Below are 911,685 nucleotides of genomic sequence, written 5' to 3' on the forward strand. Positions count from 1 at the left end.
CGATGCTGGTGGTGGCGCCCGTGGCGGGATGGCTCTCGGACCATGTCTCGCCCTCGATCATGGGGCTGGTCGGAATGGGCATTGCCGTCGCCGGGCTGGTGCTGCTGGCGTTCCTGCCCGCGCAGCCGGGCGCCTTTGCGATCGCCTGGCGGCTGGTCGTCGCGGCTTTCGGGTTCAGCCTGTTCTTCTCGCCCAATGCCCGCATGGTCGTGGGCAACGCCCCGCGCGCGCGGTCGGCAGCGGCAGGCGGATTGCTCGCCACCGGGCGCCTCTTCGGCCAGACGCTGGGCGCGGCGATGATCGGGACGATGTTGTCGCTCGGCGCCGGACAAGGCCCGGCGCCGATGCTCTTGGCCGCTTCGCTGGCGGTGGTGGCGGCCCTTGCGAGCCTGGCCCGCTGGCGCCTGGCCGAGAAGGCCTAGCGCCGCGACTTGACGCCGGCCTGGCTCTTGATGCCGGGCTTGGCCGCGCTGCCGGTAGGTGCGGGCGTGGGCGTTGCCCGTGGAGCCGGCGGGGGCGGGGTGGCGATCATCGGCGCGGGCGCCGCCTGCGGCTGCAGGGTCAGCGTCGGCCGCGGCGCCTTCACGCCGCTACGGGTCAGCCACCAGGCGATGTCGTTGGCGGTGGCCTGCATGCCGGCGAAGTTCAGGTGCCATTGCAGGCCCTGGCTGCCGTCATAGCCTTCCGGCGATCCGATCATCCAGGGCAGCGGATCGCAGGGCGTATGCGCGGAGGAGGACTGGTTCATCTCGACGACGATGGCATTGTAGGCCTGCGCCACGCGGGCCGTGATTTCCGAGAGGCGCTGTCCGGTACGGCGCACCACGGCGGCGTGATCCTCGCTGACCGGTGTGACGGCGCACAGCGATCCTGCCTGGGGCAGGGGCGTGAGGTACTGCACGAAAACGAGCCGCGCGCGCGGAGCGACCGTGCGGATGCGGCGCGCGATCTCCATCATTTGCATCTCGTCGCGCGCGTAGTCGACTTCGGTGGGGACCTTCACGGCGCCGCAGGCGGCCCGCTTGCTGCCCGCCGGCATCTGGCTGGCGCGATAGAGGCAGGTCGCGGTGAACAGATTGCCGATGTAATTGAGGTCGTTGCCGCCGATCGTCACCGTCACCAGCCGTGTCTGCGGGGTGACGGCATTGATCTGCGGGCCGATCTCGCCCCAGGGGCCCAGGACGTTGTTGGTCGTGGCGCCCGAGCAGGTGCGGTCGGTCAGGATCATTCCGAAGCGCTCTGCCAGCAGCGTCGGATAGTTGTTCATGCTCTGGCCGCAGCGTGCCGGAGCGCCGGACTTGGCCGGCGGCAGCATCGGGCCGGCCGCGAAGGAGGAGCCGATCGCCACGTAGCGCTGCCCGACGAGGCTTTCCTCGACGGCTACGCTCTGTTCGGCCTCGGCAGCCCGGGCCTGCGCGGCCGATAGCGCCAGCGTGCCGGAAATCATGACGGCAGCTGACAACGCCGTCGACGTGAAACGTGCCATCACTTGACCCAGTCCAACCCCATCTCTTCGTAGAAATCGCGGGCGTCGGCCCAGTTTTCCTCGACTTTGACGTGGAGGAACAAGTGGACCTTCTGCCCGAGCACTTCGCCCAGTTCCTTGCGCGCCGCCTCGCCGATGGACTTGATCTTCGAGCCGCCCTTGCCCAGCACGATGGCGCGCTGGTTGTCGCGGGTGACGACGATCTGCTGGCGAATCTCCACCGAGCCGTCCTTGCGCTGCTCATAGGCTTCCGGGCGCACCGCGGCGTCGTAGGGCAGTTCCTCGTGAAGCTGCTTGTAGAGCTGCTCGCGGGTGATCTCGCAGGCGAGCAGGCGCTCGCTCGCGTCGGAGACCTGGTCTTCCGGGTAGTGCCAGGGGCCTTCCGGCATGAGCCCGGCGAGATGGGCCTTCAGCTCGGGCACGCCGTCGCCCGAGAGCGCGGAGACGAAGAACACTTCGTCGAACTGGACTTTGCCGGTGAGTTCCTGGGCCAGCACCAGCAGCGGTTCCTTGGCGCCGGCATCGACCTTGTTGATCACCAGGATCTTGCGTTCGGGACGGGTCGCCAGCGCTTCGAGCAGGGGTTCCAGCTCGTGGCGGCGCTTCTTGATCGGGTCTACCACCAGCAGGATGGCGTCGGCCTCCTGCGCGCCTTCCCAGGCCGCAGCGACCATCGCCCGGTCCAGGCGGCGCTTCGGCTCGAAGATGCCGGGGGTATCGGCCAGGATGATCTGCACGTCATCGGCAAGGGCGATGCCCAGCAGGCGCGCGCGGGTGGTCTGGGCCTTGGCCGAAGTGATCGCCACTTTCTGCCCGACCAGCGCGTTGACCAGCGTGGACTTGCCGGCATTTGGCGCACCGATCACGGCGACGAGTCCGCATTTTTGAGTCATTGTCATTCCTTTGGTCAGGCTCGGCGCCTGCGTGCTTTGGGTCTTCGGCGATTTTCGTTTTCGACAGGTCCAGGGCTAAACGCGGGACGTTCCGATTGGTGTCCCGGCTCGCTCCAGTCGGTCCTGCCGAAGGATCAGCCGAATTTTCTCATGAATTCTTCGGCAGCGCGAGTCTCGGCATCCTGCTTGGAATTGGCCGTGGCGCGCGCGGCGCCGACATTGTGGACCGCGACCTCCACCGTGAACTGCGAGGCATGGTCCGGGCCGGAGCGTTCGACCAGCTTGTATTCCGGCATGCGGCGGCGGTTTCCGGCGGCCCATTCCTGCAATGCGGACTTGGGGTGCTTGCGCTTGCCGGCCTTGCCGTGCATCGATTCGGACCACAGCTTGCGCACCATCACGCGCGCCGCTTCGAAGCCGCGCTCGGTGAAGCAGGCGCCGATCAGGGCCTCCATCACGTCGCCCAGGATATTGTCGCTGTCCAGCCCGCCGTCGTCGCGCGCCTGCTTGCCGAGGCGCATGTGCGGGCCGAGGCCGATCTGCCGCGCGACTTGCGCGCAGGTCTGGCGGCTGACGAGCGCGTTGAGGCGCTGCGAAAGGCGGCCTTCCGCTTCCTCGCTGTTTTCGAAAAGCCATTCGGCGACCGAGAGTCCGAGGACCCGGTCGCCGAGGAATTCCAGTCTTTCGTAATTGCGCTTCTCGCCGGTGCTGCCGTGAGTGAGGGCGGCCAGCCAGAGCGTTTCGTCGCCCGGAAGGTTGCCCGTGACTTCGGCGAGGAACTCGCGGTCCTTTGCTTCAAGCACTCAGATCACGCTCCCGATCCGGCTCCAGCGGGCGGCGGTGAACCAGGTCCAGGGCTTGAGCCATTCCGCATCGCCGTCGGTGGAGAACATCATCACCGCGGCCTTGCCCACCAGGTTGTCCTGCGGGACGATGCCGATACCCTGGCCCTCGATCGCCGGGAAGCGGCTGTCGAGCGAATTGTCGCGGTTGTCGCCCATCAGGAACATGTGGCCTTCGGGCACGATGTAGACGCCGGTGTCGTCCTGCGGGGTCTGGCCAAGGTCGAGCACGTTGTAGCTCTTGCCGTTCGGCAGGGTCTCGCGGAACTGCGGGTAGTTGCAGACCGGGCCGCCGGCGGCATCCTTGCCTTCGAACTCGGGGGCGTAGCAATGGGTGTTCGCAGTGACCGGCAGCGCGAAGTCGGGCTGCTTGACGCGCGGAACCGCCTTGCCGTTGATCCAGACCTGTCCGCCCTTCACCTGCACTTCATCGCCCGGAAGGCCGATGACGCGCTTGATGTAGTCGACATCGTTGCCGGGGGGCGCCTTGAAGATCACCACGTCGCCGCGCTCCGGCTGGCCGGCGAAGACACGGCCGGGGATCAGCGGCAGGCTGAAGGGCAGCGAATACTTCGAATAGCCGTAGGACCACTTGGAAGCGAACAGGTAATCCCCGTTAAGCAGCCGGGGCAGCATCGACTCGCTGGGGATGTTGAACGGCGAGATGATGAAGCTGCGCAGCACCACGACGCCGAGCACCAGCCAGAGCAGGAAGGAGAAGAAACCTTCATCCTTCTTGGCATCCTTCTTGGCGTCCTTCACGACCGGCTTGCCGCCGCCGCTTGAGGCAGGCCCCGATGAGGGTAGTTCAGACTTGTCGGATGCGGGGCCGGAAGTCGCGGTTTCGATGTCGCTCATGGCTCGAACCCTTGTTGCGCGCGAGGCCATCCGTCAAGTGACATACCGAGCAGAGACACATCCGTATCGACCAAAAACGTCATGTTCCTGACGTGCGTCCTGCGCAGAGATGGGTACAAGAATGACCTTGGCCTTCTGCCGCCTGCTGGGCATAAGGCTGGCCCCCAACCCGAACAAAGGAACCATGGCATGAGCGAAACGGTATGGAACAAGCTGAAAGGATTGCCCAAACCGACGCTTGCCGAGCTGTTCGACGCCGATCCGGCCCGGCTCGACCTGCTCGCCACTCGCCTGGAGCTGGGTGACGAGACCAGCCCCGGCGCCATGCGGTTCGACTGGTCGAAAACTCACCTCGATGCCGCCCATATCGCCGCTTTCGAGGAACTGGCCGAAGCCACCGACTTCGCCGGGCGCCGTGCGGCGCTGTTTTCGGGCGAAATCGTCAACCCGACCGAGGGGCGCGCTGCCGAGCACACCGCCCAGCGCGGCGTCGGCAGCGACGAGAGCGTGGCACTTGCGCATGAGTTCCACGCCCGCATGGCCGCCATCGTCGAGGCCATTCACCGCGGCGCCATGGGCGAAGTGAAGCACCTGATCCACGTCGGCATCGGCGGCTCGGCCCTCGGCCCGGCGCTGGCGATCGACGCGCTCGCCCGCGACGGCGCCATGGTGGACGTTCAGGTCGTTTCCAACATCGACGGCTGCGCGCTCGAAGCGGCCTTTGCCAAGTGCGACCCGGCAACGACGATGCTGGCCGTGGCGTCCAAGACCTTCACCACCATCGAGACGATGACGAATGCCGAAAGCGTCCTTTCGTGGATGCGCGAGAACGGCGTGGAAGACCCCTATGGACGGGTCGTCGCCCTCACCGCAGCGCCGGAAAAGGCCGTGGAATGGGGCGTGGACGAGACTCGCATCCTGCCGTTCTCGGAAAGCGTCGGCGGCCGCTACTCGCTCTGGTCGTCGATCGGTTTTCCGGTCGCCATGGCGCTGGGCTGGCCGGATTTCGCCGAGTTCCTCGACGGCGCGGCGGCAATGGACATGCACTTCCGCGATACCGACGGTCTCGCCAACCTGCCTCTGCGCGCCGCTTTCGCCGACCAGTACTATACCCGCCTGCGCGGCTGCCAGACCCGCGCCGTCTTTGCCTATGACGAGCGGCTCGCGCTGCTGCCGGACTATCTCCAGCAGCTGGAGATGGAATCGAACGGCAAGAGCGTGAAGTACGACGGCTCGCCGGTCGACGGGCCGACGGCGCCGATCACCTGGGGCGGCGTGGGCACGGACGCGCAGCACGCCGTGTTCCAGCTGCTCCACCAGGGCACCAACCTGGTGCCGGTGGACTTCATCGCCGCGATTGCCCCGGGCGACGATCTCAACCCCGCGCATCACCGCATTCTCCTGTCGAACTGCTTCGCGCAGGGCGCGGCGCTCATGGCCGGCAAGGCGAGCGAGGACTCGGCGCGGGCCTATGCGGGCGACCGTCCTTCGGCGACGATCCTGCTGGACGAAATCTCGCCGGCGACGTTCGGCGCCTTGGTGGCGTTCCACGAACACCGCACTTTCGCCAATGCCGTGCTGATGGAGATCAACCCCTTCGACCAGTTCGGTGTCGAGCTGGGCAAGGAAATCGCCAAGCAGATCGAGAAGGGTGGCACCACGTTCGATCCCTCGACCGAGGCGCTGCTGCAGCTTTCGGGAATCGCCTGAGGTAGGGGGGGCGAGACAAGGCCCCCTGAAATTACGGCTTCATGAGAAACGGGGCAGGCCGCATGGCGACCTGCCCCGTTCTCCATTCCCGGGCCTGTGCGCTTCAGGAACGGTATTCAAGGCCTTCCGACCAATCCGCATGAAGCGGCGTGTGCGCAGGCTGCGGCGAAGCGGCACCTCCGGCCAACTGGCGCAGCAACTGCTTGCCGTCCTCCCAGCTGCCGATCTTCGAATCCGCGTTGATATGGCCGGTATCGCCCGCATCCACGAACTGGCTGCCCCATTGCCGTGCCAGCAGGCGGGCGGTGGGGAAGCCGATCCACGGGTCGTTGCGGCTGGCCACGAGGATCGAGGGGAAGGGCAGTTCGTCGCTCGGCGTCGGCGCGAAGCCGTTGAGCCGGTCGTCGCGCGGGAAGAAGTCCACTTCCGGCGGGGCGACCAGCAAGGCGCCTATCACCGGCGAGGACCAGGCGGGCTGCTCGAATTTCGCCCACCAGGCCGTGAGCAGGCATCCCAGGCTATGCGCCACCAGCACCACCGGCCGACCCGCGCGCTGGACCGAGAGGTTCAGGCGGTTGATCCAGGTATTGCGATGCGGTTTTTCCCATAGGCCAAGGTCGACCATCTGGGCATTGTCCATCTCCTCGGCCCAGCGGCGCTGCCAGTGGCCGGGCCCGCTGCCGTCAAGGCCGGGGATCAGAAGCACGAGAGGCTCCTGCGGGGATGTGGGAAGTTGGTTCGTCTTTGCCATTTCGCTCGTCTCCCGAAACTAGGAGTAGGCCCGCAGTGGGGCTTTTGCCGATGTCCGCTGGCGCAGGCTGTCCTGTAGGTATGCGGAACGTGATGCGACTCCGATAAACTCAACTGTTTTAGTTGACAATATTTTTGCGCTCAACGGAGGTCGTGTTCCGACAAAACGTCCGTTGGCAATCGAAGGCACCATGCCCCATATGCGCCGTGCCCGGACGCAAGCCGGCGCAGCAGGAGCAAGTGCATGTCAGAATTCGACTACGATCTCTTCACCATCGGCGCCGGATCGGGCGGCGTCCGCGCCAGCCGGATCGCAGCGGCGCATGGCGCGCGCGTGGCGGTGGCGGAAGAGTACCGGGTCGGCGGCACTTGCGTCATCCGGGGCTGCGTGCCCAAGAAGATGCTCGTCTACGGCGCCCATTTCGCCGAGGATCTGGAAGATGCCCGCCACTTTGGCTGGGAAATCCCGGCCTGCCACTTCGACTGGGTGAAGCTGCGCGACAACGTGCTGGGCGACGTCGACCGGCTCAACGGGATCTACACCCAGACCCTGGAGAACAACAAGGTCGAGATCTTCCATGAGCGCGCCACGATCACCGGCCCGCACGAGATCACGCTGGCGAGCGGCGCGAAGAAGACTGCGAAAGTCATCCTCATCGCCACCGGCGCGCGGCCCCATGTGCCGTCCTGCCCGGGCCACGAACTGGGCATCACCTCGAACGAGGCGTTCCATCTGGACGCATTGCCGAAGCGCATCCTCATCGCGGGCGCAGGCTATATCGCCAATGAATTTGCCGGCATCTTCCACCAGTTCGGCTCGAAGGTGACCCTGATCAACCGCTCCGACCAGCTTCTGCGCGGTTATGACGAAAGCATGCGCGATCGCCTCCTGCAGATCTCGCTCACCAAGGGCATCGACTTCCGCTTCAATGCCGATTTCAGCGGCATCGAGAAGAATGCCGACGGCTCGCTGACGGTCACGATGACCAATCACGAGCCTCTCGAGGTCGACTGCGTCCTCTTCGCCACCGGCCGCGTGCCGAATGTCGAGGGGCTGGGGCTGGAGAATGTCGGCGTCGCGCTCGATGACAAGAACGCGATCCGGGTCGACGAGCATTCGCGAACCAATGTCGATCACATCTACGCCGTGGGCGATGTCACCAACCGCGTGCAGCTTACCCCGGTGGCGATCCGCGAGGGGCAGGCCTTTGCCGATACCGTATTCGGCAACAAGCCGACCACGCTCGACTATGCCTGCATTCCCTCGGCCGTGTTCAGCCATCCGCCGATCGGCGCCGTGGGCATGACCGAGGCGCAGGCGCGGCAGGAACTCGGATCGGTGGAGATCTACACCAGCGATTTCCGGCCGATGAAGAACGTCATGGCGCACCGCAACGAGCGCTCGCTCTACAAGATGGTCTGCGAAGGCACGACCGGCCGGGTCGTCGGCCTGCACATGATCGGGCCTGACGCACCGGAGATTATCCAGGCCGCCGCGATTGCGGTGAAGGCCGGGCTCACCAAGGCCGATTTCGACGCTACCGTGGCCGTTCACCCGACCATGTCGGAGGAACTGGTGCTCATGAAATAAGGCGGCCGGGCGGGCGGCTTTCCCCGCCACGCGGTCATTGCCGCAATCTGTCGGCCGATCCGCCAAGGCGGAACGAAAGGGCGTCGTCACCGTCGGTTCGGTGGCGGCGCCTTTCGTTTGCGGGGCCGGCCGGGAAAACCCCGCGGCAGCGCGATAACGCGCCGGGACGATCGAACCGCGCCCAAACACATCGGTGGGGCGAAATCCGCGCGAACCTGCCACTTTTGTCATTTAACCGATCACTTAAAACTATTGACCTTCCCCCCTCGACCTGCCTAGCAGGGGCAATAATTCGTGCCGCCAAGGTCACTTGCCAAGGGAACCCGGATGTCAGCCAATATCGCCGAAATGGAGAAGCGCCGCGACGCAGCGAAGCTGGGAGGCGGTGAAAAGCGCATCGCCGCGCAGCATGCCAAGGGCAAGCTGACCGCGCGCGAACGCCTCGACATTCTGCTGGACGAAGGCAGCTTCGAGGAATTCGACCTCTACGTCGAACACGACTGCACCGATTTCGGCATGGAAAGCCAGCGGATCCCGGGCGACGGCGTCGTCACCGGATCGGGCACCATCAACGGCCGCCTCGTCTTCGTGTTCAGCCAGGACTTCACCGTGTTCGGCGGCTCGCTGTCGCACCGTCACGCGCAGAAGATCTGCAAGCTGATGGACAATGCGATGAAGGTCGGCGCGCCGGTGATCGGCCTCAACGATTCCGGCGGCGCGCGCATCCAGGAAGGCGTGGCCTCGCTCGGCGGCTATGCCGAAGTGTTCCAGCGCAACGTACTCGCCTCGGGCGTGGTGCCGCAGCTTTCGCTGATCATGGGACCCTGCGCGGGCGGCGCGGTCTATTCGCCGGCGATGACGGACTTCATCTTCATGGTGAAGGACTCGTCCTACATGTTCGTCACCGGGCCGGACGTGGTGAAGACGGTCACTAACGAAGTGGTCACGCAGGAAGAACTGGGCGGCGCGATTACGCATTCCAGCAAGACGTCCGTGTCCGACCTCGCGCTGGAAAACGATATCGAGGCGCTGCTGGCGGCGCGCGATTTCTTCGACTTCCTGCCGCTCAACAACCGTGAGGAAGTGCCTGAGCGTCCTTGCGCCGATCCCTGGGACCGCGCCGAGGAAAGCCTCGACACCGTCATTCCGCCCTCGGCCAACCAGCCTTACGACATGCATGAGGTGATCCGGAAGACGCTCGACGAGGGTGACTTCTTCGAGGTTCAGCCGCTCCATGCCGGCAACATCATCGTCGGTTTCGGCCGGATCGAGGGCAAGACCGTGGGCGTCGTCGCCAACCAGCCGATGGTGTTGGCGGGCGTGCTGGACATCAACTCGTCCAAGAAAGCGGCGCGTTTCGTGCGGTTCTGTGATGCCTTCAACATCCCGATTATTACTTTCGTGGACGTTCCGGGCTTCCTGCCGGGCACCGACCAGGAGCACAACGGCATCATCAAGCACGGCGCCAAGCTGCTGTTCGCCTATGCCGAGGCGACCGTGCCGAAGATCACCGTGATCACCCGCAAGGCCTATGGCGGCGCCTACGACGTCATGGCCTCCAAGCACCTGCGCGGCGACCTCAACTACGCCTGGCCCACCGCCGAGATCGCGGTGATGGGCGCCAAGGGCGCGGTGGAGATCATCTTCCGCGGCCTCTCGCCCGAGGGCATCGCCGAGAAGACCAAGGAATACGAAGACCGCTTCGCCAACCCCTTCGTGGCGGCGAGCCGGGGCTATATCGACGAGGTGATCTATCCGCACTCGACCCGCAAGCGCATCGCGCTGGGCCTGCGCAAGCTGCGGACCAAGAGCCTCGAAAATCCGTGGAAGAAGCACGACAACATTCCGCTTTGATGGCGCATGAAGATCGCGGGACACCTCCTTTTTGAGAGTTCCGCGATCTCTTCCAGGCCGCGAAAGACGGCATGTGTCAGAAGCAAGATTGGGAAGTCAGGTCATGGAAGACATCTACATCGTCAGCGGCGTGCGCACGGCAGTCGGTGACTTCGGCGGTTCGCTGAAGTCGTTCATGCCGTCCGATCTCGGCGGCAAGGTCGTGACCGAGGCACTGGCCCGCGCGGGCGTTTCGCCGGAGGACGTCGGCCATATCGTCATCGGCCAGGTCATGCCGACGAGCGCCAAGGACGAGATGCTCAGCCGCGTGATCGGTATCAATGCCGGCGTGCCGTTCGAAGTGCCCTCGCTGACGCTCAACCGCCTGTGCGGATCGGGCGTGCAGGCGATCGTCTCGGCCGCGCAGATGATGAAGCTGGGCGAGGCGGGGATCACTGTCGCCGGCGGCGCGGAATCGATGTCGAACGTGCCCTATCACGACCACGGCGTGCGCTGGGGCAAGAAGATGGGCGCGAACACGCAGGAAGACGCGCTGACCGTCGGCCTGTCGGACGCCATCGGCGGCTATCACATGGGCATCACGGCGGAGAACGTGGCGGAGCGCCACTGCGTCACCCGTGAGGATATGGACGCGCTCTCCGCGACCAGCCACCAGCGCGCCGCGCGGGCCATCGCGGAAGGCCGCTTCAAGGACCAGATCCTTCCGATCGAAGTGAAGACCCGCAAGGGCGTGACCGTGTTCGACACCGACGAGCATGTCCGTGCCGACACCACGGCCGAGACGCTGGCGAGCATGAAGCCTGCCTTCAAGAAGGACGGTGCGGTCACGGCCGGCAATGCCTCGGGCATCAATGACGGCGCCGCTGCCGTGGTGTTGGCGACCGCTTCGGAAGTCGAAAAGCGCGGCCTGAAACCGATGGCGAAGATCGTCGCCTGGGGCCATGCCGGTGTCGAGCCTGCCTACATGGGCGAAGGCCCGATCAAGGCGGTTCCGGTGGCCCTGAAGCGCGCCGGGCTTTCGCTGGGTCAGATCGACGTGATCGAGAGCAATGAGGCATTCGCTGCGCAGGCTGCTGCCGTTTCCAAGGTGCTGGGCTTCGATCCGGAAAAGGTGAACCCGAACGGTTCGGGCGTCTCCATCGGTCACCCGGTCGGCGCCACCGGCACGATGCTGGCGATCAAGTGCATGTATGAGCTGAAGCGCACCGGCGGGAAGTACGGCCTCGTTACCATGTGCATCGGCGGCGGGCAGGGCATCGCGCTGGTGCTGGAGAATGTGGCGTGAAGCTCGGCCGTCTCAACCATATCGGCGTCGCCACGCCCGATCTCGACGCCTCGATCGCGTTCTACCGCGACGTGATGGGCGCTACCGATATTACCGAGCCGTTCGTGCTCGAAAGCCAGCAGGTGCGCGTCTGCTTCGTCAATACGCCGGGCGAGGGTGGCACGGCAGGTACGCAGATCGAACTGCTCCAGCCGACTGCCGCGGACTCGGCGGTGGGCAAGTGGCTGGAGAAGAACCCGCTCGGGGGGCAGCACCACATTTGCTACGAAGTGCCGGACATTCACGCCGCCAAGACCTGGTTCGAAGGCCTCGGCAAGCGCGTGCTGGGTGAGCCGCGCGTGGGCGCGCACGGGACGCTGATCTTCTTCGTCCACCCCAGGGACATGGGCGGTCAGCTCACCGAGATCATGGAAACGCCCAAGGGCGCTCATTGAGAAAAGATTGCGGCCCGCCGCAATGAAGCGGGCCGAAAGGGATGCGGACAATGGCAGACATCAATGACTGGAAGGCAGCCGCCGAGAAGGAGGTCAAGGGTAAAGACCTGACCTGGAACACGCCCGAGGGTATTGCGGTGAAGCCGCTCTACACTGCCGAGGACGTGAGCGTCGATCCCGGCCTTCCCGGCTTCGCGCCGTTCACGCGCGGCGTGCGCGCGTCGATGTATGCCGGTCGTCCCTGGACCATCCGCCAGTACGCGGGCTTTTCGACGGCAGAGGAATCGAACGCCTTCTATCGCCGCAACCTCGCGGCGGGGCAGAAGGGCCTCTCGGTCGCCTTCGATCTTGCTACCCATCGCGGCTATGACAGCGACCATCCCCGCGTCGTGGGCGACGTGGGCAAGGCGGGCGTCGCCATCGATTCCGTCGAGGACATGAAGATCCTGTTCGACGGCATTCCGCTCGACAAGATGTCGGTCTCTATGACGATGAACGGCGCGGTCATTCCGATCCTGGCCTTCTTCATCGTTGCCGGCGAAGAGCAGGGCGTCGACCGCAAGCTGCTCGACGGGACTATCCAGAACGACATCCTCAAGGAGTTCATGGTCCGCAACACCTACATCTACCCGCCTGAGCCCAGCATGCGGATCATCTCGGACATCTTCGGCTACACCAGCCGCGAGATGCCGAAGTTCAACTCGATCTCGATTTCCGGCTACCACATGCAGGAAGCCGGCGCGACGCAGGTGCAGGAACTGGCCTTCACCATCGCGGACGGCGCGGAATACGTGAAGTACGGCGTGGCATCGGGCCTCGACATTGACAAGTTCGCAGGGCGCCTGTCGTTCTTCTTCGCCATCGGCATGAACTTCTTCATGGAAGTGGCCAAGCTGCGCGCCGCGCGCGTGCTGTGGCACCGGGTGATGACGGAGCTGGGCGCCAAGGACGAGCGGTCGAAGATGCTGCGCACCCACTGCCAGACTTCGGGCGTGAGCTTGCAGGAGCAGGATCCCTACAACAACGTCATCCGCACCACGATCGAGGCGATGGCCTCGATGCTGGGCGGCACCCAGTCGCTGCATACCAATGCGTTGGATGAAGCGATCGCGCTGCCGACCGACTTCTCGGCCCGCATCGCCCGCAACACGCAGATCATCATCCAGGAGGAGACCGGCATGTGCAATGTCGTCGATCCGTTGGGTGGGTCCTACTACATCGAATCGCTGACGCAGCAGCTGGTCGACCAGGCCTGGGAGATCATCGAACGCGTGCAGGCAGAGGGCGGCATGGCCAAGGCCGTCGCCGCCGGCTGGCCCAAGGCGATGATCGAAACCGCCGCCGCCGCCCGCCAGGCGCGGGTGGACCGGGGCGACGACGTGATCGTCGGCGTCAACAAGTACCGCCTTGCCAGCGAAGACCTGCTGGAAACGCTGGAAGTGGACAACGCCAAGGTCCGCGAAGGCCAGATCGCCCGCATCAACAAGATGAAGGCCGAGCGTGACGAGGCGGCTTGTCAGGCCGCTCTGAAGGCGCTGCGTGACGGCGCGGCAGGCGTGTCCAGCATCGAGAACAACCTCCTCGCGCTCGCCGTCGAGTGCGCCCGTGCTCGCGCCACGCTGGGCGAGATCAGCTCGGCCATGGAAGACAGCTTCCAGCGCTATGGCACCCAGCCGACCCCGGTGAAGGGCGTCTATGCCGCGCCTTACGAGGGCGACAGCCGCTGGCAGCAGGTGCTGGACGGCGTGGCTGCGGTGGAACGCCGCCTCGGACGCAAGCCCAAGGTGCTGGTCGCCAAGATGGGCCAGGACGGCCACGATCGCGGCGCGAACGTGATCGCCTCGGCCTTCGGGGACATGGGCTTCGACGTCGTGTCGGGTCCGCTGTTCCAGACGCCGGAAGAGACCGTCGTGCTGGCGCTGGACAGCGCAGTCGACGTGGTCGGTGCGTCCAGCCTTGCTGCCGGGCACAAGACGCTGATCCCCGAACTGATCCAGAAACTGCGCGAAGCCGGTCGCAGCGACATCAAGGTGATCGCCGGCGGCGTCATCCCGCCGCAGGACTACGAATTCCTGCGTAACGCCGGCGTTCAGGGCATCTACGGCCCCGGAAGCAACGTCGTCGAATGCGCAGCGGACGTGCTGCGCTTGCTCGGCCACAACATGCCGCCGCTCGGTTCTTCGCTGGAAGCGGCGGAATAAGGATGGTCACGCTGGATCGACGCCGCGCTTGCCCCTATGACCGGGGTTTGGCCGCGCGTCATCCCGCGCGCTCTGCCTGAGGAATGACTATGACCGAAACCCTTTCCATCAGCCCCCGTACCGACTGGACCCGTGAGGAAATCGCGGCACTGTTCGACCTGCCGTTCACCGAACTGGTGTTCCGCGCAGCCGAAGTGCACCGTGCCAACCACAAGGCCAACGAAGTGCAGCTTTCCACGCTGCTTTCGATCAAGACCGGCGGCTGCGTGGAAGACTGCGGCTATTGCTCGCAGTCGGTTTCGGCCAACAGCGGCGTCAAGGCGACCAAGCTGATGGAAGTGCAGCAGGTGCTGCAGCGCGCCGCGCAGGCGGCGGACCAGGGCTCGACCCGCTTCTGCATGGGCGCCGCCTGGCGCAACCCCAAGGACCGCGACATGCCCGCCATCATCGAGATGGTGAAGGGCGTGCGCGCGATGGGCATGGAAACCTGCATGACGCTGGGCATGCTGACGCCCGATCAGGCGGACATGCTCTCCGACGCCGGGCTCGACTACTACAACCATAACATCGACACTTCGCCTGAGCGCTATGACCAGGTGATCACCACGCGCACGATGGATGACCGCCTCGACACGCTGTCGAACGTGCGCATGGCGGGCATCAACGTCTGCTCCGGCGGCATCGTCGGCATGGGCGAGACGCGTGCCGACCGCGTGGGCTTCGTCCACACGCTGGCGACCTTGCCGGATCACCCGCAGTCGGTGCCGGTCAACGCGCTGGTGCCGGTGAAGGGCACCGTGCTGGGCGACATGCTGGCCGACACTCCGCTGGCCAAGATCGATGACGTGGAATTCGTGCGCACGGTGGCGGTCGCGCGCATCACCATGCCGCTGTCGATGGTGCGCCTCTCGGCGGGCCGCGAATCGATGTCGGAAATGACGCAGGCGATGTGCTTCATGGCCGGCGCGAACTCGATCTTCACGGGCGACCAGCTGCTCACCGCGCCGAACGCGGGCGACGACAGCGACATGGCGATGTTCGCGCGCCTCGGCATCAAGCCGATGGCCATCGAACTGACCGAGGCGCAAGTCGAAGCCCAGCGCATGCCCAAGGGCTGCGCGAAGCTGGAAGCGGCCGAGTGACCCACGCATGATCCTGCCGATCCTTCTCCTGGCCTCGCAGCCCCCGATCGATTGCGCCAATGCGATGACGCAGACGGACATGAACGTGTGTTCGTATCGCGACTTCCAGTCCGCCGATCGGGTGATGAACGAGGCTTGGGGGAAGGCGGTGACCAAGGCGAAAGCTGCCGACAAGCAGGGACCCGTTGGCAATTTCAATCGGCTGCTCGATGCGCAGCGCAAGTGGCTCGCCTGGCGCGACGCCCAGTGCCTTTCGGAGAATGGCCCGCGTGAGGAGAGCGGCACGATCTGGCCGCTTCAGCAGAACGGCTGCCTCAAGGAATTGACCGAGGCGCGCACGAAACAGCTGCGCGCCTATGGGAGCGCGGGGAACTGATGCCCGGCGCTCTCCGCTTGCAAACCCGTCATGCTGAACGCGCTGCAGCATCCATTTCGCGCCTCGGGCCGATGGCCTGTGCGGCGCGATGGACCCTGAAACAAGTTCAGGGAGACGAACGATGAGTGTGCCGGCGGGGATGGTCATCCTCGCCGCGACGCTCTGAGCGATGGTTTTGGTGATCGACGCCGGCTTCTTCATGCACGGCGGCTGACTTGGGAGTTACGGGGTTGTTCAAGAAAATCCTCATCGCAAACCGGGGCGAGATTGCCTGCCGCGTGATCAAGACCGCGCGCCGCATGGGCATCCAGACCGTCGCTGTCTATTCCGACGCCGATGCCCGCGCGCCTTTCGTGCAGATGGCCGATGAGGCGGTTCACATCGGTCCCGCGCCCGCTGCTCAGTCGTATCTGATTGCCGACAAGATCATCCAGGCCTGCAAGCAGACCGGCGCCGAAGCGGTGCACCCGGGCTACGGCTTCCTCTCCGAGCGCACCTCCTTCGCCGAAGCGCTGGCCGCAGAGGGCATCGAATTCATCGGGCCTCCCGTTGGCGCGATTGCCGCGATGGGCGACAAGATCGAATCCAAGAAGCTGGCCAAGCAGGCCGGCGTCAACGTCGTCCCCGGCTTCGTCGGTGAGATCGAGGACACCGAACACGCCGTGCGGATCTCGAACGAGATCGGCTATCCGGTGATGATGAAGGCCAGCGCCGGTGGCGGCGGCAAGGGCATGCGCCTGGCCTACGACGAAAAGGACGTACGCGAGGGCTTCGAAAGCGTGAAGCGCGAGGGCCTCAATTCCTTCGGCGACGACCGCGTCTTCATCGAGAAGTTCATTCTCAACCCGCGCCACATCGAAATCCAGATCCTCGGCGACAAGCACGGCAACATCCTCTACCTGAACGAGCGCGAATGCTCGATCCAGCGCCGCCACCAGAAGGTGGTTGAGGAAGCGCCGTCGCCCTTCGTGACCCCCGCGATGCGCAAGGCGATGGGTGAGCAGTGCGTCGCGTTGTCGCGCGCGGTGGGCTACTATTCGGCAGGCACCGTCGAACTGATCGTCTCGGGCGCGGATGCGACCGGCGAGAGCTTCTACTTCCTCGAAATGAACACGCGCCTTCAGGTCGAGCACCCGGTTACCGAGGCGATCACCGGCGTCGACCTTGTCGAGCAGATGATCCGCGTTGCCGCGGGCGAGAAGCTGGAGATGACGCAGGCGGACGTGAAGATCGATGGCTGGGCCATCGAGAACCGCGTCTATGCCGAAGATCCTTATCGCGGTTTCCTGCCCTCGACCGGCCGCCTCGTGCGCTATCAGCCGCCGGTGGACGGCTGGGACGACGACGGCGCCGAGAACGGCCGTCGCGGCATCGATGGCGTGCGCGTGGATGACGGCGTCTACGAAGGCGGCGAAGTCTCGATGTTCTACGATCCGATGATCGCCAAGCTCATCACCTGGGGCGAAACGCGTGACGAAGCCGCCGACAAGCAAGTGGCCGCGCTCGACCTGTTCGAGATCGAGGGCCTTGGCCACAACATCGATTTCGTCTCGGCCATCATGCAGCACCCGCGCTTCCGCTCGGGCGAACTGACCACGGGCTTCATCGCCGAGGAATATCCCGAAGGCTTCACCGGCGCGCCCGCGTCGGAGGAACTGAAGGGCAAGCTGGCCGCCGTCGCCGCTTTCGTCGCCACCGCGCGGGCCGACCGGGCGCGCCGGGTCGATGGGCAACTGGCGCCGCATCGCCTGTCGCCGCCTTCGGAATGGACCGTCACCATCGACAAGGCGGCCTACGAAGTCGTCATCGACGACGAGGACGTCACGGTGAACGGCGCCTTTGTCGAGCTGGCGATGGAATACACCCCCGGTGACCGGCTGATCGAAGCCGAGATCGATGGTGAGGCCATCGGCATCCGCGTCGCACCGACGCGCACCGGCCTGAAGATGACCACGCGCGGCTGCATCCACAATGTGCAGATCCTGCCCAGCCGCGTGGCTTCGCTCAGCAAGCACATGATCGAAAAGATCCCGCCGGATCTCTCGAAGTTCCTGATCTGCCCGATGCCGGGCTTGCTCGTCGCGCTTCATGTGGGCGAGGGGGACAAGGTCGAGGCCGGCCAGCCGCTGGCCGTCGTCGAAGCCATGAAGATGGAAAACATCCTGCGCGCCGAGAAGTCGGGCGTAGTGAAGGCGGTCAACGCCAAGGCAGGCGAAAGCCTTGCGGTGGACGCCGTGATCCTCGAAATGGAATAAATGCACCTGGACCACGACCCCGCCGCGCCCGCGGCGGAGCAGATCACCTTCGACGACTTCCTGAAAGTGGACATCCGCGTCGGCACCATCGTCGCCGCGGAAGTCTACGAGGGCGCGCGCAAGCCGAGCCTGAAATTGCGGATCGATTTCGGCCCCGGCGTTGGTGAGAGAAAGAGTGTGGGGCAAGTCGCCGCGCTCTATTCGCCGGAAGAACTGATCGGGCGGCAGGTGGCGGCGGTCGTGAATTTCCCCAAGCGCCAGATCGGCAAGGCCGTGTCGGAGGCGCTGACGCTCGGCTTCGCGGACGAGGAGGGCCGGGTGGTCCTATTCGCACCGGACCAGCCGGTGCCCAACGGTTCGAGGTTGTTCTGATGACGGGGTTTGCTGCGCTTCTGGCGAGCGCGGAGGAGATCGAGGGCGGTTTCGTTTTCGATATCACCGAAGACTGGCTTCAGGGCCGCACCGCTTACGGCGGGCTGACTTCGGCGGTTGCGCTGGCGGCGGCGCAGCGGCTCGATCCCGAGTTGCCGCCGCTGCGTTCCGGCCAGTTCGCGATGATCGCGCCGCTGGCTGGCCGCGTGGAAGCGCGGGCGCGGATCGTGCGCAAGGGGCGCAATGCCACCTGGGTTGCTGCCGAGCTTGCGGACGAGAAGGGCGTGGGTTTCACCGCCAGCTTCGTGTTCATGCGCCAGATCGAGAGCGCGGCGGATATCGCCGGCTATCCGATGCCGGAGGGCGTGAACCCGGTGGCCGATGCCAGGCCGGTGCCGCTGGACGTGGCGCCCGAATTTCTGAAGCGAAACTTCGATGCGCGCTTCGCCTTGCCGAAATCGGCGCTGGGCGAGGCGGATATGTGCTGGTGGGTGCGGCTGAAAGAGCGCGACGGCCTCGATCCGGCGCTGGAAGCGGTGCTGGTCGGCGATGCCTTGCCGACGGCGGTGCTGCCGCTGCTCAATTTCCGCGTGCCGATCAGTTCGATGCACTGGCACATCAATCTGCTGGAACCGGCGCCGGTCACCGAGGACGGCTGGTGGTTGCTGCGCACCACCAGCGCATTTGCGCGGGACGGCGGGGCCAGTGAGCATATTCTCCAGTGGAGCGCTGCGGGCGCGCCGGTGATTGCGGGGATGCAGTCGGTGGCGGTGTTCGGCTGAGTTGCCCAGCCCATTTCGTCACCTGCAAGGAGACGCAGCCCACGAAGCAATCCGGAGCGGCGTAAACCGCCCTGGATCGCTTCGCTAAGTGCGCGATGACGAAAGTCGGGTGGCGATCCCGCCTCGTCAGGCTGGCGCCGGCTCACCTGCCAGGGTCTTGCCCAGCGCGATCTTGAAGGCCGAGAACGCGATCAGGCCGACGGCTGCGGCAGCGACGTGGATCAGCCAGAACGACACGGTGTCCATCGAGGAATACCAGCCGCCCACTTCGCCCACGATCTTGTTGGCGCCGAAGAAGGCCAGATAATAGATGCCGACGACCGTTGCGTTGAGCGCGCGCGGCGCGATCTTGGTGAAGAGCGCGAGGCTTACCGGCATGATGTGCGCGAAGCCGATCGAATTGAACAAGTGGAACATGACCGGCCAGAACAGGCCAATCCGGGCGTCCCCGGCCGCTGCGGCGGCGATGACCAGGCATGACCCGCCGATGATCGAGAAGACCGAGCCGATGATCATCTTGCCCAGTTCGTCGGGCTCGCGGCCGGTGCGATCCGCGTACCACTTCCAGAACGCGGCTACGGCCACCAGCATCGAAAAGCTGAGGGTCGCATCCACGGTGATCATCCAGCTCGTCGGCAGGGTGGTGCCAAAGAAGGTCAGCTGGAACTTGGCGTCCGCCCATACGAGATAGGCGTTGAAGATCTCCTGGTTGGTCATCATCGCGATGGCGAGCACCGGCACCAGCACGGCCAGCGCGCCGAGGCGCGGCCAGTCTCCGCGGGCGAGCCGCGAGCGGGGCGACTTGTCGCCCTTGGCCGCGCGGTTGTCGGCGGGCAGCCAGTGCCCGGCCTTGAGATAGATGACGAGACCCAGCACCATGACGATCCCGGCCGTACCGAAGCCGTAGTGCCAGCCCACTTCCTCGCCCAGCGTGCCCGCGATCAGCGGCGCGACGATCACCGAGACGTTGATGGCGATGTAGAAGATCTGGAACGCCATGGCGCGGCGCAAATCGCCGGGCTTGTAGAGTTCGCCGACCTGGCTGGCGATATTGCCCTTGAACAGGCCGACGCCGACCACCAGCGAGATCAGGGCGAAGAGGAACATGCCCTCGAACGCCATGAGGAAGTGCCCGAGCGACATGACCACGGCGCCCGCGATCAGCGTGGCCTTGCGGCCCAGCCAGCGGTCCGCGACGATGCCGCCCAGGATCGGGGTCAGGTAGACGAGCGAGGTGTAGTCACCGAAGATCGCCGAAGCCAGCGGCTGTCCCTCCAGCCCGGCGTAGTGCCAGCCGCGCAGCCAGGACAGGCCGGCGACTTTGCCGACGTTCTCCGGCAGCAGCAGGTACTTGACCATGTAGAGCACGAGCAGGGTCTGCATCGAATAGTACGAGAAGCGCTCGCATCCCTCGACGAAGGAGAGATAGCCCAGGCCCTTGGGGTGGCCCAGGAATGCGCGGTCGTTGCGCTCGATTTCCTCGGGGAAGTCGAGTTCGGGAGTGGCTTCGGAAAGTGTCATGGCGGTCTGGTGCGGCCCGGTACTTTTGTTATCCAAGCGCGCACCATAGTGGCGCGTCATGGTAATGTCACGTCAGGCAAAGGATTGCGCGGCCCGCGAGGCCCAAGCGCCTCTCTCCAAACGGGAAAAGGCGACAGACCCGATCGACCTGTCGCCTTCCCGTACGCCCCCGGACCTCCCAAAAAAGGGTTACGATCGGCGCCACATTCCCGCGTGGCGGGACAGAATCAGAACGTGCGGAAAGGCGTCGGGTTTCGGCAGTCACCGCGCGCGAGGCACGGGACATCGGAACATTTGCGCGTGAAATCAGTCGGTCGGGCGCGGATATGCGCCGAAGGCCGATCAGTCCGGGCGGGCGAGTTCCTCGTCGAGGAAGGCGGCGACGTCCTCCAGCGACACCTGCTTGTCGAGGTAGGTCTGGCCGATTCCCTTGAGCAGCAGGAAGGGCAGGGTGCCCGCGTCCATCTTCTTGTCATGAAGCATGTGATCGACCAGGCGGGCGCCGTCGCAGTCCAGACCCAGCCGCGCAAGCCCGGCAGGCAAGCCGATCTCCCCGATATGACGGGCGATATGCTCGGCGCTGGCGCGCGGCATGAGTTCGCGGCGCGCGGAATAGCGTGCGGCCAGCACCATGCCGAGCGCCACGCCTTCGCCGTGGAGCAGGCGGTCGGAAAAGCCGGTCTCGGCCTCCAGCGCATGGCCGAACGTGTGGCCGAGATTGAGCAGCGCGCGCTTGCCGGTGGTCTCGAACTCATCCTCGGCAACGATGCGGGCCTTGCTCGCCACGGAATGGGCCACGGCATATTCGCGCAACTGGCTGTCGCCGGCGATCATGGCGGCCGCGTTGGTGTCGCACCAGGCGAAGAAGTCGGCATCGTCGATGAGGCCGTACTTCACCACTTCGGCATAACCGGCCAGGAAGTCGCGCTCGGGCAGCGTTTCCAGCGCGGAGAGGTCGGCCAGGACGAGCGAAGGCTGGTGAAAGGCGCCGACGAGGTTCTTGCCGGCGGGCGTGTTGATCGCGGTCTTGCCGCCCACGCTCGAATCGACCTGGGCCAGCAGCGTGGTCGGCACCTGGATGAACTTGCAGCCACGCTTGAGCACGGCGGCGCAGAAGCCGGTGAGATCGCCGATGACACCGCCGCCCAGTGCGAGGATGTGATCGCCGCGCTCCACTTCCAGCGAGAGCAGCCAGTTCACGGTGGCGGCCAGTTCTTCCCAGGACTTGGTGGCCTCTCCGGCGGGCAGGATGCGCCAGTGCGGCTCATGGCCGTTTTCGCGCAGGCTGGCCTCTACCACGGCGCCCCAGGCGGCGTGGACATTGACGTCGGTGATGATCGGCACGCCGCGCTTGCGCAGGAGGCCGCGGCACTGCGGGACGAGTTCGGCCAGGAGGCCGGCGCCGACGCGCACTTCGTAAGGGCGGCCGGCGATATCGACGGGGATTACAGCCATTGCGAAATTCCCTGCAGGACGTTGTTGATCGTCTGGACGTGCGGCCCGCTGTGACTGAGCACATGGATCGGGGCCTGCGAATAGTGCGGCCGCCGGTCGTCACGCAACCTGCCGAGGATCTCGTGCGGGTCGCCGCCCTTGAGCAGGGGGCGGTTGTCCTTGCGCGCGGTGCGCTCGACCAGGGTTTCCACTTCGCTGTCGAGCCAGACCGTGATGGCCTTGTCCAGAATCAGCTGCCGCGTGATCTCGTTGCAGAAAGCGCCGCCGCCCGTGGCGATCACGCAGCGTCCGACCCTGGAATCCGGCCCGGATTCGATGAGGCGGGAGATCACCCGGCGCTCGCCGTCGCGGAAGTAGGATTCGCCGTAGGTTTCGAAGATTTCCGGGATGGTCATCTGCGCGGAACGCTCGATTTCCTCATCGGCGTCCACGAAAGGACATTCGAGAAGCGTCGCGAGCCGCTTGCCCACGCTGGACTTGCCCACGCCCATCATACCCACCAGCACGATGGGGCGATCGATACGCCGCGCGAGTGCGGCAATTTCCTGCGCGGAAAACCGGGTTTGTTGAACGTCCATTGCTCCATCGCCTATAGTTGCGCTAGGTCGCAGCGCAAGCATCGGTGAAGGAAGGCGAGTGACGATACAAAAACGCAGGCGCAAGTTCTCAGGCGTGGCTGCCGTTTCCATCGTCGCTCCGGTGGCAATCCTGGGGGCGGTCCTGTTGGGCGCCTGGGCATGGTCGGACGGCGGCCGTTCGCCGGTGCGCGATATCGTCGAGCCAATTCCGGTGCCGGAGCTGCCCCGATGAGCCTGGGTGTACGGTCCTGGCATCTGCTGGCCGGCGTTTCGCTGGCGCTGACTTCGGTATGGGCAGTGGCGCAGGATGCGCCCGAATCGCTGCTGCCGAAGATGTTCGACGAACCGCCCGCGCGCGCCACACCCAGCGCCGCGCCTGCTGCGCCGCCGCGGCCGTCCAGCCGCCCGGCGGCAAGCCCTTCGGCTGCCGCACCGGCATCGCCGTCGAGCGCGCCGCGCTCGGTTTCGACCCCGGTGATCCAGGCATTGCCGGTGGAGGATGCGCCGAGCTTCCCCACCAGCGGCTTCGTGACGACCGACGCCAGCGGCAAGAGCACGCTCACGCGCATGCCCACGCTTGAAGAACTGCAGGGCATGTCGCCCGAGGCCTTCGAACAGCTCCTGACCGACAAGCTCGATCTTGACATGCCGGCGGGCGCTCGCCGCTCGATGGAGCAGATCGGTCTGGTCGACGAGAGCGAGGGCGGGATGGCCGCAGCTTCGCTCTCCGCCCAGAACCCCTATCTGGTGCAGACCGCCATCGCCGCCAATCGCGGGGCGCTGGTCTCGCGCTGGGGGCATATCCTGCTGCGCCGCGCGCTCGCCTCGCGGCTCCAGGCGCCGCCGGGCATGAGTCCGCAGCAATTCCTCGGCCTTCGCGTAGGCCTGCTGATTCGGATGGGCGAAACGGATGCCGCCCGCGCGGTCCTGCAGGGGCTGGATATCTCGAACTTCACGCCGGGTATTACCCGCGAGGCTTTCGACATCTACCAGCGCACGGCCGATTTCACCGGCATGTGCCCGGTGCTCTCGATCCAGGGCATGCAGGACGACACTGCCGAATGGAGCGCCGCGCAGTCGATCTGCGATGCCTTCCGGGGCAGTGGCGCCGCCGCGCTCGCCCGGCTGGAGCGGGCCCGCGTCAGCGGCAAGATGCCGCGGATCGATTCGCTGCTCGCGCAGAAGTACGCCGGCGCTGCGGGACGTTCACGCAAGGCCGTGACGATCGAGTGGGACGGCGTCGATACGATGACGCCCTGGCGCTACGGCCTGGCGATCGGCGTCGGCCTCACCCCGCCCGATAGCGCCATGTCCGGCGCCGGGCGGATGTACGACTATGCCACCGCGCTTGCGCCGATGGTCGGCCTGGAGCGCCGGGCCATTGCCGCCGACCGGGCGGCGGCCAGCGGCGTGCTTTCCAATGCCGCGATGGTCGACCTTTATTCGCAGGTCTATGCCGATCCCGAAGTGACCGGCGAATGGCAGAAGCGCGCAGAAAGCCTGCGCGATGCCTATACGCTGGAAGCGCCCGGAGCGCGCCTTTCCGCGATGCAGAACCTCTGGACCGGCACGACCGGGGAGGCTGCCTATGCCCGCCAGGTGCTGACCGCCGCAGCCGCAGCGCGCATCGCGCCGAGCAAGGACATGGAGGACGATGCCGCTGCGCTGATCGCCTCGATGCTCTCGGCAGGTTATGATACTAATGCGCTGGCCTGGTCGCCGATCGTGGCGTCGGGCAGCGAGGGCTGGGGCCTGCTGACGCTCGCTGCGCCGGGCCGTATCCGGGCCGTGGATTCGGGCGCGGTGGATACCTATTACGGGGCCGACGACAGCCAGAACAAGCGCCGCAGCGCTTTCCTTGTCGCCGGACTTGCCGGACTGGGCCGGATCGATGAAGGCGCGGCCTCGCGCTATTCGGGCGACTGGGGCATGCAGCTGGACAGCGCGACCCGTTTCACCGCCGCCATCGACAAGGCGGCCGCGGACGGCGATGCCGCCAGCGTCGCCCTGCTTGTCGGTCTCGGCATGCAGGGCAGCAGTTGGCAGCGGATGACGCCGCGTTACCTCTACCACATCGTCTCTGCGCTTCGCACGGTCGGCCTCGATGCCGAGGCGCGGATGATCGCCGCGGAAGCCGTGGCGCGGGCCTGACCGGGATGGCGGGCGGAAGCCACGCCGAACGGTTCCTGGCGATGCTGGCGGCCGAACGCGGGGCCGCGGCCAACACGCTCGCCGCCTATCGGCGCGATCTTGCGGCCGCCGAGGCGGTGCTGGGCGATCTTGCCGCTGCCGACGGCGATTCGCTGGCCGGGCTGGGAGAGGCCTGGACCGGGCTCGCGGCATCCAGCCTTTCGCGCCGCTGTTCGGCGCTCCGGCAATTCTATGGCTTCCTGGTGGACGAGGGCCTGCGTGCAGACGATCCCTCCGGCTCGCTGCCGCGCCCCCGCACGCGCAGGCCCTTGCCGCGTCTGCTTTCGCATGCGGAAGTGGAGCGGTTCCTGGCCACGGCCGAGGCAGAGGCGGCGGGGGAGCGCTCCGACGCGGTGCGGCTGCTGGCGCTTTTGGAATTGCTCTATGGCTCGGGCCTGCGGGCCACCGAACTCGTTTCGCTGCCGGTCGCCGCGGTGCCGCGCGATGCGCCTTTCCTGCATGTGACGGGGAAGGGCGGGCAGCAGCGCATGGTGCCGGTGAGCGGCCGTGCGCGCATGGTGCTTTCGCGGTGGCTGGCGGTACGACGCGGCACGTCGAAGTTCCTGTTCCCCTCCACCGGGGAAAGCGGCCATCTGACGCGGGTGCGCCTGTTTCAATTGCTGCGGGCGCTGGCGGTGCGCGCGGAGATCGATCCCACGCGCGTGTCACCGCATGTGCTGCGCCATGCCTTCGCGACGCATCTGCTCGAAGGCGGGGCGGACTTGCGCGTTCTGCAGATGCTGCTGGGGCATGCGGATATCGCGACGACCCAGATCTACACGCATGTCGACAGCGCGCGGCTGGTGGCGCTGGTAAACGCGCGCCATCCACTGGCGCGCGGCTGAGCGGAGGGAACCTCGCATTATCCTTCCCGTTGCTTCACGGGAGAAACGCGAAGAATTGCCATCGTCCGAGGGGAAGAAGATGTCTGCATACCAACCGGTTCGGGCGCTCAGGGGCGCTTTCGCCGCTACTTGCGCGGGCGCCGCGCTGCTGGCCCTGGCGCCAAGCACGACAGGCGTTGCCGTCGCCGCCGCGGCCCGTCCGGCCACTGTCAACGCCATCAGCCGTGCCGACAAGGCGGAAGGTGCCAAGGCGCACCCGGATCTCCTCGCCGAATTCGGCGGCGCCGTGACCGGCCCTCAGGCCAGTTATGTCGAGCAGGTCGGCAAGACCATCGCCATCCAGTCCGGCCTTTCGAACGCGCGCGGCGACTTTACCGTCACGTTGCTGAACTCGCCGGTGAACAATGCCTTCGCGATCCCGGGCGGCTATATCTACGTCACCCGGCAGCTCACGGCCCTGATGAACAACGAGGCGGAACTGGCCGGGGTGCTTGGGCATGAGGTCGGTCATGTCGCCGCGCGGCATTCGGCCAAGCGACAGGAAGCCGCCTCGCGTAACCAGTTGCTGGGCGTGCTGGGGTCCTTGCTGTCGGGTGTCCTGCTGGGGGACAGCGCTTTCGGCAGGCTGGGGCAGCAACTGGCCTCCCAGGGATCGCAAATGCTGACGCTGAAATATTCGCGCAGTCAGGAGCTGGAAGCGGACCGGCTTGGCATCACTTACCTCAAGCGGGCGGGCTACGATCCGCGGGCCATGGCGACCGTGCTGGATAGCCTCGCGCGCCAGACGGCCCTGGAGGCGCAACTGCGCGGCACATCGAATCAGGTTCCGCAGTGGGCCTCGACGCACCCGGACCCGGCCTCCCGCGTGCGCGATGCGCAGGCCCAGGCAGGCGCATCGGCGACGGGCATGACCAACCGCGACGAATTTCTCACCCGGATCGATGGTCTGGTCTATGGCGATGATCCCAAGCAGGGAATCATCGACGGCAACCGTTTCACCCATCCCGAACTGCGCCTCGCGTTCCAGGCGCCCGAGGGGTTCTATCTCGTGAACGGAACCCAGGCGGTTTCGATCAACGGCGATTCGGGGAAGGCGCAGTTCTCGGGCGGTCCGATGGGGACGGGGCTGGACGCTTATATCCAGACGGTGTTTTCCAGCCTCACCGAATCAGGACAGGCGCGGATCGTGCCGTCCAGCATCGAGCGTGCGAACGTGAACGGCATTTCGGCAGCCTATGGCGTGGCGCAAGTGCAGGCGTCCAGCGGTCCGGTGGATGTGGCGGTGTTCGCCTACGACTTCGGCGGCGGCAGGGCCTATCACTTCCTGACGATCACGCGCGTCGGCGGCGCGGGCGCGTTCAACGCGATGTTCAAGAGCATGCGCCGGATTTCCGCAAGCGAGGCGGGCCAGGTCAAGCCGCGAAGACTGGGGGTCGTGACTGTAAAGGCTGGCGACACCGTGCAGTCGCTGGCATCGCGCATGGCGTACAGCGATGGGGCCGTGGAGCGGTTTCTGGTGCTCAACGGACTGGGGAGCGGTGCGCGGCTGGCTCCGGGGCAGAGGGTGAAGCTGGTGACGTATTGAGGCGCGGTTTCAGCGATCAATGGCGGACCGTTATGCTGATGGGTCTGGAAACAAGTTTAGGATGAGGTCAGGTTTGACGCCAATTTCGGTATCAGCCTCAAACGGTTGACACATGAAAAAAGGGCGGCAGGTTTCCCCGCCGCCCTCCAACACTTGAATTAGACCAGTTACTTCACGACGTCGCTGCCCTTAGCGTCGTTGCCTGCTTCGATCGCGGTCGACGTCTTGGTGAAGGTCGTGTTGAGCTGCGAGCCCAGGCCCTGCATGGCGGCGATCGCGGCGACGGCGATCAGAGCGGCGATCAGGCCGTATTCGATTGCGGTGGCGCCTTCTTCGTTGCGGCGCAGCTTGGCGAGAAACTTCATGTCATGTCTCCTGAATGAAAGCAGTCTTGTGTACCCGGTCCGCCCCGCCAGGCACTCGCTTCGGCGCTTTGGACAGATTGGGATCTAGGCTGGAAGTGTTGAAAAAAACTTAAACAGAGAAAGTAATTATTGACCGGATGTGGCCGCTGCAGACTTATCACTGACGGATGTCCACAAGGCGATCGTTTCCGATGCAAGGCTGTTGAGCGCGACAAGTATGGCAAGCACGATCATGCCCAGAATCAGGCCATACTCTATTGCGGTGGCGCCATCTTCATCTCGAAGAAGGCGGGCAAGAAATGATGATTCTGTCATGAATACTTGCAATGCCCCCAATCATTGATTGAATTAGCGTCTTAGCGTTAAAGAGTTCCTAAAGGAGGGCGTTTCCCTGGAAAATTTCCTTACACCCTTGCTGGTCGTCGCCGTGGCTCTGCTACGCGCGGACGGGCGCGTGCTGATGCAGCAGCGGCCTCTGGCGACGCAACACGGTGGGCTCTGGGAGTTCCCCGGCGGCAAGGTCGAGGCAGGCGAGACGCCCGAGATGGCTGCCGCGCGAGAGCTCCATGAAGAGCTGGGCGTGGCGCTGGCGCCGGAAGCGCTCATGCCGGTGGGCTTCGCGAGCGGGCCGGGGAGCCTGCCGTCCGGAGACGAGGCTGCCAAGGTCGGGGCCAAGAGCGGAGGCGGCCGTGCCATCGTCATTCTTCTTTATGCGTGCCGTGCCTGGGAGGGCGAGCCGGAGGCCCATGAGGCCGAAGCGCTGGGCTGGTACATGCCCGGCGAGATCCCGGGTCTCGACATGCCGCCGCTCGACTATCCGCTTGCCGCAGCCTTATCCACAATCTTGACGCAGAACGCGATATAGGCGTTGACGGCAAGGCGAAGCGCTCCTATTGGCGCCTCTCCAACGCGCCCGTAGCTCAGCTGGATAGAGCATCAGACTACGAATCTGAGGGTCGGACGTTCGAATCGTTCCGGGCGCACCATTCTCCTTCGGGGGGTATGGTCTTTGGTTGGAGAATGACATTTGCGCCCGTAGCTCAGCTGGATAGAGCATCAGACTACGAATCTGAGGGTCGGACGTTCGAATCGTTCCGGGCGCACCATTCTCTCCTTCGGCAGGGAATGGCACTACATAGGGCAAATTGTGCGCCCGTAGCTCAGCTGGATAGAGCATCAGACTACGAATCTGAGGGTCGGGCGTTCGAATCGCTCCGGGCGCACCACTTGCACCAATGCACTAAAAACCCCGCGGAGCCTGGCTCCAGCGGGGTTTTTCGTATCCACGATTACAGGCGGGCTGAGAGGCCGAAGCAGGCTGAAACGAAAAAGGCCGGAAACGCAGCTGCGCTCCCGGCCTTTCGATCAGATTGCCCTCAGGCGATTACTGGCCGCTGGGGGTCTCGCCCGCGGCGGCAGTGGCCGAGGGAGCCGCCTGGGCATCCGCACCCGGCTGGCCGCCGGCGCTGGCCTGCAGCTGCGAGTTGAACGCCGTGGACGTCATGCCGAGCGTCAGCGACTTGTCCGCGCCGAGCCCGAAGTAGGACTTCTTGAGCTGGGCGACCGAGCCGTTGTTGAGCGCCACGAAGACGTCGTCGCCTTCGACCTTGCTCACGGTGCCGAGAACGACGCCGTCGCTGCTCTTGATCGGCTTGTCGGCCACGAAAGCGGTGGCGAGTTCGGCGCTGCTCTCAGCCTTGGCACCGTTCACGGCGGCTTCGAGATCGGCCTTGTTCATGCCGATGGTCAGGCCCTTTTCGCGCATGGCGAAAGCGGTGCCGGGCAGGCCGGCGCGGGCCGTGCCTGTGTTCACGGTGACGACACCGTTCTGGACCGCTTCCACGGTACCGACTTCGGAGCCATCGGGGGCATAGACCTTGGCACCTACCGTCGGGGCGGCGGTGGCGGCAGCAGCCGTGCCCTGAGCCATGACGGTCACCGGGGACAAGGTCGCGGCGGCGATCGCGGCGGCGATGAGAGATTTCTTCATGGCATACTCCTTCTCGATGCGGGAACCGACCCAACGGTTCCGGCTCGGAGGCTTCCGACGCGCAATCGCTGCGGAAGCGTGAATGGTGGTCCGGAAAATTCACGACCCGGACGATTTGTTCCAACCCGAAAGCTGGAAGCCCGTTCCGCGTGGGTTAGCACTGGGAAGGAACGGACTTTGACGGTGCATGTTGCACACTTGCAACGGAATGGCCGCTGAACGGTGCCGGATCAACCGTCAAAGCGGCTCTTTTTTACGGTGAAGTGGCGGAAATCGGCCATTCGCAGGTTTCAGGGGCGGCGGGGCGTGTCACATGTCGGACAAATGCCCTTCGGAACATCCCTCGATCTCAACCCTTGATCGCGGGCGACGGCTGATCCAGCAAGGTAAGTGATGATACAAAACTCGGCTAACGGGGGAGGCCAGGACCCAGCGGCTTCGCCATCGGTCTGGCGCTACGCCATGGCGAAGCGCGCCTATGTGGTGATCGACGCGGCCGACTATTTCGAACTGATGCGCGGCGTGATGGAAGAAGCACGGCAACGCATCTTCCTGATCGGCTGGGATTTCGACTCGCGTATCCTGCTCGCCTCGGGTCGCCGCTGGTGGCAACGCGGGCGGCGCCAGAAATTTCCCGCGCGGCTCGGTTCCTTTATCATCTGGCTGGTCAAGTCGAACCCCCGACTGGAGATCCTGCTGCTCAAGTGGAACATCTCGCTGGTGAAGTCGCTCTTTCGCGGGACGATGGTCTTCGACCTGATCCGCTGGGCGTTGCAGGCGCGAATCGATTTCAAGTTCGACGGCGCGCATCCGATCGGCTGCAGCCACCATCAGAAAATCGTGGTGGTGGACGATGTCTTCGCGGCGTGCGGTGGTATCGACATGACTTCCGATCGCTGGGACACGCCGGATCATCTGCCCAAGGACCCTCGGCGGCGCCGCCCGACCGGAGGGCTCTACGGCCCCTGGCACGACGTGACGATGGTGATGGAGGGCGAAGTGGCCGCCGTGCTGGGCGAATTGGGGCGCGAGCGCTGGAAGGTTGCGGGCGGTGCGGAGATCGCGCCTTGCGTGCCGCAGGACTTCAGCCCCTGGCCTGACAAGCTCCGCGCCGAATTCGAGAATGTGGAGGTCGGCATTGCCCGGACCCGCGCCGAATATGGCGAGTGCCCCCAGGTCAGCGAGATCGAGGCCCTGTTCGTGGAGCAGATCCGCCGCGCCCGCCGCTTCGTCTATGCCGAAACCCAGTATTTCGCCTCGCGCGCGATAGCCGAGGCGATCTGCGAACGGCTGCTGGAAGACGATCCGCCGGAGTTCCTGATCGTCAATCCGCTGACGGCGGACGGCTGGCTGGAGCAGGTGGCGATGGATACCGCGCGGGTCGAACTGGTGCGGACGCTGGGCGAGGCGGACCATGCCGGTCGCTTCCGCATCTACTATCCGGTCTCCGCGGACGGCACGCCGATCTATGTCCATGCCAAGCTCATGATCATCGATGAAGAAGTGCTGCGGGTGGGTTCGGCCAACATGAACAACCGTTCGATGGGGCTCGATTCCGAATGCGATGTCTTCATAGATGCGGCGCGGCCTGCCAACGCCCATGTCTCGCCGGCGATCGCGGGTTTGCGCCATCGCCTGCTCGCCGAGCATTGCGGCGTGATCGAAGAGACCATCGCCGAGGCGCTGGATCGCCATGGCTCGATGCTGGCGGCGGTCGAAAGCCTTGTGCCCACGGGCAAACATCTGGAACCCTTGCCCTTGAAACATCTCTCCGAAGCTGAAAGAGCGCTGGGTGAAAGTGCTCTGCTCGACCCGGAACGACCCGGAGAGATGTTCGAGCCGATCGAGCGGCGCGGTCTCTTCCGCCGCAAGGGGCAGCTCATGCGGCTGCGCCTCATGGACAGATTGCGAAGGAGTAAGAAGGGATGAGCAGCCTTGACGGTCCCGACGAGGACAACCCGCTGGGCAAGCCGGCCGTCCCCGACCATGTGCAGCAGGCCATCCGCACGCTGATCGAGTGGGCCGGAGACGATCCCGCGCGCGAAGGGCTGATCGATACGCCCAAGCGCGTGGCCCGCGCCTGGAAGGAATATTGCCAGGGCTATGGCGAGGATCCGGCGATCCACCTCAGCCGCGTGTTCGAGGAAGTGGGCGGCTATGACGAAGTGGTGCTGCTGAAGGACATTCCCTTCCAGTCGCACTGCGAACACCACATGGCGCCGATCATCGGCAAGGCGGCGATCGCCTATCTGCCCAAGGACCACGTCGTGGGCATTTCCAAGCTGGCCCGCGTGCTGCACGGTTTCGCGCGCCGCCTCCAGATCCAGGAACGGCTGACCGCCGAAGTGGCGCAGTGCATCTGGGACCATCTCCAGCCGCAGGGCGTGGCGGTGGTGATCGAGGCCAGCCATGCCTGCATGACCGCGCGCGGCGTGCGTACGCCGGGCGTCAGCATGATCACCAGCCGCATGATGGGCACTTTCCTCGACGACGAACGCAGCCGCAAGGAAGTGCTCAGCCTGATGGGCTACTGAGCCGGGCATTTCGGCCACGCAGCGCGCGGCCTTGTCCAGTGCCAACGTTCGGGATAGCCATCCGAACCCGATTATCCCCGCTTCCGCAGCGCAGGGGGCTTGAACAGCCTCTCGCGCTGCGGTGAAGGAAAGCGCGTGCCATGCAGGTGATGGGCATGCGCGGGGCATGAGCCGGGGGACAAGGTGAGCGGACGGATCGAGACGAGCGAAGGACGGCCGGTCGCCGCCGCGGCCCCCACGGCCGAAGCCGGGACGACAGCGCAAGTGTCCTGGGCGCATTGGGCCGCGGCGCTCGTGCCGGCGGCAATGCTCGCCGTGCTGCTGCTCCGCCGGGTCTGGGATGTCGACATTTTCTGGCAGCTCAAGCTGGGCGAGATCATCCTTGCCCATGGCGGCCCGATCTCGCGTGAGCCCTTCGCCGCGCTGCATCTGGGCGAGCCGCTGCCGGCCATCGGCTGGCTGGCGCAGGCCAGCATGGCCTTCGTTCGCGCCATCGGCGGCTGGGACGGGCTGCGGATCTACGATTCGCTATGCTGGCTCGGCGGATTCTGGGCGGTCGCGGCTGCCTGCCGCCTGCGGGGCGCCTCCAGGCTGGCGGTCGCCGCCGCGCTCGTGCTGCCGTTCATCGCTGCTGTCGAGACGGCCAGTATTCGGCCGCAGAGCTACGCCTCGCTCTGTTTCGGTCTGCTCCTGGCGCTGCAGCGCCTCGAATTGCGACCGCTCCCGGCCATCGCGCTGGGCGTGCCCTTGCTCCTGCTCTGGCAGAACCTGCATCCCTCGGTCAGCGTCGGCGCGCTCGCACTGGGCATCCAGACGGTCCTCGGCCTCCTTGCCTGGCTGCGCGACCGCAGCCGTCCCTTGCCGATCGGTCCGGCGATCCTGAGCCTGGCCGCGATCGGCGCGGTCTTCGCCACGCCTGACGGCGTCTCGATCCTGGCGATTTCGGCGAAGAATGCCGAGATGAGCCTTGCGATCGGCGCCAGCGAATGGCGCCCGCTCTGGATCGAGGGCAACCGGACCAACGCCGTGCCGGTCCTGGCCGTGGCCATCGTCGCGTTGTACCTTGTCCTGCGCCAGCAGGAGCGCCGTGAGCCGCGCGAACTGTTGCTGGCGCTGGCCCTCTTCATCCTGACGGCGACCGCTTATCGCTTCGTGCTGTTCTGGGCCCTTGCCCTCGTTCCGGTGATCGCGCGGGCCATGACGCGGGCCGTGACAGGGAGCGAAGAGCGCGCGAACACCCAACGCGCCGCGCCGCGAGGGCTGGCTGCAGCCGCCGTGCTGTTCGTGGCGGCGATCACGCCGATCGCGGCACCGACGCGCTTTGCGCCTACTCTGCCGCTGGGTGCCATCGCGTATCTGAAGACGCTTGACGTACACGGCACCATCTACGCCGATTTCCCCTATGGCGGCCCTGTCATCGACGCGGGCTGGCCGGCCTGGCACGTCGCTTATGACGGTCGCTACTATCGCTACGCGCGCGAGGAGTGGCAGTACAACGGCGGGATCGAGAACGGCTACGTTCCCCTCGTCGACGTGATCGCCAAGTGGCATCCGGCCGCGTTCCTCATCCAGGAGGAGCACAATGCGCCGCTGGCAGGGGAACTCGCCCGCTCGCGGCGCTGGCAGCGGGTCTATCGCGGGCCGGACGGCGTGGTCGTCTATGTCCCCCGCCGCCCGTCGCAGCGCCGCTAGCTCTACTTCGGCGCGTGGGGCTCGCCGCCCGAGAAGGCATCGGCGATCGAGCAGGCGGCCGGGCCGAGAATGACGATGAACAGCGTCGGCAGGATGAACAGGATCAGCGGCACGGTCATGATCGCGGGCAGGCGGGCTGCCTTTTCCTCGGCGCGCATCATCCGTTCGTTGCGGAATTCGGCGGATAGGACGCGCAAGGCCGAAGCCAGCGGCGTGCCGTAGCGCTCGGTCTGGATCATGGTGGTGACGACGCCGCGCATGGCGTCGAGATTGACGCGGTAGGCGAGGTTTTCGAAAGCCTGCCGGCGTTCGGTGAGGAACGACAGTTCGATCGAGGCGAGCGAGAATTCCTCGCCCAGTTCGGGATAGGCGCGGCCGAGTTCGCGGGCGACACGGTCGAACGCGGCGTCGACCGTCAGGCCGGCCTCGGCACAGATCACCAGCAGGTCGAGCGCGTCGGGCAGGCCTTTGCGGATCGCGTCGGTGCGCTTGGTGACCATGTTCTTGATAAAGATATCCGGCCCCTTGTAGCCGGCGATCAGCATCCCCGCGAAGCCCATGAACTTCTTGAAGCTGCTCCATTGCGGAAAGTAGTCGATCCCGTAGATCACCAGAGCAGCGGTGCCGCCCATCAGGATCGGCGCGACGAGGCGGGCGAAGACCACCGCGACTGCCCATTCCTTGTTGCGGATGCCGGCCTGGGCCAGCTTCTGCTCGATGGTGCGAAGCTGGCTGTCCTGCAGCATTTTCAGCTTGCCGAGGAAGGCGCCCATGCGATCGGTGGTCTCGTTCCGGCGCACAACGCTCTGGCGCTTGCGCGGGGCGGTGGCGATCCCGGCCTTGAGCGCTTCGCGGCGCTGGTTGAGCGCCTTGACGCGCTTGGCCATGGGATCGCGCACGGTGACCGCGGCATAGATCGCCAGCAGCACGGCCGCCGCCGCGACGGCCGCGAGCAGCGTGCCGACCATGATGACGTCGAAACCGAGAAGGGTGGGACCGGCAGGTTGGTTTGGCATCGGAACGTCTATCTTTCGCTCAGATCTCGAAACTGACCATCTTGGCCATGATGAAGGCGCCGATGCCCATCCAGACCGCGCCTCCCATGCCCGCCACGATCAGGCGGTCGTCCGTGAAGAACTTGCCGATGTAGCCGGGGTTGATCCACCAGATCATGCCGAAGACGATGAAGGGCAGGGAGCCCACGATATAGGCCGAGGCCTTGGATTCCGAGCTCATGGCGCGGATCTTGAGCTTCATCTGCGAGCGCTTGCGCAGCACGTCGGACAAGTTCGCCAGTGTTTCGGCCAGGTTGCCGCCGGTCTCGCGCTGGATGGCCAGCGTGATGCAGAAGAAGGCGAATTCCGGGATGTCGAGACGGTCGGAAGTGTCCTGGAGGGCATCCTCCATGGTCTTGCCGATCTTGATGCGTTCGGTGACGAGCTTGAACTCCTCGCCCACCGGGCCGGGCACTTCCTTGGCGACGACGCCCAGCGTCTCGGTGACCGGCAGGCCCGAGCGCAGGCCGCGTACCAGCAGTTCGATGGCGTCGGGGAACTTGGCGTTGAATGCGTTGGTGCGCCGCGAGATGAGCTTGTTGAGCACGAAATGCGGAATGCCGGCGCCCATGAACAGCCCGAAGGCCAGCGCCAGGATGAGCGCCTTGGTCTTGAGCAGTACCAGCAGCGTGACGAAGAGGCCGACGCCGCCGGAAACGTAGAGGTACTGGTTCAGCGACCAACTGACGCCCGAGCGGTGCAGGCGCAGGGCCAGGGCGTCGATCCGCGAGCCCGAACCCGCGGTCTTGTGCATTTTCGGGCGGCGCGCGGCCACGGCCTTGCGCATCTGCGCCTCGACGCGGTCGGTCGTGCTCTGCGAATGGCGGTAGCGCACCGACTTCAGCCGGCGCGTCGATTCCTTAGCGGGCGAAGGGCCGGAGAAGGCGACCCAGATAAGCGCCACCGCGCTCGTCAGGCCGATCGCCAGCAGCAGCAACTGCATCATGTTCATGGCTGCTTTTCGCCCCTTTCGCGGCCCCTCAGCGAGGGGCCGTTTCCTTCTTCGCCGCGGCCTTGCCCATGAAGGCCTTGAGGTCGAGCTTGCCGAGCAGCGAAGGCTTGGCGGCAGGGCCGCCTGGTGCCGAGCGGGCCTCTCCGGTCTCTTCGAGGATCAGGCGCGACAGGTCGCGGATTGCGGCACCGGCCCGGTTGGTGCGGTTGGTGTCGGCGAATGTCTGGCCCAGCTTCGCGGCCATCGATGCGGCCTTGAGGTCGTAGGGGATGGCAATCTGCACCGGGGTTTCGATCGAGGCTTCGAAATCGGCCTTGGTGATCTCGGCCAGGCTGGGCTGGATCTTGTTGGCCACCACGAGCACGCGGGCATGCGGGGCATGGGCCTTGAGCCAGGAGAGCATGCGGATCGTATCGCGCGCCGAGGCCAGCGTCAGTTCCACGACCAGCACGACCACGTTCACATTGGCCAGAAGCTGCGGGAAGTTGATCAGCATGTTGCGCGGCAGATCGATGACCGTCATCTCGAAGGCCTGGCGGAATTCTTCCTCAAGCTGCACGAAGGCCGCGCCGTCGGTCATCAGCGGCGTGCCGATGGGGGCTTCGGCCGAGAGGATCGCCAGGTTGTCGTTGGCCCGGATCATCGCGCGTTCGATGAACAGGCCGTCGATGCGGCTGGGGTTCTCGATCGCGTCGGTCAGGCCGCGGCCGGGCTCAAGGTCTAGGCAGAGCGCGCCGGTGCCGAAATGGATGTCGAGATCGAGCAGGGCGGTCGGCAGCTTTTCGTCCGCGCTGAACAGCCAGGCAAGTGACGTCGCCAGGGTGGAGGCACCGACACCGCCGCGCGTGCCGATCACGGCCGTGGAAAGGTGGGACTTGGCCGCGCCGGGCTCATGGCCGCGCGGGGCCGAGAACACGGCCTGCGCCTGCGCCAGCGTATCGCGCACGGTGCCGGGGGAGAGGGGCTTGAGCAGATAGTCCTGAATGCCGCTGGCCAGCAGGTCGCGGTAGAGGCGCACGTCGTTCACCTGGCCCACCGCGATGACGACGGTGCCGGGCTCGCAGACTTCGGCCAGGGCATTGATGTCGTTCAGCGGGTCGCCGCTTTCCGACAGGTCCACCAGGAGGATGTTCGGGCTTGCGGTGATCGACAGCGACTGGACCGCGTTGCGCAGGCCTCCCTTGTTGCACTTCTCCGGCTGCCAGCCCATTTCGAGCGCAATGGGGCGCAGCACGTCGAGCGATGCCTCGTCGCACATATAGGCGGCGAACTGGTCGCGGCCGCCGGGGCCGCCGGATTTCCAGGGTGCGTTCATGGCTCAGTTCGCCTTGCTGGAGGTGGCGGCGACGGTGTTGCCGCCCGTGGGAGTGGCGCTGCGATAAGCCTCGATCGCCTTGGACGCGCTCATGACGGTGGTTTTGCCGGTCGACTGGGCGCCGTGCACCAGGTCTTCGGGGTTGGCGACCATGGCCGCGATATTGGCATTGGTGGCGCAGCCGTAGTTGCTGGTCAGGCCGTTGTTGGGATTGAAGTCGTTATGGGCGGACCAGTCCGGGCAACCCGGCACCGAAGCCTTGGTGCGGGCGATGACGATCCGCGCATTGCCGGCATCGACATAGCCGTCAGTGACCGGCGCGCCCTCGGTGAGGATCAGACCATAGCGTCCGGCCACGGCTTCCACGGCGCTGCGGACGGCGGGATTGCCCGAGGGATCGTCCACGAAGATGCGGTCGCCGTATTTGAGGCCCATGGCCTCGAACCAGCCGGCCAGCCGTCCCTGCTCCCCGGACCCGAGGCCCGAGCCGTCGGTGCGCACGTCCAGCGTGTAGTTGACGCGCTCGATCACGGGCTGATGCACGCTGTTCATCGAACGGTTGGTGGGCATGCCGCCGCAACCGGCAAGGAGGAGGCCGAACGAGAGGACGAGCGAGCCGGCAGCGAGACGGCCGAGGCCGGGACGACGCGCGATCTGGTTGGACATCGGGATCATCTTTCTCAGTTCAGGCTGAAGCCGGGGCGAACGGCGGTATCGGCGGCCGAACGCTTGCCGGACGTGGCGGGTGCGGTGGAGGCATCGCTCGCTCCCGGGGCGGCACCGGCGCCGCTCACGGCTTCCGAGCGCTTGTTGCCGCTGGTGCCGTCGTTTTCCATGTTGCCGAGCAGGCGCTGCAAGTCGTTCGGGGCGTTGAAGCCGTCGGTCGGCAGCGCGATCTGGGAGGCGTCGACCGGATTGACGAGGTAGGGCGTCACCACGATCACCAGTTCGGTCTCGCCGCGCTTGTAGCTGGTGGAGCGGAACAGCGAGCCCAGGATCGGCAGGTCGCCGGCGCCCGGCAGCTTCTGGATGGTATTGGTGGAATTGTTGCTCAGCAGGCCGGCGATCATGAAGCTCTGGCCGGAGCCGAGTTCCACGGTGGTCTCGGTACGCCGCACGGTGAGGGCGGGAACCTCGTAGCCGTTGAAATTGACGGCGCCCTGGCTCGACAGCTCGGAGACTTCCGGGCGGACGCGCATCGAGATGCGGCCATTGGCGAGGACGACCGGCGAATAGCTGAGGCTGACGCCGTATTTCTTGTATTCGATCGACGTGGTGCCGAGCGCCTGGCTGATGGGGATCGGATATTCGCCGCCCGCCAGGAATTCAGCCGTTTCGCCCGAAAGCGCGGTCAGGTTCGGCTGGGCGAGGGTGGTGACGAGGCCGATGGTCTCGCCGGCGTCGAGCGAACCGAGGATGTTCACGCCGAACAGCTTGCCGGCCGCAGCCAGTGTGCTGCCGGCCGTGTTGGTGGTGACGCTGCTGCCGGGAACCGTCGTTCCATCGGGCAGGGTGATGGAGACGTCTCCGCCGACACCCATGGCGCGGCCGGGATGGAATTCGTTGACGGTTCCCTGCCCGATACCGAACTTGAAACCGCCGGTGCCGTCGATGGTGGCCATGTTCACGGCCAGAGACTTGACCAGCGAGCGGCTCACTTCCGCGATGCGGACCTGGAGGTTGACCTGCAGCGGCGTCGCCATGCGCAGGCGGCTGATGACATTGGCATCTTTGCCGACATAGGCCTGGACGAGGCGCTCTGCTTCCGCGGCGTCTTCCGGGGTCTTGACGGTGCCGGTCAGCAGGAAAGTGCTGGAACCCATCGTCGAGACGCCGATCTTCGCTTCCGGCATGGCCAGGCGCAGCATGGCGTCCACGCTGTCGAGGTTCGAACCGACGCGGATGGTGGCAGACCATATCACGGCGCCTGCCGCGTTGCTGGCATAGACCGTGGTGGTGCCGCCGGCCTTGCCGAAGACGTAGAGCTGGCGCGCGGACTTGACCTGCACGTCGGCCACCGCGTCATTGGCAACGAAGACGTCGGCCATGGCGCCGGGCACGTTGATGAGCTGGCCGTTGCCGATCGACAGCGAGAGGTCCTGCGCGGGATGGACGATCGACTGCGCACAGGCGGGCGCGGCGGCCGCGAGCGGCGCCAGCGCGCAGGCCGCGATCAGCAGGGACTTGAGAAGGCGCGGTTGCATCGTGAGACCCTTCGTCGGATGGATGCGCTTTGCGGAGAATGCGTTCTGCGGGCGGGTCATCAGTGGCTGCCGACGGGTTCTTCGGTCGTGTCCTTGCCGCGCGTGACGCGCACGACGGGGCCGGTACGAACGGGCGCTGCGGAAGCGGTCTGGGGTGCGCCGATGACCGGAACGGTGCGGGCCGCCACTTCGGGGCCGGTGGCCGGGCGGCTGGAGCGCTGGAAGCGCGAGACGTCGCCGCCGGTCATATAAGTGGAGGTGCCTTCGATGGGGCGGTTCATGGCATTGCGCATGAGCTGCTCCTCCTGTTCGCGGGTGGCGCCTTCCGGCACCTTGACGTCACCGCTGGCAAGGATCCGCTCGAATTCGCCCTGGTTGTCGGCGATGGCGCGCAGCGAGAGGCTGAGCGTGCCGATTTCCTGCGCCACGGCCACCTTCTCGGCAATGCGCGGCGTCACTTCGAGCGTGACCGTGCTGAAGGCGTGGACCACCGTCTTGCCGTCCACCACTTCGTTGTCCGTGGCCTGGTCGGTGGCGAGCACGCGCAAGTTGCGCAGGATCGTTTCCGATGCGCGCAGGGCCTGACCGCCGTCGTTGCCGGTGACCTGCTGCGTGAGCACGAGGTCAACGTGGTCGCCGGGGAAGACGAAGCCGCCGACGCCGGTCTTGGCGGAGACGGGAATGGTCACTGCGCGCATGCCCGGCCCGAGGGCGGCGGCCAGGAAGCCGCGGTCCCCCGGCGCGACGAGGGCGCCCTGGGTTACTGGCTGTCCGGCGGTGATCTGGAAGCGGACCACGGTGCCGAGCAGCTTCTGCATGTCGGCCTGACCGTCGATGAAGTAGGCATCCTTCACCAGCTCCTTCGGCCAGTCCTGATAGGAGACGGCGTCGGCGGTGATGATCGTGCCCACGGGCAGGGCGCGCTGGGCGACGAGGACCTTGGGCCCGGTCGGCTGGGCAGTCGCCACGGCCTGCGCCTGGGGCGCTGCCGAACCGGCGAACATCGAGCGGGCGCCCATTGCCGTCACCACTGCTATCAGCAGCGCGGCAACCAGCAGCACCAGCTTCTTCCTATCCATGTCTAAGCGACCCCCTGAAAGCCCTGGAGCGGCAGGCGCCGCCCCGAAGGCCGAAATGCGGCGTCAGAAACGCCCTATGCGAAACCCCTGCGCCCGAAGTCACTGCGTTCGTGACTGGGCAAGTGTAAGTAGAATCGCGTAAAATGGTTAAAATCGAGTTCATCGAACGAGCGTGCTGGAAAGCACCTGCTCGCCCATCACCCAGAGCGCCGCCGCCGAGATGGCCACGCCGTAGGGAATGGGCAGGCGCGATTTCTGGCGGCGCATGATGTGGCGGAAGCCGAACAGGAACAGCGCGACCACGGCCAGTGCGATGAGTGCCAGCAGCCATGCCTGGGGAATGGCTGCGTGCACGGCGCCGAGCTGGTCGGGTGAAACCACCGGTCGGTGCATGGCCAGCGCAAGAACCACCGCGCCCGCAGCGAAGACCCAGCCCAGGGCGACGATCCAGCCAAGCGCGTCGCGCACCGCCTCGCCGGGCCGCCGTTCCATGTTGAAGGCGGCCATGGCGATCGAGGCTCCGCCGCCGATCATGGCCATGAGGACGATGACCTGGCCGAAACCGGCAGGCGCGAACCACAGCGCCAGCGCGGTCAGCAGCTTGACGTCGCCGCCGCCCATCTGGCGCAGTGCAAACAGCAGGCATGCGACGACAAAAGTGATCAGGGCCAGGCCAAGCTGCCAGGCCATGTCGGCCCAGCCCAGGCCGATCGACCACCACCAGAACGGCGCGGCTAAGGCGATCGCGAGATTGAGCGTGTTGTCGATCTCCCGGCGCTTGAGATCGGTGAAGGCTGCGACAAGCAGGGCGATTGCCAATGCCAGCAGCAATGCATACGAAAAGGCTCCGCCCGGCATTCGTGAGTTCCCCCTTGGCCCGGGGCACGATCTATCGGACATCGCTTACCAAACAGTAACCACAGTATCGAGGCCGAGCTTAGCCCCATGACTGCAAAATCGTGACCATTCAGGCAACCGAGAGCGAGCCTGTGCCCGGCGAAGGCATGCCGTCCCCCGCCGAGATCGCGCGGCTGGCGGCGAAGGCGCGGCGGGCGATACCCGAAGGCGTCGTCGAGAGCTTCTGGACCGGGCCGAGCGGACCGGAGCCGCTGCGCCGGATCGACTGGCCCGCCCATGCTGCGGGCCTGCCGCAGGCGCGCGGATCGATCCTGTTCCTGCCGGGACGCGGTGACAGCTATGAAAAGTGGCTGGAGACGCTCGAGCAGTGGCATCTGGAAGGCTGGGCCGTCAGCTCGATCGACTGGCGCGGCCAGGCGCTGAGCGGGCGCTTCGGCTTCGACGCCGCGACCGGCCATGTCCCCGACTTCGATGTGTGGATCGAGGATCTCGCCGCTTTCTGGCGCGGCTGGGCGGCGGACAAGCCGGGGCCGCATGTGCTGATCGGTCATTCGATGGGCGGGCATCTTGCCCTTCGCGCCGCGGCGCAAGGCAAAGTCCGGCCCGATAGCCTGGTGCTCTCGGCGCCGATGCTGGGCATTCACCCCGCCTGGCTGCCTGCCGGGCTGCTTCACACGGTGGCGCGCGGGATCGCCGGGCTCGGCGATTCGCGGCGCCCTGCCTGGAAGCACAGCGAGAAACCGGAACTCCTGCCGCAGGCCCGCTCGCATCTGCTCACGCATGACAAGGGCCGCTATTCCGATGAGGACTGGTGGCGCCAGCGCCGGCCCGGCATCGCCATGGGACCGGCAAGCTGGGGCTGGATCGAGCGGGCGCTCGCCTCGATTCGCCTGCTTGAGGCGCGGGGCGTGCTGGAAGCGGTCGACCTGCCGGTGCTGCTGTTGGCCACCCGGTATGACGGGCTGGTCTCCTGGCCGGCGATCCGGCGTGCTTCCCGCCGTCTGCCGCAGGCGGAACTCCTGGCTTTCGGCCACGAGGCGCGCCACGAAATCCTGCGCGAAGCCGATCCGGCACGCGATCGGGCACTCGCGGCCATACGGGACTTCCTGAACCGGACTGCGCGCGTTAGGGGCTGAAACCCTTATGGATGCGAGGTTCGATATCGTCATAGTGGGCGCCGGCATGGCCGGTGCCTCGCTGGCCGCCAGAATGGCGGACCATGCGCGGGTTCTGGTGATCGAGGCCGAGGAGCGCCCCGGCTATCACGCCACCGGCCGTTCGGCCGCGTTCTGGACCGAGAGTTATGGCGGCCCGCGCGTCAAGCCGCTGACGACGGCGTCGGGACCGGAACTGCAGCGGCTGGGCGTGCTGACTCCGCGGGGCGCGCTGACCATCGGCCGAACCGGGCAGGAGCGCGACATTGCCGCTTTCGCCGAGACTTACAGTGCCGTCGGCATCGACGTTTCCATTCTGGAAGCTCCCGAAATCGCCGCGCACATCCCCGATCTCCGTCCCGAATGGACGTGCGGCGTGCTGGAGCCGAGCACTTGCGACATAGACGTCGCCGCGCTCCACCAGCACTACCTGGTCGAAGCGCGCAAGGCGGGCGTCGCCTTGTGGAGCCGCGCCGGGCTCGCTGCCGCCGAACGGGGGCCGCAAGGCTGGTCACTCACCCTTGCCGATGGCCGCCGCCTCGGCTGCGACGTGCTGGTCAACGCTGCGGGCGCCTGGGCGGACACGGTGGCAAGCCGGGCGGGCGCCCGGCCGCTCGGCATCGCGCCTTATAGGCGCACCATTGCCCAGGTGGCGATCGAGCCGGCCGCCCCGGACACGCTGCCACTGGTTCTCGACGTGGCCGGCCAGTTCTATTTCAAGCCCGAAAGCGGCCGCCTCTGGTTGAGCCCGCATGACGAGACGCCCAGTGCGCCCTGCGATGCGGCGCCGGAGGAAATCGACGTGGCGCTCGCGGTGGACAGGTTCGAGCAAGTGATCGATCGCCCGGTTCGCCGCGTCGAGCACCGCTGGGCCGGGCTGCGCTCCTTCGCCCCGGACCGTCTGCCGGTCTACGGTTTCGATCCGGCAGATCCGGCCTTCTTCTGGTTTGCAGGGCAGGGCGGCTTTGGCATCCAGACCGCCCCGGCCGCGGCGGAACTGGGCGCCGGGCTCCTGCTGGGCCGGGCGTGGGGCGAAGTGGATCCCGCTCCCTTCGCGCCAGATCGGTTCGGACGTTAGGGCAGGGCGCCCGCCGCAAGCTTCGTTCCGGCGGGCATCACTCGTTGTTTTCCGCATCGCCGACCCGTGCCGATGCCTTGCGGCCGGGCGCGACGAAGTGCCATGCCAGCAGCACCGGTTCGAGCACGGCCATGCCCACGAAGATGCTGACGAGGCGGTGCACGGCGGGCATGATCTGCGCGTCGGCATAAGAGTCCGGCACCAGCACCACCAGCACGGCGAGCGTGAACTGGAGCCCGAGATAAGTCACGTTCGGCAGGCCGTTTTCGATATGGCGCCCGATGACGATGCCGAGGCAGGTGCCCGCCACGAGCACAGCGGTATTGCCCTGCGCGACCAGCAGGATCGCCAGCGACAGGCCGCCGCCCGCAAGGCAGCCGAGCGTGCGCTGGAACAGGCGGCGCGTCACGGGCACGAAGCCGCTCGCGCCGATGCCGCTGACCGGCACGATCATCACGGCCATGACAGTGACGGCGGCCTGCGCCATCTGCGGCAGCTGGAACACCGCGTGCAGCACCGGCAGCACGGCGATGGCGATACCCGCCTGCGCCGCGTGGCGTGCGGCGTGAGGGTGCCATTTCATCCGGTCCGGCGCGGGCTTGCGTCCCGCGAGCCACTTCCTTCCCGCCAGGGTCGCCGCCGAGAGGCTGACGATCACGCAGGCCAGGGTGCCGGCGATCACTTCCAGCAGGCGGGTCTGCGCGAAATGGATGGTGTCGAGGTCTGGATGCTCCAGCTTGTCGAGCAGGATCATCTCGAAGGTCAGGCCGAACAGCAGCCAGGCATAAGCGCGCCGCGCCGTGATCATGCCGTAGAGGCCCACGGCACCCACCAGCGCCGCGCTGGCCATGGCGAGCGGAAGAGCGTGAGCGGCATAAGGCACGATCGCCAGGGCCAGCAGCGAGCCGATGGCCGTGCCGACGATGCGAAGCACCCCGCGCAGCAAAGTCTCGGCGGTCTCGCTCTTGAGCAGGACGAAGGCGGTGAAGGCTGCCCAGGCGACCATCTGCGCGCCGATCAGGTGAGCGATCAGGATCGCCAGCATGACCGAGGCGACGCAGGCCCATTCGTCGGCCATGCGCGGGCCGGGCGTTACCAGGGCACGGGCTTCCTCGCGAAGGCGTTCGCGAAGGACGGGGAGCGGCGGAAACCGGGGCGGTTCGGAAGCAGGCAGGTCGCGCCTCCCTATTTGCCTGCCGCCACCGCCGCGTCGCTGGCCAGCTTGTCCACGCGCTCGTTCTCGGCATGGCCGGAATGGCCGCGCACCCATTCCCAGTGGACCTTGTGACGTGCAACCGCCTCGATCAGGTCATGCCAGAGATCGGCATTGCGCACCGGCTGCTTGCTGGCATTGATCCAGCCCTTCTTCTTCCAGCCGTGAACCCACTTGGTGATCCCGTCGATCACGTACTTGCTGTCGGTCTGGAGCGTGATCTCGCAAGGCTCGGTAAGGGCGTTGAGGCCCTTGATCACGGCCGTCATTTCCATGCGGTTGTTCGTGGTGTCCGGCTCGCCGCCCGACATCTCCTTCTCGTGGACGCCCATGCGCAGAAGCACGCCCCAGCCGCCCGGCCCCGGATTGCCCTTGCAGGCGCCGTCGGTGAAGATCTGAACCTGTTTCATGCGCCGAAGATGCCAGAATTGGCCGGATCGGCATAGAATTCGAGGCGCCGGGCAAAGGCCATCGGGTCCTTGGGCGTGACGAGCGCGTCTTCCGGCGTGTTCAGCCAGTCATAAGCGCGGGTCGCCAGGAAGCGGATGGCCGCGCCGCGCGCCAGCAGCGGCAGGGCGGTGCGCTCGGCCTCGGAAAGCGGTCGCACGGCTTCGTAACCCTCTATCAGCGCGCGCGAGAGTTCGGCATCGAACTGCGTGCCGTCGTTGCTGAAGCACCAGGCCGAATGGGTGACGGCGACGTCGTAGGCCAGGATGTCGGTGCAGGCGAAGTAGAAGTCGATCAGGCCGGTGACCTGGCTGCCCAGCATCAGCACGTTGTCCGTGAACAGATCGGCATGGATCACGCCGCTGGGCAGGTCCGACGGCCATTTCCCGGCCAGCTCGGCCAGTTCGCGTTCGACCAGGGCGCCGAGCGCGGGGTCGATCGATTCCAGCCCTTCGCGGCCGCAGTCGCCCAGCAGTTGCTGCCAGGCGGGCAGGTCCAGCGCGTTGACGCGGTCATGTCCGAAGTCGGCGGCGGCGAGGTGGATCTGCGCCAGGGCCGAACCGACCGCGCGGACTTGCGCCGCCGTGGGTTCGGAAACCGAAACCCCGGGCAGGAACTCGATCAGCGCCAGCGCCTTGCGGTTTTCGCCTTCGCCAATGAAGCGGTGGCTCGCCCCGTCGCGGTCATGCATGGTGCGCGGCACCGGGCAGTCGCGCGCGGCCAGATGGTCGAGCAGGTCGAGGAAGAAGGGGAGGTCGGCCACATCCGTCCGGCTTTCGTAGACGGTGAGGATGAAGCGGCGCGCGTCTTCGCCCTGCCGGGTCTCGATCAGCCAGTTGCTGTTGGACACGCCTTCCGCGATGCCCTTGGCCGAAATGAGCGTACCGACGCCGAACGTCTCGATGATCGCGGACATCTCTTCCGCGCCGAGTCGGGTATAAACTGCCATGACGAACTGGATTCCTTCAGCGGGCGAGCTGGCGCGGCAGCTTGAACGTGATGGTTTCCTCGGCGGTCACACGCTCTTCGGATTCGACTTCGCGCAGTTCCTTGATGCGCGCGACCACCTCGTTCACCAGTTCCTCGGGTGCCGAGGCACCGGCGGTCAGGCCGAGGGTGTCGATGTCCTGCAGCCATTCCGGCTCGATGTCGGTCGCGCGCTGGATCATCACGCCGCGCGAACCGGCGCGCTCGGCCACTTCGACCAGGCGCATCGAGTTGGAGCTTTTGGGTGAGCCGATCACCAGCACCAGATCGCAGTCCGGGGCGATCTGCTTGACGGCGCCCTGGCGGTTGGACGTGGCGTAGCAGATGTCTTCCTGCTTCGGCGCCACGACTTGCGGGAAGCGCGCCTCGATCGCGGCGATGATCGCCGCGGTATCGTCCACCGACAGCGTGGTCTGCGAAAGATAGGCGAGTTCGCTGCCTTCCGGCACGTCCACCGTGGCCACGTCGCCCACCGTCTCGATCAGGGTCATGTTGCCTTCCGGGACCTGCCCGAAGGTGCCGATCACCTCGGGATGTCCGGCATGGCCGATGAAGAGGATGTGGCGCCCGTCCGCGATCTGGCGCTCCGCCTGGCGGTGCACTTTGCTGACCAGCGGGCATGTGGCGTCCAGCCATTCGAGACCACGCGCCGTGGCCTTGGCCGGCACCGACTTGGGCACGCCGTGGGCGGAGAAGATCACGGGTACGCCGTCCGGCACCTGGTCCACGCTTTCCACGAAGACCGCGCCCTTGGCCTTGAGACTGTCGACCACGAACTTGTTGTGCACGATCTCGTGCCGCACGTAGACCGGGGCGCCGTAGATATCGAGCGCGCGCTCCACGATCTCGATGGCGCGATCGACGCCGGCGCAGAAGCCGCGCGGGGCCGCGATCAGAAGGCGCAGGGGCTTGCCGGCGCGGGACGGGGTGGGAGACGGAAAGGGCGCGTTCATGAATGGGCCTCTAGCGCTTTGCCGCTTGCGCCGCTAGGGCAAGCCGACGTCTTCGAGGAACCTCACGATGAATGCACGCCGCCTGACTGCCACTGTTCTCTGCTCCGCCGCCGCGGTGACCGCGCTGAGCGGCTGCGCCAAGAAGGGAGAGATCGTGGTCGATTCGGGGGTTGGCATCACTGCCGTGCGTTCGGCCTGTCCGGCCGTGGGTATTCCCGACTATACCGGCGACATGACGCTGTTCCGCGCGGCGAACGATCGCACCGCCAACAATATCGACCTCGAAGCGGCGATGACGAATGTGCGGACGAGCTGCAACGACCAGGGCACCGACAAGGTCTTCGCGAAAGTGGAGTTCGACGTTCTTGCGCGCCGCAACGACAAGCAGGGCGCGCGCCAGGTCACGCTGCCGTTCTTCGTCTCGGTGCTTCAGGGCGGCACCGCCGTCGTTTCCAAGCGCGTCGGCCATGTCACGCTGAACTTCGCAGACGGCCAGGATCGCGCGCAGTTCCACGCCAACGGCTCGGCCTATATCGATCGCGCCGCCGCCACGCTGCCGGCCGACATTCGCGAGAAGATCACCCGCAAGCGCAAGGCCGGCGACGCCGATGCCGCCGTCGATCCGCTTTCGGATCCGGCCGTGAAGGCCGCCGTTGCCCGGTCGAGCTTCGAAGTCCTCGTGGGCTTCCAGCTCGACGAGGCGCAGCTCGCCTACAACGCCACGCGTTAAGGGTGTGACGAGGGCGCTCCGGCGCCCTCGCAATCATGGGGACCGGGGGTGATGCGGCAGGAGCCGTGGCTCCTGCCTAAGGGTCAGCGCCAGGCCTGGCCCAACTCGTTTCTGGCGTTTTCGATCGCGGCCTCTGCGCTGCGGGCCATGGCCTTGCGATCCCGGCGTTCCTCGCCCTCCAGGGGTTGGAGGAAGTGCAGCGTCACCCGGACGGGCCGCAGGCGTGCGAGAATGCGCAGGGCGTTGTCGAGGCCGGGTTCGTCGCCCACCCATGCGATTTCTTCCGCTTCGCTGCCGTAATCGAGCCAGACGGGCTGCACGGTCAGGCCCGCGTCTTCGGTGCCGATGGCGGAAAGCAGCGACGATTTGAACGGCAGCAGATCCGTGCCGTTGGAGGTGGTGCCTTCGGGAAAGATCGTCAGCGCGCCGGTTTCCTTCAGCGCCGTGCGAATTTGCTCCACTTGCGCAGCGACGGTGCTGCGGCGATTGCGCGCCACGAAGACAGTATCGTTGAGCGTGCAGAGCCAGCGCAGCGGGCCGAAATCGGCGAGGCCGTCATGGGCGATGAAGGCTGTCCCGCTGGCGCCGGAGAGCGCGGGGATGTCCAGCCAGCTGACATGGTTCGCCAGAAAGAAGCTGCCGGGTGCTGGCCGGCGGCCCCGAACGGTCACGCGCAGGCCGGAGATGGTGCCCACCAGGCGCAGGAAAAACGGCGGCACCGGATTGCGCGCCGTGAAGGGCGATGCCGCATAGTAGGCGGCAACGCAGACCAGCAGCAGCGCCAATAAAGCGAAAAGGCGGATCGCGATCAGGGGCCAGCCCCAGATCGCGATCCGCCTGATCGGTTCGGAAGCCCTGGCCGAAGCCTCTGGCTTCACTTGCGCGCTTCGCCTTCCTCGCGGCCGATCCGCACGCCGAAAAGCTCCATGCGGTGATCGACGAGACGGAAGCCGAGCTTTTCCGCAATCTGGCGCTGCAGCGATTCCAGTTCGGGATCGACGAATTCGATGACCTGGCCGGATTCGACGTCGATCATGTGGTCGTGATGCGCTTCGGGGGCGGCTTCGTAGCGCGCGCGGCCATCGCCGAAGTCATGGCGATCCAGGATGCCGGCTTCTTCGAAAAGGCGCACGGTACGATAGACCGTTGCGATCGAGATGCCCGGATCCAGCGCGGTGGCGCGTTCATGGAGCTTCTCGACGTCGGGATGGTCGGTACTCTCAGACAGCACACGGGCGATGATGCGGCGTTGTTCGGTAATCCGAAGGCCGCGTTCTGCGCAGAGGGCTTCGAGGTCGATAGGTTGATGCACGTTTGACCTGTATCAATGAAAAGGCACGGCAACCTAGATAGGCGGCCGTGCCTTCAATCACAACCGGAGAACGTCGATTACGAAAATCGACGATGCTCGTGACGGTTCTGTTCGCAGCCGATCAGGCGGCGACGGTCTTCGGCTTGCGGCCGCGACGCGCGTTGGGCTTGCGACCCAGGCCGATCTTCTTCGCCAGTTCGCGGCGCTTCTCGGCATAGTTGGGGGCGACCATCGGATAGTCGGCGGGAAGGTTCCAGCGCGCGCGATACTCTTCCGGGGTCATGTTGTAGTGCGTCATGAGGTGACGCTTCAGCATCTTGAGCTTCTTGCCGTCTTCCAGGCAGACGATGTAGTCGGGCTTGACCGAAGCACGCACCGAAACGGCGGGTTCAGGCTTTTCTTCTTCGACCACGGGGGCACCGCCAAGTCCTGCGAGGGCGCCGTAGACATTGGTGATGAGGGCGGGGAGATCCTCTACGCCGACACTGTTGTTGCTGACATGAGCAGCTACGATGTCCGACGTGAGCGTGATCAACGTCTCGTTGGCATCAGCCTGGATGGTTTCCATTATTTTACGACCTCTTTTTTGCGACCATTTTGGAATCGGCGGCCATTTAAGGCCTGCACTTGTCTTCTGAACCATTTTGTTCAGGAATTCAAGGTCTATTAGAAGTCGTCCCTAATTGTGACAGTTGTAACATTAGGTATCGACATCTTTATTCAGAAGGCGGGCAACCAATGTCGCAAGCAAAGGTTAGTGCGTCGATTCTGTCACCACCAGGTGTACGGTAGTACTCCCTGCGTTCGCCGATCTGGTAGAAACCGAAGGCGGAATAGAGCAGTTCCGCAGGGTTTCCTTTTCTCATTTCAAGTAAAAGTCGTTTAGCTCCTCGCGCCGCTGCGGCAAGTCGAAGCGAGTCCAATATGGAGCGTCCAAGTCCTAGACGCCGATATTCGGGGTTCACGGCCAGAAGCAGTAGTTCCTCTTCCTCGTAGCCGGTACGGGAAAGCGAAAAACCCGCCGCCGCTTCGTCTTCCGCGACAGGCGTTCCTTGCGCGGAAATGAGGAAATAGTGGCAATTCCCGAAGGCCAGGGCATCTTCGACCTGGCGCCGGTTCCAGGCTTCACCCCAGGCGGGTTCGAAAGCCTGCGCCATGACGGCCATGATCCTGTCGAGATCGTCGATCATCGGCGCCTCAGTTTCCGGGAGCGGGAAGGCCGCCCGGCAGGCGCGCATCGGGTGCGCGGCCGTACAGAGGGCGGGTGTCGGATGTCAGGGCCGCGGCCGGCAGCAGCGGGAACGCGCGCGCATCGGGCCAGACGGGCAGGGCCGTGCCGCTTCCGCGCGCCGTGACGAGGGCTTCGGCCTGGGTGCCGGCGATCACGGTTTCGATTGCGCTTGCTGCGGCAGCTTCGGGCCGGAGCGACACGAGCGGACGGGCCACGTTGCCGTCGCCCGCGAAGCCTTCGATGAACCATTCCCCGTGCCCGCCGGTCATGGCCACGCCCACGGGGACGTTGCCCGCCTGGTCGCGCGCGATCGCGGCAACCATGGCCAGCGTCGAGTAGCCGGCTATCTCGGAGCCCCATGCGAGGGCGAGCGCGCGCGCCGCAGCCAGGCCCACGCGCACGCCGGTGAAGCTGCCGGGGCCGAGTGCCGCCACGATGCGCGGCGCGCGGCCACGATCGGGAAGGGCGGCGATCATCGGTACGAGGGCTTCGGCGTGGCCGCGGCCCAGCATGCGAAACTCGCCCGCCACCAGCCTGTCGCCATCGAAAAGCGCGACCGAGCAGGCCTCGGTCGCGCTATCGATCACCAGTGTCAGGCCGCCGAAAGGCGCATCTGTCGCTTCCGTCATGTCTGGTCAGTCGTTCCCGGGATCAGGCGGCGCGGACTTCGGTGACTTCGGGGACGTAATGCTTCAGCAGGCTTTCGATGCCGTGCTTGAGCGTCGCACTGGAGGAGGGGCAGCCCGAGCAGGCGCCCTGCATGGCGAGGTAGACCACGCCGTCGCGGTAGCCGCGATAGACGATGTCGCCGCCGTCGTTGGCCACGGCGGGGCGGACGCGGGTTTCGATCAGGTCCTTGATCTGCTCGACGATGTCGGCATCGGCCGGATCGTCACCATAGTCGGCATCCTCTTCGGCCGGAACCGAGAAGCCGCTGGCATCGCCGCCGGAAAACAGCGGGGCTTCCGATACGAAATGGTCGAGCAGGATCGAGACGACCTGCGGCTTGAGGTCGGACCACTCCGCGCCGGGCGCGGCGGTCACCGAAACGAAGCCCTGGCCGAAGAACACGCCGGTCACGTCGCCCAGGTCGAACAGCGCCTGCGCCAGCGGCGAGACTTCCGCGTCTTCGGGCGAAGTGAATTCGCGGGTGCCGGACGCCATGACCTGCCGTCCGGGCAGGAACTTGAGCGTGGCGGGATTGGGCGTGGCTTCGGTTTCGATATACATGATCCACGCGATTTAGGTGCTGCGCGGATAGGGTCAAGTCCACAAGCCGCAATTGACTTTGCGCGGCGCGGGAACAAGGCTGCGATTTGCCTCTTTCTAAGCCGCGACTTCACACGCTTGAATCCCCTGACGACCGGCGCTTCCTAATCACCGGCGCTATTCACTGGCCCTTAATCGAACCGGAACCTATACCCCTCCCGATGACGAAATCTTCGCGCGCCGCCCGCTCGCTCGCTTGCCTGCTCCTGCTGGCTCCCCTCCCGGTTCAGTCCGTTCTGGCGCAAGTGCCGAACGCCCCGGCTCCGGCGGCGGACACGCTGCCCGGAGACAGCAATCCGTGGCTCTATCGCGGCAGCGACATTCCGCGCGATCCCGAATGGCATTTCGGTGAGCTGCCGAACGGCCTCAAATATGCCGTGCGCCGCAACGGTGTGCCGCCGGGGCAGGTTTCGATCCGCATCCGTGTCGATGCCGGTTCGCTCTACGAAACCGATTCGGAGCGCGGCTATGCGCACTTGCTGGAACACATGCTGTTCCGCCAGTCCAAGTACATTCCGGAAGGCACGGCCATTGCCGCCTTCCAGCGCCTGGGCGCGACCTTCGGTAGTGATACCAATGCCGTGACCTCGACCACGCAGACCGTGTTCAAGCTCGACCTGCCCAACGCGACGCCCACTTCGCTGGACGAGACGTTCAAGCTGATGAGCGGCATGGTGACGGCGCCGACGCTGTCGGCCTCCAACCTCAAGTCCGACTTGCCCATCGTGCTGGCCGAAATGCGCGAGCGGGGCGGCGCCGCCAAGCGTGTGCAGGATGCCATGCAGAAGACGCTCTATGCCGGGCAGCCGCTCTCCGTGCGCGAGCCGATCGGTACGGTGGAATCGCTGACTTCGGCAACGCCTACCTCGGTGCGCGCCTTCTATTCGCGCTGGTATCGCCCTGACAACGTGGCGGTGATCGTCGCGGGCGATGCCGATCCGGCCACGCTGGAAAGCTACGTGAAGAAGTGGTTCGCGGACTGGAAGGCCAATGGCAAGCTGAGCCAGGCGCCCAGCTTCGGCGATCCGGTCGCGCCCAAGGATGCCGATCGCAGCAATCCCGTCGGCGAGACGAAAGTGCTGGTCGAGCCCGACCTGCCGCCTTCGCTGATGTATGCCATCTTGCGCCCGTGGCGTCAGGTTACGGACAATATCGTCTATAACCAGGGCCTTATGGTCGATTCCATTGCCCAGGCCGTAATCAACCGCCGTCTCGAATCGAAAGCGCGGGCCGGTGGCAGCTTCCTCTCGGCTTCGGTGAACCAGGACGATGTCTCGCGGTCGGCCGACGCCACTTTCGTGTCGGTGACGCCGCTCGGCGATGACTGGGAGGCGGCCTTGCGCGATGTGCGCGCCGTGATCGCGGATGCCACGACCAAGCCACCCACGCAGGCCGAGATCGACCGCGAAGTGGCCGAACTGGATGTCGCATTCCAGGTTCCGGTCGAGCAGCAGCGCATCCTGCCGGGCTCGAAGCTGGCCGACGACATGGTCAATGCGCTCGACATCCGCGAAACGGTGGCCGCGCCGAACGACGTGCTGCGCATCTTCCGCGAATCGAAGCACTTGTTCACGCCCGCGGACGTGCTCAAGCACACGCAGCAGCTGTTCAACGGAACGGTGACGCGGGCGCTGTTCACGACGCAGAAGGAAGGCGGCGCTACCGACCAGTCGCTCCGCTCCGCCTTGCTCCAGCCCATCAAGCCCGATGCCTCGATCCGCACCGCCGGTAATGAAAAGCCGGTGTCCTTCGAGAAGCTGCCCGCCATCGGCGCGCCTCACAAGGCGACCGCCCAGACCTCGACGGGACTGCTCGATATCGAGCAACTGACTTTCGCCAATGGCGTGAAGGCCCTGCTCTGGCCGGTTCAGGAAGAGCCCGGCCGCGTCACCGTGAAAGTGCGCTTCGGCGGCGGCAAGCGTTCGATCGACCCCAAGGACGCGCCCTATATCGCGCTGGGCGAGTTCGCGCTCGTCGGCTCGGGCCTGGCCACGCTTGGCCAGGAGGATCTCGACCGCATTTCGACCGGGCGCAAGATGGGCTTCGACTTCGAAGTGCAGGACGCCAGCTTCCAGTTCCAGGCGGAAACGCGCCCGCAGGACCTGGCGGACCAGCTCTACCTCTTCGCGGCCAAGCTCGATCTTCCGCGCTGGGATCCGCAGCCGCTGGTCCGCGCCAAGGCCGCGGCGAAGATCCAGTATGCCACTTACTCCACCTCGCCGCAGGGCGTGCTGAACCGCGACCTGGAATTCTACCAGCGCGGCCAGGATCCGCGCTTTGCAACGCCGAAGCCCGAAGCGATCGAGAAGACCACGGCGGCCGGGTTCAAGAAAGTCTGGAGCAAGGCGCTTGCCAGCGGCCCGGTCGAAGTCCAGATCTATGGCGATTTCGACAAGGCTTCCACCATCGCCGCGCTGGAAAAGACTTTCGGCGCGCTCAAGCCGCGCACGCCGGCGCCTTCCACCGCGAACCTGGCGGATGTCACCGTGCCCAAGCCTTCGGACACGCCCATCGTGCTGCAGCACCATGGCGATCCCGACCAGGCGGCGGCGGTTATCTCCTGGCCGACCGGCGGCGGCTCTATGGGCATCCGCGAATCGCGTCAGCTTGAAATCCTGACGCAGCTCTTCACCAACCGCCTGCTCGATGCAGTGCGCGAGAAGCTGGGCGTGGCCTATGCGCCTTACGTCTATTCGCAGTGGCCCGTGGACATGGCGGCCGGCGGTTCGATCACCGCCATGGCGCAGCTCGACCCCAAGTCGACCAAGGTGTTCTTCCAGACCGCGGACGAGATCGCGCAGGATCTCATCAACAATCCGCCGACGGCGCAGGAACTGGCGCTTGTGACCGAGCCGATGCGTCAGCAGGTGACGCGCGCGGCATCCAGCACCTCGTTCTTCATGGGCCAGCTGGAAGGTGCGACGTACGATCCCTCGCGCATCGGCACCGTTCGCACGATCCTCTACGATTATACCGCCACGACGCCGCAGCAGATGCAGGCGCTAGCCGCCCGCTATCTCGGCAAGAACAATTCGTGGCAGCTGGAGGTCATGCCGGAAGGCAAGGCTGTCGGCGCGGTCGCCGTAAAGTAGGATCAGGTCGAACGCGGGGCAGGATTGTTCGCAAGTTACGCGCGCAATCCTGCCTGCGACACCTTGTTTCGCCGCGCCGGGGCGTTGAAGGCGCAATCGATCACCGTGATCGTCTAAACCGGCTTTGCAAAAATTGCCCGGGGAGGCTATGGCCCGCCCCTTGTTTGCGGTTCTTGCCGGTTTGGCCCCATGCATTCGGCGCGGGGAGAGAGGGCGAAGGAACCGCCGGGAGTACGTAACGTGGCTAGCAATTGGACCCCGGAAAGCTGGAAGGCTCAGGAAGCCCGCCATCTTCCGGTATACGGCGATGCGGAGAAGCTGGGCGAGGTTGAGGCCACGCTTGCGAAGTTTCCGCCGCTGGTCTTTGCGGGCGAGGCGCGTGCTCTGAAGGCGGATCTCGCCGAAGTCGCCGCCGGTCGCGGTTTCCTGCTCCAGGGCGGGGACTGCGCGGAAAGCTTCGCCGAATTCAGCGCAGACAATATTCGCGATTCCTTCCGCGTGCTGCTGCAGATGGCGGTCGTGCTGACTTTCGCCAGCAAGCAGCCGGTGGTGAAGCTGGGCCGCATGGCGGGCCAGTTCGCCAAGCCGCGCTCGGCCCAGACCGAGACGATCGGCGGCATGGAACTGCCCAGCTACTTCGGCGACATCATCAACGGCATCGAGTTCGAGCCGGAAACGCGCCGCAACGATCCGGAGCGGATGCTGAAGGCCTATGGCCAGTCCTCGGCCACGCTGAACCTGCTGCGCGCTTTTGCGCATGGCGGTTATGCGAACCTGCGCCAGGTTCACCAGTGGACGATGGAGCACATCAACCGCAGCCCCTGGGGCCAGAAGTTCGAACAGATGGCCGACCGCATCGGCGAGGCGCTGGACTTCATGGCGGCCTGCGGCGTGGACCCGACTTCGGTTCCCCAGCTTCAGGGCACCGAGTTCTACACCAGCCACGAAGCGCTGCTGCTGCCCTATGAGCAGGCGCTGACCCGCCGCGATTCGCTGACCGGCGACTGGTACGACTGTTCGGCCCACATGCTGTGGATCGGCGACCGCACGCGCTTCGAAGGCTCGGCCCATGTCGAATACTTGCGCGGCGTCGGCAATCCGATCGGCATGAAGTGCGGACCCAGCCTCGAGCCCGACGCGCTGCTGCGCATGCTCGATACGCTGAACCCGGCACGCGAGCCGGGCCGCATGACGCTCATCAGCCGTTATGGCTATGACAAGGTCGAGGCCGGCCTGCCCAAGCTGGTGCGCGCGGTAAAGGCCGAAGGTCATCCGGTGGTGTGGTCGTGCGACCCGATGCACGGCAATGTCATCAAGGCCGAAAGCGGCTTCAAGACCCGTCCGTTCGACCGCATCCTGGCCGAAGTGCGCGGCTTCTTCGCCGTCCACCGCGCCGAGGGTACGCATGCCGGCGGTATCCATATCGAGATGACCGGCCAGGACGTGACCGAATGCACCGGCGGCGCCATCGCCATCACTGACGAGGCGCTGAAGGACCGCTATCACACGCACTGCGATCCCCGTCTCAACGGTGCGCAGTCGATCGAACTCGCTTTCGAGATTGCCGACCTGCTCAACCTGGAAGCGACGGAGCGGCAGAAGCAGGCGGCCTGAAACCACTGCTTTCGATAAAATTGCGCGGGCAGGAAAGTCTTGGCTTTCCTGCCCGTTTTCTTGCCGGAAGCCTGAGCGGTGGGACCGAAGCTCAGGTGCAGGGTTGGCAGGCGGCGGATCGGCTTTCCCGCACTTGCGCGCGCAGCGCTTCGATCTGGGCCGCCTGACGACGCATCACCGCGGCGGCCTGAAGCATGGTCGCCTCCGCTGTGGACCATTCCTTCACGGAACCGCCCAGCGCCGCCCACATTTCGAGCGTCTGCGCCAATGCCTTGACTTCGGCTTCGTCCACCGCCCTCATCCCCGGCGCCCAGACGGGCCGCCGTGCAAAATTGATTGTAGCGGGGCGGGACTCTTCCTTCAGCTCCGCAAAATCGATGCGAATTCTACGAAAAGCCGATAGGCTTGGACGAGCGTCGTCCGTCCTGACGGCTCTTGAGCAGCCTGTTTGGAATGCCGGGGGCAACGGATTGGCGGGATGTTTCGGTGGGGAGGGGGCGTCATGAAGAAGTTCGCGTTTCTTGCGCTGGGCGTGGTTTTCGCGGCCGGGACTCCGGCCTTGGCAAAGGGCCCCGCGGCGTCCGAAAGGGCGGCCGAGAAGAAGCCGGGGATGGACCAGGCCGATCCGATCGAATGCCGCAAGTTCCAGGAAATCGGGTCGCGCCTTAAGATCAAGCGGATCTGCATGTCCCGCAGTGAGTGGGCGGCCCAGGCGCGCGAAGACCGGATGAACATAGAGCGTTCGCAAGTGGCACGGGGACTTGGTCCCACCTGAATCCTGCCGCGCAAGTGGGATGCTCTATCCGGTGGAGATCGGTTGAGAACCCGCTTGACCGCTCGAAATGCACGGGCCACCAAACGGGTCCATGACAAAACATTTCCGGATCGCCGCGGGCCTCGCAGTTGCGCCGTTCGCTCTTGCCGCCGCATCGCATCTCTCGGCGGCGCCGCCCACCGATACGATGATGAACGAGCAGGTCGGCTCGTATGACTGGGTGCGCCCGCAGGCGGATTATATCCGCCGCGAAGTGATGATCCCGATGCGCGACGGCAAGAAGCTGTTCACGGTCATCGTCATGCGCAAGGGCACGAAGGACGGGCCGATCCTGCTCAGCCGCACGCCCTACAATGCCGGCGGCATGACCAGCCGCAACCGCAGCCAGAAGATCGAGGAAATCCTTCCGATCATGGACGCGGACTTCGTCAACGATGGTTATATCCGCGTCTATCAGGACGTGCGCGGGCTGGACGGCTCCGAAGGCGACTACGTGATGAACCGGCCGCTGCGCGGGCCGCTCAACAAGACCAAGGTCGACCATGCCACCGACGCCTACGATACCATCGACTGGCTGGTGAAGAACGTGAAGGAGAGCAACGGGAAAGTCGGCATCACCGGCTCGTCCTACCTCGGGTTCACCTCCCTGATGGCGCTGATCGATCCGCATCCGGCGCTCAAGGCTGCCGTGCCCCAGAGCCCGATGGTCGATGGCTGGATGGGCGACGACTGGTTCCATAACGGCGCCTTCCGCATGTTCGGTTTCGACTACGACCTGGTCCAGACCGTCAAGAAGGGCGGGGGCGCGGTGCCCAAGGGCACCGGCGACGAATATCAGGCCTATCTGGAAGCCGGTTCGGCCATGGATTATGCCAAGGCGTACGGCCTGCTGGACCTTCCGGTGGTCCGCAAGGTGCTGGAGCATCCCAGCTACGACGCCTGGTGGCAGGGTCAGGCCGTGGACAAGCTGCTGGGCGCGCGCAAGCTGACGGTGCCGACCATGCTGGTCGTCGGTCAATGGGACCAGGAAGACAGCTACGGCGCCCCGGCCGTCTATCAGGCGCTCAAGGCCAACGGCACGCCCAGCGAGATGGTCAGCCTGGCCATCGGCCCCTGGCGCCATTCCCAGGTCAATTACGAGGCGCGCGAACTGGGCCCGCTCAAGTGGGAAGGCGATACCGGTGCACAGTTCCGCCAGCGCTACATGAAGCCGTTCTTCGACTGCCACCTGAAGACCGATGCCCCGAAGTGCGATACCCCGCCGGTCGTGACTTACGCCACGGGCGAGAACCGCTGGGAAGTATCGCAAAGCTGGCCCGCAGGCAGCTACACGCCGCTCTACCTCGCGGCGAACTACGGCCTTTCGTGGAGCAAGCCGGCGGCGGGCAGCGACAGCTACGTTTCCGACCCGGCCAAGCCCGTGCCGCTGCTGCCGCGCCCCGTCCACATGCAGGGCGAGGAATGGAAGACATGGCTCGTCCACGACCAGCGCTTCGTCGACGGCCGCACCGATGTGCTGAGTTACAGCACCGGCGTGCTGGACAGGCCCGTCCATATCAAGGGCGCACCCAAGGTCGAGCTTCATGCTTCCACCAGCGGGCAGGACAGCGATTACGTGGTCAAGCTGATCGACGTCTATCCGCAGGAGAACTCGGCCAATCCCGCCCTGGCCGGCTATCAACTCGGCATCGGCATCGAGATCTTCCGGGGCCGCTACGTCCACGGTTTCGACAAGCCGCAACCCCTTGAGCCGGGCAAGGGCTACAAGTTCCAGTGGTCGCTGCCCAATGTCGATCACGTGTTCCTGCCGGGACACAAGATCATGGTGCAGGTGCAGTCCAGCCTGTTCCCGCTTTACGACCGCAACCCGCAGTCCTGGGTATCCTCCATCATGGAAGCCAGGCCCAGCGACTATGTGAAGGCGACGGAAACCGTGACGTACGGCGGCGATGCGGCGAGTGCCGTGTGGCTTCCGGTTGCTGGTGACTAAGCAAACGGCCTCGTTCCGGACCCGATCCGGGACGAGGTCACGCGGTCAGCTTTCTCCGAAGAGTTCGCGCTGCGAGGCTTCGATTTCCTCGAAGTAACGCCGACGTGCATGGCGCTCGGTGACGACGCCGACCACCCGGCCGACGCCGTCCACCACCGCCAGTTCGTCGGCCACGGCCACGTCGAAAGCCTTTATCATCGCGCGGATGTCGGTGGTCGGGGAAAGGGTGGTGCCCTTCAGCGAGGCGAGGGAGCCGATCGCGCTGTCCTGCGGCAGTTCGGGATTATAGGCAGAGGACGTGGCGACGATGCCGGCGTAATGTTCGTCCTCGTCCAGCAGGATCGCCTTGCTTGCCGAGCCCAGCGGAACGCGCGCCCGGAAGTCGGCCACGGACAGCGTGGCCGGTGCCGAGATCCAGTCCTTGCGCATGATGCGTCCGGCCGTAAGGCTGAGCATCCAGCCGATGTCCCGCGGGGAGCGGATGATCGAGCCGCGGATGTGCAGGCGCCAGGTCGAGAACGAATAGCCGAACATCTCGCGCGTGAAGGCGCTGGAGACGAGCGAGGCGGTCAGCACCACGCCCATCAGCGCGAAGTCGTGAGTCGTCTCCAGCATGAGCATGGCCAGCGTCATCGGGCCGCCGACGATGGAGACCGCCAGCGCGCTCATGCCGACGAGGGCGGATTGGGTGGGATCGAGTTCGATGCCCAAAGGCAGCAATTGCACGGCGGCGGCGAAGATCAGGCCGACCAGCGACCCCAGGAAGAGCGAGGCGAAGAACAGCCCGCCGCGAAAGCCGAAGCTCAGCGAAATGACCGAAGCGGCGATCTTGAGCGCCAGCACCATGAGCAGGAAATGGATCGCCGGCTGCATGGCGAGGTTGAGGTGCATCGCGCCGTGGCCCGCTGAAAGCGACTGCGGCGAGACCCAGGCCAGCGGCATCAGCAGCAGCCCGCCCACCAGCGGCTTCCAGCGCGCGAAGCGGGTCAGGCGCTGGACGTGCAATTCGGTGAAGGTCACCAGCCGCATGATGAGTATGCCCACGAGGGCACAGACCAGGCCGAGCACGGCGTAGATGAAATAGTCGCCCGTGGTGAGGTCGCGCGCGCTGGACGCGGCGATCAAGTACGGTTCGACGCCGAGTTCGCGGGTGATGAACGCCGCGCCGAGGGCGGCGGCGATGACCGGGGCGATGGCGGAGGGCGTATAGGCGCCGATCACGATCTCGAAGGCGTAGAAGGCACCGGCCAGGGGCGCGCCGAAAGCGGCGCCAACCGCGGCCCCGGCTCCGGCGCCGACCAGCGTGCGCATGTCGGCGCGGCGCAGCTTGAACCATTGGCCCAGCACCGAGGCGACGCCGCCGCCCATCTGGGCATAAGCCGCCTCCAGCCCCACCGAGGCTCCCGCGCCGTTGGAAATGATGGTCTGGGCGGAGATGATGAGATTGTCGATGAAGGGAATCCGCCCGCTGTGCAGCGCGTTGGCTTCGACGACGTCGATCGGTGCGCGCCGGCGTCTGCGAAGCAGATAGGCGATGCCGATCAGGACCAGGCCGCCGAAGGGCAGGGCGAGCAACCGCCAGGGGTGGCGGATTTCACCCAGTGCGCTCAGCCGGTTGCCGTCGATCGCGTAGAACAGCTGTTGCAGCGTATGGGCGAGAAAGCCCTGGAGGTTGGTGAGCCATCCGGCGGCTATTCCTGCCATGACGGCCAGCACGATGAACGCCAGCTCGCTCTCGCGCATGCGCTGCCGCTGGCGGATGACCAGGGCTTTCAGGGCGTTAACGGCGGGACGTCGCATCGATTGTCGATTGGGCCTGCGCATGCGCGGCTGTCAAGGCGGGTATCGGGAGGAGGGGCAAGAAAAGCGAGCGTGCAGAGCGGCGGTCACGGGACCGTCCTGCGGACGGAATCCGTGTCCGCGCCCTCGTTCTTGCGGGCGCGCGGCATGCCGCACCGGCTTGAGCCCGAGTTCTGCGCCTACCTCACTTCGGAGGCATGCGGATGCCGCCGTCGAGGCGGATGCACTGGCCGTTGAAGTACGTGTTGCGCACCAGTTCGAGCACGAAGCTGGCGAACTCGTCGGGATTGCCCAGGCGCTTGGGGAAGGGGACGGCCCGCCCAAGGCCTTCATAGACCGCCTCGTTCATCTCCTTGACGCGCAGCATCGGCGGGGTGGCGAATGTGCCGGGCAGGATGGCGTTGACGCGAATGCCGAGGTCCATCAGGTCGCGCGCCATCGGCAGCACCATGGCATTGACCGCGCCCTTGCCGCCGCCATAGGCGACCTGGCCGATCTGTCCGTCCTGCGAAGCGGCAGAGGAAGTGAAGACGATGCAGCCGCGTTCGCCGTCGGCATTGAGCGGCTCGGCTGTCGCCATGCCCAGCGCGGCGATCGCGGCCACGCGGTAGGACGCGGTGAACACGCCCTCGGCCGTCTTGGCGATCTGTTCGGTGGCCATGCGCTTGAAGCCGCCCGTGGTCTTGTCGAACGAGACGGTCTTGCCGCCGCCGGCCACGACGGCGCAGTGGACGACGACGCGTTCCTGGCCATGGGTGGCGCGGGCGCGGGCGAAGCCTGCCTCAACGCTCTCCTCGTCGAGAATGTTGACCTTGCAGAACACGCCGCCGATCTCGGCCGCGAAAGTTTCGCCTGCCTCCTCGCTGATGTCGAAGATGGCGACTTTCACGCCTGCATCGGCCAGCGCCTTCGCGCTGGCGCGGCCAAGGCCCGATGCACCGCCCGTGACGACGGCGGCCAGCGTGTTGTCGATCTTCATGGCGAAGGTGTCTCCCGCGATTCGTGTTTGGCCATGGGCTAGCGCACTTCCCGCCAGTGCCGCGCGGCCGGAATGCAGCGCGCGGCCAAGTATCGCTCTGGCGCGGTCAACCGCCGGGGAGCACGCGCCGCCCCCTCGCGGCAGGGCGGCGCGCGAAGATCAGGCGCGGGCGATCAGGCCGCGCAGGTCCTGACGGGTGGCTCCTCGCCGATCTGGAATCGCCCGGCCTGGTTGGCAAGCGTCGTCGCGTCCGAGATCAGGGTGCGGGCGGCGGCGGAGGTCTGTTCGACCATGGCCGCGTTCTGCTGCGTCGTGCGGTCCATCATGCCGACCGTGGAAATGACTTCCGAAATAGCCGTGGCCTGGGCATCGTTGGCCCGCGCCATCGTCTCGACAAGGGCGTGGACCCGGCCGACTTCGCCCGCGATGGTCTCCAGCGAACGATCGACGCGCGAGACGGTGGCGACCGCCTGGTCGATCTCGGAACGGGTGGCGGACAGGCCGTCGCGCGCCTTGCGGGCTTCTTCCTCGGCGCGCATGGCCAGGGAACTCACGAGATCGGCGACGACCGCGAAGCCGCGCCCGGCGCTTCCGGCCCGACCGGCCTCCACGGCCGCGTTCATGGCCAGGACGCGCGTCTGGAAGGCGATCTTGTCGACCCCCTCGATCACGGCATCGATGCCGCGTGCGCTTTCGTGCACGACGTGCATCGCCTGCACCGCGTCGCCGGCCACTTCGCGCCCCTGCTCGACGGAATCGAGCGCTTCCCCGGCAATGCCCAGGGTTTCCTGCGCGCCCGATGCCGTGGCCTTCACGCGTTCCTCGACGCGCAGCAGCGTCGCGGCCGTCTCCTCCAGGTTCGCGGCGCTGCTTTCCGTGCGCTGCGCAAGGTCTTCGGAGGCCCGCGCGATGGCGCCGGATTCGCCGTAGATCGCATGGGAGGCCGTCACCACCGACCCGATCGTCTCGCGCAAGTTGGCGAGGCTGCGGTTGTAGGAGGTCTTCAGCGAGAGGAACCCGGCGGGCAGGTCGTCGATGTCGTGGAGAAGATCGCCGCCCGCCAGCCGCGACATGGCGCGATCGAGGGCGGCAATGGCCTGGTTGCGCTCCGCTTCGGCTTCCTCGAAATAGATCGAGATCGACAAGTCCATGTCGAGCATGGCCGCTTTCATCAGCGCGCGGTTGAGCTTGCCCGGGCTGACGCGGCGCGTGAACAGCCGCCAGGGGCTGGCGCTGCGTTCGACGGCGGCCATGATCTCTTCCAGGATCAGCGCATAGCCGCCGATGTACCAGCGCGGTTCGAGGCCGATCTTGGCGTGGACTTTGCCGATCCGGCTGACGGCGGCGTAGTATTCGGCGTCGAACCGGCCGGTGGCGATGCCCAGCCAGTGGCCGACTTGCGCGCCTTTGGCGGCGTTGATGTGCGCATCGCTGCGGAACATGCGCGCCATCTCGGGGGTCGCGCGGACCCGCCGGTAGAAGTGATCGAGCGCTGGCTGGATGCAGGTGCGGAGAAATGGTTGCGCAGCGGTGAGAATACGGCGCTGCGCGGCATCGAATTCGAGGAACTCCAGACGTTCCTCGACGGTCTTGACTGTCAAGTTCAACTCCTGCCCGGCGGATCTTGTCCGGCCGAATGAAATCGTTTTTCCTGACCTATTATAGAACGATGCGGGCGGCTTTCGGCGTGGGAGGGCCGGGATTTTTGCGCTGTTCGGCCGATGCCGGCAGCGGCGAAGATGCCCGGCAGGGACGGGACGGCAGGCGTCAGGCGGGTTCGAAGCCCGCCAGACGCAGCGCGCCGTCAAGGGAATCGCCGAGGGCCGGGCTCAGGCGCTCGACCGTGCGCGAACGCAGCCAGGGCTGCATGCGCGGGGCCAGGCCGCCGACGAGCGTGCAGCGGGTGGCGCCGCGCTCGAAGATCGTCTCGATGAAACGCTCGATATGGCCCGCGGCATGTTCGACGATGGAGCGGGCGATGGCGTCGTCCGCTTCGGCATAGTCCATGACCAGCGGCGCGAAAGTGCCGTAGTCGCGCGGGGTGGCGTGGTCCATCCAGGCGATGGCCTGCGCCGTGTCGTGTTCGAAACGCTCGGTCACGGCCGCGCTCAGCGGGGTCTTGCGGGTGCGCCCGTCGAGCGCGCGCAAGGCGTGGCGCATCGCGCTGAGGCCGAGCGCGGCACCGCTGCCTTCGTCGGAGATCGGGAAACCGTAGCCGCCGATGGTGAAGTCCCGGCCGTCCAGTCGCACTTGCGCGGCGCTGCCGGTGCCGATGATGAGGATCGCGCCGTCCTGCCCGGCATGGGCGCCGAGGTTGGCGATCTGGGCATCGGTGGCATAGCGCACCGCGGCGAAGCCGAAGTCGAGTTCCGCCAGCGCCTCACGCACGCCGGGGCGGGTGATCCCGGCAATGCCCATGCCGGCCTGGATGGTGGCGCGCTCGGCCGTTGTAAGGCCCCCTTCGGCCACGGCCTGGTCGACCGTGTCCTTCAGCGTTTCGTAGAGTGCCTCCATCCCGATGCGCGCATTGGCGGTGCCGGACTTGCCGTGGCCGATCTCCTGGCCCTGCGCGTCGACAAGCCGGGCGCGGCAATTGCTGCCGCCTGCGTCGATGCCGAGGAAATAGGTCATGGATGTTCTCCGGTAGCCCCGATGCCTGGGTGATCTCCCCAGTTGCGGCCACGGGGGGTATGGCCGATTCCGGGGTTGAGCTGGTTGCGCGGGTCGATCTCGCGGTAGAACTGCGCGAGTTCGGGCCGGGCGACATAAAGGTGGCCGACGTTGTGCTCGGCCGGATACTGCGCGCCGCGCGCGTCGAGCAGGGCCCAGAGCGCGTGCTCGAAGGCAAGTGGATCGGTGCCCTTCTTCACGATGTAGTCCTGATGGAATACCTGGCAGAAGAAGTGCCCGTAGTAGAGCGTGTGGACCGTGCGCGCCGCAAGTTCGGCCGGCAGGCGTTCCACCCATTCGCGGGTGTTGCGGGGCAGGGCGACGTCGAGCGCGACGATGTCCTCGACCGTGTCCGGGTGGACGGCGCGGTATCGCACGGCAGCGCCCGCCGCCACGAAGCGGTGGAGGAAGGCCTTGGCGCTTTCCTGCGCCGTGCATTCGAAGTGCCCGCCGTCAGTGCCTGTATCCTCCGCGTCGCCGGGGAAGAGGTCGTGCAGCAGCCTGCGCGCGGCTTCCACCTGGTCGCGCGGCACCTTGAGGATCAGGTGATGCTCGAAGCGCGCGCGATAGTCGCGCATGCGGGCCGGGAGATGGTCGGGGATGAACCGGCTGGACCACTGCATCAGGCGGTCGCTGAGCCCGCTGCCCATTACGCCGTCGAAGCGGGACTTGGCCGCGAACAGCGCCGGGAGCCGGTCGGTGCCGAGGCGCTCGATGGCGAAGAACATGTCCTTGCCGTAGCGATCGGCCACGTCGAAGGCTTCGGCGTGCATATATTCGCCGGCGATCGGCAGCGTGTCGAAATCGCGCAGCATCGTGCGGCGCAGCGCGGTCAGGCGGTCGGCCTCGTTAGTGCCGATGTAGAACGTGGTGGTGTCGTCTTCGCGCGCGAACGTATCGAGGCGCACGGCGAAGACGATCAGCTTGCCCGCGCTTCCCGCCGCCTCGAACAGGCACCGGGGGTCGGCATTGAAGCGGGCCGGCACTTCGCTGTCGATGTCGCGGACATGGTCGGCATAGCTGTGGTCGTGCGCCCACTTGTCGCTGGCGGGATCGATGTCGGCTTCGGTGAACTGTTCGAGGTCCAGCCGGGACAGCATGGTCTCCGGGTCGTCGCCAAGGTCCATGCCGAGATGGTTGAAGAGGCGCAGCGAGCCGTCGCCCTGGACCTGGGCATAAAGCGCGAGCTGGGTATAGGCCGGACCGCGCCGGATCAGCGAGCCGCCCGAGTTGTTGCAGACCCCGCCGACCACCGAGGCGCCAAGGCAGGAAGAGCCGATCACCGAATGGGGTTCGCGCCCGAACGGCCGCAGCGCCTGCTCCAGCTTGTAGAGCGTGGTCCCCGGCAGGCACAGCACTTGTTCTCCGCGGCGGATCACTTTGAGTGCGGAAAGCCGGGTGGTGCTGACGATCACCAGGCCGCCGGGATAGTCTTCGCCATCGGGGGTGGAGCCGCCCGTCAGCCCGGTGTTCGAAGCCTGCATGATGATCGAGACGTCTGCCGCCACGCAGGCCTGCACCGCGCGCCACATCTCCACCAGGCTGCCCGGGCGGACCACCGCGATGGCCGGGCCTTCGCCGGTGCGGTAGCCCTTGCGGAAGCGGGCCGTCTCGCGCGCGGAAGTCAGCACATGGCGCTTGCCCACGGCGGCGCGCAGGGCGGTCAGTAGCGCGATATCCCGGGTCTTGGTGCTTGCTGCCATGGTTGTATCCCCGCTTACTGGGTCTGGACCTCGTCGTCGGTCATCAGGTCCTTGCCGTCCAGCCAGTTCAGGATTTCACGCGCCGCGGGATGATCGATCCCTTCGTAGCGGGCCCGCAGGCGATCTGCGCGCGCGCAGAGGCGCTCGTGGCCCACGTCCTGCAGGGCCGGGATATCCTGCTGCAGCATCTGCGCGAAATCATCGCCGAGCAGGTGCCGCGCCGCTGCGCCGAAGGCCTCGCCATAGGCATAAGTCTCTCCCTGCCGGTAAACCATCGGCAAGGTGATGGCGGGGATGCAGCCGAGGTGCGCCTGGATCGCCGGGTTGATGGCATGGCCGGAGATGTGTCCGGCGATCGCTGCCGGACGGCCGGTGAATGCCCGCAGATGGAGAAAGCGCGACATGCGGGCGCCGTCATTCACGGGCCAGTTGTCCCAGAGGCAGACCTTGCGGCCCAGTTCGCCCGCGACGCGTTCCAGATGGGCCGGGCCGATTTCCTTCGAGCAGACTTCCTCGCCGGTCCAGTAGACCTGCACGGCGGGATCGAGCAGCCGCCCGAGCTTGCCGAGATAGTCCGCCGGGCGATCCGCGAAGACGAGGTCGAGCACGGGATCGTCGGAATAATAGGTGGGGCAGGTGTAGACACGCGCGGCACCGGTGAGCCCGGCGCAGAAGTTGACGACATCCGCCTGGCGCTCGGCAAGTTCGGGCATGTCGCCGCGAAGATCGTCGAACAGCACGGCCAGGTCGTCGATGCCGATGGCGTCGAGTTCGGCCACCCGCCGCGTGAGGTCCGCGCGGGCCTCGTCGTCGAAGGGATGCGTGGAGCCGACCGGGGTGATCGCCATGCCGAAGCGCATGCCCGCGGCGCGGCACTCGGCGGAAAGGCGGGCCAGCGCTTCGGTCCGGGCCATGTCATGCGGCACCCGCCATTCGCGGCGCAGCGCGCGATCGGCCTTGGGGCCATAGTGGTAGAAGCCGTAGCCGGCCTCAGCGAGCGTCTTCACCACATGGCTGCGTTCGGCCTCGTTCCAGATGCGACCGAAGCGGCCCTCGATCAGGCCCAGTTCTGGCTGGCTTCCTTGCGTTGTCATTCGCGGTGGTCCTCGCGTGCGCCGCCGATCCAGGTCGCGCGGACCAGGCGATCATTGTCCAGATGGACGAGGTCCGCCCGCAGCCCCGGCGCGATGGCGCCGGTCTCATGGTCGAGGCGCAGGAAGCGGGCGGGGTTGCCGCTGGCCATGCGCGAGGCGGCGACGATGTCGCAGCCGATCATGTCCATCGCGTTGCGCAGGGCCTGCGCCATGGTCAGCGCGGAGCCGGCCAGGGTGCCGTCAGGCCCGGTGCAGGTGCCGTTCTCCACCTTGATGTCCTGGTCCATGAGCGTGAAGCGGCCCAGCGTCCCGCCCACCGGCGGCATGGCGTCCGTCACCAGCATGATGCCTTCCTCACCCCTGGCCGCAAGGGCCACGCGCATCGAGGCGGGATGGACGTGGAAGCCGTCGGCGATGAGGCCGAAGTGGCTGGCGCGGTCTTCCAGCGCCGCGCCGACCATGCCGGGGTCGCGGCTGAGGAACTGCGTCATCGCATTGAACAGGTGGGTGAAGCCGACCAGCCCCTCGGCAAGCGCGGCGCGGGTCTGGTCGTAGTTCGCGAGGCTATGGCCCGCGCAGACGAGCACGCCCGCTTCGGTCAGGGCGCGCACGGTGCCTGCGGGCGCCAGTTCCGGCGCCAGCGTCACCACGCGGCGGCCCGTCGTCGGTGCCGAAAGCCGGGCGATGACTTCGGTGTCCACCGGCGCAAAGCGGGTCTGGTCGTGGATGCCCTTCTTGGCGACGTTGAGGTGGGGGCCTTCGATATGCACGCCCAGCACGCCCGGAACGCCCTGCGCCATCGCAGCTTCGCCGGCGGCGATGGCAGCTTCCACCACTTGCGGGAAGTCGCTGATGAGCGTGGGCAGGATGCCGGTCGTGCCGTAGCGGCGATGCGCCTGGGCGATGGCGCGAATGCCTTCCATGCAGGGCATGTCGTTGAACAGCACGTCACCGCCGCCGTTCACTTGCGTGTCGATGAAGCCGGGCAGCAGGTAGCCGCCGTCGAGCCGCTCCAGCACGCAGTCGCCGGGCAGGGCGTCGGGTGCCACAAGGCCGACGATGCGCCCGCCGTCGAGGACCAGTGCCTGGTCTTCGACTACGCGGTCGGCAAGGACGATACGCGCACCGATAAGGGCGATCCGGGTCATAGCGTGCGCGTCACCTTGTTGAGGTGCGGAGGATTATCCGGGTTCCGTCCGCGCGCCAGCGAGAGTTCGTTGGCGAGGCCGTAGAAACTCTGGATCTCGGCAATGGCTCCAAGGACCGGATGCACTTCCGTGGCCAGCGGCAGTACCAGCGCGGCGGGAGCGACATCCTCGGGCAGGCCGGCGGCGATGACCCGGGCGCCGCGCGCCGCAAAGTCGTCCAGGCGCTCGCGAAGGCCGGTGCGCGCCACGTCGAGCGGGGCAAGCACCAGCACCGGATCCCCGTCCCCCACCAGCGTCATCGGGCCATGGGCGACTTCGGCGCTGCTGAAGGCCTCGGCATGGAGGCTGGAGGTTTCCTTGAGCTTGAGCGCGGCTTCACCGGCGATCGGCAGTGTCGGGCCGCGCCCCAGCACCAGCATTTCGCTGGCATCCTTGAGCAAGTCCACCGCCGTCGTCCAGTCGGCATTGGCGGCCGTTTCCAGAACCTCGCCCGTGGTCTCGAGAGCCGCGAGCAGCGCTTCGTCCTGGCTCCACTCGGCGACGAGATGGGTAAGCGCGACAAGGGTGCAGACGAAGCTCTTGGTCGCCGCAACACTGGTTTCCGGGCCGGCGTGGACGGGGATCACGATCTGCGCAAGCTCGGCCAGCGGCGATTCGGCATCGTTGACCACGGCGATGACGACCGCGCCCTTGTTGCGGGCGTCCTGCGCCGCAGCCAGCAGGTCGGGACTGCGACCGGACTGCGAGATCGCGATCATCGGCACGTCCAGGAACTGGGCGGACGTGGCGTGATAGAGCGAACCCACCGAAGGGGCGTGGCTCAACGTCGGGATGCGAGCATGGGTTTCCAGCAGGAACTTCGCGAACGCGGCGGCCTGGTCCGAACTGCCGCGCGCCAGAGTCGCGGCGAAGGGCGGGGCAAGCTCGCGGAGCTGGCGACCGGCCTCGCGCACGATATCTGCATTGCGGCGAAGCTGCTCGACGCAGCGCGCGGGCGCCTCGCGCGCTTCGCGGGACATCTGCGTGGTGCTGGCGGGCGCCGCTGCCGGCGCGTTCGGTGTCGCTTGGGTCATGATCTGACAGATACCAGTTTAGCTTTTTGGTACAAGTGGCATTAAAGTGGTTTTATAAATCGCCGCGTTCATGATACCGGTTCGGTTCGGCGAGGGCCGGATGTGGGAGAAGACGATGCTCAGGATCGAGATTGCCGCTTCCGATGGGCAGAGTGAAGTCAATGAGGACTGCGTCGGTCATCACGGTGATGCGGCGTGGGTCATCGATGGCGCGACCGGGATCGGTCCGGCGCTGCTTGACGCACCTAGCGATGCCTCCTGGCTGGCCCGGACCGCCAACGCGGCCCTGACGCAACTGCTTGCCGACAATTGTGAAATTCCCACCATGGCGCTCCTGCGGGAGGTGATGGGGCGCTGCCGGGACGCCCTGGCGCGCGAGCAGGTGCGCGAAGCGGAAGGGCCGCATGAACATCCCTCGGCCGCCTTCGCTATGGTGCGTGTCATTGACGGCGTGGCGGAATTCACGGCGCTGGCGGACTGCCGAATCGTGACGGTCGATGGCGCGGGCGAGGGCGACGGCGAGGGCGACGATGAGGGCGAGGCCCTGCTGTTCGGCAGCTATGCGCTCGACGCTCTCGAAGGCCGTACGGTCGAGGCCATGAAGGCGGTCCTGGCGGCGGAGGGCGACATCGGGTTCGACGCTCTCAAGGCCCGGTTGCTGCCGGGTCTCCGGGCGAACCGTAAGCTGATGAACCGGGAAGGCGGCTACTGGGTGCTCGGCACCGAGCCCGCGGCGGCCGACCACCTTTGGCAATGCCGCATGCCGGTTCGGCCGGGGCAGCGCTTTGCGATCGCCAGTGACGGTTTCCTGCGGCTGAACGAGCTTTTCGCAGTCGCCACGCCTGCCGATCTCCTGTCCATTTCCGATCAGGAAGACTGGTCGCGCTGGCTCGGCCGCCTGCGCGACCTCGAAAAAGCGCCAGGTTCTCTGCACCGTCATCCCCGGGTGAAACCGCATGACGATGCCAGTCTGATTGTCTGTAGTTGGGGGAGTGCACGCTGATGCTGGTCATGGGGTTCATGAGCGGGACGTCGCTCGACGGCGTCGACGTGGCAGTCGTGGAGACCGATGGCGAGCGGATCGAGGGTTTCGGGCCTTCGGCCATGATCGCGTTTTCGGCCGCCGAGCGCGCGGCGTTGGAAAAGGCGACGCGCGATGCGCTGCTCTGGGACGGTTTCGGCGAACAGCCGCTGTCGTTCGGGCTGGCGGGCGAAGTGATCGAAGCGGCGCATCTGCGCGCGGGGCATCATGTGATCGAAAGGCTGGGACGGCTTCCCGACCTCGTCGGCTTCCACGGCCAGACCTTGCTGCACCGCCCGGAACGGAAACTCTCCGTGCAGATCGGCGATCCGCAAGTGATCGCCGACGGGCTGGGTGTTTCGGTGGTGGCGCAGATGCGTCAGGACGATCTCCTGGCCGGCGGGCAGGGCGCTCCCCTGGTACCGGCCTATCACCTTGCTCTGGCGAAGAAAATCGGGCTGCCCCGCCCGCTGACCTTCCTCAATATCGGCGGTGTTGCGAACCTGACATGGATCGGCGCGGACGGTTCTCTGCTCGCCTGCGATACGGGGCCTGGAAATGGTCTTATCGATCAGGTCGTCCAAGCGCATGGGGCGGGTCGCTACGACGATGGCGGACGCATCGCGGCGGCAGGCACGGTGGATGAGGCGGCCCTGGCGGCGCTGCTGTCTCACCCGCATTTCCACGGCGAGGGTCCGAAGTCGCTTGACCGTTACGACTTCCCGCTCGAATGGACCGACGCCTGTTCGCTGGAGGATGCGGCGGCAACGCTGACCGCCTTCACGGCAGAGGCCGTCGCCGTGACGGCCCGCATCCTGCCGCAAGTGCCGGAAATCTGGGTGGTCTGCGGGGGTGGTAGCCACAATCCCACGCTGATGGCGGCTCTCCGTGCGCGGTTGGGCGACTGCCGGACTGCGGACGAAGTCGGCCTGCGGAGCGACTTCGTGGAGGCGGAAGCCATGGCCTTCCTCGCCGCGCGCAGCCTGCGCGGCATGCCGCTGACGTTCCCCGGCACTACCGGGGTGTCGCAGCCGCTGACGGGGGGAACGATCTGGCGGCCGGAAAACACGTTGGCCGAAGTGGTCTGATCGCGGTGAATTATTACATCACCACTTAGATACCACACCTTTACATATCCATGACAGGTATGCATGGTGAATGAGTCCGGAAAGGGCATGCCGTCGAGTCTTCGGGTCGCACCAACACACGACGGAACAGAGTTCAGGGAAGTAGTGAGGAAGTCTAATGGTTAAGTCACAACGACATACCGTGGCCGTGGCGGCGCTTGCCATCGCCCTTTCGCAAGTGCCGGTTGCTGCCTTCGCGCAGTCGGCAGGCAGCGCCGATGCGGGCGAAGCCGCAACCGGCGCCGACATCGTCGTCACCGGCACCCGCATCGCGGTTCCGGGACTGACGTCCAGCAGCCCGGTCGCCTCCACCGGCGAGGAGCAGATCAAGCTCCAGTCGGCGCTGACGGTCGAGGACTTCTCCACCAAGATCCCGCAGCTTTCGGGCGGCGTTCGCCAGGGCTCGCAGGGCAGCGACGCGTTCGGCGCCCAGGTTCTGGAACTGCGCAACTTCGGCCAGAGCCGCTCGCTGGTCCTGATCGACGGTACCCGCGCGACGCCGTTCAGCTTCCGCAACTCGGCCGACGTCAACGCCATTCCCGCCTCGCTGATCAAGCGCGTCGACGTGCTGACCGGCGGCGCCGCCGCGGTCTATGGCGCGGACGCCGTGGCCGGCGTGGTCAACTTCATCCTCAACGATGAGTTCGAAGGCATTCGCGGCACCGCCACCAGCCGTCTGTCCGAGCATGGCGGCGCGCAATACGGCGGTTCGCTGATGGTCGGTACCGGCCTGGGCGACCGCGGCCACATCGTCATCGCGGCCGACTATACCCAGCGCGACCGCATTCGCGCGGGCCAGCGCGACTGGGCGGAAACACCGAACCAGACGATCCCGAGCATCGGCGGCGTCTTCACCGACGTGGCAAGCGGCCGCAAGTTCGGCTTCACCGACAGCGGTGACTTCACCACGAACCCTTCGGCCACCTCGAACATCTCGGATACTTATCCGCTGGTCTCGCCGCTGAAGCGCATCAATGTCGCGGCGCTGTTCAAGTACGAGATCACGCCGCAGGTCGAGATCTACGGCCGCGCGATGTATACCAATTCGCGCACGCAAGAGACCGGCACCCCCGGCGCGACGCCGGCCTCGGTCAACCGCACCGTCTCGATCAGCGAGAGCAATCCCTACCTCACGGACGATATCCGCAACCAGCTGACGTTCGTGAACGGCACCGCGCGCGTGAACGTCTCGCGCTCGCTGGCCGAACTCGGCCTCATCAACTACGAGACCGAGCGCAACACGCTGCAGTTCCAGACCGGCCTGCGCGGCCCGCTGACCAATGCGGTCAAGTGGAACGTCTATGCCCAGTACGGCCGTTCGACCGAGAACACGCTCATCACCGGCGATGGCCTGGTTACCAGCCCGACCGGCGCGAACAACTTCGATTCCATCGTCAACAGCGTGAACATCTTCGGTCCGAACCAGACCGAGCTGGCCGATGCGCTGGGCAGCACGATCAACGGCTTCAACCGCAAGCGCGACCAGTTCGTGACCGCGGCCACCCTGAGCGGCACGCTGGAAGAGCTGTTCTCGCTGCCCGCCGGCCCGATCGGTTTCGCCATCGGCGCCGAGTATCGCCGCGAAACCGCCAGCATCGATCAGGACACCGCGCTCCTTACGGGCAACACCTACCGGCAGGGCGTGCAGGCTGCCTACAGCGGTTCGTTCGACGTCAAGGAACTCTACGGCGAAATCCTGGTGCCGGTCCTGCGCGACCTGCCCCTGATCCGCAAGTTCGACGTGGGCGGTGCCTACCGCCTGTCCGACTACAACATGTTCGGCACGCACGGCACCTGGAAGGTGGAGGGCAACTGGGAAGTCGATCGCAACCTGCGTCTGCGCGGCACTTACCAGCGCGTCCTGCGCACCCCGAACTTCGGCGAGTTCGCGGCCGGCATGTCCTCGCTGCCGTTCAGCAACCTCGTCACGGTCGATCGTCTGAAGCCGCGCTACGGCGGCGATCCGTGCGTGCTCGGCACCGGCGATGCCGCCCAGTGCGCCCGCTTCGGCGCGCCTGCAGTGGGTTCGGCGAACTCGAACGCGGCCAGCTACCTCACCGGCAATTACTATTACGGCGGCAACCCGGACATCAAGCCGGAGACCGGCTATACCACGACGCTCGGCGCCGTGTTCACGCCGACGTTCCTGCCCGGCCTGAACCTGACCGTCGACTGGTACGAGCTTGACCTGCGCGGCGCCGTGGGCGTGATCCAGCCGATCGCGGCGATCACCAGCTGCTATGTCACCAACCCCACGGCCACCAATCCGCTGTGCTCGCTGGTGACCCGCAATGCCGACGGCACGTTCAAGGATGCCTTCGTCAACAACCAGAACCTGGGCCGACTGCTCCAGCGCGGTTTCGACATCTCGGCCAGCTACACGCTGCATCCGGACTTCGTGCCGGGCACGGGCGTGCGCCTGAGCTACCAGGGCAATATCGTCACGTCCTACCTGATCCAGGCGAACTCCACGGTTTCGGCCGTGCAGTGCAAGGGCACTTTCGGCGCCACCTGCTCCAGCGACGGCACCACCCTGGTACAGCCTGACTATCGCCACACGGTCGGCCTCTCGTGGCTGTTCGACAAGGGCGTGATCCAGTTCGACTGGCAGCGCATCGGCAAGGTGAAGTCGAGCACGGTCGGTTCGACCGAGACGATCTCGGCCCAGAACACCTTCGACCTATCGGCCTCCTACGAGTTCACCGACGCGATCACCTTCAGCGCCGGCATCTACAACCTCTTCGACAAGAATCCCCCCTATGTGTCGACGGGCGGTGTCTTCAACACCTTCCCCGACACTTATGACATTCTCGGACGCACGATCGGCTTCTCGCTGACCGCGCACCTCTGAGGATAACCCACCCTGCGCGGCGCCCGGTCAACCTCCTCCTCCTCCGACCGGGCGCCCGCTTTTTTGTCAGGCCCTGAAGACCGATTTCAGGGCCGGGTCCGGAGACGAATTCGATGACGCTGCCTTTCTCGATGGCGGACTGGCTGGTGATCGCCGCCTACCTGCTGCTGCTGGTCGCGGGAGGCTGGATCTTCACGCCGCGCAAGACCGAATCCGCGCATGACTACTTCCTGGCGGGCGGCAGCGTTCCGGCCTGGCTCGCGGCCATCTCGGTGCTGTCCGCCACCCAGTCCGCAGCCACTTTCCTGGGCGGGCCGGATTACGGCTATCACGGCGACCTTACCTATCTCAGCGGCAATATCGGCGGGCTGATCGGCGCGATCTTCGTCGCCCATGTCATGATCCCGCGCTTCTACGCCATCAAGGCGACGACGGCCTATGAGCTGCTGACCTTGCGCTTCAACGAGAAGGCGACGCGCTGGGCAGGGGGCATGTTCCTGGTCGGCCGCGTCTTCGCAGGCGGCGCGCGCGTCTATCTGGCCGCCATCGCGCTGGCCATGGTCATCACCGGCACGGTCGAGGCCCAGGGCATCATGATCGCCGCCGCCGTGCTCATCGTGGCGAGCGTGCTCTTCACGTTCGTGGGCGGCCTCAAGTCGGTGCTCTGGAACGACCTCATCCAGTTCGTGGTCTACCTGGGATCGGCGATCGCGGTGCTCGTCTTCCTGCGCCTCTCGATCCCCGCGTCCACCGGTGAGATCATCCAGGGCCTTTCCCATACGCCCGAAGGCGTGAACAAGCTGAAGTTCTTCGATTTTTCGATGGACCTTTCGCGTCCCTTCTCGATGCTGGCCATCGTGCTCGGCCTGTCGCTGCTCTACATCGCGAATGCCGGCATGGACCAGGACACGACGCAGCGCCTGCTGGCCTGCAAGGACGCCAAGACCGGCGCGCGCAGCCTTTACCTCTCGGTCTTCGCGACGCTGCCGGTGGTGGGCATGTTCATCGTCATCGGCCTGCTGCTTTATGTCTTCTACGACCGGCCCGACCTGATGGGCGGCGCCACGGCGGCTGCCGGCAACCAGTTCGGGGGCGAGAAGATCAGCATCTTCATGCACTACATCCTCACCCAGCTTCCCGGCGGCCTGCGCGGACTGGTGACCGTAGGCATCTGCGCGGCGGCCGTCGCCACCACGAACTCGGCGCTCAACGCCATGTCCTCGGTGCTGGTCCAGGACTTCTACCGCCCCTGGCGCGAGAAGCGCGGCACCGCGCCAGAGCATCACTTCGTTTCGGCGGGGCGCGTGGGCATGGGCGTGATCGGCTTTGCCATGTTCGTCATGGCCGTGGTCTCGTTCTACTGGCAGCGCTACACCGACATGGGGCTGCTGGAATTCGCCCTGCAAGTGATGGTCTTCACGTACGCCGGCCTGTTGGGTGTCTACTTCACCGCGCTGTTCACCGGACGGGGCACCACCGGATCGGTCATCGCCGCGCTTCTCGTCGGCTTCGTCACGATCCTGTTGCTCCAGCCTTCTATCGCCCATGCCATCGGCCTTCCGGCCGCTCTGAGCAGCCTGTCGTTCCCGTTCCAGCTTTGCATCGGCACGGTCATCGCTTTCGCGATCTGCGCCGCGCCGGCCGGATCGGGCAAGACGATGGCCCCTGTTGAACGTTGATCCCCGCAAGGGACAAAGGATACCATGAATACTGAAGCGCTCGACGCCCGATACCTCGATCTCGACCTCTGGCCGACCGAACTGGCCGTGGAGGCCATGCTTGAAGGGCAGATGGCGGCCATCGCCTCGATCCAGTCGCAGACCCGGGCGATTGCCCGCGCGGCCGAAGCGGCGGCGCTGCGGCTGGGCGATAGCGGCCGGCTGGTCTTCGTGGGGGCGGGCACCTCGGGCCGCCTTGCCGTGCAGGACGGCACGGAGCTTTATCCGACGTTCGGCTGGACGATGGACCGCATGGTCTTCCTCATGGCCGGGGGCATTGGCGCCCTGACCGAGGCTTATGAAGGCGCCGAGGACGATGTCGAGGCCGGCCGCGCCGAAGTGCGCGAACGGGGCATCGGCCCCTCGGACGTGGTGATCGGCGTCGCTGCCAGCGGCCGCACGCCCTACACCGTCGCCGCGATCGAGGAAGCCCGCGCCGCGGGTGCGCTCACCATCGGCATCGCCAACAATGCCGGCTCGGTCCTGCTCGACACGTCCGAACATGCCATCCTGGCCGTGACCGGCAGCGAAGTGGTTGCCGGTTCCACCCGCATGAAGGCGGGCACTGCGCAGAAGGCCGTGCTGAACCTGCTGTCGACCGCGATCATGCTCCGCCGCGGCCTGGTCTATCAGGGCCGCATGGTGGCCATGCGCATTTCGAATGCGAAGCTCTTGCAACGGGGGCGGACCATGGTTCAGGATATCGCCGGGGTCGACGCGGAAGTCGCGGCCCGCGCGCTGGAAACGGCAGGAAACGAAATCCGGCTCGGCGTGATCGTCGCGCTGGGCGTTCCTCTCGCAGAGGCGAACACGCTGCTCGAAGACAATGGCGGCAATCTGCGCCAGGTCCTGCAACTGCTGGAAAAGCGAGACTGATCGACGATGCGCGACATTGCCTGGACCCGCAGCGAAGAGGGCACGCCGCTCTATCTGCAGCTTGCCCGCAGCCTGCGCGAGCACATCAGCAGCGGTGCGATCGATCCGGGCAGCGCGCTCCCATCCGAACGGGACCTCAGCGAGATGGCAGGTCTGTCCCGCGTAACCGTGCGCAAGGGTATCGAGCAGCTGATCGAGGAAGGCGTGCTGTTCCGCAAGCAGGGTTCGGGCACTTTCGTGGCCAAGCGGATCGAGGCACCCGGCGCCAGGCTCAGCAGCTTCAGCGACGATACCCGCTCGCGCGGCGAGAACCCCGGCGTGGTGTGGATCAACAAGGCCTATGCGCAGCCGACCGAGGAAGAGGCTGCGGCGCTGGAGATCCCCGCCAACGCTTCCGTCGCCCGGCTGGGCCGCGTCCGCCTGGCCGGCGGCGAGCCGCTGGCGATCGAACATGCCGTGATCCCGGCGCAGTTCATGCCGGACCTGACCGCGCTCGGAGATTCGCTCTACCAGGCGCTCGACATTCACGGATTCCGCCCGACTTCCGGCACGCAGCGCGTCCGCGCCTCACTGGCGACCCCGACCGAGGCCGGCATCCTCTGCGTGAAGCAGAATTCCGAAGTGCTGCGCATAGAGCGCAAGACCCGCATTCCCGACGGCCGGATCGTCGAGTTCACCCGTTCGGTTTACCGCGGCGATCGCTACGAGTTCGTCACGGAACTCAAGGAAATCTGACCGCGAAGACGGGCCGCGTCCACAAGGGGCAGGCCGCTATTTCACGACGACCCTGACGCGCCCGAGGTTCTGGATGCGGGCAAAGGGCGTGTTCTTGTCGCCCTCTCGCTGCGACGTGCCGCGCAATGTGGGGAAATAGGTGCCGGGCCGGGCGAAGGTGTGAGTCGCCGTGACGGTAGCCGAATGGGCTCCGGAGCGGATTTCGGATTCGACAGGGAAAGTGCCCGCGCCGTCGAAATCCCATTGCGCCGCGACGATTGCGCCAGCGCCGGGCGGAACATCGATCTTGCCGACGAAAGTGACCTTCTGGCCCGCCTTGACCTCGGCCCGAAGGCCTCCTGCGACCTTGAGGTCGATGACCGGCTGTACGCCGTGACGATCCGCCGCCCCGGCCGGGACGACGATCTGGCCATCGTCGAAGCGGTAGCTGGTGGAAGCGGGCGGAGCGATACCTTTCTCCACCCAGAGCGCCAGGTCGCGCAGGGCCTGATTGAGCACCGGCACATAAGTGATGGTATGCGTCGGGTCTTCCGGGTCTGAATCGCCGTGGAGCGCATGGTCGGTGTACCAGAGGCGGAAATGATCGTCCGTCGCAGCACCGAAGTGAGCGGTGACGAGGCCGCGATACCAGTCGGCCGACCAGGGGAAAGCCTCGCGGTCCCAGAGGGATTCCACCAGGATCATCTTCCCATCGAAATTGCCTTTCGGCACCGAACCGGCGGTTGCCTGCGTGAAGACAGGCCCCAGCAGCATCGGCCGCTGCGGATAGAGCGGCTTGCCGTCTGCCCCGCGGAACTGGTTCCAGACCTTGAATTCGGGGCCGGGGACCTGATGGCGATGGTAGGTCTGCGCGGCCAGGAAGTTCGAATTGTCGAGACTGACTTCGTCGCCCGCTGCCAGCTTGGCGGCCACGGCGGGATCGACGATGCCCAGCACTGCCACGTCGCCTTCGATGCGGCTGACGGTGAGGCGCGCGCCCTTGGCGGCACCGGACTTGACCATCAGGTCGCCGCCCAGGAACTGAACTCTTGGCGGCGCCTTGGCGAGGCGGACGGCGACCACGTTCTTCGCTTCCTTGCCCTGCAGGGCGGCGAAACTGTCGTCCACATTGCCCTGGACCTTGCCGTCGGTGACGCCGGTGTGGATCTTGAGGCGCGCTGCTTCGGCCGCCGTGATCGGCGCCGAGATCGCCGTTTCATGCTGCAAGCGATAGCCGGCGAAACTCTCGGGATGGTCGAAGCCAAGATATCCGGGCTTCGTCCAGAAGTCGGTGAAATAGCCGGGATCGGCCATCAGCACGCCGCCGTAGAGCGCGGCGAAGCCGTGGATCCCCATCGTCTTCCAGCCGAACCACGATTTCGGCGGGAAGCCCATGCGCGTCACTTCGCGCAAGGCCGAGGCCTGTTCCGCGCTGAGCCCTACATAAGGATCGCCGCTGCCGCCCGGCTCCATGGCGTCGACAATCTGCGGGAACTTGTCCTGAAGCAGGCGCATCGCGTGCATGCGCACCGTGAACGAGTTGGGGATCGCCATGCTCGAACCCAGCACGTAGGGCACCGCGCCATCCCACACGCCGCGCGTGTTTTCCATCGAACCGACCGTTCGGTAGCCGCCGCCGCTGCCGCCATAGGCATAGCCGTAGGGCCGCTTGCCGCCGTACATCTTCACCGCAACCACGCGCGAATACTGCGCGGCTGCGGCATTGGCGCGGTAGGCGCCGATCGTGGGATCGCTCGATCCATATCCGGCGACGGCCGGACCGCCGCCATTGGTCTCGACGAAATAGGCCCCGCTCGCGATTGCGAAGGACAGCTTGTCGTTGGTGGGCGTCGTCGCCCGCTGGGCCAGGTTCTCGTTGTCAGGGGCGGGGGTGAAGTGCTGGAAGAACCGGCCCTGGTACTGATCCTTGGGCGGGAAATAGAACGAGAAGCGCGTGTCCGTGCCCTTGAAGCCGCCATGGACATAGCGATGGCGCACCGGCGCATCGCGCCATTCGTCGATGTCGATATAGGGCTCTGCGAAAGTCGCATCGGGCACGGCGGCAGGCTCCTGTTTGGCCGCTACGCTCTGGGCATTGGCAGCGGAGTGGTCGATCGCCGCCATGGCCATGGCGGCCGTTACAGTGAGCAATCCAGCCAGTTTCAAGCGAGAGGGATTTGCAGAAGGCATTCCTGTGCTCCGTGCTGCCATGATCCGGTGAGGGCGCCTTGCCCGCAGTCCAGCCAGTGTTAGTCTTGCCGAAAAGGTCGTTCGTTCGCGGCCTTGGGTGGCATAACCGAGATGGGCTGTCGCGAGGAAATTTTAGAGATTAAAATAATCGCCCGGGCGGCGCGGTTGCATGCGCATGGCGTTTGGCCGATGACAGCGCGATGCGGCTCACCGATCAGGAATTCAACCGAGTGCTCGTGCTGAAGAAGCTGCGCGCCAGCGAGCCCGTGGCCCGGACGGATCTGGTCGGCCTCACCGGCCTCACCGGCGGAACCATCACGGCCATCACTGCCGATCTGGTCCGGCGCGGGATCGTGATCGAGGAAAAGGTGGCCACCTCGGGCCCGGGCCGCCCGCGCGTGAACCTTCGGATAAACCCGCAAGGACGCTACGTCGTCGGCACCACGCCCACCAACGAGGGCGAACTGCTGACGGAGATCGTCAATCTCAGGGGCGAAAGCCTCGGTTTCGCCAAGGCCGCGCTGACGCGGGACACGACCATCGAAGGTCTCGCACGGCAATTCATCACGGCGCTGGAACAGGCCCTTGCCGAGTGGGACGTTCCCCGGGAAGAGATCTACCGTATCGGCATCGGCATTCCCGGCATCGTCAACAATCGGACGGGCATCGTCGAGCATATCATCTCGCTGGATTCCGGGCCGGTGGACTTCGGCGGCATCGTCGGCGAGGCGCTGGGCGTTGCCACTCTCATCGACAACAGCACCAATCTGCTGGCCCGCGCGGAGCATTGGTACGGCGCCGCTGCCCATGCCGATGATTTCACCCTGATCAACATCGATCTGGGGATCGGCGCCGCCTTGTACCGCGGCGGCCAGCTCGTCACCGGGGTCCACGGCATGGCCGCCGAATTCGGGCATACCAAGGTCGTGCCCGACACGGGCAGAGCCTGCTACTGCGGCGGCATCGGCTGCCTTCAGGCCTATTGCTCCGTGCAATCGATCATGGAGCAGTCCTGCGCGCAACTGGGCCGGCCCTTGCCCGACTTTGACAGGATGAACGCCGCTTTCGACGGCCTGATGGCCGAACAGGCGGCCGGCAGGATCGACATCGGGCCGATACTGGAACAGGCCAGCCACTATCTCGGCGTATCCGTTGCCAATCACATCACGATGCAGGACCCGGAGGCCGTGGTCATTCTCGGCCCGAAGTTCACCATGATCGAGGAACTGCGCAGCATCTTCTTCGATGCCCTGGAGCGAAACACGTTTCCAGCGCTGCGCCGCCGCACGAGGCTCCACTTCAAGCTAGGAGACAAAGGTGCCTACGCGCGCGGTGCAGCCGCCATGGTGCTGGAACAGATCTATCGCTGCTCCTGACGGGGCGCGGGAGGTTGCAACCGGCAATCTGGCCAAAGGGTCTGGCGCGCCTATAGCCCGAACTGTCGCAAAAACCTGAAATGCGGGCACTCGGACGTGCCGTTCCCTGTTCTCGAAACCGTGCCGCGTTTCATGGCGCGGCGCGATTGTCGCCAGAAGAAAAGGGAAAGGGTCTGCAAATGCACGTTTCATACCACACACCCGCGCGGCTGATCCGCTACGACGGCCAGTTGGACAAAGCTGGCTCGCTCGCCGCTGGGCTGGTCAAGGACGGGCCTTTGGGAGAACTCGTGCAGGAGGCAGTTGCGGATCCCGCTCATGAGCTTTGGCGCTATGCGGTCGTGGCCGAGGACGATCCCGACAACGAAGCCGCCGACATCCTGCGGCTCAGTCTGCGTTGGCCCAGTGTCAGCCACTGACCCATTCTCAGCCGCTGACCTAGTCTGAGCGGTTAACACCCACTTTTAATCGAGTGCCGCCAGCTTGCACCATGGCGGCTCTTCCTGCCGGCCCTCGGATTGAACCCTCGCCGTTCGCGCGAAAGTTTTAGGTTGGATCGAGGTAGTGTTGTGCGCGTGCTTCCAGCTGACTGGAAAGCGCTGGGGCTAGCCCAAACGGGCCACGACCGAGGGCAACGATCCGGTCGTCAGGATACCAGGCGGAGCGGCGCAGATGCTGGAAACTGCGTTGACAGGACGATGCGCCGTCAGGTTGGGTAGCGTTGTCTGGCGATCGGCGTGGGGAATGGGAAAGCCGATGCTGATATCGAGCGGCGTGTCCCCGTCGACGGTGACCCGCCACCCGTCGCCGCGCAGGTCCCAGGCGGGATCGAGTTCTTCGGTGACGAACCAGTTGCAGCGAAAACGCATGACGGGCGTTCCGCCGCGGTAGCCGGTCGTCACCATCCGCTGCCCGGCAACCGAGCCCGCTGGAATGGTGCTTTCGTGGAGTTTAACGGGACGTTTGGCGAGCGCCACTTCGCTGGAAACCTCGAAACGCTCGATGTCGATGCCGACCGCCTCGGCCAGCGCGCACAGGGAGTGGTTGAACACTTCGTCCCGCTCGTAGAACGGGCGCCGGGCGAAGGCCTCGGCCGTTTCGCCGAAGCCCATGATTCCGACCAGCATCTCTTCCGAGCAGCCGTCGATGCAGTTGGCAAATTCATCGATGGTAAGAAGGTCCAGACGCCTTGCGAGCGACAGCAGGACGAGAGGCAGGGCTTCGGTGATGAAGCCGGGGCTGCTGCCGGAACTGTGCAGCGTGGCGCCCCCGTTGCGGCATGCCGCTTCGATCCGCGCGCGGATCATGGGCTCCATGCTTCCCGGATGGAAGAACTCCGCCCGTGTGGAAGAGATGTTGATGCCGTTTTCCAGAAGGGCGCTGATGTCATCGTAGTCGGTAAGTTCGGGCATGTAGAGCACGCAGTCCGGCTTGAGCGCCAGCACCGATGTCAGGTCCCGTACCGCCTTGATGCCGGTTGGCGGCATTCCGCATAGCGCGCCGGCATCCTTGCCTTCCTTGGCGGGCGAATAGACCTTGACGCCAACAAGCTCCATCTCGGGGTGCGTGAGCACGGCGCGCATGGCTGCCGCGCCTACCGTGCCGGTGGCCCATTGCACGATGCGCAGCTTTCGAGCTTCCGATGGCTTGGTCATTGTGTTCGCTCCCAGGTGTTTCCAGGTGACGCAGTCCCGGCGGCGGACATCGGCGACTTGCCGATGGTGCGCCGCCGATGTCCCGTTATCCGATGAACATGCCGCCGTTGACGGCAAGGACCTGGCCGGTGACGTAGCTTGCACCGTCCGAGGCGAGGTATTCGCAGGCTGCTGCGATATCGCCGGGGGTACCGGGACGCGGGATGGGAATATGCTGGGAGATGACTTCCAGCGGCGGGAAAGTCCCGGCAGCAATACCGGCCTCGGCCATGGGGGTGGCAACGACCGAGGGCGGGATGGTGTTGACGGTAATGCCTTGCCCGGCAAATTCGCGGGCGAGAGACCGGGTCAACCCGATCACACCGGCCTTGGCGGCGGAATAGTGCGCGCGGTCTCCGGCGCCGGACTGCGCGGCCTGCGACGAGATCGTGATTATCCGGCCCCACCTGGCATCGACCATGTCCGGCAAGGCGGCCTGAACCGTATGGAACACGCCGGTAAGGTTGATGTCGATCATGCGCTGCCAGGTTTCGACGGTCACGTCCTGAAAGGGAATGCCCTGGGAAATACCAGCATTGGCGACCACGATCGCGATCGGGCCGAGTTCTTCGCGAACGGCTGCGTAAGCGGCGTCGATGCTGGCCCGATCGGAAACATCGACCTTGCGCGCGACGATCCTTGCGCCTTGCGCGCGACGATCCTTGCGCCTTGCGCGCGGAGAGCTTCGCTCTCGCGCTTCAGGGCGTCTTCCTGAACGTCGAGGATCGCGACAGGATGGCCCTTGTCCGCGAAAAGCCGTGCGACACCAAGCCCGATACCCGATGCTCCACCCGTGACGACGACGACACGATCGGCAACCATTCGCTCTCTCCCATTTGCGGCGCGCGGCGACTGTTCACCGTGCCTTTTCCTGTCCGGCAGCGATCTTCGACCCTGCCAGTTTATGCGATATTGTGGCGCACAACTTGAAACCTGTCCAGCCTGTAGATAGGCACGCCAGCGCCGCGATTCGATTTCGCGGTGCAGTCGCGACTGGCCTAGGCGGACATCCAGGAGCCGCAATTTCTACGGAAATGACCCAGTCAGGACACGCTCGATGGATAAGGAGAAATGGGGATGCCAGTGCCAGATGTTTCGGACCATTCGATCGATCAACTGATCTCTCTCAAGGGCAGAAGCGCCGTCGTTACCGGTGCGGCCTGGGGTCTGGGAAAAGCCGCGGCGCGGCGGCTTGCAGAGGCGGGAGCTGCCGTTCTCATTGCCGATATCGATGAGGAAGCGGCGGCCGTGACCGCAAGGGAACTGGCCGAGCGGTTCTCTGCGGATGTGACTTCGACCCGTCTCGATGCCGGCGATGCAGCCTCGATTATCGCCACTGCGGACCTGGCGGAGAACCGCTTCGGCAAGCTGGACATCTGGGTCAACAACGCGGGCATACCCTCGTTTTCACCGCTGCTCGATCTGGATGTGGAGGAGTTCGATAACGTCCTAGCGATCAATTTGCGCGGCACCTTCGTCGGCGCCAAGGAGGCTGCAAGACGGATGATCGCAAGGGGGCAGGGCGGCGTGATCGTCAACGTCGCCTCGCTGGCCGGGGTCAGGGGGATTTCCGAAGGGCAGGCTGCCTATTGCAGCTCCAAGCACGGGGTGGTCGGTCTGACCAAGCAACTGGCGATCGAACTGGGCGCGCAAGGCATCCGAGTGCTGGGCGTCGCGCCTGGCTTTTCGCTCACCGAAAAGACCATGTTCATTGCCGACTGGGACGAAGAGACCATCAAGAATTGCCCGATCCCCGGGATCGGCACCAGCCGACTGGGCCGGGTCGGCGTGGCCGACGATATTGCCCGGGCCATCCTGTTCTGCGCATCGGACATGGCGATGTTCATGACCGGCAGCACATTACTGCTCGATGGCGGAATGGCAGCGTAAATCGCGGAGGGTCCCGGGGCATAAACAGCCCCGGGACCCTCTGTAATCGCGGCCTGGGTCAGGCGAGCTCGACAAGGGCGAGACCCTCGGCGGGCAGGTCCAGGACCAGTGTGCCGTCCGCATTCAGACGGTGCGTTTCCACCACCGGACGCGAGACCTGGCGCAAATGCGCGATCTGGGCGCGCGAAGGATAGCGGGGAGACCCCATGGCGCGCCAGGCCGGCATGGGCGATCCCCGTTCCCAATCGACGAACCGGACTTCGGCGGTCCTCCGTCCTTTGAGCCCGTCGAACTGCAACGTCATCCGCTTGGCACCTCCGGTGATCTTGCGTTCCGCGGTCATGCCGGGAATTCCTCCGGGCTGATCCACTTCGGCCAGATTCCACAGGAGCACGGAAGTCCGCCCGGTCCTGTCGCGCGATGCCAAAGCAGGCCCTTGTGCGGCGAGGCGCTGCGTCCCCAGGCGATGGAGCAGCCGGTAGGTATTGAACGAGGGCTTGGCGATGCCGTCGATCATCATGCTCCAGCCCATCGAGCCTTCCTTCAGCATGTAGTCGTCGACGCCGAGTTCCTCGTACATGCCGCTCAGCGTCCATTGTGACATGCCGGCGCAATGCGCCATGCCATTGGCGATCACGTGGGCAATCATGGCAGGGCTGTCCGACGACCATTCGGACAGCCACATCGGCTTGCCGGCGAAGGGACCGGCATCGATCGTGCGGCGGGCGTTGGCAAGGGCTTCGGGAATGACGTCATTGACGCTGCGGCGCGGACCGCCCTTTCCGAAGACGTCGTCCTGATCGTCGCCGGCATAGGCATGCGTGGCGAAGAAATCGACGGGGGCATTGTTCGCTGCGCACCATTGCGCGAAATCCCCGATCCACGCTGTCTTCGAGGTTGCCGGCCCGCCGACCTGGATACGCGGATCGACCGATTTGATCGCAGTCGCCACAGCCTTGTACATTTCGAAATAGCGCTGCTTGTCACCGGTCCAGAAGAAGGAGAGGTTGGGCTCGTTCCACACCTCGAACGGCCAGCTGCGCACGGTTTCCAGCCCGTAGCGCTCTATCATGGCGGTTGTGAATGATGTGATGAAACCGGCGAACTCGGCGTCCGAAGTGGGCGGCGTGATGTTGCCGCCGTAAAAGCCGAACTGGGTTTTCCCTGAGGCGAGCTTGCCCGGCATGAAGCTGAGTTCGACAAAGGGAGATACACCCAAGTCGAGTAGACCGTCGTAAACGCGGTGGACGTTGAGCCAGTTCAGCCCGCCGTTCCTTCGCATCTCAAGAATGCTCTTTCCGAACACGCCGAGTTCGTCGTTGAAGATGCCGTGGAACCGGGCGCGCTTGAAACCGGCCTCTGCCAGCCCGAGGCGCATGTCCTGGCGCCATTCTTCGCGCATCGTGATCGCGGCGCGGTCCGAACCTACGCACTCTTCCCATACGTGAGGCAGGGGGCCGGCAATTGCGCGGGTATCGACCCGGACCGTTTCGCCCGGAATATCGGCAGCTCTCGCTCCGCTTGCCGAAAGCGCGGCCGCTGCCGCGCTCGATGCCAGAAACGTGCGTCGATCAAACATGTCTCTCTCCATGGAAATTGTGGCGGCGTCCGGCGCTCACCGCGTGATCTCGATCCCGGCCAGGGCCGCGTTGCCCGAGACGCTCGAAAAATCGAGGATCAGGCGGCCGTGGAGGACGGTCACAGGAAAGGTGCGAACCAGTTCCTTGAGAGGCGCTCCGGCCTCCTTCAGGAGATTGAGCCCTTCGATGACCGGTTGGCCATTGGCTTTCACGGCAAGAGACTGATCGGGCGAGGAGGTCTTGCGCGGTTCGAACAAGTGCAGGGTCACTGTCCACTGGCCGTTGGGCAGCGGGATGTCGTAGGAAAAGGCGGCGCCATCGCGCCAGTAGTCGAACAGCGCGGGATCGGCAGCGTCCACCTGACGGATGGGGGCCATCGAGCGTCCGCCAAAGCCGACAAGGTTAAGCACGACGGGCTTGCCGCCCGTCACGAAAGTGTCGGAGCCGAATTGCCGCGTGCCAAGATCGAGCCCGGCAAGGCTGCCGGAATTGATGCGCAGGCCGTTGCGCTCGACGTCCGGTCCGTTCCAACGGGCGGTATCGCGCAGCGTCTTGCCGCCTTCCGTGGCCGTCACCACCGCCGTATTGGCGCCGGGCCGAAGGGAGACGTTCTTCCATTCGCATACGAATTCGGCGCAAGGCGCCGTGCCGATCGGTTTGCCATCGATCGCCAGCGTCGCGGATGAGGCGGTCGAATAGGCTTTCACGTCCATGACGGGATAGGCGCGGTCGACATACCGCTTCCCCGCGAGATGCAGGGCAGGGGTATCGCTCCATGCGACCTTGTAAAACCAGAACGCGTCCTTGCGCTCCTTGCGGTCCGCGGTGACCAGCCCCTTGTCGTTGAGGTCTACGGCATCGCCTTCGTCACGCAGGTCGCTGGAGAAGTCGAACATGGCCCAGACCCAGCTGGCAAAGACGAAATCGCGCCTGGCGATGCTGGGCCAGGTCTGCTCGTGAACCCAGGCCTGATATTCCTCGGGATGGGGGCGCCCGACGAAATTGACGAAGCCGTTCCGCACATTGTCACTGTGCTGGCTGATCGCGCCGCCCGCGCCATATTCGCTCAGCGACAAGGGCAGGGCAGGGTGATCCCGGTGGAACTTGTCGAGCGTGTCGCCAAGATCGGTCCGCGCCTGCAGCGGGTTGGGATAATACCAGCCGTAATAGCGGTTGTAGCCGATGAGGTCGGCCGTCCCTGCAAGTTTTTCGCCTGCGGTCTGGACCAGCGTCAGCCCTTCGCAGCAGTCCGCAAATGTCGTCGGGCGGTGCGGGTCTTCCTCCTTGGCGATCGCATTGAGGTGCTGGAGCAACGCCAATGGCTTGGGCGGGCTGCCTTTGACGCCGAAGCCCTTGGCCGAATCCACTTCGTTGCCGACAGACCACATCAGGATCGAGGGATGGTTGTAGTTCTGACGAATCTGCTCGCGCAGTTGCTGTTCGGCATTGGTCCAGAGCGCTTCCGAACCCTGCCCGCCCGAGACGCTGGGCGTGGTGACGTATGGCAGCTCCGCCCACACGACCATTCCCGCCTTGTCCGCCAGATCGGACCACGCATCGGCGTGCTGGTAGTGGGCCTGGCGAATGGTGTTCGCGCCAAGCTCCTCGATCAGGGCCATGTCTTCGGCATGCTGTTCGGGTGTGAGTGCCCAGCCTGAGCCCAGCGCGTCCTGATGACGTGAGACGCCGTGCAGTTTCACATGCCGCTCGTTCAGGAAGAAGCCGGCATCGGCATCGAAGCGGAATGTGCGCAGGCCCAACGGCTGGGACACCCGGTCGAGCCGGGCCTTTCCGTCCGAAAGCGTGGAGGTGACCGAGTAGAGGTAGGGATCGGCCCTGCCGTTCCAGCGATGGGGCCGGGCGATGTTCACATTCGCGCGCTGCTCGCTGGCTCCGGGCGCCAAGGTCACTGGCTGAACTGAGCGGGCGACGATCTTGCCGCGCGCATCGCGGATCTCGGTCGCGAGCGTCAGGTTACGCGGGGCCGCGCCTGCATTGCGCAGCTTCGTGCGGATTTCGACGGTCGCACTTTCCGGGGTGATCTTCGCGGCGTATGCGTAAACGCCTGGCCCGCCGAAATCGAGCGGATCGATCGAGGCCGCTGGAAGCTGGAGCAGCGAAACCTCGCGGTAGATGCCGCCATGCACGAAGAAATCGCCGGACAGGGGGATCACTTCGGATGTCGAACTGCCGGGTTCTACCTTGCTGTTATCGGCACTCACAACCACGAGGTTACGCTGCCCCGGCTTCCAGGCCTCGGTGACGTCGAGGCGGAAGCGGGCGAATGCGCCCTTGTGTGTGCCGACATGCCGGCCGTTCACCCAGACCTCGGCCAGCTTGCCGACCGCGGCAAAGTCCAGATATTGGCGTTCGCCCGATTTCGCCGGCGGGGCGTCGACCCAGAGGCGGTACCAGCCCACGCCTTGCCGGTTGTCGGTTTCGGTGCCGCGCGTCAGCGCATAGGCGCCGATGTGGTTCCAGCTATGCGGGACCGAGACCTGCTCCCAGCCGCGATCGTCGAAGCGGGCATCGGTGACGGAACCAGGCGCGTCCCCGAAATGAAACCGCCAGCCCTGGGACAATGCGATCGCCGGCCTAGCGTCACCCGTTTGTGCGTCACCCGCTTGTGCGTCACCCGCTTGTGCGTCATCCGATTGGGCACTGGCGCGATCGGGCGCCGCGAAAGCAGGCGCGGCGAATGCGGTGGCTGTTATGGCCGCACCCAGCATCATCGTCGTCAGCATTCGTTCGATTTTGCCCACTCGCCGCTCTCCTGCTTGTTTCGGCCGATTTTGTTCTTCGAGATTCACCGTTGCAGCAGCAACTGCACCGGACCGAGCAGCCCCGACGGACGCAGGGGAGCGTCCTTCCGGTATGTCGGAGTTGCGGTCCAGGTCACCTTCGTCACGCCGGCCTCTCCACTCCCAGGCTGAGCGTCGCCGATGAGGCGATTGACCCAAAGGTTGGCAACGCGGATTGAGAGCCGGTTCTTGCCGGCATGCATCTGCGCGCCGATGTCGATGCGATAAGGCTTGTGCCAGGCATAGCCGGCGAATTGGCCGTTCACTTTTACCTCTGCGATCTCGCGCGCCTCGCCGAGGTCGAGCAGTAGTGGCTTGCCTTTCTTCCATCCGCGCGGGGCCACGAATTCCTTCGTGTATGTCGCGATCCCCGAGAAGTAGCGGATCGACGCCTGCGTGTTCTCATTGAGCGGGGACAGTTCGGCAAGCCGGGTCTCAGGCGCCGCGCCGCGATCCTGTTCGAATGCCACGCTCCAGGGACCTGCAAGGAGTGCGGCTTTCGTGAGTTCGACGGGCGCGACCTTGCGGCTGGTCTCGGTGGTGTCCTTGCGGAAAACCACATGCACGGATTCGTCCGAAGCGAGGGACAGGGGAATGGCTGTCACCCCGCCTTGAACCGTAAAGCTGACCGGTTCCGGCTTGCCCGTGTCGGCATGCCACAGTTCCGGTACCTTCCCGGTGACCCGGAAGCGCGCGGTGATCGTTTCGGTGCGATCCTTCTGGTTGGCGACGAAATAGATATCGCCTCCGGGCAGCCGGCGATGGACGAAGGGGAGCGCTGCGCCCTGCGTTCCGCCGTCGAACGCGAAATCCGGCGCGATGCCGGCTTGGGACAAGGCTCCGCCAAGGTCGGCCGCGGCGATCACCCGGCCTCGCCCGATTTCGGTAACAGGGGATCCCGGCCAGAGTTTTTCGAGCAGCGCCTGGTAGCGCGCAGGGTCTGCGGTGAGGCCCGGATCGCTTGTTGGGCGCGGGCCGATCACCGTCGCGCCGGCCTCCACCAGTTCGGCAATCCGGACGAGAACGGCAAGGCTCATCCTGCTGGCAGAACCTCCCAGGTAGAGCACGCGGTACCGGGCGCCTCCCGTGCTCACCAGATCGCCGCCGTCGTTGGAGAGTGCGCCGAGAAGTGCATCGGCGTTCACGAAATCGAATGCGTTGCCGGCAGGAACCTCGGCGACCGGCTTGTCCCCGAACAGGGACGTCAGCGGGGCCTCTTCGCCGTAGAAATAGGCGATGTCTGCGACATTGGTACCTTGCTGAAGCAAGTGGGAATTGCGCGCGATATAGTCCATCCATGGCCGCGCGAGTTCGGCCCAGGCCTCGTTGCGGTTGAAGTCCTGTCCGAAAATGGAGAGGCGCAGGCCAGGTTTTTTGCCCTCCACCGGAACATGGACCGAGGTGTGGATGATGGGGCGATTGATGCCGGTCGCGAATTCGAGATCGATCATCCGCTTGAGGTCGCCTGGGGCATAAGCCCAGGGCGAAAGCATGGATGTCAGCGATTCCGCGGCGACGTATTTGCGGCCATAGACATGCGCGACCGAGGCCGCGCCCTTCATGTCGGCAAGATAGCTCGGCTTGGGGCCGCGGTCGCGCTGGAACGACCACATCGCGGACATCGGCACGTCGGCCCATCTGCGCATCGCCATGTCATCACCGAGCAGAGGGCGATGATCTTCCAGCGCTTCGCCGTAGACGATCAGTTCATGGTCATGCGCTGCCTTGGCTATGGTCCCATAATGCTCGCTGGCAAGAAGGTCGGCCAGGGTTCGCCGAAAATCGTAGAGGAAGCGTTCGCTCTCCTGGCGCGATCCCACGATCGTCCCGGCGAGTGCGGGCATCCACGGGACGGGATCATACCCGCGCAGCCGCTTGAACTGGGCGATCATCTGCGGCGTCCAGTTCGCGGCGCCAACCTCGATGCTGTCGTTGAGGATTGCCCGGATACCTCTGCGCCCCATCAGATCGGGACCGACCGTCTGGCGGTAAGTCGCGAAATAGTGATCCATGTAGCGCCGGACTGCCTCGGCATCGTACTTGTCCACTTCAAGGCCGGTCGCCTCGAACGGAGCCGGATGGTTCATCGTGCCGACAAGCGAGTAACCGAAGCGAATGATGCGCCATCGCCCCGTGGGCGGCGTCCATTCCAGCGTGCCGTCTGGTCTCAGGCGATCGGTCAGGTCGAGGATCCTGCCGGGAGGCACGCCGGCGGAATCGGCGAGGCCTGCGTCGAGTGGGTAATAATCGGGAACGATGTCGAAACCTGCCTTGGCTTCGACGCGATTGACCCGCTCCTGGCCGGACAGTTCGATCTCGGTGATGCGGATCGACGTGCTCGGCTTTCCGCCTGAAAACCCGGCAGCCAGCGCTGACAGATCGACACCGGCAGGCGGCGGGGCGATGTCGGGAAGGCTGCTGACTTCCTGAAAGGAGACGCGGAAGTTCCGGGCAGTCACGGGCGCGAATGCCAGCGTGGTGGGGACACGGGCCAGCGGCACTTCGGTCACGGTGGTCCATTTCCCCGCCGAGACTTCCGCTTCGAGGCTTGCCTTGAGGTTGGCGCCGATGAACTTGCCCGATCCTCCGGGCACGAACAGGGTCATGGCGCGGATTGTCCGGGCAGTCGGATAGCGAACGGCGAGGAGCGTTGGCCCCTTCGCTGCTTTCGCAAGGTCGATCCCGGTCTCGAAATCGCCGTCCGTCAATGTTTTCGCGTCGACAGGCTTCCCTGAACTATCGGCAAATGCCGGAAGGGCTGAGCCCGTGCTTGCCAGTGCCGGCACCGCGAGCACCCTGACGTCGCGGTAGAATGGCGCCGGGACATCGGGCGCTTTCTCGTTGATCGTCGAGTTCGTTCCCGATGCTGCGGCTATTGATTGATACGGTCCGGTCACGGTGGGCGGGGCGGGGAGCGCAAGAGTGACGCGCTTTCCGCCGCCCGTTCCGCCGCCAAGTGTAACCTCGCTCCAGACCAGCTTTTTCATGCCGTCGGCGGGGGAAACCCAAGGTCCGCCGGTTTCCGACCAGCCCGGCGAAGAGGCGATGGCCAGTTCGAGACCCAGGCGATCCGCTTCGCGGGTGGCGGCCTTGAAGGCTTTTTGCCAGGCGGGTGTCATGTAGACCAGGCGCTGATCCACGATTTGCGGACTCTGGAGATTGACGTCGAACGACTGCGCGCCGCCAATCCCCACGCGTTTCATCCAGGCAAGATCCTTGAGGAGTCCTTCCTCGGTGATGTTGCCGTTGATCCAGTGCCACCACACGCGCGGGCGGGCATCCATGGGCGGATCGGAGAAATCCGTTTCGAGTTTATCCGGTGCGCTGGGCGGGACAACTGAACCGTCTTGCGCACATGCCAAGGATGAGCACGCAGAGATCGAAAGCAGCAGCAGCTTCAGCGCTGCCGCTTCGGATCGAAATCGCGTTCTCTTCGCCATAGATGTTTTCGCCTGACGTTCGCAGAAGCAGACATGCTTGCCTGAAGCGCATCTGCTCAACTCTCCCAACATCGCACTTTTGTGCGACAATGTGTCGCGTATAAATTGCGGGTGCAGACTGTCAAGCCGGTCAGACCGATGCGAAGCGCCCGTACTACCGCGTTATTTCATATGACCGGGTTTCGTTATCCAGATGTCCTGGTTGGCCCGGCGCGCGGCCGGAATAACGCTGCGGCGATCAAACTCGTGAAGCGGACCTCGAACGCGATCTCACCGCCAGCCCTGTCCCGGAATCCGGGTTGACGCTCTCCGGCTGCTGGATGTATGCGCCACTGTATCGCATAAAACGAAGCGCCGCTTTTGGGCGTCCACTGTCCGGTCGGGCAGCATCAAGCCGCCGACGGCGGAAGTCTCATCCAAGAGCGCACAACAAGCCAAACCTGGAGAGTGCTGAGAAATGGCATCAATCACCGTCATAGGGGCATCCGGAGAGGAACGAGTTCTCCGCGCAAATCCCGGACAGACCGTCATGGAAGTCATCCGAGACGCCGGCTTCGACGAGCTGCTGGCGCTATGCGGCGGGTGTTGCTCGTGCGCGACCTGCCATGTGCACATCGAAGCCGGCCCCACCGATGCTCTTGCGGCGATGAGTGAGGACGAGAACGACCTCCTGGACTCGTCCAGCCATCGCGGCAGCCAGTCACGTCTTTCCTGTCAGCTCCCGATTACTGACGCTCTCGACGGACTTCGCGTGAAGATCGCCCCTGAAGATTGACCAGACATACAATATTCGCCGGCGAAAAGTGCGGGCACGAAACAGGAGTGGGACACATGACTGAACTGGCAGATCGGGATTACTTCACCGACCACGAAATCCTCGTCGATCCTTACGCATATTTCGAAGCGGTGAGGGGCAAGGGCAGAGTCTATCAGCCCAAGGGCAAGGACTATCTGATGGTCATGGGTTTTGAAGAAACCCTGGAAATCATGCGCAATTCGGAGGATTTTTCGGCGATCATCGGTTTGCAGGGCGCCTCGGCCCCGCTGCCGTTCACGCCGCATGGGCCCGACATCACGGCACAGATCGAGGCGCATCGCGGCGAATTTCACGGTGGCGACTTGCTGGTCAATCTGGACGACAATGCGCATGTGCAGTTGCGCGCGCTCGTCAACCGGCTGTTCACACCCTCGCGGCTCAAGGCGAACGAGGAATTTATCCAGGCCTTCTCGGACGAGCTGGTGCGTGACGCGGTGGCGAATGGCGGCGTCGAACTGGTCAGGACGATCGCGACACCTTTCGTCACGCTGGTGATTGCCGACCTTCTGGGCATCCCGGCCGAGGACCGGCAGAAGTTCATGGACATCATTCAGGATGCGCCGCCTCCCGGCAATCTCGACGGCGAACTTGATCTCGATGCCGAAGATCATCCGTTCATGATCATGGGCGGCTATTTCGCTCAATACGTCGCCGAACGGCGCGCCGACCCGAAGCAGGATATTCTCTCTGAGCTGGCGAATGCCGTCTATCCCGATGGCACGCTTCCCGACGAGTTGGCCATCGTCAAGCTTGGCATGTTCATGTTCGGCGCGGGCCAGGATACGAGCGCGAAGCTTCTCGGCAATGCGATGCGCTACATCGTGGATCAGCCGGGCCTGCAGGACAAGCTGCGTGCCGATCCCAAGCTTGTTCCGGCGCTGATCGAGGAAGTTCTGCGGCTTGAGGGTTCGACCAAGCAGACGGCCCGGCTTGCGCGCCGTGACACGAAGATCGGCGATATTCCGGTACCGGCGGGGACCAAGATCATGCTGTCGATCGCAGCAGCGAACCGCGACCCTGCGCGCTGGGAAGATCCCCAGGCTTTCAAGCTCGATCGGCCGAAAATCCGCGAGCACGTTGCCTTCGGGCGCAGCGCCCATACTTGCGCAGGCGCGCCGCTTGCGCGGGTGGAAGTGCGGATCATTCTGGAGAAATTGCTCCAGTACACTGCCGACATCGATCTCGATGCCGAAGTGCATGGTCCGCGCGGAGCGCGCAAGCTGGACTTCGAGCCGAGTTTCATCATTCGCGGGCTTTCGGAACTTCACCTCAAGCTGACACCGGCGGCGGGGGTCGACCTTTCGCCTGGCGGCTCGCCCATGATCCAGAAGGCGGTACCGGCATCCGACCCGCGGGCGGTGACGCCAGCGCCAGTTTCGGGGCCAGTTTCGGTGCCGGTCGCCGGGTACTCCACCGCCTCAACCCGGTTGGCAACGCTATTGTCCGATCCCGGCGCCAAGGCCGTGCTCGATCAGCACTTTCCCGGGATAACGGCGGACAAGCGGATCGGTATGGCGAAGTCGATGACCCTGCGCGCGATTCAGAAGTTCGCGCCCGGCCAGTTTACCGACGAAGCGCTTGATGCCGTCGATCGGGATCTGGCCCTGCTGCCGGTAGATTGACCCTGCCATAGCGAAGCGGGGCCGGGGGAATCTCACGGGGTTTCCGCCGGCCCGTTTCCAATGGCCCGACGCGCCTACTTCGCCAGAGCGAACGGATGATCCGAATCCAGCAAACGGATTGACCAATGCGATAGTGTGGCGCACAAAAATCAGATTAAAACATCGATAGGGAAGGGGATTCGATGCGTAGGAAAATGGCGCTGACGCTCGTGGGAGCGAGCACGCTGGCTATGGCCGTGCCGGCGATCGCTCGGCAGGACCAAACGGCCGCACCGCCTGACCCCACCGACGCATCAGTGGCAAACGAAATCATCGTTCAAGCCCGTCGCCGTGATGAAAGCCTGCAGGATGTGCCACTGGTGGTGAATGCCGTCACCTCGGAGGCGATTTCCAAGTTGAACATCCGCAATTTCACCGAGATCAGTTCGGTCGTTCCGGGTCTTCAACTGACGCCCAACGCCAACGGCATCGGGACTTCCTCATCACTTCGCGGCGTCAATCACGACGTCAATGTGAGCGCCGAAAACGGCACGATTCAGTATTATCGCAACGATGCGCCGGTACCGTCGAATTTCGTCATGCAGACGATGTACGACGTAGGGCAGATCGAAGTGCTGCGGGGGCCGCAGGGCACGTTGCGCGGCCGGTCGACGCCATCGGGTTCAGTCACCGTAACCACGCGTGCGCCCGACCTGGTCGAAGCGGGTGGCTATCTTGCCGGAACGCTCGGTTCGGCTGGGGCGGCTAATTTCAATGGCGCCCTGAACATTCCTGTCATCTCGGATGTGCTGGGCGTGCGCGTGGCAGGCATTCATAGCAAGGATCGCGGTAACCGCGTGACCAGCCTGAATAGTGAGGAGAAGCCTGGCAGCGAGACCAATGCAATTCGGGCGGCTGTCCGCTTCGAACCGACGCAGTGGCTTCGCCTGGGCTTCCTGTACGAAGCGATGCAGACTGACGGCACGCGCTTTGACCAAGTGCGATCCGTCAGCGGGTACGATCCCGACTATGTGCCGACGACCGGTGCACCCGACTATGGCAATATCGGCTTGAGCGACCGGCTATCCGTTCAGTCCCGCCCGAGTACAACCCAGCAGAAGTTCCAGTTCTACAACTGGAATGCGGAAGTCGACGTACTGGGCCAGCGCCTCATTTACGTCGGCTCGGCTACTTCCCAGAAGTATCACAGCTATGGCGTCCGCGATCTTGCGAACTTCTTCCCGGATCTCGAAATTGCGCAGATTGCGGACACCAAGGGAACGACAAGCAGCCATGAGGTGCGCTTGCAGAACCTCGACCGGGTAGCCGGGCTGTTCGACTACGTCGTCGGATACTTCCACTATCAGGTACCTTCGCAGACCAACCTCCACGATCTCAGTATCACTCAGCTTCGACTGGCCGGCCTCGGTATTCCCATCGCCGCCCCAAGCGTGACCGACACGCCGATCTACATTGCAAAGGGGACGCCAAAGGAAGACTCGTTTTTCGGTAACCTGACATTCCATCTCACCGAATCCACCGAGCTTTCAGGCGGACTGCGGCGGATCCACTTCACGGATAACCGAGACGGCCTGTTCATCAGCTGCACGCCCGACATGTATGCCGCCGGCGGTTGCACGCGCCAGAACGGTACGGAATCGGACGTCAGCGAGAACACCACGATCTACAGCGCAAGCATCAAGCATCGTTTCACGCCGGGGCTCATGGTCTATGCCTCGACCGGCAGCTCGTGGCGCCCACCGGTTGTGGCCATCGGCGACTTCACGCATGCCGAATACACGGCGAACGAAGTCGCGCATATCTCGCTGCCTTCGGAAAGCTCGAAGTCCTACGAGGTCGGCTTGAAATCGGATTGGTTCGACCGCCGGTTGCAGTTCAACCTGACCGCCTATCACCAGGACTACAAGAATTATCCCTATCGAGCGGGCGGTGCCGGTATTGCCTATATCGACATCAACTCGGCGGGCGCCCCGACGATCGGCAACTTCAATTTCGTTAGCGCGGTTCCGATCAAGGTGAACGGGATCGAGGCCGAACTGGCATTCACGCCAACGCCGCGCTGGAATCTTGGTGCAACTCTCAACTTCGCTCGCAGCCGGATCGGCAATGCTCTGCTGGCCTGTACGGATGCGCTCAACAACCAGACCGGCGCTGTTGGCTCTGACGGCATTCCCGATACTGTTACGCCCACCCTGGCGCAAATGCAGCAGGCTTACAGCGGCGAACGTGTGGCGCAGTGCCCGGGCGGCGGTCAGTCGGCAACCTTCCAGCCCGAGTGGTCGGGTGTATTAAGGGCCGAGTATACTTTGCCGGTCGGCAACAAGATGGATGGTTATCTGCGAGGACTGTTCAGTTGGAAGGGCAAATCCAAGACGGATCCGAACAACGCGTTCGACGACGTCAAGGCTTACGGCCTGTTGAACCTGTTCGGCGGTTTGCGATCGCAGGACGGGGCCTGGGAAGTGTCTGTCTACGCCAAGAACATATTCGATACGACGAAGCTCGTCAGTCAGGATGACCGCGCCCAGTTCACCTCCGTCACCGACGTCTTTCTCAGGCCGCCGACCTTCAGCGTATCGGGTATCGGATCGACGATTTACTCCAGCCGCTATGCGGGTGTTTCGGTTACCGCTCCTCGCGAATTCGGGGTGACTTTCCGCGCAGCAATCGGCTCGCGTTAAATGATTTCCGAGCGGAAGGGCTTTGGGTTTCTGGCCCCGGCCCTTTCGACTTCGGATTGTGTCGCTCTGGCTCCGGAGTGACGCCTCCGACTAGAAACGATGCCGGGCAGGAAGGATCCGCGATCGATCTGGCCGCAGATGTACCACCGATCGATGCGATAGCGCGGGTTCTGAGGCTCATCGAGCGATTGCTCACCCCTGGTCTGGCGGATCCGGCTGCACCCCGCGGCGATCGATCTTCGAGATTTGGTCTCTGAAATGCACCGTCACCTTAAGCAACGAGCCTGGGAACCGAGCACCGATCCTGGGAACGATGTATGCCTCAATCGGGCGCCATGATCGAAGTCGAAAGGAGCCTGTAGAGGATCTTGGCGATTTCAGAGACGCTGTAGGCATCTTCCGGTTGGCCAACCCACCAAGCAAGCGTTTCGGCGATAAGCGAGGCAGCGCAGATCGTTCCAAGCTCGGTAGGGAGCCAGGCGTTGATGGGCTGCTCCTCTTTTGCCACGACCATGGATACGCGAAGCCATTCCTCGCGCATGGCACCGCCGGCTCCGCCGTTGAGGAGGATGGCCCAGAGCGCGCGGTGGTCGGCAACGTAGCCGCACAAGGCTTGAAACCCGGCCTCGTAGCTTTCGGCATCGCGGATGGAGAGCGTCAATCGGTTGAGCTGCGCGATCTCGTCTTTCGCGATGGCGCTGAGCAGGGCTTCCTTGGTCTCATGATGGCGAAAGAACGTGGCGTAATGGACCTTGGCTTCAGCGCAGATGTCGCGAACGGTGATCTGATCGAAGGGCTTGCGCTGCAGCAATGCCAGCATGGCTTCCTGCAGCGCCTTGCCCGATCGCACGGCGCGGGCATGCGTGGATCTTGATGATGCCAGCGGCCCGGCTTTATGCGATGCTGTGTCGCTCAACTTGCGATTCGGTTTGCTGTTCTCGGCCATCCTGTCGTGTGTGACGCAAGATCGCTGGTCAAAGCAAGCACTGCCGGCCGACCCTGGCAGCCCTCAAAGGGTCAAAGGGACGTTCGAAGCAGCAAAGTGCAAAATCACTGAAGAGAGGACTGCCAATATGCTTCGTAAATTTCTACTCGCCGCAACGTTTGCGGCTGCCATCACGGCGCCGCTATCGGTCAACGCGGCGGAGCCCGCAGCTGCCTCCGCTCCGGCAGCAGCCCTGTCGACTTCAACGACCTCTTTCGGGACCTTGCTAGACAATCCCACGACCAAGGCCATTGTCACGAAGTATCTCCCGGATCTTGTGAGCAACCCACAAATCGAGATGGCGCGGGGTATGACGCTCAAGCAGATTCAATCGTACTCATCCGACACGGTCACGGATGAAGTTCTCGGAAAGATCGACGCAGAACTCGCGAAGCTGCCCGTGCAAAAGTGACCCAATCAAGCCTCCGGCCACCGCGTGACCGGAGGCTGTCCCAAACGGAATGCTACGAGGGAGATTCATGGGCAGGCTTCGACGGAGGGGCCAGGGCGGTGAGCAATCGATCGGTCAGCATGATCGACACTCCGGCCTTGCCGTCGCGGATCCAAAACCTGCCGGTCCAGTTTGTTGTTTTTGAGAGCCTTGGACCCGTGTTGGTCGAATGGGTCAAACTACTGGCTGGGGCGGCAGGATTCGAACCTGCGAATGCCGGTACCAAAAACCGGTGCCTTACCACTTGGCGACGCCCCAGCAGGGATTGCGCGCTTAGCGGCTAAAGCCGGCGCTGAAAAGCCCTTATCGAGCACTTTTCCCGCGCCGGCTTCATGGGAAAGCGATCAGCCCTTCAGCACGGTGTCGATATCCGCGGGACTGTGGCGTTCGCGGACGAAGCCGTCGCCCTTGCGATTGACGATGCGGCCGCGCTGGACCGCCTCGCGGGCGCCGACTTCCTCGCCCCAGCGCACCAGGTTGGTATAGCTCGGAACGTCCAGGAAGCGCGCCGCATCGCCATAGGCATCGCCTCGCACGAAGCTGCCGAACCAGCCATAAGCGGCGATATCGGCGATGGTGTAGCTATCGCCCGCCAGGTATCGCGTTTCACCGAGACGCTTGTCGGCCACGTCGAACAGGCGCTTGGTTTCCATGGCATAGCGATTGATCGGATATTCGTACTTCTCCGGGGCATAGGCATAGAAGTGCCCGAAGCCGCCGCCGATCAGCGGAGCCGTGGACATCTGCCACATCAGCCAAGACAGACACTCTGCGCGCTCGGGATAAGCGGCCGGCACGAACTTCCCGAACTTTTCCGCGAGGTAGAGCAGGATCGCACCCGATTCGAACACGCGGACCGGCGATGCGTCCGAGCAATCCAGAAGAGCGGGAATCTTCGAGTTCGGATTGACCGACACGAAGCCCGAACCGAACTGGTCGCCTTCGCCGATGTCGATCAGCCAGGCGTCGTACTCCGCCTCGGCCACGCCTGCTGCCAGCAATTCTTCCAGCATGATCGTGACCTTCTGCCCATTGGGAGTACCCAGCGAGTAGAGTTGCAGCGGATGCTCACCGCGTGGCAGGTCCTTCTCATGCGTGGCGCCGGAGATGGGCCGGTTGATGCTGGCCCATTCCCCGCCATTGCCCTTGTCCCAGGTCCAGACGGCGGGCGGCGAGTAGGTAAGGTCGGCCATGAGCAACTCCTTGATGTGTCGGGCGCACATCTAGGAAGCGCCCCAAGGCACGACAAGGTCGCCGGTCAATTCGCTTCGGTAATGGGCAGCAGGCGACATATTCACCGGAAGAGACCTCGACTTTTCGCGAATGTCATTTTAAATCAATTGCCTAGAGTGATATTGCGGCCTTATCCGGTCGCGCCGGGAAGACAGGCAGGAAGCGAATGAGCAAGACGATCGACGCGCCGGCAGCTCCATTGGGCAGGCGTCAGCCCACGCGTCGCCGCAACAAGGGCTTCGAGGAAACCCACGCGCTGCTGATCGATACGGCGATCCGTCTCATGTCGGAAAAGGGCACGGAGGCGCTGTCGCTGTCCGAAGTGGCGCGCGAGGCGGGTGTGAACCGCACGACCGTCTATTATCATTTCGAAAGCCGCGAGGCGCTGCTCACGGCGGTGCGGGCGTGGTCGGCCAACCAGTTGGCCGCGGCTTTCGCGCCTTCGGACACCATGGAAAACCGCACGCGCTTCATCACGCGCTTCGTGATAGAAAAACCGGAAGTGATCGCGCTCTGGACCGAGGAATTCCTGGCGCCCGGGCGGGCGGGGGAACGCTATCCGCATTGGGAGGCGCTTGTCGAAGGCTTGCGCGGCGAGTTCAACGACGATGAGGATCTGGATGCCGAGGCCTTCGCCACGTTCCTGCTGACCTGGGCGATGATCGGACCGCGGGTCTATCGCAACAGCGTGCGGCCCGATCTCTCGCTGGACGAAACGATCGAGCGGCTGACCCGGACCCAGATCGCCATGCTGCGGCGTATCGGGGTGACGCCGGGCCGCTGAGGGCAGGCGAAATCGGCGGGGTGTGGAAGGTGGAGTCCGGAGGCTAACCCCCGGACTCCCGCATTATCGGCCGTCAGATGGCGGCGATCAGGAAACCTTGCGGATCCAGCCGTGAGTATCGGCAGCTTCGCCGCGCTGGATCGACACGAGGCGGTTCTTCAGCTTGGCCGTGAGCTGGCCGGGGCCGCCCGAACCGATGGTGAATTCACCGTCGCGGCCCGAAACCTTGCCGACCGAGGTGACCACGGCTGCCGTACCGCAGGCGAAGGTTTCGATCAGCTTGCCAGAATTGGCATCGTCGCGCCACTGGTCGAGGCTGTACTTGCCTTCCTCGACCTTGAGGCCTTCCTCGCGCGCAAGCTGGAGCAGGCTGTCGCGGGTGATCCCGGGGAGGATCGTGCCGGTAAGGGCCGGGGTAAGCAGCGTGCCGTCCTCGAACACGAAATAGAGGTTCATGCCGCCCAGTTCTTCGATCCACTTGTGCTCGGCGGCGTCGAGGAACACGACCTGGTCATGGCCGCGCGAGATGGCTTCGGCCTGGGGCACCAGGCTGGCGGCGTAGTTGCCGCCGCACTTGGCCGCGCCCGTGCCGCCGGGGGCCGCGCGGGTGTAGTCGGAAACCCAGATCGAGACGGCCGGAGCGCCGGACTTGAAGTAGTTGCCCGCCGGGCTGGCGATCACGATGAACTTGTACTGCTTGGCCGGGCGCACGCCGAGGAAGGCCTCGGTGGCGATCATGAACGGACGCAAATAGAGCGAGGCGCCTTCGCCGGCCGGGATCCACGCGCGGTCGATCTTCACGAGGCGTTCGATCGCCTCGACGAACAGCGCTTCGGGAAGTTCCGGCATCGCGAGTCGCTGGGCCGACTGGTTGAAACGGGCGGCGTTCGCTTCGGGGCGGAACAGCGCGACCGATCCATCGGCCTGGACGTAGGCCTTGAGGCCCTCGAAGATTTCCTGGGCGTAGTGCAGCACAGAAGCGGCCGGATCGAGCGCGATCGGCTGGCGCGGTCCGACGACGGCATCGTGCCAGCCCTGGCCTTCGGTCCACTCCACGGTCACCATGTGGTCGGAGAAGTTCGTGCCGAATCCGGGGTTGGCAAGCACGGCCTCACGTTGCTCCGCGCTGGCGGGCGAAGGGTGGGGCAGGGTGGTGAAAGTCAGGCCGGCATCGGCGAGGGTCGCCATCGAACTAGTCCTCTTGTGTGCGTTTCCGGAGCGCGTTGAACGAAAATTACGCCCAAGGCAACCGAAAAGTAATTTTGATACGCGTGCAAGGCGCTTTACTGCCCGGGGAAAGCGGTAAAGCGCGAAAGTCCGGGTGTCCGATGGACGTCCAGACTTACCGCGTCTCTGCCTTAGCTTCGGGAAACGCTGGAGGGCCAGCGGGAAATTCGCTTTTTGGCATTCAGGCCGGTCGAGCCTGGGCCAGGAGAGCGATACCGAGCTTACGATCCGCGGCGGGACGTTGCTGGCAGTCGTTCGGCAGGCGGGCGTCCAAATGAGAAGGGCCGCCCCGGTTGCCCGGTGCGGCCCTTCGCATGGTCAGCGGCCGGGAAGTGCCGCCAGCGAAAGCCTTTATCGCTTCATCAAGATTTAGCGATAATGCCTCGCGACGGAAATTGCCGACCTCTCTGCTGAACCATGAGACATCGGATCACCTCCTTTCGCGCTGTTAAGCCAGGGTTGCCACCTTGGATCTTGCACCGAGGCAGCTGGACTTCAGTAACTCCCGGGCGCGTTTCCCAGGTCCCGCCGTCCTGTGAAATTTGTGTCCGATTCCGCAGCGCACAACAAGCCTTGCAATCATCTTTTTTGCGGTCATTATCGAGGCTTCGGGCTAGTTTTCCCCAGCCTGGATGCCCTGCTGAAGGGCCGTTTCTGGGGGCTGAAAACTGCGGCCTGCAACCTTCTGAAATCGCCGCAAAACCTCCTCGAATCGCGAGGAATTCCTGCCTCAGTGGTCGGATGATTCCCGGTCACTTGTGCGCACAAGTCTGGTTCCTGCGCGGCAAGCCGCGCGGCCGTCCCGTGCCGAAGGACGCGCTTCGACACGGGACGGCCGAATCCTGCGGTCAGCGGCAGTCTTCGATGACCCTGGAAATTTCCGTCCAGCTTGGAATGTAGAGTGGCTGCATGCCCTGCGCCTGGACCGCGAAACGGCCGCGGCTGAAGGCCATCGAATCGAGCAACCGGTCGCGTGCGGGCAAGTCGACCTGGACCCCGCCGCTGACGGGATGGGCGGCAACGGCGCGAGTCGTGTCGGATGTGGTGATCGAAAGGGAAACGGGGCCGGCCGAAGTGCCGCTGCGGAACAGGGATATGGTGGAGGAGGCGCGATTGCAGCGGATGCCGAAAATGCCGTCGGCAAAGCTGGCTATTCCCGGACTGGTGATGCGCCAGTCGCCCGGCGTTGCGGGAGAATCGCGCCAGTCGGCGGGTGGCGGCGGCGGGGCCGGCGGGGCGGCCGGCGTCGGTGCCGGGCGCGGGGCCTGAACGGGGGGCTTGGCTGCCGGAACGCAAGCTGCGACAAGCACCAGCGCGGTCAGCGAAGCGGCTGTCAGCACCTTGCGGGGCAACTTGCGGGAGAACGAAAGGGCGTCGGTGCGCCGGCGCGGATTTGCCTTCATTCCCCCGGTATGGAATGAGGCGCGGCTCATCTCAAGTGTGCAAAGCCATGACCGACCCGTCCGAACCCCGCCCCGTCGATAAGAAAGCAGGCGCCGCGCCGCGCCAAGCGACTCGTCCAGCGCCCCGCATAGCCAAGTCCCGCGTCGATCAGATGCTGGTGGATCGCGGCCTGGCGGAGAGCCGCACCCGGGCGCAGGCGCTGGTACTGGCTGGGCTGGTCTTTACCGGCGAAACTAAGGTGGCCAAGCCGGGCCAGAGCTTGAAGGCCGACGCCCCGCTGGAAGTGCGCGGGCGCGACCATCCCTGGGTTTCGCGCGGCGGAATCAAGCTGGCGCATGCCATCGAGCATTTCGATCTCGACCCCACCGGCGCGGTCGCCATGGACATCGGCAGTTCGACCGGCGGCTTCACCGACGTGCTGCTGACTCACGGCGCCGAACGCGTGTTTGCCGTGGATTCGGGCACTAACCAGCTCGCCTGGAAGCTGCGTCAGGATCCGCGCGTCACCGTACTGGAGCAGACCAGCGCGCGAATCCTGACGCCCGAGCAGATCGACGCGCCGTGCAATTGGGTGGTCTGCGACGCCAGCTTCATCGGTCTGTCCAAAGTGCTGGAAGTCCCGCTTCGCCTCGCGGCGCGTGAATGCCGTCTGGTCGCCCTTATCAAGCCGCAGTTCGAAGTGGGCCGCGGCGAAGTGGGGAAGGGCGGCGTGGTGCGCGAACCGGCGCTTCATGAGCGGGTCTGCGCCGAAGTCCGCGAATGGCTGGAGGCCGATGACTGGGTGATCCAGGGCATCGTCGAAAGCCCGATCAAGGGGCCGGAAGGCAACGTCGAGTTTCTCGTTTCGGCACTGCGGGGATGATTTTCCCGGCGGCGAGCGATTGCACCGGCGGCAAGCTCGTTACACAACCCGCGCATCTTCGTGGTTTATCCTGATTCGGGAGTTGTTAAGGGAATGAACCTGATTGCCTCGTCCGGCCAGTTGCGCGCCAGCCTGCTGCGCTGGGCGCTCGTGCTCGTTCCTCTGGTCGTGCTGCTGGGCTTCGTTTCCGGCCGCGTGGCGCAGAGCGGGCCGGGCAATCCCTGGTTCGACGCCCTGGTGAAGCCCGGCATCTACCCGCCCCCGATCACGTTCCCGGTCGTCTGGACCGTGCTCTACGTGCTGATGGGCTTGGCCCTTGCGATGATCTGCGCGGCGCGCGGGGCGCATGGGCGGGGACTGGCGGTGGTCGCCTTCGCCGTGCAGTTCGCGCTCAATCTCGCCTGGAGCCCCGTTTTCTTCGGCGCGCACCGAATGACGACCGGCCTGATCGTGATCGGCCTGCTCGACCTGGCCGTCCTGGTGACGATCGTCCTTTTCGCGCGAATCCGGCCCGTCGCGGCGCTGCTGCTCGTGCCTTACCTCGCCTGGATCTGCTTCGCGACTTATCTCAACTACGCCTTCCTCCAGGCCAATCCCGCGCTCGACGGTGCGGAAGGGCCACGCGCAGTCGAGCGTTTCGAGATCTGAACGGTCCGGAAATTCGCCGGAAGCTCTTGCGCGCTTCCGCGCAAAATACCAAATAGGCGCCATGCAAAGCGAAAACCCCTTCGTCGCCGATTTCGTCAAGATGATGAACAGTGCTGCCGGCACGCTCGCAGGCGTCGGCCGCGAAGCCCGCGACAGCGCGCGCGAGCGCTTCAAGGAACTCATGGGCGACATTGACTATGTCACGCGTGAGGAGTTCGAGGCCGTGAAGGAACTCGCCGCCACCGCGCGCGGCGAAGTGGAAACGCTCAAGGCGCGCATCGACGCGCTCGAAGGCAAGTCGGGCCAGTAAAAGGCCTGGGTGACGCCATTCTGGAAACGGGCCTGGAAACAGGCATGAAGCGCGGGGGAATTTCCTCCGCGTTTTGCATGGGGCGTGCGGCGCTTGTGGTGTCCGCACCGCGCTGCCGCTAGCGGCGAGCCATGCAGCTTCGCGCACCCGCCATCGTCTGCGCTGCCCGCCCTCACGGCGAGACGGCGGTCATCGCCCGGATGCTGACGTCCGAGGCCGGGATCGTCGCTGCCTATGTGGCAGGCGGCCGGGGGCGCGAGCTGCGGCCGGTGCTGATCCCCGGCAATGCCGTGGAAGCGGATCTGCGCGCGAAAAGCGATAGCCAGCTTCCCTTCGCCCGCATCGAACTCGTCACCAGCCGAGGGCCCTGGCTCAGCGAGCCGCTTCCCGCCGCCGCGATCTCCTGGGTGACGGCGCTGACCGCCATGGCGCTGCCGGAGCGCCAACCCTACCCCGCGCTCTACGATGCGCTCTGCGCGCTTCTGGAGGCGATCTGCGTGGCGCCCTCGGCCAGGGGCTGGGCGCTGCCGCTGCTTTCCTACGAGGTTCTGCTGCTGCGCGAACTCGGTTACGGCGTACCTGTCGCCCGTCCCCAGGACGACGACTGGGGCGCGATACTCACCACTTTCGACCGCCTCGGCCGTGAGCTTTCGCGCTATCCGCTTGCCGATCGGCGTGGAGACGCTATGGGGGCGCGCGTCCTGCTGCGTGAGCGGCTGGCACGGATTCATGGCTGAGAAGCAAGCGGAGAACGACATGCGCATCGCAGTATTTGCAGGAGACGGGATCGGTCCCGAGGTCACCGAGCAGGCAGTGCGCGTCCTCGAAAAGCTTGAACTTCCGGGTCTTGAGCTTGTCGAAGGCGATGTCGGCGGCGCGGCCTACTACAAGCATGGCCACCCGCTTCCTGCCGAAACGCTGGAGATCGCGCGTTCGGCCAAGGCGATCCTGTTCGGTGCCGTGGGCGATTTCTCCTGCGACCATCTCGAACGCCATCTCCGCCCGGAGCAGGCCATCCTCGGCCTGCGCAAGGAACTCGGCCTCTTCGCGAACTTGCGCCCGGCGCAGGTTTTCGCAGGCCTTGAGGACCTGACCACGCTGCGTCCCGAAGTCGCCAGCAAGATCGACCTGCTGATCGTGCGCGAACTCAACGGCGACGTCTATTTCGGCGAAAAGGGCCTGCGCACGCTGGAAGACGGCCGCCGCCAGGGCTGGGACATGATGTCCTATGCCGAGGACGAAGTGCGCCGCATCGCGCATGTCGGCTTCAAGGCGGCGATGGGCCGCGGCAAGAAGCTCTGCTCGGTCGACAAGGCCAATGTGCTCGAAACCTCGCAGCTCTGGCGCGACGTGGTGATCGAGGTGGCCAAGGAATATCCCGAGGTCGAACTCACCCACATGTACGTCGACAATGCGGCGATGCAGCTGGTGAAGAACCCGGGCCAGTTCGACGTGATCGTCACCGGCAATCTCTTCGGCGACATCCTTTCCGACCAGGCCTCGATGTGCGTGGGCTCGATCGGCCTGCTGGCTTCGGCCAGCCTTGCCGAGGGCACGTACGGCCTCTATGAGCCGATCCACGGTTCGGCGCCGGACATCGCGGGCAAGGGCCTTGCGAATCCGATGGCGACGATCCTTTCGGCGGCGATGCTGCTGCGTCACTCCTTCGGTCTCGAAGCCGAAGCTGCGCGGATCGAGGCTGCCGTCGCCAGGACTCTGGCCGATGGCATCAAGGGCGGCGATCTGGGCGGTACGGCCGGCACGCGAGAAATCGGTGACGCGGTCGTCGAACGGCTGTAAGATCGCCTACCGTTCGGACCAAAAAGGTTTATTCAGGATTACCACCTATTACGGGGCGCATGAACATAACTCGTTCTGATCTCGCAGAGGCGCTCGACGTCGCAGCCAAGCCGCTTGAGCTGGCGATCGTCCTGCCTACCTATAACGAGCGCAAGAACATCGCGACGATGATCGAGCGACTCGATGCCGCGCTGAAGGGCGTGGTGTGGGAGGCCGTCTTCGTTGACGACAACAGCCCGGATGGCACCTCGGACGAGGCGCGCCGCCTGTCGCTGGAGGATCCGCGCGTGCGCTGCATCCAGCGCATCGGCCGCCGCGGCCTTGCCAGCGCGGCGATCGAGGGCATGTGCTCCACCGCCGCGCCGGTGGTTGCCGTGATGGATGCCGACCATCAGCACGATCCTGCGCTGCTGCCGGGCATGCTCAAGGCGGTGACCTCGGGCGAGTACGACCTGGCCTATGCCTCGCGCTTCGCGGAAGGGGCCAGCACCGAAGCCTGGGGCCGTCCCGACCGTGTGAAGGCCTCGGGCCTTGCCAACCGGATCGCCAACAAGGTGACCGGGGTGGAACTGACCGATCCGATGAGCGGGTTCTTCATGCTTCGCACCGAGACCTTGCGCGCCGATGCGCATCGTCTCTCGGGCGTGGGCTTCAAGATCCTTCTCGACATTCTCGCAACTGTCGACCGTCCGCTTCGCGTGAAGGAGTTCCCGCTCCATTTCGCGGCGCGTGCGGAAGGCGAAAGCAAGCTGGACCAGACCGTCGTGTTCGAATTCCTCGTAGGCCTTTACGACAAGTGGCTGGGGCGCATCATCCCCACCCGTTTCGCCCTGTTCGGAACCGTTGGCGCCCTGGGCGTGGTGGTGCAGTTCAGCGCGCTGTGGATCATGCTCCACCTCGTGTTCGCCGAGCGCTTCGTCTACGGCAACTGGTCGGAAAGCGCGACGTTCAACATCGCGAACTCGATCGCGGCGATCGTGGCCATGACGTTCAACTTCGTGCTGAACAACGAACTGACGTACTCGGACAAGCGCCTGCGCGGGTTCGGCCCGCTGATGCGTGGCTGGGCGCAGTTCGCCGTCGCTTGCTCGTTGGGCCTGCTGACCAACGTCGGTTCGGCGGCCGTGCTCAGGACCATTGGCATTCATGACGTGGTGGCGGTCGTCACCGGCATCGTGCTGGCCGCGGTCTGGAACTTCGCGCTGTCCTCGAAGTTCGTCTGGGGCAAGTACTAAGCCAGCTGCGATAACTGGCCCGCCGCCCTGACGGCGGCGGCGAACAGACAAAAGCGCGCGCCGGGGTTCCGGCGCGCGTTTTTCGTTTGCCCTACGTCGGTCGTCATAGGGCGTTCGCCGGATTCACTTTGTGTTCACTCGTGCAATCATGTCCAGCACCGGGGCCGAGCCGGCTTGAGGGACAATGCATGATCTTTCGCGTTTCGATAGACGCCCGCGACCCCTGCCGGGTCGCCGCGGTGCTGGCCGAACTTGTCGGCGGCCGGTCGGTGCGCGGCGGCGCGGGTTGGCGCGTGGAGGCATCGCAGGCGGCGCCGCAGATGCTTGTGGTGCCTTGCGAGGATCCCTGCACGGATGCGGGCCACTGCAGCGTGACCCTGGCGACATCGCTCGACATCGCGGGAGTCTATGCCATCGCCGGGCGCGAAGGCTGGCCGGCCCGCTACCGGCGGCGTGCGGGCGGCCTGGACGTGATCGAGCTGATGCTGGAAGGCGCACGCGCGATCGAGGTCGTCACGCCCGACATGCAGGCGGATCACTTGGGCAAACTGGCCGCGTCTGGCTAGGGGCGGGCGCCCGGCATTCCGTCAACGCCAGTTCGGAAACCACATCCAGACGTTGTAGAATTCCTTGGTCGGCAGCGGGGCGCCAGAGATGATGGGGTAGAAGCCCACGAACATAGCTGCCGAGATCGCCATGGTCGCAGTGGCCAGGTGGCGCCAGCGGTCGCGCCGGTTCCACAGGGCGTCCAGGGCGAAGGCCAGGATGCCCATGAGGAAGGCTCCGGGCAGCAGATAGTGGTAGTAGAACTGGATCGGCTTGCCGTTGACCACCCAGATGCCCAGCGTGCCCGCATAGAGCAGCACCAGCGTCAGGACGTCCCGGCGCCCACGGAACAGCGAGACCCAGGCGCCCCATACGAGCGCGAAGAGTCCGGAGATCATCGAGAAGGGATTGCCCAGCATCACGATGCCGTGCTGGTGGCCGTCGATGTTCTCGAACTGGTACCAGATCGGCCGCCAGTCGACCATCCACTGGTACCAGAGGCTGCGGTAGGGGTGCAGCTTCTTCACGCTGTCTTGCAGCGCGATCATGTGGCGGTGCTGCTCTATGAAGCCCCAGGGCGAGAGCGGACGGCTGCTATAGAACATCGCCGGAAGGTACGTCGCCCAATAGACCGTCAGGGGCAGCAGCCCGAGCCAGAACGCGGCTTCCGCCAGCGAGATGCCCGGGATGGGTCCCGCGCCCTTGCGGCCGACGAATTTCCAGCCGCTCTCCCGCACGCGCAGCGCCAGGAACCACAGCCCGGGCACCATCAGCGCCGGAGCGCTGCTCCACTTGGCCCCGAGCGAAAGCCCAAGCGCAACGCCCGCCGCTGCCAGTCGTCCCCGCGCCGCGCCGCTCGTCGGTGCATGAAGGGCGGCCGCGAACTGCCAGAGGGCGATCATGCACAGCGAGGCCTCGACCATGTCGAGCATGGAGATGCGGCTCTGGACGAACCACATGAAATTGGTGGCCAGCAGCACGGTCGCGGTGATCGTGGCCCGGCGGCGTCCGGACAAGTGCCAGACGAAGCGCGCGAAGGCGAACAGGCCGAACACGCCGAACAGCAGCGGGCCGATGCGCCAGGCGATCGGCCGGTCGCCGATGATCGAGATGAAGCCGGCGATCACTTCCTTGGCGAACATGGGATGCTCGCCATTGGCCGGGATCAGTTCCAGCAGCTTGAGCGCAGCCGGGACGTAGTGGATCTCGTCGAAGTAATAGCGGTTCGGTTCCGCAAGCCGGAACAGGGCGAGGGCCAGGAACAGGCCCGTCACGATCAGGCTCCAGCCGATCGGATCTCTCTCATTGCGCGAAGCGTTCGGCATCGGACCGGCGGAATAAGGGCGAAGTAAGGGGACTGCAAGGCTGACTGAAACTTGCTCCACCGAAGCCGCGGCGCGCCTAAGGTTGCACTGGCCGCTTGCGCTGGCCCTTTGGCGATCCTAGAGGCTTGGCCCATGAAACGCACTACCGGACAGGACCGCTCGAAGACCCGCAACTGGCGCCCGGCCACCCGCGCGATTCGCGGAGGCACCTGGCGCTCGGAAATGGGGGAGACCAGCGAAGCGCTGTTCCTCACTTCCGGCTACAGCTACGACGATGCCGCTACCGTGGCCGCCCGCTTCATGGGCGAAGACGACGGCATGACGTATTCGCGGCTCCAGAACCCGACGGTGCAGATGCTGGAAGAGCGCATCGCTCTGCTGGAGGGGGCGGAAGCCTGCCGTACCCAGGCCTCGGGCATGGCGGCCATGACCACGGCGCTGCTCTGTCAGCTTTCGGCCGGCGACCACATGGTGTCCGCCCGCGCCGCCTTCGGTTCGTGCCGCTGGCTGGGCGATAGCCTGCTGCCGCGCTTCGGTATCGAGGTGACGGTGATCGACGCCACCGACACGGCGGCCTGGGAAGCGGCGATTCGGCCCAATACCAAGGTGTTCTTCTTCGAATCGCCTGCGAACCCGACGATGGATATCGCCGACATCGAAGGCATCTGCGCCATCGCCAAGGCACACGGGATCACCACCGTGGTCGACAACGCCTTCTGCTCGCCGGTCCTGCAGCGGCCGATGGAGTTCGGCGTCGACGTGGTGGCCTATTCGGCGACCAAGCTGATGGACGGGCAGGGGCGCGTCCTGGCCGGCGCCGTCTGCGGCACCGAAGAATTCATCAACGACAAGCTCCTGCCGTTCCAGCGCAACACCGGGCCGAACCTTTCGCCCTTCAACGCCTGGGTCGTGCTGAAGGGCCTGGAGACGCTGGACCTGCGCGCCAAGAAGCAGAGCGAGAACGCCCTCAAGGTCGGCCAGTTCGTCGCCGGGCGCGTGCCGAAGATCCTGCATCCCTGGCTCGACAGCCACCCGCAGCAGGCTCTTGCGCAGAAGCAGATGGATGCCTGCGGGCCGATCTTCAGCTTCGTCCTCGATGGCGGCCGCGAACAGGCGCATACCCTGCTGGACGCGCTCGAACTGATCGACATTTCCAACAATATCGGCGACTCGCGCTCGCTGATGTGTCACCCGGCCTCGACCACGCACCACGGCGTCGGTCCCGAAGGACGCGAGGCCATGGGCGTCACCGAAGGCATGCTGCGCATCAATATCGGGCTGGAGGATGCCGACGACCTGATCGAGGATCTCGACCAGGCGCTGACCAAGGCCGGTCTCTGATTTGTCGTAAAGCGCCGCTGCCCGCCGGGGCGGCGCTTCATCTGGCTGTCCGCCATGTCATCAGCCGAATGCCTCGCGCAAGGTTCGCGCTGCGCAGTTGTCGTTCCGTCAAATCATCGTTAGGCTGGCGGATGTTATGAAGGAATTCTTCCAACATACGGCGATGACCGATGGGGTGACCGTGCGGGTCGCCGTCAACTTCCTGCCCGAGCAGTCGCGCATCGAGGCGGGTAAGTGGTTCTGGGTCTATCACATTCGCATCGAGAACGATTCGGATGAGACGCTCCAGCTCATGACCCGGCACTGGCGCATCACGGACGGTCATGGCGATGTCAGCATGGTCGATGGCGAAGGCGTGGTGGGCGAACAGCCCGTCATCGCGCCGGGCCGCAGCCACGATTACGTCTCCGGTTGTCCTCTGCCAACGCCGCAGGGCTCGATGGAAGGCAACTACACCTTCCTGCGCGACGACGGCACCGAGATAGAGGCGGCGATCCCCTTTTTCCCGCTGGCCGCGCCCGCCACGGCGCGCTGACGGAACGGGCTTTCGGCGGGGCGATGCGCAGCGTCGAAGGCGTTGCGGCAGTTCTTCATTGCCCGTGCGAAAACCAGCGCATAGGGAACTCCCATGAAGCGCACGCACCTGCCCCTCAATGCCCTGCGCGTCTTCGATGCAGCGGCACGCCACCTTTCGTTCACCCGCGCCGCCGACGAGCTGGCCGTGACGCCGGCCGCGGTCGGCCAGCAGATCCGCGCACTCGAAGACCTGCTGGGCGTGGTGCTGTTTCGCCGCACCAGCAAGGGACTGGAACTGACCGACGAAGCCGGCGCAGGGCTTGCCGCGCTGCGCACCGGGTTCCTTCATTTCGAGGATGCCGTGCAGGCCATGCAGGCGGGCCAGTCTAGCCACGTCTATACCATCGCCGCACCGCGCGAATTCTTCGCCGCCTGGCTGGCCCCGCGCCTTGCCGCGTTCCGGGCCGATAATCCGCAGGTCCGCTATGTCATCGTCGACGGCGAACTGACCGATTTCACCGAAGCCAATCTCGACCTGGCGGTGCGCTGGACCGATGGGCCGGGCGAGCTGGAAGGCGCGGCACTGGGCGCGGCGGAATGGGTCGAAGTGGGCCAGGGCGACTGGATCGGCTGGCCGGGCGACCCTGCGCCGGGCACCGAGGACGATCAGGACAATGAGGAGGCCAAGCCGCCGATCGCGGTGAGCGATGCGGGCCAGGCGATTGCCGCCGCGCGATCTGGCCTCGGCCGGGCGCGCGTTCCCGGCTTGCTCGCGCGCGGTCTCATCAGCGAGAACGACCGGGACGTGATCCAGACGACGACCCCGTGCCGCAGGGGCTACTGGTTGGTGGCACCATTGCCGCAGTGGCGTCAGAAGAAGGTCAAGGCCCTGGTCGGTGCCCTGACTGAGCAGGCGCTCACGGGGCAGGCGCTCACGGGTCAGACACCTGCCGATCAGAGCCTGGATCAGGTCCCGGCCGGTCACACTTCGGCAGACTGAGCAGGCGGAAACCGAACGAACCGAATTCGTTCGATTTCAACAAGCACCGCGGCGGGGCGGCCATGTTAGGTTCCAGTCGGATCACACTGGAGACCGCGATGTCCTCTAGCCTTCCTGTGTCTGACGCCGAAGCCGCCTGCTGCAAGACCTCGCGCCGGGAGATGCTGGGAGCCCTGGCCGCTGCCAGCGCAGCCGGTACCCTGAGCCTGGCCGCCGCGCCGCCGGCCATGGCCGCCGCACCTGGGGGAGGCGGCGAGCAAGTCACGCCGGACCAGGCTTTCAAGGAAATCATGGACGGCAATGCCCGCTTCATCGCGGGAGCGCCCACGGCCCACACCAGGGATCTGGCCATCATCAAGGCCCGGGCGGCGGAAGGGCAGTGGCCGATCGTTGGCGTCTTGTCCTGTGCCGATTCGCGCGTGCCAGTGGAAATGGTATTCGACGAGCCGATTGGCCGCCTGTTCGTCACCCGCATCGCCGGCAACATCACCACGCCGGAAATCATCGCCAGCCTCGAATACGGCGTGGCGGTGCTCGGCATCAAGGCCGTGGTGGTCATGGGCCATTCGAACTGCGGGGCGGTGAAAGCTGCCATGGAGAACCCCGAGGTTCCCGGCCAGATCAGCGCGTTGTTCCCGGCGATCCTGCCCGCGCTCTACGTCAGCCAAAGCCAGGATCCCGCCGTCGTCACCCGTCAGAACGCCGTGATCCAGGCTGCAACCCTGATCAATTCCTCGCCCGTGATCGAGGCGAAAGTCCAGTCCGGCGAACTGAAGGTGGTGCCCGCCCTTTACGATGTCGCCACGGGCAAAGTGGAAGTCCTGCCTATTCCTTCGGGCCTTCGCACCAAGACGGCAAAGTGACGTCCGAAAGCCCGCCGTGCCGGATGGTCCGGCACGGCGGGTCCTGGATCAGAACCCGAGGTCTTCGATCGGGCCGTCGAAATTGCCGCCCAGCTTGTGGATGGCCTTGGCGAGCTGCTCCTGCGGCACGCCCTTGAGGTAACCGTCGATGATCCGTTCGTAGTTGCTGATCAGCCCTTCGACTTCGTGCGACAGGCGCATGAACTCGAAGCCGCTGGCATGAAGCCCCTTCTGCTGGATCGGGATGTTCGAATAGTCCTGCCGCGGGATCGGTGGGAAATCGGGGCTGTTATAAGGCAGCACCGTGGGCTCCATCACCGTTTCCATGTCGTCGTCCTCGGAGACATATGTCAGCGACCATATCTCGAAGAAGCAGCTTTCCGGCCCCGTCGGGCGGATCCGATAAGCGGACATCGAGGTGAAGTAAGGCAGCAGGAAGTAGTGGGGGAAGAGGAACTCCACCGCTTTCACCGGATGGGTCTGCGCCACCGTGCAAAGGTCGGGCACCGGCTCTCCACGGGCCTGCAACTGCGCGGAAATCTGGTGCATGACGATGCCAAGCCAGTGGAACATCGCCATGTTCTGGTCTTCCGGCAGGCCTTCCTCGATGCCGATGAGACCGCGCGCAATTTCCACTTCCTTTTCGTGGACCATCCCCGCCATGCCTTCGCTGAGCAGAGCCATGGACTTGACCTGAAGTTCCTGGTTCTCGCGATAGGACAAGTGCGGTTCGGCCATGATCGGCACCGGGCCGCGCGGGCTGCGGTACATCGAATCGTACATCATCGGCGCCGCATGCTGGAGCTGCGGATGCGTCTGCATCACATGGTAGCCTTCCATGAAGGCTTCCATCGCCACCTTCCAGTTCGCCGGCAGCTCCGCTCCGTAGCACCATTCCGCGCGCATCTTGTCCAGGCCGCGGGCTTCCAGATTGGGTGCCAGGGGGCCGAAAGAGTCGCGCACGGAAGGCGCGTCGTCGTCATGGTTGATCCAGACGCAGCCGATGAAAGTCTCCGCACGGCAGGGGACCAGGTTGATGTCGTCCTCCTGAAGCTGCCGCTCCGAGAACATGTGCTTGCCGTAGACCTGTGTGGATTCGCCATCCATGTTCCAGCGCCAGCCGTGGAACGGGCAGACGAAGCCCGACTTCTTGCAATTGCCGTGCGCATGGCCGGTGCCGCCGGCAAAGGGCACGCCGCGGTGGCGGCAGGCGTTGTGGAAGGCTTTCACGCCGCTGGCGGTCCGCACGATGACGACGGATTTGCCGACGTTCTCGTACTCGATCCAGTCGCCGATTTCGGGGATCTGCTCTTCCCGGCAGGCCATCTGCCAGACATGCGGCCAGAGGTGGTCCAGCTCGGCCTGGTAGAATTCGGCATCGTAGTAGCGCTTGACCGGAATCCGTTCCGGATCCTCGATCGGATAGGGGACGGACCGCAGTCCGCCGTCGACAGATTTCAGCACTCCGACACCTCTCGGCTTGTTCTTCATTCGTGTTGAACGAATGTACAACCGTCGGCGGGGCAGGCAATGGCGCGCTCTATCGTGGGCGCGCTATTTGAACGGCGCGGGCAGGCGGCCCCGCGTCGGTCGCTTACCTTCGGGCCGGGTCGAGCGCGGATGCCGCGCGGCGGGGCGGCGCGCTTTCCATGGCCATCAGCGCCGCGATGCGCTTTTCGGTGGCGGGATGGGTAGAGAACAGGTCCGAAACCGAAGTGGGCACGATGTAGAGCTGCGCCGCAGCCGGATTGCGCTCCGAAGCCACGCTGGGAACCGCCTGCGCCGGCCCCGCGATCTTGGCGAGGGCGGATGCGAGCGCGCGCGGGTTGCCGCTGATCTCGGCGCCGGCCTTGTCCGCGCCGAATTCGCGGGTGCGGCTGATCGCCATCTGCACGATCATCGCGGCGAAGGGGGCCATGAACACGGCCGCGATGGCGGCAATGGGATTAGGTCGGTTTTCGCCCCCGCCAAGATGGCCCCCAAAGAACAGGCCGAAGTTGGCGATCATCGAGATGGCGCCGGCAATGGTCGCCACCATCGTCATGATCAGGGTGTCGCGGTTCCTGACATGGCCCAGCTCATGCGCCATGACTGCCGCCACTTCCTCGCGGTCCAGCATGTTCAGAAGGCCGGTCGTCGCCGCGACGGCGGCGTGCTCCGGGTCGCGGCCGGTGGCGAAGGCATTGGGGTTGGAACTTTCGACCAGGTAGACGCGCGGCATGGGAAGGCGCGCGCGGCGGGCGAGTTCGGCCACGAGGGTGTAGAATTCCGGCGCGCTGCGCTCGTCCACCTCTCGGGCATTGTGCATGCGCAGGACGATGCTGTCGGCGTTCCAGAACGTGAACAGGTTCATCCCCGCCGCGACGACCAGCGCGATCATCGCACCGCCGCTGCCGCCGAAGATATAGCCCAGCCCCATGAACAGCGCCGTGAGCGCCGCCAGCAGCATGGCCGTCTTGAAACCGTTCACTTGTCCAAACTCCTTGAAATGTCTGCCTTTGGAATCTGGGTATCACGCGGCGGCTTTCAATATCCGGAACGGCCTTTGCATCGCCCGCGCGAATTGCGGGGCGGGCCGCGCGTTCGGTGTCCTCAAGCGCGTCGATCCCCCCTAGGACCACTGCAAGGGAAGTTTCTGGGAGTTTGCAAGCAATGGCGTTCAAGACCCGCGTCACCGAGATGCTCGGCATCGAACATCCGATCGTGCAAGGCGGCATGCAGGGCGTGGGCCTGGCCGAGCTGGCCAGCGCCGTGTCCAACGCCGGCGGCCTGGGCACGCTCACCGCGCTGACCCAGCCCAGCCCCAAGGCGCTGCGGGAAGAGATCGAGCGCTGTCGCTCGATGACCGACAAGCCGTTCGCCGTGAACATCACGGTGTTTCCGACCCTGCTCCCGCCCGATTACAAGGCCTATGCGCAGGCCGCGATCGACGGCGGGGTCAAGATCGTCGAGACGGCCGGCACTCAGCAGGTGCGCGAGATCTGGGAAATGGTGAAGCCGCACGGCATCACCGTGCTCCACAAGTGCACGGCCGTGCGCCATGCCCTGTCCGCCGAGCGGCACGGCTGCGACATCATCTCGATCGACGGTTTCGAATGCGCCGGCCATCCCGGAGAGGACGACATTCCGGGGCTGATCCTGATTCCTTCGGCGGCCGACAAAGTGAAGATCCCGATGCTGGCCAGCGGCGGCTTTGGTGACGGGCGCGGGCTGGTTGCCGCTCTGGCGCTGGGGGCCGAGGGCATCAACATGGGCACGCGCTTCTGCGCGACACAGGAAGCGCCGATCCATGACAACGTGAAGGCCAAATATATCGAGAACGACGAGCGGGGGACGAACCTGATCTTCCGCAAGTTCAAGAACACGGCCCGCGTCGGCAAGAATGGCGTTTCCGACGAGGTGGTCGATATCTCCGCCCGCCCCGAATCGACCTTCGACGACATCAAGCATCTGGTGGCAGGGGCCGTGGGCCGGGAACTGCTCCAGTCCGGCGATCTCACCAAGGGCATCTTCTGGGCGGGAATGGTGCAGGGGCTCATCCACGACCTGCCGACGTGCAAGGACCTGATCGATAGGATCGTTGCCGAAGCCGAGGAAATCGTGAATGCCCGCCTCGGAAAGATGCTGGCCTGAGCCGGCGCGACGCACGGAGCGATGCCTGACATGACTTACGAGAAAATCCTCTACAGCCTGGAAAACGGCGTGGCGCGGATATCGATGAACGATCCCGCCACGCGCAATGCCGGATCGGCGCAAATGGGCGAGGAGCTTTTCGATGCCGTTTCGCGTGCGGCGTTCGAGGCGCGGGCTGTGCTGCTGACGGGCGAAGGCAAGGCCTTCTGCTCGGGCGCGAACCTGGGCGATGCGCAAGGTATGCTGGATAACCCGCGCCGCGACGTGGGTACTTTGCTGGACCGGCACTTCAACCCCGTCATCATCGCCATGCGCGACATGGAGCAACCGGTCGTCACCGCCGTGCGCGGCGCGGCGGCGGGCGTTGGCGCGGGGCTGGCGATGGCGGGCGACCTCATCCTCTGCGGAACGAGCGGGTTCTTTCTCCAGGCATTCCGTCATGTCGGGCTGGTGCCGGACGGGGGATCGTCCTGGTTGCTGGCCCGCGCGGTCGGCCGGGTGCGCGCCATGGAGATGATGCTGCTGGGAGAGCGGCTCCCTGCGGAGAAGGCGCTGGAATGGGGCCTCGTCAACCGCGTGGTGCCGGACGAAGACCTCGATGAAGCCGCCATGGCGCTGGCCGGGGAACTGGCGCGCGGGCCCTGGTCACTGCGACGGATCAAGCAGGTGGCCTGGGCCGCAACCGATTGCACGCTGGAGCAGGCACTCACCAACGAGCGCCTCGGCCAGCGCGATGCCTCGCGCACCGCAGACTTCGTGGAAGGGGTGACGGCGTTTTCCGAAAAGCGCCAACCGTCTTTCCAGGGGCGCTAGCAGTCTCGAAGGCCGCCGGACCCTGAGGTGGAACCGGCGGCTGAAAGGCGGTGGGGAATCGACAAAGGCGGCCAGGGAAAGGCAGCCCGTGCGGCAGGTCAGATGATCCCGCTGGTCTCCAACTCGGCTATTCGCTGTTCGCTATAGCCCAGTTCAGCGAGCACTTCGGCATTGTGCTCGCCCAGCATCGGCGGGGCGAGGCGGATTGTCGCCGGGCTGGCGGACATCATCGCCAGCGGACTGGCGATAAGGTCCACCGTGCCGCTTTCGGCATGGGCGTGCGGCGTCGTGGCACGCAGGTTCCGGTGCTTGACCTGCTCGTCCTCCCAGACATCGGCCAGCTCGTTGTAGCGGGCCGCCGGGATGCCGACTCCGTCGAGCATGTCCTGCATTTCGGTGACGGTGAAAGCCTTGGCCCAGGTGTTGATGATGTCCATCAGTTCCGCCCGGTTGGTCTTGCCGCGCTTGAGATTGCTGTCGAAGCGCGGATCGGTGAACAGTTCGGGCCGCTCCATCAGCACGGTCAGGCGGCGGTAGTGCTCGTCGGTGCCGGCGGTGAGGTAGATGATGCCGTCCGCGCAGCGCATCAGGTCTGCCGGGCCGCCGCCATTGCCGCCATTGCCCAGGCGGGGCGGAGCCTGCCCGCTGATCAGGTAGTCCTGCATGATGTGGCTGACCATCGCGACCGAACTGTCGAGCAGGGCGATGTCGATGAATTGCCCCTCTCCGGTGCGATTGCGATATTGCAGCGCGCCGAGGATGGCGAGGGCGGTATTGTGCCCGGTCACGAAGTCGACAAGGCTGGGCCCGGTCTTGAGCGGTCCGCTGCCGGGCTGGCCTTCGGGAATGCCGGTGACGGCCATCATGCCGCCGGTTGCCTGGAACAAGCCGTCATATCCCGGCCGCGCGGCCATGGGTCCGGTCTGGCCGAAGCCGGTGACGGAGCAGTAGATCAGGCCGGGGTTGATCTCTCGCAAGGTCTCGTAATCGAGGCCGAAGCGCTTGAGATCGCCGACTTTATAGTTTTCGATCAGCACGTCGGCGGTCTTGACCAACTCGCGCAGGATCGCCTGGCCTTCCGCTTTGGAATGGTTGAGCGTGATCGAGCGCTTGTTGCGGTTGGACACGGTGAAGAAGCTGGAGTGGCGCGTCTCGATCCCGTCCTTGCCGGGCACCCACGAGAAACCGTAGCCCCGGCCATCGTCACCGACGCCCGGGCGCTCGATCTTGATGACGTCGGCGCCAAGGTCGCCCAGGATCTGGGCGCCGATGGGGGCGGCAAAGACGCGGCTCATGTCGATGACGCGGATGCCGGCCAGGGCTGCTTTATCGTTCTGGTTCGTGCTCATGATGGCGCTGACGCTAGACCCTGCCCCGGAACCGGCCAAGACGAGCAGCCCCGCTTATCGCAGCGACGATCAAGCATCGTCATCGCCCGGCCGGGCTTATCCGGCCCGCCGAAAACGCCTAGCCGAAAGCGGAAGACGATGGACGGGAGCATGCGATGAAGACGGCGATCATCACCGGGGCAGGCAGTGGCATCGGGCTGGAGACCGCGAAAATTCTCCACCGCGAGGGCTTTGCCGTGGTCGGCGTCGGGCGAAGCAGGGACAAGCTGGCGACCTTGGAGGCGGAGATCGGCAATCCCGATCACGTCCTGGCGATCAGCGCCGATCTGACCGATCCCGCTGCGCCGAAAGCCGTCGTTGCTGCCGCGCTGGAGCGGTTCGGGCGGATCGATGCCCTGGTCAACAACGCGGGCGTGGGCAGTCCCAAGCCGCTCGACGAGACTGACGACGAAGCGCTCGACGGTTTCCTCGATATCATGCTGGTCGCCCCGTTCCGGCTCTGCCGCGATGTCATGCCGCACCTTTCCGAAGGGGCCAGCGTGGTCAATGTCACCAGTACGTTCGCCCATATCGGCGGAAGGCGCGGGGGCGCCTATTCCGCGGCGAAGGGCGGCCTGAAGTCGCTCACCGAACACATGGCCTGCGAATATGGGCCGCGCGGCATCCGCTCCAACTGCGTGGCGCCGGGCGTGACGATGACCGACATGGTCCGCCACCGTTTCGAGGACGAGACGTTCAAGCGCAGCAATGTGGAGACCACGCCTTATCCGCGGCTCGCCCAGCCCGAGGATATCGCTTCGGTGATCGCGTTTCTCTGCCTGCCGGGGAGCGAGATGATCAACGGCCAGTCGATCGTCGTCGATGGCGGCTGGACGGCGACGAAATATCTCTCGCCGCGCGTCACCCGCACGACATGGGTGGAACCGGACGGACAATAGCGCAGGTGGCGCCGCTCGGCCTTTCGTGCGGGGGCGGTCAGGTTCCGGCTGTGCAGAGCTGGTTGCCGCCGCGCCGTTTCGCCGCATAGAGCGCGGCATCGGCCTGGTGGAACAGCGCCTCCGGATCGACCACGCCTGCGAGGGTGGGCGCGGCCATTCCCGCACTCGCGCCGAGCGGCAGGGAATGGCCCTGCCAGACCACCGGCGACATCAGCGCAGGCAATCGGTGGCGCACGGAGCGTTCCAGCGCGGCGGACGAACTGCTGCGGTCGAGGATCATGGCGAACTCGTCGCCGCCGATCCGGGCGATCAGGCGCGCTTCGGGGAATGTGCGGCGAAGGCGGCGCGCAAAGTCGCTCAGGCAGGCGTCGCCGGCTGCATGGCCCCAGGCGTCGTTGACCGTCTTGAAGCCGTTGAGGTCGAACAGCACAAGCGCGCCGATCTCGCAAAGACCTTCGCCTCCCGCAGGCCGATCGAGAAATTCGGAGTGAAAGCAGGCGCGGTTGGAAAGGCCGGTGAGGGCATCGTTCTCGGCCAGATGGCGCAGGCGTTCCCAGCGCAGGCGCTCTTCGGTTATGTCCTGCTTCATGCCGTAGAGGGTGGTCGCCCGGCCGCGTTCGACGCGCGTGGCAGCGGTTATTCGCATCCAGCGGACTTCGCCGTCACCGCGCAGGATCTGGGCGTCCATGGTGAAGCCCGAACCTTCCTCGATCGCCTTGGCGCGAAGCTGCGCGAGCAAGGCACGCGATTCCTCGGTGTAGAAATCCAGAGTCTCGCGCCGGTCCATCGGCCGGTCGGCCGGCGCGCCGAAGATGTTGAACACCCCTTCGGTCCAGGTCAGGGCCTGCGTCGAGAGGTCGCAGGACCAGGCGCCCATTTCGGTGAGCGCGGCGGCCTGGGCATAGAGCTGTGCCTCCTGGCTCGCGACGGGCGTGGAGGGCCGGGTCTGCGGCTGGACAGGGTCCAACAGGGATGAAACGATCGCGTGCTTCAAGAGAACCGATCCTCGGCGGAAGGCATGTCCCGGACGGGAGCCCGTAACCCGTTTAATCCCTTAGTGTAAAAGCATTGCTAACCATCCCGAGCGGCTCGGCGCCTCCCGTGAGGCGGGACGGAGTCAGACGAGCGGACGGACAAGGGTGAGAGCATGCTCTGCATCGACGCCGCGAACCGATTCGCGCACGACCAGATCGGCCGCGAAAGTATGGCGATCCGTGTCATTGCCGGTCAGCCTGCTTACGGCCTCCCGCGCGATTTCGTCCCAGGGAATGCGCATCGAGGTGAGGGCAGGTGCGGTTCTGGCCGCGATGGGCATGTCCTCGAAGCCGGCGACGGAAAGGTCCTGCGGCACTGCCAGACCGGCTTGCACCGCGGCCTGAAGGACGCCGGCAGCCATTTCGTCAGTGGCGGCGATGATCGCGCTGGGCCGGGGGCTGACGTCGAACAGGAGGTGCGCCGCGGCGCGGCCGGATTCGCACGAGCCGTCTCCCGCCACCACCAGCAGGGGTCCGGTCAGGCGGCGATCCGCGATAGCCTCGAGAAAACCCTGTTCGCGCAGGCGCCCGGATAGCGAGTTGTCGCTGTTCGAAACGAGACCGATCCGGCGGTGTCCTTCGGCCGAGAGCCAGTGGACGAGCTGCGCCATGGCGGTGCGATCGTCGCAGGCAAGACCGGGATGGCCGAGGCGCGCGCAGCCTGCCCCTGCATCGGCACATGCGCGGGCAAGATCCTCCCGAGCCGAGAGCGGAGGAAGGAAGATGGCGCCCTGAGGGCGGCGGCGTTCAAGAAAGGCCTTCAGGCCCGCGAGCGGCTGTTCGCGCAGGAGCCAGGGCGCCATGACCGGGTCATCGTCGCCCAGAACCTCCAGTATCGCCGTTTCCACGATAGCGGCGAGGGCGGGGTCGCTGCCGTCGTGGAACAGCGCGAGCGTGGCCATGGCAGGGTCGGCGGCGTGACCGGGTAGCGGAAACAGGCGGTGGTCGAAGCCCAGCTCCTTCATCGCGGCCAGGATGCGCGCGCGGGTAGCAGGGCCTACGGATGCGCTGCCATTGACGAGGCGGCTGACGGTTTTTCGGGATACGCCGGCAAGGCGGGCGACATCGTCCATGGTAAGGCGCGGCGGCGGCATTTCAACATCATGTCGCCCCGCGCATGCGCTTCCAAGCACAGTCCGATCCGATCCGGAGATGTGCCTGCGACGACCTGTTACAACCGTGTCATTGCAGAAAAGGCGCGAAATCCCTAAGTGAGCCGTGCTTCCGCAGCTGGCGGAACCGCCCACCCCACCGGAGAAAGATGAAGCTCGCCCCGTCGCAACGCCACTATGGAATGGATTGGCTGCGCATCGGCGCGTTCGTTCTGCTGATCTTCTACCATGTCGGTTTTTCGTTCACGCCGTGGGGTTACCAGACGCCCACGCGCGGTGTGGTGAGCTGGGCGGAAATTCCGCTGCTCGGCCTCAGCGCCTGGCGCCTGGCGCTGCTCTTTGCCATTTCCGGCTATGCCAGCGCCGCGCTTCTCAAGAAAGACGGCGACAATCGGGCCTTCCTCAAGAGCCGCATCCTGCGCCTTGGAATCCCTCTGCTTTTCGGCCTGACCGTGGTGGTGCCGCCGCAGCCCTACATGGGGCTGGTCAATAGCGGGTACGACCATGGATATGGTTACTTCCTGCTTTACGATGCCTTCCGGTTCCATAAAGTGGGATACGAAATTCTACCGGCCACGATGCACATGTGGTTCGTGATCTACCTGCTGGCTTACACGCTGGTGCTCTGCGCGGGACTGATGCTCCTGCCCGGAAGCTGGCGCGCGGCACTGCGCCGGGGTGCCGAGCGTCTGCTGTCGGGACCGGCCTTGCTGCCGCTGGGAATCGGACTGATCTTCGCGATCCGCATGCTTCCTTACGGCTGGACCGACATCCATAATTTCCTCCAGGACCGCGGCGCACACCTGCACTATTTCGGCATGTTCCTGTTTGGATTCCTGCTGCGCGGTTCGGACCCCATCCGCGAGGCCATTGCCCGGCAGTGGAAGCTCGCGCTTGCGCTCGGCATCGCCGGCTATGCCTGGGTGATCGGCGACACGCTGCTCTATCCCGGCAATGTGCCGACGCCCGCGGCCTGGCAGGAGCCGTTGTCCTTCGCCAAGTCCGTCCAGTGCTGGGGAACGGTGATCGCGCTCTTCGGTATCGCCGATCGCTTCTGGAACTTCGATAACCGCTGGCGTGCGACTTTGGTGGAGGCGGTCTTCCCGATCTACATCGCCCATCAGACCGTGATGGTTTTCGTCAGCTATGGCATTCGCGACATGGGCCTTGGCGCCCTGGCGGAATTCCTCACGCTCTGTGCGGCAGTGGCCGGGGGTTCCTGGCTGTTCTACCTGATCGGGCGCGAGATAGGGCCACTGCGTCCGCTGATCGGGCTCAAGCGGCAGCGCCGGCGGGGCACGGCCGAAGAGCAGAAGCCTGCGCTCGCTTCGGCAGGCTGACTCCCACCAGCAAACGGTTCCGACCTCTCGCGAGGCCGGAACCGCCAATCAGTCCCGCGTCAGCAGCAGCGCCGCAGCCATCGGACCGCCGCCGGAGGTGGCGACGGCCACTTTCGGGTCGCCGGCGATCTGTCTCTCGCCGCCTTTGCCGCGCAGCTGGGTCACGGCCTCATGCGCGAAACCGAAGCCATGCAGGCGTCCGGCGCCGAGCTGGCCGCCGAACGTGTTCAGCGGTAATTCCCCGTCGCGCGCGATCCGCGTCCCGCCCTCGATGAAGCGGCCGCCTTCGCCCTTTTCGCAGAAGCCCAGTCCTTCGAGCCAGGTGATCGGCAGGAAGGCGAAGCCGTCGTAGAACTGCACCGTGTCGACGTCGGCAGTGGTATAGTCCGTCCGCTTCCAGAGGTCGGCGCCGGTCTCGTAAGCGGCGAACTCCTCCACCTGATCCCAGGAATAGCGATCGACCGAGCCTGACATGGCGGCGATGCGGATCGGCTTGGCGGAGACTTCGTCCAGCGCGTCTTCGGCCGAAACGATCACCACGGTCGAGGCGTCCGAAAACCGGTCGCAATCGTAAAGGCAGAGCGGCGTGGTCACCATGCGCGCGGCCATGTACTTTTCGAGCGTCAGTTCTTCCTTGGTGATCGCGCGCGCGCGCGGGTTCGCCATGGCGTTTCTCGATCCGTTGATGGCGATCTGGCCGAGCTGTTCGCGCGTCAGGCCGTAACGGTGCATGTGCCGCGCCGCATATTGCGCCGTCCAGCAGGCGGCCGAAGTGGCCCAAAAGGGGCTGGTCCACTGGGAACTGCCGCTGACGGTGTCCTGCTTCGCGCCCGCCATGTATTGAGCCGGATCGGCCATGCCGCCCGCTTCGTAGACCGTGCGGAAACAGATAACATGGCGGCACAGACCCTGCTTCACCGCCATGGCCGCCACGCCGATGGCCGAGAGTTGGGCAGGCTGCTCCATCGCACCCATGTGCCATTTCGACTTGATGCCCAGAACCTCGATCAGGTCCTCGCTGGCGATCGGGGAAAAGGCGGTATAGCCGGCCATCTTGCCGGGATACGTGAAGACCCCGTCGATCTGGTCGAGCGTGAGGCCGGCATCGTCGAGCGCCTCGCGCACGGCGTCCACGGTCAGCAGCAGCGGATGGCGCGGCAGGCGCACCCCGACTTCGGATTGTCCGACGCCGGTAATATAGGCTTCCTTGCTGGGCATCAGTCCGCTTTCTCGAAGAGGGGATAGAAGACGCCGTCCTGTTCCTCGAAAACGACGCGGACACGGTCTTCGAAGTCCACGGCTTCCACTGGGCAGCCGACGATATTGGTGGTCAGATAGACCCCCGGCGCCCCGTCCAGCTTCACGCGGGCGATCACGTAGGGCACTTCCAGCCCCTTGGCCCAGGGCTGGTGATTGATCGTGAAACTGTCGATCGTGCCGGTGCCGAGCACGGCCTGCGGGGCAACGTTTTCCGACTGGCAATGGCGGCACAGCAGGCGCGGGGGATGGGTGAATTCTCCGCAGTCCCCGCAATGGACGATGTTGAGCCTGCCTTCGCCGCCGCCGGTCCAGAACGCGGTGTTTTCCTGATCCAGCCGGGGCCGGGGCCTGGGTAAATTCATGTCCGGAGCCTCTCCCTTTTAGGCGCCGAAATTCCGCGCCGCATGGGTCTGCGTCAAGCAGGGGAGGGGATTGATCGCGGGGGCGCGGGCGTTGCGCAAATGTCGCAAACCGTTGAAAATCCGATGTGGAAAAAGTTGATTTGGAGCGGATTTGCGTTGCCGCCAACATATCTCCCAAAAATCGGTAACAAGACTGTCATTGCGGACAAGTACTCGCCCGGCCGGTTTTTCAACCAATAGGGAATGCGACGTGTCCACGAAAGTCATCGCCAAAAAGGCTCTGCATCTGACCTGTGGTCTGGGTGCCATTTGTATTTCCGCCCATGCTTTCGCCCAGGACGCGGCGCCCCCCAGCGAAGGGCTTGGCGATATCGTCGTCACGGCGGAGCGACGCACCGAGAACCTCCAGCAGGTGCCGATCTCGGTGGGCGTTGTCGGCGGTGACCAGCTGCGCAGCTTCCAGGCGGCGGGCGACGATATTCTTGCGCTGTCGGGCCGCGTACCCGGCCTCTACGCGGAAACGACCACGGGCCGCATCTTCCCCCGTTTCTACATCCGCGGTCTCGGCAATATCGACTTCTATCTCGGCGCATCGCAGCCGGTGTCGATCATCCAGGACGATGTCGTGCTGGAGCACGTCGTGCTGAAGTCCAACCCGGTCTACGACATGGACCAGGTGGAAGTTCTGCGCGGTCCGCAAGGTTCGCTGTTCGGCCGCAACACGACGGCCGGCATCATCAAGATCGACACGATCAAGCCCACGACTGACCGCTGGACCGGCCGCGCCAGCGCCAGCTATGGCGAATACAACTCGGTGAACGTGGACGCCGGCGTTGGCGGACCTATCATCCAGGACGTCCTGGCCGTGCGCGTTTCCGGGCTCTACCAGCGCCGTGACGACTGGATCGACAACACCTACAGCGGCCCCAGCGCCGACGGTACCGTCTCGCCCAAGAAGGATGCAATGGGCGGCTTCGAGGAGCGCGACGCCCGCATCCAGTTGCTGCTGGCGCCCACCGGCTCGGGCTTCTCGATGCTGACGAGCTTCCATGCCCGCAAATACGAGGGCACGTCCACGATCTTCCACCGCGCCGCGTTTACCAAGGGTTCGAACGACGTAAGCCAGGAACCGCGCGACAAGATCGCCCTGGACGAGGCGCACGACAATCCGCAGGCCTACGATACCTATGGCGCCTCCAGCCGCATCGCCATGGACTTCGGCCCGGTCACGCTGACCTCCATCAGCGCCTGGGAATCGACGTCGGGCTATAGCCGCGGCGATACCGACGGCGGCGCGGCGGCGGACTATCCGGTGAACGGCGTGGCCAACGGCTATGGCCAGTCGCAGGGCAATGTGCGCGATCTCGACCAGCTGAGCCAGGAACTGCGCTTGTCCAGCAATGGCGACACCCGCTTCAAGTGGCAGGTGGGCGGCATGTGGTTCGACCAGCGCGACATCACCGAGTTCTATCAGCGCGCCTACTTCCTGACGCCGCCGGCCAACAACCCCAACAACTGGGTGCGCCTGCGCAACCAGAACACCAGCTGGGCCGTGTTCGGCCAGGCGAGCTACGAGCTGGCCGAGGGTCTGACGGTCACCGCCGGCGGGCGCTATACCAAGGACACCAAGAAGACGCGCCTGCTCAAGACCGCGGACACGGCGGCCGGCGCGGTGACTTACCGGGGGCGTCGCTACGTGCGTCTCTCGGGCGAGGAGCCGAGCTGGGATGTCAGCGTGAACTACCAGGTCAACCCGGACGTCAACGTCTACGCGCGCGTCGCGCGTGGTTTCCGCGGTCCGACCATCCAGGGCCGTTCGGCGGTGTTCAACTCGGACTTCACCACGGCGGATTCGGAAACGATCCTTTCGGGCGAGGCCGGCATCAAGACCAGCCTGCTGAACAACCGGGTGCGCTTCAATCTTTCGGGCTTTGCCTACCGGGTGAAGGACATCCAGCTGAACGGTAACGACAGCGACGGCAACGGCGTCCTGTTCAATGCCGACAAGGCCGAGGCCTACGGCATGGAAGCGGAACTGGAGGCACGTCCGATCCCCAACCTCTCGCTGACGGCCGGGCTCAGCCTGCTCCACACCGAGATCAAGGACAAGAACGTCTACGCCCAGGTCTGCGCGCTCAACGGCGTCGTCGTCTGCACGGTCGAGGACCCGACGATCACCAATGCGCGCGGCACTTTTGCGCAGATCGACGGCAATCCGCTGCCGAATGCGCCGAAGTACACCGCCAATGTCACCGCGCGCTATGACGTGCCGTTGGGCAATGGCGGCTCGCTGTTCGCGGCCACCGACTGGATGTGGCAGGGCTACACCAACTTTGTGCTCTACAAGACCAAGGAGTTCTACTCGAAGGGCGATTTCGAAGGCGGCCTCAAGATCGGTTACTCGGCCGCAGGCGGCCAGTACGAAATCGCGGCCTTCGCGCGTAACATCACCAATGAGAAGAACCTCAAGGGTGTGATCGAGAACTACATGGCCGCCGTGTTCAACGAACCCCGCGTGATCGGCGCTTCGTTCTCCGGCAAGTTCTGATCGGGACGTTCAGAGCGGTCCAATCGGATCCGGTAAACAGGTGGTGCGGTCGTCAGGCCGCACCACCTGAAGCCATCGGAACTCCTATCGCACCGCGGGCATGATCTCCTCGGCGATCCACTGGGTGTAGTCGCGGTAGGCTTCGATACCGGAGAGCGGAGGGATCGGAACCGAACTCCAGGTCACGCCCAGCCGGGAGAGTTCGCCCAGCCGCGCGATCAGCTCGTCCTTCGACTGGCCGGGCCGGGCGCGGGGATCGTCCAGGACCTTGTGACCCTCGCCCACGCGGGCGGTGGAAATACCGTAGAATACGTCTTCCAGGCAGCCGTTGTAGTCCGGCTGGGAGCGGATGAAATCCAGTCGCTCGGGGATCGTCTCCGGCCTGGTGAGGAAGGGCCACCAGCCCTGCGCATGGCGCGCGGTACGCCGCAATACGGCATCGGCATCGCCGCCGAACCACACCGGGATATGCGGTTTCTGCACCGGCTTGGGTTCGAAGGCCAGATCGCGGAAGGACACGTACTTGCCCTCGAATTCAGGGTTTTCCTGAGTCCAGAGGGTGATGATGGCCTGGATATATTCGTCCGCCATCGCGCCGCGCTCGTGGAACGGAATTCCGAGCAGCGCGAACTCCTCCTCCAGCCAGCCGACTGCAAAAGTAACCGTGACCCTCCCGGAGGAAAGCCAGTCCATGGTCGCGAGCGCCTTGGCCGTCACGATCGGGTGCTGGGCGGGCAGGATGGCGATGCAGGAATTGACCCTCAGCCGCTCGGTCGCGCCGGCGAAGTGGCTCATCGCAGTGAAGGCACTGAAATAGAAAGCGCCGGACAGGGCGACATGATCCCGCGGAATCGCGTGGTGCTCGGGCACGGCGATCATCTCGAACCCCAGTTTTTCCGCCCATTTGGCCAGCGCCGTCTGATCTGCGCCGGTCACGGCCGTCTCCCAGGGCTGCATCGTCGCCTTCAGTTCCAGCATATGCGGCATGGCGAAAGCGAGCTTCATGCGGGGTCTCCTGGTAATCGGACCATGGCGAATGGGGGAAGAGGGAAGGCGGCTAGCCTCTCCCGATGAAGCCTGCGATTTCACGGGCGATCTGCTGCGGCAATTCGAGATTGAGCAAATGGCCGGCGCCGGGATGCTCGATCCGGGTCACGTCCCTGCCGGCGGCTTCGATCAACTCGGCCATCAGGCGGAAATCCTCGATGTCCCGGCTGCCGGTCAGGAGGAGCGTGGGCAGGGCCAGCGCGGAAAGCCGGTCTACATCGGGCATTTCGGGTCTCTGGTCGTCCTGCACCCACTGGCGCCCGTGGAACGCGGCGATCCCCGCGCGCAGCCGCGCGGCGTTCGGGCCGTCGCGGGCCGTGTCGAACAGCGGATGCTGCAACCAGAGTTCGCGCGCCGCTGCCATCTCGCCCCCTCGCGCGGCGCGCCCGATGGCCTTCCAGCGTTCGATCCAGTCGGCGCTCCACGACCAGCCGACCATGAGCGGGCTCACCAGCACCAGTCGGCGCACCCGCTCGGGATGGTTCAGGGCAAAGTTGAGCACGGTGCCGCCGCCCAGCGACAGGCCGCACAGATCGGCCCGTTCCAGTTCGAGCGCATCGAGCACGGCAAGCAGATCGTCCGAGTGCGAAAAGGGCGCTCTGGCTTCGCCATGGGAGTCACCGAAACCGCGCTGGTCGTAGGCGATCAGCGGCAGGTCATCGGGGAGGGCGGCCGTGACGGGCTCCCAGTCGTGCCGGGAGCCGCCGAAGCCATGCACCAGGACGAGCGGCGTGCCCGTGCCGCTGCGTTGACCCCCTGCCAGGGTGGCCTGGCGAGGGATCGTCGTACCGATGTCGATGCTGAAGTCCTGTGTCATGACACGGAAGCTAGCGTCTTCGCCGCTGTCCTGCACTGCTCCAATCGCGCCCCGCCATCCTTATCAGGCGGAACCCATGTAGCGCCCGCCATTGGTGCTGATGGTCTGCCCGGTCATGTAGCTCGCTTCTTCGGAGGCGAGGAACGCAGCCGCCGCGGCAATGTCCGCCACTTGCCCCAGGCGCTTCACTGGCAGGGTCTTGCCGTAAGCCTCGGCATCGATGGGCGCCTGGCGCAGCATGGGTGTGTCGATCGATCCGGGCGGGATCATGTTGGCCGTGATGCCCGTGCCGCCAAGCTCCATGGCAAGGGCCTTGGTCATGCCGAGCAGGCCACCTTTCGAGGAAACGTAGTGGCTTTGCGCAAAGGAGCCGGACTGCGTGGACGAGGAAGTGATGTTGATGATCCGCCCCCACTGGGCTGCCAGCATGTCCGGCACGATCTCCTTGGTGACCAGCCACGGGCCCTTGAGATTGATGCGGATCACCTTGTCGAACTCGTCCTCGCCGATGTCCATGAACGGGGTGAAGGGCGCGATGCCGGCATTGTTGACGAGGATGGTGATCGGACCGAGCTTGCTGCGGGTTTCCTGCGCCGCAGCCTGGATCGCCGCCTTGTCCGCGCAGTCGGCGGTGAGGGCCAGTGCCTTGCCGCCTTCATCCTCGATCATCCGCACGGTTTCCGCCGCACCTTCGGGATTGAGGTCCCATACCGCGATGGCCGCCTTGTCTTCGGCCAGCCGCCGGGCAATGCCGCGTCCGATCCCCGAGCCGCCGCCGGTGACGACGGCGACTTTGCCTTCAAGCGAACGTGTCATGCATTCTCTCCCGCAAGCATCCTGCTGTGCTGAACGGGTGAACAACAGGGGCGGGTCAAGTCAAGCCGAGCGCGCCGAATTCGCCTCGGCGGATTCGGGTGCGTTTACATCCGCTCCGCGAAACCGCCGTAGCGGCCCTTGTGGAACAGCATGGGATCGTCTTCCCGCACGGCTTCCATGCGCAGGACTTCGCCCAGCACGAACCAATGGTCGCCCGCCTCGGTCACCGAATAGAGCCGGCATTCGATGGCGGCGATCGAATCGGCGATGATCGGCAGGTTGTGGTCGGAGACGATGTAGTCCACGCCCACGAACTTCTGGTCGCCCTTGGCGGTGACGGCGCGGCACACGTCGGCCTGGTCGCTGGCCAGGACATTGACGCAGAAGTGCCCGGCCTTCTCGATCAGCGGCCAGGAGGTGCTCTTCCGATCGGGGAAGAAGCCCACCAGCGGCGGATCGAGCGAAACCGAAGTGAAGGAGCCGACCACCATGCCGGTGGGCCGGTCCTCGTCGAGCGCGGTGATCACACAGACGCCGGTGGGATAGCTGCCCAGCACCTTGCGGAATTCGGCCGGATCGATGGTCGTTGTCGTCACTGGGTCGTTCATCCTGTCGGTTGGAGCCTTGGGCAAGTCAGGGCTTCAGTATCCCCTCCATGCGCAGGGCGGTTTCGTCAAGCCACTGGCGAAATGCCACGACCCGCGGCAACTTGCGGATGTCCTGATGCGTGACGAACCAGAAGCTGCGCAGGATGCGCTTTTCCGGCAGCACGGCCACCAGGCGGGGATCGGATTCGGCCATGAAACAGGGCAGCACGCCCAGTCCGGCACCGCTGGCCACCAGGCTTTGCTGCGCGGTGATGCTGGGGGAGCGGATCGCCGCCTTCAGGCCGGGCTGGATTTCGTCGAGATAGCGCAGCTCGGGGGAATAGATGAGGTCCGGGATATAACCGACCAGCGCATGGCCATCCAGCAGGTCAGCCGGCCGCGAGGGCGTACCGTGGGCCGCGAGGTAATCGTGCGTGCCGTAAAGCGCGAGCGTGTAGTCCGACAGCTTGTGTGCCACCAGCGGCCCGGTGCGCGGGCGCGACAGCATGATGGCGACATCCGCCTCGCGCCGGGTGGGACTGAGAAAGCCGCTGGAGGCGACGAGGTCGATGGCGAGCCGCGGATGCGCGGCCTGGAAGCGTGGCAGGTGGCGGGCCAGGAACCAGCACCCGAAGCCCTCGGACGTGCTGATCCGCAAGGTGCCGTAAAGCCCGTCGTTCCCGCCGGCCTGTTCGGCGATGCGTCCGGCGGCGCTGGCCATGGCTTCCACCGAGGACAGCAGCGCTTCTCCCGCCTCGGTCAGTTCCTGGCCGCTGCGGGTCTGTTCGAACAGGGCGGTGCCCAGCGAGGCTTCGAGCCGGCGCAACCGGCGGCCGACCGTCGTGGGATCCACGCCCAGCGTGCGGGCGGCACCCGCGAGCTGTCCCGCCCGGGCGATGGCGAGAAAGGCCTGGTAGTCGCTCCAGTCGATCGAGGGCATCGTCCCAAAAGGTATCGTCAAGGTATCGTCACTGCGGGAAATGGTCCTCGGGGCTGCAAATGTGCAGTTATCGATGGCGTATTTTCAGCTTGCCTGCAAATCGGACCGGGACCACCTAACGTGGAAAGCGCACCGTGAGTGCCGTCGAAGACAATGCGAAAGGATGAGGAATGCGCCTGATTGACCACGTCGTTGTCGGCGGAAGCGGCGGATCGGCCGCCCGCATGGGTGACGTCTTCAACCCCAGCACCGGCCAGGTTCAGGCCCAGGTCCCGCTCGGCGACAAGGCCCTGCTAGACCGTGCCGTGGCCACCGCGCAGGAAGCGCAGGTCAAGTGGGCCGCCACCAACCCGCAGCGCCGCGCCCGCGTGCTGTTCAAGTTCAAGGAACTGATCGAACAGAACATGCAGGCCCTGGCAGAAATGCTGGCCTCCGAGCATGGCAAGGTCGTGGACGACGCCAAGGGCGACATCCAGCGCGGGCTTGAGGTCGTCGAGTTCTGCTGCGGAATCCCGCATATGCTGAAGGGCGAATTTACCCAGGGCGCCGGCCCGGGGATCGACGTCTATTCGATGCGCCAGCCGCTCGGCGTCGGCGCGGGCATCACCCCGTTCAACTTCCCGGCGATGATCCCGATGTGGATGTTCGCTCCGGCCGTCGCGGTGGGCAATACCTTCATCCTCAAGCCCTCCGAGCGCGACCCCTCGGTTCCAAACCGCCTTGCCGAACTGTTCCTTGAAGCCGGCGCGCCCGAGGGCGTTCTGCAGGTGGTCCATGGCGACAAGGAAATGGTCGACGCGATCCTCGATCATCCCGGCATTGCCGCTGTCAGCTTCGTCGGCTCGTCCGACATCGCCCACTATGTCTATGAGCGCGGCGTTGCCGCCGGCAAGCGCGTGCAGGCGATGGGCGGCGCGAAGAACCACGCCATCGTCATGCCCGACGCGGACATGGACCAGGCCGTGAACGACATCATGGGCGCCGCCTATGGTTCGGCGGGCGAACGCTGCATGGCGCTGCCGGTGGCTGTTCCGGTGGGTGACGAAACCGCAGATCTGCTCCGCGAGAAGCTGGTCGCCGCGATCGACAAGCTCAAGGTCGGCGTGTCCAACGATCCCGAAGCGCAGTACGGTCCGGTCGTCACCGCCGTGCACAAGCAGAAGATCGAGAACTGGATCCAGACCGGTGTCGACGAAGGCGCCGAACTGGTGGTGGACGGTCGCGGCTTCTCGCTGCAGGGCTACGAGGAAGGCTTCTTCGTCGGCCCGTCGCTGTTCGACCATGTCACCACCGAGATGAGTGCCTACAAGGAAGAGATCTTCGGTCCCGTCCTCCAGATCGTCCGTGCCAAAACCTTCGAGGAAGCGGTGGAGCTGCCCTCCAGGCACCAGTACGGCAACGGCGTCGCCATCTTCACCCGCAACGGCCACGCCGCGCGTGAATTCGTCCAGCGCGTGCAAGTGGGCATGGTCGGCGTGAACGTGCCGATCCCGGTGCCGGTCAGCTACCACAGCTTCGGCGGCTGGAAGCGCTCTGCGTTCGGCGATCACAACCAGTACGGCATGGAAGGCGTTCGCTTCTGGACCAAGGTGAAGACGGTGACCCAGCGCTGGCCGGATGGCGGTGCGGGCGACAGCGCCTTCATCATCCCGACCATGGCCTGACGATACGCAGGGACCGGAGCGCGGAACAGGGTAGGGGCTGCAGGTGTTTCCTCGGGAATGTCCGCAGATAAAGGAAGGTCGTTCGATGATGAAGATCGGCAATGCACTGGCCCCGGCCCTGACCGTCTCGCTGCTTGCCCTCGGTCTCGCCGCCTGCTCGAAAGAGCCGGCCAAGCCCACGGCCGAGGAAACCGCGACCATGCTTCCGGAGCCGGCGCCCGGTGCCACGGCGCCATCCTCGGGTGCCGGCTCCGCCTCATCGGAGCCGGCTGCGGTGCCTTCGGCGATACCCGCCGCCCTGCAGGGCCGCTGGGGTCTCGTCGATGCCGATTGCACCAGCACCAGGGGTGATGCCAAGGGCCTGCTGACGGTCGATGCCGATACGTTGAAGTTCTACGAATCGGTGGCCAAGCTCGGCACTATCAAGTCTGGCTCCGCGACGGCTCTGGAGGGCGAATTCGCCTTCACCGGCGAAGGGCAGAGCTGGAACCTTGACGTGGCCCTGCGCTCGCCCGACGGCGGCAAGACCCTTGTCCGCAAGGACACCGGACCGGACGCGATGCCCGGTACGCTCACTTATGCAAAGTGCCCCTAGAAGCACCCCACCGCACCTGCCAGGAACAGAACAGAGATGACCGAACAGTTTGGGCTGACCGAGGACCAGCTTGCGATCCAGGAGACCGCACGCAAGTTCACTGCCGACCGCATCACGCCCTATGCTGCCGAGTGGGACGAGAAGCACCACTATCCGGTCGATGTCTGGAAAGCGGCGGGCGAGCTTGGCTTCGGGGCGATCTACGTGTCCGAGGAAAGCGGCGGCATCGGCCTCGGCCGCTTGGACGCGGCGCTCATCATGGAGGCCATGTCCTATGGCTGCCCGGCGACCAGCGCCTATATCTCGATCCACAACATGGTCGCCTGGATGATCGACAGGTTCGGGGACCAGCAGCTCAAGGATCGCTATCTTCCTGACCTCTGCTCCATGGAGAAGATCGGCTCCTATTGCCTGACCGAACCGGGCTCCGGCTCCGACGCGGCCGCGTTGAAGACGACCGCGCGTCTGGTCCAGGATGCCGGGGGCGATCACTACGTTCTCAACGGCACCAAGCAGTTCATTTCCGGCGGCGGCTACAACGATGTCTACGTCGTCATGGCACGTACGGGCGATCACAAGTCGCGCGGGATTTCGTGCTTCGTCGTGGACAAGGACACGCCCGGTGTCTCCTTCGGCGCGCCGGAGAAGAAGCTCGGCTGGAATGCCTCGCCCACTGCGCAGGTGATCTTCGAAGATGCCCGCATCCCGGCCGAAAACCGCGTCGGCGCCGAGGGGGACGGCTTCAAGTTCGCCATGGCCGGTCTCGACGGCGGGCGCCTCAACATCGGTGCCTGTTCGCTGGGCGGCGCGCAGCGCTGCCTCGATGAGGCGGTTCAATATGTGAAGGACCGCAAGCAGTTCGACCAGCCCATCGCCGAATTCCAGAACACCCAGTTCCGGCTTGCCGACATGGCCGCCGAACTGGAGGCAGCCCGCGCGCTGCTCTATCTTGCCGCCGCCAAGGTCACCGCCGGCGCGCCCGACAAGACCCGCTTCGCCGCCATGGCCAAGATGATGGCCAGCGACACCGGCTCCTCGGTCGTCGACCGCGCCCTGCAACTCTTCGGTGGATACGGTTATCTTCGCGACTATCCCATCGAGCGGTTCTGGCGCGACCTTCGCGTCCATCGTATCCTCGAAGGCACCAACGAGGTCATGCGGATGATCATCGGCCGCGACCTGCTCAAGTAAGGGGCACGAGGACATGACTACCGATTCGCTGTCTGGAGATACCCTCCCTGCCGATGCCGTGCCTGCTGGTGGTTTGGACGCCGAGATTCTCACCCGCCGCGATGGCGTGGCCGGGATCATCTCGCTCAACCGGCCCAAGGCGATTCACGCCCTGACTCTGGGCATGAGCGAATCGATGAGCCACGCGCTAGCGGCCTGGGCCGGCGATGCCGAGGCGAAGGCGGTCATGATCGAGCACAGCGAGGGTCGAGGCTTCTGCTCGGGCGGAGACATCAACCTGCTGCGCAGGTCGGCCCTTGAAGACCACGGGATAGAGGGGCGTCGCTTCTTCCGTGCCGAATACCAGCTCAACCACCAGCTCTTCATTTACGACAAGCCGGTCGTCGCATTCATGGACGGCGTGACCATGGGCGGCGGCGTCGGCATTTCGCAGCCCGCGCCCTTCCGGGTGGCGACGGAGCACACCCGTTTCGCCATGCCCGAGACCGGGATCGGCCTTTTCCCCGATGTCGGCGGCGGCTGGTACCTCTCGCGGCTGGACGGCAGGCTCGGCCAGTTCCTGGCGCTGACCGGCGCGCGGCTGGACGGTGCGGAATGCCTCTGGGCGGGCCTTGCGACGCACTACCTGCCCAGCGAGGCGCTTCCTGAAGCCAAGCGGCGCATCGCCGCGGGCCATGAAATCGGCGGTGTGCTCGGCGCGCTTTCCGACAAGGCGCCCGAGCCCAGGATCGCCGCCCACGCCGCGCAGATCCGCAAGCATTTCGCCTTCGACACGCTGGAGCAGGTGCTCGCTTCGCTGGAAAGCGACGACAGCGAATGGGCCGCGCGGGAACTCGCCACGCTGCGCACCAAGAGCCCGCAGGCCTGCAAGGTCGCGCTGCGCCAGCTCGCCACCTCGCTGACGCTCGACAATTTCGCGCAGAACATGGCGATGGAGTACCGCATCGGCAGTCACGTTCTGGTCCTGCCCGACTTCGCGGAAGGGGTGCGCGCCGTGATCGTGGACAAGGACCACGCGCCGAAGTGGAACCCGTCGACGCCCGAAGACGTGACCGAAGATATGCTGGACGCGATTTTCGCGCCGCTCGCCCCCGAAGACGAGTGGAGGCCGATTTGACGTTCCCGACGCCGATCGAACTCTACCACGTCGTCAAGAAATCCTGGTCCGCCGCTTCCATCCCCGATCCATTCGATCCCGATAACCCCGCGCGCAATCAGTGCGCGGTGACGGCGCTGGCCGTGCAGCACTACTTCGGCGGGGACATCTTCAAGACCGCGACCAAGGGCGGCACTCACTTCTACAACCGGGTGGACGGCCGGTTCTGGGATCTGGCTGCGGATCAGTTCGACGAGCCGATCCCTTACGACAACACGCAGACCTCGCGTGACGAGGCACACGAACATGCCAGCCCGGCCCATCTTGCCGCGCTGATCGCCGATATCGAAGCGAATACCTGAAGGGACTTCCGATGAGCTACGAAACGATCCTGGTCGAAACGAGGGGCAACGTCACTCTCATCACGCTCAACCGTCCGCAGGCGCTCAATGCCCTGAATTCGTCGGTGCTGGGCGAACTGATAAAGGCCTTCGCCGTCTTCGAGGCGGACAAGAGCCAGGGCTGCGCCGTCATCACCGGCTCGGGTGAAAAGGCCTTCGCTGCAGGCGCAGACATCAAGGAGATGGTCGAAAAGCCCGGCGCCGAGTTCTATTCGGAAGACTTCTTCGCCGGTTGGACCGCGCAGATCGTCAAGACCACCCGCAAGCCGTGGATCGCTGCGGTCAACGGCTTCGCGCTTGGCGGCGGCTGCGAACTGGCCATGATGGCGGACTTCATCATCGCCTCTGAAAACGCGAAATTCGGCCAGCCGGAGATCAAGCTGGGCGTGGCGCCTGGCATGGGCGGCTCGCAGCGCCTGGCCCGTGCGGTCGGCAAGTCCAAGGCCATGGACATGTGCCTGACCGGCCGCATGATGGATGCCGCTGAGGCCGAGCGTTCGGGATTGGTCAGCCGCGTGGTGCCGCAGGACCAGCTCCTCGGCGAAGCGCTGAAGGCCGCCGAAGCGATTGCCGGGATGCCGCCGCTGGCCGCCATGATGAACAAGGAAATGGTCAACCTCGCTTTCGAGACCACGCTCGACACCGGCCTCATCATGGAGCGCCGCCTGTTCCAGGTGCTCACCGCCACCGAGGACAAGGCCGAGGGCATGGCCGCTTTCGTCGAGAAGCGCCCCGGCGTCTGGAAAGGCCGCTAAGGCCGCCGTGGCGGGTCGGATGTCGTCCCGGCGTGACCGGGGACCGCTGGCCCAGCCGCGCAAGAATGCAGCGAGGCGCTTGGGTGCCCGGCCGATGGTAACGGATGGCCAGCGGTCTCAAACTTGGGAGAGAACGTCATGAAAATCGCCTTCATCGGTCTGGGCAACATGGGCGGCGGCATGGCCGTGAACCTCGTGAAGGCCGGGCATGCCGTGACCGCCTTCGACCTTTCGCCGGAAGCCACCGGCAAGGCGGCGGAGCAGGGCTGTTCGATTTCAGCGACGGTTTCCGAAGCCGTCACGGACGCGGAAGCGGTCGTGACCATGCTCCCCAACGGCGCGATCGTCCGCTCGGTCTACACCGCCGAAGTGTTCGGAAACGCTCCCAAGGGCGCGCTTTTCCTCGATTGTTCGACCATCGACCTCGCCACTGCGCGCGAAGTCGTGGAACTGGCGCAGGCGGCCGGATACGAAATGGTCGATGCGCCGGTCTCGGGAGGGATCGCGGCGGCCAATGGCGGCACTCTCACGTTCATGGTCGGCGGCAGCGAAACAGCCTTCGAGCGCGCCCGCGCCGTGCTGGAACCGATGGCCAAGGCGGTTATCCATGCCGGTGAAACGGGCGCAGGCCAAGTCGCCAAGATGTGCAATAACATGCTGCTGGCGATCCATATGATCGGCACCTGCGAGGCGCTGGCCCTGGCTGAAAAAGCGGGGCTCGATCCCCAGACGTTCTACGAGATCAGCTCCAAGGCCACCGGCTACTGCTGGTCGCTCAACGACTATACGCCGATGCCCGGCGTCGGCGCGACGAGCCCTGCGGACAACGGCTACGCGGGCGGTTTCGCCTCGGCGCTCATGCTCAAGGACCTGCGTCTGGCGATGGCGGGAGCCGAAACCTCCGGCGCCGCCGTGCCGATGGGCGAGCACGCCACCAGGATCTACGAGGCGTTCGTCGAGGCCGGAAACGGCGGCAAGGACTTTGGAGCGATCTTCACCACGCTCTGAATTCCGTCATGCCCAAAGCGGCCCCGGTTTGCACTCTCGCCTTGATCCCATCGCTCGCCGTGACGGAACTTTTCCGGTCATGAGGGCGAGGATCGGGAGGCGAGAAGGGCGGGGCCGCCAATCGGGGCCGGGTTGCTAGGCCCCCTCGCTCCCTTCCGCCCGCTCCAGCAGGAAGCGTGGAACCCGCATTCCCTTGGTTCGGCTGGTCAGGTGATATTGCCGGCAGAGCGGGCAGCGATAGGGCCGCAGAACGACGTCGGCCTTTTGCGCCACGTCCAGCGCCGCCGCCTCGCTGGCGTAGCGCGCCTTGCGTTGACAGACGCCGAACCGCGTTTTCACGATCAGCCCAGCAGCCGCGCGCCCAGCAGCATGAGCAGCTTCACGTCCATGGCGTAGCCTTGCGCGCGCCAGTCTGCGATGGCCTGCTCGATCCCGGCAAGCGGCACGCGGCGGACCACGATGTCTTCGCTATCGACGCCGCCGCCTTCGCCTACTTTCACCAGATCGTGCGCGCGGAACAGCGTGAAGCTTTCGCTGACCATGCCGGGGGAGGAAAAGAACTCGCCCAGATTTTCCATGCGGCCTGCGTGATAGCCGGTTTCTTCTTCCAGCTCGCGGGCAGCAGCTACGCTGGCATCTTCATCGGCGCTCTCGTCGTGATCGCCGACCAGCCCCGCCGGCAATTCAATGCAGCGCTTGCCCAGCGGCACGCGGTATTGGTCCACCAGGATGACATGGTCATGCGGATCGACGGCCAGGATCACCGCGGCGCGGATGCCTCTGGCGCGGCTGACATATTCCCAGCGGCCGCGCTTGCGGGCGGTGATGAACCTGCCCTGCCACATGATCTCATCCGCCGCATCGGCGTCCGGGGGCAGGGGCAGCGTGGAGATATCGGTCATATTTCGATCAGCCTGTCGGGAAGTTCGTTCACGTCGTCATCGGCGCGAGGGAAATGTTCGGAAAGAATCGCGCCGACTTTGCCGACGGCGACGATCATGCCGTCGCAGATCCGCCCATCGCCGACATGGGCCAGCATGGCCGCCATGGCCTGGCCCCAGACCTCGGGATCCACTTTCGCGGCAATGGCGCGGTCGGCCACGATTTCGGCCCGGTGCTCGCGCATGGACAAGTAGATGAGGACGCCGGTTCGCCCCGTCGTCCGCTGCTCCGCGCCGATGCGGAAAGCGCGAACCGCATGGGCATGGACGCGCATGGTCTTGATCTGCGGAGGCACCAGCCAGAACTTGAGCGGCGGCCAGAGCTGCAGCAGCAGCATGGCGCCGAACTTGATCGCAGCCACACCGGCAGCCAGGCCGACGATCATGCGCGGGGTCCATTCGTGCCCCCAGTCGGCCAGCAGCCGCTCGTAGAGGCCCATGTAGAATTCCGGAGCGATTACCAGCGCGGCCAGGGCGAGAAACGCTACGATCGCCGACCATGCAAGGGCCACGTCGGTATAGCCGTCCGAACGGTCTGCCAGGACGGTGACGATTTCGCCGGCGCTGTGCATTTCCGCTTCGCCCACGGCGGCGCTGATCCGCGCATGGTCCTCGTCGGAGAGGTAGATGGGTAATGCCATTGTCTCGTCCCCCTACCAGCTGCCGCTCGCGCCGCCGCCGCCGAAGCTGCCGCCGCCGCCCGAGAAACCTCCGCCACCTCCGAAGCCGCCGCCGCCGCCCCATCCGCCACCGCCGCCCCAGCGATCGTCGTCATCGTCGTTGCCGAAACCGCCGGGCATCCAGATGATCGGGCCGCCGAAGCCGCCCCGGCGCCGACCGCCGCCGCGCGCCTCGTTGACCATTGGCAGCACGACGAAGAAGACGATGATGACGATGATGACGATGAACACGATCGTGCCGATCGGGAATCCGCCGCCGCTATCCTTGCGCGCGGCATCGGCCTCGGCCGCGACTTTCTGCGCTTCCTCGGGCGGCAGCGTCAGTTGCTTGACCAGAGCGTCGGCGCCGGCTTCGATGCCGCCGGGATAATCGTCCTGCTTGAAATGCGGGATGATGTCGTTGTTGATGATGAGGAAGGAAAGGCCGTCGGTAACGATCGGCTCCAGGCCATAGCCGACCTCGATCCGCACCTTGCGCTCATTGGGCGCGACGATCAGCAGCGCGCCGCTGTCCTTGCCCTTCTGTCCGATGCCCCAGGCGCGGCCGAGCTGATAGCCGTAGTCCGAGATCTCGTAGCCCTGAAGGCTGGGAAGGGTGACGACCACCAGCTGGCGGCCCGAATTCTTCTCCAGCGCCTCCAGCTTTTGCGTGAGGCGGGCTTTGACATCGTCCGGGATGACCTTGGCGTCATCGACCACGCGCCCGGTCAGCTTGGGGAAACTGGGCGCGGCGGCCGCCTGCTGGGCAAGCAGCGCGCCGAACGCCAGAAGGATGGCCGCAAGGACGGCCTTCACGCGGATCACGATATCAGATCTTGCCTTCGAGGCTCGGCGCCACGTCCGCGCCCGGCGTTGCGGCCTGGTAAGGCACGAGCGGATCTGCACCGCGCAGCTTGGCGCCGATCATGGTCGGGAACGTGCGGACTTCGGTGTTGTAGTCCTGCACCGCGGCATTGTAGTCGCGCACCGAGATGCGAATGCGGTTTTCCTGACCTTCGATCTGGGTCTGGAGCATCTGGTAGTTCACGATCGACTTGAGATCGGGATACTGCTCGACGCTGACCAGCAGGCGCGACAGGCTCTGGCCGAACTGCGACTGGGCAGCCTGGAACTGCTGCATCTTCGCGGGATCATTCAGATCCTCGGCATTGACCTGCACGCTGGTTGCCTTGGCACGCGCCTCGACCACGCCCGTGAGGATTTCCTTTTCCTGCGTCGCGGCGCCCTTGGCGACGGCGGCAAGGTTCGGCACGAGGTTGGCGCGTTCCTGGAAGGCGGCCTGCACATCGGCCCACTTCGCCTTGGCGGCTTCCTGCTTGGTCGGAACCGAGTTGAAGCCGCAGGCGGCCAGCGACAGAGCCGCCGCAAGGGCAAGCACGGCGCGGCTCTTGCGGGCCAGGTTCGACAGGGTCATGCGTGATCCTCCTGATCGACGGGACCGATCGGCCCCGCCTCGTTCTGAATGGACGGTCTCTTGCTCAGATAGATAGCAGGCGGCGGTTCCCGTTCAAGGACAGTCGCGTCATGCAACTTCTTACCGCAACCGATTGTTAGCTAAACTTCGATGTGGCAGGTCTCCAGGGCCAGCCATGGCCTGCACAGGATCGAGGGGAAACCGACCCATGCTTCAGGAATTCAAGACTTTCATTGCGCGCGGCAACGTGCTCGACCTTGCCGTCGGTGTCATCATCGGCGCCGCATTCGGCAAGATCGTTGCCTCCCTGACTGACGACGTGATCATGCCATTCATCGGCCTCATCACCGGCGGTATCGACTTCAGCAACAAGTTCGTCGTGCTGGGCACCGTCCCGGCAGACTATACCGGCCCGATGACGTACGCCGGGCTCAAAGCGGCAGGCGTGGCCATGTTCGGCTACGGTGCCTTCCTCACGGCGATTATCAACTTCCTGATTCTCGCCTTCGTGATTTTCCTGATCGTGCGGCAGGCCAATCGCCTTCTGCCTAAGAAGGAAGAACCGGCCGCGCCGACCGGCCCGACCGAAGTTCAACTGCTTGCGGAAATCCGCGACGCCTTGAAGAAGGGCTGATCGGGCAGGGAATTTCGCGAAAGAGCGTGTTCCACAGCAATGTTCCACGAAGAGGGGGAGGGGTGAACCCGCCCCCTTTTCATTTTCGTACGGCGCCCTATATGGGGTCTCGCCAGCTTCGGTTGGCTATGATGATAAACTGCGCCGTACAATAGGCACAGCGGACCCGGGGGCGGTACCCGGCGGCTCCACCATCACCCGTCCTGCCTTTCGGCAGGGCAACCCTGTTGTCGCAGGGGTGATGACGGGGCCGAACTAGGATCGACGTGTGTTGAAAAGCGGTGTTTTCATTCGGGCTGAGTAACCCGTTCAAGGCTCAAAACTCACAAGTGCCAACGACAACGAAGCACTCGCTCTCGCCGCGTAATTCTAGGGCCTAACGGCCTGACGTTACAAAGCTAAAGCGCGGTTGGACCCACCGGGCAACAGAAGGGATTCCAGGGGTCCGGGGTGTACCTTGCAACAGAAACACCCCACCTTCATCCATCAAAGAGAATCGCCGCGAAACCGCCTGCTGCGCGGCTTTGGTCGGATGGCTGTTCGAACGACGACAGCGCTTAGGCGGCGTCGATTCTCGCCATGGAATTCTGATCGGTTTCGGATGCGATTTCGGCCTTTTCGGCAGCGCGTTCCTGCGCCTGCTCGAATTTCAGGCAGTCGAGTATTTTCGCACCGGCCATGAAGACGGCGCCCGTGCAGGCCAGGAACAGCAACTTGCCGCCCCATCCCGGAAATCGCGTGAGGTAGACGCTTCCACGCTCCACCGCGCCCAGCGCGAGGGCATAGATGATCATGAACGCTTCCCAGCGGGTCTTGATCACGAACAGGCGGCTGATCTTGCGAAGCATTCCAGTCCTTCCAGTCCTGCCCTGTGCCGATCGGCAGGAACTTCAGCGCATTCGAAGCAACATCCGGGCCAACCCGAGGTTCCCGCGATGGGCGGCGTCGACAGCAATCTTCTATGTAAGTCTTTCCGACGCAAGGTGTAAGCTGATCCGACGTGGTACCACTTTGGGACCGTAACGGAGCTTCCTTGCGAAACCGCGTTCGCGATTGCCAAGGCATTTGCGATGAGGCATAGAATGGCCGATCCTCCCCAGGACAGTCTTGAACAGATGTCACGGTCGCCGCACGCCCGAATGGGTCTGCGTGCAGGGAATGCGAGGAAAAATGACGGACAGAGTTGATCGCTCGGGCCTTCGGGTCGACGCCGCACTGGCGCGTTTCGTGGAGGACCGGGTGCTGCCACCGATCGGGCAGGACGCAGCCGCCTTCTGGCCTGGATTTGCAGCGCTGCTCGCAAACCTGGCACCGCGCAACAAGGCTCTGCTCAAGCAGCGCGACGCTTTGCAGGCGAGCATCGACGCCTGGCATCTCCAGCGCGCGGGAAAGCCCATCGATCAGGCCGAATACCAGGATTTCCTGCGGGAAATCGGCTACCTCGTGCCGGAACCGGACCCGTTTTCCATTGGCACGCGCGGCGTCGATCCCGAAATCGCGACGATGGCCGGACCGCAGCTTGTCGTCCCGGCGCTCAACGCGCGCTTCCTGCTCAATGCTGCCAATGCGCGGTGGGGCAGCCTCTATGACGCGCTCTATGGGACGGACGCACTCGACGCTGCGCAGGCGCAGAGCACGGGCTACGACCCGGTTCGCGGCGCCGCCGTGATCGCGCAGGGCCGCAGTTTCCTCGACAAGGCCCTGCCGCTCTCCGCCGGAAGTTGGAGCGATCTCGACAGTCTCGACGCCTCGCTTGCCGACCCCGGCCAATATGTGGGCGTGACACAGGCGGGACGCCTATACCGCTCGAACGGGCTTGGCATCGAGATTGTCGTCGATCCGGCCAGCCAGGTCGGGCTCGCGGATCGGATGGGCATTGCCGATATCGTGCTGGAAGCGGCACTGACCACGATCGTCGATCTGGAAGATTCCGTCGCCGCAGTGGACGCGGAGGATAAGCTCGCCGCTTACACGAACTGGCTCGGCGTGATTCGCGGCGACCTGACGGAAACGTTCGAGAAGGGCGGCGAAACCCGCACCCGCGAACTCGCCGGAGACCGGACCGTCACCACGCCTTCCGGCGACGTGCTGGCACTGCCGGGGCGCAGCCTGCTGTTCGTCCGCAACGTCGGCCATCTCATGACCAACCCGGCGATCCTGCTGCCCGATGGTTCGGAGATACCGGAAGGGATCATGGATGCCGTCCTGACCAGCGCGATCTCGGCGCAGGACGTCAAGGGTTTGACGCGCTTCGGCAATAGCCGCGAGCGGTCGATCTACATCGTCAAGCCGAAGATGCACGGCCCGGAGGAATGCGCCTTCACCAACGACCTGTTCGATGCCGTCGAGGACTTGCTGGACCTGCCGCGCTACACGGTGAAAGTCGGCGTGATGGATGAGGAACGGCGCACTTCCGCCAATCTGGCGGCCTGCATCGAAGCTGTGAAAGATCGCATCGTCTTCATCAATACCGGCTTCCTCGATCGCACCGGGGACGAGATCCACACCTCGATGCGGGCAGGGCCGATGATCCGCAAGAATGCGATCAAGGGCTCCGAGTGGATTGCGGCTTATGAACGGCGCAATGTCGCCATCGGTCTGCGGCATGGCCTTTCCGGCATTGCCCAGATCGGCAAGGGCATGTGGGCCGCGCCGGACCGGATGCGCGACATGCTGGAGCAGAAGATCGCCCATCCCCGGACGGGCGCGAACACGGCCTGGGTTCCGTCCCCCACGGCTGCCACGCTTCATGCCATGCACTATCACGAGGTCGACGTCTTCGGCTTGCGCGAGGAGATGGCAGGGGCCGCGATCCCGAGCCTTGACCTGCTGCTCCAGGTTCCACTCGCGGACGGAGCCAACTGGTCCGAAGAGGAAGTGCGGGACGAACTGGACAACAATGCCCAGGGTCTGCTCGGCTATGTCGTTCGCTGGATCGACCAGGGCGTGGGCTGCTCTAAGGTTCCCGACCTCGACGATGTCGGGCTGATGGAGGACCGCGCCACGTTGCGCATATCCAGCCAGCACATGGCGAACTGGTTGTTTCACGGCGTCTGCTCGGCCGAGCAAGTGATGGATTCGCTGCGCCGCATGGCGGCCAAGGTCGACGCCCAGAATGCGGGCGACCCGCTCTACGAGCCCATGGCCGGCAACTGGGAAGGCTCATTCGCCTTCCTCGCGGCCTGCGATCTGGTGTTCAAGGGCGTGGAGCAGCCCAACGGCTATACCGAGCCCTTGCTCCATGCCTGGCGCCGTAAAAAGAAGGACGCCGTCCGCCTGCAACTTTTTGCAGAAGTCTGACTCTCGCATTAACTTTAATTTGATCTATCGGCCCCAAAGCACTATTCAAAGGATTGTTCGCTAGGGGGGCCCGGCGTTGAAGAGACATAGAATCGACCGTGCCCACGGGCACGCTATACCCGGCACACCGTCAAGCGGTGTGCCGGATGAAGGTAACACCGCCGCACAGAGCGACCCATCCAGCGTCGTGCATCTCGATGCAGCGCGCGCTGGGCGGGAAGCCGCACGTTCGGCATCCCATGCCAATGGCAACGATGAACCCTTGCCGGTGGCGCTGGCGGTCGAAGCCCTGCGCTTTCCGCGCGATCAGGGCTTGGCCGGGGCGCTGGCGTCCGATGGACGACTGGCAGGTCGCCTCGTTCAGCTGATACTGATGACGCTTGGTGCGGCTGTTGCGATTTGGGTGGTAGCCCAGCTTGTGAAGCCGGGTCTCGGCGCCGCCGAGCCCGAACAGGCGCAGGCGGGTGCGGTTCTCTCCAAAACGGGGAACCCCGGTTCGAGCGACGCCGAACGCTAGATCAGTTCGGCGTCAGTTCCCGCGCTATGCTGACGAATTCCGCCACCGATAACGTCTCGGCACGCCGTTGCGGATCGATACCGAGCCGTTCCAGGGCATCCAGCGCGCCGATCACGCCTTTCAGGCTCTGACGCAGCATCTTGCGGCGCTGGCCGAATGCGGCTTCCGTGACGCGCTCCAGCACCCGCATCGAAACGCCCTCGGGCGCCTCGCCGGGAACGACATGGACGATCGCGGACATCACCTTGGGCGGCGGCGTGAAAGCGCTGCGATGAACTTTCATCGCCAGCTTCGGTTTCGCGCGCCACTGCGCCAGGACCGCCAGGCGCCCATAAGCCGAAGTATCCGGCTCCGCGACGATGCGGCGGGCGACTTCCTCCTGGAACATGAGGGTCAGCGAGGACCACTGAGGCGGCCAGGCCTGACCCGAAAGCCAGCCGATGAACAGCGCGGTGCCGACATTGTAGGGCAAGTTGGCCACCACCGCATAAGGCCCGTCGAACAAGTCGGCGGGCGCGAACTTCGTGGCGTCGCCCTCTATGACCTTCAGTTTGCCCGGGAAGGCCGCTTCCACTTCCGCCAGGGCGGGAAGGCAGCGACGGTCCATTTCGATCGCGGTCACTTCAGCGCCGGCGCGCAGCAGGGCGCGCGTCAGGCCGCCGGGGCCGGGGCCGACTTCCAGGACTTTCCGGCCCTCGAGCCCGCCGGGAATGGCGGCGATCCGATCGAGCAACTGCTCGTCGAACAGGAAATTCTGTCCGAGCGCCTTGGAGGCCGAAAGGCCGTGCTTGGCGATGACCTCGCGCAGGGGAGGCAGTTCGGCAGTCATGCAGTGGTCTCCGGTAGGCGCCTGCGCGCGGCGCATTCCCCGGCCATGCGAAGGGCGGCGATAGTGGCTCCGGCACTGGCCACGGCCTGCCCGGCGATGCCGAAGGCCGTCCCGTGATCGGGTGAGGTTCGTACGATCGGCAGACCCAGCGTGACGTTGACGCCGGCATCGAAGTCCAGCGTCTTGATCGGCACCAGGGCCTGGTCGTGATACATGCAGAGCGCCACGTCGAATTTGCCGCGCTCATGCGCAGCGAACAGGGCGTCGGCGGGGTGCGGGCCGGTTACGACCAGCCCCTCGGCGGCGAGCGCGGCGATGGCGGGGGCAATCGTCTCGATTTCTTCCCGGCCCATGCGGCCGTCTTCCCCGGCGTGGGGATTGAGACCGGTGATGGCGAGGCGGGCCGGCGATAGCCCGAAGTCGCGGCGAAGCGCCTGCGCGACGATGCGGGCCTTGCTCTCGATCAAGGCGCGCGTGACCAGCGCGGGTACTTGCGAAAGGGCGACGTGCACGGTCAGCGGCACGGTGCGCAAGTTCGGGCCGGCCAGCATCATCACGGCATCGCCATGGGCAACGCCGCAGGCATCGGCGAGAAATTCGGTTTGGCCGGGCTGCGAAAAGCCGATTTCCGCAAGTTTCGACTTGGCGATAGGCCCCGTGACGACGGCGCCGGCCTCGCCCGCAAGGGCGAGCTGCGTGGCGCGGGTCAATGAATGGAGGGCGAGGGCCGCGCCGTTTCGATCGGGCTGGCCGAACACGGCGGCCGTATCCTCGTCGCCCAGAACCGGCAATGCGGCACCGAACACGGCGGCGGCTTCATCGGCGCTGGCAATGCGGGCTATGGGCAGTTCGAAGCCCCGGCTCCGCGCGGCCGCCTTGAGCACTTCGGCGCCGCCGACCGCGAAGAACGGCGACAATCCTGCTTCGTGCCGATCCGCCCAGGCCTGGGCAAAAAGCTCCGGTCCGACTCCTGCCGGGTCTCCCAGCGAAACCGCGAGGGGCGGCGCGCCGTTGGTATTGGCCGCCATCGGTGCCGCCCCCTTGTTCGTCAGTTGTATTCGATCACCGCATCGCGGCGAAGGTCGCGCAAGTACATCTGCGCGCGCTTGTTGACGCGGTCGTCTTCCATCTGCGCCATGACCTGCTCGAAGTTCGGGCCGGATTCGACTTGCGGATCGTCGCGGCCGCAGAGCATCAGGATGCGCACGCCCTCGGCAAGCGAGCCGAAGGGCGGCAGGGTCTCGCCGGGCGACAGGGTCAGGATCGAGGACTGGATCGGGCCGGGCAGATCGCGGGCCTTCACCTGGTCGTTGGCAACGACCTGCGCGCCGATGGTGGCGGCAACCTTTTCCACATCGCCGCAGCCTTTGGCCGTCTTGATGGTCTTGGCGAAATTCTCGGCCTTGGCATTGGCCTGCGCTTCGCTGATACCCTTGGGGAATTCCAGCGAGATCTGCTTGAGCGCCAGCACGGCATCGCGCGGATCGGCGGTGAGGACCTGGCGCTTGTCGATCAGGTAGACGATGTCGAAGCCGCCCGGAATCTCGATCGGACCGGCAAGCTGACCCGCCTGCATGTCGCGCACCGCTTCCGAGACTTCGCTCGGAAGCTGGCCGAGGCGCACCCAGCCGAGATCGCCGCCGACCGAAGCGGTCGATGCCTGCGAGTACTGGCGGGCATAGGCCACGAAGCTGCCGCCCTGGCGCAGCTGCTGCATGATCTGGTTGGCGTTGGTTGCCACCTGCTGCTGCGATTCCGGTGTGGCGGCGAGGTAGATCTCGCCCAGACGGTATTCCTCGGTGCCCTTCGACGCCTTGAGGCGGTCGATCACTTCGTTCACTTCGTCGTCGGAGACGTTGATGAACGGTTGCACATTGCGCTGAAGCAGGCGCTGCCACGAAAGTTCGCCGCGGATCTGGCGCTTCAGCGAATCCGGCGAGGAGCCGACGCGCTTGAGATAGGCGTCCATCGCCTGGGTGTTCTGGTTGAAGTTCTGCGAAGCGACGCGGGCGTAGGACTGGTCTACCTCGGCATCGTCCACCGAGACTTCGACAGCCTTGGCTTCCTGGATCTGCAGCGTTTCGTCGATCAGGTTGCGCAGCACCTGAAGGCGCAGGCGCTTCTGTTCTTCCTCGCTGATCTTGCCCTGGTTGGCGGCAAGGATCAGGGCGAGGCGCTGGTCGACGTCGGTACCGGTGATGACCGAGCCGTTTACCACCGCCGTCGCGCGGCGCAGGTTGGGATTGTCGTTACCGAAGATCTTCACATCGTCAGGAATGACGATCTCGCCCTGGGGGGCGGACTGGGCGAAAGCAGCGTGGGCCGAAAGCGTCGCCGCCACGGCGCCGCAGGCAAGAGCCGCGCGCTTGATGAACTTGTTGCGTTGGATTGCTTTCACCTTGACCTGTATCCCGTATTCGACCCGTCCGGCCGATGCCGCTCGATGGAGAATTCGCCGAGGGAGCTTCCCGGCCCTATGTCGGCACGCGGCTTAACCGAAACTGAGCACGTCCGATAGCCGCTTTGGTCCGCGGTGCCAACGCCCGCGCCTGTGCTCCTCAGCCATGACCGATTTTACCAGGCGCCGATGTTCTTGAGCGCGAAGCCCAGCTGGAATGAGTTGCCCTTCCGCGCATCGCCGAAGGTCACGTAGTCCCGCCGCCAGGTGAACGAAATCTGGAGGCAGTCGTCTTCGTAGGCCATGCCCAGGCGCGAGCGCAGGGGCTGGAACCCGTCCGAACCGTAGATCGGATCCTCGTTCTGGTCGGTCAGGTTGACCGAAGCCGACCCGAACACGGACCAGTAATTGGCAAAGGCCACGCGTCCGGCCGCGCGCACTTCCTCGCGATCCTTCAAATCCTCGATGTCCATCGAGATGTCGCGGTTCAGCTTGGTATAGCCGAGTTCGAGGTAGGTCTGGTTGTTGCCCAGAGAGATGTCGAACTCGTTGCGGCGTACCGCCAGCGTGTCCTTGTCGACACGGTAGCGGTGGATGATGTTGAAGAAATTGCGATAGCGCACTTCGGTGCGGCCGACGATGTCCGAGGTCTTGCTGGCAAGGCCGGTGCCGTCGGGCAGGATCGAGGGCTTGTTGCTGAGGCGGATCGACTGGCCGATCGTGGACTTGATGCGCCAGCGGGGGCGCTCGAACATCCAGTCGAAACCGTAGGTGAAGCGCACGCCATCCTCGAACCGATCGTAGCCGGGGAAGCGATTGAGCGCGAAGAGGTTGGAATCTTCCAGTTCGATCGCCCGCGAATCCTCGTTCGGGATCGCGAGGTTCTTGATCCTGGGCGTGGCGACGAGCTGGACGCGAGGGGTCAGCACCTGGCTGCCGCCGAAGACCTGCCCGACCAGCGGCCACTTCACGTCGACCGCCGCCAGCGCGATGCCGCGGCCTTCCCAACCCGATTGGCCGCGATAGAGCGCGGTTGTGGACAGTTCGTTTTCGTCCGAGTGGTAGACGTCGCCGCGCACGAGCCCGGTCAAGGTCACTTCCTGGCCCATGCCCGTCAGCTTGCGCAGCGACCACTGGGTGCTGGCGAAGGCGCGCTGGGTGTCCTGTCCGTCGACGCGGGTGATCCCCAGGGTGTTGACCTGGGTCTCGATCTTGCCGCCCAGCAGCGATTCGTCGAAGCGATGGCGATAGTCGAGCACCGGGAAGGCGACCGGGATCTGCCCCTGGTCGCGGCTAGACTGCAGGGTCTGCGTCGCATAGCCCGAGAACGAGAAGTAGCTGTCCTGGTCGATCCGCTCGACCTCGATCGAGGAGCGCAGGCGGTCGTCGCGCGAAATGTCGTAGCGGCGCACGAATGTGCGGTCGGTGGCGCGGCGGATCGAGGCGGTGATGCTCCAGTTCTCGTCGAGCTGGAACTTGCCGTTGGCAAAGATATAGCCGCGGAAGGCGCGTTCGCGGTTGGGATCCGGATTGCTGCTGTTGATCGGGATGCGATTGCTGGAAGTCGCATAGCCGGTGATCTGGTAGGCGCCGATGTCGGTCAGCGCGCGGTACTGGAACGAGGCCATCGGCGCTGCCTTGGTATAGGCGTGGAGCGAGCCGGTGAGATCGCGGTTTTCCGCAAGTTTCCAGTAATAGGACTGCGCGACTTCGATGCCGTTCGACGGGCTCGACCGCAAGTCGGGCACCAGGAAGCCCGAGACCGCGCCGCCGTTGGTGCTGACGGAAAGGCCCAGCAGCGGAAGCTGGACGAGGCCAAACAGTTCGAGCCGGGCATCGCTGAAGCGGACGCGATTCTGGGTCTCGCTATAGACCACCGTCTTGGCGACCACGCGCCATGTCGGTTTCTTGGGGCAGCCTTCGTCGTTCTCGACGGCGCAGCCGGTATAGGCCGCATGCTGGAGGACGACGTCGCCGTTGGCAATGCGCTCGCCCTTGCTGGCGGCGAGGCGGCCACCCTGGCGCATGACCAGCAGCAGGTTCTCCATCATGCCGGTCTTGAGCTCGTCGGTCAGCTCGACGCTTTCGGTATAGAGCTGGTTGCCGTCCTGATCGACCATGCGAACGTTGCCGTTGCCGATGATCTGGCCGGTCTTGCGGTTCCAGGTGACTTTGTCGGCGCGAACGGACTGCCGGTCCTTGCGCAGCACGACATTGCCTGTCGCCGTCACGAATTCGTCGTTCTGGTCGTATTCGACAGTGTCCGCCTCGAAGGCGATCGGCACGTTGTCGTCCGTCGACGCCGGGGGCGCGGCAGGGGCGCCTTCGATCGGCCCGGTGTCCACGGGGCGCGAAACGTCCTGCGCCCCGGCAAGCGAAGGCGGGCCGAAGGCGGCGATTCCGAGGGCCATGACGCTCAGCGAAACGGGTCGCAAGCGGCGAATGGGGGCTTGCAGCAGGGTCGGCACGGCAGGGAGCATCACTTGCCTATCGCACCGCCTGTGCCTAACTGCAATCCGCTGTTGCGGCGAAGCGCACAACATCGGCGCTCGCCCACGTGATTCAGGAGATCCCATGAATATCCAGTTCCTTGACGCTGCTGCAGCCGCCCCGGCGCGTCTCGTCGCCCGCTTCGTGAATCAGGATTCGATTCCCGCCGACATCGAGCAGGTCCTTGCCGAAGGCGCCAAGGCATCGCGTTTCGCCGGCAAGGCCGGACAGGTGTTCGAAGGCTTCGTAGAGCGTGACGGCAAAGTCGTGCGCGCGGTGCTGGCCGGTATCGGCGCGGCCGATGCGAAAGACCGCAAGGGCGCCGTGGAGCGCGCCGGTGCGGCTGTCGTCGGCAAGTACCTGACCTCGGGCGAGACGGCGCTGACCCTGGACCTGACCGGCGCGGGCCTTTCGGCCGAAGAAGCGGCCGGTGCGCTGCTTGGCGCGGTGCTGCGCGGATGGCGTCTCGACACTTACCGCACCAAGCTGGCCGACGATGCCAAGCCCAGCCTCGTGGACATCGCCGTGATCGGCGCGCCGGAAGGCACCGAGGCGGTCTGGGCGGTCGAGCAGGCGATCGTCGCCGGCGTGTCGTTCACGCGCGAATTGGTGACCGAGCCCGCCAACGTGATCTATCCCGAATCCTTCGTCGCGCGCTGCGAGGCGAAGTATGCAGGCAGCGGCCTCAAGGTCCGCGTGCTCGACGAGAAGGAAATGGCCGACCTCGGCATGGGTTCGCTTCTCGGCGTGGCCCAGGGCTCGGTGCGTCCCGCGCGCCTGCTCGTGCTGGAGTGGCTGGGCGGAACCGCGGGTGAAGCGCCCGTGGCTTTCGTCGGCAAGGGCGTGACGTTCGACACCGGCGGCATCTCGATCAAGCCGGCAGCCGGCATGGAAGACATGAAGTGGGACATGGGCGGCGCCGGTGCGGTGGCCGGCACCATGCTCGCGCTCGCGCTGCGCAAGGCCAAGGCCAATGTGGTCGGCGTCTGCGGCCTTGTGGAAAACATGCCCGACGGCAATGCCCAGCGCCCCGGTGACGTCGTCACCTCGCTCTCGGGCCAGACCATCGAAGTGATCAACACCGACGCCGAGGGCCGCCTGGTTCTCTGCGATGCGCTCACTTGGGTGCAGCGCGAATACAAGCCGGCCAAGGTCGTCGATCTCGCCACGCTGACCGGCGCCATCATCCTGTCGCTGGCGCATGAATATGCGGGCCTTTTCTCGAACAACGACGAACTCGCCGGCCAGCTCAACGCAGCGGGCGACGCTTCGGGTGACCGCCTGTGGCGCATGCCGATGGGCCCGAACTACGACAAGATGATCGACAGCCCGATCGCCGACATCAAGAACGTCGGCCCGCGCTTCGGCGGCTCGATCACGGCGGCGCAGTTCCTGCTGCGCTTCATCGAGAACGACACCCCCTGGGCCCACCTCGACATTGCCGGCACCGTCTGGACCGACAAGCCGGGCGCGACCTGGGACAAGGGCGCTTCGGGCTTCGGCGTCCGCCTGCTCGACCGTTTCGTTCGCGACACCCTCGAAGCGTAAGGCAAAGGCGAAGCGTAAGGCAAAGGCGGGGACACGGCGATGCGCGTGGATTTCTACCAGCTCAGTCGTGACCCCGCAGAAAGCGCGCTTGCGCTGATCGCCGGCAAGGTGGCGGGGAATGGCGAGCGTCTGCTCGTCGTTTCCGCCGACCTCGGCCAGCGCCAGCGGATCTGCCAGGCGCTCTGGTCGGCCGGGCCGGAGAGTTTCCTGGCCAACGGCTTCGCGGGCGACGGCAGCGAGGATCGGCAGCCGATCCTCATTTCCGACGCGCCCGAACCGGCCAATGGCGCCAGGTTCATGGCCATTGCCGATGGCCAGTGGCGGGAAGGGGACGAGGCTTTCGAGCGCACCTTCTTCCTGTTCGACGAATCGACGCTCCAGCACGCGCGCGACACCTGGCGCGCACTGCGCGGCAGAGAAGGCGTCGAGCACTATTACTGGAAGCAGGACGGCGGCCGCTGGGTCCAGGCGGGGTGATCCCGAGCCGATAGGCTCTCGCGCCGAAGTTGATCCGGAACGACCGTAAGTTAATCGCCTGCACCTTGCGATGAAGCCGGTTCCCGGCTAGTGGCGCGCGCAAGAACCATAACCCTTTTCGCCCTACAGTTTGCAAGGAACATCCCATGGCGGTTACCCGCACCTTTTCGATCATCAAGCCCGACGCCACCCGCCGCAACCTGACCGGCGGCGTGACCAAGATGCTCGAGGAAGCCGGCCTGCGCGTCGTCGCCTCCAAGCGCATCCAGATGACGCAGGAACAGGCTGAAGGCTTCTACGCCGTCCACAAGGAACGTCCCTTCTTCAACGACCTCGTCTCGTTCATGATCTCGGGTCCCGTGGTCGTGCAGGCGCTCGAAGGTGAAGACGCCGTGAAGCGCAACCGCGACGTGATGGGCGCCACCAATCCGGCCGACGCTGCCGAGGGCACCATCCGCAAGACCTTCGCCGAATCGATCGAAGCCAACTCGGTCCACGGTTCGGACTCGGACGAGAACGCCGCGATCGAGATCGCCTACTTCTTCAAGCCGGAAGAACTCGTCGGCTGAAGCACGCGCTTCGATTGACATTGAAAAGGCCGCCCCAAAAGGGCGGCCTTTTTGTTTCGGGCTTGCCGAACCGCCAGAAAACCAAGGTTCCCGGTCGCAATCGCACCAGCGGCGGAGGTTTGTGCTTTTCGATTTGGCCTATTCCGCTTCTGCGCTAGATTGCCGCACGGAAGAGGAGAGCAGACATGCAGGGCATGGGCGATACGGGCGAAGTCTGTCCGTTCGAGTTCAATTTCGACGAGAAGACCTTCAAGGTGGGCGACACCGTGAGCTACCGCGTGGGCGGCAGTCTCGAAGGGTTTCCTTTCGTCGGCACGCTGATCGAAGTCCATGACGATTATGTTCTGATCGCGGGGGATCCTCAGGAACCCGAGAAGCGTTACCGGGGCACGCGCGAAAGCCGGCCGCAAGTCGACTATTCCGAAATCTGATGAACCCGAATTCCGAGGGGCCGCCGCTGCCTTGATCTGGCGCAAGACGGGTTCGGACGAGGGAGACTAGGTCAGGAACACGCCTTCATTCGTTTCGAATCAAGAGGAGAGCCGATGTCACAGGTCCATGGTCACAAGCCCCACGATCTTGCCTCCGAGTTTCCGGACGATCTCGAGATCCTGCGCCATCTCAAGGCGACCCGCGGGCACTTTGCCGTGCTTGCCGACCGCTATGACGAAGTGAACGGCGCGATCCAGCGCGTCGAATCGGAGGTCGAGGCCGCGTCGGACATGCGGCTGGAGGAACTCAAGAAGGAGCGCCTCTGTCTGCTCGACCAGCTTGGCCGGATGATCCGCGATGCAGGGGCGGTGGGCGCCTGAGTTCAGGTCGCAGCGGCTCTTGCCGGAGCCTTCGAAGGATCAGAACTGGTCGGCCGCGTCGATCAGGGCGGTCAGTTTCTTCGGTGCGATCGCCCGCCAGGAACGCGCCAGCCATCCGCCGATGGCATCCCAGTCGTTCTGGCCAAGGTCCAGGCGGATGCCGATCCAGCCGTCGCCGAAATAGGCCGGGCGGAAATAGCGGTCTTCGTCCCCCTCGATCAGCATCGCCTGTTCGTCGGGACCGCTGATCTTCACCAACAGCCCCGTGCGCCCGTCGGCGTGGTGATTCGACGTAAAGTAAGCGAACTTCTTGCCCTTGATCACGCCGAAGCAGGGCATGCCATGGCTCTGGATCTCATCGGCTTCGGGCAGGGCCATGGCGCGTTCGCGAATGCGTTCGAGCAGCCATTCCGGGCTCGATTCGCGCACGACCAGAGCGGCCAGGCAACGCGAGTAGAGTTGGTGTTCCGCGATCAGCACACGGGAGGCGAGCGCCTCTGCCGTGTCGCCCGGAACGATCGCGACCGGAATCTGGCCTAGGATCGGGCCTTCGTCCAGCTCGGGAATGACCAGGTGGACGCTGACTCCGCCATGGCTGTCCCCCGCCTCGATGGCGCGCTGGTGGGTGTGGAGGCCGGTGTATTTCGGCAGGAGCGAGGGGTGGATATTGACCATCCGGCCGCTCCACCGGCCCACGAATCCCTCGGTGAGGATGCGCATGTAGCCCGCGAGTGCGACCCATTGGGCGCCGGATTCGCGGATCGCCGCGTCCATCGCTGCGTCATGTTCGTCGCGGCTGAGACCCTTGTGGCTCAGCGCGAAAGTGGCGACGCCCTCGGCCGCTGCCAGGGCGAGGCCGCCCGCATCCGGCCTGTTGCTGGCGACGAGGACGATCTCGTAGGGACAGTCCTCGGCGCGGCTGGCATAGAGCAGGGCGGCCATATTGGTGCCGCTGCCCGATATCAGGACGGCGACCTTTGCCTTCTCAGGCAAGATGGACGGCCTCCCAGTCCTCGCGCGCGGACCAGACTTCGGCGGCGCCCTGCACGGTGCAGCCCTTGTCGCCTTCCTCGATGATGCCGATGACGAAGACGGTTTCGCCGGCGGCTTCCAGTTCGGTCTTGAGCGCGGCGGCTTCCTCGGCCGGCACGGCCAGAACCATGCCGATGCCGCAGTTGAAGGTGCGAGCCATTTCTGCCGGCTCGATATGGCCCTGGGCCTGGAGGAAGGACATCAGGCGCGGCTGCTCCCAGGCACCGGCATCGATGCGGGCATGGAGACCCTTGGGCAGGACGCGCGGGATGTTCTCAAGCAGGCCGCCGCCGGTGATGTGGGCAAGGGCGTTGATGCGGCCCGAGCGAATGAAGGGCAGCAGGCTCTTAACGTAGATGCGCGTAGGCGCGATCAGCGCGTCGATCAGCAGCGTGTCCGAATCGAACAGCGCCGGACGGTCGAGCTTCCAGCCCTTGTCCTCGGCCAGGCGGCGGACCAGCGAGTAACCGTTCGAGTGCACGCCCGAGGAAGCCAGGCCCAGCAGCACGTCGCCATCGGCTACCTTGTCTCCGTTCAGCTGCTCGCCGCGCTCCACGGCGCCGACGCAGAAGCCGGCAAGATCGTAGTCGCCGGCGGCATACATGCCCGGCATTTCCGCGGTCTCGCCGCCGATCAGGGCGCAGCCGGAGATGCGGCAACCGTCGGCAATACCGGCCACGACGCGCTCGGCGACGCCGTTCTCCAGCTTTCCGGTGGCAAAATAGTCGAGGAAGAACAGGGGCTCCGCGCCCTGGACGATAAGGTCGTTCACGCACATGGCGACAAGGTCGATACCGATGTGGTCGTGGCGATCATGATCGATGGCGAGCTTGACCTTGGTGCCCACGCCGTCGTTGGCGGCGACCAGCAGCGGGTCCTTGTAGCCGGCCGCGCGCGGATCGAAGAAACCGCCGAAGCCTCCCAGCTCCGCATCGGCGCCGGGGCGCGCGGTGGATTTCGCGAGCGGGGCGATGGCCTTCACCAGCGCGTTGCCGGCGGCGATGGAGACGCCGGCCTGCTCGTAGGAATAGCTCTTCGGGGTGTTATCGTCGGACATTGCGCGCGCATAGTGCGCAAACGCCCTGCTGTCACGCCCGAGGCGCGAATCCGGGCAACAAATCGGGCGGAAACTTTGTCTCCCGCATTCTTTGACGGCCTTTGTCGGCAGGCTTCCGCCAATTTGCGCATCGCTCGGCAATACAACTGTGCGAGCCTTCGGATTACGACTTGGTTTTCCGGATCGGTTTGGGCAAAAGGCCCATCGGTTTGATGATGGCGATAGCGTTTTCCCATAATATCCGGCGCGTGGCCGGCAAGGGCCTCACCTGGGGCCTGGCCTTGACCCGTTCGTGCGGCTCCGGCGACGGTTCGGTGCGCCGTATGGCCCTCATGGCCGGCGGTGCCGCGATTCTCGCTGCGGGCGCGGTGGGCGGCTATCGACTCGTGGCGCAAGTGGAGGGCGATCGCGGCATCGCTCCGCTCGCCAACTCCGAAGACATCCAGGTCAACGGCATCAAGGTCGACGTTACCGCCAAGACCGGTGCGGATGCGCGCCTGGAAGGCTGGAAGCAGGCCGAGAAGGAAGCCTGGAAGAAGCTCGGCGGACCGGACATGCCGGTCGAATCGATCGACGCCATGGTTTCCTCGGTCGTCATCGGCCAGGAACAGGTCGGCCCGCGGCGCTACATAGCGACGCTGGGCGTCATCTTCAGCAAGGCGCGCGCAGGACAATATGTCGGCGCGGGCGGGGCGACGATCCGTTCGGCGCCGATGCTGGTGCTTCCCGTGCTCTATTCGGGCGGCGTGCAGCAGGTATTCGAGGTGCGCGGCCCCTGGCAGCGTGCCTGGGCCGAATTCCAGGCTTCGCAGAGCCCCATCGATTACGTCCGCCCGGTGGGCGCGGGCGGAGAATCGCTGATCCTCACGGCGGGGCAGGCATCGCGCCGCAGCCGTCTGTGGTGGCGCAATGTTCTCAACCAGTTCGACGCTGCCGATGTGCTGGTGCCCTATGCCCGGCTCGAACGGCAATGGCCCGGTGGTCCGATCCACGGCACCTTCACGGCGCGCTACGGCCCCGACAACACGTTCCTCGGCACGTTCGAACTCGATGCTGCCAGCGAGCAGGAACTTCCGGCCATGCTGGACAAGGCGGTCCAGCGTATGGACGGCCTCTATCGCGATGCGCTTTCCGGGGGCGAGTTGCGACCCGATGCCACGCTGACGACCAGCGGGCAGGTGCTTGACCGCGCCTTCGCCGAACTGCGCCAGAAGCTGATGCCCAAGGGCGGAGACGCCTTCGCGCCGCTGCCTCTTCCGTTGCAGACGGAGGCGCCCGCCGCGGTGCCGTCGCTGGCGCCCACGGCCCCGGTCGAGACCGTTTCGGTACAGTTCGCCTCGCCTGACGCGGCGGCTGTCGATGCGGCGCTCGCGGCGGTTCGCGGTGTGCCGGGCGTGCGCGGCGCAGCCACGGTCAGCCTGGCCGTCGGCGGCACTTCAGTGATGCGCGTGACCGTCGAAGGCGGCGGCGAGCGGCTCGCTTCGGCTCTGCGCGGGCAGGGCTGGAAGGTGACGAGCGGCGGCGGCGCGCTGAGGATCACGCGCTAGGTCCTCCCGGTGATGAAGCAGATCGCACTTCCGCTGTCGGCCGCGAGCGACAGCCCGCCGCGCATTGTCGTCGGCAATGCCAACGCACAGGCGATCGATGCGCTGTTGGAGCCGGGCACCTGGCCGTTTCACAGCGCCATCCTGTCCGGTCCCCCGCGTTCGGGCAAATCGCTGCTGGCGCGCTGGTTCGTCGAATCGGGCCATGGCGACGCCCTCGACGACGCCGACCGCCTGGATGAGGACATCGTCTTCCACAGCTGGAATCGCGCCCAGGAACGCGCGCGGCCTCTGCTGATCATTTCCAGTCGGCGGCGCGGTTCGGGCGAGGATCGCTGGCAGGTGACTTTGCCGGACCTCGGATCGCGGCTCGGCGCGGCGCTGGAACTGGAAATCGGAGCGCCCGATGCGGAAATGCTGGGCGAATTGATCGACGTCCATGCCCAGATGCGCGGGCTGTCTCTGGATCCTTCTGCAACCGACTATCTTGTACCGCGTTGCGAACGTAGCCATGTGGGCGTCGAAAAACTGGTCGCCGCCATCGACCGTCTCAGTCTGGAGCGCAAGCAGCCGCCGACCCTGGCGATCTGGCGTGAAGCGCTTTCCGAGTTGAAGTGGACGATGGACCTCAACGGCGACGAGCCGAAAGCCTCATGACCTCATGGCTTGCTTTGCGGGCCGATTGATGGGAGATTCGCGCGATGCTGGGTAATCTGGTCCGCTATCTGGACTCTGTGGTCGCGCGTGATCCCGCGCCGCGATCGCGTTGGGAAGTCCTGCTCTATCCGGGCGTATGGGCGCTGTTCTTCCACAAGATCGCGCACCGTCTGTTCCGGGCGGACCTGTTTTTCCTGGCCCGCGTGGTGAACCACATTTCGCGGTTCCTGACCGCCATCGACATTCACCCCGGTGCCACGATCGGCCGTAACTTTTTCATCGATCATGGTTTCACCGTGATCGGGGAAACCGCCATCATCGGCGACAATGTGACGATCTACCAGTGCGTGACGCTCGGCGGCTCGAACCCGACGAACGGCAAGGGCGGCAAGCGGCACCCGACCTTGCTGGACAATGTGATCGTCGGCTCCGGCGCACAGATCATCGGTCCGGTCACGGTGGGCAAGCGCGCCCGCGTGGGTGCCAGTGCTGTCGTTACCGAAGACGTGCCGGAAGGTGCGACCATGATCGGCGTCAAGGCGCGCTCCACGCTCGTCAAGGCGGAGACTTACGCCAAGGAATTCATGCCTTATGGCACGCCCTGCAAGGAACCGTGCGAGCCGGTGGGCAGCCAGCGAGTGGACGAACTGGAAGAGCAGGTCGCGGCGCTCCGGGCGCAAGTGGACACGCTGCTGCACCGCCTCGAAGAGGAAAAGCAAGTCGAACCGGCCGTGAAGGGTGTCTGACGGGCGGATGTCTTCCATTACCGGGACCGGAAGCGTCGTCGCTTTTCCGGGACGCATTCCGCTTCAGGTGGGGTTCGACCGACTGGAGCTGCAACGTATTCTCGATCTTTACGGCCGCATGGTCGCTGCCGGGATCTGGCGCGACTACGCCATGGATTTCGGCAAGGAAGCGGCGAATTTTTCCGCCTTCCGCCGCGCTGCGGAAAGGCCTCAGGCCCGGGTCGAAAAGCGGCCGTCCCTGCGCAGCAAGCAGGGCATGTGGACGCTGTTCGGTGAAGCCGGCCAGGTGCTCAAGCGCGGTCATGAGCTGGCCGGCATTCTCAGCCCGCTGGAGCGCAAGCTGCTCAAGATCGTGGAAGACTGAGCCTTCGAACGATCTTGCGCTGCTGAGGGTCAGGCGAAGGCGTGATGCACGCTCATCTCGGAGGCCTGTGCTTTCGTGATGGCATTGGCGATCAGCAGCAGCGTGGCCCCGGCCACGAGATGGAACGCATAGCCTGTCAGATCGAGTACGGTGATGGGGCTGGTGATGTCGCCGATGGTAGTGCTGCCGTTGGCGATCAGATTCCCCAGGACCCAGCAGGACCACCAGGCGATCAGCATCCGCTCGGTCCTGGCAGGCTGGTTTTCTTTGGCGAGATGGCTGGCGTTCCACAGTTCGCGCATGGCCTGGAACGGCTTGAACCAGAACGCGAAGGGAATGAAGTACCAGCCCACCGCCATGTTCGGCTTGAACTCCAGCCCTTCGATCCCGGCGGCCAACAGATTGGCATGGGCGCGGTGGACCCAGAGGCAGACAGCGATCACACTGGCGACGAAGCACAGCGCATAGGCCAGTCCCGAGAAGCCGGCTGCCAGAACGAGCGGATGCTCTCCCTCCTGGTCAAGACCTCGGCCGATGACGGATCCCCACAGGATGAGGGTCGCCGCGGTGCAGGCCAGATAAGCACCGATGACAAAGCGGAGGCCGGTTTCCCGTCTCCGCAGCGAGATCAGTCCTCTTTCAAGCTCGTCTTCCTGCATGGCATCGTCCCCCCGAATATCCAGAGGGGAGGCCGTACAAGAGGCAGTCCAGAGGTCAACCGACTTTCGCGGATTTAATCCTGCGATTTCAGAAGCATCGACAAGGCGTGATGAGCCTGATCCATTCCCGTTTCGAGGATTCGGTCGCCGCGCCGGTCGGCTATGCGGGACCAGGCCTGGGCGAACGACTCCACGGACAGCTGTTCCGATGGCAGCAGAACGCCGTCGTTCATGGTGACGAAGGCGCTCTGGCACACGCCGCCGCCGGCGCCAACGATGGCATCGTTGGGTGCGTCCCTGGAAACGAGGAACAGCGCGGCCGGGACGACGGCTTCCGGCCGGAAGGCGTGATAGGCTTCATCGGGGAAGATATCGGCCGTCATGCGCGTGCCGGCAGTGGGCGCCAGCGAATTGACCCGGATGTCGTATTTCGCGCCTTCCATCCGCAAGGTCCGCGCCAGGCCGAGCACGCCGAGTTTGGCGGCGCCGTAATTCGCCTGGCCGAAATTGCCGCCGAGGCCGCTGGAGCTGGTGGTCATCAACACGCGGCCGTAGTTCTGCTCCCGCATGATCTCCCACACGGCTTTCGTGGCAAAGGCGCTGCCGAGCAGGTTGACCCGCACCACGCGTTCGAAATCCGCCATGTCCATCTTCGCAAACGTGCGGTCGCGCAGGATGCCGGCATTGTTGATGAGGATATGGATGCCGCCCCAGTTTTCGCGGGTACGAGCGGCCAGGGCCTCCATCTGGGCGAAGTCGGAAACGTCGCCGCCATCGGCCATGGCCTCTCCGCCCAGAGCTTTGATCTCATCGACCACGGCAAGGGCGGCCTCGGAATGGCCCGCACCGCCGCGATCGGTGCCGAGATCGTTCACGACCACTTTCGCGCCGCGCCGCGCCAGTTCCAGTGCATAAGCGCGACCGAGTCCGTGACCGGCCCCGGTGACCACGGCGACCTGGCCGGCGAAAGAGATGAATTTCTGCATGGAGAAAGAAATGGCAGGTTGCGCGAGGCGCATCAATCGCGACTTTCGCGGCCAAGTGCGTGATGGCCAAATGCATGGTGGAAGGCGTCTCGGCGCCGCATTCGCAGGGACGACTCTCAAACCTTGCCCCGGCGCGTGTCCGGGGCCATAGGCGCTGTGAAACGAATCTGCGCCGATAAGCGAAAGGCCCTGCGATGAAAGTCCGCGTCCACGTCAGCCTCAAGCCTGGTGTCCTCGACCCGCAGGGCCGGGCGATCCACCACTCGCTCGAAGGCCTGGGCTTCTCCGGCGTCAATGACGTGCGTGCCGGCCGTCTCTTCGAACTGGACGTTGCAGACACGGTCAGCGACGAAGCCATCGACGACATGTGCAAGAAGCTCCTCGCCAACATGGTGATCGAGAACTACCGCATCGAGAAGGTCGCCTGATGGCCTTCCGCTCCGCTGTCGTCACGTTCCCGGGCTCCAACTGCGACCGCGACCTGGCGGTGGCGTTGGAGAAGATTTCGGGGACCGAATGCATCCGCGTCTGGCACGGCGATGCCGAACTGCCGGAAAACCTCGATTTCATCGGCCTGCCCGGCGGTTTCTCCTACGGCGACTACTTGCGCTGCGGCGCGATCGCGTCGCGTTCGCCGGTGATGCAGGCCGTCGTCGCGGCTGCCAATCGCGGCGTGCCGGTGTTCGGCGTCTGCAACGGCTTCCAGGTGTTGACCGAAAGCGGTCTTCTGCCGGGCGCCCTGCTGCGCAATTCGGGCATTCGCTTCGTCTGCCGCGAAGTCTCGCTCAAGGTCGAGAACGCCCAGTCGCTGTTCACTTCGGGATACGAAGCGGGTCAGCACATTCGCGTGCCGGTGGCGCATCACGACGGCAACTACCATGCCGACGAGGAAACGCTGGACCGCCTTGAAGGCGAGGGCCGCGTGGCCTTCCGCTACGCCGAAGACGTCAACGGTTCGGCGCGCCAGATCGCCGGCGTGCTCAATGCGGCCGGCAATGTGCTGGGCATGATGCCGCACCCCGAGCGTGCGATCGAAAGCATCCACGGCGGCACCGACGGCCGCGCGCTGTTCGAAAGCGCCATTCGCGGGATGGTCGGGGCCTGAGGCTTCCGGATCGATGGGCCATGGTTCGCCATGGCCCAAGGTCCCCGCTGATAGGCTCGCTCGGCGTCAGGCTTTCGCTTTGCCGCCGACGCCCTTCAGATATTCTTCCATGCCCCGGATGTAATCGGGGTTGAGCATCAGCGCGCTGTTGGCCATGCGCTCGATGTGGCGCGCGCTGTCGCGGCCGACTTCGGCGCTGAGTTCGATGGCGACCTTGGCGGCGCCCATCTGCTCGGGGTTCTGCCTGGCCAGGTGGCGGCAGAATTCCATGACGTCCGCCTCGAACGTCTCGTCTTCATAGACCTGATGGACCAGCCCCATTGTGAGAGCCATGTCGGCGGGTGCGGGCTTGTTCGCCATGATGAGCCAGCGCGCCCAGTGCGGGCCGCAGATGCGGGTGAGGCGCGAGACACCCCCCGAGGCCGGAAGCACGCCGAACAGGCCTTCCGGGAAGGCATAGGCCGCACTCTTCGCGGCAAGGCGGAAATCGCACGAGAGGCTCATTTCCAGTCCGCCGCCGACGCACATCGCGTGATGTGCGACGACGAAGGGCTTCTCGATATGCTCGATCTCGTCCCAGAGCTGCTGCATGTTGTTGAGATTGAGCCGGTGGTTCTCGCGAATGCCGCGCGCGCTGCCGCCGGTGGAGACGGGCGAGACGATGTTCTGGTTGCCGCCGCGCAAGTCCGCGCCGGAGCTGAAATAGCGCCCGGCCGAGCGGATGAGCATGACTTTCAGCTCGGGCGTTTCGCGAAAGCGCAGCACGGCCTCGGTCAGGAGGTCCATCATCTGCCGGCTGATGGCGTTCAGCTTGTCAGGCCGGTTGAGCGTGGCGATCAGGATGCCGTCCACGTCTTCGGTGAGCAGGTGCGGTGCTTCGTCGGTCATGGTTTCCACCTCCTCAATTACGTGACCGCGGCAGGCCGAGGCCCTTTTCGGCGATCATCGAACGGTGCACCTGGCTGGTGCCGCCGTAAATGGTCGTCCCATGGGCATGGCGATAGGCGAGATTGAGCGCATTGGCCGCGCCCTTCCGCTTGGCCAGCGAATAGGGCGCCGTCAGATCGAGCAGATCGCGCGAGTCGGTGATGAAGAGTTCGGACGAGAACATCTTCGCCATCGGCCCATAGGCGCCGTTGCCCTTGCCGTGGACTTGCGTCCAGTTGGCGCGATAGGCGATCATTTCGGAGGCGATGACATGGGCATAAGTGCGGGCCAGTCGCATCTGGGCCTTGGGCGTATCGATCAGCTTGTCGCCGCCCGCCACCGGGATTTCCTCGCAGAGTTCGACCGCGTTTTCGAGCATCGCGCGCTGCACTTTGGCAAAGCCGCCGCCGTGTTCGAGTTCGAGGCTGGCCGCCATGGTGCGGCCTCCGGCGTTGATCTCTCCCAGGCGCCAGGTGTCCGGGATCCTGACGTTGTCGTAGAACGTGATATTGGTGCGCTCGTCCATGAACGTATGGACGGCCTGGATCGTGACGCCTTCGGCCTTGAGCGGCACGATGAACATCGTCAGCCCCTTGTGCTTGGGCGCATCCGGATCGGTGCGGCAGAGCATCAGCACATAGTCGGTGAGGTTGGCGCCGCTCGTCCACATCTTGGTGCCATCGATCCGCCAGGAGCCGTCCTCAAGCCGGGTGGCCTTGCACTGCGCGGCGAAGACGTCCGAGCCGCATCCCGGTTCCGAGTAGCCGAGCGAGCAGATCGCATCGCCCGCCATGACCTTGGACAGCACGTCGCGCTTCAGGTCCTCGGTGCCGAAGCGGTACATGATGAGCGCCACCATCTGCGCGACATTGGCGACAGGATTGTTCCAGCCCTCTTCCTCGAAAGCCTCGCGCGCGCCGGTCACTGCATAAGGGCTGAGGCCGCGTCCGCCGACATCCTTGGGAAGCTGGAGATAGGCAAGGTTCGCCTCGACCAGCTGCTTGTGGATGACCGGGTTGTGGCCTTCCCATGAGAAGTGAAACTTCTCGCGCTGTTCGTCAGTGACGTTGCTGGCGAAGAAGGCGCGGATTTCCTGCTGGATGGCGCGGGCATCCTCGCCCAGATCGAACTCGACCGGAACGTCGCCCACATCGGGAAGGCTGGCCTTTTCGTGGGCGTAGAGTCGGCGCCCGGCCTCTGCCAGCCAGTCCTCGGGGTCGCCCGCGACCAGCGGCCACGCCTTGGCGCGCAAGTTGTAGAGGTGGACGTCATGCTCGGTGGTGAGGCCGATGCCGCCGAAGGTCTGCACGGCATGGCGCACGGTGCGGCCCGCCGCGCCCGAGGCGTACCACGCAGCCAGTGACACTTGCGCGCCGGCTGCCGCATCGCCGTCGGCGATCGAGCGCATGGCTTTCCAGGCGAGGAACTTGGCGGAATCGATCTCGCAGATCAGGTCCGCCATCGGATGGGACAGCGCCTGGAAAGTGCCGATGAACACCCCGAATGCCTTGCGCTCGCCGGCATATTCCGCCGCCATCGTCAGCGCCGCCCGGCTGAGGCCGGAGAGCGCGAGTGCGATCAGGATCTTCCATTCCTCGAGACCGGCGGCGAAAGTCGCGAGCGCCGGGTCCCCGCTGCCAAGCACGGTTACGGGCAGGGCGGAGAGATCGAGTTCGGCGATAGCGGTGGAGGCCAGAGTCGGCTCCGCTATGCGCGCATCGTCGGGCACCGTGACGAGTACGATCTCGGCACCCTTGCGGGCAACGACCGCGTCGGCAACCAGACCGCCGGCGACCCATTGCTTGGGGAACTGCGCGATATCCTGCATGGCGATGGTGACCACTGCCTCGCCGCCGACCGCGCTTGCGAGCAGGTCTTCCTGGCCGCCCAGCAGGCCCAGCAGGCGCGTCGCTACCAATGCTTCGGCCAGCGGACCGGAGGCGAGCGTGCGGCCCGCCTCTTCCATCAGCAGACCGGCGTCAAACAGGCCGAGGCCCATGCCGTCCGCCTCTTCAGGCACGCGCATCGCAAAGGCGCCGAGTTCGGCAAGGCCCGACCACAATTCGGGATCGAAGCCGCCGGATTCCTGCGCCTTGCGTACGCGCGTGGAACTGGAATGTTCGTCGAGGAAGCGCGCGAAGGTGTCGCGCATCATGCCCTGTTCGTCGGTGAGGTCGAAGTTCATTTCAGGCTTTCCCCGGGGCTTTTGGTTTTCGTGTTTCCTCGTCAACATCATACCTCGTCGCCCCGTTCAATCGCCCGGCCCACGCAATCGCGGGCGCGATAGCTGGAAACGCGCGCTGGCCGCCCGAAGAGGGGAGGCGTAGCTTCCCCGGTCAAGGCGCCGATAAAGATGCGCCCGCCGGCAGCCGATCCGGCCCGGCAACTTTGGGAGTGCCGTCATGCAAATGAACGACATGGTGCTGATCAGCGTCGACGATCATATCAGCGAGCCGCCGGATCTGTTCCAGAATCACCTTTCCGGTGCCGCGCTCGACTCGGCGCCGAAGCTGATCCAGGACGAGAACGGCAAGGACTTGTGGGTCTATCAGGGGATGAAGTTCCCCTCGGTTGGCTTGAACGCGGTGGTCGGCCGGCCCTTCGAGGAATACGGCATGGAGCCGACCTCGCTCGATCAGCTTCGCGCCGGTTGCTATGACGTGCACGAACGGATCAAGGACATGGACGTCAACGGCGTCGCCTCGTCGCTAAACTTCGGTTCGGTGTTCGACTTTGCCGGCGGGCGCCTCCACCGCGTGCCCGATCGCGAACTCGCGAAAGTCCATGTAAGCGCTTATAACGACTGGCATATCGACGAGTGGTGCGGCGCCTATCCGGGACGTTTCATCCCCTGCGCGATCCTTCCGACCTGGGATATGGACGCGACGATCGCCGAGATGAAGCGCGTGTCGGCCAAGGGTTGCCACACCGTCTCGATCAGCGAGAACCCCACCTGTCAGGGCCTGCCGAGCATCCACAACGCCTATTGGGATCCGTTCTACAAGGCGATCAACGATCTCGACATGACGATCTGCATCCACATTGGCGGCGGCAATCCGGCGCCCCATGCCTCGATGGAAACGCCGATCGAGGCGTGGATTTCGACCATGCCGATGTCGATCGCCTATGCCGCGTCGGACTGGCTCCAGCTTGAGGCGCTGCATCACTATCCCGACATGCGCATCGCGCTTTCGGAAGGCTCGATCGGTTGGGTGCCCTACTTCACCGAGCGGGCGGACTTTTCCAACTGGCGGCACAAGGCCTGGACCAACTCGCGCTTCCAGAAGATGAAGCCCAGCGAGATGTTCCGGCGGCACTTCCTGAACTGCTTCATCGACGATGCCTTCGGCCTGCAGAACATCAAGTTCATCGGCGAGGACAACATCGCCTATGAATGCGACTATCCGCACTCCGACACGCTATGGCCGGAAGTGCCCGAAAACCTCTGGCCCTCGATCAACCATCTGACCGACGCGCAGATCGACAAGATCACGCACGGGAATGCCATGCGCTGGTTCCGCTTCGATCCGTTCCAGCACTTCACGCGCGCGGAACTGACGGTCGGCGCTCTGCGCGAGAAGGCGAAGGCGGCGGGCGTGGATACCGGCCCCAAGTCATCTGCAGGTGAGCGTCCGGTGGAGGAGGGCGATACCCGTCCGGTCACCTCGGGCGACATCATGAAGATGTTCATGCGGCATGAGGACACTGACCGCACGGCCCGGATGCAGAAACAGGAGGCCTGATCGCAGGCTCGATCCGGCGTTCCTGCTCGCCTGCAAGCCCTGTGCGAGATTTTGCGCGGGGGCGATATGTGCAGGGACGCCGAGCCTTGGCGTACGAAAAGCGGAATTGATCGAGCCGGTTGATGATAATTTCATCCGCGCCCACAGACCGGTTCGAACCGGCGGGGCGCAGGCCGGGCTCGATCCGGCGTTCATACCCGGGGAGAGGGTCATGACGGAAACCTTGTTTGCGCTCGACGGGCGCAACTACCGCGATTGCCAGCAGGTGTTCAGGGGCGCCCGCGACCAGGAGTACTATAGCGGCGATTTCTGGGTGGAGGATGCGGGCACTGTCGATGTCCGATCGGAGCGCAAGGCCGTGGGGGCCATGTCGATCATTCGGCAGCGCTCGGCCAGCAACCTGTTCTTCCGGCGGTCCCGCCAGCATATCCGCGAAGATGCGACCGATCTTTCGATCCTGTGGTTCGTGCGAAGGGGGGCGCTGTCCTATTCCGACCAGTTCGGCGGCAAGCTGGCGCGGCCGGGAGACTTGTTGGTGACGCGTTCGATGACGCCGTTTCTCATCGAATGCCGCAAGGACGAGGACAGCCACGAGAGCCTCCACGTCACCATGCCCACCCATGTGCTGCGCTCCTCTATCGCGCAGGACCTTGGCGCGGGGCTGCTAGTGGCGGGTGGCCGGCCGGAACTGGCCATGGCCGAGCGGATGCTGGGCGAGGTCTTCGCCGATGAAGGGCGTCTGGGCGAGAGTTCGGCGCGCCTGCTGATGGATACCGCGATCGGCCTGGTCGCCAATGCCATGCGCGCCCTATGTGCCTTGCAACCCTCTCGCCAGTCGATTGCCGACCGCCGTCTGGAGGAAGTCCTGCGCTTCATCGAGGTGCACCTTTCGGACCCGCAGCTTTCCACAGCGATGGTGGCCAGGGGCTGCGGGATTTCGCCGCGGTACCTCTCGTTCCTGCTGCGCCTGCGCGAAACCTCGTTCTCGGAACTGGTCTGGGAGCAGAGGCTGGCAAAGGCGAAGGACTGGCTGGGCAAGAGCGATCCGCGGGACATTTCGATCAGCGAGATCGCCTATGGCGTAGGCTTCAAGAGCCCGGCGCATTTCAGCCGCATGTTCAAGCGCGTGTTCGGATTGAACCCCCGAGAATATCGCGGCGAGGGCGGCGGGGTGGCTGCTTTGCCAGCACCTGCCGCGGCGCGTCCGGTGAACGAGCCATTTGCAGGTCTGCCGCGCGCCAGCCTGCTCCTTCAATAGCCGCGCAAACGCCAGAGCGATCTATGCGCAAGGGACGTCGCTGCGCTTGCACCTCGTCATGTCCGTAGTCGAAGCTGGCGGCATACCGATGCAATCGGATCGACGGGAGAGCACGACAATGCCCAAGTACAAGCTGATCGCCCTCACGACCCCCAAGGCAGGGCGCGAGGAGGACTATCACCACTGGTACGACAGCAATCACCTGCCGGAACTGGTGAACACCTTCGGCATGACCGGTGCCCAGCGTTACGAACTGGTCGCCCGGCTCGTCGGCAACGACAGCAACCCCTACCTCGCGATCTACGACATCGAGACAGACGATCCGATGGCGCTGCTGGGCGCGATCGGCAAGGCCACGGCTGCCGGCCAGCTCACGCAGAGCGACGCGCAGGACATGGGCACTTGCTACACCGCACTGTTCACCGAAAGGGGCGACCGGGTAACCCCCGCCGCCTGACTGCCGCAGCCTCGCGGCACCTGTCCGCGAGGCGTGTCAGCGGCCGCTGAACCGGGGCGGCCGTTTTTCTTTCAGGGCGGCGATCCCTTCGAGATGGTCGGCACTGCGGACGGAGACGCTTTCGTAGGCGATCCCGGCATCCATCAATGCCGCCGCCAGCCGCTTGAGTTCGAGATTGGTCAGGACCTTGGTCGCCCGGATCGCCACCATCGCGCCGGCCAGCAACTTCGCGCAGAAGGCATCCACCCGGGCGTCAAGTTCCTCGGCCGGAACGCAGTGATTGATCAGCCCGATTTCCGCAGCTCTGGCAGCCGTCAGCAGTTCGCCGGTGAGGAGGTACTCCTTCGCTCTCGTCAGGCCGATTCGCTGCGCCCAAATCACCGCGCCGCCATCGCCGGCCACCAGGCCAAGGCCGACATGGGGATCGCCGATCTTCGCGCCTTCGGCAGCGAAAATCACGTCGCAGAGCAGTGCCAGCGTGGCGCCGAGGCCCACGGCATGGCCGTTCATCCGGCAGACGACGGGCTTGTCGATATCCAGCAGGGTCGAGACGATGCGCTTCGCCACGCGGGCCTCATGGTCGAACAAGTGCGGGTTGCGGGCATTATGCTCGATGTGGTCGAGGTCGCCCCCGGCGGAGAAGGCGCGGCCGGCGCCGGTCAGCAGCACGAGGTCGGAGCCCGGATCGCCCTGGGCGAACCACAGCGCTTCTGCCAGATCGTCGTGAAGCTGGAGGTTGACCGCATTCATTGCCTCGGGCCGGTTGAGCGTGATCCGCAGCAGGCGTTCCTCGCGGGCCATGGCGATGGTGGCCAGGTTCGGCAGCGGCGGAATGGCGCTCATGTTCGTCAGGTCTCCCAATGGTTCTTGCTGTCGTCCTGGCGGTGATAGACCGCTCCGCTGGGCGAAGGCAGGGGCAATCCCATTTCGCGATCACCTTTCGCCCCGGCGAAACCTTCGCTCTTGCAAGCCTTTGTCGGCCTCTTCGCCTTGCCAAGGCCGGGCGGTTCCGTTCTACCTCGCTGAACGCCTGAACGGCACCAGCCGCGGGTCATGGAAGAGGAAGCGTAAATGGCGCAGTTCGACGAGAGCTTCGATTGGGTGGTCGTCGGCAGCGGAGCCGGTTCCATGGCCTCGGCGCTGCTGATGAAGCAGGCCGGCAAGTCGGTGCTCATCTTGGAGAAGTCGCCGTGGGTGGGCGGGACGACGGCCAAGTCGGGCGGAGTCATGTGGATCCCCAACAACCGCTTCATGGACCCGGGCGAGGACAGCTTCGAACAGGCCTGCCAATACCTTGACGCGGTCGTTCCCGATGGTGACGACAGCCCCGGGACCAGCCCCGAACGCCGCCGCACTTATGCGCGGGAGGCGCCCCGGATGCTGGACTTCATCGTGTCCCAGGGCGTGGCGATGGAGCGTGGCTCGCGCTTCTGGCCCGACTATTATGACGATCTGCCCGGGGGCATGAAGACCAGCCGCACGGTCACCGCCGTGCCTTTCGACAAGAACGCGCTGGGCAAGTCATGGGCCGGCAAGCTGCGCCAGGGCTTTGCCGAAGCGCCCATCCGTCTCGACGATGGAATGAAGCTGCCTTTCGCCAGGCATTCCTGGGCGATCAAGAAGATCCTCCTCAAGACCGCGGTGAAGATCGTCGCCGGCAAGCTGACCGGCAAGCACTGGGTGACGGCGGGCGCCGCCTTGCAGGGGCGGATGCTCAAGGCCGTGCTGGACCGGCAGGCGGCGGAGATCCGCACCGACAGCCCGGTCACGGAAACGGTGGTCGAGGATGGCCGCGCGCTGGGCGTGGTGACGGTCAAGGACGGCAGGCCCTGGCGCATCGGCGCGCGGCTGGGCGTGTTGATGAATGCCGGCGGCTTCTCGCAGAACCAGGCGATGCGCGACAAGTATATGCCCGGAACGCGCGCCGCGTGGTCGAACGGCATCGAAAGCGACACGGGCGACATGCATGCCGAACTTGAGCGCCAGGGCGCCGTGCTCGCCCAGATGGACCAGATGGTCGGATTCCAGATGTCGGAAGCCCCGGGCTGGGATACGGACTATGTCAAGCCGGGGACCCAGAGCACCACCGGCAAGCCGCATGCCATCCAGGTCGATCAGACGGGCGTTCGCTACATGAACGAGGGCGGCTCCTACGAGGAGTTCTGCGAAAACATGCTGCTGCGCAACCGCACGGTCCCCGCGATCCCGAGTTGGGCGATCATGGATCAGCAGTACATGGACGAATACGCGGTTGCCGGCAAAGGCATGGCGAAGAAGAACATGACCGCCTGGCTGACTTCCGGCTGGATGCGTAGGGCTGACAGCATCGAGGCGCTGGCAGGGCAGATTGCAGTGCCGGAGCACGCCCTCAAGGCCACTGTCGAGCGCTGGAACGGTTTCGTCCGGGGCGGGCGGGACGAGGACTTCCATCGCGGCGACAGGGCATACGACAACTGGCTGGGCGATCCCTTCTTCAAGGACGGTCCCAATGCCTGCATGGGCACCATCGAGCAGGGCCCGTTCTATGCGATCCCGGTGGTTCCCGGCGATGTCGGCACTTACGGCGGCGTCGTCTGCGACAGCGACTCGCGCGTGCTCAGGGCCGACGGCTCGCCTATCGAGGGGCTCTATGCCTGCGGTGTGAGCACGGCTTCGCCGATGGGCCGCGTCTATCCCGGCGCCGGGGCAAGTGTCGGTCCTTCGATGACCTTCGGCTGGATTGCCGCCAGGCATGCGGCAGGCTTGGGCAACCAGGTCTGACAGCGGCGTGGAGTCGGCGGTCAAGCGCCGGTCGAGAGGCATCGCCGGTGCGACGGTTGGTCGATAACGCTGCGGCGGTCTGGCCGCCCCTTGCGCACACTTGCCCTTGCGGTACTGAACTTGAGTTCAGCCCGCAAGGTTCACCTATGGGCGGAGAGGCTGCTCGAGAGAGGACACATGAGCCAGACACTGGAGAACAGGGCATCCCCGGATGCCAAGACGCAGCTCGACATTTACCGCCGGATGATCCGGATCGAGCGCAACGATGACGCCACCCGCACCCAGATCCGTCGCGGCCGCATTACCGCGCCGTACTACTCGGCGCGTGGGCAGGAATGCATTCCCTCAGCCATCTCGGTGCTGCTGAACAACGACGACAAGATCTGCACGATCTATCGCGGCATCCACGACATGGTCGCCAAGGACATGCCGCTCCGCCCGCTCTGGGCAGAAATCTGCGGACGCGTTGACGGCACCTGCAAGGGCAAGGGCGGCCCGATGCACCTCACGCACCCGGAAACCGGCGTGATGGTGACGACGGGCATCGTCGGGTCGTCCATGCCGATCGCCAACGGCTTCGGCTGGGCGGCGCTGCTGGACGGCACCAAGCAGGTTACCGTGGCCTATTTCGGTGACGGCGCCAGCAACATCGGCGCGTTCCACGAAGCGCTGAACCTGGCCTCCGTCTGGAAGCTGCCGGTGATCTTCGTCTGCCAGAACAACGGCTTTGCCGAGCATACCCGTTACGAGAACGGCACTTCGGTCGACCAGATCTCGAAGCGCGCGATCGGCTACGGCATGCCGGGCTACACCGTGGATGGCAACGACCCCGCCGATGTCTACGCCCACGCCCACGCCGCCATCGAGCGCGCGCGTGCGGGAGAGGGACCGACCTTGCTGGAATGCAAGACCTTCCGCTTCATGGGCCACGTCTTCGGCGACGCCGACGGCTACATGACCAAGGAAGAAAAGGCGGCAGCCATCGCCAAGGATCCGCTGCCGATCTATCGCCAGAAGCTGATCGACGACGGCATTGCCACTGCGGCGCAGCTCGACGCGCTGACCGCGAAGATCGAGGCCGAAGTGAACGACGCCATCGAATTCGCGATGGCCTGCGAATACCCGTCCGACGACGAACTGCGCCGCGACGTCTTTGCCGAGGAGATTCCGGCATGAGCACTGAAACTCTCGAAGCCCCCGCCGTGGAAACGGTGAAGATGAACGGCCTTCAGGCGATCAACGCTGCGCTGATGGAGGCGATGGAGGCCGATCCCAAGGTCCTCGTGCTGGGCGAGGACATTGCGGATAACGAAGGCGGCGGCGTCGTTGGCGTTACCCGCGGGCTCTCCACCAAGTTCGGCACGATGCGCGTGCGCTCCACGCCGATCTCGGAACAGGCGATCATCGGCGCGGCCATCGGCGCGGCCATGGGCGGCTACAAGCCCGTTGCCGAGATCATGCTGATGAACTTCACGGCCGTCGCGATGGACATGATCGTGAACCACGCGGCCAAGCTGCGCTTCATGTCGGGCGGTCAGAGCCAGGTGCCGATGGTGATCCGCACGCTGACCGGCGCGGGCAACCAGACTGCCGGCCAGCATGCCGACTTCTATGAGGCATGGTTCTGCCACACTGCCGGCATCAAGGTGGTGATCCCCTGGACCCCGGCGGATTTCAAGGGCCTCTACCTCTCGGCGATCCAGGATCCCGATCCGGTCATCATCGTCGAAAGCGGCAAGACGCTGTTCGTGCCGATGGACGTGCCGGTCAATCAGGGCCCGATCCCGCTGGGCAAGGCGAACGTCGTGGCGCCAGGTTCGGACATCACCATCGTCTCCTATGGCCAGATGATGTTCACCGTCATGCAGGCCTATGAGGAACTGACCAAGGCGGGCGTCTCGGTGGAAGTGATCGATCTGCGCACGATTTCTCCGTGGGACAAGGAAACCGTGCTGGCCTCGGCCGAAAAGACCGGCCGCCTGCTCGTGGTCCACGAAGCGGGCCGCAACTTCGGCCCCGGCGCGGAAATCGCCGCGACCGTGCAGGAAACGCTGTTCGGCAAGCTCAAGGCCCCGGTCGGCCGCCTCGGCGCGCCCTATTGCTCGGTGCCCTTCGCGAAGAAGCTGGAAGACGCCTTCCTCGTGCAGCCGCCCGAGATCATTGCCGAAGCCCAGCGTCTCGTCGCGATGGGCTGAACGGCACCGCCATTCACTCAAACGGAAGGGCCTCCGCAGCGATGCGGGGGTCTTTTTGCGCCATAGGGCGATGGAGCACTTCTGGCCGGGCTAGGCGTGGGGAACTTGCCGGAACCGAGTTGAAGCAGAGATCGCCGGGGATGGCTTCCTCGAAGCAAAGCCGACGTGATTTGAACTGGCTCGACTTAAGCCCCCCTCTGGCCTCGTCATCTCCGTCTTCGCAGGGGCGACGAGATAGTGAGCAGTGCGGGGAGGGGGCGCATGTGCAAGAGCTTGGGAATGAGAACGCAGCAGCGCCCGAAACGCGATACCCTTTTCAAAATTCCGTCAAGCCGCGCCGAGGCGGATCACCACACCATCGCGTCCACCCGCTTTTCCGGGCGAATGTAGATCGACGTAATCCACGGGGAGAGTGCTTTCATCCGGCACTCCAGTTCCTCGATCAGGGTTTCGGCTTCGCCCATCATCAGACTGTCGTCGAAGTCCGCGCTGATGGCGACGAAGATGGCCTGCGGGCTGGTGTGGACCGTGCGGATGTGATTGACCGCGTCGATGCGAGGGTGGCCGTTCAGCACCTCCCGAATTTGCGCGATGAGAACTGGGTCTGCCGCTTCGCCGATCAGCAATTCCTTGGATTCGCGGGCCAGCAGCATTGCCACGCCCGCCAGCACGCAGCCGATCAGGACGGAAGCGACGCCATCGATCCGCGGGTCGGCAAAGTGGATCGAGGCCCAGACGCCGACCGCCGCGATGACGAGGCCGATCAGCGCCGCACTGTCCTCGAACAGCACGATGAAGCCGGGCGGATCCTTGCTGCGGCGGATCGCCTGCCACCAGGTCTGATCGCCGCGCCCGCGATCGAATTCGCGCACGGCGAGGGCCCACGAGGCGCCTTCCATCAGGAACGCGATGCCCAGAACGATGTAATTGAGCGTCGGATCTTCGATCGCGTGCGGTTGCCGGATATGGACGAAGCCTTCGTAGATCGACATGCCCGCGCCGATCGCGAAGATCAGAATGGCGACCACGAAAGCCCAGAAATACAGCTCGCGCCCATAGCCGAACGGGTGCGTCGGGTCCGGCTTTCGGCTGGCGCGTTTCTGGCCGTAGAGCAGCAAGACCTGATTGCCGCTGTCCACCAGCGAGTGGACGCCCTCCGTCAGCATGGAGGACGAACCGCTGATCCCGGCGGCTACGAATTTGGCGATGGCAATGCCCAGATTGGCCGCCAGCGCGCCATAGAGCACGATATTGGCCTTGAAATGCGCAGCTACGCTGCCTGTCTCGCTCATCGTGGGCGGTTCCTCGCAGGACTTCGAAGAGTCCCAACCGTCACCGCCCGTGCGAGGTTGCGCAAGGGCTGTCGATTTAGCCCAGCGCCTGACGTCCCACGCGCTCGTTCCACAGGTCGGCATTGCCGCAGAGTTGCAGGTTCAGCAGCGCGCGCTTGAGGAACAGGTGGCAGGGATGCTCGTCGGTGAGGCCGATGCCGCCGTGGAGTTGCACCATCTCCTCGGTCACGAAGCGGAACGCTTCGGCGGCCAGGACCTTGGCGGCGGCGAGTTCGGTGACGCTGGCTTGCTCGTCGCGCGCGCGCTTCCACAGCAGGGCCTCGGCGACGACGATGCGCGTCTTCATGTCCGCGGCGCGGTGCTTCAGGGCCTGGAACAGCGCGATCGGCCGGTCGAACTGGCGGCGAACCTTCATGTATTCGATGGTCATGTCCAGCGCCGCGCCGGCTGCGCCGATGCAGTCTGCCGCGAGGGCCAGTTGCGCTTCGCCGGAAAGCCGGTCGTGCAGGGCCTTGGCGCCCGCTGCGTCAGTGAGCATCAGCCTGGGCGCATACCCATCCAGCACCACATCGAACAGGCGGCGGCTGGGATCCCAGATCGCGCGCTCCATCAGCGAGACGCCGGGTGCGTCGAGCGGCACCAGCGCGTAGCCACTGGGCAGTTGCGCGACCACGGCGACGGCCATGTCCGCCTCGAACACGCCCGAAATCGTGCCCGAAACAGAACCGTCCGATCCTTCGGTCAGCCTGGCGGAAAGCATCGGCAGCGGCGCATAATCACCGCCGGCCATGCGCTCCAGCCAGTCTGCACGTTCGGCAAAACTTTCGCTCGCGGCGATCGCCTGAAGGCCAAGCTGCGCCGGGATCAGCGGCATGGCGGAGAGTACGCGCCCCATTTCGAGGTGTAGCGCGGTCGAAGCCTCCCGCGTGAAGCCAAGGCCGCCGTCCTCCTCAGGCAGGCGCACCATCAGCCAACCCATCTTGGCGGCCAGTTGCCAGCTTTCATCGCGTGAGGGGGAGAGCTTTTCCGCCGGAAATGCCTTCTGCGCGGCGTCGGTGAGTTCGTTGAGTTCGATCACAGCACCCACCCCTTCGGCTCGCGCGGCATGTCCAGCATGCGTTCGGCGATGATGTTGCGCTGCACTTCCTCGCTGCCGCCGGCGATGGTCCAGGCATAGGAATTCATGAAATCGGCCATCCAGTTGCCGGTGTTGAGATCGCCGAACGTGATCGGCGCCATATATTGCTCGTCCATGCCGCCCAGTCGCAGGCCCAGCGCCGAATAGGCGCGCAGGGCCCGGCTATAGGCGTTCTTGACGATGGAGGCGTCGCCCATGCGCTCGATCCCGTTGATGCGGTTGTCGAGGAACTGGTCGGCAATCGCGCAGACGGCGTCGACTTGCGTGACGAGCGTGCCGAAATCGCGCAGCACCCCGCGATCGTCCTCGTGCCCATGCTCGCGGATCAGTTTCGCCACCCGGCCCAAAGCCCCGCGCATGCGGTAGGACAGCTCCATCAGCGTCAGCCCGCGTTCGGAAGCGAGCGTCGCCTGTGCCACAGCCCAGCCTTTGCCTTCCTCGCCCACGCGTTCGGAAACCGGGATCTCGACGTTATCGAGGAAGATCTCGGCAAATTCCTCGTCGCCCTGGATCTGGTGGATCGGGCGGACGGTGACGCCGGGCGCCTTCATGTCCATCAGCAGGTAGGTGATGCCCGCCTGCTTCACCCCATCGGAAGACGTGCGCGCCAGCAGCAGGCACTTGTCGGCGAACTGTGCCATCGTCGACCAGACTTTCTGGCCGTTGATGACGTAGACGTCGCCTTTCCGTTCGGCCCGCGTCTTGATCGCGGCAAGGTCCGATCCGGCGCCGGGTTCGGAGAAGCCCTGGCACCATGTCTCGCCTTCGAGGATCTTGGGCAGATAGCGTGCCTTCTGCTCGGCATTTCCGCATTCGTGCAGCGTGGCGAAGGCGTGGTAGGTGGACACGAACGAGAGCAACAAGCGGGGGCAATCGGCGCCGGCCAGTTCCTCGTAGATCACTTTCTGCTCGGCCAGGCTGCGGCCGCCGCCGGGATATTCGGCGGGCCAGTGCGGGATCGCATAGCCGGCGCGGACGAGCTTGCCGAACCAGTCGCGCTGGGTGCGGACGAAATCGTCCTGCGTGCGGCTGGCATCGCGCCAGCCGGTGGGCGCTTCGGCTTGGAGGAAGCTGCGGACTTCGCTTCGCAGGGCTTCTAGATCGGCAGTGTCGGTCATCCCCTGTCCTTGCCGCCCGGCCGTGGGGGCGTCCAGACAGGGGCGGGTCGCCGCGGCGATATCGAGGCGTGTCAGTCCCCGTTCGCGCTCTAGACTGCGACTTCGATGCTGTCGCCGATGACGCGCACTTCGTAAGTCTCGATCGGCATGGTGGCAGGCGGATTGATCGGAGCGCCCGTTTCAAGATCGAAGCGCGCGCCGTGGACCGGGCAGGAGATCCAGCCACCCCGCATCCGCCCGCATTCCAGCGTTTCGTAAGCGTGGCTGCACAAGTTGCGCACCGCGAACAGGCGGTCGAGCGTGTTGCACAGCAGGAGGCTGAGCCCGTTCACGTCCACCACCCGCTTCGTGCCGGGCGGCACTTCGTCCAATGTCGCCACGGCCACGAAGGTCTTCTCGGTCATCGTCATCCCGTTTCTCTTTGGGCTCCCGCTGGCGCACACGAACAGGGCAGGGGGCCTGAACAGGAAGCCTTACCGTGAGGCCGCTTTCATGGGCAAGCCGCCGCCGCGATTAAGCGGCCTGACAAGCACAGACTGCGTGCCGGAGCGCTTCCCGTGCGCTGGCGCGCCATGCCCGGGCGGTTTTCGCCGGGGCGTTGGACCCGTGCTTGTGAGCGGGGATGGCGCTCGGTAACGCCAGGGAAAGCAAAAACGAAGGATGCCATGCAGTTCGAATGGACCGAGGAACAGGATTCGTTCCGGCACAAGATTCGGGAGTTCCTGCATGCCAATCTCCCGGATGACTGGGAGAAGTTCTCCGAACATGGCCCTGCTTCGCCCGCGCTGACCGCTTTCGCGCGCGGCTTCTGCGTCAAACTGGCGGAGGCGGGGCTGCTCTTTCCGCATTGGCCGCAGGACATGGGTGGAGAGGGTCTGGGGCCGTGGGAGCAGCAGATCCTTTCCGAGGAAATGTGGATCGCCGGAGAACCGCGCGGCGGCCAGTACATGAACGTCAACTGGATCGGCCCGACGCTGCAGAAGTACGGCACGGCCGAGCAGAAGGCGCGTTACCTCGAACCGATCACGCAGGGGGAATCGCTGTGGTGCCAGGGCTTTTCAGAGCCGGACGCCGGATCGGACCTGGCCTCGCTGCGCACACGCGCGGTGCTGACCGACGGCCATTACGTCATCAACGGCCAGAAGATCTGGACATCTTACGCGGGGCTGGCCGACACCTGCTTCCTGCTCACCCGCACCAGTGACGACCGGAAGAAGGGGATCACGATCGTCCTCGTGCCGATGGACACGCCGGGCATTACCGTGCGGCAGATCCCTTCGCTGATCGGCGAGGGCGACATTCACGAGGTCTTCTTCGACGACGTGACCGTGCCCGAAACCGCCCGCTTCGGTGAGGAAGGGCAGGCCTGGGAGATCGTTGCCTATTCGCTGCGCAACGAACGTCTGGGCATTCCGCGGTTCGTGCTGGCCCGCGCCGCGCTCGACCGGGCCGTGGCCATGCTGCAGGATCGGGGAGACTTCGCCCGCGAGCACGTTCGGATCGAAGCTGCGCGCTGCGCGGCGCTCTGCGAAGGCGCGGGCACGGCCAACTATGCTGTCGTGCAGAAGCGGACGGAGGGACTAACCATCGGCGCGGAGTCCAGTTCCGCCCGATACGCTACCGTCATGGCCGAGCGGGCGGTCTGCGATTTCGTGGTCGAGTTCCTGCCCGAGGCGCTCGCCGGCGGTTCGCCTTATCTCAAGATGCACCATCAGCGCGGGATCGTTGCGGGGATCGCGGCCGGTTCGGCAGAGATCCAGCTCAATATCATTGCCAGCGATGTGCTGGAACTGCCGCGGGAGCCACGCTGATGCAGCTTGCCCTCAATGAAGACCAGAGGCAGGTGCTCGATTTCGTCGAGGCACTGGCTCGGCCTTTCGCATCCGCCCCCTTGCACGATGCCGGACTGGCACTGGAAAGCGCTGAGCTTGATGCAGCGCTGGTGGAGAATGGTTTTCTCGATGTCCTGGCCGTGGAAGAACTCGGTCCGGTGACGGCGGCCCTCGTGGTCGAGAAGCTGGCGCGCCTGCCTTTCGCAGTGGAGGCGGCGTTTTCTGCGCTCGTCCGTCCGCTGATCGATCCCGACTTGCCGCGGCCGATCTGCCTGTTGGAAGAAGGACGGACCTGCACGCCGGTGCGCTTCCTCCGGCCCGGTGCCACCGTGGTCGTTGTCGGCGCGTCCGGCGTGCGCAGCTTCACCGCTCGCGAGGAGCAGATTGCGCCGGCGCAGGAGGATACGCTCTACGCCTATCCGGTCGCGTTCCTTGCCGACATGCCCGAGACGATGACCCTGCATGCCGCCGACCCAGCGGAGATCACGCGCGCATGGCGAGTGGCCATGGCGGCGGAAGCGGCCGGACTGCTGGGAGCCGCCCTGGCCAGCACGGTGACTTATGTGTCCGAGCGCAAGCAGTTCGGCCGTCCGCTGGCGACGTTCCAGGCCATGCGCCACCGGCTTGCGGAAGCGCAAGTTCTCACGAACTGCACCTATTGGCTGGCCATGCGCGCCGCAGCGACGGGCGAGGCCGCAGATGCCGCGATGGCGCTGCTCCACGCGCAGGAGGCGGCGCGTCGGGTCTGCTACGATTACCATCAGTTCCTGGGCGGCATGGGCATGACGCTGGAGCATCCGCTGCATTTGTGGACGTATCGCCTCAAGCTGCTCACTTCGGAACTGGGCGGCCGCGGAGAGCAGGGCCTGGCCGCGGCGGCGGCGCTCTGGGGCGAATAGCCTCGCAGCGATGGGCGAACCGTCGCTGCGATATCGGGCACGGATTGGTGCTCGGTCCATCGCGCCGTGCCATGCCCTATGCGAAGTCTTCTCCTGACAACGAAATCAGGTGGAGGACGCCATGAAGACACAGGATCTCATCGATCTGGACGGGCAAGTCGCGATCGTAACGGGAGCGGGACAGAACGCGGGCCGGGCAACGGCGCTGCAACTGGCGCGTCACAATGCCGGGGGTATCGCCGTCAACGACTTCGTGCCCGAACGGGCGGAAGCCGTGGCCGAGGAAATCCGGGCGTTGGGCGTGCCTGCGCTTGCCGTGCCCTTCGACGTGGGCGACCTCGACGCGATCCGCGCCGCCAGTGCCGCCGTAACCGCGAATCTCGGCCCGGCGACGATCCTGGTCAACAATGCCGGCATGGCCGGTCCCAATGCCACGATCCGGCCCAGCCAGACCTTCTGGGAAGAAGACCCCGCGAACTGGGACCGCTATCTGCGCACCAATCTCTATGGCGTCTACAACTGCTGCTTCGCCTTCATCCCGAACATGGTCGAGGCGAAGCGCGGACGGATCGTGACCATCGTTTCCGATTCCGGCCGCATCGGCGAGCCGAGGTTGGCGGTCTATGCGTCCGCCAAGGCCGGCGCCCAGGGCTTCGTGCGGTCGATCGCCAAGGAACTGGGACGCTACAACGTGACCTGCAACGCGGTTTCGCTCTCGGCGCTGATGCCGGACATGCCCGAGGGGCAGCTCGCCGAAATCATGCAGGGCGACCATGCCAAGACCATGATGTCCCGCTACACGATCCGCCGCTACGGCAAGTCCAGCGACGTTGCCGGCCTGGTGACCTTCCTGTGCTCCGATGCAGCGGAATGGATCACGGGCCAGACTTATCCTCTCAACGGGGGTTACGCGCCGTCCATGTGAAGGTTGCCGGCGATTTCACGGCTCACGCCGTCCTGCCATTGCCGCATGACGAGGTAGCGGCCGTGAAGCGCCCCGCGGTCGCAGACCCCGAAGCCGAGCAGAGTACCCTCGCGGCCTTGCGCCGCGGGGAGCCACTTGACCCGCTCCAGCCCGAGCCGAAGCCCGTCTCGGCTTCTGTCCGGAGCCCGGGCAAGCGCTTCGGCGATCACGCGGCCGAGGTCGTGGCCTCGGGCTACGGCCGGGGCTTGCGTCATATCCATCGCCGTCTCGGCCAGCAGCCGGTTCAGGGTTCGGTTATCGTCGGATACCAGATCGAGATAGAGCCAGCCATCCAGGGCCTGTGAGAAATCGCCGTGATAGCCGCGCAGGTCGGCCGTGTTCATGATCTTCGGTCCGGTCCAGCCCGCCTCTGTCAGGACGGCGGCAGCGGCCGGGGCAGACAATCCGAGGCCCAGATAGACGAACGCTTCGGGGCGGCTCTTGAGCACGGTTTGGGTGAGAACGCCGGCGTCTCCGCCCAGGGGGGAGATGCCTTCCGCTGCGACGATCTCCAGACCCAACACGCGCGCTTCGTCCTGGAGGCACTTGAAATGCCGGGTGCCAATGGCGGAACGGTCGTGGATGACACCAATTCCGGTGGCGCCGATCGCTGCGAGATGGCGGGCGATAAGCAGCGATTCGTCTTCATGGCTGCCGACCTGAAGCTGGAACATCCAGCGCCCGCGGGCGCGTTCGGCGCCGGCCCAGTTGATCGTCGGCACCCGCAGTTGTTCGGCAAGAGGCGTGATGACAAGGGCGTTGTCGCCGATCGCCGGTCCCACGATCATCCCAGCGCCTGCGTCGACCAGTTGGCGATAGGCCGTCTCGACGGCTTCCGAGGTGCCGGAAGGCAGCCCCAGGCCGTAGGCGAAAGCGAAATTGACCGGGAAATCGATCCGGCCGGCGTTTTGCAGCGCCTGAACCTCACGTTCCAGCCATTCCCCGATGTCGCCGGGCCAGGTGCCGGGTCGGCCATGTCGTTGAGTATGCCCACCGTCACGCCTGCCATCTTCAGCTCCAAGTCCCGCGGCTGCTTTCCATTGCGGCAGACAATGGATCAGACGGGAAAAGGCTGCACGATGCTGCGGAGGCGGCCGTCCTAGGCGCGTTTGCCGCGCGCGAAGAGGGATGGGGGGCATAGGGCATAGCTGGGATCCGCCGTGCCCTGTCCCAGCGTGCCGCCGCCCGAGAAAGGACGCCGCAGCTTGAAATCGTAAGTGACGACGCGCTTGGAAAAACGCCATTTGCGGTCCGCGCAGCGCCGATAATTGTCGATGTAGCGAACGGCCATGAAGTCCTCTTCGCTGTCCCCGCCCCGTCCCGGGATGAGATGCCAGGCGAGAGCGTAGACTTCGCCGCTCGCCCGCTCACCCTCCACGGCGATCAGGTGGTTGCAGACGTGGTGGCCGCTGTAGGGCATGTGAGGGAAGGCTCTGGCGATGAAGGCGCAGTAGTCTTCGGCGCTGCCATCGAAGCTGTCTCCATGGGTATCCGTGGCCTCGGGCGCGTAGAGATCGCGCAGCAGCTCGATATCCTGCCGGTCGATGGCGCGCGAATAGAGCAGTACCAGTTCGCGGATCGCCTCCTTGTCGAGCAGGAGCTGAAGGGCCGTCTCATCGATCGCCATGGCATGTTACCTTTCTAGAGCAAGGCGCCGCCGTCGATCGGATAGATCTGCCCGGTGATGAAACTGGCCCGGCCGCTGGCGAGGAAGACGACCATGCCCGCCATTTCTTCCGGCATGGCGAAAGGACGGCCGACCACGGTTCGGCGCAGGCGGAGCGCCTTGTCCTCCTCCGACAGGGCTTCCCCGCCCCGGCTGAACAGTCCGGATTCGGGATGGAAACGGCTGCCACGGCTGAAGGCGGCGGGATCGGAAGCTATCGTGGCATAAGGCGCGATGGCGTTGACGCGGATGCCGTGCCGGCCCACTTCCTTGGCCAGCACGGCCGTGAAGCTGTGAACCGCGCCTTTGGCGGCCGAATAGACCGGCAGCATATAATCCCCGACCAGAGCCGCGGTGGAGCCGACATTGACGATCGCGCCGGCCTTGCGGGCGATCATTCCGGGCAGCACGGCGTGCGTCATGCGCAGGACGGTGCCGAAATTGAGGTCGATGTCCGCCATCCACAGGTCCGGGTCGGAATCGGCGAACAGCCCCTGGTCCACATTCCCGCCGACATTGTTCACGAGCACGTCGACCGGCCCGATCGGCGCGGCGGCAGCGCATACTTTCGATGGGGACGCAGGATCGCGCATGTCCGCCGCGACGAACACCGCGCGCCCGGCGCCGCCGGAAAGGCAAGCCTCCACCAGTCCCGCGCCCGCTTCCTCATCGCGACCCACGAGCACCAGATCAGCGCCTTCCGCCGCGAATTCGAGCGCTATGGCCCGGCCGATGTTGGCCGTGGCGCCGGTTATGACGGCAAGCCTGCCGGAAAGATCGAGATTCATGCCGCCGCTCGCCTTCGTCCCATCGTGGTGGGAAGGGGCTAGGACGGATCCTCAGGCGGGGCAAACCGCCGAGGCGATCAGGTCTCCGGCTCGTTCACGCTGTCAGCCGCGTCGAACTGGCCGCGGCTACCCTTGGTGAGGACGCACCGAATGTCGTTGTCGGCGCCGTCCGCACCGACATGGCGCAAGAAGCCCTTGGAGGTCTGGTGCATCTTCATGCCCTTGAGCGCGCCGCCGGTCATGATGACCTGGTCGCCGGTCATGAGATAGCTGCCACGCACGCCATCGGGCGTCTTGTAGTTCGATCCCGTGACGGCGCGAAAATCGTATTGCGGCAGGCGGATGCCGACAGGGCCGCCGGCCGAGCCGTCCCGCTCGCAGTTGTACTGGCCGACTGCCAGCGTGCCGATCGGCCCGCCGGGCACCGAAGGCGGCGCCGGGCTGGCGGCCAGCGGCACCGATACGAAGCCGGCGGCGAGAAGGAAAGCGACGAAAGGAGCGTTATGAAGGGCGCGCATCATGATGAACCGCTAGCATCCACGCGAAGCAATTGCCACAGCCAGTCTCCTCGGCTAAGGGCGCATGCTTTCCCGTACAGCGGCTCTTTCCCATCTTAAGGTTCATCCCATGAAGATCAGCGGCGTCGACATTCGTCCCGGCAATATCCTCGAATACGAAAAGGGCATCTGGAAAGTTGCCAAGACGCAGCACACCCAGCCGGGCAAGGGCGGCGCCTTCATGCAGGTCGAGATGAAGAACCTGATCGATGGCCGCAAGACCAACGTGCGCTTCCGCAGCGCCGACACGGTCGAAAAGGTCCGTCTCGACACCAAGGACTTCCAGTTCCTCTACGTGGAGGGCGACCAGCTCGTCTTCATGGACATCGAGACCTACGAACAGATCCAGCTTCCCGCCGATCTCCTGGGCGATGCCGCTGCCTTCCTCCAGGACGGCATGCAGGTTCTCCTGGAGCTGTGGGAAGAACGTCCGATCTCGGTTCAGCTTCCCGAACAGGTCGAAGCCAACATCGTCGAGGCCGACGCCGTGGTGAAGGGGCAGACCGCCTCGTCCAGCTACAAGCCTGCCGTGCTCGACAACGGCGTGCGCGTGATGGTGCCGCCGCACATCGAAAGCGGCACGCGCATCGTCGTCGACGTGTACGAGAAGGCCTACGTCAGGAAGGCTGACTGATGCGGACCCTGGCCTCGCTCGTCGCCGCGGCTGCTCTGGTCGCAGGGCTTTCCGCTCCCGCTCAGGCTGCCGCGCCGAAGAAGGCGCCGGCCAAGGCTGCCGCTCCGGCACCGGCTGCCGGAGCGCATGCTCCGTCGCCCGAAGTGGAGAGCGCGATGCTCTACCTGAAGGTGCTGATCAGCGGCCTCCAGTCCGACAAGGTCGAGCCCCCGGTAAAGGGCGCGCTCGTCGGCTGCATCTACAACAATTCGCTGCAGAAGATCAGCGAATCGATGGACAAGGTGATTGCCGAGAATGCCGGCAAGATCCACCGCGACAACCCCAGCGAGCTGCTGAGCGCCATGGTGGCGATCTGCGGCTACAAGCCCACGGCCGCTGCCGGCGCCGCCCCGCAACAACCCGCGCCGCAGGGCCGATAATCATACTGGCCGTCGTGCCGGTACTCGAAGGACAAGGTAAGTTTTATGGCCATCTCCGGTCTCATTCGCGTCATGGAAAAGGCCGCCCGCAAGGCGGGTAGCCGTCTGCGCCGCGACTTCGGCGAAATCGAGCACCTCCAGGTCTCGCGCAAGGGACCGGCGGATTTCGTCTCCAAGGCGGATCAGGCCTCGGAGCGCACCATCTGGGACGAACTGCGCGCAGCGCGTCCCGAATGGGGCTACCTGTTCGAGGAAGCGGGCGAGATCGAAGGCGATCCCGACAAGCCGCGCTTCATCGTCGATCCGCTCGACGGCACGACCAACTTCCTCCACGGCATTCCGCACTTCGCGATTTCCATCGCCGTGCAGGAACCGCGCCTGGACGGGAAGGGCTGGGGTGAAGTCACCGCCGGCCTGATCTACAACCCCGTGACCGACGAGAGCTACTGGGCCGAAAAGGCCCGTGGCGCCTGGCTGCAGGACAAGCGCCTGCGCGTGTCGTCGCGCCGCCATCTCGACGAGAGCGTGATCGCGACCGGCATTCCCTTTGCCGGGCACGGCGACGCGGGAGAATGGACCCGAATCTATCACGCCCTGGCCCCGCAGGTTGCCGGTATCCGCCGGTTCGGTTCGGCGGCGCTCGACCTCGCATGGGTTGCCGCGGGCCGTTACGAAGGTTTCTGGGAAGCCGACCTCAAGCCGTGGGACACGGCGGCAGGCTGTCTGCTCGTTCGCGAGGCCGGCGGCTTCGTCTCCGACTGGAAGGGCCGTTCGCAGCCGTTCCACGACAAGGAAATCCTTGCGGGCAACGACGCATTGCACTCGCGTCTCCACAAGATTCTGGCAAACGCGCTCAAGTGACTTGAGCCGAAGCCAAGGCGCGGCTAAGTCACCCGCGCCGATGCCGGTTCGTCTGACGACTCCTGTTCGAAGACAACCGGCAGCACGTGATCGTGCCCCTGTGGCGGAATGGTAGACGCGAACGACTCAAAATCGTTTGTCGAAAGGCGTGCCCGTTCGAGTCGGGCCAGGGGCACCATGTCAACCTTAATCGGTTGATTTATCCGAGAATGACAGAGTTCCGCCGTTTCTGAAGGCTCCGGTAGTCCATCCGGTAGTACAGAGGCGGCGTTCTGTGGACGTAAGTGTGAAATATCTTCGACCTAACCCGAAGACGGGCATCCTCGAATTTAGGCGCACTTTCCCCGCTCGGCTGATTCGCCACGCCCGGGATGATTCGGGTAAAAAGATTTCCGAGGTGAAGCGGTCCCTCGGTGTGCGCGTGTTCGATGCTGGACGCGACGGCCCGACCTACCGCGATCTTAATGAATTGTACGAGCGGCTGGCATGGAAGGCGGATAAGGTCGCTACCGGCTCATTCGATCCCATCACGAAACCGCTTATTGCCTATTTCGCTGAAAAGGTACGCAGCGAGGGGCTAGAGGACGACGAGGAGGTCCGGTGCCTCCGCGAGACCATCGACGTGAAGGTCCGGCGTGCGAAAGGCCTGCGTGAGACCTGCGTGGCCGACCTCGCTGAATGTCGCCAACTTCGCGCACTTCCAGACATTGAGGGCATCGTTGCAGCTTGGAAGGACGTTGCGCTCGATCTAACGCAAGGTCACGGCCTGCACGTAGACACCGGCTCTGAGGGCTTTGTCCAACTTTGTATGGCCGTCAACGACGCCCAGATCGATGTATGGGCGGGCATCCTGTCGCGGTACGAAGGCGACCTCGTTCCCACTCCTGCCTTGCCGGAGCCCCCTGCGGCCACGGTTCCTCCGAAGGCACGTCCGGGCGACCGAGGGGAAACCTTTGAGGCCATCGCGCTCACACTGATCAACAAGCGCCGCGTAGATTTCCACGAGCCGACGAAAGAGCGGGTCCGTGGCGCCTTACGGTTCCTTGAGGAAGCTGTAGGCAAGCTGACGCCCGTGGAGCTTACGCGGGAGCGGGTCTCCCACTATCTGAACTTGCTGGCCGAGCGCCCCTCGCGCCTGCCCAAGCAGCATTTCCATTGCAACCTCGAAGAACTCGCGGCGCTCTACAAGGACCGGGACGACGTCAAGCGGCTCACTTCGAAGACCATCGAGGCGTACTGCTTGGCCCTGAATGCCCGCTGGAAGGAAGCCCAGAGCGAGGGCAGTATCCCTGAGACACTCGCGAGCCCATTCAGTGGCCGGAAGTTCAGCCGCAAGACTCCTGGGCCGAAGGCGGCGAAGGGTTTCTCGCCGGAGGAACTGACCGCCTACTTTTCCATGCCTGCCTTCAAGGATGGTGAGCGCCCGAAGCGAGGGAAGGGCGAGGCCATCTACTGGATACCGCTGCTCATGCTGTTTACGGGGGCGCGGCCCGAGGAAGTCGCTCAGCTCCTCGTGGCGGACATCTTCCAGCACGAGCAGGACGGGCGCTGGGTGATTCGCTTTACCGACGAAGGCTGGCATCCGGTTAAAGGGCAACAGAGCCTTAAGACCGATGGCCAGGAGAGCGGGCGAAGGACATTCCCGGTCCCTCAATCGCTGATTGATCTCGGGTTGCTCGCGTACCGCAAGAGCCTGCAAGAGGCGGGAGAGGCTGCACTGTTTCCCTTGCTGCGTCGGAAGGGCAAGCGGAGCGGCATCTATGCGAGCTTTGGCGAGTGGATGTGCGAGTACGTCTACCGCCACGGGGTTCTCAAGGCCGGAGCGGGGCGCCAGCCGGTCCGCGAGTTTCGCCACACCTGGACGACTGCGGCGCGGGCGTCGAAGATACCGCGCGAGGCCATGGAGTATATCCAGGGCCATCGGCCTCCGGACGGCGGCAGCTCCCACGAGATTTACGGGGAACGTGATGTCCTCGGTAACTGGATTGATCAGCTTTCCTTCAAGGTGGACCCGCGTCTACTGGTGAGGTGCTGGAGGGTTTGACCCGCCTCGGTTTGAGATATTCCGCAAATGCATCAAAAATAAATCCCGTCTTATCTATTGATAAGCTGACATAAAATGATTCACATGTCCTCCTTAGAAATAGGGGGCTATGATGAGTTTGGATGCAATTGACGTGATGCTTCGGGCAAATGAGGTTCTCCTCAAGTTCATTGGTCCTCGGTGTCGCGCTAATCAGGCTCGGGCATTCCTGCACGTCGCAATCAACGGCCCTTCAACTATCGTTGAGGTTGCAAATGCGACTGACGCAACTCCCGAAGCGGCTCGTCGTATTCTGAATAATCTTGGTGATACTAAAGCCCGAGGAGGCCTTGGTCCTCGGCTGGTCGAAAAATGCCGACTTGAGGAGCGCCCGGGGCTGTTCTTCAAGCTGACGGCCCGTGGTGTCTTTGCGGTTGAGGAATTGGCCGAAGCCTGTCAGGCGCCGGTAGAGGTGGAGGGCCTGTCCTCGGTGGATGACGACGACGCCGATATGCTCGATGAATGGATGTCCAGCCGCGACTTCGTGAGGGGCTGACGGACCCGGTATTCTCAGATGCCCAAGGCTATCACAGGGGAACGCCGCAAGGCCATTGTGGACGCCCTCAAGGCCTGAGACGGCGGCGAGTGCTGGCTGTGCTTCCGCGTGATGCGGAAGGGCAAGGAGAGGCTGGAGCACCTCGTGGCGCAGCCCCTCGGGGGCCCTACGCCTTAGAGAACCTCGTCCGCTGCTGTGGGGCTGCAATCGGCAGCTATCGAACCCGCCCGGTCGCGCCGATCTCCCTTTGTTGCCGTTCACTATTAGGTCAAGACTCTGCAAGTTCTCGCGAATATCGTTCTAAATAATCTTTAGAAACTCTGGCCCCGATCTGGGTCAGCAAGGCTCTCGATATGTGATGCACGGCAGATGCTTCCTGGTCTGCCGTCATCAGTCCATCAAAGTATGTTGCGAACGTCGCGAAAATTACATCTACAGCATCGTTTCGTGCAGAATTTGCTTTTCTTGTGACAGCTCCGCGTTGCGCTAATCGCGTCATATAGACGAGATATGTTAAGGTATGGCGATAAAGAAAATGGTTAGGCCAATGCTTGCCGCGAGGCTGTCTCGGCTGGTCTGGATGCGCGTTGAAAGAATTGATTGTCAATTCCATCACTAGATCGAGAAATTTCATGGACATTGACTCTGTCCACTCGTCATCCCGTCGAATTCGTCGAAGTTCTGATTCGGTGAAGACTGCAGAGAACTCTGCAATAGACAAATGCATGCTGCCTGCTTTGGCGAGCATCGAGTCCATGTGATGGTCTGCCCACTTCCCACGCACCATTAATTGAGCTTGCAGCGCTCGATGGCCCGCCTCTGCTTCGTTTAGAAGTCTGCCAAAGTCTCTGGCCCCTTTCGTTTCGGACCTTGATTGCATTCTGTTGCCCATGCCGGGCGCACGAGGATCAATCAGCGCTGCCTCCCGCGTTCCCTTCAGCACTACTATCTGGTCTGGGAAGTCGCCTAAAACTTCCCAAGAAGATTTGACGGAGACTAAAGTGTTCCCTTTGAAAGCCTCCATTGCCGCATAGTCGGTCAAGACGGCTTTGTTGCGGTAATCGTCCGCTAAAAATTCTCGCAATTCGTCGCTTTGCATGCAGTTGCTATCGATGACGATCCTCATAGTCTTGCTTTAACGTGATCGGTCCTTTGTGGAAAGGCCTCGACTTTATCGGGCGGGACGCTCGGAATGAAGTCCTAGGCAGGTATTCTGGGCGTCAGTGCGTACAATACAGGCGGGAATGCGTGGAGTTTTACACGACGCCCCCTAGACAACCTTCGGGGCAAGAGCAAAAAAGCGGAATGAATCAATCCAATAAAAACGAACTCACCTACGCCACACTCGCGCAGGAGATCAAAGACCGTTTGGAAATGCTGGACGAAGCCTTAGGTCTGGCTGTGAACGGCGAAAATCCGGCGGCTCATTACCATGCCGAATTCGCCTATATACAACTTCGCTTCGTCTGTGAGTTAATCGCGCTCGCGTCACTTTGGGCACATCGAGCGCAAGGTTTGACCAAAAAGCTAGAAGCGGAATGGCACGCGAATGAGATATTTAAATCGTTGGAAACAATCAACGAGCACTGCTTTCCGCATGCCTGCCGACTGACTTTAGACCTCAGAGGTGAGCGGCATGTGAACCCAAATCCTGATTTTCAAATGAAAAGATCCGAATTGGCTGTGATATATGGCAGATGTGGGGATGCTCTCCATCGGGGCGCTTTGAAGCTGCTGCTATCAGGAAAGCCTAAGAAATACGACGCTGGATTCATCCAGAACTCCGCTAATGCTATTAAAAAACTTTTGAATGAGCACTTCGTTATTGTGAAGGACTTGGGCCTCGTCGTCCTTTGTAACATGGGCCCTCCGGGCGTGCCTGTGACCGTTTTCACTGCTGAAGCTGGTGGGCCTGTTTCTATGACAGCACGGAGTTATGGGCAGTGAAAGGGAAGGAAGGCTGATTGCATCGGCATGGTGGGCGTTTGGATGGCCTGGCGGGCTTCGTGCGGGGCCGACGAAAGGGCGCGGACAACGCTGGTTTGCTTTCTAGGATGGCTATCGCGGGTTTGCTATGCATGGTGAGATAACATGCACGAGGCCGTATGACTGAGCTTGATCCCGAAAAACTGCGGCTGTTCTGGTTCTTCGCAATGCCCGGTGTGATCATCCTCTATGTCCGCGCTCAGTTTCTCACCGGTCGCATGCCGTCCGCCGCTGAAGGCTTGATTGCTTATTTAGTGGTTTCGATTGTGTACCACGCCCTTTTGTTTCCCGTTGCAAGCCCCCTTTATGGCGTTGCAGTTACCTCTTTCGGAGGGGGTGTCGGGTGGTTCGCTTACATCCTTGCGGGCCCTGCTGCCGCAGGCGTGATCTCCGGACTTGCCGCGCAGCGAGGCTGGATCCGCAACATCTTGAACAGCCTAAAGTTTAACAAGCTGCCTTTGAGAACCGTTCATTCCATTCCAAGCGCTTGGGATTGGAAGTTCTCTCAATGCACCGATTGCTTTGTCATGGTAGTGCTAAAGGACGCGACGAAATGGGCGGGCTACCTTGGAGAGCAATCCTTTATTTCGTCGGCGCCTGCTGAACGAGATATTTTCCTAGAGAAAGTTTACGAAATTGATCCGGAGAACAATTGGATACCGAGAACTAGCGGGGTCTGGATTGGACACGGAGAGATTCAGTCGATAGAGTTCTGGCCGAACGCGCAGGGAGGTGACGATGCCTAAAGATCGAAATCCGCAGTTTGCTCAAGACGGTTACACGCCCATTCACAACGGTTTCCAGCCGCGCGTGTCGCAAGGTGCCGGAGAACAGGCGGGCCACATCCCGACAAGCGCTCAAGCGAAACCGGGGCCGGGGACTCCGCCGAACCAAGGGTCGGGCGGCAAGAAGTAACCGAACATGCGGACGAAATGATCTGTGCGATCCGCGAGGGCCAAAGATTTCATACACGTATGCTCTGGGGTTCCCTGAGATAACCTAAAGACCCTTTCGGACAATCTTAGGAAGGATCATTGTTGGTTTACCAATCAAGGAATTGACCACAGACATGAAGGCATCCCGCAGTGCCTCTTCGGCGTCGTCCAGCTTGCTTACAGGGACGATCAGGCTGTCGTGAACCGGAAGGCTGGGAATGCCCTCGCGCCGTAAGAGCGCCATTGCCTCCCTTATGATTTCACTTTCGATGAATTGGAGGCCGAGAGCCGTGGGGCACCCGTCGCCCCCGAGCCGCTCCAGGATCGGATGGCACTTCAAGGCTACGTGGTGGACCACCTTGAACGGATGGTCCTCTTGGAGCCGCTTTCCGGCTGCTTTGGCGTATGCCTTGGAAGCTTCAGAACCCCAACGCTTCGCATGCGCTCCATCTTTCCCCAAAGCCTGGGCGATTACGAGCTTCACTGCGTCGCGGCTGGCACCGGGGAGGGCGTAGAGGTCATCCGAAAGCTCTGCCGGTAATTCTTCAGCAAGGACGGCATACAGAATGCGGAGCTGCGAAGCACTCATGTCCACTTCGCCTACCGCCTCTCCTCCGAATTTGACGCGTTTCCGCCGCTGGTCGCCGCTCAGGACTTCATAGGCCTTGCCCATCCCCTCGGCCCTGCGGGAGTAGAAGCGCCCCCCTTTGTTCCATGCGAAATCGGGTTCGCCGCCGTCGTTGAAGATGCGCCGCAGGCCCACGAAGTCCACCCCTGCGACCCCAGCGACTTCCAAGAAGCCGTTATGGGCCTGAAGGTCCTCAATGATCGGCTGGATGGCTGGCGAGGCCATATCGACGTCCATGGACAAGCCTTGCACCTTTCGCCCCTTCACGCGGCCCGCCCGGCCTCGAAGCTCTACGAGGGGGCTTGCAGGCTGGAGCAATGTGCCGGTCTCCTGCAGGGTTTCCGGGAGGTTCCAATGGTCTGCCCATGCCTTCAGGTCCACGCCAGCGCCTTGCGCCTGCTCCAGCGCCAGCTTGGTCAATCGGAAACGCGCTTGATAGCCGCCCTGCTGGACCACGGAGCCTTGTTTGCCGGTGTCCCTGTTATCAAAGCTATGCAGGCGCTGGCGACCTGGGGCGAAGTCCAGAAGGCCCGCAGCGACAAGGGCATCCTTCACCGGCAGGAAAACGTCATAGCCGAAGCCCAATAGTTTCGCGGGGAAGTTCTTCGGGGCCATGCCGTGATAACCAGCGAGACCTTGAGGTGCCAACTGCATTAGGTCGGCCATGAGTGCCCGTAGCGCCCTCCGGCGCCTCTCGACGGTGGAAGGCTTCAACAGCTTTTTCGGATCGGGGAAGGAGAGCGTGTCGAGCAGACCTTCAATGAACCCTATTGCCTCGACAGAGTTCGCATCGCATCGCAACGTCATAGGCGCTGCCTTGGCGTAATCCTCTGTGCTGAATGCGTCCTGCTCGCTCACGCTGCTGCCCCGCGTTCCTTCATGATGTCTGCGGCCCAATAGCGGGCGACGGTGGACTTAGAGAGCCCGAAGTGATCACAGGTGCCCTTGATGCTAGCATTGTTAGCCTTGCGCCACGCGACCACCTCATGGGCATTGGCAGCCTTAGGGCGCCCCAGGCTCTCCTTGCCCCGATGGGTCTTCCCCGTGGCCGCCAGCGCGGCCCTTGCAGCCTCTCGGCCACTCTCGCAGCGCTCCTTGATCCGGTGGCGCTCAATGTCTGCCATCTGGGCCAGCACGGCCACGATCAATTCGCCTACGCCGCGTCCGATGGGTCCAAGGCCCCGGACGTCCAGCGTCACGCCGCGCTCAAGTAGGGTGCGGACCATCGCCTGAACGTCCAGGGCGTCACGGCCCAGGCGGTCCAGAGCATAGACATAGAGCGTATCGCCCTTGCGAGCATACTGCAGAAGCCGAGCAAATCCGGGACGCTCCTCGGCCTTGATGGCACCGCTCACACCCTCGTCTGCAAATTCCTCATCGAACCCGCCCCCGAGGGCTTGCCGCTGGGCCTCAATGCTCTGCCCGTCCGACGACGTGCGATAGTAAGCGATGCGTGACATGTTGCGCCCCTGGGGTGTCATAAGGTATGAAATCAATATGAGACATGTCTCTAAACTCGTCAACATACCTTATGAGACAAACTTAGCGACCGCGCTCAGCTAGTGTCAGAACCTACAAGTTTTGAGTCACTGCGCCGTGAGTAAGGGAGCAACAGCTTGGCACAGCACTGCAAGTCCCGTGAAGATCGCACCGTAGCGGCTCCACCTGCCTTGATGTCTAAGAGTCCCGTGCAGGTCGTAGGTGATGTTGCCGTCAACCATTTCGACTGAGCCGCCGATGTCGCCTCCAGTCTTTGCGACTTGCCTTCGTCGATACGCCATTTCTTTCTCCGGCGAGATGGTCTGTGCAGAGACAAACCACGCAATAGCCGCCGCCAGCGCGAAGATTACAGATACCCACGTCACCACACTCTGCATCGGTTGTCCTTTGTTGTGTCGAAGCGTTTGATAAGTGGTCGAAGCGTTGTTCGATAGGGTGCTCTATGGCCCCTCGCTGGCACCGCACGGTCTCTCCCGAGGTCTCAATCTAACATCGCGTCAGTCCTGATCTATCCCAAACCTGCCACTAATGGCGGCCTAATGTCTGGCAGGCCCGCCCGGCCCATTGCATCGCCAAATCCCCCACGATCTCCAGCGCTCTCCAGTCCCGCACCGGCTTCAGCATCCAGTGACGAACCGCAGAAACCCTAGGGGTTCGGGGAGGGTGGGGGAGTGCGGAGTGGGGGACGGATGGTCACGGGTCCCTCTGGGGCGCTGCGGGCTCCCCCTGGCCTGCTGATCCAATCGCCAATTCGAAACTGGCGCTTCGCTAGGGCGGGTACGCGAGCGGTCAGACCCTAGCTCCCGCCGCAGTTTCCCTGGAGTTTTGCGGGACCCGCAGGACCTTGAAGTCCCTCGCCGGGTCCCATTGGGTCCCTACCCGATTATTTTAGGGTCCACCTGGGCACATCAGGGACCGGTAAGGCGACCCCGGGGTGGTCATTTTGAGGCCGGGAGTCCCGTTTCCTCTAAGGATTCCTATGGGTCCCCTGCGGATCACGAAAACCGAGTAAAATCAATGGTTTCGATTTAGTCCGGATATAAGCCCGCGCCGGATCGCCGTTTTCCCGCCAAGGGGACTTAACGCATCCGCAGGCGGCAGCAGGTTTCCGTCGTGCTCCGGTCCGTCTGATGTCGGTATTCCCCCACCTCATATCCAGCGCGTCTCACAGCTACAGGTGTGCGCCTGGATGTGGCCGCACCGATAGAACGCTCCCCGTCCGTGAATGGCAGATTTCCGCCGTTTGTCGATTAACTACGGGGATATGGGCAAACCTAGGGCCAGCATGTGGCGGGCTCCTGGCTGAATTTACTGCTGACGTTGTGAAGAAGCGTTTGCTCCTCCCCCCACTCTTGCAAGGAAAACTATGTCCATTCGACCGAACGCGGATGCACTCGCCATGTACGCTCGCCTTTTGCGCCGCACGGTGTCTGAAGCGCCGCTCCGTCTTGCCGCTGCCTTCCCGTCCAACCACTCCATCGGCTCGGAAGTCGAACAGGCGGACACCCTTGTCCGGCTGGCCTCTGAAGACCTCGCTGCGGTGGCGACGCTCCCGGGGGCTGCTCAGGCTCTTGAGCGCCTTAGCGTCGTATCTGGCCTCCTGCTCTCGATCTACGACCGCCTAGCAACGGTCCAAGAGGCCCTGATGGGCGGCACCGAGCCTTCCCCAACAGCCTAGCGTCTCGACGGCACCTGCGAGTTCCGCAGGGTCCTACCCAACACATTCGGTCCTGACGGATAGCCACCGTCCCCCGCATGATCCGCGAGCCATCATGGGCCCGCATCATCCCTATCAAAACCGAAGAATGACCAATCAAAATTCGCCAGTCGCAGCCCCTGCGCCTGAAACGCTGCATTTTGGCAGCAAGCCCGTTCGCTTCGTCAAGATTGACGACGTTCCCTATTTCCTTTTGGATGACCTGTGCGCTGCGAGCGCGTGGAAATCCTTTGTTGCCGACTACGTCAACAGCCCGACCTTTCCCAGCTTCGGAAAGGCCGAGGTCCAAATAGCTGACGGCAATGAAATCCGCAGCGCGACTGCGCTTTCCTGTGTAGGCGTATATTACTGGACGGACCTCGCGGACGCCACCCGAGGCCAAAAGATCGCCGCGTGGGCGAAGCGACAGGCACACGAGCAGGCACCGGGAATCCCGAGCGATAACCCGGCTATGTTCTTGACCACCGACCATGCGGGGCGGTTCATGCCGCCAAGGCCCCTGAAGTATTCCGGCTGGAGGGCCGAATGGTTTGCCCTCAAGGACGCCCGTACACCACGCAGGCCGATTGACCCCCGGTATGCAGGTCTGGAGGCGGCAGCGGAAGCGACCCGCCAACGAGCGATCCAAGAGGCAAGCCGCGTCCGCAAACCGATCTTGAGTGTACGAGAAGCCACCTACATGAATGATGGAGGTATCGCGTAATGGCTGGCATCACGTTCGGCGGCCTCTTCGGTCACGACAAACTCTCTGCAGGAGCGTCCGGCAAATACACGGACAACGGCGAGCTTCCCGCCCTCCCAGGGCAGGCTCCGGTCTACCCGCAGACACCGCAGAACTTCCTTCAGGCGCCCCCGCAGGGCGTGCCGTCCCTGGAGGGGACCCCTTACGACGTTTCGGGCATTGCCTCGCAGCCGTTCAACCAGGTCATAGGACTTCCGAAGGCGCCCCCGCCGCGTCGAGGCGCTTTCGACAGTCAGCACTATCGCCAGACGATGCTCCAGATGGCGGCGGGCTTCTTCGGCTCCCAGAACTTCGGCGACGGCATGGCTAATGCAGCCAGGGCTATTGCCGGTGGGAACGAAGCGGCCCGCCAAGCGGAGCGCCCGACCCTCGGCGGCCCTGACGATGCCTTCGAAATCTACACGGACCCTGAGACCGGAGAGCACAGCTATCTGCCTATCCAGGCCGTTCATGACTATAATGCCCGGAAAGCCGGCCTAGTCGCCGATTTGAAGAATCGCCGTCAGCCGCCTAGCCCGAAAGATAGTTTAGACGCGTGGGGCCGCTTGGCCTCAGTTGTGGCGAAATATCCTCCGGAACAGCAGGCTCAGGCTTGGCGGGAAGGTCGCGAGCATCTTGAGGCACTCGGCTTTGAAGGGGTCCCGGACACCTATAGCGCCGCTTATCGTGAATATGGCGCTCCGGTTCCCACGATGGCACGGTCGGACACCGGGGCAGCGAACGCCAATGAAACGGCCCGCCACAACGGGGTCATGGGGGGGCATGATGCGGTCCGCGTGGCCCAGAGCGGCACCCGAGTTGGCCTTGCGGTCAAGGCGGACGGCAGAGCGGCCAAAAAGGCCCTCTCGGCCTCACATCCGAACGTTGATCCCGACGGGTACGAATGGCGCATAGTCAAAGGCCGTTATCAGCGTAGGAAGGTCCGCTGATGCCAGTCTACTCGGTCACAGGACCGGACGGGAATACCTACAAAGTCCGCGCTCCTGAAAACGCCGACCAATCGAAAATCATGGCGTGGGTTCAGGACAAGGTGTCCAAATCCCGCCAAGCCGCCAAGCCCAGCTTCCTCGACAACGCCCATGGCGCCCTGACGTCATTCCTCGACGGAGTGGTCCCAGGCGCCGGGGGTGTTGCGTCCGGCATCGCCAATGCTTGGAACTTCAACGGCTCGCCCATCAAGGACTTCAAGGAAGGCCGCAGGGCAGCCGAGCGCCATCAAGAGCGCTTCAAGCAGGACCACCCCGTTCTCAATGCGGGCGCCACGGGTGCCGGATTTGTGGGCGGCATGTTCGTGCCCGTTACGAAGGTCGGGCTGGCTGCCAGGGGCGCGGAAGTCGCGGCCCAAGGGGCTCGCGGAGCGGAAGTAGCCTCGCAGGCCGCTAAAGTAGGCCTCGGCCGCCGCGCCCTCAATAGCGGCGCTAACGGGGCCCTTTACGGTACTGCGGGAGGCGCCCTCAGCAGCCATGCCGACAGCGCCGGAGGCGTTCTCCAGGACGCGGCACGCGGAGGCCTCACCGGGGCTGCCGTAGCGGGCTCACTGCCTTACGCGGGCCGTCTCGTGTCTCCCTTAGCTGCGCCCATTGCATCCGCAGCGGGCCGCAAGGTCGCACCGGCACTCGCCGCGGCAGGCCGTGCGCTCCCCGGCCGAACCGGCAAGGGGCTTGAGCGTTCCGCCCAGGCACTCAGCCGCCCGGCCGCAGACACGCGGGCCTCTCGCTACATCGGCGGGAAACTGGAGCAGGCCGACATGGACCCCGCGGCCCTCATGACCGAGCTTAACCGCCGTCAGTCCATGGGCGTCCCTGCGGCCCCTGCGGATACCCATGAGCTTCTTCGTGACGCTTATGGCTCCGCAGCACGCCGACCGGGCCCAGCAACGGCTGCGGTCCGCCGCTCGATCGATGCCCGTCAACGGGAGATGTCGGCCCGCGTTTCTGGCCACATCGGCGAGACCTTGGGCCCCGTCACGAACGTGGAGAGGCAGTCAGAAGCTCTTCGACAAGAAGCAGCGGCGGCAGCCCGTCCGCTCTATGACATCAGCGACGCGCAGCCGATACCGCTGGTTCGTGAACTGCGGGAGCTATTTGAAACTCCCTCAGGCCGGGAGGCTATGCAGATTGCCGGACGGGAACTTTTGGACCGACGCGTTCCGTTATCTCAAATGGGACTTGTCCAAGGCAGCGACGGGGCCTTCAGTCTCGGTGATGCTCCAACGATGCCGTTCTACGATCACATGAAATCGGTCCTCGACGAGGGTGTATTCAACGGAGAAAAGTACGGTGTTCCGGTAGAAGCCTCTCGCTTCGGCAAGGGGGCCCGCGAGATTCGGCAGGACCTCCTGCGGATCATGGATGGCGACGGCTCTGGTCCCCGCATCAATGCGCCCGGTCAAGCCTCGGAAGAAATCGCCGGACAGGCCGCAGGGGCGCCCTCCTTGGGTGCGCCCGCACAAGCCGCCTTGCCGGACAGCTCCTCGCTAGGCCTTCCATCGCCGCCTCCGCACGTCGGAAGGGCGCTTGATGCCCCGCCGCAGAATGCCTTGGTTCCTTACGAGGCTCCCGGAGTTCCTGGCGCATACGGTGCCGAGCTTCCTGTGCCTTACGAGGCCCCAGGCGGCCTTGGAGCGCACGGGGCAGAAGTTCCGGCGATCCCGCAGGGAGGGGAAGCTTTCTCTGCACGGCAGCCCTTCGACGAGGGCACGCGTCTCAATCCCGAAGCCGGTCCAAAGGCGCGAAAGCCGCGCCGCTCGCGTCCGGGCTCGGCCATCCCAGACAACGGGCTCAATCCTTACTGGAAGCCCGCCCGTGATGCTTACGCAGGCCCCACGCAGAACCGCAAGGCTCTGGAGCTGGGAGACCAGATGGCGAAAGACAGCGCGACCGATGCGGCAAATCGCATGGAGAACATGACGACCGGCTCCCAGCGGGACTTCTTCCGCCTCGGGCACCGCACGGGCCTCTCGCAGGACGTCAGGGGCCTTGGCGACTACGGAAACGCAGCTCGCCGGGTCGATGGCAATCTCGATGCACGGGACGCTATCTCCTACGTCCACGGCGGCGAAGCGGCGGACAATCTGTTCAACCGCCTCGCAGCCGAGCACGAGGGCTACCAGACCTTCGCGGCTGTTCGTGGAAACTCCATGACCGCAGGCCGTGAGGCCTCCGACGAAATAGCACGGCAGGAGCAGTCCCTCGCCGACACCGGCAGGGGCCTATGGGCCGCCGCACAGGGCAGGGGCATCGACGCCGCCCGCCACTTCGGCTCGGCATTCTCCGGGGAACCGGCGTTGACCAACCGCGTAAACGAGCTGACCGCCGAAGGCCTTGGCAATACCGACCTTGCAGGCGTCCGACAGATGCTCGGCAACGTCCGGCGCACCCGCGTCATGGACCGCGCAGCCGACCAGCGGGCGGACACTGCAAGCGCACAGTTCGCCAAGACTGTAGGGTCCCGCACAGGGGCCGGTGTGGCGACGCAGAACAATGAAGTTCTGCTTGGCTACCGCGAGCGCCCTGACGGCGGCTTTGAGGCGGTTTACGGTCCCATGTGGGCCGAACCCGACGAAGACCTGATCCCCGCCGACCTCTGACAAATAGGCCTCCCCCGCCGTTCCTTCGGGATCAAGGGGAGGCCGTCATGCCTCATAAGAGTATCCCATGCCCACGAAGCCCACCGGCCGCCCTCGCGAGGACTTCCTCGACGAACTGGCGGGTGACCAAAAATAACCGAATGACCCTCAGAGCCCTCGGCCCTGGGGGTTATTTTTTCGAACAGTGCCCGGCTCGTTCTTCGATGATCCGGAAGGTGGCCAAGCTCCGTGCTTCAGCCCAGGTAGCGTTTTTGGCCGCCTCTGTGACGTTCCCTTCCTCATCGGTTTCGACTTGATCGTTGGGGATAGCATCTGCGCACGCGGCAAGAACAGCGACCGCAACGTCTCGGGCCTGATCGTGCGAGGTGGACAATGCCCGACCCCATTTCAGAATGCAGGCCTTTCCGTTCTCGGTAAGGTGGGGGGCTTCAGGACCCTCAAAGGCGGAGCATCGGTCCGGGTCGTATTCGGAGCCGCAGGACGATAAGCTCGCCACGATTGCTATTGAGAGGGCAAATCCCTTCCGATCTCCTGCGATGATTTGCGTTCTTGTTCCTGACATCTGTCTCCCCCCTAAGACACAGAAAAAGCCCCGGAGAATTCCTTGGGGGCGCTTCCGAAGCCTAACCAGACAAAGCGGGGTCTGGAAGGGGCGGGGCGCTCTCGCGGTCCTCTCAGGGGCCTTAACGGCATTTGTACTTTTGCTATCTCCCCAGCAACGCCAGCAAGTCCTCGCGAGTCAGTGTAACCACCTGCCGGGGATGCCCCATCTGTGCCTTGTCGGCCTGGACGATGCACCAGAGGCCATCCCCGATCTTCTCCGCACATCCGTCTTCGAGTTGGACCGTAAATTCATTCGTATCGTTTTCAGCAAGCATTTTGAGCCTCGTTCAATCCCGCAAGCCCCCCTTGGGCTCGGGCACCGGGCGGCACGAATGATCCCTTTTAGCCACTTGTGAGTGGTACAGAGTTTGGGTACATTTGGTCGCGTCGGAGCCCTTCAAAACGTCGGAAAACCGCCATTCGTGGGTGTCGCCTCCCTAGTCGGGCCAGGGGCACCACACGAAAAGCCGCGAACCCAGCCAGGGTCTCGCGGCTTTTTCGTATCCATGGCCGGCGTGCGGGGGGCGCGCACGTCGTGCGCGGCGTCACCGTGACAATCGCTAATGCACGGGACGCCGGCCTTTATCCTCGGGAATGGACGCGATTTAACGGTGAAACACGCATGTTTCGCGCGGCAATTTTTCTACATTGGTAATAACCTTGAAATCCCACTGCCCAGCCGCAGTGGCATGTCTTTCGTCCCTCGGGCCGCGATCGATATCGAGGTCTGCTGGAAGCCTGTTCCGAGTCGAGGAAACGAGGTTCCGGGACACCGGCGGCATTGTATCGCCGGCGCTTCCAGCAGTTCCCGGCCCGGGCGCCGGCCAAAGGCCTGGCGATGAACGGATGACGAGGAAAAGGTGCCGGGCATGAGCAGGCGCCGATAACAGAGTTTTTGGAGAGCCGCTTCGGGTCGCATCAAGAAGCGCGTTTGCCAAATCGCCCCCTCCGGACTACTTTGCGCCGGAGGGGGACGACATGGAACCCAGTGCCGACGAATATCGCGACGCCCTCTCGCGCGTCGTCGCCGCCGCTACTTTCCGGTCTTCGCCGAAGCTGGCGGAACTTCTGTCCTATCTTGTCGAGCAAAAGCTGGCCGGTCATGGCGACCGGCTGAAGGGCTATCCCATCGCGCTCGATGTCTTCGGGCGAGACGAGGATTTCGATGCCTCGTCGGATTCGATCGTCCGCGTGCAGATGACCCGGCTGCGCCGCGCACTGGGCGAGTACTATGCGGGGGAGGGAGCAGGCGATCCCTTCCGTCTCGTCGTCCCCCGCGGGTCTTATGCGCCCATGCTCGAACCGGCCGCGGAACGGGGCCAGGAGGCTCGTCAGGAGCCGTTACCCGACGCGCCGGTTGACACTTCCACCTCGCCGCCAGCGCAGCAGGGGGAGGACATCGTCCGGTCGTCGAGCGCTCTGAATTTGCGCCGTCGTTCCTGGGGGCTGCTGGCGGCTCTGGCCTTGGCCGCCTCGCTCCTGATCATCTACTGGCCCGGCGGGGAGCGCGATGCCGTGCTGGTGCGCGCGGGCGAAATGCCGGACGGGCCGGTGGTCTATGTCGCGCCTTATGCGATCACCGGATCGGATCCCGCCATCGCGCGGGTGCGCGATGGGTTGCAGTTCGACCTGATCAACTATCTCGCCCAATTGCCGAACCTGGCGGTTCTTTCGCTCGACGAACGGACCGCGAAGGGCGAGCGGCAGCTCGGATCAGGAGGCGCATTGGGGACGCAGCCGAGCCGCAAGGGGTTGCGCCCGGCCTTCGTGCTCCAGGGGTCGATAGACGGCGCGGGGTCCACGCTGCGTATCAACTCCAGCCTCGTGCGCATGCCGGGCGGGGTGGTCGTCTGGTCCGGGCGCAGCGCTCCCATCGACTATGACCCTGCCCAGATACTCAAGGTGCAGTCGAAGATCGCGCTCGGCGTCGCCTCGCGCCTCGGCCAGCCTTATGGCGTGATCCACGAGACCATGCGGCAGGATCTGGAAAACCACCGCGATCTCGGCATGGAGCGCTATTTTTGCGAGTTGGAGGCCTACGAGTTCATGCGTTCGCGCCGCGAGGGGCAGCTTGGACGAGTGAAGGAATGCCTGGAGCGGGCCGTCTACGACAAGCCCAATTATTCGGACGCCTGGGCGCTGCTGTCGTGGATGCACCTCTACGAGGCGCAGGCGCACGGCATCGGCGATTCGCCTGAGGCGCTCGAGGCGGCGAAGCGTGCGGTGGCCGCCAATGCCACCAATGCGATAGGTTACGAATATCTGGCGCTCGCGCTCTACCGGCACGGAGAGGACGACGCCGCACGCGAGGCGATCGGAAAGGCGCTGGAGATCAGCCCTAACCATTCCGAAGTCCTGGCCAATGCGGGCCGGGTGCTCGGCGCGCTCGGCGAACACGAGATTGCACCTACCCTGGCGCGCAAGGCGATCCAGCTCAATCCGGGGCATCCACCCTGGTACTGGTCGGGATTGGCGCTGGACGCGCTCTATCGCAATGAGGCGGACGAGGCCCTTCGCTATGCCCGGCTCGGCGCCGCGGATGGTGGGTTGATGTCGCGCTATCTGCTGGCTTCCGCTTACGCGCAGGCGGGCAAGGGCGCCGAGGCGCGCCGGGTGCTGGAAGAAGCGGCGCGGGCCTATCCGGGCGTATCCAAGGACCGGCGGGAGGTCGTTCGCCAACTGCGCATTCCGGACTTCGCTGCCGAGCCGCTGGAGGCGCAGGGCCTGCTGACGCGCTAGGGCGCTGATGCGCGCAGGCCGGGTGAGGATCTCTATTGCCGCAAGCCACGCATCTTCATACTCTTTCCGGCATGAACGCCCTTCGCACCCGCTCCGCACTCGGCCTTGTCGCCCTTGGTCTGATCGCTTCCGCAACGGCGGTACGCGCCGAGCCGGTTCCCGATAGCATCGCGCGCGACCTGCCGGGCCTGATGACGATCTACCGCGATCTGCACGCCAATCCGGAGCTGAGCTACCAGGAAGTGCGCAGTGCCGGCGTGATGGCCAAGGCGGCTCGGGAGGCAGGCTTCACCGTGACCGAGAAAGTCGGCCAGACCGGCGTGGTCGCGGTGCTCCGGAACGGCGAGGGGCCGACCGTGCTGATCCGTGCCGACATGGACGGTCTGCCCGTGGTCGAGCAGACGGGCCTTGCCTTCGCCTCGAAGAAGCGCGGCGTTTCGACGGCCGGGGTCGAGAGCGGCATCATGCATGCCTGCGGGCACGACACGCACATGACTGCCTGGATCGAGACGGCGCGGCTCATGGCGAAGCGCAAGGCGGAGTGGGCCGGAACGCTCGTCATGATCGGCCAGCCGGCCGAGGAAGTGGGCACGGGTGCGGTCAGCATGTTGCAGGATGGGCTCTATAGCCGCTTCCCCAAGCCGGACTACACGCTGGCTTTCCACGATTCGGCCGATCTTCCGGCCGGCCAGGTCGGCGCGGCCGTGGGCTGGGCGCTTGCCAATGTCGATAGCGTGGACATTCTCGTGAAGGGACTGGGCGGCCACGGCGCCTACCCGCAGGCGACCAAGGACCCGATCGTGCTGTCCAGCGCGATCGTCATGAAGCTGCAGACCCTTGTCAGCCGAGAGATGAGCCCGCTGGACCCGGCAGTGGTGACGGTGGGTTCGTTCCACGCGGGCGCCAAGCACAACATCATTTCCGACCAGGCGAAGCTGGAATTGACCGTTCGCAGTTACTCGGACGAGACCCGCGCTCACCTGCTCGAAGGCATCAAGCGCATTGCGCGGGGCGAGGCGATCGCTTCCGGCCTGCCGGACAACCTGATGCCGGAAGTCTCGGTCAAGGATCCCTATACACGCGCCACCTGGAACTCGCCCGAGTTCACGCAGGAGGCCGTCGCCGATCTCAAGACGAGGATGGGTGACGGCAATGTGGTGATCACGCCCTCGGTCATGGGCGGAGAAGATTTCGGCGAATTCCGGCGCGCGGACGAGGACCACATCAAGTCCGTGATCTTTTGGGTGGGCGGCGCCGATCCGCAGAAGATCGCCGCGGCCAAGGCGGGCGGGCCGGCCCTGCCTTCGCTGCACAGCCCGTTCTGGGCGCCTCAGGCCGACAAGGTCATCGCTTCGGGCAGCGAAGCCCTGACGCTGACGGCGCTGCGCCTTATGCCCAAGCGCTGATCGGGTTCGTGCCCGGCGCAATGCGTGTAAGGAGCACCGACAGCGCCGGGCGGAATTCGTGGGCTTTCTCGAAAGAGGGCGGCTTCCGCCCGTTTCACGGCTGTCAGATTCACCGACAGTTTACGCCTTTCGGATAAGTCTGGCCTCATTGCCGGATTCGGCTCGGAAAATGGCGCCCCGCGACGATGATTCGTCTGTTCAAACACTACATCCCGCATGCCGTGGCCCTGCTGTGGCTGGCAGACATGTTCCTGCTGCTGGGGGCGAACGAGCTTTCCTGGCGGCTGCGCGCCGGGCAGATCGGGATGGCGCTGGGCAGTCTCGTCGACCGGATCGGGCTTCACGCCGGCTTCGCGGTCGTCATCTCGCTGTCCATGGTGGCCGTGGGCGTCTACGGCGCGGAGGCCCTGCGTTCCATGCGCTTCGCGGCCGCGCGACTGCTCGTGGCGATTTCGCTGGGCGTGATCGCGCTTTCCTTCGTCGATTTCCTGTTCGCCGCGCAGAACTTCTGGCGCTCCACGCTCGCCTATTCGATGGCGTTCGCCATCGTGCTGCTGACAGCCAATCGCCTCGTTCTGGGCGGATTTCTCGGCACTTCGGCCTTCCGCCGCCGCGTGCTCGTCCTGGGGGCCGGCGATCGCGCACAGCGCCTGCGCGACCTGGCGGAGCGGCCTGAAAGCGGCTTCGTCATCGTCGGCTATGTGGCCATGAGCGATGGCGCGCCGGTGGTGGAGGAAGCCATCTCGCGCGGTGCCATCCACAATCTCACCCGCTTCGTGGACAATCTGGGCGTTACCGAAGTGGTCCTCGCGCTGGAGGAGCGCCGCAACGCGCTGCCGCTGAAGGACCTGCTGCGGATCAAGACCACGGGGGTGCATGTCAACGAGTTCTCCAGCTTCCTCGAACGCGAAACCGGGCGGGTCGATCTGGACACGGTCAATCCGAGCTGGCTGATCTTTTCCGACGGCTTCTCTTCGGGACGGATGATCTCCAGCGTCGCCAAGCGTCTGTTCGACATCGTCGCCAGCGCCGTGGCGCTATGCGTGACGGCGCCGATCATCCTGCTGTTCGCGCTGTTGGTGAAGATCGACAGCCGCGGTCCGGCATTTTACCGCCAGCAGCGGGTGGGTCTGTTCGGTGAGAATTTCGACGTCATCAAACTGCGTTCGATGCGAACCGATGCCGAAGTGGCCGGGGCCCAGTGGGCTTCCAAGGACGACCCGCGCGTTACCCGCGTCGGGCGTTTCATTCGCAAGGTCCGCATCGATGAGCTGCCCCAGGCCTGGACCGTACTCAAGGGCGAGATGAGTTTCGTCGGCCCGCGTCCCGAACGCCCGCAGTTCGTCGCGGAACTCGAGGATGCGCTGCGCTATTATGCGGAGCGGCACATGGTGAAGCCGGGCATCACGGGCTGGGCGCAGATCAACTATCCTTACGGCGCTTCCATAGAGGATTCCCGCCATAAGCTGGAATACGATCTCTATTACGCCAAGAACTACACACCCTTTCTGGACCTGCTGATCATTCTCCAGACGCTGCGCGTGGTCCTGTGGAGCGAAGGCGCGCGATGAGCGCGGCCCGCAGCCTGGATTTCTGGACGACCGCAGGGATCGCATTCGACCTGACCGGCGCCATAGCTGTCGCCAGCCTGGCGCTCTGGCTCTGGCCTCGTCGCGGGCGCCTGGCGGGAGCCGGAGGCGCGGTCGTCGCAGCGCTTTTGGTGACGGCGGGCTGGTGCATCGCGGCGGCCGTGGGCCTCACTGCCGAAGTTCCCATGTTCGCCTCCTTCGCGGAGAGCATCCGCAATCTCGCATGGCTGGTGGCGATCTACCGGCTTTTCGCGGGCGATGGGCGTCATTCCAGCCTTGCGCCGATCCGGCCGGTGATCTTCGCGCTGGCTTTCGTCGAGACGTTGCACCTCAGCATGACGCTGGCCCTGACTTACCTCTCGGTGAAGGGCGGCCTCGCCAATCTGGGGTTCGAGATCGAGGTCATGCTGCGCCTGCTCGTCACCGTGGGCGGGCTGGTGCTGGTACACAACCTCTACGCGGGCGCACCGCGCGAAGTGCGACCGGCCTTGCGCTGGCCCGCAATCGGGCTGGCGGTCCTCTGGTCCTTCGACCTCAACCTCTACACCGTGGCCTATCTCGCGCGAAGCTGGCCGAGCGAGATCGCGGCGCTGCGCGGCATCGCGGCAATCGTGCTGGCGGGCTGCTTTGCCCTGACCGCATCGCGCAACCGCGACGAATTGCGGCTCAAACCCTCGCGCGCGGTCACGTTCCAGACTTTCTCGCTGCTCGTCATCGGCGTCTATCTGGTCGCCATGGTGTCGGTTGCGCAGTGGCTGTCCTATGCGGGCGGCGATTTCGCGCGGCTGATCGAGATGGCTTTCCTCACGTTCGCCAGCGCGATCGCCCTCGTGGTGCTGCCCTCGCGGCGCGTGCGCAGCTGGCTCAAAGTCATTCTCGCCAAGCATTTCTTCCAGCACCGCTACGACTACCGCGAGGAATGGCTGCGCTTCACCCGGACCATCGGCAAGAACGACGACGAGACCCTTCCGCTCAGCGAGCGCGTGGTGCAGTCCCTGGCGGATATCACCTACAGCCCTGCCGGCCTGCTGCTGTGCCCGGACGAGCAGGGCGATCTCATGCTCGCTGCCCGCTGGAACTGGCCCGAAGTGGATGTGCCGGCCCTGGCCTACCCGCTCGCCGCCCTCGGACCGTTCGAGCAGACCTGCTATATCGCCGATCTCGACGAGGTGCGCGCAGGCGTCGTCGCCGAGGGTTTCGAGATCGCGGCCCCCGACTGGCTCATCGCCGAGCGCCGCGCCTGGGCGCTGGTTCCGCTGGTGCATTACGAAAGGCTCGTCGGCATGGTCGTGCTGGCGCGCCCGGCGATGGCGCGCAAGTTTGACTGGGAGGATTTCGATCTGCTGCGGGTGATCGGCCAGCAGCTCGCCAGCTATCTGGCCGAGCACGCCAGCCAGGAAGCCCTGGCGGAATCGAGCCGGTTCGAGGATTTCCACCGCCGCATCGCCTTCGTCATGCACGACATCAAGAACCTGGCCAGCCAGTTCAGCCTGCTCGCGCGCAATGCCGAACTTCATGCCGACAAGCCCGAGTTTCGCGCCGACATGCTTGTCACGCTGCGCAATTCCTCGGACAAGCTCAATGGTCTGCTGGCGCGCCTCTCGCGCTATGGCGCTGGCGGCGTGGACCGGCTGCACGATGTGTGCGCCGCGGATGTCGCCCGCAGCGTGGTCGCCCGCTTCAACGGCCACCGGCAAGTCGTGCTGGGCGAAGTCCAGGACCTTGTCGCCACGGCCAACGCCCATTCGCTCGAACAGGTTCTGGTCCATCTGGTGCAGAATGGACTGGACGCCAGCCGGCCCGAGAGCCCGGTCATCCTGTCCGTCCGCGTGGACGGCCTCAGCGCCCGCTTCGAAGTGGTCGATTCCGGCACCGGAATGTCGGCCGAATTCGTCCGCAACCGGCTGTTCAAGCCCTTCGTTTCCACCAAGACCGGCGGCTTCGGCATCGGCGCCTTCGAGGCGCGCGAGCTGGTGAAGGCGATGAAGGGCCGGCTCGACGTGGAATCGCGGGAAGGGCTGGGATCGCGCTTCATCGTTCGCATACCGCTGGCCGCGGCCACCGACATGTACCTCAACCGCACTGACAAGGACCAGAAGGTAGCCTGAGAATGACCGAGACCCGACCCAAGCTCCTCGTCGTCGAGGACGATGCCGGTCTTCAGGCGCAGCTCAAGTGGGCCTATGAGGATTTCGACGTGGTCGTTGCCGGCGACCGGCCCTCGGCGCTGGCGCTCCTGCGCGCCGAGACGCCCGACGTGGTGACGCTGGACCTCGGCCTGCCGCCAGATCCCGACGGCACGACCGAAGGCTTTGCCGTGCTCGACGAGATCATGGCGCTGAAGCCCGACACCAAGGTGATCGTCGCATCCGGCCATGGCGCCCGCGAATCCGCGCTTCAGGCGATCGCGCGCGGCGCATACGATTTCTACCAGAAGCCGGTCGACATCGACGCCCTTGGCCTGATCGTGCGCCGCGCCCTTCAACTCCACCGGCTCGAGGAGGAAAACCGCCGCCTCGCCTCGCGGGTCGAGAAGGACGAGAAAGTGCTCGGGAGGCTGATCACCGCAGCGCCCGAAATGGTCCGCGTGGGGCGGACCATCGAGCGGGTGGCGAACACCAATGTCTCGGTCATGCTGCTCGGCGCGAGCGGCACGGGCAAGGAACTGCTGGCGCGCGGCCTCCATGAGGCCAGCGGACGTGCCAAGCGCGAATTCGTGGCTATCAACTGCGCTGCGATCCCGGAGAACCTGCTCGAAAGCGAACTGTTCGGCCACGAGAAAGGCGCCTTTACCGGGGCGGTCAAGACCACACCGGGCAAGATCGAGCAGGCGGCCGGCGGGACCTTGTTCCTGGACGAAGTGGGCGACATCCCGCTCCAGTTGCAGGTGAAGCTGCTGCGCTTCCTGCAGGAGCGCGTGATCGAGCGGGTCGGCTCGCGCGAATCGATCCCGGTCGACACGCGCATCGTCTGCGCCACGCATCAGGACCTCGAAGCCATGATCGGGGAAGGGCGCTTCCGAGAGGACCTGTTCTACCGCCTGGCCGAGATCGTGGTGCGCATTCCCGGCCTAGCGGAGCGGCCCGGCGATGCCACGTTGCTCGCCAAGGCTTTCCTCCACCGATACGCCAAGGAAATGAACCCCAGCGTGCGCGGTTTCGCTGCCGATGCGCTGGCGGCGATCGACGCCTGGCACTGGCCGGGCAATGTACGCGAACTGGAGAATCGGGTGAAGCGCGCCGTCATCATGGCGGACGAAAAGCTGGTGGGCGCCGCCGATCTCGACCTGGCCGCTCCCGACGAGCAAGTGATCAACGCGCTCAACCTCAAGACTGCGCGCGAGCAGGCAGACCGCAAGGTCATCCGCCATGCACTCGCGCGCAGCGAAGGCAATATTTCCAGCACGGCCAAGATGCTGGGGATCAGCCGGCCGACGCTTTACGATCTGCTCAAGCAGTACGACCTGCAGAACTGATCGCCGGCGTCAGTGCCGGCCGGGGTCAGGCCGGTTCCGTTCTGGGGGCCGGCTTACTTCGGTTGATAGGTCTGTTCCGGACCGGGGAAGCTGCGTGCGCGCACTTCCTCGGCATATTTCGCGGCAGCCTCGGAAACGAGCCCAGCCATGTCGGCATAGCGCTTCACGAAGCGGGGCACGCGGTCGAACATGCCCAGCATGTCCTCGGCCACCAGGACTTGTCCGTCGCACTGGGCCGAAGCGCCGATGCCGATGACCGGAATGTCGAGGCTATGGGTGAGCGAGATGGCGATCGGCTCGAGAACGCCCTCCACCACGACCGAGAAGGCGCCGGCGTCCGCTACGGCCTTGCCGTCCGTGATGATCTTGGCGTGCTCTTCCTGGCTGCGTCCACGCGCGCCGTAACCGCCCAGTGCGTTGACCGCCTGCGGGGTCAGCCCGATATGCGCCATCACCGGGATGCCGCGCTGCGTGAGGAACGCGATGGTTTCGGCCATGGCGACGCCGCCCTCCAGCTTGACGGCCGCACAGCCGGTTTCGGCCATGATCCTTGCCGCGGAAGCAAAGGCCTGCTGCGGGCTTTCCTCATAGGAGCCGAAGGGCATGTCGACGACGACGAGCGAATGGTAGCTGCCGCGCACGACGGCGGCGCCGTGAGCGATCATCATGTCGAGAGTGACGGGAAGGGTGGAGGGAAGCCCGTAGATCACCTGGGCCAGGGAATCGCCCACCAGCAGCACGTCGCAATGTTCGTCGAGAAGCTGGGCCTGGCGCGCCGTATAGGCGGTGAGCATCACCAGCGGCTCTACGGTCTTGCCTTCCACCTTGCGGCGCTGGATGGCAGGTACGGTCAGGCGCTTCATGGGCGCGGGCGTGGGGTTGGCGCGACTGGTCGCGGTGTCGAGCTGGAAGGTCGTAGACATGGATTCGCTTCTAGCGCCGGTTGGATGATGCGCAAAAGCGCATTTTCGTTGCGGCGCATCGGAACAAGGCGATGGTCATGGCCAGACTGCGGCCAAAGCGGAACAATCTCGGTAAAGCTGGGGAGCCGATAGCGTTAAGGCTTGCCATGCCGCCGCAGCCCGCTAGCGTCGGCGCATATAGAAATTCGGGGGTCGACCGCAATGTTCGGACGCGTAAAGCCGCTCGACGCCATTCTGGCGACAGCGGAAAAGAAATCACTTCACAGGACGCTGGGCGCGTTCCAGCTGACGATGCTTGGCATCGGCGCCGTCATCGGCACGGGCATTTTCGTTCTGACGGCGGAAGCCGCGCAGAAGGCCGGCCCGGGCATGATGTTCTCGTTCGTCATCGCGGGCTTCGTCTGCGGTGTGGCCGCGCTTTGTTACGCCGAGATGGCAGCCATGGTGCCCGTATCCGGCTCCGCCTATACCTATAGCTACGCCGTGATGGGCGAACTGGTCGCCTGGATGGTCGGTTGGGCGCTCATTCTGGAATATGCCATTGCCGCCGGCGCCGTTTCGGTCGGTTGGTCGGGCTATTTCATCGGGTGGCTCAACAGCAGCTTCGGCATGCATATTCCATACGATTTCGTGCGGGGGCCGTTCGACGGCGGCATCATCAACGTGCCAGCGATGCTGATTGCGGCGGCGGTGACGGCGCTGCTCATCAAGGGCACCAAGGAAAGCGCCACGGTCAACGCGGTGCTCGTGGGCATCAAGATCCTGGCGCTTACCCTGTTCGTGGCCTTGACGATCCCGATCATCCGCTCGGGTCACTTCACGCCTTTCGCGCCGCTTGGCTTCACGGGCATTTCCAGCGCCGCAGCCTCGATCTTCTTCGCCTATGTCGGCTTCGACGCCGTCTCGACGGCCGCGGAGGAAACCACCAACCCGCAACGCAACATGCCGATCGGCCTGATCGGCAGCCTCGCGATCTGCACCATCTTCTACATGCTGGTGGCATCGGGCGTGATCGGTACCGTTGGCGCGCAGCCGGTGTTCGGCGCCAATGGCCAGGCGCTTTCGCCGGGAACGCCCGAGCTTTCGCAAGCCTGTGCGGCAATCCATGAAAATGCCGTGGTCTGCTCCAAGGAAGCGCTGGCCTGGACCCTGCGCCAGGTCGGCTATCCCTTCGTGGGCTGGCTGGTGGGCGCCGCCGCGATCATCGCGTTGCCCTCGGTCATCCTGATGATGATGTTCGGCCAGACCCGCATCTTCTTCGTGATGAGCCGCGACGGCCTGCTCCCCGAGTTCTTCTCGAAGGTGCACCCGCGCTTCCACACGCCGCACGTCATCACGCTGCTGACCGGCCTGTTCGTCACGTTGTTTGCAGCCTTCTTCCCGGTCGGCCTGCTGGCAGACGTGTCGAACTCCGGCACGCTCTTCGCCTTCGCAGCAGTTTCGATCGCGGTCATGGTGCTGCGCAAGACCGACGGCGCACGCAAGCGCCCGTTCCGGACCCCGGCCATCATGGTGACGGCGCCGCTGGCCATCATCGGCTGCATCTACCTGTTCTTCAGCCTCTCGGTGCAGACCATCGCGCTGTTCGTCGGTTGGGCCATGCTCGGACTTCTGGTCTATTACGGCTACAGCCGTTCGCGCAGCCATGTCGGACGCGGACTGATCGAAACCCACGAGGTCGACAGCGACGCGCCGCCCCAGCCGGTGCCGCCGGTCTGAGCGGAGGCCGCGGCAACTGAAAAAATGAAAAAGGGGAGCCAGATCGGCTCCCCTTTTTTGTGCGCATCACACAGGTTTTCCGCCCATTCTCCACCGCCGATGCACCGGTTTTACCGGAATTGTCCACAGCACCTCCACGCCGCCCAGTAGGAGGAAATTTACCTGTCGCTGCCAAAATCCCGACAGGCTTATTCAAAAACCGGACACCATCCATGTCGGCCATCAAGGCGTTGATTCCAGGGTTCCTGCTCACCTGGGTCGTTTCTCTCGTCATCGGATCCCAGGGATCGCGCGGCGGCATGCTTGCGATCACTCATACCTTCTACCAGGGCCACGAACTCTACTGGTCCTGGCCGCTCTTCTGCGGTGCAACGGCGCTGGCCTGGGCGCTCTTCGCCCTGATGGACTGAGGCCCGGCCGGAGCAAGCGCCCCTCCCATGCGTTGGGCGAGGGATGTCCTTCCCATTCGACCGTTTCATCGTCGCTGCGCTTCTGGTGGCCTGCCTGCTGCTCGCCGGGCGGGCGTGGCTGCGCGAACATCCCGGCTACGACCCCTGGACGCCCCTGAGCCTGGAGGAACAACCGGGTTGGGCCACCCCGCGAAAACTCTCAGCCCTGCGCGCGGACCGGGGCTTGTGCCGGGCCTTTCTCGATCGCAGTGGTATCGACAAGACGGCCTTGGCGCCCACTGGCAGCGACAGTTGCCGGCGCGACGATCGCAAGGTGCTGGCCGCCCCCGCAGCGGCCGAGATCCGGCTCTCTCCGTCCCGCCCAGAGGCCACTTGCGCCGTCGATGCCGGTCTGGCCTGGTGGCTGCGACACGGCGTCCAGCCGCAGGCGGAGGCGATCTTTGGCAGCAGGGTGGTCAGGATCGAGCAACTCGGCACGTATAACTGCCGCCGCATAGGCAACGGCACCAAGGGCAACTGGAGCGAACACGCCACCGGCAATGCCATCGACATTTCCGGGTTCGTGCTGGCGGATGGCAGGCGGCTGAGTGTGCGCAAGGACTGGAAGGGTCCGGTCGAAGCCGCGGCCTTTCTCCACGCCGTGCGCGATTCGGCCTGCAATGCGTTTTCGACGGTGCTCTCGCCGGACTACAACGCCGCCCACGCGGATCATCTTCATCTCGATCAGGCCAACAGAACCGCTGGCTGGCGCGCATGTCGCTGATATATCGGCAATGTCGGAGAGAAAGGGGAAGTGGGCCCTGGCCCGAAATCTGCTGGTGACCCCTACGGGAATCGAACCCGTGTTTCAGCCGTGAGAGGGCCGCGTCCTAACCGCTAGACGAAGGGGCCATATGGCCAGCATGTGCCGCTGGAAGGCGGATGTAAATGGTGACCCCTACGGGAATCGAACCCGTGTTTCAGCCGTGAAAGGGCCGCGTCCTAACCGCTAGACGAAGGGGCCGTGAAGCCATTTTATCCACCTTGACGCACCAACGAGATGGTGACCCCTACGGGAATCGAACCCGTGTTTCAGCCGTGAAAGGGCCGCGTCCTAACCGCTAGACGAAGGGGCCAATCGGTGTTGCGCCGGAGGCAGGACCGGCCCTCTAGCGGGGGTCCGGAGGGGGGTCAACCCCCTCATCGCGAATAATTTGAACTCTCTATGACAAGCCGGCGAAGCGGCGGCTTTGCGGGGGAAGGGCGTTGCGCAATTCAGCCGACGAAGGCCGCGTCGTCAATGTGCAGTTCGGCCTGCGGACGGCTGCCCCAGTCGTCGATCTTGGCACGTCCCGCCAGCCAGAGGCGGCGCCCTTGTGACGCGTGTAGGAGGGCCTGCCCCATCTCGGTTTCCGCCGAACGGAAGGCCATGGCCTTGAACCGGCCGCCGTCCTGCCCACCGACGATCAGGCGAACGTGGTCGGCGCCGACCGTGTCGGCCTTGATGACGTGCACGGGTCCCACGGCCACTCTCGGCCCCGGCCAGCCCATGCCGAAGGGGCCGGCGCTTTCCAGTTTCTCCACCAGTTCAGGCGTCAATCCACGCGGCGCCAGCGCCAGATCCAGCAACATCGATTGGTTGGCGCTCGCTCGCGACACATCGGCGGCCAGCAGAGCGTCGAGCCACTCGGAGAGCGCCTCGAGCTTGTCGGGGGAGACGGTGAGGCCCGCGGCCATGGCATGGCCTCCGCCCGCCACCAGAAGACCGGCCTGGCGGGCCGCGATGATGGCTGCACCCAGGTCGACGCCGGGAATGGAGCGGCCGGAACCTTTGCCATTTCCGGCCTCGTCGGCATCCATGGCGATGACGAGCGTGGGCTTGCCCGTCTTCTCCTTGATGCGCCCGGCGACGATGCCGATGACGCCCGGATGCCATCCGGCGCCGGAGAGAACCATGACGGCGCGGTTATGCTGGCGCTCGATCTGTGCCTCTGCGGCTTCCTGAACCACTTGCTCGATGCCGCGCCGCTCGTCGTTGAGGCGCGAGAGCTGGGCGGCGATGTCCTGCGCCTCGTCGGGATCGGTGGTCGTCAGCAGGCGTACGCCCAGCGTGGATTCGCCGACGCGGCCGCCGGCATTGATGCGCGGGCCCAGGGCAAAGCCCAGGTCGGAGCACGTCGGCGCCCGGCTCAGGCGGCTTGCGTCGATCAGGGCGGCCATGCCGATGTTGTCGCGCCGGGCCATGACCTTGAGGCCCTGGGCCACGAGGGCGCGGTTAAGCCCGTGGAGGGCTGCCACGTCGGCCACCGTACCGAGCGCCACCAGGTCGAGCAGGGCGAAGAGATCCGGCTCGCTGCGCTTCTCGAAGAAGCCGCGGCGGCGCAAGGTGCGAACCGTGGCCACGGCAAGCAGGAATGCGACTCCAACGGCGGCGAGATGCCCGTGTCCGGCCGCGAGTTCGCTCTCGTCGAGGCGGTTGGGATTGACCAGCGCGGTTGCCCGGGGAAGCTCGGGCGCACACTTGTGGTGATCGACCACGATCACGTCGACGCCGGCCTGGTGCGCCATTTCCAGCGCCTCATGGGCCATGGCGCCGCAATCTACCGTGACGATCAGGCTGGAACCTTCACCGGCAATGCGGACGAGCGCCTCGCCGCTGGGGCCATAGCCTTCGAGCAGGCGATCGGGAATGTAGTAGCGGGCGTCGTGACCCAGCCCGCGAAGCAGGAGAATCAGCAGCGCCGCGCTGGTGGCGCCGTCCACGTCGTAATCGCCGTAGACGGTCATGGTCTCGCCCGTCATCACCGCTTGCGCCAGCCGTTCGGCAGCGGCATCCATGTCGCGGAATTCGGAGGGATCGGGCAGGAAAGAGCGCAGCGAAGGCGACCGATGTCGATCGAGATCCTCGCGCGGGACGCCGCGTGACAGCAGGATCTGGGTGACGATGTCGTCCTCCAGCCCGCCGCCGGAATAGCCGGAAGTGCCCTCGGACAAGTCCATGTTGCCGCCTCGCCAGCGCCAGGCCTTGCCGGTGAGCGAACGATCGATGCCGAGTACGGAAGTAACAGGTCGCGAAGCCATGGCGATCCGACTAGACTATGCGGCGAGCCGGGAAAAGGGCAGCGAGGCGATTGGAAGAGGAGAGGGTTCGATGCTGGCGATAATCTGGCACAGCCGCACCGGCGCGTCGCGGGCGATGGCGGCCGCCGTCGCGCAGGGCGCGGGCGAACAGGGCGTGCTGCTCACCGCGGCTGAGGCCATGCCAGCCATTCTGCTGGGCGCCAGGGGCTACGTTTTCGTCTGTCCGGAAAACCTGGGAAGCATGACGGGGCAGATGAAGGAAATGTTCGACCGCTGCTATTATCCCATGCTCGGCCGGGTCGAAGGCCGCCCTTACGCCACGGCAATATCGGCCGGATCGGACGGAGCCGGCGCGCTCTCGCAAATGGACAGGATCCTGACCGGTTGGAGGCTCAAGCGCGTGGCGGACTCGCTGATCGTCAATCTCGGTGCCCAGACGATGGAGGAGATCCGCGCGGAAAAGACCGTTTCGGAGGTGGACCTCGATGCCTGTCGAAACCTTGGATCCGCATTTGCGGAAGGATTGGACCTCGGTATCTTCTGAAGATGAAACCGTTTTGGTTGCATCAGTCAGTAAACAGACTCGACGTTCGCTCTGAACTGCGCCCTTATCGTTCAAGTTGAAAACGAACGAGCTGAGCATCTTGGAACAGAGCACGACTTGTCTGATCGCGCCGGATGATGGTGTGAACCACGATCCGCACGCGGCCGATCCGGCACCCGGGGACATGGAGTTGGCGCACGCTGCGCCGGGCAACGGTGTCTCGCTCTTTTTCCGAGCCGGGGAGCGTCCGACCGCAGCCGCGATCGCGGCTCTGCTGGATGCCTCGAACGGGGAAATCATGGCCAGGGTCACCCATCGGCCTGCCGATGACGAGGGGTGGCTGGAACTGCTCGCCAGCGGGCTGACTTTCGAGCTGACCGGCCTTGAACCCGCAGACGCTGCGGCCGGCGGCGACACGGTGCAGATCCATGGCTTCGACCGCGCGCCGCTTATGACGGAACTGGAGGCGATTCATCTTCTCCCCGGGCGACATATCGCCGGCGGTGCGGGCTTGCCGCCCGTTATCCGGACCCAGGCCGGACTGGCTGCCAGTCTCGCTCTGAAGCTGCCGGTCGCTGCGGTGGGCTGGCAATCGGCGCAAACCGTGATGGAGCCACGTTATTTCGCACAAATCGTGGTGAATTGGCTTGCGGGCGGTACGTTTCCCGCCCTCGGGCTGACGGCGCTGTTGCGAGGCGAGGATGGCAGCATCGCAACGCGCGGGTTGTCGCGCTTTTCGGGCTGCGAGATGCAATTGGAGGGGGCTGCGGGCGAGCCGCCCTCGGAAACGCTGAAGCTGGCGATCCGGATCGTGGATTACCTCGTTCGCCAAGGCTCGATCACCGAACCGCGCGAGATCGATACGCCGAAAGGGCGGCTGCTTCTGGAGCCTTCCCGGGGGGGACGGCAGCTTTGGGTCTGGCGGCCAGCTTGATTTTCAGCCGCACCCCTGAGACGGCATCTTTCGTTTCGCTCCGTCAACCGGCGGGGCCTGCCCGATCATGACGAAGGGCTGCAACGGCATCACCTCCTCCCGCTGCAACTAGCCCGCAGACCGGGCTTTCAGCCCTTTCTCATGGCGCTCGGCGGCGTGCGGACCTGTTTCGAGGACTTCCGTCGCAACGGACTTTTGCTTCCCTGTTCTGAACTGGCTGGAATGCGACTGGGGCTGCCCCTTCATCGGGGACCTCATCGCCGTTACACACAGCTTGTCTGCGAGCGTCTGGGCCAGATCGAGGCTCGATGGTCGCGCGATCGGACGCGGGAGTCGGATCGCGCGACGGAAGTGGCGCGCTGGCGGATCGAACTGCTGCAACGCGCCTTGCGGCGACTATTGCTCGGGCAATCGACGCTTCGGCCGCTGCTCAATCGCAACGATCCGCTCAGGGCGGAATCCGATTTCCTTGAGCTGGACAGCCTGGTCGAGGCGCTTTGGTCGGGAACCGAACAGGCACTGCAGCCCGCTGCGTTTCCTTCGACCGTTCAGCCCATGCCGGAGCGGCTGCGCAATTCCTCGCCGGCAGCCCGGTACTGCGATTCGAACTCGGCGACCCGCTCCGCTACCGATTCGACGTTGGAGATAGCGCCGATGCCCTGGCCGGACCCCCAGATATCCTTCCAGGCCTTCGCTGCCGTGTTTCTTCCGGAGCCGAAGTCCATCTGGCTCTTGTCGCCTTCCGGCAAGTTGTCCGGATCGAGCCCGGCAGCCTTGATGGATGCGCGAAGGTAGTTGCCGTGGACTCCGGTGAAGAGGCTGGAATAAACGATATCGTCCGCGTTGCCGTCGACGATGGCCTGCTTGTACGCCTCAGCGGCGTTGGCTTCGCGGGTCGCGATGAAGGGCGTGCCGATATAGGCGAAGTCGGCGCCCATCGCCTGGGCCGCGAGAATGGAGCGGCCGCAAGCGATCGCACCGGACAGCGCCAGGGGGCCATCGAACCAGGCGCGGATTTCCTGCATCAGGGCAAAAGGAGACTGCGGGCCGGCATGCCCTCCTGCGCCGGTCGCTACCGCGATCAGCCCGTCCGCGCCCTTTTCTACGGCCTTGCGGGCGAAACGGTTATCGATGACGTCATGCATGACCTTGCCGCCCCAGCCATGGACAGCCGCATTGACCTCCGGAATGGCGCCAAGCGAGGTGATGACCAAAGGCACCTTGTGCCGTTCCAGCACTTTGAGGTCCTCTTCCAGCCGGTTGTTGCTCTTGTGGACGATGAGGTTGACCGCAAAGGGTGCGTCATAACCCTCTGTTTCTTCGCTGATTTGACACAGCCAGTCGTCGAGCTGGCTGGCCGGACGGGCATTGAGCGCCGGAAAGCTGCCGACGATGCCCGAACGAACTTGCGCCACGACCAGTTCGGGCGTCGAAACGATGAACATGGGAGCGGCAATCACGGGAAGGCGCAGGCTGTCGAAGGACGCGGGCAAGGTCATGTTCAGTCCGTTTAAGCGATCGATTAAACCGGCATAGTGCCGCGCCGATGCTCTGTCGAGAGGCGTGTCATGCCGTTCAAGCGCTGCAACGCCGGGAGGATATGAGACCGAGGACTGTGGCTTTTGAACGTAATAGACAGCAGTGTCGATCAGGAAGGCTGCGGAGGCGGCCACCAGGAGAGGGAACCGCTTATGTCTAATCAAGCGTCAGGCCAGGGATCGGATCAGGCCGTGGCAGAATTCGATTGCTCGGACATCGACCAGTATCTCGGCAAAGTGATCGATTCGTCGCCCATCCGCGAGCCCTTGGGAAACAACGACATCCGCCGCTGGGCCCAGGCCATGCATTATCCCAATCTCGTTCATTTCGATCCGGCCTATGCCGCTGAAAGCCGCTACGGAAAGCTGGTCGCGCCGCAAAGCTTTCCTATCGTCATGGACGACGGCCACGGCACGGCACCTTCCTGCGTCGGCTGCATACCGAATTCGCACCTGCTCTTCGGCGGCGATGAGTTCTGGCATTATGGCCCGCGCATCTTCGGCGGCGATGTCGTGACCAATGAACGCATTCCCTTCGATTACGTCGTCAAGAGCACCGGTTTCGGGCCGACCTGCTTCCAGCGCGGAGACAACTTCTACCGCAATCAGAACGGCGAACTGATCGCCAAGCAACGCTCGACCGCCATCCGCTACCTCGCCCATGCCGGCGGCGACACCGTCAACACGGCGGAGTTCGAGGAACCGGAATGGTCGGACGACGAACTGGAGAAGCTCGAAGCTCGCAAGTTCGCATGGATTCAGATGTTGCATGAACTTGGCCACAAGGAGCGCTGGTGGGATGATGTGAAAGTGGGCGACCATCTGCCCGAACGCGTCTTCGGCCCGCATACGGTCGCGAGCTTCACGACCGAATGGCGCTCCTTCCTGTTCACCACTTGGGGGACGCTCGACCGCCGGGAACTCGATCTTGCGGCCTTGGGCTTCACACCGGAGATGGCCGGGCATGAAAACGATCCCCACATGGAGCGGATCAATCCCGAACTGACGGATGGTGCCTATTTCGGCCCGTCGCGTGGGCATCTCTTCCCGAAATATGCGCGCAAGATCGGCATGCCGCGGGCATACGGATATGGCGCCTCGATGGGGGCGTGGGTTACCGACTATCTGGCGGGCTGGGCCGGGGAATGGGGCATGGTGGTGCACTCCACGGCCAATTACCGGGGCCCGGCACTTTCGGGAGATGTGACGATTCAGACCGCCGAAGTGGTCGATACGATGATCGATGACGAGGGACGTCATCTGGTGCAGGTCAAGCACAAGATGACCAATCAGAAGGGCACGCTCATGTGCGCGGGCGTGGCGGAGATTGCCTTGCCGAAGCGGCCCGGCTGATTACGCTTCCGTTTAGCTATGTCACCCGCGGCCCGAAACGATTGTCGCCGCGGGTTCCCGGCCAGGTCAGCAGCGCGAGGTAAGCAAGGCCGAAAGCGGGCAGAATCGCCCAGTCCACCCAGTGGAAGATGCTTTCGGCCATTGCCCTGGCGTTCCATCCGAGACTGCGCTGGAGGGTCTCCAGCAGCAGCAGGCGCAGCGCGCCGATCATGAGGGCCAGTGTCCACCAACCGCTAAGGCCGATATCGTGGAAGCGCCGTACCGCAAGCGCCGGCGCCGGCAGGACGCAGACAAGGACCAGTGCGAGGCCAATCCACGAGGCGACGGGGCCTTCCATGACCCAGGACACGAGGCCGGAAAGGAGCGCCGCGATGAGCGCGGCAGACAGCAGGTAGATCCACACCTCGCTGCGCCGCGAGCGTCCCGTCGGGATAAGGCTCAGCCGAAGCGTTCGCCCGATGGCGTGAAGGGGATGGTCCTTCATCAGGACAACGGCTCTCCGCCGTGACCGTGGCTGGCAAGATCGAGGCCGGCCAGTTCGGCGTCTTCGGACACGCGCATCGGGAAGAGGAGGGAGGCCATGAGGGCAACGATCGCTGTCGCCATTCCCGACCAGAAAATCACGATGGCGAGTGCATATAATTGTGCAATAAGCTGCGTTTTCATGGACATGTCGCCGAAATATCCGATGCCTCCGAGGCTCGGGGAAAGGAATACTCCGAGCAGCAGGGAGCCCAGAATGCCGCACGCCCCGGACACTGCGAAAACATCCAGCGTGTCGTCGACGTTGAGGGCGTCGCGGATCAGGCGGCGCGTCTGAAACCCGGTCAGCGCCCCGAGGACGCCGAAAAGCATGGCGGCGCCAGGTGAGATGTAGCCTGCCGCGGGTGCACTGACGGCCATGCCGGCTATGACGCCTTTACCCAGGCCAATGGCCGTGACCCGGCCGATGGACAGTCGCTCGAGGCCGGCCCAGGTCAGGGCCGCGGCCGCGATGGCGAGGTGGGCCGCGATCATCGCCGCCGCCGCGTCGTCATTGGCGGCAACCGCCCAGCCCCCGCATAGACCGAGAGCGCCGATCCAGACGATCGCGCTGCCGGAGAGCGCGAGCGCCGGGTTTTGCGGTCTGCCCGACTGACCCGGAAAACCCAGCCTGCGCCCCATGAGGAGGGCGACGACGAGTGCAGAGACACCCGCGCTGGTAAAGGTCACGAGACCGCCGGCCCAGTCCAGCACACCCAGATTTCGCGAGAGCCAGCCCCCTCCCCAGATCCAGTGGGCAATCGGGGCCTGCACGACCAGAGTCCAGAGCGCGCTGAAAGTGACTACCCAGCCGAAGCGGGCACGTTCTGCCCAGGCTCCGATCATCAGAGCCGGCCCCAGCGCGGCCACGGCGATCTGGAACAGGGCGAAGGCGCTTTCGGCAGTTCGGGTTCCGCCCCGCAAGTTGCCAAGCTCGATCAGCATCCAGGCATTGCCGCCACCGATCCATCCGCCGGTGATGTCGCCGAAGGCAAGCGTATATCCCACCAGGCCCCAGAGCAACGTCACCACCGCCGAGACCGCGGCGGTCTGGATGAGTACCGAAAGCCCATTGCGCGACCGCACGCTGCTGGAATTGTGGAGGGCAAGGCCGAGCCCGGCGAAAAGCACCAGACAGGCTGCTGCGATCATCCAGGCCGTATCGCCGCTGTTGGCGAAATCGGTACGGCTATCCTGCGCCATGGCGGCCACCGGCATGGCTGCCAGCAGAGCGAGAAAGGGCAAGAGCCCGCGCTTCGTCATCGATTGTCCCCATCGGCGTGCCTGGATCGTCGCGCGCCGGAAATCGGTCTAAAGCAGCAAATTGGCTGCACACAAGGGGTTGTACCTGAGGGATTTCCCGCAAAGCCGACTCGGGCTTGTTCGGATGGGTCTCGATCGTTCGCGAAAGATCGGAGGTATCACCGTCAGGGCAATATTCCGAAAGCCGTGGCTCGGTTGCGCATCGGATGTCCGCGGTATCTTGTAAATCCCCTAAGATTTACCTCGCTAATCATTGAAATAACGACATAAAAACATATCGTCATTTGCCGCTGCAAGCGCCCGAGGGCATTTGTGATCCAAACTCGGGCAACCTGTTTTCGATCCGACAGTTTAAGCCTTCCGCACTTTCCGGCCGTCCACAGGGCTGGGGTAAGAAACCTTGAAGACCTGTGCGGCTAGAGGGTATGAAATGACCATGTTTCCTCGAAAAGTTCGACAGTCGGCTTTGGCCGCTTGTGCAGTCGCTCTCTGCACCCTGGCCGGCGCTGCCCATGCGGCAGATGACGACAAAGTGCCCTATTGGGCCTCGGTGGATACCGATCTCGCGAACTTGCGCGTGGGGCCGGGTGAATCCTACAAGATCGATTGGGTCTATCGCCGTCTCCACTTGCCCGTGAAAGTGCTGCGGCGGGAAGGGCCGTGGAGACTCGTGGAAGACCCTGATGGCGCCAAAGGCTGGATGCGCGATCTCCTGCTCTCCCGCCAGCGTTCCGCGCTGGTGAAAGGCCCTGGGCGCAAGGCTCTGGTCGAAATGCATGCGGCGCCCAGTTCCGCTTCGCCCATGCTCTGGCGCATGGAATCGGGCGTGGTCGGCGTGCTGGGTGACTGCAAGGAGGGATGGTGCCCCTTCGATGTCCAGGGGCACAAGGGTTTCGTGGAGCAGGAGATGCTCTGGGGCGCGGGCGCGCCCTGAGCTGAGGCCGGTAAACAGCTGGGCATAAAAGAAAACCCCCGCCGCAAGGACGGGGGTTTCTTTTATGCTATAAGAACGGTCAGGCCAGTTCGATCGCCACGGCCGTCGCCTCGCCGCCGCCGATGCAGAGCGACGCAACGCCCTTCTTCAGGCCCTTGTCCTTGAGGGCGCTGATGAGCGTGACGATGATGCGGGTTCCCGACGCGCCGATCGGGTGGCCGAGTGCGGTGGCGCCGCCGTGGATGTTGACCTTGTCATGCGGGATGCCCAGGTCGTGCATCGCGAACATGGCCACGCAGGCGAAGGCCTCGTTGACTTCGAACAGGTCGACGTCCGAGAGCTGCCAGCCCACCTTTTCCATCAGCTTGGTGATGGCGCCCACCGGTGCCGTGGTGAACTTCGCAGGCTCCTGTGCATGAGCAGCGACGCCGACGACGGTGGCTACGGGCGTCAGGCCCTTTTCCGCGGCAACGCTGGCGCGGGTCATGACGACTGCGGCTGCACCGTCCGAGATGGAGCTGGAGCTGGCGGCGGTGATCGTACCGTCCTTGGCGAAGGCAGCGCGCAAGGTGCGGATCTTGTCGGGGTTGCCCTTGGGGGGCTGCTCGTCGCTGTCGATCACGATGTCGCCCTTGCGGGTCTTCACGGTGACCGGAACGACTTCGTCCTTGAACGATCCGTTGTTGATCGCCTCCTGCGCGCGGCGCAGCGATTCGATCGAGTAATCGTCCTGGTTCTCACGTGTGAGCTGGTATTCGTCAGCCGTCACCTGGGCGAACGAGCCCATCGATCCGCCTTCGTAGGCATCTTCCAGGCCGTCGAGGAACATGTGGTCGTAAAGCGTGTCGTGGCCGGCGCGGGCACCCGAACGGTGCTTCTTCGAGAGATACGGCGCATTGGTCATCGATTCCATGCCGCCGGCGATCAGCAGGTCGAGCGAACCGGAGGCAAGCGCTTCCGCGCCCATGATGACCGTCTGCATGCCCGAGCCGCAGACCTTGTTCACGGTGGTGGCCTGGACCGACTTCGGCAGGCCGGCCTTCAATGCGGCCTGGCGGGCAGGGGCCTGGCCGAGACCGGCCGGCAGCACGCAGCCCATGTAGATGCGTTCGATGTCCTCACCCGCAACGCCTGCGCGTTCCACCGCAGCCTTGACGGCGGTTGCGCCGAGATCGGTCGCCGAAACTTCGGCGAGAGCGCCCTGGAGGCCACCCATCGGGGTGCGGGCGTAGGAAAGAATGACAATCGGGTCCGAAGCCGAGATCTGGGCCATTATTATGATGCCTTTCACGCGTTGAAAATCAGGTATCCTTGAAGACGACGTAGTGTTGCACTGCACCAATTGCAATTGGCGAGTCCGCTCGAACAAGCACGATCATGCTTCATCCCTGTGGCGGTTCGGGGTCATCCATTGCGCCGATTTTCGCAAGTCCGATGCAGAAACTTGCATGGGTGCCTCCAAGGGGGCCTTTGCCATTGAAATTGGCCAATCTCGCGGCTTCTGCGGGTTTCGCCGTGATGCGGCACGGTAACGAAGCATGTCGCCTCCAGTGCTTGTTGCGAACGACTTGCAACACCGCAGAGTTCAGCCATTTATTCCCTTCGGACACCTTGCAGAGGGGGAGGGGCTGGCCTAAGAGCGCCCGCAACGACCGGGCACTGCTTTTGGCATGAGTCCGGCTGCCGTATCCGGTATGAGGCCAGAACCATTGACTGATCTGTCACAATACCTGCCGATCCTGATCTTTCTCGCGATTGCACTCGCGCTTTCGTCGGTGATCGTGCTGCTGCCGATGGGTGTCGCCCGTCTGACCGGCACCCACAACCCGAGCGCCGACAAGAACAGCGAGTACGAATGCGGCTTCCCCGCTTTCGAAGATCCGCGCAGCCAGTTCGACGTCCGCTTCTATCTCGTGGCGATCCTTTTTATCGTCTTCGACCTTGAAGCCGCTTTCCTGTTCCCCTGGGCCGTCTCGCTGAAGATGACCGGTTGGGCCGGATGGCTGACGATGATGGTGTTCCTCGGCGAACTGGCCATCGGCCTCGCCTACGCATGGAAGAAGGGAGCTCTGGACTGGGAATGAGCACGCTCGTCAATTCCGCCGGTCAGCCTCTCGCTCCGGCCGCTAGCCAGGGTGGCGCGATCACGCCGCCCGATCAGTCCTTTTTCAAGGACCTCAACCAGGAAGTGTCCGACAAGGGCTTCCTCGTCACTTCGACCGAGGAACTCTTCCAGTGGGCCCGCACCGGCTCGCTGTGGTGGATGACGTTCGGCCTCGCCTGCTGCGCGGTCGAGATGATCCACGTCAACATGCCCCGCTACGACATGGAGCGCTTCGGCGCCGCGCCGCGCGCTTCCCCGCGCCAGTCGGACGTGATGATCGTGGCCGGCACGCTGTGCAACAAGATGGCCCCGGCACTCCGCAAGGTCTACGACCAGATGTCGGACCCGAAGTACGTCATCTCGATGGGCTCGTGCGCCAACGGCGGCGGCTACTATCACTATAGCTACAGCGTCGTGCGCGGCTGCGACCGCATCGTTCCGGTCGACATCTACGTGCCGGGCTGCCCTCCGACCGCGGAGGCGCTGCTTTACGGCGTGATGCAGTTGCAGCGCAAGATCCGCCGCGCCGGCACGCTCGAGAGGTAAGGGCACGATGACCGTTCTGCATTCCGCCCCCAAGTTCGCCTCGAACGACGGCGTGATCGAGGCTCTTTCGGTCGCGCTCGGCGACGTGGTCGTCGCTACCAAGGAAGAGCACGGCGAAGTCGTGCTCACCGTTGCACGCGACCAGATCGAGAACGTTCTTCGCCTGCTGCGTGACCATCACGAATACCAGCAGCTGATGGAAATGGCCGGCGTCGACTATCCGTCGCGGGCCGAGCGTTTCGAAGTCGTCTACATGCTGCTTTCGGTGACGAAGAACCATCGCCTCATGGTGAAGGTTTCGGCTGCCGAGAACACGCCGGTGCCGACCGTGACCACGCTGTGGCCCAACGCGGGCTGGCTCGAGCGCGAAGTGTTCGACATGTACGGCGTGATCTTCGCCGGCAACCCGGACCTGCGCCGCATCCTGACCGACTACGGTTTCGAAGGGCACCCGTTCCGCAAGGACTTCCCGCTGACCGGCTATGTCGAGCTGCGCTATTCCGAAGAGGACAAGCGCGTCGTCTATGAGCCCGTCAAGCTGGCCCAGGACTTGCGCCAGTTCGACTTCATGAGCCCCTGGGAAGGCGCGGAATACGTGCTTCCCGGCGACGAGAAGGTCGCTCAGCAGCCGGCTCCGCCGCCCGTGGCCGAACCGAAGACGACCGAGAAGAAGGCCGATACCGGCGCCGGTGACAAGGCGAACGACAAGGCCGCTCAGCCGTCCGGCGACAAGTCCGAAAAGGGAGACGACAAGTGAGCATCCAGCTCGAGCAGTCGCCGACCACCGGCGATGAAGTCATCACCAACTACACGATCAACTTCGGTCCGCAGCACCCTGCGGCCCACGGCGTTCTGCGCATGGTCATGGAACTCGATGGCGAGATCATCGAGCGCATCGACCCGCACGTCGGCCTGCTGCACCGCGGCACCGAGAAGCTGATCGAGCACAAGACCTACCTCCAGGCGCTGCCGTATTTCGACCGCCTGGACTATTGCTCGCCGCTGGCCATGGAACATTCCTATGTCCTGGCGATCGAGAAGATGCTCAACCTCGAAGTGCCGATCCGCGCGCAGTATCTGCGCGTGCTGTTCGCCGAGCTGACCCGCATCTGCAACCACATGCTCAACATCGGCTCGCACGTCATGGACGTGGGTGCGATGACCCCGAACCTGTGGCTGTTCGAAATTCGCGAGGACTGCCTCAACTTCTTCGAACGCGCATCGGGCGCCCGCATGCACTCGGCCTGGTTCCGCCCCGGCGGCGTCCACCAGGACGTGCCGCTCAAGCTGCTGACCGACATCGCCGACTGGCTCGACACGCGCCTGCCGACGCTGTTCGAGGACGCGATGAGCCTCGTGGTCGACAACCGCATCTTCAAGCAGCGCAATGTCGACATCGCGCTGGTGAGCAAGGAAGACGCGCTGGCCTGGGGCTTCTCCGGCCCGATGATCCGCGGCGCGGGCATTCCCTGGGATATCCGCAAGGCGCAGCCTTACGATGTCTATGACCGCATGGACTTCGAGATCCCTGTCGGCACCAACTCGGACTGCTACGACCGCTTCATGGTCCGCGTCGAGGAAGTGCGTCAGTCGGCTCGCATCATGAAGCAGTGCCTGGCAGAGATGCCGGAAGGCCCGATCGCTTCCGATGACCGCAAGGTCGTTCCGCCCAAGCGCGGCGAGATGAAGCAGTCGATGGAATCGCTGATCCATCACTTCAAGCTCTACACCGAAGGCTTCCATGTGCCGGCCGGTGAAGTCTATGTCGCCACGGAAAGTCCGAAGGGTGAATTCGGTGTCTATCTCGTGTCGGACGGCTCCAACAAGCCGTACCGCTGCAAGATCCGCCCCACCGCCTTCTCGCACCTCCAGGCGATGGACTTCATGTCGAAGGGCCACATGCTGCCTGACGCGACCGCCATTCTCGGCGCCATCGACGTGGTGTTCGGGGAGTGCGACCGTTGAGCCGTCTCGCCATCGCAGAGGCCATGATCGCCGCCTACAATGCGCAGGACGCCGATCTCTACGTGACCTACATGACCGACGAAGCCTGCGAAGCGAACTATCGCGGCGCAGTCGTTCGTGAGGGCAGGGAAGGTACGCGCTCGGGTCTCAAGACGGCTTTCGCCAGATGGCCGGAAAACCGGGCCGAGATCGTTTCGCGCGAAGAGACCGACAACTACGTCGTCCTTCGCGAGCACGTCACGCGCGGGCCGGCCACGGACGGTTCCGATCTCGTCGAGCCTTTCGATGTCCTCGCTGTCTACAGCTTCGAGGGCGACAAGTGCTCGCGCGTAGAATTCATCCGGTGAGGGAGCTCGTTCGATGAAGTTCAACACGCTCGAATTGACCCGCATCTGGGCCGCGGTGACCGGCGTTTCGCTGGCGCTGTGGTACTTTGCCGCCGTCTATCTCGACCTCCAGCCTACGGCGCTGCTGCCGATGCTGGTGACCGCGATCGGCGGTTTCGAATTGTTTCTTTTCGGCCAGGACCAGTGGCTGAAGCGCAGGGGTAAGCATGGCTGACCGCTATATCGAACCCGACTCGCCCGAACTTCGGGCCCGTTGGGGCAATTTCATCTGGACCGCCGAGAACGCCGAAAAGGCGAAGGATGTCGTGTCCCGCTATCCCGAAGGGCGCCAGCGCTCGGCGGTGATGCCGTTGCTCGACCTCGCCCAGCGCCAGGTCGGCGCCGAGCTGAACACGCAGGGCTGGCTGCCGATCCCGGTGATGGAATATATCGCCGCCTATCTCGACATGCCGGTCATCCGCGTGGTCGAAGTCGCGTCGTTCTACACCATGTACAACATCGCGCCGATCGGCCGTTTCCACGTCCAGGTTTGCGGCACCACGCCTTGCATGCTGCGCGGGTCGGACGACCTGCTGGAAACCTGCAAGTCGCGCGGGATGAAGAAGGGCCACATTTCGGACGACGGCATGTGGTCGTTCACCGAGGTCGAGTGCATGGGCAACTGCGCCTCGGCACCGATGGTCCAGATCAACGACGACAACTACGAAGACCTGACGTCGGACCGCCTGAACGCGGTTCTCGATGCTCTGGTGCGTGGTGAAACGCCAAAGGCCGGCACCCAGGATCCCGCCCGTCACACGGTGGAACCGGTGGGTGAGCCGACCAATCTGGCCGCGATGACTACGTCCAATCATGACTATCGGAGTGAGTGGTAATGGCTCTCGCCGACAAGGACCGCATCTTCACCAACCTCTACGGCTATCAGCCGTGGAACCTGAAGGAAGCGCAGGCGCGCGGCGCCTGGGACAACACCAAGGCGCTGATCGAACGCGGCCGTGATGCCATCATCGACGAGATGAAGGCTTCGGGCCTGCGCGGTCGCGGCGGTGCGGGCTTCCCGACTGGCATGAAGTGGTCCTTCATGCCCAAGCAGCCGCCGCTCGACCAGGCCGGCAACCCGAAGCCCAGCTTCCTCGTGATCAACGCAGACGAATCCGAACCGGGTTCGTGCAAGGATCGCGAGATCATGCGCCATGATCCGCACCTGCTGTTCGAAGGCGCGCTCGTCGCGGGCTTCGCCATGGGTGCGCGCGCGGCCTACATCTACATTCGCGGCGAATATATCCGCGAAGCAGAGACCCTGTTCGCGGCGCGTGAAGAGGCTTACGCGGCCGGTCTGCTGGGTAAAAACGCCTGCGGTTCGGGCTACGATTACGACGTCTTCGTCCATCGCGGCGCCGGCGCCTACATCTGCGGCGAAGAAACCGCGATGATCGAGAGCCTCGAAGGCAAGAAGGGCCAGCCTCGCCTGAAGCCGCCGTTCCCGGCAGGTGCAGGTCTCTATGGCTGCCCGACCACGGTCAACAACGTCGAATCCATCGCCGTCGCCCCGACCATCCTGCGCCGCGGCGCCGCCTGGTTCTCCAGCTTCGGCCGTGAGAACAACAAGGGCACCAAGCTCTTCCAGATCAGCGGGCACGTGAACCGTCCCTGTGTGGTCGAGGAAGAGATGTCGATCCCGTTCAGCGAGCTGATCGAGCGTCACTGCGGCGGGATTCGCGGCGGCAAGGACAACCTGCTGGCGGTGATCCCCGGCGGTTCGTCGGTTCCCCTGGTTCCGGCGGCCGACATCTGGGACGCGCCGATGGACTTCGACGGCCTGAAGGCGGTCGGCTCGGGCCTCGGCACCGCGGCCGTCATCGTCATGGACAAGTCCACCGACATCGTCCGCGCCATCAGCCGCATCTCGTACTTCTACAAGCACGAGTCCTGCGGCCAGTGCACCCCTTGCCGCGAAGGCACGGGCTGGATGTGGCGCGTGATGGAGCGCCTGCGCACCGGCGATGCGGAAGTCGAAGAAATCGACATGCTGCAGCAGGTGACCAAGCAGGTCGAAGGTCACACCATCTGCGCCCTGGGCGATGCGGCCGCATGGCCGATCCAGGGCCTGATCAAGCACTTCCGTCCGGAGCTTGAGCGCCGGATCGCCGATAACGTCCGCGAGGCTGCCGAGTAATGCCCAAGGTCAAAGTCGATGGCGTCGAGATCGACGTCCCCAACGGCGCAACCGTGCTGCAGGCCTGCGAGCTTGCCGGCAAGGAAATCCCGCGCTTCTGCTATCACGAACGCCTGAGCATCGCCGGCAATTGCCGCATGTGCCTGGTCGAAGTGAAGCCCGGACCGCCCAAGCCCCAGGCTTCGTGCGCGCTTCCGGCCACCGAAGGCCAGGAGATCCGCACGGACTCCGAAATGGTCAAGAAGGCGCGGGAAGGGGTGATGGAGTTCCTCCTCATCAACCACCCGCTCGACTGCCCGATCTGCGATCAGGGCGGCGAGTGCGACCTTCAGGACCAGTCGGTGGCCTACGGTCGCGGGGCTTCGCGCTATGACGAGAACAAGCGCGCGGTCACCGAAAAGTACATGGGCCCGCTCATCAAGACCCAGATGACGCGCTGCATTCACTGCACCCGCTGCGTGCGTTTCTCGGAAGAGATCGCCGGCGTGGACGAGATCGGCGCGCTCTATCGCGGCGAGAACATGCAGATCACGACTTATCTCGAACATGCTGCGAAGCACGAGATGTCGGCCAATGTGATCGACCTCTGCCCGGTCGGTGCGCTCACCTCGCGTCCCTACGCCTTCGAGGCTCGCCCTTGGGAGCTTAAGAAGACGCTGGGCATCGACGTGTCTGACGCCACTGGCGCCAACATCCGTATCGATGCGCGCGGCCGCGAAGTGCTGCGTGTGCTTCCTCGTAACAACGACGACGTCAACGAGGAATGGATCAGCGACAAGGCGCGCTACATGGTCGACGGGCTTACCAAGCGCCGTCTCGACAAGCCGTTCCTGCGCCGTGACGGCAAGCTCGTCGCGGTCAGCTGGAACGAGGCGTTTGCCGCCATCGCCACGCTGAACCCGGGCAACTCGATTGCCGCCGTCGCTGGCGACATGGTCGATTGCGAAACGATGTTCGCCGCCAAGAAGCTGGTCGGCGCGCTCGGTTCGACGCTCATCGAAGGTCGCCAGACCGAGATGGACTACGCGACGGGCAATCTGGCCGCCGTCAATTTCAACTCCACCTTCTCGGGCATCGAGACGGCGGACGCGATCCTGATCGCCGGCAGCAACGTGCGTTGGGAAGCCCCGCTGCTCAACGTTCGCCTGCGAAAGGCGGTGAAGCGCGGCGCCAAGGTGTTCCTGGTCGGTCCCGAGTGGGAAACCACGTTCGGCGGCCAGTTCCTGGGCGAAGACCTCTCGGTTCTCGGCAATCTGCCGCAGAACGTCGTCGATGCCCTGTCGAACGCCAAGCGTCCGGCAGTCATCCTCGGCGGTGCGGCGCTCGGCCGCGGCGGTTTGGAAGCCGGTCTTGCGCTGGCAGGCCAGTTCAACCTCGTTCGCGATCTCGAAGACGGCACCAAGTGGAACGGCTTCAACGTCCTCCACATGGCGGCCTCGCGCATGGGCGGCCTGATGCTCGGCTACGCGCAGAAGGGCGGCATCGCCGACCTCGTCGCCGCCAAGCCCAAGGTCCTGATCGCGCTCGGCGCCGATGAAGTGGACTTCACCCAGTTCGCCGGTTCGATGATCGTCTATATCGGTCACCACGGCGACAAGGGCGCCCACGCGGCCGACGTGATCCTGCCGGCCTCGGCCTACACCGAGAAGGCAGGCACTTACGTCAATACCGAGGGCCGGGTGCAGTGGGCCGACAAGGGCGTGTTCGCGCCGGGCGACGCCCGGGAAGACTGGACCATCCTGCGCGCCCTTGCCGACGCCTTCGGCGTCTCGGTCGGGTTCGACAGCTTCGATCAACTGCGCAACGCAATGATCGCGGAAGTTCCTGCACTTGGCAGCGAGGGTCTTGCTGACTACGGGAGCGTTCTGCCGAACGGTGGCGGTTCCGCTGCCGGCCAGATCGCCTATCCGATCAAGGACTTCTACATGACCAACCCGATCGCCCGCGCGAGCGCGGTCATGCAGCGTTGCTCGGCCGAACTGCTCCACGGTGAAGACCTGGCGGAGGCCGCGGAATGACCGCATTCTTCCAGAATCTCGGGATGAGCTTCGAGTGGGCATGGTTCGTGTCCACCGTCTGCGGCATCCTGCTCATCGCGCTGCCGCTGATGCTGGCCGTCGCCATGATCATCTACGTCGACCGCAAGATCTGGGCCGCCATGGCGCTGCGCCGCGGTCCCAACGTGGTCGGCCCGTTCGGTCTGCTCCAGTCGTTCGCGGACGGTCTGAAGGTCTTCCTTCAGGAAACCATCGTTCCTTCGGCTGCGAACAAGGGCCTGTTCCTGATCGCGCCGATCGTGACCTTCACGCTGGCGCTGCTCTCCTGGGCGGTGATCCCGTTCAACTCGGGCGCGATCCTGGCCAACATCAACATCGGCCTGCTCTACATCCTCGCGATCAGTTCGCTGGGCGTCTACGGTACGATCATGGCGGGCTGGGCTTCGAACTCGAAGTACCCGTTCTTCTCGGCCATGCGCGCTTCGGCGCAGATGATCTCGTATGAAGTCTCGATCGGCTTCATCCTGATCTGCGTCGTTCTCTGGGCGGGCACGTTCAACATGAACGACATCGTCTGGGCGCAGAAGGGCCACGTCTTCGGCATCATCAACGGTTTCGTCGCGAACCCGCTGCTGTTCCCGATGTGGGTGATGTTCCTGATCTCGAGCCTTGCGGAAACGCAGCGCGCACCCTTCGACCTTGCCGAAGCGGAATCGGAACTCGTCGCCGGTTACCAGACCGAATATTCGTCGATGGCTTTCGCTGCCTACTGGCTGGGCGAATATGCCAACGTGCTCCTGATGTGCGCGCTCAACGCGACGCTGTTCTGGGGCGGATGGCTGCCGCCGCTCGACATTCCCGTTCTGTACCTCGTGCCGGGCTTCGTTTGGTTCCTGCTCAAGGTCTTCTTCTTCTTCTTCGTGTTCAGCTGGATCAAGGCCACCGTTCCCCGGTACCGCTATGACCAGTTGATGCGTCTGGGCTGGAAGGTCTTCCTGCCCGTATCGCTGCTGTTCGTCGTAATCGTCAGCGGCTACCTCATGGCTACCGGACACTTCGCATGACCGTCGGACAACTCATAAAGAGCTTCACGCTCTGGGAGTTCGTGAAGGCGCATTGGCTGACCTTGAAGTACTTCTTCAAGCCCAAGGCGACGATCAACTACCCCTTCGAGAAGAACCCGCTTTCGCCCCGCTTCCGCGGCGAGCACGCCCTTCGTCGTTATCCCAACGGCGAGGAACGCTGCATCGCCTGCAAGCTTTGCGAAGCGATCTGCCCGGCGCAGGCGATCACGATCGAGGCCGCACCGCGTGTCGACGGTTCGCGCCGCACCACGCGCTACGACATCGACATGACGAAGTGCATCTACTGCGGTTTCTGCCAGGAAGCCTGCCCGGTCGATGCCATCGTCGAGGGGCCGAACTTCGAATACGCGACCGAAACGCGCGAAGAACTGCTCTACGACAAGGCCAAGCTACTGGCGAACGGGGACAAGTGGGAGCGTGCTATCGCCGCGAACCTTGAAGCCGACGCACCGTACCGATAGGGGGCCGCGGACATGATCCAGACTTTAGCCTTCTACCTCTTCGCAGTACTCACGATCGCTTCGGCGGCCGCGACCATCCTGTCCCGTAACCCGGTGCATTCGGTGCTGTTCCTGATCCTGGCGTTCTTCAACGCCGCCGGGCTCATGATGCTCACCGGCGCCGAGTTCATCGCCATGCTGCTGATCATCGTCTACGTCGGCGCGGTCGCGGTGCTGTTCCTCTTTGTCGTCATGATGCTCGACATTGACTTCGCCGAGCTGCGCGCGGGCTTCGTCAAGAACTTCCCGTTGGGCATGCTGGTAGCCATCGTGCTCCTGGCCGAGATGGTGCTGGGCCTTGGCGCCTACAAGGCTGGCGCGCTGAACCTCGGTACGCCGGATGGCACGGCGGTAACGCCGGCAGGCGCTTCCAATATCGAGGCGATCGGCGGACTGCTCTACAGCCGCTACTTGTTCCTGTTCGAGGCGGCCGGCCTGATCCTGCTCGTCGCGATGGTTGGTGCCATCGTCCTGACTCACCGTCAGCGCGGCGATACGCGCGGCCAGAAGGTCAGCAAGCAGATCGCGCGTCGTCCCGATGAGGCGACCGTCAACGTCAAGCCCGAAGTGGGCAAGGGGGTTTCGCTGTGATCGGCGTCGAACATTACGTGGTCGTGAGCTCGATCCTCTTCGTGCTCGGCGTCCTCGGCATTTTCCTCAACCGCAAGAACGTCATCGTTCTGCTCATGGCGATCGAACTGATCCTGCTTGCGGTCAACATCAACCTCGTCGCGTTCAGCGCAGCCCTGCACGACCTCACGGGTCAAATCTTCGCGATGTTCGTGCTGACGGTCGCTGCCGGCGAGGCCGCAGTGGGGCTCGCAATCCTCGTGATCTATTTCCGCGGCCGCGGCAGCATCGCTGTCGACGACGTCAACCGGATGAAGGGATAAGGCCTTGCACCCGATCCTATTCATCGTCTTCCTGCCGTTACTGGCAGCGATCATCGCCGGGCTGGGCAACAAACAGCTGGGCAATGTTCCCGCAAAGGTCCTGACGACCGGCGCGCTGTTCATTGCCTGCGCGCTCAGCTGGCCGATTTTCATCGGCTTCCTCACCGGTAGCGCCGAAGCCAGCGTCATTCCGGTGCTCAAGTGGGTGCAGTCGGGCGCCATGAGCTGGGACTGGTCGCTGCGCGTGGACTCGCTCACTGCAGTCATGCTCGTGGTCGTCACTTCGGTATCCGCGCTCGTGCACCTCTATTCCTGGGGCTACATGAGCGAGGAGCCGGATCAGCCGCGCTTCTTCGCCTATCTGTCGTTGTTCACGTTCGCCATGCTCATGCTGGTGACCGCGAACAACCTGGTGCAGATGTTCTTCGGTTGGGAAGGCGTCGGCCTGGCGTCGTACCTCCTGATCGGTTTCTGGTTCCGCAAGCCTTCGGCCGGCGCCGCCGCGATCAAGGCCTTCGTGGTCAACCGCGTCGGCGACCTTGGCTTCATGCTCGGCATCTTCGGCTGCTACCTGGTGTTCGGCACCGTTTCGATCCCCGAGATCCTGAACGCCGCGCCCAGCATGGCCGCATCGACGATCGGCTTCCTCGGTTACCGCTTCGACACGATGACGGTGATCTGCATCCTGCTGTTCATCGGTGCGATGGGCAAGTCGGCGCAGCTCGGCCTGCACACCTGGCTTCCGGACGCGATGGAAGGCCCGACCCCCGTGTCGGCGCTCATCCACGCGGCGACGATGGTCACCGCCGGTGTCTTCATGGTCTGCCGCCTGTCGCCGCTGTTCGAAACCAGCGAGACGGCGATGCACTTCATCGCCTTCATCGGTGCCTGCACCTGCTTCTTCGCGGCCACCGTCGGCTGCACGCAGTGGGACATCAAGCGCGTCATCGCCTATTCGACCTGCTCGCAGCTCGGCTACATGTTCTTCGCAACCGGTGTCGGGGCTTATGGCGCGGCCATGTTCCACCTGTTCACGCACGCGTTCTTCAAGGCGCTGCTGTTCCTGGGGGCAGGGTCGGTCATCCACTCGATGCACCACGAACAGGACATGCGTTTCTACGGCGCGCTGCGTAAGCACATTCCGATCACCTTCTGGACGATGACCGCGGGTACGCTGGCCATCACCGGCGTCGGTATCGCGGGCTTCGTGGGCTTCGCAGGCTTCTATTCGAAGGATGCGATCCTCGAGGCGGCCTTCGGTTCGGGCACGGCAGTGGGCGGTTTCGCCTTCTGGATGGGTATCGCAGCCGCGCTCATGACGAGCTTCTATTCGTGGCGCCTGGTCTTCCTGACCTTCTTCGGCAAGCCGCGCTGGATCCAGTCGGAGCACATCCAGCACGCCGTTCACGATGCCCACGGCCATGGTCACGACGATCATGCGCATGACGCGCACGGTCACGGTTCTGCCGCTGAAGAAGATGCGGGCGAAAGCACGGATCACCATGATGCCCATGCCCATGCAGCACCTGCGCTGGGTGTGAGCGGACCGAACTATGACACGCATGGCGACGGTACGGGTGGCTACCATCCGCACGAGAGCCCGCTGGTGATGCTTGTGCCGCTGATCATCCTTGCGATCGGCGCCGTGGCTGCGGGCTTCGTCTTCCAACACGCCTTCGTCTCCGAGGGGACCGGCGAGTTCTGGAAGGGCGCCCTGGTCTTCCACGAGCACCTGATCCACGCCATGCACGGCGTGCCGACCTGGGTGAAGTGGGCACCGTTCACGGTGATGGCGCTGGGCCTGCTGACGGCATGGTACGGCTACATCAAGAACCTCTCGTTTCCCAAGGCAGTCGCCGAACAGCTCGGGCCGGTCTACACCTTCGTGTACCGCAAGTGGATGTTCGACGAGCTTTACAACGCCATCTTCGTCCGTCCGGCTTTCTGGCTCGGCAAGGTGTTCTGGAAGGTCCTGGATATCGGCGTGATCGACAAGTTCGGTCCCGACGGTGCGGCCTGGGTCGTGGCCAGGGGTTCGACTTACGCGCAGAAGGTCCAGTCGGGCTATCTGTACAGCTACGCACTTGTCATGCTGCTGGGCCTCGTTGGCGCCATCAGCTGGGTGATCGCGGGATAAGATGATGAGTGGTTTTCCGATCCTCAGTCTGATGTTGCTGGTGCCGCTCGCGGCGGCACTGGCGTGTCTTTACCTTGATGCCAAATCGGCACGCATGGTGGCGCTTCTCGCCACCCTTGCGAACCTTGCCCTTGGCGTCGTCCTCTGGATGAACTTCGACGTCGGCGGCGCGCAGTGGCAGTTCCAGGAACGGCACGAGCTGTTCTCCGGCTTCTCCTACGCCCTCGGCATCGATGGTATTGCGTTGCTCCTGATCGAGCTTTCCGTCTTCCTCATGCCGATCTGCATCGGTGCGAGCTGGAATTCGATAGAGAAACGCGTGGGCGAATACATGGCGGCCTTCCTGCTCGTCGAAACGCTGATGATCGGCGTGTTCACGGCCCAGGATATCTTCCTGTTCTACATGTTCTTCGAAGCCGGCCTCATCCCGATGTACCTGATCATCGGCATCTGGGGCGGCGCGGATCGCATCTACGCCTCGTACAAGTTCTTCCTCTACACGCTGCTCGGCTCGGTGCTGATGCTCGTGGCGATGTTGTGGATGGTCCACACCGCCGGCACGACGTTCGTCCCGACGTTGATGACTTACGACTTCGATCCGCAAGCCCAGACCTGGCTCTGGCTCGCCTTCTTCGCCAGCTTCGCGGTGAAGATGCCGATGTGGCCGGTCCACACCTGGCTTCCGGCGGCGCACGTTCAGGCGCCGACCGCAGGCTCGGTGATCCTGGCGGGCGTGTTGCTGAAGATGGGTGGCTACGGCTTCATCCGCTTCTCGCTGCCGATGTTCCCTGAAGCCTCGGCCTACTTCGCGCCGCTGGTCTGGGGCCTGTCGATGGCCGCCGTCGTCATCACCTCGCTCATCGCGCTGGTGCAGGACGACATGAAGAAGCTGATCGCCTATTCGTCGGTCGCGCATATGGCGATCGTGACCATCGGTCTCTTCGCCTTCAATCCGCAGGGTCTCGAAGGCTCGATGCTGGTCATGCTCAGCCACGGCCTCGTCTCGGGCGCCTTGTTCCTCTGCGTCGGCATCATCTACGACCGTCTGCACACCCGTGAGATCGCCCGTTACGGCGGCCTTGCCATCAACATGCCGCGTTACGCGCTGTTCTTCCTGCTCTTCACGATGGCCTCGATCGGCCTTCCGGGCACCAGCGGTTTCGTCGGGGAATTCCTGAGCCTTGGCGGTATCTACCAGGTTTCGAGCTGGACGGCGCTGATCTGCACCACCGGTATCATCCTGGGCGCTGCCTACATGCTCTACCTCTATCGCCGTGTCGTCTTTGGCGACCAGAAGAATGCCGATGCCGCCGCCATGGCCGACCTCGACTTGCGTGAATACCTGATGGTGATCCCGCTCGGTCTCGCGGTGCTGTGGATGGGCGTCTACCCCGAGAGCTTCATCGCTCCGATGCGCGCAGACATTGCCGCGCTCGACGCCCGGCTCGCTCGCGCAAAGCCGGAAGGAGACGCCAAGTTGGCCATGGGCAAGGAAAAGCCTGCGCACGAAGAAGCCGCGCATGAGGGGGCACACTGATGGACTGGTCACAGTCGCTGCGCCTGATCGCGCCGGAAGAAACGCTGAGCATCGCAAGCCTCGTCTTGCTCCTGATGGCCGCCTGGGGCGGTGACAAGGCCGCAAAGCTGATCTCCGTTCTCGCCGTGGCGGCGCTCGTCGCCGCCGGTGTCCTCGTTGCTCCCGCGCTTTGCGGCGGTCACATGGGTGCCGACACTTCGGCTTTCTTCGGCCAGTTCCGTGCCGACGCTTTCGCATCTTACGCCAAGATCCTGATCTACCTCTCGGCCGCCGTGTCATTGGTAGTAGCCCCGGCCTACTTCGACCGCTTCAAGGCGATGCGCGCGGAGTATCCGGTGCTGGTCCTGCTCGCCTCGCTGGGCATGGGCATGATGGTTTCGGCCACCGACCTGCTGACCCTCTACATCGGCCTCGAGATGAACTCGCTCGCGGCTTATGTGCTGGCTGCCTTCCTGCGCACCGACGGCCGTTCGGCTGAAGCGGGCCTCAAGTACTTCGTGCTGGGCGCGCTGGCTTCGGGCATCATGCTCTTCGGCATGAGCCTGACCTACGGTTTCGCCGGAACCACCTCGTTCGCCGGTATCAGCGCCTCGATGGCGCAGGGCCTCTCGAACGGTGCGCTGTTCGGCATCGTCTTCGTCTTTGCAGGTCTTGCCTTCAAGATCAGCGCCGTGCCGTTCCACATGTGGACGCCCGACGTCTATGAAGGCGCACCAACCCCGGTGACCACGCTCTTCGCCACGGCCCCCAAGGTCGCCGCGATGGTCCTGACCATGCGCGTTGCCATCGAAGCCTTCGGCGACCAGGCAGCCGCCTGGCAGCAGATCGTGGTCTTCGCAGCGCTTGCCTCGATCGTCGTCGGTGCTCTTGGCGCCATCGGCCAGTCGAACATCAAGCGACTGATGGCCTATTCCTCGATCAACAACGTCGGCTTCATGCTCGTCGGTCTTGCCGTGGCAACCCAGCAGGGCGTTTCGGCCATGCTGTTCTACCTCGCGATCTACGTCGCGATGTCGGTAGGCGGCTTCGTTGTTATCCTGATGCTCAAGGATGCCGACGGCAACCCCGTTGAGGATCTCGGCAAGATGGCCGGTCTGTCGCGCACCCGTCCGGGCCTGGCCCTGGCGCTGGCGATGGTCATGTTCAGCCTCGCCGGTATCCCGCCGATGTTCGGCTTCTGGGGCAAGTTCCTGGTCTTCAAGGCCGCTGTCGACGGTGGCATGATCGCTCTTGCGGCCATCGGCTTCGCGGCTTCCGTCATTGGCGCCTTCTACTATCTGAAGGTCGTCAAGGTCGTCTATTTCGACGAACCGGCCGATGTGGTGAAGGGCGAGAGCGATGTCTGGCACAAGCTGATCCTCGTGCTGGCCTGCATCTTCATCTCGCCGCTGGGCTATCTGGCCAGCAAGTGGCTGGGCGGGCTGGCTGATACGGCCGCAGCGGCCCTGTTCTCCGGCCTTTGATAGAGGTCGTAGAAGAGACGGCATCGACCAACGCGGACCTCGTCCGGCGCCTGGGCGCCGGCGAGGGCCTGGCGGAAGGTTTCTGGCTGCGTGCGGTGCGACAGAGCGCCGGACGCGGCCGCCGCGGCCGGGAATGGTCCTCGCCCGAAGGCAATCTCTACGCCAGCACCGTCGTCGCGCTGAGAGCCGACGACCCCTGGGTTCACACCCTTGCTTTCGTCGCGGCGCTTTCCGTGCACGACCTCATGCTCTCTCAGCTGGGGGCTGGCGCGGATTGCCAGCTCAAGTGGCCGAACGACGTGCTGGTCGGCGGCGCCAAGATCTGCGGCATCCTGCTGGAGCGCAGGGGCGATCATGTGATCGTCGGGATCGGCGTCAACGTCGTCACGGCGCCGGAACTTGCCGACCGCGCGACAACGTCGGTCCGCAAGGCAAACCCTGAAAATCACAGCGCTGCACATACCGTTCTCGGCGATCTGGCGGACCGCTTCGCGGCGCGTCTTGCGCAGTGGCGCATGGAAGGACTGGCCTCGACGCTGGCCGACTGGACTCGTCATGCTCATCCTCCGGGAACGCCGCTGTTGGTGACGCTGGACGAGGAAGGGCTGCTGCCAGGTGCCTTTGCCGGGCTTGACCCGGACGGAGCATTGCGCTTGCGTCTGGCCGACGGGTCCCTACGTGTCGTTCACGCCGGTGACGTTTCGCTCGCCTGAAGGAAATTCCATGCTGCTTGCCATTGATGCCGGCAACACCAATGTCGTCTTCGCGCTGTTCGAGGGACGCACTTTGCGCGGGCGCTGGCGCATTGCCACGGACCCCCGCCGCACGGGTGATGAATATGCGGTATGGCTCATGCAGCTTCTCTCGATCCGCGGCGTAGCGGCGGAAGAGATCAAGAGCATCATCATCTCGACCGTGGTCCCGCGCGCGCTACACAATCTCGAGATACTCTGCCGGCACTATTTCGATGTCGAACCGCTGGTGGCGGGCGTCGGCAAGGCGGACTACGCGATCGACATCGACGTCGATCAGCCCAAGTCGCTCGGTGCCGACCGTGCGGTCAACGCCATTGCCGCGCATGAACGACACGGGGGCGATCTCATCGTCGTCGATTTCGGCACTGCCACCACGTTCGACGTGGTAGACTACAACGGCGCCTACAAGGGCGGCATCATTTCGCCGGGCATCAACCTGTCGCTGGACGCGCTGGTGGGCAATACGGCCAAGCTGCCGCGCATCGCCATTGCCGTACCCACGACGAAGAGCGTGATCGGTCGTAATACCGAGGACCAGATGCTGATCGGCGTGTTCTGGGGCTATGTGGCGATGATGGAGGGCCTGATCGCCCGCATGCGCAACGAGATTGGTCGCCCCGCCAAGGTCATCGCGACCGGCGGGCTGGCCGTACTGTTCGACGAGGCTTCCGATATTTTCGACGCGGTCGATCCCGACCTGACGCTCGAAGGCCTCGCCATTCTTGCCGAAAGGGCATCCAAGAAGTGATTCCAGGTAACGAACTGCTGTTTTGCGCGCTCGGTGGCTCGGGCGAGATTGGCATGAACGTCAATCTCTACGGCTGCCAGGGCAAATGGCTTATGGTCGACCTGGGCATGACCTTCGGCATGAACGAATATCCCGGCGTGGACCTGATTTTCGCGGACCTCGATTTCATCGAGGGGGAGCGCGAAAACCTGCTGGGCATCGTCCTCACTCACGCGCATGAGGATCACATCGGCGCGGTTCCGTATTTTGCCGAGGAACTGAACGTTCCGATCTACGCCACGCCCTTCACCGCGCGCCTGGTGGCGGCGAAGCTGGAGGAAGCCGGCATTCTTGACCGGGTCGAACTGATCGTCATCGATCACCTCGACCAGTTCCAGCTCGGACCATTCGGTATTCGCTACGTGCCGCTTGCGCACTCGATTGCCGAGGGCAACGCCCTGCTGATCGACACCCCGTTCGGCCGCATCTTCCATACCGGCGACTGGAAGCTGGACGACGAGCCCCAGGTGGGCACGCCCGCGACCCAGGCGGAACTGACCGAAATCGGCGAGAACGGTGTGCTGGCGCTCGTCTGTGATTCGACGAACGTCTTCAATCCCGAGGCATCCGGTTCCGAAGGCGAGGTCTATCGCGGCCTGCTGGAGGAAGTGAAGCGGCACCGCGGCCGCCGGGTTCTGGTGACCACCTTTGCTTCGAACGTGGCCCGTCTTCAGACGCTGGGCGAGGTGGCCCGCAAGACCAACCGCAAGCTCTGCGTCGCGGGTCGCTCGCTGGACCGGATCATCGAGACCGGGCAGGCCAGCGGCTATCTCAAGAAACTGCCCGAGCTGGTCGATGTCGAAACCGCGATGGATCTGCCGCGCGGCGAAGTGCTGATCGTCGCAACGGGCGGACAGGGCGAGCCGCGCGCGGCGCTTTCACGGATTTCCGAGGGCAATCACCCGATCAAGCTGGAGAAGGGCGATGTCGTCCTGTTCTCAAGCCGCCAGATTCCTGGAAACGAGATCCCGATCGGACGGATCCAGAACCGGCTCTCGGACGCTGGGATCGTCATCGTCACGGACCGTCAGAGCATGATCCACGTTTCGGGCCATCCCGGGCGGCCCGAACTGGTGGCGCTCTATAGTTGGCTCAAGCCCGAGATCCTGCTCCCGGTCCATGGCGAAATCCGCCACATGCGCGAACAGGCGAGGCTCGGCGTGGAAAGCGGCATTCCGCACGCGGTGTTCCAGAAGAACGGCGATCTCGTGCGCCTGGCGCCCGGTCGTCCGGGCAAGTTCGGCGAGGTCCATTCCGGGCGGCTGATCCTTGATGGCGATATCATCGCGCCCGCCGATGGCGACGCCATGGTCATGCGGCGCCGGATCGCCTTCAACGGTGTGGTTTCGGTTGCCGCGGATCGCCGCGGCAACGTTCAGGTCGCGGCGATCGGGCTCCCGCTCGACGAGGACTACGCCAAGTTCATCGACGAGGCGCAGCGCGATGTCGCCAATGCCCTGGGCAAGGCGAAGAAATCGGACCGCGAAGTTCGGGTCGAGGCGGCCCGCCTGGCCGCCCGCCGCGCGGCTACGCGCTGGTCGGGCAAGAAGCCGCAAGTGCAGGTCATGCTGCTGGAGGATTGAGGCGATGGCGATGCAATGGACTTCGATGGTGGCGATCTACGGCCTGTTCTGGGTCCTGAGCGCCTTTCTCGTCATGCCTTTCGGTCTTCGTACCCCGAACGAAGTGGAAGGTTTTCGCGTCGAAAAGGGCCATGCGGACAGCGCCCCGGTCAATTTCCGGCCGCGCCTGATCGCGAGGCGCGCCACGCTGCTCGCGGTCGTGCTTTTCGGGCTCTACTACGTGAATTATGCCCAGCAGTGGATCACGGTTAGCGATCTCAACTTCTTCGGGAAGCCGCCGGTTCAGGACCTCGGATACTGAGGGTCACAAAAAAGCCCGCCTGATGAAGGCGGGCTTTTTTCATGTCACATTGCCGAGCGATCAGCTGCGCAGACGTTCGATTCCCTGAGCCAGTGCGACATAGAGCTTGCCCATGTCCGACGAGAGCAGGGTGACGCCCAGCGCATTGCCGTCCCGGGTCGAGAGGACCTGTCGCAGGATCGATTCGAAGTCGTGGATGTAGCGGCTGACGTGCTCGCGGAAGGCATCTTCGCGTTCGAACAGCTGCTGGATCGACTTGATTTCCCCGGCATCGAGCAGCGAAACAGCCCGGCGCGTGAAGATCCCGCGATCGCCGCGGAGATAGGAGGCCCAGGCGGTGTCGGAAACATCGCTCGATAGCGCCGAGGCAATGTCGATGGCGTTGGAATTCAGGGACTCGGTGATCAGCGCCACGCGGCGGGCGAAATCGTTGTCGACCTGCTCCTCGGCCTGCTCGCGCGCCTGGGTGACGCGGCTTTCGAGATTGCCGACGAGGTCTTCGACCTTGGAGAGCTGTTCGCGAAGCTGGATGGTCGCTTCGCGGGCGGCGCCGGAAGCGTGGGCCACGGCCTGATCGAGTTGCCCAGTTACTTCCGCGACGCGCGTGCGCATGGAGCGATCGATGGCCTGCGCGCTTTCCGTCCCGAGGTTTTCCGCCACCTGGGCGATGCGCGCGGCGCTGTCGGTCTCGATCGCGCCGACGGAGTCCTCGATCGACTTGCCAAGCGCTGCAAGGGCGGCCTGCAGTTCGGTCTGGGCCCGGCCGGCAGCGGTTTGCGTTGCCGTGTCGATATCGGTGATGGACGTGTGCAGGACGCGCAGCAGGTCGGCGTGTGCGGCGCCGTGCTCCGACAGATCCGAATGCATGGCGGAAAGCTCGTCCGCGAAATCCTTGAGGTTGGTGCCGGACTGCTCGACGCCGCCTGCGAGTTCCTCGCCGCTTCTGGCCGATTGGCGCAGAGCCTCCAGAACGCTGGCAATACCGGCATGAAGGCGGTTGAGGCGCTCCTCGGAGACGACCAGCGCCTCGGGAAGATCGTTATGGGCAAAGCGTGCGCTGCCCTGGATCAGCTCCAGCAGCCGTACGCTCGTCTCGGTGAGCTTTTCGACTTCGCCATCGGTCGCCGAGAGCGTCGCGCGGGCGGCCGTGAGGCGCTCGGTCAATTGCGCCAGGCTGCCGCGCAGACGGGTTTCGAGGGCTTCGCTGCTGCCGACGATGGCGCCGAAACGGGCTTCATATTCGCCAAGTTCGCCGCTTACGGCCACGGCGCGTTCGCTCAGGGCGGAGGCCTGCAGGCGCTGATTTTCAAGACGTTCGGCGATGGCATGGTCGAGATTGCCAAGCATCTGGTCGATGCGCGCGACGGCGTGGCGTTCCTGTTCGGCCTGGCGGGCCTGACGCTCACCGAGTTCGCTCGCAAGCCGTTCGCGGCGGGCAGAAATCTCGCGGTCGAGGTTTTCGGCATCGTTGCCGATCGCCTCCAGGCTGCCACGCAGCGCGGACAGAGCCGTGTCCTGAGCCCGGGTGATGCCGCGCGCCACTTCGCCCTGTTCCTCGTGCAGGTCGTCGAGCGCCTGCCGCCAGGCTTCTGCGGCGCGGCCTTCGCCATCGCGCAAGGCGCGCGAGACGACGTCGCTTTCCTCACGCAAGGCCACGAGCCGGGCGCGAAGCGAAGTGAGGCTTTCTTCCTCATGACGGTCGAGCTGTCCGCGGGTCTGCGCGATTTCTTCCTCGAGCGCTTCGGCCCGGGTTCGAATGGATTCGAGCGCAGCGACTTCGTGGCCGTCAAGCTCGCTGCGGAAGGCCGTCCCGCGTTCGGAAAGCAGGTCGAAGCGCCGGTCCGCCAGGGCAGCGACCTGTTCGCCGCGTGCATGGATTTCGGTCAGCGCTGCTTCCACGGATTCCCGCAGCCGGGCAACCTGCCGTTCGCTGGCGGAGCCGAACTCGTTCAGGCGATTGAAGCCGTTGATCATGTCTTCCAGCTGGACATGGGCAGCGCGGCCGGCGTTGCCGATATTGTTAGTGACGTCCTTGGCCGAACTGGCGATGACGGGGAGCTGATTGCGCAGCTTCTCCATGTTGTCGAGAGCGGCCTGGCTGACCCCGCTGATCGATTCCACGCGCGAGCCGTTCTCGCGGATCAGGCCCTGCAAGCGCTCAGCGTTTGCGGAAAGCCGCTCGGTGGCAATGCGCCCCAGCGATTCCAGATCGCGCGACTGGGCGGCGATGAATTCCCGCGCCAGGCTGAGTTCGCGGTTGACCGTAGTCAGGCGCGTTTCAAGCTGCGCGGACTCGTTCGACAGGGCCCGGGCGACATTGCCGAAACGCCTGCTTTCGCGCGAGCTGTGGCGCAGGACCAACAGCCAGACCATGCCGACCAGCAAGAGCGGCACCGCCCACTGCACGACAAGGGCGGGGACGGTGTCGAGGCTCAGGGTCTCGAAATGCGGGGAGAGGGCGTAGAGAAAGAACGCCGTCCAGCCCAGGGTCGCGGCGCCGGCCAGCGAAGGGGCCAGCCAATCGCGCGAGGGGGCGGCAAGGGCCGGTTCCTCGGTGGCGACCCAAGCGTTGCGCCAGGCATCTTCCGAAATCGCTTCTGCGGGTTCCGGCGGCGAAACGCCCACTGCCAAGGTTTCGTTCATGCGGTCTTCCGAGTTTCCGTCCGCAGTGCGGGCCGAATTGTCTTCGCTGCCATTCGCGCCGAGCGCGACGATCCTGTTTTCCCCAGCCATGGGATCAGGATACCACGCGGGAGGCACCTATAAAGCCCACTTTAACCCTTTGGGCATTAAGCTGGGGAAATGGCTTATGAAGCAGGTGCCCTCGAAGCGACCCTCGCCGCGGCAGCGGGCGGGGATCCCGCGCTTTTCGCGGAGTTGCGCGCGTCCTATCTGGAAAGCGTGGCGCGGCAGGCCGATCTGCTGGCCCGATCCCGTTGCGATGGCAATTGGCACCTTGCGGCCATGCGGCTGAAGGGGTTGGCGGCCAGCTTCCATTCGGCCCAGCTCCTGGCCCTGGCGGAGCAGGCGCTGGACGGCGCTCCCGGCGAACCCGGAGTGATAAGGCGCCTCGATGCCTATCTTGCCGAGTTTTCCGCCAGCTGATGCAAGCGTCGCGCTTGGCACCGGGCTGCCCTTTGCCTAAGTGGCTAAGGGTCGCTGGAGGTTAACACACTGCGTATCGCATTGCTCGCCATGATGGAGCCTGCCGTGGCGGGTCAGTCCCTGCCGCGCGCCTTCCTGCGCGTGGGCGGCGCGACCCTGGCGCAGCATCAGCTCGGGCTCGCTCTTGCGCTCGATTGCCAGCGGGTGATCTGCCTCGCGAAGGGGCCCTCGCCGGAGATGATCGCCCTTCAGCACATGGCAGAGAACGCCGGCCTGCAATTCCATATCGCCACCGGCGCGAGGCCGCTTGCCGGGCTGGTGACGGCGAATGACGAACTGGTCGTGATCGGGGAAGGGCTCTTCGTCGAGGCCGCCGGCGTCGTGCCGTTGCTTGAGGGCAGGGCGCCGGCCGTGCTCGTCCAGCCGGTCGAAGGCGGGCTGGCCGCCGGGTTCGAGCGCATCGACATCAACCGGGCGAGCGCTGGATTGATGCGAATCCCGGGGCATCTGGTGGAAAACCTTCAGGAGCTTCCGGGCGATTGCGATGTGCATTCCGCGCTGACACGGATCGCGCTGCAAGCGGGCGTACCGATGCGCGAAGTTCCCGTGGCCGTGCGCAGCGGCGTCGATTGGCGGCTGATTCGCGATGAAGCCGAAGCTCACGCGGTAGAGCTGGAATGGTTGCGCGGGCGTTTCGCCGATGGCGACAGCGTCTCGCCGGGCCGGGCCGTCGCCCGTTACGGCGTGCTGACGTTCGGATCCTCGCTGCTCCATGCGGGCAATGCCAGCAACATGTTGAGCCTCGGCGTGCTCGTGGCGGTGGCGCTGGCAGGCGGCCTTGCCTGGTTCGGTTTCGTGACGATCGCCTTCCTCTCGCTGGTCGCAGCTGCGTTGCTGGTCGAGGCGAGCCGGCTTCTGCGCTCGGTAGAGCGGCAGGCGCTGGGGCAATTGCCGCCCGCGATCCCGCGCGCCGATGTGCTGCGCTGGCTGGTCGACACGCTTTTCGGGCTGTCGCTGCTGGCCGCCATTCCCCGGCTCGGGGGCGAATCGCTCATTTCGTGGATGTTCCCACCGGCCATGCTGATGATGCTTCTGGCCCTGATTCCCCGGTTCGTGACCGGCAAGGTGGCGTCGCTGGCGACAGACCGTGCCACATTGGGACTTGTGCTGGCTTTTGCCGCAGGATTCGGGCAAGTTGAGCCGTTGGTGGAAGTTCTGGCGATGACGCTCGTTGTGGTCGGCATGGCTCTTCCGCTACGTCGGAAGGACTAACCGGGGCTTAACCAGATACAGGGTATACGGGACGGATGATCGACAACGCTGTTCATCCGGCCGACGACCAGACCGCGGAGGCCTTGCTCCGTGCGGACCTGGCGCGCGGCGATGCCATGGCCGACAGCGTGCTGCCGATACTGCAGTACTTGCTCGCGGCCGAGGACAGTGCGCTTTTCAGCGACGAAATTCTTGCGCGCGTGCGCGGCGTGCTGGCGGATCTGGCGCGCCAGATCGTCGAGCCGCTTCACCTGGGCGGTGCGGATTCCGGCTCGCTTGTCGAAGACATCGAAGACATGGCACGCCTCTTCATGGCGGATCCGCTGCTTTTGTCCCACGTCCACGCCATGGCCCTGGAATGGCAGATGACCGAGCGGTTGCAGACGCGCCTGGCGCTGGATCCTGTCGTTCCCCCGCTCGTCCAGGCAATGCTGGCCTCGGCCGAAGGTGCCACGCACGCCTTGGCCGTGACCTGGCTCGCGTCGCAGGCGCGTTGGTGCCAGGCGCAGCGGCGCATGAGCCTGCCCTTGTCCGAGCTGCCGGGAGATCTGCTCCACCGCCTGATCCTCGCCGTGCGCAGCGCGATGGCGGCGCGGCCCATCATGGGCGAACGCCTCGTGCTGGTGGAAGCCGCTATCCGCCGCAGCTATGACGAAGGTGCCACCCGCCTGGGCCTGGCCTCGCGTTTGCTGACCGGGCTTGGCGGCGCCTTCCATATCGCCCTTTCCGTGAGTCACGCGGGCGCGGCGCTGTTCTTCACGGCGCTTGCGGCGGGCTCCGGCCTGCGGCGTGAGGCGGCGGTGCTCGCAACCCATGAGGCGCAACTGGCCAGGCTGGCGCTGGCCTTGCGGGCAGCCGGACTAAAGGCGGCGGACATCGAAAAGCAGTTCCTTGCCATTCATCCCGAAGCGATGCTGCCCGAGGGCTTCGAGAGGCTGGGCGCAGACGTGGCGGCTTCGATCCTGGCCAGCGGACGGCAGGGCGGCTGATGCTGATGGAAGGTACCATTCTTGCCCGCGCAGTCAGCGACGCGCAGGACAGGCTGCTCGAAGCGGACGAGCCGCTGGCTGGTCTGCAGGAGCGCTGCGGCGGCGAACTGCCCGGCACCATCGCCGTTCCCGAATTGCTCGAGCTGGTCCGCAAGGCCCGGCGTTACGGCTTCCGCCTTGCGCGCGCCGTCACCGCCCATGATGGCGGGGACGTGATCACGGCCTGGGTCGAAGTGGAACCGCAAGGTCTGAACGAAGGATGTCAGATCGTCGTCCGCAACTGGCAGGCCGCTCCCGCGCCCGTCGAGGATGCGGCTTCGGTGGAGCGGCGGCGCACAATGATCGACCGGCACCTTGCCGAGTTGAGCGCCCAGCTCGATGCCGATCAGCGCGTACTCACGGTCCTGTCGGACAGCCCGGAACTGGCCGGGGTCGCGGCGGCGATGGAGGCCGGTTTCGGCGGCCACTGGACCGAGTTCCTGCCGCCAGAGAAAGTGACTCACAAGCAGCCGCTGCACTGGCGCCTGCTCGACGGATCGCGCGTGGTCGTTTCGGGATCGCGCCGGTCGTGGCGGGTTTCGCTCGTTCCGCACATGCGGCCCGGTTTCGATCCGGCGGGCTTCGAGCTTCTGCTGGTGTCGGACACGCCCGGCATTTCGGCCGCGGCCGTTCGCGAACCGATGGAGCCGATGCTTCGCCGCAGCCTCGTCGGACACGATCTGGCGCCGGTGCTGCGTCAGCCGATCTCGCGGATCATCGCCAATGCCGAGACGATCCGCACGCGGCTCGCCGGACCGCTGCCTGACGCCTACGCGGAGTATGCGGGCGAAATCGCCGGCGCGGGCAAGCTGCTTCTGGGATTGCTGGAAGATCTCGCCGATCTCGAAGTGGTCGAGACGGAAGGCTTCAGCACGGCGCCGGATCGGGTGGACCTATCGGAGCTGGCCCGGCAGGCCGCCGGCATCCTGAATGTCCGCGCTCAGGAAAAAGGCATCGTCATAGAGGCGCCGCATGGCTCGGAAGTCCTGCCGGCAGTGGCGGAATATCGCCGCGTCCTGCAGGTTCTGCTGAACCTCATCGGCAATGCCATTCGCTACTCGCCGGAGCGCTCGCACATCTGGATCCGCCTCGAAACGCTGGGCGATCGCGCCCGGATCATCGTGGCGGACCAGGGACCCGGGCTGTCGCAAGAGCAGCAGGGCAAGATCTTCGACAAGTTCGAACGGCTCGGTCGCAGCGGAGACGGTGGTTCCGGCCTCGGCCTCTACATTTCGCGCAGCCTGGCGCGGGCTATGGGCGGCGATTTGCTGGTGGACAGCGCACCGGGGCAGGGCGCGCGCTTCATTCTCGAAGTGCCCGCCGACCTTCCGGGCTGATCAGCGGCGCCTGTTCACAGGCGTCTCCTTCACAGGCGCTCCCTTCACAAGCGGTGATCGTTGGCATCCTTGCCGCGACGCGCCAGCCACAGCAGGATGACGCCCACCGCCGCCATGACCGCGCCGCGCACGGCCCAGGAGCGATCATCCAGCATCATGCTGTCGCTCGGCCACGAGATGATCCCCGTGCCTTGGCCGACCCAGAGCAGGCCCACGACGATGCCGAACAGTCCTATGACAAAGGCAAGAAGCCTGAGGAATGACATTACAATTCCTCCTGTTTTATCTTGTGAGAAGGCCGGGTTTGCGCGGCTATCTTAGGGCGTGAAATGGGAAAGCTCCGGTAACCGCGGTCACGTTCCTGGTGCCCGGCAAGTCGGTGGACCGGCATCGATCCGAGCTTCGGCCGGGGGCGAGCAGGCGTTTGACCCATGCCTTCGGCTTCTACAGCCCCGGTTCGTGGATCTCGAGCCGGGAAAACCCCCGCCAAGCTCAGGAAAAACATGGAATCCGGCCGGAAAGCACTGAGGATCATCTGCTAACGCCCCCGTAGCCAATGCTTTGTTGCTGCCCTGAAAGCTATCGCTTGGCCTCTCTCATATCAAGCACTTGTACATAGCGGGCTTAACCAGGTGCCGCGCCGGCAGGTTGCCTGGGTGCGTGCGCACAAAAAGAAAGGCCCCCGCTTGCGCGAGGGCCCTCCTGTTATCGGTGCATTGCCTTGGTCGCGCTTGCGAGCAACGGGCTCAGCGCTGGCCGATCGGCACGAAATCGCGCTGCGTCGGGCCGGTGTAGAGCTGACGCGGGCGGCCGATCTTCTGGCCGGGATCGGAGATCATTTCGTTCCATTGCGCCACCCAGCCCACGGTGCGGGCGAGGGCGAAGAGCGCCGTGAACATCGTGGTCGGGAAGCCGATGGCCGAGAGAATGATGCCCGAGTAGAAGTCGACGTTCGGGAAGAGCTTCTTCTCGACGAAGTACGGATCGTTGAGCGCGATTTCCTCGAGGCGCAGGGCAGTCTCGAAGAGCGGGTCGGTGACCTTCAGCGCGTCGAACACCTCGCGAACGGTCTTCTGCATGACCGTGGCGCGGGGATCGTAGTTCTTGTAGACGCGGTGACCGAAGCCCATCAGGCGGAACGGATCGTTCTTGTCCTTCGCACGCTCGATGTAGTGCGGGATCTTGTCCGGCGTGCCGATTTCCTTGAGCATGTTGAGCGCGGCTTCGTTGGCGCCGCCATGCGCAGGACCCCAGAGGCAGGCGATACCGGCCGCGATGCATGCGAACGGGTTGGCGCCCGACGAACCGGCAAGGCGCACGGTTGAGGTCGAGGCGTTCTGCTCGTGGTCGGCATGCAGGATGAAGATGCGGTCCATGGCCTTTTCGACGGCCGGAACCACCTCGTATTCTTCCGCCGGCACGCCGAAGGTCATGCGCAGGAAGTTGCCGGTGTAGCTCAGCTTGTTGTCAGGATAGACGAAGGGCTGGCCGACCGAGTACTTGTAGGCCGCTGCCGCAATCGTCGGCATCTTGGCAATCAGGCGGTGCGAGCTGATCTTGCGGTGCTCGGGGTCCGAGATGTCGGTCGAGTCGTGATAGAACGCCGAGAGCGCGCCGACGACGCCGCACATGATCGCCATCGGGTGGGCGTCACGGCGGAAGCCGCGGTAGAAGTTCGCCAGCTGCTCGTGGAGCATGGTGTGGCGCGTGATGGTGTTTTCGAAGGTTGCCAGTTCGTCGGCGCTCGGCAGTTCGCCATTGAGCAGCAAGTAGCTGGTTTCCATGAACGACGAATTTTCAGCCAGCTGGCCGATCGGGTAGCCGCGATGGAGCAGCACGCCTTCGTCGCCGTCGATATAGGTCAGCGCGCTTTCGCAGCTGGCCGTCGACGTGAAGCCGGGATCGTACGTGAACTTGCCCGTCTGGGCGTAGAGCTTGCGGATATCGATGACATCCGGGCCGACACTGCCCTTCAGTACGGGGTAGTCGAATTCCGTGCCACCAGCATTCAGTTTGACCTGATCACCCACCAGTTCTTACTCCTTATATGTGCGACCCGGTCGCGGCGTCCGCCTGCGCGCCAATGCGTGCGAGGCTTTCGTCCCGGCCGAGCAGAACCAATACGTCGAAAATACCCGGAGAGGTCGTTTGACCAGTCAGGGCCGCCCGCAAGGGTTGCGCGAGCTTGCCGAGGCCCAATCCCAGATCCTCGGCCATTGCCTTCAGGTTGGCTTCCAGTGCCTCCAGGAGCCATTCGGGCTCGCTGGAAAGACGCTCGTGAATGGCGGCAAGGCGCCCCCGCGCCTCGTCCGTCAACAGCGCCTGCGCCTTCTCGCTGAACGCGAGCGGACGCTTGGCAAACAGGAAGGCCGCGCCTTCTGCAAGTTCGTTGAGGTCCTTTGCACGGACCTTCAGTACCGGCATCGCCTGCGCAAGCAGGGCAAGGTCGGTGTGTTCGTAGCCGGCCTGGACCAGGCGCGGCAGGACCAGTTCCGCCAGGCGGGCGTCATTCGCCTCACGCAAGTAGTGGCCATTGAGATTCTGCAGCTTCGCGAGATCGAAGCGCGAGGGCGACTTGCCGACGTCGGCCATGTCGAACCACTTCACGGCCTGTTCGCGGCTGATGAATTCTTCATCGCCGTGGCCCCAGCCAAGGCGCAGCAGATAGTTGAACAGCGCTTCCGGCAGGACGCCCATCTCGTCGCGGTAGGCATCGACGCCAAGAGCGCCGTGACGCTTGGAAAGCTTGGCGCCGTCCGAACCGTGGATCAGCGGCACATGGCCGTAGACCGGCACTTCCCAGCCCATGCCGTGAATGATCACGAGCTGGCGGAAGGCGTTGTTGAGGTGGTCGTCACCGCGCAGGACATGGGTAACGCCCATGTCGTTATCGTCCACGACGACGGCCAGCATGTAGGTCGGCGTACCGTCGGAGCGCAGGATGACGAAATCGTCGATTTCCTCGTTCCGAACGGTGACTTCGCCCTGGACCAGATCGGTGATCGTGGTCTCGCCGTCACGCGGCGCCTTGACGCGCACGACGTAGGACTTGTCGGCGGGCCAGGTCGAGGGATCGGCATCGCGCCATTCGCTGTCGATGCGGAACGGGCGGCGTTCTTCCTGCGCCTTCTGGCGGCGTTCGGCGAGTTCCTCGGTCGTGAGGTAGCAGCGATAGGCGTGGCCGTTAGCCAACAGATCGGCGGCCACTTCAGCGTGGCGGTCCGAACGGGCGAACTGGAACACCGCCGGTTCGTCGCCATCGAGGCCGAGCCAGGTCAGTCCGTCGAAGATCGCCTCGATCGCCGGCTCGGTCGAGCGCGCGCGGTCGGTGTCCTCGATGCGAAGCAGATACTTGCCGCCGTGGTGACGGGCGAAAAGCCAGTTGAAGAGAGCGGTACGAGCGCCTCCGATATGGAGATAACCCGTGGGCGAGGGGGCAAAGCGCGTGACGACGGCCTTGCTTGCCGCCGCTCCGCTCGATGCACTGCCGCTTGCCATTCTAATAACCTTCCTGTCCTATGCTCGCCATGGCCAGCCACGCCGCCACGACAGTTGATTTCGAGCGTCCGGTTTTAGCCGGAGGCGCTGCATTGCAGCATCGCCCATGGATCAGCAAGAGCCACTTGTCGAGCGGTTTGGCGGGTGTCGAGTGTTTTCTTTCGAACTGCAGTTTCACCAGAGCGCCGTGGCTGGCCGTGGCCTTTGGAACTGGCGCAATTGCTTGGTTTTTCCTGTCGTCTGCAGCGACATGGGCAGCCCTTTGCGTAGTATGCGTCGCGATTGCATTATTCGCATTGAACTGGCACGTGGGATCGGCTCGGTTTCCTTATATCAGACAGGCGATCCTTTCGCTATCGCTGGTCGTCCTGGCAGGGTGCCTGTCGATCTGGACCCGGTCGGAAATCGTCGGGCAACCGGCCATAGAGCGGACCATGTCGGGCATCTTCACGGCCCGGGTCCTGTCGCTCGAAGAGCAGCCGGCGCTGCAGCGGGATCGGCTGACACTGGCGTTGCGAGAGCCACGAAGCGGGCGGTCCATCAAGGTCAGGGTCAATCTGCCGACCGCGCTGCGGGAACAGCCGCTGAGCACCGGTGCGGTCATTCGGTTCCGGGGCCGGCTTACCCCTCCGGCATCACCCATGTTCCCTGGTGGATACGATTTTGCGCGCGCGGCCTGGTTTTCGGGCCTGTCGGCCACGGGCTCGATTACATCGCCGGTCGAAGTGATATCGCTCGGGCGTGGAGGCGATTGGCTCGCCGACCAGCGTGCCGCGTTGTCCCGTCATATAACGACGCATCTCGCGGGGTCGCCGGGCGGTATCGCGGCAGCGCTGACGACCGGAGACATGGGCGCGATCGGCCAGGGTGATGCCCAGGCCATGCGCGATGCGGGCCTGGCTCACCTTCTGTCGATCAGCGGACTTCACGTGAGTGCGGTGATCGGCTGCGTCTATTTCGTCGTACTGCGCCTTCTGGCCCTTTTCCCGGCACTGGCCCTGAGGGTCCGCCTGCCGATACTGGCCGCAACATGCGGAGCGGCCGCGGGGCTGGGCTACACGCTGTTGAGCGGCTCGCAGGTTCCTACCATGCGGGCTTTCCTGGGCGCTCTGCTCGTTCTCGCTGCCATGGCATGGGGCCGTGAAGCGCTGTCCATGCGCTTGCTGGCGGTGGCGGCTGTCATCGTGCTGGTCATCTGGCCCGAGTCGGTCGTCGGTCCCAGCTTCCAGATGAGCTTCGCGGCGGTGATGGTTTTGGTGGCACTCGGCAATGCAGAGCCGCTGAAGCGCTGGTTGGCACCCCGGGAAGAGGCCTGGCCGTTCAAGGCCATGCGCCACCTCACGATGATCCTGATCACCGGCATTGCGATCGAATTGGCGTTGATGCCCATCGCCCTGTTCCATTTCCATCGTGCCGGCCTCTACGGTTCTGTCGCCAATGTGATCGCGATCCCTTTGACGACGCTGGTCATCATGCCTTTCGTCGCCCTGGCGCTGCTGCTCGATGTGGTTGGGCTTGGAGGTCCGGTGTGGTGGCTGGCGAACCACGCTATCGACGCCCTGCTGGCCATAGCGCGCTTCATTGCCGCGGAACCGGGAGCCGTTCGGGTGATGCCCACGATGAGTGGGTGGCATTTTGCGTTGTTTGTTGCTGGAGGGCTCTGGCTGGGCCTTTGGGACAGTCGCATCCGGCTATGGGGGATTATGCCTATAGCTGCCGGTTTCTTCGGCTTGATGCTCATTCCGGTTCCGGACATCATGGTTTCGGGCGATGGCCGCCATGTGGGCTGGATCGATCCCGAGAGCCATCGGCTCGTGATGCTCCGCGCCGGTTCCGGCGATTACGCCCTGGACAACCTCATGGAAGTTGCCGGGACGCGAGAGGTCCCGATCAATGCGCAGACGGCGCCCGGAACGCGATGCAACGCGGACTTCTGCGCCGTCGAGCTACGTTACGGCGAGGAGGCTCGGCATGTGTTGATCGCGCGGGGGAGGGCCATCGTCCCCGAGATGCAACTGGCCGAGGCGTGCAGGTGGGCCGACGTGGTGATTGCCGAGCGCCGCTTGCCGAGGACCTGCCGACCGAAGTGGCTCAAAGTTGATCGCCAGATGCTGGATCGAACGGGCGGGCTGACTATCGATCTTGCAAGCCGCAGTGTGAGGACCGTGGCCGAGGGGCAAGGAAACCATGGCTGGTGGAAACCCGCTGCGCCGACCATGATCGAACGCAAGGGATGGTATTAGCGACCGCTGGCCTGAGGAGGGCGAACAGGGCGCTCTCCTGAGACGGATCAATGATAGCGGCGCAGCAGGCCTGCCAGCTTGCCCTGGACTTCTACTTCGTCAGGCCCGTAGATCTGCGGTTCGTAAGCGGCGTTCGCGGGATCGAGGCGCACCATGCCATCTTCCCGGCGCAGATACTTGAGCGTTGCTTCCTCACCCCGCACAAGGGCGACGACGATCTCGCCATCCCTGGCCGTGGTGGTCCGCTTTACGAGTGCGAAATCTCCGTCGAGAATGCCGGCATCGACCATCGAGTCGCCTGAGACTTCCAGCGCATAATGATCGCCTGCACCGAGCAGGGCCGCAGGCACCGGCAGCGAGGACTGGCCTTCCAGGGCCTCGATCGGCACGCCCGCGGCGATACGACCATGAAGGGGGATTTCGATCACATCGTTGGCTGGCCTGGCAACCGCCGCCGGACGGGACGGTGCGGCGTTACCGCCACGCGCCGCCGATACCGCAGCCGCGGCCTTGGCCGGCTTGCTTGTGGCGTCTTCGGGCTGGCGGAGCACTTCGAGAGCGCGGGCACGGTTGGGAAGACGGCGGATGAAGCCACGTTCCTCCAGCGCGGAAATCAACCGATGGACGCCCGACTTCGACTTGAGATCGAGCGCTTCCTTCATTTCCTCGAAGCTGGGGGAAATGCCGCTTTCTTCAAGCCGGACCTGGATGAACCGGAGCAATTCGTGCTGCTTGCGCGTCAACATCTGCTTAGCCTCATGTGTTCTGTGGCACTTGGCCTGAATCGCCCGACGAACCGGCCCCGGCCGACTTGATGTCGTTCAGGGAACTTGTCTGCGAACAATGAGGGAACAATTATGCAACGAATAGGGTATCGTCAAGCAATACCGCCATTTTGGAGCAAGAATACCTGAACGGGATCACCGCGGTCAGCGGCGAGGGCATGCGCCGACCGGTCGATCAGGACATTGCTGGCGGCAAGCGAGGACAAGGCGCCGCTATCCTGTAGCGAGAGGGCATAGACCGCCTCACCATCCCAGGATCCCCGCAGGAATTCGCGGCGCGCACCCCCCGTCCTCAAAGGTGCCGAAAGCCGGGTGGCAATCGCGCGGGGCAAGGGCTGCGCGGCGCCCAGAAATGCGCGCAGTACGGGAAGAACGAAGAAATATGCGGTTACCAGGCTGGACACGGGATTGCCGGGAAGCCCGATCACCAGTTGACGACGCCCTGCCGTTTGCCGTGTCGCCACCATGAGCGGTTTGCCCGGTTTGATCGCGACGCGCCAGAAGTCGATTTCCGCGCCCCATTTTTCCAGTGCCGGCCGGAGAAGGTCGTGATCGCCCACTGACGCTCCCCCGCTCGTCACGATCACGTCGGCATCGGCGGCCGCGTCGAAGGCGGCGACCAGAGCGTCCAGATCGTCGGGGATTGGTCCATTTCGATTTGCATCGACGGGGACGCTACGCGCAAGAGCGGTCAGCATGGCGCCGTTGCTGGCGGGTATCTGATGGGCTGCGCAGCATTCGGGATCGCCGGACAATTCATCGCCGCTATCGATCACGGTGAGCCGGGGGCGGCGGCGGACGGCGAGATGCCGGTGGCCCGCCGAAATGGCAAGACCGGCCTGTGCCGGTCCGATCAGTGCCCCGGCGGCCAGCAGCGGCGCTCCATCGGCGAAATCCATGCCGCGGAAGCGGACGTGCTTGTGGCCTGGTGAGGGCGCCTCTCCCGTGAGGGCGAGGTGATCGCCCTCACGGTCGACATCCTCCTGCAGGATCACGGCCCGCGCATTTTCGGGCAACAGGGCGCCGGTGGAGATCCGCACGGCTTGACCCGGATCGACGGCTGCACCGAAAGGCCGCCCTGCCGCGCTTTCACCGATCACCTGCCAGGGTCCGGACAAGCCCCCTTCGCTGACGGCATAACCGTCCATGGCGGAGATATCGGCGGCAGGCTGGACCCGGCGTGCCAGCAACGGAGCCGCGAGATAGCGACCCAGCGCACCGTCGATGTCGACGTGCTCGACGGGCCGCGGCTCGACCAGCGCAAGCAGTCGGGCCTGTGCCTCTTCCAGAGCGATCGGCGGGATCATCGCGGCGATGTCTCGATCTTCCAGTCGCCCGATTTGCCGCCACGCTTTTCGATCAGGCGAATGTCACCGATGACCATGCCCTTGTCGAGCGCCTTGGCCATGTCGTAAATTGTCAGCAGAGCCACGGAAACCGCTGTAATGGCTTCCATTTCCACCCCGGTCTTGCCGCTCAGCGATGCAGTGCCCATTGCCAGAACGGCGCTGTCCTCGAACGTGAAATCCAGGTTCACGGCGTCCAGCGTCAGCGGGTGGCACATCGGGATGAGGTCCGCCGTCTTCTTGGCGGCCATGATCCCCGCGATGCGTGCCGTTCCCAGCACGTCGCCTTTCGGTGCATTGCCGGCGCGGATCGCTTCCAAGGCCGAGGCGCTCATCGTGATCCGCCCGGACGCCACGGCGACCCTGCGGGTCGCGGCCTTGGCACCAACGTCGACCATGCGGGCCGAGCCTTCCGCATCGATGTGAGTAAGGGACTTGCTCAAGTGCGGGCTATCCTCAATCTGCGAAGAGGAGCTGGCGGGTTGCCGCTTGGACATCGGCCTGACGCATCAGGCTCTCGCCAACGAGGAAAGTACGGGCGCCGCAAGCCGACAGCCGTTGCAGATCGGCGTGAGTGTTGATGCCGCTTTCGCTCACGAGCAGGGTGCCGGCGGGTGCCAGCGGGGCGAGGCGTTCTGTAGTCGAAATATCGGTCGCGAACCGCTTGAGATCACGGTTGTTCACGCCAATGAGACGCGACTTGAGGCGGCTCGCCCGCTCCATCTCGTCTTCGTTGTGGACTTCGACCAGGCAGTCCATCCCGCGCTCACGCGCCGCAGCCTCGATTTCAGCCATAAGCACGTCGTCCAGCGCGGCGATGATGATCAGGATCGCGTCGGCGCCGATCGAGCGCGCCTCGGCGACCTGCCAGGGATCGATCATGAAATCCTTGCGGATCACCGGAAGCGAGCAGGCGGCCCGGGCCTCAACGAGGAAATCTTCATGGCCCTGGAAGTAGGGCGCGTCGGTCAGCACCGAGAGGCAGGCCGCACCGCCGCGCTCATAAGCGATGGCATGTTCGGTGGGGCGAAAATCAGGCCGGATCAAACCCTTGGAAGGCGAAGCTTTCTTGATCTCCGCGATCAATGCGAATTCGGTCTCCGCCTTCCGGCGCAGGGCCGCCTCGAAGCCGCGAGGTGCGCTCTGTTCGCGGGACCGGGCGTCCAGGTCATCCAGCGTCGCGAAACCCTTGCGCGTTTGCACTTCGATGCGCTTGGTGTCGCAGATCTCGGTAAGCTTATCGGACATCGGTACCCTCGAAAACACGCAGCGCCTCAAGCCCGAAGCGCGGAAATCCAGCAATTGAGCAGAGCATTGGCCAAGCCCTTGTCGATAGCCTCGGCAGCCTCTTCCACGCCTTCCCGCCAGGTTTCGACCTCACCGGCAACGATGAGGGCGCCCGCGGCATTGAGCAGGACGGCATCGCGATAGGCGCCATGCTCGCCCAGCAGCAGTCGCCGCAGGGCATCGGCATTATGGGCCGCATCGCCGCCGCGTATCGCCCCGACAGGAGAGATGGGCAGCCCTACATCCTCAGGGGAGACGCGGCGCATCGAAAGCTCGCCGTCCTTGATCTCGGCGACTTCGTTGCCGCCGGCGAGGCTGAGTTCGTCCAGCCCCTCGTCGCCGGAAATGACGAAAGAATGCGTGCTGCCCAGGTGCATCAATGCCTCGGCATAGATCGGCACATAGGCTGGGCGCGCAATGCCGACGAGCTGGCGCGTGACGTTTGCAGGGTTTGCCAGCGGCCCCATCAGGTTGAAGATCGTTCGGCGGCCGATGGCTTTGCGGATCGGCATGATCCGCCCCATCGCGGGGTGATGCCGGGCAGCGAAGAGGAAGCAGATGCCGAGGTCGCCGAGCGTTTCCTCAGCCGTTTCCGCGGCGCGATCGAGGTTGAGCCCCAGCGCTTCGAGCGTATCGGCGGCACCGGCCTTGGAACTGGCGGCGCGGTTGCCGTGCTTGGCGACAGGCACGCCGCAGGCGGCGACCACCAGCGATACCGCGGTCGAGACATTGAGCGTGTGATGGCCGTCACCGCCCGTGCCGCAGACGTCGATGGCGTTGGCGGGCGCCGAGATCGGGATCATGCGCGCGCGCATCGCCCGGGCAGCACCGGCGATTTCGCCCGAAGTCTCGCCCCGTTCGGTGAGGGCGATGAGGAAGCGGACGATCGAATCGTCATCGACCTTACCGTCGAGGATCAGCCCGAAAGCGTGCTCGGCTTCGGCTTCCTCGATGGGATGGAGCGGGTCGGGCAACGTCATCTGCAAGGTCACGCCGCGATCCGTGCGGGCAGCCGGGCGTCGATGCCGCAGAGCCTCAGGTAATTGGCCAGCATCGCATGGCCATGCTCGGTGGCGATGCTTTCCGGATGGAACTGCACGCCATGGATGGGCAGATCGGCATGGCGGAAGCCCATGACATGGCCATCGTCCGAGCGGGCGTTGACCTTGAGCGCCTCGGGAATTCCCTCGACGATCAGCGAGTGATAGCGGGTCGCCGTGAAAGGTGAGGGGATGCCTGCGAAAACGCCGGTATCGTCATGATTCACCGGCGAGGTCTTGCCGTGCATCAGCCCGCCGCGAACCACTTTGCCGCCGAAGTACTGGCCGATTGACTGGTGGCCCAGGCAGACGCCGAGCAGGGGCTTTCCGGCATCGGCGGCGGCACCGACGAGGTCGAGGCTGATGCCTGCCTCGTTGGGCGTGCAGGGGCCAGGCGACAGCAGGAAACCCTGAGCGCCGCTGTCGATGGCCTGCGCGGCGGAGAGTGCGTCGTTACGGACGACTTCGACTTCGGCGCCAAGTTCCATCACGTAATGGACGAGGTTCCAGGTGAAGCTGTCGTAGTTGTCGATGACGAGGATCATTTAACGCCTTTCGTCGCTTTCTCGACGACGATCAAGGGGCCGAGCGGAGGTCCGCCGTCCACGCGCCCGTGCTCCGGGTCCCAGAGCGAGGATACGCTGCCGTCGAGAAACAGCGCATTGGGGCAATCGAGTTTGTCGCGGAACAGCCGGGCAAGCTTGCCGAAGGACACCGGCTCGTCCGAAATCACGAAATGCGCGCGGCCTTTACGGTCGACGCCTACGGCATTGCGCAGCTTCCTCGATTCGCCGTCCGCGTCGATCTTAGGGTGAAGCTTGCCGCCGATCACCAGCATCGGTCCCGACTGCGTGCCGAAGTCGGGCCGGTTGGAGACGCTCCTGGCGAAATCGTCCGTGGCCCGGATCGCCCATTGTCCTTTCGCGTCGCCATAAAACACGCCGTTGGGCTGGAGGTGGAAATTGCCCCAGCCCGCGTTGGTGTTGAGCTTGTGGCCCCGCTCGCCCTCTTCGACGTAATAACCGATGGGCTGTCCCTTGTCGTCGAACATGCCGCCGTTCATCGCGAAGGCCACCGCATGCCGGCCGGAGGGACGGCTAGCCGCCAGTTCCGACAGGCTGCGATAGGGCGCAGCGCCCTTGGGGCCGAGCACCATGTGGATCGAATGGCGCGCAGGATCGGCCAGGCAATGCGTGAAGCTTGCGCCTTCGAACGTCGCGCCTTCACAGGACGGAGGCGGTGGGGAAACCTTGCGCTCGGGGGCGGCGTCGGATGAGCAGGCGGCGACGAGGAGCGCGAAGGCGGCAATGCTGCCGGCGCGCGTCACCATCGGCAGGCTGCTGCCCCGGACTTGAGGCCGAAGTTCCGGAGACGCAGGTTCCGAAGCCCCGGGATCGGGAAGGCCTCTATGCCGGTCACTGCCCGAAACCCGGTTCACCGGCGACGCGAACCGCTTCGCGGGCCGCGGCAAAGAGCGCGCCGGACTTGGCCTCGCACTCGCGCTGCTCGTAGGCGGGGACGCTGTCGGCAACGATGCCGGCGCCGGCCTGAACGTGAAGGATGCCGTCCTTCAGCACGCCGGTGCGCAGCACGATGCAGGAATCGACCGAACCGTCCGGGGCGAAATAGCCGACGCCGCCGGCATAGGCGCCGCGCGTTTCCGGCTCCAGCTCGGCGATGACCTCGCAGGCGCGAACCTTGGGCGCCCCGGAAACGGTGCCTGCCGGAAAGCCTGCGAAGACGGCGTCGATGGCATCGTGCCTGGCCGTGTCGAGCTTGCCCACCACGTTCGAGACGATGTGCATGACGTGGCTGTAGCGTTCGATCGTGTAGCTGTCGGTCACTTCGACGGTGCCGGCAGCCGCCACGCGGCCGACGTCGTTGCGGCCGAGGTCGAGCAGCATGAGGTGCTCGGCCCGCTCCTTGGGATCGGCCAGCAGGCTGATTTCGTTGGCCTTGTCTTCCGAGGCCGTCTTGCCGCGCGGACGGGTGCCGGCGATGGGACGGATCGTCACTTCGCCCTCGCGGACGCGGACGAGGATTTCCGGGCTCGAGCCAATCAGCGCGAAGCCGGGCATGTCGAGGAAATAGAGGAAGGGCGACGGGTTCACGCGGCGCAGCGAGCGGTAGAGCGCCAGCGGAGGCAGGGTGAATTCGCAGGTGAAACGCTGCGCCAGCACTACCTGGAAGATGTCGCCCGCCTCGATGTAGTCCTTGGCCTTGAGAACCATGGCTTCGTAGTCGGACGCGGACATGACCGGGGTCTGGACGGGCTCGGGAAGATCGCTCGCGCTGGGCAGGACCGGGGCGGGCGCGGCCAGTTTGCGCAAGGCTTCGTCGATGCGCTCGGCGGCCAGTTCGACCAGGCGCTCCGGCGTGCCGGCTTCCGGCCAGAGCGGGGCGACGCAGAAGAGTTCGTCGCTCAGGCGGTCGAACACCAGTATCAGCGAAGGGCGCACGAACAGCATGTCGGGCAAGGCGAGCGCGCTTTGCGGCGCGCGCGGCAGCTTTTCGACAAGGCCGATGGTCTCGTAGCCGAAATAGCCGACAAGGCAGGCGAGGGCGGGCGGAAGCGCGGCAGGAACGTCGAAGCGGCAGCTTTCGACCAGCGCACGCAGTTCCACCAGCGTCTCGCCGGCCAGCGGCGCGAAAGCCTCGCGGTCGTTCTGCCAGTCGCGGTTGATCTCGCAGCCCTGGCCTTCGGCGCGGAACACCAGATCGGGATCGAGGCCGATCAGGCTGTAGCGCCCGCGCGTCTCGCCGCCTTCGACCGATTCGAGCAGAAAGTCGCCGCGGCCTTCCTCGAAGAGCTTGAGCGCGACGGCGACCGGGGTTTCGGTATCGGCCACGAGCTTGCGCCAGAGCAGTGCCGGCTTGCCCTTGGAGAGCTGCGCCAATGCCGCAAGGCGATCCGATTCGCGTTCCATGACCCCGGTCTTCATCTGATTGGCCTTATTCGGCGCTGGCGGTGCCGGCGAGCTGGTCGCGCACGGCCTTGATGGCCTTGTCGTGCTTGGTCACGCCCACTTCCTTGCGGATCGCCTTGCCGAGCGCGTCGGTATAGGCCTGGCCCATCTGGCCGCCCAGCTCGCGCTGGGTGCCTTCGACGAGCTGGGGCGATTCGACCTTGCCGGGCACGACGTCCTTGAGGACGACGACGAACCAGCCGCGATCCTGTCCGGCCGACTGCACCTTCACGGTGCCCTTGGCCATGTGGAACATCAGCGAGACCGGCGGAGGCACCTGGCGGCCTGAACGCAGCGCTGCAGTCAACGTGGCGCGCGACATCGAGACCTGCTCGACGGGCAACTGCTTGCCTGCAGCGGCAACGGCCTGTTCGACGGTCTTGCCCTGGCGGATCTGCGTCTGGATCTGGAGCGCGGCGGCCTTGGCAGCAGCCCCGCCCTTGTCGAGCGCCCAGGCGGCCTTCACGTCGCCGACGATCTCCTTGTAGGGAGCCGGCGCGGAAGGCGTGATGTCGGTGACGTCGTAGACGATGAAGTTGCGCTCGGCCGCGACCTGGTTGCCGTCCTTGCCAACTTGCGCGGTCTGCGGCTTTTCCTGGTCCATGCCGAAGGCGGTCTTCAGCACCGGCTGCAGCAGGGCAGGCGCGGTCTCACCGGGCTTGCCGTAGATCTGGCCGTTTGCGGTGACCGGTGCCGTCGTCTCGACAGTGGCGCCAAGCGACTTGGCGACTTCGACGAGGCTGGCGCCATTGGCGAATTCGTCCTCGATCTTGGCGAGCAGGTCGGTGAAAGCGGCCTGCTTCTTTTCGGCGCTCAGCTTGGCGGCGATCTCGTCCTTGACGGCGGCGAGGGGGCGCTCAGGCTTCTTCTGTTCGTCCTCGACGCGGATCAGGTGCCAGCCGAGAGCGCTCTTCTGCGGCGCCGTGAGCTTGCCGACAGGGGCTGCAAACACGGCGTCGGCAACGGCCGGCGAGAACTGGCTGGAGAGCTGGTCCTTGCTGAAGAATTCGAGCTTGGCGGCGGAAAGGCTCTTTTCCTGGGCAGCGGCTTCGAGCGTCTTGCCGCCCGCGACTTCGGCGGCGACGGCCTTGGCCGCGGCTTCGGTCGGAACGATCAGCTGGGTGATCTTGCGATTGTCCTGCGCGGCGTAGATCGACTTGTCCGCCTGGTAGCGCTTGGCGATATCCGCGTCCGTGGGAGCGGGGATCGCCTTGACCGCGTCCTCGCCGAAGGTGGCATAGCGGATCACGCGGCGCTCGGGACGGATGAAGGCGTTGGTGTGGCTCTTGTAGAAGGCCTGGAGATCGGCGTCGTTCGGCTCTTTCGCAGGGAAGAACAGCTGCGAGGGAAGGGCGACGACCGAACCGGCGCGGTTCTCGTCGAGCAGGGCCGCATAGCGCTTGGCCGCGAACGTCGACATCGAGGTGCCGAACTGGGCGGGCAGCATGAGCTGCTGCGCGATCAGGCCCTGCGCGATGTCTTCGCGAAGCGACTTTTCCGAAAGACCCTGCTGGCCGAGAAGCTGGCGGAAGGTTGCCTGGTCGAACTTGCCGTCCACGCCCTGGAAGGCGGGAATGCGGGCGATCTCGCTGTCGATCAGGCGGTCACCGGCGACGACGCCGATCTTCTTGCCGAAGAACGCGGTCGCGGTGCGATCGATCAGTTCGTCGAGAACCTGCTCCAGGCCGCCCTGGGCGATGAGGACCTTCATGGTCATCGTCGGATCCTGGGCCTGCACCCGCGAAAGCGCGGACTTGGCGGCAAGGCCCAGTTCGTTCTCCTCGACCTCGTCCTTGCCGACAGTGGCGACGGACTTGCCCGCGGTGATCCCGGTGGAATCGCCCAGGCCGGTCAGGTCGCCGCCGACGAAGGCCAGCGTGATGAGCACCAGCACCGCCAGGGCAATGCCGGCACCGATCTTGGACTTCAGGAGGTTTCGGAAGAGTGAGAGCATGTACCGTGCCGATCAGCGTGTAAATTTGGGTTCAATCGGAGCGCGATGGCCTTGCCACCGCGCGAAACGGGGCAGGCTTTAGGGTGGCTTGTGTCATCCTGCAATGGCGACGTTCGATAAGGCGCTCGCGACTCGGGAAATCGTGGCTTCCATCCGCGGTTGCGACTGAACCGGGAATGCACGGATTTTGACAAGTGAGCCCTCCGTGCACTAGCAGCGCCCCGAAAGCGCGGCTTGTGATTCCCGCTCCCAGCGGGCCTTCCGGGCACTCTGCGCGCTCTGAAATCAAGGTTTCCCAATAACATGGCTGGTCTGCCTTACATCGTCGGTAACTGGAAAATGAACGGCACGCGTGCGATGCTCAATGAGGCGCGCGCGATCGACCGGGCTGCCGCACGCTTTCCGAAGGTGCAGGTGGCGGTCGCGCCGCCGGCGACGTTGCTCTACCGCGTCCGCGATGCCGTCGAACTGATCGGTGTCGGCGGGCAGGATTGCCGCGCGGAAGACAGCGGTGCCTTCACCGGCGATATCTCTGCCCCCATGCTCAAGGATGCAGGCGCGGACTTCACGATCGTCGGCCACTCGGAGCGCCGCACGCTTCACGGTGAGCGCGATGGTGACGTGAAGGCCAAGGCCGAGGCGGCGCTCGCCGCGGGCCTCGCGGTGATTCTCTGCGTGGGCGAAACCGAAGCCCAGCGCGATGCAGGCGATGCCGAATCCGTGGTCGCCGCGCAGATCGAGGGCTCGGCTCCGGCCATTGACGGCCTGCCCGAGAAGCTCTCGCTGGCCTACGAGCCGGTCTGGGCGATCGGCACCGGACGTGTGCCCTCGATCGAGGACGTGGCCGCCATGCACGCGGCAATCCGCGCCAAGCTCGTTGCCATCTACGGTGAGGGCGGGGCGGACGTGCGCATTCTCTACGGCGGCTCGGTAAAGGCGGAGAACGCCGGCGAACTGCTCTCCGTGCCCGACGTGGGCGGAGCGCTGGTCGGCGGTGCCAGCCTGAGCGCCGAGAGCTTCCTGGCGATCGTCGGTGCCGCAGCCTCGCTGGGCAACGACTGACTTTCCGATTTCGGCCGGATCGCGCGCTTTGTGGCGACGGTTCGGCTGATGACTTGCACAGAAGGCCGCGAGCGCCTATCTGCGCGGCTTGAGACGAGGGCACGGCTTCCGCTGGAAGCGTCCCCACAGAAGACTGAGAAAAACGCAAGATGCTGTTCACCTTCCTGACCGTTGTCCAGGCGATTGTCGCGCTCCTGCTCGTCGGGATCATCCTGATGCAGAAGTCGGAAGGCGGCGGTCTCGGTGTCGGCGGCGGTAGCCCTTCGGGCATCATGTCGGCGCGCGGTGCGGCCAACTTCATGACCCGTGCAACCGGCATTCTTGCGGCGATCTTCGTGATCCTTTCGATCGTGCTGGCGGCACTGGCGGTCAACGAGACCACTGGCCGCGACATCGATACTTCGCTTCAGCGCGAGACGGCTCCGGCCGCGCCCGCGCAGCCGGCCGATCCGCTCGCCGGCGCAGCTGCCCCGGCTGCCGCTCCGGCAAACGGCGCCAGCCCTGCTCCTGCCGGGACTGCGCCTGCTGGAACCGCACCGGCCAATGATCCGCTTTCGGGTGCTGCCGGCCAGTAAAACGGTCCGATCAGCAGGGTTCACCCCGGCGCATCATCGTAACAGGAATGCCGTCTGGCTCTGGCAGGCGGCATTTCATTCGTTTTGAACTGTGGATTCAGGCACAGCGCTCTTGCGCTCGTGCCCCCATGCAATTTAAGGGCCGACTCCCATGGCGCGGCATATTTTTATCACCGGCGGCGTGGTCTCCTCGCTCGGCAAAGGTCTCATGGCGGCGAGCCTCGCGGCTCTCTTGCAGGCACGCGGTTATCGCGTCCGCATCCGCAAGTTCGATCCCTATCTGAACGTCGATCCGGGCACGATGAGCCCGTATCAGCACGGCGAAGTCTACGTCACCGACGATGGCGCGGAGACGGACCTCGATCTGGGCCACTACGAACGCTACACCGGCGTTTCGGCGCGCCAGGCCGACAACATCACCTCGGGCCGTATCTACCAGGACATCATCGCCAAGGAGCGCCGCGGCGACTATCTCGGCGCCACCGTCCAGGTGATCCCGCACGTCACCGACGCGATCAAGGACTTCGCGATGACGGAGACCGAGGATCTCGACTTCGTTCTCTGCGAGATCGGCGGCACCGTCGGCGATATCGAGGGCCTGCCCTTCGTCGAGGCGCTGCGCCAGCTGCGCAACGAACTGGGCCGCGAGCAGACCTGCTTCGTCCACGTCACGCTGGTGCCCTATATCGCGGCGGCCGGTGAGCTGAAGACCAAGCCGACGCAGCACTCCGTGCGCGAACTGACCGGCCTCGGCATCCAGCCCGACATCCTGCTGTGCCGCTGCGACCGCGAACTGCCCGAGAGCGAGCGCCGCAAGATCGCGCTGTTCTGCAACGTCCGTCCGCAGGCGGTGATCCCCGCGCTCGACGCGCCGAACATCTACGCGGTACCGCTCCAGTACCACCACGAGGGTCTCGACGCCGAAGTGCTCCATCACTTCGGCATGGCGTCGGAAGCGCCGGATCTGTCGCGCTGGAACGACATCACTGACCGCTTCGAGCACCCCGAGGGTGAAGTGACCATCGGCGTCGTCGGCAAGTACGTCGGTCTGCAGGACGCCTACAAGTCGCTGAACGAAGCGCTCGTTCACGGCGGCATGGCCAACCGCGTGAAGGTCAACGTCAACTGGATCGATGCGGAAATCTTCGAGAAGGAAGATTCGGAGATCGCCGCGGCGCTCGAACCGATGCACGGCATCCTGGTACCGGGCGGCTTCGGCGAGCGCGGCACCGAGGGCAAGATCGCATCGGTGCGCTTCGCCCGCGAGCGCGAAGTTCCTTTCTTCGGCATCTGCCTCGGCATGCAGATGGCCTGCATCGAAGGCGCCCGTTCCGCGGGTGTCGAGAAGGCCAACTCGACCGAGTTCGGACCGACCGAAGATCCCGTCGTCGGCATCATCACTGAGTGGATGGGCAAAGACGGCCTGGAAAAGCGCGCAGAAGGCGGCGACCTTGGCGGCACGATGCGCCTTGGCGCCTACAAGGCCGAGCTTTCGCCCAACAGCCACGTTGCCTCGATCTACAACGCCACCGAGATTTCGGAGCGCCATCGTCACCGTTACGAGGTCAATGCCCAGTATCGCGAGACGCTGGAAGGCGATGGCCTGATCTTCTCCGGCATGTCGCCCGACGGCCTGCTGCCCGAGATCGTCGAGCGGCCGGACCACCCGTTCTTCGTGGGCGTGCAGTTCCATCCGGAATACAAGTCCCGGCCGTTCGAGCCGCATCCGCTGTTCGCAGGCTTCATCGCCGCGGCCTTGCGCCAGGCGCGACTGGTCTGATCTTCGGACAGGGTTGAAATTAAAGAGGCGGTCTCGCAGGAGACCGCCTCTTTTCGTTTGCGCGGGTTCTCGCGCGGAACGGCGGTGGGCCGCTCCTGCCTCCTGCCTCCTGCCTCCTGCCTCCTGCCTCCTGCGTCAGGCGAGCACCGAGAGCAGTACGGTGATCGTGCCGACCGACAGCACGGTGGAAACGAGAATGACCTTGGCCGTCAGCGCGCCTTCGCGGCGATGGAACTCCGCGAGCATGAACGGCCCCGTGCCGGTCGGCAGAGCCGCCAGGAGCACGGCGGCGTCGCGAAGCGGCTTGGTGAGCGGGAACACCCAGAGAGCCAGAACCAGCGTAAGGGCCGGATAGAAGAACAGCTTGAGCGCCACGAGCAGGGCGGTCTTTCCGGTTCCCCCGGCTTCCGTTTCGCGCGGTTCCGCCAGGAACATGCCGAGGCACACGAGCGCGCAGGGGCTGGCGGCCGATCCCAGCAGTTTGAGAAAGGCGTCGAGGGGCGCTGCGACGCCGATGCCGCTGGCCATCACCGCCGCGCCCAGCAGCGGGGCCAGGACCAGGGGATTGCGAAACAGGGCCTGGAGGACGCGCAGGAGGATCGTCAGAGGGCGGCCGCCCGACTGGTTGCCGAACTCGATCAGCACGATGGCGACGGCGAACAGCACGCAGACGGTGTTGATCGTGGCGATCAGGGTCAGCGCCTGCGATCCGGGGCCAAGGGTCGCCAACAGAAGGGGGAAGCCGAGGAAGGCCGTGTTCGAGTAGGAGCCATTCAGGCCGTGGATCGCGGCGTTGCCGATCGGCGCTCCGGTCAGCCGGCTGACGGCCACCGTCGCGGCGAAGAAGAAAAACGTGCTCAGCCCGAAAACGGCAAGGAAGCCCGGCTGCCAGATGTCCGCCACTTGCGCCTTGGCGACAATGTCGAACAGGAGCGCCGGGAGCGCGAGATAGACGACGAAACGGTTCAGTTCGGTCGTCGACTGGGGGCTGAAGATGCCCACCCGCCGCGCCAGCCAGCCCACGAAAGTCAGCGCAAAGATCGGCAGGACGATCAACAGGATAGAGATCATGGAGCGCGGCAGCCTTCAACCCAGCAAAGTCTGCGGCTTAAGTGCTGGGTCGGTGCTGTCCATCGCTCTTTTTCCCAGGAGCGATGCGAGGGTTGCAATCGGCCATCAAAAAGGGCGGCCCGGATATCCCAAGCCGCCCCCATCTGCGAATTATCGAACTGTTCAGGCGGCGGCGGAATCGTCGCCCGCACTGCCGTCCACCACGGTCAGCGTATGGCCGCCGATGGCGATCTTCTTGGGCTTCATCGCTTCCGGCACTTCGCGCAGGAGGTCGATGACCAACAGACCGTCGGCAAGGTCCGCGCCGTCGACGCGAACGTAGTCGGCCAGCTCGAACCGTCGCTCGAAACCGCGCTGGGCGATGCCGACATGCAGCATTTCGCTGTCCGCCGCCTCATCGGGCTTGTGGCCCTTGACGACCAGCAGATTGGCCTGTGCGGTGATATCGATGTCCGCCGGCTTGAAACCCGCGACGGCCAGGGTGATGCGATAGGCATCCGGGCCGCGGCGTTCGATGTTGAAGGGGGGGTACTTGTCGCCCGGGTTCGCGCGGCCCTGGTTTTCGATCATGTCGAACAGGCGGTCGAAGCCGACCATGGTACGGCGATAGGGCGAGAAATCGATACGGTTCATGACAAAAATCCTCCAATGAGCAATCTTCGTTTCGTCGGGGCCCGGACCTTCCGGCGCCCCGTTTTCAAGCCATGCCCTTGGCGGGCCATGACTTGAATTCCTAGATATGGTAGCCGCCCCCTGTTTCAAGGCCCCGTCCGGCGGCCTTCGGAACGTGGGCTTGCCCAGGTGCAGCGGCCCGGTCGCCAAGAGACGAAAAGGAAGAATTCGATGAGCCAGCCGAAGGTGGAAATCTATACCAAGTGGGGCTGCCCCTACTGCGTCATGGCGAAGTCGCTGCTGGACGATAAGGGCGTTCCCTATGAGGAATACGATATTACGATGGGCGGGCCCAAGCGCGACGAAATGCTCGAACGCGTGCCGGGTGCCCGAACCGTTCCGCAAGTGCTGGTGGACGGCAAGCCCTATGGCGGGTTCGACGATATCGACGCCTTAAACCGGGCGGGCAAGCTCGACCCCGTCCTCGGTCTCTGACCGCCATGGGCCGCGCTGCGCTGTTCCAGATGACTTCGGGCATCGATCCCGAGGCCAACGCCGCCGCCATCGTTTCCGCCATTCGCGAGGCGAAGGCGGGGGGTGCGGCGATGCTGTTCACGCCCGAGATGTCCGGCCTGCTCGATCGCAAGCGGGAGAGGGCGGCGGCGAACATCGTCGGCGAGGCCGATGATCTCGTTCTGGCCGCGGCGCGGGAGGCGGCTGCGCGCGAAGGGATCTGGGTTCATCTCGGCTCCCTGGCCGTTCGTCCTGACCGTGATGCGCCGGAACGGCGGTATGCCAATCGCGCTTTCGTGATCGACGACAGCGGCGAAGTCCGCGCGCGGTACGACAAGATCCACATGTTCGACGTGGATCTTGCGACCGGCGAATCCTGGCGCGAATCGAACGCCTATGCGCCCGGTGAGCGGGTAGTGACGGTGGCAACGCCGCTTGGCCGGCTTGGTCTGGCGATCTGCTACGATGTGCGTTTCCCCGCATTGTTCGAAGCGCTTGGCCGCGAACGCTGCGACCTCGTGGCGATTCCTGCGGCTTTCACGGTGCCGACGGGCCGCGCCCACTGGCATCTCATGCAGCGCGCCCGCGCCGTGGAAGCCAGCGCTTTCGTGCTGAGCGCCGCGCAAGTCGGCCATCATGAGGACGGCCGCGAGACTTATGGCCATTCGCTGGCGATCGATCCCTGGGGAGACGTTCTGCTGGACCTTGGCGGTGACGTGGCCGGCCTGGGTTTCGTCGATATCGATCCCGCGCGGATCGCGGAAGTCCGCGGACAGCTGCCGAGCCTTGCCAACCGCCGCGAGATCGCCAAATAGGCCGCATGCCCATCGTCTTTGATCTCGAATGCCGTTCCGCGCACCACCGTTTCGAGGGCTGGTTCAAATCCTCGGAAGATTTTGCGCGCCAGCAGGAGCATGGGCTGGTCGCCTGTCCTCATTGCGGCTCGGCCGAAGTGGGCAAGGCCGTCCAGGCGCCGCACCTTGGCCGGAAGGGCAATCAGCGGGCCGAGCCGGCGCGGGCGCCTGCTTCGACCGCGGCCGTGCCGGCGCCACCTGCGGGCGGAGCCCCGGTGCCTCAGGCGCTGGAATTGCCGCCTCAGGCGGTCGAGGCCCTGCACAAGCTGGCGATCATGCAGGCCGAGGCCTTGAAATCGAGCCGTTTCGTCGGTGACAGCTTCGTCGAGGACGCCCGCGCCATGCATTACGGCGAGCGCGACAGCGAATCGATCCATGGCCGTGCGAGCGTGGAGCAGGCCAAGGAACTCATGGAGGAAGGCATCGCCGTTGCGGCCCTGCCGTTCCCGGTGCTGCCGCCCGAACAGGCCAATTGAATCGCCCCATTCAACAGATTGCCAAGTTCGGCACTGCAAGCTAGGACGCGCTCGAGTGCGCCCGTAGCTCAGCCGGATAGAGCACCAGATTCCTAATCTGGGGGCCATGGGTTCGAATCCCGTCGGGCGCACCAACAAAAAATGCCCGCGTTTATCGCGGGCATTTTTATTTTCGGCTGACGGAATTTCACATCCGAAAGATCAGGCGAACTTTTCCTTGAGGTCGTAGAGCGCCACGGCGGCCTTGGCCGCTTCGCCGCCCTTGTCCTTCTGGCCCGGTTCGGCGCGGACGAGTGCCTGTTCCTCGTTCTCGACGGTCAGGATGCCGTTGCCGATCGGAATGCCGTCCATCGTCAGCGCCATGATCCCGCGTGCGGATTCGCCGGCGACGATTTCGAAGTGATACGTCTCGCCGCGAATGACGACGCCGATCGCGACATAGCCGTCATAGTCGCCGGTGGCATCTGCCAGTGAGATGGCGGCCGGGATTTCCAGCGCACCGGGCACGGTGATGACTTCGGCCTGGTGGCCGGCGGCCTTCAGGGCGGCCTTGGCGCCGGCGATCAGCTTGTCGTTCAGGTGGTCGTAGAAGCGGGCTTCGACGATGAGAAAGCGGGCCATGTCAGTTCGCTCCTTCGGAGGCGGGGATGGGGCGTTCGCCGGCGATGTTCAGGCCGTAGCCTTCCAATGCGACGAGCGAGTGATGGGTATTGGTCAGCAGGATCATGTCGTGGATGCCGAGTTCGGCCAGGATCTGGGCGCCTACTCCATAATCGCGCAGTTCCTCAAGGTCCGGGTTTTCGCCGGCGCGGAACTGATGCTTGATATCCATGACGCGCGAGATCGCCCCGGTCATCTGGCGATTGATGACGACGATCACCCCGGAGCCTTCTTCGGCGATCATTTCCATCGAGCGGTGCAGCAGGGCGCCGCGATCGCTGGAATCCTCGCCCAGCACGTCCACGAACATCGACAGCGTGTGCATCCGCACGAGCGTAGGCTTGGCGGGGTCGATACGCCCCTTGATCAGCGCCATGGTCTCTTCGCCGGTGGCCTTGTTGAAGTAGCTGCGAGCCAGCCACTGGCCGCCGTAGCGGCTTTGGAAGGTGATCTCGTTCTTCTTCTCGACCATGCGGTCGTGCTTGCGACGATAGGCGATGAGATCGCGGATCGTGCCGATCTTCAGGTCATGAATGCGCGCGAAACCGATGAGATCGTCCATGCGCGCCATGGTGCCGTCATCCTTCATGATCTCGCAGATCACGCCCGAAGGATTGAGGCCGGCAAGGCGGGAGATGTCGACTGCGGCCTCGGTGTGGCCGGTGCGGACGAGCACGCCGCCGTCGCGGGCACGCAGCGGGAAGACGTGGCCGGGGGTGACGATATCGGCCTTGGTCTTGGTGCCGTCGATCGCGACTGAAATGGTTCGCGCGCGGTCGCCTGCCGAAATGCCCGTGGTCACGCCTTCGCGCGCTTCGATGGAGATCGTGAATGCCGTCTCGTGACGCGTGCCGTTGTGCTGGCTCATCAGGTCTAGGCCGAGTTCCTCGACGCGCTGGCTGGTGAGCGTCAGGCAGATCAATCCGCGGCCGTGGGTCGCCATGAAGTTGATCGCCTGCGGTGTTGCCATCTGCGCCGGGATCACGAGGTCACCCTCGTTTTCGCGGTCCTCGTCGTCGACCAGGATGAACATGCGGCCATTGCGCGCTTCGTCGATGATTTCCTCGATCGGCACGAGGACCGGACGGTCGTCGTTGGAAAGGAGGAAGCGTTCGAGCTTCGTCAGAGTGTCGGCGGTGGGATTCCAGTCAGGCTCGGTGCAATCACGCAGGGTATTGGCGTGAAGCCCGGCGGCGCGGGCGAGGCCGGCCCTGCTCATGCCGCCCTCGTTCACGAGCCTGCGGACCTGTTCGATCACATTACCAGCCATTGGAAATCCATTCTCACATTTCAATGTGATTTCCATATGAACCGATCACATCGAAATTCAAGACCCTTTGAACACCGGCTTGCGCTTTTCCAGGAACGCTTCGACCGCTTCGATGTGATCGTCCGTCGCGTGGGCAGCGGACTGCATGGCGGCGGCCATTTCCAGCAGTGTCGCCAGATCGCTGCGACGGCCTTCCCACAGCAGGCGCTTGGTCATGCGCACCGCGTGAGGCGGATTGGCGGCGATACGCCGGGCGAGGGCGCGCGCTTCGTCCATGAGGAGATGGTCGGGCACCACTTTGGAGACCAGCCCGCAGGCGAGGGCCTCGGCAGCGTCGATCATGTCGCCAGTGAGCGCCATTTCCGCGGCCTTCGACCATCCGACCACGCGGGGAAGCAGCCAGGAACCACCATCCCCTGCGATCAGGCCGATTTTCACGAAACTTTCGGCAAAGCGCGCGCTCTCCCCGGCGATGCGAAGGTCGCACATACAGGTAAGATCGCAGCCCGCGCCGGCCGCTGCGCCGTTGACGGCAGCGATCACCGGCACTTCCAGCTTGGAAAAGGCGAGGGGCAGGCGCTGAATTCCGCGCTTGTAGTTGAGGCGGGTGCGGATCGGCATGCCGCCGTTGACGTTGCCGCCCGGCTTCATCTCATTGATGTTGCCGCCTGAGGAAAAGCCCTTCCCGGCGCCGGTCAGGATCGCCACCCGGGCGGCCGGATCGCTGTCCAGCCTTTCGAGCGCCGCGAGCAGACCTTCGATCACTTCGGGATCGGAAATGGGATTGCGCATGTCCGGCCGGTTCAGCGTGAGCGTGACGATGCCTTCGCCGTCGATGTCGTACAGTACCGCTTCTTCCATGCGCTCTATCCTTCTCCGTCTGCGCATGCCTTAGCAGGTTGACGCATAGGGAAAAGGGGCCGGACGCCGCGACGTCCCGCCCTTTTTCGGTAATGCCCAAACAGATCCGCGTCAGGCGGGCTGCTTGCTCATCATCCTGGAGATGTCCACCTGACCGGTGACCAGGCCGCCCATGAACCCGCCGTCCACGGGCATGACGATGCCGTTGACGACTCCCGCAAGCTTCGAATTGACCAGCACGAGGGGACCGGCCTGTTCTTCGGGCGTGGTGTAGCGGCCCAGCGGCTCTGCGGCCGCGTCCACCACATCCTTGCCCGAGGTGGCATGGAAGGTCGCCATCATCGGCGTCTGCGTGGGCGAGGGAAGCGAGCAGTTGATGCGGATGCCCTTCTTGATGAGTTGGGCGCCCATGAACTGGGTCCAGACGATCACCGCTTCCTTCGAGAAGGCGTAACCTTCGGCCACCTGGTCGAGATTGGCGTCGCACCAGGCGAGACCCGCATCGAAGCCCTGTGTTGCCAGAAGCTGCATATGCACCGGGATACGGCGGCTCCAGCCGAGGCCGCCGGTCGACGCGATGGAGACGATGGCCCCGCCTTCGCCCATCAGCGGCACGACTTTATCGGTAAGATGGCGGGTGCCGAGGAAATTGACCTTCATCACGTCGAGCGCGGGAAAACCGCCGCCGCCCGGAAGGCCCGCGCAGTTGAACAAGGCGTCGACTTTGCCGCCTACGCCATTCACCGCCGCTTCGATCGTCGCGGGATCGCGTAAGTCGATCTGCGTGAACGAGGCCATGGGAACGGCGCTTTCCTTGAAGTCGAACCCGTGCACTTCGGCGCCGAGATCCACCAGCATCCGTGCCGTCGCTTCGCCCATGCCCGAGAAGCAGCCGCTGACGATCACGCGCTTGCCCTGGTATCCGAGAACGTCTTGCCCTTGAACCTTGGTCATCTCGCTGTCCTTCCTCTCCTGCGGGCCACTGCTGCGGACGGAGTCCGGGTGACGAAGCCTTGCGCTTCTTGCCGCGCGATATCGGGCTGTAGCTAGTCCGAGAAAGGTGCCGTCATCAACTGCCTGAAGGGCTGATCGCCGGCACGATGACGCACCGGCGATGGGGCATGACGGGCGGCCGGAAGGGAAGGTGCCTCGACTAGTCGACCTGGCCGCGAACCTGCTCGGCCTTGCGGCGCTTGTGACGATCGAGTTCGGAGGCAGAAGGGACGCGGTTGTCGATTACGTCTGCCAGAACAGCCCCGCGCTCGCCGGCGGGCAGGGAGGGGCCGGTGGTGGTATCGCAGTAGGTCTGCCGCTCGATCTCGGCATTCACGAGTGCGCCAAGCAAGACGCCGTAAGCGGACAGATAGAGCCACATGAGGAAGACGACGATGGCCGACAGCGAACCGTACGTCGCGTTGTAATCGCTGATATAAGCCACATAGAGCGAGAACCCGAACGAGACGGCGATCCATAGCAGAGTTGCCAGCAGCGAGCCGGGCGCCAGCCAGCGCCACTTCGCCGGGCTGCGATCCGGACCGTAGCGCATGATCAGCGCAAAGCCGCCGCTGCCCAGCGCCACGGCAGCGATCCACGTCAGCCACTTGAACAGGATGGCCGTGGCGTCGCCCAGGAAAACGCTGGTCTGGGTCTGCAACCAGGCAAACACACCGCCCGACAGCACGCCGGTCAAGGCGATGAGCACGGCGGAAACCGTGAGGCCCACGGCCCGCAGCGTCAGCGAGACGGTGCCACGGGTCTCGCGCTCCTCATTGATGATGTTGAGCGCGCTGATCATCCCGTTGGCCGCACGCATGCCGCCGAATATCGCGAAGAAGAGCGCGATCAGCAAGGCAAACCCGGTCACCCCGCGACTGGTGGTGACGATCTGCACGAGCTGCTGCTCCAGCATGCGCGCCACTTCCGGCGGGACCACCTCAACGATGCTCTGCATCTGGGCATGCACCGTCTCCACGTTGCCGAACAGGCCGTAGATCATCACCGTCGCACCGATCAGCGGCGTCAGTGCCAGGAAGCAGTAGAATGCCAGCCCGGCGGAAAGCAGGCCAAGCTCATGGAAGCCGCTCATCACGTAGACGCGCTTGAGGATCTTCCACCAGGCCCTGCCCGGAATCTGCCAGGGGGCGTTTGCGTCGGTTCCGAGCGGTTTCGGCGCGGACTGTGTCGACATCTCGTCCTTGACGGTTGACGTCGATGTTCCTTCGTCAGATTTCATTGCTTACCCACTTGCGGCAGGGAACTTTCGCTGTTGCAATGCGATAGGGTATTCCACGAGGGGGCCTGTTGCCCATTCTCGACAGGGGGTGTTACATCGCGCTGCTCATGCCTTGGCTAATCGATCAAAAGCCGGCTTGTTCCCTTTCGCTGCGCGACGGTGCGGGACTTGCCACGATTTCCGTTCTTCTGGCGCTGTCGGTCGCTCCGGCACGCGCGCAGGACGAGGGGGGGCGCCCATCCGTCCAGACCACGTCGCGTACGGAGGCCCAGTCCTCTGCCGAGAAAGGGGCCTCTGCTGAGACGGCCTCGGTGCCGGACGACGATCAGGTGCAGGCCGGCAAGCTCGTCATCCCGCCTCCGCCGGCCAATGTCGCCTTGCCCGAGGTGAAGCCGGTCATCCCCGACGACGAATTCAACCAGGCGATCCCGAAGCTCGATTCGCAGGACGATCCCGAACTCGACAAGCCGCTTGAATCGATCGAAGCCTTCGAGCGTCGCATGGCCTCCGACCAGACCGATGCCAAGCCGCAGGAAGGCCAGGCCGCGCCTTTGGGTGACCCCGCGCTTTCGGATGGCGATGCCAACGAGGAAATCGGCGATGCTCCGGTCCGCGATGCGGAACTGAACGCACCGCTGCCGCCGATCGACCAGTTCGAAGTGACGCCGGTCCAGTTCGCCGAGAAGAAGGACGACAACAAGGAAGTCGAGGTTGCCTACCAGACCCGGATCGACGGTCTGGACGATGCGGACGGCGATACCGAGACCGACATGCGCAGCGAATTCCGCTCGCATTCGGCGCTCAAGAAGGGCGATGGCAAGGCTGCGAACCTGGCCATGGTCAATGCGCGCCTGACCGAAGACGCCACGCTGATGCAGACGGTGCTCTCCTCCGAGGGCTGGTACTCCCCGATCGTCACCACCCGTGTCGAACGGACGCCGGACGGCACCGACGGTCCGCCGCTGGTCGCCGTGCTCAAAGTGGTGCCCGGCAAGCGCTATTCCTTCTCGGACATCGTCGTGAAGGCTGATCCCACCGTGCCCAGCGACCTCATCGCCAAGAACTTGTCGCTCAAGGTGGGCGAACCGATCGTCGCCGAGCGGGTGCAGGGCGCCGAGGCGCAAGTCGCACTGGCCTTGCCTGAGAACGGCTATGCCTTCGCCAAAGTGGGCGACCGGGACATCCTGCTCGACCAGGATACCGCCGAGGGCGTCTATACCCTGCCGGTGGATGTCGGGCCGCGGGGCCGCTTCGGCGGCTTCACGACGGCCGGAAAGCAGGCTTTCGATGCCGAGCACATTGGCGTGCTCGCCCGCTTCAAGCGCGGCGAACTTTACGACAGCCGCAAGGTGGACGACTTGCGCAAGGCCCTGGTGGCGACGAGCCTGTTCTCGACCGTCTCGGTGGAGCCGCGCAAGACCGGCGACGCCGCGCCTGACGATACCGAATATGTCACGCTCCACGTCCAGCAGACGGCCGGGCCGCCGCGCACGATTGCAGGCTCGGTAGGCTATGCCACGGGCGAGGGCGTCACTGCCCAGGCGACCTGGACTCACCGCAACATGTTCCCCCCGGAAGGCGCGCTGATCGGCAAGGTCATCGCCGGTACGCGGCAGCAGGGCGCCGGCGTCACCTTCCGTCGCTCCAACGCGGGCAAGCGCGACCGGACGTTCGAACTCGTGGCTGAGGCGTTTCATAACGATTACGACGCCTACAGCGCCTACACCGGCCGCATTGCCGCCCGTGTCGCGCGGGATTCGACGCCGATCTGGCAAAAGAAGTATACTTATGCCTTCGGTGTCGAGTTCCTGGCCACGGCGGAAACCGACTACAACCCCGCCACGGGCGACCGCGACCGCAAGCTGTATTATGTGGCGGGCGTCAATGGCCAGATCGGCCTCGATCAGACCGACAGCCTGCTCGATCCGACCAAGGGCTATCGCCTGACCACGCTGATCCAGCCCGAAGCCACCGTTCGCAACGGCTTCGATCCTTACGTTCGCGCGCGTGTCGATGCTTCGGCCTATTATCCGGTGATGGACAGCCTCGTGCTGGCCGGGCGCGTACGCTTCGGCACCATCCAAGGGGCCGGCCTGTTCGACATCGCGCCGTCCCGCCGTCTTTATGCGGGCGGCGGTGGTTCGGTGCGCGGCTATGCCTATCAGGCGCTGGGCGAACAGGCGCCGGACGGCACGGCCGTGGGCGGCCGCAGCCTTAACGAAGGCTCGGTCGAGGCGCGCTATCGCTTCGGCAATTACGGCGTCGTCGCATTCGTGGACGCCGGTCAGGCCTATCGCGAGACGATGCCGCAATTCAACAACTTGCGCTACGGCGTGGGCATCGGCGGCCGCTTCTACACCAATTTCGGTCCGGTGCGTCTCGACGTCGCCACGCCGATCAACCGCCAGCCCGGTGAGTCTCGCTTCAATCTCTATGTTTCGATCGGACAGGCATTCTGATGTCGGACAATGACACCATGATCCCGGCCGACGAACCGGAAAACACGGCAGAGACCGGCACGGCAGAGGCTTCTCCCAGGCCTTCGCTATGGCGGCGGGTGCGAATTCGCGCCCTGAAGACGGTCGTCGGCCTCGTCCTCGGCACGGTCGTGCTGGTCGCGGCCGTCATCTTCGGTATCGACACCGGCCCGGGCCACCGCTTCGTGGCCGAGCAGATCGCCGGACTGCAGTTCGAGAACGGCATGCGGATCAAGGTCGGCCGCATCGAGGGTTCGCTATACCGGCGAATGACTTTGCACGACCTTTCGGTGAGCGACCCGCAAGGCGAGTTCCTGTTCTCGCCGGAAATCGACGTCGATTGGCGGCCCTTCGCCTATCTCAGCAATCACGTCGACGTGCGCAGCGCCACCGCGCAGCGCATGGTTCTGCGCCGGGCGCCGAAATTCAAACCCACCCCGCCAAGCAACGCGCCGCTCTTGCCTGATATCGACATCGACATCGGGCAGCTGCGCATCGACCGGTTCATTGCCGAACCGCCCGTTTCCGGCAATCGCCGCATCGTCACCATCGACGGCAAGGCCCACATTTCCGACGGCCGCGCGCAAGTCACGGCGAAGGGCGGCACGATCGCCATCGAGGGCAAGCAGGGCGGAGACCGCTTCAACCTGATTCTCGACGCGGTACCGGCGAAAAACCGGTTGGCCATCGATGTCGATCTGGATGCGCCGACCGGCGGTGTCATCGCCGCGCTGGGCGGCCTCAAGCAGCCGCTTCGCCTGAAGCTGGGCGGCAAGGGCGACTGGAAAGCCTGGAACGGCAAGCTGGACGCCGATCTCGGCGGCGGCGACTTGGCCAATCTCGACCTCACCGCGCGCGACGGCACCTTCACGATCAAGGGCCCGACCCGCGTGGCCCGGCTCGTAACCGGACCGACCGCCAGCCTGCTGGGACCGATCACCAATCTCGACATAACCGCCGCGCTCGACCAGCGGCGGGCGAAAGTGACGGGGCGCGTCTGGAGCGATGCGTTCACGCTGGCGCCGAACGGCATCGTCGATCTGTCGTCCAACAGTTTCGAAGACCTCAAGCTCGATTTCGCCCTGTTGAAGCCGGCGGCCATCGCGCCCAACCTCAGCGGTGCGGGCCTGACCGCTTCGCTGGCACTGGACGGTGCCTTCACGACGCCCAAGGTCGCCTATCGCATCAATGCCGCGCGCGTGGTGATGAACGACATGGGCCTCGAACGCCTTACCGCCAGCGGTGCGGCACGGGTCGATTCGGACAAGATCCTCATTCCCGTCTCCGCGCGCGTGCAGCGGATCACCGGCCTCGACACCGTGGCGGGCGGGCAGCTTGCCAATGTCAGGCTGGACGGAGACCTCGCCATCGACGGCGCCCGTGTCCTTTCCGACAATATGCGGCTGCGCTCGGATCGCATCGATGCGGGGCTGATCCTCGTCGCGGATGTCAGCAAGGGCTTCTATACCGGCGCGATCGACGGAAAGATCGACAATTACCGGCTCGATAGCGTCGGCATTTTCAACATTCGCACCAATATGGACCTCAAGAGCGAGGGCAGCGGCTTTGCGCTCGATGGCACCGTGCGTGCCCGGTCCACCAAATTGCTGAACGACAGTCTGCAGACGTATCTGGGCGGCAATTTCGCGGCCTCGTCGCGGGTCCACTATGGACCGGACGGCGTCGTGCGCTTCTCCTCGCTGCAGTTGAATGCCCCTGAGTTGAAGGTCAGCGGCGGGCAGGGGAGCTGGTCGCCCAATGGCCGTATTTCCCTCGCAGCGCGCGGCAGTTCCAGTCGCTACGGCGCCATCGGCGTGCGCGTGACCGGCACCATCGCCAACCCCGACGCTCATGTCACGGCCGAGCGGCCGGGCCTCGGCATCGGTCTGGCGAACCTCGATGCCCGCATCACCGGCATTCGCGGCGGCTACCGCTTCGACATGACCGGCGATACTGACTACGGCCCGCTCAAGGCGGACGTATCGCTCGGCATGGGCTCGCAGCTGTCAGTCGACATCAACAGCGCAGATCTTTCAGGTGTCGCCTTCGCCGGCCGGATGGTCCAGACCAAGGCCGGGCCTTTCGCAGGCCAGTTGACCGCGACCGGCAACGGCATCGGCGGCGCCTTGCAGCTCGATGCCGAGGGCAAGTACCAGGCCGTCGATTTCAACTTGCGCGCCAAGGACGCGGTCTTCCCCGGACCGGCAAACCTCACGATCGGTTCGGCCATCGTCGACGGCCGCGCGGTGCTCTACGACAAGCCCAGCGTCGTCGCGGACGCACAATTGGCAGGTACTTCGTTCGGTGCCGTGGACATCGCCGCCGCGCGCGTCCTGGTCGATTACCGCGATGGACGCGGCAAGGCCAAGGGCTTGGTCGAAGGCGTGAGCGGCGTGCCGTTCCGTGTCGCCCTCAATGCCGATCTCACGCCGGAACTCTGGCGTGTGGCCTTGCAGGGGCGTGTGCGCGGGCTCCAGCTCAACACGCAGTCCCCGGCGCGGATCGTTCCCAAGGACGGCGGCTACGAGCTTCTGCCCACCACCATTGCCTTCGGATCGGGTACGGCCAAGATCGCCGGCACTTACGGCGCCGGCATGAAGATCCAGAGCCGGCTCGAAAATGTCGACGTCGCACTCGTGAACGCTTTCGTTCCCGGCTACGGCTTGGGCGGCAAGGCCAGCGGCAGCTTCGATTTCGAGCAGGCCAGTTCCACGGCCTTCCCGCGCGCCGATGCCCGCATGAGCCTGGTGAACTTCACCCGCACCAGTTCCAGCACGGTGAGCCAGCCGGTCGACATCAATTTCGTCGGCAAGCTGCTGCCCGATGGCGGCGAGGCCCGCGCGGTGTTCCGGAAGCAGGGCAGCGTGATCGGCCGCCTGGTCGCCAGCTTGCGCCCGCTGCCTCCGGGCGAGGGCGCCTGGACCACGCGTCTGCTGCAGGCGCCACTGGGCGGCGGCATCCGCTACAACGGACCGGCCGACACGCTGTTTTCCTTCGCGGGGCAGCCGGGGCAGACCCTCACCGGATCGGTCGGGCTGGCGGCGGACTTCTCGTGCCGCGTCTCGGACCCGTGCATCACCGGTCTCGTCAAGGGCAAGGACCTGACCTATGAATATCAGGCCTTCGGCACCCGCCTCACCAACATGACGCTGGACGGTAAATTCAGCGGCAACTCGTTCGAACTGACCTCGCTGAACGCCAATGCCGGCAGCGGCACGGTGAGCGCCAACGGACGCCTCAGCCTCGCTTCGGACGCGGGCTATCCGATGGATCTCAACGTGAAGCTGAACGGCGCGCGGCTAGCCCGCAGCGATTCGCTTTCGGCCAGCGCCACCGGCACTCTCAACCTGACCAAGCGCGCAGGCGAAACGGCACTGCTGACAGGCGACTTGCGCCTGCCGGAAACGCGCTACGAGATCGTCCGCCAGGGCGCGGTCGACGTGCCGCATCTCACCGGCGTGCGCTTCAAGCCTCGCTCCGGACCGACCCGCGTCTCGGGCGACGAGCAGGCGGCGCAGATCAGCAGCGCCTTCTCCTCCGTCAGGCTGGACTTGCGTCTGCGGGCTCCGGAAAAGCTCTATGTCTCGGGAATGGGCCTGGAATCCGAATGGAGCGCCGATTTCCGCCTGAGTGGCACGAGTTCCGCGCCCAGCATGGCCGGTGAGGTCAAACTGGTGCGAGGTACCCTGGGCTTTGCCGGCAAGTCCTTCGAACTGTCCGACGGCCTGATCTCGTTCAACGGCGGCCAGACGATCGATCCCACCGTGGCCATCACGGCCACTGAATCGATCGAGGATGTCGAAGTTACGGTCACCGTCAGCGGCCGGGCCTACAATCCGCAGATCGAGTTCAGCTCGGTTCCGGCGCTGCCGCAGGACGAAGTGCTCTCGCGCATCCTCTTCGGCAGTTCCATCGAGAACCTGTCGGCGATCCAGGCGGTGCAACTGGCATCGTCGCTCAACTCGCTGCGGGCCACCGGCGGCGGCATCAACCCGCTCGGCAAGCTGCGTTCGGCCGCAGGCATCGACCGCCTGCGCATCCTGAGCCCCGATGAGGCCAGTGGGCGCGGTACTGCGCTTGCGGCAGGCCAGTATCTGACGGACGATATCTACGTCGAGCTGATTACCGACGCGCGCGGCTTCACCGCCACCCAGCTCGAGGTCAGCGTGACGAAGTGGCTGTCGGTACTGAGCCAGGCCGGCGGTTCGGGCGTGAACAGCCTCAACATCCGCATCAAGAAGGATTACTGATGCGGCGAGGTGTGATGGCGTTGGCAGGTCTGGCGATGCTCGCCGCCTGCCACAAGGAACCGAGCTTCGAGGAACGCTACGACGCTGCCAGCGAGAAAGTCAGCCAGCGTGCCAAGGAGATCGATGCCCAGATCTCCGCCTCGGCAACGTCGCAGGCCGGCGGTCTTCAGGCAGGCACGCAAGCGTCAGGCAATCCAGAAGCCCGCTAGAAACCACTCGGGAGGCAACCTGCGGTTTACCTGTGGCTGCTAGGGGTCCTCCCTTGGCTGCCAACAGGAGTGACAATGCAGGTAAGGGACGATTGCGGAAGGCTCAATCCGCGCCATCACGTCCTGCTTGAGGCACGTTGCCGCAAGTCCAGCTGGCACGTCTTCGGCGTGGAGTTGGCCGACATCTCAGAAGGCGGCTGCTGCATCGTGGGGAATGACGGCGATTTCGTCGTCACCCAGCGCGTCGCACTGCGCATGGCCAATCTCAAGGCGATCGAGGCGGAAGTGCGCTGGGTGCGCGATGGCCGGGTGGGCCTGGAGTTCCTGGCACCGGTTCGCCGGCAATCCATCGAGGATCTCGCGCGGCTTTACGGCATCCCGGTAACGCGCCGGGCGGCATCGACAACCCAGGCGTGACGACAACACGCCGGTGTGTGACGCTGCTGTAGGGAATATCCGCTACAACCGGGCTATCGCTTTGAAAGGTGGGAGAAGGCGGTGGTGGACGCACTTGGGCTCGAACCAAGGACCCGCTGATTAAGAGTCAGCTGCTCTACCAACTGAGCTATGCGTCCACACGCGTTGCCGCGTAAGGTACGGAAATGGTGGACGCACTTGGGCTCGAACCAAGGACCCGCTGATTAAGAGTCAGCTGCTCTACCAACTGAGCTATGCGTCCACGCGTTTCCGCGTAAGGACAGGAATGGTGGACGCACTTGGGCTCGAACCAAGGACCCGCTGATTAAGAGTCAGCTGCTCTACCAACTGAGCTATGCGTCCACACTGCCCTGACCTGGGCTGCCTTTGCGGGAAGTCTTGGTGGACCTCCCCGGCGGCGGAGAGGCTCCTATAGCGTCTGTTTTGAGGATGGGAAGCGGAAAATTCGACTTATTTTACGAGATTGATCCGGGACGCCGATTCCACCGGTTCACAGCCATCAGCGTGCCGAGGCAGATCATGTTGGTGAGCATCGAGGTGCCGCCATGGCTCATGAAGGGCAGGGGAATCCCCACCACCGGGGCCAGGCCCATGACCATCATCAGGTTGATGGCGACGTAGAAGAAGATCGTCGCCGCCATGCCGGCCGCTAGCAGGCTGGAGAACCGATCGGGCGCGCGCCTGGCGACGCGCAGACCCCACGACAGCACGACTGCAAAGACGAAGAGCACGAAGAGACCGCCGAGCATGCCCCATTCCTCGGCCATCGTCGCGAAGACGAAGTCGGTATGCGATTCGGGCAGGTATTGCAGGTGGCTTTGCGATCCGTTGCCGAATCCCTTGCCGAAGAACCCGCCGGATCCGATCGCGATCTTGGACTGAGTGATGTGATAGCCCGTTCCTAGCGGATCGCTTTCGGGGTCGAGGAACACCAGTACGCGGTTTCGCTGATAGTCGTGCAGCAGGGTGAAGAAGGCGATCGGCGCGGCGATGGCGCCGGTCATGCCCGCGCCGATGAACCAGGACAGTGGCAGGCCGGCCAGGAACATCGTCACCGCGCCGCCGAAGCAGATCGCCAGGGCCGTGCCGAGATCGGGTTGGATCATCACGAAGAGCGCGGGAATGCCGATCAGGACGCCTGCCGGTACGAGACCGCGCCAACTGGCGGTCATGGCATGGGGCAAGGTCTCGTAGAAACGCGCCAGGACGAGGACGATGGCCGGTTTCATCAGTTCGGACGGCTGAAGCGTCATGAACCCCAGGTTGAGCCAGCGCTGGCTACCGCCACCAACGGCGCCGATGGCCTCGACAAGCACGAGCAGCACGACGATTGCGCCGTAGACCGGATAGGCCGCCATGCGGAAGAAATCGCGGCTGAACCGGGAGATGACGATCGCCATGCCCAGGAAGATCACGAATCGCATGACATGGCTGAGCGCGTAAGGTTGCAGGCTGCCGCCCGCCGCCGAATAGAGAACTGCCGCCCCCAGCGACACCAGCCCGGCCAGGGGGATCAGCATGTGCCACGGTTGCCGGGCGATGGCGTCGGGAACGATCGATCGCGTGATCATTGCGGATTCCCTCCGGAATTACCCGGGGCAGGGGTTGGCGAAGGCGTGGCTGCAGGCGCCGGGGCCGCGGGCTGATCGGCCGCATCGGGCTCAGGCGCGGGAGAAGCGGCATCGCGCACGATCGGCTGTGCCGGATCCTGCGGAGCGTCGTCGCCCTGGAGCTTGCGGTTTTCCTCCTCGGCCGAAACGGCGGGAGCACCTACGCCATATTGCGCGGAGTAAGTGCGGTAGCGCGCCTCGAGCCGCTCCTTGGGCGTGCCGCCCCACTTCTTCTCCAGTTCGGTCAGGACATCCATGCCCTTCTGCTTGTCGAAGACGTACGTCAGCACGTCGCGGGCGATGGGATAGGCCGATCCGGAACCGCCGCCGTGCTCCACCACGACCGAACAGGCAAAGCGCGGATTGTCGAACGGCGCGAAGCAGATGAAGTGGCCGTGGTCGCGATGCTTCCAGAGGCCGCCTTTGCCGCTGCCGACGTTGAGGCCGACGACTTGCGCCGTACCGGTCTTGCCGGCGAGCTTGATATCCGGGAACGGCAGGCGTGCGTGAGGCGCGGAGCCCGGGCCATTGGCAACATCGGACATGGCCTGCCGCACATAAGCAAGGTGATCGTCGGGAATGCCGAGCGAGGGCGCGACTTCCTGCTCGTGCCCGTGAACCAGGCGCGGCATGATGATCCTGCCGCTGGCCAGACGGGAAGCCTGGATCACCTGTTGCAGCGGATTGACCAGGAAGTAGCCCTGACCGATCGTGGCATTGACCGTATCGAAGGTCTGCCATTCCTTGCCGTATTTCTTCAGCTTCCAGGCCGGGTTCGGCACCGTGCCGTAGGACTGGCCCGAGACCGGCAGCGGGAAGTCATGGCCAAGGCCGAGCCGGCCGGCCATCGCCGCGATCGGGTCCATGCCGATTCGCTGGGCGAAGTGATAGAAATAGACGTCGCAGCTCTGGTAGATGCCCTTGGCCATGTTGACCTGGCCGTGACCGCGGTGGTTCCAGCAGTGGAACACGCGGTTGCCCACGCGCAGACCGCCGCCGCAGAACACCGATTCGTTAGGGTCCAGCCCGGCTTCCATGAAGGACAGCGCGACCATCGGCTTGACGGTCGAGCCCGGCGGATAGAGCCCGCGCAGCACTTTGTTGCGCAGCGGCACATGGTCGTCGTCCGACAGCATCTTCCATTCGAGACGGCCGATACCATCGGAAAAGCTGTTGGGGTCGAAGCTGGGCATCGAGCACATCGCGAGGATGTCGCCGGTCTGGCAGTCCATCACTACGACGGCCGCCGATTCGGGGCCGATTCGCCGGGAGGCGTAGTCCTGAATGTCGGCGTCGATGGTGAGCTTCAGCGTCTTGCCGGGAACGTCCTCGCGCGTGTCGAGATCGCGCACGATCCGGCCCGAAGCGGTGACTTCGACACGGCGGGCGCCGGGTTTGCCGCGCAAGTCCTTCTCGTAGAACTTCTCGAGCGCGTCCTTGCCCACTTTGTAGCCCGGCGTGATCAGAACCGGGTCACGGTCCTTTTCATACTCTTCCGCCGAGGCGGGGCCGACATAGCCGATCAAGTGCCCAACCGAAGGACCCTGCGGGTAGAACCGCGAGAAACCGCGCTGGGTGACGACGCCCGGAAGGTCGGGCAAACGCACGCTGACAGCCGCGAACGTATCCCAGTCGAGACCGCTGGCGACTTCGACCGGCGCGAATCGCCGGGCGCGTTCCAGCTTGTCCTCCAGGTCCTGCATCGCGATCGGCGTCAGGTTGAGCAGTTTGCCCAGCGTCTGGATCGTGTGCGGCGCGTCCTGAACGCGTTCCGGAATGAGGTCGACACGGAAGTCCGCGCGGTTCGAAGCCAGCGGCGTGCCGTGGCGATCGAGTATCCAGCCGCGGCGAGGCGGTATCAGCGACAGGTTGACGCGGTTACTCTCGGCCTGAAGCTCGTATTTCGCGTTCTGGGCAATCGCCAGATAGCCGAGGCGAGCCGCCAGCAGCACGCCGACGCCGCCCTGGATCGATCCCAGAACGATGCTGCGCCGGTCGAAACTGTTTCGAAGCGTGCCCGCGCTGACGTGGCGTTGCGGAAAGAAGCGCTTGAAGCTGATCTTCATCGCAGGAGCACGATCGGCGCGAGCCGGATCCGATCGAACATGGCAACGACTCGACCGACGAGCGGATAGGAAAGCACAGAGATAACGACCTGCGGCACGATGACACGAATGGGAGACGACGCGCCCGCGATGTTCGCGAAGGCGAGGCAGAGGAATATATAGGCGACGATCAGGCCCATGGCCATGAGCCATTCGGTCACGAAATTGCGCCAGGGAAGGCGCAGTTCCACGATCTCGAGAACGATCGCGGTGACCGACCAGAGCAGAACCGCGCAGCCGAAGGGCTGGCCGGAGAACAGATCGTCGAACAGGCCGAGCGGCAGGCCGGCCCAGATCGGCAGAAGGCCGGGGCGCAATTGCCGCCAGCCGAGGTAGATCAGGAAGCCGAGCGGCGGCATGACCGGCGCCGAGGCGATCAGGAACCAGCCCGGCACCACCGAACCCAGCATGATCGTCAGCCAGGGGAATCCCCTGGCGAGAATCCGCGAAGGCGCATGGTTGATGCGCTGCCGGGAGGTGGAGCGGGAGGCGCTGCGCTGGAACATCAGCGTTTCTTGACCGTACCGTCGTTTGCCGGGGGAGGGGGCGCGGGGGGCGCCCAGCTCTTTTCGACCATCACGTAATCGGTGTCCGAGGGATTGCTCAAGACGCGGGCGATGGCGCCGTCGCGGATCAGGTCGGTCACGATCGCCATGGGCGTGCCGGGGCGGTAAAGGCCGCCCGAGCCCGAGGTTACCAGCACATCGCCCTTCTTGAGCGGGTTGATGCCCAGGTTGATGAGGCGGATGCGCAAGGTGCCGTCGCCGTTGCCTTGCGCGAAGGCCGGTACGCCGTCGGCTGCGCGGCGGACCGGCACGACGCTTTCACTGTCGGTAACCAACAGGACTCGCGCGCTCGACGAGCCGACTTCCAGCACGCGGCCGACGAGGCCCATCTGCGAGCGCACCGGCATGCCGGAGGTCACATTGCGGTCGCGCCCCGCGCCGAGCGTGGCGTAGCGGCGCGAACTGGCGCTGGTGGAGGCCGTGAGCCGGGCATAAGTGACCGCGCCGCCGTCCTGCTCGGACAGCCCCATCAGGTCCTTCAGCCGCTTGTTCTCCGCCATCGCCGCCTTTGCTTCCACAAGGCGCACTTTGGCTTCACCGAGTTCACGCTCGACGCGCGCGTGTTCGCTTCCGGAATGGAAGAATCCGGAGAGGTTGGCCCAGGCATCGCGTCCGAGATCGCGTCCACCGGCGGAGACTTGCGCGGCCGGTTCGGTCGCGTCGTCCGCCAATCCGCGGAGGGTGGAGAAGAATTCCGGATTGACGAGCGAGATCACGACGAGCGCCAGTCCGACCACGGCGCCAAGCACGCCTGCGGTGTAACTGAGGAACGTGGTGTATTGCGCCCGACGCGAATAGCTGGAGCGCCTGTTTACGGGCGGCGCCATGCGCCATGCACTCCTTCGTAGGGGCGGCGCCGTCCTTGGACTGCCGCGCGGCCGTCAATAATGCCGACGACGAGGCCGCCGGGAATCGGACGGAGCGGCGGTGCCATGGGCACCGGCCGCTCCGCGCGAAATTCAGGCGGACATCAGCACGCCGCGATAGACCGGATCTTCCATCGCGCGGCCGGTGCCGAGCGCGACGCAGGAAAGCGGGTCTTCGGCGACGCTGACCGGAAGGCCGGTTTCCTCGCGCAAGTAATCGTCCAGGCCCTGGATCAGGGCGCCGCCGCCGGTGAGCACGATGCCCTGGTCGACGATATCGGCCGCCAGTTCGGGCGCGGTATTCTCAAGCGCTATGCGAACGCCCTCGACGATGGCGCCGATCGGTTCTGCCAGCGCTTCGGCAACGTTCGCCTGGGAGATGGTGATCTCCTTCGGCACGCCGTTCACGAGGTCGCGGCCCTTGATGTGGATCGTTTCGCCGATGCCGTCTGCGGGCATGACGGCGATGCCGTAGTCCTTCTTGATGCGCTCTGCCGTGGCATCTCCAATCAGGAGATTGTGATGGCGACGCACGTAGGAAACGATCGATTCGTCCATCTTGTCACCGCCGACGCGCACCGAAGTGGTGTAGGCGAGGCCGCGCAGCGAGAGCACGGCGACTTCGGTGGTGCCACCGCCGATGTCGACGACCATCGAGCCGACCGGCTCGGTGACGGGCATGTCGGCGCCGATCGCAGCGGCCATCGGTTCGAGGATCAGGTAGACCTGGCTGGCGCCGGCGTTCGAAGCGGCATCGCGAATCGCGCGGCGTTCCACCGAAGTCGAGCCCGAGGGCACGCAGATCACGATTTCCGGGTAGCGGAACAGGTTCTTCTTGCCGTGCACCTTGCGGATGAAGTGCTTGATCATCTCTTCCGCGATCTCGATGTCGGCGATGACGCCGTCGCGAAGCGGGCGGATGGCTTCGATGTTGTCGGGCGTCTTGCCCATCATCATCTTGGCGTCGTCACCGACGGCCTTGACCTTCTTCACGCCGTTGAGCGTCTCGATGGCCACCACCGAGGGCTCGTTCAGCACGATTCCGCGGTCCTGAACGTAGACGAGCGTGTTGGCGGTCCCAAGGTCGATCGCCATGTTCTGTGAGCCGAGTTTGAAGAATCGCGAGAAGGGCGAGGCCATCAGTAATCCGTTGTCTTTCCCGGCGCTTGTCACAGGGAATCCCCATGGAGCGAAGGGCAGGTTGGCATGGAAGGGGACCCCTTAGCCCATCGATTCGCGAAACGCCAAAAATTTGTGTCGATTTCATGGGGGAATCGTCAGAAGCCCGTCTCGAATTCCATGCGGTTCACCGCTAGTGTTTGGATCGCTTCGAGATCGCGGTGCCATGGACGCCCCGCGTCCGGGCCGGCCCGTCGGTGGCCTAGGCTCGTACCTGGATGACGCGAAGCCCAAGGCCTGAGCAAGGCCACTTGCGAAAGAGTGCCCGATGCCCACGATCCGCCGTCTTCCCGAACATCTCGTCAACCGCATAGCGGCCGGCGAAGTGGTGGAAAGGCCCGCGTCCGCGCTGAAGGAGTTGGTGGAGAACGCGATCGACGCCGGCTCCACCCAGATCACCGTGCGCTTGTCCGCCGGCGGCCTGGACCTCATTGAAGTGACTGATGACGGCTGCGGCATGGTGCCGGACCAGATCGCCCTGGCGCTGGAACGCCACGCCACTTCCAAGTTGCCGGACGAGCATATCGAGCTGGTGGCGACGCTGGGCTTTCGGGGAGAGGCGCTGCCGTCGATCGGATCCGTCGCGCGGCTGACCATAGAAAGCCGCCCGCACGAATCGGAAGAGGGCTGGAAGCGCGTCGTCGATCACGGGATCGTGACGGTGGACAGCCCCGCCGCGCTGCCGCCGGGAACGCGGATACGGGTGGAGGATCTCTTCGGCAAAGTCCCGGCCCGGCGCAAGTTCCTGCGTTCGGCGCGCTCGGAATATGCGGCTTGCCAGGATGTGGTGCGCCGTCTGGCCATGGCCCGGCCGGACATCGGCTTCGTCCTGGAGCATGACGGCCGCCGGGCGATTGCCGTGCAGCCGCGCGAAGAGCTGGCTTCTCGCGTGGCCCGGCTCGTGGCACGCGAACTGGCGGACGACGGCGTGCTGATCGATGCTGAGCGCGGGTCGGCACGGCTCACCGGCGTCGCCGGTCTTCCCACTTACAATCGCGGTGTCGCCGATCATCAATACCTGTTCGTCAATGGCCGGCCAGTGAAGGATCGCCTGCTGGTGGGAGCCGTGCGCGGCGCCTATTCCGACATGCTGGCGCGGGATCGCCATGCCGTGCTGGCGCTGTTCCTCGACATTCCGCCAGAGGAAGTGGACGTCAACGTCCATCCCGCCAAGACGGAAGTGCGGTTTCGCGATCCTGCGTTCATCCGCGGTTTTCTGGTCGGCGCCTTGCGTCATGCCCTCGAATCGTCCGGTCAGCGGAGCGCGCAACCGGCCTCCGCGGCGGCCATGGGCATGTGGCAGGTGGAGCCGGTTGCCGCTCCTGCACCTTCGCTCGGTTCGCTGTTTGCCCGGGAGTACGCTCCCTCTTCCTCGTCGTCGCCCGCCCGTTCGGAGTTTCGACCGGCAGCGGACCGGGTTTCCGAAACCGGGGCCGCATGGCGCTCTTACGAGGAGCAGGTCATGGCGCAGCCTTCCGGGCGCGCCGAGCCTGCGTCCGAGGCTGCCGATGAGGCTTTGAAGTATCCGCTCGGCGTGGCCCGCGGCCAGGTCGCGGAGACTTACATCGTGGCGGAGGCGGCCGATGGCCTGGTCATCGTCGATCAGCATGCCGCGCATGAGCGGCTCGTGCTGGAGCGGCTCAAGGCGGCCGGCGCGGAAGATGCGATGTCTCGCTCCCAGGCGCTTCTGCTTCCGGAAGTCGTGGAACTGGGAGAGGCCGCCTGCGATGCGCTGGAAGAGAAGATCGCCGACCTGGCGCAATTCGGCCTCGCGCTCGAACGGTTCGGGCCGGGTGCCATGCTGGTGCGCGCGGTGCCGTCCGTCCTGGGCAAATCCGATGTCCACGCGCTCGTGCGCGACGTGGCCGACGATCTTGCGAAAAACGGAGACGCCCTGCTTCTGGGTGAGAAGCTGGAGCTGGTGCTGGCGACAATGGCCTGCCACGGCTCGGTCCGGGCCGGTCGCTCGCTCTCGGTCGCGGAAATGAATGCCCTGTTGCGGGAAATGGAGCGCACGCCGCGCTCGGGCCAATGCAACCATGGACGCCCGACGTGGGTTAAACTGGCTCATCAGGATATCGAAAAACTGTTCGGGCGAAAATGATGCGAAAACCGATCCTTGCGCTGGCTCCTTTCGTTCTGCTCTCAGCTTGCGGACAGGAAGATCCGCAGCGCGAGGCGGTAGAGAACGCGCACGACGTGGCCATGGTCGAGCGGATGAGCAAGGAGCCGTTCAAGCCGATCATTCCCCATGCCATCACCGAGATCGACATTGCGCGTTATGGGCTGGACAAGCCGGGATGCTCCTTCCGCAAGCCGGGCGAAAAGGACCCGACCTTCATCGCCAATGCCGACGAGGGATTCCTGCGCGTCGCCGGGGACCTCAAGCGCTATGCCGCCAAAGTGGAAAGCGCGCAGTTGCCGGGCAACGCGCGCTCCACTTATGTCGGGCTGGCCAGTTGGGTCGACCTGGTGAGCCTGCCCGACAAGAGCGGCGGCTCGGATACCACCCATTGGCCGGCGAAGCTGATCTTGCACGATGCCCAGGAACGGGTCGCCTTCATGTCGGAAGGCGTGGTTACCTGCCACCGCTGAGGGGAGCTTGGTCTCTGCCCGGCTTCGCCAGAGTGCCGCGGAATGGCGCGTCGTTGCCGTCGCCGTCGGCTGCCGGGGGCAGCTTCAGGAGGTCGCGCAGGAGCGGCGCGATGTCGACATTGTCGAACGGGGCCAACTTGCCCTTCGGCCTGAAGGCCGGTCCGGCGGCGATGAAGAGCGCGGCCATCTCGGGCGCGGCATTGTCATAGCCATGGGTTCCGCCGGTCGACGCCTTCTCCGGCGGCTTGGCTGCGATCTGCCAGCCGATTTCCGCCAGGCAGAAATACGGCGCGATGCGGGGGTTGCTGCCGTAATGGAAGCGCGCCGGGATGTCCTGCTTGCGCCAGCATGACATGTGTTCGTGCGGTTTCAGCAGCGCGGCGGCCAGCCTCTGTTCGTTGCCTTCGGTCGGTGTGATGCCCGCAAACGGGCCGGTATCGCCCAGCTTGTAGAGCGAAGGGTCGGCAACCGCATCGAGGGCGATGGTCCGTTCGCTGGAAATGGCGGCCATGCCGTGATCGGCCACGACGATCAGGTTGGCGGGCTGCCCAAGTTCGCGAAGGCCCGCAAGAAGGAGGCCGATATCGCCGTCGACATCGGCGATGGCCGCGTCGGTCTGGCTGTCGCCGGGTCCGTAGCGATGGCCCGCTGTATCGACCTGGTCGAAGTAGAGGGTCACCAGCTTCGGGCGTTTCGCTGCCGGGCGGCGCAACCAGTCGATCACGGCATCGACGCGCTGGACCGGCGATACCGCGCCGTTGAATTGCTGCCAGTCGCTCGGCCGGGTTCCGCCGCTGATCGTCTTGTGCGGCTCGGTCACCAAAGTGCCGCCCCAGGCGACGTTCGATCCCGGCCAGAACATCGTTGCGGTTCGGATGCCGGACTTCTCGGCCGTCACCCAGATCGGTTCCGCCTCATCCCACCAGTAAGGTTCGTCGCTCGACATCGTGAACTTCTCGCCGGGATGAGCGGGATCCTCGAAGCCGTTGGCGATGATGCCGTTGCGGTCGGGCACTTTTCCGGTGGCGATGGCCCAGTGATTGGGGAAAGTCTTGCTCGGGAACGAGGGGCGCATGGCCGCGCTGATGCCGCTGGCCGCCAGCGCCGAGAGATGCGGTGTAATCCCGCGGTCGAGATAATCGGCCCTGAAACCGTCGATCGAGACGAGGATCACCACCGGCTCACGGACTTCCGCGGCGGGTTTGTCGGCAGGCCAAGTGCTGGCAGGTCGGGTGAGGGCAGGATCGGCGAGAACGGGGCCGGCCAGCAGGGCCAGCGCACCGAACAGGGGGACGAGTCTTTTCATGACGGCGCCACTAGCGCCGGGACCATGACAGGTCGATGTCGGCTCACGCCATCCCAGCCAGCATCCACAACGCCATGGCCACCATGAACAGGTTCTCCGTGAGCGAGACGAAGCCCAGCGGCACAGCACCCGAGCCGCCGACGCAGGCGCACTTCAAGGCACGCTTCTGAATATAGACCGCGTAGAATACCGAGGCGGCGCCGATGCCGCCGATCACGAGGCCGATCGGGATCGAGAGCCAGGGCAGGGCATGCGCCGTCATCAGCGCGCCTGCGGTCCATTCCAGCACGGGATAGGCGTAAGCGTAAGGCACGAAGCGCTTGGCCAGCAGGTCATAACCCAGGAACATCGTCGAAAACTGCTCGACATCCTGAAGCTTGAGCATCGCCAGCAGCATCATCGTCATTGAAACGAACCATTCGGCGCCGCGCATGGTGAAAGGCGTGCCGAACGAAGCCCAACTCGCCGCCAGGGCGAGGCCGAGGCCAGTGGCGAAAACGGCCAGCACGGGGCGGTAGCTCTTCGCTTTCGGATCGTGAACCTTCAGGCCGAAATGGGCGCGCAAATCGGTGTAGCCGCCGATCCGGGCGCCCCCGATGAAGGTCTGCGGCGTGGTGGCAACACCGTGCTGCGCCTTGAAGGCATCGACCTGCTCGCGCGTGGTCAGCCAGTGATCCTCGACCTCATAGCCGAGCTTTTCCAGCAGGTATTTCGATTTGAGACCCCAGGGACAAGTGTGCTTGTCCATGACCATGCGGAAGAGCGCGGCGCTCTTGTCTGACTGGCGGGATGCGGGGCTTTCGAGGGTCTGGTCTTGCGTCATGCCGAGGCTTATACCTTCCGTACCATGGTACGGAGTCAAGCATGGCATTGACGATTTCGGAGCTGGCCCGTTCGAGCGGCGTCGGCGTGGAGACGGTTCGTTTCTACCAGCGCAAGGGCCTGCTCTTCGACCCGCGCCCGGCTGCGACCGGAGGCGCCAGGGGGCAGCGACATTATGGTGAGCTGGATGTGAAGCGTCTGCGCTTCATTCGTTCGGCCAAGGCGGCCGGCTTCATTCTCGACGAGATCGCCGAGCTGATCAGCCTCGACCATACCGGAGACCGGCCGCGCGCGCGGAAAATGGCGGAAGTGCGATTGGCGGAACTGGATCGGGAGATCGCGCAACTGGAAGCCGCGCGGCAGTCGTTGCGGCGATTGGCCCGCGAATGCGCCGGCTCGGACGATGGCCCTTGCCCAATCCTCGAAGCGTTCGAGGAACCGGCGTCTTCCCGGACCTGAACCGGGAGCGAAGGAACTGCCGGCGGTCCCGGATCGAGCCGGTGACCGCCGGTATCTCCGGATCAGACGTTGAACTTGAAGTGCATGACGTCGCCGTCGTGCACCACGTATTCCTTGCCTTCCTGACGCAGCTTGCCGCCTTCCTTGGCGCCGGCTTCACCGTTCAGGGCGACATAGTCGTCGTAAGCGATGGTCTCGGCGCGGATGAAGCCGCGCTGCATGTCCGAGTGGATCTCGCCGGCGGCGTCAGGGGCCTTGGCGCCCTTGTGCACGGTCCAGGCGCGGGCTTCCTTGGGGCCGACGGTGAAGAAGGTCAGCAGGGAAAGCAGTTCGTAGCCGGCGCGGATGATGCGGGCGAGGCCGGTTTCGTGCAGGCCCATCTCCTCGAGGAAGACCATGCGCTCCTCGATATCCATGCCGACCAGCTCCGATTCGATGGCCGCCGAGACGATCACCGCAGTGGCGCCCTCAGCCTTGGCCTTCTCGAAGACGCGGGCGGAGAAGGCATTGCCTTCCGCGGCGGCTTCTTCCTCGACGTTGCAGACATAGAGGACCGGCTTGGCCGTCAGGAGCTGGGCCTGGCGGAACACGCGTTCCTCATCTTCGTCCTTGGGCTGGGTGAGGCGCGCGGGCTTGCCTTCGCGCAGCAGCTCCAGCGCCTGGCCGAGCACCGAGGCGACGATCTTCGATTCCTTGTCGCCCTGGGTAGCTTTCTTCTGAGCGGCGGGGACGCGCTTTTCCAGGCTCTCCAGGTCGGAAAGAAGCAGCTCGGTCTCGACCGTCTCGGCATCGGCAATGGGGTCGACGCGCTCGTCGACGTGCTGGATGTCGTCGTTCTCGAAGCAGCGCAGGACGTGAACGATCGCGTCCACTTCGCGGATGTTGCCGAGGAACTGGTTGCCCAGGCCTTCACCCTTCGAGGCGCCGCGCACGAGCCCGGCGATGTCCACGAAGGACAGCTGCGTCGGGATGATCTTGGCCGAACCAGCGATTTCGGCCAGCTTGTCCAGGCGCGGATCGGGAACGCCGACCTGGCCGACATTGGGCTCGATCGTGCAGAAGGGATAGTTGGCCGCCTGCGCCGCCTGCGTCTCGGTGAGCGCATTGAACAAGGTCGACTTGCCAACATTGGGCAGGCCCACGATTCCGCAACGGAAACCCATGTGTAACTCCGGAAGAAATGTATGGGCCGCGCCTTAGCGCCAGTCTGCGCGCATTACCAGTTGCGCGACGGTTCTTTATGACCGGAGCCGGTGGAGAGGTGGGCTTCACGGAAATTTCAGGGCTTGTTCCTAGACGGGCGGGATGAAATCCATCGTTCGCCTCTCCCTTGTCGCCCTCGTGTCCGCGTCGCTTGCTGCTTGCGGCGGCATTGGAACGGGCAGCGGCGGGGGAGGGCTGGAAAAGGCCCGCGCCGATTTCGCCTCGCAAAGCTACCCTTCGGCCCGCACCGCGCTCTTTGCCATGCTCGAGAAGGAACCTGACAACCTCCAGGTCCTGGCGCTTCTGGGCAGGACGCAGATCGCACTGGGCGATGCCGATGCGGCCGATCGCGTCCTTGCCCGATTGAAGAAGGCTGGCGGGAAGGGCGCGGAACTTCGCCGACTGGAAGCGGGTGTCAGCCTGCTGCGCGGCAAGCCGGCTGCGGCTCTTGCGCTGATTGTAAACGATTTCGACACCGATGCCTGGCGGCTGCGCGCTCAGGCCCAACTGGCGCTGGGCAAACAGACGGACGCCTTGGCATCCTTCGAAAAGGGGATGGCCGCGGGTGACGACCTGCCACTGAGCGTAGCCTATGCGCGGTTCGCGCTGGAAACCGGCGACCTTGCCCGCGCGGGGCAGATCCTGACGCGAATGAACCGCTTTGCGCCGGGCGCCTACAACACGCTCGTTCTCGCCGGCGACATCGCCGCTGCACGCGGCGAGACGGATGGCGCGATAGCCGCCTATGGCAGGGCGACAAGCGCCTATCCCGGCAAAGTCCCGCCCATGCTGGCGCTTGCCAATGCCCTCGACGAAAAAGGCGAGGTCGATGCGGCCATGCGCGTAGTCGAGAAGGCGGCAAAGCTATCTTCCGGCGACCCGGCCCTCGAAGAGATGCGGATCCAGCTTCTGGCTGAGAAGGGCGAATGGAAAACGATCCGCCTGGCTCTGCAGGGGCGAGAGGGGCGCATCGATCCGGCATCGAGCTTGGGGCTGACGTATGGCGAGGCCCTGCTGCGTCTTGGTCACGCCGAGCAGGCCCGCGTGCTGTTCAGCCGGGCCTCGCTGCTGCTGCCGGGCAATCCGTTCGCGCGCATGATGCTCGGAGAAGCGCAACTGGCGAGCGGGGATGCGAAGGGGGCGTGGGAAACGCTGAAGCCCCTGGCTTCCGGCACGCTGGCCCAGCCGGAAATTCTCGTTTCGGCCGAACGCGCGGCCCGCGCGGCCGGTGCTCCCGAGGCGGATGTACTGAAGGCACGGCTCGATCCCGTGCGTCTGAAAGCGACGATGGCGCTGGCCGATAAGGGGCAGGCCGCCCTGTCCGCGCAGGACTGGAAGCTGGCGCTGGCGACCTATCGCGAACTGCTTCAGCGGGGCGACGATCCCGAGGTTCTCAAGCGCATGGCGCTGGCAGCGGCGGGGCTGGGGCAGGGAAGTGACGCCCTGGCTTATGCCGACCGGGCGCGCAGGCTGGTGCCGGACAATCCCGACTATCTTCACGTGGCCGGCCTCGTCCGCCTGGAACTCGGTCGCGACCTGTCCGGTGCCCGGCGCCTGCTGGAGGCTGCGGCCATCGCCGATCCGCGCGATCCCGACATCGCGCGCGATCTTGGAAAAGCGAAGGCCGCCGCCAGCTAGAGCCAGCGGCGGCCTGCCCGGCCGGAAACGGAAGCAACCCGGCCGAGAGGCGCCACCTCCCGCGATGGGCGCGGGAGCGGCGCCTTGGAAGCTACTGTCAGTCGCGCTTCTTGCGGCGGCGGGCATAGGCCAGGCCGAGCAGGCCGAGGCCCATCATGCCGAGCATGCCCGGTTCCGGCACGTCGGTGCTGCCGCCGCCGCTCGAACCACCGGAGGTGCCACCGGAAGTCGTGGTGCCGCCCGAAGTGGTCGTGGTGCCACCCGAGGTGGTCGTGCCGCCGGAAGTGGACGTCGTCCCGCCCGAAGTCGAGGTGGTGCCGCCCGAAGTGGTCGTGGTGCCACCAGAGGTGCTGCTGGACCCGCACTGCTTCTTGCCGGCCGAATGGCCGCAGTTGCAAGTGTGCTTGTGGCCGCCGCTGCCGCCCCAGCCCCAGGTCGCCTGCGCAGGCGACGTGAATGCGATGGTGCTGCCGGCGGTGAGCGCCAGGGCGAGCATGGTCTTGCGGATCATTCGTATTCCCCTTGTTGCCCGAATGGGTTGCCAAGAGGAAAAGCAAGCGTCGTGCCAGATGAGGGTTTCTGCGGAGAACGTTGGTTAACGCATGCCTTGAAGCGTTGCTTGTGTAAGCTAACCCGACGCTAATTGCGGCGAAAGACGGCTAACTTCAGGGTTCAATCCTGCTGGCGCAGAGCGACGTCGTTCATGAACCTGGTATCGTCGCCGGCCGAAAGGCGATCGGCTTCCCCTGCGACGGCGCCCAGCATGTCGGCCAGCGGATCCATGTCGGCCTTGGCGTAATTGCCCAGGACATAGCCGGTCACGCGGTCCTTGTGGCCGGGATGGCCGATACCCAACCGCACGCGGCGGAATTCCGCGCCGAGGTGCTGGTCGATGGAGCGCAGGCCGTTGTGGCCGGCATGGCCGCCGCCTTGTTTCACCTTGACCTTGAAAGGCGCCAGATCCAGCTCGTCGTGAAATACGGTGAGGTCCGCCAGCGCCAGCTTGTAGAAGCGCATGGCTTCGCCCACGGCGCGGCCGCTCTCGTTCATGAAAGTCGCCGGCTTCAGCAGCAGCACTTTCTCGGAGCCGATCCGACCTTCCTGGAGCCAGCCCTGGAATTTCTTCTGGCTCGGACCGAAGTTATGGACTTCGGCAATCGCATCGATCGCCATGAAGCCGACGTTGTGCCGGTTCAGCGAATATTGGGGACCGGGGTTACCGAGGCCGACCCAGAGCTGCATGACGAGAAATCCTGTACTGAAACGCGAAACGGCCCCTCCGCGCGCCGGACGAACCGGGGCTGGAGGGGCCGTTCCCTATCCGAAGATGGCCGGGCCCGAAAGGACCCGGAACCGAATTTACTCGGCTGCGATTACTCGCCTTCAGCTTCTTCCTTGGCCGTGTCGCCTTCGGAGCTCTTGAGAGCCGAAGGGGCAGCGATCGTCGCGATGGTGAAATCGCGGTCGGTGATCGCGTTCTCGACGCCCTTGGGGAGCTTGACGTGGCTGGAGTGGATCGATTCGCCCACGTCGAAGCCGGTCACGTCGATGACGATCTCATGCGGGATCTTCTCGGCGTCGCAGACCAGTTCCAGGTCGTGGCGAACGACGTTCAGCACGCCGCCGCGCTTCAGGCCCGGCGAAGCTTCTTCGTTGGCGAAGACGACCGGCACGTTGACGTGCACGGTCGCGCCCTTGACGACGCGCAGGAAGTCGGCGTGAAGCGGACGATCCGAAACGGGGTGGAAGGCAACGTCCTTGGGCTGCGTCCGGAACTTCTTGCCGCCGACTTCAACTTCGATGATCGAGTTGAAGAAGTGACCGGTTCCAAGCTGGCGGGCCAGCTCCTTTTCCTCGACGTGGATTGCGAGGGGTTCTTCGTTACCACCATAGATAACGGCGGGGACGCGGCCATCGCGACGCAGAGCACGGGAGGCTCCCTTGCCAGCCCGATCACGCGTCTCGGCCGGCAGGTTAAGCGTATCGCTCATGAGGACTTGCCTTTCGAAAACTGGATATATGTCGGATACAGGCCGCGTATCGGCCCGCTCCGTCCCGCCACGCCTCCAGGGATGACCATGACGGGAAGCGGGCGCCCTTAATGCGATTATCGCAGATTTGCAAGCACTGTCGGGGCCGCCGGTGGTCCAATCCCGATCAACCCGGATCGACCGCGTTCCAGCTATTCGACCCGGATGACGCGGTAGCCCTTCGCTGCCAGCATCGCCGGAATGCCCTCCGGCCCGGCCATGTGCGCCGCTCCGACGGCAACGAACGGACGCTTGCCCTCCCGCATGGCAGAGTCGATCTTTCCGGCCCAGTCCCGGTTGCGCCCCACGAAGAGCACCGCGCGCAGTTCCGGGTCGGCGAGCAGGCCCTTGCGTGTTTCGCGTTCGATCGCGGCCATGTCTCCCTGACGCCAGCGCTCGGCAAGATCGCCATCCGCGGCGGCGGCCTCGGTCACGACCGCGCCCAGGAGATCGCGCTGCTCGCGCTCCGGCAGGCTGTCGAACAGGCCGAGTTGCTTTGCCGCACCCTCCAGTTCGACGACGGGCTTGTTTCCTGCCGCCGCGATGACGGCCCGGTCCACGCCATTGCGCGCCTCATCTTCCCTGGCGCCGGCCTGGGCCAGCGTGAGGGCTGCGGCCCAGGTGTCCATCGCCGCGAAATCGCCGTCGGCATAGCCGCCTTTCGCCAGTAAGGCCGATAGGGCAGGGCGCCTGCGTGGATCGATCCGTTGGGACAACGGCGGCTGTTCCTCGTTCTTGGCGAGGCGGGCGAACGTAGCGGCGACTTCCTTTTCGTCGGCGAGATTGGCGACTTCGACCATCACCGAGTCCGAACCTTCCAGAGCGGTCCGAACTTTCGCGGTCTGCCATTGCAGCGGAGACTTGGCACTATGAATGGTTCCGAAGAGCCAGGCGGTCTGGCCGTTCGGTCCCTCGACACGCCAGAGTGCGGGATCGGCGGGCTGGGGTTTCGGTCCGCAGGCAAAGAGCGCCAGGGCCGCCAGCAGGACGATGGTCTTGCGCATCGTCTACTGCACCCGCACTGTGCGAATGCCGTCGCGTGACAGCTGCTCCTGAACACTGCCCGCCCCGGCCAGATGCCCCGCGCCGACGGCCACGAAGACCACGCCCGGCTGAGCGAGCCGACCTTCAAGCCATTTCGCCCAGGCTTGGTTGCGGTCGGTGATGAGCACCTTGCGCATGGTTTCGTCCGATTCGTCGTCATTGAGCAGTTCGGCGAGTTCCTCGGCCCGGCCCCGTCTCCAGGCATTAACCAGCTTGGCCACGTCTTCCTTCAGGGTAGGCAGCTGCTCCAGCACTTCGGAAAGGTAGGCCCTCTGGCTCGCTTCCGGCAAGGCGGCGAAGAGACCGATCTGGTATTCGGCAGTTTCCAGCGGATGCCGTGCCACGCCGCTGGCCTTGGCCATCGCATCGATCTGGTTCTCGACGCCCTTGGCCTGATCGTATCCGGCGGCTTTCAGCGGGATCAGAGAGAGCAGCAGCCCGGCGTACCAAGGCTCGAACTGATCGAATGAATTGACGGCAAGTCCAAGATCGGAGAGACTTTTCTCCAGACTGCCGCGCTGCGTCTCGTCCAGGCTTACGCGCAATGTCCGGCCGTCCCGGCGGATCCCCTTCTCCGCGAAGATCGCCTGCAGGGTCTCTGGCGAATCGGTCATCGTTTCCGTGACGACCTGATCGGCCGACTGGAAAGCGCGCTTCACCGGCCCACGGAACCAGCCCAGTTCTTCGGGGAGAATGTGGATCGTGCCGAACAGGTAGATCGTCGTGTCCCGGTCGGAGATCTTCCAAAGCGCAGGTCTGGCCTCGGCAGCAGGCGCCTCCGAAGCCCTTGCCTTCTCCCGCGCCGTGACCGGCGGCGCGGCCAGGAATATGAACAAGGCGGAGGCCGCCGCGAGCAGGCGGATCTTGCGGGACGATATCATGACGGTTTTCCGAGGGAGTACGAAAGAAACGGGCGCTTGACGGAGGTTCCGTAGCGCGGGGGATAGCCTCGCGGCGCCGGGCGCGGTAGCCATAACTGTTGTTCACGCGCGGCTTGCGCGGTTGATTTGGCCGGTTCGATCCGCCAAAGGCCGCGCAACCAAGAGATTTGACGGGATTTCGATGTCGACCGCTGACAGACAGCCGCTCAGCTTCCAGGACATGATCCTGACGCTCCACAACTTCTGGAGCGCGCAGGGCTGCCTCATCCTCCAGCCCTATGACATGCGCATGGGGGCAGGCACCTTCCATCCGGCCACGACGCTTCGCGCGCTCGGCCCGGAACCGTGGAAGGCGGCCTATGTCCAGCCTTCGCGCCGTCCGACCGATGGCCGCTACGGCGAAAACCCGAACCGGCTCCAGCATTACTATCAGTATCAGGTGATCCTGAAGCCGAACCCGGACAACCTGCAGGAACTCTATCTCGCCAGCCTCGCCGCCATCGGCGTCGATCCGCTCGCGCACGATATCCGCTTCGTCGAGGACGATTGGGAAAGCCCGACCCTGGGCGCCTGGGGCCTGGGCTGGGAAGTCTGGTGCGACGGCATGGAAGTGACGCAGTTCACGTACTTCCAGCAGGTCGGCGGGTTCGACTGCAAGCCGGTCGCGGGCGAGCTGACTTACGGTCTGGAGCGTCTGGCGATGTATATCCAGGGCGTCGACCGCGTCTACGACCTGCGCTTCAACAACGAGGGCGTCAGCTATGGCGACGTGTTCCTCGCCAATGAGCAGCAGATGTCGAAGTACAACTTCGAGATCGCCGATACCGAGGCACTTTTCGCCGGCTTCAAGGCCGCCGAGGCCGAATGCATGCGCTGCATCGAGGCGGAAATTCCGCTTGCCGCCTATGACCAGGCGATCGAGGCCAGCCATCTCTTCAACCTGCTTCAGGCGCGCGGGGTGATCTCCGTCCAGGAGCGGGCCAGCTACATCGGCCGTGTGCGCGATCTTGCCAAGGGATCGTGCGAGGCCTGGATCGGCAAGAACAAGAGCGAATGGGAAGCCAAGTTCCCGGGATGGACCGTATGACCGACTTCCTTCTCGAACTGCGTTCGCAGGAAATTCCTGCCCGCATGCAGGCCGGCGCGCGCGCCGATCTGGAAAAGCTGTTCCGCAAGGAAATGGCCGCTGCCGGCGTTGCCTTGGGCGAAGTCACCGTCTGGTCCACGCCGCGCCGGCTCGCTCTGATCGCACGCGGCCTTCCGCTGGCGACCGAGGCCGTTCACGAGGAAACCAAGGGCCCTGCAACCAGCGCCCCGGAACAGGCGCTCGAAGGCTTCCTGCGCAAGACCGGCCTGACCAGGGACCAGCTCGAAGTGCGCGACCTCAAGGGCAAGGACACCTACTTCGCCGTCGTCGAAAAGCCGGGCCGCGCCGTGGCCGAGGTGCTTGCGGAGGTCGTCCCGGCCATCATCCGCAGCTTCCCCTGGCCCAAGTCGCAGCGCTGGGGCGCCGCGTCGATCTCCACGGAATCGCTCCGCTGGGTGCGTCCGCTCTCCGGGATCGTCGCGATCCTGGGCGAGGACCTTGTCGCCTGCGAAGTGGGCGGCATCGCTTCGGGATATGTGACGCTGGGCCACCGCTTCCATGCCCCCGGAGAAATCACCATCGGCGGCGCGCACGACTATGCCGACAAGCTGCACCTTGCCCATGTGCTCGTGAACCACGAGGAACGGCAGGATATCGTTCGCACCAAGGCGCGTGAGGCCGCCACCGCGGCCGGGCTCGTGCTGGTCGAGGACGAGGGGCTGGTGATCGAGAATGCAGGCCTTACCGAATGGCCGGTGCCGTTGCTCGGCCGGTTCGAAGAGGACTTCCTTGAGGTTCCGCCCGAGACGATCCAGCTGACGGCCCGCGTCAACCAGAAGTATTTCGTCTGCGAAGACACTTCAGGTTGGCTCGCCAACGCCTTCATTTGTACGGCAAATATTGTCGCCAACGATGGCGGGGCGGCTATCGTCGACGGCAATCGCAAGGTGCTGGCGGCGCGTCTCTCGGATGCGCGCTTCTTCTGGCAGCAGGATCGCAAGACCTCGCTCTCGGCCCAGGCTGCAAAGCTTGCCCGCATTACCTTCCACGAAAAGCTGGGCTCCGTTGCCGACAAGGTCGAGCGCGTCGCCAGGCTGGCCGAATGGCTGGCAAGCGAAGGCATAGTGCCGAACTGCGATCCGGCGCTTGCACGTCAGGCTGCGGAACTCTCCAAGGCCGATCTCGTCACCGAGATGGTCGGAGAATTTCCGGAACTTCAAGGGCTTATGGGCGGATATTATGCCCGCGCCGAAGGTCTGCCCGATGCGGTCGCGGATGCCATTCGCGATCACTACAAGCCCGTCGGGCAAGGGGATGAAGTGCCGACGGCGCCCGTCACCGTGGCCGTGGCGCTGGCGGACAAACTCGATACGCTTCGCAGCTTCTTTGCGATCGACGAGAAGCCGACCGGGTCGAAGGATCCGTTCGCGCTGCGCCGTGCCGCTCTGGGCATCATCCGTCTCATCACTGACAATGCCTTGCGTTTCGGGGTCGCCGAGGGTGACCTGCTCGACTTCTTCGCAGACCGCCTCAAGGTTCAGCAGAAGGAAGCCGGCGTTCGTCACGACCTGATCGACGCGGTCTTCGCTCTTGGCGGCGAGGACGACCTCGTTCGCCTGCTCGCCCGGGTACATGCCCTGCAGGGCTTCGTCTCGACCGATGACGGTGCGAACCTGCTGGCGGGCTACAAGCGCGCTGCCAACATCCTCAAGAAGGAAGACTGGCACGGCGTCGAGGGCGAGATCGCGCGCACGGGCGAGGAAGATCCGCTGGCCGGTGTCGAGGATCCCGATCTGGCCGAAGTAATTGCCGCCAAGATGGCGCACCGTCACGCCAGCGAGCAGGCCCCGGCCTATGCGGCCGAGCCTGCCGAGCAGACCCTGATCGATGCCGTTGCCGCGGCGGAAACGGAAGTCTCGCGTGCGGTTTCCTCCGAGGACTTCGCCGCGGCCATGACCGCGCTGGCGTCGCTTCGCGCACCGATCGATGCGTTCTTCGAGGACGTCACCGTCAACGATGCCGACCCGCTGAAGCGCCAGGCCCGCCTGGCCCTGCTGGACCGCTTCCGCGCCGCGGTTCACAAGGTCGCGGATTTCTCTCGCATCGAGGGCTAATCACCAGATCAAGCTGCGGGGAGCGTCAATCGCCCCTGAAAACGAAAAGGCCGGGGCATCCCCCGGCCTTTTTCTTATTTTTTCCAGCCAGATAGAGTGAGAATCTCAAACCGCTCCACGGTCCTGCCATCGTCTCCGGCGGCGGCGAAAGCCTCACGGGCGCGCGCCAGCGCTTCCTTTCCCAAGGGTGGTGGCGCATCGGCCAGGACGCCGCCGATACCCTGGGCACGGATGTCGCCAACGAGCCGCTCCAGGCTGCGGAAACCGACCTGCAAGGAGCGCTGGTCGATCACCGGGTCCGCGAAAAGCGTGCGCTGGAGCAGTTGTCCGCCCGCGCGCACGTCGACCATGGGATGGACCCGAGCGGCCGGACGTTCGCCGTCGGCGGCCAGCATGACATCGCGCAAGGTCGGCAGGCTGCCCGCTGAAAGGAAGCTGGCGATCATCATCCCGCCCGGCGCCAGGGCCTTGCGGATGTGGACCAGGGCGCCCGGCAGGTCGTTGACCGTGTCCAGCGTGCCGAGACTGGCGATGAGGTCGAAACCTTCGAATGGGTAAGGGGCTTCCTCGTCGAAGCCTTCCGCCGGTTCCACTTGCGTCACGGCGACGCCCTGCGCGTTCAGGGCCTCGGCCAGTGCGCCGGTCCAATCGCCGATGACCAGCGCACGGGCGGGCTCGAAGCGCAGGAAGGAAAGGCGCTCGAGGACGTCTTCCACCATGTCTTCGTGAAGGTACTGCGGTGCGTCGTGCTGCTTTTGGAGCGTGAGCGCGCGGCGGCGGGCGGCGAGGCGGCGGGCGGACGAGAAGATGCGGGGGGGAGCTTTGCTGGCCATGGTCGCTCCCCTGCCGCTTTGCGCCGTCCGGTGCAATCGCACTTCGTGCAATTACAGTTCGAGATGGCGGGTTAACGCCTTGTAGCTTGCAGAGCGAAATGCGGCGGCTAGCTTCGCCGCCGATGTCTCTCGTTCGCGCCTTCGATCCGCTTGTCGACCTGATCTTTCCGCCGCGATGTCCGCTGTGCGGAGCAGGGCTGAGCGCGCATGGGGGGCTTTGCGCTTCATGCTGGGGCGAACTGGCGATACCCGGGGAACCCTCTTGCATCGCCTGCTCCCGGCCGTTCGGCGCCGGCATACCCGAAGGCGCGCTTTGTGCGCCTTGCCTGGGCGAGCCCCCGCGGCACGACGGCATCGCCGCGGGGACGCTCTACAACGATGCCTCGCGCAAACTCGTGCTCGCTCTGAAGCACGGCAATCGGATTTCGCACGCCCGGCTGATGGCGAGGCTGGTCAGCGCCAAGCTGGCTTTCGTGGACGAGACATGGCTGATCGTGCCCGTGCCGCTCCATCGCTGGCGGATCTGGCGGCGTGGCTATAACCAGGCCGCCGAGCTGGCCCGCGAGATCGCAAGGATCACCGGGGGCGTCCTTGCCGTCGATCTGCTGGATCGCCGCAAGGCGACGCCTTCGTTGGGCGGACTGGGCAAGGCTGCGCGGCGCAAGGTCCTGTCCGGCGCCATAGCGGCGCGGCCGTCCCGGAGAGCCATGTTGAAGGGCGCGAAAGTAATTCTGGTCGACGACGTGCTGACGAGCGGCGCGACGAGCGAGGCCTGCGTATCCAGCCTCAAGCGGGCCGGAGCGGCAAAAGTCGTAGTCGCCTGCTTTGCACGGGTGCTGGACGAAGCATTGGAGCCTGTGCGCCGATCGCCGAATCCGCCTGAGGTTTGAGATTTCGCCGGACAGGGCGGCAATTACCGGGTCGCCACAAACGAAAACGCCCGGAACTTTGGGCTCCGGGCGTCCTCGTGACGAAACTGTTGAGCCCTGCAAAGCAGTTCGGCGGTCCCCCTGTCGGCCGCCTGGCCCGATCCCTCATTACCTGAAACCAGACCACCCGAAAGTATTCCGGCCTTGTTCCCTGAACCGTGGCGCTTGTATCAGCGACCTGTGGGTCAGCAGCAGCCCCCAGCTGCAGACAGACATTCCTACGAAATCCCGGGGTTGAAAAGAGGCACGGCGAAGCTACGAGGATTTTGGTCAACGGCTGTGGTTATCGTGCAACAACCGCGTCCAATGAATTCAAATCGGAGAAATTTCCGTCATGTCCGAAGCAAGCAAGGCCGAACGCGAACTGGGCACTACTTTCCTGCCGCGATTCGATGCGCAGGGTCTGCTCATCGCCATAGCCGTCGACTCGCAGACGCGGGACATCCTGATGGTGGCCTACATGAACCAGGAAGCGCTCGAAAAGACGCTCGAAACGGGGCTCGCCCATTTCCACTCGCGCTCGCGCGGGACCTTGTGGCTGAAGGGAGAGACCTCGGGCCATTTCCTGCGTGTCGAGGACATCCGAGTGGATTGCGACCAGGATGCGCTGGAACTGCGGGTTCGGCCCGAAGGACCGGCCTGCCATACGGGGGCGCGAAGCTGCTTTTATAGGAAGTTGTCGGGCGATTCTTTGATTCGCGTTTCCGACTAAGCAGTTAGCAATCGATTGAGTAATTACAGTATAGGAAAAGCACCTCTTCCCTTAAGAACATGCACTTATCGGCCGATTTCAAAATTAACCAAAGAATCAGCATGTTCTACAGGTCACCATTGAGCGGACGGAGCGGACGGATCATCGCAATCGGCTCGCAAGACGTCTCTCGCCAATGAACTATCCCGGACGACAGGGTGCAAGGACCGTCTTCGGTCGTGCCCGTCCTACGAGAAAAATCGTTGATTGGCAGGGACTTTGGTCGGTGCTCCGTGCCCCATGCACCGGGTCGTGGCCCTGCCGGCTTCCGGGTCGCCGACTTTCGGAGGCGAACCGGGCGGAGATGGGTGGCCTTGTCAGGCGCCTGGGGCGCATGAATGGAAGGGAAGCATCAATGAAGCATAAAGCGTTGATTGCTGCCATGGTGGTGGGGCTCGTAGCAGCACCAACCGCCGCAATGGCAGATCAGAGGCCGAGCTCGTCCTCCAGCAACTTCCACACCTCGGACTCGTCCAAGAGTTCCAGCAAGAACTCCGGCTGGGGCCGGGGCGACAACTGGGGTCGCGGTAACGATCGCGGCAACGACCGTTGGGGCAAGCCCAGCTGGGGTTCGAACAAGCCCGGTTGGGGTTGGGGTAAGCCTGGTTCCGGTTGGGGCAAGCCCAACTGGGGTTGGGGCAAGCCCGGCTGGGGCTGGGGCCACGACAACGGTCACGGCCACGGACATGACAACGGTCATGGCCATGGTGGCTGGGGCGATGACGATGGCGGCAAGTCGCACGGCTGCTGAGCCGGTGATTTGACCACCGTGGCCGCCCTTCGGGGCGGCCACGGCTTTAAGTAGTTATCCTAGAACTTCGTCGAACAGACTGAGCATCGCGGCCCAGCTCTGACGGTCGGCGCTGGCATCGTAGCCGATGGCGGCCATGCCCCGTTCGTCGCTTCCCGGATCGGTGAAGCCATGGCGAACGCCGGAGTAGGCATGGAAATGCCAGTTCGCTTCGGCACGATCCATCTCATCCCAGAAACCGATGACCTGCTCGCGCGGGACGAGGGGATCGGCGTCTCCGTGGCAGACCAGGATACGCGCCTTGACCGCGCCCGGTTCTGCGGGTGCCGCGGTCGCAAGGGTGCCGTGGAAGCTCACGGCCGCGACCAGGTCCTGTCCGCCGCGCGCCGCTTCCAGAACGGCCTGTCCGCCCATGCAGTACCCGATGCCGAGCATCGGCAGCCCCGCCGTTTCGGGGAGGCTGCGCAGGGCCGTGATGGCAGCGTCGATACGGCCGCGGTAATGTGCATTGTCCGAACGCAGCTTCTCCGCCATCGGGAAGGACGCTTCGAAGCTGGCGACAGGCTCCCCGTAGAAGTCCGAAACCAGGGTGAGGTAGCCGAGGTCCGCGAGCATCTTCGCGCGCCGTTCCATCGCCGCGTTGAAGTTGGCGATCGTCGGGAACAGGACCACGGCCGCGCGAGGCGTGGCTTCGGGACGCGCCAGATGGCCGGTCAGGTTCTGACCGGCGTGGCTGTAGGCAATCGTTTCGAGCATGATTACTCCGGAAGGAAGTCCGGCACCGAGAGATAGCGCTCGCCGGTGTCGTAGTTGAAGCCGAGCACGCGGCTGCCTGCGGGAAGCTCCTTCAGCTTCTGGGCGATGGCGGCCAGCGTCGCGCCCGAGCTGATACCTACCAGCATGCCTTCCTCGGTCGCGCAGCGGCGCGCCCAATCCTTGGCATCGGCCGGGTCTACCTGGAGCGCGCCGTCGATGGACTGGGTATGGAGATTGGCGGGGACGAAGCCGGCGCCGATGCCCTGGATCGGATGGGGGCCGGGCTGGCCGCCGGAAATCACCGGGGAGAGCGTGGGTTCGACAGCATAGGCCTTGAGTGAAGGCCAGCTCTGCTTGAGGGTTTCCGCGCAGCCGGTGAGGTGGCCGCCGGTGCCGACGCCGGTAATCAGCACGTCGATCGGGCTGTCGGCGAAATCGGCCAGGATTTCCTTCGCGGTGGTCGCGACATGGACCGCGACATTGGCCGGATTTTCGAACTGCTGCGGCATCCACGAACCTGGGATCGTGTCGAGCAGCTCCTTGGCGCGCTCGATCGAGCCCTTCATGCCCTTCTCGCGCGGGGTGAGGTCGAAGCTGGCGCCATAGGCCAGCATCAGGCGGCGACGCTCGATCGACATCGATTCGGGCATGACGAGCACGAGTTTGTAGCCCTTGACCGCCGCGACCATGGCCAGGCCGATCCCGGTGTTGCCCGAAGTCGGCTCGATGATGGTGCCGCCCGGCTTCAGCGTGCCATCGGCTTCGGCAGCTTCGACCATGGCGAGCGCGATGCGGTCCTTGATCGAACCGCCGGGGTTCGTGCGCTCTGCCTTTACCCAGACTTCATGGTCCGGGAACAAGCGCGAGAGGCGAATATGCGGCGTATTCCCGATCGTGGCGAGAATGCTGTCGGCCTTCATTGTTCATGCTCCCATCGTGGTGCGAAGGTGCGGGCACGGCGGATCTCGGGAAAGCTCCAGGCCCAGATTGCGGTAATGACTATGGCAGCGCCGCCACCGAAAACAACAGCCCCGGTCGCGCCCAGCAGGGCCGCGGCCACGCCGGACTGCATCTCGCCCAGCTCGTTCGAGGCGGATATGGCGAGGCCGGAAATGGCCGAAACCCTTCCGCGCTTGTCGTCCGGGGTGCGAAGCTGGACCAGGGAACTGCGGATGAAGACCGAAATCATGTCCGCCGCGCCGAGCAGGGCCAGGAAGCCCAGCGACACCGCGAAACTGCGCGAGAGGCCGAAGCCCACGGTCATGGCGCCGTAGGCCGCGACCGAGAGCAGCATCTTCACGCCCACGTTCTTGGCGAGGGGGCGGAACGAGAGCCAGACGGCGACGATAGCGGCACCGGCCGCCGTCGCGGCGCGCATCTGGCCCAGGCCCTCGGGCCCGACGTGGAGGATATCCCGCGCGAATACCGGCATGAGCGCGGTCGCGCCGCCGAGCAGAACGGCGAAGAGGTCCAGCGTGATGCAGCCAAGCAGGAAGCGCTCACGCCAGATGAAATGGAAACCGTCGACGATCTGGCGGACCGGATGATCGCGGCGCGCGTCCTTGGGGACGGGCGGCAGGTTGCGGATGCTGGTGATGCTGAAGGCGGCCACGGCCATGAGCACGGCCGCGATCCAGTAGGGCATCGCGTGATGGCGCGCGAAGAGGAAGCCGAAGGCTGCCGGGCCGATGATGGTTCCGGCCTCGATGGCGATCGAGTTGAAAGCGATGGCGCGCGGGATCAGCGAAGTGGGCACGATGTTCGGCGCGATCGCCGTCATCGACGGGCTCACGAAGACGCGGGCGATGCCGTGGAGCGCGGCGAAAAGATAGAGTACCGGCAGGCTGCGCAGATCGAGTTCGGTGATCAGAGCCAGGCCGATGGCGACCAGGATGTCCACCGACATGGCTATTCCCGCCACTTTGCGCCGGTCGAACCGGTCGGCGATGACGCCGGCTACCGGGGTCAGCAGGAAGATCGGCAGGAACTGCGCGAAGCCAAGCAGGCCGAGCTGGAACGAGGCTTCGGCAATCGACATGCCGTAAACGCTGCGGGCCACGTCATAGAGCTGGTAGCCGATGATGACGACCATGCCCGTGGAGGCGAACACCACGGCGAAGCGGGCTAGCCAGAACTTGCGGTAATCCGCAATGCGCAGCGGGGAGGTGGGCTCTGGCAGCACGGAAGGGCTGGAAGTGTCGATGGTACTCACGGCTTGCTGCATGGCAGCATGTCAAAGCATTGCCAAGACATGCCGCTCATGCGCAGCGATAGCTTATGTTTGGGATCAATAAGTAAACCGCGCGGTGATCCGCACGTCACGCCCGGCGATGGGTACGAAGTCGCGCGTTTCCGAAGCGGCCAGGCGTCCGGTCACGTCCAGAAGGTTGTCCGCCGCGAGGATGAGCGAGAGCGGGCCCTGCTCGCCGAAGGGCCGCCAGGTGGCGCTGGCGTTGACGAGCGTGAACGCGCTCGTGGGGTTTTCATTCTCCGTCACGCGGGTCTGCCTGGCATTCCATTCGACCTCTCCGCGCAAGGTGAAGGCGGCCGAATCGAATTCCACGCCGCCACGGGCGCGCAGGGGCGGGATCCGCGGCACGGGGCCCATGTCGACGAGACGGGCATGGGTATAGTCCACGCCGCCATCGGCCTTGATCGCCTTGTCGCCGCCCCAGCGGGCGAATGTCACGCCGCCCTCGGCCTCGATGCCGCGGAAGCGGGCAGGGGCCTGGAGGTACTGATACACCGGGAAATCCTCGATCACTTCGCCGGTGGGCACGGCGGTGATGAAGTTCGAGAAGTTGGTGCCGAACACCGTGACCGAACCGGCGATATCCCCGCCGTTGTAGCGCACGCCAGCCTCGATGCCGTCGCTCCGCTCCACCGTGAAGTTCGGATTGCCGCGCTCGTAGGACTGGGTGGCATCGTGCAGCCCATCGACGAACAGTTCCTCAGCGGATGGAGCACGCTCGCCGTGCGAATAGTTCACCGAGAGCGTCACGGTATCGATGGGATGCCAGGCGAGGCCGGCCACGCCGGAATACTGGTCGAAATTGCGATGCTGGTCAGCCGGAACCGTGTCGATCCGCGTATTTTCGTAACGCAGTGCGCCTTCGATGTCGAACTGGCCCACTTCGAGACGCTGCAGCGTGAAGAGGGCAAGGCGGTCGGTGTTGTTGTTCGGCAGCAGCTTCTCGTCACCGGCGATGTCGAGTTGGGCCGACGAGTATTGCACGCCGGTCGAACCGCTCCAGATCCCGCGCTTGGCCTGGTCTGCCTGGAGGCGAACTTCGACGGCCTTGTTGTGGAACTGGGTGCCGATGTCGCCACCCTCGATTTCGGCATGCTCATAGTCGCCATAAGCGCCGCGCACTTCCAGCCGCTTGAGGAAACCTTCGAGATTGACGCCGGCGCGCAAGTCCACGCGGGTCTGGCGCAGCGAGATGCTGGTCGCGCTCGGATCGGTGGAGGGGCGCGGCGGGATGCCATAGTCGTTGGCCAGGCGCTGTACCGAAACGCCGATGTCGCCGCCGTCGTCGATGAAGGCGAGGCCGCCACCGAGGGTCCAGCCTTCGGTGCCGCTGTTGGCGATCTTGCCGCGACGATTGGCCTGCTGGGTCAGCGTGGCCGCGCCGGTCAGGTCCCCGGCATCGGACAGGGTGCTTGCCTGCGCCAGGGTCTCCGCGCGCAGTTCGGGCGACAGGACATAGCCGCCGACGTGGAGGTCGTCGCTGTGATAGTAGGATGCATCGAAATGGGCGACGAGGCGGCTTGCCAGCCGGACGTCGGTGGTGATGCCGCCGTTGACCATGTCGGCGGCCGTGCCGAAGGATCCCAGCGCGTCCAGGGTGAAGGCCTTGTCCGGCACCTTGCGCGGAATACGCTTGTCCACGGCATTGACCGCGCCGCCCGAAGGGTCGCTGGCATAGAGCAGGACGCGCGGGCCGTGGAGCACTTCGATGCGCTCGACATTGAGGGTATCGAGCGAGACGGCGTGGTCGGCCGAGACCGAGGAGGCATCGAGCGAACCGATGCCATCGAGCAGGACCTGGACGCGCGGACCGTCGAAGCCGCGCAGGACCGGCCGTGACACACCCGGCGCGAAACCGCTGCTGGACACGCCCGGCAGGCTGGCAAGCATTTCGCCGATCTGCGGCTTGAGGTCGCGGGTCAGCGCTTCGCCTGAGAGAACGACCGGCGCGGCGATGGGATCGGCATTGCCGGAGATCAGGCGACCGGTGACGATGATTTCCGGACCGGCTTCCTGGGGATGGCCATCGCCATCGACAGGTGCGGTCGCTTGCGCCCCGACAGCCTGCGCGGAAGCAGGCATTGCCGCCAATATCGTGGAAAGGGCGCCGGCGGTGACCAGCAGTGCGATTCGGGCGGTTGGGAGCGTCATGGCCAACCGGCTAATTGCGAGGTTATAACATATCAATTCTGAAATGTTGCCCGGCGACGAAACGAGCCATGAATGCGATGAAGCGAATGTTCGGCCGAAAGCAGGCGGTCGGTCTTCCGCCTCAGCGCCGGGGGCGCAAGCGAGGGTTCGGCTGAACGGTGTCCACCAGCTTCAGGAAGTCGTCGATGCGGATGATCCGTTCGAACTGGAAGCCCGCACGTCCTTCATGCGCCCAGATCAGATGAGCCTCGATCCGGCCGATCACCGGCAGGCGCATCACCAGACGTTCCCCGCGCTCGAGCGGAAGGTCGCCCTGGGACATGAAACCCTGGGCCGAGAGATTGACGATGTGCAGATGCAGGTCGCCCAGTTGGCGGTGCTCCGCAATCACCGGGTAATCGACGGGGTGCCGCGCCGCGCGACGTTTGTCGGTTACAGTGAGCTGCGCTCCTGCAGTCATCTCTATTGCCCCTGTTGTGACCGTGAGCAAGGACAGTGCATCAAAATGGCAAAGAAACGGTAAATTCGTTCGCTTTTTGCCAGTCACAGGCGGCAAAATGTGCCGCTCTTGCGTTAAAGCGCCCCGGTTACGGGAACCGGAGCGCTTCAGTTCAATCATGTTAGCAAACGATTACGTAGTTATGCACCCCTGAGAATTGCGTGCTTCTTCTTGCCAAGACTAAGCTTACGCGTTTCACCGGGGCCCACTTCGATCAGGAACGCCGGATCGTCCATCAGCGCATCGTCGATCTTGACGGCGCCTTCTGCGATCTTGCGCTTGGCTTCGCCATTGGAAGCCGTGAAGCCGAGTTCGGTCAGCGCCGCGCCCAGGCGGATGCCTTCGCCGGTTACGGCCAGGGTCGGCAGGTCATCTCCAAGCCCGCCGCCCGCGAAAGTGGTCTTCGCCGTCGCTTCCGCCGCCACTGCGGCATCCTCGCCGCGGCAGAGCCGGGTCACTTCGTTGGCCAGCACGACCTTGGCATCGTTGATCGCCGCGCCTTCGAGGGTTTCAAGGCGCGCGATCTCGTCCAGCGGCAGGTCGGTGAACAGGCGCAGGAACTTGCCGACATCGCGGTCGTCGCAGTTACGCCAGTATTGCCAGAAGTCGTAGGATGGCAGCATGTCCTCGTTCAGCCAGACCGCGCCGGTAGCGGACTTGCCCATCTTCGCGCCGTCGGCCGTGGTGAGCAGGGGCGTGGTGAGGCCGAAGACTTCCTGACCGTCCATGCGGCGGGACAGCTCGATCCCGTTGACGATATTGCCCCACTGGTCGGAGCCGCCCATCTGCAGACGAACGCCTTCGTTCCGGGAAAGATGGCGGAAGTCGTAGCCTTGCAGGATCATGTAGTTGAATTCGAGGAAGGTCATCGGCTGCTCGCGCTCCAGGCGCAGGCGCACCGAGTCGAAGGACAGCATGCGGTTGACCGTGAAATGCGTACCCACTTCCTGAAGCAGCTGGATGTAGCCGAGCTGCCCCAGCCAGTCGTGGTTGTTGACCATGACGGCATCGGTCGGCCCGTCGCCGAACTTCAGCAGGCGCGAGAAGATCGAGAAGATGCCTTCGATATTGGTGGCGATCGTCTCGTCCGAAAGCATCTTGCGGCTCTCGTCGCGGCCGGTGGGATCGCCGATGCGGGTGGTGCCGCCGCCCATGAGCACGATCGGCTTGTGGCCGGTCTGCTGCAGGCGGCGCAGCATCATGATCTGCACGAGGCTGCCGATATGAAGCGACGCCGCCGTGGCGTCGAAGCCGATATATCCAGGCACGACCTGCTTGGCGGCAAGGGCGTCGAGGCCCTCGGCGTCCGTCATCTGGTGGATGTAGCCGCGCTCTTCGAGCGTGCGGAGCAGGGAGGAATTGTAGGTCATGATGGCCCAGTGCTTCTTGGCTTGGATGGATCGGAGCCCGCGCGCCTAGCACGCGCGAGGCGCAAGATGAAGCGGTTGGTCGCCTTGCGGCGCGTTCCGGCCGAATCCGCATTGCCAGCAGGCGCGCGCGCCCTCTAGGCATGCGCGCATGGCCGAACTGACCTGCCACCCGGCACATCCCTCGCTTCTCGTCCGCTCCATCGAAACCCGCGTGATCGGGTTCGACGCCAGCTGGCTGCGTGTCCGCTGGCGCATTCTGGGCGCGGGCAAAGTCGTGGTTCCGCCATTTGCGGGCAAAGGCAGGGCGGACGATCTCTGGCAGACGACCTGCTTCGAACTGTTCCTGCGCCAGCCGGAAAGCCGCGGCTATACCGAGTTCAACCTTTCGCCTTCCGAGCGCTGGAACGCCTACGATTTCTCCGGCCGACGCGAGGGCATGATCGAGCGCCCGCTCCCGCGCGAGCCGGAATGCGCAATGCGCAAGGGTTCGGACATCGCTGTTTTCGACGCGGCCATTCCGGCAGCGGGCCTCCCGCAAGCCCCGCTTCGCTGCGGCTTCACGGCGGTGATCGAAGAGGAGGGGGGCGTGAAAAGCTACTGGTCGCTTACCCACAGCGCCGATGCGCCGGACTTCCACGATCCGGCTTGCTTCACGCTCGAGCTTGCGGCACCCACCGCCTCATGAAATTCGGTATCGATCGCCTCCTGGCAGACCCAGAACTGCGCGCGCCCCTTGAAGGCAAGCGCGTCGCGCTTGTCGCGCATCCCGCCTCCGTCACCGAGGACCTCGTCCATTCGCTTGATGCGCTGATCGCGGCGGGCATCAACGTGACTTGCGCTTTCGGCCCGCAGCACGGACTGAAGGGCGACAAGCAGGACAACATGGTCGAGACGGCCAATGAGCTGGACCCGGTCTACGGCATCCCCGTCTACAGCCTCTACGGCGAAGTGCGCCGCCCCAGCCCGGAGATGATGGCGGGCGCCGATGTCTTCCTGTTCGACCTGCAGGACCTTGGCTGCCGCATCTACACGTTCGTGACCACGCTGCTCTACCTGCTCGAAGCTGCGGCCGAGCAGGGCAAAGCCGTATGGGTGCTGGATCGTCCCAACCCGGCGGGCCGCCCCGTGGAAGGAACGACCCTGCTGCCGGGGCAGGAAAGCTTCGTCGGTGCGGGACCGATGCCGATGCGGCACGGGCTGACCCTGGGCGAGATGGGGCTCTGGTTCGTGCGCCGCTTCGAACTCGACGTGGAATATCGCGTGATCGAGATGAGCGGATGGGAGCCGGACGGCCCCGGGTTCGGATGGCCGGAGAGCCGCATCTGGATCAATCCCAGCCCCAATGCCGCCAACCTCAACATGGCGCGTGCCTATGCGGGCACCGTCATGCTGGAAGGCGCGACGCTTTCGGAAGGACGCGGCACCACCCGGCCGCTGGAAGTGCTGTTCGGAGCGCCCGATATCGACGCCAAAGCCGTCCTGTCAGCGATGCAGCGGATCGCGCCGGAATGGCTGGCCGGCTGCGCGGTTCGGGAATGCTGGTTCGAACCGACGTTCCACAAGCATGCCGGCACGCTGTGCAGCGGGCTGATGATCCATGCCGAGGGCAAGTTCTACGATCATCATGCCTTCCGGCCCTGGCGCCTCCAGGCGCTGGCATTCAAGGCCATTCGCCAGCTCTATCCCGACTATCCGATCTGGCGGGACTTCCCCTACGAATACGAATTCCAGCGCCTTGCCATCGATGTGATCAACGGCGGTCCGGCGCTGCGCGAATGGGTTGACGACCCTGCCGCGCTGCCTGGCGATCTCGACCTGATCGCCGGCCGGGACGAAGCCGCCTGGAAGGCCGAAATCGCCGATCTCCTGCTTTACTGAGCAGGCGCGAGGCGGGCGGGCGCGTCCGAATAAGCGGGCGGCGGGGTCATCCTGCCGTCCAGGCTGACCAGTACCGGGCAGCCCGCCACTCGCTTGTCAACGGCCTGGATCATTTCAGGCCGGATCACATCAGGCCGGATCGAGGCCGACTTTCCTGGCACAGCAGCACGCGGCGGCCGGCGACCTGCTGCCGCGTTGGCTTGCTGGATCGTCCTATTGCAGGCGGCCTGCGCCGCATCGGCGGTCTCAGGAACCTTGGCCGGGCTGGCGGCCCCTGTCATCGCAGCGATCGTCGTGATCAGAACCAGCTTGTGCATAGTCACGAAGTCCTTCGTCCGTGAACCCACCGGCGGTGTCCGCCGCTTCGGCACGATGATCTGCCCAGCGCGGCAGACAGGCAAGCGCTTTCAGCCCTTCTTGCGGGTGAGCTGCTTCATCGCCGCGTCCAGCCCGTCCAGCGTCAGGGGGAACATCGCCCCGCCCATCAGGTCGCGGACCATGCGGGTCGAACTCGAATAGTTCCACTGATGCTCCGGCGCCGGATTGAGCCACACCGTTGCAGGATAAGTCTGCGCGACGCGGCCGAGCCAGACGGCGCCCGCTTCCTCGTTCATGTGCTCCACCGAACCGCCGGGATGGCTGATCTCGTAGGGACTCATCGCGGCGTCGCCGACGAAGATCACCTTGTAGTCGTGGCCGAACTTGTGAAGCAGGTCCCAGGTCGGCGTGCGCTGCGACCAGCGGCGGCGATTATCCTTCCACACCCCTTCGTAGAGGCAGTTGTGGAAATAGAAGAACTCCATGTTCTTGAATTCGGCGCTGGCGGCGCTGAACAGCTCTTCCATCAGTTCGATATAGGGATCCATCGATCCGCCGACGTCCAGGAAGAGCAGGACCTTGACGGCATTGTGCCGCTCGGGCCGCATGCGGATGTCCAGCCAACCCTGCTTCGCGGTGCCGTGGATCGTTTCCTCAAGGTCCAGTTCCTCGGCAGCGCCTTCGCGCGCGAAGCGGCGGAGACGGCGAAGGGCGACCTTGATGTTGCGGGTGCCGAGTTCACGCGTGTTATCGAGATTGGCGAATTCGCGCTTTTCCCAGACCTTTATGGCCCGGCCATGCCTGGCTTCGCCGCCGATGCGGATACCCTCGGGATTGTAGCCCGAATGGCCGAATGGCGAAGTGCCGTTGGTACCGATCCACTTGTTGCCGCCGGAGTGACGTTTTTCCTGTTCCTCCAGACGCTTCTTGAGCGTCTCCATGATCTCGTCCCAGGAACCGAGCGCCTTGATCTGCTCCATCTCCTCGTCGGAAAAGTAGCGCTCGGCCACTTTGCGCAGCCAATCTTCCGGGATGGCGACAGGTGCTTGGCCATAGTCGCTGAGGGCACCTTTGAAGACCCTCTGGAACACCTGGTCGAAGCGGTCGAGCAGGCCTTCGTCCTTCACGAAAGTAGCGCGGCTGAGAAAGTAGAACGCCTCCGGGGTGCGTTCGATGACATCCCTTTCAAGCGCTTCCAGCAGCACGAGGTGCTCTTTGAGCGAGGCCGGAATGCCCGCCGCGCGCAGTTCCTCGATGAAGTTCAGCAGCATGTGCAACGCTCCCGAAGAGGCCGATCGCGCCCGGGGGCTGCCAGGCGGTGGCGCTTACTCACGTGGAGGGGGGTGACGGCGGGGGCGGTTGGCGCGACCAGGTTTCGAGGGTCTCGTCGAAAATGGCCCATTCCGGCGCGTCTTCGGTCCATATCACCGCTTCCGGCCGCAAGCCGTGACCGGCAGCAAGCGCGCCGAGGCGTATGGTCATCAGATGCGGACGCGCCGAGCTTTGCGCGTAAATCTGGGTGCCGCATTTCGGGCAAAAGTGGAACGTGAGTGTATTGCCGCTTGCCGCAGTCCAGACGGAAGATCCGAGTTCTCCATCCAGCGACACGTCCTCCACCTTGAAGATCGCGTTGTTGGTCGGACCGCCTGCCGCAAGCTGCTGGCACTGGCGGCACCAGCACTGGCGCGTGGCGATGGGCTCGCCCGAAACCGTCAGCGAGACGGTATCGCAGGCACAACTGCCGAGATAGGGAGCGCTCATGGCCGGTCAGTTCCCGCGGCGCGCCATGAAGGCGAGCCTTTCGAACAGCATGACGTCCTGTTCGTTCTTCAGCAAGGCCCCATGCAGCGGTGGGATCGCCTTGGTCGCGTCCTGGTTCTGCAATATCTCCAGCGGCATGTCCTCGCTCAACAGGAGCTTGAGCCAGTCGAGCAGCTCGCTGGTGGAGGGCTTCTTCTTGAGGCCGGGCACTTCGCGCAGCTCGTAGAATACTTCCATCGCCTTCTTCACCAGGGTCTTCTGGATCCCGGGGAAATGCACGTCGACGATGGCCTGCATCGTCTCGCGATCGGGGAACTTGATGTAGTGGAAGAAGCAGCGGCGCAGGAAGGCGTCCGGCAGATCCTTCTCGTTGTTCGAGGTGATGACGACGACCGGCCGCTCGGCGGCGGCGACATGCTCGCCGGTTTCATAAACGTCGAACGCCATGCGGTCGAGTTCGGCCAGGAGGTCGTTGGGAAACTCGATGTCGGCCTTGTCGATCTCGTCGATCAGCAGCACGGGCAGGCGAGGCGAAGTGAACGCCTCCCAGAGCTTGCCCTTGCGGATGTAGTTGTTGATATCGTGGACCCGCGCATCGCCCAGCTGCCCGTCGCGCAGGCGGCCGACCGCGTCGTATTCATAGAGGCCCTGGTGCGCCTTGGTGGTGGACTTCACGTTCCAGGTGATCAGCGGCGCATTCATCGAGGCGGCGATCTGCTCGGCCAGCACGGTCTTGCCGGTGCCGGGCTCTCCCTTCACCAGAAGCGGGCGGCGCAACAGGACGGCGGCGTTCACGGCGACTTTGAGATCGTCCGTGGCGACGTAGCTGCTGGTGCCTTCGAAACGCTGCATGTCCTGTCCCTTCGGCGAAATCCCGGGGCAATTCCTTAACCGCCCGGTTAATCTCTAAGTTTTGCGGCGCAACATGGCAAGCACCGAGGCGCCTACCCCCACCGCGCCATGGACTTAGCCGCCGGGGCGTTGCAGACAGGCGCGATGGGGGCTGAATTCCTGAAACGCATGGATTGGTTGAACGCGCCGCGCGTCGGCGCCTATCTGCGACTGTTTGCCGTGATCAACTTGGTCATGATCGTCTGGCTGGTGGCCACTTCGCACAACGGGGTAGATGCCAACGGCTACTTGCTCGGCAGCGATTTCATTAGTTTCTGGACGACCGGGCACATGCTGGTGGCGCATGGCAATCCCTACGACGGCGCGGCCCATATCGCGGCGCAGCGCACCTATTTCTCGGCCGAAGGCGCCTATACCGCATTCTACTATCCCCCGTCGTTCCTGCCGTTCTGCTGGCCGCTCGGCTGGCTTGCCTATTTCCCCGCGCTGGCTCTCTGGGTGGCCGCGACCGGCGCCTTCTACCTTGCTGCCGTCCGTCGCTGGTGGGCCGGAGCCGGGACGGGTCTCCCGCTCTGGCTCCTGTTTGCGGCCTTTCCTGCCGTGCCCATCGTCGTCACTCACGGACAGACGGCCTTTCTCGTGGCAGGACTGCTCGGCCTTGGCGCATGGCTGGTTCCGACCCGGCCGCTGCTGGCCGGTGCGCTGTTCGGTCTGGCGACGATCAAGCCGCAACTCGGGTTGCTGCTGCCTCTTGTCCTGCTGGCGACCGGGCAATGGCGGGTCATCGCCGCGGCCGGCGCGACGGCGATCGCGCTGGCGCTGCTGTCCGCCGGCGCGTTCGGCCCGCATGCCTGGGCGGACTGGGTGGGCGCAAGCGAGAGGGCCCAGACGGCCATGGCCTATGGCCAGATCGGCTATGGCAAGATGATGAGCCCCTTTGCGGCGCTGCGGCTGCTCGGTGCCCCCATGGCGCTGAGCTACATGGTGCAGGGCGCCGTGACGCTGGCTGCAGCGGTGCTCGTGCTCCAGGCGTCCTGGCGCCGGCAGTGGTCTGCGGGACTGGCGGCGCTGATGCTGGCGGGCGCGCCCCTCGCGACGCCCTACGTCCTCGATTACGATATGGTGATCCTGGCGTTCCCCATGCTCTGGCTTGCAGGAGAGGGCCTCCGCCGCGGTTTTCGCGACTGGGAACGCTGCGCCCTGTTCCTGGCCTTCGCCGGCCCGGCACTGGCCCGGCCGCTGGCGCTCAATCTCCATTTTCCGATCATGCCGCTGGTCCTGGCATTCTTCTTCGTCATAATCTGGCGCCGAGCCGCCCTCGCTTACGAGGCGCGCGCGGCTGTCCCGTCCTGAGGAAGGAACTGCCCCTTGCCCGAGCCAAAGCCCCGCATCGGCCGTAATATCGCTTTGCTGATCGACGCCGATAACGCCTCCCCCGCCAACCTCGACGCGGCGCTGACCATCCTGGGCGATCTCGGCACCGTCAATGTCCGGCGGATCTACGGCAACTGGAGTAAGCCCGCGCTAAAGGGTTGGTCGAAACTGGTCCATCGCCATGCGCTGGAACCGCAGCAACAATTCGACCTGACCAAGGGCAAGAATGCCACCGACATGAAAATGACGATCGACGCCATGGACCTGCTCTATGGCGGGCAAGTGGACGGGTTCGGCATCATGTCGAGCGACAGCGACTTCATGCCGCTTTCGATCCGCATCCGCCAGAACGGCACGCCGGTCTATGGCTTTGGTTCTTCCCGCACGCCCGAAGCCTTTCGCGAGGCTTGCACGCGCTTCATCGATCTCGACGCCTTGCCGGACAGCGACGCCGTGGAAACGGCAAACGAAACCGCCAAGCCCGCGATAGACGAAGAACTGGTCAAATTGCTCGGTGAGGCCTGGAAGGCGAGCAAACGAGACGAGCAGGGCTTCGCCAGCCTCTCCGAAGTCGGCCAGCGCGTGGCCAATCGCTCCAGCTTCGATGCCCGCAGCTACGGTTTTTCCCGATTGTCCGAACTGGTGCAGACACTTCCCAACTTCGCCACGGAAAAACGCGAGAGCGGATTGTTCCTCAAGCGCGTGCGGTGAGGGGGATCGTGGATCTTTCTCAAATTGACTTCCTCGTGGCCACGAATTTAGGCTCCGCTTGAGGGCATTTTTGCCTCTCAGGGGGACTATCGATGAAATCGAAGTATTTGGCAGGCTTTTGCCTGCTGATGGGGGCCGCGTGCGCAAGTCATGCACAATCCACACCGTCCACGGACGCCGCGCCTCTCGCAGCGCCGCAGCACGTGGCGATTGCGCTGGCGCCGGTATCGGACAATGTTCTTCGTGCGGGGATGGAAGTGCCGCTGATCACGCGCGAGGAACTGACGACCAAGAAAAAGGCTCTTCGCGTGGGGCAGCGCGTGCAGATGGAAGTGGCCGCGAATATCGAGCGGAACGGCGTTGTCGTGATACCGGCGGGAACCCCTGCCGTCGCCGAGATCACCGAAGTGCGCAACAAGGGCATGTGGGGCAAGTCCGGGTACATCGGTGCCCGGGTTCTTTCGCTCCGGCTCAATGACCGAAACATCAGGCTGTCCGGCACTTTCGACGATAAAGGCGTTACCGGGACCGGGGGCGTGGTCGCTGCTGTCGCCCTCGTGCCGATCGCCGGATTCCTGACCACCGGGACCAGCGCCTTCATCGCCTCGGGATCGGCGGTCAAAGGCTTCCTTGACGAAGACGTCGCTTATGCGACCGTGGCGAAGGTGATCGAGCCGGTTGCGGTTCCCGCTCCTGCCGAACCGGCCCTGTTGGCGGCGACGCCGGTAGCGGCCAAGTAAGTCGCGATGGATCGGACTGATCGGCGCCTCAGGCGTCGATCAGTTCCGGATCGATTTCGCCCGCACGGTTCTGGATGAACATGAAGCGATGTTCGGGATTGCGGCCCATCAGGCGGTCGACCAGGTCCTTCACCGCGGCGCGGCCCTCGTATTCGGGCGGAAGGGTGATGCGGATCAGCGAGCGACTTTCCGGCGCCATGGTGGTTTCACGCAGCTGTCCGGGGTTCATCTCGCCAAGGCCCTTGAACCGGCCGACTTCCACTTTCTTGTTCTTGAAAACGGTCGCTTCCAGTTCGGCGCGGTGGGCATCGTCGCGGGCATAGGCCGAAGTCGAACCGGCAGTGAGGCGGTAAAGCGGCGGCTGCGCGAGGTAGAGGTGGCCGCGCTTCACGATGTCCGGCATCTCCTGGAAGAAGAAGGTCATCAGCAGCGTGGCGATATGTGCGCCGTCCACGTCGGCGTCGGTCATGATGATCACGCGGTCGTAGCGCAAGTTGTCGGCGTTGCAGTCCTTGCGGGTGCCGCAACCGAGCGCGAGGCCGAGATCGGCGATTTCCGAATTGCCGCGGATCTTGTCGGCCGTGGCGGATGCGACGTTGAGGATCTTGCCGCGGATCGGCAGGATCGCCTGGGTCTTGCGATTGCGCGCCTGCTTGGCCGAGCCGCCTGCCGAATCGCCTTCGACGATGAAGAGTTCGGTTTCGCCCGGGCCTTCGCCCGAACAGTCCGTCAACTTGCCGGGCAGGCGCAGCTTACGGGCATTGGTGGCCGTCTTGCGCTTGACCTCGCGCTCCGCCTTGCGGCGCAGGCGATCGTCCATACGCTCCATCACCGCGCCGAGCAGGGCCTTGCCGCGTTCGAGATTGTCGGTGAGGAAATGGTCGAAGTGATCGCGGATCGCCGCTTCCACGAGGCGGGCGGCCTCGGGACTGGTCAGGCGGTCCTTGGTCTGGCTCTGGAACTGTGGGTCGCGGATGAAGACCGAGAGCATGACTTCGCTGCCGGTCACCACGTCGTCCGGCGTGATGTCCTTGGCCTTCTTGGCCTGGCCCACCAGGTCCGCGAAGGCGCGGATGCCCTTGGTCAGCGCGGCGCGCAGACCCTGTTCGTGCGTGCCGCCATCGGGCGTCGGGATGGTGTTGCAGTACCAGGAATAGGAACCGTCGGAATAGAGCGGCCAGGCGATCGCCCATTCGACGCGGCCCTGTTCGGAGCCGTCATCGCCGCGCGGGAAATCCTGCGTGCCCGAGAAGGCCTGCGTGGTCACGCATTCGCGGGTGCCGATCTGCTCGGCCAGGTGATCGGCCAAGCCGCCGGGGAACTGGAACGTCGCTTCTGCCGGAACGTCGTCCGAAGCCAGCGAGGGCGCGCATTTCCAGCGGATTTCCACGCCGGCAAAGAGGTAGGCCTTGGAGCGAACCAGCTTGAACAGGCGCGCCGGCTTGAACTGCTGGTCGCCGAAAATCTCGGTGTCCGGCGTGAAGCTGACGGCGGTGCCGCGGCGATTGGGCGCCGCGCCGACCTTCTGAAGCGGGCCAAGCGTCTGTCCGCGCGAGAACTCCTGCGCGAAAAGCTCCTTGTTACGGGCCACTTCGACGCGCGTGAGGCTGGAAAGGGCGTTGACCACCGAAATGCCCACGCCGTGCAAGCCGCCCGAAGTGGCATAGGCCTTGCCCGAGAACTTGCCGCCCGAGTGCAGGGTGGAAAGAATGACCTCCAGCGCCGATTTGCCGGGGAACTTGGGATGCTCGTCCACCGGGATGCCGCGGCCGTTGTCGGTGATGGTCAGGCTGTTGCCTTCGTCCAGCGTCACCTCGATGCGGTTGGCGTGTCCGGCGACGGCTTCGTCCATCGCATTGTCGAGCACTTCGGCCGCAAGATGGTGCAGCGCGCGCTCATCGGTGCCGCCGATGTACATGCCGGGACGGCGCCGGACAGGTTCCAGCCCCTCCAGCACTTCGATCGCGGAACCATCGTAGGATTCCCCGCCCGAAGACGGGAGCTTGTCGAACAGGTCATCGGACATGAGCGGGACTATAGGGCGCCTAAACCCGCGATCAAGCACGGGTTTAGGCTTATCCGCAAAGAGATGTTCGCTGTCTGATCCTTTCCACCGGAAAGGGGCGGAATTACTTGGCGAAACCGCTGGGCGCGGCGCTGATGACCTTGACGGCGCCGCCTTCGACCGCCCGCACTTCCAATGCGCGTTCGATCAGGCCGGTGCGGCCGAAGCGGAATGGTCCGTCCACACCCAGGAAGCCGCCGGGATCAAGCATTTCGGTCGTCGGGAAGGCCTTGCCCGGCACCCAGTCGCGCGCGACCCGCAGGGTCAGCAGCACGGAATCGTATCCCAGTGTCGCGATGCGGAACGGTGCGGCGCCGAAGCGGCTGCGATAGCTCTTGGCGAACTGCGCGAAGCGGACGTCGGACACGGTGGAGAACCACGCTCCGTTGAGGGCCGGGCTGGTCGCCAGTTCGCGTTCGCCGCCCCAGAGTTCGGTGCCGAGCAGGCGCACGCCGGCGCCGCCACCGGCCGCGCGGTAGGACACGGCGGCCTTGGCCGAAAGGCTGCCGCTGTCGGCGATGAGCAGCGCGCCATAGCCGGTCTTGGCCTTGATCCGTCCCGCCGCAGCGCTGATCGAGGCCGCCGAGCGATCGTAAGTCTCCATGGCGACGACGGAGCCGCCGCCATCGCGCACCGATGCAAGCAGGGAACTGCTCACGCGTTCGCCATAGTCACCCTTGGGAACGAGTGCGGCGAAAGTGGAGATACCTTTGCCGCGGGCATACGTCACGGTGCGGGCGATCGACTGGCCGGGCAGGTTGCCGATGATGAAGACGTCCCTGGTGGCGGCTTTCTCGTCGTTGGAGAACGAGATCAGCGGCACCTTGGCGGGCTTGGCGACAGCCGCGACCGAGGCGATGTCGTCGGAAAGCAGCGGGCCGAGAATCAGCTTGTTGCCGTCGGCAATGGCGCGGCGCGCGGCCTCGCCGGGATTGGTGCCGGTGTCGTAAGTCGTGATGCGCAGGTTCTTGGCGCCCGTGTCGAGCAGCGCCATGTTCGCTGCATTGGCCAGCGACTGGCCGACGCCGGCATTCGGGCCGGTGGTCGGCACCAGCAGGGCAACGCGGTGACGCTCGGTATCGGTGGGAATTTCGCTTTCGGAAGGCGTCGGAGCGGGCGCGGGGGCCGGCGCAGGGGCCTTGGGTACCACGGCACAGCCCGCCAGAGCTGCCATCGCTGCCGCCGCGAAAAGAGTGCGCCGGTTCAGGCGATCATAGAACATTGCTTGCCGCTCCCATAGTGCTTGGGCCATGAGTCCCTGCGATGGAACACATTCTCACCTCAGGCCTCTACATAGTGGCAACCCCGATTGGCAACCTTGGGGACATTACCTTCCGCGCCGTGGAGATTCTCAAGGGCGTGAGCGCGGTTGCCTGCGAGGATACCCGCATCACCGGAAAGCTGCTGCACCACCTGGGCATCAAGCAGAAGATGATCCGCTACGACGACCACGCGGGCGAGGGCGACCGCGAGCGTCTGCTGGCACTGATGGAAAGCGAGCCGGTTGCGCTCGTCAGCGACGCCGGCACGCCGCTGATCTCCGATCCGGGCTATCGGCTCGTCAAGATCGCGCGGGAGCGGGGCATCCCCGTCACCAGCCTGCCGGGGGCCAATGCCGCGGTCATGGCGATGACGCTCTCGGGCTTGCCGAACGACCGTTTCCTCTTCGCCGGATTCCTGCCCAACAAGGCCAAGGCGCGCGAGACGGTGCTGTCCGACCTTGCGAAAGTCCCGGCCACGCTGATCTTCTACGAGACGGCGCCGCGCCTGGACGATGCGCTGGCAGCGATCGGCGCGGTGCTTCCCGGACGCGAAGTGGCGGTGGCGCGCGAACTGACCAAGAAGTTCGAGGAATGCCGCAGCGGCACGCCTGACGAACTCATCGCCCATTATGCGGCCCATCCTCCGAAGGGCGAGATCGTGCTTCTGGTGGCGCCGCCGGGCGACGAGCCGATCGGTGAAGTCGACGTGGACGCGCTGCTGCGTGCGGAGCTGGCCATCGCCAAGCCGTCGCAGGCGGCGGCCAGCGTGTCCAAGGCCACCGGGCTCGACCGCAAGACGCTTTACGCCCGGGCCATGGAACTCAAGTGAGCCAGGGCCGCGGCAAGTCGCGCGCGGAGGCGGAGCGGCAAGGGCGCCGGGGAGAGGCGCTGGCCGCATGGTACTTGCGGATGACGGGCTGGAGCATCCGGGCGAGGCGCGTGAAGACCGCGCGCGGTGAAGTCGATATCGTGGCCCGCCGCGGAGGGACGCTCTGTTTCGTCGAAGTGAAATGGCGCGCGCGGCGTGCCGATCTCGACACTGCCATCGATCATTACCGCCTGCGCCGCGTGGCCGCCGCCGCCGAGTCCGTCGCGCATCGATACCAGAAGCCGGGCGACAGCTTGCGGATCGACGTATTGCTGCTGGCACCGCGCTGCTGGCCGCGCCGCATCGTCAATGCGTGGCAGCCGGGCGCCTGAATTCCGCCGCAGGGTTTCGGTCCGTCGGCAAAGATGCAGGACTGGCTCGAAACCATTCGCACCCGCCGCCGAATTTGATTAAGCCGCCTTTCCGAAAGATACCGCTCGGTACATATCCGCGAGGACCAGACTTTTCATGACCTTACGCATCGCCGTTCAGATGGACCCGCTGGAATCGATCAAGATCGCGGGCGATTCCTCGTTCGCGCTCATGCTCTCGGCGCAGGCGCGCGGGCACGAACTGTTCCATTACGATGTGCGCACGCTGGCTTATGACGCCTCCTCGGGTGCCGCCGGGCGGCTGACCTGCTGGGGCGCGCCGATCACGGTGCAGCGGGTGGAAGGCGCCCATTTCACACGCGGCGAATATCGCCTGATCGACCTCGTCGCCGATATCGACGTGGTGCTGATGCGGCAGGATCCGCCTTTCGACCTCGGCTACATCACCGCCACCCATCTGCTGGAACGGCTTGCCGGGCAGACCCTGGTGGTCAACGACCCCGTCTCGGTCCGCAATGCGCCCGAGAAGGTCTTCGTGCTCGACTATGCGCGCTTCATGCCGCCGACCTTCATTGCGCGCCGCATCGAGGATGTGCGCCTGTTCCAGCAGCGCAATGTCGAGGCGGGCTTCGGCGGTGACCTCGTGATCAAGCCGCTTCACGGCAATGGCGGCAAGGCGGTGTTCCGCGTGCCCGCCGATGGCAGCAATCTGGGCGCGCTGATCGAGATGTTCGAAAATGCCTGGGTCGAGCCGTTCATGGTCCAGCCTTTCCTCCCCGACGTGGCGGAGGGCGACAAGCGGATCGTGCTGGTCGACGGCGAATTCGCGGGCGCCATCAACCGCAAGCCCGGAGCCGGCGAGTTTCGCTCCAACCTTGCGGTGGGCGGATCGGCGGAGGCCGCCGGCCTCACTTCGGCGGAAGAGGAAATCTGCGCAGCGCTGGGCTCGGAACTCAAGGCACGAGGCCTTGTTTTCGTGGGTATCGACGTGATTGGCGGAAAATGGCTGACCGAAATCAATGTGACCTCGCCGACGGGAATCGTTGCCATCGATCGCTTCAACGGTACCGACACCGGGGCAAAGATCTGGGATGCGATCGAGGCCCGCCACGCCGCGATGTAACCCGGATTTCGCGGGTCGTCCGCAATGATGAATGCAGGCGAACATGAATGAATGGGTTATCTCGCTGATCGAAGGAGGGGGGTACTGGGGTATCCTCCTGCTGATGATGCTCGAGAACATCGTGCCGCCGATCCCCTCGGAGCTTATCATGGGCGTCGCGGGGATCGCCATCGCACATGGGCGCATGGATTTCCTGTCCGTGCTCCTGGCCGGCACTGTCGGCTCGACCTTGGGCAACTACGTGCTGTTCCTAGGCGCCGACCGCCTGGGCTACGAGCGCCTGAAACCCTTCATCGAGCGCTGGGGCCGCTGGCTGACCCTGGAATGGCACGAAGTGGAGCGCGCCGGCACCTTCTTCCGCAAGCACGGGCACTGGGTGGTCTTCCTCCTGCGCTTCATGCCGATGTTCCGGACGATGGTATCGGTCCCCGCAGGCCTTGCGCATATGCGGCATGGCACCTTCCTGCTCTATACCGCTGCCGGCGTGGCGATCTGGAACACGTTGCTGATCCTGGCCGGCCGGTGGCTGGGCCAGCGTTTTGCCCAGGCAGAGGCCTGGATCGGTTGGGCTACACTGGTTCTCGCCGCAGGTGGCGCCGTCTGGTACTTGTGGCGGATCCTCTCCTGGAAGCCTTCAGCCGAGCGCCGATCCAAGTAGATCAGAGCTAACTATTAGTCAGTTTTGTACAAGAGCCAGAGTATCGCACCTAGGTGTTATACCGTAGTCTCTGCTCGCAACCATTTGGGAGCAGGGGTTATGTCCAAGCGATTGGCAGCGGAGTTCTTCGGTACATTCTGGCTCGTCTTCGGCGGCTGCGGTTCGGCAGTGCTGGCAGCGGCCTTTCCCGAACTCGGGATCGGCTTCGCGGGCGTAGCTCTGGCATTCGGCCTGACGGTGCTGACCATGGCTTATGCGGTCGGCTCCATTTCCGGCGGGCATTTCAACCCGGCGGTCTCGCTGGGCATGGCCGTTGGCGGCCGGCTCGACTGGAAGGACCTCGTTCCCTACTGGATCGCCCAGGTGCTGGGCGCAATCCTGGCCGCGGCGGCGCTCTATGCCATCGCCTCGGGCAAGGCCGACTGGACTCCGGGAGGCTTCGCCACCAACGGCTACGGTGCACTGTCGCCCGGCGGTTATGCGCTGTCTTCGGCACTGATGATCGAAACGATCCTGACGGCCGGTTTCATCATCGTCATCCTCGGCTCGACCTCGAAGATCGCCCCCGCCGGTTTCGGACCGCTGGCGATCGGCCTGTGCCTGACGCTGATCCATCTCATCTCGATCCCGGTCACCAATACATCGGTCAATCCGGCGCGGTCGACCGGCGTGGCGCTCTTTGCAGAAACGGCCGCCCTCGGGCAGCTGTGGGTGTTCTGGGTGGCGCCGCTGGTCGGCGCGGCGATCGGCGCCCTGATCTGGCGCGGTCTGCTGGCGCCGCATGAGGGCGCGCTCTAAAACGCGCTTCGGCCAGGCAAGCTCCTGACATCCGCGGGGGGCGGGGCTGAACACGCCCCGTCCCCCGCAGCGTTTCAGCCCTGTTCGCGCGGATGGGCGTTACGATAGACGTCCAGCAGCGTCGCGGCATCGACCTTGGTATATATCTGCGTCGAACCCAGGCTTACATGGCCGAGCAGTTCCTGCAGGCTCCTCAGGTCGGCGCCCGCGCCCAGCAAATGCGTGGCGAAGCTGTGGCGCAAGGCGTGCGGCGTGGCGCTGTCCGGCAGCCCGAGCACGATCCGGGCGCGCGCGACCGCCTTCTGCACCATGCCTTGCGACAGGGCTCCGCCTTTGGCGCCCCGAAAGATCGGCTCGTCCGCCTTCATCGGCCAGGGGCATTTGTCGAGATAATCGGCCACGCCCTCGCGCACGATGGGCAGGAGCGGAACCATGCGCTGCTTGCCGCCCTTGCCGGTAACCACCAGAGTCTCGCCCAGCGGCAGCGCGGCTCCGGCGATGGACAGGGCTTCGGCGATGCGCATGCCGGCGCCGTAGAGAAGGAGCAGAACGGCACGATCGCGCGCGCCGATCCACGGCTCGCGGGCATCTTCTTCGACCATGGCGGCCAGGTTGACCGCTTCGTCCGGCGTGACCGGGCGTGGCAGTCCCTTCTTGACCCGCGGTCCGCGAAGGCGCGGCGCGGCGGCGTGAGCAACGCCGGCCTGCTCGCGCGCAAAGGACAGGAAGCTCTTGAGCGCCGAGAGTTCGCGAGCGGCCGAACTGTTGCCGATTCCGTCCTCACGCCGGGCGGCGAGGTGAACGCGCAAGTCGGCCGCCTCAAGACGCGCCAGCGAGGCCCAGTCGCAGGCCCTGGCACCGTCGATCAACCGGGCGGCCGTGGTGATATAGGCGCGTACCGTGTGGGGGCTGCGGCGGCGTCCATTGCCGAGATGGTTGCCCCAGGCTTCGAGCAGGTCCGCTTTGGTCGTGCCCGTTGGCGGGTTCACGGCTCGACGAGGTCCACGGGCACAATCTCACCCAGCAAGCCATCGAGCAGCGGCATGCCGTCCTCGGTGACGTGGAGACGCGTGCCCTCGCGGCGGACCAGGCCCTGCTTCTCGTAGAAAGCGGCCTTGCCGGGATCGCAGAGCTGCGCGGCATCCAGTCCGAATCGGGCCGCAAGCGCATCGAGGTCCACGCCTTCGCGCAGGCGCAGGCCCATGAGCATGGCTTCGCTCGCCTGTTCGCGGCGTCCGAGATCGCGGACTTCGTTGATCCCCTGGGCGTGCAGATCGATGGCTTCGAGCCAGTTTTCGGGCTTGCGGTGGCGCGTCGTAGCCACGCCGCCGCGCCGCCCGTGCGCGCCGGGGCCGATGCCGCAATAGTCCTGATAGCGCCAATAAGTCAGGTTATGGCGGCTTTCCTCGCCGGGCCGGGCATGATTGCTGATTTCGTAGGCCGGCAGTCCCGCCGCGGCCGTCATCTCGCGCGTCAGCGCGAACATGTCGGCACAGGCGTCTTCGTCCAGCGGAGCGAATTCCTGCTGGCGCACCATCGTGGCGAACTTCGTGCCGGGTTCGATGGTGAGCTGGTAGAGCGAGAGGTGGCCCGTGCCGTAAGAGAGGGCGTGGGCGAGTTCTGCCTGCCACTGGTCGAGGCTCTGGCCGGGCCGCGCGTAGATCAGGTCGAAGCTGACGCGCGAGAAGTTCTGCTGCGCCACTTCAAGCGCCTTCAGCCCTTCCTGCGCATCGTGCAGCCGGCCCAGGAACCGCAAGGTCTGGTTGTCGAGCGCCTGGAGCCCCAGCGAGACACGGTTGACCCCCGCCGCCGCAAGAGCCGCATAATTGCCGGCTTCCACCGAGGAGGGATTGCCCTCCAGAGTGATCTCGATCGCTTGCGAAAAGCCCCAGAGCTTCTCGGCCTCGTCCAGCAGTCGCGCGACGAGGGCAGGGGGCATCAACGAAGGCGTGCCGCCGCCGAAGAAGATGGAATCGAGCCGCTCGCCGCCCGCAACCGCGTGTTCGTGGCGCATGTCGGCGAGCAGGCCCGCTTCCCAGCGTTCGATCTCCACCCGCTCGCGGACATGGCTGTTGAAGTCGCAATAGGGGCACTTTGCGAGGCAGAACGGCCAGTGAATATAGAGCGCGCGGGCCATCGTGACAGATTAGCCCGGGAACTGCTCCGCGACCAGCTTGGCGAAAGCATCGGCGCGGTGGCTGATCTCGTGCTTCTTCTCTGGCGCGATCTCGGCGAAAGTCTGGTCGAGGCCGTCAGGCACGAAGCAGGGATCGTAGCCGAAGCCCAGCTTGCCGCGCGGCGGCCAGGTGAAGGTGCCGTTGGAGCGACCTTCGTAAACGGCTTCCGCCCCATCGGGCCAGGCGATCGCGAGCACGCAGGAAAACCAGCAGGAACGGTCGACATCCTGGCCTTGCTCGCAGAGCAGACCCTCGACCTTGCCCATCGCCATGAACCAGTCGCGGCCTTCCCAGGCCTTGCCGGGCTCGCCCTCGAACCACTGCCGCTCGGCCCAATCGGCGGTGTAGACGCCGGGCCTTCCGCCCAGCGCCGTCACCGACATGCCGCTATCGTCCGCCAGTGCGGGAAGCTGCGCTGCCTTGGCGGCCGCGTGGGCCTTGAGCAGCGCGTTCTCCACGAACGTCGTGCCCGTCTCCTCCGGCTCGGGCAGGCCGAGTTCGCCGGCGGAAACGCACTCGATCCCGAACGGCGCGAGCAGGGCGCCGATTTCCCGGAGCTTGCCCGCATTGTGCGTGGCAATCACGAGACGTTCGCCCTGGAGGCGGCGATTGCTCACCGGCCGACGGCCTTGGCCTGGGCGGCGAAGATCCGGTCGCAGCCGATGCGGGCCAGGCGCAGGAGGCGCAGCAGGCCTTCCTCGTCATAAGTCGCGCCTTCGGCGGTTGCCTGGGCCTCGGCGATCATGCCGCCTTCGATCAGCACGAAGTTGGCATCGGCATCGGCCGAGCTGTCTTCGATATAGTCGAGGTCGAGCACCGGCGTACCCTCGCAGATGCCGCAGGAGATCGCGGCGACGCGGGCGTTGATCGGATCTTCCTTGATCTTGCCTTCGGCCATCAGCTTGTCGACGGCCAGGCGCAGCGCGACCCAGGCGCCCGAGATGGAGGCGGTGCGGGTGCCGCCATCGGCCTGGAGCACGTCACAGTCGAGCACGATCTGGCGCTCGCCGAGCTTCTTCATGTCGACCACGGCGCGCAAGCTGCGGCCGATCAGGCGCTGGATTTCCTGGGTGCGGCCCGACTGCTTGCCCTTGGCGGCTTCGCGGCTGCCACGGGTGTGAGTGGCGCGGGGCAGCATCGAGTATTCGGCGGTGACCCAGCCTTCGCCCTTGCCGCGAAGGAACGGCGGAACCTTTTCCTCGACCGAAGCGGTGACGAGCACACGAGTATCACCGAAGGAAATCAACACCGAGCCTTCGGCGTGCTTGGTGAAACCGGTCTGGATGTCGATAGCGCGCATCTCGTCGGGCGTACGGCCGGAAGGTCGCATGGAGGTTCCTTTGGTCTAAAATTGCCTGCGCCCCCTAGAGCATTTTCCGCCCCGGTGGAAACACCTGAGCGCGTGGAAAATGCGACAATCGAGTGTATCCAAGGGAAAAAGCGCGATAGTCGCCCCGACATCGCGCCATGGGACTTGAGGCCTTGGCGGCAATCCCTAAGTTGAGGACGAATGCCGACACCACCCATCCTAGAACTGACCGACCGCGCGCGCGAGATTTTCCGCCTCGTCGTGGAGGGCTATATCGCCACCGGAAGCCCGGTCGGCTCGAAGGTCCTGGCCGGGCCGGGCGGCGTGAAATTGTCCTCGGCATCGATCCGTTCGGTCCTGGCCGACCTCGAATCGCTGGGACTGCTGGCCGCCCCCCACATAAGCGCGGCACGCCTGCCGACCGAGGCCGGGCTGCGCCTGTTCGTGGACGGCATCATGCAAGTGGCGGAACCGACCGCCGAGGAACGGCTCGCCATCGAGAGCCGGATTGCCGCGCCGGGGCCGATCGAGGCCGCGCTGGAGGCGACCAGCGCCTTGCTGTCGAACCTCACGTCGGGCGCCGGCGTAGTCATGGTGCCGCGCCGCGAGCCGCGTCTGATGCACTTGCAGATCGTTCCGCTCGGCCCCGGCCGGGCGCTGGCGGTGCTCGTGGGCGAAGAAGGCGCGGTGGAGAACCGGATCATCGAACTGCCCGCCAGTCTGCCGCCCGGCGCGCTGGAGGAAGCCTCGAACTACATCACCGCCCATCTCGCCGGCCGCACCCTGGGTGAGGCGGCCCGGGCGATGCGGTCCGACATCGCTACCGGCAAGTCGGCGCTCGATACGGCCAGCCGCGACCTCGTGGAGCGCGGCCTTGCCGTGTGGAGCGAGGATGCGACCGCCCGGCCGGTGCTGATCGTGCGCGGGCAGGCCAATCTCCTCGACGAATCGGCGCTTTCCGATCTCGAACGCGTCCGCTCGCTGCTTGATGACCTGGAAAACAAGCAGTCCGTCGCCGAGTTGCTGGAGACGGCGCGCGAGGCGGATTCGACCAGGATATTCATCGGATCGGAAAACCGGCTTTTCGCGCTTTCCGGCTCCTCGGTCATCGCTTCGCCCTATCGGGATCGCGAGGGCAGGGTCGTCGGCGTAGTGGGGGTAATCGGCCCGACTCGGTTGAATTATGCGCGCGTCGTCCCCATGGTGGACTTCACTGCCCAGAGCCTGGGCAAGCTCATCGGATAGTTGGAACCTTACAATAATGACTGACGACAAGACCCAGCCGCCAGAGGGTCAGACTGTAGATCCCGCCATCGCGGAAGAACTGAAGGGCGTGCCCGAAGACATGATCGACAGCGATAAGGACGGCGGTGAAATCGCCAAGCTCCGCGAGGAACTGGAAATCGCCAAGCAGGACGTGCTTTACGCCCGTGCCGAGACCCAGAACGTGCGCCGCCGCCTTGAAAAGGACGTGGCCGACACCCGCGCCTATGCCGCGACCGGCTTTGCCCGCGACATTCTCTCGGTGGCGGACAACCTGTCCCGCGCGCTCTCCTCGATCCCGGGCGAACTGCGCGAGGACGAGAAGCTGAAGGGCATCGTCGCCGGCATCGAAGCGACTGGCCGCGAGATCGAGAAGGTGTTCACCAACCACGGCATCACCCGCATCGCCGCGATGGGCATGCCGCTCGACCCGAACCAGCACCAGGCGATGATCGAGGTTCCCTCGGCCGATGTCGAGCCGGGCACGGTCGTCCAGGAACTCCAGGCCGGTTATATGATCAAGGACCGCCTGCTGCGTCCTGCCATGGTGGCAGTGGCGAAGAAGCCGGACTGATCCGGCTTTCCTGATCCCTGTTACCCGCCGTGCCCGCTGTTGGTCTTCAAGGTTCGTCAAGGCCTTGAGAGACGAACGGGGGCACGGTGTCGTTCGTTTGCAGGGCCTTATGGAACCCCTCCGCATCGGGGCCGTTGATCAGTCAGGCAACTGATTTTCAGCGGAGAGATCCCATGCGAATGCTCATTCTTCCTATCTTGGCCGCCGGCGCCCTGGGCGTGGCTGGCTGTGCAAGCAACTACGGCGGCGAAGGCGCCCTGGCCGGCGGCGCGCTGGGCGCGGGCGTTGGTGCGCTGGCGGGTGACGTCGGCGCCGGTGCCGCCGTCGGCGCTGCTGCCGGTGCGGCTGTCGGCTCGACCCAGAAGAAGCACAATGGCTGCTATCGTTACGATCGCCGCGGCGACCGCTACTGGGACCGCGACTGCTGATCGCGCCGGCCTGACGGGTCTGCTTACACACATTGAGAAAGGGGCGCGAGGAAACTCGCGCCCCTTTCTCAATGTGTTTGGGAGCCTAGCCTGAAATCCGGCCGAACGGCAGGATGCCGTCATAGCTGGCGAGCGGCGGTGCACCTGGAACTCGCCATCCCCGATCGAGCAGGAACGCGTGGCGCACGATCTCGGCCTGCTGCTCGATCCCGTAGCGACCGAGCGTCCAGCCCGGCCGCAAGGCATAATCGTAGCGGCAGAGCGGATGGCGCATGAGCGGAAGATACCAGCGGCCTTTGCGCTGGGTCTGCCAGACATGCGTCATTTCATGGATGAACAACCCCTGGAGCCCGATCGGCGCTCCGGCGAAATCGTCCTGATAAAGCGCGGAGCCGCGGTGGAAATGAAGGTGCCCGCAAGGCGCCATGACGACATTGGCAGGCTGGAAGGGAAACCATTTGCGCCGCCGGATGCGAACGGGTGCGCAGTCCACCGCGTCGCCGAAAACCGATTGGACCAGCGCGATCTCACCCGGTGTCAGCGGGCGCTCGGCCCCCGGCAGGCAGGCAGGGGGCGCGATTTCTTCTGGCAGGGGTTCCCCGGACAAGTGCGTGGTCAGTGGTCCATTCCGGGCATGTCGCTGCCGCCGCCCATATCCCCGCCCATGGTTTCGACCCGAAGCGGCATCGAGAGCTTGTCGCCGTCGGAGAAGGTCAGGGCTAATTCGGCCGTCTCGCTGGCCTTCACCGTCTCGCCGATGTCGAACACCATGACGTGCATGCCGCCCTGCTTGAAATCGACCTGGGCGCCGGGCGCGAGATCGAGCGAATCGACGGCGGCCATGCTGCCGCCCTCCGTCTTGTGCATCTGGGCGCTGCCGGCGCCACCGACATGGACGCCGACGAGCTTCACCGGCACCGAACCGTCATTGCGCACGGTGAAGTAGACCGCGCCGGGGCGGCCGGCCACGACCGGAAGAATGAGGTGGCCGTCGCTGGCGCTGATGCCGGGCTTTGCGGTTGGCCCGGCGTCAAGCGAGGCGCTTTCCTGCGGCGCCGGCGCCTCGCTCTGCTTGCAGGCGGCAAGCGAGACGAGCAGGGCGGAGGCACTGGTAAAGGCAAGCAGGGAAAAGGGCTTCACGGCGGCTGGATCCTCTCGGGCAGGCCCCTGATCGCGAAGAGTTTCGGGGCGCTGAAAATTTCCCCCGCGTAATGCCATCGCGACAGACTTGTTCCAAGCGAAACCACACCTATATGCGGCTCCGACGACTTTGAACGTCATCGAGCTGTGCAAGCCGCCTTGCCTTATGGAGGGAGGCGATCCGCATGGTGTCATCCACTGACGTGAGGAATGGGGATAATGGCAAAAGTAATTGGTATCGACCTCGGCACCACCAACAGCTGCGTCGCCGTGATGGACGGCGGCAAGCCCAAGGTTATCGAGAACTCCGAAGGCGCGCGCACCACGCCCTCGATCGTCGCTTTCACCAAGGATGGTGAACGCCTGATCGGGCAGCCCGCAAAGCGCCAGGCCGTGACCAACGGCGACAACACGATTTTCGCGGTGAAGCGCCTGATCGGCCGCCGCTTCGATGACCCGGTGACCAAGAAGGACACCGAGCTGGTTCCGTACCATATCGTCAAGGGCAAGAACGGCGACGCCTGGGTCCAGGCCGGCGGCGAAGAGTACAGCCCCTCGCAGATCTCGGCCTTCACTCTGCAGAAGATGAAGGAAACCGCCGAATCGTACCTCGGCGAGACCGTGACGCAGGCCGTCATCACCGTGCCCGCCTACTTCAACGACGCGCAGCGCCAGGCGACTAAGGACGCCGGCCAGATCGCCGGTCTTGAAGTGTTGCGCATCATCAACGAACCGACCGCGGCCGCACTGGCCTATGGCCTCGACAAGCAGGACGGCAAGACCATCGCCGTCTACGACCTTGGCGGCGGCACCTTCGACGTTTCGATCCTCGAAATCGGCGACGGCGTGTTCGAAGTGAAGTCGACCAACGGCGACACGTTCCTGGGCGGTGAAGACTTCGACACCAAGCTGGTCGAATGGCTGGCCGACAAGTTCAAGGCCAAGGAAGGCATGGACCTGCGCAGCGACAAGCTCGCTCTGCAGCGTCTGAAGGAAGCGGCCGAGAAGGCGAAGATCGAACTGTCGTCCACCGCGACGACCGAGGTCAACCTGCCCTTCATCACCGCACGCATGGAAGGCGGCGCCACCACTCCGCTGCACCTCGTCGAAACCGTCACCCGCGCCGACCTCGAAAAGATGGTTGCGGACCTGATCCAGCGCACGCTGGAACCCTGCCGCAAGGCGATCGCCGATGCCGGTCTTTCGGCCAAGGATATCGACGACGTCGTGCTCGTGGGCGGCATGACCCGCATGCCCAAGGTGCGCGAAGTCGTGAAGGACTTCTTCGGCAAGGATCCGCACACCGGCGTGAACCCTGACGAAGTGGTCGCCATGGGCGCCGCGATCCAGGCCGGCGTGCTTCAGGGCGATGTCAAGGACGTGCTCCTGCTCGACGTCACCCCGCTGTCGCTGGGTATCGAGACGCTGGGCGGCATCATGACCAAGATGATCGACCGCAACACGACGATCCCGACCAAGAAGAGCCAGGTCTACTCGACCGCCGAGGACAACCAGCAGGCGGTGACCATCCGCGTGTTCCAGGGCGAGCGCGAGATGGCGCAGGACAACAAGATGCTCGGCCAGTTCGACCTGGTCGGCATTCCGGCCGCGCGCCGGGGCGTGCCGCAGATCGAAGTCACGTTCGACATCGACGCCAACGGCATCGTCAACGTCTCCGCCAAGGACAAGGGCACCGGCAAGGAACAGCAGATCCGCATCCAGGCTTCGGGCGGTCTGTCGGACAACGACATCGACCAGATGGTCAAGGATGCCGAGAAGTTCGCCGAAGAGGACAAGAAGCGTCGTGAGGCCGCAGAGGCCAAGAACAACGCCGACAGCCTCGTCCACGCGACCGAGCAGCAGATCGCCGAGCATGGCGACAAGATCGACGCCGGCCTGAAGTCCGAAGTCGAAGCGGCCATTGCCGAGACCAAGACGGCGATCGAAGGCGGCGAACCCGCAGAGATCACCGCCAAGTCGCAGGCGCTGACCGAAGTCGCGATGAAGATGGGCCAGGCCATCTACGAGAAGGAACAGGCCTCGGGCGCTTCGCCGGAAGCCGCTCCGGCCGGTGCCGATGACGATGTCGTCGACGCCGAGTTCTCGGAAGTCGACGAAAACAACAAGGGCTGACGAGTCCTCATGAAAACCGCGATCGCCACCGGTGCACGACGTGCCGGTGGCGACCGGGTCGTACGCGGGGAAGTATAAGACGTGTCAGCGACTGAAATCGATTATTACGAACTGCTGGAAGTAGAGCGCAGCGCCGACGACAAGACCATCAAGTCGTCCTACCGCCGCCTCGCCATGCGGCATCATCCGGACAAGAACCCGGGCTGCGGCGATTCCGAAGCGCGTTTCAAGCAGATCAGCGAGGCTTACGACTGCCTCAAGGACCCCCAGAAGCGGGCGGCCTACGATCGTTACGGCCATGCCGCATTCCAGCAGGGAATGGGCGGCGGCGGTCATCCCGGCGGCGCCGAGTTCGGCGATATCGGGGACATCTTCGAGTCTATTTTCGGCAGCGCCTTCGGTGGAGGCGGTCGTCAGCAGGCGCGTCGCGGTGCCGACTTGCGTTACGACATGGAAGTCAGTCTGGACGAAGCCTTCCACGGCAAGCAGACCGAGATCACCATCGAAGTCTCGCAGGGTTGCGAGCCATGCGGCGGTTCGGGCGCCGAGCCGGGAACCGGCAAGCGCGGCTGCAACATGTGCGGCGGCCATGGCAAGGTCCGGGCGCAGCAGGGCTTCTTCGTGGTGGAACGCACTTGCCCCACCTGCCACGGCCGGGGTGAAGTGATCGAGAAGCCATGCCGCTCCTGCGGCGGCGAGGGCCGGGTCGACAAGCCGCAGACCTTGCAGGTGGACATTCCGCCGGGCGTCGATTCCGGCACCCGCATCCGCCTTTCCGGCAAGGGCGAGGCCGGTCCCTTCGGCGCGCCTCCGGGCGATCTCTATATCTTCCTGCATGTCAAACGGCACCGGGTGTTCGAACGCGACGGCACGACGCTGATCACGCGCGTTCCGATCACGTTCACCACGGCGGCACTGGGCGGCTCGATCGAGATTCCCGGCATGGATGGCGAGGGCCTTTCGGTCGACATTCCGGCGGGCATCCAGTCGGGCAAGCAGCTGCGCAAGCGCGGCGCGGGCATGCCGGTCCTGCAGGGGCGGGGCCGCGGCGATCTCGTCATCGAGATCAGCGTGGAAACGCCGACCAAGCTTTCCGCCCGCCAGAAGGAAATCCTGCGCGAGCTGCAGTCGACCGAAACCGGCGACGAATGCCCGCAGTCCAAAGGCTTCTTCGACCGCATCAAGGAAGCCTGGAACGACCTGACGGAATAGCCCCGTCCGGCCGAATAACCGAACAAGAACGTCGTCCCGGACCTGCTCCGGGGCCACGTTGTTTTTTGGGCCGACGGTTTTGGCCGACGTCTTTTGGCTAAACGTCAGCCGCCTCTCAGCACCTCTTCCCGCACGTTCCGCACCAGAGTGGGATCGGCCGTGAGGCGATCCTTTTCCTCTTCGAGCACGGCCAGGAAAGCCTCCCGCTTGAAGGTCCAGAGTTCGCCTTCCAGCAGGGCATGTTCGCCCTCGGCAGTTGAGGAAATCAGGTCGATCATCCGCTCGGCGCCGTGCAATCGGCCCCAGAGGTAGTCGTTTTCGCGATAGGCGCGGCTGAAGAAGGCACCGAAGTTGAAGAACTCGGTGCCGCGAAGCACCGGACCTTGCCGGATCATGTGGCAATCCTCAGGCGAAATGCGGTCGACGCGAATCGGATCGAACTCCGTCAGGCCCTCGCCGCGCAGCAGCGGCAGGGTCACCGTGTCGTAGAAAGGGAAGCCGAGGTAGGCGAGCAGCACCCGGCGCCGCAGCGCCTGCGGCATCTCGGCCAGGGCTTCCGCCAGGAGGGTATCGACCCGGGCATCGATCGCCACCAGGTCGCGAACCTTTTCGATGTGATCGATCACCGCGCCAGGATCGGTGAACACCGCTGCGGCGAGCGCGGCGAAAGTCTCCCCCATCGCAGCGACCGGCTCGCGGTCGAGATAGAGCGCAAGCGCGGCGTAGATCGCCTCCCTTGCCTTGTCCCGCTCTACTTCCGTGACGCTTTCTTCTTGCTGCCACTCCTGCGTGACGCGCCGTGCCAGCAGGCGAAGCCGCCGAATTCGGAACGCCAGGTCATGCGTGCGGAAAAAGCCGATCATCCCCGGCGAACCGTCGCCTTTCAGGCCCTTGATCCGGTCCAGCCCGACGCTGGCGAAATGATCGTGAAGCCGCAGCGCGATCGGCTCGCTGGAGGAGAGGCCCAGCTCCGGCGCGCCTTCGTAGATGAGCCGGGCCAGCTTGGCGACGATCCCGGAAAACTTGACCTGGACGTATCCGTGATAAGCGAAACCCGCCTGTTCCAGCGCCGCGCGCTGTGCCTTGTCCCGCCAGGCGGAAAGGCGCTTGGGGGTCGGCCGGTCGAGGAAGAAGGTATTGCCGAACAGACGGTCCACCGTCTCCTCGATCTCCGGCCGCAATGCCAGCACGATGGCCCGCAGCGTCGCCACTTCCTGCGAATCGCGCTCTAAAGCCTCCAGGTTGTCGCGGATCGGCTGCTCGCGCGGGATCGAGGACAGTGAGCCGAATATCGTCGAGAAGAAGCCCGGCGCCCGGCGTTCCTGGCGCATCGAGGCGCCGATACGATCCGGCGTGGGGTCGATGTAGACGAAACGGCGATCGACTTCGCGCGTCGCCGGCCGGTCGCGCAGCACGCCCATGGCATCGGCGAAGGGCGCATTGTTGAGCACCGAGCCGTCGATGAGCGCCACGTTGTCGAGGTCTCCGCGCTGGCTGTGCTCGGGCATGACGCGGCGGAAGAACGCCTCGCGCTCCGGCCAGGCGAGCCCTAGTTCCGCAATCACGCCGTCGATTTCCTCGATCTGGAGCGGCGGGAAGGCCCCCGGGAAACTGGCCGTGGCGCGGGCGGCCAGCAGGAGTTCCGGCATGGCGGCAAGGGAAGGGGTGCCGGAGCGCGACTCGAAGCCGATGCTGAGGCGATGCTCGCTTTCCAGCACGAGTTCCGGCGAGTGAAGGCGCAAGGTTTCAAGGTGTCCCTTGAAGTCCGTTGCCGTCACGAAGAGGTTTATCGGATGGCCATGAGGAAGGAGCGGCGGCCCGGCCTCGGTCTCGGCCATCGCCGTGAAGGCTCCGGCCAGCAGGCGCGAGAGACCGACCCCGCTGAAAGGCGGCTCGAACCAGCGCGAGCGGATCAGCCGCGAGAGTTTCTGCCGCACTTCCTCGCGAGTTTCCGGCGCCACGCTGGTCGTCACGGCATTGCCGGGTCGATGCAGCAGGTAGGAGACGAGCGGCCGGGCCCAGAACTTGGTCACCTGGCTGCGCGCCCTTGCTTCCGGATCGAGCAGGACGTCGACGTCGGCGTTTTCCAGCCAAAGCTCGGTCAGCGGCTCCAGCGAGTGTCCCGAATGGATCGCCTGCGAGAGGAATACGCTGTTTATCCCGCCCGCGCTGGCACCGGCGACAATGTCGGTCAGTATGCGCAGCCGCAGGTTGCTGCCGGCCTCCAGTCGCTTGAGCAGCTTGTGATAGACTCCCGCCGTTCCCGGCGGCGGTTCCGCATCGCCCTCCGCCCAGAACGCCTGGCTGGCCTGAAGCGCCTTCCAGAGTTCCTTGGTGACCCCGTGCATGTAAACGGCAAGGCTGATGCCGCCGTAGCAGACCAGCGCGATCCGCAATTCCTTTTGCCGCATTGCTCCATGTTGGCGCTATCGTTCGGGAAAGGCAATTGCGTTCTCATTCCGTTCCCGATAATCGGGCGACATGGCAAAGCCCAAGCGTCGATATGTCTGTCAGGCCTGCGGAGGAGTCTCCTCCCGCTGGCAAGGTCAATGTCCCGATTGCGGGGAGTGGAACACGCTGGCGGAAGATGCGCCGCAGACGGTGTTTTCCTCCAAGCACGATCTCTCGTCCGGGGGGCGGCCGATCCTGTTCACGCCTCTCGATGCGCCAGGCGAATTGCCGAAGCGGCGCGCGAGTGGATTTGCGGAGTTCGACCGTGCGCTGGGCGGAGGACTGGTCCCCGGCTCCGCGATCCTGATGGGCGGCGACCCCGGCATCGGCAAATCGACGCTCCTGCTTCAGGCTTCGGCGCATATCGCCCTGGCCGGCGGCAGCGTGGTCTATGTCAGCGGCGAGGAAGCCGCTGGGCAAGTGCGGCTGCGCGCGGAGCGACTGGGGCTGTCGAAGGCGCCGATCCTGCTGGCCTCCGCCACATCCGTGCGGGACATCCTGACCACGCTTGGCATGATGGACGCGCCGACCCTGCTGGTCATCGATTCGATCCAGACCATGCATTCCGACACGATCGAGGGCGCGCCGGGCACGGTCAGCCAGGTCCGCGGCTGCGCCTTCGAGCTGATCCGCTATGCCAAGGAGAACGATGTCACTCTCGTGCTCGTCGGCCACGTCACCAAGGACGGCACGATCGCCGGTCCGCGCGTATTGGAACATATGGTCGACGTGGTCATGGCGTTCGAAGGCGAACGCAGCCACCAATACCGTATCCTGCGCAGCCTGAAGAACCGCTTCGGGCCGGTGGACGAAATCGGCGTCTTCGCCATGGAGGGGGCAGGATTGGCCGAAGTCGGCAATCCCTCGATGCTGTTCCTGTCCGGCCGTGATCAGGAAATGGCCGGAAGCGCTGTGTTTGCCGCCATGGAGGGGACGCGGCCCGTGCTCGTGGAAATCCAGGCGCTGATCGTCCGGCTCCAGAGCGGGGCAACACCGCGCCGTGCCGTGGTCGGTTGGGATTCGGGCCGCATGGCCATGTTGCTGGCGGTTTTGGAGGCACGCTGCGGGCTCAATTTCTCCAGCGCGGAAGTCTACCTGAACGTCGCGGGCGGCTACCGCCTGGCAGATCCGGCAGCGGACCTTGCCGTGGCCGCCGCGCTGATTTCGGCGCTGGGAGACAGGCCGCTTCCGAAGAATGCGGTCTGGTTCGGGGAAGTCTCGCTCGCAGGGGAGATCCGCCCGGTTTCGCATTCATCGATCCGTCAGCGGGAATCGGCGAAACTCGGCTTTGGGCGCGCGATCGGGCCGGCAGGCGGGGCCAATGCCGAAGGTACGGCAAAGGGCATCGACTTTACCGGCCTGGCCATGTTGCCCAATCTCGTTGACCGTATCCTGACGGATGCCTAGTTCGGGGCCTTATGACCGGTTTCGATATTGCTGTTCTGGTGTTTGTGGGCGTGGGTGCCGCCACCGGATTTCTGAGAGGTTTCGTGCAGGAGATTCTCGCTTTGGGAGCGTGGATCTTCGCCGTGTTCGCCATCCGGGCGCTGCATACGCCGCTGTCGGCCTGGCTGGTTCCTTATAGCGGCGACGGAACGGCCACGCCGGTAATCGCTTTTGCGGTGCTGCTGCTGGTGCCTTTCATCGTCGTAAGGCTGATCGCGAGCTGGGCGGGCAAGCGAAGCCGCGCCTCGGTACTGGGTCCGATCGATCGTGTGCTCGGGTTCGGCTTTGGCGCGGTGAAGGGCGTTATCGTCGTGATCCTGGGCTTCTCCGTCCTGGTGCTGGGCTATGACACGGTCTGGGGCATCGGCGGCCGACCAGCCTGGATGAAGGAAGCGCGGACTTATCCCTTCGTCAACGCCAGCAGCGAGGCACTGGTGAAGATGATTTCCGAGCGCCGCCGGGAGGCGCTGAGGGCCGAGGCGGCGGGAACCTGATGTCGGCAACGGTGCTCTATACCCCTGAAGTCCTGGGCCTGACGATCAGGCTGGCGCATTATCCCTGGAGCGAGGCGCTGCCGCTGCAGGGCGAGGCACGGTCCCAGAGCTGCGGCAGCACGATCGCGCTTGGCCTTTCGCTCGGCGAACGGGGAACCGTGGAGAGCATCGGCATCCGCAGCCAGGCCTGCGCCATCGGCCAGGCCGCCGCGGCTATCTTCGCCGATGCCGTCATCGGTCGCGGTCCCGAAGAAGTCTGCGTGACGGGCGAAACGATGGCGCGCTGGCTATCCGGCGAAGGCCCGATGCCCGAATGGCCCGGTCTGGCGAAGATTGCGGCCGCACGGGACTATCCCGGTCGGCACGGCGCAGTCCTGCTTCCCTGGCGCGCCGCCATTCAGGCATTCTCGAAAGACGACTGACTGGCGGCGGGGCGACCCGCTTTCCGGCATGACGAAGATGCAATCGTTGCAAGACTGCCGGGTACTTTGGCGGTTTTCTTCGCTTCAATTCCGTCTACATGAGGGCGCTAGCAACGCCGTTTCCTTCCGAAACGGCCGTCCGCGCAATGTGGTGAAGATGTTTTCCGAGTTTCCTGCCTCCGCCCTCCGTCTCGCTTTCGACCGTGATGCCTTGCGCTCCAACTGGCTGGCGCTGGACCGCCTGTCCGGATCCGCGCGAGCGGGTGCCGCGGTCAAGGCCAACGGCTATGGCCTTGGCGCAAAGCAGGTGGTGCCGGTGCTGCACGCGGCAGGCTGCCATGACTTCTTCGTCGCGCATTGGGGGGAGGCATGGGACCTGCTCGATTGCGTGAGCCCCTCGGCGCTTTCCGTGCTGCACGGCCCCTTGACGCCGCAGGATGCCGCGTTTGCGCGCGAAAGCGGTATTACGCCGGTGATCAATTCGCTCGCCCAGGCCAGGCGCTGGACCGAGGCGGGCGGCGGCCGCTGCCATCTCATGGTCGATACCGGCATGAACCGTCTCGGCATTCGCATGGAAGAACTGGGTGACGAAGCGATAGCCGCGCTCGATATCGACCTGTTGCTTTCGCACCTGGCCTCGGCCGAGGAAGAGACCGATCTCAACGCCACGCAGTGCGCCCGGTGGCAGGAAGCGCGCCGGCAAGTGCCCCACATTCGCGCCAGTCTGGCCAACAGCGCCGGCATTGCGCTGGGCAGCGACTATCATGGCGACCTGACGCGACCGGGCATCGCGCTCTACGGCGGCACTCCGCGGGCCGGTATGGAGCAGGATTTGCAGCAGGTCGTCCGTCCCGAGGCGGCGATCCTCCAGGTTCGCGACGTGTCTGCCGGAGAGACGATCGGCTACAACGCCACATATACCGCAAGTGCGCCCATGCGGGTCGGCGCCACCGCGCTCGGCTATGCCGACGGCTATCTGCGCTGCTGGTCGGGCAAAGGCCTGTTCCGCGCCAAGGGTCATGAATTGCCGGTGCTCGGCCGTGTCAGCATGGACCTTACCGTCGTCGACCTGACTCACGCGCCGGACGTGGGCGAGGGGGACTGGATCACGGCAGATTACGCGCTTCCGCAAGCCGCGGCGGCATCCGGGCTTTCGCAATATGAATTGCTGACCCTGCTGGGCCGGCGTTTCGGGCGCTGAACGGATCTGCCCCGACAAGGCCCTGGCCTTCCGTCGGCGGCAGAGCACAGTGAAAACCACCCAGGGCAAAATAGGCAAGGCACAGTCCGGTTTTGCTGCGCAGCAATTTGTGTTGCGTTGCGACAAGGGTGGGTGGTAACCTCTTGTCATACTGGCCGGGAATTAGGCAGACTGGGGATTGGCAAATGGCTGAAACGGCGTCTCAGGACGACAACACGGTAATCATAAAAAAATACGCTAACCGTCGTCTCTACAATACGCGCTCGTCGAGCTACATTACGCTCGATCATCTTGCCAAGATGACCCGCGAAGGGGTCGATTACAAAGTGCTCGATGCCAAAAGCGGCACGGACATCACGCATACGATCCTGACGCAGATCATCATGGAAGAAGAATCGAACGGTGAGCAGATGCTCCCGGTCAACTTCCTGCGCGAACTCATCAGTATGTACGGCAATTCGATGCAGTCGCTGGTTCCGCATTATCTCGAAGCGTCGATGGACAATTTCCGGGCCAATCAGTCGAAGCTGCACAAGGCTTTCGAAGACAGCCTGGGCAATAATCCGCTGGCAAAGCTGGCCGAACAGAACATGGCCATGTTCAAGGCTGCCGCCGCGGCCTTCATGCCCGGTGCCGAAAAGCCGGAGCCCAAGGCACCCGCTGCCGAAGACACCGGAGACCTTTCCGCGCTGCGCGATCAGATGGCGGAAATCCAGAAGAGGCTTGACGCGCTGGGCAAATAAGGGTCTGCGCGGGGTGCTTTCGCGGCGCGTCATCGGCGCCGCGGCTTGCCCGGAATGCAACGGATGGTCCGTCGCATCGCTCAGTTCAGGAAGAAGCACCCGTGTCCGCCATTCGTCACGCCCTCTCCACCAAGCGCGAGGACGACTTCGCCCAGTGGTACCAGGAAGTCATTTCCGAAGCCGAAATGGCCGAGGAATCGGGTGTTCGCGGGTGCATGGTCATCAAGCCGTGGGGCTACGGCATCTGGGAGCGCATCCAGCGCCTCATGGATGACCGGATCAAGGCCGCCGGCGTCACCAACTGCTACTTCCCGCTGTTCATTCCGCTTTCGTATTTCGCCAAGGAAGCCGAGCACGTCGAAGGCTTCGCCAAGGAAATGGCGGTCGTCACGCACCATCGCCTTGTCGGCGACGGCAAGGGCGGCCTCGTTCCCGATCCCGAAGCGAAGCTCGAAGAACCGCTGATCGTCCGCCCGACTTCGGAAACGGTGATCGGCGCGGCCATGGCCCGCTGGGTGCAGTCCTGGCGCGACCTGCCGCTCATGGTGAACCAATGGGCCAATGTCGTGCGCTGGGAAATGCGCACTCGCATGTTCCTGCGCACCAGCGAGTTCCTCTGGCAGGAGGGCCACACCGCTCACGCCGACCGCGACGATGCCATGACCGAGACGCTGCGCGCGCTCGAAATGTACCGCGACTTTGCCGAGACCGAGCTGGCCATGCCGGTGATCGCCGGCGAAAAGCCCGAGAATGAACGCTTCCCCGGCGCCGTCGCGACTTACTCGATCGAAGCCATGATGCAGGACGGCAAGGCGCTCCAGGCGGGCACTTCGCACTACCTCGGCACGGGCTTCGCAGAAGCGGCCGGCATCCAATATCAGGACAAGGAAGGCACGCAGCAATACGCCCACACGACCAGCTGGGGCACTTCCACCCGCATGGTCGGCGGCGTCATCATGACGCATGGCGACGATGACGGCCTGCGCGTTCCGCCGATGATCGCGCCGCAGCAGATCGTGATCCTGCCGATGCTGCGCGACAACGACGAGGACGAGGCGCTGCTCGCTTATTGCGAAGACTTGCGCAAATCGCTGGTCACCCAGTTCGCCCTGGGCGAACCGCTGCGCGTCCTGCTCGACAAGCGTCCCGGCAAGGCCACGCAAAAGCGCTGGGCCTGGGTCAAGAAGGGCGTTCCGCTGATCCTCGAGATCGGCGGCCGTGATGCCGCCGGCGGACAAGTCTCGATGCTGCGCCGTGACAAGCTCTGGAACGAGGCTGCGAAGGCAAACTTCGTGGGCATGGCCAAGGATGCGTTCGTTTCACGCGCCGCTGCCGAGGTCGAGGATATCCAGACCGCGCTCTTCGCCGAAGCCAAGACCAAGCTGGACGCGAACATCTCGCGCGCGGACAGCTTCGACGAACTTGCCGCCTTCTTCTCGGAAGAAAAGCGCTACCCGGGCTGGGTGGAAGTCGAATGGTCGCGCCCCACCGGCGAAGCGCTCGAGGCCGTCGTCCAGAAGCTGAAAACGCTGAAGCTCACCATCCGCAACACCCCGCTCGATGCTGCGCCGGTGTCCGGCAATTGTGTGTTCACCGGCGGTCCGGCACTTGAGCGCATCTACGTCGCAAGGTCCTACTGATCTGAAGGGGAAGAGGACGTGTTGGGATCGATCAAGTACAACCTGACGAACCTGATGAACTTCAAGGGCCGGGATGCCCGGCAGACCTTCTGGTTCTACGTTCTCTTCCTCGTCGTGATCCAGTACGCCGTGGGCATGGTGATCGCCATGCCCATGATGGGCGGGATCATGAAGGGCGCCTTCATCGCCGCCCAGCAGGGCGTCTCCGGCGACGACATGAATGCCCGCGTCATGACCCAGATGGCGGGCTACATGCGCACGTCGATGACGGTCTCGACCATCGTGTCGCTCACGGCAGGCCTGCTGCTGATCGCCTCGTTCGCCCGCAGGTTGCACGATTCCGGCAAGCCTGCCTGGATCTCGCTCCTGACATTCCTGCTTTCGGTCACGTCCAAGGCGATAGTCTGGTCCAGAATGGATGAAATCGTCTCCACCATGGAGAAGGTTTCCGCGGACAATCTGGAGACGGCTTTCGCCATGCAGTCGCGGATGGTCACCGCGAGTCTGCTGGGATATCTCGCCATCCTGATCGTGATAATCTTCGGCGTCTGGCCATCCAATCCCGGCCCGAACCGCTACGGCGAGGCACCGGTTCGCTTCTGACCCTCTTGCCAAGCCGGCTATCCGGCGTGACAAGCGCCTGCATGAACAAGATTCTGGTCGCCGCAGCTCTTTCCGCCACGATCCTTTCCAGTCTTCCGGCAAGCGCTTCGGACGAAACTGGGCCCACGGCATCCGTCTCCGAAGCCCGCATGCGCACGGATGTCGCCAAGCTGGTCTCCTTCGGCACCCGTCACACGCTGTCGTCGGACACCGATCCCAGGCGCGGCATCGGCGCAGCGCGCCGCTGGGCTGCGGATGAATTCCGCAAGACGTCGAAAGCCTGCGGCGGCTGCTTCGAAGTGGTCATGCCAGAAGCGATGGTCAGCGGCACGCGCATTCCGGCGCCGGTCAAGATGGTCGATGTGGTCGCCATCCAGCGCGGCACCGAGCGGCCGAACGAAGTGGTGATCGTCGAGGCCCATATCGACAGCCGCGTAACCGATGTGATGGATGCCAAGAGCGATGCTCCAGGCGCCAATGACGACGGTTCCGGCACGGCGCTCGTCCTTGAAGCCGCCCGTGCCCTTTCCAAGCGCAAGTTTGCCGGCACCATCGTCTACGCAGCACTTTCCGGCGAGGAGCAGGGGCTCTACGGCGGCAAGCTTCTGGCGGACTACGCTAAGAAGCAGGGCTGGACGGTCAAGGCCGTGCTCAACAACGACATTGTCGGCGGCACGCATGGCTCCGATGGGCTGGTCGACGACAAGAACGTAAGGCTGTTTTCCGAAGGCCCGCGCGCCGATGCCACGGACAAGACCCGTGCGGACGCCCGGCGCTTCGGCGGCGAAAACGACAGCCCGGGACGCAATGTCTCGCGCTTCATCGCCGAACTGGCGGGCCAAGTGCAGGACGACTTCGCCGTGAGGCAGGTCTGGCGCGCCGATCGCCTGGGCCGCGGCGGAGACCAGTTGCCCTTCCTCGAACAGGGCAATCCGGCCGTTCGCTTCTCGGTGGCCATCGAGGACTACGACCACCAGCACCAGGACCTGCGCACCGAGAACGGCGTGACCTACGGCGATACCATCGACGAGATGGACTTCGCCTATCTCGCCAAAGTGACGCGCCTCAACATTGCCGCGCTGGCAGCGCTTGCCGCCGCGCCGATGCCGCCGGCCCCCAGGGTCGATGCAGCGGTGAAGACCTGGACCGACGTCACCTGGAAGCCGGTTACCGGTGCCGCGGCCTATTCCGTCTGGCGGCGGCGCACCGATGCCCCCTCCTGGGAAGCGCAGCCGCTGGTGGCGCGTACCACGGAGACGAGCGTCAAGCTGGACGGCCTGCGCGGAGACGACTGGATTCTCGGCGTTCGCTCCATCGCGACCGACGGTAGCGTCAGCCCGATCGCGGCAGCCGTACCGGGCGGAGGGTTTACTCCACTTGCCCAATTGCCTTGATCCCTTCCTTGGTTGAATTTTACCGGTGGGATAGAGGGATGGGGGACATCTTTTTGCAGATATCCGGAAGACTGCCGCTCTGCGGGCAAGTGCCATCGCCGCGAGGCTTGCTGGCACGGGGCGAAGTAAATCTTTGTTGTCGGGCAGCGGGTTGGCGTGACAGTCGCCAATCGGGAACAGCACAAGCCCACCAGTTTGGAGAACGGGCGATTTCGGGTAACGGTGGGCACATATGGCACTGACGCAGCATTTCGATTTTCTGCACGTCATTGCGGGCATGCTCGTCGGCGTGCTCGTGGGGCTGACGGGCGTGGGCGGCGGTTCGCTGATGACGCCGCTGCTCGTGCTGCTGTTCGGCGTAAATCCGCAGACGGCAGTCGGCACCGACCTTCTTTTTGCCGCCATGACCAAGATCGCGGGTTCTGCCGTCCACGGCAAGCGCGAGACGGTGGACTGGCGCATCGTGCGCCGCATGGCCTGCGGCAGCGTTCCCGCAGCAATCCTGACGCTCGCGACGCTTTCCTGGTTCGGCAAGGTCGGCAATTCGACCGAGCGCCTCATCATGGTTTCGCTGGCCGTGCTGCTGGGCGTCACGGCGCTTGCGGTCATATGCCGCAAGTGGCTGCTGAGGCTCGCCCATGACATCGATCCGATCCAGCCCCGTTCGCGGGTGCTGACGGGAACCGTGCTGCTGGGCGCCGCCATCGGCGTTGCAGTCTCGATTTCCTCGGTCGGCGCTGGCGCCATCGGCATGACCGTGCTGCTGGTACTCTATCCCAAGCTCCCCGTGGCCCGCATCGTCGGTTCCGACATTGCCCATGCGGTGCCGCTGGCCCTCATCGCCGGCTTCGGCCACTGGATGATCGGCGACGTGGACTTCCCGCTTCTGGGGGTGTTGCTGATCGGCTCGATCCCGGGTGTCGTGATCGGCAGCTACTTGTCTTCCCACGCCTCGGACCGAATTCTCCAGCCCTTGCTGGCCTGCGTTCTGGCCGTTTCTTCCTGGCAGTTGTTCCTCAAGGCCAATGCCGGCGAAAAGCCTCATGCCGTGCCCGTCACCGCGCCGGCCGTGACGATCGCGGGCGAGGCGGCGGCCAAGCAGCCCTGAACCATTCTCGCGTACCGGGCGGCGGCATCGCCCCATCGGCATGCCGCCGCCATTGCAATGAAGGCCATTCCGGCGCATGGCGGAAACCATGCCTCCCAAGAACCGGCCCGAGCCTGGCCTCCCGACGCGCGAGCAAATCCTCGACTTCATCCAGAACTCGGCCGAACCCGTCGGCAAGCGAGAGATCGCACGCACGTTCGGGCTGAAGGGTAACGAAAAGATCCAGCTCAAGGCGCTGCTGAAGGACATGGCCGAGGAAGGCCTGATCGACGGCAAGCGGACCGCGTTTCACCGCATGGGCGGGTTGCCCAAGGTTACCGTGCTGCGCGTCGTGGACGTGAGCGAGGGCGAGCCCATCGCCGTGCCGGACACCTGGGCGCCCGACGATGCCACGCCGCCGCCGCGCATCCGCCTGATCGAGAAGGGCCGTTCGGCGCTCAAGAAGGGCGACCGGGTGCTGGCGCGCACGGAGGAAACGCAGACCGGATGGCGTGCCTATCCGATGAAGAAGCTGATGCTGCGTTCCGAGCAGCTTCTCGGCGTTGTCGAGATCGATGGTGCAGGCAAGCCCTGGCTGGCGCCGGTCGACAAGCGCATCCGTAACTCCTCGCCGATTTCCGACCTGGGCGGTGCGGAAAAGGGCGAACTGGTGCTGGCCGAGCCGATCGGCCGTTCCGCGCGTCCCTCGGTCAAGATCACCGAAGTGCTTGGCGAGCCATTGGCGCCCAAGGCCTTCAGCCTGATCGCCATTCACAAGCACGGCATTCCGAACCATTTCGAGAGCGAGACGATTGCCGAGGCCGAAGCTTCGGCCAAGATGCCGCTCAGCCATGAACAGCGCGAAGACTTGCGGCACCTGCCCATCGTCGCCATCGACCCATCCGACGCGCGCGATCATGACGATGCGATCTGGGCCAAGCCTAACGCGAAGGGCGGTTTCGACGCGCTCGTCGCCATTGCCGACGTGTCCTTCTACGTCCGTCCGGGCGGTGAGATCGACCGCGAGGCACGGCGCCGCGGCAACTCGGTCTATTTCCCCGACCGCGTCGTGCCGATGCTGCCCGAAGTGCTCAGCGCCGATGTCTGCTCGCTGCGCTCGGGCGAGGACCGCGCGGCCATGGCCTGCCATCTCAAGGTGGACGGGCAGGGCAAGGTCACCGAATGGCGCTTTACCCGCGCGCTGGTGCGGATCGACGAAGTCATCGCCTATGAGGAAGCCCAGGCCCGCATCGACGAGGGCAGGGCGGAGCACCATCTCCAGGACCTCTGGGCCTGCTGGAAGCTGTTGGCCGAGGCCCGCCAGGCGCGCGACCCGCTGGAACTCGAACTGCCCGAACGCCGGGTGAAGCTGGACGAGCAGGGCCGCATCACCGAAATCGCCATCCGCGAGCGGCTCGATGCCCACCGCGTTGTCGAAGACTTCATGATCGCCGCCAACGTGGCCGCGGCCAAGGCGCTGGAGGCCAAGGTGGCCCCGGTCGTGTACCGCGTCCATGAGACCCCGAGCCGCGAAAAGCTGACCGCGCTCAAGGACTATCTGGCAACCTTCGGCCGCAATCTCTCGCTGGGGCAGGTCATCACGCCGGGCCTGTTCAACCGCATGCTCAAGGACATCGCGGACGAGAGCGAAAAGGCACTCATCATGGAAGCCGTGCTGCGCAGCCAGACCCAGGCCTATTACGGTCCGCGCAACGAAGGGCACTTCGGCCTCGCGCTCGCTTCCTACGCGCATTTCACCTCGCCGATCCGCCGCTATGCCGACCTTCTCGTGCACCGGGCGCTGGTCGATGCCTATGGGCTGGAGCAGCCCCGACCGCAGGGCGACATCCCGGCCACCTCGGGCCTTTCCGAACGCGACCGTGACGATCTGGGCCGGGTCAGCGATGCCATCAGCCAGGCCGAACGCCGGGCGATGGAAGCCGAGCGCGAAACCATCGACCGCTATGTCGCCGCCTGGCTCTCGGGCCGCGTGGGCCAAGTGTTCGACACGCGCATCACTGGCGTGCGGAAGTTCGGCTTCTTCGCCACGATCATCGGCCTGGGCGGCGACGGCCTCGTGCCGGTCTCGACCCTGGGCGACGAGCGCTTCGGCTATGACGAAAAGGCGCAAGTCCTGGAAGGCGAGAGCAGCGGCACCGCCTATGCCATGGGCCAGATCCTGCGGCTGCGACTGGCGGAAGCCAATCCGCTGACCGGTGCACTCAAGTTCGAACTGGAAGAAGGCGGCGGCCGCATCGAACCGCGCGGCCGGCCGCAGCCCCTGAAGAAGAAGGGCAAGCACTTCGTCTCGCCCCGCGGCCGACCGGGGAATATCCGGCACCAGGGGTGCAAGAAGAAGTAGCGATTCAAGGCTTGTTCGTCCCGGACCCGATCCGGGACGGCGGCCTTCTCAGGCGAACGATAGGCTTCGCGGTATCAGCTCAGGCGCTCGATCGCTTCGGCGTCGAGGGTACCGGGGATTACGAAGACCGGGCAGGGCATCTGCCCCAGTCCGGCGCCGGTGAAGTGCGTGACGAGCGGCCCCGGTCCGCCCTCCTTGGCAGCGCCGAGCACGAGGGCCGAAACCTCTCCGTGCTCTTTCAGGTATTCGCGCACGATCTTGATGTCTTCTCCCATGCGAACGGAGATGACCGGCATCTTAGCGCCTTGTGATAAAAGGTTTCCGGCAGCGGCCGTCACCAGCGTCTCGGCGCGGGCGCGGGCCTCTTCCTCGATGGTGGCCTGGACCCCTCCGAAAGCATTGAACGGCTGGGGTGGAACCACGGCGAGAAGATGCAGCGCGCCATCGGTCTTCGCGGCGCGGCGCGCGGCGAATTGCAAGGCCACCAGCGCCTCTTCCGTTTCGTCCACGATGACCAGGTAGATGCGCATGGGTTTCCTCTCGATGCGGGCTTATCGGGCTATTCAGGTCATGGTGCAAGCCATCACGAATGCGAAAAAAGGATCGTAAAGGCGCTTGTGCGCGCGCGCCAACTTGTCCAAGGAAAGGCGGACCCCGCATACCTCCCCAAGGAAAACAAGGGACACACAAGCTTCCATGCCAATCGACATCAAGATGCCCGCCCTGTCCCCCACTATGGAAGAGGGAAAACTGGCAAAATGGCTGGTTAAGGAAGGCGACACCGTCAGCTCCGGCGATATCATGGCCGAGATCGAGACCGACAAGGCCACGATGGAGTTCGAAGCCGTCGACGAAGGCACGATCGGCAAGATCCTGATTGCCGAAGGTACCGACGGCGTGAAGGTCGGAACCGTGATCGCCATTCTCGCCGGTGAAGGCGAAGACGCCAGCGCCGTTTCGGCTGCACCGGCTGCTGCTTCCGCTCCTGCCAAGGCGCCCACGGAAGCCAAGGCCGAAGCGCCGAAGGCTGCCGCACCTGCGCCTGCCGCCTCCGCTCCTGCGCCTGCCGCTTCGAAGGAAGGCCGTATTGCCGCCTCGCCGCTCGCCAAGCGGATCGCCGCAGACAAGGGCGTCGACCTCGCTGCCGTGAAGGGCTCCGGCCCCAACGGCCGTATCGTGCGCGCCGACGTGGAAGGCGCCAAGTCCGCGCCGGCCAAGCCTGCCGCCGCAGCACCTGCTCCCGCCGCCGGTTCGGCCGAAGCCAAGGCCCCGGCTGTCGAGATGGCGGCGGAAACCCGCGCGCTGCTCGACGACCGCATCCCGCACTCGGTCGAGAAGCTGTCGGGCATGCGCAAGGTCATCGCGCGCCGCCTGACGCAGTCGATGCAGGAAGCGCCGCACATCTACCTCACCGTGGACGTGCGCCTCGACAAGCTCATGGCCCTGCGCGCCGAGATCAACTCCATGCTCGAAAAGCAGGGCGTGAAGGTCTCGGTCAACGACATGTTGATCAAGGCCCTCGGCCGCGCTCTGATCGACGTGCCGGAGTGCAACGTGACCTTCGCCGGTAACGAGCTGATCAAGTATGCGCGCGCCGACGTATCGGTCGCCGTCTCGATCCCGGGCGGTCTGATCACCCCGATCGTTCAGAACGCCAACGGCAAGTCGTTCTCCGAAATCGCCAAGGCGACCAAGGATCTCGGCAAGCGCGCCAAGGAAGGCAAGCTGCAGCCGGGCGAGTATCAGGGCGGCACCGCCTCGATCTCGAACATGGGCATGATGGGCATCAAGCAGTTCACCGCCGTGATCAACCCGCCGCAGGCGACGATCATCGCCGTGGGCGCGGGCGAGAAGCGTCCGTGGGTCATGCCCGACGATTCGCTGGGCGTCGCCACCGTCATGAGCGCAACCGGCAGCTTCGACCACCGCGCGGTGGACGGTGCCGACGGTGCCCGCCTGATGGCCGCATTCCGCGAATACATCGAAACGCCGCTGGGCATGGTCGCCTAAGTGACCGAGACACGACGTGACCCGGTGATCCGGGTCACTGCCATGCCGGCCGACGCCAATGCCTACGGAGACATCTTCGGCGGCTGGCTGATGAGCCAGATGGACATGGGTGCCGGCCTCGTCGCCGCCCGTCGCTCGCGCGGACGCGCGGTGACGGTGGCGATGGACGGGATGCAGTTCCACCTGCCCGTAAAGGTAGGTGACGAAGTCTCGGTCTACGGCGAGATCCAGCGCGTGGGCCGGACTTCGTTGACCATCGCCATCGAAGCCTGGCGCCGGCATCGGCACGAAGAGGAAGAAGTGAAAGTGACGCAGGCCGTGTTCACTTTCGTCGCGGTGAACGAATTCGGTCAACCGCGCGCCATCGATCAGGAGAAGTAAGACAGTGGCTGATACCTACGACGTCATCGTCCTCGGTTCGGGCCCCGGCGGCTATGTCGCGGCCATCCGCGCCGCCCAGCTGGGCCTGAAGACCGCCATCGTCGAGCGCGAGCTGCTCGGCGGCATCTGCCTCAACTGGGGCTGCATCCCGACCAAGGCGCTGCTGCGCTCGGCCGAGGTGTTCCACCAGATGCAGCATGCCAAGAACTACGGCTTGGCCGCGGACAACATCACCGCCGACCTCGCCGCCATCGTCAAGCGTTCGCGCGGCGTTGCAGCCCAGCTCAACGCCGGTGTCACGCACCTGATGAAGAAGAACAAGATCACCGTCCACATGGGTACCGGCAAGCTGGTGGCCAAGGGCAAGCTGGCGGTGACCGACAAGGACGGCAAGACCGCCGAAGTCTCCGCCAAGCACATCATCGTCGCCACCGGGGCGCGTGCCCGCGAACTGCCCTTCGCCAAGGCCGACGGCAAGCGTATCTGGACCTATCGCCACGCGATGACCCCGGCCGAGATGCCGACCAAGCTGCTGGTCATGGGTTCGGGCGCCATCGGCATCGAATTCGCGAGCTTCTACAACGACATGGGCGTTGACGTCACCGTCGTCGAAATGCTCGACCGGATCGTGCCGGTAGAGGACAAGGACGTCTCCGCGTTCCTCGAAAAGGCCCTCACCAAGCAGGGCATGAAGATCCTGACCGGCGCCGGCGTCGAGGCGATCACCGCCAACGACAAGGGCGTGAAGGCCAAGATCAAGGGCAAGGACGGTAAAGTCGCCGAACACGATTTCAGCCACGTCATCTCGGCCGTGGGCATCGTGCCCAACACCGAGGAAATCGGTCTGGAAGCGCTCGGCATCAAGGCCGACCGCGGCTTCATCCAGATCGACGACTATGGCCGCACCAATGCCGCCGGCATCTGGGCCATCGGCGACTGCACGCCCGGACCCTGGCTCGCCCACAAGGCCAGCCATGAAGGCGTGACCGCTGCCGAATCGATCGCCAAGGAACTCGGGAACAAGGACGTGCACCCGCACGGCCTCGACCGGAACAACATCCCGGGTTGCACGTACTGCCACCCGCAGATCGCTTCGGTCGGCATGACCGAAGAGAAGGCCAAGGAAGCAGGCTACACCGTCAAGGCCGGCACGTTCCCGTTCATCGGCAACGGCAAGGCGATCGCGCTGGGCGAGCCGGAAGGTTTCGTGAAGACCGTGTTCGACGCCAAGACCGGCGAACTGCTCGGTGCCCACATGATCGGCGCGGAAGTGACCGAGATGATCCAGGGCTATGTCGTCGGCAAGACGCTGGAGACCACCGAGGCGGAACTCATGCAGACCGTGTTCCCGCATCCGACGATCTCGGAAGCGATGCACGAGTCGGTGCTGGCCGCTTACGGACGCGCCATCCACATCTGAGCCTTCGGCCCGGACGTAAAATTGAAAAGGGCGGGTCCTCGCGGGCCCGCCCTTTTTTGTGCGTGCTTCCAGTTCAAACGCAGGGAGATTCACACTTTCAAACCCATTTTCGTCATTGCGAGCGTAGCGAAGCAATCCAGAGCGGCTTTGCGCGACTCTGGATTGCTTCGCTACGCTCGCAATGACGAAGGGGAGGGGGCGCCACTTCTCTACGCCTCCACTTCTCTACGCCTCCACGTCTTTGCGTGCTCTAAAGAAAAGCGCGGACGCCGCCTTCGCGGGCATCACGAGATTTCAATGCGAGCGGGAACTTGGCGATAAGCCGCAGCGAAAAGCTGCGCCTCCCTCAATCGTAAGACTTCGACAGCAGCACCAGCGTAGGATCGCCAAAAAACGGTTCCGGAAGGAAACCCTTGTCGCGTTCTACTTCGATCGCGGCGCTGTTCTCCCGGCTTTCGATGGCGATCACCCGCTTGCACCCGCGCTTCTCCGCCTGGTTGCCCAGGAAATCGAGCATGGCCCAGCCCACGCCTTTGCCCTTGTGATCGCCGCGGACCGAGATCGCCACTTCGCCGGTATCGCCTTGGTCGTCATAAGCCAGTACGCCCGAAGCCACGATCTGCCCCTGGTCGGAGAAGCCCAGCCACGATTCGGTCTGGTAGTGATCCGCCTTGACGATCGGCGCGATCTGCTGCGGGCTCACCCGGTCCGCGGCCGCGAAGAACCGGAAGCGGCGATCGTCTTCGGTCACCTGCTCGAAGAACTGTGCCAGTGCCTCGGCATCGCTTTCCCGCGCCGGGCGAACGTCGAGGGCGATCCCGGATCGGGTGGGCAGGGTGATGGCGTCATTGAGGGACATGGATCGAGAACTCCGGCTGTATCGGGGCTGGTTCGTGTCGGATTTCTAAGCCTTTCTAGCACGCACGGCCTTGATCGAGATCATCGCGCCGCCCGGTAGACGCGCGAAGGCTAACACAGCGTGCCGCTTATGTCCCGCTGCCGAGACAAGTCGCCGGAAGACAGTGGCGCTCCGGCGAACATCGGTTAATGTGGCGGGGAAACGGCGGCTTCCAGGCCCGCCGGGAACGAAATCTGCCGGAGAGGATACCGGCAAGAGGAGAAGGACATCATGGCCGAGGCCATCTATCCCGTGCCCACCGAGTGGGCCAAGAACGCCCTGATCGACGAGGCGCGCTACCAGGACATGTACGCCCGTTCGCTGGAAGATCCCGAAGGTTTCTGGCGGGAGGAAGCACGGCGGATCGACTGGATCAAGCCGTTCAGCGTGGTCAAGCAGACCAGCTTCCACGAGGCGGACTTCGGCATCTCGTGGTTCACTGACGGTACGCTCAATCTCTCCGCGAACTGCCTCGACCGTCACCTTGCCGAGCGCGGCGACGCCGTGGCTATCCTCTGGGAACCGGACGATCCGAAGAACCCGGAACGCCGCATCACCTACCGTGAACTTCACGGGTCTGTCTGCCGCTTCGCCAACCTGCTGAAGGCCCGCGGAGTCGAGCGCGGAGACCGCGTGACCATCTACCTGCCGATGGTGCCCGAAGCCGCGGTCGCCATGCTGGCCTGTGCGCGGATCGGCGCGATCCATTCCATCGTCTTCGCCGGCTTCTCGCCCGACGCGCTGGGCGGCCGTATCCAGGACTGCGACAGCCGCATCGTCCTCACATCCGACGAGGGGCTGCGCGGCGGCAAGAAGATCGCACTCAAGGCCAATGTCGACGAGGCGCTAAAGGCCTGCCCGGGCGTGGAGACGGTCATTGTCCTCAGCCACACCGGCGCCGACGTGCCGATGGTCGAGGGACGCGACATCGACTGGGCCTCGGCCGTGGCGGAGCAGTCGGCCGATTGCCCCCCCGAGGAGATGAATGCCGAGGATCCGCTGTTCATCCTCTACACGTCCGGTTCCACCGGCAAGCCCAAGGGCGTGCTGCACACGACCGGTGGCTATTCGGTCTGGGCTTCGATGACGCACGAATACGTCTTCGACTATCGACCCGGCCAGATCTACTGGTGCGCGGCGGACATCGGCTGGGTCACCGGCCACTCCTACGTCGTCTACGGGCCGCTGATGAACGGCGCGACCACGGTGATGTTCGAAGGCGTGCCCAATTTTCCCGATCCGAGCCGCTTCTGGCAGGTGGTCGACAAGTTCCAGGTCGAGATCTTCTACGGCGCGCCCACCGCACTGCGGGCTCTGATGCGCGAGGGTGACGACTGGGTGAAGCAAACCTCGCGCCAGAGCCTGAGACTGCTCGGCTCCGTCGGCGAACCGATCAATCCCGAGGCCTGGTCCTGGTATCACGACGTCGTGGGTGAGGGGCGCTGCCCCATCGTCGACACCTGGTGGCAGACGGAAACCGGCGGCGCCATGATCACCCCGCTGCCGGGCGCAACCGCGCTCAAGCCGGGTTCGGCCAGCAAGCCGCTGTTCGGGGTGAAGCCGGTCCTGCTCGACAACGAGGGCGGCGTTCTGGAAGGGGCGGCTGATGGCTGCCTCGTCATCGCCGATAGCTGGCCCGGCCAGATGCGCACCGTCTGGGGCGATCATGAACGCTTCTTCCAGACCTATTTCTCTACGTTCCCCGGCACTTATTTTACCGGCGACGGCTGCCGCCGGGACGAGGACGGCTACTACTGGATCACCGGCCGGATCGACGACGTCATCAACGTATCGGGGCACCGCATGGGCACGGCGGAAGTCGAATCCGCGCTCGTCGCCCATCCGGCCGTGGCCGAAGCCGCGGTCGTCGGCATGCCCCACGAGATCAAGGGGCAGGGCATCTACGCGTTCGTCACGTGCAATGCCGAAATCGAGCCTGACGAGGATCTCCGCCGCGAACTGATCAAATGGGTTCGCCACGAGATCGGTCCGATCGCCACGCCCGACGTGATCCAGTTCGCGCCCGGATTGCCCAAGACCCGTTCCGGCAAGATCATGCGCCGTATCCTGCGCAAGATCGGCGAGAACGATTTCTCGAACCTGGGCGATACCTCGACCCTGGCGGATCCCTCCGTCGTCGACAATCTGATCGCCAACCGCCCGCAACCCGCGACGGCCTGACGGGCAAGTGCTGCTCCTAGGCGCTGTCAGGACCCAACATGCGGCCCTGACAGCGCCGGCAACTGGTCAATCGGCAAGCAAGCGGGGAAATCCTGGCCGCGTCGAAGCGGCACGCAGCATTTGTGTCATGGAAGGTACGTAAGGTTTCCCTCACGTAACTGAGGCGAATCCATGAACGCGACCCTAGCGGCAACCCCGGCCAGTACCCGACCCGATCTCGAGAAAGGACTGGGCGCCGCAGGAAAGATCGGCTTCGGTGCCGCCATCATCGCCGCCATCGGCTATGTCGCCTACAGCGTCTACACGGATGCGGCGGCCGTCGGCGTGGAGCCGACCACTTATCTGCCGTTCGTGTTGCTGTTCATCGCCCTGCTGATCGCCCTCGGCTTCGAGTTCGTGAACGGCTTCCACGATACCGCCAATGCGGTGGCCACGGTGATCTACACCAATGCCATGCCCGCCAATGTCGCGGTGGTATGGTCGGGCTTCTTCAACTTCCTGGGTGTGCTCGTTTCGACGGGCGCCGTGGCCTTCGGCATCGTATCGCTGCTGCCGGTCGAACTGATCCTGCAAGTGGGCTCCAGCGCGGGTTTCGCCATGGTCTTCGCGCTGCTGCTGGCGGCGATCCTGTGGAACCTCGCGACCTGGTGGCTCGGCATTCCCTCTTCCAGTTCGCACACGCTGATCGGCTCGATCATCGGTGTCGGTGTGGCCAATGCCATGATGCACGGCAAGAGCGGAACGGCCGGCGTGGACTGGAGCAAGGCGGCCGAAATCGGCCAGGCGCTGCTGTTCTCGCCGCTGATCGGCTTCGGCGTGGCAGCCCTGCTGTTCCTCGCCATGCGCGTGCTCATCCGCAAGCGCGAACTCTATGAAGAACCCAAGGACGGCCTGCCGCCGCCGCTCTGGATCCGGGCATTGCTGATCTTCACCTGCACGGGCGTCAGCTTCGCGCATGGCTCGAACGACGGCCAGAAGGGCATGGGCCTGATCATGCTGATCCTGATCGGGACGGTTCCCACTGCCTATGCCCTGAACCGCGCGGTGCCGGAACGCTACATGGCGGAGTTCCACTCCCAGTCGATCGCCGCCGAAACCGCCCTGGTCGGCAGCAGCACCGGCAGCGTCGAGGCGCAGGGCGTCAATCCGGCCGAGGCGCGCCGTCAGGTGACAACTTATATCGCCGAAAAGACGTTCACGCCGGCCACGCTTCCCGCACTTTCGGTCCTGGTCCACGACGTGGATGCGCAAGTCGGCCAGTACGGCTCGCTCGCCAAGGTTCCGGCGGCCGCGGTCAGCAACATCCGCAATGACATGTATCTCGCTTCCGAAGCCATCAAGGGGCTGGGCAAGCAGAAGCCCGAGGCGCTTTCGGAAGGCGCGCAGAAGACGCTCGCCACCTACAAGACCTCGCTGGACGCGGGCACCCGCTTCATCCCGACCTGGGTGAAGATTGCCGTCGCCTTTGCGCTGGGCCTGGGAACGATGGTGGGCTGGCGCCGCATCGTCGTCACCGTGGGCGAGAAGATCGGCAAGACGCACCTGACTTACGCGCAGGGCGCGGCCGCCGAACTGGTCGCCATGGGCACCATTCTCGGCGCGGACCACCTCGGCCTGCCGGTCTCCACCACGCACGTCCTGTCATCGGGCGTCGCGGGCACGATGGCGGCGAACCGCTCGGGCTTGCAGATGAGCACGATCCGCAACCTGCTCATGGCCTGGGTTCTCACGCTTCCGGTCTCGATCGTGATGGCCGGCGTTCTCTACATGATCTTTGCGCAGATATTCTGATAGTCTTCCGATCCGTAAAGACGGAGAGACTGCATGGCGAAAGAGGCGCCGGGACTGATCCCGGTGGAACCGGCGCATGGTGGCATGGGGCCCGGCCTGATCTGCGGCATGGATGCCACCCCCGACGGCGCTTTTGCCATTACCGACTGCGAGGTCCCGCCGGAGGGGCGGTTTCGCTGGCTTCACCTCAATCTCGCGCATCAGCGCACGCGGCGTTGGATCGAGCAGTTCGACACCCTGGCGCCGGCCGCCCGCGAGCTGCTCCTTTCCGCTGACACGCACCAGCGCGCCCTGGTCGAGGGCGAAACCGTGGCCTGCGTACTGCATGATTTCGAGCGGGACTTCGACGTGGCAGACACGGCGCGCGTCGGCGGGCTGCGCATGGCGCTGATGCCCGGGCTGATGATTACGGCCCGGCTCCATCCAATCCGCTCGGCAGACATCGTGCGCAATCGCCTGTCGCGCTGGATGGGGGACTTCGGAGAATCCCAGGCGCTTGAAATGCTGGTGGGCGCCATCAGCGAGAACATCGCCGACATCTGCCGCGCGCTCAGCGCCGAAGTGCAGCATGTCGAGGATATGTTTCTCGACGCCCGCGATCCGCCCAAGGCGCGCGACCTCATCGGCATCCGCCGCCGCCTGGCACAGATCCAGCGGATCATCTCGGGCATGCGCGGCGTGTTCCAGCGTCTCGAAAAGGACGAAGACCTTCCCGAGGTGCTGCTACCGACCGTCGAGAAGATCGCCCAGCGCATCCAGTCGCTCGACGGGGATGTGCTCGGCGTCCAGTCGCAGCTTCGCCTGCTGCGCGAGGAACTCGACATCCAGGAATCGCAGCGGACCAACCAGAATCTTTATATTCTCTCGATCATCACCGCGCTGATGCTTCCGGCGACGCTCGTGACCGGGATCTTCGGCATGAACACCGGCGGCCTTCCTTTCGCGAACGGCCCTTATGGCACCATCCACGCCACGCTCATCGCCGGCGGAGCGGCCATCGCCACTTATCTGCTGCTGCGCTGGATGGGTTTCATGCGCCGCTGAGCAGGGCGCCCCCGCCTTGCTTGCCAGGCTTTCCCTTGCGCGAAATTTCATCGTGGCGCCCGTCGCAAACCCTGTTGTGCGAACCGCGGGCCGTGATAGCCTGTCTCGAAATTGCAAGAAAGGGAGAGCTGGATGCCGCTGATCGAACGAGCCGCACAAGCGCTGGCCAAGGCGCAGCATGACGGTGACGAATTCCACCGTCTCACGCCGGATGCACAGGAACAATTGAGAGAGAACGTCCGCACCGTCATTCGGGCGCTTCGCGTCCCCACCCCCGTGATGTGCGAGGCGGGCCACAAGCTGCTGGAACACGAGCGCGGGCACTCGGTAGGGAACAGCGACGCGCATGACGCGTGGCAGGTCATGATCGATGCCGCTATCGGCAGCATGAAACCCGCCGGAAACGGCTAGGCCTCGCGCCAGGCCGCCGATGGCCGATATCGGAAGGGCCGGGTCGTATCTGGCCTGACTGTCCAGATCGGCCGGGCAGGCCTCACGGTTCGGCTGTCGCTGCACCGGGAGAGATAATGGTCCGCGGTGCCTGCGAGGATAGAGCGATGTCATGAGCGAGGCACTATCCGAAGATCCGCCTGCTCATGACGCGCCCGCTTCCATGACAGAACCTGCCGGCGTCAGGACGCGGCAGCTTTGCCTGACGGCCCTGATCGCCGTGCTGGCGATCTGGATGGCGCGTGAATTCCTGACGCCTCTTGCCTGGGCCGCCGTTATCGCCATGGCCGAATGGCCACTTTACCGGCGCGCGCTTCAGCGGTTCCCGAATCACCCTGGGTGGCTTGCGACAGGCTTTGCGGTGGTAACCGCACTGGTCGTCATAGGGCCGCTTTCGCTGGCTGCGGTCACGCTGATGCAGGAAAGCCAAGCGGCGATGCACTGGCTCCAAGAGGTCCAGCAAACCGGCATTCCGATGCCGGCGTGGCTGCCATCGTTGCCGTTGATCGGAAACCGTGCCGCGCTCTACTGGCAGCAGCATATCGGCAATCCCCAGGCTGCAAACGCCTTGCTCGGCTCTTTCAGCGCAAGCTCGATCCTCACCTGGACGCGGTCGATCGGCAGCGAAGTGGCCCGGGAATCCGCGTTGTTCCTGGTCACCTTGTTCGCCCTGGTCTCCCTGCTTTCCCGCGGCATGCTGATCGGCCGGCAGGCCCGCGAGGTGTCGATACGGATGTTCGGCGTTTTCGGGGGCGACTTCCTGGAGCGGATGGTCGGAGCCGTTCGGGCGACCGTCAACGGCACGGTCCTCGTCTCGGTGCTGGAAGGCGGCATCCTGGGGATCGCCTACGCCGTGGCCGGCGTGCCGCAGCCGCTGCTGTTCGGGACTTTCACGATTGCGCTGGCCCTGGTGCCTTTCGGCGCCTGGGCCGCTTTTGGTCTGGCCAGTCTCATATTGATCGGCACCAGCCATGTTCTGGCCGGGTGCCTGCTGTTCGGCTTCGGCGTTACGGTGATGACCGTTGGCGACAACGTCGTGCAACCGGCCGTGATCGGCAGCGCGGTAAAACTGCCATTCCTGCTCGCCATGATCGGCGCTTTCGGTGGACTGGCCGAACTTGGGCTGGTCGGGCTCTTCATCGGCCCCGTCATCATGGCCGCGCTGCTGCTCGTCTGGCGGCAGTGGGTCGAGCCGCGACCGGGCTAGGCGCCGCTGAAGGCCGCCCTGCGCCGCCGGCGAAGCTAGACCGGAGGCGCAGGGCGGCCTTTCAGGCGGGGCTCATCGCCACGTCGAAATCGGCGCAGTAGTCGGCGAAGCGCTCGCGGATTTCTCCAGCGGTGAGGCCGTAGTCGGCCAGATCGTAACTGTGCTTGCCGAAGCGGTCCTTGGGCTTGTCGTCCAGGTAGCGCTGCATGTTTGCGGCCGCTTCGCCGCTCAGTTCCTCGCCGAAATGCGCGTAGAGGCGGCGCATCGTGCCCAGCGGGTCGCGAAGCTGTTCGGTGTAGAGCACGTCATGGATCGCGTTGCGGCCATGGCGTCTGCGGAAATCGTTCTGCCGGGCGATCATGACCACGAACGTCTCCACCATGTCGCGGCCGATCGCCGCGCGGTCCACGCTCTCGCTGAACATGCGCCGCACGTTCCACACCAGGCTGCAGGCGGAGCCCACCACTTCCACCGGGTCCCGGTGCGTCATCACCGGACGGGCGTCTGGATAGACTTCGGTTAGCGCGTCCAGATAGAGCGGATGCCACGGGTTCTTCAGCGTCCAGCGGCCGGGCGCCTGCGATTGGAGAAGTTGCAGCAGGCGCTTCTGGTGGCGGAAGGCGGGCAGGTAGTCCGCCTCATCCAGAAACCAGCGATGATAACTCGGAATGTTATATTGGGAATCAAATACTTGCGATACGAAGCTCGGCGCCATTGAGAACTGGCATTCGCACGGACTGTCGCCATCCTCGTGATGAATCGCCGAAATGTGCGGCATGACTTTCAGCGAATGGTCGATCTGCGCCTGCGCCGCCTCGTAGCGCGGCCCGGCGTGGAACTCCTCCGGCCTCGGCGGCGGGGTCGAGGCGAAGGCCTCCCACCGCAGGAAACAGCGGCGCGCCGGGTCTTCGTTGAGCAGGTTGATCGTCAGGGTCGTCCCGGTGCGGGGCAGGCCGAATACGAACGTGGGCTTTTCAACCGGGGCGTCCAGGATCTCGGGATGGCGGACCAGCCAGTCCTCCACCCGCATGCGATTGGCGAGGTATTCGGTGGCATTGCGGGTGAACACGGCAAGGCCCATGTCGGTCAGGTTCGCCTCGCCCTCGATCGCTTCGGTCAGGATCCGCAGCGGCTCGCGGATTTCGGCGTCGTCCCAAGTGGTGTTCCCCGAGCGCTCGCGCGCGCCGGAGACGATCGTTTCGGCCAGTGTCATCCAAGCTCTCCCATTGCTTCGGGCACCGGTCGCCGGATAGTCGCATCGACCGGACCATGGCGTTTTGCGCCACTTCTCTTGCCGGGAAGTCTGTTGCGGCGCGGCGCCGACGGCAATCGGCCGCTACATCGCGATCTGGCCGCGTTATGGAGATCAGGCCATATTGCGCCGCTCCTGCGGGATGCCTGTGCGTCGAGAAGGTGGCTCGGTCAGCCGGAACATCGAACCGAACCGATGTCCCGGCTTCACTGGCACTTACTTGCCGCGTGCCACGCACTTGCCGCCGTCGGGGCCGACGTTGCCAAGGCAAGTCCGCACGGCAATCGTGGGCTCTGCAATGTCGATCAGGTGATTGCCGTCCGTCCGGCGCTCAAGGTCGAAGCCGTCATAGAGCTTGCCCGAAGCCGTGAAGGTGCGGAACTTCAGGGTGTCGCCTGAAACATCCACGACCTGATAGAGTTCGGTCGCTTCGGCCGTCTTGTCGGGCTGCGTGCGGGCGCGATCGTTCAGGCCGTACATCTTGGCGCCCGTTACCGACACCAGATAGACCGGCCCCTGGATTTTGCCGTCCTTGCGCATGGCTGCGGACGCCTCTCGCCCTGCTTCCGAGGTCAGGCGGCTGTAGCAATGGTCGTGGCCCTGCAGGACGAGGTCGACCTTGCGGCTGTCGAATACCGGCTTCCAGGCCTGCTTGATCTCCGAGGTGTCCTGCGGGCGAGCGCAAGTGAAGACCGGCTGGTGAAACAGCACGACATTCCACTTCGCCTTGCTGGAGGCGAGGGTCTCGTCCAGCCAGCGGGTCTGCTGCGCCATGGTGCCCAGATCGATCGCGGACGTGCCGTCCAGCACGATGAAGCGCACACCCTGATAATCGACGAAGTAGGTCGTGGCCTTCACGCCCGGCGCGCCATTCGCAGGCAGCGCGAACTGCAGGGGCCAATAAGGGCCGAGCTTGCGGCTCTCCGCCCCGTTGGGCAGTGCCACGTCGACATATTCGTGGTTGCCGGTGGCGGGCAACTGGGGAACGATGCTCCAATTGTAGCCGCCGGCCTGATTGAATTCGCCCCACTCATCGTCATGATCGAGATCGTCGCGCTGGGCGGCGAGGTCTCCTGCGTGGAGCACCAGTTCGATCTCGCCATTGGCATGGAATGCCTGACGGATCACCCGGCTGGCGTACGCCAGGATGCCATTCTGGATATCGCCGAGATAGAGGAACCGGAACGGCTTCGCCTCTGCGGAGGCGGTGCGGAACTGCATCCATTCCGTCCAGCCGGCGCTGCCTTTGAGGCGGTAGGCATAGACGGTGTCGGGCGTCAGTTTCTCGAAGCGGAGTTGGTGGTAGAGCGCCGGACCATTGGCGCTGTCCTTGGCCACACCCGGCGTGCCGGTCACAAGAACCGCTTTCTCTTCCAGCGTCGGCCCGTCCACGGCGATAGCGATCTGCGCCTCGCTGGCGGTCTGCGCGACATCGGTGCGCCAGGCCACGGCCATGCCGGTGCTGGGGTCGGCTGCGGGGGTCAACATGATCCGATCGGGCAGATTACGCGAGGCATAGGGCGTGCCTGCCGAGCGCGGAACCGCCTGCTGCGCGGCTGGAGATCCAGAGTGTACCGCCGGAGATTGGGCCATGACGGGCTGTGCGATACAAAGCGCCAGTGCGGTAGCAAGGCAGGGGCGGGGCATGGATGGCATGGTTCGATGGCTCCGGAAATAGCGGCGCGCGGCCCGGCCGTGTGACATCAGGCATGGGGCAGGGCGGCAGCGGGCCGACCTCGGCCCATCTCCAGAGGATCACGGTCCGCTCATGAGGCTGTTTGCCGACGACGCCGGCTCTCACGGGGCTACTTGGCCAAGGAAATGACGGTTGCATGACACTTGCGCCAGTTTCCTGCCATCCTTCTCGGATAACTGGGGGAACGCGCCCGTGAAACCGGCGGCCGGAGATACGCAGCGCAGGCTTCAGATCAGTCTAGGGGCTGAATGTTCCTGAAAACAACGCCGCACGGTCTTTACTTCAAGAGGCCAGTCTATTCCGCGGTGAACGATCAGGAGCGTTGTCGCCCCCGATCGTTCACGACGCTTGGATCAACCTTGTAATTCGAGATGAAATCAGGACATCGGTACATGGTCATGCCCATCCTTATTTCATCCCAATTTTTACTTGATAGCGTCTTCGCCAGCCTGACCCACGGACTGCACATCGCGGCCAGCGCCTTTGACGGTATTGCAGGCAGCCACAGACATCACGACGCTTCCCGCGATAATGGCAATGATTATTTTCTTCATCTTCATGTTTCCGGTTCTCAGGCAGCCTTCGTGGCTGCGAGAAGGATCAAACCTCTAAAATCCCCCGGGTTCCGGTACTTTCGATCGAATGTGAAATTTTGATCGGACAGTACCTTCCGCCGGCTTGAAACAGGGCAATTTCAGCTGACCAGTGCCTGAATGGCCGGCCATTGCTCCTCAACGGCGGCACGGCCCGCCTCGATCGCGCGGCGGATCTTGGCGGGATCGAACTCCAGCGTGTCGGAGAACTCTTCGCGGGGCTCGATTACCCGCACTTGTGCGAAGCGGTATCGGGATATCTGGTTGTCCAACGGAAGCAGCAACCGGGCCGCTTCGTTGGCAGGCGTTCCGCTGGCCTCCAGCGCGGTGAACATCTGGTCACGCGCCGCGAGGATATCGTTGATCAGCGACGTGTTCATGAGGTCGTTCCGGGAGACTTCGGACTGCAGGAGGTTCACGGCGCGCAGCCCGATGTCGATCAGGCCGCCGTATTTCCTTGTCGAAGGGGAACCGCTGGCAGGCGAAGCCCGAATGACGATGACGCCCGTGGGGTTGAGTTCGAGCGCCGCTCCCAGCGGGGTGACGTCTCTTACGCCCCCGTCGACCCATTGTTGTTTGTCGCTGGTCTGGAGCGGATCGAAAAACACCGGCATCGCGCAACTGGCATAGACCCAGTTTTCGATGTTCGGGACGGTCTTGTCGATCGTCCTGAACTCCCCGCTCTGAAGGTTCACCACCCCGAGCCGCAGGTCGACACCCGACGCGGCAAGCTTCGCAGGATCGGCGAACTGCTTGAGAAGGCGCCGGAGAGGTGCCGCGTCGTAGATTGCCTTCTCTCCGAACAGGACCGCGCCCGCCACGCCGCCGCGCTTCCTGAAGATATCCTGATCGCCGCGCAGTCCGAGCCATACGTCGAGCAGCCCCGGAATATCGTCCTGCGCAGCGGCAAGGGCCTGAATTGCGCCGGTGGAGGTGCCCACCACGATGGCAGGTTTAACGCCATGCTTCGTCATCAAGGCATCAAGAACGCCGACCTGAAACGCTCCCTTCGCGCCGCCGCCGCTCAATACTATCGCAAGTCTGGATGGCACCGCGTCTCTCCTGATCCGCGAGGAAGGCCGCCATGATATTATGACTGGCCGCGGGGCGCATCAGGAAAGATGGCTCGTCACCCGGCTGCGACAGCCCTCCAGACTTCCATCGACGCTTCGATATCGAGACCTTTTCCAGTCACGGCCTGAATGCAGACATGGTCCGCACCCGCGGCCCAATGGTCTTCGAGCCGCGCCTTGATCGTGGCCACGTCGCCCCATGCGAACAGGCTGTCCACCAGACGATCGTCCAGCGCATCGATCTCCGCCACGCTGAACCCGAGCCTCTGCCAGCTGTTGCGATAATTGGGGTACTGCACATATTGCGAAAGCGCGCCACGCGCCTTTTCGCGGGCGCTTGCCGGATCCTCGTCCAGAACCACACCTTGTTCAGGCGCCAGAATGCGCCCCGGACCGAGCGCCTCCCGGGCCGACCGGGTATGCTCTGGCGATACGAGATAAGGGTGGCTGCCCGCGGATCGGTCGCGTGCCAGGGCCTGCATCTTTGGACCCAGCGCCGCCAGACAGCGCGCTTCTTCAGGCAGGCCGGCGTCATCCAGACGGTCTAGATAGGAGGACATCACCGTCAGCGGCCGTACGTAAGCCTCACCCACGATATGGGAATGGCTAACGCCGAGCCCGAGAAACACCCGCTCTTTCCGCCCATCCGCCAGCCCGTTCCACCAGGCAGCGATCTCCTCGGGATCGTGCTTCCAGATATTGAGAATGCCGGTGGCTATCGTCGCATGCCGCGTGGCATCGAGCAGCCGTTCGATATCGCCCGTGACATCCCCGCCGATGCCGCCCGGGATCCACAAGGTTCCATAGCCCATTTCGTCGAGTTCCGCCGCCGCGAGGGCGGCCTGGCCAGCGTCGCCGAACCGCAATTCCATGGACCATACGCCGATCCGTCCAAGCGAAGGCATTGGCGCTCTCCCAAGCTGCCGGCGCGGAACACTGCATTGCGCCATTGCCTTCCTCATAAGGGAGATCGCGCTAGGTTCGAGGAGGGTCTTCAACGCCCGAGCGGTATCAGCGTCCCGTTCGGGAACGAGGGATGCCCGCGTCACGCTGGCGCGGCGCCTGATGGGCGGCAGTCTTGGGGGGGGATGGCGGACAGGGTGGGATTCGAACCCACGGTGAGCTTGCACCCACGGCGGTTTTCAAGACCGCTGCCTTAAACCACTCGGCCACCTGTCCTTACCGCGAGAGCGCATAGCGCAATCGGAGCGGCTTGCAAGTGTCGACTGCAGCGGTCCGGCCAATCCGTTTCCGGTGCGGCAGGTCACGCGATCGGGACGGAAGGCTGCTCGCTTGCGGTGACTGTCCACGGGGGATGCACGCCAGCCATTTGCAACGCCGCCGCATTGTGCAAGATTTGCGGGGATGACTGTCTCCCTGAAGCTACGTCCCTTGCGCCATCCTCTTCTTGTCGTCGCTCTGGCCATGTTGCCGACCGCTTCGGTGGATGCGCAGCCCGTCGTGCAGGACATCGGCCAAAGCGCCTATCAAAGCGCCGCGCCGCAGACCGTGGCGGGCCAGACCTTCCAGGCCTACCTGCAAACGGTTGGCGCGCGGGCTCGCCGCGAGGGTGTCAGCGATGCGACGATTTCGAGGGTTCTTACCGGACTGGTTCCGAATCAACGGGTTATCGAACTCGATTCGGCGCAGCCGAGCCGCTCCACCACGCCGCCTCCTGTCGCGCCTTATATCGCGCAACATGTCGGCTCCAGCATCATCGCCCGCGGGCGTTCCCGCTATGCGGAGCTTTCCGGCATCCTCCCCAGCATAGAGCGGCGTTACGGCGTACCGGCACCGGTGCTCTTCGCGATCTGGGGGCATGAAACCAATTACGGCAGCTATGTCGGCGACTTCGACCTGGCACGATCGCTGGCGACGCTTGCCTGGGAAGGCCGCCGCCGCGGGCTGTTCGAAGGCGAACTGGTCGCGCTGCTGAAGATGGTGGACCAGGGCGTGCCCCCGTATCGCCTCAAGGGAAGCTGGGCAGGGGCCTTCGGCTATCCCCAGTTCCTGCCAAGCGTCTACTTGCGCCTGGCCGTGGACGGTGACGGCAACGGCACGCGCGACATCTTCACCAGCCCGGCCGATACGATCGCCTCGATTGCCAACTATTTCCGCGATTCCGGCTGGCGTCCCGGGCAACCCTGGGGCGTTCCGGCCTCCCTGCCGTCCGGCTTCAACGCCAATGCCTACGCCAGCAAGCTCGCCGCGCCGACGTGCGACCGGGTCCACGCCCGTCACGGCCAATGGAAGACCGTTTCCGAATGGCGCGCCCTGGGCGTAACCGCGCAGCGACCGATCGGAGATTCGGTGCTGACCTCGCTGTTCCAGCCCGACGGTCCCGGTACGCCGGCCTATCTGTTAACCGGTAATTATCGGGTGATCCTCCAGTACAACTGCTCGAACTACTACGCACTGTCCGTGGGGTTGCTTGCAGATGAGATTGCCCGTTAACCATGCCCTGCCGCTCGCAGCGCTGTTTCTGACCGCTTCCCTGGCCGCTCCGGCGCAGGGCAGTGAGAGCGCACCGGCGCGGATAACCGGACCCGCTGCGGATTACCCCGTCGTCGTGGGCGAGCCGTTCACCATCGGCGCCGTCACCTGGACGCCCGTCGACCAGCTGAATTACGACGCGGTAGGCTATGCACAAGTCGGCGACGGCACGGGGGTTACCGCGGCGCACAAGACGCTGCCTCTGCCCAGCTATGTGGAAGTGACCGCGCTGGGCAGCGGCCGGACCATCCTCGTCCGGCTCGAACGCCGCGGTCCCATGACCAACGACGCGCTGCTGGAACTGGCGCCCGAGGCGGCCGCGCAACTCGGACTGGCGTCCGGCGCGCGTTCTGCCATCCGCGTCCGCAGGGTTAATCCGCCGGAAGTCGAGCGGGCCGCCCTGCGTAGCGGCACCCCGGTTCCCGCACGCATGGAGACCCCGGAAGGCCTGCTCAAGGTTCTCCGCCGCAAGCTGGCGGAGCAATCGCCGCTGCTGCCGCCGCCCTCAACGCCGCCGACGATGCCGAAAGCACCAAATCCGAAAGCGCTGACCCCAGCGGAGCAGGCTGCTCCCGCCGCCCCGCAGGTGGCTGGCGCGGAACCGAAACTGCCGCCGCGCAAAGCCGCTCCGGCGTCTCCTGCGCCTTTCGTGGCCCCCGTGCCTGCCCCGAAGCCCCGGCCAAGCGCACCAGCTTCGCGCCCAACACCTGCCGTTTCCGCACCTCCTGCAAAAGCCGTGACCACAACCGACAAGCCGGCTCGAAAGGGCAGCGAAGTGGTCCAGGTAGGGGCTTTCTCCGTCGAGGCGAATGCCCGCAAGTCCGCCAGTCAGCTTGGCGCCAGCGTGACCAAGGGCGGCAAGTTCTGGCGCGTCCAGATGGGGCCCTTCGCAAACCGTGCACAAGCTGCCGCAGCGCTGGAGAAGGCCAAGGCAGCAGGGTATAGCGACGCACGAATCCAGCGCGCGGATTGATAAAGGGTCGTTTCGCGCACGCCACCGCGCCCGTCCTGGGCGCGCGGGGAGAAGTCGCGCCTTGAAATCCTTCCTGAAGTCTGCCCTCCTGCTTGCCACTTCGGCGAGCCTTGTTTCCGGTCCCGTCGCTACGGCAGCGAATGCCGCGATCCCCACGCCGCCGGCCGAGCTGGCGCCGATCCCGGTCAGCATCCTGGTCGATATCGGTTCGGGCCAGGTGCTCGTCCAGCGCCGTCCGGACGTGCCATTCCTGCCGGCATCGGTCACCAAGGTCATGACCGCCTTCGTCGCTTTCGAAGAGATCGATGCCGGCCGCCTCAGCCTGGACCGGCAGATGTCGGTACGCCCCGAAACGGCCAAGGAATGGTTCGCCAAAGGTACGTCCATGTACCTGACGGAAAAGGATCATCCCACCGTTCGCGACTTGCTTCATGGCGTCATGACGGCATCGTCGAACGACGGCGCCATCGTGCTTGCACAGGGCTACGCCGGCAGCGTTCCCGCCTGGGCGGCGATGATGAACGCAGCAGCGCGCCGCATCGGCATGACCGGCAGCCATTACAACACGCCCAACGGCTGGATGGACGACGGCCATACCTACATCACCGCCAGCGACATGGTGAAGCTGGCCGACGCCATGATCACCCGCCACCCGCAGCTCTACCACGAGTTCTCGGGCGTGAAGCATTACATGTGGCGCGATGTCGCCATGCGCAGCCACGATCCGACGGTGGGCGTGGTCCCCGGCGCCGACGGCATCAAGACCGGCTACACCCGCGAGGCGGGCTACAACTTCCTCGGCACGGCCGAACGCGGCGGGCGCCGCCTCGTGATGATGCTTGCGGCATCGCCCAAGCCCAAGGTCCGCGACGACGCTGCCAAGGCCCTGCTGGAATGGGGTTTCTCCGCCTGGGATGCACGGCATCTCTTTGACCAGGGTCAGCCCGTAAGCCAGGCCCGGGTGCAGGGCGGAGATGCCCGGTCGGTTCCGCTGGTGGCCAATCGGGAAGTTCATGCCACGCTGCCCAAGGGCGGGCACGAGAAGGTTTCGCTCGCGGTCCATTACAAGGGACCGCTGGTCGCGCCGATCCGCAAGGGCGATCAGGTGGGAGAACTGGAAATCAGGGTCGAAGGTCTCGCCCCGGGACACGTCCCGCTTTACGCGGGTAAAGACGTTGGCGTCGCCGGACCGCTGGACAGACTGATGAACGGGCTTATCAGCTTCTTTTCATGACCCGAGGACGATTCATTGCGCTGGAAGGCGGCGAGGGGGCAGGAAAGTCCACCCAGTCGCGCCTTCTGGCAGAAGCCCTGCGCAGCCGCGGCATCGACGTCGTGACCACCCGCGAGCCTGGCGGCACGGTCGGGGCCGAAGCGATCCGTGCGCTTCTGCTCCATGGCGTCGTAGACGAGAATGACAGTGACGCAGGTGGCTGGGGTCCCCGCGCCGAAGCCTTGCTGTTCGCGGCCGCGCGATCGGACCATGTCGAGAAGCTGATCCGTCCGGCATTGCAGCGCGGCGCCTGGGTGATCTGCGACCGTTTCCTGGACTCGAGCCGAGCCTATCAGGGCGGCGGCGGCGGCTTGTCCGATAACGACTTGCGCACGCTCCACGCCATTGGCAGCGAGGACATGCTGCCGGACGTCACCGTGCTGATCGAAGTCTCGCCCGAAGTCGCGGCAGGGCGACTGGCCTTGCGCGACATTGACGGCACGGACCGCATCGGCAGCCGCGACGCGGCCTACCACGCCCGTGTCGCCCAGGCCTTTGCCAGCTTCGCCGATGCCGAACCGAAGCGGTTCGTCCGCATCGACGGCGACGGCACGCCCGAGCAGACCTGCGCTGCCATAGTTGCCGCAATCGGCGACCTGCGATGAACGAAGACCTGCCGTTCATCGGGCAGAAGGCGGCATGGGAGGAATGGCTCGCCGCAATCGGGTCCGAGCGGATGCATCACGCCTGGCTGCTGGCCGGCGGGAAGGGGCTCGGCAAAGCCGCCTTCGCGCGCACCGCGGCAGCGGAACTCGTGCGTGCTCCGGGCGAGCATCGGCCAGACCCGAGGATGCACCCGGACATCCACATCCTCGAGCATCTTCCCGCCAACGATGACGAGGCCAAGAAGAAGGCCGAGGGCAAGCCCTACCAGACCAAGCGCAACATCTCCGTCGATCAGGTGCGAGAGATGATCCGTCGTCTTGCCACCAAGCCGACCATGGGCGACCGCCGCGCGATCATCATCGATCCGGCGGATGACATGGAAAAGGGCGCGGTCAATGCACTGCTCAAGGCCCTGGAAGAGCCGCCCGCCGGTACGTATTTCCTGCTCCTGGCCCACCAGCCCGGACGCTTGCTTCCAACCATTCGCTCGCGCTGCCGCATCCTGCGCTTTGCGGCCCTGGAAGAGCACGAACTCGATGCGGTGATCCGGCGCGACATCCCGGAAGCGGATGCGGAGACACGCCGCGCCGCCATCGATGCCGCACAGGGCTCGCCGGGGATCGCCCTGAGCTTCGTCGAGCACGATCTTGGAAGCATTCACCGTCTGATGATGCAGATCCTGCGCGAAGGCGACGCCGAGTACGATCTGCGCGGCAGTCTGGCCGAGGAAATGGGCGGCAGGCCCGCGCGCGACCGGCAACTGGCCACGCTGGAGCTTGCGCGCACGGTGCTCGCTTACGAGTTGCCGCAAGCCTCGACGGCCAGGCAGCGCCGCCTGATCGAAGCCCACAGTGCCTTGACCGTCCTGTCGAACCAGGCACCGACCTACAATTTCGATGCCGGTCTCCTGATAATGGAAATTGGCGGGTTGCTGGCATCGACGGCGATGCCTAGAGAGACGGCTCGCTAAGAAACTCCTGCAAAAGAAAGCCCGACGCCGCATGGGCGAGCCCTATTACATCACCACCGCGATCAGCTATCCCAACGGCAAGCCGCACATCGGCCACGCCTACGAAGCGATCGCCGCCGACGTCATCGCTCGCTTCAAGAAGGCGGAGGGCTTCGACGTCCGGTTCCAGACCGGGACTGACGAGCACGGCCTGAAAATGGCCCAGAAGGCCCGCGACCTTGGCACGACGCCGGCAGAGCTTGCGACGGAAATGTCTTCTTACTTCAAGGAGATGTGTGACGGTCTTGATATCGATTACGATGTCTTCATCCGCACCACCGAACCGCGCCATCACGCCGCGACGCAGGAATTGTGGCGCCGGATGGAAGCCAATGGCGATCTCTATCTCGACCGCTACGAGGGCTGGTACTCGATCCGCGACGAAGCCTATTATGACGAAGGCGAACTGATCGCGGGCGAGGGCGGTGAGAAGCTTTCTCCGCAAGGCACGCCTGTAGAGTGGACAGTCGAGGAATCGTGGTTCTTCCGCCTGTCCCGCTATCAGGACAAGCTGATCGAGCTTTATAATTCGACCGATTTCATCCGCCCCGAAACGCGCAAGAACGAAATCCTGCGCTTCGTGGAGGGCGGTCTGCGCGACCTTTCGGTCTCCCGCACCAGCTTCGACTGGGGTATCAAGGTGCCCACCGCCGAGGGTTCGGACGGCGCGCAGCACGTCATGTACGTCTGGGTCGATGCCCTCACGAACTACATCACCGGCCTCGGTTTCCCGGACGAGACCGCGGAGTTCGCGAAGTTCTGGCCCGCCGACATGCACCTGATCGGCAAGGATATCGTCCGCTTCCACACGGTCTACTGGCCCGCCTTCCTGATGAGCGCCGGCCTCGAACTGCCCAAACAGGTGTTCGGCCATGGCTTCCTGCTCAACCGCGGGCAGAAGGAATCGAAGTCCCTCGGCAATGTGACCGATCCGATCGGTCTGGCCGAAACCTTCGGCGTAGACATGGTCCGCTACTTCCTGATGCGCGAAGTGGCATTCGGGCAAGACGGCTCCTGGTCTCCGGAAGCTATCGTCACGCGTGCCAATGCCGAACTGGCCAACAGCTTCGGCAATCTGGCGCAGCGCAGTCTTTCCATGATATTCAAGAACATGGACGGTGAACTTAAGGCTGGGCATTCGCAAACCGATGCCGATGCGCAACTGCTAGCAGCAGTCGCGGAAGGCGTGGCGGGTCTTCGCAAGAGCTTCGACGAACTCTCGTTCAGCGAAGGCCTCGAAGCCTGGATGCGGGCGGTATTCGCCTGCAACCAGTATGTCGACGATCAGGCGCCCTGGGCTCTGCGCAAATCCGACCCCGAGCGTATGGAAGCGGTGCTGATGATGCTCTTCCGCGTCGTCCGCGACCTGGCCATTGCCGTTCGCCCGGTCGTTCCGGGCTCCATCGACAAGCTGCTCGACCAGATGGGCCAGAACGCCGGCGCACGAGATTTCGCGGCCCTGACCGATCAGCAATGGTTCAAGACCCTGGCCGCCAGCGGCTTCAAGGTCGAGAAACCGGTGGGCGTCTTCCCCCGTCTGGAACTTCCGGAGGATGCGGAGGCGTGATGCTGATCGATTCGCACTGCCATCTCGAATACGAAGGCCTCGTCGAAGACCAGGACGGCGTGCTCGACCGGGCTCGATCGGCCGGCATTCGCGGATTCCTGAACATTTCCACGCGCCGAAGCGAGTGGGAGAGGGTGGTCGGCACCGCAGCGCGCTATCCGGATGTCTGGGCATCGGTGGGCATCCACCCGCATGAGGCGGACCAGCACGCCGACCTCGGCGAGGCAGCCTTGCTCGAAGCGACGCAGCACGCCAAGGTCGTCGGCATCGGGGAAACCGGTCTCGATTACTATTACGACAAGTCGGATCGCGAGGTTCAGCAGGCCCTGTTTCGCACGCACATCACCGTTTCGCGCAAGACCGGCCTGCCGCTGATCATTCACACCCGCGACGCTGAGGACGATACTTTCCGGATACTCGAAGACGAGATGGGGAAGGGCGCCTTTCCCGCCCTGATCCACTGCTTCACCGCAAGCGCCGATTTCGGAAGCAAAGTGCTCGACCTCGGCCTCTCGATCTCGATATCCGGGATCGTCACGTTCAAGAACGCGCAGGACTTGCAGCGCGTCGTCGCGACCATTCCGGAGGATCGGCTTCTGGTCGAAACGGATTCTCCGTTTCTCGCACCCGTTCCCCATCGCGGGAAGCGCTGCGAGCCGGCCTATACGGCCGACACGGCGCGGTTCGTTGCCGACCTTCGCGGCATTTCGATAGAAGAACTAGGCTCAGCAACGACCCGCAACTTCTTCAATCTATTCAAGAAAGCTGCTGCGTGAAAGTGACGATCCTTGGCTGCGGCACCTCCACCGGGGTTCCCCGCCTTGGCGGCGAATTCGGAGCAGACTGGGGCCTCTGCGATCCCGAGGAGCCGAAGAACCGGCGCACGCGCGTCTCGATCATCCTGGAGAGCGACGCCGGAAGTCGCATCCTGGTCGATACGCCCACCGACTTGCGGGCACAGCTACTCGCTAACGAAGTTCACCGGATCGACGCCGTTTTCTGGACCCATGATCACGCCGATCATTGCCACGGCATCGACGACTTGCGCCCCTTGCGCTACGGCCGCGCGGGACCGATCCCCGGTTTCGCTCACTCGGAAACCGTCCGCCGGCTGCGCCAGCGCTTCGGTTATGTCTTTGCCGGGCAGTATGGTTATCCCACACTGATTTCGCTGGATAATCTCGATACAGTGCGACTTTGCGAAGGATACCGGGTGGATCACACCCAGATGCCGCATGGTCCGACGGAATCCACCGGATTCCGATTCGATTGTGACGGAAAATCAGTATGTTACCTAACAGACTTCAGTGAGATTACCCGCGGGATGGTCGACTTGTGCTACGGCGCCGATCTGCTCGTGGTGGACTGCCTTCGCCGCGAACCGCATCCGACCCATGCGCATCTGGGCATGGCGCTGGAAATCACCGAAGTCTGCCGCGTTGGCCAAGCCGTGCTGACACACCTCGACAAGAGCATGGATTATGCGACACTCAGCGGCGAAGTGCCCGAGAATGTCCGGGTCGCATTTGATGGAATGGTGATCGAACCATGAGCCAGACCGGATTGATCGTAGCCGTCATCTCCGTGATCGGTGCGCTCATTCTGGTCACCAGCAATTCCCGGTTTCGTGCCATGCCGATGGGAACCATGCTCAAGATGGCTCTGATCTGGGCCGCGATCATCATCGGTCTGGTGGCGATCATCCAGGTCAGCGGGTTCCAGATCCGGCAATGATAGCCCGTCCTGCCTCGCTCCATCATTTAACATAAGATGTATTATCGATCTCTATGACCGACGCTTCGATGACCCCCTCGATGACGCCTCAGCGTCACCAGCAGCTTGACCGCCTTCTTTCGATCATGGCGCGTCTCCGCGATCCGGTTTCCGGTTGCGAATGGGATCTCGCGCAAAACTTCGCGACCATCGCGCCTTATACGATCGAGGAAGCCTACGAAGTTGCCGATGCTATCGAGCGCCAGGATATTCCCGGTTTGCGCGACGAACTCGGTGACCTTCTGCTCCAGGTCGTATTCCACGCGCGCATGGCCGAAGAAGACGGACATTTCGTCTTCGGCGACGTGGCGGACGCCATTTCGAACAAACTGGAAGCGCGGCACCCCCACATCTTCGGTGACGATCGCACCGGAGACGCCCAGACCGAGCGATGGGAAAAGGTCAAAGCCCGCGAGCGCAGCGCCAAGGGTGAAACCAGCGCCGTTGACGGCGTCGCGATTTCCCTGCCAGCGCTGATGCGCGCCGAGAAGCTCCAGAAGCGTGCCGCACGCGTGGGCTTCGACTGGCCCGATCCCAGCGGCGCAGCCGCGAAGGTTCATGAGGAGATGGAAGAGCTGGAGCAAGCCAGCGAGGCCGAGAAACTGGAAGAAGCCGGCGATCTGCTGTTCGCCGCCGTCAACTTGGTACGCCTCCACGGGATCGCTCCCGAGGACGCACTGCGCGCTGCCAATGCCAAGTTCGAGCGCCGCTTCCGCGCCATGGAAGCCTTCGCCCAGCGCGACGGCCAGGCCTTCGAAGGCCTCCCGCTCGATGAGCAGGAGGCCTATTGGCAGGCCGTGAAAGCCTCAGAGCGCGCTGAAACGACCTAGTTCACGCTCCGCAAGGCGGACTTGCAGGCGAAGCTGGGGACCATCCGGCCCCTCGCCCGCATCCTCTTCCGCCAACACTTCGCCGCGTGCGTGAAGGAAAGCCAGACGCTGGCCATCGGCCGCCGGAATGACGAAAGAATAGACTTTCGCGTCAGCCGTCAGCGCCGCACCGACGGTTTCCAGCAGGAAGTCACAGCCCATTCCAGTGCGCGCGGAAGTCGGAACGATGATCTCTTCCGGCCGCTGCGCCATGGCTTCGCGCATTTCGCCTGCCTGCGTCGGGGTGAGCAGGTCCCACTTGTTCCAGACCTCGATGATCGGGATGGAACTGGCAAGGGCCTCCTCGTCATCAGGCTCCCCTTCCCCGCCGATCACACCGAGATCGGCGAGAACTTCGAGGACCTGCCTTTTCTGCGAATCCGTATCGGGGTTGGCGATATCGCGGACGTGCAGAATGATGTCTGCGGCGTTCACTTCCTCGAGTGTCGCGCGGAAAGCCGCGACCAGCTGCGTCGGAAGATCGGAGATGAAGCCCACCGTGTCGGACAGGATCGCCTTTTCCACGGCCGGCAAGCGGATGGCCCGCATGGTGGGATCGAGCGTGGCGAAGAGGAGGTCTTCCGCCATCACGTCGGCGCCGGTCAGGTAGTTGAAAAGCGTAGACTTCCCGGCATTGGTATAACCCACGAGCGCGACGATGGGCCAAGGGGCCTTTTCGCGGCGATCGCGGTGCAACCCGCGTGTGCGGCGAACCTGCTCCAGTTCGCGCCGGATCTTGGCCATACGATCGCGGATCATGCGGCGATCCGCCTCGATCTGCGTTTCGCCGGGACCGCCGAGGAAGCCGAAGCCACCGCGCTGGCGTTCCAGGTGAGTCCAGCTGCGCACGAGGCGGCCGGCCTGGTAGTCCAGGTGTGCGAGCTCGACCTGAAGCCGCCCCTCTGCCGTTGCCGCGCGCTCCCCGAAGATCTCGAGGATCAGACCAGTGCGGTCGATGACCTTGCGCTTGAGCTTTTCTTCGAGATTGCGCTGCTGGATGGCCGACAACGAACCGTCGACGATGATCAGTTCCGCCTCGTTCAGCTCGCAGGCGACGGAGATGTTCTGGATCTGCCCTTCGCCGAAAAGCGTGCCGGCGCGAGGTTCGCGGATCGGGATGGCCATGGCTTCCGCCAAGACAAGGCCGATCGCTGCGGCAAGGCCCCTGGCCTCTTCGAGACGCGCTTCGGGATCGAGATCCCCTCGTCCACGCATCTGCGGATAAACGACGAGGGCACGCGCGCCGCGCGTGACCTCGCCCTTGAGTTCGTCATTCAAATCAGTTCAGCTTCCGGTGTTGTCAGTCTTCGGCTTCTTCATGCGCCTGAAGGTCGACCGGAGTCACGGGCTGAATCGTCGAAACGGCATGCTTGTACGCAAGCTGGACGTAACCTTCACGCTCCAGCAGCATGCAGAACAGGTCATAGGCAGCCACGCGGCCCTGCAACATGACGCCGTTGATCAGGAACATCGTGACCTGAACGCCGGCGTTGCGGATGCTGGAAAGAAACACGTCCTGAAGGACACGCGTTTTCTTGCCATTGTCCGCGCCGCTGGAGAACTGGCGCGCATCGACCGGTGTCGACGGCATGATCGTCGAGATCGCATGCTTGTAGACGAGCTGCGACTGGCCGTCGCGGCGCAGAAGAATGGAGAAATTGTCGAACCAGGTGACAATGCCCTGCAGCTTCACGCCCTTGACCAGGAACATGGTCACGGGAGTCTTGTTCTTGCGCAGGAGGTTGAGGAACTGGTCCTGAAGGTTCTGCCCCTTCCCTGCCGAGGTCCCGGCGGAAACGGGAGGCAGTGCCACGGTTTCCGTGGCGGGGTCGGCTTCGGTTTCGGCCGCGGGGGGCGGCGTGGGTCGCGGACGAGCGGTCAGCGTACGGCCGGCCATATCATTTCTCCTTTTTTTTGGCGGCCGCTTTGCGGTCCGCGATCTGGCTTCGGAACTCCCGAAGCCGTTCTCGAATCGGAATCTACTCAGTTGCTGCAGTGCAGTAAACGCCGAAAATGTAGCACTCTTGTGACAGGTTCGCAAAAAGGGCTTGAGGCATCCGGGAAAATCCCGAGGCTATCCTCGCGAAAACCCCGGATAACCGCCGTTCCTAAAGCTCGTCGCCATCATGCTCGCCTTCGCGGCGGTCCGCCATGCCCAGCAGCTTGAGCTTTCGGTGAAGGGCCGAGCGCTCCATGCCGATGAAGGAGGCCGTCTTGGAGATGTTGCCCGAGAAACGACGGATCTGGACGCGCAGATACTCCCGCTCGAAGCTCTCGCGCGCTTCGCGCAAGGGCGCGCTCATCATCACCGAGACGCCGGCATCGCCATTTCCGCGGCTGTTGAAGATTTCCGGTGGCAGCATATCCGCCTCGATCCGGGCGAGCTTCTCACGCGGGGCCATGATGACCGTGCGCTCCACGACGTTGCGAAGCTGGCGCACATTGCCCGGCCACTCGTAAGCCTGAAGCGCGGTCATGGCCTCGGCACTGACCTGGGGCGGCGAGACGCCCTGCTCGTTGGCGTAGCGTGCGAAGAAATGGTCCACCAGCGCCGGGATATCGTCCCGCCGTTCGCGCAAGGCCGGAATCGACACCGGGACGACGTTGAGCCGGTAGAACAGGTCTTCCCGGAAACGCCGCTCGGCAATTTCCTTTTCGAGATCGCGCGACGTAGAGGAAACCACGCGCACATCGACGCGGATCTGCCGGGTTCCGCCGACGCGCACGAAAGCCTGGTCAGTCAAGACGCGCAGGATCCGGGCCTGTGTCGAAAGCGGCATATCGGCCACTTCGTCGAAATAGAGCGTGCCGCTGTCGGCCGTCTCCAGCAGGCCCGGACGGATCAGGGCGCCGTCGGCTTCCTCGCCGAACAGTTCCTGCTCGAAGCGTTCCGGGGTGATCCTGGCGGAATTGACGCTGACGAAGGCATTGCCGGCGCGCGGGCTCCAGGCGTGGAGAAGCCGCGCTGCGACTTCCTTGCCCGATCCGGCGGCGCCGGTGATGAGCAGGCGGCTCCCGGTGTTGGCAACACGCTTGAGCGTCGCGCGGACCTGGTTGATCGCGCCGCTGGAACCGGTGAATTCCTCCCCGATCGAAAAGTCGTGGCGAAGCTGGGCATTCTCGCGGCGCAGACGTTCGGTTTCCGTCGCGCGGCCGACCAGATGGAGCAGCTTCTCCGCTTCGAAGGGCTTTTCGATGAAGTCCACCGCGCCGCGGCTGATCGCGGCAACCGCGGTATCGATATTGCCATGGCCAGAGAAGATGATCACCGGCAGTTCCGGCTCGCGCGCCTTGATGGCGTCCAGCACTTCCAGACCGTCCATCGGACTGCCGTGGAGCCACACGTCGAGCAGCACCAGCGAAGGGCGCCGCGCATCAATGGCGGCAAGCGCCGCCTCGCTGTCTCCAGCAGTGCGGCATTCGTAGCCTTCGTCGCTCAGGACGCCTGCGACCAGTTCACGGATGTCGCGTTCGTCGTCGACGATCAGGATTTCGAGAGCCATGGCATTGTCTTCTTGGTGAGGGGGATGATGGGGGAAAGCAGGTTGCGACAGGCCGGCATCATTCGGCGGCCTCCTGCTTGCGGTGCCCCGGGAGCGGATCTGTGGCGATAGGATCGACGGCGAAGCGCATGGTGACGGTGGTGCCGCCGCCCGGCGTGGGCAGGAACAGCATTTCGCCGCCGTGTTCCTCGATGATCTTGTTGACGATGGCGAGGCCGAGGCCGGTGCCCTTCTCGCGCGTGGTCACGTAAGGTTCGATGATGCGTTCGCGGTCCTGCGAAAGGCCGATGCCGTTGTCGGCAATGCGCACCATGATGGCCTCCGGCAGAGCTTCCACGGCCACGCCGATCGCACCGCGGTAGTCGCCGTCAGCTTCCTTGGCCTTGGCCTCGATCGCCTCGACCGCGTTCTTCAGGACATTGGTCATGGCCTGGCCGAACTGATGCCGATCGCAATCGATGGCCCCGACGCCAGGATCGCTGGTGAAGCTGAAATCGATGTCCGGCCGGGCCACTTCCTGAAGGAACAGGGCCTGCCGGGTCAGTGCCACCGGATCTTCCGAGCGGAACACGGGCTTGGGCAGCCGCGCGAAGGAGGAGAACTCGTCCACCATCTTGCGCAGTTCGCCGACCTGGCGAATGATCGTGCGGGTCAGGTCCTCGAACAGTTCCGGATTGTCGACGATCTGCTTGCGATAGCGACGGCTCAGGCGTTCGGTGGCGAGCTGGATCGGGGTGAGCGGGTTCTTGATTTCGTGCGCGATGCGACGGGCGACGTCGGACCAGGCCGCCGTGCGCTGGTCCAGGAGCTGGCGGGTAATGTCCTCGAACGTGATGACATAGCCGGTGGCGTCGCGGCTGACCTTCACGGCGAACGTCAGGAGGTCGCCGTTGCGGTTGTACTGGACGATCCCGCCGGAGCTGCCTTGCTCGATCAGGGCGGCTATCTGCGGCGCCAGTTCGGCCAGCGGCATGTCCTCGGGCAGTTCCGCCCTTGCGGTCAGCAGCTTCTGGGCCGTGCTGTTCATCAGCAGGATCCGCCCATCGGGATCGAGCGAGATGATGCCGGAGGTCACCGATTCCAGCACGGCCTCGATGAAGACGCGGCGCTCGTGAAGCTGGCGGTTGGCGCCAAGCAGCGCCTGGGTCTGCTTTTCGATCTGCGCCGTCATTCTATTGAAGGCGCGGTTGAGAAGGCCGATCTCATCGGCGCCGGTGCGTCCCTCGATGCGGAGCGCGAAGTTGCCGCTGCCCACCCGTCTCGCCGCATCGACCAGCTCGTAGAGCGGCTTGACCTGCCGATCCGCGAAACGCAGCGCGAACCAGACCGCCAGGCCGACAAGCGCCAGCGACACCACGAAAAGGGCGACGTTGAAGCGCAGCTGCAGCACCCGCGCACGGTTGGTCAGAACTTCGTAGGCGCGCACGATGTTCTCGGCATTCTCGGCCCGCTGCCCCTGGCTGAGCGCCAGCAGTTCCGAGCTTCGCGCCGCGTAGAGATAGACCCCCGCTTCCCTGTCGATCGGCACCACCGCCACGACGCGGTCGTTGTTCGAGGCGACGACGAGTTGCTCGCCGCGGCTCAACCGTTCCTGCGTTTCCGGCGTGATCCGTTTGTCCTCGGTCTTTCCTTCCGGGTCGACGATGATCGGAGTGCGCTGGCTGCCGTCTTCGGCAACCTGGATGATGGCGGCAACCGAGAGATTGCGCTTGTAAACCTGACCGGCGAAGAAGCGCTGGAAAAAGTCGCTGACGACCGGATATTCGCTCAGGACCTTGCGGGAATCGTAGGCCATCGCCGCCGTTTCGTTCCCGACGTCGCGCTGGGTCTGCTCGTAATAGCCACGCGCCAGCTTGTTGGCGTTCTCCAGCAAGCCGCGCGAGGAATCGGAAAACCAGAACTCGACGCCGGACTGGAACTGCCAGGAGGCGAAGATCACGACCAGCAGCGTGGGTACGGCGGCGATCAGCGAGAAGATGAACACGAGGCGGACGTGCATCTGCCCGGTTCCGCCGATGCTCTCGGCAGCCCGGCGCAGCGCGATGCGGCGCCCCAGCAGGACGAGGATCGCCATGGCCGGGACGAGCGTCCCCACCAGCAAAGTGGCCGTGAGATTGGAGGGCAGCAGCTGCCCCTTGTCCCGAAAATTGAGCGCGATCCAGGTCGTCGCGGTCATGATCAGGAAGGAGGCGATCGAGAGCACTTCCATGATCGCGAAGAAATTCGCGCGGCGGGCAGCAACCTGCATGCGCCGCCACCAGCGCGGCCAGGCGCGTTTGTGGACCAGGGTCTCGTTCATCGTTGCACCGTTACAACGCCGGTGTTGCTGCTTTGCAAGGGCAAATCCATCAAGGTCGTATCATGAGCGACGAACGAATTCCTCGGGATCGAGAGCCAACTCACTGAGGCGCTTACGCAAAGTGTTGCGATTGATCCCGAGGGCCTGCGCCGCGCGCAGCTGGTTTCCCCCGGTTTCCTTGAGCACTTCGGCAAACAGAGGCCTTTCGAAGGCTGCGGCGGCGGCCTGGTAGATCGTGCCGCTGGCGGGTTTCTCCATAGCCAGCCAGCGGGTGACGGCCTGCGCGATGTCGCCGCTGTCCTCCTCAAGCATGGCCGGAGTCTCCGCGGCCAGCAGGGACTGGATGCTTTCCGGATCGATGGCATCTTCTCGCGCCAGCAGGGCCAGGCGGTAGATGAAGTTCTTCAGCTCACGCACGTTGCCCCGCCAGGGCTGACGGCTGAGCAATTCCGCCGCCTCGCTCGTCAACTGGCGGCGAGGAAGTCCCTCGTTCGCGGCATGCTGGAGGAAATGACGAGCCAGAACGTCGATGTCGTCGCGGCGGTCGCGCAGCGGCGGCATGAGGATGGGGACCACGTTGAGGCGGTAATAGAGGTCCTCGCGGAATCGCCCTGCCGCGATTTCCGGTTCGAGGTCCTTGTTGGTCGCGGCGATAATGCGGACATCGAGCCGGATTTCTTCCCGTCCGCCCACCCGGCGCACCGTGCCGGACTGGAGCGCCCGCAGCAGCCGCGTCTGGGCCTGCATCGGCATGTCGCCGATTTCGTCAAGGAACAGCGTGCCCCCGGCGGCCTGCTCGAACTTGCCGACGTGCCGGGCGACAGCGCCGGTGAAGGCGCCCTTCTCGTGGCCGAACAGTTCGCTCTCGATGAGTTCGGCGGGAATCGCGGCCGTGTTCACGGCAATGAAGGGGCCGGCCCGGCGATGCCCGAGGTTGTGCACGGCTTCGGCGACAAGCTCCTTGCCGGTCCCGGATTCGCCGAGGATCAGCACGGTCAGATCGTTGCGCAGCACGCGCGTAATCATGCGGAAGACCGTCTGCATCGCCGTGCTGCGGCCCACCAGCGGCAGGCCGTCGCCCAGCGGTTCCTCGCCTTCCACCGCCGTTCCCTGCCCCGCTCCCGCCGCCTGGCGGACGGTGCGGGCGAGTTCGTCGATGTCGAAAGGCTTGGGGAAGTACTCGAAGGCCCCGGTATCGGTGGCACGTACCGCCGTATCGAGGGTGTTCTGCGCCGAGACGATGACGATCGGCAGCGCCGGATGCAGGGCGCGAACCCGGTCGATCGTCTCGATTCCGTCGCCGTCGGGCAGCATCACGTCCGTGACGAGTGCCTGATAAGGCCCCTCCTCCAGCAGCCGGTCACGCTCGGCGATCGACTGGCAATGGACCACGCAGAAGCCTTCCGCCTCCAGCGCTGCGGTGATGACGATGGCGATCGAAAGGTCGTCCTCGACGAGCAGCACGCTCACGCTGCCGGTCTCCTTCTGTTTGATCGGCTGCGGGTTTCGCGCGCCAGCGGCAAGTGCACGCGGAAGTGCGTGAGGCCGCCCTCCTCGTCGCGCTCGTGCGTGATGCGGCCGTTCATGTCGCGCACCAGCTTGCGCACGAGCGGCAGGCCAAGGCCCTGCCCGGACTTCTTGGTGGTGACGAACGGCTCGAAAATATGGTCGCGCATGGCCGGATCGACACCCGGGCCATTGTCCGTGACGCGCAGTTCCACCGGAAGGCGCACGGGCTCCCCGGAGTCGCTGGTATGGAGCTGGAGACCGCTGGCGAAGCGGGTGCGGATCGTGACGCGGGGGTTTTCCTCGTTCCCGCAGGCTTCCGACGCATTGGCAAGCAAGTTGATGATCACCTGCACCAGGGCGTCCGGGCTGCCGAGCACGGCGGGCAGCGAAGGATCGAACTCTTCCACCAGCTTGACCCGCTCGGGCGCCGCACCGTTGGCCGCGGACAGCACGTCGAGCGCGCGGCGCGCCGATTCGTGCAGGTTGCACGGCTCTACCGGCGGCGCAGTGCGGCGGCTGAGCTTCTGCATCCGGTCGATCAGGTTGGCGATCCGGTCGACCTCAAGAGTGATGAGATCGGTCAGCGCGCGGTCCTTGTCCTCGACCTTGCGGGCGAGAAGCTGCGCGGCGCCGCGAATGCCGGCGAGCGGGTTCTTGATCTCGTGGGCCATGATCTCCGGCCCGCGCAGCACCGCATTGTCGGGGCCGCCGGAATCGTCTCCGAGCGCCTCGGTTGCCGTGTTGTCGTGGATGGTCAGCACCTGCCAGCCCGGCGTGTCCGCGATCGGCGCGACGTTCACGTCGATGCGGCGCGCGCCCTTGCCCTTGAGCGTGACCACCACTTCGCGCGCCGAAACCGGGGTTTCGTAATCGTCCAGGCGCTCCAGCAGAAGCTGGTCGGAAAACGTCAGCATTTCCTGCAGCGGCGTACCCACCAGCAGCCGCAGGGACTGGCCGAAGAACTGCTCAGCAGCCGGATTGAGCGACGCGATCCGCAGCCCCGGCTCCAGCAGGACAACCGCTTGCGGCAAGCTGGCAACGAGCCGGGACGCCGCGGGCAAAGTCGTATGCAGGGCCGTGTGCGGCGTAAAGTTCATGCAGCCTGACGGTCTGCCGATGCGGTGCCGGTCTCGCCATCAGGGCTGGCTGCTTCACTGCCGGGCATCCCGCGGAACGGCGCGTAGAACTCGGCGAGCGAACGCAGGACTTCGTCAGGATCATCGACGAAGTTGACGCGGTTGCGGAACTCGGCCGAACCCTTGATGCCCTTGACGTACCAGCCCAGATGCTTGCGCGCCATCTTCACGCCGGTTTCGCGGCCGTAGTGCGAGAGCATGTCCTCATAGTGTTCGCGGATGATCTCGTACTGCTGGCCGAAATCGGGTTCCTGCATCAGGCCGTCGCCGCGCCACCACTGCATGACCTGGGCGAGGATCCAGGGCTTTCCGTATGCGCCGCGGCCGATCATCAGGCCGTCGGCACCGGACTGCTCCAGCGCTGCTGCGGCATCGTTGATGCCGCAGATGTCGCCGTTGACGATCACGGGAATGGAGACGGCCTCCTTCACGCCGCGCACGAAGCGCCAGTCGGCCGAGCCCTTGTACATCTGGTTCCGGGTGCGGCCGTGGACGGTGATCATCTTCGCGCCGAGGTCCTCGGCGATTCGGGCGAGTTCCGGCGCGTTGAGACTGTCATGGCACCAGCCCATGCGCATCTTCACGGTGACGGGCACCTTCACGGCCTTGACGGTCGCTTCGATCAGGCGCGTCGCCAAGGGAACGTCGCGCATCAGCGCCGAACCGGCGTCACCGTTGACGACCTTGCGGACCGGACAGCCCATGTTGATGTCGATGATCGCGGCACCGCGATCCTCGACCAGCTTCGCCGCCTCCGCCATCTGCTCCGGTTCGCAGCCGACGAGCTGCATGGACACCGGATCCTCGATCTGGTCCCACATCGCCTTCTGCAGCGAAACGCGGGTCTCGCGGATGGCGGCGGGGCTGGCGATCATCTCCGTGACGTTCAGGCCCGAGCCGAACTTGCGCACCATCTTGCGGAACGGCAAGTCGGACACGCCGGTCATCGGCGCGAGCACGACCGGGCAGTCGACCGTGACGGGACCGACCTGGATCGGCGTGACAGCCGGAGGAGTGGGCAGAGTCTTCATTGCGTGAACCGGTAATTGCCTGAAAAACGAGATGTGCCTAAAAAACAGGCAGCGCATAGTGGATTGCCCTCGCCTCGGCAAGCGATTACCGGCAACGACAATGTCGCAAGACCTGTCAGAAACGCCCCAGCGTCCCGCCGAACATCCCAGCATCGCCACGCCGGTGCCTGTCTCGACCGTTGCCGCCGTCGTGGTGGCGGCGGGCCAGGGACTGCGCGCCGGGCAGCCGCTTCCCAAGCAATTCGCGCCCTGGCGCGGCAAGCCGGTGATCCGTCATTCGGTGGAAGCCCTCGCCAGCGCCGGCGTGAAACCGATTCTCGTGGTGATACCGCAAGGCGCGCAAACCCTGGCGGCGGAAGCGCTCTCGGGGATCGAAGGGATACTGTTCACCAACGGCGGCGAAACACGCCACGAGTCAGTGAGGCTGGGGCTCGAAGTCCTCGTGGGCGGCGATCCCGATTTCGTCCTCATACATGACGCCGCAAGGCCCCTGCTTCCCGCCGCCGTGATCGGCCGGCTGCTGGCTGCCCTGGACGATCACGAGGGCGCCATTCCGGTGCTGCCGGTGGCCGACAGCCTCGCCCATGCCGAAACGTCCGGAGACGGCGAAGTCATGGGCGCACCGGCGCGGCGAGAAGACTTGCGCCGGGTCCAGACTCCGCAGGCCTTCCGTTTCGACCGAATTCTCGGTGCGCACCGCGCCTGGGACGGCCCTACAAATGCCGGAGATGATGCCCAGGTTGCCCAGGCTTCCGGCATGGAAATCGCGCTCGTCGAAGGAGATGAAGCCCTGCACAAGCTGACTTATTCCTCGGACTTCGCCGCAGCCGCCCCGCCTATCCGCGTGGGCACGGGTTATGACGTTCACCGCTTGGAGGAAGGCGAGGAACTCTGGCTCTGCGGCGTGAACATCGCTCATACCCATGGCCTGTCCGGTCATTCCGACGCCGACGTGGCCATCCATGCCCTGGTCGACGCCATGCTCGGCGCCGTGGGCAAGGGCGACATCGGCCAGCACTTCCCGCCCAGCGATCCGCAGTGGAAAGGCGCGGCTTCGGACCGCTTCCTTGCCCACGCCGGAAAGCTCATCGCCGAAGCCGGTTATGCGCTGGGCAATGCCGACGTCACGATCATCTGCGAGGCCCCGAAGATAGGCCCTCACCGCGAAGCCATGCGCGCGCGGCTCGCGGAAATTCTCGTCGTTCACCCCGGGTTGATCAGCGTGAAGGCAACAACCACCGAAAAGCTGGGTTTCACGGGTAGGGCAGAAGGAATCGCCTGCCAGGCCGTGGTCAGCCTGGTACGGATTTAAGGAGCCGACGATGTCCACTCTTCGCAAGACCTGCACGCTCGCCTTGCTCTCCGCGCTGGCGATCGCGCCCGGTGTGGCCAGCGCTCAGCAGTCGTGCCTGACCAAGGCCGAGGCGCGCTCGCTGTTCGGCTATGCCCTGCCCCAGGTCATTTCCGGCACCAGCAAGCGCTGCGCCCAGGTGCTTCCTAGCGATTCCTTCCTGCGCAGCCACGGCGCCGAACTCGTCACCCGTTACGCGGCGCAGAAGGCCCGCTACTGGCCGGAAGCCAAGGCGGCCTTCCTCAAGCTGGGCGAAGGCAAGGACGCGCAAGTCGGCCAGTTCGCGCGCAATCTGCCCGACGAATCGCTGCGGCCGCTTGTCGACATCACGGTGGAAGGCCTTGTTTCCCAGGAACTTCCGCTGAAATCCTGTGACAAGGTCGACCTTGCGCTGGACCTGCTTTCCCCTCTCCCGCCCGAGAACACCGCCAGCCTGATCGCCCTGCTGATCGAAGTCACTTCCAAGGCCGATGAAGTCGCGCCCGGGAAGGCGAAGCTCGGCGGCTTCACTCTCTGCAAGGACTGACATGTCTCGCAACATCCTATTCCCGCAGGATCTTTACGACCTGGCGGAGCGCGTCATTGCCGAAAACAAGGCGATCGGACGCAAGGTGTCCGTGGCCGAGAGCTGCACCGGAGGCCTCGTTTGCGCCGCCCTGACCGAAGTGGCCGGCTCCTCCGCCGTGCTCGATCGCGGCTTCGTGACGTATTCGAACGAATCGAAGCAGGAGATGCTGGGGGTTCCCTCGGACATCATCGATACGCTCGGCGCGGTATCCCCGGCCACGGCATGGGCGATGGCGCAAGGCGCGATCACGCATAGCCATGCCGATGTGGCCGTGGCGATCAGCGGCATTGCCGGCCCGGATGGCGGCAGCGAACTCAAGCCGGTCGGCACCGTGGTCTTCGCCCGCGCCCATCGCGGCGAAGAGGAAGTTCATGCCGAGCAGAAGCTGATCGAAGGCGCCAACCGCGCGGAAATCCGCCATCACGCAGCGGTAGTCGCGCTGGAATTGCTGCTGCCGGGTACCGAACTGCCGGCTTACGCGGACTGAGCCAGGAGCACCGTCCCGGACTGGATCCGGGACGGCGTTTTCAAGTCAGACCGGCTCGCCGTATAGCTCATGCGCACGGGTTTCGAAGGCGGCCACCATCTTGCGGAAGGCCTTGTCGAAATACTGGCCGGCCAGCTTTTCGAACAGGGCGTTGCGGAAGCTGAAGCGCACGTCGAATTCGATGTCGCAGCTATGCGAATCCACCGGATGGAAGATCCAGTGGTTGTGAAGGTCCTTCATCGGACCGTCGACGTAATGGACCTTGATCTCGCGCGGATGGACTTTCTCTACGCGCGAGGTGAACTTCTCGCGCAGGGCCTTGAAGCCGACGAGCATGTCCGCGACCATTTCCGTGCCATCGTCGGACTTCACCCGGGTGGCGACCACCCAGGGAAGGAACTCCTGATAGCGGCCGACGTCGGCCACAAGGTCGAACATCTGCTCTGCGCTATAGGGAAGGCGCTGCGTTTCGTGAATTCCGGGCACTGCTACGTCTTCCGGCTCAGCGCGGCGTCTTTGCCAGCGCAGCCTTGGCAAGCTGCGCCTCGCGGGTAGCACGCATCTCGGCGAAGTCCTTGCCGGCATGGTAGCTCGATCGCGTCAGCGGCGAGGACGCCACTTGCAGGAAGCCCTTCGCACGGGCGATGGCGCCATAGGCGTCGAAGGCCTTGGGCGTGACGAATTCCTTCACTTCGGCATGCTTCGGCGTTGGCCGCAGGTACTGGCCCATCGTCAGGAAGTCGATATCGGCGCAGCGCATGTCGTCCATGACCTGGTGCACTTCCAGGCGTTCCTCACCCAGGCCGAGCATGACGCCGGACTTGGTGAAGATCTTCGGATCGTGGGCCTTCACTTCCTCCAGCAGGCGCAGCGAAGCGTAGTAGCGCGCGCCGGGACGGATCGTCGGATAGAGCCGGGGCACCGTTTCGAGGTTGTGGTTGTAGACGTCGGGACCGGCGGCGACGATCGCCTCGATCGCGCGGCGCATCTTGCCGCGGAAGTCCGGGGTCAGGATCTCGATCGTGGTGGAAGGCGTTGCAGCGCGCAGCGCCTGGATCACCTTGACGAACTGGTTCGCGCCGCCGTCCGGCAGGTCGTCGCGGTCAACCGAGGTGATGACGATGTGTTCGAGGCCCGTCTTCAGCGCCAGTTCGGCGACATGCTCGGGCTCGGAAGGATCGACGCGGCCGGGCATGCCGGTCTTCACGTTGCAGAAGGCACAGGCGCGCGTGCAGGTGTCGCCCAGAATCATCACCGTGGCGTGCTTCTTGGTCCAGCATTCGCCGATGTTCGGGCAGGCCGCTTCCTCGCAGACCGTATTGAGCTTGAGATCCCGCATCAACTGGCGCGTCTCGCCATATCCCTTGCTGGTAGGCGCTTTCACGCGGATCCAGTCGGGCTTGCGTTGACGTTCGGGCTTCTGCTCTGGGCTTGGCACGGAGGAAAGATCGTTCATGCCGTCCAGATAGTCGCAAGCTTGCCAGCTTGCCAGTGCGAATATCCGCTCTATGGATTGCGTGCGTTTCAATGGAGGCATCCCATGACCGATTCCAGCGCCCCGAACGACCAACAACGCGTCCTCGATACCCTGCTAGAAGGGTACCACCGCTTTCGCAGTAGCGGGTGGAGCCCCAATCGCGAGCGATGGGCACGCCTGAGCGAAGGGCAACAGCCCGAAGTCATGATCGTCGCCTGCTCGGACAGCCGCGTCGATCCCTCGCAGATCTTCGACGTCGATCCCGGCGAGATCTTCGTCGTCCGCAATGTCGCCGCGCTCGTTCCGCCCTTCGAGACCACGCCCGGTCACCACGGCGTTTCTGCCGCACTGGAATTCGCGGTACAGGTCCTGAAGGTGAAGGAAATCGTGGTCATGGGCCACGGCATGTGCGGCGGCTGCAAGGCGGCGCTGACTCAGGAACTTCACGGCACCGAGCCCGGCCAGGGCGGCTTCATCGCCGACTGGATCTCGATGCTGGACGAGGCGCGCGGCCCGGTCGCAGCCGAATTCGGCACCAGCGGCCGTCCCGCGGAGCGTCAGATGGAGCAGGCGGCCGTCCGGGTCAGCCTCGAAAACCTCATGACCTTCCCTTGCGTCCGCCACAAGGTGAAGGCCGGCGAACTCAAGCTGCGCGGCGCTTTCTTCGCGATTTCGGACGGAGAGCTGCACATGATGGACGACGCGAGCGGAGACTTCGCGCCGGTCACGTAAAACGCGAAATCGCAAAGCCAAAAGGAAAGGGCGACGGGTTTCCCCGCCGCCCTTTCCTTTTTTGTGCCTGAGGCAGCGGCTTACGAAGCCGGCGTGGCCTTCGAAGCGGCGTAGGCCGACCACAGCTTGGCCACCGGGCCGCGCGTGCCGCTGACCTTGGCCAGGGTAGCCTGTGCATCAGCCGCCTTGCCCTGCATGGCCTGCGCCATGCCAAGGCGCAGATTGGCCTTATTGGCGTCGACGCCGGACTTGCCCAGGGCCGCCTTGTAAAGCGTCTCGGCCTTCGCGTATTCGTCATAGCTGAGGAACACGTCGGCAGCGCCCGTCACCTGGGCTGCGGTTGCGCCCGGCTTCATGGCGTCACGCTCGGTGGCAGGCAGCGAGGCCTTGTCCGCAGCGACGCGGCCAGCGCTGTTGGCGCGGTCCTGGCCGACTTCGGCCTGGGTCAGCAGGCTCTTGGCCAGACCCTGATCCATGATCTTGACGGCTTCACCCGGGAAGGCGCGCGGATCGACATTCTGGAGATATTCCAGATAGTCGCGCTTGTCCTTCATCGCGCCGGTGACGTTCATCAGGCGCATGAGATCGAGGTTCTCGGCGTTCTGGAGCGAGGCCAGCTGGCGCACGATCGAAATCGCGATGTTCCACGAAGCCGGGCTCGGGTAGTACTGTGCCAGCATCGCCGCATATTCGGTCGACGGTGCAAGCTGCTTGGCATCGTAGGAGGCCTGAAGCGCGCTGCGGATCGAGGTTTCGCTCGGCTTGGTGCCGTTCGCCTTGGCCGCTTCCAGCTCCTTCTGGACCATCGCCAGCGCCGCCTGCGGGTTGTTCGAACGCTTGTAGGAGTCCGCCAGCAGCGGCTGGATCATGTTCTGCGTATCGCGGTAGCCGCCGTCGAACGACTGCTGCAGATAGCGTGCAGCCACGTCGTACTGACCGCTCTGATAAGCGGTGACGCCGGCCAGATACTGGACCTGACCCAGCGATTCAGGGCTGGTCTGGCCGCTGTCGAGCATCATGACGAGGCCCTTGTTCTGCATCGCCGGGTCGTTCATCAGAACGCCGACGTTGCGGGTCATTTCGCCCTGCTTCAGCTTGTCGAACGGCTGCGTGGCCTGTGCCTCGGCCGTCTGGAGCTGGGCCAGAACGCCGCCCATGGCCGCGTCGACTTCGGCGCGGGCCGCAGCCTTTTCAGCATCGGTCTTGGCGGCCTGGGCCTTCTGCGAGGCGGCCGTCACCGCGGCATTCGCCTTGGAATCCGCGATCGCCTTGTCGACCGGCGCGGCAACCGCCGCATATTCCTTGGAGAAAGTAGCCTTGGCGGGCGCCTTCTCCTTCTCCTTGGCGGCAACCGTTGTCGGTGCTGCCGCGACGGCCATTCCGCCGGTCATGGCTACGGCCAGGGCAATGCGGGAAATCAGGAACTTGCGAGCCATTCAGGCCAACTCCTCATCAAGACAAATCGAAGACACGCCGGACGGCGAAATCTCCTGAAATCGGTGGTGCCGGTGTGGCGGCGAATTGACCGCTTGGCAACCTAGAGGCGCAATTAGAACGCCGCCACTTAACGCTGTTTGAATGCAATTCGCCGCAGCCTCGGGGGTTCCCGCCGGGCGTCGGTCCGGGCTCTCCACTCCCTTCGGCCCATAAGTGTGGAAAAAAGCACGGAGGATGGAACGCCCCCTCCTGTTCATGTGGCTTTCGCCCAGCGCATGCCCTAGGGCGATCCATCACCCTTTGTCCCGCAGCAACGAACGATCCAGCGCGTGAGCGACGACACCGACATCAACGGCCCCGAACACCTCGGTCCCGAAGGCGAATATACCCGCATCGACATCGTCGATGAGATGAAGACGAGCTATCTCGATTACGCGATGAGCGTGATCGTGAGCCGCGCCCTGCCCGACGTGCGCGACGGCCTGAAGCCGGTTCACCGCCGTATTCTCTATGCCTGCCAGGAAGCGGGCTACGTTGCCGGTCGTCCCTACCGCAAGTCCAGTCGTATCGTCGGCGACGTCATGGGTAAGTATCACCCCCATGGCGACAGCGCGATCTACGATGCACTGGCCCGTCTGACGCAGCCGTGGTCGATGCGCCTGCCGCTGATCGACGGCCAGGGCAACTTCGGCTCGATGGACCCGGATCCGCCGGCCGCCATGCGTTACACCGAAGCGCGCCTGGACAAAGTGGCGAACGAGCTTCTGTCGGACATCGACAAGAACACCGTCGATTTCGCTGACAACTATGACGGCTCCGAAAGCGAGCCGACCGTGCTTCCGGCGCGCTTCCCGAACCTTCTCGTCAATGGCGCCGGCGGTATCGCCGTCGGCATGGCCACGAACATTCCGCCGCATAATCTGGGCGAAGTGATCGACGGCTGCCTGGCGATGATCGAAAATCCGGCGATCACGGTCGAGGACCTGATCCAGATCATCCCGGCGCCCGACTTCCCCACCGGCCCGCTGATCCTTGGCCAGGGCGGCGCGCGCAACGCCTATCTGACGGGCCGCGGCTCGATCATCATGCGCTGCCGCCACGAGATCGAGGAAGGCCGCGGCGACCGCCGTTCGATCGTCCTCACCTCGATCCCCTACCAGGTCGGCAAGTCGAACCTCGTCGAGAAGATCGCCGAAGCCGCCAAGGAAAAGCGGATCGAGGGCATCTCGGACATCCGCGACGAATCCAACCGCGAAGGCGTGCGCGTCGTCGTCGACCTGAAGCGCGATGCCACCCCGGAGGTCGTGCTCAACCAGATCTGGCGCAATACCCCGGCCCAGTCGAACTTCGCCGCCAACATGCTGGCGATCCACGGCGGCCGCCCCGAAGTCTTCAACCTTCGCGGCTTCCTCCAGGCCTTCATCCAGTTCCGCGAAGAAGTCATCACCCGCCGCACCAAGTTCGAACTGAACAAGGCGCGCGACCGGGCGCATATCTTGCTCGGCCTGGTCGTCGCGGTGTCCAACCTCGACGAAGTCGTGGTCATGATCCGCAGCGCCCCGAACCCGGCAACGGCACGCGCGCGCCTGATGGCCAAGGAATGGCCGATCGGGGACATTGCGCCGTATATCCGTCTGGTCGAGGCTATCGAGCCGAATGCCGAGCAGGACGGCGGATCGTATCGCCTCTCCGAAGTTCAGGTGAAGGCGATCCTCGATCTGCGTCTGCACCGCCTGACGGCGCTGGGCCGCGACGAGATCGGCGACGAGCTGAAGGAACTGGCCGCCGCGATCGAGGAATATCTCTCGATCCTGGCCGACCGGGTCAAGCTCTACGCCGTCATGCGCGAAGAGCTGGTCGCCGTGCGCGAGCTTTACGCCACCCCGCGCGTATCCCAGATCACCGGTGCCGCCGACGGCATCGAGGACGAGGACCTGATCGAGCGCGAGGAAATGGTCGTGACCGTCACCATGGACGGTTACATCAAGCGCACCCCGCTCTCGACCTTCCGCGCCCAGGCGCGCGGCGGCAAGGGCCGCGCCGGCATGGCGACGAAGGACGAGGACGTCGTGACCACGATGTTCGTCACGTCCACGCACAACCCGGTGCTGTTCTTCTCCACCGCCGGCAAGGTCTATCGCCTCAAGGTCTACAAGCTGCCGGAAGGCGGCCCGACCACGCGCGGCCGCCCCATCGTCAACCTCCTGCCCTCGCTGGACAAGGACGAGACGATCCAGACCGTGCTCCCCCTGCCGGAGGACGAGAAGGAGTGGAGCAAGCTCTCGGTGGTCTTCGCGACCGCCAAGGGCAACGTGCGCCGCAACGCCATGGACTCTTTCGCGAACATCCCGTCGAACGGCAAGTTCGCGATGAAGTTCGACGACGACAGCGACGATCGCCTGATCGGCGTGGCCCTGCTCAACCATTCGGACGACGTCCTGCTGGCGAGCCGCCAGGGCAAGGCCATCCGCTTCGCCGGCGACCTGGTCCGCGAATTCGCGAGCCGCACCTCCACCGGCGTCAAGGCCATGACGCTGAAGGAAGGCGACGAAGTCATCTCGCTGTCCATCCTGCACCGCGTCGGCGTGCAGGACCAGGACGAGCGCGAGGCCTATCTCCGCTTCGCGCCCTGGAAGGGCGAGCGCGACGGTGAGAGCACGCTCGACGGCGAACGCTTGGCCTATCTGGTCGAGAAGGAGCAGTTCATCCTGACCGTCTGCGCCAACGGTTACGGCAAGATGTCTTCGGCCTACGAGTATCGCCGCACCGGCCGCGGCGGCCAGGGCATCACCAATATCGACAATATCGAGCGCAACGGCCCGGTCGTCGCCAGCTTCCCGGCTAGCCGCGCCGACCAGCTCATGCTCGTCACTGACCAGGCCAAGCTGATCCGCCTGCCGCTCGAATCGCTGCGAGTGATTGGCCGCGGTTCGGCAGGCGTGCGCCTGTTCAACGTCTCGAACAACGAGCACGTCGTCAGCGCCGTGCGCCTTGACGAGCCGGCCGAGGACGACATCGTCGAAGGCGCTGTCGATGCGGCCATCGAGGGTGATGTGCCCGTCACGGGCCAGGCGCCTGAAACCGGTTCGCCGGAAGGCGACCTGCCCGATACCGACACGCCGGACACGGAAGCGTGACGGAGACGGTCGCTTACAAGATCCTGACCGGAGAGCAGCTCGATCGGCTGCTCTCCGACGGCACCTTCACCGGCGCCCCGATCGATCTTGCCGACGGCTATATCCACATGTCCACGGCCGAGCAGGCGCAAGAAACGCTGGACAAGCACTTCGCCGGACAGTCCGGCCTCGGCATCGCCGCGGTTGATCTCACCGTCTTGGGCGATGCGGTGAAGTGGGAAGTTTCGCGCGGCGGCGCGCTGTTCCCGCACATTTACGCCGACCTGCCGCTTTCCGCCGTGATCGCCCATGGTCCCGCCGAACGGGATGCCGCCGGCAAGCTGATCCTTCCGGGCGACTGAGCTTTCGGCACCGCTGAACCAGCGGGGCCGCACCGGCACGCCGGTTGATTGCCATACCCTGTCCTTGCGCCCTTCCCTGATGCCGCGCAAAGGTCTAGGCGCTGGCGCCATGACACAAGACGTCCACATCATCGGCGGCGGCCTCGCCGGAAGCGAAGCCGCCTGGCAGCTCGGGCGCCGCGGTTTTCGCGTGCGCCTTTCCGAAATGCGCGGCACCGGCGAGCGCAGCCCGGCCCACCAGGGCGACGGCCTTGCCGAACTGGTCTGCTCCAACTCCTTCCGCTCGGACGACGACGAAAAGAACGCGGTCGGCCTGCTGCACCACGAAATGCGCCGCTGCGATTCGCTGATCATGTCGGCAGCAGCCAAAGCGCAAGTTCCCGCCGGCACCGCGCTAGCGGTGGACCGCGACTTGTTCTCGGCCGAAGTGGAGGCCCGTCTTGCGGCGCTGCCCAATGTCGAGATCGTCCGGGAGCGCGTCGATACCCTGCCCGATACCGGCACGACCATCGTCGCCACCGGCCCGCTGACGGCCGAATCGCTCGCAGGCAGCATCGGCCGCGCGACCGGTGCCGACAGTCTCGCGTTTTTCGACGCCATCGCCCCCATCGTCTACCGCGAAAGCATCGACATGGACGTGTGCTGGATGGCCTCGCGCTGGGATAAGGGCGAGACCAAGGACTACATCAACTGCCCGATGGACAAGGACCAGTACCTGGCCTTCCACCGGGGCCTGGTCGAAGGCGAAAAGACCGCTTTCAAGGAATGGGAAGCGGACACGCCCTATTTCGACGGCTGCATGCCGATCGAGGTCATGGCCGAACGCGGCGTGGAGACGCTGCGCTTCGGGCCGATGAAGCCGGTCGGTCTCGACAATCCGCACTGGGCGACGCCGGAGCACCCCAACGGCCGCTGGCCCTATGCCGTCGTCCAGCTTCGCCAGGACAACAAGCTAGGTACGATCTGGAACATGGTCGGCTTCCAGACCAAGCTCAAGCACGCCGAGCAGGTGCGCCTGTTCCGCACCATTCCCGGCCTCGAAAACGCAGAGTTCGCGCGTCTGGGCGGCCTGCACCGCAACACTTTCATCAATTCGCCGATCCTTCTTGACCGCCAGCTTCGGCTCAAGACCGCACCGCATGTCCGCTTTGCCGGGCAGATCACCGGTTGCGAGGGCTATGTCGAAAGCGCGGCCGTTGGCCTGATGGCTGGCCTCATGACGGCGACGCAGCTCGCCGGTGGCGAGTGGCAGTCCCCGCCGCGCACCACCGCGCTGGGTGCATTGCTCTCGCACATCACCGGCGACGCCGAAGCGGAGAGTTATCAGCCGATGAACGTCAATTTCGGGCTGTTCCCGCCGCTTCACGACGTGAAGAAGAAGCAGCGCAAGGAAGCCTATACCGAGCGCGCGAAGCTGGAAATCGCCCCCTGGCTGGACGCGCTGACCCCCGCCTGATCCTCGCGGGTCCAGCCTACTCGTCGCAGACCGCTCTCCACGGCGTCATTTCGGCTTGCAGCTGCACTTCGGCCCGGGCTTCGCCTTGGCCGGAGGCGGCGCCGTCTTGCGGAATTCCTCCGGTGTCAGCGCCTGATCCTGATTCGCATCGGCGCCATCGAACCTGGTGACCGTCGCCACGGCCCATTCCTCGAACGTCAGCAGGTTGTTGCCGTCCTGGTCGAGCTTGCGAAACCCGTCCACCCGTGTCGACAGCATCTCGTTGCGGGTGATCCTGCCGTCGCGGTTCCGGTCGTAACGGCCGAAACGGCGCTGTTCGCGCGTTTGCTCCGTCGCCTCGGGCAATTCCGGCCCGTCGATTTCGGACAAGTCCGCGCTCGGCATTTCCTGCGGAGCGATCGAACTGACAGGCGCCTGCGGCAATGGCGCGCCTCTTTCCACGGCGGCACGGCCCTGCCACCAGAACAGCCCCACCGACACCATGACCAGCGCCGCCAAAGCACCCAGAACAAAACGGTTCATCTCGGCCCCCTTGCGAGGCGGCCACTTAGCCGCGGCACCCAGGCCGCGCGAAATTACATAATCTTCACCGGCACCTGAGGCAGACCGGTCTGCGGTCCTAGAACCCCAGCAAGCCCAGGCGCATGGCCTTGACGACCGCGCCCGGCGATGTCTCGCTGCCCGTGGCCAGGCGATGCTGCGCCAGTCCCTGCAGGACCAGCAGCGGACGCAGGCTGCGCGACAGGCGCGGCGATCCGGGCGAGGTTTCCCGCGCGAGGGTCTGCGCCACGACGCTTTCTTCGGGATTGCGCAAGTGCGATGCCAGATCGGCGAGCGCCCAGCGCCGTCCGATCCTACCGGCCGCCTCGGCCTCTTCGGGCCGTCCGAGCGCTTCGGCCAGCGCCGCGAACGCCGCGCCGCGCCCTTCGGCCATGGCTTGCAGCGATTCCGGCGGCAGGGGCGCCGGGCCGGTCAGCGCCTCCCAGCCATCGACAAGGGCTGCAAGCGGCTTGTGCGCGCCGTTCCAGCTCCTCAAGGCATTGAGCAGCGGTTCGCCCTCCGGCCACTCGGAAGCGTCGCGACCCAGGGTCTCCCGCCACCATGCCAGACGAATGAGCGCCAGCATCGGCTCGCGCGAATGGCGCAGCAGGCCGGCCAGTCGCTGGTCGAGCGCGAACAGCGCGAGTGTCGGCAAGCGCGAGGACGCCGTCGCGTAGGACAGCGCAAGCCGGGCGCTTTGCGTGATGGTGGGGAGAAGAAGGTCTTCGGGACCCTGGCTGGCGGAAGCCGGTGAGGCGGAATTGTCAGGCACGGAGCCTCTCTAGTCGGCCAGTCGGCAGGTGCAAGTCCCGCTTCGTGCAGAGCCCGCATTCCTGCGCGCGTGCTGCGCGCATTTCTTGTAAACAGGTTCGCGCAGGAACCGATCCAGGAAAAAGGCGGCGGAGTTTCCTCCGCCGCCTCATCTTGTCAGCGGTAGCAGACCTTGCGGACCGCCTCGACGATACGCGGCGTGTCGATCAACGCCGCCTTCTCGAGGTTGGCCGCATAAGGCAGCGGAACGTCTTCGTTGCAGACGCGGACCACCGGGGCGTCCAGGTCATCGAAGCCTTCTTCCATGCAGATCGCGGAGATTTCCGAAGCGATCGAGCAGACCGGGAAGCCTTCTTCGGCCACGACGATACGGTTCGTCTTGGCGAGACTTTCCAGCACGGTTTCCTTGTCCAGCGGACGCAGCGTGCGCAAGTCGATGACTTCCGCATCGATGCCTTCGCCGGCCAGCTGCTCGGCAGCTTCGAGCGCGAGCCCGACGCCGATCGAATAGGACACGATCGTCACGTCCTTGCCTTCGCGCATGATGCGGGCCTTGCCGATCGGCAGGACATGCTCGTCAAGCTCGGGAAGCTCGAAAGTGCGGCCGTAGATCAGCTCGTTTTCGAGGAACACCACCGGATCGTCGCTGCGGATCGCTGCCTTGAGCAGACCCTTGGCGTCGTAGGCGTCATAAGGCGCGATCACGACGAGACCCGGCACGTTGGCGTACCACGGACCGTAGTTCTGCGAGTGCTGCGCGCCGACGCGGGCCGCGGCGCCGTTCGGGCCACGGAACACGATCGGGCAGCGCATCTGGCCACCGGACATGTAGTTGGTCTTGGCGGCCGAGTTGATGATGTGGTCGATCGCCTGCATGGCGAAGTTGAACGTCATGAACTCGATGACCGGACGCAGGCCGCCCATGGCGGCGCCCGTACCGATGCCGGCGAAACCATATTCGGTGATCGGGGTGTCGATCACGCGCTGCGGACCGAATTCCTCGAGCAGGCCCTGGGTCACCTTGTAGGCGCCCTGGTATTCGGCCACTTCCTCGCCCATCACGAAGACGCGCGGATCGCGGCGCATTTCCTCGGCCATGGCGTCGCGGAGCGCTTCGCGAACGGTCGAGGTCTTCATGTTGGTGCCGTGGGGGATCTCGGGATCCCGCTTGGCCGGTGCACGGGCCGGCGCTTCAGCCTTGGCCGCGCCGGATTCGGCAGCCGGAGCGGCTTCGGCAGCGGGAGCCGCTTCTGCCTGCGGAGCCGAAGCCTGAACGCTCGATGCGTCTTCGCCTTCACCGGCCAGCACGGCGATGACCGTGCCGACCTTCACGCCCTCGGTGCCTTCGGCCACGAGGATCTTGCCAACGGTACCTTCGTCGACGGCTTCGAATTCCATCGTCGCCTTGTCGGTCTCGATTTCGGCGAGGATGTCACCCGATTTGACTTCGTCGCCTTCCTTCACCAGCCAGCGGGCAAGCTTGCCCTCTTCCATCGTCGGAGAGAGCGCCGGCATCTTCAGTTCGATCGCCATCAGTAGCGCTCCACCAGGACGTCAGTATAGAGTTCAGAGAGTTCGGGCTCGGGAGAATTCTCCGCGAAGTCCGCCGACTCGGCGACTTGCGCGCGGACGCGCTTGTCGATTTCCTTGAGCGCGGCTTCGTCCACGCCAAGCGCGGCGAGATCCTGCTTCACATGCTCGATCGGATCGCGCTTCTCGCGAACGTCCTGCACTTCCTCGCGGCTACGATACTTGGCAGGGTCGGACATCGAGTGGCCGCGATAGCGGTAGGTGTTCAGCTCCATGAGCACCGGACCATTGCCGGCACGCACGTATTCGAGCGCCACTTCCGCAGCCTTGCGAACTTCGAGAACGTCCATGCCGTCCACCTGCATGCCCGGAATCCGGAACGCGGTGCCGCGGCGGTGGAAATGCGTCTCGGCCGAGCCGCGCTTCACGGCGGTGCCCATGGCATAGCCATTGTTCTCGATCACGAAGATGATCGGCAGTTTCCAGAGAGCCGCCATGTTGAAGCTCTCGTAGACCTGGCCCTGGTTGGCCGCGCCGTCGCCGAAGTAGGCCATCGCGACGCCGCCGTCTTCGCGGTACTTGTGCGCGAAGGCGAGACCTGCACCCAGCGAAACCTGGGCGCCGACGATGCCGTGTCCGCCGTAGAACTTATGCTCCACGCTGAACATGTGCATCGAGCCGCCCTTGCCGCGGGAAATGCCCGCAGCACGGCCGGTCAGTTCGGCCATGATCACCTTCGGATCGATACCGTAGGCAAGCATGTGGCCATGATCGCGATAGCCGGTGATGACCGAGTCGCGGTTGGAATCGAGCGCGGACTGAAGGCCAACGGCTACGGCTTCCTGGCCGATATAAAGGTGACAGAAACCGCCGATGAGGCCCAGGCCGTAAAGCTGGCCTGCGCGTTCCTCGAAGCGGCGGATGAGTACCATCTGCTCGTAGAGGTTGAGAAGCTCTTCCTTGTTCGGCGTGTAGCGCCGATCGGCCGCGAGTGCCTCCTGGAGGCTGTGCAGCGCGAAGTCTTCGTCCTGTGCCGATACTACGGCTGGCTCGGCGCCGGACCCGGCGTCAGTCTTGGCTTTGGGCAACGGGGCTCCCCATCGTTGGTGCGATTGATTTCGGGCCGCTTATAGGACCCCCTGCGGAAATCGAAAGCGCGATGAAGGAAATTTGCCGTAAGTGGCACAAAAATTATGGCCATCCGCAACAGAACGGCCACAATTGGACGGTTCCGTCAGCTTTCCATCACCGCGAACCGGGTCTTGGCCCGGCGCGGAACGGAATCACTTGTTGATGAGCATGACCATTTCGTCGGGCCGGGCGACGTTCAGATTGCTGCGCAGCAACTCACCGGCGAGATCGGGGTCGACATGGTTCTGGTCGAGCAGGCCCACGCGGTTCTTGAGGTGATCGCGCGTAAGGCGCAAATCGGCCAGCTTGGCGTTGCGCTCTTCCAGCAGATGCTGATTCTCTGTCCAGGCGATCAGGCCGCTGGGACCCGCGATCACGAAAGCACCCATCAGCAGGAGCAGCGCAAGCGCAATGCCCTGGACCAGGCGTTCCTTGGCAAGGCTGGCGTCCTGACGCATGATGGGAGAGCTGGACCTCATGAAAAGCGATAGAATCATAAGTGATTCCGCGTTGCAAGTTAAATTGATAACCGATTCGCCCGGTTTTCGAACAGGCCGCTTCATCGCCGGCTGTCGCAATACTGGGCATATTGGTGTTGATAACTCTGGGACAGGCTTTCGGCGCGTTCACGGGTGAACACAGCCCCCTCGAAAACGCGCTTCGGACGCGAGCTAATAGCGCGAGTTCGGAAGATGTTTCCAACCGCGCTCAAAATCCTCTAGGCGCTGCCCCATGCTGACGATCCGCGACATTACCGTCCGCCTTGGCGGGCGCACCATCCTCGACCAGGCCGCTGCCACCATCCCCAAGGATGGCAAGGTGGGCCTCATCGGCCGCAACGGCGCGGGCAAGTCCACGCTGGTAAAGGCCATCATCGGCGAACTGGAGCCCGATGGCGGCGCCGTGGAGATGCCGCGCCGGGCACGCCTCGGCTACATCGCCCAGGAAGCCCCTGCCGGTAACCGGACCGCGCTTCAGGCCGTGCTCGACGCCGATGTCGAGCGTACCGACCTGCTGGCCGAAGCCGAAACCTGCGCCGACCCGAACCGCCTTGGCGACCTCCACGACCGCCTGATCGCGATCGACGCCTATACCGCCGAAGCCCGCGCCGCGCGCATCCTGGTCGGCCTCGGCTTCGACGAGGAAATGCAGGGGCGCCCGCTCGACAGCTTCTCAGGCGGCTGGAAGATGCGCGTCGCCCTTGCCGGCCTGCTGTTCTCGCAGCCCGACGTGCTGCTGCTCGACGAACCTTCGAACCACCTCGATCTCGAAGCCACGCTCTGGCTGGAGAACTTCCTCCAGACTTATCCGCGCACCCTGATCGTCATCAGCCACGAGCGCGACCTGCTCAACAACGTGGTCGATCACATCCTGCACCTGCAGCAGGGCAAGCTGACGCTCTATCCGGGCACCTACGACAGCTTCGAGCGCATTCGCGCCGAGCGGGCCGCACAGGCCGCCGCCGCCCGCGCCAACCAGGACGCCCAGCGCAAGAAGCTGGCCGATTACGTCGCGCGCAATTCCGCCCGCGCCTCCACGGCGAAGCAGGCGCAGTCCCGCGCCAAGATGCTGGCGCGCATGCAGCCGATCGCGGCCATGGCCGAGGACTCGTCGCTCAGCTTCGACTTCCCCAGCCCGGACGAACTGCGCCCGCCGCTGGTGACGCTCGATCTCGCATCGGTAGGCTACGAGGCGGACAAGCCGATCCTGCGCCGCCTGAACTTGCGCATCGATCCCGAGGACCGCATCGCCCTGCTCGGCCGCAACGGCAACGGCAAGACCACGCTGGCGCGCCTGCTCGCCCGTCAGCTGGAGCCGATGGAAGGCTCGCTCACTTTCTCGCCCAAGATCCGCATCGGCTATTTCACGCAGTATCAGGTGGAAGAACTGCCCTCCGGCTCGACACCGCTCGAACTGATGACCCGCGCCATGGTGGACAAGCCGCCGGTAGCGGTGCGCGGCCAGCTTGGCCGGTTCGGCTTCTCGGGCAACCGCGCGACGGCCGAGATCGCCACGCTGTCGGGCGGCGAGCGCGCCCGCCTCGCGCTGGCGCTGGTCACCCGCGAGGCGCCGCACATGCTCATCCTCGACGAACCGACGAACCACCTCGACGTCGACGCGCGCGAGGCGCTGGTCCAGGCGCTGAACGCCTTCGAAGGCGCGGTCATCCTGGTCAGCCACGACCGTCACATGGTCGAACTCGCGGCGGACCGGCTGGTGCTGGTCGACCAGGGCACGGCGGAGAACTACGACGGGTCGATGGAGGACTACATTGACTTCGTGTTGGGCCGTAACCAGCCCAAGTCGAATGGCGGCGACGGCAAGCCCGCCCGCAAATCGGGGGCCATCGCCCGCGAGGAACTGAAGGCCCTGCGCAAGAAGGTCTCCGAGACCGAAACCCGCATGAAGCGCATCCAGCAGCAGCTCGAAGCGCTCGACTCCGCCCTGGCCGATCCGTCCTCGATCAAGGGCGACCTGGCCAAGTTCAACATCGGCGAACTCGGCAAGCGCCGCACCCAGGCGGCAGAGGATCTGGAAGTGGCGGAGGCCGGATGGTTCGAAGCCAGCGAGGCCATGGACGAATACATGGGCGGCAACGCGTGAGCGTCGCTTTCCGGCGCGACGGCGACGAGGAGCACCTGGAGCCCAAGTTCGAGGTGCCGATCCCGCCCGGCCCCAATCTCGTGACGCCTGAGGGCATGGACCTGATCCATGCCCGGATCGCCGGGCTCGAGGCGCAGATCCCGACGCTGGCGGAGGAAACCGCCCTCAACACCGCGAAACGCGATCTGCGCTATTGGAAGAAGCGGCTGTCGACGGCGGCAGTCCAGCCTGCGCCCAGCGGAGAAAAGGCGATGTTCGGCCACCGCGTGCGCTTCGCGCTGAACGGCAAGCCGCGCGAGGTCCGCATCGTCGGGCATGACGAAGCCGAGCCCGCCAAGGGCGACCTCGCTTTCACGGCGCCGCTCGCCCGCGCCCTGCTGGGCGCCGAGGCGGGAGAATTCGTCGACTTCAACGGGCGGGAAGAAGCGATCGAGATTCTCGAACTCATCGCCTGACCCGCTTTTCGCGCCCGGCGGCGCGGGACCGCGCAGGACAGCGCCGGCACGAACCACGGAACCTGAAACGAAACACGGGGCCTTTGCGGGCCCCGTGTTCGTTGTTCAGCAGGCTGAAGGCGTCCTCAGTAGGACTTCTTCGGCTTCTTGTGGAACGGCTTGCCGCCGCCGCCCGGGCCACCGCGATCGTTGCGCGGGCCGCCGGTCGGACGGGGCTTGTGACGGGGACCGTCGAAACCGCCGCGTCCTTCGTCACGTGCATAGGGCTTGCGGGCGCGGCCCTGCGGACCTTCGCGGCGACGGTCGCGCGCGACGTCGCGCGGCGTGTCCGTGGCCACTTCGATGCGAATGGTGTTCTCCACGTCGCCGCTCTCGTCATGCGAGGTGCGTTCGACCGAACGGATGAACTGGTCCGCCATCGCCTTCGGGATCTGGAAGTGCGTCTGGTCCGCGCCGATGCGGATCTGGCCGACGGCATTGCGGGTAACGTGACCACGGCGGCAGAGCAGCGGCAGGATCCAGCGCGGATCGGCATTCTGCTGACGGCCCACGTCCATGGTGAACCACACCACGTCGTCGAAGCCCGGACGCTGACGCGCCTCGCGCGCTTCGGGGCTGTTGCCGATGAGTTCCTCGGGCTGCGGCATGGCGGCGCGGTGCGCGCGAACCAGTGCGGCGGCCAGATCCTCGGCGCTCACCTTTTCCAGGACTTCGCGGGCGATCTCGCGATCTTCCTCGTCAGCCTCGACCGGGGCGAGCAGCTTTTCCATCAGACGGCCGCGATCGGAAGCGCGGATGACTTCGGGGGTCGGCGCGGCAATCCACTCCGCCTCGATGCGCGCACCGCGCAGCATGCCTTCAACGCGGCGGCGGCGCGGGAACGGCACGACGATGACCGCGGTGCCCTTCTTGCCCGCACGGCCGGTACGGCCCGAACGGTGCTGCAGCGTTTCGGCGTCGCGCGGAATCTCGACGTGGATCACCAGCGTCAGCGAGGGCAGATCGATGCCGCGCGCGGCAACGTCGGTGGCGACGCAGACGCGGGCACGCTTGTCGCGCAGGGCCTGAAGCGCATTGTTGCGCTCGTTCTGCGAGTGCTCGCCCGAAAGCGCCACGGCCGAGAAGCCGCGCTCGGTCAGGGTCGAGTGCAGGTGCTTCACGTTGTCGCGCGTGGCACAGAACAGGATCGCGGTTTCGGCATCGTGAAGGCGCAGCAGGTTGACCACCACGTTCTCGACGTCGGCCGGGGCAACGGTGACGGCCTGATAGGCGATGTCGCCATGGCCGCGGTTCTCCGTCACGGTGGAGATGCGCAGCGCGTCGGTCTGGTAACGGCGGGCCAGGGCTTCGATCGGACGCGGCATGGTGGCCGAGAACAGCAGCGTGCGGCGGCTGGCCGGCGCGGCGTCGAGCAGTTCCTCAAGGTCTTCGCGGAAGCCCATGTCGAGCATCTCGTCCGCTTCGTCGAGCACGACGACGCGCAGGGCCGAGAGGTCGAGCTTGCCGCGTTCCAGGTGATCGCGCAGACGGCCCGGGGTGCCGACGACGATGGTGGCGCCGCGTTCGAGCTGCTTGCGTTCGCGCACGGGGTCCATGCCGCCGACGCACGTAACGATGCGGGCGCCGGTCGAGGCATAGAGCCACTCAAGCTCGCGGCTGACCTGCTGGGCCAGTTCGCGCGTCGGCGCGATGGCGAGCGCCAGCGGGGCCTCCGCATAAGGAATAGAGCCGTCCGCCAGCAGTTCGTCGCTCATGGCGATGCCGAAGGCGACGGTCTTGCCCGAGCCGGTCTGCGCCGACACCACCAGGTCGCGCCCACGCGCCTCGGCTTCGGCGACAGCGGCCTGGACCGGGGTCAGGTTCTCGTAGCCATGCGCGGCAAGCGCGTCGGCAAGAGGCTGGGGGAGCTGGGAAAATGTCATGCGTTTTGAATCTGTCCTGTGCCGCCGGCGCGGTCTGTATGAGTGAGCCTGGTGTGGAGTGTGCGACCCAACGGGCCCTGGTTGAGGCGCTCCATAGACAAAAAAGTCGGGTTTGGCGCGCACCAATTTCACAAAAGGCAACAATGGCCTTGCGCTAGCGCAGAATAATCGATCGCAGCCCCCCGGAAAACCCCCGAGCGTCACGGGATTTTCACGGAGCGGGTCTAGGCGCCGCGCGGGGTGAACGGAGCCGATGATGACCGAAAATACCCGCCAGAAGCGCCTTCTGGCCTCGATTCATGATGTCGGGCCGGCATCGGAACGGGCCGTCGTCCAGCTTGCCGACTTGTTCCAGCGCCGCCTGGGCGGACCCAGCTTCGCGATGCTGGTGGTGCCCAACCACTGGGGCCGCCACCCGCTGTCGGAAGACCGGGCCTTTCAACGCAGGCTGCGCGGCTGGGCGGAAGCCGGGATCGAGATGTTCGTCCACGGCTGGTACCACAAGGACGAGGTGCGCCATCGCGGTGCCGCGCAGTTCAAGGCCCGCCACATGACCGCCGGAGAAGGCGAGTTCCTCGGCCTCGACGAAGCCACTGCCCTCTCCCGCATGCTCGACGGCAAGGCGCTGATCGAGGACGTGATCGGCCGCCCGACGGCGGGCTTCATCGCCCCGGCCTGGCTCTATGGCGAGGGCGCCCGGGCCGCGCTGCGCCAGGCGGGCCTGCCCATCGTCGAGGATCACTGGCGGGTCTGGGCCGCGGGCGACGGCAACGTGCTGGCGCGCGGTCCCGTGGTAACCTGGGCCAGCCGATCGGCGGCACGCACGGCCTCGTCCCTGGCCTTTGCCGCCCTCGCGCGGACCGCCTTGCCGCTGACGCGAACCGTGCGGATCGCCGCCCATCCCGGAGACGTCACCAAGCCCGCGCTCCTGGCCAGCATCGACGCCACGCTGCGGCGCTTCACGGCTACGCATACTCCCTCAAGGTACCGGGATTTAGGCAGATTCATGGCACCGCAGTGACGCTTTCAAAGCAGTTTCACGTCTCGCCCATGACCATGCTTCCCCGCGTCACAAACCCGACATCTGGTCCCCATAGGAGCCTCCCCGCAAGGATAAGTTCGGCGGGGTCACCGCCGGTTGCTGCCCAAAGGCACACACGCCCGGCATCAAGGTCGCTTAGGGATTCGCATGAAGGACGCGCTCAGGATTGTCGTGCCCATCCACAGCCTCGATCCTGGTGGAGTCGAGCGCGTGGCCCTGGGGCTCGCAGCGCAGTGGCAGCAGGCCGGGCACGCGGTGACGATCGTCCTCGGACGCTCCGGCTGTAGCCACCTCGCAAGCGCACCGGCCCTCGATTACTGGCAGATCCCCTCGCGGGTTCCCACGGCCTCCTGGGAAACGCCCTGGATGGTCCACTGCCTTTACAGCTACCTGATCGCGCACCACGCAGATGTCGTCTTCCTACCGGGCAATACATATGCCGTGGTCGGCGCGGCGATGAAGCTGCTGCTGGGCGATCATGCGCCGCCCATGACGCTCAAGGTCAGCAATGCGCTGCATCGTCCCGACATGCCCGCTTTCGTGCGGCGAGGCTACGGGATCTGGCTACGTGCCCAGGGCCGCCTGTTCGATCGCCTGGTCGGACTGTCGGAACCGATGGCGCGGGAAATTCGCGAGACGACGGGCGCCGAGGCCGCGCGGGTCGACGTCATCGCCAATCCCATCCTGACCCGCGCCCGCCTGCGCGCGCTGGCGCGCAGCGAAAGGCGCCCCGGTTCGGTCTGGGGCACGCGCTACCTGACGGCGGGCCGTCTCGTGCCGCAGAAGAACCACACCATGCTGCTGCGCGCCTTCGCCCATGCCGCACGGCCTTCGGACAGCCTGACGATCGCCGGCGAAGGCCCCGAGCGCGGCGCCATCGAGCGGCTCGCCGCGGAACTGGGCATTGCCGACCGGGTGCGCCTGGCCGGCCACCTTGCCAGCATCGACCCGCTGATGGCCGAGGCCGACGCCTTCGTTCTCAGTTCCGATTACGAAGGGCTTCCCGGCGTCATCGTCGAGGCGCTTGCCGCCGGACTGCCGGTGCTGTCGACCGACTGCTGCGTCAGCATGGATTGCCTGGTCGAAGGCGGCCGCACCGGCTTGCTGGTGCCGCGCGGCGACGAACAAGCCTTTGCCGATGGCCTCGCCCGCATCCGCGACTTTGCAGGAGACCCCCAGCGGGCCCGCGACATCGCCGCGCGATACGAAGTCGAGGAGGCGGCGCGCCGCTATCTCGACATGATGGCGCAAGTGCGCCGTGAACGCGAAAACCAGCGGCGACACCGGCTGGGGCTGAGTGCCTGGGCGACGCACTCACCCTGGCAGCGGTCGCTTTGACCCAGAACCCTTCGCGGAGAACTTCGTGACAGAAACCGCAGCCGTCCTGGCGCCCGATACGCCCGCCATCCAGCTCACCCCGCAGGATCGCAACCCGCGCCTCGGGCGCAATGCCCTGTTCTCGATCGCCCTGTCCCTTGCCGTGATCGCGGCGGTATTCCACGAGATGGGCGGGCTCGACATGCGCCGCCTCCTGGCCATGGTGCCCGAAAGCCCGGTGTTCTGGGCCGTCTTCGCGGCGAGCTACCTTGTGACGCCTGCCAGCGAGTGGCTGATCTTCCGCCGGCTCTGGGGCATTCCCGGCGCCGGGATGCTCGCGCTGCTGCGCAAGAAGGTCTACAACGAGCTGCTGCTGGGCTATCTCGGCGAAGCCTATTTCTACACCTGGGCGCGGCGCCGGGTATCGCTGGACGCGGCGCCCTTCGGCGCGGTGAAGGACGTGGCGATCCTCTCGGCCATGGCCGGAAACGGCGTGACGATCGCCTTGCTGGCCGTGATGGTGCCGATCGTGGGCACCACCCGCCTCGGTCTCGACGCCAGTATGGTCACCCTCTCGCTGGGCGTACTGGTGGTGGTCTCCGCCATCGCCATGGTCTTCCGCCGGCGGGTGTTCACCCTGCCCCGCGCCGAACTGGCCATGATCACCCAGATCCACCTCGGCCGCATCGCCCTGACCACCCTGTTCAACGCCATGCTCTGGCACCTCGTCCTGCCCGAGGTGCAACTGTCCTGGTGGCTGTTCCTGGCAACGCTGCGCCTGCTGGTATCGCGCCTGCCGCTGATCCCGAACAAGGACCTGCTCTTCGCCGGGGTCGCCGTCCTCGCTCTCGGGCGCGAGCAGGACATCGGCGCGCTGATGACGCTGATGGCCGGACTGATCCTGGCCGCGCACCTGCTGCTGGGCGGCATGCTGGCGATCAAGGACCTGACAGCGCCGGAACAGCCGGCATGAGCCCGCTGGCGATCCCCCCTCTCCTCGCTGCCGCGCTGGTTCCTTCCACGCCAGACCTCGGCAAGGCCGAAGGTCTCTGCCGCGCGAACGAGAGCGGGCCGGCCTTCATCGTCGAGCCGGTGGGTCTCAAGGATCGCACGGGCAAGCTGAAGCTGGAGGTCTATCCCGCGAACGAGAAGGACTTCCTGGCCGACGACAACCGGCTGGTAAGCGCGGGCAAGGTCTTCCGCCGGGTGGAGGTACCCCTGCCTGCCAGCGGCACGCCGAGCCTCTGCATCCGCCTGCCCGGCCCCGGCACTTATGCCGTCAGCCTGCTTCACGACCGCGACAACGACCGCAAGTTCAACTGGAAGATCGACGGCATCGGTTTCGCCGGAAATCCGAAGCTGGGCTGGGGCAAACCCAACGTCCGCAAGGCGAGCGCCACGGCGGGAAGCGGGCTCACCGCGCTCCGCATCGTCCTCAATTATCGCAGCGGGCTGGGAGTCGCCCCGCTCAGGCAAGGAACCTGACGGCATGAAGATCGTCGATGTCTGCGCTTTCTATTCGCCCCAGGGCGGCGGTGTACGCACCTATGTGGAGCAGAAACTGCGGATCGGCCCGATGCTGGGCCACGAGATCGTCATCCTCGCCCCCGGCGACGAAGACGCCGTGATCGAACGCGGAGCCGGTGCCCGCATCGTGACCGTGAAAAGCCCGCGCTTCCCGCTCGACCGGAAATATGGCTACTTCGCCGAGGCCGAACGGCTCCACGCGGCGCTGGATGCACTGGCCCCGGATTTCGTGGAGGCGACCTCGCCCTGGCGGAGTGCCGGACTGGTGGCGGACTGGCCGGGCGCGGCTCCGCGCAGTCTGGTCATGCATGCCGACCCGCTTTCCGCCTATGCCTACCGCTGGCTTGGCAACATCTTCTCGCGCCAGACGATCGACCGGCAGTTCTCCGTATTCTGGGAGCACTTGCGCCGCCACAGCCGCAAGTTCGACCATGTCGTCTGCGCCAACAGCGATCTTTCGCGCCGGCTCGACGACGGCGGGGTCTCTCACACCGTCACCATCCCGATGGGCGTGGAAGCGGACTGCTTCTCGCCCGCTCATCGCGACCCGGCCTTGCGGGCACACCTGCTAGCAGATTGCGGCCTGCCCGAAAGCGCCGCGCTGCTGCTGGCAGTGGGACGCCTGGCGCCGGAGAAGCGCTGGCCGCTGGTGATCGACGCGGTGAGCATGGCCAGCCAGCAGAGCCCCATCGGTCTCGTCATGCTGGGCGAAGGCCGCGAACAGCGCGCGATCCTGAGGCACATCGCCGGAAATCCCCATGTCCGCCTCTTCGCGCCGGAACGCAACCGGGCCGCCTTCGCGCGAATCATGGCGAGCGCGGATGCTCTGGTCCACGGCTGCGAGGCGGAAACGTTCTGCATGACGGCTGCCGAAGCGCGGGCCAGCGGCATCCCGGTCATCGTGCCCGATGCCGGCGGCGCGGCCGACCATGCGGCAGGCGGCGCCGGACGGACTTACGCGGCGGCCGATTGCAATGCGGCGGCGGCGGCGATCCTGGACGTGGTGCGCGCACGCCCTCGCCCCGCCGTGACGGCGCGGACCATGGAAGAGCACTTCCGCGAACTCTTCGCCGCTTACGCCCAGTGCCTCGTTCGGCAGCGCAGGGCTGCCTGAGAAGCCCGGCCTTCGCCGGGCAACCTGCCCTTCCGTTTCCTACCGGGCCTGTTGTCCTGCCGGCTGCCCCGTCTGCGCTTCAGTCCTTTGCCAGCCTCCGCCAAGCGCGAGGAAGACCGCGATCTGATCGTCGACAAGCGCGGTTTCCGCCGCGGCATGATTGACCTGGGCCGTCGCCAAGGCGCCCTGGGCGCTGAGCAGGTTCAGGAAATCGCTGCGCCCGAACCGGAACAGCTTGCCGGCCTGCTGCGCGGAAAGGCCCGCGCTGTCGCTGGCACGGCCGAGGGCCGCGGCACGGTCGGTATCGCGTGCATAGGATTCCAGCGCCGTCTCGGTGCCGCGCAGGGCCTCGAGCACGGTCTGGTCGAACCTGGCGATGTCCGCCTCCACCTGGGCATTCGCCGCTTCGATGCGGGCGCGGATGATCGGGCGATTGGGGAAGGACCAACTGAGCAGCGGCCCCAGGCTGAAGCCGAAGCTATGGGTCTTGCCGAAGTTCTCCAGCTTGCCGTCGTTGATGATGCCCCCGCCGATGCTGACCGTGGGGTAGAGGTCTGCCGTGGCGACGCCGATGCGGGCGGTATCGCCGGCAATGGTGCGCTCGGCCTGGCGAATGTCCGGGCGGCGGCGGATCAGCGCGGCGCCGTCGCCGACCGGCATCGGCTGCGACAGGCGGGGCAGGGTCGCGCAGCTTTCCACTTCCCGGGGATACTCCGCCGGCGCCTTGCCGAGCAGGGTTGCCAGCAAATAGAGCGAGGACTGCCGCTTGGCATAGAACGAAGGCAGGTTGGCCTTGCTGCTTTCCACGGCCGTGCGCGCGCGGCTGACATCGAAAGCCGTTCCGCGCCCGCCGCGCTGGAGCCTTCCGGTGGCGTTCAGCGTCTGCTGCTGCAGCGTGATCACTTTCTGGACCGTGGCGATCTGGTAGTTCGCGGCGCAGACGTCGGCATATGCCTTGGTGGTGGCGGCCGCGACGCTGATCCGCACGGCATCGCGCGCGGCCTCCACCGCCTCGCGGTCGGCCAGGCTGCTCTCGATGGCGCGCTTGATCTTGCCATTGAGGTCGAGCGGGTAGGACAGGGTCAGGCCGAGATCGTAGGTCAGCACGCCCGGCAGGTTGGTACCGGCCGAAGCGGTCGAATAGTCACGCTCCAGGTCGGCGTCGGCGCCGATGGTGGTGGCAAGGGTCTTCTGGCCCGCGGTTTCCCGAAGCACGGCATCGGCCTTGCGCAAGTTCGCATCGGCCACGCGAATGTTCGCATTGGCCTCCAGCGCCTGCTCGACGAGGCCGTCCAGCTGCGGATCGTCGTAGAGCTTCCACCAGCGATCGGGCAGCTCGGCCTGCGAGAACTGCGGCCCCTGTCCCGAGACAAAGGGGCCTTTCGCGGCCGGCGTCGTCGCCGCGGAATCGGCGGGCGGCGCGTAGTCCGGTCCTGCCGTGGCGCAGCCGGCCAGAAGTGCGAGCGCCAGAAGCGAAACGCCGCTGCGGATCACGTGGTGGGCTCCCCGGAAGGCGCTGGCTGAACCGGCTGTACCGTCTGGGCAGGCTGAACCGGCCTGGCATTCCTGCGGCCTGCATCGCCCGGTTGCTCAATCGTCACCGTGGCCGTGCGGCCGGCGATCAGGCTCACGTCCCTGGGTACCTCGGTCAGCCGCACGCGCACCGGAATGCGCTGGGCGAGACGGACCCAGGTGAACGTTGGATCGACGCTCGGAAGAAGATTGCGGGAATCGCTGCGGGTCGTGTCGTTGATGCCCGCGGCGATGCTCTCGACCACGCCCTTCAGCGGACGCGCCTCACCCATGAGCACGACCGTGACCGGCGAGCCGACATGGATATTGGCGAGCTTGGTTTCCTCGAAATAACCCTCGATGCGGATGGAATCGCGGTCGATCAGCGCCATCGCCTGGTTGCCCGGCGCCACGTAGTCGCCCGGATGCAGGTCGAGGTTAGTGACGGTGCCGTTCACCGAAGCCTTCACATTGGTGCGCGCCAGGTCGAGCTTGGCCTTGTCGAGCGCGCTCAGCGCCTGGTCCAGGGCCGCGCGCGCGGTGGCGACGGCGGCGACATTCTGTTCGTGAGTCTCGGTGGCCACCAGATCGCCGAGCGCAAGGTCGCGCTTGGCTTCGCGCTGGGCCTGGCCCAGCCTGGCCTGCGCGCTTGCCACGGCAGCCTGCGCCTGCTCCACCGCCAGCGAATAGCGCGGTCGGTCGATCACGAAGAGCAGATCGCCGGCCTTGACCTCCTGGTTGTCCCTGACTTCCACCGACGTGACCAGCCCGCCGATATCGGGGGTGACGCGCACGACGTCCGCACGAACGCGGCCATCGCGTGTCCAGGGGCTGTCCTCATAATGGCGCCAGAGCCAGACCGCGATCACTGCGGCCAGGATCACGAGGATGGTGGTGGCGAGGCTGGGAGCAAGCCGGGCAAGAAAGCGCTTCATTGGCGGAAACCGATCAAGGGAGAGGCCCAGACGAGAAGCCCGAGCACGAGGATGTAGAGGCACAGGTCCACCGCCGCACGATAAGCGAAGAGGCGGTAGAAACCGATAAGATTGGCAATGCGCATCAGCACCAGGGTGATGATCGAGGCGATGACCGCAAGAACCAGAAGCGTGGGTAGGAACACCCCGTCGATGGAGACTTCGCCCCTCATGCCGGCATCTCCGAGAGCGGCGCCGCCGGCGAAGGACCAGCGGAGGGGAACAGATTGCGGCGCAGGCTGACCAGCCCCAGCGCCCCCGCACGGCTGAGCTGCGGGTCTTCGTCGTTCAGCACGGCGGTCATGGCAATGTCGATATCCTCAAGCAGGATGGGGTCGGCGGGCGCGGGGCGGTCGGGATCGAGACCCCGGTAATATTCGCCCACTTTCCGAAGCACTTCGGTGAGGGGGCCACGGCGGGACGTGGGCATGGCCAGGCGCAGTTCGCGCAGTTCGCCGATGGCCACGCCGGTCCGCAGATCGCGCAAGGCGTCGTAGAGCGGCGCGCCGGGCGAGCGGCCGGACATCGCCAGACGCGGCGCCAGAAGGGCGATCCGGTCGAGCATGCGGTTGATCCAGGCGCGCACGTCCGGCGGGCTCATCATGTTGGCGCGCTCGGCGATGTCGGCCCAGCCCGCCCGAACGGTGCGACGGATCGCGGCATGAGTGCCGGTGGAGCTGAGCAGGCGGATGACGATGATGGCGAAGATGATGCCCACCAGCTGCGCGAGCGCTCCGTTCACGAAGCCCGCAAAGCCGCCCACATAGCGGTCGGAAACGAGCACCGGCGATCCCAGGCCCAGCAGCATCGGCAGCGCGATGCCGCTCCAGCGCGGGGACTGCATCAGCGCGCCCAGCATCAGCAGCATCGGCGCCATGGCCGCGGCATATTCCAGGAAACCATCGAGCCGCGGCATGAGCACGAAGCCATATAGCAGCCCGATCAGCGTCGCGATGAGGGTTCCGGCAAAGAACGTGCGCAAGGGCGCGAGCGGGTCCGGTGCGGCCGCGAAGAGCGCGGTGAACACGCCTGCCAGCATGACCGCCGTCGCCCCTTCGTGCCAGCCGCTGCCGATCCACAGCGCACAGCCGATGGCGATCGTCAGGAATGCCCCGATGGCACCGCGCGTGGCGCCGCCGACATCGACATGCAGCTCGCGTCCGCGGCGGCCTTCCACGAGTTCGGCAGCGCGCGGGCTGACCGGCCGCGTGGTGTTGGTGCCAAGCTGCTCGGCCAGGATGCGGCAATCGCGGTGCGCCCCGATCAGCGAGGAAAGGCGCGAGAGCAGGCTGAGCAGGATCAGCGCATTCCACGAGGCATCGGGGCCGATCCGAGGCTCCAGCGCACGGCTCCGCTGCTGCAGCGCTATGGCCGCCGCCTCGCGTTCCGGCAGCGACATGGCGCCAAGGCCGCCGAACCAGTCACGCGCATCCGTCAGCAGGGCCTGAACTTCGGCAGGAACCGCGTCCACCGCGTGGAGCTGCGCGATCCGGTCGGACACGGCGGCGCCCAGCGGCATGATCAGCGAGAGCTGATCCTGAAGTGCGCGCACGGTGCGGATGCGCGGCGCGATGCGCGTGCTTTCGTAAGGCAGGTGGATCGAGAGCTGGTGCAACTCGGTGACGTCCAGCGCGAGCCGCTGGCGTTCCTTGTCGATCGCCGGATCGGTCTCAAGATGGAGCGAATCGCGCGACCAGCGCTCGGCGTCGGCCAGAATGTTGGACACGCGCTGCAGCATGAAAGCCGAAACCGATTGCGGCAGGACCAGCGCATGGACGAAGCTGCCGCAGAGGATACCGATGGTGATCTCCTGCACGCGCAGGGTCGCCACGGTGAATATCGTGTCCGGCACGTCGACACTGGGCAGCACGATGAGCACGGCGGTATAGCCCGCCAGCACGAAAGCATAAGAGCGCGGCGTGCGGTCCAGAAGCGAGACGAAGACGCACAGCGCCAGCCAGCCGCCGATGCCGATGGTCAGCAGTTCGGGGGAATTGACGAGGTTCGGCACGATGATGACGGCCATTCCCGCGCCGACGAAAGTGCCGATCACGCGGAACATCGCCTTGGACACGACGGCGCCGGCCAGGGGCTGCGCCACGATGTAGGATGTCAGGAACGCCCAGTAGGGTCGCTCCAGCCCGATCGAAAGTGCGATATAGATAGCCAGCATCGAGGCCAGGTAGGCCTTCACGGAGAACAGCGCGGCGTCCAGTCCGAAACGCTTCGTCATTGCCGGGCGGCGCTTTCCGCTATGCGCGCAGCGATGCGGTCAAGCACCCGCACGACAGTCTCGACGTCTTCGCCTGGAATGCCATCCAGAAGCGTCGCGCGCAACTCGATCAATCGCTTGTCGATGCGGCGGGCAGCGGCGGCGCCCTCGTCGGTGAGGCGCAAGTGCTTGGCACGGCGGTCGCTGTCGTCGGCGATGCGCTCGACGAGACCGGCATCTTCCAGCAAGTGCAGGGTTCGCACGAGCGAAGGTTCCGTCACGTTGATGGCGCGCGCAAGGTCGCCCTGCCGCACCTCGTTGCCGAGGCGCAGCAGGTGGACCAGCGCCCACCCCGAGGAGTTGGAAACTCCCAGCGAGGACAGCGCCGAATCGGCCAGTTGCTGCCATGAACGCGAAACCGGCCCCAACCTTGCGGCCAGAGCCTTCTCGCTCGATTGTCGATCCTGCATGGCCTGAGTAATTAGAGTGCTAACTAATCTTCGCAAGATATTTTGGCGTCGATATTGCGGCATCGGAGTTGAGTTTATTGCAAATGAGCCTGTCGGCCTTGGCGGCACGGCCGGGCCGCAATTCCATCCGATCCGAAGGCTCAGGTTTCGAGCCGATATGCTGGCGCAGCGCCGAATTTTCCTGCCGCAAGACGGGCGCCCGCCTTGCTATTGCTGACCGGCCAGAGCGACTTTGCAAAAGCTTGCAGGGGTGGCGCCTGTGAAACGAGGGCGCTAAGTCGCTGCAAATGCCCATTACCGCCCGGAGAACAACTTTGCGCCGATCGATCCTCGCCCTCGGCCTGTCTGCCCTTGTGCTGGCTGCCACGCAGCCCGCTCTCGCCCGCCAGACCGAGGCTGCGGAAAAGGTGGCAGAGGCCGCGCCGGTCACTGCTCCGGCCCGGGAGGAGCAGTCCGCCACCGCCCCCCACGCCATGGTCGCCGCTGCCAATCCGCTGGCGGTGAAAGCGGGGGTGGACGTTCTCAAGGCCGGCGGCTCGGCGATCGACGCAGCCGTGGCCATCCAGGCCGTGCTCGGCCTTGTCGAGCCGCAGAGTTCGGGCCTGGGGGGCGGCGCCTTCATGGTCTACTACGATGCGAAGACCCGGCAGGCGACAGCCTATGACGGCCGCGAAGTCGCACCCGCCGGTGCCGGCGATCATCTGTTCTTCGACGAAAACGGCAAGCGGCTGCCTTTCGTCACCGCCGTGCTGGGCGGCATCTCGACAGGCGTGCCCGGCGCCATCGCCATGCTCGACATGGCCCACCGCGATCACGGCAAGCTCGCCTGGGGCACGCTCTTCGATCAAGCCCATGTCCTCGCGCAGGACGGCTTCGCCGTCAGTCCGCGTCTAGCCCGCATGATCGCAAGCAAGGCACCCCAGGCTTCCGCGCCCGACGCCAGGCGCTACTTCACCAAGGCCGACGGCACGCCCTATCTGGCCGGCGACCGGCTGAAGAACCCCGACTATGCTCGCTCGCTGGAACGCATTGCACGGTACGGTGCTTCTGGTCTGCTGACCGGGCCGATTGCGCAGCAGATCGTCGAGCGCGTGCACCAGGGGCCGTACCCGAGCACGCTCACCCTGTCGGACCTGGCGAGCTATCGCCCGCACTCCGGCCCCGCGCTCTGCAATCCTTACCGCATCTACCTCGTCTGCACGCCCCAGGCGCCCTCGGGCGGCCCCGGATTGCAGATCGCGCTCGGCGTGCTCGAACACACCGACATCGACAAGCGCAGTGCCACTGACGAGAAAGCCTGGTTCGAATTCGCCCAGGCCAGCCGCCTGGCTTACGCCGACCGCGACCGCTACGTGGGCGACCCGGCCTTCGTGCAGGTGCCGCTCGATGGCCTGCTCGATCCGCACTATCTCGAGGGCCGCGCGGCCGAGATCGGCGACCGGGCCGGGCCGGTGACGTTCGGCATGCCCCGGGGCGCGCCCAAAGTCGGGATCGACGCCACCGACGAGCCGGGCGGAACCAGCCACATCGTCGTGATCGACGCACAAGGCGACGTCGTGTCCATGACCACCACGGTAGAGAGCATCTTCGGCTCCGGTCGCATGGTGGGCGGCTTCTTCCTCAACAACCAGCTCACCGACTTCTCGTTCAGCCCCACCGATGACGACGGCGCGAAAGCGGCCAACGCCCCCGGCCCCGGCAAGCGTCCGCGCTCCAGCATGGCGCCCGCCATCGTGCTGACGCCGCAGAAAAAGTTCGTGGCCGCCGCGGGATCGCCGGGCGGTTCCGCAATCCAGGCCTACAACCTGAAAGTGCTGGTGGCCCTGCTCGACTGGAAGATGACGCCGCAGGACGCCGTCTCGCTGCCCAATCTCGTCGCCAAGGGAGACAGCTACAGCGCCGACATGTTCCCCCAGCCGATCATGCAGGGCCTGGCCGCGCGGGGCATGACCCTGTCCACCTCGCGCGGGGAAGAGTCCGGGCTCCAGGCGATCGTCGCGACGCCGAAGGGCTATGTCGGCGGCGCCGATCCCCGGCGCGAAGGCGTGGCGCGCGGGTTCTGAACGCAGTTCGCCTTCCATCGCGTTGAAAATAGCATAATGTTCGCCTAGGGGCCGCTGCCTTCAATCCCACCGCCCCCAAGGGAGACGACATGGCAGGCGATCAGGACGGACAGAGCGCAGGTCCCGGCATCAGGTCCTCCGCAGGAAGCCTCGGGCTGACCGCCGCCATCGCGCTGGTCATGGGCAACATGATCGGCTCGGGCGTATTCCTGCTGCCGGCCAGCCTGGCGCCTTTCGGATGGAACGGCGTGATCGGCTGGGCGACCACCATCAGCGGCGCGCTGATCCTGGCCTATGTGCTCAGCCGGCTCACCCGCGCGCGTCCGGCTGCGGGCGGCCCGGCCGGCTTCGTCACTGACGCTTTCGGGCGTCCGGCGGGGTTCTTCATCAGCTGGATCTATCTCGTCTCGCTCTGGACCTCGGTCGTGACCATTGCCGTGGCCGCCGTCAGCTACCTGTCGAGCATGGTGCCCTTCCTGGGCTATGGAGAGCACGTCCCTGCCCTGGCCGCTATCGCCCTGCTCTGGCTGATGACGCTGGTGAACCTGCGCGGGACGCGCGCCGCCGGGAATTTCCAGATCGTCACCCTCGCGCTCAAGGTCATTCCGCTGCTGGTCGTGATCCTGCTGGCGATCTACATCCTGTCGAGCGGCAAGGCGCAGCTTCCGGCCTTCGATGCCGGGCAGGTCCATCTCGGCGCCATCAACGGCGCCGCCACCCTGACGCTCTGGGCGCTGCTCGGCTTCGAATCTGCCAGCGTGGCCGCCGCGCGGGTCCGCAATCCCGAGGTGAACGTCGCGCGCGCGACGCTCTGGGGCACGGCGCTGACGGGGGTGCTCTATCTCATGGTCTGTTCCGCCATCGCCCTTCTGCTGCCGAGCGATGTCGCGGCCCATTCCGCAGCCCCCTTTGCCACTTTCGTCGCCCGCTTCCTCGATGGAGACGTCGCTACGCTGGTCGCCGTATTCGCGGTCATCAGCTGCATCGGCGCGCTTAACGGCTGGACCCTGCTCGAAGCTGAAATGGTGCGCGACATGGCCGCCCGGCGCCTGCTCCCGCGCTGGTTCGCAGAGACCGACGCGCGCGGCACTGCGCGCCGGGCCCTGCTGATCTCGGCCGTGATCGCCAGCTTCTTCGCCGCGATGAACGCCAGCCGGACGATGCAGGCCCTGTTCGAGTACCTGCTGCTGCTCTCCACTTCCGCCACGCTGTGGCTTTACCTCGCTTGCGCGCTTGCTGCGCTCAAGCTGGGCATTGCCCGCATACCGGCCCTGATCGGCGCGCTCTATGCGCTCTGGACGCTATGGGGTGCGGGTATCGGCGCCAGCGGGTTGAGCTTCGTGCTGATGGTCCTGGGCCTGCCGATCTGGCTCTGGTTGAAGCGCAACGAAATCGACTAGGCCAACAGGCAGTCGAGCCACTTTTCGACGAGCCCTTCGGCCTCGACCGGCGTGAAGGGCGGTTTGCCAAGGCTCAGTTCCAGCCAGAGCCCGTCGATCAGCGCCGTCAGCGCCACGGCGGGCAGGCGCGTATCGGCAAGGTCCGGCCGCAGCGCGCGGATCAGGTCGTCCATCCCGCTGCGAAACTCCCCGTAGATCTCCTCGTGAAGCCGGGCGATCGCCGGGTCGGTCGGCGTCATGCTCCAGAACGCCAGCCATGTCGCGAGCAGTTCGGGGTCGGCGATCGGCGCCCGGAAGCTGGCGGAGAGATAGGCGAGAAGCCGCGATCTCGGATCGGCGCCTGCTTCCGCCACGGCCTCTTCCAGCGCCAGCGCCACGCGGTTGCCCGTCCAGCGATAGGCCTCGGCAATCGCTTCCCCGACACCTGAAAAATAGTGGCGGAGCAGCCCCGGCGAAACGCCGGCCGCCGCGCAGATCGATCGCACCGAAGTGCCGCCGGCGCCCTGCGCGGCCAAGCAGCGCGCGGTCGCCTCTACCAGGCTTTGCCGCCGCTCGTCGGGATGTTCCCGCGTGAAGGATTGCTGCTTGCCCATCGCCTTGTTATACGATCGTACAATAAGGAGAGACCCATGGCAACGCAGCCCCGCGACATCGCGGAGACCGACCCGCTCGATGGCTGGAGCTTGCCGGCCTGGACGTATTCCGATCCCGAATTCTTCGCCGCCGAAAGAGAACGCGTCTTCGCGCCAAGCTGGCAAGTGGTCTGCCATGAGAGCGACGTGACCGAGGCCGGCGATTGGCACACGCTGGAATATATCGGCGAAAGCGTGATCGTCGTGCGCGGCCATGACCGGCGACTGCGCGCCTTCACCAATGTCTGCCGTCATCGCGGATCGCGCTTGGTCGATGGACCGAGCGGCTGCGCCCGGAAGCTGGTCTGCCCCTATCACGCCTGGGTCTACGACCTCGACGGCCGCCTGACCGGTGTGCCCGACAGCCAGAGCTATCCCGAGTTCGACAAGGCCCGGCACGGCCTTTCTCCCGTGGGCATCGAAGTCTGGCGCGGGTTCATCTTCGTGCGGCTGGTCGATGACGGCGGCCCCACGGTCGGCCAGATGATGGCCCCTTACGAAGCCATGGTCGCTCCCTACCGTTTCGAGGAACTGAAGACCCTCGGCCGTGTCACCACGCGCCAGCGCGCGGTGAACTGGAAGAACGTGGGCGACAACTATTCGGACGGACTGCATATCCCCGTCGCCCATCCCGGCCTGACGCGCCTGTTCGGCGCCAGCTACGGGGTCGAGGCGGAGGCGCATGTCGATCGCATGTGGGGCGATCTGATGGACCGGCCCTCGGCCAACTGGTCCGAACGCATGTACCAGCGCCTGCTGCCGCCGGTTCCGCACTTGCCGGAGGATCGCCAGCGCCACTGGCTCTATTTCAAGCTCTGGCCGAACGTCGCCTTCGATATCTATCCCGATCAGGTCGATTTCATGCAGTGGCTGCCGACCGGGCCGGAAGCCTGCACGATCCGCGAGATCAGCTACGTCCTGGACGATGACCGGCGGGAGATGCGCGCCGCGCGCTATCTCAACTGGCGCATCAACCGGCAGGTCAATGCCGAGGATACCGCCCTCGTCACCCGCGTGCAGGCAGGCATGGCCTCGCGCAGCTTTTCGGTCGGGCCGCTTTCCGACAAGGAAGTATGCCTGCGCCGCTTCTGCAAGCGCATCCGCGAACTGATCCCCGAAGCCCGCCAGAACGAGCGGCCTTCATCCGGCTGGAGCCAGGCATGACCCGGAAGTACGATGCCGTCATCATCGGCGGCGGCCACAATGGCCTTGTCTGCGCATTCTACCTTGCCCGCGCAGGACTGAAGGTTCGCATTCTGGAGCGCCGCGACGTGGTCGGCGGAGCGGCGGTGACGGAGGAATTCCATCCCGGCTTCCGCAATTCCGTCGCCAGCTACACCGTCAGCCTGCTCCAGCCCAAGGTCATCGCCGACATGCGCCTGGCCGAGCATGGCTACCGCGTGATCGAGCGCCCGATCTCGAACCTGCTGCCGCAGGAAGATGGCGGCTACCTGAAGCTCGGCGGCGGGCTGGCGCGCACGCAGGCGGAGTTCCGCCGGTTCTCCGCGCACGATGCCGAAGTGCTGCCGGCCTATTACGATGCGCTGGAAGTCGTGGCCGAAGTGCTGCGCGACCTCGCCCTGAAATCGCCGCCCAATGCCGGCGACGGTTGGCGCGGGCTGATCGATGCGGCCTTGCAGGGTCGCAAGCTGGCAGGCCTCTCCATCGAAGCGCAGCGCGACGTGCTGGACCTGTTCACCAAGTCCGCCCGCTCGCTGCTGGACGGCTGGTTCGAGAGCGAGGCGGTGAAGGCCGCTTTCGGTTTCGACGCGGTGGTCGGCAACTATACCTCGCCCGATACGCCGGGCAGCGCCTATGTCCTGCTGCACCACGTCTTCGGCGAAGTGAACGGCAAGAAGGGCGCCTGGGGCCACTCGGTCGGCGGCATGGGCCAGATCACCCGCATCATGGGCGAAGTCTGCCGCAAGCTGGGCGTGGAGATCAGCCTGGAGAGCCCCGTGGAGCAAGTGCTCATCGACGGCGGCAAGGTCGCCGGCGTCCGGCTGGAAAGCGGCGAGGAGATCGCGGCAACCCGCGTGATCGCCAATGTCGGGCCCAAGCTGCTCTATGGCAGGATGATCGCCAAGAGCGACCTCACCCCCGACTTCCAGCGCCGGATGAAGGGCTTCAAGACAGGCAGCGGCACGTTCCGAATGAACGTGGCGCTGTCCGAATTGCCGAGGTTCACCTGTCTGCCCGAAGCGGGAGAGCATCATCGATCGGGCATCATCATCGCGCCGACGCTGGACTACATGGACCGCGCGTTCCTTGACGCCAAGACGCATGGCTGGTCGAAGAAGCCGATCGTGGAGATGCTGATCCCCTCCACCGTGGACGACAGCCTCGCGCCCGAAGGCCGGCATGTCGCCAGCCTGTTCTGCCAGCAGTTCGCACCGGAACTGCCGGCCAGTGACGATGGAACGCCCCGCGACTGGGACGCCGAGGAAGACAAGGCGGCCGACACCATCATCGATACGGTGGAGCGATATGCGCCGGGCTTCCGTGCCTCGATCCTCGGCCGCCAGGTGCTCAGCCCCAAGGGTCTGGAGCGCAAGTTCGGGCTTGTCGGCGGGGACATCATGCACGGCAACCTGACGCTCGACCAGATGTGGTCGGCCCGCCCGGTGCTGGGCCACGGCGCCTATCGAGGGCCGATCAAGGGCCTCTACATGTGCGGATCGGGCAGCCACCCCGGCGGCGGGGTGACGGGTGCGCCCGGCCACAACTGCGCCCATGAAGTGATTGAGGACACCAGACGCTTCGGGAATGGCTTCGCGCGCTTCGTTTCATGACTTATTTGCAAGCCGGCGCCGCTTCATCCCTTCTCTCGGTCATCTGGCCGAATAGAGACAGACCCGATTGGCCGTAATTGGTTTGAGGCAAGTAGACGAACCGTTTTTACTCGCCCGCTTCCTCGCGGGCATGTGAAAGCAGTTCGGCGGGTTGCCAAAAAGCCAGGAAAATCATTTGTCCGGAATACTCAATACCGACGTACGGCGCAGGTCCGATGCAATATCCGTTGCACGCGTGATCTGTATACTCGGGGTCGTCTATGTCCACGCCTGGACCGGGCTGACCGGATATGACCTTCAGCTTGCCCATGGCACGCCGCAGGAAAATCTGCGGTGGGTGCTGATGGACGTGTTCGGACGCAGCGCCGTGCCTCTGCTGGGCCTTATCTCCGGCTGGCTCGTCGCGGGATCGAGCCGGACCTTCGACTGGGCCAGCCATGTCGGCCGCAAGGCCAAGACCATTCTCCTGCCGATGGTGCTCTGGAACGCGCTCGCGATCCTGCTCGTGTCCGGAGCGGCGGTGGCGACCAAGCTGGCGGCGCCTACGCCGCAATCGATGGACTGGATCTTCCAGGAAATCTTCATCGCCAGCCGCAACCCGGACATCAATGTCCAGATGCCGTTCCTGCGTGACCTGTTCCTCTGCATGCTGCTTGCGCCGCTGCTGGTTCGCTGCGGCAAGCGTACGCTCTTCGCCATCGCCCTGGTGGCGGCGCTGTGCCAGATCGGCGGCTACGGTCCGCCGGTGTTCATGCGCGCATCGATCCCGTTCTTCTTCACCCTGGGCATCATTGCCCGGCGCGAGAACCTGGCCGACCGGATCGCGGCCTGGCCGCTTTCCGCTGCCCTCACGCCTTTCGCCGTGCTGACCGCGGTGCAGCTCTACTTCACGCTCGTCGTCGACTGGTCCCCGATCAGCCTGCCCGCCGCCACGCTGGACCTTGCAGTGCGGATCTCGGCCGCCCTTGCCTACTGGCGCATATCCTGGGGTCTGGCGGGAACCGTGGTGCGAACGCCGCTGCTGAAGATCGAGCCTTTCGCGTTCTTCCTGTTCTGCTCGCACCTCATCCTGATCTGGCTGGGCGGGCCGCTTCTCGGCCGCCTGTTCGGCACCCTCGGCTCGCCGCTATACCCGGTCTACCTGGTGGCCCAGCCGCTGATCGTCCTGCTGGCGGTAGTGCTTCTGGGCACCCTGCTCAGCCGCGCCGCTCCGGGGCCTGCCCGCATCCTCAGCGGCGGCAGGCTGAGCAGGAGGAAGCTGGCGGCCACCTGAGCCGCCAGCCCCTGCTTCCCCCGTTTCAGGCCGCGCTCACTTTCCCGCGAGATCGGTGTAGAGGCTGATGTAGTACGTGATGCCGGGCCGCACATTGAGCAGCGGCAGGCGCTCGTTGAGACCGTGGGCGAACTCGTCGGAGTCCTTCATCATCGAAGCGCTGGCGCCGTAGCTTGGCACGCCCAGCGCGCGATACCACATCGAATCCGAGGCGCCCGAAGCCTGCGAGGGGATGATCGGGATCGGTCCCCAGGCCGCTGTCACCGCCTTGCGCGTCGCGGCCACGAAGTCCGGCCGCATCGGCGAAGCCGGCGACATCGTCGAGGCATCCCCGGTCGCGTCGGAGAACTTGGCCGCGGGCATGTTCGCCACCTTTTCCAGTTCGGTCATGATCTCCTCGCGCGTGTGCCCGGGGAAGATGCGGCAGTTGATGTTGGCCGTGGCGCGCTGGGGCAAGGCGTTCTGGGCATGCCCGCCCGAGATCATCGTCGCAACGCAGGTCGTGCCCGTGCGGCCGACCATGGAGGGATTGGCGCGCAGCACCTTGAGCGCGGCTTCATCGCCGGGATTGGCGGCAAAGGCGCGCATGGCGCCGGCCAGGGTGGCATCGGGCTCCAGCTTGGCAGCCTCGACCCAGTAAGCGCGGGTGATGTCGTTCAGCTCGGGCTTGAAGTGATAGCTGCCGATCCGTTCCAGTGCCTGCGACAGCTGGACGATCGCGTTCTCCGTGCGCGGCGCCGAGCTGTGCCCGCCGGGGTTGGTGACCTCGATCTGGTAGTCGACGTAAGTCTTCTCGGCACCCTGCCATGACCAGAACGAGGGCTTGCCGGTCTTCTCCGAAAGCGTGCCCGAGGCGCCGTCCACGTTGAGCACGAGTTCGGCGTTCTTCAGCCGCTCCGCGATCAGCTTCGATGTCGCCATCGAGGTTTCCTCGTCGCCCGAGTAGGCGATGACGAGAGTACGCCTGGGCTTGAAGCCCTGCTTGCGCAAGGCGATCATCGATTCCATCGCCAGCACCGCTTCGAACTTGGTGTCGCTGGCACCGCGTCCGTAGAGGTAGCCGTTCTCGACCACGGGGGTGAAGGGATCGCGCTCCCAATCGGCGGGCTTGGCTTCCACCACGTCCATGTGCGCGGAGACGACCAGGGGCCGCAGCGAAGGATCGCTGCCGGGCCAGGTTGCGATCAGGTAGGCGGTGTCCTTGTGAGGGACGATCTCGATGTCCGTGGCGGTCCAGCCGTTCGCGAGCAGTTCCTTGCGGAACAGTTCGGCGACTTCGCGGGTCTTGTTACCCTCGCCTTCGACGGAGCGCAGGGCGATGGCCTGCTTCGATATTTCGAGAACCTGCTTCTCGGCCTCGGGATAGGCCTTGGGTGCGGCCTGGGCGACAGTGGCGCCCGCCAGAACGGCACCGAGCGTGAAGACGGTGGATGGGATAGCCCGCATGAATATTTTGCCCCCTGGTACTGCGATCGCAAGTGGTATTGCGATCGGAAGTGACGTTGCGATCCGAAGTGATTGAGCATGCCCGATGGAGAATCGGGCCGAACGTCAATACTCTGTCGCATTCCACGAGAGGACGCACCTCTTTTGCGCGTCCTCCCGCTTCCGCCCCCCTTCCCGGCTTTCAGGAATGGCTGCGGGCTTCGGCACGGCCGCCGCCCGCTGATCGTCAGGTGCTCAGGCCAGATCGAGCGCGCCGGTGAGGTCTCCCGGCGCCACGCCGCCCGCGGCGATCATGGCGTCTTCACGCATGGTCAGGCCCGGCAGTTTCTCCAGACCGAAGCGGCGTGTCAGGAAGCGGGCGATCGAGCCCGTATCGTAGATCGTATGGTCCACGGCGCCCTTCTTCGCATGAGGGGAGACGACGACGGCCGGAATGCGCGTGCCCGGCCCCCAGCGATCGCCCTTCGGCGGCGCGACGTGATCCCACCACCCACCGTTCTCGTCGAACGTGATGACCACCAGCATGCGTTCCCATTGCGGGCTCTCGCGCAGACCGTCGATAACCGCGGCGATGTGGCGATCTCCGGCGTCGATGTCGGAATAGCCGGCATGCATGTTGAGGTTGCCCTGCGGCTTGTAGAAGCTGACCGCGGGAAGCTTGCCGGCCTCGGCATCGGCGAGGAGGCGGTTGGTGCGTGCGGTGCTGCCCTCTCCGCCGTCGCGCAAGTGCTTGGCGCGGTCCGGCGAACCGGGCGCGAAGCGCTCGTAATAGTTCAGCGGCTGATGATGCGGCTGGAAGTTCGGCCGCGAGGGGAACGCGGCATCGTTCATCTTGCCTTCGAGCGCGGCATTCCACCCGCCCGCATACCAGGCCCAGTCCACATTCCGCGCGGAGAGCATGTCGCCGATGGTCTTGTGATGCTGGGGCACGAGCGTGTGTCCGCTGGCGGCATTGGCATAACCCGGCTTCTCGGGGTCGAGTTCATAAGTCGGCGCATAGGGCGGCAGCATCGTGTTCACGGCCCAGAAGTCGGGCGAGAGCGTGCTGGCGGAGAACATGGCCGGGCCGTCCATGGCGCTGGCCGGGGTCTTGGGATCGAGCTTGAGCTTGATGCCCTTGGGATCGCTGCCTTCGACTTGCGCGATGCGCTTGGCCGCGGGGCTCTTGTCGGCGTCGGGATAGAACGGCGGCTGGGCGCTGATCAGGTACTGGTGGTTGAGGAAAGAGCCCCCGAACGCACCCATGAAGAAATTGTCGCAGAGCGTGAATTCCCGCGCGATCTGCCAGAGACGCAATTGCGCGCGCATGTCGCCGTAATGGCCCATGACCAGCGCGCCGCTGTCTCCCCAGGCCGCGAAACCGTCGTTACGGCCGCCGTTGATCTGCCACTGGTTCTGGTAGAAGGCGTGAACGAGGTCACGCGTGACCAGGCCATGCGGCAAGGGGTCGCCCTCGGGCGTCTTCAGCGCAAAGGGACCGTTGGCGATCGGGCCGAGGTCATCCGGGCCGATCAGGTACTCGGTATGCTCGACCACCTGCTTGCTGGGGACGAGGCCTTCCCAGATCTTCGGCAGCTTTTCCATGACCTTCCCGTCACGGTCGCGCTGAGCCGTGCGCTCGGCCGGGACGGAGGCCAGCGGTTGTTCGAGACCGGGAAAATCGGCGAAGAGATTGTTGAAGCTGCGGTTCTCCGCATAGATCACGACGACGGTATCGATCGCTTCGCGCAGCCGGGCGTCGCTGACCGGAGCGGCACTGTTCTTGCGCGCCTGCTTCGTTGCGGCGGCCGCTTCTCCCGGAGATCCGGCAACGGCGGCGGCGCCCAGCGCTGCTGCCAGTCCGCCCAGAAAGTCGCGGCGGTCCGGACGCACCACGGAGGCATCGGCCTGCGGTTCGGGAAGATCGGAATCGGTCATGGAAAGTCCTTGGGGGAGAGGAATTCCCGGCTGTTTGCGACCCCGATCAAGGCGCGTCAACCAATATGATATTTTGTATCATACCTGATTTTGAACTCGACCTTGAAACCAGGGCGAGCTTGATCGGCCAGCGGGCGGGTCGGCGCATTAAACGAGCGCTCCCCTCGTGCCGTGATGGGCGGTTCGGCATGGCTGACGAACCGCCCGATCGCGTCAGGCCTTGGCGAAGCGGCGTTCGTTCCAGTTCACCGTCAGACCTTCGCTGGTCGTGCCGGCGGTGGTGTGCTGGGCGATCGTGCCCATGAAGTGCCATTCGCCGCGAACCTGCTCCGGCGTCATCTGGAGCGAGACGTAGCCGCGGCGGCTGGTATCGGCGAAAGCCAGCCCCGGGTTCGCCGCGCGCAGCGCCTTGGACAGGTCGGCCGCGGGCACCGACGGCAGGTAAGCCTCGAAGCCCGGCGAGGTGACGGAGTGGCCGGCATATTCGACGCCCGCTGCCGATCCGTCCACCGAGAGTTCGCTGCCCCAGGCATTGTGGCTGTCGCCCGCCAGAACCACGAGGTTGCAATCGGCCTGGCGCGCCGTGCGCAGCAGGCGGTCGCGGGCAGCCGGATAACCGTCCCAGGAGTCCATGTTGAACGGCAGGCCCGCCTGCGAGGCGGCGGCGATGGCCATGAGCGCCTGGCGGACCTTGGGGTCTCCGCCCGAGGGCACGAGGTCCGCCATCTGCGGCGGCGCCTTCAGCGAGCCCATGACGATCTGCTGTGCCAGGATCTGCCAGCGCGTGCCCGACTTCGCGGAATCGATCAGGCCCTTGTAGAGCCAGCTCTCCTGCTGCGCGCCCATCAGCGTGCGGTCCTTGGACATCCAAGGGCCGTCGCGGAACTGGGCCAGGGCCCGGCCGATCTCCGCTGGACCGCCCTTGGCCGCGCCCGCGATCACGGCGCCGAAGTCGAGCTGCTGCATGCGCTCGCTCAAGCGGGTTTCGGGGCGGAACAGCGTGGCCAGCGAGCCGATCTGGAAGCTGTCGTAGAGGGCGTCGGAAACCGGCATCCACTCGCGGTAAGCCTTCTCGGCCGCGGCGCGGCGGACCGACCATTCGCCTTCCTTGTCAGGCTGGTGGTTCTCCGCCCCGCCCTTCCAGGTATCGTTGGCGAATTCGTGATCGTCCCACTGCGCGATCATCGGGAAGCGCTGGTGGAGGCGGCGCAAGTCCGGGTCGAGGCGGTAGCTGGCGAAACGAAGGCGGTAGTCGGCCAGGGAGACCGTTTCGTTCTGCGGCTCGATCGGGCGGCCAGCCATCGGCTGTTCGGGATAATGGCCATATTCGTATTCGTAGAAATAGTCGCCGACATGGACGACCAGGTCGAGATCGTCGCGCGTGGCGGCATGGGCATAAGCGTTGAACCAGCCGAACGGCATGTTCGAGCACGAGAACAGGCCGATGCCGAAGCGGTCGACGTCGCCCACCGGCAGCGTGCGCGTGCGGCCGGTTTCGCTCTTCGTGCCGTCCGGCGCGATGAAGCGGTAGTAGTACCACTTGCCGGGCGCGAGGCCGGACACCACCAGCTTGGCGCAGTTGTCATGCGCGGGCGAGGCGATCGTTTCGCCGCCGCCTGCCACCTTGCGGAAGCTTTCGTCCGCCGAAAGTTCGCAGCGCAGCTTCGTGTCGCCGCTGCCGACGTAGCGGGTCCAGAGCAGCACCGAACCGGCCGCCGGCTCGCCGCTCGCCACGCCGTGCGTGAAGCCGCGCGCGGTGAGGATCTGGGCGACGCCGGGCGTCGAGAGCGCGGCGAGCCCGAAGGCGCCTGCCTGAAGCAGCAGGCGCCGATCGAGTTGAAGTGTCATGGTCTTGTCCTTGGTTATCGAGGCAGCGGCGCGGAAAGCGGTCAGTACCGCGCCGTGATTTCGATGCCGTACGTGCGCGGCTCGGCCGGGATGAAGGTCGGGTAGCCGAACGACCCGCCGGTGTTGCCCGCATCGAGCAGGTACTTCTTGTCCGTGAGGTTGCGGGCATAGCCGGCGACCTGGAACTTGCCGTCCATGAACGAAACGCCGCCGCGCAGGTTCACCAGCGTGACCGGCCCCTGGCTGATCGCTTCCCTGTTGGGGATCTCGAAGTAGATCTTGCTGCGGTAGGTCACGCTCGGCGTCAGGAACACGTTCACGCTCTGCGTCACCGGCAGGTTGAGGTTGAACCCGGCAGCCCACTGCCACTTCGGCTGAAGACGGAACTGGTCGCCGGCATAGACACCGTTGGCTGCCTTGTCGTCGATGCCGCCGCTGATGAAGCCGACATTGCCGAAGGCGCTCAGCCAGTCGGTGAAGCGCGCTTCGAGTTCAGCCTCGACGCCCAGGTTGGACGCCGAGCCCGCGCTCTCGGTACGGGCAACGCCGGTCGTCGCGTCGAGCACCGAGACCTGGAAATTGCTGTACTTGTCGTAATAGACGCCCAGCGAGCCGGAGAACATGCCCACGGTGCCCTTGATGCCCGCCTCGTAGTTCCAGACCGTCTCGGACTTGATGAGGTCCAGGTCGGCCACCGGACCTGCCGCAGCCGAGAGCTGGACCACCGGCGAGCGGCGTCCCTCCGAAATGGTCGCGTAGAGATTGAGGCCGGGGGTCAGGTGATAGAGCGCGTTGAAGCGCGGAAGGATCGCGGCGTAGGACTTGCGGGCGTAGAAGGTCTGCCCGTCGGTATCCACCAGCGGCAGCAGCGGCTGACCATAGACCGGGGCGTCGGGCTGATTGGCGGAATAGCCCGAACGGCGCTTCTCGATCAGCACGCGCGCGCCGGCGGTCAGTTCCAGTGCGGGCGCTGGCTTCCAGGTGACATCGCCGAACATCGACCAGGACTGGTTGCGGCCCTCGTTCTTGTACCAGCTGGAATAGGGCACGGCGGTGAAGGCGCCGCCGGTGAGCAACGAGGTGGCGCGCCCGGCATTGACGGTGTTGTCGGCAGCGACGCAGCCCAGGCCCGGGATCAGGTTGGCGCTGCACTGAAGGTAAGTGCCCAGCTCCGAAGACAGCGGGACGTACTGCGAGCTGTCCTCGATGAAGTAGTTCCAGCCGAACGAGGCGCGCCACTGGTCGTCGCTATACGTGAAGCGGCCCTCGTGGCTCGCCTGCCAGCCCTTGGCGCGCTCCGCGAATTCGAGATACCAGGCGGCCGAACCGTCGGCATCGAAGACTTCCAGCGCATCGAAGTGGCGGTAGCCGTTGACCGTGGTGAAGTTCCAGCCGTCCGAGAAATCCCAGCTCAGGGTGAGGTTGCCGTCATAGACGTCGCGGTTCAGCCCGAGCTTGTCGGCACCCAGCACTTCGCCGGAGAGCGGCGAGCCGCCGAGATAGGCCGCGTCGTAAAGGCCGTTCACCGAAGTCGAGCCGAGGTTCTTCGACAGGAACGGCGTGCCCGAATTGCGCTGGCGGTCGTAAGTGAACGTCAGGTCCGCGGTGAAGTCGGTGGTGGGCGTGTAGCGAAGCGAACCGCGCAGGCCGAGCTGGTCCTGCGCATAGAGATCGTCCTGGCCGGGCGCGAGGTTCTCGATATAGCCGTCGCGCTTCTTCCACTGGCCGGCGATGCGCGCCGCGATGACGTCGTTGCCCGCGTTGACGAAGCCTTCGACGCGGTAGGCATTCAGGTTGCCGTAGGCGCCCGTCAGGGATGCCGAGGTTCCGGCTTGCGGCTTGGCCGAAACGAAGCTGATCGCGCCGATCGTCGCGGCCGTGCCGAACAGGGTCGCCTGCGGCCCCTTCACGACTTCGACGCGGTCGAGATCGTAGATGCCCTGGTAGGCGCCGCGCGAACGCGAGATGTCGATGCCGTTGTAGTACAGGGTGACGCGCGGCCCCTGCTGGGCCGAGCCGCTGTCGGAGGTGATGCCGCGGATCACGAAGCCGGGGTTGTTGGCGCTCTGCACCTGCACATTGAGGCCGGGAACGTAGTTCGACAGTTCGCCGATGTCCGTGACGCCCAGTTCACGCATGCGCTCTCCGGTCTGGACGGAAAGCGTGATGGGAACATCGACGGCGCGCTGCTCGATCTTCTGGGAGGTGACGATGATGGCATTGGGGTCTTCGCCCGCGGCCACTTCGGCCTCGGCTGCGTAAACGGTTGCAGGAACGCCGGCCAGGGCCGTGCCCGCGAGAAGAGTTGCCACGCAAGTGCCGAATTTCATTGCCGTTTCCCCTGAGATCAATTGCCTTACGGCTCGGCGGGGTACGCGCGGCAGATGAAGGTTGGATGGCGGTCTGATGACGGTTTGATGCCGCCCGGCCGGGTCGGTCCCTGCGGTCAGGAACGGCGGTGATAGGCCGTGCCGGTCAGCCGCCAGGCGGCCATGGCGCCGTAGACAAGGCTCAGCACCACGAGGCCCGCAAGCTGCGGCAGAACCTGCCCGAGGCTGGCGCCCATCTCGTTGAGGCGCAGGAAGGCTTGCGCACCGGATGTCGCGGGCGAGAGGTGTGCCAGCCCCGCCACCCAGCGGGGCATGGCGGAAAGCGGCCAGGCCGCGCCGGCCAGGAAGAACAGGATGATCGAGCTGGGGATCAACACTTGCAAGGCGCGGTCGGCGCTGTCGAACAGGCTGCCGAGCAGCAGGCCCAGGGCAGAAACGGCCGCGGCGAAGAGCGGTACGGCCATGAGCAGAGCGGCCGGGTTGCCCGCTCTCGGAACGTCCTGGTACCAGAATATCCAACCGAAATAGAACAGCGCCGCCAGGCAGCCGATCAGGCTCAGCGCGCACCAGGTGCCGAGAAAGCCTTGCGGCGAGAGCGGGGGTGCCCGGCCTTCGCGCATTTCGGCAGCCATGCCCGCTGCGAGCATGGCCGTGCCGAACAGCAAGGTCTGCTGGAGGATGATCGCGGCCACGGCCGGGAAGACGTAGTCCGCATAGCCTTCGCGGGTGTTGAACAGCGGCCGCTCGACCACGGCGACCGGCGCGCGCAAGTGCAGCCCTTGCGCCAGAGGCCCGAGGCGCTCGGCAGCCACGGCCAGCGCCGCGGCCTGGATAGCCCCGCCTATGTCCTTCGCGCGGATCAGGTACGTGCCGTTGACCCATATGCCGATGCCGCCGCCTCCGGCGCTGCCCGGTGCGCCGGTCAGCAGGCTGCGGGTAAGGCCGCGCGGCAGCAGGAGTATCCCGTCCGCCTCGCGGCGGCGCACGCGCTGCTCGGCCTCGTGAATCGAGAGCGCCTCTCCCGCCACGCGGACTTCCCGCATGTCGGACAGCTTGCGCACCAAGGCGCGGGTCAGCGTGCTGCGCTCCTCGTCCACGACCACCACCGGAAGCTGGCGCGCGGTCTGGTGGGCGTAGGGCGCGGGGTAGTAGAAACCGTATAGAACCACCGCGAGAACCACGATCGAGGCCAGCGCGAACGTCGAGAGCACCGCGCGGAAGACGGAGACGAAGCCCTGCGCGAATGTCACGCCGCCTGCTCCGGCTTGCGCAGCAGCAGCAGGCAAAGGCCCAGCGGCACGACGAGATAGAGCGACAGCACGCCGATCTGCGGAAGCGCCAGCGAAACCGGCGCGCCCAGGAACTGGTCCATCTGCAGGCGCAAGTAATGGGTGAAAGGCAGCGCCTGGCTCCAGCCCCGCGCAAAGCCGGACCCCCCGCCCAGCGGCAGCGTCCCGCCCGAATAGGCCAGCGCCGATCCGGCGTAGAGCGCCGTCGCGGAAAAGGCGAAGCTGGGCTTGCGCATGCCAATCACCAGCAAGACGGAGAGCGCCGCCGTCCCCGCGATGAGCAGGGCCTGCGCGGCCAGGGTCAGCAGCAGGCTGCCGTTCATCGTCCAGCCGCGAACGCCCACCAGCCAGATCATCCAGACCAGGCCCCAGATCGAGAGCACCCCGACATAGGGCGTGAGCTTGCCCAGCAGCGCCGGGAGCCCTCCGCCGGTCTCCGCTTTCCACTGTGCCAGCGAACGGCCCTGCAACTCGCGCCCCATGGCCATCACGGCGACGCAGCCCGCAAGAAGGTGCAGCACGGCGGGCTGGATCAGCGCCTGGAGATACCATTCGAAGCTGGTCTGGGGATTGAACAGGACGGTCGCCTGGACCACGGGTGGTCGAATTCGGATCGCCGGCAGCCCCCTCGCCCGCGCTGCGTCGAGCCCGCGCTCAGCCAGGACCGCGCCGACGGCCGAGCGGATGCCGGATTCCGCGCTTGCGCCGATGGTCAGGAAAGTGGCGTTGTAGAAGATCTGGATGGCCGGCGTGGTCTGGCGCTCCAGCCCCTCGCTCACGCCGCGCGGGATCAGCAGGATGGCCCAGACCCGCCCAGCCCGCGCGGAGCGCTCAGCCAGGGCGAAAGTCTCCGGTCGCTCGGCAATGGTCACCGCGGGGCTTGCGCTCACGGCCCGGACGATGGCGCGACTGAGGGTGCCGTTGTCCTCGTCCACCACGGCAACGGGCAAGGCGCGGGGGACGCCCGCGATCAGCATGGCCGCCACGATCAGGATCGCCAGGGCCGGAAACAGCGTGAGCATTCCCAGGTCCCAGCGATCGCGGCGCAGGTGCGCCAGTTCCCGGCGCAGGGCAGCACGATAACCGGGACCGGGAGTGCTCATTGCGGCCAGTCGAACAACACGCTCATGCCCGGACGCAGACCTTTGATCGCTTCGGCCGGACGCAGGCGGATCTCGAAGCTGCGCACGTCGAAGCCGGAGGACTGGCGCGTCGCCCGCCATGTCGCGAAATCGCCCTGCGGGCTGATGTAAGTGACGCGGAACCGCCCCTTGCGGTTTTCCAGGGCCGGAATGCGGCCCATCAGCTCCTGGCCCTTCTGCAGCGAATTGAACTGATTTTCCCGCAAGTTGAGCGCGACCCAGGGATGGGCGGTGTCGATGATCTGGAACACCGGAACTGCCGGACCGACGATCTCGCCGGGCTCGGCCAACCGCCGTGTCACTTCGCCGCCGATGGGGGCGATCAGCGTCTTTTCCGCGCCCAGCGCATCGGCAATCGAAACGCCCGCCTTCGCCACTTGCACTTGCGCCTGGGCGGCGGCCTTTTCCTCGGCACGGGCGCCGGACTGCGCCTTCACATATTGCAACCTTGCCGCCTCGGCCTGCCGGGCGCTGGCATCGCGCGCGGCGCGGGCTTCGTCCCGGCGCTGCGCGGCGATCACGCCTTCCGCATAGAGGTTGTCCGCCCGGCGCGCGGTGACGGCGGCAAGATCGGCCCCGGCCTGCGCCGCCTGCCAGACGGCGCGCAGCGATTCCACATCCTCCTTGCGGGCGCCGTTGTCGGCAAGATCGCGCATGGCTTCCGCCCCGGCGAGCACGCCTTGCGCCTGCTGCCTTCCCGCGTCGATCTCCGGGCTGGACAGGATCGCGAGCACGGTGCCGGCCGTCACCGTGGCGCCCTCTTCCGCCAGGAGTCGGTCGACCCGCGCCAGCGCCTTGGTCGCGACATTGATCTCGTCCGCATCGACCATGCCCTGCAACTGGTCCGGCGCGGGCCGCGCCGCGATCCACAGGCCTGCCAGGAGCACGGCGGCCAGCAGGACCAGCCCCGCCACCAGCAGGCGAAAACGGTCGCGCCCTTCCGGTCCCGCATCGGCTTCTCCTGCCGGAAGGATCGATGGCGCGTCGCTTTCGCTCATGGGGCGGTGATCCTGTCCGGTCGGAGGAGGTAATCGCGGAAGCTGTCCCCGCGATTGCTGGCGACCAGCAGAGCGGAAAGCGACACGACATATTCGTAAGCGGAGGCAATGCGCTGGGTCTGCGCCAGGGAGAGAGCGTTGCGCGCATCGATAAGCTGGCTCGCGGTATCCTCCCCCTCGCGGAAGCCGATCTCGTGGACGCGCAGGTTCTCTTCGGCGGCCTTCATGTTGCTGTCCAGCAGCAGGAACGATCGGCGCGCGGTCTCCACCAGGTTATAGGCGCGGCTGGTCTCGATCTCGATGGTCTTGCGCATGTCGCGCGCCGCATTCTCCGCCGCACTCTGGCGCGCGTTCGCCGCATCGAGCGTGTCGCGCCGGTCTATGTTGGACAGCAGGGTGAAGCGCAGGCCCAGGCCGACGATCCAGTCCGGGTCGACCGGGATCGCATCGCTGCGGTTGAAATTGTACGATCCGAACGCGAAAGCCTGAGGCCGCATCCGCGACTTGGCCAGGTCCACGCCTGAATCCGCCAGATGGCGCGTCGCTTGTGCCGCGCGCATCTGCGGCTGGCCCGGCCCGGTGGCGGTAGCGAGGAAATCGTCTAGCGGCTCCAGGCCGCTGCCGTTGACGAACAGGGGTGTCGTCGGCCGAACGCCGCCGCTCGCATCGAGAAGCCGGGCCAGCGAATCCGAGGCATTGTGTTCTTCCATCGCCGCGCGTTCCAGCGCGCGCTGCGCCGCATCGCGCGCCACCTGCACTTCCAGCACGCGGGACCGGGGGATCACCCCCTCCCGGAACAGGGCCTGGGCATTGCCGAGGTGCTTGTCGAAAGCGTCGCGGGTGCCCGTGGCGGAGGCCAGCAACGCCGCGGCCAGTTGCTGACCGAAGTAGCTCTGCACCAGCCGGACCTGCGAGAGATCCTGCGCGCCCGCCTGCCTGGCACGCGCCATCTCCGCCCCGGCCTCGGCGCCGTGCTGGATCGCCGGGATCGCGCCGCCCGAGTAAAGCGGCATGACCGCCGTGACATTGGGCCGGATCACCGTCTGCCGCGCGCGAAAGTCCAGTTCATCCGGAAGCTGCGAGAGCAGGCCCGGCAGCGCCTCGCTCACACGTCCCGTCACTTGCTGGACGATCCCCGAGAACTCCGGCGGAAATTCGCCGGGCAGCCCTTCGAGGAACTGGCCCGCGGCATTGCTGAAGCTGTCCTTCTGCCCGGTCAGGTCCACCGAGAGCGATTTCTGGTAGGAGATCACCGAAACCGAGCCCGAGACGATCGGCCGATTCAGCGCCTTGAGGGCATGGGCGGTGGACTCTGCCGCGCTCAATTCGTCGGAGGCAGCGCCCAGCGCGGAAGATACCCGGTCCAGCCGCTGGCGCGCGGCATCGAAAGAAAGCGTTTCCGCGGCGCCGTCGTCCTGAACAGCTTCTTTACCACCCGCCTGGGCGAAAGCTGTTATGGGTCCGGCGAGCAGGATCGCCAAGATGCCGGCCCAGCCAATTACAATTCCATTTCGAAAATCGCTGCCAGCAATCATGGTTCACCAGAAATGGGACACTCAGGAATTTACATATTTCCCCTTGAACGAAAAGCTATTTCGATCAATGTTTCGCTCGTGTTCGGGATCAATCGAATCGCGGTAAATCGCGATGTGAAAGAGGTATCCGCGTCATCACCACTTCCTGACAGATGCCGGCTTTTCGACATTGATTTGGCGCCTGCCAGATCAGAACGGTCGGTTTATTCCGTCATATTCCGGATCATGACTCAATAAAGCACGTTCGATCCGCGATTATTCCTGGTTTTACATTTTCCCGAAGCACGAACTCAACGAACAGGTCGCCAAGAACATAAAGCATGCTGTGCCCCCGGTTGCAGCACACTCATCACCGGATCGGCTGGATCACGCGATTGAGGAGCTTTTCAGATGGTATCACGTTCGAGCCTGAGACTGGCGATGCGCGCGCTTTTGGTGCGCGAAGACTTCGAAGATGTTTCCGCCGCAGGACGCGCTCTTGGCGCGCTCGTCGATGAACTGGAGCGACGCGAGATCGAGGTGATCGTGTCCGACGACGTCGAGGACGCCGTTGCCATCGCCGCCACCGACCCGTCGATCCAGTGCCTGCTGCTCGATTGGGAACTCGGCTTCACCGAGGACCACGTCGATGCACACCGCGTGCTGGACGCCATGCGCGGGCTCAATGCCGCGGTGCCGATCTTCCTCGTCGCCAATCGCAGCGCGGCATCGCAGATTCCCGTCGATGCCATGACCAAGGCGGACGACTTCATCTGGCTGCTGGAAGACACGGCGGACTTCATCGGCGGCCGCATCCGCGCCGCGATCGAGCGCTATCGCTCCACCGTCTTGCCGCCGATGTTCGGCGCGCTGGTGAAGTTCGCGCAGACTTACGAATATTCCTGGCACACCCCCGGCCATACCGGCGGCACCGCCTTCCTCACCTCGCCCGCGGGCCGCGCGTTCTTCGAGTTCTTCGGGGAGAGCCTGTTCCGGTCGGACCTGTCGATTTCGGTCGGCGATCTGGGTTCGCTGCTCGATCACTCCGGCCCGATCGGCGCGGGTGAGCGCTATGCGGCGGGAGTCTTCGGCGCGGATCGGACCTACTACGTCACCAACGGCTCATCGACATCGAACCGCGTGATCCTGATGGCCTCGGTCACGCGCGATCAGGTGGCGCTGTGTGACCGCAACTGCCACAAGTCGGTTGAACACGCGATGACGCTGTCCGGCGCAATTCCGTGCTACCTGATGCCCACCCGCAATGCGCTGGGCATCATTGGCCCGATCCCGCCCGAACATCTGACGCCCGCGCACTTGCGCCTCTTGGTGGCGGACAATCCGCTGGCGCCCGAAGGGGCCAAGCCGGTCCACGCCGTCATCACCAACTCGACCTATGACGGCCTCTGCTACAACGTCGCCCGCGTCGAGGAACTGCTGGGCGACACCGTGGACCGCCTGCATTTCGACGAGGCCTGGTACGGCTATGCCCGCTTCAATCCGATCTACCGCGAACGCTTCGGCATGCATGGCGATCCGGAAACGCGCGACAAGTCCAAGCCCACCGTCTTCGCCACGCAATCGACGCACAAGCTGCTGGCGGCGCTGTCGCAGGCCTCGATGATCCACGTGCGCGACGGGCGCAATCCGATCGACCATGCGCGCTTCAACGAGGCGTTCATGATGCACGCCTCCACCTCGCCCTGCTATCCGATCATCGCCTCCAACGACGTGTCGGCCGCGATGATGGACTCCTCGGGCGAGCATCTGACCGATGTGTCCATCCGCGAGGCAGTGGCCTTCCGCCAGATGGTCGCCCGCCTCAATGCCGAGAGCGCGGACGACAACGCCTGGTTCTTCGACATCTGGCAGCCCGACGAAGTCCACGACGCGCGCGGCCGCACGGTGCCGTTCCATGAATGCGATCCCGAGCATCTCGCCACCGATCCCACCTGCTGGCAACTGCTGCCCAATGCCGCATGGCACGGCTTCGGGGAGATCGAGCCGGGCTACTGCATGCTCGATCCGATCAAGGTTTCGGTGCTCACCCCCGGCATGGACCCGGACGGCAGCTTGCGCGCGGTGGGCATCCCCGCCAGCATCCTCACCTCCTATCTCGGCGCGCGCGGGATCGTGGTGGAGAAGACCACGGACTTCACCGTGCTGTTCCTGTTCTCGCTGGGCGTGACCAAGGGCAAGTGGGGCACGCTGGTCAATGCCCTGCTGGACTTCCGCAAGGACTACGACGCCAACGTCTCGCTGGAACGCACGATCCCCTCGCTCGTGGCCGACTATCCGGAACGCTATTCCGGCATGGGTCTGCGCGAACTGGCAGACCTGATGTTCGCGGCGATGGGCGACCTCAAGACCACCGCCACGATGTCCGAAGCCTTCGGCATCCTGCCCAAGCCCGACATGAGCCCGGTCTCCGCTTACGAGGAACTGGTGCGCGGCAATATCGAGAAGGTCACGCTGGACGACCTGGCCGGGCGCACCCTCGCCACCGGCATCGTGCCTTATCCGCCGGGCATCCCGCTGCTGATGCCGGGTGAGAACGCCGGCCCCGCCAAGGGCGCGCTGATCGGATATCTGCGGGCGCTGGAGCTTTACGACCTGCGCTTCCCCGGCTTCGGGCACGATACCCACGGCGTGGAAGTGGAGGACGGGGTCTACAACGTCCTGGTCGTCAAGAAGTCCTGAGGGGAGACCGGGAATGGCAACAGCAGCAACAGCGGGCGACGACAGCGGCAAGATCGGACTCGTTCCCGCCACCTTGATGGTGGCCGGCAACATGATGGGATCGGGCGTGTTCATGCTGCCCGCCAACCTTTCGGCCATCGGATCGATCGCGCTGATCGGCTGGCTCCTGACCGTGGTGGGCGCGGTGGCGCTGGCGCTGGTCTTCGCCAAGCTTTCCGCCATCGATCCGGCGGCGGGCGGGCCTTATGCCTTTGCCCGCAAGGCTTACGGCGACTACATGGGATACCAGACCAACCTGATCTACTGGCTGGCCAACGTGGTCGGCAACGTGGCGCTGGCCGTCGCGGGTCTGGGCTATCTCTCCCACTTCTTCCCGGCGCTCAAAGTGCCGATCGTGATGGCCTTCGGCTCCATCGCGATCATCTGGTTCTTCGCCTATGCCAATATCCTGGGGCCCAAGGTGGTGGGACGGCTGCAAAGCTTCACCACGATCTTCGCGCTGGTGCCGATCTTCGGCATGGCGCTGTTCGGCTGGTTCTGGTTCAAACCGGAAATCTTCTCCTCCGCCTGGAACGTCTCGGGCCAGTCCAGCCCCAATGCAGTGATGGCCACGCTGACCTTCACGCTCTGGGCCTTCATCGGGGTGGAGAGCGCGTCGGTCTCGGCAGGCGTCGTCGCCAACCCATCACGCAACGTGCCGATCGCGACGGTGGGCGGGGTGGTGCTGGCCTCGGTGGCCTATGTGCTCAGCTCCTCGGTCATCATGGGCATGATCCCCAACAAGGAACTGATCGCCTCTTCCGCGCCCTTCGCCGACGCCGCGCGCCTGGCATTGGGCGACTTCGCGGGCAGCACCGTGGCGCTCTGCGCGGCCGTGGGCTGCCTCGGCTCGCTGGCGGGCTGGACCCTGCTGGTCGGCCAGTCGGCCAAGGCGGCGGCAGACGACGGGCTGTTTCCCGGCATCTTCGCCAAGGTCAACAAGCGCGGCGTGCCCTCGCTCGGCCTCGTCATCGTGGCCGTCATCATGAGTGTGCAAGTGCTCGCCACGATGTCGCCCACGGCCAGCCAGCAGTTCGGCAAGATCGCCTCGATCGCTGTCATCATGACGCTGCTGCCCTACATCTATTCGTGCATCGCGATAAAGGTGCTGGGCTATGGCAAGATGCCGCACGGCCAGTACACCTTCTTCGTAGCGTCAGGTCTGGCAGGCGCCATCTACTGCATGATCGCGCTGGTCGGTTCCGACGGCGAGCAGACGCGCTGGTCGCTGATCTTCGTGATCGCCACCATCGTGTTCTACTCCGCATCGATCACCCGCAAGCGCGATCTGGATGAGAAGCACATCCACCCCGGCGGCAAGGCCCCGGTCTGGGTGCGTTATCTGGCGCTTGGGGTCACGATCGTTGCCCTTGTCGTGATGTTCTGGCTATCGGTCGGCCGCCACAACGACCTCGACCTCCGCTCGCGCGAACAAGCGCCGGCGGAGGCCGGGGAAACCGCGCAGCAGATGGCGCCGTCTGGCGTCCAATAGAGGAACGACGAGACGATGCACTGGCGGGAAATGCGCGAAGACGACGTGGCCCACGTGGCGGACGTGGCGGACATGGTCCACCTCGATTACCCCGAGAATCCGCAAGTCTTCGCCGCCTGCTTCCGGCATTACCCTTCCGGCTGCCACGTGCTGGAAGGGGATGACGGAAAGGTCGCCGGTTACCTCGTCTCGCATCCCGGCCGGCAGGACCGCCCGCCGGTGCTGGACACGCCGATGACCGGCCTTGCCGAGCCGTTCGATTGCTACTTCCTGCACGACCTTGCCCTTGGCGCTTCCACGCGCGGGCGGGGTTTTGCGGGCGGCGCCGTGCGGATCGCGCTGGACGAAGCCAAGGCACGCGGGCTCAGCCGCGTCGTGCTGATCGCCGTCGGGGACGCCCACGGCTTCTGGGAAAAGCAGGGCTTCGAACTGCTCGGCGACGGGCTGCTCGATCCGGCCAAGGGCTACGGCCCCGAAGCAAGGATGCTCGTGCGCCATATCTGAAGGGGGATATGCATGGCCCACTCTTCCGGCCGGAGCCTCGCTCTGGCCTGCGCGGCAGCCTCGGCGGCCGTCGCTCTTCCTGCCAAGGCGCAGGATAGCGACGTTGCTGCGCTGCGCGGCGAAGTGGCCGACCTCAAAGCCACGGTCGATGCGCTGAAGGCCGAGATCGCGGCGATGAAGCAGGATCGAAACGCCGGTGCGGCGCAGATCGCCGAAGCGCCCCCCACCACCTCCGCAACCGACCAGGGCGCCGGTGCCATCCATATCGCTGAAACGGGCAGGACGCCCCCGGCCCCACCGCAGACCCCCGAAGCACCGCGCTCCGCTCCTTCAGGCGCGCGAGTGGCAAGCGGGGCCAGCAGCCTCGGCGTGATGCCCTCCCCCCTGCCCGGCCGCGAAACCATCGGCGACCGCATCACCGGCGCCTCCCGTCCGGACAACGAAAGCCCGCCGAACGACCCCGAGTTGAAGGGCTTCATCCCGATCCCCGGCACCGAGACCGCCGTGCGTATCGGCGGTTTCGCCAAAGTCGATCTCATCTACGACCCCCGCTTCGTGGGGGACCGGGACCAGTTTGCCGTGCCCTCCATCCCCTTCGTCAACAAGGCCCGCAACCGCGCGGATGTCAGCGCCCGCGCCACGCGCTTCAGCCTTGAGATCCGCCGCCCGTCCACGCTCGGCAACTTGCGGTTCTACGTCGAGAACGACTTCTACGGCGACGGCACCGATTACAGCTTCCACCTCAATCACGCCTATGGGCAAGTGGGCAACACTTACGGCGGCTACGGCTATTCCGCGCTGGTAGACGCCGATGCGCTGCCCGACACGCTCGACAACTGGGGCCCCGGCGGCGCGATCTTCGTGCGCCAGGCCTCGGTTCGCCAGTCGTTCAAGGTGGCACGAGGCACTCACCTCACGCTTTCTCTGGAGCAACCCGATACCGACCTCTCGCTGGCCGACGACCAGACCGGTGCCGAGACGATGCCCGATGTCGTCCTTGTCGGGCGCTACGAAGGCGCCAGCGGACATCTGCAACTCGGCGGGGTGGTGCGCCGCATCGGCTATCGCACCGACAACGGCGGCGCCAGGGACAATGCCATGGGCTTTGCGCTATCCGCCTCCGGCTCGCTGTCGCTGGACGATGCCAATGCCTTTTCCGCGGCGGGGCTCTGGGGCAGAGGCGCCGCGCATTACGTCAACGACATCGGCGGCCTGGGCCTCGACGCCGCGCTGCGAACCGACGGCAGCCTCCGCCTGATCGAGCAGGCGGGCGGCTACGGCGCCTATACCCACAACTGGTCCACCGCCCTGCGGACCAGTATCGTCGCCGGCATCCTGGGCGTGAGCGACGGGGGACTGCTGCCCGACGATGCCTTTTCCGAATCCCGCTACGGCGCACTCAACCTGATCTGGTCGCCGGTCGCTTCTTTCTCGGTGGGTATCGAGGGACTCTATGGCCGACTGAAGCGGCAGGACGGCAGCGCGCGTGACGCCAGCCGCATTCAGGCCAGCGTGAAGTACGACTTCGTGCGATAAAATAATTTCAAGCAAAATCTTGGGAACTTAAAATTCCTCTAGCAGCACCATATGTAGAACAACTTATTTTTCGACGCTGTAGAATCAGAAAACGCGCATAGTCTCGATTAAATACCCCCCTTCCTCATCGTTAACTAAATTTCATGACGTGTTCACAAGTTGGACACTCCCATTCTGCTTGTTCCATTGCGATGAAAATTCTGTAATTGCACGGGCAATCTCTCCGATATTGATCGTATTCGGAGGTATTGGTCGAAAAAATTCCGCCCCCTTCGCGGTGCGGGTCGCAAACCCTGGTCCGGGGGCGTTCGGACCCAGTCGAGAGCCACTCTCGCCTGTCGGAGAACCAGAGTGTGAAGAGGGACGCTAATATGACTCAGTTGATCGGTGAACTTGGCTCGAAACTCGAAAAACTCGAGGAATTGGGCGCTTTCGTGGCTGCGGCCCATCTCCAGGCCGCCATCGACGCGTTGCGCGGTCAGCACAAATCCGAGCAAATTCGCTCCAAACCGGACTAGCCTGCGCAAGACGGACTTGCCCCGCTGTGGTTAACATTGGACCAGTTCGCGAATACTATTACCGTTTCAACCAGTTCCACCGAATTTGGCACTGCTGGAATCAATCCATCGCGAACACCTGTAGTAACAGCCGCGAATACGATCGTATTCCTTCGGGAGATGGTGATGCGATGTGCTTGCGGCCAGGCGCTGGTGGCACTGGTTTATGGAGAAGACCGATCAGTTGATGCGCAATCGGGCGAAGGCCATTCGTCTGATCGGCATCGCCAATGAACTTCTGGCCATGGCGCGCGAACTCGAAATCGGAGCAAGCGCCGCCACGGACATCATGGGCATCGGCATCCCCATCGAAACGCGGGAGACGACCAAGACGGCCAGCCAGGACCACCCCGTATGGGTTGAACTGGCGCGCCAGACTTACGAGGACCGTCGGCGCCGCAGCAAGATCTTCCAGTCGGAAGAGCTTTTCGGCGAACCGGCCTGGGACATCCTCCTGGACCTTTTCATCGCCGCCAAGGAACGCCGGCGCGTATCGGTCACCAGTGCATGCATCGGCTCGGCCGTGCCTTCGACAACGGCGCTGCGCTGGATCACCATTCTCGAAAAACAGAGCCTTCTCGTCCGCGAAGCCGATCCCGGCGACGCGCGGCGGGTCTACGTGAAACTGAGCGCGCGGGGCTATGCCGCGATGCTCGAGTACTTCGCCTCCGCATCCCGATCCGTGGTGCTGCTCGACGATCCCCGCCCCGGGATCCTGGCAGCCTTATAACAGATGCCTGCAACCAACCCGTTCCGCCCCACAGGGGGTTAGCCAGGCACAAGGATGGGATATGCGGCGGTGACCGGGTGGTCGATTTCTCCTGACGGAAATCGGCCACCCGGCTTTCTTCGGCCAGACCCGGCATTCCCGGGCAGCAGAACCGCAACGAAAAGGGCCCGGTCCCCATACGGAGACCGGGCCCTTTTTCATGCCGCAAGGCTGGCCCGGCCGGATATTCCCGCCGGGCCGGCCTCGCCGATCCGTCAGCGCGAAAGGCGGCCGAAGGCCGAGGCACCGGCGTAACGCGCCGCCTTGCCCAGTTCTTCCTCGATACGGATGAGCTGGTTGTACTTGGCAAGCCGATCCGAACGCGCGAGCGAGCCGGTCTTGATCTGGCCGCAGTTGGTGGCGACGGCGAGGTCGGCGATGGTCGCATCCTCTGTCTCGCCCGAACGATGCGACATGACGGCGGTATAACCGTTGCCCTGCGCGATCGAGACGGCTTCCAGCGTTTCCGTCAGCGTGCCGATCTGGTTGACCTTCACCAGGAGCGAGTTGGCCAGGCCCTTGTCGATGCCCATGGTCAGGCGCTTGGGATTGGTGACGAAAAGATCGTCGCCAACCAGCTGGACCTTGTGGCCGATCTTGTCGGTCAGGGCCTTCCAGCCTTCGAAATCGTCCTCACCCATGCCGTCTTCGATCGAGATGATCGGATAGGCTTCGGTCAGGTCGGCCAGGTAATCGGCAAAGGCCACCGGAGTCAGGCTCAGGCCCTCGCCGCTGATCTCGTACTTGCCGTTCTTGAAGAACTCGGTCGAGGCGCAGTCGAGCGCGAGCTGGATTTCCGAACCCGCCTTGAAGCCGGCCTTTTCGATCGAGGCCATGATGAAATCCAGCGCATCGCGGGTGCTGGCAAGGTTCGGCGCGAAACCGCCTTCGTCGCCCACCGCGGTGGCCAGGCCCTTCTCGTGCAGGCCCTTCTTCAGGGTGTGGAAGATTTCCGAACCCCAGCGCACCGCTTCGGCGATCGAATCGGCGCCGACGGGCATGATCATGAATTCCTGGAAATCGATCGGGTTATCGGCATGTTCGCCGCCGTTGATGATGTTCATCATCGGCACCGGCAGGACATGCGCGGAAACGCCGCCGACGTAGGAATAGAGCGGCAGGCCGCGCGCATTGGCAGCCGCCTTGGCGACGGCAAGGCTGACGCCGAGAATGGAGTTGGCGCCGAGGCGGCCCTTGTTCTCCGTGCCATCAAGCTCGATCATGCACAGGTCGAGATCCCGCTGGTCTTCGGCATCCATGCCGACCAGCTCTTCGGCGATCTCGCCATTGACCGCGTCCACGGCCTTCAACACACCCTTGCCCAGATAGCGCGACGTATCGCCGTCACGCAGTTCGACGGCCTCGTGCGCGCCGGTCGAAGCACCCGAAGGAACTGCTGCACGACCGAAGCTGCCATCTTCGAGAAGAACATCGACTTCGACAGTGGGATTGCCGCGGCTGTCGAGAATTTCGCGGCCGTGGATATCGATAATCGCGGTCATAACGGGATATTCCTCCTGCAAGGCGCCCCCTGAGACGCTTGGGCGCACTCTCGTCCGGCGTCTTAGCAGGGGAACTACGCCTGACAAGTTGCGTTGCCATTTCGACGACAAGTTGTGTTACTCATGCCGCATATCGCTCAAGACACCGAGCAGCCTCGAAATGAATACGGCGCAACGGGAAGCAAGGAAGGAATTCGCAATGTCCGAGACCACCACGAGCACCGGAAACGGCACTGACGACGCCAAGAGCCATTTCACCAAGGCCGTCGAAGAAGCGAAGGCCGGCGTTCAGGCCATGGCCGACGGATGCCATGAGAAGTTCAGCCAGACCAAGGGCGAATTGTCGAGCGAAGCCAAGGTCCGTTCGGAAGATGCCAAGGCCAAGGCCAGCGCCTTTGCCGACGACGCCAAGGTCAAGGCCGCCGATTTCGCGAACCAGGGCAAGGCCAAGGCCAGCCAGGCCATCGTCGGGCTGTCGAAGATGATCGACGACAATGCCGGCCTGATCGACGAGAAGGCAGGCGCGAAGTACGGCGACTATGCCCGCACCGCGTCGAAGTCCCTTGCCGATACCGCGACCAAGCTCGACGAGAAGTCGATCGATGAACTTGGCGAGGAGGCCAAGGAATTCGTGCGCAGGAGCCCAGTCGCCGCAGTCGGCATGGCCGTGGCAGCCGGCTATCTCTTCGCCCGTCTGTTCAAGAGCGGCAAGTAAGCGCTTATCGTTCGCACGACGATGCTGGACACCCAAGCCAACCTCGCCCCTCCCCTTCAGGAGGGCGAGGACCTTTCCCTGATTGAAGACGTGCGCCTGCTGCTGGGCGAAGCGCGAACGTTCGCGCAGGCGGAAGTCACGTACCAGAAAACGCGGGCCGCTTATCTCGGCGCCGAGACGAAGTCGATCGCCGTTCTCGGCGTCGGTGCCGCCGTCTTCGTGTTCTTCGCTCTCATGGCCCTCGTTCTCGGCGCGGTCATCGCCGTCGGCACACTGATCGGGCCGTGGCTGGCCATGGTCGCGGTGCCCGTGGCTATCCTGTTGGTTGCCCTTTTCATGGGGCTTTCCGCGCGGGGCCGGGTGAAGCGGATGATGGCGATCCTGAAGGAAAAGGAAGGTTCGGAATGAGCGCCCTCGCCCGGCAACTGGAAGTCGATCGTTCGGCCAGGGACACCGCGAAGGCCGTGTTCGATGCCCGTTACGGCGCGCTCAAGGCCGATTTCGAAGTGCGCGGTCTGGCCGGTCGCATCATCGACGAGGCTGTCGAACAGGCGGCCGACATGTTCGACGAGGCGGTCACCGTCGTTGAAGAGCATCCCGTCGCGATTGGCGGAACCTTCACTGCACTGGTGCTTTGGCTTCTGCGTAACCCGATCATGGCCGGGATCGATCGACTGTTCGGTTCCGGCAGACACCCGAAGGAGTCCGACGGTGAGCAAGACTGAAACGACCATCCCTACCCTCCCTGCAACCTCAGCCAGCGATTCCAATCCCGGCAAGGTCGTGGCGCTCAAGGCCGCCAAGGCCGAGCAACGCCCCTCGGAAAAGGTGGTGGCGTTCGTGAAGAGCCATCCGGTTCTGGTGGTGGCAGGCGGATTGGCGGCGGGGGCGCTCGTCAGCGCACTGCTGCCGCGCCGCATGACCCGTGGCGTCCTTTCGCGCGGGGCGCACCTGGCCGAAGCGGCCGGCGCTGCCACTGCCCTGCTGGGCAAGGAAGCTGCCGAGAAGGCACACGACCTGAGCGCGAGCGCGCGCAAGAAGGCCGGCCTGGTAGCCGACAGCGCCGAGAAGAACGGCGAACTCGCCGCCGAGCGACTTGAAAAATACGGCATGGCAGCGCTGGCTGCTGCAAGTGCCCTCGGCCGCGCGTCGGCAAAGCGGGCAAGCGAAGCCGGCGAAGTGGCCGCGCGCCAGGCGCACAAAATCAGTCATTCGGCCAGCGAAACCGCCACTTCCGGCGGTCACCGCATTGCCGAGATCTTTAGCGGACTGACTCAGCGCCTGCCGCATTGACACGGTCTTTTCGTTATTGAGAAGCAGTATCATTTATGAGGGCGGATCGCCGGTGCGATCCGCTCTTGCCCTGTAACCTGGCAAAACGTATGGGGTCCGCATCTCTCTTCCCACTCACGAAAGCGGTCCCATGCAGAAGCTTCACCTTGTGATGGGCGGCCGGGTCACAGATCCCCGCAGCCTTGAATTCGCCGATCTCAATGAACTCGATCTGGTTGGCGTCTACCCGGACTACGCCTCGGCAGAAGACGCCTGGCGTTCGTCCGCCCAGCGCACGGTCGACGATGCGGAAATGAAGTATGTGATCGTGCACCTGCACCGTCTGCTTCAGCCCGACCAGCCGGAAGCCTGACGAGCGGCAAGCCCTCACCGGGGCTTCACCCGCAAGTCGCGGATAACGAAAAAGGCCGGCATTTCTGCCGGCCTTTTCTTTTGTCTGCAAAACGGAAGATCGGCGCTCAGACGAACTCGATCTTCTGCACCAGGTAGAACTTGTCGCCCGCCGGAACGGTGACTTCCACTTCTTCCTCGACCCTGCGACCGATCAGAGCCTTGCCCAGCGGCGAGTTGTAGCTGATGCGGCCGACGCGGGCATCGGCTTCATAAGGGCCGACGATCTGGTAGCGCACCGGCTTGTCGTCTTCATCGAGCAGCGTCACGGTCGCGCCGAAGATGATCTTGTCGCTCGAAAGCGTGGCCGGATCGACGATCTGCGCGCGCGTGATCTTGTCTTCCAGATCCGCAATCGTCGCTTCGACCTGGCCCTGACGCTCCTTGGCGGCATGATATTCGGCATTTTCCGAAAGATCGCCGTGCGCGCGCGCTTCCTCGATCGCGTCAACGATCCGGGGGCGCTCTTCGCGCAGCGCCTTGATCTCGGCGGTAAGCTTCTCATACCCTTCCGCGAGCATGGGGAGCTTTTCGATACTGGCCATCAAACACTTCCTTCCTGCTGCCTCCCCGCTCCGCGAAACCAGTCAGGTGAGACTAGTTTCCTGTCCCGTCCCTCAGGGTTTTCCCGGGGACTGGGCCGATCTGCAGCGATGTGGGGAGGCTAGATCGATTTCAGCTATAATAATCCTGCAACGAACGCACTTCAAGCTGGCTCCCGCGCTGTGCAGAAATTGCCTGTGCAGCAGCGACACTGGCAGCCGCTGTCGTGAAGTACGGCACCTTGCCTGTGAGCGCCGAAGCGCGGATCGATTGCGAATCCTTCAGGCTCTGCCAGCCCTCGGTGGTGTTGAAGATCAGCGCGATATCGCCATCGACGATCTTGTCGACGATGTGCGGACGGCCTTCCGCCACCTTGTTCACCAGTTCCACCGGCAGACCGGCTTCGCTCAGGTACTTGTGGGTGCCTGACGTGGCGACGATGCGGAAGCCTTCCTTCACCAGCGACTGTACCGCAGGCAGGATCACCGCCTTGTCGCTGTCCTTCACCGAGACGAACACCGTGCCGCTATCTGGCAGGCGCATGCCGGCACCGAGCTGGGCCTTGAGGAACGCGGTCGGGAAGTCGGCATCGATGCCCATGACTTCGCCGGTCGACTTCATTTCCGGGCTGAGCACCGGATCGACGCCAGGGAAGCGCGCGAAGGGGAACACCGCTTCCTTGACCGCCATGTACGGCAGGTCGCGCTTGAAGGGCGGGAAATCGGCCAGCTTTTCGCCCGCCATGACGCGGCTGGCGATCTTGGCGACCGGCTGACCGAGTGCCTTGGCAACGAAGGGTACCGTACGCGAGGCGCGCGGGTTCACTTCGATAAGGTAGACCTCACCGTCCTTCACCGCGAACTGGATGTTCATCAACCCGCGCACGCTGAGGCCGAAGGCCAGCGCTTCGGCCTGACGCTCCATCTCGGCAATGATCTCCGCGGGCAGGCTGTACGGCGGCAGCGAGCAGGCGCTGTCGCCCGAGTGGATGCCCGCTTCCTCGATGTGCTGCATGACGCCGGCCACGACGACCTGATCGCCGTCGCAAAGCGCGTCGACGTCGCATTCGATCGCATCGCGCAGATACTGGTCGATCAGCACCGGGCTGTCGCCCGAAACCTGCACGGCCGTGGTGATGTAGTCGTCAAGCTGCTGCTCGCTGTCGACGATTTCCATCGCGCGGCCGCCGAGCACGTAGCTGGGGCGCATCAGCACCGGATAGCCGATGCGGTTGGCGACGTTCACCGCCTCGTCGCGGCTGCGGGCGATGCCGTTGGCCGGCTGCTTCAGGCCCAGCTTGTCGACCAGCGCGGAGAAGCGCTCGCGGTCTTCGGCAAGGTCGATCGCGTCCGGCGAGGTGCCGAGGATCGGGATACCCGCGTCCTCAAGCGCCTGCGCCAGCTTGAGCGGGGTCTGGCCGCCGAACTGCACCAGCACGCCGACCAGTTCGCCGTTCTGCTGTTCCACCCGCAGGATTTCCAGCACGTCTTCCGCGGTCAGCGGCTCGAAGTAGAGGCGGTCGGAAGTGTCGTAGTCGGTCGATACGGTTTCCGGGTTGCAGTTGACCATGATGGTCTCGTAGCCGACTTCGGCAAGCGCGAAGCAGGCGTGGACGCAGCAGTAGTCGAACTCGATGCCTTGGCCGATGCGGTTGGGACCGCCGCCGAGGATCACGATCTTCCGGCGATCCGACGGGTTCGCCTCGTTCTCCGGCTCACCGAAGATCGGCGCTTCGTAGGTCGAATACATGTAGGGCGTGACCGCCTCGAACTCGGCCGCGCAGGAGTCGATGCGCTTGAACACCGGGTGGACGCCCAGCTTCTCGCGCAGCTTGCGCACTTCGTCCTCGCTGGTGGCGCCGGCCATGGCGCGCAGCGCGTCATGCACGAGGCCCGAGCTCTTCGCCTGGGTTTCGCCCATTCCGCCTGCGACGCCCACCGAACGCACGGCGAGCGTGGCAAGGCGCTTGTCCGAGAAGCCCATGGCCTTGACGCGGCGCAGGCCCTGCGCATCGATCGGCAGGCCGTGCTTCATGATCTGCGCCTCTTCGGCGACGATCTCTTCGATGTGGCGCAGGAACCACTTGTCGTAGTGGGCGATGGCGTGGATCTCGTCGACCGAGAAGCCTTCGCGGAACGCCTGGGCAGCCACCAGCAGACGGTCCGGCGTCGCCTTGGAGAGTGCGGCGGTGATCACGTCACGCCCGGCGCCTTCCAGCTCGACCACGCGGTTGAAACCGTCAAGGCCGGTTTCCAGGCCGCGCAGGGCCTTCTGCATCGATTCCTTGATGTTGCGGCCAATCGCCATGACTTCGCCGACCGACTTCATCGCGGTGGTGAGGTCGTTCTTGGCGCCCTTGAACTTCTCGAAAGCGAAGCGCGGGATCTTGGTGACGACGTAGTCGATGGTCGGCTCGAACGCCGCCGGCGTGGCGCCGGTGATCTCGTTCATGATCTCGTCGAGCGTGAAGCCCACGGCCAGCTTCGCCGCGACGCGCGCGATCGGGAAGCCGGTGGCCTTCGACGCCAGCGCCGAGGAGCGCGAGACGCGCGGGTTCATCTCGATGACGATCAGGCGGCCGTCCTTGGGATTGACCGCGAACTGCACGTTGGAACCACCGGTTTCGACGCCGATCTCGCGCAGCACCTCGATCGAGGCGTTGCGCATGATCTGGTATTCCTTGTCGGTCAGCGTCAGCGCCGGGGCGACGGTGATCGAGTCGCCGGTGTGGACGCCCATCGGATCGACGTTTTCGATCGAGCAGATGATGATGCAGTTGTCGTGCTTGTCGCGCACGACTTCCATCTCATACTCCTTCCAGCCGAGCAGCGATTCCTCGATCAGCACTTCGGTGGTGGGAGAGGCATCGAGGCCCGAGCGGACGATCGCCTCGAACTCTGCCTTGTTGTAAGCGATGCCGCCGCCGGTGCCGCCCATGGTGAAGCTGGGGCGGATGATCGAAGGCAGGCCGGTGGTTTCCAGCACCGCGAACGCTTCGTCCAGAGTGTGGGCCACGCCCGAACGGGCCGAGTTCAGCCCGATCTTGTCCATCGCGTCGCGGAAGCGCTGGCGATCCTCGGCCTTGTCGATGGCGTCGGCGTCAGCGCCGATCATCTGCACGCCGAACTTCTCCAGCGTACCGTCGTTGAACAGCGCCAGCGCGCAGTTCAGCGCGGTCTGGCCGCCCATCGTCGGGAGCACCGCATCCGGGCGCTCCTTCTCGATGATCTTGGCGACCACTTCCGGGGTGATCGGCTCGACATAAGTGGCGTCGGCCATGTCCGGATCGGTCATGATCGTCGCCGGGTTGGAGTTCACCAGGACGACCCGGTAGCCCTCTTCCTTGAGCGCCTTGATCGCCTGGGTCCCCGAATAGTCGAATTCGCAGGCCTGGCCGATGATGATCGGGCCGGCGCCGATGACGAGGATCGAGGAGATGTCTGTGCGCTTGGGCATGGGCTGTCCTGGGGTGTCCTGTGTGTCTTGTATGTCGGACTGGCGGCCTAGGCCACCAGCTCGCCAAACGCCTTGTCCCAGTAATCCGGGCCTTCGGCTTTGGCTTGAAGAATGATCGGGTTGCTGTCCTGCTCCTCGCGGATCACCGCGCGGTATCGGTCAGCCTGGAACTGGTGCATCGAACCGCCGTACTCGCCCTCCGTGGTCGACCAGGCGCCCGTTTCGAGCATCCGGTCGATGAAGACCTTGCCGGCTTCCTTGGCGTGCTTGCGCACTTTGGGGCCGAACTTGCGAACGGCCACCGAGACCTTGTCCTCGAAGATGAGCTGAAGTTCACCGTAAGGGTAGAACCGCGGCGCAACCGTGAGTTCGGCAGCCTGTCCGGCAATATAGTAAGCGATCATGTGGTCGATAAGGTCGGTCATCGTATGGCCCCTTGCCTCTGGTGGGTTCCCGGCACCAAGGCCGGGCTCCCGACTGCATAGGCAAAGGGACATGCCGGGTCGAAAGCTCGCTGGGCCGCACCGGCAATGATCGCCGATGCGGGGTGCGGCACGAATGCCGCCAGAAGAGCCCGACCCGCCAATCCCATCAGGCCAGCATCCCCACGAACTTTTCGAAGAGGTAGAAGCTGTCCCGCGGACCGGGGCTGGCTTCGGGGTGATACTGCACGCCGAAGGCCTTCTTGCCCTTGATCGAGATGCCGCAGTTCGAACCGTCGAACAGGGAGACGTGGGTCTCCTCCACGTTCTCCGGCAGGGTCTGGTTGTCGACCGCGAAGCCGTGGTTCATCGAGGTAATCTCGACGACGGCGTCGTCCAGGCGCTTCACCGGGTGGTTGGCGCCGCGATGGCCCTGGTGCATCTTCGAGGTCTTGGCGCCGGCCGCAAGGCCGAGCATCTGATGACCGAGGCAGATGCCGAAGATCGGCACGTCACGCTCCAGCAGCGAGCGGATCACGGGAACGGCGTATTCGCCGGTCGCCGCCGGGTCGCCCGGGCCGTTGGAGAGGAACACGCCCGCCGGCTCCAGCGCGAGGATCGCGTCGAGCGAGGTTTCGGCAGGCACCACGGTAACGCGTGCACCGGCCTTCACCAGGTTGCGGAAGATGTTGTCCTTGGCGCCGTAATCGATGGCAACGACATGCGGGAGAGCGTCGCCCTCCGCCGCACCGAAGCCTTCACCGAGTTCCCAGGTCGAGCCTTCCCAGCCCTCCTGGATTTCGCGGCTGACGATCTTGGCAAGGTCCATGCCTTCGAGGCCGGGCCATTCCTGGGCGCGCTGGATGAGCGCGGGAATGTCGAACTCGCCGTCCGGGTTATGGGCGACGACGGCGTTGGGTGCGCCTTGCAGGCGGATGCGGCGGGTGAGCGCGCGGGTATCGACGCCCGAAAGGCCCACCTTGCCCTTGAGCGCGAGCCAGTCGCCGAATTCACCGGCAGAGCGGAAGTTCGACGGCAGCGTCACGTCTTCGCGGACGACGCAGGCCACGGCGCCATCGACCCTGGATTCGAGATCCTCGTCGTTGACACCGACATTGCCGATGTGGGGGAACGTGAAAGTGACGATCTGGCCCGCGTAGGAGGGGTCGGTCATCACTTCCTGATATCCGGTCATCGCGGTGTTGAAGCAGACTTCGCCGACTGCTTCGCCGACGGCTCCAAAGCCGCGGCCCCAGACCACGTGTCCATCGCTCAGGACGAGAACGCCTGTCGCCCCTTCAGGTTTGGGCGCAAGCGTATATGCGGCGTCGGCCATGGTGGGTCGCTCCGTTTACGGCGTTTCTGACTATGTGTGCTAAGGGCTGCCCGCTAGAGAGGGTTGTGCACCGCGTCAAGGCGCGAGAGGTGCAATTTGGCGCGCGGCTTGCTAGTTTTGCGCCACGACACTTCCCCAAACCTATCAGAACAGCAGGAAAACAATGCTTCGTGATTCGATCAAGGCCGCCCAGATCACCGCGATGAAGGCGGGCGACAAGCCGCGTCTCGCCGCCGTGCGCCTCATCCTTGCCAAGATCAAGGACCGCGACATCGAACTGCGCACCGCCGATTCTCTTCCGGACGACGATGCCATGGTGATCGACGTGCTCCAGAAGATGGTGAAGCAGCGCCGCGAATCGATCCAGCTGTTCGAGGAAGGTGGCCGTCCCGAAAAGGCCGCCGACGAGAAGGCGGAACTGGAAGTGATCGAGACCTTCCTGCCCGCGCAGCTCTCCGAGGAAGAGACCAAGGCCCTGATCGAGGCCATCAAGGCCGAAGTCGGCGCCGAGAGCATGAAGGACATGGGCAAGGTCGTCGCCGCGCTGAAGGCGCGCCACGGCACCCAACTCGACATGGGTAAGGCTTCGGGCTGGGTAAAGGCGGCGCTGGCCTGACCTGACACGAAATCGGGCGGCAGGACCGTGCTTACTCCCCAATGGCTCGACCAGCTGCGCACGCGGGTAACGCTGTCTGCGCTGATCGGTCGCTCGACCCGCCTCACCAAGGCGGGGCGCGAGTTCAAGGCCTGCTGCCCGTTTCATAACGAGAAGTCTCCAAGCTTCACCGTCAACGACGAAAAGGGCTTCTATCACTGCTTTGGCTGCGGCGCACATGGAGATGCGATCCGCTGGATGACGGACCATCAGGGCCTGTCGTTCATGGACGCCGTCAAGGAACTGGCGGCCGAGGCGGGCATGGACGTCCCTGCCCCCGATCCGCGCGCGGCCAAGGCGGCGGAAAAGCGCGATACGCTTCATGACGTGATGGCCGCCGCGCAAGCCTGGTTCGTGCAGAACCTGTCCTCGCCCGGCGGAGAGGCAGCGCGCGCCTATCTCGGCACGCGTGGGTTCGATGCCCATACCCTCCAGCGCTTCGGCTTCGGCTTCGCGCCCGATGGGCGGCAGGCGATGAAGGAAGCGCTGGGCAAGTTCCCCGAGGCGATGCTGATCGAGGCGGGCCTGCGGATCGAGGTGGAGAACCGCGATCCCTACGACCGCTTCCGCGGCCGCCTCATGCTGCCGATCGAGGACGCGCGCGGCCGCGTCATCGCGTTCGGCGGGCGCATCCTCTCCAAGGAGAAAACGGATGCGCCTAAGTATCTGAACTCCCCGGACACGCCCCTCTTCGACAAGGGCCGCACGCTCTACAACCTCCACCGCGCCGCGCCTGCCGCGCGCCAGTCGGGCCGGATGGTGGTGGTGGAAGGCTATATGGACGTGGTCGCCATGGCGGCGGCCGGGATCGGCGAATGCGTTGCCCCGCTGGGCACGGCGCTGACCGAGCAGCAGATCGAGATGCTCTGGCGCCATGTCGAAATGCCCGTGCTCTGCTTCGACGGCGATGCGGCGGGCCAGCGCGCGGCGATGCGTGCCGTCACCCGCGCCCTGCCCCTGCTCCGCCCTGCCCATTCCCTGCGCATCGTGCGCCTGCCCGAAGGTCTTGACCCGGACGATCTCATCAAACAGCGCGGCGCCCGGGCCATGGAAGAGACACTCGGCGCGGCCAGAAGCCTGATCGAAGTGCTCTGGGAAGTGGAGCGCGACGCGCAGCCGCTGACCACGCCCGAGGACAAGGCCGGCCTCAAGGCCCGGCTGATGGCGCATGTCGATGCGATTCAACACCCGGATATCGCCAGTCTCTACCGGCGCGAATTGCAGGACCGCTATTCCGAATTCGCCTTTCCCAAGCGTGAAAGCCGCTGGCAGCAGGGTGGCGGCGGAGGCGGACAGTTCCGTGCAAGCCAGCCGCGCGGCGGTCGCGGGAACTTCCAGAACGGCCGCTGGCAACCCCAGGCCGAATCGACCCCCGAATCGCTCGAACGCCTGCGCCGGGCAACCGGCGGCGGCGCGCGGGATGCGCTCTCGGCCGCAGTGCTTGCCGGGCTTATTCAATGGCCTGCGCAGGTTCGGCGCCACGCCGAGGCACTGGCCCGCACCCCCGGGCTCGATCCGCGCTTCGGGTTGCTGCTCGATTGCTGTCAGGCCAGCGGCGCGCTTGAAAGCGACCACCTCGCCACCATATTGGTCGAGAATGGCCTGGAGATTCCCGGCACCGCAGAATACTCGGGATTGCGCTTCGGGTTCCTGAACACCGATACCGGCGCGGACCAGGCGGCAGAGGATCTGGCCCAGGCAATCGACCTCCTGGTAGAGCGTCCGGTTCTGGACGCGGCATTGGCTCAGGCAACGGCAAGGTTCGAAAGCGAGTTGTCTGAAGAGGCATTTGCCGATCAGCAGCGCCTGCTCAAGAGAAAGCTGGAATTTGATAGTCGGCTCAGGCAAATGGCGACAAGACAGGCGGCTTCTTCCTGACGGTATAATCGGGTTGAATGCACGGGGATAACGGCGAAGAATGAGCAAGAACGACAACACCGGCGGCGACGACGGGACCGACGCACCGCTGATCGACCTGAACGAAGGCGCGATCAAAAAGCTGATCGCCCGCGCCAAGCGCCGGGGTGTCATTACTTACGACGAACTGAACGAAGCTCTCCCGCAAGACCAGATGTCCTCCGAACAGATCGAGGACATCATGGCCGCCATTTCCGAAATGGGCATCAACATCGTCGAGAGCGATGAAGATTCCGAAGGCCAGCAGGAAGACGACGACCGCGACAACGAGGAGTCCGATTCGGACGACGTTTCGCCCCGCATGGTGGTCGATACCAAGAAGAAGGAAACGGTCGAGCGCACCGACGACCCTGTGCGCATGTACCTGCGCGAAATGGGCGCCGTCGAACTGCTCAGCCGCGAGGGCGAGATCGCCATCGCCAAGCGGATCGAAGCCGGCCGCGACATGATGATCCTGGGCCTCTGCGAGAGCCCGATCACGTTCCACGCCATCATCCAGTGGTCCGAAGCGCTCAACAACGGCGAGATGCAGCTGCGCGAGATCCTCGATCTCGACGCCATGCTCTCGAAGGAGCCCGCGCCGGAAAGCCTGTCCGAGGACGGTGAAGGCGACGACGACGGCGAGATCAGCGAAAAGACCGCCGGCCCCTCGTTCAAGGACGAGGACGAAGTCGAGGAAGAGTCCGGCGACGAAGTCGACGAGGACGGCAATCCGATCCCCAAGCGCGAAGCCGAGGAAGAGGAAGAGGACAACACCCTCAGCCTCGCCCAGATGGAAGCGGCCCTCAAGCCCGAAGCGCTTGAGAAGTTCATGCTCATCACCGAGCTGTTCCAGGCCTTCGAGCGCCTCCAGTCTGAGCGTCTCGACGCGCTGGCGCTGGGCATCGACTTCCCGGCCGCCAAGGAAGACCAGTACCAGCAGCTGCGCGAAGACCTGACCGCGCAGGTCGAATCGGTGAAGTTCCACGCGACGAAGATCGAATATCTCGTCGACAACCTCTACGCCTTCAACCGCCGCCTCACCACGCTGGGCGGCCAGATGCTGCGCCTGGCGGAGCGTCACAAGGTGAAGCGCGCCGACTTCCTTGAGACTTATGTCGGCCGCGAGCTGGACGACACCTGGCTCACCGACATGGCCAAGAAGGACAAGAAGTGGGCGGCCTTCGCCGAGGCCGAAGTCGATCCGGTCGAACGCATCCGCGCGGAAGTCTCGGACATCGCCGCCGCCACCGGCATGGCGCTTCCCGAGTTCCGCCGCATCGTCAACATGGTCCAGAAGGGCGAGCGCGAGGCGCGCATCGCCAAGAAGGAAATGGTCGAGGCGAACCTCCGCCTGGTGATCTCGATCGCCAAGAAGTACACGAACCGCGGCCTTCAGTTCCTGGATCTCATCCAGGAGGGCAACATCGGCCTGATGAAGGCGGTCGACAAGTTCGAGTACCGCCGCGGCTACAAGTTCTCGACTTATGCCACCTGGTGGATCCGTCAGGCGATCACGCGTTCGATCGCGGATCAGGCCCGCACGATCCGTATCCCGGTGCACATGATCGAGACGATCAACAAGCTGGTCCGCACCAGCCGCCAGTTCCTCCACGAGCAGGGCCGCGAGCCCACGCCCGAGGAAATGGCCGAGCGCCTGTCCATGCCGCTCGAAAAGGTCCGCAAGGTGATGAAGATCGCCAAGGAGCCGATCTCGCTCGAAACGCCGATCGGCGACGAGGAAGATTCGCACCTGGGCGATTTCATCCAGGATACGAACGCGATCATCCCGGTGGATGCGGCGATCCAGGCGAACCTCAAGGAAACGGTCACCCGCGTCCTTGCCTCGCTGACCCCGCGCGAGGAGCGCGTGCTGCGCATGCGCTTCGGCATCGGCATGAACACCGACCACACCCTTGAGGAAGTCGGCCAGCAGTTCTCGGTTACCCGCGAACGTATCCGCCAGATCGAGGCCAAGGCGCTGCGCAAGCTCAAGCACCCGAGCCGCAGCCGCAAGATGCGCTCGTTCCTCGATCAGTGAAAGCAGCGAAATTTCAAGGAAAAGCCCCGCCGAAGCGGGGCTTTTTTTGATCTTCGCCGGTTAACCTATCGTCCGCAAGGACGCTGGTCGACCACGTCGTAGCCCTTCGCCCGCGCCATGCAGGCATTGTTGAAAGTCTGGCGCTTACCGCGCTTCACCGCGCATACCGGTGCATATTCCCGCGTGCACATCGCCGGTTGCTCAGGGCGCGGCGGAGGCGGCCGATGGGGGCGGTCCGGTCCCGGCATGGTCTCCATGCATCCTGCCATCACCAGAATACCGGCCATACCCAATGTCGACAGCACAATACGCTTCACGGTCGCTCTCCCTTCAGCGGGTCAAAACCGCCACGAGGCTGCCCGCAGCTTGCGGTAATCGCAAGACTACAGTCTTTCCTCATCCGGAATAACCCTTAGCCCTTCACCCCGAGCTTACGAACCTGGTCGTAGGCCGCCACGCTTGCTGCCGGGGCGTCCCACCGCACCCAGAGCGCGATCCCGATCGCCAGCACCAGCAGCGCCGCGGCCGCCCCACGCGCCGCCCCTTTTGGCAGCGGCCGCCTTAGCGGCACGAGCACCGGCACCGCCATCAGCAGCGGCACCAGGCAAACCATCGGAACGACCGGCCCCACCGCCTGCATCAGCGAATAGCCCAGGAGCAGCGCATAGCCCGTCACCAGGGCCGCAACGATCACGCTCGCAAGGACCGGGTCGCGCCTCGGCATCGCGCCACGCAGCAAGGCGACCACGCCGCCCAGCAGCAAGGGCACGGTCAGGACATAGGCCGCCGTCGGCGCGAAAACCTGGAACGCCGCTCCGGCCAGCCAGACCGGCAGGACCAGCCCCACCTCGCCCGATGCCGAATCGGGCCGCTGCCAGAGCAACGCCAGCCCCACCGCGAGCGAACCGCACAAGGCCACCGCCTGAAGCCTCGGGATCGCCGCCAGCCGGTCGTAATAGTTCACCGGACCGTCCGCTCCGGACACCAGGTTCAGCGCCCAGAGCAACCCGCCGGTGAGCACGACAAAGGTCAGCATCCGCACTGCCCCGCCCACCAGCGCGGGAGGATCGGGCCGCCGCATGGCCATCATGCCATAGCCCGCGAAAGCCACCGCCAGCATCGCCCAGCCCCACCGCGGCGCATAATGGAGCACGAACAGGCCGAAGACATCGAAGAACACGATATCCGGCGCCTGCCGCGGCAGTTCCGAGGTTTGCGTCAAGGCGCGCGCCAGTCCCAGGGTCTGCTCGCCCATCTGCTGAAGCGCGCCGCGATCAAGGTTCTGCGCGGTCGCCAGCGGCGAGTGATAGAGCCCGGGCCTGCCGATGAAGGCGAAGTTCCAGGCGGTGTAGCCGCGCGGCAGGGCGACGCTCAGGTCGGTGTCGTTGGGCAGAATGCTGTAGATGAACGTCGCCAGCGAAGTGCCCGCCGGATGCGGCGCGGAAGCCGCCCAGATCCGCGCCGCTTCGCCGTTCAGCGCGGAAGTCTGGAACAGATTGGCCTTCCCGCCGCCCCCACGCGTCTCCAGATTCACGATCGCGCCGATCCGCCCTGCCTCGCCCGCCTCGGCAAAGAACATCTTCGCCCCGTTCAGCCCGGCTTCCTCGCCATCGGTCAGGATCACCAGCACATCGCGTTTCCGGTCGCGATCGAGCGAAAGCGCGCGCACCGTTTCGAGAATCGAGGCCACACCCGCGCCGTCGTCCGCCGCTGCCGGAGAGCCCCAGACGCTGTCGTAATGGGCCATCAGCGCCACGGCCGGGAGATTCGGCTCCTTGCCGCGCAGCAGCCCCAGCACATTGACCAGCGGAATGCGCTGCGCCTTCGCCCCGCTGCGCCGGTTGAGCGCCGCGCGTGCGCCTTCCGGAAACTGCCCGTCCTGCGTACGCACGGTCAGCCCCAATCCGCCCAGGCGCTGCATCAGATAACCGCGCAAGGCCGCGTGTTCGTCCGAGCCGCTGGGATGCGGCGCGCGGGCAATGCGCTCGATATCGCCCATGGCCCGCATGGCCGAGAATTCCGCGGGCGGCGCGGAAACCGGCGCGGGGCGCGGCGGTGTCGTGCCCAGGATGGCGAGCACGATGGCCAGAAGGATCGCCGCCATCAGCCACTTGCCGTTTTTCATGCGATCCTCCTGAAATTCCGGTAACATTCCCCGTGCACAATGCCACTTCCCTCACGGGGAACCAGTCCCTTTCGAATCCGTTCGCGCGCAAGACTCGCAATGCGACGAAGTCACGACTAAGGGGAGGCGCAACGAATCTCCGCATCAGGACAGGCAGCCCGATCCCATGCGCATTGCGATTGCTTCAGACCACGCCGCCATCGACCTCAAGGCGACCCTGCGTGAATACCTTATCGAGCAAGGCCACGAAGTCGCCGACCTCGGCCCGGACACCGCAGACCGTGTCGACTATCCCGACTACGGCTACAAGCTGGCCTCCGTCGTTGCCGACGGTACGGTCCAGTTCGGCGTCGCGCTTTGCGGCTCGGGCATCGGCATCTCGATTGCCGTGAACCGCGATCCCGCCTGCCGCTGCGCGCTCGTATCCGAGCCGCTTTCGGCCGCTCTCGCACGTGAGCACAATGACGCCAACGTCATCGCCATGGGCGCGCGCCTGACCGGCGAAGACATGGCCAAGGCCTGCCTCGATGCCTTCCTTTCGGCCGAGTTCGGTGGCGGACGCCACGCGGGCCGCGTCGAAAAGCTTTCCAACCCCGTCTTCTGAAACGGAGAAACCCGAACATGACTGTAGATACCGCCATCCGTTCCGCCGGTTTCTTCACTGACGGCGTTGCCCAGAGCGACCCCGCCGTCGCCAAGGCCATAGGCCACGAACTCAGCCGCGAGCGCAAGCAGATCGAACTGATCGCCTCGGAAAACATCGTTTCCAAGGCCGTGCTGGAAGCCCAGGGCTCGGTGCTGACCAACAAGTACGCCGAAGGCTATCCCGGCAAGCGCTACTACCAGGGTTGCGAGCCTTCGGACGAAGTGGAAACGCTCGCCATCGAACGCGCGAAGCAGCTGTTCGACTGCGGTTTCGCCAACGTCCAGCCCCACTCGGGCGCGCAGGCCAACGGCGCCGTGCTCCTCGCCACCGTGAAGCCGGGCGACACCATCATGGGCATGAGCCTCGATGCCGGCGGCCACCTTACCCACGGCGCGCGCGCCGCGCTTTCGGGCAAGTGGTTCAAAGCCGTGCAGTACGGCGTGACCAAGGACACCCACCTGATCGACTACGATGAGGTCGAGGCCCTGGCCAAGGAGCACCAGCCCAAGCTGATCATCGCCGGCGGCTCCGCCTATCCGCGCGTGATCGACTTCAAGCGCATGCGCGAAATCGCCGATGCCGTGGGCGCGCTGTTCCAGGTGGACATGGCGCACTTCGCAGGTCTGGTCGCCGCTGGCCTGCACCCCTCGCCGTTCCCGCACGCGCACATCGCCACCACCACCACGCACAAGACGCTGCGCGGGCCCCGTGGCGGCATGATCCTCACCAATGACGAGGCGCTCGCCAAGAAGATCAACTCGGCGGTGTTCCCCGGCCTTCAGGGCGGCCCGCTGATGCACGTCGTCGCCGCCAAGGCCGTGGCCTTCGGTGAAGCGCTGCGTCCAGAGTTCAAGGACTACGCCGCGCGCGTGATCGAGAATGCGCAGGTCCTCGCGGCAACGCTCAAGGCACGCGGCGCGGCGATCGTCTCGGGCGGCACCGACACGCACCTCGCGCTGATCGACCTTTCCCCGCTGGGCGTGACCGGCAAGGACGCGGACGAGGCGCTGGAACGTGCGGGCATCACCTGCAACAAGAACGGCATCCCCTTCGATCCGCTGCCGCCGATGAAGACCAGCGGCATCCGCGTCGGTTCGCCGGCCGGTACCACGCGCGGTTTCGGCCCGGAAGAATTCCGCGAAATCGGCAACATGGTCGCCGACGTGCTCGACGGCCTTGCCAAGTGCGGCGAAGCGGGCGACGCTCAGGTGGAGCAGAACGTGCGTGCGCGCGTTGAAGCGCTGTGCGATCGATTCCCGATCTACGAGGACTGATTTCAGGAGCCCCAGTGCCATGACCGACCCGAACCGCCCCAACGACACCGGTGATTTCATGTCCGACGCCCGCCATGAGCTGGCCGGAATGCTTCAGGATGGCATGGGCCATCCCTCCACCAAGCCGGTCTTGATCTGGGGCGCGGCGGGTGCGGTCGCGGCCGCCGTGCTGCCGTTCGTGTCTATCCCGCTCGGCCTTGCGGTCGGTGCGGGATACCAGTTCTACAAGCGCGTGCGCCCCTGAAAGTCTCTCAAGTTTTGAAAGTAGCTGACTGAATGCGCTGTCCTTTTTGCGCTCACGACGATTCCCAGGTCAAGGACAGCCGCCCGACCGAGGACAATACCGCGATCCGCCGCCGCCGCCAGTGTTCCAGCTGCGGCGCGCGGTTCACGACTTTCGAACGTGTGCAGCTTCGCGAAATCACCGTGGTGAAAAGCGACGACACCCGCGAACCGTTCGACCGCGCGAAGATCGAGCAGTCGGCCACGCTCGCCTGCCGCAAGCGCGGAATCGAGCGCGAGAAGATCGACCAACTGGTCTCGGGCGTGCAGCGCCAGGTCGAGACCCTGGGGGAATCGGAAGTCTCCTCGCGCGAGATCGGGGAAATGGTGATGGAAGGCCTGCGCCAGCTCGATTCCGTTGCCTATATCCGCTTCGCCTCGGTCTACCGCGCCTTCAACGAAGCGCGTGACTTCGAGGAATTTGCCGGAACAGTCCGCGATGTCGCGGGTCCGGGCGCCATGGAAGGCAGCAAGAATGACTGACGTGAACAAGCCGGTCGTCGTGCTGGTCCGCCCGCAACTGGGCGAGAACATCGGCAAGGCCGCGCGCGCCATGCTGAATTTCGGCCTCGTGGAAATGCGCCTCGTCTCCCCGCGCGACGGGTGGCCCAATCCCTCGGCCGGTCCGGCGGCGGCAGGCGCCGACGTTGTCCTGGAGCAAGCGGAAGTCTTCGAGACGCTGGCCGAAGCCGTGGCAGACTGCGCCAATGTCTACGCCACCACCGTGCGCAAGCGCGGCGTCACCAAGCCCGTCGTCACCCCCGAGCAGGCCGCGCGTGAAATCCACGCTGCAGCGGAAGCCACCGGCGCCCGCTCGGCCTATGTCTTCGGGCCGGAGCGCTCGGGCCTGGAGACCGAGGACGTCGCGCTCGCCCGCGCGATCCTGACGGTGCCGATCAATCCCGAGTTCGCCTCGCTCAATCTGGCGCAGGCGGTTATTCTCTGCGCTTACGAATGGTCAAAGGGCGCCGCGGCGTCCGGCGAACTCGCGCAGCCCACGCAGGAGGAATTGCTCCCCCCTGCCCCGCAAGACGAATTGGAAGGCCTCATCGGCCACTTCGAGCAATTGCTCGAACCCAAGAACTATTTCTGGCCCGAAACGCGTGCGGCAGCCAACCGGCTGACCTTGCGCAACCTTCTCACGAAGCCGGGCTGGAATCACCTCGAAGTGCGCACCCTTCGCGGTGTGCTCTCTGCCCTCGGAAACAAGCGTCGCCCGCGAGATTGATTTTTTGCCCGGCTGTCGCCGGGTAGCGGCACCGGCCCTCTCCCCCACCCGACCTCCCAACAGGGTACACTCGCGGGAGGTCGGCTGGGGGAGAGGGCCGGTGCCGCTACAATCCGCTGCTGCGGATTGTCCAAAAACGCCATCTCGCTTGACATTCCTGCCCGAGCCCGTATGGGGCACCCCTTCACATGGCGCCTGCCTTCTTGACAGGTCTGTCCATTCGGCCCCGCACCCCGGTGAAGCGGCGGCCGCATTCCGCATATTAGGCGGAATGGTGCGCCCCGGGAAAACATGGACCGCTTCCACCGTGGCAGCGGCAGCAGAAAAGGAGAACGACTTATGTCGAAGCGTAAAAGCGCCAAGTACAAACTCGACCGCCGCATGGGCGAGAACATCTGGGGTCGCCCGAAGAGCTCGGTCAACCGCCGCAGCTACGGCCCTGGCCAGCACGGCCAGCGCCGCAAGGGCAAGCTGTCTGACTACGGTCTGCAGCTCCGCGCCAAGCAGAAGCTCAAGGGCTACTACGGCGACGTGACCGAGAAGCAGTTCAAGGCTACCTACCAGGAAGCCTCGCGCATGAAGGGCGACACCGGCCAGAACCTGATCGGCCTGCTCGAGCAGCGCCTGGACATGGTCGTGTACCGTTCGAAGTTCGCGCCCACCATCTTTGCGGCTCGCCAGATCGTTTCGCACGGCCACATCCGCGTCAACGGCGTGAAGTGCAACATCGCTTCGCGTCGCGTGAAGGTCGGCGACGTCATCAGCCTGGGCAACAAGGCCAAGGAAATGGCGCTGATCATCGAAGCCCAGAACCTGCCCGAGCGTGAAGTCCCCGACTACGTCGCTCAGGACGGCACCGACAAGGTGACCTTCGTTCGCGTTCCCTCGCTGGACGAAGTGCCCTATCCGGTGAAGATGGAACCGAACCTGGTCGTCGAGTTCTACTCGCGCTAAGTTTCGGGCCTATCGGCCAGAAATAGGAAGGGCGGCTCCCTCGCGGAGCCGCCCTTTTTGTTGCCCTGCGCAGTCTTATCGTTGCTGCGCCAAAACGCTGAAAAACCGCGCCGAATCGTTGGTTCTGTCAGGGAACGGACATGGAACTTGTGCATTAGACCTGCATCATGTCCCGATATCGTTTCATCACTCCCAATCGCACTGGCAAATGGTACCCCGACCTCGAAACCGCCAAGCAGTTCGCGGCCGAGATCGGTGCCGGATTCCTCGATTCCAGAACCGGACGCTTTGTGACGTACGTCGGCACCAAGCTAGAGATCGGCGCCCTTCATGAGGACCTCGAAGAAGGCCTGGAGGCCGCCTGATCTAGGGCGGTGAGTATGCGGCCTTTGGGCCTCGCTGACAGCCTTGGATCGGTGGCGCCCGGTTATTCCGGATACTCGAAGCCGCGTCCGCGCGATGCGCCACCAACGCAGTGCCGTCTGCCAACGCGATGCGATCTTCGCAAAATGTGATGGCCCTCGCTGATACTATGTCGGTTGCCCAATACACATCGTCATTGCGAGCGTAGCGAAGCAATCCAGAGTCGCGCAGAGCCGCCCCTGGATTGCTTCGCTACGCTCGCAATGACGAAGGATGTGTGGCGGCTTAGGAGAGCGACGAATTGGGTTGGCCTCTTGGGATTAGCCCCGGAACATCACCTCCGCCTCGCCCCAAGCTCCCATCATGCCGGAAGGAGACCGGCACGCCCCTTTCAGGCTACCCGTCGCGTCCGCCGAAATAATCGCGGCGGAAATCGGCCGCGAACTGCGCGAAAGTGCCTGCGGCGATGGCGTCGCGCATGCCCTGCATGAGCTGCTGGTAGAACGAGATATTGTGCTCGGTCATCATCATGGCGCCGAGGATCTCGCCGGACTTGACGAGGTGGTAGAGGTAAGCCCGGCTGTAGGTCCCGCAAGTCGGGCACTTGCAGCGCTCGTCCAGCGGATTGTTGTCCTCGGCATGGCGGGCATTGCGCAAGTTCAGCGGGCCGTTCCAGGTGAAGGCCTGGCCATTGCGCCCCGAGCGGCTGGGCAGGACGCAATCGAACATGTCGACCCCGCGCTCCACGGCGCCCACCAGATCGTCTGGCTTGCCCACGCCCATGAGGTAACGCGGGCGGTCGGCGGGAAGCTGGCCCGGTGCGAATTCCAGCGTGGAGAACATCGCCTCCTGCCCTTCGCCCACGGCAAGACCGCCGATGGCATAGCCGTCGAAACCGATGTCGGTGAGCGCATCGGCGCTCGCCTTGCGCAGACCTTCGTCGAGCGCGCCCTGCTGGATGCCGAACAGCGCCGAATTGGCCGCATGCTCGCCGCCGCTGTCGAAACCGTCGCGGCTGCGCTTCGCCCAGCGCATCGACATTTCCATCGAGCGCGCGATCACGTCGCGCGGCTGGTCGATCTTCGGGCACTCGTCGAAGCACATGACGATGTCCGAGCCGAGCAGACGCTGGATCTCCATCGAGCGCTCGGGCGTCAGCAAGTGGCGCGATCCGTCGAGGTGGCTGGCGAAGGTCACGCCGTTCTCCGTGATCTTGCGCAGATCCGAGAGGCTCATGACCTGATAGCCGCCGCTGTCCGTCAGGATCGGGCGATCCCAGTTCATGAACTTGTGCAACCCGCCAAGCCGCGCGACACGCTCTGCGCCGGGGCGCAGCATGAGGTGGTAGGTATTGCCCAGGATGATGTCGGCGCCGGTGGCGCGCACGTCCTGCGGCTTCATCGCCTTCACGGTGGCAGCGGTACCCACCGGCATGAAGGCGGGCGTGCGGATTTCGCCGCGACGCATCTTGATGACGCCGGTGCGGGCCTTGCCGTCGGTGGCGTGGATGGAGAATTCGAAACGGGGGTTCATGCGCCGCCCGTTACAGCCTTCAGAAGCCGTAGACCAGTGAGAAGCGCGAGATGGTGTCGGTCCGCAGCGATCCGTCCGGCGGCGAGGTTTCATGCTCGATCGAATAGGACATCCGCGCCTTCAGCCCTTTGGCCATGCCTGCTTCCAGGCCGGTGGCCGAGGTGAAGGTACTGTTGCCGGTCTCGATGTAGGACGAGGCATCCTGGGTCAGCTTGATCGTCGGCCCGACCTGCCAGTCGAAATCGATCGATGTCAGTCCCGACCATGTCGTTTCCTGCGGCACGGTTACGTAGCGCGTGCGGCGAAGCGCCGGTCCGACTTCCAGCGAGAGCGTCACATTGTCGCGCTTCAGGACGCGGTAGCCGAGACCGCCGGACAGCGAGTAACGGTCGAGGAAGCCCTGGATCCGGTCCTTTTCGTATTGCACGCGGCCATATGTGAAGAGGCCGTCGTTCAGCGTGTAGCGCGGCTGGTAGCTGGCCCCGTACTGTTCGCGCGAAACGACCCCGCGGTCCTTCTGATAGTCGGCATTGAGCTGCACGGTGTGCTGCCAGTTGAGCCCCTTGCGATCGAGCTTGACCGCGCCGGTATAGCCGAAATTGCTGGTATTGCCGGTCGCGCGGAAGGCACCGAGTTCGACCTTGCCGGTCCACAGCTCCAGCAGCGCGGCGCGGCGGATGCGCTCCCTTTCGGCGTTCGCCTTGTCCGCGATCTCCTGGGCGTTCGCATCCAGGAACGCCTGGTGGATCGCGCGGATCTCGTCCTTGTCATAAGGCTGCGTGGCAAGCGCGGCCTTCACCACGGCACCGACAACGGCGGAATCCTTGGTCTTGACCGCCGCTTCGAGCATCGATTTCACATTGCCCGGCAGGCGAGGCGGCGACACGGCGATGTAAGGCGGCGGAGCGACATAGTCCGGCAGTTCGAGGCGCACCGGCAGTTCCTCGACGGGGAACAGCGGCACCAGTTCCAGCTCGGGGAAAGTCTCGAAATGATAGGGCTGAAACTGAACCGACAGGGGTTCCTGGGCCTGCGCCGAGACGGCGATGAACAGAGCAGGCACACTAAAACAAACAGCCGAACGCATTGTCATGTCACGATATTACCGATTCAGGCGCGCAGGCGCCACCCCGTGCGGAAGATCCAGGCGATGAAGCTGATGCACAGCGCCAGGAAGCCCAGCGTCATGCCCAGCGACAGGCCGATCGGGAAATCGGAACTGCCATAGAAGCACCAGCGCAGTCCGTTGACCAAATAGACGACCGGATTTGCCATCGCCACCGACCGCCAGGGCTCGGGGAGCAGGTCGATGGAGTAGAAGGTGCCGCCCAGGAATGTCAGCGGCACGATGAACAGCACCGGAACGATGCCCAGCTTTTCGAAACTGTCCGCCCAGATGCCCAGGATGAAGCCGAACAGCGAGAAGCTCGCCGAAACCAGCAGGATGAAGCCCAGCGCATAGAACGGATGGGCCACCGTATAGTCGACGAAGAACGTGGCGGTGGTGAGGATGATGGCGGCCAGGATCAGCGACTTGGTGGCCGCTGCACCCACGAAGCCGATCAGCGTCTCGGCCACGCCGACGGGCGCCGAAAGCAGCTCGTAGATCGCGCCGGTGAAGCGCGGCATGTAGATGCCGAAGCTGCCGTTCGAGGTACTTTCGCTGAGCAGGGTCAGCAGCAGCAGGCCCGGCACGATGAAGGCGCCGTAGTTCACCCCGGCCATGCCCGAATCCATCTTGCTGCCGATCGCCGCGCCGAACACGACGAAGTAGAGCACGGTCGTCAGCACCGGCCCGAGGATCGACTGCATGGCCGTGCGCAGGGCCCGCATGACCTCGCGCTTGTAGATGGTCCAGGTGCTGCGTGCGTTGAAGGCGATCATGCCGCCGCTCCTTCCAGAAGGTCGACGAAGATGTCTTCGAGGCTCGATTCGCGAATGTCGATGGCGGTATAGTCGATGCCGTTCGCGACCAGGTCCTTGGTCAGCTGCGCCACTTGCGCCTTGCCGCCGCCCGAACCGTCGCCGCCGCGATAGACCAGTTCCAGCCCGTCGTCCGCGAGCGTGAGGTTGTAGTCCGCCAGGGCCGCGGGGATGGCGGGCAGCGGCACGGGAAGGCCGATATGCGCCTCGGTTCGGCCCAGCCGCTTCATCAGCGAGCGGGTGTCCTCGACCATGCGAATGCTGCCGGCCTGGATGATCCCGACGCGGTCGGCCATCTCCTCGGCCTCTTCGATATAGTGCGTGGTGAGGATGATCGTGGTGCCGCGGTCACGGAGTTGGGCGATCTGCGCCCACATGTCGCGTCGCAGTTCCACGTCGACGCCGGCGGTCGGCTCGTCCAGGAACAGCAGGTCCGGTTCGTGCGCCAGCGCCTTGGCGATCAACACGCGCCGCTTCATGCCGCCGGAAAGCGCGCGGATCTGCGACTTGCGCTTGTCCCACAGGCTGAGCGCGCGCAGGATTTCCTCGATCCGCGCGGCATCGGGCGCCAGCCCGAACAGCCCGCGCGAATAGTTGACGGAATGGAGGACCGTCTCGAACATGTCGGTCGCCAGTTCCTGCGGCACCAGACCGATGCGGGCACGCAATGCGCGCCAGCCGTGAGTCATGTCCTCTCCGAAAGCGCGGATCGTCCCGCTGCTCGGTCGGACCAGACCGCAGACGGCGCCGATCAGCGTGGTCTTACCGGCACCATTGGGGCCGAGCAGAGCGAAGATCTCGCCCTTGTTGATCGTGAGGTCCACGCCCTGGAGCGCGGTGAAGCCCCCGGCGTAAGTCTTGGTCAGGCCGCTGATTTCGAGAATGGGTTCCATGGAGCGCGTGATGCGCGAAACCGGTGACAGTTCCAAGTCCCCTCAGGGTAAAAGTAGACTGGAATCTCCGTAGGAATAGAAGCGGTAACCCTCGCTGATGGCATGGACGTAGACTTCCTGCATCCGCTCCAGTCCCATCAGCGCCGAGACCAGCATGAACAGCGTGGATTTCGGCAAGTGGAAGTTGGTCATCAGCCCGTCGATCGCCTTGAAGCGGTAGCCGGGGGTGATGAAGATCGCGGTATCGCCTTCGAAGGGACGAATCACATCGTCCTCCCCGGTCGCGCTTTCGAGCAGGCGCAGGCTGGTGGTGCCGACCGCGATGACCCGGCCGCCCGCCGCGCGCGCGGCGTTGAGACGGTTCGCAGTCTCTGCGTCGATCCGGCCCCATTCGGCATGCATGCGGTGGTCCGCGGTCTCCTCGGCCTTGACCGGCAGGAAGGTCCCCGCGCCGACATGGAGCGTGAGCGTCTCGCGCTTCACGCCTGCCGCATCCAGCCGCTCGATGAGTTCGGGCGTGAAATGCAGCGCCGCGGTAGGCGCCGCGACGGCGCCCTTTTCGCGCGCGAACATGGTCTGGTAGTCGCTGGCGTCCTGCTCGTCGGTCTCGCGCTTGCCGGCGATATAGGGCGGCAGCGGCATGCGCCCTGCCCTTTCGAGCAGGACTTCGACGGGCTCGTCGCCTTCGAAGTGCAAGGTCCAGCTGCCGTCATCGTGCCGTTCTTCGGCAAGTGCCGTGACGTCGGCAGGAAATTCGATGCGGTCGCCGGCTTTCAGGCGCTTGGCATTGCGGACGAAAGCCTGCCAGCGGCGCAAGTCCATGCGCTTGTGCAGGGTGGCGCCGATCCGCGCTTCTCCGCGGCGCCCTTCGAGCTGGGCGGGAATGACGCGGGTGTCGTTGAAGACCAGGACGTCGCCGGCCCGCAGTTCGCCGGGAAGATCGCGCACGACGCGTTCGGCCATCGGGCCTGCATCGCGCCCCTGCACCACCAGCATCCGCGCCGAATCGCGAGGACGTGCAGGACGCAGGGCGATGTTCTCAGCCGGAAGGTCGAAGTCGAAAAGGTCAACGCGCATGGAGCGCCCTCTAGGGGCGCTCACACGCGGCGTCATCCATTTTTCGCGTCAGGTCAGTTCGACTTCGACTTGCTGAGCTGGTCGGCCGTGATCGACTGCGGCGCCGGAGCGACCGGAGCAACCGGCGGCGGTGCCTTGTGCTCGGAAGCCAGCGAAGCCTGGACGATCTTCGTCGGGTTCTGCGGCGGCTCGCCGCGCTGGATCGCGTCGACGTACTGCATGCCCGAAATCACGCGACCGAAGTTCGTGTACTTACGGTCCAGCGAGAAGCGCGGGTAGAACACGATGAAGAACTGGCTGTTGGCGCTGTTCGGCTCGTTGGTGCGGGCCATCGAGACGGTGCCGCGAACATGCGGCATCGCGTTGAATTCGGCGGTGAGGTCGGGAAGCTGCGAGCCGCCCTGCCCGGTGCCCGTCGGATCACCAGTCTGCGCCATGAAGCCGTCGATCACGCGGTGGAAGATCTGGCCGTTGTAGAAGCCCTGCGCCGCCAGCGTCTTGACCCGCTCGACGTGATGCGGCGCCCATTCCGGCATGAGCCGAATGGCGACGCGGCCGCCGTCCGAGAGATCGAGCAGGAGCACGTTCTCGGGCTGGTGCGTGACGTCGGGATCGACGAAAGTGGGCAGCGCTGCCACCGGCGGCGTCGGGGTCGGATCTTCCTTCTTCTTGGCCAGAGCAGGCGTAGCCGCCAGCGCCAGGCCGATCATCGTCGCGGTAAGGGTCAGGCGAAACGTCATCGAATACTCACAGGAAGGAAGCCGTTCAGGCCAGGGGCGATAGTGCCCCGCTGCTGACGTGACAATGAATGAATTTGTCGCAAGGACCGCGTGGAGGGTTCTGCGAGGTTCTCAGTAGTCGCCGAGGAGACCGTTGCGGGAGACTCTCGCCATCACGTCCTCGCGCACGGCGGGGCTCACGAACTTGGCGATTTCCCCGCCGAACATGGCGATTTCCTTGACCAGCTTGGAGGCGATCGGCTGGAGGCTGACGTCCGCCATCAGGAACACCGTCTCGATGGAGGGATTGAGCTGCTGGTTCATGCCCGCCATCTGGTACTCGTACTCGAAGTCCGCGACGGCGCGCAGCCCCCTCACGATGACGCTGGCCCCCTGCTTCTGCGCGAACTTCATCAGCAGCGCGTTGAAGCCTACCACGGTGACGTTCTCGATCCCCAGCGCCGCCACTTCGCGCTCGACCATGGCCATGCGTTCTTCGGGCGTGAACAGCGGATTCTTCGAAGGGTTCGTCGTCACGCCGATAATCAGGCGGTCGACCAGCTTGGCGCCGCGCCGGATGATATCGGCATGGCCCAGCGTGATGGGATCGAAAGTGCCGGGATAGACCCCGATACGTTCACCAAGGCTCATCAATGATCCCTCTCGATGATATAGCGCGCCACGGCACGCAGCAGGTCGGCTTCCTTGCCGTGCTGCGCCAGGTGGCCGATAGCCTGTTCGACCAGCATGCGGGCCTGTTCGCGGGCGCGGTCCGGGCCGAGCAGCGAGACGAACGTCTCCTTGCCCGCCGTGGCGTCCTTGCCCACGGCCTTGCCGGCGACGGAAGCGTCGCCCTCATGATCGATGAGGTCGTCCGCGATCTGGAAGGCGAGGCCGATGTCCCGCGCGTAGCCGCGCAAGTGGGCGCGACCTTCCGGCGGCAGGCGCCCGAGGATAGCCCCCATCTCCACCGCCGCGCCCAGCAGCGCGCCGGTCTTGAGCTGCTGCAGCCGCGTGACGGTCTGGAGATCGAATTCGCTGGTCTCGGCCACGAGGTCCATCATCTGCCCGCCGGCCATGCCCTGCGCACCGCTGGCATGACCCAGCGCCTGCACGAGTTCGATGCGGGTGAAGGGATCCGCGCTCGTGGCCGGATCGCCCAGCACCTCGAAAGCGAAGGCATGGAGCGAGTCGCCCGCCAGCACGGCCGTGGCCTCGTCGAAGGCGAGATGAAGCGTGGGCTTGCCGTGGCGCAGGGCGTCATCGTCCATGCACGGCAGGTCGTCATGGATCAGCGAATAGACATGGATCGATTCGATGGCGATGGCTGCGCGAATCGCCGCCTCGCGCACGACGCCGTACATTTCCGCGACCCCGGCCAGCAGCAGCGGCCGCAAACGCTTGCCGCCGCCGATCGCGGCGTAGCGCATGGCCTCCACCAGCCGTGCCCGGGCATCGTCGGGAACCGGCAACAGCGCATCGAAGGCGCCGTCGATTTCCTCGGCTATGCGGGCGAGGCCTTCGGAAAGGATCGGATCGGTCACGGCGACCTCACTCACGAATCAGCGATCCGCCGCGTCGAACGGCTGGGTTCCTGCCGGAGCCCCGTCCGGCCCGGCGACGATGCGCTCGATCCGTGCCTGCGCGGCATCGAGCCGCTTCTGGCAATGCTGGCGCAGCGCTTCGCCGCGTTCGTAGAGCGTGATCGAGTCGTCGAGCGGCACATCGCCGCTTTCGAGGCGACGCACCACGTCCTCCAGCGCACGCAGCGCATCTTCGAAACTCATGCCCGCAATATCCGGGCCGGCACTATTGGGGGCGCCAATTTCAGCACTGTTCTCAGTCATGCCCACCGCAATGGAGCGGCCGCGTTCGGCGGTCAAGGCGGGACTGGGGGACGGCACTTTGGCAAACGGCGAGGGGCACGGCGAAATGGCCTTGTTTTTACGTCTAGCGAAGCGCCACGCTCGGCGCTAAGGCGCGTCGCATGTCCGAAATCACTCCCGATGTCGTCGAGGCGCATGGCCTCAATTCCGAGGAATACGAGCGGGTCCTGAACGCGCTCGGCCGAGAGCCCAACCTGGTTGAGCTTGGCATCTTCTCGGTCATGTGGTCCGAGCACTGCTCGTACAAGTCGAGCCGCTTCCACCTGAAGCAGCTGCCCACGAAGGCCCCCTGGGTCATCTGCGGCCCCGGCGAAAACGCCGGCGTGATCGACATCGGTGACGGACAGGCCGCCATCTTCAAGATGGAAAGCCACAACCACCCCAGCTACATCGAGCCGTTCCAGGGCGCGGCCACCGGCGTCGGCGGCATCCTGCGCGACGTCTTCACCATGGGCGCCCGCCCGGTCGCCAACATGAACGCGCTGCGCTTCGGCCGCCCCGAGCATCCGAAGATGAAGCACCTCGTCCAGGGCGTGGTCGAAGGCATCGGCTCCTACGGCAACTGCGTGGGCGTGCCCACCGTTGGCGGCGAGACGAACTTCCACAAGGCTTACGACGGCAACATCCTGGTCAACGCCATGACCGTGGGCGTCGCCGATACGGACAAGATCTTCTACTCGGCCGCCACCGGCCTGGGTAACCCGATCGTCTACGTCGGCTCCAAGACCGGCCGCGACGGCATCCACGGCGCCACCATGGCCTCCGCCGACTTCGACGAGCATTCGGACGAGAAGCGCCCGACCGTGCAGGTGGGCGATCCCTTCACCGAAAAGCTGCTGATCGAGGCCTGCCTCGAACTCATGGCCACCGACGCCATCGTCGCGATCCAGGACATGGGCGCGGCCGGCCTCACTTCCTCGTCGGTCGAAATGGCCAGCAAGGGCGGCGCCGGCATTCGCCTGAACATGAACAATGTGCCCTGCCGCGAAGAGGCGATGACGCCTTACGAGATGATGCTTTCGGAAAGCCAGGAGCGCATGCTCATGGTGCTCCAGCCCGGCAAGGAGCCGATGGCCGAGGCGATCTTCAAGAAGTGGGAACTGGACTTTGCCGTGATCGGCGAAGTGACCGACACCGGCCACATGGTTCTCGAATTCAATGGCGAAGTGGTCTGCGACATTCCACTCGGCCCGCTGGCCGACGACGCGCCGGAATACGAGCGTCCTTACGTTTCGCCTGAAGAATACAAGGCCTGGGCCAAGGTTCCGGCCCTGGGCGACGTGGGGGAAAGCGCCGACATCGGCGCCGATCTGCTCAAGCTGATGGGCACGGTCGACCTCGCCTCGCGCAAGTGGATCTGGGAACAGTACGACAGCCAGGTCGGCGGCGACACGATGCAGAAGTCCGGCGGCGACGCGGCCGTGGTGCGCATCCACAACACGCCCAAGGCGCTGGCGATCAGCACCGACTGCTCGCCCCGCTACTGCTATGCCGACCCCTATGAGGGCGGCAAGCAGGCCGTGGCCGAGACTTATCGCAACATCAGCGCGGTGGGCGGCCTTCCGCTCGCCATCACCAACTGCCTGAACTTCGCGAACCCGCAGCGCCCCGAGATCATGGCGCAGATCGTCGGCTGCCTGAACGGCATGGGCGATGCCTGCCGCGCGCTCGACTATCCGATCGTCTCGGGCAACGTCTCGCTCTACAACGAATCGAAAGCCACCGGCGGCGGCTCGGCGATCCTGCCGACCCCGGCGATCGGCGGCGTGGGCATCCTGGCCGACCACGAGAAGATGGCGACTGTCGCCTTCAAGAACGTCGGCGACGAGATCTTCCTGCTCGGCGCGCCTGAGGGCAAGCTCGGTTCGCACCTCGGCCAGTCGCTCTGGCTGCGCGAGATCGCGGGCCAGGAAGCCGGCGAAGCACCCAGGGTCGATCTCACGGTCGAGGCCGAGAACGGCGCCGCGATCCGCGAGTGGATCGGCGCGGACAAGGTTACCGCGGTCCATGACGTCAGCGACGGCGGCCTGCTCGTGGCCCTGGCCGAAATGGCGCTTGCCAGCGGCCTCGGCTGCAATCTCGACGTGGAACTGACCACGGCCGAAGCCTTCGGCGAAGACCAGAGCCGCTACCTCGTCACCGCCCCCGCTGGCACCGAACTGCCCGGCGCGCGCCGCATCGGCACCGTTGCGGGCACCAAGGTCGCCGGCAACGAAGTCAGCGATCTTCGCGACGCCAACGAGGCGTTCTTCAAGGACTGGATGGAGGGCTGATCGCTCTTCCTCCCGGAACGGAACCGGAAAAAGGGCGCCCCGACGGGCGCCCTTTTTTTCTGCTCGGTCAACCGCCCCCGGTGGAAGAGGCCAGCACGTTTACCGTCAATGCCAGGATGCCGAGGTTGAAGGCGAAAGCGAACAGGCCGTGGAAGGTGGAAACCCGTCGTAGGTCCGAATCGGTGATCTCGATATCCGCGGTCTGGCAGGTCATGCCGATCACGAAGGCGAAGTTCACGAAGTCGGCAAAATCGGGCACGCAGCCGCCGGGGAAGTCCAGGCCTTCGTGATCTCCGCCGTCGCGGGAGGAATAATAGAGCCGTGCGTAATGGAAGGCGTAGATGAGGTTGGCGAAAGTCCAGCAGGCCAGCAGCGTCACCACCAGCAGCGCAATCTCGCCGGGCACGAGGCTCTTGTTGTCGAGCACCAGAGTGCCGAGCGCGGCGAGAATGATCGAGGATATCAGCCCGGTCAGCAGAAGCAGCAGAACCTGCCCCGCATCGTCGCGCTTGGCCTGACGGCGCATCACATCGGCCGTGCCGCCGCGCCATAGCGGGATGCAGCTCAGGGTGAAGACGATCACGGCCAGATCGAACGCGGTCACGACCGCCTCGACCTTGCGCATCACGGACAGCAGCGGCCAGGGCGAGAGCAGAAGCGCGGCCAGGAACAGCAGATAACGCGGGTGCGACAGCCGACTGAGAAAAGAGGTTTCATCGCCGGCCATCATCGTCGCCTTTCCTAGATGCGAACCCATTCCTGCTCGTCGATACCGAGCAGCCGCAGCACGCTGGTGAGATCGCCGCGGTCGACCCAGCCGTTCGCCGCAGCGCGCGCCTTGGGCTTGGCGTGATAGGCGATACCGTAAGTCGCGGCTTCCAGCATGGGAATGTCGTTCGCGCCGTCGCCCGTGGCAAGGCTGGTGACGTCGTCGCCCAGCGCCGCCATCTCGGCCAGCAGCGTCGCCTTCTTGACCGCGCTGTCGACGATCGGGCCGGCAAGGCCGCCCGTCAGCTTGCCGTCGGCCACTTCCAGCCGATTGCCGACCACATGCTCGAAGCCGAGCTGCGCGGCGACCGGATCGGCGAAGTGGTGGAAGCCGCCAGTCACCAGGACGGTGCGGCAGCCGAACTTCTTGAGCGTCTCCACCAGCGTGCGCGCGCCCGGCATCGGCCGGATACGGCTGGCGAGGCATTCCTCGATGGCGCCGACCGAAAGGCCCCTGAGCAGTCCGACTCGTTCCAGAAGGGCTTGCTCGAAGTCCAGTTCGCCCTGCATGGCCCGCTCGGTGATCTCGGCGATGCGCTCCTTGAGGCCCGCGAAGTCACCCAGTTCGTCGATGCATTCCTGGCCGATCATGGTCGAATCCATGTCGGAGATGAACAGTCCGGGAATCGTCGGCTCATGATCGCAGACCAGGCCGTCGGTCGGCGCGAAATGGTCATCCAGGGCCTTGCGCAGCGCGGCGGCGTCATCGTCGGGCGAGGCAAGCTGCATGGTCTTGCCGCAGAAATCGAGCATCGCCGCCGAAGCAAGCCGCACACCGCTTTCCTGCATTTCGGCCCGCGCCGCATCGATTCTTGCCGAGAGGTGGTCCGGTTCTGCTATCAGCCGCGCAATGAGCACTGCGAATTCCCTTGAAGCTGCGTATGAAAATTCCACGGGCGGCCGCGAAAAGCCACCCCTCGCGCTCATCGCAGGGCCGACCGCCAGCGGCAAGAGCGATTGTGCCGTGGCGCTGGCGCAGGAGCTGGAGCGGCGCGGTCGGCGGGCCGTGGTCGTCAATGCCGACAGTTCGCAGGTCTATGCCGACCTGACCGTGCTCAGCGCCCGCCCCACGGCGGAGGAAATGGGCGGCATCGAGCACCGTCTGTTCGGCGCCTGGGACGGGGCCGAGACCTGCTCCGCCGCCGAATGGGCCCGCGCCGCGCGCGCGGCCATCGCCGCAGTCCATGCCGAGGGCGCCGTGCCCGTGCTGGTGGGCGGCACCGGCCTTTATATACGCACGCTCCTGGACGGCATCGCTCCGGTCCCCCCAATCGACCCGCAAGTGCGCGACGCGGTCCGCGCCCTCCCCGTTGCCGAGGCCTATGCCGCCTTGCAGGGCGAGGACCCGGAACGCGCTGCGCGCCTCGCTCCCGCAGACAGCGCGCGCATCGCCCGCGCCCTGGAGGTCGTCCGCTCTACCGGCCTGCCGATTGCCCATTGGCAGGCCCGGACCAGCGGCGGCATCGGCAGCGATGTCTCGCTTCACGCCGCAATCCTGCTTCCCGAACGCCAGACCCTCTACCGCCGCTGCGACTTGCGCTTCGCGCGCATGATCGAGCGCGGCGCCGCCATCGAAGTGGAGAGGCTGCTCGCCCGCGGCCTAGATCCCGACCTGCCGGTGATGCGCGCCATCGGCGTGCCGGAACTCGCCGCCGTTCTGCGCGGGGAAAGTGTGCTGGAGGAGGCCGTGGCCCGGGGATCGCAGGCCACCCGCAACTACGCCAAGCGCCAGTTCACCTGGTTGCGCCACCAGCCCCCGCAAGATTGGGCAAGGATCGAGTTCGAATATTTCGACCAAAAAACCCTTCAAGATAGATTATTTCACGTTATAGGGTTGACGTAATATTTTCGGCCCCTTAGAGCGCCCTCACCTGCTGATGAAAGTATGCAGGGAGGAGAGGGAGGACCCGGCACGGCGCCCGTCGTGTCGGGTCGGTTTCATTATAGTTCGCCCAAGGGCGCGCTATGGTTTTTTGGTAATGCGCGACCTTCGTGGCGCGCAATATTCGAAGGGCAGCCCTTCCCTCGGGAAACGCCCACGAATCGGTAAAGGAATGTGTTGTGACTGAAGAGCGCAGCGGCGCGAACATCCTGGTCGAAAGCCTGGTCAAGCAGGGGGTCGAATTCGTATTCGGGTATCCCGGCGGCGCCGTGCTACCGATCTACGATGCTCTATTCGGCGACGAGCGACTTCGGCACATCTTGGTCCGCCACGAAGCCGGCGCGGCCCACGCAGCCGAAGGTTATGCGCGTTCGACCGGCAAGCCCGGCGTCGTTCTCGTCACCTCGGGCCCGGGCGCAACCAATGCCATCACCGGTATTGCCGATGCTTTCATGGATTCGATTCCGCTGGTCATCATCACCGGCCAGGTGCCGACGGCGCTGATCGGCTCGGACGCTTTCCAGGAAGCGGACACGGTCGGCATCTCGCGCCACTGCACCAAGCATAACTACCTGGTGAAGGACCCGGCCGAACTGGCAGGCATCATCGACGAGGCGTTCCAGATCGCCACGTCCGGCCGTCCCGGCCCGGTGCTGATCGACATCCCCAAGGACGTCCAGATCGCCTCCGCCGCCTGGAACGATGCCCCGGCGCAGCGCCGCCAGCGCTATTCGCCGCGCACCGAAGGCACGGCGGACGAGATCGCGCAGGCGGTCGAACTGCTGGCCAAGGCCAAGGCGCCGGTGTTCTATACCGGCGGCGGCGTCATCAACTCCGGCCCGCGCGCCACCGCCCTGCTGCGCGAGCTTCAGGCCAGGACCGGCGCGCCCGTCACGTCCACCCTCATGGGCCTCGGCGCCTTCCCCGCAGACCATGCCGACTGGCTGGGCATGCTGGGCATGCACGGCACGTACGAGGCCAACCTGGCGATGAACCAGGCCGACCTGATCGTCTGCGTCGGCGCCCGTTTCGATGACCGCGTGACCGGCCGTCTCGACGCTTTTGCGCCGAATTCGACCAAGATCCACATCGACATCGACCGCGCCTCGATCAACAAGACGGTTCGCGTCGACCTGCCGATCATCGGCGACTGCGCCACCGTGCTCGACCAGATCCTGACGCTCTGGGGCGACCGCAAGGGCCAGGACCTGGCGCCGTGGAAGGCCCGCGTGGAGGAATGGCGCGGCAAGAAGAGCCTGTCCTTCCCGCTTTCGAAGAAGGCGATCATGCCGCAGCTGGCGGTCCAGCGCCTGTTCGAGCTGACCAGGGACAAGGACCCGGTGATCTCCACCGAAGTCGGCCAGCACCAGATGTGGGCGGCGCAGTATTTCCACTTCTTCGGTCCGAACAAGTGGCTGACTTCGGGCGGTCTCGGCACGATGGGCTACGGCCTGCCCGCCGCGATCGGCGCGCAGCTCGGCAATCCGGACAGCCTGGTCATCGACATCGCGGGCGACGCCTCGATCCAGATGAACATTCAGGAACTGGGCACCGCCACCCAGTACCGCCTGCCGGTGAAGATCTTCATCCTCAACAACGAGTGGATGGGCATGGTCCGCCAGTGGCAGGAACTCACTTACGAGAGCCGCTACTCGCAGTCCTATTCGGACAGCCTGCCGGACTTCGTGAAGCTGGCTGAAGCTTACGGGTGGAAGGGCATCCGCATCGAGAACGAAAGCCAGCTCGATGCCGGCATCCAGGAAATGATCGACTACGACGGCCCCGTCATCGTCGACTGTCTGGTCGCCAAGGAATCGAACTGCTTCCCGATGATCCCCTCGGGCGCGGCGCATACCGAAATGATCCTCTACGGCGACACGGTGGCCGGCACCATGGACGACGAAGCCAAGGCTCTGGTCTGAGAACGCGCGCGCAGGATCCGAAAGACATATCATGATGCACATCAAGCAAGAGGCCGAGGAACGCCACGTCCTCACCATTACCGTCGATAACGAGGCGGGCATTCTCGCCAAGATCGCCGGCCTGTTCACCGCGCGTGGCTACAACATCGACAGCCTTACCGTGGCCGACATCACCGAGAACCACGCGGTGAGCCGGATCACGATCGTCACGCACGGGCCGCCGAGCCAGATCGACCAGATCCACGCCCAGCTCGAACGCCTGGTGCCGGTGCACAAGGTGGTCGACCTCACCGAGGTAGGCCCCCACGTCGCCCGCGAACTGGCGCTCATCAAGGTGGCGGGCCTGGGCGAGAAGCGCGTCGAGGCGCTGCGTCTGGCCGACATCTTCCGCGCCAAGGCGGTGGACACCACCACCGGCAGCTTCATCTTCGAACTGACCGGCGCGCCGGACAAGATCGATACGTTCGTGCAGCTGATGCGCGACCTCGGCCTCGTCGAAGTCGGCCGTACCGGCATCGTCGCGATGATCCGCGGGCCGCACGAGGCTTAACCCATATCCTCCGGCCAGAAACCGGAACCAACCGACCATGCGCCACCGGCGCAAATCAATTAGGCCCCGCCTCACGGGGACGGGCCGTCGAAAGGGTAGTACAATGAAGGTCTATTACGACGCCGATTGCGACATCAACCTGATCACCGAAAAGAAGGTCGCGATCCTCGGCTACGGCAGCCAGGGTCATGCCCACGCGCAGAACCTGCGCGACTCGGGCGTCAAGGAAGTGGCCATCGCGCTTCGTCCCGGCTCACCCTCTGCCAAGAAGGCCGAAGGCGCCGGCTTCAAGGTGCTTGCCAACGCCGAAGCGGCCGCATGGGCCGACGTGCTCATGATCCTCGCGCCCGACGAGCACCAGGCCGCGATCTACGCCGCCGACATCCATGAGAACATGAAGCCCGGCGCAGCGCTGGCCTTCGCCCACGGCCTCAACGTCCACTTCGGCCTGATCGAGCCCCGCGCCGACATCGACGTGATCATGATCGCGCCGAAGGGCCCGGGCCACACCGTTCGCGGCGAATACGTGAAGGGCGGCGGCGTGCCCTGCCTCGTCGCGATCCACCAGGACGTGACCGGCAATGCGCAGGATGTGGCTCTGGCCTACGCCTCGGGCGTCGGCGGCGGCCGTTCGGGCATCATCGAGACCAACTTCCGCGAGGAATGCGAAACCGACCTGTTCGGTGAGCAGGCCGTGCTCTGCGGCGGCACCACCGCGCTGGTCCAGGCTGGCTTCGAAACGCTGGTGGAAGCCGGCTACGCACCGGAAATGGCCTACTTCGAATGCCTTCACGAACTGAAGCTGATCGTCGACCTGATGTATGAAGGCGGCATCGCCAACATGCGCTACTCGATCTCGAACACCGCCGAATACGGCGACATCAAGACCGGCCCGCGCATCATCACCGAAGAAACCAAGAAGGAAATGAAGCGCGTTCTGGAAGACATCCAGTCGGGCCGTTTCGTGAAGGACTTCGTGCTCGACAACCGCGCCGGCCAGCCGGAACTGAAGGCTTCGCGCATCGCCGCCAAGCGTCACCCGATCGAGGAAACCGGCTCGAAGCTGCGCGCCATGATGCCCTGGATCGGCGCCAACGCCCTGGTCGACAAGGCGAAGAACTAAGCCTTGAGGTTCAAGGCAGAGAACTGATTTCTCTTACGCATTTCGCGTTTGACGAAGGTTCGGAGGCGGCGCAGAAATGCGCCGCCTCTTCTTTTTCGGGAGCATACCCAATGCGCCGCATCCATATCCCCCTCGTCCTCGCCGCCGCAGCCGCTCTCGCGGCCCCCGTCATCGCCCAGCCGGGCCCCGGCGGCCCGGGCGGCGGCCGCGAACGGATGGAAATGCTCCACGGCGCCGGCGCCCCCACGGACGTCAAGGCGGGCACTTACGCCGTCGAGCCTGCCCACACCCAGGTCACCTTCAGCGTCTCCCACATGGGAATCTCGCCTTTCGCGGGCACGTTCTCCGGCGCCAGCGGCTCGATGACGCTCGACCCCAAGAACCTTGCCGCCACCAAGCTCAACGTCACCATCCCGGTCACTTCGGTCCAGACCACCAGCGACAAGTTGACCGAGGAACTGCGCAGCGCAGACTGGCTCGACGCCGCCAAGTTCCCCACCGCGACGTTCGTCGCCACTTCGGTCACGCCGCGCGGTCCCGATGCCGCCGCGATCGACGGTACCCTCACGCTCCACGGCGTCAGCAAGCCGATCACCATCATGGCACGCTTCTTCGGCGCCGCGCAGAACCCGATGAGCAAGAAGGATTCGGTCGGCTTCCTGGCCCGCGCGATCATCAAGCGTTCGGACTTCGGCGTGACCAAGTACGTCCCGGTCGTCTCGGATGAGACGGTGCTCGTCATCAACGCCGCGTTCGAGAAGCAGTAACGCGGGCGTCATCGACCGTTCACGGCGGATGGGCCATAGTCGCGGGATCAGACACCCCGAAAGGAGACCGGCATGAAGGCCAGACTGTTCGCGACCATTGCCCCCGCCCTCACCTTTGCAGCCGCCCTTTCCGGCTGCACCGGCACGGGGAGCGACAATCTGGCCGATGCCAGCCCACCGCCGCCGTCGATGGAACCCAGCTGCGGCGCCGACCAGCTTGCCTCCTACGTGGGCCAGCCCGCCAGCGACGAAGTGATCGCCAAGATCACCGCGTGGCGCGGCGACAAGCCGATGCGCGTCCTGAAACCCGGCATGGCCGTGACCATGGACTATCGGCCCGACCGCCTGAACGTCCAGGTGGATGAGGACGGCAAGATCAAGGGCTTCACCTGCACCTGACCCATACCAAGCGATATCTTGATCCGGGCGTCCCTGTCGGCCAAGTCTCTTTCTCGGCCAGACATCCTTGCCGAATTGAAACGGCCAGGATCTGAACAGGGACGCCCGATGAGCGAAGCAGACGAAATCGACCGAGAGGACGGCCTCACCCGTGTCGAGGCCTTTTCCGACGGCGTCATCGCCATCATCATCACCATCATGGTGCTGGAGTTGAAGACCCCGGTCACCGAGGGCCTCGGCGCGCTCTGGTCGCTCTGGCCGATCTTCATCGCCTATGTGCTGAGTTATGCCTACGTCGCGATCTACTGGGTGAACCACCATCGCCTGCTTGGCCATGCGCGGCTGGTGACCAGCGGCCTGCTCTGGTCCAACATGCTGCTGCTCTTCACCCTGTCGCTCATCCCCTTCTCCACCGCCTACCTGGGAGAGCACCACTTCAGCCGCGAGGCCACGCTGCTCTATCTGGTGACGATGCTGACACCGGCCCTTGCCTATATCCTGCTCCAGGGCCGGATCGCGGCGACCGGCGCGCAAAACGTGGCGAGCCGGCGCTATCACAAGGCCTCGCATCGCAAGGGCATCGCCGCTTCGGTGGTCTATGCGTTCGGCCTTCCGCTGACTTTTCTTTCCCCCTGGCTCGGCATCGCCTGCGCGGCGCTGGTCGCGGTGTTCTGGATGCTGCCCTGGAGCGTGCTCGACCGGCTGTTCCTCGACCGCCATCCGCCCGCCGGCTCCTGACCGCGACAGTTTGTTGCGCACCGGGATAGCTGCGCGCGGGATCGGCCGTGCCGCAAGCGGGCGCCCTTTTCGCTTTACTTCGGCGGCCCGAATGCCCATAGGCAGCGCCATGACCCTTCGTCTTGGCCTAACCCTGCGACTTATCCGCCCTTGGGCGTGAGGTGACGCGTCGGTCCTGCGGCGCGCTCGGCGCTCAAGGGGACCTGCAAAGACCGGCCAAACGCAGGCCGGCAAGACGCAAGCAGGCTAGCCAATGGCAAAAAGCCAGCGACACGAAGATCATTTCCGAGCGAGATTACCCATGACCATGCTGAAAGACCCTTCGGTCAAGTACCGTCCCTTCCCGCAGATCGACCTGCCGAACCGCCAGTGGCCCTCGCAGGTCATCACCAAGGCGCCGCGCTGGCTCTCGACCGACTTGCGCGACGGCAACCAGGCGCTGATCGACCCGATGGGCGCGGAAAAGAAGAACCGCTTCTTCGACCTGCTCGTCAAGGTCGGCCTGAAGGAGATCGAAGTCGGCTTCCCCAGCGCGGGCGCGACCGAGTTCGATTTCATCAACGGCCTCGTCAGGAACGACCGCATTCCCGAAGACGTGCTGGTCCAGGTGCTGACCCAGTCGCGCGAAGACCTGATCACTCGCTCGTTCGAGAGCCTGGAAGGCGTTCACGCCGCGATCGTCCACCTCTACAACGCCGTCTCGCCGCTGTGGCGCACGGTGGTGTTCGGCATGGAAAAGCACGAGATCCGCGGCATCGCTGAAAACGGCGCCAAGATCATGCGCGACCAGGCGGCGAAGTATCCCGGCACCCAGTGGCAATTCGAATACTCGCCCGAGACGTTCTCCACCGCCGAACTCGATTTCTCGATCGAGTGCTGCGAGGCGGTGATGGAGATTCTCCAGCCGACGCCGGAAAACCCGATCATCCTCAACCTGCCGGCGACGGTCGAGGCGGCGACGCCCAACGTCTATGCCGACCAGATCGAGTATTTCTGCCGCAACCTGCCGAACCGCGCATCGGCCGTGATCTCGCTGCACACCCATAACGACCGCGGCACCGGCGTGGCTGCCGCCGAACTGGGGCTGATGGCCGGCGCCGACCGCGTCGAGGGCTGCCTGTTCGGCAATGGCGAGCGCACCGGCAACTGCTGCCTCGTCACCGTGGCGATGAATATGTACACGCAGGGCGTGAACCCGCAGCTGGACTTCTCGGACATCGACGAAGTGATCCAGACGGTGGAATACTGCAACCAGCTCAAGGTCGCGGAACGCCATCCCTACGGCGGCGAACTGGTGTTCACCGCCTTCTCGGGCAGCCATCAGGACGCCATCAAGAAGGGCTTCGCGGCGCAGGAAAAGCGCAACGACGAGATCTGGGCCGTGCCTTACCTGCCGATCGATCCGGCCGATCTCGGCCGCGACTACGAAGCGGTGATCCGCGTCAACTCGCAGTCCGGCAAGGGCGGTTTCGCCTGGGTTATCGAGCAGGACCAGGGCCTCAAGCTGCCCAAGCGCATGCAGGCGCACTTCTCGAAGCACGTCCAGGAACTGGCCGACGAACTCGGCCGCGAACTCCAGGCCGCCGACATCTGGAACGTGTTCCGCAAGGCCTATCGCATCGACGATCCGCAGCACTTCCAGCTGATCGACTGGGAAGAAGCCAAGGCCGCCGACGGCACCCGCGTCTTCGCCGGCAAGATCGGCGTCGACGGCAAGGAGCAGTCGGTATCCGGTCGCGGCAACGGCCTGATCTCCTCGGTCACCGCGACTTTGGCGGAAAGCTTCGGCGTGACCCTCGACGTGCGCGACTATGCCGAGCATTCGATGGGCAAGAGCACTGACGCCCGCGCCGCCGCCTATGTCGAATGCGTGACGCCCGATGGGCGCGTCATCTGGGGTGTCGGCATCGACGAAGACGTGGCGACCGCCAGTGTCCGCGCCGTGCTGAGCGCTGCCAACACGGTGCGTGGCTGAGTATCCCTCCACGCTCCGGCCTTTTCGGCAATGCATTGAATTAAATGAGTTGAAATCGATTGAGGCGGGGGTCTGCGGACTCCCGCCTCAGTCGTTATGTGCACAGGGAACGGAGCGAAACGACCGGCCATGGAGGTCGCACGGCTCATCTTGCGTACGCAAATTAACGATGAATTTTTAGGAACCGTTTAGAACCGTCGACAATTTTTTCCGGCAATTCTAACGAGAACCGGGATGCCTGAATGCAGTTCTACCTCGCAACGTCCTTCATATTTCCGCGCTCGCTGCGATTGCGCATCTTTGCCATCTGCTTCCTCGCCACTCATCTTCCGCTGATCGGCTATTGTGTGTGGGGCCTGTCGACCGGGCGGATCGCCCTGTTCGAATTCGTCCTGCTGACCCTGGCGACGGTCCTGGGCACCGCCCTCGCCCTGTTCGGTATAGGGGCCCTGCTTGACCCGATCCATGCCCTGGCGGCCGCCCTGAATCCGAAGGAAGAGGACGGCGCACCGCTCCCTGAAGTGGGCGACGTGATCCAGACGCTTTACGCAGGCGTCCACCGCGCAGCCACCGCCACGCGCGCACAGATGGAAGACCTCAGCATCGCGGCACTGGAAGACCCCCTCACCGGGATCGCCAACCGTCGCGGCTTCCTGGAGCAGGTCCAGGCCCTGCCCGCCCACCAGCGCAAAGGCTGCCTGGCCATCGTCGACATCGACTTCTTCAAGCAAGTCAACGACCGGCTCGGCCATGACGAAGGCGACCGGGTGCTCTGCGCATTCGCGGACCGGCTCTCTTCACAGATACGCCGCGCCGACATGGTGGCTCGCTGGGGCGGCGAAGAGTTCGCCATCCTGTTCCACGAGTGCATCGAGGACGAAGCGGACTGGACACTGGCCCGGCTCGCCGCCCGCATGCGCGAGGAGCCGATCGGCACTGTCGATGGGCACCCGATCACCTTCTCCGCCGGCCTCTGCTGCTGGAACGACGAAGACATCGAGGCCGCGTTGCACTCTGCCGACGAGGCCCTTTATGAAGCCAAGCGCTCGGGCCGCGACCGGACCTGCCGCGCCGCCTCGGTGGCCGGGCAGGAAGTCGGCTCCTGACGCAGGACGGCCGGATCCGAAGGTCGGACTTCGGTCGATGAAACAAAAAAGGGCGGCCCGAGAGCCGCCCTTTTCCTGTATCGGTCCGTTTCCCAGGCGATCAGTCGCCGGTCAGGATGCGATCGACCAGTTCCTTCACCGTCGGCGTGAAGCCGTTGGAATAGAACGGGTCCTGCTTGAACTTGTAGGCGGCATGGCCGGCAAACATCAGGTTTTCGTCGATCGGGCCGCCGTGAGCGATGTCCTGGAGCGTCTTCTGGATGCAGAAGCTGCGCGGATCGGCGAGACGGCCGGTGGTGTAGTCGTCATGGTCCTTCCACGAGGAGAATCCGCAATGCGACAGGCAGCCCATGCAGTCGGCCTGGTCCTTGCGGATATCGTCGCGCTCGGCGGGATCGACGAAGATGATCGTGTCATCCGGTGTGCGCAGGCCATCGGTGAAGCCCTGCGCCGACCACGAACGCGCACGGTCGAGATCCTTGGGCGCGACCCAGAAGTTCTTGCCCTTCACGCCGACGTCGAGACGCACGGTATGCTCGCCGGCCTCGACCTTCGAGTAAGGAATCTGGCGCTCCGAACGCGCCTCGAGATTACGCAGGAACGGGTTGCGTACCGCCGAGGAATAGAACCCGGTCGGCGAGAAACGGTGCAGCAGCACATCGCCCGGTTCGAGAGTGCGAAGGTGGTCCTTCCACGCCTGCGGGATCGGGCTTTCGTGCGTCAGCAGTGGGCGCGTGCCGTACTGGAAGGCGATCGAGCCCAGTTCCGGATTGTCGATCCAGTTTTCCCAGTCGCGCAGGAACCAGACGCCGCCGGCCATGACGATCGGCACGGTGTCGGCAATGCCTTCCGCGCGCATGGTGTCGCGCAGCGCCTTGACGCGGGGATAGGGATCTTCCGGCTTGAGCGGATCTTCGGCGTTCGACAGGCCGTTATGGCCGCCGGCGAGCCAGGGATCCTCATAGACCACCGCGCCCAGCAGGTCGGGCACCTTGTGATAGGCGCGCTTCCACAGCGCGCGGAAAGCGCGGCCGGAGCTGACGATCGGCAGGTAGTTGACGTTGAAGCGCGCCGCGATCTCGGACAGCTTGTAAGGCATGCCCGCACCGCAGGTCACGCCCGTGACCATGCCGCGGGTCTGCTCCAGAACGCCTTCGAGGATGGTCTGGGCGCCGCCCATTTCCCAAAGGACGTTGATGTTGATCGCGCCCTTGCCGCCGGAAATCTCGTAGGCACGGCGAACCTGCTCGACAGCGCCGTCGATGGCGTAGTCGATCAGTTCCTGGTGCCGCTCCTTGCGGGTAAGGGCGTTGTAGACTTGCGGGACGATCTTGCCCTCGGCATCATAGCTGTCGGCATTGACGGCGCTGACCGTACCGATGCCGCCGGCCGCCGCCCAGGCGCCCGAGCTCATGTGGTTGGTCGCGGCAACACCCTTGCCGCCCTCAACGAGCGGCCAGACTTCGCGTCCACCATAGACAATCGGCTTGAGACCCTTGAAACCCATTTTCTCTTTCGTCTTTCCCCCGGCGTGAGGCACGCCGGTTCAGCGGCCCTGTATACGCCCTGTGCTACTGACGCACTACTTTTGCGTCATGGTGTTGCCGGATATCCGGCAAGGTACGATGTTTGCCGGCTCCGGACGCGGACCGGCGACCTCGAACTGTGCGTAGTAGCCCTGGAGCTCCGGCTTACGGACAAATTCCGTCAAACGAAAGCCCATGGACGCAAATTCGCAGAAAAGGAGTTGCGGCGGAATGCCGTGGCTGTCGCTGGCGCGATCGACGTCGACGACGACCACGCGGCCGCCCTCGCGCAGCGAAGGCCGCAAATGCCAGAGGAACGCGTAAGGCTCCGTCACTTCGTGGTACATGTGCACCAGGAAGACGCGATCGAAGCTGTTTTCCGGCAGTTTCGGATCGTCCGGCGTGCCGAGCTTGATGGAGACGTTCTCCAGCTCCTCGCGCATCACGCGGTTGCCCAGCCGCTCGTTCGCCGCGCGGTCGATATCCTCGGCCAGCACACGGCCCTTGGTGCCGACGCGCTGGGCCAGGCGAACCGTGTAGTAGCCTTCACCCGCGCCGAGATCGGCTACGCTCATGCCCGGCTCGATCCTAGCCAGGTCCATGACGACTTGCGCCTCGTTCAGGCTGTCGCGCTGGACTTCGGTGCCGACGGCACCGTCGGGCGTCCTGGAAACCGGGCGGTCCGCCACCGGAAAGGCGCGCGCGCTTTCGGCCCGCGATTCGTCGACCGGCTCGCGGTGGCACCCCCCCAGAACCAGGCCGAGCGCGAGCGTCGACACCGCCAGGGCGGAGCGGCAGGAAAGGGGGAAGGACAAGCGCATGCGGCCCTTTAGCGGTTCGCCCCGCGCTTGGCAAAATCGCTGCCGAAGCGCGGGTTCGAATTCCGCTACCGATCTCAGTCGACGTCTTCCACTTCGACCTTCTCACCCGTCACGCGCTGCGAAAGCGCGGCGGCCATGAAGGGGTCGAGCGCGCCGTCAAGCACGTCACCGGGTGCCGTCGAGACGACGCCGGTGCGCAGGTCCTTCACCTGCTGGTAGGGCTGTAGAACGTAGGACCGGATCTGGTGGCCCCAGCCGATGTCGCTCTTGCTGGCGTGTTCGGCACTGGCCGCTTCCTCACGCTTGCGCATCTCTTCCTCGAACAGACGCGCCTTCAGCATGCCCATCGCGATTTCGCGGTTCTTGTGCTGCGAACGGTCGATCTGGCTGGCGACGACGATGCCGGACGGACCGTGCGTGATGCGCACTGCCGAGTCCGTGGTGTTGACGTGCTGCCCGCCCGCACCCGAAGCGCGATAAGTATCGATCTTCAGGTCCGCCGGGTTGATGTCGATCTCGAAGCTGTCGTCGATCACCGGGTAGACCCAGACCGACGAGAAGCTGGTGTGGCGGCGCGCCGAACTGTCGTAAGGGCTGATGCGGACCAGGCGATGGACGCCGCTTTCGGTCTTGGCATAGCCATAGGCGTTCTCGCCCTTGATCAGCAGGGTGCAGCTCTTGATACCCGCGGCTTCGCCCGAGTGGTAGTCCACCAGTTCGACCTTGTAGCCGTGACGCTCCGCCCAGCGCGTGTACATGCGCTGGAGCATTTCGGCCCAGTCCTGGCTTTCCGTCCCGCCGGCACCGGCATGGACTTCGAGATACGTGTCGTTGCTGTCGGCCTCGCCGGAAAGCAACGCGGTCACCTTGTCCTGGTCGGCGCGTTCGGCAAGAGCGGCGAGCGTGGCGATACCTTCGTTGATGGTATCCTCGTCGTCCTCCATCTCGCCCAGTTCGACGAACTCGATGGCGTCCTGCATTTCGCGGCCAATATCGTTCACGGCACCGATCGCAGCCTCAAGACGGCGACGCTCCTTCATCACCGCTTCGGCTTCCTTGGGCTTGTCCCAAAGCGTGGGGTCTTCGACACGCGCGTTCAGCTCGTCGAACCGGCGCAGGGCGCGGTCCCAATCGAGGAACTTGCGGACCAGCGCGAGGGCCTTCTCGATACGCGCAATGTGGGCCTGCCCTTCGGCACGCATGACTTGAAACTCCCAAGAAGCGACAGCGCGCGCATAGCGCAGCGACGGCATATGTAAAGCGCGCGAGCAAAGTGGCGCGCGGAAACGGCGCTCTTACCCGCCTATGGGGGTGCTGTTCAAGGCTGGAGTGCGGTTGTTCACCCGGTGGAGGTCCCAGGCCGCCTCAGCCCGCTGCAATCAGCGCGGCCCTCAGCCCTTGAGCTTCTTCACGGCCTCAAGGGTGAGCTTCACATGGTCGCGGTAGTCGAGTTCCGAATGAACCATGACGATGCGCCCGTCCTGCGCGATCACATAGCTGGTGCGGTCGGTCATGCCGGCCGGCACGCCTTCGCGCTTCATCGCTACATCGTAGGCCTTGGTGATCGCCGGCGTGGCCACGGCGACGGCGAACTTGTCCCGGCAGGCTTCGGTCGAGAACTTCTGCAGCGTGGGCAGGTCATCGGCCGACATGCCTACCACGGTGGCGCCCAACTTGGCGAAATCGGGGGTCGCATCGGCGAACGCATGGGCTTCCAGCGTGCAACCCTGCGTGAAGGCCTTGGGATAGAAGTAGAGCACGACCGGCCCCTTCTTCAACGCCGCCTTGAGGTCGAAGGCCATGACCTTGCCGCCCTTTGCGCCCTGCGTCGAGAACGCGGGAGCCTTGGCTCCGACGGGCAATGCGGCCTGAGCGGCACCGGCGGAAACAGCGAGGGCGAGAGCCGCGATGGCGGCGGGCAGGATCTTGCGCATGGCGGGCAATCTGAACTTCGGAAAGGGACCTGTCCAGTCCCTTCCCGGCCCCGATCGCGCCTCCGTTCCTGCCGCTTATTCGATGTAGCCGAGCACCGTGCCAACCTCATAGGTCTCACCCACCGCTGCGACGATCCGCAGGGTGCCCGAGGCGGGCGCCTCCACCTCATTGGTGGACTTGTCAGCTTCCAGCGAGAACAGCGGCTCGCCTTCGGTCACGGCGGCGCCATCGCCGACCAGCCATTCGGCAACCTGGCCTTCTTGCATCGAGAAACCGATCTTCGGGAGCAGGATTTCAACGGCCATGGTACTTCCAGTCCTCCAGGATTTCGCGTGCCCGAGGCCCCTGCCCCATCACGGCGATTTGCCATTCTGACTAGCGCAAGGCGCGGGGCAGGCAAGCCGCCCACCCCGCTATCCGCGCCGGCGATATGAGAGCCTCAATCTGGCTTGCCATCCTCATGCGCCATCCAGTGGACGAAGCGGTGAAGCGGATACATCGCATCGTGCGGATTGCCGATCGTCGAAGGCCCCGCCTCGCCCAGGTGGACCACGCGCTGCGCACCGCCGGCGGCCAGCCGGTCGCGGTAATCGGCCATGCGGTCGAAGGGATAGAAGCCCACCGTCTGCGTGGCGACATTGATCCACTTCACCGCTTCATCAAGGCTGTCCACCCGCACGACGTTGGCGGTCTTGTTGATCGGATGGAAGTCGACCGGCTCTTCGGAGCGGATGACAAGACCCTTGCCGTCGGTCCGGCCCCAGACGCCGTATTCGTCGTCCATCAAGGTCATCGTATCCACCGCCTCGCGCATGTCGCGGTCGAGCGGGCGCACGTCGCCGCTTTCCGCTGCGCGGCGGGCGATGTGGTGGTGGAGGCGCTCGCAGAAGCGGTCCACTTCCTCCTCGCTGCCCTCCACGAACTGGAAGCGGCTGGCGACGCAGGCCTCCTGGTTCAGCGTCATGACGTCAGTGGAGCAAAGGTCCGCCACGCGGTCCACCGTTGCTTCGTCCACCAGCCCCTCGCGCCCGACCATCGAGATCGAGGTCTTGGGATCGAAGGAAACGAGTTGAAAACCAGGCCCCAAATACTTGATAACATTGTTTATTGCATCGCCCCCGCCCCAGGCGACAATCTTGTCGAAATACTGCGGACGATAGAGCACGCGCTCGGTCGCATCGTCACCGCCGCGCCAGTAGACCGCCGACATGGAACGGACGATGGGATGGTTCGCATCGATATCCGCCATGGTCCGCAGGATCGCGACCATGGTGAAGGGATCGGCGCTGCTCATCTTGAACAAGTTCACGCCCTTCACCATCGATCCCTGCGCCACCGACTTCACCGCCACGCCCGGCGAATTACCCGGCAGCACGTGGATCAGACGGGGCGCGAAGGCGCGTACGAAGCTTTTGCGGCCGGTGAAGTCCTGCTTCGGCACCCACTCATCGAGCGCGCGCGGATCGGGGAAGTTCTGCTCCACCTCCGCCATCAGCACGCGCTTGTCGAGATAGGCTGCGGCATGGCGCGCGGTGTTCTCGACCACGGCACGCGGCAGGATGTGCGTGCGGCACATCCGTTCGATGCATTCCTGCATGTGGTCGTTGTCAGGAGCGATGAGGCGCTGGCCGGTCTCGACAAGGAAGTCGATGATTTCGGCCAGCGGCACGTTCAGCAGCGGCGGCACCTCAGTGCGCGGCGGCACCGCGCGGTCGAAAGGTATCCTGGGCGTCGCGAAAGTCACGCCGAGGTCACGCGACGTCTGGACTACATCGGTGCCGTGCAGTACCTCACCACGCAGGAAGAACGGAGCCGAAACGAGTTCTTCGTTTTCAGCAACTTGCGTTACGGAGTTCATGCTACACCTCGCACATAGGCGTCGACCGTGCCCGCGCAGCCGATCTTGTCGTCCCCTTCCAGATCCGCGTAGCGAACGATGTTGTCGCGGATCGAAGGACCGTGGTTGCCGCACTTGCAGGGGCCATGGTCGAGCGAGATCCGGTCACCCGTGATCACTCCGCCCCAGCGCCCGTCGAGCGAAAGATCGAAGAACGCGGCGCGACCTTCCATTTCACCTGAAGTGTGGTCGAGGGCCCCCTCGACAAGAGCATCGCCCGACTTGTCGAGCAGCACCGGAACGATCCACGGCGGCACGTGATAGCGCCCGCCCTCGCGACACTTCGGCATGCCGGAATTCAGTTCCTGCATCGAGTAGTTCTGGAAGTGGCGATCCTCAGGAATATTGAAGGTATCGAACACATACTCCTGATAATCATCGGGAAGTTGTGCGCGCTTCAGCCCGCCACCGACATAGATCGAATTGTCCGGATGGAAGTCTGCACGGCCATAGCCCGCATCACGCACCGCCTTGGCGACCTGCCAGAGGCCGCTCCACAAGCCCGAAAGCTGCAGCTTGCGATGGCGATTCTCGATGATGAACTGCGCCGTCGCCGGGATGGCATCGGCCACCGCCTTGGCGCGCGCGGCGGAAGTTTCCTCGAAAGCGGCAATCTCATCCGGACGGGCAGTGCCATCGGCGATCTTCTTGCGCATCACCACCATCGAGGTCAGCGATCCCACGGTGATCGGCGGCACCGGATAGTGCCAGCGGGGCGCCGCGGGATCGGCAAATGCCTCATACTGCGCCTGGGCGATCGTCGCATTCTTGGGCACGGTCGCCACCGGCGCACAGCCGACGATCACGCGGTCCTGCGCCGGAACCACGCCCGACCCCCACGCAAAGACGTTGACCGTGTCGATCTTCGACCAGTCCATGTCCTTCTGCGAGGCGATCAGCATGGCCGACTTGCCGGTGGTGCCGCTGGAGCAGGAGATGAAATAGCCAAGCGCCGCCAGCCGCTCGATCCAGTCGTCGATGCCCTCGACATCTTCGAGGTCCAGCCCCTCGATCGGATAAGGCGAGATCGTGCCGAGCCACTTGGTCAGCCGGTCCCAGCGCTCCTCCATCAGAAAGCTCTCGGGGTACGACTTGTAGGCGGTGTGCGGGAACAGCAGCGGCACCATGTCCGCCACGGACCCAATCTTATCGATCCCGGCATCGCGGGCACGCAGAGCCAACAGCTTGATGCGATCCTTCCGCTCCTGGAAGCGCTCGTCGAGCGCAGCAACCTGCGTTGCGCGCAGTTCCTCGGCACTGAAACTGAAACGCTGCGGATCGGCGACCAGCGCCATGAGCCTGTCGACGGCTTCACCCATTCGTTCTCTCCCGGATCGCCGTGCGCTCCGCCTCCAGTGGACAGATCCGCACGACTCGATTAATGACAACTCATGCGTATCATTATTCACGATCCTCTTGGCAGCGCAAGCGCGATCGGCTCGAATGGCCAGATGCCCGAGACGATCCAACCCAAGCGTATCGCTGCCACCGACGCCCCGCCCTCGCCCGTCCGCGCCGGTCGGCCCACCCGCGAACAGGCCCAGGCGCGTCATGCGCAGCTGCTCGACTGCGCCTTCGACCATTTTCTCGACAAAGGGTTCGAGCCGACGACAATCGAGGCACTGGCCGCCGAAGTCAGCATGACGAAACGCACCGTCTATGCCCGCTATCCGGACAAGGCCTCCCTGTTCCGCGCCGCCATCCAGCGGGGGACCGAACGCCGCGCCGCCAGTGCCGAAACCATCGCGGCGACCCGCGCAGACACCCTGGAAGAGACGCTCGTGGGCATCGCCATGCTGCGCATCCAGCTCGCAGGGTCGCCGGAGGGCGTGAAACTCCAGCGCCTCATCAACACCGAGGCCTACCGCTTTCCGGACATCTTCCAGACCTATTACGAGATCGCCGCCCTCCCCACCGTGCGGTTTCTAGCGGATATCCTGGACGAAGAGACCCGCGCGGGACGCCTGGCCATCGAGGACGCGATGCTTTCGTCCACGGTGTTCATGAGCATGGTGGTCAGCGCCCCCGTACGTTTCCTGATTTCGGGGAACGAGCTTCCGGCGCAGGATGTGGACCGAAGGGTTCGCTTCGCCGTGAGGCTGTTCCTCAAGGGCGCTCTCCCACGCTGAGAGCGCCGCGCCGAACCGGATTTCATCAGGGAGAACAGAACGATGCCGCAAGAAGACGATCAGCCCGAGGTCCGCCAGCGATGCGTCGTCGTCACCGGGGCGAGTTCCGGGATCGGCCGGGCCAGCGCCGCGGCTTTCGCCCGCATGGGCTGGCACGTCATCGGCACGGGCCGCGACCGCAAGCGCAGTGAGGACGCCGAGGCCGAAATTCGGGCGGCAGGCTCAGAAAACGCCCGCGTCGACATGCTGCGCGGCGACTTTTCGGAAATGCATGAGGTCCGCCGCGTGGCCGGAGAAATTCGCGCGCTCACGGACCGGGTCGACGTGCTCGTCAACAATGCGGGCGGTGTCCGCGACGGATATCACGCGACTTCGGAAGGACTGGAGGCGACCTTTGCGGCCAACCACCTGGCACCGTTCCTGCTCACGCGTGAACTTCAACCCTTGCTCGAACGCGCGGCCGGCGATGCCCCGCCGGGACAAGTGCGGATAATCGCCGTCTCCTCCAGCGGCCACCGGGCCTGCGCCGGCATGCGCTGGTACGACCTCATGATGAAGGCCGCCTTCGAGCCCGGCACGGCCTATTGCCAGGCCAAGCTCGCCAACCTGCTTCATGCGCGGGCGCTGCACAGCCGGCTGATCGACAAGGGAATCGTCGCCCTTGCCATGCATCCGGGCCGGGTCGGCTCCAACTTCGCCAGCCACGGGGACGAGGCCATGCAGGCCTACATGGCCGCCAACGAATGCGCCGCGCCGGAACAGCCGGCCCGCACGATCGTCTGGCTGGCGACCGATCCCGATCTGGGCGGCAAGGGCGGCCACTACTTCCACGATCTTGCCGAGGAAACGCCGGCGCCTCAGGCGCTGGACGATTTCGAAGCGGAAAAACTCTGGCAGGAAAGCGAGCGCATTCTGGAGCAAGTGCTGGAAGCGCCGCTGACTCTATGAGGCCGGGGCTTTCCGCAACGGGTCCCCCATAAAAAAACCGTCCCGCGCCGCTTCTTCGTGAAGCGGTCGCGAGACGGCTGTGCGACCCGTAAAGGGCTATCGCAGCGTGAGCCGAAAAGTTCCGGCCCGCGCGTTCTTCGATCGTGGAGGAGGAGGAACGATCGAATACGACGGCGCGCTGCTACACGAACTTTCAAACGTTTGCACTACCCGTCAGCCCTGTAGCAACATTCAAGGCGAATTTTTTCCCGGGCGCCTCCATCGCTGCGGGGGTCTCGACCGACGTCAAGCGCCGTGAGCCTTGACCTGCCTGCCCGGCTCCGCAATGCCTCCGCCAACTGCGAGGAGCCCTGCCCGATGACCGTCTCTTCCTCTGATACTGGCACGCGCCATGGCGCGGAGCGTCCCCGGCGCAGCGCCCTCTATCTGCCCGCCTCGAACGCCAAGGCCATCGCCAAGGCGCGCACCCTGCCCTGCGACATGGTCGTGCTGGACCTTGAGGACGCCGTCGCGCCGGAAGCGAAGAAGGCCGCTCGCGCCGCCGCCATTGCCGCCGTCGCGGAAGGCGGTTTCGGACAGCGCGAGGTCGCCATTCGCGCGAACGGTATCGACACCGAGTGGGGCGCCGCAGACCTGGCCGCCATCGCCGCTTCGCAGGCCGACGCAGTGCTCGTGCCCAAGGTCGATTCGCCCGAGCACATCGCACGCTATCACGCCGCCCTGTCCGGCGCGGCGCCGCGGTTGCAGCTCTGGACGATGATCGAGACCTGCGAGAGCGTCGGCAACCTTCCCGCGATTGCCGCCATGGCCCGTAGCACCCGCCTCTCCCTGTGGATCATGGGCACCAACGATCTCGCCAAGGAAATGCGCGCGCAGCTCACGCCGTGTCGCACGCCGTTCCTGCCGTTCCTGGCCATGGCCGTCGCCGCCGCGCGCAGCCACGGCCTGTCGATCCTGGACGGCGTCTGCAACGAGTTTCGCGACCTCGACATATTCGAGGCCGAGGCGCGGCAGGGCCTGATGTTCGGCTTCGACGGCAAGAGCCTGATCCACCCCGCCCAGATCGACCCCTGCAACACGGTGTTTTCTCCGAGCGAAGCCGACCTGGACTGGGCGCGGGGCGTGATCGAGGCGTTCGCCCTGCCGGAAAACCAGGGCAAGGGCGCTATCCGCGTCGAGGGCAAGATGACCGAACTGCTGCATCTGGAGCAGGCACGGCGGCTGGTGAAGATCGCAAGGCAGATCGGCGGCATGAGGTAGGAAAGCGGCGGTGCATGCGCCAAATCGGAGGCCGCGCCAGCTGTCGGAAAGTAGCGCGATCCTTGCCCTGGCGAAGATAACGAGGCCTGGACGAGATCAGCCTGGTCGATAGCGAGGCGACGATGATCGTCGCCTCGCCAAACCGTCAGCCTTCGCCCTTCGAACCTGGCACCCGCGCGATCGCGCCGGGCTCGTTGGCGATCACTTTCAGCACGGCCGTCCAGGCATCCACGTTCTGCTGAAGAGCCGCCGGATCGACCTTGTCCAGCGTATCGTCCGGCGTGTGATGCAAGTCGAAATAGTGCATGCCGTCCTGCCCAAGATCGACGACGGCCAGTTCCTGCTTGGCGATGATGCCCGAGACATCGGCGCCGCCCGTGGCCGCGCCTTCGTGATAGACGATGCCCATCGGCCAGAGCGCCGCCTTGATCCGTTCCGCCATCGCCTGGTTGCTTTCGGCGAGCGTCAGGCGGAACTGCCAGACCTTGTCCGCCCCGAAATCGCTTTCCATCGCCACGGCATGGGGCTCGTCCCCATGCATCTCTGCATAGGCCTTGCTGCCGCCGCCGGTGACGCCCATTTCCTCGTTTCCGGCCCAGAGCACGCGGATCGTGCGCAGGGTCTTGCCCTCCTTCTGCGCGGCCAGTGCCGCGGCCGTGACGATGCCGCAGCCCGAGGCGTCGTCGATGGCGCCCGTCGCCAGGTCCCAGGAATCGAGATGGCAGGCGAGCACGATCTTGGGCAGCGAGGGGTCGCGGCCCGGAAGGTCGGCGATCACGTTGCCCGAGGGGGCATCCGGGAACGGCTTGCCGAGCAGGGTCAGGTCTATCTTCATCGGCTTGCCGCGCCCGGCGATGCGCGCGATCAGGTCCGCATCGGGATTGGAGACGGCGCCAGCCGGAATGCCGGTCACACCCTTGGCAAACACGGTGACGCCCGTGTGCGGATTGCGATGGTTGTCCGTACCGGCCGAGCGGATGACGATGGCAGCAGCGCCTTTCTGCGATGCGATCGACGGTCCCCGGCGGCGCACGTCGCCATAGGGGCCGTATCCCGAGCCGTCCTGCGCCGGCCGCATCGCATGGTCCACGAAGGCCACCTTGCCCTTCAGCGAGCCGTCCGGCACCGCGCGCAGCGCGTCGAGCGTCGGGAAATAGACGAGTTCGGCCTGGAGGCCCTTGGCCGGCGTGGGCGTCGACATGCCCAGCGCGGCAATGGCCAGCGGCTGCGCGTAAGGCGCTGTGAGTTTCGCGTGCTCTTCGCCGCGCGTCCAGGCGAGGGTCTTGAACGGTTCCACCTTGACGTTCTGGAAGCCCAGCGCGTTCAGCCTGACTTCGGCCCAGGCGCGCGCCTGTCCTTCCTGCGGCGATCCGGCGAGGCGGGGACCGATCTCGGTGGTCAGGCCCTCCACGATCTCCCAGGCGACGCCCGAACCCTCGGCGGGGGTGGCTTGTGCGGGGCACGTCAGCAGCGGAGCGGCGACGAGGAGCGGAGAGACGGCGAGAAGCGCCGCGCGGGAGAATCTGCGTTGCATGACAGATGCGTAACGCGCCCTGCCGCTCCTGCCAACCGGTCCATCCCGATTGCCTGATGAGGTTCGGGCCGCGGCGGCGCAGTGGAGGCCGGGTGCGGGCGCGACCGGGCGGGCCGCCGCTTCATGACGGCTTGAAACTTCGCCGTCGCGGCACAATCTTGTTCTCATATGTAACCCGCCGCGTCACGCGCCCGGCACTGCCAATGCCTACTGCCAGGGGCGCCGGGGCCGCTGCCCTTGGCAACAGGCCCGCGCGCCTGTAGAGCGGGCCGCAAATCTATCCGATCCAGATCCTATTTCCAGAGGAAACCGATGGCTGCCCAATACGCCTTCGTCATGAAGGGCATGACCAAGACCTTCACCGGCGCTCCGAAGCCGGTGCTGTCCGACATCAACCTGCAATTCTACCAGGGTGCCAAGATCGGCATCGTCGGTCCGAACGGCGCGGGCAAGTCGACCCTGATCAAGATCATGGCCGGCATCGACACCGACTACACGGGTGAAGCCTGGGCCGGTGAGAACATCACCGTCGGCTATCTGGAGCAGGAACCGGAACTCGACCCGACCAAGACCGTCCTCGAGAACGTCAAGGACGGCGCGCGCGCGACCGCCGACATGGTTGATCGCTTCAACCAGATCGGCATGGAAATGGGCGAGGAAGACGCCGATTTCGAAGCGCTCGGCGCCGAGATGAGCGAACTGCAGGACAAGATCGACGCAGTCGATGGCTGGACGCTCGACAACCAGCTCGAAATCGCGATGGAAGCGCTGCGCTGCCCGCCGGGCGACTGGCCGGTGGACAAGCTCTCGGGCGGTGAAAAGCGCCGTGTGGCCCTCACCCGCCTGCTGATCCAGAAGCCGTCGATCCTGCTGCTCGACGAACCGACCAACCACCTCGACGCTGAATCCGTCGAATGGCTGGAAAACCACCTCAAGGAATACGCGGGCGCGGTGTTGATGATCACCCACGATCGCTACTTCCTCGACCACGTGGTGGACTGGATCCTCGAACTCGACCGCGGGAAGTACTTCCCCTACGAAGGCAACTACTCCACTTACCTAGAGAAGAAGGCCAAGCGCATGGAGCAGGAGGACCGCGAGGAATCCGGCCGCCAGAAAGCGCTCAAGGACGAGCTGGAGTGGATGCGGCAGACCCCCGCCGCCCGCCAGACCAAGTCGAAGGCGCGTATCCGCAAGTTCGAACAGCTCCAGGATGCCCAGGCCGGCCGCAAGCCCGGCAAGGCCCAGATCGTCATCCAGGTGCCCGAGCGCCTCGGCGGCAAGGTCATCGAGGTCAAGGACATCTCGAAGGCTTACGGCGACAAGCTGCTGTTCGAGAACCTCTCGTTCATCCTGCCGCCGGGCGGCATCGTCGGCGTGATCGGCCCGAACGGCGCCGGCAAATCCACGCTGTTCAAGCTGCTCACCGGCAAGGAAACGCCGGACGAGGGTTCGATCGAGATCGGCTCGACCGTACATCTCGGCTTCGTGGACCAGAGCCGCGACCACCTCGATCCGAAGAAGAACGTCTGGGAAGAAATCTCCGAGGGTCATGACTACATGACCGTCAACAAGCACGAGATGTCGACCCGCGCCTATGTCGGCGCGTTCAACTTCAAGGGCGCCGACCAGCAGAAGAACGTCGGCAAGCTCTCGGGCGGTGAACGCAACCGCGTCCACATGGCCAAGATGCTGAAGCTGGGCGGCAACGTGCTCCTGCTCGACGAACCGACCAACGACCTTGACGTCGAAACGCTGGGTGCGCTGGAAGAAGCGATCGAGAACTTCGCCGGTTGCGCCGTGGTCATCAGCCACGACCGCTTCTTCCTCGACCGTCTGGCCACGCACATCCTGGCCTTCGAGGGCGACAGCCACGTCGAATGGTTCGAAGGCAACTTCGAGGCCTACGAAGAAGACAAGCGCCGCCGCCTGGGCGATGCGGCCGACCGTCCGACCCGTCTGGCCTACAAGAAGCTGACGCGCTGACCCGCAGAGGCTCGAAGCCGACGCGCCGGTTCATGGCGCAAGGCTGAAAGATCCAAAGCCGCCGTCCGGGAAAGCCGGTCGGCGGCTTTGTTCATTTCAGCGCGATCGAACATGAACAAATAGCCACATCCCGGTTCACCATTCCGACAGTGCATTTCCCCTAGGGGTATGCATTAGGATGAACCGTCATCGCCGGGCGGCAAATCCGGTTTTGGAGACCGGAAAATGAAGAAGGAACATACACTGAAGGCGAGAAGGCTTCTCTCGGCCGGCGCATTTGGCGCCATGGCAGTCGCTGCCGTCGCGCTCACCCTTCCGGCCGCCGCCATGGCGGAACCCCGGCAGGAGCGTACCCGCAGCGAAGGCCGCAGCGGCGGAGAACGCCAGGGCGGCAACGGGGGCGCCTATCGCCCTGCGCCTCAGCCGCAACAGGCCCGTCAGCAGCCCCAGCAGGCTCGACCGGAAATGCCGCGTCCGCAGGCAGCCCAGCGCCCTTCGGCCTGGCGCGGCGGTGAGCAGCGCCAGCAGCCCCAACAGGCGCCGCAGGGTGGTCGTCCCGGCAACGATGCCCGTCCGCCCCAGCAGGCGGGCCAGTCGCAGCGGCCCGATCGCGGTGTCGTGCGCGGCAATCCGAGCTGGACTTCCGACGTTCGCTGGAACAACGGCGCCACGCCGGATAACCTGCGTGGGTCATCCCGCAACGACGACCGTCGCTGGAATGGCGGAAATCGCCCGGATCGTCCGGACGTTCGGCCGGGCGACAACCGTCCCGACGGCCGTCCCGGCTGGAACAACGACAACCGCAACGACAACCGGCCCGACCGCAATGCCTGGGGCAAGGACCGCCGCGACAACGACCGCCGCTGGAACAACAACAACGACAATCGCCCGGACCGCAACGCCTGGGGTCGGGATCGCCGCGACGACGATCGTCGCTGGTCCGGTAACGACAACCGCCGCTGGGACCGCAACGACTGGCGCCGCGACAACCGCTACGACTGGCAGCGCTATCGCGACCGCAACCGCTCGGTCTACCATATCGGCGGCTACTACGCGCCCTATCGCGGCTACGCCTATCGCCGCCTGAGCATCGGCTTCACGCTGGGTTCGATGTTCTACGGCAACAACTACTGGCTCGACGATCCCTGGCAGTACCGCCTGCCGCCCGTCTACGGTGCCTATCGCTGGGTCCGCTACTATGACGACGTGCTGCTGGTGGACACTTACTCCGGCGAAGTGGTGGACGTGATCTACGACTTCTTCTGGTAACACGATGGAGCCCCCGGATTTCGCGATCCGGGGGCTCTTTTCGCAAGTCAGCCACAGTTTCCTAAGGCAGTGCGATTGATCCGCGGCAAGGCGCCGGTACTCTCGCCGGACGATGCCGAACTCCGCCCATCCTGACTGCGACGCCCTGGCCAGGATCGGCATCTCCGTGCGCGAGCGCCTGGCCGGAAACACTGCCTTTTCTCGCTTCCCCGTGGAAGGGGCGGAAATCTACAGGGCCGCCGAATTCCTCAGCGAGGCTCATTGCCGCCATGTCATCGGCCTGATCGACGGCGTCGCCTGCCCTTCGCGCCTCGTCGACGAGGACGACTGGGACGGCTACCGCACCAGCTTCTCGGGCGACATCAACCCCCGCGACCGGATCGTCCGCTCGCTCGACGCCCGGCTCTGCAAGCTGACCGGAATCGATCCCGGCCACGGCGAGTCCACCCAGGGCCAGCGCTACCACAGGGGCGAATTCTACCACGATCACTGGGACTGGTTCGACACCGATGCCCCCTACTGGAGGCACGAAAGCCGCAACGGCGGTCAGCGCAGCTGGACGGCGATGGTCTACCTGAACGCCGTGGACGAAGGCGGAACGACGGATTTCGTCCATCTCGACCTGAAGGTCGCGCCTGCCGCGGGATCGCTGCTGATCTGGAACAACGCGCTTCCCGACGGCACACCCAACCCGCTGACGATGCACGCGGCGCGCCCGGTGGTGAGCGGGGTCAAATATGTCGTGACGAAGTGGTTCCGGGCGCGCCATTGGCGCTGAGGTCCAAGGCTCCCTTCTCTGTTGCCGATCGGCATTGGCAGGGAGATGTCGGCCGCTTTCGCGACTGTCTTCCCGCGCGGGTGGAGCCGACAAACACAACAAGAGACTGCGAGGCTGGCGCTCGAATGACTACCCGCAGGTATGGCCGCCGTCGGCTTGGGACTGACTGCCGCTCGGCGCCTGGCATTCCTTGCCATCTTCGGCAGAGCGCCGCGCTTCGAAATACTCCGCGAACCGGTCGAAACGGCGGTGCAACCGGATGATCTCCAACTGCGTGCGGAGGTTCACCTCGTAATCGTGGCGCGCCGTGATGCGATCCTTGTCGGCCTGGCGGTTCTGGCTCATCATGATTACCGGCGCCTGGATCGCGGCCAGCATCGAGAGCATCAGGTTCAGGAAGATATAGGGATAGCCGTCGAAGGGCCTGATACCCAGCGCCTGGAGGATCGCGCTGTTGAGCAGCATCCAGCCAAGCAGCACCACGGCAAAAGCCATGATGAAGCCCCAGCTGCCACCCACCGCCGCCACCCGATCGGCCAGACGGTCCGCGCGGGTGGCATGGGTCGCGGCAAGTTCGTCGGCATCCAGCCCGATCACCGTGCCCGAGGCGATGCGGCAGAGCACGCGCTGCTCCTCGCCTCCCAGTTCCGCGAAATTGCGCCCAAGCAACTCTTCGGCAAGTTCCTCGGGCGTTCGCGGATCCTTGTGCATCGCCGCCTCGATCCCTGACGTCAGCCCGCCGCGGAAAGAGCCTCGGCGATCAGCTTGCGCGTTTCCGGCACGCCGTAGAGCGCAATGAAGCTGCCCATGCGCGGTCCCTGCGAGGAACCAAGCAGCGTTTCGTAAAGCGCCTTGAACCAGTCCCGCAGGCTTTCGAACTGATAGGCCTCGTTCTTGCCGATCTCGTAGACCACGTTCTGCAGCGCTTCTGCCGTGGCTTCGGGTCCGGCCTTTTCCAGTTCGGCGTCGAGCACGGCGAGCGCTTCCGCCTCATTGGCGGTGGGCGCGCGGCGCTGGAGGGTGGGCGCAATAAAATCGCGGTTGGTGGCAAGCGCGGCCCGCACCATCTCGCCGAGTTCCGGGTGCGCCTCGGGCGTGGCGTCGGCCACATAGTTGCCAAGGTAGGACCAGACCTGGTCGGCCGTCGCATCGGCGCCCAGCACGCCCACCAGGTTGAGCAGCAGCGAGAACGTCACCGGCACGGTATCGCCCGCGCCTTCCGTGGCCTCGCCCTGGTTGCCGCCCGCCGTGCGCAGCAGGTGCCAGACCGGATTGCCCAACTGCTTGTCGAGCGCCTGTCCGGCCAGATTGCCACGGAACTGCCAATACTCGTCCACAGCCTTGGGAATCACGCCGACATGAAGCTGCTTGGCGCTCTTCGGTTCGCGGAACAGGTAGAACCCCAAAGACTCCTCGGTGCCGTACGTCAGCCACTGCTCGATGGTGAGGCCGTTGCCCTTGGACTTCGAGATCTTCTCGCCATTCTCATCGAGGAACAGTTCGTAGATCAGCCCTTCCGGCTTGCGGCCGCCCAGAACCTGCACGATCTTGCCGGACTGGGTGACCGAGTCGGTCAGGTCCTTGCCGCACATTTCGTAATCGACGCCCAGCGCATACCAGCGCATCGCCCAATCGACCTTCCACTGGAGCTTGGCCTTGCCGCCGAAGGCCGACTGTTCGACCACGGTGCCGTCCTCGTCCGTGAAACGGATCAGGCCGGTGGCGGGATCGAGCACTTCGACCGGCACCTGCAGCACGACGCCGCTGGTGGGCGAAACCGGCAGCACCGGCGAATAGGTCTTGCGGCGCTCCTCGCGCAAGGTGGGGAGCATGACGTCGAGGATGGCCTGGTTGCACTCCAGCACCCGCGTCAGCGCGGAATCGAAGGCACCGGAATTGTAGCGATCGCTGGCCGAGACGAATTCGTAGTCGAAACCGAAACGGTCGAGGAAATCGCGCAGCATCGCATTGTTATGATGCGCAAAGCTCTCATGCCCCTGCTCGCCTTCATGGCCGAAAGGATCGGGAATGCGGCTGAGCGGCTTGCCGAGATTGGCGGCGAGCACTTCGGCGTTGGGGATATTGTCCGGCACCTTGCGCAGCCCGTCCATGTCGTCCGAGAAGGCGACAAGGCGCGTGGGCGCGCCGCCCGTCAGCGCTTCGTAGGCACGGCGCACGAGGGTGGTGCGAAGAACTTCCTGGAACGTGCCGATATGCGGCAGGCCCGAAGGACCGTAGCCAGTCTCGAACAGCACGGGCGCGCCGCCGGGTTTGCCCTGAGGAAAACGCTTCAGCAGCTTCTGGGCCTCCTGGAAGGGCCAGGCCTTGGATACGCGTGCGGCTTCGATCAGGGCTTGTTCAGTCATGCAGCGCTCTTTGGCGAAAAGCGCGCATTTCGCAAGGGCGAAGGCGCAAGCACGGCCTGTGAAATTGCCGCGCCCCGGACTCGATCGGCAGCCGCCATCGGCCCGGAGGCGCCGTGCGAAGGGCAAAGCGCGCCCGGACCAGCAGCCCCGGATCGCCCCCGGGATGCGGTGTGGAGTTCAATCTTCCCGCCACCGCCAATCGTAGGCCAGCGGCGCCTCGCGGAAGGCGAAACGATCGATGTGGCGAGCGACCACGTCGGTCAAACCCTCGACATCGCTGCGGTTTTCGCCGGTGATGGCGATGGAGATGCCCTCCCCGTCGGCCGCCATGGTGGCAACGGCCGTGGGGAAGGTCACCGTGCCGGTATCGCCTTCGACTTCGGTCTGGAGCTTGTGGCTCCAGTGCTTGCAGAGCTGGCGGACGTACTTGCCGCCATTCTCCGTGGGCACGCGGGCTGCGATCGTGCTCAACCTTCGATCCTTTCGATCTTGCGGGTCGCCTCGTCGAGGGCATCGGCGATCTGCAGGATCACCTCGCGATTGGCGCCGTCCTTGGAGAGACGGTCGAACATGGCGATCTTCAGCGCATGCATCGCGCGGCGGACCGGGGCAGGATCGACCTTCTCGCGTGCTTCGGCCAGCGCCGAGAGACGCAGCTTCAGCGCAGCGGCCTTTTCAGCATCGGCATCGGTCTGGGTCCGGCCCTGCTCGGTCGCTTCATAGGACTTGCGCGAACCTTCCTCGGCAGTCGGAGCGATCAGCCCCGATTCCTCCATGTACGTCAGCGCCGGATAGACGACACCCGGGCTCGGCGCATAGTCGCCGCCGGACAGCGTCTCGATCTCGCGGATCAGGTCGTAACCGTGGCGCGGCGCCTCGGCGATCAGCGCAAGCAGGAGCACCTGGAGTTCGGCCTGATCGAACAGCCGCTTGCGGCGACCGCCACCGGGGCGACCTCCGAAGCCGCCACCAAAACCGCCGCCGAAGCCGCCCCCGAAGCCTTCCCCGCGGCCGCCACGACCCCGTCCTCGGCCACCGGGGAAGCCGTCTTCGAACCCGTCGCCATCGCGGCCGAACGGCCCGCGGGCCATGCCGAAGCCGCCGCGACCGCGCATGCCGTGTTCTTCATGGCGATGAGCGCGATGAGCGCGATGGCCGCATCGGCCGCCGCCCCGCTCCATGTCGTGTTCCATGCCGTCGCGCATGCCGCGATCACGGCCGAAGCCGCCATGTCCGTAAGGATTGTTGATGTTTCTCATTTCATCTCTCTTGTTTCTCATGATGGCCACAAGATATATCTTAAATCGATCTTCGCAAGGCGCTAAAATGTATCTTGATGTATTTTTCTGCTGTAGCGCCGGGTTTTCGACCGCGGGGCGGGTTCAGAGGTTTCCCTTTTGTCCGCGGCTTGCCTAAGACGATCACCATGGCCGCCCTGCCCCTCCCCGCCCTTCACGCCAGCCATGGCGGTTCCTGGATGCGCGACGGAGCCGGCAGAACGCGTCCCGTTTCCAAGGGTGAGGCGGTCATGTCGGCGGCGGACACGCCGCTGCTGATCCTCAACGCTCCGCTCATCGCCACGCGTCTCGGCTATCCCGATCTCTCGGGGCTCGACCTGCTGGAACTCTACGCCTTCATGCACCCGGCCCGGTTCGTGGTGCCGACGCCCAAGGGCCTTGCCCATGCGCTTGGCCTCGAAGAACCGAAGGACGATGCCGACGTGCCGCGCCTGCTTCAGGAAGCGGCCGGCGCCCTGCTCGACATTTGCGAGAGTCCCCACTGGCCCGAGCGCGAAGGCGGCTGGACCGCACTGCAATCGCTCACCCGCATGCGCTGGTCCTGGGCTACCCTGCTCAACCCGCGTGTCGCCCGGCCCGAGCGCGCCGAACGCTGGCTCTTCACGCGCCTGCCCGAATGGGAGGAGAGCCCGGAACTGCCCCAGCCCCGGCAAGTCACGCTGGAACGCGGCGAAGTGCTGCAACGCCTTGCGGAGCTGACCGGCAGCGACGCGGAGCAGAGACCGACCCAGCAGGCCTATGCTGCCGAGGCCGCCGCCGCCTTCGCCCCGCGCCAGTCCTCGGGCCGGCCGCACGTCCTCCTGGCCCAGGCCGGAACCGGCATCGGCAAGACGCTCGGCTATCTCGCGCCGGCTTCGCTCTGGAGCGGCTTGTCGGGCGGCACCACTTGGGTTTCCACTTATACCAAGGCCCTGCAGCGCCAACTTCGCAAGGAAAGCCGCCGCGCCTGGCCGGACCGGCGCGCGGATGGCTCGCGGCCCGTCGTCGTGCGCAAGGGGCGTGAGAACTACCTCTGCCTGCTCAATCTGGAAGACGCGCTGCAAGGCGGTTTCGCCGGCCGCGCGGCGATTCTCGCGCAGCTCGTGGCGCGCTGGGCCGCTTATACCCAGGACGGCGACATGATCGGCGGCGACCTGCCGGGCTGGCTCGGCACGCTGTTCCGCCAACGCGGCATCACCGCGCTCACCGACCGCCGCGGGGAATGCGTCTATGCGGGCTGCCCGCATTATCGCAAATGCTTCATCGAGCGCGCCGCGCGCGCCAGCGCCGGGGCGGACCTGGTGATCGGCAACCACGCGCTGGTCATGATAAACGCCGCGCGCGGGCGCGATCACGCCGCCCGTCCCACGCGCATCGTCTTCGACGAAGGCCATCACGTCTTCGACGCCGCCGACTCGACTTTCGCGGCAGCCCTCACCGGCAGCGAGGCCATCGAACTGCGCCGCTGGGTGATCGGTCCCGAGAAAGCCTCGCGCGGCAGACGGCGCGGCCTCTCCGCCCGGCTCGCCGATGTCGCCAGCTATGATGAAGCCGGCGCCAAGGCGATCGAGGCTGCGCGCGCCGCCGCCGAGGCGCTTCCCGGCGACGGCTGGATGCAGCGCCTGACCGAAGGTGAGGCTTCCGGTCCGATCGAGGAACTGCTCGCGGCGGTACGCGCCACCGTCTACGCGCGCGACGAAAGCGGCGGACAGGAGGCCGGCTACGGCCTCGAAACCGAAGCGGCGGGGCTGGAGGGCGGCTTCGCGGAAGTAACCGAGGCAGCACGCGAGGCGCTTGGCGAACTGCGCCAGCCCCTCGTCCGGCTAGGGCTGCGCCTTGAAGCCCTGCTGGAGGACGGACCTGACTGGCTGGACGGCCAGGGCCGCGCCCGGATCGAAGGCGCGCGCCAGTCCCTGTCCTGGCGCGTCGACTTGCTGCTCGCCTGGGAATCCATGCTGGGCCGCCTCAATGGACCCGCCGATCCGGAATTCGTCGATTGGCTCGCCCTCGATCGTTCCGAGGCGCGCGAATACGACGTCGGCATTCATCGCCATTGGCTGGACCCGATGAAACCCTTCGCCAGCGTCGTGCTGGAACCCGCCCACGGCGTCGTCATGACTTCGGCGACGCTGCGCGACGGCGAGAGCTGGGACAAGGCCATCGCCCGTTCCGGCGCCGCCCATATCGAAGTGGCGCCCCGGCTTTCGGAGCATCTCAGCCCGTTCGACTATGCCGCCCAGGCCGAAGTGCTGATCGTCAACGATATCCCGCGCGGCGATATTCCGGCGCTGGCCGGGGCCTATGCGCGGCTGATCGAATCGGCAGGCGGCGGCGTGCTCGGACTGTTCACGGCGATCCGGCGCCTGCGCGCGGTCTACGGCCGCATCGCCGATCGACTCGCCCGCGCGGGCCTGCCGCTCTATGCGCAGCACGTCGATCCGATCGACACCGGCACCCTGGTAGACATCTTCCGCGACGATCCGGCCGCTTCGCTGCTGGGCACCGATGCCCTGCGCGACGGAGTGGACGTTCCGGGAGAATCGCTGCGACTGGTCATCATGGAACAGGTCCCCTGGCCGCGCCCGACCATCCTGCACCGCGCGCGCCGGCTGGCCGGCGGCGGCTCCTCCTATGACGACAGCCTGATCCGCGCCAAGCTGGCCCAGGCTTTCGGACGGCTCATCCGCAGCCGCGGCGACCGCGGGCACTTCGTGGTACTGTCTTCGGCATTCCCGTCGCGGCTGCTCAGCGCCTTCCCGGCCGGCACCCCGGTGCTTCGCATTTCGCTGGAGGAAGCCTTGCAACGCGTGAGCTGGAATGGTTCAGGAGAGAACAGTTTAGCAGGGAGCAGTTCCGGGGGGAGCGAAAAACCAGACGAGGCAGCCGGCACCGCCGAAGCCCCGCCCAGCCAACCGCCCATTTGACCGATCAGCGAACCGAAAGTCTCGATGAAAACCCTCGGAATCCTAAGACACGCCAAATCGGACTGGCACGATGCCCGCCTCCGTGACTTCGACCGCCCGCTCAACGGGCGCGGCCGCAAGGGCGCCGCCCTGATCGGCCTGCACATCCGCGACCACGCCGTGGGCTGGAAGCGCATCCTCGCCTCCCCCGCCGTTCGCGTCACCCAGACGATCGAATTGGCCGGAGAAGCCGCGGGCGAAATGCCGCCGATCACCTGGGATCGCCGGATCTACCTTGCCAGTTCCGCCACCTTGATCGACCTCCTGCGCGAACAGGCGGGCGATCCGCGCTCGATCATGCTGATAGGACACAATCCGGGCCTCGAAGACCTGATCTTCGATCTCGTGCCGGACGACGGCAGCAGCCCGATGCGCGACGTGGTCGAGGAAAAATTTCCCACCGCCGCTTATGCCGTGGTGGAACTGGACATCGAATCCTGGGACGAGATCGCCGAAGGCACAGGCCGGCTGGTGCATCTCACCCGCCCACGCGACCTCGATCCCGAACTGGGGCCCAGCGCGCTGGATTAAGCCGGAACGCGGCGTACCGCCTCGGCCCTGTCAGGCCGCGGCCAGCGCCCGTGCCAGTCGAAGGCGAATTCCGAGCAGTTCCTGAATGAGGGAATCGGACGCGCCTGCAGGCGCCGCCTCCGCGAGTCGATCGCTCTCCGCGCCGGTCTCCGCCGATGCCGGCTCCTCAAGAGCCATGCGCGCGCCGCGCAAGGTATAGCCCTCGCGATTGACCAGTCGGTCGATCTCGGCGATCAGCAGGACGTCTTCCGGCCGGTAATAGCGACGGTTGCCGCTGCGCTTGATCGGCTGAAGGGCAGGAAACTGCTCTTCCCAGTAACGCAGGACATGCTGGCGAATGCCCAATGCCTTCGTCACTTCACCGATCGTGCGCAGCGCATCGTGCGCCTTGCCGTCGTTGAAGACCCCCGTCCCGGACGCTCCATCATTGACGATGGTCGCTTCCGGACGGTTCGCTTCGATCGCAGTCATGGCAGAATTCTCCGTATAACCAACGTGATGCCGGAACCGGATCAGTCGGTAATGCGGTCCTTCAGCATCTGACTGGCCCGGAATGTCATGACCCGGCGAGGCGTAATCGGCACCTCCACGCCGGTTTTCGGATTGCGGCCGATCCGTTCGCCCTTGTCGCGAAGCAGGAAAGTCCCGAACCCGGAAATCTTGACATTTTCGCCCTCCGAAAGGGCTTCCGACATATGCTGCAGTATAGCTTCGACCATCGCAAGCGACTCGGATCTGGACAATCCCAGCTTCCTGTGGATGGCTTCAGCGATTTCGGCCCTCGTCAATGTGTCCGTGGAGCGCATAAGTCCCGCATCCCCTCCGTGCGACAACCCCCCGGACAATATTATGAAAAAATGCGGGAAAAGCAATGCTCCCCCACATCAGTTCACCCGATCCTCCATAACGGAGCACCGAATCAGATCCGAACGACGCTTGCGCCCCAGGTGAAACCGCCGCCCATCGCTTCGAGGACGACAAGATCGCCCTGCACGATGCGGCCGTCGCGAACGGCCTGGTCGAGCGCCAGAGGCACCGAGGCAGCCGAAGTATTGGCGTGCTGGCCCACCGTCATCACGACCTTTTCGGCCGGCAGATTGAGCTTGCGCGCCGTCGCATCGAGGATGCGGGCATTGGCCTGGTGCGGCACCAGCCAATCGATATCGGAAGGAGAATGCCCCGTTTCCTCAAGGACTTCCTTGAGAACTTCGGCCAGGTTCACGACAGCGTGCCGGAAGACCTCACGGCCCTTCATGCGCAACTTGCCCACGGTGCCGGTCGTCGAGGGACCGCCATCGACATAGAGCAGTTCGTTGTGCGCGCCATCGGCATGAAGCCGCGTCGCCAGGATACCGCGCGAACCCTCTTCGCCCTGCTCCTGCGCTTCGAGAACGATCGCCCCGGCGCCGTCTCCGAAAAGAACGCAAGTGGTGCGATCTTCCCAGTCGAGAATGCGGCTGAAGGTTTCCGAACCAATGACGAGTGCCCGCTTGGCCATGCCGGTGCGGAGCATCGAATCGGCAACGCCCACTGCGTAGAGGAAACCGGAGCAGACGGCGGCGACGTCGAAAGCGATTCCGCCGCGGCAGCCGAGGTTGTTCTGGACGATCGTGGCCGTGGCCGGGAACGTCTGGTCCGGGGTGGCCGTGGCCAGCACGATCAGGTCGATCGACGAAGCTTCGAAGCCAGCCGCCTCGATGGCCTTGCGGGCCGCATCGGTGGCCAGGCTAGACGTCGTTTCGTCAGGCGCGGCGATGTGGCGATTGGAAATCCCGGTACGCTCGACGATCCATTCGTCGCTGGTATCGACGCGCTCGGCGAGTTCGGCATTGCTGACCGCGCGTCGCGGCAGGGCCGAACCCGTACCGACGAGAACCGAACGAATCATCAGGCACTCTCTTCCTGGACGCGAGGCTTGCGCAGGGACGTCCCGCCCAGACGGGCAAGGTCCGCGGAAATCCGCTCGGTCACGTTTTCCTCCAGGAGGCGCGCGGTAACCGCCACGGCATTGGCGACGCCTGCGGCGTTCGCACCGCCGTGGCTTTTCACCACGATGCCGTTGAGGCCCAGGAAAACCGCGCCGTTATGATTGTTGGGATCGAGGTGATGCTTGAGCAGCTCGGTGGCCGGCTTCGAGATCAGGAAACCGATCTTCGAGCGCAGCGAACTCGAAAAGCCGCGACGCAGCAGGTCTGCCACGAAGCGCGCCGTGCCTTCGACAGCCTTGAGCGCGACATTGCCCGAAAAACCGTCGGTCACGACGACGTCCATGTCACCGCGGCCGAGCTTGTCGGCTTCGGTGAAACCGTCGAACGAGATCGACAGGTCGGCGGCCGAGGCCTTGAGCATCGCCGCAGCGTCGCGCAAGTCTTCGGTGCCCTTGGTTTCCTCGGTGCCGATGTTCAGCAGGCGCACGCGCGGGTGCTCGCGGCCCGTGGCGACACGGGCATAGGCAGCGCCCATGATCGCGAACTGCACGAGATTGCGCGCATCGCACTCGGCATTGGCGCCGAGATCGAGCATGACCAGGTCATGATCTTCCAGAGTCGGCAGCAGGGCAGCCAGCGCCGGGCGATCGATGCCGGGCATCGTGCGCAACGCGAGCTTGGAAATCGCCATCAAAGCGCCGGTATTGCCGGCACTGACGGCGGCTCCGGCGTCACCCGCCTTCACCGCCTCGATAGCGCGTCCCATCGAGGTGCCCTTGGCCCGGCGCAATGCCTGGCTGGGCTTATCCTCGCCACTGATGACGCCTTCAGTGTGCAATATCTCGGAACTTGCCCTGAGATTCGGATGGCTTTCGAGCGCGGCCTTGATCCGCGGCTCGTCACCGACCAACAGGAACTTGAAGCGATCGTGACGACGGCGCGCGAGAGCAGCGCCTTCAATCATGACGCGCACGCCCTCGTCGCCGCCCATCGCATCGACAGCGATACGCGGCAAACTCATGGGCAACCTCCGAAAATCGTCTTGGTCTTAAGCTTCGACCGCGACGATCTCACGACCGTTGTAGTGGCCGCAAGCGTTGCAGAGGTTGTGCGGGCGCTTCAGTTCGCCGCAGTTCGGGCATTCGTGGAATGCTTCGACCTGCAGAGCATCGTGGCTGCGGCGCATGCCCCGGCGGGACGGGGACGTTTTTCTTTTAGGGACAGCCATTTCGGCACCTGTTCCTGGAATTGAATGTCAAAAAGGCCGCCGGAAACCGTGTTCGCGGACCGGCGGCTTGCGAAGGCGCGCCTATAACCGATTTCGCACGAGTTGCAACCCGTTCCTCCCCGCAGCATGAACGTGAAATCCACCTAGGGGGAATTCGAACCATGATTCTGCAGACAACTTTGTGCCTCGCGGCCGCGGCCGGCGTGATTACCTTCTGGCATATAGCGCGTATCGGCCAGATGCGCATGCGGGAAAAGGTGCTGTTCGGCGATGGAGGCCACGATCCTCTCGCGCGGCGCATGCGGGCGCAGCTCAATTTCGTGGAAAGCACGCCTTTCGTGCTGATCCTGGCCGCAGCGATCGAAATGACCGGAAAGGGCGGCATCTGGCTGGCCATCGTCGGCTCGCTCTTCATGCTGGGCCGCGTGTCCCATGGCCTGGGCATGGACATCGACAGGCCGAACCCGCTGCGCATGGTCGGCGTTCTCGTGACCGTGCTCACCTTGGCCGGACTGTCCGCCGTGGCCGTGCTGATCGCCCTGGGGTGGTTCTAAAACGAAAAGGGCGGTGCATCGGCACCGCCCCCTATAATAGCGTGAGGAATGGCACAGCCCTCAGCCCGGCAAGCCGTGCTCCAGCGCCGCGTCGCCGACATAGGGATTGCTCGCCCGCTCGTCTCCGAACGTGCTGATAGGTCCGTGGCCCGGGACGAACGTCACTTCGTCACCCAGCGGCCAGAGCTTCGCGGTGATCGATTCGACCAGATCCTGGAGATTGCCGCGCGGGAAATCCCACCGGCCGATGCCGCCCTTGAACAGCACGTCCCCCACCATCGCGAACTTGCTGGGTGCATGATGGAAAACGATGTGCCCCGGCGTGTGCCCCGGGCAATGGACGACATCCAGTTCCAGCTCGCCCACGGTCACCCTGTCACCGTCTTCGAGCCAGCGATCGGGCTCGAACGTCTCGGCTTCCATGTTCCAGCGCGGACCGTCGTCGTCCAGTTTGGATATCCAGAATCGATCCTCTTCGTGAGGCCCCTCGATCGGGACGCCCATTTCCTTCGCGAAGATTCCCGCCATGCCGCAGTGATCGAGATGGCCATGGGTGACGAGTATCTTCTCCAGCGTCACCCCGGTCTTTTCCAGAGCCTGCCGCAGCTTGGGAAGGTCTCCTCCCGGATCGACGAAGGCACCCCGCATGGTCCTGGTGCACCACAGCAGTGAACAGTTCTGCTGGAGCGGCGTGACGGGAATGATGCCGACACGCATCGACTGTTCCTGAGGCTTCTCGCTGGTTTGGGTCATGGCTGCGGAAATGGCCGCAAGCCCGGAGGAATGCAACCTTGCGCCCCCTCCCCGTCAGGCCTGCGAGCCGTTCAGATTCGCCCGCCCTTCCACACGACACGGCCGATCACCTCGATTTCCTGGAGATCGCATTCGATGGGCCGATAGGCCGGGTTATCGCTCAACAAGGCGATGCGTCCGGCCCGTCCGGCCTCCAGTCGCTTCACCAGCACCGTATCGTCGAGTCGGACGACATGGATGCCGTCCCGCAGCGGCCGCCAGTCGCGGTCCACGAGGATTTCGTCGCCATCGCGGAGCACCGGCTCCATCGAATCGCCGCTGACCACGATGGCCGAGAGCATTTCCGGGCGCAGCCCCATCGAACGCAGCCAGCGGGGGGAGAAACGGATCGTTCCGAACACGTCCTCCCCGTCCGGCAAGGCGCCCGGACCCGCGGAAGCGCCGATCGAAAGACGCGGGACGTCCACCCAGTCACCGGCGTAGGAATTTCTGTCGTTTACGTAGGATTTTTCCTTCGATTTCCCGAATTCCGATTCGTCCACTCCGAAGAACCGTGCAAGCTGGCCGCGATCCCCCTCCTCCAGCTTCCTCGGACTACCCTTTCTTATAAATTGTTGAAGATAAGTGGTATTTTTTCCGATCATTCGCGACAGGGACGAAAGGCTCGCACCGCGTTCCTCGGCAAGTTCCAGCAAACGGCGGCGAATTTCGGCGTTTTCCATAATGTAATCCTAGTCGTAGGAAATTTCCTAGACAAGTCCCATTCGGTTGGAACATATTAGGAACACGAGTCGCGAATCCCACTCACCGGAGCCCAAAGTTCCATGCTTTTACGCCAGATAGAGCGCTTCCTGCGCCTCACCCGGATGCCGTGGACCAAGTTCGGGCGCCTCGCTGCACACGATCCGCGATTCGTCGGCGATTTGCGCAACGGGCGCCGGCCCCGCGCCGGGACCGCGGCACGCATCCGACTTTTCATGACGACTTACCTGGAGAGCCCACATGCACGTTAATTTTGCCCATGACCGCGCGATGCTCGCATCGGCTCGACAGGCCCTGGGCGACGGTGCGCAGCGCTGTGCGGCGCGCGGACCATGGCTGCCCTTGATTGCGGCCCTGCTCAAACTCGCCGGTTCCCGCGCCGAGTTCCTGCGCCACGCCGAACGCCCCTGGACAAGCGCCACTTTCGCCGGCTCTCGCCATACGGTGGCGCTGACTTTCGCGGGCGAGGACGCCATCGAGGACGGAGAGAACCTGATCGCGGCTCTGCCCGACCATGAATTCACCATTTCCGGCCACCTGGTGGCGGACGCGGTGGTGACCGAAGCCGACCACCGGGCAGGTCCGCCGCCCAGCCTGACCGTGGAGATCGAACTTCTGCTGCTCGAAGACTGCTGATCCGGAAAAAGCCACGCTGCGGGAAGGCAGGCGCGCGCCCTGCCTTCCCGTTTTCATTCAGAGGGCCAGCGAAAGCTCCCTGATTTCGCTGTTCAGGATGCGATCGTTTTCCGAATAGTCGACGGGGCAATCTATCACATGGACGCCCGGTGTATCGCGGCAGTGGGCCAGCAGTGTCTTGAGATGCGCCGCGCTCTCCACCCTGTGGCCGCTGGCGCCATAGCTCTCTGCATATTTCACGAAGTCGGGGTTGCCGTAAGTCAGCCCGAAATCGGCAAAGCCCATGTTGGCCTGCTTCCAGCGAATCATGCCATAGGCATTGTCGTTCAGGATCAGCACGGTGAGGTTGAGGCCCAGGCGAACCGCCGTTTCCATCTCCTGGCTGTTCATCATGAAGCCGCCGTCGCCGCAGACCGCGAAGATCTTGCGGTGCGGATAGACCATCGCGCTGGCCATGGCAGACGGCAGCCCTGCTCCCATCGATGCCAGCGCATTGTCTAGCAGCACGGTATTGGGCTTGGACGCGCAATAGCCGCGGGCAAACCACAATTTGTAGACGCCGTTGTCGAGGCAGACGATCGCGTCGTCAGGCAAGGCGCTGCGAACCTGCTTCACGAGATGCGGCGGGAAGATCGGGAAGCGCTCGTCGGCAGCCAGCTTTTCGGTATGCTCCACTTCGGCCTGGCGATAGCCGAGCATGGCATCGAAGTTCCATTTCGCCGAAGGCGCGATGGCTTCCTTGATCTGCCATACGGCGTTGGCGATATCGCCGATCACCTCGATATGCGGGAAATAGACCGGATCGACTTCCGCGGTCTTGGTCGAGACGTGGATCACCACGCGGTCGTTCCGCGTGCCGTCGTTATGCATGAAGAACGGCGGTTTCTCGATCACGTCGTGGCCGATATTGACGATGCAGTCGGCGTCCTCGATCGCGCGGTGAACGAAATCGCCCGAGGACAGCGCCGCGCAGCCCAGGAAGCGCGGATGGCGCTCGTCGATCACGCCTTTGCCGAGCTGCGTGGTGAGGAAAGGAATTCCGGTCTTCTCGACGAATTCGCCCAGCATCTTGCTGGTCATCTTGCGGTTCGCGCCTGCACCGATCACCAGCACCGGGCGCTTCGCCTTCTGCAGGGCTTCCACCGCCTGTGCGATCGACTTCGCGTCGGCCGTCGGCCGCCTTACCGTCGAGCGCGGAATCGGGCGCGAATCGGTATATTCGTCGGCAATGTCCTCGGGCAGTTCGACATGGGTGGCGCCGGGCTTCTCTTCCTCGGCGATGCGGAACGCCTCGCGGACGCGGCTCGGGATATTGTCCGAACTGGCCATCTGGTGCGCGTACTTGGTGATAGGCTGCATCATCGAAACGACATCGAGGATCTGGAAGCGCCCCTGCTTCGATTTCTTGATCGGCTTCTGCCCGGTAATCATCAGCATCGGCATGCCGCCAAGCGTCGCATAAGCCGCGGCGGTCACGAAATTGGTCGCGCCCGGGCCGAGTGTGGAGAGGCAGACGCCCACTTTCCCGGTATGGCGGCCATAAGTGGCCGCCATGAAGCCCGCCCCTTGCTCGTGCCGGGTGAGAATCAGCCGGATCTGTTTGGACCGCGAGAGCGAATCGAGGAAATCGAGGTTCTCCTCACCCGGAACGCCGAAGATATACTCGACGCCCTCCGCTTCCAGGCATTCGATGAATAGATCGGACGCCTTGCGCTTGTCGCTCTCTGCCATGTGCATCTTCCCTCCGCTTGATCCCGAATTTCAGGTCGTAGTGTCAGGGCATGTGGCGAAGAATTCAACGCCGGGCATCTGGCCAAAGTAGTGGCCGGTCAATAACCCCGCGACAGATCGACGACATGGTCCAGGGGCTCGCCGCGCACGAAGTGCTGGAGATTGGCGAGAAATCGCGCCGATCCGCGCTCGTACAGGGTGTCCTGCGCCCGGCCGGCCAGGTGCATCGAAATATGGATATTTTCGCGCGACCAGAGCGGATGGTCGGCCGGAAGCGGCTCGGGCTCCGTCACGTCGAGGAAAGCGCCGCCCAGATGGCCCGAGTCGATGGCGGCCAGCAGGGCGTCCTGGTCGATCACCGTCCCGCGCGCGAAGTTGAGGAAGACGGCGCCGGGCTTCATCGCGGAGAACTCCGCCTCACCGAACATGCGCTGGGTTTCCGGGGTCGAGGGCACGATGGCGATGACCCAGTCGAATCGGCCGAGTTCCGCGCGCCAGGCATCCGATGCCAGGTCGCCTGGTCCCGGACGGCGGCGCACGCCCGTCACGTCCGCACCGAACACGCGCAGGAGTTCGGCGATCCGGCCGCCGATCTCGCCGGCGCCGACCACCAGGACTTTCGAATCCAGCAGTTCGCGCTTGCCCGGCGGCTGGGCCAGCCACTGGTGCCGATCTTGCGCCCGCACCACCTCACGCCAGCCCTTGGCGACCGTCAGCATCCCCATCACCGCATATTCGGCCACCGACTGCGCATGAATGCCCGAACCGTTGGTAAGCTGGACGCCGCGCTCCGCCAGGAGCGTCAGGGGAAGCCAGTCGACCCCAGACGACAGCGCCGTGTACCAGGTCAGCTTGTCTGCGGCGGCAATGAACTCGGCCGCGATGGCAGGCGATACGGGATCGAGCCAGGCGATCTCCGCGCGCGGCGCCAGTTGCAGCAGCTGCGCATCGCTTTCGAACCAGAGCGGCTCCACGCCCACGGGCAAGCGCCCTTCAAGAAGGGCACGCGACTTGGCGTTGATCACGGCGGCGGTCATGGACGGACTCCGATTGGCGGCCTATTTCAGGCCTTTGCACCTTGATCGGGATGGCCAGCAGGGATGACAAGGGGGGCTGGCCCGCGCTTACTGCAAGCCCGGTCCCGCCCCGCTCAAGCGGTCAGCCGAGCTTCCATTCCCAGCCCAGCGGATCGCCGTCCATCACGTCCACGCCCTTCGCGGCCAGCGCGTCGCGCAGGGCATCCGATATCGCGAAATCCTTCTGCACGCGCGCTTCCTTGCGCTGGACGAGGACGCCCTCGATTTCGGCCTCGGTGATCTCGGCCGCCTTGGGCCGAAGGCGAAGATCGGCGCGGCTGGTGCCGAACAGGTCGAGGCCCAGCACCGCGTCCATCGCCTCGATCACGGCCCGCTTGGCGCCGGGATCGACTTTCTTGGCGGCCAGAACGTCTTCCAGCGCGGTGAGCGCCACGGCGGTGTTCAGATCCTCTCCCACGGCCTTCTCGAAAGTTTCGAGCATGGGCGCGAGCTTGGGATGGCCGGCATCGCCCGGCTCCACATCGCCCAGTCGCTCGATCACGATGATCATGCGCTTGAGGCGAACCAGCGCGGCGGCCAGCCCCTCCCACGAAAATTCCAGCTCCGAGCGATAGTGCGCCTGCAGGCACATCATGCGGTAGCCGAGCGGGTGGTAGCCCTTGTCGATCAGCAGTTGCAGCCGCAGGAATTCACCCGAGCTCTTGCTCATCTTGCCCGAGCGTTCGACCAGAAAATTATTGTGCATCCATACCTTGGCACCGGAATTTGCGGCCACGTCGAGGCCATTGGTGCAGCAGAATGCCTGGTTCTGGGCAATTTCGTTGGGGTGATGGATCTCGCGGTGATCGATGCCGCCGGTGTGGATGTCGAAGGGAAAGCCGAGCAAGTCGCCGGACATCACCGAGCATTCGAGATGCCATCCCGGAGCACCTTTGCCCCAAGGCGAATCCCATTCCATCTGGCGCGTCTCGCCCGACGGAGTCTTGCGCCATATGGCGAAGTCCGCCGCATTGCGCTTGCCCGCGACGGCCTCGATGCGCCCCTCCCCCTCGTCCGTGACGGCACGGGCTAGGCGGCCATAATCGGACACGGTGGAAACGTCGAAATAGAGACCACTTTCCAATTCATAGCAGTGAGTTGGAGCGATCTTCTCGGCAAATTCTATCATCTGCGGCACATAGTCGGTCGCGATCGACCACTTCGCCGGCTGACGGATATTGAGCGCCTTGATGTCGGCCCAATAGGCCTGGGTGTAATGGGCAGCGATGTCCCAGATGGACTGCGCCTGGGTGCGCGCCATCTTCTCCATCTTGTCCTCACCGGCATCGGCGTCGTCGGTCAGGTGGCCGACATCGGTGATGTTGATGACGTGCGTGAGCTTGTAGCCCTTGTGGCTCAGCGTCCGGCCGAGGATGTCCGCGAAGACATAGGCGCGCATGTTGCCGATATGGGGGTAGTTGTAGACCGTCGGCCCGCAGCTGTAGACCCGCGCCTCGCCTTCATGGACGGGCTGGAACGGCTCCAGCTGGCGGGTGAGGCTGTTGAACAGGGTCAGGCTTTGGGTTTCGGTCATGCGCCGCGGCATAAGCGGCTGGCCGAGGCGAGGTCAATCCTTGAGGACGCCGACCCGAACGGATCCGGATGGCGTGAAGCTCCCGCGCAAGCGACGCCCCAAAGAAAGGCCGGCAGTCCCGGACCTGGTCCGGGACACCCTCATTTCCTGCCCTTTTCCTCTTCGAACAGTCCGGCGAGCTGTTCGATCATGGTCCCGCCGAGTTGTTCGGCGTCCATGATCGTCACGGCGCGGCGGTAGTAGCGCGTCACATCGTGGCCGATGCCGATGGCGACGAGCTGGACCGGGCTCTTGGTCTCGATCCACTCGATCACGCGGCGAAGGTGCGCTTCGAGATAGCCTGCGGAGTTCACCGATAGCGTCGAATCGTCCACCGGAGCACCATCGGAGATCACCATCATGATCCGCCGGTCTTCGGGCCGGGCCAGCATGCGATTGTGCGCCCAGAGCAGCGCCTCGCCGTCGATATTTTCCTTCAACAGGCCCTCGCGCATCATCAGGCCCAGGTTCTTGCGCGCCCGGCGCCACGGCTCGTCGGCCTTCTTGTAGATGATGTGACGAAGATCGTTGAGGCGGCCCGGATGCTGGGGGCGCCCGTTCGACAGCCAGGATTCGCGGCTCTGCCCGCCCTTCCAGGCGCGCGTGGTGAAGCCCAGGATCTCCACTTTGACGCCGCAGCGCTCCAGCGTGCGCGCCAGCACATCCGCGCTGATCGCCGCGATCGAGATGGGACGACCGCGCATCGAGCCGGAATTGTCGAGCAGCAGAGTGACGATCGTATCCTTGAACTCGACATCGCGCTCGATCTTGTAGGACAGCGACTGTCCGGGCGAGACGACCACGCGGGCGAGCCGCGCGGCATCGAGCATGCCCTCTTCCTGATCAAAGTCCCACGAACGGTTCTGCTGGGCCATGAGGCGGCGCTGGAGCCGGTTGGCAAGGCGCGTCACCACGCCCTGCAACCCCTTGAGCTGGGCATCGAGGTAGGCGCGCAGACGGGTCAGTTCCTCGTCGTCGCACAGTTCGGAAGCGACCACCACTTCGTCGAAGGCCTCGGTGAAGACCTGATAGTCGAAGCTGTCGGGAATGTCGGTCCAGGGCCGGTTCGGACGCACGGGCATCATGCCCTCCTCGCCTTCCTGTCCCTCTTCGCCGTCGTCCATCTCGTCCGAGTTCTCGCCCTCGGCCTCGCTCTCGCCCTCGTCCTGGCCGCTCGACGGCTCGGCAGCCATCTCGGTGGACTGCTCCTCCTTGCCGCTTTCGTCGCCGGTTTCGTCTTCCTCGGTCTCCTCGTCGCCGTCCATGTCCTCGGACTCTTCGGGCGGCTGTTCGATCTGCTCGGCCTGGGTCATCTCCAGGTGCATGAGCATGTCGAGCGAGAGCTTCTGGAAGGCTTTCTGGTTCTCGATGGAATCGGCCAGCGCCTCGAAATCGTCACCCGCCTTGGATTCGATCCAGCGGCGGACCATGTCGACGCCGAACTGGGCCGATTCCGGCACTGGCTGGCCGGTCAGACGCTCTCGCAGCATGAGCGCCAGCGCGGTCGGGATCGGCACGCCGTCCGGGCTGTCCGCCCGCGAGATCGGATCGCTGGCGATGCGCGCTTCCAGCGAGGCATCGAGGTTGGCGCGCATGCCCTCGTAGTGATTGGCGCCCAGCGCCTCGTAGCGCACGGCCTCCACCGCATCGTAGCAGGCCCGGGCCGAAGGGTCGGCGGGCGCATTGCGCGTGTGCAGCCTGTCGTTGTGATGGCGCAGCCTGAGCGCGAAACTGTCGGCATAGCCGCGCGCCTGCATGGCGGCCGCCTGCGGAATCGAGCGGCCCGGCATCGGCACGCGGAACGTCTGGCCGGTGGAGCTTGGAGCGTCGGCGGTCCAGTTGACCTCGACTTCGGCATCCTGCGCGATGGCGCGCGAAGCGCCGGTCAGGGCCAGCTTGAAGCGATCGACGGGTGTTTCATCGGACATGACCGCTCAATGGCGACATAGTCCGCCGGGTGCAAGCCGGGAAGGATCGGTTGGGAGCAAGAGGTCGTCCCGGACGCGGTCCGGGACGACGATCCATGCTGCCCTGACCTCGGGCCGGAACGGCTTCAGATCAGAGCGACTTCAAATCAGAGCGGCGTCAAATCAGAGGGACTGGCCGGTCTTGGCCCAGTCGGCCATGAAGCCTTCGATGCCCTTGTCCGTAAGGACGTGCTTCACGAGGTTCTTGATGACGGCCGGCGGCATCGTTGCGACGTCGGCGCCGATGCGGGCGCATTCGAGGACGTGAACCGGGTGGCGGATCGAGGCGGCGAGGATCTCGGTCTCGAAGGCGTAGTTGTCGTAGATCAGGCGGATGTCGCGGATCAGGTCCATGCCGTCGAAGCCGTTGTCGTCATGACGGCCGACGAAGGGCGAGACGAAGCTGGCGCCGGCCTTGGCCGCAAGCAGGGCCTGGTTGGCCGAGAAGCAGAGCGTGACGTTGACGAGCGTGCCGTCGCTGGTCAGCTTCTTGCAGGTCTTCAGGCCGTCGATGGTGAGCGGCACCTTGATGCAGACGTTGTCGGCGATCTTGCGGAGGATTTCGGCCTCGCGCATCATGCCTTCATGGTCGAGCGCAACGACTTCGGCGCTGACCGGACCGTCGACCAGACCGCAGATTTCCTTGGTGACTTCCAGGAAGTCGCGGCCGGACTTGGCGATCAGCGAGGGGTTGGTGGTGACGCCGTCGAGCAGGCCGGTGGCGGCCAGATCGGCGATGTCGTTGGTGTCTGCGGTGTCGACGAAGAACTTCATGGCGCGGTTCCTGTGGGTGCGGGGCTGCGACGGGCGGCGTCGCGCTGCCCGTCGATTCTGGCGCCCCCTATAGGGAAGCGCGCCCTTCCCCGCTACCCTGCGCCTTGCGGCCGCCGGAGCGGCCGGCCGGTCAGGCCTTCTTGAACGCGCCGATCAGCACGGCATCGTTGGTATCGGCCGGATCCTGGCGGATTGCCGCCTCGGCCGCACCGATCTCGTACCAGATGCCGTTGTCGGCATCGAGCGCGAGGGCATGGGCGGTGTCCTGGACGGTCACGCCCTTCAGCGCGGCGATCGCCTGGTTCAGCGTGGGGTCCTGCGCCTCCTTCATAGCGCGCTCGATCTCGGGGATCATGGCGTTGACGAGCGCCGGCCCCATCGCGCGGCGCAGCAGCGTGGTGGCCGCGGTATTGCCGCCTGCCATCACTTCGGCCGGATTCGGGATGGCGACGCTCTGCACGGTCTTGAGCACCAGCGGACCGGCCACGCGCGCGCCGGGCGTCGCGAAGAGGTTGAGCTGGTACTGAAGCTTGTCGCGGAAGGCCTTCGACTTGAGCACGCCCGTGGTCGTGCGCCCGGGGCGGTCGAACAGCACCGGCATCGGGATGCGGGCCACGGGGCTGGTCCAGAAGCCCTCGGGCTGGCCGAGCCAGGCGAAAGCCCGTTCCGAGGAAAAGCGCATGAGGCGACGTACCGGGTCCGCGCCGGCCGAAGAGCCCGAACCCAGGCCCGAACCCGCCGCGAGAGTCGAGCAGCCCGGCAGCATCAGCACTCCGGTTGCAAGCATGCCGATGAGCACGCCGCGGCGGCTCCAGTCGGACCGAAACGCGCTTGCCGCGCCGGTTTCGACATGCATGTCCGCTTCCGCCGAAGCGCCCATGGCTGCCGAATTATCCCCTGTTCCCCAGTTCACCATCATCAACTCCTTCACGCCCCCGGACAGCAGTGCCTATATGCAACCTACATGAAACGCGTCCGAATCCTCGTCTTCAACGCCGCACTGGGCGTCCTCGACTACCGCGTCCCCGAAGGCATGGCGATAGAATTCGGCTCCGTGGTGGTTGCGCCCCTCGGGCCGAGGCAGGTCCTCGGCATCGTCTGGGAGCCGCAACGCCTGAACACGCAGGAAGTGCCTGAATCGAAACTGCGCCCCCTGCTGGAAGTCATGCCCGTGCCGCCCCTGCCGGAGCGTCTGCGGCGCCTCATCGAATGGACCGCGGACTACTACTGCGCCTCGCTTTCGTCCGTGGCGCGCATGGCGCTGGGCAGCATGGCGGCGCTGCGCGGCGGCGGCACCACCACCGAATACCGCCTGACCGGACAGGAGCCCGCCCGGCTCACCCCGCAACGCGCCGCCGCGCTGGACGCACTCCAGGGCGAGCAGGCCTCGATCAAGGAACTGGCCGAGCTGGCCTCGGTGTCGGACGGCGTTCTGCGCGGCATGGTCGGCGCTGGCCTGCTGGAGCCGGTGGTCGTCGATCTCGACCGTCCTTATGCCCGAGCCCGGCCCGAACATGCCCAGCCCATGCTGTCGGACGGTCAACAGGAAGCGGCCGACATCTTCGTCGAGGCCGTTCGCGCCGATGCGTTCGCGCCGTTCCTGCTCGACGGCGTGACCGGCTCTGGAAAGACCGAGACTTATTTCGAGGCGGTGGCCGAGGCGCTGCGGCGCGGACGGCAGATCCTGGTCCTGCTGCCCGAGATCGCGCTGACCGAGAATTTCCTGCGCCGCTTCGAGCACCGCTTCGGCGTGCCGCCGATCCTCTGGCATTCTTCGCTGAAGTCCAGCGAGCGGCGCCGCGCCTGGCGCGCCATCGTGGCGGGCGAGGCGCAAGTCGTGGTCGGGGCGCGCTCGGCGCTGTTCCTGCCTTATGCCCGCCTCGGCCTGATCGTGGTCGACGAGGCTCACGAAGTCTCGTTCAAGCAGGACGACGGGGTGCGCTACAACGCGCGCGACGTGGCGGTGATGCGCGCCAAGTTCGAAGGGATACCGGTCGTGCTCGCCAGCGCGACACCCGCGCTCGAATCGATGCAGCTGGCCGAGGCAGGCGTCTATCGCAAGGTCGACCTGCCCTCGCGCTTCGGCGGCGCACAGCTGCCCGACATCCAGATCCTCGACTTGCGCCAGGAGCCGCCCGAGCGCGGCAAGTGGCTCGCCCCGCGTCTGGTCGAGGAAATGAAGGCGCGGCTGGCGCGCGGCGAACAGTCCCTGTTGTTCCTCAACCGCCGCGGTTACGCGCCGCTGACGCTGTGCCGTCACTGCGGCTACCGTTTCCAGTGCCCGAACTGCACGGCCTGGCTGGTGGAGCACCGCTTCTCGCAGCGCCTGGCCTGCCACCACTGCGGCCATGAAGTGCCGGTACCCGCGGCATGCCCCGAATGCGGCACCGGAGACTGCCTGGTCGCCTGCGGGCCGGGGGTCGAGCGCATTGCCGACGAAGTCGCCGAGATCCTGCCCGAGGCCCGTGTCGCGCTCGTCACGTCCGATACGATGAACACGGCCGAGGCCGTCGGCGAATTCGTCGCCAAGGCGGAGGGTAAGGCGATCGACGTCATCGTCGGCACGCAGCTCGTGACCAAGGGCTACCACTTCCCCGATCTCACCCTGGTGGGCGTGGTCGATGCCGACCTGGGCCTGGAGGGCGGCGACTTGCGGGCGGCGGAGCGCACCTACCAACAGGTCGCCCAAGTCGCCGGACGCGCGGGCCGCGGCGAAAAGCCGGGCGAAGTGCTGATCCAGACGCGCCATCCGGAAGCCTCGGTGATCTCGGCGCTGGCCGCCGGGGACCGGGACGCATTCTACGCCGCCGAGACCGAGGCCCGCCGCGATGCGGGTGCGCCCCCCTTCGGACGCTGGGCGGCGATCATCGTTTCCTCGGAAGACCAGTCCGAGGCGAAAGCCGCCGCCCGCGCCATTGGCGGCACGGCGCCAAACCATCCCGACATGCTGGTGCTCGGCCCGGCACCTGCCCCGCTATCGCTGCTCCGCGGCCGTCATCGGTTCCGCCTGCTGATCAATGCCCGTCGCTCGGCCGAATTGCAGAAGACCTTGCGCGAATGGCTGGAACCGCTGCAGTTCCCCCGCGGTGTGCGGGTGAACATCGACATCGACCCTTATTCGTTCGTGTGAATTTCACCGCGCCGGATCGATGCGCGGCGAAGGCCTTCGTTCACCCCCGCTCCCGCTTGAGCAGTTCCCGCTTGATCTCCTCGCCGTAAGCATAGCCGCCGATCGACCCGTCGGTGCGGATCACTCGGTGGCAGGGAATGAGCACCGCGACATTGTTGGCCCCGTTCGCCGAGCCTGCCGCGCGCACCGCGCCCGGCTTGCCGACCGCCGCCGCGATCTGGGCATAGCTGCGCGTCTCGCCGGCGGGAATGCGCTGCAGCTCGCGCCAGACCGCCTCCTGAAATGCCGTGCCCTGCACATCGAGCGGGATCACCCGCGACTGCCCCGGCTGCTCCACCGCCGCGACGACGCTTTCCAGCAAGTGCGCAAAGTCGCTGCCGCCTTCCACCAGTTCCGCATTCGGAAACCGCGCCGCCAGTTCCTCGCACCCTTCCTCGAAGGAGAGCCGGCACACGCCCTTGCCGGTCGCCGCCACCAGCATGGCGCCGAGGCTGGTGGGAACGACGGCCCAGTGGATGGTCACGCCGCGCCCACCTTCGCGCCAGGCCGAAGGCGTCATGCCCAGCCTGCCCTCGCTTGCCTCGTAGAACCGCGAGCTGGCGCCGAACCCGGCCTCGTAGATCGCCTCGGTCACGCTCGCGCCGCTGCTCAGGGCATCGCCGGCCCGCGCGACCCGCTTCGCCCGGAGATATTCCGCCGGCGACAGACCGACCGCGCGCTTGAACACCCGCTGGAAATGCGTCGGACTATAGCCCGTCGCCTCGGCCAGTTCGGCAAGGCCCGGCGTTCGCTCCTCATCGGAATCGAGCAACCGCAGCGCAATCGTCACCGCTTCCTCGTCGCGCGAGACATCGTTGGGCCGGCAGCGCATGCAGGCGCGCAGGCCGAACTGCTCCGCTTCGCCGGCATCCGGGAAGAACCGCACATTCTCGCGCCGGGGGTGCCGCGCCGAGCAGGAGGGGCGGCAGTAAATGCCGGTGGTCAGCACGCCGGTGACGAAGCGGCCGTCGAACGTGCGGTCGCGCGACTGCACGGCCTGCCAGGCGCGGTCCTCGCTTACGGGGGTGTCCAGGACGGTCACTGCATCTCTCCATGGCGTTCGATCCGCGCGGCAAAGCAGCCGTAAGCGGCATTGTGAGCGTGAATCCCGGCAATCGCGGGATCTTCGAACAAGGCCCCGATCGCTTTCTCGATCTCGCCCGGTCCTGCCAGTCTGGCCCGGACCAGCATCCCCTCCCGGTCGAAGCCCCGCAACGAAAGCGTGCGACCGGCGAACACCGGTGGCAGCCGGTCGACATGCGGCTCGGTCTCCGCCGCGTTCTCCCTTACATATATCGCATAGGCGCTGCGATAGGGACCGGCGACATCATGGCTGACGAAATTCGCCAGGATCAGGCTTTCGCCCGGCTCGGCATCCTGCAGGCTGACACGGCATGGATAGCCCGGGCGGGAGGTCGCCATCACGCGCCGCATCCCGTTTTTCTCCAGTTCCTGCGCGTCCATCGCGAAAAACGGTGCGAACCGATCTTTCGGCAAACCGATGATTCGATAGGTCATGGCAAACTCCATTGGTTCGTTTGTCCCAACCTTGCAGCAGCCGCTGCGGCGATACTTCCCGCCCCTTGCTTTTAAAGCGCTTTCCCAACCATTGTGGTCAGGCCGCCTCCCATAGCTTGCATCGTAACACTATCGTCGCTATGCGCGCCCCGTCTGCGGGCCGGGGGGCACGTCATTGTCGTGCGCCCCAAAGTGTCCCAGCCCACCCGATGTAAGGATAGGACACGCGTGGAGAATTCCGGCGGCATCAAGGCCAGCTTGCAAGGACGCTACGCTTCGGCGCTGTTTGATCTTGCCAGCGAGAACGGCGTCGTAACGACGGTCGAATCCGACCTCGAAAAGATCGCCCTCGCCATCAGCGAAAGCGCCGATCTGGCCGAGCTGATTCGCAACCCCGAAATCAGCCGCAAGGCTGCCGGCGCGGCCATCGAAGCCGTTGCCGATGTCCTCGGCCTTGCGCCGCTGACCAGGAACTTCCTGGGCGTTCTGGCGGCCAATCGCCGTCTCGTCGCCCTTCCCGAGATCATCCGCGCCTTCGCTTCGATCGCCGCCGCCCAGCGCGGTGAATCGACCGCCGAAGTCACGTCGGCTCACGCCCTGGACGACCAGCAGGTCGAGCAGCTGCGCCAGAAGCTGGAACTGCGCGAGGGTCGCAAGGTCAAGGTCAGCACCAAGGTTGATCCGGACCTGCTCGGCGGTCTCGTCGTCACCATCGGCTCCAAGCGCATCGACAGCTCGATCCGCACCCGTCTCAATTCGCTCGCCCAGGCCATGAAGGGCTAAGAAAGGCAGAACAATGGATATCCGCGCAGCAGAAATCTCGAAGGTCATCAAGGACCAGATCGCCAGCTTCGGCACCGAAGCCCAGGTTTCCGAAGTCGGCTCGGTTCTGTCGGTCGGTGACGGCATCGCCCGCATCCACGGCCTCGACAAAGTCCAGGCCGGTGAAATGGTCGAATTCGCCAACGGCGTTCAGGGCATGGCCCTCAACCTCGAAGCCGACAACGTTGGCGTCGTGATCTTCGGCTCGGACGCCGAGATCAAGGAAGGCGACAGCGTCAAGCGCACCAACACGATCGTCGACGTTCCCGTCGGCAAGGGCCTGCTCGGCCGCGTGGTGGACGCCCTCGGCAACCCGATCGACGGCAAGGGCCCGATCGTCGCCGAGAAGCGCGCACGCGTCGAAGCCAAGGCTCCCGGCATCATCCCGCGCAAGTCGGTGCACGAACCCGTGCAGACCGGCCTCAAGGCGATCGACGCGCTCGTTCCCGTCGGCCGCGGCCAGCGCGAACTGATCATCGGTGACCGCCAGACCGGCAAGACCGCCGTTGCCATCGACACCTTCATCAACCAGAAGGAAGCGAACGCGGGCGACGACGAATCCAAGAAGCTCTACTGCATCTACGTTGCGGTCGGCCAGAAGCGCTCGACCGTCGCGCAGATCGTGCGCCAGCTCGAAGAGAACGGCGCGATGGAATACTCCATCGTCATCGCCGCCACCGCTTCGGAGCCCGCTCCGCTGCAGTACCTCGCGCCCTACACCGGCGCCGCGATGGGCGAATTCTTCCGCGACAACGCGATGCACGCCGTGATCGTGTACGACGACCTTTCGAAGCAGGCCGTCGCCTACCGCCAGATGTCGCTGCTGCTGCGCCGTCCTCCGGGCCGCGAAGCCTATCCGGGCGACGTGTTCTATCTCCACAGCCGCCTGCTTGAGCGCGCCGCGAAGATGAACGACGAGAACGGCAACGGCTCGCTCACTGCGCTTCCGATCATCGAAACGCAGGCGGGCGACGTCTCGGCCTACATTCCGACCAACGTGATCTCGATCACCGACGGCCAGATCTTCCTGGAAACCGGCCTGTTCTACCAGGGCATCCGTCCGGCCATCAACGTGGGTCTGTCGGTGTCGCGCGTCGGCGGTTCGGCCCAGACCAAGGCGATGAAGAAGGTTGCCGGCTCGATCAAGCTGGAGCTGGCGCAGTACCGCGAAATGGCGGCCTTCGCCCAGTTCGGTTCGGACCTCGACGCCTCGACCCAGAAGCTCCTCAACCGCGGTGCGCGCCTGACCGAACTGCTCAAGCAGAAGCAGTTCTCGCCGCTGTCGTTCGAAGAACAGACCGTGTCGATCTTCGCCGGCACCAACGGCTACCTCGACGGCCTGCCGGTCGCCAAGGTCACCGAGTATGAAGCCGAAATGCTCGACTTCATGCACGAACAGCATGCCGATGTCCTCGCGCTGATCCGCTCGACCAAGGACTTTGGCGACGAAGCCAAGAGCAAGACCAAGGCCGCGCTCGACGCCTTCGCCAAGCAGTTCGCTTAAGAGAAACCGTCATCCCGGTGTAAGCCGGGATCGCGGGCCATCATCGGGACCGACCTCCCTGCGAGGCACTTCCTGAAGATGGCCCACCGGTCCCGGACCATCCCGGGGAAGACGAAACGAGGAACAACGAGTGGCTTCGCTCAAGGAACTCAAGGGCCGCATCAACTCGGTCAAGTCGACCCAGAAGATCACCAAGGCCAAGCAGATGGTCGCCGCGGCCAAGCTGCGCAAGGCGCAGGCCGCCGCGGAGTCCGCGCGTCCCTACGCCGCCCGCCTCGCAGAGGTCATGGGCTCGCTCGCGTCCAAGATCACCGTCAGCGAGAACAGCCCCAAGCTGCTCGCCGGCACCGGCAGCGACAAGGTGCATCTGCTCGTCGTCGCGAACTCGGACAAGGGCCTGTGCGGCGCGTTCAACTCGAACATCGTCAAGGCTGCCCGCGTCAAGGCGCGTGAACTGGAAGCACAGGGCAAGACCGTCCTGTTCTACCTCGTCGGTCGCAAGGGCCGCGCGCCGCTGCGCCGCGAGTTCCCGAAGCAGATCGCCCACATGTTCGACACCACCGATGTGCGTGACCCCGGCTTCGACGAAGCCGAGCGTATCGCCAACGAACTGGTGGCGATGTACGAAGCCGGCAAGTTCGACGTGGCGCATCTGTTCTACTCGAAGTTCCGGTCGGCCCTGCTGCAGGAGCCCACAGACCAGCAGATCATTCCCGTCCCCGCTCCCAAGGCGGTGGCCGCTACCGCCGGTGCGGATGCGGTGACCGAATACGAGCCGGAGGAAGAGGAAATCCTCGCCGCGCTGCTGCCGCGCTACTTGCGCACCCAGCTGTTCGGCGCCCTGCTGGAAAACGCCGCGTCCGAACAGGGTGCGTCGATGACGGCGATGGACAACGCCACCCGCAACGCCGGTGACCTGATCAAGAAGCTGACCATCGTCTACAATCGCACCCGCCAGGCTGCGATCACCACCGAACTCGTCGAAATCATTGCTGGCGCGGAAGCGCTTTAAGTCATCGCAGGCAAGGAAACCGAAATGGCCACTGCACCCGTGCTCAACCAAACTTCTACCGGCAAGATCAGCCAGGTCATCGGCGCCGTCGTCGACGTGACCTTCGAAGGCGAACTGCCCGCCATCCTCTCCGCGCTGGAGACCGAGAACAACGGCCAGAAGCTGGTTCTCGAAGTCGCCCAGCACCTCGGCGAGAACACCGTGCGCACCATCGCCATGGACGGCACCGACGGTCTGACCCGCGGCCAGCCCGTGTCGAACACCGGCAAGCAGATCTCGGTGCCGGTCGGCCCCAAGACGCTCGGCCGCATCATGAACGTCGTCGGCGATCCCATCGACGAGCGCGGCCCGGTCGGCTCGGACATGTTCGCCCCGATCCACGCCGAAGCCCCGCCCTTCGTCGACCAGTCGACCGAAGCGGCGATCCTGGTCACCGGCATCAAGGTGATCGACCTTCTCGCGCCTTACGCCAAGGGCGGCAAGATCGGCCTGTTCGGCGGCGCCGGCGTGGGCAAGACGGTTCTCATCCAGGAACTGATCAACAACATCGCCAAGGGCCACGGCGGCGTCTCGGTCTTCGCGGGCGTCGGTGAACGTACCCGTGAAGGCAACGACCTCTACCACGAATTCCTCGACGCCGGCGTTATCGCCAAGGACGCCGAAGGCAACGCCGTGTCGGAAGGTTCGAAGGTTGCTCTCGTGTTCGGCCAGATGAACGAGCCGCCGGGCGCCCGTGCCCGCGTCGCGCTTTCGGGCCTGACCATGGCCGAGTACTTCCGCGACCAGGAAGGCCAGGACGTTCTGTTCTTCGTCGACAACATCTTCCGCTTCACCCAGGCGGGCGCGGAAGTGTCGGCTCTGCTCGGCCGTATTCCTTCGGCCGTGGGCTATCAGCCGACCCTGTCGACCGACATGGGCCAGCTGCAGGAACGCATCACCTCGACCACCAAGGGCTCGATCACCTCGGTCCAGGCGATCTACGTTCCCGCGGACGACCTTACCGACCCGGCGCCGGCCACCTCGTTCGCCCACTTGGACGCAACGACCACGCTGAACCGCGCCATTTCGGAACTGGGCATCTACCCGGCCGTCGACCCGCTCGACTCGACCTCGCGCGTTCTTGAGCCCCGCGTCGTCGGTGCCGAGCACTACGAGACCGCCCGCCGCGTTCAGGAAACCCTGCAGAAGTACAAGTCGCTTCAGGACATCATCGCGATCCTGGGCATGGACGAGCTTTCGGAAGAAGATAAGCTCACCGTCGCCCGCGCTCGCAAGATCCAGAAGTTCCTTTCGCAGCCGTTCCACGTCGCGGAAGTCTTCACCGGCATCCCGGGCAAGTTCGTCCAGCTCGAAGACACCGTGAAATCGTTCAAGGCCGTCGTCGAAGGCGAATACGATCACCTTCCGGAAGCAGCCTTCTACATGGTCGGCGGCATCGAGGAAGCGGTCGCCAAGGCCAAGAAGCTGGCCGAAGAGGCGTAATCGATCATGGCTCTGCACTTCGAACTCGTCACGCCGGCCAAGCTCGTCCGCTCGGAAGACGTCCACATGGTGGTCGTCCCCGGCACCGAAGGCGAGTTCGGCGTGCTGGAGGGCCACGCGCCCTTCATGTCGACGATCGCCGACGGCGCGCTCAAGGTCTACCGGACCGAGAACGCCACTCCGGAAGAAATCCGCATCACCGGCGGCTTTGCCGAAGTGGGCGACAAAGGCCTGACCGTACTCGCCGAGCACGTCGGCTGATCTCTCACGCTAGTCGGCAAAAATAAAAAAAAGGCCGCCTCAGCCGAGGCGGCCTTTTTTTTGATTTGAAGATGAAACAATATTCTTAAAGGGCAGCCCCCTGTCGTGATCGATCCAATGCTCGTCGGTTGCGAAGCATGATCCAAGGAACATGTTCTGCATCGTAGCGATTTCTAAGAGCTCGCTGGAAGAATGGTGGCATGTGATCCCCGACAATGAGAATATCGGCTTCCGGGAAATCAGGCCTCATAACTTCCTTCATGATAGAATCGGCAAGTCGCTGCTGGAGCAAGTAGGAACGACAGAGCATGGGAAACTGCTCATTCCAATTCTGATCGGCAAGCCTACAGTTGTCGGTATGAGCGTCACTATCTTCCGCCACTGGCAAATGACTGTTTAATGTAAGCCAGTAGATTAGGTTCCTTCGGTCAGGTAACGAACGCAACTTGTCCCCGATTATACTTGGTATGTCGGTATCGCAGGCACCTGGGAAAACACCCCCGCATTTATGGGCATCGAGTCCCAGTAACTCGGGCATGAAAAGCTGATCCTGAAACCCCAGTTTTGGATGCCAGGTTTGCCTCTCAAAAAAGTCTCCAGTGAAAGTGTGAATCGAGGTCGTGTGAAAACCCGCGTCCTTGAACTGCGCCGGCAGACAATGCGCATTATCGAAGTCGAAGCTCTCGAAGTCCTTCCAGACTGAGCACCACTCCCGTAATTCTGCATTTGTTGTTGAACCATAATAAGTGCTTGTACCGCCAGTGACTTCATATCGGCTGGACCAACGCGCTTTACCCCAGGCTTTATCGAACAAAGCCTGATCATGGGGGTTGTTGGGCTGCCCCAAGGACTCAACAAGAATGACGACAAGATTCCGCGCGCTAACTGTGCTCGGCGTTAATTCATTCCGGATCATGGCGGAGTCGATCGGTGCATCCGCTGGGGCGGTCATCTTATACGACCCTCGTGCTCCAGCAGTAGCGGCACCATCGACAAGGATCAGGAGCGCCACCGTAGCCAAAGCCATGATCTTGTGATCCAGCGTCGAGAGCTTTGGAACTTGCGGCGCAAATTTGATCGCAAGCACCATTGCTACCAATATGGTTCCCACGGCCATTAGATATTCGGGTGATTGCCGAAGATCGAGTTCTCTTGCAAACCCAACGGAAGCAACGACCGTCGTTGGGTTCAGATTGAACGAGATTGCGATGTACATCATCACGCTAGTCAAAAAGCAGAAAACAATACCTGCTCGCCTGATCCAAACGTTTTCAGAATGGCAAATCGCGACGGCAGCGACACCACAGACAGCCATCGGGAATGCCATCTGCGGCCCGCCAATCGGCCACATGGCAATTGCACCGATGTTCGGAATGCAAATCCACCAGAAAGTAAAACTGAGCGAGAAACTACGCAATAAAGTAAACTTACCCATCGGCACCCCACAAGCCAACGTTCATTCGACCTGACCTGCCCCGGCCGATCTTTCGCCCGGCTATCTATTGCAAGCGTAGTTAACGCATAGCTAATCAGCACTGTCCGGAAACCACCCTGACCGCTTTGAACTGCCAACTTGCGGCACCTTTGGACCTGAAGAGCCGGTGCACCGCAATATGGTTGAACTCCAGCCACCATTAGGAAGTTATCAAAGTTTCAACCTTAATCCTGCGCTCAATCGCAGGACATCGCCATGCGGCAGGGTGTGCCGGCGCTGAAAGGGTTGACGAGAACATGACTGCATTCGGGCGTCGCAACGGCATCGGCGGACTGGGCCAGGGCGCAAGGCCTGCGTTCGGCGTGGCCAAGCCGCTGAAGGTTGGCGCCGAGACTACGGCCGGGGCCGCCCAGCCTTCCAGTGATCCCTTTCCCCTGCCCGCCGGCTCCGGGACCGCTGCACCGCAAAACTCCCGCGACGATGCGATGTCGCGTCTCGCGGACCGCGCCAATGCCGTGCATGATGGCCAGTCCGAGCAGAGCGGCTTCGAGGCATCGATCCACAAGATCAAGGAGCAGGTCCTGCCGCGCCTGCTGGAGCGCGTCGATCCGGAGGCCGCCGCCACGCTGACCAAGGACGAGCTGTCCGAGGAATTCCGGCCCATCATCATGGAGGTCCTCGCCGAGCTCAAGATCACCTTCAACCGCCGCGAGCAGTTCGCGCTGGAGAAGGTCCTGATCGATGAGCTGCTGGGCTTCGGCCCGCTGGAAGAGCTGCTCAACGATCCCGACGTCTCGGACATCATGGTCAACGGTCCGAACCAGACCTACATCGAAAAGAAGGGCAAGCTTCAACTCGCGACGACCAAGTTCCGCGACGAGCAGCACTTGTTCCAGATCGCCCAGCGCATCGTCAACCAGGTCGGCCGCCGCGTCGACCAGACCACGCCGCTGGCCGACGCCCGCCTCAAGGACGGCAGCCGCGTCAACGTGATCGTGCCGCCGCTTTCCCTGCGCGGCACCGCCATCTCGATCCGTAAATTCTCGGAGAAGCCGATCACCATCGACATGCTCAAGGACTTCGGTTCGATGAGCGAGAAGATGGCGACCACGCTGAAGATCGCCGGGGCCTGCCGGATGAACGTCGTGATCTCGGGCGGTACCGGGTCCGGCAAGACGACGATGCTCAACGCGCTGTCCAAGATGATCGACCCCGGCGAACGCGTGCTCACCATCGAGGACGCCGCCGAACTGCGCCTGCAGCAGCCGCACTGGCTGCCGCTGGAAACCCGCCCACCGAACCTCGAAGGCCAGGGCGCCATCACCATCGGCGACCTCGTCAAGAACGCATTGCGCATGCGTCCCGACCGCATCATCCTGGGCGAAATCCGCGGCGCGGAATGCTTCGACCTGCTGGCCGCGATGAACACCGGCCACGATGGCTCGATGTGCACGCTTCACGCCAACAGCCCGCGCGAGTGCCTGGGCCGTATGGAAAACATGATCCTGATGGGCGACATCAAGATCCCCAAGGAAGCGATCAGCCGCCAGATCGCCGAATCAGTGGACCTCATCGTGCAGGTGAAGCGCCTGCGCGACGGTTCGCGCCGCACCACCAACATCACCGAAGTGATCGGCATGGAAGGCGATGTCATCGTCACCCAGGAACTTTTCAAGTTCGAATATCTGGACGAGACCGACGACGGCAAGATCATCGGCGAATTCCGCAGCTCCGGCCTGCGCCCCTACACTCTGGAAAAGGCGCGCCAGTTCGGCTTCGACCAGGCCTATCTCGAAGCCTGCCTCTAACCCCTGAACAGATCCTTCCCAACCACCCCCAGCAGCAGTACCGCTGCCATGAGGGCGAAGAAGAACACGGGCGTCCAGGGCATGAAGCCCACCCGGTCGAGGTCGCGGCGCTTCATGCGGCGGCGGTCGCCCAGCCAGGCCACGGCCGCCAGGGCAACCGCCAGGCCGCCGATCACGGCCATGATCTTATCGGAATCGTTCATGGCCCGCCCTTGCCTCCTTCCGCCGCCAAGTTAAAGCCCTGGCGGTGAACGCCGCCCGCCCATCATCGAAAACATCCCGGCCCGACCGCCCGATGCTTGCCATCACCCTGCGCCTGATGGCGATGGTGATGCTCTCGACGATGTTCATGCTGGTCAAGCTGGCAGGGCGCAGCGGGGTCTCCGCAGCGGAGATGGTATTCTGGCGCCAGGCCATGGCCGTGCCCCTCATCGCCGGAGGACTGTTGCTGACGGGCCGCCTGCCGATGTTGCGGACACGGCGCCTCGGCACTCACGCCGCCCGCGCGACCACAGGCACGCTCGGCCTGGTCTGCAACGTCACCGCAGCCATGCTGCTGCCGTTGCCGGTGGGCACGACCCTGGGCTTCACCGCGCCGCTCTTCGCCGTGCTCATCACTGCGCTGGTCGTGCGCGACAAAGTTGGACCCTGGCGCTGGCTGGCCGTGGTCCTGGGCTTCCTGGGGGTGCTTGTCATCACCCGGCCCGATGCGCCGGTGCAGGACCTGCCACTGGTGGGGCTGGCCGCCGGACTGGGCGCCGGCGTCATCGTCGCCGTGGTGAGCTTCCAGATCCGCGACCTTGCCCGGACCGAAGAACCCATCGCCTGCGTGTTCTGGTTCGCCTTCTTCGGTTCGCTCTTCGCCGCCGTGCTGCTCCCCTTCTACGGTCGCGCTCACGAACCCCAGATATGGCTGCTGCTTGTCGCCGTGGGGGTTACCGGAACCCTGGCGCAACTGCTCATCACCGCGGCGCTGCGCCACGGCGCGGTCGCCACCGTGGTGGTCATGGACTACACCGCCCTCATTTGGGCAACCACTTACGGATACACCGTTTTCGGCGACGCGCCGCCGCCTTCGATCTGGTTCGGCGCCCCGCTGATCATCGCTGCCGGACTCGTCATCACCTGGCGGGAGCACGTCCTGAGCAAGCGGATCTCCCCGACTTCTGCCCTGGATGAAAGCGCGATCGAAGAATCCGTGCTGCCTTCGCGCTAGCCTCCGGGAACCGGGGGCTTCACCGAGAGTTGCCTCCAACGTTCCCGCTTGAATGATCGGGATTGCGTAGAAAGGAACCTCACATGGTCAAGAATCTCGTTCTCGCGCTGGTCGCCGGAAGCATCGTCTTCTCCGCCGCAGCCTGCAACACCGTGAAGGGCGCGGGCAAGGACGTTGAATCGGTCGGCCAGGCCGGCGACGACGCCATCAACAAGTAATTCGCCCGAGGCGTCCAGCACCGCTGCTCCGATGCGGCGCAACGCCGTATCGGCGCGGCGGATAGCCTGCTGACCTGACCGCGAGCCTCTTTCTCTCCATCGGAAGATGGATTAGCGACAGCGCGAGGCATCCGCCTCGGACATTGTTCGTTGAAGGTTCAAGCAATCATGATCAGGAAAGCGGTTCTGGCGCTTGCAGTTTCGGGCCTCGTGCTCGGTGCGGCGGCCTGCAATACCGTTCGCGGCGTCGGCCAGGACATCGAGTCTGCCGCAAACGCGGTTGACCGCGCGACCTGAGGTCTCCGAAGGTAACGTGGCGCGAAACGGTCTGCCGCTTCGCGCCACAAGCTTTTCCCTCGAAGATCAGCTGTCCGAGATGTGGTTCGCCACCATGGCGCGTGCCCTCTGCCACAGGATCATGCGGCTGATCACCACCATCCCCAGCACGAAGCCGAGCATGGCATCGGTCATCAGCAGGGCATTGGCAGCCGGATGGCCCGCCCCGATCGCCATTCCGCCCGGCAAGATCATCCGCCGCAAGGCGAAGACGACCAGAATCAGCACCAGCGCCAAGGGCGACTGGCGCATCATCACCCGGGCTTCATCCCCCTCACCTTCGACATGGAGCCGCATGAGGCGCGAACGCTGCATGCCGATCCCGCCGCCGATGGCGAAGCCGGCGGCCAGGGCCATCCAGCCCAGCGCCCCCGGCGGCATGCCATAGAGCGCCAGGCTGACGGTCGCTCCGACGATCAGCGGCGCAATCCAGAGAAGGGGGAGACGGAGCGGCCGCGCCTTTTCAAGGCTGCGAAAACGCCAGGCCATCACTGCTGCGAAAATCAGCAACGGCAGCCAGGCCGCATATCCGTTTCCCCCCATAGTCTCAACTACCCCCGATTTCGCTCAGCGAAGGCGTGCCCGGCTCACCCGGGGCGCCCTGCCATACGAGCACAGGCTTGCGCGCCGCGAGCGTTTCGTCAAGGCGGCGACGCGGTGCGAAGTGCGGTGCGCTGTGAAGGCTCTGGTCGCCATCCTTGGCGCGCTGGGCCAGGCTGCGCAGCGAACCGATGAAGCGATCGAGACCGGCCTTGCTTTCCGTCTCGGTCGGCTCGACCAGCATCGCGCCCTTCACCACCAGCGGGAAGTAGACCGTCATCGGGTGGAAGCCCTCGTCGATCAGACCCTTGGCGATGTCCAGCGTGGAGAAGCCCTCGGCCAGACCCGCATCGCTGAACAGCGCCTCGTGCATGCACGGGCCGCTCTTGGCGAAGGGTGCCGGCAGCAGATCCTCGCACGAACGCAGGACGTAGTTGGCGTTGAGCACCGCGTCCTCGGCCACCTGGCGCAGACCGTCCGCACCGTGGCTGAGGATGTAGGTCAGCGCGCGGGTGAACATGCCCATCTGGCCGTGGAAGGCGACCATGCGGCCGAATGCCTGCGCATGGCCCTCGCCCGCGTTTTCCTCCTCGACGAGGTGGACGCGGCCGTCTTCACCGCGGCTGACGAAAGGCAGCGGCGCGAACGGCGCCAGCGCTTCGGACAGCACGACCGGACCGGCACCGGGACCGCCACCACCGTGCGGCGTGGAGAAGGTCTTGTGCAGGTTGATGTGCATGGCATCGACGCCGAGGTCGCCGGGGCGCACCTTGCCGACGATGGCGTTGAAGTTCGCGCCGTCGCAATAGACGTAGCCGCCCGCTGCGTGAACCGCGTCACCGATCGCCTTCATGTCAGGCTCGAACAACCCGCAGGTGTTCGGGTTGGTGATCATCACGCCCGCGACGTTCGGGCCCAGCTTGGCCTTCAGCGCCTCTACATCGACGCGGCCTTCCGGGGTCGCCGGGATCGACTGGACCTTAAAGCCCGCGAAAGCGGCGGTCGCCGGGTTGGTGCCGTGGGCGCTCTCAGGCACCAGCACCACGTCGCGCTTCTCACCGCGCGCGTCGAGCGCGGCGCGGATGCAGAGCAAGCCGCAAAGCTCGCCGTGCGCGCCGGCCTTGGGGCTCATCGCCACCGAGGCCATGCCGGTCAGCGTGATCAGCCAGTCGGCCAGCTGCTCGATCACTTCCAGCGCGCCCTCGACCGTCTTCTGCGGCTGGAGCGGGTGAACGTCGGCAAAGCCCGGCAGGCGGGCCATCTTCTCGTTCAGGCGCGGGTTGTGCTTCATCGTGCACGAACCGAGCGGGAACGGCCCGAGGTCGATCGCGTAGTTCTGGCGCGACAGGCGGGTGTAATGGCGGACGGTTTCGGGCTCGGTCAGGCCGGGCAGCGCCGGAGCCGACTTGCGCAGGAACTTCGACAGGCCGGCCGCTGCCGGACGGCTGGGCGTGTCGAGATCGACGCCGCATTTCTCAGACGAACCGAGTTCGAAGCTCAGTGCTTCTTCCAGCATCAGGCCATAATCGCCCGAGGCGGTCTTGAAGCCAGCGCCCTCACCGGCTTCACCCATGCTCGGGCGCCAGCCGCTTGCGTTTACCGCGTTCATGCCAGCACTCCTTCAAGCTCACGGGCAAAGGTTTCGATATCCTCGTCGGTCACGGTCTCCGTCGCCGTCACCAGCAGGCCCTTGTGGAGATCGCTGTTCTCCGGGAATAGGCGGCCGAGCGAGACGCCGCCCAGAACCTTGCGGTCCGCCAGTTCGCGAACCACTTCGCGGGCGTCGCGGGTTAGGACCAGCGTTGCTTCGTTGAAGTATGCCTGGTTCAGCACCGTCACGCCCGGCACTTTGGCCAGACGCTCGATCATTGCCTGCGCCTTGTCGTGGTTCACGGCGGCCAGCTGGGCCAGACCTTCACCGCCCAGCAGGGTCAGGTGAATACTGAAAGCCAGCGCACAAAGCCCTGAATTCGTGCAGATGTTGCTGGTCGCCTTCTCGCGGCGGATATGCTGTTCGCGCGTGGAGAGCGTCAGCACGAAGCCGCGCTTGCCTTCGGCGTCCACGGTCTGGCCGCAGAGACGGCCCGGCATCTGGCGCACGAACTTCTCGCGGCAGCCGAACAGGCCCAGGTACGGGCCGCCGAACTGCAGGCCGACGCCGATCGACTGGCCTTCACCCACGACGATATCGGCACCCAGCGCGCCCGGCGCCTCGATCATGCCCAGCGCGACCGGCTCGGTGACGACAGCGATGAGCAGCGCGCCCTTGGCGTGCGCGGCTTCAGCAATCGCGGCAAGGTCGGGGATGCGGCCCATCACGTCCGGATACTGGACGACGACACAGGAGGTCTTGTCGTCGATCTGGGCGATGACGGCAGCGTCATCGGGATCAGCCACGAGTTCGGCCTTCAACGAGACGATATCGTCTTCGGTGAACTTGGCCATCGTGCGCACGACTTCGGCGTAGTGCGGATGCAGGCCGCTCGACAGCACGGCGCGGGTCTTGCGGGTGATGCGGCTGGCCATCAGGATCGCTTCCCAGCACGCGGTCGAACCGTCGTACATCGAGGCGTTGGCAATGTCGGTGCCGAACAAGCGCGCGACCTGCGTCTGGAACTCGAACAGCACCTGCAGCGTGCCCTGCGCGATTTCCGGCTGGTAGGGCGTGTAGGCGGTCAGGAACTCGCCGCGCTGGATCAGGTGATCGACCGAGGCCGGAACGTGATGGCGATAAGCGCCAGCGCCGATGAAGAACGGCGCCGTTCCGGCCGAGAGGTTCTTGGCCGCAAGCGCGGACATGTGCCGTTCCACCGCCATTTCGCTGGCGTGGAGCGGCAGCCCCGCGATGGGACCGGAAAGACGGGCCTCGGCGGGCACGTCGACGAAGAGGTCGTCGACCGTGTCGGCACCGATGACGCCGAGCATCTCGGCACGATCGGCGGGAGTCAGGGGCAGGTAGCGCAAGCGGCGATACTCCGTGAATTCTATCGGTAAATCAGAGGCTTTCGACGTACTGCTTGTAAGCAGCCTCATCCATCAGCGCGCCGAGTTCGGAAGCCTTCGAAAGAGTGATGCGGAACAGCCAGCCGCCGGTTTCGGCCTGGGTATTGACCAGTTCGGGCTCATCGGCGAGCGCGCCGTTGGCTTCGGCGATCGCGCCCGAAACCGGGGTGTAGACGTCCGAAGCGGCCTTCACCGAATCGACGACCGCAACCGAATCGCCCTTGCCGAACGTGGCGCCGGCTTCGGGCAGGTCGACGAAGGTGATGTCGCCAAGCTGGCCCTGCGCATAGTCGGTGATGCCCACGGTGCCGAGGTCGCCCTCAATTTCGATCCACTCGTGTTCCTGCGAGAAATAACGGGTCATGGGTAGGTATCCTCAGCGGTGATAGCGGTTGGGGACGAAGGGCATGGCTGCGACGATGGCGTCGAGCTTCTTGCCCCGTATTTCGATGGAAAGAGCCGTGCCGTCCGCCGCCACGGCGGCGTCGACATAGGCCATGGCGATGGGGTGCTGGAGCGAGGGCGAGAAGCCGCCCGAGGTCACTACGCCCACTTCCTGTTCGCCATGGAAGACCTTGGCGCCTTCACGCGCGGCCTGGCGGCCGTCGAGCTTCAGCCCGATGCGCTTCTGCGCGGTGCCTTCGGCAAAGTCGCGCTGGACGCGCTCGGCGCCGGGGAAGCCGCCTTCGAGGCGGCGGCGCTTGTTGACGCCGAAGGCAAGACCGGCCTCGACCGGGCCGCGCTCGGGGTCCATGTCATGGCCATAGAGCGGCAGACCGGCTTCGAGGCGCAGGGAATCGCGCGCGCCAAGGCCGATCGGCTTCACTTCGGGCTGGGCCAGCAGCAGGTCCGCCACGGTGGCAGCAGCTTCGCCGGGGATCGAGATTTCGAAACCGTCCTCTCCGGTATAGCCCGAACGGCTGATCCAGGCATCGACGCCGCCCAGCGTGAAGCGGCCGCCTTTCATGAACGTCAGCGCCGACAGCGGGTATTCGCCCTCGGCCACGCGTTCCAGCGCGGCGAAAGCCTTGGGGCCTTGCAGCGCCAGCAGCGCGCGGTCGTCAAGGTGGTTGAGCGTGACGTCGTCCGGCAGGTATTCGCGCAGCGTGCCGATATCGTCCCACTTGGTGGCACCGTTGACGACGATGTAGAAACCGCCCGGCCAGCGCGAGACCATCAAATCGTCCAGAATGCCGCCGTTCTCGTCCAGCAGCAACGAGTAGCGCACCGCGCCCAGCTTCAGGGTCGAGAGGTCGATCGGCAGCGCAGCTTCCAGCGCAGGCTCGATATCGGTCTGCGCGTCTTCCTCGCCGGTGACCAGCAACTGGCCCATGTGGCTGACGTCGAACAGGCCGGCGTTTTCACGCGTCCAGAGGTGTTCGGCCATGATGCCTCCCCCTGCGACGTCGTACTGCACAGGCATCATGTAGCCGGCGAACTCGACCATGCGGCCGCCCTGATCGCGGTGCCAGCCATTGAGCGGCAGCAGCATCGGTTCGATGGGGGCTTCTTCCTGATCGGAATCGGTAATCGGATATTCGCTCAAGACATGACTCCGCACAGTTCGGTACACCATTCCAGGTGCCCCCTCTGTCACGGAAACCTGAGAGCTTCCCTTGGCCAACCAAAAGGCTTGACCAAAGTTACACCGTCGGCGGCCTCATCCCAAGGGATGAGACACTTTCCAGAGTCTCGCTATCGACGCTGCGCGGTCCTTTTGCCTGAGAGATTCCGGGGCGGTTGCTCCTTCGGCGCCTGCATGTTTCCGCATGTGCGAATCAGCAGGTCTCTCCCGCGCTGTCAGCGATACCTCGTCACTTGATTGAGCGCCGCGCCCAAGTCAACGCAATCGCGCTGCGGCGCATCATAATTTCCACCGATAGCCGCGAGGCCGACGGTGGGGCCTTCAGCGCAGGACCGCCGCCATGGAATCGTGCTCATGAACGAAAATTCCAGGTGCCTCCTCGCCGCTCAGCGCGAGAATGACCTGCGCGAGGCGCACGGCCGCGATGGAGCGGAACCGGCGCAGCCTGGCATGGAAAACCAGCAGATCTGCCAGGGGGGCGATCACCTGCCCCGCCATTTCCAGCGGACGATCCTCGATCCGCCGCCCGCGCAACAGGCCGGGCCGCAGGATATCGAGCCGCGCGAAGCCCAGTTCGCCCAGGGCCTTTTCCACTTCGCCTTTCGTGCGCAAGTAGAGGTTGGTGCTTTCGGCATCGGCACCCACGGAGGAGACCAGGATCATCCTGTCGATCCCGGCCTCGCGGGCTGCCCGAGCCGTCTCCAGCACGAGGTCATGGTCGACCGCCCGAAACGCCTCGTCGCTGCCGGCCGCCTTGCGCGTGGTGCCCAGAGCGCAGACGAGAACGTCGCCATGCGCGGCCTCGATCAGCGTCGGCCACTCGCCGGTACCGCCGACCAGGATTTCCAGCCGCGCGCCCGCCGGCAAAGGCACCTCTCGCCGCGCGACGCCGATGATGCGAACGTCCGGACGCCGGATGCTTTCCTCGATCACCGCAGCCCCGACCAGACCACTCGCGCCGACGAGGCAGAGACGCCGCGCAGCCACGATCGTATCAGACATTGCGCAGCCCTTCCGGGGTGCTGCCATAGATCTGGGCGTGGCAGGAGATGGCGTAGCGGTCGGTCATGCCGGCAATGTAATCGGCAATGTGGCGGCTGCGGGCCGGTTCGTGGCGGGGCAAGCCGTCGATCCAGCTTTCCTCCATCAGCACCGGCTCCTGCGAATAGGCCGAGTAAAGCTCCGCCAGCAGCGCCCGCGCACGACGCGCCGTTTCGAGTTGCTCGGGATGGTAGTAGAGCTTCTCGTACATGAAGCGCTTGAACTGCCGCTCGCCCTCCTCGACCTCGGGCGAGAAGGCCACCAGCTGGCGACCGGCAGAGCGCACCTGATCGATGCTATCGATGCCGACGAGCCGCTTCTGCGTCTCGTCCAGCAGGTCGTTGACCATGAAGCCGATCTGGCTTCGGATCAGTTCGGCGAGCTGGCGATCGCGCGGAACGCCCGGATAGCGGCGTTCCACGTCGGCCCAGCGCGGCACGATGAAAGGATGGGCGAGCAGTTCGTCGAGATCGAGGAAACCCGCGCGCAGGCCGTCGTCGATGTCGTGGTTGTCGTAGGCGATATCGTCGGACAGCGCCGCGACCTGGGCTTCGAGCGAGGCATAAGTGCCCAGTTCCAGGCCATAGGCCGCGTCCAGTTCCGCCAGCGCCCAGTTCGGCTCGGACACCGGTCCATTGTGCTTGGCAAGGCCCTCCAGCGTTTCCCAGGTCAGGTTCAGCCCGTCATGCTCGCAATAGGGGCTCTCGATCCGCATCAGGGTGCGCAGACAATTGGCGTTGTGATCGAAGCCGCCCGCCTTGTGGAGCGCGGCGTCGAGCGCTTCCTCTCCGGCGTGGCCGAAAGGCGGATGGCCGATATCATGCGCAAGAGCGAGGGCTTCGGTAAGGTCTTCGTCGAGGCCGAGGATCCGGGCGATCACGCGGGCGACTTGCGCCACTTCCAGGCTGTGCGTCAGGCGCACGCGGTAGTGGTCGCCATCGGGCGCGATGAACACCTGGGTCTTGTAGCGCAAGCGGCGGAAAGCGATCGAATGCACGATCCGGTCGCGGTCACGCTGGTAGGGGCTGCGCTGTCCGCGCGGCAGACCGGTGTCCACGGGGAACTCGCGGCCGCGCGAGCGAGCCGGATCGGAGGCGTAAGGTGCAAGGGTCAAGCTGAAATCTTTCCCGAAAGCAGGCTTGCTCTCGGCGCCCTACTAGCGAGCAAGACCCGTCTTGCACAAGGCCGCCGAGGAAGTGGTCACGAGAATGGCCTGGCTGTCGTTCACGGCTTTCACGCCGCGAACCCAGGCTCCCGGCGTTTTCTTGTCGCCTTCCAGTTTCTGCAGCTTGATCAGCTGCAGGATGCCCAGCCGCTTCACCATGCGCTTCGACATGCAGGTGGCCACGCGGTCCGACATCCCGGCCTCCACAAGGGCCGTGCGCAGGCGCCAGCCGGCATAAAGGTGGACGCCGAAAGAGAGCACGGCGACCAGGCCGACGAGCAGAAGGGCAGACTTTAGGAAGCGCAACATGGCAGCGCCCTATAAGGCGCCGCAATCAGTCCGCCAGCGCTTTCACGATGTCCTCGACCATCTTCTTGGCATCCGCCAGAAGCATCATGGTCTGGTCCATGTAGAACACCTCGTTGTCCACCCCGGCATAGCCCTGCCCGCCCATCGATCGCTTGATGAAGAAGATGGTCTTGGCCTTCTCTACATCGAAGACCGGCATGCCATAGATCGGCGAGCTTTTGTCGGTCTTGGCGGCGGGGTTCACCACGTCGTTCGCGCCGATGATGAAGGCGACGTCGCACTGGGCGAATTCGCCGTTGATGTCCTCCAGCTCGAAGACTTCGTCATAAGGGACGTTGGCTTCCGCCAGCAGCACGTTCATGTGGCCGGGCATGCGGCCCGCGACCGGATGGATCGCGTATTTGACGCCGACGCCGTGCGCCTTGAGCCGGTCCGCCATCTCGCGAAGGACATGCTGGGCCTGGGCCACCGCCATGCCGTAGCCCGGGATGATGATGACGTTCTCGGCTTCCTTCATCAGGAAGGCGGCATCTTCGGCCGAGCCGCGCTTCCACGGCCGGTCCGATACGGCAGCGCCGCCGCCTGCGCCGGCCTCGGCGCCGAAACCTCCGGCGATCACCGAGATGAAGCTGCGGTTCATCGCCTTGCACATGATGTAGCTCAGGATCGCACCCGAGGAACCCACGAGCGCGCCGGTGATGATCATGGCGGTGTTGTGCAGCGTGAAGCCCATCGCCGCGGCGGCCCAGCCCGAATAGGAATTGAGCATGGACACCACCACCGGCATGTCCGCTCCGCCGATCGGGATGATGAGCAGGAAGCCGATGGCAAAGCTGAGGAGCACGATCGCCCAGAACAGCGCGGGCGTGTTCCAGTGGAACAGACCGACGAGCACGACGATGGCCACCAGCGCCGCAAGATTGATGACGTGCCGGCCCGGTATCAGGATCGGCGCGCCGCTCATGTTGCCGTTGAGCTTGGCGAAGGCGATCACCGAGCCCGAGAACGTCACCGCACCGATGGCGACGCCCAGCCCCATCTCGATCCGGCTTCCCTTCAGGATGTCCAGGCCGCCCGCTGCGAGAATGCCGAAAGCGGCGGGATTGTAATAGGCCGCGATGCCGACAAGCACGGCGGCCAGGCCGACCAGCGAGTGAAACGCCGCGACAAGCTGCGGCATCGCCGTCATCTGGATCCTGCGCGCGATCACGAAGCCGATGCCGCCGCCGATGGCAATCGCGCCCAGGATCTCCGGCAGACTGGCGATTTCGTGCGTCAGCAGCGTGGTGGCCACGGCGATGGCCATGCCCAGCATGCCGTAGCGATTGCCCGCGCGGCTGGTGGAGGGAGACGATAGCCCGCGCAAGGCGAGGATGAAGCAGATGCCCGCAACGAGGTAGGCGCCGGCGACCCAGGGGTTCAAGGCATGGGCCTCCATCAGCGCTCGCCTCCTGCCTGCGCGGACGGCGGAGCCTGCTTCGCCTTGGCGGCCGGCTTGTCCTTCTTGCGGTACATCGCCAGCATCCGCTCGGTGACGGCAAAGCCCCCGAAGATGTTGACGCTGGCCAGCACCACGGCCCCCAGCCCGAGCCATTTCGCCAGGGGCGATCCCTGTGCCGCGCTCGCCACCAGCGCGCCGACGATAATCACCGAGGAAATCGCATTGGTCACCGCCATGAGCGGCGTATGCAGGGCCGGCGTTACCGACCAGACGACGTAGTAGCCCACGAAGCAGGCCAGCACGAAGATCGACAGGATCGAGACGAAGTCCATGAACTCGCTAGCCCCTTTTCAGCGCCCTTCCGGCGCGCTTCTCATCCGAGCAGCCGCTCGTGGACCACTTTGCCGCCCTGCGTCAGGCGGATCGCATTGCCGATTTCCTCGTCCAGCACGGGCTTGCCCAGATCCTTGTCCCAGAATGCCGAGAGGAAATTGAACAGGTTGCGCGCGAAGAGCGCCGAAGCGTCGGCGGGAAGCTGCGCGGGCGTGTTGGAATAGCCGACGATCCTGACGCCGTGCCGCTCCACCACCTGATCGGGAACGCAGCCCTCGACATTGCCGCCCTGCGGAGCCGCGAGATCGAAGATCACGCTTCCCGGTTTCATCGTGGCGATCTGCGCGTCGGAGATCAGGCGGGGTGCGGCGCGGCCGGGAATCAGCGCCGTGGTCACGACGATATCCTGCTTGGCCAGATGGCTGGATACCAGCGCGGCCTGCGCCTGCTGGTATTCCGCGCTCATTTCCGTGGCATAGCCGCCCGAGCCTTCGCCCTCGATGCCGCCGACGGTCTCCACGAAGATCGGCTTGGCACCCAGCGAGAGGATCTGCTCCCGGGTTGCCGCCCGCACGTCCGTGGCGGAGACTTGCGCGCCCAGGCGCCGCGCGGTGGCGATCGCCTGGAGACCGGCCACGCCCACGCCCATGACGAAAGCCTTGGCGGCGCTCACGGTGCCGGCCGCAGTCATCATCATCGGGAAAGCGCGGCCATAGAGGTTGGCGGCCACCAGAACGGCTTTGTATCCGGCGAGATTGGACTGCGAGGACAGGATGTCCATCGATTGCGCCCGCGTGATGCGGGGCATGAACTCCATCGCCAGAGCCTCCAGCCCGGCCGCGCCATAGTCCGTCACGCGCTGGCGCTGCATGAAGGGATCGAGCGCCGCCACCACCCAGGCGCCGGGCGAAACCGGCCCCAGCAGGGCGGGATCCGGCCCCTGAACCCCCAGAACGATATCGGCGCCCGCCAGAACCTGCTCGGCCGATCCCAGTTCGGCGCCGGCAGCCTTATAATCCGCATCGGCGATGCTTGCCCCGAGCCCGGCCCCGCTCTCGACGGCCAGCGCCGCGCCCAGCCCGACAAGCTTGCGGACCGTTTCCGGCGTGGCCGAAACCCGCGTTTCGCCGGATGCGCGCTCCCGTAGGACGGCGATCCGCGTGCCTTGCGCCACGGATTACCGAGCGATCAGGCTGACGACGAAAGCCACGATAACGACGATGATGCCCGTGCTCCAGGCCGTGACCTTGACGAAGCCGTTGTAGGTTTCGGTCGCCGCCTTGATGTCCTTGCCTGAAGCCATGAAACGGAATCCTCTGTGATTATTGCTGTTTGATCCGGGATATTTAGCGTTGACGGCCCTTGCGCTCAAGTGCGAAGCGGCGATGTCTTGCATTGATCAAGAAGCGCCGGGGATGCTCAAGTTCGATGCCGAACCTGCGCTTTCGAAGCGCGGCACGGCAAACTTTGCACGGACCGTCTTTTCGATGAAACGAGCGGAGCCTTAATTTCGTCTTTACCGGTATCTTCTAGATCCGGATCGTAACACCAGGGAGGCGACACGCGCGGGCATTATCATGGCGGAACAGGAACAACGCCTCCTCATGCTCATCGACGATGAGCCGGCGCAGAGCCGTCTGATCTCGGCGCTCGCGGCGCGGGAAGGCTGGCGCACGGTGATCGCCCGCGATTCCGAGACCGCCATCGCGACGCTCGGCACCCGCCAGGGCATGCAGCTTTCCGCGATCATCCTCGACCAGTGGGTGCCCGGCGACGATGCCTGCGTCCTGATCGCCGAGCTGAAGTCCCGCCGCCCCGCCCTGCCGATCCTGATGCTCACGGCCAGCACCTCGCCGCTCCTCGCCGTGGAAGCGATGCGCGCCGGAGCGGCAGACTACCTCGTCAAGCCGGTCGCGCCGGATCGTCTCATGCATGCGCTCCGCTCCGCCACGACCCGCGAAGCGCCGCGTGACGAACTGGCCCCGCTGACCGAGAAAATGCCTTCCAATCCCGATTTCGAATCGATGATCGGGGCCGCACCGAACTTCCGCAAGGCCTTGGCCGTCGCTGCCAAGGCCGCACGCGGGCATGGCCCGGTGCTGATCGAGGGCGAGACCGGTTCCGGCAAGGAAATGCTGATCCGCGCGATGCATGCGGCCAGCCCGCGCGCCAAGTCTCCGCTGCGGATCGTCAACGTTGGCGGCCTGCCCGCGAACTCCATCGAATCCGCCCTGTTCGGGCACGAAAAGGGCGCTTTCCCCGGTGCTTTCGATCGCCAGATCGGCGCCCTGCAGCACTGCGACGGCGCCACCCTGGCGCTTGACGAAGTGGACCGCCTGCCGCTCTCGGTGCAGGAGCGCCTGCTCGAATCGATCCGCAAGAGCGACGTGCGCCCCATCGGCGCGCGCCATTCCTTCCGCATCGATGCGCGCCTGATCGCCGCCAGCAACCTCCCGCTTCAGGACCTGGTGACTGAAGGCCATTTCCTGCCCGAACTGCTGGAAGCGCTTTCGCCCACCAAGGTCAGCCTGCCGCCGCTGCGCGAAAGGACGGGCGATATCCCCGCCCTCGCCCGCTTCTTCCTGGCCCGCATCGGCGAGCAACCGGGGCTGCGCGAACTCGGCATAACGGACGGCGCGCTTTCCCTGCTGGCCGCCTACGATTGGCCGGGCAATGTCCGCCAGCTCCAGGCCGTGCTGTTCCGCGCCGCGGTCTTCTGCGACGGCGACGCGCTGACTTCCGAGGATTTTCCCCAGCTCCTGAACATCCTCGGCTCCGGCCCGGCCACGGCCTCCGGCAACCCGATGCAGGAAAGCTCGGGCGTCATGCTCTACACGCCCGACGGCAACTTGCGCCCGCTGGACGAGATCGAGGCCGACGTCATCCGCCTCGCCATCGGCCTCTATCGCGGACGCATGACCGAAGTGGCGCGGCGGCTCGGCATCGGGCGCTCGACGCTCTATCGCAAGCTGGGCGAACTCGGGATCGACAACGCGGCCTGAGGCTGCCGGGAAATCGATGTCTCGCTGATGCCCACGCGAAAATGCCGGCGAGCCTCGGGCGCGCCGGCATTCCGGTTTCGGTGGAGCGAAGTTACAGGTTCTCGAAGTAGACCTGCGGCACGCGATACCCGCGCTTGCTCATATAGCTCACGTACTTGCCGCGTTCCTTGTGCAGCTCGGTGCCGTATTCCTCCCAGGCATCGCGCTGGTCCTCGATGTCGGTGGCACGGCGCAAGTCGCTGGTAAGCTCCTTCTGGCTCTCGTTCACATTGATGCGGTAGTCGTACCACTTGCTGTTCTGGACGCCGCCGATCGGATTCTGGATCACCAGCGACTCTTCGTGACGGGCGACCTGCTTCTCGTACATCATCGGCTGCACGGCCATGGCCACGGCCGGAACGACAAGAGCCGGAACGGCGACGAGCGCAACGAGAGCCTTGGTGGGGCGGATGGTGCGGGTGTTGTTGGTCTGCTTCATGGGAAGGTTCCCTTTCGCTTGACGACGCGGGCTCCATTGCCTGCGTTTGGAAGTGCAACGAGCGTACCCGCCGTTTTCCTCCCGCCCTTGGGACGAAACGGGCCGCTGCCGGGACGCATTGGTGCTTGCGTTCACGGGTTCACACTCCGCCGCAGGCCGGTTCATCGCGGAGCAAGGCGCCGTTCATCTGGCCGCCAGATTTGTCGCCGTTTTCAGCCCTCTCCGGCTGCCGGTTCACGCGCCGCGCTTTGCAAAAAGGTCATCCGGCATGGCGAGAACCCGGCCCCCGCTCCCGCGTTGAGCCGGTGACCGAGGAGACGAAGATGATGGATTTCAAGGACAAGGCCGGAATCGTGACGGGTGCAGCTTCCGGCATCGGCGCCGCTGTTGCGCGCGAACTGGTGAACCAGGGCGGCCGCGTGGTGATCGCCGATTTCGATGAGGAAGCGGCGCGCGCGCTCTCGCAGGAACTGGGGCCGGAAAGCACGGCCGTCTTCCGGCTCGATGTGGCCGATCCCGCTGCCAACGAAGCGCTGGTCGCCTTCGCTCTCGGGACGTTCGACCGGCTGGACTTCGCCGTGAACAACGCCGGGATCGGCGCGCCCTCCACGAAGCTGGCGGATATCCCGCTCGATTCCTGGTCGCGGGTGATCGATGTGGACCTCAACAGCGTGTTCTACGCCATGAAATACCAGATCCCGGCCATGGTCGCGCGCGGCGGCGGCTCCATCGTCAATATGGCCTCCATCCTGGGCGCGGTGGGCTGGGCGGGCTCCGCGGCGTATGTCACCTCCAAGCATGCCTTGCTGGGCATGACCAAGGTGGCGGCGCTCGACTATGCCGATGCCGGGCTGCGCATCAACGCGGTGGGGCCGGGGTTCGTCTCCACGCCGGCGCTGGAAAAGACCATGACCGAACAGGAAATGGCCGGTCTGGCCGGCAAGCACGCGCTCAACCGCCTGGCGCGGCCGGAGGAGATCGCCATGGTCACCAGTTTCCTGCTGTCCGAGCGGGCCTCCTTCGTGACCGGCACGTACTATCCGGTCGACGGCGGCTACCTGGCGATCTGAACCGTCACGCCATCTGCGCGAAGTCGGTGAGAGCGGCATCGCGCAGGCCCCGCCAGACGCGGGCGGCCTGGACGGTTTCCGCCACGTCATGGACGCGGACAATGTGCGAACCCGCGTCCATCGCCTTCAGCGCCAGCGTGACCGAACCGCCGAGCCGCTGGTGCGCGGGCGCCTCGTTCGAGAGCGCACCGATCATGCGCTTGCGGCTGGCCCCCACGAACAGCGGATGGCCAAGCCCATGGAACAGGGCCAGGCCGTTCATGAGCTGGAGGTTCTCGGTAAGCGTCTTGCCGAAACCGATGCCGGGATCGAGCAGGATCTTCTCAGGGGCGATCCCGGCTGCCACGGCCCTGTCACGGCAGGCGCCCAGCCAGTCGAACACGTCGAGCACGACATCGTCGTAGCGGCCGTCCGCGTGAAGATCGTCCCCATCGCCCGGCGCATGCATGAGCACCACCGGCGCGCCCGAGGCCGCCGCGAATTCGAGGCTGCGCGGATCGTGGCGCAAGGCGGAGACGTCGTTGATGATGTGAGCGCCGGCCTGCAGCGTCGCTTCCATCACTGCCGGGCGGCGCGTATCGACGCTGATCGCCGCGCCCATCGCCGCCAGCCGCTCCACCATCGGCACGACGCGCTTCAGCTCATCGCCTTCCCATACCGCTGCCGCACCCGGCCGCGTCGATTCGCCGCCGATGTCGATCATCGCCGCGCCGGATTCCAGCATGGCGGCGGCATGATCGGCGGCGATCTGCGCATCGTCGAGGAAGGCGCCGCCATCGGAAAAGCTGTCGGGAGTGATGTTGAGGATGCCCGCGATCTGGGGCTGCTCCAGCCGGATCGAGCGGGCACCGCAGATCAGCGGGGCATGGACCTTGCGCAAGTTCGACCACTGGAGTTCGGCCGCGGCGCCAAGGTCGGCCGGAAGCGCCGCCAGCGCCTCACCCGCCTCTGCCGCGCCGAAGCGCCTGCGCGAGAGCACCTGGCCGTTTTCCCGCACGATCAGCGCGAAACGGCTGGCCCATGCCATCGACCCGCCGAGACGGATCGCCTCGCCCTCCTCGCTCTGGGGGCTGTCGGCAAGGGCGATCGGGCGAATGTAAACGGTTCGGGTCATGACCGCCCCTTAGCCCGGTGGCGCCCGGCGCAGAACAGGATTTACAGGCTGCCCGATTACCTCTGGCTAATCGGGCGATAGGTCTCGGCCAGTTGCGCGGCCGAAGTCCTCATGGTTCCGTGGCGAGCAGATAGAGCTGGCGGATCGCGTCGATCGGCTTGATCTGGCCTTCGTGCTCCAGGTGCCAGTACGTCCAGCCATTGCAGGAGGGCGCGCCCTGCAGTTCCTTGCCCACGCCGTGGATCGAACCGTTAAGCGCGCCGCTTACCAGCGAACCGTCCGCACGGACCAGGGCTTCGAAACGGCCCTTCTTGTCGGTCAGCCGGGTGCCGGGAGCGATCCAGCCGGTTTCGATCAGCGTGCCGAACGCCACCTTCGGCGCGCTGCGCTTGGACTGCATGGTCTTGAGCGTCGATTCGTCGAGCGGCAGCGCCATCTCGATGCGTTCCAGAGCGGCCTCGCGGTAGTCGCCTTCGCGCTCGCAGCCGATCCACTCGCGGCCGAGACGCTTGGCGACGGCGCCCGTGGTGCCGGTGCCGAAGAACGGATCGAGCACGACATCGCCCGCATTGGTGGTGGCCAGCATCACGCGGTAGAGCAGCGCTTCCGGCTTCTGCGTCGGGTGAACCTTGCGGCCGCCCTTCTTCAGGCGCTCGGCGCCGTTGCAGATCGGCAGGACCCAGTCCGAACGCATCTGCAATTCGTCGTTGAGCGTCTTCATCGCGCGGTAGTTGAAGGTGTACTTCGACTTCTCGCCCATCGAGGCCCAGATCAGCGTCTCGTGCGCATTGGTGAAGCGGGTGCCCTTGAAGTTCGGCATCGGGTTGGCCTTGCGCCAGACGATGTCGTTGAGGATCCAGAAACCCATGTCCTGCATGATCGCGCCGAGGCGGAAGATGTTGTGGTACGAACCGATCACCCACAGCGAGCCCTCGGGCTTGAGCACGCGGCGGGCCTCGGTCAGCCAGTCACGCGTGAACTGGTCGTAGACGGCGAAGCTGGAGAACTTGTCCCAATCGTTGGTGACGGCATCCACATGGCTGCCGTCCGGCCGCGAAAGGTCGCCGCCGAGCTGGAGATTGTACGGGGGATCGGCGAAGACCATATCGACGCTGGCGTCGGGAATGGAGCGCATCGCCTCGATGCAGTCGCCCGGGATGATCTGGCCAAGGGGCAGAAGTTCCTTCGGCGTCGGCGCCGGTGCGCGCGCGCGGATCTTCTGCTTGACGAGTAGCTGGCCCATGTATGCTCCGGGAAATTTGAACTGTGGATTGACTCCCTAGTGAGTCTTCCGGGACTCGCCGTCAAGCCGCGACTCGGCGGATTCCCTTGCGATTCAGATGTTCAGCAAATGGAACAAAACGAATCCGACACAAGATGTCGAGTCATGATCGACTCGGCAGACTCTAGATATGGGGGTTGTGACTCGATGGACTCAGGGCAATTTTTATTGCGCCGGAAGAGTCAGAGCCCCGCAAGGCCGCAGTCGATCCCGGTCATCTGCACGCTCACTTCCCAAAGCCGGCGCGCTGCCTGCGGATCGCGTGCGGCAGCATTGCGGCGGGCGATGCCGGAAGGCCCGGACATGCCGCCGAAGCGCTGCGGTCCGTAATATTGCCCCGGCTCGGCGGCGGGATCGGTTGCCGCCTGGAGCGTCGGCCACGCCCCCTCTTCGGCCGTGTTGAGGACGGCGCCCGCGATCGGGAACAGCGCCCGGAATGCCAGCGAATGCCGGCCGAGATCGGTCGAGGCGATGCCCGGATGGCAGGCATAGGCGCTCACCGGCGATCCTGCGGCGCGCAGGCGGCGGTCCAGCTCGAACATGTGCAGCAGGTTGGCGAGCTTGCTGTCTCCATACCGCTGCCGCGCCTTGTAGCTGTGCCGCGCGTCGAGATCGTCCCAGTCGATGCGGCCGCGTCCATGCGCCAGGCTGGCCGTGATGACCACGCGCCCGCCGGGCGTCTCGGCCAGCTTCGGCAGGAGCAGCCCGGTCAGCGCGAAAGGCGCCAGGTGGTTCACGCCGAATTGCAGTTCGTGGCCCTGCACCGTCCTTTCGAGCGGCGGGACCATGACGCCGGCATTGTTCACCAGCACGTCGAGCCGCGGTTCATCGCGGGCGACCTGCTCCGCGCATTCGCGCACGCTGAACAGGTCCGCCTGATCGAGCGGCACGAAGGCGAGATTGGCGCCCGGCACGTCCATGCGGATATGTTCCATGGCCAGCCGCGCCTTTTCCTCGTTGCGGCAGGCCATCAGCACCCGCGCGCCATGAGCCGCGAGCACCCGGGTGGCCTCGAAGCCGAGCCCGGTATTGGCCCCGGTGACAAGGAAGCACTTGCCCGCCTGCCCGGCGACCGAGGCGGCGGTAAAGCCCTTCAAAGCGCCATCTCCAGCTGGGCGACGGGAGAGAAGCTGCGCCGGTGGTGCGGGGTCGGGCCGTGCTTGCGCAGGGCTTCCAGGTGCTGCGCGGTGCCGTAGCCGGCATTGCGCTCCCACCCGTAGTGCGGATGTGCTTCGGCCAGAGTGCGCATCATGCGGTCGCGGTGCTCCTTGGCGATGATCGAGGCGGCCGAAATGCAGGGTTCGATCGCGTCACCGCCAACGATGGCGCGGGCCTGCCAGCGCCAGTCCGCCGTGCGGCCCGCCGGAGTGAGATTGCCGTCGATCAGCACCTCGTGCGGCTCTTCGTCCAGCACGGCGCAGAGCGCGGATACGGCCCGGGTCATGGCCAGCATCGTCGCGCCGAAGATGTTGAGACGGTCGATCTCTTCCACGTCCACCACGCCCACAGCCCAGCGGCAGCGGCGCTTGATCGTGGCTTCCAGCTCGCCCCGGCGTTTGCCGGAGAGCTTCTTGGAATCGTCCAGCCCCGAGGGTCGGGGCTTGCACAGCACCACCGCGCCCGCCACAACCGGGCCGGCCAGAGGCCCTCGCCCCGCTTCATCGACCCCGATGACGAGGCGGTTGGCACCCGTGCCGGGCACGATGACAGACAGGGATGCAGTCGACATGACCAAGCCGGTGAACTCCAGATCCTTCCTTGCGGCGGTATCGCCCGTCGCTTTCGCGCTCGCAAGCTGCGGAGCGGCGGCCACGGGGGATAAGGCCTCGGCCAGCGCTTCCGAAGAAATCTCCTTCAAGACCGAACAGGTCGCCAGCTTCGACGAACCCTGGGCCATGGCGATCGACAAGGCAACCGGGGCGATGATCGTCACCGAGAAGAAGGGCGCGATCAAGCTGCGCCTCGCGGACGGCACGCTCGGCGCCGTCTCGGGCGCCCCGAAAGTCGATTACGGCGGCCAGGGCGGCCTTGGCGACGTGATCTTCGCGCCGGACCAGAAAGGCGCCTCGCTCGACGGCCGCGTGATCTATCTGAGCTGGGCCGAAGCGGGCGAAGGCGATACGCGCGGCGCCGCGGTGGGCCGGGGCACACTCTCCTGCCCAGCGCCGGCCACCTGTTCGATCGAGGGCCTCTCGGTGATCTGGCGGCAAGTGCCCAAAGTGACCGGGCGCGGGCATTATTCGCACCGCCTGGCCTTCTCGCCCGATGGCAAGTATCTGTTCGTCAGCTCGGGCGAGCGGCAGAAATTCACACCCGCGCAGGACCTCGGCACCAATCTCGGCAAGATCGTCCGCCTCCTGCCCGACGGCACGCCTGCGCCGGGCAACCCGTGGGCCGACAAGCCCGCGCCGACCAACCAGATCTGGTCCTATGGCCACCGCAACGTGCTGGGCCTCGCCTTCGACGACCAGGGCCGGCTCTGGGATCTGGAGCACGGCCCGGCCGGCGGCGACGAATTGAACCTCGTGAAGCCCGGACAGAACTACGGCTGGCCACTGGTTTCGGACGGCGACCATTACGACGGCAAGCCGATCCCGCGCCATTCCACCCGGCCGGACCTCGCCGCTCCGGCCATCAGCTGGAACCCGGTCATCGCGCCCGGCGACTTCATCTTCTACAAGGGCCCGCTGTTCCCGCAGTGGAAAGGCCAGGTGCTGATCACCTCGTTCACCCTGCCCGGCCTGGTGCGTGTCAGCATCAAGGGCGAGAAGGCGACCGAGGAAGCCCGCTACCCCATGGAAAATCGCATCCGCGAAATCGAACAGGGCGGAGACGGCACGATCTGGCTGCTGGAAGACGGACCGGCCGGCGCTTCGGGCCATCTGCTGAAGCTGACGCCGAAGTCCTGACTCACCAGGAACCTTGCAGCAGACGGGCAAACGGCTTGGCAAAGGGTCTGGCAGCCATCCGACCGCCGCCGAATTGAATCGACAAATGCGCGCGCCGCACCTAGTGGCGCGCGCCATGTCCGATGCTGCCACGCTCATCCCGCTCGACAATGTCGATCCCGTTCTCGTCGAGTCCCTGCTCGACAGCGCGTTCGAACCGGAGCGTCACCGCCGCACCGCCTACAAGGTGCGCGAAGGGGTAGACTGGCTTCCCGGCCTCAGCTTCGCAGCGCTCGATGGCGAGGAGATGCTGGTCGGCACGATCCAGTGCTGGCCGGTCGCGCTCAACGATGCAGAGGGCCGCGCCCATCCCATGATCATGGTCGGCCCGGTCGCCGTCATGCCCGGCCACCAGGGCCAGGGTTATGGCCAGGCGCTGATGTCGGCGGCGATGGCAGGCATCGACTCACGGGCACCCCTGCCGCAGGTCATGGTCGGCGATCCCGAGTATTACGGCCGGTTCTGGGGCTATTCCAACGAATGGACGCAGGGCTGGAACCTCCCCGGCCCGTTCGAGCGTCACCGCCTGCTGGTCCGCTGCGAGAATCCCGCCGTCCTGCCGCGCGAAGGCATGCTGGGCCCCTGGCTCCGCTAGACCGCCGGCCGAAGTCACGAGCCTGGGCGACAAGCCTGCGCGGTGAACCCGCGCGCCGGGTCTTGTCGATCTTCGTCCATCACGCTGCGCACTGGACCTTGGCGCGCGAAGCCCTATCTGGCATCGCAAGCCCATGCCTTATGAACCGCCGCCCGAACTGAACGCCCTTTCGCTCGCCCAGGTCGCCGAGCTGGTCGCCGCGCGCAAGCTGCCGCCGGTCGCAGAGTGGACGCCCGCCAGCAGCGGCGACAGCGAGATGGTCATTCGCGCCGATGGCCGCTGGTTCCATCAGGGCGGCGAGATTCGCCGTCCCGCCATGGTCCGTGCATTCGCCTCGTTGCTGCTGCGCGACGCCGAGGGTCGGCACTGGCTGGTGACACCCGCCGAGAAGCTCTCGATCGAGGTCGAGGATGCAGCCTTCATCGCCGTCGACGTGCGGCAGGACGGGGATACGCTGGTGTTCCGGCTCAATAGCGACGATCTCGTGGTGGCCGGGCCGGACCACCCCATCCGCAGCGTGGGCGATCCGGAGACGCCCGCACTCTACCTCGGCGTGCGCCATGGTACCGAGGCACGCCTCAATCGCAGCACTTATAGCCAGATCGCCGAGATCGCCCTTGCAAGCGGCGACCTCTCCGTATCCAGCCAGGGCGCGACATTCTCGCTCGTTCCCGCATGAACGGGCTGTTCGACGACGTATCGCGCCGCTTCGAGGCCGGACGTCACGGCGCGCCGGACGCGCTGTGGATCGACCCGCGCATCCACCAGATCGAAACGTTCAAGCCGGCCGCCGTGCTCATCACCTTGACCGAGCGCCCGCGCCCCGGCATGCTGATGCTGCACCGTCCCTCTACCATGCGCGCCCACCCCGGCCAGATCGCGTTCCCGGGCGGCCGCCTCGATCCCGGCGAGACCGCCGTGGAGGGCGCCCTGCGCGAGGCGCACGAGGAACTCGGCATCAGGCCTGGTGACGTGAAGGTGATCGGCACCAGCGATCTCTATCGCACCGGCAGCGGCTATGAGATCACCCCCGTGATCGGCATCATCCCGCCCGACCTGCCGATCATCCCGAACCCCGCCGAAGTGGCGCAGTGGTTCGAGGCGCCGGCCGAATTCGTGCTCGACCCGGCCAACCAGAAGACCAGGTGGATCGAGGCCGAAGGCAGCCGCCATGCCTTTGTCGAGATCACCTGGCATGACCACCGCATCTGGGGCGTTACCGGTGCGATCCTTCACAATCTTGCCCGCAGGCTGAACTGGAATGACTGAAAGACTGACTGCCCCGTGGATGGAGCGCGAAGACCTTGCCGCGCTCGTCGCCGCGCTGGGCCACGGAAACGCGCGCTACGTCGGCGGGGCGGTTCGGGATAGCCTGCTCGGCCAGCCGGTGAAGGACATCGACATGGCCACGCTCCTGACGCCCGAGGACGTCATGCAGCGCCTCTGGGACGCCGGGATCCGCCACGTCCCCACGGGGATCGAGCACGGCACCGTCACCGCGGTGCTGCCGGGCGGCCCGGTCGAGATCACCACCTTGCGCCACGATGTCGCCACGGACGGCCGCCGCGCCACGGTGGCTTTCGCCACCGACTGGCGCGAGGACGCGGCCCGGCGCGACTTCACCATCAACGCGCTCTACGCCGACCCGGCGAGCGGCGAGATATTCGACTGGTTCGGCGGGCTCGACGACCTTGCCGCGCGCCGCGTCCGCTTCATCGGCGATGCCCGCCAGCGCATTCGCGAAGACCACTTGCGCATCTTGCGCTACTTTCGCTTCCAGGCCCGCTTCGGCACCATGCCCGCCGATCAGGAAGCGGAAGGTGCCTGCGCCGAACTCGCCTCCACGCTGAAGGGCCTTTCGCGCGAACGCGTGGGCATGGAAACGATGAACCTCCTCGGCCTGCCCGATCCGGCGCCGACCGTGGCGCGCATGGCCCAGCTTGGTGTGCTGGCGGTGATCCTGCCCGAGGCACGGCCCGAAGCGCTCGCTGCCCTCGTGTCCGCGGAACAGGCGCAGGGGATCGCCCCCGATGCGATCCGCCGCCTTGCCGCGTTGCTGCCGCCGCAAGTGTCGCTGGCCGAACAGGTCGCCTCGCGCTTCCGCCTTTCGGGTGCGCAAAAGAAGCGCCTCGCCGTGGCTGCCGGGCGGGACGATGCCCTGGGCGAGCCCCGCGCGCTCGCCTATCGCCTGGGCATCGAAGGCGCGCTCGATCGCTTCCTGATCGCAGGCGCGGATACGGCTGCGCTGCGGGACTGGGACATACCGGCCTTTCCGCTGAAGGGCGGCCAGATCGTCGCGCGCGGTGTCGGCGCCGGCCCCGAAGTGGCGCGGCTGCTGCGCCGGGTCGAGGATCGCTGGATCGCGGAAGGCTTCCCGGACGAAGCACGGGTTTCCGCCCTGCTCGATGCCGAACTTGCCGGCCAAAGCTCGTGAACCTCGGGCAGCTGACCGACCTGTTCTATGCCAAGCCGCTGCTGGCGCTGACCATCCTGGCCATTCTCGTCGCGGTGCTGGCCGGGATGCTCGCGGGCCGCCGACCGCGGCTGGGCCAGTCGCTGCGCAACCTGTCGCACCTCGGCCTGGTCGCCGCGCTGCTGCTGACCGTGACGCAAGTCGCGCTTCACAACACCCGCTCCGAAGCCGCGCTCTGGCTGGACGAGACGCGCCCGCCTTCAGTCGAGGGCGGCGAGACGGTGATCCCGCTTCGTGCTGACGGGCATTACTGGATCCAGGCCAGGCTCAATGGCGAGCCCGTGGATTTCCTGATCGACACCGGCGCAACCTACACCGGCATCTCGAAGTCGGTGGCCGAACGCGCGGGGATCCAGCCCGATGGCGACGACCAGGGCGTCATGCTGGAAACCGCCAACGGCACCATCGTCGCCCGCATGGCCAGTGCCGCCTCGCTGGCGTTCGGTTCGATCGAGGCGCATGCCTTGCCAGTCGCCATCGGGCCGGACAACGAGGTGGAAACCAACGTCATCGGCATGAACCTGCTCTCCCAGCTTGCCGCCTGGCGGGTGGAAAACGGCCGCCTGATCCTGGTGCCTCGCGCGGCGGCGCCGCAGGCACCCTCGGCCTCCTCCTCGCCCAAATCGTGATCCTGTCAGCATTCCGACAGGATGTTCCTGTTATGACCTGCTGATGGACTTTCCTCAGTTCCTGTCTTTCCTCGCCGGTCAGCCGCTGCTGGCCCTGGCATTGGCGGCGATCTTCGTCACCGTGCTGGGCGGACTGCTGCGCGGCCCCTTGCCGCTGCTGGGCGGCTTCGTACGCGGGCTCGGCAACCTGGGACTGGTGGCCGCCCTGCTGCTGACCGTGGCGCAGGCGACGCGCCTGACCAGCGGTACGGACTTCGCACTACCTGGAATAGAACTGCCGGAGCTGGGCCTGTCCCGCCAGAGCGTGAGCGGCGGGGAAACCCGCGTGCCGATGGCGCGCGACGGTCACTTCTGGGTCCATGCCACGATCAACGGGGTCGAAGGCGATTTCCTGGTCGACACCGGCGCGACGCTGACCGCGATCTCCCCGCGCCTGGCCAACAGCGCCGAAGTCCGCGCGCAGCCGCTGCGTCAGAACATCGCCATGCGCACGGCCAACGGCACGGTCGCGGCGGAGCTGGGCACGGCGGACGAACTGCGCTTTGGCAGCGTCGTCGCGCGGCAGCTGGACGTGGTCGTGGCGCCGGGTCTGGAGGACCAGAACGTCATCGGCATGAACCTGCTCTCGCGGCTGGCAAGCTGGCGGGTAGAAGGCCGGACGCTCATCCTCGTGCCACATCACCCGCAGCCCGCAAGCTGAGGAAGAAACCGCGTCGCCCCGGATCGAGTCCGGGCGACGCGTTTCAAATCACCCCTGGAACTTGTTGTCGCGCGGGAAACCGACCGGCGGCAGGCGTCCTGCGGCGCCGCGTGCGACCTTCCACATGACCATGTCCTTCTCGGTCCGGGTGCGGCCGGTTTCGCCGCCCATGGTCCAGGAAAGGCCATCCTCCAGCTTGAGCGTGATGATGTCGGAAAGTCCGCCATCGCGGTAACGCTGCAGCGTGACCCCCTGCCCCTTGGCCATGACCGGCAGCTCCTCGAGGCTGAAGATCACCAGCTTGCGATTGTCACCGACGACCGCAACGTGATCGTGCTCTGCCGGGATCTCGCGAACGAAGGCCAGTTGCACGCCCGGCTTGGTGGACATGACGGCGCGGCCCTTGCGGGTCTCCGCCAGCAATTCGTCCGCCTCGGCGGCAAAGCCGCGCCCGACGTTGGAGGCCAGCAACAGCTGCGCCTTGGGCTTGTAAGGCAGTGCCGCCACCAGATGCGCATCGGCATCGATGTCGACCATGGTGCGGATCGGCTCGCCGAAGCCGCGCGCGCCGGGCAGCTTGTCCGCGCCCAGCGTGTAGAAGCGCCCGTTGTCCGCCGCGATCAGGATCTTGTCGGTGGTCTGCGCATGGAAGGCGAAAGCCGGGCCATCGCCTTCCTTGAATTTGAAGTCGCCGCCCTTCGCATCCTGACCTAGGGGCACATGCCCCCTGGCCGCGCGGATCCATCCCTTGGCCGAGAGGATCACCGTCACCGGCTCCTTCTCGATCATGGCGTCCATCGAGAATTCCACCGTCGGCGTAGCCTGCGCGATCGTGGTGCGACGGCGACCCAGAGCGGTGTCCTCGGCGTAGTCCTTGCGCAAGTTCATCAGATCGCGCTTCAGGCGGGTGCGCTGGCGGGCCGGGCTCTCGAGCAGCTTGTTGAGGTCGTCTTGCTCCTTGAGCAGGTCCGCGTGCTCCTTGCGCAGCTCCATTTCCTCCAGCTTGCGCAAGGAACGCAGGCGCATGTTGAGGATGGCTTCGGCCTGGCGATCGGTCAGCTCGAACTCGGCCATCATCACCGGCTTGGGCTCATCCTCGGTACGGATGATCTCGATGATCCGGTCGAGGTTGAGGTAGGCGATGATGTAGCCTGCCACCAGCTCCAGCCGCGAGGCGATCTTTTCCAGCCGGTGCCGGGTGCGGCGCAGCAGGATGTCGATCTGGCTGTAGACCCATTCCGACAGGAGCAGCTTCAGCCCCAGGACCCCCGGCGTGCGGTGCGAATCCAGCACGTTGAGGTTGAGCGAGAAGCGGCTCTCCAGATCGGTCAGCCGGTAGAGGCTTTCCTTCAGCAGTTCCGGATCGACATTGCGGCTCTTGGGCACGAAGACGATGCGGATCTGCTCGTCGCTCTCGTCGCGAATGTCTTCGAGGATCGGCAGCTTGCGGTCGGCGATGAGCTGGGCGACCTGCTCGATCAGCTTGCCCTTGGCCAGCATGTAGGGGATTTCGGAAATGACCAGCTGCCATTGGCCGCTGCCGAGTTTCTCGACCCCGGTTTCCTCCCAGTTGCCCGCCTCGTCCTTGCCGCAGGAAAACCGCCCGCGCACGCGGAAGGCGCCCTTGCCGGTCGCGTAGGCGTGGCTGATCGCCTCCGGGCTGTCGACCACCATGCCGCCAGTCGCGAAGTCCGGTCCGTGGAAGACCTGCATGAGCTGGTCATGCTCGGCATGGGGATTGTCGATCAGCATCATCGTGGCGTCGATGATTTCGGCGACGTTATGGCTGGGGATGGAAGTCGCCATGCCCACGGCAATGCCGGTGGAACCGTTCGCCAGCAGGTTCGGGAACATGCCGGGGAAGATTTCCGGCTCGCTTTCCTCACCGTTGTAGGTGGGGACGAAATCGACAGTGCCCTCGTCCAGGCCGGACATGAGGTGGATTGCCGTGCGCGTCAGGCGCGCTTCCGTGTAGCGATAGGCTGCCGCGTTATCGCCGTCGATATTGCCGAAGTTGCCCTGCCCCTGCACCAGCGGATAGCGCAGCGAGAAGTCCTGCGCGAGGCGGACCATGGCATCGTAGACCGAGGCATCGCCATGCGGGTGATACTTACCGATGACGTCGCCGACCACGCGGGCGGATTTCTTGTAGGCACTGGCCGGGTCGAGCTTCAGCTGCCGCATCGCCCAGAGCAGGCGGCGGTGGACCGGCTTCAGCCCGTCCCGCAAGTCCGGCAGCGAACGCGCTGTAATCGTGGACAATGCGTAGACGAGGTAGCGCTCGGAAAGCGCAGCATCGAAGGGCGCATCGACGATGGCGTCGAAGGGATCGGAGTCTTCGTCGGTCGTGGTCACCATGACCAGCAGGCCTAGCAACGCGGCGAGCCGAGCGGAACCACCGGAACGGAAGTTTTCCGCCGTTCATTCCTTTTGCAAACCCTAGACACTGGAGAATTTTCCATGACCAAGCGCGTGCTCATCGTCGCCACCAACGGTTTCGAGCAATCCGAACTCACCGGCCCGCGCGATGCGCTGAACCAGGCCGGCATCGAAACCGTGATCGCCAGCCCCGAAAGCGGCGAGATCAAGGGCTGGCAGCACACCGACTGGGGCGACAGCGTCAAGGTCGACGCTTCGCTCGACTCCGTCAGCGCGGGGGACTTCGACGCCCTCGTGCTGCCGGGCGGTCAGATGAACCCGGACGTCCTGCGCACCAAGCCGGAAGCGGTTCAGCTCGTGCGGGACTTCCTGGCCGCTGGCAAGCCGGTCGCAGCGATCTGCCACGGCCCGTGGCTCCTGGTGGAAGCCGACGCCGTGCGCGGCAAGACGGTGACCGGCTGGCCTTCCATCCGCACGGACTTGCGCAATGCGGGCGCGAACGTGGTGGACCAGGAGGTCGCCGTGGATGGCCTGCTCATCACCAGCCGCAAGCCGGACGACATTCCCGCATTTTCCAAGGCGGTGATCGAGGCCGTGCAGGAAGCGGCAGCGGACGCTTGACCCTTTGTCGTCCCGGATCGTCGTCCCGGATCTGATCCGGGACGACAAGCTAGACCTCTCAGTCTATCTGCATATCCCGCGCAAGGCCCGGAATACGCACTTCCAGGCCGTCCATCGCGTCGGTGAGCTCTATCTGACAGGACAACCGGCTGGTTCGCGCCACACCGGCAGCAAGGTCCAGCATATCCTCCTCGTCCATGGAGGCGGGTTCGAGCTTGTCGAACCAGTCGGGCGCCACGATCACATGGCAGGTCGAGCAAGCCATCTGCCCCTCGCAGGTTCCTTCCAGCGGCATGCCGGCGCCTTGCGCCACGCGCAGAAGCACGTCTCCCGTCTCGGCTTCCGCCAGGACGAGTTTTCCTTCCGCGGTCAAGAACCTCACGTTCAGCAATTCAGACTCCCTGCACCGCCGCTGCGGCTTCTATTCGTTCGCAGGCATCCACAAGCTCCCCAAGGTCACTATATCGCCCGAATCCCAGACGGATAGAGGCTTTGGCTTCTGAATCGGACAGTCCGATCGCCTTGAGGACGTGGCTCGGCCGCCCCGAGCCGCTGGCGCAGGCGGAACCGGCGGAAAAGGCCACGTTCCGAACGTCCGACATGAGCCGGGCGACATCCAGCCCCGGCAGCCGCAGGTTGAGGTTTCCGCGCCAGCGATGTTCCGGCGACCCGTTGAGCGTCCAGCGCGAGAGGATATCGCGCGCGGCATTCCACAGGGCATCGACGGTCCGGGCATCCTCCTCCATGCGCGCGGCCGCGATGGTCGCCGCAGCCCCGAAACCGGCGCAGAGTGCCGGGCTGAGGGTGCCGGAACGCAGGCCCTGTTCCTGTCCGCCGCCATGGATCAGCGGAGCAAGCGCCACGCCGTCACGCACCCAGAGCGCGCCAATTCCCTTGGGGCCGTAGAGCTTGTGCGCCGAGATCGCGATCATGTCGGCGCCGGCCGGCGGGGCCAGCTTTCCGGCGCCCTGCACGGCATCGCAAAGAAACAGCGCCCCGGCCGCATGGGCGGCCTCGGCAAGCGCCTCCACCGGCTGGACCGTGCCGATCTCGTTGTTGACCTGCATCACCGCGACAAGGCCGGTCCCCGTCGGGATAGGCCGCGCAGGATCGACCAGCCCTTGCGCGCTCACCGGCAGGATCGAGACCGCGGCATCGATCGCCCGCGCGCTATCGAGAACGGCGGCATGTTCGATGGCCGAGACGGCCAGCCGCGTGCTGCGGCTTCCCGCTAGGGCGAGATTGAGAGCTTCCGTGGCTCCCGAAGTGAAAATCACCCGCCCACCGGGCGGCAGCAGCGCAGCCACCTGCTCGCGCGCCACTTCGACTATGGCGGCAGCGGCTCGGCCTGGACGGTGCGGGCTATGCGGGTTGGCGAAACCCATGCCCTCCGGCCCGCCGAGCCAGGGCAGCATCGCCTCCCGCGCTTCGGGGGCGAGCGGAGTAGTGGCCTGATAGTCGAGGTAGATCACGCATTCACCTTCGACCAGGCCTCGGCAAAGGCGTCCAGTTCGGCGGGCGTGGTGTTCCAGCCAAGGCTGACGCGCACGGTGCGCCGGGCCAGATCCTCGTCTATGCCGAAACCCTTGAGCACCCTGCTCTGCTTGAGCGTACCGGACGAGCACGCGCTTCCGGCCGAGATCGCGAAACCGGCCGCGTCCATGCGGATCAGCATGGCCGTCGCCGCCAGACGCGGCGCGGCCACGGCAAAGATGTGCGAGCACTGCATGCCGGGCTGGAGCACTTCGCCATGCCGGGACAACGCCGCCCTGAAATCGAGGCGCTGCTCCGCCGTGGTCGCCCAACCCTCCAGCCCCATCGCTTCCAGGCCCGCCGCGAAGCCGAGAGCGCCCGGCAGGTTCTCGGTCCCTGCGCGATAGCCGCGCTCCTGCCCGCCGCTCGGTGCGAGCATGGCGAAATCCTTCACGAGCAAGGCGCCTATGCCGATGGGTCCGCCCAGCTTGTGCGCCGAAAGCACGATCATATCCGCATCGGGCAGCGCCGCCTTGCCGGCCGACTGTGAACAGTCCGCCACGACCAGCCCTCCCGCGGCGCGCACTTGCTCCACCAGCGGATTGCGAGCGTAAGGCAGGAGAACGGTGCCGGTCTCCGAATTGATCGACTGCACCGCCACGACCGCCCGGCCAGGCATGGCCAGCGCCCTTGCCAGGGCATCGCTATCGATTTCACCCTCCCGCATGGGCAGTTCCTGCGCGTCCGGCGCGGCGCGGAACACGGCATCGTGCTCCACGGCCGAGACCAGCCGCCGCTCCGCCCTGGCCCGGCCGAGGCCGATCGCCAGGGCTTCGCTCGCCCCGGACGTGAAGATCACTTCGCCCTGCCAGCCGAGCGCGTCCTTCACCCGCTCGCGCGCGTCCTCAAGGCTGGCGCGAGCGGCGCGGCCCTGTTTGTGCGGGCTGGACGGGTTGGCCCAGAGCGCCGCCCCTTCCAGCCACGCCTCGCGGGCCGGAGGCAGGAGCGGCGTGGTCGCCGCATGGTCGAGATAGATCTGTTGGGCTGACATCGCTTGAAAAGTTGTTTTTGGAGCGAAGGTTTCTATATAGCGATCTTCCCTTTTTCCACTCCCGCGATGGCTGGCGAGAAATTCGCCGCCGTTTTCGCGGGAGTTTCAACAGGTCAGGTTCGCGAAACTTATGCCCGCAGTCATCTTCCCCGGACCCGAAGGCCGCCTCGAAGGCCGCTTCCAGCCGGCGCCGCGTCCGCGCGCGCCCGTGGCGATGATCCTTCACCCGCACCCCCAGGCCGGCGGCACGATGAACGACCGCATCACGCAGCACCTCTACAAGACTTTCGTGAATCGCGGCTTCGCGACGCTGCGCTTCAACTTCCGCGGCGTCGGCCGCAGCCAGGGCAGCTTCGACAACGGCGTGGGCGAGCTTTCCGATGCCGCCGCCGCGCTTGACTGGGTGCAGTCGATCCACCCCGAAGCCTCGACCACCTGGATCGCCGGCTACTCGTTCGGCGCGCTGATCGGCATGCAGCTCTTGATGCGCCGCCCGGAAATCCGTGGCTTCATCTCGGTTGCTCCGCCGGCCAACATGTACGACTTCTCGTTCCTCGCCCCCTGCCCCGCATCGGGCATCCTGATTCAGGGCGCGGCGGATACGGTGGTGACGCCGAACGCCGTGCAGAAGCTGGTCGACAAGCTTCGCACCCAGAAGCACATCACGATCCACCACGACGAGATTCCCCGCGCGAACCATTTCTTCGAGAACGAGATGGACGACCTGATGCGGTCGGTCGACAATTACCTCGACATGCGTCTGGCACCGGATTGCCCGATCAAGTGACGGGTTCCTAGGGCCGAGGAACCAGGCCCTTCAGAGCGAAAAAGGCGTTGGTGTCACTCCGACGCCTTTTTCGTATCCCCGGCCTTGGCCAGCGTGTCGCCCTGCGAATTCGGCAAAGTCCAGATCGCGACGTTCACGGTCAACACGCCCGCCAGCACCAGCATCAAAGCGGCTTGCTTGCGGTAGCCCCCGCGCCGAAAGAGCGCGACAGCTCCCAGCACGAGCAGAACAATGGTCAGGATCATGAGAGATAGGGCGAAGTCCATGGCTTATCCCCTAACGCACTCGCCTGGCCGGCGCGAGCGGGTTTGACAGGCGGGAACGTCGCCGCCAGATTTCGCGGCCATGAAGAACCCTGACATGACGGCCGCAGCACTCTCGCGGCGCACCACGCTCCAACTCCTCGCCGCCGGAACTGCCGGCATCGCCCTGCCCGGCGTCGCCCGCGCCGCGGCGGCCAGGCCGCAGGACGCAGCCGCCCTGCTCGATTCGATCGCCTGGAGGCTGCTGGAGCACAATCCGGAAGGCGCAACCGGCCTGGGCATCGACGTGGGCGCCCATGCCGCCTTGCGCTCCAAGGCGGAGGACCGCTCCTTCGCGGGCAAGGCCGCGCTCGCCAAGACCTTGCGCGAAGACCTAGCCCGCGTGGAGGCATTCCCGGTGTCCGGCCTGGACCATGCGACGCAGACCAGCCTTGCCGTGGTGCGCAGCGCTTACAAGACCTCGCTCGACGGTTTTGCGCAGCCCTATGGCGATGTCGCCGTGGGCGGCTGGCGCAACACGCCCTATGTCGTGATCCAGAACGTGGGCGCCTATCTCGACACGCCCAAGTTCCTCGATGCCGACCATCCCGTGAAGACCGCCGCCGATGCGGAAGCCTACATCTCGCGCCTGTCGCAGTTCGACAACCAGCTCGACGGAGAGCTGGAGCGCATGCGCAAGGCCACCGACCAGGGCCTCGTCCCGCCGGACTTCCTGCTGGACCGCGCCATCGCGCAGATGACCAGCACTCTCGAGGATGCCCGCAACAACGGCGGCGGCCTCGTCAGCTCGCTGGTCGACCGCACCAAGACCATCCCCGGCAACTGGGAGGGCCGTGCGAAGGCCATCGTTTCCGCCGAAGTCGTGCCCGCGCTGGAGCGCCAGCTCGCCGAACTGAAGCGCCAGCGCGGTGTAGCCAAGGGCGACCCGGGCATGCGCGAGCGTCCTCATGGCGCGGAATTCTACGCCTGGGCCCTGCGCGCCAGCACGACCACCACGGTGCCCGCCGCGGAGATCCACCAGCGCGGGCTTGAGGAACTGGCCGCGCTCCATGCCCGCATGGACCCGATCCTTCAGAAGCTGGGCTATACCACCGGCACCGTGGGCGAGCGGATGACCGCGCTCGGCACCGACAAGCGCTTCATGTTCCCCGAGGGCGATCCCGGCCGCACCGAGATCATGGCCTTCATCCGCCACCGCATCGACTGGATCCGCGCCCAGATGCCGCGCGCCTTCCGCGATCCGGTGAAGGGCAATGTCGAAGTGCGCCGCCTGCCGCTGGCCGAGGAACCCGGCGCGCCGACCGCTTACGGCGGCGCCGGCTCGATCGACGGCTCGGTTCCGGGCAAGATGTGGATCAACTTGCGCACCACGGACCTGCACCGCAAGTACGACCTGCCCACCCTGGTCCACCATGAAGCGATCCCGGGCCACGTCTGGCAGGGCGAATATGCCAACCGCCTGCCGCTGATCCGCTCGATCCTGGCCTTCAACGCCTATTCGGAAGGCTGGGCGCTCTACGGCGAGCAATTGGCCGACGAGCTTGGCGCCTATGCCGACGATCCGGTCGGCCAGCTGGGCTATCTCCAGTCGATCGCGTTTCGTGCCTGCCGCATGGTCGTCGACACCGGCCTCCATTCCAAGGGCTGGAGCCGGGAAGAGGCCGTGCGCTTCTTCATGGAGAAGAACGGCAACAAGCGCGAGGAAGTGGCCAACGAAGTGGACCGCTACTGCTCCTGGCCGGGCCAGGCCTGCGGCTACAAGATGGGCCATTCCGAGATCAACCGGAAGCGCAGCCGCGCCCAGGCGGCGCTCGGCACCCGCTACGATTTGCGCGATTTCGACCAGGCCGTGGTCGACGGCGGCAATGTGCCGCTGGACGTGCTGGCGAAGAATATCGACAGCTATATCGCCACCGGCAAGGCCGGTTGATGGTAACGTCGTCCCGGATCGAATCCGGGACGACGATAATTCACGAGTTGGGCCGCTCGCTTACTTCTTGCCGAAGAAGCCCTTGGCCATGTCGGTCAGGTCGTCGATCACGCTGCCGTCCCCGTCCTTGTCGAGGAACGCGGTGAACTTCGAAGGGTCGCTGCCGACCAGGCTGGCGAACTGACCCAGCGAGCCTTCGCCGCCGATGGCCGCGATCACCTGCTGGATCGTGCCGACGCCGAGACCGGTCTTCTGCGCGGCCAGCTGCGCCGTGTCGCCCTCTTCCTGATGCGCCAGTCCGAGCGCGGCAATCGCCTTTTCAGCCTGCGCCGGCTCGATGCCGAGCTTGGAGGCGAGGTTCGCGATGTCGGGGTGGTCGCTGACTTGTCCAAGGATGCCGTCGAAAAGTCCCATGGTCTTTCTCCTGGAGAGAGGGGGAAGAGGAGGATGCACTGTCTTGATGACAAAACAAGGGCCTCGAAACCGAAGTTCCGAGGCCCCCTGTTTATTTCAAGCCGGAATGCCTGATTCAGGTAGAACCAAGCGCTTTCGAAGCAGGATTGTCCAAGATCAGGCCGCGACCGGCGCCGCCTTGCGCACGCCTTCGTCGACATGCTCTTCGAACTGGGCGAAGTTTTCGATGAACTGGCGCACCAGCGTCTGCGCCGTCTTGTCGTAGGCATCGCCATCTGCCCAGGCGCCGCGCGGGTCGAGCAGCTTGCTGTCGACTCCCGGAACCGCCACCGGAACCTCGAAGCCGAAGTTCGGATCTTCCTTGAACTTGGCATTGTTGAGGCTGCCGTCGAGCGCGGCATTGAGCAGGGCACGGGTGGCCTTGATCGGCATGCGCTTGATGCCTTCCATCGTCGCCATACCGCCCGACCAGCCGGTGTTCACCAGCCAGCACTTCACGCCGCCCTTGGCGATGCGCTCCTTGAGGAGATTGCCGTAGACCGAGGGATGGCGCGGCATGAACGGTGCGCCGAAGCAGGTGGAGAACGTCGCTTCCGGTTCGGTCACGCCGATTTCGGTGCCGGCAACGCGCGCGGTATATCCCGAGAGGAAGTGGTACATCGCCTGGTCCGGGGTGAGCCGCGCGATCGGCGGCAACACGCCGTAGGCATCGGCGGTCAGGAAGATGATGTTCTTCGGAACCGGGCCGAGGTTCTTCTCCGAGCAGTTCGGAATGAAGTCGATCGGGTAGGACCCGCGGCTGTTTTCGGCCAGGCTGTTGTCGTCGAGGTCGATCTGGCGCGTCTCCGGATCGATCACCACGTTTTCCAGCACCGTGCCGAAGCGCTTGGTGGTGGCGAAGATTTCCGGCTCGGCTTCGGCCGAAAGACGGATCATCTTGGCGTAGCAGCCGCCTTCGAAGTTGAACACGGCGGTATCGGACCAGCCATGCTCGTCGTCACCGATCAGGGTACGCGAGGCATCGGCCGAAAGCGTGGTCTTGCCGGTGCCGGAAAGGCCGAAGAACACGGCAGTATCGCCCTCGGGACCGATATTCGCCGAGCAGTGCATCGGCATCACGCCCTTGGTCGGCAGCAGGTAGTTGAGAATGCCGAAGACCGACTTCTTCATCTCGCCTGCATAGGAGGTGCCACCGATGAGGATCAGCTTCTCGCTGAAATTGACCGCGATCACCGTCTCGCTGCGCGAACCATGGCGCTCGGGATCGGCGCGGAAGCTCGGCAGGTCGATAATGGTGTATTCGGGCACGAAGCTTTCCAGCTCCGTCTCGGTCGGGCGCACCAGCAGCGTGCGGATGAACAGGTTGTGCCAGGCGAACTCATTGATCACCCGCACTTTCACGCGGTGTTCCGGCTGCGAGCCGCCGAACAGGTCGGCCACGTAGAGCTGATCCTTCTCGGACACGGCAGCCAGAAAATCGGCCTTGAGCGCGGCGAAATGTTCCGGCGTCATCGGCACGTTGGTCTTGCCCCACCAGACCGTATTTTCGGTCTCGGCGTCCTTGACGATGAACTTGTCCTTGGCCGAGCGCCCGGTGTGCTTGCCTGTCGCCACGACGAACGGACCGTCCGCAGCGAGCATGCCCTCGCCATTCTTGACGGCTTGCTCGATCAACGGCGCAGTGCCGAGGTTCGCGAGCACTTTCGCGCCTGTTTCTATGCCTTGACTGGCGAGCGGATAGTTAAGGGAAGCGGCCAATGTCATCTCCTCCATTTAAGGCGGGACCGGCGGGAACCAGGCACGCCCCGACATTTTTGCGCAAGAATCGGCTGGCGATTATTCGCCCAGCCCCTTTTCCGTCAAATTTTTGCAAAAATAAATGGAGCGGGGGAGGTAGGACGAATGCACCTCGACCATTCCGGGGCAAATTCGGGACGAATCGCAAAGGCGTGGACGGCCAGGCCGGCAGCCGCTAGTCACGGCGTTCGATTGCACGGAAGGAACGCAGCGCAATCCATGGTTGAATCCACGGCATCTTCCACGCCAGGCCCGGCCGGCTCCCCCGCCACGGGCAGCCCTTCCCCCGAAGAGACCCTGCCGGCGCCCGTCCGCCAGCAATCGATCGCGCTGGTGGACGACGACCGCAACATCCTGACCACCGTGTCGATCGGTCTCCAGGCCGAAGGCTTCGCCACGCGCCTCTATACCGATGGCGAAACGGCGCTGAAGGCCCTGCTGGAGAATCCGCCGGACCTGGCCATCTTCGACATCAAGATGCCGCGCATGGACGGGCTGCACTTGCTCCAGGCGCTGCGCGAACAGTCCAGCCTGCCGGTGATCTTCCTGACCTCGAAGGACGAGGAACCGGACGAGGCGCTGGGCCTGGCGATGGGCGCGGATGACTACATCACCAAGCCGTTCAGCCAGCGCCTGCTGATCGCCCGCATTCGCGCGATCCTTCGCCGCAGCGAACTGGCGAAGACGTCCAGCGAGGAGACCGTGCAGGAAAACCTGCCCGACCCGGTGACACGCGGCCGCCTCAGCCTCGACCCCGCACGCCATCAGGTGACCTGGAATGGCGAACCGGTCTCGCTGACCGTTACCGAGTTCCTCATCCTGGAAGCGCTCGCCTTGCGGCCGGGCGTCGTGAAAAGCCGCAACCAGCTGATGGACGCCGCCTATAGCGAGGACGTCTACGTCGACGACCGCACGATCGACAGCCATATCAAGCGCCTGCGCCGCAAGTTCCGCGGGGTCGACCCCGAATTCTCCGCGATCGATACGCTCTACGGCGCCGGCTATTCGTTCACCGATGGCTGAACCGCATCGCCGCCTCCGGCCCCTCGCCAACCCGCCCGCGCCTCCGCACGCCTCCGCCCGGCCGTGATGTCCAGCCCCACCCGCAAGCGGCGCAAGGCCCCTCTGCCGGTCAGGCTCGGCCTGTCCTGGCGCGTCTCCCTGACGGCGCGCATCCTCGCCGTGAACGTGATCGCCCTGGCCCTGCTGGCGGGCAGCCTGTTCTACATCGACAGCTACCGCCGCGAATTGCTGGACGAACGCTTCCGCCTGGCCCGCGCGGAAGCCGAAGTCGTCGCCATCACGCTGAACGGCGAACAGGCCGAACGCCGCCGCGATCTGATCGCCCGCATCGGCTCCGGCCAGGCCTTGCGCCTGCGTCTGTTTGACCGCAACGGCAAGCTCGCGGCAGACAGCTTCACGCTGGCCAGGCCCTCCTACACCCTCATCGATCCCGCCACGGAGCCCTGGTTCCAGGATGCCGCCCGCGCGCTGGACAAGGGCATGGACTGGGTCCTCGGCTCACCGCCGGTCGCCGATTACCACGATGCGCCCGGCGCCGGCGCCTCCGCCTGGCCGGAAGTGGCTGCCGCTCTTGCCAGCGGACGCACCGAAGTCAGCCACAAGGCCGCGCCTGACCGTACACCGGTGATCATCGCCGCAACGCCGGTCGGGCACCGCGGGGAGGCGCTGCTCGTCACCCGCAACGCGCGCGACATTACTGAAAACGTGCGCATGGCCCGCCAGACGCTCGCCATCATCGTCGGCGCCGCGCTTACCGTTTCGATCCTGCTCTCGCTGTTCCTGGCGCGCACCATCGTCGAGCCGCTCCGCAAGCTGGTCCGCTCCGCCGTGCGCGTGCGGCTCGGCCGCGACCGCAGCGTGATCGTGCCGCGCCTGCCCGACCGCCGCGACGAGATCGGCCTGCTCGCCCGCGCGATCTCGGACATGAGCGGCGCCCTGCGCCAGCGCATCGACGCGGTGGAGAGCTTCGCGGCTGACGTCGCCCACGAACTGAAAAACCCCCTCACCAGCCTGCGCAGCGCGCTCGAGAATCTCGACCGCGTCGATGAGCCTTCCTTGCGGCGCCAGTTGATCGGCATCGCCAAGGACGACGTGCGGAGGATCGACTTCCTCGTCACCGAAATCGCCGATGCCAGCCGCATCGACGCGGAACTCAGCCGCACGACATTCGAGCCGGTCGACATGCTCCGCCTCGTCCGCGCGCTCGTCGCGGAGCGTGAGCAGCGCGGCGTCAACGGCGCCTGCCCGGTCCGCATCATCCGCGAGGCCGACGGCGACCTCCTGGTTCCCGGCGACGCGTCGCGGCTGGAACGCGTGCTCCAGAACCTGCTCGACAACGCCATCTCCTTTTCGCCGGGCGGCACGCCGATCGAAGTCGCGGTGGGCCGCAGCGAGGGCCGCGTCACTCTCTCCGTGTCCGACCACGGCCCCGGCATCCCGGAAGCCGCCCGCGAGCGCATCTTCGAACGCTTCCATTCGCTGCGGCCGAACAGCGAGGAGTTCGGCAAGCATTCGGGCCTGGGCCTGGCCATCGCCCGCACCATCGTGGAGGCGCATTACGGCAAGCTGCGCGCCACGGACCGCACGGACGGCACCCATGGCGCACGGCTGCTCCTTTCGCTGCCCGCGTGGCAGGGGGAATGACGATGACCGCGCCTTTCGCCCGGCAGTCCACCTGCGTCGCCATCGCGGACCGCGCATTGCTGATCGAAGGGCCATCGGGCACGGGCAAGTCTGGCCTGGCCCTCGCGCTCATCGACCGCGGGGCCCGTCTGGTGGGTGACGACGGCATTCTGCTGCAAGCGACGAGCGGCCGCCTCTGGGCGCGGCCGCATCCCCACACACGGGGCCTGATCGAAGTGCGCAATCTCGGCATTCTGCCCTTCCCCTGCGCCGACGAGGCGCCGGTGGCCCTGCTGGTCACGCTCGACCCCGCCGCGCCGCGTTTCATCGAAGCAGCGGAGACCATCGACCTCGGCGGCATCGCCATACCCGCGCTGCGCCTTTGGCCCGATGCCGGGCCCCTGGCGCTGAAGGTCGAGCTGGCGTTGTTGCATTATGGTCTCACCGGGTGACAAACCTGTAAGATCGCCCCTTTTCTTTCCCCGCGCCGGGGCGCAAACAGCCCCGGATGCAGGACGATCTCCCCCCCGGAGCGGCTTCCCCGGCCCCTCTCGACCCGACTCAGCCCGCCCGCCGACAGAAAGTGTTGCTGGTGACCGGCATGCTCGGTGCCGGCAAGACCACGGTCCTGCGGGTGCTGGAGGATCTCGGCTGGGAAATCATCGACAATTTCCCGGTCCGTCTGCTGGAGCGCATGATCGAGGGCAAACCCTCGGACGACCCATCGCCGCTTGCGATCGGCTTCGATTGCCGTACCCGCGGTTTCAATCCCGAGCGGGTCATCGCACAGGTCAAGGCGCTGGGTGAACGCGCGGATCTGGAAGTCACCACGCTGTTTCTCGACTGTTCGAGCAAGGAGCTGGAGCGCCGCTTCAACGAGACCCGCCGGCGCCATGTGCTGGCGGCCGACTCACCGGTGGACAGCGGCATTCGGGCCGAGCGCGAACTGCTGGCGCCGCTGCGCCGCTGGGCCGACATCCTGATAGAAACCACCGAGTTCACGTCTAACGACCTGCAACGCGCGATTCGCGAGCGGTTCGTCACTGACGAGCCGGAAGACCTGACGATCACGGTGTCCAGCTTCGGCTTCTCACGCGGAATGCCCCCGCTGGCCGACTTCGTCTTCGACATGCGCTTCGTGGAGAACCCGCACTGGGATTCGGAGTTACGCCCGATGACCGGACAGGACGCCCCGGTGGGCGACTATATCCGCAAAGACCCTGCTTTCGACGAAGCATTTGCGCGGATTCGCGACCTTCTGCTGCTCCTGCTTCCGCGGTACCGCGCCCAGGGCAAGGCCTATCTTCACATTGCCTTCGGGTGTACCGGAGGGCGACACCGTTCCGTTTATACCGCCGAGCAAATGGCAGCGGCCTTGCGCGAAGCGGGTTTTTCGCCCACATTGTTGCATCGCAACCTGGGCTCGCGGGCTGCTGATCTGCTCGAGGGGGGAAATTCTCGAAGGGGTCCGGTGGCGTGAAAGAAGATTATATAACCCGGTCGCATTCGCAGGAAATTCGGAGCCTAACCCCAGCATGATCGGCATGATCCTGGTCACTCACGGCAATCTTGCCGAGGAATTCGTACACGCGATGGAGCACGTCGTCGGTGACCAGTCCGCGGTCGCCACCGTCTGCATCGGTCCCAACGACGACATGGAGCGCCGTCGCAGCGAGATTGCCGAAGCGATCACAGCCGTCGACAGCGGCGAAGGCGTCATCATCCTCACCGACCTGTTCGGCGGCACGCCTTCGAATCTCGCCATCTCGCTGATGCAGGCCGGCAAAGTCGAAGTGATCGCCGGAATCAACCTGCCCATGCTGATTCGCCTCGCCAAGGCGCGTGCCTGCATGTCCGTGCGCGACGCCGCCGCAGCCGCGCGCGATGCCGGGCGAAACTACATCACGATCGCCAGCGAATACCTCGGGCAGGACGCCGCATGAGCGCTGCGCGTGAGACGGTGCTGATCGTCAACAAGCGCGGCCTTCATGCCCGCGCCAGTGCCAAGTTCGTCAACCACGTCGCCGAACTGCCGGAATCCGTGCTGGTCACCGTCGGCAAGGACGGGACCGAAGCGGCCGGCAATTCCATTCTCGGGCTGATGATGCTCGGTGCCGCCAAGGGCGACAGCATCGAGATCGCCTGCCAGGGCGAAGGCGCGCAGGATGCGCTTGCGGTCCTCGCCACGCTCGTGCGTGACGGTTTCGGCGAAGAATGACGCCTTCCGACCGCGCGGTCTACCGCCGCACCATTACCGGATTCTCCAACCCGCTGGTCAAGTTCCTGCGCTCTCTGCGCGAGAAGAAGCACCGCAAGCGGGAACAGCGCTTCCTGGCCGAGGGCCTGCGCCTCCTGACCGATGCCCGCGAATGCGGCATCGTGCCGGAGATGCTCGTCATGGCTATCGGCCGCGAACCACACCCTCTTCTCGATGCGCTCGAACAGGCTGTCGCGGAAGCTGGCGGCGATATCGTCGAAATGGACGAGGAAATTCTCGCCAAGGTCACCGGCAAGGACAATCCGCAGGCCGTCGCGGGCGTTTTCGCCGAGTTCGACACGCGCATTGCCAATCTAGACCGCGCTTCGGCGCCGATCTGGCTGGTGGCGCAGGCCCTGCGCGACCCGGGCAACCTCGGAACGATGCTGCGAACGGGCGATGCCGTCGGTGCCGGCGGGCTGATCCTGCTCGACGACTGCGCCGATCCTTTTTCGGTCGAAGCGGTGCGCGCCAGCATGGGGGCGATCTTCACGCAAAAGATCGCGATCGCCCGTTGGGACGAATTCCAGGAATGGTTGCGGGCCGGCGAAGGCCAGCTCGTCGCGGCCTCGCTGCGGGATCCCACGGATTATCGCCAGGCGCCCTACGCCGCGCCGTGCTTCCTGATGGTCGGCAACGAATCGCAGGGCCTGCCGCAAGCTTATGAGGAAGCCTGTGACTTGCGCGTCACCATTCCCATGCGCGGGCGGGCGGACAGCCTGAACGCCGCCGTGGCGGGTGCCGTGCTGGCCTACGAAGCCCTGGCACACCTTGACGGACCCCATCGTCAGGACGGTAACTGAAAAGGGCGTTCATCCGGGCATCATCTGGGACGTGTAGAGTGCGCCGCATCATGCGTGCCGCTCTGCTATCTTTCTGCCTCCTGTCGCCCCTCGCTGCCTGTTCCATACAGGGCGACGATTCGCCCCTGGCCCGCACGACCTGGCGCTTTGCCCTGATCGACGGGCAACGCCCCGATTCAACGGATGCGCGCCTGACCTTCGAAGGACGCAAGGTGGGCGTTCAGGTCGGTTGCAACCGCATGGACGGCCCTTGGCGCATCGACGAGGAGCGCCTGATCGCCGGGCCCCTCGCCCTTACCGAAATGACCTGCACCGTTCCCGCCTGGGACCAGGAAAAGGCCGTGAACGCCCTGCTCGTCGCAACGCCCCGCTTCGCCGTCGAGGGCAATCACATGATCCTGCAATCGAGCGGGCACACGGCCGAACTGGTTCGCGAAGGCGGCCCCATCGAACGACCGACGCGCACCGCTGACGGAAGCTGAGGCCTATTCGGCCGCTTCCGACAGGGGATTATCCTCTACGGCGGGCCGGGTCTCGGCAATGGCCTCGATCTCTTCGGCCACGGCTTCGGCACCATAGCGCGGCGTCGATTCGATCTGCGGCACGTCGTCGATTTCGCGCTTGCCGATCTCGATGTGCTTGTCGCGCAGGCGGCGGCCCGAACTGAGTACGTTGCGCTCGAAGCTGCCTACGAACTTGTTGTAATTGTTCACCGCCGATTCGAGACCCGCGCCCACGCGCTTCATGTGCTCGCTGGCCGTGGCCAGACGATCGTAGAGTTCGCCGCCCATCCGGCCGATCTCGCGCGCCTCGCGCGCCAAGCCGTCCTGTCGCCAGACTTGCGCCACGGTGCGGGCGATGGCGACGAGATTGGTCGGCGTGGCCAGCAGAACACGGTTGCGGAAAGCGAAGTCCCAGAGTTCGGGATCCTGCTCCAGTGCAGCGGCCACGAAGTGCTCGCCCGGCACGAACATGACCACGTAATCCGGCGTGTCCTCGAACTGGCTCTGATAGCTCTTGGCGCCCAGGGTCTGGACGTGATTGCGCATCGAGGCGACATGCTGGCGCAGCGCGGCGTCACGAGTCGTTTCGTCCTGCGCCTCGAAGGCCTCCTGATAGGCATTGAGCGAGACCTTGGCATCGATCACCAGGCGCTTCTGGCCCGGGATGTTGACGATCGCGTCCGGCCGCAGTCGGCCTTCCTCGGTGTCGATCGAATGCTCGGTGACGAAGTCCGTGTGCTCGGCAAGACCGCATTGCTCCAGCACATTGCGAAGCTGCTGCTCGCCCCAGCGCCCTCGCGCCTTGGGGGCATTGCGCAGAGAATTGCCGAGCCGCTGCGCTTCTTCGCGCACCTTTTCCTGCCCTTCGCGCATCGACTGGATCAGGCCGGTGAGCTGGCCGAACGAATCGACCCGCTTGGCTTCGAGCGCGGATACCTGCAGTTCGTAGGACTTGAGGCGCTCCCCGACCGGCGCCAGCAGCGTGGCGATGCGCTCGGCATTGGCTTTCTCGCTCTCCTCGAACCGCGCCCCGGCGCGGCGCAGGAAAGCGTCCTGCGCCCCTGCGAGCACTTTCGCGCCCGCATTCTCGAATTCCTTGCGCAACGCTTCCTGCGCTTGCAGCAGAAGCCGCTTCTGTTCGTCGAAATTGGCGGATTTTTCGCGCAGCGTCGCGAGTTCGGAAGCCAGTTCGCGCTGCTCGCGGCGCAAGCCATCGACCAGACCGGCATGCTCGGACCGGGTGCGTTCGAGAACCTGGGTCAATTCGCCGCGCGTGCGGTCCAGGATCTGTACATGCTCGAAGCGCAGGCGCTCCACCGTCTCGCCATGGTCCTTGCGCAGCTGGTCCACCGCCAGGCCATGTTCGGCCCGGGTGCGTTCCAGCGATGCCGCAAGGTCATCGGCCCGGCTGGCGCGCTCCGTGGCGCCTGCCAGGTCGCGAATCGCTGCCCGGAAGCGCTCGTCGAGATCGCGCGCCTCACGGTCGCGCGTCTCATGCCGCTGCCGCCATTCAGCGGCAGGTCGGGACCCGAAGAACCAGCCGGCACCAAGACCGACAACGAGCGCGAAAAGTGCGGCGACAGCGATTTCCATTCCGGAAGCCTATCCGGAACGTTTCAGGAACGCCAGCCCTTATCGGGGATTTTCCACCGAAGCGGAAATCACGCCGCCTTGCGCAGCTTGTCCAGCTTCTTGAGCGCCATCTGGCGCTTCAGGCGCGAGAGGTGGTCGATGAAGAGGATGCCTTCGAGATGGTCCATCTCGTGCTGAAGGCAGGTGGCCATCAGGCCTTCCATGTCTTCCTCGTGCACGGTGCCGTCGAGGTCCTGCCAGCGGGCACGGATGCGCGAGGGGCGCTCCACGTCGGCATAGATCTCGGGGACCGAGAGACAGCCTTCCTGGTAGACGGTGTGCTCTTCCGAAGGATCGAGGATTTCCGGATTGATGAAGATCCGGGGCTCGTTCCTGGTCGGCTGGTGCGTGTGGTGATGATCACCGTGAGCGGTGCACACTTCCGGCTCGGCATCCTCGTCGTCCGGCTGAAGGTCGATCACCAGAACGCGCAGGGGAACGCCCACCTGGATGGCGGCCAGGCCGATGCCCGGTGCGTCATACATCGTCTCGAACATGTCCTCGACGAGCGTCTTGAGCTCGTCGTCGAACTTTTCGACGGGGACCGAAACCTGCTTGAGACGCGGATCGGGAACTTCGAGGATTTCACGGATAGCCATGGGGCGCAGATAGTCGCGATGGCGGTTTTTCGCAAGATGGACGCTTCGATGACAGTGATCGGCTAGCTCACAGGCCGCCGTGCCCGGATCGCCTGGGCCAGCGTACCCTCGTCCAGATAGTCGAGTTCACCGCCCACCGGCAGGCCGTGGGCAAGCTGGGTAATGCGCACCGGAAGCCCTTCAAGACGCTCGGCAATGTAATGCGCCGTGGTCTGCCCTTCGAGCGTCGCATTCATGGCCAGCACCACTTCGTCGATGCCGCCAGCCTCCACCCGCACGAGCAGCCGGTCGATCGTCAAATCTTCCGGCCGCACGCCGTCGAGCGCGGAAAGACGACCGCCGAGGACGTGATAACGCCCGGTGAAGAGCCGCGCCCGGTCGAGCGCCCAGAGGTCCGCCACTTCCTCCACCACGCAGAGCGATCCGGCGTCGCGGCGCGGATCGGCGCAGATGCCGCAAGGGTTGGTCGTGTCGATATTGCCGCAGGTCGCGCACTCTACCAGCGCTTCCTTCACGGCGCCAAGTGCCTCCACCAGTTGCACCAGCGAAGTCTCGCGCCGCTTGATGAGCCAGAGCACGGCCCGCCGCGCGGAACGGGGGCCAAGTCCGGGAAGGCGCGACAGCGCGGCCGTAAGCGTCTCGATCTCTTGCGATGCCATGGCGCCGGGGATAGGGCCTCCGGAGCCTTAGAGGAAGTGTTTCGGAGATTTCCCCACACCATGCGTATCGTCTTCATGGGAACGCCCGACTTCGCAGTGCCCGCGCTGGTCGCACTGGTGGAGGCCGGGCACGAGATCGTCGCGGCCTACAGCCAGCCCCCCCGCCCCGGTGGCCGGCGCGGCAAGGAGCTGACGCCCTCGCCCGTGCACAAGGAAGCGGAGATGCGCGGGATCGAAGTGCGGCACCCCGTCTCGCTGCGCAGCGCAGAGGAACAGGACCGATTCGCCGCGCTGGAGGCGGACATTGCCGTGGTCGCCGCTTACGGATTGTTACTGCCGCAGGCGGTGCTGGACGCGCCGCGCCTGGGGTGCCTCAACATCCACGCCTCCATCCTGCCGCGCTGGCGCGGGGCGGCGCCGATCCAGCGGGCGATCCTCGCCGGCGATCCCACCACCGGCGTCACCATCATGCAGATGGAGGCCGGGCTGGACACCGGGCCGATGCTGTCCACCTTGCGCACCACGATAGAGCGCAAGACGGCGGGCGAACTGACGGCCGAACTGGCGGAAAAAGGGGCGCAACTGATGGTCGGCACGCTACGCGACCTGGCCGTCCATCGCCACGTTTCCCAGCCGGAAGACGGCGTCACTTACGCAAAAAAGATCGACAAGGCCGAGGCCCGGCTCGACTTCACGCAGGCCGCCGAGCAGGTCGAGCGTCAGGTTCGCGCCTTCATGCCTGCGCCCGGCGCGTTCTTCGAACTTGAGGGTGAGCGCTACAAAGTGCTGGCGGCCGACGTCGCCGAAGGTTCGGGCGAGCCTGGCCTGACGCTCGACGAAGCGCTCACCGTGGCGTGCGGTGCCGACAGCGCCATCCGCGTGACCCGCATCCAGCGCGCCGGGAAGCCTGCTATGGACACGGCCGACTTGCTGCGCGGCCGGCCGATACCGGCAGGCACGCGCCTCGGCTGATCGTCACGACGGCTCGGGCGCCTGGCGCTCGGGCAACTGGCCGCCAGAGAGACGGGGAGCGGGCGGCGGCTCGTTCGCCCATCTGGCTTGCGCGTCGCGGACCCGTTCGGCGGCGCGGGCCCAGCCTGCCGGCGACTTGTCGCGCACCCGGATGTCGAAACTGTCGGTAGCGCGAAACTCCAGGACTTCCGCGCCCTCCGGTCCGGCCACATAGGCATAGGGCACCTCGCTGCCCACGAAGAAGCCGTCGCCTGCCGACAGCGTTTCGGTGCCGAGTTCGACGCTGCCCGCGACGATATAGTACAGGCAATCGCAGTCATGGCTGTGCAGCGGCAGGGCGAAGCCGCTCTTCAGCTGGAGCCGCGCCAGGCTCATGCCCGGTCGCCGATAGGGCACGTCCACCCGCTCCCCGGTCTCCGGCCCGGCGCTCGCGAAGAGCGGCAGCGCCGCGAGCATGTTCGGCGCCTCGCCTGCCAGGGTCATGCAGCCGCATTCGTCCAGCGAAAGCGCCGCGCCGCCGCGAAACGTCTCGAAGCGGGGCCGCTCGGCGATAGTCCTTTCGTCGCTCATCCTGCCTTCTCCCATGAAGCGCCCGTTAGGATGCGCCGCTTGCGACCGTGAGCCAAGGCGTTTGCAGTCCGCGCACAGTCCTGTATCGGCGGCGCGATGACCCGTTTTGCCCTCACTCTCGAATTCGACGGCGCCCCCTACATGGGCCTTCAGCGCCAGGCGCACGGTCCTTCGGTGCAGCAGAGCGTCGAGGAAGCGGCTTTCGCCCTTACCGGCGAGACCACGAGCATGCATGCCGCCGGGCGCACTGACGCGGGAGTCCATGCCCTGGGCATGAGAGCGCATATCGACATCGCCAAGCCCTTCACGCCCTTCCAGTTCATGGAGGGCATGAATGCGCGGCTGCGGCCTCATCCGATCGCGGTGGTCGCCTGCGAGATCGTGCCGGACGACTGGCATGCGCGATTCGCCTGCATCGGCCGCGCCTATGTCTATCGTATCGCCAACCGCCGGGCGCCGCTCACGCTGGAGCGCGGCAAGGCCTGGCAGGTGCCCAAGCCGCTCGACGCGGCCGCCATGCACCGCGCGGCGCAGACGCTGGTCGGGCTGCATGACTTCACGACCTTCCGTTCGGCCCATTGCCAGTCGCAAAGCCCGCTCAAGACGCTCGACCGGCTCGATGTGCGGCGCGAAGGCGAGATGGTGCTGATCGAGGCCGAGGCGCGCAGTTTCCTGCATCACCAGGTCCGCTCGATGGTCGGCTGCCTGGCGCTGGTGGGCATGGGCCGCTGGACGGAAGCGCGGGTTGCCGAGGCGCTGGAAGCGCGCGACCGGCAGGCGCTCGGCCTGAATTCGCCGCCGGACGGGCTCTATTTCGTCAAGGCCATCTACCCGGAGAGCTGACGAAGCTTTGAGGCGTCGCGATCCTAGGCGAGCATAAAAAAAGGGAGGCCGCAGCCTCCCTTTTCCTGTTTCGCAATTCGAAGGTCAGACTTTGCCGACCACGCTCTCGGGCAAGTCCTTGCCGAAGACGCGCTGGTAGTATTCGGCCACCATCACGCGCTCGGTCTCGTCGCACTTGTTGAGGAACGAGAGGCGGAAGGCGAAGCCCACGTCGTTGAAGATGGCCGAGTTCTGCGCCCAGGTGATCACCGTACGCGGGCTCATCACCGTCGAGATATCGCCGTTCATGAAGCCCTGGCGGGTGAAGTCCGCGACCTTGACCATGTTGGCGACGACCTTGGCATCCACCTGCGGCACCTTCTTGGTGACGATGTCGGTTTCGACCGGCTCGGGCAGGTAATTGAGGCCGACCACCAGGTTCCAGCGGTCCATCTGACCCTGGTTGATCTGCTGGGTGCCGTGATAGAGCCCCGAAGTATCGCCGAGGCCGACCGTGTTGGCGGTGGCGAACAGGCGGAAATTGCGGTCCGGACGGATCACGCGGTTCTGGTCGAGCAAGGTCAGCTTGCCCTCGGTTTCGAGGATGCGCTGAATGACGAACATCACGTCCGGGCGGCCCGCGTCGTATTCGTCGAACACCAGCGCCACCGGGTGCTGCAGCGCCCAGGGCAGCAGGCCTTCGCGGAATTCGGTGACCTGCAGACCGTCGCGCAGGACGATGGCGTCGCGGCCGATCAGGTCGATGCGGCTGATGTGCGCGTCGAGGTTGATGCGGATGCACGGCCACTTGAGGCGCGCGGCGACCTGTTCGATGTGAGTCGACTTGCCGGTGCCGTGATAGCCCTGCACCATGACGCGGCGGTTGTAGGCAAAGCCGGCCAGGATCGCGAGCGTGGTGTCCGGGTCGAAGACGTAAGTCTCGTCCAGATCCGGAACGCGCTCGTCGGCGACGGAGAAGGCGGGCACCTTCCAGTCGATATCGATTCCGAAAGTCTCGCGCACGTCGAGTTCGATGTCGGGAGCAGCCAGCACGGTGGCGTCTCGGTTCTCGGCTTTCATGGTCTCGGTCTCAGTCATCGTTGCACTCGCGTAGACAAGCGAGCGCTGCACCGCAACAGGCTTTGCGGCTTATGGGTAAAACCAGGGCGCGATGCCGACAGGCGCTGCTTCCGTGAAAGGTCGGGGTCGTCCGCCGCCAAGAGCATTGGTCACGCTTGCGATGGGCGACGGGCCTCAATCCCCTGCATCGTCGGCGCGCCCGAGTTTCCGCGGCAGCGCGAACAGATCGATGAAACGCGCAGCGAGCGCCGGGTCGCCCTCGATCGACAATCGCCCCCCCGCCTCTTCGGCCGAGCGCTTGCCGTAGAACACCGGGAGAAAATCGGTCGCGGTTTCCGCAGCGAAGCGCAAATCGACAGCCCCTACCTCTTCCCCGGCCGGGGCGATGCCCAGTTCCCCCCGCCCCAAAGTGCCGAGGAAAGCCTGGCCCGCCACATCGAACACCACCCGCAAGGCAAGCGCGCCGATCCGCGCCGGCTCGATCATCGTGCGCAGGGAAAGCATGAAAGCCACCGGCGTCAGCGGCAGGAAGGGGTCGTGTCCCGGCGAGCGCACCGCCCAGCGGCCCAGCTCCTGCATGACCGGCTCCAGCGCCAGCCCCCACTCCGTCAGCGCATAGACCTTGATCGAAGCCGGCGGCGGAAGTTCCGCGCGCCGCACGATGCCCGAAGCCTCCAGACTGCCCAGTCGCTCGGTCAATATTTTGGCGCTGATTCCGGGCAGCGAGGCGCGCAACCCGTTGAAGCGCCGCGGCCCGAGCATCATCTCGCGCACGATCGGCAGGGTCCAGCGCTCGCCCACGAGTTCCATGGCGAAAGCCGCGCCGCAGGCGTCGCGATACCAGCGTCCGTGCAATGCGGCCTGCGTGCTGGTATCTTCCGGTTCGTTCACCGCGCCGCCCGGCCGCTTCGACCCGGCGCCGGTTTCCTTTTTCAACTTCATAGTTGCTTTTTGTAACCTGATTGCCCAGGCTCCTGCAATAACGAATCGCCCGGTCCAGGGCGACACCGATCGGGGCCCGCAAGGGGCGCCGTTCATGGCCGTGCCGCACAGACTACGGTCATGCGAACAGGAGAGTGTCGATGCCTCGAAGCGAGACCGCTTCCACCGTCTTCACGGCCTATGCCGACGTTCCGCCGCCGGTTCGCGGGCAGGTCCGCGATCTTCGCCTGCGCTGGGCGCACGAAGAGCTGGGCCGGGACTACCGGGTAGAGGAACTCGACGTCTATCACCCGCGCCCCGATGCCTACCGGGAATGGCAACCCTTCGGCCAGGTCCCCGCCTTCGACGACGGCACGCGCAAGCTGTTCGAAAGCGGCGCCATCCTGCTCTACCTGGGCGAGCAGGACGAACGCCTGCTGCCCGCCGAGCCCGGCGCACGCTGGCTGGCGATCACCTGGCTGTTCGCCGCTCTCAACAGCGTGGAGCCCTTCGTCGCGCAGATCGGCGCGCTCGATATCTTCCACGCAGGCAAACCCTGGGCAGCCGAAGCGCGGCCAAGCGCGGTGAAGCTGGCGCAGTCGCGCCTCGCCGCCACCCAGACCGCGCTCGGCGACAAGGACTGGATCGCCGGAGATTTCTCCATTGCCGATATCCTGCTGGTCACCGTGCTGCGCAGCCTGGACCATACCGCGATCCTCGCAGAGTTTCCCGCGCTCGCCGCCTACAAGGCGCGCGGCGAAAACCGTCCGGCCTTCCGCCGGGCCCTTGCCGAACAACTCGAAAGCTACGCCTCTCCCGCCACTTAGGAGAATAGCCATGCCTTATGTCGATGGTTTCGTGATTGCCGTCCCTGCCGCCAACAAGGACAAGTTCATCGCCCACGCCCGGGAATTCGACACTTACTTCATGGAGTACGGCGCCACGCGCATCGTCGAATGCTGGGGAGACGATGTCGAGCACGGCAAGCAGACCGACTTCTTCCGCGCCGTCGCGGCGAAGGAGGACGAAGTGGTCTGCTTCAGCTGGATCGAATGGCCTGACAAGGGCACCCGCGATCGCCAGATGGGCCTGCTCATGGAACTGATGAAGACCGACCCGCGCTTCGACCCCGAGAAGAACCCCATGCCGTTCGACGGTGCCCGCATGATCTTCGGCGGATTCCAGTCCGTCGTCGTGCTGCCCCAGAGCGAACAGGGAGAATGACCGTGGCCAATCCCGTCGGAAGCTTCATCTGGTACGAACTGCTCACCAGCGACATCGAGGGCGCCGCCGCCTTCTATCGCGAGGTCGTCGGCTGGACGATCGCCACTCATGCCGATCCCGAGGCAGGAGGCCTCGACTACCGCATGATCGTTCGCGACGACGGCGGCATGGCCGGGGGCGCGATGGCCATCACCGAGGACATGGCGCAAGGCGGCGCAAGGCCGATCTGGCTCCCCTATTTCTACGTGGAGAACGTGGATGCCGCGGTGGAGGCGATCACTTCCGAGGGCGGAAAAGTGCAGATGCCGGCCACGGACCTGCCCGTCGGCCGCATCGCCATGGTCGCCGATCCGCAGGGCGTGCCGATCTATCTGATGAAGCCGGTCCCACCTGCCGACAAGCCGGATGCCGCCAGTGACGTCTTCTCCGTCACGGAGAACCAGCGGGTGCGCTGGAACGAACTCGCCAGCCCCGACCAGGCCGGGTCCATGGCCTTCTACGGGAAGCACTTCGGCTTCACGTTCGACGAGAAGATGTCGATGGGCGAGATGGGCGACTATTGCTTCATCGGGCACCACGGCCAGACGCTGGGCGCGATCATGCAGCGGCAGGAAGAAAGCCAGCCGTCGGTCTGGATGTTCTACTTCGGCGTGCCCTCCATCGCACAGGCGAAAACGGCGGTGGAGGCAAATGGCGGCAAGGTCCTGATGGGACCGCACGAAGTGCCAGGCGGGGAGTGGATCATCGTCGCGCTCGATCCTCAGGGCGCCGGCTTTGGACTGGTCGGGCCGAAAGGCGACTGATCCCCGAAAAAAGACCGGGGCGCGACAGGAACGAAAGGCCATTGACGGCGGAACGATGTTCCATGATTGTTCCGCCTTCAAGCAGGACGATGGAGTAGGATCATGGCCGACTACACCTTCTATACCAATCCCATGTCGCGCGGGCAGATCGCGCGCTGGGCGCTACACGAAGTCGGGGCCGATTATCGGCAGATCCTGATCGACTGGAAGGACAAGCCGGAGAGTTTCCTGGCGGTCAATCCGATGGGCAAAGTGCCCACCATCGTCCACCATGCCGAAGACGGGGACCGGGTCGTCACTGAAGCGGCGGCGATCTGCCTCTACCTGGCGGAAATGCATCCCGAGGCCGGGCTGCTGCCGAACGATGCCGAAATGGCGGACTATTACCGCTGGACCTTCTTTGCCTCCGGCCCGGTCGAACAGGCGATCACCTCCCGCCACCTCAAGTGCGAACCCACGCCCGAGCAGGAGCCGATGGCCGGCTGGGGCAACTTTGAGCGCACGATGAACGCGCTGGAGAGCCATTTCGACCAGGCCGACTATGTCTGCGGCGGACGCTTCACCATGGCGGACGTCTACGTCGGCAGCGCGGTCGACTGGGGGCTCACGTTCGGCACGATGCCGCCGCGCCGGGCTTTCGTTGCCTACGCCGAGCGTTTCCAGGCGCGGGAAGGCTACAAGGCCGCCAAAGCCGTGGACAACACCCTGATCGGGGAGATGAAGAAATGACCGCTGGGCGCCCTGCAAAGAACCGCGTCTGCCTCTGGTACGACGGCGCGGCGGAAGAGGCGGCGAATTTCTATGCCTCGGTCTTCCCCGACACGCACGTCACCCGCGTCGTCCAGTCTCCCACGGACTATCCGGACGGCAAACAGGGCGACGTCATCACCGTGGAATTCACGGTCATGGGTATCGAATGCATCGGCCTCAACGGCGGCCCGACTTTCCAGCATTCGGAAGCCTTCTCCTTCCAGGTCGAAACCCTGAACCAGGAGGAAACCGACCGTTACTGGGATGCGATCGTCGGCAATGGCGGGGCCGAGAGCATGTGCGGCTGGTGCAAGGACAAGTGGGGCCTTTCCTGGCAGATAACCCCCAAGGCGCTCAGCGATTCCCTTACCAACCCGGACCGCGCGGCAGCGAAGCGGGGGATGGAGGCGATGATGACGATGCGCAAGATCGACATCGCGGCGATCGAGGCCGCCGTCGCCGGTCATGCCGGGCAAGGAACCGGCGCATGAATCCGGAACCGAGCCTGGAACTTTTCGGCCATCCGTTCTCGTCCTACACCTGGAAGGTGCTGATCCCGCTTTACGCCTATGACGTGCCTTTCGCGTTCCGCATTATCGATGCCGAACACCCCGAACATGCCGAAGTCGTCCAGACCGCCGGCCCGCTCGGCAAGTTCCCGGTGCTGCGCGATGGCGAGAACCTTCTGTTCGAAGCGACGACGATCGTCGAATATATCGACCGGCATCTCATCGCGCCCGGCACGCTGGTTCCCGAGGATCCCGATGCGGCCACGGCGATCCGGATGCTGGACCGCGTGTTCGACAACTACGTCATGAACGTGATGCAGATCGTCGTGAACGAATATATCCGCGACAGCAAGAACCCCGATCTTGCTCGCTGCGCGGAAGCGCGCGCCCAACTCGACAGGGTCTATGCCTGGCTGGAAGGCTGGCTGCAGTTCTATCCGCCGATGGATCAGGTCACCTTGATCGAATGCGCGGCGGCGCCATCGCTGTTCTATTCCGACTGGGTCCACCCCATCCCGGAAGACAGGCCGCGCCTGCGGCAATGGCGCGCACATCTGCTGTCCCTGCCCTCCGTCGCGCGCTGCGTCGAGGATGCCCGACCCTTCCGCGCCTACTTCCCGCTCGGCGCGCCGGACCGCGACTGAACGATTCGCGATTGAGGAGATTGTCCGTGAACGATGCCAGCAACGAACTCTCGATCACGCGCTTCATTGACGCCCCCGTGGAGAAAGTCTGGGACGTCATGGCCAATCGCCAGGAGGAATGGTGGTGCCCTCGCCCCTGGCGGGTCGAGATTGATGAGCAGGACAAGCGCGCCGGCGGCGCCTGCCGGATGACGATGTATGGCCCCGACGGTGAGGAAGCACCGCAAAACGGCATCTATCTCGCTTACGAGGAAGGCCACCGCTTCGTGACGACCGATGCCGTCACTGCCGATTTCCAGCCCTCCGGCCCTTTCATGATCGGCATCTGGGAAGTGACAAGCGAAGGCAACGGCACTCGCTACACCGCCGCGGCTCGCCACTGGAGCAGCGAAACGAAGAAGCAGCACGAAGAGATGGGCTTCGTGGACGGCTGGTCTGCCTGCGCCGATCAACTCGCCGAAATCTGCGAGGCAGAGGGAGCCTGAGCAGGCTCACATCCGCCGCAAGTTCTCGATCCCCCGGCTGAACGCCTATCCGGCCGAAGCCATTGCCGAAGACTTTCGCAGCAATTGGTAGGCCTCCACCACGCCCTGCAGCCGCTCGGCGTGGCTGTGGTCTCCGCCGTTGTGATCGGGGTGATACTGCCGGAGCAGCCGGGTATAGCGGAGGCGCAGGGTCTTGCTGTCGATGTCACCGTCCAGGCCCAGGAATTCCAGGGCGCGGCGCTCTTCCGGCGTGAAGCGGATGTTCTGCGGCTTCATGTCGGCCTGGCGCTGCCGGACATGGGCCCTCGCCCGCCCGCTGATCGCCTCCAGCGGGTCCGCGAAATCGGCCCACCGCGGCGTTCCGTCCACGCCGGCGTCCGGCCGGAAGGCGCGGCTTTGCGCTTCCCAGCCATGAAGCGGCGACTGGGCACGGAAGATTTCCTCCGCGCTCATGCCGTCGAAATAGTCGTAGCCCGAATTGAACTCGCGAACGTGGTCGAGGCAGAACCAGCGATAGTCGCCGGGCCCGTCGAAACCCGGCAAACGAACGCCCGGCGCGCGAAACTCGCCCGCTTCCTCACATCCCGGCCAGTTGCATTCGCGTCCGCCGGATTCGACCCTGCCATGAAATCTAGAATGTCTCACCGGCTTCCAGATGGGATAAGCTGCGTCTAAATGGAAGACATGACCGGACCGATCGCACAGGAAATGCGGCAGCTTCTCGAAGCCGCCTTCGCCCCCACCCACCTCGCGGTAATCAATGATTCCGCCAGCCACGCCGGCCATATGGGCGACGATGGCACCGGCGAATCGCATTTCACCATTGAGATCGAGACCCCCGCTTTCACCGGCGTTTCCCGCCTCCAGCGCCAGCGTCTCGTCAATGCCGCGCTCGGCGACATTCCCGGAACGCGCGTCCATGCCCTAGCCATCAAGGCCCGCGCCCCAGGCGAATAACAGGCCAGGTCGTCAGACGCCCGTTATCCCCGGTTGCCCTTTGCGCAATGGCAGCCTAAATGCGCGCACCATGCCGACAACCCTGACATTCGCCGTGCCCAAGGGCCGAATCCTCGACGAGGCGCTGCCGCTGATGGCGCGCGCCGGCGTGGTGCCCGAGGCGGAATTCCACGACAAGAAGTCTCGCGCGCTCTCCTTCGCCTGCGAGAACAGCGACACGCGCCTGATCCGCGTGCGCGCTTTCGACGTGGCGACGTTCGTGGCCCATGGCGCGGCGCAAGTCGGGATCGTCGGCTCCGACGTGGTCGAGGAATTCGCCTACCCGGACCTCTACGCGCCGGTTGACCTCGATGTCGGACACTGCCGCCTCTCCGTGGCGGAGCGCGAAGGCGAAGTCGGGGGGGCGCTGCCGTCGCACTTGCGCGTCGCCAGCAAGTACCCGAACCTCACGCGCCGCCACTACGAAAAGCTGGGCGTGCAGGCCGAAGTCGTGAAGCTCAACGGCGCCATGGAACTGGCGCCGACGCTGGGACTGTCGAGCCGCATCGTCGATCTCGTTTCCACTGGGCGCACCCTGAAGGAAAACGGCCTTGTCGAGACCAGCCGCATCCTCGACATTTCGGCCCGCCTGATCGTCAATCGCGCAGCGCTCAAGACTGACGAGCGGGTGGCCGCACTGGTCGAACGCTTCCGCGCGCTGGTGGCCGAAAATGCCCGGACGCGCGAGGCGGCCGCCTGATGCTGCGGCTTTCCAGCAAGGACGCAGGCTTTGCCGAGGCGTTCCAGCGTGTCGTCGCCGACCGCCGCGAAAGCGCTGTCGATGTCGCGCGCGATGTGGCCGAGATCCTCTCCGCCGTGCGTGAGAACGGCGATGCGGCCCTGGCCGAATATACCGAGCGTTTCGATGGCCACGACCTTGACGAGAGCGGCTGGCAGATCGATGCCGAGACCTGCCGCGCCGCTTTCGATGCGCTGGAGCCGACCCTGCGCGATGCGCTCGAACTGGCTGCCAACCGCATCCGCACCTATCACGCCGCCCAGCTCCCGGAAAACCGCGACTATACCGACGAAGCCGGCGTGCGCCTCGGCGCGATCTGGCGCGCGGTCGATGCCGCCGGGCTCTATGTGCCGGGCGGCCGCGCGGCCTATCCTTCCTCGATGCTGATGAACGCGATCCCCGCCAAAGTGGCCGGCGTCGAGCGTCTCGTCGTCGTCACCCCGACGCCGAAGGGCGAGGTTAATGCCCTGGTGCTCGCCGCCGCGCATCTCGCGGGCGTGGACGAGGTCTGGCGCGTGGGCGGTGCCCATGCCGTCGGCGCACTGGCCTATGGTACCGAGCGGATCGCCCCGGTCGATGTCATCACCGGCCCCGGCAATGCCTGGGTGGCCGAGGCCAAGCGCCAGCTCTACGGCGTCGTCGGCATCGACATGGTGGCCGGTCCCAGCGAAATCCTGGTGATCGCCGATGCGAAGAACGAACCGCGCCGGATTGCCGCCGACCTGCTGAGCCAGGCCGAGCACGACCCGACTTCGCAATCGATCCTCATCACCGACGACGCGGCCTTTGCCGATGCCGTGGCCGAGGCCGTGGAGCTGGAACTTTCCGCGCTCGCCACGCAGGCGACCGCCCGCCAGTCCTGGAACGAATACGGCGTCATCGTCGTCGTCGAGAGCCTGGAACAGGCGCCGATCCTGGCCGACGCGCTTGCCGCCGAGCATGTCGAGATCGCGACCGACGATCCCGAAAGCCTGTTCCGCAAGATCCGCCATGCCGGATCGGTATTCCTCGGCCGCATGACGCCCGAAGCCGTGGGCGACTATGTGGCCGGCCCGAACCACGTCCTGCCCACCGGGCGACGCGCGCGCTTCGCCTCGGGCCTCTCGGTCCTCGATTTCATGAAGCGCACCAGCTTCATCCAGCTCGATCAGGCGGCGCTTGAGGCCATTGGCCCCGCCGCCGTCGCCCTTGCCGATGCGGAAGGGCTTCCTGCGCATGCGCGCTCCATTTCCATAAGGCTCGGCCAATGACGAATTATTCCAAGCAGGCCCGTGCGGCCGCCCGGCTCGCGGCCGTTCAGGCGCTCTACCAGTTCGAGATGGAAGCGACCCTGCTTCCCACGCTGCTGGACGAGTTCCACCGTCACCGCCTGGGTGCGGAAATCGACGAAGACCAGTACGCCAAGGCCGAAGTTCCGTTCTTCGACGACGTGGTGAAGGGCGTGATCGCCCGCCGCGACGAGATCGACGAACTGATCACCGGCAAGCTGGCCGAAGGCTGGGCGCTGCCCCGCCTCGACAAGACCATGCTGCAGATCCTGCGCGCCGGCGCCTACGAACTGATGGCCCGCCCGGACGTGCCCACGGCGGCTGCGATCAGCGAATATCTCGACGTGGCCCATGCCTTCTTCGACGCGCGCGAGGCGAAGTTCGTGAACGGCGTGCTAGATGCCGTGGCGAAGTCGGTCCGCTGACGCGCCGCGCTGCGTGTTTCGCGCGGCATGATCCTCAAGGCCTGATCTCGACAAGGGGCCCGGCGCGGCCCATGGTCTCAGCGTGAGCCGCGAATTCGCCTTCATCGACGCCTTGCGCGCCATTGCCGTCAGCCCCGCCGCGCGCGGGCTGGCGGACGATGCCGCCGTCCTCGAACTCGGCGGACAGAAGCTGGTCCTGACCATGGACACCCTGGTGGAGGCCGTGCATTTCCTGCCCGGCGATCCGCCCGAAGATGTCGCGTGGAAGCTGGTGGCGGTCAACGCCTCGGACCTGGCCGCGAAAGGCGCCGAACCGCTCGGCTGCCTCAAGTCGCACGCTCTGGGCGAAGAGGACTGGGACCGCGCGTTCCTGGCCGGGCTGGAACTCGCCTGCCGGCATTTCCGGCTGCCTCTGCTCGGCGGCGACACCGTGCGCATGCCCAAGGGTTCGGCGCGCAGTTTTTCGCTCACTGCGCTCGGCCGCGGGCCGGAAGATTGCCCCGTGCCCTCGCGCAGCGGGGCGCAAGCAGGCGATCTGTTGTGGGTCAGCGGCACGATCGGCGATTCCGGGCTCGGCCTGGAGCTGCTGACGTCGGGAGGCCGGGTCGAGACGCCCGAAGCCGGCTGGCTGATCGACCGGTACCACCGCCCCATGCCCGAGCCGGCGCTGGGCGTGGCGCTGGCACCCCTGACGACCGCCATGATGGACGTTTCTGACGGCCTGCTGGTGGATGCGCGGCGCATGGCCGATGCCAGCGGCGTCTCGATCGTCATTACTGCCGACGACGTGCCGCTGTCCAGAGCGCTGGTCGCCACAGTCGGCGATGGTCTGGAACAAAGGCTCCAGGCCATGACGGCGGGCGACGACTACGTGTTGCTGTTCACCGCGCCTGCCGTGAACAGCGCCTATGTGCGTGCGGCGGCCGCAGCGGCGGGCTCGCATGTCCGGCCGATCGGCGCCGTGGCAGAAGGCGCGGATATTGCGCTGGAGTGGCAGGGCCGGCCCACGCCCCTGCCCGAGCGCTTGGGCTACCAGCATTGAGCGCCTCGTCGTACCCGGCGACGGAAACCTTACTAACCCGGCTTATCAAGGCGCTTGCCACTAGTCGAGCTTCCCTATAGCCCTAGTCGTATCGAGCGGGAAAACCCGTCGTTACATATTGGGAAAAGGGGGCGTTTTGTGAATCCAGTCACGATCGCAATTGTCCTGGGGCTTCTGGCCATTCTCTATGGCTTCGTCACCAGCCGCCAAGTGCTCGGCTCTCCAGCCGGCAACGAAAAGATGCAGGAAATCGCCGCCGCCATTCAGGAAGGCGCACAAGCCTACCTGAAGCGGCAGTATTCGACGATCGCGGTTGTCGGGATCGTCGTTGCACTGATCATCGTCGTCACGCTCGGGACCGTTTCGGCCGTGGGCTTCGTGATCGGCGCGATCCTTTCCGGTTTTGCCGGTTTCATCGGCATGAACATCTCGGTCCGCTCCAACGTGCGCACCGCGGCCGCCGCGCAGACCGGCCTGCAACAGGGCCTGACCCTGGCTTTCCGTGCCGGTGCGATCACCGGCATGCTGGTGGCCGGCCTCGCACTGCTCGCCATCGCCGTGTTCTACTGGTACCTCACCGGGCCGGGCGGACATACCGTGGGCGGAGAAGACCGCACCGTGGTCCAGGGTCTCACCGCCCTCGCCTTCGGCGCGTCCCTGATCTCGATCTTCGCCCGCCTCGGCGGCGGCATCTTCACCAAGGCGGCCGATGTCGGCGCCGACCTTGTCGGCAAAGTCGAAGCCGGCATTCCGGAAGACGATCCCCGCAATCCCGCCGTCATCGCCGACAACGTGGGCGACAACGTGGGCGACTGCGCCGGCATGGCTGCCGACCTGTTCGAGACTTACGTCGTCACCGTCGGCGCCACCATGGTGCTGACCGCCCTCCTCATGAAGGGCATCGACAATTTTTCCGGCCTGATGGCCCTGCCCCTGCTGATCGGCGGCGTCTGCATCGTCACCTCGATCATCGGCACATACTTCGTCCGCCTCGGCGGATCGCAGAACATCATGGGCGCCATGTACAAGGGTTTCCTTGTCACCGCCGTGCTCTCGGTGCCGGCCATCTGGTGGGCGATCGGCTATTCGCTCGGAGATATGAGCGCCCTCATCGGCGAAACGGACTTCTCCGGCCGCACGCTGTTCTACTGCTCGCTGGTCGGGCTGGTCATTACCGGCCTCATCATCTGGATCACCGAATATTACACCGGCACCGGCTACCGGCCGGTCCGCTCCATCGCCAAGGCCTCGGAGACCGGCCACGGCACCAACGTCATCCAGGGACTCGCGATCAGCCTTGAGGCCACCGCACTGCCCACCCTGGTGATCGTCACCGGCATCATCGTGGCCTACCAGCTCGCGGGACTGCTCGGCATCGCCTATGCGGCTACCGCCATGCTGGCGCTGGCAGGCATGGTCGTCGCCCTGGACGCCTATGGCCCCGTCACCGACAATGCCGGCGGCATCGCCGAAATGGCCGGTCTGGACGACGCCGTGCGCGAGAAGACCGACGCGCTGGATGCGGTGGGCAACACCACCAAGGCCGTGACCAAGGGCTATGCCATCGGCTCGGCGGGCCTTGCCGCGTTGGTGCTCTTCGCGGCCTATACCAACGATCTTAGGGAGTTCTTCCCCGGCCTGAATGTCGATTTCAGCCTGGAGAATCCCTACGTCATCGTCGGGCTGCTGCTCGGCGCGCTGCTGCCCTATCTGTTCGGTGCCATGGGCATGACCGCCGTGGGCCGCGCGGCCGGCGATGTGGTGGTGGACGTGCGCGAACAGTTCAAGGCCAATCCCGGCATCATGACTTACGAGTCCAAGCCCGATTACGCCCGGACCGTGGACCTCGTGACCAAGGCCGCGATCAAGGAGATGATCGTGCCCTCGCTGCTGCCGGTGCTGGCGCCGATCGTGGTCTATTTCGTGATCTCGGCGGCCGCGGGCACCGAAAACGGCTTCGCCGCGCTCGGCGCCTTGCTGCTGGGCGTGATCGTGGGCGGCCTGTTCGTGGCGCTCTCGATGACCTCGGGCGGCGGCGCCTGGGACAATGCGAAGAAATACATCGAGGACGGCCATCACGGCGGCAAGGGCTCCGAAGCTCACAAAGCCGCCGTGACGGGCGATACGGTCGGCGATCCCTACAAGGACACGGCCGGACCGGCGGTGAACCCGATGATCAAGATCACCAATATCGTCGCCCTGCTCCTGCTTGCCGCGCTGGCAGCAGGCTGAAACGACAAGACCCTGATGGCCGGCCCCGGCGGAGCGATCCGCCGGGGCTTTGGCATGGAAGGCGGCGTTAGCACTTCCTTGATGCCGGGGCGCTAGAGGCTGCTGAAGGATAAGCAGGCTCGCAAGCACCATGTTCGACCGCCAGGCCCATTCGGTTCGCAAGGACGCCGCTCCGGCGGCGGCGCCCTATTCGCTGCGCTGCGTCCCGTGGCGTGCGCTGGAGGCCGAGATCGCCGCCTGGGACCGGCTCGCGCTGGAAGCGAGCGAGCCCAATCCCTTTTTCGAAAGCTGGTATCTCCTGCCCTCGCTGCGTCACCTCGCGCGCGGACAGGACGTGATGATCCTGCGGTTCGAGCGGGCCGGAGAGCTGGCCGGGCTTCTGCCGATCCTGCGAACACCCCGCTACTATCGCTGGCCGGTGCCGAACCTGACAAGCTGGCTTCACGACAACTGCTTCTGCGGCGTCCCGCTGGTGGCGCGGGGCGCGGAGGCCGCGTTCTGGCGCGCGGTGCTGGACTGGGCGGATGGTCACGCGGGTCAGGCGCTGTTCCTCCACTTGCGCGGCATTCCCGTCGACGGCCCCGTTCACGCCGCCCTTTCGGCACTGCTTGCCGCAAAACCGCGCCAGTCCGAAGTGGTACACCGCGAGGAACGCGCCCTGCTCGCCTCGGACCTGACCGGCGACGCCTATCTGGAGGCCTCGCTATCGGGCAAGAAACGCAAGGAACTGCGCCGACAGGCCAGCCGCCTGGCGGAACTGGGCACCGTGGATGTCGAGCGACACTCCGGTGAGGACGGCCTGGCCGCATGGTGCGACGCCTTCCTCGCGCTGGAGGCTTCCGGCTGGAAGGGCAAGGCCGGATCGGCGCTGGCCAACCAGCCGGAAACGACCGCCCTGCTGCGTGAAAGCCTGCAAGGCGCGGCCCGGCGGGGCCGTCTCGAACGTCTCTCGCTCATGCTCGACGGCCGGCCCATCGCCATGCTGGCCAGCTTCCTGACCCCGCCGGGCGCCTATTCCTTCAAGACCGCTTTCGACGAAGGCTACTCCCGATACTCGCCGGGGGTCCTGCTCCAGCGCGAGAACCTGCGCGTGCTGGAGCGCGACGACATCGCCTGGACCGACAGCTGCGCCGCGGCCGACCACCCGATGATCGACCATCTCTGGCGCCAGCGCCGCACGGTCGCGCGAATTTCGATCGCCATTGGCGGTCCGCTCCGCCGCCGCTTGTTCCGCCACTTCGTCCGCGCGGAAATCGCGCGCCGTCCCGCAGGAGGAAACCTGTGAACCTGTTCTCCAAGACCGGAGGCGCTGCCGTCTTCTCCGAAGAGGCGCGCGCCCGCTTTTCCGCCAATTACCCCGAAGTGCCGCACAAATTGACCCATGCCCTTGGCGAGCATCCGCTGATGGCGCTGGAAGCGCTTGCCGCCCTTGCGGAATCGCTGCCGGCCGGGTCGGTGGAGTACAATTTCGGCAACCAGCCGCTCGGCATCGACGGCAAGCCCGCGCCCACCGGCATCCCCATCGGCCGCACGATCCGCGAGATCGAGACGACCAATTCCTGGGGCGTCATCAAGAACATCGAACAGGACCCGGACTACGCCCGCCTTCTGGGCGAGCTGCTGGACGAGCTGCGCCCCGCCATCGAGGCGAAAACCGGCCGCATGATGAAGCTTCAGGCGTTTGCCTTCGTCACTTCGGCGGGCGGCGTCACGCCCTATCACTTCGACCCCGAACACAACATCCTGCTGCAAGTGCGCGGCACCAAGGTCATGACCCAGTTCCCCGCCGGCGATCCCCGCTTCGCGCCGGACCGGGTCCACGAGACCTACCACACGGGCGGCGGCCGCGAACTCAAGTGGCACGACGACCTCCTGCCCGGAGGCACGGAGTTCGCCCTGAGCGCAGGCGAGGCGGTCTATGTCCCGGTCATGGCGCCCCATTTCGTGCGCAACGGCGGCGCGCCATCGGTTTCCCTGTCGATCACCTGGCGTTCCGAATGGAGCTTTGCCGAGGCCGATGCGCGGGCCTTCAATGGCTGGCTGCGAGGGTTCGGCCTCTCGCCGGGACGAACGAAGCGCTGGCCCGCGCGGAACCGGATAAAGGCTTTCGGGTGGCGCGTGCTTCGCAGGTTCGGCAAATAAGGAAGAGGCAGGGGATCCAAGCCCCTGCCTCTCCTGTTCTCCGCACTGTCCGGCAGCGCGGGATGTCGCCATTGCGAGGGCCCGGGGGTCACCCCCCGGAATTGCGCCCCCTTACTTCGTCTTCTTCACCCAGGCCGCCACCTCGACGCGCTGGCGGGGACGATTGGCCAGACGCTCCTTGAGTCCGGTCAACGCCTGCACCACCGGCTTGGCCTCATCCGCAGGAAGCGTGGCGGCATAAGCCTCTATCTTGCCGACCATGTCCGGGTTCGTGCTCGACGCGACGATGCGCGCGAAGAAACGGGCGCGGCCGGAGTGCTCGATCAGCCCGTCGATCGCCTGCTGGTGCGCGCGAACGAAGTCGAACGTCATCTCCGGATGGGCGCGGCCGACCGTGGTGATGATCTGCGAGGCGCTGGTCGCATCGGGCGTGCCGGAAATGGCGAGCGCGAGAGCGTCCTTGGCGATCGCTTCGTCCCCGGCCATGCCAAGGTCCGTATAGTAGAGCTGGCGTTCCACGAAGCCGGTGGCCTTGGCGGCTTGCTGGCGCAGGAGATCCCAGTCGGCACGGTTGGCATTGGCCGCAGCCACGCTCAGCCAGGTGGCCTTCATCGGACCGTCAAGCGACTTGGGATCGGCGGCGAGCCCCTGGAGCCGGCGGCGCGCCTCGGCAACGACACGGGCGTCGCCGATCGTGCCGAGCGTGTCGATCAGCTGCGAGCGCAGCTTGGTGTCGGTAAGCGGCTCGCCTGCGACCGGGTCGAAGCCCAGCTTGTCCAGTCGCGGCGCCCAGGTCTTCGAAATCCGCGCGGCGAGCCTGGACTTGACCTTGGCATCGTCGAGCAGGCCGTAGACGCCTTCCCACTGGCCGATGACTTTGCCCGAAAGCGTGGCATCGGCCGTCGCGGGTACGGCCGACAGCAGGCGCAGGCCCGCCGCCATGTCCTGGTAACCCGCCAGCGACAGCGAAAGGTTGTCGCGCAGGAGGCCGTACTGGTCGATCGGCGCCAGCGACGCGAAACCGGAAACCAGCGCATCGAGCGCCTGGCCATCGTAGAGCGTCCGGTAATAGCCGAGCTGGCCTGCATTCACGAGCACGGCATCGCAGCTGTCCAGCGTGACGCTGTCGGTCCTGCCGGTCATGAGATGGCGCATGGGCTCCCCGTTTCCGGCGCGGATCAGCAGCGGCATGGGCCAGGTCGGCGTCTTGCCGCCGCGGGTCGAGGGATCGAGCGAGAAGGCGTCCTGTGTCAGGTCGAGGCGCGTCTTGCCGGCCGCGCAGGCGGATACCTTGACGCGCAGCAGCGGTACGCCCGGGGTATGGGTGAACGCCTCGGCGATCAGGTCCACGTCCTTGCCGCCCGCCGATTCCATGGCCGCCCAGAGGTCCTTGCTGACCGTGTTCGAATAGGCATGGCTGCGCATGTAGGTCTGCATGCCGGTGCGCCAGGTATCGGCGCCGACATAGTCCTCCAGCATCGAAATGACCGCCTGCCCCTTCTGGTAGGTGATCGAATCGAAGGCCTGCTCCATTTCGGAAACCGTGCGGACCTTCTGCACGACGGGGTGCGTGGTTGGCAGGGCGTCGAGCGCCATGGCGCCTTCGCGGCCGTCGATGCCGCCCAGCTTCCAGTTCCATTCCGGGTTGAAGTGATCGGTGACCTTGTCGGCCATCCAGCTGGCGAAGCCTTCGTTCAGCCAGATGTCGTCCCACCAGGCCATCGTCACGAGATCGCCGAACCACTGGTGCGCGGTTTCGTGCGCCTGCACGCTGTAGATGCTCTGCTTGCCGGAAGGGCTGGTGACGGCGGGATCGAGCAGCAGGATACGCTCGAATGTCATGATCGCGCCCCAGTTCTCCATGGCGCCGAAGAACTGCGAGGAGCCGGGCGCGGCAATGTTGTCCAGCTTGGGCAGCGGGAACTTCACGCCGAAATAGTCGTCGAACCAGGGAAGGATCTGGGCGAGGCCGTCACGCGCGTAGTCGGCCTGAGCGCCGCTGCCCGCGGGCGAAATGATGCCCACGTCCACGCCGTCCGCCGCCTTTTTCGCGGTCCGCTCGAAATCGCCGACACCGAAGAACAGCAGGTAGGAACTCATTTTCGGAGTCGTGCCGAACGTGACGCGCTTGAGCCCGCCCGCCAGCATTTCCTGCCCCTTCACCGGCATGTTGCTGATCGCCATGCGGTCTGCGGGGACGACGGCGGAAAGGTCGAAGGTCGCCTTGTAGCTCGGCTCGTCGAAGCTGGGCACGAAGCGGCGCGCGTCAGGCGCTTCGAACTGGGTGAACAGCCCGCGCACTTCGCCGCGATTGCCCGCGCCGGTGCGCTTGTCGGGATAGTCGAGCGCGAAGAAGCCGGAGGGCTGAGTGCCGATCTTGCCGGCATAAGTCACATCGAGGCGGTATTTGCCGGGCGCGAGCCTCTTGCCGGCGGCGAAGCGCAAGGTCTGCGCGTTCTCGTCGGCGCTCGTCTGGAGCGGAAGGGCGACGCCGTTGGCGGCAACCAGGCTGGCGGACGAGACCGCCAGGCCATTGCCGTGCAGCGTGAGTGCGTCGGTGGCGGTGAAGACGGTGAGGTCGATCGAGGCGATGCCGCTGAAGGTCAGTGCCTTGGCATCGGGGGTCACTTCGATGCGGTAGTGGCTGGGCCGGGCGTTGCGCGGCAGGTCGCTGGGGACGGTTTCGGCCAGCGGCACGGCCTCGCCCGAGGCGGCCGGAGGAACGGCGGCAGGTGCTGCGGCGAAGGCCCGCGCGGAAACGACAAGGGCAATCACGGCGCCGGCCGTGGCGAGATTACGCAAGGAAGAACGCATGAGGGGCTGAAGCTCCGGAAATCGGCTTTGTTGCGGATGCGCAGGGTTGCCCCGCGCGCCAGCGGATGCGCGCGTCCTAGCGCGAACGTCGCCGCAGTGTCACGCGAGGCTCATGTCGTTCGTCGATGGGAATCGGCTGTTGGTCCTTCGGCGCGGAGGGTGGGGCCGCGGCTATCGGCCTCCTTCGCAGCGCCCCGTCAGCCGTTCGGATGATAGAAATCGTAGATCGTCTGTGCCACCGCCGCGCTGACGCCGGGCGCGCGCTGGAGGTCTTCCAGGCTGGCCGCGCGCACTTTGCCGGCGGTGCCGAAGTGCAGCAGCAGCGCGCGCTTGCGGGCCGGGCCGATGCCGGGAATTTCGTCGAGCGGGCTGGCGGTGATCGCCCGGCTGCGCTTGGCGCGATGCGCGCCGATGACGAAGCGGTGAACCTCGTCGCGCAGGCGCTGGAGATGGAACAGCAGCGGCGAGTTGACCGGCAGCATCTTTTCGCGCCCGTCGGGGAAGTGAAAGATTTCGCGCCCCTCGCGGCCATGGTTCGGCCCCTTGGCGATGGCGATGAGGTTCACGTCCTCGATGCCGAGTTCCTCCAGCGCGTCCTTCACCGCGCTCATCTGGCCCTTGCCGCCGTCGATCAGCACGAGGTCGGGCCACATACCGCTCTCGCGTTCGGGGTCCTCCTCCTGCACGCGCCCGAAACGACGGGTCATGACTTCGCGCATCATCGCGAAATCGTCGTTGCTCTGCGCCTCGCGGATGTTGAACTTGCGGTACTGGCTGGTCATGAAACCCTCCGGCCCCGCCACTACCATTGCGCCCACGGCCTTGGCGCCCTGAATATGCGAGTTGTCGTAGACTTCCACGCGCTGCGGCAGGTCCGGCAGTTCGAGGAATTCCGTCATCTCGCGCCAGATCTTCGCCTGAGAGCCACGCTCGGCCATGCGGCGGTCCAGCGCCTCCACGGCATTGCGCACCGCCTGATCCATCAGGCGGCGGCGGCTGCCGCGCTGCGGCACCGATATCTCGACTTTGCCGCCCGCCAGTTCGCGGAAGGCCTCGGCCATGAGTTCGGCCTCGGGCAGTTCGCGGTCGACCAGGATGGTGCGCGAGGGCGGCACTTCCTCGTAGAACTGGGCGAGGAAGCTCTGGAACACTTCTTCCTCGGACAGGCCTTCGGTATGCGTCGGGAAGAAGGCGCGGTGGCCCCAATTCTGGCCGCCGCGAATGAAGAAGGCCTGCACGCCGATCTGGCCGTTCTTGCAGGCCATGGCGAAGATGTCGGCGCTGTCCATGCCTTCGGCGTTGATGGCCTGGCTACCCTGGATGAACGTGGCCGCGCGCAAGCGGTCGCGCAGCATGGCCGCGCGCTCGAAGTCCAGCGAGGCCGCGGCTTCGGCCATCTGGCTCTCGATCTTCTTCTGTACCGCGTTGGACTTGCCGCCAAGGAAGTCCTTGGCTTCCTTCACGAGTTCTCCGTAGCCTGCCTCGTCGATCCGGCCGACGCAAGGCGCGGAGCAGCGCTTGATCTGGTAGAGCAGGCAGGGCCGGTCGCGCCGGGAGAAGAAGCTGTCGGTGCAGCTGCGCAGGAGGAACAGCTTCTGCAGGGCGTTGATCGTGGTGTTCACCGAACCGGCGCTGGCGAAGGGGCCGTAATAATTGCCCTTCATCTTGCGCGCGCCGCGGTGCTTCATGATGCGCGGGAACTCATGTTCGGACCGCAGCAGGATGAAGGGGAACGACTTGTCGTCGCGCAGCAGCACGTTGTAGGCGGGGCGAAAGCGCTTGATGAGCTGCGCTTCCAGCAGCAGCGCCTCGGCCTCGGAATTGGTGGTGACGATGGTCATGCTGCGCGTCTGGCTGACCATGCGCTGCAGGCGGCCGGGCAGCCGCTCCCACTGGGTATAGTTGGCGACGCGGTTCCTCAGCACCCGCGCCTTGCCGACATAGAGCACATCCCCGCGCGCATCCTGCATGCGGTAGACCCCGGGCTTGGCGGGCAGAGTCCGCAAGGTTTCCCGGATCGCCTCGACCCCCTGCTGGAGATCGGGCTGTTCGGAGCCGCGCAGGGTGAAAGTCGCCCGCTCCTCGTTGAAGCGTTCGGTGCCTTGGGGGTGTTCGGGAGTGCCGGCAGGTGTTCGCGCCATCAGGGCCAGATAGAGATTGAACGGCCGAAGGGGAAGCGGTCTGCGAAGGGGATTTCACCGTCGTCCCGGATCTCCCGCCGCTGGCCGATGGGCGGCGTTCGCCGCCGGGCCGATGGCCGGCAGGCCAGTCCGGGACGACGGCTTGATCAGAACATCTTGCGGAAATCGATGCCCAGCACCCTGCCCTGCGGCTCACGATAGGCCGCCTGGTAGGCGATCGGCACTTCGCCGTTCTGGTCTGTGACCTTCTGCCGCGAATCCAGCAGGTTGTCCGCCACGAGCGACAAGCGCGTGCCCTTGAGGAACGGCACTCTGGCCACGAGATCGGCATTCTTTCCCAGATCCGCGAAAATGCGGAGCTTGACGTCGAACGTGCTGCCGAAGCGCAAGTCCGAGCTGCCCGGCAGGCCGGTGCCGTCCACCCGCGTCGGCGCGTCCCATTCGGCCTTGAGGCGGAAACCGTAGCCGTTCTTGAACATGCCGCCTTCGGCCTCGATCGCATGGCGCGGGACGCCGCCCGCCGTCAGGGCCTCGCCGTTGAGCTGGTCCAGTTCCGGCACGCCGTCGGCGATCTTGACGCGGTCGGTGAAGCGCCAGGTATGATAGACCGACAGGTTCCAGCGGCCGCCCTTGCCGCCAGGGCCGCCGGGACCGCCCGGCGGTGGACCGCCGCCGCCGGGACCGGGCCCGCCGCCGCCTGCCTGGTGGCCACCACCGGAAGCGCCGCTACCGGAAGCGCCCGAGGGACGAGCGCCGCCGTCACCACCGCGCGCTGCGCCCGGAGGCGGAGGCCCGCCGAATGCACCCTGCCCGCCGCCGGTCTCCTTCTTGCCGAGATTGCCCGAGAGATTGAGCCCCCAGCGGATACGCGAACTCGTCTCCTCGTCGAAGGTCACCGCGCGCCGGTCGACGTAGACGAGGTTTCCGGAGGCATCGCGCTGCACCCGATCTGGGAACGCCGCCTCCACCGCCGAAGTCAGCATGGGGAAAGATTCGCTGACGTTCGAGGAGCGGTTGTGGAAGTATTCCAGGATGAGGTTGGAGCGCTCCATGAAGGGCAGTTCCCAGGTCGCCGAGAGCTTGATGTCGCGCTGGGTTTCCTTGCGCAGATCCTGATTGCCGCCGGTCAGCACGGTCACGAGCGCGGTGGAATTCGTGGTGAAATCGTAGACCGAGACATTGTAGGTCAGCACGCTCGGCGCGCCCAGCTGCGCCAGGGTCGGCGCTTCCTGGTCCACCAGGTAGCTTGCCTGGAAAGTCAGCTTCTCGGTGGGAGACCAGGTGAGTCCGGCGCTCCAGTCGGTCAGCGTGCCGAAGTCCGACAAGTGGTTCAGTCCAGCACTGACGTTGAGCGCGAGATCGCCGATGCCGCCGAGGAAATCGCCGCGGCTGGTCAACGGGATCGCCAGGTTGACGCCGCCCGAGACATCGCCGCGCGTCAACGTGCTGGCGGCGGAGGTATCCGAATGAGTCTCGCTCTGCACCCGGCTGAAATCGTAGCCGCCCTTGAAGGTCAGGTTGGCATCGCCTGCCGGCATGATGAAGGGCGTGCCGGAGAGAGTGGCCAAGGAACTGAGCGAGAGCGTGCGGCTGCGCGCGGTGTCCACGCCCGCCCCGGCAACCACGGGCAGCGCGCCGGCAATGTCGAGCGTACCGGCCGCAGCCGCATCCTGAAGCCCCGTCAGGTCGCGCTTGCGATCGGTGCGCGTGCCGGCATCGGTATAGCTGCCGTCACCGGTGACGTTGAACATCCAGCGGCCGACCATGGTGTTGTAGCCCAGCCCCGCCTCGAACGTGTCGGTAACGACGCGCGAGGTCAGCGGATCGGGCAGAGTGCGCACTTCCTGGCTGCCGGCAGGCGACGTCAGCGTCACCGTGTCGAGCCCCGAAAGCGAGGTCGATACTTCGTGCGTGAAGGCGCCGTTCGCGGTGATCGATCCGGCCATGCCCTTGTCGCCAAGGTTCTGCGTCATGTTGCCGCCCACCGTGAACTCGGAATCGGCGGCTGCCAGACTGCGATAGCGCGCCGGCTCGGGATCGCCGGCCACCGTGGGCTGCGATCCGTCCTCCTGCCGCACATTGCGCTCGTCCTCGGTGAGCATCGACGTGTCGGTATACTTCGCGTTGAAATTGTACCGCCGCGGCCCGGCGATCTTCACGATGCCGCTTTCCAGCTCGTAATTGTCGTAGCCGCCGCGCGTGGGATTGTTGAACTCTCCGGCGACGGTGGTGGCCGAGAACTTGTCCTTGAGGATGAGATTGACGACGCGCTGGTTCGCCGGATAGCCGAAGCGCAGCGCCACTTCCTCGGGCAGCACTTCCAGCTTGCGGATCGCCTCCGGCGGGATGTTGCGCATCTCGCGGAAGCTGGTGATGCGCTGGCCGTTGACGAGAATGACCGGCGTACCGCTGCCGCGCCCTCGCCCGCTGCCCGTCTGCGGCGAGATCGCATCGATCAGGTCTCCGATCGAGTCCACGCCGTAAGCGGCGATGTCGTCCTCGTCGAACGTGGCGATCGGCTGGTTGGGAACGTCCAGCTGGCCCAGGATGCGCGGGGCGACGACGACGATGTCCCCCCCGGTCACTTCCAGCGGATCGTCGTCCTTGTCCTCGTCCGGCGGCACCGATGCGTCACTGGGGTTCACAGCCGCGGCGATCCCGGCGCCGGCAACGGCCGTGCTGGTGGCGGCGCTGGTCATCATCGCGGCCTCTGCACCTACCGGCGAAGCCGGGACGACCTGCGCCTGGGCCAGCGCCGGCAGGCACACGCCGGCAAACAGTGGCCCAACCCATGGGACCAGATGCACGCACCGCAAATCAAACCTCCGATTGAAAAAGATATTTCCCGCCAATGAGCCTTGTTCTCGGCCCGCTGCGCTGATGCCGCGACTGCGAACATGCCGCAAGGTCGGGGCGGGTAACTTTTTGTCGCAACAGAATATGCATTTGTCGCAGGACAGTTCCGGAAGCGTTCGGCCAACTATTCGCAGGCGCATCCGCCCAAGCGACATGTCGTGTGCGGCATTTCTGAAACGACAACCGGCGAAAACGGGCTATCTGCTGGCCCCGTTCAAGAGTTCGCCAAGCAAGGCTTCCATTTTCGACGAGTCGTGGTTATGGCGCGCCCCAATCATGCAGCAGGCTTACGGGTATTGATCGCCAATGGCGAAAGAAGAACTCCTTGAAATGCGTGGCCGGGTCATCGAACTCCTGCCGAATGCGATGTTCCGCGTTGAGCTGGAAAACGGCCACGAGATCCTCGGGCATACCGCCGGCAAGATGCGCAAGAACCGCATCCGCGTGCTGGTCGGCGACGAGGTGCTCGTCGAGCTGACCCCTTACGACCTTACCAAGGGCCGTATCACCTACCGCTTCATGCCGGGTCGCGCTGGCCCCGGTCAGTACTGATCGTGGCCCCTGCCGAAAACGCCTCCGCAGCCCGGCACGACCCGCAACTGGTCCTCGCCTCGGCCAGCCCGCGCCGCCGCGAGTTGATCGCGCGGCTGGGCATCGTTCCCCACGCCATCATCGCTGCCGATATCGACGAGGCGCACGGAGACCGCGAGGTTCCTCGCGAATATGCACGCCGCATGGCGCGGGAGAAGGCACTCGCCGTGGTGCTTCCGGCCGAAGCCGGCGATGCTCATGTCCTGGCAGGCGACACCGTCGTCGCCTGCGGCCGCCGTATCCTGCCCAAGGCAGAGGACGAGGCAACCGCGCGCGCCTGTCTGGCCCTCCTCTCCGGCCGCCGCCACCGCGTGCTCTCCGCCATCGCGCTCAAATCGCCCGACGGCACGCTTCGCGAAAGGCTGTCGGAAACGATCGTGCGCTTCAAACCGCTGACGAAGCAGGAAATCGACGCCTACATCGCCGGCGGCGAGTGGGACGGCAAGGCGGGCGGCTATGCCATCCAGGGCAGCGCCGAGGGCCTCATCGCCGCGATCACCGGCAGCCATTCCGGCGTCGTCGGCCTGCCCTTGTTCGAAACCCGTGCACTGCTGCAGGCAGCGGGCTTCGCGATTGGCTGAGTGGCTCGTCGAGGACGGGATCGGCGAGAGCCGCGCGATCCTGGTCGAGAATGGCGAGGTCCTGGCTGCCCGGCTGCAATGGCACGGCCGCCTCGCCCCCGGTGAAGTGGCCGACGCGGTGCTGCTCTCCCGCACGAAGGGCGCGCGGCGCGGCACGCTTCGCTTCGCTTCCGGCGAAGAAGCGCTGGTCGACGGCCTGCCGCCGGAAGCCAGCGAGGGCGCCACGCTGCGTGTCGAAGTGACACGCGCGGCCATGGCGGAAACCGGCCGATTGAAGCGCGCGCAGGCGCGGCCCAGCGCCGCGCCGATCCGTCCCGCGCCGACACTCGCGGAATCGCTGCGCGGCGGTGGCCTCCCGGTCCGCACGCTCCGCGCCTTTCCGCAAGACCCCTGGCCGGAGCTTTTCGCCGAAGCGCTGGACGGCGAACTGGCCTTCGACGGCGGCGCGATCCTGGTGATCCCTACTCCGGCGATGACCCTGATCGACATCGACGGCACCCTCCCCCCGCGGGCCCTGGCGCTGGCGGCGATCCCCGCGATCGCGCGCGCCGTGGGCCTGCTGGACCTTGGCGGCTCGATCGGCATCGATTTCCCCTCGCTGGAGCGCAAGGAAGACCGACGCGCGGTGGACGAGGCGCTGGCCGCGGCGCTGGACCACTGGCCGCACCAGCACACGGCGATGAACGGGTTCGGCTTCGTCCAGCTGGTGGCGCGGCTGGAACGGCCCTCGCTGCTCCACCGCCTGCGCCACGAACCGGCCGGCGCCTGTGCGCGGCTACTCCTGCGGCAGGCCGAACGCGTCCAGGAGCCCGGAACGCTCCTGCTGACCGCCCATCCGCGCGTCCGCGCCAAAGTGCGGCCGGAATGGGAAGCCGAACTGGCACGGCGCACCGGTCGCGTGCTGGCCTGGCGCGAAGAGCCGGGCCTTGCACTGGCGGGCGGTTTCGCGCAGGCGATCACCTCATGAGCGACGATACAAATCCAAGCACGGCCAAAACCGCGGGCCAAGGCGCTGCCGGCAGGCCCAATCGCAAGTGCCCGATCTGCGGAAAGCCGCGCGCGGTCGAACATACGCCCTTCTGCTCCAAGCGCTGCCGCGACCGCGATCTGCTGCAGTGGCTGGAAGACGGCTATGCCCTTCCCGGCCCGCCCGCGCCTCAAAATCCGGACTCGGACCTTTATCCACAGGACGATTGAAATGATCGTGCCATTTTAGGGTTGCCAAGCCGGTTCATGTTCTTCATAGGCCCGCCACCAGCAGCGAACGGCCGCCTCGGCAGCCGAAAAATTCGCTGAAAAGCTTGGTCTCGCACGATGACCAAACTCGGTTTGGTAAGCCCGGGTAGCTCAGTTGGTAGAGCACATGACTGAAAATCATGGTGTCGGCGGTTCGATCCCGTCCCCGGGCACCACTCTCTCCGGAGGGTGGTGCCTTTTCCTTTTGGGCCTCCCCTCACATAGCCTCTGGACATCTCCGTTAGCTTTCTCGCATTAGTGAGGGGCGTACCCGCGCGCGTGTTCCAAAGTGAACATATGTATCCTCGCGGTGACAGAATTGCGGGCCGAATCGAAAAATAAACTGCGATTGCAGGATTTTCGGACCGGGATTTCACGTATAAATACGATGTTAACCATTAGTTGTCAGTCCTGTTCGGGCAACAACGGGGATTGTCATGCGCATTGATGCCAGGAATTTGCTGGACCGCTTGGGCCGCAACGAATTCGCGTACAAGGAATTCGAGGATCGCTTTTCCGACCTCGAACTCTGGCCGATCCTCGAAGCCCTGTTGCGCGATCCACGCCTTCAGACGCTCGACCAGACGGCTGCCGAAGCGCCGCCTGTCGAGACGGAAAATTCCGACCCGGAACTCGCAGCGGAGCCGCTGAAGAACCTCTTCAGCCGCTATGAGCAACATTCTGTTTCACCATCGATTGCAAAATCAGTTGTTGAAGAGCCCGTTCGCGATGTACGAGCGATGTTGCGCCATTTGTCGGACCTTGGCGCCCGGGGGGAAATCTGATGCCGATGATCGTCTGTCACGGTCCCAAGGGGGGGACCGGGAACACTTTCGTTGCCGCTCATCTGGCGATGGGTCTGTCGGCGCAGGGCGCGGACGTGACCGTGGTGAGCGTCGCCGCGCGCGATTCCCTGCCGCTTCACTTCGGCCTTTCTCCCGCCACTTCGCTTCCCGCGATCACCGCGCCGGCCGACGAGGCGGTGCTGGTGGGCGGCATCAACTTGCGTAGCTGGCGCCGCGCGGCCGAGGATCTCGACTTCGTGCCGATGCTGAACGAGCTGGGTTACTTCCAGCCCGGCAAGGAACGCGTCCTGGTCGTCGACGTGCCCTCCGGCGACACGCGCCTGGCGCGCCGCCTGATCGAACACGCCTGCGCGCACGTCTGCACCATCAATGCCCAGCCCGACACCCTGGCCCTGCTGCCGCAGGTCTTCGGCGAGGCCGGCCCCGAGGGCCTGGCGCGCACCGCTTTCGTGATCAATGCGCTCGACGAAACGCGCCGCCTTGGCCGCCACGGCGCCGCCTTCATCCGCGAGCTGGCCGGACAGCGCCTGATCGGCCGCATCCGCATGGACGAAGCCGTGCCCGAAGCCATCGCCACCTTGCAGATGCTCGGCCGCTACGCGCCGGCCAGCGTGGCCCTGGCGGACGTGAAGCAGATCGCGGAGGCCATCGCGCCCACCCTCGATTCCACCACCAACAGCTGGGTCGCGCCGGTGAGCCTCGCCGCATGATCCGAAATCTCGTTTCGCACCGCGCCGTCAGACTTCTGGCGATCGTTCCGATCGCCCTGATCGCGGCCATGGTGATCGGGGTCCCTCTCGACACCAATGCCCAGTGGATGTTCGCGGGCGTGACGATCCTGGGAACGCTGGTGATGAAGCGCTGGCCCGGCCGCAAGGGCGCGCTCGCGCTCGGGCTGCTGGCCGTGCTCATGTCCACGCGCTACATGTTCTGGCGCACGACGCAGACGCTGGCTTTCGGCACCCTGCCCGAATTCCTGTTCGGCACCGGGCTCTACCTGGCCGAACTCTACGCCTGGGTGATCCTCATCCTCGGCTTCATCCAGACGAGTTGGCCGCTGGACCGCCCGGTGATCGAGCCCAAGGGCGATCCCGAGACCTGGCCCACCGTCGACATCTACATCCCTACCTATAACGAAAGCCTGGAGATCGTGCGCAACACGGTCTTCGCGGCGATGGACCTCGACTATCCGGTCGACCGCTACCGCATCTTCATCCTCGATGACGGCAAGCGTCCCGAATTCCGCGCTTTCGCCAAGGAAGCCGGCTGCGGCTACCTGACGCGCGACAACAACCTTCACGCCAAGGCGGGCAATCTCAACGCGGCGATGAAGAAGACCGACGGCGAGCTGATCGCCATCTTCGACTGCGACCACGTTCCCACCCGCGCCTTCCTGCAGCTGACCGTGGGCTGGTTCCAGACCGACCCGCGGCTCGCGCTGCTGCAGACGCCGCACCACATGTATTCGCCCGATCCCGTGCAGCGCAACCTGGCCTCGACCATGGGTGACATGCCCGGCGAGGGCGATCTGTTCTACGGCGCGGTCCAGGGCGGCAACGACCTCTGGAACGCCACCTTCTTCTGCGGCTCCTGCGCGATCATCCGCCGCGAGGCGCTGATGGAAACCAACGGCTTCGCGGGCGAGACCGTGACCGAGGACGCCCATACCGCGCTCAAGCTGCAGCGCACCGGCTGGAACACCGCCTATATCAGCGCCCGCCTTTCGGCCGGCCTGGCCACGGAGCGCCTCGTGCTCCACGTCGGCCAGCGCATCCGCTGGGCCCGCGGCATGACGCAGATCCTGCGTATCGACTTCCCGCTGACCGGCAAGGGCCTCACCTGGCAGCAGCGGCTTTGCTACCTCAACGCGATGCTGCACTTCCAGTATCCGCTGCCCCGCATCGCCTTCCTGACCAGCCCGCTCGCCTACCTGATCTTCGGCCAGAACATCATCCAGGCTTCGGCCTCGCTGATCTTCGCCTATGCCATGCCGCACCTGTTCTGCTCCTCGATCGCCAACGAGCGCACGCAGGGCGGAGACCGCCGCCCCTACTGGGGCGAAGTCTACGAAACGATTCTGGCCTTCCACCTCGTGAAGCCCACGGTCATGACCTGGCTGCAGCCCCGCAAGGGCAAGTTCAACGTGACCGACAAGGGCTCGCTGCTCGACAAGACCTATTTCGACTGGGCGATCGTGCGGCCGCATCTCGTCTGCATCGGCCTGCTGGTGGGCGGCATCCTGCTCGCCGTCGTGAAATGGGCCTTCTTCCCCTACATGTTCAACATCCAGACCGATACGCTGGTGCTGAACTGCGCCTGGGCGACCTTCAGCCTCATCATCCTGCTCGCCGCCGTCTCGGTGGCGCGTGAGACCCGGCAGGCGCGGCAGGACATTCGTATTCCGGTCTCGCTGCCGGTCACGGCCTACCTCGCTTCCGGCCATGTCGTCAGCGCGACCACCATCGACATCTCGATGGGCGGCGCCGCGCTCTCGCTGCCGCCGGAACTGCCGCTGCGCGATGTCGAGGTGACGCACATCACCATGGCCATGGGCGACGAAGTGCTCTCGATCCCGGTCAAGACCATGCGCACCCGCTCCAGCAATGCCTACGTCCGCTTCGAACAGCTGGACATGCTGGCGAACCGCCACCTCGTGCGCGCCGTCATGGGCCGTGCCGACGCCTGGCAGCCCACCGGCCCCAACCCGCAAGTCAGCGCGCTTCGCTCGCTGGCAGATATCATTCTTGTCGACATGGTAACGATCAAGCGCATGCTGCGTCTCAATTTCTCCGAACGTCGGCAAATGGCCGAGATCGCTGCCCGTATGCCGGCCCTGCCCGCCCCCGCGGTGACGAAGGAAGCCAAGGGCATGCGTTCGCTGCTGCCGCTGGCCAAGGCGGCCGGCGTGGCCGCCGCGCTTGCGCTGGGCGTAGCCACGGTGCTGTTCGGCAGCCAGGAAGTTCACGCCGCGCCGACCCGGTCCGCAGCGGCGCCTGCGCAGGAAACCGCCGCGAACGGACCGGCCGACGCCGCCGCCCCGCCGCGCAGCGGGCTTGGGGAGCGCCTGACCTTCAAGGACATGCGCGTCACCAGCCCGATCCGCCTCCAGGGCACCCAGGGCGAAATCGGCATTCCCTTCGGCATGCGCCAGGACCGCGTCGTGACCTCGGCCGTGCTCACGCTGCAACTCTCGTGGTCCGCCCAGATGCTGGACGACATCAGCCAGCTGGTGGTGATCGTGAACGGCGAAGTGGTCCAGGCCGTGCCGCTGACCCGCGGCGAGGCCGGCGGCCACGTCCTGCGCATCCCGATCAACGCCGCCCTGCTCCTGCCGGGCGACAACCAGCTCAACATCCGCTTCCTGGGGCACTACGCGCGCGATTGCGAGGATCCGTTCCACAGCTCGCTCTGGGCGAACATCAGCAATACCCGCTCGTTCCTCGAGGTCGAATACCAGGCGCTGACCTTCCAGCCCGACCTCTCGCGCCTGCCGCTGCCGTTCTTCGACAAGGGCCAGAACGTGCCGCTGCGCATGCCCTTCGTGTTTGCCGGGCAGCCGCACAAGGGCGAGCTTGAGGCCGCAGCCGCCACGGCATCCTGGCTCGGCTCGCTGGCCTCCTATCGCGGCTTCTCGTTCAAGCCGGTCTACGGCTCGCTGCCCAAGGGCAATGCCGTGGTCTTCCTCAAGGCAGGTCAGTCGATCCCCGGCCTGGACATCGCACCCGCGACCGGTCCCAGCGCCGCGGCCGTGCGCAACCCGGTCGATCCCACCGGCACCCTGCTGGTGCTGATGGGCCGGGGCGACGCCGACCTGCGCATCGCTGCCGGTGCCGTGGCCCTGGGCCGCGGCGTGTTCGGCGGACAGCGCATGTCCTTCGACGGCGTGCGCATCCCCGCCTGGCCGCGTTACGGCGCCTTGCGCTGGATCTCGACCGACAAGCCGGTGCAGCTGGGCAAGATCATGCCCGCTTACGCACTGCAGGGCATGGGCTTCCGTCCCGGCCCGCTCACCGCCAGCTTCCGCGTCGCGCCGGACTTGTTCTTCTGGCCCCGCGAAGGCGGCCGCCTGAACCTGACCTACCGCTATCCCACGGCCGACTGGCTCGACCAGCGCGCCTCGCGCCTCGATGCCTCGCTCAATGGCCAGTACCTCAAGACGCTGCCGCTCAGCTCCACCTGGTGGACCAACCTGTTCGGCGCGCGCGGCGCCAAGAGCGAAGACTCCTCGGCCACGGTCGTGCTGCCGCGCTACAACCTGTTCGGACAGAACGAGCTGGCGCTCGACTACAACCTCATCATCGCCGACAAGAAGAAGTGCACCGGCACTCTTCCCGAGAACGTGCGCACGTCGATCGACCCCACCAGCACGATCGACCTGACTTCGGCCTACCACGCGATCCTCATGCCCGACCTGGCGACGTTCGCCGGCGCCGGCTTCCCCTTCACCGCGGCGCCCGACCTTGCCGAAACCACGGTGGTGATGGCTGCCAATCCCTCGCCCTCCTCGGTCGAGGCCTTCCTCGCGCTGATGGGCCGCTTCGGTGACTCCACCGGCGTTCCGGTGACCGGGATCACCGTCAGTTCCTCGGCCAGCGCCAGCGAGCTGCAGGACCAGGACGTGCTGGTCGTGGGCGGCGTGGAGCTGGCCTCGGCCGGCTCGCTGTTCGACAAGGCGCCGGTGCGCTACGTCGGCGGCCACCTCGAAGTGACCGAACGCTCGCCCCTGCAATATGCCACCTCGTTCTTCGGCGGCACCGAGCGCAACGACCCGATGGCCGCTGCACCGCTCGTCTACAATGCGCGGGGCTTCTCCGGGATCGTCAGCTTCCGCTCGCCCTACTCGTCCGACCGCACCGTGGTCGCGATGCTGGCCGACAACGCCGGCGCGCTGCCCACCCTGGTCGACGGCATGTCCGACGTGAAGATCAACGCCGCCATCCAGGGCGACCTCGCGGTGACCAAGGGCGACGGCATGACCAGCTTCGCCATCGGCGACCGCTACTGGGTCGGCTCGCTGCCGGTCTGGATGAAGCTGGCTTACTGGTTCAGCCAGCGTCCGATGCTGATGGGCCTGTTCTCGCTGTTCCTGGCCGCGATCCTCGCCGGCCCGACCTACCTCTACTTCCGTCGCCAGGCGCAGCGCCGCCTCGGCCACCAGGACGACAACGCATGAGTTCCGCGAAGACCCGCCTGCGCCTCGTCGGCCTGGCCCTGCTGCTCTCCACCGCGGCCGCCGGCGTAAGCCCGGTATCGGTTTATGCCCAGGCGGCCGGGGTAGACGCCCTGTTGCAGCAGGCGAAGTACTGGCGCTCCAAGGGGCGTGAGGATCTGGCCCAGCAGGCGCTGCGACGCGCCAAGGCGCTCGATCCAAACAGTGCCGCGGTGAACCAGGCGCTCAATGCCCGGCCCGCAGCCCCGAAGCCGGCGCCGCAGCCCGCTCCCAAGGCCGCGCCCGCACCGAGGCAGGCAGCCGCCCCGAAGCCTGCGCCGGCGCGCACGCCGGCCCCGCAGCCGGTGCAGCAGCAGCCCGCGCGCGTTGCCGCGGCGCCGACGCGCAGCACGCCGGCACCGACTTCTTCGGCCAATCGCGCCGGTCAGGCCCGCGTCGCGGGCTTCGACGCGTTGGAGGACGGCAATCTCGCTTCGGCTTCCAGCCAGTTCCAGCGCGCGCTTTCGGTCAATTCCCGCGACCCCGACGCCCTGGGCGGCCTGGGCCTCGTGCGCCTGCGCGAAAGCAATTTCGCCGAGGCGGCCAATTACCTCGAACAGGCCTCGCGTTACGGCAAGGCCAGCCAATGGGCCGAAGGCCTCGCCTCCGCGCGCTTCTTTGCCGGGCTGGCCGATGCCCGCAATTTCGTGGCCCAGGGCCGCCTTGCCGATGCACAGTCGGTGACCGAGGGCCTGATCCGCTCGGGCTACAAGGAACCGGCGCCCGCGCTCGAAATCCTGGCCGACATCTACGAGAAGCAGGGCCGCTACGCCGACGCCGCCGATCTCTACCGCCAGGCAGGCCAGGGCGGCGGTTCCGACGACAAGCGCCTGCAGATGCGCGCCGCCCGCGGCCGGGCCCTGGCCGCGGCCGCCAATGGCGATGACATGGGCGCCATGCGCGAGTTCCAGAACGGCCTCGTGCTCGATCCCACCGACCCGTGGATCCGCTACGAATTCGCCGAGTTCCAGATCCGCCGCGGCCGCATTCCCGAAGCGGAATCGCTGCTGCGCTCGCTGACCTCGATGGGCCAGCCCGACGCGCTCTACGCCGCCGCCCTGCTCAACAACGATCTCGGCCGCGCGCCCGAAGCCGCGCGCCTGATCGACATGATCCCAGAGGCACAGCGCACCGCACCGATGCGCACATTCGCCATCGGCGTGAAGAGCGATGCCGCGATCGCCCGCGCCAAGGCCATGGCCGCCAGCGGCCAACAGGCCCAGGCCCTCGCCTCGCTCCGCCAGCTTGGCGCCATGTCGGCCATTCCGGTGGGCAAGCAGGCCGCCGTCGCCAATGCCCTTTACGATCTGGGCGATGCCCAGGGCGCCGCCGCGGTGGCGGAAAACGCCATGCAGGGCCAGGTCACGGGGATTGCCGACTACGAGGGCCTCATCAGCGTCCTCGCCCGCGTCGGCCGCGACGATCTCGCGCAGCAGGCACTCCAGCGCGCCAGCGCCATGGCCGGCACTTCGGCCGAGGGCCAACAGGCCTATGCCCGCATGAACTCCGCCCTGCTCGTCAGCCAGGCAGACCGTTCGCGCCAGGCAGGCCGCTTCGCCGAGGCCTTCGACATCCTGCAGAGCGCCTGGAGCGCCTCTCCGCAGAACATGGACATCCTTGCCGGTCTCGCCCGCCTCTACCAGGGCGGCCAGATGCCCGCGCGCGCGGCCCAGACCTGGCAGCTCGTGCTGGCGCGCAAGCCCGGCGACAAGGACGCCCTGCTCGGGCTGGCCGAAACCGCGCAGGCGGCCGGGGACAACGATCTGTCCCGCCGCGCCCAGAACGACGTGCTCCGCGCCTTCCCGCAGGACTACCAGGTCCGCCTCTCGCTCGCCAATGTGGAGCGCGCGCGCGGCAATGACCGGGCAGCCATGAACCTGCTCAAGGATGCGCAGAACCTTTATGCGCGCGGCCAGGGCGGCACCTCGATCGAAGGTCTTGCCGGCGGCAATCCTTTCGCGGCCATGACCCCGGCCGGCGGCTCCAACCCGTTCCGGGGCCGCGCCGTCGCCGCGCCGCAGCCGGTCAACCCCTTCGCTCTGGGCGGCGGCACCCGCGTCCCGAGCGCGCCCGCCGCCAGCTATGGCTCGGCCGCAAGCTACGACGCACCTTCGAACTATGGCGCGGCACCCGCCTATGGCGCGCCCTCGGGCTACGGCGCCCCCGCCGTGGCCGCAGCGCCCTACCCGGCGGCCGGCAACGGCAGCTATGGCGGCAACACGTATGGTGGCGGCAGCTACGGAAGCGGACTGGCCGACGCGGGCATGGATGCAGGCTCGGCCACCGCTTACTCGGCCGATCCGGTCATGGCCCAGATCCAGTCGCAGATCGCCGACCTCTCCCAAGACAGCGGCCCCCGCGCCGACATCGTCACCGGATACCGCCGCCGCTCGGGCGAAGCGGGCCTCAGCCAGCTGGACGAGATCAAGGGTTCGGCCCGCTTCTCCACCGATGCGCCGGGCGGCCGGGTCTATGCCAAGGCGGAAGCCTCGGTGATCGATGCCGGACGGGCCAACCAGTCCGGTCAGGCACGGTTCGGCCTCAACGGCCTGATCGAGGCGGCGGCCATCGTCCTGGAACAACCCTCGGTCTTCCCCTCGGCCCAGACCCAGAACGCCTCGGGCGTCGCCTTCACGGCGGGTTACGAGAGCGACACCGTCAAGCTCGAAGGCGGCACCACCCCGGTCGGCATGGGCAAGACCAAGGCCACCTTCCACGCCGAAGCCTCGCCCAAGCTGTCCGAAACCGTGCGCGCCAAGGTCTTCGCGGAGCGCCAGCCCGTGACCGACAGCGTGTTGTCCTATGCCGGCACCCGCGATCCGGTGACGGGCATGCGCTGGGGCCAGGTCATGCGCTCGGCAGGCGGCGCCGGGCTTTCCTATTACGAGGATGGCAGCGGCGTCTACGCGGAAGGCCGCTACTACCGCTTCCGCGGCACCAACGTCGCCCGCAACGACGGTTTCGAGGCCAACGTCGGCGGCTACTTGCGCGCCTACCACGGCACGCATGCCAACCTCACCGTGGGCCTCAACGTGAACTACCAGGGCTACGACAAGAGCCAGAACTACTTCACCTGGGGCAACGGCGGCTACTTCAGCCCGCAGAACTTCATCAGCGTCGGCTTCCCGGTGAATTACACCATGGAAGACGAACTCTTCGATATCCGCGCCTCGTTCACGCCCGGTTTCCAAAGCTACAAGCAGGATCAGACCAACCTCTATCCGATCAACGACGAGTTGCAGGCTGCGCTCGACGTGCTGAAGGCGGCGAACAACGACGTGCGTTCCTACTACGACAGCATCAGCAAGACCGGCTTCGCCGTGTCGAGCGACCTGTCGATCTACTACAAGCTGAGCCCCACCACCCGCATCGGCGGCGAGGCCAGCTACAACACCTTCGGATCTTATGACGAGTTCCGGAGCTTATTGGGCGTGAGACAGAATTTCGGGAGCACCGGCCGATGAAACTTCACGCATTTCCCTCCCCTCGTTCCGAGGGCGAACAGAGCGGCGCAGGGGGCCTCGCGCTCTTCGCGATGATGGCCGCAGCCGAAGTCTGCGAAGGCGCACCTTCCGCGCAGGCGCAGGGTTTCTTCGCGGCCATAGGCCGGCGCATGGCGACGCTGGAGCCGCTGGAAGGCGTCAGCGATGCCGCCGTGCTCTGCGCCCGCATCAACGGCTTCTGGCAGGACCTGGGCTGGGGCGAGATCGAACTGGCCGTGGGTGACGATGCCATCGTCGTCCACCACCGCAACCTGCCCAAGGCCCTTGCCTCCGACCAGCAGGGCAGTTGGAACACGATGCTGCTGGGCTTGCTGCAAGGCGCCTACGATGCGTGGTTCCGCGTGCTCGGAAGCGGCCCGGCGCTGCACACGGTCGCCCAATGGCAGGGCGACGTGATCGAACTGCGCCACGGCCGCTGAGCCTTTCCGTCGATCAACGAAAGAGCATCGGCATGAATTTCCTTCTCGACACCGGCATCAACCGCCGCAACTTCTCACTGGGGCTGATGCTGGCGATGACGGCTGCCTGCAACACCGACGCGCAAAGCCGCGCACCCGTGCGCGACGCCAGCTGGCGCACCTGGCGCGACCTCTACGTCAATCCCGAAGGCCGTATCGTCGATACCGGCAACAACGGCATCAGCCATAGCGAAGGCCAGAGCTACGGCCTGCTTTTCGCCTACAAGGCAGGCGATACCGAGGCATTCGAACGGATCGCCGGCTGGACGCAGAGCCACCTCTCGCGCACCGACATGGCGCTCCATGCCTGGCGCTACGATCCCGCCTCGCCCAATCCGGTGGCCGACCAGAACAACGCCACCGATGGCGATCTCGTCATCGCTTGGGCCCTCGGCATGGCCGGGCAGCGCTGGAACCGGGGCGACTACACCGCCCGAGCCGCGCAGATCCGCTCCTCGATCCGCAGCCACTGCGTCGTCGAACGGCACGGCCGCCGCCTGCTGCTGCCCGGTGTCCAGGGCTTCGTGAAGGGCGAGGAAGTCACGCTGAACCTATCCTATTTCGCCTGGCCCGCGATGGACGCCTTTACCAAGCTCGACGGCCAGCAGGTCTGGGGTCCGATCATCAGCGATTGCGAGGCCATCACTCGCCTTTCCCGCTTCGGAACCCACCATCTGCCCAGCGACTGGGTGGTCATCAGCGCGCCCAACCAGGTCGCCCCGGCGCGGGACAAGCCCCCCCGCTTCGGCTACGACGCCATTCGCGTGCCCCTCTATGCCGCGCTCAGCGGCCGGCAGTCGCTGGTTCCGGACATTGCCGGCTACTGGCGCTCCTGCCTTGCCGCCAACAAGCCGATCCCGGCCTGGGTGGACGTGGTCACCGGCGAGGAGGCGAACTACGCCCTTTCGGCAGGCGGCGCCGCTGTCGTGGGCAAACTGCTTGGCAGCGCCCAGCCTTCGCAGCTCACCAACGACTATTACGCCGCCTCGCTCCAGATGCTCGCGCGGTACCAGTAGGGCGTTTCGGCCAATAGGACGTCTAGATCGGCTGGACATCTCGGACACCCCCGGAAACGGGGGTGTTTGACGTATAGGTGAGCCGAAAACGCACCAGAATCTTCGTATTTGGTCGCAAATTGTCGCACTTGCGAAAAGCCCGCTTGCGGGCGGCAACAATAGGCTGAATAGCTGCGCCGACACGACTTTTGACGGTGCGCGACTTGAAAATCACGTCTTCTTCCCCTGTGGCGGCTTCGCTGCCGCGCCTTTCCCTGCGTCTCTCTGCGAGCCGGGTGGCATTTGCCATGCTTTCCGCCGCGCTGCTCGCGGCCTGTTCCGGGGGGGAGAAGAAGGATGACAAGCGCGCAGCCCCGCAAGTGGGCTTCGTCGTCGTGGAGCCATCCTCGGTCGCCCTGGCCGTCACGCTGAGCGGCCGTACCGTCGCTTTCGAGACCAGCGAAGTCCGCCCGCAGGTCACCGGCGTCGTCGTCAAGCGCCTCTTCACCGAAGGCTCGATGGTCCGGGCCGGGCAACCGCTCTATCAGATCGACCCCAGCCTCTACCGCGCCGCCGTCAACCAGGCCGAGGCCGACCTGACCAGCGCCCGCGCCACCGCCGAAGCGGCATCCGCCAAGGCCCAGCGCTACAAGCCGCTGGCCGACATGGAAGCCGTCGCCCGCCAGGACTATATCGACGCGCTGGCCACCGCGCGCTCGGCCAAGGCCTCGATCGCCCAGAACGCGGCCACGCTGGACACGGCCAAGATCAACTTGCGCTTCACCACCGTGCCCGCGCCGATCAGCGGCCGCATCGGCCGCTCGCTCTCGACCGTCGGCGCGCTTGCCAGCGCCAGCCAGACCGACCCCCTGGCCGTCATCCAGCGCATGGACCCGATCTACGTCGACATGCAGCAGTCCGCCTCCGATCTCACCGCACTGCGGCGGAAGCTGGCGGCCGGCGGCGTCAATCCCGGCAGCACGCAAGTCCACCTCAAGTTCGACGACGGATCGCAATATGCCCTGCCAGGCACCGTCCAGTTCTCGGAAGTGACCGTCGATCCCGACACCGGCACCGTCACCCTGCGCGCCAGCTTCCCCAATCCGGACGGCCTGCTGCTGCCCGGCATGTTCGTTTCCTCGGTGTTCGATCAGGCCACCGATCCCAACGCGTTCCTCATCCCCCAGAATTCGGTCCAGCGCGATTTCGACGGTTCGGCCTATGTCATGGTCGTCGGCACCGACAACAAGGCCGCGCGCCGCAAGGTCACCGCCGATCGCACGCAGGGCGTGAACGCCGTGGTCACGGCCGGCCTGAAGAAGGGCGACAAGGTCATCGTTCAGGGCCTCAATGGCCTCAAGCAGGGCGCGGATATCACGCCGGTCGCGGCGTCGAGCGCGCAGACCATCGCCCCGCCTTCCGGCAAGTCCGGTGAAGGCAAATCCGGCGGGGCGAATGCCGGCGGCCGGCCCGCCGCCAAGGGGAACTGAGCCACCCCATGTCGCGCATCTTCATCGACCGACCGATCTTTGCCTGGGTTCTGGCCATCATCGTCATGCTGGCGGGCCTCGGCGCGCTGGCCTACCTGCCGAACGAGCAATACCCGGACATCGCGCCGACCCAGGTGAACATCCGCGCCACCTACAACGGCGCCTCGGCCGAAACGATCGAGAACAGCGTCACCCAGGTGATCGAGCAGCAGCTCACCGGCATCGATGGTCTGCTCTATTTCAGCTCGCAGTCCTCCAACCGCGGGCAAGCCTCGATCAGCGCCGTGTTCACCAAGGGCACGGACCCGGACATCGCGCAGGTCCAGGTCCAGAACAAGGTCCAGTCCGCGCTCTCCCGCCTGCCGCAGGCGGTGCAGAACCAGGGCGTCACGGTCACCAAGTCCAACCCCGACCAGCTCCTCCTCGTGGCCGTTTATGACGAGACCGACACCCGCTCCAACCAGGACGTGTCGGACTATCTGGCCTCGAACATCCAGGACCCGCTTTCGCGTATTTCCGGAGTGGGCGACGTCAACGTCTTCGGCGCGCCCCACGCGATGCGCATCTGGCTCGATCCGACGCGCCTTGCCGCCGTCGCGCTGATGCCCAGCGACGTCACCTCGGCGATCACCGCCCAGAATACCGAAGTCGCCGCCGGCGAGATCGGCGGCCTGCCCTCGCCCAAGGACCAGGCGATCGACGCGATCGTCACGGCCGGCTCGCGCCTCCAGACGGCCGAGCAGTTCCGCAACATCGTGCTCAAGACCAACAGCGACGGCTCCGTCGTCACCATTGCCGATGTCGCGCGCGTGGAGATCGGCGCCGAGAACTACAGTTCGATCAGCCGCATCAACGGCCACCCCGGCGCCGGTATCTCGATCTCGCTCTCGCCGGGCGCCGACGCGCTGGCCACGGCGGAGCTGGTGAAGACGGAAATGACCGAGCTGGCCAAGGGCATGCCCGACGGCCTCGCCTATACGTACGGCAACGATTCCACCGCTTTCATCAAGCTCTCCGTCGCGGAAGTGGAAAAGGCGCTGTTCGAGGCGATCGTGCTGGTCGTCATCGTCATGTTCGTGTTCCTGCAAAGCTGGCGCGCCACGCTGATCCCGGCGATCGCGGTGCCGGTCGTGCTGCTGGGCACGTTCGCGGTGTTCTACGTGGCCGGGTTCTCGATCAACACGCTGACCCTGTTCGGCCTCGTCCTCGCCATCGGCCTGCTGGTGGACGACGCGATCGTCGTGGTGGAGAACGTCGAGCGGCTGCTTGAGGAAAACCCGGGCATGTCCGCGCGCGAGGCCACGATCAAGTCGATGGAGGAAATCCAGACGGCGCTCGTGGCGATCGCGCTGGTGCTCTCGGCGGTGTTCCTGCCGATGGCCTTCTTCGGCGGTTCGACGGGCGTGATCTACCGCCAGTTCTCGCTGACCATCGTGGTCGCCATGGTGTTGTCCGTGCTGGTCGCGCTGATCCTCAGCCCGGCGCTGACGGCCACCCTGCTCAAGCCCAAGGATATCGAGGGCGAGGAAGTCCCCAGCTGGATCCAGCGCCGGATGCCCTGGGTCGTGAGGCCCTGGGAGCGCTTCCACACCTGGTTCAACCGCAGCTTCGAGAACCTGACCGAGGCCTATGCCCACCGCGTCGGCCGCGTCGTCGAGCACAAGTGGCGCTGGCTGCTGCTCTTCGCCATTGCCTGCGTCGCCACGTATGGCCTGTTCCAGCGCCTGCCCACCGGCTTCCTGCCGAACGAGGACCAGGGCACGATCATCGTTCAGTGGCGCCTGCCGGCCGGATCTCCGCGCACCCGCACCGAAGACGTGCAGCGCCAGGTCGAGCAATATTTCACCAAATACGAGAAGGCGAACATCGCCAGCATGTTCACGCTTTCGGGCGGCGGCCAGGGCGCGGCAGGCCAGAACACCGGCCAGGCCTTCGTCACGCTGGTGGACTGGGAACAACGCCCGGGCAGCAAGAACACCGCCGATGCCATCGTCCAGCGGGCCAATGGCGCGTTCCGCGGCATTCGCGATGCGCAAGTGTTCACACTGGTTCCGGGCGCGATCCGCGGTCTCGGCTCGTCTTCGGGCTTCACGATGGAACTGCAGAACCGCAACGGCATGGCCCGCGCCGATTTCCAGAAGGCCCGTGACGAACTGCTGGCCAAGGCCGGCGCCGACGACCGCCTCACCAACGTGCGCCTGAGCGACCTTCCCGACGTGTCGACCCTGAAGGTCAATTCCAACACCCGCGCGCTGACGACTTACGGCGTGACGGCGGCGAATGCCAATTCCACGCTGCAAACGGCCTGGGGCGGCACTTACGTCAACGATTTCATCGACAAGGGCCGCGTCAAGCGTGTCTACGTCCAGGGTGACGCCCAGTTCCGGTCGCGGCCGGAGGATCTCGCCAACTGGTTCGTGCGCGGCACGAGCGGCCAGATGGTGCCCTTCTCGGCCTTCTCGACGATCAGCTGGTCCACCGCACCCAGCACGTCCTCGCGCTTCAACGGCCTTCAGGCTTACGAATTCTCAGGCAGCCCCGGGGACGGCGTCAGCTCCGGCACGGCCATGGACGTGATGGAGGAACTGGCCAGCCAGATCCCCGGCACCGCCGTCGCCTGGGCCGGATCGTCCTATCAGGAGCGGCTCTCCTCTGGCCAGGCGCCGCTGCTCTATGCGCTCTCGCTTCTGGTCGTGTTCCTCTGCCTCGCCGCGCTCTACGAGAGCTGGTCGATCCCGATCGCGGTGATTCTGGTCATTCCGCTGGGTCTGCTCGGCGCCATCCTCGCCGTCACCTTGCGCGGGCTGGAAAACGACGTCTACCTGCAGATCGGCCTGCTTACGACGATGGGTCTGGCCGCCAAGAACGCGATCCTCATGATCGAGTTCGCCGAACAGGCCGAGCGACAGGGCAAGCGCGTGATCGACGCCGCCCTCGAAGCCGCCCGCATCCGCCTGCGGCCGATCCTGATGACCAGCTTCGCCTTCATCTTCGGCGTGGTTCCTCTGGCCATCGCCAGCGGTGCCGGCGCCAACAGCCGCATCGCCATCGGCACCGCCGTGGTCGGCGGCATGCTGACCGCAACCCTGCTGGCGATCTTCTTCATCCCGCTCTTCTTCGTGCTCGTTCGCCGCGGCGTACGCGATGGCATCGCCTCGGTCCGCCGCCGCATGCAGGAGCGCCGCGCGCGCAAGGGAGGCGCCGCATGATCCGCTCTCGTTTCACGGGCCTTTCCGCGCTTACCCTCGCGCTCGGCGCCTGCTCGATGGCACCGAAATATGTCGCGCCGGCCCCGCCCGTCCCGGTCTCCTGGCCGGTCGGAGACGCCTATCTCGCGCAGAGCGAGGCGGCGCTGCCACTGGTATCCTACGCCGAGATCTTCCGCGACCGCCGCCTGCAGTCGCTGGTAGAACAGGCGCTCACCAACAACCGTGACTTGCGGGTCGCCGCGGCCAACCTGGCCGCCGCCCGCGCGCAAGTCAGGGTGGTCCGCGCGAACCAGTTCCCGGCCGTGGGTGTCAACGGATCGGTCACGCGAACCGAAGCGGGCAGCGGCAGCACGACGAACGGATCAGGCACCAACGGGACGGGAGACCGCACCTCCTATTCCGTGCAGGGCGGTATCTCGAGCTTCGAACTCGACTTCTTCGGCAAATATGCCAGCGCCACCCAGGCCCAGCGCGACACCGCCCTCTCCACCGAGGCGGCAGCGCGCACGGTGCGCCTCGGCCTCGTCGCAGACCTCGCGCAGGCATGGGCCAATTACGCCGCCGACAACGACCTGCTCCGCATTGCCCAGGCCACGGCCGCCAATGCCGAGCGTAGCGTTACGCTCACCAGCGCCCGCCTCAAGGGCGGCGTCGCCCCGCGCACCGATCTGCGGCAGGCTGAACAAGTGCTGGAAACCGCGCGCGGCGATGTCGCGTCGCAGAGAACGGCACTGGCGCAGGATGTGAACGCGATTCGCCTCCTGGTCGGCGCCGATTTCGACCAGAGCCTGCTTCCCACCAGCGTCGACGAAGTGAACCAGTCGCTCGCCGTCCTGCCAGCGGGCACCAGTTCGCAAGTCCTGCTTCGCCGCCCCGATGTGGTGGAAGCCGAATATTCGCTGCGCGCGGCCAATGCCGATATCGGCACGGCGCGGGCTGAGCTGTTCCCCTCGATCTCGCTGACCGGCCTGCTCGGCTTCGCCAGTAATGCGCTGTCCGCCCTGTTCGACAAGGGCGCCTTCACGGCAAGCCTGGGCGCCAATGCCAGCTGGTCGATCTTCAACGCCGGCGGCCGAGTGGCCAATGTCGACGTCGCCAAGGCCCAGCGCGACGCCGCACTGGCAACTTACGAAAAGGCCATCCAGACCGCCTTCCGCGAAGTGGCCGACGCTTTGGCGGACCAGGGCACGCTGAACGAGCGGATGCGCGCTGCGTCCCGTTTCACCGCGGCCGCCTCCGATACCGCCAGGCTGACCGAGGCCAGCTACCGGCAGGGCATCACCAGTTCGCTTGAAAACCTGGACGCGCAGCGCAGCCTCTACAGCGCCAGGCAGCAGGAAATCGCGGTACGTCTTGCTGCGGCGAGCAATCGCATCACGCTTTACCGCGTGCTCGGCGGCGATCAGGCCACGCCTGCATCGGGCCAGTGAGGCAGAATTCAGGCAAGTTCGCGGCTGAAGCCTACCGCGGCTGAAGCCTGGCCAGTCCTTTAACGGGACTGCGCCTCTTCTGCGGCCGCGCGCTCACGCGTGTCGCGGATGGCCAGCTCCATCAGCCGGGCGTTGATCTCGAGCAGGCTTTCGTCCCGCCGCCCAGGCAGCGTGCCCAGGATACGCCGCAGCCTGCGGTCGGTCGCCAGCGTGATAGAACGCTCGATCCCGGTCATCAGCGTCGTGGCCATGAGCACGGCGGTATCGCCCAGGATTCCGCGCTGGTCCATCTGCGCCACGAACAGACCGATCAACGGCCGGGTGGAGTTGACGCGCTGATGCATGATGCGAACGTCGAACTGGTCCGCCATGGCATTGCGCAAGTGGAGCAGTCCGGTGTGGCGGGCCCAGAACTGGTGGTATGATCGCACGAAGGACATGGCGCGCGAGGACAAGTCGTCGTCAGGCCAATAGTCGCGGACTTGCGCGAAATATTCCTCCTGAGCGGTGCCCATGACCGGCTCGAGGATCGCCAGCAGCAATTCCGTGAAATCGGTGAAGTAGTTGTAGAGCGAGGTCATCCCCAGCCCCGCTGCACGCGCAACCGCGCCCAGCGTGACGGGTTCGTCGGTCTTCTCGACAAGTTCGATCGCAGCCGCGAGAATGCGCTCGCGCGTGATCCGACCTTTCTTGCCCAGCCGCTGTCCGTGAAGGTTGTGGCTGATCCCCGCACTGGCGTCCGTGACGGCCGCGGCCAGCAACGGCGGCAAAGCGGAAAGCCCGATCGCCGCCCCGTCCCTGCCAGTTCCGTCCCTGCCAGTCTCGTCCTTGCCAGTCTCTTCGGGCGCTATCTTCTGATTCCCGGCAGCTTCGGGCCCGGCATCCTGCGACGTGGATTCCACCGGGCCGGGCCGTTCGCCGTCAGGCTGCCTGGACCTGGCCGACCGGCCAGGCGAGGATCTTGACGTCGGTGAACTCTTCAATGCCTTCAACGCCCCATTCGCGGCCCATGCCGCTCGCCTTGTATCCGCCGAACGGAATGTCCCCGGCAATGCACATGCCGTTGTTGACGCTCATCGAACCCGTGCGCACGCGCTTGGCGATATTGATGGCCCGGTTCAGGTCGCCCGAGCTGACACCGCCCGATAGGCCATAGGAACTCTGGTTGGCAATCCGCACGGCGTCCTCGTCGTCCTCGTAGGGAATGACGACCAGCACCGGGCCGAAAATCTCTTCCTGAGCGATCCGCATGTCATTGGTAACGTCCACGAAGCAGGTAGGCTCCACGAAATAACCGCCTCCCTTGTCGGGACGGATATTGCCGCCCGCCAGCAGGGTCGCGCCTTCTTCCTGGCCGAGGTCGATGTAGCTCTTCACGCGCTCCATCTGACGCTTGGAGATCACCGGGCCCATGATGTGCGCGGGATTGGCGATATCGCCCCAGTTGTCGCCGAAGTTGCCATAGGCGCCCTTGAGGATGGCCTTGGCTTCGTCATAGCGGCTCTTGGGCACCAGCAGGCGCGACTGCACGGCGCAGCCCTGCCCGGCGTGGAACACCAGCATCGCCATGCCCACTTCCATCGCGAAGTTCGGTGCATCGTCGAGCACGATCTTGGCCGACTTGCCGCCGAGTTCGAGGAACACGCGCTTCAGCGTGGGCGCGCCCTGCTCCATGATGCGCTTGCCGACGCCGGTGGAGCCGGTGAAGGAGATCAGGTCCACGCGCGGATCGGTAACCAGCATTTCGCCCGCCAGCGCCGGGTCCGCGCCGAAGACGACATTGATCACGCCATCCGGGAAACCGGCTTCCTTGGCCAGTTCGCCGAAGATCGCGCCCATGCCCGGGGTATCAGGTGCGGGCTTCAGGATCACGGTGCAGCCGGCCAGCAGTGCGGCGACCATCTTGCCGATGTTGACGTAGAGCGGCACGTTCCACGGCGTGATCGCGCCGACCACGCCCACGGCCTCACGCACGCCGACACGCTTGTGGATCATGCCGAAGGCGGGCTTCTCGCCGTAGTCCTTTTCCCATTCCAACTGGTCGAAGACGCGCATGTAATCGTCCCAACCGTCAAGCGCCATGTCGACATGGGCGCGGTTCACCGCGCCTTGCGCCGCGCCGGCTTCGTACATCGCCAGTTCGCCCAGACGCGGGCGCGCTGCTTCGAAGAGATCGCGGTATTTCTTGACCAGCGCCACGCGCTTTTCGACATTGGTGGCCCAGTCGGTCTCGTCGAAGGCGCGGCGGGCCGCGGCAATCGCGGCGTTCACGTCATCGGCAGTGGCATCCGCGGCCTTGCCCACCGGCTCGCCCGTCCAGGGACTGATCACATCGAACGTGGCGCCGTTGCTGGCGCCGCGCAGTTGGCCGTCGATATAGAGCTTGGCTTCGGGAAGAGTGGTCATGTTCGGGTCCTTGGCGGAAACGGGTTCTTGCACGAGATCGGGAGCGTTCATGGGCGGCGCGCCCCGACCGAGACGTGCAGCACGCGCACGTCTGGCGGCAGGTCGAGCACTGAGCGGAACACGCCGGTGACGTTTTCGGTCTGCGAGATCGGCCGCGTGCGCAGGTCGATGCCCTTTGCGGCGCAACCGCCGTGGAAGCGCATGGCCGCGTCCTGATCCCAGCCCGGCGCGGTCTTGCCCGGTTCGTACATCGGCCCGGCGCGCAAGGTGGTGACGCGGATGCCCGCGGGCTCCAGTTCCTCCACCAGGGCCTCCGTAAACCGCTCGAGGCCCGCCTTGGTGGCCTGATAGAGCGAGAGCATCACGAAAGGCACGGCGATGGATTCGCTGCCCACGTTGATGATCTGGGCCCCTGCCTCCATCATCGGAATGGCCGCACGGCAGCAGTAGATCGGTCCGTTGAGGTTAGTGGCGATGATGTCGTTGATCTGCGCGTCGGTAGCCTCAGCCACCGTGAACGGCTCGTAGATTGCGGCATTGTTGATCAGCACGTCGATCTTCGGGTGCTTTTCGGCGATCGCCGCGAAGGCCTTGCGCACGGATTCGGCAGAGGCGACATCGCATTCCACGGCCATGGCCGCGCCGCCGATTTCGCTCGCGAGTTCCTGCACCTTAGACAGCGTGCGCCCCAGCAGGATCACGGTTTCCCCCTCACCGGCGAAGCGCCTTGCCAGCGCGCGTCCGAGGCCGGCCCCGGCGCCAGTGATCACGATCGTCTTACCCACGCATCCTCCCGCTTTTACGGCTATCGAGTGCCGGTGCTTGCCGACACGATTTCGCACACACTAGCCTCTCCGCAAGCCACCGCCTATCGCGGCGACGATGGTTCGACGGGAGCGTCCCCGCGATACCTTGGCCGCGAAGAAACGCGCCGATACCGCCCCCTCACCGCCCGGATCGGCATGGCTTCAAACCGGCATCGCTTCCCGGCCGTGAGGAGACTTCCCGCAATCGATGCGCCCGCCAGGCGCCGCTCTTCGAAACAGCAGTGGTCAGGAGGGCCGGGACATGTCCACGATCAGCCGGGACAACGTCTGTCTGGCGATCTTCCAGCCTTCGGCCGTCCGCACGCAGGTCTCGTGATAGTGCCCGTAGCCGGTGAGCGCGAAACTGTCCTTGATGACACGGTCCTGCATGGCCCAGATCACTTCGACCTTGCCGTCGTCCAGCTTCATTTCCGGCGAATGGATCTGATGCGCGGTCTTCGCGTCCGCCAGCGACTGGCGGACCATGGAAACGAACCTGTCCCGCCCCTTTTCCAATGTGCCGCCGGCCGGGCGCGTGTCGATCTCGCAATCTTCGGTAAAGAGCGCGGCCCAGCCGTCCCAGTCCTTGGTGTCGAGCAGGCGGCAGTAACGGGCCTTGAGATTGCAGATATCCAGCCAGTCCCCGAAATCGAGTGCCTGTGTCATGCGCTTCTCCCCTCTGGCGTCAGCTTGGCCCTGCTATCCAGGCCCGGTCAGCCTAGGCTCACTTCCGCTTCCAATCGTTCGGCGGCCAGCTTGCGCAAGTCCGCGGTCTTGATCTTGGCGCTGCCCGTGGTCTTGAGGTCGCTCTCGGCCACGAAGAGCACGCGGCGCGGCACTTTGTAGCTCGCCAGCTTTTCCTTCGCGAAATCGCGGATCGCACCGGCATCCGGGCGCGACCCGTCGACTGCGACGACGCAGGAAACCACCAGTTCCCCCAGAAGATCGTCCGGCACGCCAACGGTCTGCACCATCTTCACTTCGGGATGGGCGCGGATCACTTCGTCGATCTCGATCGGAGAGACGTTGGCACCGCCGGTCTTGATGATGTCGTTCAGGCGGCCTTCCCAGAACAGGCGGCCCTGCTCGTCAATGTAGCCGCCGTCCGCGGTGCGCAGGAAGCCTTCCCCGTCCAGCGACTCGTCCAGCGGCACGCCGAGATAGCCGAGCATCAGCGTCGGGCCCTTGACGGCGATCTCGCCGCGCTCGCCCAAGGGCATCGTCGCGCCGGTCATCGGATCGACGATCTTGATCGTGGAGCCGGCGGTCGGCACGCCGTGCGACTTGCCGGCGATCGCTTCCGCCGTGCCCGAGGCGAAGACCGAGATCAGCGTGAACGTCTCGGTATTGCCGAAGGCCTGTGCCGGCTCGCGCCAGTCGGTATCGATCGTCGGATGCTGTGCGCAGGGCGTCAGCGCGTCGATATAGTGCATCGCCGAAAGGTCGACGCTGTCGTAATTCGACGCTGCCATGAGTTGGGCCCACTGGTGCGGCCAGGCGAGCATCATCGATGCCTTCTCAGCCTCCATCAGCGACAGGGCTTCCTCGGCATCGAACCAGCGCTGGAGCACCAGCGACCCGCCGCATCCGAGCGTACCGCCCAGCGCCATCGAGAAATTGCCCGACCAGAAGAAGCCGTTGGCCGACCATGTGCGCGGCGGCACCTTCACGTCATACCATTGCGGCCAGCGCCAGAGTTGCAGGCAGACGCCGCGATGGGCGGACAGGATGCCCTTGGCCTTGCCGGTCGAGCCCGAGGAGAAGAACAGCACGCCTGGATCGCTCGGCTGCACGGCGGCGGCAGCGGCATCGACCAGCGCGGGATCGACATCGTTTCCGCGCGCGAGGAACGTGCTCCAGCCTTCTATCGCGCCGAGGCCTTCATCGCTGTCGATCACCGCGAGATGGCGCAGGAACGGGAACTTGGTGGAAGCGACTTCGCCCGGCCTGGCCGTGCCGATCTGCGGTTCGAGATCGACGAGGGTCTGCGCGAAATCCTTCTTGAGGACGCGGCGTTCGAGCAGCAGCACCGAGCAGCCGCCCATCTGCAAGACGGTTTCGAGTTCCGCCGGCGTGAAGAAGGTGCTCACCGTCATGGCGACGCCGCCCGCGAGTGCGGTGCCGAAGACGCCGGAGAGGAATTCGAGCCGGTTCGTCGCCAGCACGCCGACACGCGTGGCCTTGCCGACGCCGCAAGCGACGAGTGCGCGGGCAACTTCCATTGAGCGGGCCCAAAGCTCGTCGTACGTCCAGCGCTCGATCTTGTCGCCAAGGTGGATCACCGCCGCTTCGGACGGGCCATAACGACGCGATACCTCGCGGACGAAGCCGCCCAGCGTGAGCGGGCCGATGCCCTGCTCTTCCGCCAGCGGAATGCCGTTTGCGATGGACAAGCCTGCGGTTACCTCGACCATGCGTTCCTCATCGTCCTTGCGCGCCTGCGGCCCGCTTGTCGCATCAAAGTACAGGCGCGGCGGGCGGCTCCCTCAAGCCGCCTGCCGCGCCGGCTGCATCAGGCGTTCACGTCAACGATGTAACGGCCCGTGACCTCACCGGACATGAACTTGCGCGCAGCCTCGATGGCATCGCCCAGGCCGATGGTCTGGCCGATGGTTTCGAGTGCGGCGGGGTCCAGATCCTTGGCGAGACGGTCCCAGGCCTTCAGGCGCTTGGCCTTGGGGGCCATGACGCTGTCGATCCCCAGCAGCGAAACGCCGCGCAGGATGAAGGGCATGACGGTCGAAGGCAGGTCGAAGCCCTGCGCCAGACCGCAAGCGGCAACTGCGCCGCCGTACTTGGTCTGGGCGATGGCGTTGGCCAGCGTGTGGCTGCCGGCCGTATCGACGACACCGGCCCAGCGCTCCTTCTGGAGCGGCTTGCCCTTCTCGGAAAGTTCGGCGCGGTCGATGATCGTCTCTGCGCCCAGCGACTTCAGATAGTCCGCCTCGCCCGGCTTGCCGGTGAGCGCGGCGACCGAGTAGCCCAGCTTCTTGAGGATCGCGATGGCGACCGAGCCGACGCCGCCGGTGGCACCGGTGACGAGAATTTCGCCCTGATCGGGGGTCACGCCCCAATCCACCAGCGCATCGACGCAGAGTGCGGCGGTATAGCCGGCAGTACCGATCGCCATGGCCTGCTTCGGGGTGAAGGCGGAGGGCAGCGGCACCAGCCACTCGCCCTTGAGCCTGGCTTTCTGCGACAGGCCGCCCCAGTGCCCCTCACCCACGCCCCAGCCGTTGAGCACGACGGTATCGCCGGCCTTCCAGTCGCCATGGCTGCTTTCGGTAACGGTGCCGACGAGGTCGATGCCGGGCACCATCGGGAACTTGCGCACGACCGGCGAAGCGCCGGTAACGGCCAGGCCGTCCTTGAAGTTGAGCGTCGAAAACGCGACGTCGATGGCGACATCACCTTCGGGCAGCGCGCTTTCGTCAAGCTGCTGGAGAGCGACCGTCTGGCCCTCATCGGTCTTGTCGATCACGATAGCGGAAAACATGGCATACTCCCTCAGGGGCCCTTTCCGGCCCGACGATGCAGGCCCTAGCTGAAAGGGAATATGCGCCGCTGCGTCAATGCCGGCGCGCCACGGCATCGCCTAGGCGAAGCGGCATCACGGCCGGGGTATCCGGAGCTGACAGGAAAGCCGTCTTTTCGCGATTTTGCTCGAACCTTTTTATTCGTCATTGCGAGCGCAGCGAAGCAATCCAGAGTCGCGTAAACCGCCCTGGATTGCTTCGCTGCGCTCGCAATGACGAATGGGAGTAATGCTTGTGACGCAGCCTCAGCCACCCGGCGAAACCCCGTGGGCGGCGAGCAAATCCGCCACCTTCGGAAACGCCTTGGCCCGCATGGTGCCGTACATCGAAAGCCGCAGGATCTCGCGCGAGTAGCGGCGCGACAGTTCCCGGCGCTCGCCCTCATCGGCAGCATGGGCACGGGCTAGGATCGGCCAGAAGAACACCCCGGCCAGGTTCATCACCGAATAGACTTCGAAATCGATGCCCGGCTCCGCCAGATCTGTGCCGGCAAAGCGGCCGAGCGAGCCGCAATACTCCCGCCAGAACGGGTCCTGCGCCGGGTTGGGCGAGGCCAGGACCTGCTGGAGCCAGACGCGGCAGATGTCGGGATTTTCCATCGCGAAATCGCATAGCCGCTCGGTCAGCGCGACCACGTCGACATCCTCGACGCGGCGCTCGCCCACAGTCTCGGGATCGCCGAAGACGGCGTGGAACAGCTTGTCCGAGACCCACTGCATGGTCGCCTCGATCAGCTTCTCGCGCGTTTCGAAATGCTGGTAGGCGGTGCCGCGATTGACGGCGGCGAGATGGGCGACGGCAGAAAGGCTGACGCCTTCCGGCCCGTCCTTGGCCAGCAGGTTGGCGGCGGCATCGAGGATCACCGCGCGCGTCGCGACCGGGTCGCGCGTCCTGCGCCTGATTTTCGCCTCCATGCTCGCCCCTCTCATTATCAAAGGGCGAGCATAGCGGCAGGCTTACTAATCGACAATGTTGATCAGCTTGACCTCAGAGGAAGGCTTTCACCTTTTCGAGCACCAGTTCCGCGTGCTCCTTCCGGCAGATCAGCAAGTCCGGCATATAGACGTCTTCCCGATTGTAGACCAGCGGGCTGCCGTCGATGCGCGAGACGTGGAGGCCCCAGCCTTGTGCGACAGCGGCAGGTGCGCAGCTGTCCCATTCGTACTGGCCACCGGAATGGAGGTAGATATCCGCCTCCCCGCGCAGGATCGCCATGGCCTTGGCCCCGGCCGATCCCATCGGAACGAGTTCGGCGCCGATGGCTTCGGCCACGCCGGTCGCTTCCTTGGCGGGACGCGTGCGGCTGACCACCATGCGCAGCCGCTCAGGCGCGGGCGGCACTTCGCCCGGCTGGTCGGAGCGAAGGACTACACCCGCGCCGGGAAGCGCGACCGCCCCCAGCACCGGCTCGCCGTCCACCGCCATGCCGACATGGACCGCCCAGTCGGCGCGCTCCTCGCCATATTCGCGGGTGCCGTCGACAGGATCGACGATCCATACCCGCTCCTTGGCCAGACGCTCGGCATTGTCCTTCTCCTCTTCGGAGAGCAGCCCGTCTTCGGGCCGCTGCTCGCGAAGGGCGTGGCAGAGGAACTGGTTAGCGGTCTGGTCCCCCGCCTTGCCCAGCGACTTGCCCGAGAACAGGCCGGAGGCCCGCACGTCGAGCAGGATCTTCCCCGCCACTTCGGCCAGATGCGCCGCGAGATCGCCGTCGTTCAGGCTACCGTTCAGGCTCATCAGGCGTCTCCCAGCAGCGTGTCGACGATCAGGTTCGCAGCGTCTTCCGGCGAGATCAGCGTAGTATCCACGCGGATTTCCGGATTGCGCGGCGCTTCGTACGGGCTGTCGATACCCGTGAAGTTCTTCAGTTCGCCCGCACGCGCCTTCTTGTAGAGGCCCTTGACGTCGCGCGCCTCGGCCACCTTCAACGGCGTGTCGATGAACACCTCGAAGAACTCGCCTTCGGGCAGCATCGAGCGCACCATCTCGCGGTCCGCCTGGAAGGGCGAGATGAAGGCGGTGATCACGATCAGGCCCGCGTCGGTCATCAGCTTCGAGACTTCGCCAACGCGGCGGATGTTCTCGATGCGGTCGGCCTCGGTGAAGCCCAGGTCCTTGTTCAGACCGTGGCGCACGTTGTCGCCATCGAGCAGGAAGGTGTGCCGATTCATCCGGTGCAGCTTCTTCTCGACAAGGTTGGCGATGGTCGACTTGCCGGAGCCCGACAGGCCGGTGAACCACAGCACCGCCGGGCGCTGGTTCTTGAGGCCGGCGTGCTGCTTGCGGTCGATGTCCACGGCCTGCCAGTGCACGTTCTGCGAACGGCGCAGCGAGAAGTGGATCATGCCCGCCGCCACAGTGGCGTTGGTCATCTTGTCGATCAGGATGAAGCCGCCGAGCGTCCGGTTATCGGCATAAGCCTCGAACACGATCTGCTTGTCGGTGGTCAGTTCCGCCACGCCGATGGAGTTCAGCTCCAGCGTCTTGGCCGCCAGCTTCTCCATCGTGTTGACGTTGACTTCGTACTTCGGCTCCTGAACCGTCGCCGAAACCATCTGCGTGCCGACCTTCAGCCAGTAGGCGCGGCCGGGCACCATGGCCTCGTCGGCCATCCACACGAAAGTCGCCTCGAACTGGTCGGCAGTCTGCGGCGGATTGTCGGCGACCGAGATCACCGAACCGCGCGAGCAGTCGATCTCGTCGGCGAAGCAGACGGTGACCGACTGGCCCGCAACCGCTTCTTCCAGATCGCCGTCATAGGTGACGACGCGGGTGATCGTGCTGGTCTTGCCCGAGGGAAGGACGCGGATCTTGTCGCCCGGCTTCACCGAACCGGTGGCGATCAGGCCCGAGAAACCGCGGAAGTCCAGGTTCGGACGGTTCACCCACTGCACCGGCAGGCGCAGCGGCTTGTCGGCATCGACCGAGGACAGAACCTCCACCGTTTCCAGATGCTCGACCAGCGTGATGCCCGCGTATTGCGGCGCCTTGTACCACGGGGTCTTGTCCGAAAGCGTGGTGATGTTGTCGCCCTTGAAGCCCGAAATCGGCAGAGCGGTGAAGCTCTCGATGCCGATGTCGCGCGCGAACTCACCGTATTCCTCGACGATCTTGTCGAAGACTTCCTGGCTGTAATCGACGAGGTCCATCTTGTTCACGGCCAGGACGATGTTCTTGATGCCGATCAGGTGGCACAAGTACGAGTGGCGGCGCGTCTGCACCAGCACGCCCTTGCGCGCATCGATCAGGATCACTGCAAGGTCGGCGGTGGAAGCGCCGGTGACCATGTTGCGGGTGTACTGTTCGTGGCCCGGGCAGTCGGCGACGATGAACTTGCGCTTCTCGGTATTGAAGAAGCGATAGGCCACGTCGATGGTGATGCCCTGCTCGCGCTCGGCGGCAAGACCGTCGACCAGCAGCGCGAAGTCGATTTCCTGGCCCTGCGTGCCGACCTTCTTCGAGTCCGACTGGAGCGCGTCCAGCTGGTCCTCGAAGATCATCTTCGAATCGTAAAGCAGGCGCCCAATGAGGGTGGACTTGCCGTCGTCGACGCTGCCGCAGGTGATGAAGCGCAGCATCGTCTTGTGCTCGTGCTGGACGAGATAGGCATCGATGTCGTCGGCGATCAGCTGGTCGGTGACGTAGACAGCTTCTTTGGTTTCAACGTCGGCCATCAGAAGTACCCCTGCTGCTTCTTGACTTCCATGCCGGCACCGCCGGCGTCCTTGTCGATGGCGCGGCCCTGCCGCTCCGATGTGGTGGTGAGGAGCGTTTCCTGGATCACTTCGGGAAGCGTCTTCGCCTCGCTCTCCACCGCGCCGGTCAGCGGGTAGCAGCCGAGCGTGCGGAAGCGGATCGAGCGTTCGACGGGAACCTCGCCCGGCTGGAGCGGGAAGCGTTCGTCGTCCACCATCAGCAGCATGCCGTCACGCTCCACGGTGGGGCGCTTTTCGGCGAAGTAGAGCGGCACGATCGGGATGTCGTTCAGGTGGATGTACTGCCAGATATCTAGCTCGGTCCAGTTGGAGATCGGGAAGACGCGGATCGATTCACCGCGCGCCTTGCGGGCATTGTAGAGGTTCCACAGTTCCGGGCGCTGGTTCTTCGGGTCCCAGCCGTGCGAGGATGTGCGGAACGAGAAGATGCGCTCCTTGGCGCGGCTCTTCTCCTCATCGCGGCGGGCGCCGCCGAAGGCCGCGTCGAAACCGTACTTGTCCAGCGCCTGCTTCAGGCCTTCGGTCTTCCACATGTCGGTGTGGAGCGCGCCGTGGTCGAAGGGATTGATGCCCTTCTCGATGGCTTCGGGGTTTTGATAGACCAGCAGTTCCATGCCGCTCTCACGCGCCATCTTGTCGCGCAGATCGTACATCGCCTTGAACTTCCAGGTCGTGTCGACATGGAGCAGCGGGAACGGCGGCGGCGAAGGATAGAAGGCCTTGCGAGCAAGGTGCAGCATCACGGCGCTGTCCTTGCCGACCGAATAGAGCATCACCGGCTTTTCAGCCTCGGCGACGACTTCGCGGATGATATGGATGCTCTCGGCTTCGAGGCGCTCCAGGTGCGTGAGTGTCTTCATCAGGTTTCCTCTGCCGGGGCGCGTGCCCGTTGGCTGTTTCCTCTGGTGCTGTCCCAAACCGAATCGCAGGGATGACATTTACGCGAACCTCCCATATGGGAGGGCATGGCTCTTACCAGCAACGACGAGACCGATCTCCTGATCCCGCTCTTTCAGGGAAGTGCCGAAAATCCGCGCTTTTCGACATTTCTGGAAAGATTGCGCCGTCGCACCCAAGCCGATTACGTCAGCCTGATCCTTCGCATGGGCGATGGGCCACATGCCGTAATCGTGGAAAGCTACGCCGGAATCGACCTCAGAAAACGCGCCCGCGAGTCGGAAACGCAAGGCCCGTTCGACCTCGACCGTTACCTCTACGATGGGCTGCGACCGGGCCGCGTCTATTCGATCGGGGAGATGATCGATCACGACCCCGTCGCGCGCGCGGATCGCAACCGGCGCATGGCGAAGCTCGGCATCGGGGATGAGCGGGTGGTGCGGATCGCGGGGGGCGAGCGTTACAGCGCATGGCTGATGATGGCCCGCGCGCGCGAATGCACCGCTTCCGACAGCGCCCTGCTCTCCAGCCTGGCGCCCTATGTCGCCATCGCGGTCGAAAACCTCGTTTCGATGGACCGCGAGCGGATGGCGGCGCGGATCAACGCCATGGGGTTGGAGCGCACGGGCAAAGGCTGGATGCTGCTCGACGCCGAGGCGCGCGTAGTGGCGGCCGATCCGGCGCTATCGCAGTTCTGGCAGGAGCACTGCGGCGCCGCTCTGCGCCCCGGCGAGCGCGTGCTGGGGCTCGATCTCGTTGCCGAGCGCAAGCTGGCCGGCGTGGCGGCGGAGATGGCGCAGGATCGCTCGTTGACCGCACGACCGCTGTTGCTGCGGGAGAAGCCGCATGTCGAGGCCCTGTTGATGCCGGCCGAAGAAGCGGCGGAACAGGCCCTTGCCGCGCCGGCCCTGCTAGCGCTTTGCACCCTTCCTCGCGCACTTTCCGGTGATGGCGCGGACCGATTGGCCGAAGTATTCGACTTGCCCCGGCGCGAGGCGGAACTGGCGATGGCGCTGGCGGACGGCCACTCCATCACCGAAGCCGCCGAGCGCATGGGGCTGACTTTGGAAACGGCGCGAAACTACTCCAAACGGCTCTATGCTAAGCTGGGCGTGCGCGGACAGGCGGAATTGGTGCGGCTGGTTTACGAGAGCAGTGCGGTGATGGGGTAGTGCCGCAATATCATTCACGCCCTGACTACACCTAAGGCGACTACCACCTGAATAGTACGTCACAAGCTATCGCAACCACCCTCCGTCGTCCCCGCCTTCGCGGGGACGACGGGGTTTTAGATTGTCTGGTCGGAGGTGATGGGCCGATGGCCCATACCCAAACCATCAATCGCTGAGCTTGGCCTCCATCGCCGCAATCTCGGACCGCAGCCACATCGTCTCGGACAGGTTCTTGCCGCCGGAAGCTGCCAGCAGCGCCTCATGTGCCGCCTTGCGCACGGTGAGCACCGCCGCGTTGTCCGGTTCGGCACTGAGCGCAATATCGGTCAGATGCACGGCCTCCAGCGGAGCCCCCGCATCCAGCTTGGCCTGCGCCCGCTCCGCCAGTTTCGCCGCGCCGCCCACCAGTTCGACAAGATCGGCATCCACGCTGGAACGCGGCACGCCATAGAGCGCGGTGGTGCCGTCCTCATAGTGGAGCCAGCCCGAATACTCGCGCCAGATCGACTTGACCGCCCAGGCCGCCTTGCCGTGGAACTCGCCGATCTCCAGCCCTTCCGGCCAAGCGAATTCGCGCATCAGCGTATGGACGTCCTTGCCCGCTTTCATGCCGCCGAGCGTATAGTCGCGCACGAAGCTGACGGCCGCGTGCATCTTGTCGAGATCCGCACGAATACGTTCCGCACCGCGAATGGCCTCGCCATGGCCGGTGACGATGATCTCCGCGCCGAGATCGCGGATCGTCTCCAGCGACTTCAGGTAGTTCCGCACCAGACGCGGCTTGTCGCCGCGCAGGGTGTTGAGGAACGGCATCGAGAGCCAGACCGGACCGAAGACATTGCCGGTGAAGGCGATCTTCTCCTTGGGCATCCAGACCGTCAGCGAGTCGATCGTCTCGCCCTCGGGCGTGGAGATCAGCTCGAAAGTACGGCCGCCCAGTTCGATGGTCAGCTTGCGGTCGACCAGAATGTCGGGAACCACATTCGGCGCCGGCTTCGGCGTGCCGCCGCGCTTGAGCGTCGATCCCCAGAGCTTGCCGCTCCTCGGCCCGAAGAAGGACTGGAGGCCCATCATGTCGCCCAGCGCCTCATTGAAGCCCGGCCCGCCGACGACCTGCGTACCGTCTTCCAGGAATTCCGGCACGCCGCCATAGTGATCGGCATGGCTCTGGGTGAGGATGATGAAGGCCAGCGGCCCGGTGCGCGGCGGCGTCAGCAGGCGCTTGGTCCGCTCCGCATTGTCCATGAAGCCGGTGTTGACCATGACGTCGCCCTCCGACGTCGTGACCAGATAGGCGTTCGAGATGTCGTTCGCCTGAAACACGAAATCAGTGATCGCGATGGCGTCCGCCTGTTCGTCGCCCGAGCGGACGAGACCAGCCAGCTTCGGTCCGGCGTCTTTCACTTCGCTCATCTCAAGCCTCCTCTATGCCGATCATGACTTTGGCGGACTGCGGCGTTGCGGCGATTTCCAGGCCCTTCATGATCTCGCTGAACGGCAGCTTGTGGCTGATCATCGCTGCGATCTTGTCCTTCAGGCGCGGCATCGCGGCGATCACCTCGGGCATCTCGGTAGGATAGCCGACCGCCGTGGTAATGGTCATCTCGCTGGTGAGCATGCGACCGACCGGGAACTCGATCGGCCGCATATAGGCGGCCGTAATGACCAGTTTCGCATGGAACTTGGCCATCATGATCACTTCGGTGAGGATGTTCGGCGCGCCGGCTGCGTCGATGAAGGCATCGGTGCCCACGCCCACGCGGCCATAGCTGGGCACTTCACCGTGAAGCTTCGCCAGTTCCGCGCGCAGATCGATCTTGCTGGGATCGAGGGCGGCCTGCACGCCCAGCGCGCGCGCCCGCTCCAGCCGCTCTTCCGAAAGGTCGAGCGCAACCACGTCGGTCACGCCGCGATCGATCAGCCAGAGCAGCATGCCAAGGCCGATCGGCCCGCAGCCGAACACCACGACCTTGTCGCCGGGCTTCACGTCCGCCCGGTTGACGCCGTGCATGGCGACGGCCAGCGGCTCGCACATGGCGGCAACGTCGTAGGAGATCCCCTCGGGGATCGGCAGGATGGAATCGCCCAGCCGCGCCTCCCGCACCAGCAATTCCTGCGTGAACGCGCCCTCCGGCCCGCCCGAACCGATGTTGCTGGGCGTCATCATCGGATTGACGATCACCGCATCGCCGACGGCAATGCCGGAGACTTCCGCGCCCACTTCCATCACTTCGCCGGCGCCTTCATGGCCCAGCGCGGTCTCCACACCCGGCGGAATGCCGCCCATCTTGATGTAGGACAGGTCCGATCCGCAGATGCCGACCGACTTCATCTTGACGACCACATCCTTCGGCCCCGCCGCCGGACGTTCGTAAGCATCGACGCGGACATCGCCGACGCCGTGGATCTTGAGCAGTTCCATAGCCTCTCTCCTCATCCGGCCGCTCAGGGGCGGACCATGTAGCCGCCGTCGATGGTCACGGTCTCACCCGTCATGAACGAGCTGGCGTCCGAACACAGATAGGCGCCGATGCCTTCGAAGTCCGCCGGATAGCCGGTGCGCTTCATCGGGATCGTCGGGGCGAAGTGCGCGGCAACTGCATCGGCGCGCGCGCCGTCGCCCATCATCGGCGTCATGATCAGGCCCGGCGCGACCACGTTGGCGCGGATGCCCAGCGGGGCGAGTTCGATAGCCAGGCAGCGCACCGCCGCCGCAATCGCCGCCTTCGAAGAGGCATATTCCATCTTGCCCGGCAGCCCCTGGAACAGCGAAAGCGATCCGCAGGCGACAAGGCTGCCACCGCTTTCGTCACCCGCCTCGACCCGCTCCTTCATCAGCCGCGCACCTTCGCGCAGGGTGAAGAAAGCGCCATGGAGCGCGGTGTTCTGGAATTCATGCCAGTGCTCGGTCGGCATCTCGAACACCGAGTTATAGCGTGGGCTGGCGCCTGAGTTGGCGAAAACGCAGTCCACCCGGCCGAAATCCGCCATGACCTGCTTGTAGCCTTCGACGATGTTCGCTTCCTGCGAAACGTCCACCTGATAGGCGATGACTTTGCCTGCGCCGGCCGCTTCCAGTTCGGCCTTGGCCTTGGCGCTCTTCTCGGCATTGCGGGCCCAGATCGCCACGTCGCCCCCCATCTTGGCGACGCCCATGGCGAAGCCGAAGCCGATGCCGCCGTTGCCGCCGGTCACCACCGTCACTTTGCCCGTGCAGTCGAAAAGGCCCTTGGCCATCATTCTCTCCTCGATCCCGTTACCGGCCTTCCTGCCGGCACTTTCGTTGGCGCGATGTTTCCCGACAGCGGCCTTGTCCCGCAAGCGTGGGGGGAATAGAAATCAGGCCTTATCCAAGCGTCAGGGACACGAATTCGGGCCAGAGACCCGACAGGGACCTGAGGCGTCCGGGAGAATGAGAGATGCCCGCCAGCACGGCCGCCCCGCTGCCGACCATGACTGTCGACGCCGCGCTTTCCGCGCCGGGAATCCACGCCGAAATCGTCCGTTTCGACATTCCCGAACCCACCGACACCCGCCACGCGGTGGGCGCCGGATACCATGTGAACTTGTGCCTCACGCCCCGCCCGCTGCAATCGCGCGGCGGCTATCGAGAACGCTGGGGGCCGCACCGCTTCGAAAGGCTGGGTGACGTCTTCGTGATCCCGCCGGGCGAATCGCTCTATATCCGGGGCGGGAGCGGGCGGCAGGCATCGCTGGTCTGCACGATCGACGCAGCACTGGTGCACGAGTTGTTGGGCCGGGAACTGCCGTGGGATGATGCCCACCTGGCCGCCGCGCTGGACATCGGCAGCGCACAAGTGCGCGCGCTGCTGTTCCGCATCACCGCCGAAGTGCGCCACCCCGGCCTTGCGTCACGCCGGATGCTGGAACTGCTGGGCGGCGAACTGGCCATCGAACTGGGGCGCTATGGCCTGGAAGTCTCCGAAAGGCCGATGACCGGCGGCCTGTCCGGCTGGCGCCTGCGCGTGATCGAGGAACGCCTTGCCGGGGACCTGAGCGCGCCTCCGCTCAAGGAACTGGCAGACCTGTGCGGCCTTTCGGTGCGCCAGCTCACGCGCGGGTTCCGCGTCAGCCGCGCCTGCTCGATCGGCGACTATATCGAACAGCGCCGCATGGAAGCCGCCAAGCGCCTGCTGATGGAGGGGGAGAGCGTGAAGACCATCGCCTTTTCGATGGGCTTCGCCTCGCCGTCCAGCTTCACTTTCGCGTTCCGCCGCGCGGTCGGCGCCAGCCCCAGCACGTTCCGCCAGCGGCAGGGACGCGCCCTGGCCTCAACGTCGGTCGCGGCGTGAGGCCGCTGCCGGTCTTGGCCCGGGTTCGACATAACGGCCCGATCTGACGCGCCTGCCGCATTGCCAATCGGCCCCGCGCGCAGGCTATCTCGTATCCATGAGGCCGCCGCAGCGGCCCGCACAGAGACACGGGAAAGAGGATCACGCAATGGCCGAGCAACTTACGGCGGACCAGATCGTCGGCGACGCCCTCGTCGAGCAGGCGATGAAGGACACCGGCATCGATGCCTTCGACAACGACACCTGGCGCGAGGGCTTCGACGTCTTCGTAAACGACTTCAACGCCGGAATCGCGCGGGGACAGTACACCGAAGGCGGCATCGCCCGCGCTACCGCCGATACCCTCCACTACCTTCGCGGCCGCCTGAAAATCTCGGACTATTTGCGCCAGAACCCGGAACTGCTCACCCGCCCGGTCGAGCGTCCCGTCTTCGTGATGGGCGTGCCGCGCACCGGCACCACGCTGCTGTCCAACCTGCTCGCCGCCGATCCGGCGCGCCGTTCGCCGCTGACCTGGGAAATCGACGATCCGGTGCCGCCGGTCGCCTCGAAGGACCTGCTCACCACCGATCCGCGCGCGCAGGCCCGTCTGGCGCAGGAAAAGGCCATGCTCGAAGCCAATCCGGCCATGGGCAAGTACTATCGCGGCTCGGCCGTCTATCCGAACGAATGCGTGTTCTTCATGGCGCATGACTTCAAGACGCTGATGATCGATTCCAAGGGCAAGCTGCCGGAATACAAGGAGTTCATCTTCTCCTGCGACATGACCAGCGCCTATGAATACCACAAGAAGTTCCTCCAGGTGCTGCAGCAGAATGCCGGCGGCGTATGGAACGTGAAGAAGCCGAGCCACGCGCTCTGGCTGGAAACGATTTTCAAGGTCTATCCTGACGCCCGCGTGCTCTGGGCCCACCGCGATCCCTTCGCCGCCACCGGCTCGCTGTGCTCCGTCATCTCGCTCAGCCACATGGCGCACATGGGCAAGCCGGACACCGCGTGGCTCAAGGAGAACTATACCTGGCAGGCGGCCGAGCACGCCAACCGGATCATGGATTTCCGCGACAAGCATGGCGAGGACAAGGTGATCGACGTCCACTATGCGGACATGACCGTCGATCCGATCGGCACGATGAAGAAGGTCTATCAGCAGCTTGGCGACGAATGGACCGCCGAGGCCGAGGCCGGCATCCAGCAATGGGTGGACGACAACCCGCAGGACAAGTTCGGCAAGCACGAATACAAGCTGGCCCAGTACGGCATCGAGAAAGCCGAGCTGGATCCGCTCTTCGAACGCTATCTGTCGCGCTACGACGTGGCCCGCGAAGGCTGACCGCCCATCCGCCTACCTAAGCCCATCGCCCCCGCTTTCGCGGGCGATGGCAATTAAGGCCGGGCGCTAGATACTTTAGGAGAGACTGATGCTCGAAGGCCGTCACTACCAGAACGCCTACGTCTGCGACAATCTGGAAGCCGGGATCGACTTGTTCCGCGGGCGTGGGCTGACCCGCGAACCGATGATCATTCCGGTGGATCAGCAAGTGCTCACCCCGCAGGGGCTGAAGCGCCAGAAGGGCCGGATCTGCTTCATCTGGATCGGCGAACTCCAGATCGAACTGATCGAGAACGAGATCGATGAGGCGGGCATCTATGCAGGCTGTCAGTCCAACGGCGGCCCGCTGCGCTTCCACCACATCTGCTTCGGCGTCGACGACTGGGCCGATTTCCGTAAGCGCGTGGACACGCAGGAATTCCCGCTCGCCATGGAGCGGCCGGAAGGCGACGATCCGAACGCGCTGAAGTTCCTCTACCTCGATGCGCGCAACGTCCTTGGGCACTACATCGAATATACCTGGATGCCTGACGCCATGTGGCAGCAGATCAAGGCCATGTAAGACAACGGAAAAGCAGGGGCCATCGCCCCTGCTCCCTAGAACCGTATGCCTTGGGCTTGCAGTCTACGTCCCGCGCTCATGTCGAGTTAGGCGCTAAGAGAAGCCTGCGGCGCGGCTTTAAGCCGTTTCCAGCACCACTTCCCCATAAAGCGTGGTCCGCTGTTTCAGTGTGCGCCCCACACTCTCCGCCGCCGCGCGCAGTTCAGCGATGGTCACGCCTTGTCCGTGCGCTGCGCCCGCCGCGCGGCTGATGCTCTCGTCCATCAGCACGCCGCCGAGGTCGTTGGCCCCCGCTGCCAGCACGGCGGCCGCGCCGTCCATGCCCAGCTTCACCCACGAGCACTGGATCGAGTTGATCGCCCCGTTCAGCGCCAGGCGCGCCACCGCATGCATCATCACCGCCTCGCGCCAGGTCGGTCCCTTGCGGCACTGTCCGCGCCGGTAGAACGGCGCTTCCATGTGGACCAGCGGCAGCGGCACGAACTCCGTGATGCCGCCGGTGTCGAGTTGGAGATGGCGCAAGGCCAGCAAGTGCCGCGCCCAGTGCTCGGTACCTTCGAGATGGCCGAACATCACCGTGGAGGTCGTCGGCAGTCCGACCCGGTGAGCGGTGCCGACCACGTCGAGCCATTCCTGGGTCGTGAGCTTGCCGGGGCAGATCTGTTCGCGAATGTCGTCGCAGAGGATCTCGGCCGCCGTGCCGGGCAGTGAACCCAGCCCCGCGTCCTTGAGCATGGCCAGATAGTCCCGCACCGGCATCCCCAGCGTCCGCGCGCCCTGACTGACTTCGAGCGGCGAGAAGGCATGGACGTGAAGGCCGGGGCAAGCCTCCTTCACCGCGCGCAGGATCGCGAGATAAGTCTCGCCGGTATAGCTCGGGTGTATACCGCCCTGCAGGCAGACCTCGGTCGCCCCACGCTCCACCGCCTCGCGGGCGCGGCCGGCGACCTCGGACAGGTCCAGATTATACGGCTTGTCGCGGAAACCCGCCTTGCTGCTCGTCTTGGAAAACGCACAGAACGAGCAGGTGTGCGTGCAGATATTGGTATAGTTGATATTGCGGTTGACCACGTAAGTCACGGTATCGCCGCTGACTTCCGCCCGCAGCGCGTCCGCCGCCGCAATCACCGCTTGCGCTGCCGCACCGCGCGTCGCGAACAGCGCGACGATCTCGTCCTCGCTCAAGGTGGCCCCGCTCGCCGCGCGGTCGAGGATACGGTGGAGCGAGGCCGCAACTGGGCCTTCGTGATACCGCCCCAGCGGCGCCCGCACACTGCCCGGCGCATGTTGATCGGCCAGCCCCGGGCTCCAGACACTGTCGCGCGCCAGCCCTTCGGCATCGGCATGGCGCAGCACCGCCGGACGGATCGCCGGATCGAGCCATGACCGGTCCTCGCTCATGACGAAGCGCGGATAGACGGTCAGGCGCTCGACCAGTGGCAGGCCCTTCGCGGCGCAGATGGCGCGCAGCCGTTCCACTTCAGGCCACGGCGCTTCCGGGTTCACATGATCGAGCGTGACCGGCGAAATGCCGCCCCAATCATCGATTCCCGCGTCGATCAACTCAACCAGGCGCTCATCATTGAGATTGGGCGGCGCCTGCACGGAAACCCCGTCCGGCAGGAGGATGCGCGCGGCCGCGACAATGCGCAGGAAATCGGCCTCGCTCGCCTCGGGCGCTTTCGCCATCTTCGTGCCCGGCTTGGGGCAGAAGTTCTGGACGATCACTTCCTGCAGGTGCCCATGCTCAAGATGCAAGTCTCGCAGGGCCAGCAGGGCATCGATCCGCTCGTCCGCCGTCTCGCCGATGCCGATCAGCACCCCGCTCGTCATCGGCACCTTCGCTCTGCCCGCAGCAGCGAGCGAGGCGAGACGCAGGGCCGGTTCCTTGTCGGGCGAGCCGTGGTGGCACATGCCCTTTTCCAGCAGCCGTACCGACGTGCTTTCCAGCATCAGCCCCGCCGAAGCCGAGACCGGGCGGAGCATGCGGTAATCGTCTTCCTCCAACACCCCTGCGTTGACGTGCGGCAGCAGGCCGGTCTCTTTCAGCACCAGTTCGGCGCAGTGGCGGACGTAATCGATGGTGCGCGTAAAACCACGCTCGGCCAACCATTCGCGGGCGGCGGCGTAGCGGCGCTCCGGCGCGTCTCCCAGCGTGAACAGCGCCTCGCGGCACCCCGCAGCCGCGCCGGCGCTGGCGATCTCCAGCACCTCTTCAGGCGTCAGGTAGGGCGCCTCGAGCCGCGAGGGCGTGGTCGCGAAAGTGCAGTAGTGGCAAACATCGGCGCAAAGGCGCGTCAGCGGAATGAAGACCTTGGGCGAATAGGTCATCCGCGCCGGGCCCTTCGCATCGCGGCGGGCTCTTGCCCGGGCGGTGACCTCCTCCAGCGGAGCGGCCAGCAACCATGCCTTCAACTGGCGGGTCTCATCCTGCATCTGCTCACCCTTCAGATGCCTGCGATGGCAAGCACCTCCTTCGCGAGCCTTTCCCGATCGGCGGCTTCGCGCATCATTGTCTTCGTCACGGTGACCCGAAGGCCCCGTGCCTGCAAGCATGAGACATCGGCCTCATCGGCCTCGTCGATCAAGAGGTGGTCGAGAAGATCGCCCCAATGATCTTGGTAGTGACAGGCGATGGCCTCGTTGCTGACGCCGTGCCCGCGCTCGGCGAGCATCTTGGCAAGCGGCCCTTTGATTGCAGCCCCTCCCACCAGCGGCGAGACCGCGATCACCGGCACCCGCAGCGCCGCCAGCGCGTCCCGCACGCCATCGAGCGCAAGAATCGGATCGACACTGAGAAAGGGGTTGGAAGGGCAGATGACGACGGCGGCGAGGTCGTCCCGCGCCAATGTCTTCGTCAGACAGGGCGACGGTCTCGCGCCCGGCACCCCCTCGAAACGCACATCAAGTACAGCATCAACACATTGATTCCCCACGAACCATCTCTGGAAATCAGTCCATCCCGCATCGGTGAGAACTTGCGTCCGCACTGGATCGTCGCTCATCGGCACCACTGCATGGGCAATGCCGAGTTCCCGCGTCAGCCGCGCCGTCACCTCGGAAAGCGTCTCACCTGCGCGCAGCCGCCAGGACCGCGCGATGTGCATGCCCATGTCGCGGTCGCCAAGGTTGAACCAGCCCTCTTCACCCAATGCACGCAGCATGGCCATGGTCTGCCATGTTTCGTCCTTCACGCCCCAACCGCGCACGGCATCGTTAAGCCCGGCCAACGCATAAGTTACGGAATCCAGGTCAGGACAGATAGTTAGACCAAGATGCTCGAAATCGTCTCCGGTGTTGACGACCAAGGTGAGATCGTCGGGCGCCATGACGGCAGCCAGTCCCGCCGCCAGTTTCGCGCCTCCGACCCCGCCGGACAGCGCGAGAATGTGCTTGCCGCTCATCGAAACATATCCTGCTCAATGGGCCGTAGCCCGCTGACCGCGCCCGGCCCGTCTTCCTCGGTTACCCAGCCTTCGCAGCCCCGCACCAGAGCAGCCGGGGTACCCTCCGCCCCCTCCCCCATGGCCAGCGCCGCCATGGCCGCAATGGAGTCGGCAACACCGATCACGGTTGCCTGCAAGGTGCGGCCATATAAGTCCTGCGCACGGCCCCGACGGTCTTCCAATACGGTCAGCCCCGCGCACCCGATCGCAGTGCCCAGCGTCCCGATCCGCCAAGCCCGACCTATCGAATCCGCGATCACGACGCCAACCCTGACTTCACACAAGTTCTGAACTTCGGCCCGTAAGGCACGGGCAGAGGCGTCCGGGTCGAGCGGCCAGAGCAGCACACGGCCACTCTCACCGCCCTCGACATTGGACGCATCGATCCCCGCGTTGGCCAGTACGTGGCCCGTCCGGTGCGCTGCGATCACGGCGGCGGGCGTGCGGCGCAGGATCCGAGAGCTTTCCTCCAGTATCGCCTGCATCATCTCCGGCTCCCGTCCGGTTGCGCCTGCAAGTTCAAGTGCTTCCTCAGAAGCGGAGAAATTTGCGAGATCGCGGGCGCGGCCCTCCACCTTGGAGACGATCTTCTGCGCCACCACCAAGATATCGCCATCGCGGAACCGGTCGCCTTCAGCCGCAAGGCTCGCGCATATCGCTTGCGCAATCGACATTCCGGTAGCGAACATGGGCAATCCGGCGAGCGGTCGCACGGTCAGTTCTGGATTTCGCTTCATCGGTCTTCCCGAACGCCTTTCTAAAAACCGCCCTATCGGAAACGAAAATGCCGGGAACGACAATGACAACAATCAAGAATTCGCGGGAGAGATAATCTGATGGCAGCAATCGCGGTGATCGGCGGAACCGGAGCGCTCGGCAAGGGTATCGCGCGAAGGCTCGTCAAGGCAGGGCATCAGGTGACCATCGGCTCACGCACGGCGGACAAGGCCCGCGCCGCGGCCGAGGAACTGGGCGCGTCCGGCCATGCCGAGAACGGGGATGCCGCAAAGGGCAAGGATGTGGTGATCGTCGCCGTACCCCACGCCTCGCAAGGTGAAACGCTGCAGCAGATCGCGGGCGTGGTGGGCAATGCCGTGGTCGTCGATACCACCGTGCCGCTGGTGCCGCCCAAGGTCATGCGCGTGCAGTTACCAGCCGAGGGCAGCGCCGCCATGCAGGCGCGCGCGCATCTGGGACCGGACGCGCGGCTCGTCACTGCCTTCCATAACGTCTCCGCCCACCACCTCGACAGCGACCATGCGATCGACTGTGACGTGCTGGTCTTCTCGGACGACGTGGAGGCGCGCCAGACAGTGGTGGACCTCTGCCCCGGCATGGGCCTGCGCGGGCTTTCCGGCGGCGCACTGGCCAATTCCGCGGCGGCGGAAGCGCTGACCTCGATCCTCATCTACATGAACAAGACCTACAAGGCCGACGGCGCCGGGATACGCTTCACCAACCTCACCGCAGCGCCGCAAGTGCCGTGAGCTGCTGGGCACTCATCCCGGTCAAGGCGCCGCGTCTGGGCAAGACCCGACTAGCCTCTGCCTTGGACCCAGAGGCGCGCGAGGCGCTGGTTTCCGGGATGCTGCGCCACGTCCTCGACACGGTGAGTGCCTGCCCTGCGATCCAGCGCGTCTGCGTGTTGGGCCCGGCGCGGCCCAATCTCGGCACCGGCATCCTGCGCTTCGACGATCCCGGCCCCGATCTCAATGGCGCGCTGGAAAGCACCATGGCCGCCATCACCGCTGCCGGGCCGGAACGTATCGTCATCCTCCCGGCCGACCTGCCCTGCCTGAGCCTCGCCGACGTGGAGCGACTGGCGCGCCTTCCCGCAGGCACCGTGGGCATCGCCCCCGACCGCCATCACACCGGCACCAACGGTCTGTCCCTGCCGCTGCCCGACGGTATCTGGTTTCCCTTTTCCTTCGGCCAGAACAGTTTTCCAACCCACTGCAATCACGCCATAAATCGCGGACTTACCGTGGAGACGATCGTCTCGTGCGGGTTGGAGAAAGATATAGACCACCCCCTCGATCTCGCGGATGCTGTCCGCCTGCTAAGACGCGTGTTCAACGCCGGACCAGGCCGCCGACCACGCATGGAGCGCCGAAAACGGCCGGCATGATGGGAGAAGCGGTGTGGATGGCACGGTCATCGACCTGACAGGTAAAGTCGTGTTCGTCACCGGTGGCGGCGGCGGCATAGGGCGCTCGATTGCGCTCTGCATGGCAGACATGGGCGCGGACGTCGCCATTCTGGAAGCCATTCCCGAACGCTGCGATCAGGTGGCCGAACTGGTGGAGGCGCGCGGGCGGCGGGCGCTCTGCATCGCAGGCAATGCCATGGACGCGGATGTCGTCCAGAACGCCGTGGCAGAGGCCGCACGCGTGTTCGGCCGGCTCGACGTGCTGGCGAACAATGTCGGCGGCGTCTCGCGGCGGCCCTTCGTAGACCTCGCCGAGAAGAACTGGCGCCGGCACATCGATCTCAACCTGGTGTCCAACCTCGCCGCGACGCAGGCTGCCGTGCCGATCATGATCGAAGGCGGCAATGGCGGCTCGATCATCAATGTCACCAGTATCGAAGGCTCGCGCGCCGCGCCGGGATATGCGGTCTATGCCGCCTGCAAGGCCGGGCTGAACAACCTGACCCGCACCCTGGCCGTGGAACTTGCCCATCACGGCATCCGCGTGAATGCCATCGCGCCGGACTTCACCGAGACGCCGGGCACGCGGGGCCAGTTCGCGGGGCCGGTCGATCCGGCGCTCTGGCACCGGCCGACGCCGCAGCAGGAGGAAGCGATCCGCCGCCGCATCCCGCTGGGCCGAGCCGGAATCGACGAGGAATGCGGCCGCGTTGCGGTGTTTCTCGCCTCCGAACTCGCAAGCTACGTCACGGGCACGATCATCCCCGTCGATGGTGGCACATGGGCTTCCGGGGGCTGGGTCCGCAACGATCGGGACGACTGGGTCCTGCCCCCCGAAGCCGCATCGCGAACGAAAGAAAGCCAGCCATGACCTTCACGCTCAGCACCAGCCTGCCCTTCGATCGCATCGACAGGCCCGAGGAATACGGCACGCTCGAAGCCTTGCAGGAAATCGCGCGCACGGTGGAACGGGCCGGCTTCTACGCCGGAACGGTCACTGACCATCCGGTGCCTTCCGCGCGTTGGCTGGATGCCGGCGGGCACTATGCGCAGGACCCGTTCGTCATGCTTTCGATGCTGGGCGCTGTGACGACCAGGCTGCGCCTGCAGACCAACATTCTCGTCCTGCCCTATCGCAACCCTTTCGTGGTGGCGCGGGGGGTCTCGACGTTGGATCACTTCACGCAGGGCCGCGTGATCCTGGGCCTCGGCGCGGGTTACATGAAAGCCGAGTACAAGGCGCTCGGCGTCGATTTCGATGCGCGCAACGATCTCATGGATGAGTACATCATGGCCATGAAGCTGGCCTGGACCGGCGAGGAATTCACCTTCGAAGGCACGGGCTACACGGCGCTGGGCAACCGCGTCCTGCCTACCCCGGCGCAAAAGCCCCATCCGCCGCTGCTGGTCGGCGGCAATTCGAAGCGCGCCTTGCGCCGTGCTGCCGAGATGGGCGACGCCTGGCACCCCTTCTTCGTGCCCAAGTCAGTCACCGACACCGCGCGCACGGCCAATCTGGAGGGCGACGAGGACATCAGCGAAGCGATCGCCTACATGAACGCCCATGCGGAAAAGATCGGCCGCGCCGAGCCGCCTAAGGTCATCGCCTCATCGACATATTCGATCAAGCCGGGGTGGAACGCGCAGGAAGCGCTGGACCATTTCGCGCACCTGAAGTCGCTCGGCATCCACGGTGCGGGCGCCTCCGTCTACGCCGAAACCCGGGCCGAGTATTGTGACCAGGCCCTGAAGTTCGGCGAAGACGTGATTGCGCGGATCGACTTCTGACGCTCAGGTCACGACGTCGGGCGCCATGCGCCCGGTGTGGCGGGCGATACCGGCGATTTCCTGCGCGGCGGCGATCTGGGCTTCCAGCATGACGCCGGTATCCGCATCGATCTGGCCGGACGCCGGCTCGTAACGCTCCAGATAGACCCGCAAGGTGGCGCCTTGTGTGCCGGTGCCTGAGAGGCGGAAGACCACGCGGCTGCCGTCCTCGAACAGCACGCGCACGCCCTGGTTCTCGCTGACCGACTGATCCACAGGGTCGGTATAGGCAAAGCTGTCCGCATGGGACACGGTGAGCGATCCGAACCTCTTGCCCGGCAAGTCCGCAAGCGCGCCCTTCAGTTCGGACATCAGGCCAGCAGCAGCCTGGCTATCGACGGCCTCGTAATCGTGGCGGGCGTAGTAATTGCGGCCGAAGCGCGCCCAATGGGTGCGGGCGAGTTGGTCCACGCTAATGTCGCGAACGGCCAGGATGTTCAGCCAGAGCAGCACGGCCCAGAGCCCGTCCTTCTCGCGCACGTGGTCCGATCCCGTGCCCGCGCTTTCCTCGCCGCAGATCGTGACCATTCCGGCATCGAGCAGGTTGCCGAAGAATTTCCAGCCCGTTGGCGTTTCGAAGCACGGGATGCCGAGAGCTTCCGCCACGCGATCCGCAGCGCCACTGGTCGGCATCGAACGGGCAATGCCCGAAAGGCGGCCGCGATAGGCCGGTGCGATTTCGATATTGGCGGCCAGCATGGCGAGCGAATCGGAAGGCGTAACGAAGCGCCCGCGCCCGATGATCAGGTTGCGATCTCCGTCCCCGTCCGACGCGGCGCCGAGGTCCGGCGCATCCGGCCCCATCATGAGGTCGTAGAGTTCCTTGGCGTGGATCAGGTTGGGGTCGGGATGATGGCCGCCGAAATCTTCCAGCGGCGTGCCGTTGACCACGGTGCCCGCAGCGAAGCCCAACCGGTTTTCGAGGATCTCGACCGCGTAAGGGCCGGTGACCGCGCTCATGGCGTCGAAGCGCATCGTGAAGCCGCTGGCGACCGCCTTGCGGATCGCGTCGAAGTCGAACAGCTCTTCCATCAGGTCGGCATAGTCGGCGACCGGGTCGGTCACCTGCACCACCATATCGCCGACCGTGACTTCGCCCGGCGTGTCGAGATCGATGTCCGGCGTGTCGACGGTCAGCCAGAGGCTGATTTCCTTGGTCCGCGCCAGGATCGCGTCCGTCACGCCCTCCGGTGCAGGACCGCCGTTGGCGATGTTGTACTTGATGCCGAAGTCCTCATCCGGGCCGCCCGGGTTGTGGCTGGCCGAGAGGATCAGGCCGCCGCTGGCGCCGTATTGGCGGATCACGTTGCTGGCGGCCGGCGTGGAAAGAATGCCGCCCTGCCCCACCAGTACGCGGGCATAGCCATTGGCCGCGGCCATGCGGATCGCCTGCTGGATCACCGCGCGATTGTGGAAGCGGCCGTCACCGCCGATCACCAGCGCCGCGTCGGCCGAGGCAGCGCCAGACTGCGGCTTCACCACGTCGAACACCGACTGGATGAAGTTCTCGGCATAGTTCGGCTGCTGGAACACGCGCACTTTCTTGCGCAGGCCGGACGTTCCTGGCGCCTGTCCCTCGAAAGGCGTGGTCGGTACGGTGACGATGTCGGTCAAACCCAATCTCCATGCAGGCGTGCGGCGCGAATGCGCGTGTCGGTATAGATAGCCCCTAAGACAATCCGGTTGCACGTCCCTTAAGGCAAATCGCCATCTAAATCAGACCGTTGTCACTCATACTGAAGATACCCCCCCGTGCGACGACGAAATGGTCTTCCAAGCTGAATTCCAGAGCCCCCATCACCTGCCGGAAAGTCCGGGTGGACTGGACGTCGTCGGCGCTGGGCGTGGGATCGCCGGAGGGGTGGTTGTGCGCCATCACCAAGCGGCGGGCGTCGAGGTCGAAAGCCCGGCGAACCGTCCGCCGCAAGGGCAGTTCGCAGGTGGATTGGCGCGTGCCGACGTGGAAGTCCTCCGCGATGAACAGGCCTTCATGGGTGAAGAACAGCACCATCACGCATTCCTCGCGGCGGCCGAGCAGCCTTTTGGCGAGATACTGGCGGAAAGCCGGACTGCCCGTCTTCATCGGTTCGCCCAGCAGGGTTTCCCGCCCGGCAACGGCTGCAAGGTCTCGCGCCGCGACGATCACTGCCGCGATGGCGCGGCTGTTGATGCCCGATTCGTCGATTTCGTCCGCCAGCGCCTGGGCCGAAGCGGTGTAGATCGTGCTCAGCGAGCCGAAGCGCCGAATCAGACGGCGGGCAACGACCTCGCTCCCCGCGCCGACGACGGGGCGGAGTATCTGCGCCAGGACGGATAATTGCCCCGTCTCTTCTGCCGCCGCATGTGACACGCCAGGCCCAGGGCCATCGCCAGCAGCTGCACGTAAGATGGTATGATCGACATCACCTGATAGGCCGTCGTCTGGATTTCGACGAGACCCAGCCGATAGAAATGGCTCGAAAAGGCGATGATCTGCGCCCCACCTATCCATAAAGGGTAGAACCTGTTGGCATGAAGCGCGACGTAGCCGATGCCGAGCAGGCTCGACGTGTCGATCGCCAGATGGACGACATCCACCCCGTGGTACACCAGCAGGTCCGTGCCGCGGCCGAGATGATAGATCCGGTCCACCACGACCATGCCGAGCATGATCCCGGCAAGGACGCGCTCAGGTGCATCGCCGCGCCGCCAGGCCAAGAGGAAGAGTATGAGGTAGAGCCCATATTGAACGTAGGCCCGCGCGCCCCAGGTCAGCATGCAAGCCCCCCATGGCCATGCCGCCCGAAACGCGCGGAACCCGCGATCGTACCTGGGTCGCTTAGGCCGATCGCAACATGGCGGCGTCGTCCACCAGCTGGGCGCGATCCGGGCAGGCTTCCGGCTCGTCGGCAATCGCATTGATGTCGCGGCCGATGCCCAGGAGTTCCTGGTGGACGCGGATCATGTCGTTCTGGCTTTCGAGCAAAGTGCGCTGGGTCTTGGCCAGGCGCATCAGCGCGGTCTGGCCGGTGAACGTGGCGATGCCATCTGCCTGGCGTGCCAGCAGCATCGATTCCATCAGACGCGCCGAAGCGAGCAGAGCCGAATCGAGCGAAAGTTCGGCCTCGGGAAGCTGGCGCGCGATCCGGGCGGTAGCAGCGGAAATCGTGATCGACATAGTGACCCCCATCCAGCGGCATCGGCCCGTCCGATGCGCGTGTCTCAATCGTGGCAGGAGGCTGGGTCAAAGCAGGCTGCTCAGCTTGGTGGCCAGATCCAGACCGAACACCGCGACGAGGAGCAATCCCCCGGCGATGGCAATCATGGCGGCCGTGCGGCTGAGACCCGCGTTCGCTCCATCGAGCACCTCCGGAACGACCCGGGAGAAATTCTCTTCCTGCCAGGGCGCCGTCACCTTGAATGTGGCGCCGTCGGCAAGCGTGAGCCTTTCGACCAGTTCGTCCCTGCCCCGATCCTCATCGAAGAGGGAAACGGTCGGAACCTGAGGATTCTTCTCTGGTAGCGGATTACAGGCTGCTGCCAGGTCCGGCTGAACCTGTTCCGGTTGAGCCTGATCCTGTTGAAACTGCCTGTAAGCACGGGCGAGCTCGGCACGCGGCGGCGATCCGGTGCGGCTGCGAACGCCTTCGATCCGCTGGTTCACGGCGCTTTCGGAAATGCCCAGTTCCCAGGCAATTTCCTTGCTGGTGCGGTTTTCGGCGACGAAGCCCAACACCTCGTGCTGTTTCGAAGTCAGACTGGGAAATATCGCAAGAATGCGTTGAAACTGCGTCATGTCGCCGCCAGCGTCCATTCGCTCAAGTTCCATAACGCTACCGAACCACCCTCGTTCCGTCGTGCCTCATCCGCGCCACCGTTGCCACGCAGTTATAGGTTGTCTGTAAACGTACTATCAACCCGTTACAGGCGCCAATTTAACCACAATGGACTCATCGCCGGGCCACTATGACCAAGGCATGGCGTTGGAATCGATTGCTGAAGACATCGAATCGCGCCGTCAGCCATCCACGACCTAAGTCGGGAACCTTAACCAACCTTGCTCAGGCAACGAGTCGCAACCGATTTCAGCGAATTCCAAGGGGAATTGGATCGGAAATGAACTGATTTACCCCGCATCCGGTCAAGAACGGGCGCGAACCAGGGCGCAAGCATCCGGCCGCCCCGCACCGACATCTCGGTGCGGACGGACAAGCGTTTCAATGATGGAGGCGGCGGCGGTCATTCGAACCGCCGCCGGGTCAGGTGGGACCTATTCCTCGCCCATGCGCAGTGCGGCGATGAAGGCTTCCTGCGGGATCTGTACGTTGCCGTACTCGCGCATGCGCTTCTTGCCTTCCTTCTGCTTTTCCAGAAGCTTCTTCTTACGGGTGATGTCGCCGCCGTAGCACTTGGCGGTCACGTCCTTGCGCATCGCGGAGATCGTCTCACGCGCGATCACCTTGGCGCCGATGGCGGCCTGGATCGGGATCTTGAACATGTGCCGGGGGATCAGCTCCTTCAGGCGTTCCACCAACGCACGGCCGCGCGGTTCGGCCTGGCTGCGGTGGACCACCATCGACAGCGCGTCGACCGGCTCGTTGTTCACGAGAATGTTCATCATCACGAGGTCACCCTCCTGAAGCCCGATCTGCTCGTAGTCGAAGCTGGCATAGCCGCGGCTGATCGACTTCAGGCGGTCGTAGAAGTCGAACACCACTTCGTTCAGCGGCAACTCGTACGTCACCTGGGCGCGGCCGCCCACGTAAGTCAGGTCCTTCTGGATACCGCGACGGTCCTGACAGAGCTTCAGGATCGAGCCGAGATATTCGTCCGGCGTGTAGATCACGGCCTTGATCCACGGCTCTTCCATGAAGTCGATCTTCACTGGATCGGGCATGTCGGCCGGGTTATGCAGTTCCTTCACGGTGCCGTCGGTCATCGTCAGGCGATAGACCACGGACGGCGCGGTGGTGATGAGATCGAGGTCGTACTCGCGGCTCAGGCGCTCCTGGATGATTTCCAGGTGCAGCAGGCCCAGGAAGCCGCAGCGGAAGCCGAAGCCCAGCGCCGCGCTCGATTCCATCTCGAAGCTGAAAGAGGCGTCGTTCAGGCGCAGCTTGCCGATCGATTCGCGCAGCTTTTCGAAGTCGTTGGCGTCGACCGGGAACAGGCCGCAGAACACCACGGACTGCACTTCCTTGTAGCCCGGCAGGGCCTGCGTCGCGCCGCCCTTCACCGTGGTGATGGTGTCGCCGACCTTGGCCTGTTCCACTTCCTTGATCTGCGCGGTGATGAAGCCGATCTCACCCGGCCCCAGTTCCGGCAGGTCGATGCGCTTGGGCGTGAAGCAGCCCACGCGGTCCACCAGGTGATCGGTGCCGCCCTGCATAAACTTGACGTTCAGGCCCTTCTTGATGACGCCGTCGATCACGCGCACCAGAATGACGACGCCCAGGTAGGGGTCATACCAGGAATCGACCAGCATGGCCTTCAGCGGCGCGGTACGGTCGCCCTTCGGCGCAGGTATCTTGGCGACGACGGCTTCGAGGATCTCGTCGATGCCGATGCCCGACTTGGCGGAGGCCAGCACGGCTTCGGAAGCGTCGATGCCGATCACTTCCTCGATTTCGTGGCGCACCTTTTCGGGTTCGGCGGCAGGCAGGTCGATCTTGTTGATGACCGGGACGATTTCGTGGTCGTGCTCGATCGACTGATAGACGTTGGCCAAGGTCTGCGCTTCCACGCCCTGTGCCGCGTCCACCACCAGCAGCGCGCCTTCGCAGGCGGCCAGGCTGCGGCTGACTTCATAGGCGAAGTCGACGTGGCCCGGCGTGTCCATCAGGTTCAGCTCATAAGTGAGCCCGTCGGACGCGGTGTAGTTCAGGCGCACGGTCTGCGCCTTGATGGTGATGCCGCGTTCCTTCTCGATGTCCATGTTGTCGAGCACCTGGGCGCTCATCTCACGATCGGAGAGGCCACCGGTGCGCTGGATCAGACGGTCGGCAAGCGTCGACTTGCCGTGGTCGATATGGGCAATGATCGAGAAATTTCGGATCTGGGCGAGTTCGGTCATGGAAGCGCCGTTAGCAGCGCTTGGATCGTTTGAAAATGCGGTGATCGCGCATTTTCGGGTAGGGCGTCAGCCAGCCTTGCGCAGCAATCCCGCATCGCCGCCTTCCGGAGCCGATTCCGGCCCGGCGCGGGCCGGCGTGAACTGCACCCCGCCGGTGGCATCGAGTTCGAGCGGGCGGACGAATTCCACGCCCATGCGATCCTCCCGGCACCAGCGCGCGGTGGCCAGAACGACATTGTCGTCGGCGAGATGAATGCCGAACTGGGTCTCCGCGGGCACGTTCCACAACCCCTCGACCATAGCACCGGTGCTGGAGATGTTGCGGATCGTGGCGTGATAGATGTGCCCGCCGTGCTCCAGCAAGACCTTGCGCAGCATGGTCTGGCGCGGCGCGCGGGCCGAGCGCGGGCCCACGGCCACCGCGATCAACCCCCGCTCCAGCCGCGCCACGACTTCGGCGGAAGTCAGCGACTTTTCATAGATATAGCCTTGAACGTGGCTGCATCCGAGCAGGCGTACCAGATCGAGTTCGTCGAGCGTCTCCACTCCTTCCGCCGTCGTTTCCATGCCCAGCGCCTCGGCGAGGCTGACGATGGAGGAAATGATCGCGCCGTTGCGGCTGCCCTCGATGGTGGCGCCGCGCACGAAACTCTGGTCGATCTTGATCTTGTCGAACGGCGCCTTCTTCAGATAGCCGAGCGAGGAGTAGCCGGTTCCGAAATCGTCGAGCGCCAGGCGCACGCCGACGTCCTTGAGCGCGCTGAACATCGCCTCGGTGGAGATATCCTCGCCCAGGAACACGCTTTCGGTGATTTCCAATTCGAGCCGGCCGGGATCGATGCCCGAATCGGCGATCGCGCGCGCGACGATCGCCGGCAGTTCGGTATTGGCGAACTGGAGCGGCGAGACGTTCACGGCTACGCGCACCGCGTGCGGCCAGCCGGCCAGATCGCTGCAGGCCTTGCGCAGTGCCCATTCGCCGATTTCCGCCACCAGGCCGGTTTCCTCGGCCACGGGCACGAATTTGGCGGGCGAGAGATAGCCGTGCTTGGGATGCTTCCAGCGCAGCAGAGCCTCGAATCCGGTGATCTTCTCGGTCGTGGTGTGCACTTGCGGCTGGTAGTGCAGCTCCAGCGCGCCCGCGTCGATGGCGTCGCGCAAGTCCTGTTCAAGCTGCTGGCGCTCGCGGGCGTCGGAATGAAGATCGTCGTCGTAGAAGTGATGGCGCCCCCGGCCACCGCCCTTGGCGGCATAGAGCGCGAGGTCGGCATTGCGGATCAGCGTTTCGACCGTGGTGCCGTCTTCGGGGCACATGGCGATGCCCAGGGAGGCGCCGATGATGACGCGGGTGCCGTCGATCGAATAGGGCTGCGAGAGATTCTCGATGATCCGGCGGGCGAGATGGCCGAGCCCTTCGTGCTGGTGATAGCCGGGCAGGATGACCTGGAACTCGTCGCCGCCGAGCCGTCCGACCCGGCCCATGTTCGCCACGGTCACGCGCAGGCGCTCTGCCACTTGCTTGAGCAGGGCGTCGCCGGCCGGATGGCCCATCGTATCGTTGACCTGCTTGAAGCGGTCGAGATCCAGCAGGAACACCGCGCAGGCGCGGTTCTCGATGCGGGGCGAGTTGATGACCTTTTCCAGCCACTCCGACATCTGGAACCGGTTGGCCAGCTTGGTCAGCGAATCGAAGCGCGCCAGTTGAGTGACATGCTGCTGCGACTTGCGCGTTTCGGTGAGGTCTATGCCCGAGCCGCGGAAACCCAGGAAATTGTGGAACTGGTCGAGCACCGGGCGACCGTTGATCGACCACCAGCGCTCGTCCTTCTCGTTCGTCGCCGCCCGCACCGTCACGTCCTGGAAGGACGAGCGGGTCGAGAGGTGGAACGCCAGCGTCCGCTCGCTGTCATGGTCTTCCGCGCGCAGGCGGAACAGGCTCAGGAACGGCCGTCCGTAAAGCTGGATCTGTTCGGTATCGAGCAGTTCGGCAATGCGCGGCGAGACATAGGCGATGCAGCCGCGGCGGTCGGTTTCCCAGAACCAGCCCTGCCCGGTATCCTCATATTCGCGCAGGAGTTCCTCGGCACGGTGCCGTTCGCGTTCCTGCTCCGCCCGGTGCGCCGATTCCTCGGCGCCGAGCCGCGCCTGGCGCATCGCGACCACAAGGCCGATGCCCAGGCCCGCGCCCAGCATGCCCAGGGTCGCGGTAGAAGCGGAATGCGCCGCGGCGCCGGCCCAGAGACCGACGGTGGCGGCCACGATCGAGGTCAGGCGGCGGTCGAGCAGCACGGTGGCGAGCAGAACCAGAATGCCATAGCCCTTGACGGTCAGCCGCCAGTCGAGCGCGGCGGTATCCTGAGTCCATTGCGCCGCGGCGACGCCGAAGAGCAGCATGGGCATGGCCACCGCCAGCAACATCAGGGGGTAGCGTTTCCAGCTACGATGATGGAGCCTGTTCTCCACGGTCGCCAGCAGCGGCGCGCCAAGACAGAGCAGCATGGCCGCAAAGGACAGCGCCAGAGGCAGCCGGCCCGGCGCGCTGTGCGAGACGACGCCCAGCCCCACCATGATGCAGACCATGGCCGGCGCCATGAGTTCCCAGCGCCGGGCTATGAAGAAATGAAGGGGATCGCTGCTCGGTCCGCGCGGGCGCAAAAAGGCGAAATTCGGAATGCCGGGCCGGTTCTGGGCCTCGGGACGAGTCGCAGGGGCATGCGGGTTCTGCGCGTCTTCACGCGGTGCCCCCGGCAGCTTGTTGAATCCCTTCCTCGCCATCGCATCGGCTATTGCCGCGCGGCCATTGCGAAAGTGTTAAGTCCCGGCAACCAAACCCATTGTCGACCGGATATGGCACATCTCGCCCGATCTGCCGGATTTCGCTTGCCGCCGGTCCGCAGCCGTGTTTGCTTCTTTGCTGGCGGGCGCATTTGCCCAGGTTCCGCCCGCTTGGGAGAAAAATCCATGCGACACATCGCCATCGTCGGATCGGGACCGGCCGGATACTACACGGCCGAGGCAGCGCTCAAGCAATGGAAAGACGGCGTCCGGGTCGACATCTTCGATTCCTCGCCCGTCCCCTTCGGCCTGATCCGTACCGGCGTTGCCCCCGATCACCAGTCGATCAAGAGCGTGGCCCGCCGCTACGAAACCACCGCCCTCAGCGAGAACGTGCGCTTCGTCGGCAATGTCATGGTGGGCCGGGACATCTCGATCGACGAATTGCGCGGCCTCTACGACGCCGTCGTCCTCGCCACGGGCGCGCCCAACGACCGCAGGCTGGACCTTCCGGGAGAAGACCTGCCCAATGTCTTCGGCAGCGCCTCCTTCGTCGGCTGGTATAACGGACATCCGCAATTCGCCGAGCTGCATCCCGATTTCGCGCATGACACGGCCGTGGTCGTGGGCAACGGCAATGTCGCGCTCGACGTGGCGCGGATCCTTGCCAAGTCCGGCGCCGAATTCGAGGGGAGCGACATCGTCGCCCATGCTCTCACCGCCCTCGAAGCCTCGCGGATCAGGCGCATCGTCATTCTCGGGCGGCGCGGACCGCACCAGGTGACGATGACGCCGAAGGAGCTGGGCGAGCTGGCAAAGCTCTCGCGCGCCTGCCCCCGCGTCGATCCCGCGGACCTGCCGCCCCTGGCGGAAGACGCGGCGCTCGATCCGGGCATGCGCAAGACCATGGGCCACTTGCGCAGCTTCGCGATGGCGGGCGGCAGCGCGAACGACAACGGCACCGGCATGGCCGACGATGCGCCCTGCCCGGACCGCGACGTGCGAATCGAGTTCGACTTCTTCGCCGCGCCCCGCGCCATACTCGGCACCGACCGGGTGGAAGGCGTAGAGGTGGAACGCACGCGGCTGGTTGACGGCAAGCCAGTGGGAACGGGCGAGACTTATCATGTGCCGGCCGGAATCGTCGTGGCCTGCATCGGCTATCAGACCTCCCGCATTCCCGACGTGCCCTACGACGAGCAGGGTGGCCGCTTTGCCAATGTCGATGGGCGGATCATGCCCGGCCTCTACTGCGTCGGCTGGGCGCGGCGTGGACCGACCGGCACGATCGGCACCAACCGCCCCGATGGTTTCGCCATCGTGGAGAAGATCGACGCCGATGTCGGCGCCCTGGGCGAAGCCGGCAGCGGCAAGGCCGGACGTCCCGGTTTCGACGCCCTCGCCGCCGAGCGAGGGATCGATTACGTGAAGTTCACCGAGTGGCAGAAGATCGACGAGGCCGAAGTCGCCAATGCCCGCCAGGGCGCCCCGCGCGAGAAGTTCACCGAAGTGGACCGCATGATCGCCAAGGCCCACCCCTCGATCCAGGAAAGCTGAGAGCAGGCTGCCGCTCCGGGCCCAGGGCGGCCCGGACGGCGGCGGTTACGGCGGCGGTTACGGCGCCAACAAAAAAGGCCGGGGGTGCACCCCGGCCTTTTCCTGTTCGATCGAACCGTCCGGTCAGACGCGCATCGGCATCAGGACATAGAGCGCGGGGCTCTTCTCGTCCTGGCGGATCAGCGTCGGCGCGCCGGCGTCGGCAAGGTGGAGTTCCACGGTATCGCCGTCGATCTGGCCCAGGATGTCCTTGAGATAGTTGGCGTTGAAGCCGATCTCGAAACCATCCGAAGAGTAGTCCGCCGGGACTTCTTCCGCTGCCGTGCCGTTATCGGGCGAGGTGACGGACAGGGTCACGCGGTCCTGCTCCAGCGCCATCTTCACGGCACGGGTCTTCTCGGTGGCGATGGTCGCCACGCGGTCGACGCCTTCGAAGAAGCTCTTGGGATCGATCTTGAGCAGCTTGTCGTTGCCGGTCGGGATCACGCGCGTGTAATCGGGGAACGTGCCGTCGATCAGCTTGCTCGTCAGCACAACGCCGTGCTCGCCGCCCAGAGTGAAGCGGATCTTGCTGGCCGAAAGATCGACCAGGACATTGGTATCGAGCGCTTCTTCAAGCAGCTTGCGCAGCTCGCCGACGCATTTGCGGGGCACGATCACATCGGGCATGCCCTCGGCGCCGTCCGGGCGGGCCAGGGTGAAGCGCGCAAGGCGGTGGCCGTCAGTGGCCGCGGCCTTCAGTTCCTCGTCCGAAACGTGGAGGAAGATGCCGTTGAGGTAATAGCGCGTCTCTTCGGTCGAGATCGCAAAGCGCGTGCGGTCGATCAGCTGACCCAGCGTGGCGGCCGGAATCTCGAAGCTGGTCGGCAGCTCGCCCTCGGCGATCATCGGAAAATCGTCACGCGGCAAGGTGGGAAGCTGGAAGCGGCTGCGTCCGGCCTTCACGACCATGCGGTTGTCCGAAGCGTCGAGGCTCACCTGGCTGCCATCGGGCAGCTTGCGCGCGATGTCGAACAGCAAGTGGGCGGAAACGGTGATCGCGCCGGCCTGCTCGACCGAGACGACGCCAAGCGTCTCGACGACCTGCAGATCGAGGTCGGTCGCCATGATGCGCAAGGACCCGGTGCCCGAGGCCTCGATCAGGACGTTCGAGAGAATGGGAATGGTATTGCGCCGCTCGACAACGGACTGCACGTGCGACAGGCAGCGCAGGAGCGTGGAACGTTCGATGGTGGCCTTCATGACAGCCTTTAGTCCCCCTTGATCGGGCAAGGGATGCAAAACATCCCGAATTTCAGGACGAATATCTCTAGCGAACGGAAGGCATGCGGCAAGCGAGTATTGACCGGGTACCGGTGAATCTGGGGATAAATGAGGGGACTTTAGACGTTTTTCGTCCACTTCGAACGCGTTTCGTGCGCCGCCCCGTCAAATTGCTTCAATCAAGGCCTTGCCCAGGCAGATCGATTCTTTCCGGCCCGCATATCGCCCATAAGGCGCAATGGGCAGGTAGCCGTGCCGCCGATAAAAGGCCGTCGCCCGTTCGTTGATCTTGCGGGTGGAAAGGCAGACCTGCCGATAGCCATCGGCCGATGCAGCCCTTTCCAGCTTGGCCAGGAGCGCCGCGCCGCAGCCCCGCTCGGCATACATGCGCTTGATCTCGGCCGCATCGCCTTCGAGAGGCCGATAGGCGCCGCAACCGATCGCGGCGCCCGCCCCGTCCCGCGCCAGCACGAAAAGGGAGCGGGGCACGAGGACGTCGGACGGATCGAACGAGGACGTGCCGCCGTCGCCGGTTATCGCGGCGAGCGCACCCGAAAGGCGCGCCATCACCGCGACCGCATCGGGCTCGCGCGGATCGCAAGGTTCGACCCTTACCATCCGCACGACCCCGCGCGTCCTGTCAGATCATCACCATGCCGCCGTTGACGTGGATCGTCTGGCCGGTGACGTAGCCCGCTTCCTTCGAGGCGAGGAACACGGCGGCGGCAGCGATATCCTCGCCCTCGCCCATGCGGCCCATAGGAATGCGGCCGTTCAGCGCGTCCTTCTGCGCATCGGGCAGAACGTCGGTCATCGCGGTGCGAATGAAGCCCGGCGCGACGCAGTTCACGGTGACATTGCGGCTCGCGAGTTCCTGCGCGAGGCTCTTCGACATGGCGGTGATGCCGCCCTTGGCCGCGCAGTAGTTCATCTGGCCGGGATTGCCGGTGGTGCCGACGACCGAGGTGACATTGATGATGCGGCCGAAGCGCGCCTTCATCATCGGCTTGGTGACGGCGCGCATCAGGCGGAAGGTCGATTCGAGGTTGATCTTGATGACCTGATCCCACTCCTCGTCCTTCATCCGCATGGCGAGATTGTCGCGGGTGATGCCGGCGTTGTTGATGAGGATGTCGATCTTGCCGAGCGATTCGAGCGCGGCGGGAACCAGCTTCTCCACTTGCTCGGGATCGCCGAGGTTGCAGGCGATGGCGACGTGATCGACGTCCTGCACATGCTGCGGGGTGTGCTCGTCCAGCTCGTCGCGGAAGGCGCGCAGCTTGTCGGCATTCGAGCCCGAGATCGCCAGGCGCGCACCCTGCGCGGCCAGCGCGCGGGCGATCGAGGAGCCGATGCCGCCCGAGGCGCCGGTGACGAGGGCGGTCATTCCGTTGAGGTTGAACATCTTTTCAAATCTCCGTGACGCGCTCTCCCAAGGCGGGGAGCGCTGGCCCGCTGAACGGACCTTTCTTCAAGCCTCCTGCGGTCCCGGGTCAAGCCCGGGACGACGCGGATCAAAGGGTTTTGGCCAGTTCCTCGATCTCGGCCATGGTCACGGCGGAGATCACCTCCACCTCACCGGCCGAGCGCTTGATCATCGGGCCGAGCACTTTGCCGCCGAGTTCGACGAAGGTCTCGACGCCCGCCTCGCGCATGGCGATCGCGCTTTCGCGCCAGCGGACGCGGCCGGTGACCTGCTCGACCAGCAGGCGCTGGACTTCGGCAGGATCGGTGACGACCGAGGCAGTGACGTTGGCGAAGAGCGGCACATGCAGGCTGCCGGGAGGGGTCTTGCCCAGGGCTTCGGCCATGGCGTCAGCGGCGGGCTGCATCAGCGGGCAGTGGAACGGCGCCGAAACCGGCAGCAGGACGCCGCGCTTGATCCCGAAGTCCTTCACCAGCGCGACGGCGCGTTCGATGGCTTCGCGATGGCCCGAGATCACGACTTGCGTGGGATCGTTGTCGTTGGCGACGGTGCAGACCTGACCTTCGGCCGCAGCAGCAGCGAGTTCGGTGGCCTTCTCGATGTCCGCACCCAGCAGCGCGGCCATCGCGCCAAGGCCGACCGGAACGGCCGCCTGCATCGACTGGCCGCGCAGCTTCAGCAGACGCGCGGTGTCGGCAAGGCTGAAGGCACCGGCGGCACAGAGCGCGGTATATTCGCCCAGCGAGTGGCCGGCGACGAAGTCCGCCTTGTCGGCCAGCGTCACGCCGCCTTCCTTCTCCAGCACGCGCAGCACGGCGATGGCATTGGCCATGATCGCGGGCTGGGCGTTCTCGGTGAGGGTCAGTTCCTCCTCGGGGCCCTGCGTCATCACGCGGAAGAGGTTCTGGCCGAGCGCCTCGTCCACTTCCTGGAAGACTTCGCGCGCGACGGCGCTGGCTTCGGCGAGTTCGGCGCCCATGCCGACCTTCTGGCTGCCCTGTCCGGGGAAAACGAATGCACGCATCTTGGCGGCTCCTTCTGTCCGGCGGGCCCTACGGTTGCGCCCTGCCGATTTTTTGAAATTCTTGTGTGGCGCGGCGCGTTATTGACCTTGGGGCCGCTCTGCAAGCCCGAAGGGCACGATACGGTTCGCCGCGTCGTGGCCGATATCCGCGCGGCCAAGGTAGGGGATCGAATGGTGCGTGCACCAGTGACGCACGATCTCCTCGGCCTCGACGCCGAACGGGCGGTCGTTTTCGGGCACGTCGCTGACCCGGCCAAGCCGCAATCCCGCCACCCCGCCGAGATGCGCAGTCAGGTGGAAGAACAGGCGGTCCACCGCGTAGAGATACTCCGACACCTCTTCCACCAGCACGACATGCTTGGCGAGCCCCGGCATCAGCGGGGTGCCGCAGAGCATCGCCAGCGTCATCAGGTTGAAGGCGACGCGCGGATGATCGTCTCCGGTCGGCTCCAAGCCCGAGGTATCGCCGGTCAGCCAGCGGAGCGCGCGGCGCACCGCCTCCGCGCCGCCCTCGCGCCGGATGTCGGCCAGCATCGGGCCATGAACGGGCTTGCCGATCCGCGCGCGGTAGAGGCCGCCGAGCAGATAGCCGGCATCGGAATAGCCGAGGAACGTCTTGCCCTGCGCATTGTGCGTGAACTTCGCGATGGCCGCTTCGGCGACGCGGCAGGCGCCATAGCCGCCGCGGGCGAACCACACCGCGTCCACCGAGGGATCGTTGGCGCATTCCACCAGCGCCGCGATCCGCCGCGCATCGCTGCCGGCGAAGTGGCCCTCCACCTCGAAGCACTGGTCGTGGATCGCCAGCTCCACATCGGGGAACTCGGCGGCGGCGAGCGCCGCGACAGCCTCCGCATCCTCGCGGGTGATCGGGGTGGACGGTGCACAAACTGCGATACGGGTCATGGCACCTTCCTATCGAGGTTGTCAGGACGAACAAGGCCGCATACCGAAGCGTCATGACTTCCGCGCATCACGAACTCACTTCACATCCCTGGTTCTTCTGCGGCATCGGCGGATCGGGCATGCTGCCGCTCGCGCTGATCCTCAAGGGCCACGGCGCGCAAGTCGCCGGCTCGGACCGCAGCCGCGACCAGGGCCGCACGCCCGAGAAGTTCGCCTGGCTGGAGAGCCTCGGCTTCGACCTGCACCCGCAGGACGGCAGCGGGATCACCGGCGCGGAGCAGACGCTGGTGGCTTCGGCGGCCGTGGAAGACACCGTGCCCGAAGTGATCCGCGCCAAGGAATTCGGCTGCCCGCGCATGAGCCGCGCCGAGCTTCTGGCGACACTGTTCAATGCCGCACCTTTCGGCGTGGCGATAGGCGGCACATCGGGCAAGTCTACCGTCACCGGCATGACCGGCTGGATCATGACTCACGCGGGCCGCGACCCCACGATCATGAACGGCGCGGTGATGAAGAACTTCGCCAGCCCCGATGCGCCTTTCGCCAGTGCCCGCGTCGGTGAAGGCGAGGTTTTCGTGTCGGAAGTGGACGAAAGCGATGGTTCCATCGCGCTCTATCGCCCCAAGGTGGCGGTGCTTGGCAATGTCAGCCTGGACCACAAGAGCCTTGAGGAACTGCGCCAGCTTTTCGGGGACTTCCTTGCCCGCGCGGACATTTCGGCGATCAATCTCGACGACGCGGAGACCGCCGCCCTCGCCCCGCATGCCAAGGCGCTGGTGACGTTCGGCATTGCCTCACCGGACGCGCAGATCGGCGCGACCGAAGTAGTCGAAGGCCCGACTTCGCTGACTGCCACCGTGCTGGATCGCCGCGATGGATCTTCGCATGCGCTCGTACTCAAGGTGCCGGGGCGCCACAATCTCTACAACGCGCTGGCCGCCATTGCCGCCGCCAACGCGGCCGGGGTTGCCGTGGCCGAAGCGGTTGCAGGGCTCGGCAGCTTCGTCGGTCTGGCCCGGCGGTTCGACATCGTCGGCACCTCTCCCTCGGGCGTGACAGTGATCGACGACTTCGGCCACAACCCGGACAAGGTTTCCGCCACGCTGGCAACGCTCAAGGCCCATCCGGGGCGCGTGATCGCGTTCTTCCAGCCCCACGGCTATGGCCCGCTCAAGCAGATGGGCCATGAACTGGCGCGAGTTCTGGCAACCAGGCTGGGGCCGGACGATATGACGATCCTGTGCGACCCGGTCTACTTCGGCGGCACCGTGGACCGCTCCGAAGGCAGCGAACGCATCGTGCGCCTGATCGAGGCCGATGGCGGAAAGGCCGAGTACGTGCCCTCCCGCGAAGACTGCGCTGCTCGCATCGCCGAAATCGCCAAACCCGGCGACCGCGTGGTCGTCATGGGCGCGCGAGACGATACGCTGACGGTGTTCGCGAAGGATCTGCTGGCGAGGCTCTGAAACGTCGTCCCCGGACTCGATCCGGGACAGCGGCTATCCAGAATTTGGCTTCAGCCGATCAATGCGCCCCGCCGCGCGCCTTGGCGATGAAGTGCACGATCGCCGCGATCACCGCGCCCAGCGCCAGGCCCACCACGGCCGACGCCGCGGCATAGCCCAGCCAGCCGAGCGCGCCGCCGACCGGGCCGCCCAGCACGGCCAACCAGTGCTGGAACTGGTGCGCCACATGCGCAGGCGCGGGAACGCCCAGCTCTTCCAGCCCGTGCAGGATGATCCCACCGCCGACCCAGAGCATCGCCAGTGTGCCGACCGAGGCCAGCACCGTCAGCACTTTCGGCATGCCGTTCACCAGCATGCGCCCGAAAGCCTGCGTGCCCTTGCCCTGCTTCTTGGCGAGATGCAGGCCGATATCGTCCATCTTCACGATCAGCGCGACGGCGCCGTAAACGCCCGCGGTGATGAGAATGCCCACCAGCGCCAGGGCCACCGCGCGGGTGAGAAGCGAACTGTCGGCCACTTCGGAAAGGGCGATCGCCATGATCTCGGCCGAGAGGATCAGGTCGGTGCGGATCGCGCCCGAAACGCGCGCCTGCTCGAAAGCGGCCACGTCGGTGACGGGGGCCTCCAGCGTCTCGCCGTGATGGGCGCCGCCGAACTTCTCCAGGATCTTCTCGGCGCCTTCGAACGCCAGATAGCTGCCGCCCAGCATCAGGATCGGCGTGATCAGCCAAGGCAGGAACGCGCTCAGCAGCAGCGCGATCGGCAGCAGGATGAACAGCTTGTTGCGCAGGCTGCCCTTGGTGATCTTCCAGATGATCGGCAATTCGCGCTCTGGCGTGAAGTCGGTGACGTAGCCCGGCGTCACCGCGGCATCGTCGATCACGACGCCCGCCGCCTTGCTCCCGGCCTTGGCGACGCCCAGCCCCACGTCGTCGAGCGAGGCTGCGGCGGCGCGGGCGATCACCGCAACGTCATCGAGAAGAGCAACGAGGCCGGAAGCCATCTTGAAGAATATTCCCTGTTGAATGGTGGCAGCAGCCATGCGGGGGAAACCACCCGCGATCAAGCGAAAGCGGACAAAGTCGTGAGCCCCAAGCGACTTGCACCAGGAGCGCCCACGAAATCGCCGCCCTGCCCTTAACTCCGCAAGCCGGCATCCGTTCTCAGCTTCGAACGGAAGAGAGCTTCCGCCACCTGCCAACCGCCTGACAATCCGGGGATTTACGATGTCCGTCATCAATACCAATATCAGCGCCCTGCGCGCCGCAAACGCTTCCAACTCCGCCAACAAGATGCTGGGCACCGCCATGGAGCGCCTCTCCACCGGCAAGCGCATCAACTCCGCGAAGGACGACGCCGCCGGCCTCGCCATCTCCACCTCGATGACCGCGCAGGTTCGCGGCATGAGCCAGGGCATCCGCAATGCCAACGACGGCATCTCGCTCGCCCAGACCGCCGACGGCGCGCTTTCCGAAGTGTCGAACATGCTGCAGCGGGTGCGCGAACTGGCGATCCAGTCGGCTTCCAGCACCTATCAGGACAGCGACCGCGACGCGATGCAGCAGGAAGTCACGGCGCTCACCGACCAGATCGGCGACGTCCTTTCGCAGACCAAGTTCAACGGCAACAACCTCTTCGCCACCACCGGCAGCGACGTCACCTTCGACATCCAGACCGGCGCGAACTCGGGTGAAACCGTTACGCTGACCTCCAAGGTGATCGACGGCGCCAACCTCACCGCCTCGGCGCTCGATGTCTCGACCAGCACGGCCGCCTCCGCCACGCTCGACAACGTCGACGACGCCCTGGCGGACGTCAACGCCAACCGCGCCTCGCTCGGCGCCGGTCAGAACCGCCTCGAATCGGCGATCAACAACCTGACTAACAACGTCACCAACTTGTCCGATGCCAAGTCGCGGATCGAGGATGCCGACTATTCCACCGAGACCACGCAGATGGCCAAGGCGCAGATCCTCAGCCAGGCCTCGACCGCGATGCTGGCCCAGGCCAACCAGGCCCAGCAGAATGTCATGAGCCTGCTGCGCTGACGCAAGACTAGCCCGGGAAGGGTCGCAAGCAGACGGCGGGCCGCAAGGTCCGCCGTCTTGCCATGCGCGGGGATCGCCTGCCGCCCCGATTGCGCCCGAAGCCTGATTGCGGTTAGGAACGTTTCCCGGCCACCGGGAATGCAGCTTTGTCTTGCGTTCCGCGCCAGATCCGCTAAGGGGCCGCCTTCCGTCTCGTGCGACATGCCGGACGGGAGGGAAGAAAGCCGGAGGGGCCCCGCAATCCCGCGGACAAGCCAGCGATCGGTTAGACTAGAGAAAAGGAAGCTGCCGTGGCTCTATATGAGCACGTGTTCCTGGCACGCCAGGACCTCAGCCAGGCGCAAGTCGACGCGCTTGCCACCACCGCTACCGAGATCGTCGAGTCGAACCAGGGCAAGGTCACCAAGACCGAGACCTGGGGCCTCAAGAATCTCGCCTACAAGATCAAGCGCAACCGCAAGGCGCACTTCGTGATGCTGAACATCGAAGCTTCGGGCGACGTCGTCGCCGAGCTCGAGCGCCAGACGCAGATCAACGAAGACGTCATTCGTTACGTGACCATTCGTGTCGACGAACACGAAGCCGGTCCGTCGGTCATGATGCGCAAGAGCGACCGCGAGCGTACTCGCCGTCGTGAACGTGAAGGGAACTGATTTCCATGGCACGTGCATTCTTCCGCCGCCGCAAGTCCTGCCCGTTCTCGGGCAAGAACGCTCCGGCCATCGACTACAAGGACGTGCGTCTGCTTCAGGGCTTCATGTCCGAGCGTGGCAAGATCGTTCCCAGCCGCATCACCGCGGTTTCCGCAAAGAAGCAGCGTGAGCTGAGCCAGGCGATCAAGCGCGCCCGGCACATCGGCCTGCTGCCCTACATCGTCAAGTAAGGAGGGCTAGCCCCATGGACATCATCCTCCTCGAACGCGTCGAAAAGCTCGGCGCCATCGGCGATGTCGTTTCCGTCAAGGACGGTTACGCCCGCAACTACCTTCTTCCCAACAAGAAGGCCCTGCGCGCCAACGAGAAGAACAAGAAGGTCTTCGAAGCCAACCGCGCGAAGATCGAATCCGAAAACGCCGAACGCCGTACCTCGGCCGAAGCGCACTCGGGTAACGTCGAAGGCAAGCAGGTCGTCCTGATCCGCGCTTCGTCGAACTCGGGCCAGCTCTACGGTTCGGTCTCGGTGCGTGACATCGTCGACGCTCTCAACGAGCAGGGCGCCGAAGTCAGCAAGCAGATGATCGTGCTCGAACGCCCGATCAAGACCATCGGCGTGTTCGACGTTCGCGTTAACCTGCACCCCGAAGTCTCGGTGAACGTCAAGGTGAACGTTGCCCGTTCGCCCGACGAAGCCGACCTGCAGTCGCAGGGCGTGGACGTGATGGCCGCGATGTTCGAACAGGACGTCTCGGGCTTCACCGAAGCCTACGACCCGAACGCCGAGCCCGGCGAAATCGCGGTCGAAGAGGAAGTTGCCGAGACCGAAGAAGAAGCCTGAGCTTCCTTTTCGCGGTAACGACCGAAGAGATTCAGGGCCCTCGCTCCAACCGGAGCGGGGGCCTTTCTCTTTTTGCAGGAAACAGACCATGATCACCGACATCCCGGCCGAGCTTCGGCACGACTACGCGGCCGACGCGGATCTGCGCGCCGCACTGCTGGCGCTCAACAACAGCCATGCCGTGGAACTCTCGCTCGCCGACGAGGCCCGCATGGACATGCTGGTGGAGCGCGCTTTCGTGGCGGCGCGGATCGGGCGACTGGACGCAGCCCTTATCGCTTTCGATCAGGACGCCGATTACGACAGCGCCAACGTCCAGTGGTTCCGCGCGAAGTATCCGCGTTTCGTCTATATCGACCGCGTCGTCACCGCTCCCCAGGCGCGGGGACGCGGCCTTGCCCGCAAGCTCTATGCCCATTTGTTCGATGAGGCCCGCGCGGCCGGTCACGACCGGGCGGTCTGCGAGGTCAATTCCGATCCGCCCAATCCCGCCAGCGAAGCCTTCCATCGCGCCCTCGGCTTCGAACCCGTTGGCGAGGCGCTGCTGGAGAACGGCAAGACCGTGACTTATCTGATGCGGCCGCTGTAGCCACCGCGCCTGGCGCCCGCAGGGTTCAGCCATCCTCGCCCGCGACTATTGCACTGCAATACGAATCGCGTAAGAGTGGGCGATGGAAACGATAGAAAACACCCTCGCGGAACTGGTCCGCGTATACGAAACTGCCGTCAGCACCCTGCGCGCAGACATTTCCGCCTTCATCGAAAACGGCACCCCGCCCCCGCTCGACCGCCGCGAGACGCGCGCCTGGTCTTATCCCGAGCTGCGCATCACTTATGCCGGCATCGAGCGCGGCACGTTCTACAGCCGATCCTTCGGCCGCCTGAACGAAAGCGGGGTCTACGTCACCACGATCACCAAGCCGCGTCTTTTCGCGGACTATCTGACGGAACAGCTCGCGCTGCTCCATGAGGATTACGAGGTGGAGATCGAGGTCGGCCGCTCGACGCAGGAAATCCCCTTCCCCTACGTCCTCGACGGCGTCGGCATGGGCAGCGTCACCCCGCAGGAACTGGCCGCGCATTTCCCGACCACCGAACTGGCCATGATCGGTGACGAAATCGCCGACGGCGTCTTCCGCCAGGGCTCCGACGAACCGCTGCCGCTGGCCCTCTTCGATGGCCTGCGCACCGACTTCAGCCTGGCGCGCCTTCAGCACTACACCGGCACCAGCGTCGAGCATTGCCAGCGCTATATCCTCTTCACCAACTACCACCGCTACGTGGACGAGTTCGTGGACTGGGCCGGCAAGCAGATCGGTTCGGACGGCTACACCGCGCTGTCGGGCGCCGGCGGCCTCTACCTCGACACGCCGGTGGACAATGCGCGCGAGCGTCTGTCCGATACGGCCTGGCGCCGCCACCAGATGCCGGCCTACCACCTGATCCGGCCGGACAAGTCGGGCATCACGCTCGTCAACATCGGCGTCGGCCCCTCGAACGCCAAGACCATCACCGATCACCTCGCGGTGATCCGCCCCGAAGTCTGGCTGATGATCGGCCACTGCGGCGGTCTGCGCGAAGGGCAGCGCATCGGCGACTACGTGCTCGCCCATGCCTATCTGCGCGACGACCACGTCCTCGATCCGGTGCTTCCGCCGGAAATCCCGCTTCCCGCGATCGCCGAAGTGCAGCAGGCACTGGCCTCGGCTGCCGAAGCCGTCAGCGGCGAAGGCGGCGCCAATCTCAAGAAGCGGATGCGCACCGGCACCGTCGTCACCACCGACGATCGCAACTGGGAACTGCGCTATACCGAATCCGCCCACCGCTTCAGTCTGAGCCGCGCCATCGGCATCGACATGGAAAGCGCCACGATCAGCGCCCAGGGCTATCGCTTCCGCGTGCCCTACGGCACCCTGCTCTGCGTGTCCGACAAGCCGATCCACGGTGAACTCAAGCTGCCGGGCCAGGCCAACCGCTTCTACGAGGAGGCCATCGCCAGCCACCTCAAGATCGGTCTCCACGCCTGCGACCTGCTTCGCGCCGAGGGTGAGAAACTCCATTCCCGCAAGCTGCGCGCCTTCAACGAGCCGCCGTTCCGCTAAGCCGCGGCGCAGCGAGACATCCGGCGGGCGCCGTTCCGAAAGGAGCGGCGCCCGTTTTGTTTTCAGAGTTTTCCGGCGAACGATCAGAATAATCCATTGCATCGACCAACGAATTCAGCAATCTTGTGATACCAAACTCCAGCGCATGATAATAATATTATTAAAACAAGAGCCATCAACAAGTTATTCCATGTAACGCGTTTGTTTCAAAATTTCGCGCTATTTTTACATAGATGTATCAGCGGTTGAAATAATAGTTGCTCATCTACAACTCGGCGATCCAACAATATATTTGAACTATTATTACATGATGACAGATAGTTCATCTTGGGAGCACACCCCCTGATCTGGTTCCGGCCTGCGGCAAATCCCGCGCCGGAAACTGCAAAGGGAGTACCGAATGACATCCGAGATGAAGCGCCTGCTGCTGGCGTCCACCCTGCTGATGGGCTTGCCCACCGTGGCGCATGCCCAAGCCTCCGCCGATGCCGAGCCCGAAGGCGGCGCCATCGTCGTCACCGGCTCGCGCCTGTCCAATCCGAACCTGGAACAGGCCGCGCCGATCATGGCCGTTTCCGCCAAGGAAATCGCGCTGACTGGCCAGGTCAACGTCGAGAACATCCTCAAGGACCTGCCGCAGATCCTGCCGGGCGCGACGGCCGCGTCGAACAATCCGGGCGGCGGCGTCGCCACGGCCGACTTGCGCGGCCTGGGCGCCGCCCGCACGCTGGTGCTCGTCAACGGCCATCGCTACGTGTCCTATGACACCAACCAGATCGTCGACCTTAACACGATCCCGACCGCGCTGATCGAGCGCGTGGACGTGGTGACCGGCGGCAAGTCCGCGGTCTATGGCTCCGACGCCGTGACCGGCGTGGTGAACTTCATCACCAAGCAGGATTTCGAAGGCGTGCAGGCCAACGCCAACTACCGCCTGACCGGCGATGGCGACGGCGCCCAGTACAATGGCGGGCTTCTCGTCGGCAAGAACTTCGCCGAAGGCCGCGGCAACATCACGATCTACGGCGACTACATGCGCCGCAAGTCGATCCTGCAGTCCGCCCGCAGCTACACCTCGATCGCGCAGACCGATGACGGCGAAGGCGGCCTGACCGGCGGCGGTTCCAGCTCGATCCCGGCCGGCCGTATCGCGCTTGACGGCAGCAACTACAAGTTCGGCCAGGACGGCAGCACCTCTGCCTACACTTCGGCCGATGCCTATAACTACGCCTCGGAGAACTACCTCCAGGTCCCGCAGAAGCGCGCGCTGTTCTCGGCCCAGGCGCACTTCGACGTCAGCGATCACCTGACGATCTACGGCGAAGGCCAGTACATCCACAACCGCGTGAAGAACCAGCTCGCGCCGACCCCGCTGACCGGCACGTTCTCGCTCGACACCGATTCCTCGTTCCTGTCGGCCGATACCCAGTCGCTGCTGGGCAGCTACGACACCGACGGCGACGGCTACACCTCGGCATCGGTCTATCGCCGCCTGTCCGAAGTGGGCAACCGCATCTCCAACCTCGACAGCAAGGCCTATCGCGGCCTGATCGGCGCGCGCGGCGAGATTTCGGGCGACTGGAGCTACGACGCCTACTTCAGCTATTCGCGCACGAAGCAGGTCGAGCACCAGTATGGCAACGTCTCGGCCAGCCGCGTCCAGCAGGCCCTGCGCACCACGTACGATGCCGACGGCAATCTCGTCTGCTCGGACACCAGCAATGGCTGCGTCCCGCTGAACATCTTCGGCGCCGGCAACATCAGCCAGGAAGCGGCCGACTTCATCTCGATCGACACGGTGAATCGCTCGACCATCACCGAGAAGGTCGTCAGCGGCGCGATCACCAACAACAACCTGTTCGATCTCGGCGCCGGTCCGGCAGGCCTGGCGATCGGCGGCGAGTATCGCAGCGAGCACGGCAGCTTCGATCCCGACGAAGCCCTCGCTTCGGGTGACGTGATCGGCTTCAACGGTTCGGAACCGATTTCGGGCGGCTACAACGTCAAGGAACTCTTCGCCGAGTTCAATGTGCCCCTGATCGCCGACAAGCCCTTCATCGACCGCCTCGAATTCAACGGCGCCGCACGCTATTCGTACTATTCGACGGCGGCCAAGTCGGTCGGCACGTTCTCTGGCGGCCTCGTCTGGGCGCCGATCAAGGACGTCAGCCTGCGCGGCCAGTTCTCGCGCGCGGTGCGGGCACCCACGGTCAACGACCTCTACAGCGGCAACGCCCAGAACTTCGAGCAGGCCACCGACCCCTGCGCGACGACGGCAGCGCTCTCGAATGCCAACCTCAACGCCAGCTGCGTTTCGGCAGGCATTCCGGCGAACCTGATCGGCACCGAATACAACGGCGGCGATTCGCAGATCGACAGCTACAACGGGGGCAACACTTCGCTGCGTGAAGAAACGGCGAACACCTGGACCTTCGGCACGATGATCCAGCCCCGCTTCATCCCGGGCCTGTCGCTGACCGTCGATTACTACCACATCAAGATCGACAACTACATCACCGCCGCCGGCACCTCGAACATCATCTCGGCCTGCTACGGCACCGCCGCGAACGGCTGGACGCCTTACGACACCAGCTATTGCTCGATGCTGCCGCGTGACGCCAACAGCTACACGATCACCGGCGCGGCAGACAACCTCTCCAACTCGGGCGGCGTGAAGACCGACGGCATCGACTTCGACATGCAGTATGCGGTTCCGCTGGCATTCGGCGTGCACGATTCCAGCAAGCTGACCCTGCGCTTCAGCGGCACGCGCCTGATGAACTTCACGTTCAAGCCGATCGCCGCCCTGTCGGACCTCACCGTGGAATGCGCCGGCAAGTTCGGCCTGCTCTGCGGCAACGTCTACGCCAAGTGGCGCCTCAACGGCCGCGCGACCTGGTCGACCGAAGGCAAGACGCTCTCGCTCGCCTGGCGTCACCTCTCGCCGGTCAAGGACGACGACGGCTCGACCACTTACAGCGTCGAGCGGATCAAGGCCTACGACTACTTCGATCTCACCGCGCAGATCGACGTGGCCAAGCGCTTCACCTGGAATATCGGCATGAACAACATGTTCAACAGGAAGCCGCCGATCCTCGGCGACAACCAGGAACAGGCCAACACTTATCCGACGACGTATGACGTCTACGGCCGCACGTTCTTCACCGGCATCACGGTGGACTTCTAAGCGTCCAAGGACGGACAGGGGGCGATCACCCCTTGCCGCGCAAACAAAAAGGGGGGCCGGTGCAAACCGGCTCCCCTTTTTCAATTCAAGGTATCTTCCCCAACCTCGTCATTGCGAGGGCCGAGGGCCCGCGGCAATCCAGGGCCACCTCGCGCCGCCCTCGACCGCGCGGGCGCAGGCGTCACCAGCCCTGCTTCTCGCCCTTGTTCTGCTCGTCGAGCCACTTCTTCAGCGGCGCGAAGTAGTCGAGCATCGGCTTGGCACTCATCTGCGGAGTGCCGGTAAAGGCCTTGAGCGCTTCCGGCCAGGGCTTCGACATGCCCATTTCCAGCATCTTGTTCAGGTTCGCGCCGACCTTCTTGTCGCCGTAGAAGCTGCAACGGTGCAGCGGCCCTTTCCAGCCGGCCTGCTTGCACGCCGCCTGGTAGAACTGGAACTGCAGGATGCGGGCGAGGAAGTAGCGCGTGTAAGGCGTGTTGCCGGGAACATGGAACTTCGCGCCGGCATCGAAACCGTCGTCGCTGCGTGCGGCGGGCGGGGTAACGCCCTGGTAGTCCAGCCGCATCTTGGTCCAGGCCTTGTTGTAGTCGGCAGGCTGGATCGAACCGTCGAAGATGCCCCAGCGATAGCGGTCGATCAGCAGGCCGAAGGGGAGGAACGCCACTTTGTCCATCGCCTGGCGCAGCAGGAGGCCGATGTCCTTGTCGGCGCTGGGCACCTTGGCCTTGTCGAGCAGGCCGATCTGCACGAGGTACTGCGGCGTGATCGACAGCGCGATGAAATCACCGATGGCCTCATGGAAGCCGTCGTTGGCGCCGTTGAGGTAGAGGAACGGCTGCTTGTTGTAGGCGCGCTGGTAGTAGTTGTGGCCGAGTTCGTGGTGGATGGTCACGAAGTCGGTCGAATCCACCTTGGTGCACATCTTGATGCGCACGTCGTCCTTGTTGTCCACGTCCCAGGCCGAGGCGTGGCAGATCACCTCGCGGTCGGCGGGCTTCACGATCATCGAGCGTTTCCAGAAGGTCTCGGGCAGCGCCGCGAAGCCGAGCGACGAGTAGAAGCCCTCCCCCGCCTTGACCATGTCGATCGGCGTGCGCCCCTGCGCCTTCAGCAGATCGCCGATGTCGTAGCCGAGATCGCCGGCACCCTTCGGCGCGACCAGCGGGTAGATCGTGCCCCACTCCTGCGCCCACATGTTGCCCAGCAGGTCGGCACGGATCGGTCCGGTCTTGGGCTGCACGGCATCGCCGTACTTCTCGTTCAGCTTATGGCGGACGTACGTATGCAGCGCGAGATAGAGCGGCTTCACTTCTTCCCAAAGGCGCTGCGTTTCGGCGGAGAACTGCTCGGGGCTCATGTCGTAGCCCGAACGCCACATGGCACCGACGTCGGCATAGCCGAGTTCTTTGGCACCCTGGTTGGCGATGCCGACCATCTTGACGTAGTCGCCCTTCATCGGCTTGCCGACATTGTCGTGCCAGGTCGTCCACATCTCGGCGAACTCGGCAGGCGTGTGCGTGAGGTTGCCCATCTCCGCCTCGATATCCGAGCCGTTGATCTCCTTGCCGTCCAGCGTGCCGCGGCCCTTGCCGTAAGTGGAGGCAAGCCGCGTGCTGATCTCGCTCAACTGCGCCGCCGCGCCCGGCGTCGTCGGCGCCGGCAGGACGATGCCCTGGCGCAGGATGCCCAGCTTGCGCGAGACGTCGGCGTCGAGGCCGGGCAGCTTGGAAAACTTCGCGGCTTCCACGGCATAGGCGACTTGCTTCTCGGTCAGCAGCCCGTTGGACTGCGCCGCCAGGGCATCGGTGTCGTCAGTGAGATACGTGTAGTTCACCCAGTTGACGCGGGCATTGTCGACCGAGAAATCGAACAGGTCCTTCTCGGCGGCGGCAATGAACTGCGCGGCGCCTTGCGCGGTTTCCGGATAGGCCGGCGCGTCTTCGGCGAAGGCCGGCGCGGCAATGCCGAACGAAAGCCCGGCCGCGAGCGCGGCAAGCGCAGTGGATGCGAATTTCATGGGGTTTGCCTCATTTTTCTCTCTGATGGCGCGGGAGACTAGTCGCCCGCTGCGTCAGATCAACTGTTGAGGCAGAAAGGGAGGAGAATAAGCAGGGGAGACACCGATGCGTGCGTTCCCTCCTACATGCCTGTACCCCTTCCCTCACTTCGTCATTGCGAGCGTAGCGAAGCAATCCAGGGCAGTCCCGCGCCGCTCTGGATTGCCGCGTCGGCTTCGCCTCCTCGCAATGACGAGGTTCAATCGAGCAGAAACGCCGCCATAGCCCGCCCCATATCCTTGAACGTCACCGAGGACATGTGATTGCCCGGCGTCTCGACATACTCGCCTTGCGGCAGCGCCTCTGCCAGTTCCCGCGCGGAACCGTTGTCGTGGTCTTCCCCGCCGCAGACGCAGAGCGTGGGCATGGTGATCCGCGCGATCGCATCCGCCCCCGTATCGTCGACCGAACCCAGCAGCAGCCGCGCGGCCACACGATCGATCTTCATCGACTTCATGAAGGCCTGCGCGACGAAAGCCTTGTCGCCGCGCTCGATGGTGCCGAAACGGTCGATGGCATCCACGAAGTGCGCGCTGCGCCGTGCCCAGCCGGACAGGCCGGTCAGGCCCATGCCGCCCAGGATCAGCTTGCGCGGCGCGAGCCCCGCCAGGACGCCGCGCACCGCCGTTCGCGCGCCGAGCGAGAAACCGCCCAGGTCGTAGTCGGCAAGGCCAAGCGCCGTGATCGCCAGCTTCAGGTCCTCAACCAGCACGTCGGCGGGATAGGCCGCCGGGTCGTGCGGCGCGCCGCTCTGCCCGTGAGCGCGAAGGTCGGGCATGAAGACCTCGAACCCGGCATCGGCAAGGATGTTCGCGTTGCCGTACTTGATCCAGTTCACGTCGGCGCTGGAAAACAGGCCGTGGAGCAGCAGCAACGGCCGCGCGCCCGTGTCGCCCATGACGTGCACGGCCAGATCGGTGCCTGCGTAACCTTCGATGACTTCCTTGCGCAGATCGCTCACTTAGGGAACCTCCAGTCCTGCCGCCTTCCAGCGTGAGGCGACGCTTTCGGTCTCCGCGCTGTAATGTCTCGGCAAGTCTTTGGTATCGAGCCACGCAGGATGCAAGCTTTCGCAGCCGGAATGCGTGGTCGGGCGGAAGAAACCGGGATCGTCGAAGCTGCCGAGTGTCAGGTCCATATTGCCGCTGCTCTCGATGAAGTCGAAGCCGAGCGGCGTTCCGCAGTGCGAACAGAACGGCCGGCGAGCGATGGCCGAGCTTTGATACCAGTCCGGTTCATGCCCCCAGGCGACACGGGCCTTCGCCACTTGCACGAACGCCGCCGCAAAGCCGCCCGTCGCCTTCTGGCAATAGCGGCAGTGGCAAAGATAGGCCTCGTCGTTCTCGACCTGGGCCTCGTAGCGAATGCGGCCGCACTGGCAGCCGCCGGTCAGGGTTCGGGTCATGGGCGCCAGACTAACCCGTCGACCACGCCCGCGCCATTGCCGTTGCAAACCGGGGCATGATAGAGCGCTGCATGGAAACCACCGACGCGCAACCGGCAGGCGAAAACCCGCCGCTGAGCAGGCCGCAGCGACGCCTGCTGAAACGAATCTACAACAGCCGCACCGAGCCGATCCTGGCCGACGGCCTGCCGTTCCTCACGTACAAAGAAGCCTCGGGCTATCTCCTCACGCTGGAAGGCGAAGCGCGCGAGGCCGCCTATGCCGAGATGAAGGCCGGCGCGGCAAGATCGGACGAGACCGAGGGCTGATCCGTCGCCCCCGCGACGGCGGAAAGGTTGAGCTGCCAATAGAAAAAGGGCCTGCGAAGCGAATGCTCCGCAGGCCCTTTTTCAATCGGTTCGAGCCAAAGCCCGCCGCGTCAGCCCTTCTTGAGGTGACGGCGGCCCAGCAGTTCTGCGATCTGCACCGCGTTGAGCGCCGCGCCCTTGCGCAAGTTGTCGGAGACACACCACAGCGCCAGGCCGTTGTCCACGGTCGAGTCCTCGCGAACGCGGCTGATGTAGGTGGCGCCATCGCCCACGGCTTCCACCGGGGTGACGTATCCGCCGTCCTCGCGCTTGTCGACGAGCATCACGCCCGGCGCTTCACGCAGGATGTCCTGGGCTTCGATCGCCGAGATTTCTTCCTCGAACTCGATGTTGAGCGATTCCGAGTGGCCCACGAAGACCGGCACGCGCACGCAGGTGGCCTGAACCTTGATCTTGGGATCGAGGATCTTCTTGGTTTCCACGACCATCTTCCATTCTTCCTTGGTCGAACCATCGTCCAGGAAAACGTCGATGTGCGGGATCACGTTGAAGGCGATCTGCTTGGTGAACTTCTTCGCCTCGACCTGGTCGCCCACGAAGATTGCGCGGCTCTGCTCGAACAGCTCGTCCATGCCTTCCTTGCCCGCGCCGGAAACCGACTGGTAGGTCGAGACGATGACGCGCTTGATCTTCGCCTTGTCGTGCAGCGGCTTCAGCGCCACCACCATCTGCGCGGTCGAGCAGTTGGGGTTGGCGATGATGTTGCGCGCCTTGTAGCCGTCGATCGCGTCCGGGTTCACTTCCGGCACCACCAACGGAATGTCCGGCTCCATGCGGTAAAGCGACGAGTTGTCGATCACGACGCAGCCCTGCGCGGCAGCGCGCGGGGCGTGGATCGCGGTCGGGCCGGATCCGGCGGCGAAGAGAGCGATGTCCCAGCCGGTGAAATCGAAATGCTCGATGTTCTTTACTTTGAGCATTTTGCCGGTTTCGCCGAATTCAATCTCGGTCCCGGTCGAACGCGACGAAGCCACCGCTGCGATTTCGTCGCAGGGGAATTCGCGCTCGGCGAGGATGTTGAGCATTTCGCGGCCGACATTTCCGGTCGCGCCGACGACGGCAACCCGGTAACCCATTTCAAGATCCTTCTAGCAAAATCCTGCGGCAAGGTGCGCGGCAGGAACGGGGGCCGTTACAGGGTGACTACGCTCCTGACAAGCGCCGTCACGCAAAAGACTTTCTTTCAGGCCCATCTGTTTAACCGAAAATTACCGCGGGACACCCTCTTCAGACATGAAAAGGATGTCCCGCAGCCTATCAGTGCGCGGTGGCAGACGGCGCCGGCGTTTGCGAAGGCGCTGCTGCCAGTTCGTCCGCCTCGGTCCACTCGATGGCCTCGAGCGGCTCGGTCAGCGCCCGGGCGAGCACTTCGTCGACATGCGCGACCGGAATGATATCCAGCCCCTGTTTCACGTTCTCAGGGATCTCCGCCAGGTCCTTGCGGTTTTCCTCCGGGATCAGCACCGTGGTGATACCGCCGCGCAGAGCGGCCAGGAGCTTTTCCTTGAGCCCGCCGATCGGCAGCACACGCCCGCGCAAAGTGACCTCGCCGGTCATGGCGACGTCCTTGCGAACCGGCACGCCGCTGAGCGTCGAGACGATCGAGGTCACCATGCCGATACCGGCCGAGGGACCATCCTTGGGCACCGCGCCTTCGGGCAGGTGGATGTGGATGTCCTTCTTCTGGATCGTCGAAGGCTTGATGCCGTAAGCGGGCGAGCGCGCCTTCACGAAGCTGAAGGCGGCCTGGATCGACTCGCTCATCACGTCGCCGAGCTTGCCGGTTGCCTTGATCTGGCCCTTGCCGGGCACGGTCACGCTTTCGATGGTCAGCAGTTCGCCGCCCACCTCGGTCCAGGCAAGGCCGGTGACGGCGCCCACCTGATGCTCTTCCTCGCCCACGCCGTGGCGGAACTTGCGCACGCCCGCGAAGTCGGAGAGGTTTTCCGGCGTGATCGTGACTTCGCTCGCCTTGCCTTCCAGGATCTGGCGCAGCGACTTGCGCGCCAGCTTGGCGATCTCGCGCTCCAGCGTGCGGACGCCCGCCTCGCGGGTGTAGTAGCGGATCAGGTCGCGCAGGCCTTCCTGGGTCAGCGTGAACTCACCCTTCTTCAGCCCATGCGCCTCGACCTGCTTGCGCACGAGGTGGCGCTCGGCGATCTCGACCTTCTCGTCCTCGGTATAGCCTTCGAGGCGGATGATCTCCATGCGGTCGAGCAGCGGCTGCGGCAGGTTCAGGCTGTTCGCGGTGCAGACGAACATCACGTCCGAAAGGTCGATGTCCAGTTCCAGGTAGTGGTCCTGGAACTTCGAGTTCTGCTCCGGATCCAGCACTTCGAGCAGCGCCGAGGCGGGATCGCCGCGGAAATCCTGGCCCAGCTTGTCGATCTCGTCGAGCAGGAACAGCGGGTTCGACTTGCCGGCCTTCTTGAGGTTGGTGACGATCTTGCCCGGCAGCGAGCCGATGTACGTGCGACGGTGTCCCCGAATTTCGGCTTCGTCGCGCACGCCGCCCAGCGACTGGCGGATGAATTCGCGGCCGGTCGCCTTGGCGATCGACTTGCCCAGCGAGGTCTTGCCGACACCCGGCGGGCCGACGAGGCAGAGGATCGGGCCCTTCAGCTTATTGGTACGCGCCTGCACGGCCAGGTACTCGACGATGCGATCCTTGACCTTGTCCAGCGCGTAGTGATCGGCGTCGAGGATTTCCTGCGCAGAGGAAATGTCGCGCTTCAGCTTGCTCTTCTTGCCCCAGGGCAGGCCCAGGAGCACGTCGAGGTAATTGCGGATGACCGTGGCTTCGGCGCTCATCGGCTGCATCGAGCGCAGCTTCTTCAGCTCGCCCGTGGCCTTTTCACGCGCTTCCTTCGAGAGACGCGTGCTTTCGATGCGCTCCTGAAGCTCCTGAAGTTCGTTCGCTTCCTCGCCGTCGCCGCCGCCGAGTTCCGACTGGATCGCCTTCAGCTGCTCGTTGAGGTAATATTCGCGCTGGGTCTTTTCCATTTGCCGCTTCACGCGGCCACGGATCTTGCGCTCGACCTGCAGGACGCCGAGTTCGCCTTCCATGAAGGAGAAGACCATTTCCAGGCGCTTGAGCGGGTCCGGCTCGGACAGCACGGCCTGCTTGTCGCCCACTTTGGCGGAAAGCTGCGCGGCGATGGTGTCGGCCAGCTTGGCCGCGTCCTCGATGTCGCCGAGCTGGTCACCGGCATCCTGCGAGAGCTTCTTGTTGAGCTTCGCATATTCGCCGAACTGCTCGACCACCGAACGCATCATCGCGGCGGTTTCGGTGCCGTCGGCCTCGACTTGCTCCACGCGCTCGACTTGCGCGACCAGCATCTCGCCCTCGGCGGACTGCTCGGAGCGCAGCGTTTCCAGCTTCGCGCGTTCCTGTCCTTCGACGAGGACGCGCACGGTGCCGTCCGGCAGCTTGAGCAGCTGGAGGACGCTGGCGATCACGCCGGTGTCGTAAAGATCGTCGCGGTCGGGATCGTCGCAACCGGGATCGAGCTGCGCGAGGAGGAAGATATCCTTTTCACCCGCCATCGCCGCTTCGAGCGCGGCCACCGATTTCTCGCGTCCGACGAAAAGCGGCACGACCATGCCGGGGAACACGACGATGTCGCGCAAGGGAAGCAGGGGAAGCAGGTTCAAGGTCATATCCATTTCAACACACACGCGGGTAGGCTGTGAGCCCCCCGGCCTTCGCGGGACGATATGGGGTCTCTGGCGCCTCACGCAATGGGATTGACGCCGAAAGACTGTGGAAGCGCTAACCGCACCACTTCACCCTTCCCCTAGATCCCGGTTCATAGAAAACACCGGGCCCCTGATCCAATATAGCGCGATTCAGCCGGAGTTTCGTCAACCCTGGTGGAAATCGCGGTTCCTGCGCCTGCGCCCGTTCGCCTGTGACGGCGTGGACCAGCGGGCGCAGGAAGGCATAGCATGGATCAGAACGGCATCTTGAAGCCGGGCGGCAGGCCCATGCCCTGCTGGGCCTTGGCCAGTTCCTCGCCGGCGACCGAGTCCGCCTTGACGCGCGCGTCATTGTAGGCAGCGGCGATCAGGTCTTCGAGGATCTGCTTTTCGCCCGGCTGCATCAGGCTGTCGTCGATCGACACGCCGATCACGCGGCCCTTGGCCGAGCAGCGGATCTTGACCAGTCCGCCGCCCGAAAGTCCTTCGACTTCCATCGCGTCCAGCTTGGTCTGCGCTTCGTCCATCTGCTTCTGGATGGTCTCGGCCGCCTGCTGGGCCGCCTTGAGCATCTCTTCCATCGACTTCATTTCAATGTCTCCAGTTCCGTCCGCCGCCGCCAACGGCAATCGGACGATCATCTTCGATAACTTCGGCTTGCGGGAAAGCGGCCTTGGTGGCCAGGATCAACGGATGCCGGTTCACGGCATCGCTTTCCGCGTTCTTCTTCGCCTCGGCCTGCTCCACCAGGGTGGGCGCGCCCTGCTCGCCGACCTTGTAGACCTCCCAGCGCTCGCCGGTGGCCTTGGTCAGGCAGGCGCGCAGGATGCCGGTGATGTCTTCGCTGAAGCCGGGCGGCTGCGAGAAGCGCAGCAGGCTGGCGCCCAGCTCGACCACCCGCACCTGCATGCGCATGGTATTGGCGCTGGAAAGCTCGCCCATATGCTCGACATCGTCGATCAGCTCTTCCCAGCGGCGCGCGATCATCTCAACACTGGGCGCCGGGGCAGGCGCGGCCGGGACGGGAGCAGCCTGTGTCATGCCCTCGCCGCCAGCGCCGCCCGTTTCCGGCGCACCGGAAGCGACAGGCATCGGCGCGGCAGCGGGAGCCCGCGCGGCCAGCTCTTCCAGCTTCTTCACCAGCGAGCCCGGGTCTGGCATGTCCGAGGCATGCAGGATCCGCAGCAGCGCCATTTGCGCGGCGACCAGCGGATCGGGCGCGGATTTCACTTCCTCGTGCCCCTTGAGCAGGAGCTGCCAGATGCGATGGACCTGCCCGGCCTTGAGCGACTTCGCCCAGCCTTCGATCGCCTCGCGCTCTTCCGCGGAATGGGCATCGTGCGCGCCGCCGGCGACTTGCGCCACGGCGATGCGGTGAACCAGGGTCATCAGCCCGCGCATGATCGCGATCGGCTCGACGCCCAGCGAGAACTGGCGCGCCACGAGTTCGAGCAGTTCGCCGCCCTGGCCGTCGAGAATCGCGGTGACGAGGCCGCGCTGCACGCTCTTGTCCGAAAGGCCGAGCATGTCGCGCACCTTCTCGGCCAGGACCTGCCCCTCGCCATCGAGATCGGCATGGGCGATGGCCTGGTCGAGGATCGAGAGCCCGTCGCGCACCGAACCTTCGGCGGCGGCGGCGACCATGGCCAGCGCCTCGTCCTCGGCTTCCACGCCCTCCAGGCCGCAGACCCGGGCGAAATGCGCGGCCAGCATCGGCGCCGGGATACGGCGCAAGTCGAAGCGCTGGCAGCGGGACAGCACCGTGACCGGCAGCTTGTCCACTTCGGTGGTCGCGAAAAGGAACTTCACATGGGCCGGCGGTTCCTCAAGCGTCTTCAGCAAGGCATTGAAAGCGTTGCGGGAAAGCATGTGGACTTCGTCGATGATGTAGATTTTGTAGCGCGCCGAAACCGCGGCATAGCGCACGGCCTCGATGATCTCGCGAACGTCGTCGACGCCCGTGTGCGAGGCGGCATCCATCTCGATCACGTCGATATGGCGACCCTCGGCAATCGCCAGGCAAGGCTCGCACTGGCCGCAGGGATCGATGGTCGGGCCGCCCTGCCCGTCCGGGCCGATGCAGTTGAGCGCCTTTGCGATCAGCCGCGCGGTGGATGTCTTGCCCACCCCGCGCACGCCGGTCATCAGGAAGGCATGGGCCAGCCGGTCGCGCTTGATGGCGTTGGCCAGGGTCTGGACCATGGCTTCCTGACCGATCAGCTCGGCGAAAGTCTGCGGACGATACTTGCGCGCCAGCACCCGGTAGGGCTGCGCCGGAGCGGCCGCGGGCTTGCCGGATTCAGGCTTGGCCGGTTCCGCTTGGACCGGTTCGGCCTGGGCCGGCTCGGCCTTGGCGACAGGCTTGGACACCGCAGCCTCGGGCTTCGCTTCCGCCGGGGCCGGCGTCGATGCGACAGGCGCGGCATCGGGCGCGGATTCGGGCTCGCCGAACATCGACGCCTGACCGGCCTGTTCCAGCTCGGCCTGGGTCGGTGCGGGCGCCTCCTCCTCCTTGTCGTCCCAAGGGGGGGTATCGCCGAACATGTCGCGTGAATCGTCCATCCCGCGTAAACTAGGGACTGGGGACCGGAATGTCAGGGGAAAAGCAATTTGCTCCACAGCCCAGAGCCGAATGCCCCAACCGAAGCGCTGGGCATCGGCGGGTCCGGCAATCATGTTGCATGATGTGGGCTGAAGGAGCCGGGCGACCCGCCGCTATCCGTTGTGGCTGCTTCCTTCCGGACCTGACCAGGTTGGCGAACGCAAACGTCCACCCGACTCCCGGGCGGCCATATGGAGAGGCGCGCCCTGTTTGTCCAGCCCGGATTGTCGGGCTTTTCAACAGGGGCTTCGTGCGGACCATGACGGCGGCGAGCCGTGCCGACGCCATAACGGCAGCGGCCCGCGTATCCTTGCCGGAAACGCGGGCCGATTTGCTCAGAAACGTGCGCCGCAGCGCAGCGGATCAGCGGAAGTTGTCAGCGTAAGCCTGGATCTTGAGGCGGCGCGGCGGGGTGCTGTGCACTTCGGCGTCGATACCGTAGCGCGCGGCATAGGCCTTGGCCTCTTCCAGGTCCGGGAACCTCAGCGTGACCTGCTGCTGCATGTCGCCGGAACCGGCCCACCCCATCAGGGGATCGGGCTTCTTCGCTTCGGAAGGGGCGAACTCGAGGACCCACTGGTCCAGCAGTGCCTTGCCGGACTGCATGGCGTTCTTCGGGCGCTGATAGATGCGTGCACTCATGGCCGAGCGCTTTGCCTCCGAATCAGGGAGAGAATCAAGCGCAAATCACGTCTTCCCGGATGCTTCTCCTTTTGACCTCTCGAATGCGTTGCGCGTCTTGAGGCTGGGATCCTCGGTCCAGGGCGCGTCGGGCCAGCGATGTCGGGGATATCGCCCCTTCATATCGCGCTGCACATCGCGCCAGGATCCGCGCCAGAATCCCGGCAAATCGCGGGTTGTCTGGATCGGACGGCCGGCAGGGGACGTCAGCTTGAGAAGGAGCGGCTGAGGCGGCTGGCCAAACGTGGGATGGCGGTCGAGGCCGAACAGGGCCTGAACCCGCACTTCCACGCTTGGCCCGCCCTCGTCCTCGTAATCGATGGCATGCGTGCTTCCCGCCGGACTGCGGAACTCGGGCGGAGCCAGCTTCTCCAACGCTTGCTGGTCGTCCCAGGCCAGGCGATTGCGCAGCGATTCGGCCAGAGCGCCCTTGTCGATCGCATCGAGCCGCCGCCCGAGCAGCGGCCCCAGCCATGCGTCGAGATCGGCCAGCAGGGCCTGCTCGGAAAGCGCCGCGATCCCCGCGTAGCGCGCCCGCCGCAGCAGCGAGAGCGTGCCCTTGCCGAAAGGCACGAGGTCGAGCCCCTTCTCCTGCACCCGTTCGAGCAAGAACGCGGCGATGGCCACCGGATCGGGCGCCGGATCGGGGCCACTGGCCAGCGTGATCGCGCCCAGCCGCCGTTCGAGCCGCGCTTCCACACGCCCCTCGGCCTCGTTCCAGCGCAGGACGGAGCGGCGCTCGATCCGGTCGGACAGGCCCTGCTCCACGTCCGTCGTCTCCAGCGACGCGCCGGACAGGATCCGCGCGCCTTTGGCCTGGCCCTGGGCGTCGCCGATCACCAGCCATTCGCGCGAGGCCAGCGGCGAGGCCGGGTCGAGCACGTAGCCCCTGCCCCCGGCGGAGAGCCAGTTCTCACCACTCGTATCGCGGCGGCGCGCGACCATGTCCGGCCGCCCCAGCGCCAGCAGAACGCCGGGAGGCACGTCCTGCCTGTCGTCCTCCCCCGCGATCAGCGCGCGGGCCCGGCGCGCCCAGCCCGCCGCAAGCTTGCGAGACGCTTCCGCCCGCGGCGAGCGATCGCCATCCCAGCGCGAGAGGCGCTGCGCCAGATCCTCGCTGCGGCCACCCAGCCCACGCTCCTGCAGCAGCAGGGCGAGCCGGGCCGCGACGGGGGCGGCGCCGCACTCGGCGGCATGAAGGATCATCGCCGCCTGCGCGGGGTCCATGGGCAGTGCCGCAACCTTGCGGCCGAAAGCCGTGATCCGGTCGTCTCCGTCCAGCGCGCCAAGGGCGGCCAGTTGCCGCCGCGCGGCATCCAGAGCGGGCGGCGGCGGCGGATCGAGCCAGGCCATCGCCGCCGGATCGCCGGCACCCCATTGGGCCAGCGACAGGGTCAGCGGCGCCAGGTCGCTGGTGAGCATCTCCGGCGGGTCGAATTCGGGACGCCCGGGATGCGCCGCCTCTTCCCACAGCCGGTAGGCCGTGCCCGGCCCCTGCCGCGCCGCGCGGCCCGCGCGCTGGGCAGCCGAGGCGCGACTCGCGCGGTGAGTCGCCAGCCGGGTGACACCGGCGGCCTTGTCGAATTCAGCCCGGCGCGACAGGCCGCTGTCGACGACAACGGAAACGCCCTCGAGCGTCAGCGAAGTCTCTGCAATCGCCGTGGAAAGCACGATCCGGCGGCGTCCCTGCGAATCGCGGCGGATCGCCGCGCGCTGGGCCGCCGGCTCGCATTGGCCATGCAGAGGCAGGACCAGCGCGGCCGGCAGGCGTTCTGCCAGCCGCTCCGCCACCCGGTCGATGTCCCGCACGCCGGGGAGGAAGGCAAGAATGTCCCCCTCCTGCTCGCGCCATGCGGTGAGCACGGCGGACGTCATGGCATCCTCGATCCGCTGGTCGGGCGACCCGCCCAGCCAGCGGATCGCCAGCAGCCACGCCTTGCCCGCACTTTCGATCACCGGCGCATTCCCGCCCAGCAACCGTGAAAAACGCGCGCCGTCGATCGTCGCCGACATGACGACGATGCGCAGATCCTCGCGCAGGACCTGGCTCGATTCGATGGCAAGCGCGAGGCCGAGGTCGCTGTCGAGATGCCGCTCGTGGGCCTCGTCGAACAGCACCGCAGAGACGCCGGACAGCTCCGGATCGGATACGATGGTGGCCACGAAGATCGCCTCGGTCATGACCACGACTCGCGTCCGGGCGGAGCGCTTCACATCGAGACGGGTGACGTAGCCGATCGTCTCCCCGGCCTTCTCGCCCAGTTGCTCGGCCATGCGCTCGGCCGCGGCACGGGCAGCCACGCGGCGCGGCGAAAGCAGGATCACCGTGCCCGTGCACCAGGGCTCCGCCAGCAGTGCCGGAGCCAGTGCGGTCGTCTTGCCGGCGCCCGGCGGCGCTATCAGCACAGCGTGAGGACCGTCACGCAATGCGGACAGGACTTCGGGCAATACGGCTTGGATGGGAAGGTCGCTCACGCACGACTCCTTAGTGCGCGGGGCGGGAGCGGGAAAGGCTCCAGCCTCGCTGGACCCGGATCCGAAACGGATGAAATTGTTGAAGACGTCTACTCTTCATCAAGGAATCATACCTAAGCAAAACTCTCAGGAGTTCACGTTTTTGCCTGACGCCAATGTAATCGAATACAAGATGCACCGCGCCGGGCATTACCCCTTGCCCGTGGCGCAGTACTTGCGTCTGCGCGAACGAATCCCGCCGCTCTACGGACTCTTGTCGGTCAATGCGGCCATCCTGGCCTATACGCATCGTGCGCTGGCTCCCGGATTTCTCACCCTTACGATCCCCGCCGTCCTCATCGCCTGCTGCCTGATTCGCATGCTGGTATGGCTGCGCCCCATCGGCCAGCGCGATCTGGAAGCGGATGTCGCGCTGCGGCGCATGCGCCGGGCGATCTGGCTGGCGCTGGTCTTCGCCATGGCTTTCGCCGTCTGGTCGCTCTGCCTCGACCGTTACGGCGGCCCTTACGAACATGGCCATGTCGCGGTTTTCGTGTCCGTCACCGTGCTCGGCTGCGTGTTCTGCCTGACGTTCCTGCCCACCGCCGCCCTGCTGATCTGCCTGACGGCACTGGGCATGTTCCTCGTCTATTGCGTGACGACGGGTTCGGCGACGCTCACCGCCGTGGCGATCAACATCGCGCTGGTGGCGGCCGTGATCCTCAAGATCCTGCGCGACACGTACGATTCGTTCGTCGAACTGGAGGTCGCCCAGCGCGACTTGCGCGCCGAACGCCGGCAGGCTCAGGCGCTGGGTGACGAGAACGCCCGGCTGGCGCAGACCGACGCGCTTACCGGCCTGCCCAACCGCCGCTATTTCTTCGCCACGCTCGAAAACCTGCTGGAAAGCGGCGAAGACAGGGTCTTCTGCGTCGGCCTGATAGATCTGGACCGCTTCAAGCCCGTCAACGATACTTATGGCCATGCCCAGGGCGACCGGCTGCTCCAGGTCATCGGCACGCGCCTCATTGCGCAGTGCGATCCCAGCGTGACGATCGCCCGCCTCGGCGGCGACGAATTCGGCTTCATCGTGCCCGGCGGCCCCGACGAGGCGGAAGCGATCGCGCAGAAGTTCTGCGCCGCCATCCGCAGCCCGGCCCGGATCGGCGAAGTGACGATGGCCGTCGGCGGATCGGCGGGAATAGCGATCTATCCGGAAAGCGCGCGCACCGCGCATTCGCTTTACGACCGTGCCGACTTTGCGCTCTACCATGCCAAGAATCACCGGCGCGGCCAGTGCGTGCGCTTTTCCGATCACCTGGAAACCCTGATCCGCTCCGAGCAGGCACTCGATGCAGCGATGCAGAGCGCGGACCTCTCGCGCGAACTCTCGGTCGCCTATCAGCCGATCATCGCCACCGAAAGCAACCAGCCAGTCGGCTTCGAATGCCTCGCCCGCTGGACCTCGCCCACGCTGGGCGTGATCGCGCCGGAAATGATGATCGCCGCGGCCGAACGCGTGGGCCGTGCCCGCGAAGTGACGGCGACCCTGTTCGATCATGCGCTCGATACCCTGGCCCGCCTGCCGCACCCCATCTCGGTCTCGTTCAACTTGTCGGGCCACGACATTTCGGACGCCGAGACAATCGGCACTTTGCTCGAACGGATCGAAACGAGCGGCAGCGACGCCCGTCGCCTGCTCTTCGAAATCACCGAGACGACCCTGATCGCCGAACTCGACACCGCTCGTATCGTCCTGGAGCGCCTGCGCGCCACCGGCGCCCGGATTGCGCTGGACGACTTCGGCACCGGCTATTCGAGCCTTTCTTCGCTGCACCAGTTGCCGCTCGACATGGTCAAGATCGACCGCAGCTTCGCGCCCCGGCTCGACGAGACCGTGGGCCGCCGCCTGATCTCGGCAATCCGTAACCTTGCGCGCGCGCTCTCGCTGGAATGCGTGATCGAAGGGATCGAGACCGAAGACCAGCTCCTCAGCGCCCGGATCGCCGGGTTCTCGCTGGCCCAGGGCTTCCACATCGCCCGGCCCATGTCGCTGGATGATATGCTGGCCCGGATCGAGACCTCTTCCAAGACCTGGCACATGGCCTGACCGGGCGGCTAGGACAGGCGGCTTGGCCCGGTTCAGTCCGCCATCCGCTTTCGCGGCCCGTTCAGATGTCGCTCTTGGTCCCGTAGTCGATGCGGATGCGCACCCAGGTCCCCAGCTGCGGCTTGCCGTTGATGCGCGGCGGAAGAACCTCGAACTGCCACGCCGCATTGAGCACCGCCCGGCCGAAGCCAGAGCCGCGCGGCGATTCGCCCAGGATCTGGCAATTGTCGACCTTGTAATGCTCCATGGTCTGGCAGGCGATCATGCCCCAGCCGGTATTGGGCCGCTTTTCCGGCAAGTACCCGCCCAGCTGCGCATCGGTGGGCCGGCGGAACCAGTCCGCGTTGTAGAGCGTCGCGCCGCCGGGGCCTTCGCCGGGGCCGTAAGTCCCGCCCGAACCGCCCGGTGCCGGAGCACCCTGCGCCAGCCCCTGCCCCTTCATCTTGCCGATATCCGCCGCGGCGAAGTCCTGGCTCGACATCTTGAGGAAGGTGAAAGCCGGTTTCTTCTCCACCGGCGTTTCGACAGGTGGCGTCGGCACTTTTTCCTGCACCACCGCGGCCTGCTGCTTCTGCTCGACCTTCTTTTCCTCGCGCTGCTTGGGCTGGGCCGGTTTGTCCCCGCCCTTGTCGCGATCGTGGTCGACGACATCGAACGTGGTCAGCGCGGTCGTCTTCTTCGCAAGTTCGGGAACGAGGCCCGTCTGGTAGATGGCCAGCAACAGCGCAAGAAGGATCAGCCCCGCAGAGAGGAACGATGATACGAGGCGTTGGCGCGGCGAGCCGGGTTGATAACCCGACGGCGCCTGCTCGGATTCGGAGGGCATGACGCGGCCTGAATAGGGTGCTTCCCCTGCCACCGCAATTGCGGCCTTATTGCAACTTCATTGCACGGTGGACTGTTGCGCGAAAAGCCCACCGTGCGAGCGATGCCGGGCACCCGCCACCGCCCAACATCCTTGAAAATAGCGGAAATTCAGCCCGTCAAACCCAGGAACCGGAACGGTGCATGGTCCACGAAGTCCTTGTTCGCCTCGCCCGAGAACGTGTGATCCTGATCTGGACCGAGATCGAGCTTCTTCACTTTGCCCGTCTCCTTCGAGAAATCGATCTTCTTCAGGTCGACCCAGAAGGTGTTGGGCGTCAAAGCCGATTCGAAGAAGTACAGCTGTCGCTTGTGATCGAAGACGATGCGCCAGCGGGTGGATGAGATGTTCGGTTCTTCCGGAGTGTTGATGCCATAGGGCACCGAGGCATTGCGGATCACGCTGAACACCGCGGCGAGCGCCTTGTTGGGGTCCGGTTCCTTGGGAATGGCGTTGATATAGAAGGAAGCTCGCGCGAAGCGATCCGCCGCTCGGTTAGTGCCCGGCAACATGGTCGTGCCGCCGATGCCTTTCCAGTAAGTATTGAGTGCCAGTTGCTCGTCGTAAGTCGGCGAATTGGTCATGACCTGGAACTGGCGACCGTGGTGGATCACCTGCTTGCCGCCGATATATTCCACGATGGCGCTGTCTCCCGTGGCGTCCGACATGGAGAGGTGCACGGTCGTCAGGCGGTCCTCGCCCGGCACACTGTCGGTGACGACCGTGAAAGGCTCCTTTTCGAACGCCGCCACGGCCTCGGCAACGGTCGCGAAGTTGTCGAGCGCATATTGCGCCCAAGCCGCGATCGTCAGCCCCGGCTTACCCTTGCCATCGAAATGCGGATATTCCGATTCGACCAGCCAGAGCATATTGGCGTTGAGCCCCTTCTCGTTGACACCGTCCGTGCTGGAGACGTCATAGCCGCTGACGACGACGCTGCCGTATTTCGAAGTCCACTTGATGGAATTGGCCCCCGCCTCGCCGCTCCGCGCCATGCCCCGCGGCAGGATCCACAAGTTGGAGACGATGTCGCTCTTCCAGTCCATCGAACGGGCCGTGATGACGTTGTCGTTCGGCCCCAGATAGACTGCCCGCGTGCAGGCATCGGCGGCGACACCCGCGGTCAACAGGCCCGGCACGGCCAGCGCGCAAAGCGCCCGCCCGAATGTGATCGTCATGCGCATCGGCAATTCTCCTCGTGGCAACGGAGCAATCAGAAGAGCATCGACAGTCCCATCAGCGGGCCGCGTTGCTGCATTTCCCAGACGAACTTGCCGCGCCCGGTGAAATCGGGCTGGTCGTAATCCTCGTAGATGAAGCGGTAACCTGCCCGCAGGATCGTGCGCTGCCCGAAGACATGCGTGCGGTACCCCAGCATGGCGACAGCATTGACGCTGATGTCGGAGCCGGCGCCGAAGCCGCCCACGTCGGCCTGGGCGAAAAGATTCCAGCGCCGCGAGAGATCGGCATTCATGCGCAGACCCACGAAGGGATCGACCCAGTTCGCCCCTTTCGCCGTCTGCAGGGCCAGGGGCGCGACGGCGGCGCTGGCCTTCAGGTCGGTCCAGCGCAGGCCCACGGTCGGTTCGAAAGAGACGTTCCGGGGATTGCCGAAGGCCGTCTCGCCCGGAAGCGGAACGATCCAGGCCTTGTAGTAGAACCCGCCCGCCACGCGCGTGGTGCGGATGCTGAGATCCACGGGCAGCGACAGCACCTGCTCGGTCTGCGAGGTCTTCACATGCTGGGCATCGAGATATCCGCCCCAGCGGCCGTTCACCACTTCGACGGTTCCCATGGCCGCAAGGTCGAGATGGTGGAAGATATCGCCGAAGGGCAAATGCGCCTGAGTCTGCAACCCGGCCAGGCCAAGGTCGCCGCCAATGGAAGCGCCCCAGACATAAGGACTGACGATGAGCGTCCAGCCGGTGCCGCCGCGTCCGGCCGGAGGGGGCATTGGGACCCGCCCTTCATCGACGGTATCGACAGAAACGCCGCCGGCCTGACCGCCAGAGGCATCATCCGGAGCACCTTGCGCCCTCGCCTCGGAAAGTCCGGCAAGCCCACAAAGCAGGATGCCCGCGAGAAGGAACCGAAATGAGGATCGACCACTTCGAACCAACGACGATCTCCCGAGGCAGGAACTCGTAACGCCGCGAACCTATAGCCATTGTCCTATAGTATCAACCTAATAGATCGACGCTTTACTCATTCATCCCGGCAGCCTCGTCGCAGGATTTCCAGCGACATTAAAGTTACGCCAACGATAACTATCGGCAGAGCACATACGAAAACGCCGGACAGATGCTGCCCGGCGTCCGATAACGAAGATGGAAAAGCCCGAAGCTCAGTAGCGGCGCGCCACCGCGAACTCGACCGCTTCGCACATGGCCTCCCGCGCCGCGCCGGCGGGGAAGATCGAGAGCGAATCGATGGCCCGCTGGGCATAGAGACGCGCGCGTTCCCGCGTCGCCTCCACGCAGCCGTGGCGGTTGATGAGTTCCACGGCGTGGGCCAGGTCCTCATCCTCGGTGCGGAAACCGGCGATGGCGTCTTCCCAGAACTTGCGTTCCTCGGCATTGCCGCGCGCATAGGCCAGGATCACCGGCAGGGTCATCTTGCCCTCGCGGAAATCGTCACCCTTGTCCTTGCCCGATTCGGAGGCTTCCGAATCGTAGTCGATGGCGTCGTCGACCAGCTGGAACGCGATGCCGAGATTGCGACCGTAGGCGTCGAGCGCATGCTCCTCCGCCTCGTTCTTTTCGGCAACGATCGCCGGAATGCGCGTGGCGGCGGCGAAAAGCGCAGCGGTCTTGGAACCGATGATCTGGAGGTAGTGCTCCTCGCTCGTCTCGATCCGGCGCTGGGCGGTCAACTGATCGACCTCGCCCTCGGCAATGATCGAGCTGGCCTTGGAGAAGATCTTGAGGACCTTGAGGCTGCCGTCTTCCACCATCAATTCGAAGGCGCGCGTGAACAGGAAATCGCCCACCAGAACCGTCGCGGGATTGCCGAAGACGATGTTGGCGGCGGCCTTGCCGCGGCGCATGTCCGAACCGTCGACGACATCGTCATGAAGCAGCGTGGCGGTGTGAAGGAATTCCACAGCCGCGGCCAGCTTGTGATGGCGGGTCCCTTGATAGCCGCACAGCTCCGCTGCCGCGACCATCAGCATCGGGCGCATGCGCTTGCCACCGCCCGAGATCAGATGCCCGGCAAGCGCCGGGATGAGCGGAATCTCGCTCTGCATCCGGTCCAGAATGACGGCGTTGACGCTGTTCATGCCGGGAGCGGTGAGCGCCAGCATGGGAGCGAGGGTAGGCTGCGACCCGCGTGCGCGCAGGGGAATGACATCGGCACTCATCGACCCGCGCATTGCGCGTTCGGCGTCCGTAACGCAAGAGCGAATGCCACGGGACGGTCGAACGCCCCGACTGGAAGAGGCGGCGAACCCGTGCTAGCGGACCACGCGATGACCCAGGACACTCCCGCAGCCGACCTCGTACTCGCCGGTTTCCGTGCGAGCATCGACAATATCGACGCCGCTCTGATCCACATGTTGGCGGAACGCTTCCGGATCACCCAGGCGGTAGGCGCCTATAAGGCGAAGAACGACCTTCCCGCCTCCGACCCCGGCCGCGAGGAACGCCAGATCGTGCGTCTGCGCAAGCTGGCGGAAGACGCCCATCTCGACCCCGATTTCGGCGAGAAGTTCATCCGCTTCATCATCGACGAAGTGATCCGCCACCACGAGCGCGCGAAGAACCAGGCCTGAGCCCAGGCCTTCAGGGAATCGGATCCGTATAGGGAGCCGTCGTCCCGGGATGGCCCGGGACGGCAGCTCCTGAAGGAAAAGCTGGCCCGGAAGGTCAGTCTTCCACCAGATCCTGAAGCTTCGACATCAGCGTCTGGATACGCGTGGCCGCTTCGGTGAAGGTCGCCACGTCCTCGCGGTTGTTGTTGCCGCGCGCTTCCTTGGCAGCTTCGACATAGCCTTCGAGATCGGCTTCGAGGGCGTCGACGATGATTTCGATCTCGTCCGACGACAGCGACAGGTTGATGGAATCGGTCATGAAAGGGTCCTTGATCTGGTAAACCGCGCCAATGGGGATGAATGAACGGAGCCGCAACCGCCTCTGCGCCGGTTCCCACGAAAATCCCGTCCGAAGCCGGATACGGGAAGCCGGGCGCCGGATGGGACCGTGAACCTAGGCATCGACCCGCGGCAGCTTGAGCTTGACCAGCAAGCCGCCCAGGTCCTCGCTCTCGTCGAGTTCCACGGTGCCGCCGTAGATTTCCACGACATCGCGCACGATGGCAAGGCCCAGCCCGGTGCCGGGCTTGCCGGTATCGAGACGCGCGCCGCGATCGAAGATGCGGATACGCTCGGTTTCGGGAATGCCCATGCCGTCGTCCTCGATCCACACTTCGCACAAGCGCGAAGTGCGATCGGGGTCCACCGTCACGAACACGCTGCCGCCGCCGTACTTGGCTGCATTCTCGATCAGATTGCCGAGAATCTCCTCGAGATCCTGCTTTTCAAGGGCCACGACGGCGTCGTGATTGCCATCCAGGTCCAGCCGCGCCTGATCGTAGAGCCGCTCCACCGCGCGCAGCACGGCCTCCAGGCTCGGCCAGACTTCCGCGCGCGATTGCCCGACGGCGCGTCGGCCGACCGCCCTCGCCCGTGCCAGATGGTGATCGACCTGGCGGCGCATGACCGCCGCTTCGCGAATCACGGTGTCCGAGAGGTCGGGCGCCTTGGCCGTGGCCGCGTTCATAACCACGGTAAGCGGCGTCTTGAGCGCGTGAGCGAGGTTGCCCGCATGCATGCGCGCTTCCTCGGCCTGTCTTTCGGTATGGGCGAGCAGTGCATTCAGCTCGTCGACCAGCGGTTCCACTTCCTGCGGCAGCGGCTGGGTGACGCGGCTGGCCCCGGTCGTGCGCAGCTTCTGGATTGCGCGGCGCACATGGCGCAGCGGGAACAGGCCGTACCAGGTCTGCATGCCCGCCATGAGCAGCAGGCCGAAGCCCAGCGCGACGAAGCTGTAGACGAGAATGCCGCGCACCATCTTGATCTGGTCGTTCAGATCGACCCGGCTGGCCGCGACCGTGAACATCCACTGGGCATCGCTGCCCGGCAGGATCACCGCCCGCTCCATCACGCGCAGGGGCTCGCCGGGAAACTGCGGGCTGTCATAGACGTGTTGCTGGGCGTCGAAATGCTCGGGCGGCACGTTGATGCTGCGGTCCCAGAGCGAACGCGACGGGAAATCCTCATGGCCCTTGGCGCGAATCTGCCAGTAGAGCCCGGAATTGGGCTCCAGAAAGCGCTGGTCGCCCAGCGGACGGATGAAGAAGACTTCGCCGTCCGGCCCGATTTCCACCGAGCCGATCATGCCGGTGAGCATGTAGCCGAGCTGCTCGTCGAAATTGCGCGTGATGAGGCCGGTCAGCGTCCGGTCGAGCGCCAGTCCGCCGACCAGCAGCAGGATGAAGATCCATCCCGCCGCGATCAGCATCATGCGGCGCGCGAGCGAGCCGGTATTGGCGGCCCGCACCTGGGCGCCGCCGCTCTCTCCGGTTCCCGGCGCATGGGACCCGGCTTCGCTGGATCCCGCCGTACCGGCCCCCGCTACACCGGCAGCCGCCGCACGGGACGCTTTCGTGCCGGATCCCGCTTCCGGGAGGCCCGTTTCCGGGGCTGACACGTCAGCCGCGGCCGGGTTCTGCGGGGTCGTCGAGGCTGTAGCCAAGGCCACGGATCGTCGTGATGACATCGGCACCCAGCTTCTTGCGGATGCGCGTGACGAAGACCTCGATCGTGTTCGAATCGCGGTCGAAATCCTGATCGTAGATGTGCTCGATCAGTTCGGTGCGGCTGACCACCTTGCCTTTGTGGTGCATCAGGTAGGACAGCAGCTTGTATTCCTGCGCGGTCAGCTTGACCGGCTCCCCGGCCAGGGTGACGCGGCCCGAACGAGTGTCCAGCCGCACGTCGCCGGCGGTCAGTTCGCTGGAAGTGTTGCCCGAGGCACGGCGGATCAGCGCGCGCAGACGGGCGATCAGTTCCTCGGTCTGGAAGGGCTTGGCCAGATAGTCGTCCGCACCGGCGTCGAGCCCGGCCACCTTGTCGGACCAGGAATCGCGGGCGGTGAGGACCAGGACGGGGAAATTGCGCCCTTCCCTGCGCCACATGCCCAGCACGGTAAGGCCATCGATCTCCGGCAGGCCAAGGTCGAGGATAACGGCGTCGTATTCCTCGGTCGAACCCAGGAAGTGGCCGTCCTCGCCATCGACGGACAAGTCTACGGCATATCCGGTCTGTTCCAGCGTGGTCTTGAGCTGGTTGCCGAGCGTGGGTTCATCCTCGACGATCAGGATGCGCAATTCGGTCTCTCCCTAAGAGGGCGGGCCCAATGAAAGTGGGCCGGTGGGGGCGGAGTTCAAATGGGGCGAAAGCCCGGCAGCGTCAAGCGACGGCCCCCGCGTTGGTTCCCGCGGATCGACGGGCCTGCGCTTCTACGCGGCATCGTTCAACGCGATTGGCCGATCACCCGCCCCGTGCGCGCGTCGACATCGACGTAGTAGACTTTGCCGCTCTGGATGAACTTCAGGCGATAGGCCATGGCGGCCGAATCGTAATCCGGGCCGAGATATTGCTTCCCGGACATGCGCGGCAGAACGATCTGCTCGATCTCGCGGATGGACAGGATGTTGCCGGCCTTGCGTTCGCGGCGCACCTCACCCTGCTCGCCGCCGGGATCGGCAGCATGCGCAGTCAGCGTGGGCACGACCGACCCGAAGGCCGCAAGAGCCAGCGCGGCAGGGGCCGCCAGGAAAGAAAGAGCCTGTTTCATATCGACTTGCTGCCTAAGCCCGCCGCCTTGAACAAGTCCTGAATGTGGCAGGAAGGCAGCGCCGGATCGGAGGTGTGGCCGAAAGTCCACGCTCGCGATGCCGCGCCGTGCGGCTTGCCAGCCCCCCGCCCGGCCCTGTAGGGCGCCGAGCCATGGCAATCGCACCTATTCTCAGCTGGGAAGGCCTCGGCCTGATCCAGGGCTCCGGCTGGCTCTTCCAGGACCTCGACATCAACATCGCCCCGCGCGACCGGCTGGCGCTGATCGGGCGCAACGGCGCGGGCAAGACCACGCTGCTCAAGCTGATTGCCGGCAGCGTCGATGCAGACAAGGGCACCCGCTCGGTCCAGCCGGGCACCCGCGTCGTCACGCTGGAACAGGACCCATTCTTCACCGGGTTCGACACCCTTCTCGATTTCGCCATTCACGGCGACGATGCCCCGCCGCGCCACGAAGTCGAATCGATCGCCGACCAGCTCGGCATCGACCTCTCGCGCGAGGCGAAGAGCGCCAGCGGCGGTGAACGCCGCCGCGCCGCCTTGTGCCGTGCCCTCGCCTCCGAGCCCGACCTGCTGCTGCTGGACGAGCCGACCAACCACCTCGACCTTGCCGCGATCGACTGGCTGGAATCCTGGCTGCAGCGCTACAACGGCGCTTTCGTGGTAATCAGCCACGACCGTACCTTCCTGACCCGCCTGACCAATGCGACGCTCTGGCTGGACCGCGGCAGCATGCGCCGCAGGGACATCGGCTTCGGCGGCTACGAGGCCTGGGAAAACGAGGTCTACGCCGAAGAGGAACGCGCCGCCCAGAAGCTGGACGCCAAGCTCAAGATCGAGGCGCACTGGCTGGAACGCGGCGTGACCGCGCGGCGCAAGCGCAACCAGGGGCGCCTGGCCAAGCTCTGGGAAATGCGGGCCCAGCGCGCGGCGATGATGGGGCCGCAGGGCGCCGCCAAGCTCGCCGTCGTGGCGGACGACAGCAAGACCAAGTCCGTCATCGTCGCCGAGCACGTCACCAAGACGTTTGGAACCGGAGAGGCCGCCCGCACGGTCATCAAGGACTTCAACTTGCGCATCCAGCGCGGCGACCGCATCGGCATCGTCGGCTCCAACGGCTCGGGCAAGACGACGCTGCTGAAGCTGCTGATCGGCGAATTGCAGCCGGATTCCGGCACCGTGACGCGCGCCGCCACGCTCGACGCCACCGTCATCGACCAGCAGCGCAGCCGCATGAGCCCGGAAATGCGCATTCGCGACGTCCTGGCCGAGGGCGGGGACTGGATCGACGTGGTGGGCGTGCGCAAGCACATCCAGGGCTATCTCAAGGACTTCCTGTTCGATCCCGGCCTGGTCGAGGCGAAAGTGGGCACGCTTTCGGGCGGCGAGCGCTCGCGCCTGCTGTTCGCCCGCGAATTCGCGCGAACATCGAACCTGCTGGTACTGGACGAACCGACCAACGACCTCGACCTCGAAACGCTCGACCTGCTTCAGGAAGTGATCGCGGATTACAACGGCACGGTGCTGATCGTCAGCCACGACCGCGACTTCCTCGACCGCACGGTCAACGTCACGCTCGGCCTCGACGGCACCGGCCATATCGATGTGATCGCCGGCGGCTATGCCGATTGGGAGGCCAAGCGCCGCCAGCGCACCGCCAGCGGCAAGGCCAAGGCGAAGGAGAGCGCCAATACCGCCGCTCCGCCGCCGCCAAGGAAGGGCAAGCTGTCCTACAAGGACCAGCGCGACTACGAGCTGTTGCCCAAGCGGATCGAGGAACTGGAAGCCGCCATCGCCCGCGACGAAGCGGCCATGGCCGATCCCGCGCTCTACACCCGCGATCCGGCGAAATTCGCCAGCCTGACCGCCGCCATCGATAAGTCGCGCGGCGAAAAGGAAGCCGCGGAAGAACGCTGGCTAGAACTGGCCGAACTGGTCGAGGGATAAGGGAGCCTGGTGCCCAGGCGCGGGAGGCGGGCAAGCCGCCGCGCCCACCCGCCGTCCCTTGCCAAGACGGCTCGCCGCGGCGATGAGGGAAACCAGATCGGTTAGCCCTCCGCCAAGGCTGCGCCGGATCGGCAAGGGGCCAGCTTCTCGATGATCAACCGCATTCGCGACATCCGGCTTCAGAAGGGCCTGACCCTGGCCGATGTCGCCGCCGCGTGCCGGCCCGTCACGACCGCGCAGACCATCGGCCGCCTCGAGACGGGCATGCGCAATCTCTCGCTCGTCTGGATGAACCGGATCGCCCAGGCGCTGGGTGTCGATCCGGAGAGCCTCCTGCGCAGCGAGGCCAGCGAGCCGGTCATGGTCGTGGCTCTCCTCTCCGAAGGCGGCGCCGAAAGCCCGCGTCTCCGGCGCGAGGCGCTGCTGCCGAGCGATCTTGCCGCCGACCTGCCATGGATGGTGATGGAAGTGGAGGCGACCTGCGGCGAATACCGCACCGGAGACCAGGTCTGGCTGCGACAGACGCCCCTGCACGAGGCTTCGCGCCTGCTGAACCGCGACGTGCTCGCCCCACTCCCCGGCGGCCGATTCGCATTCGGAAGGCTGATCGAGGGCGGCGGCGATGCGCTGGTCCTGCTGCCCCCGATCAGCGGCCAGCCGCCCGTACCGGTGGAACATCCCCAGTGGCTGGCCGTTGCGGACATGCTCGTCAGAAAGCTCTAACTTTCCGCCTCTAAAGGGAAGCCATGCGCATCCTCTCCATTGCCACGCTGTTTCCGAATCCGGTGAAGCCGTCCTTCGGCGTCTTCGTCGGCAACCAGATGCGGGCGATCGTCGCCGGGGGCGAGGTGGACCTCACCATGGTCAGCCCCATCGGCATTCCGCCCTGGCCGCTGTCCCGCCGCCATCCCTACGACAAGCTCAGGCACATTCCCGAATCCAGCAGCATCGCCGGCTTCGAAGTGCACTATCCCAAGTTCACGCTGATCCCGAAGATCGGCGGCGACACCAATCCCGGCCGGATCGCCCGCGCCGTGCTGCCGCTCGTCCGCCGCCTTCATGCCGAGCGGCCGTTCGACCTGGTCGATGCGCAGTTCTTCTTCCCGGACGGCCCCGCCGCCGCGCTGATCGCGCGCGAACTGGGGCTGCCGCTCACCATCAAGTCGCGCGGGGCGGACATCCATTACTGGGGACAGCGCCCCGTTGCGCTCAGGCAGATGCAGAGGGCGGCGCAGCAGGCCGCCGGAATGCTGGCGGTCAGCGAGGCCTTGCGCAGCGACATGATCGCCTTGGGCATGCCCGCCGAACGGATCGGCGTTCATTACACCGGCCTCGACCATGAGCGCTTCCACCCCGTGGCACGCGGCGCCGCCCGGGCGCTCGTCTCGGCGATGCCCAACCTCGGGATCTGGTCGGAAGGGCCGCTGATCGTCACGCCCGGCTCGCTGATCCCGCGCAAGGGACAGCGCCTGGTGATCGAGGCACTCACTCACCTGCCCGGTGCGCGTCTCGCCCTTGCCGGCACGGGCGAGGACGACAAGTCGCTCCATGCCCTGGCAGACTGGCTGGGCGTGGCCGACCGGGTGCAGTTTCTCGGCCTCGTCGGCCATGACCTGCTGCCCCATGTCCTCTGCGCGGCCGACGTGCTGGTCCTGCCTTCGGCCAGCGAGGGCCTCGCCAATGTCTGGGTGGAAGGACTGGCCTGCGGCACGCCGATCGTCATCCCCGACATCGGCGGCGCCCGCGAGGTGGTGAAGGACGAAAGCGCCGGCCGCATCATCGCCGAGCGCACCCCCGAAGCGATCGCCGATGCCGTGCGCGACATCCTGGCCGATCCGCCGAGCCAGCAGGACGTTTCCGCGAACGTCAGCCGCTTCTCCTGGGGCGTGAATGCCCAGAACCTCGTCCGCTTCTGGCGCGACGTGCTTTCGGGCGAGCCGGTCTACGCTGCGGCCTGATATGAAAAGGGCCGCTCCCTTGCAGGAACGGCCCTTTCGTCAGCGTGAGGTGCTTCGGCTCAGGGCCGCGCGCCGCCCTCGCGGGCGAGGCGTTCCTGGCGGTCGATATCGGTTTCCGTCTTCACGAAGGAGTCCGATTTCACGCCCAGCCAGATCAGGATCGGCGCGGACATGAAGATCGAGCTGTAGGTACCGATGAAGATGCCCAGGGTGATGGCAGCGGTGAAGCCGAAGATCACGTCGGGGCCGAGCAGCAGCAGCGAGACGAGCATGATCAGCACCGAGAGCGAGGTCGCGATCGTGCGCGACAGCGTCTCGTTCACCGAGAGGTCGAGCAGCTCGCTCATCGGCATGCGGCGGTGCTTCTTCATGTTCTCGCGGATGCGGTCGTAAACCACGATCTTGTCGTTCAGCGAGTAGCCCAGCAGCGTCAGCAGCGCGGCGACGATGTTGAGGTCGAACTCCATCTGCGTCAGCGAGAACATGCCCACGGTCAGCAGGATGTCCTGCACCAGCGCGAACAGCGCGCCGGCGGCGAACTGCCATTCGAACCGGATCCAGATGTAGATCGAGATACAGATCATCGCCAGGCCGAGGGCGAGCATGCCGGTGTGGAACAGCTCGCCCGAGACTTTGCCCGAGACCGAGTCGACGCCGTCGACACGGGCATCGGCGAAGTCATGACGCACCTTTTCGGTGATCTTGCGCGCCATGCCGTCGGCCAGCTTGGGATTGTCCTCCGCACCTTCCGGCAGCTTCATGCGGACCGAGACTTCGTTCGGCTTGCCGAAAGTCTGGATCACCGGCTCGCCGAAGCCGAGCGAATCCACGCTGTCGCGCAGCTTGCCGACCGGCGCCGTGGCGCTCTGCTCGAACGTCACGCGGATCATCTGGCCGCCGACGAAGTCGACACCCAGGTTGAGGCCATGCGTGAACAGCAGCACGATCGATGCCGCCATCGCCAGCAGGTTGGTGATGAAGAACGGCCACTGCCAGCGCAGGAAGTGGATGTTCGTGTGATCGGGAATGAGCTTGAGGAGCTTCATGCGCCAGTACCTTTATACGTTCAGGTCGCTGGGACGGGTGCGACGCAGCCAGCCCGCAACCCACATCCGGCTCATCGTGACGGCGGTGAACACCGAAGTCGCGATACCGATCATGAGGACGACCGCGAAACCGCGGACCGGACCCGAGCCGAAGGCGAACATCAGCACCGCCGAGATGGCGTTGGTGATGTTGGCGTCGAAGATGGCGCGGCTCGCCTCCTTGTAGCCCAGCTCGACCGACTGCACCACGCGGCGGCCGCGATGGCGTTCCTCGCGGATACGCTCGTTGATGAGCACGTTGGCGTCGACGGCCGCACCGATCGTCAGCACGAAGCCGGCGATACCGGGAAGCGTCAGGGTGGTGCCCAGCACCGCCATCACGCCCAGGATCATCAGCACGTTGATGACCAGCGCCAGGTTCGCATAGGCGCCGAGGCGGCCATAGGTCAGGAAGATGAACACCATGAGCAGCAGCGAGCCGACGCCCATGGCGACGACGCCCTTCTGGATCGAATCGGCGCCGAGGTCGGGACCGACGGTGCGTTCCTCGACGACGGTCAGATCGACCGGAAGCGCGCCCGAACGCAGGGCGATGGCGAGCTGCGTGGCGGACTGGACGTTGAAGCTGCCCGAGATCTGGGCGCTGCCGCCCAGGATCGGCTCGTTGATGCTGGGCGCGGAGAGCACTTTGCCGTCGAGGATGATGGCGAAGCGCTTGTTGACGTTCTCGGTCGTCAGCTTGGCGAACTTCTCGCCGCCCTGCTGATTGAAGGTGATCGAGACGACCGCCGCGTTGGTCTTCGGTTCGAAGGCCTGCTTGGCATCGGTCAGTTCGTCGCCCTTGATGCCGCCCAGACGCTTCACCGCGATGGCGGGAACGCCGCCGGCAGCCGGCGAAGTGGGATCGGCATAAGGCACGATCTCGTCGCCCGGAGGCACGATGCCCTTGGCAAGATCGCTGGGCACGGCCGTTTCGTCGACCAGCTTGAATTCGAGCTTGGCGGTCTGGCCAAGCAGGTTCTTCAGCGCCTGCGGGTCCTGGAGGCCGGGCACCTGCACGTCGATGCGGGTACCGCCGAGGCGGCGGATGTCGGGCTCCTTGGTGCCGAGCGCGTCGATGCGCTTGCGGACCACTTCGACCGCAGTTTCCATCGCATTGCTGATCGCCAGGTCGATACCGGCCTGGGTCGGCACGAGGATGAAGCGCGTGCCGTCTTGTACGGTGATGTCCCAGTCACGCTGGCCGGTCAGGCCCGCGCCGGAGGTCAGCGGCAGGATGGCTTCCCGCGCGGCATCCACCTGCGAAGCGTCGCGCACGGTGAAGGCCAGCTGGCCGCCGTTGCTGGAAAAATCGCCGATGGCGATGGTCGGGCTGGCCTGGCGCAGGCGCGTGCGCACGGATTCTTCCATGCCTTCCAGGCGCTGCTGGACGACCTGCTTGCGGTCGGCCTCCAGCAGGAGGCGGCTGCCGCCGGCCAGGTCGAGGCCGAGATTGATCTTTGGCTCCGGCAGGAATGCGGGCCAGCGCGCATTGGTCAGCGAGACCAGCGACGGCACGGCGCAAAGGGCGATGACGATCGTCAGCGCCCAGTACCAGAGCTTCTTCCAGGTAGGAAATTCGAGCATAGCCTGTGGCTTCTCTCCGAAAGAGCGCCCGGTCCAGGGCGCTCCATGATATCGGGAATCGCCAGGTTCAGCCCGGCGATGCCGGAAATTCAGTCGTTTGCGGGCTTCGAGCCGGCCGGCGGGATCACATCGACGATGGTCGACTTGACCGCCTTGACGACGACGCCCTGCGCAAGCTGGATATCGGCGTAGTTGTCGTCGATCTTGACGATCTTGCCGACGAGGCCGCCTCCGGTCAGCACTTCGTCACCCTTCTTGAGCGCCGAAAGCTTGTTCTTGTGCTCCTTCTGCTGCTTCATCTGCGGACGCAGGATGAGGAACCAGAAGATCACCGCCATCGCGACGAAGGGCAGGTACTGGATCCATGCCGGCGGCGCGCCGGCAGGAGCGGCGGCGGCGAGCTGGTTGAGAATCGAGCTTTGCATTGAACTGAAGGGCCTTCTCGTCGTGTTCGTGCCGGCGCGGCAATACGCGGCATCCGATCTGCCGCACGCCTCGCCGGGAAAATCCATTCATGGACTTTGCCGGATGCGCGCGGTTAGCAACAAAGCGGAGCACTGGCAACGCGCGGCCTTCCTGCCGAAAGCCGCCATCCCCCGTGGGCCTCACCGAAGCCGTCGCCAAATAGGTATCCACAAGTGCCGTTCAAGCACCGTGAAGAAAGTGTCATTCAGACGCTTGCGCTCTCGAAAAAGGCCTCCTATAGGCCGCGCTCCGGTCGGGACGTAGCGCAGCCTGGTAGCGCATCACACTGGGGGTGTGGGGGTCGGAGGTTCGAATCCTCTCGTCCCGACCAATGAAAAACGCCGTCTCCTGCTTCGTGCGGGAGACGGCGTTTTCGTTTCAGCCCTCATTTCGTTTCAGACAGGACCGCGTCCGATTGGGATCGGAACCCAGGCTTGATACGTTGCCGAGGGCGAATCGCCTGCGACGGGTGACCAACCAGCACGGCGCAGAACGCGGGAGAATGTCGATGTCCTCTGAGAATCCTAGCTCCAGCGAAGAGCGCAATGCCGCGATCTACGTCGCCGTGATCGATGGCGCGACTTACGGCGATCTGGCCAAGCGATACGGCATCAGCCGGGTTCGCGTGCAGAAGGCCTATGCCCGCGAGCGCACCAATGCCTGGGAAGCGCGCCGGCAGGGCGAAACCACTTATCTCGACCGGCCGATACCGTCCGACGTCTGATCCGCGGGGCGGCTGGAGCAGTTCCTCCCCGCCTCACTTCCTGCGAGAACCGCCGCATGCGGCGATGACTGGCAGCATTTTCCTACATCGATCGCTTCGATTATCTGGTTGCGGGCCACCATCCTAGGGAGTGCCCGCCAATGCCCCTGTTCGATTCTATACTCGCGCCGGTCTCGAAGATCATCGACAAGGTGATCCCCGATCCCGATGCACGGGACCGCGCCAAGCTGGAATTGCTGAAACTCGAAAATTCTCAGGAATTGCAGATGCTTCAGGCAGGTCTCTCGCCGATCGTCGCAGAAGCCGAGTCGCGCGATCCCTGGACCAGCCGGGCCAGGCCGAGCTTTCTCTACGTCATCTACCTCATGATCCTGTGGTCGCTGCCCATGGGCCTGATCGGTGCCCTGAGCCCCCGGACCGCCGAAGCCATCGGCAGCAGCATGTCGGCCTATCTGAACGGTATCCCCGAGCCGCTCTACGCCCTCTTCGGCACCGGATACCTCGGATATTCGGCGATGCGGCAGTGGGGCAAGGCCAGGGGCTCGGACCGCTAGATTTTCGCCCGTTAAGATTAAGCCAAACCTTCCCCGCTAGAGATCCCGGCAGGACCGTCACTTTTGCGGTCTCACGGCGATGTCTGGCGGGGAGCCACTGCGTGTTTCGGAATGTCTTGCCCATTGCACTGGTCTTGAGCCCGGCCCTGGTGCTGGCGGCCTGCGGGCCGAGCCGCGAGGAAGAGCTGGAAAAGCAGCTTGCCGCGGCGAAGAGTTCCGCGGAACAGGAAGCCTCCGCCCGGCAGCAGGCGGAAAGCGCGGCAGCCTCCGCGCGGCTCAAGGCCAACGACGCCGAACTCGCGAAGTTCTATCAGGGCGACGCCGATGCCGACCAGTCGGAGGCGGAAACGCCGCCGGAGGGTGCGCAGGATGCTGCGCCCGACTTCGGCGGCAGCGCGCCGCAGCCTCCCGTCGGTACGCAGGCGGACGGCCGCCCCATCGGCGACCAGATGCCCGCACCCCGCTGACGCGCCCCGCTTCTTTGCCGGTTCGGCGCCTTGGGGTGTTTCCAGCGGGCCTGAAAATACTCTAGAGCCGCGCCCGGATAGCAACCGCACCGGGAAATCGCGAAATGGCCAGCAAGCTCGTCTACGTCCTCAACGGACCGAACCTCAACCGCCTGGGCAAGCGCGAACCGGGCATCTACGGTTCGCAGACGCTGGACGACATCGGCGCCATGCTGGTGGAGCGCGGCGAGACGCTGGATTGCTCCATCGAGATGCGCCAGTCGAACCACGAAGGCCACCTGATTGACTGGCTGCACGAAGCCGAGGACGAAGGCGCCCATGCGGTGCTGATCAATCCCGGCGCCTATACGCACACCTCGATCGCGCTGCATGACGCGATCCGGTCTATCAAAGTGCCGGTGATCGAGGTGCACCTCTCGAACCCGCACGCCCGCGAGGAATTCCGCCACACGTCATGGGTCGGCATGGCGGCCAAGGCGACTGTCGCCGGTTTCGGTGCGAAGAGCTATCTGCTGGCGCTGGAGGGCGCTGCCGCGCTCTGACGCGCGGGGCATTTCACCGCGCTGCCCGTGCCGTCCCTGACGGACACGACATGCTGGATCAAGACAGCCACCTCACCGCGCGGATCGGGCGACATTCCGTCCTGAACGACGGCAACATCGCAGATCCCCGCGCGGACGAGATCGAGAAAGATCGGGTGAAGCTGGCTGGGACCGGCACTCGCCTCCACCCCTATCGCCACATAGGACGTGGGGCTCCACTTCGTGACAGAATCGGAGGCGCGATAAGGGCGAATGTGATCCTTTATCGCGGTGACCGGCCGGCCGCGGGCCTGCCAGGTTCCCTTTGCGGCATCATAGCGCGGCAGTGAAGGCAGGTCCTGCGCCGCGATGCTCGCATATTCGAACGTCGCGCCCAGCACGAAGTCCGGCTCGGGCTGACTGCTTCCCCGTGTGAACCACCAGAGGTTCCCGGCTGCCAACAGCAACGCCGCGCCCAGGAGCAGGACGCGGCGCCTTTTTTTCGTCATTGCCACGCGGTGATTCGCTTTCAGGCTTCCAGCGGAACGCCCGGCACGCTTTTGGCGGTGCGGATCGTCAGCGAGGTCTTGACGCTGTCCACGTTCGGCGCGGGCGTCAGCTTGCTGGTGAGGAATTCCTGGAAGCTCTGCAGGTCGCGGCTGACGATCTTCAGAATGAAGTCGATCTCGCCGTTGAGCATGTGGCACTCGCGCACTTCGGGCAGACCCTTCATGTGGTCCTCGAAGGCGCGCAGCGATTCCTCGGCCTGGCTCTTCAGGCTGACCAGCGCGAAGACGGTGATGGTGAAGCCCAGCTTCGAAGCGTCCAGATCGGCGTGGTAGCCCTGGATGATGCCCGATTCCTCCAGGCTGCGCACACGGCGCAGGCACGGCGGAGCGGTGAGACCGACGCGCTGGGCGAGTTCGACATTGGTGATGCGGCCCTCGTCCTGCAACTCTGCAAGCAAGCGGCGATCGATGTCATCGAGATTAATCATGCGAAACTTTCCTTGCGGGCGCGCAGCGTGATCCGGCATGCAATATCCACTCGAAAACGCTGACACCCCTGTAATAATATTATCCCTTAGCGTAATCGTCCCGCATTGCAACGCCTACAATCTGCCGACTTACAGCGTCTGCACAGTTTGCTAGAGAGCGTTTTCGCATAGGCCGGCGGCCGGATTTGCGGGCCTTTCCGGCTCCTTTCCCCCATCGGCGGAACATGGAAGACCGGCAAAGCCTCATACCGGGCGGGCAGGAAACACGGGCGCTGCGGCATTTTTCGAAGTAAAGTTCGCCCCTTGGTGACCCTGACTTAACCTCTAAGGGCCTACTTCGGGTAACATTAGGGATAGGGCGGCTTCGCAAGGGCTTGCAGACCGCCTATGGAGCCGGAATGCATTTCGACGATCGCCTTGCCACGGTACTGCGCCTGCCGTCCTCCGGGGACGCGCTGGCGCGCATCCAGTACCGGCAGTTGATCGACATCCTGGGGCGCCTGCCCGAGGACGCCCGTTCCGACGCCATCGAGGCCGGCTTTGCCCGGGTCGAGGAACTCGGCGCACAGATCGGCGCGGCAGACCGTGCGCGGCTGGTGCGCCAGCCGCTCCAGCCCCTGACCAATGCCCGTCTGCTGGCCCTGTTCGCCGAAGCGGAGCCCGAGGTCGCCCTGGCTGCCATCGGCACGGCGCGGCTGGACGAAGCGGGCTGGCTTCGCCTCGTGCCCGCCCTGCCCGTGCGCGCCCGCGGCATCTTGCGCCACCGCCGCGATCTCGGCCCGGAAGTCGGCGCGCTGCTCGACCGCCTGGGCATCCAGGATCGCGGCCTGCCGCCCGCGCCGAACGCGCAAGTCCTGGAAGTGTCCGTTTCCACTTTCGAAATTCAGTTTCCGAGCGAGGCCGCGAGCGAAAGCCACGCCCCGCCTCAGACGCTCGTTGAGGGCGAGCCTTTCGACTTGCTCGACGAAGCCGAGCTTTCGGACGCCGAAGAGGAACCGGAGACGGAGCACCCGCGGGGCGCCGAGCCGATCTCCTTTGCCGATTTCGAACAGGCCGCCACCTCGCGCCGATCGGCCGCGCTGCGCAGCGGGCTGGAGGCCAGCGGCGGCGGGACCGGCCTGGAAGGCGGCGACGGCATCGGCGCGATCGTCCGCCGCATCGAGGAATTCCGCAAGGCACGCGAGCATCACGCACCGGGCATTGCCGGCGGCTCTCCTCGCCTGCCTTTGGGCGATACGCCCAGTGCCAGCGCCCCCGCCGCCATGGATTTCGCGACAGATTCGGAAGGCCGCGTCTGCTGGGCCGACGGTTCCCATGCCAGCGCGCTGATCGGCCTCAACCTCGCGGCGCTCGACCCGATGGTGAGTGAGCCGCTCGATCCTGCAGCGCCGCTGCCGTCCGTGCAGATGGCCTCGATGCATGTTCCCGGCCTGGCACTTTCCATCCGGCACCGCCAACCCCTCCGCGCGGTTGCCATCGAGATCACCGGCGCGCCCGCCGTCAGCGGTGCCTGGCAAGTGGATGCCGTGCCCCACTTCGACCCCGCGAGCGGCCGATTCACAGGCTATGCCGGGCGCCTGCGCCGCCCCGGCAAGATCGCCGCCGTCGACGCAGCCCCGGCCGCCGAACCCAGCGAGGCGGACCGCATGCGCCAGGTGCTGCACGAACTGCGCACGCCGGCCAATGCCATCCAGGTCGCCGCGGAGATCATCCAGCAGCAACTCTACGGCCCTGCTCCGCACGAATATCGCGCCCTTGCCGCGGCCATCGCCGGGGACTGTGCCCATATCCTGGCCGGATTCGAGGAACTCGACCGGTTGGTAAAGCTCGAATCGGGCGCCCTCGGCATCGAATCGGGCGAAAGCGACCTCGTCGCCGTCCTGTCCGAGACCGTTGCGCGCCTCAAGGCCTGGACCGAGCCGCGCGGCAGCGGTTTCGTCCTTCCCGAAACGGGCGGGCCGGCGCTGCCGATCGCCATCGAGCGGACCGAGATCGAGCGCATGATATGGCGCGTCTTCGCCGTACTCGCAGGGATGACCGCGCCGCACGAACTGCTGCCGGTCCGGCTCGCCGTGGAGAACGGGCGCGTGGCCATGCGGGTGACTTTGCCCTCGCTGCTGCTGGCGCGCGATGCCCAGAGCCTGTTCGAAACGCCGGTGAGCGAGCGCGGCCAGTCGCTTTCCACCGGCATGTTCGGCATCGGCTTCACCTTGCGCCTGGCAGCGGCCGAAGCCGACGCTGCCGGTGGCAGCCTCCAGCGCGACGGCGACGAGCTACGGCTGTCGCTTCCCGCTTTCGCGGCATCGGCGCTGGGCCGCGTGCAGGACGCCGAAAGCCGCGCGCTCTGAGCCGCTCGCGAAGAGGGTTCCAGACCGTGCGGGGGAAGGCTTTCGTCCCGCCCCTTTACCGAAGCGGAACACTTTTCCTCTAGTCCGTTCCTGCCGTACTTGCGGATTCGCAGGCCAGCCTGCCTGGTCCCGGAGCCGCTTCGTCCATATTGTCGTTCTGTCGGATGCGACCCGATTGAGGGAATTTTCTGTCTTGCCGGGGACCAACCTCCTCCTGCCGCCGCGCGCCGATGCCCTTGCGCAATTCAGCGAGGGATTCGGCCAGCGTTTCATCGTCACGGTCGATACCGAGGAAGAGTTCGACTGGAACGCGCCGCTCGACCGGCACGGACATGGCACGCTTTCCGTCCCGGCACTGCGCACGTTCCAGCAGTTCTGCGAGGAGTTCGGCGTTGTGCCGATCTATCTCGTGGATTATCCGGTCGCCGATTCGCCGCTGGCACCCGAAGCCATCGGCGAAGCGGTCGCGGCCGGGCGGGCGGAAGTGGGCGTCCAGCTTCACCCCTGGGTGAACCCCCCGTTCGACGAGGCCGTCACCGAATTCAATTCCTACGCCGGGAACCTGGGCTTCGAACTGGAGCGCGAGAAGTTCGCGCGCCTTCACGGCCGAATCGTCGAGGCGTTCGGCACGGCGCCGCGCATCTACCGGGCGGGCCGCTACGGGCTCGGCCCGCGCACTGCCGAGATCCTGGACGAATTCGGCATCGCCATCGACACTTCGGTACGCGCGCGGTTCGACTACAGCGCTTCCGGCGGCCCGAACTATCGCACCCATCCGCTGCAACCTTATTGGACGGACAGCGCGCGACGGCTGCTAGAGCTGCCGCTGACCACCGTCTATTGGGGACCGCTGCGGCAGCTTGGCAATACGATCTACCCCGCGCTCTGGCGCATGCCGCAGCTGCGCGGCGCCCTCGCCCGTGCCGGACTGCTGGAGCGCATCCCCCTGACGCCGGAGGGAATCACGGCCGAGGAAGCGCTGCGCGGCGTCGACGTGGCCATCGATGCCGGGTTGCCGGTGCTGGTCTTCTCCTTCCACAGCCCCTCGCTCGTTCCCGGCTATACGCCTTACGTGCGGGACGCGCAGGATCTGGACGCGCTCTACGGCTGGTGGCGCACACTTTTCGCGCATCTGGAACGCCGCGGTGTAAAACCGAGCAATGTTGCCAACATCATGTCCAGCGTAGCGCTTGCGCAGAACGAATTGCCAAGCTAACGGGCTTCTCGTCCGGCCTCGTCGATGGAGCCGGGCGTGGCAGTTGGGGCCTGTAGCTCAGCGGTTAGAGCTGGCCGCTCATAACGGCTAGGTCGCGGGTTCGAATCCTGCCGGGCCCACCAACGGCACCGGGACTTCTGGTCCCGGATCAACATCGACGACCGAAGGGTCGGGGAGTGGCGCAGCCCGGTAGCGCGCTTGCTTTGGGAGCAAGATGTCGCAGGTTCGAATCCTGTCTCCCCGACCAATTCGTTTTTTCCGCAGATCTGAAAGCATCCCTGCAAGGGGCGGGCCGCAAGGGCCTTCGCCTCAGGTGCAGAGCGACTGGCTGCCGGTTCCGGTGATGCCGTTTTTGGTGCCGCTGGGGTTGAGGCTGCGGTCGTCGCGAATCAGGAAGGCCGCCTCGTGCTTGAACACCTGGTCCTTCACGAACATCGTCCCGAACAGCGGCTGGTAGTGGTAGTAGACTTCCACGAACATCACTGCGGAATTGGGCACCGAGTAGATCTTGTGATCCTTCACACCCATGCCGTCCAGCACCGGGCCGGTCTTGTAGGGGTCCGCCTCACCATAGGCTGACTTGCGGTCCAGATCGCCGCGGCAGCGCTGCCAGTGGATGAACTGCCGCTTGGTATCGCTGTCGTATTCCAGGCTGGACAGGACGACACGGCCATTGGTTTCGAAATCGAAGCTGCTGCCCTCTTTCAGGGCGCCCCACATGACCGAATCGACTTGCGCTTCCTTGACCGTCGGGCTGACGGTGCTGTTGTCCGTCTGCCCGAGGCGGGAGGCGTTGTCCGCCACGGACGTCGCGATTTCACCGACCTGCATGTTGGTCATGGCCATCATCGCCACTTCGGTTCCGTAAAGCCCCAGGGTCAGCAGCACCGGCAGGATAAGCGCCAGTTCGATGAACGAGACGCCGCTCTGGTCCTCGCGCAGCCGGCGCAGGAGCGCGGCGCGGCGCGGCCAGTTCTTCGGCCTGTTCGGCGATGCCATCATTGGCAGGTCCCTGCTGCCGAGCCTACCGCCTGCTGAAGGGCGTAAGGCTGGTTCTTCCTGACGGCCGTGGCCGAGAGCGTGCGCTTGGTGTTCCCGTCGGTCAGTCCGGGAACGGGGAACACGGGCGTATACGTGACCTTCACGGTGTAGACGACCACGTCGTTCGCGCCGCCATTGCCGCTCTTGCCGACATCGGCGTCCCAATGGCCGTTCTTGTTCTCGTCCGTGTAGGATTCGCCATTGTCGCAGATGCTGTTGTTGTTCTTGTCGTTCCAGGCCTCCGGCCGGGCGATGTCGGTGAAGTCGAAATAGCTCGACCGCGTGATTTCCACTTTGGCTCCCGGCGCGACACCGTCGACCAGTCGCTTGACATAGGCATCGCCCGCTTCCGTCTCGGCAGTCTCCAGCGTGCCGTTGCGGGCCACTTGCTGTACGCCGCCCTGGAGCACGGCGCGGATGTAAGCCATGTGGCCCAGATCGAAGATGCCCATGAGCAGGATGATGAGGACCGGGCCCGCTACCGCGAACTCGATCGCGGTCACGCCCCGGGTATCGGCCCGGCAGTCGGCCCGGAGGCGCCGGAGCGCTCCGGCAGCCGAATGCGACAGGCGGCGCAGCATCACTCGGTGATCCTCAGTTCGCCGACCTGCTTGGCGATTTCCTGGAACGCGGTGTTGAGATCGGTGGCGTTGGTGGCGACATAGGAACTGTCGTCGGAGGCGCAGGTCTTCAGGTCGGTGGAAAGCCCCGAAGTGAAGGCGATCACCCAGACGCGGATACCCTTGGCCTTGATCGCCTCGCATACGGCTAGGAAGCGCGACGTGTGGCGCGCGTCGGCATCGCTTTCCGAACCGCCGGCCGTCGTGCGCAGGTCCCACCAGTCCATGCCCCAGGCCGTCGGCACATAGTTGGACGTGTCCATCTGGCCGTCGGTCATGAAGATGATGTGCCGGGCGACTTCACCGCCATTGGTGGGCTCCAGGTTCACCGTGTCCTTGAAGATACCGTCGGGCGAGAGCATCCGCCCACCCCAGATCATGCCGATGTCGAGGTAAGTGCCGCCCACCGCCGTCAGCGAGTTCGCGTAAGTGTTGAAGCTGGACTGGTCCATCTCGGTCAGGAGCTTCGCTTCGGCGGGGCAGTAGGTTCCGGCCGATGCGCCATCCGTCGTCGTGTTGCGTGTCCAGGTGCTGGAACTGCTGCCCGCACGGCGGTAGGAAATCTCCGGCCAGAGCGGACCCCACTTGGTCTTGGCATCCGACGTTGGCGCGCTGTCGATATCGATGTCCAGCGCCGTCGACGGGCTGAGGCCCGTGATCGAGTTGTAGCTGAAGTTCGCCGTGTTCGACGTGCTGCGCTCCTCGATGCAACCGCCCCAGGTGTAGGAAACGGACGCGCCGTTATTGCCGTTGAGCACGGGGGTCGAGCCGAACGTCTTGAACTTGGACGTATCGACGCCGGTGACCTGGCGATATTCCCAATGGTCGAAGGTAGAACCCTTCACATTTGTGGAATTCGTGGCGTTCTTGTAAGTGTCAGTGGTCACCTTTGTGCGAGCATAAGTAGTCGTATATAAGTAATACGTCCCATTATTGCTCTTGCACTCATAGGTCAGCATCTGCTGCGGTTGCTTCGTCACAACCGTGACCGTAATATTCGGCGTCGTTCCGGAAGTGGTCGTCTCGGTGGTGGACGAATTTACATTGGAATAAGCGCTTTGATTCGCAGGCTTATTGTTGTTGCATTGAGTTTGGTTCTTGTAGCTCGAACCTCGTGACGTGGTGTTTTTTTCGTCCTCGTAAGTGTCTTTCGTCCCCGTCTTCGTCCCATTTGCGACGTTCAGGAAGATCGGCACGCGCGACTGGTAGTTCCAGCTGTCGGCGATGTAGCTCTTGTCCACGGCGTTGAGCAGCTTGCCGACGTTGACCGACGAGCTGTAGGGCACGAAGCCGTAGCGCACACGGGCGTTGGTTTCCTTGGTCGCGCCGGAAACCGTGGTGTAGAAGTTCTTCATCGCGCTGCGCAGCGCGGCGATGCGGGTCGATCCGCTCAGCGATTCCGCCATCGAGCCGGTGGTATCCAGCACCATCATCACGTCGGCATTGCCGATGCCCATGGACGATGTGCATTTCACGCTCAGAGCGAAATTGTTGAACCCGAACAGGCGCATGACCACGGTGTCCAGCACGGTCGCCGCCGTGCCCTCGACGGTCTGGCCCTTGTCCGGGGAAGACACCTCGAAGTTCGTGGTGCCCGTGCCAAGAGTGGAATCGTTGAAATTGGTCTTGAAGTAGTTGTCTGCCACCGTGTGGACGGACGGCGCCAGTCCGTTGACCGGCGTCGTCGAATCCGCGTCCGTCGCCACGGTGCGCCGCGCCGCCAGCACCGCGGAGTCGCAGGCGGCCTGGAGCTGGTTCTCCACCTTGAAGTTGCGGCTGAGATCGATGGCCGATCCCACGATCGCCGCCGCCACGACCATGCCGATGGCCGCCATCGGCAGGATATTGCCGGATATGTCCTTGAGGAGGCGGTGCAACTGGTGAGTGATTCTGCGCATCGGAGGACCAGTCTTTCGGCGAAGTTCGTCGGGATTTCAGCACGCCCTACCGGAACTTACTTAATGAAACCCTCACTCACCCTGCGCCGCTGCACCTCACGAAACCTCGAAAATCTTGGGTAATACAAGATTTATCACGTTCCCTCGGGAACCGATGGAACCCTGCCTGCGTTCAACCTCCCGATCCGGGGACCGCCCTTGAAGTTTGGGGGGAGGAGCGGTCCGCCTGCAGCCGGCGTTTCCCCTTGAGATTCATAATGTCGCCCAGCAAGGCTTTCAGTCCTCACGTCCAGCTAGCGCTCGTCATTATCATCACCCTGGGGCTCTGCCTTCTGATCGACGCCACCATTCCCCTGGGAACGGGGGTGAGCGTTCTTTACCTGCTGCCCACGGTGATCGCCTTTGTCGCCCGCCGCCCGGTGACGCCGCTGCTGGCCGCCATCTCCGGCATCGGCTGTACCATCGTCGCCTATTTCATGGCGCCGCAGGGGCTGGGCCTGGAAGTGGCGATGACGAACCGCGCCTTGTCGGGCATCACCAATATCCTGCTGGCGGTCATCGGTTTCTTCCTCATCCGCTACCGTAACGACAACCGTCACCAGCAATGGCTGCGCGAGAGCGAGACGGACCTGGCGCGGGCCACGGCCGGCAGCATCGCGCTGGACGAGCTGGGCAGCCGCACCCTCTCCTTCCTGGCCGAGCGCTTCGGCGCGATCGCCGGCGCCCTCTACGTCAAGGACGATGGTGCTTTCCGCAAGATCGCCACATATGGCGTGCCGGCCGGAGCCACCGTCCCCGAGCGCATGGAGCCGGGCGAGAGCCTGCTCGGCGAAGTCATGCGCCACGGCCGCACCACCACCATCGCCCGCGTTCCGGCCGGCTACCTCTCGTTCGGAACCGCGCTCGGCCAGGCAACGCCGGCCCGGCTGGTGCTGGGCGCGCCCCACGTCGACGGTACGGTCAACGCCGTGCTCGAACTCGGCTTCCTCGACACGCCGGAAGCGCGGCCGGAAGACCTCGCCGCCTTCCTCGACCTCGTCGGCAGTTCGCTCGGCATCACCCTGCGTTCGGCCAAGTATCGCGCCCGCCTGGAACACCTGCTTTCGGAGACCCAACAGCAGGCCGAGGAACTCCAGAACCAGAGCGAGGAACTGCGCGCCACCAACGACGAACTGGAAGCGCAGAGCAAGCTGCTGCTTCACTCTCAGACCCAGCTCGAAGAGCAGCAGGCCGAGCTGGAGCGCAGCAATTCGCAGCTCGAGGAACAGGCCCAGTCGCTCGAAGCCCAGCGCGACGAGCTGACCCGTTCGCAGACCCGCCTGCGCAGCCAGACCGACGAGCTGGAACAGGCCAGCCGCTACAAGTCCGAATTCCTCGCCAATATGAGCCACGAACTGCGCACGCCGCTCAATTCGCTGCTCATCATGGCCCGCCTCCTGGCCGACAATCGCCAGGGCAACCTCTCGGGCGAGCAGGTCCGTTATGCCGAGACCATCGAGTCTTCCGGCAACGATCTGCTGACGCTAATCAACGACGTGCTCGACATTTCCAAGATCGAGGCCGGGCGGCTCGAACTGGAACCGCACCGCGTGCCGATGGACGCCATGCTCGGCAAGCTGGAGAACACTTTCTCCGCCGCAGCCTCGGGCAAGGGCCTGTCACTGACGATGCATGCGGCCGAGGGCGTGACCGAGATCGAGACCGACCCGCTGCGGCTGGAGCAGGTGCTCAAGAACTTCCTCTCCAACGCCATCAAGTTCACGTCGCAGGGCGAAGTCTCGCTTGTCGTCGCGCGGGCCGCGAAAGGCCGCATCGCCTTCGCGGTGCGCGACACCGGCCCCGGCATTCCCACGGACCAGCAGGACGCGATCTTCGAGGCCTTCCGCCAGGCGGACGGCGGCATCGCCCGCAAGTACGGCGGCACCGGGCTGGGCCTGTCGATCTCCCGCGAACTGGCGCACTTGCTCGGCGGCACCATCACGGTGGACAGCACGCCCGGCACCGGCAGCGTGTTCACTCTGGAACTGCCCGAGACCTTCACGCCCGGCGATACCGCCAGCACCCCGCTGATCCCGGGCCGGTCCAGCCCCACGCCCACCCCGGCCGCATCGCAGACGACAGCCCCCGCGACCCGCCGCGGCCCTACTCCTTCCGACGACCGCGAGACGCTTTCGGGCGATTCCCGCGTCATCCTGATCGTCGAGGACGATCCCGCTTTTGCCCGGATTCTCAGTGACCTGGCGCATGAAGTAGGCTTCGAATGCCTGATCGCGGGCACGGCCGACGAAGGCGCCCTGCTCGCCCGGCAATATCTGCCGCAGGCGGTGATCCTGGACATGCACCTGCCCGACCACACCGGGCTTTCCGTGCTCGATCGCATCAAGCGCGACACCCGCACACGCCACATCCCTGTCCACATCGTCTCTGCCGATCACGACGACCATGCCGCGCTGGCCAGCGGCGCGGTGGGCTATCTGTTCAAGCCGGTCAGCCGCGACACCCTCGTCGGCATGCTGGAGGGCCTCGAAGCCCGCATGGACCAGCGCCTGCGCCGCGTGCTGGTGGTGGAGGACGACCCCCGGCAGGCCGAGGCGATCCACCTCCTCCTCGCCTCGCGCGATGTCGAGACCGTGGACGTCCAGAGCGCCGCCGACTGCCTTGCCCGCCTTGGCGAGGAAACCTTCGACTGCATGGTGCTGGACCTCAACTTGCCCGACATGTCCGGCCTCGACCTGCTCGAACGTCTCTCCCACGACGAGAGCGTCGGCTTCCCGCCGGTGATCGTCTATACCGGCCGCGAACTCTCCGAAGAGGAAGAGATGCGGCTGCGGCGCTATTCCAAGTCGATCATCGTCAAGGGTGCCAAGAGCCCCGAGCGCCTGCTGGACGAAGTGACGCTGTTCCTGCACCAGGTCGTGTCCGAGATGCCGGACGAGAAGCAGCAGCTCCTCGCCCGCTCGCTGGGCCGCGATGCCGCGCTGGAAGGCCGCCAGATCCTGGTGGTGGAAGACGACATCCGCAACATCTATGCCCTCACCTCGGTGCTCGAACCGCACGGCGTCCACGTCCGCATCGCCCGCAACGGCATCGAGGCGCTGAACGAACTCGCCCGCGTCGCGGACAGCGATATCCGCGACAGCGGCGGGGTCGGTGTCGACCTGGTGCTGATGGACGTGATGATGCCGGAAATGGACGGCCTCGCCTGCACGCGCGAAATCCGCAAGAACCCGCAGTGGAAGGGCCTGCCGATCATCGCCCTCACCGCCAAGGCCATGGAACGCGACCATCGCGAGTGCCTGGAAGCCGGCGCCAACGACTATCTCTCCAAGCCGCTCGACGTCGACAAGCTGCTCAGCCTCGTCCGCGTGTGGATGCCGCGATGAAACCCCTTGGACGGCGCGCCGTCGAAGCGGTGGAGGATATCGAGGTAGACCTCCTCATCGAGGCGATCTGGCGGCGATACCAGTACGATTTCCGGGACTATTCCCGCGCCTCGCTGCTGCGCCGGCTGCAGCGGGCGCAATCCCATTTCGGCTATCCCCACCTCTCCAGCCTGCTCGACCGGATTCTCCACGATCCCGAGAGCCTCAACGTCCTGATCGGTTTCCTGACCATCCAGGTCAGCGAGATGTTCCGCGACCCCGAGTATTTCCGGGCGATCCGCGAACAGGTCATCCCGCATCTACGCACCTGGCCCTCGATCAAGGTCTGGGTGGCCGGCTGCGCCAATGGCGAGGAATTCTACTCGCTGGCCATCCTGTTCCGCGAGGAAGGGCTGGAAGAGCGCACCTTGTTCTACTGCACCGACATCAACCCCGCCGCCCTCGCCAAGGCGGAGGCCGGGGTCTACGAGATCGACCGGATCGCAGGCTTTTCCCGCAATTATCACGAGGCAGGCGGCCAGGGGTCGCTTGCGGACTATTACACCGCGAACTACGGCGTGGCCCGGTTCGACCCGACCCTGCGCCGCCGCGCGGTCTTCGCCGACCACAATCTGGCGAGCGACGCCGTGTTCTCCGAGGTTCAACTGGTGTCCAGCCGCAACGTGCTGATCTATTTCGACAGGGCGCTTCAGGACCGCGCGCTCGGCCTGTTCGCGCAGTCCCTTCCGCCCGGAGGATTCCTGGGACTTGGCTCGAAGGAAACCGTGCACTTCTCCGCAGAGGGCGATAGCTTCGCCGAATTCGCGCCAATGGAAAAGATCTGGCGACGCACCAAACACGACGTCCAGGAGGCCGCCTTTGCTGAATGAGCCGCTCAAGATCCTGGCCGTGGACGATATCCGGGAGAACCTGCTCGTCCTGGAAGCCGCGCTCGACCAGCCGGGTGTCGAACTCGTCACCGTCTCGTCCGGCTTCGAGGCGCTCGAAGCCATGCTGCGCGACGATTTCGCGCTGGCCCTGCTCGACGTGATGATGCCCGAGATGGACGGCTTCGAACTGGCCGAACTGATGCGCGGTACAGAGCGTACCCGCGCCGTCCCTATCATCTTCCTGACCGCGCTCGCCACCGACGAACGCCGCCGGTTCCGTGGCTACGAAGCCGGAGCCGTCGATTACCTGCTCAAGCCGCTCGACATGGTCGAGCTGAACTCCAAGGTCGCGGTCTTCGTCGAGCTCGCCCGCCAGCGCCGCGAGATCGCGCGCCAGCGCGACGAACTCGGCCTCGCGCTCGGTCGCCTGCGCGCGCACGGCGACAATTCGCCGCTCGCCGTGCTGGAGATCGACGCCAACTTGCGGATCGTCAGCTGGTATCGCAGCGCCGAGCGCGAGATCGGCTTCTCCGCGCAGGACGTGCTCGGCCTGAAAGTGGAGGAAGCCCCCTTCCTGGCCCCGGCCGACCGCGCGCGCTTCGTCGAAGGCATGCGCGCCCTGCTCGGCGGGGAAGACCGCCGCGAGACGCAGGAGCACCGCTTCCTGCGGGCTGACAAGGCTCTGCGCGAAGGCGAATGGTACTGTTCCTCGCTGGCGGGCACGGGCTCGCGCGGGGCCAGCGTGATGATCGAACTGCTCGACGTGACCGAGCGCCACCGCGCCGAGGAAACGCAGCGCCTGCTGATCGGCGAGCTGAACCACCGCGTGAAGAACACGCTGGCCACGGTCCAGGCCATCGCCTCGCAGGGTTTTCGCCATGCCCGTTCGGCGGAGGAATTCCAGCAATCGTTCGGTGGGCGCCTGCAGTCGCTTGCCCGCGCCCATTCCCTCCTCAGCGCCACGACCTGGGAACCCGCCAGCCTGCGCCGGCTCATCGCGGACCAGGTGGCGATCGGCGCCGTGAGCGAGGAACGGCTGCGCCTGGCCGGACCCGACGTGGACCTGCCGCCCGAACTCGCCTTGCGTTTTTCGCTGATCCTCCATGAGCTGGCCACCAACGCGCACAAGTACGGCGCTTTGTCCAACGAGACCGGCACGGTCGCGCTCGACTGGTCGCTGACGCGCCATGTCCTCTCGCTCACATGGAGCGAACGGGGCGGTCCGCCGGTCGTCGCGCCGCAGCGCCGGGGCTTCGGCTCGACCCTGATCGAAAGCAGCATGGCCGCCGACGGCGCCCGCATCAGTGCCGAATATGCCCCCGAAGGCGTGCGCTGGCACCTGGTGCTGCCGCTGGCCGACGATGCCGCACTCGAACCGCCACCGCTCCTGGTAACCGACACTGCTGGCGGCGCGCCCGCCGCGGCGATCCATGAGGCCGCCGGCCCTCAGTCTGCTGTCTTCCTGGCCGCTGACTCCCCGGCCGCCGGCTCCCTGGCCGTCGATGCGGCGGCACACCGCCCGAGCGCGCAGGGCCTGCGGGTGCTGATCGTCGAGGACGAGCCTCTGGTGGCCATGGAACTGATGATGGAGATCGAGGACTCGGGCGCCATCGCTCTCGGCCCTGCCACGTCCTGCGAACAGGCCATTGCCATGATCCGCGAAACCGGCCCCGACCTCGCCCTCCTGGACGGCAATCTCAATGGCGAGCGAATCGACGCCGTGGCGGACGAATTGGCAGCAAGGTCCACGCCTTTCGCCTTCGTCAGCGGCTACGACCGCCAGCACCTGCCCAAGGACCACAGCGAGCGGCCCATGCTGGGCAAGCCCTTCCTGGGCCGGGAAGTCGGCGCCATGGTCCGCCAACTCGCCGAAGAGGCCGGCGCCCTCGCCCGCTGAACCTCGGACAACGGCTCCGCGGCGCGCGGAAAAGGAAACTTTCCGCGCGTCCTAGGGTTTATTCTCAGGAATGATCCCTAGAAATGGAGCCGCCAATGGCCCTGACGCAAGACAGCACTTATCGCTCGGAACGGATCTGGACGCCGCGCGCGCCGCTCGATCCCGGCCTGCGCCGCCGCTTCCATGGCCCCATCCAGCCGATGGACCAGCCCACTTTCCTCGAACGCCTGTTCGGGCATCGCTGACCCCGGCCCACCCTCCAAACACATTTGTGATCGGCCCCGACCGCCTGTAGGCTAGGCGCCATGTCCGCAGTGCCTCCAGCGTCCTTCCTTTTCGTCTGCCTCGGCAATATCTGCCGCTCCCCGCTTGCCGAAGCGGCGCTTCGCGAGGCGGCGGACGAAGCGGGACTGGACCTCGATATCGACTCCGCCGGGACCGGCGCCTGGCATATCGGCAAAGGCCCCGACCCGCGCTCCTGCGCCGAGGCGCTCCGCCACGGCATCGATATTTCATCCTATCGTGCCAGGCAGGTCAAAGCCGACGACTTCCGCAGATTTGACCGCATCGTCGCGCTGGACGCCAGCAATCTCGCGAATCTGAGGCGCATCGCCCCTGCCGGCCATTCCGCCCGCCTTTCGCTCCTGCTGGACCATGTGCCCGGACTGGAAGGGCAGGACGTGGAAGATCCCTATTATGGCGGCCCCGAAGGCTTCGAGACGACCTGGCGTCAGGTGCGCGAGGCGGCCCGCAATCTCGTGGCGGAAATCGCCGGATCGGGCCGCTGACCCCGGCGTACGGATAGCTCTGGAGCGATCCGCCGATGAGCGCCCCTGCCGGACGGGCCCAACCGGTTTGCTTTTACCCCTGCTTCCATTATATGCCCGCTCGAACGCCCCGGCCCGCGGTCGCCCGACGTCCTACAAGCCGGGGTTTGCTCTTTATACAGTTTCAAGGACGAACACGCATGTCCCGTCGCCGCCAGATCTACGAGGGCAAGGCCAAGATCCTCTACGAAGGCCCTGAACCCGGCACCCTGATTCAGTATTTCAAGGACGATGCCACTGCGTTCAACGCGCAGAAAAAGGGCACGATCCAGGGCAAGGGCGTGATCAACAACCGCATCAGCGAGTACGTGTTCACGCGCCTGAATCACATTGGCGTGCCCAACCACTTCATCCGCCGCCTCAACATGCGCGAGCAGCTCGTCCGCCAGGTCGAGATCATCCCGATCGAGGTCGTGGTGCGCAATGTGGCGGCCGGTTCGATCTCGAAGCGCCTGGGCATTCCTGAAGGCGAGCCCCTGCCGCACACGCTGATCGAATATTACTACAAGGACGATGCGCTGGGCGATCCGATGATCGCCGAAGAGCACATCGCCTGCTTCGGCTGGGCCACCAACGAAGAGATGCAGGACATCTCGGCGATGGCGATCCGCGTGAACGACTTCATGTGCGGCATGTTCGCGGCGATCAACATTCGCCTCGTGGACTTCAAGCTCGAATTCGGCCGCATCTGGGACGGCGACTACAGCCGCGTGATCCTGGCGGACGAGATCAGCCCCGACGGCTGCCGCCTGTGGGACATGTTCACCGGCGAAAAGCTGGACAAGGACCGCTTCCGCCGCGACCTCGGCGGTGAAGAAGAGGCCTACCAGGAAGTCGCCCGCCGCCTCGGCCTGCTGCAGGACGACAACGGCCCGAGCGAAGTGCTCGACCTGTCGAAGCACCGCAAGCTGCGCGGCAAGTAAGTCTCGCAGGACCTTGAAAAGAGCCCGGCCGCCACAAGGCGCGCCGGGCTCTTTTCGTTTGCCCGTTGTCCGCCTCGCCAGGATCGCGGAAGGTCGCAGCCTCTTGTTATCAGCGACTTGGTGAGGCACTCCCGCGCGATGCGGAAGATTCTCCTCACCGCCCTGCTCTTTGCCGCGCCGCTCGGCGCATCGGCCCGAGAGGCCGTGCCGCGCGCCGAGAGAGCCGGCACCAACGACACCAGCTGGGCCTTCGAAAAGAGCGACATCCCGCTCGATTCCGAGTTCCGCTTCGGGCGCCTCGCCAACGGCATGCGCTATATCGTGCGGCGCAATGCCACCCCCGTCGGAACCGCCGTGGTGCGGATGGAAGTCGCCGCCGGCTCGCTCGACGAGCATGACGACGAACAGGGCTTCGCGCATTTCGTGGAGCACATGGCCTTCAACGGCAGCAAGCGCGTGCCCGAAGGTCAGATGATCCCTCTTCTCGAACGCGACGGCCTGGCTTTCGGCGCGGACACCAATGCCTCCACCAGCTTCGAACGCACCGTCTACAAGCTGGACCTGCCGCGCAGCGACGCCGCCCTTCTCGACACGGCGCTGATGCTCATGCGCGAGACCGCCGGCGAGCTGACGATCTCGCAAGCCGCGATCGACCGCGAGCGCGGCGTGATCCTTTCGGAGATGCGCGACCGCAACACCTTCGCCTTGCGCAACACCATCGATTCGACGCGCTTCTTCTACCCCCGCGCGCTCTATTCCAGCCGCTTCCCCATCGGCACCGTCGCCACGCTCAATGCCGCCAACGCACAGAACCTGCGCGCGTTCTATGCGCGCGAATATGTTCCGGACCATGTCACCCTGGTCATCGTCGGAGACTTCGATCCGGCAGCGGTCGAGGCAGGGATCGTGCGCCACTTCGGAGACTGGCAGGGTCCGCAGGCTGAGCTGCAGCCCGATGCCGGGCCGGTGGATGCCAAGGATCGCAAGCGGACCGGCGTCTGGGTCGATCCCGCACTGTCGGAACGGCTGACCATCCAGCGCAACGGCGCCTGGCTGGACGAGCCCGACACGATCGCCCAGCGGCAGGAGAACCTGCTGCGCTCGATCGGCTACGCCATCGTCAACCGCCGCCTGCAGCGCCTTTCGCGCAGTGCCCAGCCCCCATTCCGCGGCGCCGGCTTCGGCACGGGAGACGTTTTCGAAACCGCTCGCTCCACCCGCCTCATCATCGACAGCGTGGACGGCAAATGGGCGGACGGCGTGGCCGCCGTCGCCCGCGAATATCGCCGCGCCCTGGCGCACGGTTTCAGCGCCGCCGAAGTCTCCGAACAGCTCGCCCAATTGCGCAGCTCGCTCGTCGATGCGGCCGGTTCGGCGAATACCCGCAGCAATGCAGTGCTGGCGGCTATCGCGCTGGCGCTCGTCGACGATCGGCTGGTGCCCTCCACGCCGGCCTCCGGGCTCGAACGCTTCGAGGCTTTAGCGCCCCGGATCACGCCCAAGGCCGTGCTGGCCGCTGTCCGGCGCGAGGCGCTGGCGCTCGACAAGCCCCTGATCCGCTTCGAGGGCCGCAAGGCACCGGACGGCGGCGAACCGGCCCTGCGCAGCGCCTGGCAGCAAGCCATGCGCGGCCCCGTGCCTCGCGAAAACGCGGCCGCCGCCGCGAACTTCGGCTATACCGCCTTCGGCACGCCCGGCGCGGTCGTCAGCGATACCCGCGATCCCCTGCTGGGCATTCGCGAGCTGCGTTTTTCCAACGGCGTCATGCTCAATCTCAAGCAGACCGAACTGGAAAAGGATCGCGTGCGCGTCAGCCTCTCCATCGACGGTGGCGACATGCTGGAGACGCGGGACGACCCCCTGGCCACGGATATGGTGGGCTGGCTCGAAAAGGGCGGCCTCGGCAAGCACAGCCGCGACGATCTGGACAGCATCATGGCGGGCCATACGCTGGGCTTCGGCCTGTCGAGCGGCACGGCCAGCTTCGACGCGCAGACGGTCACCACCCCGCGCGATCTCGAACTGCAACTCCAGCTGCTCACCGCCCTGGTCACCGATCCCGGCTACCGCGCCGAGGGCGAAGTGCAGTACCGCCAGCAGGTGAACAACACTTTCGCCCGGCTTCGCGCCACGCCTTCCTCGGCGATGAGCGCGGATCTTGGCCGCATCGTTTCCGACAACGACCCGCGCTTCAGCCTCCAGCCGGTCGAGACCTATCGGCGGCTGACTTATGCCCGGCTGCAGAAGAGCATTTCGGATCGCCTTTCCCATGGCGCCGTGGAAGTGGGCCTCGTCGGCGATTTCGACGAGGACAAGGCCATCGCCTTCGTGGCCGGGACGCTGGGCGCTCTCCCGCCGCGTGAAGCTGCGTTCCAGGCTTATGACGAACAGCCGCCGCGCACCTTCACGGCAGACCGCAGCGCCCGGGTGGTTCGCCACACCGGCCCTGCCGATCAGGCCCTGTTGCGGCTGACCTGGCCCACGCGCGACGATTCGGACCCGCTCGACACGCTCAGGCTGGAAATGCTCGAGCGTGTCGTCCGCATCGAATTGACGGACAGTCTGCGCGAAGCCCTGGGCAAGGCCTATTCACCCTCGGCCGGCAGCTCGCTGTCGCATTACTGGAAGGGTTACGGCACGTTCGCCATCGCCGCCTCGATCGACGTTGCCGACGTTCCCGCCAGCCGCGAGGCGATCCGCAAGGTCCTGCTCGATCTCCGCGCCGCGCCCGTCAGCGACGACGTGCTGCAGCGCGCCCGCGCCCCCCTGCTCGAAGCCTACCAGAACGCACTGAAAGGCAATGCGACCTGGCTCTCGCTGGTCGACCGCGCACAGAGCCAGCCCGACCGCATCGCCCGCTTCACCCAGGCCCGCGAGCGGCTGATCAGGATCACGGCCGCAGACCTCCAGACGATGGCACAGCGCTATCTCGATCTAAACAAGGGCCTGGAGGTCCTGGCCTTGCCCGAGGGCGCCGAATCGCCCAGGCCTTGAGGCATCGGCTTTAAGCGCCCGCCCGAACTGCAAGGCCAGTGCAGCCCCGTCCTCTAGCGCGCGTGGTTGGGGCGGGTGGGTCGGCCGGTGCGCTCCGCCCATTCGGCGATGAGGTCATCGTAGAGGCTTTGGTCGATCAGGTCGTATTTTTCCGGGAAGTTGGTGAAAGCGTTCATTGCGCTTTTCACCGCGCCGGTTTCCATCAGCTCGCGGGCCATGGCAAGATGGCCCACTGCAGCCGAGACCCAGCCCCAGGCGGTGGAGAGGGTGAAGGCCGTGTCAGGCAGGTTGAAGCCCAGCGTGCAGACCGGGATGGTCATGTGCGGGATCACTTCGGCCTGCTGCTCGGGCGGTGCGCTGGCGAAGACGATGGCATCGGCGCCGGCCTCGGCATAAGCGTGGCCGCGGCGGATGGCTTCCTGGACCGATCCGCCCCCGCCGCCGCCATTGGCGCTGGTATAGAGTTCGTCGCAGCGCGCGATGATGACCAGACCGGAATCACCCCGTCCCTTCGCCCCGGCCTCGATCCGCAGCTGCATGTCCTCGACCGAACAGAGACCGTTCACATGCTTGGAATGCTTGGGATTGACCTCGTCCTCGACATGATAGCCCGCGATCCCGGCCGCTGCGTAACGGCGCGTGAAATGATAGGCGTCGGCCACCGTCTCGCCCAGGGTATCCGCGTCGACGATAAGCGGGATGTCGATGGCCTGCGCGATCCGGGCGGACTGCTCGATCATCTCGACCTGGCTGAACACGCCGTTGTCCGGCACCGCATAGTGAAACGCCGAGCAGGCGTGGCCGCCGAGATAGGCCGCCTTGAAGCCGACATGCTCGACGATGCGCCCGGTCAAGGCCGAATAGGCCTCGGCCGCGACGAAGTGCTCACCGTTCTCGATCAGCGCGCGCAGTTTCTCACCCGGCGTCGGCATCGCGTTTCTCTCCCGCTCTTGTCGAGCGAGGGCTCGCACGATTGCCGGTAGCGGACAAGCCGCCCGGCATGCCCAGGGCCGCCGGCGCCCCGCTTATCGGCGGGGCGTTGCGATCACACCGCTTCCGCGGCCGCGCCGATGCGTTCGAGCGTGGGGATCAGTTCGTCGAAGTGATCGATCACGGCCGTCGCGCCAAGCTCCTGCGCCGGGCAATCGTTGAAGCCGAAGCTCACTGCCACGCAGGGAATGCCTGCCGCCGCCGCCGCGCCGGTATCGTATGTGGTATCGCCGACGAAGGCCGCGCGGATGGGCCTGTCGGCGCTGCCGGCCCGCTCCAGCATGAGTTCGATCAGGTCCGGTTTCGGCTTGGCCCGGCCGGGGCCGAGCGTATCGCCGCCGATCACCGTGAAGAAATGATGCGAAAGGCCCAGCTCCGCGAAGATCTTCACGGCCAGGTGCTCCAGCTTGTTGGTCACCACCGCGATCCTGACGCCGCGCGCCGCCAGCCCCTGGAGTATGGCCTCTCCGCCCGGATAGAGCCGGGTCTGCACGGCGACATGGTCGCTGTAGAAATCGATCAGCGCCTGGTGCAGCGCGCTCAGCCGCTCGTCCGAAACCGGACCGCCGGTGACTTCCAGCCCCCGGGCCAGCATCTTCCTGGCGCCGCCGCCCACAAGCTCGCGCACGGCATCGAAGGGGATCGCCGGGCGCCCCTCCAGAGACAAGGCATGGTTGAGGGCTACGGCCAGATCGCCGAGCGAATCCAGCAGGGTTCCGTCCAGATCGAAACCGACGATATCGAAAGGGAAGTCCGTCATTCCCCGATCAGTGGCTTGTCGCTGTGGAAACCGCAACAATTTGCTGGCAAGTGATGCACATGGTCGAACATTCAACGCCCCTCGCTATCGTCGTTCTCGCTGCCGGCAAGGGCACTCGCATGAAGAGTGACTTGCACAAGGTTCTCCATCCCATAGCCGCACGGCCGATGCTGGAACACCTGCTCGAAAGTGCAGCGGCGCTGGCGCCAGAGCGGCAGGTGGTGGTGGCCGGGCACGGCCGCGACCAGCTGGAAAAGGCCCTTGGCGGCCGTGCCGCGATTGCCGTTCAGGAACCCCAGCTCGGCACCGGACATGCGGTGCAGCAGGCCGAAACGGCGCTTTCGGGATTCGCGGGCGACGTGCTGATTCTCTACGGCGACGTGCCTTTCGTCAGCACCGCAACGATGCGCGCGATGATCGACCGGCTCCATGCCGACGATTCGCCGGCTGTCGTCGTGCTCGGCTTCGAGCCGGAAGAGCCGCTGCAATATGGCCGCGTGCTCGCCCATGACGACGGGCGCATCGCGATGATGGTGGAATACAAGGACGCCACCGAAGAGCAGCGCGCCTGCCGCCTCTGCAATTCCGGGCTGATGGCAGTGAAGTCGGCAGACCTGTTCGACCTGCTCGCCCGCGTCGGCAACGACAATGCCCAGGGCGAATATTACCTGGTCGACATCGTCAATGTGGCGACGCTCGAAGGACGCGCCTGCGCGGTGATCGTCACGCCGGATCCCGATGAAGTGGGCGGCATCAACAGCCGCGGCGAACTGGCCGAGGCCGAAGCCCGCTGGCAGGCCCGGCGCCGCATCGCCGCCATGGCCGACGGCGTGACCCTGATCGCACCCGAAACGGTGTTCTTCGCCTGGGACACCGTGCTCGGCCGCGATGTGACCATCGAGCCCAACGTGGTCTTTGCCCCCGGCGTGACCGTGGCGGACAATGTCGTAATCCACGCCTTTTCGCACCTCGAAGGCGCGACTCTCGAAAGCGGTGTCGCCATCGGTCCCTACGCCAGGCTGCGCCCCGGCGCGGTGCTGCGCAAGGGTGCCAAGGTCGGCAACTTCGTCGAAGTGAAGAACGCCGAACTGGGCGAAGGCGCCAAGGCCAACCACCTGACTTACGTCGGCGATGCCACGATCGGCGCCAAGGCCAACCTCGGCGCAGGTACGATCACCTGCAATTACGACGGCTACTTCAAGCACCGGACCGTCATCGGCGAGCGCGCCTTCATCGGCTCGAACAGCGCCCTCGTCGCCCCGGTCAAGATCGGTGCCGACGCCATCGTCGCGGCCGGCAGCACGGTCACCCGCGACGTCGCTGACGGCGAGCTGCGGCTGGTGCGCGGCGAACAACTGGTCAAGCCCGGCTGGGCCGACCGTTTCCACGATGCGATGAAGAAGAAAAAAGCCGAAAAGTCAGCAAACTGATGCGAAAACGGGCGGTCATGGACCGCCCGTCGTCATGTCAGCGGAGAAACCGGCCGATCAGGCGCCGATGGCCTGCTTCTGGGCGATGAAGTCCAGTTCGCTCTTGGCGCCGGCGTTGCTCGGATCGTAATCGAGCGACTGGCGGAACAGCTTGGCGGCATCGTCCAACTGGCCCATCTCGATCTTGTTGTAGCCCATCCCGCGCAGCGCGCGCGCCGCCACCGATGCGTCAGTACCCTTGGTGTCCTTGTCCACCAGCGCCCAGGCATGGGAGAACAGATCGTAAGAGCGCTGCCATTCACGGCGCGACTTGAACAGTTCCGCATATTCGTTGGCGAAATGCGCATTGTCCGGCGCCAGCTCCGTGGCGCGCCGCAGCTCGCCCTCGGCAAGGTCGCCCCGGCCGAGATCGACGAGCGCGAAGCCCTTGCCGAAGTGCGCATCGCAGACGGCGCTGCTCACCGCGACCGCCTTGCCCGCGGCCACCGGCGCATCCGCAGCCTGGGACTGGCAGAGCCGCGGCCGGGCATCGCCGCTCAGCGCCTGCTCGCTGGCCAGGATCACCGAATCGAACATCTTAACCGCCTGCGCGGGCTTGCCGGCACGGATCAGGGCAAAGCCCTTGCTGACGCCGTTCTGGCTCTCGACATGAAGCGCCGTGTTCACCACCGCGGCACTGCCGCCGATGTCACGCGCGAAAGCAGGTCCGGAACCGGCCGTAGCGACCATCCCGACAAAAGCACCGGCCAGACCGATAGAAGTAAATGAAACCGACTTCTTGATGAAGTTCATCGGCCGATCCTCTCCAGGAACATCCTCTCCAGGAACACCGATCGTGTGCCGGTCTTTGCCGGTCGATTGTCGTCGGAACAGTGTTCGTCGAAGCCTGCAGACTATCCGACGGACGCGGTTTGACAAGAACTTTCACGAAACCCAGATATCAGGCACCGAATCTTTCCCACCTACGGAGTATCCATGTCCAACAACCCCTGGAGCCACAGCCGAAATTCCGCGATCGCGGACGATGTCGATTTCGAGATCAAGGGCCACGAGCTGCAGTTCGTGGAGATCGAGCTCGATCCCGGCGAAAGCGCGGTTGCGGAGGCAGGAGCGATGGTGTGGAAGGACGCCTCGATCGCCATGTCGACCGTGTTCGGAGACGGCTCCGAGCAGCAGGGTGGCGGCTTCATGGGCAAGCTGCTCGGCGCGGGCAAGCGGCTGGTCACGGGCGAGAGCCTGTTCACCACCGTCTTCACCCATGAGGGCCGCGGCAAGGCCCGCGTGGCCTTCGCCGCGCCGATCCCAGGCTCGATCCTGCCGATCAAGCTGGATGACGTGGACGGCCGCCTGATCTGCCAGAAGGACGCCTTCCTTTGCGCCGCGCGCGGGGTCTCGATCGGGGTGCACTTCCAGCAGAAGATCATGACCGGTCTGTTCGGCGGCGAAGGCTTCATCATGCAGCGCCTCGAAGGCGATGGCTGGGTCTTCGTGCAGATGGGCGGCACCGTGATCGAACGCACCCTGGCCGCGGGCGAGGAACTTCACATCGATACCGGCTGCGTTGCCGCTTTCACCGCGGGCATCGACTTCGACGTGATCCGGGCCGGTTCGGTCAAGTCGATGATCTTCGGCGGCGAGGGTGTGTTCTTCGCGCGGCTGCGCGGGCCTGGGCGCGTCTGGATCCAGTCCCTGCCCTTCTCGCGTCTGGCCGGGCGGATGATGGCTGCCGCCGTGCCTTACGGCGGGCAGAACCGCGGGGAGAGCACCATGCTCGGCCTCGGCGCCGTAGGCGGCCTTGCGGCGATGATCGGCGGGGACGATTGACCGCTTCGGATTACATCCGAAAACCCATCCGATTTGCACACATTACCAAGCCTTCATGGTGGCGCCACCAAACGCCAACCATTATCGGTGTAATGGCACGTCAGTTTCGGCTCGAACTAAGGTAACGCAAGCGCAATGTGTGGAATCATCGGCATCATCGGCAAGGAAGAAGTCGCGGATCGACTGGTCGACGGTCTTCGGCGCATGGAATATCGCGGTTATGACAGTGCGGGCGTCTGCACGGTCGAGAACGGCCAGCTGATCCGCCGCCGCGCACAGGGCAAGCTGGTCAATCTCGTGAACGAGCTGGCCCGCGATCCCGCACCGGGCCTGATCGGCATCGCCCACACCCGCTGGGCCACACACGGCGCGCCGACGGCCGCCAATGCGCACCCCCACGCCACCGAGCACCTGGCGCTGGTCCACAACGGCATCATCGAGAACTTCAAGCCTCTGCGCGAAGCCCTCGAATCGCGCGGCCGCACTTTCGAGAGCCAGACCGACACCGAAGTGGTTGCCCACCTCGTGTCCGAACAGGTCGAGGCCGGGCTTTCCCCGCAAGAGGCCGTGAAGGTCGTCCTCCCGCAGCTTCGCGGCGCCTTCGCGCTTGCGATCGCCTTCCGCCAGCACCCCGACCTGCTGATCGGCGCCCGCCTCGGCTCGCCGCTGGTCGTCGGCTACGGCGAAGGCGAGACCTACCTCGGCTCGGACGCCCTCGCCCTGGCCCCCCTCACCCAGCGCATCACGTATCTCGACGAGGGCGACTGGGTCGTCATCACCCGCGAAGGCGCGCAGATCTTCGATGCCGACAACAACCCGGTGGAGCGCGAGATCGTCTCCTCGGGTGCCTCGGCCGTCGCCATCGAGAAGGGCAATTACCGCCACTTCATGCAGAAGGAGATCTTCGAGCAGCCGACCGTGGTGGCGCAGACGCTGCGCAGCTACATCCACCAGGTGGACCAGTCGGTCGCCCTGCCGCAGATCGATTTCGACCTATCCGCGATCAAGCGCATCACCATCGTCGCCTGCGGCACCAGCTTCTACGCTGGCATGGTAGCGAAATACTGGATCGAGACTTTCGCCCGCCTGCCGGTCGACATCGATGTGGCCTCCGAATTCCGCTACCGCGACCCCGTGCTGGAGCCGGGCGGCTTGGCCCTGTTCATCTCGCAATCGGGCGAGACGGCGGACACCCTCGCCGCGCTCAAGCATTGCAAGGCGGCCGGGCAGACGATCGCCGTCGTCGTCAACGTGCCCACCAGCACGATGGCGCGCGAGGCCGACCTGCTGCTGCCGACTCACGCCGGGCCGGAAATCGGCGTGGCCTCCACCAAGGCCTTCTCGTGCCAGCTCGCCGTGCTGGCGGCGCTGGCCGCGCACCTCGCCGTCAAGCGCGGGCGCATGGACCGGGCCGAGGAGATGGACGTCGTCCACCACCTGCTGCAAACGCCTGCCAGCCTCAACGCCGCGCTTGCCTTCGACGAAGAGATCGCCGCCATGGCGCATCTGATCGCACCGGCGCGCGATGTGCTCTATCTCGGCCGGGGACCCGACTATCCGCTGGCCCTGGAAGGTGCACTGAAGCTGAAGGAAATCAGCTACATCCACGCCGAAGGTTATGCCTCGGGCGAAATGAAGCACGGCCCCATCGCCCTCATCGACGAAGCCGTGCCGGTGATCGTCCTCGCCCCCTCCGGCCCGCTGTTCGAGAAGACCGTCAGCAACATGCAGGAAGTGCGCGCGCGCGGCGGCAAGGTCGTGCTGATCTCCGATGCCGAAGGCATTGCCGAAGCCGGCGAAGGCTGCATCGCCACGATCGAGATGCCCCGCGTCCACCCGCTCATCGCCCCGCTGGTCTATGCGGTGCCGGTGCAGCTGCTGGCCTACCACGTCGCCTGCGTGAAGGGCACGGACGTGGACCAGCCGCGCAACCTCGCCAAGAGCGTGACCGTCGAATAGAGGCCGGTTCGGCTCGACCTTGCCGCAGGTCGAGCCGAAGCCCGGCGGCCATCATGGCGGCAGCGCGCATTTTCCCGGCTGCCGGCCATCTTGCACGACGCCTGAAAACAGCCTGATGGTTTACTCCGCGCTAACCTTCACACGATAGGCTCTCCGCGTGAGAAAGCGGTCGCAACCCACTCAACCGCTCCCGAAGGAGCTGCCAGTCTCCGCTATCCTTGGGCTGACCCAGCCGGCGGAGGGGGATTGGGCGCGCCTGCGCGGCATTCAATATTCGTGCCTCTCCCGCGCGCCTGTTGCCCGATTCGTCACGCAATTCGCCGCCATGCTGGCCGCTGCCGGACTGTTGGCGCCACGCCTCGATCCGCGGCTGATCCTGGGCTGGGCCGTGCTCGTCTGCGCCGCGGCCTGGTACGGTGCCCGAATCGACAGCGCCGTTTCCGCTGCCGAGGGACGGAACCTGCGGCCCGGCGAGGCCCGCGCCTATCTGGCGGCAACCATCGTCAAGGGCCTGGTCTGGTCGATCCCGGTCTGCGGCTTCGGGCCGTTCCTGGCTGCGGACGTGCAAGTGAAGCTCTGGACCGTCCTGGCGATGCTGATGACGGCTTTCGCAGTGCTGATCCCGGGCGTGCCGATGGGGACACTCGTCTTCACCGGGCTTGCCGGCGGTTCCGCCATCGCCTGTTTCCTCGCGCTCGGCCTCTACGACGTCGCGCTGGTCGCTTCCGCCTTCATCGCCGTGGTCGTGGCCGGCGCCATCCAGTCCGCAAGGCAGTTCCTTACCGGCAAAGTGGCCGAAGCGGGCATGGTCGAGCGGGACGAAGTGGTCTCGCTGCTGCTGCGCGAATTCGAGGAAGGCGAGGCCGACTGGCTCTGGCAGATCGACACCACCCGCCGGGTCCGCGCCGTCTCGCCGCGTTTCGCCTTCGCGCTCGGCAAGCAACCGCGCGAGATCGAAGGGATGCCATTCCTTCAGCTCATTGCCGGCGCGAACTGGGAAACCGGCGATTTCCCGGCAAGCCTTCACGATCTGGCCGAGCGATTGAAGCGCCGCGAAAGCTTCTCCAACTTGCTCATCCGCGTCACCCTGTCAGGCAAGGCGCGCTGGTGGGAGCTGTCCGGAACGCCGAACGTGGACGAAACCGGCCAGTTCGACGGGTTCCACGGCGTCGGCTCCGATGTGACCGAAGCACGCGAGAACTCCGACAAGATCGCCTGGCTCGCGCGGTACGACCCGCTGACCGGCATGCCCAATCGCCTGATGCTGGGCGAAGCCCTCGGCGAAGCGCTCTCCCACGCCTCGCAGTGGCGCATGCGCTGCGCGTTCCTGATGATCGACCTCGATCGCTTCAAGGCGATCAACGACACCCTGGGGCATCACGTCGGCGACCAGCTTCTGGCCCGCGTGGCGGAGCGCCTGAAGGAACAGATGACGGAACGCGAGGTCTGCGGCCGTCTGGGCGGTGACGAATTCGCCATCGTCATCCGCGATGCCACCGATCTAGACTACGTCAAGCGCGTGGCGCAGCGCGTGATCCAGAGCCTCTCACAGCCCTATCAGGTCGATCACCATACGCTGTTCGTGGGCGCCTCGATCGGCTCGGCCATCGGCCCGCGCGACGGCGATGCGGTGGAAACGCTGATGCGCAATGCCGATCTCGCGCTCTACCGCTCGAAAGACGAAGGCGGCAACGCCCACTTCACCTACGAACCCGCGCTTCACACCCGCGCCGAGGAACGCCGCAAGCTGGAATCGTCCATGCGCTCGGCGCTGGAACGCAAGGAGTTCACGCTCAACTTCCAGCCCGTGGTGGATACCCAGAACGAAACCGTCGTCAGCTTCGAGGCCCTGCTGCGCTGGAACAGCAAGGAACACGGCGCGGTGAGCCCGGTGAAGTTCATCCCCCTGGCCGAGGATACCCGGCTGATCATCCCGATCGGCGAATGGGTGCTGCGCGAAGCCTGCCGGGAAGCGATGAACTGGCCGGACCATGTGCGCGTGGCCGCGAATGTCTCGGGCGAGCAACTGCTCGACCCGAATTTCGTGACCAGCGTCGTCTCCGCCCTCACCGAAAGCGGGCTTCCGGCCGCGCGCCTCGAACTGGAAGTCACCGAAAGCATCTTCCTGCGCGATGCCACCCTCGCCCGTTCCGCGCTCGAAAAGATCATGGCGCTGGGCTGCAAGGTGGCGCTCGACGATTTCGGCACCGGCTATTCCTCGCTCGGCTACCTGCGCAAGTTGCGGTTTTCGACCATCAAGATCGACCGCTCCTTCGTGCAGGGCGCCGCCACCGGCAATGCCGAAAGCCTGGCGATCATCCGCGCCGTGGTCGCCATGGCCGACAGCCTCGACATGTCGACGACCGCGGAAGGCGCTGAGACCGAAAAGGAAGTCGAGATGATCCGCAAGCTCGGCTGCCGCAAGATCCAGGGCTATTACTATGGACGGCCGATGTCCGCGAAGGACGCGGTCGCGCTGTTCCGCAACCGCGCCTTCTCGGCCGTGTGATCAGGCACGCATCGGCGATTCTCGACCCTAACCGTAGATCGGCAGGATCTGCGGCAAGTCGGACGTCGTGCGGATACCCGGCGGTGCAGCGCAGACGGCGGGAATGGCATTGACCGGCCGGTGCGCCGTCAACCCCGGCGTGTAGGCGGCATAGTCTTCCTCCGCGACCGGGAACGTGATGTCCACCTTCACCGGCGTGTCCCCCTCGGTGGTGATCCGCCATCCGGATTCGCGCAGGTCCCACTCGTGCTCGATCTCGGTCGTCACATACCAGTTCGCGCGGAACCGCATGACCGGGCGGCCGCCGCTCTTGCAGGTGATCGTGGTGCGCATCGCGCCGACGGTGCCGGCCGGGACAGTGCCCGCCGCAATCGTCAGGTCCTTGAGGGTCGGCGAGAGTTCGCCCACCGCCTCGATCTCGTCCACCTTGAGGCCGACGGCATCGGCAATCTGCGAGAGCGAGCTGCCGAAATCGCCCTTGAGATGCTCGGCCCGGCGCTGGTCGAATGGCGCCATCGGCGCTGCGAAACCCATGACCTGGAACAGCATCTCGGGCGAATTGCGGCTGGAGACGTCGGCATATTCGTCGATGGTCAATAGCCCGTGCGTGCGCTGGAGCGACAGGAGCGGGATCGCCAGGGCTTCCGTCACGAAGCCGGGGCTCGATCCGGTGCTGTAGATCGAGGTCTGGCCCGAGCGGCAGGCCTCCTCCACCCGCGCGCGAAGTGCAGGGTCCATCCGCGCGGGATTGTGGAAGTCGCCGCGCGTGGTGACCACGTTCTTGCCCGATGCAAGCAGTGTGCAGATCTCGTCCCAGTCGGTGCCCTGCCGCATATAGAGTACGCAGTCCGCATCGAGCGCCGCGAGTTCGTCCAGCGAATTGGTGGCCTTCACGCCCGTGGGCGGTAATCCGCAAAGGTCGCCTGCATCCTTGCCCACCTTTTCGGGCGAGCTGACCCAGAGCCCCACAAGGTCCATGCGGGGATGCTCGATCACCGTGCGCAAGGCGCGGCTGCCCACATTGCCCGTCGCCCACTGGATGACGCGCCAGTTCCGGCCTTCCATTGCTTCTCTCCCGTTTCTTGTCTCGTGCGGACTTGGCCGCTGGTCATGAACTCCCGCAATCCCCGGATGGGAACGGCGGGTTCAGGGCGCCATCCAGCTGACGGTATCCTGCTGCGGGTCGGGCGAATCGGCTTTCCATCGCACCGAGCCAAACGGCCGCTCCAGCCGGCGTCGCACCCGGTTGCCCTGATGGGAGCGGTTGAACGCATCGGCCTGGGTCTGAAGCTCGATATCGGCCTGGGTAAAGCGGTCGCGCAGGCGCAAGTAGTCTCCCCAAGTCGGGCAGTGGTAACGCTCCGTCCAGAGCGCGGGATCGGCGATGTCCCGCGCAAGCGACCATTCGAAGCCGCCGTTGCGTTTGCGCATCGACTGCATTTTCATCATCACTGCATAGAAGTCTCGCGCGCGTTCGGGATCGACGTCGTAGTCCACCTCGATCACCACTGGCCCGGACCGCAATGTCAGGGCCATGCCCACGGCGGGCTCGTGGCCCAGCGGCACTTCCTCGGTATCGGCCTGGTCGCCGCCGATGGGCATGAGCAGTCCGAGCAGCGCGGTCGCGCCAACGGCGATGCCCGAAGCCACCAGCGCAAAGGCCACGCTCCGCCCCGCCGCCACTTCGCCCCAGGCCCAGGCACCCAGCCCGATTCCGGCGGTGATGGCCGAGGAAAACAGCGAGAGCGCCCGCGCCGTCACCCAGCGCGGCGCGGAGAGCTGCACGGTCACGTTGAGCATGGCGACGGTCAGGATATTGCAGGCGCCCACGATCAGGAATGCCGCGCAGGTCACCACGATGTCATGGCTCATGCCGATCGCAACAAGCGCCAGCCCGGTACCGATGGCGAAGGTCCGCACGGCCAGCTCGGTCGAGATCGCGTCGCGGATGCGGCTGACGAACAGCGCGCCGGCCACCGCGCCCACGCCTTGCGCGCCGAGCAGCACACCGAACGTGGACGCATCGCCGTGCAGCAGGTCCCGCGCGATCAGCGGCGCCAGGGCAGAGGCCGTCGCCGTGCTCAGGCCGAAGACCAGCACGCGCACCAGCGCCGTGCGGATCGCCGGGGCATGGAGCGCATAGCGAACGCCGCCGATGATCGCGCGGTCCATCCGCTCGGGCGGCAGCCGCGAAGGTGCATGGCGGCGGCGCCAGAGGAAGAAGGCGAACAACAGCGGCAGATAGAGCAGCGAGGTCATGCCGAACACCGCCTTGGCCCCGTAGATCACCACGATCAGACCGCCGAGGGCGGGTCCGAAGCTGCGCGCGACATTGTAGCTGATCGTCCCCAGAGCCACCGCCGCAGGCAGATGCGCGCGCGACACCTGCTCGGGAATCGACGCCTGCCAGGACGGCGAATAGAGCGCGACCCCTCCCCCGATCAGCGCGCAGAACAGCAGCAGCAGCCACGGCGTGATCAGGCCGAGGAATGCCACCACCGCCAGCACCGCCGCGCAGATCGCACTGAACGTCAGGCCGGTCATGGCAATGCGGCGACGGTCGAACATGTCGGCGATGGCGCCCGCAGGCAGCGTCACCAGGACGAGCGGGAACATCATCGCCGATTGCACCAGCGCGACCATGCTCGGCGAATTGCTGAGCCGCGTCATTTCCCAGGCCGCGCCGACGCCCAGGAAGAGCTGTCCGAAATTCGAGAACAGGCTGGCCGTCCAGATCCGCCGGAACGTGGGTTCGCGCAAAGGTGCGAAGGCGCCCCCCGATTGCTCCGCCCGTTCCAATCCCGTCATGCCCGCCCTTTCGCATTTTTCTGTCTGGAGATGATGGCGAGGGTGGCCGCAGCGTCAAGGCGGCTGACCGAACAGGCCCCTTCCTCGCACCCGGCCCCGCCCCCACGATATGCTTGGGCGCAGCGGCAATCGCCAAGGCGATAGGAGCCGTGCCGCCAATTGCAATTCCCCGGCCGGGCCAGCATCACCCCGGACAAAGCGCGCAGGCAAGCCCGATCCGCGCGGATTTTCGAGGAGAGCAGACCGTGACCGACGCCTATATCATCGACGCCGTCCGCACCCCGCGCAGCATCGGCAAGATGGGCAAGGGCGCGCTGTCCGCCATGCACCCGGAACACTTGTCCGCCACCGTGCTCGCTGCGCTGAAGGACCGCAACGGCATCGACACGGCCGATGTGGACGACGTGATCTGGGGCGTTTCGGCAGCCATCGGCCTTCAGGGCGGCGACATCGGCCGCATGGCCGCGCTCGATGCCGGCTACGACATCCGGGCTGGCGGCGTCACGCTCAACCGCTTCTGCGGCTCCAGCCTCACCGCGACCAGCCTCGCCTCCGCAATGATCATGTCGGGCATGTCGGATCTCATGGTGGCCGGCGGGATGGACATGCTCTCCTACGCCAATGCCCACGGCATGAAGTTGCGCGAGGCCGGGCTGGGCAGCGCGGGCATGGGCGCCGGCAATCCGCGGCTTCAGGCCAGGCATCCGCAGACGAACCAGGGCGTCGCCGCCGATGCGATCGCGGCGATGGAAGGCATCGGCCGCGCGGAACTGGAAGCGCTCGGTGTCGAGAGCCAGCGCCGCGCCGCGCAGGCCATCGCAGAGGGCCGGTTCGACAAGTCCACCATCGTGGTCCGCGACGATCAGGGCAATGTCATCCTGGACCATGAGGAATACCCGCGCCCGGACACCACGGCCGAAAGCCTCGCCCAGCTCAAGCCCGCCTTCGAGATGTTCTTCGACATGCCTTCCGTGCCGGGCGGCAAGACTTATGTGGAACTGATCAGGCAGGTCTATCCCGATCTCGACGTCAAGCCGATCCACCATGTGGGCATATCGTCCGGCGTCGTGGACGGCGCCTCGGCGATCCTGCTGGCGTCAAAGGACTATGCCGAGAAGCACGGCCTCAAGCCGCGTGCGCGCATCGTCGCCATGGCCGAGACGGGAGACTGCCCTACCCTCATGCTCAACGGCCCCGTGCCGGCGGCCAACAAGGTGCTGGCAAAAGCCGGGCTGACCAAGGACCAGATCGATGTCTGGGAAGTGAACGAAGCCTTCGCCGTGGTGGTCGAGAAATTCATTCGCGACCTTGACCTGGACCGCGCGAAGGTCAATCCGAATGGAGGTTCGATCGCGCTGGGCCATCCCATCGCCGGGACCGGGGCGATCCTTATCGGCACGGCGCTCGACGAACTGGAGCGCACCGGGGGCCGCTATGGCCTCATCACCATGTGCGCTGCGGGCGGCATGGCGCCGGCGATCGTCATAGAGCGCGTCTGAACGCCGGAACGAAGCAGGAGTATTGAGTGGCAACCGACGCGGAAGAAAAGCTGACCGGCAGACTGGGCGAGGCTTTCAACGACCCCGACATCAGTCCCCGTCGCCAGGTCGGCCTGCGCATGACGGTGATTTCCCGGCTTCAGCGCAGCAATTTCGACCGCAAGGTGGCCGTTCTCAACGTGACCCGCTCGCAATGGGCGATGATCGCGGTGGTTTCGCGCCATCCCGGATCGACCCAGCGCATCATCGCGGAATACCTGGAAATGTCGGAAGCCTCCGCCGGACGGCTGATCGACCGGCTCTGCGCCGAAGGCCTGCTGGAGCGCCGCGACCGCGCCGACGATCGCCGGGCACGCGCGGTCTACCTGACCGACGAGGCAAAGCCCCTGCTCGACCAGCTGGGAGAGATCGCCAATGAGCGCGAGGAACGCATGTTCCAGGGCTTTTCGGAAAGCGAGATCGAGCAGCTGCGCAGCTACATGAACCGCATCTACGACAATATCAGCCGCGACTGAGCGGCCATTTCGTCAGGCCGGACCGATCAATACGGCAGGTACAAAAAAAGGGCGGCTCGCAGGAGCCGCCCTTTTTTCTTGGCTATTGCGCCCGGCTTACTTGGCCGCGGCAATGTCCTTCTTCGACAGCGAGGTGGTCAGCTTGCCGTCGACGGCCGTCAGGCTGGCGGCAGGGACCGTGACGAGGCGGCCGTTCAGGATGACCTGCGGATTGCCGTCTGCGGCAACGCGGTAGATCGGCGCGAGACGGTAGCCATTGGCACCATAGAGCATCTTGCCGGCAGTCAGGTCGAGCGGCGCGGCGGCCTCTTCGGTGACGGCACGAACCGACTGGGTGGTTTCGGCGAAAGCGGCCGGAACGATGCCGAAGGTGGCGACAGCGGCAGCAGCGGCAAGGGCAACGAACTTGTTCATCTCAGGCATCTCCAAAAAATCGAGGTTGGTGTCGAGGTTCTCTCAACTTACTAACCTAGGTTAGGAGTTGTTGAACAGATAGTCAATTGCATTTTCAGCACCGATCAAAACTTTTTTGCAACTGCACACGGCGATCCATCCGCCAGCCGGATCATGTTGCAATGCAGCGCAGGAAGGCATCGCACAGGCGGAGGGCGCAGCAATTGGCAGGCTTGATCGTGGGCACGATGAGGCGCGGGTTGCCAGCCCCCACCTTTGCGCTCAAATCGAATGAAGCCTCGGCGGAGGCGGAAATCCGGGCCTCTCGGGCACTCTTCGCCGAAGATTTCATAGCGATAACAGAATTTTCAGCGATGAGCGGGGACAGGCAGACGATGGCAACTAAGGTGATGCAGGGGGTGCGCGTCCTCGAAGTGGCGCAGTTCACATTCACACCGGCCGCCGGAGCGATCCTGGCCGACTGGGGCGCGGACGTCATCAAGATCGAGCATCCCGTGCGCGGCGATACCCAGCGCGGCTTCCTCAACATGGGCGGCGTCCAGCTCGATCCCTTGCGCCATACGCTGTTCGAGCATCCCAATCGCGGCAAGCGCAGCGTCGGCATCGACCTCTCGACCGCGGAAGGCCAGGAACTGCTCTACGAAATGGCGAAGCACTGCGACGTGTTTCTCACCAACTACCTTCCGCAGGTGCGCCAGAAGAACCGCTTCGACGTCGAGCACATCCGCGCCGCCAATCCGAACATCATCTATGCGCGCGGCAGTGCCTGGGGCGACAAGGGACCCGAGCGCGAAAAAGGCGGCTTCGACGGCACCGCCTTCTGGTCGCGCAGCGGCATTGCCGATTGCATGACCCCGCCCGAACTGCCCGGTCCGCTCTCCCAGGGGATGCCCGCCTTCGGCGATTCGATCGGCGGCATGTTCATTGCCGGCGGCATCTCCGCCGCACTCTTCCACCGCGAGAAGACCGGCGAGGCCGCGGAACTCGACGTCTCGCTGATGAGCACCGCGGCCTGGGCCTCGGGCGCGAACATCGCGCAGGCCGTCGAGACCGGCGTGATCACCAAGAACGCGATGCCCAGCTCGGGCGGCGGTGCCAAGAATCCCTTCATGGGCAATTTCTGGACGTCCGACAATCGCACCATCAACTTGTGCATGGTCAGCCCGACCGGGCTCATTCGCGACACCTTCGAACATGTCGGCCGGCCCGAAGCCGCGGACGATCCGCGCTTCCAGGATGTGCTCAGCCTGATCGAGCACTCCAAGGCCGCCAGCGACATCCTGGTCGCCGCTTTCGCCGAGAAGCCCTTCGCCTATTGGCGCGAGCATCTGAAGACGCTGAAGGGCCAGTGGGCGCCGATCCTCAACTTGCTCGAACTGGCCAGCGACGAGCAGGCGCTCGCCAACGACATGCTGATCGAGGTCGAGGGCGCCGATGGCGGAGAGCCGCTGAAACTGGTGCGCGGCCCCGTCCAGTTCAATGGCGAGGCGCTGGAAACCACGCGCTCGCCCCAGGCCTCGGAACATACCGAAATCGTGCTCATGGAGATGGGTGTGGACTGGGACCGGATCGAGGATCTCAAGTCCAAGGGCGCGATCGCCTGATCCCGCTCCCGACAATTCGACTGCAAGGAACCTAGAAGATGAAGCCTGGAACCCGTCTCAAGAGCGCTGCCTGCGACACCGAAGTCATGGTGATCCGCGCTGCCGACGGCACGATCGAATGCGGCGGCGCACCGATGGACGAAGCCAAGCCCGCCGATGCCGCCCCGCTGGCGGCCGACTTCTCGGCCGGCACGCTCATGGGGAAACGCTACGTCGATGCGGACGGCAAGTACGAACTGCTTTGCGTGAAGCCCGGAAAGGGTTCGCTCTCGGTCGACGGCGTGGCGCTGGTGGTCAAGGACGCCAAGCCGCTTCCCGCCTCCGACTGATCCCGGCATTCTCCCGCAAGCGCTGCAAGGCCCCGCTCACCGATGAACATCGCCCTCCTCCTCGAAATGGCGGCAGAAGCCGCGCCCGACCGCGTCGGCCTCGTCTGCGAGGGCAAGCGGTGGACTTACGGCGACCTGCTGGCCGCAGCACGGGGCGCCTTCGAACTGATCCGGCAAAGCGATGCTCAATATGTCGCGCTGCTCGATGAAAGCAGCGAGGCGGCGGTGATCGCCGTGTTCGGCGCCGCGCTGGCGGGCGTGCCCTATTGCCCGCTCAACTACCGCCTGCCCGATGCCGATCTCGCCGCCCTGCTCGGCCGCATAGCCCCGGCGCTGGTGATCGGCGACGAGGAGCGCATCACCCGCCTTGCCGGGGACCAGGGCCATACGGTGCTTTCCAGAGAAGAGTTCTCACTGAAGGCTCAGGAAACCGTCCCAGCCGAGGATGCGCGCGAATACGATCCCGGCGAAGGGGTGGCGATCCAGCTCTTCACCAGCGGCACCACCGCGGCGCCGAAAGCGGCGATCCTGCGCCATTCCAACCTGCTGGGGTACATCTTCGGCACCGTGGAATTCGGCACCGCCGATGAGGGCGATGCCGCGCTCGTGGTCGTGCCGCCTTATCACATCGCGGGGATTTCCGCCCTGCTCTCCTCGATCTATTCACTGCGCCGGATCGTCATGCTTCCCGCCTTCTCGCCCGAAGGCTGGCTCTCGCTTGTCGCGGACGAACAGGTGTCTAACGCCTTCGTCGTCCCGACCATGCTCGCGCGCATCATCGAAGCGATGGAGCGGGCCGGCGCAGCAGGCATATCCAGTCTCCGCGCGATCGCTTATGGTGGCGGCAAGATGCCACTCGAAGTGATCCGCAAGGCCCTGGAGCTGTTCCCCGAAGCGGGCTTCACCAATGCCTACGGCCTCACCGAAACCAGCTCCACCGTCGCCCTGCTCGGCCCGGACGATCACCGCGAGGCGCTCGCCTCCCAGGACCCCGCGATCCGCGCGCGGCTGACCTCGCTCGGCAAGCCGATCCCCACGGTGGAGATCGAGATTCGCGGCGAAGACGGCGAGACCCTCGGCCCCGGCCAGCCCGGCGAAATCTATGTCCGCGGCGAACAGGTCTCGGGAGAATACAAGGAAAAGAGCGCGCTCGACGCGCAAGGCTGGTTCCCCACCCGCGATGCCGGCTACATGGACGAACACGGCTACCTCTTCCTGTCCGGCCGCGCCGACGACGTGATCGTGCGCGGCGGCGAGAACATGTCCCCCGGCGAGATCGAGGACGTGCTGCTGACCCATCCTGCCGTGGCCGATGCCTGCGCCTGCGCGATCCCCTCGGTGGAATGGGGCGAAGCCGTGGGCGTCGCCATCGTGCTGCGTGACGGACACGAAATGCCTGCCGAGCCGGACCTCAAGGATCTTGTCCGCGCACGGCTGCGCTCCTCGCGCGTGCCCGAAAAAATCGTGTTCTTGTCGGAGCTTCCATACAACGAAATGGGCAAGCTCCTGCGCCGCAAGGTCAAGGATGTCCTTGCCGGCTGACGCAGAGGCCAAGGTGCCCGCAATCCCGCTGGCGCGCTGGGCCGACCGGCAACTGGCGGCGCTCGCGCGCGACCATGGCCTGCCCCGCCTCCACGGCGCCGCCCTGCTTGGCGAACGCGGCGCTCATGGCGGCTACCGCGTCGGCGGCCGCATTTCCGCCGGGCTTGGTGGCAGCCGTCTCCTGCCGACCCGCGACGGCCGCTGGTTCGCGCTCACCCTGATCCGCGATGTCGACCGCGAACTCCTGCCCGCCCTGTTCCAGGACGAGGCGTTGGCGGTCTTCGATCATGCCGCCATCGCCGCAGCCGCCCTCCGGCATGACTGCGCCGATCTGCTGGAGCGCGGGCGCATGCTGGGATTGCCCGTGGCGAGCGCCGACGAGGAACCGGTATCCGCTCCGGTCGAAATCCTGGAACGCGGAGACAAGCGCAGGCGCGCCGCTGGACATCGTCCGCTGGTGGTGGATCTCTCGGCCATCTGGGCCGGCCCGCTGGCGGGTCACTTGCTATGGCAAGCCGGCATGGAAGTCGTAAAAGTGGAAAGCCTTACGCGTCCGGACCTGATCCGACGCGACGATCCCGCCACCTTTGACCGCATCAACCAGGGCAAGGCGAGCCTGCTCGTCGATTTCGCCAGCGCCGAACAGAAAGCGCGTCTGATCGGCCTTATTCGCAGCGCCGACGTGGTCATCGAAAGCTCGCGCCCCCGGGCGCTGCGCCATCTGTGCATCGATGCCGACGCGCTTGTGCGCGAGGTTCCGGGGCTGGTCTGGCTGACCGTGACCGGCCACGGCGCGCGCGGGGAGCCGGCCAACTGGGTCGGGATCGGCAACGATTGCGGCGTGGCCGGGGGCTTGTCCCGCGCCCTTGCCGAAGTCACCGGCGAAATCGGATATGTGGGCGATGCCATCGCCGATCCGCTGACCGGCATCGTCGGCGCGCGCGAAGTGCTTCGTGCGTTGCAGCAAGGGGGTGCCAAGCGGATCGGCCTGTCGATGAGCGCGATCGTCGCCATGGCGCTGGCCGAGGAACGCGCCTTCGACCGCGCCGCGCTCGACTGTGAACTTCGCAGCTGGGGCCAGGCAGTCGGCCATCCCTTTCCCGCTCTTGCCCCGCGGGTTCCGAGCGCGCCCGTCCGTCCGCTCGGCGCCGATACCGAACGTTACCTTGCCGCGGCGCTCGCATGCTGATCCGCGATGCCGAGATCCACGGCCAGGGCACGGCCGACTTGCGCCTGGAGGGGCGGCTCGTCACAGCCATCGGCACGCTCCAGCCCCGCGCGGGAGAGCCAGTCATCCTGGCTCGCGGTGGCGCCTTGCTGCCGGGCCTTCACGACCATCATCTCCACCTTGCCGCGCTGGCGGTGCGCGAGGCCTCGGTCTTTTGCGGGCCGCCGCAAGTGTCCGACCGCGACGCGTTGATCGGCGCGCTATCCCAGCCCGGCGAGGGTTGGCTGCGCGCCACAGGTTTCTGCGAAAGCATTCTGGGCGGCACGCTGCCCGATGCCCGCATGCTCGACACGATCGTCCCTTCGCGGCCGCTGCGCATGCAGCACAGGACGGGCCGAATGTGGTTCCTCAACAGCTTGGCGCTTGCCGAACTCCTCGACCGGGGCCCCGCCCCGCCCGGCCTGGAGCGCGAGAACGGGCACTTCACCGGCAGGCTGTTCGACGAGGACCGCTGGCTGCAGCAAACCCTGGGCAGCACACCACCGGACTTTGCCGCGACCAGCAGCCGTCTGGCGGCCTCGGGCATAACCGGCATCACCGATCTGTCACCGCGCAACGATCCGGCAATGGCCCGCCATTTTGCTGCGCAGCGCGCGGGCGGCGCTTTGAAACAGTCGGTGGTTCTGGGCGGCGCCCTGTCGCTCGCGTCCGCGCAGCAGCAGGACGGCTGGCGCCTCGGCCCCGCCAAACTCCACTTGCACGAAAGCGCCTTGCCGGATTTCGAGCAGACGAGCGCCTGGATCACCCAGGCGCACGACCAGGGCCGCGGCGTGGCGGTCCACTGCGTCACCGAAGTGGAGCTGGTCTTCACGCTTGCCCTGCTGGAGGCCGCGGGAAGCCTGGACGGTGACCGGATCGAACATGCCTCGGTCGTTTCGCCCGAACTTGCGGCGCGCCTCGCCGACCTGAACCTCAAGGCCTGCGTGCAACCGCAGTTCGTCGCTGGACATGGCGACCGCTATCTTGCCGAAGTCGAAACCCGGCACCATCCCGACTTGTACCGTCTGCGCAGCCTGCAGGACGCCGGGATCTGCCTCGCCGGAGGAAGCGACGCGCCTTACGGCAGCACGGACCCCTGGGCCGGCATGCGCGCTGCCGTCCAGCGCCGCACCGCCGCGGGCGTCCCGTTTACGCCGGAAGAGGCCCTGACGCCCGAGCAGGCGCTGGCACTCTATCTTTCCGATCCGCTGGACCTCTCACGCCAGCGCCGCATCGCCGTGGGCGAACAAGCCGACTTGTGCCTGCTCGACCGAACCTGGCAGGAAGCGCGCGGCCGTCTGGACAGCGGGGATGTACGCATGACGATCGCGTCAGGTCGGGTCGTCCACCAGCGCATCGACCAGACCCCAGGCCAACGCCTCGCGAGCGCCGAGCCGGCGGCCGCTTAACACCATCAGCAACGTGCGCTGGCGGCCGATCCGCCGGCTGAGCGACACACAGCCCCCAGCCCCGGGCAATATGCCCATCGCCAGTTCGGGCAACTGGAACCACGCGCGGCGGCTCGCCGTGATCCGCGCCGCGCAAGCCGCCAGTTCGAGCCCGGCGCCGATGCAGGCCCCGTCGATGTGCACTTCCATGCGGTCCGCACACATCAGCGCCTCGCGGGCGGGGAGCGTGACACAGCGGATCGCATGGGCCGTGGCCGGATCGGTCGTGGTGCCGAACTCCGAAAGGTCCGCGCCCAGGCTGAAGCTGCGCCCCTCCGCCCGCAGGCGGACCCGCTCGATGGTCCGGTCGACATTGGCCAGCGCGAAGGCCTCATGAAGCGCGTCGCGCATGGTCCGATCGATGGCGTTGCCCGCTTCCGGCCGATCCAGCGTGACGGTAAGGATGTCCCTTTCGCGCGCAAGCGTTACCCGCCCTTCGCGAAGCGCGGCGTGCACCGGGCGCCGCGCGGCGATCCAGCGCCGATGCGAGTCGCTGCCCTGCAGCACTGCATAGGCCAGCGACTCGGCGACGAGTGCTTCCTCATCGGGTAAATGATCCAGAATGCGCAGCAACTGCGTCACCACCGCCGCCGCGCTCGGCTGGTCACGCACCGCCGCCAGCAAGGCCTCGGGCGTGAAGCGCGGTTCGAGGCAGGCGTCGAGTCGCGCTGCCAGCGGATGATCGCAAGGACCCAGGCCGATCACCGGATAAGGCGGCAGCCGTAATCCGGGGGCGTCCCGGGCCTCTTTTCCCAGATCGACGAAGGCCATCGGCCAGTCCGGGTAGCTACCGGGGGCGGCCAGGTCCTGCAGGGAGAGGGTCACATCGTCTGGAGTCACCGCAGTGCATTACCTTTCCGGTCAATTGCCTGTGCCGCTTGAAACATGCCCATCCCTCTTCGCCAAGGCCAGCCCGCCGCAGCAAACTTGCGCTCCAACGCATTGTTTCGGGCATAAAATGGCAGAAATCCGCCAGTTCCTTGGCACTACCTCCATTTCGACATCATCGCATGCGCGAAGCCTATTGAAGCAGCATCGCCATGATGCTAACCCGGTTTAGCAAAAAACGAGTCAGGCTCAGTTTTTATAGAGACCGACTCGAGGAGAGAAGTGAGTTTCCATCACCACCCGGAGGGAGGAGAGACCTCATGCCTGGAAAGACGACCTCATCGAACAAGGCGAAGATTGCTCGCCGCGTCATCGAAGTGCTCGAATATTTCGACGATTCCCACCGCGAAGCGACCGTCATGGACATCGTGCGCCGCTACAATCGGCCGCAGTCGAGCACGTCGGAACTGCTTTCAAGCCTCGTGGAACTTGGTCTGCTTCACAAGGATCCTTATTCCCGCGCCTATAGCCTCACGCCCCGCGCCGCGTTGATCGGCACTTCGGGCCAGCCCGAACTCGTCCGCGACGGCCGGATCGTCCGCCTGATGGACCGCCTGGTCGCCCAGACCGGCCTTTCGGTCGCGCTCACCTCGATGGTCGGGCTGGACGTGCAGATCGTGAACTGGCGCCATGGCCCGCGTGCCCTTGCCGCAACGCGCGAACTGGCCGGCGGGATCAAGGAACCCCTCGCCCAGAACGGAGCCGGCTGGCTCATGCTGTCCACCATCGCACGCCAGCGCTGCGAGGGCATGGTCCGCCGTCTCAATGCCGAAGCCGACGAGCAGGGCAAGTTCCAGTTCGCCGACATGATGAACCGCATCGATACCTGCCGCGACCCGCGCCATGTGTTCGGCCCGGCCGGTTTCGGCAGCGGCGCCGAGGCCCTTTCCGGTCTCGTCCCGCGCCAGCCCGAGGGTCACCCGCTGGTCATCAGCCTGATCTACGGCAAGGACGACAAGGTCAATCCCGAGGCGCTGCTGCACTCCCTGGGTGACGCGATGCGCAAGTGCCTGCCCGATCCCACGCCGATGCCGGAGCCGGAACTGCTCTCGCACGCAGCTTGAAGGCAGCCTGACCGGGGGCGAGAACCGCCGCCGGAACCGGCAACGGAAAAAAGGCCTCGCGGCATGACCGCGAGGCCTTTTCCTTTGGAGCGCTTATTTCTGTCCGGCCTGCTTCTGACCGGCCTGGATCTCGTCCAGCATGGTGCGGGCGATCTTGAGGAAGTTCGCCGTATCCGTCTGAGCGGACGGGATCGCCTGCCGGAAGGTCGCGAAACCGTGGACCAGCCCGCGGCCTTCATAGAAAGCCGTCGGCACGCCCGCCTCGACGAGCTTGGCGGCATAAGCGCGGCCCTGATCGCGCAGCGGATCGAGCCCCGCCGTGACCAGAACCGTGGGCGGCAGGCCGGCCAGGCTGCCCAGGATCGGGGAGCTGCGCGGGCTCTTGGGATCGGCTGCATAGTGCTTCTGGAACAGCGCGGTCATGCTGTCGTCGAGGCCGTAGCCCTTGGCGAACTGTTGAGCCGAAGGATAGCTGCGGGTGAAATCGGCCGCGGGATAGATCGGCACTTGCAGGATCACCGGCACGGCCGCCGGCTTGTCGCGCAGGGCCGCCGCGGCGATCAGGGTGAGATTGCCGCCGGCGCTATCGCCGCTGAGAACCAGTCCCGTGACATCGCGGCCCAGTGCCTTGCCGTTCGCGGCCACCCAGCGCGCGGCAGCCTCTCCGTCATCGGGAGCGGCGGGCCAGGGATGCTCCGGCGCCAGGCGATATTCGACCGAGACCACCGGCAAGTCGAGCTGGCGCGAGATTTCGGCGGCCAGCGCGGCATGGGTATCGATGCTGCCCAGCACGTAGCCACCGCCGTGATAGAACACCACCACCGGTCCCGGTCCGCGCTCTGCGCGCGTATCGAACAGGCGCAGGGGGATCGATCCGCCCGGCCCCGGCATGGTCAGGTCTTTCATCACCGCGAGATCGCCGACGGGAAGGTCGCGGGACGGCATGGCCGACGGCGGCAGCTTGCGGATCTGCGCGATCACTTCGGCCGTCAGCGGCGGCATCGGATGCGCGTTCGACGCCTTGAGATAGGCCGCCACGTCCGGCCGCACAAAAGGCGAGGCCGTGGCTCCTGACGCCGGCGCGGGCGCCGATACCGCAGCCGCTTCCTTCGCGGCAAGGCCAAAGGGCGCGAAAGCGACGGCCAGCGCCGTCATTCCCAGCCCGAGATGTGCGAGAGTCGAAGTTCTTTTCTTCGTACCGATCACGAATTGCATCCAATCCTCCCTGTTAGAGAGGCCCGTTGTATGGCTGCAATTCGCGCTTGGCGAGCGAGAGAGACCTCCCGCCCGCCTCGCAGGCTCAATAAACGCCACCCTGTTGTTCGGCGAAGTCCTGCTGCTCGCCGGAACTGGCGGTGATCGCGGCCTGGCGGGCTTCGCGCACGCCGCGAATCTCGGCGACAAGCGCATCACGGCGGCGCGCAAATTCGTCTTCAGGCGAATATTGGCGCGGCTCGGTATCGGGCTTGAAGGCTTCCCAGATCACGGCCGCCTTCGGGTCATTGCCCGGCTCGACGCCCATGACCTGCTTGCCGCTGACGCGATCGATGCGGACCATGCGAATCCCCGCAGGCGCGACGAACGGCTGCGTGCCCCAGCGCTCGCGCGTGGCCTGGACCACCTGCTTGAAGATCGGCGCGGAAATACGGCCACCTTGCGCATATCCACCGAGCGAGCGCGGCGTATCGTACCCGAGATAGACGCCGCCGACATAGTCCTGCGTGCCGCCGACGAACCAGACGTCGGTCGGGCCATTGGTGGTGCCGGTCTTGCCGAACATCGGCATGCCAAGGTCGCGCAGGACCACGGCGGTGCCGCGGGTCACCACGCCTTCGAGCATGTGGACCACCTGATAGGCAGTGCCGGAATCGATCACCTGCTTGCCCCGGCGCACGACGCGCGGCATCGGCTTGCCGTCCCATTCGGGCATGTTGCAGGTATCGCAGCGGCGGTTGTCCGGCTTCCAGATCACCTTGCCATTGCGGTCCTGCACGTAGTCGATCGGCGACGACGCGAACTGCACGCCGTTGTTCGCCAGGGCGGAGTAGGCATTGACCATGCGCGAAACCGTGGTTTCGCCCGCGCCGAGCGCGAAGGATAAGTAGGGCTTGTAGTCCCCGATACCGACGGTCTTGAAGGTCTTCACCACGCGCTTCATGCCGGTGTCGTTGGCGATGCGGATGGTCATCAGGTTGCGGGACTGTTCCAGGCCCCAACGCATGGTGTGGCTGCCGGAGCCGCCTTCGCCGCCAAAGTTGCGGAAGCATTTGTTGCCCAGCGCCCCGCCCTGATAGACGCAGAACGTGCCGTCGAGCACCTGGGTCGCCGGCGTCATGCCGTATTGCAGCCCGGTGGCGTAGACGAAAGGCTTGATGGTGGAGCCAGGCTGACGTTCGGCCTGCACGGCGCGGTTGAAGGAATCGAGTCCGGAATCGAATCCGCCCTGCATCGCCATGATGCGGCCGGTGCCCGGCTGCTCGATCACCATGCCGCCCGAAACCTCGGGAACGGTGCGAACCGCATACGTATCCGATGAAACCGGCGCCGCGGCGACGAGGTCACCCACTTTGGCGAGGTCCGAGATATTGGTGAGCGCCGAGATATTGCCGTCGGAGAACCCGATCCGGCCGGTCGAGCCGCTGCGATCGACGATCACGCCGACGCGCCAGTCCTTGTAGTCGATCGTCTTGTTGGAAACGATCAGCTGGGACTGCCAGGTGCTCATGTCGTCGATATGCGCGATCGGATGGGCCCAGGCCCGCCCGCCCTGATAGCGCAGCAGACCCGCGCGCAGGGCATCGCGCACGGCGCCCTGCATCTGCGGATCGAGCGAAGTGCGCACCCAGAGGCCGCCGGCATAGACGCTGTTCGGCCCGTCCTCGGCCTTTTCGCCGTACTGGTCGATCAGGCGGCGGCGCACTTCCTCGATGAAGTAGCCGTTGCCGGAGGGATAAGTCTCGACGCGGCGGGCGATCAGGCCGAGCGGCTGGGCCTTGGCGGCGTCGGCATCGGCGCGCGTCGCCCAGCCGTTGGTCACCATCTGATCGAGCACCCAGTTGCGGCGCTCGACCGCCATGTCCTCATACTGCTTGCGGCCGTAACGCTCCGGCGCCTTGGGCAGGATCGCCAGGAACGCGGCTTCGTGGAGCTGGAGCTGGTCGACATCCTTGCCGAAATAGGCCCGGGCAGCAGCCTGGACGCCGAAGCTCTGGCGGCCCAGCGGAATCTCGTTGAGGTAGAGTTCCAGAATCTGCGGCTTGTTCAGCACGCTCTCGATACGGCGGGCGACCACCATTTCCTTGAGCTTGCGCGTGACCGAGTATTCGTCGCCGATCAGGATGTTCTTGGCCACCTGCTGGGTGATCGTCGAACCGCCGCGCGCGCGGCCCCCGGTGCCGAGCTTGGAGGCATAGTCCACGACCGCGCCGGCAAGCCCGGTGACATCGACGCCGCCGTGGGTCCAGAACGTCTTGTCCTCGGCCGAGAGGAAAGCGTCGACCAGCGGCCTCGGGAAATCGACGTAGCGCAGCTGGACGCGGCGCTCGCGAGCATAACTGTAGACGATCTGGCCATCGACGCCGCGCACCATGGTGGGCAAAGGCGGCTGATATTCCAGCAGCTTGCTGGCGTCGGGGAGATCGTGGGTGAAGGCAACCCAGAGCCCGCCGAGCGCGACGAGGCCGGTTCCCGCGGCATAAGTGAAGCGGCGCAGCCACTTGCGTTCGCGCCAGGCGCCCCCAAATGCAGCGAAGGGTCGGCCGAAACGACGGCCGGCACCACGGCTGATGCGATAGTGGGCGTCCTCGGGCGGCTGCTCGGAGCCGTTGTCGATGATCTCGTCGGTCATTTCGACTGCCTCTAGAGCATTTTCAGGTCAGGTGGAAACACCTGAGGACCCGGAAAAATGCCGCAACAAAGATGGATCGGAAACTGCTACGCCCCGGTTCAGCGGCTCGGGCTCTAGCACGGGCTTTTTGCGCAAGGCCAGATGCGGCGTGCTCTTTTCGTCGCAGCGACCGTTCTGCTCGAACCGCTCCTGCGCGCAGAAGAGACGGTCAGACGCCGACTTTCCGGGCGAAATAGGCGCGGATGGCCCTGGCCGCGGCATCCGCCAGAGCCTGCTGCCCCGCGCGGGATGTCAGCAGCTGAGCGTCCGCCTCATTGTTGATATAGCCGGTCTCGAACAGGATCGAGGGGATATCCGGCGCCTTGAGCACGGCCAGCGCCGCGGTCTGCACCTGGTCCCGGTGGAGGCCGAGGTTGGCGCCGCGCATCTCGCGCAGCACGAGTTCGCCGACTTGCGTGGAGCCGGCCTGGGTGCCCCGCTGCGACAGGTCGAGCAGGATCGCGCCCACCGTCTGGCTGGTCTGCGCCAGGGCGACGCCATTGACCCGCCCCGCCGCGTTTTCCCGCGCGGCGAAGCGCTCGGCAGCCTCGCTGGAGCCCTTTTCGGACAGGACATAGACGCTGGCCCCGCGCGCGGCATCGCTGTCCGCGCTGTCTGCATGGATCGACACGAAAAGGTCGGCACCAAGCCGCCGCGCCATGTCCGGCCGGTCCGGCAGTGCAATGAAGCGATCGGCATCGCGGGTCAGCGCCACGCGAATGCCGCCGTCCTCCAGCAGCCGGTTGCGCAGCGCCAGGGCGATCCTGAGTGCGACCGTCTTTTCCTTGGCATCGCCCTGCCCGGCGCCGGGATCGAAACCGCCGTGACCCGCGTCGATCACCACCAGCGGCCGGCTGGCATCGCCGGGCCCGTCGATCCGCGGCAGGTCCACCGGCATGCCCACCTCGGGCAGGTCGAAGCGCACGACATAGTCAAGATCACGCTGCGAGGGGAAGAAACGCGGCCAGAGCACCCACAATGCGATCGCCAGCGCCAGGGGCGCGGAAAGGATCATGACGAGCTGCGTGCTGCGCGACATCCCATTTGACTAGGATCGCCCAACGCTCGCCGCAATCCCGCCGAACAGCGCTTTTCCCCCGATTTCACGCGTCTGGCGGCAATCCGCACGGCGATAACGCTCACTGTTCGGCAATGAACTTGCCGTGCAGTGTCTTGAATGCTAGGCCGTTTCGACCCGGGCCCAAGAAGCTTCGGCCTTCGAAATCCGGACAGACACCACTAGGATGGTGCCGGACAGGGCCGACCAAGCCAAATCCCGGCCGTCAAAAACCGGAAAATTCGTTCCGGATCGAACAGGTTGACGCGAGAGATGAGAAGCCAATTGCCGCCTTGCCAGCCGACGCCCGAGAGGGCGGTGGCGGTGTGGGCGCAATTCTTCGCGTGTCCGAACTCGCCACGCGCACTTCCGCTCGCAGACACGCCCGCCCGTCTCCTGGCAATCCGCCGGAAGACAGCAGGCACCATCGCGGCCTCTGCCGCGACAGACAAGAAAACAGTCGCACTCGGGGCGCTGGATTGCCCCGTTTCCAACTTTACCTCCGCCCGTTTCGAGGCTGGCCTTGCCGCATCCGGCAGGCCCGACCTTCTCGCGGCGGGCACCATCGAACAGACACGCGCCGCCCTGGCTGATCCGGCCGGGGCAGAGCGCGTACGGAGAATATACAATGGCAACGCGCATGCTCATCGATGCGCGCCACCCGGAAGAAACGCGGGTGGCGGTACTCAAGGGAAATCGCATTGAAGAGTTCGATTTCGAATCGGCCGACAAGAAGCAGATAAAGGGCAACATCTACCTGGCGAAGGTCACCCGCGTGGAACCTTCGCTCCAGGCGGCGTTCGTCGACTTCGGCGGCAATCGCCATGGCTTCCTTGCCTTCAGCGAAATCCACCCCGACTACTACCAGATCCCCAAGGAGGACCGCGAGGCCCTGCTGGCGGAAGAAGCCGCGCATGCCGAGGAAGAAGCCGCCCTGCGCGCTTCGGAAGGCGATGACGAGGACGAAGAAGGCGGCGAAGGCTACGAAGGCGAAGACTTCCAGGACGGCGGCCTGACCGAAGTCGACACGTCCGAAAAGGACCATGTCGCCACGATCGAGGACGGCAACGTCGAGAACGGCTTCGAGACTTCGGACGAAGACGCTTCGGAAGAAGAATCCTCGGGTCGTGGACGCCGCGGACGCGGTCGCCGCCAGGGTGGCCGTAATGGTGGCCGCTCGAAGGAAGCCGACGAACTGCGCGCCAAGCGCATGGCGCTGCGCCGCCGCTACAAGATCCAGGACGTGATCCACCGCCGCCAGGTGCTGCTGGTGCAGGTCGTCAAGGAAGAACGCGGCAACAAGGGTGCCGCCCTCACCACTTACCTCAGCCTGGCCGGCCGCTACTGCGTGCTCATGCCGAACTCCAGCCATGGCGGCGGCATCAGCCGCAAGATCAGCTCGGCTTCGGACCGCAAGCGCCTGAAGTCGATCATCGCCGAAATGGACCTGCCGCGCTCGATGGGCTGCATCGTGCGCACCGCCGGCCTCCAGCGCACCAAGACCGAAATCAAGCGCGATTTCGACTACCTCGCCCGCCTCTGGGACGAGCTGCGCGAGATGACGATGCGTTCGGCCGCTCCGGCGCTGATCCATTCGGACAGCGACCTGATCAAGCGCGCCATCCGCGACATCTACAACCGCGACATCGAGGAAGTGATCGTCGAGGGCGAGGAAGGCTACCGCGCGGCGAAGGACTTCATGAAGCTCCTGATGCCCAGCCACGGCCGCAAGGTTAAGCCTTACGCCGATCCGGTTCCGCTGTTCCAGCGCTTCGGCGCCGAAGACCAGCTGACCGCGATGTACGACCCCGTCGTGCAGCTGCGTTCGGGCGGCTACATCGTCATCAACCCGACCGAGGCGCTCGTCTCGATCGACATCAACTCGGGCCGCGCCACCAAGGAGCACGGCATCGAGCAGACGGCGGTCGCCACCAACCTCGAAGCCGCGCAGGAAATCGCCCGCCAGCTTCGCCTGCGCGACATGGCCGGCCTCGTCGTGATCGACTTCATCGACATGGAGTACGGCTCGAACGTCCGCAAGGTCGAGAAGGCCGTCAAGGAAGCGCTCAAGAACGATCGCGCCCGCATCCAGGTCGGCCGCATTTCCAGCTTCGGCCTGATGGAAATGAGCCGCCAGCGCTTGCGCACCGGCGTCCTGGAAGCGACCACCCGCTCCTGCCCGCACTGCGACGGCACCGGCCTCGTCCGCACCGCCAGCTCGGCGGGCCTCTCGGCGCTGCGTCTCATCGAAGACGAAGCCGCCAAGGGCAAGGGCGTCGTGGTTTCGCTCTTCGCATCGACCGAAGCGGCGATCTACCTGCTCAACGCCAAGCGCACCGACCTGGCCGACATCGAGGATCGTTACGGCGTGAACGTCGAAGTGATCCCCGAGGGCGAGAACGAAGGCGCGAAGATGCGCGTCGTCTCTTCCGGCCCGCGCAACGACTTCGTGCCGCGCTTCGAACCGATCGCCGAAGACGTCGAGGATGACTTCATCGACGAAGAGGACGAGTTCGAAGAAGAAGCCCGCGAGGAATCGCGCGGCCGCGGTGAAGGTCGTGACGAGGACGGCGAAGGCGGTTCGCGCCGCAAGCGCCGCAAGCGCCGCCGTGGCCGCAACCGCGACCAGCGTGACGACCAGGGCGCCGAGGGCGAGTTCGAAGCCGAACGCGAAGAGTCCGGTGACGAAGCAGGCGAAACCGAAGGCGATGCCGAGGCTGGCGAAGAAGATTTCGCGCCCGCCGGTGAAGGCGACGATTCGGATGCCCCCCGCAAGCGTCGCCGCCGTGGCGGTCGTCGCCGTCGCGGTCGTCGCAACGGTGAGAACGGCGAAAACGGTGAAAACGGCGAGCACGCTGGCGACGAAGCCGGCGAATATGCCGCCGACGACGCTGGCACCGAAGCCGAGGAACCGGTGGAAGTGGTTGCCGAAGTCGTGGTCGCCGCGGAGCCGGTCGTCGCGGTGGAGGAAGCTCCTGCCAAGCCGAAGCGCACCCGTCGCAAGAAGGCGGATGCCGTGGAAGCCGTAGCGGAAGCGCCAGCAGAAGCCCCCGTCGAAGCGCCGGCGGCCGAAGAAGCCCCTGCCAAGCCGAAGCGCACCCGTCGCAAGAAGGCGGATGTCGTGGAAGCACCGGTCGAAGCCGTGACGGAAGCGCCGGTCGAAGCTCCGGTGGCAGAGGAAGCTCCTGCCAAGCCGAAGCGCACCCGCCGCAAGAAGGCGGATGCCGTGGACGCCGTAGCGGAGGCACCTGCTCCCGTGGAAGCACCGGCGGCCGAAGAGGCTCCGGCCAAGCCGAAGCGTACGCGCCGCAAGAAGGTGGAAACCGTCGAAGCGGCAGCCGAACCTGCTGCCGAGACGCCCGCCGTCGAAGCCGCCAAGGTGGAAGAGCCTGCAGCCGCAGCGCCCGCCGATGGCGACAGCGCGAACGACTCGGCCGAAGACCCGTCCTCGCCGCGTCGCGGCTGGTGGCAGCGTACTTTCGGCAACTGAGGATATGTGAAGGGCGGCCTGCGCGGCCCTTCACACACTCCAGGACAAAGGGCCTCGCACGGGATCGTGCGGGGCCTTTTTCTTTGTCACGCAGCCCCCTCACACAGCGCAAGTGCGCTCGGTGGTGGGATCAATGATCGCGGTGACTTCGGTGATGCGATTGGCCGGAAAGCCCGAAAGCTCGGCATGCTTGCGGATCAGATCCTCGTTCTCTGCCAGATAGATGCAGAAGGTCTTGTCGCCGGCCACGTAGGAATGCTCCCACTGGATGCCTGCTATCCTGGCCAGAGCGGCATTCGAGGTGCGCGTGGCTCCGCCCAGTTCCGCATCGCTCATCGCGCCTACCCCCGGCAGGTCGCGTTCGATCACATAGCGCTTCATCATGCTCGCTCTCCTGAAAAACAGGGCGAGCGCCCGATTGGCAATCCGATCTGTGCCTTCGTCCGGAATGCCCTCGCACGCCGCCGCCACCGACCGACCATAGCCCCGAAAGCCGGGCCATTCCACGATCGACGCCTTCCGAATCGACCGGATTCGTTCGCCTGCCGCAATCCCGCGGGACCGATTTGCAACACCATGAGGCCACGAAACCGCTCTCAGCCGCACTCTGGCCCTTGCCCCGCGCGGCTGAATCGCTAAGGGGACATTCAGTCGCGGTTCGTGCCGCAGTGCAAGATCACGGGGATTTCTTCATGGCGAGCTTCACCCTCCCGGCCAACAGCAAGATCAAGAAGCAGGGCAAGGTTCACAAGGCCGAGGGCGCCGCGCGCGTCAAGAAATTCACCGTCTATCGCTACGACCCGGATTCGGGCGAGAACCCGCGCTACGACACGTTCGAGATCGACCTCGACAATTGCGGTCCGATGGTCCTCGACGCGATCATCAAGATCAAGAACGAGCTGGATTCGACGCTGACCTTCCGCCGCTCCTGCCGCGAAGGCATCTGCGGTTCCTGCGCGATGAACATGAACGGCTCGAACGGTCTCGCTTGCACCACGGCGATCGAAGACCTCAAGGGCGACATTCGCATCACGCCGCTGCCGCACATGGAAGTGATCAAGGACCTCGTCCCCGATTTCACGCACTTCTACGCGCAGTACGCCTCGATCCGTCCTTGGCTGCAGACCGTTTCGACCACGCCTTCGGGCAAGGAACGCCTCCAGAGCCCGGAACAGCGCGAGAAGCTGGACGGCCTCTACGAGTGCATCCTGTGCGCCTGCTGCTCGACCTCGTGCCCCAGCTACTGGTGGAATTCCGACAAGTTCCTGGGCCCGGCGATCCTGCTCCAGGCCTATCGCTGGCTGGCCGACAGCCGCGACGAAATGACCGGTGAGCGCCTGGACGAGCTGGAAGATCCCTTCCGCCTCTATCGCTGCCACACCATCATGAACTGCGCCAACGTCTGCCCCAAGGGCCTCTCGCCGGCACGCGCCATCGCAGAGATCAAGAAAATGCAGGCAGAGCGCCAGGTCTGATCCGCAGGATCGGATCGCGGACCCTTCGTCGTGCAGCCTGACGCGGAATTCATCCACGAACCGGCCCCGGGTCATCCGGGCTGGTTCACCTGGACGCTCGACGACGATACCCGCTTCAACGCGGTCGGGCTGGGACCGATGATCATCAGGCGGGAAGGCGCGCGCAGTGCCCGCGTCCGCCTGCTCGATCTGGAACGCCGCCACAGCAACATGCACGGCAATGTCCACGGCGGCGTCACTCTCGCCTTCGTGGACGTGGCCATGTTCGCGACAATGTTCAGCGTGCTCGGCGCCCAGGTGTCCGGCTCGGTGACGCTGGACCTGCACAACCAGTTCATAGGCGCGGGCCAAATCGGCGAACCGCTGGACGTATTGTGCGAAGTGATGCGCGAAACGGGCCGTCTCGTGTTTCTTCGCGGCTCCGTCGAGCAGGGAGACCGTCTCGTGTCCAGCTTCCTCGGCACTCTTCGCAAGCCGAGCGTGCGATGACCGCGATGCTCGAACGCTACGAGGCCCTGGTGGCCACCGGCGAACTGCGATCCGACCCGGAGCAGGCCGCCGCTGCCGAGCGGCTCAACCAGCTCCAGCGCGAGATCTACAAGGCGCGGACCTCGACCGGCCTCTTCGGCAAGCTGCTGGGCAAGAAAGCCCCCTCCCCCCGCGGTCTCTACATGTGGGGCGGTGTCGGGCGCGGCAAGTCGATGCTGATGGACCTGTTCCATCAGACGCTCGACATCGAGGAAAAGCGCCGGATCCATTTTCACGCCTTCATGCTGGAAGTCCACGCGCTGCTGCGCGAGGAACGCCGCAAGGAAAGCGGCGATCCCATTCCGCCCGTCGCCGCCACGATCGCGCGCAACGTGCGCGTTCTCGCCTTCGACGAGATGGTGGTGAACAATTCCGCCGATGCCATGATCATGAGCCGGCTCTTCACGCATCTGATCCTCGATGAAGGCGTGACCATCGTCACCACATCGAACCGTGCGCCGAAAGACCTCTACAAGAACGGCCTGAACCGCGAGCATTTCCTGCCCTTCATCGATCTGATCGAGAAGGAACTGGACGTGCTGACGCTGAACGGGCCGACGGATTACCGGCTCCATCGCCTGGGCGGCATGGCCACCTGGCACTACCCGCTGGGCGAGGAAGCCACCGAGCAGGCCCGCGAGGCCTTCTACCGCCTTACCGACTATCCGCCCGAGGACAGCGACCATGTCCCTTCAGCGGACCTCGACGTCGGCGGCGGGCGCATGCTTCACGTTCCCAAGAGCCTCAAGGGCGTGGGCGTGTTCAGCTTCAAACGGCTCTGCGGCGAAGCCCGCGGGGCGGCCGACTACCTGGCGATCTCGCGCGCCTATCACACGGTCATTCTCGTTGGGATTCCCAGGATGGGTCCCGACCGCCGCAACGAGGCGGCGCGTTTCGTGACGCTGATCGACGCGCTCTACGAGAACAAGGTGAAGCTCATCGCCGCGGCCGATGCCTCGCCGGAAGACCTCTATCAGGCCGGCGATGGACGCTTCGAATTCGAGCGCACGGTAAGCCGTCTCAACGAGATGCAGAGCGCCGATTATCTCGCCATGGGTCACGGCGAAGACTGAAATCGTTAACGATTTGCGAATCGGTCGTTAACGCGAAGCCCCCGAGCGGCTTTCGCGAGCGGTGATGCTCGTCCGATTCGTTTGCCTCTGCAGGCATTCCCACCAATAAAAAACGCCCCACTCCATGCTTGGAAAGGGCGTCCGAATACTTGGTGCGTATCATGCTGGTAGTAAAAACCCAAGGAATTCGGCCAATTTCACCGAGCCCCAACGGAAAAGTGCGGCGCTTCTTTCGAAGCGCCGCACCCAATTGGTTATTAGCGGCCGAGGCTGCCCCAGTTCCAGCTGTACATAACATTACCCCATGTGATCCGCCGCTATTTTGCGGCTGAGGACATGGATAACAATGGGTTAAGAAGTCATCAAGACTTTTTTAACCAGTTCGCCGAGACTCTCTTCCCACGATCTGCGTCAGGAGATCCCGGAATGGGACTGGGCGGCTGACATAGTACCCCTGAATGGCGTCGCACTGCATGGCGCGCAGGATCTCCAGAGCCGCCTGCGTCTCGACGCCTTCGGCCACAACCGTGCGATCCTGCGAATGAGCCATTTCGATGATCGACTGGACGAGCAGGAGGTCTTCCTTGTTGCCTTCCATCGCCTGGACGAAGACCTTGTCGATCTTGACCTCGGTGGCCGGAAGATAGCGCAAGTAGTCGATCGTCGCGTTGCCTGTTCCGAAATCGTCGATCGACAGCCGGATGCCCGACTGCACCAGCTTCTGCAGCATCTGGAAGGTTCGGGAGCTACGATCGAGTCGGTCGGTCTCGGTGATCTCGAGAATCAGCTGGTCGGCGGGCAGTCCGTAGGCATCGAGAATTTCGGCGATCATCACCGGCAGGCCGGGGTTGCGCAGAAGCTGCGCGGAGATGTTCACCGACACTGTCATGTCGAGGCCCTGGCGGCGCAGTTCCACGGCAGAGCGAACGGCATCGTCGATCACGAAGCGCGTAATGCGCTCGATCCGGTGGAATTCTTCCGCGATGCGGATGAACTTGTCCGGGCTGATCGGACCGCGCTCCGGATGCGTCCAGCGTACGAGAGCTTCTGCGCCCATGATCCGGTTGCTCGCGACATCGAGCTTGGGCTGATAGGCCACCCAGACCTCGCCATTGTCGATGGCACGGTCGAGCTGCGTCAGCAGCGAGATTTCCCACTGCGCCTCGTGCTTGCGGCTGTCGAACTTGTAGACGAGTTCGTCGTTGCGCACTGCCTCCTCGGCCGACTGCATGGCGCTGGCGACGCGGCTGGATACCGGCCGGTCGAATTCCGAATCGATCCCGCAGTTGAACGAAAGGTCGATGTCCAGACCGCCGACCTGGATGCCATTCTGGACGATCCGGTGCAGCCCTTCGAGGTTCTCGAACAAGTCGAAAGTGCTGCGGATGGTCGAGAGCCACATGAACATGCCGCCTTCGTGGTAGACCACCACTTCGCTGTCGCTGATGCGGATGCGGCGGACGATCTCGTTGGCGACTTGCCCCTCGACATGCTCGGCGAAGCTGCCGATGATTGCGCCATAGTTCCGGATCTGAAGCGCGACCAGGATACGGCTCGAAACCGCCTCGTACTTGCGCAGAACCTGGACGCTGGGCAGGCCCGATCCCGAATTGGTTTCTCCTGCCACCTCGACGCGGTCGAGGTTCCGCATGCGGAATACCGCCACGGCCGCCACGGCGATGGCAGGTACGATATCCACCTGAATGCGGAAATGATCGAGGGCCAGAGGCGCGACAATGAGCACTGCAACCAAGCCCGTGAAACGATAGATGTCGAGCACCCTGCCTCGGCCAAGTCCCGAAAGCACCACACCCAGCACCACCAGAAACGCTGGCGACCAGCCAAGCTCAATCGGAACGCCGTCCTTCAACGTCTCCGCCGCGATGGCGTGGAAGAACGCTCCGGGCGCATAGCCCTGCGCAGGCAGAGTATGGAGGTCATGATAGACTTCCGCGCTCGGGGCGATGATGATGTCCTTGCCGCGCACCACTGCGGGGTCGAACCGACCCTTCAATATGTCGACATAGCTGACGGTCGGGATGGTGGTGTAATCGATAGCGTAGTCAGGACGGAAAACGCGGTCGCTAGGGCGGGACACGCCGGCGATTCTCGCCGCCATGCTCGGAATGACGCCGATCGGACTGTCGGACGAAAATGGCAAGCTGAGGCTCAGGTTGAACGGATGATCGAGCGCAAGCAGCGAAACGGCGCGAGCATTCTCAAGGAATGCCCGTGAAGGCACCACCGCAGCATAATTCCCGCGAGGCCCATCCTTGGCCGGCATAGCGCCCAGGAAAACGCGATCTGGAAAAGCCTTCAAAGTTTCCACGAACTGCTCGCGGCCGGGTGTCTTTCCATCGTCGTTCAAGGAACGGTCGACGAAAATTCTCTTGCCGCCTGCCTCGAGTATCCGGCGAATAACCGTAGCATCGTCCAGGCGCGAAACGTCCAGGACTTCCAACTCTTCCAGCGTCTTGCCGTCCTGCAAGACCATGACGATCTCGCCGTTGGACGGGTGAAGCCGCAGCCAGGTACGCCCGTTCACGAGCACGTCCTCCAGCGGCAGCGCGGCTCCGGTCACGCCCAGGATGACGCCCGTGAGTGCGGCCCAGAAGACGATCCGGAATCTGGCGCTCTTCCAGATCTTCGCGGCCCTTGCGCCGAGGTCAGACATGATGGCCTCGCAAATCATTCCCCTCTACGCCCTCACGCAGGACATGGCTTTCCTCGTCGGAAAGCGTCCGCAATTCAATCGTGTACTGATGCGCTGCTAACTTCATGCACACCCTGCGATGACGTTGTCGCTGCCGGGGTTAGAGCAAAGGTCCTAAGAAGAAGTTAGGTTAACTCGCCTTCACGATAAATTTCGCAGGCCGTTGTTAACCCGGCAATTCCCCGGCGAAAGGGGGAAAATTCAGGAGATCCCCAAATGGGTTAGGGAGCGGTCGAGCATGAGCAGTTGCCAGAGCAGGCGCGAATGGTCGCTTCGTCCCGCAATATGGTCTTCCACCAGGGCGCCGAGGCGCGGGGCGTCGAACCAGCCGGTGCGGGCGAGTGCGGCGCTGGAGGCGATCTGCCGGGCCGACTGCGCCAGGGGGCCGCGGAACCATTGGGCGATGGGCGTGACGAAGCCCTGCTTGGGCCGATAGAGGATCTGGTCCGGCAGGAAACGCCGCATGGTGCGCTTCATCAGCCACTTCCCCTGCCCGCCGCGCACCCGCATGTGTTCGGGAAGACTCGCGGCGAATTCGATCAGGCGATGGTCGAGCAGCGGCTCGCGCGCTTCCAGGCTGACCGCCATGCTTGCGCGGTCCACTTTCGTCAGGATGTCGCCCGGCAGCCAGTGCTTGAGATCCGCATACTGGGCGCGGTCGAGGCCGGATCGCGCCGGCGCAGCGCGCATCAGGTCCTGAACGGACCGTTCCGCGCGGTAATCACCGCGAAGGCGGCGAAAATCGTCGGAATAGAGCCTGTCGCGCAGTTCCGGCGGAGTGAAACCGATGGACCGGGCATAGCCTTCGGCACTGTCCGCCGCGAGCGAGAGCAGGGTCGATTTGGCGCGCAGCGGACGCGGCGCCCAGTCGGCCTTCGGATAGAGCCCGCCCAGCGTGCCGAACAGCGGTCCGCGAATCGCCTGCGGGATGAGCCCCCGGACGCGGTCCTCGCTGCGCTGGAAAAGATGGCGGCGATAGCCCGCGAATGCCTCGTCCGCGCCGTCGCCGGACAAGGCGACTGTCACCGATTCGCGCGCCAACTGGCAGACGCGCCAGGTCGGCAGGGCAGACGCATCGGCGAAAGGCTCGTCGAACATCGCGGCCAGGCCGTCGATCGCCTCGAAATCGTCGGGCGAGACCTGGCGGGCGCGATGGTCGGTGCCGAAACGGCGGGCGATTTCCGCGGCATAGTCGCTCTCGTCGAGAGCAGCGACGTCGAAACCGATCGAACATGTCTTGACCGGCTGCCCGCTGTTCTCCGCCATGAGCGCGACCACGCTGGAGCTGTCCACGCCGCCCGACAGGAAGGCGCCGAGCGGCACGTCCGCGACCATGCGCGACGACACCGCCTCGCGCAGGAGGTGCAGCAGTTCCGCCTCCAGATCGGCGACTCGGCCCCGGCGGCGCTCGGCAAAGGAAATGTCCCACCATTGCACCGGGCGCGGCAGCGGCGCGCCATGGCGCAGCAGCAGCGAGTGCCCCGCGGGCAGCTTGGTCACACCCTTCAGGATCGCGCGGCTATCGGGAACATAACCCCAGGCGAGATAGTCCTCGACCGCGAGCGGATCGATCTCGCGGCGCAGCAGCGGATGCGCGAGCAAGGCTTTCAGTTCGGACCCGAAGGCCAGGCTGCCGTCGCTGAGCGGTGCCAGGAACAGCGGCTTCACGCCCAGCCGGTCGCGCGCGAGGAAGAGGCTGCGCGCTTCCAGGTCATATATCGCGAAGGCGAACATGCCGTGGAGGCGCGAAACGCAGTCCGGTCCCCAGCGCTGCCAGGCGGCGAGGATGACCTCGCTGTCGCCATCGGTACGGAATTCGGCGCCGGTCTCACGCAGTTCGCGGCGCAGTTCGCGGTAGTTGTAGATCTCGCCATTGAACACCAGCATCGCCCGCCCGTCCGGCGATGCCATGGGCTGCGGGGAGCCGGCGACGTCGATGATCGAGAGGCGGCGGTGGCCCAGCGCGACGCCGGGCGCGGTCCAGACCCCGCTCCCGTCCGGCCCGCGATGCGCCAGCGCGTCGCACATGGCTTCCACGCGCAGCGGGTCTACCGGCTTGGGCGTCTCGAGATGGTAGATACCGGCGATGCCACACATATGCGAAGGGCCTAGCGGAGCTTGGTCACGCGGTCCATCCACGCATCCGGGGGGCCGGACGCCGTCAGGAAACGGGCAATGGAATCGGCCGCAGCAGCGCCCGGGCTGTCCTCGGACGAGAGAATCAGCATCGTGGTGGGACGGGCGCGCAGCAGCAGGTTGTCACCGATGACCGCCAGCTTGAGGTGGGCATTGCTCCCCGTGAGCATGTCGCCGGTACGATACCAGGTGACGGCCAGCCGCTCGATCCTGCCATTGCCCAGGAGCCGTTCGCTGCGGCCTTGCGCGAAGGCAGGCCCCGGCGACTGCCACGACCAGGCGCTGCCCGGCGTCAGCGCGCCCTGCCCGAAGCCGCCCGCCTCGCGGCCTTCGCCTTGTCCGGCATAGAGCGCCAGGAAGACATCGACGCTATGCCCCTGTCCGTCGGTGTAGCGGCCCAGCAGCCGGTGATCGGCGCCCTCGGCGCGCGGCTCCCACCAGATTGCCGGGGCATAGTCGGCCCGGCTCCAGCCGGCGACTTGCGGAAGCTCGATCCGGTCCGGCAGGGGCGCGGAGAGGCTCTCGGCGCCCAGCGCCCAGCCCTTGGCGGCCACGACCAGCAACGCGATGCCGGCAAGCGTCACAACGGCAGAAGCCCTGCCCGCTTCCAGCCGCGACAGGAAAGGCGAGCGCACGATCGCGGAGACATCGATCATCGGCGCGTCGAGCGGACGATCGAAGAAGCGCCAGGCACCCGCGATGACGACCGCCAGCACCACGGCGAAGAAGATCCAGCCGTAGACGATGTGGTCGAACCCGGCAGCCTTCTCGACGCCTACGAACTGCGCGGCGAAGATCGTGCCCCAGGCGCGCACGCCGTTGGCCAGGATCGGCACCACGAGGCACGCGAGCATCATGGCCGCCCGGCGGCGCCAACTGACGAAGCAGACATTGGCGGCCAGCAGGCCGAAGGCGATCATCGCGATCAGGAACTTCACGCCCGAGCAGGCTTCCGCCACTTCGAACAGCCCGGCCGGCGTGTCGATGAAGACGCCGTCGACCGTAGCGGGAATGCCGCTGAAATGCGTGAGCGCCACGGTGATCTTCGCGGTGATCGTCTGGAGCACTTCGACCAGTTCCTCGCCCACCGGCACCAGGAACGCCATGTAGCAGAGCGGGAACAGCACGCCGGCCGTCACCCGCGGACCCAGCAGCAAGGGGACGGCAGAGCCGAGCATCGCCACCGCCCCGGCCTGCCGCGCAAGGTCGAGACCGGAGAGCGCGCCGAGCAGCCAGAGGAAGGCGGCTCCCGCCATGAGGATAAGGCCGGGCCACCAGCAGAGCGGTTCGAGCTTCGCCAGTTCCGCCCGGCGCTGCCAGACCAGCCAGCCCAGAATCGGCGGGATCAGGACGATGTGGTTGTAAGTGGAGATATCCCACCACTGCCGCGCCATCGCCGCCCAGTCTCCGAAGAACAGGAGGAGCAGCGCCAGCATGGCGGCGCCGCAGCGAACGAGCGCCGGGCGCCAGCGCGCCGGAACGTCCTGCCAGCGCCCCTGCAGGGAAGAATTCACGGCCAGGGTCTCAGGCGGCATCGATCAGGTTTTCCGTCTGCAGGCCGATCATGCGCGGCAGGCTGGCAAGCGCCGCCTGCCAGCTTGCATGAGCGAGGATCCATTCGCGTGCGGCCAGTCCCATGGCGCGAGCGCTTTGGGGGTCTTCGGCCAGGAGGACGACGGCATTCGCCAGCGCCTCGTCGCTTTCGGCCACGAAGAAATGGCGGCCATGTTCGGCTTCGATCCCCGTGGCCGCGCCGGGCGAGAGCACCACGGGCAGTTCCATGCCCATGGCCTCCAGCACCTTGTTCTGCACCCCGCGCGCGATCTCCAGCGGCACGAGCGCCATGTCCGCGGCGGCAAGCCAGGGGCGAATATCCTCGACCCGGCCCCATACGTGAATGCCATCGCGCCCATGACGGGACAGCAGCGACGGCGGCGGGTTCCGGCCGACGACGTGCAGGCTGGCCCTCGGCAGGCGGGCGCGAATCCGCGGCAGGATGCGCGTGATCGCCCGCTCCACCGCCGCGATGTTCGGCGCGTAGTCCATCTGCCCGGTAAACACGATGCGCGGCCCCCCAGCGCCCTCCTTCACGGCCAGGCGCGGCTCCGGCAGGGTACGGGCGGGATCGAAAAGTACGCTGTCGATGCCGTTGCCCACGGCCTCGACCCGGCAGGTCGAGCGGCCGGGCATGGCCTCGTCCAGCCGCGCGGCGAAAAGCGCCGCCTCGGCCTTACTGACCAGCAGGGTGCGGTCTGCACGCCAGGCGATCCGCGCTTCCTCGGCGCGCAGGAGGCGCCCTTCCCGGCGCTCCATCCAGCCGCGAAAGCCGCTTCCCCTGGCGCCGTAAGCCTCGAACTTCGCCGAATCGACATCGACCAGATCGACGATCAGCCGACCGCGAAAATCCTCAGGGACATATTGCGCCATCTGGCCGGAGAAGACGAAGATCGTCTCGATCGGGCGGCTGCGCAGCACTTTGTTCACCCAACCCGCCATGCGCCGGTCGTGGAAGGCCGTGAGGCTGAGCGGCTGCCTTTTCGCCAGCGCCTGTAACCCGGCGATCGGCAGGGATTTCCCGCGGTCGAGCAGGATATGGCTGGCCGCCAGCGCGGCCATCTCCTGCTCGCAGGCATGATCGGCGGCATCGTCCGCGAAGCAGCCGAGGTGCACCGGGGCCAGCCGCGCCAGAGCTTTGAACAGATTGTGCGAGCGGATCTTGTCCCCCCGGTCAGGCGGAAAAGGAATGCGGTGGGCCAGGAAAAGGATCTCGCCCATCAGCCGATGCCGCGCGCGATCAGCGGTCCGAGCCGATTGGCCACGGCCAGCGGCAGACGCTGCCACAGCCTGATCTGGAGCGAGAGCTTGCTGCTGGTGGGATCGGCTTCACGCCGCGCCGCGCCCGGTGCGGTCCAGGCGGCATAAGTCAGCGGCTCCGGCTCGAAGCCCCAGTTGCGCTTGAAGTGATAGGCCCCGCTGCCGGTCTTGGAGCGACCGAAGTCGAACACCGTGCAGCCTCGCCGGCGCGCATGGAGCATCAGTTCGAAATACATCCGGTCGTTGGCGCGAAGCCGGCGCGCTTCCTGAGTGCCCCCGCCCCAGTAGGGCATGGCCGCGCCGCGGTGGTAAAGGGTGATGACGCTGGCCACCGCCCGGCCCTGGTGGCGCACGGTCAGCACGTCGGCATCGTCGCCGAACGCATCGAGCACGCTGCCGAGGAGCCTTTGCGGGAACACCGGCGTACCGAGATTGCGGTAGCTTTCCGCAAAGACGGCGTAGTGGGCGGCGCGGTCTCGCGCGCTCGTGCCGACCTCGACGTCGAGATCGTTCGCCAGCGCCTTGCGCACTTCGGCGCGCTGCTTGCGCGGCACGTCCAGAAGCTGCGCCTCGTCATCGGCCGCGAGCGGGCGGGCGAAATTGCAGTGGCTCTCGGTCTTGAGCGTCCAGCCCCGTCCCGCCTCGGGCAGTACGCCGCCGCGCAGTTCGATGGCCGGGCAGGAACGGCGCAGCGCGAGTTCCTCCAGCGCCGCGAAGATCGCTCTGCTATCCGCACCCTCGCGCGTCAGCAGACCGCCGCCCACCGCGAAGCCGGACGAGGCCAGCAGCCGGCCGAACACCGGCGAATGAATGGCGTCGAGCGGCAGGAAAGCCACGATTTCGCCCTGCCGCTCTTCGACCAGCGCCAGGGCGTGATTGCCCGTCGCCCGGGCCACGGAGACGAACCAGGCCGGGCGGTGGAACGGCGTCGCCTGCGGGTGGCGGGCGGTGAACAGCTCCAGCCGCGCGACTTCGCCGGGATCGGCGAGATCGACCAGCCTCACCGCGCCCGTGACGGGAGCGAAGGGCGCGTTCATGCAGCCAGCGCCCCGGCCGGCGCCAGGGTTCCCCCGGGCCCCATGACCAGCGTGGGCGCGCGTTCCGCCTCGCGCACAGCGAGTTCGTCCATCCGGCCCCACTGGAAGTCGCCGATCAACTGCCGCAGCTTTCCAGCCATCAGGCCGAGATTGGTGTAGTGCCGCAGACGCGAGCGCAGCGGCGCATTGGGCACGCGCGGCTGGTCGGGGTCGATCTCCCAGGGGTGGAAGTAGAACACCGCCGGTCGCCCTTCGGCATTGACCTGGCGGATCGCCCAACGGGAGAACCCGTAAGGCAGCACGCGGAAGAACCCGCCGCCGCCCGCGGCCAGACGGCGGCCGGCGAATGTCGCGGTGGTCACCGGGATCTCCACCAGGGAACTGTCGGCAAGCGGATGGAAGGCGAAACGCGGCGCTTCGCGCCAGCCATAGTGGTCGTGCGCGATCGGCGCGACGCTGGAGCTATAGGCATAGCCCTGCTCGGCCAGCACGTCGAAGGCCCAGGGCGTGCGCGCATCGATGGAGAAGCTGGGCGCGCGGTAGCCGCTCACTTTGACCCCGGCAGCATCCTCGATGGCCTTGCGGCTCATGTCGAGGTCGCGTCCGAAAGTGGCGGCGTCCATGCGGAACACCCGCTCGTGATCCCAGCCGTGGCTGGCCATTTCGTGCCCCGCTTCGGCAATGCGGCGCAGCAGCCGCGGATGGCGCACCGCCACCCAGCCGAGCGTGAAGAACGTGCCTTTCACCCCGGCCGCATCGAACAGCGCCAGAATCTCGTCGCAATTGCGCTCGACCCGGGTGCGAATGGCGGGCCAGTCGCTGCGGTCGATCACGGTTTCGAAAGCGCCGACCTGGAACCAGTCCTCGACATCGACCGATAGCCCGTTGACCGGGCCGCTGGAGGCTCTGGCTTCATCCATGGCGTCTATCCTTACGGAACCGGCTCGAAATTCAGGCTGCCTGCCGCTGGCCTTCGCCGCCTTCGAACCACTCGATCAGCATGGTGAGCGTGTGGCGAAGGGTGCGCTCCTGCTCTTCCAGGCGGGCTTCCAGGCGCGCACTATGCGCCGCGGCCTGGGCCAGTTGCTCCTGAAGCGCGGCGATCTGGGCTTCGCCGCCGGAAGCGGGTGCCTCCTTCTGGCGTTCCACATTGGCCGCGAGTTCCAGCACCGCATGCTGAAGCTCGTCGATCTGCGAATCGCGACCCGCCAGTGCCGATTCGATCAGCGCGATGGCTGCCGCCGCATCCAGCGCGTCGGGGTGAAGCACCGGCGCGGGTGCCGGCTGGCTTGCGGCCACCACCGGTCCGACCGCCTCGGCGACAGGCGCCTGCTGGCTGACCAGCGCGCGGGTGCCGTCCTCGTCCAGTTCGGCCAGGACATCCGCCAGCATCTCGAGATCGACCAGCGCGCGCTGCTCGACCGCGCCCAGCAGCAGCAGGCGGTTGACGATCTGGTTGATCCGGCGCGGAATGCCGCCGGTGGCCTCGTGCACTTCGGCGAAGACGCGGTTGTCAAAGCCCGGATTGCCCTTCCAGCCGACGCAGTTCAGGCGGTGCTCGACGTAAGCCTGCACTTCGCGCGGCTCCATCGCCGTGAGATGATGAGTCGCGATCACCCGCTGGCGCAGCTGTTCGAGCTGGTTGCTCTCCAGCAGGGTCGTGCGGAATTCGGGCTGGCCCAGCAGCAGGGTCTGAAGCAGCGGATGCGAGCCGAGCTGGAAGTTCGAGAGCATGCGCAGCTCCTCGATCGCATCGACCGAGAGGTTCTGTGCCTCGTCCACGATCAGCAGGCAGCGGCGGCCCGCGCGGGCTTCCGAATGGAGGAACGTCTCGATCGCGCCGAGCGCCGAGGCCTTGTCATGCCCGGACACCTGCAGCCCGAAGGCCTGCGCCACGACATGGACGATCTCTTCCCCGTCCAGCGCGCTGGTGACAACGCAGGCTGCCGTCAGCCGCGCCGGGTCGATCGTGGCCATGAGGTGCGAGACGAGCGTGGACTTGCCCGCGCCCACTTCGCCCGTGATCACCACGAAGCCCTCGCCCTGCGCCAGGCCGTAGCCGAGGTAGGAGAGCGCCTTGCGGTGCGTCGCGCTCTCGAAATAGAAGGCCGGATCAGGCGTGAGCTGGAAAGGCCGGCCCTCGAACCCGTAGAATTGTTCGAACATCCCTGCTCTCCTTCGCAATCAGAAGCTGTAGCGCACGCCGGCAAGGGCGGACGCGGTCCAGTAGTCGTCATATAGCGGATCGTTCCGGGTCACCCCGTCGATCCCGAGGGCCATCGTCGCGCGGAGGCGGCGGGCCAGCATGCGGTAATAGCCGAGCGTGGCGCCGTAGCCCTCGACATTGCCGGTCAGGGCATCGGTGCTGGTCAGCCAGTTGGCGTAGACATTGGCCGACCAGCCTGCATCGCGGCCGAGCTGGCCGCTGACATAGGCCGCGATCCACCAGTTCTCGTCGATCACGCCGTCCGCGGCGGCCAGGACGGTGTTCCGTCCGGCGATGAAGTCGCGGCGGTCGTAGCCCGCGCCGATCCCGGCGTTGAGACGCCCGATCTCGCGCGAATAGCTCACGGCGATGCCGCGGCCCCGGTAGACCGCCGAACGCACCGAACCCAGCGCGCCGGAAACGCAGTTGTTACCATCGAGCGAGACGACGCAGCCGCGCAGCTCGCCCGTGACCGGATCGCGCACGGCCACGAAATCGTCGGGCAATTGATCGAGCGCGCGGCCAAGCTGTCCGCCGAAACCGCTGACACTGTCGTATACGCCCACGCTCAACTGGCTGCGGTCGTCCGGCGCATAGGCCAGGGTGCCGCCGAAGCTGGTGGAGCCGTAGCGGCGGCCGATATGGGCCGAAAGCGAGGTGCGGCGGCTGGGGCGCCACATCACGGCCACGTCCCAGAGCAGTCCGCTGACATCGTAGGCCAGTTCGCGCGGTGCGCTCTTGTCCGTCACATAGCGTCCGTCGCGGCCGACCACGGGATTGCCGTCGGCATCGCGCACCGCGTCGCGGCTGGAGACTTCCACATCCTCGTAGCCGAGCGCGCCCACCACCTGCACGGTGCGGCTGACGGGAACGGTCACCAATGCCCGCGCCTGCATGTCGCGCACGCGCTGGTCGAGGTTGGAGACGTCCTCCTGATAGATGCTGCCCGCCACGCCCAGGCCGACCGGCGCGACGACATGCGGCGCGACCCCGGCCTCGACATCGGCCACTTGCGTCACGCTCTTGTCGAACAGATCGCCCGCCGCGCCGCCGGGTACGGCGACATAGGCATCGGGCTGCTCCACTTTGGTGAAACCGGCGCGGTAGTTTGCGGAGAAGTCCACATCGCCGGCGCGCGTCTTGAAGGACGGGCCGCCGTAGACCGAATAGATGTTGGTCCGCGTCCCGTCGTTGGTGAGGCCGGCGGAAAGCGCCGATCCGCCGTTCTGGACACGCGCCTGGGTGGCGAGCGCGCCCGCTTCCAGCGTCAGGCCGGGGGTGATGGTGGTATAGCCGCGCACGATGCCGCTGATGGCGTCGCCGTCCTGCGCCTTCCGGCCCCAGCCGATGTAGCGCTCGTAGCGCACCGAGGCCGAGGCGGCATTGTTGCGCCCGGAGATGCCCAGGTCCACGCCCGCCGCCAGCTGGGTATATGTAAGCACGTCATTGCCCGGCGAGAGCTGCGCGTCGACGATCTGGTCGATCTCGATATAGGGCGTCACTTCCAGCCGGCGCGTGCCCTTGCCGCGTTCGCCGCGGCCCGGCTTGCCGCCGCCGGACGGGCTGTCGGCAGACGAAGCTGCCTCGTCGGAGCCGGCGCCGACCTGGTCGTAGCCCATGGTCTGCGCCTGCACGGGGAGCGCGGCCACGGCGGTCAAGGCGGCCAGCCCCAGCGAGGTCCAGGAAGCCGACTTCATCCCTTGTATCCGTAATAAGAGCCGAAGCGGCGACCGCTCGGGCTGAACTGCGCGTCGTTGAGCAGGAGCTGGACGTTGGGGCAGGCGCCCAGCAGCGAGATCGCATCCTCCAGCGCACCCTGCCCGGTGCGGTCGGCGCGCACGATCACCACCGTCTGGCCGACGTACTTCGCCAGTTCCGCGGCGGGCGACGCTGCCAGCGCGGGCGGCGAATCGAAGATCACCATGCGGCGCGGCGCGTTCTCGGTCAGCCGCTCCAGCACGTCGGCCGTGCGCGAGGAGGCGAGGTATTCGCTGTCGTTGATCGTCGCATCGCCCGCCGGCATGATCCAGAGCCCTGGAATATCGGTGCCGAGCACGCAGGCGGCGGGATCGATGGTCTCGTCCATCAGCGCATCCATCAGCCCGGGACCGCCCGGCAGGCCGAGTGCGGAGAGGATCGAAGGCTTGGCGAAGTCGGCATCGACCAGCAGGACTTCGCTCTCCTTCTCGGCCGCGATCGACAGGGCGAGGTTGAGCGCGCAGTAAGTCTTGCCTTCGCCGGGATGGGGCGAGCTGATCAGGATGCGCTGCGAGGCGGCGCCCGCGCCCTGGCGGCGCAAGTCGGCGGCCTGGACCAGGAGCTGGCGCTTCACGATGCGAAACTCTTCGAGCAGCGCGGTGACGGTGCCTTCGGGCACGATCAGGCCTTGCTCGCGCAAGTGCTCGCGGTCGATCGGATGATGGTCGTCGCTGAAGGCGATCGGCGCGGCAAAGGGCGGCTCAGCCAAGGGCGACGCGGGTTCTTGTTCGGCAGCCAAGGGTGCGGCGAATGGCGGCGGCACAGGGGCAGGCGCGGCAGAGGCGGTCGGGCCGGCAGGCGCGGCGGCAATCGGGGCGGCCGGAGCCGGCGCCTGGCGCGCCGGTTCGACCGGCAGCGGGCCGGGACGCGCGATGATCGCGTTGAAATCGAAGCGACCGGCGGCGCGCTCGATCAGCGATTCGCCGGGGCCGCGGGTGCGCCCGGTCGGCGCCTGCTTTTGAGGCTGGTTTTCGGCTTCGTGCGCCGCGTCGTCATGCCCGGAAAGCGGGATCTTGCTGTGTTCCGTCATCGCCGTTCCTCAGGCCACCATGCCGCGCTGGATGAACTCGACCGCGAGCAGCACCACGCAGAGCGCGCAAAGCGCCGCGCCCGCACCAAAGAAATACTTGAGCCGGCGGCGGCGAAGCTGGCGCACATGGTCCGTGACGTTCTGCGAGATCGCACCGAGCACCGGCAGGCCGATGGCCCGCTCCAGCCCGGCCGTGGTCGCGAAGACCGACCGGACCTTGCCGAGGGCGAAGGCACCGGCACAGCCGCCGACGATCCCCGCCATGAGCACGCCCACGAGCAGGAGCGGACGATTCGGCGCGACGGGCTTGCGCGGGGTCGTCGGCGGGTCGACCACCTGGAACTTCACGGCCTCGCGCTCGGTCTTCACTTCGCCGCGCAGGCGCAGTTCCTCGCGGTCCTGCAGGAGCTTGTCGTACTGCTGGCGAAGCACGTCATAGTCGCGGTTGATGCGCTGGGCCTCGGTGGCGAGTTCGGGGTCCTGGATCGCGGATGCCGTGAGCGAGGCCACGTCGGACTGCAGGGCCGCCTTGCGCGAGGTCAGCGCCTGGACATTGGCGAGACGCTCGGCACGGATCGACTGGAGCGAACTGTAGGCGGGGTTAGGTGTGCCGCCGCCATTGGCCGCTTCCTGCGCGGCCGGGCCGCGCAGTGCGGCAACCTGGTTGCGCGCCACGATGACGTCGGGATGGTTGTCGGTGAGACCCCGCGCGCGCATGGCCGAAAGCTCGGCCTGGGCGGCGGCAAGCGCACCCGCGGCCCCGCCAGCGCCGCCGCCGGCGACGGTGCGCGGCGTTCCGGCGAGCTGGCCGTCGATGGCCGCCAGCGAACTCTGCGCGGCGGAGAGGTCCGCCTCAAGATCACGCAACTGAGTGCGCGAGCTTTCCAGCCGCTGCGCCACGGCGGCGCCGCCCAGCACCATTTCGGGATGCTCGGCCTCGAAAGCCGTGCGACGCTGCTCGGCGCTTTCCAGTTCCTTCTCGCGGCTGCGAAGCTGCTGGTTCACGAATTCCAGCGTCTCGACCATGTCGCCACGGTCGCCCGAAAGGTTTTCCTCGCGGAAGATGTCGATCAGCTTCTGCGCCACTTCGCGGGCCAGTTGCGCATTCTCGGCATCCGAGAACGAGGCGTAGTTGGCGGTCGCGGTGATTTCGAACAGGTTGTCCTGCTGCGCCACGACCGAGACGTTCTTGCCCAGGCCCAGGACAGCGGATTCCATCTGCTTGGGCGACTGGATCGTGTCGCCAAGCCGCGTGCCGCGCACGACCTTCTCCAGGTTCACGGCGCTCGTCAGCGTCTGGCGGATACGCTCGATATCGCGCTTCTTGTCGGCCACGCCGATGCCCACCTGTTCGGCCAGGGCATCGTCGAGCTGGATGAAAATGCGCGCGCGCGATTCGTAGGTGTTCGGGATCAGCGCCACGACCAGCCAGCCCAACAGGCAGATCGCCCAGGCAGCCGCCAGCGCGATCCAGCGCCGGTGCCAGACGCTATGCAGGGCTGCGAGCAGTTCTTCGTAGAGGCCGTTCATTGCGCCAATCCGTTCCCGTCAGGTCCGATCCTCAGAACATGCTTTCCGGGATGATGATCACGTCGCCCGGCTTCAGCATGACGTTGGCCTTGCTCTTGCCCTTCTTCAGCAGGTCGCTCAGCCGCAGCGCATATTCGGTCTGCTTGCCGCTCGCCTTGTCGAAGCGGATCAGCCGCGCACGGTTGCCGGCGGCATATTCCGAGAGACCGCCCACCGCGATCATCGCATCGAGCACGGTCATGTTGGCGCGATAGGGGATCGAAGCCGGCTTCTCGGTCGCGCCCACGACGCGGATCTGCTGGCTGTACGTGCCGGAAAAGCCGTCGACGATCACCGAAACCAGCGGGTCCTGGATATATTGCGAAAGCTGGAGGCGGATGTCCTCGGCCAACATGGCAGGGGTCTTGCCGACGGCGGGCATGTCGGAGATCAGCGGCGTGGTGATCCGCCCGTCGGGCCGCACCTGCACTTTGGCGCCAAGCTCGGGATTGCGCCAGACGAACACGGTAAGCTGGTCCAGCGGACCGATCACGTATTCCTCGCTCGGCCCTTCCTGCATCGCCACGAACTGCGCAGGCGGAAGTTCCGGCTTCGGCGCGGCATTGGCACAGCCCGAAAGCAACATGCCGGCAAGCGACATCCCGGCGAGCGCAGGGCCGGCCAGAAGTCCGATGGGGCGACGATGCGGCATAGGCTAATCCCTCAAGGCGCCCGCTTCTCCGCAAGTACGGGACTGGCGGACCGGGCAAATTTCCAGTCTCGCCTATCGCTTAAAAGGGTGAACATTGCGTTAGCCCTGACAGCGCGATTCCCATGCGGTCCCGCTATGGGACAACATGGCACCAATCGCTAACGCCGGGTCAGACCAGCATTTCCAGCGCCGGACCCTGGCCAAGGAAGTTCGCCGGGCTGGCCGAAGCGCCGTAGGCCCCGGCGCAGAACACCGCGATCAGATCGCCCACATCGGCCCTTGGAAAACCGCCCTTGTCGGCCAGCTTGTCAAGCGGCGTGCACAGACAGCCGACGATCGAGGCCTCCTCCTCCACATCGGCGCCGAAGCGGGTGGCGATGGCGGAGGGGTAGTTGCGTCGCACCACCGTGCCGAAGTTGCCCGAGGCGGCAAGCTGGTGATGCAAGCCCCCGTCGGTGACGAGGAACACTTCGCCGTGGCTCTCCTTCCGGTCGATCACGCGCGCGATGTAAATGCCCGATTCGCCAACGAGATAGCGGCCGAGTTCGATGCAGAAAGCCGTGCCCTGCAAGACCTCGGGCAGCCGTTCGAAGCGCTCCGCCAGCCGCGCGCCCACCAGTGTGAGATCGACCGGCGTGTCGCCCGGGAAATAGGGAATGCCAAGGCCGCCGCCGAGATTGCAGCGGGGCGGCACCGCACCGCTCTGCAGCGCCAGCCGCGCAGCCAGGTCGAGCGTCTGGCCCTGCGTTTCGGCAATGGCCTCGGCATCGAGCGCCTGGCTTCCGGCGAAGATGTGGAAGCCCTGCCAGTCCGCGCCGCTGGCCAGGATCTCGCGCACGAGTTCCGGGACCCGCGCGGCATCCACGCCGAAGGGCTTGGCACCGCCGCCCATCTTCATCCCGGATCCCTTGAGGTCGAAATCCGGGTTCACGCGAATGGCCAGGCGCGGCGTCAGGCACAGCGATTCGCCGATGCGAATGGCGCGCCGGGCCTCGGCCTCCGATTCGACATTGAGCGTCACGCCCGCGCGAATCGCCGCTTCCATCTCGCGGTCGCGCTTGCCGGGACCGGCAAAGCTGACGGCGGCAAGGTCGATCCCCGCGCCCCGCACGATCTCGAGTTCCCCGCCCGAGGCGATGTCGAACCCGTCCACCAGTCCGTCCATCAAGGCCAGCAGCGGCGGGAACGGATTGGCCTTGACGGCATAGTGCAGCGCCAGGCGCTTTGGCATGGCCGCGCGCAGTTCAGCCACGCGGCGGCGCACGCGGTCCGCTTCGTAGAGGAACAGCGGCGTGTCGCCCGCTTGCGCCGCCCACTGCGTCACCGGCTTGCCGCCGACCGCCAGAACGCCGTCGATCGCCGCGAACCCGGCGGGAATCGGACCGAGCGCCTTCATGCCAGGGTCTCCACGGCAAGCGCGGCGGCAAGGCCGGTACGGTCGATCTTGCCGTTCGGCCCGATCGGCAGCGCCGCGCGCCAGTGGATCACTTTGGGCTGCATGAAATTCGGCAGTTCCTGCATGAGTTTGCGGGGCAATTCTTCCTCTGCGCCTGAAGCGCCTGGCGCCGCGCGGACCACGAGATGGACCGCCTGCCCCAGCCGCGCATCCGCCAGCCCCAGGGCCACCGCCTCGGCGACGAGCCCGGTCGCCAGCGCCGCCTCTTCCACTTCCTGCGGGCTGATGCGGTTGCCGGCGCTCTTGATCATGGCGTCGCGGCGGCCGACGAAATAGAGCAGGCCCTCCGCATCGCGCCTCACGCGGTCTCCCGACCATACCGCCATGCCGCCGTAGCGCGATCCGGCGGGTGCGGGCTTGTAGCGTTCCGCCGTGCGCTCCCGGTCCTGCCAGTAGCCCTGGGCGACCAGCGGGCCGCAATGGACCAGTTCCCCTTCCTCCCCGTCCGCGGCAATCCTGCCGGTTTCCGTCACGACCAGCACTTCGGCATGGGGAATCGCCTTGCCCATCGAGGTGGGATGCGTGTCGATCAGCGCGGGGTCGAGGTACGTGGAGCGGAAGGCTTCGGTCAGGCCATACATCGCGAAGAGCCGCGCCTGCGGGAACAGGGCGCGCATGCGGCGCACGAGATCGACCGTCAACGCGCCCCCGCTATTGGTGAGACGGCGCAGGTTCGCTGCTACGGTGGCGGGCCAGTCCAGCTCGCAAACCTGCACCCAGAGCGGCGGCACGGCGGCCAAAGTGGTGATGGCATGGCGGTCCACGGCCTTCACCACGTCGCGCGGCATGAGGTAGTCCAGCGGTACCACGCAGCCCCCGGCATACCAGGTTGAAAGCAGCTGGTTCTGCCCGTAATCGAAGGACAGCGGCAGCACGGCGAGAGTGCGATCGTCGGCCGCGAGGCCCAGGTATTCGGCCACGCTCTCTGCCCCCAGCCACATGTTGGCATGGCTGAGCATGACGCCTTTCGGGCGGCCGGTGGAGCCACTGGTATAGAGGATCGCGGCCAGTTCGTCGGGATCGGCCGCGGAGGGCGGCAGTTCTCCGCCCTGCTCCGCGGCTTCGGCCAGCGCAGCGCCTTCCTCGATGATGCGGCAGGCCGGCGGGACATCGCCCTCGCCCAGCGATGCCAGGCGCGAGGGCGTGCCGATCAGCACCAGCGCGCCGCTGTCGGCCAGGATATGGGCGACCTGCGCATGCTTGAGCAGCGGGTTCACCGGAACATGGACCAGACCGGCGCGGGCCGCGGCCAGCGGCAGCAGGCAGGTCAGTTCGCCCTTCGCCGCCCACGAGGCCACGCGCGCCCCCTTTTCCGGCACCACGCGCGCCAGCCAAGCCGCAAGGCGGGAGACACGCGTTCTTAATGCCTTGTAGTCCAGTACCTCCCCGCGCAGCACGAGCGCCTCGGCCGAATCCTCCCCGCGCAGGGCGAGATGGTCGAGCGGCAGGATCGGATTTTCGGTACTGCCGGTCATGACGGGGATAGGCTCCGCAGGGGTTCGAACGGGACGTGATAAAGGTCGATTATCACCGCGATCTTAAGCAAGTGCAATCGGATGGCCAGCTAGCTGCCTGGCTTTCCGAGAGCAACCAGCGCGCGCCGTTCGACCGGTTCGCCTGGTTCCAGGGACTGGCCGAGCATTGCAGCCTTGCTCCGCTGATCGCCGTTGCGCGTGAGGAGAACGACCTGGCGGTACTGCCGCTGCAGGGCACCGGAGGCCACCTCCAGGCGCTGTCGAACTGGTACACTTTCCGCTATCGCCCCCTCGCCTCGCGCAGTGAGGGGCTGCTCCAGGCGCTGGCGGCAGACCTTGCGGGCAAGGCGCGGCGGATCACGCTGGGCGGCTTGCCTGACGAGGATCGCAGCGCCACGCGCCTCGAAACGGCATTTCGAAATGCCGGCTGGCGCGTCCGCCGCGAAGCCTGCGACACCAACCATGTCCTGCCGGTGGATGGCCGCAATTACGCGGAATACCTCGTTTCCCGTCCCGGCAAGCTGCGCACCACGCTCAAGCGCAAGTCCGGCAAAGTGGAAACCCGGGTGCTCGACCGCTTCGATGCGGACGTCTGGCGCGCTTACGAATCGATCTATGCCGAAAGCTGGAAGCCCCACGAAGGCAGCCCCGCCTTCCTGCGCGCATTTGCCGAGGCCGAAGGCCGGGCCGGGCGGCTGCGGCTTGGCCTGGCGCTGGCGGACGGCGAGCCCGTCGCCGCGCAGATGTGGACCGTCGAGCACGGCACCGCCTGGATTCACAAGCTGGCACACCGCGAGGCTGCGAAGCCGCTTTCGCCGGGTTCGGTACTCAGTGCTGCGCTGTTCCGCCACGTCATCGACATGGACCGGGTGAATCTCGTCGATTTCGGCACCGGCGACGATCCCTACAAGCGCGACTGGATGGAAATTGTGCGGCCGCGATATCGGCTGGACATGTTCCGCCCCTGGTCGCCGCTGAACTGGCCGCATTTCGGCCGCGAATTCGCCCGCGGCATTCTGGGAGCAGGTGCACAGTACCTTGCCGCAACCGCGAAGCGCGGCTAGAGGCGCGGAGACTAAAGACAATGCCCGAAGAGAGGGGCCATGCAAGACGATACCGACCTGCTGCTGCGCCGCATCCTGACGGACGTACTGGGCCTCAAGCAGGGGCAGGCAGAAACGTTCGATGCCGACACCGGCCTGTTCGGGCATCTGCCCGAGCTGGATTCGATGGCCGTGGCCGGCCTGCTGACCGAGCTGGAAGACCGGCTGGACATCATCATCGAGGACGACGAGATCGACGGCGAGATGCTGGAGACTTTCGGCGGCCTGCTGGACTTCGCGAAAGCCAAGCGCACCGCGGCATGACCCGCGCGGGGGGTATCGCCCGATGACCCCCGCGACCTGGCTCTGCCCGCTTCCCGACGGAGGCTCCCAGGAGGAACAGGCGCTCGCTTTCGACAGCGGACGCGCCTGCCGCCTGCTGATCGTGCCCGCGCTGTTCGACGAGGGCAATCGCCTGCGCCGCTTCACCGTCGAAGTCATGCGGCGGCTCGACCGTGCGGGTATGGACAGTGTGCTGCCCGATCTTCCCGGCACGAACGAGAGCCTCTCCGGCCTGCCAGGGCAAGATGCCCGGCACTGGCAGGACGCCATGGGTGCCGCGGCGCAGCACTTCCGCGCCACCCATGCGCTGGGCCTGCGCGGCGGCTGCCTGTTCACGCCGCCCCTCCCCGCGTTTCACTATGCCCCGGTGAAGGGCGCGCAGATCCTGCGCGGCATGCTTCGCGCGCGCATGCTGGCCAGCCGCGAGGCCGGGCTGGAGGAAAATCGCGAAGCCCTGACGGCCGCCGCCCGCGAGGATGGTCTCGTGCTGGCGGGATATCCACTCGGCAGCGCGCTCTTTCGCGACCTGGAGCGCCTGGAGCCTGCGACCGGGGCAAGCGTCATCGCCCAGGACCGGATCGGCGGCAGCGGCCTTTGGCTCCGCGCCGAGCCGGACGAGGACGCGGCGCAGGCCGATGCCCTCGCCGCGCTTCTGGTGGAGGCCATGCAACCATGACGCGGCGGCATTTCACGTTTTCCTGCGAAGGCGCCCGCCTCGTCGCCACGCTCGACGGGACACCGGGCGAGACCGGTCTCCTGCTGGTCTCCGGCGGCAACGAAGTGCGCGCCGGTGCCTGGAACGGCCAGGCCCGCTTCGCGGCCCGCATCGCAGCGGAAGGATACCCCGTGCTGCGCTTCGATCGCCGCGGCGTGGGCGACAGCGAGGGTGAGAACGGCGAATTCCGGTCAAGCGCCCCCGATATCCGCGCCGCCCTGGAAGCCTTCCGCGCGGAATGCCCGGGCCTTCGCCGCGTGATCGGCTTCGGAAACTGCGACGCCGCCAGCGCGCTGATGCTTGCGAAAGGGGCGGGGCTGGACGGGCTGGTGCTTTCCAATCCCTGGACCATCGAGGACACCGCCGCGGAGGCCCCGGCCGAAGTCGTGCGCGACCACTATCGGCGCCGGCTGGCCGATCCGGCTGCCATCAAGCGCCTGCTGACCGGCCAGGTGGCGGTAGGCAAGCTGGTCCGCAGCCTGGTGGCGGCCGTGCGTCCGGCCCGGCCCCAGCCCGTCGGCCTCGCGCAGGAAATCGCGGCAGGCATCGCCGGCTTTTCAGGCCCCGTTCGCCTGCTCGTGGCCGAGCGGGATCGCACCGGCCTTGCCTTCGTGGCGCACTGGCAGAAGGCGGACCCCCGGGTGCGGCGGTGTGCCGGTGCGACTCATAGCTACGTCGAGCCGGACGCGCAGGACTGGCTGCTTGCGCAAGTGCTGGACGTGCTGGCCGCAGATTAGGCGTAAGGGGTTCGAGGAAATCCCCGAACCCCTTACGCAAACCCTCAGGCCTCGACTTTCGCCGCTTCGGCAAAGTCCCGCGCGGCAAGATAGCGCTCGGCGTCGAGCGCGGCCATGCAGCCGGTTCCCGCAGCGGTGATCGCCTGGCGATAGACGTGGTCCATCACGTCGCCGCAAGCGAAGACGCCGGCGATGTCGGTCTTCGGCGTGCCCGGCTGGACCAGCAGATAGCCGGTCTCGTCCATGGCCAGCTTGCCCTTGAACAGTTCGGTCGCGGGTGCGTGACCGATGGCGACGAAGGCACCGTCGGTCAGGATTTCGCTCTGCTCGCCGGTCTTGGTGTCGATCAGCGCCAGGGCGCGAAGTTCGCCGTTCTCGCCTTCCATGAAGCGCTCTACGCGCTTGTCCCAGACGACATTGATCTTGGGATTGGCGAAGAGGCGGTCCTGCAGGATCTTCTCGGCGCGCAGGCTGTCGCGGCGGTGGATCAGGGTCACTTCGTCGGAATGGTTGGTGAGGTAGAGCGCTTCCTCGACGGCGGTGTTGCCGCCGCCGATCACCACGACCTTCTTGCCGCGATAGAAGAAGCCGTCGCACGTGGCACAGGCCGAAACGCCCTTGCCCGAGAGTTCCTGCTCGCCCGGAACGCCCAGCCACTGCGCCTGCGCGCCGGTGGCGATCACCAGGGTATCGCCCTCGTAGATGTCGCCCGAATCGCCGATGGCGGTGAAGATCGGCCCGTTCAGGTCCACCGAGGTGATGATGTCGTACATCATGCGGGTGCCGACGTGGACGGCCTGGGCCTCCATTTCCTGCATCAGCCAGGGGCCCTGGATCACTTCCCGGAAGCCGGGGTAGTTCTCGACATCGGTGGTGATGGTAAGCTGGCCGCCGGGCTGCAGACCCTGCACCACGATCGGTTCCATCCCGGCGCGCGCGCCGTAGATCGCGGCCGAGAGTCCGGCCGGGCCGGAACCGATGATGAGCATGCGGGTCTTGTGCGTCGTCGCCATGTGAAAGTCTCCGGCGTGAATGTGTCGAATATCGTTGGGGCGCGAGATAGGGCCAAGCACCCCGGTTTGCCAAGCGCCGCACGCTGTAAGGAAATATTTGATCCCCGCAAATCGGCGCTTGATGCCCCCTGTCCGGCGGGCAGAACGAGCCTCTCCCCATTGACCTCGGCGCGGGCCGGGATCACGGTTTCGTCATGAAAAGCCAGCTTGGTCCCACTTCGAACCGCTTCATCTCGCAGCGCCTGCGCCTCAACTACGTCGACTGGGGCAATCCGGACGCGCCGCCGCTGATTCTCCAGCATGGCGGGCGGGACCATTGCCGCAGTTGGGACTGGGTGGCGGAGGAACTGCGGCACGATTGGAACGTCATCTGCCCGGACCTTCGCGGCCATGGCGATTCCGAATGGTCGCCCGAAGGGCACTACGGGATGGACGCCTTCGTCTACGATTTCGCGCAACTGGTGCATACGCTCGGGCACGAGAAAGTGACGATCGTCGCCCATTCGCTCGGCGGCAATATCGCCACCCGCTTCACCGGGCTGTTCCCCGAGAAAGTGGCGAAGTTCGTCAATATCGAAGGGCTCGGCCCGCCGCCGCAGATCCGCCGGCAGATGGAGGAACGCGGGCCGGGAGAGCGGCTGAAGCAGTGGATCGAGGACAAGCGCCGCGCCGCCGGCCGCCTGCCGCGCAAATACGCCACGCGCAAGGATGCCTACCAGCGCATGAAGGAGGAGAACACCTTCCTCACCGAGGAGCAGGCCCGCCACCTCACCATCCATGGCGCCAGCCGCAACGAGGACGGCACCTGGAGCTGGAAGTTCGACAACTACGTCAACGTCTGGTCGGTATCGGACCTGCCGACTTCGGACATCGTCGCGCTGTGGCAGGCGATCACCTGCCCGATGCTCATGCTCTGGGGCCAGAACAGCTTTGCGCAAAGCCCTGCCGAAGACGGCCGGATCGACCACTTCCCGAGCGCCCGCCTGATCGAATACGAAAACGCCGGCCATTGGCTGCACCATGACCAGTTCGATCGCTTCATGGGCGATGTGAAGGCATTCCTGGCAGGCTGAGGGGCCGGCCCCGGCCGGGGCCGCCGCGTCAGGTGAGCAGGAAGTAACCGAGGCCCAGCCAGCAGCAGGCACAGAGCGCGACGGCGATCATCAACCCGCGCGCGTCATGTTCCGGATTGCCCAACTTGCCGCTCTGGGCGGCATAGACCAGGCTTGAACTGATCCCGTGATGGAGTCCGGCGAAACCTTCCGGACGGCGTTCGAACTGAAAGATACCTTCGTTCACGACGTTCATTCACAACATCCCCTAATGCGTGGCGGCTTTGCCCGCCGGTCCGATGCCGTCCGCCTTTTGGCGTGACGTCCCGAACCTTCCCGCAGAATCGGGATGCTAACATCTTCCTCCGGGCTTGCCCATACCATCAGGCCCATACCATCAGGCCCATACCATCAGGCCCATACCATCGGGCCCATATCATCGGGCCCATACCATCGGGCCCACACCATCCAGGCCACTCCGCGTCGCGCCGCATCAACGCCTTGCAATGCATGCATCCAGCCATATACGACGGAATATAGCCCAGTCCTTTCGGAGACCTTCCACCATGCGCCGGCTGCTCGCCTTCCTGACATCGCTGTTCGCGGTCTTCGCCCTGGCGGTCGCACCTGCCGTTGCCCAGCAGTCGGGACCCCTGGTGCTGGCGGCGGCCAGCCTGCAGGAATCGATGAATGCCGCGGCCGACGCCTGGGCGGCCAAGGGGCATCCGCGCCCGAAGATCTCCTTTGCCGGATCGTCCGCCCTCGCGCGCCAGATCGAATCGGGCGCCCCGGCAGACGTCTTCGTCTCCGCCGACGAACCCTGGATGGACGAAGTGCAGTCCAAGGGCCTGCTGCGCCCCAGGACCCGCGTGTCGTTCCTGACCAATACGCTGGTGCTGATCGGCCCCGCCGGCAAGGCGAAGCGCCTGACGATTCGCCCCGGTTTCCCGCTGGCGGCCGCGCTTGGCCCGAACCGACTGGCCGTGGCAGACCCGAACGCCGTGCCTGCCGGAATCTATGCCAAGCAGGCGCTGACCCGGCTCAAGGTCTGGCCTTCGGTGCAGGGCAAGCTGGCGCCCGCCGAAAACGTGCGCGCCGCGCTGGCGCTCGTCAGCCGGGGCGCCGCGCCGCTGGGCGTGGTCTACGGCACCGACGCCCGCGCCGAACCTGGCGTGCAAGTGGTAGGCACTTTCCCCGCCAGTTCGCACGACCCCATCAGCTACCCGGTGGCGGTGCTGGCATCCTCGCGCCACAAGGACGCGGAAGGCTTCCGCCGCTACCTGATCTCCGCCGAGGGCAAGGCCGTGTTCCGCGGTTTCGGCTTCGGCGCGCGCTGATCCTGCACGACCCGCTGGCGTGACGGCCCTCTCCCCGGAAGAATGGCAGGTCCTGCTCCTGTCGCTGAAGGTGAGCGGCGTCGCCATGGCCGCGATCCTGCCAATCGCCTTTGCGCTCGCCTGGGTACTCGCCCGCTGGCGCTTTCCCGGCAAGGTCCTGCTCGATGCGCTGGTGCACCTGCCGCTGGTCCTGCCGCCTGTCGTCACCGGCTGGCTCCTGCTGATCGCCTTCGGCCCGGCCGGTCCGCTGGGCCGCTTCTTCGCGGAAGGCTTCGGGCTGACGTTCATCTTCCGCTGGACCGGCGCCGCGCTGGCCGCCGCGGTCATGGCGCTGCCGCTCATGGTCCGCGCCATGCGCCTCTCGATCGAGGCGGTCGATCGCCGCCTAGAGAGCGCCGCCCGTTCGCTCGGCGCCGGGCGCTGGCGCACTTTCGCGACGATCACCCTGCCGCTTGCCATGCCCGGCGTCCTGGCCGGACTCGTGCTCGGCCTCGCCCGCTCGATCGGCGAATTCGGCGCGACCATCACATTCGCCTCCAACATTCCGGGCGAGACGCAGACCCTGCCGCTCGCCATCTACAGCGCCTTGCAGATGCCCGGCTCGGAGTGGCAGGTGACGCGCCTCGCCGTGCTGTCGATCCTCGTCTCGCTCGCCGCCCTGGTGGCGTCCGAATGGCTCGCGCGGCGTAGTGGCTCCCGATACGGCCAGGCAGGGGCGGCGCATCATGCCCTTTGACCTGGCGATCGCCCTGAAGCGCGGCAAGCTGCGGCTGGACTATGCCTTCCGGACCGAAAAAGGCGGCCTGACCGCGCTGTTCGGGCCTTCGGGCGCGGGCAAGACCTCCCTGCTCGACGCCATCGCCGGACTCGCGCGGCCCAGTGCCGGCCACATCCTCGTCCAGGACACGATACTGTTCGACAAGGCCCGGCGCATTGACCTGCGGCCCGAGCAGCGCCGCTGCGGGTACGTATTCCAGGACCTTCGCCTGTTTCCGCACCGCTCCGTGCGGGACAACCTGCTCTACGGCTGGCGCCTGGCGCCGCCGGCGCAGCGCTGGATGGATCTCGACACCGCGCTCGGCTTCCTGGGCATCGGCCACTTGCTCGATCGGAGCCCGGCCACGCTGTCCGGCGGCGAAGCCCAGCGCGTGGCGATCGGCCGCGCCTTGCTCTCCGGCCCCCGCTTCCTGTTGATGGACGAGCCGCTGGCCTCGGTCGATGCCGAAAGACGCGAGGAAATCCTCACCGTGATCGAACGCATCCGCGACGAACTCGCCCTGCCGATCCTCTATGTCAGCCACGACCGCGCGGAAGTGGACCGGCTGGCCGACCGCGTAATCGACATCCCCGCTCGAGGCTGAAGCGCTTGCCCGAAGATCTGGGCCGACGATCTAGCCAAAGATCGCGGCTGACCTCTCAAGCCGAGCCGACACCGAATAATTGCGCTCTCCCCCGATTGACAGCCTCGCGCGCATCGCCCAAACATGAATTGTAATTCTAATACACTAAGGCACTGCACAGGCAGGCCCGGGAGATGGGGTACATGTCGAAAATCCAGCGGGGCGTCAGCCTCTACAGCTTCCAGGAAGAGATGTTCCTGGGGCAGATGTCGGTCGAGGACTGCATCGCCTTCGGTGCGTCGATCGGCGCGACGGGCATCGAAATCCTGCCCGAGCAGAACATGCCGGCCTTCCCGCATATCGACGATGCCGAAGTGGCCCGCTGGCATGAGATGCTCGCCCGCCACGGCGCGCATTTCACCTGCTACGACATGTTTCTCGACACCAAGCTGCGCAAGGGCGAACTGATCTCCGATGCCGAGCAGGTGGAGAGCATCCGGCGCGATCTGGTGCTCTGCAACCGCCTGGGCATCCGCAACATGCGCGTGCTGGTCTTCGTGCGGCCCGACATCCTGGCGCAGTGCGTGCCTTATGCCGAAGAACTGGACGTACACATGGGCGTCGAAGTCCACGCGCCCTGGCATCTCGAACATGCCTGGATCCTGCGCACCATCGAGGAAGCGGATCGGCTGGGCACGAAGCACCTCGGCATCCTGCCCGACATGGGCATCTTCATGAAGCATTACCCGCCCGAATTCCGCGCCCGCTTCGAACGGCAGGGCGCCCGGCCGGAAGTGACGCAGTTCATCGTCGACCAGCACGAACAGAAGATCATGTGCGAATACACGATCTACGAAGTCGCCGTGAAGATGGGCGGCAACAAGGCGGAAATCGCCATGGCCGAGACCCTGCGCCACGCGCCTTATGCCAACCCCCGGCGGATCGGCGACTATGCCCCCTATTTCCGCCATATCCAGGCCAAGTTCTACGGCATGACCGAGGACTGCACCGATCCCACGATCGCTTATGACGAAGTGATCCCCGAGCTGGTGAAGTGCGGCTGGGAAGGCACGCTCTCCAGCGAATACGAGGGCAACCGCTGGATCCAGGACGTCTCGCCGGTCGACAGCCGCGAACAGGTCCGCCGCCAGCACGTCATGTTCGAACGCCTCATTGCCAAAGCCGACGCGGAACGGGAGATCGCCTGATGTTCGACAAGTACCTGATCGACGCCGCCACCCTGCGCAACACCGGCCCGGCCGATGCACCGACCGGCTTCGCCTTCGAGGCCCGGCTTGGCTATTATCGCGGCCTCGGCCTCTCGATGGTCGAGAAGCTGGACGTCTCGATCGACGGCGCCGCCCTGCCCCGCGAAGCCGTCCGTTTCGACGAAGGCAAAGGCCCGCTCAGCCTGGACGAAATGGAAGTGGCCTACGATCGCCGCTGGCCCTTCGGCGCGCCGGCGACCATCCTGGTGGACCATGCCGGTGGCTTCCCCGAAGGCGAGCACGAGCTTTCGCTGCTCCAGCAGCTGCGCGTCTCCTACCTGCCCTTCCCCTCGATCAACAGCGACGCCAAGCGCGTTTCGCTAGCCGGATGATCGACCGGCGTGACGCCTTGCGCCTGGGTTCCCTCACGGGCCTGGGCGCGGGCCTCGCAGCGGGCTCGGGCGCGGCCTGGAGCGCGGGCCGCGCAGTGCCGGCCACGGCCTCTGCCCTGCCCGGCATCGAGGGCCAGCGGCGGGCGGATCGCGGCGACGGGACTTATCTCAATCCCACGCTGGCCGGCGATTTCCCGGACCCGACCATCCTCAAGGACGGTGAGGACTATTACCTCACCCATTCCTCCTTCGAGGCGGCGCCGGGCCTGCTGATCTGGCACTCGCGCGATCTGGTGAACTGGACGCCCATCGGCCCCGCGCTCGACAAGCCTCTCGGCACCGTCTTCGCGGTCGATCTCGTGAAGCACGAGGGGCGCTACTACATCTACATCCCGTTCATGCAGGCGCCCTGGTCTCAGGGCCTCAAGAGCTTTGCCAATATCTTCGTCATCCACGCCGACGACATTCGCGGCCCCTGGAGCGACCCGATCGACCTTGGCATCGGCGGCTTGATCGACCCCGGCCATGTCGTGGGCGAAGACGGCAAGCGCTACCTGTTCCTCTCGGGCGTCAACCGCGTGCGCCTCACGGACGACGGCCTCGCCACCGACGGGCCGGTGGAGAAAGTCTACGATGGCTGGAAGTACCCCGACGACTGGGTGACCGAGGCCTATTCGCTGGAAGGCCCCAAGCTGTTCCGCCGCGGCGACTGGTTCTACCTGGTGACCGCGGTGGGCGGCACGGCCGGTCCGCCCACGGGTCACATGGTGACGGTGGCCCGCGCCCGCTCGATCAACGGCCCCTGGCAGGACTGCCCGCACAATCCGATCATCCGCACCTGGAACCCGGCGGACAAGTGGCTCTCGCGCGGGCATGCCAGTCTGGTGGAAGGGCCGGGCGGAGACTGGTGGGCCGTCTATCACGGCTATGAAAACGGCTTCTACACGCTGGGCCGCCAGACGCTGCTCGAACCGATCGAGTGGGACAAGGACGGCTGGCCCCGCGCCATGGGCGCCGATCTCTCCCGCCCCCTGCCCAAGCCCGCCGTTCGCGGCCAGACCGGCAGCGTCTCGGCCCCGCGGGATCTTCGGCAGGGAATGGCCTGGTCCGACGATTTCTCGCGCGCCGCGCTGGGCACGCGCTGGCGGTTCTACAACCAGGCCCCCAGCGAAAGCACGCGCGCCGTGGTCAGCGGCGGCGCGCTGGCGCTCACCGCCAAGGGAGCCGGGCCGCAGGACTGCTCGCCGCTTACCCATCTCGTCGGCGACCATGCCTACGAATGCACCGTCTCGCTGGAACTGGAAGGCGGGGCCGAAGCGGGGCTGCTGCTGTTCTTCAACGATCGCCTGTTCCTGGGCATGGGCTATGACGGCACCCGGATGGTCAGCTACCGCGGCGGCAAGCCGAGCTATTGGCAGGAGCCCGTGGCGAAAGGCAGCCGGATCGACCTGCGGATCGTCAATGCACGGCAGATCGTGACCATGTACCACCGCGTGCCCGGCGGCGACTGGATCCGCCATGCCGTGCGCAGCGAAGTCTCCGGCTACCATGCCAATACGATGGACGATCTCGCCAGCCTTCGCCCGGCCCTCTTCGCCAGCGGCAATGGCCTGGCTCGCTTCCGCGACTATCGCTACCGTGCTTTCGAGGGAGGCTGAACCATGATGACGGACCGTCGCAGCGCAGTGGCAGGCATGATCGGCGCGGGCGGCGCGCTTGCCCTGCACGGTCCCCTGGCCGCGGCCGACTTCAAGCGGATCCCCCAGCGCGCCTCGGTTCGCGTGATTGCCGACAACGACTATGCCGGCGACCCGGACTCGCTGGTCGCGCTGGCCCATCAGTTGCTCAGCCCCAAGGCGCGCACCGTGCTCGTCACATCCTCGGCGCTGGATCGCAAGTTCCCCTCGCAAGGCCCTGCCGACCGGACGGCCCGGCTTGGCGCCGCGGTCGCGGTGGAACTGGCGGAGCGCCTGGGGATCGCGGCGGTTCCGACAGTCGCCGGCACCGAGAAGCTGGGCGAGCTGACGCCCTCCGCCGCCGCCAGGGCCATCGTGGCCGAGGCCATGCGCGAGGACAAGCTGCCGCTCGTCTTCACGTGCGGCGGCCCGCTCACCAACCTGGCCGCCGCGCTGCAACTGGAGCCGCGCATCGCCGGCCGCATGAAAGCGATCTGGATCGGCGGCGGAGACTATTCGTCAGGCACTGGGGCAGCAGCCAGCGGACCGTCGGGCGGCTGGGAATACAATCTCATGGCCGACCTTCCCGCCGCGCGCCGGGTTCTCGGCGATCCGGCGCTGGAACTGATCCAGGTGCCGCAATCGACCTATCGCCAGATGCAGATGTCGATCGCGGACATGGCGGCGCGGCTGCGGCCGATCTCGCCTTTCACGCAGTGGCTCTACGATCGCTTCACCTCGCCGCCCGACTTCGTCGATATCGGCGGCGCCTGGCCCATGGGCGATACACCCACGGTCGTCCTGGGCACGCTCACGCCGGAGAGCAGCCGGTTGGAGACGGTCACGGCGCGTGCCGTCAACGACGACGGCACTTACGGAGCCGAAATCGCCGGACGCAACCTGAGGGTCTGCACGAGGATCGACGCCCGCCTCGCTTTCGACGATTTCCTGGCGCTGATGATGCTGAACGCCCAGGAGCATCACGCCAGGTAGGACGCAGATCGACGGGGCGGCGGCGCACTGCGCCGCCGCCCCCGATCCTCACCCGGCTTCGGCAAGGATGGCTTTCTCTTCCGCTCCCGCCTCTGCCCGCCGCAGCTGCATCAGCCGGCGCCGCGCACGGATCGCGGCGGCATCGGTTTCCAGGATCGCCGGACGCGCCGCCCAGAAGTCCTGCTCGCCCAGCGCCTGCTGCGCCGCCTCGATCATCGGTTCGTCCTCCTCCACGAAGACCTGGCGCGCCAGGGCCTCGGCCTCGGGCGTTGCCTCGTGATCGTAGAAGTAGTGGCTGCTGGTGCGCGTCTCCGGCGTGATGATGTGCGGGTTGAGCATCGGCGGCACGACCATGTCCTTGCGCCCCGTCCCCGCGCGGGCCAGTCCGACCGCCAGCGCCATCGCCGCAGGCGCGTGCCAGCGCATGTGCAGCCACTGGTCCACCCGGTCCCCCTCGCCCAGCATCGGCGCGGCCCACATCGGCGGGGTGACCGCCTCCATGTCCCAGTTGTTCCAGATTGCCCCGCTCTCATCGGTGACGACCGATTGCCGGCCCGAGAAGATCGAGCCGTTCACGCCGAAACTGGCGACGTGGAGAAACTCCGCATGCGTCAGGTCCATCAGGTTGTCCGTCACCAGCTCGTAATGCCCCTGGATGACGAGGCGGCTGCGCTGCATGTCCGCCCGGTCGACGAACGCGAAGTCCGGGATCGACGCGGGATCGGCCTGATCGGGATCGCCGGGCCAGAACCACAGTCCGCGATGGCGATGGACGACCGGCATGGTCCGCGCGCGGGCATGCGCCGGCGGCGGCGCCGGAAAGGGATTGTGCACGCAGGCCCCGGTGCGATCGAAGCCGAGCCCGTGGTAGGGGCAATGGATCACATCCTGTTCCAACCGGCCCTTGCTCAGCGGCACGAAGCGGTGCGGGCAGCGGTCTGCCAGCATCGCATATGTCCCGTCGGACAGGCTGGCGATCAGCCACTTCTCGTCCAGCAACGTGCGAGACAGCATGCCGCCCTCGGGCACTTCGTGGTCCCACGCGCCCAGATACCAGAGATTGCGCACATAATCGGACATCGTCTTCTCCCAGTGATTTTCGGAGAGTGCCGGGACGATGTGCGCAGATATCGTGCTGCTCACATGCTGCGCCGCCACCCCCGAAGGGTCGTCCCGAAGGACAAAGCGGCCCGCAGCATGAAGGCGCGGCTCTAGCAGCGGCGCCGACTTCCCAAGCGGAGAGACTCCGCTACCAGGCTGGACTTGGTTTTAAATAGAACGCAAATTCCAGTCAAGCATCCTGCTCGGGAAAGAGCGGCGCCGGAAGCTGGAGCGCCAGCACGAAGCAGATCAGCATGAGGCCCTCGATCGCCGCCACCGCGGGCAGAACGGCGCCCACTGCGCCTGTCGCCCCCCCGGCAAAAAAGGCGGTGCCGACCACCGCGATGCCCAGCGCCATTCCCAGTTCCTGCACGGTCTTGATCAAACCGCTCGCGGCGCCGGCATGGCTGCGATCGACGCGGGCGAGGATCACCGGCGTCAGCGGCCCGCTGGTCATGCCCATGCCGGTCCCGGCCAGTGCGAGACAGGGAAGTGCCCACCAGAACGGCACGCCGCTCTCGATCCACAGCAAGGTCCCACCCGCGAACAATGCCATCAGCGAGATTCCGCCGACCAGCACCCATTTGCCGTGGCTGGTCACCAGCTTGCGGCCGAGGAACGCGATACCAAGCATCACCCCGGCACTGAACGGTATGTGCAGCAGGCCGGTCTGGAGCGGCGAGAAGCCTAGCAATTTCTGCGCGCCGAAAGCGAAGACGAACAGGAACCCACCCGTCGCCGCCCCGAAGGAGAGAGCGATGGCAAGACCGAACGAGAACTGTCGCTGATGGAACAATTCGGGCGCGAACAAGGTCGGCTCGCCCCTTCGCCGGCGGCGCAGCGTCCGGCGCCAGACAAGCGCCATCATCACCGGCGCGGCGATCAGCAGCGCCAGATGCCACGGCTGCCAGCCCAGATCATGCCCGCGCACCAGGGGATAGAGCAGCGCCGCCATCGACGCGGCGAACAGCATGGTCCCGCCCCCGTCGATCCCGCGCGCGAGCGGCGACCGCGCGTCCGGAAGCAGCCGCCGCGCGACCATGACCGCTACTACGCCCACCGGCACATTGATCAGGAACACGCTTCGCCAGCCGAGATCGAACAGGTTCGCATGGATCAGCACCCCGCCGATGATCGGTCCGCAGATCGCCGAAAGTCCGCCGATCACGCCCACCCAGGCCAGCTTCGCCACACGCTCCAGCGGCTCGAACAGCACCTGGATCAGCGCCATGACCTGCGGCGCCATCATCGCCCCCGCCGCGCCCTGCAGCACGCGCGCGGCAATCAGCTGGTCCGGGCTGGCGGACATTCCGCAGAGCAATGAGGCGAAAGTGAACCCGGCCACGCCGCCGATGAACAGGCGGTTGTAGCCGAAGGCATCGCCCAGCCGCCCGCCCAGCATGAGCAGCAGCGCAAAGGCCAGCGAATAGCCCGCCGCCACCCATTGCGCCTGCGCCGCCGCCGCGCCGAAGTCCTGCTCGATCACCGGCAGCGCGGTGTTGACGATGGTGACGTCCACGATCTCGAGGACCAGCGCCACCATCAGCGTTAGATAGGCGAGCGACTTCTGCCGCTCGGTCAGGTTCACGGCAAGCGCCGGCGCCGCAAGTGCGGTCAAATCACGCCTTCCTTCAGCATCGAAACCGCCGTCGCACAGGCGCGCGCGGTAAGCGCCATGTACGTGAGCGAGGGGTTCTGGCAGGCCGACGAACTCATCTGCGCACCGTCGGTAACGAAGAGATTCGGGATGTCGTGCGCCTGGCTGTGCCGGTTGAGCACCGAGGTTTTCGGATCCCAGCCCATGCGCGCGCCGCCCATCTCGTGGATGGAAGTGCCGCCGTGGCCGGGCTTGTCGAAGCCCATGACGACATGGCCGCCGGCATCGGTGAGCATCGCCGTCGCCTCGCGGTGGGCATCGGCAAGGGCGGCCATTTCCTCCTTGCCGTGCGCGAAGGCGATCTCAAGCTGGCGCACGCCGCGCGGGTCGGTGCGCCTGCTGAGGGTAAGGCGGTTGCTGGCGCGCGGCATCGAATCCGCGAAGACCACCAGGACCATCGTCCAGGCGCCGATCTGGTGCAGCTCTTCCTTGTAGTCCTTGCCGATGCCGCCCATCCGCTTGCCGCGCGTCCAGGTGCCTTGCAGCGCGCCGCCCTGGAACGAATAACCGCGCGTGAAGCCCTCGCCGTCCAGCTTGTCGAGATTGCGGAAGCGCGGGATGACGATGCCGGTCGGCCGGTTCCCGAAACTCGTCCGCCCTTCGAAACCGGGCACCACTGCCATGGCCGCCATCGTATTGGCATGGTCCATGATATGCGTGCCCAGCACACCGCTGGAATTGGCGAGGCCTTGCGGCATCGCCTCGCTGGCCGAGTTCAGCATCAGGTGGACCGAGTTGAACGCGCCCGCATTCAGGAACACGACGCGGGCGTATGCCACTTTGTGCTCGCCGGTCCTGGTGTCGATCCAGCGCACGCCGGTGACGCGGCCGGTCTTCGGATCGTAGTCCACCTTGTGCACTTGTGCATCGGTGACGACCTTGAGCCGGCCCGTCTTCTGCGCCGCGGGCAGCGTCGCCGACTGCGTCGAGAAATAGGCGCCGTAGGAGCAGCCCCGCGCGCAGATGCTGCGATACTGGCAATGCCCCCGGCCTTGCTCGGGCCGCGCTTCGGTGAGGTTCGCGGTGCGGCCGATGGTCATCACCCGGTCCGGGTATTTCGCCCGGATCCGTTCCCGCATCGCGGATTCGACGCAGTTCAGTTCCATCGGCGGCAGGAAGCGCCCGTCGGGAAGCTGCGGCAGCCCCTCCGCCGCGCCCGAGACGCCGACGAAGTCCTCCACCTTGTCGTACCACGGCGCCAGGTCGGCATAGCGGATCGGCCAGTCGGTGCCGAACCCGTCGCGCTTGTTGGCGCCGAAGTCGTAGTCCGACCAGCGATAGCACTGCCGCCCCCAGGTCAGCGAGCGACCGCCAAGCTGGTAGGAGCGGAACCAGTCGAAGTCCTTGCCGGGCGCCTTCTGGTAGGGCTGATCGGCATCGTTGACGAAGTGGCCCTCGGTGAACTCGTTGAAGTGCCGGTTGAGCATCTGCACCGGGTATTCCCGCGCATAAAGCTCGGCATCGCCCTGCCCCCGAAACGGCATTTCCCAAGGGGCCTTGAGTTCGGTGTCGTAGCCGGTCTGATGCTCGATATTGCGGCCGCGCTCCACCATCAGGACGGTGAGGCCCGCCTCGGTCAGTTCCTTGGCCGCCCAGCCGCCGGTAATGCCCGAGCCGACGACGATCGCGTCAAACTGGGGCGCGTCGAACTGGGGCGCATCGAATTGCGTGTTGTTTGTCATGGTCAGCCGAAATCCACTGCGGTCCAGTCGCTGGAAAATGCGCGCATCCCGGGCTGGAGGGGGATGTCCCACTCCCATTTGCCGGGCACGAGTTCGTAGCGAAGCTCCTGCGATCCGCCCGCTTCGCTGGTGTAATAGCCGGTGAGGATCAGGCCCTTCAGCGCGGTCCACGGCGAAGGCGGGGCGCCTTGCGCGAAAGCCTCGGCATCGAGCGCGGCCAGCAGGCGCGTGCGCTCGGCAAGATCGTGCCGCAGGAAGTCGCCGCCCGCCGCGCGGTCGAGCCTATGCTCCAGCCAGGGCAGATGGCGCAGCGAACCGTTGCGGCGGCGGAACGGGGCGACGGCGGCCGTTATCGTTTCCGACGCCATCGGCGCGCCGGTTCCCGAAAGCCCGTGCGCGAGGGCCAAAACCACGAAGTCGCCAACGCCGACGTCGCGCGCGCCCGGCGTATCGGTGCGCGGAATCACGAGGTCCGAGACATCCGCGATCAGTCGGCGCTGGCGGTCGCTGGGCAGGTCCGCCGCGTCGAGATCGGTCAGCTTCACGCCCGCCGCCGGGATCCCCAGAGCCAGCGCCAGCAGCGCCGCGCCCGCCGTGAACTCGCGGCGGTTCCAGCCGTTCTTCGCGCCGCTCATTCGCCGATTCCCATCAGGTGGGCATTGAGCATGCGGTCACTGCCGCTCCCGGCGAAGTCGTCGAAGGCCCGATCGGTGACGCGGATGATGTGCCGCTCGATGAACGGTGCGCCTTCCGCCGCGCCCTGCTCGGGATGCTTGAGGGCGCATTCCCATTCGAGCACGGCCCAGCCGGCGAAATCGTACTGCGCCAGCTTCGAGAAGATCTGCCCGAAATCCACCTGCCCATCGCCCAGCGAGCGGAAGCGGCCGGGGCGGTCCGCCCAGTTCTGATAGCCGCCATAGACCCCGACCCGGCCATTCGGGCGGAACTCGGCATCCTTCACATGGAAGCACTTCACCCGGCTGTGGTAGATGTCGAGGAAGGCGAGGTAGTCCAGCTGCTGCAGCACGAAGTGCGAAGGATCGTAGAGAATGTTCGCGCGCGGATGGTTGCCCACGCGGTCGAGGAACATCTCGAACGTCGCGCCGTCGTGCAGGTCCTCGCCGGGGTGCAGTTCGAAACCGATGTCGACGCCGTTCTCGTCGAACACGTCGAGGATCGGCTTCCAGCGCCGGGCCAGTTCGTCGAAGGCATCCTCAACCAGCCCCGCCGGGCGCTGAGGCCAGGCGTAGAAATAGGGCCACGCCAGCGCGCCGGAGAAACTGGCCTGCGCGGTGAGGCCCAGGCGGCGACTGGCCTTGGCCGCCAGCTTCATCTGCTCGACCGCCCAGGCCTGCCGCGCTTTCGGATTACCGCGCACATGCGGCGCAGCAAAACCGTCGAACTGCACGTCATAGGCGGGATGGACCGCCACGAGCTGGCCCTGAAGATGTGTCGAAAGTTCGGTGATGCAAAGGCCCTTGTCGGCCAGCATGCCGGTCACTTCGTCGCAATAGGTCTGGCTTTCGGCGGCCTTTTCCAGATCGAACAGCCGCGCGTCTCCGCTGGGGACCTGCAGGCCCTTGTAGCCCAGACCCGCAGCCCAGTCGGCCATGCTCTCCAACGTGTTGAACGGCGCTTCGTCGCCTGCGAACTGGGCGAGGAAGATGGCGGGGCCCTTGATGGTTCTCATGGTCTTTCTCGTTCCGATCAGGCGGGAAACTGGACCCAGCCGAGGTCATCGCGGCTGGCACGCACGGCCAGGTCGATCAGGTGCATCCCGCGCAGGCCCTCGGCCATGCCCGGAACCAGTGCGCCGGGCTCACCGCGCAGCATTCTGGCGAAATCACGGTAGAGGTTGGCGAAGGCTTCGAGGTAACCCTCGGGATGTCCGCCCGGCGTCCGGCTGGCCGCAACGGCATCGTGACCAAGGCCCGGATCGCCCGCCTGCACCAGTTCGGTGCGGCCATCGAGGTGATGGAGGCGCAGTTCGTTCGGGCTTTCCTGTCGCCAGCAGAGCCCGCCCTTCTCGCCGTAGATGCGCAAGCTCAGGCCATTGCGCTCGCCCACCGCAATCTGGCTGGCGAGCAGGGCCCCGCGCGCGCCGTTCTCGAAGCGCAGCAGGATCTGGCAATCGTCGTCGAGCACCCGGCCCGGCACCACCGCGCCAAGGTCCGAGAAGATGCGGGTGACGCGCAGGCCGGTGACGAACTCGGCAAGCTGGAAGGCATGGACGCCGATATCGGCAATGCAGCCGCCGGCGCCTGCGCGCGCAGGATCGACCCGCCATTCGGCCTGCTTGCCCTCTGCCTCGGCGGCAAGCCAGCCTTGCGGATATTCGACCACGACCTTGCGGATCGCGCCCAGCGCTCCGGCCGCGACGCGGGCGCGGGCCTCCCGCACTAGGGGATAGCCGGAATAAGTGTAAGTCAGCGCGAAGGGCAATCCCGCAGCCGCCACCAGCGCCGCCATCTCCTCGGCTTCGGCCAGGGTGGCGGTGGCAGGCTTGTCGCAGATTACCGGGATACCGGCCGCAAGCGCGGCTTTCACGGCAGACAGGTGATGGAAGTTGGGCGTCGTCACCGCCACGAAATCGATCCCGTCCTCCCGCGCCGCCTCTTCGCGCAGCATCGCCGCGAGATCGGGATAAGCCCGCGCGGGATCGATGCGATAGCTCTCGCCCGCCTGCCGCGAACGCGCGGCATCGCTGCTGAAGGCGCCCGCCACCAGTTCGATCTCGCGGTCCAGTTCGGCAGCGATTCGGTGCACCGGGCCGATGAAGGACCCCGGCCCTCCGCCCACCATGCCCATTCGCAGGCGCGCTTTCGTCATGCTTCCTCTCGTATGATTTGTAATGGTGGTTCTAATTTTATCGAAGCCCATCGGTCAAGGCCTTCGATGGCATTGACCGCGATCAAAATCACCGATAACAAAAAGAGAATAGCAATTCTAATATAGCGCCGGTCAGCGGCGCGGGCGGAGAGGCATGAACCCGGTTTCCCGATTCTTCAGCAAGCTCACCATGAAGCCGCAGGGCATGACGATCGTCATCGCGGCTTTCCTTCCGATCTTCGCGATCGTGTCGATGTTCCCGATCGTGGCGTCGATGATCGCGCACTTCCACACGGACCCGAACGCCGCCGCCAAGGTGCCGCTGATGGTCACCGCGCCGGGCCTGACCATCGCCATCCTCGCCCCGTTCGCAGGCTGGTTCGTGGACAAGTTCGGCCGCCGCCGGCTGCTGCTGATCTGCACGTTCTTCTACGGACTGTTCGGCACCCTGCCCTTCTTCCTGGACGACCTGAACCAGATCTTCGCCAGCCGCCTGGCGCTGGGCATTTGCGAGGCGGGCATCCTGACCATCGTCAACACCCTGATCGGCGACTACTGGGACAATGAAAGCCGCCGCAACTGGCTGTTCCTGCAAGGCGTGGTGGGCCCGTTCCTGGCTTCCGGCGTGATCCTGATGTCGGGCCTGGTCGCTTCGATGAAGTGGAACGGCGGCTTCCTCGTCTACCTCGTCGCCTTCCCGATCTACTTCGCGATGCTGGCCTTCCTCTACGAGCCCAAGGGCCGCGCCGCGCATGACGACGCACCTGCGGAAGCCACCGGCAACAAAGCCCGCTTCCCGCTGGGTGCCGCGCTGGGCGTCGCCGCGCTGACGCTGTTCTCCGCCGCGCAGTACTACGTCTTCATCGTCAATGGCAGCATCGCCTTCGGTGAAGTGGGGGTGACCGATCCGGGCGCCGTCGCCAAGATGAGCTTCCTGCCCAGCCTGTTCGTGATCCTGGGCGCGCTGCTGTTCCGCATCCTGTCGGGCCGTTCGAACGGCGTGCAGCTCGGGGCCTTCCTCGCCATTCTCGGCACCGGCCTCGCGGTGATCGGCCTCGCCCGCAATCCGGCCGAGATGATCGCCGGCCTGGCCATCCAGCAGACCGGCGCGGGCATGGCGGTGCCTTCGCTGATCGCCTGGGCCCAGACCAAGTTCCCCTTCGAGCATCGCGGCCGGGGCATGGGCATCTGGACCGGCTCGTTCTTCTTCGGCCAGTTCATTTCGCCCGTGCTGGTGCATCAGGCCAGCGGCGCGACCGGCTCCATGCAGGGCGCTTTCGTCACGGCCGGCGTGGTCTCGCTGGTGGTCGCCATCGGCGCGCTGACGATGGGCATGACGCGCGGACGGACGCCGCTGATGGCTTGATCCTTCAGGCAGAGCAAAAGCAGAAAGGCCCGCCGGGAGCGATCCCGGCGGGCCTTTCCTTTTCCGCAAATGCTGCGCTTCAGGTCAGCGCAGCAATCTCCATTTCGACGGCCAGTCCGGCATCTTCGCAATGCCGTGCAAGCCGCAGCGTCAGCCTGTCAGCAACCGGCTCCCAGCCCTCTGTCCCCCAGCGCTGGAGCGCGCGGGGTTCCAGCGGCACGGCAATGCGGCGGTGCTCGCCGGAAGCCAGAACGACGCGGGCGAAACCCACCAGCGCGCATTCGGGATGGTCGCGATAGACCTGCACGACATCGCTGCCCGCGCGGTCCGACAGATTGGCCACGGTGACGTGCAGCATGTTGCCCTCCACCGCAGCATCGGCCCATGCGAAGCGCGCATAGCCCATGCCCGAACCAAAGGGGTGACGCGCGGCTTTGCCGCTGGCGGCAAGGCCGCGATAGCCCAGCAAGGTGCCTTCCGCGTAAGTCAGCGAACCGTCCTCCGCAGGCTGGAGCGCGAAAGCCGGATAGTCCGCCTCGCTTGCCGCGAACGTCACCGGCAGACGGCCGCCCGGCTCGCGCGCGCCGGAGAGCACATCCGCCAGCGCCCGGGCAAAGCCCTCGCCCGGATACCAGACGGAAAGCAGCGCCGCCGCCTTCTCCTCCCACGCGCTGTCGAAGGCATGGCCGACATTGACGATCACCGCCGTGCGCGGATTGGCCGCCGTCACCGCCTCGATCAGGCGAAGCTGCTCGGCGGGAAGCAGCGTATCCGGCCGATCCTTGCTCTCCACGCTGGAATCGGAGGTTTCCCCCACGATCAGTAACACGGCATCCGCTGCCTGTGCAGCATCGACGGCGGCCTGGAGCATTTCCTCGGCGCTGCCGGGGCTGCGCAGGCCATACCAGAGGCCTTGCACGCGCCCGCCGGTCCACGAGAACTCGACCGTGATCGCCACGTCCTGCCCTTCGGCAAGATCCAGGCTGACGGCATCGGAATCGCCGCGCTTCAGCACGCCCATCACGTCGCCGGCAGGAACCTCGCCGCCCGCGCGTAGCACTTCCCTGCCATCGACGAGGATGCGTGCCGCGCCGGTCGAACCGAGGTGCAGCTTGTGCTCGCCGCTGCGCTCCGCGGTGTAGCGGCCGCTGGCGCGCACCGAGCCGGGCGCCATGAAGCGCGCCTGCTCATGCACGCCCACGAACCAGACCAGCGAATTGGTATCGCGCGTCTCGCGGGTGAGCACTTCGCCCGCGCATTCCGGCGCGGCGAAGTATTCCAGCGTCATGCCGCGCGTGCAGCCGTCGCCGATGTCGATCGCTGGCGTCACGCTCATGTTCGGCAGGCGCGGCTGCGGATCGACGCCCGGCGCGAACAGGATCTCGCAGGACTCGCCGTAAGTCTCGCGCAGCGCGTCCACCGGGGTCGGCGCATCGGGCGAGATCGAGATCTTCGCGAATGTCCCGCCCTGGAAGCACGGCGCCCAGGCATTGGGGCCGATGACCGCCAGCGTCTTCACCGATCCCGGCGCGAGCGGGAGCATGTCCCTCTCGTTGCGCAGCAGGGTGAAGCCGGCCGCTGCCGCCTCCACCAGCAGCGCCTCGGCCTCGGCTGTAGGGATCGGCGGCGCCTTGTTCGCAGTGACCCGGCGCGCGACCGAGGCGACGCGCGATGCCGCATCCTCGATGCGCGCCGGATCGACCGCCCCTGCGGATACCGCCGCCTCCAGCTTGCCCCCCATGAACCGCGCCGGCCCCGGCATTTCCAGATCGAGGCCGGCATTGATCGTGCCCTCGCTGGAATGGGTGCCGAACCAGTCGCTCATGATGAGCCCATCGAAGCCCCAGTCCTGCTTGACCACGCCGGTCAACACATGGCCCTGCTCCGAGCACCAGGCGCCATTGACCTTGTTGTAGGCGGCCAGCAGGCCCACGCAGCCCGCCTCCACCGCGTATTGGAACGGCAGCAGGTAGACTTCGCGCAAGGTGCGCGCGTCCAGGCGCACATCCACTTCGTCCCGCGCGGTTTCGCTGTCGTTGCAGACCAGGTGCTTGGCGACCGAGCCAGTGCCGGTCGACTGCAGGCCCCTGACCCATTCCGCGCCGAGCACGCCGGTCAGCACCGGATCCTCGGAGAAATACTCGAAGGCCCGGCCCGCCAGCGGACTGCGCGCGAGGTTCAAATTGGGCGCCAGCACCGCATCCACGCCGCGCGCCACGGCTTCGCTGCCCACCAGGGCGCCGATACGGCGGGTGAGATCGCGGTCCCAGGTGGCGCCCAGCAGGGTCGAACAAGGGCTGAGCAAGGCGATGTCGCGCTCATCCACTTTGCCGCTGGCGATGCCGAGCGGGCCATCGGACATGGTGAAAGACGGGATCCCCGCTTCCGGCACGGCCAGTGTCGACCACATCGACCCGCCGGCCGTGAGCGCGCAGGATTGCGCCAAAGTCACATCGCTCATGCGGCAACCTCCACCGGGCTCGGCGCCATGCGAAAGCCCATGATCTGCTCGGCCTGGGCACGCACGGCGCGGGCAATGCTTTCGTCGGCCAGCGTTCCGTCCGGCGCGAAAGGCTTCTGCTCCACCGAGTTGACTGCAACGCCCACCGGCGTCGGCCAGCCGCGCATCGCATGGACCACGTCGCGCAAGGCGGAAAGCGTGGTGCCGCAGGCCTGCCAGCCCGCCGCCGTGACCACTAGCCCCACCGGCCGCCCGTCAAAATAGACGCGCCTATCGCCGCGCAAGTCTTCCAGCAGGTCGACGGCATTCTTGACGAGGCCCGAATAGCCGCCGTGATAGCCGGGGCTGCCGATGACGATACCGTCCGCACCGCGCACGGCCTCCACCAGCGCCTGTTCCTCGGGCGTGCGGTCGGGTTTCTCGGGGTTGAAATGCGGCAGGCCCGCAAGCGCGGGCCCGTCGAACATCACTGTCTCGGCGCCCAGTGCCGCGCATTCGGCCAGCACGGCGCGCACGATCCGCTCGCTGGAGGAGGCCTGGCGGAACGTTCCGCCGAGGCCCACGATCCGCCGGGGAGCGGCGGGCGAAATCACGGTCATCGCATTCTCCTAAACCGGCGCGGCCTTCTTGCGGACCGCGCCGTCATGTCGGTATCGAAAGCTCAAGCCGGCACCGCGGCCTTGAACGCCGGCATCACCTTCTCCGCCATCAGGCGCAGCGTCTGGTCGCCATAGGCGAGGCGCTGCTCGGTCAGCGGGCCGGTGGTCGTGCCGCAGAGCACGTTGCCGATGCCGAGTTCGGCATAAGGCGCCAGATGCGCCTGCACCGTCTCGGGCGAACCGTAGAGGCACCAGGTGCCGATCCAGTCGTCGCTGAGGGCGTCGGGCGTCCTGTCCGTCTTCTTGTTGGCATCGTCGCTCTCGGCGCGGGCGTTGAATTCCGCCTCGCGCTCGATCGCTTCCTGGTAGCTGCGCAGGATCACTTCCAGTTCCTCGCGCGCCTGATCGTCGCTCTCGGCCACATGGACCACCTGATAAGTGTGCGTCGTCCAGTCGAGCGCGGACTTCACCACGGCATCGTCATGCCCGGCATCGAGCAGGAAGCCCTTGTAGATGTCGAACCACTTCTTGACGTGGACGAAGGGCTCGGTGCCGCCGATCCTGGGCGGGGTGAAGGCCGGGATGAACGCCGGCCAGCCGTTCTCTGCCGCACGGCGCGCGCTGGCTTCCTTCATCGCCACCGGCATCAGGCGTGCATGGCCCGGCGTATAAGGCGCGGGCGTGATGCGCTGGAGCACGCGGCCCTTGTAAGGCCCGTTGTCGATCACGACGGCGGGGTCTTCCATGCCCTTGGCCCAGAGCTGTTCCGCCAGCGCCAGGTTGTTCTCCGCGATCGAACCGGCATCCCGGTAGTCCACCGCGAAGCCGATCATCTCTTCCGGCGTGGTGCCCGAACCGACGCCCACCAGCAGCTTGCCGTCGGTCAGCTGGTCCAGGATGTTGATCCGCTCGGCAAGGCGCACCGGGTGGTGCAGCGGCACGGAGACGACCGAAAAGCCGAAATGCATCTTCGGCATCTGCGCGGCGAGATAAGCGGCGAAGATGAAGCTGTCGCTGGCCACCGGCATGTAGCCGTTGAAGTGATGGTCCGGCAGGAAGATGGCATCGTAATCGAGGTCGGCCGCCAGTTTCGCGTGCCCCTCAAGGTCCTTCATCAGCCTGCGATCCTGTTCGGGACCGAGCGATCGGGCGTTCAGAAATACGGAAAAACGCATCTTCCCCTCCCTTGGGGTCATTGCCGCCGCCGCGATGGCGTGCGTGCCGGTGTGAAATAAATGTGAATTAGAATTGACGTTCTGATTTCGATAGGCTGTTTGTTGCTGCCATGTCAACACGCGCAAAGCCCCGCTCGGCTGAAAAAAAGCTCGCCGTCGATTCCGTCAGCCGCAAGCCCCAGCAGGGGCGCAGCAAGGCGTCGCTCGAACGCATGGTCGCGGCGGCCGAAAAACTCATGCTCGAACGCGGAAGCGAAGAGTTCACCCTTCAGGAAGTGAGCCAGGAAGGCAGCGTCTCGATCGGGTCCATCTACTTGCGGTTCGAAAGCAAGGAGAACCTCGTCCGCGCCGTCATCGGCAATCATCTCAAGCGCATGGAAGTGCGCGAGGACGAGATGATGGCCCGCGTGCATGAGCAGTCCGACTCGCTGGTCACCGTCGTTCCGGCTTTCGTCGAGAACTACGCCGAACTGCTGCGCGAGGAAGCGCCGCTGCTTCGCCAGAGCATGGCCCGCGCCGCTTTCGACCCACTGGTCGCCGGTCCCGGCCGCCAGAGCGCCAACCGTGCCGCCGCCCTGGGGATCGGTGCCATGCTGAACTACAGCGACCAGTTCGGCGGCAGCGATCACGAGCGCAAGGCCAATGCCGCCTACCAGATCATCTTCGCCACCCTCGCCCGCCAGCTGAGCCTCGGTTCCACCGGAGAATCGGTCCATCCGCAGGACTGGAAGGAACTGAAGATCGAGCTGGGCCGGATGTGCCTGGCCTATCTCAAGACCGACTTCTGAACAGAGCCCCGAGGTTCGCGACCGGCTGATCCCGGCCGCACAAAATAAGGGGCGCGGCAGCGATGCCACGCCCCTCCCCATTTTGCGTGGGGCAGTTTGCCGCGGGCCCGCGGAGGAGAAATGCAGGCCCGCGAAGACGGTATCCGGCGTCAGAAGTTGACGCTCGCCCGCACGCCGTAAGTACGCGGGGGCTGGAACTGGTAGTTGTTGGTGTGCGAAACGAAGTTCTGCTGCGCATAGGCCAGCACGTTCTTATCGAAGATGTTGCGCACGAAGGCGATCACCTTCCAGCCGCCTACGTCCGGCTCGTAGCCGAGCGAGGCATTGGCGACCACGAAATCGTCGGTCGAGATGTCGTCGACGTTGAAGGCCGAGAAGTAGTACTTCGACGAGAACTTCGCGTCGGCATGGGCAGTGACCTTGCCGGCACCCACGACGAAGTCCTGGTCGATCGAACCGGTGACGGTGAACGACGGGGCATTGGGCAGGCGATTGCCGCTGATGTCCTGCGGATTGCCATCGCCGTCGTCGACGATGATGCCGTCCCCGAACTTGGTGTGCAGGTAGGCCGCATTGATGCCGATCCGGGTGGTTTCGCCCAGGAGCGCCTTCACTTCGCCTTCGATACCGAAGATCTTCGCCGAACCGACGTTGAAGATACCGCTGCCCTGGAGCACGTCCGAGGTCTGCGAGGCCTGGTAGCCACGGTAGTTCGAGTAGAACACGTCGCCATTGAGCTGCAGCTTGTTGCCCATCAGCGAGTTCTTGGTGCCGATCTCGAACGCGTCGAGCTGTTCGGGATCGTAAGGCACCGAAGCGGAACTGCCGTTCGAATTGAAGCCGCCGGACTTGTAGCCGCGGTCGTACTTCGCATAGATCAGCGTGTCAGGCATGGGACGATAGTTCAGGCCGACATGCCAGGTCGGCTGCCCGTCGCTCAGTCTGCCGTCGCCCGCCACCGGGAAGCTCAAGGCCGGCGCGAAGGGGCTGGACAGGGCCTGCAGGTCCAGGAACGCCTGCCCGCTGCGCACTTTCTTGTCCCAGGTGTAGCGGCCGCCAAGGCTGAGTTCGAGCTGGTCGGTCAGGTCGTAGTCGACCTGGGCGAACACGGCCTGAGAGCGCGTCTTGATCTTGTAGTCGAACTTGATGCCGTACTGGTCCGGCTGGCCGAGCGCCGCCAGGGGACCGCCGTCCGCGAACAGGCCGGTCATGTCGAGGTTGAACAGGCCGGAATCGACCGTGTTGTTCTCGCTGAACCGGAAATAGCCGGCCTGGAAGAACAGCTTCGATGCGCTGTCGTTGCTCACCCGGAATTCGTGGTTCCAGGTCTTCGGGCGCTCGTTCTGGCGGAACTGGCGGTTGGCGGGATATTCCGGGCCGGTGGCGTCGAGAACGTTGTGCCAGTTCTGGCTGTCGTAGCCGCCGGCATAGATGAAGTTGAGATTGCTGTCGGTCGAATAGGCCAGCTCCCAGCGGACGCGGTCACCCTCCAGCGTGGTCTTCTGCGCAGCATCGCCCGGGAAGGCGCCCAGGTCCTTGAAGCTGGGTTTCGGCCCGCCCAGCGTGCCGCGCAGGATGGCATCGCCGTTCACGGTGCGGGAATCGTGCTGGTAGGACACCCATGCCGAAAGACCGCCCGACTTGTACATCGCCTGGATGCGGCCCGAGGCGAAGTCCTCGTCGTCCCCGGAGGTGGTCGGTCCGTCGATCTTGCGATAGCCCTTGTGGGTCAGGTACGTGCCCGAGGCGCGGATCGCGAACGTATCGCTCACTGCCAGGTTCGCGCCCATCTCACCGGTGAACGCGCCGAAGTTGCCCACTTCGACCGCGCTGTAGCCGCCGTTCACGAACTGCGGGCGATTGGTGATGATGCTCACCAGGCCGCCGGTCGAGTTACGGCCGTTGAGCGTGCCCTGCGGGCCCTTCAGCACTTCGATGCGCGCCAGATCGTACATCGACGAGTTCAGCGAGAAAGAACGGTTGGTGTAGAAACCGTCACGCGACACGGGAACGGACGGGTCGCCGATTTCCGTCACGTCGGTCGAGGCAATGCCGCGCACCGCAACATAAGCTGCGCCTGCGGACGGAGAGATGTTCACGCTGGCGTCGATCGACGCAAGGTCGCGCACCGAAGCGATGCCGGCATCGCGCAGTGCATCACCCGAATAGACGTTGAGCGCGGTCGGCGTGTCCTGCGCGCTCGAAGCCGTGCGGTTGGCAGTGACGATGATGTCGCCAAGGCCGGTGGGCTGTTCCTGCGCCGCGGTTTCGCCGGCAGGCTGCGGCGCGGATTCCGTCTGGGCCATGGCGGTCATCGGAACGGCCAGCGCGGACGTGGAAAGAAGCACGAATGCCAGTCTCATCAAACTCTCCCTAGTCGGCGCCGCTTTGCGATCGGGCGCCTTTATAAAACCGGAATGCTTATTCTAATTAGATCACGAATCGGCACCCGTCAAGGCAGCAGAGCGCCTTCGTGAAGCACACGCGAAAGGCGGCGCGTTTCCTGGGCTCAAGAGCCGGAAACGCGCCGCCTTCGGTGCGATGCGATGGTTTTTCGGGGGGTGGTTCGGACGGCGGAATGGGCCTCGAACCTGGCCGTCAGCCGCCTTTGCGGATGTCCCTAGCGGATGGCCAGCGCCGGTATGGTCTGCACCGGACGATAGCCCAGCAGCTGCCCGGCGGTCTCGACCAGAGGCTCACGCCCGATGGCGATGGCGAGGCCCTGCGTCACTTGCCGCAGCTGTCCGCAATCCAGCCAGGGATGTCCGGCGCCGTACTGGTTCGCCATCCCCAGGTTCATCCGCTCCAGCGCGCGCTGGCCGTTCTTCGCGCCATAGGCATGGAGATAGGCGCTGCGCATGTGCCGCGCCGCGGTGTCGAGATCGCCGCGATGCTGCCGGCTGAACGTGCGGTAATCGGTATCGAAGCCCTCGCCCCGGCTCTCGCACCGCATGGCCGTGACTTTCAGCATCGCGTCCAGGCGCTGCACGCGTTCCGATCCGTCATCGCCGATCGCCGCCGGTTTCGGTGCGGCTGCTGCCGGGAGCGCTGCCAGCGCGGCCACTGCGCCGGCGATCGCCAGGAAGGATCGGCTTTTGCTTACGCGCGTTTCAGGCTTGTTGCTCATCTTCGTGCTCCTCCTCCAATGGCGGGTTTTCGTCCCGTCCCAGGGCAAGAGTTTACACGAGTTGGTTAACATCGCCTAAAGCCGGTGACGAGGCGTGCAATCTCCGGCCGCGACATTGTCGGAGCGCGCCGGCACTCTATATCTGCACCGTCGCAATCGACTTGCATCAGAAGGATTTACACGATGACCATCGCCGTTGGAGACAAGCTGCCTGACGTGAAGCTGATCAAGGCCGGCGAAAGCGGCCCCGAACCCGTGCAGAGCGCGGCGTTCTTCGCCGGCCGCAAGGTCGCGCTGTTCTCGGTTCCCGGCGCCTTCACCCCGACCTGCTCGGCCAAGCACCTGCCTGGCTTCGTGGACAAGGCCGCCGAACTGAAGGCCAAGGGCGTCGACGAGATCGCCTGCACCGCCGTCAACGACGCCTTCGTGATGGGCGCCTGGGGCAAGGCCTCGGGCTCTGCCGATGTCACCATGCTGTCCGACGGCAATGGCGACTTCGTGAAGGCCATGGACCTGGTGATGGACGGCACCGGCTTCGGCATGGGCCACCGCGGCCAGCGCTTCTCGATGGTCGTGAACGACGGCGTGGTGGAGCAGATCAACGTCGAGGCGCCCGGCGCCTTCGAAGTCAGCTCCGCCGACCACATGCTCGGCCAGCTCTGACCTGCATGTGAAAAGGCGCTGAAAGGCGCCCCGCGCGAACTGGCCGAAATGGCCTTTCGCCCGGACCAGGGGCGGCCTTCCTGCGGGACGGCCGCCCTTTCCTTTGCCCTTGCGGCATCGACGGGGCGTTGGCTTTCCGTCCAGGCCCATAGCGCCTTGCCGCGACCCGGGCGGATGGCTAGCCTCGCGCCAAAGCGAGGAGTTTTCATGGCACGTTCGGTTATCGTCACCGGTGGTTTCGGCATTCTCGGCGCGGCAGTGGCCGCCGCATTCGCCCGCACCGGCGACAAGGTGGCCCGTATCGACTTCGCGCCCGAGGCCCGTGACCCGCTGGTCGGCGCGCTCGACATCGGCGGCGTGGACCTGACCGACGCCGCCGCCACCCAGTCCGCGCTCGACCGGGTTGCCGCTGCGCATGGCGGGATCGACGTGCTGGTCAATGTCGCGGGCGGCTTCACCTGGGAAACGCTGGAAGGCGGATCGCTGGCGAGCTGGGCGCGCATGCAGGCCATGAACCTGACGACGGCGGCCACGATCACCCAGCTTGCCCTGCCCCAACTCAAGGCATCGGCGGCGGGCCGGATCATCGGCATCGGCGCCGGAGCGGCGGTAAAGGCCGGCATGGGCATGGGCGCCTACGCCGCCTCCAAGTCGGGCGTCCACCGCCTGACCGAGGCGCTCGCCGAAGAACTCGCCGGCACCCGCGTCACCGTCAACGCCATCCTGCCCAGCATCATCGACACGCCGACCAACCGGGCGGACATGCCGGATGCGGACTTCGCCACCTGGGTCCAACCCGAAGCGATCGCGGACGTGATCACCTTCCTCGCCTCCGACGCCGGCCGCGCCGTTACCGGAGCGCTGATCCCGGTCACGCGCGGAGGCTAAGGCGAAAGGCGGGCATGACGGGCCTCCGCCCGGCCCGCGCCTGTCCCGGAAGATCAGTCCCGCTCGCCGAACAGGCGGCAGGCCACGGCATCGAGCCGCGCCACCAGTGCCGGGTCGCGCGCATCGGGCGCGGTTATCAAGGCATGATCGAGCGCCCGGTCGATGGGGCTGGGTGCGCGTTCGGCCGGAAGGCTGGCCGCCAGGCTGCGCAGCATGTCGCGCGCGACTTTTGCATTGGCATGCATGACTTCCAGGACATGGCTGACTTCGACGCCGGCCTCTTCCTCGCGCCAGGAATCGTAGTCAGTGACCATGCCCAGCATGGCGTAGGGAAGCTCCGCCTCCCGCGCGAGCTTCGCTTCGGGCATGCCGGTCATGCCGATCACGTCGGCGCCCCAGTTCCGATACATCCGGCTTTCCGCGCGGGTCGAGAACTGCGGCCCTTCCATCGCGAGGTAGCAGCCGGCGCGATGGACCCTGGCTCCCGCCGCTTCAGCCGCAGCCCCTGCCATTGCGGAAAGGCGCGGGCAGACGGGATCGGCCAGGCTGACATGCGCGACCAGCCCCGTGCCGAAGAAGCTGCCCGTACGCCCCGTGGTCCGGTCGATGAACTGGTCGACCATGACCATGTGCCCTGGCGCCATCTCCTCGCGCAGCGAGCCGATCGCGGAGAGCGCCAGCACGTCGGTAGCGCCGCAGCGCTTGAGCACGTCGATATTGGCCCGGTAATTCACGGCGGATGGCGGAATGGCGTGACCCGCGCCGTGGCGTGCGATGAACGTGAAGCGCACACCGCCAAGCCAGCCGGTGGTCACCGGGCCGGAAGGCGCGCCAAAGGGGCTGGAGACCGTGATCTCCTGCGCCTCGTCCAGTTCGATGCCGGCGGCGAGACCCGATCCGCCCAGAATGCCGATGTGCCAGAAGCTGCTTTTTTCAGCGCGCAAGGATACCTGCCATGATGATGTCGATCGTGTGTTCGCGGTAGCGGTCGCGCAGTTCCTCGGTCAACGTGTCCTGGTCGAAGCAATGCTTCAGCACCAGCCGCGCCGAGAAGAATCGGTCCACCGCCCCGGTCACCGTGAAGTAGAAAAGTTGCGGATCGATTTCACGGAACACCCCTGCCCGCACACCGTCGCCAATGAGCTGTTCATAGGCGCGGTAGATCGGCGAGAGATAGCAGTCGGCAATGCGGCGCGCCTCGGTATCGTCGCTTTCGCGCACCATGCGCATGGTCAGGCGGTTCAGATAGGGAACCTCGTAGAAGGTATCGACGACCTTCCAGAGATGGCGCCGCAACTTGGCCTCGGGCGACCAGCCATCCTTGGCCACCAGCGCGTCGACGCTGGTGACGATCGATTGCCAGTCGCGATCGAGCAGCGCCTTGAGCAGCCCGGCCTTGTTGCCGAAGTAGTACTTCACCAGCGCGGAATTGAGCCCCGAGCGTAGCGACAGTTCGGACAGCGAGATGTCGATCACGTCGCCGTCGCGCATGATGGCGCTCGCCGTCTCGAGCAACTGGGCGCGGGCGCCGGGCGGCGGCGCGCCGGTCTCGCTCGTGGAATTGCCTTGCGCCATGTCCCGGTTTCCGCCCCTGTTCCCCGAAACGCTTACTTCGGACCCATGCGGATCGCGCCGTCGAGCCGGACGGATTCGCCGTTCATATAGTCATGTTCCAGCATGAAGAGAGCGAGCTTCGCATATTCGTGCGGCTTGCCCAGGCGCTTGGGGAACGGGACCATGGCGGCCAGCGAATCCTGTACCTGCTGCGGCATGCCGGTCATCATCGGCGTCTCGAAAATGCCGGGGAGGATCGTGTTCACGCGGATTCCCTCACTCATGAGGTCGCGCGCGATCGGCAGGGTCATCGCCAGCACGCCGCCTTTCGACGCCGCATAGGCCGCCTGCCCGATCTGCCCGTCCTGCGCCGCGATCGAGGCCGTGTTGATGATGGCGCCTCGCGCCCCGGCGTCATCGACGGGATCGAGCGTGACCATGCCTGCCGCCGCCTTGCTGATGCAGCGGAAAGTGCCGATGAGATTGATGCCGATGGCCTTCTCGAACAGGGCCATGTCGTGCGCGCGCGGCGCGCCGGTCTCGCGGTTCCGGCCGACGGTCCTGGAAGCGGGCGCGATGCCGGCGCAGTTGACCAGCACCCGTTCCTGCCCATGAGCGGCGCGGGCCTTGGCGAAGCCGGCATCGACGCTGGCATCGTCAGTCACGTCGACCTGGCAGAACACGCCGCCGATCTCTGCCGCAATGGCTTCTCCGGCATCGACGTTAAGGTCGAACACGGCCACCTTCACACCCTGCTCCGCCAGCGCGCGCGCCGTGGCTGCGCCCAGGCCCGATGCCGCGCCGGTAACGACGGCGGCAAGGCTGCTGTCCAGTTTCATGCTGCTTCCCCTTCCTGCCCGCGCAGGCCCGCCCCACCGAACGGCGAGGGCATGCCTGCCCGATGACCTGGACCTGATGATTCAGGTCCGACGATTTAATCAACCGGTTAAGCAGCTGAAACCGGCAGGTCAATCGGGCAGAGTGAAATCGCGCCCCGGCGTCATGGCCTGGCGCCGTCGCCTGGCGTCGTCGGCCGGCGGGGGGCCCGGCGCGGGGGCCCGCTCCGTGAGCAGGATGGCGCGCTGAATCAGCCCACCGGGTCCATGCCGCGCTGGATCTGCGAACGCTCGATGTTCGAACGATCGCCGCGGCGCTGTTCTTCCCACTGGCTCTTGCTCATGCAGATCTTCTTTGCGCGCAGACGCGAGCCGATTTCCTCCACCCGCTGGCAGATCATCGGGTCCTTCTTCTCGATGTCGTTCTTGGCGACGGACGTGGCCGGAACCGCGGCCGGCGCAACCGGTGCGACCGGTGCGGTCTGCGCCGTCGTTTGGCCCGTTACCTGCGGCGCCGGGTCGCTTGCCAGCGCGGGGGTGGCTGCCAGGACGCAGGCAGCGACGGCAACTCGTGTGATCATGTGCATCGTGTAACTCCGTGGCGCCGACCTTTGGGTTCGCGCGCCGAAAGACTGGATGAAACGAAGGTAAATCGGGACGTATCGCACTTCAAGTGCGCGCTACGTCGAAGGCGAGCGTCATGCGCTCGCCCGCGGCGAAAGGCCGGGTCCCATGCCACATCCAGGACGGGAACAGCACGAGCCGCGCCGGCTTCGGCTCCACCGAAACGCGCGGCGCAAGATCGCCCAGTCCTGCGGGCGCACCGCCCAGATCGAGCCATCCCTCGCCGGGAGGAAGGTCTTGCGGAACAGCGAGATAGAGCGCCGAACTGATCCAGCCTTGCGGGTGATGATGCGGCGCATGAAAGCCTGCGCCGGCCAGCCGTACCGACCAGCTACCGGCAAACCGCGGGCGCCGGCCTCGCTTCCGCGCAAGCGTGGGGTGGGCGGCATCGACCGGCAGAAGGCTGTCTTCGAATTTCGCGATTTCGCCGCGCAGGACTTCGCGGATGCGCGTGATTTCCGGTTCGCATCGCGCCAGCAAGACCCCGTCCGTCTGAGTCCCCCCGCGAACGGACTGATCGAGGAACCGACCGGATCGCGCATGGAGACCGCGCAGCATCGGCACGAGCGCTTCCAGCCCGATCTCGGCAGGATCGAGGTCGATCACGCGGACAAGCCCCTCCGCCTCCAACCAGGCAGACCGCGGATCGCCTGCCAGTCGCCAGGCCAGGGCCGCGTAAGGCCAGATCGCTTCCGCGCCCTCCCCGGCGAGAAGAGGCTCCATTTCCGAGACGGCCTGCGCGGCCTCCCCCCGGCGCAGCAGATGGCGCAGGCGCCAGACCGCATGGCCCTGATCGGTCGCGGCACCCAGTGCGGCGAATGCGGCGGCCGCTTCCTCGCCCCGTCCCAGTTCGTCTAGCGCAGCCGCCCGCGACAGGAGGAACGTGCGAACCGGTCCGTGAACAGCGATCGCGCGGTCCGCTGCAGCCAAGACTTCGGCATGGCGCTCGCCGGAAAGCAGCAGTTCGATGGCGAGCGCCCGCAAGCCATCGCTCTGGGGGAAGCGCTGCAAGGCCGCCTCGATGCTCGCCAGCAGCCGGCCCTCCTGCCCCACCATGACGGACAACTGGGCGAACTGGCGATGCCCTTCCATCCAGCCGGGGTTGGCCGCGAGCATCGCTTCCAACTCGGCCAGGCCGCGCGGCCCTTCCCCTTCGGCAAGCCGCGCCGAGGCGAGCCCCAGCCGGATCTCGCCTTTCGCGGGGGCCAACAGGGTCGCCTGCTCGAACAGCCGCGCCGAAGAGCGCCCCGCCTCCAGCGACACATGCGCCAGCGCATGGACCACACCGCCATTGTCCGGCGCCAGCCGCTGCGCCGCCTCCAGCGCGGCAATGGCACCGTCACGGCGGTCGAGCGCGCGGCGCAGCATCGCGGTCCAATGGAGGATGGTGACATCGGCGGGATGGCGGCGCGGATTGCGGGCCAGCCAGGCCGCCAGCCGCGCTTCGGCCTGTTCCTCGTCGCCGCGGGCGAGCGCCTGTTCCGCCAGTTCGGCCAGCGCCTGCCTCTCGTCTCCGGGCCCGGACACTAGCGCCCGTCCACGTCGCGGCCCGCCGCGGCAATCGTCGCCGCCACCGCCCCGCGCTCGGTTTCGGCAAGGCCGTAATGCCAGACGTCGAAAATCAGCACGATCCTGAGGACATCGGTGGGATTCATCGCCTCGTGCTCGATCGTATCGTCGAACGCGAAAGCCTCGCCTTCCCGCCATTCCCGCGTCTCGGCGCCAACGCGGAACCAGCAGCCCGGCGGGACGACGAGCGGCAGGTGGCAGACCAGCCGCGTATTGTCGACGCCGACATGAGGCGGGATCGCGGTGTGCGGCGCCAGCAGCGAAAACATCGCATTCGGAGAGGCACCGGCAATGTGCGGCTGTGGCAGGCGCGAGAGTATCTCCATCGTACGCGGCGCCTGCGCGGCGTTGTGCGTCACTTCCCTGCCGTGTCGCAGCAGATGGATCGCACTCCAGTCCCGGCTGCGGTTCAGCGGCCGCCACTGCGCCAGGTTCTCGCGGTCCTCGTATTGGATATAGGGTTCCAGCTCGGCGCGCTCGGACTGCATCAGCGCCAGCATCTCCGCACGGATCGCCTCGAAACCGGCCTCCACTTCCGCCAGCCACGGTGTCGCATGGCGGGGATGGAACTCCCGCTCGACCAGGCCGGGATAATGGAAATGCGTGGGTTCGCTGTGATAGACCCGCGTCTTGCGCAGGATATTGTCGCGGAACCGCCCCATCCGCCAGTCCAGATCGGCATCGGCCTCGATAGTCTCGGCCTCTTGGCCCGCCGTCCGCGCGACTTGCTCAAGGTGCTTGCCGCGCTGCTCCAGCCAGTTGGCGTGAAACGCCCTCCCCGCCGCTACGGCAGCTTCGAGCGGCGACGGCATGGGGCCCTCCGGCAGCTGCGCCAGGGCTTCGCCCCAGGCCGCGCCCGCCTGGGCATCGCCGATCCGTTCCAGCAGCCCGGCTCGCATGACCAGCGCCATGAAATCGAGCGGCGCCAGTTCCAGCGCGCGGTGGACCGCCTCCAGCGCCTTGTGCGGCTGCCGCAAGGCCCGTCGCAGACCCGCCAGCTTGAGCCATTGCGCCATGAGCGCCGGCACATCGAGCGGCGGCAGTTCGAAATCGGGCGAACCCGATTCCGATCCGGCACTCTCCAGCAAAATCTGCAGGGCCTGCGCCGCGGCCGGGAGGTTGCCCGCCGCCGTCAGCCGGTCCACTTGCGCGAAAGTCGTAGTCCCTGAGTTCATTGCCCCCCCCGAGCGTGTTCAGACCGGATCGATGTCGAGGTCCGGCGGGCCGCCCCAGGCCGGCACCCGGTCGTCCTCAAGCGAATAACCGAAGCGTTCCACCCAGGGCCGCAGGATATCCAGCACCGGCTCGAGATGCTTCTCGTACCGCCGCCAACGCCCGGCCGCGCGGGTATAGATCGCCTCGGTGACCTGAGCGTAGCTGGCCGTGCGCACCACGCCGCGCGCACGCGCGGCTTCGCGGTGGTCGAACGCCTCGCCGGCCCACGGCAGGTCCAGCCAGTCGAACAGCGGTGCCAGCTCGCGCGCCTGGTCTGCAACCAGCCTTTCGTAAACGACCGTGCGAACCGGCAGGTCGAACACCTCCCGCGCCTGCTCCCAATAGGAGAAGGTGAGATCGTAGAACCGCGCCGCCGTCTCCAGATCCAGGAAATTGCTCATGGCATTGTTGGGGCGGAAGTTGGTGATGAAGCAGCTGAGGATGACGTCGCAGGGGTGCCGCAGCGCCAGCACGAAGCGGGCATCGGGGAACAGGCGGCGGATCACCGGGACTTTGCCCAGGTGCAACGGGTGCTTATCGATGATCAGCGTGTCTGGCGCCAACCTATCCGGCCCCAGCGGCGCATGCTGGGATACACGCTCGAAGTAACGGGCCCGTGCGGCAACGATGGCCGCGGCATCCAGCCCTGCCAAAGCGTTCACGCCGCCAAGCTGCGTCTCGATCTCTCCGAAGAAAGGTTCCTCTTCCAGCACCAGGGTGTTCGGCGCCGTCATCAGCATCGTATCGAGCAACGTCGTGCCTGAACGAGGAAAGCCCAGCAGAATGACCGGAGAGGCACGATCGGCAGGCGGGGTTTCGCTCCAGCCGCCCAGCCACTGCGGCGTCACGAGCGCCCGATCCCGCGCGAGATCGCCGCGGAATCGCTCGGCCCGGACGGCAGGCTGCGACGGCTCGTCGAGATGACTGGCGTTCATGGCGGCGAATTCGCCGAAAGCCTCGTCATAGCGCTCCATGCGGTCGAGCATGATGCCGCGAAGCTGATGGCGGCGATTGGCCACGACGACCTCGCCCGACTGCTCCAGCGCCTCGAATGCCTGCCCGAAGTCCTCGGCCCGCTTGAAACGCAGGGCATCGATATAGGCCAGCGATTGCGCATCGGTTCCGCTGGCAAGGGCGCGCTCACGCAAGGGTTCCAGCTCCGCCTCGCGGTTGCTGCGTTCGTAGACGGCAGCAAGCCCGACGAAGGAAGGGCCCAGTGCCGGCTCGATGACAAGAGCGGCCTCGAACTGGCCTTCGGCGATGGCATAGTCGTTACGCCGGGCGGCTTCCTGACCGTAATCGGATTGCAACGCGGCATCGCCGGGCGCACGCCGCGCTGCCTCGGCGATGGCTTCGTACTGGCGATCCTCGATACCGTTATCGTGGTAAAAACGCGCCAGAGTCAGCATCGGCACATGATCGTCCGGGAAATCGCGCGCCGCATCGCGCAGCACGGTCTCCCCTTCCTCCACACGTTCCGCGAGGAGCAAGGCCGTCCCCAGATTGACGCGGATCGGCGGTGAATCGGGAGCCAGCGCCATCGCGCGCTGCAGCACCTCGATGGCTTCCGCCGCCTCTCCCTGCTCGCTGAGGGTGTTGCCGAGATTGTTCAGCAGCGACCAATCGTCAGGCTGCCTCGCCAAGACATGGCGATAAAGCCGTGCGGCCTTGGCAAAATCTCCGGCCTCCTGCGCCAGATGCGCACCGAGCCGGGCAAGGCGCAGGCTCGGTTCAGCGAAAGCGCAGGCTTCATCGCAGAGCGCCAGGGCCTCGTCCTTGCGATCGGTCCGCAAATAGGATTCGGCCAGATTGGTGCGCACGACCAGGTCCTGCGGTCGCAGGGAATGGGCGCGCTCCAGATATGTCGCAGCACGCGCAAAATCGCCGCGGTGGAACTCAACCGCACCGCCGAGAGCGGCCAGCGCGGGATCTTCGGGTTCGGCTGCCACGGCCGCGACGACGGCCTGCGCCGCTTCGTCGAGCCGCCCCATGCGCGCCAATCCGGCAATCCGGCGAAGCTCATCCGAGGGATTGGGCTTTTCCGATGGCTTGGCGGTCGTGGTCATGCAGGGGTCCGAATTGCTTGGCGGACGTGTCCGCCGGAAACAGAAGCGGCGGCCCTCCGGGGAAGACCGCCGCCAAAGACTAACCGTTCGTGGGAACGATTAGAAGTTCATGGTGATGCCGGTGAACACGTAGCGACCCAGAACGTCGTACGTACCCGGATAGGCGTTGCCGTTGCAGACGACGCTGGCGCAAGCGTTCGAGGTGACCAGCGGCGGATCCTTGTCCAGCAGGTTGGTAGCACCCAGACGCCAGGTCAGGTTCTTGCCGAGGTCGGCGGTCAACGTCAGGTCGAAGTAGTCCATCGCCTTCAGCTTGTCGTCGAGCGAGTTGACATTCTTGACGATGTTCTGGTTCGGCGGAGCCAGCGACGACGATGGATTGGCATATTCGACAGTCGCGGACGACAGGTGTCGCCACTGCAGCGAAAGGCCGACGCCGTTCGACATGGTGTAGCTGACACGAGCCTTATGACGCCACTTGGGAAGCGGGGTTCCGCACGTCACGCCATAGTAGCCAGCGCAGTTATACTGTTCAGTCAGACCGTTATCGACGATGTAGTTGTTCAGCCAGGTACCCACGAAGCTAAGCGACACGCGGCCGGCATTGCCGATCTCGGTCGAATAGTTGCCGTTGAACTCGAAGCCGCGCGTCTTAACACCACCCACGTTGTGGAAGATGTCGACCACGTAGCCGCCCGAGGTCAGCCACAGCGAGCCCGAAGGGTCGCGATTCACAAGATCGCAGGCCGCTTGATTCTTCACTTCGTTAACACCGCAAGCCGCGAGGATCGCATCCGCGCCGTACTGCTGGATGGCCTGCTTCACCTTGATATCGAACCAGTCGACGCTGGCGGTCAGACCCGGAACCCAACGCGGCTGAAGAACGACGCCAAGGGTCTTGGTGGTCGACTTTTCCGGATTGAGGTCGGGGTTGCCGCCGATCAGGCCGTTATACTGGCTGGCCGGGTTGGCCGATGTGCCACCCGTCATCCCCTGTGCCGCGCAAGCAGGCGTCACGCCGGTGTTAACAGCGCAAGGATCGGTCGAACCATCGAGCGCGACGATCTGCGGAGCGAACAGTTCCTGAATGTTCGGCACGCGAACCGCGCGGTTGTAGCCGGCACGCAGACGGATGTCCGAGACCGGGGCAAGATCGACACCCAGCTTGTAGGTGCTGGTGTTGAAGGTACGGCCGTTCGAGATGCTGTAGTGCGAATAGCGATAACCGCCATTGAACGACAGGTTCTGGATGAAGCTGTCCTGGACGATCGGAATATCGATTTCGCCGAAGAACTCGGTGACCTTGTAGCTCCCGTTGGTGTCGAGCGTCGGAGCGCCCTGCCCGGTGAGATCGCCGGTGGTGAAGGCGTTGTCGGTCTTCAGTTCCAGAGAGTCGCGGCGGTATTCGACACCGAGCGCGACGTTGACGCCGTCCGACGCCCACGGCGACTTGATGCCATATTCACCGAGCATGCCGGTGAAGCTGGCGCTGGCTACTTGCTGCGAGGTCTGGCCCTTCATGAAGCCGGTCGCAGTCAGGTAGTCGAGCGAAGCCTGCGAGATGTTGCCGCTAAACACGTCGTAGGGAGCGCAGCGGGTATCTTGGCCCGTGACCGCGACGCGGCAGGCCGGACCGTTGGCGGTCTGGACGACGTCAAGCGCGTTGGCGAGACGGGCAGCCGAGAATTCGTTCGAATAAACCTGCGAGTAGTTGGTACGGCCATACTGGTAGTAGGCGTCATAGGACCAGGCCTTGCCCAGTTCGCCACGCGAACCAATGACGGTGCGGAACGAAGTGTGCTGAAGGTCGCTCTGACGCGCGCCGCCTTCCACGTTACGACGCAGAAGCTGCATGTACGCCTTGTTGTAGGTCGCACCGGTCGTGGGATCGGTGAAGGCCGTGGGGCTTCCATCAAGGTTCGACCAGTTGGCAGGATTGGTGTTGTAAGGCGCGCCAGTTGACAGCGGGAAGTTGCCCAGGAAACCGTTGATTAGGTTGGTCGGTGCGCAGATCGTAGAGCGCTGGCTGGCCGACATCAGCGGATTGTCGCAGTTGATGGTCAGCGTGTTGCCGAAGTCGCCCGAGGGAGCGATCTGCGCCACGGTGCGATCATCCATGAACATGAATTCCATGTACGGATGGATCGCGGTGTTGATCTCGTAGTCGGCAAAGACGCCGGCGGTGTAGCGTTCGTCCGGGCGCTGATAATAGTTCAGCGGCGCGAAGTTGTAGATGTTCTGCGCCTGCGGCGTGATCGTGCCTGCACCCAGCGCGCCGATCGTGGACGAGCTCGTGTTAAGTGCCGGATCGTAATACAGGACGTTGCCCGGAGCGGCCGTGGCCGAGCCGCCGCAGCTGAATTTGCCCGCAGCGTTCACGCCGATCGAGCACGACGAGTAGTCGCGCTTGCGCTGAAGAACCGGGGTGGCACGGCGATAGCCGACATAGGCAGTGGCGTGGCCACGGCCGTCGTCGAAGCTGGTGCCGAAGGCCGCGGTCAGGTCGTACTGGCCACCGTCGGCATTGCTGCCGCGCGGGTAGGCATAAGCCGGATCGCCCGCCTTGGCATCGAGCAGGTCGCCGATGAAGCCGTTCTTGTTCTTGTGGGTGTAGAGACCGTAGTTGGCGTCGATCTTGAAGCCTTCGAACTCGGTATCCATCACGAAGTTGACGACGCCGGCCACGGCGTCCGCGCCGTAGGTCGCCGAAGCACCGCCGGTCAGCACGTCGACGCGCTTCACCAGCGCAGCCGGGATGAAGTTAAGGTCAGCCGCCGAAGTGGTGCTGTTCGGGTCACCGGTCATCAGACGGCGACCGTTGATCAGCACGAGCGTACGCGACGGGCCGAGGCCGCGAAGGTCGACCGTGGCGGTGCCGGTGGCGCCGTTGGCGAGGCCCGAGCTCTGGCCGGCAACAACCTGCGGCAGCGAGTTCAGCAGGTCTTCCGTGCGGGTCGTGCCCTGCAGCTGGATGTCCTGCGACGTCACGGTGGTGATCGGCGCGATCGAAGCCTGGTTCGGTGCGACGATGCGGCTGCCGGTAACGACGATCGCCGGACCGCTGGCGGTGTCGTCGGCCGCGTCCTGCGCCTGGGCGCCGCTGCTGAGCAGGGCGAAGCCGAGCACCAGAGGTGCTGCGCCAGCCTTCAGCGCGGTGAGAGTTTGCTTGTTCACGTGTGTGTGTCCCTTTTTTCTAAGGCACGGTGTGACGCCGCCCCTTGAATTTTCCGACACGCGACCCCCCTGTAAGGATATTTCGCGCGGCGGAAGATAGGCTTTCATTACGCAAAGCAGGACTTGCTCAAAGGGCTTTGACGGTTGCCCCGCAACATTCGCGGATCCTTGTGACAAATCCGCAACAAAGGCGAATTAGACGAGCGGGTTTTACAGCGAATCCCGTTCAGCTCAGTCCGCAAATTTCTGTTCCATGTCGTGACATTGCCGCAACATCATTTCATGAACTCGTCCATCGAGAGCGGTAATGCTGCGAAAGCACAGCAGGAGACCCCATATTCTGCCGCTCGATCAGTTCGCTTGCTGCCGCACGGTTTGGCTTGCTACCAAACCGGAGATATCCGGCAGCGAAGGGAACGGGCATTGAACAAGGTATATCTGTCAGCGGCGGCCATGGCGCTGCTGGCTTCCCAGGCGGCGCTGGCCGCCGACAAGACCCCCACCGATCAACCCGAACCCTACCGGCAACTCGTCGCCTGCCGTGAAATCGCCGACGCCGCCGCGCGCCTGGCTTGCTACGACAAACAGGTTGCCGCGCTCGACCAGGCCACCAGCCGGCACGAAATCGTCATCGCCGACAAGAAGGCTGTCGAAACCGCCAAGCGCGGCCTGTTCGGATTTGCAACGCCGGTCGCGAAACTCATGGGCTTTGGAGGCAATGAAGATGCGGCCGAGGAGTTGAAGGCAGTCTCGACGACCGTCGCCGGCGTAAGAAGGACCGGTGCGGGCTGGCTGATCGATTTCGAGGACGGCAGCACCTGGGAGCAGAACGACACGCGCGACTTCGTGCTCTCCCCCAAGATCGGCAACAAAGCAGAAATAGCACGCGGCGTGCTTGGAACGTTCACCGTCTCGGTGAATGGTCAAAGACCGATCAAAATGCGCCGCGTGAAGTGACGTTTGCTTCACGACCATGACGATCGGCATGAAAAAGCCGCGAGCAACTAAAATTCTTCATCATGGGTCGCGCACGACATATTTCGTCTCGATATTGCCTAGACATTAGATTTTTGTGACAATCCGATCACAACTACTCTGAGTTATTGACGGAAATCTCCCTGAAAATGCGGAGTTTTGCTGTTGCAGCTTTGTCACAACCGTAGCTGCAATTCGGCCGAGGGCGGCGTTTACGATTGAAAGCGAACGCCCTCGGCGCGAGAAATCCCCTCATGGCAATCTTCCGCGTTCACGCACGAAGATTGCTGCATCCGGGTGCACGGCGGGTCTGGTCACGCTTCCAGCTGTGCGCGCGAAAGCAACAAGGGACACAACAACGTGCAAAACTCTCTGAAGAAGGCGGCGCTGCGTAGCGCAGCCAGCCTGCCCGTATTCGCTCTGGCCTTCGCGACGAGCGCATACGCGCAAGACCAGGCCGCAGCCGACGCCGACGACTCGGCCAGCGCCCCCGCCATCGTCGTAACCGGTTCGCGCATTTCGACGCCGAATCTGGAATCGGCCAACCCGGTCGCCATCCTGACCGGCGAGCAGGTGTTCAGCAGCGGCAACCTCTCGGTGGGCGACCAGCTGAACGAACTGCCGCAGCTGCGCAGCAACTTCAGCCAGGCGAACTCGACGCGCTTCCTCGGCACCCGCGGCCTCAACCTGCTTGACCTTCGCGGCCTGGGCACCTCGCGCACGCTCGTGCTCGTCAACGGCCGCCGTCACGTCGGCAGCGACGTTCTGGTCAACGCCGTTTCGGTGGACGTCAACACGATCCCGGCCGACCTGATCGAGCGCGTGGACGTCGTGACCGGCGGCGCTTCCGCCGTTTACGGTTCGGACGCTATCGCCGGCGTCGTGAACTTCATCCTCAAGGAAGATTACGACGGCCTCAGCGTTCGTGCCCAGAACGGCATCTCGAACTACAAGGACGGCGGCAAGCAGTTCGTGTCGTTCGTCGCCGGCAAGAACTTCTCCGAAGGCCGCGGTAACATCACCCTCGCCGGTGAATACTCGCACTCGGACGACTTCTACGCTTCCGGCCGCCCCGGCCTGCGCAACAACCACGGTTTCGTGGTTACCGACACCGACCCCGCCGGCACGCCGAACGGTTCGGACGGCGTGTTCGACCGTACGTTCTACAACGACATCCGTTCGGCCACAATCTCGCTGGGCGGCATGGTCGCGGCATACGGCAACCCGAGCGCCGGTCTTTGCGGAAGCGGCACCAATGGTTCGGCCTTCACCTGCAACTATCAGTTCCAGCCCGACGGCACGCTGGTCCCGCAGACCGGCGAACGCATCGGCATCGGCCCGAACGGCAGCTTCCAGGGTGGCAACGGCTCCAGCAACCGCGAAGGCCGGCTCATGGCACTTTCGCCTGACCTGAAGCGGTATACCGTCAACCTGACTGGCCACTACGAGATCACTCCGGCTCTCGTGCCCTTCTTCGAGGCGAAGTACAGCCGCACCGATGCCCGCGGCTCGCAGAGCGGCCCGTTCTTCTCGCAGGGCACCACGCTCGGCGGCGACACGCGCGAACGCGTCCGCCTCGACAACCCCTACCTGAACGCTGACGCCCGCCAGCTGCTGACCAACACCTTCGCGGCCTCTACCGTGAACGCGAACACGGGTGCTGCCTTCACCGACACGGTGGACGATGACGGCAACGTCACCACCAGCGCCGCCCAGAAGCTTGCAGCCCAGCAGGCCGCCATTGCCAACGGCACCTTCGGCTTCAGCCTGCGTCGCAACTGGGCCGACTTCGGCAACCGTGACGAAGAAATCCGTCGCGAGACCTTCCGCATCGTCGGCGGTCTGCGCGGTGACTTCAACGACGACTGGAAGTACGAACTTTCCGTCAACTACGGCGAGCACAAGGAACGCAACCTGATCCGCGGCAACGTCAACGTCCAGCGCTACCTGCTGGCACTTGACTCCACCACGGACGCCAACGGCAACATCGTCTGCCGCTCGCAGGTCAACCCCGCTGCCGCTCGCCCGGTTTCCGGCATCGGCGATCCGCTGAACCTGCTGGCCGGCGACGTCGCGGCCTGCGTTCCGCTCAATCCGTTCGGCCAGGGTTCGGTCAGCCAGGCGGCGAAGGATTACATCCTCACCAACAGCCTCGCTACCGGCAAGATGCGCCAGTTCGACGTCATGGGCTATGTCTCGGGCGACACCAGCGAGTTCCTCAACCTTCCGGGCGGCCCTGTGGCCTTCTCGGTCGGCGGTGAATATCGCCGTGAAACGGTTCGCTACGATCTCGACGAAGTGACGCAGGCCGGATACGCGTTCTACAACGCCATCCCGACGTTCTCGGCACCCGCCTTCGAAGTGAAGGAAGCCTACGGCGAAATCCTGCTGCCGATCCTCAAGGACAAGCCTTTCTTCGAAACCCTGAGCCTGCGCGGCAATGCCCGCGTGTCGGACTACAAGGGTTCGGCCGGAACGGTTTGGGCCTATGGTGGTGAAGCCATCTGGAGCCCCGTCCAGGATCTGACCTTCCGCGGCACTTACGCTCGCTCGGTTCGTGCACCGAACCTGGTCGAGCTCTATTCCGCAGCCGGTCAGAATTTCGCTCCGCAGTTCACCGATCCCTGCTCCGAGCGCAACATCGCGGCGGGCTCGGCAAACCGCGAAGCCAACTGCCGTGCGGCCGGCGTGCCGGTCGGATACGACTTCAACTATGCACAGTCGCTGGAAATCGTCAGCGGTGGCAACCCCGACCTTCGTTCGGAGACTTCGGACTCCTACACGGTGGGCGCTCTCATCCAGCCCCGCTGGGTGCCGGGCCTGTCGATCTCGGTCGACTATTGGGACATGACGGTCAACAACGTCATCGCTTCGGTGGCGGCGCAGGACATCGCAAACCTGTGCTATGATTCGACCAGCCTCGACAACTCGTTCTGCCCGCTGTTCTCGCGCGCAGGCGCCAACGGTGGTCCGAACGGCGAACAGGCGTATCAGATCCTCGAAGGATCGTTGCTGCAGAGCTCGCTCAACTATGCCAAGTACAAGGTCCGGGGCCTCGACACGCAGGTCAATTATGACCACTCGTTCGACTTCGGTCGCGTATCGCTGACGGCTTACTACACTCACTACTTCCAGAACGATCAGTTCACCGATCCGACCGATCCGACTTTCAAGGATCGCCTGATCAACGAGCTGAGCTATCCTTCGGACGCAGTGACCATGAACGCATCGTTCCAGACCGGCGCGCTCAAGCTGGGCTACCAGATGCGCTGGCTCGGCGGCATGTACGTCAATACCTATGAGGACTACAATTCGCTGAACGGCCTGCCGCCGCAGAACGAAGACTATGCGCCGATCAAGAAGTATCCGGATGTGTTCTACCACGACATCCGCGCCGCTTACGACATCGACGACAACTATTCGTTCTACCTCGGCGTCGACAACGTGTTCAACAAGATGCCTCCGTACGGCCTGACCGGTATCGGCGAGGGCTCGGGCGTGTACCCGAACATGGGTCGCTACTTCTACACCGGCATCACTGCCAAGTTCTGATCTTTTCGATCATAACCACTCTTCGGGGGCGGCGGGTTATCCTGCCGCCCCTTTTCTTTGGTCGTTCGAGCGTTCAAGAAAGGCGCCATGACTCAAGCCAGTGAACGTGCCCGCAATGCGCTGGACAGCGGGCGGCAGCAGGACGCCGTGGAGATCGCGCAGGAAGCCGGCGCTCGGGGGGATGCCGAATGTCTCGCCATGCTCGCGCGGTGGCGGCTGATCGGTAGTCCCCTGCCTCGCGACCTCGGCGAAGCGCGCCGTCTGCTGCGTGCGGCCACGTCCGCCGGCAGCGAGGACGCCGCGCTGATGGAGGCCGCTCTCACCGCCAACGGTACCGGCGCCCCTCAGGACTGGGCAGGCGCCACGGCCATCCTGCAGGAGACCGCGCAGCGCTACGGCGGCGCCGCCGCGCAAGACCTGGACCTGCTCGGGCGGATGGAGATCGACGCGGACGGCTATCCCCTCGCTCTGCCCGAACCCGAGCGGCTGGGCCAGGGCTATGAGGTCAGGCGCTGGCGGCAGTTTGTGACTCCCGAGGAATGCGCGCATCTCGCCATGTCCGTGCGCGACCTGCTGGCGCCCTCGATCGTCGCGGATCCCCGCACCGGCCGCGCCATACCGCATCCGATCCGCACGTCATCTGCTGCCGTGATCGGTCCGACCCGCGAGTCCCTGCCGCTCCAGGCCATCATGCGGCGGCTGGCCGCGGCCACCGGCACGCGCGTGGAACAGGGCGAACCGCTCAACGTGCTGCACTATGCGCCCGGGCAGGAATACCGCGCTCACATGGATACTCTGCCGCACGTCACCAACCAGCGTAAGGTGACGGCGCTGCTCTATCTCAACACCGGCTATCTCGGCGGCGAAACCTGCTTTCCCGAGCAGAACCTCTCGGTTGCGGGCGGCGGCGGCGACATGGTCGCCTTCGACAATACGCTCCCCGACGGTTCGCCGGACCCCCGCAGCCGTCATGCCGGCGCGCCGGTCCGGCAAGGCGCCAAGTGGGCCGCCACGCGCTGGATCCGGGCGCAGCCCTTCGACGTGTGGGACCAGGGCTGAGCGGTGACGCCATGACAAAAAAGGCCCCGGCAATGCCGAGGCCTTTTTCCGTTCGAGACGGTCGCGATCACTCCACCACGATCGCCAGTGCGCCGTCGCCATCGTCGATCCGCAAATGCGAGCCGTCGGGGACTTCGCCGGCGAGCAGCTTCTCCGCCAGCGGGTCCTGCAAGTAGCGCTGCACCGCGCGCTTCAGCGGCCGCGCGCCGTAGACCGGATCATACCCTACCCGGCCGAGCCAGCGCTTGGCGGCCTCGGTGAGGTCCAGCGTGATCTTGCGGTCCTTGAGCAGCTTCTGCACGCGCGCGACCTGGATATCGACGATCGGGCCCATGTGTTCCTGGCCAAGGCGGTGGAACAGCACGATTTCGTCCAGGCGGTTGAGGAACTCGGGCCGGAAATGCCCGCGCACCACTTCCATCACTTGCGGCTCCACGCTGTCCACGTCCTGATCCTCGTCGAGCTGCGTCAGGTACTGGCTGCCGAGGTTGCTGGTCAGGATGATCAGGGTGTTGGTGAAGTCCACCACCCTGCCCTGTCCGTCGGTCAGGCGGCCATCGTCGAGCACTTGCAGCAGCACGTTGAACACGTCCGGATGGGCCTTCTCGACTTCGTCGAACAGCACGACCTGATAAGGACGGCGCCGCACGGCTTCGGTCAGCACGCCGCCTTCATCGTAACCGACATAGCCCGGAGGCGCGCCGATCAGGCGGGAGACGGCGTGCTTTTCCATGAACTCCGACATGTCGATGCGCACCATCGCGCTGTCGTCGTCGAACAGGAAGCCGGCCAGTGCCTTGGTCAGTTCGGTCTTGCCGACACCCGTGGGGCCGAGGAACAGGAACGAGCCCAAGGGCCGGTTCGGATCCTGAAGCCCGGCGCGGGCACGTCGCACCGCCTTGGACACCGCCGAAACCGCATCCTTCTGGCCGATCACGCGCGCGCCGATCATCTCCTCCATCTTGAGGAGCTTCTCGCGCTCACCCTCCAGCATCTTGTCGACCGGCACGCCCGTCCAGCGGCTGACGACGCCAGCGATGTCGTCCTCCGTGACCTCTTCACGCAAAAGAGCGTTGCCCGCCTGGGCCTGCGCTTCGGTCAGCTTGCGCTCCAGCGAGGGGATCGTGCCGTAGGACAGCTCGCCCGCCTTGGCGAGATCGCCAAGCCGCTGGGCCTGATCGAGTTCGCTGCGCGCGGCGTCGAGCTGCTCCTTGATCCGGCCCTCGGCGGCGATCTTGTCGCGCTCGTTCTGCCAACGGGTGGTCAGTTCGCTGGATTGCTGCTCCAGATTGGCCAGTTCCTCGCGCAGATTGACGAGGCGGTCCCGGGAAGCCTCGTCGGTCTCCTTGGCGAGGGCCATTTCCTCGATCTTGAGCTGGATGATCCGGCGGTCGAGCTTCTCGATCTCCTCGGGCTTGCTCTCCACTTCCATGCGGATGCGGCTGGCGGCCTCGTCCATGAGGTCGATCGCCTTGTCCGGCAGGAAGCGGTTGGTGATGTAGCGGTTGGAAAGCGTCGCCGCGGCCACCAGCGCCGCATCGGTGATGCGCACGCCGTGGTGCAGCTCGTACTTTTCCTTGAGCCCGCGCAGGATCGAGATCGTATCCTCGACCGTCGGCTCGCCCACGAAGACCGGCTGGAAGCGGCGCTGCAAGGCGGCGTCCTTCTCGACGTATTTCTGGTATTCGTCGAGCGTGGTCGCGCCGATGCAGTGCAGTTCGCCGCGTGCCAGCGCAGGCTTCAGCAGGTTGCCCGCGTCCATCGAGCCTTCGGAAGCGCCCGCGCCGATCAGCGTGTGCATCTCGTCGATGAACAGGATGATCTGCCCGTCCGCGCCCTTCACTTCGTCGAGCACGGCCTTCAACCGCTCCTCGAACTCGCCGCGATACTTGGCGCCCGCGATCAGCGAACCCATGTCGAGCGCCATGAGGCTGCGGTCCTTGAGGCTGTCGGGCACGTCGCCATTGGCGATGCGCAGCGCCAGACCCTCGGCGATGGCGGTCTTGCCGACGCCGGGATCGCCGATGAGGACGGGGTTGTTCTTGGTGCGACGGGCGAGGATCTGCACGGTGCGGCGGATTTCCTCGTCTCGGCCGATCACCGGATCGAGCTTCCCGTCCCGCGCGGCCTGGGTGAGGTCGCGCGCGTACTTCTTCATCGCGTCATAGGCGTTCTCGGCCGAGGCGCTGTCGGCATTGCGGCCGCCGCGCAGCTCGGAAATCGCCGCCTCCAGTGCCTGGGGCGTGAGGTTGGCGGCCTTGAGCGCCTGCCCGGCCGAAGTGGTGGTGGCAAGCGCCAGCGCCAGCAACATGCGCTCCACGGTGACGAAGCTGTCGCCGGACTTGGCGGCGAGCTGCTCGGCCTGATCGAGCACGCGCACCGCGTCATTGTCCAGGCCGGGCGCGCCTTGCGCGCCGCTGCCCGAGACGGTGGGAATCTTGCCCAGCGCCTTGTCGACTTCCTGCACGGCGAAGGCCGGGTTGCCGCCCGCGCGCTGGATAAGACCGGACGCCATGCCCTCGCTATCCTCGAGAAGGGCCTTGAGGACATGGTCGGGGCTGATGCGCTGGTGGTTCATGCGGATCGCAACGGTCTGCGCCGCCTGAAGGAACCCCTTGGCCCGGTCAGTGAATTTTTCGAGATTCATGGTATGAATTGCCTCCTGATCTCGACCATATAGTGTTGCATATTTACAACACAAGGCATGCCGTGACATTTTTCGCGCCGCGGTCATTTCCGGCCGCAGATGGGAAGAAATCGTGGATTCTCAAGAGCCGGAACCGGCTGGCTACAAGATGGGAACCACAGCGCCGAATGCCACCCCAAAATCACCTGAGATCGGGCAGGATTTTCCGCGGGTTTTCGGTCAGGCCGCTTCCAAACGTCGCCCGGGCGTTGAACGCGGCGATCCGGCCGCATTCGCTTGGCGCCGCACGCCGCCTTGCCTAGCCTTCGCCAACCAGACCGGAAAAACAACGGGAAGAGGCATCAGACGTGGCGAAATTCACTCCCCAGCAGGCAGCGGACGTGCTTGCGATCAAGCAGGTCGTCTACGAATGGGGCGACGAACTGGACATTCACAACGGCCTCGAAATGCGCAAGACCGACGTGCTGGCCGAAGATGTCTCCTACAACGTCGGCGGCGCTTGGCGCGAAGGGCTGACAGAAGTGGAAGCCTTCTACAAGGGCCGGGCCGAGGCCATGCGCGCGGGCGCGGGCCTGATGACCATGCGCCACATCATCACCTCGCTGCGCGTCTCGTTCGACGGCGCCGACCAGGCGAAAGTCGGCTACCTCCTGGTCTTCTTCGCCGCGCTGGGCGACGGCCCCTTCGACAAGTATTGCGATCCGCTGGCCGTTGCCGACGTGACGATGGAATGTCGCCGCGATCCGGACGGCGAATGGCGGATCACCCGCTTCGATTCGGGGCAGATCTTCAAGCGGGGCTGAGGGATCAGGGATCCGTCGTCCCGGACTGGATTTAGGGCGACGGCATTCCGCCGATCCCGGGGCCGCACCATTGCCGCTGGCCCTTGCCGAACAACGTGCTAGACCTTCGGCCATGCGACTTGCTCCTCGTTCCAGCGCCATCGCGCTCGCCGCCGCTCTGCTCCTCTCCGCCTGCGCCAGCGGCCCGACAGCGGACCTCGCCGCGGCGCCCGCCGCGCCTGCCGACAAGGCGGGTCCGGCCCCCGCCTCCCCGGCCGAACTCGTGGCCAAAGTGGACATTCCCTACGAGAAGTTCGTGCTGGCCAACGGCCTCACCACGATCGTCCATACCGACCGCAAGGCCCCGATCGTCGGCGTGACGGCCTATTACAAGGTCGGCTCCAAGAACGAACCGCGCGGCAAGACCGGCTTCGCACACCTCTACGAGCACTTGTTCTTCGGCGGCTCGGCCAACGTGCCGGACTTCGATATCCCGCTGGAAGCGGCAGGCTCCACCCCCACCAACGGCTCGACCTGGTACGATCGCACCAACTACGTGGAAACCGTGCCCACCGGCGCGCTCGACGTGGCCCTGTTCATGGAGAGCGACCGCATGGGCCACCTGCTGCCCGCAGTGACTCAGGACAAGCTCGACAAGCAGCGGGGCGTCGTCCAGAACGAGAAGCGCCAGGGCGACAACCAGCCTTACGGCCTGTTCGAATATGCGCAGAGCGAAGGCCTGCTGCCCGTCGGCCACCCCTATCGCCACTCCACGATCGGCTCGATGGCCGATCTCGACGCCGCCACCCTCACCGATGTGCGCAAGTGGTTCACCGATCACTATGGCCCGAACAACGTGGTGCTCGTGCTCTCGGGCGACATCGACGCCGCCACCGCGCGGCCCAAAGTGGAGAAGTGGTTCGGCGACATCCCGCGCGGCCCGGACATCAAGCCGGTAACCGCGGAACCGCTGACGCTGGGCGCGCCGGTGAAGCGCGAGATCGTCGATCAGGTGCCGGTCCTGCGCCTCACCCGCAACTGGACCGCGCCCGGCCTCAACGACCGCGAGACGCTCGCCCTGCAAATGGGCATGCACATCCTCGGCGGCCTCGCCAGTTCGCGGCTCGACAACGAACTGGTGCGCGGACAGCAGCTGGCCGTGGCAGTCACCGCCTATTCGCAGGTCTTCCAGCAGCTCAGCTTCCTGACCATGGCGATGGACGTGAAGCCCGGCGTGGACCGCGCCAAGGCCGATGCCGCTTTCGACAAGGTGCTGGCGGACTACTTGCGCGACGGGCCGACGGAAGACGAAGTGCGCCGCGCCGTCGTCAGCACGCTCTCCGGCGAGATCGGCGGGCTGGAGCGCGTCGGCGGCTTCAGCGGCAAGGGCGCGACCCTGGCCGAGGGCCAGGTCTATTCGGACGATCCGGCAAAGTACAAGGAAGACCTTGCCCGCATGGCCGCGCTGACGCCGGCGGAGATCAAGGCGGCCATGAACAAGTGGCTCTCGCGCCCGGTCTATGCGCTCGATGTCCTGCCCGGCCAGCGCAAGGAAAGCGGCGATGCCATGGGCGGCTGGGGCGACGAGGCGGAAAACCCCGCGCCCGGCTCCAACCCGAAGGGCGCCGCCCCCAAGGCGAAAACCCCCACCCTCGCCGCCGGCCCCAAACGCGATATGCCGCCCCTCGGCCAGATCGGCGCCCTGACTTTCCCCGCCATCGAGCGCACCACCTTGTCGAACGGCATTCCGGTCGCGCTCGCGCGCCGCACTGCCGTGCCAAAGCTGGTCCTCACGCTCGACTTCGACGCCGGCTATGCGGCCGATGCGCTCGACACGCCGGGCACGCAGGGGCTGATGCTGGCCATGCTCGACCAGGGCACCAGCAAGCTCGACGCCACCCAGATCGCCGAAGCGCAGGAGCGCCTGGGCGCCAGCATCTCGATCGACGGCTCGCTCGATACCAGCAGCGTGACGCTCTCGGCGCTGTCCGCCAATCTGGCGCCTTCGCTCGATCTCACCGCGCAGATCGTCCGCGACGCCGCCTTCGCGCCCTCCGAGGTCGCCCGTGTCAAGGCGCAGTCGGAAGCGGAGCTGGCACAGGCGCTCTCCACGCCGAACGCTCTCGCCGCGCGTTCGCTGGGGGCGGAACTCTTCGGCACGCATCCTTATGCCCAGCCCGGTGACGGCCTGGGCGATGCCGCTTCGCTGGCCGCGTTGACCCCGGCGCAGCTCAAGGCCGCGCGCGACAAGTGGCTTCGCCCCGATATCGCCACCATCACCGTTGTCGGCGATGTGACCATGGCCGAACTGAAGCCGATGCTCGAACGCGCCTTCGGGCAATGGCAGGCCCCGGCCGCGCCCAAGCCCGTCAAGCCGCTCGGCGCCGCCGTGCCGGCGGCAGGCGGCAACCGCATCGTCCTGATCGACCGTCCCGGCTCGCCGCAGTCGGTGATCATGGCCGGCCGCGTGCTGCCGATGACCGGCCGGACGCCCGATACCGAAGCACTGCAGCTCGCCAACGACGTGATGGGCGGCGGCTTCCTCTCGCGCCTCAACAAGGACCTGCGCGAGGAAAAGGGCTGGAGTTACGGCGTGCGCAGCGGCGTTGCACAGCCTGTCGGACCGCGCTCGGTACAAGTCTCGGCCCCGGTCCAGTCGGACAAGACGGGAGAGGCTATCAAGGCGATCATCGCCGACATGGGCGCGTTCCCGGGCAGCAAGCCGGTGACCGCCGAGGAACTGCAGCGCGTCACCGAAGGCGCGATCCGTCAGCTTCCCAACCAGTTCGAAACCGGGGCGGCAGTGCAGGCCGCGATCCGCAAGAATGACCGCCTCGGCCGACCCGAAGACTACTACGTCGGGCTCGCCGCGCGCTACCGCACCATCGATGCCAAGGCGATCGGCGCCGCCGCCACCCAGTACCTCCAGCCCAAGGGCCTGACCTTCGTGGTGGTGGGCGACCGCAAGCTGGTGGAACCGCAACTCAAGGGCCTGGGCCTGCCCGTGGAAGTGCGCGCCGCCCCGGCCGCGCCTCAAGGCCAGGAATAAAGGAGAGAAATGGAATGTCGCTGCTCGGCGGAACTTACGAATGCTCGACCAAGACCCCGATGGGCCACCAGAAGGGCACGCTGACCATCGTGCCCGAAGGTGACACTTTCACCGGCCAGATCACGGGCGATCTCGGCACGATGGAGCTGCGCGGCGGCACCATCAGCGGCAACCAGCTGAGCTGGAAGATGAAGATGACTTCGCCCATGCCGATCGACCTCGACTGCAAGGCCACGGTCGACGGCACCGCGCTGACCGGCACGATCAAGGCCGGGTTCTTCGGCACCATGCCGCTGGAAGGCACGAAAACGAGCTGATCCGGGAGTGCGGCGGCGGGATGAGACCTGCCACCCGCGCCGGCCTGACGCCGGGTTTTCCGGAGTGGCCGGACCCGGCGAACCGGGTCACTGCCGAGCGGACCTCACGCCGCACAACGAAAAAGCCCCGGAAAAGCGCTCTGCTTTTCCGGGGCTTTTTCTATTCGTTGAGGCGCAAGATCAGCCCAGCTTGGCCTTGAGAATCTCGTTCACCACCTGCGGGTTGCCCTTGCCGGCCATGGCCTTCATCGTCTGGCCGACGAAGAAGCCGAACAGTGCAACCTTGCCTTCGCGGTACTGGGCGACCTTGTCAGCATTGGCGGCGAGGATCTCGTCCACCTTGGCCTCGATGGCGCCGGTGTCCGATTCCTGCTTAAGGCCCTCGCGCTCGACGATGACACCGGCATTGTCACCGGTCTCGAACATCGTTTCCAGCACCTGCTTGGCGATCGAGCCCGAGATCGTGCCCTTGCCCACCAGCGCCAGCAGTTCCGCCGCCTGCTCGTGGCTGATCGGCGAGTCTTCAAGGCTCTTGCCCTGCTTGTTGAGCGCGCCGAAGAACTCGGAGATGAGCCAGTTGGCCGCCTGCTTGGCGACTTCGGCGGGCGCCTTGCCCTGCGCCGAAGCGGTTTCCGCCAGCAGCGCCTCGAACCAGGCGAAGGTATCGACGTCGGCGGTCAGCACGGCGGCGTTATAGGCCGAAAGGCCCAGCTCGCCTTCGTAGCGGGCGCGCTTGGCGTCCGGCAGCTCCGGCAGGCTGGCACGGCATGCCTCAAGGAAGGCATCGTCCAGTTCCAGCGGCAGCAGGTCCGGATCGGGGAAGTAGCGATAGTCGTGCGCGTCTTCCTTCGAGCGCATCGAACGCGTGGAGCCGGTGGTGGGATCGAACAGGCGGGTTTCCTGCACGATCTTGCCGCCCGCTTCCAGCACATCGACCTGACGGCTCGCCTCGTGCTCGATCGCCTGCATGACGAAGCGCACGGAGTTGACGTTCTTGGTCTCGGTACGGGTGCCGAGTTCGTCACCGGGCTTGCGCACCGAAACGTTGACGTCGGCGCGCATCGAGCCCTGGTCCATGTTGCCGTCGCACGAGCCGACATAGCGCAGGATCGTGCGCAGCTTCGACAGGTAGGCGCCGGCTTCGGCGGGCGAAGTCATGTCCGGACGGCTGACGATTTCCATCAGCGCCACGCCGGAACGGTTGAGGTCGACATAAGACATCGTCGGATGCTGGTCGTGCATCAGCTTGCCCGCGTCCTGTTCGACGTGGATGCGCTCGATGCCGATCACCTTGTCGGCCGGGATGCCCGCCTTCTCGTCCGCCTCGATGGTCAGCGAGCCCTCACCCACGATCGGGTGGTAGAGCTGGCTGATCTGGTAGCCCTGCGGAAGATCGGCGTAGAAGTAGTTCTTGCGGTCGAAGCGCGACCACTTGTTGATCTGCGCCTCGATCGCCATGCCGGTACGCACGGCCTGACGGATGCATTCGCCGTTCAGCACCGGCAACATGCCCGGCATCGCCGCGTCGATCAGCGAGACCTGGCTGTTCGGCTCCGCGCCGAACGCCGTCGCCGAGCCGGAGAACAGCTTGGAGTTCGAGGTGACCTGCGCGTGGACTTCGAGGCCGATCACGACCTCCCAGTCACCGGTGGCGCCCTGGATGCGATACGTGCTCATATTACCACCACTTCTCGGGCTTGGCCGCGAACTGCGCGCGCTGTTCGAGCGCGAGACCCGCGTTCAGCACGCCCTGTTCGTCGAAAGCCTTGCCGATGACCTGAAGACCCAGCGGCAGACCTTCGCGGTTGAGGCCGGCCGGGACCGACATCGCCGGAAGACCTGCGAGCGAGGCCGGCACCGCGAAGACGTCGTTGAGGTACATCTTCAGCGGATCGTCGACGTTCTCACCCAGGCCGAAAGCGGCCGAAGGCGCGGTCGGCGCGAGGATCACGTCGCACTGCTCGAAAGCCTTGGCGAAGTCCTGTGCGATCAGCGCGCGGACCTTCTGGGCCTGCGTGTAGTAGGCGTCGTAGAAGCCGGCCGAGAGCACGTAAGTGCCGATCAGGATGCGGCGCTTCACCTCGGGGCCGAAACCGGCGGCGCGGGTCGCGGCGTACATGTCCTGAAGGTTGGCACCGTCCGGCAGATCGCGCAGGCCGTAACGCACGCCGTCATAGCGCGCGAGGTTGGACGAGGCTTCGGCAGGCGCAATGATGTAGTAGGTCGGCAGCGCGTACTTGGTGTGCGGCAGCGAAATCTCGACGATCTCCGCGCCCGCATCCTTCAGCCAGGCGATGCCGTCGTCCCACGACTTCGACACGTCCTCATCAAGGCCATCGACGCGGTATTCCTTCGGAATGCCGACCTTCTTGCCCTTCATGTCGCCGGAAAGCGCGGCTTCCCAGTTCGGCACCGGCAGGTCGAGGCTGGTCGAATCCTTGGCGTCGAAACCGGCCATGGCTTCGAGCATGATCGCGCAGTCCTGCACCGAGCGGGCCATCGGGCCCGCCTGGTCGAGCGAACTGGCGAAAGCGACCACGCCCCAGCGCGAGCAGCGGCCATAGGTCGGCTTGATGCCGGTGGTGCCGGTGAAAGCGGCGGGCTGGCGGATCGAGCCGCCGGTATCCGTGCCGGTCGCTGCCGGGCAGAGGCGCGCGGCGAGAGCCGACGACGAACCGCCCGAGGAACCACCCGGAGCCAGCGCGGCGTTGCCGCCGTCATTCCGCTTCCACGGCGAGATCACGTTGCCGAAATAGCTGGTCTCGTTCGACGAGCCCATGGCGAACTGGTCGAGGTTGAGCTTGCCCAGCATGCCCGCGCCGGCATCCCACAGCTTCTGCGAGACGGTCGATTCGTACTGCGGCTTGAAGCCTTCCAGCATGTGGCTGGCGGCCGTGGTCTGCACGTCGAAAGTCGCGAACAGGTCCTTCATGCCGATCGGCACGCCGCCCATCTTGCCGAGCGCTTCGCCGCGCGCACGCTTGGCATCGGTGGCCTGTGCGGCTTCGATCGCCTTTTCGGGCGTGGCGATGATGAAGGCGTTCAGCGCTTCCTGCGCGGCGGCGACATTGGCGTTGAACGCTTCTGCCACTTCGACGGCGGAGAAATCGCCGTTCGCAACGCCGTCGCGGATCTGCGCGACGCCGAGTTCCGTAAGAGAGTTTGAAGTATCGGGCATTATTCGATCACCTTGGGCACGCCGAAGAAGCCGTGTTCGGCGGCGGGAGCATTGGCCAGAACGGCATCGCGCTTGTTGCCGCCGGTCAGCGGATCGGCATCGATCACGTCATCGCGCAGGCGCAGCGTGTTGGGGATGACGGCGGTCATCGGCTCAACTTGCGAGGTATCGACTTCGCCGAGCTGCTCTACCCAGGCGAGAATGCCGTTGAGTTCGGGGACCATCGCCTCGATTTCAGCCTCGCTCACCTTGATGCGGGCAAGGCTGGCGATCTTCGCAACGGTTGCGGTATCGACCGACATGGCTTTCCTTCAGGTTTGACCGGCGTGGCGCACCACGCCGGGAGATCAGTCCGGGCAGCTAGCACCCGGCCGAATTTGCTTCAAGCAGGGACGCCTCCGCGAGGAGCACGCCCCGATGCGCTATTGGCAGGCGCGTTACTGGCCGGATTGACCCGGTTGCGCCTGCTCCTGGCCTTGACCTTGTTGTGCCGCGATCATCGCGTCCAGCTCGGCCTGGGTCTTGAAGTCCAGCAAGGTGACTTCGAAGACGAGATCCGAATTCGGCGGAATCGGTCCGCCGCCCTCGGCGCCGTAGGCCAGCTCCGAAGGGATCTCCAGGCGATAGCTGCCGCCGCGCTGCATCTGTACGAGGCCGTCGGCAAAGCCGGGCACGACGCTTCCAACCGCCATCGGCATCTGCTCGTTCTGGTCGAACACGGTGCCGTCCTTGAGCATGCCCTTGTAGCTCACCAGCACATAGTCCTCGCGGGTGGGCTTTTCGCCCTGCCCCGCGGTCAGCGTGGTGACGGCGACCTTGCGGGCCGGCGCGGCAGCCGTTGAGCCGACAGCCGGCGCGGCCTTTTCCTGCGCGGCGGCCGGAGCCGCGGCAGGCAGGACGAAAGCCAGCGCCAGAAGCGAAGAGCCGATCTTGCGGTTCATGAAGGACGCGATCAGCGTGCCGGGCCTTCGGCGCCGGGTACGACACCGCCCGGAAGGGCGCCGCCGGGGATGGCCGCGCCGGGTGCGCCAGGAGCACCGCCGCCCTGCATCTGCTGGAGCTGCTGCATCAGGCGCTGCTGCTGTTCGATCTCGGCGCGGCTCTTGAAGTCCAGCAGCTCGATCTCGAAGTTCAGGTCCGTGTTCGCCGGGATCTGGCCCACGGCCTTGTCGCCGTAAGCAAGCTTCGCGGGAATCTCGACGTCGTACTTGCCGCCGCGCTGCATCTTCACCAGCGCCTTGGAGAAGCCCGGGATCACTTCGTTGAGCGCCATCGGCACCTGCTGGGCCTGGTCGAAGACCTTACCGTCAGGCAGCGTGCCCTTGTAGTTGATGAGCACCACGTCCGCCACGGTCGGCGATTCGCCGGTGCCGGCGGTCAGCGTCTTGACATGGACCTGCGGCGGCAGGGCAGCATAGGCGACACCACCCGCGGCCAGCGCGATTGCAGCGACGCCGAGCCAGATCTTGCCCAGCGAGCCCTTTTCAATCGGCTGCAGCGGAACGCGAGTGATCTCAGTCATGGTCTAGGGCCTCGTTCGGGTTCGCCCGCCAGGAACACCTGCACGGCAGATGCACAAAGGGCGCGGATGGAAATTTCCGCGCCCTCATGGCTCAAGCCGGAGCGGCGTTCAAGCCGCAAGCCGAGCAATTTAAGATGTGCCAATCACAATCGTGTCATCACGATCCTGACTGTAGCGGCATCCTTGCGCGAGGCCCGCTCGGAAACGGGAACCATGCGCTGCCGCAACCCCGCCCACCGGGCGGGGCCGACGCCGATCTTACTTGGCGCCGTCACGCTCCATGCGCTTACGCTCCAGCTTGCGGGCGCGACGCACAGCGGCGGCCTTTTCGCGAGCGCGCTTTTCCGACGGCTTTTCGTAGTGACGGCGCAGCTTCATCTCGCGGTAGACGCCTTCACGCTGCAGCTTCTTCTTGAGCGCACGAAGAGCCTGATCGACGTTATTGTCGCGGACGAGAATCTGCATAAACCGACACACCTCACAAATCAAAAGTACGAATTCCGCATTCCGACGCGGAAGGTACCCTGAAAGAAAAACACGAATTTGCACCGAATCCCATGGCGGGGTCGGCTCGAAGTTGGGGGCCGCTAGCACTGCCAGCACCGGAAGGCAAGCAACCTTGGCTGTTTTCTTGGCCCGGATGCGCTCTCCACCGGGTTTCGAAGCCCCGATGGAGAGCACTTATACACCGATAGAAAGGATCAGGCCAGTTGATCCACGACCAGGCCCGCGGCGGAAACCGCAGCCGAGGTCGCCGCCGAAGCGGTATAAGTCGTTCCCTCGGCCTGTTGGGCCTTCAGGTTCTCCAGAAACGCCTGCACGGCTGCGAGAGTCGCGTCGGCTTCGTCGGTCTCTTCGGTATCGTCGGTCGAATCGGTTTCATCCGTTTCGTCCGTCGCCTCGGTTTCGTCGGTTTCGTCGGCCTCCTCGACGGATCCGCCGCCGGGAGGCGGACCGCCCGCGCCGCGAGGGCCACCGGGACCACCGAGGCCGCCCGGCCCGCCTGGTCCGCCGGAGCCACCTTCACCCGCTGCGCCCGCATCGCCGCCTTGCGACGGGCCTTGCGCGAACAGCGACTGCAAGGCGCTCGCCTGGTCCTCGCTGAGCGTGCCATTCTCCACTTGGTCGGAGATCAGCGAATCGATCCGATCCTTCATCTGCGAAGGCGCGAGCCGGCTGCCCGATCCGCTGGTACCGAGCGCGTCGTCGATCGAATCGAGGGCCGATTCGAGCGCCGAGGCGTCCGTATCGCTGATCGATCCATTGCCGACCGCAGTCGATATCTTGTCGTCCATGTCCTGACGTGGATTGAAAAGAGCGCTCAGCGCGCTCGTCGACGATGAGATTTGCATTATTATGTCTCCTTGCGGAGTGGGGTCGCACCCTGGAACCTTTATAGATGACTGCCCTGCCGGACGGTTCGGACGGCGACGATTGGAAAACTGCGCATTCGCGGCTAAGGCGGCGCGATGTCCCAACCTTCCTTTCTTGCCTCCTCGCTCTTCGTGGCGTTCGGCGGCGGTCTAGGCTCCTGGCTCCGGTATCTTGCCGGGCTGGCCTGGACCACCGCCATCGGACCTGTCCGCGCCGGCGCGTTTCCCTATGGCACCCTGACCGTCAATGTCGTCGGCAGCCTTGCCATGGGCGTGCTGGCCGGCTGGCTACTGCTGCGCGGCACCGAGGGCGAGAGCGCTCGCCTGCTTATCGGCGTCGGCGTATTAGGCGGCTTCACCACGTTTTCCTCGTTCAGCCTCGATACCATTGCCCTCGTCTCGCGCGGGCAGGTCGGTCTTGCGGCTTTCTATGTCGCGATCACGCTGATCGCAGGCTTCGCCGCGCTGTTTGCCGGTCTTTCCATCATGAAGGGAGTCGCCGCATGAGCCGCGACAATTCGGACACTGTCCGCCAATTTACCGTAGGCCGCGACGATGAAGGCGTTCGTCTCGATCGCTGGTTCAAGCGCCACTTGCCCGAAGTGGGCTTCGCCATGGTCTCGCGCTGGGCGCGAACCGGGCAGATCCGCGTCGACGGCAAGCGCGCCGATGTCGATACCCGCCTGACGCCCGGGCAGGTCCTGCGCGTACCGCCGGGCGGCGAGGCCAAGCCCGGCCTGGGCGGATCGCGCCCGCGCCGCGAACTGACCGAGGAAGAGATCGAACGCGCCGACGCCATGGTCCTCACGCAGGACCGCGCCGCCATCGTGCTCAACAAGCCGCCGGGCCTCGCCACGCAGGGCGGCTCGGGCATGAAGGAGCACGTCGACGGCCTGCTCGACGCTTATGCCGGAAAGGGTCCGCGTCCGCGCCTGGTCCACCGCCTCGACAAGGACACCTCGGGCGTTCTGCTCGTCGCCCGCACGCCGGGCAGCGCCGCGTTCTTCTCCAAGCGGTTCTCCGGTCGCACCGCGCGCAAGATCTACTGGGCGCTGGTGGTCGGCGTGCCGAGCATCAACGATGGCATGATCGAGCTGCCGCTCGCCAAGCAGCCGGGCACCGGCGGAGAGAAGATGCACGTCGATGAGGAAGGCGGCCAGTCGGCCCGCACCCGCTACCGCGTGCTCGATCGCGCCGGCAACCGCGCCGCCTGGGTGGAACTCCACCCGCTGACCGGTCGTACGCACCAGCTTCGCGTCCACATGGCTGCCATTGGCCACCCCATCGTCGGCGACGGCAAGTACGGCGGGCAGGAAGCGTTCCTCTCGGGCACGATCAGCCGCAAGATGCACCTTCATGCGCGCCGCCTGATCATCGATCACCCGGACGGCGTGCCGCTGGACGTGACCGCCCCCCTGCCCGAGCATTTCGCCAATTCGCTGGCCTCGCTCGGCTTCGACGAGAACGACGGTGCCGAATTGCCCGAAGCGCCCCCGGCGCCCGGCAAGGACGACGAGAAGCGCATGGCCAAGGCCCATGCCAAGCAGTACCGCAAGGAACGCCGCGGCGAACGCCGCTCACGCCGCGACGGCAGCTCGGAACGCCCCGGTTCGCGCGGCAAGCCTTCGGGCAAGCCCGGCAGCAAGCTGGGTGTCAAGCCTGCCGGAAAACCCGCGGGCAGGCCGGCGGCCAAGGCCGGACCCGGCGCGAAACCCGCTTCCAGGCCCGCTTCCAAGCCCTCTGGCAAACCCTCTGGCAAGCCCGCCGCCCGCCCCGGCGGCGCGCGTCCCTCTGCAGGTGGTCCGTCGTCGCCGCGAGGTAAGCGGTGACCACGTCCGTGAAGCTCGCCGTCTTCGATTGCGACGGCACCCTGGTCGATGGCCAGGCGCCGATCTGCGAGGCGATGGAGGCGAGCTTCGCCGAATTCGGCCTGGTCGCCCCCTCCCGCGCCCTGATCCGGCGCGCGGTGGGCCTCTCGCTGCCGCAGGCGATCCGCCAACTGCTGCCGGAGAGCGACGAGCGCCAGCAGGACGCCATGGCCGAGGCCTACAAGGTGTCTTTCCGCCAGGCCCGCGAAGAGGGGCGCGTGTCGCAACCCCTGTTCCCCGGCATCGAGGATTGCCTGCGCACGCTCCACGCCCGCGGCTGGACGCTCGCCGTCGCTACCGGCATGTCCGATCGCGGCCTGACGCATTGCCTGGCGGCGAACGGGATTTCCGATCTCTTCGTCACGCTCCAGACCGCCGACCGCCATCCCTCCAAGCCGCATCCCGCGATGCTGGAGGAAGCCTTGATAGAGGCCGGGGCGATGCCGGAAGCTGCCGTGATGATCGGTGACACGGCCTATGACATGAAGATGGCCAGGGCCGCCGGGACCCGTGCCGTCGGCGTGGACTGGGGCTATCATCACCCGCGCGAACTGATCGAGGCCGGCGCCGAAAAGGTCTGCGAAGCGCCGAACGAACTCATGGAGTACCTGCTGACGTGAGCGAGAAAGACCCCGCAAAGGCCCGCTTCGCCACGATCCAGCTCGTGCGCCTGTTCGGCGTCGCCTGCGTGATCGCGGGCATGGCGATCGGCGCCAACAAGCTCGCCGCGCCGCTCTGGCTCGGCTACCTGCTGATCGCCAACGGCCTTGTCGACGTCTTCGTCGTCCCCAAGATCCTCGCCCGCAAATGGCGCAGTCCGCGATGAAGCGCTTCTACAAGGAAGCCGGCGTCGGGGAGATCGATGGCCAGTGGCGCGTGCTGCTGGACGGGCGCCCCATCAGGACGGCCGGCGGCCGCGCGCAGATCGTTCCCACCCGCGCGCTGGCCGAAGCGCTGGCCGCCGAATGGGCCGCGCAGGGCGAGCAGATCGACGCCCAGTCCTTCCACTTGCGCGACCTGGCTGACTTCGCAATCGACGCCGTCGCCCAGGACCGGGCGCAGACCGTGCGTGACGTGCTGCCTTATGCCGAAACCGACACGCTCTGCTATCGCGGCGATCCCGAGGATGCGCTCTACCAGCGCCAGCTGGCCTTGTGGGAGCCCCTGCTGGCGCAAGCCGAACAGCGCTACGACATCCGCTTCGCCCGCATTTCCGGCGTGCTTCACAAGCCTCAGCCGGCCGAAACGCTGGCGCGGCTGGAAACCGCCCTCGCCGCCGAGAACGACTTTGCGCTGGCGGCGCTGAAGATGCTCTCCAGCCTCGCCGCGTCGCTGGTAATCGCCATGGCGGCGATTCGGTCCGATGCTGATGCCGAGGCCCTGTGGAACGCGGCCAACCTCGAAGAGGACTGGCAGGTCGAACTCTGGGGCGAAGACTGGGAAGCCGCCGAACGCCGCGCCGCAAGGTTCGAGGCGTTCAAGCTGGCGATCCGGCTGGCCGCACTGGCGCGCGCCTGAAGCTGCACGAAAAAGCCGAAAAGCCCGCCCCGGTCGAACCGGAGCGGGCTTTTTTTTATAGCCTTACGCGGCAGAGCCGCCGTGCAGAAGTCGCTCTGATCAGAACTTAACGCCAAGACCGGCAAGGCCGTAGTGGCGGCTGTAGCCCTGTTCGTAGTTCGAATAGTTGTATTCGACCTTGCCGAACAGGTTGCCACCGAAGTCATGTTCAAAGCCGGCACCAAGGCGGAAACCGTCGAGGTTGACGCCGTCGCTGTCCTTGTTGACGCCGTCGTTGTACGTCACGCGCAGCCGGGCATTGGTGTAGCCACCCAGCACGTAGAGCTTGGTCGTGTCACCGACATTGGTGCCGACGCGGGCAATCGCGGAGAGATCGCGGCCGGCGCGAACGCAAAGCTTGTCCCCGGTAGCCAGGAGATCGCTTGCGCATTCCTTGGTGGTGCTGCCCGAAATGCCCGCCTGGATGCCGAAGAACAACGCTTCGCGCACCGGGAAATCATAACCGGCGGCCACGCCGTAAGTCAGGCCTTCCGATGAACCGCCATTGACCGAAACGCTGTCGAGACCGGTCTGAGCCTGGACATAAGCCTGCGCATTGGCGGCGACGGGCGCGGCAAAAAGGGCGGCGGCGCCAAGAAGGGCGAACTTGTTCATGGTAGCTCCTGCATTCTGTTTTACCCGGCCGTTGCGGCCGCGGGGTCCGGGCCGAATACAGCGCAGGAAAATGCTTTCAATACAGCGCACTGAACAAGTCACGTCACAGAAGTGTCATTGTGATGTTTTTACAACAACACCGACCTCAAGAATGAAGGCCGCCTGCGAATTTCCGGAAAACAGAATATGAGAATAAAAATAAAAAGAGGCGTCTGAATTAAAATTCCAGACCGCCTCCTACTTATCCCGGCCCTGCGGCTGAATGCGACAATTACTTACAGAAATTGTCATGATTATTGAGGCGCAGCGCTCGCTCCGCCGCTTTTCACCCAGGTGGCGACCTGGTTGGCAACGTCATTCGCCGCCTTGTTGAGCGCCGGACCGACCGAGGCTGCTTCGGCCTTCACGCCCGGCACGATCGCCTCGAACCGCCGGGTCACGAGCGGGCCGCTGCGCTCGGTGCGGATCGCATCGAAACGCACGATGACCGACGACGTGGGGACGTCATAGCCCATCTGCAGCAGCCTTCCGCCGATCAGCGTCTTGCCGGTGACCTCGAAATCGCCGCCTTCGACGACGAGCTGGCCGGTCTGGGCCCGCAAGGTCTCTGCCAGAAGCGAGCGGAACTGGCGGCTCGGCTTTTCAATCCACCAGCCGTCCTTCAGATAGGACAGGGTCGATCCGTCCACCCTCACCGGCACGCGCAGCACGTCCAGGCTGCGATCGGCTTCGGGATCGAGCACGACAATGGCCTCGGAAATCTGCCCGGTGGACTGCGAACCGGCCGGCGCGGTCTGGTCCGGCGTCAGCCGCAGCAACAGATCGGGGGCCTTGGGCGCCAGGCTGATGCAGCCCGAAAGCGCCAGGGCTGCCGCGGCTGCAAGCGCGCCGCCGAGGATCGGGGTCTTGTGCCGGAGCTTCATCGCGGTTCCCATCTTCATTCTCGGTTCGTGCAGGCGCATGGATCGCCCGTTCATGGCTTGTACGTGGGCAGCTTCTGCCCCTTGATGAGCGCGCCTGCGCCCTGCTCGTCGATCTTTTCCGTCACGTTGCGCAGCGCCTTGCTGGTGGCGCGCAAGTCACGGATCGCAGCTTCGGCGGCGGGAAGCGTCTGCTGCGAAACCTGATCGAAGGCCGGCTGCGCATGCTGCAGGGTCTGGTCCAGCGTCTCCATCGACTTCTGCGCCGCGCCCAGCGTGTTGCGGAGCTGCTCGGCCAGCGAATTGCCCTGATCGCCCAGAAGGCTGTCGGCCTTGCCGGCCACGCCTTCGAACGCGGTCAGCGTGCGGGTCGCCTGGTTGAGCGTGCCCTGAAGTTCGGCCAGGGTCTGCTTCACTTGCGGCGTCGCCGACGAAAGATCCTTGGTCATCTTGTCGGTGTTCTTGAGAATACCGGTGATCGACCGGCGGTTCTCTTCCGAGAGGAGCAAGTTGAGGTTTTCGGTCAGCGTCGCCAGGCGCTCCAGCAACAGCGGAGCGTTCGACAGGATTTCACCCAGGCCGCCGCGCTTGGTGGGGATGACCGGCACGCCTTCCGGACCCGGCTCGGTCAACAGCGGCGCATCCTTCACGGCGCCTTCGAGCTGGATATCGGCAACGCCGGTGAAGCTGCCCTGGATCGTGGCGGTGGTGCCGACGGTGACGGGCACTTTCTTGTCCACCTTCACCCGCACGCGGATGAAGCTGGGATCCTGCGGCCACAGCTCGATTTCCTTGATCTGCCCTACCGGCACCCCCGCGTAATCGACGCCCGACCCCTTGGCGAGGCCATCCACCGATTGCTTGAAGAAGATGTCGTATTCGTTGCGCGCACCATCGTTCAGGCGCGCAATCCAGATGATGAACGCCGCCAGGGTCGCCAGAAGGACCAGCGTGACGGCTCCGACCCAGATATGATTGGCCCGTGTTTCCATGCTGATTACCCTATGCCCCGCGTCCGTTGATATCGCGCCCGTTGCTGCTGTCCACGGCCGGTCCTTCGGGAGGGGAACCGTCCTGCGCGACAAGCGCGTCGTCGTTCATCGAAATCTCGTCTTTCGCGCCCAGCGCGGCACGGCCGCGCGGGCCGTTGAAATATTCCTGGATCCAGGGGTGATCGAGCGCCAGCAGTTCCGGGATCGTGCCCACGGCGATCACCTGCTTGTCCGCCAGCACCGCCACGCGATCGCAAATGGCGTGAAGCGTATCGAGGTCATGAGTGATGAGGAATACCGTCAGCCCGAGCGTCTCCTTCAACCCGCGCGTCAGCCGGTCGAAAGCAGCGGCACCGATCGGGTCGAGGCCGGCGGTCGGCTCGTCCAGAAACAGAAGTTCGGGATCGAGCGCCAGCGCCCGCGCCAGGCCTGCACGCTTGCGCATGCCGCCCGAAAGCTCGTTGGGATACTTGTAAGCGGATTCTTCCGACAGGCCGGCGAGCCGGACCTTGAAGCGCGCGATATCGCCGCGCATCTGGTCGGTGATTTCGGGATAGAACTGCTTGAGCGGCACTTCCACGTTCTCACCCACGGTCAAGGTCGAGAACAAGGCGCCGCCCTGGAACAGCACGCCCCACCGGGAACGCAAGTCGCGGCCTTCCTCATCGGTGGAATCGCCCATGTGGTGACCGAGCACGGTGATCTCGCCCGATTCCGGCTGCTGGAGCCCGATGATCGAGCGCATCAACACCGATTTGCCGGTGCCCGATCCGCCGACGACGCCCAAAATCTCACCCCTGCGGACCTTGAGCGAGAGATTCTCGTGAATGACGTGATCGCCGAAGGCATTGCGCAGCCCCTCGACCACGATCGGGAATTTCTCATCGGAATCGGCGGCGGTTTCCGCCGGTTCCGCCTGGAGGCTTTCGCTTTCGATCATTGCCAGCCGATCTTGGTGAAGAAGATCGCGAAGAAGGCGTCGAGCACGATCACGGTGAAGATCGCCGTGACCACCGCCTGGGTGGTGCGCGCGCCCACTTCCTCGGCGTTCGAGGTCACCTGCATCCCCTGATAGCAGCCTGCCAGGGCGACGATCAGCGCAAACACGGGAGCCTTGAGCAGGCCCACCCAAACGTCAGTGATCGGCACGACTTCCTGAGTGCGCTGAAGGAAGGTCCAGAACGGAATATCGAGCGCGAAATTCGCGATGAAGGCGCCGCCGATGATCGCCAGCACCGTGGAATAGAAGCCGAGCAGCGGCATCATCAGCATCGCCGCCAGCACGCGCGGAACCACCAGCGCCTGCATCGGCGAGACGCCGATGGTGCGCATGGCGTCCACTTCCTCGGTCAGCTTCATCGTGCCGATTTGCGCCGCGAAGGCCGAGCCCGAGCGCCCCGCGACCATGATCGCGGTCATCAGGATGCCCAGTTCGCGCATCGCGAGCCGGCCGGTGAGGTTGATCGTGTAGATTTCGGCGCCGAACTGCGCCAGCTGCACCGCGCCCTGCTGGGCGATGACGATGCCGATGAGAAAGCTCATCAACCCGACGATCCACAGCGAGTTGACGCCCACATGCTGCATGTGATGCACCAGCGCCGTGCCCCGAAGCCGCGAGGGGTGCCGGATCGCCGCGCCGAGCGCCGAGATCAGCTCCCCCAGGAAGCCGACAGAGCGGACCAGCCCGTGCCCCCAGCCGACCACGAGATCACCGAGTTCGCCCACCGTGCGGACCAGAAGAGGCCGTTCCGGCTCGATCTCAGGCTGTTCGTCGGGGACGCGGCCGATCGCCGCGAACAGGTGCTTGGCCTGGTCGCTTTCGCCCACGACTTCAAGGTTATGCTCGCTTGCATAGCGGCAGACGAGCCAGGCGCCGGTGGTGTCGATATCGGTGACGCCGGACATGTCGATCCGGTCGAACGGGCCGTGCAAGGCGGCCAGCTTATGGTCGAGATTACCCAGGGAATGGACGCGCAACGGCCCCTTCAGCGCCACAGTCTGGACGCCGTCCTGGTCGCTTTCCGACAGAGTGAATTCAGCCCATTCCCGCATGTGTGCTCGTATTGGGGGAAAATGCCTGTACCGGCAAGGGGTTCCCCCGGCGCGGCGAATTGTTCATTTCGCAATCGCAACCGTATTGGAGCCATCCTTTATGCACGTCCCGCGACTATGGCGGAATCCCGTGTTGGCGGCACTTGCGAATGACGCCCCGCACTGGCAAAGCGCGGCGCCATGACCGACACTCCAGAAGCCTCCCCCGAAACCGCGCCCGAAGCCGCGCTGGACAAGACTTTCGACCCCGCCCAGATCGAGGCGAAGTGGTACCGGCACTGGGAAGGCGAAGGGCTGTTCCGGCCCGAACGCCCTGACGCGCAGCCGTTCACCATCGTGAACCCGCCGCCGAACGTCACCGGCTCGCTCCACATCGGCCACGCGCTGGACAATACGCTGCAGGACATCGTGATCCGTCACGAGCGTCTGAAGGGCAAGGACGCGCTCTGGGTGGTCGGCACCGACCACGCCGGGATCGCCACCCAGATGGTGGTCGAGCGCCAGATGGAGGCCAAGCAGGACAAGCGCGCCAACTACACGCGTGAGCAGTTCATCGAGAAGGTCTGGGAATGGAAGGCCGAATCCGGCGGCACCATCACCGGCCAGCTGCGCCGCCTGGGCTGTTCGATGGACTGGAGCCGCGAGCAGTTCACGATGGACCCGCACTTCACCAAGGCCGTGGTCAAGGTCTTCGTGGATCTGCACGAGCAGGGCCTGATCTATCGCGACAAGCGCCTGGTGAATTGGGACCCCAAGTTCCGCACCGCCATTTCCGACCTTGAGGTCGAAACGCGCGAGACCAACGGCCACTTCTGGCACATCAAGTATCCGCTTTCGGACGGTTCGGGCCACATCCACGTCGCCACCACCCGCCCCGAGACGATGCTGGCCGACATGGCCGTTGCGGTGAACCCGGAGGACGAGCGCTACAAGGAACTGCTGGCGCGCGGCGCCACTGTCACCCTGCCGCTCACCGGCCGCGAAATCCCCATCGTCGCGGACGAGCATGCCGATCCCGAACTGGGCTCCGGCGCGGTGAAGATCACGCCCGGCCATGACTTCAACGACTTCGAGGTGGGCAAGCGCGCAGGCTTCAAGGCCGGCGACATGCTCAACATGCTCGATGCCGATGCCAAGGTCTGCCAGACGCAGGACGGCCTTGTCCCCGCACAGTTCATCGGCATGGACCGGTTCGAGGCGCGCAAGGCGATCGTCGCATTCCTGGAGGATGACGGCCTGCTCGAAAAGGTCGAGGATCGCGTGATCCAGACCCCCTACGGCGACCGCAGCGGCGTCGTCATCGAACCCTGGTTGACCGACCAGTGGTACGTCGATGCGCAGACCCTTGCCGGCCCGCCGATGGAAGCCGTCCGCTCCGGCGCGATCGAGATCGTTCCCAAGACCTGGGAGAAGACCTTCTTCAACTGGATGGAAAACATCCAGCCCTGGTGCGTGTCCCGCCAGCTCTGGTGGGGCCACCGCATCCCGGCGTGGTATTCGGAAGACGGCGAAATCTTCGTCGCCGAGACCGAGGAAGAGGCACAGGCGCAGGCCGGCAACAAGAAGCTGACCCGCGACAACGACGTGCTTGATACCTGGTTCTCCTCCGCGCTCTGGCCCTTCGCCACGCTCGGTTGGCCCGATGAAGACGCGCCGCTGCTGAAGAAGCACTATCCGAACGACCTGCTCGTTTCCGGCTTCGACATCCTGTTCTTCTGGGATGCGCGCATGGCGATGCAGGGCATTCACTTCATGAAGGAAGTGCCGTGGAAGCGGCTCTACCTCCACGGCCTCGTCCGCGCCGCCGATGGCCAGAAGATGTCGAAGTCCAAGGGCAACGTGGTCGATCCACTGGGCCTGATCGACAAGTACGGCGCCGACGCGCTGCGCTTCTTCATGGCCGCCATGGAGAGCCAGGGCCGCGACGTGAAGATGGATGAAAAGCGCGTCGAAGGTTACCGCAACTTCGCCACGAAGCTGTGGAACGCCGCGCGCTTCTGCCAGTCCAACGGCATCGTCGCCAGCACATCCGTCGCCGCCCCCAAGGCGACCACTGCGGTCAACAAGTGGATCATCGGCGAAGTCGTCGAAACCGTCGCCGCGCTGGACAAGGCCATGGCCGACTTGCGCTTCGACGCTGCCGCCAATGCGATCTACCACTTCGTGTGGAACCAGTTCTGCGACTGGTACATCGAACTCATCAAGGGCAGCTTCGATGACGAGACCAAAGCCGTCGCCGGCTGGGTGCTCGACCAGATCCTGGTCATGCTCCATCCCTTCATGCCCTTCGTTACCGAAGAGCTGTGGAGCAAGATGGGCGCGCGTGAGACCGACCTGATCGTCGCCGCATGGCCCGCACCGGAAGCCACGGTGGATGCCGGGGCCAAGGCCGAAGTCGAATGGCTGATCGCGCTGATCGGCAACCTTCGCGGCGCCAAGTCCGAACTCGGCATCGCGCCGGGCGCGCGGCTCACCGCCTATGTCGCCGATCCTTCGGACGCGACCCGCTCGGTGATCGGCCGCAACGGCACCGCGATCGACCGTCTGGCCCGTCTGGATGCGATCCGCTTCGAGGCTGCCCCCGCCGGTGCCGCCATGCAGGTGGGCGCGGGCGATGCGACCCTGGCGATCCCGCTGGAAGGCGTGATCGACATCGCTGCCGAGAAGGCCCGTCTGGAAAAGGCCATGGCCGCTTCGGTCAAGGAGCGGGATTCGCTCGACAAGCGCCTGGGCAATCCGGCCTTCGTCGAGAAGGCCAAGCCCGAGGCCATCGACAAGGCGCGTGCGGATCATGCGCACCATTCGGCGGAGGCGGAGCGTCTGGCTGCGGCGCTGGCGCGGCTGGGATAAGAAAAGGGAAACGCAGGGATTAACACCCCTGCACCCCGATACTGGCGAGGTCGCGCGCGCAGCCACGCCCGTGCTCTCCTTGCGGCCGCAGGCCATTTGTCTCCCGGCTCCCAGTGGGCGCAAAACGGCCAGGCAGGGCGAGACCTCGACATTCCGAGGGTCTGGGGGATCATCCCCCAGGACTTCTCACTTTTCGTTTTCCTACATCACGCGCATCTGACACCTTCGCGCGCGTGATCACCCTGCCCCCTTGCACGCAATCAGCCGCGAGATGACACCTCTCGACAGAAGGTGACATTTTCTCCCTTGGACCGTGTAAACTGTGTCAACCACGCTCCATCAAACTGCATTCGAGAATACCCGTGACGCTTGCCCTTGCCACCACCACTCCCGGCGAACCTGAGATCTTCGCCTCGCTTCAGGGCGAAGGCGCCAGCATGGGGCGGCCGAGCACTTTCGTGCGGCTGTCGCGCTGCAATCTGGCCTGCGAGTGGTGCGACACCGCCTATACCTGGCGCTTTTCCGGCGATAACCGCTTCCACCGGGACGAGCTTGCGTTCGAGCGCAAGGCCAACCAGGTCATGGCCGAGGAAGCCGACGTGGCGCGCCTGGTGGCCGACCTTCCGCCCGACCGGCTCGTCATCACCGGCGGCGAGCCGCTGCTTCAAGGCGCGCAACTGGCGCGGATGCTGGCGGCGCTCGACGAGGCGCGACCGGGGATGCATGTCGAGATCGAGACGAACGGCTCGGTTGCGCCCCATGCCAGCCTCGACGCACGGGTGCAGCAGTACAACGTCAGCCCCAAGCTCTCGCACAGCGGCAACCCGGCGGAACTGGCGCTGGTGCCCGAGCGGCTCGATGCCTGGGCGGCCGATCCGCGCGCGTACTTCAAGTTCGTTGTGGCGGAACCTGCCGACGTGGACGAAGTCCGCGCGCTCCAGGAACGCCACGCGATCCCCGCCGAGCGGATATTCCTGATGCCGGAAGGTCGCTCCAGCGATGTCATCCGGCAGAGGTCGGGATGGCTCTCGGATTTATGCACGCAGGAAGGCTATCGCTTCACGGACCGGCTGCACATACACATCTGGGGCGATACGCGGGGAACTTGAGGGGCATATGAACGAGGCATCACCGATTCCGCACGGGGAAACCGAACCCGAGGAGGGACAGCCTCCCCGGCAGATGGAGCGGATGAAGGGCGACCTCACGCAGGGACCGATCCTGAAGACGCTGATGGTCTTCTCGGTGCCGATGCTGATTTCCAACGTGCTCCAGACGCTGAACGGGTCGGTCAACGCGATCTGGGTCGGGCGCTTGCTGGGCGAGGCCGCGCTGGCGGCAACGGCCAATGCCAACGTCATCATGTTCCTGCTCTTCGCGCTGGTGTTCGGCTTCGGCATGGCCACGACGGTGCGCGTGGGCCAGCATTTCGGCGCGCGTGACATCGACGCGGCGCGGCGCACGTTCGGCTCCGGGCTGGGCTTCTGTCTCGTTCTCTCGGGGCTTTGCGGCATCGGCGGCTGGTTCGGGGCGGATGCCCTGCTCCATTCGCTCGGCACGCCCGAGGCCAGCCGGGTCGAGGCGCTCGCCTACTTGCGGGTGATCTTCGTGACGATCCCGCTAGGCTCGATGTCGATGATGGTCTCCATGGGCATGCGCGGCGCGGGCGATTCCAAGACGCCGCTCTACGCCATGATCCTGACGGTCGCGCTCGACATCGTGCTCAATCCGCTCCTCATCATCGGGCCCGGCCCGATCCCCACGCTGGGTATCGCCGGCTCGGCCATGGCCACGGCCTTCGCGAACTTCGCCGGTCTGGTCTACCAGCTCTGGCGCATCTACCGGCAGGACCTGCCGATGCGCCTGCGCGGGCCGGAACTGGGCTATCTCGTGCCGCGCGGCCCTGAACTGGCCTATGTGATCGTCAAGGGCCTGCCGATGGGCGCCCAGATGCTGCTGGTTTCCTCCGCCGGCCTCATCATGGTCAGCCTCGTCAACCGCGAGGGGCTGGACGCCGCGGCGGCCTACGGGGCCTCGCTGCAATTGTGGAATTACCTCCAGATGCCCGCTTTCGCGATCGGCTCGGCGGTGAGCGCCATGGTCGCGCAGTCGCTCGGCGCGGGCGACCATGGCCGTGTCGGCAAAGTGACCGAAGTGGGCCTCGTCACCAATCTGGCGCTCTCGACCCTGGTGGCGGCGCTGATCGTGCTGTTCGACCGCCCGCTGCTGGCATTGTTCCTGGGCGGAGACAGCCCGGCCATGCCGATCGCCCGGCACATTCAGCTGGTCTGCACGGCCAGCTTCGTGATCGTGTCGATCACGATGATCCTCACCGGCACGATGCGCGCCTATGGCGCCGTGGTGGCGCCGCTCGTGATCATGTTCCTGGGACTCTATCCGGGACGTCTGGGCTTCTACTGGCTCGCCTATCCGGTCATCGGCAGCGACGCGGTGTGGTGGTCCTATCCCGTCGGTTCGGCCCTGACTGTCGCTCTGACGATCGGCTACTACCGCTGGGGCAAGTGGCGCGCGGCGTTCAAGGCCTGACCGCGCGCGCCTGCTGCTCCGCGATTTTGCTTACCTGCCCTGGGCCCGCCAGCGCTGGACCGTGCGGAGCACCATCTCCTCCTCGCCGCCGGATTGGCTCCAGAGTTCGATGAACGAGGGATCGGCGGACGCCGGGCGGCGGAATTCCTCCAGATCGTCGAACGAGGCGCGGATCGGGATCGCCACGCCCTCGCCGCAGATCACGCATTCGCGGTTGCGCAGCGCTGGGATGGAATCGAGGAAACCCCGCGCGCCTTCAGGCATGGCCGCGCGGACGAAGGCCTGGTCGCGGTCGTTGTTGAGACGCATCGAGATGATCGTGCCGCACTGCGAGAGCACACCCTCGGCAAGGTCGGACGGCCGCTGCGTGATGAGGCCCAGCGAAATGCCGTACTTTCGGCCCTCCTTGGCGATGCGCGAAAGGATGCGGCCGACCGACGAACCGTCGGCGTTCTTCTCGTTCGGAACGTAGCGGTGCGCTTCCTCGCAGACGAGCAGGATCGGCCGCGTCTTCTCCTCCCGCGCCCAGACCGCGAAGTCGAAGACCATGCGGCTGAGCACGGCCACCACGGTGCTGGTGATGTCGGACGGCACGCCGGACACGTCGATGATCGAGATCGGCCGTCCGCGCGAAGGCAGGCGAAACAGCTGCGAGACGAACTCAGCCATCGTGTCGCCCACCAGCATGCCCGAGAACATGAACTGGTAGCGCGGATCGCCCTTCAATTCGTCGAGCTTGTTGCGCAGCCGCATGTAGGGCGCGCTGGAGTGGCCCTTGTCGAGCTTGCCCATGTGGTTGTTCAGGATGTTGGACAAGTCGGAGAGCAGATAGGGAATCGGCGAATCGACGGTGATCTTGCCGATCTGCTCCGCCAGGCGGTTCCTCGCCCGCGCCTCCAGGAGGCACTTGCCCAGGATCTCGCAATCCAGCTGCCGCTCATCGCCGCGCGTCGTGACCAGCACCTCGCAATGTTCCTCGAAGTTCATCAGCCAATAGGGCATCTGCAGGTTCGAGACGTCGAGGATCACGCCGGTGTTGCGGAAGGCGGCAGCATATTCGCCGTGGGGATCGACCATGATGATATGGCCTTCCGGCGCCTGTTCGCAGATCCGGTGGAGGATCAGCGCGGTGCTCGTAGACTTGCCGGTGCCGGTCGAACCCAGCAGCGCGAAGTGCTTGCCGAGCAGGGCATCGATGTAGAGCCCGGCGCGAATGTCCTTGGTGGGATAGACGGTGCCGATCTGAACCGCCTGCCGCCCGTCGCTGGCATAGACCTGGCGCAAGTCGTCCGTGTCGGCCGGGTAGACCAGCGCGCCGGGCGTGGGATAGCGCGTGACGCCGCGGCGAAATCCGTGGATGCGACCCGTCAGCCGTTCCTCCAGCCCTTCGCCCAGAAAGTCGGCCTCGGCGACGATGCCGCCGGGGACGGTGGCGTCGCTTTTCTGATTGCGGATGCTGGCGAGCAACCAGCCCCGGCCCACCCGGACCTTGACCTGGCTGCCGACTTGCCCCGACATGGCGATCGAAGGATCGACGTGCTGCGCGGCATCGTTGAGGCGCGCCAGATCGAAGGCGATGCGGGCGCCGGCACCGGAAATCTCCAGGATCACGCCGATCGGCTCGCGCCCCTCTTCGCCGCCCACCCGGGGGTGCGGGGCCGTCGCAGGATCGAAGCCGTCCATTCGCATCTCGTTCATTGAGCCCTCGAAACAAGCGTTTTCGTTCGAAAGCGCTAGTTCGGCGCGGTTAATTTCCGCCTAAGAGGGGCCGGCGATGCTGCCTAGCGGAGGGCGAAAAGCCGTCCGGCAAGCCAGCCCATGCCCACCGACACGAGGACCGCCAAGAGGCCATAAGCAAAGCCGTAGTTTTCCGAGAAGTTGGCGATCGCCCTTTCGAAGCCGAGCTTGCGCACCTGGACCTGGCTGCTGGCCGAAGCGACCACCCGCCCCCGCGAAATGGCATAAGTCTCCGCCGTATACGTGCCGATGGGCACTTGCGAGGGCAGCCGGATGCGCGCCTGATAGAGCACTTGCTCACTCACTTTCACGCCGCCCTCCTCGTCGCGATAGAGGCCGTTGCGGCGATTGAGATCGACCAGGCCATCGGAGAATCGCGCCTGCTCGGTGGGATCGATGGCCCCGATCGGCGAGAGTTGCAGCCACTTGAGGCCGAGTTCGTAGATCGCGGCCGTCTTGTCGTCGACGATGTCCTTGATCGGCCGGGTCGACGCCAGGCCGTAGTAGGACGGCGCGGAACGCAATTCCGTGCTGTCCGCATTGATCCAGATGCCGGCGACTTTCTGCTTTTCGCGCAGGACGATGGACTGGGTCGGTCCCTTGAGCACGACCACGATGTCGTAATCCTGCGCGGCGCGGGAGCCTTCCGGCGTGAGGATCGCGCCGAACAGCAGCAATTCGGTGCCGGTGAAGCCTTGCCGCAGATCCACTTCGTGCTGGGACACCTCGGGAACCAGGATCGGATCGCGTGCGCCGCCGAGCGCCATGGCCGCGGCAAGCGCGAGAAACGGGGCCAGCCCGCGCTTCACAGCGGGGCGACCGTGTAGATCTCGTCCGGACGATAGCCCAGCCCGATCGCCATGCGCCCCGCGACCAGCAGCACGATGATCGCCAGAACGAGGCGCAGCTTCACCGGGCTCGCCTTCTGGGCGAATTGCGCGCCGAGTTGCGCGCCCGTGACGGATCCCAGCAGCAGCAGCGAGGCCAGCACGATGTCGACCGCATGGGTGGTCATCGAATGCATCATCGTCGTCGCCATGGTGACGAACAGGATCTGGTAGAGCGAAGTGCCGACCACGACATTGGCACTCATGCCAAGGATATAGAGCATCGCCGGCACGAGGATGAAGCCGCCGCCCACGCCCATCAGCATCGTCAGGATGCCGGTGCCCATGCCGAGCAACAGCGGAGCAAGCGGTGAGATGTACAGCCCGGAGCGGTAGAAACGCCAGCGCAGCGGCAGGCTGGCGACCATCGGGTGATGGCGGCGCTTGCGGGCCGCGATGGGCACCCCGGATCGCTCCGCACGGATCGTCTGGATGCTCTCCTTGGCCATCAGTCCGCCGATCGAGCCGAGCATCAGCACGTAGAGGATATTGATGACCGTATCGATCTGCCCCAGCCGCTGCAGCAGGCTGAACAGCGCCGCGCCGATGCCGGTGCCGATGATGCCGCCGGCCACCATGACCGTGCCCATGTGATAATCCACCCCGCCCCGCCGGGTATGCGCGAACACGCCGGAGACGCTGGCGCCGGTCACCTGGCTGGCCGCGGAAGCAGCGGCCACGGTCGGCGGGATGCCGTAGAAGATCATCAACGGCGTGGTGAGGAAGCCGCCGCCCACGCCGAACATGCCCGAAAGCAGGCCCGTGATCGCCCCCAGGCCAACGATGATGAGACCGTTGACGGAGAGGTTGGCTATGGGGAGGTAGACATCCATTCCACCCCTCTCGCTACCGCAGCATCCGCCGCTAGGAAAGCCGGGAATCAGAAACCTGCGGATAGAGTGACGGCAGGCCCCGAGCCGGGATCGGCATCGCCGGCGATCCGGAACCGCCAGTCGACGGCAACCCTTCCGAATGCCCCGCGTCCCAGCGGCACGGCAAACGTCGCGCTCGGTCCGGCATCGAGCCGTCCGGCACCTTTTTGCACGCCGCCCCAGGCGCCTCCGCCCAGGCGTCCTACCAGGCGCCCTACCGAGAACAGCCCGCGGTCGGCACGAAACTGTCCGTCAGCAAAAGGCGTTGCGAACGTGCCGCCGACATAGCCCGCCTGCCCGTAGGCCTCCCCCCGCCAGCCTTGCGGCAAAGGAAACGGCGGAAGCTCGGTGATAGCCATGGCCGCCGGCTGGAAACGGTGCACGCCCCCCTGCTCCGTCAATCTGGCCTCGAGTGCGGCGATGACCGGCAGCTTCGGGAAAGGCCGGGCGGAAAAGCCCAGCGCGCCGGCGGTTTCGCGCATGACCGAACTGAGCGTCGTGGTCGTGCGCATGTAGCCCGTGAGGCGCCGCGGATCGTCCAGCGAAAGGCGATAGCGCAGCACCGCGCCGGTCTGGCTAGCGCCATAGGTCGCCGGCAGCGCGCCGTTGGTGATCCCCCCTGCTCCATTATGCCGAAGCAGCGCCCAGGAATCTCCGGACCAGCGCTTGGGGAACGGCCTCGGTCCCGCGACAGGGGTTACGCTCGGCGGCGGTCCGGGCTGGGCCGCAAGCTGCCAGAGCGGCGGCAGGCCCGGAGGCATGCGCGACCCTGCTGCCGTACCGGACACGAAGCGGGCCGGCGTGACATCGAAGCCGCGCGCGCCCCACTCCATCTCGCCGGGCAGGCCGCCTATCCCAGACTGCATCGGGCGATCCGGGCTCGCGGGAAAAGCCGCCGGCGCCCGGCTCGCTACTCCGTAACCCGGGCCGTTCACCCATACCGGCACGCGCACGAATACGGGATAGGGCTGGCCCGTCCTTGCCGGCATGGCATAACCCGGCCCGGCCATGCTCCGCTCCATCGCCAGGTATTCCAGGGGCGGATAGAGCCCTGAGCCGGGCGGCGACAGGGGGCCTTCAAGAGCATCATCGCTGCCGTTGCCAGCGAGGCCTTGTCCGCCGCCGGTTGCGACCGGAGAAGCATGAACGATGTCCGCCTCGATCGGCAAAGGACTTTGCCAGGTTGAGATCCGGCCGCCCATCCAGCCTGCCAGCACTGCCAGCAAGGCCACGAGCGGCTGTCCGCGAAAAGGCTGTGTCAGGCTCATGCTGCCGCCACTCCGCCAAGCGAGGCAGGATGCGCATCGTGCCGGGTCTTGTCCCAGGTGACCTCGCCGCCCCTCAGCGTGCGGATGTAGGAGGCCAAGGCATCACGCCCGGCCATGATCGCGATGTAATTGGCCACCGGAATGCGCAAGATGGCGCGGAAACCCTCGGCAACCCCATATTCGCGGGTCGTGAGTGCGGCGCGCACCACGCTGCGCCACACCAGGCTGAACAGACCGACCGCGATCATCCAGGCCAGCATCGGCGGCGGCTTCGTGGCGGTTTCCCAGCCCAGGATCCGCGGAACCCCCAGGATGCCCTCGACCAGGATGAGGGCGTAGCTGCTGGCGAGCACGATCGCGGTAAGAGGCCCGCGCCGGTCGCGGAGCGCCATCCAGGTATCCGCCGAACTGCCTTCCCAGCCGAGCCTTTCCCAGCCCTGGAAGGCGATGCCGTGGATCCAGCGCGTCTTCTGCCGGATCGATTCGCGGAACCGGGCCGGGAAATAGGCCCGCGTCGCGACGAGTTCCCCTTGCTCGTCCCGCACGCGAAGGAAGCGCGAGCGCCCGCCTTCGCGCGATACCAGAACGCCCAGTTCGTAATCCTCGGTGAGACATTCCGCCGCGAACGGGCCCGGATTGCCTTCGGCCAGGCGGCCTTGCGCGATCCGCTCCAGCATGTCGCGGCCGAACCCGCAGCCTACTCCAGCTGCCGGAATCGCCGCCCCCAAGGCATCGCGGACGACCAGCGACTTGGTATGAGCTTCGGTGAACTCATCGAGATAGTGGCCGCCCACCCAGCGCGATGCCGCCTGCGGCTCCGGCCGTACCGGAATCTGCACGAAGTCTGCCGAAGCCAGACCGGCATCGACCACGGCCAGTTCGGCAGCATGGACCATGTCTTCGGCGTCGTGAAGAATGACGCAGCGATAGGCCCGGCCGCTCTGGCGTTCATCGTCGCAAAGCGCGCGGTAGAGCCGGTTCAGACAATCCGCCTTGGTGGTCGGTCCGGCGCGTTCATGGATGATCACCCGAACGCGCGCGTCCGTGCCCGCGCCCTCCATCGCTGCGCCGACAGTGGCGGCATCGTTGCCGTAGCAACCGACATAGAGCGTGAAATCGTCCTGCCGCCAGGCGGACAAGGCATGGCGGATAGTATGGCCGATCACCTGGTCTTCCTGCCAGGCGGCAATGAAGATCGCCGCCTTGCCCCGCAGCGGCGCGCGGGCAGCGTCGCCCGTGATGCGCTGCGTCCGTGCCCGCCCCGTCATGCGGAACCATAGCCAGCAGCAATCGACCGCCACTTCGTCGAGAGTGCCGATGAGCACCCAGAAACCGGCGAAGAGCAAAAGCTCCTGCTCGATCATAAGCAGGCCTGAAAGCGCCTGCCGAACAAGTTCAACCAATCCCATGTTAGCCCCCGCTGGAGATCGGAATTAATCCCTGTCCTGGCTGTCGGAGGCACTGGCGCCAACCGATTCCCAAGACTTCCGTTGCGGGGCGGGAGGTATGTCCGGCGCCAGCGGCACACCAATGAACAAGCGTCTATTTCACAAAGTTAACTAACTTTTCGGGAACCCGTCCGAAAAGCCGCCGGGCGTTGCCCAATGCACTGAGCGAGCGTAGCCCGCACCCGGCGGCGTCGGGCTTACCAGCTGCCGATGTTCGGCATCGATGCCCAGGGCTCGGCGGGATCGAGGCGGCCGTCCTGCAGCAGCTCGACCGAAATGCCGTCCGGCGTACGGATGAAGGCCATGTGGCCATCGCGCGGCGGACGGTTGATCGTCACGCCGGCATCGGCCAGCGTCTGGCAGGTTGCGTAGATATCATCGACCTGGAAGGCGAGATGGCCGAAATTGCGGCCACCCTCGTACTGCTCGAACGAGCCGTCCTCGGCCGGCCAGTTATAGGTCAGCTCCACTTCGGACTCCTCGCCCGGCACGGCAAGATAGATCAGCGTGAACCGGCCCTGCTCACTCGAAAAGCGGCGGGTTTCCTGCAGGCCGATCAGTTCGAAGAAGCGGATCGTCGCGTCCGGATCGGTCACGCGGATCATGGTGTGGAGGTACTTGGTCACGGAGATTCCTTCAACTTATCGCATATGAAAAACGGTTCATCGCGGATACACACCTGTTCGGCCATGCTCCGCGAGACTTCAGGGAGAAGCCGCGATGCCTGACACTAGCCCATCCGACCCTCGCCACTCCACCTCCTTCTTGCGCGATCCTGTCGTCAGGGGCTGGCTGGCGGCCTCCACGATCCTGGCCATCGGGCTGGTGGCCGGCGGCTATCTCCTTGGCGACGGCATGAAGCGCGCACACCGGGCGGATCGCTCGGTGACGGTTCGCGGGCTGGCGGAGCGCGACGTCACGGCCGACCTTGCGACCTGGACGATCGCCTATTCCGCTTCCGCCGGCGATCTTTCGACGGCGCAATCGGGCGTCGAGAACGATACGCGGGCGATCGAGACGTTCTTCCGCGAACTCGGGTTCCCTGCCGATGCGCTGCAGCCGACCGGGGCCAACGTGCAGCAGAGCAAGGACAATGGCGTCGTCACTTTCACTGTCCGCCAGCGCGTCACCTTGCGCACTCAGGACGTGAAGCGCGCGCAATCGGCGGTGAGGCGTCAGTTCGAACTGGTGCGGCGCGGGGTCATCCTGGAGGAAGGTTCGGGCATGGCTTTCACTTTCACCCGCCTCAACGATATCAAGCCGCCGATGGTCGCTGCTGCTACCCGCGATGCACGGGCGGCTGCCGAACAATTCGCGCAGGACAGCGGCGCCCAGGTCGGCGCCATCAAGAGCGCGACCCAGGGCTATTTCACCATCGAAGCGCGCGACGGCGATTCGGGTGGTGGCTGGGGCGTGTCCGATACGCCCTACAAGAAGGTGCGCGTGGTCACGACCGTGGACTTCTATCTCAAGTAGGGGCAAGCCCCGCCCGGATCGCTCCGGGCGGGTCCTCCTGCAAAACGCTTGTCGATCAGAACGAGGCGGTAAGCGTGCCCACCACGGTGTCGTCCGTATAGCTGTCGACCGAGACGCCGCTGACGCCGACGTAGCTGATGCTGGCGGAAAGCGGGCCGAACAGCGTCATCGAGGCGCCGATCGAATAGTCGATGCCGGTCTTGTCGTTGAACGTCCGGGTGCCCGTGCAATAGTAGCAGGGCGAAAGGACGCCGTCGGTATAACCGAGGTGGCCGGAAACGGTGACGGGCGTGTTCGGAATGGCAACGTCGACATTGCCGTAGACGTAGAGGTTGTCCGACTTGCTGCCGTTGTTGTCGAGCAGGCCCTTCTGCTTCCAGTCATAGGCAAGGCCCAGCTTCAGCTTGGCCGGTCCGACCTGCCCGCTGATCGAGGCGTAGGGCTCCCAATAGTTCGCGTCGCCGATCTTGCCGCTGGGATAGACGTAATAGAGCAGCCCGGCGTCAAGCGTCAGGCCCGAGGTCACTTCGCCCGTCCAGCCGCCGATGAGATCGAGTTCCTGGTCGCCATAGACCGATCCGTCGCCCACGCCGTCGCCATCCACGTCCACTTCGCTGCTGTGAAGCGAGGAGGACCAGATGCTGGCGTAGAAACCGCTCTTGTGGGAGACGGTGATGCCGCCCTGGACGGCCAGATCGCCACCGGAGAGCGAGACGCCGCGGAAGCGATAGTCGCTGGTCAGCGCGACGTTGCCGGTCACGGTCACTTCGGAAGGCGCATCGGCCTCGTCAGCGAAAGCGGGAGTTGCTGCGATTGCACTGGATGCGAGCAGAGTGGCGGCGAAAGCGCCGCGGACGGACATAAACATGGTCATTCCCTCACTGAATTCTTCTTGGGGTGTCTCGTCCCAGCCTGCTTTGCCGCATCGCCTTTCTGTCTTGAAGGCGATTGCAGCTGCACAATATTGCTGCACCGCACCCAAGATGGGAACAAGAAAAATCTCATTCCAGAAACATTCGGGAAACCTTGTGTGGATTTTGGGCCACTACCCCCGAAGCCGGCACGCCTCGGCTTAATGCGTATGACGAAGGCCGCGTTGTGCTTGTGGGCATGAGCCGCGTTTCCTATAGTCGCCGCCAACGCAATGCTCGCGAAGATCAGAAACCTCCTCGGCCGCGCTCCCAGCGCCCGCCTTCCCCAACTGCCCATTGGACAGCGCATCTATGCGATTGGCGACATCCACGGCCGACTGGACCTGTTCGAGCGCCTTATAGAGGCGATCGAGCGCGACGACGCCCAACGAAACAGTGCGCATAGCCTGGTCATCCTGCTCGGCGACCTGATCGACCGCGGACCGGACAGCGCCGGGGTGCTGGCCCGCGCCCGGCAATGGGCGCGCGAACGCGATGTCGAATTCATCCAGGGCAATCACGAGGAAATGCTGCTCGTCTCCCGCGACAAGCTGGACGCCTTTCGCAGCTTCCTGAAATTCGGCGGCCGCGAGACCATCCTGTCTTATGGCATGGACCCGCAATTCGTGATGGATGCCGAACTCGACGAACTGCAGCGCGCGGCGATGGAAGCCATCCCGCAGGACGATTTCGACTTCATCGACGGGTTCCAGAAGATGATCCGCGTGGGCGACTATGTCTTCGTCCATGCCGGTGTCCGGCCTGAAACGCCGCTGGAAAACCAGCTGGGGCACGACTGCCGCTGGATCCGCGAACCGTTCCTCAGCCACAATGGGGAATTCGGCGGCTTCGTCATCCATGGGCATACGATCACGCAGGAACCGGAGATCCGGGGCAACCGCGTGGGTATCGACACCGGAGCCTACATGCACGGCCGCCTCACCGCCATCGGGCTCCAGGGCAGCGAGCGCTGGTTCATCCAGGCCTGCGAGAGCGAGGGCGGGATCACGGTCCAGGTCGCTGCGGAAGCCCCCGCCTGAGCGGTTCGGCCCCCGCCTGAGCGGTTCGACAAAGCGGGCGCGGCGGTCCGGCATCGCGCGTTGTCATGAAAATGCACCGGGGAGCCTGTAAGCCGGGTTTTGTACCTGGCGTGGTCTCCCCAAGGAGGGACCTTACGCCGCGGCGGCAGCCATTCCTCTAGGCGACGCATTGCTGCGCCGCTCAAGCGACCAACCCGGGCTGCCTGGGTCCGAAACGAACCCGCCGTTCAAAGACGGCGCGCAGCCCCTATTCGGTCTTGCTCCGAGTGGGGTTTGCCATGCCGCTTTCCGTTACCGGAAGCGCGGTGCGCTCTTACCGCACCCTTTCACCCTTACCTGCCGCAAGGGACGAACCCTGTTGGCGAGGCGGTCTGCTCTCTGTGGCACTTTCCCTAAGCTTCGCCGGGCCTGAAAACCCGACTCGCCCGGCGGGCGTTACCCGCCACCCTTGTTTCGTGGAGCCCGGACTTTCCTCGCGCGTCAAAAGACGCCCGCGGCTGCCCGGCCCCCCGGTGCGAGCGGTCACCTAGCACGGCCGCTGCCTTGCTCCAACAGCAGTTCCAAGAGAATCGCGCCGATTTCTCCATCGATCTGGCCGTCGATCAGTTCGGGCCGCCAGCGGCGCTGGAAAGCCGTGACCGCGGCGCGGCCATCGGAAATGTCGTAGCCGAACCGTTCCAGCGCGAGATAGAAGGCGCCCGGATTGTCGTAGAACAAGTTCATCTTCGCGAGCGGGATCTTCAGCGCCAGCCCCAGGTCGCCCAGCCTGGCCCAGTCGAAGAACTCGCCGGGATCCTGCTTGCGGGCCGGGGCGATGTCGGAATGGCCGACGACGTTGCCGCGCGGAATGTGATTGCGCTTGACGATATCGGCCAGCAGCGGGAGCAAGGCTTCCATCTGCGCTTCGGGAAAGGGACGATAGCCCCATTCGTGCCCGGGATTGACCAGCTCGATGCCGATCGAGGCCGAATTCACGTCGGTAACGCCCCGCCAGTAGGAGCGCCCGGCATGCCAGGCCCGCTTTTCCTCGGGGACGAGCGAGGTCACCGCGCCCGCCTCGTCGATCATGTAGTGCGCCGAGACTTCCGCCTCGGGATCGCACATCCGCTCCAACGCCTCGGCGGCGGATTTCATGCCGGTATAATGCAGCACGACCATCGAGATCGGCAACTTGCGCTCATTGAAGTTGGGCGACTTGACGATGGAATTGACAAGCCAGCGGTTCATCGTCGTCCTTCCGCCCTTCTCCGTTCAGGCCTTCACGCGCCGGGCAGCACGGCGCCGAGCACCAGCGCGTCGTCCGCCAGGGCATATTGCAGCTTGCCGCCCTGGGCATGGGCAAGTTGCTGGATCATCGCGGCCGGCGCGGTGCGGCTCGACAAGTCGCCTTCGGGCAGCGCGCCTTCGAGGGCGCGGCCGATGTCGCGGTCGAAAGCGATGCGCGGGCCGGCCGCACGCACGACGATCTCGCTCATGCCGTCGCGGAATTCCGCCGCGAGATCCAGCGTGCCGCCGCGCGGCAGTGCCTCGATGCCGATCAGGCCAAAGTTGAGCAGCGTCTTCACCGCCGGCTTGGGCAGCATATCGCTGGCGAGCGCCCAGTTCAGCACGATGCGGGCGTTGTTGGCCACCAGCGCATCGATCAGGGCGCGCGCCTCGGTGACGGGAACCATGTCGCCAAAGCCGCCCGCGGCGCCGAAGGCCAGGCGGAAGAACTTCAGCTTGTCAGCCGAAATCCGCGCGCTCTGGTCCAGCAGCTCGAAGCAGCGCTGGCGCATTTCGGGGTCCTTCTCGTCCGCGAGCAGCTCCAGCCCGTTGGTCAGCGCACCAACGGGACTGAGCATGTCATGGCACAGGCGCGAACAAAGCAGGCTGGCAAGTTCGAGCGAGCTTGTGGTCATGGAACGGGGACTTCCCTTTGCAGTAATCATTCGAGTTCAGGCCGTTGCGAAGGATCATTCGACAATACGGCTCGTGACGGCCGCAAATCCTTTCCCGGTATCGCGCCAGAAAGCAACCTGCCCGTCGGCTATGATCGCCCAAACGCGCAAATCCCCGGTGGAATGTTCGCAGTCCGTGGCGGAAGGCACGGGATCGCCGGTGGGGTGGGAGTGGTAATAGCCGATAACATGCGGCCCGCCCTGGCGTGCGGCACGGTGTGCGGCGAGCAGGACGCGGGGGTCGATCTCGAAATGGCGCGCAGGCTCCGCGGTGACGTTGGCGGCGGGAATCACGCCCGCGATCCGTTCGCCGTCATTTTCCCGCGTGCCCAGCAGGATGCCGCAGCATTCCTCCGGATGGGCACGTAAAGATTCTGCATGCAATCTTGCGATCAGCTCACTTGTCACTTCGACATTCATCCCCAAATCCTACAGGCAATGGGGGCTTACGAAAACATCATCGAAGGGTTCATCGGCAGCGAGGGCGGCCGTCTGGACAAGGCGCTGGCAGAGGCCAGCGGACTTTCGCGCGAACGCGTCAAGGCGCTGATGGGCGAAGGGCGCATAACGCTGAGCGGCAAGCCGGTCTCGCAGGCCTCGCTCAAGGTGGCGGGCGGCACGGCCTTCGCAATCGACGTGCCCGAAGCCGCACCGGCAGAGGCGGCCGCGCAGGACATTCCGCTGAATATCGTGTTCGAGGACGAATATCTCGTCATCGTCGACAAGCCGGCCGGTCTCGTCGTGCATCCGGCGGCGGGCAATCTCGACGGAACCCTGGTCAACGCCCTGCTCCACCACTGCCGCGGCCAGCTTTCCGGCATCGGCGGCGTGGCGCGGCCGGGAATCGTCCATCGAATCGACAAGGACACGTCCGGCCTGCTCGTCGTCGCCAAGACCGACAAGGCGCATGAGGGCCTGGCCGCGCAGTTCGCCGACCATTCGATCGCACGCGCCTACCGGGCCGTCGTGTCCGGGCGCCCCATCCCGATCGCGGGAACGGTGCGCGGCGCCATCGCCCGGTCGAGTGTCAACCGCAAGAAGATGGCCCTGGTGGAGGACGGGCGCGGCAAGCATGCCGTGACCCATTACAAGACACTGGAAACGCTGAAGAACGCATCGCTCGTGGAGTGCCGGCTGGAAACCGGAAGGACGCATCAGGTGCGCGTTCACATGTCGTCAATCGGGCATTCGCTATTGGGAGACCCTGTATATGGTCGTACCCCAACTGCGATTCGTCCGATCCTCCAGCGACTCGGCTTCGTCCGTCAGGCTCTTCATGCCGCGGAACTCGGCTTCGTCCATCCCGTTACTGGAGAGAGAGTCCATTTCATCAGTCCGCTGCCCGACGACATGCAGACGCTGATCGATGAACTGCGAAACTGAAATCGGATAATTGTGCTATCTTGAACAGGTGGCCGCAAGCTAAGACGCCTCGCAAGGGTCTTCGACCGCGGGCCGACCGGAAAGGACGGATATTGTGAGCAAGGAACGTAATCTCCCGGCGGTGCCGGCACTGGGCGGTGAGCAGAGCCTCAACCGTTACCTGTCCGAGATCCGCAAGTTCCCGCTTCTCGCGCCCGAGCAGGAATATATGCTCGCCAAGCGCTACAAGGAGCATGAGGATCCGGCGGCAGCCGGCCAGCTGGTCACCAGCCATCTTCGCCTCGTTGCGAAGATCGCCATGGGTTACCGCGGCTATGGCCTGCCGGTTTCGGAACTCATTTCCGAAGGCAACATCGGCCTCATGCAGGGCGTGAAGAAGTTCGAACCCGATCGGGGCTTCCGCCTCGCCACTTATGCTATGTGGTGGATCAAGGCTTCGATTCAAGAGTACATCCTGCGTTCGTGGTCGCTCGTGAAGATGGGCACCACGGCCGCGCAGAAGAAGCTGTTCTTCAACCTTCGCCGCATGAAGAAGAACCTCGACGCTTACGAGGATTCGGATCTTCATCCGGACGATGTCGCCAAGATCGCTACCACGCTCGGGGTTTCCCAGCAGGAAGTGGTCAACATGAACCGGCGCATGATGATGGGCGGCGATGCTTCGCTGAACGTCTCCCTGCGCGAGGAAGGCGAAGGACAGTGGCAGGACATCCTGGCGGACGAACGCCCGCTTCAGGACGAAACCGTTGCCGATGCCGAAGAAGCCACCGTGCGCCACGCCATGCTGGTGGAGGCCATGGACGGCCTCAACGAGCGGGAGCGTGACATCCTGATGGAACGCCGCCTGACCGAAGACCCCAAGACGCTCGAAGAGCTGAGCCAGGTCTATCACGTCAGCCGCGAGCGCGTCCGCCAGATCGAGGTGCGCGCTTTCGAGAAGCTGCAGAAGGCGATGAACCGCATCGCCAGCGACCGCAAGCTCCTGCCCGCGGGCTGAGCTTCGGCTGCAGGGAAATGAGAAACGGGCCGTCCGAAAGGGCGGCCCGTTTTCGTTTGGGCTACTTGCGCGAAACGGGTTCGGAATGACGGCGGCGAAGGACCCGAAAGGTGGGTTCTTCGGCGGCTGTCACGACCAGGACAGGCTCACCCGGCCCGGCTTGCCGTCCAGGCCGCGCGCTCGGCTTCGGTCAGTGGCAGCTCCATGCTGCGTCCTTCCGCAGCGGATCGCTCGGCCGCCTCGATCACGGCCATGACCGCGAGCGACTGGATCGGCGGCACCGGATTGGCCGCCCTGCCCCGCGCCGCTTCTGCCACCAGGCGATAGAACGCGCGCTGGTCGCCGGGCTCGGCCGGAAGACGGCTTGCCTGTCCTTCGCCATTGTAGAGCACGAGCGGATCAGGGTCCTCGCCCCACCCTTCGGCGCCAGGCGCCATGCCGGAGAGCAGCTGGCTTTCCTGCACGTCCATGCCCTGCTTGACGGCGCTGCCCCCGGTTCCGTGGACGATGAAGCGCGGCACGCCGCCCGCCACCAGCATCGAGGCATGAAGGACCGCCCGCTTCGCGCCGAACTCCAGCACCACATGGGCCCAGTCGGCGCTGCGCGCGCCTTCGCGCTGGAGTGCCAGAGAAGCCGTGACCCGGTCTGGCAAGCCCAGCAGCAGCAGCGCCTGGTCCACGAGATGAGGCCCCAGATCGAACCAGATGCCGGCGCCCGGTCCATCGTTCTCGCGCCAACGGTCACGCACTTGCGGGCGGAAGCGGTCGAAGTGGCTTTCGAGGTGCGAGACTTCGCCGAGAAGGCCCTTTTCGATGGCCTTGCAGATGCTGCGAAAATCGCTGTCCCAGCGGCGATTGTGGAACACGGTGAGCTGGCTGCCGGTCTCTTCGGCCAAGGCGATCAGCGCGCGGGCCTGGGCCATGTCGAGCGTGAAGGGTTTGTCGACGACGACGTTCTTGCCCGCGCGCAAGGCGGCCTGGGCCAGCGGGAAATGCGTATCGTTGGGTGTGGCCACGACCACCAGATCGAGTTCTGCATCGCCCAGCAGGGCCGCGGGGTCGGCATGCACCGTTGCACCGGGGAACGCGGCCAGGACCTTGTCGGCGCTCCGGCTGGCGACGCCGACCAGTTCCAGCCCTTCCACCGCGCCGATCAGCGGAGCGTGAAACGTGGCCCCGGCATAGCCGTACCCGAGGAGGCCGACCTTGAGAGCTTCGCTTGCCGGGGTCATGTCGTGTTCCTTCTCGGGCTAGAGGCCGTTCAGGCGTATTGGGCCTGCCACATGCTGGCGGCAATGCTTTCCCGCGTCAGCGCATCCGGCTCGGCCGTGGCGAGACCCTCGGCCTGTGCCTGGGCCGCCACCACGACGGCGATTTCCAGTGCCACGTCGCGAAGCTCGGTCACGGCGGGCAGCAGGCCGTCGTGATCGGTGCGGCTCAGTTCGCCCAGGCGGCGCGCGGCGACCATGAACATGCCGTCGCTGATCGCGGTCGCCCCGCTCGCCAGCGCGCCAAGGCCGACACCGGGGAAGACATAGACATTGTTGACTTGCGTGACGCCCGGCGTGCCGAAGGGACTGCCGGTGCCGACGATCGCCTTGCCGCCGGTCCACTCCAGGATGTCCGCGGGATGGGCTTCGGCGCGCGAGATGGGGTTCGATAGCGGGAAGATCACCGGGCGCTCGACGTTTTCGGCCATGGTGCGGACGGTGCGCTCATCGAAGGCCGCTTTCTGGCCCGATGTGCCGATCAGCACGGTCGGGTGGACATTGGCGACCACTTCCTGAAGCGAGATCATGTTCTGGCCGCTGACGTTCCAGCCTGCGATCTCTGCCGGATCGCGGGCGAGGCGAAGCTGCTGCGGCGGCAGGCGGGGCACGTCGGAAAGGATCAATCCGTCCCGGTCGACCGCCCAGATCCGGGCGCGCGCGGACCTGTCGTCGAGACCTTCGGCGACCATGGCCTGGACCAGCATCTCCGCCACGCCGCTGCCCGCCGCGCCCGCGCCGAAGAGCACGACGCGCTGCTCGGTCAGCGGCACGCCGGTCCTGCCGATCGCTGCCAGAAGCGTGCCGACGGCCGTGGCGGCGGTGCCCTGGATGTCGTCGTTGAAGCTGAGCAGCCGGTCTCGATAGCGGACCAGGAGATCGTAGGCGTTCTTGCCCGCGAAATCCTCCCACTGGAGCAGGACGCCAGGGAAGCGGTCATCCACGGCGCTGACGAAAGCCTCGACGAAGTCGTCGTAGTCCTGCCCCCGGACGCGCCCGGCACGCCAGCCCACGTAGAGCGGGTCTTCGCGGCGCGCATGGTTGTCGGTGCCGAGGTCGAGCAGGATCGGCAGGACTTCGGAAGGGTGGATGCCGGCGCAGGCGGTATAGAGCGCCAGCTTGCCGATGGGGATGCCCATGCCGCCCGCGCCCTGGTCTCCCAGGCCGAGAATGCGTTCGCCGTCGCTGACGACGATCACTTTGACCCGGTCATAGGCGGGGTCGGCCAGGATGTCGGAAATGCGGTCCTTGTTGGGGTAGCTCAGGAACAGGCCGCGCGGGCGGCGCCAGATCTCGCTGAAGCGCTCGCAGCCCTCGCCCACGGTGGGTGTATAGACCAGCGGCAGCATGCGCGGCAGGTCGCTCTGGACCAGCGCATGGAACAGCACTTCGTTCGAATCCTGAAGCTCGCGCAGGAAAGCGTAGCGCTGGAAGTCGCTTTCCTTTTCCTCCAGCGCCTTGCGGCGGCGCTCGATCTGGCTGTCCAGCGTGCCGACATGGGGCGGCAGCAGGCCATGGAGGCCGAACTCGTCACGCTCCTCGGCGGTGAAAGCGGTCCCCTTGTTGGTCAGGGGATCGGAAAGCAGCGCACGGGCGGCAGCGTGACGGGTGGGAGACATCGACGACCTTTCCTTCACAGCATTTTCAGGTCAGGCAGGCCGCCTGACGACTCGAAAAAATGCTTCAAACCAATGATCCAGGGCGGATTTCGCCCTAGAAACGCAGACTCAGCCAGCCCGCCAGGAAATCGGAGCTGCGGTATCCCGCATCGGTCAGCGCGGGGCCGGCTTCGAGATGCTCGTAGCGCCCGGTGAACGAGACGCGGGGCGAGATCTGCCAGACCGCTTGCAAGCGGGCGAGTTCGGCGATCTTGCGCGCCCGGCCGTTCTGGGTGCCGGCAAAGGGTTGGCCGTTGGCCCGATAGACCGCATCGGTGACACTGTCACGCCAGGCGAAGCGGTATTCGGCATTCACTTTCACGTTCTTCAGCGGCGTGAAGCTGAAAGTGGGCGCGATGGCGCGCAAGTTGCTGGGCGTCAGGTAGAGCTGGTAGCTGAAATAGACGTTGTTGCCGAAAGGCGAATAGGCATCGCGCAGCTTGCCGTCGCCATAGCCGCCCCCGCCGCTGGCATAGTCCGCGCTGAGCCCGATCCGCGGCGCGGACTTCGACGCCCCCAGCCGGTAGGACTGCGCCAGCAGCACCTGCCAGGCGTCGATCTTCTGGTCGATGAATTCGCCCCACTGGTGGTTCACCGTCCAGTCGAGGTTGATCGGCCCGGCATCGCCGTAGACGTGGACCCCGCCGTAATAGCGCGTGGCCGGGCCGATCCGCCCTCCCCAGGTACCCACGCCGTTACGGCGCCGCCAGAGGAAGGGATCCACGAAGAGCTTCGAATCGCCCAGGAACGTCTTCGGCACGGCATAACCCAGCGTCACGCCCGAAAAGCGGCGCTCGGGATCGCTCTTGTCGTCGCCGATGCCGTCCTCGCCATAAGCGGTGGGGCGCAAGTCGAAGACGTCCGCACGCACCGCCTTGCCGCGCGCCCAGGCGCGCACGCCGTTGAGCGTGTAGTGGATGGTGTTGTTGTCGCGCTGCGACGTCAGCAGGTTGGGTCCATCCACGAACTCCTGCCGCCCGTAGCGGATGCCCACGTCCAGCCCTGCCAGCCGGCCATTGGCCTCCGCGAAATATTGCTGGGCGACGAGGCCGTTGCTCATGTTGGTGGCGGGCGTGCCGATGTTCTCGCCCGCGAGGCCGGCATGGGCCAGTTCCCCGTAGAAGCGCAAATGCGGGCCGACATGGACGTCGGCGCCTACAACCATGCGGCTGATGTCCTGCCGCTGGGCCTCGGCCTCGCGCAAGTTGGGATTGGTGGTCTGGTTGACCCGCAGCCGCAGTTCGCCCGAAAGCGTGACGTAGATGTCTCCGGTCTCGTTCAGGGGCAGGAACTTGAGCCGGTCGAGAAAGTCGTCGCGCTTCTTGGTATCGGCCATCGACCGCCAGTCCTCGGCCCAGCGGGAGATGCTGTAGCCGTTAGTGAGGGCGCCGTCGCCATTGGAGGAAACCGGGTAGAGCGGGGCTTTCGCCTCGTCGGCCAGTGCGGCGGTGGGGGCTGCGAAAAGCGCCGGAGCCGGGGCGCAGCAAAGGGTGGCGGCAAGCAGCCGCGGAAGACCGGTCTTCATAAGGATGATTCCTGTGCGGGGCCGCAGCCCCGAGGGTCAGTGCCCGTTTGAAAAATGCCCGCGGGGCATTTTCAGAGCGGCACCGGCCCCAAACAATCTCGGGTCAGACGAGCGCGGGGCTCGCGGTGGCAGCGGGCTCGCGATTGGCGAGCACGGCCTTGAACCGCTCGGTGTCGAGCTGGCCTTCCCAGCGCGAGACCACCACCGTCGCCACGGCATTGCCGATGAAGTTGGTGAGGCTGCGGCACTCCGACATGAAGCGGTCGACGCCCAGGATCAGCGCCATCCCCGCGACCGGCACCGAAGGCACGATCGACAGCGTGGCGGCCAGGGTGATGAAGCCCGCGCCGGTGACGCCCGCCGCACCCTTGGACGAGAGCATGGCCACGCCCAGCAGCAGCACTTGCTGGCCCAGCGTCAGTTCCACGTTGCAGGCCTGCGCGATGAACAGCGCCGCCAGCGTCATGTAGATATTGGTGCCGTCGAGATTGAAGCTGTAGCCGGTGGGAACGACGAGACCGACGATGCTCTTGGGGCAGCCGGCGCGCTCCATCTTCTCCATCAGCGAAGGCAGCGCGCTTTCCGAGGAAGACGTGCCCAGCACCAGCAGCAGTTCGGCCTTGAGGTAGGAAATCAGCGAGAAGATCGAGAAGCCTGCCAGCCGCGCGACCACGCCCAGCACCACCACCACGAAGAGCGCGGAAGTCAGGTAGAAAGTCGCGACGAGGCCAACGAGGTTGGCAAGGCTGCCAACGCCGTACTTGCCGATGGTGAAGGCCATGGCGCCGAAAGCACCGATCGGCGCGGCCTTCATGACGATCGAAACCAGCTTGAAGAACACCAGCGACACGTCTTCCAGCAGCGAGAGCGGACGCGCACCGCGGTCGCCCAGCATGGCCAGCGCAATACCGAAGAGAATGGCGATCACCAGGACCTGAAGGATATTACCCTGGGTCATGGAGGAGAGGAATGTGTCCGGGATCATTTCCATCAGGAACCCGGTGATCGACGTTTCGTGTGCCTTCTCGGAGTAAAGTGCGACCTTCGAGGCATCGAGCGTGGCGGGATCGATGTTCAGGCCCTGGCCGGGGCGAACCACGTTCGCGACGGCCAGCCCGACGATCAGCGCCAGGGTAGAGAAGAAGAAGAAATAGCCGAACGCCTTGCCCGCCACCCGGCCGACCGAGCGCAAGTCGCGCATGGAGGCGATGCCGGTGACGATGGTCAGGAAAATGACCGGCGCGATCACCATCTTCACCAGCTTGATGAAGGCATCGCCAAGCGGCTTCAGCGCCTCACCCGTGGCCGGGGCGAAGTGGCCCAGCGTCACGCCCGCCGCGATGGCGACGAGCACTTGCACATAAAGATGTCCGTACCAGCGCTTTGGCGCGGTCGGTTCGTGCGTGTCGGACAACTGGGCGTGCATGGTAAGGCCTTCCTTCCTCTCTCGGGCACGCTCAAGACTTATGCTTATCGCGTGCCGGGCAGAAACTGTTCGATTCCACGCTGCGGCAAAAGCAGTTTTTGCATTCATTGGAAATGGCTGATTTCCGGGCCTTTACGGCGGAGAGATGCGGAGCCGAGGGGCAACAATCGGCACATTGCATTGCAGCGATGTGCAGAAATTTGCACATCGCTCCCTGCCGGTCTAGGCTGGCGCGGTGAATCGTCGCCACACGCTCTACTGGCTGTTGGCAGCCCTGGCCGCCGCGCTCCTTGCCGCGGGTCTGGCCGGCGAATTCGTGCGCCAGCGCGCCACCGCGGCGTTCTCCGCATCGGTCGCTGCCGACGCGCGGCTGCGCCAGTCCCTGCTCGACAGCGAGATCGCCCGGTTCCGCCTCCTTCCGCAGACCCTGGCGGACGACCGCGACGTGATCGCCGCCGCCAATCGCGAAAGCGGCGCGGACAAGCGGCTCAATGCCAAGCTGGAATCCTTCGCCGGCCAGATCGGCGCCTCGGCCATTTACCTGGTGGGAGAAGACGGGTTCGCGATCGCCGCCAGCAACTGGCGCCACCGCGACAGTTTCGTCGGCCGCGACTACCGCTTCCGGCGCTATTACCGCGACGCCCTGCGCCGCGGCGACGGCGCCCAGTTCGCGCTGGGCACCGTCAGCCATCGCCCCGGCCTCTACCTGGCGCGAAAGGCCGCCGGGGACTGTGTGATCGTCATCAAGCTCGACTTCGACCGGATCGAGGCCCAGTGGCGCACGGCAGGCGGCGAGACCTTCGTGACCAACCGCAACGGGGTGGTCCTCGTCGCCAGCCGCCCCGCCTGGCGCTTCGCCATGACGCGCCCGCTCGATCCTGCCCTTCAGCGGGCCATTGCCGGCGACATCGGAATTCCGCGCCTGACGCCCGCCCGCTTCTCCAGCGACGGTGACGGCCTGCTGCACATGCCCGAACGCAGCGGACGCCTGCTTCTTGCCACCAGCGCACCCAACCGCGACCAGTGGCAGGTCAACCTGGCGCTGCCGATCCGGGTAGCCGTCACCACGCCGATGCGCAGCGCCCAAGCCGTGGCCGCGACTTTGGCCCTGCTCGTCGTCGGCGCGCTCTGGTGGCTCGCCCAGAGCAACCGCCGCCGCCGTGAACGCACCGCCCAGCTGGAAGCCGCCGTCACCGAGCGGACGGCCGAACTGCGCCGCGAGATGGAGGAGCGCAGTGCGCTCGAACAGCGCGCGGCCCTGCTGCGCGAGGAACTCCGCCTCGCCAATCGGCTCGCCACGCTGGGGCAAGTCACGGCCAGCGTCGCTCACGAAACCGCGCAGCCCGTGGCCGCGATCCGCAACTATGCCAGCTCGGCCGGGCAATTGCTGGACCTCGGTGCGGCCGCGGAAGTGCGCGAGAATCTTTCCGCTATCGACCGCCTTGCCGAACGCATCGGCATCATCACCGCGCAGCTGCGCGGCTTCGCCCGCAAGGGCAGCACCGGCGAAAGCGCGGTGCCGCTGGCCGAAGTGCTCGACGGCGCGCGCCTCCTGCTCAAGGAGCGCCTTGCCGCGCTGACCTTCGAAACCCCGGCGATTCCCCCCGGCCTCAAGGTTCGCGGTGACAAGGTGCGGCTGGAACAGATCCTGGTGAACCTCCTCCAGAATGCCATCGAAGCCCTCGCCGGGCGCGCGGCGCCCCGCATCATCCTGTCACTGGCGATCGCGGGCGAAACGCTGCGCATCACTGTCGCCGACAATGGCCCCGGCATCGCGCCGGACATCGCGGATCGCCTGTTCACGCCCTTCGCCACCAGCCGCGCCGAAGGGCTCGGGCTGGGCCTGGTGATCGCGCAGGACATCGCGCAGGAGTTCGGCGGCGCCCTGCGCCTCGTGCCCAGCGACACCGGCGCCGCCTTCGAACTGCAATTGAGACTGGCCCGATGACCGACCTTTCCGCCGGCACCCGCCGCGTCGCCCTTGTCGAGGACGACGAAGACCTCGCCCGTTCGACGGCACAGCTGCTGAAGCTCGCCGGGTTCGAAGTCGAAAGCTTCCCGGCCGCCGCTCCGGCGCTGGCAGCGCTCACCGCTGACTGGCCTGGCGTGGTCGTTACCGACGTGCGTATGCCGCACGTTTCCGGCATCGACCTGTTCCGCCAGCTTCACGAGCGCGATGCCGATCTGCCCGTCGTGCTGGTCACCGGCCACGGCGACATCGAGATGGCGGTACAGATGCTCAAGGCGGGCGCCTGGGACTTTCTCACCAAGCCTTTCGCGCCCGAGGCGCTGATCGCCGCCGTCACCCGCGCCGCCACCGCGCGCGGGCTGACGCTGGAAAACCGCCGCCTGCGGGCCATGTCGCAAGATGCCGACGCGCCGCTGTTCCTGGGCGAAAGCCCCGCCATCCGCAGGCTTCGCGAGATGGTGCCGGTGCTGGCCAATGCGGATATAGACCTGTTCATCGAAGGCGAGACCGGCACCGGCAAGGACCTCCTCGCCCGCCTGATCCACCGCGCCGGCAAGCGCGCGCGCCACCGCTTTCTGCCGCTGGCCTGCGCCGGGATGCCCGAAGCGCTCGCGGAACCGCTCTTCACTGCAACCGGCATCGACGAACCCGGCCTGGCCGCGGCTCATCGCGGCACGCTCTACCTCGACGATATCGACCGCGGCCCGGCGCACTTGCAGGAGCGCCTGCTGCCCTTCGTGGAGCAGCGCGTCCTGCGCCGCCGGGGCGAGGCCATGCCCGTCGACGTGCGCGTGATCTCCACCAGCCAGGACGCGGCCGAAGGCCCGCCGCCCTCGCTGCTGCCGCCGCTGTTCTACCGCCTCGCCGCCATGCGCCTGCGCATCCCGCCGCTACGGGAAAGGCGCGAGGACATCCCCGCTCTCTTCGCCCGCTTCGCCGGCGATGCCGCCAGCCGCGTCGCCCGCGAGCTGCCGCCCGTCACCGCGGCGGTCCGCACGATGCTGGAACGCCATGACTGGCCAGGAAACGTGCGGGAACTCGCCAATTTCGCGGAGCAATTCGTGCTGGGCCTCGGCGATCCCTCGCCCACGCCCTCCCCTTCGGGCAACAAGGGCCTGACGGAGCGGGTCGACGCCTTCGAACGCGAGGAAATCGTCGCGGCCGTGATCGCCGCGAACGGGGAGATCGGCGCGGCCATCCGCGCGCTCGATCTGCCGCGCAAGACGTTCTACTACAAAGTGAACAAGCACGGGATCGACCTGGGGGCACTGCGGCAGAAGGGCTGAAGAGGCACAACACCTCCCTTCGTCATTGCGAGGAGGCAAAGCCGACGCGGCAATCCAGGAGCCGCACTAAGCCGCCCCTGGATTGCTTCGCTACGCTCGCAATGACGAGGAAGAGAGCGAGAACTTCAAACCAGCTCGGTCTCGATCGGCAGCCCCGACTTCAACGTCAAAGTCACCGGCGTCCGCTCGGCAATATCGGCAAGCCGAGCCTTCTGCTCCTCGTCGAGGCCCACGATCGAGAGCTTGCGCTCGATATGCATCTGGTCCTTCGCACCCGCGAGCCGCAAGTCGACATCGACAGATACCAGGGGCCAGCCCTTGCGACTGGCGTACATCTTCAACGTGATCGCCGTGCAGGCCCCCAGGCTGGCGAGCAGCAGGTCGTAAGGCGCCGGTCCCGCCCCCTGCCCGCCGAGCGCCTGGGGCTCGTCGGCGGTGATCGCGTGACCGCCGACCACGATCTCGGTGCGCCAGGGGGTTTCGCCGATATGCGCGGTTCCATGTGCCATGGTGTGAAGCTCCTCAGGCCGGAAGGGGGATGAATTCGCTCTCGTCGGGCACGCGGTCGAAGCGCTGGGCTTTCCAGTCGTCCTTGGCCTGCTCGATGCGGTCGAGCGAGGAAGAGACGAAGTTCCAGTAGATATGGCGCTTCTCCGGCAGTGGCTCCCCGCCCAGCAGCATCAGGCGCGTGCCGCCCTTGGCCTTGAGGATCACTTCGGCGCCGGGCTTGAAGACCACCAGTTCGGTCTCCTTGAAGCTGCCTGTCTGCCCCTCCACTTCGACTTCGCCGCCGACGACATAGATCGCGCGTTCGACGTGCTCGGCCTTCACCTGGTAGCGCGCACCGTCGAGCATGACGATATCGGCGTAGACCATGTCGGAATAGGTCTTGAGCGGCGAGGTCAGGCCGTCGGCCGTACCGGCGATCAGCGTCAGGCGCGTTCCGGCATCCTCGGTCACGGGGATCTCGTCCGCCTTGTGGTGGGCGAAGGCCGGCGCGATCTCTTCGGCTTCCTTCGGCAGGGCGATCCAGGTCTGGAGCCCGAACAGCTTGCCGCCGCTGGCGCGGACTTCGGGAGACGTGCGCTCAGAATGGACGATGCCGCTGCCCGCGGTCATCCAGTTGACCTCGCCGGGCCGGATTGCCTGGACCGAGCCGAGGGAATCGCGGTGAAGGATCTCGCCTTCGACGAGGTAGGTCAGCGTGGAAAGGCCGATGTGCGGATGCGGGCGTACGTCGAGGCCTTCGCCGCTGCGGAACACCGCCTCACCCATCTGGTCGAAGAAGATGAAAGGGCCGACCATGCGGCGCTGCGCAGTGGGCAGCGCGCGGCGGACCTGGAACCCGTCCCCAAGGTCGCGAACGGGGGGGAGAACGACAAGGTCTACACCTTCGATATCGGATGAGCGAACGGTCATGGGCAATCCTTCCTTGCGCTTCTTTTGTATGCCTGAGCGCCGGGGAAGAAGGTCGGCGCCGATCTGGTAAATTGCAATCCGGGAGATGAGGGAGCGGACGATTTCCGCCCGCTCCCCAACTCGTTTCGGCCTTGGTGTCAGGCCGCGTCGACCAGGACGATCTCGCTGTCCTCGATCGCGGTCACCCGCAGGACGTCGAGGTCGCTGATGGCCGCGCCGTCACGGGCGTTGACGCGCACGTCCTCGATCTGCACCGCGCCGATGGCCGGCACCAGGTAGGCCTTGCGGTCCTTGCCCAGCGGATATTCGGCGGTTTCGCCGGCCTTGAGCGTGGCACCGATGACGCGGGCATTGGTGCGGATCGGCAGCGCATCGTTGTCATTCTCGTAACCCGATGCCAGCGTGACGAACTGGCCCGACCGGTCGCCCTTGGGGAAGGGCTTGGCGCCCCAGCTCGGCTCTTCGCCGTCGCGGGTCGGGATGATCCAGATCTGGAAGATCTTCGTCGTCACGTCCTCAAGGTTGTATTCCGAGTGCGTGATGCCGGTGCCCGCGCTCATCACCTGGACGTCGCCGGCCTCGGTGCGGCCCTTGTTGCCCAGGTTGTCCTGGTGAGTGATCGCGCCCTCGCGGACATAAGTGATGATTTCCATGTCGCGGTGGGGGTGCGGCGGGAAGCCGGTCTGCGGCGCGATCGCATCGTCGTTCCAGACGCGCAGGTTGCCCCAGTGGACGCGGGCCGGATCGTGATAACCGGCGAACGAGAAGTGATGCTTGGCGTCGAGCCAGCCGTGGTTGGCACCACCGAGGCTGTCATAAGGGCGAAGTTCGATCATATCCTGTCTCCGGGGGCGGCGGGGTGAGGTGCCGCCCTCTCTTGAAACCCCATATAGACTTGCCTGCATTTCAAGTTCAGAGGGATAAAATCGACCTGACTGTTCTAGGAGATTGAAAAGTGAGCAACCCCGGTACGCCGACCCTGGACCAGCTGCGCATCTTCCTGGCCATCGTCGACACCGGCAGTTTCGCTGCCGCCGGGCGCAAGCTGAACCGCGCGGTCTCCGTCATCAGCTACGGCATCGCCAACCTCGAAGCCCAGCTCGGCGTCCTGCTGTTCGAACGCGAAGGCACGCGCAAGCCGCAGCTTACCGTAGCCGGCCGTGCCGTCCTGTCGGAAGCGCGCGGTGTGGCCGAGGGGATCGACGGATTGCGCGCCAAAGTGAAAGGCCTGCTCGACGGTCTGGAGGCCGAAGTCGACCTGGCGGTGGACGTCATGTTTCCGGCCGAGCGCCTCGGCGTGATCCTGCGGGCCTTTGCCGCGGAATTTCCGACCGTGCAGCTGCGCCTCCATGTGGAAGCGCTGGGCGCGATCACTGCGATGGTGCTCGACGGCACGGCGGTGGTCGGCCTGTCCGGCCCGCTTTTTGCCGGTGTCGACGGGTTGGAAAGCGTTTCGGTCGGCTCGGTGGCGATGGTGCCCGTGGCCGCGCCCGACCATCCGCTCGGCCGCATGGACCTGATCCCGCCCGGCGCCGGCCGCGAATATACGCAGCTGGTGCTCAGCGACCGCTCGCGCTTCACCGAGGGCAAGGACTTCTCGGTCATGAGCCCCAAGACCTGGCGCCTCGCCGACCTTGGCGCCAAGCACGCCCTGCTGCGCCAGGGCATCGGCTGGGGCAACATGCCGCTGCCGATGATCGAGGCCGATCTTGTGTCCGGCACCCTGATCCGCCTGTCGATGCCCGATCATCCCGGCGGCATCTACCGCTTCGGCGGCATCTGGCGCCGCGACACGCCGCCCGGCCCCGCGGCCGCCTGGCTGCTCGACCGCTTCGTGGCCCAATGCGAGATCGACGAGACGCTGACCGCCCTCCCGGATATCTGAATTAAAAGCGTAAATGGGGGAAAAGCCGGCTGGCAATAGTAAAAATCCCCCATTCCCGAAAGGAAGCAAGACTGCAATCTCCATAGACTATGAAGATGGGGCCTGATGATTCGAGCGGTGAACAGATTTTTCGTATCGAATTACTATGCGACAATCACCGTTATCGAGATTTGCCCCATCATCGCGATTGCCCCTGCCGTAGAGGTCGGATCGGTCGTCGAGCTTGGAGAGTTGGTCATGCTTCACGGAGTCCTGAGCACGACGACGACGAATACGGGACAGGATTCAAGACATTACCACGCTGAACCGCCGGCAATCCCGCAGGCCATCCCTTTGGCCAAGGCAATGGAGGCCGGCGGGGTGGGGCCCGACAGCCTCGCGCTGGCCAGAAGCCGATTGGCGGAGCACGACCTGCTGGTTCCGGTCGCGCCGCAGTCCGTCCCTGATGGCGACGCATCCGCCAAGGGCGGCCTTGCAGGCTGGCAGCTGCGCAGGGTCATCGGCCATATCGAGGAGAATCTCGGCCAGTCGCTGGCCTGCTGCGAACTGGCCGCCGTGGCGCGGCTCAGCACCGGGCACTTCTGCCGCGCCTTCAAGACCAGCGTTGGCGAACCGCCCCATGCCTACGTCATCCGCCAGCGCATTCGCCACGCCCAGCGCCTGATGCTGCGGACCGACGATGCCTTGTCCGAAATCGCCTGCATCTGCGGCCTGACCGACCAGGCCCACCTCACCCGCCTGTTCCGCCGCGTGGTGGGCAACACGCCCAGGGCCTGGCGCAACCGCTGGCGGCCGCTCACCGACTGACGGTCCCTTTCCCGACACCTGCGTTCGATCCCGGCGGCGACCATGCCGGGACCACGTTCGGCGCGCCTCCGGCGTACCCGAACTCCTCGGGACTGGCGGACCCCATTCCCCCGCCCACCGCCAGTCCCGCATTTTCGCACGCATCGAGACATTTCAGTTTCATCGAACAGAGCGGTCCATTTTATCTGGATTTCTGGAATTCGTTTTTCGAGGCATTTCCCGGTTCAACGAGGCACCCCGCAGCCGTCACGGCCGGACCCTCTCCAGACCAGCCCTAAGGGGAATGACCATGAACACTGCCACCGCTACGCTCGCTCCCGCTGCCGAAGACAAGGGAATCCTGAAGTTTCTGCCGCTTGTGGGCCGCATCCTGATCGCCGCCATCTTCATCCTCAGCGGCCTTTCCAAGCTTTCCGATCCCGCTGGAACCATGGCCTACATCGGTTCGGTGGGCCTGCCCTTCCCCGCCGTGGCCCTGGCCGGTGCCGTTGCGGTGGAAGTCATCGGCGGCGCTCTGCTGATCTCGGGGTACCGCCTGCGCAGCGTCGCTGCCGCGCTTGCCCTGTTCAGCCTCGTCACCGCCTTGTTCTTCCACGCGCAGTTCGCAGACCAGAACCAGTTCATCCACTTCTTCAAGAACGTCGCCATGGCCGGCGGCCTCCTGCAGATCGTCGCTTTCGGCAAGGGCCGCGACTGATCCAAAACCAGCCAGAACCCGCAAAACGAGGGGCTGCCGAAAGGCGGCCCCTTTTTCGTTCCAGCTCCACCAGATTACAGACATTCGTTTTACAGACTCGCGCCTTGGCCTAGACACCCCGGAGAGATGGCGCCCCGGATTCGCGGCAGAACCGCTGAAATGGCCCGAATACCTGACAATAAGGAAAGCGGCCGCAGGATCGTCTCCGCGATAACACGCCGGCGCATTGACCTCAGACCTGTCACACAAGATACATACATCCGTTTTAGCAGCCGGCATCAGACAGACATCAAGGACTCCGCCCATGCGCAAGATTGCCCCGACCGTCCTCTCCGCCCTCGTCGCGGCGATGGCCCATTCTCCCGCCTCCGCGCGCGAGCTGGCCACGCTGACGCGTCTGGACGACCAGACCGTCGTGCTGGCCCGGACGGACACGGCACCGGCCACGATCTGGATCAGCACCGACACCGCGCTCGACAAGAACGACCAGCGCTTCGCCGCCGCCAGCAAGGACGCCGCGCTGAAGCTGCCGATCCCGGCCAGCGAACGCCGCTACGTCATCATCCAGGGCAAGGGCGGCAAGACCACCGTCGTCGCCGAGCGCGTGGTGCCGCTTCAGCAGGGCAGCAACTTCCGCGACATCGGCGGCTACGTCACCAAGGACGGCCATACGGTGAAGTGGGACAAGGCTTTCCGCTCCGGCGCGATGCCGCTGCTGACCGAGGCGGACTACGCGCTGCTGGGCCAGGTCAATCTGGGCGCCGTGGTCGACTTGCGCTCGATCGAGGAACGCGAAGTCGCGCCCGACTTGCTGGACGACCGCACCGGCGCGCTGTTCCTCGCCAACGACTATTCGCTCAAACCGCTGTTCGCGAAGATGGCCAAGAGCGGCGGCGAGAACATGTATCAGGGCATGGAAATCATGCTCGTCCCGCAGTTCCGCGCGCTGTTCAATCGCCTGCTCGCGAACGAGGGCGCCGTGGTCTATCATTGCTCCGCCGGGCAGGACCGGACCGGCATCGCCACCGCCCTGATCTACGACGTGCTCGGCGTGGACCGCGAGACGATCCTCAAGGACTATCACCGCTCCACCGAACTGCGCCGCCCCCAATGGGAAATGCCCAAGGTCGACCCGGCCGACTTCCCGAACAATCCCATTCTCAAGTACTACGCCGCGCGTGCGGACGGCCAGCCGCCCAAGGCCGAGCCGCTCTACACGCCCAGCGGCGCGTCGCACCTGGCCCAGTTCTTCACGTATCTCGACCAGCAGTACGGCGGATCGGAAGGTTATCTGAAACAGAAGGTGGGCCTGACCGACGCCGACATCGCCAAGCTGCGCAAGACCATGCTCGACTGACGGGTCACGGCCATGCGCCCGCCCGGCCGATCGGGCCGGGCGGGCTGGACGAAACCACGCTTCGGGTCGCAATCGAAGCGCAGCCTCGTCAGCGGCCGGAGCAATGCCCCCCAGCTTGCTCCGGCCTTTTCGCGTACTCAGGGTTTCCGCAAGGTCACCGCGTCGAGCGGCTCTCCGGTGGCGGTATAGGCGCGGTAGGCCAGGGCTTCCTGGCTGACGTCGATCACCTGATAGGCCTGCGTGCGCGATGCCGACTTGCGCGCCCAGGGCAGGCTGCCGACTTCGTACATCTTCGGTCCGGCGACCGAGACGGCATATGTCGTGCCCGCATCGTCCGCCGCAGGGCCGTTCTTGCCGATCGCGCCGCGGGCATAGCCGTGGTCGTGCCCCTGAAGGACCAAGTCCACGCGGTACTTGTCGATCAGCGGCTTCAGCGCGGCGCGCAGCTTCGGATTGTCGCGCTCGGGCTCGCTGGAGAACAGCGGGAAGTGCAGGAACAGGACCGTCCAGCGGTTCGGGTTGTTCGCCAGCAAGCCGTCGAGCCACTTCACGATCGCCTTGCGCGCCGTTTCGTCCCGGTCGACCTGCATGGAGTCGATCGAGATCAGGCGCAGGCCCTGGTAATCGGTGTACCAGCTCGTCTCGCGGCTCGCCGGAACGTCGGCCGGGCCGTTCTCCGGCAGCGTGAACTGCCGGCGCCACTGGCTGTTGATCGAGGAACCGGCCCGCGCCGCCTCATCCTTGACGTATTCGTGATTGCCCGGCGTCGGCATCTGCGGCGTCTGGGCATAGAGGAACCCGCCCGCGGCAAACCATTCGCCCCATTCGGCATCGCTGTCATGCCGGTTGATGAGGTCCCCGGCATGGATCGTGAAGGCCGAGTCGCCCGCCTGGCGGAAGGCCATGCGCAAGGTGCGCGAGGCTTCCGACAGGATCTGGTTCTGCATGTCCCCCATGTAGATGAAGCGGAACGGCTTCGCCTCGCGTGCGGCGGTGCGGAACTGGAACCATTCGGACCAATGCGCGCCGTCGCCCACGCGGTAGGCATAGACCGTGTCCGGCTCGAGCCCCGCCAGCACTGCCGAGTGATAGGCAGCGCGGAAGGCGGGATCCTCGCGGACAGCCAGCGTGGCGTCGTCAGTCTTCGCCTCGGCCGTCAGCGGCGTTTTCACGAAGTCGGGACTGCTTGTCGCCTTCGCATACTGGACCTGGCCCGGCAGACCCGGCGCCGAACGCCAGGTGACGGCCATCTCGGTGGTCGGATCGGCGGTGAGGTTCAGGATCACGCGTTCGGGCCGGACGGTGGCAGGTGCCAGCGGCTCCTGCTGCTGCACCGGCGCATCGGCGGCGAAGGCCGGGAGCGGCAGGCACAAGGCCAGCGCTCCCAGCAGGACATGGGCTTTCTTCTTCATCGCAAGTGCCCTCAGAAGATCAGGTTGAGGCCGAGCGTGATGCTGCGCCCGTTCTTGATGTAGGCGCGGCTCGCCCCGGTCCCCGACGACACGGTTTCCCAATACGTATGCGAGTCGAAGAGGTTCTGGACCTGGAGCTGCACCGAGGACTTCTTGAGGAAGGTCTTGCGGAAGGTCAGGTCCACGAAGCTATAGGCCTGCTCATAGGGATTGTTGCCGAAGTCCTGGATGCCGCCGAGGAATTTCGACTGGTAGTTCCACGCGCCGTAGATTTCCCAGCCCTTGCGCTCCCAGAACAGCTGGAGATTGGCGATCGTCTCGGGCGTTTCCATCAGCGGCAGGGTGTAGCCCTCAGGGTGCCAGGAAAGCCCCGTAACCGCCTTCGAGCGCTGCAACGTCAGGTTTCCGCCCACGCCCAGCGAACCGAGAATGCCCGGCAGCCAGTGTAGGAGCTGCTGGCCGCTGATTTCCATGCCGTAGACTTCCGCCCACTTGCCGTTGTTCGGCATGGAGATCGCCACGCCGGTCGGATCGACGTTCTCGCCCAGCGTCCCGTCACGGATGTTGCTGGATGAGGAGCGGAACAGGAAATTCTCGATGTGCTTGTAGTAGAGCGCCACCGAATAGGCCCCGGTATTGCCGGCGTAGTGCTCCAGCGACATGTCGAGGTTGAGCGAGCGCATCGGCTTGAGGTTCGGATTGCCCTGGGCGATCGAAGTCAGCACCCATTGCGAGATCGGGTTTTCCTCGCCGTCGCCATCGGGATCGGTGTCGTAGCCATATTCGCGCGCCGAACTCATGCGGGCGATGTCGGGACGCGCGAAGCTGGTCCAGACCGCGCCGCGCAGCTTGGTGCGGCTGTCCAGTTCGTAGTTGACGTGAACCGAGGGCAGCACGTTCACGAAGCTGGACTTGTCCGAAACGAAGCGCTCGCCCTGGATCAGGTCCATGTTCCAGGCGTCGATAGTGTTGCGCGTCGCTTCCATGCGCACGCCTGCGATCACTTGCGCGCGGCCGAAGCGCGCCGTGCCCATGGCATAGGCGGAGATCACGCGCTCGTTGAAGCGGAAGCTGTCCTCGTTGGACAGTTCGGCGTCGTTGGGGTCGACCGCGAAGCCGTCGAAGATCTCGCTGTCGCCATCTTCGGCGCGCTGGAGTTCGGCCAGCATCTTGCGGTTGTCGATGGTCGTGCCCAGGCGATAGAGGCCGCTATAGGCGCCGCCGAACAGGCTGTTCACATCCTTGCCGTAGAATTCGGAGAAGTCCGCCAGGGTGCCGTCCGCCTCGAGATTCAGGAACGAGCCCTGATAAGTGCGGCGGCGCGAATTGTAGAACTTGGCGCCTGTCTTGAACGATTCCACCCAGGAATCGACCGGCTTCCATTCGAGGTTGAACTGGGCCTGCCACAGCTTCTCGCTGCTTCCGCCCACTTCGCCTTCGAGGCTGCTGAAGTCGTATTGCGAGGGGTCCTGCACCGCTTCCAGACCGGCGGAATTGAGCAGCCACTTGGGGAAGCGCGAATCTTCGCTGCTGCTGAACAGCACGCCCTGATTGCCCAGCCAGCCGTACTTGTCGCTGCGAAACTCCAGGGTGTAGCCGTCGTCGAGATTGTCTTCCGACTGCGAGTAGGACACGTCGTAGTCGATCGTCAGTTCGCCCACGCGCGAAATGCCGCCGAGGTTGGCCGAAGCCAGGCTGCCCGTCTCGCGCGAACCTTCCCAGAAGCGGCGCAGGCGGAAGCCCTGCGGGTCCCAGGTGCCTGAACCGCCGTTGAGGCTGTAGAACGACTTGCCCTTGCGGTCGGCATCGGTGATCAGCCCGTCGCCGTCCTGGTCGACGATCTGGCCGAGCGAATAGCCATAGATGCGGCCCAGCCTGGAATCGGTACCGACGATGCTGTCTTCGGGCTGGAGCAGCGTCGTATCGGCCACGTCCACCTGCACCAGCCGCGTCGAATTCTTCGCGGTGTCGTTGCGGAAGTTCAGGCGGTTGAGGAATTCGTCCTTGCGGTACTTGTTGTACTGCCCGCGGAAGTGGAAATCGTGGTCGTCGGAGCGATAGTCGATGCTGGTATTGGCGCCCCAGCGCTTCACGTCGGTCTCGCCGAAGCCCAGGTCCATGCCGCGCATCACGAAGCGGTTGGGATCCCAGCCCAGCGTCTCGCTGTTGTCGTACCAGGTGTCCGGCTGATTATCGCCGTCCACGCCGTTCTGCTCGAACTGCGACTTGCGCCGGCTCCAGCTGCCCGAGACGTAGATACCGAAATGATCGTTGAACTGGCGCGAAAGCGCGCCCGAAACCTGGCCCGACTTGCGATGATCGTACTTGTCGAGCATGCCGCCCTCGGCCGAGAGGCGAGCATACATCGGCGTCTGGTCGAAGGCGGTGGGGGTGGAAATGTCCACCGAGCCGCCCAGCGCGTCACCGTCGCGGTCCGGCGTCAGGGTCTTGTAGACGGTGATCTGCTTGATACCGTCCGGCGGCAAGACCGAGAGCCGCACGCCGCGGTAGAAGTTGTTGTCGCGCGAACCGGCACCGCCAAGGCGCACGCCGTTGATCGAATAGTTGTTCAGCTCGGTCGAGAGACCGCGCACCGTGATGCGGTCGCCTTCGCCCGTGGTCGGGCTGCGCACGGCATTGACGCCGGGAAGGCGCGCCAGCGCCTCGGAGATGTTGTTGGCGGGCAGCTTGCCCATGTCGTCGGCGCTGACCGTGTCGGAAACCGTGTCGTTCTTGCGCTTGATGTCGAGCGAACGCTGAACCGCCTCGATATAGCCGGTGACGACGATCTCACTGTCGCCGGCCCCGGAAGGCTCTTCGGCGGCGACAGTCGCGACCGGGGCTGCCCGGCGCGCCGGCGCGGGAGCGACCGCGGCCGGACGGGGCCGGGCGGCACGGGCGCGCAGGATCACGGTGCTGCCGCGAAGCTGGGTTTCGACATTGGCCCCGCGCACGAGCTGGGACAGGGCCTGCTGCGCGCTCATCTTGCCCGACAGGGCCGTGCTGCGGCGCCCCCGTACCGCATCCGGCGCCGCGGCCACCTGCATGCCGGTGACCCGCGAGAATTCCTGTAGCGCGCGGCCCAGGTCCTGTGCCGGAATGGTGAAACTGTACTGGGCGGTGGCCGCCTCGGCGACCGGCGCGGCAAGGCCGCCCCCGACCGTTGCCAGCGCTATGGCCAATGCCGAAGCATGGGCCAGGGCTTTACTTGAACGAAACATCATATCCCCCGTTGGATCAGGCATTCGGGGGGAAGACGCAGGCAGACAACCAATCCCGACAATTATTTTTTCTTACATTTTCATTACGTTATCAAGTAAACTTGATGACAGCGGAAGATAGCCAGCCCCCCCCGGCTCAGCCTTCCGCCCACACGGCGAGACGATGACATGAGCGGGCCTGGCCGCGCTGCCGCAGAACGCCCGAAACCGGCGTCTTGCAAACGAACTCAATGGGAGAGGACGTAGCGCGCCTTTTCCTTGCGCCACTGCAGATCATGGATCGCCGCCAGCGCTTCCAGCACCATCTCGGGATCGGAGGTCTGGAACCGCCCGGTCACGAGCAGCTGGCCCAATCCCGGATCGGCCAGCACCACCGGCAGGTCCGAACCGCGATTGATGCGCTGCACGAGCTGCTGAACCGAGGTGTCGTCCGCGTCGAACCAGCCGTCGATCCAGCCGGGATGATCGCCGCGCACGTCGCCCAGGCTGCGCACCCGGCCGCCGCCGACTTCGATCCCGTTGCCTGCGGGAAGCCGCCACTGCCGCCCCGCCCCGGCATCGACGCTGACCAGGCCGCGATAGACGCGCACCACCCGCGTCTGGCTGTCCACCAGGTCGATGTCGAAGGCCGTCCCCAGCACGGTCACGCGGGAATCGCCCGCGTTGACCGAGAACGTGCGGACTTTCTCGTGCGCCACGTCGAAGAAGGCCTCGCCGTTCTGGAGCGCGACTTCGCGCGACCAGGGTGTGATGCGCACGTCCATCCGGGTCCCGCCGCTCATGCGCACTTTCGATCCGTCCGGCAGCACGACTTCGCGCGAGGTACCGCGGGCGGCGGCATAGCTCGATTCGCTCACCAGCGTGCGGGCGCCCATCGAGAGCACGACCACCAGGCACAGCGCCACGGCCGCGAAGCCCGCGAACTGCTTCCACGCCTGCCCGGCCCAATTCGGCACGGCCTCATCCTCGAAGGTACCGAAATCGTCGGGCGCGGCTTCGGCGACCTCCAGGGCACTGCGCAAGCTGCCGGACTGCCAGAGCGCCTGGTGCCGCGCATAGCTTTCGACATGGCGCGGATCGCCCATGATCCAGCGATCGAACTCGGCGGCGACTTCAGCGTCGTGCAGCGGACGGTTCATCCGGTCGACCCATTCTGCGGCCTCCCGGTCGATCACGTCGAATTCCTGCCTCTGGGCCGTCATCAGGCGAACTCCGCGAAGTCCACGCCGGCGCGATCGAGCGCCGCGCGCAGATCCAGCAGGCCACGGGTGATATGCTTTTCCACTGCCTTCGCACTCATCGAGAGATCTTCGCCGATCGCACGGCAACTTTCATGATTCAGGCGCCTGCGGATGAGGACTTCGCGGCGCAGCGGCGGCATCCGTCGCAGGCAGAGCGAGAGCACGTCGAGCGCCCGGCGCGAATCGAGAATCCTGTCGAGCGAGGGATCGTCGCTTTCCCATTCGTCGTCAACGTCATCAGAGTGCTGCGTCTCCTGGCGCATTTCCCGGCGCCGCGTGTCGATCATCAGGTTGTCCGCGATCCTGAAGGCCAGCGCAAAAAGGCTGCCTATCTGCTGCGTCTGGCTGAGAGCGATCAGGCGCGCAAGCGTTTCCTGCGCCACGTCATCCGCCACGTCCGGTCGCGCCCCTCGCGCACGGAGGTAGCGCAGAAGCGTGGACCTCACTGCATTCCAGTCCTGCGGCGGCGCCGCAGGACGATCCATGGCATTCGATAACACGATTTTTTCCACCCTGCGCCCGGCCGTCCAAAGTCCGGCGCGCGCTGCCTAGGCGGGCACCATGACGGTTTGAGGAAATCCCCATGCGCAAGCGCTCTTAACGCGCGCACCAGCCCTCTCGCCGGCAGCGCGAAACCCCGCACACCCGCCCTGCCCGCCCCGCATCCTCCCATCCCAATGGCGCTTCCGCAGCCGCCTCGCCATTCTGAACCATTGACTCCGGAGCCCGCCGAAATTACCGGCCATTCTTGCGATTGATTTGCAATATCCTGCTCTCGGGGGAAGAACGAGCATGGCCAAGAGTGCCGCGAATGCCAGAACGACGGGTCCCGCAGGCCGCCGCATCGGCCGCTGGAACGTCGCGTCGCGCATCGTCGCAGCGGTTCCGGCGAACTACCTGGTCACCTCGCTGGCCACGGCCTGCCTGGCGCGGCTGCTGGCGCACGGTCTGGCGGTCAATCCCGCCGAGGCAAGCGTCACCGCCACACTGCTTTCCTTCGCCATCTTCGCCACGATCGCCCTTTTCGCGTTCGGCCTGCGCTCGGTCTCGCGGCTCTGGCTCTGGCTGGCGGTCTCCGGCGGCGTACTGGGGGCCGCTCTCTGGCTCTCGCTCGGCATGGGAGGCCGGCTGTGAAGGAAGGTCTGCGCCAGTCGATGGCGCTTCTCCATACCTGGACGGGGCTGCTGCTGGGCTGGCTGCTCTTCGCCATGTTCGCGACCGGCACTTCGGCCTATTTCCAGGACGAGATCACGCGCTGGATGCAGCCGGAGATCACCGGCAGCGCCGATCCGGTCACTTCGGCCGAGGGCGCCGTCCGCTTCCTCCAGCGCACCGCGCCCGATGCGACAAGCTGGTACATCTCGCTGCCCAACAGCCGCAGTGCCACCACGCAAGTCTACTGGCAGGCGGCCGAAGGCCAGAAGCGAGGCAAGCGCGCGGATACCAGCGCCGTGCTGGACCAGAGCGGCCGCGAAGTCTCCACCCGCGACACGCGCGGCGGCTACTTCCTCTATCGCTTCCATTTCGACCTGCACTACATTCCGGTGCTATGGGCCCGCTACCTGGTGGGCGTGGCGGCGATGTTCATGCTGGTGGCAATCCTGTCCGGGATCATCACGCACAAGAAGATCTTCGCCGACTTCTTCATGCTGCGCTTCAACAAGGGCCAGCGTTCCTGGCTGGACGCGCATAACGTCACGGCCGTGATCGCCCTGCCCTTCCACCTGATGATCACATTCACCGGCCTGGTCACGCTGGCGATCATGTACATGCCCTGGGGCATTGCCGCGAACTATGCCGACCGTACGGCGTTCCAGGACGCCGTCTTCGGCAAGAGCGTGGAGGTGGCGCGCAGCGGCAATCCTGCACCGCTCGTAGCCGTGGCACCGCTGATGCGCACGGCTTCGGCCGCGTGGGACGGCAAGCGCGTGGGCTACGTGAAGATCACCAATCCCGGCGATTCCACCGCCATGGTCAACATCGCCCGCGCATCGGAAGGCGCCATCGGTTCGCGCGGCGAGGAAATCTCCTTCAACGGCATCACCGGCCGCCCCGCGGATCACAGCATGGCAAAGGGCGCGGCGCTCGCCACCGAAAGCGTGATGATCGGCCTTCATGCGGGACGCTACGCCGAATACGGCCTGCGCTGGCTCTATTTCCTCTCGGGCCTGGGCGGCACGATCATGGTGGGCAGCGGGCTGGTGCTCTGGACGGTCAAGCGCCGCACCAAGCTGCCCGATCCCAGCCATCCGCACTTCGGCTTCCGCCTGGTCGAGAAACTCAACATCGCCACCGTCGCGGGCTTCCCGGCCGGCATAGCGGCCTACTTCCTGGCCAACCGCCTCCTGCCCCTGAGCATGGCCGAACGCGCCGATCATGAGATCAACAGCCTGTTTCTCACCTGGCTGGCGGTTTTCGTCTGGGCGGTGGTTCGCCCCTCGGCACGGGCCTGGCCCGAGGCGCTCGGCCTTACCGCCGCGCTGTTCGCAGCCGTGCCGGTGGTGAACGCCCTGACCACTTCGCGCGGACTGCCCGCCAGCCTCCTTGCGGGCGACTGGTTGTTCGTTTCGTTCGACCTGGTGATGCTGGTGCTGGCCGCCGGCTTTGCCAAGGGCGCGCGCCGCGCCGCGCGCAAGCGGGCGGAAGGCCCCCGCGCCGTTCGGCGCAAGACCCCGGAGGCCATGGCCGCATGATCCACCTTCTCGCCGTCCTCCTCTCCGCTGCTGCCTTCACCGCCCTCGCGCTTTCGATCAAGCGCCACCAGCGCGACTTTGCCGGCCGCGCCCTGACCGAGCGCGAGAGCCGCCTGGCGCGGACCGGCGGCTGGTCTCTGGTGGGACTGGTCCTCGCGATCGACATTGCTGTCTTCGGCTTCGGCTATGCGCTGGTCGCCTGGGCCGGGCAATTGACGATGGGCGCCTGGCTCAACGTGGCCTGGCTCTGCTGGAAAACCGGCGCCTCGCGAAAGAACTGACATCCCACGGGCACAAACACCGCGTCCGGACGTCCTGAAGGTATGAAGCGGCGGGCGGCAGTCCGGCGCGATCCGGGCACAAAGGGAAGCCATCCATGGGAATGCTGGTCGACGGTCAATGGCATGACGTCTGGTACGACACCGAATCCACCGGCGGCCGTTTCGTCCGCAAGGACGCCGCCTTTCGCGACCGGGTGACGGCGGACGGGGAATTCGCCGCCGAACCCGGCCGCTATCACCTCTATGTCAGCCTCGCCTGCCCCTGGGCCCACCGCACGCTGATCGTTCGCGCGCTCAAGGGCCTGGAGGAACTGGTCTCCGTTTCGGTGGTCAACTGGCTCATGCTGGAAAAGGGCTGGACCTTCGATCCGGCGCCCGGGGTGATCCCGGACCCGATCCACCAGGCCCGCTTCCTCCACCAGATCTACACCGCCGCCGATCCGGCCTATAGCGGCCGCGTGACCGTGCCGGTTCTCTGGGACCGGAAGACCGGGCGGATCGTCAACAACGAATCCTCCGAGATCATCCGCATGTTCAACCAGGCTTTCGACGGGCTGGGCGCGGCGCCGGGAGACTTCTACCCCGAGGCCCTGCGCGCGGAGATCGATGCGGTGAACGCCCGGGTCTACGACACGGTCAACAACGGCGTCTACAAGGCCGGCTTCGCGACCCGCCAGGACGCCTACGAGGAGGCCGTCCAACCGCTGTTCGATTCGCTGGACTGGCTGGAGGATCGCCTGTCGCGCAATCGCTTTCTGGTGGGCGACAGACTGACCGAGGCCGATATCCGCCTGTTCACCACATTGGTGCGCTTCGATGCGGTCTACGTCGGCCACTTCAAGTGCAACCTGCGGCGGATATTCGATTATCCCAACCTGCAGGGGTTCCTGCGCGACATCTACCAGACGCCGGGCGTGGCCGGCACGGTAAACTTCCAGCACATCAAGGGCCATTATTACGAGAGCCACCGCACGATCAATCCCACCGGGATTGTCCCGTCCGGCCCGATACTTGATCTGGACAGCCCGCATGGCCGCGGCAGCGGCCCAGCCTGAAACGGGACGGACCGCGTCGCTCGGGGAAACTGCGGTGTTTCCTGTTACGGGAAAACAGGTAAGCTGGAGGCCGATCAGCCCAGTACCCTTCCGATCTTATCCCTTCCGGAAATTCTTAGGAGGCGCCCCCCATGCGCAAGGATGCATCCCTTTACTCGATCGACGGTTCCTCGCTTCCCAATGCCTCCTCGGAAGATTCGCTGACCGACCGGCTCAATCGGGTGCTGGAAGTGCTGAGCGCCGAGTTTCCGCATGCGGTCGACATCGGCCTGGAGTTCGACGGCAAGCTCCACGCGCATATCGACGTGCGCGGCGGCGAGGAAGTCTGCGGGGTCGAATCGAAGCTGCCCAACCTGGGCGACGGGATGTTCACCCAGGTGGCCCACGGCGCCACGCCGCATCACCCCTTCTTCCACCGGATCAGCGCCATCGTCGTCGGCTGACGTCCCTCCGGACCGCTTTGCGGGAACCAACCCAGGGCCCGCGCCTTTCTCATCGGCGAGGAAGGAACGGGCCATGGCCGCACGCGCATACTGGCAAGGACAGATCAGGCTCGCCCTGGTGTCGATTCCCATCGAGGTCTACCCGGCCACCAAGTCCGGCGCCGCCATCTCGTTCCACCAGATCCACGAACCGAGCGGCAAGCGCATCCGCTACGAGAAAGTCGCGCCCGGCGTAGGCCCGGTCGATCGCGACGAGATCATCAAGGGCTATGAAATCTCCAAGGGCAACTACGTGCTGCTCGACGAAGAAGAGATCGAAGCCGTCAAGATCGAGAGCCGCAAGACGCTGGAACTGGTGCAGTTCGTGGACGCGGGCGACATCGACGTGCTCTATTATGAAAAGCCCTACTTCGTCGTTCCCGCGGACGATCTTGCCGAGGAAGCCTACGTCGTCCTGCGCGAGGCGCTGCGCCGTAGCCGCAAGGTCGGGCTTGGCCAACTGGCGGTGCGCGGGCGCGAGCAACTCGTCTCGATCAAGCCGTGCGGGCGGGGGCTGGTGATGGAAGTCCTTCGCTACGCCGACGAAGTCCACAAGGCGCAGGGCTATTTCCGCGAGATCGGCGAGGACAAGCCCGACGCCGACTTGCTCGACCTGGCGACCACGCTGATCGAGAAGAAGAGCGCGCCCTTCCACCCCGCCGAATTCCATGATCGCTATATCGATGCGCTTCACCGGCTGATCGACAAGAAGGCCAAGTCGAAAAGCAACAAGCGCGTGCTGGAAGACGTCGAGGAGCCATCGGGCGGCAGCAAGAGCAATGTCATCGACCTGATGGCCGCGCTCAAGAAGTCGGTCGGCGACAGCGGCAGCCGCACGGGGAAAGCGGCGCCTGCGAGCAAGTCCGCAGCGGACAAGGGCTCCGCGGCTAAGACGCCTGCCAAGAAGACCGAGGCGAAGAAGCCTGCCGCCAAGAAGCCGGCGGCGACGAAGAGCCCGGCCAAGACCACGAGCACCACGACCACGCGAAGCCGCAAGCGCGCCTGAGCCATGGAACTCAACCCGGCGATCCCCCTCCATGCGATCGATTCCGAGGTTCTGCTGCGGCTTGGCATTGCCGCCGTGGTCGGCCTGTTGCTCGGCCTCGACCGCGAGTGGCACGGCCATCCGGCCGGTCTGCGGACGCACGGACTGGTCTGCGTGGCGGCGGCCACGATGACCACTTCCATCATAGCCCTCTACTTCCAGCTCGACGGACCGCGCATGGACCCTCTGCGCATCTTCGAGGCGACCGGCGCTTTCGTGGGCTTCATCGGAGCCGGGCTGATCGTGTTTTCCCGCGGGCGCCTGCGCAACCTGACCACAGCCGCGCATATGTGGCTGACCGCGATCATCGGCATCGCCTGCGGCGCCGGGCAGTGGCCGCTGGTGGCCATCGGCATGTTGGTCAGCCTGGTCATGGTGACAGCGCTGCATTTCGTGGAGGCGCGCTGGGACCGGCGGCATCCTTCGCCCGGCAAGGAACGGTAAGGATGGCCAAGTCCGACCCTCTCGCCGAATACAACCGCAAGCGGGACTTCGCCCGAACCGCCGAGCCGGCCGGTAAGCGGCAGAACAGCGAAGCGGGCAATATCTTCATCGCCCAGAAGCATGCCGCGCGGCGGCTGCACTGGGATTTCCGGCTGGAAGTAGACGGTGTGCTCAAGTCCTGGGCCGTGACGAGAGGCCCCAGCGCCGATCCCGAGGACAAGCGGCTGGCCGTCCGTACCGAGGATCACCCCCTCTCCTACGCCCGCTTCGAAGGCAACATTCCGCAAGGCGAATATGGCGGCGGCACCGTCATGCTCTGGGACGAAGGCACCTGGGCGCCAATCGCGGGCAAGAGCGCGAAGGACCTGGAGGACGGACACCTCCACTTCACGCTCGACGGGGGGCGGATGAAGGGCGAGTGGCTGCTGGTGCGGATGAAGGGCCGCCCCGGAGAGAAGCGCGAGAACTGGCTGCTGCGCAAGGTCAGCGACGGCCATGCCGTCTCCGGCGATCAACTGGTCGAGGAAGGGCTGAAAAGCGTGCTCACCGGCCGCACCATGGCCGAGATCGCAGCGGACAAGGCGGGCACGCAGTCGCTCAAGGGCAAGAAGGGCAAGGCCTTTGCCGATGCCATGGACGACGCCGCGCAGCACAATTCGGAGACTGCCAAGACGGCCAGGCCCGCAGCGAAGCGGCGGCCCGGCAGCCGGGCCAAAGGCGCCCCGCCGAAGTTTCGCGCGGTCCAGCTGGCCACGCTCGTCGATGCCGTGCCGGACGGCAACTTGTGGATGCACGAGATCAAGTTCGACGGCTACCGCGCGCTCGCCGCCGTCGCCGGTGATACCGTGCGAATCTATACCCGCAGCGGCCTCGACTGGAGCGACAAGTTCGCCCCGCTGGTCGACACTTTCGCCGCGCTCGACCTTCCGCCCAGCCTGATCGACGGCGAGATCATTGCCCGGGGACCGGACGGCAATCCCAGCTTCTCCAACCTGCAGGCCGAGCTCAAGCGCGGACACGGCAGCCAGAAACCCGGCGACAAACTGGAATTCCACGCCTTCGACTTGCTCGAACTCGATGGGCGGAACCTGGCCCCGCTCCCCAATATCGAGCGCAAGGAGCGGCTGGAAGCGCTGCTGGCCTATGCCCGATCCCCGCTTTTCGTGGCAGACCATGTGATCGGCGCGGGTGAAAAGCTCTACGCGGCGATGTGCCAGGCGGGCCAGGAAGGCGTGATCGCCAAGCGCATCGACGCCGCCTATGCGGGCCGTCGCACCCGCAACTGGGTCAAAGTGAAATGTACCCGCAGGCAGGAATTCGTGGTGGTCGGATGGAGCCGATCGAGTGCGAAAGGACGGCCGTTTTCCTCGCTGCTGCTCGGGCAATACGAAGAGGGGAAGCTGGTCTATCGCGGCAAAGTGGGCACCGGATTCGACGGCGACACCCTGGGCGATCTGGCGGCCCGGCTGGCACCGCTCGTCCGCAAGACCGCGCCGGTGGAAGCCGACCGGACCGAAGCGCGCGGCGCGACCTGGGTAACGCCGAAGCTTGTCGCCGAGATCGCCTTTGCCGAATTCACCGCCGAAGGGCGTGTGCGTCACGCCAGTTTCCTGGGCCTGCGCAGCGACAAGCCGGCGAAGGAGGTCACCCCCGAAATGCCCAAGTCTGCCCCCAAGGCCGCGATCGACGTCGAAATATCCAGCCGGGACCGGGTGATCTTCCCGGAGACCGGCCAGACCAAGGGCCAGCTTGCCGACTACTATGCCGCGGTGGCCCCGCTCATGCTGCCTTTCGCCGCCAACCGGCCGATCAGCCTCGTTCGCTGCCCCCAGGGTCGCGCCCGGAAATGCTTCTTCCAGAAGCACGACAGCGGCTCGTTCGGCCCTCACGTCTCTCACGTACCGATCCGCGAGAAGGACGGCGGCAGTGAGGACTACCTCTATATCGACGACGCCGAAGGGCTGGTCGCCTGCGTGCAGATGGGGACCATCGAGTTCCACGGCTGGGAATCGCGGGCGGACGCCGTCGAGAAGCCGGACCGGCTGATCTTCGACCTCGATCCCGACGAAGGGCTGGACTTCGGAGACTGCCGTCGCGCCGCGCAGGACTTGCGCCGCCAGCTTGCGGATATCGGCCTGGTCAGCTTCGCCATGTTGTCGGGCGGCAAAGGCGTCCATGTCGTGGTGCCGCTGACGCCCGGCCATGACTGGGACAGCCACAAGGACTTCGCCCGCCGGTTCGCCGAAGCCCTGAGCACGGCCGAACCGGACCGCTTCGTGGCGACGATGAGCAAGGCCAAGCGCAAGGGCAAGATCTTCATCGACTGGCTGCGCAACCAGCGCGGCAGCACCGCCGTCCTGCCCTATTCCGCCCGAGCCCGCGCCGGAGCGCCGGTGGCGGTTCCGATCTCCTGGGACGAGCTGGACGGAATGAAGGACGCCCATCCCTTCTCGATCGACGATGCCGAAGCCCTGATCGAACACGCAGCCGACTTGCGCGGCTGGGGCTTTGCCGAGCAACCGCTGCCGAACTTCTGACGCGCGCTATTGCAGCCGAAGCCCCGCGGCTTCCGTGCTGCATGCCTCTACGGACGGCGCGCGCTTCGTTCCGCTCCTGGCCAGTTCGGCGCGCGCTGCGTCGAGGTCGGCACGAAACGCCTGCTCGGCATGGAGCCGCGCCAGCGTGGCCGCCGCCATCAGTCGCCCGGCATCGACATCGCTTGCCCAATGGACGTTGCAGACCAGCCGGCTGTCCCCGAAATCACGGCCGCGCTGGAGAATGGCATCGGCGCGATCGGGCACGAGTTCGGCCAGGATCAGCGCCCAGCCCCAGCCCAGCGCGCTATGGCCGGAGGGATAGGATCCGTCGGTGCGCAGCACGGCTTCGTCCTGCGGTGAGCAGGTCGTGTCGCCGTGAGCCACGAAAGGCCGCACGCGGCGATAGTGGTCCTTGGCCTTGTAGGTGGAGAGTCCGATGTCGATCATCGCCTTGCTCATCACGCGGTAGAGCACCGGCGTGCGCTCGGCATCCGGTGTCACGCCGGCGGCGCAGGCAAAGGCCTGGAAAGCATGCGCCGGCTTGAGATCGGCATCGCTCGTCGCCTGGATGAAGCGCGGACTGTCTTTCGGCCGGGCCATGGCCTTGTCCGTTTCCTCGTCCCGCGCGAACGCGGCCGATCCTTCTGCCGGTGGCGGCGGCAGGAGTGCCAGGCTATCCGGAAGCTGCGAGAGCGAGAGGTAGCCTTTCGGCATGCCCGGCGGCAGCTTGGCGGTGATGCTGGGCGGTCCGGCGCCGGGAGCGCCCGTCTGCACGGGCGCCGGGCCGGCAGTGGTTCCCTGGGGCGACTGGGCCGCCGCGGATACGAATATCGCGGCGGCACCCAGTGCCGAAAGGAGGATCGGAAGGCGCGCGCTCCCCATCAACTGGAACCGGCAGCGGCATCGGCCATCTTGGCGATGGCGTCGTCGATGGTGAAGCTGTTGGGACGCTGGATCGGCGGAAATTCCTTGAACGTCTCCGCGAACATCGCCGCGCCGGTCTGGGCCGCATAGATGAAGTAGGCGTTGTGCAGGAACCAGTCGTAATAGGTGTTCGAGGTGATATCCGCGAATTCGTAAGGGTCGGTCCGCAGGTTGAACATCTTGGGCAGTCTCAGCCGGGTGAAGGGTTCGGCCCAGACCTGCATGGTGCCCGGGCAGCGCTGTTCCAGGAACACCAGCTTCCAGTTGTCGTAGCGCATCGCCAGGATGTCGCCATCGTCGCTGATGTAGAAGAAGAAGTTACGCGGGCTATCCTTCTCCTTGCCGGTGATGTGACCCAGCAGGCTCTTGCCGTCGATGTGGTTCTTGTAAGTGCGGCCGATCGCCTGGTGGCCATTCTTCACTTTCTCGACGATGTCGGGTTCGCCCGCCATTTCCAGGAAAGTGGGCAGCCAGTCGTGGTGCTGGACGATGCCGTTGGAGATCGAGCCGGGCTCGATCCTGCCCGGCCAGCGCACCATCATCGGGATGCGGAACGCGCCTTCCCAATTGGTGTTCTTCTCGCTGCGGAACGGGGTCATGCCGCCATCCGGCCAGGAGTTGCGGTGCGGGCCGTTGTCGGTCGAATACATGACGAACGTGTCGTCGGCGATGCCCATGTCGTCGAGAGCATCGAGAACCTGGCCGACGTTCTTGTCATGGTCGATCATGGTGTCGTGATAATCGGATTGCCAGCGACCGGCCTGGCCCTTGCTCTCCGGCTTGGGGTGCGTGAACATGTGCATGTGCGTGGTGTTGAGCCACACGAACCACGGCTTGTCGTCCGCCTCCTGCCGCTTGATGAAATCGAGCGCCGCGGCGACGAATTCGTCATCGCAGGTCTCCATGCGCTTCTTGGTGAGCGGGCCGGTGTCCTCGATCTTCTGCTTGCCCACCTTGCCCCAGCGTTCCATCTCCGTGGGATCGTCCTTGTCGGTCGCCCAGCTGTGGATCACGCCGCGGGGGCCGAAGCGTTCCTTGAACTTGGGGTCCTTCGGATAGTCCTCCATCTCGGGCTCTTCCTCGGCATTGAGGTGATAGAGGTTGCCGAAGAACTCGTCGAAACCGTGATTGGTGGGCAGCATGTGGTTCAGGTCGCCCAGGTGGTTCTTGCCGAACTGCCCGGTGGCATAGCCCTGCTCCTTGAGCAGCGCGGCGATGGTCACGATCTTTTCGTTCATGCCGGTGGGCGCGGCGGGAATACCCACCTTGGAGAGCCCGGTGCGCAGCACGCTCTGCCCGGTGATGAAGGACGAGCGCCCCGCGGTGCAGCTCTGTTCGCCGTAGCTGTCGGTGAACTTCATGCCTTCCCTGGCAAGCCGGTCGATGTTCGGCGTTCGATAGCCCATCAGGCCGTCGGTATAGCAACTGAGATTGCTGATTCCGATGTCGTCACCCCAGATGACCAGGATGTTCGGCTTTCCATTCGGCATGATAGGCATCCTTCTGCACGATAGGACCGCAATGGTCGTGAAGGCGGGCCGATTCGGCCATCCGGGTTTCACCCGATACCAAGTTGTTTTGCATCCTAGGGGAGTGGATATTGCCTATCCGGCCCATCACTCGCGCAAACAACGTTACGAGCACGCTTCATACCGGACCTTTTATTTTCCAGTATGCTCGCTATTTCTTGGACATCCCCTCAGCATTGATGGGCGAGAGGCTCTTCAATTCGGTGAGGCCCGCAGCGCTCAGCTTGGCCCAGTGAGCGAAGAGGTCTTCGAAGTCCGCCGTGTTGGTCACGGTGTTGCGCAAATAGGCCCGGCTGTCTTCCATGCTGCGGGAATCGACCGCACGGCCGAGCAAGGCACCGGTGCGCGAATCGCGCGCCTCGATCACCAGCGTGCCGCCTCCGGCGTCGCGGGAAAAGGTCCACGACCGGCCCGCCGTCATGGGGTCCGGGGCGACCACGTCGAGATTGACGACCGCCGTGGACAGCCGCAGCACATCGGAGCCGGGCTGGTCCACCACCTGGTATCCCGCCTTCTGGTAAGCTTCCACGAACAGCTTGTGGAAGCCGGTCTTCGCCTGCTCTAGGATATCCCGCGCCTGCTCGTTGGAGACGGGGCGCCCCCTGTCCTCGGCAAAGCCATGCTCGCGCTGCCAGTTCTTGCGGAAGGCTATTTCCGCCGGGTCGATCATGACTTTGGTATAGCCGCGAAAGTCCGCATCGGGCTGAAGGTAGACCGTCTCGATCTTGCTTGATTTCACATGCATCAGCCCGTCCCAGGTGTCCGGCGCCTTGGCCGCCAGGGCGGGCACGGCGCAAGCGAGCAGAAGGGGCAGGACGGCATATCTGGACAAGCGCGCGCGCATCTTGAGTCTCCTCTGTTCCCGGTCTCGGGTCCCGACATTTTCGCAAGACATTATCCGCAGCGCGGCGGCGCGCACATCGGGACCATTACCGGCTTTGCGCGGGACTACTCCGCTCCCCGGCGACGGCCCGCTCCCGCCCTGACCGCTCCCGCCCCGTTCACCCGGGCATGCGTCGGGCAATCCGGGGGTAATCCCCGATTCAGCTCCCGGCCCGCCTGCCGCACTCTCCTCGACCTGTCAGAGGATCAGGAGCGGTACATGCCCCATGTCAATTTCCGGCACGTCTTGTGGAGTCTCCTGGCGCTGGGATGCAGCCAGGCCGCAGGCACGGCCCAGGCCTCGGAAGGCGGCACCAGCATCTATCTGCTGGGATCCGGCGGTCCGGCCGCCGCCGTTCAGCCGCCCGTCGAAGGCATCTTCGTGGACGACACGATGTATTTCTACGGCGGCGACATCGCGGCCGACAAGAGCCTTGTCGTGGGCGGCAATGTCGCGCTGGGCCTCGACTCCTTCGTGGCGGCACAGTTCACCACCCTGGTCTGGGTACCCTCCACCAAGTTCCTGGGCGGCACCCTGGCCCTTGGCGGCTCGCTGCCGCTGGCCGCGCCCTTCGTCGATGCCTCGGTGATCGTCGCCGGGCCCGGCGGACAGTCCATCACCCGCTCCCGCACCGACAATACCCTGGCGATCGGCGACCCCCTCGCCAACATGTCGCTCGGCTGGAAGTGGGACAAGTTCTACCTGCAGGTCGGCGGCTTCGTGAATATCCCGGTGGGCCACTACCGCGAAGGCGAGCTGGCGAACATCGCGTTTCACCGCTGGGCCGGCGACGCCTCGCTGGCCGCGAGCTGGCACGACACCGATTCCGGCTGGGACATCAGCGCCAAGGCCGGTGTCACTTTCAATGGCAACAACAAGGTCACCGACTACAACACCGGCAACGAGCTTCATGTCGAAGCCGCGGTGGAGAAGAGCTTCTCCGAGAAATTCTCCGCCGGGATCGTCGGCTATTATTATGACCAGATCAGCGGCGATACCGGCGAAGGTGCGGTACTCGGCCCCAACAAGGGCCGGGTCGCGGCGCTGGGCGGCACGGCTGCCTATAACCTGATCCTCGGCCGCAGCCCGGCCACCTTCCGGGTGCGCGTATTCCAGGAATTCGACGCCCGCCGCCGTCAGGAAGGGACCGCGGGCATGTTGAGCCTGACCTTGCCGCTCAAGATCTTCCCGCCGGCCGCCGCGACGAACTGACCGGACACCGATCGGCCGCGTCTTGCCGGTCGCCGCTGCGCCGCAAGACGTGTGCCCATCCAGAAGGAGAGCCGACCATGCAGCAGCGGCCGGATGCCACGCCCCCTCGGCCCCTGTCCGCGGCCCCGCTCCGGTCTGCCCCGATGCTGGCGACGCTGCTGCTGGCCGGGCTTCCCCTTCCCGCCCTGGCACAGGACCGGCCGGTACAGCAGATGGCGAACGACACCGTCATCGCGACGACTTCGCTGTCCGCCCCCCAGAACGACCGGCCTGCCACCGGCGACGCCGCCACATCGGCAGCCGCGCCGCCGGCGCCTCCCGCCGCCAAGAAGATGAAACCCGACCTGCTGGTCGTTCCCATTCCGATGTCGAACCCGACGGTCGGGGCCGGGCTCACCGTGGCGGGAGTGCTGTTCTACAACCCCAACGGCTCCAGCCAACCCTGGGTCACCGGCGGCGGTGCCTTCTATACCACCAACAAGAGCTGGGGCGCGGGCGCGGTGCACAGCATGTCGCTGGACGACGACCGCTTCAAGGTGCTGCTCTTCGGCGGCTATGCCGACATCAACATGCAGTTCTACGGCATCGGCGCCAATGCGGGCGACCGCGACATCTCGGTGGACCTGGAGGACCGGGGCACCATGATCCTGTCCCAGGGGCAGTACGAGATCGCAGACCACTTCTACGTCGGCGCGCGCTATCGCTTTCTCAAGGTGAACTCCCGGATAAAGCGCGAAAATCCGCTCTTTCCCGATCTCAACCTGCCGGGCAACCTGCTCGACAGCCAGACTTCGGGCATCGGCCCGGCCGTGACTTACGACAGCCGGGACAACCAGTTCGCACCGCGCAAGGGCGCCAATGTCACGCTCGTCGGCGTCTTCAACATGGACGCGCTGGGCAGCGATTTTTCCTATGACACCTGGCAGTTCGCGGCCAGTGGGTACTTCCCGGCGACCTCCACCGGCACGCTCGCGATCCACGGCAGCCTTTGCGCGGTATCCAAGGGTGCTCCGTTCTACGACTTGTGCATGTACGGCCAGAACGGAGACCTTCGGGGATACGAAATGGGCCGCTACCGCGACCGTGCGATGTGGACCGCGCAAATCGAATGGCGCCAACAGATGAGCGACAGGTTCGGCGGGGTCCTGTTCGGCGGGATCGGCGGGATCGGAGACAGCCTCGGAGATCTCGACCGTGGCAAGTTCCTGCCCGCCGTGGGCATGGGCCTGCGTTTCAAGGCCTCGCCAGAGACCGGCACGAACTTGCGGCTCGACATCGCGATGGGTCGGGATTCACAGGCCATCTACTTCGGAATCGGCGAGGCGTTCTGAGCGACGCC

At 65.3% G+C, this 911,685-nt stretch carries 823 protein-coding genes, 17 tRNA genes, 3 other RNA genes, 1 pseudogene and 2 riboswitches (1 of these 846 running past the window's edge); of the genes and pseudogenes, 431 read left to right on the forward strand and 413 right to left on the reverse strand.

What is annotated here, in order from left to right; all coding sequences use genetic code 11:
* On the forward strand, positions 1 to 422 hold the end of the coding sequence (locus EDF58_RS01975) for an MFS transporter (protein ID WP_243654041.1). It extends 970 nt beyond the left edge of the window; only the last 422 of its 1,392 coding nucleotides appear in the window; its start codon lies beyond the left edge, outside the window; it ends in the stop codon at positions 420 to 422.
* Here EDF58_RS01975 and EDF58_RS01980 read toward each other — a convergent pair.
* From EDF58_RS01980 to lepB, 4 genes are all read right to left on the reverse strand, one after another.
* Positions 419 to 1,486, reverse strand: coding sequence for an SGNH/GDSL hydrolase family protein (locus EDF58_RS01980; protein ID WP_132262209.1), 1,068 nt, complete (start codon positions 1,484 to 1,486; stop codon positions 419 to 421). The genes EDF58_RS01975 and EDF58_RS01980 overlap by 4 nt on opposite strands.
* A complete protein-coding gene (gene era / locus EDF58_RS01985) occupies positions 1,486 to 2,379 on the reverse strand; it encodes a GTPase Era (protein ID WP_132262211.1) in 894 nt (297 codons plus the stop codon). Before era ends, EDF58_RS01980 begins: the two co-directional genes overlap by 1 nt.
* Before the next feature lie 134 nt (positions 2,380 to 2,513).
* Entirely contained in the window at positions 2,514 to 3,182 is a 669-nt protein-coding gene (gene rnc / locus EDF58_RS01990; RefSeq protein ID WP_132262213.1) for a ribonuclease III, read from the reverse strand.
* Positions 3,183 to 4,079: a signal peptidase I gene (gene lepB / locus EDF58_RS01995; protein ID WP_132262214.1), complete on the reverse strand. Its 897-nt coding sequence runs from the start codon at positions 4,077 to 4,079 to the stop codon at positions 3,183 to 3,185.
* 189 nt (positions 4,080 to 4,268) lie between these two features.
* Between lepB and pgi the strand changes: the two genes are divergently transcribed.
* A complete protein-coding gene (gene pgi, locus EDF58_RS02000) occupies positions 4,269 to 5,789 on the forward strand; it encodes a glucose-6-phosphate isomerase (protein WP_132262216.1) in 1,521 nt (506 codons plus the stop codon).
* Positions 5,790 to 5,892: 103 nt separating this feature from the next.
* Here pgi and EDF58_RS02005 read toward each other — a convergent pair whose 3' ends face one another.
* A complete protein-coding gene (locus EDF58_RS02005) occupies positions 5,893 to 6,540 on the reverse strand; it encodes an alpha/beta hydrolase (protein WP_132262218.1) in 648 nt (215 codons plus the stop codon).
* Positions 6,541 to 6,783: 243 nt separating this feature from the next.
* Between EDF58_RS02005 and gor the strand changes: the two genes are divergently transcribed.
* From gor to EDF58_RS02055, 10 genes are all read left to right on the forward strand, one after another.
* The gene (gene gor, locus EDF58_RS02010; RefSeq protein ID WP_132262220.1) at positions 6,784 to 8,130 is read left to right on the forward strand and encodes a glutathione-disulfide reductase; all 1,347 of its coding nucleotides are present in this window, start codon (positions 6,784 to 6,786) and stop codon (positions 8,128 to 8,130) included.
* Positions 8,131 to 8,457: 327 nt separating this feature from the next.
* Positions 8,458 to 9,984, forward strand: a complete 1,527-nt coding sequence (locus EDF58_RS02015) for an acyl-CoA carboxylase subunit beta (RefSeq protein ID WP_132262222.1) — start codon at positions 8,458 to 8,460, stop codon at positions 9,982 to 9,984.
* A 103-nt stretch (positions 9,985 to 10,087) separates the two neighbouring features.
* A complete protein-coding gene (gene bktB, locus EDF58_RS02020; RefSeq protein WP_132262224.1) occupies positions 10,088 to 11,269 on the forward strand; it encodes a beta-ketothiolase BktB in 1,182 nt (393 codons plus the stop codon).
* Entirely contained in the window at positions 11,266 to 11,703 is a 438-nt protein-coding gene (gene mce, locus EDF58_RS02025) for a methylmalonyl-CoA epimerase (RefSeq protein WP_132262226.1), read from the forward strand. Before bktB ends, mce begins: the two co-directional genes overlap by 4 nt.
* 50 nt (positions 11,704 to 11,753) lie before the next feature.
* Positions 11,754 to 13,904, forward strand: coding sequence for a methylmalonyl-CoA mutase (gene scpA, locus EDF58_RS02030; RefSeq protein ID WP_207912794.1), 2,151 nt, complete (start codon positions 11,754 to 11,756; stop codon positions 13,902 to 13,904).
* 89 nt (positions 13,905 to 13,993) lie between these two features.
* Positions 13,994 to 15,046: a biotin synthase BioB gene (gene bioB / locus EDF58_RS02035; RefSeq protein ID WP_132262230.1), complete on the forward strand. Its 1,053-nt coding sequence runs from the start codon at positions 13,994 to 13,996 to the stop codon at positions 15,044 to 15,046.
* A gap of 7 nt (positions 15,047 to 15,053) precedes the next feature.
* Entirely contained in the window at positions 15,054 to 15,422 is a 369-nt protein-coding gene (locus EDF58_RS02040; protein WP_132262232.1) for a lysozyme inhibitor LprI family protein, read from the forward strand.
* 230 nt (positions 15,423 to 15,652) lie between these two features.
* Positions 15,653 to 17,677: an acetyl/propionyl/methylcrotonyl-CoA carboxylase subunit alpha gene (locus tag EDF58_RS02045; RefSeq protein ID WP_132262233.1), complete on the forward strand. Its 2,025-nt coding sequence runs from the start codon at positions 15,653 to 15,655 to the stop codon at positions 17,675 to 17,677.
* Positions 17,678 to 18,049, forward strand: a complete 372-nt coding sequence (locus EDF58_RS02050; RefSeq protein ID WP_132262235.1) for a tRNA-binding protein — start codon at positions 17,678 to 17,680, stop codon at positions 18,047 to 18,049.
* Positions 18,049 to 18,831 (forward strand): thioesterase family protein, encoded by a 783-nt coding sequence (locus tag EDF58_RS02055; protein ID WP_132262237.1) that lies wholly within the window; start codon positions 18,049 to 18,051, stop codon positions 18,829 to 18,831. Before EDF58_RS02050 ends, EDF58_RS02055 begins: the two co-directional genes overlap by 1 nt.
* 126 nt (positions 18,832 to 18,957) lie before the next feature.
* On the opposite strand, the gene EDF58_RS02060 is transcribed toward EDF58_RS02055, so the two are convergent.
* The 3 genes from EDF58_RS02060 to EDF58_RS02070 all read right to left on the reverse strand — a co-directional run bounded on the left by EDF58_RS02060 (position 18,958) and on the right by EDF58_RS02070 (position 22,385).
* Positions 18,958 to 20,352, reverse strand: coding sequence for a peptide MFS transporter (locus tag EDF58_RS02060; RefSeq protein WP_132262238.1), 1,395 nt, complete (start codon positions 20,350 to 20,352; stop codon positions 18,958 to 18,960).
* Between the two features lie 342 nt (positions 20,353 to 20,694).
* Entirely contained in the window at positions 20,695 to 21,807 is a 1,113-nt protein-coding gene (gene aroB / locus EDF58_RS02065; protein ID WP_132262240.1) for a 3-dehydroquinate synthase, read from the reverse strand.
* Positions 21,798 to 22,385, reverse strand: a complete 588-nt coding sequence (locus EDF58_RS02070; protein WP_132262242.1) for a shikimate kinase — start codon at positions 22,383 to 22,385, stop codon at positions 21,798 to 21,800. The genes aroB and EDF58_RS02070 overlap by 10 nt, the downstream gene beginning before the upstream one ends.
* Before the next feature lie 58 nt (positions 22,386 to 22,443).
* Here EDF58_RS02070 and EDF58_RS25760 point away from each other — a divergent pair, with 58 nt between their 5' ends.
* From EDF58_RS25760 to EDF58_RS02085, 4 genes are all read left to right on the forward strand, one after another.
* Positions 22,444 to 22,617: a hypothetical protein gene (locus EDF58_RS25760; protein WP_165921316.1), complete on the forward strand. Its 174-nt coding sequence runs from the start codon at positions 22,444 to 22,446 to the stop codon at positions 22,615 to 22,617.
* Positions 22,614 to 24,536: a hypothetical protein gene (locus tag EDF58_RS02075; protein WP_132262243.1), complete on the forward strand. Its 1,923-nt coding sequence runs from the start codon at positions 22,614 to 22,616 to the stop codon at positions 24,534 to 24,536. Before EDF58_RS25760 ends, EDF58_RS02075 begins: the two co-directional genes overlap by 4 nt.
* 5 nt (positions 24,537 to 24,541) lie before the next feature.
* Complete coding sequence (locus EDF58_RS02080) at positions 24,542 to 25,420, forward strand: tyrosine recombinase (RefSeq protein ID WP_132262245.1); 879 nt, start codon at positions 24,542 to 24,544, stop codon at positions 25,418 to 25,420.
* A gap of 79 nt (positions 25,421 to 25,499) precedes the next feature.
* Positions 25,500 to 27,005, forward strand: coding sequence for a M48 family metalloprotease (locus tag EDF58_RS02085; RefSeq protein WP_132262246.1), 1,506 nt, complete (start codon positions 25,500 to 25,502; stop codon positions 27,003 to 27,005).
* A gap of 167 nt (positions 27,006 to 27,172) precedes the next feature.
* Here the strand turns inward: EDF58_RS02085 and EDF58_RS02090 are convergent, their stop codons facing one another.
* Positions 27,173 to 27,370: a Flp family type IVb pilin gene (locus EDF58_RS02090; protein WP_132262248.1), complete on the reverse strand. Its 198-nt coding sequence runs from the start codon at positions 27,368 to 27,370 to the stop codon at positions 27,173 to 27,175.
* A 126-nt stretch (positions 27,371 to 27,496) separates the two neighbouring features.
* Entirely contained in the window at positions 27,497 to 27,697 is a 201-nt protein-coding gene (locus tag EDF58_RS02095; RefSeq protein WP_347812881.1) for a Flp family type IVb pilin, read from the reverse strand.
* Between the two features lie 100 nt (positions 27,698 to 27,797).
* On the opposite strand from EDF58_RS02095, the gene EDF58_RS02100 reads away from it, so the two are divergent.
* The 4 genes from EDF58_RS02100 to EDF58_RS02115 all read left to right on the forward strand — a co-directional run bounded on the left by EDF58_RS02100 (position 27,798) and on the right by EDF58_RS02115 (position 28,596).
* The gene (locus EDF58_RS02100; RefSeq protein ID WP_279388299.1) at positions 27,798 to 28,235 is read left to right on the forward strand and encodes a (deoxy)nucleoside triphosphate pyrophosphohydrolase; all 438 of its coding nucleotides are present in this window, start codon (positions 27,798 to 27,800) and stop codon (positions 28,233 to 28,235) included.
* Between the two features lie 44 nt (positions 28,236 to 28,279).
* Positions 28,280 to 28,356, forward strand: a tRNA-Arg gene (locus tag EDF58_RS02105).
* Positions 28,357 to 28,399: 43 nt separating this feature from the next.
* Positions 28,400 to 28,476 (forward strand) — tRNA-Arg (locus EDF58_RS02110).
* 43 nt (positions 28,477 to 28,519) lie between these two features.
* Positions 28,520 to 28,596 (forward strand) — tRNA-Arg (locus EDF58_RS02115).
* 158 nt (positions 28,597 to 28,754) lie between these two features.
* On the opposite strand, the gene EDF58_RS02120 is transcribed toward EDF58_RS02115, so the two are convergent.
* The gene (locus EDF58_RS02120) at positions 28,755 to 29,360 is read right to left on the reverse strand and encodes a hypothetical protein (RefSeq protein WP_132262253.1); all 606 of its coding nucleotides are present in this window, start codon (positions 29,358 to 29,360) and stop codon (positions 28,755 to 28,757) included.
* A 462-nt stretch (positions 29,361 to 29,822) separates the two neighbouring features.
* On the opposite strand from EDF58_RS02120, the gene EDF58_RS02125 reads away from it, so the two are divergent.
* The 3 genes from EDF58_RS02125 to EDF58_RS02135 all read left to right on the forward strand — a co-directional run bounded on the left by EDF58_RS02125 (position 29,823) and on the right by EDF58_RS02135 (position 33,586).
* Complete coding sequence (locus EDF58_RS02125) at positions 29,823 to 31,289, forward strand: phospholipase D-like domain-containing protein (RefSeq protein WP_347812882.1); 1,467 nt, start codon at positions 29,823 to 29,825, stop codon at positions 31,287 to 31,289.
* On the forward strand, positions 31,286 to 31,894 hold the full coding sequence (gene folE / locus EDF58_RS02130; protein WP_132262257.1) for a GTP cyclohydrolase I FolE: 609 nt from the start codon (positions 31,286 to 31,288) through the stop codon (positions 31,892 to 31,894). Before EDF58_RS02125 ends, folE begins: the two co-directional genes overlap by 4 nt.
* A gap of 183 nt (positions 31,895 to 32,077) precedes the next feature.
* On the forward strand, positions 32,078 to 33,586 hold the full coding sequence (locus EDF58_RS02135) for a hypothetical protein (RefSeq protein WP_243654043.1): 1,509 nt from the start codon (positions 32,078 to 32,080) through the stop codon (positions 33,584 to 33,586).
* 2 nt (positions 33,587 to 33,588) lie between these two features.
* Here the strand turns inward: EDF58_RS02135 and EDF58_RS02140 are convergent, their stop codons facing one another.
* The 7 genes from EDF58_RS02140 to EDF58_RS02170 form a co-directional block, all read right to left on the reverse strand.
* Positions 33,589 to 34,602, reverse strand: coding sequence for a type II secretion system F family protein (locus EDF58_RS02140; RefSeq protein WP_132262259.1), 1,014 nt, complete (start codon positions 34,600 to 34,602; stop codon positions 33,589 to 33,591).
* A gap of 19 nt (positions 34,603 to 34,621) precedes the next feature.
* Positions 34,622 to 35,593 carry a type II secretion system F family protein gene (locus EDF58_RS02145; RefSeq protein ID WP_132262261.1) on the reverse strand — a complete coding sequence of 324 codons (972 nt, stop codon included), beginning with the start codon at positions 35,591 to 35,593 and terminating at the stop codon, positions 34,622 to 34,624.
* A 28-nt stretch (positions 35,594 to 35,621) separates the two neighbouring features.
* Entirely contained in the window at positions 35,622 to 36,908 is a 1,287-nt protein-coding gene (locus EDF58_RS02150; protein WP_132262263.1) for a pilus assembly protein CpaE, read from the reverse strand.
* Positions 36,909 to 36,911: 3 nt separating this feature from the next.
* On the reverse strand, positions 36,912 to 37,574 hold the full coding sequence (locus EDF58_RS02155; RefSeq protein WP_207912796.1) for a CpaD family pilus assembly protein: 663 nt from the start codon (positions 37,572 to 37,574) through the stop codon (positions 36,912 to 36,914).
* A gap of 14 nt (positions 37,575 to 37,588) precedes the next feature.
* Positions 37,589 to 39,112 (reverse strand): type II and III secretion system protein family protein, encoded by a 1,524-nt coding sequence (locus EDF58_RS02160; protein ID WP_132262267.1) that lies wholly within the window; start codon positions 39,110 to 39,112, stop codon positions 37,589 to 37,591.
* A gap of 59 nt (positions 39,113 to 39,171) precedes the next feature.
* Entirely contained in the window at positions 39,172 to 40,191 is a 1,020-nt protein-coding gene (gene cpaB / locus EDF58_RS02165; RefSeq protein ID WP_132262269.1) for a Flp pilus assembly protein CpaB, read from the reverse strand.
* Between the two features lie 159 nt (positions 40,192 to 40,350).
* Positions 40,351 to 41,049, reverse strand: a complete 699-nt coding sequence (locus tag EDF58_RS02170) for a prepilin peptidase (RefSeq protein ID WP_132262271.1) — start codon at positions 41,047 to 41,049, stop codon at positions 40,351 to 40,353.
* A gap of 146 nt (positions 41,050 to 41,195) precedes the next feature.
* On the opposite strand from EDF58_RS02170, the gene EDF58_RS02175 reads away from it, so the two are divergent.
* Together EDF58_RS02175 and EDF58_RS02180 are read left to right on the forward strand one after the other, a co-directional pair.
* Positions 41,196 to 42,185, forward strand: a complete 990-nt coding sequence (locus tag EDF58_RS02175; protein WP_132264049.1) for an alpha/beta hydrolase — start codon at positions 41,196 to 41,198, stop codon at positions 42,183 to 42,185.
* 7 nt (positions 42,186 to 42,192) lie between these two features.
* A complete protein-coding gene (locus tag EDF58_RS02180; protein WP_132262273.1) occupies positions 42,193 to 43,281 on the forward strand; it encodes an FAD-binding oxidoreductase in 1,089 nt (362 codons plus the stop codon).
* A 37-nt stretch (positions 43,282 to 43,318) separates the two neighbouring features.
* On the opposite strand, the gene EDF58_RS02185 is transcribed toward EDF58_RS02180, so the two are convergent.
* The 4 genes from EDF58_RS02185 to ispH form a co-directional block, all read right to left on the reverse strand.
* Complete coding sequence (locus tag EDF58_RS02185) at positions 43,319 to 44,359, reverse strand: FUSC family protein (protein ID WP_132262275.1); 1,041 nt, start codon at positions 44,357 to 44,359, stop codon at positions 43,319 to 43,321.
* A gap of 107 nt (positions 44,360 to 44,466) precedes the next feature.
* Positions 44,467 to 44,904 carry a ribonuclease HI gene (gene rnhA, locus EDF58_RS02190; RefSeq protein WP_132262277.1) on the reverse strand — a complete coding sequence of 146 codons (438 nt, stop codon included), beginning with the start codon at positions 44,902 to 44,904 and terminating at the stop codon, positions 44,467 to 44,469.
* On the reverse strand, positions 44,901 to 45,890 hold the full coding sequence (gene thrB / locus EDF58_RS02195) for a homoserine kinase (protein ID WP_132262279.1): 990 nt from the start codon (positions 45,888 to 45,890) through the stop codon (positions 44,901 to 44,903). The genes rnhA and thrB overlap by 4 nt, the downstream gene beginning before the upstream one ends.
* A 16-nt stretch (positions 45,891 to 45,906) precedes the next feature.
* Complete coding sequence (gene ispH / locus EDF58_RS02200; protein ID WP_132262281.1) at positions 45,907 to 46,881, reverse strand: 4-hydroxy-3-methylbut-2-enyl diphosphate reductase; 975 nt, start codon at positions 46,879 to 46,881, stop codon at positions 45,907 to 45,909.
* Positions 46,882 to 46,948: 67 nt separating this feature from the next.
* Between ispH and EDF58_RS02205 the strand changes: the two genes are divergently transcribed.
* Positions 46,949 to 47,611 (forward strand): hypothetical protein, encoded by a 663-nt coding sequence (locus EDF58_RS02205; RefSeq protein WP_132262283.1) that lies wholly within the window; start codon positions 46,949 to 46,951, stop codon positions 47,609 to 47,611.
* An 83-nt stretch (positions 47,612 to 47,694) separates the two neighbouring features.
* Here the strand turns inward: EDF58_RS02205 and EDF58_RS02210 are convergent, their stop codons facing one another.
* From EDF58_RS02210 to EDF58_RS02235, 6 genes are all read right to left on the reverse strand, one after another.
* On the reverse strand, positions 47,695 to 48,489 hold the full coding sequence (locus tag EDF58_RS02210; protein WP_132262285.1) for a lysophospholipid acyltransferase family protein: 795 nt from the start codon (positions 48,487 to 48,489) through the stop codon (positions 47,695 to 47,697).
* A complete protein-coding gene (locus EDF58_RS02215; RefSeq protein ID WP_132262286.1) occupies positions 48,486 to 48,923 on the reverse strand; it encodes a Fur family transcriptional regulator in 438 nt (145 codons plus the stop codon). The genes EDF58_RS02210 and EDF58_RS02215 overlap by 4 nt, the downstream gene beginning before the upstream one ends.
* A gap of 121 nt (positions 48,924 to 49,044) precedes the next feature.
* Positions 49,045 to 49,491, reverse strand: coding sequence for a MucR family transcriptional regulator (locus tag EDF58_RS02220; RefSeq protein WP_132262288.1), 447 nt, complete (start codon positions 49,489 to 49,491; stop codon positions 49,045 to 49,047).
* Positions 49,492 to 49,639: 148 nt separating this feature from the next.
* Entirely contained in the window at positions 49,640 to 50,113 is a 474-nt protein-coding gene (locus EDF58_RS02225; RefSeq protein WP_132262290.1) for a GNAT family N-acetyltransferase, read from the reverse strand.
* A gap of 7 nt (positions 50,114 to 50,120) precedes the next feature.
* Positions 50,121 to 50,783, reverse strand: coding sequence for a tRNA (adenosine(37)-N6)-threonylcarbamoyltransferase complex dimerization subunit type 1 TsaB (gene tsaB / locus EDF58_RS02230; RefSeq protein ID WP_132262292.1), 663 nt, complete (start codon positions 50,781 to 50,783; stop codon positions 50,121 to 50,123).
* 22 nt (positions 50,784 to 50,805) lie between these two features.
* Positions 50,806 to 51,384 (reverse strand): NifU family protein, encoded by a 579-nt coding sequence (locus tag EDF58_RS02235; RefSeq protein WP_132262293.1) that lies wholly within the window; start codon positions 51,382 to 51,384, stop codon positions 50,806 to 50,808.
* Between the two features lie 200 nt (positions 51,385 to 51,584).
* On the opposite strand from EDF58_RS02235, the gene EDF58_RS02240 reads away from it, so the two are divergent.
* On the forward strand, positions 51,585 to 54,515 hold the full coding sequence (locus EDF58_RS02240; RefSeq protein ID WP_132262295.1) for a M16 family metallopeptidase: 2,931 nt from the start codon (positions 51,585 to 51,587) through the stop codon (positions 54,513 to 54,515).
* Positions 54,516 to 54,755: 240 nt separating this feature from the next.
* Positions 54,756 to 56,129, forward strand: coding sequence for a 3-deoxy-7-phosphoheptulonate synthase class II (locus EDF58_RS02245; RefSeq protein WP_132262297.1), 1,374 nt, complete (start codon positions 54,756 to 54,758; stop codon positions 56,127 to 56,129).
* A 91-nt stretch (positions 56,130 to 56,220) separates the two neighbouring features.
* On the opposite strand, the gene EDF58_RS02250 is transcribed toward EDF58_RS02245, so the two are convergent.
* Positions 56,221 to 56,421 carry a hypothetical protein gene (locus EDF58_RS02250; RefSeq protein ID WP_132262298.1) on the reverse strand — a complete coding sequence of 67 codons (201 nt, stop codon included), beginning with the start codon at positions 56,419 to 56,421 and terminating at the stop codon, positions 56,221 to 56,223.
* Between the two features lie 210 nt (positions 56,422 to 56,631).
* Between EDF58_RS02250 and EDF58_RS02255 the strand changes: the two genes are divergently transcribed.
* Entirely contained in the window at positions 56,632 to 56,904 is a 273-nt protein-coding gene (locus EDF58_RS02255) for a hypothetical protein (protein ID WP_132262300.1), read from the forward strand.
* A gap of 91 nt (positions 56,905 to 56,995) precedes the next feature.
* Positions 56,996 to 58,894, forward strand: a complete 1,899-nt coding sequence (locus EDF58_RS02260) for a CocE/NonD family hydrolase (protein WP_132262301.1) — start codon at positions 56,996 to 56,998, stop codon at positions 58,892 to 58,894.
* Positions 58,895 to 58,939: 45 nt separating this feature from the next.
* On the opposite strand, the gene EDF58_RS02265 is transcribed toward EDF58_RS02260, so the two are convergent.
* The 8 genes from EDF58_RS02265 to EDF58_RS02300 form a co-directional block, all read right to left on the reverse strand.
* Positions 58,940 to 60,694, reverse strand: a complete 1,755-nt coding sequence (locus EDF58_RS02265) for a chloride channel protein (RefSeq protein WP_132262303.1) — start codon at positions 60,692 to 60,694, stop codon at positions 58,940 to 58,942.
* A gap of 184 nt (positions 60,695 to 60,878) precedes the next feature.
* Positions 60,879 to 61,673, reverse strand: a complete 795-nt coding sequence (locus tag EDF58_RS02270) for an SDR family oxidoreductase (protein ID WP_132262305.1) — start codon at positions 61,671 to 61,673, stop codon at positions 60,879 to 60,881.
* Positions 61,674 to 61,846: 173 nt separating this feature from the next.
* Positions 61,847 to 63,274, reverse strand: a complete 1,428-nt coding sequence (locus EDF58_RS02275; RefSeq protein WP_132262307.1) for a globin-coupled sensor protein — start codon at positions 63,272 to 63,274, stop codon at positions 61,847 to 61,849.
* A gap of 166 nt (positions 63,275 to 63,440) precedes the next feature.
* Positions 63,441 to 64,304 (reverse strand): BadF/BadG/BcrA/BcrD ATPase family protein, encoded by an 864-nt coding sequence (locus EDF58_RS02280; RefSeq protein ID WP_132262309.1) that lies wholly within the window; start codon positions 64,302 to 64,304, stop codon positions 63,441 to 63,443.
* Positions 64,301 to 66,046, reverse strand: coding sequence for a D-lactate dehydrogenase (dld, locus tag EDF58_RS02285; protein ID WP_132262310.1), 1,746 nt, complete (start codon positions 66,044 to 66,046; stop codon positions 64,301 to 64,303). The genes EDF58_RS02280 and dld overlap by 4 nt, the downstream gene beginning before the upstream one ends.
* Before the next feature lie 14 nt (positions 66,047 to 66,060).
* A complete protein-coding gene (locus tag EDF58_RS02290) occupies positions 66,061 to 67,140 on the reverse strand; it encodes a beta-N-acetylglucosaminidase domain-containing protein (protein ID WP_132262312.1) in 1,080 nt (359 codons plus the stop codon).
* Positions 67,137 to 68,288 (reverse strand): N-acetylglucosamine-6-phosphate deacetylase, encoded by a 1,152-nt coding sequence (nagA, locus tag EDF58_RS02295; RefSeq protein WP_132262314.1) that lies wholly within the window; start codon positions 68,286 to 68,288, stop codon positions 67,137 to 67,139. Before nagA ends, EDF58_RS02290 begins: the two co-directional genes overlap by 4 nt.
* Positions 68,285 to 69,361 carry an SIS domain-containing protein gene (locus EDF58_RS02300; protein WP_132262316.1) on the reverse strand — a complete coding sequence of 359 codons (1,077 nt, stop codon included), beginning with the start codon at positions 69,359 to 69,361 and terminating at the stop codon, positions 68,285 to 68,287. Before EDF58_RS02300 ends, nagA begins: the two co-directional genes overlap by 4 nt.
* Positions 69,362 to 69,476: 115 nt before the next feature.
* Between EDF58_RS02300 and EDF58_RS02305 the strand changes: the two genes are divergently transcribed.
* From EDF58_RS02305 to EDF58_RS02330, 6 genes are all read left to right on the forward strand, one after another.
* Positions 69,477 to 70,364 (forward strand): hypothetical protein, encoded by an 888-nt coding sequence (locus EDF58_RS02305; protein ID WP_132262318.1) that lies wholly within the window; start codon positions 69,477 to 69,479, stop codon positions 70,362 to 70,364.
* Positions 70,364 to 71,470: an anhydro-N-acetylmuramic acid kinase gene (locus EDF58_RS02310; RefSeq protein WP_132262320.1), complete on the forward strand. Its 1,107-nt coding sequence runs from the start codon at positions 70,364 to 70,366 to the stop codon at positions 71,468 to 71,470. Before EDF58_RS02305 ends, EDF58_RS02310 begins: the two co-directional genes overlap by 1 nt.
* Before the next feature lie 157 nt (positions 71,471 to 71,627).
* The gene (locus EDF58_RS02315; RefSeq protein ID WP_132262322.1) at positions 71,628 to 74,360 is read left to right on the forward strand and encodes a TonB-dependent receptor; all 2,733 of its coding nucleotides are present in this window, start codon (positions 71,628 to 71,630) and stop codon (positions 74,358 to 74,360) included.
* Between the two features lie 113 nt (positions 74,361 to 74,473).
* Positions 74,474 to 76,039: a sodium:solute symporter gene (locus EDF58_RS02320; RefSeq protein ID WP_132262324.1), complete on the forward strand. Its 1,566-nt coding sequence runs from the start codon at positions 74,474 to 74,476 to the stop codon at positions 76,037 to 76,039.
* A gap of 24 nt (positions 76,040 to 76,063) precedes the next feature.
* Positions 76,064 to 76,954 carry an N-acetylmuramic acid 6-phosphate etherase gene (locus EDF58_RS02325; RefSeq protein WP_132262326.1) on the forward strand — a complete coding sequence of 297 codons (891 nt, stop codon included), beginning with the start codon at positions 76,064 to 76,066 and terminating at the stop codon, positions 76,952 to 76,954.
* Between the two features lie 6 nt (positions 76,955 to 76,960).
* Positions 76,961 to 77,689, forward strand: coding sequence for a GntR family transcriptional regulator (locus tag EDF58_RS02330; RefSeq protein WP_132262327.1), 729 nt, complete (start codon positions 76,961 to 76,963; stop codon positions 77,687 to 77,689).
* A 36-nt stretch (positions 77,690 to 77,725) separates the two neighbouring features.
* Here the strand turns inward: EDF58_RS02330 and EDF58_RS02335 are convergent, their stop codons facing one another.
* Complete coding sequence (locus EDF58_RS02335) at positions 77,726 to 79,858, reverse strand: PKD domain-containing protein (protein ID WP_207912798.1); 2,133 nt, start codon at positions 79,856 to 79,858, stop codon at positions 77,726 to 77,728.
* A 200-nt stretch (positions 79,859 to 80,058) separates the two neighbouring features.
* On the opposite strand from EDF58_RS02335, the gene EDF58_RS02340 reads away from it, so the two are divergent.
* Positions 80,059 to 81,234, forward strand: coding sequence for an ROK family protein (locus EDF58_RS02340; RefSeq protein ID WP_132262329.1), 1,176 nt, complete (start codon positions 80,059 to 80,061; stop codon positions 81,232 to 81,234).
* A 179-nt stretch (positions 81,235 to 81,413) separates the two neighbouring features.
* The gene (locus EDF58_RS02345) at positions 81,414 to 81,653 is read left to right on the forward strand and encodes a hypothetical protein (RefSeq protein ID WP_132262330.1); all 240 of its coding nucleotides are present in this window, start codon (positions 81,414 to 81,416) and stop codon (positions 81,651 to 81,653) included.
* 186 nt (positions 81,654 to 81,839) lie between these two features.
* Here EDF58_RS02345 and EDF58_RS02350 read toward each other — a convergent pair whose 3' ends face one another.
* Positions 81,840 to 82,889 (reverse strand): dihydrodipicolinate reductase, encoded by a 1,050-nt coding sequence (locus tag EDF58_RS02350; RefSeq protein WP_132262332.1) that lies wholly within the window; start codon positions 82,887 to 82,889, stop codon positions 81,840 to 81,842.
* Positions 82,890 to 82,974: 85 nt separating this feature from the next.
* Positions 82,975 to 83,712, reverse strand: a complete 738-nt coding sequence (locus EDF58_RS02355) for an SDR family oxidoreductase (RefSeq protein ID WP_347812883.1) — start codon at positions 83,710 to 83,712, stop codon at positions 82,975 to 82,977.
* 293 nt (positions 83,713 to 84,005) lie between these two features.
* On the opposite strand from EDF58_RS02355, the gene EDF58_RS02360 reads away from it, so the two are divergent.
* Complete coding sequence (locus EDF58_RS02360) at positions 84,006 to 84,818, forward strand: SDR family oxidoreductase (RefSeq protein WP_207912800.1); 813 nt, start codon at positions 84,006 to 84,008, stop codon at positions 84,816 to 84,818.
* Positions 84,819 to 84,876: 58 nt separating this feature from the next.
* On the opposite strand, the gene EDF58_RS02365 is transcribed toward EDF58_RS02360, so the two are convergent.
* Genes EDF58_RS02365 through EDF58_RS02375 form a run of 3 tightly spaced genes read right to left on the reverse strand, consistent with a single transcriptional unit; the run spans position 84,877 to position 92,483 of the window.
* Positions 84,877 to 86,397 (reverse strand): glycosyl hydrolase, encoded by a 1,521-nt coding sequence (locus EDF58_RS02365; RefSeq protein ID WP_132262336.1) that lies wholly within the window; start codon positions 86,395 to 86,397, stop codon positions 84,877 to 84,879.
* Positions 86,398 to 86,433: 36 nt separating this feature from the next.
* The gene (locus tag EDF58_RS02370) at positions 86,434 to 89,160 is read right to left on the reverse strand and encodes a glycoside hydrolase family 2 TIM barrel-domain containing protein (RefSeq protein ID WP_243654045.1); all 2,727 of its coding nucleotides are present in this window, start codon (positions 89,158 to 89,160) and stop codon (positions 86,434 to 86,436) included.
* A gap of 44 nt (positions 89,161 to 89,204) precedes the next feature.
* Positions 89,205 to 92,483: a glycosyl hydrolase gene (locus tag EDF58_RS02375; protein ID WP_243654046.1), complete on the reverse strand. Its 3,279-nt coding sequence runs from the start codon at positions 92,481 to 92,483 to the stop codon at positions 89,205 to 89,207.
* A gap of 613 nt (positions 92,484 to 93,096) precedes the next feature.
* Between EDF58_RS02375 and EDF58_RS02380 the strand changes: the two genes are divergently transcribed.
* From EDF58_RS02380 to EDF58_RS02390, 3 genes are all read left to right on the forward strand, one after another.
* Positions 93,097 to 93,414, forward strand: coding sequence for a 2Fe-2S iron-sulfur cluster-binding protein (locus EDF58_RS02380; RefSeq protein WP_132262339.1), 318 nt, complete (start codon positions 93,097 to 93,099; stop codon positions 93,412 to 93,414).
* A 56-nt stretch (positions 93,415 to 93,470) separates the two neighbouring features.
* Entirely contained in the window at positions 93,471 to 95,078 is a 1,608-nt protein-coding gene (locus EDF58_RS02385; RefSeq protein ID WP_132262341.1) for a cytochrome P450, read from the forward strand.
* Positions 95,079 to 95,272: 194 nt separating this feature from the next.
* Entirely contained in the window at positions 95,273 to 97,759 is a 2,487-nt protein-coding gene (locus EDF58_RS02390) for a TonB-dependent receptor (RefSeq protein WP_165921317.1), read from the forward strand.
* Positions 97,760 to 98,081: 322 nt separating this feature from the next.
* Here the strand turns inward: EDF58_RS02390 and EDF58_RS02395 are convergent, their stop codons facing one another.
* Positions 98,082 to 98,705, reverse strand: a complete 624-nt coding sequence (locus tag EDF58_RS02395; protein WP_132262345.1) for a TetR/AcrR family transcriptional regulator — start codon at positions 98,703 to 98,705, stop codon at positions 98,082 to 98,084.
* Between the two features lie 127 nt (positions 98,706 to 98,832).
* On the opposite strand from EDF58_RS02395, the gene EDF58_RS02400 reads away from it, so the two are divergent.
* A complete protein-coding gene (locus EDF58_RS02400; protein ID WP_132264054.1) occupies positions 98,833 to 99,156 on the forward strand; it encodes a hypothetical protein in 324 nt (107 codons plus the stop codon).
* Positions 99,157 to 99,378: 222 nt separating this feature from the next.
* Here the strand turns inward: EDF58_RS02400 and EDF58_RS02405 are convergent.
* Together EDF58_RS02405 and yghU are read right to left on the reverse strand one after the other, a co-directional pair.
* Positions 99,379 to 99,453, reverse strand: a tRNA-Gln gene (locus EDF58_RS02405).
* A gap of 86 nt (positions 99,454 to 99,539) precedes the next feature.
* Entirely contained in the window at positions 99,540 to 100,388 is an 849-nt protein-coding gene (yghU, locus tag EDF58_RS02410) for a glutathione-dependent disulfide-bond oxidoreductase (RefSeq protein ID WP_132262347.1), read from the reverse strand.
* Positions 100,389 to 100,594: 206 nt separating this feature from the next.
* Here yghU and EDF58_RS02415 point away from each other — a divergent pair, with 206 nt between their 5' ends.
* Positions 100,595 to 101,212 (forward strand): TetR/AcrR family transcriptional regulator, encoded by a 618-nt coding sequence (locus EDF58_RS02415; RefSeq protein WP_132262349.1) that lies wholly within the window; start codon positions 100,595 to 100,597, stop codon positions 101,210 to 101,212.
* Between the two features lie 87 nt (positions 101,213 to 101,299).
* Here EDF58_RS02415 and EDF58_RS02420 read toward each other — a convergent pair whose 3' ends face one another.
* Positions 101,300 to 102,400: a branched-chain amino acid aminotransferase gene (locus tag EDF58_RS02420; RefSeq protein WP_132262351.1), complete on the reverse strand. Its 1,101-nt coding sequence runs from the start codon at positions 102,398 to 102,400 to the stop codon at positions 101,300 to 101,302.
* 887 nt (positions 102,401 to 103,287) lie between these two features.
* Positions 103,288 to 103,842: a hypothetical protein gene (locus EDF58_RS02425; RefSeq protein ID WP_132262353.1), complete on the reverse strand. Its 555-nt coding sequence runs from the start codon at positions 103,840 to 103,842 to the stop codon at positions 103,288 to 103,290.
* 152 nt (positions 103,843 to 103,994) lie between these two features.
* Here EDF58_RS02425 and EDF58_RS02430 point away from each other — a divergent pair, with 152 nt between their 5' ends.
* The 7 genes from EDF58_RS02430 to EDF58_RS02460 all read left to right on the forward strand — a co-directional run bounded on the left by EDF58_RS02430 (position 103,995) and on the right by EDF58_RS02460 (position 109,264).
* A complete protein-coding gene (locus EDF58_RS02430; RefSeq protein ID WP_207912838.1) occupies positions 103,995 to 104,705 on the forward strand; it encodes a TlyA family RNA methyltransferase in 711 nt (236 codons plus the stop codon).
* 93 nt (positions 104,706 to 104,798) lie between these two features.
* Positions 104,799 to 105,353 carry a TspO/MBR family protein gene (locus tag EDF58_RS02435; RefSeq protein ID WP_132262356.1) on the forward strand — a complete coding sequence of 185 codons (555 nt, stop codon included), beginning with the start codon at positions 104,799 to 104,801 and terminating at the stop codon, positions 105,351 to 105,353.
* Between the two features lie 61 nt (positions 105,354 to 105,414).
* A complete protein-coding gene (locus tag EDF58_RS02440; RefSeq protein WP_132262358.1) occupies positions 105,415 to 105,663 on the forward strand; it encodes an accessory factor UbiK family protein in 249 nt (82 codons plus the stop codon).
* A gap of 131 nt (positions 105,664 to 105,794) precedes the next feature.
* On the forward strand, positions 105,795 to 106,400 hold the full coding sequence (locus tag EDF58_RS02445; RefSeq protein WP_132262360.1) for a recombination protein O N-terminal domain-containing protein: 606 nt from the start codon (positions 105,795 to 105,797) through the stop codon (positions 106,398 to 106,400).
* A gap of 19 nt (positions 106,401 to 106,419) precedes the next feature.
* Positions 106,420 to 107,463 (forward strand): 3-isopropylmalate dehydrogenase, encoded by a 1,044-nt coding sequence (leuB, locus tag EDF58_RS02450; protein WP_132264056.1) that lies wholly within the window; start codon positions 106,420 to 106,422, stop codon positions 107,461 to 107,463.
* 59 nt (positions 107,464 to 107,522) lie between these two features.
* Positions 107,523 to 108,698 carry a glycosyltransferase family 2 protein gene (locus EDF58_RS02455; protein WP_132262362.1) on the forward strand — a complete coding sequence of 392 codons (1,176 nt, stop codon included), beginning with the start codon at positions 107,523 to 107,525 and terminating at the stop codon, positions 108,696 to 108,698.
* 188 nt (positions 108,699 to 108,886) lie between these two features.
* Positions 108,887 to 109,264, forward strand: a complete 378-nt coding sequence (locus EDF58_RS02460; RefSeq protein ID WP_132262364.1) for a hypothetical protein — start codon at positions 108,887 to 108,889, stop codon at positions 109,262 to 109,264.
* Positions 109,265 to 109,285: 21 nt separating this feature from the next.
* Here the strand turns inward: EDF58_RS02460 and EDF58_RS02465 are convergent, their stop codons facing one another.
* Positions 109,286 to 110,518, reverse strand: a complete 1,233-nt coding sequence (locus tag EDF58_RS02465) for a phospholipid carrier-dependent glycosyltransferase (RefSeq protein ID WP_243654047.1) — start codon at positions 110,516 to 110,518, stop codon at positions 109,286 to 109,288.
* Between the two features lie 183 nt (positions 110,519 to 110,701).
* Here EDF58_RS02465 and EDF58_RS02470 point away from each other — a divergent pair, with 183 nt between their 5' ends.
* From EDF58_RS02470 to EDF58_RS02485, 4 genes are all read left to right on the forward strand, one after another.
* Entirely contained in the window at positions 110,702 to 111,910 is a 1,209-nt protein-coding gene (locus EDF58_RS02470) for an aminotransferase class I/II-fold pyridoxal phosphate-dependent enzyme (protein WP_132262368.1), read from the forward strand.
* Positions 111,911 to 112,046: 136 nt separating this feature from the next.
* The gene (gene apaG, locus EDF58_RS02475; protein WP_132262370.1) at positions 112,047 to 112,445 is read left to right on the forward strand and encodes a Co2+/Mg2+ efflux protein ApaG; all 399 of its coding nucleotides are present in this window, start codon (positions 112,047 to 112,049) and stop codon (positions 112,443 to 112,445) included.
* Positions 112,446 to 112,538: 93 nt separating this feature from the next.
* Positions 112,539 to 113,426, forward strand: coding sequence for a LysR family transcriptional regulator (locus EDF58_RS02480; RefSeq protein ID WP_132262372.1), 888 nt, complete (start codon positions 112,539 to 112,541; stop codon positions 113,424 to 113,426).
* Positions 113,427 to 113,524: 98 nt separating this feature from the next.
* A complete protein-coding gene (locus EDF58_RS02485; protein ID WP_132262374.1) occupies positions 113,525 to 114,289 on the forward strand; it encodes a carbonic anhydrase in 765 nt (254 codons plus the stop codon).
* A gap of 48 nt (positions 114,290 to 114,337) precedes the next feature.
* Here EDF58_RS02485 and EDF58_RS02490 read toward each other — a convergent pair whose 3' ends face one another.
* Positions 114,338 to 115,753, reverse strand: a complete 1,416-nt coding sequence (locus EDF58_RS02490) for an aromatic ring-hydroxylating dioxygenase subunit alpha (protein ID WP_243654048.1) — start codon at positions 115,751 to 115,753, stop codon at positions 114,338 to 114,340.
* A 130-nt stretch (positions 115,754 to 115,883) separates the two neighbouring features.
* Positions 115,884 to 116,759, reverse strand: coding sequence for a zinc metalloprotease HtpX (htpX, locus tag EDF58_RS02495; RefSeq protein WP_132262377.1), 876 nt, complete (start codon positions 116,757 to 116,759; stop codon positions 115,884 to 115,886).
* Between the two features lie 182 nt (positions 116,760 to 116,941).
* On the opposite strand from htpX, the gene EDF58_RS02500 reads away from it, so the two are divergent.
* The gene (locus tag EDF58_RS02500) at positions 116,942 to 117,922 is read left to right on the forward strand and encodes a nitronate monooxygenase family protein (protein ID WP_132262379.1); all 981 of its coding nucleotides are present in this window, start codon (positions 116,942 to 116,944) and stop codon (positions 117,920 to 117,922) included.
* A 30-nt stretch (positions 117,923 to 117,952) separates the two neighbouring features.
* A complete protein-coding gene (locus EDF58_RS02505) occupies positions 117,953 to 118,735 on the forward strand; it encodes an enoyl-CoA hydratase-related protein (protein ID WP_132262380.1) in 783 nt (260 codons plus the stop codon).
* Between the two features lie 98 nt (positions 118,736 to 118,833).
* Here EDF58_RS02505 and EDF58_RS02510 read toward each other — a convergent pair whose 3' ends face one another.
* Positions 118,834 to 120,084 (reverse strand): CaiB/BaiF CoA-transferase family protein, encoded by a 1,251-nt coding sequence (locus EDF58_RS02510; protein ID WP_132262382.1) that lies wholly within the window; start codon positions 120,082 to 120,084, stop codon positions 118,834 to 118,836.
* A gap of 155 nt (positions 120,085 to 120,239) precedes the next feature.
* Between EDF58_RS02510 and EDF58_RS02515 the strand changes: the two genes are divergently transcribed.
* On the forward strand, positions 120,240 to 121,022 hold the full coding sequence (locus EDF58_RS02515; protein WP_132262384.1) for an SDR family oxidoreductase: 783 nt from the start codon (positions 120,240 to 120,242) through the stop codon (positions 121,020 to 121,022).
* Positions 121,023 to 121,059: 37 nt separating this feature from the next.
* On the opposite strand, the gene EDF58_RS02520 is transcribed toward EDF58_RS02515, so the two are convergent.
* Both EDF58_RS02520 and EDF58_RS02525 read right to left on the reverse strand, forming a co-directional pair.
* A complete protein-coding gene (locus tag EDF58_RS02520) occupies positions 121,060 to 122,016 on the reverse strand; it encodes a diguanylate cyclase (RefSeq protein ID WP_243654049.1) in 957 nt (318 codons plus the stop codon).
* 123 nt (positions 122,017 to 122,139) lie between these two features.
* Positions 122,140 to 123,150 (reverse strand): LacI family DNA-binding transcriptional regulator, encoded by a 1,011-nt coding sequence (locus EDF58_RS02525; protein WP_132262385.1) that lies wholly within the window; start codon positions 123,148 to 123,150, stop codon positions 122,140 to 122,142.
* Positions 123,151 to 123,317: 167 nt separating this feature from the next.
* On the opposite strand from EDF58_RS02525, the gene EDF58_RS02530 reads away from it, so the two are divergent.
* A complete protein-coding gene (locus tag EDF58_RS02530; protein ID WP_132262387.1) occupies positions 123,318 to 124,508 on the forward strand; it encodes an acyltransferase in 1,191 nt (396 codons plus the stop codon).
* Positions 124,509 to 124,556: 48 nt separating this feature from the next.
* Here EDF58_RS02530 and EDF58_RS02535 read toward each other — a convergent pair whose 3' ends face one another.
* Entirely contained in the window at positions 124,557 to 125,726 is a 1,170-nt protein-coding gene (locus EDF58_RS02535) for a thiolase family protein (protein WP_207912802.1), read from the reverse strand.
* On the reverse strand, positions 125,726 to 126,130 hold the full coding sequence (locus tag EDF58_RS02540) for an OB-fold domain-containing protein (RefSeq protein ID WP_132262389.1): 405 nt from the start codon (positions 126,128 to 126,130) through the stop codon (positions 125,726 to 125,728). Before EDF58_RS02540 ends, EDF58_RS02535 begins: the two co-directional genes overlap by 1 nt.
* A 298-nt stretch (positions 126,131 to 126,428) precedes the next feature.
* Here EDF58_RS02540 and EDF58_RS02545 point away from each other — a divergent pair, with 298 nt between their 5' ends.
* Positions 126,429 to 128,678, forward strand: coding sequence for a TonB-dependent receptor (locus EDF58_RS02545; protein ID WP_243654117.1), 2,250 nt, complete (start codon positions 126,429 to 126,431; stop codon positions 128,676 to 128,678).
* An 84-nt stretch (positions 128,679 to 128,762) separates the two neighbouring features.
* On the opposite strand, the gene EDF58_RS02550 is transcribed toward EDF58_RS02545, so the two are convergent.
* The 5 genes from EDF58_RS02550 to EDF58_RS02570 form a co-directional block, all read right to left on the reverse strand.
* On the reverse strand, positions 128,763 to 129,683 hold the full coding sequence (locus tag EDF58_RS02550; protein ID WP_132262392.1) for a TIGR03619 family F420-dependent LLM class oxidoreductase: 921 nt from the start codon (positions 129,681 to 129,683) through the stop codon (positions 128,763 to 128,765).
* Between the two features lie 52 nt (positions 129,684 to 129,735).
* Positions 129,736 to 130,542 (reverse strand): alpha/beta hydrolase, encoded by an 807-nt coding sequence (locus tag EDF58_RS02555; RefSeq protein ID WP_132262394.1) that lies wholly within the window; start codon positions 130,540 to 130,542, stop codon positions 129,736 to 129,738.
* 63 nt (positions 130,543 to 130,605) lie between these two features.
* Complete coding sequence (gene fabG / locus EDF58_RS02560) at positions 130,606 to 131,358, reverse strand: 3-oxoacyl-ACP reductase FabG (RefSeq protein ID WP_132262396.1); 753 nt, start codon at positions 131,356 to 131,358, stop codon at positions 130,606 to 130,608.
* 104 nt (positions 131,359 to 131,462) lie between these two features.
* Positions 131,463 to 131,954 carry a flavin reductase family protein gene (locus EDF58_RS02565; protein ID WP_132262398.1) on the reverse strand — a complete coding sequence of 164 codons (492 nt, stop codon included), beginning with the start codon at positions 131,952 to 131,954 and terminating at the stop codon, positions 131,463 to 131,465.
* A gap of 37 nt (positions 131,955 to 131,991) precedes the next feature.
* Positions 131,992 to 132,906, reverse strand: coding sequence for a LysR family transcriptional regulator (locus tag EDF58_RS02570; protein ID WP_314468064.1), 915 nt, complete (start codon positions 132,904 to 132,906; stop codon positions 131,992 to 131,994).
* 149 nt (positions 132,907 to 133,055) lie between these two features.
* On the opposite strand from EDF58_RS02570, the gene EDF58_RS02575 reads away from it, so the two are divergent.
* The 7 genes from EDF58_RS02575 (at position 133,056) to mmsB (ending at position 139,595) form a co-directional block, all read left to right on the forward strand.
* Positions 133,056 to 134,549 carry a CoA-acylating methylmalonate-semialdehyde dehydrogenase gene (locus EDF58_RS02575; protein WP_132262401.1) on the forward strand — a complete coding sequence of 498 codons (1,494 nt, stop codon included), beginning with the start codon at positions 133,056 to 133,058 and terminating at the stop codon, positions 134,547 to 134,549.
* A gap of 85 nt (positions 134,550 to 134,634) precedes the next feature.
* Positions 134,635 to 135,144: a hypothetical protein gene (locus EDF58_RS02580; RefSeq protein ID WP_132262403.1), complete on the forward strand. Its 510-nt coding sequence runs from the start codon at positions 134,635 to 134,637 to the stop codon at positions 135,142 to 135,144.
* Positions 135,145 to 135,180: 36 nt separating this feature from the next.
* Positions 135,181 to 136,335: an acyl-CoA dehydrogenase family protein gene (locus EDF58_RS02585; protein ID WP_132262405.1), complete on the forward strand. Its 1,155-nt coding sequence runs from the start codon at positions 135,181 to 135,183 to the stop codon at positions 136,333 to 136,335.
* A 73-nt stretch (positions 136,336 to 136,408) separates the two neighbouring features.
* Entirely contained in the window at positions 136,409 to 137,452 is a 1,044-nt protein-coding gene (locus EDF58_RS02590) for an enoyl-CoA hydratase/isomerase family protein (protein ID WP_132264060.1), read from the forward strand.
* Positions 137,449 to 137,793, forward strand: coding sequence for a hypothetical protein (locus tag EDF58_RS02595; RefSeq protein WP_207912804.1), 345 nt, complete (start codon positions 137,449 to 137,451; stop codon positions 137,791 to 137,793). The genes EDF58_RS02590 and EDF58_RS02595 overlap by 4 nt, the downstream gene beginning before the upstream one ends.
* A gap of 11 nt (positions 137,794 to 137,804) precedes the next feature.
* Entirely contained in the window at positions 137,805 to 138,587 is a 783-nt protein-coding gene (locus EDF58_RS02600; protein ID WP_132262407.1) for an enoyl-CoA hydratase-related protein, read from the forward strand.
* A gap of 138 nt (positions 138,588 to 138,725) precedes the next feature.
* The gene (mmsB, locus tag EDF58_RS02605; RefSeq protein ID WP_132262409.1) at positions 138,726 to 139,595 is read left to right on the forward strand and encodes a 3-hydroxyisobutyrate dehydrogenase; all 870 of its coding nucleotides are present in this window, start codon (positions 138,726 to 138,728) and stop codon (positions 139,593 to 139,595) included.
* A gap of 135 nt (positions 139,596 to 139,730) precedes the next feature.
* Here the strand turns inward: mmsB and EDF58_RS02610 are convergent, their stop codons facing one another.
* From EDF58_RS02610 to EDF58_RS02630, 5 genes are read right to left on the reverse strand one after another with little or no spacing between them, the layout of a single operon-like run.
* On the reverse strand, positions 139,731 to 139,934 hold the full coding sequence (locus EDF58_RS02610) for a hypothetical protein (RefSeq protein ID WP_132262411.1): 204 nt from the start codon (positions 139,932 to 139,934) through the stop codon (positions 139,731 to 139,733).
* A gap of 2 nt (positions 139,935 to 139,936) precedes the next feature.
* Positions 139,937 to 140,497 (reverse strand): NUDIX hydrolase, encoded by a 561-nt coding sequence (locus EDF58_RS02615; protein ID WP_132262413.1) that lies wholly within the window; start codon positions 140,495 to 140,497, stop codon positions 139,937 to 139,939.
* Complete coding sequence (locus EDF58_RS02620; protein ID WP_132262415.1) at positions 140,494 to 141,177, reverse strand: hypothetical protein; 684 nt, start codon at positions 141,175 to 141,177, stop codon at positions 140,494 to 140,496. Before EDF58_RS02620 ends, EDF58_RS02615 begins: the two co-directional genes overlap by 4 nt.
* A gap of 12 nt (positions 141,178 to 141,189) precedes the next feature.
* Positions 141,190 to 142,011 (reverse strand): TPM domain-containing protein, encoded by an 822-nt coding sequence (locus EDF58_RS02625; RefSeq protein ID WP_243654118.1) that lies wholly within the window; start codon positions 142,009 to 142,011, stop codon positions 141,190 to 141,192.
* Between the two features lie 13 nt (positions 142,012 to 142,024).
* Positions 142,025 to 142,630 (reverse strand): LemA family protein, encoded by a 606-nt coding sequence (locus tag EDF58_RS02630; protein ID WP_132262419.1) that lies wholly within the window; start codon positions 142,628 to 142,630, stop codon positions 142,025 to 142,027.
* Positions 142,631 to 142,838: 208 nt separating this feature from the next.
* On the opposite strand from EDF58_RS02630, the gene mscL reads away from it, so the two are divergent.
* Both mscL and ssrA read left to right on the forward strand, forming a co-directional pair.
* A complete protein-coding gene (gene mscL / locus EDF58_RS02635; RefSeq protein ID WP_132262421.1) occupies positions 142,839 to 143,264 on the forward strand; it encodes a large conductance mechanosensitive channel protein MscL in 426 nt (141 codons plus the stop codon).
* Positions 143,265 to 143,336: 72 nt separating this feature from the next.
* Positions 143,337 to 143,742, forward strand: a transfer-messenger RNA (tmRNA) gene (gene ssrA, locus EDF58_RS02640).
* Between the two features lie 79 nt (positions 143,743 to 143,821).
* On the opposite strand, the gene EDF58_RS02645 is transcribed toward ssrA, so the two are convergent.
* Positions 143,822 to 144,112 (reverse strand): hypothetical protein, encoded by a 291-nt coding sequence (locus EDF58_RS02645; RefSeq protein ID WP_132262423.1) that lies wholly within the window; start codon positions 144,110 to 144,112, stop codon positions 143,822 to 143,824.
* A 322-nt stretch (positions 144,113 to 144,434) separates the two neighbouring features.
* Here EDF58_RS02645 and EDF58_RS02650 point away from each other — a divergent pair, with 322 nt between their 5' ends.
* Together EDF58_RS02650 and EDF58_RS02655 are read left to right on the forward strand one after the other, a co-directional pair.
* Complete coding sequence (locus tag EDF58_RS02650) at positions 144,435 to 146,564, forward strand: malate synthase G (protein WP_132262425.1); 2,130 nt, start codon at positions 144,435 to 144,437, stop codon at positions 146,562 to 146,564.
* A 187-nt stretch (positions 146,565 to 146,751) separates the two neighbouring features.
* Positions 146,752 to 147,081, forward strand: a complete 330-nt coding sequence (locus EDF58_RS02655) for a hypothetical protein (RefSeq protein WP_165921318.1) — start codon at positions 146,752 to 146,754, stop codon at positions 147,079 to 147,081.
* A 1-nt stretch (position 147,082) separates the two neighbouring features.
* Here the strand turns inward: EDF58_RS02655 and rsmA are convergent, their stop codons facing one another.
* The 4 genes from rsmA to lptD all read right to left on the reverse strand — a co-directional run bounded on the left by rsmA (position 147,083) and on the right by lptD (position 152,788).
* Entirely contained in the window at positions 147,083 to 147,910 is an 828-nt protein-coding gene (gene rsmA, locus EDF58_RS02660) for a 16S rRNA (adenine(1518)-N(6)/adenine(1519)-N(6))-dimethyltransferase RsmA (RefSeq protein ID WP_132262429.1), read from the reverse strand.
* Positions 147,907 to 148,938 carry a 4-hydroxythreonine-4-phosphate dehydrogenase PdxA gene (gene pdxA, locus EDF58_RS02665; protein WP_132262431.1) on the reverse strand — a complete coding sequence of 344 codons (1,032 nt, stop codon included), beginning with the start codon at positions 148,936 to 148,938 and terminating at the stop codon, positions 147,907 to 147,909. The genes rsmA and pdxA overlap by 4 nt, the downstream gene beginning before the upstream one ends.
* A 20-nt stretch (positions 148,939 to 148,958) precedes the next feature.
* Positions 148,959 to 150,308, reverse strand: coding sequence for a peptidylprolyl isomerase (locus tag EDF58_RS02670; RefSeq protein WP_132262433.1), 1,350 nt, complete (start codon positions 150,306 to 150,308; stop codon positions 148,959 to 148,961).
* Positions 150,309 to 150,484: 176 nt separating this feature from the next.
* Positions 150,485 to 152,788, reverse strand: a complete 2,304-nt coding sequence (gene lptD, locus EDF58_RS02675; protein WP_132262435.1) for an LPS assembly protein LptD — start codon at positions 152,786 to 152,788, stop codon at positions 150,485 to 150,487.
* 94 nt (positions 152,789 to 152,882) lie between these two features.
* On the opposite strand from lptD, the gene EDF58_RS02680 reads away from it, so the two are divergent.
* The 5 genes from EDF58_RS02680 to EDF58_RS02700 all read left to right on the forward strand — a co-directional run bounded on the left by EDF58_RS02680 (position 152,883) and on the right by EDF58_RS02700 (position 156,204).
* Positions 152,883 to 154,346, forward strand: a complete 1,464-nt coding sequence (locus tag EDF58_RS02680; protein WP_132262437.1) for a leucyl aminopeptidase — start codon at positions 152,883 to 152,885, stop codon at positions 154,344 to 154,346.
* 39 nt (positions 154,347 to 154,385) lie between these two features.
* On the forward strand, positions 154,386 to 154,823 hold the full coding sequence (locus tag EDF58_RS02685) for a DNA polymerase III subunit chi (RefSeq protein WP_132262439.1): 438 nt from the start codon (positions 154,386 to 154,388) through the stop codon (positions 154,821 to 154,823).
* 146 nt (positions 154,824 to 154,969) lie between these two features.
* Positions 154,970 to 155,392, forward strand: coding sequence for a nucleoside-diphosphate kinase (gene ndk / locus EDF58_RS02690; protein ID WP_132262441.1), 423 nt, complete (start codon positions 154,970 to 154,972; stop codon positions 155,390 to 155,392).
* Positions 155,393 to 155,577: 185 nt separating this feature from the next.
* Complete coding sequence (locus EDF58_RS02695; protein ID WP_132262443.1) at positions 155,578 to 155,823, forward strand: hypothetical protein; 246 nt, start codon at positions 155,578 to 155,580, stop codon at positions 155,821 to 155,823.
* A gap of 114 nt (positions 155,824 to 155,937) precedes the next feature.
* Positions 155,938 to 156,204: a DUF465 domain-containing protein gene (locus tag EDF58_RS02700; protein WP_132262445.1), complete on the forward strand. Its 267-nt coding sequence runs from the start codon at positions 155,938 to 155,940 to the stop codon at positions 156,202 to 156,204.
* A gap of 39 nt (positions 156,205 to 156,243) precedes the next feature.
* On the opposite strand, the gene purN is transcribed toward EDF58_RS02700, so the two are convergent.
* On the reverse strand, positions 156,244 to 157,197 hold the full coding sequence (gene purN, locus EDF58_RS02705; RefSeq protein ID WP_132262447.1) for a phosphoribosylglycinamide formyltransferase: 954 nt from the start codon (positions 157,195 to 157,197) through the stop codon (positions 156,244 to 156,246).
* Positions 157,190 to 158,293, reverse strand: coding sequence for a phosphoribosylformylglycinamidine cyclo-ligase (gene purM / locus EDF58_RS02710; protein WP_132262449.1), 1,104 nt, complete (start codon positions 158,291 to 158,293; stop codon positions 157,190 to 157,192). The genes purN and purM overlap by 8 nt, the downstream gene beginning before the upstream one ends.
* 215 nt (positions 158,294 to 158,508) lie before the next feature.
* Between purM and EDF58_RS02715 the strand changes: the two genes are divergently transcribed.
* Genes EDF58_RS02715 through EDF58_RS02730 form a run of 4 tightly spaced genes read left to right on the forward strand, consistent with a single transcriptional unit; the run spans position 158,509 to position 161,604 of the window.
* The gene (locus EDF58_RS02715) at positions 158,509 to 159,840 is read left to right on the forward strand and encodes a heavy-metal-associated domain-containing protein (protein WP_132264062.1); all 1,332 of its coding nucleotides are present in this window, start codon (positions 158,509 to 158,511) and stop codon (positions 159,838 to 159,840) included.
* A gap of 12 nt (positions 159,841 to 159,852) precedes the next feature.
* Positions 159,853 to 160,494: an ATPase gene (locus EDF58_RS02720; protein WP_132262451.1), complete on the forward strand. Its 642-nt coding sequence runs from the start codon at positions 159,853 to 159,855 to the stop codon at positions 160,492 to 160,494.
* Between the two features lie 44 nt (positions 160,495 to 160,538).
* Positions 160,539 to 161,240: a serine O-acetyltransferase EpsC gene (gene epsC, locus EDF58_RS02725; RefSeq protein WP_132262453.1), complete on the forward strand. Its 702-nt coding sequence runs from the start codon at positions 160,539 to 160,541 to the stop codon at positions 161,238 to 161,240.
* Positions 161,241 to 161,247: 7 nt separating this feature from the next.
* Positions 161,248 to 161,604 carry a DUF2794 domain-containing protein gene (locus tag EDF58_RS02730; RefSeq protein WP_132262455.1) on the forward strand — a complete coding sequence of 119 codons (357 nt, stop codon included), beginning with the start codon at positions 161,248 to 161,250 and terminating at the stop codon, positions 161,602 to 161,604.
* 29 nt (positions 161,605 to 161,633) lie between these two features.
* Here EDF58_RS02730 and EDF58_RS02735 read toward each other — a convergent pair whose 3' ends face one another.
* Both EDF58_RS02735 and EDF58_RS02740 read right to left on the reverse strand, forming a co-directional pair.
* A complete protein-coding gene (locus EDF58_RS02735) occupies positions 161,634 to 162,263 on the reverse strand; it encodes a DUF4328 domain-containing protein (protein ID WP_132262457.1) in 630 nt (209 codons plus the stop codon).
* Between the two features lie 74 nt (positions 162,264 to 162,337).
* Complete coding sequence (locus tag EDF58_RS02740; protein ID WP_132262459.1) at positions 162,338 to 163,249, reverse strand: SDR family NAD(P)-dependent oxidoreductase; 912 nt, start codon at positions 163,247 to 163,249, stop codon at positions 162,338 to 162,340.
* Between the two features lie 194 nt (positions 163,250 to 163,443).
* On the opposite strand from EDF58_RS02740, the gene purS reads away from it, so the two are divergent.
* Both purS and purQ read left to right on the forward strand, forming a co-directional pair.
* The gene (gene purS / locus EDF58_RS02745; RefSeq protein ID WP_132262461.1) at positions 163,444 to 163,677 is read left to right on the forward strand and encodes a phosphoribosylformylglycinamidine synthase subunit PurS; all 234 of its coding nucleotides are present in this window, start codon (positions 163,444 to 163,446) and stop codon (positions 163,675 to 163,677) included.
* Entirely contained in the window at positions 163,677 to 164,354 is a 678-nt protein-coding gene (purQ, locus tag EDF58_RS02750; RefSeq protein WP_132262463.1) for a phosphoribosylformylglycinamidine synthase subunit PurQ, read from the forward strand. Before purS ends, purQ begins: the two co-directional genes overlap by 1 nt.
* A 66-nt stretch (positions 164,355 to 164,420) precedes the next feature.
* Here purQ and EDF58_RS02755 read toward each other — a convergent pair whose 3' ends face one another.
* The gene (locus tag EDF58_RS02755) at positions 164,421 to 165,242 is read right to left on the reverse strand and encodes an enoyl-CoA hydratase/isomerase family protein (protein ID WP_132262465.1); all 822 of its coding nucleotides are present in this window, start codon (positions 165,240 to 165,242) and stop codon (positions 164,421 to 164,423) included.
* Between the two features lie 13 nt (positions 165,243 to 165,255).
* A complete protein-coding gene (locus EDF58_RS02760; protein ID WP_132262467.1) occupies positions 165,256 to 167,466 on the reverse strand; it encodes an acyl-CoA dehydrogenase in 2,211 nt (736 codons plus the stop codon).
* Between the two features lie 217 nt (positions 167,467 to 167,683).
* Between EDF58_RS02760 and EDF58_RS02765 the strand changes: the two genes are divergently transcribed.
* The 3 genes from EDF58_RS02765 to EDF58_RS02775 all read left to right on the forward strand — a co-directional run bounded on the left by EDF58_RS02765 (position 167,684) and on the right by EDF58_RS02775 (position 170,739).
* On the forward strand, positions 167,684 to 169,024 hold the full coding sequence (locus tag EDF58_RS02765; RefSeq protein WP_132262469.1) for an amidohydrolase family protein: 1,341 nt from the start codon (positions 167,684 to 167,686) through the stop codon (positions 169,022 to 169,024).
* Between the two features lie 211 nt (positions 169,025 to 169,235).
* Complete coding sequence (locus EDF58_RS02770) at positions 169,236 to 170,282, forward strand: AraC family transcriptional regulator (protein WP_132262471.1); 1,047 nt, start codon at positions 169,236 to 169,238, stop codon at positions 170,280 to 170,282.
* 118 nt (positions 170,283 to 170,400) lie between these two features.
* Positions 170,401 to 170,739 (forward strand): DUF4286 family protein, encoded by a 339-nt coding sequence (locus EDF58_RS02775; RefSeq protein WP_132262473.1) that lies wholly within the window; start codon positions 170,401 to 170,403, stop codon positions 170,737 to 170,739.
* Positions 170,740 to 170,775: 36 nt separating this feature from the next.
* Here EDF58_RS02775 and EDF58_RS02780 read toward each other — a convergent pair whose 3' ends face one another.
* Complete coding sequence (locus tag EDF58_RS02780; RefSeq protein ID WP_132262475.1) at positions 170,776 to 171,582, reverse strand: enoyl-CoA hydratase-related protein; 807 nt, start codon at positions 171,580 to 171,582, stop codon at positions 170,776 to 170,778.
* A gap of 228 nt (positions 171,583 to 171,810) precedes the next feature.
* Between EDF58_RS02780 and EDF58_RS02785 the strand changes: the two genes are divergently transcribed.
* The 3 genes from EDF58_RS02785 to EDF58_RS02795 all read left to right on the forward strand — a co-directional run bounded on the left by EDF58_RS02785 (position 171,811) and on the right by EDF58_RS02795 (position 175,694).
* Positions 171,811 to 173,499, forward strand: a complete 1,689-nt coding sequence (locus EDF58_RS02785) for an FAD-binding protein (RefSeq protein WP_132262477.1) — start codon at positions 171,811 to 171,813, stop codon at positions 173,497 to 173,499.
* A gap of 177 nt (positions 173,500 to 173,676) precedes the next feature.
* Positions 173,677 to 174,675 carry a thiamine pyrophosphate-dependent dehydrogenase E1 component subunit alpha gene (locus tag EDF58_RS02790; RefSeq protein ID WP_132262479.1) on the forward strand — a complete coding sequence of 333 codons (999 nt, stop codon included), beginning with the start codon at positions 173,677 to 173,679 and terminating at the stop codon, positions 174,673 to 174,675.
* On the forward strand, positions 174,672 to 175,694 hold the full coding sequence (locus EDF58_RS02795; protein WP_207912805.1) for a transketolase C-terminal domain-containing protein: 1,023 nt from the start codon (positions 174,672 to 174,674) through the stop codon (positions 175,692 to 175,694). The genes EDF58_RS02790 and EDF58_RS02795 overlap by 4 nt, the downstream gene beginning before the upstream one ends.
* Before the next feature lie 347 nt (positions 175,695 to 176,041).
* Here the strand turns inward: EDF58_RS02795 and EDF58_RS02800 are convergent, their stop codons facing one another.
* The 4 genes from EDF58_RS02800 to EDF58_RS02815 all read right to left on the reverse strand — a co-directional run bounded on the left by EDF58_RS02800 (position 176,042) and on the right by EDF58_RS02815 (position 179,646).
* Positions 176,042 to 176,986, reverse strand: coding sequence for a cation diffusion facilitator family transporter (locus EDF58_RS02800; protein ID WP_132262481.1), 945 nt, complete (start codon positions 176,984 to 176,986; stop codon positions 176,042 to 176,044).
* Between the two features lie 76 nt (positions 176,987 to 177,062).
* Entirely contained in the window at positions 177,063 to 178,064 is a 1,002-nt protein-coding gene (locus EDF58_RS02805; protein WP_132262483.1) for an acyl-CoA dehydrogenase family protein, read from the reverse strand.
* Positions 178,061 to 179,242 carry an acyl-CoA dehydrogenase family protein gene (locus EDF58_RS02810; RefSeq protein WP_132262485.1) on the reverse strand — a complete coding sequence of 394 codons (1,182 nt, stop codon included), beginning with the start codon at positions 179,240 to 179,242 and terminating at the stop codon, positions 178,061 to 178,063. The genes EDF58_RS02805 and EDF58_RS02810 overlap by 4 nt, the downstream gene beginning before the upstream one ends.
* Before the next feature lie 89 nt (positions 179,243 to 179,331).
* Complete coding sequence (locus tag EDF58_RS02815; RefSeq protein ID WP_132264066.1) at positions 179,332 to 179,646, reverse strand: non-heme iron oxygenase ferredoxin subunit; 315 nt, start codon at positions 179,644 to 179,646, stop codon at positions 179,332 to 179,334.
* A 261-nt stretch (positions 179,647 to 179,907) separates the two neighbouring features.
* Here EDF58_RS02815 and EDF58_RS02820 point away from each other — a divergent pair, with 261 nt between their 5' ends.
* The 3 genes from EDF58_RS02820 to EDF58_RS02830 all read left to right on the forward strand — a co-directional run bounded on the left by EDF58_RS02820 (position 179,908) and on the right by EDF58_RS02830 (position 182,898).
* Positions 179,908 to 181,053 carry an acyl-CoA dehydrogenase family protein gene (locus tag EDF58_RS02820; RefSeq protein ID WP_132262487.1) on the forward strand — a complete coding sequence of 382 codons (1,146 nt, stop codon included), beginning with the start codon at positions 179,908 to 179,910 and terminating at the stop codon, positions 181,051 to 181,053.
* Complete coding sequence (locus EDF58_RS02825) at positions 181,053 to 181,973, forward strand: acyl-CoA dehydrogenase family protein (protein WP_132262489.1); 921 nt, start codon at positions 181,053 to 181,055, stop codon at positions 181,971 to 181,973. The genes EDF58_RS02820 and EDF58_RS02825 overlap by 1 nt, the downstream gene beginning before the upstream one ends.
* A 121-nt stretch (positions 181,974 to 182,094) precedes the next feature.
* Positions 182,095 to 182,898 carry an SDR family oxidoreductase gene (locus EDF58_RS02830; RefSeq protein WP_132262491.1) on the forward strand — a complete coding sequence of 268 codons (804 nt, stop codon included), beginning with the start codon at positions 182,095 to 182,097 and terminating at the stop codon, positions 182,896 to 182,898.
* Here EDF58_RS02830 and EDF58_RS02835 read toward each other — a convergent pair.
* From EDF58_RS02835 to EDF58_RS02850, 4 genes are all read right to left on the reverse strand, one after another.
* Complete coding sequence (locus EDF58_RS02835; protein ID WP_243654050.1) at positions 182,880 to 183,725, reverse strand: ABC transporter substrate-binding protein; 846 nt, start codon at positions 183,723 to 183,725, stop codon at positions 182,880 to 182,882. The two genes, EDF58_RS02830 and EDF58_RS02835, sit on opposite strands and share 19 nt — an antisense overlap.
* Before the next feature lie 311 nt (positions 183,726 to 184,036).
* Positions 184,037 to 184,564, reverse strand: a complete 528-nt coding sequence (locus EDF58_RS02840) for a nuclear transport factor 2 family protein (protein ID WP_132262493.1) — start codon at positions 184,562 to 184,564, stop codon at positions 184,037 to 184,039.
* Between the two features lie 14 nt (positions 184,565 to 184,578).
* Complete coding sequence (locus tag EDF58_RS02845) at positions 184,579 to 185,391, reverse strand: SDR family NAD(P)-dependent oxidoreductase (protein ID WP_132262495.1); 813 nt, start codon at positions 185,389 to 185,391, stop codon at positions 184,579 to 184,581.
* Between the two features lie 77 nt (positions 185,392 to 185,468).
* Positions 185,469 to 185,912, reverse strand: coding sequence for a hypothetical protein (locus tag EDF58_RS02850; RefSeq protein ID WP_243654051.1), 444 nt, complete (start codon positions 185,910 to 185,912; stop codon positions 185,469 to 185,471).
* A gap of 106 nt (positions 185,913 to 186,018) precedes the next feature.
* On the opposite strand from EDF58_RS02850, the gene efp reads away from it, so the two are divergent.
* From efp to EDF58_RS02880, 6 genes are all read left to right on the forward strand, one after another.
* Positions 186,019 to 186,582, forward strand: coding sequence for an elongation factor P (gene efp, locus EDF58_RS02855; protein WP_132262497.1), 564 nt, complete (start codon positions 186,019 to 186,021; stop codon positions 186,580 to 186,582).
* Positions 186,582 to 187,001 (forward strand): hypothetical protein, encoded by a 420-nt coding sequence (locus tag EDF58_RS02860; RefSeq protein WP_132262499.1) that lies wholly within the window; start codon positions 186,582 to 186,584, stop codon positions 186,999 to 187,001. The genes efp and EDF58_RS02860 overlap by 1 nt, the downstream gene beginning before the upstream one ends.
* Positions 187,002 to 187,046: 45 nt before the next feature.
* Positions 187,047 to 187,862, forward strand: a complete 816-nt coding sequence (locus tag EDF58_RS02865) for an inositol monophosphatase family protein (protein WP_132262501.1) — start codon at positions 187,047 to 187,049, stop codon at positions 187,860 to 187,862.
* Between the two features lie 94 nt (positions 187,863 to 187,956).
* Positions 187,957 to 188,040 (forward strand) — tRNA-Leu (locus EDF58_RS02870).
* Positions 188,041 to 188,136: 96 nt separating this feature from the next.
* Positions 188,137 to 189,906 (forward strand): hypothetical protein, encoded by a 1,770-nt coding sequence (locus EDF58_RS02875; RefSeq protein ID WP_132262503.1) that lies wholly within the window; start codon positions 188,137 to 188,139, stop codon positions 189,904 to 189,906.
* 112 nt (positions 189,907 to 190,018) lie between these two features.
* Positions 190,019 to 190,441, forward strand: coding sequence for a hypothetical protein (locus EDF58_RS02880; RefSeq protein ID WP_132262505.1), 423 nt, complete (start codon positions 190,019 to 190,021; stop codon positions 190,439 to 190,441).
* 268 nt (positions 190,442 to 190,709) lie between these two features.
* On the opposite strand, the gene EDF58_RS02885 is transcribed toward EDF58_RS02880, so the two are convergent.
* A complete protein-coding gene (locus EDF58_RS02885; RefSeq protein WP_132262507.1) occupies positions 190,710 to 191,567 on the reverse strand; it encodes a hypothetical protein in 858 nt (285 codons plus the stop codon).
* 122 nt (positions 191,568 to 191,689) lie between these two features.
* On the opposite strand from EDF58_RS02885, the gene EDF58_RS02890 reads away from it, so the two are divergent.
* Both EDF58_RS02890 and EDF58_RS02895 read left to right on the forward strand, forming a co-directional pair.
* On the forward strand, positions 191,690 to 192,388 hold the full coding sequence (locus EDF58_RS02890) for a hypothetical protein (RefSeq protein ID WP_132262509.1): 699 nt from the start codon (positions 191,690 to 191,692) through the stop codon (positions 192,386 to 192,388).
* 158 nt (positions 192,389 to 192,546) lie between these two features.
* Positions 192,547 to 193,173 (forward strand): DUF6338 family protein, encoded by a 627-nt coding sequence (locus tag EDF58_RS02895; protein ID WP_132262511.1) that lies wholly within the window; start codon positions 192,547 to 192,549, stop codon positions 193,171 to 193,173.
* Positions 193,174 to 193,426: 253 nt separating this feature from the next.
* Here the strand turns inward: EDF58_RS02895 and EDF58_RS02900 are convergent, their stop codons facing one another.
* From EDF58_RS02900 to EDF58_RS02910, 3 genes are all read right to left on the reverse strand, one after another.
* Positions 193,427 to 194,848: a hypothetical protein gene (locus tag EDF58_RS02900; RefSeq protein WP_132262513.1), complete on the reverse strand. Its 1,422-nt coding sequence runs from the start codon at positions 194,846 to 194,848 to the stop codon at positions 193,427 to 193,429.
* A complete protein-coding gene (locus EDF58_RS02905; RefSeq protein WP_132262515.1) occupies positions 194,845 to 195,450 on the reverse strand; it encodes a recombinase family protein in 606 nt (201 codons plus the stop codon). The genes EDF58_RS02900 and EDF58_RS02905 overlap by 4 nt, the downstream gene beginning before the upstream one ends.
* A gap of 126 nt (positions 195,451 to 195,576) precedes the next feature.
* Positions 195,577 to 195,867, reverse strand: a complete 291-nt coding sequence (locus EDF58_RS02910; RefSeq protein WP_132262517.1) for a hypothetical protein — start codon at positions 195,865 to 195,867, stop codon at positions 195,577 to 195,579.
* A gap of 1,022 nt (positions 195,868 to 196,889) precedes the next feature.
* On the opposite strand from EDF58_RS02910, the gene EDF58_RS02915 reads away from it, so the two are divergent.
* The 9 genes from EDF58_RS02915 to prsR all read left to right on the forward strand — a co-directional run bounded on the left by EDF58_RS02915 (position 196,890) and on the right by prsR (position 211,350).
* Positions 196,890 to 197,168 (forward strand): hypothetical protein, encoded by a 279-nt coding sequence (locus EDF58_RS02915; RefSeq protein WP_132262519.1) that lies wholly within the window; start codon positions 196,890 to 196,892, stop codon positions 197,166 to 197,168.
* Between the two features lie 94 nt (positions 197,169 to 197,262).
* Positions 197,263 to 197,910 carry a hypothetical protein gene (locus EDF58_RS02920; protein WP_165921320.1) on the forward strand — a complete coding sequence of 216 codons (648 nt, stop codon included), beginning with the start codon at positions 197,263 to 197,265 and terminating at the stop codon, positions 197,908 to 197,910.
* Positions 197,910 to 198,878 (forward strand): hypothetical protein, encoded by a 969-nt coding sequence (locus EDF58_RS02925; RefSeq protein WP_132262523.1) that lies wholly within the window; start codon positions 197,910 to 197,912, stop codon positions 198,876 to 198,878. The genes EDF58_RS02920 and EDF58_RS02925 overlap by 1 nt, the downstream gene beginning before the upstream one ends.
* The gene (locus EDF58_RS02930; protein WP_132262525.1) at positions 198,878 to 201,538 is read left to right on the forward strand and encodes a hypothetical protein; all 2,661 of its coding nucleotides are present in this window, start codon (positions 198,878 to 198,880) and stop codon (positions 201,536 to 201,538) included. The genes EDF58_RS02925 and EDF58_RS02930 overlap by 1 nt, the downstream gene beginning before the upstream one ends.
* Before the next feature lie 1,581 nt (positions 201,539 to 203,119).
* Complete coding sequence (locus EDF58_RS02935) at positions 203,120 to 204,880, forward strand: hypothetical protein (RefSeq protein WP_132262527.1); 1,761 nt, start codon at positions 203,120 to 203,122, stop codon at positions 204,878 to 204,880.
* A 71-nt stretch (positions 204,881 to 204,951) separates the two neighbouring features.
* Complete coding sequence (locus tag EDF58_RS02940) at positions 204,952 to 206,286, forward strand: amidohydrolase (protein ID WP_132262529.1); 1,335 nt, start codon at positions 204,952 to 204,954, stop codon at positions 206,284 to 206,286.
* A 185-nt stretch (positions 206,287 to 206,471) separates the two neighbouring features.
* Positions 206,472 to 207,857, forward strand: a complete 1,386-nt coding sequence (locus tag EDF58_RS02945; RefSeq protein ID WP_132262531.1) for a TIGR03013 family XrtA/PEP-CTERM system glycosyltransferase — start codon at positions 206,472 to 206,474, stop codon at positions 207,855 to 207,857.
* A complete protein-coding gene (prsK, locus tag EDF58_RS02950) occupies positions 207,854 to 209,983 on the forward strand; it encodes an XrtA/PEP-CTERM system histidine kinase PrsK (RefSeq protein WP_132262533.1) in 2,130 nt (709 codons plus the stop codon). Before EDF58_RS02945 ends, prsK begins: the two co-directional genes overlap by 4 nt.
* A 2-nt stretch (positions 209,984 to 209,985) precedes the next feature.
* The gene (gene prsR, locus EDF58_RS02955) at positions 209,986 to 211,350 is read left to right on the forward strand and encodes a PEP-CTERM-box response regulator transcription factor (protein ID WP_132262535.1); all 1,365 of its coding nucleotides are present in this window, start codon (positions 209,986 to 209,988) and stop codon (positions 211,348 to 211,350) included.
* A 53-nt stretch (positions 211,351 to 211,403) separates the two neighbouring features.
* Here prsR and panB read toward each other — a convergent pair whose 3' ends face one another.
* Positions 211,404 to 212,273 (reverse strand): 3-methyl-2-oxobutanoate hydroxymethyltransferase, encoded by an 870-nt coding sequence (gene panB / locus EDF58_RS02960; RefSeq protein ID WP_132262537.1) that lies wholly within the window; start codon positions 212,271 to 212,273, stop codon positions 211,404 to 211,406.
* A 201-nt stretch (positions 212,274 to 212,474) separates the two neighbouring features.
* Here panB and EDF58_RS02965 point away from each other — a divergent pair, with 201 nt between their 5' ends.
* From EDF58_RS02965 to EDF58_RS02975, 3 genes are all read left to right on the forward strand, one after another.
* Positions 212,475 to 213,992: an amino acid permease gene (locus EDF58_RS02965; protein WP_132262539.1), complete on the forward strand. Its 1,518-nt coding sequence runs from the start codon at positions 212,475 to 212,477 to the stop codon at positions 213,990 to 213,992.
* A gap of 212 nt (positions 213,993 to 214,204) precedes the next feature.
* Positions 214,205 to 214,402 carry a hypothetical protein gene (locus tag EDF58_RS02970; RefSeq protein ID WP_132262541.1) on the forward strand — a complete coding sequence of 66 codons (198 nt, stop codon included), beginning with the start codon at positions 214,205 to 214,207 and terminating at the stop codon, positions 214,400 to 214,402.
* Positions 214,403 to 214,445: 43 nt separating this feature from the next.
* Positions 214,446 to 215,165, forward strand: coding sequence for an extensin family protein (locus EDF58_RS02975; protein ID WP_132262543.1), 720 nt, complete (start codon positions 214,446 to 214,448; stop codon positions 215,163 to 215,165).
* A gap of 53 nt (positions 215,166 to 215,218) precedes the next feature.
* On the opposite strand, the gene EDF58_RS02980 is transcribed toward EDF58_RS02975, so the two are convergent.
* The 4 genes from EDF58_RS02980 to recJ form a co-directional block, all read right to left on the reverse strand.
* Positions 215,219 to 215,293 (reverse strand) — tRNA-Glu (locus EDF58_RS02980).
* Positions 215,294 to 215,330: 37 nt separating this feature from the next.
* Positions 215,331 to 215,405, reverse strand: a tRNA-Glu gene (locus EDF58_RS02985).
* Between the two features lie 37 nt (positions 215,406 to 215,442).
* Positions 215,443 to 215,517 (reverse strand) — tRNA-Glu (locus tag EDF58_RS02990).
* A 139-nt stretch (positions 215,518 to 215,656) separates the two neighbouring features.
* Positions 215,657 to 217,462, reverse strand: a complete 1,806-nt coding sequence (gene recJ, locus EDF58_RS02995) for a single-stranded-DNA-specific exonuclease RecJ (protein ID WP_132262545.1) — start codon at positions 217,460 to 217,462, stop codon at positions 215,657 to 215,659.
* A 70-nt stretch (positions 217,463 to 217,532) separates the two neighbouring features.
* On the opposite strand from recJ, the gene EDF58_RS03000 reads away from it, so the two are divergent.
* The 3 genes and pseudogenes from EDF58_RS03000 to EDF58_RS26610 form a co-directional block, all read left to right on the forward strand.
* The gene (locus tag EDF58_RS03000) at positions 217,533 to 218,006 is read left to right on the forward strand and encodes an NAD(P)H-dependent oxidoreductase (RefSeq protein WP_243654052.1); all 474 of its coding nucleotides are present in this window, start codon (positions 217,533 to 217,535) and stop codon (positions 218,004 to 218,006) included.
* A gap of 100 nt (positions 218,007 to 218,106) precedes the next feature.
* A complete protein-coding gene (locus EDF58_RS03005) occupies positions 218,107 to 218,940 on the forward strand; it encodes a hypothetical protein (RefSeq protein WP_243654053.1) in 834 nt (277 codons plus the stop codon).
* Positions 218,941 to 218,955: 15 nt separating this feature from the next.
* A pseudogene (locus EDF58_RS26610) lies at positions 218,956 to 219,282 on the forward strand (AHH domain-containing protein); the annotation flags it as partial.
* Positions 219,283 to 219,488: 206 nt separating this feature from the next.
* On the opposite strand, the gene EDF58_RS03015 reads toward EDF58_RS26610, so the two are convergent.
* The gene (locus EDF58_RS03015) at positions 219,489 to 220,439 is read right to left on the reverse strand and encodes a nitronate monooxygenase family protein (protein ID WP_132262546.1); all 951 of its coding nucleotides are present in this window, start codon (positions 220,437 to 220,439) and stop codon (positions 219,489 to 219,491) included.
* 192 nt (positions 220,440 to 220,631) lie between these two features.
* Between EDF58_RS03015 and EDF58_RS03020 the strand changes: the two genes are divergently transcribed.
* On the forward strand, positions 220,632 to 221,831 hold the full coding sequence (locus EDF58_RS03020) for a MaoC family dehydratase N-terminal domain-containing protein (RefSeq protein ID WP_132262548.1): 1,200 nt from the start codon (positions 220,632 to 220,634) through the stop codon (positions 221,829 to 221,831).
* A gap of 16 nt (positions 221,832 to 221,847) precedes the next feature.
* Here the strand turns inward: EDF58_RS03020 and EDF58_RS03025 are convergent, their stop codons facing one another.
* Both EDF58_RS03025 and EDF58_RS03030 read right to left on the reverse strand, forming a co-directional pair.
* Positions 221,848 to 222,315: a DUF805 domain-containing protein gene (locus EDF58_RS03025; protein WP_132262550.1), complete on the reverse strand. Its 468-nt coding sequence runs from the start codon at positions 222,313 to 222,315 to the stop codon at positions 221,848 to 221,850.
* Entirely contained in the window at positions 222,315 to 223,616 is a 1,302-nt protein-coding gene (locus EDF58_RS03030; protein ID WP_132262552.1) for an ammonium transporter, read from the reverse strand. Before EDF58_RS03030 ends, EDF58_RS03025 begins: the two co-directional genes overlap by 1 nt.
* Before the next feature lie 466 nt (positions 223,617 to 224,082).
* Here EDF58_RS03030 and EDF58_RS03035 point away from each other — a divergent pair, with 466 nt between their 5' ends.
* Positions 224,083 to 224,550 (forward strand): SH3 domain-containing protein, encoded by a 468-nt coding sequence (locus EDF58_RS03035; protein WP_243654054.1) that lies wholly within the window; start codon positions 224,083 to 224,085, stop codon positions 224,548 to 224,550.
* Positions 224,551 to 224,629: 79 nt separating this feature from the next.
* Here the strand turns inward: EDF58_RS03035 and EDF58_RS03040 are convergent, their stop codons facing one another.
* A complete protein-coding gene (locus tag EDF58_RS03040) occupies positions 224,630 to 225,823 on the reverse strand; it encodes an acetyl-CoA C-acyltransferase (protein ID WP_132262556.1) in 1,194 nt (397 codons plus the stop codon).
* A 436-nt stretch (positions 225,824 to 226,259) separates the two neighbouring features.
* Here EDF58_RS03040 and EDF58_RS03045 point away from each other — a divergent pair, with 436 nt between their 5' ends.
* From EDF58_RS03045 to EDF58_RS03140, 20 genes are read left to right on the forward strand one after another with little or no spacing between them, the layout of a single operon-like run.
* Entirely contained in the window at positions 226,260 to 226,634 is a 375-nt protein-coding gene (locus EDF58_RS03045; protein ID WP_132262557.1) for an NADH-quinone oxidoreductase subunit A, read from the forward strand.
* A complete protein-coding gene (locus tag EDF58_RS03050; RefSeq protein ID WP_132262559.1) occupies positions 226,631 to 227,200 on the forward strand; it encodes an NADH-quinone oxidoreductase subunit B in 570 nt (189 codons plus the stop codon). Before EDF58_RS03045 ends, EDF58_RS03050 begins: the two co-directional genes overlap by 4 nt.
* 7 nt (positions 227,201 to 227,207) lie before the next feature.
* On the forward strand, positions 227,208 to 227,957 hold the full coding sequence (locus EDF58_RS03055) for an NADH-quinone oxidoreductase subunit C (protein ID WP_132262560.1): 750 nt from the start codon (positions 227,208 to 227,210) through the stop codon (positions 227,955 to 227,957).
* Positions 227,954 to 229,165 carry an NADH-quinone oxidoreductase subunit D gene (locus EDF58_RS03060; RefSeq protein ID WP_132262562.1) on the forward strand — a complete coding sequence of 404 codons (1,212 nt, stop codon included), beginning with the start codon at positions 227,954 to 227,956 and terminating at the stop codon, positions 229,163 to 229,165. Before EDF58_RS03055 ends, EDF58_RS03060 begins: the two co-directional genes overlap by 4 nt.
* Entirely contained in the window at positions 229,162 to 229,512 is a 351-nt protein-coding gene (locus EDF58_RS03065) for a nuclear transport factor 2 family protein (RefSeq protein ID WP_132262563.1), read from the forward strand. Before EDF58_RS03060 ends, EDF58_RS03065 begins: the two co-directional genes overlap by 4 nt.
* A 13-nt stretch (positions 229,513 to 229,525) precedes the next feature.
* The gene (locus EDF58_RS03070) at positions 229,526 to 229,726 is read left to right on the forward strand and encodes a hypothetical protein (protein WP_132262565.1); all 201 of its coding nucleotides are present in this window, start codon (positions 229,526 to 229,528) and stop codon (positions 229,724 to 229,726) included.
* Entirely contained in the window at positions 229,719 to 230,387 is a 669-nt protein-coding gene (locus EDF58_RS03075) for an NAD(P)H-dependent oxidoreductase subunit E (protein WP_132262567.1), read from the forward strand. The genes EDF58_RS03070 and EDF58_RS03075 overlap by 8 nt, the downstream gene beginning before the upstream one ends.
* The gene (nuoF, locus tag EDF58_RS03080; protein ID WP_132262569.1) at positions 230,387 to 231,688 is read left to right on the forward strand and encodes an NADH-quinone oxidoreductase subunit NuoF; all 1,302 of its coding nucleotides are present in this window, start codon (positions 230,387 to 230,389) and stop codon (positions 231,686 to 231,688) included. The genes EDF58_RS03075 and nuoF overlap by 1 nt, the downstream gene beginning before the upstream one ends.
* Positions 231,688 to 233,706: an NADH-quinone oxidoreductase subunit NuoG gene (gene nuoG, locus EDF58_RS03085; protein WP_132262570.1), complete on the forward strand. Its 2,019-nt coding sequence runs from the start codon at positions 231,688 to 231,690 to the stop codon at positions 233,704 to 233,706. Before nuoF ends, nuoG begins: the two co-directional genes overlap by 1 nt.
* Positions 233,703 to 234,749 (forward strand): NADH-quinone oxidoreductase subunit NuoH, encoded by a 1,047-nt coding sequence (gene nuoH, locus EDF58_RS03090; RefSeq protein WP_132262572.1) that lies wholly within the window; start codon positions 233,703 to 233,705, stop codon positions 234,747 to 234,749. The genes nuoG and nuoH overlap by 4 nt, the downstream gene beginning before the upstream one ends.
* The gene (gene nuoI, locus EDF58_RS03095) at positions 234,746 to 235,231 is read left to right on the forward strand and encodes an NADH-quinone oxidoreductase subunit NuoI (RefSeq protein WP_132262574.1); all 486 of its coding nucleotides are present in this window, start codon (positions 234,746 to 234,748) and stop codon (positions 235,229 to 235,231) included. The genes nuoH and nuoI overlap by 4 nt, the downstream gene beginning before the upstream one ends.
* Positions 235,232 to 235,243: 12 nt before the next feature.
* A complete protein-coding gene (locus EDF58_RS03100) occupies positions 235,244 to 235,861 on the forward strand; it encodes an NADH-quinone oxidoreductase subunit J (protein ID WP_132262575.1) in 618 nt (205 codons plus the stop codon).
* Positions 235,858 to 236,163 (forward strand): NADH-quinone oxidoreductase subunit NuoK, encoded by a 306-nt coding sequence (nuoK, locus tag EDF58_RS03105; RefSeq protein ID WP_132262577.1) that lies wholly within the window; start codon positions 235,858 to 235,860, stop codon positions 236,161 to 236,163. Before EDF58_RS03100 ends, nuoK begins: the two co-directional genes overlap by 4 nt.
* Before the next feature lie 4 nt (positions 236,164 to 236,167).
* A complete protein-coding gene (nuoL, locus tag EDF58_RS03110; protein ID WP_132262579.1) occupies positions 236,168 to 238,300 on the forward strand; it encodes an NADH-quinone oxidoreductase subunit L in 2,133 nt (710 codons plus the stop codon).
* A 4-nt stretch (positions 238,301 to 238,304) separates the two neighbouring features.
* Complete coding sequence (locus tag EDF58_RS03115) at positions 238,305 to 239,837, forward strand: NADH-quinone oxidoreductase subunit M (protein ID WP_132262580.1); 1,533 nt, start codon at positions 238,305 to 238,307, stop codon at positions 239,835 to 239,837.
* The gene (gene nuoN, locus EDF58_RS03120) at positions 239,837 to 241,300 is read left to right on the forward strand and encodes an NADH-quinone oxidoreductase subunit NuoN (protein ID WP_132262582.1); all 1,464 of its coding nucleotides are present in this window, start codon (positions 239,837 to 239,839) and stop codon (positions 241,298 to 241,300) included. The genes EDF58_RS03115 and nuoN overlap by 1 nt, the downstream gene beginning before the upstream one ends.
* Entirely contained in the window at positions 241,297 to 242,013 is a 717-nt protein-coding gene (locus EDF58_RS03125; protein WP_132262584.1) for a biotin--[acetyl-CoA-carboxylase] ligase, read from the forward strand. The genes nuoN and EDF58_RS03125 overlap by 4 nt, the downstream gene beginning before the upstream one ends.
* 10 nt (positions 242,014 to 242,023) lie before the next feature.
* Entirely contained in the window at positions 242,024 to 242,803 is a 780-nt protein-coding gene (locus EDF58_RS03130; RefSeq protein WP_132262586.1) for a type III pantothenate kinase, read from the forward strand.
* Complete coding sequence (locus EDF58_RS03135) at positions 242,800 to 244,425, forward strand: ribonuclease J (protein WP_132262588.1); 1,626 nt, start codon at positions 242,800 to 242,802, stop codon at positions 244,423 to 244,425. The genes EDF58_RS03130 and EDF58_RS03135 overlap by 4 nt, the downstream gene beginning before the upstream one ends.
* A gap of 10 nt (positions 244,426 to 244,435) precedes the next feature.
* On the forward strand, positions 244,436 to 244,726 hold the full coding sequence (locus tag EDF58_RS03140; RefSeq protein ID WP_132264073.1) for a DUF1467 family protein: 291 nt from the start codon (positions 244,436 to 244,438) through the stop codon (positions 244,724 to 244,726).
* A 60-nt stretch (positions 244,727 to 244,786) separates the two neighbouring features.
* Here the strand turns inward: EDF58_RS03140 and EDF58_RS03145 are convergent, their stop codons facing one another.
* Positions 244,787 to 247,459, reverse strand: a complete 2,673-nt coding sequence (locus EDF58_RS03145) for an ATPase (protein ID WP_132262590.1) — start codon at positions 247,457 to 247,459, stop codon at positions 244,787 to 244,789.
* A gap of 69 nt (positions 247,460 to 247,528) precedes the next feature.
* Here EDF58_RS03145 and EDF58_RS03150 point away from each other — a divergent pair, with 69 nt between their 5' ends.
* The 4 genes from EDF58_RS03150 to EDF58_RS03165 all read left to right on the forward strand — a co-directional run bounded on the left by EDF58_RS03150 (position 247,529) and on the right by EDF58_RS03165 (position 251,468).
* Positions 247,529 to 247,831, forward strand: a complete 303-nt coding sequence (locus tag EDF58_RS03150; protein WP_132262592.1) for an Hpt domain-containing protein — start codon at positions 247,529 to 247,531, stop codon at positions 247,829 to 247,831.
* A 105-nt stretch (positions 247,832 to 247,936) separates the two neighbouring features.
* Positions 247,937 to 249,103, forward strand: coding sequence for a hypothetical protein (locus tag EDF58_RS03155; RefSeq protein WP_243654055.1), 1,167 nt, complete (start codon positions 247,937 to 247,939; stop codon positions 249,101 to 249,103).
* Between the two features lie 35 nt (positions 249,104 to 249,138).
* A complete protein-coding gene (locus EDF58_RS03160; protein ID WP_132262595.1) occupies positions 249,139 to 250,092 on the forward strand; it encodes a hypothetical protein in 954 nt (317 codons plus the stop codon).
* Positions 250,092 to 251,468: a sensor histidine kinase gene (locus EDF58_RS03165; RefSeq protein ID WP_132262597.1), complete on the forward strand. Its 1,377-nt coding sequence runs from the start codon at positions 250,092 to 250,094 to the stop codon at positions 251,466 to 251,468. The genes EDF58_RS03160 and EDF58_RS03165 overlap by 1 nt, the downstream gene beginning before the upstream one ends.
* 44 nt (positions 251,469 to 251,512) lie before the next feature.
* On the opposite strand, the gene EDF58_RS03170 is transcribed toward EDF58_RS03165, so the two are convergent.
* The 3 genes from EDF58_RS03170 to gltX form a co-directional block, all read right to left on the reverse strand.
* Positions 251,513 to 251,734, reverse strand: coding sequence for a hypothetical protein (locus EDF58_RS03170; protein ID WP_132262599.1), 222 nt, complete (start codon positions 251,732 to 251,734; stop codon positions 251,513 to 251,515).
* Between the two features lie 480 nt (positions 251,735 to 252,214).
* Positions 252,215 to 253,498, reverse strand: a complete 1,284-nt coding sequence (locus tag EDF58_RS03175; protein WP_132262601.1) for a citrate synthase — start codon at positions 253,496 to 253,498, stop codon at positions 252,215 to 252,217.
* A gap of 13 nt (positions 253,499 to 253,511) precedes the next feature.
* Positions 253,512 to 254,966, reverse strand: coding sequence for a glutamate--tRNA ligase (gltX, locus tag EDF58_RS03180; protein WP_132262603.1), 1,455 nt, complete (start codon positions 254,964 to 254,966; stop codon positions 253,512 to 253,514).
* 20 nt (positions 254,967 to 254,986) lie between these two features.
* On the opposite strand from gltX, the gene EDF58_RS03185 reads away from it, so the two are divergent.
* A complete protein-coding gene (locus EDF58_RS03185) occupies positions 254,987 to 257,209 on the forward strand; it encodes a ComEC/Rec2 family competence protein (protein WP_243654056.1) in 2,223 nt (740 codons plus the stop codon).
* 47 nt (positions 257,210 to 257,256) lie between these two features.
* On the opposite strand, the gene lexA is transcribed toward EDF58_RS03185, so the two are convergent.
* The 9 genes from lexA to EDF58_RS03230 all read right to left on the reverse strand — a co-directional run bounded on the left by lexA (position 257,257) and on the right by EDF58_RS03230 (position 266,587).
* On the reverse strand, positions 257,257 to 257,955 hold the full coding sequence (gene lexA, locus EDF58_RS03190) for a transcriptional repressor LexA (protein WP_132262606.1): 699 nt from the start codon (positions 257,953 to 257,955) through the stop codon (positions 257,257 to 257,259).
* 131 nt (positions 257,956 to 258,086) lie between these two features.
* Positions 258,087 to 259,301, reverse strand: coding sequence for a molybdopterin molybdotransferase MoeA (locus EDF58_RS03195; protein WP_132262607.1), 1,215 nt, complete (start codon positions 259,299 to 259,301; stop codon positions 258,087 to 258,089).
* Positions 259,298 to 259,783 carry a cyclic pyranopterin monophosphate synthase MoaC gene (gene moaC / locus EDF58_RS03200; protein ID WP_132262609.1) on the reverse strand — a complete coding sequence of 162 codons (486 nt, stop codon included), beginning with the start codon at positions 259,781 to 259,783 and terminating at the stop codon, positions 259,298 to 259,300. The genes EDF58_RS03195 and moaC overlap by 4 nt, the downstream gene beginning before the upstream one ends.
* A 13-nt stretch (positions 259,784 to 259,796) precedes the next feature.
* Complete coding sequence (gene trpC, locus EDF58_RS03205; protein WP_132264075.1) at positions 259,797 to 260,588, reverse strand: indole-3-glycerol phosphate synthase TrpC; 792 nt, start codon at positions 260,586 to 260,588, stop codon at positions 259,797 to 259,799.
* A 26-nt stretch (positions 260,589 to 260,614) separates the two neighbouring features.
* Positions 260,615 to 261,607, reverse strand: a complete 993-nt coding sequence (gene trpD, locus EDF58_RS03210) for an anthranilate phosphoribosyltransferase (RefSeq protein ID WP_132264077.1) — start codon at positions 261,605 to 261,607, stop codon at positions 260,615 to 260,617.
* Positions 261,608 to 261,615: 8 nt separating this feature from the next.
* The gene (locus tag EDF58_RS03215) at positions 261,616 to 262,212 is read right to left on the reverse strand and encodes an aminodeoxychorismate/anthranilate synthase component II (RefSeq protein ID WP_132262610.1); all 597 of its coding nucleotides are present in this window, start codon (positions 262,210 to 262,212) and stop codon (positions 261,616 to 261,618) included.
* Positions 262,209 to 262,997, reverse strand: coding sequence for a phosphodiester glycosidase family protein (locus EDF58_RS03220; protein ID WP_132262612.1), 789 nt, complete (start codon positions 262,995 to 262,997; stop codon positions 262,209 to 262,211). Before EDF58_RS03220 ends, EDF58_RS03215 begins: the two co-directional genes overlap by 4 nt.
* Before the next feature lie 85 nt (positions 262,998 to 263,082).
* Entirely contained in the window at positions 263,083 to 264,594 is a 1,512-nt protein-coding gene (locus tag EDF58_RS03225; protein WP_132262613.1) for a chorismate-binding protein, read from the reverse strand.
* Positions 264,595 to 264,619: 25 nt separating this feature from the next.
* Positions 264,620 to 266,587: a peptidylprolyl isomerase gene (locus tag EDF58_RS03230; protein WP_132262615.1), complete on the reverse strand. Its 1,968-nt coding sequence runs from the start codon at positions 266,585 to 266,587 to the stop codon at positions 264,620 to 264,622.
* Between the two features lie 303 nt (positions 266,588 to 266,890).
* On the opposite strand from EDF58_RS03230, the gene tpiA reads away from it, so the two are divergent.
* From tpiA to EDF58_RS03245, 3 genes are all read left to right on the forward strand, one after another.
* Positions 266,891 to 267,649: a triose-phosphate isomerase gene (gene tpiA, locus EDF58_RS03235; protein ID WP_132262616.1), complete on the forward strand. Its 759-nt coding sequence runs from the start codon at positions 266,891 to 266,893 to the stop codon at positions 267,647 to 267,649.
* A gap of 152 nt (positions 267,650 to 267,801) precedes the next feature.
* The gene (gene secG, locus EDF58_RS03240) at positions 267,802 to 268,224 is read left to right on the forward strand and encodes a preprotein translocase subunit SecG (RefSeq protein ID WP_132264079.1); all 423 of its coding nucleotides are present in this window, start codon (positions 267,802 to 267,804) and stop codon (positions 268,222 to 268,224) included.
* 151 nt (positions 268,225 to 268,375) lie between these two features.
* A complete protein-coding gene (locus tag EDF58_RS03245; protein WP_132262618.1) occupies positions 268,376 to 270,004 on the forward strand; it encodes a CTP synthase in 1,629 nt (542 codons plus the stop codon).
* 135 nt (positions 270,005 to 270,139) lie between these two features.
* Here EDF58_RS03245 and EDF58_RS03250 read toward each other — a convergent pair whose 3' ends face one another.
* Positions 270,140 to 271,075 carry an AEC family transporter gene (locus EDF58_RS03250; protein ID WP_132262620.1) on the reverse strand — a complete coding sequence of 312 codons (936 nt, stop codon included), beginning with the start codon at positions 271,073 to 271,075 and terminating at the stop codon, positions 270,140 to 270,142.
* 162 nt (positions 271,076 to 271,237) lie between these two features.
* Entirely contained in the window at positions 271,238 to 271,708 is a 471-nt protein-coding gene (locus tag EDF58_RS03255) for an Hsp20 family protein (RefSeq protein WP_132262622.1), read from the reverse strand.
* Between the two features lie 210 nt (positions 271,709 to 271,918).
* On the opposite strand from EDF58_RS03255, the gene grxC reads away from it, so the two are divergent.
* The 4 genes from grxC to EDF58_RS03275 all read left to right on the forward strand — a co-directional run bounded on the left by grxC (position 271,919) and on the right by EDF58_RS03275 (position 273,664).
* Positions 271,919 to 272,182: a glutaredoxin 3 gene (gene grxC, locus EDF58_RS03260; RefSeq protein WP_132262623.1), complete on the forward strand. Its 264-nt coding sequence runs from the start codon at positions 271,919 to 271,921 to the stop codon at positions 272,180 to 272,182.
* 5 nt (positions 272,183 to 272,187) lie between these two features.
* Positions 272,188 to 273,015: a carbon-nitrogen hydrolase family protein gene (locus tag EDF58_RS03265; RefSeq protein WP_132262625.1), complete on the forward strand. Its 828-nt coding sequence runs from the start codon at positions 272,188 to 272,190 to the stop codon at positions 273,013 to 273,015.
* A gap of 5 nt (positions 273,016 to 273,020) precedes the next feature.
* On the forward strand, positions 273,021 to 273,530 hold the full coding sequence (locus EDF58_RS03270; protein ID WP_132262627.1) for a DUF1178 family protein: 510 nt from the start codon (positions 273,021 to 273,023) through the stop codon (positions 273,528 to 273,530).
* A gap of 57 nt (positions 273,531 to 273,587) precedes the next feature.
* A tRNA-Arg gene (locus tag EDF58_RS03275) sits at positions 273,588 to 273,664 on the forward strand.
* Between the two features lie 67 nt (positions 273,665 to 273,731).
* Here the strand turns inward: EDF58_RS03275 and ribH are convergent.
* The 5 genes from ribH to EDF58_RS03300 all read right to left on the reverse strand — a co-directional run bounded on the left by ribH (position 273,732) and on the right by EDF58_RS03300 (position 278,509).
* Complete coding sequence (gene ribH, locus EDF58_RS03280; protein WP_132262629.1) at positions 273,732 to 274,151, reverse strand: 6,7-dimethyl-8-ribityllumazine synthase; 420 nt, start codon at positions 274,149 to 274,151, stop codon at positions 273,732 to 273,734.
* Between the two features lies 1 nt (position 274,152).
* Positions 274,153 to 275,460 (reverse strand): 3,4-dihydroxy-2-butanone-4-phosphate synthase, encoded by a 1,308-nt coding sequence (ribB, locus tag EDF58_RS03285; RefSeq protein ID WP_132262630.1) that lies wholly within the window; start codon positions 275,458 to 275,460, stop codon positions 274,153 to 274,155.
* 57 nt (positions 275,461 to 275,517) lie between these two features.
* On the reverse strand, positions 275,518 to 276,321 hold the full coding sequence (locus EDF58_RS03290) for a crotonase/enoyl-CoA hydratase family protein (RefSeq protein ID WP_132262632.1): 804 nt from the start codon (positions 276,319 to 276,321) through the stop codon (positions 275,518 to 275,520).
* A 111-nt stretch (positions 276,322 to 276,432) separates the two neighbouring features.
* Positions 276,433 to 277,275 carry a coniferyl-alcohol dehydrogenase gene (locus EDF58_RS03295; protein ID WP_132262634.1) on the reverse strand — a complete coding sequence of 281 codons (843 nt, stop codon included), beginning with the start codon at positions 277,273 to 277,275 and terminating at the stop codon, positions 276,433 to 276,435.
* A gap of 199 nt (positions 277,276 to 277,474) precedes the next feature.
* Positions 277,475 to 278,509, reverse strand: coding sequence for a YihY/virulence factor BrkB family protein (locus EDF58_RS03300; protein WP_132264081.1), 1,035 nt, complete (start codon positions 278,507 to 278,509; stop codon positions 277,475 to 277,477).
* 152 nt (positions 278,510 to 278,661) lie between these two features.
* On the opposite strand from EDF58_RS03300, the gene EDF58_RS03305 reads away from it, so the two are divergent.
* The 4 genes from EDF58_RS03305 (at position 278,662) to EDF58_RS03320 (ending at position 285,907) form a co-directional block, all read left to right on the forward strand.
* Positions 278,662 to 281,013: a BamA/TamA family outer membrane protein gene (locus EDF58_RS03305; RefSeq protein WP_132262636.1), complete on the forward strand. Its 2,352-nt coding sequence runs from the start codon at positions 278,662 to 278,664 to the stop codon at positions 281,011 to 281,013.
* Positions 281,013 to 285,281, forward strand: a complete 4,269-nt coding sequence (locus EDF58_RS03310) for a translocation/assembly module TamB domain-containing protein (protein ID WP_132262638.1) — start codon at positions 281,013 to 281,015, stop codon at positions 285,279 to 285,281. The genes EDF58_RS03305 and EDF58_RS03310 overlap by 1 nt, the downstream gene beginning before the upstream one ends.
* Complete coding sequence (locus tag EDF58_RS03315; protein ID WP_132262640.1) at positions 285,281 to 285,490, forward strand: hypothetical protein; 210 nt, start codon at positions 285,281 to 285,283, stop codon at positions 285,488 to 285,490. The genes EDF58_RS03310 and EDF58_RS03315 overlap by 1 nt, the downstream gene beginning before the upstream one ends.
* A 75-nt stretch (positions 285,491 to 285,565) precedes the next feature.
* Entirely contained in the window at positions 285,566 to 285,907 is a 342-nt protein-coding gene (locus EDF58_RS03320) for a PilZ domain-containing protein (RefSeq protein WP_132262642.1), read from the forward strand.
* A gap of 82 nt (positions 285,908 to 285,989) precedes the next feature.
* On the opposite strand, the gene EDF58_RS03325 is transcribed toward EDF58_RS03320, so the two are convergent.
* From EDF58_RS03325 to EDF58_RS03360, 8 genes are all read right to left on the reverse strand, one after another.
* Positions 285,990 to 286,065 (reverse strand) — tRNA-Lys (locus EDF58_RS03325).
* A 28-nt stretch (positions 286,066 to 286,093) separates the two neighbouring features.
* Positions 286,094 to 286,169, reverse strand: a tRNA-Lys gene (locus tag EDF58_RS03330).
* 25 nt (positions 286,170 to 286,194) lie between these two features.
* A tRNA-Lys gene (locus tag EDF58_RS03335) sits at positions 286,195 to 286,270 on the reverse strand.
* Positions 286,271 to 286,383: 113 nt separating this feature from the next.
* Positions 286,384 to 287,496, reverse strand: coding sequence for a rod shape-determining protein RodA (rodA, locus tag EDF58_RS03340; RefSeq protein WP_132264083.1), 1,113 nt, complete (start codon positions 287,494 to 287,496; stop codon positions 286,384 to 286,386).
* Positions 287,496 to 289,604, reverse strand: coding sequence for a penicillin-binding protein 2 (mrdA, locus tag EDF58_RS03345; RefSeq protein ID WP_132262644.1), 2,109 nt, complete (start codon positions 289,602 to 289,604; stop codon positions 287,496 to 287,498). The genes rodA and mrdA overlap by 1 nt, the downstream gene beginning before the upstream one ends.
* Positions 289,601 to 290,149, reverse strand: a complete 549-nt coding sequence (locus EDF58_RS03350; RefSeq protein ID WP_132262646.1) for a rod shape-determining protein MreD — start codon at positions 290,147 to 290,149, stop codon at positions 289,601 to 289,603. The genes mrdA and EDF58_RS03350 overlap by 4 nt, the downstream gene beginning before the upstream one ends.
* Complete coding sequence (mreC, locus tag EDF58_RS03355; protein WP_132262648.1) at positions 290,149 to 291,036, reverse strand: rod shape-determining protein MreC; 888 nt, start codon at positions 291,034 to 291,036, stop codon at positions 290,149 to 290,151. The genes EDF58_RS03350 and mreC overlap by 1 nt, the downstream gene beginning before the upstream one ends.
* Before the next feature lie 132 nt (positions 291,037 to 291,168).
* On the reverse strand, positions 291,169 to 292,215 hold the full coding sequence (locus tag EDF58_RS03360; protein ID WP_132262650.1) for a rod shape-determining protein: 1,047 nt from the start codon (positions 292,213 to 292,215) through the stop codon (positions 291,169 to 291,171).
* Between the two features lie 307 nt (positions 292,216 to 292,522).
* Between EDF58_RS03360 and mutL the strand changes: the two genes are divergently transcribed.
* Both mutL and EDF58_RS03370 read left to right on the forward strand, forming a co-directional pair.
* Positions 292,523 to 294,358 (forward strand): DNA mismatch repair endonuclease MutL, encoded by a 1,836-nt coding sequence (gene mutL / locus EDF58_RS03365; RefSeq protein ID WP_132262651.1) that lies wholly within the window; start codon positions 292,523 to 292,525, stop codon positions 294,356 to 294,358.
* Positions 294,358 to 294,849 (forward strand): hypothetical protein, encoded by a 492-nt coding sequence (locus EDF58_RS03370; RefSeq protein ID WP_132262653.1) that lies wholly within the window; start codon positions 294,358 to 294,360, stop codon positions 294,847 to 294,849. Before mutL ends, EDF58_RS03370 begins: the two co-directional genes overlap by 1 nt.
* Here EDF58_RS03370 and EDF58_RS03375 read toward each other — a convergent pair.
* Positions 294,833 to 296,155, reverse strand: a complete 1,323-nt coding sequence (locus EDF58_RS03375; protein ID WP_132262655.1) for an ectonucleotide pyrophosphatase/phosphodiesterase — start codon at positions 296,153 to 296,155, stop codon at positions 294,833 to 294,835. The genes EDF58_RS03370 and EDF58_RS03375 overlap by 17 nt on opposite strands.
* 43 nt (positions 296,156 to 296,198) lie before the next feature.
* Complete coding sequence (locus EDF58_RS03380) at positions 296,199 to 296,978, reverse strand: glutaredoxin (protein ID WP_165921322.1); 780 nt, start codon at positions 296,976 to 296,978, stop codon at positions 296,199 to 296,201.
* 41 nt (positions 296,979 to 297,019) lie between these two features.
* On the opposite strand from EDF58_RS03380, the gene EDF58_RS03385 reads away from it, so the two are divergent.
* Positions 297,020 to 297,436, forward strand: a complete 417-nt coding sequence (locus EDF58_RS03385) for a MerR family transcriptional regulator (protein ID WP_132262657.1) — start codon at positions 297,020 to 297,022, stop codon at positions 297,434 to 297,436.
* A gap of 62 nt (positions 297,437 to 297,498) precedes the next feature.
* Here EDF58_RS03385 and ychF read toward each other — a convergent pair whose 3' ends face one another.
* The gene (ychF, locus tag EDF58_RS03390) at positions 297,499 to 298,599 is read right to left on the reverse strand and encodes a redox-regulated ATPase YchF (RefSeq protein WP_132262659.1); all 1,101 of its coding nucleotides are present in this window, start codon (positions 298,597 to 298,599) and stop codon (positions 297,499 to 297,501) included.
* A 142-nt stretch (positions 298,600 to 298,741) separates the two neighbouring features.
* On the opposite strand from ychF, the gene EDF58_RS03395 reads away from it, so the two are divergent.
* The gene (locus tag EDF58_RS03395; protein WP_132262661.1) at positions 298,742 to 300,277 is read left to right on the forward strand and encodes a tetratricopeptide repeat protein; all 1,536 of its coding nucleotides are present in this window, start codon (positions 298,742 to 298,744) and stop codon (positions 300,275 to 300,277) included.
* A 97-nt stretch (positions 300,278 to 300,374) separates the two neighbouring features.
* Here EDF58_RS03395 and EDF58_RS03400 read toward each other — a convergent pair whose 3' ends face one another.
* The 5 genes from EDF58_RS03400 to EDF58_RS03420 all read right to left on the reverse strand — a co-directional run bounded on the left by EDF58_RS03400 (position 300,375) and on the right by EDF58_RS03420 (position 304,232).
* Entirely contained in the window at positions 300,375 to 300,788 is a 414-nt protein-coding gene (locus EDF58_RS03400) for a PEP-CTERM sorting domain-containing protein (protein WP_132262663.1), read from the reverse strand.
* A 161-nt stretch (positions 300,789 to 300,949) separates the two neighbouring features.
* Positions 300,950 to 301,519 carry an aminoacyl-tRNA hydrolase gene (gene pth / locus EDF58_RS03405; protein WP_132262665.1) on the reverse strand — a complete coding sequence of 190 codons (570 nt, stop codon included), beginning with the start codon at positions 301,517 to 301,519 and terminating at the stop codon, positions 300,950 to 300,952.
* 131 nt (positions 301,520 to 301,650) lie between these two features.
* Positions 301,651 to 302,268: a 50S ribosomal protein L25/general stress protein Ctc gene (locus EDF58_RS03410; RefSeq protein WP_132262667.1), complete on the reverse strand. Its 618-nt coding sequence runs from the start codon at positions 302,266 to 302,268 to the stop codon at positions 301,651 to 301,653.
* Between the two features lie 191 nt (positions 302,269 to 302,459).
* Complete coding sequence (locus EDF58_RS03415; protein WP_132262669.1) at positions 302,460 to 303,311, reverse strand: TraB/GumN family protein; 852 nt, start codon at positions 303,309 to 303,311, stop codon at positions 302,460 to 302,462.
* Positions 303,312 to 303,314: 3 nt separating this feature from the next.
* Positions 303,315 to 304,232 carry a TraB/GumN family protein gene (locus tag EDF58_RS03420; RefSeq protein ID WP_132262671.1) on the reverse strand — a complete coding sequence of 306 codons (918 nt, stop codon included), beginning with the start codon at positions 304,230 to 304,232 and terminating at the stop codon, positions 303,315 to 303,317.
* Positions 304,233 to 304,413: 181 nt separating this feature from the next.
* On the opposite strand from EDF58_RS03420, the gene EDF58_RS03425 reads away from it, so the two are divergent.
* Both EDF58_RS03425 and glyS read left to right on the forward strand, forming a co-directional pair.
* Positions 304,414 to 305,319 carry a glycine--tRNA ligase subunit alpha gene (locus tag EDF58_RS03425; RefSeq protein WP_132262673.1) on the forward strand — a complete coding sequence of 302 codons (906 nt, stop codon included), beginning with the start codon at positions 304,414 to 304,416 and terminating at the stop codon, positions 305,317 to 305,319.
* Positions 305,316 to 307,433, forward strand: a complete 2,118-nt coding sequence (glyS, locus tag EDF58_RS03430) for a glycine--tRNA ligase subunit beta (protein ID WP_132262675.1) — start codon at positions 305,316 to 305,318, stop codon at positions 307,431 to 307,433. The genes EDF58_RS03425 and glyS overlap by 4 nt, the downstream gene beginning before the upstream one ends.
* Positions 307,434 to 307,507: 74 nt before the next feature.
* Here the strand turns inward: glyS and EDF58_RS03435 are convergent, their stop codons facing one another.
* Positions 307,508 to 308,266 carry a methyltransferase domain-containing protein gene (locus EDF58_RS03435; RefSeq protein ID WP_132262677.1) on the reverse strand — a complete coding sequence of 253 codons (759 nt, stop codon included), beginning with the start codon at positions 308,264 to 308,266 and terminating at the stop codon, positions 307,508 to 307,510.
* A 122-nt stretch (positions 308,267 to 308,388) separates the two neighbouring features.
* Between EDF58_RS03435 and EDF58_RS03440 the strand changes: the two genes are divergently transcribed.
* The 3 genes from EDF58_RS03440 (at position 308,389) to EDF58_RS25765 (ending at position 310,697) form a co-directional block, all read left to right on the forward strand.
* A complete protein-coding gene (locus EDF58_RS03440; protein ID WP_132262679.1) occupies positions 308,389 to 309,156 on the forward strand; it encodes a ComF family protein in 768 nt (255 codons plus the stop codon).
* A 373-nt stretch (positions 309,157 to 309,529) separates the two neighbouring features.
* Positions 309,530 to 309,907: a phosphoribosyl-AMP cyclohydrolase gene (hisI, locus tag EDF58_RS03445; RefSeq protein ID WP_132262681.1), complete on the forward strand. Its 378-nt coding sequence runs from the start codon at positions 309,530 to 309,532 to the stop codon at positions 309,905 to 309,907.
* 394 nt (positions 309,908 to 310,301) lie between these two features.
* Entirely contained in the window at positions 310,302 to 310,697 is a 396-nt protein-coding gene (locus EDF58_RS25765; protein WP_165921323.1) for a hypothetical protein, read from the forward strand.
* A gap of 54 nt (positions 310,698 to 310,751) precedes the next feature.
* Here EDF58_RS25765 and EDF58_RS03455 read toward each other — a convergent pair whose 3' ends face one another.
* From EDF58_RS03455 to tyrS, 6 genes are all read right to left on the reverse strand, one after another.
* The gene (locus tag EDF58_RS03455) at positions 310,752 to 311,453 is read right to left on the reverse strand and encodes a dienelactone hydrolase family protein (RefSeq protein ID WP_132262683.1); all 702 of its coding nucleotides are present in this window, start codon (positions 311,451 to 311,453) and stop codon (positions 310,752 to 310,754) included.
* Between the two features lie 2 nt (positions 311,454 to 311,455).
* Positions 311,456 to 312,373, reverse strand: a complete 918-nt coding sequence (gene cysK / locus EDF58_RS03460; protein ID WP_132262685.1) for a cysteine synthase A — start codon at positions 312,371 to 312,373, stop codon at positions 311,456 to 311,458.
* Positions 312,370 to 313,677, reverse strand: coding sequence for an MFS transporter (locus tag EDF58_RS03465; protein ID WP_132262687.1), 1,308 nt, complete (start codon positions 313,675 to 313,677; stop codon positions 312,370 to 312,372). Before EDF58_RS03465 ends, cysK begins: the two co-directional genes overlap by 4 nt.
* 63 nt (positions 313,678 to 313,740) lie before the next feature.
* Positions 313,741 to 315,855 (reverse strand): TonB-dependent receptor, encoded by a 2,115-nt coding sequence (locus tag EDF58_RS03470; protein WP_132262689.1) that lies wholly within the window; start codon positions 315,853 to 315,855, stop codon positions 313,741 to 313,743.
* A gap of 121 nt (positions 315,856 to 315,976) precedes the next feature.
* Positions 315,977 to 316,315 (reverse strand): PilZ domain-containing protein, encoded by a 339-nt coding sequence (locus EDF58_RS03475; RefSeq protein ID WP_132264087.1) that lies wholly within the window; start codon positions 316,313 to 316,315, stop codon positions 315,977 to 315,979.
* A 179-nt stretch (positions 316,316 to 316,494) separates the two neighbouring features.
* The gene (gene tyrS, locus EDF58_RS03480; protein WP_132262691.1) at positions 316,495 to 317,724 is read right to left on the reverse strand and encodes a tyrosine--tRNA ligase; all 1,230 of its coding nucleotides are present in this window, start codon (positions 317,722 to 317,724) and stop codon (positions 316,495 to 316,497) included.
* A gap of 148 nt (positions 317,725 to 317,872) precedes the next feature.
* Between tyrS and EDF58_RS03485 the strand changes: the two genes are divergently transcribed.
* Together EDF58_RS03485 and EDF58_RS03490 are read left to right on the forward strand one after the other, a co-directional pair.
* A complete protein-coding gene (locus tag EDF58_RS03485) occupies positions 317,873 to 318,409 on the forward strand; it encodes a DOMON-like domain-containing protein (RefSeq protein ID WP_132262693.1) in 537 nt (178 codons plus the stop codon).
* Entirely contained in the window at positions 318,406 to 319,602 is a 1,197-nt protein-coding gene (locus tag EDF58_RS03490; protein ID WP_132262695.1) for a DUF1343 domain-containing protein, read from the forward strand. The genes EDF58_RS03485 and EDF58_RS03490 overlap by 4 nt, the downstream gene beginning before the upstream one ends.
* On the opposite strand, the gene EDF58_RS03495 is transcribed toward EDF58_RS03490, so the two are convergent.
* The 4 genes from EDF58_RS03495 to EDF58_RS03510 all read right to left on the reverse strand — a co-directional run bounded on the left by EDF58_RS03495 (position 319,596) and on the right by EDF58_RS03510 (position 322,533).
* Positions 319,596 to 319,919, reverse strand: coding sequence for a hypothetical protein (locus tag EDF58_RS03495; protein ID WP_132262697.1), 324 nt, complete (start codon positions 319,917 to 319,919; stop codon positions 319,596 to 319,598). The genes EDF58_RS03490 and EDF58_RS03495 overlap by 7 nt on opposite strands.
* A gap of 90 nt (positions 319,920 to 320,009) precedes the next feature.
* Complete coding sequence (locus tag EDF58_RS03500; RefSeq protein WP_132262699.1) at positions 320,010 to 321,191, reverse strand: VWA domain-containing protein; 1,182 nt, start codon at positions 321,189 to 321,191, stop codon at positions 320,010 to 320,012.
* Positions 321,192 to 321,249: 58 nt separating this feature from the next.
* Positions 321,250 to 321,681 carry a GFA family protein gene (locus EDF58_RS03505; RefSeq protein WP_132262701.1) on the reverse strand — a complete coding sequence of 144 codons (432 nt, stop codon included), beginning with the start codon at positions 321,679 to 321,681 and terminating at the stop codon, positions 321,250 to 321,252.
* Between the two features lie 6 nt (positions 321,682 to 321,687).
* Positions 321,688 to 322,533, reverse strand: coding sequence for a MoxR family ATPase (locus tag EDF58_RS03510; RefSeq protein WP_132262703.1), 846 nt, complete (start codon positions 322,531 to 322,533; stop codon positions 321,688 to 321,690).
* A gap of 168 nt (positions 322,534 to 322,701) precedes the next feature.
* On the opposite strand from EDF58_RS03510, the gene EDF58_RS03515 reads away from it, so the two are divergent.
* From EDF58_RS03515 to EDF58_RS03525, 3 genes are all read left to right on the forward strand, one after another.
* Positions 322,702 to 323,886 (forward strand): glycosyltransferase family 87 protein, encoded by a 1,185-nt coding sequence (locus tag EDF58_RS03515; protein ID WP_243654120.1) that lies wholly within the window; start codon positions 322,702 to 322,704, stop codon positions 323,884 to 323,886.
* Between the two features lie 15 nt (positions 323,887 to 323,901).
* On the forward strand, positions 323,902 to 324,618 hold the full coding sequence (locus EDF58_RS03520) for an NYN domain-containing protein (protein WP_132262707.1): 717 nt from the start codon (positions 323,902 to 323,904) through the stop codon (positions 324,616 to 324,618).
* 203 nt (positions 324,619 to 324,821) lie between these two features.
* Entirely contained in the window at positions 324,822 to 325,358 is a 537-nt protein-coding gene (locus EDF58_RS03525) for a hypothetical protein (RefSeq protein ID WP_132262709.1), read from the forward strand.
* Between the two features lie 28 nt (positions 325,359 to 325,386).
* Here EDF58_RS03525 and parE read toward each other — a convergent pair whose 3' ends face one another.
* Together parE and EDF58_RS03535 are read right to left on the reverse strand one after the other, a co-directional pair.
* Entirely contained in the window at positions 325,387 to 327,384 is a 1,998-nt protein-coding gene (gene parE / locus EDF58_RS03530) for a DNA topoisomerase IV subunit B (RefSeq protein WP_132262711.1), read from the reverse strand.
* A 103-nt stretch (positions 327,385 to 327,487) separates the two neighbouring features.
* A complete protein-coding gene (locus EDF58_RS03535) occupies positions 327,488 to 328,645 on the reverse strand; it encodes a penicillin-binding protein activator (RefSeq protein WP_132262713.1) in 1,158 nt (385 codons plus the stop codon).
* 41 nt (positions 328,646 to 328,686) lie between these two features.
* Between EDF58_RS03535 and rsmI the strand changes: the two genes are divergently transcribed.
* The 5 genes from rsmI (at position 328,687) to aqpZ (ending at position 332,464) form a co-directional block, all read left to right on the forward strand.
* Positions 328,687 to 329,514, forward strand: a complete 828-nt coding sequence (rsmI, locus tag EDF58_RS03540) for a 16S rRNA (cytidine(1402)-2'-O)-methyltransferase (RefSeq protein ID WP_132262715.1) — start codon at positions 328,687 to 328,689, stop codon at positions 329,512 to 329,514.
* Positions 329,511 to 329,885, forward strand: coding sequence for a YraN family protein (locus EDF58_RS03545; RefSeq protein WP_132262717.1), 375 nt, complete (start codon positions 329,511 to 329,513; stop codon positions 329,883 to 329,885). The genes rsmI and EDF58_RS03545 overlap by 4 nt, the downstream gene beginning before the upstream one ends.
* A gap of 136 nt (positions 329,886 to 330,021) precedes the next feature.
* Complete coding sequence (gene gshB / locus EDF58_RS03550; RefSeq protein WP_132262719.1) at positions 330,022 to 331,008, forward strand: glutathione synthase; 987 nt, start codon at positions 330,022 to 330,024, stop codon at positions 331,006 to 331,008.
* 43 nt (positions 331,009 to 331,051) lie between these two features.
* The gene (locus tag EDF58_RS03555) at positions 331,052 to 331,666 is read left to right on the forward strand and encodes a DedA family protein (protein WP_132262721.1); all 615 of its coding nucleotides are present in this window, start codon (positions 331,052 to 331,054) and stop codon (positions 331,664 to 331,666) included.
* Positions 331,667 to 331,765: 99 nt separating this feature from the next.
* Complete coding sequence (gene aqpZ, locus EDF58_RS03560; protein ID WP_132262723.1) at positions 331,766 to 332,464, forward strand: aquaporin Z; 699 nt, start codon at positions 331,766 to 331,768, stop codon at positions 332,462 to 332,464.
* 74 nt (positions 332,465 to 332,538) lie between these two features.
* Here the strand turns inward: aqpZ and EDF58_RS03565 are convergent, their stop codons facing one another.
* Genes EDF58_RS03565 through rph form a run of 4 tightly spaced genes read right to left on the reverse strand, consistent with a single transcriptional unit; the run spans position 332,539 to position 335,971 of the window.
* On the reverse strand, positions 332,539 to 333,453 hold the full coding sequence (locus EDF58_RS03565; protein WP_132262725.1) for a tyrosine recombinase XerC: 915 nt from the start codon (positions 333,451 to 333,453) through the stop codon (positions 332,539 to 332,541).
* Entirely contained in the window at positions 333,450 to 334,601 is a 1,152-nt protein-coding gene (hemW, locus tag EDF58_RS03570) for a radical SAM family heme chaperone HemW (RefSeq protein WP_132262727.1), read from the reverse strand. The genes EDF58_RS03565 and hemW overlap by 4 nt, the downstream gene beginning before the upstream one ends.
* A 9-nt stretch (positions 334,602 to 334,610) precedes the next feature.
* Positions 334,611 to 335,258, reverse strand: coding sequence for an RdgB/HAM1 family non-canonical purine NTP pyrophosphatase (rdgB, locus tag EDF58_RS03575; protein WP_132262729.1), 648 nt, complete (start codon positions 335,256 to 335,258; stop codon positions 334,611 to 334,613).
* Entirely contained in the window at positions 335,255 to 335,971 is a 717-nt protein-coding gene (gene rph, locus EDF58_RS03580; protein WP_132262731.1) for a ribonuclease PH, read from the reverse strand. Before rph ends, rdgB begins: the two co-directional genes overlap by 4 nt.
* A gap of 180 nt (positions 335,972 to 336,151) precedes the next feature.
* Here rph and hrcA point away from each other — a divergent pair, with 180 nt between their 5' ends.
* From hrcA to EDF58_RS03595, 3 genes are all read left to right on the forward strand, one after another.
* Positions 336,152 to 337,195: a heat-inducible transcriptional repressor HrcA gene (gene hrcA, locus EDF58_RS03585; RefSeq protein WP_132262733.1), complete on the forward strand. Its 1,044-nt coding sequence runs from the start codon at positions 336,152 to 336,154 to the stop codon at positions 337,193 to 337,195.
* Between the two features lie 16 nt (positions 337,196 to 337,211).
* A complete protein-coding gene (grpE, locus tag EDF58_RS03590; protein WP_132262735.1) occupies positions 337,212 to 337,787 on the forward strand; it encodes a nucleotide exchange factor GrpE in 576 nt (191 codons plus the stop codon).
* 179 nt (positions 337,788 to 337,966) lie between these two features.
* Positions 337,967 to 338,215: a YgdI/YgdR family lipoprotein gene (locus EDF58_RS03595; RefSeq protein ID WP_243654057.1), complete on the forward strand. Its 249-nt coding sequence runs from the start codon at positions 337,967 to 337,969 to the stop codon at positions 338,213 to 338,215.
* Between the two features lie 85 nt (positions 338,216 to 338,300).
* Here EDF58_RS03595 and EDF58_RS03600 read toward each other — a convergent pair whose 3' ends face one another.
* Together EDF58_RS03600 and EDF58_RS03605 are read right to left on the reverse strand one after the other, a co-directional pair.
* Entirely contained in the window at positions 338,301 to 338,822 is a 522-nt protein-coding gene (locus tag EDF58_RS03600; RefSeq protein ID WP_243654058.1) for a vgr related protein, read from the reverse strand.
* A gap of 8 nt (positions 338,823 to 338,830) precedes the next feature.
* Complete coding sequence (locus tag EDF58_RS03605; protein WP_243654059.1) at positions 338,831 to 339,355, reverse strand: copper chaperone PCu(A)C; 525 nt, start codon at positions 339,353 to 339,355, stop codon at positions 338,831 to 338,833.
* Positions 339,356 to 339,574: 219 nt separating this feature from the next.
* On the opposite strand from EDF58_RS03605, the gene dnaK reads away from it, so the two are divergent.
* Complete coding sequence (gene dnaK, locus EDF58_RS03610; protein ID WP_132262741.1) at positions 339,575 to 341,488, forward strand: molecular chaperone DnaK; 1,914 nt, start codon at positions 339,575 to 339,577, stop codon at positions 341,486 to 341,488.
* Positions 341,489 to 341,569: 81 nt separating this feature from the next.
* On the forward strand, positions 341,570 to 342,700 hold the full coding sequence (gene dnaJ, locus EDF58_RS03615) for a molecular chaperone DnaJ (RefSeq protein ID WP_132262743.1): 1,131 nt from the start codon (positions 341,570 to 341,572) through the stop codon (positions 342,698 to 342,700).
* A gap of 104 nt (positions 342,701 to 342,804) precedes the next feature.
* Here the strand turns inward: dnaJ and EDF58_RS03620 are convergent, their stop codons facing one another.
* Complete coding sequence (locus EDF58_RS03620; protein ID WP_132262745.1) at positions 342,805 to 345,111, reverse strand: patatin-like protein; 2,307 nt, start codon at positions 345,109 to 345,111, stop codon at positions 342,805 to 342,807.
* 70 nt (positions 345,112 to 345,181) lie between these two features.
* Between EDF58_RS03620 and radA the strand changes: the two genes are divergently transcribed.
* From radA to rnr, 10 genes are all read left to right on the forward strand, one after another.
* Positions 345,182 to 346,558: a DNA repair protein RadA gene (gene radA, locus EDF58_RS03625; RefSeq protein ID WP_132262747.1), complete on the forward strand. Its 1,377-nt coding sequence runs from the start codon at positions 345,182 to 345,184 to the stop codon at positions 346,556 to 346,558.
* A gap of 11 nt (positions 346,559 to 346,569) precedes the next feature.
* Positions 346,570 to 347,091, forward strand: coding sequence for a CvpA family protein (locus tag EDF58_RS03630; RefSeq protein WP_132262749.1), 522 nt, complete (start codon positions 346,570 to 346,572; stop codon positions 347,089 to 347,091).
* On the forward strand, positions 347,091 to 347,513 hold the full coding sequence (locus tag EDF58_RS03635) for an iron-sulfur cluster assembly scaffold protein (RefSeq protein WP_132262751.1): 423 nt from the start codon (positions 347,091 to 347,093) through the stop codon (positions 347,511 to 347,513). Before EDF58_RS03630 ends, EDF58_RS03635 begins: the two co-directional genes overlap by 1 nt.
* 157 nt (positions 347,514 to 347,670) lie before the next feature.
* A complete protein-coding gene (alr, locus tag EDF58_RS03640; RefSeq protein ID WP_132264091.1) occupies positions 347,671 to 348,714 on the forward strand; it encodes an alanine racemase in 1,044 nt (347 codons plus the stop codon).
* A gap of 185 nt (positions 348,715 to 348,899) precedes the next feature.
* Positions 348,900 to 349,457 carry a polyhydroxyalkanoate synthesis repressor PhaR gene (gene phaR, locus EDF58_RS03645; protein ID WP_132264093.1) on the forward strand — a complete coding sequence of 186 codons (558 nt, stop codon included), beginning with the start codon at positions 348,900 to 348,902 and terminating at the stop codon, positions 349,455 to 349,457.
* 101 nt (positions 349,458 to 349,558) lie between these two features.
* Complete coding sequence (proS, locus tag EDF58_RS03650; RefSeq protein WP_132262753.1) at positions 349,559 to 351,097, forward strand: proline--tRNA ligase; 1,539 nt, start codon at positions 349,559 to 349,561, stop codon at positions 351,095 to 351,097.
* Positions 351,098 to 351,115: 18 nt separating this feature from the next.
* Positions 351,116 to 351,700, forward strand: coding sequence for a DUF805 domain-containing protein (locus tag EDF58_RS03655; RefSeq protein ID WP_132262755.1), 585 nt, complete (start codon positions 351,116 to 351,118; stop codon positions 351,698 to 351,700).
* 41 nt (positions 351,701 to 351,741) lie between these two features.
* A complete protein-coding gene (locus EDF58_RS03660; protein ID WP_132262756.1) occupies positions 351,742 to 353,094 on the forward strand; it encodes a M20/M25/M40 family metallo-hydrolase in 1,353 nt (450 codons plus the stop codon).
* A gap of 232 nt (positions 353,095 to 353,326) precedes the next feature.
* Complete coding sequence (locus EDF58_RS03665) at positions 353,327 to 354,202, forward strand: sulfite exporter TauE/SafE family protein (RefSeq protein ID WP_207912806.1); 876 nt, start codon at positions 353,327 to 353,329, stop codon at positions 354,200 to 354,202.
* A gap of 88 nt (positions 354,203 to 354,290) precedes the next feature.
* The gene (gene rnr, locus EDF58_RS03670; protein WP_207912807.1) at positions 354,291 to 356,543 is read left to right on the forward strand and encodes a ribonuclease R; all 2,253 of its coding nucleotides are present in this window, start codon (positions 354,291 to 354,293) and stop codon (positions 356,541 to 356,543) included.
* 74 nt (positions 356,544 to 356,617) lie between these two features.
* On the opposite strand, the gene EDF58_RS03675 is transcribed toward rnr, so the two are convergent.
* On the reverse strand, positions 356,618 to 357,073 hold the full coding sequence (locus tag EDF58_RS03675; protein ID WP_086490535.1) for a universal stress protein: 456 nt from the start codon (positions 357,071 to 357,073) through the stop codon (positions 356,618 to 356,620).
* A gap of 166 nt (positions 357,074 to 357,239) precedes the next feature.
* Here EDF58_RS03675 and EDF58_RS03680 point away from each other — a divergent pair, with 166 nt between their 5' ends.
* The 3 genes from EDF58_RS03680 to lpdA are packed head-to-tail and all read left to right on the forward strand — an operon-like array spanning position 357,240 to position 360,354.
* Entirely contained in the window at positions 357,240 to 358,553 is a 1,314-nt protein-coding gene (locus tag EDF58_RS03680; protein ID WP_132262760.1) for a pyruvate dehydrogenase complex dihydrolipoamide acetyltransferase, read from the forward strand.
* Positions 358,554 to 358,595: 42 nt separating this feature from the next.
* Positions 358,596 to 358,934, forward strand: a complete 339-nt coding sequence (locus EDF58_RS03685) for an acyl-CoA thioesterase (RefSeq protein ID WP_132264097.1) — start codon at positions 358,596 to 358,598, stop codon at positions 358,932 to 358,934.
* Positions 358,935 to 358,938: 4 nt separating this feature from the next.
* Positions 358,939 to 360,354 carry a dihydrolipoyl dehydrogenase gene (lpdA, locus tag EDF58_RS03690; RefSeq protein WP_132262761.1) on the forward strand — a complete coding sequence of 472 codons (1,416 nt, stop codon included), beginning with the start codon at positions 358,939 to 358,941 and terminating at the stop codon, positions 360,352 to 360,354.
* 346 nt (positions 360,355 to 360,700) lie between these two features.
* Here the strand turns inward: lpdA and EDF58_RS03695 are convergent, their stop codons facing one another.
* Positions 360,701 to 361,213 (reverse strand): GNAT family N-acetyltransferase, encoded by a 513-nt coding sequence (locus EDF58_RS03695; protein ID WP_132262763.1) that lies wholly within the window; start codon positions 361,211 to 361,213, stop codon positions 360,701 to 360,703.
* 270 nt (positions 361,214 to 361,483) lie between these two features.
* On the opposite strand from EDF58_RS03695, the gene acs reads away from it, so the two are divergent.
* The 5 genes from acs to EDF58_RS03720 all read left to right on the forward strand — a co-directional run bounded on the left by acs (position 361,484) and on the right by EDF58_RS03720 (position 367,925).
* Positions 361,484 to 363,433 (forward strand): acetate--CoA ligase, encoded by a 1,950-nt coding sequence (gene acs / locus EDF58_RS03700; RefSeq protein WP_132262765.1) that lies wholly within the window; start codon positions 361,484 to 361,486, stop codon positions 363,431 to 363,433.
* 171 nt (positions 363,434 to 363,604) lie between these two features.
* Positions 363,605 to 365,224 carry an inorganic phosphate transporter gene (locus EDF58_RS03705; protein WP_132262766.1) on the forward strand — a complete coding sequence of 540 codons (1,620 nt, stop codon included), beginning with the start codon at positions 363,605 to 363,607 and terminating at the stop codon, positions 365,222 to 365,224.
* A 33-nt stretch (positions 365,225 to 365,257) separates the two neighbouring features.
* Entirely contained in the window at positions 365,258 to 366,268 is a 1,011-nt protein-coding gene (locus EDF58_RS03710) for a transporter (protein ID WP_243654060.1), read from the forward strand.
* 132 nt (positions 366,269 to 366,400) lie between these two features.
* The gene (locus tag EDF58_RS03715) at positions 366,401 to 366,679 is read left to right on the forward strand and encodes a hypothetical protein (protein ID WP_132262768.1); all 279 of its coding nucleotides are present in this window, start codon (positions 366,401 to 366,403) and stop codon (positions 366,677 to 366,679) included.
* A 151-nt stretch (positions 366,680 to 366,830) separates the two neighbouring features.
* Complete coding sequence (locus tag EDF58_RS03720) at positions 366,831 to 367,925, forward strand: AI-2E family transporter (protein WP_132262770.1); 1,095 nt, start codon at positions 366,831 to 366,833, stop codon at positions 367,923 to 367,925.
* A gap of 61 nt (positions 367,926 to 367,986) precedes the next feature.
* Here the strand turns inward: EDF58_RS03720 and EDF58_RS03725 are convergent, their stop codons facing one another.
* The 6 genes from EDF58_RS03725 to EDF58_RS03750 form a co-directional block, all read right to left on the reverse strand.
* Positions 367,987 to 369,138: a sulfotransferase gene (locus EDF58_RS03725; RefSeq protein ID WP_132262772.1), complete on the reverse strand. Its 1,152-nt coding sequence runs from the start codon at positions 369,136 to 369,138 to the stop codon at positions 367,987 to 367,989.
* A gap of 255 nt (positions 369,139 to 369,393) precedes the next feature.
* Positions 369,394 to 370,770, reverse strand: coding sequence for a metallophosphoesterase family protein (locus tag EDF58_RS03730; protein ID WP_132262773.1), 1,377 nt, complete (start codon positions 370,768 to 370,770; stop codon positions 369,394 to 369,396).
* Positions 370,771 to 371,298: 528 nt separating this feature from the next.
* On the reverse strand, positions 371,299 to 371,427 hold the full coding sequence (locus EDF58_RS03735) for an entericidin A/B family lipoprotein (RefSeq protein ID WP_132264101.1): 129 nt from the start codon (positions 371,425 to 371,427) through the stop codon (positions 371,299 to 371,301).
* 140 nt (positions 371,428 to 371,567) lie between these two features.
* Positions 371,568 to 372,494, reverse strand: coding sequence for a patatin-like phospholipase family protein (locus EDF58_RS03740; RefSeq protein ID WP_165921325.1), 927 nt, complete (start codon positions 372,492 to 372,494; stop codon positions 371,568 to 371,570).
* 101 nt (positions 372,495 to 372,595) lie between these two features.
* Entirely contained in the window at positions 372,596 to 373,444 is an 849-nt protein-coding gene (locus tag EDF58_RS03745; protein WP_132264102.1) for a TIGR03620 family F420-dependent LLM class oxidoreductase, read from the reverse strand.
* A gap of 184 nt (positions 373,445 to 373,628) precedes the next feature.
* A tRNA-Ser gene (locus tag EDF58_RS03750) sits at positions 373,629 to 373,718 on the reverse strand.
* 186 nt (positions 373,719 to 373,904) lie between these two features.
* Between EDF58_RS03750 and EDF58_RS03755 the strand changes: the two genes are divergently transcribed.
* From EDF58_RS03755 to mazG, 10 genes are all read left to right on the forward strand, one after another.
* Positions 373,905 to 374,993: a lytic murein transglycosylase gene (locus EDF58_RS03755; RefSeq protein ID WP_132262777.1), complete on the forward strand. Its 1,089-nt coding sequence runs from the start codon at positions 373,905 to 373,907 to the stop codon at positions 374,991 to 374,993.
* Entirely contained in the window at positions 374,977 to 376,005 is a 1,029-nt protein-coding gene (locus tag EDF58_RS03760) for an SPOR domain-containing protein (protein ID WP_132262778.1), read from the forward strand. Before EDF58_RS03755 ends, EDF58_RS03760 begins: the two co-directional genes overlap by 17 nt.
* A gap of 61 nt (positions 376,006 to 376,066) precedes the next feature.
* Entirely contained in the window at positions 376,067 to 377,239 is a 1,173-nt protein-coding gene (locus tag EDF58_RS03765; protein ID WP_132262780.1) for a D-alanyl-D-alanine carboxypeptidase family protein, read from the forward strand.
* Positions 377,236 to 377,883: a dTMP kinase gene (gene tmk, locus EDF58_RS03770; protein WP_132262782.1), complete on the forward strand. Its 648-nt coding sequence runs from the start codon at positions 377,236 to 377,238 to the stop codon at positions 377,881 to 377,883. The genes EDF58_RS03765 and tmk overlap by 4 nt, the downstream gene beginning before the upstream one ends.
* A complete protein-coding gene (locus EDF58_RS03775; protein WP_132262784.1) occupies positions 377,880 to 378,854 on the forward strand; it encodes a DNA polymerase III subunit delta' in 975 nt (324 codons plus the stop codon). The genes tmk and EDF58_RS03775 overlap by 4 nt, the downstream gene beginning before the upstream one ends.
* 31 nt (positions 378,855 to 378,885) lie before the next feature.
* Positions 378,886 to 380,460, forward strand: a complete 1,575-nt coding sequence (gene metG / locus EDF58_RS03780) for a methionine--tRNA ligase (RefSeq protein ID WP_132262786.1) — start codon at positions 378,886 to 378,888, stop codon at positions 380,458 to 380,460.
* Complete coding sequence (locus EDF58_RS03785; protein ID WP_132264104.1) at positions 380,460 to 381,236, forward strand: TatD family hydrolase; 777 nt, start codon at positions 380,460 to 380,462, stop codon at positions 381,234 to 381,236. Before metG ends, EDF58_RS03785 begins: the two co-directional genes overlap by 1 nt.
* Positions 381,233 to 382,012, forward strand: a complete 780-nt coding sequence (locus EDF58_RS03790; protein ID WP_132262788.1) for an MBL fold metallo-hydrolase — start codon at positions 381,233 to 381,235, stop codon at positions 382,010 to 382,012. Before EDF58_RS03785 ends, EDF58_RS03790 begins: the two co-directional genes overlap by 4 nt.
* Positions 382,009 to 382,194, forward strand: coding sequence for a hypothetical protein (locus EDF58_RS03795; RefSeq protein WP_132262790.1), 186 nt, complete (start codon positions 382,009 to 382,011; stop codon positions 382,192 to 382,194). The genes EDF58_RS03790 and EDF58_RS03795 overlap by 4 nt, the downstream gene beginning before the upstream one ends.
* An 80-nt stretch (positions 382,195 to 382,274) precedes the next feature.
* Positions 382,275 to 383,063, forward strand: a complete 789-nt coding sequence (gene mazG, locus EDF58_RS03800; protein ID WP_132264106.1) for a nucleoside triphosphate pyrophosphohydrolase — start codon at positions 382,275 to 382,277, stop codon at positions 383,061 to 383,063.
* Here mazG and hflX read toward each other — a convergent pair.
* The 7 genes from hflX to dusB form a co-directional block, all read right to left on the reverse strand.
* Positions 383,040 to 384,380, reverse strand: coding sequence for a GTPase HflX (gene hflX, locus EDF58_RS03805; protein ID WP_132262792.1), 1,341 nt, complete (start codon positions 384,378 to 384,380; stop codon positions 383,040 to 383,042). The genes mazG and hflX overlap by 24 nt on opposite strands.
* A 22-nt stretch (positions 384,381 to 384,402) precedes the next feature.
* A complete protein-coding gene (hfq, locus tag EDF58_RS03810; protein ID WP_132262794.1) occupies positions 384,403 to 384,999 on the reverse strand; it encodes an RNA chaperone Hfq in 597 nt (198 codons plus the stop codon).
* Between the two features lie 211 nt (positions 385,000 to 385,210).
* Positions 385,211 to 386,605 carry a sigma-54 dependent transcriptional regulator gene (locus tag EDF58_RS03815; RefSeq protein WP_132262796.1) on the reverse strand — a complete coding sequence of 465 codons (1,395 nt, stop codon included), beginning with the start codon at positions 386,603 to 386,605 and terminating at the stop codon, positions 385,211 to 385,213.
* Between the two features lie 58 nt (positions 386,606 to 386,663).
* Positions 386,664 to 388,853: an ATP-binding protein gene (locus EDF58_RS03820; protein WP_132264107.1), complete on the reverse strand. Its 2,190-nt coding sequence runs from the start codon at positions 388,851 to 388,853 to the stop codon at positions 386,664 to 386,666.
* Between the two features lie 111 nt (positions 388,854 to 388,964).
* Positions 388,965 to 390,374, reverse strand: a complete 1,410-nt coding sequence (locus tag EDF58_RS03825) for a sigma-54 dependent transcriptional regulator (protein WP_132262798.1) — start codon at positions 390,372 to 390,374, stop codon at positions 388,965 to 388,967.
* On the reverse strand, positions 390,371 to 391,510 hold the full coding sequence (locus tag EDF58_RS03830; RefSeq protein WP_132262800.1) for an ATP-binding protein: 1,140 nt from the start codon (positions 391,508 to 391,510) through the stop codon (positions 390,371 to 390,373). Before EDF58_RS03830 ends, EDF58_RS03825 begins: the two co-directional genes overlap by 4 nt.
* The gene (gene dusB / locus EDF58_RS03835) at positions 391,507 to 392,580 is read right to left on the reverse strand and encodes a tRNA dihydrouridine synthase DusB (protein ID WP_132262802.1); all 1,074 of its coding nucleotides are present in this window, start codon (positions 392,578 to 392,580) and stop codon (positions 391,507 to 391,509) included. Before dusB ends, EDF58_RS03830 begins: the two co-directional genes overlap by 4 nt.
* A 100-nt stretch (positions 392,581 to 392,680) precedes the next feature.
* Here dusB and EDF58_RS03840 point away from each other — a divergent pair, with 100 nt between their 5' ends.
* Genes EDF58_RS03840 through EDF58_RS03850 form a run of 3 tightly spaced genes read left to right on the forward strand, consistent with a single transcriptional unit; the run spans position 392,681 to position 394,986 of the window.
* On the forward strand, positions 392,681 to 393,892 hold the full coding sequence (locus tag EDF58_RS03840) for a bifunctional 2-C-methyl-D-erythritol 4-phosphate cytidylyltransferase/2-C-methyl-D-erythritol 2,4-cyclodiphosphate synthase (RefSeq protein WP_132262804.1): 1,212 nt from the start codon (positions 392,681 to 392,683) through the stop codon (positions 393,890 to 393,892).
* Between the two features lie 10 nt (positions 393,893 to 393,902).
* Complete coding sequence (locus tag EDF58_RS03845; protein ID WP_165921326.1) at positions 393,903 to 394,457, forward strand: hypothetical protein; 555 nt, start codon at positions 393,903 to 393,905, stop codon at positions 394,455 to 394,457.
* Position 394,458: 1 nt separating this feature from the next.
* The gene (locus EDF58_RS03850) at positions 394,459 to 394,986 is read left to right on the forward strand and encodes a CinA family protein (protein ID WP_132262806.1); all 528 of its coding nucleotides are present in this window, start codon (positions 394,459 to 394,461) and stop codon (positions 394,984 to 394,986) included.
* A gap of 45 nt (positions 394,987 to 395,031) precedes the next feature.
* Here the strand turns inward: EDF58_RS03850 and EDF58_RS03855 are convergent, their stop codons facing one another.
* Complete coding sequence (locus tag EDF58_RS03855; RefSeq protein WP_132262808.1) at positions 395,032 to 395,472, reverse strand: type II toxin-antitoxin system RatA family toxin; 441 nt, start codon at positions 395,470 to 395,472, stop codon at positions 395,032 to 395,034.
* 16 nt (positions 395,473 to 395,488) lie between these two features.
* Positions 395,489 to 396,442, reverse strand: coding sequence for a lipoyl synthase (gene lipA / locus EDF58_RS03860; RefSeq protein WP_132262810.1), 954 nt, complete (start codon positions 396,440 to 396,442; stop codon positions 395,489 to 395,491).
* Positions 396,443 to 396,526: 84 nt separating this feature from the next.
* On the opposite strand from lipA, the gene EDF58_RS03865 reads away from it, so the two are divergent.
* The gene (locus tag EDF58_RS03865) at positions 396,527 to 397,195 is read left to right on the forward strand and encodes a carbonic anhydrase (protein WP_132262812.1); all 669 of its coding nucleotides are present in this window, start codon (positions 396,527 to 396,529) and stop codon (positions 397,193 to 397,195) included.
* Between the two features lie 80 nt (positions 397,196 to 397,275).
* Here the strand turns inward: EDF58_RS03865 and EDF58_RS03870 are convergent, their stop codons facing one another.
* Positions 397,276 to 398,631 carry a hypothetical protein gene (locus EDF58_RS03870; RefSeq protein ID WP_132262814.1) on the reverse strand — a complete coding sequence of 452 codons (1,356 nt, stop codon included), beginning with the start codon at positions 398,629 to 398,631 and terminating at the stop codon, positions 397,276 to 397,278.
* Positions 398,632 to 398,961: 330 nt separating this feature from the next.
* Between EDF58_RS03870 and gyrA the strand changes: the two genes are divergently transcribed.
* The 3 genes from gyrA (at position 398,962) to trmFO (ending at position 403,566) form a co-directional block, all read left to right on the forward strand.
* Positions 398,962 to 401,769 (forward strand): DNA gyrase subunit A, encoded by a 2,808-nt coding sequence (gene gyrA, locus EDF58_RS03875; protein ID WP_132262816.1) that lies wholly within the window; start codon positions 398,962 to 398,964, stop codon positions 401,767 to 401,769.
* Positions 401,766 to 402,110, forward strand: a complete 345-nt coding sequence (locus EDF58_RS03880; RefSeq protein WP_132262818.1) for a DUF952 domain-containing protein — start codon at positions 401,766 to 401,768, stop codon at positions 402,108 to 402,110. Before gyrA ends, EDF58_RS03880 begins: the two co-directional genes overlap by 4 nt.
* 109 nt (positions 402,111 to 402,219) lie before the next feature.
* Positions 402,220 to 403,566 (forward strand): methylenetetrahydrofolate--tRNA-(uracil(54)-C(5))-methyltransferase (FADH(2)-oxidizing) TrmFO, encoded by a 1,347-nt coding sequence (gene trmFO, locus EDF58_RS03885; protein ID WP_132262820.1) that lies wholly within the window; start codon positions 402,220 to 402,222, stop codon positions 403,564 to 403,566.
* 45 nt (positions 403,567 to 403,611) lie between these two features.
* Here the strand turns inward: trmFO and EDF58_RS03890 are convergent, their stop codons facing one another.
* The 5 genes from EDF58_RS03890 to EDF58_RS03910 all read right to left on the reverse strand — a co-directional run bounded on the left by EDF58_RS03890 (position 403,612) and on the right by EDF58_RS03910 (position 407,996).
* Positions 403,612 to 404,088: a hypothetical protein gene (locus tag EDF58_RS03890; RefSeq protein WP_132262822.1), complete on the reverse strand. Its 477-nt coding sequence runs from the start codon at positions 404,086 to 404,088 to the stop codon at positions 403,612 to 403,614.
* A 97-nt stretch (positions 404,089 to 404,185) separates the two neighbouring features.
* Positions 404,186 to 404,878, reverse strand: a complete 693-nt coding sequence (locus EDF58_RS03895) for a hypothetical protein (RefSeq protein ID WP_132262824.1) — start codon at positions 404,876 to 404,878, stop codon at positions 404,186 to 404,188.
* A gap of 155 nt (positions 404,879 to 405,033) precedes the next feature.
* Positions 405,034 to 406,410: a pyruvate dehydrogenase complex E1 component subunit beta gene (locus tag EDF58_RS03900; protein ID WP_132262826.1), complete on the reverse strand. Its 1,377-nt coding sequence runs from the start codon at positions 406,408 to 406,410 to the stop codon at positions 405,034 to 405,036.
* Positions 406,410 to 407,495 carry a pyruvate dehydrogenase (acetyl-transferring) E1 component subunit alpha gene (pdhA, locus tag EDF58_RS03905; protein ID WP_132262828.1) on the reverse strand — a complete coding sequence of 362 codons (1,086 nt, stop codon included), beginning with the start codon at positions 407,493 to 407,495 and terminating at the stop codon, positions 406,410 to 406,412. Before pdhA ends, EDF58_RS03900 begins: the two co-directional genes overlap by 1 nt.
* A 195-nt stretch (positions 407,496 to 407,690) precedes the next feature.
* Positions 407,691 to 407,996, reverse strand: coding sequence for a septum formation initiator (locus EDF58_RS03910; RefSeq protein WP_243654062.1), 306 nt, complete (start codon positions 407,994 to 407,996; stop codon positions 407,691 to 407,693).
* 274 nt (positions 407,997 to 408,270) lie between these two features.
* On the opposite strand from EDF58_RS03910, the gene EDF58_RS03915 reads away from it, so the two are divergent.
* Complete coding sequence (locus EDF58_RS03915) at positions 408,271 to 410,142, forward strand: ATP-binding cassette domain-containing protein (RefSeq protein WP_132262832.1); 1,872 nt, start codon at positions 408,271 to 408,273, stop codon at positions 410,140 to 410,142.
* Positions 410,139 to 410,597, forward strand: coding sequence for a GreA/GreB family elongation factor (locus EDF58_RS03920; protein WP_132262834.1), 459 nt, complete (start codon positions 410,139 to 410,141; stop codon positions 410,595 to 410,597). The genes EDF58_RS03915 and EDF58_RS03920 overlap by 4 nt, the downstream gene beginning before the upstream one ends.
* A 125-nt stretch (positions 410,598 to 410,722) precedes the next feature.
* Here the strand turns inward: EDF58_RS03920 and EDF58_RS03925 are convergent, their stop codons facing one another.
* Positions 410,723 to 412,519, reverse strand: coding sequence for a DEAD/DEAH box helicase (locus tag EDF58_RS03925; RefSeq protein WP_132262836.1), 1,797 nt, complete (start codon positions 412,517 to 412,519; stop codon positions 410,723 to 410,725).
* 256 nt (positions 412,520 to 412,775) lie between these two features.
* On the opposite strand from EDF58_RS03925, the gene EDF58_RS03930 reads away from it, so the two are divergent.
* The 5 genes from EDF58_RS03930 to EDF58_RS03950 all read left to right on the forward strand — a co-directional run bounded on the left by EDF58_RS03930 (position 412,776) and on the right by EDF58_RS03950 (position 417,519).
* Positions 412,776 to 413,540 carry a polysaccharide deacetylase family protein gene (locus EDF58_RS03930; RefSeq protein WP_132262838.1) on the forward strand — a complete coding sequence of 255 codons (765 nt, stop codon included), beginning with the start codon at positions 412,776 to 412,778 and terminating at the stop codon, positions 413,538 to 413,540.
* 168 nt (positions 413,541 to 413,708) lie between these two features.
* A complete protein-coding gene (locus EDF58_RS03935; protein ID WP_132262840.1) occupies positions 413,709 to 414,899 on the forward strand; it encodes a glycosyltransferase in 1,191 nt (396 codons plus the stop codon).
* Positions 414,900 to 414,924: 25 nt separating this feature from the next.
* Entirely contained in the window at positions 414,925 to 415,851 is a 927-nt protein-coding gene (locus EDF58_RS03940) for a hypothetical protein (protein ID WP_132262841.1), read from the forward strand.
* Positions 415,848 to 416,363 carry a DUF2141 domain-containing protein gene (locus tag EDF58_RS03945; RefSeq protein WP_132262843.1) on the forward strand — a complete coding sequence of 172 codons (516 nt, stop codon included), beginning with the start codon at positions 415,848 to 415,850 and terminating at the stop codon, positions 416,361 to 416,363. The genes EDF58_RS03940 and EDF58_RS03945 overlap by 4 nt, the downstream gene beginning before the upstream one ends.
* A gap of 4 nt (positions 416,364 to 416,367) precedes the next feature.
* Positions 416,368 to 417,519 (forward strand): glycosyltransferase, encoded by a 1,152-nt coding sequence (locus EDF58_RS03950; protein ID WP_132262845.1) that lies wholly within the window; start codon positions 416,368 to 416,370, stop codon positions 417,517 to 417,519.
* Between the two features lie 39 nt (positions 417,520 to 417,558).
* Here EDF58_RS03950 and EDF58_RS03955 read toward each other — a convergent pair whose 3' ends face one another.
* From EDF58_RS03955 to EDF58_RS03975, 5 genes are read right to left on the reverse strand one after another with little or no spacing between them, the layout of a single operon-like run.
* Entirely contained in the window at positions 417,559 to 419,010 is a 1,452-nt protein-coding gene (locus EDF58_RS03955; RefSeq protein ID WP_132264111.1) for a TolC family protein, read from the reverse strand.
* Positions 419,010 to 419,966 (reverse strand): efflux RND transporter periplasmic adaptor subunit, encoded by a 957-nt coding sequence (locus EDF58_RS03960; RefSeq protein WP_132262846.1) that lies wholly within the window; start codon positions 419,964 to 419,966, stop codon positions 419,010 to 419,012. The genes EDF58_RS03955 and EDF58_RS03960 overlap by 1 nt, the downstream gene beginning before the upstream one ends.
* Positions 419,963 to 420,178: a DUF1656 domain-containing protein gene (locus tag EDF58_RS03965; RefSeq protein WP_132262848.1), complete on the reverse strand. Its 216-nt coding sequence runs from the start codon at positions 420,176 to 420,178 to the stop codon at positions 419,963 to 419,965. Before EDF58_RS03965 ends, EDF58_RS03960 begins: the two co-directional genes overlap by 4 nt.
* Positions 420,175 to 422,238, reverse strand: coding sequence for an FUSC family protein (locus EDF58_RS03970; protein WP_132262850.1), 2,064 nt, complete (start codon positions 422,236 to 422,238; stop codon positions 420,175 to 420,177). The genes EDF58_RS03965 and EDF58_RS03970 overlap by 4 nt, the downstream gene beginning before the upstream one ends.
* Positions 422,235 to 422,687: a MarR family transcriptional regulator gene (locus EDF58_RS03975; RefSeq protein ID WP_132262851.1), complete on the reverse strand. Its 453-nt coding sequence runs from the start codon at positions 422,685 to 422,687 to the stop codon at positions 422,235 to 422,237. Before EDF58_RS03975 ends, EDF58_RS03970 begins: the two co-directional genes overlap by 4 nt.
* A 473-nt stretch (positions 422,688 to 423,160) precedes the next feature.
* Between EDF58_RS03975 and ggt the strand changes: the two genes are divergently transcribed.
* Positions 423,161 to 424,750 carry a gamma-glutamyltransferase gene (gene ggt / locus EDF58_RS03980; protein WP_243654121.1) on the forward strand — a complete coding sequence of 530 codons (1,590 nt, stop codon included), beginning with the start codon at positions 423,161 to 423,163 and terminating at the stop codon, positions 424,748 to 424,750.
* An 89-nt stretch (positions 424,751 to 424,839) separates the two neighbouring features.
* The gene (locus tag EDF58_RS03985) at positions 424,840 to 426,150 is read left to right on the forward strand and encodes an amino acid permease (protein ID WP_132262854.1); all 1,311 of its coding nucleotides are present in this window, start codon (positions 424,840 to 424,842) and stop codon (positions 426,148 to 426,150) included.
* Here the strand turns inward: EDF58_RS03985 and EDF58_RS03990 are convergent.
* Positions 426,147 to 426,743 (reverse strand): TetR family transcriptional regulator C-terminal domain-containing protein, encoded by a 597-nt coding sequence (locus tag EDF58_RS03990; protein WP_132262856.1) that lies wholly within the window; start codon positions 426,741 to 426,743, stop codon positions 426,147 to 426,149. The genes EDF58_RS03985 and EDF58_RS03990 overlap by 4 nt on opposite strands.
* 36 nt (positions 426,744 to 426,779) lie before the next feature.
* On the opposite strand from EDF58_RS03990, the gene EDF58_RS03995 reads away from it, so the two are divergent.
* The 3 genes from EDF58_RS03995 to EDF58_RS04005 all read left to right on the forward strand — a co-directional run bounded on the left by EDF58_RS03995 (position 426,780) and on the right by EDF58_RS04005 (position 430,847).
* Entirely contained in the window at positions 426,780 to 427,946 is a 1,167-nt protein-coding gene (locus EDF58_RS03995; protein ID WP_132262857.1) for an aromatic ring-hydroxylating dioxygenase subunit alpha, read from the forward strand.
* Positions 427,943 to 429,574 carry an NAD(P)/FAD-dependent oxidoreductase gene (locus tag EDF58_RS04000; RefSeq protein WP_132262859.1) on the forward strand — a complete coding sequence of 544 codons (1,632 nt, stop codon included), beginning with the start codon at positions 427,943 to 427,945 and terminating at the stop codon, positions 429,572 to 429,574. Before EDF58_RS03995 ends, EDF58_RS04000 begins: the two co-directional genes overlap by 4 nt.
* 175 nt (positions 429,575 to 429,749) lie before the next feature.
* Entirely contained in the window at positions 429,750 to 430,847 is a 1,098-nt protein-coding gene (locus EDF58_RS04005; protein ID WP_132262861.1) for an acyltransferase, read from the forward strand.
* A 36-nt stretch (positions 430,848 to 430,883) separates the two neighbouring features.
* Here EDF58_RS04005 and EDF58_RS04010 read toward each other — a convergent pair whose 3' ends face one another.
* The 8 genes from EDF58_RS04010 to EDF58_RS04045 all read right to left on the reverse strand — a co-directional run bounded on the left by EDF58_RS04010 (position 430,884) and on the right by EDF58_RS04045 (position 443,298).
* Entirely contained in the window at positions 430,884 to 432,293 is a 1,410-nt protein-coding gene (locus EDF58_RS04010; RefSeq protein WP_132262862.1) for a M20/M25/M40 family metallo-hydrolase, read from the reverse strand.
* Between the two features lie 234 nt (positions 432,294 to 432,527).
* Positions 432,528 to 434,210, reverse strand: coding sequence for an acid phosphatase (gene acpA / locus EDF58_RS04015; RefSeq protein WP_132262864.1), 1,683 nt, complete (start codon positions 434,208 to 434,210; stop codon positions 432,528 to 432,530).
* A gap of 213 nt (positions 434,211 to 434,423) precedes the next feature.
* Positions 434,424 to 436,058, reverse strand: coding sequence for an alkaline phosphatase D family protein (locus tag EDF58_RS04020; RefSeq protein ID WP_132262866.1), 1,635 nt, complete (start codon positions 436,056 to 436,058; stop codon positions 434,424 to 434,426).
* Positions 436,059 to 436,099: 41 nt separating this feature from the next.
* Positions 436,100 to 438,388, reverse strand: coding sequence for a TonB-dependent receptor (locus tag EDF58_RS04025; protein WP_132262868.1), 2,289 nt, complete (start codon positions 438,386 to 438,388; stop codon positions 436,100 to 436,102).
* Between the two features lie 116 nt (positions 438,389 to 438,504).
* Positions 438,505 to 439,638, reverse strand: a complete 1,134-nt coding sequence (locus EDF58_RS04030) for an ABC transporter permease (protein WP_132262870.1) — start codon at positions 439,636 to 439,638, stop codon at positions 438,505 to 438,507.
* On the reverse strand, positions 439,635 to 440,780 hold the full coding sequence (locus EDF58_RS04035; RefSeq protein ID WP_165921327.1) for an ABC transporter permease: 1,146 nt from the start codon (positions 440,778 to 440,780) through the stop codon (positions 439,635 to 439,637). Before EDF58_RS04035 ends, EDF58_RS04030 begins: the two co-directional genes overlap by 4 nt.
* Entirely contained in the window at positions 440,777 to 441,817 is a 1,041-nt protein-coding gene (locus EDF58_RS04040) for an efflux RND transporter periplasmic adaptor subunit (protein WP_132262873.1), read from the reverse strand. The genes EDF58_RS04035 and EDF58_RS04040 overlap by 4 nt, the downstream gene beginning before the upstream one ends.
* Positions 441,814 to 443,298: a TolC family protein gene (locus EDF58_RS04045; protein ID WP_243654063.1), complete on the reverse strand. Its 1,485-nt coding sequence runs from the start codon at positions 443,296 to 443,298 to the stop codon at positions 441,814 to 441,816. The genes EDF58_RS04040 and EDF58_RS04045 overlap by 4 nt, the downstream gene beginning before the upstream one ends.
* A 444-nt stretch (positions 443,299 to 443,742) precedes the next feature.
* On the opposite strand from EDF58_RS04045, the gene EDF58_RS04050 reads away from it, so the two are divergent.
* The 6 genes from EDF58_RS04050 to EDF58_RS04070 all read left to right on the forward strand — a co-directional run bounded on the left by EDF58_RS04050 (position 443,743) and on the right by EDF58_RS04070 (position 450,889).
* On the forward strand, positions 443,743 to 446,031 hold the full coding sequence (locus tag EDF58_RS04050; protein WP_132262876.1) for an Orn/Lys/Arg decarboxylase N-terminal domain-containing protein: 2,289 nt from the start codon (positions 443,743 to 443,745) through the stop codon (positions 446,029 to 446,031).
* A gap of 13 nt (positions 446,032 to 446,044) precedes the next feature.
* Positions 446,045 to 447,562, forward strand: coding sequence for an arginine/agmatine antiporter (gene adiC / locus EDF58_RS04055; RefSeq protein ID WP_132262878.1), 1,518 nt, complete (start codon positions 446,045 to 446,047; stop codon positions 447,560 to 447,562).
* Positions 447,563 to 447,577: 15 nt separating this feature from the next.
* Complete coding sequence (locus EDF58_RS04060; protein ID WP_132262880.1) at positions 447,578 to 448,066, forward strand: GNAT family N-acetyltransferase; 489 nt, start codon at positions 447,578 to 447,580, stop codon at positions 448,064 to 448,066.
* Positions 448,067 to 448,078: 12 nt separating this feature from the next.
* Entirely contained in the window at positions 448,079 to 449,602 is a 1,524-nt protein-coding gene (locus EDF58_RS04065; protein WP_132262882.1) for a DcaP family trimeric outer membrane transporter, read from the forward strand.
* A gap of 371 nt (positions 449,603 to 449,973) precedes the next feature.
* Positions 449,974 to 450,120, forward strand: coding sequence for a hypothetical protein (locus EDF58_RS25770; RefSeq protein ID WP_165921328.1), 147 nt, complete (start codon positions 449,974 to 449,976; stop codon positions 450,118 to 450,120).
* 205 nt (positions 450,121 to 450,325) lie between these two features.
* Complete coding sequence (locus EDF58_RS04070) at positions 450,326 to 450,889, forward strand: MarR family transcriptional regulator (RefSeq protein WP_132262883.1); 564 nt, start codon at positions 450,326 to 450,328, stop codon at positions 450,887 to 450,889.
* A 254-nt stretch (positions 450,890 to 451,143) separates the two neighbouring features.
* Here EDF58_RS04070 and eno read toward each other — a convergent pair whose 3' ends face one another.
* On the reverse strand, positions 451,144 to 452,430 hold the full coding sequence (gene eno, locus EDF58_RS04075; protein WP_132262885.1) for a phosphopyruvate hydratase: 1,287 nt from the start codon (positions 452,428 to 452,430) through the stop codon (positions 451,144 to 451,146).
* A gap of 199 nt (positions 452,431 to 452,629) precedes the next feature.
* On the opposite strand from eno, the gene EDF58_RS04080 reads away from it, so the two are divergent.
* The 5 genes from EDF58_RS04080 (at position 452,630) to EDF58_RS04100 (ending at position 454,790) form a co-directional block, all read left to right on the forward strand.
* Positions 452,630 to 453,145, forward strand: coding sequence for a hypothetical protein (locus EDF58_RS04080; protein WP_132262887.1), 516 nt, complete (start codon positions 452,630 to 452,632; stop codon positions 453,143 to 453,145).
* Between the two features lie 21 nt (positions 453,146 to 453,166).
* A complete protein-coding gene (locus EDF58_RS04085) occupies positions 453,167 to 453,553 on the forward strand; it encodes a phage holin family protein (RefSeq protein WP_132262889.1) in 387 nt (128 codons plus the stop codon).
* Complete coding sequence (locus EDF58_RS04090) at positions 453,550 to 453,870, forward strand: hypothetical protein (RefSeq protein ID WP_132262891.1); 321 nt, start codon at positions 453,550 to 453,552, stop codon at positions 453,868 to 453,870. The genes EDF58_RS04085 and EDF58_RS04090 overlap by 4 nt, the downstream gene beginning before the upstream one ends.
* Positions 453,857 to 454,438: a hypothetical protein gene (locus EDF58_RS04095; protein WP_243654064.1), complete on the forward strand. Its 582-nt coding sequence runs from the start codon at positions 453,857 to 453,859 to the stop codon at positions 454,436 to 454,438. Before EDF58_RS04090 ends, EDF58_RS04095 begins: the two co-directional genes overlap by 14 nt.
* 130 nt (positions 454,439 to 454,568) lie before the next feature.
* Positions 454,569 to 454,790 carry a DUF4170 domain-containing protein gene (locus EDF58_RS04100; RefSeq protein ID WP_132262892.1) on the forward strand — a complete coding sequence of 74 codons (222 nt, stop codon included), beginning with the start codon at positions 454,569 to 454,571 and terminating at the stop codon, positions 454,788 to 454,790.
* A gap of 106 nt (positions 454,791 to 454,896) precedes the next feature.
* On the opposite strand, the gene greA is transcribed toward EDF58_RS04100, so the two are convergent.
* From greA to carA, 4 genes are all read right to left on the reverse strand, one after another.
* Positions 454,897 to 455,373 (reverse strand): transcription elongation factor GreA, encoded by a 477-nt coding sequence (gene greA, locus EDF58_RS04105; protein ID WP_132262894.1) that lies wholly within the window; start codon positions 455,371 to 455,373, stop codon positions 454,897 to 454,899.
* A 130-nt stretch (positions 455,374 to 455,503) separates the two neighbouring features.
* Positions 455,504 to 458,827 (reverse strand): carbamoyl-phosphate synthase large subunit, encoded by a 3,324-nt coding sequence (gene carB, locus EDF58_RS04110; RefSeq protein WP_132262896.1) that lies wholly within the window; start codon positions 458,825 to 458,827, stop codon positions 455,504 to 455,506.
* Positions 458,828 to 458,874: 47 nt separating this feature from the next.
* Positions 458,875 to 459,252: a hypothetical protein gene (locus EDF58_RS04115; protein WP_132262897.1), complete on the reverse strand. Its 378-nt coding sequence runs from the start codon at positions 459,250 to 459,252 to the stop codon at positions 458,875 to 458,877.
* A gap of 166 nt (positions 459,253 to 459,418) precedes the next feature.
* A complete protein-coding gene (gene carA / locus EDF58_RS04120) occupies positions 459,419 to 460,585 on the reverse strand; it encodes a glutamine-hydrolyzing carbamoyl-phosphate synthase small subunit (protein ID WP_132262899.1) in 1,167 nt (388 codons plus the stop codon).
* A gap of 163 nt (positions 460,586 to 460,748) precedes the next feature.
* Between carA and EDF58_RS04125 the strand changes: the two genes are divergently transcribed.
* The 3 genes from EDF58_RS04125 to rpoD are packed head-to-tail and all read left to right on the forward strand — an operon-like array spanning position 460,749 to position 465,177.
* Entirely contained in the window at positions 460,749 to 461,201 is a 453-nt protein-coding gene (locus EDF58_RS04125) for a GatB/YqeY domain-containing protein (protein WP_132262901.1), read from the forward strand.
* A gap of 27 nt (positions 461,202 to 461,228) precedes the next feature.
* Positions 461,229 to 463,118 carry a DNA primase gene (dnaG, locus tag EDF58_RS04130; RefSeq protein WP_132262902.1) on the forward strand — a complete coding sequence of 630 codons (1,890 nt, stop codon included), beginning with the start codon at positions 461,229 to 461,231 and terminating at the stop codon, positions 463,116 to 463,118.
* Between the two features lie 40 nt (positions 463,119 to 463,158).
* On the forward strand, positions 463,159 to 465,177 hold the full coding sequence (gene rpoD, locus EDF58_RS04135; protein WP_132262904.1) for an RNA polymerase sigma factor RpoD: 2,019 nt from the start codon (positions 463,159 to 463,161) through the stop codon (positions 465,175 to 465,177).
* Between the two features lie 65 nt (positions 465,178 to 465,242).
* Here the strand turns inward: rpoD and EDF58_RS04140 are convergent, their stop codons facing one another.
* The gene (locus EDF58_RS04140; RefSeq protein ID WP_132262905.1) at positions 465,243 to 465,494 is read right to left on the reverse strand and encodes a hypothetical protein; all 252 of its coding nucleotides are present in this window, start codon (positions 465,492 to 465,494) and stop codon (positions 465,243 to 465,245) included.
* A gap of 95 nt (positions 465,495 to 465,589) precedes the next feature.
* A complete protein-coding gene (locus EDF58_RS04145; protein WP_165921329.1) occupies positions 465,590 to 467,302 on the reverse strand; it encodes a M28 family peptidase in 1,713 nt (570 codons plus the stop codon).
* 166 nt (positions 467,303 to 467,468) lie between these two features.
* Here EDF58_RS04145 and rpiB point away from each other — a divergent pair, with 166 nt between their 5' ends.
* The 7 genes from rpiB to EDF58_RS04180 all read left to right on the forward strand — a co-directional run bounded on the left by rpiB (position 467,469) and on the right by EDF58_RS04180 (position 472,051).
* Positions 467,469 to 467,906 carry a ribose 5-phosphate isomerase B gene (rpiB, locus tag EDF58_RS04150; protein WP_132262908.1) on the forward strand — a complete coding sequence of 146 codons (438 nt, stop codon included), beginning with the start codon at positions 467,469 to 467,471 and terminating at the stop codon, positions 467,904 to 467,906.
* A gap of 17 nt (positions 467,907 to 467,923) precedes the next feature.
* On the forward strand, positions 467,924 to 469,222 hold the full coding sequence (gene glyA, locus EDF58_RS04155) for a serine hydroxymethyltransferase (protein WP_132262910.1): 1,299 nt from the start codon (positions 467,924 to 467,926) through the stop codon (positions 469,220 to 469,222).
* A gap of 19 nt (positions 469,223 to 469,241) precedes the next feature.
* Entirely contained in the window at positions 469,242 to 469,466 is a 225-nt protein-coding gene (locus EDF58_RS04160) for a hypothetical protein (RefSeq protein WP_132262912.1), read from the forward strand.
* A gap of 32 nt (positions 469,467 to 469,498) precedes the next feature.
* A complete protein-coding gene (gene nrdR, locus EDF58_RS04165) occupies positions 469,499 to 469,987 on the forward strand; it encodes a transcriptional regulator NrdR (RefSeq protein ID WP_132262913.1) in 489 nt (162 codons plus the stop codon).
* The gene (locus EDF58_RS04170) at positions 469,980 to 470,732 is read left to right on the forward strand and encodes an RNA methyltransferase (RefSeq protein WP_132262915.1); all 753 of its coding nucleotides are present in this window, start codon (positions 469,980 to 469,982) and stop codon (positions 470,730 to 470,732) included. Before nrdR ends, EDF58_RS04170 begins: the two co-directional genes overlap by 8 nt.
* A 339-nt stretch (positions 470,733 to 471,071) precedes the next feature.
* On the forward strand, positions 471,072 to 471,686 hold the full coding sequence (gene rpsD / locus EDF58_RS04175) for a 30S ribosomal protein S4 (protein WP_021235709.1): 615 nt from the start codon (positions 471,072 to 471,074) through the stop codon (positions 471,684 to 471,686).
* Positions 471,687 to 471,853: 167 nt separating this feature from the next.
* The gene (locus EDF58_RS04180) at positions 471,854 to 472,051 is read left to right on the forward strand and encodes a hypothetical protein (protein ID WP_132262917.1); all 198 of its coding nucleotides are present in this window, start codon (positions 471,854 to 471,856) and stop codon (positions 472,049 to 472,051) included.
* 394 nt (positions 472,052 to 472,445) lie between these two features.
* Here the strand turns inward: EDF58_RS04180 and tgt are convergent, their stop codons facing one another.
* The 9 genes from tgt to EDF58_RS04225 all read right to left on the reverse strand — a co-directional run bounded on the left by tgt (position 472,446) and on the right by EDF58_RS04225 (position 480,041).
* The gene (gene tgt, locus EDF58_RS04185; RefSeq protein WP_132262918.1) at positions 472,446 to 473,582 is read right to left on the reverse strand and encodes a tRNA guanosine(34) transglycosylase Tgt; all 1,137 of its coding nucleotides are present in this window, start codon (positions 473,580 to 473,582) and stop codon (positions 472,446 to 472,448) included.
* A gap of 19 nt (positions 473,583 to 473,601) precedes the next feature.
* A complete protein-coding gene (locus EDF58_RS04190) occupies positions 473,602 to 474,645 on the reverse strand; it encodes a DUF481 domain-containing protein (protein WP_243654065.1) in 1,044 nt (347 codons plus the stop codon).
* A gap of 47 nt (positions 474,646 to 474,692) precedes the next feature.
* A complete protein-coding gene (locus tag EDF58_RS04195; protein ID WP_132262921.1) occupies positions 474,693 to 475,466 on the reverse strand; it encodes an ABC transporter permease in 774 nt (257 codons plus the stop codon).
* The gene (locus tag EDF58_RS04200) at positions 475,463 to 476,398 is read right to left on the reverse strand and encodes an ABC transporter ATP-binding protein (RefSeq protein ID WP_132262923.1); all 936 of its coding nucleotides are present in this window, start codon (positions 476,396 to 476,398) and stop codon (positions 475,463 to 475,465) included. The genes EDF58_RS04195 and EDF58_RS04200 overlap by 4 nt, the downstream gene beginning before the upstream one ends.
* Positions 476,399 to 476,440: 42 nt before the next feature.
* A complete protein-coding gene (queA, locus tag EDF58_RS04205) occupies positions 476,441 to 477,475 on the reverse strand; it encodes a tRNA preQ1(34) S-adenosylmethionine ribosyltransferase-isomerase QueA (RefSeq protein WP_132262925.1) in 1,035 nt (344 codons plus the stop codon).
* A 53-nt stretch (positions 477,476 to 477,528) separates the two neighbouring features.
* The gene (locus EDF58_RS04210) at positions 477,529 to 478,215 is read right to left on the reverse strand and encodes a peptidylprolyl isomerase (protein WP_132262927.1); all 687 of its coding nucleotides are present in this window, start codon (positions 478,213 to 478,215) and stop codon (positions 477,529 to 477,531) included.
* A gap of 111 nt (positions 478,216 to 478,326) precedes the next feature.
* Positions 478,327 to 478,845 (reverse strand): pantetheine-phosphate adenylyltransferase, encoded by a 519-nt coding sequence (gene coaD, locus EDF58_RS04215; protein ID WP_132262929.1) that lies wholly within the window; start codon positions 478,843 to 478,845, stop codon positions 478,327 to 478,329.
* On the reverse strand, positions 478,845 to 479,753 hold the full coding sequence (locus EDF58_RS04220) for a farnesyl diphosphate synthase (RefSeq protein WP_132262930.1): 909 nt from the start codon (positions 479,751 to 479,753) through the stop codon (positions 478,845 to 478,847). The genes coaD and EDF58_RS04220 overlap by 1 nt, the downstream gene beginning before the upstream one ends.
* Before the next feature lie 3 nt (positions 479,754 to 479,756).
* Positions 479,757 to 480,041 carry an exodeoxyribonuclease VII small subunit gene (locus EDF58_RS04225; RefSeq protein ID WP_132264115.1) on the reverse strand — a complete coding sequence of 95 codons (285 nt, stop codon included), beginning with the start codon at positions 480,039 to 480,041 and terminating at the stop codon, positions 479,757 to 479,759.
* Positions 480,042 to 480,181: 140 nt separating this feature from the next.
* Here EDF58_RS04225 and purL point away from each other — a divergent pair, with 140 nt between their 5' ends.
* Entirely contained in the window at positions 480,182 to 482,353 is a 2,172-nt protein-coding gene (gene purL / locus EDF58_RS04230; protein WP_132262932.1) for a phosphoribosylformylglycinamidine synthase subunit PurL, read from the forward strand.
* A gap of 67 nt (positions 482,354 to 482,420) precedes the next feature.
* Here the strand turns inward: purL and EDF58_RS04235 are convergent, their stop codons facing one another.
* On the reverse strand, positions 482,421 to 483,080 hold the full coding sequence (locus EDF58_RS04235) for a DUF1345 domain-containing protein (RefSeq protein WP_132264116.1): 660 nt from the start codon (positions 483,078 to 483,080) through the stop codon (positions 482,421 to 482,423).
* Between the two features lie 14 nt (positions 483,081 to 483,094).
* Positions 483,095 to 483,979: a phosphoserine phosphatase SerB gene (serB, locus tag EDF58_RS04240; RefSeq protein ID WP_132262934.1), complete on the reverse strand. Its 885-nt coding sequence runs from the start codon at positions 483,977 to 483,979 to the stop codon at positions 483,095 to 483,097.
* Here serB and miaA point away from each other — a divergent pair.
* The 9 genes from miaA (at position 483,972) to EDF58_RS04285 (ending at position 493,583) form a co-directional block, all read left to right on the forward strand.
* Positions 483,972 to 484,964 carry a tRNA (adenosine(37)-N6)-dimethylallyltransferase MiaA gene (gene miaA / locus EDF58_RS04245; protein WP_132262936.1) on the forward strand — a complete coding sequence of 331 codons (993 nt, stop codon included), beginning with the start codon at positions 483,972 to 483,974 and terminating at the stop codon, positions 484,962 to 484,964. The two genes, serB and miaA, sit on opposite strands and share 8 nt — an antisense overlap.
* A 218-nt stretch (positions 484,965 to 485,182) precedes the next feature.
* Complete coding sequence (gene ilvB / locus EDF58_RS04250) at positions 485,183 to 486,925, forward strand: biosynthetic-type acetolactate synthase large subunit (RefSeq protein ID WP_132262938.1); 1,743 nt, start codon at positions 485,183 to 485,185, stop codon at positions 486,923 to 486,925.
* Positions 486,926 to 486,956: 31 nt separating this feature from the next.
* Positions 486,957 to 487,475 carry an acetolactate synthase small subunit gene (gene ilvN / locus EDF58_RS04255; protein WP_054441698.1) on the forward strand — a complete coding sequence of 173 codons (519 nt, stop codon included), beginning with the start codon at positions 486,957 to 486,959 and terminating at the stop codon, positions 487,473 to 487,475.
* Between the two features lie 103 nt (positions 487,476 to 487,578).
* Positions 487,579 to 488,598, forward strand: coding sequence for a ketol-acid reductoisomerase (gene ilvC / locus EDF58_RS04260; RefSeq protein WP_132262940.1), 1,020 nt, complete (start codon positions 487,579 to 487,581; stop codon positions 488,596 to 488,598).
* A 110-nt stretch (positions 488,599 to 488,708) separates the two neighbouring features.
* On the forward strand, positions 488,709 to 489,365 hold the full coding sequence (locus tag EDF58_RS04265; RefSeq protein ID WP_132262942.1) for a YceI family protein: 657 nt from the start codon (positions 488,709 to 488,711) through the stop codon (positions 489,363 to 489,365).
* A gap of 72 nt (positions 489,366 to 489,437) precedes the next feature.
* Positions 489,438 to 489,764, forward strand: coding sequence for an I78 family peptidase inhibitor (locus EDF58_RS04270; RefSeq protein ID WP_132262944.1), 327 nt, complete (start codon positions 489,438 to 489,440; stop codon positions 489,762 to 489,764).
* Positions 489,765 to 489,872: 108 nt separating this feature from the next.
* The gene (locus EDF58_RS04275; protein ID WP_132262946.1) at positions 489,873 to 490,502 is read left to right on the forward strand and encodes a TMEM175 family protein; all 630 of its coding nucleotides are present in this window, start codon (positions 489,873 to 489,875) and stop codon (positions 490,500 to 490,502) included.
* 301 nt (positions 490,503 to 490,803) lie between these two features.
* On the forward strand, positions 490,804 to 492,477 hold the full coding sequence (gene leuA, locus EDF58_RS04280) for a 2-isopropylmalate synthase (RefSeq protein WP_132262948.1): 1,674 nt from the start codon (positions 490,804 to 490,806) through the stop codon (positions 492,475 to 492,477).
* Between the two features lie 242 nt (positions 492,478 to 492,719).
* On the forward strand, positions 492,720 to 493,583 hold the full coding sequence (locus EDF58_RS04285; RefSeq protein ID WP_132262950.1) for a GGDEF domain-containing protein: 864 nt from the start codon (positions 492,720 to 492,722) through the stop codon (positions 493,581 to 493,583).
* 100 nt (positions 493,584 to 493,683) lie between these two features.
* Here EDF58_RS04285 and EDF58_RS04290 read toward each other — a convergent pair whose 3' ends face one another.
* From EDF58_RS04290 to EDF58_RS04320, 7 genes are all read right to left on the reverse strand, one after another.
* Positions 493,684 to 495,090, reverse strand: a complete 1,407-nt coding sequence (locus EDF58_RS04290; protein WP_132262952.1) for a nitronate monooxygenase — start codon at positions 495,088 to 495,090, stop codon at positions 493,684 to 493,686.
* Positions 495,091 to 495,165: 75 nt separating this feature from the next.
* Positions 495,166 to 495,867, reverse strand: coding sequence for a class I SAM-dependent methyltransferase (locus EDF58_RS04295; protein ID WP_243654122.1), 702 nt, complete (start codon positions 495,865 to 495,867; stop codon positions 495,166 to 495,168).
* Positions 495,868 to 496,004: 137 nt separating this feature from the next.
* Entirely contained in the window at positions 496,005 to 497,132 is a 1,128-nt protein-coding gene (prfB, locus tag EDF58_RS04300; RefSeq protein WP_132262956.1) for a peptide chain release factor 2, read from the reverse strand.
* 189 nt (positions 497,133 to 497,321) lie between these two features.
* Complete coding sequence (locus EDF58_RS04305; RefSeq protein WP_132262958.1) at positions 497,322 to 497,864, reverse strand: peroxiredoxin; 543 nt, start codon at positions 497,862 to 497,864, stop codon at positions 497,322 to 497,324.
* A gap of 75 nt (positions 497,865 to 497,939) precedes the next feature.
* Positions 497,940 to 498,170 carry a biotin/lipoyl-containing protein gene (locus tag EDF58_RS04310; protein ID WP_132262960.1) on the reverse strand — a complete coding sequence of 77 codons (231 nt, stop codon included), beginning with the start codon at positions 498,168 to 498,170 and terminating at the stop codon, positions 497,940 to 497,942.
* Between the two features lie 134 nt (positions 498,171 to 498,304).
* Positions 498,305 to 499,723 (reverse strand): acyl-CoA reductase, encoded by a 1,419-nt coding sequence (locus EDF58_RS04315; protein ID WP_132262962.1) that lies wholly within the window; start codon positions 499,721 to 499,723, stop codon positions 498,305 to 498,307.
* A complete protein-coding gene (locus EDF58_RS04320) occupies positions 499,720 to 501,081 on the reverse strand; it encodes a hypothetical protein (protein ID WP_132262964.1) in 1,362 nt (453 codons plus the stop codon). The genes EDF58_RS04315 and EDF58_RS04320 overlap by 4 nt, the downstream gene beginning before the upstream one ends.
* A gap of 72 nt (positions 501,082 to 501,153) precedes the next feature.
* Here EDF58_RS04320 and EDF58_RS04325 point away from each other — a divergent pair, with 72 nt between their 5' ends.
* From EDF58_RS04325 to EDF58_RS04335, 3 genes are all read left to right on the forward strand, one after another.
* Positions 501,154 to 501,891, forward strand: a complete 738-nt coding sequence (locus EDF58_RS04325; RefSeq protein ID WP_243654066.1) for a TetR/AcrR family transcriptional regulator — start codon at positions 501,154 to 501,156, stop codon at positions 501,889 to 501,891.
* A gap of 42 nt (positions 501,892 to 501,933) precedes the next feature.
* The gene (locus EDF58_RS04330) at positions 501,934 to 502,839 is read left to right on the forward strand and encodes an SDR family NAD(P)-dependent oxidoreductase (RefSeq protein WP_132262966.1); all 906 of its coding nucleotides are present in this window, start codon (positions 501,934 to 501,936) and stop codon (positions 502,837 to 502,839) included.
* Between the two features lie 357 nt (positions 502,840 to 503,196).
* Positions 503,197 to 504,099: a CoA ester lyase gene (locus EDF58_RS04335; protein WP_132262968.1), complete on the forward strand. Its 903-nt coding sequence runs from the start codon at positions 503,197 to 503,199 to the stop codon at positions 504,097 to 504,099.
* Between the two features lie 145 nt (positions 504,100 to 504,244).
* On the opposite strand, the gene EDF58_RS04340 is transcribed toward EDF58_RS04335, so the two are convergent.
* Entirely contained in the window at positions 504,245 to 505,633 is a 1,389-nt protein-coding gene (locus EDF58_RS04340) for a M28 family peptidase (protein ID WP_132262970.1), read from the reverse strand.
* Between the two features lie 312 nt (positions 505,634 to 505,945).
* On the opposite strand from EDF58_RS04340, the gene ettA reads away from it, so the two are divergent.
* From ettA to EDF58_RS04355, 3 genes are all read left to right on the forward strand, one after another.
* Positions 505,946 to 507,619 carry an energy-dependent translational throttle protein EttA gene (gene ettA, locus EDF58_RS04345; RefSeq protein ID WP_132262972.1) on the forward strand — a complete coding sequence of 558 codons (1,674 nt, stop codon included), beginning with the start codon at positions 505,946 to 505,948 and terminating at the stop codon, positions 507,617 to 507,619.
* A 225-nt stretch (positions 507,620 to 507,844) separates the two neighbouring features.
* A complete protein-coding gene (locus tag EDF58_RS04350; RefSeq protein WP_243654067.1) occupies positions 507,845 to 508,888 on the forward strand; it encodes an RcnB family protein in 1,044 nt (347 codons plus the stop codon).
* Between the two features lie 112 nt (positions 508,889 to 509,000).
* A complete protein-coding gene (locus EDF58_RS04355) occupies positions 509,001 to 509,666 on the forward strand; it encodes a 2OG-Fe(II) oxygenase (RefSeq protein ID WP_132262974.1) in 666 nt (221 codons plus the stop codon).
* A gap of 129 nt (positions 509,667 to 509,795) precedes the next feature.
* Here the strand turns inward: EDF58_RS04355 and EDF58_RS04360 are convergent, their stop codons facing one another.
* The 4 genes from EDF58_RS04360 to EDF58_RS04375 all read right to left on the reverse strand — a co-directional run bounded on the left by EDF58_RS04360 (position 509,796) and on the right by EDF58_RS04375 (position 513,291).
* Positions 509,796 to 510,377, reverse strand: a complete 582-nt coding sequence (locus EDF58_RS04360; RefSeq protein ID WP_132262975.1) for a DUF1003 domain-containing protein — start codon at positions 510,375 to 510,377, stop codon at positions 509,796 to 509,798.
* Between the two features lie 20 nt (positions 510,378 to 510,397).
* A complete protein-coding gene (locus EDF58_RS04365) occupies positions 510,398 to 512,032 on the reverse strand; it encodes a lysine--tRNA ligase (protein WP_132262977.1) in 1,635 nt (544 codons plus the stop codon).
* Positions 512,033 to 512,209: 177 nt separating this feature from the next.
* The gene (locus tag EDF58_RS04370; RefSeq protein WP_132262979.1) at positions 512,210 to 512,503 is read right to left on the reverse strand and encodes a DUF2218 domain-containing protein; all 294 of its coding nucleotides are present in this window, start codon (positions 512,501 to 512,503) and stop codon (positions 512,210 to 512,212) included.
* The gene (locus EDF58_RS04375; RefSeq protein ID WP_243654068.1) at positions 512,500 to 513,291 is read right to left on the reverse strand and encodes a PadR family transcriptional regulator; all 792 of its coding nucleotides are present in this window, start codon (positions 513,289 to 513,291) and stop codon (positions 512,500 to 512,502) included. The genes EDF58_RS04370 and EDF58_RS04375 overlap by 4 nt, the downstream gene beginning before the upstream one ends.
* Positions 513,292 to 513,458: 167 nt before the next feature.
* Here EDF58_RS04375 and EDF58_RS04380 point away from each other — a divergent pair, with 167 nt between their 5' ends.
* The gene (locus EDF58_RS04380) at positions 513,459 to 516,233 is read left to right on the forward strand and encodes an ATP-dependent DNA helicase (RefSeq protein ID WP_132262981.1); all 2,775 of its coding nucleotides are present in this window, start codon (positions 513,459 to 513,461) and stop codon (positions 516,231 to 516,233) included.
* 24 nt (positions 516,234 to 516,257) lie between these two features.
* Positions 516,258 to 516,803 (forward strand): histidine phosphatase family protein, encoded by a 546-nt coding sequence (locus EDF58_RS04385; RefSeq protein WP_132262983.1) that lies wholly within the window; start codon positions 516,258 to 516,260, stop codon positions 516,801 to 516,803.
* A gap of 30 nt (positions 516,804 to 516,833) precedes the next feature.
* On the opposite strand, the gene EDF58_RS04390 is transcribed toward EDF58_RS04385, so the two are convergent.
* From EDF58_RS04390 to rpmF, 5 genes are all read right to left on the reverse strand, one after another.
* Complete coding sequence (locus tag EDF58_RS04390; RefSeq protein WP_132262985.1) at positions 516,834 to 517,274, reverse strand: MerR family transcriptional regulator; 441 nt, start codon at positions 517,272 to 517,274, stop codon at positions 516,834 to 516,836.
* Between the two features lie 41 nt (positions 517,275 to 517,315).
* Positions 517,316 to 517,609, reverse strand: coding sequence for an integration host factor subunit alpha (locus EDF58_RS04395; RefSeq protein WP_132262987.1), 294 nt, complete (start codon positions 517,607 to 517,609; stop codon positions 517,316 to 517,318).
* 113 nt (positions 517,610 to 517,722) lie between these two features.
* Positions 517,723 to 518,691, reverse strand: coding sequence for a beta-ketoacyl-ACP synthase III (locus EDF58_RS04400; protein WP_132262989.1), 969 nt, complete (start codon positions 518,689 to 518,691; stop codon positions 517,723 to 517,725).
* On the reverse strand, positions 518,691 to 519,752 hold the full coding sequence (plsX, locus tag EDF58_RS04405) for a phosphate acyltransferase PlsX (protein WP_132262991.1): 1,062 nt from the start codon (positions 519,750 to 519,752) through the stop codon (positions 518,691 to 518,693). Before plsX ends, EDF58_RS04400 begins: the two co-directional genes overlap by 1 nt.
* 27 nt (positions 519,753 to 519,779) lie before the next feature.
* Positions 519,780 to 519,959: a 50S ribosomal protein L32 gene (rpmF, locus tag EDF58_RS04410; RefSeq protein WP_132262993.1), complete on the reverse strand. Its 180-nt coding sequence runs from the start codon at positions 519,957 to 519,959 to the stop codon at positions 519,780 to 519,782.
* Between the two features lie 161 nt (positions 519,960 to 520,120).
* Here rpmF and EDF58_RS04415 point away from each other — a divergent pair, with 161 nt between their 5' ends.
* Complete coding sequence (locus EDF58_RS04415; protein ID WP_132262994.1) at positions 520,121 to 520,513, forward strand: MAPEG family protein; 393 nt, start codon at positions 520,121 to 520,123, stop codon at positions 520,511 to 520,513.
* A 60-nt stretch (positions 520,514 to 520,573) separates the two neighbouring features.
* Here the strand turns inward: EDF58_RS04415 and EDF58_RS04420 are convergent, their stop codons facing one another.
* Both EDF58_RS04420 and EDF58_RS04425 read right to left on the reverse strand, forming a co-directional pair.
* Positions 520,574 to 521,266, reverse strand: a complete 693-nt coding sequence (locus EDF58_RS04420) for an MBL fold metallo-hydrolase (protein ID WP_132262996.1) — start codon at positions 521,264 to 521,266, stop codon at positions 520,574 to 520,576.
* Positions 521,267 to 521,337: 71 nt separating this feature from the next.
* Positions 521,338 to 521,988 carry a LexA family transcriptional regulator gene (locus EDF58_RS04425; RefSeq protein WP_132262998.1) on the reverse strand — a complete coding sequence of 217 codons (651 nt, stop codon included), beginning with the start codon at positions 521,986 to 521,988 and terminating at the stop codon, positions 521,338 to 521,340.
* Between the two features lie 102 nt (positions 521,989 to 522,090).
* Here EDF58_RS04425 and EDF58_RS26285 point away from each other — a divergent pair, with 102 nt between their 5' ends.
* Both EDF58_RS26285 and EDF58_RS04435 read left to right on the forward strand, forming a co-directional pair.
* A complete protein-coding gene (locus EDF58_RS26285; protein ID WP_132262999.1) occupies positions 522,091 to 522,279 on the forward strand; it encodes a hypothetical protein in 189 nt (62 codons plus the stop codon).
* On the forward strand, positions 522,269 to 522,664 hold the full coding sequence (locus tag EDF58_RS04435; RefSeq protein ID WP_243654069.1) for a hypothetical protein: 396 nt from the start codon (positions 522,269 to 522,271) through the stop codon (positions 522,662 to 522,664). Before EDF58_RS26285 ends, EDF58_RS04435 begins: the two co-directional genes overlap by 11 nt.
* Positions 522,665 to 522,721: 57 nt before the next feature.
* Here the strand turns inward: EDF58_RS04435 and EDF58_RS04440 are convergent, their stop codons facing one another.
* From EDF58_RS04440 to EDF58_RS04465, 6 genes are all read right to left on the reverse strand, one after another.
* A complete protein-coding gene (locus EDF58_RS04440; RefSeq protein WP_132263001.1) occupies positions 522,722 to 524,395 on the reverse strand; it encodes an acetolactate synthase large subunit in 1,674 nt (557 codons plus the stop codon).
* 98 nt (positions 524,396 to 524,493) lie between these two features.
* Complete coding sequence (locus EDF58_RS04445; RefSeq protein ID WP_132263003.1) at positions 524,494 to 525,432, reverse strand: D-2-hydroxyacid dehydrogenase; 939 nt, start codon at positions 525,430 to 525,432, stop codon at positions 524,494 to 524,496.
* Positions 525,433 to 525,553: 121 nt separating this feature from the next.
* Positions 525,554 to 527,005, reverse strand: a complete 1,452-nt coding sequence (cysS, locus tag EDF58_RS04450) for a cysteine--tRNA ligase (protein ID WP_132263005.1) — start codon at positions 527,003 to 527,005, stop codon at positions 525,554 to 525,556.
* 140 nt (positions 527,006 to 527,145) lie between these two features.
* Positions 527,146 to 528,972, reverse strand: a complete 1,827-nt coding sequence (gene cobT / locus EDF58_RS04455) for a cobaltochelatase subunit CobT (RefSeq protein WP_132263007.1) — start codon at positions 528,970 to 528,972, stop codon at positions 527,146 to 527,148.
* A gap of 162 nt (positions 528,973 to 529,134) precedes the next feature.
* A complete protein-coding gene (fsa, locus tag EDF58_RS04460) occupies positions 529,135 to 529,785 on the reverse strand; it encodes a fructose-6-phosphate aldolase (RefSeq protein WP_132263009.1) in 651 nt (216 codons plus the stop codon).
* Between the two features lie 130 nt (positions 529,786 to 529,915).
* A complete protein-coding gene (locus tag EDF58_RS04465; protein WP_243654070.1) occupies positions 529,916 to 530,698 on the reverse strand; it encodes a DUF4197 domain-containing protein in 783 nt (260 codons plus the stop codon).
* A 51-nt stretch (positions 530,699 to 530,749) separates the two neighbouring features.
* On the opposite strand from EDF58_RS04465, the gene EDF58_RS04470 reads away from it, so the two are divergent.
* Positions 530,750 to 532,915, forward strand: coding sequence for a primosomal protein N' (locus tag EDF58_RS04470; protein ID WP_132263010.1), 2,166 nt, complete (start codon positions 530,750 to 530,752; stop codon positions 532,913 to 532,915).
* Positions 532,916 to 532,955: 40 nt separating this feature from the next.
* Here EDF58_RS04470 and ada read toward each other — a convergent pair whose 3' ends face one another.
* Positions 532,956 to 533,996, reverse strand: coding sequence for a bifunctional DNA-binding transcriptional regulator/O6-methylguanine-DNA methyltransferase Ada (ada, locus tag EDF58_RS04475; RefSeq protein ID WP_132263012.1), 1,041 nt, complete (start codon positions 533,994 to 533,996; stop codon positions 532,956 to 532,958).
* Positions 533,993 to 534,472 carry a DUF1203 domain-containing protein gene (locus tag EDF58_RS04480; protein ID WP_132264127.1) on the reverse strand — a complete coding sequence of 160 codons (480 nt, stop codon included), beginning with the start codon at positions 534,470 to 534,472 and terminating at the stop codon, positions 533,993 to 533,995. The genes ada and EDF58_RS04480 overlap by 4 nt, the downstream gene beginning before the upstream one ends.
* Positions 534,473 to 534,700: 228 nt before the next feature.
* Here EDF58_RS04480 and EDF58_RS04485 point away from each other — a divergent pair, with 228 nt between their 5' ends.
* From EDF58_RS04485 to EDF58_RS04505, 5 genes are all read left to right on the forward strand, one after another.
* Positions 534,701 to 535,255 (forward strand): F0F1 ATP synthase subunit delta, encoded by a 555-nt coding sequence (locus EDF58_RS04485; RefSeq protein ID WP_132263014.1) that lies wholly within the window; start codon positions 534,701 to 534,703, stop codon positions 535,253 to 535,255.
* A gap of 13 nt (positions 535,256 to 535,268) precedes the next feature.
* The gene (gene atpA, locus EDF58_RS04490) at positions 535,269 to 536,798 is read left to right on the forward strand and encodes a F0F1 ATP synthase subunit alpha (protein ID WP_132263015.1); all 1,530 of its coding nucleotides are present in this window, start codon (positions 535,269 to 535,271) and stop codon (positions 536,796 to 536,798) included.
* Positions 536,799 to 536,928: 130 nt separating this feature from the next.
* The gene (locus EDF58_RS04495; protein WP_132263017.1) at positions 536,929 to 537,810 is read left to right on the forward strand and encodes a F0F1 ATP synthase subunit gamma; all 882 of its coding nucleotides are present in this window, start codon (positions 536,929 to 536,931) and stop codon (positions 537,808 to 537,810) included.
* Positions 537,811 to 537,834: 24 nt separating this feature from the next.
* Positions 537,835 to 539,292 (forward strand): F0F1 ATP synthase subunit beta, encoded by a 1,458-nt coding sequence (gene atpD, locus EDF58_RS04500; RefSeq protein ID WP_132263019.1) that lies wholly within the window; start codon positions 537,835 to 537,837, stop codon positions 539,290 to 539,292.
* Positions 539,293 to 539,298: 6 nt separating this feature from the next.
* Positions 539,299 to 539,553 carry an ATP synthase F1 subunit epsilon gene (locus tag EDF58_RS04505; RefSeq protein WP_132263020.1) on the forward strand — a complete coding sequence of 85 codons (255 nt, stop codon included), beginning with the start codon at positions 539,299 to 539,301 and terminating at the stop codon, positions 539,551 to 539,553.
* 85 nt (positions 539,554 to 539,638) lie between these two features.
* On the opposite strand, the gene EDF58_RS04510 is transcribed toward EDF58_RS04505, so the two are convergent.
* Positions 539,639 to 540,988 carry a sulfatase-like hydrolase/transferase gene (locus EDF58_RS04510; RefSeq protein ID WP_132263022.1) on the reverse strand — a complete coding sequence of 450 codons (1,350 nt, stop codon included), beginning with the start codon at positions 540,986 to 540,988 and terminating at the stop codon, positions 539,639 to 539,641.
* A gap of 296 nt (positions 540,989 to 541,284) precedes the next feature.
* Here EDF58_RS04510 and EDF58_RS04515 point away from each other — a divergent pair, with 296 nt between their 5' ends.
* On the forward strand, positions 541,285 to 542,796 hold the full coding sequence (locus EDF58_RS04515) for a CpaF family protein (RefSeq protein WP_132263024.1): 1,512 nt from the start codon (positions 541,285 to 541,287) through the stop codon (positions 542,794 to 542,796).
* Here the strand turns inward: EDF58_RS04515 and EDF58_RS04520 are convergent.
* Positions 542,793 to 542,999: a hypothetical protein gene (locus EDF58_RS04520; RefSeq protein ID WP_132263025.1), complete on the reverse strand. Its 207-nt coding sequence runs from the start codon at positions 542,997 to 542,999 to the stop codon at positions 542,793 to 542,795. The genes EDF58_RS04515 and EDF58_RS04520 overlap by 4 nt on opposite strands.
* Before the next feature lie 92 nt (positions 543,000 to 543,091).
* Here EDF58_RS04520 and EDF58_RS04525 point away from each other — a divergent pair, with 92 nt between their 5' ends.
* The 3 genes from EDF58_RS04525 (at position 543,092) to EDF58_RS04535 (ending at position 544,527) form a co-directional block, all read left to right on the forward strand.
* The gene (locus tag EDF58_RS04525; RefSeq protein ID WP_132263027.1) at positions 543,092 to 544,012 is read left to right on the forward strand and encodes a DMT family transporter; all 921 of its coding nucleotides are present in this window, start codon (positions 543,092 to 543,094) and stop codon (positions 544,010 to 544,012) included.
* An 83-nt stretch (positions 544,013 to 544,095) separates the two neighbouring features.
* Positions 544,096 to 544,230: an entericidin A/B family lipoprotein gene (locus tag EDF58_RS04530; protein WP_132263029.1), complete on the forward strand. Its 135-nt coding sequence runs from the start codon at positions 544,096 to 544,098 to the stop codon at positions 544,228 to 544,230.
* A gap of 168 nt (positions 544,231 to 544,398) precedes the next feature.
* Positions 544,399 to 544,527, forward strand: coding sequence for an entericidin A/B family lipoprotein (locus tag EDF58_RS04535; protein ID WP_132263030.1), 129 nt, complete (start codon positions 544,399 to 544,401; stop codon positions 544,525 to 544,527).
* Positions 544,528 to 544,593: 66 nt separating this feature from the next.
* Here the strand turns inward: EDF58_RS04535 and EDF58_RS04540 are convergent, their stop codons facing one another.
* The 12 genes from EDF58_RS04540 to EDF58_RS04595 all read right to left on the reverse strand — a co-directional run bounded on the left by EDF58_RS04540 (position 544,594) and on the right by EDF58_RS04595 (position 555,286).
* A complete protein-coding gene (locus tag EDF58_RS04540) occupies positions 544,594 to 545,109 on the reverse strand; it encodes a DUF1453 family protein (protein ID WP_132263032.1) in 516 nt (171 codons plus the stop codon).
* Positions 545,110 to 545,113: 4 nt separating this feature from the next.
* Positions 545,114 to 546,715: an aminomethyl-transferring glycine dehydrogenase subunit GcvPB gene (gcvPB, locus tag EDF58_RS04545; protein ID WP_132263034.1), complete on the reverse strand. Its 1,602-nt coding sequence runs from the start codon at positions 546,713 to 546,715 to the stop codon at positions 545,114 to 545,116.
* Entirely contained in the window at positions 546,712 to 548,070 is a 1,359-nt protein-coding gene (gcvPA, locus tag EDF58_RS04550; RefSeq protein WP_132263036.1) for an aminomethyl-transferring glycine dehydrogenase subunit GcvPA, read from the reverse strand. Before gcvPA ends, gcvPB begins: the two co-directional genes overlap by 4 nt.
* A 31-nt stretch (positions 548,071 to 548,101) precedes the next feature.
* The gene (gene gcvH, locus EDF58_RS04555; RefSeq protein ID WP_132263038.1) at positions 548,102 to 548,473 is read right to left on the reverse strand and encodes a glycine cleavage system protein GcvH; all 372 of its coding nucleotides are present in this window, start codon (positions 548,471 to 548,473) and stop codon (positions 548,102 to 548,104) included.
* Between the two features lie 12 nt (positions 548,474 to 548,485).
* A complete protein-coding gene (gene gcvT / locus EDF58_RS04560) occupies positions 548,486 to 549,655 on the reverse strand; it encodes a glycine cleavage system aminomethyltransferase GcvT (RefSeq protein ID WP_132263040.1) in 1,170 nt (389 codons plus the stop codon).
* A gap of 34 nt (positions 549,656 to 549,689) precedes the next feature.
* Positions 549,690 to 549,807, reverse strand: a riboswitch (glycine riboswitch).
* A gap of 1 nt (position 549,808) precedes the next feature.
* Positions 549,809 to 549,914, reverse strand: a riboswitch (glycine riboswitch).
* Between the two features lie 101 nt (positions 549,915 to 550,015).
* Positions 550,016 to 550,696: an NAD(P)H-binding protein gene (locus EDF58_RS04565; RefSeq protein WP_132263042.1), complete on the reverse strand. Its 681-nt coding sequence runs from the start codon at positions 550,694 to 550,696 to the stop codon at positions 550,016 to 550,018.
* Entirely contained in the window at positions 550,689 to 551,849 is a 1,161-nt protein-coding gene (locus EDF58_RS04570; protein ID WP_132263043.1) for a deoxyguanosinetriphosphate triphosphohydrolase, read from the reverse strand. The genes EDF58_RS04565 and EDF58_RS04570 overlap by 8 nt, the downstream gene beginning before the upstream one ends.
* A 42-nt stretch (positions 551,850 to 551,891) precedes the next feature.
* Positions 551,892 to 552,209: a hypothetical protein gene (locus tag EDF58_RS04575; RefSeq protein ID WP_132263045.1), complete on the reverse strand. Its 318-nt coding sequence runs from the start codon at positions 552,207 to 552,209 to the stop codon at positions 551,892 to 551,894.
* 25 nt (positions 552,210 to 552,234) lie between these two features.
* Positions 552,235 to 553,647, reverse strand: a complete 1,413-nt coding sequence (locus tag EDF58_RS04580; protein WP_132263047.1) for an NAD(P)(+) transhydrogenase (Re/Si-specific) subunit beta — start codon at positions 553,645 to 553,647, stop codon at positions 552,235 to 552,237.
* On the reverse strand, positions 553,647 to 553,982 hold the full coding sequence (locus EDF58_RS04585) for a proton-translocating transhydrogenase family protein (protein ID WP_132263049.1): 336 nt from the start codon (positions 553,980 to 553,982) through the stop codon (positions 553,647 to 553,649). Before EDF58_RS04585 ends, EDF58_RS04580 begins: the two co-directional genes overlap by 1 nt.
* Before the next feature lie 41 nt (positions 553,983 to 554,023).
* The gene (locus tag EDF58_RS04590) at positions 554,024 to 555,157 is read right to left on the reverse strand and encodes an NAD(P) transhydrogenase subunit alpha (protein ID WP_132263051.1); all 1,134 of its coding nucleotides are present in this window, start codon (positions 555,155 to 555,157) and stop codon (positions 554,024 to 554,026) included.
* 3 nt (positions 555,158 to 555,160) lie between these two features.
* Positions 555,161 to 555,286: an aa3-type cytochrome c oxidase subunit IV gene (locus tag EDF58_RS04595; RefSeq protein WP_132263053.1), complete on the reverse strand. Its 126-nt coding sequence runs from the start codon at positions 555,284 to 555,286 to the stop codon at positions 555,161 to 555,163.
* A gap of 274 nt (positions 555,287 to 555,560) precedes the next feature.
* Between EDF58_RS04595 and EDF58_RS04605 the strand changes: the two genes are divergently transcribed.
* Positions 555,561 to 556,985: a sigma-54 dependent transcriptional regulator gene (locus EDF58_RS04605; RefSeq protein WP_132263057.1), complete on the forward strand. Its 1,425-nt coding sequence runs from the start codon at positions 555,561 to 555,563 to the stop codon at positions 556,983 to 556,985.
* Positions 556,986 to 557,076: 91 nt separating this feature from the next.
* Here EDF58_RS04605 and EDF58_RS04610 read toward each other — a convergent pair whose 3' ends face one another.
* Positions 557,077 to 557,463, reverse strand: a complete 387-nt coding sequence (locus EDF58_RS04610; RefSeq protein ID WP_243654071.1) for a hypothetical protein — start codon at positions 557,461 to 557,463, stop codon at positions 557,077 to 557,079.
* Between the two features lie 323 nt (positions 557,464 to 557,786).
* On the opposite strand from EDF58_RS04610, the gene EDF58_RS04615 reads away from it, so the two are divergent.
* Positions 557,787 to 558,533: an SDR family oxidoreductase gene (locus tag EDF58_RS04615; RefSeq protein ID WP_132264131.1), complete on the forward strand. Its 747-nt coding sequence runs from the start codon at positions 557,787 to 557,789 to the stop codon at positions 558,531 to 558,533.
* Between the two features lie 4 nt (positions 558,534 to 558,537).
* Here the strand turns inward: EDF58_RS04615 and folP are convergent, their stop codons facing one another.
* From folP to EDF58_RS04635, 4 genes are all read right to left on the reverse strand, one after another.
* Positions 558,538 to 559,647, reverse strand: a complete 1,110-nt coding sequence (folP, locus tag EDF58_RS04620) for a dihydropteroate synthase (protein WP_132263059.1) — start codon at positions 559,645 to 559,647, stop codon at positions 558,538 to 558,540.
* 109 nt (positions 559,648 to 559,756) lie between these two features.
* A complete protein-coding gene (locus tag EDF58_RS04625; protein ID WP_132263061.1) occupies positions 559,757 to 560,890 on the reverse strand; it encodes a site-specific DNA-methyltransferase in 1,134 nt (377 codons plus the stop codon).
* Positions 560,891 to 561,111: 221 nt separating this feature from the next.
* The gene (locus EDF58_RS04630; protein WP_132263063.1) at positions 561,112 to 562,026 is read right to left on the reverse strand and encodes an oxidoreductase; all 915 of its coding nucleotides are present in this window, start codon (positions 562,024 to 562,026) and stop codon (positions 561,112 to 561,114) included.
* On the reverse strand, positions 562,023 to 562,658 hold the full coding sequence (locus EDF58_RS04635) for a ribonuclease HII (RefSeq protein ID WP_132263065.1): 636 nt from the start codon (positions 562,656 to 562,658) through the stop codon (positions 562,023 to 562,025). Before EDF58_RS04635 ends, EDF58_RS04630 begins: the two co-directional genes overlap by 4 nt.
* Between EDF58_RS04635 and EDF58_RS04640 the strand changes: the two genes are divergently transcribed.
* The 7 genes from EDF58_RS04640 to EDF58_RS04670 all read left to right on the forward strand — a co-directional run bounded on the left by EDF58_RS04640 (position 562,657) and on the right by EDF58_RS04670 (position 568,274).
* The gene (locus EDF58_RS04640) at positions 562,657 to 563,838 is read left to right on the forward strand and encodes a PQQ-dependent sugar dehydrogenase (protein ID WP_132263067.1); all 1,182 of its coding nucleotides are present in this window, start codon (positions 562,657 to 562,659) and stop codon (positions 563,836 to 563,838) included. The genes EDF58_RS04635 and EDF58_RS04640 overlap by 2 nt on opposite strands.
* Positions 563,839 to 563,953: 115 nt before the next feature.
* On the forward strand, positions 563,954 to 564,472 hold the full coding sequence (locus EDF58_RS04645) for an N-acetyltransferase (RefSeq protein ID WP_132263069.1): 519 nt from the start codon (positions 563,954 to 563,956) through the stop codon (positions 564,470 to 564,472).
* Positions 564,473 to 564,605: 133 nt separating this feature from the next.
* The gene (locus EDF58_RS04650; protein WP_132263071.1) at positions 564,606 to 565,151 is read left to right on the forward strand and encodes a DUF1285 domain-containing protein; all 546 of its coding nucleotides are present in this window, start codon (positions 564,606 to 564,608) and stop codon (positions 565,149 to 565,151) included.
* The gene (locus EDF58_RS04655; protein ID WP_132263073.1) at positions 565,148 to 565,741 is read left to right on the forward strand and encodes a CoA pyrophosphatase; all 594 of its coding nucleotides are present in this window, start codon (positions 565,148 to 565,150) and stop codon (positions 565,739 to 565,741) included. Before EDF58_RS04650 ends, EDF58_RS04655 begins: the two co-directional genes overlap by 4 nt.
* On the forward strand, positions 565,734 to 566,906 hold the full coding sequence (locus EDF58_RS04660; RefSeq protein WP_132263074.1) for a CCA tRNA nucleotidyltransferase: 1,173 nt from the start codon (positions 565,734 to 565,736) through the stop codon (positions 566,904 to 566,906). The genes EDF58_RS04655 and EDF58_RS04660 overlap by 8 nt, the downstream gene beginning before the upstream one ends.
* Complete coding sequence (locus EDF58_RS04665; RefSeq protein ID WP_132263076.1) at positions 566,903 to 567,574, forward strand: TIGR02281 family clan AA aspartic protease; 672 nt, start codon at positions 566,903 to 566,905, stop codon at positions 567,572 to 567,574. Before EDF58_RS04660 ends, EDF58_RS04665 begins: the two co-directional genes overlap by 4 nt.
* Positions 567,575 to 567,617: 43 nt before the next feature.
* Positions 567,618 to 568,274, forward strand: coding sequence for a retropepsin-like aspartic protease (locus EDF58_RS04670; RefSeq protein ID WP_132263078.1), 657 nt, complete (start codon positions 567,618 to 567,620; stop codon positions 568,272 to 568,274).
* Positions 568,275 to 568,322: 48 nt separating this feature from the next.
* On the opposite strand, the gene parC is transcribed toward EDF58_RS04670, so the two are convergent.
* On the reverse strand, positions 568,323 to 570,632 hold the full coding sequence (gene parC / locus EDF58_RS04675; RefSeq protein ID WP_132263079.1) for a DNA topoisomerase IV subunit A: 2,310 nt from the start codon (positions 570,630 to 570,632) through the stop codon (positions 568,323 to 568,325).
* A gap of 102 nt (positions 570,633 to 570,734) precedes the next feature.
* On the opposite strand from parC, the gene EDF58_RS04680 reads away from it, so the two are divergent.
* Positions 570,735 to 571,274, forward strand: a complete 540-nt coding sequence (locus EDF58_RS04680; RefSeq protein ID WP_132263081.1) for a type 1 glutamine amidotransferase domain-containing protein — start codon at positions 570,735 to 570,737, stop codon at positions 571,272 to 571,274.
* A 58-nt stretch (positions 571,275 to 571,332) separates the two neighbouring features.
* Here the strand turns inward: EDF58_RS04680 and EDF58_RS04685 are convergent, their stop codons facing one another.
* The 3 genes from EDF58_RS04685 to EDF58_RS04695 are packed head-to-tail and all read right to left on the reverse strand — an operon-like array spanning position 571,333 to position 573,798.
* Positions 571,333 to 571,665, reverse strand: coding sequence for a 2Fe-2S iron-sulfur cluster-binding protein (locus EDF58_RS04685; RefSeq protein WP_132263082.1), 333 nt, complete (start codon positions 571,663 to 571,665; stop codon positions 571,333 to 571,335).
* A 1-nt stretch (position 571,666) separates the two neighbouring features.
* Positions 571,667 to 572,746: a cysteine desulfurase family protein gene (locus EDF58_RS04690; RefSeq protein WP_132263084.1), complete on the reverse strand. Its 1,080-nt coding sequence runs from the start codon at positions 572,744 to 572,746 to the stop codon at positions 571,667 to 571,669.
* Positions 572,743 to 573,798 (reverse strand): aminotransferase class V-fold PLP-dependent enzyme, encoded by a 1,056-nt coding sequence (locus EDF58_RS04695; RefSeq protein WP_132263085.1) that lies wholly within the window; start codon positions 573,796 to 573,798, stop codon positions 572,743 to 572,745. Before EDF58_RS04695 ends, EDF58_RS04690 begins: the two co-directional genes overlap by 4 nt.
* A 130-nt stretch (positions 573,799 to 573,928) precedes the next feature.
* Here EDF58_RS04695 and EDF58_RS04700 point away from each other — a divergent pair, with 130 nt between their 5' ends.
* Complete coding sequence (locus tag EDF58_RS04700; RefSeq protein ID WP_132263087.1) at positions 573,929 to 574,585, forward strand: alpha/beta hydrolase; 657 nt, start codon at positions 573,929 to 573,931, stop codon at positions 574,583 to 574,585.
* A gap of 53 nt (positions 574,586 to 574,638) precedes the next feature.
* Here EDF58_RS04700 and EDF58_RS04705 read toward each other — a convergent pair whose 3' ends face one another.
* Positions 574,639 to 574,851 carry a hypothetical protein gene (locus EDF58_RS04705; RefSeq protein ID WP_132263089.1) on the reverse strand — a complete coding sequence of 71 codons (213 nt, stop codon included), beginning with the start codon at positions 574,849 to 574,851 and terminating at the stop codon, positions 574,639 to 574,641.
* 94 nt (positions 574,852 to 574,945) lie between these two features.
* Between EDF58_RS04705 and EDF58_RS04710 the strand changes: the two genes are divergently transcribed.
* Entirely contained in the window at positions 574,946 to 576,778 is a 1,833-nt protein-coding gene (locus EDF58_RS04710) for a DUF885 domain-containing protein (protein ID WP_243654072.1), read from the forward strand.
* Positions 576,779 to 576,838: 60 nt separating this feature from the next.
* Here EDF58_RS04710 and EDF58_RS04715 read toward each other — a convergent pair whose 3' ends face one another.
* Both EDF58_RS04715 and EDF58_RS04720 read right to left on the reverse strand, forming a co-directional pair.
* A complete protein-coding gene (locus EDF58_RS04715; protein ID WP_132263092.1) occupies positions 576,839 to 577,192 on the reverse strand; it encodes a hypothetical protein in 354 nt (117 codons plus the stop codon).
* Between the two features lie 156 nt (positions 577,193 to 577,348).
* A complete protein-coding gene (locus tag EDF58_RS04720) occupies positions 577,349 to 578,950 on the reverse strand; it encodes a phosphoenolpyruvate carboxykinase (RefSeq protein ID WP_132263093.1) in 1,602 nt (533 codons plus the stop codon).
* Positions 578,951 to 579,208: 258 nt separating this feature from the next.
* On the opposite strand from EDF58_RS04720, the gene EDF58_RS04725 reads away from it, so the two are divergent.
* The 8 genes from EDF58_RS04725 (at position 579,209) to EDF58_RS04760 (ending at position 585,177) form a co-directional block, all read left to right on the forward strand.
* Positions 579,209 to 580,012, forward strand: a complete 804-nt coding sequence (locus tag EDF58_RS04725) for a response regulator transcription factor (RefSeq protein ID WP_132263095.1) — start codon at positions 579,209 to 579,211, stop codon at positions 580,010 to 580,012.
* A gap of 66 nt (positions 580,013 to 580,078) precedes the next feature.
* Positions 580,079 to 581,656 carry a stimulus-sensing domain-containing protein gene (locus EDF58_RS04730; RefSeq protein WP_132263097.1) on the forward strand — a complete coding sequence of 526 codons (1,578 nt, stop codon included), beginning with the start codon at positions 580,079 to 580,081 and terminating at the stop codon, positions 581,654 to 581,656.
* A gap of 2 nt (positions 581,657 to 581,658) precedes the next feature.
* Positions 581,659 to 582,087 (forward strand): HPr kinase/phosphatase C-terminal domain-containing protein, encoded by a 429-nt coding sequence (locus EDF58_RS04735; RefSeq protein WP_132263098.1) that lies wholly within the window; start codon positions 581,659 to 581,661, stop codon positions 582,085 to 582,087.
* 56 nt (positions 582,088 to 582,143) lie between these two features.
* Positions 582,144 to 583,115, forward strand: a complete 972-nt coding sequence (rapZ, locus tag EDF58_RS04740) for an RNase adapter RapZ (protein WP_132263100.1) — start codon at positions 582,144 to 582,146, stop codon at positions 583,113 to 583,115.
* A 55-nt stretch (positions 583,116 to 583,170) separates the two neighbouring features.
* The gene (locus tag EDF58_RS04745) at positions 583,171 to 583,578 is read left to right on the forward strand and encodes a PTS sugar transporter subunit IIA (protein ID WP_132263101.1); all 408 of its coding nucleotides are present in this window, start codon (positions 583,171 to 583,173) and stop codon (positions 583,576 to 583,578) included.
* Positions 583,575 to 583,853, forward strand: coding sequence for an HPr family phosphocarrier protein (locus EDF58_RS04750; RefSeq protein ID WP_132263103.1), 279 nt, complete (start codon positions 583,575 to 583,577; stop codon positions 583,851 to 583,853). The genes EDF58_RS04745 and EDF58_RS04750 overlap by 4 nt, the downstream gene beginning before the upstream one ends.
* A complete protein-coding gene (locus EDF58_RS04755) occupies positions 583,850 to 584,695 on the forward strand; it encodes an RNA methyltransferase (RefSeq protein ID WP_132263105.1) in 846 nt (281 codons plus the stop codon). The genes EDF58_RS04750 and EDF58_RS04755 overlap by 4 nt, the downstream gene beginning before the upstream one ends.
* Before the next feature lie 50 nt (positions 584,696 to 584,745).
* On the forward strand, positions 584,746 to 585,177 hold the full coding sequence (locus EDF58_RS04760; RefSeq protein WP_132263107.1) for an META domain-containing protein: 432 nt from the start codon (positions 584,746 to 584,748) through the stop codon (positions 585,175 to 585,177).
* Between the two features lie 3 nt (positions 585,178 to 585,180).
* Here the strand turns inward: EDF58_RS04760 and rmuC are convergent, their stop codons facing one another.
* From rmuC to recR, 3 genes are all read right to left on the reverse strand, one after another.
* The gene (gene rmuC, locus EDF58_RS04765) at positions 585,181 to 586,791 is read right to left on the reverse strand and encodes a DNA recombination protein RmuC (RefSeq protein WP_132263108.1); all 1,611 of its coding nucleotides are present in this window, start codon (positions 586,789 to 586,791) and stop codon (positions 585,181 to 585,183) included.
* Positions 586,792 to 586,859: 68 nt separating this feature from the next.
* On the reverse strand, positions 586,860 to 587,429 hold the full coding sequence (def, locus tag EDF58_RS04770; RefSeq protein WP_132263110.1) for a peptide deformylase: 570 nt from the start codon (positions 587,427 to 587,429) through the stop codon (positions 586,860 to 586,862).
* 62 nt (positions 587,430 to 587,491) lie between these two features.
* Positions 587,492 to 588,088, reverse strand: a complete 597-nt coding sequence (gene recR, locus EDF58_RS04775; protein ID WP_132263112.1) for a recombination mediator RecR — start codon at positions 588,086 to 588,088, stop codon at positions 587,492 to 587,494.
* A 60-nt stretch (positions 588,089 to 588,148) separates the two neighbouring features.
* Between recR and fmt the strand changes: the two genes are divergently transcribed.
* Entirely contained in the window at positions 588,149 to 589,060 is a 912-nt protein-coding gene (gene fmt, locus EDF58_RS04780; protein ID WP_132263113.1) for a methionyl-tRNA formyltransferase, read from the forward strand.
* A 3-nt stretch (positions 589,061 to 589,063) separates the two neighbouring features.
* Here the strand turns inward: fmt and EDF58_RS04785 are convergent, their stop codons facing one another.
* Complete coding sequence (locus EDF58_RS04785; RefSeq protein ID WP_243654073.1) at positions 589,064 to 589,630, reverse strand: hypothetical protein; 567 nt, start codon at positions 589,628 to 589,630, stop codon at positions 589,064 to 589,066.
* 96 nt (positions 589,631 to 589,726) lie between these two features.
* Between EDF58_RS04785 and truA the strand changes: the two genes are divergently transcribed.
* Positions 589,727 to 590,473: a tRNA pseudouridine(38-40) synthase TruA gene (gene truA, locus EDF58_RS04790; RefSeq protein ID WP_132263115.1), complete on the forward strand. Its 747-nt coding sequence runs from the start codon at positions 589,727 to 589,729 to the stop codon at positions 590,471 to 590,473.
* An 84-nt stretch (positions 590,474 to 590,557) separates the two neighbouring features.
* On the opposite strand, the gene cobS is transcribed toward truA, so the two are convergent.
* Complete coding sequence (gene cobS / locus EDF58_RS04795; protein ID WP_132263117.1) at positions 590,558 to 591,550, reverse strand: cobaltochelatase subunit CobS; 993 nt, start codon at positions 591,548 to 591,550, stop codon at positions 590,558 to 590,560.
* 156 nt (positions 591,551 to 591,706) lie between these two features.
* Positions 591,707 to 592,474 carry a helix-turn-helix domain-containing protein gene (locus EDF58_RS04800; protein ID WP_132263118.1) on the reverse strand — a complete coding sequence of 256 codons (768 nt, stop codon included), beginning with the start codon at positions 592,472 to 592,474 and terminating at the stop codon, positions 591,707 to 591,709.
* 140 nt (positions 592,475 to 592,614) lie between these two features.
* Between EDF58_RS04800 and EDF58_RS04805 the strand changes: the two genes are divergently transcribed.
* From EDF58_RS04805 to EDF58_RS04835, 7 genes are all read left to right on the forward strand, one after another.
* Positions 592,615 to 593,280, forward strand: coding sequence for a glutathione S-transferase family protein (locus EDF58_RS04805; protein ID WP_132263120.1), 666 nt, complete (start codon positions 592,615 to 592,617; stop codon positions 593,278 to 593,280).
* 10 nt (positions 593,281 to 593,290) lie between these two features.
* Entirely contained in the window at positions 593,291 to 593,677 is a 387-nt protein-coding gene (locus EDF58_RS04810) for a DUF1428 domain-containing protein (RefSeq protein ID WP_132263121.1), read from the forward strand.
* The gene (locus tag EDF58_RS04815; RefSeq protein WP_132263123.1) at positions 593,674 to 594,480 is read left to right on the forward strand and encodes a VOC family protein; all 807 of its coding nucleotides are present in this window, start codon (positions 593,674 to 593,676) and stop codon (positions 594,478 to 594,480) included. The genes EDF58_RS04810 and EDF58_RS04815 overlap by 4 nt, the downstream gene beginning before the upstream one ends.
* 102 nt (positions 594,481 to 594,582) lie before the next feature.
* A complete protein-coding gene (locus EDF58_RS04820; protein ID WP_132263124.1) occupies positions 594,583 to 595,209 on the forward strand; it encodes a glutathione S-transferase family protein in 627 nt (208 codons plus the stop codon).
* Positions 595,206 to 595,721 (forward strand): VOC family protein, encoded by a 516-nt coding sequence (locus EDF58_RS04825; protein WP_132263126.1) that lies wholly within the window; start codon positions 595,206 to 595,208, stop codon positions 595,719 to 595,721. Before EDF58_RS04820 ends, EDF58_RS04825 begins: the two co-directional genes overlap by 4 nt.
* Positions 595,718 to 596,383 (forward strand): glutathione S-transferase family protein, encoded by a 666-nt coding sequence (locus tag EDF58_RS04830; RefSeq protein ID WP_132263128.1) that lies wholly within the window; start codon positions 595,718 to 595,720, stop codon positions 596,381 to 596,383. Before EDF58_RS04825 ends, EDF58_RS04830 begins: the two co-directional genes overlap by 4 nt.
* Positions 596,384 to 596,409: 26 nt before the next feature.
* The gene (locus tag EDF58_RS04835; RefSeq protein WP_132263130.1) at positions 596,410 to 596,868 is read left to right on the forward strand and encodes an SRPBCC family protein; all 459 of its coding nucleotides are present in this window, start codon (positions 596,410 to 596,412) and stop codon (positions 596,866 to 596,868) included.
* A gap of 45 nt (positions 596,869 to 596,913) precedes the next feature.
* On the opposite strand, the gene EDF58_RS04840 is transcribed toward EDF58_RS04835, so the two are convergent.
* Positions 596,914 to 597,513 (reverse strand): J domain-containing protein, encoded by a 600-nt coding sequence (locus EDF58_RS04840; RefSeq protein ID WP_132263131.1) that lies wholly within the window; start codon positions 597,511 to 597,513, stop codon positions 596,914 to 596,916.
* Between the two features lie 39 nt (positions 597,514 to 597,552).
* Here EDF58_RS04840 and EDF58_RS04845 point away from each other — a divergent pair, with 39 nt between their 5' ends.
* From EDF58_RS04845 to EDF58_RS04880, 8 genes are all read left to right on the forward strand, one after another.
* Positions 597,553 to 597,825 (forward strand): BolA family protein, encoded by a 273-nt coding sequence (locus tag EDF58_RS04845; protein ID WP_207912811.1) that lies wholly within the window; start codon positions 597,553 to 597,555, stop codon positions 597,823 to 597,825.
* A gap of 70 nt (positions 597,826 to 597,895) precedes the next feature.
* Entirely contained in the window at positions 597,896 to 598,564 is a 669-nt protein-coding gene (gene hisG, locus EDF58_RS04850; protein ID WP_132263134.1) for an ATP phosphoribosyltransferase, read from the forward strand.
* A complete protein-coding gene (gene hisD / locus EDF58_RS04855; RefSeq protein WP_132263136.1) occupies positions 598,564 to 599,853 on the forward strand; it encodes a histidinol dehydrogenase in 1,290 nt (429 codons plus the stop codon). Before hisG ends, hisD begins: the two co-directional genes overlap by 1 nt.
* A complete protein-coding gene (gene nusB, locus EDF58_RS04860) occupies positions 599,850 to 600,296 on the forward strand; it encodes a transcription antitermination factor NusB (RefSeq protein WP_132263138.1) in 447 nt (148 codons plus the stop codon). Before hisD ends, nusB begins: the two co-directional genes overlap by 4 nt.
* 82 nt (positions 600,297 to 600,378) lie before the next feature.
* Positions 600,379 to 601,338 (forward strand): thiamine-phosphate kinase, encoded by a 960-nt coding sequence (gene thiL / locus EDF58_RS04865; RefSeq protein ID WP_132263139.1) that lies wholly within the window; start codon positions 600,379 to 600,381, stop codon positions 601,336 to 601,338.
* 138 nt (positions 601,339 to 601,476) lie between these two features.
* Positions 601,477 to 603,570, forward strand: a complete 2,094-nt coding sequence (locus EDF58_RS04870; RefSeq protein ID WP_132263141.1) for a sodium-translocating pyrophosphatase — start codon at positions 601,477 to 601,479, stop codon at positions 603,568 to 603,570.
* A gap of 130 nt (positions 603,571 to 603,700) precedes the next feature.
* On the forward strand, positions 603,701 to 604,855 hold the full coding sequence (locus tag EDF58_RS04875; RefSeq protein ID WP_132263143.1) for a GNAT family N-acetyltransferase: 1,155 nt from the start codon (positions 603,701 to 603,703) through the stop codon (positions 604,853 to 604,855).
* Complete coding sequence (locus tag EDF58_RS04880; protein ID WP_207912812.1) at positions 604,852 to 605,712, forward strand: transcriptional regulator; 861 nt, start codon at positions 604,852 to 604,854, stop codon at positions 605,710 to 605,712. Before EDF58_RS04875 ends, EDF58_RS04880 begins: the two co-directional genes overlap by 4 nt.
* 111 nt (positions 605,713 to 605,823) lie before the next feature.
* On the opposite strand, the gene EDF58_RS04885 is transcribed toward EDF58_RS04880, so the two are convergent.
* From EDF58_RS04885 to EDF58_RS25775, 3 genes are all read right to left on the reverse strand, one after another.
* Positions 605,824 to 608,526, reverse strand: coding sequence for a M1 family metallopeptidase (locus EDF58_RS04885; protein WP_132263144.1), 2,703 nt, complete (start codon positions 608,524 to 608,526; stop codon positions 605,824 to 605,826).
* 197 nt (positions 608,527 to 608,723) lie between these two features.
* Positions 608,724 to 610,667: an excinuclease ABC subunit UvrC gene (gene uvrC, locus EDF58_RS04890; RefSeq protein ID WP_132263146.1), complete on the reverse strand. Its 1,944-nt coding sequence runs from the start codon at positions 610,665 to 610,667 to the stop codon at positions 608,724 to 608,726.
* A gap of 146 nt (positions 610,668 to 610,813) precedes the next feature.
* Positions 610,814 to 613,474 carry a TonB-dependent receptor gene (locus EDF58_RS25775; protein WP_165921331.1) on the reverse strand — a complete coding sequence of 887 codons (2,661 nt, stop codon included), beginning with the start codon at positions 613,472 to 613,474 and terminating at the stop codon, positions 610,814 to 610,816.
* A 355-nt stretch (positions 613,475 to 613,829) separates the two neighbouring features.
* Here EDF58_RS25775 and infA point away from each other — a divergent pair, with 355 nt between their 5' ends.
* From infA to EDF58_RS04950, 11 genes are all read left to right on the forward strand, one after another.
* Complete coding sequence (gene infA, locus EDF58_RS04900; RefSeq protein WP_132263148.1) at positions 613,830 to 614,075, forward strand: translation initiation factor IF-1; 246 nt, start codon at positions 613,830 to 613,832, stop codon at positions 614,073 to 614,075.
* Between the two features lie 2 nt (positions 614,076 to 614,077).
* Positions 614,078 to 614,695 carry a nucleoside triphosphate pyrophosphatase gene (locus EDF58_RS04905; RefSeq protein ID WP_132263150.1) on the forward strand — a complete coding sequence of 206 codons (618 nt, stop codon included), beginning with the start codon at positions 614,078 to 614,080 and terminating at the stop codon, positions 614,693 to 614,695.
* Positions 614,688 to 615,662, forward strand: a complete 975-nt coding sequence (locus EDF58_RS04910; protein WP_132263151.1) for a ribonuclease E/G — start codon at positions 614,688 to 614,690, stop codon at positions 615,660 to 615,662. The genes EDF58_RS04905 and EDF58_RS04910 overlap by 8 nt, the downstream gene beginning before the upstream one ends.
* A complete protein-coding gene (yacG, locus tag EDF58_RS04915) occupies positions 615,659 to 615,892 on the forward strand; it encodes a DNA gyrase inhibitor YacG (protein WP_243654074.1) in 234 nt (77 codons plus the stop codon). The genes EDF58_RS04910 and yacG overlap by 4 nt, the downstream gene beginning before the upstream one ends.
* 139 nt (positions 615,893 to 616,031) lie before the next feature.
* Positions 616,032 to 616,107: transfer RNA gene (locus EDF58_RS04920), tRNA-Phe, on the forward strand.
* A gap of 261 nt (positions 616,108 to 616,368) precedes the next feature.
* Positions 616,369 to 616,716: a hypothetical protein gene (locus tag EDF58_RS04925; protein ID WP_132263153.1), complete on the forward strand. Its 348-nt coding sequence runs from the start codon at positions 616,369 to 616,371 to the stop codon at positions 616,714 to 616,716.
* On the forward strand, positions 616,716 to 617,447 hold the full coding sequence (locus EDF58_RS04930; RefSeq protein WP_132263155.1) for a cellulose synthase operon protein YhjQ/BcsQ: 732 nt from the start codon (positions 616,716 to 616,718) through the stop codon (positions 617,445 to 617,447). Before EDF58_RS04925 ends, EDF58_RS04930 begins: the two co-directional genes overlap by 1 nt.
* Complete coding sequence (gene bcsA, locus EDF58_RS04935) at positions 617,444 to 621,910, forward strand: UDP-forming cellulose synthase catalytic subunit (protein ID WP_132263156.1); 4,467 nt, start codon at positions 617,444 to 617,446, stop codon at positions 621,908 to 621,910. The genes EDF58_RS04930 and bcsA overlap by 4 nt, the downstream gene beginning before the upstream one ends.
* On the forward strand, positions 621,907 to 625,410 hold the full coding sequence (locus EDF58_RS04940) for a cellulose synthase subunit BcsC-related outer membrane protein (protein WP_132263158.1): 3,504 nt from the start codon (positions 621,907 to 621,909) through the stop codon (positions 625,408 to 625,410). Before bcsA ends, EDF58_RS04940 begins: the two co-directional genes overlap by 4 nt.
* Positions 625,407 to 625,868 (forward strand): hypothetical protein, encoded by a 462-nt coding sequence (locus EDF58_RS04945; RefSeq protein WP_132263159.1) that lies wholly within the window; start codon positions 625,407 to 625,409, stop codon positions 625,866 to 625,868. The genes EDF58_RS04940 and EDF58_RS04945 overlap by 4 nt, the downstream gene beginning before the upstream one ends.
* 32 nt (positions 625,869 to 625,900) lie before the next feature.
* Positions 625,901 to 626,923, forward strand: a complete 1,023-nt coding sequence (locus EDF58_RS04950) for a glycosyl hydrolase family 8 (protein ID WP_132263161.1) — start codon at positions 625,901 to 625,903, stop codon at positions 626,921 to 626,923.
* Between the two features lie 22 nt (positions 626,924 to 626,945).
* Here EDF58_RS04950 and EDF58_RS25780 read toward each other — a convergent pair whose 3' ends face one another.
* The gene (locus EDF58_RS25780) at positions 626,946 to 627,212 is read right to left on the reverse strand and encodes a hypothetical protein (protein WP_165921332.1); all 267 of its coding nucleotides are present in this window, start codon (positions 627,210 to 627,212) and stop codon (positions 626,946 to 626,948) included.
* On the opposite strand from EDF58_RS25780, the gene EDF58_RS04955 reads away from it, so the two are divergent.
* From EDF58_RS04955 to EDF58_RS04965, 3 genes are read left to right on the forward strand one after another with little or no spacing between them, the layout of a single operon-like run.
* Positions 627,211 to 628,392, forward strand: a complete 1,182-nt coding sequence (locus tag EDF58_RS04955; RefSeq protein ID WP_132264138.1) for an efflux RND transporter periplasmic adaptor subunit — start codon at positions 627,211 to 627,213, stop codon at positions 628,390 to 628,392. The genes EDF58_RS25780 and EDF58_RS04955 overlap by 2 nt on opposite strands.
* Positions 628,393 to 628,400: 8 nt before the next feature.
* Entirely contained in the window at positions 628,401 to 631,601 is a 3,201-nt protein-coding gene (locus tag EDF58_RS04960; RefSeq protein WP_132263162.1) for an efflux RND transporter permease subunit, read from the forward strand.
* Positions 631,598 to 633,031 carry an efflux transporter outer membrane subunit gene (locus tag EDF58_RS04965; protein ID WP_132263164.1) on the forward strand — a complete coding sequence of 478 codons (1,434 nt, stop codon included), beginning with the start codon at positions 631,598 to 631,600 and terminating at the stop codon, positions 633,029 to 633,031. Before EDF58_RS04960 ends, EDF58_RS04965 begins: the two co-directional genes overlap by 4 nt.
* Positions 633,032 to 633,090: 59 nt before the next feature.
* On the opposite strand, the gene EDF58_RS04970 is transcribed toward EDF58_RS04965, so the two are convergent.
* The 10 genes from EDF58_RS04970 to cysD form a co-directional block, all read right to left on the reverse strand.
* A complete protein-coding gene (locus EDF58_RS04970) occupies positions 633,091 to 633,933 on the reverse strand; it encodes a TetR/AcrR family transcriptional regulator (protein ID WP_243654075.1) in 843 nt (280 codons plus the stop codon).
* Positions 633,934 to 633,952: 19 nt separating this feature from the next.
* The gene (locus EDF58_RS04975; RefSeq protein ID WP_132263166.1) at positions 633,953 to 635,437 is read right to left on the reverse strand and encodes an aldehyde dehydrogenase family protein; all 1,485 of its coding nucleotides are present in this window, start codon (positions 635,435 to 635,437) and stop codon (positions 633,953 to 633,955) included.
* 47 nt (positions 635,438 to 635,484) lie between these two features.
* Positions 635,485 to 636,222 carry an SDR family oxidoreductase gene (locus EDF58_RS04980; protein WP_132263168.1) on the reverse strand — a complete coding sequence of 246 codons (738 nt, stop codon included), beginning with the start codon at positions 636,220 to 636,222 and terminating at the stop codon, positions 635,485 to 635,487.
* A 267-nt stretch (positions 636,223 to 636,489) separates the two neighbouring features.
* Positions 636,490 to 636,909, reverse strand: a complete 420-nt coding sequence (locus tag EDF58_RS04985) for a nuclear transport factor 2 family protein (protein WP_132263170.1) — start codon at positions 636,907 to 636,909, stop codon at positions 636,490 to 636,492.
* A gap of 47 nt (positions 636,910 to 636,956) precedes the next feature.
* Complete coding sequence (locus tag EDF58_RS04990; RefSeq protein ID WP_132263171.1) at positions 636,957 to 638,657, reverse strand: class I adenylate-forming enzyme family protein; 1,701 nt, start codon at positions 638,655 to 638,657, stop codon at positions 636,957 to 636,959.
* A 98-nt stretch (positions 638,658 to 638,755) separates the two neighbouring features.
* Complete coding sequence (locus EDF58_RS04995) at positions 638,756 to 639,739, reverse strand: MDR family oxidoreductase (RefSeq protein ID WP_132263173.1); 984 nt, start codon at positions 639,737 to 639,739, stop codon at positions 638,756 to 638,758.
* 285 nt (positions 639,740 to 640,024) lie between these two features.
* Positions 640,025 to 640,693: a TetR/AcrR family transcriptional regulator gene (locus tag EDF58_RS05005; RefSeq protein ID WP_132263176.1), complete on the reverse strand. Its 669-nt coding sequence runs from the start codon at positions 640,691 to 640,693 to the stop codon at positions 640,025 to 640,027.
* Between the two features lie 73 nt (positions 640,694 to 640,766).
* A complete protein-coding gene (locus EDF58_RS05010) occupies positions 640,767 to 641,516 on the reverse strand; it encodes a 3'(2'),5'-bisphosphate nucleotidase CysQ (RefSeq protein WP_132263178.1) in 750 nt (249 codons plus the stop codon).
* Positions 641,516 to 643,453 (reverse strand): sulfate adenylyltransferase subunit CysN, encoded by a 1,938-nt coding sequence (gene cysN / locus EDF58_RS05015; RefSeq protein WP_132263180.1) that lies wholly within the window; start codon positions 643,451 to 643,453, stop codon positions 641,516 to 641,518. Before cysN ends, EDF58_RS05010 begins: the two co-directional genes overlap by 1 nt.
* Positions 643,453 to 644,355, reverse strand: a complete 903-nt coding sequence (gene cysD, locus EDF58_RS05020) for a sulfate adenylyltransferase subunit CysD (RefSeq protein WP_132263182.1) — start codon at positions 644,353 to 644,355, stop codon at positions 643,453 to 643,455. Before cysD ends, cysN begins: the two co-directional genes overlap by 1 nt.
* A gap of 105 nt (positions 644,356 to 644,460) precedes the next feature.
* Between cysD and EDF58_RS05025 the strand changes: the two genes are divergently transcribed.
* The gene (locus tag EDF58_RS05025) at positions 644,461 to 645,564 is read left to right on the forward strand and encodes a helix-turn-helix transcriptional regulator (RefSeq protein WP_132263183.1); all 1,104 of its coding nucleotides are present in this window, start codon (positions 644,461 to 644,463) and stop codon (positions 645,562 to 645,564) included.
* A 165-nt stretch (positions 645,565 to 645,729) separates the two neighbouring features.
* Here the strand turns inward: EDF58_RS05025 and EDF58_RS05030 are convergent, their stop codons facing one another.
* Genes EDF58_RS05030 through EDF58_RS05040 form a run of 3 tightly spaced genes read right to left on the reverse strand, consistent with a single transcriptional unit; the run spans position 645,730 to position 648,801 of the window.
* Positions 645,730 to 646,977, reverse strand: coding sequence for an MBL fold metallo-hydrolase (locus tag EDF58_RS05030; protein WP_132263185.1), 1,248 nt, complete (start codon positions 646,975 to 646,977; stop codon positions 645,730 to 645,732).
* Position 646,978: 1 nt separating this feature from the next.
* A complete protein-coding gene (locus EDF58_RS05035; protein WP_132263187.1) occupies positions 646,979 to 647,986 on the reverse strand; it encodes an alcohol dehydrogenase catalytic domain-containing protein in 1,008 nt (335 codons plus the stop codon).
* Between the two features lie 23 nt (positions 647,987 to 648,009).
* A complete protein-coding gene (locus EDF58_RS05040) occupies positions 648,010 to 648,801 on the reverse strand; it encodes an SDR family oxidoreductase (protein WP_132263188.1) in 792 nt (263 codons plus the stop codon).
* A gap of 182 nt (positions 648,802 to 648,983) precedes the next feature.
* Between EDF58_RS05040 and EDF58_RS05045 the strand changes: the two genes are divergently transcribed.
* The 3 genes from EDF58_RS05045 to EDF58_RS05055 all read left to right on the forward strand — a co-directional run bounded on the left by EDF58_RS05045 (position 648,984) and on the right by EDF58_RS05055 (position 651,769).
* Positions 648,984 to 649,877, forward strand: a complete 894-nt coding sequence (locus EDF58_RS05045; RefSeq protein ID WP_132263190.1) for an AraC family transcriptional regulator — start codon at positions 648,984 to 648,986, stop codon at positions 649,875 to 649,877.
* Between the two features lie 148 nt (positions 649,878 to 650,025).
* Entirely contained in the window at positions 650,026 to 651,207 is a 1,182-nt protein-coding gene (locus EDF58_RS05050; RefSeq protein ID WP_132263191.1) for a sulfotransferase, read from the forward strand.
* 88 nt (positions 651,208 to 651,295) lie between these two features.
* Positions 651,296 to 651,769 (forward strand): VOC family protein, encoded by a 474-nt coding sequence (locus EDF58_RS05055; RefSeq protein ID WP_132263193.1) that lies wholly within the window; start codon positions 651,296 to 651,298, stop codon positions 651,767 to 651,769.
* 117 nt (positions 651,770 to 651,886) lie between these two features.
* Here EDF58_RS05055 and cofH read toward each other — a convergent pair whose 3' ends face one another.
* From cofH to cofE, 3 genes are read right to left on the reverse strand one after another with little or no spacing between them, the layout of a single operon-like run.
* Positions 651,887 to 654,205: a 5-amino-6-(D-ribitylamino)uracil--L-tyrosine 4-hydroxyphenyl transferase CofH gene (gene cofH, locus EDF58_RS05060; protein WP_132263195.1), complete on the reverse strand. Its 2,319-nt coding sequence runs from the start codon at positions 654,203 to 654,205 to the stop codon at positions 651,887 to 651,889.
* A gap of 11 nt (positions 654,206 to 654,216) precedes the next feature.
* Positions 654,217 to 655,173, reverse strand: coding sequence for a 2-phospho-L-lactate transferase (cofD, locus tag EDF58_RS05065; protein WP_132263196.1), 957 nt, complete (start codon positions 655,171 to 655,173; stop codon positions 654,217 to 654,219).
* Positions 655,170 to 655,952 carry a coenzyme F420-0:L-glutamate ligase gene (gene cofE, locus EDF58_RS05070; protein WP_132263198.1) on the reverse strand — a complete coding sequence of 261 codons (783 nt, stop codon included), beginning with the start codon at positions 655,950 to 655,952 and terminating at the stop codon, positions 655,170 to 655,172. The genes cofD and cofE overlap by 4 nt, the downstream gene beginning before the upstream one ends.
* Before the next feature lie 99 nt (positions 655,953 to 656,051).
* Here cofE and npdG point away from each other — a divergent pair, with 99 nt between their 5' ends.
* The 4 genes from npdG to EDF58_RS05090 are packed head-to-tail and all read left to right on the forward strand — an operon-like array spanning position 656,052 to position 659,152.
* Positions 656,052 to 656,702 (forward strand): NADPH-dependent F420 reductase, encoded by a 651-nt coding sequence (npdG, locus tag EDF58_RS05075; protein WP_132263199.1) that lies wholly within the window; start codon positions 656,052 to 656,054, stop codon positions 656,700 to 656,702.
* Positions 656,699 to 657,343, forward strand: coding sequence for a 2-phospho-L-lactate guanylyltransferase (cofC, locus tag EDF58_RS05080; protein WP_132263201.1), 645 nt, complete (start codon positions 656,699 to 656,701; stop codon positions 657,341 to 657,343). Before npdG ends, cofC begins: the two co-directional genes overlap by 4 nt.
* Before the next feature lie 13 nt (positions 657,344 to 657,356).
* The gene (locus EDF58_RS05085) at positions 657,357 to 658,235 is read left to right on the forward strand and encodes an SDR family oxidoreductase (protein ID WP_132263203.1); all 879 of its coding nucleotides are present in this window, start codon (positions 657,357 to 657,359) and stop codon (positions 658,233 to 658,235) included.
* Complete coding sequence (locus EDF58_RS05090; RefSeq protein WP_132263204.1) at positions 658,232 to 659,152, forward strand: TIGR03619 family F420-dependent LLM class oxidoreductase; 921 nt, start codon at positions 658,232 to 658,234, stop codon at positions 659,150 to 659,152. The genes EDF58_RS05085 and EDF58_RS05090 overlap by 4 nt, the downstream gene beginning before the upstream one ends.
* A gap of 3 nt (positions 659,153 to 659,155) precedes the next feature.
* Here the strand turns inward: EDF58_RS05090 and EDF58_RS05095 are convergent, their stop codons facing one another.
* The 7 genes from EDF58_RS05095 to EDF58_RS05120 form a co-directional block, all read right to left on the reverse strand.
* Positions 659,156 to 660,805 (reverse strand): alpha-D-glucose phosphate-specific phosphoglucomutase, encoded by a 1,650-nt coding sequence (locus EDF58_RS05095; RefSeq protein WP_132263206.1) that lies wholly within the window; start codon positions 660,803 to 660,805, stop codon positions 659,156 to 659,158.
* Between the two features lie 97 nt (positions 660,806 to 660,902).
* Positions 660,903 to 661,541, reverse strand: a complete 639-nt coding sequence (locus EDF58_RS05100; RefSeq protein WP_243654076.1) for a JAB domain-containing protein — start codon at positions 661,539 to 661,541, stop codon at positions 660,903 to 660,905.
* Complete coding sequence (locus tag EDF58_RS26290) at positions 661,439 to 661,948, reverse strand: hypothetical protein (RefSeq protein ID WP_134093068.1); 510 nt, start codon at positions 661,946 to 661,948, stop codon at positions 661,439 to 661,441. Before EDF58_RS26290 ends, EDF58_RS05100 begins: the two co-directional genes overlap by 103 nt.
* Positions 661,949 to 662,009: 61 nt before the next feature.
* Positions 662,010 to 662,348 (reverse strand): hypothetical protein, encoded by a 339-nt coding sequence (locus EDF58_RS05105; protein ID WP_132264142.1) that lies wholly within the window; start codon positions 662,346 to 662,348, stop codon positions 662,010 to 662,012.
* Between the two features lie 66 nt (positions 662,349 to 662,414).
* Positions 662,415 to 662,984, reverse strand: coding sequence for a helix-turn-helix transcriptional regulator (locus tag EDF58_RS05110; RefSeq protein WP_132263209.1), 570 nt, complete (start codon positions 662,982 to 662,984; stop codon positions 662,415 to 662,417).
* A gap of 456 nt (positions 662,985 to 663,440) precedes the next feature.
* Complete coding sequence (lepA, locus tag EDF58_RS05115) at positions 663,441 to 665,243, reverse strand: translation elongation factor 4 (protein WP_132263211.1); 1,803 nt, start codon at positions 665,241 to 665,243, stop codon at positions 663,441 to 663,443.
* A gap of 66 nt (positions 665,244 to 665,309) precedes the next feature.
* Positions 665,310 to 668,018 carry an EAL domain-containing protein gene (locus EDF58_RS05120; protein WP_132263213.1) on the reverse strand — a complete coding sequence of 903 codons (2,709 nt, stop codon included), beginning with the start codon at positions 668,016 to 668,018 and terminating at the stop codon, positions 665,310 to 665,312.
* 186 nt (positions 668,019 to 668,204) lie between these two features.
* Here EDF58_RS05120 and EDF58_RS05125 point away from each other — a divergent pair, with 186 nt between their 5' ends.
* Positions 668,205 to 669,575: an FAD-dependent oxidoreductase gene (locus EDF58_RS05125; protein WP_132263215.1), complete on the forward strand. Its 1,371-nt coding sequence runs from the start codon at positions 668,205 to 668,207 to the stop codon at positions 669,573 to 669,575.
* Between the two features lie 123 nt (positions 669,576 to 669,698).
* On the opposite strand, the gene dnaN is transcribed toward EDF58_RS05125, so the two are convergent.
* From dnaN to EDF58_RS05150, 5 genes are all read right to left on the reverse strand, one after another.
* A complete protein-coding gene (gene dnaN / locus EDF58_RS05130) occupies positions 669,699 to 670,817 on the reverse strand; it encodes a DNA polymerase III subunit beta (protein ID WP_132263216.1) in 1,119 nt (372 codons plus the stop codon).
* Positions 670,818 to 671,003: 186 nt separating this feature from the next.
* On the reverse strand, positions 671,004 to 671,456 hold the full coding sequence (locus EDF58_RS05135) for a GNAT family N-acetyltransferase (RefSeq protein WP_132264144.1): 453 nt from the start codon (positions 671,454 to 671,456) through the stop codon (positions 671,004 to 671,006).
* A 22-nt stretch (positions 671,457 to 671,478) separates the two neighbouring features.
* A complete protein-coding gene (gene fabG / locus EDF58_RS05140; RefSeq protein WP_132263218.1) occupies positions 671,479 to 672,243 on the reverse strand; it encodes a 3-oxoacyl-[acyl-carrier-protein] reductase in 765 nt (254 codons plus the stop codon).
* A gap of 109 nt (positions 672,244 to 672,352) precedes the next feature.
* A complete protein-coding gene (gene fabD / locus EDF58_RS05145; RefSeq protein WP_132263220.1) occupies positions 672,353 to 673,288 on the reverse strand; it encodes an ACP S-malonyltransferase in 936 nt (311 codons plus the stop codon).
* A gap of 78 nt (positions 673,289 to 673,366) precedes the next feature.
* Positions 673,367 to 674,194, reverse strand: a complete 828-nt coding sequence (locus tag EDF58_RS05150; RefSeq protein ID WP_132263221.1) for an LD-carboxypeptidase — start codon at positions 674,192 to 674,194, stop codon at positions 673,367 to 673,369.
* 53 nt (positions 674,195 to 674,247) lie between these two features.
* Here EDF58_RS05150 and EDF58_RS05155 point away from each other — a divergent pair, with 53 nt between their 5' ends.
* Positions 674,248 to 675,660, forward strand: a complete 1,413-nt coding sequence (locus EDF58_RS05155; protein ID WP_132263223.1) for a Mur ligase family protein — start codon at positions 674,248 to 674,250, stop codon at positions 675,658 to 675,660.
* Between the two features lie 58 nt (positions 675,661 to 675,718).
* Here EDF58_RS05155 and EDF58_RS05160 read toward each other — a convergent pair whose 3' ends face one another.
* Positions 675,719 to 676,663 (reverse strand): DUF808 domain-containing protein, encoded by a 945-nt coding sequence (locus tag EDF58_RS05160; protein ID WP_132263224.1) that lies wholly within the window; start codon positions 676,661 to 676,663, stop codon positions 675,719 to 675,721.
* A gap of 223 nt (positions 676,664 to 676,886) precedes the next feature.
* On the opposite strand from EDF58_RS05160, the gene EDF58_RS05165 reads away from it, so the two are divergent.
* The 7 genes from EDF58_RS05165 (at position 676,887) to EDF58_RS05195 (ending at position 684,491) form a co-directional block, all read left to right on the forward strand.
* The gene (locus EDF58_RS05165) at positions 676,887 to 677,708 is read left to right on the forward strand and encodes a flagellin (RefSeq protein ID WP_132263226.1); all 822 of its coding nucleotides are present in this window, start codon (positions 676,887 to 676,889) and stop codon (positions 677,706 to 677,708) included.
* Positions 677,709 to 677,998: 290 nt separating this feature from the next.
* A complete protein-coding gene (gene rpsF, locus EDF58_RS05170; RefSeq protein ID WP_132263227.1) occupies positions 677,999 to 678,361 on the forward strand; it encodes a 30S ribosomal protein S6 in 363 nt (120 codons plus the stop codon).
* 5 nt (positions 678,362 to 678,366) lie between these two features.
* Entirely contained in the window at positions 678,367 to 678,591 is a 225-nt protein-coding gene (rpsR, locus tag EDF58_RS05175) for a 30S ribosomal protein S18 (protein ID WP_021232952.1), read from the forward strand.
* A gap of 14 nt (positions 678,592 to 678,605) precedes the next feature.
* Positions 678,606 to 679,202 (forward strand): 50S ribosomal protein L9, encoded by a 597-nt coding sequence (gene rplI, locus EDF58_RS05180; RefSeq protein ID WP_132263229.1) that lies wholly within the window; start codon positions 678,606 to 678,608, stop codon positions 679,200 to 679,202.
* Positions 679,203 to 679,290: 88 nt separating this feature from the next.
* Positions 679,291 to 679,791, forward strand: coding sequence for a GNAT family N-acetyltransferase (locus tag EDF58_RS05185; RefSeq protein WP_132263230.1), 501 nt, complete (start codon positions 679,291 to 679,293; stop codon positions 679,789 to 679,791).
* A gap of 82 nt (positions 679,792 to 679,873) precedes the next feature.
* The gene (locus EDF58_RS05190) at positions 679,874 to 681,304 is read left to right on the forward strand and encodes an AMP nucleosidase (protein WP_132263232.1); all 1,431 of its coding nucleotides are present in this window, start codon (positions 679,874 to 679,876) and stop codon (positions 681,302 to 681,304) included.
* A gap of 400 nt (positions 681,305 to 681,704) precedes the next feature.
* The gene (locus tag EDF58_RS05195; RefSeq protein ID WP_132263234.1) at positions 681,705 to 684,491 is read left to right on the forward strand and encodes a TonB-dependent receptor; all 2,787 of its coding nucleotides are present in this window, start codon (positions 681,705 to 681,707) and stop codon (positions 684,489 to 684,491) included.
* Between the two features lie 181 nt (positions 684,492 to 684,672).
* On the opposite strand, the gene EDF58_RS05200 is transcribed toward EDF58_RS05195, so the two are convergent.
* The 3 genes from EDF58_RS05200 to EDF58_RS05210 form a co-directional block, all read right to left on the reverse strand.
* A complete protein-coding gene (locus EDF58_RS05200) occupies positions 684,673 to 686,508 on the reverse strand; it encodes a M2 family metallopeptidase (protein WP_132263236.1) in 1,836 nt (611 codons plus the stop codon).
* A 239-nt stretch (positions 686,509 to 686,747) separates the two neighbouring features.
* Entirely contained in the window at positions 686,748 to 687,509 is a 762-nt protein-coding gene (locus tag EDF58_RS05205) for an alpha/beta fold hydrolase (protein ID WP_132263238.1), read from the reverse strand.
* Entirely contained in the window at positions 687,510 to 687,953 is a 444-nt protein-coding gene (locus tag EDF58_RS05210; protein WP_132263240.1) for a GFA family protein, read from the reverse strand.
* A gap of 71 nt (positions 687,954 to 688,024) precedes the next feature.
* Here EDF58_RS05210 and EDF58_RS05215 point away from each other — a divergent pair, with 71 nt between their 5' ends.
* Complete coding sequence (locus tag EDF58_RS05215; protein WP_132263241.1) at positions 688,025 to 688,261, forward strand: hypothetical protein; 237 nt, start codon at positions 688,025 to 688,027, stop codon at positions 688,259 to 688,261.
* 110 nt (positions 688,262 to 688,371) lie between these two features.
* Here the strand turns inward: EDF58_RS05215 and EDF58_RS05220 are convergent, their stop codons facing one another.
* From EDF58_RS05220 to hrpB, 7 genes are all read right to left on the reverse strand, one after another.
* The gene (locus EDF58_RS05220) at positions 688,372 to 689,397 is read right to left on the reverse strand and encodes an aspartate-semialdehyde dehydrogenase (protein WP_132263243.1); all 1,026 of its coding nucleotides are present in this window, start codon (positions 689,395 to 689,397) and stop codon (positions 688,372 to 688,374) included.
* Positions 689,398 to 689,578: 181 nt separating this feature from the next.
* Positions 689,579 to 691,981, reverse strand: a complete 2,403-nt coding sequence (gene lon / locus EDF58_RS05225; RefSeq protein WP_132263245.1) for an endopeptidase La — start codon at positions 691,979 to 691,981, stop codon at positions 689,579 to 689,581.
* 293 nt (positions 691,982 to 692,274) lie between these two features.
* Positions 692,275 to 692,610 carry a YbaB/EbfC family nucleoid-associated protein gene (locus EDF58_RS05230; protein WP_132263246.1) on the reverse strand — a complete coding sequence of 112 codons (336 nt, stop codon included), beginning with the start codon at positions 692,608 to 692,610 and terminating at the stop codon, positions 692,275 to 692,277.
* A 1-nt stretch (position 692,611) separates the two neighbouring features.
* Positions 692,612 to 694,564: a DNA polymerase III subunit gamma/tau gene (locus tag EDF58_RS05235; protein ID WP_132264146.1), complete on the reverse strand. Its 1,953-nt coding sequence runs from the start codon at positions 694,562 to 694,564 to the stop codon at positions 692,612 to 692,614.
* A 146-nt stretch (positions 694,565 to 694,710) separates the two neighbouring features.
* An RNA gene (gene ffs / locus EDF58_RS05240) (signal recognition particle sRNA small type) lies at positions 694,711 to 694,805 on the reverse strand.
* 180 nt (positions 694,806 to 694,985) lie between these two features.
* Positions 694,986 to 695,264 (reverse strand): ETC complex I subunit, encoded by a 279-nt coding sequence (locus tag EDF58_RS05245; RefSeq protein WP_132263248.1) that lies wholly within the window; start codon positions 695,262 to 695,264, stop codon positions 694,986 to 694,988.
* A 45-nt stretch (positions 695,265 to 695,309) separates the two neighbouring features.
* Positions 695,310 to 697,778: an ATP-dependent helicase HrpB gene (gene hrpB, locus EDF58_RS05250; protein WP_132263250.1), complete on the reverse strand. Its 2,469-nt coding sequence runs from the start codon at positions 697,776 to 697,778 to the stop codon at positions 695,310 to 695,312.
* 142 nt (positions 697,779 to 697,920) lie between these two features.
* Between hrpB and EDF58_RS05255 the strand changes: the two genes are divergently transcribed.
* Positions 697,921 to 699,867, forward strand: a complete 1,947-nt coding sequence (locus EDF58_RS05255) for an EAL domain-containing protein (RefSeq protein WP_243654077.1) — start codon at positions 697,921 to 697,923, stop codon at positions 699,865 to 699,867.
* Positions 699,868 to 699,928: 61 nt separating this feature from the next.
* On the opposite strand, the gene EDF58_RS05260 is transcribed toward EDF58_RS05255, so the two are convergent.
* The 4 genes from EDF58_RS05260 to EDF58_RS05275 form a co-directional block, all read right to left on the reverse strand.
* Entirely contained in the window at positions 699,929 to 700,693 is a 765-nt protein-coding gene (locus EDF58_RS05260; protein WP_207912816.1) for a hypothetical protein, read from the reverse strand.
* A gap of 149 nt (positions 700,694 to 700,842) precedes the next feature.
* Positions 700,843 to 701,916 carry a linear amide C-N hydrolase gene (locus tag EDF58_RS05265; protein WP_132263251.1) on the reverse strand — a complete coding sequence of 358 codons (1,074 nt, stop codon included), beginning with the start codon at positions 701,914 to 701,916 and terminating at the stop codon, positions 700,843 to 700,845.
* A 29-nt stretch (positions 701,917 to 701,945) separates the two neighbouring features.
* Complete coding sequence (locus tag EDF58_RS05270; RefSeq protein ID WP_132263253.1) at positions 701,946 to 702,686, reverse strand: hypothetical protein; 741 nt, start codon at positions 702,684 to 702,686, stop codon at positions 701,946 to 701,948.
* Between the two features lie 390 nt (positions 702,687 to 703,076).
* A complete protein-coding gene (locus EDF58_RS05275) occupies positions 703,077 to 704,093 on the reverse strand; it encodes a polyprenyl synthetase family protein (protein ID WP_132263255.1) in 1,017 nt (338 codons plus the stop codon).
* A gap of 108 nt (positions 704,094 to 704,201) precedes the next feature.
* Between EDF58_RS05275 and EDF58_RS05280 the strand changes: the two genes are divergently transcribed.
* Entirely contained in the window at positions 704,202 to 704,504 is a 303-nt protein-coding gene (locus EDF58_RS05280) for a chorismate mutase (protein ID WP_132263256.1), read from the forward strand.
* Between the two features lie 94 nt (positions 704,505 to 704,598).
* Here EDF58_RS05280 and EDF58_RS05285 read toward each other — a convergent pair whose 3' ends face one another.
* The 4 genes from EDF58_RS05285 to EDF58_RS05300 form a co-directional block, all read right to left on the reverse strand.
* Positions 704,599 to 704,802: a hypothetical protein gene (locus tag EDF58_RS05285; protein ID WP_132263258.1), complete on the reverse strand. Its 204-nt coding sequence runs from the start codon at positions 704,800 to 704,802 to the stop codon at positions 704,599 to 704,601.
* Positions 704,803 to 704,937: 135 nt separating this feature from the next.
* Complete coding sequence (locus EDF58_RS05290; protein WP_132264152.1) at positions 704,938 to 706,254, reverse strand: HAMP domain-containing sensor histidine kinase; 1,317 nt, start codon at positions 706,252 to 706,254, stop codon at positions 704,938 to 704,940.
* Positions 706,255 to 706,441: 187 nt separating this feature from the next.
* Positions 706,442 to 707,119 (reverse strand): response regulator, encoded by a 678-nt coding sequence (locus tag EDF58_RS05295; RefSeq protein WP_021232972.1) that lies wholly within the window; start codon positions 707,117 to 707,119, stop codon positions 706,442 to 706,444.
* Between the two features lie 146 nt (positions 707,120 to 707,265).
* Entirely contained in the window at positions 707,266 to 707,589 is a 324-nt protein-coding gene (locus EDF58_RS05300; RefSeq protein ID WP_132263259.1) for a PepSY domain-containing protein, read from the reverse strand.
* Between the two features lie 152 nt (positions 707,590 to 707,741).
* On the opposite strand from EDF58_RS05300, the gene EDF58_RS05305 reads away from it, so the two are divergent.
* The 3 genes from EDF58_RS05305 to EDF58_RS05315 all read left to right on the forward strand — a co-directional run bounded on the left by EDF58_RS05305 (position 707,742) and on the right by EDF58_RS05315 (position 711,493).
* Positions 707,742 to 709,535 carry an ABC-F family ATP-binding cassette domain-containing protein gene (locus EDF58_RS05305; protein WP_132263261.1) on the forward strand — a complete coding sequence of 598 codons (1,794 nt, stop codon included), beginning with the start codon at positions 707,742 to 707,744 and terminating at the stop codon, positions 709,533 to 709,535.
* A gap of 150 nt (positions 709,536 to 709,685) precedes the next feature.
* On the forward strand, positions 709,686 to 710,258 hold the full coding sequence (locus EDF58_RS05310) for a helix-turn-helix transcriptional regulator (protein WP_132263263.1): 573 nt from the start codon (positions 709,686 to 709,688) through the stop codon (positions 710,256 to 710,258).
* Between the two features lie 23 nt (positions 710,259 to 710,281).
* Positions 710,282 to 711,493 (forward strand): glycosyltransferase, encoded by a 1,212-nt coding sequence (locus EDF58_RS05315; RefSeq protein WP_132263265.1) that lies wholly within the window; start codon positions 710,282 to 710,284, stop codon positions 711,491 to 711,493.
* A gap of 59 nt (positions 711,494 to 711,552) precedes the next feature.
* Here EDF58_RS05315 and secF read toward each other — a convergent pair whose 3' ends face one another.
* From secF to yajC, 3 genes are all read right to left on the reverse strand, one after another.
* Positions 711,553 to 712,539 (reverse strand): protein translocase subunit SecF, encoded by a 987-nt coding sequence (secF, locus tag EDF58_RS05320; protein ID WP_132263267.1) that lies wholly within the window; start codon positions 712,537 to 712,539, stop codon positions 711,553 to 711,555.
* A 12-nt stretch (positions 712,540 to 712,551) separates the two neighbouring features.
* Positions 712,552 to 714,165 carry a protein translocase subunit SecD gene (gene secD / locus EDF58_RS05325; protein ID WP_132263269.1) on the reverse strand — a complete coding sequence of 538 codons (1,614 nt, stop codon included), beginning with the start codon at positions 714,163 to 714,165 and terminating at the stop codon, positions 712,552 to 712,554.
* Positions 714,166 to 714,254: 89 nt separating this feature from the next.
* Positions 714,255 to 714,590: a preprotein translocase subunit YajC gene (gene yajC, locus EDF58_RS05330; RefSeq protein WP_086491997.1), complete on the reverse strand. Its 336-nt coding sequence runs from the start codon at positions 714,588 to 714,590 to the stop codon at positions 714,255 to 714,257.
* Between the two features lie 294 nt (positions 714,591 to 714,884).
* Between yajC and EDF58_RS05335 the strand changes: the two genes are divergently transcribed.
* The 5 genes from EDF58_RS05335 to aroQ all read left to right on the forward strand — a co-directional run bounded on the left by EDF58_RS05335 (position 714,885) and on the right by aroQ (position 716,917).
* Positions 714,885 to 714,961, forward strand: a tRNA-Pro gene (locus EDF58_RS05335).
* 177 nt (positions 714,962 to 715,138) lie between these two features.
* Entirely contained in the window at positions 715,139 to 715,354 is a 216-nt protein-coding gene (locus EDF58_RS05340) for a hypothetical protein (protein WP_132263271.1), read from the forward strand.
* 140 nt (positions 715,355 to 715,494) lie between these two features.
* Entirely contained in the window at positions 715,495 to 715,908 is a 414-nt protein-coding gene (locus tag EDF58_RS05345; RefSeq protein ID WP_132263272.1) for a holin family protein, read from the forward strand.
* A 101-nt stretch (positions 715,909 to 716,009) separates the two neighbouring features.
* Positions 716,010 to 716,375: a hypothetical protein gene (locus EDF58_RS05350; protein ID WP_165921333.1), complete on the forward strand. Its 366-nt coding sequence runs from the start codon at positions 716,010 to 716,012 to the stop codon at positions 716,373 to 716,375.
* 104 nt (positions 716,376 to 716,479) lie between these two features.
* Positions 716,480 to 716,917 carry a type II 3-dehydroquinate dehydratase gene (gene aroQ / locus EDF58_RS05355; RefSeq protein WP_132263275.1) on the forward strand — a complete coding sequence of 146 codons (438 nt, stop codon included), beginning with the start codon at positions 716,480 to 716,482 and terminating at the stop codon, positions 716,915 to 716,917.
* On the opposite strand, the gene EDF58_RS05360 is transcribed toward aroQ, so the two are convergent.
* Together EDF58_RS05360 and EDF58_RS05365 are read right to left on the reverse strand one after the other, a co-directional pair.
* Positions 716,881 to 717,405 carry a hypothetical protein gene (locus EDF58_RS05360; protein WP_132263277.1) on the reverse strand — a complete coding sequence of 175 codons (525 nt, stop codon included), beginning with the start codon at positions 717,403 to 717,405 and terminating at the stop codon, positions 716,881 to 716,883. The genes aroQ and EDF58_RS05360 overlap by 37 nt on opposite strands.
* 20 nt (positions 717,406 to 717,425) lie before the next feature.
* Positions 717,426 to 717,893 carry an Lrp/AsnC family transcriptional regulator gene (locus EDF58_RS05365; protein ID WP_031342574.1) on the reverse strand — a complete coding sequence of 156 codons (468 nt, stop codon included), beginning with the start codon at positions 717,891 to 717,893 and terminating at the stop codon, positions 717,426 to 717,428.
* 398 nt (positions 717,894 to 718,291) lie between these two features.
* Between EDF58_RS05365 and EDF58_RS05370 the strand changes: the two genes are divergently transcribed.
* From EDF58_RS05370 to EDF58_RS05385, 4 genes are all read left to right on the forward strand, one after another.
* Entirely contained in the window at positions 718,292 to 720,241 is a 1,950-nt protein-coding gene (locus tag EDF58_RS05370) for a HAMP domain-containing histidine kinase (protein ID WP_132263279.1), read from the forward strand.
* Positions 720,242 to 720,434: 193 nt separating this feature from the next.
* Entirely contained in the window at positions 720,435 to 721,457 is a 1,023-nt protein-coding gene (locus EDF58_RS05375; protein ID WP_132263280.1) for a polysaccharide deacetylase family protein, read from the forward strand.
* Between the two features lie 46 nt (positions 721,458 to 721,503).
* Positions 721,504 to 721,579, forward strand: a tRNA-Ile gene (locus EDF58_RS05380).
* A gap of 48 nt (positions 721,580 to 721,627) precedes the next feature.
* Positions 721,628 to 721,704: transfer RNA gene (locus tag EDF58_RS05385), tRNA-Pro, on the forward strand.
* A 62-nt stretch (positions 721,705 to 721,766) separates the two neighbouring features.
* Here EDF58_RS05385 and EDF58_RS05390 read toward each other — a convergent pair.
* The 3 genes from EDF58_RS05390 to EDF58_RS05400 are packed head-to-tail and all read right to left on the reverse strand — an operon-like array spanning position 721,767 to position 725,016.
* Complete coding sequence (locus tag EDF58_RS05390) at positions 721,767 to 722,456, reverse strand: TadE family protein (protein WP_243654078.1); 690 nt, start codon at positions 722,454 to 722,456, stop codon at positions 721,767 to 721,769.
* Positions 722,456 to 723,079 (reverse strand): TadE/TadG family type IV pilus assembly protein, encoded by a 624-nt coding sequence (locus tag EDF58_RS05395; RefSeq protein WP_132264156.1) that lies wholly within the window; start codon positions 723,077 to 723,079, stop codon positions 722,456 to 722,458. The genes EDF58_RS05390 and EDF58_RS05395 overlap by 1 nt, the downstream gene beginning before the upstream one ends.
* The gene (locus tag EDF58_RS05400; protein WP_132263282.1) at positions 723,079 to 725,016 is read right to left on the reverse strand and encodes a TadE/TadG family type IV pilus assembly protein; all 1,938 of its coding nucleotides are present in this window, start codon (positions 725,014 to 725,016) and stop codon (positions 723,079 to 723,081) included. The genes EDF58_RS05395 and EDF58_RS05400 overlap by 1 nt, the downstream gene beginning before the upstream one ends.
* Before the next feature lie 257 nt (positions 725,017 to 725,273).
* Between EDF58_RS05400 and EDF58_RS05405 the strand changes: the two genes are divergently transcribed.
* The 7 genes from EDF58_RS05405 (at position 725,274) to EDF58_RS05430 (ending at position 735,909) form a co-directional block, all read left to right on the forward strand.
* The gene (locus EDF58_RS05405; RefSeq protein ID WP_132263284.1) at positions 725,274 to 728,399 is read left to right on the forward strand and encodes a response regulator; all 3,126 of its coding nucleotides are present in this window, start codon (positions 725,274 to 725,276) and stop codon (positions 728,397 to 728,399) included.
* Complete coding sequence (locus tag EDF58_RS05410) at positions 728,396 to 729,268, forward strand: CheR family methyltransferase (protein ID WP_132263286.1); 873 nt, start codon at positions 728,396 to 728,398, stop codon at positions 729,266 to 729,268. The genes EDF58_RS05405 and EDF58_RS05410 overlap by 4 nt, the downstream gene beginning before the upstream one ends.
* Positions 729,258 to 731,165 (forward strand): response regulator, encoded by a 1,908-nt coding sequence (locus tag EDF58_RS05415; RefSeq protein ID WP_132263287.1) that lies wholly within the window; start codon positions 729,258 to 729,260, stop codon positions 731,163 to 731,165. The genes EDF58_RS05410 and EDF58_RS05415 overlap by 11 nt, the downstream gene beginning before the upstream one ends.
* 95 nt (positions 731,166 to 731,260) lie before the next feature.
* A complete protein-coding gene (locus EDF58_RS25785) occupies positions 731,261 to 731,410 on the forward strand; it encodes a hypothetical protein (RefSeq protein WP_021235825.1) in 150 nt (49 codons plus the stop codon).
* Between the two features lie 60 nt (positions 731,411 to 731,470).
* Entirely contained in the window at positions 731,471 to 731,953 is a 483-nt protein-coding gene (locus EDF58_RS05420; protein WP_132263289.1) for a low molecular weight protein-tyrosine-phosphatase, read from the forward strand.
* A 179-nt stretch (positions 731,954 to 732,132) separates the two neighbouring features.
* Complete coding sequence (purC, locus tag EDF58_RS05425; protein WP_132263291.1) at positions 732,133 to 732,915, forward strand: phosphoribosylaminoimidazolesuccinocarboxamide synthase; 783 nt, start codon at positions 732,133 to 732,135, stop codon at positions 732,913 to 732,915.
* 138 nt (positions 732,916 to 733,053) lie between these two features.
* Positions 733,054 to 735,909, forward strand: a complete 2,856-nt coding sequence (locus EDF58_RS05430) for an insulinase family protein (protein ID WP_132263293.1) — start codon at positions 733,054 to 733,056, stop codon at positions 735,907 to 735,909.
* A 53-nt stretch (positions 735,910 to 735,962) separates the two neighbouring features.
* On the opposite strand, the gene EDF58_RS05435 is transcribed toward EDF58_RS05430, so the two are convergent.
* Positions 735,963 to 736,841: an isocitrate lyase/PEP mutase family protein gene (locus tag EDF58_RS05435; RefSeq protein ID WP_132263295.1), complete on the reverse strand. Its 879-nt coding sequence runs from the start codon at positions 736,839 to 736,841 to the stop codon at positions 735,963 to 735,965.
* Positions 736,842 to 736,954: 113 nt separating this feature from the next.
* Positions 736,955 to 737,659 carry an HAD hydrolase-like protein gene (locus EDF58_RS05440; RefSeq protein WP_132263297.1) on the reverse strand — a complete coding sequence of 235 codons (705 nt, stop codon included), beginning with the start codon at positions 737,657 to 737,659 and terminating at the stop codon, positions 736,955 to 736,957.
* 59 nt (positions 737,660 to 737,718) lie between these two features.
* Between EDF58_RS05440 and glmU the strand changes: the two genes are divergently transcribed.
* Positions 737,719 to 739,089 (forward strand): bifunctional UDP-N-acetylglucosamine diphosphorylase/glucosamine-1-phosphate N-acetyltransferase GlmU, encoded by a 1,371-nt coding sequence (gene glmU / locus EDF58_RS05445; RefSeq protein ID WP_132263298.1) that lies wholly within the window; start codon positions 737,719 to 737,721, stop codon positions 739,087 to 739,089.
* 57 nt (positions 739,090 to 739,146) lie between these two features.
* On the opposite strand, the gene EDF58_RS05450 is transcribed toward glmU, so the two are convergent.
* The gene (locus EDF58_RS05450) at positions 739,147 to 739,881 is read right to left on the reverse strand and encodes a diguanylate cyclase (RefSeq protein WP_243654079.1); all 735 of its coding nucleotides are present in this window, start codon (positions 739,879 to 739,881) and stop codon (positions 739,147 to 739,149) included.
* Between the two features lie 183 nt (positions 739,882 to 740,064).
* Here EDF58_RS05450 and EDF58_RS05455 point away from each other — a divergent pair, with 183 nt between their 5' ends.
* The 3 genes from EDF58_RS05455 (at position 740,065) to EDF58_RS05465 (ending at position 745,381) form a co-directional block, all read left to right on the forward strand.
* The gene (locus EDF58_RS05455; RefSeq protein WP_132263300.1) at positions 740,065 to 740,913 is read left to right on the forward strand and encodes a TIGR00266 family protein; all 849 of its coding nucleotides are present in this window, start codon (positions 740,065 to 740,067) and stop codon (positions 740,911 to 740,913) included.
* Positions 740,914 to 741,048: 135 nt separating this feature from the next.
* The gene (glmS, locus tag EDF58_RS05460; RefSeq protein ID WP_132263301.1) at positions 741,049 to 742,872 is read left to right on the forward strand and encodes a glutamine--fructose-6-phosphate transaminase (isomerizing); all 1,824 of its coding nucleotides are present in this window, start codon (positions 741,049 to 741,051) and stop codon (positions 742,870 to 742,872) included.
* Between the two features lie 325 nt (positions 742,873 to 743,197).
* Positions 743,198 to 745,381 (forward strand): GGDEF and EAL domain-containing protein, encoded by a 2,184-nt coding sequence (locus EDF58_RS05465; RefSeq protein WP_243654080.1) that lies wholly within the window; start codon positions 743,198 to 743,200, stop codon positions 745,379 to 745,381.
* Positions 745,382 to 745,408: 27 nt separating this feature from the next.
* Here the strand turns inward: EDF58_RS05465 and EDF58_RS05470 are convergent, their stop codons facing one another.
* Positions 745,409 to 746,446, reverse strand: coding sequence for a dihydrodipicolinate reductase (locus EDF58_RS05470; protein WP_132263303.1), 1,038 nt, complete (start codon positions 746,444 to 746,446; stop codon positions 745,409 to 745,411).
* Between the two features lie 81 nt (positions 746,447 to 746,527).
* Complete coding sequence (locus tag EDF58_RS05475; RefSeq protein WP_132263305.1) at positions 746,528 to 748,189, reverse strand: MFS transporter; 1,662 nt, start codon at positions 748,187 to 748,189, stop codon at positions 746,528 to 746,530.
* A gap of 245 nt (positions 748,190 to 748,434) precedes the next feature.
* Here EDF58_RS05475 and EDF58_RS05480 point away from each other — a divergent pair, with 245 nt between their 5' ends.
* Together EDF58_RS05480 and EDF58_RS05485 are read left to right on the forward strand one after the other, a co-directional pair.
* The gene (locus EDF58_RS05480) at positions 748,435 to 749,688 is read left to right on the forward strand and encodes an acetyl-CoA C-acetyltransferase (RefSeq protein ID WP_132263306.1); all 1,254 of its coding nucleotides are present in this window, start codon (positions 748,435 to 748,437) and stop codon (positions 749,686 to 749,688) included.
* A gap of 26 nt (positions 749,689 to 749,714) precedes the next feature.
* Positions 749,715 to 750,203: a MarR family transcriptional regulator gene (locus EDF58_RS05485; RefSeq protein WP_132263308.1), complete on the forward strand. Its 489-nt coding sequence runs from the start codon at positions 749,715 to 749,717 to the stop codon at positions 750,201 to 750,203.
* A 96-nt stretch (positions 750,204 to 750,299) separates the two neighbouring features.
* Here the strand turns inward: EDF58_RS05485 and EDF58_RS05490 are convergent, their stop codons facing one another.
* Positions 750,300 to 750,617 (reverse strand): hypothetical protein, encoded by a 318-nt coding sequence (locus tag EDF58_RS05490; protein WP_132263310.1) that lies wholly within the window; start codon positions 750,615 to 750,617, stop codon positions 750,300 to 750,302.
* 374 nt (positions 750,618 to 750,991) lie between these two features.
* Between EDF58_RS05490 and EDF58_RS05495 the strand changes: the two genes are divergently transcribed.
* The 5 genes from EDF58_RS05495 to EDF58_RS05515 are packed head-to-tail and all read left to right on the forward strand — an operon-like array spanning position 750,992 to position 756,708.
* Positions 750,992 to 752,221: a CoA transferase gene (locus tag EDF58_RS05495; RefSeq protein WP_132263312.1), complete on the forward strand. Its 1,230-nt coding sequence runs from the start codon at positions 750,992 to 750,994 to the stop codon at positions 752,219 to 752,221.
* 38 nt (positions 752,222 to 752,259) lie between these two features.
* On the forward strand, positions 752,260 to 752,550 hold the full coding sequence (locus EDF58_RS05500; RefSeq protein WP_132263314.1) for a hypothetical protein: 291 nt from the start codon (positions 752,260 to 752,262) through the stop codon (positions 752,548 to 752,550).
* A gap of 42 nt (positions 752,551 to 752,592) precedes the next feature.
* Positions 752,593 to 754,092 carry a class I adenylate-forming enzyme family protein gene (locus EDF58_RS05505; RefSeq protein ID WP_132263316.1) on the forward strand — a complete coding sequence of 500 codons (1,500 nt, stop codon included), beginning with the start codon at positions 752,593 to 752,595 and terminating at the stop codon, positions 754,090 to 754,092.
* The gene (locus EDF58_RS05510) at positions 754,076 to 755,281 is read left to right on the forward strand and encodes a CoA transferase (protein ID WP_132263318.1); all 1,206 of its coding nucleotides are present in this window, start codon (positions 754,076 to 754,078) and stop codon (positions 755,279 to 755,281) included. Before EDF58_RS05505 ends, EDF58_RS05510 begins: the two co-directional genes overlap by 17 nt.
* Positions 755,275 to 756,708, forward strand: coding sequence for an amidohydrolase family protein (locus EDF58_RS05515; protein WP_132263320.1), 1,434 nt, complete (start codon positions 755,275 to 755,277; stop codon positions 756,706 to 756,708). The genes EDF58_RS05510 and EDF58_RS05515 overlap by 7 nt, the downstream gene beginning before the upstream one ends.
* Here the strand turns inward: EDF58_RS05515 and EDF58_RS05520 are convergent.
* On the reverse strand, positions 756,631 to 757,518 hold the full coding sequence (locus tag EDF58_RS05520; RefSeq protein WP_132263322.1) for an enoyl-CoA hydratase/isomerase family protein: 888 nt from the start codon (positions 757,516 to 757,518) through the stop codon (positions 756,631 to 756,633). The genes EDF58_RS05515 and EDF58_RS05520 overlap by 78 nt on opposite strands.
* A gap of 377 nt (positions 757,519 to 757,895) precedes the next feature.
* On the opposite strand from EDF58_RS05520, the gene EDF58_RS05525 reads away from it, so the two are divergent.
* The gene (locus EDF58_RS05525) at positions 757,896 to 758,699 is read left to right on the forward strand and encodes a helix-turn-helix domain-containing protein (protein ID WP_132263324.1); all 804 of its coding nucleotides are present in this window, start codon (positions 757,896 to 757,898) and stop codon (positions 758,697 to 758,699) included.
* A 93-nt stretch (positions 758,700 to 758,792) separates the two neighbouring features.
* Here the strand turns inward: EDF58_RS05525 and EDF58_RS05530 are convergent, their stop codons facing one another.
* The 3 genes from EDF58_RS05530 to EDF58_RS05540 form a co-directional block, all read right to left on the reverse strand.
* Positions 758,793 to 759,914: an alpha/beta hydrolase gene (locus EDF58_RS05530; protein WP_243654081.1), complete on the reverse strand. Its 1,122-nt coding sequence runs from the start codon at positions 759,912 to 759,914 to the stop codon at positions 758,793 to 758,795.
* An 85-nt stretch (positions 759,915 to 759,999) separates the two neighbouring features.
* Positions 760,000 to 762,546, reverse strand: a complete 2,547-nt coding sequence (locus tag EDF58_RS05535; protein WP_132263327.1) for a transglycosylase domain-containing protein — start codon at positions 762,544 to 762,546, stop codon at positions 760,000 to 760,002.
* A gap of 208 nt (positions 762,547 to 762,754) precedes the next feature.
* A complete protein-coding gene (locus tag EDF58_RS05540; protein ID WP_132263328.1) occupies positions 762,755 to 763,624 on the reverse strand; it encodes an N-acetylmuramoyl-L-alanine amidase in 870 nt (289 codons plus the stop codon).
* 646 nt (positions 763,625 to 764,270) lie between these two features.
* Here EDF58_RS05540 and EDF58_RS05545 point away from each other — a divergent pair.
* A complete protein-coding gene (locus EDF58_RS05545; RefSeq protein WP_132263330.1) occupies positions 764,271 to 767,132 on the forward strand; it encodes a ribonuclease E/G in 2,862 nt (953 codons plus the stop codon).
* Between the two features lie 99 nt (positions 767,133 to 767,231).
* Here the strand turns inward: EDF58_RS05545 and EDF58_RS05550 are convergent, their stop codons facing one another.
* On the reverse strand, positions 767,232 to 767,516 hold the full coding sequence (locus EDF58_RS05550) for a DUF4242 domain-containing protein (RefSeq protein ID WP_243654082.1): 285 nt from the start codon (positions 767,514 to 767,516) through the stop codon (positions 767,232 to 767,234).
* A gap of 308 nt (positions 767,517 to 767,824) precedes the next feature.
* Between EDF58_RS05550 and EDF58_RS05555 the strand changes: the two genes are divergently transcribed.
* From EDF58_RS05555 to zapE, 3 genes are read left to right on the forward strand one after another with little or no spacing between them, the layout of a single operon-like run.
* Positions 767,825 to 768,607: a succinate dehydrogenase iron-sulfur subunit gene (locus EDF58_RS05555; protein WP_132263331.1), complete on the forward strand. Its 783-nt coding sequence runs from the start codon at positions 767,825 to 767,827 to the stop codon at positions 768,605 to 768,607.
* Between the two features lie 30 nt (positions 768,608 to 768,637).
* The gene (locus EDF58_RS05560; RefSeq protein ID WP_132263333.1) at positions 768,638 to 769,096 is read left to right on the forward strand and encodes a PaaI family thioesterase; all 459 of its coding nucleotides are present in this window, start codon (positions 768,638 to 768,640) and stop codon (positions 769,094 to 769,096) included.
* A complete protein-coding gene (zapE, locus tag EDF58_RS05565; protein WP_132263335.1) occupies positions 769,093 to 770,208 on the forward strand; it encodes a cell division protein ZapE in 1,116 nt (371 codons plus the stop codon). The genes EDF58_RS05560 and zapE overlap by 4 nt, the downstream gene beginning before the upstream one ends.
* Positions 770,209 to 770,581: 373 nt before the next feature.
* Here zapE and EDF58_RS05570 read toward each other — a convergent pair whose 3' ends face one another.
* The 13 genes from EDF58_RS05570 to EDF58_RS05630 form a co-directional block, all read right to left on the reverse strand.
* Positions 770,582 to 772,882, reverse strand: a complete 2,301-nt coding sequence (locus tag EDF58_RS05570; protein ID WP_132263336.1) for an EAL domain-containing protein — start codon at positions 772,880 to 772,882, stop codon at positions 770,582 to 770,584.
* Positions 772,883 to 773,122: 240 nt separating this feature from the next.
* Positions 773,123 to 775,018: an XrtA/PEP-CTERM system amidotransferase gene (locus EDF58_RS05575; protein ID WP_132263338.1), complete on the reverse strand. Its 1,896-nt coding sequence runs from the start codon at positions 775,016 to 775,018 to the stop codon at positions 773,123 to 773,125.
* 11 nt (positions 775,019 to 775,029) lie between these two features.
* Entirely contained in the window at positions 775,030 to 776,592 is a 1,563-nt protein-coding gene (xrtA, locus tag EDF58_RS05580) for an exosortase A (protein ID WP_132263339.1), read from the reverse strand.
* A complete protein-coding gene (locus EDF58_RS05585) occupies positions 776,582 to 777,832 on the reverse strand; it encodes a TIGR03087 family PEP-CTERM/XrtA system glycosyltransferase (RefSeq protein ID WP_132263341.1) in 1,251 nt (416 codons plus the stop codon). Before EDF58_RS05585 ends, xrtA begins: the two co-directional genes overlap by 11 nt.
* The gene (locus tag EDF58_RS05590) at positions 777,832 to 778,908 is read right to left on the reverse strand and encodes a FemAB family XrtA/PEP-CTERM system-associated protein (protein WP_132263342.1); all 1,077 of its coding nucleotides are present in this window, start codon (positions 778,906 to 778,908) and stop codon (positions 777,832 to 777,834) included. The genes EDF58_RS05585 and EDF58_RS05590 overlap by 1 nt, the downstream gene beginning before the upstream one ends.
* Complete coding sequence (locus EDF58_RS05595; protein ID WP_132263344.1) at positions 778,905 to 779,828, reverse strand: XrtA system polysaccharide deacetylase; 924 nt, start codon at positions 779,826 to 779,828, stop codon at positions 778,905 to 778,907. Before EDF58_RS05595 ends, EDF58_RS05590 begins: the two co-directional genes overlap by 4 nt.
* Before the next feature lie 31 nt (positions 779,829 to 779,859).
* The gene (locus tag EDF58_RS05600; RefSeq protein WP_132263345.1) at positions 779,860 to 781,074 is read right to left on the reverse strand and encodes an XrtA/PEP-CTERM system-associated ATPase; all 1,215 of its coding nucleotides are present in this window, start codon (positions 781,072 to 781,074) and stop codon (positions 779,860 to 779,862) included.
* A gap of 18 nt (positions 781,075 to 781,092) precedes the next feature.
* Positions 781,093 to 782,811: a preprotein translocase subunit YajC gene (locus EDF58_RS05605; protein ID WP_132263347.1), complete on the reverse strand. Its 1,719-nt coding sequence runs from the start codon at positions 782,809 to 782,811 to the stop codon at positions 781,093 to 781,095.
* Positions 782,808 to 783,902 (reverse strand): capsular biosynthesis protein, encoded by a 1,095-nt coding sequence (locus tag EDF58_RS05610; protein WP_243654083.1) that lies wholly within the window; start codon positions 783,900 to 783,902, stop codon positions 782,808 to 782,810. The genes EDF58_RS05605 and EDF58_RS05610 overlap by 4 nt, the downstream gene beginning before the upstream one ends.
* Positions 783,903 to 783,911: 9 nt before the next feature.
* Positions 783,912 to 785,432 (reverse strand): XrtA system polysaccharide chain length determinant, encoded by a 1,521-nt coding sequence (locus tag EDF58_RS05615; protein ID WP_132263349.1) that lies wholly within the window; start codon positions 785,430 to 785,432, stop codon positions 783,912 to 783,914.
* 31 nt (positions 785,433 to 785,463) lie between these two features.
* Positions 785,464 to 786,123: an XrtA/PEP-CTERM system exopolysaccharide export protein gene (locus EDF58_RS05620; RefSeq protein ID WP_132263350.1), complete on the reverse strand. Its 660-nt coding sequence runs from the start codon at positions 786,121 to 786,123 to the stop codon at positions 785,464 to 785,466.
* A gap of 169 nt (positions 786,124 to 786,292) precedes the next feature.
* The gene (locus EDF58_RS05625) at positions 786,293 to 787,519 is read right to left on the reverse strand and encodes a pyridoxal-dependent decarboxylase, exosortase A system-associated (RefSeq protein WP_132263352.1); all 1,227 of its coding nucleotides are present in this window, start codon (positions 787,517 to 787,519) and stop codon (positions 786,293 to 786,295) included.
* Entirely contained in the window at positions 787,516 to 789,054 is a 1,539-nt protein-coding gene (locus tag EDF58_RS05630; protein ID WP_132263353.1) for an acyl-CoA ligase (AMP-forming), exosortase A system-associated, read from the reverse strand. Before EDF58_RS05630 ends, EDF58_RS05625 begins: the two co-directional genes overlap by 4 nt.
* Positions 789,055 to 789,089: 35 nt before the next feature.
* Between EDF58_RS05630 and EDF58_RS05635 the strand changes: the two genes are divergently transcribed.
* The 4 genes from EDF58_RS05635 to EDF58_RS05650 are packed head-to-tail and all read left to right on the forward strand — an operon-like array spanning position 789,090 to position 791,891.
* Complete coding sequence (locus EDF58_RS05635) at positions 789,090 to 790,118, forward strand: GNAT family N-acetyltransferase (RefSeq protein WP_132263355.1); 1,029 nt, start codon at positions 789,090 to 789,092, stop codon at positions 790,116 to 790,118.
* A gap of 39 nt (positions 790,119 to 790,157) precedes the next feature.
* A complete protein-coding gene (locus tag EDF58_RS05640) occupies positions 790,158 to 790,421 on the forward strand; it encodes a phosphopantetheine-binding protein (protein ID WP_132263357.1) in 264 nt (87 codons plus the stop codon).
* Between the two features lie 22 nt (positions 790,422 to 790,443).
* Positions 790,444 to 791,115, forward strand: a complete 672-nt coding sequence (locus EDF58_RS05645; RefSeq protein WP_132263359.1) for a hypothetical protein — start codon at positions 790,444 to 790,446, stop codon at positions 791,113 to 791,115.
* On the forward strand, positions 791,112 to 791,891 hold the full coding sequence (locus EDF58_RS05650) for a hydrolase 1, exosortase A system-associated (RefSeq protein WP_132263360.1): 780 nt from the start codon (positions 791,112 to 791,114) through the stop codon (positions 791,889 to 791,891). The genes EDF58_RS05645 and EDF58_RS05650 overlap by 4 nt, the downstream gene beginning before the upstream one ends.
* A 44-nt stretch (positions 791,892 to 791,935) precedes the next feature.
* Here EDF58_RS05650 and trxB read toward each other — a convergent pair whose 3' ends face one another.
* Positions 791,936 to 792,904, reverse strand: coding sequence for a thioredoxin-disulfide reductase (trxB, locus tag EDF58_RS05655; protein WP_132263362.1), 969 nt, complete (start codon positions 792,902 to 792,904; stop codon positions 791,936 to 791,938).
* A gap of 194 nt (positions 792,905 to 793,098) precedes the next feature.
* Between trxB and EDF58_RS05660 the strand changes: the two genes are divergently transcribed.
* Positions 793,099 to 793,977 (forward strand): alpha/beta hydrolase, encoded by an 879-nt coding sequence (locus EDF58_RS05660; protein ID WP_132263364.1) that lies wholly within the window; start codon positions 793,099 to 793,101, stop codon positions 793,975 to 793,977.
* Positions 793,978 to 794,005: 28 nt separating this feature from the next.
* Here the strand turns inward: EDF58_RS05660 and EDF58_RS05665 are convergent, their stop codons facing one another.
* Entirely contained in the window at positions 794,006 to 794,212 is a 207-nt protein-coding gene (locus tag EDF58_RS05665) for a hypothetical protein (RefSeq protein ID WP_132263366.1), read from the reverse strand.
* 310 nt (positions 794,213 to 794,522) lie between these two features.
* Here EDF58_RS05665 and modA point away from each other — a divergent pair, with 310 nt between their 5' ends.
* The 7 genes from modA to EDF58_RS05700 all read left to right on the forward strand — a co-directional run bounded on the left by modA (position 794,523) and on the right by EDF58_RS05700 (position 800,902).
* A complete protein-coding gene (gene modA / locus EDF58_RS05670) occupies positions 794,523 to 795,293 on the forward strand; it encodes a molybdate ABC transporter substrate-binding protein (protein ID WP_132263368.1) in 771 nt (256 codons plus the stop codon).
* Positions 795,294 to 795,312: 19 nt separating this feature from the next.
* Entirely contained in the window at positions 795,313 to 796,029 is a 717-nt protein-coding gene (gene modB / locus EDF58_RS05675) for a molybdate ABC transporter permease subunit (protein ID WP_132263370.1), read from the forward strand.
* Positions 796,019 to 796,654 carry an ATP-binding cassette domain-containing protein gene (locus tag EDF58_RS05680; RefSeq protein WP_132263371.1) on the forward strand — a complete coding sequence of 212 codons (636 nt, stop codon included), beginning with the start codon at positions 796,019 to 796,021 and terminating at the stop codon, positions 796,652 to 796,654. Before modB ends, EDF58_RS05680 begins: the two co-directional genes overlap by 11 nt.
* Positions 796,655 to 796,836: 182 nt before the next feature.
* Positions 796,837 to 797,841 carry a TIM barrel protein gene (locus EDF58_RS05685; protein ID WP_132263373.1) on the forward strand — a complete coding sequence of 335 codons (1,005 nt, stop codon included), beginning with the start codon at positions 796,837 to 796,839 and terminating at the stop codon, positions 797,839 to 797,841.
* Positions 797,841 to 798,233, forward strand: a complete 393-nt coding sequence (locus EDF58_RS05690) for a DUF6379 domain-containing protein (RefSeq protein WP_132263374.1) — start codon at positions 797,841 to 797,843, stop codon at positions 798,231 to 798,233. The genes EDF58_RS05685 and EDF58_RS05690 overlap by 1 nt, the downstream gene beginning before the upstream one ends.
* Positions 798,230 to 799,891 (forward strand): family 43 glycosylhydrolase, encoded by a 1,662-nt coding sequence (locus EDF58_RS05695; RefSeq protein WP_132263376.1) that lies wholly within the window; start codon positions 798,230 to 798,232, stop codon positions 799,889 to 799,891. Before EDF58_RS05690 ends, EDF58_RS05695 begins: the two co-directional genes overlap by 4 nt.
* A 3-nt stretch (positions 799,892 to 799,894) precedes the next feature.
* Positions 799,895 to 800,902 carry a nucleoside hydrolase gene (locus EDF58_RS05700; protein ID WP_207912818.1) on the forward strand — a complete coding sequence of 336 codons (1,008 nt, stop codon included), beginning with the start codon at positions 799,895 to 799,897 and terminating at the stop codon, positions 800,900 to 800,902.
* Between the two features lie 48 nt (positions 800,903 to 800,950).
* Here EDF58_RS05700 and EDF58_RS05705 read toward each other — a convergent pair whose 3' ends face one another.
* From EDF58_RS05705 to EDF58_RS05730, 6 genes are all read right to left on the reverse strand, one after another.
* A complete protein-coding gene (locus tag EDF58_RS05705) occupies positions 800,951 to 801,982 on the reverse strand; it encodes an aromatic ring-hydroxylating dioxygenase subunit alpha (RefSeq protein WP_132263378.1) in 1,032 nt (343 codons plus the stop codon).
* Positions 801,983 to 802,193: 211 nt separating this feature from the next.
* Entirely contained in the window at positions 802,194 to 803,621 is a 1,428-nt protein-coding gene (locus EDF58_RS05710) for an MFS transporter (RefSeq protein ID WP_243654084.1), read from the reverse strand.
* Positions 803,618 to 805,342: a GMC family oxidoreductase gene (locus EDF58_RS05715; protein ID WP_132263380.1), complete on the reverse strand. Its 1,725-nt coding sequence runs from the start codon at positions 805,340 to 805,342 to the stop codon at positions 803,618 to 803,620. Before EDF58_RS05715 ends, EDF58_RS05710 begins: the two co-directional genes overlap by 4 nt.
* Before the next feature lie 2 nt (positions 805,343 to 805,344).
* Positions 805,345 to 805,977 (reverse strand): gluconate 2-dehydrogenase subunit 3 family protein, encoded by a 633-nt coding sequence (locus EDF58_RS05720; protein ID WP_132263382.1) that lies wholly within the window; start codon positions 805,975 to 805,977, stop codon positions 805,345 to 805,347.
* Positions 805,974 to 807,032 (reverse strand): sugar phosphate isomerase/epimerase, encoded by a 1,059-nt coding sequence (locus tag EDF58_RS05725; protein ID WP_132263384.1) that lies wholly within the window; start codon positions 807,030 to 807,032, stop codon positions 805,974 to 805,976. Before EDF58_RS05725 ends, EDF58_RS05720 begins: the two co-directional genes overlap by 4 nt.
* A 17-nt stretch (positions 807,033 to 807,049) precedes the next feature.
* Positions 807,050 to 808,171 (reverse strand): Gfo/Idh/MocA family oxidoreductase, encoded by a 1,122-nt coding sequence (locus EDF58_RS05730; RefSeq protein ID WP_243654085.1) that lies wholly within the window; start codon positions 808,169 to 808,171, stop codon positions 807,050 to 807,052.
* Positions 808,172 to 808,325: 154 nt separating this feature from the next.
* On the opposite strand from EDF58_RS05730, the gene EDF58_RS05735 reads away from it, so the two are divergent.
* Positions 808,326 to 809,537: an MFS transporter gene (locus EDF58_RS05735; RefSeq protein WP_243654086.1), complete on the forward strand. Its 1,212-nt coding sequence runs from the start codon at positions 808,326 to 808,328 to the stop codon at positions 809,535 to 809,537.
* A 79-nt stretch (positions 809,538 to 809,616) separates the two neighbouring features.
* Here EDF58_RS05735 and EDF58_RS05740 read toward each other — a convergent pair whose 3' ends face one another.
* The 3 genes from EDF58_RS05740 to EDF58_RS05750 form a co-directional block, all read right to left on the reverse strand.
* Positions 809,617 to 811,998, reverse strand: coding sequence for a glycoside hydrolase family 3 C-terminal domain-containing protein (locus tag EDF58_RS05740; protein WP_132263385.1), 2,382 nt, complete (start codon positions 811,996 to 811,998; stop codon positions 809,617 to 809,619).
* Complete coding sequence (locus tag EDF58_RS05745) at positions 811,995 to 812,597, reverse strand: NADPH-dependent FMN reductase (RefSeq protein WP_132263387.1); 603 nt, start codon at positions 812,595 to 812,597, stop codon at positions 811,995 to 811,997. Before EDF58_RS05745 ends, EDF58_RS05740 begins: the two co-directional genes overlap by 4 nt.
* Before the next feature lie 62 nt (positions 812,598 to 812,659).
* Entirely contained in the window at positions 812,660 to 813,772 is a 1,113-nt protein-coding gene (locus EDF58_RS05750) for an LLM class flavin-dependent oxidoreductase (RefSeq protein WP_132263389.1), read from the reverse strand.
* 110 nt (positions 813,773 to 813,882) lie between these two features.
* Here EDF58_RS05750 and EDF58_RS05755 point away from each other — a divergent pair, with 110 nt between their 5' ends.
* Positions 813,883 to 814,560 (forward strand): TetR/AcrR family transcriptional regulator, encoded by a 678-nt coding sequence (locus EDF58_RS05755; protein ID WP_132263391.1) that lies wholly within the window; start codon positions 813,883 to 813,885, stop codon positions 814,558 to 814,560.
* Positions 814,561 to 814,709: 149 nt separating this feature from the next.
* Here the strand turns inward: EDF58_RS05755 and EDF58_RS05760 are convergent, their stop codons facing one another.
* Both EDF58_RS05760 and EDF58_RS05765 read right to left on the reverse strand, forming a co-directional pair.
* On the reverse strand, positions 814,710 to 816,923 hold the full coding sequence (locus EDF58_RS05760; protein WP_132263393.1) for a TonB-dependent receptor: 2,214 nt from the start codon (positions 816,921 to 816,923) through the stop codon (positions 814,710 to 814,712).
* 257 nt (positions 816,924 to 817,180) lie between these two features.
* Positions 817,181 to 817,687, reverse strand: a complete 507-nt coding sequence (locus EDF58_RS05765) for an S-adenosyl-L-homocysteine hydrolase (protein WP_132263394.1) — start codon at positions 817,685 to 817,687, stop codon at positions 817,181 to 817,183.
* Between the two features lie 183 nt (positions 817,688 to 817,870).
* On the opposite strand from EDF58_RS05765, the gene EDF58_RS05770 reads away from it, so the two are divergent.
* Together EDF58_RS05770 and EDF58_RS05775 are read left to right on the forward strand one after the other, a co-directional pair.
* Positions 817,871 to 818,350 carry a peroxiredoxin gene (locus EDF58_RS05770; protein ID WP_132263396.1) on the forward strand — a complete coding sequence of 160 codons (480 nt, stop codon included), beginning with the start codon at positions 817,871 to 817,873 and terminating at the stop codon, positions 818,348 to 818,350.
* 207 nt (positions 818,351 to 818,557) lie between these two features.
* A complete protein-coding gene (locus tag EDF58_RS05775; RefSeq protein ID WP_132263398.1) occupies positions 818,558 to 819,238 on the forward strand; it encodes an SDR family NAD(P)-dependent oxidoreductase in 681 nt (226 codons plus the stop codon).
* A 53-nt stretch (positions 819,239 to 819,291) separates the two neighbouring features.
* Here the strand turns inward: EDF58_RS05775 and mtnP are convergent, their stop codons facing one another.
* The 8 genes from mtnP to EDF58_RS05815 form a co-directional block, all read right to left on the reverse strand.
* Positions 819,292 to 820,182: an S-methyl-5'-thioadenosine phosphorylase gene (gene mtnP / locus EDF58_RS05780; protein ID WP_132263399.1), complete on the reverse strand. Its 891-nt coding sequence runs from the start codon at positions 820,180 to 820,182 to the stop codon at positions 819,292 to 819,294.
* Positions 820,172 to 820,813 carry a TetR family transcriptional regulator gene (locus tag EDF58_RS05785; protein WP_132263401.1) on the reverse strand — a complete coding sequence of 214 codons (642 nt, stop codon included), beginning with the start codon at positions 820,811 to 820,813 and terminating at the stop codon, positions 820,172 to 820,174. Before EDF58_RS05785 ends, mtnP begins: the two co-directional genes overlap by 11 nt.
* Positions 820,814 to 820,845: 32 nt before the next feature.
* On the reverse strand, positions 820,846 to 821,631 hold the full coding sequence (locus EDF58_RS05790) for an SDR family oxidoreductase (RefSeq protein WP_132263403.1): 786 nt from the start codon (positions 821,629 to 821,631) through the stop codon (positions 820,846 to 820,848).
* Positions 821,632 to 821,879: 248 nt separating this feature from the next.
* Entirely contained in the window at positions 821,880 to 822,215 is a 336-nt protein-coding gene (locus EDF58_RS05795) for a hypothetical protein (protein WP_132263404.1), read from the reverse strand.
* 82 nt (positions 822,216 to 822,297) lie between these two features.
* On the reverse strand, positions 822,298 to 823,779 hold the full coding sequence (locus tag EDF58_RS05800; protein ID WP_165921334.1) for a putative 2OG-Fe(II) oxygenase: 1,482 nt from the start codon (positions 823,777 to 823,779) through the stop codon (positions 822,298 to 822,300).
* Complete coding sequence (locus tag EDF58_RS05805; protein ID WP_132263407.1) at positions 823,779 to 824,996, reverse strand: aspartyl/asparaginyl beta-hydroxylase domain-containing protein; 1,218 nt, start codon at positions 824,994 to 824,996, stop codon at positions 823,779 to 823,781. The genes EDF58_RS05800 and EDF58_RS05805 overlap by 1 nt, the downstream gene beginning before the upstream one ends.
* 18 nt (positions 824,997 to 825,014) lie before the next feature.
* Positions 825,015 to 827,102: a tetratricopeptide repeat-containing sulfotransferase family protein gene (locus EDF58_RS05810; RefSeq protein WP_132263409.1), complete on the reverse strand. Its 2,088-nt coding sequence runs from the start codon at positions 827,100 to 827,102 to the stop codon at positions 825,015 to 825,017.
* Positions 827,103 to 827,201: 99 nt separating this feature from the next.
* On the reverse strand, positions 827,202 to 830,276 hold the full coding sequence (locus tag EDF58_RS05815) for a TonB-dependent receptor (RefSeq protein ID WP_243654087.1): 3,075 nt from the start codon (positions 830,274 to 830,276) through the stop codon (positions 827,202 to 827,204).
* A gap of 282 nt (positions 830,277 to 830,558) precedes the next feature.
* Here EDF58_RS05815 and EDF58_RS05820 point away from each other — a divergent pair, with 282 nt between their 5' ends.
* From EDF58_RS05820 to EDF58_RS05830, 3 genes are all read left to right on the forward strand, one after another.
* The gene (locus EDF58_RS05820) at positions 830,559 to 831,233 is read left to right on the forward strand and encodes a hypothetical protein (RefSeq protein WP_132263412.1); all 675 of its coding nucleotides are present in this window, start codon (positions 830,559 to 830,561) and stop codon (positions 831,231 to 831,233) included.
* A 378-nt stretch (positions 831,234 to 831,611) separates the two neighbouring features.
* Positions 831,612 to 834,803: a TonB-dependent receptor gene (locus tag EDF58_RS05825; protein WP_243654088.1), complete on the forward strand. Its 3,192-nt coding sequence runs from the start codon at positions 831,612 to 831,614 to the stop codon at positions 834,801 to 834,803.
* Positions 834,804 to 834,890: 87 nt separating this feature from the next.
* Positions 834,891 to 835,862 (forward strand): 2OG-Fe(II) oxygenase, encoded by a 972-nt coding sequence (locus tag EDF58_RS05830; RefSeq protein WP_132263414.1) that lies wholly within the window; start codon positions 834,891 to 834,893, stop codon positions 835,860 to 835,862.
* Positions 835,863 to 835,929: 67 nt separating this feature from the next.
* Here the strand turns inward: EDF58_RS05830 and clpB are convergent, their stop codons facing one another.
* The gene (gene clpB / locus EDF58_RS05835) at positions 835,930 to 838,509 is read right to left on the reverse strand and encodes an ATP-dependent chaperone ClpB (protein WP_132263415.1); all 2,580 of its coding nucleotides are present in this window, start codon (positions 838,507 to 838,509) and stop codon (positions 835,930 to 835,932) included.
* 347 nt (positions 838,510 to 838,856) lie between these two features.
* On the opposite strand from clpB, the gene EDF58_RS05840 reads away from it, so the two are divergent.
* The 3 genes from EDF58_RS05840 (at position 838,857) to EDF58_RS05850 (ending at position 842,657) form a co-directional block, all read left to right on the forward strand.
* On the forward strand, positions 838,857 to 839,312 hold the full coding sequence (locus tag EDF58_RS05840) for a nuclear transport factor 2 family protein (protein ID WP_132263417.1): 456 nt from the start codon (positions 838,857 to 838,859) through the stop codon (positions 839,310 to 839,312).
* Positions 839,313 to 839,424: 112 nt separating this feature from the next.
* On the forward strand, positions 839,425 to 842,340 hold the full coding sequence (locus EDF58_RS05845) for a pitrilysin family protein (RefSeq protein WP_132263419.1): 2,916 nt from the start codon (positions 839,425 to 839,427) through the stop codon (positions 842,338 to 842,340).
* Positions 842,341 to 842,354: 14 nt separating this feature from the next.
* Positions 842,355 to 842,657 carry a hypothetical protein gene (locus EDF58_RS05850; RefSeq protein WP_132263421.1) on the forward strand — a complete coding sequence of 101 codons (303 nt, stop codon included), beginning with the start codon at positions 842,355 to 842,357 and terminating at the stop codon, positions 842,655 to 842,657.
* A 180-nt stretch (positions 842,658 to 842,837) separates the two neighbouring features.
* Here the strand turns inward: EDF58_RS05850 and gatB are convergent, their stop codons facing one another.
* From gatB to EDF58_RS05885, 7 genes are all read right to left on the reverse strand, one after another.
* Positions 842,838 to 844,334, reverse strand: coding sequence for an Asp-tRNA(Asn)/Glu-tRNA(Gln) amidotransferase subunit GatB (gatB, locus tag EDF58_RS05855; protein WP_132263423.1), 1,497 nt, complete (start codon positions 844,332 to 844,334; stop codon positions 842,838 to 842,840).
* A gap of 1 nt (position 844,335) precedes the next feature.
* Positions 844,336 to 845,835, reverse strand: a complete 1,500-nt coding sequence (gatA, locus tag EDF58_RS05860; RefSeq protein WP_132263425.1) for an Asp-tRNA(Asn)/Glu-tRNA(Gln) amidotransferase subunit GatA — start codon at positions 845,833 to 845,835, stop codon at positions 844,336 to 844,338.
* Positions 845,835 to 846,137: an Asp-tRNA(Asn)/Glu-tRNA(Gln) amidotransferase subunit GatC gene (gene gatC, locus EDF58_RS05865; RefSeq protein ID WP_132263426.1), complete on the reverse strand. Its 303-nt coding sequence runs from the start codon at positions 846,135 to 846,137 to the stop codon at positions 845,835 to 845,837. Before gatC ends, gatA begins: the two co-directional genes overlap by 1 nt.
* Before the next feature lie 135 nt (positions 846,138 to 846,272).
* Positions 846,273 to 846,776, reverse strand: a complete 504-nt coding sequence (locus EDF58_RS05870) for an FKBP-type peptidyl-prolyl cis-trans isomerase (RefSeq protein WP_132263428.1) — start codon at positions 846,774 to 846,776, stop codon at positions 846,273 to 846,275.
* Positions 846,777 to 846,787: 11 nt separating this feature from the next.
* Complete coding sequence (locus EDF58_RS05875; protein WP_132263430.1) at positions 846,788 to 847,357, reverse strand: FKBP-type peptidyl-prolyl cis-trans isomerase; 570 nt, start codon at positions 847,355 to 847,357, stop codon at positions 846,788 to 846,790.
* A 258-nt stretch (positions 847,358 to 847,615) separates the two neighbouring features.
* Complete coding sequence (rpsU, locus tag EDF58_RS05880; protein WP_007688176.1) at positions 847,616 to 847,822, reverse strand: 30S ribosomal protein S21; 207 nt, start codon at positions 847,820 to 847,822, stop codon at positions 847,616 to 847,618.
* A gap of 236 nt (positions 847,823 to 848,058) precedes the next feature.
* Complete coding sequence (locus EDF58_RS05885) at positions 848,059 to 848,709, reverse strand: hypothetical protein (protein ID WP_132263432.1); 651 nt, start codon at positions 848,707 to 848,709, stop codon at positions 848,059 to 848,061.
* A gap of 117 nt (positions 848,710 to 848,826) precedes the next feature.
* Between EDF58_RS05885 and crcB the strand changes: the two genes are divergently transcribed.
* From crcB to EDF58_RS05910, 5 genes are read left to right on the forward strand one after another with little or no spacing between them, the layout of a single operon-like run.
* Positions 848,827 to 849,237: a fluoride efflux transporter CrcB gene (gene crcB, locus EDF58_RS05890; protein ID WP_132263433.1), complete on the forward strand. Its 411-nt coding sequence runs from the start codon at positions 848,827 to 848,829 to the stop codon at positions 849,235 to 849,237.
* Entirely contained in the window at positions 849,234 to 850,559 is a 1,326-nt protein-coding gene (locus tag EDF58_RS05895) for an RluA family pseudouridine synthase (RefSeq protein ID WP_132263435.1), read from the forward strand. Before crcB ends, EDF58_RS05895 begins: the two co-directional genes overlap by 4 nt.
* 8 nt (positions 850,560 to 850,567) lie before the next feature.
* Positions 850,568 to 851,218 carry an HAD-IA family hydrolase gene (locus EDF58_RS05900; RefSeq protein WP_132264174.1) on the forward strand — a complete coding sequence of 217 codons (651 nt, stop codon included), beginning with the start codon at positions 850,568 to 850,570 and terminating at the stop codon, positions 851,216 to 851,218.
* Positions 851,215 to 851,424: a hypothetical protein gene (locus tag EDF58_RS05905; RefSeq protein WP_132263437.1), complete on the forward strand. Its 210-nt coding sequence runs from the start codon at positions 851,215 to 851,217 to the stop codon at positions 851,422 to 851,424. Before EDF58_RS05900 ends, EDF58_RS05905 begins: the two co-directional genes overlap by 4 nt.
* Complete coding sequence (locus EDF58_RS05910; protein ID WP_132264176.1) at positions 851,421 to 852,116, forward strand: ATP12 family protein; 696 nt, start codon at positions 851,421 to 851,423, stop codon at positions 852,114 to 852,116. The genes EDF58_RS05905 and EDF58_RS05910 overlap by 4 nt, the downstream gene beginning before the upstream one ends.
* Before the next feature lie 99 nt (positions 852,117 to 852,215).
* On the opposite strand, the gene EDF58_RS05915 is transcribed toward EDF58_RS05910, so the two are convergent.
* The 5 genes from EDF58_RS05915 to EDF58_RS05935 form a co-directional block, all read right to left on the reverse strand.
* On the reverse strand, positions 852,216 to 852,770 hold the full coding sequence (locus EDF58_RS05915; RefSeq protein WP_132263439.1) for an outer membrane beta-barrel protein: 555 nt from the start codon (positions 852,768 to 852,770) through the stop codon (positions 852,216 to 852,218).
* Between the two features lie 293 nt (positions 852,771 to 853,063).
* Positions 853,064 to 853,711 (reverse strand): ABC-type transport auxiliary lipoprotein family protein, encoded by a 648-nt coding sequence (locus EDF58_RS05920; RefSeq protein WP_243654089.1) that lies wholly within the window; start codon positions 853,709 to 853,711, stop codon positions 853,064 to 853,066.
* Positions 853,712 to 853,743: 32 nt separating this feature from the next.
* The gene (locus tag EDF58_RS05925) at positions 853,744 to 854,682 is read right to left on the reverse strand and encodes an MlaD family protein (protein ID WP_132263441.1); all 939 of its coding nucleotides are present in this window, start codon (positions 854,680 to 854,682) and stop codon (positions 853,744 to 853,746) included.
* A 10-nt stretch (positions 854,683 to 854,692) separates the two neighbouring features.
* A complete protein-coding gene (locus EDF58_RS05930; protein ID WP_243654090.1) occupies positions 854,693 to 855,622 on the reverse strand; it encodes an ATP-binding cassette domain-containing protein in 930 nt (309 codons plus the stop codon).
* Positions 855,619 to 856,734: an MlaE family lipid ABC transporter permease subunit gene (locus EDF58_RS05935; protein ID WP_132263443.1), complete on the reverse strand. Its 1,116-nt coding sequence runs from the start codon at positions 856,732 to 856,734 to the stop codon at positions 855,619 to 855,621. The genes EDF58_RS05930 and EDF58_RS05935 overlap by 4 nt, the downstream gene beginning before the upstream one ends.
* Positions 856,735 to 856,914: 180 nt before the next feature.
* On the opposite strand from EDF58_RS05935, the gene EDF58_RS05940 reads away from it, so the two are divergent.
* From EDF58_RS05940 to EDF58_RS05950, 3 genes are all read left to right on the forward strand, one after another.
* Entirely contained in the window at positions 856,915 to 859,584 is a 2,670-nt protein-coding gene (locus EDF58_RS05940; protein ID WP_132263444.1) for a valine--tRNA ligase, read from the forward strand.
* Between the two features lie 362 nt (positions 859,585 to 859,946).
* Positions 859,947 to 860,693: a 7-carboxy-7-deazaguanine synthase QueE gene (locus EDF58_RS05945; RefSeq protein ID WP_132263446.1), complete on the forward strand. Its 747-nt coding sequence runs from the start codon at positions 859,947 to 859,949 to the stop codon at positions 860,691 to 860,693.
* A gap of 82 nt (positions 860,694 to 860,775) precedes the next feature.
* Entirely contained in the window at positions 860,776 to 862,131 is a 1,356-nt protein-coding gene (locus EDF58_RS05950; protein ID WP_243654091.1) for an MATE family efflux transporter, read from the forward strand.
* 30 nt (positions 862,132 to 862,161) lie between these two features.
* On the opposite strand, the gene EDF58_RS05955 is transcribed toward EDF58_RS05950, so the two are convergent.
* From EDF58_RS05955 to EDF58_RS05980, 6 genes are all read right to left on the reverse strand, one after another.
* Positions 862,162 to 863,829, reverse strand: coding sequence for an ATP-binding protein (locus EDF58_RS05955; protein ID WP_132263450.1), 1,668 nt, complete (start codon positions 863,827 to 863,829; stop codon positions 862,162 to 862,164).
* 83 nt (positions 863,830 to 863,912) lie between these two features.
* On the reverse strand, positions 863,913 to 864,635 hold the full coding sequence (locus EDF58_RS05960) for a TIGR02186 family protein (RefSeq protein ID WP_132264180.1): 723 nt from the start codon (positions 864,633 to 864,635) through the stop codon (positions 863,913 to 863,915).
* Positions 864,636 to 864,673: 38 nt separating this feature from the next.
* Entirely contained in the window at positions 864,674 to 865,588 is a 915-nt protein-coding gene (locus tag EDF58_RS05965; RefSeq protein ID WP_132263452.1) for a sulfite exporter TauE/SafE family protein, read from the reverse strand.
* Positions 865,589 to 865,635: 47 nt separating this feature from the next.
* A complete protein-coding gene (locus tag EDF58_RS05970; protein WP_132263454.1) occupies positions 865,636 to 866,895 on the reverse strand; it encodes a hypothetical protein in 1,260 nt (419 codons plus the stop codon).
* A complete protein-coding gene (locus EDF58_RS05975) occupies positions 866,892 to 868,259 on the reverse strand; it encodes a glycosyl transferase family protein (RefSeq protein WP_243654092.1) in 1,368 nt (455 codons plus the stop codon). Before EDF58_RS05975 ends, EDF58_RS05970 begins: the two co-directional genes overlap by 4 nt.
* Before the next feature lie 281 nt (positions 868,260 to 868,540).
* On the reverse strand, positions 868,541 to 868,969 hold the full coding sequence (locus tag EDF58_RS05980; RefSeq protein ID WP_132263458.1) for a VOC family protein: 429 nt from the start codon (positions 868,967 to 868,969) through the stop codon (positions 868,541 to 868,543).
* Positions 868,970 to 869,063: 94 nt separating this feature from the next.
* On the opposite strand from EDF58_RS05980, the gene EDF58_RS05985 reads away from it, so the two are divergent.
* Positions 869,064 to 869,819 carry an SIMPL domain-containing protein gene (locus EDF58_RS05985; protein WP_132263460.1) on the forward strand — a complete coding sequence of 252 codons (756 nt, stop codon included), beginning with the start codon at positions 869,064 to 869,066 and terminating at the stop codon, positions 869,817 to 869,819.
* 55 nt (positions 869,820 to 869,874) lie between these two features.
* Here EDF58_RS05985 and EDF58_RS05990 read toward each other — a convergent pair whose 3' ends face one another.
* Complete coding sequence (locus EDF58_RS05990; protein WP_132263462.1) at positions 869,875 to 870,687, reverse strand: TorF family putative porin; 813 nt, start codon at positions 870,685 to 870,687, stop codon at positions 869,875 to 869,877.
* A gap of 276 nt (positions 870,688 to 870,963) precedes the next feature.
* Here EDF58_RS05990 and EDF58_RS05995 point away from each other — a divergent pair, with 276 nt between their 5' ends.
* Positions 870,964 to 871,770, forward strand: a complete 807-nt coding sequence (locus tag EDF58_RS05995; RefSeq protein WP_132263463.1) for a metallophosphoesterase — start codon at positions 870,964 to 870,966, stop codon at positions 871,768 to 871,770.
* A gap of 72 nt (positions 871,771 to 871,842) precedes the next feature.
* Here the strand turns inward: EDF58_RS05995 and rnpB are convergent.
* The 4 genes from rnpB to EDF58_RS06015 form a co-directional block, all read right to left on the reverse strand.
* Positions 871,843 to 872,283: RNase P RNA component class A (gene rnpB, locus EDF58_RS06000), an RNA gene on the reverse strand.
* Positions 872,284 to 872,292: 9 nt separating this feature from the next.
* Entirely contained in the window at positions 872,293 to 872,997 is a 705-nt protein-coding gene (locus EDF58_RS06005) for an N-acetylmuramoyl-L-alanine amidase (protein ID WP_132263465.1), read from the reverse strand.
* A gap of 32 nt (positions 872,998 to 873,029) precedes the next feature.
* Positions 873,030 to 873,671, reverse strand: a complete 642-nt coding sequence (locus EDF58_RS06010) for a histidine phosphotransferase family protein (RefSeq protein WP_132263467.1) — start codon at positions 873,669 to 873,671, stop codon at positions 873,030 to 873,032.
* Positions 873,672 to 873,725: 54 nt separating this feature from the next.
* Positions 873,726 to 874,130: a M67 family metallopeptidase gene (locus EDF58_RS06015; protein WP_132263469.1), complete on the reverse strand. Its 405-nt coding sequence runs from the start codon at positions 874,128 to 874,130 to the stop codon at positions 873,726 to 873,728.
* Positions 874,131 to 874,148: 18 nt separating this feature from the next.
* On the opposite strand from EDF58_RS06015, the gene EDF58_RS06020 reads away from it, so the two are divergent.
* A complete protein-coding gene (locus tag EDF58_RS06020; protein ID WP_132263471.1) occupies positions 874,149 to 875,093 on the forward strand; it encodes an RluA family pseudouridine synthase in 945 nt (314 codons plus the stop codon).
* 94 nt (positions 875,094 to 875,187) lie between these two features.
* A complete protein-coding gene (gene rpoH / locus EDF58_RS06025) occupies positions 875,188 to 876,090 on the forward strand; it encodes an RNA polymerase sigma factor RpoH (protein ID WP_132263473.1) in 903 nt (300 codons plus the stop codon).
* 146 nt (positions 876,091 to 876,236) lie between these two features.
* Here the strand turns inward: rpoH and EDF58_RS06030 are convergent, their stop codons facing one another.
* The 4 genes from EDF58_RS06030 to EDF58_RS06045 all read right to left on the reverse strand — a co-directional run bounded on the left by EDF58_RS06030 (position 876,237) and on the right by EDF58_RS06045 (position 881,967).
* Positions 876,237 to 877,322, reverse strand: coding sequence for an oxidoreductase (locus EDF58_RS06030; protein WP_132263475.1), 1,086 nt, complete (start codon positions 877,320 to 877,322; stop codon positions 876,237 to 876,239).
* Between the two features lie 29 nt (positions 877,323 to 877,351).
* Positions 877,352 to 878,977, reverse strand: coding sequence for an NAD-dependent malic enzyme (locus tag EDF58_RS06035; protein WP_132263477.1), 1,626 nt, complete (start codon positions 878,975 to 878,977; stop codon positions 877,352 to 877,354).
* A gap of 94 nt (positions 878,978 to 879,071) precedes the next feature.
* Positions 879,072 to 880,541, reverse strand: coding sequence for an alginate export family protein (locus EDF58_RS06040; protein ID WP_132263479.1), 1,470 nt, complete (start codon positions 880,539 to 880,541; stop codon positions 879,072 to 879,074).
* Positions 880,542 to 880,644: 103 nt separating this feature from the next.
* On the reverse strand, positions 880,645 to 881,967 hold the full coding sequence (locus tag EDF58_RS06045; protein WP_132263481.1) for a dicarboxylate/amino acid:cation symporter: 1,323 nt from the start codon (positions 881,965 to 881,967) through the stop codon (positions 880,645 to 880,647).
* Between the two features lie 235 nt (positions 881,968 to 882,202).
* Here EDF58_RS06045 and EDF58_RS06050 point away from each other — a divergent pair, with 235 nt between their 5' ends.
* Together EDF58_RS06050 and EDF58_RS06055 are read left to right on the forward strand one after the other, a co-directional pair.
* Positions 882,203 to 883,915, forward strand: a complete 1,713-nt coding sequence (locus EDF58_RS06050) for an ATP-binding protein (protein WP_132263482.1) — start codon at positions 882,203 to 882,205, stop codon at positions 883,913 to 883,915.
* Positions 883,912 to 885,222, forward strand: a complete 1,311-nt coding sequence (locus EDF58_RS06055) for a sigma-54 dependent transcriptional regulator (protein WP_132263484.1) — start codon at positions 883,912 to 883,914, stop codon at positions 885,220 to 885,222. Before EDF58_RS06050 ends, EDF58_RS06055 begins: the two co-directional genes overlap by 4 nt.
* A gap of 125 nt (positions 885,223 to 885,347) precedes the next feature.
* Here the strand turns inward: EDF58_RS06055 and EDF58_RS06060 are convergent, their stop codons facing one another.
* From EDF58_RS06060 to EDF58_RS06070, 3 genes are all read right to left on the reverse strand, one after another.
* Positions 885,348 to 885,731: an OsmC family protein gene (locus EDF58_RS06060; RefSeq protein WP_132263486.1), complete on the reverse strand. Its 384-nt coding sequence runs from the start codon at positions 885,729 to 885,731 to the stop codon at positions 885,348 to 885,350.
* A 13-nt stretch (positions 885,732 to 885,744) separates the two neighbouring features.
* Positions 885,745 to 886,641 (reverse strand): pirin family protein, encoded by an 897-nt coding sequence (locus EDF58_RS06065; RefSeq protein ID WP_132263487.1) that lies wholly within the window; start codon positions 886,639 to 886,641, stop codon positions 885,745 to 885,747.
* A gap of 137 nt (positions 886,642 to 886,778) precedes the next feature.
* On the reverse strand, positions 886,779 to 887,477 hold the full coding sequence (locus tag EDF58_RS06070; RefSeq protein ID WP_132263489.1) for a pirin family protein: 699 nt from the start codon (positions 887,475 to 887,477) through the stop codon (positions 886,779 to 886,781).
* 119 nt (positions 887,478 to 887,596) lie between these two features.
* Here EDF58_RS06070 and EDF58_RS06075 point away from each other — a divergent pair, with 119 nt between their 5' ends.
* From EDF58_RS06075 to EDF58_RS06090, 4 genes are all read left to right on the forward strand, one after another.
* On the forward strand, positions 887,597 to 888,526 hold the full coding sequence (locus EDF58_RS06075) for a LysR family transcriptional regulator (protein WP_132263490.1): 930 nt from the start codon (positions 887,597 to 887,599) through the stop codon (positions 888,524 to 888,526).
* Between the two features lie 333 nt (positions 888,527 to 888,859).
* The gene (locus EDF58_RS06080; RefSeq protein WP_243654093.1) at positions 888,860 to 889,333 is read left to right on the forward strand and encodes an AraC family transcriptional regulator; all 474 of its coding nucleotides are present in this window, start codon (positions 888,860 to 888,862) and stop codon (positions 889,331 to 889,333) included.
* 289 nt (positions 889,334 to 889,622) lie between these two features.
* Positions 889,623 to 890,030: a DoxX family protein gene (locus EDF58_RS06085; protein WP_243654094.1), complete on the forward strand. Its 408-nt coding sequence runs from the start codon at positions 889,623 to 889,625 to the stop codon at positions 890,028 to 890,030.
* A 304-nt stretch (positions 890,031 to 890,334) separates the two neighbouring features.
* Entirely contained in the window at positions 890,335 to 891,387 is a 1,053-nt protein-coding gene (locus EDF58_RS06090) for a tyrosine-protein phosphatase (RefSeq protein ID WP_132263496.1), read from the forward strand.
* 137 nt (positions 891,388 to 891,524) lie between these two features.
* Here the strand turns inward: EDF58_RS06090 and EDF58_RS06095 are convergent, their stop codons facing one another.
* From EDF58_RS06095 to EDF58_RS06110, 4 genes are all read right to left on the reverse strand, one after another.
* Positions 891,525 to 892,799, reverse strand: coding sequence for a metallophosphoesterase family protein (locus EDF58_RS06095; RefSeq protein ID WP_132263498.1), 1,275 nt, complete (start codon positions 892,797 to 892,799; stop codon positions 891,525 to 891,527).
* An 11-nt stretch (positions 892,800 to 892,810) separates the two neighbouring features.
* Positions 892,811 to 896,020 carry a TonB-dependent receptor gene (locus EDF58_RS06100; RefSeq protein ID WP_207912819.1) on the reverse strand — a complete coding sequence of 1,070 codons (3,210 nt, stop codon included), beginning with the start codon at positions 896,018 to 896,020 and terminating at the stop codon, positions 892,811 to 892,813.
* A 227-nt stretch (positions 896,021 to 896,247) separates the two neighbouring features.
* Positions 896,248 to 897,222: a FecR domain-containing protein gene (locus EDF58_RS06105; protein ID WP_132263502.1), complete on the reverse strand. Its 975-nt coding sequence runs from the start codon at positions 897,220 to 897,222 to the stop codon at positions 896,248 to 896,250.
* Positions 897,222 to 897,746 (reverse strand): RNA polymerase sigma factor, encoded by a 525-nt coding sequence (locus EDF58_RS06110; RefSeq protein ID WP_279388316.1) that lies wholly within the window; start codon positions 897,744 to 897,746, stop codon positions 897,222 to 897,224. Before EDF58_RS06110 ends, EDF58_RS06105 begins: the two co-directional genes overlap by 1 nt.
* 307 nt (positions 897,747 to 898,053) lie before the next feature.
* Between EDF58_RS06110 and EDF58_RS06115 the strand changes: the two genes are divergently transcribed.
* From EDF58_RS06115 to ligD, 8 genes are all read left to right on the forward strand, one after another.
* On the forward strand, positions 898,054 to 898,395 hold the full coding sequence (locus EDF58_RS06115) for a hypothetical protein (RefSeq protein ID WP_132263505.1): 342 nt from the start codon (positions 898,054 to 898,056) through the stop codon (positions 898,393 to 898,395).
* Positions 898,392 to 899,954 (forward strand): PepSY-associated TM helix domain-containing protein, encoded by a 1,563-nt coding sequence (locus EDF58_RS06120; RefSeq protein WP_132263507.1) that lies wholly within the window; start codon positions 898,392 to 898,394, stop codon positions 899,952 to 899,954. The genes EDF58_RS06115 and EDF58_RS06120 overlap by 4 nt, the downstream gene beginning before the upstream one ends.
* Positions 899,951 to 900,235: a DUF3325 domain-containing protein gene (locus tag EDF58_RS06125; protein WP_132263509.1), complete on the forward strand. Its 285-nt coding sequence runs from the start codon at positions 899,951 to 899,953 to the stop codon at positions 900,233 to 900,235. The genes EDF58_RS06120 and EDF58_RS06125 overlap by 4 nt, the downstream gene beginning before the upstream one ends.
* Positions 900,236 to 900,330: 95 nt before the next feature.
* Entirely contained in the window at positions 900,331 to 901,290 is a 960-nt protein-coding gene (locus EDF58_RS06130; RefSeq protein ID WP_132263511.1) for a glutathione S-transferase family protein, read from the forward strand.
* Positions 901,291 to 901,421: 131 nt separating this feature from the next.
* A complete protein-coding gene (locus EDF58_RS06135; RefSeq protein ID WP_243654096.1) occupies positions 901,422 to 901,733 on the forward strand; it encodes a hypothetical protein in 312 nt (103 codons plus the stop codon).
* Between the two features lie 73 nt (positions 901,734 to 901,806).
* Entirely contained in the window at positions 901,807 to 902,778 is a 972-nt protein-coding gene (locus tag EDF58_RS06140) for a Ku protein (RefSeq protein WP_132263513.1), read from the forward strand.
* 3 nt (positions 902,779 to 902,781) lie between these two features.
* Entirely contained in the window at positions 902,782 to 903,261 is a 480-nt protein-coding gene (locus tag EDF58_RS06145; RefSeq protein ID WP_132263515.1) for an MgtC/SapB family protein, read from the forward strand.
* A 2-nt stretch (positions 903,262 to 903,263) separates the two neighbouring features.
* Positions 903,264 to 905,798, forward strand: a complete 2,535-nt coding sequence (gene ligD, locus EDF58_RS06150) for a DNA ligase D (protein WP_132263517.1) — start codon at positions 903,264 to 903,266, stop codon at positions 905,796 to 905,798.
* Positions 905,799 to 905,804: 6 nt separating this feature from the next.
* On the opposite strand, the gene EDF58_RS06155 is transcribed toward ligD, so the two are convergent.
* From EDF58_RS06155 to EDF58_RS06165, 3 genes are all read right to left on the reverse strand, one after another.
* Complete coding sequence (locus EDF58_RS06155; RefSeq protein WP_132263519.1) at positions 905,805 to 906,680, reverse strand: phosphatase PAP2 family protein; 876 nt, start codon at positions 906,678 to 906,680, stop codon at positions 905,805 to 905,807.
* On the reverse strand, positions 906,680 to 908,212 hold the full coding sequence (locus tag EDF58_RS06160) for an arylsulfatase (protein WP_132263522.1): 1,533 nt from the start codon (positions 908,210 to 908,212) through the stop codon (positions 906,680 to 906,682). Before EDF58_RS06160 ends, EDF58_RS06155 begins: the two co-directional genes overlap by 1 nt.
* Positions 908,213 to 908,402: 190 nt before the next feature.
* A complete protein-coding gene (locus EDF58_RS06165; protein WP_132263524.1) occupies positions 908,403 to 909,095 on the reverse strand; it encodes a DUF3313 family protein in 693 nt (230 codons plus the stop codon).
* Positions 909,096 to 909,353: 258 nt separating this feature from the next.
* Here EDF58_RS06165 and EDF58_RS06170 point away from each other — a divergent pair, with 258 nt between their 5' ends.
* Both EDF58_RS06170 and EDF58_RS06175 read left to right on the forward strand, forming a co-directional pair.
* Positions 909,354 to 910,346, forward strand: a complete 993-nt coding sequence (locus EDF58_RS06170; protein WP_132263526.1) for a transporter — start codon at positions 909,354 to 909,356, stop codon at positions 910,344 to 910,346.
* 77 nt (positions 910,347 to 910,423) lie between these two features.
* Positions 910,424 to 911,677: a BamA/TamA family outer membrane protein gene (locus EDF58_RS06175; RefSeq protein WP_243654097.1), complete on the forward strand. Its 1,254-nt coding sequence runs from the start codon at positions 910,424 to 910,426 to the stop codon at positions 911,675 to 911,677.
* Positions 911,678 to 911,685: the final 8 nt, after the last annotated feature.

Origin of the sequence: Novosphingobium sp. PhB57, from assembly GCF_004342985.1 — a bacterium.
Taxonomy (GTDB): Bacteria; Pseudomonadota; Alphaproteobacteria; order Sphingomonadales; family Sphingomonadaceae; genus Novosphingobium.

Coding starts and splice junctions, on each gene's coding strand:
- EDF58_RS02720 (WP_132262451.1), top strand. CDS start 159,853: ATGAAGCAGATCGCACTTCCGCTGTCGGCCGCGAGCGACAGCCCGCCG.
- EDF58_RS04830 (WP_132263128.1), top strand. CDS start 595,718: ATGAATCCGGAACCGAGCCTGGAACTTTTCGGCCATCCGTTCTCGTCC.
- EDF58_RS03195 (WP_132262607.1), bottom strand. CDS start 259,301: ATGATCCCGCCGATCGCTCTGGAAGAGGCACAGGCCCGACTGCTTGCG.
- EDF58_RS02360 (WP_207912800.1), top strand. CDS start 84,006: ATGCCAGTGCCAGATGTTTCGGACCATTCGATCGATCAACTGATCTCT.
- dnaN (WP_132263216.1), bottom strand. CDS start 670,817: ATGAAGGCCACCATCGAACGTTCCACGCTCCTGCGCTGCCTGTCGCAC.
- EDF58_RS03360 (WP_132262650.1), bottom strand. CDS start 292,215: ATGGCCTCGCCCTTCTCGCGATTCTTCAAACTCGGCTCACAGAACATG.
- EDF58_RS04050 (WP_132262876.1), top strand. CDS start 443,743: ATGGTATCACGTTCGAGCCTGAGACTGGCGATGCGCGCGCTTTTGGTG.
- trpC (WP_132264075.1), bottom strand. CDS start 260,588: ATGTCCGATAAGCTTACCGAGATCTGCGACACCAAGCGCATCGAAGTG.
- EDF58_RS05845 (WP_132263419.1), top strand. CDS start 839,425: ATGCGACTTGCTCCTCGTTCCAGCGCCATCGCGCTCGCCGCCGCTCTG.
- EDF58_RS03145 (WP_132262590.1), bottom strand. CDS start 247,459: ATGGCTGGGGAAAACAGGATCGTCGCGCTCGGCGCGAATGGCAGCGAA.
- EDF58_RS04595 (WP_132263053.1), bottom strand. CDS start 555,286: ATGGCTTCAGGCAAGGACATCAAGGCGGCGACCGAAACCTACAACGGC.
- prfB (WP_132262956.1), bottom strand. CDS start 497,132: ATGCGTGCCGAAGGGCAGGCCCACATTGCGCGTATCGAGAAGGCCCTC.
- EDF58_RS05730 (WP_243654085.1), bottom strand. CDS start 808,171: ATGACGAAAGCGCGCCTGCGAATGGGCATGGTGGGCGGAGGGCCGGGG.
- EDF58_RS03535 (WP_132262713.1), bottom strand. CDS start 328,645: ATGTTCTATGATCGCCTGAACCGGCGCACTCTTTTCGCGGCGGCAGCG.
- EDF58_RS04810 (WP_132263121.1), top strand. CDS start 593,291: ATGCCTTATGTCGATGGTTTCGTGATTGCCGTCCCTGCCGCCAACAAG.
- trxB (WP_132263362.1), bottom strand. CDS start 792,904: ATGGCGACGACGCACAAGACCCGCATGCTCATCATCGGTTCCGGCCCG.
- EDF58_RS04730 (WP_132263097.1), top strand. CDS start 580,079: ATGTCCAGCCCCACCCGCAAGCGGCGCAAGGCCCCTCTGCCGGTCAGG.
- EDF58_RS02290 (WP_132262312.1), bottom strand. CDS start 67,140: ATGACAACGCAAGGAAGCCAGCCAGAACTGGGCCTGATCGAGGGCCGC.
- EDF58_RS02715 (WP_132264062.1), top strand. CDS start 158,509: ATGGCGATAGCGTTTTCCCATAATATCCGGCGCGTGGCCGGCAAGGGC.
- EDF58_RS03115 (WP_132262580.1), top strand. CDS start 238,305: ATGAGTGGTTTTCCGATCCTCAGTCTGATGTTGCTGGTGCCGCTCGCG.
- gatA (WP_132263425.1), bottom strand. CDS start 845,835: ATGCCCGATACTTCAAACTCTCTTACGGAACTCGGCGTCGCGCAGATC.
- EDF58_RS03230 (WP_132262615.1), bottom strand. CDS start 266,587: ATGCTCTCACTCTTCCGAAACCTCCTGAAGTCCAAGATCGGTGCCGGC.
- ribH (WP_132262629.1), bottom strand. CDS start 274,151: ATGGCCCGCTTTCTCATCGTCGAAGCCCGCTTCTACGACCACCTGAAC.
- EDF58_RS04210 (WP_132262927.1), bottom strand. CDS start 478,215: ATGACGTTTCGCCTGACCCTTACCGCGACGATGATCGGCCTGGCGCTG.
- EDF58_RS02140 (WP_132262259.1), bottom strand. CDS start 34,602: ATGCCAAACCAACCTGCCGGTCCCACCCTTCTCGGTTTCGACGTCATC.
- EDF58_RS04360 (WP_132262975.1), bottom strand. CDS start 510,377: ATGCACAAGGATCCGCGAACGCCCGAGGAACTTGCCGAAGAGTTGCTT.
- hfq (WP_132262794.1), bottom strand. CDS start 384,999: ATGGCCGGCCGTACGCTGACCGCTCGTCCGCGACCCACGCCGCCCCCC.
- EDF58_RS02015 (WP_132262222.1), top strand. CDS start 8,458: ATGTCAGCCAATATCGCCGAAATGGAGAAGCGCCGCGACGCAGCGAAG.
- EDF58_RS02060 (WP_132262238.1), bottom strand. CDS start 20,352: ATGACACTTTCCGAAGCCACTCCCGAACTCGACTTCCCCGAGGAAATC.
- EDF58_RS03720 (WP_132262770.1), top strand. CDS start 366,831: ATGAGCGAGGCACTATCCGAAGATCCGCCTGCTCATGACGCGCCCGCT.
- EDF58_RS03410 (WP_132262667.1), bottom strand. CDS start 302,268: ATGAGCGATACGCTTAACCTGCCGGCCGAGACGCGTGATCGGGCTGGC.
- EDF58_RS06020 (WP_132263471.1), top strand. CDS start 874,149: ATGGGGGCTTACGAAAACATCATCGAAGGGTTCATCGGCAGCGAGGGC.
- atpA (WP_132263015.1), top strand. CDS start 535,269: ATGGATATCCGCGCAGCAGAAATCTCGAAGGTCATCAAGGACCAGATC.
- EDF58_RS05520 (WP_132263322.1), bottom strand. CDS start 757,518: ATGGCCTTCGTCGATCTGGGAAAAGAGGCCCGGGACGCCCCCGGATTA.
- EDF58_RS06175 (WP_243654097.1), top strand. CDS start 910,424: ATGCAGCAGCGGCCGGATGCCACGCCCCCTCGGCCCCTGTCCGCGGCC.
- EDF58_RS03050 (WP_132262559.1), top strand. CDS start 226,631: ATGAGCACGCTCGTCAATTCCGCCGGTCAGCCTCTCGCTCCGGCCGCT.
- lexA (WP_132262606.1), bottom strand. CDS start 257,955: ATGTTGACGCGCAAGCAGCACGAATTGCTCCGGTTCATCCAGGTCCGG.
- lepA (WP_132263211.1), bottom strand. CDS start 665,243: ATGACCGAACTCGCCCAGATCCGAAATTTCTCGATCATTGCCCATATC.
- EDF58_RS02515 (WP_132262384.1), top strand. CDS start 120,240: ATGAAGACGGCGATCATCACCGGGGCAGGCAGTGGCATCGGGCTGGAG.
- EDF58_RS02365 (WP_132262336.1), bottom strand. CDS start 86,397: ATGTTTGATCGACGCACGTTTCTGGCATCGAGCGCGGCAGCGGCCGCG.
- rsmI (WP_132262715.1), top strand. CDS start 328,687: ATGGAACACATTCTCACCTCAGGCCTCTACATAGTGGCAACCCCGATT.
- EDF58_RS06035 (WP_132263477.1), bottom strand. CDS start 878,977: ATGTCTCCCACCCGTCACGCTGCCGCCCGTGCGCTGCTTTCCGATCCC.
- purS (WP_132262461.1), top strand. CDS start 163,444: ATGAAAGTCCGCGTCCACGTCAGCCTCAAGCCTGGTGTCCTCGACCCG.
- EDF58_RS02320 (WP_132262324.1), top strand. CDS start 74,474: ATGACGCTGCCTTTCTCGATGGCGGACTGGCTGGTGATCGCCGCCTAC.
- EDF58_RS03660 (WP_132262756.1), top strand. CDS start 351,742: ATGAACAAGATTCTGGTCGCCGCAGCTCTTTCCGCCACGATCCTTTCC.
- EDF58_RS02375 (WP_243654046.1), bottom strand. CDS start 92,483: ATGGATGCCCGCCCGCGCGTGTGGTGGCACTGGATCAACGGCAACATC.
- EDF58_RS04695 (WP_132263085.1), bottom strand. CDS start 573,798: ATGTCAGCCCAACAGATCTATCTCGACCATGCGGCGACCACGCCGCTC.
- EDF58_RS03755 (WP_132262777.1), top strand. CDS start 373,905: ATGACTGTCTCCCTGAAGCTACGTCCCTTGCGCCATCCTCTTCTTGTC.
- EDF58_RS03015 (WP_132262546.1), bottom strand. CDS start 220,439: ATGACCTTGCCCGCGTCCTTCGACAGCCTGCGCCTTCCCGTGATTGCC.
- gcvH (WP_132263038.1), bottom strand. CDS start 548,473: ATGACCCGTTATTTCTCGCAGGAACACGAGTGGATCGAAATTGAGGGC.
- EDF58_RS05585 (WP_132263341.1), bottom strand. CDS start 777,832: ATGGGCGAGATCCTTTTCCTGGCCCACCGCATTCCTTTTCCGCCTGAC.
- EDF58_RS03890 (WP_132262822.1), bottom strand. CDS start 404,088: ATGAACCGTTTTGTTCTGGGTGCTTTGGCGGCGCTGGTCATGGTGTCG.
- EDF58_RS02180 (WP_132262273.1), top strand. CDS start 42,193: ATGGATGCGAGGTTCGATATCGTCATAGTGGGCGCCGGCATGGCCGGT.
- scpA (WP_207912794.1), top strand. CDS start 11,754: ATGGCAGACATCAATGACTGGAAGGCAGCCGCCGAGAAGGAGGTCAAG.
- EDF58_RS05055 (WP_132263193.1), top strand. CDS start 651,296: ATGCTCGAAGGCCGTCACTACCAGAACGCCTACGTCTGCGACAATCTG.
- EDF58_RS03910 (WP_243654062.1), bottom strand. CDS start 407,996: ATGCGTCAGGACGCCAGCCTTGCCAAGGAACGCCTGGTCCAGGGCATT.
- dusB (WP_132262802.1), bottom strand. CDS start 392,580: ATGAAGACTCTGCCCACTCCTCCGGCTGTCACGCCGATCCAGGTCGGT.
- purC (WP_132263291.1), top strand. CDS start 732,133: ATGTCCCGTCGCCGCCAGATCTACGAGGGCAAGGCCAAGATCCTCTAC.
- EDF58_RS03840 (WP_132262804.1), top strand. CDS start 392,681: ATGTCGCAAGACCTGTCAGAAACGCCCCAGCGTCCCGCCGAACATCCC.
- EDF58_RS04425 (WP_132262998.1), bottom strand. CDS start 521,988: ATGGAAAACGCCGAAATTCGCCGCCGTTTGCTGGAACTTGCCGAGGAA.
- radA (WP_132262747.1), top strand. CDS start 345,182: ATGGCAAAGCCCAAGCGTCGATATGTCTGTCAGGCCTGCGGAGGAGTC.
- EDF58_RS04565 (WP_132263042.1), bottom strand. CDS start 550,696: ATGTCTGATACGATCGTGGCTGCGCGGCGTCTCTGCCTCGTCGGCGCG.
- EDF58_RS02535 (WP_207912802.1), bottom strand. CDS start 125,726: ATGCCCAGCAAGGAAGCCTATATTACCGGCGTCGGACAATCCGAAGTC.
- EDF58_RS25770 (WP_165921328.1), top strand. CDS start 449,974: ATGACTCAGTTGATCGGTGAACTTGGCTCGAAACTCGAAAAACTCGAG.
- mmsB (WP_132262409.1), top strand. CDS start 138,726: ATGAAAATCGCCTTCATCGGTCTGGGCAACATGGGCGGCGGCATGGCC.
- yacG (WP_243654074.1), top strand. CDS start 615,659: ATGAGCGACGATACAAATCCAAGCACGGCCAAAACCGCGGGCCAAGGC.
- mscL (WP_132262421.1), top strand. CDS start 142,839: ATGCTTCAGGAATTCAAGACTTTCATTGCGCGCGGCAACGTGCTCGAC.
- EDF58_RS05750 (WP_132263389.1), bottom strand. CDS start 813,772: ATGCGTTTTTCCGTATTTCTGAACGCCCGATCGCTCGGTCCCGAACAG.
- coaD (WP_132262929.1), bottom strand. CDS start 478,845: ATGAGCCTTGGTGAACGTATCGGGGTCTATCCCGGCACTTTCGATCCC.
- mrdA (WP_132262644.1), bottom strand. CDS start 289,604: ATGAAGATCAGCTTCAAGCGCTTCTTTCCGCAACGCCACGTCAGCGCG.
- EDF58_RS05745 (WP_132263387.1), bottom strand. CDS start 812,597: ATGACCGTGATTTCGCCCGCCGCTCCCCGGCGGATCGTGGGCCTCGGC.
- gatC (WP_132263426.1), bottom strand. CDS start 846,137: ATGTCGGTCGATACCGCAACCGTTGCGAAGATCGCCAGCCTTGCCCGC.
- EDF58_RS02580 (WP_132262403.1), top strand. CDS start 134,635: ATGATGAAGATCGGCAATGCACTGGCCCCGGCCCTGACCGTCTCGCTG.
- ggt (WP_243654121.1), top strand. CDS start 423,161: ATGGTCGCCGCTGCCAATCCGCTGGCGGTGAAAGCGGGGGTGGACGTT.
- EDF58_RS03220 (WP_132262612.1), bottom strand. CDS start 262,997: ATGGTGACGCGCGCCGGCAGCATTGCCGCCTTCGCGCTCCTCGTCGCC.
- dnaK (WP_132262741.1), top strand. CDS start 339,575: ATGGCAAAAGTAATTGGTATCGACCTCGGCACCACCAACAGCTGCGTC.
- EDF58_RS02145 (WP_132262261.1), bottom strand. CDS start 35,593: ATGAACATGATGCAGTTGCTGCTGCTGGCGATCGGCCTGACGAGCGCG.
- EDF58_RS02540 (WP_132262389.1), bottom strand. CDS start 126,130: ATGAATTTACCCAGGCCCCGGCCCCGGCTGGATCAGGAAAACACCGCG.
- EDF58_RS06070 (WP_132263489.1), bottom strand. CDS start 887,477: ATGATCGAACTTCGCCCTTATGACAGCCTCGGTGGTGCCAACCACGGC.
- EDF58_RS03760 (WP_132262778.1), top strand. CDS start 374,977: ATGAGATTGCCCGTTAACCATGCCCTGCCGCTCGCAGCGCTGTTTCTG.
- EDF58_RS02615 (WP_132262413.1), bottom strand. CDS start 140,497: ATGACCGATATCTCCACGCTGCCCCTGCCCCCGGACGCCGATGCGGCG.
- EDF58_RS06015 (WP_132263469.1), bottom strand. CDS start 874,130: ATGAATGTCGAAGTGACAAGTGAGCTGATCGCAAGATTGCATGCAGAA.
- EDF58_RS05215 (WP_132263241.1), top strand. CDS start 688,025: ATGGAAACCACCGACGCGCAACCGGCAGGCGAAAACCCGCCGCTGAGC.
- EDF58_RS04290 (WP_132262952.1), bottom strand. CDS start 495,090: ATGGGTTTCAAGGGTCTCAAGCCGATTGTCTATGGTGGACGCGAAGTC.
- EDF58_RS02005 (WP_132262218.1), bottom strand. CDS start 6,540: ATGGCAAAGACGAACCAACTTCCCACATCCCCGCAGGAGCCTCTCGTG.
- EDF58_RS02300 (WP_132262316.1), bottom strand. CDS start 69,361: ATGACCCAAGCGACACCGAACGCGCCGGCAGCGGCGCCCGCCAGCACC.
- EDF58_RS02400 (WP_132264054.1), top strand. CDS start 98,833: ATGCTTCGTAAATTTCTACTCGCCGCAACGTTTGCGGCTGCCATCACG.
- EDF58_RS03185 (WP_243654056.1), top strand. CDS start 254,987: ATGCTCGCCATGGCCAGCCACGCCGCCACGACAGTTGATTTCGAGCGT.
- EDF58_RS04335 (WP_132262968.1), top strand. CDS start 503,197: ATGACCGTCTCTTCCTCTGATACTGGCACGCGCCATGGCGCGGAGCGT.
- EDF58_RS03250 (WP_132262620.1), bottom strand. CDS start 271,075: ATGATCTCTATCCTGTTGATCGTCCTGCCGATCTTTGCGCTGACTTTC.
- EDF58_RS25780 (WP_165921332.1), bottom strand. CDS start 627,212: ATGGCAAATGCCACCCGGCTCGCAGAGAGACGCAGGGAAAGGCGCGGC.
- EDF58_RS04945 (WP_132263159.1), top strand. CDS start 625,407: ATGAAACTTCACGCATTTCCCTCCCCTCGTTCCGAGGGCGAACAGAGC.
- EDF58_RS04995 (WP_132263173.1), bottom strand. CDS start 639,739: ATGTTTTCCGCTATCGTGATCGACAAGACCGATGAGGGCCAGACGGTC.
- EDF58_RS03055 (WP_132262560.1), top strand. CDS start 227,208: ATGACCGTTCTGCATTCCGCCCCCAAGTTCGCCTCGAACGACGGCGTG.
- EDF58_RS02840 (WP_132262493.1), bottom strand. CDS start 184,564: ATGGCGATCGATGAGACGGCCCTTCAGCTCCTGCTCGACAAGGAGGCG.
- truA (WP_132263115.1), top strand. CDS start 589,727: ATGACCCGTTTTGCCCTCACTCTCGAATTCGACGGCGCCCCCTACATG.
- EDF58_RS03470 (WP_132262689.1), bottom strand. CDS start 315,855: ATGACGCTCCCAACCGCCCGAATCGCACTGCTGGTCACCGCCGGCGCC.
- EDF58_RS05575 (WP_132263338.1), bottom strand. CDS start 775,018: ATGTGTGGCATCGCCGGTATCTACCATCTCGAGACGCCCAAGCCGGTA.
- EDF58_RS04020 (WP_132262866.1), bottom strand. CDS start 436,058: ATGACACTTCAACTCGATCGGCGCCTGCTGCTTCAGGCAGGCGCCTTC.
- carB (WP_132262896.1), bottom strand. CDS start 458,827: ATGCCCAAGCGCACAGACATCTCCTCGATCCTCGTCATCGGCGCCGGC.
- ligD (WP_132263517.1), top strand. CDS start 903,264: ATGGCCAAGTCCGACCCTCTCGCCGAATACAACCGCAAGCGGGACTTC.
- EDF58_RS05795 (WP_132263404.1), bottom strand. CDS start 822,215: ATGCACATGATCACACGAGTTGCCGTCGCTGCCTGCGTCCTGGCAGCC.
- acs (WP_132262765.1), top strand. CDS start 361,484: ATGGCCGAGGCCATCTATCCCGTGCCCACCGAGTGGGCCAAGAACGCC.
- EDF58_RS04025 (WP_132262868.1), bottom strand. CDS start 438,388: ATGAAATTCGGCACTTGCGTGGCAACTCTTCTCGCGGGCACGGCCCTG.
- EDF58_RS06115 (WP_132263505.1), top strand. CDS start 898,054: ATGGCCAAGAGTGCCGCGAATGCCAGAACGACGGGTCCCGCAGGCCGC.
- EDF58_RS03510 (WP_132262703.1), bottom strand. CDS start 322,533: ATGCAGCGTTTCGAAGGCACCAGCAGCTACGTCGCCACGGACGATCTC.
- rplI (WP_132263229.1), top strand. CDS start 678,606: ATGGACATCATCCTCCTCGAACGCGTCGAAAAGCTCGGCGCCATCGGC.
- EDF58_RS05930 (WP_243654090.1), bottom strand. CDS start 855,622: ATGATCGAAAGCGAAAGCCTCCAGGCGGAACCGGCGGAAACCGCCGCC.
- ychF (WP_132262659.1), bottom strand. CDS start 298,599: ATGGGTTTCCGTTGCGGAATCGTGGGCCTGCCCAATGTTGGCAAGTCG.
- EDF58_RS06060 (WP_132263486.1), bottom strand. CDS start 885,731: ATGGCACATGGAACCGCGCATATCGGCGAAACCCCCTGGCGCACCGAG.
- EDF58_RS05850 (WP_132263421.1), top strand. CDS start 842,355: ATGTCGCTGCTCGGCGGAACTTACGAATGCTCGACCAAGACCCCGATG.
- mazG (WP_132264106.1), top strand. CDS start 382,275: ATGACGCCTCAGCGTCACCAGCAGCTTGACCGCCTTCTTTCGATCATG.
- EDF58_RS02775 (WP_132262473.1), top strand. CDS start 170,401: ATGCCCAAGTACAAGCTGATCGCCCTCACGACCCCCAAGGCAGGGCGC.
- EDF58_RS03665 (WP_207912806.1), top strand. CDS start 353,327: ATGGCACTGACGCAGCATTTCGATTTTCTGCACGTCATTGCGGGCATG.
- EDF58_RS03485 (WP_132262693.1), top strand. CDS start 317,873: ATGGCCGAACTGACCTGCCACCCGGCACATCCCTCGCTTCTCGTCCGC.
- EDF58_RS04940 (WP_132263158.1), top strand. CDS start 621,907: ATGAGTTCCGCGAAGACCCGCCTGCGCCTCGTCGGCCTGGCCCTGCTG.
- EDF58_RS04125 (WP_132262901.1), top strand. CDS start 460,749: ATGCTTCGTGATTCGATCAAGGCCGCCCAGATCACCGCGATGAAGGCG.
- EDF58_RS25785 (WP_021235825.1), top strand. CDS start 731,261: ATGGCCCTGACGCAAGACAGCACTTATCGCTCGGAACGGATCTGGACG.
- EDF58_RS02235 (WP_132262293.1), bottom strand. CDS start 51,384: ATGTATATCGAAACCGAAGCCACGCCCAATCCCGCCACGCTCAAGTTC.
- EDF58_RS05455 (WP_132263300.1), top strand. CDS start 740,065: ATGTCCAACAACCCCTGGAGCCACAGCCGAAATTCCGCGATCGCGGAC.
- EDF58_RS06100 (WP_207912819.1), bottom strand. CDS start 896,020: ATGTTTCGTTCAAGTAAAGCCCTGGCCCATGCTTCGGCATTGGCCATA.
- carA (WP_132262899.1), bottom strand. CDS start 460,585: ATGGCCGACGCCGCATATACGCTTGCGCCCAAACCTGAAGGGGCGACA.
- EDF58_RS03350 (WP_132262646.1), bottom strand. CDS start 290,149: ATGTTCCAGCGCAGCGCCTCCCGCTCCACCTCCCGGCAGCGCATCAAC.
- EDF58_RS05395 (WP_132264156.1), bottom strand. CDS start 723,079: ATGCTGCGCCGCCTGTCGCATTCGGCTGCCGGAGCGCTCCGGCGCCTC.
- metG (WP_132262786.1), top strand. CDS start 378,886: ATGGGCGAGCCCTATTACATCACCACCGCGATCAGCTATCCCAACGGC.
- EDF58_RS04960 (WP_132263162.1), top strand. CDS start 628,401: ATGTCGCGCATCTTCATCGACCGACCGATCTTTGCCTGGGTTCTGGCC.
- EDF58_RS03435 (WP_132262677.1), bottom strand. CDS start 308,266: ATGGCCAGCAAAGCTCCCCCCCGCATCTTCTCGTCCGCCCGCCGCCTC.
- cofD (WP_132263196.1), bottom strand. CDS start 655,173: ATGAGCGGCAAGCACATTCTCGCGCTGTCCGGCGGGGTCGGAGGCGCG.
- EDF58_RS03995 (WP_132262857.1), top strand. CDS start 426,780: ATGGCAACGCAGCCCCGCGACATCGCGGAGACCGACCCGCTCGATGGC.
- EDF58_RS05600 (WP_132263345.1), bottom strand. CDS start 781,074: ATGTTCGAACAATTCTACGGGTTCGAGGGCCGGCCTTTCCAGCTCACG.
- parC (WP_132263079.1), bottom strand. CDS start 570,632: ATGGTGACCACGACCGACGAAGACTCCGATCCCTTCGACGCCATCGTC.
- EDF58_RS04060 (WP_132262880.1), top strand. CDS start 447,578: ATGCACTGGCGGGAAATGCGCGAAGACGACGTGGCCCACGTGGCGGAC.
- EDF58_RS02505 (WP_132262380.1), top strand. CDS start 117,953: ATGACTTACGAGAAAATCCTCTACAGCCTGGAAAACGGCGTGGCGCGG.
- EDF58_RS02350 (WP_132262332.1), bottom strand. CDS start 82,889: ATGACCAAGCCATCGGAAGCTCGAAAGCTGCGCATCGTGCAATGGGCC.
- EDF58_RS03300 (WP_132264081.1), bottom strand. CDS start 278,509: ATGTCGACACAGTCCGCGCCGAAACCGCTCGGAACCGACGCAAACGCC.
- EDF58_RS06055 (WP_132263484.1), top strand. CDS start 883,912: ATGACCGACCTTTCCGCCGGCACCCGCCGCGTCGCCCTTGTCGAGGAC.
- EDF58_RS04010 (WP_132262862.1), bottom strand. CDS start 432,293: ATGCGGGCTATCCCATCCACCGTCTTCACGCTCGGTGCCGTTCTGGCG.
- EDF58_RS05650 (WP_132263360.1), top strand. CDS start 791,112: ATGACGCGGCGGCATTTCACGTTTTCCTGCGAAGGCGCCCGCCTCGTC.
- rph (WP_132262731.1), bottom strand. CDS start 335,971: ATGCGACCTTCCGGCCGTACGCCCGACGAGATGCGCGCTATCGACATC.
- EDF58_RS02910 (WP_132262517.1), bottom strand. CDS start 195,867: ATGCAGAGTGTGGTGACGTGGGTATCTGTAATCTTCGCGCTGGCGGCG.
- EDF58_RS03725 (WP_132262772.1), bottom strand. CDS start 369,138: ATGACACTGGCCGAAACGATCGTCTCCGGCGCGCGCGAGCGCTCGGGG.
- EDF58_RS02795 (WP_207912805.1), top strand. CDS start 174,672: ATGAGCACTGAAACTCTCGAAGCCCCCGCCGTGGAAACGGTGAAGATG.
- EDF58_RS05045 (WP_132263190.1), top strand. CDS start 648,984: ATGCCCGCCAGCACGGCCGCCCCGCTGCCGACCATGACTGTCGACGCC.
- hemW (WP_132262727.1), bottom strand. CDS start 334,601: ATGGCCCGCGCGCTCTATATTCACTGGCCGTTCTGCCTCGCAAAGTGC.
- EDF58_RS05760 (WP_132263393.1), bottom strand. CDS start 816,923: ATGAGACTGGCATTCGTGCTTCTTTCCACGTCCGCGCTGGCCGTTCCG.
- EDF58_RS05570 (WP_132263336.1), bottom strand. CDS start 772,882: ATGTCTGACCTCGGCGCAAGGGCCGCGAAGATCTGGAAGAGCGCCAGA.
- EDF58_RS03075 (WP_132262567.1), top strand. CDS start 229,719: ATGGCTGACCGCTATATCGAACCCGACTCGCCCGAACTTCGGGCCCGT.
- EDF58_RS04640 (WP_132263067.1), top strand. CDS start 562,657: ATGACCAAGCCGGTGAACTCCAGATCCTTCCTTGCGGCGGTATCGCCC.
- EDF58_RS04535 (WP_132263030.1), top strand. CDS start 544,399: ATGATCAGGAAAGCGGTTCTGGCGCTTGCAGTTTCGGGCCTCGTGCTC.
- EDF58_RS05595 (WP_132263344.1), bottom strand. CDS start 779,828: ATGGATGAAGCCAGAGCCTCCAGCGGCCCGGTCAACGGGCTATCGGTC.
- EDF58_RS05230 (WP_132263246.1), bottom strand. CDS start 692,610: ATGAAGTCGATGGAAGAGATGCTCAAGGCGGCCCAGCAGGCGGCCGAG.
- EDF58_RS04115 (WP_132262897.1), bottom strand. CDS start 459,252: ATGACCGACCTTATCGACCACATGATCGCTTACTATATTGCCGGACAG.
- EDF58_RS04285 (WP_132262950.1), top strand. CDS start 492,720: ATGCAGTTCTACCTCGCAACGTCCTTCATATTTCCGCGCTCGCTGCGA.
- EDF58_RS05925 (WP_132263441.1), bottom strand. CDS start 854,682: ATGGAAACACGGGCCAATCATATCTGGGTCGGAGCCGTCACGCTGGTC.
- hisD (WP_132263136.1), top strand. CDS start 598,564: ATGCTGCGGCTTTCCAGCAAGGACGCAGGCTTTGCCGAGGCGTTCCAG.
- EDF58_RS05185 (WP_132263230.1), top strand. CDS start 679,291: ATGATCACCGACATCCCGGCCGAGCTTCGGCACGACTACGCGGCCGAC.
- era (WP_132262211.1), bottom strand. CDS start 2,379: ATGACTCAAAAATGCGGACTCGTCGCCGTGATCGGTGCGCCAAATGCC.
- EDF58_RS02460 (WP_132262364.1), top strand. CDS start 108,887: ATGATCTTTCGCGTTTCGATAGACGCCCGCGACCCCTGCCGGGTCGCC.
- EDF58_RS04040 (WP_132262873.1), bottom strand. CDS start 441,817: ATGAGCGAAAGCGACGCGCCATCGATCCTTCCGGCAGGAGAAGCCGAT.
- EDF58_RS05970 (WP_132263454.1), bottom strand. CDS start 866,895: ATGAGCCTGACACAGCCTTTTCGCGGACAGCCGCTCGTGGCCTTGCTG.
- EDF58_RS04340 (WP_132262970.1), bottom strand. CDS start 505,633: ATGCAACGCAGATTCTCCCGCGCGGCGCTTCTCGCCGTCTCTCCGCTC.
- EDF58_RS05040 (WP_132263188.1), bottom strand. CDS start 648,801: ATGGCCAAGGGCCTTTTCGACTGCACGGGCAAAGTGACGGTGGTGACC.
- acpA (WP_132262864.1), bottom strand. CDS start 434,210: ATGACCGATTCCGATCTTCCCGAACCGCAGGCCGATGCCTCCGTGGTG.
- purQ (WP_132262463.1), top strand. CDS start 163,677: ATGGCCTTCCGCTCCGCTGTCGTCACGTTCCCGGGCTCCAACTGCGAC.
- EDF58_RS04680 (WP_132263081.1), top strand. CDS start 570,735: ATGACCAAGCGCGTGCTCATCGTCGCCACCAACGGTTTCGAGCAATCC.
- EDF58_RS03370 (WP_132262653.1), top strand. CDS start 294,358: ATGCGAAAACCGATCCTTGCGCTGGCTCCTTTCGTTCTGCTCTCAGCT.
- tyrS (WP_132262691.1), bottom strand. CDS start 317,724: ATGACCTACAATTCCTCCCTGCTCCGCACGCTCGAAGAGCGCGGCTAC.
- EDF58_RS05535 (WP_132263327.1), bottom strand. CDS start 762,546: ATGACCGACGAGATCATCGACAACGGCTCCGAGCAGCCGCCCGAGGAC.
- EDF58_RS04435 (WP_243654069.1), top strand. CDS start 522,269: ATGCACGTTAATTTTGCCCATGACCGCGCGATGCTCGCATCGGCTCGA.
- EDF58_RS03935 (WP_132262840.1), top strand. CDS start 413,709: ATGAAGGACGCGCTCAGGATTGTCGTGCCCATCCACAGCCTCGATCCT.
- EDF58_RS03595 (WP_243654057.1), top strand. CDS start 337,967: ATGCTCATTCTTCCTATCTTGGCCGCCGGCGCCCTGGGCGTGGCTGGC.
- glmS (WP_132263301.1), top strand. CDS start 741,049: ATGTGTGGAATCATCGGCATCATCGGCAAGGAAGAAGTCGCGGATCGA.
- EDF58_RS05400 (WP_132263282.1), bottom strand. CDS start 725,016: ATGCGCAGAATCACTCACCAGTTGCACCGCCTCCTCAAGGACATATCC.
- EDF58_RS03495 (WP_132262697.1), bottom strand. CDS start 319,919: ATGCACAAGCTGGTTCTGATCACGACGATCGCTGCGATGACAGGGGCC.
- EDF58_RS02425 (WP_132262353.1), bottom strand. CDS start 103,842: ATGAAGGCAAATCCGCGCCGGCGCACCGACGCCCTTTCGTTCTCCCGC.
- EDF58_RS04820 (WP_132263124.1), top strand. CDS start 594,583: ATGGCCGACTACACCTTCTATACCAATCCCATGTCGCGCGGGCAGATC.
- glmU (WP_132263298.1), top strand. CDS start 737,719: ATGGTCGAACATTCAACGCCCCTCGCTATCGTCGTTCTCGCTGCCGGC.
- EDF58_RS06165 (WP_132263524.1), bottom strand. CDS start 909,095: ATGCGCGCGCGCTTGTCCAGATATGCCGTCCTGCCCCTTCTGCTCGCT.
- EDF58_RS02885 (WP_132262507.1), bottom strand. CDS start 191,567: ATGAGGATCGTCATCGATAGCAACTGCATGCAAAGCGACGAATTGCGA.
- EDF58_RS05370 (WP_132263279.1), top strand. CDS start 718,292: ATGCATTTCGACGATCGCCTTGCCACGGTACTGCGCCTGCCGTCCTCC.
- EDF58_RS06170 (WP_132263526.1), top strand. CDS start 909,354: ATGCCCCATGTCAATTTCCGGCACGTCTTGTGGAGTCTCCTGGCGCTG.
- EDF58_RS05920 (WP_243654089.1), bottom strand. CDS start 853,711: ATGAAGATGGGAACCGCGATGAAGCTCCGGCACAAGACCCCGATCCTC.
- EDF58_RS06005 (WP_132263465.1), bottom strand. CDS start 872,997: ATGAACCGCTGGCTTGTCAATTCCATCGTCAAGTCGCCCAACTTCAAT.
- EDF58_RS04225 (WP_132264115.1), bottom strand. CDS start 480,041: ATGACTGAGAACAGTGCTGAAATTGGCGCCCCCAATAGTGCCGGCCCG.
- EDF58_RS05545 (WP_132263330.1), top strand. CDS start 764,271: ATGGCAACGCGCATGCTCATCGATGCGCGCCACCCGGAAGAAACGCGG.
- mutL (WP_132262651.1), top strand. CDS start 292,523: ATGCCCACGATCCGCCGTCTTCCCGAACATCTCGTCAACCGCATAGCG.
- EDF58_RS05515 (WP_132263320.1), top strand. CDS start 755,275: ATGCTGATCCGCGATGCCGAGATCCACGGCCAGGGCACGGCCGACTTG.
- EDF58_RS04615 (WP_132264131.1), top strand. CDS start 557,787: ATGATGGATTTCAAGGACAAGGCCGGAATCGTGACGGGTGCAGCTTCC.
- EDF58_RS02225 (WP_132262290.1), bottom strand. CDS start 50,113: ATGATCGACGATCTCGACAGGATCATGGCCGTCATGGCGCAGGCTTTC.
- EDF58_RS05050 (WP_132263191.1), top strand. CDS start 650,026: ATGGCCGAGCAACTTACGGCGGACCAGATCGTCGGCGACGCCCTCGTC.
- EDF58_RS03930 (WP_132262838.1), top strand. CDS start 412,776: ATGACCGAAAATACCCGCCAGAAGCGCCTTCTGGCCTCGATTCATGAT.
- EDF58_RS02685 (WP_132262439.1), top strand. CDS start 154,386: ATGCGCGTGGATTTCTACCAGCTCAGTCGTGACCCCGCAGAAAGCGCG.
- EDF58_RS26290 (WP_134093068.1), bottom strand. CDS start 661,948: ATGCTGACCTGGGGCGCGCGGGCCTACGTTCAATATGGGCTCTACCTC.
- EDF58_RS05190 (WP_132263232.1), top strand. CDS start 679,874: ATGGAAACGATAGAAAACACCCTCGCGGAACTGGTCCGCGTATACGAA.
- fsa (WP_132263009.1), bottom strand. CDS start 529,785: ATGAAGTTCTTCGTCGACACCGCAGACACCAACGACATCGCCGATCTG.
- EDF58_RS05950 (WP_243654091.1), top strand. CDS start 860,776: ATGAAGGGCGACCTCACGCAGGGACCGATCCTGAAGACGCTGATGGTC.
- alr (WP_132264091.1), top strand. CDS start 347,671: ATGTTTTCCGAGTTTCCTGCCTCCGCCCTCCGTCTCGCTTTCGACCGT.
- EDF58_RS05290 (WP_132264152.1), bottom strand. CDS start 706,254: ATGATGCTGATCGCGGCGGGATGGATCTTCATCCTGCTGCTGGTCGGC.
- EDF58_RS04065 (WP_132262882.1), top strand. CDS start 448,079: ATGGCCCACTCTTCCGGCCGGAGCCTCGCTCTGGCCTGCGCGGCAGCC.
- EDF58_RS03465 (WP_132262687.1), bottom strand. CDS start 313,677: ATGCAGCAAGCCGTGAGTACCATCGACACTTCCAGCCCTTCCGTGCTG.
- EDF58_RS05155 (WP_132263223.1), top strand. CDS start 674,248: ATGACTTCCGCGCATCACGAACTCACTTCACATCCCTGGTTCTTCTGC.
- EDF58_RS02390 (WP_165921317.1), top strand. CDS start 95,273: ATGGCGCTGACGCTCGTGGGAGCGAGCACGCTGGCTATGGCCGTGCCG.
- EDF58_RS05640 (WP_132263357.1), top strand. CDS start 790,158: ATGCAAGACGATACCGACCTGCTGCTGCGCCGCATCCTGACGGACGTA.
- EDF58_RS05435 (WP_132263295.1), bottom strand. CDS start 736,841: ATGCCGACGCCGGGTGAGAAACTGCGCGCGCTGATCGAGAACGGTGAG.
- EDF58_RS05430 (WP_132263293.1), top strand. CDS start 733,054: ATGCGGAAGATTCTCCTCACCGCCCTGCTCTTTGCCGCGCCGCTCGGC.
- EDF58_RS05345 (WP_132263272.1), top strand. CDS start 715,495: ATGCCCCTGTTCGATTCTATACTCGCGCCGGTCTCGAAGATCATCGAC.
- EDF58_RS03415 (WP_132262669.1), bottom strand. CDS start 303,311: ATGCGCAAGACCATCGTCCTGCTGGCGGCCCTGGCGCTCTTTGCCTGC.
- EDF58_RS04525 (WP_132263027.1), top strand. CDS start 543,092: ATGCTTGCCATCACCCTGCGCCTGATGGCGATGGTGATGCTCTCGACG.
- EDF58_RS02340 (WP_132262329.1), top strand. CDS start 80,059: ATGCGGCTCACCGATCAGGAATTCAACCGAGTGCTCGTGCTGAAGAAG.
- EDF58_RS03705 (WP_132262766.1), top strand. CDS start 363,605: ATGAACGCGACCCTAGCGGCAACCCCGGCCAGTACCCGACCCGATCTC.
- modA (WP_132263368.1), top strand. CDS start 794,523: ATGCGCCGGCTGCTCGCCTTCCTGACATCGCTGTTCGCGGTCTTCGCC.
- cobS (WP_132263117.1), bottom strand. CDS start 591,550: ATGACTGAGACCGAGACCATGAAAGCCGAGAACCGAGACGCCACCGTG.
- EDF58_RS04515 (WP_132263024.1), top strand. CDS start 541,285: ATGACTGCATTCGGGCGTCGCAACGGCATCGGCGGACTGGGCCAGGGC.
- cofE (WP_132263198.1), bottom strand. CDS start 655,952: ATGAAGCGAAATCCAGAACTGACCGTGCGACCGCTCGCCGGATTGCCC.
- yghU (WP_132262347.1), bottom strand. CDS start 100,388: ATGGCCGACCTTACCTACTCGCCGCCCGCCGTCTGGACCTGGGACAAG.
- EDF58_RS02150 (WP_132262263.1), bottom strand. CDS start 36,908: ATGAACGCACCCTGGAAATCCGGCGGCCCCGGCGGCCGCGACCAGTTC.
- EDF58_RS05340 (WP_132263271.1), top strand. CDS start 715,139: ATGTCCTCTGAGAATCCTAGCTCCAGCGAAGAGCGCAATGCCGCGATC.
- EDF58_RS05610 (WP_243654083.1), bottom strand. CDS start 783,902: ATGACGGAACACAGCAAGATCCCGCTTTCCGGGCATGACGACGCGGCG.
- EDF58_RS03865 (WP_132262812.1), top strand. CDS start 396,527: ATGACCGATTCCAGCGCCCCGAACGACCAACAACGCGTCCTCGATACC.
- EDF58_RS03900 (WP_132262826.1), bottom strand. CDS start 406,410: ATGGCGATCGAACTGAAGATGCCGGCGCTCTCTCCGACGATGGAAGAG.
- EDF58_RS05390 (WP_243654078.1), bottom strand. CDS start 722,456: ATGGCATCGCCGAACAGGCCGAAGAACTGGCCGCGCCGCGCCGCGCTC.
- EDF58_RS06090 (WP_132263496.1), top strand. CDS start 890,335: ATGCGCAAGATTGCCCCGACCGTCCTCTCCGCCCTCGTCGCGGCGATG.
- EDF58_RS05975 (WP_243654092.1), bottom strand. CDS start 868,259: ATGATCGAGCAGGAGCTTTTGCTCTTCGCCGGTTTCTGGGTGCTCATC.
- npdG (WP_132263199.1), top strand. CDS start 656,052: ATGGCAGCAATCGCGGTGATCGGCGGAACCGGAGCGCTCGGCAAGGGT.
- EDF58_RS03630 (WP_132262749.1), top strand. CDS start 346,570: ATGACCGGTTTCGATATTGCTGTTCTGGTGTTTGTGGGCGTGGGTGCC.
- EDF58_RS05490 (WP_132263310.1), bottom strand. CDS start 750,617: ATGAACAAGTTCGTTGCCCTTGCCGCTGCTGCCGCTGTCGCCACCTTC.
- EDF58_RS06010 (WP_132263467.1), bottom strand. CDS start 873,671: ATGACCACAAGCTCGCTCGAACTTGCCAGCCTGCTTTGTTCGCGCCTG.
- EDF58_RS02935 (WP_132262527.1), top strand. CDS start 203,120: ATGGAACCCAGTGCCGACGAATATCGCGACGCCCTCTCGCGCGTCGTC.
- cobT (WP_132263007.1), bottom strand. CDS start 528,972: ATGTCCGATGAAACACCCGTCGATCGCTTCAAGCTGGCCCTGACCGGC.
- EDF58_RS05695 (WP_132263376.1), top strand. CDS start 798,230: ATGATCGACCGGCGTGACGCCTTGCGCCTGGGTTCCCTCACGGGCCTG.
- folE (WP_132262257.1), top strand. CDS start 31,286: ATGAGCAGCCTTGACGGTCCCGACGAGGACAACCCGCTGGGCAAGCCG.
- EDF58_RS04845 (WP_207912811.1), top strand. CDS start 597,553: ATGACCGGACCGATCGCACAGGAAATGCGGCAGCTTCTCGAAGCCGCC.
- EDF58_RS03675 (WP_086490535.1), bottom strand. CDS start 357,073: ATGCGCATCTACCTGGTCATCGTGGACGAAACGGAAGAGGCGCTGGTG.
- mreC (WP_132262648.1), bottom strand. CDS start 291,036: ATGGCGCCGCCCGTAAACAGGCGCTCCAGCTATTCGCGTCGGGCGCAA.
- fabG (WP_132263218.1), bottom strand. CDS start 672,243: ATGTTCAACCTCAACGGAATGACCGCCCTCGTCACCGGCGCCTCGGGC.
- ndk (WP_132262441.1), top strand. CDS start 154,970: ATGGCGGTTACCCGCACCTTTTCGATCATCAAGCCCGACGCCACCCGC.
- EDF58_RS02790 (WP_132262479.1), top strand. CDS start 173,677: ATGAGCCAGACACTGGAGAACAGGGCATCCCCGGATGCCAAGACGCAG.
- EDF58_RS25765 (WP_165921323.1), top strand. CDS start 310,302: ATGAAGCATAAAGCGTTGATTGCTGCCATGGTGGTGGGGCTCGTAGCA.
- fabG (WP_132262396.1), bottom strand. CDS start 131,358: ATGACACGTTCGCTTGAAGGCAAAGTCGCCGTCGTCACCGGCGGCGGC.
- EDF58_RS04080 (WP_132262887.1), top strand. CDS start 452,630: ATGTCCGAGACCACCACGAGCACCGGAAACGGCACTGACGACGCCAAG.
- EDF58_RS05150 (WP_132263221.1), bottom strand. CDS start 674,194: ATGACCCGTATCGCAGTTTGTGCACCGTCCACCCCGATCACCCGCGAG.
- EDF58_RS02440 (WP_132262358.1), top strand. CDS start 105,415: ATGCAAAGCGAAAACCCCTTCGTCGCCGATTTCGTCAAGATGATGAAC.
- EDF58_RS05105 (WP_132264142.1), bottom strand. CDS start 662,348: ATGTCGATCACGATTTCCGCTGCTACCGCCCGGATCGCGCGCCAGCTT.
- bktB (WP_132262224.1), top strand. CDS start 10,088: ATGGAAGACATCTACATCGTCAGCGGCGTGCGCACGGCAGTCGGTGAC.
- EDF58_RS02585 (WP_132262405.1), top strand. CDS start 135,181: ATGACCGAACAGTTTGGGCTGACCGAGGACCAGCTTGCGATCCAGGAG.
- EDF58_RS05410 (WP_132263286.1), top strand. CDS start 728,396: ATGAAACCCCTTGGACGGCGCGCCGTCGAAGCGGTGGAGGATATCGAG.
- cysS (WP_132263005.1), bottom strand. CDS start 527,005: ATGACCGAAACCCAAAGCCTGACCCTGTTCAACAGCCTCACCCGCCAG.
- rapZ (WP_132263100.1), top strand. CDS start 582,144: ATGCAGGACGATCTCCCCCCCGGAGCGGCTTCCCCGGCCCCTCTCGAC.
- EDF58_RS05275 (WP_132263255.1), bottom strand. CDS start 704,093: ATGAGTGCCGATGTCATTCCCCTGCGCGCACGCGGGTCGCAGCCTACC.
- EDF58_RS03745 (WP_132264102.1), bottom strand. CDS start 373,444: ATGCCTTCGCTTGGACGGATCGGCGTATGGTCCATGGAATTGCGGTTC.
- EDF58_RS03870 (WP_132262814.1), bottom strand. CDS start 398,631: ATGGCTCGCAAGTTCCTGATTTCCCGCATTGCCCTGGCCGTAGCCATG.
- EDF58_RS02630 (WP_132262419.1), bottom strand. CDS start 142,630: ATGACCCTGTCGAACCTGGCCCGCAAGAGCCGCGCCGTGCTTGCCCTT.
- EDF58_RS02700 (WP_132262445.1), top strand. CDS start 155,938: ATGTCACAGGTCCATGGTCACAAGCCCCACGATCTTGCCTCCGAGTTT.
- EDF58_RS02345 (WP_132262330.1), top strand. CDS start 81,414: ATGCACGTTTCATACCACACACCCGCGCGGCTGATCCGCTACGACGGC.
- EDF58_RS04715 (WP_132263092.1), bottom strand. CDS start 577,192: ATGGGACTTTTCGACGGCATCCTTGGACAAGTCAGCGACCACCCCGAC.
- recJ (WP_132262545.1), bottom strand. CDS start 217,462: ATGGCTTCGCGACCTGTTACTTCCGTACTCGGCATCGATCGTTCGCTC.
- EDF58_RS02085 (WP_132262246.1), top strand. CDS start 25,500: ATGTCTGCATACCAACCGGTTCGGGCGCTCAGGGGCGCTTTCGCCGCT.
- EDF58_RS05715 (WP_132263380.1), bottom strand. CDS start 805,342: ATGACAAACAACACGCAATTCGATGCGCCCCAGTTCGACGCGCCCCAG.
- EDF58_RS02500 (WP_132262379.1), top strand. CDS start 116,942: ATGGCGTTCAAGACCCGCGTCACCGAGATGCTCGGCATCGAACATCCG.
- EDF58_RS02335 (WP_207912798.1), bottom strand. CDS start 79,858: ATGCCTTCTGCAAATCCCTCTCGCTTGAAACTGGCTGGATTGCTCACT.
- EDF58_RS03245 (WP_132262618.1), top strand. CDS start 268,376: ATGGCGCGGCATATTTTTATCACCGGCGGCGTGGTCTCCTCGCTCGGC.
- EDF58_RS05125 (WP_132263215.1), top strand. CDS start 668,205: ATGCGACACATCGCCATCGTCGGATCGGGACCGGCCGGATACTACACG.
- rmuC (WP_132263108.1), bottom strand. CDS start 586,791: ATGGAAATCGCTGTCGCCGCACTTTTCGCGCTCGTTGTCGGTCTTGGT.
- EDF58_RS03130 (WP_132262586.1), top strand. CDS start 242,024: ATGCTGCTTGCCATTGATGCCGGCAACACCAATGTCGTCTTCGCGCTG.
- EDF58_RS05615 (WP_132263349.1), bottom strand. CDS start 785,432: ATGAACGGCCTCTACGAAGAACTGCTCGCAGCCCTGCATAGCGTCTGG.
- EDF58_RS04415 (WP_132262994.1), top strand. CDS start 520,121: ATGATTCTGCAGACAACTTTGTGCCTCGCGGCCGCGGCCGGCGTGATT.
- EDF58_RS04805 (WP_132263120.1), top strand. CDS start 592,615: ATGCCTCGAAGCGAGACCGCTTCCACCGTCTTCACGGCCTATGCCGAC.
- rnr (WP_207912807.1), top strand. CDS start 354,291: ATGCCTCCCAAGAACCGGCCCGAGCCTGGCCTCCCGACGCGCGAGCAA.
- EDF58_RS03620 (WP_132262745.1), bottom strand. CDS start 345,111: ATGCGGCAAAAGGAATTGCGGATCGCGCTGGTCTGCTACGGCGGCATC.
- EDF58_RS05805 (WP_132263407.1), bottom strand. CDS start 824,996: ATGAACTCAGGGACTACGACTTTCGCGCAAGTGGACCGGCTGACGGCG.
- clpB (WP_132263415.1), bottom strand. CDS start 838,509: ATGAATCTCGAAAAATTCACTGACCGGGCCAAGGGGTTCCTTCAGGCG.
- EDF58_RS02175 (WP_132264049.1), top strand. CDS start 41,196: ATGCCGTCCCCCGCCGAGATCGCGCGGCTGGCGGCGAAGGCGCGGCGG.
- EDF58_RS02090 (WP_132262248.1), bottom strand. CDS start 27,370: ATGAAGTTTCTCGCCAAGCTGCGCCGCAACGAAGAAGGCGCCACCGCA.
- EDF58_RS03815 (WP_132262796.1), bottom strand. CDS start 386,605: ATGGCTCTCGAAATCCTGATCGTCGACGACGAACGCGACATCCGTGAA.
- rpsD (WP_021235709.1), top strand. CDS start 471,072: ATGTCGAAGCGTAAAAGCGCCAAGTACAAACTCGACCGCCGCATGGGC.
- EDF58_RS04635 (WP_132263065.1), bottom strand. CDS start 562,658: ATGTCGACTGCATCCCTGTCTGTCATCGTGCCCGGCACGGGTGCCAAC.
- EDF58_RS02380 (WP_132262339.1), top strand. CDS start 93,097: ATGGCATCAATCACCGTCATAGGGGCATCCGGAGAGGAACGAGTTCTC.
- EDF58_RS02895 (WP_132262511.1), top strand. CDS start 192,547: ATGACTGAGCTTGATCCCGAAAAACTGCGGCTGTTCTGGTTCTTCGCA.
- nrdR (WP_132262913.1), top strand. CDS start 469,499: ATGCGCTGTCCTTTTTGCGCTCACGACGATTCCCAGGTCAAGGACAGC.
- EDF58_RS04440 (WP_132263001.1), bottom strand. CDS start 524,395: ATGGCAGAGAGCGACAAGCGCAAGGCGTCCGATCTATTCATCGAATGC.
- gshB (WP_132262719.1), top strand. CDS start 330,022: ATGACCTTACGCATCGCCGTTCAGATGGACCCGCTGGAATCGATCAAG.
- EDF58_RS05010 (WP_132263178.1), bottom strand. CDS start 641,516: ATGAGCCTGAACGGTAGCCTGAACGACGGCGATCTCGCGGCGCATCTG.
- EDF58_RS02055 (WP_132262237.1), top strand. CDS start 18,049: ATGACGGGGTTTGCTGCGCTTCTGGCGAGCGCGGAGGAGATCGAGGGC.
- EDF58_RS02445 (WP_132262360.1), top strand. CDS start 105,795: ATGCAGCTTCGCGCACCCGCCATCGTCTGCGCTGCCCGCCCTCACGGC.
- EDF58_RS04825 (WP_132263126.1), top strand. CDS start 595,206: ATGACCGCTGGGCGCCCTGCAAAGAACCGCGTCTGCCTCTGGTACGAC.
- EDF58_RS02240 (WP_132262295.1), top strand. CDS start 51,585: ATGACGAAATCTTCGCGCGCCGCCCGCTCGCTCGCTTGCCTGCTCCTG.
- EDF58_RS05955 (WP_132263450.1), bottom strand. CDS start 863,829: ATGAACGAGATGCGAATGGACGGCTTCGATCCTGCGACGGCCCCGCAC.
- EDF58_RS04955 (WP_132264138.1), top strand. CDS start 627,211: ATGCTTTCCGCCGCGCTGCTCGCGGCCTGTTCCGGGGGGGAGAAGAAG.
- EDF58_RS04815 (WP_132263123.1), top strand. CDS start 593,674: ATGACCGTGGCCAATCCCGTCGGAAGCTTCATCTGGTACGAACTGCTC.
- leuA (WP_132262948.1), top strand. CDS start 490,804: ATGACCATGCTGAAAGACCCTTCGGTCAAGTACCGTCCCTTCCCGCAG.
- EDF58_RS03165 (WP_132262597.1), top strand. CDS start 250,092: ATGCTGATGGAAGGTACCATTCTTGCCCGCGCAGTCAGCGACGCGCAG.
- EDF58_RS02155 (WP_207912796.1), bottom strand. CDS start 37,574: ATGTCCAACCAGATCGCGCGTCGTCCCGGCCTCGGCCGTCTCGCTGCC.
- rpsU (WP_007688176.1), bottom strand. CDS start 847,822: ATGCAGATTCTCGTCCGCGACAATAACGTCGATCAGGCTCTTCGTGCG.
- EDF58_RS03715 (WP_132262768.1), top strand. CDS start 366,401: ATGCCGCTGATCGAACGAGCCGCACAAGCGCTGGCCAAGGCGCAGCAT.
- grpE (WP_132262735.1), top strand. CDS start 337,212: ATGACTGACGACAAGACCCAGCCGCCAGAGGGTCAGACTGTAGATCCC.
- EDF58_RS04655 (WP_132263073.1), top strand. CDS start 565,148: ATGAACGGGCTGTTCGACGACGTATCGCGCCGCTTCGAGGCCGGACGT.
- crcB (WP_132263433.1), top strand. CDS start 848,827: ATGTCCCAACCTTCCTTTCTTGCCTCCTCGCTCTTCGTGGCGTTCGGC.
- EDF58_RS05500 (WP_132263314.1), top strand. CDS start 752,260: ATGAAGCCTGGAACCCGTCTCAAGAGCGCTGCCTGCGACACCGAAGTC.
- EDF58_RS05755 (WP_132263391.1), top strand. CDS start 813,883: ATGTCAACACGCGCAAAGCCCCGCTCGGCTGAAAAAAAGCTCGCCGTC.
- EDF58_RS02800 (WP_132262481.1), bottom strand. CDS start 176,986: ATGAGCGAGACAGGCAGCGTAGCTGCGCATTTCAAGGCCAATATCGTG.
- EDF58_RS04975 (WP_132263166.1), bottom strand. CDS start 635,437: ATGACCACTCTTCCCGAAGCCAAGCTCTATATCGACGGCCAACTGCGC.
- EDF58_RS05665 (WP_132263366.1), bottom strand. CDS start 794,212: ATGAACGTCGTGAACGAAGGTATCTTTCAGTTCGAACGCCGTCCGGAA.
- EDF58_RS04330 (WP_132262966.1), top strand. CDS start 501,934: ATGCCGCAAGAAGACGATCAGCCCGAGGTCCGCCAGCGATGCGTCGTC.
- EDF58_RS04930 (WP_132263155.1), top strand. CDS start 616,716: ATGCCGATGATCGTCTGTCACGGTCCCAAGGGGGGGACCGGGAACACT.
- EDF58_RS02310 (WP_132262320.1), top strand. CDS start 70,364: ATGCTGGTCATGGGGTTCATGAGCGGGACGTCGCTCGACGGCGTCGAC.
- lepB (WP_132262214.1), bottom strand. CDS start 4,079: ATGAGCGACATCGAAACCGCGACTTCCGGCCCCGCATCCGACAAGTCT.
- EDF58_RS05555 (WP_132263331.1), top strand. CDS start 767,825: ATGGCGAGCTTCACCCTCCCGGCCAACAGCAAGATCAAGAAGCAGGGC.
- EDF58_RS05685 (WP_132263373.1), top strand. CDS start 796,837: ATGTCGAAAATCCAGCGGGGCGTCAGCCTCTACAGCTTCCAGGAAGAG.
- glyA (WP_132262910.1), top strand. CDS start 467,924: ATGACTGTAGATACCGCCATCCGTTCCGCCGGTTTCTTCACTGACGGC.
- gltX (WP_132262603.1), bottom strand. CDS start 254,966: ATGGCAAGCGGCAGTGCATCGAGCGGAGCGGCGGCAAGCAAGGCCGTC.
- EDF58_RS04530 (WP_132263029.1), top strand. CDS start 544,096: ATGGTCAAGAATCTCGTTCTCGCGCTGGTCGCCGGAAGCATCGTCTTC.
- yajC (WP_086491997.1), bottom strand. CDS start 714,590: ATGCAAAGCTCGATTCTCAACCAGCTCGCCGCCGCCGCTCCTGCCGGC.
- ispH (WP_132262281.1), bottom strand. CDS start 46,881: ATGAACGCGCCCTTTCCGTCTCCCACCCCGTCCCGCGCCGGCAAGCCC.
- EDF58_RS02905 (WP_132262515.1), bottom strand. CDS start 195,450: ATGTCACGCATCGCTTACTATCGCACGTCGTCGGACGGGCAGAGCATT.
- EDF58_RS05990 (WP_132263462.1), bottom strand. CDS start 870,687: ATGTTTATGTCCGTCCGCGGCGCTTTCGCCGCCACTCTGCTCGCATCC.
- EDF58_RS02645 (WP_132262423.1), bottom strand. CDS start 144,112: ATGCTTCGCAAGATCAGCCGCCTGTTCGTGATCAAGACCCGCTGGGAA.
- EDF58_RS02205 (WP_132262283.1), top strand. CDS start 46,949: ATGAATGCACGCCGCCTGACTGCCACTGTTCTCTGCTCCGCCGCCGCG.
- EDF58_RS04875 (WP_132263143.1), top strand. CDS start 603,701: ATGTTCGACCGCCAGGCCCATTCGGTTCGCAAGGACGCCGCTCCGGCG.
- EDF58_RS02125 (WP_347812882.1), top strand. CDS start 29,823: ATGGCGAAGCGCGCCTATGTGGTGATCGACGCGGCCGACTATTTCGAA.
- EDF58_RS05135 (WP_132264144.1), bottom strand. CDS start 671,456: ATGGTAAGGGTCGAACCTTGCGATCCGCGCGAGCCCGATGCGGTCGCG.
- EDF58_RS03475 (WP_132264087.1), bottom strand. CDS start 316,315: ATGACTGCAGGAGCGCAGCTCACTGTAACCGACAAACGTCGCGCGGCG.
- EDF58_RS02270 (WP_132262305.1), bottom strand. CDS start 61,673: ATGAAGATCGACAACACGCTGGCCGCCGTCGTCACGGGCGGTGCATCG.
- EDF58_RS05120 (WP_132263213.1), bottom strand. CDS start 668,018: ATGGCGAGGAAGGGATTCAACAAGCTGCCGGGGGCACCGCGTGAAGAC.
- EDF58_RS26285 (WP_132262999.1), top strand. CDS start 522,091: ATGCTTTTACGCCAGATAGAGCGCTTCCTGCGCCTCACCCGGATGCCG.
- EDF58_RS05820 (WP_132263412.1), top strand. CDS start 830,559: ATGAACTCGTCCATCGAGAGCGGTAATGCTGCGAAAGCACAGCAGGAG.
- EDF58_RS05915 (WP_132263439.1), bottom strand. CDS start 852,770: ATGAACAAGTTCGCCCTTCTTGGCGCCGCCGCCCTTTTTGCCGCGCCC.
- EDF58_RS04385 (WP_132262983.1), top strand. CDS start 516,258: ATGAAAACCCTCGGAATCCTAAGACACGCCAAATCGGACTGGCACGAT.
- EDF58_RS03490 (WP_132262695.1), top strand. CDS start 318,406: ATGAAATTCGGTATCGATCGCCTCCTGGCAGACCCAGAACTGCGCGCG.
- EDF58_RS05965 (WP_132263452.1), bottom strand. CDS start 865,588: ATGGATGTCTACCTCCCCATAGCCAACCTCTCCGTCAACGGTCTCATC.
- nuoH (WP_132262572.1), top strand. CDS start 233,703: ATGACCGCATTCTTCCAGAATCTCGGGATGAGCTTCGAGTGGGCATGG.
- EDF58_RS02940 (WP_132262529.1), top strand. CDS start 204,952: ATGAACGCCCTTCGCACCCGCTCCGCACTCGGCCTTGTCGCCCTTGGT.
- EDF58_RS04100 (WP_132262892.1), top strand. CDS start 454,569: ATGCAGAAGCTTCACCTTGTGATGGGCGGCCGGGTCACAGATCCCCGC.
- EDF58_RS04375 (WP_243654068.1), bottom strand. CDS start 513,291: ATGAGAAACATCAACAATCCTTACGGACATGGCGGCTTCGGCCGTGAT.
- EDF58_RS03170 (WP_132262599.1), bottom strand. CDS start 251,734: ATGTCATTCCTCAGGCTTCTTGCCTTTGTCATAGGACTGTTCGGCATC.
- EDF58_RS02680 (WP_132262437.1), top strand. CDS start 152,883: ATGAATATCCAGTTCCTTGACGCTGCTGCAGCCGCCCCGGCGCGTCTC.
- EDF58_RS04265 (WP_132262942.1), top strand. CDS start 488,709: ATGCGCCGCATCCATATCCCCCTCGTCCTCGCCGCCGCAGCCGCTCTC.
- EDF58_RS04320 (WP_132262964.1), bottom strand. CDS start 501,081: ATGGGTGAAGCCGTCGACAGGCTCATGGCGCTGGTCGCCGATCCGCAG.
- EDF58_RS03310 (WP_132262638.1), top strand. CDS start 281,013: ATGTCGGACAATGACACCATGATCCCGGCCGACGAACCGGAAAACACG.
- EDF58_RS06045 (WP_132263481.1), bottom strand. CDS start 881,967: ATGCACGCCCAGTTGTCCGACACGCACGAACCGACCGCGCCAAAGCGC.
- EDF58_RS04710 (WP_243654072.1), top strand. CDS start 574,946: ATGACGGCCGCAGCACTCTCGCGGCGCACCACGCTCCAACTCCTCGCC.
- EDF58_RS02330 (WP_132262327.1), top strand. CDS start 76,961: ATGCGCGACATTGCCTGGACCCGCAGCGAAGAGGGCACGCCGCTCTAT.
- EDF58_RS06160 (WP_132263522.1), bottom strand. CDS start 908,212: ATGCCGAATGGAAAGCCGAACATCCTGGTCATCTGGGGTGACGACATC.
- EDF58_RS02170 (WP_132262271.1), bottom strand. CDS start 41,049: ATGCCGGGCGGAGCCTTTTCGTATGCATTGCTGCTGGCATTGGCAATC.
- EDF58_RS06065 (WP_132263487.1), bottom strand. CDS start 886,641: ATGACCGTTCGCTCATCCGATATCGAAGGTGTAGACCTTGTCGTTCTC.
- EDF58_RS04625 (WP_132263061.1), bottom strand. CDS start 560,890: ATGGGCCAGCTACTCGTCAAGCAGAAGATCCGCGCGCGCGCACCGGCG.
- EDF58_RS04645 (WP_132263069.1), top strand. CDS start 563,954: ATGTCCGATGCTGCCACGCTCATCCCGCTCGACAATGTCGATCCCGTT.
- EDF58_RS05605 (WP_132263347.1), bottom strand. CDS start 782,811: ATGAAGTCGGCTTCCTGGACCTCGCTGGGGCTGGCCGCCTTGACCGCC.
- EDF58_RS04985 (WP_132263170.1), bottom strand. CDS start 636,909: ATGACACAGGCACTCGATTTCGGGGACTGGCTGGATATCTGCAATCTC.
- EDF58_RS05765 (WP_132263394.1), bottom strand. CDS start 817,687: ATGAGCAACAAGCCTGAAACGCGCGTAAGCAAAAGCCGATCCTTCCTG.
- EDF58_RS03695 (WP_132262763.1), bottom strand. CDS start 361,213: ATGTCCCTCAATGACGCCATCACCCTGCCCACCCGATCCGGGATCGCC.
- EDF58_RS03025 (WP_132262550.1), bottom strand. CDS start 222,315: ATGAAGGACCATCCCCTTCACGCCATCGGGCGAACGCTTCGGCTGAGC.
- EDF58_RS05025 (WP_132263183.1), top strand. CDS start 644,461: ATGGCTCTTACCAGCAACGACGAGACCGATCTCCTGATCCCGCTCTTT.
- EDF58_RS04380 (WP_132262981.1), top strand. CDS start 513,459: ATGGCCGCCCTGCCCCTCCCCGCCCTTCACGCCAGCCATGGCGGTTCC.
- EDF58_RS04035 (WP_165921327.1), bottom strand. CDS start 440,780: ATGAGCACTCCCGGTCCCGGTTATCGTGCTGCCCTGCGCCGGGAACTG.
- EDF58_RS05705 (WP_132263378.1), bottom strand. CDS start 801,982: ATGTCCGATTATGTGCGCAATCTCTGGTATCTGGGCGCGTGGGACCAC.
- hisI (WP_132262681.1), top strand. CDS start 309,530: ATGTCCGAAGCAAGCAAGGCCGAACGCGAACTGGGCACTACTTTCCTG.
- EDF58_RS04400 (WP_132262989.1), bottom strand. CDS start 518,691: ATGATTCGTTCGGTTCTCGTCGGTACGGGTTCGGCCCTGCCGCGACGC.
- parE (WP_132262711.1), bottom strand. CDS start 327,384: ATGTCCGATGACCTGTTCGACAAGCTCCCGTCTTCGGGCGGGGAATCC.
- EDF58_RS04520 (WP_132263025.1), bottom strand. CDS start 542,999: ATGAACGATTCCGATAAGATCATGGCCGTGATCGGCGGCCTGGCGGTT.
- EDF58_RS03830 (WP_132262800.1), bottom strand. CDS start 391,510: ATGAACTTTACGCCGCACACGGCCCTGCATACGACTTTGCCCGCGGCG.
- EDF58_RS03380 (WP_165921322.1), bottom strand. CDS start 296,978: ATGACGCAAGACCAGACCCTCGAAAGCCCCGCATCCCGCCAGTCAGAC.
- EDF58_RS02395 (WP_132262345.1), bottom strand. CDS start 98,705: ATGGCCGAGAACAGCAAACCGAATCGCAAGTTGAGCGACACAGCATCG.
- EDF58_RS03070 (WP_132262565.1), top strand. CDS start 229,526: ATGAAGTTCAACACGCTCGAATTGACCCGCATCTGGGCCGCGGTGACC.
- EDF58_RS03255 (WP_132262622.1), bottom strand. CDS start 271,708: ATGAACCGTATCGATTTCTCGCCCTATCGCCGTACCATGGTCGGCTTC.
- secF (WP_132263267.1), bottom strand. CDS start 712,539: ATGAAGCTCCTCAAGCTCATTCCCGATCACACGAACATCCACTTCCTG.
- EDF58_RS03950 (WP_132262845.1), top strand. CDS start 416,368: ATGAAGATCGTCGATGTCTGCGCTTTCTATTCGCCCCAGGGCGGCGGT.
- cysK (WP_132262685.1), bottom strand. CDS start 312,373: ATGAAGGCCGACAGCATTCTCGCCACGATCGGGAATACGCCGCATATT.
- EDF58_RS02255 (WP_132262300.1), top strand. CDS start 56,632: ATGAAGAAGTTCGCGTTTCTTGCGCTGGGCGTGGTTTTCGCGGCCGGG.
- EDF58_RS03290 (WP_132262632.1), bottom strand. CDS start 276,321: ATGGAAGAAGCGGTACTGTACGACATCGACGGCGAAGGCATCGTCACG.
- EDF58_RS02415 (WP_132262349.1), top strand. CDS start 100,595: ATGAGCAAGACGATCGACGCGCCGGCAGCTCCATTGGGCAGGCGTCAG.
- EDF58_RS03265 (WP_132262625.1), top strand. CDS start 272,188: ATGGGCCGCGCTGCGCTGTTCCAGATGACTTCGGGCATCGATCCCGAG.
- EDF58_RS03455 (WP_132262683.1), bottom strand. CDS start 311,453: ATGCTCGAAACGATTGCCTACAGCCACGCCGGTCAGAACCTGACCGGC.
- EDF58_RS05625 (WP_132263352.1), bottom strand. CDS start 787,519: ATGAAGGCGCTCGGTCCGATTCCCGCCGGGTTCGCGGCGATCGACGGC.
- EDF58_RS03385 (WP_132262657.1), top strand. CDS start 297,020: ATGGCATTGACGATTTCGGAGCTGGCCCGTTCGAGCGGCGTCGGCGTG.
- EDF58_RS05620 (WP_132263350.1), bottom strand. CDS start 786,123: ATGCCGCATCGTCGCCCCATCGGACTTCTGGCCGGCCCTGCGCTCGCC.
- EDF58_RS02965 (WP_132262539.1), top strand. CDS start 212,475: ATGTTCGGACGCGTAAAGCCGCTCGACGCCATTCTGGCGACAGCGGAA.
- EDF58_RS02620 (WP_132262415.1), bottom strand. CDS start 141,177: ATGGCATTACCCATCTACCTCTCCGACGAGGACCATGCGCGGATCAGC.
- adiC (WP_132262878.1), top strand. CDS start 446,045: ATGGCAACAGCAGCAACAGCGGGCGACGACAGCGGCAAGATCGGACTC.
- EDF58_RS04785 (WP_243654073.1), bottom strand. CDS start 589,630: ATGAGCGACGAAAGGACTATCGCCGAGCGGCCCCGCTTCGAGACGTTT.
- EDF58_RS04180 (WP_132262917.1), top strand. CDS start 471,854: ATGTCCCGATATCGTTTCATCACTCCCAATCGCACTGGCAAATGGTAC.
- EDF58_RS03850 (WP_132262806.1), top strand. CDS start 394,459: ATGTCTCGCAACATCCTATTCCCGCAGGATCTTTACGACCTGGCGGAG.
- EDF58_RS05530 (WP_243654081.1), bottom strand. CDS start 759,914: ATGCAATTCGTGATCGGTACGAAGAAAAGAACTTCGACTCTCGCACAT.
- EDF58_RS03305 (WP_132262636.1), top strand. CDS start 278,662: ATGCCTTGGCTAATCGATCAAAAGCCGGCTTGTTCCCTTTCGCTGCGC.
- EDF58_RS03960 (WP_132262846.1), bottom strand. CDS start 419,966: ATGAAGCGCTTTCTTGCCCGGCTTGCTCCCAGCCTCGCCACCACCATC.
- EDF58_RS04170 (WP_132262915.1), top strand. CDS start 469,980: ATGACTGACGTGAACAAGCCGGTCGTCGTGCTGGTCCGCCCGCAACTG.
- EDF58_RS03225 (WP_132262613.1), bottom strand. CDS start 264,594: ATGGAACGCGAATCGGATCGCCTTGCGGCATTGGCGCAGCTCTCCAAG.
- EDF58_RS02740 (WP_132262459.1), bottom strand. CDS start 163,249: ATGCAGAAATTCATCTCTTTCGCCGGCCAGGTCGCCGTGGTCACCGGG.
- EDF58_RS03785 (WP_132264104.1), top strand. CDS start 380,460: ATGCTGATCGATTCGCACTGCCATCTCGAATACGAAGGCCTCGTCGAA.
- EDF58_RS06110 (WP_279388316.1), bottom strand. CDS start 897,746: ATGGATCGTCCTGCGGCGCCGCCGCAGGACTGGAATGCAGTGAGGTCC.
- EDF58_RS04275 (WP_132262946.1), top strand. CDS start 489,873: ATGAGCGAAGCAGACGAAATCGACCGAGAGGACGGCCTCACCCGTGTC.
- EDF58_RS02925 (WP_132262523.1), top strand. CDS start 197,910: ATGGCTGGCATCACGTTCGGCGGCCTCTTCGGTCACGACAAACTCTCT.
- EDF58_RS05720 (WP_132263382.1), bottom strand. CDS start 805,977: ATGAGCGGCGCGAAGAACGGCTGGAACCGCCGCGAGTTCACGGCGGGC.
- EDF58_RS03160 (WP_132262595.1), top strand. CDS start 249,139: ATGATCGACAACGCTGTTCATCCGGCCGACGACCAGACCGCGGAGGCC.
- tgt (WP_132262918.1), bottom strand. CDS start 473,582: ATGAACCCCCGTTTCGAATTCTCCATCCACGCCACCGACGGCAAGGCC.
- pdxA (WP_132262431.1), bottom strand. CDS start 148,938: ATGGCGGCCAATACCAACGGCGCGCCGCCCCTCGCGGTTTCGCTGGGA.
- gatB (WP_132263423.1), bottom strand. CDS start 844,334: ATGAGCACGTATCGCATCCAGGGCGCCACCGGTGACTGGGAGGTCGTG.
- EDF58_RS02040 (WP_132262232.1), top strand. CDS start 15,054: ATGATCCTGCCGATCCTTCTCCTGGCCTCGCAGCCCCCGATCGATTGC.
- EDF58_RS04670 (WP_132263078.1), top strand. CDS start 567,618: ATGGACTTTCCTCAGTTCCTGTCTTTCCTCGCCGGTCAGCCGCTGCTG.
- EDF58_RS02530 (WP_132262387.1), top strand. CDS start 123,318: ATGAAGCTCGCCCCGTCGCAACGCCACTATGGAATGGATTGGCTGCGC.
- EDF58_RS03680 (WP_132262760.1), top strand. CDS start 357,240: ATGCCAATCGACATCAAGATGCCCGCCCTGTCCCCCACTATGGAAGAG.
- EDF58_RS05875 (WP_132263430.1), bottom strand. CDS start 847,357: ATGACTGAGATCACTCGCGTTCCGCTGCAGCCGATTGAAAAGGGCTCG.
- EDF58_RS02865 (WP_132262501.1), top strand. CDS start 187,047: ATGGCCATCTCCGGTCTCATTCGCGTCATGGAAAAGGCCGCCCGCAAG.
- EDF58_RS05440 (WP_132263297.1), bottom strand. CDS start 737,659: ATGACGGACTTCCCTTTCGATATCGTCGGTTTCGATCTGGACGGAACC.
- EDF58_RS03030 (WP_132262552.1), bottom strand. CDS start 223,616: ATGACGAAGCGCGGGCTCTTGCCCTTTCTCGCTCTGCTGGCAGCCATG.
- EDF58_RS04090 (WP_132262891.1), top strand. CDS start 453,550: ATGAGCGCCCTCGCCCGGCAACTGGAAGTCGATCGTTCGGCCAGGGAC.
- EDF58_RS02260 (WP_132262301.1), top strand. CDS start 56,996: ATGACAAAACATTTCCGGATCGCCGCGGGCCTCGCAGTTGCGCCGTTC.
- rsmA (WP_132262429.1), bottom strand. CDS start 147,910: ATGACTGCCGAACTGCCTCCCCTGCGCGAGGTCATCGCCAAGCACGGC.
- EDF58_RS05735 (WP_243654086.1), top strand. CDS start 808,326: ATGAACCCGGTTTCCCGATTCTTCAGCAAGCTCACCATGAAGCCGCAG.
- EDF58_RS05165 (WP_132263226.1), top strand. CDS start 676,887: ATGTCCGTCATCAATACCAATATCAGCGCCCTGCGCGCCGCAAACGCT.
- dld (WP_132262310.1), bottom strand. CDS start 66,046: ATGGCAGCAAGCACCAAGACCCGGGATATCGCGCTACTGACCGCCCTG.
- EDF58_RS05195 (WP_132263234.1), top strand. CDS start 681,705: ATGACATCCGAGATGAAGCGCCTGCTGCTGGCGTCCACCCTGCTGATG.
- EDF58_RS05405 (WP_132263284.1), top strand. CDS start 725,274: ATGTCGCCCAGCAAGGCTTTCAGTCCTCACGTCCAGCTAGCGCTCGTC.
- EDF58_RS06095 (WP_132263498.1), bottom strand. CDS start 892,799: ATGAAGAAGAAAGCCCATGTCCTGCTGGGAGCGCTGGCCTTGTGCCTG.
- EDF58_RS04235 (WP_132264116.1), bottom strand. CDS start 483,080: ATGGCCGGCGATGAAACCTCTTTTCTCAGTCGGCTGTCGCACCCGCGT.
- EDF58_RS04575 (WP_132263045.1), bottom strand. CDS start 552,209: ATGTTGCGCTTCCTAAAGTCTGCCCTTCTGCTCGTCGGCCTGGTCGCC.
- EDF58_RS02470 (WP_132262368.1), top strand. CDS start 110,702: ATGAAACGCACTACCGGACAGGACCGCTCGAAGACCCGCAACTGGCGC.
- EDF58_RS05315 (WP_132263265.1), top strand. CDS start 710,282: ATGCGCATCCTCTCCATTGCCACGCTGTTTCCGAATCCGGTGAAGCCG.
- greA (WP_132262894.1), bottom strand. CDS start 455,373: ATGGCCAGTATCGAAAAGCTCCCCATGCTCGCGGAAGGGTATGAGAAG.
- EDF58_RS04950 (WP_132263161.1), top strand. CDS start 625,901: ATGAATTTCCTTCTCGACACCGGCATCAACCGCCGCAACTTCTCACTG.
- EDF58_RS02600 (WP_132262407.1), top strand. CDS start 137,805: ATGAGCTACGAAACGATCCTGGTCGAAACGAGGGGCAACGTCACTCTC.
- EDF58_RS03215 (WP_132262610.1), bottom strand. CDS start 262,212: ATGATCCTCGTCATCGACAACTACGACAGCTTCACCTGGAACCTCGTC.
- EDF58_RS02970 (WP_132262541.1), top strand. CDS start 214,205: ATGTCGGCCATCAAGGCGTTGATTCCAGGGTTCCTGCTCACCTGGGTC.
- EDF58_RS02550 (WP_132262392.1), bottom strand. CDS start 129,683: ATGAAGCTCGCTTTCGCCATGCCGCATATGCTGGAACTGAAGGCGACG.
- EDF58_RS04745 (WP_132263101.1), top strand. CDS start 583,171: ATGATCGGCATGATCCTGGTCACTCACGGCAATCTTGCCGAGGAATTC.
- EDF58_RS04315 (WP_132262962.1), bottom strand. CDS start 499,723: ATGAACTCCGTAACGCAAGTTGCTGAAAACGAAGAACTCGTTTCGGCT.
- EDF58_RS03020 (WP_132262548.1), top strand. CDS start 220,632: ATGTCTAATCAAGCGTCAGGCCAGGGATCGGATCAGGCCGTGGCAGAA.
- EDF58_RS05220 (WP_132263243.1), bottom strand. CDS start 689,397: ATGGGTTACCGGGTTGCCGTCGTCGGCGCGACCGGAAATGTCGGCCGC.
- EDF58_RS02525 (WP_132262385.1), bottom strand. CDS start 123,150: ATGCCGCCGCCGCGCCTTACCATGGACGATGTCGCCCGCCTTGCCGGC.
- queA (WP_132262925.1), bottom strand. CDS start 477,475: ATGCGCGTTGACCTTTTCGACTTCGACCTTCCGGCTGAGAACATCGCC.
- purL (WP_132262932.1), top strand. CDS start 480,182: ATGTCCGAAATCACTCCCGATGTCGTCGAGGCGCATGGCCTCAATTCC.
- EDF58_RS02785 (WP_132262477.1), top strand. CDS start 171,811: ATGGCGCAGTTCGACGAGAGCTTCGATTGGGTGGTCGTCGGCAGCGGA.
- EDF58_RS02075 (WP_132262243.1), top strand. CDS start 22,614: ATGAGCCTGGGTGTACGGTCCTGGCATCTGCTGGCCGGCGTTTCGCTG.
- EDF58_RS02815 (WP_132264066.1), bottom strand. CDS start 179,646: ATGACCGAGAAGACCTTCGTGGCCGTGGCGACATTGGACGAAGTGCCG.
- miaA (WP_132262936.1), top strand. CDS start 483,972: ATGAGCACTGCGAATTCCCTTGAAGCTGCGTATGAAAATTCCACGGGC.
- EDF58_RS03375 (WP_132262655.1), bottom strand. CDS start 296,155: ATGAAAAGACTCGTCCCCCTGTTCGGTGCGCTGGCCCTGCTGGCCGGC.
- EDF58_RS06105 (WP_132263502.1), bottom strand. CDS start 897,222: ATGACGGCCCAGAGGCAGGAATTCGACGTGATCGACCGGGAGGCCGCA.
- EDF58_RS04160 (WP_132262912.1), top strand. CDS start 469,242: ATGACCGACCCGAACCGCCCCAACGACACCGGTGATTTCATGTCCGAC.
- EDF58_RS02185 (WP_132262275.1), bottom strand. CDS start 44,359: ATGGCCGACGAATGGGCCTGCGTCGCCTCGGTCATGCTGGCGATCCTG.
- EDF58_RS04510 (WP_132263022.1), bottom strand. CDS start 540,988: ATGGGTAAGTTTACTTTATTGCGTAGTTTCTCGCTCAGTTTTACTTTC.
- EDF58_RS04390 (WP_132262985.1), bottom strand. CDS start 517,274: ATGACTGCGATCGAAGCGAACCGTCCGGAAGCGACCATCGTCAATGAT.
- EDF58_RS03965 (WP_132262848.1), bottom strand. CDS start 420,178: ATGAGGGGCGAAGTCTCCATCGACGGGGTGTTCCTACCCACGCTTCTG.
- grxC (WP_132262623.1), top strand. CDS start 271,919: ATGAGCCAGCCGAAGGTGGAAATCTATACCAAGTGGGGCTGCCCCTAC.
- EDF58_RS05630 (WP_132263353.1), bottom strand. CDS start 789,054: ATGACCGGCAGTACCGAAAATCCGATCCTGCCGCTCGACCATCTCGCC.
- infA (WP_132263148.1), top strand. CDS start 613,830: ATGGCGAAAGAAGAACTCCTTGAAATGCGTGGCCGGGTCATCGAACTC.
- EDF58_RS05210 (WP_132263240.1), bottom strand. CDS start 687,953: ATGACCCGAACCCTGACCGGCGGCTGCCAGTGCGGCCGCATTCGCTAC.
- EDF58_RS02760 (WP_132262467.1), bottom strand. CDS start 167,466: ATGAACTTCGACCTCACCGACGAACAGGGCATGATGCGCGACACCTTC.
- hisG (WP_132263134.1), top strand. CDS start 597,896: ATGCCGACAACCCTGACATTCGCCGTGCCCAAGGGCCGAATCCTCGAC.
- EDF58_RS05660 (WP_132263364.1), top strand. CDS start 793,099: ATGAAAAGCCAGCTTGGTCCCACTTCGAACCGCTTCATCTCGCAGCGC.
- EDF58_RS02975 (WP_132262543.1), top strand. CDS start 214,446: ATGTCCTTCCCATTCGACCGTTTCATCGTCGCTGCGCTTCTGGTGGCC.
- EDF58_RS02880 (WP_132262505.1), top strand. CDS start 190,019: ATGAGTTTGGATGCAATTGACGTGATGCTTCGGGCAAATGAGGTTCTC.
- EDF58_RS04505 (WP_132263020.1), top strand. CDS start 539,299: ATGGCTCTGCACTTCGAACTCGTCACGCCGGCCAAGCTCGTCCGCTCG.
- bioB (WP_132262230.1), top strand. CDS start 13,994: ATGACCGAAACCCTTTCCATCAGCCCCCGTACCGACTGGACCCGTGAG.
- thrB (WP_132262279.1), bottom strand. CDS start 45,890: ATGGCAGTTTATACCCGACTCGGCGCGGAAGAGATGTCCGCGATCATC.
- EDF58_RS04755 (WP_132263105.1), top strand. CDS start 583,850: ATGACGCCTTCCGACCGCGCGGTCTACCGCCGCACCATTACCGGATTC.
- EDF58_RS04965 (WP_132263164.1), top strand. CDS start 631,598: ATGATCCGCTCTCGTTTCACGGGCCTTTCCGCGCTTACCCTCGCGCTC.
- EDF58_RS02315 (WP_132262322.1), top strand. CDS start 71,628: ATGGTTAAGTCACAACGACATACCGTGGCCGTGGCGGCGCTTGCCATC.
- EDF58_RS04735 (WP_132263098.1), top strand. CDS start 581,659: ATGACCGCGCCTTTCGCCCGGCAGTCCACCTGCGTCGCCATCGCGGAC.
- bcsA (WP_132263156.1), top strand. CDS start 617,444: ATGATCCGAAATCTCGTTTCGCACCGCGCCGTCAGACTTCTGGCGATC.
- EDF58_RS05110 (WP_132263209.1), bottom strand. CDS start 662,984: ATGGACGCTGGCGGCGACATGACGCAGTTTCAACGCATTCTTGCGATA.
- EDF58_RS04200 (WP_132262923.1), bottom strand. CDS start 476,398: ATGGAACCCATTCTCGAAATCAGCGGCCTGACCAAGACTTACGCCGGG.
- EDF58_RS05280 (WP_132263256.1), top strand. CDS start 704,202: ATGACCCAGGACACTCCCGCAGCCGACCTCGTACTCGCCGGTTTCCGT.
- EDF58_RS04470 (WP_132263010.1), top strand. CDS start 530,750: ATGAAACGCGTCCGAATCCTCGTCTTCAACGCCGCACTGGGCGTCCTC.
- EDF58_RS02510 (WP_132262382.1), bottom strand. CDS start 120,084: ATGAGCACGAACCAGAACGATAAAGCAGCCCTGGCCGGCATCCGCGTC.
- EDF58_RS04700 (WP_132263087.1), top strand. CDS start 573,929: ATGCCCGCAGTCATCTTCCCCGGACCCGAAGGCCGCCTCGAAGGCCGC.
- prsR (WP_132262535.1), top strand. CDS start 209,986: ATGACCGAGACCCGACCCAAGCTCCTCGTCGTCGAGGACGATGCCGGT.
- EDF58_RS02860 (WP_132262499.1), top strand. CDS start 186,582: ATGCGGACCCTGGCCTCGCTCGTCGCCGCGGCTGCTCTGGTCGCAGGG.
- EDF58_RS03710 (WP_243654060.1), top strand. CDS start 365,258: ATGGCGAAAGAGGCGCCGGGACTGATCCCGGTGGAACCGGCGCATGGT.
- EDF58_RS05285 (WP_132263258.1), bottom strand. CDS start 704,802: ATGACCGATTCCATCAACCTGTCGCTGTCGTCGGACGAGATCGAAATC.
- EDF58_RS05160 (WP_132263224.1), bottom strand. CDS start 676,663: ATGGCTTCCGGCCTCGTTGCTCTTCTCGATGACGTTGCGGTGATCGCC.
- nuoN (WP_132262582.1), top strand. CDS start 239,837: ATGGACTGGTCACAGTCGCTGCGCCTGATCGCGCCGGAAGAAACGCTG.
- EDF58_RS04355 (WP_132262974.1), top strand. CDS start 509,001: ATGCCGAACTCCGCCCATCCTGACTGCGACGCCCTGGCCAGGATCGGC.
- purM (WP_132262449.1), bottom strand. CDS start 158,293: ATGTCCGACGATAACACCCCGAAGAGCTATTCCTACGAGCAGGCCGGC.
- EDF58_RS03295 (WP_132262634.1), bottom strand. CDS start 277,275: ATGACCAAGGTTCAAGGGCAAGACGTTCTCGGATACCAGGGCAAGCGC.
- EDF58_RS02825 (WP_132262489.1), top strand. CDS start 181,053: ATGCAGCTTGCCCTCAATGAAGACCAGAGGCAGGTGCTCGATTTCGTC.
- nuoG (WP_132262570.1), top strand. CDS start 231,688: ATGCCCAAGGTCAAAGTCGATGGCGTCGAGATCGACGTCCCCAACGGC.
- EDF58_RS02305 (WP_132262318.1), top strand. CDS start 69,477: ATGCTCAGGATCGAGATTGCCGCTTCCGATGGGCAGAGTGAAGTCAAT.
- EDF58_RS05475 (WP_132263305.1), bottom strand. CDS start 748,189: ATGACGGGATTGGAACGGGCGGAGCAATCGGGGGGCGCCTTCGCACCT.
- def (WP_132263110.1), bottom strand. CDS start 587,429: ATGGCTATCCGTGAAATCCTCGAAGTTCCCGATCCGCGTCTCAAGCAG.
- EDF58_RS04195 (WP_132262921.1), bottom strand. CDS start 475,466: ATGATCGCCTTCAACGCACGCAGCACCTGGACCATCTACAAGCGCGAG.
- EDF58_RS03400 (WP_132262663.1), bottom strand. CDS start 300,788: ATGATCCGCAAGACCATGCTCGCCCTGGCGCTCACCGCCGGCAGCACC.
- EDF58_RS05895 (WP_132263435.1), top strand. CDS start 849,234: ATGAGCCGCGACAATTCGGACACTGTCCGCCAATTTACCGTAGGCCGC.
- trmFO (WP_132262820.1), top strand. CDS start 402,220: ATGACACAAGACGTCCACATCATCGGCGGCGGCCTCGCCGGAAGCGAA.
- EDF58_RS03820 (WP_132264107.1), bottom strand. CDS start 388,853: ATGCAGGTTGCTGCCCGCCGCGCGAATTTCTTCGCGATCATGGAAGTG.
- EDF58_RS02915 (WP_132262519.1), top strand. CDS start 196,890: ATGTACGCTCGCCTTTTGCGCCGCACGGTGTCTGAAGCGCCGCTCCGT.
- EDF58_RS03925 (WP_132262836.1), bottom strand. CDS start 412,519: ATGACATTTTCCCAGCTCCCCCAGCCTCTTGCCGACGCGCTTGCCGCG.
- EDF58_RS02080 (WP_132262245.1), top strand. CDS start 24,542: ATGGCGGGCGGAAGCCACGCCGAACGGTTCCTGGCGATGCTGGCGGCC.
- EDF58_RS04580 (WP_132263047.1), bottom strand. CDS start 553,647: ATGGAGGCCCATGCCTTGAACCCCTGGGTCGCCGGCGCCTACCTCGTT.
- EDF58_RS05005 (WP_132263176.1), bottom strand. CDS start 640,693: ATGGAGGCGAAAATCAGGCGCAGGACGCGCGACCCGGTCGCGACGCGC.
- prsK (WP_132262533.1), top strand. CDS start 207,854: ATGAGCGCGGCCCGCAGCCTGGATTTCTGGACGACCGCAGGGATCGCA.
- EDF58_RS05940 (WP_132263444.1), top strand. CDS start 856,915: ATGACCGACACTCCAGAAGCCTCCCCCGAAACCGCGCCCGAAGCCGCG.
- EDF58_RS04445 (WP_132263003.1), bottom strand. CDS start 525,432: ATGACCGCCGCCGTGATCAACGCCAAGTCGCGTGCCCTTCTTGAAGGG.
- EDF58_RS06155 (WP_132263519.1), bottom strand. CDS start 906,680: ATGGGGAGCGCGCGCCTTCCGATCCTCCTTTCGGCACTGGGTGCCGCC.
- tpiA (WP_132262616.1), top strand. CDS start 266,891: ATGGCTGGTCTGCCTTACATCGTCGGTAACTGGAAAATGAACGGCACG.
- EDF58_RS03425 (WP_132262673.1), top strand. CDS start 304,414: ATGTCGACCGCTGACAGACAGCCGCTCAGCTTCCAGGACATGATCCTG.
- EDF58_RS02430 (WP_207912838.1), top strand. CDS start 103,995: ATGCTGGTGGATCGCGGCCTGGCGGAGAGCCGCACCCGGGCGCAGGCG.
- EDF58_RS05775 (WP_132263398.1), top strand. CDS start 818,558: ATGGCACGTTCGGTTATCGTCACCGGTGGTTTCGGCATTCTCGGCGCG.
- EDF58_RS02220 (WP_132262288.1), bottom strand. CDS start 49,491: ATGGAAACCATCCAGGCTGATGCCAACGAGACGTTGATCACGCTCACG.
- EDF58_RS04000 (WP_132262859.1), top strand. CDS start 427,943: ATGACCCGGAAGTACGATGCCGTCATCATCGGCGGCGGCCACAATGGC.
- EDF58_RS02555 (WP_132262394.1), bottom strand. CDS start 130,542: ATGACACAGGACTTCAGCATCGACATCGGTACGACGATCCCTCGCCAG.
- EDF58_RS02730 (WP_132262455.1), top strand. CDS start 161,248: ATGTCTTCCATTACCGGGACCGGAAGCGTCGTCGCTTTTCCGGGACGC.
- EDF58_RS05870 (WP_132263428.1), bottom strand. CDS start 846,776: ATGAACCGCAAGATCGGCTCTTCGCTTCTGGCGCTGGCTTTCGTCCTG.
- EDF58_RS05645 (WP_132263359.1), top strand. CDS start 790,444: ATGACCCCCGCGACCTGGCTCTGCCCGCTTCCCGACGGAGGCTCCCAG.
- EDF58_RS05465 (WP_243654080.1), top strand. CDS start 743,198: ATGCTGGCCGCTGCCGGACTGTTGGCGCCACGCCTCGATCCGCGGCTG.
- EDF58_RS05790 (WP_132263403.1), bottom strand. CDS start 821,631: ATGAAACTGGACAGCAGCCTTGCCGCCGTCGTTACCGGCGCGGCATCG.
- EDF58_RS05090 (WP_132263204.1), top strand. CDS start 658,232: ATGACCTTCACGCTCAGCACCAGCCTGCCCTTCGATCGCATCGACAGG.
- EDF58_RS04310 (WP_132262960.1), bottom strand. CDS start 498,170: ATGGCCGTTGAAATCCTGCTCCCGAAGATCGGTTTCTCGATGCAAGAA.
- EDF58_RS05885 (WP_132263432.1), bottom strand. CDS start 848,709: ATGCAAATCTCATCGTCGACGAGCGCGCTGAGCGCTCTTTTCAATCCA.
- ilvC (WP_132262940.1), top strand. CDS start 487,579: ATGAAGGTCTATTACGACGCCGATTGCGACATCAACCTGATCACCGAA.
- ettA (WP_132262972.1), top strand. CDS start 505,946: ATGGCTGCCCAATACGCCTTCGTCATGAAGGGCATGACCAAGACCTTC.
- EDF58_RS04650 (WP_132263071.1), top strand. CDS start 564,606: ATGCCTTATGAACCGCCGCCCGAACTGAACGCCCTTTCGCTCGCCCAG.
- EDF58_RS05985 (WP_132263460.1), top strand. CDS start 869,064: ATGCCTGACACTAGCCCATCCGACCCTCGCCACTCCACCTCCTTCTTG.
- EDF58_RS04145 (WP_165921329.1), bottom strand. CDS start 467,302: ATGAAAAACGGCAAGTGGCTGATGGCGGCGATCCTTCTGGCCATCGTG.
- rnhA (WP_132262277.1), bottom strand. CDS start 44,904: ATGAAACAGGTTCAGATCTTCACCGACGGCGCCTGCAAGGGCAATCCG.
- pth (WP_132262665.1), bottom strand. CDS start 301,519: ATGCAGCTCTGGGTCGGCCTCGGTAACCCCGGTCCCCAATATTCGCTG.
- EDF58_RS05260 (WP_207912816.1), bottom strand. CDS start 700,693: ATGCCCTCCGAATCCGAGCAGGCGCCGTCGGGTTATCAACCCGGCTCG.
- EDF58_RS05030 (WP_132263185.1), bottom strand. CDS start 646,977: ATGAGCGAAGTGAAAGACGCCGGACCGAAGCTGGCTGGTCTCGTCCGC.
- EDF58_RS05740 (WP_132263385.1), bottom strand. CDS start 811,998: ATGAGCGATGTGACTTTGGCGCAATCCTGCGCGCTCACGGCCGGCGGG.
- EDF58_RS04325 (WP_243654066.1), top strand. CDS start 501,154: ATGCGTATCATTATTCACGATCCTCTTGGCAGCGCAAGCGCGATCGGC.
- EDF58_RS05495 (WP_132263312.1), top strand. CDS start 750,992: ATGGCAACTAAGGTGATGCAGGGGGTGCGCGTCCTCGAAGTGGCGCAG.
- cofH (WP_132263195.1), bottom strand. CDS start 654,205: ATGCAGGATGAGACCCGCCAGTTGAAGGCATGGTTGCTGGCCGCTCCG.
- EDF58_RS03845 (WP_165921326.1), top strand. CDS start 393,903: ATGTCCACTCTTCGCAAGACCTGCACGCTCGCCTTGCTCTCCGCGCTG.
- EDF58_RS04800 (WP_132263118.1), bottom strand. CDS start 592,474: ATGAAGTTGAAAAAGGAAACCGGCGCCGGGTCGAAGCGGCCGGGCGGC.
- EDF58_RS05505 (WP_132263316.1), top strand. CDS start 752,593: ATGAACATCGCCCTCCTCCTCGAAATGGCGGCAGAAGCCGCGCCCGAC.
- epsC (WP_132262453.1), top strand. CDS start 160,539: ATGCTGGGTAATCTGGTCCGCTATCTGGACTCTGTGGTCGCGCGTGAT.
- EDF58_RS02735 (WP_132262457.1), bottom strand. CDS start 162,263: ATGCAGGAAGACGAGCTTGAAAGAGGACTGATCTCGCTGCGGAGACGG.
- EDF58_RS02920 (WP_165921320.1), top strand. CDS start 197,263: ATGGGCCCGCATCATCCCTATCAAAACCGAAGAATGACCAATCAAAAT.
- EDF58_RS03515 (WP_243654120.1), top strand. CDS start 322,702: ATGGATTGGTTGAACGCGCCGCGCGTCGGCGCCTATCTGCGACTGTTT.
- plsX (WP_132262991.1), bottom strand. CDS start 519,752: ATGAGTTTGCCGCGTATCGCTGTCGATGCGATGGGCGGCGACGAGGGC.
- EDF58_RS05035 (WP_132263187.1), bottom strand. CDS start 647,986: ATGGAACTGCTCAAGATCCACGGCGTCGGCGATGTCCGCGTCGATGCT.
- EDF58_RS05770 (WP_132263396.1), top strand. CDS start 817,871: ATGACCATCGCCGTTGGAGACAAGCTGCCTGACGTGAAGCTGATCAAG.
- EDF58_RS02120 (WP_132262253.1), bottom strand. CDS start 29,360: ATGAAGAAATCTCTCATCGCCGCCGCGATCGCCGCCGCGACCTTGTCC.
- EDF58_RS03100 (WP_132262575.1), top strand. CDS start 235,244: ATGATCCAGACTTTAGCCTTCTACCTCTTCGCAGTACTCACGATCGCT.
- rpsR (WP_021232952.1), top strand. CDS start 678,367: ATGGCACGTGCATTCTTCCGCCGCCGCAAGTCCTGCCCGTTCTCGGGC.
- EDF58_RS04540 (WP_132263032.1), bottom strand. CDS start 545,109: ATGGGGGGAAACGGATATGCGGCCTGGCTGCCGTTGCTGATTTTCGCA.
- EDF58_RS03945 (WP_132262843.1), top strand. CDS start 415,848: ATGAGCCCGCTGGCGATCCCCCCTCTCCTCGCTGCCGCGCTGGTTCCT.
- EDF58_RS03150 (WP_132262592.1), top strand. CDS start 247,529: ATGGCTTATGAAGCAGGTGCCCTCGAAGCGACCCTCGCCGCGGCAGCG.
- EDF58_RS02420 (WP_132262351.1), bottom strand. CDS start 102,400: ATGGCGACCCTCGCCGATGCCGGCCTGACTTTCACCACCCTGCCCCAC.
- aroQ (WP_132263275.1), top strand. CDS start 716,480: ATGGCCAGCAAGCTCGTCTACGTCCTCAACGGACCGAACCTCAACCGC.
- EDF58_RS05235 (WP_132264146.1), bottom strand. CDS start 694,564: ATGTTCGGCGATACCCCCCCTTGGGACGACAAGGAGGAGGAGGCGCCC.
- EDF58_RS04925 (WP_132263153.1), top strand. CDS start 616,369: ATGCGCATTGATGCCAGGAATTTGCTGGACCGCTTGGGCCGCAACGAA.
- cpaB (WP_132262269.1), bottom strand. CDS start 40,191: ATGGATAGGAAGAAGCTGGTGCTGCTGGTTGCCGCGCTGCTGATAGCA.
- EDF58_RS04270 (WP_132262944.1), top strand. CDS start 489,438: ATGAAGGCCAGACTGTTCGCGACCATTGCCCCCGCCCTCACCTTTGCA.
- atpD (WP_132263019.1), top strand. CDS start 537,835: ATGGCCACTGCACCCGTGCTCAACCAAACTTCTACCGGCAAGATCAGC.
- EDF58_RS03320 (WP_132262642.1), top strand. CDS start 285,566: ATGCAGGTAAGGGACGATTGCGGAAGGCTCAATCCGCGCCATCACGTC.
- EDF58_RS03140 (WP_132264073.1), top strand. CDS start 244,436: ATGCAATGGACTTCGATGGTGGCGATCTACGGCCTGTTCTGGGTCCTG.
- EDF58_RS06135 (WP_243654096.1), top strand. CDS start 901,422: ATGCGCAAGGATGCATCCCTTTACTCGATCGACGGTTCCTCGCTTCCC.
- EDF58_RS05700 (WP_207912818.1), top strand. CDS start 799,895: ATGATGACGGACCGTCGCAGCGCAGTGGCAGGCATGATCGGCGCGGGC.
- ilvN (WP_054441698.1), top strand. CDS start 486,957: ATGATGCACATCAAGCAAGAGGCCGAGGAACGCCACGTCCTCACCATT.
- glyS (WP_132262675.1), top strand. CDS start 305,316: ATGACCGACTTCCTTCTCGAACTGCGTTCGCAGGAAATTCCTGCCCGC.
- EDF58_RS02695 (WP_132262443.1), top strand. CDS start 155,578: ATGCAGGGCATGGGCGATACGGGCGAAGTCTGTCCGTTCGAGTTCAAT.
- EDF58_RS05270 (WP_132263253.1), bottom strand. CDS start 702,686: ATGCCCCCTCCGGCCGGACGCGGCGGCACCGGCTGGACGCTCATCGTC.
- EDF58_RS05310 (WP_132263263.1), top strand. CDS start 709,686: ATGATCAACCGCATTCGCGACATCCGGCTTCAGAAGGGCCTGACCCTG.
- efp (WP_132262497.1), top strand. CDS start 186,019: ATGAAGATCAGCGGCGTCGACATTCGTCCCGGCAATATCCTCGAATAC.
- nusB (WP_132263138.1), top strand. CDS start 599,850: ATGACGAATTATTCCAAGCAGGCCCGTGCGGCCGCCCGGCTCGCGGCC.
- EDF58_RS06085 (WP_243654094.1), top strand. CDS start 889,623: ATGAACACTGCCACCGCTACGCTCGCTCCCGCTGCCGAAGACAAGGGA.
- cysN (WP_132263180.1), bottom strand. CDS start 643,453: ATGGCCGACGTTGAAACCAAAGAAGCTGTCTACGTCACCGACCAGCTG.
- EDF58_RS02435 (WP_132262356.1), top strand. CDS start 104,799: ATGAACCTGATTGCCTCGTCCGGCCAGTTGCGCGCCAGCCTGCTGCGC.
- hrcA (WP_132262733.1), top strand. CDS start 336,152: ATGCCGACACCACCCATCCTAGAACTGACCGACCGCGCGCGCGAGATT.
- EDF58_RS04395 (WP_132262987.1), bottom strand. CDS start 517,609: ATGCGCTCCACGGACACATTGACGAGGGCCGAAATCGCTGAAGCCATC.
- EDF58_RS03555 (WP_132262721.1), top strand. CDS start 331,052: ATGAATGAATGGGTTATCTCGCTGATCGAAGGAGGGGGGTACTGGGGT.
- EDF58_RS04705 (WP_132263089.1), bottom strand. CDS start 574,851: ATGGACTTCGCCCTATCTCTCATGATCCTGACCATTGTTCTGCTCGTG.
- fmt (WP_132263113.1), top strand. CDS start 588,149: ATGCGTATCGTCTTCATGGGAACGCCCGACTTCGCAGTGCCCGCGCTG.
- EDF58_RS04305 (WP_132262958.1), bottom strand. CDS start 497,864: ATGCGCAAGATCCTGCCCGCCGCCATCGCGGCTCTCGCCCTCGCTGTT.
- EDF58_RS05935 (WP_132263443.1), bottom strand. CDS start 856,734: ATGCGGGAATGGGCTGAATTCACTCTGTCGGAAAGCGACCAGGACGGC.
- EDF58_RS05910 (WP_132264176.1), top strand. CDS start 851,421: ATGAAGCGCTTCTACAAGGAAGCCGGCGTCGGGGAGATCGATGGCCAG.
- eno (WP_132262885.1), bottom strand. CDS start 452,430: ATGACCGCGATTATCGATATCCACGGCCGCGAAATTCTCGACAGCCGC.
- tsaB (WP_132262292.1), bottom strand. CDS start 50,783: ATGACGGAAGCGACAGATGCGCCTTTCGGCGGCCTGACACTGGTGATC.
- EDF58_RS02480 (WP_132262372.1), top strand. CDS start 112,539: ATGAAGCGCACGCACCTGCCCCTCAATGCCCTGCGCGTCTTCGATGCA.
- EDF58_RS04660 (WP_132263074.1), top strand. CDS start 565,734: ATGACTGAAAGACTGACTGCCCCGTGGATGGAGCGCGAAGACCTTGCC.
- EDF58_RS05525 (WP_132263324.1), top strand. CDS start 757,896: ATGCCTGGAAAGACGACCTCATCGAACAAGGCGAAGATTGCTCGCCGC.
- nuoF (WP_132262569.1), top strand. CDS start 230,387: ATGGCTCTCGCCGACAAGGACCGCATCTTCACCAACCTCTACGGCTAT.
- EDF58_RS05200 (WP_132263236.1), bottom strand. CDS start 686,508: ATGAAATTCGCATCCACTGCGCTTGCCGCGCTCGCGGCCGGGCTTTCG.
- phaR (WP_132264093.1), top strand. CDS start 348,900: ATGGCTGAAACGGCGTCTCAGGACGACAACACGGTAATCATAAAAAAA.
- EDF58_RS04480 (WP_132264127.1), bottom strand. CDS start 534,472: ATGACCTATCGAATCATCGGTTTGCCGAAAGATCGGTTCGCACCGTTT.
- EDF58_RS01980 (WP_132262209.1), bottom strand. CDS start 1,486: ATGGCACGTTTCACGTCGACGGCGTTGTCAGCTGCCGTCATGATTTCC.
- zapE (WP_132263335.1), top strand. CDS start 769,093: ATGACCGCGATGCTCGAACGCTACGAGGCCCTGGTGGCCACCGGCGAA.
- rpiB (WP_132262908.1), top strand. CDS start 467,469: ATGCGCATTGCGATTGCTTCAGACCACGCCGCCATCGACCTCAAGGCG.
- EDF58_RS03915 (WP_132262832.1), top strand. CDS start 408,271: ATGCTGACGATCCGCGACATTACCGTCCGCCTTGGCGGGCGCACCATC.
- EDF58_RS05305 (WP_132263261.1), top strand. CDS start 707,742: ATGGCAATCGCACCTATTCTCAGCTGGGAAGGCCTCGGCCTGATCCAG.
- EDF58_RS06040 (WP_132263479.1), bottom strand. CDS start 880,541: ATGAAGACCGGTCTTCCGCGGCTGCTTGCCGCCACCCTTTGCTGCGCC.
- EDF58_RS03505 (WP_132262701.1), bottom strand. CDS start 321,681: ATGAGCGCTCCCTATCTCGGCAGTTGTGCCTGCGATACCGTCTCGCTG.
- EDF58_RS04585 (WP_132263049.1), bottom strand. CDS start 553,982: ATGGACTTCGTCTCGATCCTGTCGATCTTCGTGCTGGCCTGCTTCGTG.
- nagA (WP_132262314.1), bottom strand. CDS start 68,288: ATGACCCGGATCGCCCTTATCGGTGCGCGTATCGTCCTTGCCGACCGC.
- EDF58_RS05510 (WP_132263318.1), top strand. CDS start 754,076: ATGTCCTTGCCGGCTGACGCAGAGGCCAAGGTGCCCGCAATCCCGCTG.
- apaG (WP_132262370.1), top strand. CDS start 112,047: ATGAAGGAATTCTTCCAACATACGGCGATGACCGATGGGGTGACCGTG.
- EDF58_RS03735 (WP_132264101.1), bottom strand. CDS start 371,427: ATGAAGAAAATAATCATTGCCATTATCGCGGGAAGCGTCGTGATGTCT.
- secD (WP_132263269.1), bottom strand. CDS start 714,165: ATGCTCGAATTTCCTACCTGGAAGAAGCTCTGGTACTGGGCGCTGACG.
- EDF58_RS03500 (WP_132262699.1), bottom strand. CDS start 321,191: ATGCTGCTGAACTTCATCGAGGAACTGCGCGCGGCGGGCATTCCGGCC.
- EDF58_RS02755 (WP_132262465.1), bottom strand. CDS start 165,242: ATGACCGACGAAGCACCGCACCTGCTCACCGAAGACGTGGACGGCATC.
- EDF58_RS05995 (WP_132263463.1), top strand. CDS start 870,964: ATGCTCGCGAAGATCAGAAACCTCCTCGGCCGCGCTCCCAGCGCCCGC.
- fabD (WP_132263220.1), bottom strand. CDS start 673,288: ATGCGTGCATTCGTTTTCCCCGGACAGGGCAGCCAGAAGGTCGGCATG.
- EDF58_RS05830 (WP_132263414.1), top strand. CDS start 834,891: ATGACTCAAGCCAGTGAACGTGCCCGCAATGCGCTGGACAGCGGGCGG.
- rpoD (WP_132262904.1), top strand. CDS start 463,159: ATGAGCAAGAACGACAACACCGGCGGCGACGACGGGACCGACGCACCG.
- tmk (WP_132262782.1), top strand. CDS start 377,236: ATGACCCGAGGACGATTCATTGCGCTGGAAGGCGGCGAGGGGGCAGGA.
- uvrC (WP_132263146.1), bottom strand. CDS start 610,667: ATGGCGCGAACACCTGCCGGCACTCCCGAACACCCCCAAGGCACCGAA.
- lptD (WP_132262435.1), bottom strand. CDS start 152,788: ATGCTCCCTGCCGTGCCGACCCTGCTGCAAGCCCCCATTCGCCGCTTG.
- EDF58_RS03270 (WP_132262627.1), top strand. CDS start 273,021: ATGCCCATCGTCTTTGATCTCGAATGCCGTTCCGCGCACCACCGTTTC.
- EDF58_RS04085 (WP_132262889.1), top strand. CDS start 453,167: ATGCTGGACACCCAAGCCAACCTCGCCCCTCCCCTTCAGGAGGGCGAG.
- EDF58_RS06125 (WP_132263509.1), top strand. CDS start 899,951: ATGATCCACCTTCTCGCCGTCCTCCTCTCCGCTGCTGCCTTCACCGCC.
- EDF58_RS04350 (WP_243654067.1), top strand. CDS start 507,845: ATGAAGAAGGAACATACACTGAAGGCGAGAAGGCTTCTCTCGGCCGGC.
- EDF58_RS05725 (WP_132263384.1), bottom strand. CDS start 807,032: ATGAGAACCATCAAGGGCCCCGCCATCTTCCTCGCCCAGTTCGCAGGC.
- EDF58_RS02820 (WP_132262487.1), top strand. CDS start 179,908: ATGCAGTTCGAATGGACCGAGGAACAGGATTCGTTCCGGCACAAGATT.
- EDF58_RS03440 (WP_132262679.1), top strand. CDS start 308,389: ATGTCTCTCGTTCGCGCCTTCGATCCGCTTGTCGACCTGATCTTTCCG.
- EDF58_RS04610 (WP_243654071.1), bottom strand. CDS start 557,463: ATGAAGCAGACCAACAACACCCGCACCATCCGCCCCACCAAGGCTCTC.
- EDF58_RS02780 (WP_132262475.1), bottom strand. CDS start 171,582: ATGAGCGCCATTCCGCCGCTGCCGAACCTGGCCACCATCGCCATGGCC.
- ribB (WP_132262630.1), bottom strand. CDS start 275,460: ATGGCTGGTAATGTGATCGAACAGGTCCGCAGGCTCGTGAACGAGGGC.
- EDF58_RS03635 (WP_132262751.1), top strand. CDS start 347,091: ATGTCGGCAACGGTGCTCTATACCCCTGAAGTCCTGGGCCTGACGATC.
- cysD (WP_132263182.1), bottom strand. CDS start 644,355: ATGAAGACACTCACGCACCTGGAGCGCCTCGAAGCCGAGAGCATCCAT.
- EDF58_RS03975 (WP_132262851.1), bottom strand. CDS start 422,687: ATGCAGGATCGACAATCGAGCGAGAAGGCTCTGGCCGCAAGGTTGGGG.
- EDF58_RS05300 (WP_132263259.1), bottom strand. CDS start 707,589: ATGAAACAGGCTCTTTCTTTCCTGGCGGCCCCTGCCGCGCTGGCTCTT.
- EDF58_RS06145 (WP_132263515.1), top strand. CDS start 902,782: ATGGAACTCAACCCGGCGATCCCCCTCCATGCGATCGATTCCGAGGTT.
- EDF58_RS02845 (WP_132262495.1), bottom strand. CDS start 185,391: ATGAATCTCGATCTTTCCGGCAGGCTTGCCGTCATAACCGGCGCCACG.
- EDF58_RS02265 (WP_132262303.1), bottom strand. CDS start 60,694: ATGCGACGTCCCGCCGTTAACGCCCTGAAAGCCCTGGTCATCCGCCAG.
- EDF58_RS05470 (WP_132263303.1), bottom strand. CDS start 746,446: ATGGAAGGCCGGAACTGGCGCGTCATCCAGTGGGCGACGGGCAATGTG.
- rpmF (WP_132262993.1), bottom strand. CDS start 519,959: ATGGCTGTCCCTAAAAGAAAAACGTCCCCGTCCCGCCGGGGCATGCGC.
- EDF58_RS04365 (WP_132262977.1), bottom strand. CDS start 512,032: ATGACTGAACAAGCCCTGATCGAAGCCGCACGCGTATCCAAGGCCTGG.
- EDF58_RS03985 (WP_132262854.1), top strand. CDS start 424,840: ATGGCAGGCGATCAGGACGGACAGAGCGCAGGTCCCGGCATCAGGTCC.
- EDF58_RS05960 (WP_132264180.1), bottom strand. CDS start 864,635: ATGGCGCTCGGCGGCGCACGCGATCCGATCCTGGTTCCCGAGGTGTCC.
- EDF58_RS05265 (WP_132263251.1), bottom strand. CDS start 701,916: ATGCGCATGACGATCACATTCGGGCGGGCGCTTTGCGCGCTGGCCGTG.
- EDF58_RS03685 (WP_132264097.1), top strand. CDS start 358,596: ATGCCGGCCGACGCCAATGCCTACGGAGACATCTTCGGCGGCTGGCTG.
- panB (WP_132262537.1), bottom strand. CDS start 212,273: ATGTCTACGACCTTCCAGCTCGACACCGCGACCAGTCGCGCCAACCCC.
- EDF58_RS02835 (WP_243654050.1), bottom strand. CDS start 183,725: ATGATCGTGGGACCGGCGATCGGCGACAACGCCCTTGTCATCACGCCT.
- EDF58_RS02485 (WP_132262374.1), top strand. CDS start 113,525: ATGTCCTCTAGCCTTCCTGTGTCTGACGCCGAAGCCGCCTGCTGCAAG.
- EDF58_RS02385 (WP_132262341.1), top strand. CDS start 93,471: ATGACTGAACTGGCAGATCGGGATTACTTCACCGACCACGAAATCCTC.
- aroB (WP_132262240.1), bottom strand. CDS start 21,807: ATGGCTGTAATCCCCGTCGATATCGCCGGCCGCCCTTACGAAGTGCGC.
- EDF58_RS06140 (WP_132263513.1), top strand. CDS start 901,807: ATGGCCGCACGCGCATACTGGCAAGGACAGATCAGGCTCGCCCTGGTG.
- EDF58_RS02325 (WP_132262326.1), top strand. CDS start 76,064: ATGAATACTGAAGCGCTCGACGCCCGATACCTCGATCTCGACCTCTGG.
- EDF58_RS03990 (WP_132262856.1), bottom strand. CDS start 426,743: ATGGGCAAGCAGCAATCCTTCACGCGGGAACATCCCGACGAGCGGCGG.
- EDF58_RS03420 (WP_132262671.1), bottom strand. CDS start 304,232: ATGATATCGTCCCGCAAGATCCGCCTGCTCGCGGCGGCCTCCGCCTTG.
- EDF58_RS02830 (WP_132262491.1), top strand. CDS start 182,095: ATGAAGACACAGGATCTCATCGATCTGGACGGGCAAGTCGCGATCGTA.
- EDF58_RS05420 (WP_132263289.1), top strand. CDS start 731,471: ATGTCCGCAGTGCCTCCAGCGTCCTTCCTTTTCGTCTGCCTCGGCAAT.
- EDF58_RS03795 (WP_132262790.1), top strand. CDS start 382,009: ATGAGCCAGACCGGATTGATCGTAGCCGTCATCTCCGTGATCGGTGCG.
- EDF58_RS02575 (WP_132262401.1), top strand. CDS start 133,056: ATGCGCCTGATTGACCACGTCGTTGTCGGCGGAAGCGGCGGATCGGCC.
- aqpZ (WP_132262723.1), top strand. CDS start 331,766: ATGTCCAAGCGATTGGCAGCGGAGTTCTTCGGTACATTCTGGCTCGTC.
- EDF58_RS05680 (WP_132263371.1), top strand. CDS start 796,019: ATGCCCTTTGACCTGGCGATCGCCCTGAAGCGCGGCAAGCTGCGGCTG.
- EDF58_RS02160 (WP_132262267.1), bottom strand. CDS start 39,112: ATGCAACCGCGCCTTCTCAAGTCCCTGCTGATCGCGGCCTGCGCGCTG.
- EDF58_RS02770 (WP_132262471.1), top strand. CDS start 169,236: ATGACGGAAACCTTGTTTGCGCTCGACGGGCGCAACTACCGCGATTGC.
- EDF58_RS03970 (WP_132262850.1), bottom strand. CDS start 422,238: ATGACGAAGCGTTTCGGACTGGACGCCGCGCTGTTCTCCGTGAAGGCC.
- EDF58_RS02280 (WP_132262309.1), bottom strand. CDS start 64,304: ATGACCTATTTCCTCGGCATCGACGCAGGCGGCAGCAATTGCCGCGCC.
- EDF58_RS05550 (WP_243654082.1), bottom strand. CDS start 767,516: ATGATGAAGCGCTATGTGATCGAACGCGACCTGCCGGGGGTAGGCGCG.
- EDF58_RS04885 (WP_132263144.1), bottom strand. CDS start 608,526: ATGCGTTCTTCCTTGCGTAATCTCGCCACGGCCGGCGCCGTGATTGCC.
- EDF58_RS06030 (WP_132263475.1), bottom strand. CDS start 877,322: ATGACCCCGGCAAGCGAAGCTCTCAAGGTCGGCCTCCTCGGGTACGGC.
- EDF58_RS04750 (WP_132263103.1), top strand. CDS start 583,575: ATGAGCGCTGCGCGTGAGACGGTGCTGATCGTCAACAAGCGCGGCCTT.
- folP (WP_132263059.1), bottom strand. CDS start 559,647: ATGACCCGAACCGTTTACATTCGCCCGATCGCCCTTGCCGACAGCCCC.
- leuB (WP_132264056.1), top strand. CDS start 106,420: ATGCGCATCGCAGTATTTGCAGGAGACGGGATCGGTCCCGAGGTCACC.
- EDF58_RS06130 (WP_132263511.1), top strand. CDS start 900,331: ATGGGAATGCTGGTCGACGGTCAATGGCATGACGTCTGGTACGACACC.
- EDF58_RS03315 (WP_132262640.1), top strand. CDS start 285,281: ATGCGGCGAGGTGTGATGGCGTTGGCAGGTCTGGCGATGCTCGCCGCC.
- EDF58_RS05690 (WP_132263374.1), top strand. CDS start 797,841: ATGTTCGACAAGTACCTGATCGACGCCGCCACCCTGCGCAACACCGGC.
- EDF58_RS05810 (WP_132263409.1), bottom strand. CDS start 827,102: ATGACCACGACCGCCAAGCCATCGGAAAAGCCCAATCCCTCGGATGAG.
- lipA (WP_132262810.1), bottom strand. CDS start 396,442: ATGAACGATCTTTCCTCCGTGCCAAGCCCAGAGCAGAAGCCCGAACGT.
- gcvPB (WP_132263034.1), bottom strand. CDS start 546,715: ATGAACGCGGTAAACGCAAGCGGCTGGCGCCCGAGCATGGGTGAAGCC.
- xrtA (WP_132263339.1), bottom strand. CDS start 776,592: ATGCCGCCTGAGACCCTGGCCGTGAATTCTTCCCTGCAGGGGCGCTGG.
- EDF58_RS04725 (WP_132263095.1), top strand. CDS start 579,209: ATGGTTGAATCCACGGCATCTTCCACGCCAGGCCCGGCCGGCTCCCCC.
- EDF58_RS02810 (WP_132262485.1), bottom strand. CDS start 179,242: ATGACCGACACTGCCGATCTAGAAGCCCTGCGAAGCGAAGTCCGCAGC.
- EDF58_RS05785 (WP_132263401.1), bottom strand. CDS start 820,813: ATGGCGCAAGGCAATTCCACGAGCGAGACCGGCGCGCCGCCGCCCGGC.
- EDF58_RS04070 (WP_132262883.1), top strand. CDS start 450,326: ATGGAGAAGACCGATCAGTTGATGCGCAATCGGGCGAAGGCCATTCGT.
- lon (WP_132263245.1), bottom strand. CDS start 691,981: ATGACCTTGAACCTGCTTCCCCTGCTTCCCTTGCGCGACATCGTCGTG.
- pgi (WP_132262216.1), top strand. CDS start 4,269: ATGAGCGAAACGGTATGGAACAAGCTGAAAGGATTGCCCAAACCGACG.
- EDF58_RS02930 (WP_132262525.1), top strand. CDS start 198,878: ATGCCAGTCTACTCGGTCACAGGACCGGACGGGAATACCTACAAAGTC.
- EDF58_RS05245 (WP_132263248.1), bottom strand. CDS start 695,264: ATGAGTGCACGCATCTATCAGCGCCCGAAGAACGCCATGCAGTCCGGC.
- EDF58_RS05540 (WP_132263328.1), bottom strand. CDS start 763,624: ATGTCGCGCAGCACGCAGCTCGTCATGATCCTTTCCGCGCCCCTGGCG.
- EDF58_RS02455 (WP_132262362.1), top strand. CDS start 107,523: ATGAACATAACTCGTTCTGATCTCGCAGAGGCGCTCGACGTCGCAGCC.
- EDF58_RS04605 (WP_132263057.1), top strand. CDS start 555,561: ATGGCGGAACAGGAACAACGCCTCCTCATGCTCATCGACGATGAGCCG.
- EDF58_RS04420 (WP_132262996.1), bottom strand. CDS start 521,266: ATGACCCAAACCAGCGAGAAGCCTCAGGAACAGTCGATGCGTGTCGGC.
- trpD (WP_132264077.1), bottom strand. CDS start 261,607: ATGACGTTGCCCGACCCGCTCCATCCCATCGAGGAAGCCGAAGCCGAG.
- recR (WP_132263112.1), bottom strand. CDS start 588,088: ATGGCATCGCAAGAGATCGAGACGCTTACGGCCGCGCTGTCGCGCCTT.
- EDF58_RS05365 (WP_031342574.1), bottom strand. CDS start 717,893: ATGATTAATCTCGATGACATCGATCGCCGCTTGCTTGCAGAGTTGCAG.
- EDF58_RS05360 (WP_132263277.1), bottom strand. CDS start 717,405: ATGACGAAAAAAAGGCGCCGCGTCCTGCTCCTGGGCGCGGCGTTGCTG.
- EDF58_RS03000 (WP_243654052.1), top strand. CDS start 217,533: ATGCTGGCGATAATCTGGCACAGCCGCACCGGCGCGTCGCGGGCGATG.
- EDF58_RS02070 (WP_132262242.1), bottom strand. CDS start 22,385: ATGGACGTTCAACAAACCCGGTTTTCCGCGCAGGAAATTGCCGCACTC.
- nuoI (WP_132262574.1), top strand. CDS start 234,746: ATGACCGTCGGACAACTCATAAAGAGCTTCACGCTCTGGGAGTTCGTG.
- EDF58_RS03395 (WP_132262661.1), top strand. CDS start 298,742: ATGAAATCCATCGTTCGCCTCTCCCTTGTCGCCCTCGTGTCCGCGTCG.
- EDF58_RS03775 (WP_132262784.1), top strand. CDS start 377,880: ATGAACGAAGACCTGCCGTTCATCGGGCAGAAGGCGGCATGGGAGGAA.
- EDF58_RS04760 (WP_132263107.1), top strand. CDS start 584,746: ATGCGTGCCGCTCTGCTATCTTTCTGCCTCCTGTCGCCCCTCGCTGCC.
- EDF58_RS02765 (WP_132262469.1), top strand. CDS start 167,684: ATGCAAATGAACGACATGGTGCTGATCAGCGTCGACGATCATATCAGC.
- EDF58_RS02050 (WP_132262235.1), top strand. CDS start 17,678: ATGCACCTGGACCACGACCCCGCCGCGCCCGCGGCGGAGCAGATCACC.
- EDF58_RS05590 (WP_132263342.1), bottom strand. CDS start 778,908: ATGAACGCGCCCTTCGCTCCCGTCACGGGCGCGGTGAGGCTGGTCGAT.
- EDF58_RS03040 (WP_132262556.1), bottom strand. CDS start 225,823: ATGGCCCAGATCTCGGCTTCGGACCCGATTGTCATTCTTTCCTACGCC.
- EDF58_RS03730 (WP_132262773.1), bottom strand. CDS start 370,770: ATGGCCCAATCTCCGGCGGTACACTCTGGATCTCCAGCCGCGCAGCAG.
- EDF58_RS04990 (WP_132263171.1), bottom strand. CDS start 638,657: ATGGTCGAGGTAACCGCAGGCTTGTCCATCGCAAACGGCATTCCGCTG.
- EDF58_RS05450 (WP_243654079.1), bottom strand. CDS start 739,881: ATGAACTTCATCAAGAAGTCGGTTTCATTTACTTCTATCGGTCTGGCC.
- EDF58_RS02850 (WP_243654051.1), bottom strand. CDS start 185,912: ATGATGCGCGCCCTTCATAACGCTCCTTTCGTCGCTTTCCTTCTCGCC.
- EDF58_RS02650 (WP_132262425.1), top strand. CDS start 144,435: ATGACGGACAGAGTTGATCGCTCGGGCCTTCGGGTCGACGCCGCACTG.
- EDF58_RS02945 (WP_132262531.1), top strand. CDS start 206,472: ATGATTCGTCTGTTCAAACACTACATCCCGCATGCCGTGGCCCTGCTG.
- gor (WP_132262220.1), top strand. CDS start 6,784: ATGTCAGAATTCGACTACGATCTCTTCACCATCGGCGCCGGATCGGGC.